Here is an 894266-nt window from a genome sequence, read left to right on the forward strand (position 1 = left end):
TCGAGCGCATGCTCCAGGCCGGCGCCCTGCCCGCCACCCCCAAGGATCCCTCGCCATGAACGCCTCCGTCACCCCGATCCCCGCCCCCCGCGGCGCGCGGGCGCCCGCCCCCATCTCGCCAGTCGAGGAGATCGTGGCCGAGCTGCGCGCCGGCCGCATGGTGATCCTGGTCGACGAGGAAGACCGCGAGAACGAAGGCGACATCGTGATCGCCGCCGACCACATCACCCCCGACGCCATCAACTTCATGGCCCGGCATGCCCGCGGCCTGATCTGCCTCACCCTCTCGCGCGAGATGTGCGAGCGGCTGCAGCTGCCGCCGATGGTGGCGCGCAACGGCGCGAAGCATTCGACCGCCTTCACCGTCTCGATCGAGGCGGCCGAGGGCGTGACCACCGGCATCTCCGCGGCTGACCGCGCACGCACGGTGCAGGCGGCCGTCGCGCCCAACGCAGTCGCTGCCGACCTGGTTCAGCCGGGCCACATCTTCCCGCTGCAGGCCGTGGACGGCGGCGTGCTGATGCGCGCCGGCCATACTGAAGCCGGCTGCGACCTCGCCGCCATGGCAGGCTGCTCGCCGGCCTCCGTGATCTGCGAGGTGATGAATGACGACGGCACCATGGCGCGCCTGCCCGACCTGCAGCTCTTCGCAGCGGAGCACGGGCTCAAGATCGGCACCATCGCCGCGCTCATCGAGCATCGCAGCCGCACCGAATCGCTGGTCGAGAAGATCGGCTGCCGCGAGATCCACACCACCTGGGGCTGGTTCACCGCCCACGCCTTCCGCGACAAGCCCAGCAAGGGCGTGCACCTGGCGCTGGTGCGCGGCAAGTGGAATTCGGCCGACACGGTGGACGTGCGCGTGCACGAGCCGCTGTCGGTGCTGGATGCGCTGGAAGTCAACCGCTCGCTGCACTCCTGGAGCCTCGATGCCAGCCTGGCCCACATCGCGTCCGAAGGCAAGGGCGTGGCCGTGCTGCTCAACTGCGGCGAGACCGGTGCCGAGCTGCTGTCGCAGTTCGACGGCACGGCGCGTCCCGCCCAGGCGCCGGAACGCGGCCGCATGGACCTGCGCAGCTACGGCATCGGCGCGCAGATCCTGCGCGAGTGCGGCGTGCACCGGATGAACCTGCTGGGCACGCCGCGCCGCATGCCCAGCATGGCGGCGGGCTACGGCCTGGAAATCGCCGGCTACCTCAGCAAGGACGAACAATGACCCACAACCCGCAAAGACAGGACCACTGATGCAGGACGCAAACAAGGGCAGCGCCGCCGCGCTCGACGGCAGGGGCCTGCGCATCGGCATCGTGCAGGCGCGCTTCAACGAGGACATCACCGACGCGCTGGCGAAGGCCTGCCTCGGCGAACTCGAGCAACTGGGCGTTGCAGCCGAGGACATCGATCGGCTGAGCGTGCCGGGCGCGCTCGAAGTGCCTCTCGCGCTGCAGGCCCTGGCCGAACGCAATCGCTACCACGCGCTGGTCGCGCTGGGCTGCATCATCCGCGGCGAGACGTACCACTTCGAGCTGGTTGCCAACGAATCCGGCGCCGGCGTGAGCCGCATCGCACTCGACTATCGCATTCCGGTCGCCAACGCCATCCTCACCACCGAGAACCTCGAACAGGCACTCGCCCGCCAGAACGACAAAGGCCGCGACGCGGCGCGCGTGGCGGTCGAGATGGCGCGGCTGATCGGGTCAGCCAACAGGCCTTGATCCCTCTTCTTCATGACCGACGACACCAAGACCAGCGGCCAGCGCCCGCGCCAGTCGCGCCCGGGGCTCACCAGCACCGGCGCCCGGAAGGCCTCCGCCAAATCCACCCGCAGCCGCGCGCGCGAGTTCGCGCTGCAGGCGCTCTACCAGCACCTCGTGGGGCGCAACGACGCGGCTTCGATCGACCAGTTCACGCGCGACCTGGCCGGCTTCCACAAGGCGGATGCGGCGCACTACGATGCCCTGCTGCACGGCGCCATCGCCTCCGCGCAGGAACTCGATGCGCTGATCGTGCCCCTGCTCGACCGCAAGCTGGAAGAGATCTCCCCGATCGAGCATGCCGTGATGTGGATCGGCGTCTACGAATTCCAGAACTGCCTCGACGTGCCCTGGCGCGTGGTGCTCAACGAGTGCATCGAGCTCGCCAAGGAATTCGGCGGCACCGACGGCCACAAGTACGTGAACGCGGTGCTCAACGGCCTCGCACCCCAACTGCGCCCCGCCGAGGTGGAGGCAGATCGCGCCAGCGGCAAGGTAAGGCCATGAAGATTTCGAAGCGCGCCGAGCGCATCGAGCCCTTCTACGTGATGGAAGTCGCCAAGGCCGCTTCCGCACTGGCACGCGAGGTTGCGCACACCGACCGGCCGATGATCTTCCTCAACATCGGCGAGCCCGACTTCACCGCGCCGCTGCCGGTGCAGGAGGCCGCCCTGCGCGCCGTGCGCGCCGGCGCCACCCAGTACACCCACGCGACCGGCCTCGAGGTGCTGCGCGAACGCATCAGCAGCTGGTACCGCGAGCGCTTCAACGTCGACGTGCCGGCGCGGCGCATCGTGATCACCGCCGGTGCCTCCGCTGCGCTGCAGCTGGCCTGCCTGGCGCTGATCGAGGCCGGCGACGAGATCCTGCTGCCCGACCCCAGCTACCCCTGCAACCGCCAGTTCGTGAGCGCCGCCGAGGGCCGCGCGGTGCTGATCCCGACCACCGCCGAAGAGCGCTTCCAGCTCAGCGCCGCCAAGGTCGAGGCCGCGTGGACCGAGCGCACGCGCGGCGTGCTGCTGGCCTCGCCTTCGAACCCCACCGGCACCTCCATCGAGCCCGGCGAGCTGCGCCGCATCCACGAGGTGGTGACGCGGCGCGGCGGCATCACGTTGGTCGACGAGATCTACCTTGGCTTGTCGTATGAAGACGAGTTCGGGCAGAGCGCGCTCGGCATCGACGACCAGATCATCAGCATCAACAGCTTCAGCAAGTACTTCAGCATGACCGGCTGGCGCCTGGGCTGGCTCGTGGTGCCCGAGGCGCTGGTGCCCGCGATCGAGCGGTTGGCGCAGAACCTCTTCATCTGCGCGAGCACGGTCTCGCAGCATGCGGCGCTGGCTTGCTTCGAACCTGCGAGCATCGCCGAGTACGAGCGCCGCCGCGCCGAGTTCAAGGCGCGGCGCGACTGGTTCATCCCGCAACTCGAATCGCTGGGCTTCAAGGTGCCCGTCGTTCCCGACGGTGCCTTCTACGCCTGGGCCGACTGCGCCGCCTTCGGCGCGCGGCTGGGCATCGCCAACAGCTGGGACTTCTCCTTCGAGGCGATGAAGAAAGCCCATCTCGCCATCACGCCCGGCCGCGACTTCGGCTCGGACCAGACCGCGCGCTTCGTCCGCTTCTCGACCGCCAGTTCGATGGCGCACCTGCAAGAGTCGGTGGAGCGCCTGCGGGCCTGGGCGGGCACCGCCGTTCCCGCATGAGCTTTTCGTTTCCCGTCCGCGTCTACTGGGAGGACACCGATGCCGGCGGGATCGTGTTCTACGCCAACTACCTCAAGTACATGGAGCGCGCCCGCACCGAGTGGCTGCGCTCGCTGGGCATCGCGCAGCGCGCCCTGCGCGAGCAGACCGGCGGCATCTTCGTGGTCAGCGAGACCCAGCTCAAGTACCACCAGCCGGCCCGGCTCGACGATGAGTTGCTGGTGACCGCCGAGCTGCGCCAGATCGGCTCGGCGTCCCTGATAATCGGCCAGCGCGTGCTGGCCCGGCCGGCACATGCCCCTGCCGCCGATCCGACGTCCGATGCACCGGTGCTCTGCGAAGGCACGATCCGCATCGGTTGGGTTCACGCCGACACGCTGCGGCCCGCGCGCATCCCGGCGCAGGTTTCGGGAACCCTTGCGCGCTATGCGGGCTCCATGTCTCAACCTCAGAAGCCATGAATCAAGAACTCTCGATCCTTTCCCTCCTGCTGCATGCCAGCCTTCCGGTGCAGCTCGTCGTGCTCCTCCTGATCGTGGTGTCGATCGCCAGCTGGGCGGCCATCTTCCGCAAGTACTTCTCGCTCAAGCGCACGCGCTCGCTCAATGACGACTTCGAACGCGAGTTCTGGTCCGGCACCAGCCTGAACGAACTGTTCTCCTCGGCCGCCCAGCACGCCAAGTTCGCGGGCCCGATGGAGCGGATCTTCGCCTCCGGCATGCGCGAGTACCAGAAGCTCCGCGAGCGCCATGTGTCCGACGCCGGCACGCTGCTCGATGGCGCGCGCCGCGCGATGCGCGCGAGCTTCCAGCGCGAGCTCGATGCGGTGGAGCAGAACCTCTCCTTCCTCGCGACCGTCGGCTCGGTCTCGCCCTACGTGGGCCTGTTCGGCACGGTGTGGGGGATCATGCATGCCTTCACTGGCCTGGCGGCGCTGGCGCAAGTTACGCTCTCTACCGTGGCCCCGGGCATCGCCGAGGCGCTGGTCGCCACCGCGATCGGCCTGTTCGCCGCCATCCCGGCCGTGGTCGCCTACAACCGCTTCGCCCGCGAAATCGACAAGATCGCGATCGGCCTGGAGACCTTCATCGAGGAGTTCTCGAACATCCTGCAGCGCAACCTCACCGCCCACGTCGTCAACCCGTCCCAGATGGGCCCGGCCACGGTTCGCTGACAGACAGCCGGAGAAATCACCATGCCAGCCATGTCCTCACGCGGCCGCGGCCGCCGCACGATCAACGAGATCAACATGGTCCCGTTCATCGACGTCATGCTGGTGCTGCTGATCATCTTCATGGTCACGGCACCGCTGATCACGCCGAGCGTGATCAACCTGCCCACGGTGGACCGGGCCAACAAGCAGCCCGACCGGCCGGTCGAGATCGTGATCAAGAGCGATGACGAAATCCAGATCAAGAAAGACCCCTCCACCGGCACCGGCGCACTCTCGATCCCGATGACGCAGATCGGCAGCGCCGCGCGCACTGCGCAAAGCGGCGATGCGCAGCGCCCGGTGGTCATCAGCGCCGACAAATCGGTCAAGTACGAGACAGTGGTCAAGGCCATGAACCAGCTCAAGGCCAGCGGCATCGAGCGCGTCGGCCTCTCGGTGCAGACCACGGGCTCCCGCTAAGCCATGTCGCTGGCCGCAGACCGCCCCGAATTCGCGCCGCCGCCGCAGCGCGGCACCTTCCGTGCAGTGCTGCTGGCGCTGATCGCGCATGCGCTGCTGATCATTGCGCTGACCTGGGGTGTGAGCTGGCGGCGTGAGGCCGAGAACGACGCCGTCGAGGCCGAGTTGTGGTCCTCGACCATCCAGCAGGCCGCACCGCGCGCGGTCGCCCCGACCCCGCCGGCACCTGCGCCGGCCCCCACCCCGGCACCGCCACCGCCCCCTCCTCCTCCCCCGCCGCCTCAGGCGGCGAGACCGCCGGAACCGGCGCCTCCGCCACCCAAGCAGCCCGACATCGCCCTTGAGCGTGAGAAGAAACTCAAGGAGCAGAAGGAACAGAAGGAGCGCGAGCGCGAAGAAGAACTGGCCCGGCAACAGCAACAGAAGAAGGTCGAAGCCGCTCGCAAGGCGGCGCAGGAAAAGAAGGAACAGGAAGCCAAGGAGCGCGAACGCGAACGCGCCGAGCAAGAGGCCGAGCGCAAGAAGGAACAGCAGCAGAAGCTGGCCGAGGCCAAGAAGAAGCAGGAGGCCGAGGCAAAGAAAGAGGCTGCCGAGGCCGCCAAGAAGAAGGAAGCCGAAGCCAAGGCTTCAGCGCAGGCTGCCGCCGACCGCGCCGCCACGCTCAAGCGCATGCAGGCCATGGCCGGCACCGGCGGCGAAGGCAATGCCGCGCGCTCATCGGGACCATCAGGCAGCTACGGCGGCAAGGTCGCAGCCGCGGTGCGCCCGAATGTGGTGTTTCCGGAAGCAGACCTGGTCAGCGGCAATCCGGGCGCCGAGTTCGACGTTCGCCTCGCGCCCGACGGCACCATCGTCGGCACACCGTCGCTGGTCAAGAGCAGCGGCCTGCCCAACTGGGACGAGGCCGCTTTGCGCGCTCTGCAAAAAACCGAGAAGCTGCCGCGCGACGTCGACGGTACCGTCCCGCCGCGCCTGAGCGTCACGCTGCGCCCGAAGCGCTGAATCTGCTCACGAACGCGAGCACTCGCGATTAGCGCGGCGCCGTGACCCCGGCACCTACTCGTAGACGATCGCCGCCTTGCCCGCCTCGGCTTGTGCCATCCAGCTGGCCAGCGCCGCGTCCGTCGGGAAGAACTTCGCCCGTTCCCCCAGCTGCAGCTCCACCTGCGCACCGCCGCGCGCCATCGACAGGCGCACGCCCAGGCCCTGCAGCAGCTCGCCATGCTCGCTCTGCTCGGTGCGCGGCGGAAACTCGCGAACCAGCCGCGCGATGTCGGGCGCCTTGCCATTGACCGCCACCCGCAGGAACTTGCCGAAGCGGCAGCGCGCGGTGGCGAGGTCCCACACCTGCTGCACCTGGAAGCGCGCCTCGAAACCGCCGCGGGCGGGCTGCAGTCGCCCGCTCACGATGACCAGTTCGTCGTCCTTCAGCGTGTTGCGGTTGTTGTTGATCAGCGCCTCGTCGGCCGTGGCCTCGATGGAGGCGGACTTGTCGTCCAGCTTGAAGATCGCCAGGCGGCCGCGCTGACCGTTGATCACGCGCATGTCGCTCACGATGCCGGCGATCACCTGCTGCTCGCGGCTGTCGATCAGGTCGTCGATCTCGCGCTTGCAGAAGCGCCGCACCTCGTGCGCCACCTCGTCGAACAAGTGGCCCGACAAGTAGAAGCCGATGGCCGTCTTCTCCAGGGTCAGCCGCTCCTTCACGCCCCAGGGCGTCGCATCGACCAGCTCGGGCTCCTGCGTGGCGGAGCCATGCTCGCACTCGCCGAAGATGTCGGCCTGCGCTGCGTTGGCTTCGGTGGCGTTCGCGAACTCGAAGGCGCGGTCGATCGACGCCACCAGCGCCGCGCGGTTCTGCTGCAGCGCATCGAAGGCGCCCGCCTTGATCAGCGCCTCGACCGTGCGTTTGTTGATGCGCTGGCGGTCCACCCGCACGCAGAAATCGAACAGGCTCTTGAAGGGCCCGCCGTCCTCCCGCGCCCGCACCACGGCCTCCACGGCGAGCTGCCCCGTCCCTTTGACCGCGCCAAGGCCGTAGCGGATGACCTTGTCGGTGACAGGCTCGAAGCGGTAATTGCCGCGGTTCACGTCCGGCGGCTCGAAGGTCATGCCGAAGTTCTTCTGCGCGTCCTCGAACAACACCTTCAGCTTGTCGGTGTCGTCCATTTCCACGGTCATGTTGGCGCAGAAGAACTCGGCCGTGTAGTGCACCTTGAGCCAGCCCGTGTGATAGGCCAGCAGCGAATAGGCCGCCGCGTGCGACTTGTTGAAGCCGTAGCCCGCGAACTTCTCCATCAAGTCGAAGATCTCGTCGGCCTTGTCCTCGCTGATGCCGTTCTTGGCGGCCCCGGCACGGAAGGTCAGCCGGTGCTCGGCCATCTCCTCGGCCTTCTTCTTGCCCATGGCGCGACGCAGCAGGTCGGCGCCGCCGAGCGAGTAGCCGCCCAGGATCTGCGCGGTCTGCATCACCTGCTCCTGGTAGACCATGATCCCGTAGGTCTCCGAAAGCATCTCTTCCACGAGCGGATGCGGGTACTCCACCGGCTCCCGGCCGTGCTTGCGCGCGACGAAACTGGGGATCAGGTCCATCGGGCCTGGGCGGTAGAGCGCGTTCAATGCGATCAGGTCTTCCAGCCGCGTCGGCCGCGCGTCCTTCAGCATGCCCTGCATGCCGCGTGATTCGAACTGGAACACGGCCTCCGTCTTGCCCTCGGAGAAGAGCCTGTACGTGGCCGTGTCGTCGAGCCGGATGTTCTCGTAGGCGAAGTCCTCCTGGCCCTTGTGGCGCTTGACGATGAATTCCTTGGCGATCTCCAGGATGGTCAGCGTCGCCAAGCCCAGAAAGTCGAACTTCACCAGGCCGATGGCCTCCACGTCGTCCTTGTCGTACTGGCTCACGGCCGAGTCGCTGCCCGGCTGCTGGTACAGCGGGCAGAAGTCGGTGAGCTTGCCCGGCGCGATCAACACGCCGCCGGCGTGCATGCCGATGTTGCGCGTCATGCCTTCGAGCTTCTGCGCGAGCTCGACCAGCATGCGGACTTCTTCCTCTTTCTCGATGCGCGCCGCGAGCTGCGGCTCCATCTCGATGGCGTAGTTGTTCTTGTCGCCCTCGACCTTGGGAACCGGCGGGTACTGCAGCGTGACCGACATGCCCGGCTTGTTCGGAATCAGCTTGCTGATGCCGTCGCAGAAGGTGTAGCTCATGTCCAGCACGCGGCCCACGTCGCGGATGGCGGCGCGCGCGGCCATGGTGCCGAAGGTCGCGATCTGGCTCACGGCGTCGCGGCCGTACTTGTCCTTCACATAGTCGATCACCCGGTCGCGGTTGCTTTGGCAGAAGTCGATGTCGAAGTCGGGCATCGAGACGCGTTCGGGGTTCAGGAAGCGCTCGAACAGCAGCTTGTATTCGAGCGGGTCCAGGTCGGTGATCTTCAGCGCGTAGGCGACCAGCGACCCCGCGCCGGAGCCCCGGCCCGGGCCCACCGGGCAACCATTTTTCTTGGCCCAGTTGATGAAGTCCCCCACGATCAGGAAGTAGCCCGGGAAGCCCATCTTGAGGATGGTGTTGATCTCGAACTCCAGCCGCTCGACGTAGCGCGGGCGCTCGACGTCGCGCTTGGCCGCATCGGGGTACAGGTGCTCGAGGCGTTCCTCCAGGCCATCGTACGAGGCCACGCGGAAATACTCCTCGATCGGCATGCCGTTCGGCGTCGGAAAGTTCGGCAGCCTGGGCTTGCCCAGCGTCAGCGTGAGGTTGCAGCGCTTGGCGATCTCCACCGTGTTGGCGACTGCGCTCGGCACGTCGGCAAAAAGCGCCTTCATCTCGGCCGCCGACTTGAAGTACTGCTGCGGCGTGAAGCGACGCACGCGGCGCGCGTTGCCGAGGATCTCGCCCTCCGAAATGCACACGCGCGCTTCGTGCGCCTCGAAGTCTTCGGCAGTGGCGAACTGCACCGGGTGGGTCGCGACCACCGGCAGGTTCAGGCGCGCGGCCAGTTGCACCGCGGCCACCACGTGCGGCTCGTCTTCGGGACGGCCCGCGCGTTGCAGCTCGATATAGAAGCGATGCGGGAACAGGCCCGCGAGTTGCAGCGCCACCTCGGCCGCACGCTCGGCCTGGCCCTGCAGCAGCGGTGCGCCGAGGGGCCCGGCCTGCGCGCCCGAGAGCGCGATCAGGCCGCCTTGCAGCTCTTCGAGCCAGGCCAGCTTGCACGCCGCCTGCGCCTGGCCACGGCCCACGTTCTGGGTCCAGGCGCGCGCCAGCAGCTCGGACAGGTGCAGGTAGCCTTCCATGTTCTGCACCAGCAGCACGATCCGCGTCAGTGCGCCCGGCTCGGTCCCCAGTCCATCGACGAAGATCTCTGCACCCAGCACCGGCTTCACGCCCTTGCCGCGCGCTTCCTTGTAGAACTTGACGCCGCCGAAGATGTTGTTGAGGTCGGTGACTGCCAGCGCGGGCTGCTGGTCGGCGGCCGCGGCCTTGACGACTTCATCGATGCGGTTGGTGCCGTCGACGACGGAGAACTCGGTGTGCAGGCGCAGGTGAACGAACATGGGCTCGATTGTAGAAACCCGCCCTTCCACCCTGTGAGTTGGCGATCCCTACAATCCGCCCCCGTGCAAGAGATTTTGAATATCGCGGCCTACAAGTTCGTCGCCATCGAGGACGGCGAGGCCCTGCGCGAGGCGCTTCGCACGCGCACCCATGCGCTCGCGCTCAAGGGCACCATCCTCCTGGCGCCCGAGGGCATCAACCTGTTCGTCGCCGGTGTGCCCGCGGCGGTGGATTCGTTCCTCGACAGCCTGCGTGCCGATCCGCGCTTCGCCGATCTCGAAGCCAAGAAGAGCTGGTCCGAGGCGCAGCCCTTCAGGCGCATGCTGGTGAAGCACAAGCGAGAGATCATCCGCATGGATCATCCCGCCATCCAGCCAGCCGCCGGCCGCGCGCCCAGCGTCGACGCACCCACGCTCAAGCGCTGGCTGGACCAGGGCCATGACGACGCGGGCAAGCCGATCGCGCTGCTCGACACGCGCAATGCCTTCGAGGTGGACCATGGCACTTTCGACGGCGCGATCGACTGGCGCATCCACAAGTTCACCGAATTTCCTGCAGCCTTGCGCACGCACCGGGAGCAACTGGCCGGCAAGACAGTGGTGAGCTTCTGCACCGGCGGCATCCGCTGCGAGAAGGCCGCGATCCTGATGCGCGAGGAAGGCCTCCACAACGTGCTTCAGCTCGAAGGGGGCATCCTCAAGTACTTCGAGCAGGTGGGTGGAGCGCACTACCGCGGCGAGTGCTTCGTGTTCGACGGGCGCGAGGCGCTCGCGCCCGACCTGAGCGCGCGCTCGAACCGGGCGAGCGCTCGCGCGGCAGAAGATCCCGACCTCGCGATCAAGGGCTGAAGCATCCAGCCCGGCTTCACGACCTTCAGACGGGCGTGGTCTTCTCGTCCGGCTCCTGGCCCTGCACGCGGAACGGATGCCCCGGTAGCGGGATGAACTCGGTTTCACCCGGCACCTGGCCCATGCGTTGCGCAGCCCAGGCTTCGCCGGCCTCGAGAATGCGCTCGCGGCGGCTGGAGACGAAGTTCCAGGTGATGTAGCGCGGGCCGTCGAGCGGCTCGCCGCCGATGATCACGATGCGCACTGCATCGTCCGCCTCGAGCACGCCGCCCAGTCCGTCAGGCAACGTCGCCATCTCGTGCTGTGCCACCGGCGCGCCATCGATCCGGAGCGTGCCGTCGATCGCATAGATCGCCATCTCGTCGGCCAGGGCGGGCAGCTCGAAGCGTGCGCCAGCCGGCAAGGCCAGGTCGAGGTAGAGCGTCTTCGAGTAGGTCTTGACGGGCGAGTGCACACCGAAGGCCTCGCCGACCAGCACGCGCACCTGCGCGCCCTGCACGTCGACCGCCGGGATCTGGTCGGCCGCAGTGTGCGAGAAGCTGGGCTCGACCTCCTCGAAGGCCTGCGGCAGCGCAGCCCAGAGCTGCAGACCGTGGTTGACGTAGGTGGCATCGAGCAGGGGCTCGGGCTTGCGTTCGGAATGCACGATGCCGCGGCCGGCGGTCATCCAGTTGATCGCGCCGGGACGGATCTCCTGCACCACCCCCAGGCTGTCGCGGTGCATCATCGCGCCCTCGAAGAGGTAGGTGACGGTGGCCAGGCCGATATGCGGATGAGGCCGCACATCGTGCTCCTTGCCCGGAGTCTCGGTGGCCGGGCCGAAATGGTCGAAAAACACGAAGGGCCCGACCGAGCGCCGCTGGGCGGCGGGCAGGAGGCGGCGGACCTTGAAGCCTCCGCCGAGGTCCTTGTCGTGCGGTTGCAGGAGCAGTGCTGCTGTCATCGTCAGTTCTCCGTGAGTCATGCCGGCGAGCGGCCTCGTGATGCTGCCACTTCGGCCACGTGCTCGCCGAACGCGATGGCGGTCTCGAGGTCACCCTTGGCTATTTCGGCCGGGCTGGCATCGGTCGGCGATGTGGTCAGCAGGCCGCCGTAGCCGCCGACGTAGTTGATCGAATCGCGCCGTGCCGCCTTGTCGTTGCTCGGCAGCAAGCCGAGCGGCACCCACAGGCCGCCGTGCTGGCTGGCCAGTTGCCACAGGTAGGTCAGCGTGGCCCCCTTGTCGCCGTTCATCGCGGCGCTGTTGGTGAAGCCGGCGAAGAGCTTGTTCTTCCAGCCCTGAACGAACCAGACCTTCGAAGACGCGTCCGCGAACTTCTTGAACTGCCAGCTCACGCCGCCCATGTAGGTGGGCGAGCCCATGATGATCGCGTCGGCCGCGGCGAGCAGGTCCCACCCATCGGCCGGCAGGTTGCCATCGGCGTCGATCTGCAGCAGCCGGGCCTCCGCGCCATCGGCCACCGCCTGCGCAATGCGCTGCGTGTGGCCGTACCCCGAATGAAAAACAACAACGATGTCGGTCATGCGGGATTATGGCGATCGATCGCTTCGGCTTCTTCAGCGCTTGTCGATGCTGAAGCGGCCGGCGCCGAAGGCCGCGAAAGCGAGCAGGCCGCCTGCCACCGCGATGTTCTTGAAGAACATCAGCTGGTTGACCATGGCCTTGTCGGCGGGCAAGGCCCAATAGTTGTGGAAGAAGATGCTGGCCGCGACGGTGAACAGGGCGAGGACGATGGCGGCGATGCGCGTCTTGTAGCCCACGAGAAACATCAGGCCGACGCCGAGTTCCACGACGATGGCGATCACGGCCCCCAATTGCGGCAAGGGCAGCCCGACCGAGCCGATGTAGCCGACGACGCCGGCAAAGCCAGTGAGCTTGCCGAAGCCGGCCGGCACGAAAAGCAGGGCGATCAGCACGCGGCCGATCAGAGCGAGCGTGTCCTGGGCGGTGCTGGCCGTGGCTGGCACGGCAAAAGTCGTTGCGGTAGTGGTGCTAGTGGACATTGGAAGAACTCCTCTGGTTGGTTAAAGCTGAAAACAAGAAATCGGCGGCGCTCAGGCCACCAGGTCGAACACCAGCACTTCGGCATCCTTGCCGGCGCTAAGCGTAAGTTGCGATTCGCCCTCGATCAGCGCGGCATCGCCGGTCGCAAGCTTCGTGCCGTTGACCTCGAGCTCGCCCTTCACGAGATGCACGTAGCCCTTGCGCTTCGGGTCGAGCGCCAGTTCGGCCTTCTCGCCGCTGTCGAACAGTCCAGCGTACAACCGCGCATCGGCATGCACCAGCACCGAGCCGTCGGCACCATCGGGCGAAGCCACTAGGCGCAAACGGCCCCGCTTGTCGGCGTCCGGAAACGCCTTCTGCTCGTAGCCCGGCGCGATGCCGCGCACGTTCGGCTCGATCCAGATCTGCAGGAAATGCGTGGTCTCGTCGGGCTTGTGGTTGAACTCGCTGTGCATCACGCCGCGGCCGGCGCTCATGCGCTGCACGTCGCCCGGGGGGATCGACTCGACGTTGCCCATGCTGTCCTTGTGCGCCAGCTCGCCCGACAGGACGTAGCTGATGATCTCCATGTCCCGGTGGCCGTGCGTGCCGAAGCCGGCGCCGGCGGCCACGCGATCCTCGTTGATCACGCGCAGGTTGCCCCACCCCATATGGGCAGGGTCGTAGTACCCCGCAAACGAGAAACTGTGGAACGAGCGCAGCCAGCCATGATCGGCATAACCGCGTTCCTGTGATTTACGAACCTTCAACATCTCTGAACCTCCTGCCCCGGGTGATGGAACCTCGGGGCCTTCATATGCCGCGCCGCATGCGCAGCGGATGAAGTGAACTTTAGGGCCTTGGCCTGGTCCCGAAAGCGCCACGATTTGATGGCATCATTCAAATCGTTTGAACGATGGAATGCGACCATGCACACTGCCCGCGAGGTGCTCACCCCCGATGCGCTTGCCATGCTGCAGACCGTCGTGGACACCGGCAGCTTCGCCGCCGCCGCGCGCCATCTGGACCTGGTCCCGAGCGCGCTGAGCTACCGCGTGCGCCAGATCGAGGACGCACTCGACGTGCTGCTCTTCGACCGCAGTGCGCGGCAGGCGCGGCTCACCGAAGCCGGCGCTGAGCTGCTGCGCGAGGCCTCGTGGCTGCTGAACGAGATCGACGCGGTGGCCAATCGGGTCAAGCGCGTCGCCACCGGCTGGGAGCCGATGCTCACCATCGCGATCGACAGCGTGATCGCGCGCGACCCGATGCTCGACCTCGCCACCGCCTTCTTCGCCCTCGAACCGCCCACCCGCCTCAAGCTGCGCGACGAGACCCTGCTCGGCACCATCGAGGCGCTCAGCAGCGGCGTGGCCGACCTCGCCGTGGGCGCGGTGCTCGACGCTTCCAGCCTTGCCTTCGGCAGCACCGGCATCCGCAGCCGGCCGCTGGGCCACCTGCGCTTCGTCTACGCGGTGGCGCCGCACCACCCGCTCGCGCGCCTCGAAGGCCCGCTGTCCGACGCGGTGCTGCGCCTGCATCGCGCCGTTGCGGCGGCTGACTCCGCGCGCGCCGGCCCGAGCATGACGGTCAATCTCGTGGGCGGCCAGGACGTCCTCACGGTGCCGACCATGCAAGCCAAGCTGGCGGCGCAGCTGCACGGCCTGGGCGGCGGTTTCCTGCCCGAGCCGATGGCGCGGCCCTACATCGAGGCCGGCCACCTGGTCGAGCGCAAGACGGAGCGTGCGCCGCCGCTGGCCACCATGCATTGCGCATGGCGCGAACGCACCGCGGGCAAACCAGGGCGCGCGCTCAAATGGTGGCTCGAACAGTTCGAACACGAAGGCACGCGCCGCGCACTGCTGGAGCGCCACCGTGGACGCTGAGCGCCTTCCGGCGTGCCGGGCCGGTTAGAGTCGGCCCCTGCCCTGCCACAACCCTCGATCGAGACAACGCCATGATCATCCGCCCGCCCGCCGACCGCCACCGATACCCTGCCGCGCGCCATTACGCCATCGTGGGCGCGGGCATTGCCGGTGTGGCCTGCGCCCGCACCCTGGTCCAGGCCGGGCACCGTGTGAGCGTCTTCGAACGCGAGGCATCGCCCGGGGGGCGCATGGCCAGCGAGTCGACGCTCTTCGGCCGCTTCGACAGCGGCGCCCAATACTTCACGGTGCGCGATCCCCGCTTTGCACGCGCGCTCGAGACTGCCGACGGCTGCTGCCGCCCGTGGAGCGCCAACCTCGTGCGCGTGCTCGACCCGCATGGCCGCGTGGCGGAGGCCGCCTTGCCGGGCCGCGAGCAGCACTGGGTGGCGCAGCCCGGCATGGACGCCCTGGTCGCACATTGGGCGGCGCCACTGGGCGATGCGCTCATTACCCGGACCCGGGTGTCGTCCATCGAGCCCGATGCGCTCGACGCGCAGCGCTGGCAGCTGCGCACCGAGGGTGCCGACGATGCGCGGCATGTCTACTCGGGCTTCGACGCCGTCCTGCTGGCAGTCCCGCCAGGAAGCGCACGCGCACTGCTGGGCGGGGGCGCCGCCATGGCTGCGTTGCGCGAGAAGACGGAGGCGGTGCGCATCGCCCCCTGCTGGACCTTGATGATCGCCTTTCCTCAGGCCAACCAGCCCACGCTGTCGCATCTCGGCCCGCAGTGGAACGCGGCCCGCAGCAACCATCACCGCGTCGCCTGGCTCGCGCGCGAATCCTCCAAGCCGGGCCGCGAGCGCATAGAGCGTTGGACGCTGCAGGCGAGCCCGGCCTGGTCGAAGGAGCACCTGCGTGACGATCCCGCGCGCGTCGAGGCCAAGCTGTTGCGCGCCTTTTCCGAGATCACCGGCATCCGCGCCACGCCTTCTCATGCGCAGACACGCTGCTGGCCCGAGGCGCAGACCCAGGTGCCGATCGGCGCGCCGCACTTGTGGGATGCCAAGATCCGCCTGGGCCTCGCAGGCGACTGGTGCACCGGACATCGCGTCGAAGACGCGTTCCTGTCGGGCCTGACGCTGGCGCTGAAGGTGGCCTGATTCCGAGCGTGCGTGCCATGACTGCGGTTGGCCGCTTCGCGCCCTCGCCCACCGGTCCCCTGCATGCCGGCTCGCTGGTCGCCGCGCTCGCGAGCTGGCTCGACGTGCGTGCCCGCGGGCCGCAAGCGCGCTGGCTGGTGCGCATCGAGGATGCCGACACCGAACGCTGCCTGCCCGGCATGGGCGAGCACATCCTGTCGCAGCTGGCCGCGTGCGCCCTGCTGCCCGATGCGCCGCCCGTCTGGCAGACGCAGCGCAACGCGCTCTACGCCCGAGCCCTGGAGCACCTGAAGGCCCTGCAGCTGGCCTACCCCTGCGGCTGCTCGCGCAAGGACATCGACGAAGCGCTCGCGCTGCACGGCGAACCGCACCGCCGCCACGGCGAGCGCGTCTATCCCGGCACCTGCCGCGACGGCCTGCACGGCAAGCCGCCGAGGGCCTGGCGCTTTGCGGCCGAGCAGTACGAAGCCGCTCGAACCTCGAAGCGACTCTGCTGGACCGACCGCCGCCTCGGCTGCCAGTACCAGGACGTCGCGCGCGAGGTCGGCGACTTCATCCTCAAGCGGGCGGATGGGCCGTGGGCCTACCAGCTCGCGGTGGTGGTGGACGATGCCGACCAGGGCGTGACCGACGTCGTGCGCGGCGCCGATCTCGCCGACAACACCGCGCGCCAGATCCTGCTTCAGCGCGCACTGGGCCTGCCGCAGCCGAGCTACCTCCACACGCCCGTGGTGCTCGGTGCCGATGGCGAGAAGCTCTCGAAGCAGAACGGCGCCACCCCGATCGACAGCAGCACACCCGCCGCCGCCGTGGCCGCACTGAATGCCGCGGCCGGTGTGCTCGGCCTCTCTGCCGCGCATGCCTCCAAGCCCGCGGAAGCCCTGGGCGGCTGGGTCGAGGGCTGGCGCGCTCTCTACAATCCGCGCCCGTGATGATGACCCTGCCCGCCAACGATCCCGCGCACGACGGCGATCCTCCCTCCGGCGATCCCCCGCCGCATCCCCTGCACCGCCGCCTCAAGAGCTTCGTCCGGCGCGCAGGCCGCACCACCGATGGCCAGGCGCGCGCCTTTGCCGAGCTGGGGCCGCTCTTCCTGCTGCCCTACCGCGCCGAGCCGCTCGACCTCGAAGCCGCGTTCGGCCGCGCCGCACCCACCGTGCTCGAGATCGGTTTCGGCATGGGCGAAGCCACCGCGCACATCGCCGCACTGAAGCCCGAGACCAACTTCCTCTGCTGCGAAGTCCACGAGCCCGGCGTTGGCGCACTGCTCAAGCGCATCGGCGAGCAACAGCTCTCGAACATCCGCATCTGCGCGCACGACGCAGTCGACGTGCTCGACCACATGCTGCTGCCGGGCACGCTGGCCGGCGTGCATGTGTTCTTCCCCGATCCCTGGCACAAGAAGCGGCACAACAAGCGACGCCTGATCCAGCCGGCCTTCGCGCGCAAGCTGGCCGAGCGCCTGACGCCCGGCGGCTACCTGCATTGCGCCACCGACTGGCAGCCCTATGCCGAGCAGATGCTGGAGGTGCTGTCGCAGGAGCCGCTGCTGCGCAACACGGCCGCGGCCTATGCGCCAAAGCCCGACTACCGGCCGCTCACCAAGTTCGAGAACCGCGGCCTCAAGCTGGGCCACGGGGTGTGGGACCTTGTGTTCGCGCGCGTCTAGAACAGCAGGGGCGGTGGGACTGCCTGGCTGGAGGCATTCAGCCTCCGTGTAAGACGATTCCTATGGACTCGGCTCCGTGGGGTAGGCATGCTTGCCGGCAGCCCCACCCCCTGCGAGGCCCCCGCCGGCGGCAACAAGTGACACGTCCACACCGAATCACGCAGGTCTGCCTGGCGCTTGCAGCCGCCCTACCGACCTTCGCGCTGGCGCAGGACGATGGGGTGCCGAGATTCAAGGAGCTGGACTCGATGGAAGCGAGAGTCCAAGGCTGCGTGACGTGCCATGGTCAAAGCGGCCAAGGCACCCGCAACGGCTCCTTCCCCCGCATCGCGGGCAAGCCGGCTGGCTACCTCTACAACCAGCTCGTCGCGTTCCGTGACGGCACACGTCGCTACCCACCGATGAACTACCTGGTCGCCTATCTGCCCGACGCGTATCTGAAAGAGATCGCGGAGCACTTCGCGAAGCAGCGTCCCCCATTTGCCGCGCGGGAGGATTCCAGTGCCGATGCCGCCACGCTGGCGCGCGGACGGGCGCTCGTGACCGGCGGCGACGTCCAGAAGGGCATTCCTGCCTGCATTGCCTGTCATGGGGCCGGACTGACGGGCATGAGTCCGGGAATTCCGGGGCTGGTCGGGCTCCGGCCGAGCTACATCGCCGCGCAGCTCACCCGGTGGCGAGTGGGCGAGCGACATGCCACGGAGCCGGACTGCATGAAACGGATTTCAACGCGGCTGTCGGAAGGCGAAGTCCACGCCGTGGCTGCCTGGCTCGGCCAGCAGGAACCGCCCAAGGACGCTTCGCCCGAATCTTCCAACCTTGTCCGCATGCCCCTGGCCTGCGGCAGCCAACGGTAGTCGCGATGCGCCGGCGCCTCCCGATCCTCCTCGGTGCCGTGGTGGTGATCGGAGCCATCGGCGCGGTCGCGCTGAAGTTCCTGCTTCCGGGCGAACTCCGTCCCAGTGACAACAGCGCAGCCGGCAATCCGACGACGCAAGTCATCAACAAGGGCGAATACCTCGCGCGCGCCGGCGACTGCGTGGCCTGCCACACGGAACCGGGCGGCAAGGATTTCGCCGGCGGCCGCGCCATGCCGACGCCCTTCGGCAGCCTCTATGTGCCGAACATCACCCCCGACGAGGAGACCGGCATCGGCACGTGGTCTCGCGAGGAGTTCTATCGGATGATGCACACCGGCGTCTCGCGCGACGGCACGCTCCTGTACCCCGCGATGCCGTTCGCCTCCTATACCAAGGTGACGCGCGAGGACTCCGACGCCATCTTTGCCTACCTGATGTCGATGCCCCCGGTCCGCCAGCGGAACCGCCCGCACGAGCTGCGCTTTCCGTACAACAAGCGAGAGCTTCTGGTCGGTTGGCGCGCGCTGTATTTCCGGGAGGGCGAATACAAGCCCGACACGAAGCAATCTGCCCAGTGGAATCGAGGCGCGTACCTGGTGCTGGGACTGGGCCACTGCGCGATGTGCCACACGGCGGTCAACCCGCTGGGCGGCTCGAGCGAATCCAAGGCTTTCGAAGGCGGGATGATCCCGAACCAGAACTGGTATGCGCCGTCGCTCACGTCGAACCGGGAAGCCGGCCTCGGCAACTGGAGCATCCAGGACATCAAGGATCTGCTGCAGACCGGCGTCTCGCACCGCGGCACCGTCTACGGTCCGATGGCCGAGGTCACCTACAACAGCCTCCAGTATTTGAGCGACGAAGACGTGGAGGCGATGGCCGTCTACCTGAAGGCGCTGCCGCAGCGGGACGCCGAACCGCCGCCCACGAGCCAGGCGCGGCTGGTGGCTCCCGGCGTCATGGAGACGGGCCGCAAGGTTTATGCGCAGCAATGCTCCATGTGCCACGGCCAGGAAGGCAAGGGCTTCCCGCCCGGGCTGCCGCCGCTGGCCGGCAACCAATCCATCACCATGGCTTCACCCGTCAACTCGATTCGCATGGTGCTCAATGGCGGGTACGCGCCGGGGACGAGAAAGAACCCACGGCCCTACGGCATGCCGCCCTTCAATCACATCCTCGATGACGAAGAGGCAGCCGCTGTCGTCACCTACATCCGCGTGGCATGGGACAACAGTGGCACGCCGGTGACGCCCCGCGAAGTCAATGAACTGCGCACATTGATACCTGAATAGGAGGGCAGCGATGGCCATGCCGAGCGAACAAGACGATGCCTCCGACGCCGAGGACCGTCGCGTCGACGAGATCGTGAGACGCGGCCCTTCCGGTGCATTCGCCGTCGCCGGTTTCGCGACCGCCATCGTCGTCGCCATTTACTTCGCCTTCTACTTCTTTGCCTACCTGCCGAGAGGAGCCGTCCAGTGACGGCTGCGAGTCACTCCGACAGCGCCTCGCACGCGACGGCCGTCGCGGCCGAGAGACGCTGGGCATTCATCGTTGCCGCCATCATCGCGATGCTCCTGGCCATGATGGTGTTCACGGGCCTGCACTGGGCGGCGATGCCGCCCTCCCGCGTCGAGACGATCGACGTGAACACGATGCATCTGAAGGGCGAGTTCGTCGAAAGCAACCTCGGGACGGCGCTCGGTCCCGACGGCAAGGTCACCGTCCGGCTCATCGCCCAGCAGTACTCGTTCTCGCCGCAATGCATCGTCGTGCCGGCCGAGATGCCGGTCACGTTCCGGGGCACGGCCACCGACGCCATCCACGGCTTCGTGATCGGCCGGACCAATGCCAACACGATGCTGGTCCCGGGTTTCGTCGCCACCTTCACGACCACGTTCTCCAGGACCGGCGAGCAGTTGATGCCCTGCCACGAATACTGCGGCACAGGCCACGAGGCCATGTGGGCACGGGTGCAGGTGCTGCCGCCCCAGGAGTTCCTCGCCAAGGCGAGAACCGAAGAAAGGCTGAACTGTGTTTCACGCTAGGAAACTTGTTCTCGCCCATTTCGGGGTCGCATTCGTCGCCTTCCTGGGCGCTCTCGTGCTGGGAGCCTGGCAGATGTACATCCGCAGCCCCTTGGCGACCTGGGTCAACAACCCGGAGCACTACTACCGCTCGGTGACCGCCCATGGCACGGTCATGGCGTATGTGCTGCCAACGCTCGTCGCGATGGGCTTCGGCTACGCGATCACCGAGCTCGCCCTGCGGCGTCCGCTCGCCGGTGTTCGCTGGGCGTGGGGCGGGTTCTGGCTGGTCATCATCGGCACGGCCATGGCAGCGGTCACGATGGCGTTGGGCAAGGCATCGGTGCTGTACACCTTCTATCCGCCGATGATTGCCAGCCCGTTCTATTACATCGGCGTGGTGCTCGTGGTCGTCGGCTCGTGGATCTGGGTGGCCCTCATGTCCCTCAATCTTCATGCCTGGCGCAAGGAAAACCCCGGCCAGACCGTGCCGCTCGCGATGTTCGGCAACGTCGCCGGCGCCTACCTGTGGACTTGGACGTCGGTGGGCGCGGCCGTCGAGGTGCTGGTGCTCATTCTTCCGGCATCGCTCGGCCTGACGGACACCATCAACGCTGGCCTGGCACGGGTCTTCTTCTCGTGGACCTTGCACGCCATCGTGTACTTCTGGCTGATGCCAGCGTACATCGCCTTCTACACGATCGTTCCGCGGGCCATCGGCGGGCGCCTGTACAGCGACACGATGGGGCGCGTCGCGTTCGTGCTCTTCCTGGTGTTCTCCATGCCCATCGGAATCCACCACCTGTTTGCCGACCCGCAGGTGGGAGCCGGATTCAAGTTCGTCCATGCAGCGATGACAGCCATGGTCTCGGTCCCCACATTGCTGACCGTCTTCACCATCGTTGCCTCGGTGGAGATCGCGGGCCGCCTGCGCGGAGGGCGCGGCCTGTTTGGCTGGGTCAAGGCGCTTCCATGGGACAACCCATGGATGCTGGCCGTCACCTTCTCCTTCGTGATGCTGGGCTTCGGCGGTGCCGGCGGCATCATCAACATGAGCTACCAGCTCAACGAGACGGTGCACAACACCCAATGGGTCACCGGTCACTTCCACCTCATTTTTGCCGGCGCGATCGTGCTGATGTATTTCATGGTGGCCTACGACCTCTGGCCCCAGCTCACCGGGTGCGCGCCGCTGTCGGCGAAGCTCATCAAGTGGCAGATCTGGAGCTGGTTCGTCGGGATGATGGTGCTGTCGATGCCATGGCATTTGGTCGGCCTGCTTGGCATGCCTCGCAGGATGGCCTACTACGACTACACGCATCCGGAACTGCAGCCGCAGGCCTGGACCGTCACCGCCTCGGCCATCGGCGGTTTCGTGCTGCTGGCATCCGGCATCCTGCTGGTGTACATCCTCGCCACCGCTCACAGACGCAAGGCGGACGTTGTCGAACCCTATACCTTCAGCCGCACGACGCATCCGACGACACACACGCCGGCGCTGCTGAACCGATTCGCGCTCTGGGTTGCGATGATGATCGGGCTGACGCTCGTCAACTACGGATACCCGATCTTCCAGCTGGCCGTGCTGAAAGACGCGTCGGTCCCTGTCATTCCCATCGGGAGCCGCTGATGGAAAACCAAGGCGTGCATTCATGGCGCAATCCATGGTTCCGCTGGTCGCTCGTGTCGCTGGCGGTGCTCGTCATCCTGAGCGTGCTGGTCGGCTTCGTCTGGTTGCCATCGGTGCACAAGGATTTCAGCGCGACGAACCTTTGGGATGCCATCTGCAGGGCCGCCGGCGTGCCGACAAGCTGGTCCGGCGCGACAGAGGTCAAGACGGGCGCTGCTTCCACGGACGTGGTGCTCGAACGCCGGATGGTGCGCGTGCCTGAAGGCGCCGCGGTCGGCCGAGGCGCAACGCTCGCCCTGAACTGCACGATGTGCCACGGAGCCCAGGGCATGAGCACGTCCGATGCGCCCAACCTCTCCGGACAGTACCCCGAAGTCATCATCAAACAGCTGCTCGACTACAAGGCAGGCCGGCGCTCGCACGCATTGATGGAGACGCTGGCGCAAACCATGTCCCAGCGCGACATCGAAGATCTCGCGGCGTATTACGCCTACCTCCCGAAGGCCAGGACAGCCCCCACTACCTACGACGAATCCCTGCCGGCGCTCGTACGCGTGGGGGACCCGCTGCGCAACATTGCACCGTGCATTTCATGCCATGGCGGTGTCGACCAGAAACTGGGCGCACCCTGGATCGAAGGGATGCCGAAGGAGTACCTGGTCGGGCAGCTGAAGGCATTCAAGTCAGGGGCGCGCCGCAACGACTCGCAAGCGCAGATGCGAAACATGGCGCGTCCGATGTCGGAGCAGGAAATCGCCGACGTGGCCGAGTTCTATTCGCGGAAGGCCAGTCCAGGGCAGCGGCACTGAAGGAGACGGGCCGGGCGAATGCATACCAATCACTTAAGTGAATTGGCGGCGTTACAACAGGTTGGAGAAATCTGGCATGCGGGCCATGGAATTCATGCAAATCTCGCGCACCACCACCAAGAACAATTGCAGTCAGCTGGATGAACGCCAAGGCCCTTCCCCCGCGCACCGCGCACCGTCATGCTTGCGCCGCCCTCGGGTGCCGTGTGCTGGTCCAACGCACCGCGGCCGCGCTGTCGCATTGCGCTTCGTGAGCGAAGCCAGGCCTTCCGCCGCCTCCGCCGCCATGCGCTCCGCCGTGCATGCGGCGGCATGGCTGCTCACGCTGTTCGCGCTGCCGGCGCTGGTCATCACGCCCTTGACGCTGAACCAGCAGCTCACGCTGTCCGTGTCGATCTTCATCGCGTCGCTGGTCCTCAACCGCTTCGGCGGCCGGTTCGCGACGCTGGCGTTGATGTTCCTGTCCGTCGTCGTCTCCTCGCGGTACCTGTACTGGCGCATCACAGACACGATGTACATGGACCATGCGCTCGACCTGGTCCTTGGATGGGGGCTGCTGCTGGCCGAGATCTATGCCTTCCTGGTGCTGCTGCTGGGCTACGTGCAGACCGCCTGGCCGCTCGGGCGCACACCCGAACCCCTGCCCGCCGACCTGGGCACGTGGCCCAGCGTCGACGTGCTGATCCCGACCTACAACGAGCCGCTGTCCGTGGTGCGCCCGACCGTGCTGGCTGCCCTGTCGATGGACTGGCCGCGCGACCGGCTTCGCATCTTCGTGCTCGACGACGGTCGACGCGAGGACTTCCGCGCCTTCTGCGACGAGGTCGGTGTGGCGCATGTCACGCGCAGCGACAACCGGCACGCCAAGGCCGGCAACATCAACGCAGCGCTCAAGCACACGAGCGGCGAGTTCGTCGCCATCTTCGATTGCGACCACGCCCCGGTGCGTTCCTTCCTGCGGTTGACGATGGGCGCGTTCGGGCGCGAGCCGAAGCTGGCGATGGTGCAGACGCCGCACTATTTCTATTCCGCCGATCCGTTCGAAAAAAACCTTGGCACCTTCGGCACGGTGCCCAACGAGGGCGAGTTGTTCTACGGCCTGATCCAGGACGGCAACGACCTTTGGAACGCCGCCTTCTTCTGCGGCTCGTGCGCCGTGCTGCGGCGCAGCGCGTGCGAGCAGGTCGGCGGCATTGCCGTAGAGACCGTGACGGAGGATGCGCACACCGCACTCAAGATGCATCGCGCGGGCTTCGACACCGCCTACCTGGCGATCCCGCAGGCGGGCGGCCTCGCCACCGAGAGCCTGTCCGGCCATGTCGGGCAGCGCATCCGCTGGGCCCGCGGCATGACTCAGATCTTCCGCACCGACAACCCGCTGCTGGGCCGCGGGCTGAGCTGGGCGCAGCGGCTGTGCTACCTCAACGCGATGCTGCACTTCCTCTACGGGCTGCCGCGGCTGATCTACCTCACCGCGCCGCTGGCCTACCTGGTGTTCGGCGCCAGCGTGATCCACGCCTCGGCCGCGATGATCTTCGCCTACGCGCTGCCGCACATCTTTCATGCCAACCTGACCAACAGCCGCGTGCAGGGGCGTTTCCGCTACCTGTTCTGGAACGAGGTGTACGAGGCGGTCCTGGCCTGGCACATCTTCCGCCCCACGCTGATGGCGCTGATCAATCCGAAGCTGGGGGCCTTCAACGTGACGGCCAAGGGCGGGTTGATCGAGCGCCGCTACTTCGACACGAAGATCGCCAGGGCAAGCATCTTCCTGCTGCTGCTCAACTTCATCGGCATCGGCTTCGGCCTGTGGCGCCTGGGCTGGGTAGACGACGAGCGCATCGCCACCGTCTGGCTCAACCTGGCCTGGTCTTGCTACAACCTGGTGATCCTCGGCGCCTGTGTCGCCGCCGCGAACGAATCGCGCCAGATGCGCACGGCGCACCGGGTGGCGCTGGAGATGCCGGCCGTGCTGCACCTGCCGGGCCAGGAGCCCATCGCCTGCCGCACCTTCGATTTCTCGGCCACCGGCCTGGGCATCGACTTGCCGGCCGACTTGCGCTGCGCGCACGACACCCCCGTACAGGTGTCGCTCTTCGATGGCGGTACCGAGCACCGCTTTCCCGCCTGCGTGCGCTTCAGCCGCGGCAGCCGGGTGGGCTTGCGCTTCGAGGGACTGACGATCGCGCAGGAACAGGCGCTGGTGCAATGCACCATCTCGCGCCCCGACCTCTGGTCCGAGCGCTGGGGACGGCATCCGCGCGCGGGTGCGCATCGTGTGCTGGCGCACATCGCGCGCATCAGCGCGGTCGGATTCAAGGACATGTTCGCGCACTACCGCCAGGCCCTCGGCCGCCGCCTGCGCTCGCCCGCGGCGGCGCATTCGTCGCGGGAGTCGAACTGACGATGCTGGTTCGAAAGACGTTGCTCGCCTTCCTGCTGGCCTCGATCGCCTGGAGCGCCGCGCATGGGCAGCCCGCGCCCGCGCCGGCCGCTCCCGAGGCCACGCGCGAGATGAACCTGCGGCAGTTGGGCGTGGACTACGCGATCACGCTGCGCGGCACCCATGCCACCGTGGGCATCCCCTTCAGCGTGCGCGGCGACGAGCTGGTCACGGCGGCGTCGCTGCGGCTCGACTACGCTTATTCCCCGGCGCTGCTGCCCGAGCTCTCGCATCTGGCGGTCAGCGTCAACGACGTGCTGGTCGCGACGCTGCCGGCAACGCGCGAGGGCGCGGGCCAGCCGCGCAGCACGACGGTCCCGATCGACCGCCGGCTCATCGGCGACCACAACCGCATCAACCTCGAGTTCATCGGCCACTACACGCGCGAATGCGAGGACCCGGCTCATTCCAGCCTGTGGGCCAAGGTGGATGCATCGAGCACCCTGCACCTGACCGTCGAGCCCTTTCCGGCCCAGGCCGACCTGGGCACGCTGCCTGCGCCCTTCTTCGACCCGCGGGACGTGCGCCGCCTGCGACTGCCCTTCGTGCTCGGCGACGCGGGTTTCCCGACGCTGGAGGCCGCCGGCATCGTGTCGTCCTGGTTCGGCGCGCTGGCGGGCTACCGGGGCGCGGTGTTCCCGGTGACCACGGGCACGCTGCCTCAGGGCTCGCATGCGGTGGTGTTCGCCATGCCCGGTGCAGCCCTCGAGGGACTGCAGCTGCCCGCCATCGAAGGGCCGGCGCTCGCGGTGGTCGACCGGCCGGGCGATCCGCTGCACAAGCTGCTGCTGGTCATGGGCCGCACCCCGACCGAGCTGCGTACGGCCGCGGCGGCGCTGGCGCTCAACAGCCGCGCGCTGACGGGCGGCACGACCATGGTCGACAGCTTCGAGCCGCCGCCGGCGCGGCGGCCCTACGATGCGCCGAGGTGGATCGCGGGCGACCGGCCGGTGCAGCTCGGTGAGCTGGCCGCGGCCAAGGACCTGAGCGTGGCCGGCTACACGCCGGACGTGGTCAAGGTCAACCTGCAGCTGCCGCCGGACCTCTTCACCTGGCGCACGCGCGGTATTCCGCTGGTGCTCGGCTACCGCTACACGCCACGCGCCAGGCCTGACCAGTCGACACTCAACATCAGCCTTGGCGACAGCTTCGTCGGCTCGCTGCCGCTGCGTGCGGCCAACCCAGCCACCCAGCCCTGGTGGAATCCGTTCGCGCGCACGCTGCTGCCGGACGGAACGTCGGGCGAGCGCAAGACCATCCTGCTGCCCCCCCTGGCGCTGGGCGCGCGCAGCCAGCTGCGCCTGCATTACAACTTCCAGCCCGATGCGGCCCCTTGCAAGCCGCTGCTCGACAACGTGCGCGGCAGCATCGATGCGGACTCGACACTCGACATTTCCGGGCTGCCGCACTACATCGCGATGCCGGAGCTCGCCGCCTTCGCGAACGGCGGCTTTCCATTCACGCGCCTGGCCGACCTGGCCGACACCGCGGTGCTGATGCCCGATGCACCCGTACAGGCGGACCAGGAGATCTTCCTGGCGCTGATGGGGCAGCTCGGCAACGCGACCGGTTATCCGGCGCTTCGGGCCACCGTGGGCGGTGCCTCGAAGGCGGCGCAATGGGCCGACAAGGACCTGCTGGTCCTCGGCAGCCTGCAGCGCCAGCCGCTGTTCGCGCAATGGGCCGACCGCATGCCGCTGGCGCGTGCCGGCGCGGTGCAGGACTTTCGGCTGGGCACCTGGTTCGACGAGGCGTTGCGCTTCGTCACCGGCACCCGCCGGCGCGAAGACCTTCCGCCGGCCACCCAAATGGCCGTCTCGGCCGACGGACGCGACGCCGCACTTGCGGGTTTCGAGTCGCCGCTCAAGCCGGGCCGCAGCGTCGTTGCCGTGATCGCCGGCGCCGAGGCCCAGCCGGCGCTGCTGGAGGCACTGATGGCGCCCGAGATGCTGCGGCGCATCCAGGGCAGTACGTCGATCGTGCACGGCACGGAGATCCACAGCCTGCTGGCTGGGGAGAGCTACTACGTCGGCCGCCTGCCGCCGGTCGAATGGGTGCAATGGAAGCTCTCGCGCAACCCGCTGCTGCTGGCCGGCATGATCCTGGCCGTGGCTTTGATGGGCGCCGGCGCCGCCTACTTCAGCCTCCAGCGGCGTGCGCGCCGCCGGCTGCGCAGGGGGCCGCGCCCGTGAGGCGCCGCTGCCTCGCGGCGCTTGCGCTGTCGCCCCTGGCTGTGGCGCTGCCTGGCGCCGTGCACCCGACCACGGGCCCATGCCTGCCCATCGGTGACTGGACCGGCTTCGCCGAGCGACACATCCAGCGCGACGGCCGCATCATCGACTTCGACACCCCCGAGCATCACTCGACCTCGGAGGGCCAGTCCTATGGGCTCTTCTTCGCACTGGTCCACAACGACCGCCCGGCCTTCGACCGCATCCTGCAATGGACCGATGCCAACCTCGCCGGCGGCCGATTGGCGCAGCGCCTGCCCGCGTGGCGCTGGGGCCGCAAGCCGGATGGGCAGTGGGGCGTGCTGGACGACAACCCGGCCTCCGATTCCGACCTCTGGATCGCCTATGCGCTGCTGGAGGCCGGCCGGCTCTGGAACCATCCCGCCTTCCGCAGCCTCGGGCGCGACGTGCTCGCACGCGCAGCGCGCGAGGAAGTGGCCCACCTACCCGGCCTCGGCCGCATGCTGCTGCCCTGGCCGCGGTCGGTCGCAAGCGGGCCCCTGTGGCGCCTCAATCCCAGCTACCTGCCATTGCAGTTGCTGCGCCGCTTCCATCAGGAAGACCCCGAGGGCCCCTGGCGCGAAGTGGCTCAGCACACCCTGCATATGGTGGAAGCCACTACGCCGCATGGCTTCGCGCCCGACTGGTGCGCATGGTCGGAGAGCTGGCGCGCCTTCGTGGCCGATGCAGAGAAGCGCGCCGTGGGCAGCTACGACGCGATCCGCATCTACCTGTGGGCCGGCATGCTGCATGCCCAGGACCCGACCCGCGCCGCACTGCTGAAGGCCCTCGGCGGACCGCGCAACCTGTTGCAGCACAAGGCGGCGCTGCCGGAATTCGTCGACACCGACACCGGCGCCGGGCGCGGCACCGCGCCGGTCGGCTTTTCGGGCGCGCTGCTGCCCTACCTGCAGGCGCAGGGGCTGCAGGACGCGCTCGCCCAGCAGCTCGCGTGGATTCGCGAGCGCCTGCAGGCAGCCTCCTCGCCACTGCCTTACTACGAACGCGTGCTGCTGCTGTTCGGCCAGGCCTGGCTCGACGGCCGCTACGCGTTTGGACGCAACGGCGAACTGCAACCCGAATGGAGACGCCTGTGCCCCGCGCCGCACTCCGCCTGAGACGACTGGCCTGCATCGCCGCCTGGGCCGCCCTCGGCACCGGGCCGGTCGCCGCGCAAGCCGATGCGCGCGCCGCGCTGGCCGATCAGGCCATCCACTGGCAGAGCATCGGGCGGTTGGAGCTGGCCGAGGCGAGCTGGCGCAAGCTGCTGAGTGCCGATCCGCAATCGGCGGACGCCCTGTACGGCCTGGCCCAGGTTGCGCTGGCGCGGGGCGAGGTCGAGCCGGCGCGGGCCTGGCTTGCGCGGCTGCGCGCCGCGCATCCGTCCGACGCCCGCGCAATCCAGCTCGAGGCGCGTCTCGGCCGCCCCGGCGGGCAGGCAGCCGACCTGCAGGTCGCGCGTGAGGCGGCGCGCGCCGGGCGCACCTCCGAGGCGCTGCAGGCCTACCGTGCCCTGTTCGGCGAACGTGCGCCCCCCGAAGCGCTCGCGCTGGAGTACTACCAACTGCTCGCCGGTACGCCCGAAGGTTGGGAGCCGAGCCGCCGCGACCTCGAACAGCTCGTGCGCAACAGGCCGGAACGCCAGGACTTCCGGCTCGCACTGGCACAGCTGCAGACCTATCGCGAGACGACCCGGCGCGAGGGCATTCGCACCCTGGCCGAACTCGCCAGGCAGCAGCCTGCCGGTACGCCGGCGCGCGAGGCCTGGCGCCAGGCCCTGCTCTGGCTGGATGCGCGCGCCGCCGACGCGCCGCTCTACCGCGACTACCTGGCGCTGCAGGCCGATCCCGCGGTGGCGCAACGCCTGGCGCAACTGGGCGAGGCCCCGCCGCAGGCGCCGCGGCCCGCGCCACCCAACCCCGTCCAGCAGGGCTATGCCGCCCTCGATCGCGGCGACCTTGCGACGGCCGAACGACGCTTCGATGAGGCCTTGCGGATGCGTCCTGCCGACACCGATGCGCTCGGCGGGCTCGGCTTGGTACGGCTGCGGCAGCAGCGCTTCGCGCAGGCCGAGGACCTGCTGGGCCGCGCCTCGCGGAACGGCGCCCGGCGCTGGGCTTCCGCGCTTCGCAGCGCCAGCTACTGGAACCTGCTCGGACAGGCCACGGCCGCGCGCGAGCGCAGCGATTTCGCGGGCGCCCGGGAACTGCTCGAACGCGCCGTCCGGATTGACCCGGCGGAGCCGGCGGCACGCGAGGCGATGGCCGACCTGCAGCGCACACGCGACGCACAGGCACGCGCGCAGGCGCGGCAGCAGCGCGATGCCGGCGATCTTGCCGGTGCACGCCTCACGCTCGAGGCGGCACTCGTCGAGGCGCCTGGCGATGCCTGGCTGCGCCATGACCTTGCCCTTCTCTACCGGCGCCTGGGGCTTGCCGCCCAGGCGCGCGAGCTCACACAAGCCTGGCCCCCGGCGCAGCGCGACACGCCGGAGGCGCTCTACGTGCAAGCGCTGCTGGCCGCCGACGAGGGAGATGCGCAGGCGAGCGCGCTGTACCTGGAGCGCATCCCCCCGGCCTCGCGCACGGCAGACATGGACGCCCTGCAGGACCGGCTGCGGGCCATGGCGCTGGTGCCGCGCTCCGACGTCGTGCCCTCGCGGGCAGAGGCACCGCAGGCCGAGGCAGCGAGCGCGCCGCGGATCGCGGCAGGCCCGGTGTACCGCCACCGCCGCGGCGAAGCCGGGCTCGGCCGGCTGACCGACGTGCAGACCCCGGTCGAGGCTCGCATCCCCTACGGCGAGGGGCGGATCACGCTCGGCGTGACGCCGACGGTGCTGCAAGCCGGCACCCTCTCGCCCGACCCCGGCAGCGCCGCCCGCTTCGGCAACGGCGCGCCCGCCGCCGCCCTGCAGGCGGCCGGCGCCGTCGCGCCGCCCGGTGCCCAGACCGAGCGCGGCGTGGGCATGCGAGTCGGCTACGAAGGCCCGAATTTCAGCGCCAGCCTCGGCACCACGCCCATCGGCTTCACGCGCACCAACGTGATCGGCGAACTTGGCTACCGCGCACAGTTCACGGACACGCTCGCGCTCAAGGCGGAGCTGTCGCGCAGGCCCGTGACCGATAGCCTGCTCTCCTTCGCCGGCACGCGCGATCCGCGCACGGGGGCCGAATGGGGTGGCGTGGTCGCGACCGGCGGTCGCCTCGACCTCGCGCGCGACGCGGGCACCCATGGCTTTTACGGCTACGGCGCGGCGCACGCCCTCACGGGCAGGAACGTGGCGAGCAACACGCGGCACGAGCTGGGAGGCGGCGTGTACGTGCCCGTCCTGCGCGGCGAGGACGCTTCGCTGACCGTGGGCATGAACCTGGGCTTCATCTCCTACGACAAGAACCTGAGCCACTTCACGTTCGGCGAGGGCGGCTACTTCAGCCCCCAGCGCTATGCGAGCCTGACGTTTCCGCTGGACTGGCGGGGGCGAGACGGGCGTCTGAGCTGGCGGCTGAGCGCATCCATCGGCAGGCAGTCTTTCAGGGAGGACCCGTCGCCCGGGGCTGCCGCCAACGGATTCGCGGGCCTGCCGGCCATTCCGAGCCGCCGCAGCGGTTTCGCCTACGACGTCGCGGCCGTGCTCGAGTACCAGCTCGGACCGCAGCTCTACCTTGGCGGCGCGCTTGGATTCAACAACGCGCGCGACTACCGCCAGGTCACGGGCAACGCCTACCTGCGCTACGTCTTCGGAGGCGGAGAGGCCAGCGGGTTGCGAGAAATGACAGAGAGGCCGTTCGGGTCGCCGTACACGCCGCTCTTTCTGCCTTGAGGCAGGGCCCGGTCAATCCCTCACGCCACAACGCATGCGCTCAGTGCGCAAGTCTGCTGTAGTAGCCCTCTTCCGACTGCACCTCGCCCTGCGCCGCCAGCACATGCTTCTGCGCCGCCATGATGAGCGCCGCCCGGTAGGCTGAACGGCTCGCGATCTTGGTGTGGGTGATGATGGTCTGCCACTCGCGCTCCAAAGTCTGCGGCGAACGGTCGACGCTGCGATTCATCAACGCCTGGCTCACATCGATCAGCGCAGCGGCCGAGCCGAGGCAAATGTTGATCGCCGACTGGGCAGCGCTGACCCGATAGCGGCCATCGACCCCGGCCAGGCCGGAGCCCTGCAGCGCGTCCAGCGGGACATTGGAGGTGGGGCCGAAATACGGCGCGCCTTGCATATCGCTGTCGGCGCGTGCCAGCACCTGTTCGATGGTGGAGAGCGCGCTTTCCAGCAGGGAAAGATCAGAGGGCTTTTTCTTCATGTCGTCGCCGGAAAGACGTCCGGATCAATCCGCATGTTGCCATCGGCGCCCTTTTGTACCGCGTGCAATAAGCCACGAACCACAAACAATAGTTAACAGTCATCTTCGTTTGCGGGAGTCGCTCACCTTCGGGCCCACCGAAGTTGCCCTAACGTGACTTACTACCTTCGTTCAAAGGCACGGGCGTTGCTACATTTTTCGGTCGCTGTAACGAAAGGGCCTCCATGGATCGGTCACGCAGACTCTGGCTGGGCCAGGCAGGTGCAGCGCTGCTGATGGGCGGAGGCCTTGCCAGGGTGGGCCAGGCGCAAACCGCCCGCCCCGCGGCGCGCACGGTGATCCTGGGGCAATCCGTCCCGCTGACCGGCGCTGCCAGCGAGATCGGGCTCGCCTTCGCAGCAGGTTGCCGTCTCTATGCGACCCAGTTCAACGATGCCAACGCGGCCAGCGGCCTTCAGCTGAAGCTGCTGCAGCTCGATGACGGCTACGACGCCCAGCGCGCCGCGGCCAATGCGCGCAACTTGCTCGTCAACGACAAAGCCGACATGTTGTTCGGGTTCGTCGGCACGGCCAGCAGCCAGGCCGGTGCTGCGGCCGCGGCCCAGCAGGGCACTGTCCTCTTTGCGCCTTTCGCCGCAGCGGACAGCCTGCGCAGCGCGTCCCACCCCAACGTGTTCCACGTGCGGCCCAGCATGGCCGACGAAGCCGTCAAGATGGTGCGCCAATGCGCCACGGTGGGCCAGACCCGTATCGCGCTGGTCGGTGACGACGACGCCATGGGCCGTGCCGGCCTGGCCGCCGTGCAGCAGGCCATGAGCGAGCAGAAGCTCGGTCCATTGGCGGCCCAGGCGCTGGTGCCAGCTGCTGGCGGCAAGCTCGATGAAGCGCTGGCCGACGTGATGAAGGCCGCGCCGCAGGCCGTCGTGCTGGTGTCGCTCTCGGGCACCACGGCCGAGGCCATCCGCAAGCTGCGCAAGAGCGGCTACAGCGGCAACTTCATGGCTTTCTCGATCGTGGGCATCGACCCGCTCTACGCTACGCTGGGCAAGGACATCCGCGGCATCGTGATCGCGCAGGTCGTGCCCTCGCCGCGCTCCGCGGCCACCCCGATCGTCAAGGAATACCTGGCAGCGCTCGACAGCTCGGACCAGGCGGCCTCCTATGAGGGCCTCGAAGGCTTCATCGCCGCCAAGGCTGCTGGCGAAGCGGTGCGCCGCGCGGGGCGTGCCTTCACGCCCGCCAGCCTGCAGCGGGTGATGGCGGCCATGACCGACTGCGACGTCGGCGGCTTTCGCCTCAACTTGCGGCCCGGCCTGCGCGATCCGCAGCGCACCATCGACCTCATCAGCATCACGGCGGACGGACGGGTACTGCGGTAGCAGGAAAGGTCCTACGTGACAGGCTGCCGGCCAGCGCATAGGATTTGCCTATGCCGCCGCAACCTGCGCGCGGCACACGCCCACGGGGCGCGAAGGACAACACCATGGCCGTACGTTCCATTGCTTCGTTGACGCTGAGTTTCGGGCTGGTCTCCATCCCGGTGCGTCTGTATTCGGCGACCGAAAGCGCGTCCACCGTCAGGTTCAACCTGCTGGCCAGGGACGGCTCCCGCGTCAAGCAACAGTACGTCTCCGAAAAGGACCAGAGCGTGGTGCCGCGCTCCGAGATGGTGAAGGGCTACGAATTCGAGAAGGACCGCTTCGTCCTGTTCACGCCCGACGAACTGAAGGCGCTCGAGGAAGGCAGCAGCCACGTCGTCGAGATCACGGCCTTTATCCCCGAAAGCGCGGTGGACCCCATCTACTACGACAAGGCCTACTTCCTGGCGCCGGACAAGCGCGGCGGCAAACCCTACGCCCTCCTCAGCGAAGCCATGCGCAAGAGCGGGCGCTGCGCGCTGGCCAAATGGTCGTGGAAGGCCAAGCAGTACGTGGTCCAGATCCGGCCTGCGGAAGACGGCCTGATCCTTCAGCAGCTCCTCTACGCCGACGAGGTGCGCTCGATGAAGGACCTCGATATCGAGAAGGTCAGCGTGTCGCCGGCCGAACTGCAGCTCGCGCTTCAGCTGATCGACCAGATCTCGGAAGACGCCTACGACCCGAGCCAGTACGAGGATGAAGAAAAGAAGCGCGTGCTCGCCGCGATCGACGAAAAGATCGCCGGCAAACACATCGTTGCCTCCGCCCGGGCCGAGGAGGCCGGCAGCGGCCAAGTCATCGACCTGATGGACGCGCTCAAGGCCAGCCTCGGCAAGAAGCCGCGCGCTGCGCCCGCCACGCCCGCCGTTGCGGCCACGCCAGGCAAGACCCCCGCCAAGACTGCGCGAGGCAACGTATCGCCGATGTTCGAATCCGGGGAGAGAAAGTCGCCCAAGCGCGCGGCCAAGAGCGACGAACCCGCCGCGACGCCAGCGCGGGCGCGTGCCAGGAAGGGGTGAGCGCCGCCCGGCCGCCCGAAGGCGCGAAGGCCCTCTCGGGGGGCAGCGCAGTACACGAAGTGACGAGCGTGGGGGCACTATCGAACGCTGCCGGCGGTGCGTCGCCGTACACGATGCGGCGCGTGCAGCAGATGCTCGGCATCTCGCGCGTGGCGATCCAGCGCCTGGTGAACGCCGGGTTCGTCACGCCGACACGCGGCACGCGCAACGAGTTCCGCTTCAGCTTCCAGGATTTGATGCTGCTGCGCACGGCCCAGGGGCTGCAGGAGGCGCAGATCCCGCCGCGCAAGATCCTGCGCTCGCTGCGCAAGCTGCGTGCCACGCTTCCTGAAGAGCTGCCCTTGACCGGCATGCGAATCACCGCCGTAGGCGCCGATGTCGCCGTCCGTGATCGCCGAGGCACCTGGGAAGCGGGCTCGGGGCAACTGCTGCTGGATTTCGAGGTTGCGCCGGTCGACGGACACGTGGCCTTCCTCGAACCGAACTCCGTTCCTCCGGCCAATGCCGTGGATGTGCAACAGCTGTTCGCCCGCGCTGAAACGCTGGAGGAGTCCGACCCCGCCGAAGCCGAGACGGCCTACCGCGCGGTCATCGCCGCGGCACCCGACCACCTCGACGCGTACGTCAACCTCGGTGCCCTGCTCTGCGATCTGGGGCGCTTTGACGACGCGGTGAAGTTGCACGAACTCGCCTTGCCCCGTTGCCCGGCGTCGGCCCTGCTGTTCTTCAATCACGCGATTGCCCTGGAAGAGCTCGGCCGCCTGCGCGCCGCCGCCTTGCACTACGAGCGCAGCTTGCAGCTCGACCCGGACTTTGCCGACGCGCACTACAACCTGGGGCGGCTGCAGGAGCTGTTCGGCGACGCACGCGGCGCGCTGCGCCACCTCAACGCGTACCGGCGATTGACCCGCTGAACGCCCGGCCGCCCCTCTCGAGCGGAAGCGATGAACATGCTTAAGTTTCCCCTAAGACTGAGGGCAGACACTGCATCTCGGCAGCCCATTCTTCTTCTCCCTCCTCCCTCAATCAGGGCTGTCCTTGACCCGCTTCGGCGGGTTTTTTCTTGGCCCTCACTTTCTAGAAGCTCTCCCGATCGGCGCCAGCAGGCAGCGCCGCGGGCTTGTGCTGCGTCGCGGCGGCAATGCGCCGGATGGGCGGCTTCGCGCCGGCGCCTGCCTGAGGGGCAGGCCTGATCTGAATCGGAGTTGCCTGCACGGGCGTACGCGGCGCGTCGTCGTCGTCGTCGTCGTCGTCGTCGTCGAGCTTGAAGGTGCCGACCACCTGCGAAAGCTTGCCGGCCTGGTCCTGCAGCGAGCTCGCCGCGGCAGCGGCCTCTTCCACCAGCGCCGCGTTCTGCTGCGTGACCTGGTCCATCTGCGTGATCGCCTGGTTGATCTGCTCGATGCCCTGCGTCTGCTCGTGGCTCGCCGCGCTGATCTCGCCCACGATGTCCGTCACGCGGCGGATGCTGCCCACGATCTCTTCCATCGTCTTGCCGGCTTCGCCCACCAGCGCGGTGCCCGCGTCCACCTTGCCTACCGAGTCGTCGATCAACCCCTTGATCTCCTTGGCCGCTGCAGCGGAGCGCTGGGCGAGGTTACGCACTTCGGAGGCCACGACTGCAAAGCCCCGGCCCTGCTCGCCGGCACGGGCCGCTTCCACTGCCGCGTTCAAGGCCAGGATGTTGGTCTGGAAGGCGATGCCGTCGATCACGCCGATGATGTCGACGATCTTCTTCGACGAGGCATGGATCGAGGCCATGGTGTCGACCACCTGCCCGACCACCCCACCGCCTTTTACGGCCACATCGGATGCCGATAGCGCCAGCTGATTCGCCTGCCGCGCGTTGTCGGCGTTCTGCTTGACGGTGGAAGTCAGCTCCTCCATCGACGCCGCGGTCTGTTCCAGCGCGCTGGCCTGCTCTTCCGTGCGCGACGAGAGATCCTGGTTGCCCACGGCAATCTGCTGCGACGCGGTCACGATCGAATCGGTCGATTCCTTGATCCGGGTCACCACGTCGGTCAGCGTGTCCTCCATCTCGCCCATACCCCGCAACAGGCGGCCGAACTCTCCCCCGCGCAGCGTCTCGAACTCCTTGCTGAGGTCGCCGGCCGCCACCGTTTCGGCAATGAAGATGGCCTCGCCCAGCGGCTGGACGATGCTGCGCACCAGCCCGATCGTCCAGCCGATGCCCGTTGCCAGCGCGAGCAGGCCCAGGCCCAGCAGAAGCCAGCGGGCGTCATCGATCGCCTGTTCGAGCTCGGCGGCCGTCGCGCGGGACTGTCGCCCCTGCTGTTCGACCACGGTTGCAAGCTGTTTCTGGAGGCCCTCCGGCAACGCGGCGCCCTGCCCCAGCTGCCGCATGCCGCCCTGCAGCATTTCCTGTTGCGCGGCGACGGCGCGCTCGTGGATCTCGGCCATGCCGTGCAAGCGCGCCAAGCTCATCGCGATCGCCGCTGTCATCAACACGAGCACGATCCCGAAGCCCCACCCGACACGGGTCGCGATCTTCATATTCCGCATGATTGCTCCTCGAGGGCCGCCGATGCGGGGCCTGGTCCTGAGGCTTATCGGCAGGCCCGCGCAGGAACTTGAGAGCATCGACCTCGGGGTAAACCCCTGGGGGACCGCAACAGCGGTTCGCCGACCGGCGGCGGCTATCCGTCGATCGGCACGCCGCCGCCGAAGCGCACGACCCACTGGTCCCACAGCTCCTGGTTCACTGCGGCGAAGGGGCGCTGCCAGACCGTCAGCATCTGCAGCTGGATCTGCTGTGCGCGCACCAGGCTTTCGACGACGGCGGCCTGCCAGTCGAGGACCGGCTGGAAGCTGCCATAGGGGGTGTTCGAAAGGTCGGCAGCGGAGGCGAAGGTCATGGAGGTCTCCAGAGAGTTCGGATTGAAAGCGGTCGCTTGCAAGGCCGTCGCGCTTGCGCCGGGTCGAACCATCAAGCCTAGTGGATGCCCCCCGCGCCTTCAAGTCGGCGCAACGAGCACACGCTGCACCTTGCCACTGGCGCCGCGGCCTTCGCGCACGCCGCTCCGGCAGCGGATCTGCACACCGTCAGCGCCCATTCGCAGCAGGAAGGCCGACAGCGCGGTGCGGGCGCGGCGCAGGCTCGCATCCGCCGCCTGGCCTTGCATGCCGGTGCGCAGGAGCAGCTCGCAGGGCCCTTGCTGGACCAGTTGGAAGTCGAACAGGCCGGCATCGTCCTCCAGCACCGTGCACACCGCCAGCGGGGAGACGCGCACGGCGCGGCCGCCCGGGCGGCCGAGGCGCAGCGCATCGTCGTTGCGGCCTTCCACCTCGATGACTGGGAGGGCGGAGCCGCAGGGGCAGGGCTCGGCGCTCTGGCGCACCCGGTCACCGAGCTCGTAGCGAATCAGCGGCTGTACATGGTTGGCGAGATTGGTCAACAGCGTGTTGGCGCCGCGCTCCCCCGGCGGGACCGCGCGACCTTGCGCATCGACCGACTCGAGGATCGCCCAGTCGCTGTTGAGATGCAGCCGACCCTGCCGGCATTCGCTCGCCAGGGTCAGGAACTCCGAGGCACCGTAGCTGTTGACCACCGCGCAGCCCAACGCTTGTGCCACGAACCCGCGCCGAGTCGCCGACAGGTTCTCGCCGCCGGTCCATATCTCGCGCGGCACCGCGTGCAACCGGCCGGCCATGCGCTCTTCGGCCAGCAGCAGCGCAACGCTGGGGTAGGTGGCCACGACGGTCGGCCGCAGGTCATCGAGCTCGGCCGCCAGTGCCTCGGGAGGCTGCAGGAAGGAAATGCTGCGCAGGCTCAGCGAAAGGGCCGGGTTGAGCCGGCGCAGGCGCTCGATCGAGACCGTGCTGGCGAAATGCCCGCCGGTGGCACCGATGAAGGCCATGCGCTCGCCGAGCCCCCAAGGGTTCATCAGCCGCTCGATCGACCGTCCCGCCGGCCGCCGCAGGAATTCCAGGGCGTCGTAGACCGCCATCGCGTAGGTGTCCTGCACGAAGATGCCGGGCTCGCCGCTGCTGCCCGAGCTTTCCCAGACCACATAGCGTTCGGCAAAGGGGTCGGCGATGCGGGAGCGGTCGGCGGTGAAGCGCCGCAGTGCATCGAGGCGCAGCACCGGGTCGGCGACCCAGTCGTCGAAGGCGCCCATCAGCTCGGCCTTGCGCACGACCGGCAGCTCCTCCAGCCGCACGCGGGAGGTTTCGACACCCCGGAAACGTCGCCGGTAGAAGGCCGAGCCGCGAACCGCCGCGCGCAGAAGATCGGCCAAGCGCCGCGCCCGGAGATCGGCAAGCGCCTGCGCGCCGGCATGCGGTGTTGCAGCCGCATCGAGAGCGATGCGGGCGGTGAGCCAGGGGTCGAAGGGCGGCAGCATCACGGGCGGGACCAGAACCCGGCATGGTGGACTCAGCCGCTCAGCTTGCCAAGGCGTGGCGAAATACCATTCGGTGCGACGGACGAAACGCTCACCCGCGCCGCGTCAGCGCGATTCGCGGCGCGCCAGCAGCACGTTGCCGCCAGTGGTATTGAAAGAAATCGTCGGTGCGCTGAAGTCGCTCAACGGGGCGCCAAGGCCGATTTCTCCGCTGCCATGCAGCACGCATTCGTCGCGCCGCAACGCGATCTCGCCGCTGGCGCCCGCCGTGCCATGGAACCGGACCCAGGTCCCGTACGTGCTGATGTCGACCAGCACGCAGCTGCCCTGCCGCGCCTCGATGCGCGCATGCAGCCGCGACACGCGCGGGTCGTTGACCACGAACTGCGCCTCGTCCACCCTGCCCAGATGGATGGGCAAATCGGTGGCGCGGAACATCGAGCGCACGTCGAGCCAGGCGAGCTCGATCTGCCCGAACGAGGAATCCGCCGTGCGCGATGAAACGGCGAGCGTCGCCGGCATGGTGAGGAACTCGGTCACCTCGTCCTGCCAATCGATGCGGTGCACCACCGGCATCTCGTTCTTGCCGCGGATGTTGATCGGCCCGAGGCTTCGATGCCGAGCCTCGCCGCCTTGCAGCTGGTCGATGACCGACTCGGTGGCCCAGATCTGCCCAGGACCGGCCAAGTCACTGAGACGGGACGCGAGGTTGACGGCATCGCCATAGCAATCGCCATCCACCTCGACCACTTCGCCACTCGCCACACCGATCTGCAATTCCATGCGCAACGGTGCCGGCCAGGTCTGGAGCCGCTTCTGGTGATTGCGCTGCAGCTCGAGCACCGCCTTGGTGGCGCGCTGATGCCGTTCGTGAATATCGCAAACACGCCATCGCCCAGCGATTTGACGACACGGCCGCCATGCGCCTCGCAGACGCCGCCGATCCACTGGATGAGCCTGGTGACGGTTTCAGTCGCCCTGGCATTGCCCATGGCCTCGAAAACCCGCGTGCTTCCCGTCAGGTCAGCGAAAACGACAGTGGGATGGCCGGTCATCTGTGCAATTTTTGGTGGCTCACGCCGGACGATTATGGCAAAGCAAGCCGAGAACGCCCTCGCGGGGCGTTAAATCTGACGGCTGGCACGCAAAGCTGTTGCTTTTTCAATAAGAAACAAAGCTGAACAAAAGCACTTCAGGGAGAGTACAACTTAAGCATCAGTTCTTCTTCTAATGCTTGAAGATATTCGTGAAGTATGTTGTTTTTGAATATGAAATTATGCGCTCAGCCTTGTAAGACAGCACCCACAGGCTTAACGTTGTAATCCTCTAGGCTCTTGGCACTGCCTTTCTAATACCATGGCACTACAAAGTTTCTTCCGCTTGCTGTCGTTTCCGGCCCTCGGCCTGCGCCGATCGGCGGACCGCCAGTTGGGCCAGATCCGAAGTGCGATGCTGTCGCTGCTGCAGACCCATGGCGGCCATGCCGCCCAGCGGGTTGCCCAGCGCGTGCGCTTTGCCGGCGACCTCGAAGCACTCTGGTACCTCCGCCAGGATGTGCTGACGGCCCTGAGCGCGGTCGACGGCGAGGCCGAAGCCCGCCGCCGCATGCGCGAGATCAATCGCCTGTTCAAGGGGGGGCTGCCCGGCGCCATGGTGCCCCGGCCGCATCACCGCATTACGACCTGAAGCATTTCTTGCCCCAGGCGAAGCCGCTGCCTTGCAGCGGCTTTTTGCATTTTGGCGTCGCTCAGTGCGAGTGCGAGTGCCGGTGGCCCCACACCATGAAGACATCCCGGCCATCCGCCGCTACTTCCACCTTGGCGCCAACGGGCAGCAACACCTTGGTCGGAACATGGCCGAAAGGCAGTCCCGTGAGCACTGGCGCCTTGATCAGCGTGCGCAGGCGTGCAATCACCGTCTCCAGTCGGAAGCCCTTGTCGTGCGGCACGGTGCGTCCGCCGGTGAACTGGCCGAAGAGCACCGCCTTTTGCCGCGCCAGCACGCCGGCATGGCGCAATTGGTCGAGCATGCGTTCGACGCGGAAGGGATGCTCGTTCACGTCTTCGAAGAAGAGCACGCCTTTGTCCACGGCCGGAAAGTACGGGGTGCCTAGCAGGCTGACGAGCACGCAGAGGTTGCCACCCCACAGCGTCGCGCCGTGCAGCCCGTGGAAACCCGCCACAGCCTCGGTGTCGCGCTTGGGCACGCGCCAGCCAGTGCCTTCACCCTGCCCGTGCAGCAGGTCGTCGAAGCAGGCTTCCATGATCTCGTCGGCGCCGGCTTCGGCACCGAAGTCCTCGCCCACCGCGGGGCCTTGCCAGGTCACCGCGCCGGTCTTCGCCAGCAGCGCGTTCTGCAGCGCGGTGAAATCGCTCAGGCCGACGAACTCGGTGCCGCGCTCGATGGCCTTGGTGATCGCCTTGTACGGAATGGCATCGAGGATGCGCGTCAGTCCATAGCCGCCGCGCGAGATCAAGGCCACGTCGGCCCGGCTGGCAGCAGCGCGGGCGATGGCCGCCAACCGGGTCTCGTCGTCACCGGCAAAACGTTGGTGAGTGGCAAGCGCAGCCTCGTCGATTTCTACCTCGTGGCCCAGCGCCTGCAATCGCTTGATGCCGCGCCGGAAGGCGGCCTTGTCGCGCACGGCGCTGCACGGGGAATAGATATAGATGTGTTTGTTTTTCACGGGCCGAAGTATCCCATCGCCTCCTGCGCAAGCAGGGCTGCCTGCGCAGGGCCAGGACCGGAAACGCCCGCTGGAATGGGGCCGAGGGCGCGCAGGGCCGCCTCGTAGCCGCGATCGGGAAAGGGCGCGCGCCAGGCATCGGCTGCGGGCTCGCCCGCATCGGGCGCGATCAGCACCAGCGGAAAGCGCTCGGGCGCGGCGGCCGCGAGCAGGGATGCGAGCGGCGCAGCACCGGCGCTGTGCACCAGCGCGAGGGGGCCGGGCTGCAGCCGGTCGAGCCATTCGAGCAGCAGGTCGCGATGCCAGGGCCACGTGTGCACCGTCTCGCGCTTGGGCTTGTCGCTCCGGCCGAAGCCGACCAGGTCCGGTGCCAGCACGCGCCATTGCGGCACATGCGCGAGGTGCCTGAAGAAGTAGCTCCACTCGCCCGGACCATGCAGGCCCAGGCAGGCCCATGACGCGGCGACCGGTCCCTCGTCGAGGTAGTGCATGCGCCAGCCTCGCAGGCTCGGCAGGTCGCTGACATAGCGCGGCTCGAAGCCGTATCCGGCCAGGCGGTCGAAGCACGCCTCAGGGGTGCGCAACGCATCGTGCCGCAGCGGCTCGGCCGCTTCGCGCGCCGCGCTGCGACGGCGCTTGAAGAAGTCCTGCAAGAGTTGCTGGCAGTCTTCCGCGAGCACTCCGCCCTGCACCTGCGTGTGGTGGTTGAGCTCTCCCCGGGCGAACAGGTCGAGCACCGAACCAGCCGCGCCGGTCTTCGGATCGAGTGCGCCGAACACCACGCGCGCGAGACGGGCGTGCAGCATGGCGCCGGCGCACATGGCGCACGGTTCCAGCGTCACATAGAGCTCGCAGCCATCGAGGCGATAGTTGCCCAGGGCCGCGCCCCCTGCGCGCAGCGCATTCATCTCGGCGTGTGCGCTGGGGTCGTGCAGCGCGATGGGCGCATTGCGCCCGGCCGAGATCAGGCGGCCGTCCTTGACAAGCACGGCGCCGACCGGCACCTCGCCGGCCTCGGCCGCCTTGCTCGCCTCGGCCAGCGCGAGTCGCATCCAGTGCTCGTCATCCGGGGTCGGCTGGCTCATCGGGCTCATCGGGCGTCGTCGGGCACGGGCCGCGGCTGCTGCATTGCCTGGTCGAGAGATTGCTTGAACTGCTGCTCGAACTGCCGGGCCTGCTCGGGCTGCGTCAGCGGCGTCCGCGCATCGGCTGCTGGCTGCGTGACCGCCATGCTGCCCATCTGCCGCTTGACGAGCACGCCGATGATCGCGAGCGCAAGCACCAGTCCGATCAATCCAAGGGCGCGCATCACTCAGTTCCTCTGCGCCGGCGCGGCGTCGGTCTGCATGCCCAGGCGCTGCATCCAGGCCGCCAACGCCTGCTCGTCCGGCGTGCCCGCGCTGTAGCGCGCATACATCGCTCCATGCGACTCGCGCCGGTGCTGGTTGAGCTTGAGCTTGCATTGCAGCGTCGTCACTCGCAGCTCGAAGCCGACGATGCCATTGAGCATCTTGAGCTGGAAGTCCTCCCCCAGGTCGCGCCATTGCTGCGCATAGGCCGGCTCGTGCTCGCCGATCAGCTGCTTGAGCAGCGCGTCCTTTTCTGCCGGCGTCTCGATGAGGCGGGCTTCGACCGTGCAGTGCACCGCGAGGTAGTTCCAGGTGGGCACGCGCGCGAGATCCGGGTAGACCGAGGGCGACAGATAGGCGTGCGGCCCGAGAAAGGTGGCCACTGCGCGCGGCCGCGACTGCAGGTAGCGCCACTGCGGGTTGGGCTTGGCGCAATGGCCCAGCAGCGCGAAGCCGCCCTCCTCCCCGCGATCTTCGAGCACCAGGGGCAGGTGCGTGACGAAAGGCAGCCCCTCGTCGTCGGTCGAGACCAGGCTGGCGAAGGGATGCTGCCGCATCAGCTCCGCGGCGATGGCGCGATCGTGGCTGTCGAACTGGGGCGGCAGGTACATGGACGGTCCTCCTCGTGGAGTCGCCATTGTCCCCGAGGCTCTCTCAGGCGCTCTCTACTTTGCGCCGCCCGCCTCGAGCTTAGCAATCATCGCTGCGTAGCCGCGCGCCCGCGCCAGCTGCAGGGGCGTGTTGCCCTGCCGGTCGGCCAGTTGAAGATTGGCGCCCGCATCGACCAGCGCCGCCAGCGTGCGCTGGTGCCGCGGCCCACCGTCGCCAAGCACGATCGATTCGATCAGCGCGGTCCAGTGCAGGTTGTTGACATGGTCCAGCGGCGCACCCGCCGCAATCAGCCGCCGCACCACTTCGTCGTGCCCAAGATGCGCCGCGGCGATCAGCGCGGTGCCGTCGTAGCGGCTGGTGGTCTGGCGCGGGCTGGCGCCCAGCGAAAGCAGCAGCGCGAGCGTGGCCGGATCGTCGGCCACGGCGGCAATGGTGATCGCGTCGTAGCGGTCGTCATCGAGCGCATCGAGCTTCGCGCCGGCCCGGGCCAGCAGCCGGATGGCCTCGCGCTGGCGTGCATGCGTTGCCACCTGCAGCGCCGTGCGGCCGCGCCCGTCGCGCGCCGCCAGATCGGCACCTGCGGCGACCAGAACCTCGAGTCGAGCGAGGTCGCCACGCCAAGCCGCCTGGTGCACGCCTTCGTAGGCGAGTGCCTCCGGCGCCGTCGGCGGCACCTGCGCCGCTGCCGGCGCCGCAGCGCCGAACGCCAACGCGGCCAGCAACAGGCAAAGATTCGCGCGATGCATGACCTTCAACCTCTTGCTCAGCCCAGCTGGCCCTTGACCTTCTCGATGCCCGCATTGGCGCATTGCTCATCGAGGTGCCCGCCCGGTGCGCCACCGACGCCGACCGCGCCGATCACCTCGTTGCCGGCCTTGACCGGTACCCCCCCGCCCAGCAGCAAGAAGCCGGGGATGTTCACCAGGTTGGCAGCGCCGGGATTCTTCTGGGCGTTCTCCATCATCGCGAGCGTGGGCACCTTTGCCGAGGCCGAGGTCCAGGCCTTGCGCTCGCTGGCGGCCAGGGTGTGCGCGCCGGCGGTGTCGGCACGCTGCACCGCGCGCACCACGCCGGCGCGGTCGACCACGGTTGCGGCGACTGCATAGCCGTTGGCCGTGCATGCGGCGACGGTGGCGGCAGCGATCTGGTTCGCGAGTTCCAGCGAAATGTTGCGCTCCGTGCGCACGGCAGCCGCGGCGGCTGCGGGGGCCTGCTGGGCCTGCACGCTCGATGCGCACAGGACGAGAGAGGCGGCGAGCGCGCCGAAGCGAAGGGACGAATGCATGCGGAGTTCTCCGAGGTGGTTTGAAGCGGTTTGAATCGAGCGCCGGCGCCTTGCCGGCCGCAGCGCCACTGTAGGAATCCCGGCGCGCGACCGCCATTCGTACGGCTACGCCCGCGCTCCGTACAACTACGGAGCGTCGCCGCCGGCCAGCGCCGCGTAGCGCCGGATCAATTGCGCCAGCGACTCGCATTCCAGCTTCGCGAACAGGTTGGCGCGGTGGGTCTCGACCGTGCGCGGCGACAGCGTCAGCGTGCGCGCGATCTCCTTGTTGGTCCGCCCCTCGACGATGAAGCCGAGGACCTCGCGCTCGCGCTCGGACAGCTGCGCGTACCGCTCGCGCGCCGCCTGGTCGGCCTGGGTCCGCTCGCGCGAGCGCACATGCTGGCGCACCGCCTGCTGCAGGGCCTCCAGCAATTGCTCGTCATCGACAGGCTTCTCGAGGAACTCCGCGGCGCCGGCCTTGAATGCGCGCCGGCACATTTCCACTGTGCCGTGCCCGGTCAGCATGATCACCGGCTGGTCCACGCCTTGCGCGACCAGCGTGTCGAGTACGGAGAGGCCGCTGATGCCGGGCATGCGCACATCGAGGACGATGGCGCCGATGCCGCCGCGGTCGAAGCTCGCCACGAAGGCTTGCGGATCAGACCACGCCTGGGTGCGCAATCCGACGGTGCCGATCAGCAGCGCCAGGCTCTCGCGCACCGCGCGATCGTCGTCGATCAGGTGGACAAGCGGTGACTGCGGCTCGTTCGTCATCTCGAGAGCTCCGTGCTTCGCCCTGCGTTGCCATTCGACGTGGAAGCGTCCCGCCGTCTCACGCGTGGCCTTCCGGAACTGCCAGGGGAAGGCGCAGCGTGAAGCGCGCACCCCGCGGCTGCTCGGGCTCGACGGCCAACGAGCCGCCCATCGCGCCGGCCAGCGTTTCGCACAGGCTCAGGCCCAAGCCCAGCCCACCCTCGCGCGTGCTGAAGAAGGGCTCGAAAATGCGACCGAGCAACTCGGGCGCGATGCCGCGGCCGTTGTCGCTCACGCGCAGCACGCCCTGCCCGTCGCGGCGTTCGACAGCAAGCCGCAATCGCCGCTCGCCGGCCGGCAGCTCGTCGAGCGCCTGCAGCGCGTTCATCAGCAAGTTGTGGACGATCTGCTCCAGCGCCACCGGCTCGGCCTGCACGCTGACGGGCACCTGCGCCCCGCCTTCGAGCACCGGAGCAATCGCGCGCTTGTCGAATTCCGGTGCCAACAGGTGCAGCGCGCTGCGCACCGCGTCCTCCAGCGGTACCGGCCGGGCGGCACCGGCCTGCCCCGGCCGCTCGATCACTCGGCGCAGGCGCCCGACGACGTCCGCTGCCCGCCTCGCCTGCTCGGCCGCCTGCTGCATGGCGCCGCGCGCGGTGGCGAGCTCGGGCGGATCCTCGTCGAGCAGCCGGCGCGCTGCCTGCGTGTTGGCGAGCACCGCGGTCAAGGGTTGATTGAGCTCGTGCGCCATGCCGGCCGCGAGTTCGCCCAGCGCATTGAGGCGCGCGACCTGGCCGAGCCGCAGCAGTTCCTCGGCACGGCGCCGCTCGATGCGCTGGCGCCGCAGCGCGCGGGCGCCCCACAGCACCACGCCGATGGCGCCAGCCCACGCCATCATCCTGGCCCAGGGCAGCTCGCCCCAGCTCACATGGCGCTCGGCCAACAGGTCGAAGGGCTGGCTGTCGGACGCCAGCACCTTGCGGAACGAGAAGGACCAGCCCTGCGCCGACGCGGCCTGACCGGGCTGCACCACGAACCGCTGTCCCGCGCGCTCCAGCACCACGCGCACCGGGCTGGTCCTCGGATCCATCGGCCAGTCGCGCGCCGGCACCGTGCCCGCCAGGTCGATGTCGAGCGCGTAGCTGATCGGCGTGGCGCCGATCACGAGCCGGTAGCGGCCCGTGGCCAGGTCCTGCCCGGCGAGCTCGGGGCGCCGAAGCTCGCGTGACTTCGATTCGGCATCTGCCAGCACGCGATCCGACCAGCTTGCACCGGCTTCTCGCCGTTCGACGTGGAGGATCGACGGGTAGACCGCTGACAGCCGCTCTTCGGATCGCTCAGCATCCGCTGCGGGCGCCAGCAGCGCCAGCGTGGCCAGCACTGCGTCGTACTGCACCACCTGCTGGCTCATGAGCCGATGCGCGATGCGGCCGTTGACCTCGAAGTCGTCGTGCATCTGCGCCAACTCGGCGCGCGCAATCCACGTCGCGCCGGCGCCGGCGAGCAGCAGCCATGCCAGCCACCAGCCACCCTGCGTGCGCAACCATTGCCTCATGGCGCGGATTGTGCCCGCGCCGGCCTGGAAGCCCGACGCAAGCAGTGGCGGAGGCGGTGGCGGCGCTTGACGCCTCTACTGGCTCGCGCAGGTAAAGGAGGCAGCGGCGTTCACGTCGCCCGAGCCGCTGTAGCGTGGCCACGTCGGGTAGTCGCACAGGGGGCGCGTGCGTCCGGGCACGCCGACCGTGTCCCGGGTCACCTGCGCCTTGGGCGCGACACCGGCCTCCGCCCATTGCTCCAGCGCGGTGAGCGAGTCCCAGGTGCCGTTGAACTGGCTGCTGACCGCATGCCCGAGCCCCGGAACTTCGTAGTAGCGCGCGAAGCTGTCCACCCTCGCCTGCCCGAACTGCCGCACGAGTCGCGTGTAGTAGTCGGCTGTGGCGCGCGAGCTGACCAGCACATCCTGCAACCCGTGGGCGAGCAGCAGCTTGCCGCCACGTTCGACGAAGCCCGAGATGTCCGTGGACTGGTCGATCATCCGGCTCAGCACGCCCCAGCGCTCCGCCAGTGGGCTTGCGCTTTCGGGATTGAAGCTCAGCGGATTGAAGGCCAGGTCGCGGGTGATGATGTTCTTGAGCACCTGGTCGAGCTGCTGGCTGATGTACGGCGCGGTGGTCGGCATCGGGTTCGCCGGCTGGCTGCTGCCCAGGTTGAGGAAGGTCACGGTCGGCTGGACCGCAGTGGTGATGGACGCGATGCCCAGGTCCGCGCCCCAGACGTTGTAGCCGGGGTAGCCCGTCTCGCCGCTCGCCAGCGCGAAGCCGAACCGGGCCGGCCCGTTCATCGCCTTGAGCGCTTCGATCTGCGCATCCGAGAGGCAGGTGTCGGCGGTGTCCGCGCCGTCCGGGCAGCGCAGCGGCGCGCCGTTCAAGGTGGCGGTGGCGGGATCGAAGCTCGCGTCACAGGCGTTCTGGTTGCTGACGAGCCCGTCGGTGGCGCCGTCCAGCGCATCGCAGGCCTGCATGGCGGCCTGGAAGAGCGCCAGCCGCTTGGGAGCGCTGGGATAGGCGCCCGGCCTCGACAGCGCGAGCGTGGCCTTCTGGCCGCCGAGCATCGCCGAGGCCTGGTTCCACGCCGGGTACCAGGCGATGGCGCCGTCCCAGTCGCCGGGCCAGCGCTGGATGCTCTGCAGCGCTTCGCGCCCGCCGGTGGAGCCGCCGGCGAAGTAGGACTTGGTGGGCGCGGCCGCGTAGCGGGCCTTGATCAGGAACGCGGCCGCGTCGTGCGTCTTCTTGAGGGCGTCGCCGCCCCAGTTGCGCAGGGCCTCGTCGTTCAAGCCGAACGAGCCGTCCAAAGAACCCTTGGCGCCTGCCTGGTGCCCGGAATCGCTCGCGAACACGGCATAGCCGCGCGCGAGCGGCAGCGGCCGGTCCGTCGGGCCGTTGGGGACGTTGCCCACGACGTTGGGGATAGAGCCGTCGAAGCCGCCGCCACCAACCATCAGCGCCTTGGTGTTCCAGCTGGTGGGTAGCGCCACGCGGAACAGGATCTTGGGCGCAGCCGCATCGACGGGCGAGATACTGCCGGACACCAAGCAATGCTCGGGAACCGCCGCAGCACCCGTGCCGCTCGGGGCGACGACGTTGGCTGCGGTCACCGTTCCTCCGCTGGAGGGCAGGCCGATGGCCGACGCGGGGATCTCTATGCCGGCGAGCTGCGCGCAGCTGCGCGGGAGATACACCAGGAAGGGCAAGCCTGCGCCACCGCCGCCCCCGCACGCGGTCAACAGCGCGGCGGCCATGCAGCTCAATGAAAGGCGCTTGCGCACCAGCACGTTCATTGCGTTCATCTTTGTCTCCGACTTTGTAGGTTTGAAGCGCGCGTGCAGGGACGACGGCGCCTAAAGAAGTCTGGCTACTGGCGGACCCCCGGCCAATGTCGTCTCGCCACACATGCCGACCCTCATCGATGTGCGCGCGCGTCATCGTGCCGGTGCCGATGCGGGACCACCCTGGGCCGCGCGTCAATCCGCGCGGGCGACCTCCATCGCGAGCCCGGCCTTGGAGAGTTCCAGCCGGTACTGTTCCCAGCCCGACGCCGGGACCATTTCGCCGCCGCGGGCGCGGATCTCGTCCAGCCGCGCGCGAACCTGCCCGGCGGCGTCTTCCTCGTCGTCGACGAAGATCCCGCGCGTCATCGTCACGCTGGCGCACTCGAAACTACCGGCGCCGGCCAGCAGGATCATCCGCGTCGGCGCGTCGTCGCCCACCAGCGCGACCAGGCCGGGGCTGACCTTTTCGGGGGCGAGGCCTGCCAGCGCCTCTTCGGGCAGGATGCCCGCGGTCATGCCGGTGGCCGCGCTGGGCGCCAGGCAGTTGACGCGGATGTCGTGTCTGGCGCCTTCCAGCGCCAGCGTCTGCATCAGGCCCACCAGGGCCATCTTGGCGGCGCCGTAGTTGGCCTGGCCGAAGTTGCCGTAGAGCCCCGACGACGACGTCGTCATCACGATGCGGCCGTGGTTCTGCGCGCGCATGGGGTCCCACACGGCCTTGGTGCAGTTCACGGCGCCCATCACATGCACATCCAGCACCAGCCGGAAATCGTCCAGCGGCATCTTGGCGAAAGACCTGTCCCGCAGGATGCCGGCGTTGTTCACGAGGATGTCCACGCGCCCCCACAGTGCGATGGCCTTGGCGACCATCGCCTCCATCTGGACGAAATCCCTGACGTCGCCGCCATCCACGATGGCTTCGCCGCCACGGCGCCGGATGTCTTCGGCCACCTGCGCGACGGACGACCCTTCGCGGTCGCCGCCGAGGTCGTTGACCACCATACGGGCCCCGTGCCTGGCCAGCTCGAATGCATGCGCGCGCCCGAGGCCGCCGCCTGCGCCGGTCACCACCGCCACCTTGTCCTGCAGATACTTGCTCATGGTCCTCTTTCAAAAAAAATGGGTTCGATCAGAAGGCAACCGCGTCCTGGCCCTTGAGGCCGAGCATCGCCCTCGCCTCCTGCGGCGTGGCGATCTGCAGCGATAGTTCTTCCAGGATGCGGCGGATCTTGCGCACCTGCTCGGCGCAGGACTGGGCGAGTTGTGCCTTGGCGAGGTACAAGCTGTCCTCCAGCCCCACGCGCACATTGCCGCCCAGCACCGCGCCCATCGTGAGCAGCGGCATCTGGTGCCGGCCGGCGCCGAGCACCGAGAAGCGATAGCGGTCGCCGAACAGCCGATCGGCCGTCGACTTCATGACGACGAGGTTCTCGGGGTCGGGGCCGATGCCGCCCAGGATGCCGAGGATGCACTGGATGAACAGCGGTCCCTCGATCAGCCGCTCGTCCATGAAGTGCGCGAGGTTGTAGAGATGGCCGACGTCGTAGCACTCGAACTCGAAGCGCGTGCCGCAGTCCTCGCCCAGCATCTTCAGGATGCGCTTGATGTCCCGGAACGTGTTGCGGAAGATCAGGTCTTCCATACCCTCGACGTACGGCTTCTCCCAGTCGTGGCGCCATTCCTTTATCCTGCGCGCAGCCGGATGGATGGAAAAGTTCATCGAGCCCATGTTGAGCGAACACATCTCGGGCTTGGCTTGCAGCGGGTACGCCAGGCGCTCCTCCAGCGTCATGCGCGTGCTGCCGCCGGTGGTGATGTTGATCACCGCTCCGGTTGCCGCCTTGATGTGCGGCACGAACTGGTCGAATACCGCCGGATCGGCCGTCGGCCTCCCATCGGCAGGATCGCGTGCATGCAGGTGCAGGATCGCCGCGCCCGCCTCGGCCGCCTCGATGGCCTGCCTGGCGATCTCCTGCGGCGTGAGCGGCAGGTACGGCGACATCGAGGGGGTGTGCACCGACCCGGTGACGGCACATGAAATGATGACCTTGTCTTGTGTGCTTGCCATTGAATGCTCCTTGGGCCTTGCTCAAACGGCCAGCCAGTCTGTCAGCAGCTTCTCGTCGGCGGCGAGCTGCTGCGGTGTTCCTTCGAAGACGATCTGCCCGTGCCCCATCACGCACACGCGCGTAGACACCTTCAAGGCAATCGCCAGCTTCTGTTCCACCAGCACCACGGCAACGCCCCGGCGGTGCATGTCCTCGATGCACTCGCCCACGGCCACGACGATCTTGGGCGCGAGCCCTTCCGTCGGCTCGTCGATCAGGATGAGCTGCGGGTTGCCCAGCAGCGAGCGGCAGATCGTCAGCATCTGCTGCTCGCCGCCGGACAGGCTGCCGGCCTTGGTGTTGCGGCGCTCCTTCAGGCGGGGGAAGTACGCGAACATGTCCTCCACGGTCCAGTGCGTGGCGCCTCCTGTGGGCGGCTGCTCGCCCATGCGCAGGTTTTCGTCGACCGTGAGGTTGGCGAAGACCTCCCGCTCCTCGGGCACGTAGGCGATGCCCGAGCGGCAAATGGCATAGGGTCGCTCGCCGGTGATGTCGCGCTCGCCCAGTCGGATCTGCCCGCCACTGGGCGTCACCAATCCCATGATCGCCTTCATCGTGGTCGAGCGGCCCGAGCCGTTGCGCCCGAGCAGGCTGACCACCTCGTTGCGCCCCACCTCGAAGCTCACGCCATGCAGGATGTGGCTCTTGCCATAGTGGGCGTGCACCGCGTCGAGCGCCAGCAGCGTCGATGCCGCATTCATCGTCGTGCGACTCATGCCGACACCTCCTCACCCAAATACGCTTCCTTCACGGCGGCGTTGCGGCGGATCTCGTCGGGCGTGCCGGTAGCGATCACCTCGCCGTAGACCAGCACGCTGATGCGGTCGCTGATAGCAAACACCACCTGCATGTCGTGCTCGACGATCAGGAGCGCGCGCCCGCGCGTCACGGAGCGGATCAGCTCCGCGGTGTACGCCGTCTCCTCGTTGGACATGCCGGCCATCGGCTCGTCCAGCAGGATCGCCTTGGGATCGGGGGCGAGCGTCATCGCGATCTCCAGCGAGCGCTGCTCCGAGTAGGGCATCTCCCCCGCGATGGTGGTGGCGCGGCGCTGGAGCCGCACCTGCTCCAGCAGCCTTTCGGTCTCTTCACGGATGCGCGCATTGCGGGCGACCAGCTTCCACAGGTTGTTCTCCAGCCCGTGCGGGCGCATCACCGCGAGCCGCAGGTTCTCGAAGACCGTGAGCTTCGGAAAGATGTTGGTGATCTGGAACGAGCGGGACAGGCCGAGCCGGTTGACCTCCTGCGGCGGCTTGCCGTCGATCCGGCGGCCGTCGAACACGATCTCGCCCTCGGTGGGTGCGAAGTGGCCCGAGATAAGGTGGAACACGGTGGACTTGCCCGCGCCGTTGGGTCCGATCAGCGCATGGCGCTCGTCCGCGCGCAGCTCCAGGTCCACGCCGCGGATGATCTCCGTCGGGCCGAACGACTTGCGCACGCCGCGCAGGCTCAGGATGGTGTCGGTCACAGGGCCACCTCCGCGCCACGCGCCGCAGTGCTCATGCCGCGTTCGCCCGCTGCCTGAAGCGCTTCGACACCCCGGCGCACGGCATGGACCAGCGCCCCGCCACAGGCCAGAAGCGCCGCCGGGAGCACCCACGTCAGTACATCGGACGGCAGCCACGAACGGCCGAACAGCGCGATGGCCGGCCACGGCGCACCGGGGTTGGCGCCGGCCAGGGCGCGGTAGTCCTGCGAGAACATGCGCTGCAGCAGCTCCACGGTGAACGCGGTCCCGGCCGTCAGCAGCGCCGCGGCCGCGACCCACGCGAGCAGCACGGGCACCAGCCGCGCCACGCCGATTTGCCGGCGCAGTTGCGACGACGCGCGGAACAAGCCGGCCAGTCCGTCCGGCATGAACAGCATCACCAGCACGAAGAGCGTGCCCTGGTAGAGCAGCCACGACTGCGTCAGGTCCGACACGGCGTAGCCGAAGAAGGTCATCAGCGAAGCGCCCAGCGCTGGGCCGAGGAACACCTTGACGCCGCCGATGTAGGTGTTCAGCACGACCGCGGCCGACAGCTGCGCATCGAGGACGACGTAGTTGGCCGCCTCGTTGCTGATCACCTGCAGGCCGCCGGCGATGCCCGAGAACATCGCGGAGATGGAGAACACCAGCACGCTCAGCCGGTGCACGTCGTAGCCGAGAAAGCGCAGCCGGTGCCCGTTCTCGCGCAAGCCCAGCGCGAGCCGGCCGACCGGCGTCAAGGTGTACACGTAAAGGAGCGCGAGGGACACCAGCACCCATGCCAGCGTCAGGTAGTACACCTGCGTGGTCGAGCCGAAGTTGAGCCCCATCGAGGGCATGCGCATCGACGAAATGCCCGCCTCGCCGCCGAACAGGCCCTTGAGGTGCGGCGCCAGCGCATGCAGCAGTTCCGCGATGGCCAGCGTGATCATCGCGAAGTAGGTGCCGGTGCGCTGGGTGGCGAACCAGCCGGCAATGGCGCCGATCGCCAGGCCGCCCAGCCCACCCGCCAGCGGCAGCAGCGGGGTCGGCAGCAGCCCGGTCCCGCCGAGTGCGTTCATGGCATGGACGGTCGCGAACGCGCCCACGCCGAAGTACGCCGCATGGCCGAAGGACAGCATGCCCGCCTGGCCGCACAGCACGTTGTAGGCGCTGGCGAACAGCGCCGCGATCAGCATCTGGATGGCGGCATTCACCAGCCCCTGAGACAGCAGCAGCGGCACGCAGGCCAGCAGCAGCACGGCCACACCGACGCCGATGACACGCGAGAGCGAGGTCATGGTGTCAGCCCTTCTCGCCGAGCAGGCCGCCGGGCCGCACCAGCAGGATCAGCAGCATCAGCGCGAACGGGATCGTTGCGGCCAGGCTCGACACCTTCAGCGTCAGCAACCCGCCCACGCCTTCAGCCCAGGTGCGCTCGCCCACCAGCGCGAAGGCGTCCGCCAGCGTCGCATCGACCGCCACGGCCAGCGAGGTGATGATGCCGATGAGCAGCGAGGCCAGCATGGCGCCTTCCAGCGAGCCGAGGCCGCCGACTACGACCACCACGAAGACCATCACGCCCAGCTCCAGCGCCATGTTGGGATTGGTGGTGTAGAACGCGCCCGCCACCGCACCCGCCAGCCCGGCCAGCGCCGCGCCGACGCCGAACACGCCCATGAACACCAGCGGCACGTTGTGCCCCAGCGCCTCGGCCATGCGGGGCCGGTAGATGGCCGAGCGCACGACGATGCCGATGCGCGTGCGCGTGAGCAGCAGGTAGATGGCGACGAACATCGCGACCGCCACGGCGCCCATCAGCAGCCGGTACACCGGATAGTCCGAATGGCCCAGCGTGAAGGCGGCAAAGTCCAGCGACTTCGGGATGCGGTAGTTGACCGGGTAGTTGCCGAAGAACAGCTTGACCAGCTCGGCGATGATGAACGACAGCCCGAAGGTCAGCAGCAGCTCGTGTGCGTGGCCGTGGCGATGCACCCGCCGCAGGAAGAACCGCTCCCCCACCGTTCCGACCAGGCCCACCAGCAGCGGCGCCAATGCCAGCGCGCCGAAGAAGCCCAGCACGTCCTGCAGCGCGTAGGCGAGGTAGGCGCCCAGCATGTAGAACGAGGCATGCGCGAAGTTGAGGATGCCCATCATCCCGAAGATGAGCGTGAGGCCGGCCGAGACCATGAACAGCAGCAAGCCGTAGATGATCCCGTTCAGCAGCGAAACGATGAAGGTGTCCATGTGCCTTGATTGCAAGTGGGCCGGCCGCGCGGGCCGGCCGACGGTGGATCAGGCGGGCCGCTGCATCTTGCAGCTGGCCTGCGCGGGCGTGGACGCTTCGGCGGCCGAGAACAGCTTGACCGGCTTGAAGCCCATGTCCGTGTCGTCGGCCTTGTACCTGGCGTCCTTCGCCACGGTGGAAACCACCATCGGCAGCTGCACCTGGTGATCGGCCGCGCGCATGCTCATCTCGCCGATCGGCGTCTTGATCTTCGCGGTCTCGATGGCCGCGGCCAGCGCATTGACGTTCAGCTTGCCGCCTTCCGCCTTCACGCGCTTGAGGGCATCGGACACCATGGCCAGGCCGAAGACGGTCTGCGGCTCGGTGGCGGCGGGCAGGTGCCCGGTCTTGGCCTTGTAGTCGGCGACGAAGCGTTCGCCCTCCGTGCCGCCGGCTTCGGCATTGAAGGTGTGTGCGACGAAGTGGCCGATCGCCAGCTCGCCCGCGTTGGCGATGTTGCCCGGCTGGTCCAGGAAGATGGTGCCGAAGCGCGCCTTCAGGCCCGCGGCCTTGGTGGCCTTCATCAGCAGCAGCAGGTCGTTGGACCAGTTGCCCGTCATCACCGTGTCGGCCTTAGCCGCGCCGATCTTTGCCACGTAGGGCGCGAAGTCCTGGATCTTGTTGACGTCGTGCAGCGTCTTTTCCACCACCTGGTAGCCGCCAAGCGCGGCGTTGTCGGAGATGGCCTGTTCCATGTCCTGGCCCCAGGAGTAGTTCTGGTTGATCGCATAAACGCGCGATCCCAACGCGTTGGCCTGCTTCATTGCCAGCACCAGGGCCTTGGTGCGGACCTGCGCGTTGCCGCTGAAGCGGAAATGGTGGAAGTGGCACTTGTCGCCGGTCAGCTCCAGCGCCTCGGCGCCGACGTTCACGTAGATCATCTCCTTGCCGGGATTGCGAAGGTTGTGCTTGCGCACATCCTCGGTGATCTGGCCGCCGACCGCCGACGAAGCGCCCTGCACCACGACGTGGACGCCATCCGCGACGGCAGCCTTCAGCTTGTCGGCCGCACCCGCCGGACCGCCCTGGTTGTCATACTCGAGCAGCTGCACCGGCTGGCCGTTCCAGCCTCCTTCGGCGTTGATCCGCTCGATCGCGTACCGGGCCGCCGCGCGGTAGGTCTGGCCGGACGCGGCCTGCGGCCCGGACAGCGTTTCGATAACGCCGATCTTCACGGGGTCGGCGAAGGCCGCACCCGAGGCCATGCAGGCGGCGATGGCGGCGAGGGATAAATGGCGAAGCGATTGCATCTGGGTCTCCTTTTGAATTGAATGGGGCCGAAGGGGCGCCCGCGGGCACCCTTCACTTACAGGTACTCGACGTTGGCGTCGACGCTCACCGCTTGCCCGGTGACGTTGCGCGCCGCCGGCGCGCAGAGGAACAGCGCCATGGCGGCCACGTCCTCGGCCCTCACCATGCGGCGCAGCGACATCTTCTGGATGTACTGCTCGCGCACGACGTCCGCGCTGAGGCCGGAGGCCGCCGCCCGCGCCGCCATGACAGCGTTCATGCGATCACCCTCCACCGTTCCGGGCAGGATGGCGTTGACGCGCACGCCGTGCGGCCCGAGTTCGATCGCCAGCGACTTCATGAGGCCGACCACCGCCCACTTGGTGGATGCGTAGGGCGTGCGGTACGCGTAGCCGAGCCGGCCCGCCACCGAGCTCATCGCTATGACGCAGGGATGGGCCTTCGACGCCTTCAGCAGCGGGATCGCCCGCCGCGCGAAGAGAAACTGGCTGTTCAGGTTGACCGCCACCGTGCGCTCCCACATCACGGCATCGATGCTTTCGATGGCAGCCGTGGGCCCGGCAATGCCGGCGTTGTTGACGAGGACGTCCAGTCCGCCGAGCGTACCGCGGACATCGTCGAAGACGAGGTCGACTTCGCTCTCCACGGCCGCGTCGGCCATGCTGCTGGTGATACCGGGAATCTCGGTGGACAGGCGGTCCAGGGCCGCCCGGTCGATGTCGCACACATGCACGTGCGCGCCGGCTTCGCTGAAAGCACGTGCCACCACCGCACCGATGCCGCTGGCGCCGGCCGTCACGAGCACTCTCAGGCCAGGTTCGGGCCTGAGCGAATCAAGAATGTTCATGGCGTGACTTTCGCCAACCGGCGGCCTGTATCCAATGTCTCGCCGCCACACTGCCTCGCGGCTTCCGGTGTGCCCGGAAGACTTCGCGAAAACCCTAGCTGCCGGCGTTCGCCCGCGCGCGGCAGTGCATGCCAATGCGCCGCGCCGGAAGCGCGAGGCTCTGCTAGCCTCTGCCCCCGCTGCTGGAAGTTCAGGCAGCGCAAGGAGCAAACGAATGGCAAGCGAGGTGGGTTCGGAGAGCATCGAAGAGATCGGCTGCGACCTCATCAGGATGCTGCACCAGGGCGCGTCGGCCGACGAATTCGCGGCGCGGCTCGCGCAGGTCGAGGCACTGGCCGCCCAGGGCCCAGGCCGCTCGGGCTGGGGCGAGCTGGTGCGCATGGCGATGGGCGTGCGCAACCGGCTGGACCTGTGGCAGCAACGCGAAAGCGGCATGCTGACCGTGATCGAATCGGCGCGCGAGCTCTCCAGCCGACTCGACCTGAAGGAACTGCTGCGCGCCATCGTCTCGCGCGCGCGCAACATGCTGGGCTCGCAGGTGGCCTGGCTGTCGACCTACGACCCCGAGCTTGCCGCCTTCCACGTGCTGGCCACCGACGGCGCGCTGGCGCAGAGCACCGGGGACATGGTGGCCGGGCGCGGCCTCGGCATCGTCAGCGTTGTGCTGGCCACGCGGCTGCCCTTCACGACGCCGGACTACCTGCACGACACGCGCTTCCCGCACGACGATCAGCTGGACGCCACCTTCCGCGACGAAGGCATCGCCGCCGTGGTGGGCGTGCCGATGCTTTGGGAGGACGAGGTCATCGGCCTGCTCTTCGTCGCGGACCGCTACCACCGCACGCACACGGCGCAGAGCATTTCCATCCTGTCCACCCTGGCGACGCATGCTGCCGTGGCCATCAAGAACGCGCGGGCCTTCGAGCAGTCCAGCGCGGCCGTGAAGAGCGCCGAGGCCGCGCGGGCGGAACTCGAGCACCATGCCCGCAAGGTGCAGGCCGCCGCCGAGGCGCACGAGCAAATGACGACGCTGCTCGCCAAGGGCGCATCGCTCGCGACGCTGTGCGAGTCGGTCGCCGGCCTGATGGAAAGCAGCGTGCTGGTCCTGGACGAGGCGGCGCAGGTCATCGCGCGCGGCACCGCACCCGGCTACACGGGATCGGGCGCGGAGCACTACGCGCCGCACGGCGACAACAGCAGCGCACTCGCGAGCGCGCTGCGCCACAGCCGCCAGTTGGGACGCTCCGTGGTCGCCTACGCGGCGGACGGCGAGTCCTGCAGGGTCAACGCGGTGATCGGCGGCGACGACGTGCTCGGTTCCGTCCTGCTCTTTCGCCGCGGCGAGCTCGACGAGATGTCGGTCCGCACCTTCGAGCGCAGCACCAGCATCGTGGGCATCGTCCTGCTCTCACGCGACCGGATGGAGGCGACGAAGACGCGCGACCTCTCGACGCTGCTGCGCTCGCTGCTATCTCCACGGCAGGACGACCTGGCGATCCTCTGCGAACGCGCGGCACGGTTCGGCGTCGATCTTTCCCAGCCAAGCTCACTGATGCTGGTGGATGTCGGCGAGCCTCATGCGGGCCATGCCGCACGCCGCCTGCGTGCCGCGAACCTCCTGCCGCATGCCCTGTTCGACGACATCGAAGGCGTGCTCACCGTTCTCTGCGCGACAACGCGGGCCGAGGACGTGCGCCGGATCGTGACGGAGCATGCCAAGGCCGGGTTTCCGGCCGACCACCGCGGCATCCTCTCCAGGCCGCTTTCCGGGCCCGCGGACATCCCGGCGGTGTACGTGACGCTGCGGCGCGCGCTGCCCGTGCTGCGCCGCATCGGCGTTCAAGGCCACGTGGTCGGCCAGAACGAGATGGCGCTGTACGCCACGCTCTTCGAGACGCACGACCAGGCGAGCCTTGCCGCGTTCCTGGAGGCGACCATCGGCGCACTGACGGCGCACGACCAGAAGCGCGGCTCGGAGTTGGCGGCGACCCTGCTCAACTACTTCGACAGCAACCAGAACGCGAAGCTGACCGCCCAGCGCCTGGGCATCCACGTCAACACGGTGCGCCAGCGCCTGGCCACCATCGAGGACCTGATCGGCCACTGGGGCAATGCCACCCGCGCGCTGGAGATCCACATGGCCCTGCGGCTGTGGAGCCTCAGCGGCTAGTGCGCTGTGCGCGTGCTGCTCACCGGGCGGAGATGCGCGCGGCCTCCGGCGTGGCGTCGAACACGATGCGCGCGGGCCACGGGCGCCAAGCCGTCCCGAGCGCGGGGTGGTTCGGGTCGCCGCTGTGCGCGAACGCACCCAGGCTTTTCATCATGGCTTGCGACAAGGCCATGCGGCCGGGGCGGTTGGCCTTGGTGAAGGAGATGTTCGCGAACAGCGAGGGGCCGAAGTTGCCGAAGACGAAAGGCAAGTCGAACGCGTGCGCCGCGCCGAAGATGTCGTCGAAGGGCCTGGGCAGCTCGTCCCAGTCGAACTGGTAGAGCCAGACCGACGACTGCTGGCTCTGCAGCGCATTCAGCATGTCGTCGCGGATGGCCGTGAACCAGATGCGGTTCAGCTCCTGCGCGCGGGCATTGAAGCCGGTGACCGGCGTGTTCACCGGCAGGTACTGCGCCGGAATCCAGTCTTCGAGGCGCGTCGCGGGCGGGCCTTCAGGGTCGTACGCGTGGGCAATGGAAAAGACCCGCGCATCGTCGATGAGGCGCCCGCTCACGCCGCCCAGGCTGGGCCGCAGCGCGAACAGGCCCGGGAACAGCTTGGTCTCGTCGCGCGTGCTGCCGGCGAGCACCGGCACCTTCACATAGTGGCCGGCGCGGACGCCCGCGACCGGGTCGGTCGCCACCACCGCCCCATCCGGGATCGGGTTGGACGCCGACATGCCGAGCGGCGCGAGCCGCGTGCGGACGGTGGTCAGCAAGGCATCGGGCGACTTGCCGCGGAGGTACTCGGCGATCTGCTGCGGCGTGCGGCCGGCCAGGTAAACCTTGGCCGCCGCCTCGTCCGGCACCGAGCCGTCGGCGATCAGCGAGTGCGCCAGCAGGGCCTGGCCGCGCGTGGCCCACACGGAGGATGGGAGCACGCCCGGAATGGAGCCGGGCGGAAGCGTCGCGGCCGTGGACAGGCCGCCGCTGAGCGCCACCACGCGGTGGAAGAGCTGGGGCGATCGGCCGCTCAGCATCGGCGAGCTCATCAGCGCGTACACGTTGACCGCGCCGGCCGATTCGCCCATCAAGGTGACGCGTCCCGGGTCGCCGCCGAACTCGGCGATGTTCTTTTGCACGAACTCCAGCGCTTTCATCAGGTCCAGCAGTGCGAAGTTGCCGGAATTGTCCGCAGCAAGGCCGGGCTTGAGCGCGGCGAGATTCAGGAAGCCGAAGATGCCGAGGCGGTAGTTGACCGACACCACCACCGCGTCGGCAGTGCGCGCGAGCATGGCGCCGTCATACACCGGGTCGGCGGTGTACCCGGTGATGTTGCTGCCGCCGTACACCCACACGATGACCGGACGCGGTGCAGCCGGACGCGCAGCCGGCTCCCAGATGTTGAGGGTCAGGCAGTCTTCGGAGCCCAGCGTCTGCCCGAGCGTCGCGCCGATGGTGGCGTCGTACCGGTTGTTCAGGCCGGGGCCATAGAGGCGCCCGGTCTGCACGCAGGCCGGGCCGAAATCCGTCGCGCGGCGCGTCGTGGCCCAGGCCTCGGGATCGACGGGTGCCCTCCACCGCAGCGGGCCCACGGGCGGCTTGGCGAAGGGCAGGCCCTTCCAGCTGTAGGTCCCCGTGGCCGCGCGATCGTCGGTGCCGGCCACGGGGCCGAAGCTCGTGTTGCGCTGGGTCGCGGACATCGTGCCCGCCATCAAGGAGCAGGCCTGCAGCACCAGGAGCGCCGCCCCTGTGCACAGGCTTCGAAAGAGGAACGAGGCGAAGCGCGTCCGCACGGCTATTCGCCCTTGATGCCGGCCTTGGCGATCAGCTCGCCCCACTTGCGGGACTCGTCGTCGATGAACTTGCGGAACTCCGCTGCGCTGCTGCCGCTGGGCTCCAGGCCTTGCGCCAGCAGCTTCTGCTTGATGTCCGGGGCCGCCAGCGCCTTGGCCGTTGCGGCCTGCAGACGATCGACCACGGGCTGGGGCGTGGTGCCCGGCACCATGAAGCCGTACCAGCCGGAGGCCACCACGCTAGGGAGGCCTTGCTCGCGCAGCGGCGGCGCGTCCGGGTACAACGCGCTGCGCGTCGTCGAGGCCACGCCGAGCACGCGCAGCTTGCCGGCCTGAATGTGCGGCAGGGCTGTGGTGATTGCCGTGAGGGTCGCATCCACGCGGCCCGCAAGCAGCTCGGCATAGGCCGGCGCATCGCCGCGGAAATGGACGATGACGCCCCTGATGCCGGCGTCCCGGAGCATCAGTTCGGCTGCCAGGTTGGGCTGAGAGCCGGCGCCGGGCGAGCCGATGTCCAGGCCGCTGGGCTTGGTCTTCCCGTGGGCGATCAGGTCCTGCGCGGTCTTGAAGCCCGAGTGCGCATTCACCACCAGGAACAGCGGCGCCATCGCGACCAGCGCCACCGGTTGCAGATCCTTGCGCGTATCGAACTTCTGCTTGCCGTACAGCGCTTCCGCGGTCGCATACGGTGCTGCGGCATAGAGCACGGTGTAGCCGTCGCCCGGGGCATGCGCCACGAGTTCGTTGGCCAGGCGCGTGCCCGCGCCCGGCTTGTTCTCGACGACGACCTGCTGCCCCAGGTTCTTGCCCAGGTACTCCGCCAGGATGCGGGCCGAGATGTCGTTCGCGCCGCCCGCGCCGTAGGGAGAAATGAGCCGTATCGGGCGCGACGGCCACGCATCCTGCGAGAAGGCGAACGATGCGGGGCCGGCCGACAGGCAGGCTGCGGCGGTGCCCAGCAGGGACCGGCGTGTGAACTTCATGATGTCTCCTCGAATCGGGCTGTCACGGCAGCCTGGGAAGCAACGCTAAGGCGTATCGGGGCTATCGGGCAAGACGCTTTTTCCGAGCAACCTATCGGATTGCCTTATAAGTGCCCACGCTGCCGAGCACCGCCGCTGCTGCGGGCGCATGCAAGGGCAAGTTGTCATTGCGGCTGACCTATCATCTGCGCCGATAACTGTCGCGGGTGCGATGGAGGCTTCGGGATGACGATGCATGTGACGCTGCGCCAGTTGCAGGCCTTCGTGGCCGTGATGGAGGCGGGCAGTTTCTCGGAAGCCGCCGAGGCGATGCACCTCTCGCAGGCGGCACTCAGCGGCCTTATCCGCGAGCTCGAAAGCCGCGTCGGCGTGCGCCTGCTGGACCGCACGACGCGCAGCGTGTCGCCTTCCGCGGTGGGCGAGGCGTTCGAGCCCATGGTGCGGCGCGTGCTTGCCAGCCTGGACGAAGCACTCGACAGCCTGAGCAACCTCAAGGACCTGCGGCGCGGCGTGGTCCGGCTGGCTGCGCCGGAGCCGCTGTCCTGCACCTTGCTGCCGGAGCTGATCGCCAGCTACACGGCCCGTCATCCGGGCATCGACGTGCGCTTCGAGGACGTGCCGATCGAGCTCGTCCTGGCCGGGCTGCAGAACGGCAGCACGGATGTCGGCTTCGGACCGGCAGGCGTGGCGGCGGACGACGCCATCGAGGCACACGTGCTATGGGCCGACCCGCTGTGGGTGGCCCTGGCGCCGGGTGATCCGCTGGCGGAAGCCGCCTCGGTGAGCTGGAAGGATCTGCGCGCCACGCCGGTGGTCAACTACATGCCGAACTTCTCGCCGAACGTGCTGAGCCAGGTGCCGGTGCGCAACCATCCGCGCAAGATCGTACCCGTGCACCGGGTGAACACCGCGCTGTCGATGCTGCAGGTCATGCGCGGCGCGGTCGTCTGCCCTTTCATCACAGAACCCTTCGTGCGTGGCTTCGGGCTGGCTTTCCTGCCGCTGCTGCAGCCGCAGGTGAGCTGGCGCGTGGCCATGTTCGTGCGCCGTGGGCTGTCCGTCTCGCCGGCGGTGGAGAGCTTCCTGCGCTTCGCGCGCGAGTTCACGCGCGAGAAAGCGACCGGCAGCGCCGTCGGCCGCGGCCGCTAGAACTTGGGGCGCCCAACCCGCCTCCGCAACGCGTTCTGATAAATCGGCGGCGGTTATCAATCTGTCGGAAATCTCAGTTTGTCCGATAGCTCATCGGCCGCTATCTTGCGCAGCTTCATCCCTCCACCACCGAAGCAAACCGTGGCCACGCCAGACCTGGACTCCTTCTTCACGCCCCGCGCCATCGCCATCGTGGGCGCCTCCGCCACGCCCCGCAAGATCGGCGCGGCGCCCCTTCGCTACCTCCTCGACCACGGCTACGCGGGAGAGATCTACCCGATCAACCCGACGGCGCCGGAAGTGCAGGGCTTGCGCGCGTACCGCAACCTGCGCGAGGTGGGCCGGCCGATCGACCTCGCGATCTTCGCCATCCCTGCCCAGCTGACGGAAGCGGCCCTGGAAGATGCGATCGCCGCCGGCGTCGGGAACGTCGTGATCTTCACCGGCGGCTTCGCGGAAACGGGGCCGGAAGGCGGCGAGGCGCAGCGCCGCATCATGGCGCGCGCGCGTGCGCACGGCATCCGGGTGCTCGGGCCCAACTGCCTCGGTTTCATGAATGCGAGCCGTTGCGTCTACGCGACTTTTTCGCCGGTGCTGGCGACTGGACTGGCACCCTCGGGGTCGGTCGGCATCGTCACGCAGAGCGGCGCCTTCGGCGCCTACGCCTACGGAATGGCGCGCGAGCGCAACGTCGGGCTCTCGACCTGGATTGCCACGGGCAACGAAGGCGACATCGACGTGGCCGAATGCATCGCGTGGATGGCGCAAGACCCGGCGACGCGAGTCATCATGGCCTACATGGAAGGCTGCAACGACGGAGCGAGGCTCAAGCGCGCGCTCGGCCTGGCGCGCTCGGCCGGCAAGCCGGTCGTCATCGTCAAGGTCGGGCGCACGCCGCTCGGCGCCATGGCAGCAGCCTCGCACACGGCCGCACTGGCCGGCGACGATGCTGCCTTCGACGCCCTCTTCCGCCAGTTCGGGGCGTGGCGGGCCCGGACCATCGACGAGTTCTTCGATGTCGCGCATTGCCTGGCGGTGTCGGGCTTGCCGGCGAACGGCAAGGTCGGCCTGCTCACCGTCTCGGGCGGGGTCGGCGTGCTGCTCGCGGACGCGGCCGCGGAGGCAGGGCTCGATGTCGCAGCCATGCCCGAGGCGGCGCAGCAACGCATCCTCGCCCGCGTGCCTTTTGCAGCCACCCGCAACCCGGTGGACGTGACGGGCCAGGTCACTTCCGAGATCGACCTGCTCGAAGTGGCTGCCAACGCCATGCTCGGCGATGGCGGCTATGGCAGCCTGCTCGTGTTCCTCGCGGCCGCGGGCCTGACGCCCGCAATGCAGGAGATCCAGCTGAAGCTCGCGCGCGACCTGCGCCGCGATCTTCCGGGCCGGCTGGTGATGTTCAGCACCCTGGCCGACCCGGCGCAGCAGCGCGCGCTGGAACAGCTCGGCTGCCTCACCTTCACGGATCCGAGCCGTGCCATCCGCGTGCTCGCGGCGATGAACTTCTACCGCGAGCAAGGGGTGCACGCGGACATCGGCGCCGCCGGCACCGCAGGCACCGCAGGCACCGCCGTTAGCGCGGCCGGGTCCATCACGCTGCGGCCGGGCACCTACAACGAGGCCGATGCGCTGGACCTGCTGCAACGCCACGGCGTGCCCGTGGTGCCGATGCGCCGGGCGCAGACGCAGGGCGAAGCGGTTGCCGCCGCGCAGGAACTCGGCTATCCCGTGGCGATGAAAATCCTCTCCTCGGACATCACGCACAAGAGCGACGTCGGCGGAGTCGCACTCGGCGTCGCCGATGCGGGGAGTGCCCGCGCCGCCTACGACCGGATCGTGAATGCCGTCCGCAGCGCAGCGCCGGAGGCGCGGATCGACGGCGTGCTAACGGCAAGGATGGTGCGCGGCGTCGAATGCATCCTCGGCGTGCACCGCGATCCGGTCCTCGGCCACGTCGTGATGCTGGGCGCCGGCGGGGTGAACGTGGAGCTGCTGCGGGATGTCAGCTTCCGCGTGGCGCCGGTCGACCTCCAGCAGGCGCGCCGCATGGTCGGCGAGCTCAAGACCGCGGCCTTGCTGCAGGGCTTCAGGGGGGCGCCCAAGGCCGACATCGAAGCCCTCGCGCACGCGATCGTGCAGCTGTCGTCGTTCGCCGTTGCGGCGGGGGACAGCCTCGAATCCGTGGATGTGAACCCCTTCGCCGTGCTGCCGCAAGGCGAAGGGGCCGTTGCGCTCGACGCGGTTGTCGTCGGGCGATCCGCCGAGGCAGGCCCCACAACCGTGCGCGACCTGGTGATCGAGACGCTGCCGCTCTTCGAGATGGCGCGGATGCGGTCCGCGAACACCGCCCGACGGCATCCGATGGAAGGCTTCGCCGGCGACGGGCCGGGCTCCACGATGCGGTGGGTCAACCAGTTCACGCACACGCGCAAGCTGATCTCGCCCGACGACAAGGAAGTCGTGACGCCGAACAACGACACCTTGTTCACCAACGCATGGCTCGATCTCTCCGCGGGGCCCCTGGTCATCCAGGTGCCGGAAATGGGCGAGCGCTATTGGGTGCTCGGCTTCCTGGACGCATGGACCAACCCCTGGGCCTACGCCGGCCGGCGCACGACGGGGGGCGCACGGCAGCGCCTCTTCGTGCACGGCCCGAACTGGCAGGGGCCGGTGCCGGAGGGGATGCACCGCATCAGCGCGCCGGGCGACGACGTGTGGGTCATCGGCCGCATCCTGCTCGACCACGACGACGAGGACCTGGCGCAGGTTCATGCGCTTCAAGATGGCTTCGGCATCGTCCGGCCGGACGCGTCATCCGCGCTGACGCGGCTGGATGTGCTGATCGACGGCCGCCGTCCGGGCGTGCCGGGCGCCGGCGACTACCTGCGCGTGATCGAGCGCATGCTGGAGCGCAACCCTCCCCCGCGGCCGGTCCGCGGCTGGCCGCCAGCAGCGGCGGCGCTCGAGGAGTCGCTTCAACGCGCCTACGCCGAATTGCGCGAGGCGGACGCACGCTCCGAACTCGGCGGCGGCTGGACCACTGCCGTCCACGTGCGCACGCATTTCGGCGAGGACTTCGCCACCCGCGCCCGCGTCGCCCGCAACTGGATCGGCACGCTGGGCATCGAGGAGGCCATGTATGTGATGGCCGAGGTCGATGCGCAAGGCCGCGTGCTGGACGGAACACACCGTTACACGCTGAGGTTTCCGGTGACGGGCATGCCGGAGGTCGACACCTTCTGGTCGGTCACGCTCTACCGCCGTGAAGACTGCCTGCTGGCAAGGAACCCCATCGACCGGTACTCCATCGGCGACCGCACCCGCGGGCTGCTTCGCGATGCCGATGGCGGCTTGACGCTGGCGATCCAGGCGGACGACCCCGGCCCGGGAAAGAACTGGCTGCCCGCACCGGCGGGCGAGGGCTTCTACCTGACATTGCGGCTCTACCAGCCGCGCCGGGCCCACCTGGAGGGGACGTTCCGCTATCCACCGGTGCAGCGCGTGGACTGAAACAGGCCGGCCATCTGGTTTATTGACCTGCGGGGGCAAAGGTTCTTCACTAGCGGTTGTGCAGAAAGCGGCCCCGCCTCCCCTCGCCCCTCCACCCGCCAGGCAGCAGATCCGCTTCGCCCGCGGCCACGATGGCGTGCAGCTGGCCTACGCCGTCTGCGGCCAGGGCCCGCTGCTGATCAAGGCGGCCACCTGGCTATCGCACCTCGAGTTCGACTGGGAAAGCCCGGTGTGGCGCCATGTGCTCGAAGGGCTGTCCGCCAACGCCACCCTCGTGCGCTACGACGAGCGCGGCTGCGGCCTGTCCGACTGGGACCCGGAGGATCTGAGCTTCGACAGCTGGCTGCGCGACCTGGAGACGTTGGTCGACGCGCTGGGTGTCCAACGCTTCGGCCTGCTCGGCATCTCGCAGGGCGCGTCCATCGCCATCGCCTATGCCGCGCGGCACCCCGATCGCGTGAGCCACCTGGTGCTGCACGGCGGCTACGCGCGCGGCCGCCTGGTGCGCAACCCCACGCCCGAGCAGCGCGAAGAGGCCGAGACGATGCGCAAGCTCGCCGAGCTGGGCTGGGGCAAGCAGGACACGGCCTTCCGCCAGTTCTTCACCAGCCAGTTCATTCCCGGCGGCACACCCGAACAGCATCGCTGGTTCAACGAGCTGGAGCGCATCTCCACGTCGCCGGCCAACGCTGCGCGCTTCATGCGCGAGTTCGACCAGATCGACGTCGTCGCCCGTTTGGCCGAGGTGCGCTGCCCCACGCTGGTGCTGCACAGCACGCGCGACGTCCGCGTGCCCTTTGCCGAGGGGCGGCTGATCGCGAGCGCGATTCCAGACGCGCGCTTCGTGCCGATCGACAGCGGCAACCACCTGGTCATGGCGCACGAGCCGGCCTGGGCCCACTGGCTGGCCGAGGTGCGCCGCTTCCTGGGCGAAACGGCGCCCGTGCGCGACCCGATGTTCGAGACCCTTACCGCTCGCGAGCGCGCGCTGCTCGAACTGCTGGCCCAGGGCCGCGACAACGCCCAGATCGCGGCAACGCTCGGCTTGGCGGAGAAGACCGTTCGCAACCGCCTGACCAGCGTGTTCTCCAAGCTGGAAGTCGATGGCCGCGGCCGCGCGATCGTGCTGGCGCGCGAGTCGGGCTTCGGCAAGCTGAGCGCCTGAGCAAGCAGCGCAGGACTGTGGCGCGCAAACGTGGCGCAATTCTTCAAGACCACTTCGGGCATCGCTGCCTATCCTCGGCCTCAATCCTTCTTCTTCCTCGATGGGATCACGCCATGTTCACCAGGATCATTCACCTTGCCGCTGCCGCAGTTCTGGTCACGCTCGCGCTGCAAGCGCCGCCGGCACAGGCCGTCGACTCGGCCTCCCTGCCCTCTTCGATCCGCCTTGCCAACGCACGGGCCCTGATCGAGGCCAAGGACTGGAAAGGCGCCATCGCCGAACTGCAGGGCGTGGATGCCCCCAATGATGCGGACTGGAACAACCTGATGGGCTTCAGCCACCGCAAGGCGAAAAAGCCCGACTACGTCGCGGCCGAACGCTACTACGACACCGCCTTGCGCATCGAGCCGAGCCACCGTGGCGCACTCTCGTATTCCGGCGAGCTCTACCTGGTGCTCGACAACCTGCCGAAAGCCGAGCAGCGCCTGACGACGCTGAAGCTGGTGTGCAACAACGCCTGCCCCGAGCAGGAGCGCCTGGCCCAGGCGATCGCGCGCTACAAGGCGGCCGGCAAGTACGTGCCGGAGCCCGAAGAGCCGACGCCAGGCAGCGCGCGCCCCACACAGTGAACGCGCGTCACGCAACGCGCCGCTTCAGCCGTGCAGGGACCAGCGCGCCAGCACCTCGTGCCGGCCTTGGCCCAGCAGGCTTCGCACCAGCACGAATTCGTTCGCGGTCCAGGTGATCGGATCGACCGCGCGCCGGGCGACATGCGTGTCGTCGTACAGCAGCGTCAGGTGAGGCGTGTAGTGGGCGGCACCCCCGTCGGCTTCGCCGGCGCGGACCATCGCCTTGCAAAGGGCCTGCTGGAAGGCCTTCGCGGCGATCAGGCCGTCTTCGCCCAGCAGCACCAGGGGCATGTTGCTCGGCCTGCGGGAAAAGCTGCCCACGCAGTCGAAGCCAAGCTGCAACGCGGGGATGACCGCCAGCGCCTGGACGGCCGCGCAGGCCGCATCGACCAGCACCTGGGGCACGCCCGGAAACGCTCCCAGGTGGAGCAGCGTGACGTGGAAGCGCGAGGCGCCGAGCGACCTGCCCTTCAGCCCATGGTCGTGGCGCAGGTCCTCGATCAACCGCTCGATACGCGCGATGGCCGGTGCATCCGGCAGCAGCGCGAAGAACAGCCGGTCGGTGTTCGGCCGCTGGGGCGCCGCCTCCGAACGCTGCTGGGGCACGCCGTGCCCCGGGGTCACGACTCGTCGCCGCGCGCCTCCAGCGCGCGGTTGATGCTGAGCGCCGCCAGCGTGCACGCGGCGCCCGACAGCAGGTAGACGCTGACATAGGCCAGCCCGAAATTGGCCGACAGGCCCAGCGCCACCAGCGGCGCGAAAGCGGCGCCGATGAGCCAGGCCAGGTCGGCCGTCAGCGCAGCGCCGGTGTAGCGGTACTTGCGCGCGAAATTCGCCGTCACGGTGCCGGAGGCCTGGCCGTACGAAAGGCCCAGCAGCACGAAGCCGACGAGCATGAAAACGTCCTGGCCCAGCGTACCGCCGCCCAGCAGCGTCGGTGCGAAGCCGCTGAAGACCGCGATCATCACGGCCAGGGTGCCCAGGGTGCGGCGCCGGCCGACGCGGTCGGCGATCCATCCCGAAGCCACGATGCCGCCCGCCGCCAGGAAGGCGCCGACGATCTGGATCATCAGGAACTCGGTGATGGACTGCTCGGAGTAGAGCCGGATCCACGACAGCGGGAACACCGTGACCAGGTGAAACAGCGCGTAGCTCGCGAGTGCTGCGAATGCGCCGATGAGCAGGTTGCCGCCCTGCGTGCGAACCAGGTCGACCACGCTGGTGGGCTCGAGCTCGCCCTCTTCCATCAGCTGCTCGTACTCGTGCGTGACGACCAGCCGCAGCCGCGCGAACAAGGCCACCACGTTGATCGCGAAAGCCACGAAGAAGGCGTAGCGCCAGCCCCAGGCGAGGAAGTCGTCGAGCGACAGGCTGGCCCAGAGGAATGCGAACAGGCCGCTGGCCACCACGAAGCCCAGCGGCGCGCCGAGCTGGCCCAGCATCGAGTACCAGCCACGCCGGTTCGGCGGCGCGTTCATGGCGAGCAGCGAAGGCAGGCCGTCCCAGGAGCCGCCGAGCGCCAGGCCCTGCCCGACGCGCAGGATCGACAGCAGCACGATGGCCAGCGCTCCCGCACTCTCGTAGCCCGGCAGGAAGGCAATGCCGACGGTCGAGGTGCCCAGCATGAAAAGGGCAATGGTGAGCTTGGTGGCGCGTCCCCAGCGGCGCTGCACGTGCATCGAGATCACCGTGCCGATGGGCCGCGCAATGAATGCGAACGAGAAGATGACGAAGGCGTAAAGTGTGCCCTCCAGCCGCTGTTCGAAAGGGAAGAACAGGGCCGGGAAGACCAGCACCGAAGCGATGCCGTAGACGAAGAAGTCGAAATATTCGGACGCGCGCCCGATGACGACGCCGACGGCGATCTCGCCGGGTGCGACCTTCGAATGGTCGGCGGTGGTGAGCCGGGCATCCCTCTCGAGAGGGGCGGACGAGGGTTCGGGATGGGTGTGACTGATGCTGGACATCGCGGTGCTTTGGGTCAGGGAGCCTTGCAAGAGCCTTCAGGGTCGCATCAGATGCAGTTTTGCGCCATAGGACAAAACGTCCAATCGCCAAGCGCCCCCGATGGGGATACATTTTGCGCGCACTGGCCATTCGCGTTTTCCCGCGTTACGCGCTTTTCATCCCACCCTGGCATGTCACTCCTACCCACTCTCCGCCGGTCGGCCCTCGTCATTCTTGCCCTGCTGCTCGCAGGCTGCAACATGGTGGTGCTGAATCCGTCCGGGGACATCGCTGCCCAGCAGGGCCGGCTGGTGGTGATATCCACCCTGCTGATGCTGCTGATCATCGTGCCGGTGATCGCGCTCATCTTCCTGTTCGCGTGGCGTTACCGCCAGTCCAACACCGGAGCGACCTACAAGCCCGACTGGGACCATTCCACCCAGCTCGAGCTGGTGATCTGGGCCGCGCCGCTGCTGATCATCATCGCCCTCGGGGCCCTGACCTGGATCAGCACCCACACCCTCGACCCCTACCGGCCGCTCGACCGCATCGCCGAGAAGCGCGAAGTGCCCGAGGGCACCAGGCCGCTCGTGGTCGAAGTGGTCGCGCTGGACTGGAAGTGGCTGTTCTTCTACCCTGAACAGGGCATTGCGACCGTCAACGAAATGGCAGCGCCGGTGGACCGCCCCATCCAGTTCAAGATCACGGCTTCCTCGGTCATGAACTCCTTCTACATCCCCGCGCTGGCCGGCCAGATCTACGCCATGCCCGGGATGGAAACCAAGCTGCACGCGGTCATCAACCATCCCGGCGAGTACGACGGCTTCTCCGCCAATTACAGCGGCGCGGGCTTCTCGGGCATGCGCTTCAAGTTCCACGGCGTGCCGCATGCCGAGTTCGACAGCTGGGTGCAAAAGGCCAAGGCCGAGGGCAAGACGCTCGGCCGCGACGAATACCTGCAGCTCGAGCGCCCGAGCGAGCGCGAGCCGGTGCGCCGCTACGCCGGCGTCGCGCCCGGCCTGTACGACGCCATCCTCAACCGCTGCGTGGAGCCCGGCAAGATGTGCATGCGGCAGATGATGGCCGTCGATGCCACCGGTGGCGCCGGCAAGGCCGGGCTTTCGCCCCAGGCGCTGACCGAAGTCCCGCGCGGCGAGCAGGGGCGGCCGATGCGTACCGTCGCGACCGAGCTCTGCACGGCCGACAACCCGACCGGCGCACCGCTGCCCGCACGCACGGTCATCCAGTAACCCCGCCCCCGATCCCCAGAGGCCACCCGACATTCCAGGCGCAGCCCGCGCAGCGCCCCCCACTTGGTATTCGAGAGACACGATGCCCGACCATCCCGACCTGACGAAGTTGATCTTCGGCCGCCTCACCTGGGAGGCCATCCCCTACCACGAGCCCATCCTGGTGGCGACCTTCATCGCCGTGGCGCTGGGCGGCCTCGCGCTCGTGGGCGCGATGACCTACTTCCGCGTCTGGGGCACGTTGTGGCGCGACTGGATCACCAGCATCGACCACAAGAAGATCGGCGTGATGTACATCGTGCTGGGCCTGGTGATGCTGCTGCGCGGCTTCTCCGACGCGATCATGATGCGGCTGCAGCAGGCCGTTGCCTTCGGCCACAACGCGGGCTACCTGCCGCCGCACCACTACGACCAGATCTTCACGGCGCACGGCGTGATCATGATCTTCTTCGTGGCCATGCCGCTGGTGACCGGCCTCATGAACTACGTGGTGCCGCTGCAGATCGGGGCGCGCGACGTGGCCTTCCCCTTCCTCAACAACTTCAGCTTCTGGATGACCACCATGGGCGCGATGCTGGTGATGGCGTCGCTGTTCATCGGCGAGTTCGCCAAGACCGGCTGGCTGGCCTACCCGCCGCTCTCGGGCATCCTCTACAGCCCGGACGTGGGGGTGGACTACTACATATGGTCCCTCCAGATCGCGGGGGTCGGGACCTTGCTCTCGGGGGTGAACCTGATCGCGACCATCGTCAAGATGCGCGCCCCCGGCATGAGCCTGATGAAGATGCCCGTCTTCACCTGGACCGCGCTGTGCACCAACGTGCTGATCGTCGCCGCCTTCCCGGTGCTGACGGCCGTGCTGGCGCTGCTGTCGATGGACCGCTATGTCGGGACGAACTTCTTCACCAACGAGCTCGGCGGCAATCCGATGATGTACGTCAACCTCATCTGGATCTGGGGCCATCCGGAGGTGTACATCCTGATCCTGCCGATCTTCGGCGCCTTCTCCGAGATCGTGTCGACCTTCAGCCGCAAGCGCCTGTTCGGCTATGCGTCGATGGTGTATGCGACCGTGGTGATCACCATCCTGTCGTACCTGGTGTGGCTGCACCACTTCTTCACCATGGGCTCGGGCGCGAGCGTGAATTCCTTCTTCGGCATCACCACGATGATCATCTCGATCCCGACCGGGGCGAAGATCTTCAACTGGCTCTTCACGATGTACCACGGGCGCATCAAGTACGAGGTGCCCATGCTGTGGACCATCGGCTTCATGGTCACCTTCGTGATCGGCGGCATGACCGGCGTGCTGCTGGCCGTGCCCCCGGCAGACTTCGTGCTGCACAACAGCCTGTTCCTGATCGCGCACTTCCACAACGTGATCATCGGCGGCGTGGTGTTCGGCGCCTTCGCCGCGATCACCTACTGGTTCCCGAAGGCCTTCGGCTTCAAGCTCGACCCGTTCTGGGGCAAGTGCGCCTTCTGGTTCTGGCTGACCGGCTTCTACTTCGCCTTCATGCCGCTGTACGCGCTGGGCCTGATGGGCGTGACGCGCCGGCTGAACTACATCGAGGACCCTTCGCTGCAGATCTGGTTCCAGATCGCCGCCTTCGGTGCGTTCCTGATCGCGCTGGGCATCCTCAGCTTCCTCATCCAGCTGGTGGTGAGCTTCATGCGGCGCGAATCGCTGCGCGACACGACCGGCGACCCGTGGCACGGCCGCACGCTGGAGTGGTCCACCTCCTCGCCGCCGCCGGCCTACAACTTCGCGTTTACCCCGCGCATCCATGACAACGATGCCTGGTGGGACATGAAGCAACGCGGCTACGAGCGGCCGGTGGACGGCTTCGCGCCCATCCACATGCCGAAGAACACCGCCGCGGGCTTCGTGCTGTCGGTCATCAGCGCGGTGATGGGCTTTGCGCTCATCTGGCACATGTGGCTGATCGCCGGCGTGGCCTTCGCCGCGCTCATCCTCGCGACCATCATCCATACCTTCAACTACAAGCGCGATTACCACATCCCTGCGGACGAGGTCGTCCGTACGGAAGCGGCGCGCACACGCATGCTGGCCGGCCATGTCTGAGATCACCGCCCACTCCTCCCCTGTCGCGGCCCGCATGGCGGACCGTTCGGTGTTCCTCGTGACGGAAGAGCACCACCCGGAGAACGGCACGCTGCTGGGCTTCTGGCTCTACCTGATGAGCGACTGCCTGGTGTTCGCCTGCCTGTTCGCGATGTACGGCGTGCTGGGCCGCAGCTATGCCGCGGGCCCTTCGGGTGCCGACCTGTTCGACCTGCCCCTGGTGGCGGTCAACACTGCGCTGCTGCTGCTGTCCTCCATCACCTACGGCTTCGCGATGCTGGAGATGCTGAAGAAGCGCAAGGGCGGCACGCTGATGTGGCTGGCCATCACCGGCTTGCTCGGCGCGGGCTTCATCGGCATCGAGCTCTACGAGTTCGCCCACCTGCTGCACGAAGGCGCCGGCCCGCAGCGCAGCGCCTTCCTGTCCTCCTTCTTCACGCTGGTGGGCACGCACGGGCTGCACGTCAGCTTCGGCATCATCTGGCTGATCACGCTGATGATCCAGGTCGGCAAGCATGGGCTGATCGCCGAGAACAAGCGGCGGCTGTTCTGCCTGTCGATGTTCTGGCACTTCCTGGACGTCGTGTGGATCGGCGTCTTCACCTTTGTCTACCTGATGGGGAGCCTGCGATGAGCGCGCCGCAGCATCACGACGAGCACCACGGCCATGGGCACGATGACGACGACCACGGCCTTCACATCAGCGCCAAGGGCTACCTGACGGGCTTCGTCCTCTCGGTCATCCTCACGGCCATCCCCTTCTGGCTGGTGATGGGCAAGGTCTTCGAGAGCCCGGGCACCACCGCCTTCGTGATCCTGGGCTTCGCGGCCGTGCAGATCGTGGTCCACATGATCTACTTCCTGCACCTCAACGCGCGCTCGGAAGGCGGCTGGAACATGCTGGCGCTGATCTTCACCATCGTGCTGGTGGTGATCACGCTCAGCGGCTCGCTCTGGGTGATGTTCCACCTCAACCACAACATGATGCCGGCATCCATGCACGAGATGCGCAACATGCCTTGAGCCGGACGCCGCCCGATCCATCGCGGGGACCGCGTTCCACGCCGGCGCTGGCGGTGCTCGCCCTTGCCGGCGTTCTTCTTTTTGCGCTGTTCGCGGCACTGGGCATCTGGCAGCTCGAGCGGCGGGCGTGGAAGCTGGCGCTGATCGAGCGTGTCGAGTCGCGCGTGCATGCCCCACCGGCGGACGCCCCTGCGCCGGCAGACTGGCCGCGCATCGACGCTGGCGAATATGAATACCGGCACCTGCGGCTCGAAGGCGTTCTTCTCCACGAGCGCGAAGCCCTGGTTCAGGCCTCGACCCGGCTCGGGCCAGGCTACTGGGTGCTGACGCCGCTGCGCACTGCACACGGCGTCATCCTGGTCAACCGCGGCTTCGTGCCGCACGAGCGCCGCGAGCGCGCCACGCGCAGCGGCAACGAGCCCGTGGGCGAGGTGCGCCTGACCGGCCTGCTGCGCATCAGCGAACCCGGCGGCGGCTTCCTGCGCCGCAACGACCCGGCGGCCGACCGCTGGTTCTCGCGCGACGTGCAGGCCATCGCCGCGGCGCGCGGGCTGCCGCACGTCGCCCCTTTCTTCGTGGACGAGGACGCCCCCGCCGCGCAGCCCACGGGCGCCGAGCCGCGATGGCCGGTGGGCGGACTGACCGTGATCGCCTTCCACAACAACCACCTGGTCTACGCCCTCACCTGGTTCGGCCTGGCCCTGGGCGTCGCGCTGGCCGCCTGGCTGGTGGCGCGCGCCGAGCACCGCCTGCGCAGGACGCACGGGCCGGGCGCGACCGACGTCGCCGAAAGTACCCGTGATTCAGCCGCAGACTGAAGCCGACGCCACCGGCCTGAAGAACATGCAGCAGCTGATCCAGCTGCGCTGGATCGCCGTGGTCGGCCAGGTCGCCACCATTGCGTTCGTGCACTTCGGCTTCGGCATCCGCCTGCCGCTGGGACCGATGCTCGGCGCGCTCGGTTTCCTCGCCATCTTCAACCTGGTGAGCCTGTGGCGCTGGGATCATCACGAGGACGTGACGGACCTCGAGCTCTTCGTCGCGCTCCTGGCCGACGTCGGCACGCTGACCGCGCAGCTCTACCTGAGCGGCGGCGTCACCAATCCCTTCATCTTCCTGTTCCTTCTCCAGGTCTGCCTGGGCGCGGTGCTGCTGGGCCCGGTCTACTCGCACACGCTGATCGGCGTGACAGTGGCCTGCTTCGTCGGTCTGATCCTGTTTCACCGGCCCCTGGAGATCCCGCCGGAAAACGGCCGCGGCCTCGCCAGCCCTTACATCCAGGGCCTGCTGGTCTGCTTCGCACTCAATGCCGCGCTGCTGGCCATCTTCATCGCCCGCATCAACCGCAACCTGCGCGCGCGCGACGCCCGGCTGGCCGGCCTGCGCCAGCGCGCCGCCGAGGAGGAGCACATCGTGCGGATGGGCCTGCTGGCGAGTGGCGCGGCCCACGAGCTCGGCACGCCGCTCGCCACGCTGGCGGTGATCCTGGGCGACTGGCAGCGCATGCAGCCTTTCGCCGCCGAGCCCGAGCTCCGGCAGGAAATCGAGGAAATGCAGGCCCAGGTGGCGCGCTGCAAGACCATCGTCAGCGGCATCCTGCTGTCGGCCGGCGAGGCGCGCGGCGAGGCGCCGGCGCACACCACCGTCAACGCCTTCATGGACGAGCTGGTGGCCGAGTGGCGCGCCACCCGCACGCTCGATGCGCTGGCCTATTCCAACGTGTTCGGCGACGATGTCGCCATCGTGTCGGATTCGGCCTTGAAGCAGACGCTCTACAACGTGCTCGACAACGCGCTGGAGGCCTCGCCCCGCTGGGTCGGCCTGGAAGCCGCGCGCGAAGGCGAGTGGCTGCGACTGACAGTGAGCGATGCCGGCCCGGGCTTCGCTCCCGAGATGCTGGCGCACCTGGGCAAGCCTTACCAGTCGAGCAAGGGCCGGCCCGGCGGGGGGCTGGGCCTGTTCCTGGTCGTCAACGTCGCGCGCACGCTCGGCGGCAGCGTGTCGGCCCGGAACCGCCCCGAAGGCGGGGCCGCCGTGACGCTGCGCCTTCCGCTGGGCGCACTGACTCCGGAGGAGACTGCGCGCCATGGACGCTGAGCAACGGCTGCTGCTGATCGTCGAGGACGATGCCGCTTTCGCGCGCACGCTGAGCCGCTCCTTCGAGCGGCGCGGCTACCAGGTGCTCGTGGCCGCCAGTGCCGAGCAGGTGACGGCGCTGCTGCAGGACCATTCCCCCGGCTATGCGGTGGTGGACCTGAAACTGGCCGGCGGCGCCTCGGGCCTGGCCTGCGTGCAGATGCTGCATCAGCACGACGCCACCATGCTGATCGTGGTGCTCACCGGCTACGCCAGCATCGCCACCGCGGTCGAGGCCATCAAGCTCGGCGCCTGCCACTACCTCGCCAAGCCCTCGAACACCGACGACATCGAGGCTGCCTTCGGCCGCGCGCAGGGCGACGCCGAGGTCGCGCTGACCGAGCGCTCCACCTCGATCAAGACGCTGGAATGGGAGCGCATCCACGAGGTGCTGGCCGAGACCGGCTTCAACATCTCCGAGGCGGCGCGGCGGCTGGGCATGCATCGGCGGACGCTGGCTCGGAAGTTGGGGAAGCGGCAGGTGAAGTAGCGGGCGTACGCGCGCATTGTCCCTCCTTGCGGGCTGCGGTGGGCTCTTCTCGGTCCGGAAGCGACGAGGGCATCGATCTCCACGATCGTTACCGCGCCCGCCCTGCGCCGCGCTTCGCCGTCGTGCCCTTCCTCGCCGGCACCGCCGCCGCCCCCGGCGCATCCGCCATGCGCCGCTCGCCATCCCGGGCCCGCTGCATGAAGCTGCTCTCCGTGGATGTCACGCCGACGATCTTCGCGAGTTGGCGGCTGACGCTGACGTAGGCGTGGCCGATGCGGCTGTCGAAGTAGATCGAGTCGCCGCGCGCCAGGTGAACGACGTCGCCATTCTCGAAATGAACGTCCATCTCGCCCACGAGGACGTAGGCGAACTCTTCGCCCGCATGGCGGGCGAAATCCTCCGGGCCGTGGATGCGGCGTGCGTGCACCGTGCCGACCACGGGGCTCATCTTCTTGCCGGCTGCCGTGGTGCCCAGGAATTCGTAGGCGAATGACAAGCCGCGGTAGACCACGCCCTTGCCCGCGCGCGTCACGACTGGTCCGTCGAGCTGCGCCGGCTTGACACCCTCGCCCGCGAACATGGCGTTCATGTCCATCTGCAGTGCCCGCCCGAGCGCCGCGAAGTTCTCGTAGCCGAGTGCGAGCTGCCCGCGCTCGGCGCGCGAGATGGTAGTGATCGACACACCCGAAAGCTCCGCCAGCTGCGCCAGGGTCCAGCCAAAGGCCTTGCGCGCGGTGCGCAGGCGCTTGCCGAAGGCATCGCGGTCGAGCGTATGGGGTTCGGCGTCGGGCCGGGCGGCGGGGTGTGCTTTCAAGTCGGGGTCCTGGTGGCTCAGCCTCGGATTTTGCCGCTTTTCGTGGCACACAAGTTGCGTATACGCAAATTGCGTTGACGCAAATCACACCAGCAAGAGGCGCAGTATTTACCCGTAGAGGCGATCAAGTTTTTTCGTATCCGCAAATTTCTGACTAAACTTCGTCGCATTCCGGGCTCTCCACACGACCTCATTCGATGACTTCCCACCCTCCCCCGGTGCAAGCCGACTACCTCGTCATCGGCGGCGGCATTGCCGGTGCATCGGTCGCGCACTGGCTGGCGCCGCATGGCCGCACCGTCGTGCTGGAGCGCGAGGCGCAGCCGGGCTATCACTCCACGGGTCGTTCGGCCGCACTGTTCATGGAGAGCTACGGCACTGCGCAAGTGCGCGCGCTCACGATGGCGAGCCGCGCCTTCCTGTCGGCGCCGCCGCCGTGCTTCGGCGAGCACCCGCTGCTCACGCCGCGCGGAGCGATGATGGTCGCGAGTGCGGCGCAGATGCCCCAACTCGAAGCGCACTGGCAAGTGCTGCAGGCCATGGACCGCGGTGCCCAGCGCCTGGACGGCGACGCGGCCCGCAGGCTCATTCCGGCGCTTCGCCCCGACCAGGTGCAAGGCGCCGTCTACGAGCCCGATGCCGCAGACATGGACGTGCATGCCATCCACCAGGGCTACCTGCGCGGCATGCGCCAGGCTGGCGGCCAGCTGGTTTGCGATGCCGAGGTCACCTCGATGACCCGCACGGGCGAGCGCTGGCGCGTCGAAGCGGGCGGCAGCGTGTACGAGGCTCCCGTGGTGCTCAATGCCGCCGGCGCCTGGGTCGATGCCATTGCGCGGCTCGCGGGCGCGCAGCCGATCGGCATCGAGCCGCGCCGCCGCTCGGCCTTCACCTTCGCGCCGCCGCCCGATGCGGATATCGCACGCTGGCCCATGGCCTTCGGTGCAGAAGAGGACTGGTACATCAAGCCCGACGCCGGCATGCTGCTCGGCTCACCCGCCAACGCCGACCTGGTCGAGCCGCAGGACGTGCAGCCCGAGGAGATGGACATCGCGCTCGCCATCCACCGCATCGAGGAAGCGACCACGCTCGCGATTCGCCGGCCTGCACGCAGCTGGGCCGGGCTGCGTTCCTTCGTTTCCGACGGCGACCTCGTCGGCGGTTTCGACGACGCGGTGCCGGGCTTTTTCTGGATCGCGGCGCAGGGCGGCTACGGCATCCAGACCTCGGCCGCCATGGGAGAGACCTGTGCAGCGCTGGCACGCGGCCTGCCGGTGCCCGCGCATGCCGCTTCCTTCGGGCTCACGGCCGAGATGCTGGGGCCGCAACGCTTGCGGCGCCGCGCCGCCTGAGCCCCGTTCCATCTTCACAAGGAGCTTTCGTGCGTGTCTTCAGCGGATCCCTCGCCACCGAAACCAACACCTTCGGGCCCATGCCCACCGGACTCGCGTCCTTCAAGGACCGCGGCTACTTCCCGGCAGGGAAACATCCGGAGCAGATGACCTTCTTCTCGGGCCCGCTGTGGGCCGCGCGGCTGCGTGGCAAGGAGCGCGGCTGGGACCTGGTCGAGGGCATGGTGGCCGGCGCGCAGCCCAGCGGTACCACCACCCGGCACGCCTACGAGACCCTGCGCGATGAATTGCTCGCTGACCTGCACGCCGCGCTGCCGGTCGACATGGTGGTGCTCGGCCTGCACGGTGCCATGGTGGCCGATGGCTACGACGACTGCGAAGGCGACCTGCTGCAGCGCGTGCGCGCGATCGTCGGTCCCGATGTCGTGGTCGGCGCCGAGCTCGATCCGCACAGCCATTTGACGCGCGAGATGGTGGACAACGCCGACCTGCTCATCGCCTTCAAGGAATACCCGCACACCGACGTGTTCGAGCGCGCGATCGAATTGGTGGACCTGTGCGCCGCCAAGGTCGAGGGCAAGATCCGGCCGGTGGCCTCGATGGTCGATTGCGAGATGATCGTGACCATCCACACATCGCGTGAGCCGGCCCGCAGCTTCGTCGACCGCCTGCAGTCGATGGAAGGCAAGGACGGTGTGCTCTCGGTCTCTGTCGCGCACGGCTTCGCCTGGGGCGACGTGCCCGAGATGGGCACCAAGGTCCTGGTCTACACCGACGGTGACCGGGCCAAGGCCGATGCGCTCGCGCGCCGCCTGGCCGACGAGCTGATCGGCATGCGCGAAGCGCTCGGCGTGCGTTACCCCGGGATCGACGCCGCGCTCGACGAGGCCCTCGCCTTCGACGGCGGACCGGTCGTGCTGGCAGACGGCGCCGACAACCCAGGCGGCGGCGCGGCGAGCGACGCGACGTTCATCCTGCGCCGCATGGTCGAGCGGGGCATCGGCAATGCGGCGATCGGACCGATGTGGGACCCGGTCGCCGTGCGCATCGCCTTCGATGCCGGCGTCGGCGCCAGGCTGCCGATGCGCATCGGCGGCAAGATCAGCCCGCTCTCGGGCGATCCGCTCGACCTCGACTGCACGGTCAAGGCGCTGCAGCGCGACCTGGTGATGACCGGACTGTCGAACACGCCCACGCTGATGGGTGACAGCGCGCTGGTCGAGGCCAGCGGCATCGAGATTGTGCTGATCACGCTGCGCAACCAGGCCATGGGAACAGACCTCTTCACGCAGCTCGGCTGCGACCTCGCGGCGAAGAAGATCATCGTGGTCAAGTCGTCCCAGCACTTCTACGCCTCCTTCTCGAAGGTCGCCAGGCACGTGATCTATGCCCGCGCGCCCGGCGCCGTGACTCTGGACCTCACGACCCTTCCCTATCGCAAGGTCCGGCGGCCGAAGTGGCCGCTCGACACCGCTGCCTGAATCCACCCAGACCGGAGAACCGACGATGAAACGACGCACCCTTGCCGCCCTCGCTGCCGCTGGAGCCATGAGCCTCGCGGCGGTCAGCCTGCCAGCACAGGCGCAGCAACAGGCCAAGACGCTGAAGGTGGTGGCACACGCCGACTTGAAGATCCTCGACCCGACCTTCACCACCGCCTACATCTCGCGCAATTTCGGCTACATGGTCTACGACACGCTGTTCGCGCAGGACGCGACCGGCGCGCCCAAACCGCAGATGGTCGACAAGTACACCAGCTCCAAGGACGGCAAACAGTGGAGCTTCACGCTGCGCCCGGGCCTGAAGTTCTCCGACGGCAGCGCCGTCACCTCGGCCGACGTGATCGCTTCGCTTCAGCGCTGGGGCGCGCGCGACAGCCTGGGCCGTGCGATGGGCGCGGCCGGCGCCCAATGGAAGGCGGTCGATGCGCAGAGCTTCAGCCTCTCGTTGAACGAGCCGTTCGGCATGGTGCTCGATGCGCTGGCGAAGCCCTCCGGCTTTCCTCCGGTGATCCTGCCCGAGCGCCTGGCCAGGATGCCCGCCACCTCGCCGCTGACCGAAGTGCTGGGCTCAGGCCCCTTCATCTTCAAGCGCGACGAATGGGTGCCGGGCAACAAGGCCGTGTTCGTGCGCAACCCCAACTATGTGGCGCGCAGCGAGCCGCCCAGCGGCCTGGCAGGCAGCAAGAAGACCAGCTTCGAGCGCGTCGAGTGGCTCTACCTGCCCGATGCCAACAGCGCCATCGCGGCCCTCAAGGCGGGCGAGGTCGACCTGGTGGAGCAGTTGCCGCCCGACTACATTGCGCCGCTTCGCACCGACAAGAGCATCAAGGTCGGCGCGGCGGGTGCGTGGCAAGGCTTCCTGGTGCTGAACCAGCTGCATCCGCCCTTCAACAACCCGAAGGCGCGACAGGCCCTGCTGCACGCGGTGAACCAGGAGCGCTTCACGGCCGCCATGGGCTACCCCCTGGACATGCGCGTGACCTACTGTGCGAGCTACTTCATCTGCGGCAGCCCCAACGAGACGGATGCCGGCGCCGAGCCATTCCGCAAGCCCGATCTCGCCAAGGCCAAGCAACTGCTTGCGGAGGCGGGCTACAAGGGCGAGAAGGTCGTCCTGCTGGTGCCCAGCGACGTCACCTACCTCAATGCGGAGGCGCTGATGGCCGCACAGACGATGCGCAGCATCGGCATGAACGTCGACATGCAGAACATGGACTGGGCCTCGATCGGCGCGCGCCGCGCCAAGCGCGATGCGCCCGAGGCCGGCGGCTGGAACATGTACGTGACCGTGGCCGGCGAGTTCGACGTCAACTCCCCGATCACCAACGCCTACCTGAGCCCCGCCTGCGGCAACAGCCTGCCCGGATGGCCGTGCGACAAGCAGCTCGATGAACTGCGCACCGCATGGATCCGGGAGACCGTGCCTGCGAAGCGCAAGGAATTGCTCGACGCCTTCCAGAAGCGGGCCTATGAAGCCGTGCCATACGTGAGCGCGGGCCAGTACTCGGCCGCATTCGCCGCACGCGCCAGCCTCAAGGGCGTCGACAAGCTGTGGGCGGGCATGCCCACGGTCTGGATGCTCGACAAGTAGGCGGCGCCGGGAGGCTCGCAGTCATGGGCTACTTTCTCCGGCGCCTCGCGTCCACTCTGCCCGTGATGGCGGTGGTGGCCCTGGTCGTGTTCCTGCTGATCCACCTGTCTCCGGGCGACCCGGCAGCGCTGATTGCGGGCGACCTCGCCACGGCCGATGACATCGCCAAGCTGCGCACCGCGCTCGGCCTGGACCAGCCGCTCGCGCAGCAGTTCCTCATCTGGCTCGGCAAGCTCGCCACCGGCGACCTCGGCACCTCGATCTTCACGCAGGTGCCGGTGGCGCAACTGCTTGCCCAGCGGCTGGAGCCGACCCTGTCCATCGCGGTGCTGACGATGGCCATCACGCTCGTGGTCGCCGTGCCACTGGGCACGCTGGCCGCGCACCGCGCAGGCAGCTGGATCGACCGGCTGGTGATGCTGTTCGCGGTGCTTGCCTTCTCGGTCCCGGTGTTCCTGGTCGGCTACCTGCTGATCTACACCTTCGCGATTCAGCTGCCGTGGTTGCCGGTGCAAGGCTACGTGCGCCTTGCCGAAGACCCGGTGGGCTGGCTGCGGTCGCTGGTGCTGCCCTGCGTGAACCTCGCGCTGGTCTACATCGCGCTGGTGACGCGCATGACGCGCGCCACCGTGTTGGAGGTGCTGCACGAGGACTACATCCGTACCGCGCGTGCCAAGGGTCTCGGCGTCCTCCCCGTTCTGGGCCATGCGCTGCGCAATGCGGCGATCCCGATCGCGACCACCGTGGGCGTGGGCATCGCGCTGCTGATCGGCGGCGTGGTGGTGACCGAAACCGTGTTCGCCATTCCTGGAGTCGGACGCCTGGTGATCGATTCCGTCCAGCGCCACGACTATCCGGTGATCCAGAGCGTGCTCCTGATCTCGGCCGGCGTGTACGTGCTGATCAACCTGCTCATCGACCTGAGCTACCGCCTCTTCGACCCTCGCATCCAGTACTGAGCATGTCCAGCACCCTTCCCTTGAACGAGGCACTGCCGGCAAGCGACGCGCCTGCCGCACCCAGGCGCTGGCGCTGGTTGCGCAAGCATCCGACGCTCGTCCTCGGCGCGCTGCTGCTGATCGCGATGGCGCTGCTCTCGATCGCGGCACCATGGATCGCCACCCATCACCCGCAGGACATCGACCCCCTCGCGCGCATGCAGCCGGCCTCGGCCGAGCACTGGTTCGGCACCGATGCGCTGGGCCGCGACGTCTTCAGCCGCGCGGTGTGGGGCGGCAGGGTCTCGATGGTGGTCGGCCTCACCGTGGCTTGCCTCGCAACCGTGTTCGGCGTTCTGCTCGGGTTGATGGCGGGCTTCGTGCGCTGGACCGATCCTTTCATCATGCGCGTGATGGACGGGCTGATGGCGATCCCCGGCATCCTGCTCGCGATCGCGCTGATGGCGGTCACGCAGGCCAGCCTCACGACCGTCATCGTGGCCATCACCATCCCCGAGGTCCCGCGGGTGGCGCGGCTGGTCCGTTCGCTCGCCCTCACCTTGCGCGAGCAGCTCTTCGTCGAGGCGGCGCATGCGGTCGGCACACGGCTGCCGCTGATCCTGCTGCGTCACGTGCTGCCCAACATCGTGGCGCCGCTGATCGTGCAGGCCACCTTCGTCGCCGCAGCGGCGGTGCTGACCGAGGCGGTGCTGTCATTTCTCGGCGTCGGCGTGCCGGCACAGACGCCGAGCTGGGGCAACATGATGGCCGAGGGCCGCAACTTCGTGGCGGTGGCGTTCCACATCATCCTGTACCCGGGGCTGCTGCTGGCCGCGACAGTGCTCGCCATCAACCTGCTGGGCGACGGCCTGCGCGATGCGCTCGACCCTCGCCTGGCGCGTCAGCTGTGAGGCGCGCGCAATGAAGATGTCCCGCATTTCCATCGCCGACGGCGAACCCGTGCTCGAGGTCCAGGACCTGCGAACGCATTTCGACACGCTCGCCGGGACGGTGCGCTCGGTGGACGGCGTGTCCTTCACGGTGCGCGCCGGCCGCACGCTGGGCGTGGTCGGCGAATCGGGCTGCGGCAAGAGCGTGACGGCGTTGTCGGTGCTGCGACTGGTGCCGATGCCGCCCGCGCGCATGAGCGGAACGGTGCGCCTGCGCGGCACCGACTTGCTCCGGCTGAGCGAGAGGGAAATGAGGCAGATCCGCGGCAATCGCATCTCGATGATCTTCCAGGAGCCGATGACCTCGCTGAACCCCGTGCTGACCGTGGGCCGCCAGATCGCCGAGACGGTGCAGCTGCACCAGAAGCTCGGCCGCGCCGATGCGCTCGTCCGTGCAATGGAGATGCTGCGCGTGGTCCAGATCCCCGAGCCCGGGCGCCGCGTGAACGAGTACCCGCACCAGCTGTCCGGCGGCATGCGCCAGCGCGTGATGATCGCGCTGGCCTTGGCCTGCAACCCCGAGGTCTTGATCGCGGACGAGCCCACCACGGCGCTCGACGTGACGATCCAGGCCCAGATCCTCGACCTCATCAAGCGGCTGCAGAAGGAATTGGGCATGGGCGTGGTCATGATCACGCACGACCTCGGCGTCGTGGCCGAAAGCTGCGACCGCGTGATCGTGATGTATGCCGGGCGAAAGGTCGAGGAAGCCGATGTGCTCGACCTCTTCGACCGCCCGCAGCATCCGTACACGCGCGCGCTGATGGCCTCGATGCCGTCGATGAACAGCAGTGGCACGCGGCTGGCGGAAATCCCGGGCATGGTCCCGGCGCCGCACGAACTGGGCGGCGGCTGCGCCTTTGCAGCGCGCTGCCCGCATGCCAATGCGCGCTGCACGGCCGAGACGCCATCGCTCGTCGAACAGGGTGCCGGCCACGCCGTCGCCTGCTTCGCGGTCGCGGAAGGCCGCGTCGAATGGGCGCAGGAGGTGGCAGCATGAACGCGCCCGTGCTGCTCGAGGTGCAGAAGCTCACGAAGCACTACGCGGCGCGGCAACGCTGGCTTGCCAAGCCCCGGCCGCCGGTCCAGGCGGTGGACGGCGTCTCCTTCACCGTTGCGCGCGGCGAGACGCTGGCGCTGGTCGGCGAATCGGGATGCGGCAAGACCACCACCGCGAAGTCGGTGATGCGTCTGGTCGAGCCGAGCTCGGGCTCGGTGCGGCTCGAAGGCGAGGAGCTGACCACGCTGTCAGCGCACGAGATGCGCTTGCGCCGGCGCGAGCTGCAGATCATCTTCCAGGACCCGTATGCCTCGCTGAACCCGCGCTTGTCGGCCGGCGACATCGTGGCCGAGCCGCTGAAGAACTTCGGGATGGCGTCGGGCGCGCAACGCAGGGAACGCGTGCAGTGGCTGTTCAGCAAGGTGGGCCTGCGACCCGAAGCGGTGAAGAAGTACCCGCACGAGTTTTCGGGTGGCCAGCGACAACGCTTGGGCATCGCGCGGGCGCTTGCGCTCAATCCCAAGCTGATCGTGTGCGACGAGCCGGTTTCGGCGCTTGACGTGTCGGTGCAGGCGCAGGTGGTCAACCTGCTGATGGACCTGCAGGCCGAGTTCGGCATCGCCTACCTCTTCGTTGCGCACGACCTCGCCGTGGTGCGCCACATCAGCCATCGCGTGGCGGTGATGTACCTCGGCCACATCGTCGAGGTCGCCGACCGGGGCACGCTGTTCTCGGCGCCCCGCCATCCCTATACGGAGATCCTGCTGTCGGCGGTGCCTGTCCCCAACCCACGGACGCCGGCCAGGCGCATTCTTCTGCAGGGCGACCCGCCCAGCCCGGCCAACCCGCCTTCCGGCTGCCGCTTTCATACGCGCTGTCCGCTGGCACAGGCGGTGTGCGAGGACAAGGCGCCCGAGCTCAGCGAACGGCCATCGAGTCCCGCCGGCGGCCACTGGGTCGCCTGCCATTTCCGCTGACATGGATTCATCTGAAACCAAGAGACAAAGGATTGCCGTGAGCAACGATTCTTCCCACTTCGACCTGCTGATCCGCGGCGGCACCGTGATCGACGGCACCAAGGCGCCGCGCTTCGAAGCCGACGTCGGCATTACCGACGGCCGCATCGCTGCGATCGGCGATCTCTCCGGCTCGACCGCAGGGCAGACGCTGGATGCCGCCGGCCGCATCGTCGCGCCCGGCTTCATCGACTCGCACACGCACGACGACCAGGCCGTGCTCTCGCAGTCGCAGATGCCATTCAAGATATCGCAGGGCGTGACCACGGTGGTCGCGGGCAACTGCGGCATCAGCGCCGCGCCGCTGCGCCCCGGCATGGATTTGCCGATGCCGCTGAGCCTGCTCGAATCACCGGCCGAGGGCCGCTTCACCACTTTCGCGGCCTACCTCGATGCACTGCGCGCCACGCCGTCATCGGTCAACGTCGCGGCGATGGTGGGCCATTCGACGCTGCGCGCCGTAACCATGTCCGACCTCGACCGACCGGCCAGCGAGGCCGAGATCGCCGCCATGCAGTCGCTGGTCGAAGAAGCCATGCAGGCAGGCGCGATCGGGCTGTCGACCGGCACCTTCTATCCGCCTGCGGTGAAGGCGACGACCGAGGAAATTATCGAAGTCGCCCGTCCGCTCACGGCCCGCAAGGCGCTCTACGTCACCCACATGCGCGACGAGGGCGACCGCGTGATGGAGGCACTGGAGGAAACCTTCCACATCGGCCGCGCGCTCGATGTCCCGGTGGTGGTCTCGCACCACAAGGTGCAGAACGCGCAGAACCACGGCCGCACACGCGTCACACTGCCCTTCATCAAGGAGTCGATGCAGCACCAGTGCATCTCGCTCGATTGCTACCCCTACACCGCCGGCTCGACCATGATCCGCACCGACCGCGGGATGATCGACGGACGCGTGCTGATTGCCTCCAGCGTGCCGCATCCCGAATGCGCCGGCCGCGACCTGCAGGACATCGCTGCCGAATGGGGCGTCTCCCGCGAAGAGGCCGCCATCCGGCTGCAGCCGGGCAGCGCGATCTACTTCATGATGGACGAGGACGACGTTCAGCGCGTTCTCGCCTTCGACGAAACCATGATCGGCTCCGACGGCATTCCGGTCGGCGACAAGCCGCATCCGAGGCTGTGGGGTACCTTCCCACGCGTGCTGGGCCACTATGCGCGCGACATCGGGCTCTTCCCGCTGGAAACGGCGGTGTGGAAGATGACCGGGCTGACTGCGCGCAACTTCGGGTTGCACGAGCGCGGCACGCTCAAGCCGGGCCACCACGCCGACGTCGTGATCTTCGACGCCGCCACCGTGCGCGATGCCGCGAACTACGAAACGCCGACGCGGCCTGCCGAGGGCATCGACGCGGTGATCGTCAACGGCGCGATCACCTGGCAGCACGGGCGGCACAGCGGTGCTGGCAACGGGCAGGTGATCCTGCGCAAGGACAAGGAGGTTGCATGAGCATCGAGCGGTACCCCACGCCCCTGCCTGTTCCGTTCTCGAAGGCGGTGCGCGCCGGCGGTTTCCTGTTTCTGTCCGGCGTGCTGGCGATGGACGCGCAAGCCAACATCATCGAAGGTGGCATACAGGCCCAGACCCGCGCGGTCCTGGAGCGGGTGGCACTCACGCTCGGCGAATGCGGTGCCAGGATGAGCGATGTGGTGCGCGTCACCGTCTGGCTGGCGGACCTCGGCGAGTTCGCGGCATTCAACGAGGAATACGCAAAGCATTTCGCCGCCGCGCTGCCGGCACGCTCGACCGTGCAGGCCGAACTCTACAAGGGAGCGCGGGTCGAAATGGAGGTGCAGGCCTGGACAGGCTGAGGCACGGACACGCTCAATCGGCCTCCGAGTCCTCCAGCGTCGAGAACAGCACCTGGAAGATCTCACGGGTCGTCACGGAGCCGTTCGCATCCTTCTCGACCAGCAGCAGCTGCTGCGACTCCGCCAGGCCCGCGGGAATCACCATCCGTCCGCCGGGCTTCAGCTGGTAGATGAGCGCCGGCGGGATGAGCTCCGGCGCGGCCGTGACGATCACGCGGTCGAAAGGCGCGTGCTCGGGCCATCCGTGGCAGCCGTTGCCGATCTTCACCTCGACGTTGGCGCGGCCCAGGCGCGCCAGCCGTTGCCGCGCCTGCCCCGCCAGCTCCTCGATGAGCTCGATGCTGTAGACCTGCTGCGCGAGCTCCGACAGGATCGCCGACTGGTAACCCAGGCCCGTGCCGATCTCCAGCACGGTATCGGTCGGGCGCACGCGCAGCAGGTCGGTCATCACGGCGACGATGAAGGGCTGCGAGATGGTCTTGCCATAGCCGATGGGCAGCGGCGTGTCGACGTAGGCATAGGGCCGCAGCTCGATCGGCACGAAGAGGTGGCGCGGCACCTTGCCCAACGCCTCCATCACCCGCGCGTCGAGCGCCGCCTTGCCCAGGTGCATGGTCGAGAAAATCGTCTTGGCGGCGATTTCCGCGAGCATGCGCTGTTGCAGGGTCGTGAAATCCGGTTCGCTCATGATGCCTCCTCGGGAAGGCGGTACTGACGTGGCAATCCTACGCCTGCGCGCGGGCACAGGACACCCGGGAGACGCCTCTCCCCCGTCTGGAGGATGCGCGGGCTGCCACGCCAGCGATATCGTTCCTCCGCTGTCACGCAAGACGGGCCTTTGGCCCTTGCACCTGGCGCCGGCCGCGCAGGACAATCCGATCCACTTCATCGGCCTCGCATTGGCGTGCCACGGCGCGCGCGCGGCCCTCCACCGGGAGGCAGGGAACATGCGAGCAGAACTGGTGATCAAGGGCAAGAGCCTGACGGGCTCGAGCGACCTGACGCTCCTGGCGTCGATCAAGCCGGGGCTGGTGCCCTCGCTGGACGCCGTCACCTACAAGACGCGCGCCAAGCGCCTGCTCAAGACGCTGCAGGGCGGCCGCGCATCGCTGCACGAGCACACGCTGCTGCGCCCTATCTCAGATGCCGTGGAGCGCGTGGCCAAGATCCATTCCTTCCGCGTCGCGGTGCTCGAGCCGGAAGACAAGATCCTGCTGGCCGTCACCTTCGACGGCACCTGGGAGGCGTACATCCGAGTGCTGTGGCAGAAGGTCGGCACCCTGCTGGACGTGATCTTCTGCAACTCCGAGGGCTACGTGGTCTCGCACGATGCAGGTTTCGACGCCTGGGCGGGCTGGGTGCGCCAGGTGCAGGTCGAGACCGCCTTCTACTACAACACGCACGGGCTGACCGTGGAGGACGCACGCTACCTGCGGGATGAGGAGCGGCTGCATCGCCAGCCCCCTGCGCCTTCGTCGGCGGACGCAGAGACGGCCGAGGCGCTCGCGGCGACGCGCCTGCGCGTGCGCACGCCGGAAGAGATCGCGTGGGAAGCCGCGAGCGCGAGTCCCGAGCGGGCCCTCGACGCCAGCCGCCAGGCGCTGCAGTCGCTCGCCGTGCTGTTCCGGCTCACCGACCTCTACCTGCCCGGCACCGGCGACGGCCGGGTCCTGCAACGGGCCGGGCGCGACATCCTGCGCGAATTCGTGTCGCTCATGGAGGACGGCGACCTGCCATCCGAGCTCAAGCAGGCGATGCGCGTGCGCTTCGATCGCCAGCTGCGCTGGCTGCTGCCCCAGAACGACCCGGAGGTGACCCGGCCGCGCGAGGTGCCGCAGCTGCCGCCGAAGGCCGTGGTGGACGAGCCCGCCGACGTGCAGGGCGGCATCCTGCGGCCCTACGAGAGCATCACGCACGGCTGCCTGCTGCTGGTCGCCTTCGACGACCGCGGCGCCGGCGCGGGCCTGCTGGACGAGCTGCGCAAGTCGCTGACGACCGCCACGGGCCAGCCGCCGGCCGGCGAGCCGATCGTCAACGTCGCGCTCACCTACGAGGGCCTGCGCTTCCTGGGCATGCCGGAAGAGCAGTTGGCCTGGTTCCCGCAGGAATTCCGCGAAGGCATGGAGGCGCGGGCCAGCATGCTCGGGGACTTTCGCGCCAACCATCCGCGACGCTGGCGCCTGCCGCAGCGCTTCGTCCAGGGCGGCGCACCGGTGCACGACACCGCCGTCGAGCTGGCGGCCGTCCACCTCGTGATCCAGCTGCGCATCGGCGCGCCGGGCAACGACTCAAGCGATCCCGCGGACCGGAACCACCCCCTGCACGGGACGATCGGCAAGCTCTTCGGCAACCCCGGCCAGGGAGGCGTGCGTCCCGGCGTGCGGCTGCTGGCGGTCGAGCCGCTGCGCCGCTACCTCAATGACAAGGAGCGGATCCAGGAGCATTTCGGCTTTGCCGACGGTGACGGACAGCCGGTGCTCGACGCCGTGCCCGACGGCGCCGTGTACCGCAACCAGGTGCACCTGGGCGAGCTGCTGCTCGGCTATCCCAACGAGGCAGACCCCGCTCCGCAAGGAGACAGCGAGGCCGAGCGCGAGCGCATCCGCTTCTTTCACAACGGCAGCTTCCTGGTCGTGCGCAAGCTGCGGCAGGACGTGGCCGCGCTTTACGAGACGGTGCGGCAGGCCAGCCGCCAGACCGGGCTTGACGAGGACCTGGTCTTCGCAAAGCTGATGGGCCGGCACCGGGACGGCCGGCCGCTGGTCGACGCCACGGCGATCAACGACTTCGACTACCGCGCGGATGGCGAAGGCAAGGTCTGCCCCTTCCACGCGCACATCCGCCGCGCCAATCCGCGGCAGGACGAGACTGCGCAGGGGCTGCAGGACCCGCCGGGGCGCCGCCGCCCGCGGCTGATCCGCCGGAGCATGTCCTACGGGCCGCGCTATGCGTTTCCGGAAGTGGTTCCCGACGACGGGTACATGGACGATGGCCAGGAGCGCGGCCTGATGTTCATGGCCTACAACGCCAGCATCAGCGAGCAGTTCGAGGTGATCCAGCGCTGGCTGACGGGCGGCAACAGCGCCGGCGGCTTCTCGGGCCAGAGCGATTCGCTGCTCGGCGTGCCGGACGTGGGCGAGAACCGCAGCTTCCGTTTCGAGCATCCGGTCGACGGCGTGCCGCGGAGTCATCGCATTGCGCTGGACACGGCGCCCGGCGTGGACGAGGAGTCTCGGCCCTACGTGCGAGTGGAATGGGGCGCCTACCTGTTCACGCCCTCGGTGCACACGCTGCAGCAGCTCATCCACCTGGCCGCGCTCGGCCCGCGTCCCCTGCCCGTCTGGTCGGCCGAGGACGGCGAGAAGCGCATCCAGGCGCTGCTGGAGCTCGAAGGAGCGCGCTGCCCCGCGCCGGCGATCCGGGCCTGGAAGAGCGCGCTCGAAGACCCGGAGGCACAGGAGAAGTTCATCAGCGCCGGCATCTGGGCCGCCATCCGCGAACATCACGGTGGCGTGCTGCGCACCGCCTATGGCGTGCTGGTGGCCGATCGCGAGCGCGTGCTCGAAGTGCTGGGCGACGACCTGCACTACACGGTGGCCGGTTACCAGGAACGGATGGGCCCGTCGATCGGGCAGATCTACCTGGGCGTGGACCGCGACGGCAGCGGCGAGTACGAGCGGCAGTCGAGGGAGGTCAACAAGGCGATCGGCCGCATCGACGAAGAGAGCGCCTTCCGGTCGGCTTTCGCCTTCACCGCCGAAGTGCTGAACGAGTTCATCCAGGATGAGAAAGGCATTGCCCCGCTGCTGGGTCGAAAGCGCTGGGAACTCAACCTCGACGTCAAGGAGGTCAGCGACAAGGTGCTGGCGCAGCTGTGCCAGGAATGGTTTGGCCTGCCCACGGCGCCCGCGCCGGGCGACCCGCCCCCCGCCCTGGTGCCCGGAAGCTGGCGCTGGGACTGGAAGGAAGGCGAACCCGCGATCTATCCGGCCCAGTTCACCGCGCCCTCGCGCTACACCTTCCAGCCCCATCCCGGCGATGACGTGACAGACTACGGCCGGCGCTACGGCAAGGCGCTCACCGCCGCACTGCACGCGTTCATCCGCCCCTTCCAGGAAAGCAGGTCCGTGCCGAAGACGCCGCAGGGCGAAGAGGCGGTGCTCGCGTCGGCCATCCTCCACGCGTTCCCCGACGCCAAAGCAGAAGACGATTTCGTGGCGCGCACCTTTGTAGGCGCGCTCATGGGCTTCCTGCCGACCGTGGACGGCAACCTGCGGCTGTCGCTCAACGAATGGCTGCGCGACGGCACCTTCTGGGCGCTGCGCACTGCCTGGACGCAGAGCCGGGAGGCCGACCCGTACGAGAGGGCGAAGGCGCTGCTCGACGCGCCGCTCAAGGAAGTGATGCAACTGCGGCCCTCGCCCGAACTCGTATGGCGGCGCGTCAAGGGCGGTGGCGTCCAGCTCGGCCACGAGACGCTCGCGGACGGCGAGACCGTGGTCCTGTCGCTGGTGTCTGCTACGCAGCAGAACCTGCGCGAAGACAAGGTCGACGTGACGCCGATCTTCGGCGGCAGGCGCACCCAGGACGCCCCGCACCCGGCGCATGCCTGCCCGGGCTACCAGGCGGGCATGGGCGTGCTGCTGGGCCTGCTGGCCGGCCTGGTGGACGAGAAGGAAAGGATGCGGCCCAGCCCGGCGCCGCTGGCTTTTACCTTCGACGGCCGCGTCGGCAGCTGAACCAAGGCGCAGCCACGGCTGCGAAGGAGCGGAAGATGAGCACGCATGACAAGGACCAGCCCGCCATCGAACGCGGTCGGCGGCTCGGCAACTTCCTGGTGGAAGACCGGCGCAGACGCGTGGCGCGCGGCGCCGGGATCGCGCCGCTGGCCGCGGCGCAGAAGACGCTGCTCGCGATCGGCGATTCGTGGTTCTCCTACTGGCCTCGGGGCGACGTGCTCGACGTGCTCGAGCGCAAGTTCCACTACACGGTGGATTCGCGCGCCCGCGCCGGCAGCACGCTTGCGGAGATGATCTTCGAGGCGCCGCCCGGTGACGAACTGCCCGACCTCGACGACTCGACCCGCGGCGAACAGTTGCAATGGCTGACCACGCGCATCGAAGGCCTGAGCCCAGCCGAAAAGAGCACCCTGAAGGCGATCCTGCTCTCTGGCGGAGGCAACGACGTGGTGGGCGACAAGCAGACGCTCAAGTCCCTGGTGCACCCGGCCGCCGAGGGGCACGCGCAGCCGGTCAGGGAAGACATGCTCCTCAAGATCGTCGACGAGCGGCTGCGAGAGCTGCTGACGGTCATGCTGTCGGCCATCACCACCGTCAGTGTCGCCTCGGTCGGGCGCAAGGTACCGATCGTGATCCATGGCTACGACTACCCGGTGCCCGACGGCCGCGGTGTGTTCCTCAACGTGTGGCTGAAGCCGGGCCTCGTCGAACTCGGCTACGACATGCTGGAGGATCGCAAGAAGATCCTGAAGACGCTGATCGACCGGCTGAACGCCATGCAGATCGCGCTGCTGCAGCATCCGGCGTTCGAGCACGTGGTGCATGCGAACCTTCGCGGCACCCTGTCCACGCTGGATGCGGACTACCAGCAGTTCTGGCAGAACGAGCTGCACCCCACGATCCCGACCGGCTTCGGGCTGGTGGCGGACAAGGTGGCCGCGAAGATCCCGGCCTGAGACGACAGCAGTCAACCCTTGGCCACGGTTACCCGGCTCCTGGCCACTTCGCGCGATGAGGCGAGCGCTCGCGGATGGTACTTGTCCCGATGGGTATGCGCCGTGATGCCAGCTACCCTCCTTTCTCCAAACACCCTTTTCATTGGAGAGCGGCAAGCGGATGAACAAGAAGATGTGGAGACTGACTGCAATGGCAGCGCTGATGGGTGTGTCGGCCGCTGCGTCGGCCCAGACCGTCAACGTGATCTGCTCGGTGCAGGCCGAGTGGTGCAACATGATCTCGACCGTCTATGCGCGGACGACCGGCGTGAAGCTGAACATGTCGCTCAAGGGCTCGGGCGAAGCGCTGGCACAGCTGATTGCCGAGCGCGACAATCCGAAGACCGACGTGTGGTTCGGAGGCACCGGCGATCCGCACCTTCAGGCCGCCGAAGCAGGCTTGACGCTCGAATACAAGTCACCCAGCCTGCCCGACCTCTATCCGTGGGCCCAACAACAGGCACAGCAATCGGGCTACAAGACGGTGGGTATCTATTCCGGTCCGCTCGGCTTCGCCTACAACACCGAGCTGTTGGCGAAGAAGAAGATGGATGTCCCGCGCAGCTGGACCGATCTGCTCAAGCCCGAGTTCAAGGGCGACCTCCAGGTGGCGAACCCGGCCTCGAGCGGCACTGCCTACACCATGATCGCGACGCTGGTGCAACTGATGGGTGAGGACAAGGCCTTCGAGTACCTCAAAGGCTTGCACCGCAACGTGAGCCAATACTCACGATCGGGCGTCGGACCCCTCAAGGCAGTGGCTCGCGGCGAAACAGCGGTCGCGATCTGCTTCGTCCACGATGCGCCGCAGGAGCGCATGGCGGGCTTTCCGGTCGCCGCGCAGACGCCTTCGGAGGGCACGGGCGCTGAAATCGGCTCGATGAGCATCGTCAAGGGTGCGCGAAACCTCGACCAGGCCCGCAAGTTCTACGAATGGGCGCTCACGCCGCAGGCCCAGACCTTCGGCGCGGCGACCAAGCAATACCAGTTGCCGTCGAACAAGGCGACACCGGTGGATCCCAATGTTCCGGACTTCAAGAAGATCAAGCTGATCAACTACGACTATGCGAAGTACGGCCGGAGTTCCGAGCGCAAGCGGCTGATCTCGCGCTGGGAAAAGGAAGTCGGCTCCTTGCCGCACTAGCGTGAGCGCATCGATGCGCGGGCGGCATGGTTCCGCAGGCGCCATCTGGTGGTGCATTGCCATGGGTTTCGCGGCCTACCTCCTGCTGCCCTGGTATGCGGTCCAGGACACCAGTTGGTACGAAGCCCTGCCGGACATCTTCAGCGCGGGCGCAGGCGCGAACGGTGTCATGCAGGCCATGCTGCAGGAACGCGTCTGGCTCTGGATCGGCGTTGCCGGCCTGGTCATCTGCGCCCTCGGGGCCTTGCTGCGTCCAGGGCACGCACAGGGCGCGATGCTCCTGGCCGGTGGTGCGGTGGGTTTTCTCGGCCTCGCATCGACCGGCTTCCTGATCGGGTCCAAAGGCTGGTCGTTCGCAGCCCTCGAGGCGCGTCTCGGGGAACTGCCGGTGCACCAGTTCGGCATCGGCGCTGGCGGCTTCATCGCGGTTGCCGCACTGCTGCTGCTCGCCGCCTTCGGACTGGCACGCATGGGTTGCTTTCGTGGCGACCTGTTCGTCTCCGCGGCGGTGATCGGTTGCGGTGCGTTGATGGCGCTGTTCATCGCCTACCCGGTGAGCAAGGCGCTGGCGAGCGCTTTCCTCGATGAGGATGGACACGTTTCGATCATTGCCCTTCTCGGTCGAATCGGCACGGAGCAGGTCTGGGGACTTGGCTGCCTGGCCGGCGGAGTGCGCTGCGGCGTGGCCTGGAACACGCTCGCCCTGGCGCTTCTCACGGCCTCCGGCACGACCGTGCTCGGCACTCTGCTCGCGCTGATGGCGGAGCGCGGCGGCCGGCGATGGCGCCGGCCCCTGGGCGTGCTCGCCGTGCTGCCGATCATCACGCCGCCGTTCGTCGTCGGCCTCGGCCTGATCCTGCTGTTCGGGCGCGCCGGCGTGGTCAATCAATGGCTCGAAAGTACCTTGGGCATCGAGCCGACGCGCTGGTTCTATGGCCTGCCGGGCATCCTGGTGGCGCAGCTTTTCGCCTTCACACCGATTGCATTCATGATCATGCGCGGCGTGGTCCAGGGGGTCGCACCGAGCCTCGAGGAGGCCGCCTTGATGCTGCGAGCCGACCGTCGCCGCACCTTCTTCACGATCACCTTGCCCCTCATTGCGCCCGGACTGGCCAATGCATTCCTCGTGGGCTTCATCGAGAGCATCGCCGACTTCGGCAATCCCGTCGTCGTGGGCGGCCAGTTCTCGGTGCTGTCGACCGACATCTTCTTCGCCATCGTCGGGGCGCAATTCGACCAGGGGCGTGCGGCTGCCCTGGCGTGGGTGCTGACCTTCTTCGCGCTCGGCGTGTTCGCGATCCAGCGCGCGCTGCTCGGCAAGCGCAGCTTCACCACGGTCACCGGCAAGGGCGACGCGGGCGTTCCGATGGCGCTGCCGACCGGTGTGCGGCGTGCCATCCAGTTCATTGCCCTGCCATGGATTGCCTTCACCGTCGTGGTTTACCTGTTCGCCTTTGCAGGCGGCTTCGTCCAGACCTGGGGCCGGGACTACACCTTGACGCTGCGCCACTTCCATACGGCCTTTGCGCTCGAATGGGGCCAGTTCGGCATGGTCTGGGCCGGCACTGCCTGGCACTCGCTGATCACGACAGTCAAGCTTGCGGCCATCGCGGCTCCCCTCACGGCGGCACTCGGGCTGCTGATCGCATGGCTGCTGGCGCGCAACAGCTTCAGGGGACAGGGCGGCTTCGAGTTCGGCACGCTGCTCGCCTTCGCCATCCCGGGAACGGTGCTGGGCGTGAGCTATATCCTGGCCTTCAATGTGCCGCCGCTCGAGTTGACCGGCACGGGCCTGATCATCGTGCTGTGCTTCATGTTCAGGAATCTCCCGGTCGGGGTGCGTGCCGGGACTGCAGCTTTCAAGCAGATCGACCGGTCGCTCGACGAAGCTTCGCTGATGCTGCGCGCCTCGACGTCGCAAACCCTGTTCAAGGTTGTGCTGCCGCTGCTGAAGCCGGCCCTGGCCACGGCCCTGGTCTACAGCTTCGTGCGCGCGATGACCACGGTGAGCGCGGTCATCTTCCTCGTGACGGCCGAGAACGAACTGGCCACCACCTACATCATCAGCCGCGTCGGCAACGGAGACTACGGCGTGGCACTGGCCTATTGCACGGTCATGATGCTGCTGATGGGCCTGGCGATCGCGCTGGTGCGATTCCTGGTCGGCGAGCGCAGGCTCGGGCGACGCCAGGCCGTGGCGCCCGCCATCGGCCTGGCGACACACTGAAGCAAGACACGAGAAGACATGATGAGCACCGGCATCGAACTTCGCGACATCACCAAGCGCTACGGCGACGATCCGCGCGGAGCGCTGGCGGTCAAGGGCATCAGCTTCGAGGTGCCCAAGGGCACGCTCACCACCATCCTCGGGCCTTCCGGCTGCGGCAAGACCACCACCTTGCGCATGATCGCCGGCCTGGAGACGCCGAGTTCGGGCAGGATCATCATGGGCGGGCGGGACGTGACCACGCTGGGCCCGGCGGAGCGCAACGTGAGCATGATGTTCCAGAGCTACGCCCTCTTTCCGCACATGAACGTGATCGACAACGTCGGCTACGGCCCGAGGATGAGCGGGATGCGAAGGCAAGAGGCCCGCGCACGGGCTCGCGACGCATTGCATGGCGTCGGGCTCGTCGACTACGACGATCGCTTGCCCAGCGAGCTGTCGGGCGGCCAGCAGCAGCGAGTGGCACTCGCCCGGGCACTGGTGCTCGAACCCGAGGTCCTGCTGTTCGATGAACCCTTGTCGAACCTCGATGCACGACTGCGCCGCGAGATGCGCGAGGAGATCCGCAACCTGCAGCAGCGCCTCGGCCTGACAGTCGCCTACGTCACCCACGACCAGACCGAAGCGCTGGCAGTGAGCGACCAGATCATCGTGATGGACCACGGCGTGATCGCGCAGCGCGGCAGCCCGCAACAGCTCTACGGTCATCCGGAAAGCGAATTCGTTGCCGCGTTCATGGGCGAGGCCATGGTCTTCCCGGCCCTTGCCCATGCCGACGGGCGGGTCGACCTCGGGCCGCTGACGCTGCCGTCCAGGCACAACATCGCGCCCGGCATCGTCAAGGTCGCCGTGCGGCCTGAGGCCTGGCTCATCGACGCGGCGGTCGGACTCCCTGCGACCGTGCGCAAAGTGGTCTACCTGGGCAGCTTCCACGAGTATGTTTTCGAGACGGAACTGGGCGCGGTGTTTGTCGTCTCACCCGATCTTTCGCGACCTCTCGTCATCGGCGCGCGAACCAATTTGTCCCTGGCCGCCCACGGCGTTTCCGTTGTGCCGGCGGCCGCATGAGTCGTTTGGAAGCGCTGGTCAGAGCATGTCACGCGTGCGCTCGGCACGCTCCAGATGCCAGCGCATGTCCATGGCCTCGAAGGCAGCGCAGGCGGCATCGAGCAGCCGCTGCGCCTCGGGAACACGGCCCCTGCCCACCTCGATCTGCGCCCGGCACAGCTGCGTCGCCGCCGCCTCGTGCGCCGAACCGCGCACCTGTGCCGAGCGTTCGGCGCGCCCGAGGTAGTGCTCGGTACGCGAGAAGTCATTGAGCTTGGCGGCAGCGCGGGCCAGCGCCCGGCATCCGAGGGCCTCGCCTATCCGATCGTGCTGGCGTACCCGCATGAACAGGCGCGCCGCATGGTGCCTCGCCTCCTCGGTGCGGCCGCTGGCGACCGCGCCGTCGACGAGCCAGCCGTGGTTGAGCGAGGTGGCGAGCGCGCCTCTGCGCGCCTCGATCCACGCGGTGGCGTCGCGTACCGCCTGCAGGGCCTCGGGATCGCGCGTCAGCGTCCATTGCGCATAGCCGGCCAGCGCGCGCCCCATGGCGAGCTGCTGGCGGCTCTTCACATGCTCGGCAATCTCCGACGCGCGCTCGGCCACGCTCAGCGCCTCTTCCCAACGCCCTTGCCACTGGTAGACGACGCTGATCCAGTGGCGCACCGATGCCGAGACCTGGTGCAGCGAATCGCCCACCAGCAGCAAGGCCTCGGCGAAGCACTCGTCGGCCAGGGAGAAACGGCCCTGGTCGCCAAGCAGGTAGCCTTTGCAGGCAAGGGCGTATGCGGAGCCGACGGCGAGGCTGCTGCCGGGCCGGCGCTGGCGCCGCTTGCTGTCGACCGCCGAGTCCAGCAGCACCAGTGCCCGGCCGTAGTCGCCGGCCGCCAGCAATGCCTGGCCCAGCGTGGCACGCACCTGGGCGGCGAGGCGGGCATCGCCGATCTGCGAGGCGAGATCGAGTGCGGCTTCGCAGTGCGCGATCGCCGCCTTCGACATGCCCTTGGCATAGCAGATGTAGCCGAGCCAGTAGGACGCCCGCGCGATCGCGTCCATGCTGGCGCTCTGGCGCGCCAGCGCCAGCCCGCGCTCGAAGATCGCCACGCCGTCGGCCAGCCCGAGAGGATCGAAGACACAGGCCATGCCCAGCTTCTGCGCGATCGCGCACCAGCGCAGCGCCAGCTCGCGCGAGGGTTGACGCGACACCAGCTCGTCGAGGGCCTTCAGCGCCGCGGAGTACTGGGCACGGGCGCGGTCCAGCGCCGACGCGGCCATGGCCTTGTCGCCGGCCAATTCTGCGTAGCGTGCCGCCGGCTCGCCAAGAGCGGCAGCAGCGCAGTGGTAGGCCAGGGCTTCGTAGAGCTCCTCCTGGGCCGGACCTTCGCCGCGGCTTTCGAGCACCTGCGCGATGCGGCGATGCATATCGCGGCGCCGGTGCAGGCCGACTGCTTCGTAGATCACGTCGCGGGTGATGCCGTGCTTGAAGCGCAGCGTCCCCGGCTGCTCGCCTGCAAAGACGAAATCCTGCTCTGCCAATGCAACCACCAGCGGATCGTCAGCGCCATGCCCGGTGAGCCGTTCGAGCAGCCACGCCGGAAAGACGCTGCCGATGACGGCCGCCGCCCGCAGCACTTCGGCCTGCACCGGGGGCAGGCGCTCGACCCGCGATTCGATCAGCGCCGTGAGCCAGGCCGCGCTGCCCAGGCGAAGCTCGCGCAGCCATTGCCCGCCTTGCGCCGACGCCGAATGGCAGAGCTCCTCGATGAACAGCGGGATGCCGCCGGCGTAGCGCTGGATCTCGGCCACGACGAAGGGATCGGCGCCGGGCAGCAGGTGCCGCGTCGCGCGGGCGGCCTCGCCGTCATCCAGCGGCTGCAGCTCGAGCGTGGTAACGGGCGCGAGCAAGAGGCTGTCGCCGACTGCCGCCCGCGTCATGGCAACGACCAGGATCGGGCCTTGCAGCGACAGCACCGCATCGAGCGCCTGCTGGCTGGCCTCGTCCGCCCATTGCCAGTCGTCCACCACCAGCATCAGTGGCTGGCGGGACGCGAGCTGTCCGAACAGGTTTCGCAGCGCCGGCACCGCGGCGCCGGGACTGAGCTGGCGTGCCTCTTCGCGCGGCGCCACGAGCTGCCGCGCCTGGGCCAGCACCATCGCGGCGCCCTCCTCCTGCTCCAGCGCGGCCAGCAGCGGATGCGCCTGCGCCGGCGCGGCCGGCAAGCCCGGCGACAGGCCGAACAGCGCGCGCAGCATCTGCAGGAAGGGCTGCAGGGGCTCGGCGAGGTAGGTGCCGCAGTAGCCTTGGAGCACGAGGCATTCGCCAGCGGCGGCGTGGCGCCGCAGCTCGTCCACCAGGCGCGTCTTGCCGACCCCGGGACCGCCCGACACGGCGACGCACTGCGGCGCGCCGGCAATCGCCAGCCGCAGGCGATCGCGCAGCAGCCGCAGCGCCGGCTCGCGGCCGACGAAGGGACACAGGCTGCGCCGCTCCATCGCCTCCTGGTGCGTGGGCGCGGCAGCGCGCCCCAGCACCCGGCGCACGGCCAGCGGCGGCGTGCGGCCCTTGAGCTGCACCAGGGCGGGTTCGCTGGAGGTGAAGAACTGTGCATGCGGCCCGAGCGTCTCCTCGCTCACGCAGATGTCGTCGCGCTCGGCAAGGTCCGACAGGCGCGCTGCGATATTCGGCACGTTACCCAGCAACTCGAAGCGGCCGCGCTCCACATCGCCGTCCGATATGAGCACAAGCCCGGCGTGGATGCCGGAATGCAGTGTCAGCGCGCCGGCCGGGAATTGGGCGCCTGCGATGGCGAGCCGGCTCACCGCCGCGTGCAGCTCGAGCGCGGCCTCGGTCGCCCGGCGCCCGTCGTCCTCGCGCGTCTCGGGATAGCCGAAGAACGCCAGCACGCCGTCCCCCTGGATCCGGGCGATGTTGCCGCCGTGGCGCGGGATGATCTCGCGGCAGAGCCGGCGCAGCTGCGCGAGCATGTCGGCGTAGAGCTCCGACTCCATCAACTCGCCGAGGCGGGTTGACTCGGAGAGATCTGAAAAGAGGATGGTCAGGTACCGGCGGCGCCCGGAGGCGTCGTCGGTCGATTCCACCTCTACCGTCGGTTCTTCTTCGAAGGATCGGAGCATGTGTCAAGGCCAAGGGAAGCATGCGGTCCGAGCCCGCCTGCGCTGGGCCAGACCTAATACCTTCGTAGTCTAGGCGGTGGCACGGCAATTGGAAGCGTCGGGTATCCCACAAAAGCGTTACGCCGTCCAGCACGCCGGTGACGCGAACGAGAGCGCAGCCAGGGCGGCAACGGTCAGGGCGCCGGTACGCAGCATTGAGCGACGCTGCATCATCGAATGTTCCTCATCGCCGGACGTGTCATGCGTCATCCCGGTCGGCGCGCTGCCGTGAGCAGCAGTTCGTTGGGGCCTTCCCAGCCCGCGGGCGTGTCGAAGGCACGCAGTTGCTCTCGGATGTCATCCCACGCCGCGTTGGCAGCCTCCTCGCCGAGACCGGAGAGGATCTGCAGGATGGGACTCGCCGAGCTGCGGACGAAAGCCAGGTAGTCGTCGACCGACGGCATAGGGAAGCTCGCATCCACTGCTGTCGTCGCGACGTCACGGAATCCCGCCTCGTGAAAGAGCGCGTCGATGTGGCCGGGTCGCGCCAGGCTGAACAGGCTGCCGGCCGCAAAGGGATCGGGCGCGGGACGGCCCGCGTGCCTGAGCGCCGTGCCCATGAGAATCCTCAGGCACGGATTCCTCTCCGGGCCCGAGAACACGATGGTGCATACGCCACCCCCCGGTCGAAGCGCGCGGCGCATCTCGCGCAGACCCTGCAACGCGTCCGGGAAAAGCATCAGCCCCAGCCGGCAGACCACCGCATCGAAGGATGCCTCTTCGACCTGCAGATCCTCGCCGTCTGCCACGCGGCACTGCACATGGTCGAAGCCGGCACGCCGAACGCGGTCCCGGGCACGCGCAATGATCGCGGTCGACAAATCGGTCGCGACAACCGCGCCCGAAGGGCCGACCCGCTCGGCAAGGTCCAGTGTCTGGTCTCCGGCCCCGGCCGCCACGTCGAGCACCCGCGACCCCGCCACCACCCCGGCCATGGCGATCATGGCCTCGGTCGAAGTGCGCAGCCATGCCCGCAGCGCTGGCGAATGCGTGTCCCAGCCCGCTGCAGCGGCGTCCCACTGGGTCCGCATCGACGCCTTGAAGGCCCGTGTGTCTGTTCCGGATGTGTTCATGCCTTCAGCGTAAGTGACAGAACGCTTGGGTGTAAGCCGCAAAACTGCAAAATGGGAGCCGCAATGGCGCATACCCCTCAAGACTTCGACTGGGACGACCTGAAGCACCTGTTGGCGGTCGCGCGCCATGGCAGCACGCTGGCGGCGGGCCGTGCGCTGGGCCTCGACCAGTCGACGGTGCAACGGCGATTGACGGAACTCGAACGGCGCTTCGGACAAGCGTTGGTGCAGCGGCAGCCGAGCGGGTACCGGCTGACCGAGTTCGGACAGGCCTTGTTGCCGCACGCCGAGCGCATCGAGGACGCGGTGGCGGTGTTCAAGCAGCACGTCGCGACAGCCGCCGCCGAGGTCGCAGGGATCATCCGCGTCACATGTCCGGAGCCCATCGTCTACCGGATCACCCAGTCAACCTTGTTGGAGAGGTTTCGCGAACGTCATCCGGCGCTGGACGTGCACTTCGTCATGAGCGACAAGTACATCGACCTGTCAAAGGGCGAAGCCGACGTGGCCCTTCGTTCCGGTGATACGGATGATGGTGAACTCGTCGGGCGAAAGATCGGCGACTCCCTCTGGGCGGTCTATGCCAGCAGCACGTACATCGAGCGCCACGGGCGCCCGCAAGGAATCGAAGACCTGGCGAACCACGCGCTGGTGGGATTCGACGACACCATGGCCAGGCACCGCATCGCGGCGTGGCTGCGAAAGATCGCACCGGAGGCGGCGCTCGTCGCACGAAGCAACAGCGTGCTGGGCCTGGTCTACTCGGTCAAGGCCGGCGTGGGCGTCGCCCCGTTGCCGATCGCGCTCGGCGATGCGGAACCCGATCTGGTGCGGGTGACCGAGCCGGTCGCCGAACTGACACGGGTATGGCGCATGCTGACAACCCCCGAGCTGCGACGCACTCCGCGCGTCGCCGCGTTCTTCGATTTCATCGTGGGCGAAATCGACACGCTTCGGCCGATCATCACTGGATGACACGCGCGCACGTGTTCGCTCGCCGACGTGCCCCGGAACCGCCTTGCTCAACACCAACGGCCGGTTGCGCCCGCTTGGGGTTCAGGCGACCAGCTGACCTCCGCTGACGTCGATGACGCTTCCACTCACGTAGCCGCTCTTCATCGCGAAGATGTACGCGAGCGCGACTTCCTCAGCGCTGGCAATCCGCTGCAGCGGGACCTTGGCGGCGATCTTCTTCACGAAGTCTTCTTTTGCGGCGGGCGTCATTGCGTCGTAGGTCGTGGTGGCTGTGACACCGGGTGCAACGGCGTTCAGGCGACGCGGCGCAAGCTCCTTGGCCAGTTGCCGCACGCAAGCCTCGATCGCCGCGTTCACCGCCGAAATGGCGGAGTGGTTTGCCATCGTTCCGCGGCTGGCCACACCGGAGGTCAGCGTGATCGTCCCGCCGCTCGCCAGGTGCGGTAGCGCGGCCTTGACGACACGGTACTGGCTGAAGAACTTGCCGTTGCAGTACGCCACTTCGGCCAACCCGCCGAAGATGTCCTGCAGCGGATTGGCGAAGCCGTGGTCCACGCGCATGCGATGCGAGACCGCCACATCGATGCCCTGTTCGAGCAAGGACGCAGCGCAGGCCGAAGCCAGCGCGGTCGGCACCGAAAGCTCTCCCGCCACCGTACCGAAGTCGCCAATGGCCGAGGCCGCGGTGCCGATGCAGAACGGCGGCATCAGGTCGTAGAAGAAGCCGTTGAAGTGATCGGGCGCGAAGAGCACCACCAGCTCGGGCGCGAAGGCCCGCACCCTGTCGCGCACCGCTTCGATCTGCGCGTCGATCTCGGCCACGGCCCCCGCGGCCGGGTCCAGGCGCCCGCGCAGCGGCGTGTGTGAGATGCGAGCACCTTCATGGCGCGGCCTTCAGCAAATCGAGCGCGACGTCGACGATCATGTCTTCCTGGCCGCCCTCCATCCGACGCCGACCCAGCTCGACGAGGATATCCACCGTCTTGAGGCCATAGCGAGCGGCGGCCAGCTCTGCATGCCGCAGGAGCTGGAGTACACGCCCGCGTAGCCGAGCGCCAGCGTCTCGCGGTCGACGCGCACGGGCCGGTCCTGCAAGGGCCTTCACGACGTCGTCCGCGGCGTCCATCAGCGTGTACAGGTCGCAGCCATGGTTCCAGCCGAGGCGCTCTGCTGCGGCGACGAACACCTCGAGCGGCGCGTTGCCGGCCCCTGCGCCCATGCCGGCCAGGCTCGCATCGACGCGGTCGCAGCCCTCCTCGACGGCGACGATCGAGTTCGCGACGCCCAAGCTCATGCGCGTGCGGTTGCCGGGTTCGAGTGCGAAGAGCGTGGTCTGCTTCGCGGTGTGCGCCGCCGAGGCACCCACGTCGAGCATGACGATGCTTACGCCCAGGCAGATGAGCGAATCGCCGAAGGCAGCCAACAGCGCCCACGCCGCGATGGTGAGCACGATCGCTGCGCGGACCACGCGGTCGGCACCGAGCCGATCGATCAGGCTGCCCGAGCGCGGCGCGATGGCCGCGGAGATCAGGCCGAGCAGGCCGAGGGCGCCGACCGTGGCGCTGGTCAGGCCGAAGGCCGGGCCCTGGATGTGCAGGCCGAGCGCGATCCATAGCGAACCGAAAGTGCCGAACATCAGGGCCTGCGTGAGTGCCGCCACCCTGAGCACCGGCTCCCGGCGGACCAGCACGGGCAGCGAGCCGAGCAATCGTGCGTACGAGATGTTGGCCGTGCGGCTTGTGCTCGGCACGTGCCGCGCGCACCAGGCCAGCACGATCAACGCCACGGCCGCCGACAGGCCGTAGACCAGGCGCCAGTTCGCATAGGCACCGACGAAGCCACCCACCGTGCGCGCCAAAAGGATGCCGACGATGATGCCCTTGGTCAACGCACCGGTGACGCGGCCGCGCATGCGCACCAAGGTCAGGTGCGATGCGGCCGAGGGAATCAGGTAGGGGGCGATCGTGAGCAGCCCCAGCAGCGCTATACCCAGCAGGAAGGTAGCGAAGTTGGGCGACCACGCCATCAGCAGCATCGCCGCGGCCTGCCCCGTGATCGCGGCGATCACGATGCGGCGGTTGTCGACCACGTCGCCGAGGGGCAGCAGGAAGATCACGCCGATGCCCACGGCGACCTGCGCGAGCATCGGGATCAGGCCCACGCTGGCGCCGGTCACGCCGAAGCTCATGCTGACCAGCACGAGCAGCGGCTGCAAAAAGTACACCCCGGCGACCGAGGCCGAGCAGAGCACCGCGAGCCCCCGCGTGCTCGCGGGGTTCAGGTCGACGCCCGGCTTTTCGCCCGCCACGTCGTCATCGGGCCGGCCCGTCGGTGACGTCGACATGCCCGCTCAGGCTTGGCCCACCGGCGCGCGCTCGTCGATCAGTTGCTGCGCCTTCAGTTCGCGCCAGAAGTCGACCGGAATTGCGATCGACGACAGGCGCACGCTCTGCTCCAGTTCGGAAATCGAACGCGCCCCGGGGATGACGCTGGTCACCTGCGGATGGTTCATCGGGAACTGCAGGGCTGCGGCCTGCAGCGGCACGCCGTACCTTGTGCAGACCGCCTCGATGCGGCGTACCCGCTCGAGCGTCTTCGGCGTCGCCGGGCGATAGTTGTAGGTCGCGCCCTCGACGGCGCCGCTCGCGAGGATGCCCGCCTCGGCTTCGCCGGCCGCCATGGCGGTGTACATGTTGCCGAAGGGTGCGCCGCCCAACCCCAGTGGGGTCACGGAGATGCCCGTGCGCCCGATCGGGCGCTGGCTCAGGAAATCGATCAACGGAGGCCTTTCGATGCGAATCTGTCGAACAGTCCTGGAGACTGCATGACGAAATTCTGGGCGGCCTCGGAGCACACGGCGAGCGGCGCGCGGACTTTGGGCACTGAGTGCACGAGTCCACGCTCGGCCTTGGCCGGATTGCTCAGCCCGGACTTCGCTGCACAAGAACCGCACAAGCCCCGGTCCTGGCTCCGTGGCCCAGCACATTTGGGACGCGGGCTCTGCCGCTCAGGAGCCAAGACTCTTTCAGACGGTTTCGCGTGAGTTCCAGTACCGAGTGGCCTGGAACACGCCGCCCCGCCCCTCCAGGCGCGTTGTTGTCAATCGTTTGCTCCGGACCCGAAGAGTCGAGCGATGCCGCCGCGCAGATGGGCTTCCATCGCCTGCCGTGCGGCCGTCGCGTCTTGCTGCTTCAGTGCCGCTTCGACAGCCGCGTGCTCCTGGCAAACCCCCGCCCTCCGCGCATCCCGAGGGCGGCCAGCGAGGCTGCGCGAGAGGCCGATGCTGAAGCGGGTTTGCGGGGCCAGGGCAGTCATCGTCATGCTGAAAAAACGGTTGCCGCAGGCTTGTGCGACGGCGTCGTGGAAGGCGACATCCTCCTCGACGGCATCGCCGCCGTCTGCAAGAGCCTGATCGAAGCGCTCGCGGCAGAGGCTCACCTGGTGCATCTGGTCGGCGTTGCGCATCAGCGCAGCGCGGGCGGCAGCTTCGCCTTCCATGAAGCACCGGAATTCCAGGAAGGCACGGATGTCCGCGATGTTTTCGAGCGTGCCGAGCGAGAGCGGCTTGACCTGCGGCAGCGCATCGGTGACGAAGGTCCCCGATCCCTTGCGTGCGTCGATGCGGCCTTCTTCGCGAAGGCGCGCGAAGGCCTGACGCAACACCGGGCGCGACACGCCGAGGCGCTGCGCCAGCGCTGTCTCGCCGGGTAGGCGCGCCCGCGGCTCGAAGCCCCGGGTGCCCAGCAACTGCATCAGGTCCTCATACGCCTTGTCGCTCAGCAGCCTAGGTGGCGGGATCGGCGCAGAGGGTGTCTCTGGGCCGTTGACCAGCCGGGAGTTTGATGCAGTTCGCGAGTTCGGAGGCATGACAGGAATTTACAGGGTAAACAGAGGAATGCAGCCATCTTTCTCGTGGATTGTTGAGGAGACAATGGATTTTCCTTGGATCCAGGGTCCGGGGCCGCCGCAAGATATAAAAAGCTGTAAACGTGTCTATTGTCCATTGCGTCCGCACCTATCGGTTGCCCGACCGCCCGAATCTCATCTGGCTCGAACTCGAAACCACTGACGGTCTCGTCGGACTCGGCGAGACCTTCAGGGGGGCTTCGTCGGTCGAAACCTGCCTCCATGACGAACTCGCACCCTGGCTGCTCGGGCGCGATACGCGTCATATCGAAGGCATCTCACGCCATCTGCTCACCCCCTATGTCGGATACAACAGTTCGGGGGTGGAAGTGCGCGCCGCCAGCGCCGTCGACCTCGCCTTGTGGGACCTCGCCGGCCAGCGGCAGGGCGTGCCGATCTACCAGGCACTGGGCGGTGGCGCGCGCGCCAACGTGCCGGTCTACAACACCTGTGCGGGCTACGCGTTCAACACGAATGGCAAGCGCCGCGACATCGGCGTCGCGGATCGGTCCGACGGCCCGTACGACGATCAGGTCGCTTTCATGCGGGACGCCGGCGCGCTGGCCCGGAGCCTGCTGTCGGAAGGCTACAAGGCCATGAAGATCTGGCCCTTCGACATCTATGCGCCTGCCAGCAACGGCCACCTGATCACGCTGCAGGACTTGGAGAAGGGGCTCGAGCCGTTCCGCCTGATCCGCGAAGCCGTCGGCAACAAGATCGAGGTGATGTGTGAACTGCACAGCCTGTTCGGCAGCCACTCGGCACTTCGCATCTGTCAGGCGCTGGAGCAATACGACGTGTTCTGGGTCGAGGACCCGCTGTGCAAGATGGACGATGCCGCCGGCCTGGCGGATCTGCGCCGTCGCACCCGTGTGCAGATCTGCGGCAGCGAAACCTTGGGGGGCCTGCGCCCGTTCCGCGACTTGCTGGCGGCGGATGCGCTGGATGTGGTGATGCTCGACCTGGCGTGGTGCGGCGGCTTCACCGAAGGGCGAAAGATCGCCGCGCTGGCCCAGGCGTACAACCGACCGCTGGCACCGCACGATTGCACGGGCCCTGTCACGCTGATGGCTGGACTGCACATGGCCTTGCATGCGCCGACCGCGATCTACCAGGAGGTGGTGCGTGCGACGCTGGCCACCTGGTATCGCGACATCGTCACCGAGTTGCCGGTGATTACCGACGGTATGGCCCAGCCACCCGTCATGGCCGGGCTGGGCACCCGCCTTCAGGACGGTTTCAAGCAACAGCCTGGGTTGGTCGTGCGCGAAAGCCGCTGACCCGCCTGCACCCAGACGCACAGGATTCTTCTTCATGTTGATCAAGATAGTCGGCCTCCACGCCCCCCATGCGCCGCGCCTGCGTGCGCTGCTCGGGCCCGAACACGAGGTCCAGTCGCTGGACAGCTTTCCCCCCACCGGCGAGATCCACGCAGACGTGGTCATCAGCAACAGCGTGAGCGCGGACGAGGCTGCGCGCCTGCGCTGCCGCCTGGTGCACGTGCCCGGCGCTGGGTCGGAGCAGATCGCCTGCCGGTCGCTGTCGGCCGGAACCACCGTATGCAACGTGCACGGCCACGAAGTTCCGATCGCCGAGTTCACCCTGCACGCCATCCTGGAGCACTACTTGAAGCTGTGGCAGTACCCCGCGCGTCTGGACGCGGCCGCCTGGGCGGCGTCCTATTCGAAGCGTGCGCCGCATGACGAGGCCCATGGAAAGTCCGTTGCCATCGTCGGTTTCGGGCACATCGGCCAGGAGATCACACGGCGTGCGCGTGCCTTCGACATGCACGTCATCGCCGTGACGCGCAGCGGAAGGCAGGGGCCGGCCGAGTTGGCGCATGAGTATGTCCAGGCCGCCGCGCTCGATGAGGTGCTGCCGAGGGCGCAGGTCTTGGTCATCTGCTGCCCGCTGGACGACAGCACACGCGGCCTCATCGCTGAGCGCCGACTGGCCCTGCTTCCGCCGGGCGCGTTGTTGGTCAACGTGGCGCGCGCGGAGGTGGTCGACGAGCAGGCGCTGTACGAAGCCTTGAGCCAGCAGCGACTGGGTCGGGCCGTCCTGGACGTCTGGTACCAGTATCCCAACAAAGGCCAGGCGCCCGTGCCGCCTTCGCGCTGGCCACTGCATGAACTGACCAACGTGCGCTGCACGCCCCACATCTCCGCCATCACACCTGCGCTGCTGGAGCGGCGCTACAGCTTCATGGCCCGCAACATCACGCGACTGCAGCAGGCGCAGGCGCTGGAGAACGTGATCTACCTGGCGCCTTGAACACAGCCATCAGCGCCGGACCACTTCGACCCTCGAACAACTGGAGACAACCATGCCCTCGACAACACTCGACACTTCATTCATCCCGCGCATCGGGCGGCGCAGCATTGTCGGCCTCGCGGCGGCGGCGCTGCTGGCCGGCGCATCGCTGGCAGCCCATGCCCAGGACACAGCGGCCTACCCGCACAAACCGATCCGCATCATCGTGCCCAACCCGCCGGGCGGCACGTCCGACGTGCTGGCGCGTCTGTTGGCCAAGGAGCTGGGCGAGACGTTCAAGCAGACGGTGATCGTCGAGAACAAGGCGGGTGGCAACGGTCAGATCGGCGCCTCTTACGTCGCCAAATCCGCACCGGACGGATACACGTTGCTGGTGCTCGACATGTCGGTGCTGACCATCGGCCCCAGCGTCATTCCGCAACTCAACTACAACCCGGTGAAAGACCTGGCGCCCATTGCCATTCCGGCCTATTCGCCGCATCTGCTGGTGGTCCGGCAGGACCTGCCCGTCAAGAACATCGACGAACTCGCCGCCTACCAGAAAAAAAGCGGCAAGCCACTCAGCTTCGGCACACCGCTGGCTTCCATCAGCCAGCTGGCGGGCATCCTGCTGGCGCAAGACAGGGGTTTCGAGTTCAACGTGATTGGCTACAAGGGCGGTGCGCAGGCGCTGGCCGACCTGGCCGGCGCGCAGATCGACACGGCCATGGCGAGCGTGCTGGCCACCAATCCCCTGGTGCAGGGCGGCAAGATCAAGGCCATCGCTGTGACCAGCGCCAAGCCCTTTGCCGCCGTCCCGGGCGTCCCGACCGTCGCGTCGCAGATCCCCAACTTCGTGACCGGCTCCTGGCAGGGTCTGCTGGCACCCGGTGGCACGCCGCCCGCGGTGCTGGAGAAACTGCAGTCGGAAGTCCAGCGCATCGTGGCTCGGCCCGACGTCGCCAAGCGTCTGCAGGAACTCGGGTCGGAACCTTCGGACATGACCCGTCAGCAGATCGCGACGTGGATGCAGGCGGAGACCACGCGCTGGGGCAAGGTGGTGAAGGACAACAACGTCAAGGCTGAGTAGAGCGTGGAGAGATGGTTTTCCTGCACCTGCTGCGGATCCGGGGCCCCCTTGGCCGGTATCCGACAGGTGATCTCCAATGCCTGAAAGCTACGACTCATTGGAAGCTGACATGCAGCGCCGCCTCCTGGCGCCACGGCTCCAGGAACGCTAGCCGGAGTTCGAGATACGTCGCGGTCACCTGCCCTTCCAGATCACGGCGGCTCAATCGATGAAGGCAGCCAATTCGTTGGGAGAGCCCGTGGGGAACGCTTCCTTCAAGAAGTCCAAGAACGTCGATACACGAGCACTCAGCAGCCGGCGCGATGGGTACAACGCCCACAGCGCGATCTCGGGGCCTTCGACGTCGCCCCAGCACACCAGCTTCCCGGCGGCCAGATCCTTGGTTACGAGAGAGACCGGCACGCGGGCGACACCGACGCCCGCACGGACGGCATCCCGCACCATGAACAGTGAGGCAAGGCACAGCGTTGGTTTCACGCTGATGCGCTTCTTGCCCGACCTGCCCACGTACTCCCATGAGGATGCCGCTACGCCGAAGCCGCCGCGCCGCAGGATCGCTGGAACCGCCGCCTTGCCCGCAGGGGGCGCGAACTTCGGACTTGCAACCACGACGAGACGGTCTCTCATGAAAATCCGTCCGACCAGCCTGACGTCGGGATCGGGGTTGACGCGGATCACGAGGTCGTAGCCCTCCTCCACCATGTCCACGGCCCGATCCTCGGTCGTGACCTCGAGCTGGATCTCGGGATACCGGAGCGCGAACGTGGCCGCCAGCTTTCCCATGGCGGCCTGTGAAAAGAGCAGCGGCGCGCTCACCCGCAAGCTGCCGCGCGGCGCCTCGCCGCCCGACGCAATCGCTGCGGCCGTTTCGTCGATCTCAAGCAGCAACGCCGAGGTTCTCTCGTACAGCGCGCGCCCCTCCTCGGTCAGTTTCAGCGTTCTTGCGCCTCGCTCGAACAGGCGCAGATTGAGGCCACTCTCCAGATCGGACACGCGTCGAGACAGCGTGGCCTTGGGACGACCCGATTCGCGCGCTGCACGACCCACCCCTCCGTGGCGGGCGACGAGGTTGAAGTCGGCCAACGCAAGCAAGTCCATGTGTTCCGCCTGTGAAACGAAGTGTCCAAATATAACGACTATCGGCCCGAGGGAGGAACAACGAAGATTTGGTCTCGATTCAACCAACCCGGAGTTTTTTCATGACCATCCTCATCATCGGCGCCTCTGGCGCCATCGGCCGCCAAGTCGTTCAGCAACTCGTCGATCGCGGCGCCGCCGTGCGGGCACTCGCCCGCGACCCGGCGAAGACCCACTTCCCCGCCGGCGTCGAAGTCGTTCAAGGTGACCTGCTCGACGTCGAGTCGCTGCGCCGAGCTGTCGCGGGTGTATCCGCTCTGTTCCTCCTCAACGGCGTCGTCCCCGACGAGTTCACGCAGGCACTGGTGACCCTGAACGTGGCGCGTGATGCCGGCGTCGACCGGGTCGTCTACCTGTCGGTGATCCACGCCGACAAGTACCTCAACGTTCCCCACTTCGCCGGCAAGTTTGGCGTGGAGCGGATGCTCGAGCAGATGGGCTTCGGCGCCACCATCCTGCGGCCCGCGTACTTCATGCAGAACGACCTCACCATCAAGGACGTCATCACCGGTTACGGCGTGTACCCGATGCCCGTCGGCAGCAAGGGTCTGGCCATGGTCGACACACGCGACATCGCGGAAGTCGCCGCCCTCGAGCTGCTGCGCCGCGAACAGGCACCGGGGTCGCTGCCACTGAGCCGGATCAACCTGGTAGGCCCCGACGCGCTGACCGGAAACAGCGTCGCCGGCATCTGGTCCGACGTGCTGGGCCGCCCGATCAACTACGGCGGCGACGACACCGCGGGCTTCGAGAAGAACCTGCTGAACTTCATGCCGAGCTGGATGGCGTACGACATGCGCCTCATGAGCGAACGCTTCCTGACCGAGGGCATGAACCCGGATGCGGGTGACGTCGAACGCCTGACGGCGCTGCTGGGCCGGTCGCTGCGGTCGTACCGCGCGTTCGCTACCGAGGTCTCGGCATCAGCCTGACCTGTCCGCCTACACGCGAAGAGTCTGTTGATGATCTATTCGACCGCTACCGTGCCCGTCAACCCTGCGGGCGACGTTCCGCTGTGCTTGTAGTCCGGACTCATAGGCACTGCCGTCTCCCGCATGACCGCCACCGGCGTGCGGTAGCGCTCTGCCATCTCGCGCTCTTCATCGGTGCGAATCTGCGCCTGCATGTAAGCGCCCAGGTGCCGCGCGTGCTCGACGATTGCCGAACCATACGCAAGGCGCGGCTGCTCATAGGCCTTTAAGGCTGCGGTAACGTCGTTGCTGCTTTCCAAAGCGCCCAGCAGTGCCATCGCATCGCCCGCCGCCTTGGTCACACCCATGCCGCAGTGGGGGCGCGCGACGAACGCCGCATCGCCAAGCAGCGCGATCCGGCCGAATGCGAGCTGGCTGCTTTCAAGGTCGTAGATCGGCTGGAAGAAAAGTGATTCGGTCTTCTCGACGACTTCGGCGAACTGAGGGGCGAGCGTATCGACGGCAGCTTGCCGCGCGGCAGCAACGATCTCTGGCCGAATCAGCGGTGGAGGAATGCCGTCATGCCAGACCTTGCCGGTGCTGTCGGTCAGCATGTCACGCAGGGTGGTCGGTTCATCGGCTGGCCGGTACCAGACGAAGTTGTAGCGGCGCCGGCCAGGCTCGACCGTGTTGCCCGCGCCAGCCACCGGGTACGCAATCATTTGTTCCCGCGGGGGCAGACCGAACGCAAAGTACGGAAACAGCTCGCGCAGTACCGATTCCGACAGCGCCGATTCTTCAACCAGTCCGCGCCAGGCGACGTAGCCGGCGTACTGCGGTCGTACCTCGGAAAGCAGCGCCTGCCGCACGACTGAGCGAATGCCATCAGCCGCGATCAGTGCGTCCGCTTGAACGATTTCTCCATCGTCGAATATTGCGGTCACCGATTGCGCATCCTGCGCTACGGACGTCACGTGCTTTCCGTTGTGATAGCGACCCGGCGGAAAGGCATTCTTAAGAATGCTGTACATGCGCCCCCATGCCGTGAGAACCTGCGGCAGCTCGCGCGCGCCGACACGCTGGCCGTCTTTTGACAGCGTAATGCGCTCTTGCACCTTGATGCCGAGGGAGTCGTCGACAGTGATGCCGGCCTGCTCCAACGCCGCATCGAGTTCCGGGTGCGTAACGATGCCAGCGCCACGGCCTTCAAGCTCCTGCGCAACGCGCTCGTACACGTGCACGTCCCAGCCGGCTTTGTGCAGGAGGTTGGCCACAAGAAGCCCGCCGAGTGAGCCGCCGACGACGATCACTTTCGTCGATCGCTTCATGATGCTTCCCTCGAGACAGTGGTGGACACACCATCCGCCGTGGCTCGCCCGGCCGCTTCTTCTGCCGGAAAGTTGAGCTCGATCGTGATCCCGGACGGGTCCTCGACGAACACCTGATGCAGGCCGAGGCCTGGCACCGTGCGTTCGCGAAACTTCAGGCCAGCGCGTTCAAGTTGCTCGACCATGTTGTCGAGGTTGGTCGCGAGAAAGGCGAGGTGGTCGACCGCAGCGCTGCCATGAAGGGCCGATGCGTCCTTGTCGCCCAGGTATTCGATCAGGCCGTCGGGATCGTTCTTGTCGATCCCAATGAGGTGCACCACGCCGAATTCGGCCTCGTCACCGCCGCGGTACATCCAGGCTCCGGGAAATTGGAACGGGGGCCTGAAGCCCTCCTTGAAACCGAGCACGTCACTGTAGAAGCGCCGAGACGCATCGAGGTCTGTCGTTCTTACGGAAAAGTGGGCGAGCTTGCTGATCGGCATGAAAGCCTCCGTGGGTTGAGGTGGATGAATTTGCTCGACTGCGGCGTCAGGTTTCGGCTGCCGCGTGCATGAATTGCCGGGTGGCGCGTGCCTCAGTCACTGCGTCCGCGATGTAGGCGGCGATCGGCATAGCCGAAGTCGCAGCAGGCGAAGGCGCGTTGCAGACATGCAGCGTGCGTGTTGTGCTGCGGATCAGGAAGTCGTGGACCAACGTGCCGTCGCGCATCACGGCCTGGGCCCGGATGCCGCTCTTGTGGGGCTGCAGGTCGTCAATGGACAGCTCCGGGCAGTACTTGCGGCACAGGGCGAGGTAGCGCTGTTTGCTCAGCGAACTGCGCATCTCATCAATGCCTGACCGCAGATTTGCCCGGGCGACGCGCCAGAAGCCCGGGAAAGCCAAGGTCTGGGCTGCATCGCGTGCCCTAAATGCGAACTTGCCGTAGCCCTCGCGTGCGAGACTGAACACGGCGTTCGGGCCAACCGTTACGTAGCCGCCGATCATTCGGGTCAGGTGCACGCCGAGAAACGGCAGCGCTGGATCGGGCACCGGGTAGATCAGGTGCTTGACGATGTCGTTCTTCTCTTCGCGCAGCCGGTAGTACTCCCCGCGAAACGGAACGATCTGGAAGTCGTCGGCCAAGCCGCTCATGGCTGCGATCCGATCCGCCATGAGTCCGGCACAGGCGACGAGCCGAGCGGCTTCGACGTCGCCGTCGCTCGTCTCCACCGTCACGCGGTCTGCCGCTTCCCGGATTCCCAGCACGGTGCGACCGAAGCGGATCGACCCGCCCATGCGCTCGACATCCTTTGCCAGGGCCAGCGCCACCTGCGTGTAGTCGACGATCGATGTTTCCGGCACCAGCATCCCCGCGATACCGTCGATACGGGGTTCGGCGACCTTCAGCTGCTGCGCGTCGAGCCGCGACACGTTCAGGCCGTTCGCGCGGCAGCGCTGCTCGAGTTCAGCCAGCCGGCCGCGCTCCAGCTCTGACGTGGCGACGATCAGCTTGCCGCAGTTGTCCACCGCAATCCCATGCTCCTCGCAAAGTTTCAGCGTGGCTGCAGCGCCGGCCTTGCAAAGCCTGGCTTTCAGCGAGCCGGGCGCGTAGTAGACCCCGGCATGAACCACGCCGCTGTTGCGTCCGGTTTGATGCATTGCGGGCTGCTTCTCCTTTTCAAGCAGGAGCAGAGAGCAACCGGATTTGCGTCGTAGCAGCTCGCGCGCGGTTGCGAGGCCTACGATCCCCGCGCCCACGACGATGTAGTCGTACGGCGGAGCAGCTGAATGGTTGCGGGCGGCCTTCATGGCTCAGCTCACCGAGCGGATCTTCGGTTCACCATTCGCGCTTTCCCATTTCTCCCAACGCTCGGCGTCGTTCTCGTCGCGCAAGGTCGCCGTATCGGCGAGCGCAATCTCGGCAATCTGGTCCTTGCGCATGGCGACGACGCCTTCGTGGCCCAATGCGTACTCGAGGAAACGGCCCAGCGACCGCACTCGGAATGGCCGACCTGCAACCCGGTCGTGAGTGCTGACCGACATCATGCGGCGCCGCTTGGCGGCCTCTTCGTACAGCTGGTCGAATTCGTCCTTGAGTTGTCGTTCGAAATCGCCCGACGAGAAGTTGTAGGTTTCGTGCTGGATGATGTCGTTCAGAGTCAGGCTGTACGGCACTACTGCGAAGTCTTTGCCACGAACCGGAATGATGAACGGCTCGTCGCGGCTCACGTCGTCAATGTGGTACTTGAAGCCGAGGTCCTGAAGCACTTTCAGCGTGTTGATCGTGCCGCGCATCGCGGCACCGTTGTAGCCGACTGGACGAACCCCGGCAGCTCGCTCGATGCTCTTGACGTTGTCTTCAATGAACTTCTTCTCGTCCTCGAACTGCAGGTCGTACTGCTGCACCCAGTCCCGCCCGTGAGCGGCGGCTTCGTGGCCGCGCTCGACGATCTCTTTCGCGAGGCTCGGTGTGCGATCGACCGCCGAACCCACCATGTGCGAGGTGAATTTGACCTTGTGCTTGTCGAACAGGTCCATCAGCCGCTGCGCGCCTTCCTGGAAACCGTAGCGATACCAGGAGCGGGTCGGAAAATCCGGATAGCCTGGTTTCATGTCGAACGCATGCAGTGGCCCGAGTGGGCTGTATGGGGCTTCTCCGCCGGCTTCGAACTGCATTGAAAAGGAAAGAACGAGCCGGATGTCGTCCGGCCAAAAGCCTTGATTCATATTTGCTCCGATTGATTGGAAGATGAAGTGGCGGGCGCTGGTTGCTGCAGTCTCACCTCGCGCACGAAAGAGGAGGAAGCGGTGTGCTTGAGCATTGCCGAGACGCTGTGCAGCTCTTTCCAGCGTTCACGTTCTTCGGGCGGCACGGCAGATCCGCTCTTGTGCATGAACTCGCCAAGCTCGCGCCCGCTCGCGAACGCACGCCACGCGGCTGGTACGCGCTCGGCGTTGAAGCGCGCGAGACCATCAGCCACATCGATTTCCGGCGACGCTAAGCACCGGGCCAGGCTTTGCCCGTCTTCAGCCGCTTTGGTCACGCCCATGCCGATGTGCGGCCGACCGACCGACGCGGCATCGCCGACCAGCGCAACGCGGCCGAACACCATCGACGGGGAAAAGTGGTCGTAGATCGGCGTGAAGAAAGGTCGGTCGATTCCGAGCAGCGATTCGTAGAACGGCCACGGCAGAAAGCCTTTGGCATCCGACTTCAGGCCGTCGATCACATCCCGCCTGATCTTCGGCGGCGGGATCGACACGTCGTACTGGAGGCCCTCTTCGTCCACCAGCATCGACTTGAGCAACTCGGCATCGGCACGCCGGTACCAGACCCAGTTGAAGCGGCGCGAACCGGCGCGTAGGTCGTTGTTCGGCCCGGCGATGGGATAGCCGATGATCTCGTTGTGGGCGGGCAGGAAGAACGCAAACTTCTCGAAGATTGCGGCGTGCACTTCGGGGCTCAGATCTCGCTCGTCCGCAAGGCCACGCCAGACGACGTAGCCCGCATACTCGGGCGTGACCTGCGGCAAAAACCTGGCGCGCACCGTGGACCGAAAGCCGTCTGCGCCGATCAGCAAATCAGCCTGTTCGCTTCGGCCGTTGGAAAACACCGCGGTGACGCCGTCCGCGTCCTGCCTGATGTCTTGCAAATTGCAGCCCAGGTGATGGTTTTCGTGCGGGATCGTCGCCCGCATCAGGCTGTGCAAGCGGTCCCACGACGTGACGATCTGCGGGTAGGCGAGCCGTTCGATCGGCTTGCCGGTGGAGTCCAGCGCGACCCGCTCGTTGATGCTGACGCCCAGATCGGCGAGTGACGCGCCTGCATCGGTCAACGCTCGCAGCAGTTCGTCGTGCGTCACGATGCCGGCTCCGCGACCGAACAGTTCGACATCAGACCGTTCGTACAGGTCGACGTCCCATCCCACGCGGCGCAGCAGAGAGGCCGCGAACAGCCCGGCCATCGAGCCGCCGATCACGACCGCGCGGCGTTTGCGGTTGTCGGAGGTTTTCATCTGTTCTGCCCCCATCTGGTATCACTTCTGGATGACATAGGGAACCGGCGTCTCGACGCCCGCCTCTTTGAGGTGCTTCAGATAAGCACTAAGGATCGCCGGCGCCGGCATCCCGCTGCGCTTGGCTTCCTGCGCCATCTGGTTCGGCCAGTCCTTCAGGCCTTTGGCCCATTCAACTCGCGCCGCAGGTGCCACCGCCGTGACTTTCGCGATTTTTCCTAGCTCCGCGAGCGCTTCCTTGTTGTTCTGGTCGAGGCTCTCCGCCTGGCGAATTTCGTATTCCTTCGCGACTTCCAGCACGATGCCCTGCACTTCCTTGGGCAGCTTCTTCCAGGTGCGCGAATTGACGGTCATCGCGTTGACCATCACGGAACCAAAATCGACCAGCTTGTAGTTGGGCGCAGGCTCGTAGAACTTGAATGAGTTGTAGGCCGACGGAAACATGATCCAGCCTGAGTACAGGCCGGACTTGAGGCCGTTGTAGCCGTCTGGCAGGTTCGACGACACGCCGACTGCGCCCGATCCTTGCAGCCAGGGCAGATTCGGGCCAGCGGCACCGATCTTCTTGCCCTGCAAGTCGGACAGGCTTTCCCACGCGAAGGTGGTCCCCAGGTTGTAGTTGTCGTAGCCGGAGATCGCGATCAACTTCTGGTTGAACTTTTTCTCGAACACTTCCGACAATTGCGGAAACTCGTCGTAGACCTGCCGAGTCGCCTTGGCAGCAGCGACTGCGCTCTTCGGACCGAATGGCACCCAGTACGGAAAGTTGTGCATGAACAGGCGCGATTGCTCGAAGCACATGCAATAGCTGCCGATGTCGAGCAAGCCTAGTTCCACGGCGTTCAGGGTCTCGTTGACCTTGGCGACCGAACCACCGTAGGCCTCGGTGAAGGCGACCTCGTGCTTGGTCCGCTCCTTGACCCGTTTGACGACTTCAGGCACGAAGAACTTCGACATCTCTGTCACGTAGACCGTCGCGCCAACCGGGTGGCCCGAACCGATGCGCAAGGTGAATGTGTCGGCTCTTGCAGCCTGGCCAGCCAGAGCGGAGATAACAGCGAGCGCAAGAATGCTTTTCTTCATGGGTTGTCTCCAGTTGAGGCAGTAAAAGAAGAGGAAGGAAAGACGCAGCTAGTTGACCGAGGGCAGCCAGCTCGCAAGCGACGGAAACCAGTAGACGGCCGCGACCATGCCGAGCAACAGGACCCAGTAAGGCGCTGCGCCAAGGAAGATGGTCGACAACGGCGTTTGCGGCTCGTTGATCGCAGCTTTAACAGTGAAAACTGCGATGCCGAATGGCGGCGTGATGATCCCGACCTCGATCGCGAGGATGCCGATAATCGCGAATGCAAGCGGGTCGATGCCCATCTGTTGCGCCAGAGGCGCAAAGATCGGCACTGTGAGCAGGATGATCGAGGTCGAATCGACGAACATTCCGAGCACGAACCAGACCAGAACCATCACGACGATCACCATGCCCGCGCCCAGGCCGAGGCCGGCCATCGCGACCTGGATCGTCTCACCGACGCCGCCCAAGGCGAGCAGACGCGAATACATCTGCGCGAAGATCAGCAGGAACATGATCGGCGCCGATGTGCGGCCGGTCGCCAGAATGGCGGCACGCAGACCGGCCCATCGCATACCCTTGGCCAGCGAAAGGACCAGCGCGACGATCACGCCGATACCGGCGCCTTCGGTCGGGGTGAACAGTCCGGCCCAGATGCCGCCGAGCACGGTGAACACGGCTAGCCCACATCCGAAGCTGCCGAGCAGCTCATCTCGAGTGGCCGGAGTTGCGGCGGGCGACACCGCCTCGGTAGCTCTTGGCGATTTGCCGAATTTCTCGGGGCTCACGATCGCGCGGACAACGCACAGGACCGCGTAACACAGGGCGAGCAGCAAGCCGGGGATGACGCCCGCGACGAACAGCTTGCCGATGGATTGCTGTGTCAGGATGCCCCAGATGATCATCAGCACGCTGGGCGGGATCAGCATGCCAAGCGCCGAACTGCCCGCCACGCATCCGAGTGCGATGCGCTTGTCGTAGCCGGCTTTCACCATCACCGGGTAGGCAATGCGGCTGAAAGCTGCCGCCGATGCCACGCTGACTCCGACGACGGCCGCGAACACCGCATTGCCAGCCACCGTGGAGACCGCGAGCGAGCCGGGCACACGCTTGAGCAAACGGCTGAGCGACGTGAACAGATCCGCCGCTGCGCCGCTGCGAGCGATCAGTTCGCCCATCAGCACGAACAGCGGGATCACTGCAAAGACGTAGCCGCGAATCGCCTCGAATGCTGTGGTGCCGAGCAGCCCGAACGCAATATCAGCGCTCTGTGTCAACACTGCCAGGCCAACGACGCTGGCGACGCCGAGCGAAGTGACTACCGGGATTCCGATCAGAACCAGAAAGATAAGCCCGGCGATGACCAGCGCAGAGAATGCGGCTCCCCCGCTCATGCTGCCTCCGACGCGGTTTCGATGTCGCCGAAACAGATCGTGCGCAGCAGCACGACGACAAAGTTGATCGCAGCCAGAACGCTGGCGGCCACGACAACGGTGCGGATGGGCGCGGTGGGCACTTTGAGCGAACCCGCGACGCCGTCGAACTCACCAATGCGCCAGGCTTCCACCATTCCATCCCAAGAGCTGTAGGCAACAGCTGCAAAGAGCACTGCGCCGAGCGCACAGGCCACTATGAAGAGTGCCTTGCGCACGGTTGTGGGCAGCACGTCGTCAAGCATCTCGACCCGCAGGAAGCCACCGCAGCGAATTGAATGCGCCAGTTGCAAGAAGGCGATCACGACGATCGCGTTGCTGACGATCTCCGCCGTACCGGCAATCGGGCTCGAGAACGCGCCTCGAGCGAGAACGTCGATGAGGATCAGGATGGCCAAGCCGAACAGAGCGAAGGCTGCGACCACGTGCAGCTTCTCGTTGATCGACTTCAGGCTCCGGTCCAGCGCAATAAGGATTCCACGCCCGCCGGAGCTCCCACTATTAACCTTGTGGTCACTACCAACCTTTCCAGCCAATGCCGCTGATCTCGCGAAATTTGGACTTGAGCTGGAATCCGATGCCGAAGGATTTCCGGGTGACTTCATGAGCATTGTCTCCTTAGTTTCGCGAACTTTATTGATCAGATGGTCACTTGTCAACGATGTCATAGGTTTCTATGCGTAACCCAATCAGGGCCTGCAGGCCTTCTTCCCAGGAAAACGATCCCCGGCGCTATGATGGCTATAGACCAACTGCTCACCCTGCAGGAGCATTCTTTGAACGAAACAGCGATTCCCCCCCCCATGCCGCGCAACGCGCGTCTGCGCCCAGAGGAGCGCGAGCGCTTGATCGTGCGAGGTGCGGTGTCTTATTTCTCGGACGTCGGGTTTGACGGCGACCTGAGAGAACTGGCCAAGCGGCTGGGGATTACCCATTCGCTCCTGTTCCGTTACTTCTCAACCAAGGATGCGCTGATCGAACGGGTCTACCAAGAGGTGTTCGTCAGCCGCTGGAACCCCTACTGGGAGATGATCATCGAGGACCGCTCAGTGCCGTTTCGCACTCGTCTCGTCGCCTTCTACAAGGACTACGCCAAGACCATCCTGGACCGTGAGTGGATTCGCATCTTCATGTATGCGGGGCTCAAAGGCTCGAACATCAACCAGCGATTCTTGAAGATGTTGCGTGAGCGGATTCTGGTGCCGCTTTGCCGGGAGATGCGGCACGACATGAAGCTGCCGACACCTCAACAGGTGCCGATTTCCGACTTCGAGGTCGAACTATTCGTCGGCAACAACAGCCGTATCGTCTACATGGCGATCCGCAAGTGGATCTACGGCATGGACCTGTCGATCGAACGCGCCGACGACATTCTCGAGACCACCCTCGACATGTTCCTCACGGGAGTCAGGCCTGTGCTGAAAGCGCACGTTGAAGCGTCCGCAGCAAGCATGCAACGCTCGCGTACGCAGAAGCCGGTGTGAACCCGTTGCGTACCGTGCGCCTTCTCAGTTTGGGGACAGGCGAACCCGCTCAGCAGCTCGCGGCCAGTCGTTGGTTAACGCCCCGCAAAAGCCACAGCAAAGTCTTGGAGCAGGGGCACGGCACCCTGTGTTCGTCGCCAAATAGGCAGACTTGACCGAGTAGAGCTTCAACCTCCGTCGGCCTGCCTGCGGCGACGTCCTGAAGCATTGATGGTCTCTGGCCCTGATCGATGCTGAAGCCATCGGGCAGCCGCCTCAGCTTGCACGTCGTCACTCGAGCCGCCTCCACGTCATATCCCATCGAGCGCGCCACGGCCGCCAGTTCGTCGATCACTTCGAAGACAAGGCGCTTGACTGACTCGTCGGCGCTGAACCATTCGATCGGCAGCCCAGTAAGCGCCGCCACGCTGTTGTACGAAGCATTCAGCAGGAGCTTGGCGAATACATCCTGACGGAGATTGCAGGAAACTTCGGCCTCGAGCCCGGCCGCTTTCAATAGCTTTACTGTCCGACTGACGCGCTCGCTCAAACTGTTGTCCGGTTCGCCGACGATCCAGCGGTTGCCACCGCTATGTCGCACACGGGCCGGAGCGAGCACCTCGTTGCCGGAGTACACCACACAGCCAACGGCACGCTCGGGCCCCAACGCGCTCCAGAGCTCAACGCCATGGTCGATCAGCGGCAATGGGGCCAAGTTGCGGCTCGCGTCATTCCACCACCATGGCACTCCGTTATTGACAAACACAGCGTGTCCGCCGGTGCCTACAAGCCCCCTGATCGCCCGAGCGACAGCGGATTGCATCGTCGACTTCAGCGTGACGAAAACGATGTCCTGCACCGGCAGAACACTTGGGTCATCGGTGGCCACTGCCGGCCGAGCGCACCAAGTCCCCTCGCGGGACTCGAGTGTGATGCCCGAACGCTTGATTGCCTCGAGATGCGGCCCACGTGCGACGATGGTCAACTCGCAGCTGGAGCTTGCCCCTAGCCGCGCGGCGAGATGCCCGCCGACCGCACCAGCGCCGAACACGCAAACCTTCATTTAAGAAAGCTGCTGGCTTGCAACTGCAAGGCTCCCGCCCTCGCGATCTGATCCACGTCTTGCTCGGCCTTGCCCAGCCACGCCGCCAGCACTTCGTAAGCGCCCTCGCCCAACTTGGGAGGATACGTGGGCACCAAAGCAGGTTCGCCGGGCAGTTTGATGGGATTTCCCACCACTTCTACGCTCTGGCCCTTAGCGTCGGCAAGCTGCACAATCATGCCGCGCCCCGACTCGCGAGCATCCCTTAACGCCTCAGGGACGTTTTTGATCAGCGCGACCGGAACTCCCTGCTCCTGCAGTGGCTCGATCCAATCCGCCGCGGCCCTGCCACGGAAACCAGCTTCCAGCAGTGGCCAAAGATCATTGCGGTTCGCTAGGCGGCAGCCGGCGTCTACAAACCTCGGATCGTCAAGCAACTCGGGACGCCCCAGCGCCTTGCACAGCCCCCGCCACATGCGCTCGGTGTTCGCCGTGACCACTAGCTCCCGCCCGTCGCCTGCGACGAAGGATCGGTACGTGGGAATGGAATCGTGCTTCGCGCCCTGCGGCTGCGGCGTAGTACCTGCCAATAGCGCATAAGTGCTTTGGTAGGAGAGCATCGCCAGCTGGCAATCGAGCATCGAGATGTCGATCACCCGGCCCTGGCCGGTGCGCTCGCGATCGGCCAGCGCCGCGGTGACTGCAATAGTGGCGTACATCCCGGCGACCATGTCACCGGCCGGAATGCCCAAACGCACTGCAGGTCGTCCCACCTCGCCTGTCAGGCTCATCACTCCGGACAGCGCCTGCACGATCATGTCGTAGGCGGGATGGTCCTTCCAAGGGCCGGTTTGGCCGAAGCCGCTGATCGAGGCCCAGACCAGCGCCGGGCGCTGTTCCCTGATAGCTTGGACGTCGAGTCCCATGCGCGCGGCCACGCCGGGCCGGTAGTTCTCCACGACAACGTCGCACACGGCCAGCATCTCTTTGAGCAGGGCGATCCCCTCTGGATGCTTCAGGTTGAGCGCGATGCTTCGCTTGCTCCGGTTGACACCCAGAAAGTACGCGCTCTCACCGTCAACGAAGTGCGGCGGAATCGCGCGGCTGGAGTCGCCGCCGTCCGGCGCCTCCACCTTGACCACCTCAGCGCCCATGTCAGCGAGGATCTGCGTGGCGAATGGTCCCGACAAGAACGTCGTCAGGTCCAACACCTTGTACCCAGCCAAAGGCGCCCCGGGAGTGCCATTCGTAATAGGCATGTTTTCTTCGCCTGGTTAAGCTCAGCGTCTGAGGATCGTCACGGCGCAGGCGCCATGCTCGAAGCCGGAGATACCGCCACCCGTGGCATGGCAAAGGCCCACGCGAGCGCCCTGAACCTGGTGTGCGCCATTGCGCCCCTGAAGCTGGCGCGTGATCTCGACGAGCTGCGCGACTCCTGTGGCTGCCACGGGGTGACCACGGGCCATCAGCCCGCCGGACGGATTGATGACGTGCTTTCCGCCCAGCTCGGTCTTCCCGCTGTGCAGCAGGGCCACGGCTTCACCAGGACGCGCGAAGCCGAAAGCCTCGTAGTACATCAATTCGGCGATAGAGAAGGAGTCGTGGATCTCCGCCACGTCAATGTCTTCGGGTCCTAGATTCGCCGCTTCGTAAGCCTCGTTCGCGGATTTCGTCGACACGTGCGACTTCACCATCGAACTCGGGCTGGGATCGAACAGGCCCGAGTGCAGGACGGTGGCCGCGATCGTCACCGGCGCCGTGCACCGTGAGCGCTTAACCCAGTCTTCAGACGCAACGACTATGGCCGCTGCGCCGTCGCCGGTGGGGCAGCAATGAGCCAGCCGCAGAGGATCGGCCACCATGCGCGAAGCCTCAGCTTCTTCCAGCGTCAGCGCCGTACGCAATTGCGCGAGGGGATTACGTGCGCCATTCGCTCGTGCCTTGACGGCCACGCGTGATAGCTCCACGCGGCTGATGCCATGTTCGTGGATGTAGCGCTGCGCACGCATCGCATACACGCCCGGCATGGTCAGACCGTGCGCCACGTCCCAATCGTCCGGCGACAGCGGCAGGGGGCCACGGCCCAGCTTGCTGAGCATTTCCACACCCAGAACAAGCGCCACGTCGGCCAGGCCCGCCTCAATGCGCGCGATGGCTTCGCCCAGTGCGGTGGAGCCGCTGGAACATGCGTTCTCGATGTTGATGATGGGCAGGCCCGTCAAGCCGATCTTGCCCAGCGTCTGCTGGCCGACAAGCATGCCTCCGAGTGCGCAGGCGGAGTAGGCGACGTCGAAGTCGCTCTTCTCGAAACCCGATTCGACGATGGCCTCGCGCACCGCGGGCCATGCAAACTCGCGGTGGCTCAGCTCGGGGAAGCGGCCAAAGGGCACGATGCCCGTCCCGACGATATACGTGCCGCGCTTGCTCATGCGCCCCCCACTGAAACGAACGCGAATTCGACACCCACTGCCGGCCCGTCTGCCGCGGGCGGTCCAGGCATGGTGGCCACCGGCATATCGCACCACGGGGGCGTCTCGGCCGAAAAGCCGTGCAAATGGCCGAAGACACGCACGTTCTCTGGGAAGTCCACGTAGCCCCCGTAGGTCTCAGCCTTGTTGTAGCGGATGGTGGTGAAGCTGTAGAGCTTGCCGACTGGCGAGAGCGGCAGGGGCGCGAGGTCCAGGCACATGCAGGAGGGACACACCGTCGTGGGCGGGAAGGTGTGGAACCCGCAAGCCTTGCACTCGCTGCCGACTAGTTGCACCTGCTCGCCTTCGCGCCTCAGGTAAGGAAGGACGGTGAGTTGCGCACGCGGCACCTCACTTGAACGACTCGACATATAGAGAGCTCCGTATTTCGATGAATGGAATTAACGTCCATTAGTCAAAATTATGGCGCTCTTCTGAACGGGCGGAGCCAGCAAAAACCCAGGGCTCCCGTTCCGCCGTGCGGGATACGCCGGCCTCTAAAGCGAAGCTAACCGCAAAAGGGACTGCGTGAGCAGTTCGGGCACGGTCATCATCGCGTTGTGCACCGATGGGAGTTGCTCGTAAGTCCAGTCTTTGCCCGCTGCGGCCTGCGTCCTGGCCCATTGGCGCATTGGCTCGATGCTAGCCAGAGGGTTGACGGTGCAGCCGATGTAGGTGGCCGGCACACCGTTGCCGACCGGAGCGCGAAGGGTCAGCGGCGAGTCGTAGCTGACAGCGGGGTGGGGAGTGAGGCGGCGCTGCAGCCAGGCAGTGTCCGAGGGCTCGCTAATGCCGAAATACGAAGCCGGGGGAACCGGCAGTGAGATGCCGCCGCCGGCACGTATCGTTTCCCGGCGCTGCGCCGCGATCTCCGGCGGCATCGAATCCAGAATCGACTGCCCGGGCTGCAGGATGGCAGCATCGAGGTACACCAGCCGCCGCAGCCTAGACTTGACGCGGTCGGCCGCGCCTGTGATGGCGAGTCCACCAAAGCTGTGGCCGACCAGCACCACATCCTTCAATTCCTCTGCTTCGATCATCGCGGCCAGGTCGGTAACGAAGACATCCACCGTGATGTCACGCGAGAGCAGGTGCGCGCGCTCGCCCAGGCCCGTGGCGGTGGGAGTGAAGACGCTGTGGCCCTGCGCCCGCAGCCGATCGGCAACGCGCACCCAGCACCAGCCGCCGTGCCAGGCGCCGTGCTGCAGCACGAAGGTGCGCTTGGTTTCGACGGCAGCCGTGGCCGCAGGCCTGGCCACGACAGGGGCCGCGAGTGCCGCGGCCATTAGGGATCTGCGTTGCATGGGGATGTCTCCGTCGTCGATGCGAATTCAGAAGATCTTTGGATGCCGACATCGAAGCCGCTTGACCGGTTGGGAGCGGGCGCCGGAGCGGGGGCCTGCGTCACCGGCGGGAACTTGCGGTAAGTGGAATGGCAATGCGCACGTCGTCGGGGGCCTGTCGGGATCAGGGTGCCGCTGCGAAGCACTAGTAGAAGACGTCCGGCCATAGGCCCGGATGGCAGCTGCAATGCGGGCAGAAGGCCTTTTCTAGCAGCGATCGGGTCGGTGTGAGAAGGCGCCGCGCATCGGCAACCGCAGCGTGGCGCGGCACCTTCGGCGGACACCCGCGGTCGAAGACATCCATGCTGGAATGTGAGGGCCAGCACGTATTCAGTCCCACATCGAGTTCGCGCAGCCCGCCGCCCACCTGCTGCTTCTCAGTTCCCAACGGCAGCCTTTGTGTCAGGAAGGATTTGGCACCGGAGATGAATCTCCGGATTGAACATCGTCGGTTCATAGCATCGTTCCCAATGGAGTCCGGCGGAACGCGGAGCGCGCCTCCAGCAAGTGTGTCTATACTCGGTGAGTGAAATGATATTTCGCTGAATAGGTTTGTACTGCCGAAGCCCCAAGCAGCGCATGCATACATACCCGCCGGTAATTTCCCGTCGAATGGAATCGTGAACTTCCGCCGCGCTCCCACAGAGTCAACGCAAGTGGCCGGCCCACCAAGCGCCTTGCTCCGTGGCGTGCAGGTCTTGCTGTCCCTAGTGGAAGCGGGAACGCCATTGACGGTGACGAAACTCGCGGCTGTCCTGGGCTTGCCCACCAGCACGGCACATCGCATCCTCAAGACGCTGAAGGCCACGAGTTACGTGGTGCAGGATACCGATAGCCGTTACCGCGTCGGACCCGCGTTTTTCCGTTCCGCCAGCACCCTTGCCTGCCTTGGCAGCTTCCACCTTGGCGTCCAGCGCGTGCAGCAGAAGCTGGCGGAAGGCAGCGGCGAGTCGGCCTTTTACGGCGCCTACCTTTCGGAGTCCGGCCGGCTGCGCTTCATCGCTACTCTGCAGCCGCACCAGGCGATCCACTACGTCATGCGCACCTGCGTGGACCACTCGTTGCTTTGGGGCGCGTCGGGCCTGTCGATCGCGGCCGCTCTTCCCGAGCAACTCGTGCATGCGATTTATCTACGCGAGCGTGACAGCGGCGAAGGCGAGTACGTGCTGCCCAAGTGGGAGAAGATGCTGGAACTGCTACTCGATGTGCGTCGGCAGGGCTACGCCGTGAGCATGGGGCAGCGCAATGCGGGCGCCCATGCGATCGCGGCGCCGGTGTTCGCCCGCCCCGACGCAGTAGTCGGATGCATAGGCCTGTCGATGCCCTCGGGCCGCCGCCAAAGCGAATTGACCGCGCGGTACATCGGCCTGGTCCAAGCCGCGGCCGCCGACCTGACGCTCGCCGCCGAAGCGGCTTTCGAAAACTGCCACCTCGGAACACCCGGCGGCGACTTCTCGCAGCTGAACGGCTGAGCGCAAGCTAGCGTGGGGCGCCGAGCGCGGCGGACAGCTGGCCCGCGTACTTCTTGGCCGTCTGCGCCAGGACGTTCATCCGTGCCGGGTCGAAGCGCGGCTCGGGAATAACGAAACCCAGCGCGCCGTAGATCAGATTGTTCTCGTCGAACACAGGGGCGAGGATGCTCATTGCGCCCGGCACGCGCTGTCCCCTTGTAAATGCGTAGCCGAGCCGCCTGATCTCCGCGAGCGCCTCCAGCAGTTCCTTCCGCGTGGGCGGCGTTCTCGTGGGCGACCACGTCAACTCCGCGGCCAGGGCCTGGTCCACCTTCTCTTCGGGCAGATAGGCAAGGATGGTCCGCCCGCTGGCGCCCCAGACCAACGACAGGGGCTTGTGGACTTCCCATCGAAAATCCAGCGGGTGCGATGAATCGACACTCGAATCGAACATCACCGCGAGTTGCGCCGGCAGGTATTGCGCGAAGTGGCAGGTCTCGTCGACTTCAGCGACAGCGCTCGACAGGATGCCGTTGATCAGCCGGGGAATCGGCGTGTTCACCTTGACGAGCGAGCCGATGCGGTACAGCTCAGTGCCAATGCGATAGCCACGGCGCCCGCCTTCCGGCGCAATCAATCCCTCGCGCGCGAGCAGGTCCAGCAGGCGGTGCACCGTCGGCACCGGCAATCCGGCCGCGCTCGCGATGTCCTTCAAAGTGAATGCTTCGCGCTGCTCCGCGGCGAGTCTCAGCAGCAGCGCGACCCGAGAAACCGTACCGGTATCGGGTGAAACCTGAGGTGCGCCCGCGGATGAAGCGGATATGTTTCTTCGCATGCCGGCATTATGCGCATCACGCCTTGGCGCTCCCCGCGCCTTCGGCCGCATCGGGCGCGCAAGATTCCCAGAAACCTAGCAAAGCCGCGTTAAAGTCGATGTCGTCCTCTGCGCTGGCCAAGTGCCCTGCGGACATCAGGCAAACACGGCGCGCATGCGGCACCGCGTCGAGCAATTCTTGAAGCGCTTCCTTCGACACCCGTTTGTCGAGCGCGCCGCTGATCACCAGCGCAGGCATGTCGCCCAGCTCAGACAGCGCGGGGCCAGCGTCGTGGAACAGGATGCACTCCAGCGTCTGCAGGTAATCGCCCGGCTTCATGCCCGCGATATCGCGCTGTAGCCGCTCGCGCATCGGTGCCGGCATGCCATCCGTCGCCGTGTCCTTCATGTACGCGGCGGCAAACTCGGGCATACCCTGCCGCGACAAGGCGTCGCGCGCCGATGCCAGTCGGGCCTCCGACTGCGCGCCGCGCAAGGTGCGATAGGCACACGCGAGAGCGAGTGACGCGCAGCGGACCGACGCATCGCGCTTCAGCCGCGAGGCCACTTCGGTTGCTATCAACCCGCCCATGGACAGGCCGACCAGGTGCACAGTCTTGCAGCCCAGAGTGCCGATGACGCCCACCGCGTCTTCCGCGCAGCCTTCGACGCTGAAGCCGCCGCGATTGCTCGAGCCGCCGTGCCCGCGGCTGTCGATTGCGACCACGTGGTACGACGCGGACAGTGCTGCCAGCTGCGGCGCCCACATCGCCGCGGAAGTCCCAAGGCTGTGTAAAAGGACGATACACGGGCGCCCCGCGCTCCCCGCCTCCCGCACGGCAATCGTCTCCGCGCCGATGGGCAGTTTCCGCGCTGGCGTCATACGACGTTCAATCGCTGTAGCCGGGAGACACGCGGTCGAGCAGCCGTATGCAGGCGGCCCAGTCCTTGCCACCCGCGTTTGCCGGATCGATGGTCTCGTACTGCCTAGCAGCGAAATCGCACACCTCGGGCGCGATGGTCGTCACGGGCCGACCGCCGGCGAGCGCGCCCACCTGCGCGCGGCACGCCATCTCCAGGAAATGGTGGTCAACGAAAGTCTGGGGCACGTTGCGCCCGCACACCAGCGCCCCATGGTTGCGCAGGATGGCGTACTTATAGTCGCCCAAGTCGCGTAACAGCGGCCCGCGCTGCTCGATGTTGAACTCGAAGCCACCGAAGGTGTGGTACGCGAGCCGCTTGTAGAACGCCATCGCGTGCTGGCTCAGCATCATCAGGCCTTCTTCCTGCGCCGACACCGCCGTGTTCGCCGTGGTGTGCGTGTGGAAGACCACGTCGAGGTCGCTACGGGCCGCGTAGATGCCGGCGTGAATCACCAGCACGCCGCCCTTTAGGCGCGGCCCTTCCTGCTGGGGGTTTCCGTCGATGTCGAACTTCAGCAGGTCGGACGCCGATACTTCATCGAACATGAAGGTGCTGGGCTTGACGAGAAAGTGCCCGGGGCTGTCCGGCACGCGGGCGGACAGGTGGTTGTAGGTCAGATCGTTGACGCCGAAGTGCGCCATGAGCCGGTAAGCGGCCGCCAGTTGGACGCGCACGTCCCACTCCACTTGGGAGACACGCTCTTTGACCGAAGAAGTCTTTACTAGCATGGTGTTTGATTCGTTGAGTGAAAGCTGCCGAGGTTATTGAGGGAGCCGAAAGCCATCTGCATGATCTGGATCGCCTTGGCGCGGTGGCGCGGTGGCGCGCTCGCCATGTTTCTTCCACCAGCGCAGCGCCGGCAGCCCACTCCCCGCCTGTGCCCAGTCCCGCCAGGGCCTGATACCGCGCGAGCTGCTCCCATCCTCGCCACTTCCACCGGATCGGTGGTCGTTACGAGTTCGCGGATGCAGCGCACAAGAACCAGCGCGAGCAGGTTCACGTCCATCGATTCGAACATCCAGCCCAGGAAAGCAGAGGTCAGGGCGAGCCTCTGGTACCTCGTTATGGGCGATGCTGCGTTTGCGCCGGTGGGGATGGTTGTCTCCTTCAGTCCGCGCCACGCGACAGCGGCGGATTGGCATACCCCGTCGCCACTCGCGCGTCGATGAGGTAGGGCTGGCCGCCGGCCACGACGTCGAGGCCGCGTGCAATTTCCGCCTCGAGCTCCGCTGCGGTGCCAACGGGTCGCGACGAGGCAACGCCCTGCGCCTTGGCCAGCGCGCACAGATCGACCTTGGGGTTGTCGATGCGCTGGCCGATCCATCGATTGTCGACCTCGCGGCCGCGCATCTTCGCCACGGCTTCCTGGTGCACCTCGTCATTGAAGTTGGAGCGGTTGTTCGAGATGATGAAGAGCGCCGGGATCTCATAGTGCGCAGCCGTCCACAGCGCAGTGGCGCCCTGGATGAAATCGCCGTCGCCCAGAATGCCGAGCACGATCCGTCCCGTGCCGCGCAGCGCCAGCGCCGCGCCCACGGTGAGGCCCGGCCCAGCCCCGATGCCACCGCCGCCGTCGTGACCGAGAAAGTCGAGCGGATGCCGGAAGTGAAAAACGTCGCCCGCCCAGCCGAGCGGCACGTGCGCCAGGGTGAACTCGTGACGACCCCGCAGCTTCGCGAGCGCCACCTCGACGTCGCGCGGCTGCAATTCGATGTCGGCGCTCTCGCTGTATTGCGGCGCATGTTCCACCTTGCCGCCTCCTGCCTTCCAGCGCGGCTGGCCCCCCGTGCGGGCTTCGATGATGGGCAGCAGTTGCCCAATGAAGGTGTCGGCGGTGGACATGATCGCGAGGTCCACCGGCGGCAGTCCGAAGTAGTCCATGCTCCAGCCGTTATGCAGCGTACTGTCCATCGTCACGTTGATGATCGAGTCGCACACCGAGCCGGTGTCCCGAGACACCTGCAGCAAAGTGCCATTCAGCTCGGGCCAATCCAGGCCCACCAGGGTGTCCGCACTTGCAACGATCGCCTTGACCTGCGGCGACATCCACTGGATGGGCGGCGCCGCATGCAGCGGGTGAGCGGTGGGGAATATCGCGCGTTCGCGGATCGAGGTCAGCACGCGGGCGCCCAACAGCTCTGCAAAGCGCACGCGCCGCGCCCACGCATCGGTGCCGCGCTCGCCGCGCCCCATCAGCAGCACGGGGCTGCGGCTTTCCAGCAGGATCGAAGCCGCCCTTTCCAGCTGCGCGGCGGTGGCGCCGGGCGCCTGCATTGGAGCGTAGCGGCTCACGTCGGGGATGGCGACTTCCTTGGTGAGGGCTTCCTCCTGCAGGCCCGAATCGAGGCACACGTAGGTGGGCGCGCAGGGCGGCGTGAGGCTCAACTGGGCCGCACGCAGCATGCCTTCCACGATCGACGGGGCCGAGCGCGGTTCGTCATCCCATTTGGTGAAGTGCCGCAGCAGCGCGCCCTGGTCCTTCGTCGTGTGGATCCAATCGATCCAGGGCCGGCGCTTCTCCACGGCTACCGGCCCCGTCGCACCTAAGATCAGCATGGGCACGCGGTCGCACCAGGCATTGAAGATGCCCATGAGGCCGTGCATCAGCCCCACGTTGCTGTGCAGCGCGCAGGCCATCATCTTGTCGCTGGCCTTGGCGTAGCCGTGGGCGATGGACAGCACATGGTCCTCGTTCAGGCACAGCAGCATCTGGGGGTTGCGGTTGCCCAGGTAGTTCACCAGGCTGTCGTGCAAGCCACGATAGCTTGCTCCCGGGTTCAGTGCGATGTACTCGATGCCCAGCCTCTTGAGCATCTCGGCGGCGACGTCGCTTGTCCAGCTCATCGCGGCGCGTTCGCCCTCGGGCTTTTCGATCGCTTCGAAGGTCATCTGTTTGTCCTTACAGCCCGATCGTGAAAGGGTCGCGCGACTTGCCGCTCGTCTCGATCCACACAGTCTTGGTCTCCTGGTATTCCGCCAGTCCTTCGGGTCCGTTCTCGCGCCCAATGCCGCTCTGGCCGTAGCCGCCAAACGGCGCATAGGGCGCCAGCGTGCGATACGCGTTGATCCACACGGATCCAGCGCGGATCTGAGCCGCGACGCGATGCGCTTTCTGCACGTTCAGCGTCCACACCCCTGCTGCCAGGCCGTAGCGGGTGTCGTTGGCCAGGCGGACCGCCTCTTCCTCGGTCTCGAATTCCAGGACCGACAGCACTGGGCCGAAAACTTCGTCCTGGAAGATCGTCATGTCGGGCCGCACTTGGTCGAGGATGGTCGGCTCGATGAAGTAGCCGCCGATCTCTGCGGGCTTGGCGCCGCAGACCACGCGGGCGCCCTGCTTCTTGGCGGCTTCCAGCATGGACATCACCTTGTCGAACTGCGGCTTGGTCGCGGCCGGGCCCATTTCGGTCTCCGGCTGCATGGGGTCGCCCAGCTTGATCGTCTTCACGCGCTCCAGGATCTTCTCGATCAGCTGCGCCTTGGCACCTTTTTGCACAATCAGCCGCGAGCCGGCCATGCAGGACTGCCCCGTGGCGGCGAAGATGCCCGAGATGATCCCGTGCGCGGTGACCGCCACGTCGCAATCGTCAAACACGACCTGCGGCGACTTGCCGCCCAACTCGAGACCCACGCGAGTCAGGTTCTTGGCAGCCACCTGGGCAATTGCCTTGCCGACGCCGTCGGAGCCGGTGAACGCGATCTTGTCGATGCGCGTGCTTTCCGAAAGAAACTTCCCCACTTCCGGCCCACCCGATAGCACGTTGAACACGCCTTTGGGAAAGCCTGCCTCCTCAACCAGCCGGGCGAACGCCAGGCTCGACACGGGCGTGTGCTCCGAGGGTTTGACGACGAAGGTGCAGCCCGCCGCCAGCGCGGGGGCCAGCTTCCAGTTCATCAGGAAAGCCGGGGAGTTCCACGGCGTGATAGCCGCAACCACCCCAAGTGGCTCCTTGCGGGTGAAGGCCATGAAGTTCGGCTTATCGCTGGCCAGCATGCGCCCCTGCTCCGATACCGCCAGACCCGCGTAATAGTAGAACCACTCGGGCATGTAGCGCCACTGCGCGAGCATCTCGCGGTACAGCTTGCCGTTATCGGTCGATTCGATGCGGGCCAATTCCTCTGCATTCTTGGTGATGAGCTCGGCCAGCCGGCGCATCAAGCGCGCGCGATGCTGAGGCGTGGTGTGACGCCACTCGCCATCGTCGAATGCGCGCCGCGCCGCTTCGACTGCCTTGGCGACGTCGGCCGCGGTCGCGTTTGGCACCTGGGCCCACACCTCACCGGTGTAGGGATTCAGGCTGTCAAGAGTGCCTCCGTCTGAGGCGTCCACCCATTGGCCGTCGATATACATCTTTTCCGTATGCATGCTTGCTCCTTGGCCAGGCGCGCGCCGGGCCGTTTGGTTGATTGAACAAAGGGGTTTGGGCGGGTCAGGTGGGCTCAATGCTCAGGCGCTTGAACATGGCCTTGGCCTGAGCGCGTTCGCGCGACATGCGCTCGGCGGCTTCCTTGCCGTTCAACACCAGTTGAATGTTGTGCCGCGCCTCCAGCGCGGCAATGTAGGTTGGGGAACGGAGCACCGTGCGCAGGTCAGCGCCGATCTTCTCCCGCAGTTCTGTGGGCATGCTGCCCGGCGCCATGAAGCAGTACCAAGCTACGCCTTCCAAGTTCCCATAGCCCAGTTCGCCGACAGTGGGCACATTCGGCAGGAAGGGGAAGCGCGTCTTCGACACCGCAGCAAGCGGATTGACTCGCCCGGCCTGCAGCAGCGCCAGCGCACTGGACGGCGTGGCGGCCATCAGTGCGACGCGGCCAGCGGCCAGATCCTGCAGCGCAGGCAACGTGCCGTTGTAAGGGACCTGGTTGAGCTTGATGCCCAACTGCTCCTGCCAACGCTCCCACATCTGGTGGTGGGGGCCGCCGACGCCGTTGGTCGCGTAGTCCACCGAACCAGGCTGGGCTTTCGCGCGCCCGAACAGCTGCTGCAGCGGTGGCGACTCCGGAGCGCCAAGGATGACGTAGGGTGAAGCGCCAACCGAACCCAGCGGCACGATGTCGTTTTCGGGGTCATAGGACGACTTGGCCTTGAGCAGCGGCGCAGAGATGAGCGCGCCATCGTCGGCTACCAGAAAGGAGAAGCCGTCGCCCGGTGCACGTGCGAGGTTCTCCGCGCCGATGGCGCCAGCGGCACCGGCGCGGTTCTCCACAATCACGGTTTGCTTCCACAGAACACCCAGTTCCCTGGCGATCTGCCGCGCAAGCAGGTCAGGCACGCCGCCGGGCACGTAGGGAACAATGATGCGCACGGTCTTGGTAGGGTGAAATTGCTGCGCCCCGGCCGATGTCGCGAGCCAGGGGGCGACGCTGGCCAGCAAAATGGCGCCTGTTGCTTTCCGGCGAGTGAGCTGCATGGTTTTGTCTCCTTAAAGTAGGGTTTGGTGTTCAGTCCAGCGCGACGGAGATCTCGCCGTCCTCAACCTTGACCGGAAACACCTGGATGGCTTTGATGCACGGCAGCGCCACGGGGGCGCCGGTGCGGATGTCGAAACTCCCGTGATGCAAGGGGCACTCGATCTCGTAGCCGTCGAGTTCGCCCTCCGACAGCGAGGTGCTGCCGTGCGAGCATTGGTCCTGGCTGGCGAAGACTTCGCCTGCCACGTTGTAGAGCGCCAAGTCGCGGCCCTCCACGCTGCACCATCGGACGTTGCCCGGCGGAAGGTCGGCGAGGGGGCATGCGGGTTTGAAGTTGCTCATGGCTGGATTCATGCAAAGCGGTCGAAATGGATCCGATCCGGCGACACACCGGAGCGGGTGACGAGCAGGTCCTCGAGCGCCGCCATCAGCGGGGGCGCGCCGGCGGCATAGAAGCGCAGCCTCGAAAACTCGGGCGCCAAGCGCGTCTCGAGCACGGCGGGCAGCAAGCCGCGGTCGCCGACCCAAGCATCGTCTTCCCGCTCCACGGCCGCGGATATTGCCGAATGGAGGTGGAGGGTCCGGCCGAAGCTCGCCAGCGAATGCAGTTCCGCAACGCAGTTCATGTCGTGCGGCCGGCGCCCACCGTAGAAGAAGTGCACGCGATGGCCCGACGCATGGGCGGCGCGCGCGATGGACAGCATGGGCGCGAAGCCCGATCCGCCGGCGATGCAGGCGATGTCCGACGGGTCTTCGTGCCGGAAGTAGGCGTGGCCGTAGGGACCATCGACGACGAATTCCGTGCCCAGTCCCGCGTCCACGAAGTTGCCGCTTTCTTTGCCCCCAGGAACGCGCTTGACAATGAACTCCCAGAGGCCTTGCTCGTTGGGCAGATTTGCCATCGAATAGCACCTGCCCGCCGCCGCCCCCGAAGTGGAGACCACCGCGTACTGGCCTGGCAGGAAGGAGGCCGCGGCGCCCGCCGTCGCGAGCATGATGGACGTCATGTCGTGCGTAAGCGGCCGCGACGCCACCAGCCGCGCGCCTAGCCGCCGCGGCGCCGTCAACTCCACTTCGACCGGTGCCGTCAACACCTTGATCACGCAGTCGCTCGTGGCACTCGTCTGGCAGCCCAGGTAGCGGCCCTTGCGTCGGTCGCGATCGCTCCAGGCCGGCGCTTCGGGCCAGGCTACCTCAACGGAGCCCTTCAGCAGCTCGAAGCGGCACACGCCGCAGCTGCCCGAGTTGCACTCGTAGGGGAAGCCGATGGCGGCCCGCCGCGCCGCGCGCAGTATGCGGTCGCCCGCGGCCTGAGGAAAGCTCGGGCCATCCGCGACTTCGATCAAGTGCAAAGGGTCGGCGGCGTTCACGGCGTCAGAAGCAGTAGACATCCACCACCGCGGGGAAATAGTCGTTCTTAACCAGGATCATCTTGCGGCTGATCTTCCACTCACCTTCGCGCCGCAACGTGTACTCGCTCGAGCCGAAGAAGGTGAACTGCTCGCGGTGCCGCGGGTCGAACACGTGCGTGACCCATGTGGCCCGCACCGCCAGCGTCGAGTCGGTTGCGCCATCTTCCAGCATCACCGGGCCCAGGACGTGGGCCGTGCGCCGCATAGGCGTCGAAGCCGGCGACTTGCCCGAGCGGATGCGCACGATACGGTCTTCCAGACCCGCGCGCGAGGCGTAGTAAACGTGCGAGATCTGCGAGCGCGGGTCGTTCGTCAGCTCGTCCTCCGTGCGCCAGGTGGGCGCCCAGTATTCGCAGTCGGGCGTGTACAGCGCGAGCCAGTCGTCCCAGCGCTGGTCGTCCAGGAATACCGCCTCCTTGTGCAAGACCTCCTGAGCCACGTCCTTGAGGGCGATCACAGCGTGTCCTCCGTCGTTGCAGAGCTTCCAAGGACCGGGCTCATGAGCCGCGCCCACTGGCGGTAGGTGGGGTGGAAGCAGGTCTCGTTCTGAATGGCCCACGGCCCTTCCACGCTGTACTCGGGATTGGCCCCGAGGGCACGCGCAGCGTCGCTGGGTCCCTTGACCGTCGCACCCATGCCGCGCTGGTAGCCCTGCATCCAACCGCCGCTGCCGGCGGCGAAGCCGATCTGGCAATCCTCGTAGACGGTCGTGTCGTCTGGTGTCGCGAAGCCGCTCACGTTGAAGAAGTCCTCGAACTGCCGCAGACGGAACGCGCGCACCTCTGGATCCTCGCCAATGGGCGCCATGCAGTACACGCGCATCTCGGTCTTGTTCGGAGCGATGGGACGGAAGGTGCGCAGCAGCAGCGAGGTCGCGTCGGCAATCTGCATGTTGGGGAACACCGTGATGTTGCGCAGCTTCAGCATCCATTCGGCAGCCGCGTCACCCAGGCGCTCGCGCACCTCGCCCAGCCGCGAATACACCGGACGGCGCTCGGGCTGCGGCTGGTTCAGCCATACCATCGTGTGACCGTTGGCGAAGCCGAACATGCCGCCTTGCTGCGTGAGCCGTTTGGACCAGTCGAACATCTTGGCCTCAACATTGCCCGCGTTCTCGTTCTCGCGGCGCTGCACCACCTCCATGAAGCTCGGGTGCGTGGACGTCAGGTGGTAGAAGTCCGTGCCGTTGTCCATCTGGAGCTTCCAGTTGGCATTGAACGTGTACGTGATGCGGCCCGGGATGAACTCCATGCCCTGTGGTCCCTGCTCCATCGCGAAATCCAGGAATGTGCGCAGCTCACCCAGGTGCTCGGTAAGCGGGCTCACGTCGGGCGAGAGGCAGCCGAAGATCAGGCCCTTGTAGACCTCCATCTTCGCGACCGGAATGAGGTCGTGGTCATCAGTCTCGAAACTCGGCGGATAGCAGCCACCTTGCACGTCCTTGATGTCCGCGCTCTTTCCCGCCGTGGTGTAAGCCCAGCCGTGGTAATTGCACACCACGAACTTGGTGTTGCCGCTTTCCTTGCGGCACAACACCGCGCCCTTGTGGCGGCAGATGTTGAGAAAGGCCCCCAGCCGGCCTTTGCCATCTCTCATCACCAGTATGGGCGTGGTGCCGATGTAGGTGGCGATGTAGTCATTGGGCTTCGGCAGCTGGCTTTCCAGCGCCAGGAAGCACCAGGTCTTGCCGAAGATCTGCTTCTGCTCCAGTTCGAAGATCCTGGGGTCGGCGAAGATGTCCGAGTGGACCTGGAACACGCCGTCTTTTGGACGGTCATCCACGTAGGCCTCCACGGGCTTGAGTTGGTTCATTGCTAATACTCCGGGTGCAGGTTCAGGTGTTCGTGGATTTTTGGATGTCCGCGCGGATATCCGACATGGCGCTGCTGAGGAGGCTCGCCGCCAGTTCCGCGTTCGTGTGGTAAGTCGGTGTGCCTGCGGCCCGCAGGTAGCGCTTTACGGCCTTGATCGCCACGGGATGCCGGGCGACGGTATGGGTCACGATCTCATCAACGCGCTGCTGCAGTGCCGACGCCTCCACCATCTCGCTGATGAGCCCTACGGCAAGCGCCTCGCGAGCGTCCAGCGTCCGGGCGGCGAGCACGAGACTCGCGGCAGCCTTGGGATGGACGTTGGGCAGGACCGCGGACAGCGCCAGTGTGGGCGGCAGGTCCTTGTGCATCTCGGGCAGCGAGAACATGGCACTGGATGCAGCGACCGCCAGATCGCAGGCCGCCATCAGCGCGCAGCCCAGGCCGTGCGCATCGCCCTGCACCTGCGCCACCGAGATGATGTCGAGCAAGTGGATCGCGCGGTAGAGATCGAGGATGGGTTGTACCAGGCCGCCGCGGATGGACTCGGGCGCAAGCGAGGGCCTGGCGCCAGCTTCAGCGGCCCGCCCCACGCAGAAGCTCGCGCCTTGCGCGTACAGCCGAAGCACCTTGACCCCGGGCATGCGGCCCGCCTCTTCGATCGCGCGGGTTGCCGCCACGATGTCTTCGATGCGCAGCGCGTTGCCGAGCTCCGGCCGGCACAAGGTGAGCCTGGCCTCACCGCCGATGGTTTCCAAACAGATCCCGCTGTTTGCCGCGGTCGCCACTCTGTTGTGTTCCACTGTCATGCCTGCACCTGGCCGGCCTCGGCATTGCGCAGTTGCGACCAGACCTGCTCTGGCACCAGCGGAGAGTGGGTGAAGCTCACGCCGTATTCGGCCAATGCGTTTTCCATCGCGCTGATGATGGCCGCCGCGGCGGGAATGGTTCCGCCCTCGCCTGCACCCTTTACGCCCAGCGGGTTCAGCGGGCTGGGCGTTTCCAGATGCACCGCCTGCACCTGCGGCACGTCCGTCGCCATGGGCAGCAGGTACTCGCCGAAGTTGGTGGTGAGTGGCTGGCCGTTGTCGTCGTACTGCATCCACTCGAGCGTGGCATTGCCGATTCCGTGCGCCACGGCGCCCTGAATCTGGCCGTCCACGATCATGGGATTGATCAGGTTCCCGCAATCGTGGGCCATCACGTAGTTGAGGATGCGGATCTGCCCGATCTCGGCGTCCACCTCGAGTTCTACGACGGCCGTCCCATTACAGAAGGTGCTCTGTGCCGGCGAGAAGTACTGGGTGTCTTCCAGACCCGCCATCATGCCGTCGGGCATGGAGAAGCCTGGCATTCCCTGTGAAACGCGTGCGAGCTCCGCCAGGCTTGTTGCCTTCGACGGGTCGCCAATAAGCGTGACTTGGCCGTTCGCAAGCTCCAGTTGCGCCGCATCGCAGGCCATCAAGAATGCCGCCAAACTTAGGATGCGCGCACGCACAGTCCGCGATGCCAGGTAGACCGAGTTGCCCGCAGTTACGGTGATGCGGCTGGCGAAAGTGCCGATGCCCATGGAGACGGCGCCGGTGTCGGCGGTGACCACGTCGATCTGCTCTAGCGGAAGGTTCAACTGATCCGCGCAGATCTGCGCGAAGGTGGTCTTATGTCCCTGCCCTTGCGGCGATGCGCCCGTCAGCACGGCCACGCGACCATTCTGCTGCACGCGCACGGTCGCGCCCTCGAAAGGCCCGAGGCCCGTTCCTTCGACGTAATTGGCGAGGCCGATGCCGATGAAGCGGCCTTCCTGCCGCGCCTTGCGCTGGCGTTCCGCGAAGCCGGCATAGCCGGCGCGCTCCATTGCCGCCGCCTGAGTGGCCGGATATTCGCCGCTGTCGTAACGCATCGGCTTGCCGTCGCGGTAGATGAAGCCAACCTCGTACGGCATCTGCTCCGGTTGGATGAAATTGCGCCGCCTCAGCTCCGCGCGGTCCAATCCCAGGCGCCGCGCTCCCAAGTCGAGGATGCGCTCCATCGCGAACACGGCCTGCGGCCGGCCAGCGCCGCGCACCGGGCTTGTAGGACCCTTGTTCGTGAACACCACCTTGAGGTCCACTGACATCGCAGGCACCTGGTACGGGCCAGGGGTCGTGGTCACCGAGATCCACGGCATGATGATTCCCCAGGGCAGCCACGCGCCGTTGTCGTGCACCATCTCCAGCCGCACGCCGCGGATGCGCCCGTCGCTCTCGAATCCCATTTCAATGGTCCACCACTGATCGCGCTCCTGTGTGGCTGTCAGGAAGTGTTCGCGCCGGTCTTCTATCCACTTCACCGGGCGCTGCAGCGCGCAGGCGGCGACGCACACCATCGCCTCCTCAGGGTAGAACATGGCCTTGGGCCCGAAGCCACCGCCAACGTCATTCATAACCACGCGGAGCTTTTCAGGATTCCAAGCCAGCAGCTCCACCAGGCTCTTCTTCTCGAGGTGTGGGGCCTGGCCCGACGACCACACTGTCAGTTCGTCCGTGGATGGATGAAGCTCGGCCAGGTATCCTCGAGTCTCCATGGGATGCGCGGACCCGCGGTTCTGCCAAAACGTCTCCTTTACAGAGATGCACGGGCCTTCGAACGCGGCGGCCACGTCGCCGAAGCCCATCGTCACGTGTGCAGCAAGGTTGTCTGGCGCATCCAGATGCGCAGTTGGCGCGCCGGCCTTCAGTGCGTCCAGGGCATTGGCCGCCACGGGCAGCTCTTCGTACGCAACCTCAATGCGCTCGCACGCGTCCTCGGCGATGTAGCGGTTCTCGGCCACGACGAACGCGATGGGGTCGCCCACAGCACAGACCTCGCCTTGTGCGAGCACGCGCTGCGCGCGGAGCTGACGAATCGCGGGGTTGGGCACCAGGATGGGCATGGGCTGCCGTGCCGATTCAGGCAGATCGGCTTCCGTGTGCACAAGGTGCACGCCGGGCAGCGCGCGCGCTCCAGCCGTATCGATACTCACGATCCGAGCGTGCGCGTGTGGGCTGCGCAGCACCGCCATGTGCAGGATGCCCGGGATCTTCAGGTCGTCGACGAAGGCGCCCTTGCCTTGCAGCAGCTGCCTGTCTTCAGTGCGACGCACTGGCCGCCCGATGTAGGCGTGCTTCGCGATCTTTTCTGCGTCTGAGTGGTCCACGTATTTTTCCTTAAGCCGAAGCGGTGGCCTTGGCCTCGCGGTAGCGCTTGGCGGCCAGCAGCGCGGCTTCAACGATGGGCTGGTACCCCGTGCAACGGCACAGGTTGCCGGTGAGCGCATCGCGAATCTCCGCTTCGGTGGGGTCGGGCTTGTCGCGCAGCAGTTCGGTCAGAGTGGCCAGCATGCCCGGCGTGCAGAAGCCGCATTGCAACGCGTGGCACTCGTGGAAGGCCTGCTGCAGGATGGACAGGCTGCCGTCCGGATTGCCCATGCCTTCGACGGTGGTGATGGCGTGCCCATCGGCCTGGACGGCAAGCGTCAGGCAGGACCGCGCGGTACGCCCATCGAAGAGGATGGTGCACGCGCCGCAGACGCCATGCTCGCAGCCGTAATGGGTGCCGGTCAGGCCCGCGTCGTGCCGCAGCAAGTCGCCCAGTGTTCGCCGGCCTTCGGTGCGCAGCTCGCACGGCTTGCCGTTGATCTCGCAACGAATGGTGTGGACGCTCATGCCTTCTCCGCGTGCGACATGCGTTGGAATGCGGTGCGCACCGCTCGCCCGGCGAGCACGCCAGCCAGGTGCTGTCGATAGTCGGAAGACACATGCGCGTCAGCCATAGCCTCAACCGCACGGGCGGCCGCTTCGGACGCGCCAATGATCGCGTCGTCCGCCGGCTGGCCCACGGCCTGCTCTTCGAAGCCGTGCAGCCGCACCGGGCCGGCCGCCAAGCCGCACAGCGCGACGGAGATCGCTGAAATGCGCCGCCGGTCGTCACACGCAGCCAGGGCCGCGACTCCGACGATGGCGTAGTCGCCCTGCCGCCGCGCGAACTCGGTGAAAGCCCAGCCGTGCCCCTTGGGCCACAAGTCGCATTCGATGTGCACAAGAATCTCCTCGGGTTCGATCTGCGGCGTCATGTAGGCAAGCGTCCAGTCGGCGATGGGCACCGATCGCCGCCCCGAGGGTCCTTGCACGTGCAGGCTCGCGCCCTGCGCTGCCAGAAAGCAAGGCTGCTCGGACGCCGGGTCCAGGTGGCACAGGCTGCCACCCAGGGTGCCGCGGTTGCGGATCTGCGGATGGCTTACGAAGGTGTAGGCCTCGGGGATCAGCGGCGCGGCGGCCCTCACTTCGGCTGACTGCTGGATGTCCCGCTGGCGTGTCATTGCACCGATACGCAAAGTGTTGCCGGACACGGCTATGCCCTGCAGCTCGCGGATGTTGTTCAGGTCGATCACGTGGTCGGGCTGCGCGAAGCGGAAGTTGAGCATCGGCATCAGCGTCTGCCCGCCTGCGAGTAGCTTCGAGTTCTCGAGGGTCGAGGCGAGCTGTATGGCCTCATCGACCGTGCGAGGTGCGTGGTATTCGAAATTGCAGGGTTTCACCGGCGCCCCTTCAGTTCGAACGCGGCGAATCGTGGCGGCCGAACAGCCGGCGGAGCCAGGCCTTGAAGGCCGCGAGCATCGCGTTGCCAAGCAGTGCTGTGCCGTCAAGCGATTGCGCGGCCGAGACGCCGGGCGACGCCACATTGGCAGTGGCCGTGCCACGCGCCGGCAGCGCACGCCGCAGGTTTATCGCGAATTGGTCGACGAGCTGGCGCGAAAGCGCTTCGATCATCCCGGCGCCGCGCCCGAACTGCGCGACAGCGCCGGAGAGATCGACCGTCGAGGTCAGGTTGACCTCCGTGCGTGAGTCGCCGCCCGAAAGCTCGACGTCCACCGTCGCATTCGCGCCGCCCCGCCCTTTGGTGTCGGAGCCTTGCGCCTTGATCATCAGATGGCCGCGCTCGGCGTCGGCTTCGGTGATCAGGAAGCGCCCCGCAAAGCTGAACGACATGGGGCCGAGCTTCACGACGAAGTTGGCCTTCCAAGAGCCGTCCTCGTTGCGGTTCAACAGCTGGGCGCCCGGAAAGCAGGGCGCGGCCCGTTCGATGTCTGTCAACAGGCGCCATGCCTCTTCTTTGGGTGCATCGAGAGAGAAGGATGAGCAGATCGTCAATGCCATGCGGCCACCTTGCCCGTTGCGACGCGAGCTTGTCCTTGCAGATCGAACATCTTGGCCGCCAGCCTTGCTGCGCCATTTTGTTCTCGTTGAATGGAATAAGTTATCACTGGACAAACTTTAGATGCGCCGTCGCGCTGTCGCATCAGTGTTTACCCCTGCCCAGCCTTTGCTGTTGGGTTGAGACGCGGACAAAAGGCGGGGTGCTGCGGCCGCGCACGGACCAACAGCGAAGCAGTTGGCCTTGCGGCGGGCGCACTGCACGGCGAAGTACGGTCGACGGTGCATACAGCCTCCGCCTGGTTCGATCGGTGCGCAGACGGCAGGCCGCATCGAACAGGCCGGGCGGCGCTGGCTGGCGCTTGAGCAGATGGCATATGACGCCGCTGGCGCGCGGAGGCTCCGTGCGTCCCAGGCTTCCTGGCTTCATTCGACCTCGCCCGTTGGACTCGGCAGCACGCATGCGCAGTGATCGACAGATCCTCGATCCTGATGTCATCGCGCGGCCGCTGCCGCGTGAGACAAGGGAGGCGCTGCTCCCATCGCAACGCGTCTATCGCGTCGTGGTCCAGGCGAGCCTGCTGCTGCCCAGGGCGCCGTGCCGGCGCCATTCACTCCGCACGTTGAGGGCAGTGTTGCCGATACCAGCGGATGCCAGGAAGCGTATGGACCTATGCGGGGCCGTGCATGCAATAGGCGTACGGACACATTCGTTTCACGCAATGGCGCAGTCACGCCTGTCTTCGGGATTTCTGCACCGGCCTGGCTACGGCGCTGAACTCCATGGCCATGCCGGAGACCCAGCGGCTGAACGCCTGGACCACAGGGGAGTCGCGTTTGTGCTCGGGATAAACGAAGCAGTAGCGCTTTTCGTGTTTCAGGCTCACGTCCATGGGAATCGCCAGCACCCCGCGTTCGATGTCCTCCTGCACATAGAACCGCGGCACCAGTCCCACGCCGAGGCCTGCGCGCGCCGCATCGATGACCATGGCGTAGAGCTCGAAACGCATGGCCGGCGCCGACACGGTGGCGGAACAACCCGCGGCTTGGAACCAGCGTTGCCAGGCTTCAGGCCGGGTGCGCTTGTGCAGCAGCGGGAGGGCCAGCAGCCTGGGGGCGGTTCTGAACTTGGCCAGTTCGAAGTGCTGCGGGCTCAGCACCGGCACCACTTCTTCCTCGAACAGCTGCACCTTCTCCGCACTATCCCACACCGGGTCGTCGAAATGCAGTGCGGCATCGAAGTTGGTACCGTGAAAGCTAAAGGGGTCTGCCTTTTCGGACAGATTGACCGTAATGTCCGGATGCTTCGCCAGGAAGTCGTTGAGCCTCGGCAGCAGCCAGCGGCTGGCGAACGTGGGGATGACGGCCAGCTCCAGCACGCCGCCGGCCCCTTTGGATTCGATCAGCGACTTGGTGTGCATCTCGATCTCGTCCAGGCTGCCGCGGATATTGCGGCTGTACAGGCGGCCCGCATCGGTGAGGATGACCTGCTTCTTCACGCGGCTGAACAGCTTCACGCCAAGATACTGCTCGAGCACCGCGATCTGCCGGCTCACCGCGCTCTCCGTCAGAAATACCTCCGCCGCGGCGCGCGCAAAACTCTCGTGGCGCGCGGCCGCTTCGAAAAGACATAGGGCAACGGTGCTGGGGATCTTGCGTTTCATGGACGACGGGTTGGTGCGGTCGGACCTGCATTCTTGACCAACCCGAGCCGGCGGCAACGATTCACTAACCAGCCTATTCGTCCACCGTGATGTTCGCCGCCTTGACCACCGCGCCCCAGCGCGTGTTCTCCGCATGCACGAAGGCGCCAAACGCGGCGGGCTCGATGTTGGACGGGGTGTAGCCGATCTCTGCCAAGCGGGCACGGAACGCCGGGTCCTTCACCACCTTGTCGACCTGGGCCTGCAGCGCGTCGATGACGGGCTGTGGCGTATTCGGCGGCGCGAGCACACCGAACCAGGTGTCGGCATCAACCTTGTAGCCCAGCTCGGCGAGTGTGGGCACATCGCTCAAACCCGCAAACCGCTCCGGCGAACCCGAGGCCAGCAGCTTGATCTTGGAGCGGCTACCCATGGCCAACGGGGTCGGCACGAAGCCGTATTCAACGTCGCCCGCCATCACCGCGGCCATCACCGGCGCGGCCCCCGCGTACGGTACTGGCAGGGCCTTCGTGCCCTCGACCTTGGTGCGCAGCAGCTCCATGCCCATCTGCGCCATGCTGCCCGGCCCCCAGTGCGCGTAGCTGATCTCGCGCGACTTGGCCTGGGTGATGAACTCCGCCACGTTCTTGACCTCGTTGGACGATCTCGATGCCAGCACAAAACCCATCTTGCCGACCAGCGCCACCGGCTTGAACCCGTTCGGATCGAACTTGATGACCTTCTTGTAGATGTGGGGAGAGACCGAGATGAAGTCCGCCGCGGCGAACAGCAGCGTGGTGCCATTCGGTGGCGCCGCAAACACGTAGTTGGCGCCCAGAATGCCATTCACCCCGGGCCGGTTCTCCACGATCAGGGGTTGGCCCAGCGAACTGCCGATCTGGTTGGCCACCATGCGGGCCAACACGTCGGTGCCGCCACCCGGTGCATAAGGCACGACGAGGTGCACCGTGCCCGGCGGGGTCCAGGTCGGCTGGGCGGCGAAGCTGCCCGAAGCGAGCGCCATGCCGACCGCCACGGCCAGCGTGCGCCGGAGCCAGCGGTGGGCCACTAGCGGCCCGGTCTGACGGGAGGAAATGAATGTGGTGTCAGAAATCATGTTGGTCTCCTTCAAATTCGAACGGAACAGCAGGCGGTAACGCGCCGGTCTGCGCGAAGCCTTAAAAAAATCGGCAGCAGTAAAGCAACGCACCGCGCCGAAGATCAGGGCGGCATGGCCCGAAGCGCGGCGTGTTCACCAGCGATCTTTCCGAAAACGGCCCCCCGCAGTACCGAAGTAGCGCCGGTGTAGACCTGGTAATACAACCCCGCCGCCTCGCCCGCTGCGTACAGGCCACGAATCGGACGGCCGTCGTTGTCGATCACCTGGGCGAGCCGGTTGGTCTTCACCCCGCCGTAGGTGAAGCAGACGCCCGACATCACCGGATAGGCGCAGAACGGCCCTTGTTCAATGGGTCGCGCCCAATTCGATTTGCGGGGCTCGATACCGGTGGTGCCGAGGCCGTCGACCTTCAGAGGAGAAAACTCGCCTTGGCCACAGGCCGCGTTGAAGGCATCGACGGTTCCCTGCAGGCCCGATTCGGAAATGCCGCAGGCCACCGCTAGCTCGCGCAGCGTGCCAGCCTGAAGCGGTGGCTGGTCGGTGCGGATGCCCTTCTTCCAGTTCGGCACATCGTGGATGCGCTGGTCGTAGACCATATAGGCGATGCCATCGGGCTGGTTCTTGATCGCACGCGAGATGTGGTCGTAGTGAACGTCGATCGGGCCCGGCGCCTCGTCGACGAAACGCCGCCCCTCGCGATTAACCAGGATCCCGTACGAAAAACTCATGACCAGGGGCTCGACCTGCGCCGAACGCGGGTCCATCGGCTCGGCGTGGTACGAGCCGAAATCACCGGCCGGAGCCGCACCGGCATCGAGCGCCATGCGAATGCCTTCACCCTTGTTGTAGTAGCCGCCGCGGGCCACAGGGCGCAGGTACCGCGCCTCCGGGCCGATGTAGCGGGTGAGCATTTCCGGGTTGCCTTCGAAGCCGCCGGTGGCCAGCACCACCGACAATGCCTGGATGCGGCGCAAGCGCCCGTCCGAGCCATAGGTGTCCACCACGACCTGGCCCTGGCCATCGTCGCGCAGAAGCGCCTGGGCCGTGGTCTCGTACCGGATCTCGACGCCAGTGCGCACGGCTTCGTCGCGCAGCGCCTCGATCAGCGCCAGGCCCCCGCCGACGGGCATCAGCCGCGGTGCCGCCGCCGTGACGAAATAGGTCGGCAGCGCCGCGAAACGCACGCCGAAGGTCTTGAGCCACTGCACGGTCGGGCCGGCGCCGGCGGCCAGCGTGGAAATCAGCTCCGGGTCCGGCATGCCGTGCGCCTTGACGTAGGGCGGCCAGTCTTCGTAGGCCGAAGCAGCATGCTGGATGATGTTCGGGTCGAGGTGGTGGCCGGCATTGGCCACCAGCAGTTCCTCGAAATCGTCGCTGACGGAATCTTCGTCCTTCATCCGGAAATAGGACTCGGTCCAACGCGTGTTGCCGCCGAATTCGTCGGGTGTCGCTCGCTCCAGCACGATCACCGATGCACCGGCAGCCCCCGCGGCCACCGCCGCGCTCAAGCCAGAGACGCCGCACCCGATGACGAGCACGTCGCAATGTTCCGGGACTTGATTGTTTTCGCTCATGTCTCCGTCTCCGCCGCGTCGGTTCAGTATTTCCGGACGAATGGATCTGGCATGTCGAGGTCGGTGGAAATCCAGACACTTTTGACTTCGAGGAACTCCTTCACAGCCTCCACGCCGCCCTCACGCCCCAACCCGCTGTCCTTGAAGCCGCCGAAAGGCGTGGTGAAACTAGTCGAGCGGTAATTGTTGATCCACACCGTGCCGGCCTTGAGCCGCTCGGACATGAACATCGCGCGGTGCAGACTCTGGGTCCAAACACCGGCGGCCAGGCCGAAGCGGATGTCGTTGCCGATCTGCACCGCCTCTTGCTCGTCCTTGAACTTCAGCACCGACAACACCGGGCCGAAAACCTCTTCCTGCGCGATCCGCATGTGATTGTTCACGCCGGTGAAAATGGTGGGCTCGACGAACTGGCCCGCGCCGAACTCCGGCCCGCTGCGCACGTTCCCGCCCAGCACACACTTCGCGCCTTCGGCCTTGGCGATGTCGATGTAGCTCACCACCTTGTCGAACTGCGGCCGGGTGGCCACCGGCCCCACTTGCACGTCGGCACGCGAGGGATCACCGAGCTTCGCCTTGGAGGCAATCGCCACCAGACGTTCGACGAACTCGTCGTGAATGTTTTCCTGCAGCAGCAGCCGCGAACCGGCCATGCAGGTCTGCCCGCCGGCAGAGAAGATGCCCGTGATGACGCCGTTGGCGGCGCGGGTCAGGTCCGCGTCGTCGAACACGATGTTCGGCGATTTGCCACCGAGCTCCAGGGTCACGCGCTTGAAATGCTTGGCCGCCGCCACACTGACGCGGCGCCCACCTTCGTCACCGCCGGTGAACGCTATGCAGGCCACTCCGGGATGTTCCACCAGCGGTTCGCCCACGTCCTTGCCGAAACCGGTCACTACGTTGAACACACCGGGCGGGAATCCGGCCTCGGCAAACAGGCTGGCGAGTTCCAGCAGCGAAACCGAGGTGTGTTCGGATGGCTTGGCGATGATCACGTTGCCCGCCGCCAGCGCCGGGGCAACCTTCCAGGCTGTGAGCAGCAGCGACGAGTTCCACGGCGTGATGGTGCCAACCACACCAACAGGCTCGTAGCGGGTGTAGTTGAACACCTTGGGCTTGTCCATCGGAATCACCGCGCCCTGGATCTTGTCGGCCAGGCCGCCGTAGTAGTAGAAGTACTTGGCCATGTACGACACCTGGCCACGCACCTCGGTTCGCAGCTTGCCGTTGTCGCGCGCTTCAGCTTCGGTCAAGCGGTCGAGATTGGCTTCGATGAGCTCGCCGAGTTTGTGCAACAACATGCCGCGCTGCGTGGCCGACATACTGCCCCAAGGCCCGACCATGGCCGCAGCGCCGGCCTGTACGGCACGATCGATGTCCTTGGCATTGCCCCGGGGAATCCGCGCCCAGGGCTCCCCCGAAAACGGGTCGAGGGAATCGAACCACTCCTCCGCGTCAGGGTTCTGCCACTGGTTGTCGATAAAGAGTTTGTACTGCTGCATGTGCGCTCCGTTATCTTTGAAAGGCTGAAAGAGGGAGCCGGGCGTCTTGCGAACGGTGCGCGATGCGCGCTCCTCAGCGTCCCGGTTGCAGGCAGTTTCCCAGCTAGGGCAGAGCGCGACAAACGATTAGTCGTGTCCTCATGATGAGGTTTCTTCATCGATGAAGACGGGGCGGGTGGCTACTGGAAGGACCGCTGATGTACGAGGACATGTCCGGCCACTTCGTCTTTTCCCTTGAACTCAGTGACAAACCGACTGGTGCGGGCACCCAGCTCGGGCTTGGCGGTCTGCGTCACTTCCTTGACAACCGTTCTCGGAGCAAACCCTTCAACCAACGGCAGAACTCTCTTGCCGCCTGTGTGTGTGCGCTATGGGAATTCACGTAGGCCACATAACTCGCGCCCGAACTCACGGCTCCTTGATCGGCGAGTTGAAGGTTGCCAGCGCTCAGTTGGTCTAGAACCAACAATTTCGGTGTCACAAGAAACCCTGTTCCGCCGACCGCAGCGGAGACGGCAAGGAAGAGGTGGTCGTAAGTCGCAACGACATGGAGCTGGTCGGAAGGAATGCCCGCCGCAATGGCCCAGACGGCAAGCATCTCCGGCCGTGACCTGGCGGCGACCATCGGCCAGGCACTTTTGGCTCGGCTGTGATGCGCCGCGACCAGCGACGGTGATCCCACGCAGACCAATTCCTCTTGAGCCAGCTCCCAGCTCTCGGTGCCGGCCAGGCTCAGGTCGCGAGTGATCAGCACATCGAAGTCGTCCGAGGGCTGCGGTGGTGCAAGACTGGTGATCAGGTCGATCTGCACGCCGTGCCGCGCAGAGTAGGCGCCCAGCGAAGGAACGACGACGGTCATGGCAAAACTCGGCATCGACGTTCTCACCTTGAGCCGGTCGTGCTGGCTTGCCTTCTGCACCAGCAACTGCATGGTGATCTCAATGGTGGACATCGCGTCTTTGAGCGCTTCGTAGAGCTGCATGCCTGCGGGCGTGAAGTCCGAAGTGGCGCCACGGCGTATGAACAGGCGTGTGCCGGCGAAGGCTTCGAGCGTCGCCACATGGCGGCTCACGGCACCCTGCGTCACGCCGAGTGCCGCGCCCGCTCGGGTAAAGCTTCCCTGGCGCCCCACAGCGACGAATGCACGCACCGCCAGAAGCGGAATGTCGCCAGGTCCAGTATGAGTTTTACTCACCATCACATCACCTATCAGAATACTGTCACGCAACGAAGCTTGCGCCTAAATTGAGCGTGCATAAGATGATTTCCGTCACAAACCCGCTGTTTGGAAGTCAAAAATATGATGCGCAAGTCCTTGAAGCTATCAGCATTCCTCATTTTTGGAGTGCTTTGGTTCTTCGCTGCCGCTGCAGGCAACGTCGTCCTTTACTCCTCGAACAATGTGGAGACCGTCAATGCGGTGGTCGATCAGTTCACGAAGCGCCATCCCGACATCAAGGTGTCGGTGGTCCGTGCCGGCACAGGCGCGCTGATGCAGCGCATCAAGGCAGAGGCGGCCAATCCCTGGGCGACATTTTCTGGTCGGGCGGCTTGTCGACGATCAGCGAGTTCCGGGAGCAGCTCGCGCCCTACGCGTCGCCGCAGGCAAGCGCGGTGCCAGCTGCCTATCGCGGGCCTGACGGGCTGTGGCTTGGGACGAATACGCACGTCACCGTGCTGATGGCCAACCTGCGCCAGGTCCCGAACGGCCAGCCGCCCAGCGGTTGGGCGGATCTCGCCGATCCCAAGTGGAAAGGCAAGATCGTCATTCCCGACCCGGAGCGCAGCAGCGCTTCGTACGTCGCGCTCTACGGTCTCCAGCAAGTGCTGGGCGATGCCGCACTGGAGAAGATCGCGCGCAACGCGGTGATCGTGGGCACCACCTCGGCGGCCTACGAGGGCGTTGCCAAAGGTGAGTTCGCCGTTGCGGTGACCATGGAATATGCGGCCTACGAGTACGTGGCCGGCGGCCTGAAGGAAGTCCGGTTGGTCTATCCCGCCGAAGGCACCTTTCTGTCGCCCGAAGGGATGGCGCTCATCAAGGGCGGCAAGAACCCGGAGGACGCTCGCACGCTCTACGAATTCCTCGCATCGCGCCCGGCGCAGACCGAGATCTTCAAGACCGCCTATCGGCGTCCGCTGCGTGCGGATGTCGACGTGAGCAAGCTCTCGGACCTGCCGGCCCTGCCGACGATCAAGGTCGTCGCGCTGGATGACGCACGCATGAGCGCCGATCGCGCAGCGTTCATTGCACGTTGGCGGCAGCTCGTCGGCGCTCGCTGATCCGCCGGCCACCGCGCAGGAACCACACCATGCAAGTCTCATTCGATGCCATCGCGCAGAGCTATGGCGGACAGACGCTGTTCGAGCGCCTGGACCTGACCATACCCAGCGGCAAGTTCTTCACGCTTCTCGGGCCTTCGGGCTGTGGCAAGACGACGCTTCTGCGCATGCTGGGCGGCTTCGTGCGGCCCGACGAGGGACGCATCTTCTTCGGAGAGGAAGACGTCACGGACATCCCGGTGCACCGACGCGGCGTTGGCATGGTGTTTCAGGACTACGCGCTGTTCCCCGATCGCTCGGTACTCGCCAATGTCGGCTACGGCCTGGCCGCGCGCGGCGTCATGCGGGCGGAAGTCAGGCAGCGGGCCCTGGCCATGCTGGCACGGGTCGGACTGGAGAAGTTCGCAGAGCGCTCACCAGCGGCGCTTTCCGGCGGGCAAAGACAGCGCGTGGCCATGGCCCGGGCGCTGGTGATCGAGCCGCGATTGCTGCTGCTGGACGAGCCACTTTCGGCGCTCGACGTCAAGCTGCGCGTCGAGTTGCGCTCCATGATTCGCGAGCTTCAGACCGAAGCCGGCATCACCACGGTGTTCGTGACGCACGACCAGGAAGAAGCACTGGCGATGTCGGACCTGATCGCGGTCATGGACCGTGGCCGCATCGTTCAGCTCGGCGCGCCGAGGGACGTCTACGCAAGACCGCTCACGGCCTTCGCGGCCGACTTCGTCGGCGGTGCGAATCTCATCGCGATCGACGAAGAGCTTCCTCGTGCGCCAGATGGCACACGACGCCTGGGAACGCCAGCCGGCGTGATGCTGACGCGAAGCCAGGTCCCCGTGCAGCCCGGCTCGCAGCTCGCCGTACGCAGCGAAGATCTGTCCTTCGGGGCGAACGGCGCCATGGCCGAAGGGGAGCTCGCCGGGGTGGTCGCGCATGTGGAATTCCGCGGCGGCTCGGTTGGCTACATCGTGAAGACCAGCGCCGGGAAGCTGCGGGTGGACATGCGCAGCAGCCTTGCAACGGCCTCGCTTGCACGGGGCGACGCCGTCTCCCTGCGCCTGCCCCGTGATGCGCACATCGTGCAGGCCTCATGATGATGGGCGCACTTCGACGCGACCCTGCATGGCTCACGCTGGCGTTGCTGGCACTGGGTCTCCTGGGCATCTTCCTCCTTTGGCCCCTGGTGGGCATGCTGGGCAAGTCGCTGCTCGAGTCCGACGGAAGCTTCGGCTTGGGCGGCTACCTGCGCTTCTTCTCGGAGGCTTCCTACCGGGATGTTTTCTTCAACACCATCATCCTCGGCGTCGCGGTCACCATCGCGTCGATGGCGGTCGGTGGCAGCCTGGCGCTGGTCGTGGCGCGATGCAAGTTCCCGTTCGTCGGCCTGGTCACTGCGCTGCCCTTGATCACGCTGGTCGTTCCCGATGTGGTGGTGGCCGCCGCCTGGGTACTCATCCTGGGCAAGCAAGGCTGGGTGAACGCGCTGCTCGCACCTTTGGGTGTCGAACTGCCCTCGCTGTATTCATGGTGGGGCCTGGTCTATGTGATGACGCTCAACAACTACGTCTTCGCCTTCGTGGCGGTGCTGGTGGGTTTGAAGTCGATGGACCGCAACCTCGAGGAAGCCGCGTTGAGCTTGGGCCGTCCGGCGGGTCGCGTGCTGGTGGGTGTGACGCTGCCGCTGCTCATGCCGTCCATCTTCGCTGGCGCACTGGTGGTCTTCACCCATGTCATCGGAAGCTTCGGCGTGCCGGCCATCCTGGGCGCACGCACGCCGGTGCTTGCGGTCAAGGCGTACAACGAATTCGTCAGCGAGATGGGCGGCAATCCGCAGATGCAAACCACCATGGCCTCTGTGCTGGTGTTCCTGGGCGCTGGCCTGCTGCTGATACAGAAGTTCGTCGTCGAGCGCCGCCAGTTCCAAATGGAGTCCGGGCGCAGCCCCTTTGCGATTAACGTCCATGGATGGCGAGCGATCCTGGCGAGCGCCGCCGTGCTCGGCGTGGTGGCGTTGTCGCTTCTGCCGGCCGCGGTGGTCGTTGTCACTGCGTTCACGCCTTCGGTCGGACCGGTGCTGCGGTACGGAGGCTTCACGCTGGCGCACCTGCAGCACGCCCTCGTCCGGGCCCCGGAGCCCTTGTACAACTCGCTGTTCCTGGCGTCGGTCGCCACGGTCTGCGGCGTACTCTTCTCGGTCGCTTCGGCCTACCTGATCGTCAAGCGGAAATCGGCACTCACGCACGTGCTGGATGTCCTGGTCATGTTGCCGCTGACGATCGCCGGCACGGTCCTGGGCATCGCGTTGATCAACGCGTTCAACAGCGGCTGGCTGGTACTCACCGGCAGCTGGCTGGTGATGGCGCTGGCGTACTTTCTGCGCCGCATGCCCACCAGCGTGCGCGCCGCCATGGGACCGCTCCACAACCTGAGGGACTCGATCGAGGAAGCGTCGATGAGCCTCGGCGTGAGCCCGTTGCGCAGCTTCTTCCGCGTCGTGTTGCCGGTGATCGGCCCGTCGGTCGTTGCCGCCGCCGTGCTGATGTGGGTGACCACCCTGTCGGAGCTCTCGGCCACGGTGGTCCTGTATTTCGGCGGCATGAACACCATGCCCATCGAGATCTTCCAGCAGATCGACAGCGGGCGCATGGCCCCTGGCCTGCGCCTACAGCCTGGTGCTGCTGGCAACGATTTTCATCCCCCTGGCGCTGGCGCGCTGGATCTTCAGGCTCAAGGTTGGAACCATCGAATGACAACGACGACAGACAGCACCGCCCCTCTTTTCCTGGCCGAACGCGTGCTGGGTGCCAAGCCCTCGGCGACCAAGGAAATGACACGCCTGGCCAACCAGCTCAAACGCGAGGGTCGCAGCATCATCACGCTGAGCCAGGGCGAGCCCGACTTCCCGACACCCGCGCACGTGCGCGAGGCCGGCAAAGCGGCCATCGACCGCAACGAGTCGCGCTATACCGACGTCGCGGGCACCTTCGCGCTGCGCGAGGCCGTGGTCAGGAAGTTCGAGCGCGACAACGGCCTTCACTTCACGCCGGAACAGATCCAGGTGGGGTGTGGTGCCAAGCAGTTGCTCTACAACGCACTGCAGGCCACGGTCAACGCCGGTGACGAAGTTGTGGTGCCGACCCCCGCGTGGGTCTCCTACCCCGAGATGGTGCTGCTCGCGGGCGGCAAGCCGATCATCGTGCGCTGCGGTGCGTCCACGGCGTTCAAGCTCACGCCCGCGCAGCTGGAGGCGTCCATCACGCCGCGCACCAAGTGGCTGATGCTCAACTCGCCCTCGAACCCCAGCGGAGCGGTCTACTCGCATGCCGAGCTGGCCGCCTTGGCGGAAGTGTTGCGCCGGCATCCGCAGGTCTGGATCATGGCCGACGACATCTACGAAAAGATCCGGTACGACGACGCCGCCTTCGCCACCCCCGCTGCGGTCGCGCCTGACCTGGCCTCGCGCACGCTGACCATCAACGGCGTGTCCAAGTCGTACGCGATGACCGGCTGGCGGGTCGGCTTCGGGGCGGGGCCGCTCGAGCTCATCAAGGCGATGAACCTGGTGCAGTCGCAATCCACCTCGCATACCAGTTCCATCAGCCAGGCGGCCTCGATCGCCGCGATCGACGGCCCGATGGATTTCCTGCCGCAGTTCGTCGAGGCCTTCCGTCGGCGCCGGGACATGGTGGTCGCAAAGCTCAACACGATCGAAGGCGTCACCTGTGACGTCCCGCCAGGCGCGTTCTACGCGTTCCCCGGTTGCCAGGGCCTCCTCGGGCGTCGCGACGCCGCCAACAACCTGATCACCACGGACGGCGAGCTGGCCCTCTACTTCCTGCGAGAGGCCGGCGTCGCCATCGTGCCGGGCTCCGCATTCGAGTTGCCGGGCCACTTCCGCGTGTCGTATGCCGCCTCGGACGAAGACCTCGCCGAGGCCATGGGCCGGATCGCAGCGGCGTGCGCGCAGCTGCGCTGAAAGTCACGTCGGTTCGCCAAGCCATCAACAAACGAAATCATCATGACCAAGAACAAGACACTTCGAAATGCGCTCGAGAGCGGTAAGCTGTTCACAGCGATGGCCGCCCACAATCCCCTGGCTGCGAAGCTGGCGGAAGAAGCCGGCTTCGGCGGCATCTGGGGCAGCGGCTTCGAGCTTTCGGCCAGCTATGCGGTGCCGGATGCCAACATCCTCTCGATGGGCACGCACCTCGAGATGATGCGTGCAATCGCCAGCGTGGTCTCGATCCCGCTCATCGCGGACATCGACACCGGTTTCGGCAATGCCGTGAACGTCCACTACGTCGTTCCTCAATACGAGGCGGCGGGTGCGTCGGCCATCGTCATGGAGGACAAGACGTTTCCCAAGGACACCAGCCTGCGCACGGATGGCCGCCAGGAACTGGTCCGCACGGAAGAGTTCCAGGGAAAGATCGCCGCAGCCTGCGCTGCCCGCAGGGACAGCGATTTTGTAGTGGTCGCAAGGGTGGAGGCGTTGATCGCGGGACTCGGCCAGGCCGAGGCAATCCGGCGCGGCCTCGCCTACGCAGAGGCCGGAGCCGACGCCATCCTCATCCACTCCAAGCAGAAGACGCCGGACGAGATCCTGGATTTCGTCACCGCCTGGCCTGCAAAGGTGCCACTGGTCCTTGTCCCGACGGCCTACCCCCAATTGTCCGAGGCCGACATCGAGCGCCTTCGAAAAGTCGGCATCGTGATCTACGGCAATCACGCGATCCGCGCTGCAGTCGGCGCGATGCGCAAGGTGTTCCGTCAGATCCGAGCAGAGGGCGGAATTCGGGCCGTTGACCCGCTCCTTCCATCAGTGAAAGACATCATCGAACTGCAGGGCGATGCATCCATGCGGGCAGTCGAGTCGAACTTTCTAAGGTAAGTCGATAAGCCTCGGCTTGCACAACGTGGCCGGCACCGCCGCGGCTGGTATCGCGATAAAAACCTGGAGGAATACACCGCGTAAAGAGCGGCGGGAGCGCTCAGTTCTCGTCCATTTTCCTAGATCAGGTCGATCGGAATCTTCAGATAGGAGGTGCCGTTGTCTTCTGCCGGTGGCATGCGGCCGGCGCGCATGTTGACCTGGATCGACGGCAGCATCAGTGTGGGCAGCGCCAAGGTCGCGTCGCGCGCCGTGCGAAGGGCGACGAAGTCATCTTCCGACATGCCGTCGTGCACATGGATGTTCGCGGCGCGCTGCGCCTCAACGGTGGCAAAGCAGTGGGCCTCGCGGCCGGGCGCAGGGTAGTCATGGCACAGATAGAGCCGCGTGGCTGCAGGCAGCGACATCAGACGGCGGATCGAGCGGTACAGCATGCGCGCATCGCCCCCAGGAAAGTCGCAGCGCGCGGTGCCGATGTCGGGCATGAAGATCGTGTCGCCGACAAACACAGCGTCGGGCTCGCCGTACCGGCCCAACATTTGGTACGCGACGTCGGCTGGCGTGTGGCCTGGCACATGCAGCGCCCTCGCCTGCAACTGGCCGATGGCAAAAGTCTCCGAGTCGCCGAACAGGTGATTGAACTGCGACCCGTCGATCGCCATGTCGTGCGCGTTGAAGATGCCGCGAAAGTCGCGCTGTACCCGTGTGATGCCGGAGCCCACCGCCAGCGTACCGCCGAAGCGCTGCTGCAGCCAAGACGCACCCGAAAGATGGTCTGCATGTGCATGCGTCTCGAGCAGCCACTGCACTTGCAGGCCGTTCGCCTCGAGGTACGAAGCCATGGCTTCGAGCGAAGCGGCAGCGGTACGGCCCGAGGCCTGGTCGAAACCCAGCACCGGGTCGATCACGGCGCAGGTGCCAGCGCAATCGTCGACCACATAGGAGAACGTGGATGACGAGGCATCGAAAAAAGGACGAACGTGCCGGTGCATGGGATCTCCAGTCGGAAGGGTCCGCGCCCTGACTCGCTCGGCGCGCTCGACCACGGTCATTTTATATAATGAAGTATCTTTCGCTCAATGAAATGAAGGTCGAAGTGATGCATGCGACGCCGCTGTTGCCCGAGGCGATCCTGGTCGGTCATCTGTTCGACCAGGCGGCACAGCCCCAGACGGATGCCACACGCGCCCGCCTGGCGCAAGCGCTGCTGGACTGGACCACGGCGGGGCTGGCCGCGTTGAACATGCCGGCGGCGAAGACGATGCGTTGTCTGGCGCGCGAGATCGCGCCCGGCGATGGCCCCTCGCGCGTTTTCGGCGGCGGCACCGCCAGCCCGGTGGCGGCTGGTTTGGCCAATGCAGCCATTGCCCATATGCGCGAGATCGACGATGCTCACCGCGCCGCGATGCTGCACCCTGGCGTGGTCGCGATCACGCCGGTGCTGGCGCTCGCACCCGTGCTCGGGTTGACGCATGCGCAGGCGGCTCGCGCCATCGTGGCCGGCTATGAAGTGGCATTGCGGCTCGGCGAGGCGCTCGGCGCGCGCCACGCCGCGATCTTCCATGCAACGGCGACAGCCGGTGCCGTGGGCGCAGCGGCATCGGCCGGCATGGCGCTCGGCCTCGACGCGCCACGCATGCACCATGCACTCGGCATCGCCGCCACGCAGGCAGCGGGGCTCTGGCAACTGGTGGACGACGACGCCCACGAATCGAAATCATTGCACCCCGCGTTCGCGGTGCGCAACGGCATGTCGGCCGCTTACGCGGCACGCGCGGGCCTGCCGGGCGCAAAGGCCTTCTTCACCGGCCGACGCGGCTTGTACGCGGCACTGGGAGGCGACGGCCCGCTGGAGGCGGTCGGCGGCAGCCTCGATGCGGCCGAGCGATTGCATACCACCACCATCAAGGCCTGGCCCGCGTGCGCGATGTTGTTCACGCCCCTCGACGCGCTGCGCGGGCTGATCGTGCAGCACGGCATCGCCGCAGCCGACGTACAAGCGCTGCACATCGAGATCTTCCCGCATGCGCTAAAGGTGGCCGGCATCGCCTGGCCGACCAAGCCGTCGGAGGCCAGCTTCTGCCTGCGCTATGTGCTGGCGGTGTTGTTGGAGCAGTCCTCGCTGGGCATTGCCGACGTCGACGCGCCGCGCTTCGACTCGCCTGCACTGCGCGCCTTGGCAGAGCGCATGACGGTGGTGCCGTCGGACGAGTTTCAGATGGGCTTCCCGCAACGGCGTCCGGCCCGTGTCACCGCGACCCTGCGCGACGGCCGCACGCTCAGCGCCTACCGTGAGCTGCGCCGCGGCGATCCGGAGGACCCCTACAACGACGCCGAACTGCAACAACGCATGCGTGACTTCGTGCCAGCAATGGACGACGCGTCGGCCGCGGCCGTTGCGGCCTGGTGCGCAGGTTTCACGGATCCTGCACGCGACCCGCTGCCCTGCGACCCGCCCCCTGCCCTGTTCGAGGTGGGCTGAGCACAGTTCACCCGAACTCGGCCCGCGTCTTCGCTTGGGCTGCGCTTGCGCTCATGGTCGCTGTCACCGCCGACGTCTGGTGCCTAGCGCACCCAGCCGAGCGGCGGTTGGCTGCTGAAGCCCTGCGCATGCAAGGCCTTGCGCACCACCAGTGCCGCGCGACGCTGGGCAGCGGCGCTCTGCCGCGAGGCGATGCCGATCACCACCATCGCACCCAAAAAGCAGCCGTCGCTGTCGAACGCCGGGAGCGCCACGGACGCGATCTGAGGCAAGCGCTCCTCGCGAGTGATCGCGAAGCCGTCGCGCGCGATAGCCTCCGACAGGGGCGTGTCGCGGCCGGAAAAATGGCGCAACACATGCGATGACGAGCCGCCCGCCGCGAGCGGAATGCGCGTACCGACCTCGACGTGATGGCGCACCTCGTTGCTGCTGTTCTCGCGGTAGAGACAAACACGCTCTTCGCCGTCGAGCACGTAGAACGCGACCGTCTCCCCGGTCTCCCGCATGACCGCCTGTAGCACGGGCTGCAAACGCGCGCCCATGTCGAACGTCTTGCGATAGAGCATCCCCATGTAGAGCAAGGCCGGTCCCGGCGCGTAGTCCCCGTTGTCGAAACGATGGACCATGCGGGTGCCGACCAGCACGCCGAGCAGGCGCAGCGCGGTGGCCTTGTCGAGGCCGGTGAGGTGGGCGATCTCCCGCAACTGCAGACGCAGCCGGTCTTCGCCGAAGCAGTTGAGGATGGTGATCCCGCGTTCGAGGACGCCGGCAGGCGGCGTCGGCGCGGGATCGGACGCAGAGACACGGGAGGGAGCGGGCGACGTTCTCTTCATGGCCTTGGTGCGCTCGCGCTGCAGGGCTTGCACTGTTGACACTCGCAAGCACGAACGACTATAGTTTTATTCATCAAAATATATTTCATTCATCAAAACGATGCAAGTGCATCGTCTGCGCACACGGATGGCGAGCACCTCACAGGTCGCACCCGCCACGGGGCGCTATAGATCCGCAGAATTCATGAACGCTGAGAGACCCGACCTCGCCTTGACCGAGGCGCTGCGCCACATTGTCGGCGCCGCGCATGTGCTTACCGCACCGGGAGACAAAGCACGCTACGAGGCCGAATGGCGCGGCACCTATCCAGGCACCGCACGCGCGGTCGTGCGCCCGGCAACGACCGAGGAGGTTTCACGCGTGGTCGCGGCCTGCGCCGCCGCAGACGTTTCCGTGGTGCCGCAAGGCGGCAACACCGGCTTGGTCGGCGGATCGACGCCCGACGATTCGGGCACGGAGGTACTGCTGAGCCTGGACCGCATGCGCGCGGTGCGCCACGCTGATCCCCTGGACAACACCCTCACGGTCGAGGCCGGTTGCACGGTACGCGCTGCCCAGGAGGCCGCCGAAGCTGCGGGCCGGCTGTTCCCGCTTTCCCTGGCGTCCGAGGGCAGCGCCACCGTGGGCGGCGTGGTCTCCACCAATGCCGGTGGCGAACAGGTGCTGCGCTACGGCAATACCCGCGACCTGGTGCTCGGCCTCGAAGTGGTGCTGGCCGACGGCCGCGTGCTGAACCTGCTGGGCGCACTGCGCAAGGACAACACCGGCTACGACCTGAAGCAGCTGTTCATCGGCGGCGAGGGCACGCTGGGCATCGTCACCGCCGTCACCTTCAAGCTGTTCGCGAGGCCGCGGACCGTGATCACCGCTTGGGCGACGGTGCCGGACCCGCAGGCCGCGGTCGAACTGCTGTCGCGCCTGACCGACGCCGTGGGCGAGCGTGTCACCGCGTTCGAATTGATCGGCGACGGCCCCTTGGAACTGGTGCTGAAGCACCGCACCGCGGACATGCGTGCACCGCTGGGCGACGTTGCGCCCTGGTCGGTCTTGTTCGACGTCTCGGAGGTGTCGGCGCACCTCGACCCATCGCCGGGCGTGGAGCAGGTATTGAACGCAGCCATGGAAGACGGCCTGGTTCTCGACGCCGCGCTGGCCGCATCGCACGCCCAGGCCCACGCATTCTGGGCGCTGCGCGAGCATGTGCCCGAGGCACAGCGGCTCGAAGGTCCATCGATCAAGCACGACATCTCGGTAGCCGTGTCCAGCATCCCGCAGTTCATCGACGAAGCCGGCGCGGCACTGCGGGCGCTGATGCCGGGCGTGCGCATCGTGTGTTTCGGCCATGTCGGCGACGGCAACCTGCACTACAACCAGAGCATGCCTGAGGGGATGGGCGCAGGCGACTTTCGCGCGCAGGAGGAAGCCATCCACGACATCGTGCACGCGACCGCCGCGCGGCTCGGCGGAGCCATCTCCGCCGAGCATGGCATCGGCCGGCAGAAACAGAGCGCCCTGCTGCAATACAAGAACGCCGTCGCCCTGGATGCGATGGTGCGCATCAAACGGGCGCTGGACCCGTTCAACACCTTCAACCCGGGCCGCATGCTGCCGCGCGCCCTGGTGAATACAGCCGTTTCCTCTTAGCTCTCAGACAGGATCTTCATGCCCGTTTCCGTTTTCGACATGCAGTCGCTTCAGCATCTTTGGGGCACCGACGAATTGCGCACCATCTTTGGCGAGGAGAATCGCATACAGAAGTGGCTCGACTTCGAGGCCGCCTTGGCCGCTGCCCAAGCCGAGCTGGGCATCATCCCCGCCGCCGCCGCGTTGGAGATCGCCGAGCAGGCCAAGGTCGCCAACATCGACATTGCCAAGATGTCTGCCGAGATCCGCCGCATCAAGCATTCGCTGGTGCCTGCGCTCAAGCAGTTGCAAGCGGCGTGCTCCAAGGAGAACGGCGAGTGGGTGCACTACGGCGCGACCACGCAGGACGTGGTGGACACCGGCGTCGCCTTGCAGCTCAAGGAATTTCACGACGTGGTGATGCGCGACATGCGCGCCGTCGGCAAGGAACTCGTCCGCCTGGCCGTCGCGCACCGCGACACCCCGATGGCCGGGCGCACCCATGGCGTGCAGGCCCTGCCCATCACCTTCGGCCACAAGTGCGCACTCTGGCTCGACGAACTGGGCCGCCACCACGAACGCCTGGTACAGGCTGCACCGCGCGTGCTGGTGGGCATGCTGGCCGGCGCCGTCGGAAGCCAGGCTTCGCTGGGCCCCAAGGCGATCGAGCTCGAGCAGCGCATGCTCGAGAAGCTGGGCCTGGGGGTGCCCGCCATCAGCTGGGCGCCTGCGCGCGACCGCTTCGCCGAGTACGCCACGCTGCTCGCGCTGATCGGCAGCACGCTGTCGAAGATCGGGAACGAACTCTTCAACATGCAGCGCAACGAGTTCGGTGAAGTGGAAGAAGGTTTTTCCGAAGGAAAGCTCGGTTCCTCGACCATGCCGCACAAGCGCAATCCCACGTCGGCCGAGAACCTGGCCGGCCTGTCACGCCCGCTGCGCTACAACGCAGCGATGATGATCGAGGGCATGGTGCAAGAAGGCGAACGCGACGGCATCGCCTGGAAGATGGAATGGAAGGCGCTGCCCGAGTGCTGCATGATCGTCGGAGCGATGCTGTTCCAGGCCAAGAACCTGTTGGCGGGCCTGAAGATCAACGCCGACGTGATGGCCACCAATCTGGACAAGATGCGCGGCTACCTGCTGTCCGAGCGCGTGATGCTCGAGCTAAGCGAACGGGTGGGCAAACAGACCGCGCACGAGTGGATCTACGAAGCTTCGATGCGCGGCATCACCAGCAAGGCCAGCTTCGCCGACGCCATGCGCCAGCACGAGGGCCTGGGCAAACTGCTGACCGACGACGAGATTCGTGACATGACCGATCCTGCGGGCTACCTGGGGCAGTGCGGCAGCTCGGTCGACCGCGTGGTCGCCCTGCAAGCACATTGGGCCGGCTGACATCGCAGCGCGGCCCGAGGGCCGCATGACCACGCTCCACAAGAGGGCGCCCCTGCCAATACGCATCCATTAACGGAGACAAACATGCCTCACATCACACGCAGGCGCATCGGCGCCATCGCGCTCGCGTTCTCCTTCGCGGGCCTGGCGGCAGGCGCGGCGGCGCAGAGTGACTTTCCCAGCCAGCCGATCAAGCTGGTCGTCGGCTTTCCGCCTGGCGGAGGCGGCGACCTCTACGGCCGCATGATCGCCAACGCGCTTGGCAAGACACTGGGCCAGACGGTCCTCGTGGACAACCGTGCCGGCGCGGGCGGCAACATTGCCGCAGACCTCGTGGCCAAAGCCAAGCCCGATGGCTACACCTTGCTGCTGGCTATGAGCGGCAATCTCGCGGTGTCGCCGGCCATGCGGCCGCAGAGCATTCCTTACAAGGTACCCGACGACTTCGCCCCCATTGGCCTGATCCTGGAAGCGCCGCATGGGCTGTTCGTGGCGCACAACGCCCGCTATCAGACCGCGCGTGAACTGCTTGACGCCGCGAAGACGCAGAAGCTCAGCTTCGCGTCCACCGGCGCCGGCGCCGCAGCACACATCGGCATGGAGATGGTGAAGCAGGCCGCAGGCGTGGAGATGCTGCATGTGCCCTACCGCGGGTCCGGCCCCGCCATCACCGACATGATCGGCGGTCAGGTGGACAGCTTCTTCGCCACGGCGTCGCCGCTGGTGAGCCAGGTGCGTCAGGGGCAACTTCGGCTGCTGGCCGTCACCGGCTACAAACGCAGCCCTGCGATGCCGGACGTTCCGACGTTCAAGGAACTCGGTTTGAACGTGCTCGTCACCCAATGGTACGGGCTGGTGGCCCCCGCAGGCACGCCGGAGCCGGTGCTTCGCAAGTTATCCGAGCACCTGAGCCGCGCGCTCGCCACGCCCGAGGTACGCGACGCCATACGCAGGGATGCGGCCGTCGAGCGCGACGTGCCGCGCGAGCGCTTCGGAAAGTACATCGCCGAAGACATCGAGCGGTACAAGGCCAGCATGACACCGGCGCTGATGAAGGAGATCGCGCAGTAGCGCGGCAGCGTGCGGCATCTGTCGATCTCAAGGAACAAAGGACATCTCACCCATGACATACAACGCCCTCGTTTCCGTCGAGCAGCTCGTCCGCGAGCAGAAGGATCAGGCCTCCCGGCCGATGGTGATCGACTGCAGTTTCGAACTGAACGACCTGGACGCAGGCCAGCGCTCTTACGACGCGGGCCACATCCCCGGCGCCATCTACGTTCATCTGGAGCACGCACTCTCGGCTGCCAAGACCGGAAGAAACGGGCGCCACCCGCTGCCCAGTCGCGAGTCCTTCGTGCAGACCATGGCCGCCCTGGGTGTGGGCGACCGTACCCAGGTGGTGGCCTATGACAATGCGGGCGGCATGTATGCCGCACGCCTGTGGTGGATGCTGCGCTGGGTGGGCCATGGCGACGTCGCCGTACTGGATGGAGGCATCGCCGCATGGAAGGCGGCCGGAGAACCCCTGAGCACGGAAACGCCTGCTGCCCGGCCTCGAGGCGACCTCACACTGCGCGATGCGTTGGTCACCACGGTGGATTACGACCAGGTGAAAGCCAACATCGACAGCCAGGAGCGGTTGGTACTCGATGCGCGCGCGCCGGATCGTTTTCGCGGAGAGAACGAAACGATGGATCCGGTAGGCGGCCATATCCCCGGCGCCCGCAACCGGCTGTTCAAAGACAACCTGCTGCCCGACGGCCGCTTCAAACCTGCGGCCCGGCTGCGTCTGGAATTCGATGCAGTCACCGGCGGGAAACCTGCAAACGCTCTGATCAATCAATGCGGCTCCGGGGTGACGGCCTGCCACAACCTCCTGGCAATGGAGGTGGCGGGTCTTCAGGGGGCTGCGCTCTATTCGGGTTCGTGGAGCGAATGGAGCGCCCAGCCCGGCGCACCGGTCGCCACCGGGCCTTCCATGCCCTGAGCACCGAAGCGACGGCTTCTTTCGTCCCGCTCCCACCCCAAGGAGATCTCCCCGTGCGCAAACGCAACTTCCTCCGAATCGGCGCCAACGCCATCGCCCTCGCCGGCCTCACAGGTCTTGCCGGAATGGCTGGACTTGCCCACGCCGCTTACCCCGAGCAACCGGTCAAGCTCGTCATCGGGTTCCCACCGGGCGGCGGCGGCGACCTTTACGGTCGCACCATCGCCAATGCCCTGGGCAAGCACCTGGGCCAGCCGATCGTGGTCGACAACAAAAACGGCGCGGGCGGCAACATCGCGGCCGAGGCCGTCGCGCGCGCACGTCCCGACGGCTACACCCTCATCCTTGCCATGAGCGGCAACATGGGCAGCGCGCCCGCCATCCGGGACAACCTGCCTTACAAGGTTCCCGAGGACTTCGTGCCGATCGCTCAACTGGTGGAGACGCCATTCGGCCTGATGGTGCCCGCCAGCTCGCCCATCAAGTCGATCAAGGAATATGTCCAAGCGGCGAAGAGCGGAAAGCTCACCTACGCCTCCACCGGCACGGGCGGCGCGGCGCAGATCGTGATGGAAATGGTCAAGCAGCAGGCCAAGGTCGACATCCTGCACATTCCCTACAAGGGTTCAGGCCCAGCGCTCAACGACCTGTATGGCGGCCTGGTCAGCAGCTTCTTCGCGCCCTACTCCCCGCTGATGCCGCAGATCACCGGCGGCAAGCTGCGCCTGCTCGCGGTCAGCAGCGGCAAGCGCGTTGCGTCGCTGCCCGACGTGCCGACGCTCAAGGAGTCGGGTATCGATGTGTTGATGACGCAGTGGTACGGACTGGCTGCGCCAGCGGGCACGCCGGAGGAGGTAGTCAACAAGATCGCGCGCGCCGTCAAGGAAGCCATGAAGGATCCCGAGGTGCTGCGTGTCTACCGCGCCGACGGCGCGCAGGAGTCTTCGCTGGCCGGCAATGCCTTCCGCGAGTTCATCGTGAAGGACATCGCCAACTACAAGCGCGCCGTGGAGCGCGGAAACCTCAAGGCCGAGTGAGCCTCCGTTGACCCTTCGATCGATCCCATGACGACCAGCACTCCCACCTACCGACCCCACAGCGCCCACTGGGGGGTGTTCTCCGCGGCATGGGACGGCGAGTCGCTGACGGTACGGCCCCATCCAGGCGATCCCGACCCCAATCCACTGATCGACAACTTTCCGGGCGGGCTGCGCCACAAAGCGCGCGTGACGACCCCGATGGTACGCAGAGGCTGGCTGGAGCGGGGCCCCGGCCCCGATGCCACCCGAGGCAGTGACGACTACGTGCCGATGGCCTGGGACGAGGTGCTGGATCTGCTGGCCGCGGAACTGCGTCGCGTGAAGGATCAACATGGCGCGCAGACGATCTTCGGCGGCTCCTACGGCTGGTCGAGCGCCGGACGCTTCCACCATGCGCAGAGCCAGGTGCACCGGTTCCTCAACACCACGATGGGCGGATACGTGCGCTCGGTCAACAGCTACAGCGCCGGTGCGTCCGGTCCCATGCTGCCGCACGTGATCGGCACCATGGAAGAGGTGGCGCGCCGCAACGTGACGTGGGAACAGATCGTCGAGCACACTGACGTGCTGCTGGCGTTCGGCGGCATGGCGCTGAAGAATTCGCGGGTGGCGTCGGGCGGCATCAGCAAGCACGTCGAGCGTGATGCGATGCGGCAGGCGGCTGCTCGCGGCTGCCGGTTCGTCTCGATCAGTCCGCTCAGGAGCGACTTGCCCGACGAGGCCGCCTTCGAGTGGCTGGCCGCGGTACCCAACACCGACACCGCCCTGATGCTGGGCCTGGTGCATCAGATCGTGAGCGATGGCGCCCACGACCGGGACTTCCTGGCCCGTTGCTGCGACGGCTGGGACACTTTCGAGGACTACCTGATGGGCCGGAGCGACGGCGTAGCGAAGAGCTGCACCTGGGCCGGGCCCATCTGCGGCCTGCCTGCGCAGCAGTTGGTAGCGCTGGCGCGCTCGCTGGTGGGCAAGCGGGTACTAGTGGTCGTGTCGCATTCGCTTCAGCGCGCGGAGCATGGCGAGCAGCCGGTATGGATGGGTGCCGTGCTGGGCGCGGCGCTGGGCCAGCTCGGCCTGCCCGGTGGCGGCTACAACTATGCGCTGGGTACGCTCGCCCACTACGGCAAGCGCAACAACGCGGTGCCCGCCGCGGCGCTGCCACAAGGCACCAACGGGGTGAAGGACTTCATTCCGGTCGCGCGCATCAGCGACATGCTCTTGAATCCGGGCCAGCCTTTCGACTACAACGGTCAGCGCCTGGTCTACCCGCACATAAGGCTCGCTTACTGGGCTGGCGGCAACCCGTTTCATCATCATCAGGATCTGAACCGACTGGCCGCAGCGTTCCGCACGCTGGACACCTTCGTCGTGCACGAGGTGGCCTGGACCGCCACCGCACGCCACGCCGACATCGTGCTGCCGTGCACCATGACGCTGGAACGCGAAGACATCGGCGCCACGCCCACCGACCCCTTGGTGGTGGCCATGCACCGCATCGCCGAGCCGCACGGCCTGGCCCGCGACGACTACGACATCTTCTGCGACCTGGCCGGTCGGCTGGATGGTCTCGAAGCCTTCAGCGAGGGCCGCAGCAGCCGCGAATGGCTGGCCCACTTGTATGAAAGAACGCGCCATGCCCTGGAAGCGCTGGGCGCGGAAGCACCAAGCTTCGAAGAATTCTGGCAGCGGGGCGAAATCACACTTCCGCAAAGGGACGACGACGGCGGCGTGCTGCGTGCACTGCGCAGCGACCCCGTCGCCCATGCGCTCAAGACACCCAGCGGCAAAGTGCAGATCAGTTCTCCGACGGTGGCCGCGTTCGGCTATGCCGACTGCCGGCCATCCTGCGTGGCTGCCGCCTGCATATGCGCCCACGGTCGAGCATCCGCTGTGGCTGGTGGCCAACCAACCGAGCACCCGGCTGCACAGTCAGCTCGACTTCGGGGGCCACAGCCAAGCCAGCAAGCGCAAGGGCCGAGAGGTCTGCACCCTCCACCCGGCGGCCGCGTCGGCTCGGGGCATCGCCGAAGGCGACGTCGTCCGGCTCTTCAACGAAATCGGCGCCTGTCTCGCCAGCGCGCATCTCAGCGCCGACATGCGCGAGGACGTAGTGCAGCTGCCCACCGGCGCCTGGTACGACCCGGTGCCCGACACGCAGGACCGCATGATGTGCGCGCACGGAAACCCCAACGTTCTGACCCGCGACATCGGCACCTCTTCGCTGGCGCAGGGCTGCGCCGGCCAGCTGACCACCGTGCAGATCGAGCGCTACGACGGTCCCTTGCCCCCCATCCGGGCCTTCGATCCACCCGCAGCTGCCGAAGGTTGCGAAAAAGGCAGCCCGCGTGGATTACAACCACCGCGGACCGCCGGAAGTTCTACGCGAGGAGACGCATTTTCAGCGACGAGTGCCAGTGTGCCTCGTTGAAGTGCTCGAAGGTTGGGTGCCGCCGAAAGCAAGCGATGGCCTCGATCCGCGCGTCCTGATGCGCAACCTGTCACACGCCCTTCCTGCCGACACGCAAGTCGTTTGCGGTGCAGGCAATTTCATGTCGTGGCCCCTCACGCGGTAGTGAGCCCCTGCACGGACGGGTGAGTCGGCAGTGCTCAAGCGTTAGACGAGCAGATCGCGCTCGTCTGCCTATACCTACGCAGCTCCCAGTCTGCGCACGCCTGAGCAGCACCATCTTCGTGGTCGAAGCCAGGAATCGCACTGTGGGGCAGGATCATCAGGCGGGCCAACATTAGGCTGGACTGAGATACCTTCGGTGCTGGATCAAGGAGACGACGATGGCCAGGATTCCCTACGCCGACATTTCCGCGCCCAGCGTGCAGCCGCTCGTGAAGCGCATCGAAGCGGAGCGCGGCAGCGTGCTGCATCTCTATCAGATGCTGCTGCACAGCATGCCGCTGACCGAAGGCTGGCTCGGCTTGCTGACGGCGGTGCGCCAGAAATTCAAGCTCGACGGCGCGATTCGCGAGCTCGTGATCATGCGTGTCGCGGTCCTGAATGGCGCGCAGTACGAGGCCGACCAGCACGCGCCGATTGCGCTGAAGGAAGGCATCACGCAAGCACAGATCGACGCACTGGGCGACTGGCGCCAAAGCGACCTGTTCGATGACCTGCAGCGCGCCGCATTGCAGCTGACCGACACGATGACGCGCGACGTGCACGTGCCGGGCGACCAGCTTGACGCCGTGCGGCGCCATCTGGACGACGCGACGACGGTCGAGCTCGTGGCCACCATCGCGGCCTACAACATGGTGTCGCGCTTCCTGGAGGCGCTTGGCATTCATTCGCAAGACGTCCTCCCGCGAACGGCGGGGGAACGCGCCTGAAGATCACCGGCACCTGACCACCGCGTGCTTGCCACCCCTGCCGAGATACAGCAGCCGCTCCAACCCATAGTGAGTGAGTGTCAGGTTGAAGTCCTGCTTCGTGGCATCGGCGCGCTGCTTCAGGCGGCCACGGATGGAAGCGGCCAGGTTGCGGCTCACGCAGTGACGCTTTCCCGACTATCCGTCTCACCCCATGCACCCAACTACCTGCTCAAGGGCGCCTGCTGTTTTCGCTGTGGTACGGCCAACCGCACCGGCCGACGCGGGATGCGGACCTGATGGGATTTGGTCCGGACGATATCGACACCGCTGTGGCGGCTTTCCGCGAGATCTGCCAGATTGAGTTGGAGGCACTCAAGCACAGTCCCGCACCTGAGCGCAGATGGACAATCAGCAGCACCTCATACCATCGGCGCATGAGCACAGGATCAAGATTTGAACGAGCGCACTTGGTCGACATCGGCGTCAACTTCCATTCGGCGCAGTTGGTGTCGCTGACTGATCAATTGTTGATGCGTGCGCGGGCAGCCAACGTGAGCCAGATCCTCGCGACAGGCACATCGGTGGCTTTCAATCGTCTGGCCCCTGAGCTTGCAAGGGCCAACCCGGGCACCGTCTTCGCGACTGCGGGAGTGCACCCCACGGCGCAAAGTCGTACGACCCAAGCAACTTCTGCGAGCTGACCGAACTCTGGGCATGCCCGGAGGTCGTCGCGGTTGGAGAGTGTGGCCTTGACTACAACCGCAACTTTTCGACTCCGCAGGCGCAGCGCATGGCGTTCGAGCAGCAGCTATCAGTGGCTGTAGAGACTGGCAAGCCGCTTTTTCTTCATTGCCGCGACGCCTTCACCGATTTCCACTACATGCTTGCCCCTGTGATGGCCGACGGAGCGCGCGGCGTCGTGCACTGTTTCACCGGCAACCGCTTGGAAGCAGAAGCCTTTCTCGCGATGGGGCTCGAGATCGGCATCACGGGCTGGGTCACAGATGTCCAACGCGGCCAGGCGCTTCGAGAGGCCCTGCCGGCCAAACCGCTGGATCGACTGCACCTTGAGACGCATGCCCCCTATCAGTTTCCCGCAAACGCCGAAAAACGTCGTGGACACAACGAGCCGGCCAATCTTCCTTGGGTCGCCGCCAGCGTGGCAGAGCTGGTTGGGCGCGACGTCGACGATGTGATTCGAGCCTGCAGTTCCAATAGCCGACGAATGTTCGACCTTCCAGGCAATTGATCTAACTACAGCCGTTATCCGGGTGCCGCAAGTGTCGGCGGCGGGATCGGCAGCCTGATTTGATGCCGTTAGAAATACCGTCAAAAAATAGCGCTGCCTGCTTCGCCGATTGCTAAGGGAATAGTCTTTGCTGCGACAAAACGTCCATATCTTTCAACATCTTAGAACTCTCCAGAGGCAATATTGATGTCTTGTTCACGGACATCATAAATCGACCTAAGAAATTGATTTATATGAATATTATTTGCACCCCTCACTCCCACTCGATCGTCGCGGGCGGCTTGCTCGACACGTCGTAGGTCACCCGGTTGATCCCGCGTACTTCATTGATGATGCGGCCGGACACCTTCTTGAGCAGCGCATAGGGCAGCTCGGCCCAGTCTGCTGTCATGAAGTCACTGGTCTGCACGGCGCGCAGCGCAACCACGTAGTCGTAGGTGCGGCCATCGCCCATCACGCCCACGCTCTTGACCGGCAGGAAGACGGTGAAGGCCTGGCTGGTCAGGTCATACCAGCTCTTCTCGGAAGACGGGTCCTTGAAGTTGCGCAGCTCCTCGATGAAGATCGCATCGGCCCTGCGCAGCAGATCGGCGTATTCCTTCTTCACCTCGCCGAGGATGCGCACACCCAGCCCGGGGCCAGGGAAGGGATGGCGATACACCATCTCGGGCGGCAGGCCAAGGGCTACACCCAATTCGCGCACCTCGTCCTTGAACAGGTCGCGCAGCGGCTCCAGCAGCTTCAGGCCCAGCTGCTCGGGCAGGCCGCCCACGTTGTGGTGGCTCTTGATGGTGACGGCCTTCTTGCTCTTGGCGCCGCCAGACTCGATGACATCGGGGTAGATGGTGCCCTGCGCCAGCCACTTGGCGCCCTTCGCGCCGGCGTTGGTAAGCTTGAGTGCCTGCTGCTTGAAAACAGTGACGAATTCGCCACCAATGATCTTGCGCTTGGCCTCGGGGTCGCTCACGCCGGCCAGCTTGCCGAGGAAGAGCTCGCTCGCATCGACGCGAATCACCTTGGCATGCAGCTTGCCGACGAACATGTCCATCACCATGTCGCCCTCGTCAAGGCGCAGCAGGCCGTGATCGACAAACACGCAAGTGAGCTGGTCGCCGATGGCTCGGTGGATCAGCGCCGCGGCCACCGAGGAATCGACGCCGCCGGACAGGCCGAGGATCACCTCCTCGTCGCCCACCTGCTTGCGGATGGCCTCCACGGCCTCGCCGATATGGTCGCGCATCACCCAGTCGGGCTTGACGCCGCAGATGCCGAGCACGAAGCGCTCGAGGATTGCCTTGCCCTGCTGCGTGTGCGTGACCTCGGGATGGAACTGCAGGGCATAGAAATGCCGATCCTCGTCGGCCATGCCGGCAATGGGGCAGCTCTCGGTGGAAGCCATCAGCTTGAAGCCCGGCGGCAGCTCGGTGACCTTGTCGCCATGGCTCATCCAGACGTTGAGCATGCCGTGCCCTTCGTCGGTGTTGAAGTCGGCGATGTCGCGCAGGAGCTCGGTGTGGCCGCGCGCGCGCACCGCCGCGAAGCCGAACTCACGCTTGTGCCCGCCCTCGACCTTGCCGCCCAACTGGTGCGCCATGGTCTGCATGCCGTAGCAGATGCCCAGCACCGGCACGCCGAGTTCGAACACGGCCTGCGGTGCCTTGTCGGTCGTTTCCTCGTAGACGCTCGCATGGCTGCCGGAAAGGATCACGCCCTTGAGCGTGCCGTCCTTCGCATACTGGCGCACCCATTCGTCGCTGACGTCGCACGGATGAACTTCGGAGTACACGTGCGCTTCGCGCACGCGCCGGGCAATCAGTTGCGTGACCTGCGAGCCGAAGTCGAGGATGAGGATTTTCTGGTGTTGCATGGGCGAGTCTTATTCCGCCCGGTAGTTCGGCGCTTCCTTGGTGATCTGCACATCGTGCACATGGCTCTCGCGGATGCCGGCGGTGGTGATCTCGACGAACTCGGCCTTGGTCTTCATTTCTTCGATGGTGGCGCAGCCGCAGTAACCCATGCTGGCGCGCAAGCCGCCGGACATCTGGTAGACGATGGACACCATCGAGCCCTTGTAGGGCACGCGGCCTTCTATGCCCTCGGGCACCAGCTTGTCGGCGTTGGGGTTGCCCGTGGTCGACTCCTGGAAGTAGCGGTCGGCGCTGCCCTGCTGCATGGCGCCGATGGAGCCCATGCCGCGATAGCTCTTGTAGCTGCGGCCCTGGAACAGCACGATTTCACCGGGCGCCTCTTCGGTGCCGGCGAACATGCCGCCCATCATCACGGTGCTGGCGCCGGCCGCGATGGCCTTGGCGATGTCGCCCGAATAGCGAATGCCGCCGTCCGCGATCAGCGGTATGCCACTCCCCAGGAGCGCGGTCGCGACGTTGTCCACCGCCATGATCTGCGGCACGCCGACGCCGGCCACGATGCGCGTGGTGCAGATGGAGCCGGGGCCGATGCCGACCTTGACGGCATCGGCGCCCGCGTCGGCCAGCGCGCGGGCGGCGTCGCCGGTCGCGATGTTGCCGCCGATCACATCGACCTGCGGGTAGTTCTTCTTGACCCAGCGGACACGCTCGATCACACCGGCGCTGTGGCCATGGGCGGTGTCAACCACGATCGCATCGACGCCTGCCTTGACCAGCGCCTCGACACGTTCCTCGGTGCCCTCGCCCACGCCAACCGCAGCGCCGACGCGCAGCCGGCCGCTGGCGTCGCGCGCGGCATTGGGGAAGCTGGTCTGCTTGGTGATGTCCTTGACGGTGATCAGGCCCTTGAGCTCCCAGGCGTTGTTGATGACCAGCAGACGCTCGAGCTTGTGCTTGTTGAGCAGCGCCTTCGCCTCGCTCAGCGTGGTGCCGTCGGGCACGGTGATCAGCTTCTCGCGCGGAGTCATGATCTCGCTCACCGGCACGTCGTAGCGGCTCTCGAAGCGCAGGTCGCGGCCCGTCACGATGCCGACCACCTTGCCGCCGTCCACCACCGGAAAGCCGGAAATGCCGAGCTCTTCCGACAGCTGCAAGACCTGCAGCACGGTGTGGGTGGGGGTGATCACCACCGGGTCGCGCAGCACGCCCGATTCGTAGCGCTTGACCTTGGCCACGTGAGCAGCCTGCTCGGCGGGCGTGAGATTCTTGTGCACGATCCCGATGCCGCCCTCCTGCGCGATGGCGATCGCGAGGCGGGCTTCGGTCACGGTGTCCATCGCTGCGGAGACCAGCGGCAGGTTCAGCGTGATGTTGCGGGAGAGCTTGGTGGCGAGGGAGGTGTCCTTGGGGAGGACCTGGGAGAAGGCTGGCACCAGCAACACGTCGTCGAAGGTGAGCGCTTTGCCGAGAAGGCGCATGGGTGAAGCTCCAAAAGACGGATTGTAACGATGGCGCCATGCCCGGCCGGCGTGCGGGCTCATCGCGGCTGTGGGCCAAATGCCTCGCCAAAACCGGAAAAGGGCCATGAAAAACGTTGCAAAACGTAAGTCGCGGCTAAACTGCCACCTCATGAAGCTCGCGCACCTGCTCGTACTCGGATCGGCCTGCCTCCTCGGAGCGACGACCGTTCACGCCCAATGGCAATGGGTCGACCAGAACAACAAAAAAGTCTTCAGCGATCAGGCTCCACCCTCCGACATTCCCGAGAAGAACATCCTTCGGCGTCCCGGGGCCGCCTCCTCGCGCCCCAGCTTCAGCCCCGCTCCCACAACGGCGCCGGGCGCTGACACCACCCAGGCAGCCGCTGCCCCGGCAGCCGCGCAGCGCCCGGCAGGCAGTCCCAAGCCGACGGGCGTGGACAAGGAACTCGAGGAAAAGACGCGCAAGGCCGAGGAAGCCGAGAAGGCCAAGCAGGCCGCGGAAGCGCAGAAGGTGGCGCAGGCCAAGACGGAAAACTGCAAGCGCGCGCGTGAAGGCAAGGCCACGATGGACAGCGGAATGCGCGTGGCTCGCCTGAATGCCCAGGGCGAGCGCGAGATCATGGACGACAAGATGCGCGCTGCCGAATCGCAGCGGCTGCAAGCGACGATCGACAGCGACTGCAAGTAGCCGAACGGCCTCAGTACCCCGCCTTGCCGCCCTTGCGCCGGCGTGCGAAGAGTCCCGCGCCTCGCGCCCCCTGCTGCCGGAAGCGCTCGCGTCGCGCGATCTTGGGATCGACGGTCAGCGGGCGGCACAGCTCGATGCGATCGAGCGCGTGCACCGGCTGCTCCCATTCCACGGCACGGCCCCAGATGCCGGGCGCCATGGCTTGCCAATCGAGTTGCGGAAAGCGCGCGGCCAAGCTGCTCGCCTGCACTGCATCGCGAACGGTGGCGCCTTCAGCCACGCCGAGTTCTTCTTCGAACACCTCGCGCGGCGCGGGCGAATACGCGACCGTCACCCGGAGCATCAACTCTGGCCGTAGACGTGCTCGGCGCGCTTGACGAAGGCTTCGACGAGGTTGGAAGCGATCTTGTCGAACACCGGACCGACCAGCGCCTGCAGCGCGAAATTGCTGAAGCCGTAGCTGAGGTTCAGCTCCACGCGACAGGCGCGTTCGCCCTCCTCCCCAACGGGGGTGAATTTCCACACCCCGTCGAGATTCGAAAAGGGCCCGTCGACCAGTCGCAAATGCACCTCGCGCCCCGGCACATGGGTATTGCGCGTCGTGAAGCTGTGATGGAAGCCGCTGAAGGCCAGGCCGACCTCTGCCGTCATACCGCCTTCATCCTGTTCGATCACGCGGGCCTTGTCGCACCATGGCAGGAACTCGGGATACTTCGCCACGTCGGTGACGAGGCTGTACATTTCGTCGGCGCTGTACCAGATCAGGATGGACTTGTGGACTGCTTTCATGAGATCGGCTGGAGGCGGAGTTCGATTGTATGAAGGCCGCCGGGCAACCTCATCCGCCGCCTCGCGCCACCCGCTGCGACGCCGGCCATCCGCGCTACGCGCTCATTTCATAGAATCGCACGGGTGTGTGCGTTTGACCGTTGTGTGGATGCCATGCGCCCCCACCTGACGAAGCCATGGCCACCAAGAAGCAAGACACCTCCTCCCGAATCGCCGACAACAAGAAGGCCGCATACAACTATTTCTTCGAAGAGCGCTTCGAAGCTGGCATGGTGCTGGAAGGCTGGGAGGTCAAGTCGCTGCGCGAAGGCAAGGTGCAGTTGACCGATGGCTATGTCGTGATCCGGGACGGTGAGCTGTTCGTCATCGGCTGCCAGATCAATCCGCTGAAATCCGCTTCGACGCACATCAACCCGGATTCGGTACGCACCAAGAAGCTGTTGCTGCACAAGGAGCAGATCCGCCGCCTCGTGGGCAAGGTCGAGCAGAAGGGCTACACGCTGGTGCCACTCAACCTGCATTGGAAAGCCGGCAAGGTGAAATGCGAGATCGCGCTGGCCAAGGGCAAGGCCGAGCATGACAAGCGCGACACGATCAAGGACCGCGAAGGCAAGCGCGAAGTCGAGCGCGCAATGAAGAGCCGCAACCGCTGAAGAGGACAACGCCATGGCCGCCAGACCACTCGACGCTCAGAGAACCAATCCCCTCGAGGGCGGCCCCAGCTTCTCGCTGCGCAACCGGCTGCTGCGGGCGGCCTGGAACGTCAGCTGGGCGCTACTTGCCTCCTGGACACCGCCGCAGATGCGCTTCTGGCGGCGTTTCCTGCTCAAGCTCTTCGGCGCAAGGCTCGGCGAAGCCAGCGATGTGCGCGGCAGCGCGCGGGTCTGGTATCCGCCCCACTTGCATCTCGCGGATCGGGCACTGCTGGCCGAGCGGGTCAATTGCTACAACATGGCGCCGATTACGCTGGGCCGTGCCGCGCTGGTTTCGCAAGGTGCGCATCTTTGTGCCGGCACCCACGACATCGCGTCGGCTACTTTCCAGCTGACGGCCAGCCCCATCACCATCGGCGCCGGCGCCTGGATCGCGGCCGAGGCCTTCGTCGGTCCGGGCGTGGAAGTTGGCGAAGGAGCGGTGCTCGGGGCGCGCGGCGTGGCCTTCCGCTCGCTTGATGCCTGGACCGTCTATGGCGGGAACCCCGCCAAGGCGATCAAGCCGAGGGTGCTGCGAGCCGCCGAGCACGGCTGATGTTTTTTTCGCGACTAAGGGAATAAGCTGCGGTCTTCCGGCGTTCATGCAGCAATGGATTCCCGCGCGCTCATCGACCAGATCCCCAGCCTCAGGCGCTATGCACGCGCGCTGACCGGCGATGCGTGGGCAGCCGATGACCTGGTCCAGGACACGTTGGAACGCGCTTGCCGCAAATGGCAGCTGTGGATCGTCGGCAGCGACCTGCGCGCCTGGCTGTTCACCATCATGCACAACGTGTTTGCCAGCCAGGTGCGGCGCGCGCCACCGCGCGCTACGGTCGACATCGAAGAGATCGCGACGCAGTTGCCGGACGCCGACGGTGCGCGCGACCGTGCCATCGACATGCAGCGCTGCCTGTTGCTTCTGCCCGAGGAGCAGCGCGCCGCGCTGCTGCTGGTGGCGCTCGAAGACATGTCCTATGCCCAGCTGTCCAGGGTACTGAACGTTCCGCTCGGCACGGTCATGTCGCGTCTGGCGCGCGCGCGCGTGCGCCTGCAGGACCTGATGGAAGGCGCACCGCCGCCGGCGGCAGGCCGTCCGGGGCTGCGCCGCCTCAAGTGAATCGCATCGCCATCGCCATGAAGCCGCCTGCCGCGTTGCCCCCAGACACCGACCAGCCTGCCTGGCGGGTGCAGCGCGATGCGCTGCGCCGGCTGCACGGCGAGGTGCTGGACGAGCCCATTCCGTCTTCCCTGCTGGCAGCCGCGGAGATGGTTGCAGCGCGCCAGGACCAGCATGCGCGCTGGATCCGCTGGAGCGGCATCGCGGCCGGCCTGCTCGTCGCTTTTGGCGTCGGCTGGCAGGGCAGCGCCGAATGGTCAACGCAGCGCCAAGCCTCGCTGGCCAAGGCACCGTCGCAACGCGAGTTCGTACATGCCGCTGCCGTGGCCTACGCGGTCTATGCGCCGGAGAAGCGGCATCCCGTCGAAGTTGCCGCGGCGGAGCAGGAGCATCTCGTCCAATGGCTTTCGAAGCGCCTGAACAAACCGCTCAGGGTGCCCGACCTGTCGGCCCAGGGCTACGCGCTGGTCGGCGGTCGTCTGGTGCCCGGCAGTCAGGACGCGCGGGCACAGTTCATGTTCGAACGGGGGGACGGCGAGCGCCTGACGCTCTACATCGGCAGCGTGGGCGCCGCCGCGGCGCAGCCACCGCAGCTGGGAGAAACAGCTTTTCGCTACTCGGCGGAGGGTGCGGTGTCGAGCTTCTACTGGGTCGACCAAGGCTTCGGCTATGCGCTGACCGGCAACCTGCCGCGTGAGATGCTGCTCAACCTGGCAGGGGCGGTGTACCGACAGCTTTGATGGAAGGCCGGAACGCCAGCCGCGCCGGCCTGTTTGGTGTGTTTGTTCAACAAGGAGAAAACTTCATCATGAAACTGCTCAGCGCCTCGATTCTCGCGGCTGCCCTGCTTGCCGGCTGCGGCAGCATGTCCAGGACGTCCTCCGCACCCGATACGCCGACCCGCACCGCCGACGGCGTGCTGATCGGGCCGACCGGCATGACGCTCTACACCTTTAACCGGGACACAGCCGGTAGCGGCAAGTCGGCCTGCAACGGACCTTGCGCGACCAACTGGCCGCCGCTGCTGGCATCCGACACGGCGAAGCCGATGGGCGCCTACACCATCGTCATGCGCGACGACGGCAAGCGCCAGTGGGCGTACAAGGGCTCGCCGTTGTATTACTGGACCAAGGACACCAAGGCGGGCGACAAGACCGGCGATGGCGTCAACAACGCCTGGAAGGTCGCGCGGCCCTGATCGGCCCAGGGGGCGCTGCGCTCAGCAGTTCCCCTTCTTGGCTTGCCCCGGCGGGCAGTGATAACCGCCATGGTGGCCGTCGTCACGGCCGCGATGGCCGTGACGCTCGTACCGGTCGCGACGGTCTTCCCTGTAGGCGCGCCTTTCGGCACGCCGCCAGTTGGGTTCCGACCAGCGCCATCCTCCATCCGCACGCACCCAGTTGCCTGGCGCATACACATAATCCGGCCGCGCGCGCTCCCAGTAGCCGGCGCGCCAGCCATAGGCGTTCTGCTGCCATTGCCAGTTGCCCGGCACCCAGACGAAGCCGGCGCGCGGTGCGGGCACGACCTCGTAACGAGGCGCCGGCGGGGCGATCGTGATGAGGCCAGGCACGTTGATGTTGACCGACACCTGGGCCGAGGCCGCCATGGATGCCGCGGCCGCAACAAAGGCCAAGAGAAAAGCAGAACGTCGCATCGAGATCTCCCTCATTGATAAGTCTTGAACGCGCCCGAGCCGGGCGCGAGATCGGTGGAAGCACCGATGCTAATGAGTTCCGCGCGCTGGTAGGGCCGCCGCGCGGCGGCCGCGCAGGCCGAACCATTCATTGAACACCAGGGCCCCGATCACCAGTGCGCCGCCGACCACCACCGTCGACGTCGGCGCCTCGCCGGCGCCGAGCCAGGCCAGAGTGATGCCGAAGATGATCTCCAGCAATGCCAGCAAAGCGACCTCAGGCGCCTTCAGGACCCGTGCGCACAGGACGGAGAGCACGCAGGGAATCGCGAGCTGGAACAAGCCGAGGAAGGCAAGCAACCCCAGATCCCGCACGTTGGCTTGGAACGGCCAGGCCAGCGGCAACGTCAACAGCGAAGAAAGCGCGGCGCCCACGAGCACCGAGGGCACGAGGTCGACATCGTGGCCCTTCGCATGGGCATGCTGCACCACGGTCCAGTTGCAAGCGCCGGCCAGCGGCACGCACAGCGCCACCAGCGTCCCGGCCAGCAGTCCGTCGCCAAGCTGGGTGCCGTACATCCAGCCGATGCCGATGCCGGCCACCACGATGGCGAACCAGGTGCGCGGCGGCAGCCGGTGGCCAATGAAGAGCCGGGCAGCAAGCGCGGTCAAGAGCGGGCCGAGCGCCATGGTCACGAGCACATTGGCCACGCTGGTCAGCGTGAGCGCGACCATGAAGGCCGTGAACATCACGCACCAGCAGACGCCGGAGATCCACAGCGCGCGGCCCCCAGTGCGGATCTTCGCGAATACCGCCCGACCCTGCCAGGCCGGCAGGATCACCACCAGGGCCGCGAGCGTAAAGAAGCTGCGCCAGAACGTGATCTCGAAGCTGCGCGCTTGCTCGAGGTGGCGCGTGATGACGCCCGCCGTAGCCCACATCAGGGTGACGGCGACCATCAGCCAGATGGCGCGACCGTGGGTAAGCACGGCCCTAGACGGCGGTTTCGCGGCTTGCGCGCTTGCGCTCATGCTCCTTCAGGTGGCGCTTGCGCAAGCGCACGCTCTTGGGCGTGATTTCGACCAGCTCGTCGTCCTCGATGAATTCGACGCCGTATTCAAGCGTCAGGTCGATCGGCGGCGTGATCTTGATCGCATCCTCCTTGCCCGAGACACGGAAGTTCGTCAGCTGCTTGGTGCGCGTGGCGTTGACCACCAGGTCGTTGTCGCGGCTGTGGATACCGACGATCATGCCTTCGTACACCGGGTCGTTCGCCCGCACGAACATGCGGCCGCGATCGTCCAGCTTGCCCAGGGCATACGTGAAGATCTCGCCGTCGTCCATGGAGATCAGCACGCCGTTCTTGCGGCTGCCGATCTCCCCCTTGTGCGGCTCGTAGCTGTCGAAGATGTTCGAGATCAGGCCCGAGCCGCGCGTCAGGTTCAGGAACTCGTTGGTGAAGCCGATCAGGCCGCGCGCCGGAATGCGGTACTCAAGCCGCACGCGGCCGCGGCCATCCGGCTCCATGTTGACCAGTTCGCCCTTGCGCTCGCCCAGCGCCTGCATCACGCCGCCCTGGTGTTGATCCTCGATGTCGGCAGTCACCATCTCGATCGGCTCGTACCGCACACCGTCGATGTCGCGGAACACCACGCGCGGCTTCGACACCGCCAGCTCGTAGCCTTCTCGGCGCATGTTCTCCAGCAGGATGGTCAGGTGCAGTTCGCCGCGACCCATGACTTCAAACACGCCCTCTTCGTCGGTCTCCTTGACTCGCAGCGCCACATTGTGCTGCAGCTCTTTCTGCAGGCGATCCCAGATCTGGCGGCTCGTGACGAACTTGCCTTCACGGCCGGCCAACGGGCTGGTGTTGACGCAGAAGTTCATCGTCAGCGTCGGCTCGTCGACCTTGAGCATCGGCAGCGGCGCCGGATTTGCAGGATCGGTCACGGTCACGCCGATGCCGATATCGGCAATGCCGTTGATCAAAACGATCTCGCCGGGGCCGGCTTCGGTGGCCTGAACGCGCTCCAGCCCCTGAAAGGTCAGCACCTGGTTGACCCTGCCCTTGAATGACTTGCCGTCCGGGCCTTCCATGATCACCACGTCCATCATCGGGCGAATGGTGCCGGCGTTGATGCGGCCAACGCCGATGCGGCCCACGAAGGTCGAGAAGTCGATTGCCGAGATCTGCAGCTGCAGCGGCGCATCCGGATCGCCCGCATGGGCCGGCACATGCTTGAGGACGGTGTCGAACAGGGCGGACATGTCCGGACCCCATTGCTCGCCCGGTGCGCCCTCTTCCAGCGACGACCAGCCGTTGATGCCCGAGGCATACACCACGGGGAAGTCCAGCTGCTCGTCCGTCGCGCCCAGCTTGTCGAACAGGTCGAAGGCGGCATTGACCACGTGGTCGGGGCGAGCGCCCGGCTTGTCGACCTTGTTCACCACCAGGATGGGCTTGAGACCCAGCGCCAGCGCCTTCTTCGTGACGAATCGCGTCTGGGGCATCGGACCTTCCTGGGCATCGATCAGCAGCACCACGCCGTCGACCATGCTCAGCGCACGCTCCACCTCACCACCGAAATCGGCGTGGCCGGGGGTGTCCACGATGTTGATGTGCATGCCCTTCCACGTCACGGCGCAGTTCTTGGCCAGGATCGTGATACCGCGCTCTTTCTCGATCGCGTTGTTGTCCATGACGGTGTCGACGACCTTCTCGTGCGCGGCGAAAGTGCCTGACTGGCGCAGCAGTTGGTCGACCATCGTGGTCTTGCCATGGTCCACGTGGGCAATGATGGCGATGTTGCGGATCTGATTGGTGCTCATGGTGTGGCTTCGGTCAAAAGTGTCTGCTGTATTTCGATGGGGTTCAGCAAGCGCCCCGGGATCAGTTCGCCGGCCTTGACATGCGCGGTGCCGAGGAATGCGTGCGGGGTGTGGCCGAAGACGGCGACCTCTGCAGCATCGGGCCAGTCGCCTCGACGGCGCAGGCCCGACAGAAAGCGTGCCGCATCTTCTGCCTCCAGCATGACGCTCGCGTGGCCGGCCACGAGAGACTCGACAGGCAGCAGTTGAGCGAGCCGCTCGTCTTCGGACATGGCTTCCAGCGCATCCAGCGTCACGCACTGGGAGGCGTTGAAACCGCCCGTGGCCGTGCGCCGCAAGGCCCTGAGATGGGCACCGCAGCCGAGTGCTTCGCCGATGTCTTCACCAAGGGTGCGGATGTACGTGCCCTTGCTCACGCTGGCCAGGATCCGGATCTCGTTCGCCGACTGCTGGCTGAGCGCCAGCGTGTGGATCACGACATCGCGCGCCGCGCGCTCGATTTCGATCCCCTCGCGCGCGTACTCGTAGAGCGCCTTGCCGTCCTTCTTGAGCGCGCTGTGCATCGGCGGCACCTGGCGCATCGGGCCGGTGAACTGCAACTGGACGCGCGCCAGGTCCGCCGGCGTGACGGCAACGGGCCGCTGGTCGATGACTTCGCCCTCGGCATCGCCGGTGGAAGTCCGGACGCCCAGCCGGGCGGTCGCCTCGTAGGTCTTGTCCGCGTCCAGATGCAGCTGGCTGAACTTGGTCGCCGCTCCGAAGCACAAGGGCAGCACACCGCTCGCAAGCGGATCGAGCGTGCCCGTGTGGCCTGCCTTCTCGGCGCGCAGCAGCCACTTGGCCTTCTGCAAGGCCTGGTTGCTGGACAGCCCCAGCGGCTTGTCGAGCAGAAGCACCCCATGCACAGGGCGCCGCTGCACCCGTGTGCGTGGCGCGTTCATCCTTAGTCGTCTTTGGAACGGGAGGCGACGGCCTGCGCAATCAGCGCATTCATGTCGGCGGCGCGCTCGGTAGTGCGGTCGAACTGGAAGTGCAGCGTGGGCACCGTGTGGATGTGCAGGCGCTTGAAGAGGCCATTGCGCAGGAAGCCCGCCGCCTGGTTGAGCGCCTCGGTGGTCTCCACCGGGTCGCCCACCAGCAGGCTGAAGAAGACCTTCGCATGCGCGTAGTCGGGCGTGACCTCGACCGCCTGGATCGTCACCATGCCCACCCGCGGATCCTTGAGCTCGCGCGCGATCAGCTCCGTCAGATCGCGCTGGATCTGATCAGCGACCTTGAAGGCGCGATTGGGGGTTGCGGCTTTTCTCTTCGGCATGGCCAGGATCGTGACGTCTTGGTACGCCTTACAACGTACGCGCGATCTCCTTGATCTCGAAGAACTCCAGCTGATCACCTTCCTTGATGTCGTTGTAGTTCTTGAGCTTGATACCGCACTCGAAGCCTTCACGCACCTCGCGCACGTCGTCCTTCATCCGCTTGAGCGACTCGAGTTCGCCCGTGTAGATGACCACGTTGTCGCGCAGCAGGCGGAAATGCGCGCTGCGGGTGACATAGCCCGACGTGACGTAGCAGCCAGCGACCGTGCCGATCTTGGAGGCAACGAACACGGTGCGGATCTCGGCCGACCCGATGATCTCTTCGCGCCGTTCGGGCGCCAGCATGCCGGCCATTGCCGTCTTCAGCTCGTCCACCGCGTCATAGATGATGCTGTAGTAGCTGATGGCGACGTTGTTGCCCTCGGCCAGGCGGCGCGCGCCGGCGTCGGCCCGCACGTTGAAACCGATGACCGTGGCCTTCGAGGCAATCGCGAGGTTGATGTCCGACTCGCTGATGCCGCCCACTGCCGCGTACACCACCTGCACCTTGACCTCGTCGGTCGAGAGCTTGAGCAGCGACTGTGCGAGCGCTTCCTGCGAGCCCTGGACGTCGGCCTTGATGATGATGGGCAGAGTCTTGACCTCGGCGCCCAATTCCGAGAACACGTTCTCGAACTTGGCGGCCTGCTGCTTGGCCAGCTTGGTGTTGCGGAACTTGCCGGCGCGGTAGGTCGCGATCTCGCGCGCACGTCGCTCGTCGCCCATCACCATGAACTCGTCGCCGGCTTGCGGCACCTCCGTCAGGCCTTGGATCTCCACCGGGATCGAAGGACCGGCTTCCTTCGTGGGCTTGCCGTCCTCGTCCAGCATGGCGCGCACGCGGCCGTATGTCGAGCCGGCCAGCACCACGTCGCCGATCTTGAGCGTGCCGGATTGCACCAGCACAGTTGCGACGGGGCCGCGCCCCTTGTCGAGCTGCGCTTCGATCACGAGGCCCTTGGCGGCCGCATCGACCGGTGCCTTGAGCTCCAGCACCTCGGCCTGCAGCAGCACCTGCTCCAGCAGATCGTCCACGCCCTGGCCGGTCTTGGCGGACACCGACACGAAGGGGGTGTCGCCGCCGTACTCCTCAGGCACTACCTGCTCGGCCACCAGTTCCTGCTTGACGCGGTCGAGGTTGGCATCAGGCTTGTCGATCTTGTTGATCGCCACCACGATCGGCACGTTGGCCGCCTTGGCGTGGCTGATCGCTTCCTTGGTCTGGGGCATGACGCCGTCGTCCGCTGCCACCACCAGGATCACGATGTCGGTCGCCTGCGCGCCGCGGGCTCGCATGGCGGTGAAGGCCTCGTGGCCCGGCGTGTCGAGGAAGGACACCATGCCTCGCTCGGTCTGAACGTGGTAGGCACCGATGTGCTGCGTGATGCCGCCAGCCTCGCCCGCAGCGACCTTGGTGCGGCGGATGTAGTCCAGCAGCGAGGTCTTGCCGTGGTCGACGTGACCCATCACGGTCACGACCGGCGCGCGCGGCAGCGCCTCGGCGAGTTGAGCCGAAACGTCCTCATCGGTGAAGGCCTCGGGATCGTCCAGCGCGGCGACGACCGCGCTATGGCCCATTTCCTCCACGATGATCATCGCGGTGTCCTGGTCCAGCGATTGATTGATGGTTGCCATCTGCCCCAGCTTCATCAACTGCTTGATGACCTCAGAGGCCTTGACCGCCATCTTGTGCGCCAGCTCGGAAACCGTGATGGTTTCGGGCACGTGCACTTCAAGCACGCGCGCCTCGACCGGCGCTGCCTGTACTCGTTCTTCCTGGCCGCCACGGTCATTGCCCCGACGTCCGCGCGGACCTCCACGCCAGTTGCCGCGGCCAACGCCGCCGCTGGCATCTCCACGGGTCTTGATTTCCTTCTTCTTGGCGGTGTCGCCCGCCCAGCTCGACGAGAGCTTGGCCGACTTGACTTCCTTGCCAGCGCCCGGAGCCGCTGCACCGGGTGCACCCGGCGCCGCGGTGCGAGCAGCCGGCGCGGTCGGCTTGTGCAGCGTGCCCTTGACGCCTGCCGCCTTGGCTTCCTGCGCGACCTTCTCAGGCGCCTTGTGCGGCACCAGCACGCGGGCAGGCGCATTCATCATGGCGCGTATGGCTTCCGCCTCGGCCAGCGCCTTGCGGCGACGTTCGTCGAGGTCCTTGGCACGGGCGGCTTCCTCATCGGCCCGCGCTTTCGATTCGGCAGCCGCCTTGACCTTGGCGTCTTCCTTGACCTGGGCAGCGGCAGCTTCGGCAGCGGCCTTGCGGTCGGCCACGGCAGGGGCTTCCTCGGGCGCTTCGGGTGCGCCCTCGGTCACGGCGGCTGCGGCCTTTTCCGCGGCGGCCTTCGCACGCGCGGCGCGGGCCTGCTGCTCTACCTGTTCGGCACGCTCGGCCTTCTCGCGCTCGCGTGCCTCGGCTTCCTCGCGCAGACGGCGCTTTTCGACCAGCTCTTCCTCCTGGCGGCGGATCAGCTCGGCCTGGCGGCGCGCCTCTTCCTCGCGGCGTGCGAGTTCGGCTTCGTCGACGCGCGGCGCGGCGGGCTCGGCGGCGGACGGCGCAGGAACGTCGGCAACCCCCCTCACGGGCTCGGGCGTTGCCGGATGTCCCTCGTCGCGCTGGATGAAGGTGCGCTTCTTGCGCACTTCGACCTGGATCGTGCGCGCGCGCCCGGTGGCGTCGGCCTGCTTGATCTCCGTGGTCGATTTCTTCGTCAGCGTGATCTTCTTGCGCTCAGGCTCGACCGTGCCATGGCTGGCCTTCAGGAAGCCAAGCAGGCGCTGCTTGTCCGCTTCGGTAAGTGCGTCGGTGACGGCGGCCTTGGGCACGCCCGCGCTCTTGAGCTGGTCAAGCAGGATTTCGGGCGTCTTCTTGAGCTCGTTCGCGAACTCGGCGACAGTGGTACTGGACATATTGCTTTCGTGCCTCCATGACCATCACTCTTGGCCAGCGAACCAGTGTTCGCGGGCCTTCAAGATCAGATTCTTGGCTTCATCGGCGCTCTGGCCGGTGATTTCGGTGAGTTCGTCGACCGCGAGGTCGGCAAGGTCGTCGCGCGTGTGCACGCCCGCCTCGGCCAGCTTCGGGATCAGGGCGGGGTCGAGGCCCGCAAGATCGCGCAGGTCCTGCGAGACGCTCTCGACGTTCTCTTCCCGGGCGATTTCCATGGTGAGCAGCGCATCCTTGGCGCGCGAACGCAGCTCGTTGATCGTGTCCTCGTCGAAGCTCTCGATCTCGAGCAGCTCGGAGATCGGCACGTAGGCCACCTCCTCCAGGCTGGTAAAGCCCTCGGAGATCAGGATGTCGGCGATCTCTTCATCGACGTCCAGCTTCTCCATGAAGAGCTTGCGACTGGCGTCGGTCTCGGTCGCCTGCTTCTGGGCAGACTCGTTGGCATCCATGATGTTGATCTTCCACCCGGTCAGGTCGGAAGCGAGCCGCACGTTCTGGCCGCCGCGGCCGATGGCGATGGCGAGGTTTTCCTCGTCGACCACCACATCCATGGCGTGCTTTTCCTCGTCGACCACGATCGAGGAAACGTTGGCCGGCGCCAGTGCGCCGATCACGAACTGGGCCGGGTCTTCGCTCCACAGGACGATGTCCACGCGCTCGCCGGCGAGCTCGTTGGTGACTGCGTTGACGCGCGTGCCGCGCACGCCGACGCAGGTGCCGATCGGGTCGACCCGCTTGTCGTGCGAAAGCACGGCAATCTTGGCGCGGGAGCCGGGGTCGCGGGCACAGCTCTTGATCTCAAGCAGGCCCTGCTCGATCTCGGGCACCTCCTGGCGGAACAGCTCGATCATGAACTCAGGTGCCGCGCGCGACAGGATGATGGGCGCGCCACGTAGCGTCAGGTCGACTTCCATGATCATCGCCCGCACACGGTCGCCGTTGCGCAGGTTCTCCTTGGAGATCATCTCGCTGCGGCGCAAGCGCCCTTCGACGCGGCCCGCCTCGACGATGATGTCGCCCTTGTCCAGGCGCTTGACGGTGCCGGTGAAGATCTTCTCGCCGCGCGACATGAAGTCGTTGAGCAGCATTTCGCGCTCGGCGTCGCGGATCTTCTGCAGGATGACCTGCTTGGCCGCCATCGCACCGATGCGCCCGATCGGTACCGAATCCACGGACTCCTCGATGTACTCGTCGACCTCGATGTCGGGCATCTCTTCCTTAGCCTCGAACAGCAGGATCTCCTGGTCGGGCAACTGCAGGCCGGCCTCGTCGGGCACCACGTGCCAGCGACGGAAGGTCTCGTAGTCGCCACTGTCGCGATCCACCGCAACACGGATGTCCACATCGCCCGGGTAGAGCTTCTTGGTGGCTTGCGCCAAGGCGGACTCGACCGCGCCGAAGACGACGTCGCGCTCGACGTTCTTCTCGCGCGAGATCGCATCCACCAACATCAACATTTCGCGATTCATGCCACCACTCTCCTTGTTCATTCCGACGCTGTCATGTCGGGTTTGGGCCTGCGGCCCTTGAAATCCACGATCGGGGCGAGCCGCGCCTCGCGCACCTCGTCCAGGGTAAAGCCCAGCGCCTGCATTGCGGCGGGCGCGCGCTTCCTGCTGATCTTCTGCCCGGGCTTGGGCGCCGTCTTTCCTTCGGGCTCCTGCGCCCAGACGATCTGCCAGGCCTGGGACCCCTCGGCCCCTGCGGCCCGTTCCAGCGTGCCGCGAAACTTCTTGCGGTTGGCTGCTACCTGGCCACCCGCGGCGGCGCCCATGGGCGCCTTGAGCGTGATGTCGATCACCTCGCCGACGAAACGTTCGAAATCCTGCGCATTGCGCAGCGGCCGGTCGATCCCGGGAGAAGAAACCTCGAGCCGCTTGTAATCGATGCTCTCCACTTCCAGCGCGAACTGCAGCTGGCGGGTAACCTTCTCGCAATCCTCGACGGTGACGAGAACCTCCGGCGCGCCGGCCGCCGCTGCGTCCGATGTGGGGCCGCTCCAAGGCAAATCAATCGTGACACGCAGCAGTCCTCCCGCCGAGCGTTCGATCTCGACCAGGTCGTAGCCGAGGCCGGCCACGGTTCGTTCCACTGTCTGCTGCAATGCCACGTGCTTGGGTGCGCCTTCTGCGTGTGCTCGGTGCGCCGCCCGCCCAGCGCCCCGAAAAAATGCTTCGACCAATAAAAAACGGGCGGTAGGTACCCGCCCGTTTGGTCGTGAGCCTCGAATTATATGCCAAAGGTGTCAGTAAGCGCTCCTTTTACGCGGCAAAGGCGCCTGCCGGCCTCCTTGCGCGCCACCAGACACAGGCGAACAGCAGCGCGCCAAGCGCCAGCACCGCAGCAGCCGCCAACAGCGGGACGGTGAAGGACCCCGTACGCTGGGCCAGGGGGGCGGCGAAGAGCGGCCCCAGGATCTGCCCGACCCCATAGGACGCAGTCGCATACCCGATCAGCCCCGACGCAGCGTTGCCTCGAAGGCGGCGCGCCTCCCGCACTGCGAACAGGCTGATTGCCGTGAACGGCAGGCCCAGCAGCAGGCTGCCCAGCATGAAGCCGCCGATGCTCGGCCAGGCGACCGACAGCAGCACTCCGAGTGCCTGCAGCCCATAGGCGAGGGCAAGCAGCAGACGGTTGTCCCACCGGACGGGCGCCCGGGCGCCGATCAGCGCACCGGGAACCACCGCCAGACCAACCAGCGGCCAGAAGAAGTCGGGCCAGGACGAGCCCGGCAGCGCTTGGCGCGCAATGACGGGCAGGAAGGTCGCAGTAATGATGTAGCCGAAGCCGGCGAGGCTGTACAGCGCGACCAGCCACCGCGCGTCCGCGCGGGCGGCGGTGAGGTCGGCGGGTCCGGCAGGGGCCGCGCCTGTCGGCGCAGTGCGCGCCAAGGCATGTGCACCGTCGCCGAAGATGCGCCAGACGCCGACGATCAGCACCACGGACAGCAATCCGAAGCCGATCCAGCCCGCCGCCGAGCCCCAATGTCCGACGGCGCCGCCCAGCAGCCCCGTGAGGGCGATACCGATCCCCGGGCCTGTGTAGATCACCCCCTGCAACGTTGGCGCGTGCGTTTCGGCCAGGCGCCTGAGCCCCCAGCCCGACGCGAAGACGAAGGTCCAGGCGCTCACGACGCCGGCGGCCGTGCGCAGAATGCCCCAGGCGGCAAAATTGTCCCAGAGCCCCATCCCCAGCAGCAGCGCCGCTGTGGCAACCAGGCCGCAGCGCACCATGGTGGCAGCCTCGATCCGGATCACCGCACAGGACAGCGCGCCCACAAAATAGCCCAGGTAGTTGAGCGAGGCCAGCAGTCCGCCCGCCTCCAGCCCCACCTTTCCCTCGTGCAGCATGATCGGCAGCAAGGGCGTGAAGGCAAATCGCCCGAGGCCCATCGCCACGGCCAGGGCCACCATGCAGGCCAGCGCTGCGCGCCATGCGGCACGCCGGTCGCTTCCGATTGTCGACATTGATCTGTTTCCGGGTTCTCTCGATCAGCCAGCGGCCGCGGCCACGAGCTTCTGCGTATAGGGATGCTCCGGCGCATCGAGGACGCGAAGGGCAGCGCCGCACTCGAGGATTGCGCCATCCTTCATCACGATGACCTGGTGCGCCATGGCCCGAATCACCTCGACATCGTGCGTGATCAGCAGGTAGCTCAGGCCCCGCTCGCGCTGCAGGCGCTGGAGCAGCCCCAGCACCTGTTTCTGAATGGTAACGTCGAGGGCGCTGGTGGGCTCGTCGAGCACCAGGAGCCGCGGCCCGACGATCAGGGCCCGCGCGATGGCCAGGCGCTGCCGCTGGCCACCGGAGAATTCGTGGGGATAGCGCGCGAGGAGCGACGGGAACTGCGCCTCTGTCAGACCCACATCAGCCAAGGCTTCGAGCGCGCGCACGCGGCGGCCGGCAATGTCGAGCTCGGGTGCATGCACCGTCAGGCCTTCGCCGACGATCTGCTCCACCGTCATGCGCGGCGAGAGCGAGGAGAACGGGTCTTGGAACACCACTTGCATCTGCCGCCGCAGCGCGCGGTCGCTCGCCCTGCCGCTGTTCCAGCGCTTGCCCTCGACGCCGAGGCTACCGCTGTGCTTGAGCAGTCCCAACGCGGCCAGGGCGAGGGTCGACTTGCCTGAGCCCGACTCCCCCACTACCCCCAGGGTCTCCCCTGCTCCAATGCGAAAGTCGGCGCCTTGTACTGCTACGAACTCGCCCTTGCGAAACCAGCCGGCGAAGCCGGGGATCGAGACCGGATAGCCCACCCGCAGGGCTTGGGCCTCCAGCACCGGCGGCTCCTGCCGAGGGGGCACGGGCGGCACATCGCGGGCTGGCCGGCTGTCGATCAGCTTGCGGGTGTAGGGATGCTGCGGGGCGCCGAACACGTCGGCCACGGCGCCCTGTTCGACGATGTACCCGTTTTCCATCACCGCCACCCGGTCTGCGAAGCGGCGCACCATGTTGAGGTCGTGCGTGATCAGCAGCACGGCCATTCGGTGTTTGTCCTGGAGTTCGGCCAGCAGGTCCAGAATCTGTGCCCGCACGGTCACGTCGAGCGCCGTGGTGGGTTCGTCGGCGAGCAGCAGGCGCGGCTTGCAGGCCAATGCCATGGCGATCATGGCGCGCTGGCGCTGGCCACCCGACAGCTGGTGCGGAAATGCCCGCGCACGTCGCGCCGGCTCAGGGATGCCGGTGTCGGCCAGGAGCTGGACCGCTGCCTCCTGCGCCGCATGCCTGGGCAGCGCCTCGTGCGTTTCCAGGACCTCGGCAATCTGGTCGCCCACGGTGTAGAGCGCGTTCAGCGCCGTCATCGGCTCCTGGAAGATCATCGCGATCTCCTTGCCGCGAATGGCACGCAGCTCACGCTCCCGCAGCGACAACAGATCGCGCGCGCCTGCGCCCTCCTCTGCGCCTGCCAGGCGCGCGCGGCCGGACACCTCGGCGTTCTGGACCAGCCGAAGAAGACTCAGCGCAGTGACGGTCTTCCCCGAGCCCGATTCACCCACCAGGGCCAGCTTTTCTCCAGGCGCGATGCCGAAGTCGATCCCATGAACGACCTCTTTGCCGCCAAAGGCCACGCGCAGGCCCCGGACCTCGAGCAAGGCGGCGCTCATGGCTTGCTTGGGCCAGCCCGGCGCGGTGCTCATCGATCGGCCTTCCGAGGATCGAGCGCATCGCGCAATGCATCGCCCATGAAGGTCAGCAGCATCAGTGTCACGACGAGCACCGCGAAGGTTGAAAGCGAGATCCACCAGGCATCGATGTTGGCCTTGCCCTGGCTCAGCAGCTCGCCCAGCGACGGCGTACCCGGCGGCACTCCCAGCCCAAGGAAGTCGAGCGAGGTCAGCGCCAGGATGGCCGCGCTCATGCGAAAGGGCAGGAAGGTCACCACCGGCGTCATGCTGTTGGGCAGGATGTGGCGCCACATGATCTGCAGATTGCCCACGCCGAGCGCACGCGCAGCGCGCACATAGTCCATCTGGCGGTTGCGCAGGAACTCCGCGCGCACGTAGTCCGAAAGGCCCATCCAGCCGAACAAGCTCAGAAGGATCAGCAGCAGGGCCACGCTGGGCGCGAAGATGGCGCTGAAGATGATCAGCAGGTACAGCTCGGGCATGGAACCCCAGATCTCGATGAAGCGCTGGAAGGCGAGATCGGTCTTGCCGCCGAAGTACCCCTGGACCGCCCCGGTGATGATGCCCAGCACCACGCCGATGACGGTGAGCGCCAGCGCAAAAAGCACACTGACGCGAAAGCCGTAGATCAGTTGCGCCAGCAGGTCGCGGCCGCGGTCGTCGGTACCGAAAAGGTTTTCGCCGGACGGTGCGGCCGGATTCGGCGCCTTGGCAAAGTAGTTGAGCGTGCGCGGGCCATACGGGTTGGGCGCGTAGAGGGCCCAGTTGGCTCCGCTGGTGATGCGCTCACGAATGAAGGGATCGAGGTAGTCGGCAGGTGTCTCGAAGTCCCCGCCGAAGGTCTTTTCGGAGTAGTCGCGCAGCACCGGAAAGTAAGTCTGTCCTTCGTAGTGCACGACCAACGGGCGATCAGTGGAAAGCACCTCCGCGAACAGGCTCAGCACGACCAGGATGCTGAAGAGCATGAGGCTCCAGAGACCCAGCTTGTTGCGCTTGAAGCGCAGCCAGGCACGGCGGGCGGGGCCGGGACTGACTGCCGGTCCAGCCTGGCCAGCCGATGCCGCCACTTGCCCGTCGAAAGGCCCAGAACGACCGGCTGTGATGGGAGATTCAATCGAACTTGACACGCGGATCCACCCACACGTAGCAAAGGTCGCTGAGCAGCTTGGTCACCAGTCCGATCAGCGTGAAGAGATAGAGCGTGCCCAGCACCACCGGGTAGTCGCGCCGAATGACGCTTTCGTAGCTCAACAGGCCCAGTCCGTCGAGCGAGAACAGGGTTTCGATGAGCAGCGAGCCTGTGAAGAAGGCGCCGATGAAGGCCGCCGGAAAGCCCGTGATGATGGGGATCAGGGCGTTTCGGAAGACATGTTTCCAGAGCACGCGACGGTCGCTCAAGCCCTTCGCGCGCGCGGTCAGGACGTACTGCTTGCGGATCTCCTCGAGAAAGGAGTTCTTGGTCAGCATGGCAGTCACGGCGAAGCTGCCGAGCACCATGGCCGTGATCGGCAGCGTGATGTGCCACAGGTAGTCGACGATGCGGGCGCCCCAGCTCATGCTTTCCCAGTTGGACGAGGTCAATCCTCGCAACGGAAACCACTGGAGCTGGCCGCCGAAGATCACGAGCAGCGCCACGCCGAGCACGAAGCCCGGAATGGCATAGCCGATCAGGACGAAGAGCGTCGTGATGAAGTCGAAGCGCGTTCCGGCGCGTACTGCCTTGGCGACGCCCAGCGGCACGGCGATCAGGTAGCTGATGAAGAAAGTCCACAGGCCCAGGCTGATCGACACCGGCAGCTTCTCCTTGACCAGCTGCCACACCGCCTTGCGCTGGTAGAAGCTGTTGCCCAGATCGAAGCGTGCATAGCCCTTGAGCATCTGCCAGAAACGTTCCAGCGGCGGCTTGTCGAAGCCGTAGAGCTGCTTGATCTCCTCGATGCGCTTCGGGTCCAGGCCCTGGCGGCCCCGATAGCCCGCGCCGCTGGCAGCGGCCCGCTCGCCGCCGGAGTCGCGGCCCTGCAGCTGCGACACCATCTGCTCCACCGGCCCGCCGGGCACGAACTGGATGACGCCGAAGGTCACGATCAGCACCCCCAGCAGCGTGGGCACCATCAGCAGCAGCCGTTTGAGGATATAGCTGGCCATCGCGAGGTGCCCTACTTGTTCGAGGGCGAAGCCCACCACGTCGACACGGCCCAGGTGCCGGCGTCGTAATACGGGGGCAGCACCTTGGGAAGCACGAAGCGCCCGGGCCGATACCCGACCAGGAAGCTGTTGCTCGTCCATTGAGGGATCGAGTAGTAGCCATGGGAGAGCACCCGGTCGAGCGAGCGCATGGCGGCCGACAGTTGGGGCCGCGTGGTGGCTTCCACGACCTTCTGCAACAACGCATCGACAGCCGGATCGCGGATGCCCCAGATGTTGGCGGAGCCCGATGTGTCCGCCGCCTTGGAGCCGAAGTAGTCGAACAGTTCGCCGCCGGGCGCCGTGGTGCCCGGCTTGCGCAGGCTGCTGAATTCGAAGTCGAATTCATCCATGCGCTGCTGGTAGAGCGAGCCATCCACGTTGCGGATGCTGAGCTCGATACCGAGCTTGCGCATCGCGGCCTGCATCGGCAGCACGAGCCGGTTGCCCGAGGGCTGCGCGTTCAGGTACTCGATGGTCATGGCTTCGCCCTTCGAGTCGCGCAGCGCGCCGTCGCGGTAGGTCCAGCCGGCATCGGCCAGCAAGGCACGCGCCTTGCGCAGGTTTTCGCGCAGGCTGGAGGGCGGGTCGGTGCTGGGTGGCACCGGCGCGGGGCCGAAGACTTCGGGCCGAAGCTGCTTGCGCAGCGGTTCGAGCAGCGCCAGTTCGTCGGGTCCAGGCAGGCCTTCGGCATGGAAGTCGCTATTGGGGAAGTACCCCACCGCCCGCTTGTACAGCCCATAGAACATCTGCCGGTTGAGCCACTCGAAATCCATGGTCAGGCCCAGTGCCTGCCGCACCCGGATGTCCTGGAACTTCGGCTTTCGCAGATTGAAGATGTACCCTTGAAAATCGCCGGGGTTGCGGTTTTCAAACGCCTGCTTCCGGAGCTCGCCGGTCTCGAAGGCCTTGCCATAGTACTGGCGAGCCCAGTTGCGCGAAATGAACTCGCGCATGAAGTCGAACTCGCCGGCCTTCAGTCCTTCGAAGCGCGCCGTCTCGTCCAGGTAGAGCTTGTAGGTGACACGATCGAAGTTGAGCTGGCCTCTTCTAACCGCGAGATGGGCACCCCAGTACTTGGGATCACGCACGTAGGTGATGTCGCGCCCCAGCCGCGCACTGGCCGGCTGGTAGGGCCCGGATGCAATGGGGAGTTCGGCGTTGATCTGGTCGAAAGGCTTGCCGCCACCCCAGGCGCGGCTGAAGACGGCCATGCCGCCGACCACGAGGGGGAGCTCCCGGTTGCTGCTCGCGAAGTCGAAGCGCACGGTGCGCTCGTCCAGCGCCTTCGCGCCTTTCACTTCGGCATAAATGGTCTTGAACTGGGGCGCCGCCAGTTTGCCGGTCAAGGTGTCGAACGAATAGACCACATCGGCCGCAAGCACGGGCGTGCCGTCGTTGAAGCGCGCTTCCGGACGGATCCTGAAGGTTGCGGAGTGCTTGTCCGATGCCACTTCCACATCTTCGGCGAGCAGGCCGTAGGCCGTGGTGGGCTCCTCGTCGTTGCCGATGAGCAGGCTCTCGAATACCAGTTGCCCCAAGCCAGCGGGCGGAGTGCCTTTGAGGGTGAAGGGATTGAACTTGTCGAAGTTGGTGACGGCAATCGGCGGCACCATGCGGATCTCGCCGCCCTTCGGCGCGTCCGGGTTCACGTAATCGAAATGAGTGAAACCCGGCGAGTACTTGATGTCTCCGAACTGCGCGTACGCATGGGCGGCCCACGAGGGAGCCGCCGAGAGCGCCAACACCAAGAGCAGCCAACCTCGCATGCGAGAATTCTGCCCAAGATTTTCACGAGGTCGCTCCATGGGCTTTCTTTCCGGCAAAAAATTCCTGATCACCGGCGTGCTGAGCAACCGCTCCATCGCCTACGGCATCGCCAAGGCGTGCCACCAACAAGGGGCCGAACTCGCTTTCAGCTACGTGGGCGAGCGCTTCAAGGACCGGATCACCGAATTCGCCGCCGATTTCGACTCCAGCCTGGTGTTCGACTGCGACGTCGGCGACGACGCCCAGATCGCGAAGCTGTTCACCGACCTGGCGCAGACCTGGCCCAAGTTCGATGGTTTCGTGCACAGCATCGGCTTCGCGCCGCGCGAGGCGATCGCCGGCGATTTCCTCGAGGGCCTTTCGCGCGAGGGCTTCAGGGTGGCGCATGACATCAGCGCCTACAGCTTCCCGGCCATGGCCAAGGCGGCCCTGCCCTACCTCAACGACAAATCGGCCCTGCTCACGCTCACCTACCTGGGCTCCGAGCGTGCACTGCCCAACTACAACACCATGGGCCTGGCCAAGGCATCGCTTGAGGCTTCCGTGCGCTACCTCGCGGAATCGCTTGGGCCGAAAGGCATGCGCGTCAACGGCATCAGTGCGGGGCCCATCAAGACGCTGGCAGCCAGCGGCATCAAGGGCTTCGGCAAGATCCTCGCGGTGGTTGCGGACGTCTCGCCGATCCGCCGCAACGTCACGATCGAGGAAGTGGGCAACGTCGCCGCCTTCCTGCTGAGCGACCTGGCCAGCGGCGTGACGGCCGAGATCACGTACGTCGACGGCGGCTTCAGCCAGGTGGTCGGCGGCATCGCCGAATAGCTGCGCCGCGCCGCGCGGCTGCCGGCAGCAGACCGGCCTGCATCAACACAAGAAAATCATTCAGGGAACAACACATGGATCGTCGAAAGCTCCTGCTTCTCGGCCCAGCGCTCGCGCTGGCGCCCTTTGCGCTGGCAAATGCAGCTGCGTCGAAGCTCATGCTCGCCGATGTCTATCACCGCGGCATGCCGCTCGCCGACTACTGGGTCAGCGAGAAGTTCGATGGAATGCGCGGCTACTGGGACGGAAGGCAGCTCTGGACGCGTGGTGGCGAGCGCGTGGCCGCGCCCGCCTGGTTCACCGCAGCGCTGCCCGCGGTGCCGATGGACGGCGAACTGTGGGCCGGCCGCGGGCGCTTCGCGGAGACGGTGTCCACAGTGCGCGACCAGATCCCGAACGACCCGGCCTGGCGAAGCATCCGCTTCATGGTCTTCGACCTGCCGGCGCAGCCTGGCGACTTCACGGCCCGGCTGGCCGCGCTGCGCAAGCTGCTGCCATTGAAGGACGCTCCCTGGGTGATCCCGGTGCCGCAGGCCAGGGCCGGCACGCACGAGGAACTGCAGGCGCTGCTCGACAAGACAGTGGGCATGGGCGGCGAAGGCCTGGTGCTTCATCGGGGTGGCTCCGTCTATCGCGGAGAACGATCGGCCGACTTGCTCAAGTTCAAACCCTACGACGATGCTGACGCCCGGGTACTGGCGCATGTACCAGGCCGCGGGCGTCACGCCGGCCGCATGGGTGCGCTGCTGGTCGAGACACCCGAGGGCCGGCGCTTCAAGCTCGGCGGGGGCTTCACGGACGCGCAGCGCGAACAGCCGCCCGCGGCGGGGAGCTGGGTCAGCTATCGCTACAACGGCACGAACCCCGGCGGCCTGCCGAGGTTCGCGCGCTTCCTGCGAGTGAGGGGCGACCTCGCCTCCTCTTCCTAGGCTACCGAACGCTCACTTGGGCAGCAGCACCTTGTCGACGACGTGGATCACGCCGTTGGACTGGTAGACATCGGCGGTGCTCACGGTGGCCCAGCCGCCGTTCTCGTCGCCCACCATGATCTTGCCGCCGCTTTCCTTGGCCATGAGCGTGCCGCCTGCCGCGGTCTTGAGAGTGGCCATGCCTTTGCCGTCCATGATCTGGCTGCCCAGCGCCGCGGCATCGAGCTTGCCGGGTACCACGTGGTAGGTCAGCACTGCCGTCAGCTTGCCCTTGTTCTCTGGCTTGAGCAGCGTGTCGACGGTGCCGGCCGGCAAGGCGGCGAAGGCTGCGTTGGTCGGCGCGAACACGGTGAAGGGGCCTGGGCCCTTGAGGGTTTCGACCAGTCCGGCGGCCTTCACCGCGGCAACCAGCGTGGTGTGGTCCTTCGAATTGACGGCGTTGTCGATGATGTCCTTGGTCGCCAACATCGGCGCTCCGCCGACCATGACTTGCGCGGACGCGGCGGCCGCGCCGACGGCCATCGCGGCGGCCAGGGTGATGGAGGCGATACGGTGGAAGCTGCTGCTCATGAAAGGCTCCTTTGGGGTGGCACCGGCACCGAAATGGCGGCGGCTGCAATCAATACGGAGGGCGAGCCAAGTTGGATTGCCCCGCCCGACGCGAAATGCTGCGTTTCAGGCCCGCTTACCATCGGCGGATGTCCTGGCACTCTTCGACGCACGAAGCACACACGCACCCCCTCTGCATCGAAGCGCGCAAACCGTGAGCTTGAGCGGACCCATCGTCCTGGCAGTACTCTTCGGCGCCCTGCTCCACGCCGCCTGGAACGCGCTCATCAAGTCGGGCATCGACAAGCCGCTGGACACCGCGCTGGTTCACAGCATGGGCATCTTCATCGCCGTTCCGCTCGTGATGATCACGGGCTTGCCGCCGCGCGCTGCCTGGCCCTACATGGCGACTTCGTTGTTGATCCACATCGCGTACTACACGGCACTGGCCGGCGCCTACAAGCATGGGGACCTGAGCCTCACCTATCCGGTGATGCGCGGGTGCGCGCCGTTGCTCGTCGCCATGGGCAGCGCGACGTTCATCGGCGAGGCGATCTCGGTGACAGCCTGGATCGGCGTCGCCCTGCTGTGCGTCGGCGTGGTCACGCTGGGGCTGTCACGCTCGGTGCTGCGCGAGAACGATGATTCACGGCGCAGCAAGGCGCTCGGTTTCGCGCTGGCCAATGCTGCGGTGATTGCCCTCTACACCGTCGTCGATGGCATCGGGGTGCGCGTCTCGGGCAATGCGCTGGCCTACGTGGCGACCCTGTTCCTGTTCGACGGCATCCCCTACATGCTGCTGGTGCTCTGGCGCCGTCCGGGCAAGCGCCGCGCGGCGCTCGAGTACATGGCAGGCCGATGGAAGCTGGCACTGATCGGCAGCGCCGCCTCCCTGGGCAGCTACGGCATCGCGCTGTGGGCCATGACCAAGGCCCCGGTGGCGATCGTCGCGGCGCTGCGCGAAACCTCGGTGCTGTTCGCTGCGCTGATCGGCACGCTGTTCCTGCGCGAGGGCTTCGGCTGGCAGCGCGCCGCGGGCACGCTGATCATCGTGGCCGGTGTGATGGTGCTGCGCGTCGGCTGAATCCGCTCAGCCTGCGCGCACGCAGTCCGCGTAGTAGCGCTTCTTGCCGGTCTCGTCGATGCGCGCCACCAGCCCATGGATGTCGGTCTCGAAGCCCGGGCACTCGCTGTTGAACTCGCGCGCGAACTTGAGATAGTCGACGATCTTCTTGTTGAAGACCTCGCCCGGGATCAGCAGCGGAATGCCCGGCGGGTATGGGGTAATCAGACTGGTGGTGATCCGGCCCTCCAGTTGGTCGATCTCCACACGCTCGGTCTTGCGGTGCGCGATGTGGGCATAGGCATCGCTCGGCTTCATCGCCGGCTCGAGGTCGCTCAGGTACATCTCGGTCGTGAGGCGTGCCACGTCGTGGCGCGCATAGAGCTCATGGACATGCTGGCAGAGGTCGCGCAGCCCCAGGCGCTCGTAGCCCGGGTGGCTCTGGCAGAACTCAGGCAGGATGCGCCACATCGGCTGGTTGCGCGCGTAGTCGTCCTTGAACTGCTGCAGCGCCGTGAGCAGCGTGTTCCAGCGGCCCTTGGTGATGCCGATGGTGAACATGATGAAAAAGCTGTAGAGCCCTGTCTTCTCGACGATCACGCCGTGCTCGGCGAGGAACTTGGTCACGATGCTGGCCGGTATGCCGGTGGCGGCGAACTTGCCGTTCAGGTCCAGGCCCGGCGTCACGATGGTGGACTTGATCGGGTCCAGCATGTTGAAGCCATCGGCGAGCTTGCCGAAGCCGTGCCAGTTGCGTGCTCCGTTCTTGGCGTTCGGGCCACTGCGCGACTCACCGTGCATGATCCAGTCGCTGGCACGCCCGATGCCTTCCTCCACCAGCTTCTCGGGGCCCCACACCTTGAACCACCATTCGTCCTTGCCGAACTCCTCCTCCACCTTGCGCATGGCGCGGCGGAAGTCCAGCGCCTCGAGGATGCTTTCTTCCACCAGCGCCGTGCCGCCGGGCGGCTCCATCATCGCGGCGGCCACGTCGCAGCTGGCGATGATCGCGTACTGCGGGCTCGTCGAGGAGTGCATCAGGTAGGCCTCGTTGAAGAGGTCGCGATCGAGTGCACGGTTCTGCGAGTCCTGCACCAGCACGTGGCTGGCCTGGCTGATGCCGGCCAGCAGCTTGTGGGTGGACTGGGTCGCGAACACCAGCGACTCCTTGGGCCGCACACGGCGCTTGCCCATCGCGTGGTACGTGCCGTAGAACGGGTGGAAGGCCGCATGCGGCAGCCATGCCTCGTCGAAATGCAGCGTGTCGACGTAGCCGTCGAGCATGCGCTTGATGGTCTCGGTGTTGTAGATCACACCGTCGTAGGTGGACTGCGTGAGCGTCATGACGCGCGGCTTGACCTTGTCGGCATCGACATGCGAAAGCAGCGGGTTGGCGCGGATCTTGTCCCTGATGGCCGCCGGCTCGAACTCACTCCGCGGGATTGGGCCGATGATGCCGAAGTGGTTGCGCGTCGGCTTCATGAAGACGGGAATGGCGCCGGTCATGATGATGGCGTGGAGCACCGACTTGTGGCAGTTGCGGTCCACCACCACCACGTCGTCAGGGGCCACCGTGTGATGCCACACCATCTTGTTGCTGGTGCTGGTGCCGTTGGTCACAAAGAAGCAATGGTCGGCGTTGAAGATGCGCGCCGCGTTGCGCTCGCTGGCCGCCACCGGGCCGGTGTGGTCGAGCAGTTGCCCCAGTTCCTCCACCGCGTTGCAGACGTCGGCGCGCAGCATGTTTTCGCCGAAGAACTGGTGGAACATCTGGCCGACCGGACTCTTGAGGAAGGCCACGCCCCCCGAATGGCCGGGGCAGTGCCAGGAATAGGAGCCGTCTTCCGCATAGTCGATCAGCGCCTTGAAAAATGGCGGCTGCACACCTTCGAGGTAGGACTTGGCCTCCCGGATGATGTGGCGCGCCACGAACTCCGGCGTGTCCTCGAACATGTGGATGAAGCCATGGAGCTCGCGCAGGATGTCGTTCGGCAGGTGGCGCGAGGTCTTCGTCTCACCGTAGATGTAGATCGGCACGTCGGCGTTCTTGCGCCTGACTTCGCCGATGAAGTTGCGCAGGTTCAACACTGCCGGGTCCAGGTCGGGGCCCGGGGTGAACTCCTCGTCGTCGATCGACAGGATGAAGGCGCTCGCTCGGCTCTGCTGCTGGGCAAATTGGCTCAGGTCGCCGTAGCTGGTGACGCCCAGCACCTCGAAGCCTTCGCTCTCGAAGGCCTGAGCCAAGGCGCGGATACTGAGTCCCGAGGTGTTCTCGGAGCGGAAGTCCTCGTCGATGATGACGATCGGAAAGCGGAATTTCATGGGGGGCTCCGGGGGGCGGGACAAGCAAACAGGCGCGAAGTGTACGGAATTCAGATGAAGGGATGGCCGCGCTTTTGACACAGAATGTCGTGCCTTTACTTGGAGAGGAGTCGTGACATGGCAAGTTCCACCGTCTGGTGGCTGATCGCGGGCGGCGCGATCGTGCTGGAGCTGCTCTCCGGCACGGTCTATCTGCTGCTGCTGAGTGCGGGTTTCGCGGCAGCGGCCATCTCGGCGCATGCGGGTGCGGGGCTGGGCACACAGTTGGTCGTGGCAGCGGTCGTCGGCGTCGGGGCGGTGCTCGTCTGGCACACGATCCGGCGCAAGCGCCCCGCCGAGCCGCCGGCCGCCGCCAACCGCGACATCAACCTGGACATCGGCGAACGCGTCTTTGTCGAGGCCTGGAACCCCGACGGCACGGCTACCGTGCGGTACCGCGGCGCGCAATGGACGGTGGTGCCCCGGGCCGGCGCCACGCCCGCCACCGGCGAGCACCAGGTGGCCGAAGTCGTCGGCAGCAGGCTGGTCGTCGACAAGATCTGATACGCAAGCAACAAGCACAACGAGGAAGCATCTTCATGGAATTCACCGTCCCCCTGGTCCTGCTGGTCATCGCGGTCATCGTCATCAGCCAGTCCATCAAGTTCGTGCCGCAGCAGAACGCCTGGGTGCGCGAACGGCTGGGCAAGTACCACAACACGATGACGCCCGGCCCCAACTTCTTGATCCCCTTCATCGACAAGGTGGCCTACAAGCACAGCCTCAAGGAGATCCCGCTGGATGTGCCGAGCCAGATCTGCATCACGCGCGACAACACGCAGTTGCAGGTCGACGGCATCCTCTACTTCCAGGTCACCGACCCGATGCGCGCGAGCTACGGCTCGTCGAACTACATCGTGGCCGTCACGCAACTGGCGCAGACATCGCTGCGCAGCGTGATCGGCAAGCTCGAGCTCGACAAGACCTTCGAGGAGCGCGACATCATCAACGCGCAAGTGGTGGCCGCCATCGACGAGGCGGCGCTGAACTGGGGCGTGAAGGTGCTGCGCTACGAGATCAAGGACCTGACGCCGCCGAAAGAGATCCTTCAGGCGATGCAGCGCCAGATCACGGCCGAGCGCGAGAAGCGCGCGCTGATCGCCGCGTCCGAAGGCCGCCGCCAGGAGCAGATCAACATCGCCACCGGCGAGCGCGAGGCCTTCATCGCGCGGTCGGAGGGTGAGAAACAGGCCCAGATCAACAACGCCCAGGGCGAGGCCGCTGCCATCACGGCGGTGGCGGAGGCCACTGCCGGCGCCATTGAACGCGTGGCTGCCGCCATCCGCCAGCCCGGCGGCGAACAGGCCGTGCAGCTCAAGGTCGCCGAGCGCGCCGTGGATGCCTACGGCAAAGTCGCAGCCGACGCGACCACCACGCTGATCGTCCCCAGCAACATGAACGAAACCGCGGCGCTCATCGCTTCGGCGATGCGCATGGTGCAGGCCGGAAAGACGTCGACAGCCGCCTGAGAGGGCTCGATCCCCGCTGCTACAATCGCGGGCTTCGGAGCGGTGGATGAGTGGTTTAAGTCGCACGCCTGGAAAGCGTGTGAGGGTTAATAGCCCTCCGCGGGTTCGAATCCCGCCTGCTCCGCCACTCGATTTCAGGAAGCCCGCGAAAGCGGGCTTTTTGCTGAGCGGTCGTTAGGTTTCAATCGCCCAAGTGGCATCGTTCTCGTGCGAATTTTCCTACACGACAGCGGGCGGCTTGGGCGGCATCGAGAATGCTGCACCGCGTTAGGCTTTCGGCTTCATAGGCAAGAAAGCGCATGACGCTCCCGACCTTCCTTGTTGAAGACAACAAGACGATCCGCGACAACCTGATTCCTGCACTCGAGGACCTGGTCGGCGCCCGCATTGTCGGTTGTGCCGAGGGCGAGAACGAGGCGGCCCTGTGGCTGGCCTCGCACGCCGGCGACTGGCAGCTGGTGGTGGTGGATGTGTTCCTCAAGCAAGGCTCCGGCTTGGGCGTCCTGAGGACCTGCAAGCAGCGCAGTGCAAAGCAGCGCGCAGTGGTCCTGAGCAACTACGTGAACCCCGACATCCGCGCGCGATGCGAGGCGCTGGGCGCCGACGCCGTTTTCGACAAGTCGCGGGAGCTCGAAGCCTTCTTCGACTACTGCAACGACACCAGCCGGAACGCCACGTAAAAAAGGGCCCCGAGGGGGCCCTTACTCTGGATGCAGGCGGCGTTGCTTCAGCTCGCGCCACGCACCACCGCGATCTGCGTGCGTGCGCCACCCTTGTAGGTGTAGATCGTCAGTGCGCCATTCTTGATGTCGCCCTTCTCGTCGAAAGCGATCGGGCCGGTCACGCCCTTGTACTGGATCTTGCCGAGTTCCGGCAGGTACTTTTCGGGATCGGAAGAACCGGCCTTCACCATGGCCTCGGCCAGCACGTTGACCGCGTCGTAGACGTACGGCGCATAGATTTGCACGTCGACACCGTTCTTGGCCTTGAACTTGGTCTTGAAGTCTTCCAGCGGCTGCTTGAAGTCGCCTTCGACACCGCCGGCTTCGGCGCACACCACCATGTCTTCACCGATCGCATCGCCGGCCAGCTTGGCCAGTTCGCCGGTGCACAGGCCGTCGCCGCCCATGAACTTGACGTTCATGCCGAGTTGCTTGACCTGCTTGAGCATCGGGCCGCCCACGGCATCCATGCCGCCGAAGAACAGCACGTCCGGCTTGGCGCCCTTGAGCTTGGTCAGGATGGCGTTGAAATCAGTCGACTTGTCGGTGGTGAACTCGTGGCCGACGATCGTGCCGCCCGCGGCCTTGACCGCTTTCTCGAATTCCTCGGCGACGCCCTGGCCATAGGCCGTGCGGTCGTCGATCACGGCGATGTTCTTGCCTTTCAGCGTATCGACCGCGTACTTGCCCAGCGTGCCGCCGAGCTGCGTGTCGTCAGCCACCACGCGGAAGGTGGTCTTGAAGCCTTGGCGGGTGTACTTGGGGTTGGTGGCCGAAGGCGAAACTTGCGGGATGCCGGCGTCGCTGTAGAGCTTGGAAGCCGGAATGGTGGTGCCCGAATTCAGGTGGCCGACGATGCCGTTGACCTTGCTGTCGACCAGCTTCTGCGCGACCGCGGTGCCTTGCTTCGGATCGGCCGCGTCGTCTTCGGCGAGCAGCTCGAACTTGGCAACCTTGTCACCGATCTTGAGGCCCTTGGCATTCAGGTCCTCGATGGCCATGCGCGCGCCGAGCTCGTTGTCCTTGCCGAGGTGCGCGATGGCGCCGCTGGTCGGGCCGACGTGACCGATCTTGACCACCAATGCATCGGCCGGAGGAGCCGCAGGTGCAGGCGCTGCCGCGGTCGGTGCCGGCGCAGGGGCCGGCGCCGCTGCTTCTTCCTTCTTGCCGCAAGCTACGAGCGTGAGTGCCGCGAGCGCGACTGCAGACCATTTCAATTGCATGAGGAACCTCCAGGTATTGGTGGATAAGAACACTAGATATACGGCCTTTGATCCGAGCATGAACCCTCAGCAAGTTTCACGCCGCAGACCCTCAGCGCCTTGCGCCTTCGACCTGGCGCGCAGTGTAGCCCAAGGATCAGGGGCGAAAGGGTGGCGTAGACCCTGGGTTGTCGGACAGTTCCTGGGCCAGGGCCTGGCTCACCAGCTCGCGCAGGACCGCCTCGATTTCCTCGCGCAGGCGCGGGATCATGTTGTCGAGTTGTTGCTGAACGGCAGCTGACACCGTGTCGCTCAGGCGCTCCTCGAGCGAGAGGTCGACCCGCTGCAGCACGCGATGCAGCAGATGCTCCTCGACGCGGAAGGCATCGGCTTCCAGAAGCAGGGCCTTCGGATCGTTCGCGACCGCCTGCGAAGCGTCCGCGGCGACAGCCGGCTCGGGGGCCGGCATGCTCGCGGGGACCGCGTCGGCCGGAACCTCCAGCACGGTGGTGAGCGTCGGCACGAAGCGTGGCGGGGTGCGGCCGGACATCAGGCAGCGCTCCCCGCGAAGTCGTGGCGCTGGATGGCGTAGCCGCGGTCGGCGTAGTGCCGCCAGCGAAGGCGGCCGGCCTGGCGGTCGGCATCGTCGGCGCTCACGATGTCGATCAGCCGGTTGAAGCGTTCGAAGCCACCCGGTATCGCGTGACCGAGGTTCACCAGCACTTCGCGATGCGGCAACCGCGCATCGCCGCTTTCTGCCAGCACCACCGGCGAGCGCGCGACCGTGTGCGGCTCGCCATCGCAGCGGCAGTGGGCGATGAACTCCGCGGGCGCAAAGGTCCAGAGCGCGAGGTCGACGGCTTCCAGCATCGGCGCGTCGCCGACCACCACCACGCGCGCCCCGCGCACGCCGACCGCCTTGCGCAGCAAGCGGCAGGCGTAGTTCACCTTGTCCGGCGTGTTGAAGTGGAAGTCGATTTCGGTCATGGCCGTTGCCGGTGCGTTCGGTGCGTTACCGGGCCTTGGCGGGTTTGCGGGCCTTGGGGGGCGGCACCGGCTGGGCGCCGCCTTGGCGAGCCCGCTCCAGCAGATACGACAGCAGCAGGCCGACGGGCCTCCCAGTCGCGCCCTTGGCAGCCCCGCTCTTCCACGCCGTGCCCGCGATGTCCAGGTGCGCCCAGGGAAAGTCGCCCGCGAAGCGCTGCAAGAACTTGGCCGCGGTGACTGCGCCGCCGGCGCGGCCCGCGACGTTCGCCACGTCGGCGAAATTGGTCTTGAGGCCCTCGGCGTAGTCCTCGTCCAGCGGCATCCGCCAGCAGCGGTCCTGTGAAGCCTCGCCGGCCGCGAGCAGCGCGTCGGCCAGCGCGTCGTCGCTGGAAAAGAGGCCGCTGCGCACACCGCCCAGCGCTACCACGCAGGCGCCGGTCAGCGTGGCGATATCGACCACCACCGCGGGATTGAAGCGTCTGGCGTAGGTCAGCGCGTCGCACAGGATCAGGCGCCCCTCTGCATCGGTATTGAGGATCTCGATGGTCTGCCCGCTCATGCTGGTGACCACGTCGCCGGGCTTGATCGCGCGGCCGTCGTTCATGTTCTCGCAGGTCGGGATCAGGCCTACGACGTTGATCGGGGGACGGATGTCGCCGAGCGCGCGGAACACGCCCAGCACGCTGGCGGCGCCGCACATGTCGAACTTCATCTCGTCCATCTCGGCCGCCGGCTTGAGCGAGACGCCACCGGTGTCGAAGGTGATGCCCTTGCCCACCAGCACCACGGGCGCGTCGCCCTTGGAGGCACCCTGATAGCGCAGCACGATGAATCGCAGCGGCTCGGCCGAACCTTGTGCCACCGCACTGAACGCGCCCATGCCAAGCTTCTGGACTTCCTTGGGCCCCAGCACCTCGCACTTCAGGTGCGGCAGTTCTGCGAGTTCCTGCGCCGCATCGGCCAGCATCGAGGGGGTGCAGTAGTTGCCGGGCCGGTTGGCCCATTCCTTGGCCAGCTCGATGCCCGCGACCGTGGCCACCGCCTCGTCGAAGGTCCCGCGCAGTGCTGCCGAATCGGGCACGCCGAAGCTCAGCTGCCGAATCGAGCGCGGCTCGGGCTTGGACTTGGTGGCGGTGTAGACATAGCTCGCATCGGCCGACGCGATCACCGCGCTGCGCAGCCCCGCCGCGTCGGCGCCCTGGGCGAAAACGATCGCCACTCGCTTGGGGTCTGCCGCCTTGACCGCGGCAATGGCGGCCAGAACGCCGGTGCGCACCGAGGCAGGCTTGCCGTCCCCCACCGACGCCAGCAGCACGCGCGGCGCCGCCACGCCCGGCGGGCGGTACAAGGCCAGCAGCTTGCCCGCCTTGTCGCCCAGGTCGCCGGCCTTCTGGGCATCGGCCACGAGCGCGGCGATCACATCCTTGTTGGGAGAGGTTCCAGCTGCGGCGAGCACGATCAGCGCATCGCATTTCTCATTGGCAGCCTGGGTGGTGGAGAGGGTCTTGAGTTGAAAGTCCATAATCCTTTTTTTCCCTCGACGATGTTATTCCATTCCTCCATACGCAAGGAGCTGTCGCGCAGCTTCGGGGCCACGCTGGTCGTGCTGATCACCATCGTGATGACCATGATGCTGATCCGCACGCTCGGCCTGGCAGCCCGGGGCAGTGTGAATCCCTCCGAGGTCTTCCTGGTGATGACCTATACGGTCCTCGGCTACATGCCCACGATCCTGAGCCTCAGCCTGTTCGTCTCCATCGTAGGCACGCTGTCGCGCATGTACCGCGACAGCGAAATGGTGATCTGGTTTTCCAGCGGCCGAGGCCTTGCCGATTTCCTGCCACCGCTGTTCCGCTTCGCCTGGCCGATCCTGCTGCTGATCGCCGTGTTCGCGCTGGTCGGCTGGCCCTGGGCCAACTCCCAGACGCAGGGCATGCGCGACCAGTACCAGCGCCGCAGCGACATCGAACGCGTGGCGCCCGGCGAATTCCGCGAGTCGGCCGGACGCCTGCGGGTCTTCTTCATCGACAAGGACGCGCCGGACAGCTCGACGGCCAGCAACGTGTTCATCTCTTCGATCGAGCGCAATCTGCAGATCATCACCTCTGCGCAGAGCGGCCGCATCGAGAGCATCGGCGATTCGCGCTACCTGATGCTGAGGAACGGTCAGCGGCTGGAACGGCCGCTCCTGCCCGGTGAGCTCAAGATCAGCGAGTTCCGCAGTTACGGCGCCAAGGTCGGAAGCGACATCGACCCCTCCAACGGCGCCGCGCCCGTGCGTGCCAAGACGACCCTGAACCTGATGCGCGAGCCCGGCGCGGCCAACAACGGCGAACTGGCCTGGCGCATCGGCATGGTGCTCGCGGCGATCAACTTCGTGCTGCTCGCGCTGACCGTGTCGAGCGCGAATCCAAGGGTGGGCCGCAGCGGCAACCTGCTGTTCGCCCTGTGCGCCTTCGTGCTCTATTACAACCTGCTCAATCTCGGACAGAACTGGGTCAGCATGGGCCGCTACGGCATGGCTGGCTTCATGCTGGCGCTGCATGGCGGCGCGTTGGCACTCGCCCTGCTCTGGCTCGCCAAGCGCCATTTCAACTGGAGCTGGCGTCCGTTACCCGCCCGCGGCCGGTCGACGGCCAATTCCGACACGTGAAAACCATTCGCCGACTGATCTACATCGAGGTGCTGAAGGCAGTCGCCTTCGTCACCTTGGGGTTCCTGAGCCTGTTTTTCTTCTTCGACTTCGTCGACGAGCTGCAGTCCATCGGCCAGCCCGGCACGCTGGGCTACGGCGCAGCGCAGGCGCTGATGTACGTCGCCCTGCTGATTCCGAGCCATCTGTACGAGCTGCTGCCGATCGCGGTGCTGATCGGCACCATCTTTGTGATGGCTCGGCTGGCGCAGAGTTCGGAGTACACGATCCTGCGCACCAGCGGCCTCGGACCCTGGCGGGCGCTGCGCACACTGCTCGTGCTGGGACTCGGCTTCGTGTTCCTGACTTTCGCGGTCGGCGACTATGTCTCACCGGCTTCGGACCGCACTGCCCAGTTGCTGAAGTCGCGCTACCAGGGCACCTATTCGATGGTGGGCTACACCGGCGCGTGGCTCAGGGAAAAGCAGGGCGACAAGTCCTATGCCGTGAACGTGGCCTCGATTTCGCGCAACGGCACGCTGAAAGACCTGCGCATCTTCGAGTTCGGCGCGAAGGGCCTGCTGGTCTCGCACACCTCCGCTTCGCAGGCGCACATCTCCAACGGCGTGTGGACGCTGATCGGCGTCGAGCAGCAGCAATACGACACGGGCAATGCCGACAAGGTCCGCGTCACCACCACCAAAACGCCGGTCGTGAATTGGCCGACTTCATTGACGAACGAAATGGTATCGGTGGCACTGCTTCGGCCGGACCGCATGCGCACCATCGACCTGTTCGAATACATCCAGCACCTCGATGCCAACGGCCAGACCGCCCAGCGCTATGAGATCGAGTTCTGGCGCAAGGTCTTCTACCCGCTGTCCTGCCTGGTCATGGTGGTGCTCGCCCTGCCCTTCGCGTACCTGCATTTCCGCCAGGCCGGGATCACGGCGTACGTGTTCGGCGGCGTGATGATCGGCATCAGTTTCTTCCTGTTGAACAACGTGTTCGGCTATCTCGGCAACCTGAGCAACTGGTGGCCCTGGATCACCGCTGCGGCCCCCGGTCTGATCTATTCGGTCATGTCACTCGCGGCCTTTACCTGGCTGGTGCTGCGGCGCTAGCAACGCGTATGCAGAAGAACGATCTGGGCATCGTGCTGCTCGCGCACGGCTCGCGCGATGTCCGGTGGCGCGCGCCGGTGGAAGCCGTTGCGCGGCGGGTCGCCGATCTCGACCCGGCGGTGCAGGTGCGTTGTGCTTACCTCGAGCTGTCGCAACCCGACCTGCAGACGGCCACGGCCGAGTTGGTGGCGAGCGGCGCGCGCGCGGTGCGCGTGATGCCGCTCTTCCTCGGCATGGGCAAGCATCTGCGCGAAGATCTGCCGGGCCTGCTCGATCAGTTGCGCGCATCGCACCCCCAGGTGCCGGTCGAACTGGCGGCCGCCGTCGGCGAGGAGCCCGAAGTACTCGATCTGATCGCCCGGCTCGCTCTCAAGTCCTGAAACCTTCAGTGATTTCGATAGACAAGGAAGGCATAATAAATCCGGAAATAAGACGGAATTTGTTATGAATCTTCATCAGTTCAGGTTTGTGCAGGAGGCGGTGCGCCGCAACCTCAACCTGACCGAGGCGGCCAAGGCCTTGCACACCTCACAGCCGGGCGTTTCCAAGGCAATCATCGAACTCGAGGAAGAACTGGGCGTGGAGATCTTCGCGCGCCACGGCAAGCGCCTGAAACGCGTGACCGAGCCCGGCCAGCACGTGCTCGCAAGCATCGAGCTCATCATGCGCGAGGTGGGCAACCTCAAGCGCATCGGTGAGCAGTTCAGCGCGCAGGACAGCGGCACCCTGTCGATCGCCACCACCCACACGCAGGCCCGCTACGTGCTGCCGGTCCCGGTGGCCAGGCTGCGCGAGGCCTACCCCAAGGTCAACGTGAGCCTGCACCAGGGCTCCCCCGACCAGGTGGCGCGGATGGTGATCGACGAGATCGCCGAGGTCGGCATCGCGACCGAGTCGCTGGCAGACTACGCCGAGCTCGTGACCCTGCCCTGCTACGAGTGGCAGCACGTGCTGGTGCTGCCCAAGACCCACCCGCTGGCGGACAAGGAGCGCATCCATCTGGAGGACCTCGCGGCCGAGCCCATCATCACCTACCACCCCTCCTTTACCGGGCGCACGCGCATCGACCATGCCTTCGCCCAGAAGAAGCTCGCGCCGCGCATCGCGCTGGAGGCCATCGACTCCGACGTGATCAAGACCTACGTGCGCCTCGGCCTGGGCGTCGGCATCGTCGCCGAGATGGCGGTGCGCGACGACTCCAATGCCGACCTCGTCGTGCGGCCGATGGGTCATGTGTTCGGCACCAACATCGCCCGCGTGGCCTTCAAGCGCAGCGCCTACCTGCGCAACTTTGTCTTCAAATTTGCCGAGCTGCTCTCGGACCGGCTCGACCGCAACCTGATCGCCAAGGCATTGGCCGGTCATAACCAGGACTATGAGCTATGAGCGAAGCATGGCCGCCCCAAGTGGCGAAAGCTCCCTCGGGGGGCAGCGAGTACACGAAGTTTCGAGCATGGAGGCCAGTGTGAGCGATTCGATTGCCCGCACCCCGAATGTGCAGACCAAGCTGCCAAGCGTCGGGACCACCATCTTCACCGTGATGTCGGCGTTGGCTGCCGAAAAGAACGCCGTCAACCTCGGCCAGGGCTTTCCGGATTTCGACTGCGACCCCAAGCTGCTGGACGCGGTGACCGCCGCCATGGCGGCCGGCCACAACCAGTACCCGCCGATGCCCGGCATCCTGCCGCTGCGCGAGGCCATCGCCGCAAAGATCCACACGCTCTATGGCCACCGCTACGACCCGGTCAGCGAGATCACCATCACCGCCGGCGCCACGCAGGCCATCATCACTGCTGTTCTCTGCGTGGTGCGCGCCGGCGACGAGGTGATCGTGCTCGAGCCCTGCTACGACAGCTACGCGCCGAATATCGAGCTGGCCGGAGGCACGGTGGTGCGGGTGCCGCTCACCCCCGGCAGCTTCCGTCCCGACTTCGACAGGATCGCGGCCGCGCTCACGTCGCGCACGCGCGCGATCGTTGTCAACACACCGCACAACCCGAGCGCAACCGTGTGGACCCAAGCCGAGATGCGCCGGCTCGAGGAGCTCCTCGCGCCTACCGACGTGCTGGTGATCAGCGACGAGGTCTACGAGCACATGGTCTACGCAGGCGCGCGACACGAGAGTGCGGCGCGCTTTCCGGGCCTGGCGGCGCGAAGCTTCATCGTGAGCAGCTTCGGCAAGACCTACCACGTGACAGGCTGGAAGGTGGGCTATGTCGCGGCGCCGGCGCCGCTCACGGCCGAATTCCGCAAGGTGCACCAGTTCAACGTGTTCACCGTCAACACGCCGATGCAGCACGCGCTTGCCAGCTACATGGCCGACCCGGCGCCCTATCTGGATCTGCCGGCCTTCTACCAGCGCAAGCGCGACCTTTTCGCAGAAGGCCTCGCGAAGACCCGATTCAAGTTGCTGCCGAGCGCCGGGACTTATTTCCAGTGCGTCGACATCCGCGAGGTCAGCGATCTGGGCGAAGCCGATTTCTGCCAATGGCTTACCCGCGAAATCGGCGTTGCCGCCATTCCGCTTTCGGCCTTCTACGCCGAGGGCTTCGACCAGCGAGTGGTGCGCTTCTGCTTCGCCAAGAAAGACGAGACGCTCAGGGCCGCCCTCGGCCGGCTGGCCCGGCTCTGACACAAATGGTAGGAGAGTCCTGACCGACGAAGGGCGCGCCTTCCGGCGGGCAAAGTCACCGCTGCCAACGACCATGGACTCCTCGGAACACAACACCAAGGAGTCATCCATGTCGCTCTCGCTGATCCTGCTGATCGTCCTGATCCTGCTGCTGGTAGGCGCTCTGCCGAGCTGGGGCTACAGCCGCAGCTGGGGCTACGGGCCGAGCGGTGGCCTGGGCCTGGTGGTGCTCGTCGTGATCGTGCTGCTCTTGATGGGGCGCATATAGAAACGAAAATGGAGCGGCGCTCGCTGGCGCCACAACAGCAAAGCCCACCCTCGGTGGGCTTTTTTTTCGCCACGACTCCGATCCTCAGCCCTGAAGCTGCGCCCACAGTTTGTCGAGGCGCTTGATGCTCACCGGCTGCGGCGTGCGCAGCTCCTGCGCGAAGAAGCTCACGCGCAACTCTTCGAGCAACCAACGAAACTCGTCCATGCGCTCGTCCACTGCGCCCTTGCGCTCGGCAACGAGGCGCCAGTACCTCTGCTCCTGCGGTCGCAGCTCGGCGAGCCGCTGGGCGTCCCGGGCAGGATCGGCGCGCAGCTTGTCCAGCCGCAGGCTGATGGCCTTGAGGTAGCGCGCGAAATGCGCCAGCCGCGGCCAAGGCGTCTGTGCAATGAAGCGCTTGCCGACCAGCCGCTGGAGTTGCTGCGCCGCGTCCGCCGTCGCTTCGGGCTGGTTCCTCGTTTCCTTGATCTTGCGAGCGGCCAGCGTGTATTCCGCCAGGATGACGCCTGACAGGCGGGCGATCTCGTTGGCGATCAGCGTGAGCCGCCCGCGCCCCTCCTCGACGCGGCGCAAGAAGGTGGACTCGTCGGCCGGCAGCGGCTCCTGCAAGAAGGCCCGTTCCAGCGCCACATCGACGATCTGCGCGCGCAGCTCCTCCGCCGTGCCAAGCGGCATGTAGGCCACCGCCATCTTCTGCAAGTCCGGGATGTTCTTCTCGAGGTACTTGAGCGCATCCTTGAGCTGCAACGCGACCAGGCGACGCAGGCCGGCGCGGTGCTTGGCGGCGGCCGCCGCCGGCTCGTCGAAGACCTCGATCGTCACGGCATCGCCGTCATCCACCAGGGCCGGGAAGCCGATCAACGATTGGGCTCCGCGCCGCACTTCCATCAGCTCGGGAAGCTCGCCAAAGCTCCAGCTCGTGTAGCGCTGGCCCGCAGGCAATGCCGGCGGCGCGTCCGCCTTCGGCTTGCCGCCGCTCGCGGTCTGCGTGGCCCGGCCGGCATCCGCTGCGGCAAGCGCATTCGGCGAGGCCTTCACCTGCAGCCCTGCCAGCGCCTGGAAGGCACCGCGCGCCTGCGCGCCAAGCTCCGCCTTCAGTGCGCCAAGGTTTCGGCCCATTCCCAGCTGCCTCCCGTGCTCGTCGACCACGCGCAGGTTCATGAACAGGTGCGGCGGCAACATGTCCAGCTTGAAGTCAGCGCGTTTGACGTCCAGGCCGGTCTCGTTGCGCACGCGCTTGAGCAGCGCCTCGGTGAGCGATCCCTGGCCGAAGGCCTCGGGTGCTCCCAGCGCCTCGGCCAGCCGTGCGGCTGATTCGGGCAGCGGCACCAGCCGGGCGCGCGGCTTCTGCGGCAGGCTCTTGAGCAGCGCCTGCACCTTGTCCTTGAGCATGCCCGCGACCAGCCATTCGCAGCGTTCCTCGCTCACCTGGTTCAGCACGAAGAGCGGCACGGTCACGGTCAGTCCGTCCCTCGGATCGCCGGGCTCGTGCAGATAGCTGGCCGCGCAGTCCACGCCGCCCAAGCGCAGCGTCGGCGGAAAGGACTGCGTCGTGATCCCCGCTGCCTGGTGGCGCATCAGCTCTTCGCGCGTCAGGTAGAGGAGCTTCGGTGCCGCCTTCGACGCCTGCCGGTACCAGCTCTCGAAAGCAAAGCCGCTGGCCACGTCGGGAGGCAGCTGGGCATCGTAGAAGGCGTAGATCAGCTCGTCGTCGACCAGCACGTCCTGGCGACGCGACTTGTGTTCCAGTCCTTCGACCTCGCGCACCAGCTTGCGATTGGCGGCCAGGAAGGGCAGCTTGCTTTCCCACTGGCCACCGACCAGTGCTTCGCGGATGAAGATCTCGCGCGCAGCGACCGGATCGACGCGGCTGAATTCCACACGTCGACCGCTGTAGACCACCAACCCGTAGAGGGTCGCGCGCTCCAGCGCAACGACCTGCGCGCTCTTCTTCTCCCAGTGCGGATCGAGCAACTGCTTCTTGAGAAGATGACCCGCCACCTGCTCCAGCCACGAAGGCTCGATGTTGGCAATGCCACGGCCGAAGAGGCGCGTGGTCTCCACCAGCTCTGCGCAGACGATCCAGCGGCCGGGCTTCTTCTTGAGGTGCGCACCCGGATGCCGGTGGAACTTGATCCCCCGGGCGCCGAGGTAGGCCTCCTCTTCCTCCATCTTCCAGCCCACGTTGCCGAGCAGCCCCGAGAGCATGGACAGGTGCAGCGCCTCGTAGCTCGCGGGCGTGCTGTTGATGCGCCACTTGTGCTCCGTCACCACCGTGAGCAGCTGCGAATGGATGTCGCGCCACTCGCGGACGCGGCGGACGTTGATGAAGTTCTGCCGCAACAGCTGCTCGTACTGGCGGTTGCTGAGCCTGTGGGTAGGCGTGGCGTGGGAGGGCTGGGGTGGCGGCACCCCCCCACGCGCATCGTGAATCCATTGCCACAGCCGCAGGTACCCGCTGAACTCGCTCTTCTCGTCATCGAACTTGGCGTGCGCCTGGTCCGCCTGCTGCTGCGCTTCGAGCGGGCGGTCTCGCACGTCCTGCACCGACAGCGCGCTGGCGATGACCAGCACCTCCTCGAGCGCGCCGCGCGTGCGCGCCTCCAGGATCATGCGGCCGACGCGCGGGTCCAGCGGCAACTTCGCCAGCTCCATGCCCATGGGCGTGAGCTCGTTCGCGTCGTCGACTGCGCCGAGCTCGTTGAGCAGTTGGTAGCCATCGGCGATGGCGCGCCGTTGCGGGGCCTCGAGGAAAGGAAAACGCTCCACATCGCCCAGATGAAGCGATTTCATCCGCAGGATCACGCCGGCCAGCGAGGAACGCAGGATCTCCGGGTCGGTGAAGCGCGCTCGACCTTCGAAATCCTTCTCGTCGTAGAGCCGGATGCAGATGCCGTCGGCCACCCGCCCGCAGCGGCCGGCCCGCTGGTTGGCGGCGGCCTGGCTGATCGGCTCCACCAGCAGCTGCTCGACCTTGCTGCGGAAGCTGTAGCGCTTGACCCGCGCCGTCCCGGCGTCGATGACATAGCGGATGCCGGGCACCGTCAGCGAGGTCTCGGCGACGTTGGTCGCCAGCACGATGCGCCGGCCGCTGTGGCCGTCGAAGATGCGGTCCTGCTCGGCCTGCGACAGGCGCGCGAACAGCGGCAGCACCTCGGCATTGCGCAGCAGCGGCTGGTGGCTCAGGTGCTTGCGCAGGTGGTCCGCCGCCTCGCGGATCTCGCGCTCGCCCGGAAGGAAGACCAGGATGTCGCCGCCGTCGCGCGGGTCGCGCCAGAGCTCGTCGACGCCGTCGGCGATCGCGTCATTGAGGTCGTAGTCGCGCGACTCCTCGAAGGGACGGTAGCGCTGCTCGACCGGGTACATGCGCCCCGAGACATAGATGGTCGGCGCCGGTCCCTTTGCCGACGCGAAATGCTTCGCAAAGCGCTCGGCATCGATCGTCGCCGAGGTCACGATCACCTTGAGGTCGGGCCGCCGCGGCAGGATCTCGCGCAGGTAGCCCAGCAGGAAATCGATGTTGAGCGAACGCTCGTGCGCTTCGTCGATGATCAGCGTGTCGTAGGCTTTCAGCAGCGGGTCGGTCTGCGTCTCGGCCAGCAGGATGCCGTCGGTCATCAGCTTGACCGACGCATCACGCGACAGGCGGTCCTGGAAGCGCACCTTGTAGCCGACCACCTCGCCCAGCGGCGTCTTGAGCTCTTCGGCGATGCGCTTGGCGACGGAGGAGGCCGCGATCCGCCGGGGCTGGGTGTGCCCGATCAGCCGGCCCCGCCCCGGCGGCGCGTTGAGCTTGCCGCGCCCCAGCGCCAGCGCGATCTTGGGCAGCTGGGTGGTCTTGCCGGAGCCGGTCTCGCCGCAGACGATCACCACCTGATGCGCGGCGATGGCGGCCATGATTTCGTCGCGCCGTGCCGACACCGGCAGGGACTCTGGGAATTCGATTCGGAGCGCAGTCGAGGACAAGGGCGGCAGTTCGGGGAAAATCCTCGATTATCTTGCGACCTGCCTTCCTGCCCGCCCGACCCCGCCCATGTCCACCGTCTTCAACTTCACCTTCGTCCCCTGGTTCCGCTCGGTGGCGCCCTACATCCACATGCACCGCGGCAAGACCTTCGTGGTCGCCATGGCGGGGGAAGCCATTGCTGCCGGCAAGCTGCCCAACATCGCGCAGGACCTGGCGCTGATTCAGAGCATGGGCGTCAAGGTGGTGCTGGTGCACGGCTTCCGGCCACAGGTCAACGAGCAGCTGCGCGCCAAGGGCCACGAGGCAAAGTATTCGCACGGCATGCGCATCACCGACGAAGTGGCGCTCGATTGCGCCCAGGAGGCCGCCGGCCAGTTGCGCTACGAGATCGAGGCCGCCTTCAGCCAGGGCCTGCCGAACACGCCGATGGCCGGCTCGACCGTGCGCATGATTTCCGGCAACTTCATCACCGCGCGGCCTGTCGGCGTGGTCGACGGTGTCGACTTCCAGCACTCGGGCCTGGTGCGCAAGGTGGATGCGGCCGGGATCCGCCGCGGGCTGGACTTCGGCTCCATGGTGCTGATGTCGCCCTTCGGTTTCTCGCCCACGGGCGAAGCCTTCAACCTGACGATGGAGGAGGTCGCCACCAGCGTGGCGATCTCGATCCAGGCCGACAAGCTGATCTTCCTGACGGAGGTGCCGGGCATCCCGCAAGACCCCGCGCAGCCTGTAGGCGAAGACAACCCGATCGACACCGAGCTGCCGCTGGACAGCGCGAAGAAGCTGCTGGCCTCGCTTGCGCCGCCACAGAAGCCGACCGACACGGGCTTCTACCTGCAGCATTGCGTCAAGGCGTGCGAAGCAGGCGTGGAGCGCAACCACATCATTCCGTTCTCTGTGGACGGCTCGCTGCTGCTCGAGGTGTACGTGCACGACGGCATCGGCACGATGGTGATCGACGAGAAGCTCGAATCGCTGCGCGAGGCCACTGCCGACGACATCGGCGGCATCCTGCAGCTGATCGAGCCCTTCGAGCGCGACGGCACCCTGGTCAAGCGCAGCCGGACTGAAATCGAGCGCGACATCGGCCAGTACACGGTGATCGAGCACGACGGCGTGATCTTCGGCTGCGCCGCGCTCTACCCCTATCCCGAAGCGAAGACGGCAGAGATGGCGGCACTCACCGTGTCGCCGCAATCGCAGTCGCAGGGCGACGGCGAGCGCATCCTCAAGCGCATCGAGCAGCGCGCCAAGGCGAGCGGGCTCGAAAGCATCTTCGTGCTGACCACCCGCACCATGCACTGGTTCCTCAGGCGCGGCTTCCAGCAGGTCAACCCCGACTGGCTGCCCGAGGCCCGCAAGCGCAAGTACAACTGGGATCGCAAGAGCCAGGTGCTGGTCAAGAAGCTCTGAACGTCGACAACATGAACCCCCTGCTCTCCAAGCTGCAGCCCTACCCCTTCGAGCGGCTGCGCCGGCTCTTCGCGGACGTCGCGCCGAGTCCGGAATTCGCGCCGATCAGCCTCGGCATCGGCGAACCCAAGCACCCGACGCCGCTGTTCATCAAGCAGGCCCTGTCCGACGGCCTGGGCGCGCTGGCGGTGTATCCCGCCACCGCCGGCGACCTGAAACTGCGCCAGTCCTTCACGGGCTGGCTGCAGCGCCGCTACGCGCTCGAACTCGACCCTGCCACGCAGGTGCTGCCGGTCAATGGATCGCGCGAGGCGCTGTTCGCCCTCGCGCAGACGGTGGTCGATGCATCGACGACGCCTGGTCCGGTGGTGCTCTCGCCCAATCCGTTCTATCAAATCTACGAGGGCGCGGCCCTGCTGGCGGGCGCCGAGCCCTGCTACGTGCCCAGCGTGCCGGCGCGCAACTTCGCCGTCGACTGGGACAGCGTCCCGGCGGCGGTGTGGGAGCGCACCCAGCTCGTCTTCGTGTGCTCGCCAGGCAACCCGACCGGTGCCGTGATGCCGATGGAGGAATGGGAGAAGCTCTTCGCGCTGTCGGACCGCCATGGTTTCGTCATCGCGTCCGACGAGTGCTACAGCGAGATCTACTTCCGCGAAGAACCGCCGCTCGGCGGGCTGGAAGCCGCGGCCAGGCTCGGCCGCAGCGACTTCCGCAATCTCATTGCCCTCACTTCCTTGTCCAAGCGCAGCAACGTGCCGGGCCTGCGCAGCGGGTTCGTCGCTGGCGATGCGGCGATCATCAAGTCCTTCCTGCTCTATCGCACCTACCACGGCAGTGCCATGAGCGGCGCGGTGGCGGCTGCCAGCATTGCGGCCTGGGGCGACGAGGCGCACGTCGTCGAGAACCGCGCCCAGTACCGCGCCAAGTTCGCGGCCGTGACGCCGCTGCTTGAAAAGGTGCTGGACGTCCGGCTGCCCGACGCCAGCTTCTACCTGTGGGCCGGCGTGCCCGCGGCGTGGCAGGGCGACGACGCCGCCTTCGCCCGCGCGCTCTACGCTCAATACAATGTGACCGTGCTGCCCGGCAGCTATCTCGCCCGGGAAGCCGGGGGCGCCAACCCGGGCCGCGGCCGCATCCGCATGGCGCTGGTGGCCGACACAGCCGAATGCACCGAGGCCGCGCAGCGCATCGTGAACTTCATCCAGAACCGAGCCAATCCATGACCCAGCAACTCCAGCAGACCATCGACGCCGCGTGGGAAGACCGCGCCAATCTCTCCGCCACCAGCGCCCCGAAGGAAGTTCGCGAGGCAGTCGAGCATGTGATTGCCGAACTCAACAACGGCCATTTGCGCGTCGCTACCCGCGAGGCCGTGGGCCAGTGGACCGTGCATCAGTGGATCAAGAAGGCGGTGCTGCTGTCCTTTCGCCTCAAGGACAACGAGCAGATGCAGGCCGGCTCACTCGGCTTCTATGACAAGGTGCCGACCAAGTTCTCGCATCTTTCGGCCAACGAGCTCAAGGAAGCCGGTGTTCGCATCGTGCCGCCGGCGGTGGCGCGCCGTGGCAGCTACATCGCCAAGGGCGCGATCCTGATGCCCTCCTACGTGAACATCGGCGCCTACGTCGGCGAAGGCACCATGGTCGACACCTGGGCCACCGTCGGTTCCTGCGCCCAGATCGGCGCCAACGTGCACCTCTCCGGGGGCGTCGGCATCGGCGGCGTGCTGGAGCCGCTGCAGGCCGGGCCGACCATCATCGAGGACAACTGCTTCATCGGCGCGCGCTCCGAAGTGGTCGAGGGCGTGGTCATCGAAGAAAACTCCGTTCTCTCGATGGGCGTGTACATCGGCCAGAGCACCCCCATCTACGACCGCACGACCGGCGAAGTCACGTACGGCCGCGTGCCCGCCGGCTCGGTGGTCATCAGCGGCACGCTGCCCAAGGACAACGGCAAGTACAGCCTCTACGCCGCGATCATCGTCAAGCGCGTCGATGCGCAGACGCGCGCCAAGACCTCGCTGAACGACCTGCTGCGCGATTAAGAAGCCGGCAAGCCGCGACACCCTTTCACAACCACGCTGGAGGAGAGAGCCGATGAAGACGATGGAGCGAATTCTGCGCCTGATGGCCGAGCGCAAGGCATCCGACATCTACCTGTCGGCCCACTCCCCGGCGCTGATCCGGATCAACGGCAACTGCGTGCCCATCAACGGGCAGGTGCTGCCGCCCGAGGCACCCCTGTCCCTGCTGGCTGAAGTGGTACCCGAAGCGCGCATTGCCGAGCTGGAGCGCACCGGCGAGCTCAACATGGCCGTCGCCCTCGAGGGCGCCGGCAACTTCCGCATCAGCGGCATGCGCCAGCGCGGCAGCTACGCCGTGGTCGTACGGCACATCGCCTCGGAAATCCCCACCTTCGACGAGCTGAACCTGCCGGAGATCCTCAAGACCCTGATCATGGAGAAGCGCGGGCTCATCCTGATGGTGGGCTCCACCGGCGCAGGCAAGAGCACCACGCTGGCCTCGATGCTGGACTACCGCAACGCGCACGCCAGCGGCCACATCCTCACCGTCGAGGAGCCGATCGAATTCACCTACACCAACAAGAAGTCGATGGTGAACCAGCGCGACGTCGGCAGCGACACCGAGTCGCTGCAAGTGGCGCTCAAGAATGCTTTGCGCCAGGCGCCCGACGTGATCCAGATCGGCGAGATCCGCGACCGGGAGACCATGACAGCCGCCATTGCGTACGCACAGTCGGGCCACCTGTGCGTGGCCACGCTGCACGCCAACAACAGCTACCGCGCGCTCAACCGGATCTTGAGCTTCTACCCGGTCGAGGTGCGCGCCACCCTGCTGGGCGACCTGAGTGGCGCACTGCGGGCCATCATCGCGCAGCGCCTGCTGCGCACGCCCAATGGCACCCGCTTGCCCGCGCTCGAAGTGATGCTCAACACCGCGCTCGTTGCCGACCTGATCGGCAAGGGCGACTTCTCCGGCGTCAAGGAGGCGATGGAGCAATCCATGGCCGAAGGCTCGCAGACCTTCGAGGAAGACATTGCACGCCTCATCACCGAGAACCGCGTCAACCGCGACGAGGGCCTGTCGCAGGCTGACTCCCCGACCAACCTGATGTGGCGCCTGCAGAACCGCAACTCGGCGCCCGCGCGCAAGGAAGAACACGCCTTGCTCGACCAGGTCGATGAACCCTCCTTCACGGACATCACGCTCGACGTCCGCCACTAGCTTCTTTCCATGTCCCGCACGCTGCAACTGGCTGAACAACTGATCTCGCGCCCCTCCGTCACTCCCGATGACGCGGGCTGCCAGCAGATCCTCGGCGAGCGGCTGGCGCGGCTGGGCTTCAGGCTCGAGACCCTTGAAAGCGGCCCCGCCGATTTCCGGGTGACCAACCTGTGGGCCGTTCGCCAGGGCAGTGCGGCCGGCGAGTCCGCGCGCACGCTGGCCTTCGCCGGCCACACCGACGTGGTGCCCACCGGCCCGCTGGAGCAGTGGACGAGCCATCCTTTCACGCCCACCCATCGGGACGGCAGGCTCTATGGTCGCGGCGCCTGCGACATGAAGGTCTCCCTTGCCGCCTTCGTGGTCTCGATCGAGGACTTCCTGGCCGCCCATCCAGAGCCGCATCTCACGCTGGCGCTGCTGCTCACCAGCGACGAGGAGGGCCCTGCCCTCGACGGCACGGTGGTGGTCTGCAATGCGCTTGCCGCTCGCGGGGAACGCATCGACTACTGCATCGTCGGCGAGCCGACCTCGGTCGAGCGCTGTGGCGACATGATCAAGAACGGCCGGCGCGGCACGATGAGCGGCCGACTCACCGTCCAGGGCGTGCAAGGCCACATCGCCTATCCGCAACTTGCGAAGAACCCGGTGCACGCCTTCGCGCCGGCGCTGGCGGAACTCGTCGCGATCAACGCGGCGGGCGGCTGGGACAGCGCGCCCAATCCGTATTTCCAGCCGACCAGTTGGCAGATCAGCAACATCCACGCAGGCACGGGCGCCAGCAACGTGATTCCCGGCAACGCAGTGGTCGACTTCAACTTCCGATTTTCGACCGAGGCCACGCCGGAATCCCTCCAAGCCCGCGTCAAGGCGGTGCTCGACACGCACGGGCTCGACTACACGCTCTCGTGGACCGTCGGCGGCCTGCCCTTCCTCACTCCGCCCGGCGAGCTCGTGGCGGCGGTGCAGCAGGCGATCCGCGACGAGACCGGCATCGAGACCGAGCTCTCCACCAGCGGCGGCACCAGCGACGCGCGCTTCATCGCGAAGATCTGCAGGCAGGTGGTCGAGCTGGGGCCGGTCAATGCCAGCATCCACAAGATCGACGAGCACATCGCCGTCCCCGAGATCGAGCAGCTCAAGAACATCTACCAACGCACGCTGGATCGGCTCGAAGCGCTGGTTGGAAAATGACCACAGTCATCGAGTTGATCGAGGCCGGCGAAAAGCAGCTGGCCGAGGCCGGCGTTGCCTTCGGCCACGGCACCACCAACGCCTTCGACGAAGCAGCCTGGCTGGTGCTGTGGCGACTGGGCCTGCCGCTCGACAACCTCGACGATGCGGCTGGACGCCCGGTTTCTCCAGCCGAGGCTTCGCGCGTGGCCGAACTGCTGTCTGCACGCATCGCGACACGCAAGCCCGCCGCCTATCTCACCAAGGAAGCCTGGCTGCAGGGCGTGCCCTTCTACGTCGACGAACGGACCATCGTGCCGCGCAGCTTCATTGCCGAGCTGCTGGCCGACGGCACCATCGACCCATGGCTCGGCGAGCACACCCAGCGGGTGCTGGACCTGTGCACCGGCAACGGCAGCCTCGCCGTGCTGGCCGCGCTGACCTACCCTGACATCCGCGTTGATGCGGCCGATCTTTCGAGCGAGGCCCTCGAGGTCGCGGCCATCAACGTCACGCGCCACGCGCTGGACGATCGCATCACGTTGATCGAATCCGACGGGCTCGCCAACGTGCACGGCCCTTACGACCTGATCCTTTGCAACCCGCCTTACGTCAACACAGGGAGCATGGCCGCCCTGCCCGCCGAATACCGCGCCGAGCCCGAGCTGGCACTGGCCGGCGGCGCCGACGGCATGGACTTCGTGCGCCGCCTGTTTGCCGATGCACCCGCCTGCATGAGCGAGCATGCCGTGCTGGTGCTGGAGATCGGCAACGAGCGTGCCCACTTCGAGGCGGCGTTCCCCAGACTCGAGGTCGTGTGGCTCACCACAAGCGCGGGAGACGACCAGGTGTTGCTGGTCACCCGCGAATCCCTGAAATGAAATGCCCCCGCGCTCGCCATTGCGCGTATTGCTGCCCCACGAAGGGGCGCTGACATGATCACCCTCAAGAACGTCATCCTGCGCCGCAGCGCCAAGGTCCTGTTGAACGGCGCGAACGTCACCATCAATCCCGGCGAGAAAGTCGGGCTGGTCGGGCGCAACGGTGCCGGCAAGTCGACCCTGTTCGCACTTTTCAACGGCACACTGCACGAGGACGGAGGAGATTTCTCGGTACCGCCGTCCTGGCGCCTGGCACAAGTCGCGCAGAACATGCCCGAGACCGAGGAGTCGGCAACCGACTTCGTGGTCGGCGGCGACACACGCTTGGTGGAACTGCGCGAGGCGCTCGCCCTGGCCGAGGCCGGCCATGCCGCCGACCCGGACGACCCGGACATCGGCATGGCCCTGGCTCACGCTTACACCGACCTGCACGATGCCGGCGAGCACGACGCCGTGCCACGTGCGCAGGCGCTGATCCTCGGCCTGGGCTTCAAGGTCCAGGAACTGGAGCAGCCGGTCAACAGCTTCTCCGGCGGCTGGCGCATGCGCCTGCAGCTGGCGCGCGCGCTGATGTGCCCGAGCGATCTCCTGCTGCTCGACGAACCGACCAATCACCTGGACCTGGACGCCCTGGTCTGGCTCGAAGCCTGGTTGCAGAAATACGCCGGCACGATGATCGTGATCAGCCACGACCGCGAGTTCCTCGATGCGGTGACCAACGTCACGCTGCACATCGCGCATGAGCAACTCACCCGATACGGCGGCAACTACAGTGCCTTCGAAACCCTGCGCGCCCAGCAGTTGGAGCTGCAGCAATCCGCCTTTGCCAAGCAGCAGGACAAGATCGCCCATCTGCAGAAGTTCATCGACCGCTTCAAGGCCAAGGCCAGCAAGGCCAAGCAGGCCCAGAGCCGCGTGAAAGCGCTGGAGCGCATGGAAAAGGTCGCGCCGCTGCTCGCCGAGGCAGACTTCAGCTTCGAATTCAAGGAGCCCGGAAACATCCCCAATCCGATGCTCACGATCAGCGCGGCAAGCTTCGGCTACCTGCAGGAGGACGGGCCCCCGAGGACCATCCTGACCGGCGTCAACCGCTCGGTGCTGGCCGGCCAGCGCATCGGCATCCTGGGCGCCAACGGCCAGGGCAAATCCACGCTGGTGAAGACCATCGCCCGCGAGATGGGTGCCCTCGCCGGCACCGTGACAGAAGGCAAGGGCCTCAACATCGGCTACTTCGCGCAGCAGGAGCTCGACGTATTGCGTCCGCAAGACACGCCGCTCGAGCACATGGTGCGCATGGCGCGCGACCTCGGCCCCAATACCCGCGAACGCACGGGCGAGCAGGACCTGCGCGGCTACCTCGGCAGTTTCAACTTCAGCGGCGACATGGTGAAGCAGGCCGTCGGCACCATGAGCGGCGGCGAAAAGGCACGCCTGGTGCTGGCCATGATGGTCTGGCAGCGCCCCAACCTCCTCCTGCTCGACGAGCCGACCAATCACCTGGACCTCGCCACCCGCGAGGCCCTGGCGGTCGCGCTCAACGAATTCGAGGGCACGCTGATGCTGGTCAGCCACGACCGTGCGCTGCTTCGTTCGGTGTGCGACGAATTCTGGCTGGTCGGTCGCGGCCGCGTCAGCGACTTCGATGGGGACCTGGACGACTACCAGCGCTACCTGCTCGACGAGGCCAAGCGCGTGCGCGAGGAGGCCAGGCTGGCCACCCGCGAGGCCGAGAGCGCCTCCGCGCCGGCGACGCCCTCGGCCTCGGTGGCTGCGCAGGAACGCCAGCAGCGCAGCGGCCAAGCCAAGCCCTTGAAGCGAGAACTGGCTCAGGTCGATGAGCGTTTGGCTGCCGCAGGTGCAGAGAAGACCACGCTCGAGGCACGGCTATCCGCCGCTCTTCCTGCGACCGAGATCGCCGAAGCCGGCAGACGCCTGAAGGCGCTCAACGAGGAGATCGGCCTGCTCGAGGAGCGCTGGCTGGCCCTGTCGGACCAGATCGAGGCACTGGCCGAGGGCTGACCGGACGTGATAGCCTCCGGCAAACCATGCCCTCGGCTCTCGAACTCGCACGCGGCGATCCGCAGCTGATCGCGGCCATCCAGCGCAGCAGGCGCATGCTCGGGCGCAAGGCGTTGTTGGCCGCCGTGGCCAGCGCCGTGCCTCTGCCGGGGGTCGACTGGGCCGCTGACGCCGCCCTGCTGTCGCGGTTGATCCCGCGCATCAGCGCAGAATTCGGCCTCTCGGTGGCCCAGATCGAAGGCCTTGCACCTCATCATCGCGAGCGCATCCAGCAAGCGGCCGCTGCCGCCGGCGCCCTGTTGGTGGGCAAGCTGATGACGCGGGAGCTCTTGATCAAGTTGGCCCGGCAAGCCGGCGTCCGGCTGACGGCGAAGCAGGCCACCAAGTACGTGCCGGTCGCGGGCCAGTTGGTCTCCGCCGCGATCGGGTACGCCGCCTTGCGGGCGCTCGGCGAGCTTCACATCCGGGACTGCGTCCAGGTCGCGCAATCGGTACGGCATCTGCTTGCGCCGCCGTCCGCGTCCGGTGGCGAAGCACAGATCGAGGCTCGGCCTGCTTCGCGCAATCGCTTCGGATGGGCACGGCTGCGCCCTCGCTGAGGTCATCGGCCCGCTGATGGCCGGCTCAACCTGTTTGTTTGCCCCCACACGACGACGGCATACCATCTGACGAAATCCGGTCTGACCGACTGTCAAGTTCATAATGCCGGGCAAGGCGCCAAGGAAAAGGCAGCCCGGAGTTCATGTCAGGGATCGAGGTGAGGAGTTAACAGATGAATGAGACAGATCTCGCAGCGTCGGTTGAACGGCTCATGGCAAGGGTTGACTACTACCTGCACTGCGAGTTGGATGAAGAGTACGACCACGATCGCCCGGAAACGGCGCGCAGTCAGCTCGAAGCCGCGCTCAGGCAGGAACTGCTGCGTTCAAGCGCCGTCGGCCTCGTCTCCGCTATTTCCGGGGCGCAGCCGATACTCGGCGTCCCCGACTGATCGTTCCCTTTTCTCTTTTTCCAGACCGCCTGCCGGCAGACCGTTGCCGTCGAACTCGCTTGTCACAAGGTGCTGATCAGGCGCACCAGGACGGGAATGGCCAGCGCCAGAACAGCCAGCATCACATTCCGACGCCAGGCAACCGCATGCTCGATACGCTGGGCAGACCGGTATGAATTCAGGAAGGCGCGCTGTTCGACCTCGTCGACATGGTCTTTCCACCACTCGTGAGTCGTTGATTGGGTAGTGCTCTTCATGTAATCCATTGTGATTACTTTGAGCCATTCAATCCAGGCAAAAAAGCACGCTTTGGTTTGCAGATTGCCTACATCAGCGTGACAGAACCTGTGATATCCCGTTGCACTCCCCAGAACCCATGAGGCTAAAGTTTCTCCGTGGACGCTTGGAAACCCAACTTCAGCTGGATCACCGAGCTGCTTGCCGTCGGCGGCAGCTACCCGTCTGATTGCGCCGAGCTGTTGGCGCACGAGCACCGGATCCAAGCCGTCATCGACCTGCGCGGTGAGGCGGTACCCGATATGCAACTGTTTCGCCGCCACGGCATTACGCTGCTGCACCTGCCCACCACCGACATGCGTCCGGTGGAAATGCCCGACCTCGAGCACGGCATCCGCTTTGCCAACGAGTTTTTGGACCAGGGCCAGCGTGTGCTGATCCATTGCGAGTACGGCATAGGCCGGTCGGCCACCCTCGCCCTGTGCCTGCTGGTGCACCGCGGCCTTGCGCCGCTCGACGCACTCGCGCTGATGAAGAAGCAGCGTCCCATCGTCGCGCCTTCGCCGCCGCAGTTCGCCTGCTGGTCAGCGTGGCTGGACAGCCACCGTTTCTCGAGCGATGTCGACTGGGAGCTTCCGACTTTTGAGGACTTCAAGACGCTGGCCTACGTTCGCCCCAAGCACTGAAGGCTACGTCAGGCTTTCCCGGGCGGTTTCCTGCATCTCTGCGCCCGCCTGCTTTTCGGCTGATTGCCTACACACGAGATTGGAGCAATCCTCGATCTTGAATTAGAACTTAAGCACTCTATTCAAGACGGGTTGGCATGGAATCCTCCGACTACGCAGAACTGGAAAGGCTGCGCTCGACGCTGGTCAGCAGCAGGGCCGCCACCGTTGCATGGCGCGAGCTGCTGATTGAGTCGCTCGGGGATCGCATCTGCGGGAGCGGGCGCGGACCAACGCCCGAACAGATCCAGACCCTGGCGTCGCTGGAGGAAGCCGAACAACGAGCCCTGGAGCACTACCTTCGGTTCCTGGCTTCGATCTCGTTGAACGCGGACCGGCCGTCCTGCTAACCCGACGACAAGGCTTTTCCAGGGCAGCCTTCAACCTTGCCGAATGAAACGCGCGGCGAGGGTTCAAGGCTGCCGTCATGCGGATGCTCCGGCAGTTGCGGTGGCAGCCCCTGCGCAGCGAAGCGCCCCGCGCGCCTGCCGGAGGTCACCGCCCAGCAGAGATGGTGGCCATTGCCGGCAAGAAGCGCCCCGCCCTGCCCCACAGCCCCGGCTGCGTAGAGCCGCGGGATCACGGCGCCCTGCTCATCCAGCGCCTGGTGGTACGCATTCACCGCCAATCCTCCGTCGGTAATGACGATGCGGCTCTCCAGCGGCCCCAGCGCATGGAACGGTGCTTGCGCCAGTGCTGGGGGCGTGCCCGCCGAACCGGGACTGCCCGCCGCGAGCTCTGCATTGTGCTGCGCGACCGCGGCTGCAAGTGCATCGGGCGGCATGTTCAGCCTGCGGGCCAGGTCGCGGAGGTTGCTCGCCTGGCGATAGAGGTCCTTGCGATGCCGCCGATAGTCCGGCAGGTAGGCGAAGGCCACGCCCGGCGCCGTCGAGACATAGTGGGGCGGCCTCGAGAACATCTGGGCGACGCGATCGTCGAACACGAGCCACGCCCGTCCGCCGGGCTGTTGCGCGATCGCCAGCCCCGGTTGCGCGAGCTCGTTCGTGAAACGCCTTCCTTGAGCGTTGACGAGCACGGCCCCCGCGCGCAAAAGTGACGCCTCCGGACCCAGCGATGCCGTCATGAAGGCCATCGCGAAGGGCCTGAAGAGCGTGATCGGAAGATGGTTCAACGACAGCTGCATCAGCTTGCCCAGCACCCACGAGGGCGGCAGACGGCGCACCAGGCTCGGCCGCGCGGGCTCCATAAAGCGAAGCCCCGGGCCATAGATGACTTCGCCGTTGACCAGCCGCGCCCCGAACGCCTCGGCCATGCGGTGCCCGTCGCCGGTCGCCGTCGGATTGACGCCCGGGATGCCGGCCAGCTCGGGACGAAAGCGTTGCTTGAAATCGCGGCCGTTGCTGTAGTCGCCGGCGGCGAGCACCACACCCTTGCGCGCCTCGATCTCCATTGGCTCACCGTTCAACAGGGCGCGCACGCCGCGCACGCCGCCGTCATTCGCACGCAGCAGCCCGACCACGCGGGTCCCGAGCCGCAGATCGACGCCCTGGCGCCTTGCCTCGCGGGCCAGGTAGTAGGGATAGGCACGGGAATTCGGCACCACGTTGTGCATGCGCGGATGTCGGTGTGGTGGATCGGCCGTCGGACCATAGAAACTGAGGCCGAGCGAGATCAGCCAGTCGAGGGTGTCCGCCGCATGGTCCACCAGCAGCCGGCGCAGCGCCAGGTTGTCGCGCGAAGCGAATGCACCGAGATAGTGGTCCATGTCTTCGAAATGCTCGTCGGGCGTGTCGACGATGCCGGCCCGCTTCTGCAGGGTCGACCCGGCCGCATTGATCGACCCGACCGACAAGCGGCTGCTACCACCCGGCTGCGCATTCTTCTCGAGCACCAGCGTGTCGGCGCCCGCCGCAGCGGCCTCGATGCCGGCGCTGAGCCCTGACGCGCCGCCGCCGACGACAACGACATCGCAGTCCAGCTTCATCGGGAAGAGCGGGCGGAGCCGTTGCGACGAAGGCAGAAGCCATTCATCTACTTGAGCTCCTTGCCCGCGTGGTCGCCCTCGAGAAACTTGTTCGGCTTCAGAAAGAAGGACAGCACGAGCGCTCCCTTGGGCGACCGCGCGAGATGACGGTTGCCCTTGGGCCGCCAGACGTAGCCGCCCTCGCGCACCTCGCCCTCGTCGTCGACGATGCTGCCCTTGAGCACATAGGTCTGCTCGATCTCGACGTGCTCGTGCAGCGGGAGCTGGGTGCCGGGCGCCCAGCGGAACAGCGCCGTTAGCAAGCCGCTTGCCTCGTCCTGCATCAGCACCTTCATGTCGATACCGGGCGTGGGCGTCGGCTTCCATGGAATGCTCGCGACGTCGACATAGCGCGAGGCATCTTCCGCGAGCTTCTCGTGCTCCGGATGAAAGGGAGTGAACGCAGTCATTTGCACGCAGTAGTAAATGGTCTTACCATTATGGTCATTGAAAGAAATTAGTCAATCCACCCCATGACCTCCAGCCCCGCTCCCCGAATCGTTCGCAGTCCCGAGGGCCGTGTCCTCATCTTCGACTCGGCCACCTATGTCGAAGCCTACGTCGCCCAGGCGCCCGAAACCGCCGGCGACCTGGTGGTGAACGCCTCTTACTCCGGCGTGCTTTGCGCACGCATGGTGATGGCGGCCAAACCCCGCGCTGTCATCGGGCTGGACTGCGCCATCGGCAAGGATGGCGCCGGGATCGCCGGGCTCTGGTATTACGAAGCGCTGGGCGTTCCGTCCGCCGCCGTGGACGTGATGACCGCCGAAATGGGCAATGGCTCGGACCTTCATGACAACGGCATCCTGAGCCGCGTCAACGATGCTGCGCAGGCACTGGGCATCGAGCCGGGCATGCGTGCTCGCGAGGCCGCTCAGCATCTCCTGTCCGGCGCGAAGAAGCCGGCGCGATTCGATCCGACCCGGCGGCGCGTAGTCCATACAGCGTCGAACGGACGCAGCATCGTGTGCACCGATTCCATCGCCTACGCGCTGCCCGAAGACAGGGAGCGCAACGTCCTGTGCACCGCCGGACACACCGGGCGCAGCGTGGTCGGCTACTTCCGTGACTATCGGCCCTGGGCCTTCATCTGCTCGGACGGAGGCGTCGGCAAGAACAACTCCGGCCTGAGCGCGCTGGATGCCGTCGAGCCCGACGGCATCCCCGGCGCCGCGGTCAGTGCCCTCAGCGCGCGAATGGGGGACGGCCAGAGCACATATTTCGACGGCGTCATCAGCGCCGCCAACCAGCTCGCCCGTGACAAGGGCGTGCAGGTCGGCCAGAGCGCGAAGGAAGCCGCCCTGCTTCTGCTGAATTGAACGCCGCTTACTTCACACAGCGCCACTGCAGCAGCGTGAAGGGAGGGCTCGCCTGGGGGTGGTGTTCGAACACACCCTCCACCTCTGCGCCGATGAAGACCTCCGCCATCGGATCGCCCAACAGGTTGCCCAGCATGCGCACGCCCGGGGCGCCGGGAAGTTCGACCACGACGACCAGATAAGGGCCGTGCCCGTTCAGGCACGCGTGCACCGGATGCCAGGCGCGCTCCCAGCTGAAGATCCGCCCGCGGGGTGCCACTTCTTCGAACGGCGGATCGAAGGCATGGCAGTGATGGCAGATCCACTCGGGGCCATGCTGGAATGTGCCGCAGGCCGTGCAGTGCTGAACCATCACGCGGTTCTCGCGCAGGCCGCTCCAGAAGGGCGCGGACAGGCCGTCCGCCTCCGGCACCGGAATCGGCAGCCCGGCCGGCAGGTACGCTTCGTTTGTCGTGCTGGGTCTCACAGGGTCGCCTCCGATCCGAGAAGTAGATTGCTCACCGGCGTGACCATCGGACCGCCGATCACCAGTGCCACGTCGTTGCGCGGCGCCTGCGCGGTCGATGTGCCGCGCACCTGGCGCACTGCTTCGAGCACCAGTTCGAAGCCGTGCATGTAGCACTCGGCAAGGTTGCCGCCGCTGGTGTTGAGCGGCAGCTTGCCGGCCGGTGCCAGCAGGTTCTCGAGCCGCAGGAAATCGTTGGCCTCACCGGGTGCGAAGAAGCCGTGCTCCGCCAGCGCCATCAGCACGCCACCGGTGAAGTTCTCGTAGCTCTGAACCACGCCGACGTCCTTCGGGCCCAGGCCGGCCATCCGGTACATGTGCGGCGCCACCGTGCAAAAACTCGAGCTCGCATAGTTCGGCTGGTTGTGCGCATTCGCACCCACGCGGTGGTCCGAGCCGGACGCCGTCCCGAGAATATAGACCGGAGTGTTTCGAAAATCCTTCGCACGCTCCGCCGGCACCATGATCACGGCGGCAGCGCCGTCGTTCTCCATGCAGCAATCGAACAGGTGAAAGGGTTCGACGATCCAGCGCGAGTCGTCGTACTTCGCTTCGGTAAGCGGCTTCCCGTACATCACTGCGCGCGGGTTCGACTGCGCGTGGTGGTAAGAGGCCATCGCGATGGCGCGCAATGCCTCCTGCCCTACCCCGTGCTCGTGCATGAAACGCCGCGCTTTCATAGCAAACTTCTGCCCCGGCGAGAGCACGCCGTAGGGCGCCTGGTAGGCCATGTCACCCGCGATGGTCGGCGCCGTCGGCGCCTTGCCGAAGCGGCCGTACTCGCCTTGCGCCAGCGCGCGGAAGGCCACCACGCAATCGGCAAGCCCGGCTGCAATGGCCGCGGCTCCGTTGGCGACAGCCGCGCAATTTCCGCCGCCCCCGCCGCCCCACTGCATCGTGGTTGAACGCAGCTGCTTCGCCCCCAGTGCGGCCGAAAGGCGCGAGGGATCGGTGCGGTCGTTCGAGTACGAGGCGAAGCCGTCGATGTCGCGCGGATCGATGCCCGCGTCCTTGGAGGCCGCCAGCACCGCCCTGAGCGCCAGCTTGAATTCGGCGTCAGGCGACTGGCTGTGCTTGTAGTAGGGAGTTTCTCCGATGCCGACGATGGCAACGCGTCCCCGCAATGATCGATCGCTCATGGCCTTACTCCGGCGACAGGTTGGCCTCGCGCATCACGCGCGTCCAGATCTGCTGGTCGTTGCGGATCAGTTCGCCGAAGGCGGCGGCATTGCCGGGCTGCGGCGTCATGCCCAGGCCCTTGAGCTTCTCCTGCATCGCGGGCTCAGCCACCGCCATGTTCACCGCCTGGTTGATCCGGTCCACGATCTCCGCGGGCGTACCTGCAGGTGCTGCCAGGCCGAACCACGCCATGACGCTGAAGCCGGGCAGCGATTCGGCGATGGCGGGCACCTTCGGCAGCAACGGGCTGCGTGTGGGGGACGACACGCCTAGCATGCGCAGCCGGCCGCCGGCCACGAAGGCATTGATCGCATCGGACGGCGTGGTGATCACGACCTTGACGTCGCCCGCCAGCACCGCGTTGGTGGCCTGCGACGAGCCTTGGTAGGGAACGTAGACCATCTTCAGGCCGGCCATCTGGTTGAAGAGCTCGTTCGCGAGGTGGCCGAGCGAGCCACGGCCAGCGGACGCGTACTCGAGCTCGCCTGGCCGCGCCTTGGCGTACGCGACGAGTTCGGCAATGCTTTTGGCCGGGATCACCGGGTTCAGCAGGAACACCATCGGCGTGGTCGCGACATTCGCTACCGGCGCAAGGTCCTTGATGGCGTCGTAGCCGGCCGTCTTCTGCATCAGCGATGTCGTGACGGTGCTGTTGCCGACCTGCAGCAGCGTGTAACCGTCGGGCGCGGCATTCTTGACGAACTGCGTGCCCATCGTGCCGCTGGCGCCCAGCCGGTTGTCGATGACGATGGGTTGCCCGAGCAGGCGCTGCAACGGCTCCTGCAGGTTGCGGCACAGCAAATCGCCCGTGCCGCCGGCGGCAAAGGGCACGACGATGCGGATCGGCTTGCTCGGGAAGCCCTGCGCCCGGGCCATGCCGAAGGGCAGGCTCGCGAGGGCAGCTGCGCCCATGAGGTGGCGGCGTGAAATCATGGTTTTCATCCTTGAATCAGGCGCGGCAACGGCGCCCTGTTATTTAGCCATTGGTAAGACCATTATGCTTAACGCATGCAACCGGTCAACAGGGGAATGCCGAAGCAGCTGAAGAGCAGCCGCATTCAGCGAACGACACCGGCGCTGGCGAGCGTGTCGACCTCTGCCCGCTCCAGCCCCCAGCCTGCCAGGGCTGCATGCACATCGACGCCCGGCTCGACCCCTGCGGCGGGCAGCGCAGCCGGTGTTCGCGAGAAGCGCGGCGCCGGTGCGGGCTGCACCATGCCGTCAACCTCGACGAAGGTGCCGCGCGCGCGGTTGTGCGGATGCGCGGCGGCTTCCTCCATGGTGAGGACGGGGGCGAAGCACGTCTCGCTGGTCTCGAGTTGTGCGCACCACTCGTCGCGCGTGCGCATGCGGAACACGTCGGCCAGCCGCGCACGGATCGCCGGCCAGTTGGCCGGGTCGGTGCGATCAGGCAGGCCCGCCCTGTCGAGTTCCGTCTGGCGCAGCAGCTCGGCGTAGAACTTCGGCTCGGCCGCGCCGATGCTGATGTACTTGCCGTCGCGCGTCTCGTACACGGCGTAGAACGGCGAGCCGCCTCCGGTCACGCTGCGTCCCCGGCCCGGCCACGCCCCGCCGGCGCGATGGCCGAAGAAGTAGGTCATGAGCGAGGCCGCGCCGTCGACCATGGCCGCATCGACGACCTGGCCCTTTCCCGAACGCGCAGCTTCGATCAGCGCGCACGCCATGCCGAAGGCAAGGTACATGCCGCCGCCGCCGAAGTCGCCGACGAGGTTCAGCGGCAGCACCGGCCGGCCATCCGCTTCGCCGATCGCCTCCAGCGCGCCGGACAGCGCGATGTAGTTGATGTCATGCCCGGGCGCCATGGCCATGGGGCCCTCCTGGCCCCACCCCGTCATGCGGCCGTAGACCAGCTTCGGATTGAGCGCCAGGCACGGCTCGGGGCCCAGCCCCAGCCGCTCCATCACGCCCGGTCGAAAGCCCTCGATGAGGGCGTCGGCGCCCGCAACGAGGCGCTTGATGAGCGCAACGCCATCGTGCGACTTGAGGTCCACGGCAATCGAGCGGCGATTGCGGTCGGTGAAGTAGAAGCGCTGCGCCATCGCGCGAGGCGCGGGTTCGGGCCGATCGATGCGCAGCACCGTCGCACCCATGTCCGCCAGCATCATGGCGGCAAAGGGTCCGGGCGCAAGCCCGGCCATCTCGATGATCCTGAGGCCGCTCAGGGGTCCGGTCGCACTGCTCATCTCCTGCTCCGGGCTCAGGCAGTCGCCATCGATGGCAGTACGTCCGCGGCGGCCTCCTGCAAGCCATTCCCCGCCATGAACTCGGCCGCCACGAAGCCGAAGGTCATCGCCGGCCCGAGGGTGATGCCGCCTCCGGGATATCCGCCCCCCATGACGCTGGCGTTGTCGTTGCCGGCTGCGAAAAGGCCCGGCAGCGGCCGGCCCTCGGCGTCGAGCACGCGCGCGAAACGGTCGGTCCTGATGCCCGCGAAAGTGCCCAGGTCTCCCATGACGATCTTGACCGCATAGAACGGCCCTTCCTTCACCGGCGCGACGCAGGGGTTCGGCCGATGGGTCTCGTCGCCGAGGAATCGGTTGTAGACGCGCCAGCCGCGGCGGAACTGCGGGTCCTTGCCTTCGTGCGCGCCAACGTTGTACGCGTCCACTGTAGTCTGCAACGCCGCGGCATCGATACCGGCCATGCCTGCGAGCTCGCCCAGCGTCTTGCCGCGCATCAGGTAGCCCGAACGAAGGTGTGCGCCCATCGGCAGCGGGAACGGCTTCACGAAGCCGAGTCCGTAGCGGCGAATGGTGCGGTGATCGGCGATCAACCAGGCAGCGACCTCGGACCCGTCGGCACAGTGCTTCTGCATCGCCATGCCCATGTCGTGGTACGAGTCGGACTCGTTGGTGAAACGCCGCCCTGCGCGATTGACGGCAATGATGCCGGGCTTGTAGCGGTCGATCAGGTGTGGAAAGACGCCGGTTTCGCCATTGGCGCGCCACACCTTCGACACCGGAATCCATGCCGCAGCGTTCGGCAGCGTCGCGCTCACCTGGCCACCCACCGACTCGGCCAGTCGCAGGCCGTCACCGGTATTGCAAGGCGGTGCCGGCGACAGGTGCTCGCGTCCGGTCGGCGCATGTGGAAACAATTTCTTCCTGCGCTCAACGTCGTGCGGGAATCCGCCTGCTGCCAGTACAACGCCGCGCCGCGCACCGATCCGTACGCTGCTGCCGTCCGCCTTGCCTACGACGACACCGCTGACGCGCCCACCGTCACGCACCAGCGCCTGGGCAGGCGATTCGAGCCACATCGGGATGCCGAGCTCGAAGGCCGACTTGGCCAGCCGCGCGGCAAGCGCATTGCCGTTGGTCAGCCGCATCGCGCGGCCGTGCAGGATCATCTCCGCCGCGTGCGTCATGAGCCGCTTCGCGACGTACGCCGCCGACTTGAACGAACGCGTCGCGTTGAAGAAATGCCCGACCTCGGCGCTCGAATTGAACATCATGCCCACGAAGGTGATCTCCTTCAGCGGGGGCCGCAGCGCCCGGATGTGTTCGCCGAGCTCGCGCCCATCGAGCGGCGCCGCCATGATCGAACGGCCGGCCATGCGGCCCCCTGGACTCTCGCAGTGGTAGTCAGGGTATTGCGGGAGTGCGATCAGCTTCACGTCGGTCCGGCGCACGAAGAAGTCGACCATGCGCGGCCCGTTGGCAAGAAAAGCCTCCACGCGCTCGCTGTCATAGAAGTCACCGCATTCGTACTTCAGGTAGGCCCGTGCGTCGTCCATCGAATCCGGCTCGGGCTTGAAGGTCGAGATCGGATTGTTGGGAATCCACAGGACGCCGCCCGAGCGAGCCGTCGTGCCGCCGTACAGCGCCGCCTTCTCGAGCAGCAGCACCTCAAGCCCCATCGTGCGTGCGGCTACCGCTGCAGCCATGCCGCCGGCGCCGGTGCCGATCACCACCACGTCGACCGTTTGCTCGAAGCCCTCGCCGGTCGTCTTCATCGGACCACCCTGCCCTGAACCAGCACTGTGCTCACCCGCGCGGCGAGCTCGCGTCCATCGTCCTTCAGCGGCAGGCGCGCATCGGATGCGTAGCTCGTATTCATGGCCGCCTCGTCGGCGAAGCACACCTCGGCAATGCCGTCGATCGGCAGGCTTTCATAGGCGACCGGCTGCCCGGCTGCGTCGTAGCGTGCCGTGACGAGGTTCTGCACGTAGCCGTCGAGCAGCGGCAGATTCCTCACCAGGCTGGCGTGGCGGCCGAACCACGCATGGCGGAAGTCCTCGCGCGTGGCGGCCTTGCGCGTCAGCAGCAGCCAGCGGCGGAACCCGCCGTTTACCGCGCCATGGCGCAAGGCCACGGGCACGTTCGGCTCGCTGTCCAGCGCGAAGAGCACTCCGGCGACACCCTGTATGTCCTTCATCAACGTCGCCCATGCGGACGACTCGACGGCCTGCCGGGCCGCAGTGGCGTCGGCGAAATGCAGATCGACGGACACATCGATGCCATCCGCCTGCGCCACCACGCCGCTGTAAGGCCGGTCGTTTTCGATGTAGTCCGTTGGCACATGGCGCAGGACGCGGTTCACCTGCGCCTGCTGCAGCCCGGGCACCTCGCGCAAAGCCTTGACGGCCATCCGTTCGATTAGATCCGCGGCCGCCGGGGCCGGTTGCGAGGCCGCCAGGCAAAGCGTCTTGATGAGCATCAGGGTCCTTTGTCGTCGGTAGCGTTGGAAAAGTGAAGGTCGAAGAACCGTTGTGCCGCCTCGGCTGCATGCCGCGCGCGCGCCGCCGGTGGCAACGCTGCCTGCGCGACCACCGGCGTCTCCAATTCGAGCTCCGCATCGGCCGGCAGCGCATTGACCACGGATGCCAGGTCGAGCCCGCCTTCGCCCAGATGCCTACGCCCCGACATTGCCTCGTCGAAGAGCGTGCTGCCCGTGGCCAGCTTCGACGGCGCATCGCTGAGCTGCGTGAGATAGACGGTGGCGGGGTCGAGCGCCGCAACATCATCTGCCGTGGCGCCGGAGCGTGCGAGGTGCAGCGTGTCGATCAGGAGCCCGACGTTGGCCGCCCCGCTGGCCGCGATGACCGCCTGGGCCTCCGCGATGGTCTTCAACTCGCTCATCGGCATGAACTCCAGCGCGATCCGGATGCCGGCGTCGGCGGCGGCGGACGCGTAGACGCGCAGCAGCGATGCGACGCGCGCGTGATCCGCCTCGAAACAGCCCTGCAGGATCATCGCCGCTCCGACTGCCCTGGCCGCCTCGACGTTCGCGATCAGGTGCGCGGCTTCCACCTGTGGCGAGAGGTAGTAGCCGCTGATGCTCGAGATCCGGACGCCCTTCCCGGCAGCGGCGGCGCGGATCCTTTCGAATGCCGAACGATCGTCCTCGACCGAAGGCCAGGCATCGCCGGGGAAGCGCCCGCTCACGCGCAGCCCGGCGGCGCCGTAGCCCGCCAACGCGGCGGCATCGAGGGTGTCCAGTGGTGCAGCGTGCGCCCCCAAAGTGAGGAAGCCCAGTGTCAGGCTGGCCGTCTTGCGGTGTCTCGGATTCATCTTGGAATGACCTTGTGCTCCTGCAGTTCGCGCAGACGCTGCACGAACACGCGATCGGTCTCGATGCATGCATGAAAGCCGGCGCGGCGGATCTTTCCGGTCTCGAGCACGACATCGTGAGACATGCGCAGCATGTAGTCGACCCAGGCCCAATCGACGATCTTCGCAATGTCGATGCCGCGCAGCCCCTGCCTCTGTGCGACTCGGTTCCATACGGCTTGCTGATCGGGCATCACATCGGCAAGCGGCATGGTCTTGGGCTGCGCCGCTTCCATGCCCAGGCTCGCCGCGATCACCGGCCATGTGTTGCGCCAACGCGCGGCGTCGCCGTTCGCGACGTTGAATGCCTGGTTGGCCGCTGCCTCGGCGGACGCGGCCCAGCTCGCAGCCGCACCGATCTGCTGGGCGTCGGCGATCTGGTGCAACGCGTCGTAAGCACCAGTACTGCCCGGAAAGCGCAGAGGCAATCCCAGTTCCTTGCAGACGGCAGCGTAGATGCCGATTCCGAGTACCAGGTTCATCGGGTTTCCGACGGCGAAGCCGGAGACGAAAGGCGGAATGAGGTTGACCCACGACCACGCCTGCCCGCGCTGCGCCTGGCACAGGAAGTCTTGCTGGTCATAGTAGAAGTTGGGCGGCAGTTGCCTCGCATCGCTCTCGCGGCACGGCGTGGACACGGCGCCCCACTGGATGCCGTAGAACTTGGCACCCGTCACGAGAACGATCTTGCGCAAACCCGGTGCCGCGGCGCTCGCGGCCTCCACCACGTTGCGCAGCATGCCGAGATTCGGCGCCACCTCTGCGGCCCGGCTTTGCGCCTGCTGGTAGGCCGCATAGAAGACATGGCTGATGTCCTCGTACGGCAAGAGGGCCTGGCGGCAGGCCTGTGGATCCATCAGGTCGACCGCAATGCCCTCCGTCCCGGGAACACAGCCGCCGCCGGAACGCGAGGCGCACAGCACGCGCCAACCGTCGGCCACCAGCCGCTGCGCAATGCCCGTGCCGACAATGCCGCTGGCTCCTGCGACCAGGGCGACGGGTTGTTTGGATGATGACAAGCAAGTCTCCGACGATTTAGAATGGTTATACCATTTTATTTGTCAAACGACGACGGTGAAAATAGAACTACTCGCCCCGCATCCGGGTAAATAACAGGACACATTCATTGGTCCATCCATTAGGCTATTGACGTCCAACCGACTGGAAGAAATTCATGACCGACCGCCCTCTCGTCACCCGCAGGACCGCCATCATCTCGGGCGGCCTGGCGGCCGCATCACTCGGCGCCCTGCCCCTCGCCGGGCTGGCGCAGGGCACCTATCCGGACAAGCCGATCACCCTGGTTTCCCCCTTCGGCGGCGCGGTCGACTTCCTGGCGCGCCTCATCGTCGTGCAACTGAACCAGCGGCTCAACGGCAACGTCATCGTCGACTTGAAGCTCGGCGGCTCAGGAACCATCGGCCTGGCGCACGTCGCGCGAGCCGCTCCGGACGGCTACACCATCGGCATGGGCACCAGCACGGCACTGACCTCGGCGCCTCATCTCATCAAGAGTCCCGGCTACGACGTCGCGCGCTCGTTCACGTACCTGGGCCTGATCCAGACATCGCGCCAAGTGCTTGTGGTGTCGCCGCAGCTCGGCGTCAATACCCTGGCCGAATTCGTTGCGCTCGCCAAGTCCAAGCCGGGCGCGTTGAACTTCGGCTCGTCCGGAATCGGCAACAGCATTCACCTGGCTGCCGAGGAGTTCAACTCGGCCGTGGGCATCAAGGCCGTTCACATCCCTTTCAAGACCGGTCCGGAGACGGATGCGGCCATCATCGGCGGCGAGGTGCAATACACCTTCGCCTCCGTGCCCACGTCGCTTGGCCTGATCAACGCAGGCAAGCTCAAGCCGCTGGTGGTGACAGGTGAGAGTCGTGATCCGTCGCTGCCCAATGTCCCTTCGCTCAAGGAGGCGGGATCTCCCGCAGCGCTGCCCGACCAGCTTTTCGGCATGGTCGCTCCGGCCAACCTGCCGCCTGCCGTGCTGGCCAAGCTCGGCAAGGCCATTCAGGACATGCAGGCAGATTCCGTGTTCCAGGAAGCCGTGCGCAAGGGTGGAGGCATTCCGTCGCAGGTCTATGGGGAGGATTTCCGCAAGCTCGTGCTGGCGGACAGCAAGCGGTGGGGAGACCTGATCAAGCGATTGGGCATCCTGCCGAGCTGAGCGCTTGTCATGCCGCCGGCTTCTTGAATTCACATGTGTACGAGGAGCGACAAGACACATTGACATACATGAGAATCATGGCGGCGTGCATACCGGTCTAAAGTAACGCCATCTCGCCGGTACTTCAGAGCCAGCCCCCATGACGCCAAGACCCTCCGATCACATCCTCATCGTCGACGACGACCGGGAAATTCGGGAGTTGCTTACCACCTACCTCGTCAAGAATGGTTTGCGCGTGGTCGCGGTGCCGACGGGGCGTCACATGCGCGCCGCGCTCGAAGAGTCCGGTCCGTTCGATCTGATCATCCTGGACCTGATGTTGCCGGGCGAGGACGGACTCACGCTCTGCCGCGATCTCCGAACCGGCAAATACAAAGCCACTCCCATCCTGATGCTGACAGCGCGCAGCGATGAAGCCGACCGGATCCTCGGGCTTGAAATGGGGGCCGACGACTACCTGGCCAAGCCCTTCTCTGCGCGAGAGTTGCTCGCTCGGCTGCGCGCGGTGATGCGCCGGACGCGGATGCTCCCACCGAACATGTTGTCCACCGAGGCCGCCCGCAAGCTCGCCTTCGGCGACTGGCAGGTCGATACGAACGCACGCCACCTGCTCGACACGGACGGTGTGATGGTGGCATTGAGCGGCGCCGAGTACAGGCTGCTTCGTGTGTTTCTCGACCATCCGCAGAAGGTGTTGAGCCGGGACCAGCTGCTGAGTCTCACCCAGGGCCGCGAGGCAGAGCTCTTCGAGCGTTCAATCGATCTTCTGATCAGCCGGCTGCGTCAGCGCCTCCGCGACGACGCACGCTATCCCCGCTACATCAAGACGGTAAGAAGCGAAGGCTACGTCCTCGCGTCGACCGTCGAGGCCGTGGATTGAAGTCGCTCTCATCGGTGTCAAGGAACGAACGCCACGCTTCGCGGGCGCCGGGTCCGGCGCATTCTGCACTCCTGCGGGTACTGATGTAAGGGCAAGCGCAGCAAGCGAAGAGGCTGCAGCAATCAGGGCTAGCTTCTTAAGGGCGTGTAAACCTTCATGTCCCTTGGACGCGTATACACAGTGCGATACAGGATTGCCGCAGGTCGTCGCGGTCGAACTCTATAAACCTGCAATCCACTCACCCTTCCCTATCAAAAGAGTTCCGATGTCGATGCCCTACAGCCTTCCTCGCCGCGCGTTCCTTGGGACTGCAGCGATCGGTGTCGCTGCCAGCCAACTGGCCAGCATGTCTGCATTTGCGCAATCCCCCGGGTCGCCCGGTGTGCACGCTGCGGCGAGTTCCGGCCGCGCATTGCCTCTCGACCCCATGGCGCCGCTCAAGAGCATCGACGCGGGCGTGCTCAATGTGGGGTACGTCGAACGGGGCTCCATCAACGGTCCTCCGGTCGTCCTTCTTCACGGATGGCCGTACGACATTCATACGTATGTCGATGTCGCACCCATCCTCGCCGCGGCGGGTTACCGGGTCATTGTTCCGTATCTGCGTGGTTACGGCACGACTCGCTTCTTGGCTGACGAGACGCCACGCAACGGGCAGCCGGCGGCGATCGCTGTCGACATCATCGCCTTGATGGATGCGCTCAACATCCAGAAGGCGACCATCGCTGGATGCGATTGGGGAGCCCGCACAGCGTGCATCATTGCCGCGCTGTGGCCGGCGCGCGTGAACGGACTCGTCTCGGTCAGCGGCTATTTGATCGGTAGTCAGGAAGCCGGCAAGATCCCCCTGCCGCCCGAGGCCGAACTGAAGTGGTGGTACCAGTACTATCTTTCGACCGAGCGGGGCCGCGCCGGCTACGACAAGAACCGGCAAGCCTTCGCGAAACTGATCTGGCAGACCGCTTCACCCAAGTGGGCGTTCGACGATGCGACGTTCGAGCGCAGCGGAGCGGCGCTCGAGAACCCGGACCATGTCAGCATCGTGGTGCACAACTACCGTTGGCGCCTCGGGTTGGCGGAAGGAGAAGCAAAGTATCTCGAACTCGAGAAGAGGCTCGCGCAGGGTCCGCTCATTGCGGTGCCCACCATCACCCTGGAGGGAGATGCCAACGGCGCTCCGCATCCGGAACCCAGCGACTATGCAAAGAAGTTCTCGGGCGCGTACGAACACCGCCTGATCAAAGGTGGCATCGGACACAACCTGCCTCAGGAAGCACCAGAAGCCTTCGCGGCCGCAGTCGTTGCGGTAGCCGGTCGATAGGCCAACAACCCTGGGGGGTGCCTCTCAGGTCAGGCTGGCGGAAACCAGTCTCGGCGCTGGACTGGCAAATTGGCGATGAATGGTAGGACGTACAAGATTCGAACTTGTGACCAACGGATTAAAAGTCCGCTGCTCTACCAACTGAGCTAACGTCCCACACTTCTTCAACTTTTTCTTCGCTCGGTCGGTGTCGAATCCGGCAAAGCCCGAAATTATACCGTCCCGCTACGGGCGATCCGATCCAGCACCCAGCCTGCCGCGCATTGACCGAAGGTGGCCGTCACGCTGACCACGGAGCCATAGCCATGGCAGTTGAGCGAGCCGTCGCCCGCGTCGTCGATGGCGCAGGAGGCATCGGGTGGTGCGACGCTTTCGCGGCTGAAGACGCAGGTCACGCCGATCTTTCGGCCCTCTCGCGGCGCGCCATATTCCTTCCGCAGCCGCTGGCGCAGTTGCGCTAGCAGCGGGTCGTGGGTCACGGCGGCGAGATCGTCTATGTCGACCTTGTGTGCGAGCCGCTTGCCGCCGGCCGCTCCCACCGCGATGAAGCCGGCGCCTGTCTCGCGCGCCCATGCGGCCATCGCGAGCTTGGCTCGAACCTGGTCGCATGCATCGACGACCGCGGCCACCGGTCCGTTCACGGCTTGCGCGCGGGCAAGCAGCGACTGCCAGTTGCCGGGCTCGACAAAGTCGTCGATGGCCAGCACCTCGCAGGCAGGATGGATATGCACGATGCGCTCGCGCATGGCCTCGACCTTCGCCTGTCCGATGGTGCTGTCGAGCGCGTGGATCTGGCGGTTGATGTTCGACTCGGCGATGTGGTCGAGGTCGATCAACGTCAGCCGCCCGACCCCGCTGCGCGCGAGCGCTTCGACGGCCCAGGAGCCGACGCCACCGATGCCGGCGACCAGCACATGGGCGTCGCGGATGCGGGCCGCTCCCGGCACGCCATAGAGGCGATCCAGGCCGCCAAATCGGCGCGCCAGATCAGCGTCGTCGAGGTCGACAGCGGCAAGGGCGGGCTGGACGGCACTCACGTGCGCGAGCCCCGCTTCAGCGCAAGCGCGAAAGGCGCTCGCGGCCGGCCTGCGCCGCCTCCGACTGCGGATAGGCCTTGGTCAGGTCTTCCAGCGTGCGTCGCGCAGCGCGCGTGTCCTTCAATTCGATCTGGCAGTTCGCGATCGACAGCACGGCCTCGGGCGCCTTGGCATGGTCGGGCGCCAGCGACAGCATCGAACGGAAATTGGCGATCGCCTCGTTGTAGTTGCGCGTGGCGTACTGCGCGTTGCCGAGCCAGAACAGCGCCGAGGCGTTGTAGCCGCTCTGCGGATAACGCTTGACGAACTCGGCGAAGGCCGTCTGTGCCTGCGCGAACTGGCCACCGCGGAAGATGCCCAGCGCCGCTTCGAAGTCGGCCTTCTCGCGTGGATCGGCCGAAAATTCTCGCCCGTCGACCGTGACCTTCGAAGGCTCGCTTTTCTTGAGCCGGTCGTCGATCTCGCCCTGGCGCTGCTGCATCTCGGTGATGGTGCGCGTGAGCTGCTCGTTCTGGCCCGTCATGCGCTGCAGTTCGCCGCGCATCTGCTCGATCTGCGTTTGCAGTTCGAGCAGACTGCGCCGCAGCTGCGCGTTTTCGTCGTTCTGGCGCTGCTCGGCCTGCTGGCGCATCGCCTCGACGCGCTGGCGCAGATCGAGGATGGCACGCCGCGCCTCGTCGTCCTCGAACAGCGCAGCCTGCGTGCCGAAAGAGGCGCACAGCAGGGCGGCGGCCAGGGCCGCGCCGCGCAGCGGGGCAACGGCTCGTTGCATCATCGGCGGTACGTGATCTCGGCGCGGCGGTTCTGCGCCCACGCGTCCTCACCGGTACCCTGCGCTGCCGGCTTTTCCTTGCCAAAGCTCACGGCTTCGATCTGGTTGTCGGAGACGCCCAGCAGGTTGAGCGCGCGGCGCACAGCTTCTGAGCGCTTCTGGCCCAGCGCCAGGTTGTACTCGCGGCCGCCGCGCTCGTCGGTGTGGCCTTCGATCGCAACGCGGCGCTGCGGGTTGGCCTTCAGGAAGCGCGCGTGGCCGTCGATCAACGACTGGAACTCGGGCTTGATGGTGTAGCTGTCGAAGTCGAAATAGACGATGCGTGCCACGCCGACCGGGCCCTGCGCGGTCTGGGCATTCGGGTCGATGCTGACCGGCGCCACGCCGCTGGCCGCGCCACCGCCTGAGCCGGTGCCGCCCGAGCGATCCACCACCGGTGCATCGTTGAGCTTGGTGCCGGACGAGCACCCGGCGATGAGCGCCACGATGGCCAGCGAATAAATCGTACGTCTTAACATTTCGAACTCCTCAGGTTGATCATATTCATTGCTTTTGAAACGGACCCCAGTCCGGTTCACGGATGTCTCCTGCCTGCCCGGCCAGTCGCGCCTTGATTTTTCCGTCGAGCGTGGTCGTCATCAGCGCCTCACGGCCTCCCAGCCGGGTGGCGTAGACGATCAGCTTGCTGTTGGGGGCGAAACTGGGATTCTCGTCGGCGGTCGTGTCGGTGAGCGCAGTGACATTTCCGGACGCAAGTTCCATCACGTGGAGTTTGAAGGCGCCGCCGACCCGGGAGATGTAGGCCAACCACCGGCCATCGGCGCTGACCGACGGAGAGATGTTGTAGGTGCCGCTGAAGGTCACGCGGGTGGGGTTGCCCCCGCTTGCGCTCATCTTGTAGATCTGTGGCGCACCGCCGCGGTCGCTCACGAAGTAGATGGTGCCGCCATCGGCGGAGTACACGGGCTCCGTGTCGATGCTGTTGCTCTGCGTGAGTCGGCGCGGCTCTCCGCCGCCCGCGGGGATGGTGTAGAGCTGCGAACCGCCATCGCGGCTCAGCGTGACGGCCAAGGTGTTGCCATCGGGCGCCCAGGCGGGTGCGCTGTTGGAGCCCTTGAAGTTGGCCACGAGCCGGCGCTGCCCGCTTGCCACGCTGTGCACATAGACCACGGGCTTGCGCGACTCGAAGGACACGTAGGCCAGCTGCGTCCCGCTGGAGGACCAGACCGGGGAAATGATCGGCTCCGGGCTCGCGAGCGCAGCCTGCGCGTTCTCCCCGTCGGCGTCGGCCACCCACAGGTTGTAGCGGTTGGCACCCTTGGTGACGTAGGCGATGCGGGTCGAGAAGATGCCTCTCTCGCCGGTCAGCTTTTCGTAGACGTAGTCGGCAACGCGGTGCGCGGCGAGGCGCAGGTCGCCTTGCGGCACGGTGTAGCTCTGGCCGCCGAGGTCTTGCCCGCGCACCACGTCCCACAGGCGGAACTTCACGTCGAAACGGCCATCGGCCAGGCGAGTCACGCTGCCCGCGACCAGCGAATCGGCCGTGCGCTGGCGCCACAGGCTCAGGTCGGGCCGGGAGGCTTCGTCGAGCGACTGGCCGCTGGCATCGACACCGCGGAACTGGCCGCTGCGTTCCAGGTCGGCCTGCACGATGGCGGAGATCTTTTGCGGCGATGCGTCTTCGCCCTTGAAGGGGACGAGCGCAATCGGCAGCTGCGTCAAGCCAACGCCCGAGACTTCAACCCGGAACTGGGCGAAGGCGGGAGCGAAGGGGGAGGCAGCCAGGGCCGCAATCAACGTGCGGCGAACGGAGAACGATGAAGAAGGGGTTGGGGAGATGTCTTGCAACTGCTTTTTCATGCGGTTCGGAGAGCTTTCCGGGAATTTAGTTTCAAGCCCGGAGGAAACGAGGCCACATGGTACACATTGCGATGCACCATCCGTCACAAAACGTGTATGTGCCGGCGCGGTCCTACAAAAGGCGAGAACTTAGAATCCGCCGCCATGCAGCCTTCCCCTGCCGCCGAGTCGGCGCGCCCTCCTCTCACGCGCCGGCTCGCGCGACTCATGACCTGGTTCGGAGGCTCGCGCCACTGGTGGGCCCTGGGCCTCGTCTGCGCCCTCATCGCGGCCGTCACCGAACCGCTGATGGCTGCCATGCTGAAGCCGCTGCTCGACCGCGGCTTCACTCGCGGCCAGCTCCCGCTGTGGGCCATTCCGGCCGCTGTCATCCTGTTGTTCGCCGTGCGCGGGCTGGCGCAGTTCGTTTCGCAGTACGCGCTCGCACGAATTGCGAACGAGGGGATGCAGCGGCTGCGGCGCGTGCTCTTCGAGCGCCTGCTGGCCGCCGAGCTCGCCCTCTTCTCGCGCCAGTCGGCCAGTACCTTGTCGAACACGGTGGTGTACGAAGTACAGACCGGCGCCCTGCTGCTCGTGCAGGCGCTGCTGGGCCTGTCGCGCGACGGCTTCACGCTGATCGCGCTGCTGCTCTACCTTGTGTATCTCAATTGGAAGCTGACGCTGATCGTGGGCGTGCTGGCGCCGTGCGTCGCCTGGATCATCAAGGCATTTTCCAAGCGGCTCTACCGGCTCACGCTGCTCGGTCAGCGCGCGACGGACGAACTGGCCTATGTGGTCGAGGAGAACGTGCTGGCCCATCGCATGGTCCGGCTGCACAACGCCGAGGCCGGCCAGATCCAGCGCTTCGACCGCCTGAGCCACGATCTCCACCGACTGGCGGTGAAGTCCACCATCGCCTCCGCTGCGACCACGCCCCTGACGCAGATCGTCGCGGCGGTCGCGCTCTCCGCCGTGGTCATGATCGCGCTCTGGCAAAGCGGCAAGCAGGGCTTCACCGTGGGCGGCTTCGTCGCCTACATCACGGCCATGCTGATGCTGATCGCGCCGATCCGGCGGCTCGCGGACATGACGAGCCCGATCACGCGCGGTCTCGCAGCGCTCGAGCGTGGCCTTGCGTTGATCGACGAGGTGCCGCCTGAATCCCAGGGCAGTTTCCAGGCCCGGCGCGTGACCGGCCGTATCGAGCTGCGCGCGGTGAACGTCAGCTATCGCGGCGCTGAGGAAGCCCGCGCACTCGACGGCATCAGCCTGACGCTTGCGCCGGGCGAGGTGGTGGCCTTCGTCGGTCCCTCCGGCTCGGGCAAGACGACGCTGGTCAACCTGCTGCCGCGCTTCGTGCTCCCGAGCGCAGGCCAGGTGTTGCTCGACGGGCACGATGTCGGCGACTGGCAGCTCAAGAACCTGCGCTCGCAGTTTGCGATGGTCAGCCAGGACGTGGTCATGCTCAACGACACGCTCGCCGCCAACGTGGCACTCGGCGCCGAGCTCGACCGCGATCGCGTGCTCGCCTGCGTCGAGGCCGCGAACCTGTCGGTCCACGTCGAAGGCCTGCCCGAGGGCATCGACACGGTACTGGGCCACAACGCGACCCAGCTCTCCGGCGGCCAGCGGCAACGCCTCGCCATTGCGCGCGCACTCTACAAGGATGCGCCGGTGCTGCTGCTCGACGAGGCGACATCCGCGCTCGACACGGAATCGGAACGCCTGGTCCAGGAAGCGCTGCAGCGGCTGATGCGCAACCGCACCACGCTCATCGTCGCGCACCGCCTCTCGACCATCCAGCACGCCGACCGCATCGTGGTGATGGACCGCGGACGCATCGTCGAGCAGGGCAGCCACGGACAGCTCATGGCGCTGGACGGGCTGTATGCGCGGCTTCAGGCGAATGCGGTGCGGTCGGCGCCAGAGGGCAGCGAGCCGAGCCTCTGAGGCCTGCGGCATGTTCCGCCCACCGCGGCACGGCTCCGTTCAGAGCAGGACGATGTCGTACTGCCCTTGCCCCATCGCCGGCTCCGCCCGCAACGAAATCGGCTTTCCGATGAAGTCGCTCAGCCCGGCCAGGTGCTGGCTCTCCTCGTCGAGGAACAGCTCGATCACCTGCGGCGACGACACGATGCGGAATTCGCGCGGCGTGAACTGGCGCGCCTCGCGAAGGATCTCGCGCAGCACGTCGTAGGCCACGCTGCGCGCCGTCTTCACGATGCCCTGGCCATTGCAGGCCAGGCAAGGCTCGCACAGCATGTGGGCCAGCGACTCGCGGGTGCGCTTGCGCGTCATCTCCACCAGCCCCAGCTGGGAAAAGCCGCCGGCCGTGGTCTTGACGCGGTCGCGCGCCAGCTGCTTGCGGAACTCGGCGAGCACCTGCTCCCGGTGGTCGTCACGCACCATGTCGATGAAGTCGACGATGATGATCCCGCCCAGGTTGCGCAGGCGCAATTGCCGTGCAATGGCTTGCGCGGCCTCCAGGTTGGTCTTGAAGATGGTGTCGTCGAAGTTGCGTGCGCCGACGTACCCACCAGTGTTGACGTCGATGGTGGTGAGCGCCTCGGTCTGGTCGACCACCAGGTAGCCGCCGGACTTCAGTTCAACCCGCCGCCCGAGCGCCTTTGCGATCTCCTCGTCGATCGAATAGAGGTCGAAGATCGGACGCTCGCCCTTGTAGAGCTGCAGCTTGCCCGCCGCCTGCGGCATGAACTCGAGGCCGAACTTCAGCAGCGCGTCGAACTGCTCGCGCGAGTCGATGCGGATGGTCTGCGTGTCCTCGGTGGTCATGTCGCGCAGCACGCGCTGCAGCAGGCTCAGGTCCTGGTGGAGCAGCGACATCGGCGGCATGCGGGTGGACAGCTCGCGGATGCGCGACCAGGTCTTGCGCAGGTAGGCGATGTCCTCCGCCAGCTCGGCGTCGCTCGAATCCTCGCCGTTGGTGCGCAGGATGAAACCGCCGGTGGCCTCCGGTACCACTCCGCCGGCGCCGGCCGCGGCGGCCGCCTCGATCAGTGCCTGCATGCGCCTGCGCAGCGCATCGCGAAGATCGGGCGGAATCTTCTGCGAGACACCCACGTGGTTGTCCTGCGGCAGGAAGACCAGCAGCCGGCCCGCGATGCTGATCTGGGTCGACAGGCGCGCGCCCTTCGTGCCGATCGGGTCCTTGATCACCTGCACGAGCAGCGACTGGCCTTCGAACACCTGCTTTTCGATGGGGACCGCTGCCCCGCCGTTGCGCCCGTCCCGATCGAGTGCCGCGGCGCTCGGCCGCGAGCCGGGCGTAAAAGGCGCGACGATGTCGGCCACATGCAGGAAGGCCGTGCGGTCCAGGCCGATGTCGATGAAGGCGGACTGCATGCCGGGCAGCACGCGCGAGACCTTGCCGAGATACACGTTGCCGACCAGCCCGCGTTCCAGCGTGCGCTCCACGTGGAGCTCCTGCACGGCGCCGTGCTCCACCAGCGCAACACGGGTCTCCTGCGGAGACCAGTTGATCAGGATGTCTTGCATCTTCTTTCCGCGGCCCTGCTACAACGCGAAGCCGGCCTGGCGCAGCAACTGGGCAGTCTCGAACATCGGGAGCCCCATGATGCCCGAATGCGAGCCGCTGATGTGCTCCACGAAAGCAGCTGCCCTGCCCTGGATGGCATAAGCCCCTGCCTTGCCGTCGGGCTCGCCGCTGGCGACATAGGCCGCGATGCGCCGCTTCTCGATGGCGGCGAAGCGCACTCGCGACACGCTGAGCGCGGCGTCCCGACGCCGCCCGTGCTGCAGCGCCACCGCCGTCAGCACCCGGTGCGTGCGGCCGGAGAGCAGCGCCAGCATGCGCTGTGCGTCCTGCGCATTCGCGGGCTTGCCCAGGATGGTGCGGCCGAAGGCGACCGTCGTATCGGCGCACAGCACGGGCGCCGGCGGCAGTCCCAAGCGCTGATGGCGCGCCACTGCTGCATCGAGCTTGAGTGCGGTGACGCGCTGCACGTAGGCGGTCGGCGATTCGCCGGGCTGCACGTGCTCCAGCGCCTCGGCGTCTTCCTCGGGGCCGGCCAGCAGCAGCTCATGCCTTACGCCGAGCTGGCCGAGCAGCTGCGCGCGGCGCGGGCTTTGGGATGCGAGATAGATGAAAGGGTCGGTCATTCGCGGTGGTACGGATGGCCGGCATTGACCGACCACGCCCGGTAGAGCTGCTCGACCAGCAGCACGCGGGCCATTGCATGAGGCAAAGTCAGGTCTGACAGCCGGATGCGCTCATGCGCCGCGGCTTTGAAGGCCGGGTCCAGCCCGTCGGGGCCGCCGATCACCAGCGCGACGTCGTCGCCGCCACCTTGCCATGCCTGCAGCCGGGCCGCGAGGGCCTTGGTGGTGAGCGCCGTGCCGCGCTCGTCCAGCACCACGATGCGCATGCCCTTGGCAATGGCTGCCTCGATGCGCTCGCGCTCGGCGGCATACAGGGTCTCGAGGGTCTTGGAACCCCGCGGCTCGGTCTTGACGGCGCGCAGCTCGAGCTTCAGCTCGGGCGGGAAGCGCTTGGCATAGTCGTCCCAGGCGGTCTGAGCCCAGTCGGGCACACGCTGCCCGACCGCGACCACCAGCAGCTTCATGCGCGCGCCGTGGTCTTGCGAGGCGCCTTCTTCGCCGGAGTCGCCTTCTTGGCGGCAGCCTTCTTGGCCGGTGCCTTGTTCACGACAACGGTCTTGACCGGCGCCTTGCTCGCCGGTGCCTTCCTGGCCGATGTCTTCTTGGCCGCCGGCTTGGGCTTGGCGGCCGCGTCCGCCGCGCGCTGCGCTGTCTTGGCTGCGCTGGAACGCCTCAGCGAAGGCGAGGTCTTGGCGGCAACAGGCGGCTTCTCCTCGGCCGGCCGCGCAGCGGCCGGCTTCGCGGCGCCCAGCTTGGTGCGCACCGGCTTGTCGCCCCAGATCTCCTCGAGGTGGTAGTACTGGCGGATGGCCGGCTGCATGATGTGCGCCACCGCAGCGCCGCAGTCGACGATGATCCACTCCCCGTTGTCCTCGCCCTCGACGCGCGGCTTGTTGAAGCCGGCATCACGCACGGCATCGCGCACGCTGGCAGCCAGCGCCTTGGTCTGGCGGTTGGAGGTGCCCGACGCGACGATCACGCGCTCGAACAGCGGCGAGAGGTGCTCGGTGTCGAAGACCTGGATGTTCTGCGCCTTGACGTCCTCGAGGCCATCGATGATGGCCCTCTGGAGTTTCTGGGTGTCTTTCTTGGCGGCGGCTTCAGTACTCATCAGGTGGAACGGTAGAGGTGGTGTTGGTCAATATAGCGTGCAACTGCCGGCGGAACCAGTTGAAAAAGGTCCTGGCCCTGCGCGGCGCGCGTCCGGACTTCGGTGGCGCTGGTGTCCATCGGCGCGAGCATGAGGTTTTCGAAGCGGGCGCCGGGAGGAAGATCCGGCAGTTCATGAGGATCGAAAGGGGTTCCGTCCGCGGTGCCGGGGCGGCGAGCGACCGCGACGACGGCCATTTCCAGGATCTCGCGCCAACCGTGCCACTGGGGAAGCCACGCCGCCTGGTCGGCACCCATGATCAGCACCAGTTCGGCCGCGGGGTGTTCCTGCTGCAGCTCGCGCAGGGTGTCGAGCGTGTAGGTGGGGCCGGCGCGGCGCAGCTCGCGTGCGTCGACGACGGCGCCCGGCAGCGCCTCGAAGGCCAGCTGCGCCATCGCGAGGCGGGAGGCGCCGCCGCTCAGCGCGCGCTTCTTGTGCCAGGCATCGCCCGTCGGGAAGATGCGCAGCTCAGCCAGCCCCAGCTGCGCCAGCGCAGCCTGCACCAGTGCGACATGCGCGTTGTGCGGCGGGTCGAAGGCACCGCCGAACACGCCGATACGGAGCCGGTTCAGAGCCATTCGCGGCGCACGATGAAGTCGCTGTAGAGTGCCGCTTCCGGCGTGCCCGGCTCGGGCTCGCGGCGATAGGCCCAGCTGGCCTGCGGCGGCATCGACAGCAGGATCGATTCGGTGCGCCCGCCCGACTGCAGCCCGAAATGCGTGCCGCGGTCCCAGACCAGGTTGAACTCCACGTAGCGCCCACGCCGGTAGAGCTGGAAGGCGCGCTCGCGCTCGCCATGGGGCATGGCGCGGCGGCGCTCGACGATCGGCAGGTAGGCCGGCAGGAAGGCATCGCCCACCGCACGCAGCATGGCGAAGCTTTGCTCGAAGCCCAGCTCAGCGAAGTCGTCGAAAAAGATGCCGCCGACGCCGCGCTGCTCGTTGCGGTGCTTGAGGAAGAAATACTCGTCGCACCAGGTCTTGAAGCGCGGGTACTTGTCCGCGCCGAACGGCGCCAGCGCATCGCGGCAGCCGCGATGGAAATGCACCGCGTCTTCCTCGAAGCCGTAGCAGGGCGTCAGGTCCATGCCGCCGCCGAACCAGCACACCGGCTCGCCCCGCGGCGGCAGCGCGGCCAGCATGCGCACGTTCATGTGCACCGTGGGCACGTAGGGGTTGCGCGGATGGAACACCAGCGAGACGCCCATGGCCTCGAAGGGCGCGCCGGCGAGCTCGGGCCGGTGCTGGGTGGCCGAGGGCGGCAGCTTCGGGCCGCGCACCTCCGAAAAGCCGCAACCGGCACGCTCGAACAGCGCGCCTTCCTCCAGGATGCAGGTCAGGCCGCTGCCCTGCAGCGGCTCACCGGGCGCCTTCTGCCAGGGGTCGCGCAGGCAAGGCGTGCCGTCGGCGGCCTCGACCGCGGCCACGATGCGCTGCTGCAGCCCGCGCAGGTAGTCGCCGACCATTCGCCGTGGGTCTGGCATCAGCCGTGGGGCGTGCGCACCTGAACGGCGCGGTGCCCGATGTCCTTGCGGTACTGCGCGCCATCGAAATGGACGCGCGCCGCCAGCGCGTAGGCGCGCTGCTGCGCCTGCTTCACGCTGTCGGCCAGCACGGTGACGCAGAGAACGCGTCCGCCACTGGTCTTGAGCTCGCCGTCTTCGAACGTGGTGCCGGCGTGGAAGACCACCGCGTCGGGCGCCTCGGGCGGAATGCCGTGGATGGCATCGCCCTTGCGCGGCGACAACGGATAGCCGTGCGCCGCCATTACCACGCCCAGCGCGACGCGACGGTCCCATTCGAGTTCGATCTGGTCCAGCGTGCCGTCGGTGGCGTGCCAGAACACCTCGAAGAGGTCGGACTTGAGCCGCATCATGATTGGCTGGGTCTCGGGGTCGCCCATGCGGCAGTTGAACTCGAGCGTCCTGGGATGGCCCGCGGCGTCGATCATCAGGCCGGCGTAGAGGAAGCCGGTGTAGGGGATCCCGTCCTTTTCCATGCCGCGGATGGTCGGCAGGATGATCTCGCGCATGGCGCGCGCATGCACCTCGGCCGTGACCACCGGCGCCGGCGAATAGGCGCCCATGCCGCCCGTGTTGGGACCCTGGTCGCCGTCCTGCAGGCGCTTGTGGTCCTGGCTGGTGGCGAGCGCCGTGACGTTCACGCCGTCGCACAGCACGATGAAGCTGGCCTCCTCGCCCTGCAGGAAATCTTCGATGACGACGCGCGGCGAAGCCTTGCCGTCTTCGCCTTCGTTGTGGGAGATGCCCAGCTTGTTGTCCAAGAGCATGAAGTCGATCGCCTCGTGCGCCTCCGCCAGCGTCGTCGCGACGACCACGCCCTTGCCCGCCGCCAAACCGTCGGCCTTGATGACGATGGGCACGCCCTTGGCATCCACGTAGGCATGGGCTGCGGCAGGGTGGGTGAAGGCCTCGTACTCGGCCGTGGGAATCTTGTGCCGCTTCATGAAGGCCTTGGAGAAGGCCTTGGAGCTTTCCAGCTGGGCCGCTGCCTTGGTCGGCCCGAAGATGCGCAGCCCGTGCGCGCGGAACTCGTCGACCACGCCGGCCGCCAGCGGCGCCTCGGGACCGACGACCGTCAGCGCGATTTTTTCCTGCAGCGCCCAGGCCCGCAGTGCCGCGGGTTCGGCAATGTCGATGCACTCGTAGCGCGAATCGGCGCGCGTACCGCCGTTGCCTGGCGCCACATAGACGCGGCTCACGCGCGCGGCCTGGGCCAGTCGCCATGCCAGTGCGTGCTCCCGGCCCCCTCCCCCGATCACCAGTACCTTCATTCGCGGGCTTTCATGGGCGCTTCCTTACTCGGAAAGCGCCGCGTTGTGATAGACATCCTGCACGTCGTCGAGGTCCTCGAGGACATCGAGCAGCTTCTGCATCTTCGCGGCGTCTTCGCCGGCGAGCTCGATGGTGTTCTCGGCACGCATCGTGACCTCGGCCACTTCGGGCTTGAGGCCGGCGGCCTCCAGGGCGTCGCGCACGGACTCGAAGTCACCAGGTGCCGTCAGCACCTCGATGGCGCCGTCTTCGTCGGTCACGACGTCCTCGGCGCCGGCCTCGAGCGCGACTTCCATCACCTTGTCTTCGCTGGTCCCGGGTGCGAAGACCAATTGCCCGCAATGCTTGAACTGGAAGGCGACCGAGCCTTCGGTGCCCATATTGCCGCCGTGCTTGCCGAAGGCATGGCGCACCTCGGCCACCGTGCGCACGCGGTTGTCGGTCATGGTGTCGACGATGATGGCAGCGCCGCCGATGCCGTAGCCCTCGTAGCGGATCTCCTCGTAGCTCACGCCTTCGAGGTTGCCGGTGGCCTTGTCGATGTTGCGCTTGATGGTGTCGGCCGGCAGGTTGACCGCCTTGGCTTTGTCGACCGCCAGCCGAAGCCGGGGGTTGGCGCTCAGGTCGCCGCCGCCGGCCTTTGCAGCAACCATGATTTCACGGATCGCACGGGTCCAGAGCTTGCCGCGCTTCTCGTCCTGCCGGCCCTTCCTGTGCTGAATGTTCGCCCATTTGCTGTGTCCGGCCATGGCAGTCTTCTCGCAATCTCGTGTTTCTAAGCAGGTAGCGAGTTTACTGTCGGGCGCGCACGACAGCCCCGCGTCCTGCAGCGGGAGCATCGATCCTTTTTGGGATAATCCGCCGCTGATGCGCCAGGTCAGTACGGGCATCTCCCGGTTTCCATCCCCTTCACAGCGCATGAATATTCCTCCAACAACGAATGCCGAAGCCGCCGCGCCCGCGCACCAGGCCTGCGACGTCCTCGTGATCGGCGGTGGTCCCGCCGGCTCCACGGCCGCGGCGCTGTTGGCGCAGCAGGGCCGCAACGTCGTGCTGCTCGAAAAGGCGCACCATCCGCGTTTCCACATCGGCGAATCGCTCCTGCCGGCAAACGTGCAGCTGTTCGACCGGCTCGGCCTGCGCGAGGAGATCGAGCGCATCGGCATGCCCAAGTGGGGCGTCGAATTCGTCTCTCCCGACCACGAGCACGTCGCGATGGTGGAGTTTGCCGACGCCTGGGACAAGACCATGCCCTACGCCTGGCAGGTTCGCCGCTCCGAGATGGACGAGATCCTGTTCCGCAACGCCACCGCCCGGGGCGCGGAGACGATCGAAGGCTGCCACGTGCGTGACGTCCAGTTCGACGCCGATGGCGCCACCGTGACTGCCCGCCTCGCCGACGGCGCCACGCGCAGCTGGCGAGCCCGCTTTGTGCTCGACGCCTCGGGGCGCGACACCTTCCTGTCGAACAAACTCAAGGCCAAGCAGAAGAACCCCAAGCACAACAGCTCGGCCCTCTTCGGCCACTTCACGAACGCCGACCGGCTGCCGGGCAAGCTCGAGGGCAACATCACCATCTTCTGGTTCGCGCACGGCTGGTTCTGGTACATCCCGCTGGCGGACGGCACCACCAGTGTCGGTGCCGTCTGCTGGCCCTATTACCTCAAGTCGCGCACCAAGCCGGTGAAGGACTTCTTCGCCGACACCATTGCGCTGTGCCCGCAGCTCGCCGCGCGCCTGTCCAACGCCACGCTGGTCGACGATGCGGTCTACGCCACCGGCAACTACTCCTACACCAGCACTCATTGCAGCGGCGAGCGCTACCTGATGCTGGGCGACGCCTACAGCTTCATCGACCCGGTGTTCTCCTCGGGGGTGTACCTGGCGATGTACAGCGCCTTCGAGGGCGCCGAGGTGGTCGCTGCCGCGCTCGACCGTCCCGCCGAGGCGGCCGCGGCCCGGCAACGCTTCGAGCGTGACATGCGCAGGGGCCCCCGCGAGTTCTCCTGGTTCATCTTCCGCGTGACCAACCCGACCATCCGCGAGTTCTTCATGTATCCGCAGAACCCGTTCCGCGTGAAGGAAGCGCTGCTGTCGCTGCTGGCCGGCGACATCTACGGCAAGACGCCGATCTGGCGTTCGCTGCGGCTGCTCAAGGCCCTGTACTACCTGGTGTCCGCAGGCCATCCGCTGCGCACCTGGCAGTCCTGGCAGCGGCGGCGCCGGAACATCCGCGACCTCGGGCCGCTCGCCGGCGAAAACGTTGTAGAGGCACGGTGAGCGCCGCCCGGCCGCCCGAAGGCGCGAAGGCCCCCTGGGGGGGCAGCGCGGTACACGAAGTGACAAGCGTGGGGGCGCTATCGTGCGCCGCCCGGCCGCCCGAAGGCGCGAAGGCCCCCTGGGGGGGCAGCGCAGTACACGAAGTGACAAGCGTGGGGGCTGCTCTGTGAGCGCGCGCGACTTCAACGGAGTGCCGCCGCTGCGCGTCGAGCGACTGTCGCTGTCGGAAAGCCTGGCGCTGTCCTCCGGCGGGCCTCCCCCTTTCGGCGCACTGGGCTATGGCACACCGGATCACCTGTCCTGGATGCCCACAGTCAACGCCCGCGTGCTTTCCGAGGCCGGGGCGATGGCCGACGTGTGGCACGCCAGCGAACCCATCGAATCCGGCACCACCGGCGGGGTGCGCTGGCGCTGCGACGGCCACTGGATGCTGGGCGCCATCGAGCTCGACGAGGCGCGCGAAGGAGTCGGCCTGACCGAGCTGGCCCACCGCGCCTATCGCGACCTGTTCCAGTCGCTCGCACAGACCGGCTGCAACCACGTGCTGCGCATCTGGAACTACCTGCCGCGCATCAACGCCGACGGCGGCGGCCTCGAACGCTACCGCCAGTTCAACCTGGGCCGCCAGCAGGCCTTCGTCGAGTCCGGCCAAGCCGCCTTCGAAGGTGCGCCGGCCGCCTGTGCCCTGGGCATCCATCAAGGTGCGCTGTGCATCCGCTTCCTGGCCGGCCGCGTGGCACCCATGCCAGTAGAAAACCCACGGCAGGTCTCGGCGTACCACTATCCGCCCGCCTATGGCCCGCGCTCGCCGACCTTCTCGCGCGCCGCACTGGCCGAAATCGGGGGCGGCAACGTGGCGCTGTTCATCTCGGGTACCGCCAGCATCGTCGGGCACGAGACAGTGCATCTGGGCGATGTGCGTGCGCAGACCGAGGAGACGCTGCGCAACCTCGAAGCCGTGATCGCCGCCGCCAACGAACGCGGCTCCGCACGTTTCGGCGTCGACGCAATCGATGCAGTGGTCTACGTGCGCCACGACGCCGACACGCCGATCGTGCGCGAGGTGCTCGAGCGCAAGCTGGGCGTCCATTCCCACACGCTGCGCCACGCGGTCCACCTGGAAGCGGACATCTGCCGCCAGGAGCTGCTGGTGGAGATCGAAGCCCATGCCGTCGCCGGCGGCTCATTGGGCACGCCCGGCAAGGCGTGAACAAAACCGGGCTCACCATGAAGCGCCTGCTGCGCTGGACCTTCTCCCTCCCGCTCGCGTTGCTGCTGTACGCCCTGCTGGCGCTGCTGGGCATCATCTCGCTGACCTGGAACCTGGCCGCGATGCTGCTCTACCCGGTGCTGCCCGCGCGTACGGGCCGCGCACTCGGCCGGCGCGTCATCGCGCTGGCCTACCGTGCGTTCTGGGGCACCGCCTCGGCGGCAGGAATGATGCGCATCGACGCCAGCTGCCTCGACACGCTGCGGGAAGAGCGCGGGGTGATCTTCGTCGCCAACCACCCGACCATGCTCGATGCCCTGCTGCTGGTGGCGCGCCTGCCGCGCAGCGCCTGCATCATGAAAGCCGACCTGATGCGCAACATCTTCCTCGGCGCCGGGGCGCGGCTCGCACGCTACATCCGCAACGATTCAGCGCGCACGATGGTCCGGCTCGCGGTCGAGGACCTGAAGGCAGGCGGCCAGCTGGTGATCTTCCCCGAAGGCACGCGCACCGGGACGCCGCCGCTCAACCCCTTTCGCCCGGGCGTCACGCTGATCGCCAAGCTGGCGCAGGCACCGATCCAGACCGTGTTCATCGACACCGACTCGCCTTACCTCGCCAAGGGCTGGCCGCTGTGGCGCGTGCCGCCGCTGCCGATCGTCTTCACGCTCCGGCTCGGCCGGCGTTTCGCGCCCCAGCAGGACAGCGACCGGCTGTTGCGCGAGATCGAACAATATTTCAGACACCCCACGGAACAGCGCGCCACCGACGCGCAGCCCGCATGCCAGCAGCCTCGCGCACCCACCTTGTCCTGATCCCCAGCTACAACACTGGCGAACGGCTGTTCTCCACCGTCAGCGCGGCCCGCGCCCAATGGAACCCGGTCTGGGTGGTGGTCGACGGCAGTACCGACGGCACCGCCGAGCGGCTGCAACAGATGGCTGCGGCCGACCCCGGGCTGCGCGTCTGGGTGCTGCCGCACAACCAGGGCAAGGGCGCGGCCGTGCTGCACGGGCTGCGGGCAGCGCAAGCGGCGGGCTACACGCACGCGCTCACCATGGATTCGGACGGACAGCATCCGGCCGACCTGATCCCCGCTTTCATGCAGGCCTCGCAGGCCCGGCCCGAAACGATGGTGCTGGGGCGCCCGGTCTTCGACGCCTCGGCACCGCTGCTGCGCGTGCGCGGGCGCAAGGTCTCCAACGGCTGGACCCAGCTCGAAACGATGTTCGCCGGCGTCGGGGACTCGCTCTACGGCTTCCGGGTCTACCCGGTGTCGCCGCTGATCGCCATCATGGAACGCCAGCCGTGGATGCGCCGCTTCGACTTCGACACCGAGGCCGTCGTGCGCCTGGCCTGGCGAGGGGTCAAGCCGGTCAACATCGATGCGCCTGTCAAGTACCTCAGCGCCGAGGAAGGCGGGGTCTCGCACTTCCGCTATCTGCGCGACAACGCCCTGCTGACGTGGATGCACACGCGGCTGATGGCCGAGTTCGTGCTGCGCCTGCCAAGCCTGCTGTTGCGCCGGGTGCGGCGAGCGCCGCCGTTCCAGCGCTGACGAACGAGGCCCGTTCGAGCGCGCGATCGATCTCAGGCCATCCCGCCGTTGATCGAGATGATCTGTCCCGTGATGTAGGCCGCTTCCTCGCTGGCCAGGAAACCCGCAAGCGCCGCCACTTCTTCCGGCTTGCCGGCCCGCTTCACCGGCACCAGCTGGTCGATCATGGCCTTGTCGAAACTGCCCTCGGCCATCGGCGAGGCGATGATGCCGGGGGCGATGGCATTCACCGTGACGCCGCGCGCCGCGACCTCGAGCGACAGCGCCTTGGTCGCGCTGTTGAGCGCACCCTTCGCCGCCGCATAGTTGACCTGGCCGCGATTGCCGGTCAGGGACGCCACCGACGACATGTTGATGATCCGGCCCCAGCGCGTGCGCAGCATGGGCAGCAGCAAGGGCTGCGTGACGCGGAAGAAGCCGTTGAGCGAAACGTCGATCACCTTGTGCCACTGCGCCGCGCGCATGCCGGGCAGCACCGCGTCGTCGTGCACGCCCGCATTGTTGACGAGGATCTGCACGGGGCCGCCCGCCAGGATGCGCTCGCAGGCGGCGCTGCAGGCCTCGTCGCTGCCGAGGTCGAAGACATGGCATTCGGCCTGTCCCCCGGAGGCCGTGATGGCGGCAGCCAGTTCCTCGATGGCCTGGGGCCTGGAGTTGGCATGCAGCAGCACCGTGGCGCCATCGCGCGCCAGTCGCTGCGCGACGGCCGTGCCGAGCGCGCCGCTGGCGCCGGTGACCAATGCACGTTTTCCGTTGAGGCTCATGAGAGATCCGCTTTCAGGTTTGCATGGGAAGCGGCGTGTTGAGCACGACCACCGCCCGGCCTTCGGCCAGCGCGCGCCCTGCTTCGTCCTTCACCGCGAATTCGTAGAGGACCTGGCTCGCGTCGCCCGAGACGCGCTGCGCATGCACATGCAACGGCCCGTCGACCTCGTCGAGCCGCGCGACGGCCAGCCGCACGTTTCGAGCGCTGGCCAGAAAGCCGGCCGAGGGCTCGCTGCCCTCCGGCGCAATGAGGCCCCCGTGCAAGGCCATGGCCTGTGCCGCGTACTCGATGGCATTGGGGGACAGCAGGCCGCCCGCCGTGCGCAGGGGATTGTCGGTGCGCCGGTGCGTGCCGGTCGTGCAATGGATGTGGTGGGCATCCCACGCCTCGAGGCGCTCCAGCAGACACATGCTGCCGCTGTGAGGGATCAGGCGCGCGATACCGGTCTGGTCCAGCTGTTGCACTGCATTCATGACGACGATGACTCCCGGGCCCGATCGGCCACCAGCAACACATTGGCGAAAGGCGTGCCCGCGCTCATCGGGATGCTCTGCACCGGCGAGAAGCCCAGCCCTTGCAGCAACCCCGTCCATTCGGACAGCGTCCGTCCCCAGGTGGGCGAGACGCGGTGACCGCGGATGCGGGTGACGGTGCGATCCACCCACTGGCTGACGGCAAAGCCGCGGCGGCTGGCCGCATCGCCCACGCGCAGCAGCAGCCGCCCCCCCGGTTGCAGCGCGCCGTGCACGCGGCGCAGCACGCCTTCCTGCGCGGCGTGGTCCACGTAATGCAGCACGTCGAGGATCACGACCAGGTCGCAGGCTGGCAGTGCCGCCTTGCACATGTCCTCGCAGACCAGGCGCGGCGCCGGCTCCAGGTGGCCGATGGAGGCTTGAGCGCGCGCCACGTCCTTGGGCATCAGCTCGATGCCGGTGTATTCGGCCATGGCCGGCGTGGCGGCCCAGGCGGCAGGCCAGCCGCGGGGCTTCGCCTGCATGCCGGCCATGGCCGAAAGCAGGCTGGCAAACAGGCCCTGGCCGCAGCCGATGTCCACCACGCGGCGGCGGCGATCTCCGATCAGGCCGCGTTCGATCAGGCCGCGGAACACCGGGTCCCGGCCGAGCTTGCCGCGCGCGAAGTGCCAGGCAAAGCTGCCGGCTTTCTTGTACGGCGCGGTGGCCGCTTCATGCAATTGACGCCAGGCGGCGTCGGTCGAGAGACTGTCGTTCATGCAGGCGGGTCAGGGGGTCAGGGCTTGCGGCAAGGTCACGGCACGCAAGCCGTCGGCGTGAAGGCGCTCGAGCAGGAGAGGCAGGACCTCGAGCACCACCGGGCGCCCGCTGGACGTGCGCGCGGCGTTGCCGTCGTGCAGCAGCAGGATGTCGCCGGCACGGAGGTCCTTCGTGAGGCGCGCGAGCACGGTGGCCGCATCGCGCTCGCGCGTATCGAAGCCACGGCGCGTCCAGCTCACCAGCACCAGCCCCAGGCGATGCAGCACCGGCGCAAGAAACGGGTTACGCAGCCCCGCCGGGGCGCGGAAGCAGATGGGGCGCTCGCCAGTCACCTCCTGCAACAGCTGCTGCGCGCGCGCTATCTCGGCATGAAAGCCGCGCGGCCCCAGAAAGGAGAAAGTGTGGCGATGCCGCGCCGTGTGGTTCTGGATGCTGTGGCCGCGCTCGACGATCTCGCGTGCCAGCGCCGGCTGCTCTCGCACGCGCTCGGCGATGCAGAAGAACGTGGCGCGCTGGCCATGGGCATCGAGCAGGTCCAGCACCTGCGACGTGACCTCGGGATCGGGCCCGTCATCGATGGTGATCGCGACCTCGCCCCGCGCGGCCGATGCCGCCGGCAGCCGCGTGACGTTCGGCCCCAGCAGGCTGCTTCGCGGCGTCAGGCCCGCGGCGGTGATCAGCACATGGTTCAGCACCACTGCGCCGATGGCCCAGGGCCACGCGCCCGGCACCAGGAGCGCCGCCGCGAGCGCCGCCAAGTGCCAGCCGACGCTGGCGCGCACGACCGGCGGCCAGGGCCACGATCCGGAGACATCAAGGGTTTGCGACATCGATGCCGATTTTCCCATCAGCCGCGCACGGCGGACGGCTGCGCCGGGCCCCGCGCGAAGGCGGCAGACAGCAGCAGCGCCAGCAGCGCACCGGGCGCGACCACGCGGCCGATGGCGGACAGCGCCGGAATGTCGGAGATCGCGATCAGCGTGAAGGACACCACCGTCGTCAGGTTGGCCAGCAGCAGCGAGGCCAGCGTGTCCTCGTCGGCGCGGCCGGTCTCGCGCAGCTGGTCGAAGAAGAGCGCGTAGTTCGAGCCCACCGCCACCACCAGCAGCAGCCCGACCAGGTGCAGGATGCCCAGCGGCACCTGCAGCACGGCCAGGCCGCCCAGCGTGAGCAGCACGGCGACCAGGAGCGGTTCGCACACCGCCAGCAGCCGGCGCCCCGAGCGCAGCCACGCGCCCAGCAGCACCACTACCGCGAGCGCGCCCAGCATGACCTGCACGAAGGCCTCGTGCAGGTAGCGCCGGTAGAGGCCGCGCAGCTCGTCGCCCACGTTGACCACCTGCACCTCGGGCACCGCGGCAAGCGCGGCCTCGAGCCGCTTCGGGTCGAAGCGCTCGCCCGGGTGCAGCGCGATCAGCGTCGACCAGCCGCCGCCGGGGCGTTCGAACATCAGCGCGCTGGCGACCGCATCCAGCGGGCCACCGGCCAGATCGGTGCGGTGGACCAGGGGCTGCCCGCGCGCTTTCTCGACATCGGCCAGGAAGGGTTCGAGCCGACTGGCCGGCAAGGGCAGGCCCTGGGTGGCCTCGGCCAACCGCGCCTTCAGGGTCCCGGCATCGGGCAGGCTGGCGATGCGCGCAGCCTGCGCCGCCTCGCTCGGCAACACGCGCGTGACGCTTTCGAAGCCGGCAAGCTCGCCCTGATCCAGCAGCGCCTCGAGCTTCGCGCCCGCGGCCTCGGTGTTGCGCAGCGCCGCCTGTTCATCGGCGCCGCGCACCACCACCAGCGTGCCGCCGTCGCTGGCGCCAATGTCGGCGCGCAGCGCCTCGTCGAGCTGCTGCGCCGCCTTGGGCACCGGGCTCATCGCGCTCAGGTCCGCGCGCCACAGCTGGCCGCCCTGCCAAAGCACCAGGCCGAGCGCTGCGATGCCGAGGCCGGCGAACACCAGGCGCAGCCGCGGCAGGGCCCGCACGATCAGGCCGGCCATGTGCGCCATCTGCCGCCGCATGCCCATGCCGGCCGCGCCGTCGGGCGCCAGCACCGGCAGCACGAAGCGCGCCACCAGCGCCGCGGCGATCAGTCCGGCCAGCGAGAACACGCCGAGCTGCGCCAGGCCGGGAAAGCCCGAGAACACCAGGGCCGCGAAGCCGCAGACCGAGGTAAGCAGGCCCAGGCGCACCGTCGGCCAATGAATCTCGCGCCAGCGCATCCACCCGGTACCCGGCACCGCGGCGCCGCGTGCCTGGATCAGGTAGTAGATGGCATAGTCCACGGTCTCGCCGATCAGCGTGCTGCCGAAGCCCATGGTCAGGCCGTGCACCTCGCCGAACGCCAGGCTTACCGCTGCCGTGCCGCCGACCACGCCGGTGGCCACCGGCAGCAGCGCCACCACGAGAGCGCGCGGCGACGCGAAGGCGAGCAGCAGCAAGGCGCCCATCACGATCCCGCCGACGGTCGCGAGCTGGATGGCCTCGTGCTTGATCTGGTCGCGGCTCTGCACCGAGAACACGGGCGCGCCGGTCAACTGCAAGCGCGGACCGGCGCCGCTCATTTCGCGCGTGGCGGCATCGAAGGCCTGCTGGATTTGCGCGATGGCCTGCGCCTGCGCGTCCAGGTCGCTGCCGGCGGCATGGGTGGTGGCGAGGATCAGCGCGCGCGGCGCGGTGCGCGAGACCCACACGCCCTCCTCGCTGCGGGGCGAGCTCGCCGGGATGAGGCCCTCTGCGATGCGCTGGGTCTCGCCGGTCGGGTCGCGCTCCAGCAGCGGCTTGACGAGATTGCCGGCCGGGGTGCCCAGCATCGACAGGGTGTCTCCGATGGCATCGCGCAGGCCTTCGGCCGTGAAGCGCCCGGGCGCGATGCCGGGCGACAGTTGATAGCGGTGCTCGAAGAGCCAGGTGCCGGCCTCCTTCCAGTCCCCGGTCTCGCCGTTTTGCACCTGGTCGAACAGCTTGCTCTCTCGCATCGATGCCGCGACGGCGCGCGACACCGCCCCGCGCTGTGCGGCACCCTTGCCACCTTCGATGCCGATGAAGACGGTACGCGAGGCAATCCCGCTTTGCAGTTGCTCGATCAGCACACGCTGCCGCTCGTCGGGGCTTGCGGGCAGGAAGGCGGAGAGGTCGGCGCTGAAATGCGTGCGTGCAATGAGCGCAATGCCCGCCGCCAGCGCCAGCAGCCAGATGACGATGGCCAGCGCGTGGCGCCCCCGGCCGGCAGCTGCTGCCTCGGGCCGGCTCACGATGCGCCGCGCACCGGCGTGATGGCCATGACCGAACGGTCGCCGCCGATGAATTCCATCTCGACGCCGAGAACCTCCCCCGCCTTGCCCGTCAGGCGCAGCGAGCGCACCTGGGCGGCCAGCTTTTCGTCGATGGGGACGAGGTCGAGCGCCCACTTGTCGGTCGTGCCCGTGAGCGTGCTGCGAAAGTAGCGCTGCAGGGTCTGCACGTTGCCATTCAGGGTGCTGCGCATGGCTTCGACCATGCCGAGCAGCTCGGGCATGCTGTCCAGCGTCAGCGTGCGGGTGCGGCCACCGCGCGACAGGGTCAGGGTGTTGCCGTCGACCGTCATGGTCTCGGGCCGTGGCGTGAGCGTGCGCCGTGTGAGCCGATCCGGCGCCTGGAAGCTCAATGTGCCGCTCGCGTCGAGCGGCCCTTCGATGCCGCGCACGAAGCGTTGCTCGGTGAAGCGTGCCTCGCCGTTCTTCTGCCGGGCGAGCAGGACCATCAGCTCGGGCAGTTCGAAAGCCCAGGCGGAGGAGGCAGTGAAAGCCAGCGCGGCTACCAGCCAGCGCGACCAGCGCTCAATCTTCTTGCCAGAAGTCATGAAAGTTGAACCAGTTGTAGGGATAGGCACGGCACAGGGCTTCGAGCCGCGCGACATAGCTTTCGAGCGCAGCGCGGATGCGGCGTTCGCGCTCCACCGGGTCGGACACCCGTTCGCTGAAGTCGGCCAGCGGCTCGAAATGGACATCGTAGCGCGCGCCCCCCACATAGAGGCCTGCCATGAAGAACACCTTGCGCCGCAGCAGCGCGGCCAGCCGGAACGGACCGTCGTTGATCAGTGCCGGATGCCCGAGAAATGGCAGCTCGATGCTGTTGCCGCGCTGCTGGCCCGCTTCCTCCGGGCCCGGCAAGGTGCGGTCGCCCAGCAGGCCCGCGAGGCCACCTCCGTCCAGCCAGTCGCGCAGGTCCAGCATGGAGTGCGGCCGACCCAGCGCGATGATGTGCGGCCGCAGGCCGGGCTGGGCGATGGCGTCGAGCACGGCGCTGATCTGCTGCGCGTTGTCCTGGTACATGAGCATCGCGAGCCGCAGGTCCTTGGGCCGTCCGCTCTGGTGCTTGCACGCGCCCAGGGCCTCGAAGCTGCCGATGTGCGCGCCGAGCATGAAGGCGCCGCGTCCGGCGGCGACCTCGGCCTCCACAGGCGCGTTGCCATGCACGCGCACATCGAACAGGTCCATGCGTCCGCGCAGGAAGTAGATGCGATCGAGCACGGTCGACGCGAAGGCGTGCAGCAGCTTGTAGCCATCGGACCAGCCCGCCCGTGGCCCGATGGCGCGGAACAGATAGCGCTTGATGTGCCGGCGCGGGGCGGGCGAGAACAGCAGGAAGTACAGGCAGATCGGATGCAGCACCAGTCTCGCCAGCGGTCGCCCGCACCGAATCGCGATCCAGCAGATCACACGCAGCGCGAGCATGTTGCTGCGCTCCGGCGTGCGCGACCAGTCGGCTCGGCTCGATTTGGCATCGCCGGCTTCGCGCAGCGATGCCGCGCGGATGGGCACGCTTTCGCCTTCGGCTGCGGTGCTATTCGCCTTCGGAACGGCCGTGCGGCTCACTGGAACACCTTCGCCTTCGGCTGCGGTGCTATTCGCCTTCGGAACGGCCGTGCGGCTCACTGGAACACCTTCGCCTTCGGCTGCGGTGCTATTCGCCTTCGGGACGGCCGTGCGGCTCATGGCTCTCCACCGGGAGTCCAGCGGCCGCTGGCGGCGACGACCTCGGCCACTCGCACTTCGAAGCGCAGCCCACGCGAGGTGCCGCTCTCGGGCGTGAGGTCGATGTGCAACAGGCTGCCCGGCCGCACAGGCGCCAGGAACTTGGCCGCGGCAAGCGTGGGCCGTGGACCCAGGCGCGCCGACAGCGCGGGCACGCGGCGGGCGGCTTCGAGCACTTCGGACAGCAGCAAGGCGCCGGGCAGCAGCGGCTGCCCCGGAAAATGGCCCGCGAAAACGGGATGGTCCGCGGGCACCTCGTGCGTGAGCTGCACCGGCGTTCCGTCCGCGGCCAGTTGCGCCAGTGCGAACTCGCGCAAGGCGCGCACCGTCAACTTGCCGGTACCCTCGCGCGGAAAGGCATTCACATGCACCACGCGGCGCGGCACGAAGACCGCTTCGAGGCGCTCGCGCAGCGCAGCCACGATGGCGTGCGCATCGAGCGTGGGCGCGACCACGAAGGCGACCGGGCGCACCACGCCGTCGGTCACGTCGTCGGGCAGCCAGAAGGCGCCGTCTTCCACGCCCGGAATGCTGTTGAGGTGGTGGTTGAGGTAGCCCAGCGAACTGCGCCGGCCGGCAACGTGGATCAGGTCGTTGGCGCGCCCGAGCAGGCGGAAGCGGCGGTCGTCGAGCAGCTCCAGCACGTCGGCCATGGGCGTCGGCTCGGGCACGAAATCGCCCTCGAAGACGAAGCGCTCGGCCCCGGCGTCGTCATGCTCTGCATGCACGCGGATTTCGCCGAAGGTCTCCCAGACCTCGCTGCGGGTCGGCCGCCGGGTCGCGACCTGGCCCGATTCGGTGCTGCCGTAGATTTCGATCAGCTGGCCGCCCATCGCCTGCTCGGCCTGGGCCGCGAGCTGCGGCGAGAGCGGTGCGGTGGCGGAGAGGATCAGGTCCACCGGCGGCAGCGCCATGCCGGAGAGCAGCAGCGTCTTCAGGTGGAAGGGCGTCGTGACGAGCGCGCGCGGCTGCGGCACGGAGGCCAGCGCCTGGACGACGTCCGCGGGGAAGAAAGGCCGGCCGCTGTCGAAGGCGGCGCCGCCAAGCATCGCGAGCAGCGCAGAGGATTCGAGCCCGTAGCTGTGCTGCACCGGCACGGTGGCCACCAACGTCAGGCCGGCCAGCGAAGGACGCCCGAGCAGCTCGGCCAGACGGGCCACCGCGGCGGCCACATCGCCCACCAGCGTGCTCCAGGACTTGGCATGTGGTTGGGGCGCACCGGTGGAGCCCGAGGTTAGAAGGCTGACGGCATGCAGGCCGGCCTCAATCTGCGGTACCACGTCATGCGCACCCGAGGCGTCGGGCGGGGCGCGGTGCTCGACCAGGACGCGCGGCATACCGGGGGTCGCGACCTGCGGGTCGTCCAGCAGCGCATACGTGCGGCCGTCCGGTTCCACCAGCCGTGCCAGCGTATCGGCCCGCGCATCCGGAGGCAGCAGGCTCGCCTGGCCACGCACCAGCGCTGCTGCAAGCCCGAGCGCGAAGGCATAGCGATCGGTGCAGAGGTTGACCACCGGGCCGCCCTCGGGCAGCTGCGGCGCCAGGCGCGCCACGTCGGCCAGGAACTCGCGCGCGCTCACCGGCACGCCGGCGCGCCAGGCGAGCGGCGCGTCCGGATCGCGGTCGCTCAGGAGTGGAAGAAGATCAAGGCCAGTCACATTCATTGCCGTGCGGCCGGGTCGACCGGCGCGCTGTAGAAAGCGCGCACCGTGTCGATCAGGCGGGTGCGCTCGAATTCAGGATGCAGCCGGTAGCGCAGCAGGTACTCGCCCACGAAGAGGACTCCGACCATCAGGGGCGTCAGCAGGTTGGCCAGTACCGACCAGGCAGCGAAGGACATCGTGGCATAGACCGCCACCGAGGCCAGCACCATCAGCGCGAAGTACACGGTCCAGACGCCGGTCACCCGCCAGGTGTACTCGCGCATTCCGGGCGACAGCGGGTGGATGCGTGCGGCGAACTGGCCGATCAGCGAAAGCCGGTCGCGCCGCAGCGTACTGCCGAACCAGCCGCACAACAGCGCATTGATGCCCACATGCTGCAGCATGTAGAGCCGGTTGGGGTCGCCCGCCTCGCCGCGCAACACCAGCGCGAAACCGAGCACACCGAGCGCCGCCGCGATCGCCAATCCCCAGGCACCGAAACGGCTGCCCGCCAGCCCCAGCGCCGTCAGCCACAGCGGACCGAGCAGCACCCCCACCGCCCAGGGCTCGGCGGCATGAAAGAGCATCATCCACTGGGAAACCCCGGCATAGGCCACCCCCGCGAGCAGCAGGAGCGCCATGCGCCATCGAGACATGACTCAGGATTCGCCGCGATTCTGGGCGACGTGGGCTGCGAGGCTGCGCAGCGACTGGAAGATCTGCTGATTGCGTTCGTCGTCCGAGCGCAGCTGGAAGCCGTACTTGCGCGAGACCTCGAGCGCGACCTCGAGGATGTCGATCGAATCCAACCCCAGTCCTTCGCCGTACAACGGCGCCGTCGGCGCGATGTCGGAGGGTGCGATCTCGAGGTTCAGCGACTCGACCAGAAGCACGGCCAGCTCGTTCTCCAGAGCGGATTGCTCGGGCGCATCGCCAAGGGCGGAAATGGAAGATTGGGTCGAGGACAAAAGGGGACTCCGGGGGCTTTTGAATGAACTATCGCACGGGGTCGGAATTATAGGAGGCACCCCCACGGGCCTTCGATAGACTGCGGCCAGTCCCCAACCCGGAGCATCCCATGGCCGAACCCCTCCTCATCGCCCGCCGCGACACGACCGAATGCACCCTTCTGCCGGGGCTCGCCAACCGCCACGGCCTGATCACCGGCGCCACCGGCACCGGCAAGACCGTCACGCTGCAGACCATCGCCGAGAAGCTCTCGGCCATTGGCGTGCCGGTCTTCATGGCCGACGTCAAGGGCGACCTGACCGGCGCCAGCCAGCCGGGCAACATCGGCGACAAGATGGCAGCCACCCTGAAGGAGCGGGGCCTCGACCTGCCCCAGCCGATGGCCTGCCCGGTCACCCTCTGGGACGTGTTCGGCGAACAGGGCCACCCGGTGCGCGCCACGGTCTCCGACATGGGGCCGCTGCTCCTGGGCCGCATGCTCAACCTCAACGAGACCCAGGCCGGCGTGCTGAACCTGGTGTTCAAGATTGCCGACGACAACGGCCTGCTGCTGCTCGATCTCAAGGACCTGCGCGCGATGCTGCAGCACGTGGGCGAGAACGCCGGGCAGTTCACCACCGAGTACGGCAACATCAGCGCCGCCAGCGTGGGGGCGATCCAGCGCGGCCTGCTGCAGATCGAGAGCCAGGGCGGCGACAAGTTCTTCGGCGAGCCGATGCTCAATATCTCGGACTTCATGCAGACCGAAGGTGGCAAGGGCGTGGTCAACATCCTGGCGGCCGACAAGCTGATGAACTCGCCGCGGCTCTACGCCACCTTCCTGCTTTGGCTGCTGTCGGAGCTGTTCGAGCAATTGCCCGAGATCGGTGACCCCGAGCAGCCCAAGCTGGTCTTTTTCTTCGACGAGGCGCACCTGCTCTTCAACGAGGCGCCGAAGGCCCTGGTCGAGCGCATCGAGCTGGTGGTGCGGCTGGTGCGCTCCAAGGGCGTGGGCGTGTTCTTCGTGACGCAGAACCCGCTGGACATTCCCGACACCGTGCTGGCGCAGCTGGGCAACCGCGTGCAGCACGCGCTTCGCGCCTTCACGCCGCGCGACCAGAAGGCGGTGAAGGCCACGGCCACGACGATGCGGCAGAAGCCGGGCCTGGACATCGAGACCGCGATCACCGAGCTGGCGGTGGGCGAAGCGCTGGTGAGCTTCCTCGATGCCAAGGGGCGGCCCAGCATCACCGAGCGCGTCTACGTGCTGCCGCCGGGCAGCCAGATCGGGCCGATCACGCCCGCACAACGGCAGGCATTGATTGCGAACTCGCTGGTGGCAGGCGTCTACGAGAAGTCGGTGGACCGCGAGTCGGCTTACGAGAAGCTCAAGGGGCGCGCAGAGACGGCACCGGATGCGCCTCCTGCGTCTGCCGGAAAGCCGGGTGCCGCAGCGCCGGCCGAATCGGGCGGCGTGATGGGCAGCCTCAACGAAATCCTGTTCGGCTCGACCGGCCCGCGCGGCGGCAAGCGGGATGGCTTGGCGCAGACCATGGCGAAATCGGCGATGCGGACGATGGGGACGCAGGTGGGGAAGGAAATCTTGCGGGGGGTGCTGGGCGGGATCTTCGGGGCCAAGACGCGGCGGTGAAGCGTCGTACCCATGAACATCACCTCGCCAACCGGGGCAAGGGAGGTCTGGTTTCGGGACGGGACGGACTCAGCAACGAGGCCATGCTGGACGCAGCCGAGCGCAGCACCTGATCTCACACCGCTATCGGGTGTGCCCATGCCCAATACGGGCGTGCGGGAGATGGAATTGGCCTTCGCCCGCGAGTCTTACCAGCGCAGCAACCGAGGCCCGATGAGCGCCCCCGCCAGCACCGGCAGCCCCATTCCGATCACATACCAGATCGCCAGGAACGGCGCCGCCAGCTCTGGGCAGTGCAAGGCATAAACCGCGGCCCCCGCACCTGCCGACATTGCTCCGGCCGCCGCGCCTGCCAGCGCGGGCTGCGTGGGCGCCAGGCCCTTGAGAGCCACCAGCGAAGCCACGAACACCGGCAGCGAGATCAGCGCAATGTTGAAGGCGCAGCTGCGCCAGGTCTGGCCCCATACCATCGCCGCGCGCTCGTCCGTCGGTGCCATCAGCCAGGCAGCCAGTCCCATCGTCCAGAGCAGCAGCACCGGCACGACCAGCCCCAGCCAGCCGGCGCGCACGCGCACCCCGGGCCGCGCCAGCCGCTGAACGACCGCAAAGCCCGCCACCGCAATACACGCCGGGAACAGCAGCTTGACCCAGAACATCGGCCAGAACATGGTCTGCACGAGGTCGCGCCGCACGCCGTATTCGATGGCCATCAACGCGATCGAGATCGGCAGGCCGGCCGCAAGCGCCAGCGCAAGGCGCCGCGCCGCGGCGTGGCGCGGCACCGGCTCCGCACGTGCCGCCAGCAAGGCCACAAGCTCGTCTGTTTTCATGATGAGGACTTTCCGATCTTCAATGCCAGGGCCTTCAGCCCGCGGTGGATGCCGACCTTGACCGCCGACTCCGACATGCCGGTCAGGCGCGCGGTCTCGGCCACCGAGAGGCCTTCGAGCTTGACGTGGACGATCGGCACCCGGTGCCGGTCCGGCAAGGTATCGAGCAGTCCGGCCAGGTCGCGCCGCGCATCGCTGGCTTCGGTGGCCGATTCCGTGAACACGGCGAGCTCGTCATCCAGCGGGTCGTGCAGTGCCTCTCGAACGGATTTGGCGCGCAGGAGGTCGATCATCTTGTAGCGCGCGATCGCATGCACCCACGCCGTCAGCGGCTGGTCGCTCTGGTAGGTATGGCGCTGGTTGTGCATGGCGAGCAGGCATTCCTGGACAAGATCCTCTACTTCATCGGGCCAGCCGAACAAGCGCCTGGCCAGAAACGCACGCAGGTGGGCGCTGAGCTTCTGCAGGAAGGCGTGATAGGCCTGCGCATCTCCATCCAGGCCTCGCACGAACAGCTCGTGCAGCACCGTCTCCGCATCGCTGTTTGCCATCGGACTGCCACTGGTCATTCGTGCTTTCTGCTCCGCCGGTTACAGCCAGCGCAAAAAAAGAAAATCCGGCGGATTGTGCCGCGCGCTGTAACCCGGCTTGCGAAGGCCGCGAAGTAGAAACCGACTGCGCCGGACGGTGCAGTTGAAATCTTCACTCAACCACTGGAGCACATTCCATGATCACTTGTCCCCTCGCCATCACCGCCCTCGCCCTTGGCGCGCTCGCCGCCGGTTCCGCCATCGCCCAGGACACGAAGCCGATGGCAGACAAGATGGCCAAGATGGAGAAATGCTACGGCGTCTCGATGGCCGGCAAGAACGACTGCGCTGCCGGCCCCGGCACCACCTGCGCCGGCACCTCGAAGGTGGACTACCAGGGCAACTCCTGGAAGAACGTGCCCGCCGGCACCTGCACCACGATCAAGACGCCCAAGGGCATGGGCTCGCTCGAGCCGATGAAGTCCTGATCGATCTTGCCGCGCCGTCCACCATGCCTTCCCCTGCGCTCACGGCCGGCCTCGGCCTCAAGGCCGAACACTACGACGACGCGGTGTCGGCGCGGGCCGAGGGCCTGTGGTTCGAGGTGCATCCCGAGAACTACATGGTGGCGGGCGGGCCGCGGCTCGGCTGGCTGGAGGCGGTGCGCGAACGGCATCCCGTCTCGCTGCACGGCGTCTCGCTCTCCCTCGCAGGCGAGAGCGAACCCGATGCCGCGCAGTTGCGCCGGCTGGCAGCGCTCGCCGACCGCATCCGGCCCGCGCTGATCTCCGAACACCTGGCGTGGTCGACCTGGAACGGCCACTACTTTCCCGACCTGCTGCCCTTCGCGCGCACGACCGAAGCCCTGCATCGCATCGCGGCGAACATCCACCGGACACAGGACGCGCTGGCCACGCCGATCGCCGTCGAGAACCCCTCCCACTACCTGCGCTTCGATGGCCACACCTGGGACGAGATCGACTTCCTGGCCGAGCTGGCGCGCCGCACCGGCTGCACGCTGCTGCTCGACATCAACAACGTCCATGTGTCGGCACGCAACCTGGGCTACTCGGCGCAGGCCTGGCTGGACCGCTTTCCGGCCGCGCTGGTCAGCGAGATCCATCTCGCCGGCCATTCGCAGGACCCGGCACTGGGCGAGGCCCTGCTGATCGATTCGCACGACGCGCCGGTCGCGCCCGAGGTCTGGCGCCTCCATCGCCGCTTCGTCGAGCGGGCCGGCGCGCGGCCCACGCTGATCGAGCGCGATGGCAACTTGCCGGCCTTCGACACGCTGATGGCGGAGCGCAGCCTCGCCGAGGCTGCGTTGCACGAGAGCGCCGGCGCCACCGAGGAGCAGGCATGAGCTTTCACGACGCCTTCGCCCAGGCCTTGTTCACGCCTGAGACAGTGGCGGACCCAGCCGTGCGACAGCTTGCCGCGCAGCCCGCCTTCGCGGTCTATCGCAACACGGTGATGAAGGGCTGCATCGATGCGCTCGAAGCCAACTTCCCTGCCGTTGCGCGGCTGGTGGGCAGTGAGTGGTTCCGTGCCGCGGCCGCGCTGCATGCGGCGGCGAACCCGCCCCGCGATGGACGGCTGCTGCACTACGGCGACGGCTTCGCAGACTTCCTCCAGCGTTTCGAGCCTGCCGCCGAGCTGCCCTACCTGCCCGATGTCGCACGCCTCGATGCGCTTTGGCGCGAGGTCCACGCTGCCGGAAACGCGCCACCGCTCGACGCGGCGTGGCTGGCGAGTCAGGGGCCCGAGCGGCTCGGGACTCTGGTGCTGCGCCTCCACCCGGCAACGCGCTGGGCCTGGTTTGAAGAGCAGCCGATCTACAGCATCTGGGCGCGCAACCGCGGCAGCGCCCAGGGCGAAAACGAAGAACTCGCCTGGCCCGGGGAAGGCGCACTCCTCACGCGCCCTGCCGATGCGGTGACCTGGCGCGCCATCGGCCGGCCCGGCTGCGCTTTCCTCGATGCCTGCGCTGCCGGGCTGTCACTCGCCGAAGCCGCCGAGCAGGCCCTGGCCTTCGATGCCGAATGCGATCTGAAAACGCTGCTCGAAGACCTGCTGCGCGCCGGTGCCTTCAGCACCCTCTCCGACCCTTTCCCTGAAAGCACGCCATGAGCTCCAACACTGCCGGATCCGCCCCCCTTGCCACGGACGGCGCGCACCGCCTCCGCGCACGCTGGAACCGTCTCGCCGAGGGGCTCACGCGCCTCGTCTCGCACGACCTGCTGGCGCTCGCCACGCGCGCGGGCATCGCCGCCATCTTCTTTCTATCGGGCCGCACGAAGGTCGAGGGTTTCCTCACGCTGACCCCCAGCGCCTATGAGCTGTTCCGCACCGAGTACAAGCTGCCGCTCGTGCCGCCCGAGCTCGCGGCCCATCTGGCGGCCTACGCCGAGCACCTGTTCCCGATGCTGCTGGTGCTGGGTCTGTTCACTCGCCTCTCGGCACTCGCGCTGCTGGGCATGACGCTGGTGATCCAGGTCTTCGTGTATCCCGACGCGTGGCCCACGCATCTCTCATGGGCGGCGCTGCTGCTCTATCTCGTCGGGCGCGGCGGTGGTGCGCTGTCGCTCGACCGCATGTTGCGCATCGGCTAGCGCCGCAGGCGCGCGGCTTGCCAGCCGCAGAAGCCCTCGCTACATTGTGTTTTTTGAGGGCCTGCAATGTCCGTTGACGCCGTTCCGACTCCATCCTCGCCGACGCTTTCCCCGAATCCTTCCGAGCCCTCGTCTCCCGCGCCTCCATCCATTTCGCCGGGCGCTCCTGCCGCGCAGCGGCCGCACATCCGACTGACCTCGCACGCGGGCGGCATGGGCGCGCTGCCGATCCAGTGGGGCGCTGCCACCCCCGCCGAGCGCGGGCCGGTGGTCGGCACCACCACCAAGCGCGCACACCGCAACGTCATCGGCACGCACAGCGGCTCCTACAGCGTCTACCGCGCGCTGGCCGTGGCGGCGGGCGCGCTCAAGCGCGAGCACAAGGCCGACCTGACCAACACCGCACCCACCGACGTGATCGGGCCCTACCCGCAGTGGAGCGAGCCGGGCCGCATCGTCTCGCTCGACCCCTGGGGCGCGGTGGTGGCCGACGCCTTCGCGGCGGAGCTGGCGGCCGGCTACGACATCCGTCCCACCATCGCGATCACGAAGGCGCACGTGATCCTGCCCGAGGTCATCGAGGGGCTGCAGAAGGGGCGGCTTATGGCCGACGGCAAGTTCCTCACGGCCGGCGGCGCGGCCATCGTCACCAAGGCCGCGATCGAACCCGTCTGGTACCTGCCCGAGGTGGCCCGCCGCTTCGGCTGCTCCGAGACCGACCTGCGGCGCGTGCTGTTCGAGGAAACCGGCGGCATGTACCCCGAGCTCGTGACCCGCTCCGACCTCGAGGTCTTCCTGCCGCCCATCGGCGGCCAGACCCTCTACATCTTCGGCAATCCGCGCGACCTGGCGAACCCCGAGGTCGAGCTCACCGCGCGCATCCACGACGAGTGCAACGGCTCGGATGTCTTCGGCTCCGACATCTGCACGTGCCGGCCGTATCTCACGCATGCCATCGAGGAGTGCATCCGCGGCGCGCAGCGCGGCGGCGTCGGCCTCATCGCCTACTCGCGCAAGGAAGGCCGGGCGCTCGGCGAGGTGACCAAGTTCCTGGTCTACAACGCCCGCAAGCGCCAGGTGGGCGGCGACACGGCCGACCAGTACTTCGCGCGCACCGAATGCGTGGCCGGCGTGCAGGACATGCGCTTCCAGGAGCTGATGCCCGATGTCTTCCACTGGCTGGGCATCCGCAAGATCCACCGCCTGGTTTCGATGAGCAACATGAAGTTCGACGCCATTGCCGGTTCGGGCATCGAGATCGGCGAGCGGGTGAACATCCCCGACGAGCTGATCCCGGCCGACGCGCGGGTCGAGATGGACGCCAAGATGGCGGCCGGCTATTTCACGCCCGGCATCGTGCCGGACGCCGAGGAACTCAAGAAGGCCAAGGGAAGGACCCTCGATACATGAGCAAGAACATCTATGGGCTCGACCCGGATCGCGCCACCTCGAATGCCGCAGTGCACCACGCCGATGCGCAGGGCCATGTCGACCCCGCGCTCGAGTTCGTCGAGGACACGACCCGGCCGGCCGGCGCTGCCGCCTTCCTTCGCAACACGCGTGCGATCCGCATCCGCGCCAACGCACTGCTGGCGCGCGCGCGTCGCGGCGAGTCCGAGTGGTTCACCATCGGTGACGAGGACGTGCTCGCGCAGACGGCAAGAACGGTGGCGGAGGTGACGCGCGAGCGCTACGGCTCAGGTCCCATCCCCTTCCACAGCCGCTGGCGCCATTTCGAGGCCGGCGGGGTCGACCGGCTGCAGGAACTCGACCGGCTGCTCGGCCCGGTCGAGCCTTCGCAGCGCGCCCGCGCCCACATCGACCTGGTGCTGGTGAGCGTGCTGCTCGACGCGGGCGCAGGCCCCCACTGGCACTACACCGAGCCGGCCACGGGGCGGCGTTTCACCCGCTCCGAAGGGCTCGCCGTGGCGAGCTTCCATGCCTTTACCGGCGGCCTGTTCTCGTCCGACCCCAACCGGCCGCTGCAAGCCGACGCTGCCGGTTTGCGGAACCTGGTCACCGACCGGCTGGGCGATGCCCTGCAGATCAGCGATGCCAACCAACTGGTCGGCCTGCCCGGGCGCGCCATGCTGCTGCGGCGGCTCGGCGAAGCCATGAGCGAGCAGCCGGAGACCTTCGGCGATCCGGGCCGCCCGAGCGGCATGCTGGATGCGCTGGTCAGTCCGCTCGGGCCGAACATTCCCCCGACGGCCGAAGTCGGCGCGCACGACATCCTGACGCTGCTGCTGGAATCGCTGTCGCGCATCTGGCCCACCGCCAACGTGATCGGCCTGGGCGCAACGGGTCCGAGCGATGCGGTGGGCGGCGTCGCGCCGAACGAGCCGGTGCTCGCGCTCGGCGACTGCTGGCGGCACAGTGCCGTGCGCGGACCCGGGCTCACCGACGGATGGATGCCGTTCCACAAGCTCTCGCAGTGGCTCGCCTATTCGCTCATCGAGCCCTTCGAACGGGCCGGCGTCAGGGTGCGCCACCTGGAGGCACTGACGGCGCTGCCGGAGTACCGCAACGGCGGCCTGCTGATCGACAGCGGCGTCATCGTGCCCCGGGACAAGGCCATGCTGGAGCGCACGTGGAACGTGAGCGACGAGTTCATTGTCGAATGGCGTGCGTTGACCATCGCGCTGCTCGACGAAATGGCGGCACGTGTGCGCAAGGTGCTCAACCGCAGCGAAGAAGAGCTGCCGCTGGCCCGCGTGCTCGAAGGCGGCACCTGGGCCGCGGGCCGCGTGCTGGCACAACGCTTGCGTGGAGGAACACCGCCTCTGCGCATCGAAAGCGACGGCACCGTCTTCTAGACTCCCACTTTCGAAAAACGCATTCAAGCCCCCATGAGCAACGTCCACCTCGTCGATCACCCCCTCGTCCAGCACAAGCTGACGCTGATGCGCCGCAAGGAGGCCAGCACCAACAGCTTTCGCCGCCTCCTCAACGAGATCAGCATGCTGATGGCCTACGAGGTCACGCGCGACATGCCGATGCAGGACATCGAGATCGAGACCCCGCTCGAAACCATGAACGCCAAGGTGATCGACGGCAAGAAGGTGGTGCTGGTCTCCATCCTGCGCGCCGGCACCGGCATTCTCGACGGCATGCTCAGCGTGGTGCCGGGCGCGCGCGTGGGCCACATCGGGCTGTACCGCGACCCCAAGACGCTGACGGCGGTGGAGTACTACTTCAAGATGCCGGGCGAGATGGGCGAGCGCGACTGCATCGTGGTCGACCCGATGCTGGCGACCGGCAACTCGGCGGTCGCGGCAGTGGAACGGCTCAAGGAACTGAACCCGAAGTCGATCAAGTTCGTGTGCCTGCTGACCTGCCCCGAGGGCATCGAGACGTTCCAGGCCGCGCACCCCGACGTGCCCATCTACACCGCGGCCATCGACCGCGAGCTGAACAGCCACGGCTACATCCTGCCGGGCCTCGGCGACGCGGGCGACCGCATCTTCGGAACGAAATGACGCTCGCCCCCAGGTTGCCCAGCACTTCGTGTCCGGGCGCCCACCCCCTACCGGGGGCAACACCAGCGGCCCGGCAAAGCCGGTTCCGCGGTGGGGGTGTTGCTCGCCCCCAGGTTGGCTCACTTCGTGTAGCCGCCCACCCCCTACCGGGGGCAACACCAGCGGCCCGGCAAAGCCGGTTCCGCGGTGTTTCACGAATGGGTTGCAAACTGAGGAGAAGACTGTGTCACTACGCCGCCAACTGATCATCCGTTCCGTCGCCCTTGCCGCAGCGCTCGCAGCCAGCGCACCCGGCCTTGCGCTTGCGCAGGCCAAGCTCAAGGTCGCGGCGGTCTATACCGTGCCCTTCGAGCAGCAATGGGTCGGTCGCATCCACAAGGCGCTGAAGGCGGCGGAAGCGCGTGGCGAGATCGAGTACAAGGCCACCGAGAACGTCGCCAACGCCGACTACGAGCGCGTGATGCGAGAGTACGCGCAGGCCGGCAACCAGCTGATTCTGGGCGAGGTCTTCGGCGTCGAGGCGGCAGCGCGCAAGGTCGCCAAGGACTTCCCGAAGACGGCCTTCCTGATGGGCTCGTCGCTCAAGCCGCAGGCGCCCAACTTCTCGGTCTTCGACAACTACATCCAGGAGCCGGCGTATCTCTCCGGCATGGTCGCCGGCGGCATGACCAAGACCAACAGGATCGGCATGGTGGGCGGCTTTCCCATTCCCGAGGTCAACCGGCTGATGAACGCCTTCATGGCTGGCGCGAAGGAGACCAATCCGAAGGTCGAGTTCAGCGTGAGCTTCATCAACAGCTGGTTCGATCCGCCCAAGGCCAAGGAGGCCGCTTTCGCAATGATCGACAAGGGCGCCGACGTGATGTACGCCGAGCGCTTCGGCGTCAGCGATGCGGCCAAGGAAAAGGGCAAGCTCGCCATCGGCAACGTGATCGACACGCAAGACAAGTACCCCGACACCGTCGTGGCCTCGGCGCTCTGGAACTTCGAGCCTTCGGCCGACCGGGCCATCAAGCTGGTGAAGGAAGGCAAGTTCGTCGCGGAAGACTACGGCCCGTATTCGATGATGAAGCACAAGGGTTCCGAGCTGGCGCCGCTGGGCACATTCGAGAAGAAGGTGCCTGCCGAGATCGTCGCCAAGGTCAAGGCCAAACAGGCCGACATCCTCGCGGGCAAGTTCATGGTGAAGGTGGACGACAGCCAGCCAAAATCCACCGCGAAGTAAGCGCGATGGTTCGTTCCTGCTCCCTCTCCCGCCTGCGGGAGAGGGTTGGGGTGAGGGCACCGTGCGGTGGATAGCGCTCAGCCTCGACAACCGTCCGGCGCCCTCAACCCCGCCCTCGCCCAGCGGGAGAGGGAGCAAGACATCGTGCTGCGGCTGCGCGGCATCACCAAGCGCTTCGGCACGCTGGTCGCCAACGATGCGATCTCACTCGAGCTCGGTGCCGGCGAGGTGCTTGCGCTGCTGGGCGAGAACGGCGCAGGCAAGTCGACGCTGATGTCGATCCTCTTCGGCCACTACACCGCCGACGAGGGCGCGATCGAAGTCTTCGGCAGGCCGCTCGCGCCCGGCCAGCCCAAGGCGGCGCTGGCCGCGGGGATCGGCATGGTGCACCAACACTTCACGCTGGCCGACAACCTCAGCGTGCTCGACAACGTGACGATGGGGACCGAGCCCTTGTGGCGACCCTTCTCGCGCCGCGGCGCCGCGCGCGCCAGGCTGCTCGAGGTCTCGCAGCGCTTCGGCCTGCCGGTGCAGCCGGAAGCCCGGGTCGGCAGCTTGTCGGTGGGCGAGCGGCAGCGGGTCGAGATCCTCAAGGCGCTGTACCGCGGCGCGCGCATCCTGATCCTCGACGAGCCGACCGCCGTGCTCACGCCGCAGGAAAGCGAAGGGCTGTTCCGCACGCTTTCGCAGATGGTGGCCGACGGGCTCTCCATCATCTTCATCAGCCACAAGCTCGACGAGGTGCTGCGCGTCTCTCACCGCGTGGCCGTCTTGCGCGGCGGCAAGCTGGTCGCCGAGGCGCCGACGCGGGAGACGACGGCCGCGCAGCTGGCGCTCTGGATGGTCGGCCATGCGGTCGAGGGCGTGAGGCGCACGCCGGCGCGGCAGGTGGGCGATGCCGTGTGCGTGCTCGACCGGGTGCGTACCGCCGGCGAAGGGCACGACCGTCTGCTCGATGTCTCGCTGAGCTTGCGGGCGGGCGAGATCACGGCCGTGGCGGGCGTTTCCGGCAACGGCCAGGCCGCGCTGGCGGACCTGCTCGGCGGCGTTCGCCGGGCCACTGGCGGCAGTGTGCAGCTGATGGGCCGGGCCCTGCCCCCCTCGCCTGCCCGGCTGGTTCGGCGGGGGGTGGCCCGCATCCCGGAAGACCGGCACGCCGTCGGCGTGGTGGGCGATCTGCCCATCTGGGAAAACGCGGTGTCGGAGCGGCTGCGCAGTGCGGCCTTCTCGCGCTGGCTCTGGGTGCGGCGCGCCGCGGCGCGTGCCCATGCGCGGCGCGTCGAGCAAGCCTTCGACGTGCGAGGCGCCGGGCTGGACGCGCCCGCGCGCGCGCTCTCGGGCGGCAACATGCAGAAGTTGATCCTCGGGCGGGCGCTGCTGGCGCCGGACGCGGCGCAGAACAAGACCCCGCGCCTGATCGTCGCGCACCAGCCCACCTGGGGCCTGGACATCGGCGCCGTCGCCTATGTCCAGCAGCAGTTGATTGCGGCACGCGATGCCGGCGCCGCGGTGCTGCTGATCTCCGATGACCTGGACGAGGTGCTGGCGCTGGGCGACCGGGTCGCGGTGATGCACGGCGGGCGCCTGGGCGAGCCGCGCGCGGCTTCGGCGTGGACGCGCGAAGCCATCGGAATGGCGATGGCGGGGTCTGCCGGATGAGGCTGGAGCGCCGCCACGAGACGTCGCGCGCCGCGCTGCTGCTGGCGCCCGTCGGCGCGGTCGGCTTCACGCTGCTGGTCAGCGCGCTGCTGGTGCTCTGGGCCGGTGCGCCGGTGGGCCGCACCTATGCGCTGCTGCTGCAGGGGGGCTTCGGCTCCGTCTTCGCATGGAGCGAGACGCTGACGCGTGCCACGCCCCTGATCCTCACCGGCCTCGCCGCGACCGTCGCCTTCAAGGCGCGGCTCTTCAACATCGGTGCGGAGGGGCAGTTCTACGGCGGCGCGCTGGCCGCGGTGGCCGTGGGCGGACTGCACGGCGGCACCGGCTTCGCATTGCCGCCGTGGCTGCTGTTCCCCCTGATGATGGCCGCGGCCGCCAGCGTGGGCGCGCTGCTGCTGCTCGGGCCCGCGTTGATGAAGAACAGATTGGGCGTGGACGAGGTGGTGACCACGCTGCTCATGAACTTCATCGTGCTGCTCGCGGTCTCCGCCCTGCTGGACGGACCGATGAAGGACCCGACTGCGATGGGCTGGCCTCAAAGCGTGTCGCTGCAGCCGGAGCTCGAACTGAGCAGGATGATTGCGCAGACCCGCGTCCACACCGGCCTGCTGTGGGCGGGCGCGCTGGCGGTGCTCGCCTGGATCCTGTTCAAGTACACCGTGGCCGGCTTCGACATCCGCGCGCTAGGCGCCAACGCGCGTGCCGCAGCCTTTGCCGGCGTGCCGGTCACGCGTACCGTGGTGCTGGTGGCCTTGATCTCCGGCGCGCTGGCCGGGCTGGCCGGCGCGATCGAGGTCGCGGGCCGCACCAGCTATGTCACGCTGGACCTGTCGCCGGGTTACGGCTACAGCGGCATCGTGATCGCGATGCTGGCCGCGCTGCATCCGCTGGGCGTGCTGGCCGCAGGCGTGTTCGTGGCCGGCATCCAGGTGGGAGCGGACACGATGAGCCGCGCCATCGGCGTGCCCACCTATATCGCCGATGTGATCGTCGCAGCCTCGCTGATCGCGGTGCTGGTCGCCACGCTCCTCACGCAATACAGGCTGCGATGGAAATAGCCGACATCCTTTCCAACCAGGCCTTTTGGGTGGCGGTGCTGCGCATTGCCACGCCGCTGGTCTTCGGCACGCTGGGCGTGCTGCTGTGCGAACGCGCGGGGGTGTTGAATCTCGGCATCGAGGGCATCATGGTCGCGGGCGCCTTCGCCGGCTGGCTGGCCGTGTATGCAGGTGCGCCGCTGTGGGCGGGGGTGGCGGTGGCGGCGCTCACCGGCGCGGTCTTCGGGTTGCTGCATGCCTTGCTGACCGTGGGCCTGGCGCTTTCGCAGCATGTGTCGGGCCTGGGCATTACGCTGCTGGCGACGGCGCTCAGCTACTACGGATACCGCGTGAGCTTCCCCAAGGTCAGCACGCCGCCCACGGTCACGCCCTTTGCGCCGATGGAATGGCTGCCCGTCCCGGTGCTCGACGCACAGACCCCGCTGACGCTGCTGGCGTTGCTGCTCGTGCCGCTGCTCGCCTATGTGCTCCACCGCACGCCGCTCGGGCTGGCGCTGCGGATGGTGGGCGAGAACCCGCAGGCGGCCGAGGGCCAGGGCGTGTCGGTCGCGGCCGTGCGCACTGGCGCGATCGTGGCGGGCTCGGCGCTGATGGGCGTGGCGGGGTCCTTCCTGACGCTCGCGGCCTTCAACGCCTTTTTCTTCAACATGGTCAACGGCCGCGGCTGGATCTGCGTGGCGCTGGTGGTGTTCGCCTCGTGGCGGCCGGGCAAGGCGTTGCTGGGCGCGCTGCTGTTCGCCTTTTTCGACGCGCTGCAGCTGCGGCTGCAACAATCGGGCGACGCGCTGTTGCCCTACCAGCTATACCTCATGCTGCCCTATGTACTGTCGATCGTGGCGCTGGTGCTGGTGGCGCGCAAGGCGGGATATCCGCAGGCGCTGATGAAGCCTTATCGCAAGGGAGAACGCTAGCGTGCTGTCCGGCGAGTACCTGCACATGATGAAATCGATGCGTTTCGGGTCAGGGCAAGGCGCAAACCGGAGCGATACCCGCAGGCATCGAGAGGATTTCCAACGCCGCCATGGCCCGAAAGGCGCGATTTCATGTGCAGGCACTCGCCGAACAGGACGCTAATATGCTCGATCTGCTGGTCCACGACGCCACGCTCCCCGATGGGCGCGGCGGCATGTCCATTGCTGTGCAGGACGGCCGCATCGCCGAGGTGACGGTTGGGCTGCATGCACCGGCGCACGAGACGCTCGACGCGCAGGGCCTGCTCGTCGCGCCGCATTTCGTCGATCCGCACTTCCACATGGACGCAACGCTGAGCTACGGCTTGCCGCGAGTCAACCAAAGCGGCACGCTGCTCGAAGGCATTGCGCTGTGGGGCGAGCTCAAGCCGCTGCTCACCGCCGAGGCGCTGATCGAACGCGCCATGGCCTATTGCGACTGGGCGGTGGCCAAGGGCCTGCTCGCGATCCGCACCCATGTGGACACCAGCGACCCGAGCCTGCTCGCGGTCGACGCCCTGCTCGAGGTCAAGAAGCGCGTGGCGCCCTACCTCACGCTGCAGCTGGTCGCCTTCCCGCAGGACGGCGTCCTGCGCACACCGGGCGGCGTGGACAGCCTGAAGCGCGCGCTCGACAAGGGCGTGGACGTGGTCGGCGGTATCCCGCACTTCGAGCGCACCATGGCCGAGGGTGCCGCCAGCGTGAAGCTGCTGTGCGAGCTCGCCGCCGAGCGCGACCTCCCGGTGGACATGCACTGCGACGAGTCGGACGACCCGCTCTCGCGCCACATCGAGACCCTGGCCTTCGAGGCGCAGCGGCTCGGGCTGCAAGGGCGCGTGACGGGCTCGCACTGCACCTCCATGCACTCGATGGACAACTACTACGTGAGCAAGCTGCTGCCGCTGATCGCCGAGGCCGGCGTCGGCGTGGTCGCCAATCCGCTGATCAACATCACCCTGCAGGGGCGGCACGACACCTACCCCAGGCGCCGTGGCATGACGCGCGTGCCCGAGCTGATGGCGCAGGGCGTGAACGTGGCCTTCGGTCACGACTGCGTGATGGATCCGTGGTACGGCATGGGATCGGGCGACATGCTGGAGGTGGCGCACATGGGGCTGCACGTGGCACAAATGACCAGTCAACAGGGCATCCGCCAGTGCTTCGACGCAGTGACGGCGAATGCCGCGAAGGTGCTCGGGCTCTCGGGCTACGGCCTGGAGGCGGGCTGCGACGCGAGCTTCGTGCTGCTGCAGGCGCGCGATTCCGTCGAGGCGATCCGGCTGCGCGCGCCGCGGCTCAAGGTCTGGCGCCAGGGCCGGCTGCTGGCGGAGACGCCGGCCGCGACGGCGGCGCTTCATCTGCCGGGCCGGCCCGCCGCGACGGGCTGGATGCAGCCGCGGACCTGAGCGCCTCGCATCTCATCGCGATTGCGCTTTGGCGGGGCGACGGCGGCGCGCAACATCAACGCCAGGCGCGTGTGCCCTTGCTTCAGATCGAAGGCGCGATGGCCTCGGCGTATTCGTAGAGGGCACCCAGAATCTCCTCTCCCCGCTCGTCGGCTGTCTCGGCCAACGCATCGATCTCGGCGAAGAGCTGATCGACGTTGCGCGCCCCACCCTCGCCTTCGAGCAGGCGCGCCACGCGGTGTGCTTCCCAGCGTCCGGCCTCTTCGGCATCCAGCGTTTCCGGAAAGTTGCGGGCACGATAGCGGAACACCAGCTCTTCCAGCCGCGGGTCGTCGAAGCCGGTGCGCGAGCGGGCGAGCTCGGCCGGCGACAGGCCGTGCAATTGCGTGAGCCGGCGCCGGTCGCCGTTGCCGACGAAGCCGCCATAGAGGTCCTCGTCGACATCGGGCGCTTCTTCACGCGGCCGCTCGTAGACCTGCGGCCAGATCGCGCTCATGTCGGGCAAGGCGGCCGCGAGCGCCGCGTGGCGCATCGCCACGTCGAGGTCGATGCCCCAGCGCATTGCCATGGCAGGCGCCAGGGTCTTGAGGTTGCCGACCACCATCGGCGACTTGTTGAGATGCACGCCCTTCAGCGGCAGGCGCAGCACGCCTTCAGGCAGATCGGCGCTGCGCGTGAAGAGACGCAGGCGCAGGGTCGAAACGTCCAGGTCGCGCAGCTCGCTCGGGTCGTGCGCAAGGTCCCAGGCGAGCAGCTCGTTCTTGTTGGTCGGATGGCTTGCCAGCGGCCACATCACGGCCAGGCAGCCACGTTCGGCCGGGAACATGCCGGAGACGTGCAGGAAGGGCCGCGCCGTCTCGCGCATGGCGGGCAGGCCGAGCTCCGCGGCGACGCGGTCCTTCTTGTGCAACCCGAGCGCGAAATCGAAAAGCTTGGGCTGGCGCGCGCGAATGAGCCGCGCGAGCGCGATGGTGGCGCGCACGTCCGACAGCGCATCGTGCGCCGCCTCGTGCAGCAGCCCGTTGGCGCGCGCCAGGTCTTCCAGTTTGAAGCTCTGCGAGCCGTCTTGCTTCTTCGGCCACTCGATGCCTTCGGGCCGAAGCGCATAGCACAGGCGCACCACATCGAGCAGGTCCCAGCGGCCGCAGTCGTCTTGCCATTCGCGCGCGTACGGATCGATGAGGTTGCGCCAGAACAGGAAGCGCGTCACTTCATCGTCGAAGCGGATGGTGTTGTAGCCCACGCCGATGGTGCCGGGCTGTGAGAACGCCGCTTCGATCTGTGCGGCGAACTGGTGCTCGGGCACCCCACGCTCGAGGCACAGCTGCGGCGTGATGCCGGTGATCAGGCAGGACTCCGGGCTCGGCAGGTAGTCGGGCGCAGGCTTGCAATAGACCATCATCGGCTCGCCGACTTCGTTGAGCTCGGCGTCCGTGCGGATGGCGGCGAATTGCGCAGGCCGGTCGCGCCGCGGCACAGCGCCGAAGGTCTCGTAGTCGTGCCAAAGAAAAGTGTGCTTTGTCGTCAAGATGTTTTCTTCCTCCTCATCCTTGCTTTCGCGTCGTTGCGCCCGATGTCCGATCCCCTGCCTCCTCCTAGAGAAGCGGTGAAAACAGCCGGGCAGTTGCATCGCCGAGACGACGCGGGAAACTCTGGCGCCGCTGTCCGCGGACCGCAGCAGCACTGTGCAGGTCGGTCTCGAACTGCGCCGCAAGAGGTTCGGCGAGCGCCGGGCCGTAGATCACGGCACACACCTCGAAATTGAGCCTGAAGCTGCGATTGTCGAAGTTGGCGGTGCCGATCATCGCGCAGTTGTCGTCCACCACCAGCGTCTTGGAATGCAGCATGCGCGCCTTGTACTCCCAGATCTTGACGCCGGCGGCGATCAGCTCGTCGTAGTAGGAGCGCGCCGCAGCGCTCACGATGAGCGAATCGCTGCGGCGCGGCACCAGCAGGCGAACGTCCACGCCGCGAAGTGCAGCGCTGGTCAGCGCCATCAGGCCGGGTTCGCCGGGCACGAAGTACGGCGTTGTGAGCCAGGCCCGGCGCGCGGCCGAATGGATGGCCGCGACGTGCATGCGATGGATGGCTTCGAGACCGCTGTCGGGGCCGCTGGTGACGATCTGCACCGGGATGTCGCCCGCGCCCTCCTGCCCCGGCAGGCGCGGCAGCAGGACATCGAGCGCGTGATCGATGCGGCGCGGGTCCTCGCCGGTGGCATAGGTCCAGTCCTCGAGGAAGGTGGTCTGCAGCCAGCGAACCGCGCTGCCTTCGATGCGAAGGTGGGCATCGTGGTAGGCATCGGCCCTGATGCGGCGATCTTCCTCGTCGGTGATGTTGACGCCGCCCGTGAAGCCCACGCGGCCGTCGCACACCACGATCTTGCGGTGGGTGCGGTAGTTGGTTACCGGCCGCAGTCGCCGGCCGACGCGGGTGTCGTGGAACAGCGCGACTTCGATCCCGGCCTCGAGCATGGGCGCCATGAAGCGGCGCCCGATGCGCTTGGAGCCCAGCGCATCGAGCAGCAGGCGCACGGTCACGCCACTTCGAGCCCGTTCGATCAGCAGGTCGCGCAGCGCGGTGCCCGTGTTGTCGGGCTCGTAGATGTAGTACTCGAGATGGACGTGGTCGCGCGCCTCGCGAATCGCCTCGAAGATGGCATCGAAAGTACGGGCGCCGCCCGACAACAGGTCTGCGGCGGTCGCGCTCGATACCGGAAGCCCGCAGGCTGCGGTGCCGAGCGCGGCCATCTGGCGCAATGCCGGCGGTGCGCGCTCGGCCGCCGCGCGCAGGCTCGCCACGTCGGCAGGCGCCTGGGCGATGGCGCGGCTGCGCAGCCGCTTGAGGCGCTGCTTCTTCAGCCGCTGGGGCCCGAGAAAGTAGTAGATGAGGAAGCCCGCGAAGGGCAACAACGCCAGCGAGAGGATCCAGCTCATCGTCGAGACGGGCGCGCGCTTCTGCATCACGATCCAGACGGAAAGCACGGCGATATACCCGCTCCACGCGAGGGAGAGGCCGGTCTTCCATTCCTGGCTGAGCTCGGGGAGGATCAAAGGGCGAAAAAGGTTCGGGCAACAAAAAAGGCCGGTAGCGCGAATGCTACCGGCCTTGGGACGGTGTCCCTTGGGATCGCAGATCAGCCCGCGGCGGCCTCTTCGGCTTCGGGCTTGGCGCGCCCTTCCTTCTTCGGCAGCGGCTGGATGTCCAGCTGGACCTCTTCCTTGTCGTCGAGGTCGACCGTCAGGCGGCCGCCTTCCTGCAGGCGTCCGAACAGCAGCTCGTCGGCCAGCGCGCGGCGGATCGTGTCCTGGATCAGGCGCTGCATCGGGCGTGCGCCCATCAGGGGATCGAAGCCCTTCTTGGCCAAGTGCTTGCGCAGCACGTCGGTGAAGGTGACATCGACCTTCTTCTCGGCCAGCTGCGTTTCGAGCTGCAGCAGGAACTTGTCGACCACGCGCAGGATGATCTGCTCGTCCAGCGCCTTGAAGCTCACGATTGCATCCAGGCGGTTGCGGAATTCCGGCGTGAACAGGCGCTTGATGTCGCCCATCTCGTCGCCCGACTGGCGCGGATTCGTGAAGCCGATGGTCGCCTTGTTCATGGTCTCGGCGCCCGCATTGGTGGTCATCACGATGATCACGTTGCGGAAGTCGGCCTTGCGCCCGTTGTTGTCGGTCAGCGTGCCGTGGTCCATCACCTGCAGGAGCACGTTGAAGATGTCCGGATGCGCCTTCTCGATTTCATCGAGCAGCAGCACCGCGTGCGGCTTCTTCGTGATGGCTTCGGTGAGAAGACCACCCTGGTCGAAGCCGACGTAGCCCGGGGGCGCACCGATCAGCCGGCTCACCGCATGGCGCTCCATGTACTCCGACATGTCGAAGCGAATCAGCTCGATGCCCATGATGTAGGCCAGTTGCTTCGCCGCCTCGGTCTTGCCGACGCCGGTGGGGCCGCTGAACAGGAAGGAGCCGATCGGCTTGTCGTCGCGGCCGAGGCCGGAACGCGCCATCTTGACGGACGAGGCGAGCACCTCGAGCGCCTTGTCCTGCCCGAACACCACGCTCTTCAGGTCGCGCTCGATGTTCTGCAGTTTGCCGCGGTCGTCGTTCGAGACGTTGGCCGGAGGAATGCGCGCGATCTTGGCGACGATTTCCTCCACCTCGCTCTTGCTGATGGTCTTCTTGCGCTTGTTCGCAGGAAGAATGCGCTGGGCGGCGCCGGCTTCGTCGATCACGTCGATCGCCTTGTCGGGCAGGTGACGGTCGTTGATGTACTTGGCACTCAGCTCCGCGGCGGCCTGCAGCGCAGCCACGCCGTACTTCACGCCGTGGTGCTCCTCGAAACGGGACTTCAGGCCCTTCAGGATGTCGACCGTTTCCTGCACGGTCGGCTCGACCACGTCGACCTTCTGGAAACGACGCGACAGGGCCGCATCCTTCTCGAAGATGCCGCGGTACTCGGTGAAGGTGGTGGCGCCGATGCACTTGAGCGCACCGCTGGACAGAGCGGGCTTCAGCAGGTTCGACGCGTCGAGCGTGCCGCCCGAGGCAGCGCCCGCACCGATCAGCGTGTGGATCTCGTCGATGAACAGGATCGCGTTCGGCTTGTCCTTGAGGGACTTGAGCACGCCCTTCAGGCGCTGCTCGAAATCGCCACGGTACTTGGTGCCGGCAAGCAGCGCGCCCATGTCGAGCGAGTACACGTGGGACTCGGCCAGAATCTCCGGCACGTCGCCCTGCGTGATGCGCCAAGCCAGTCCTTCGGCAATGGCGGTCTTGCCGACGCCGGCTTCACCGACCAGCAGCGGGTTGTTCTTGCGGCGCCGGCACAGGATCTGGATGACGCGCTCGACCTCGTACTCGCGGCCGATCAGCGGGTCGATCTTGCCGTCCTTCGCCATCTGGTTGAGGTTCTGGGTGAACTGTTCGAGCGGGGACGACTTCTCGTTCTTCTCGCCGCCGCCTTCTTCATTCTCGGAGGCGGATTCGCCGCTGCTCTTGGTCGCCTCGGGCGGATCGCTCTTCTTGATGCCGTGGGCGATGAAGTTCACCACGTCCAGGCGCGTCACGCCCTGCTGGTGCAGGTAGTAGACGGCGTGCGAGTCTTTTTCACCGAAGATCGCAACCAGCACGTTGGCGCCGGTGACTTCCTTCTTGCCGTTGCCCGTGGACTGGACATGCATGATGGCGCGCTGGATCACGCGCTGGAAGCCCAGGGTGGGTTGGGTGTCGACGTCGTCGGTACCCGCCACCTGCGGCGTGTTGTCCTTGATGAAATTGGTGAGCGACGAGCGCAGGTCGTCGACATTGGCCGAGCAGGCGCGCAGAACTTCCGCGGCACTCGGGTTGTCCAGCAAAGCGAGCAAAAGATGCTCCACCGTGATGAACTCGTGGCGCTGCTGCCTGGCTTCGACAAAAGCCATATGCAGGCTGACTTCCAGTTCCTGGGCAATCATGAGATTTCCTTTTGCCTTGCTGTAAATAAATTTTCAGATGGGTTGGAGCGCGATTTATTCAACCGGTTCACTGACGCACTGAAGCGGATGTCCGGCCTGGTGAGCCGCCTCCATCACCTGATTGACCTTGGTGGCTGCCATGTCGCGGGAATAAACGCCGCAGACACCGCGTCCGTCGAGATGAATCTTGAGCATGATCTGGGTCGCCGTTTCACGGTCCTTGTTGAAGAACTCCTGGATCACGACGATCACGAACTCCATGGGCGTGTAGTCGTCATTGAGCATCACGACCTGATACATCTGGGGCGGCGCGGTTTTTTGGGGGCGCCGCTCGATCACGACCGCATCGCCATCGTCCCGCCCCGGCGTTACAGCCGGAGGGTTGGGAGGGGTCGAAGGGATTTTGGTAGCCATGAAATCATTTTATCGAGCCGCCCGCAGCTTGCAGCGCCCGTGGTGGAACAACTGGTGCCAGCTTCGTGACATTCAAGACGCGGGCACCTGGAACGCCCCCGAAAATGCATGCAAGCGGCGTGCCGTGGGCAAATTCCCGGTCGAGCCGAAAGAAAAGGCCCCGACGCCTTGCGGAGCCGGGGCCGGAGGTCGGGAGCTTGCCAGCGCTCATCGCGCTGCCGCCACCATTTACATATTGTCGATCATCACCTGACCGAATCCCGAGCAGCTCACCTGGGTCGCGCCGTCCATCAGCCGGGCGAAGTCGTAGGTGACCTTCTTGCTCGCAATGGACTTTTCCATGGAGCGGATGATCAGGTCGGCAGCCTCGGTCCAGCCCATGTGGCGCAGCATCATCTCGGCCGACAGGATCTCGGAGCCTGGATTGACATAGTCCTTGCCCGCGTACTTGGGCGCCGTGCCGTGGGTGGCTTCGAACATGGCGACCGTGTCGCTCAGGTTGGCGCCCGGGGCGATGCCGATACCGCCGACCTGGGCTGCCAGCGCGTCGGAGACGTAATCGCCGTTCAGGTTCAGGGTGGCGATGACGCTGTACTCGGCCGGGCGCAGCAGGATTTGTTGCAGGAAAGCGTCGGCAATCGAGTCCTTGACGGTGATTTCCTTGCCGGTCCTGGGATTCTTGAACTTCATCCAGGGGCCGCCGTCGATCAGCTCGGCGCCGAACTCCTTGGCCGCCAGGCCGTAGGCCCAGTCGCGGAAGCCACCCTCGGTGAACTTCATGATGTTGCCCTTGTGCACGATCGTCACGCTGGGCTTGTCGTTGTCGATCGCGTACTGGATCGCCTTGCGCACCAGGCGCTCGGTACCCTCGCGCGAGACGGGCTTGATGCCGATGCCCGAGGTGTTGGGGAAACGGATCTTCTTGACCCCGAATTCGTCCTGCAGGATCTTGATGAGCTTCTTGGCCTTGTCGCTTTCAGCCTCGAACTCGATGCCGGCGTAGATGTCCTCCGAGTTCTCGCGGAAGATCACCATGTTGGTCTTGTGCGGCTCCTTGACCGGGCTGGGCACGCCCTCGAAATACTGGATGGGACGCAGGCAGACGTACAGGTCGAGTTCCTGGCGCAAGGCAACGTTCAGGGAGCGGATACCGCCGCCGACCGGAGTGGTCAGCGGGCCCTTGATGGAGACCACGTAGTCGCGCACCGCATGGAGGGTTTCCTCTGGCAGCCAGACATCGGGACCATAGACCTTGGTCGACTTCTCGCCGGCATAGACCTCCATCCAATGGATCTTCTTCTTTCCACCGTAGGTCTTGGCCACCGCGGCATCGACCACCTTGATCATCACCGGCGTGATGTCGAGGCCGGTGCCGTCGCCCTCGATGAAGGGGATGATGGGCTGGTCAGGCACATTGAGGGAGTTGTCGGCGTTGACCGTGATCTTCTGGCCTTCGGCCGGGACTTTGATGTGCTGATAGCTGGACATGAGAGCAAGAACTCCGGGGGATGAATCGAAGGCAGGAAGACTCTACGCTTCCGGCCGGCTGAATAGCCTTAGAATTTTAGACGCAACCTGAGGAGCTGGAGGGCTTGTCAACCGTGGCCTCATAGCCCTCGTTGTTGACGGACCTTCTGCTGGACGGGAGGCGTTTTCAAACCATTTCCACACAGAGGAACCTGTAATGAGCAAAGTTCTAGCAGTCATGATGGCCGGCTTGTTCGCCACCGCCGCATTCGCACAGACCCAACCCGCCGAGATCAACCCCCAGGCTCAGGGCAAGGCCGCCGAGCGCGCCGAAACCAGGAAGGCTGCGAAGGCCCCCGGCCAAGTCAAGGCTCCTGCTGGAGATCAATCCAAGGTTGCAGAAGGTAGCGGCGGCGTGACTGCCACCGGTGCCGACAAGGCCGCCCAGGCCCGCCGCGACTCGCGCGACGCACGCCGTCCCGCCAAGGGCGGCGGCAAGAAGCCGGTTCCCGCACAAGGCGGTACCCCCCAGTAAGCCCTCGGGCCGAACCAAGGAAAAAGCGTTCTTCGGAACGCTTTTCTTTTTTCCTTTCCTGGCAAGCCCTCGTCAACGGGGGTTTCAAGGCGTCGTTGAACGAGCGCCCCTTGACAGGGACTGCATCTTTAAACACTGTAGCCGCCCATGTTCCAGCGCCTCTCCGTCTTGCTCGCACTCTCCGCCGCGTTGCTCGCGCCTGTCCACGCTCAGCAGCCACAGACCGGTCTGCAGCGCGTCAGGCTGACTGCGGGCATGTACCAGATCGACGCCCAGGTCGCCGAGACGCCGGCACAGCGGCAGACAGGCCTGATGTTCCGCAAGGAAATGCCTCAGAACGAGGGCATGATCTTCGTGTTCGAACAGCCGGCCACCCAGTGCTTCTGGATGCGCAACACCCTGCTGCCGCTCACCGCCGCCTTCGTGGCCGACGACGGACGCATCGTCAACACGGCGGACATGAAGCCGCAGACCGACGACTCCCATTGTTCCGAAGAGCCCGTGCGCTTCGTCCTCGAGATGAACCAGGGCTGGTTTGCCCACAAGAACATCAAGAAGGGCACGAAGCTGAACGGCGAACTGTTCTCGAACAGGCGCTGAGCGCTGAGCAGCCCGGCAATGAAAAAAGCCGACCCCCGGTCGGCTTTTTTCTTGGGCAGCGAGTCGGCTCAGCCGAAGTTCTTCGCCACGAAATCCCAGTTCACCAGCTTGGCCAGGAAGGTCTCCACGAACTTCGGGCGCAGGTTGCGGTAGTCGATGTAGTAGGCGTGCTCCCAGACGTCCACCGTCAGCAGCGGCTTGTCGCCGGTGGTCAGCGGCGTGCCCGCGGCGCCCATGTTGACGATGTCCACGGTGCCATCGGACTTCTTCACCAGCCAGGTCCAGCCCGAGCCGAAGTTGCCCACCGCCGACTTCACGAACGCCTCCTTGAACGCCGCGTAGCTGCCCCACTTGGCGTCGATCGCCTTGGCAACCGAGCCACTGGGTTCGCCGCCGCCAGCGGGCTTCATGCAGTTCCAGAAGAAGGTGTGGTTCCAGATCTGGGCAGCGTTGTTGTAGATGCCGCCGCTGGACTTCTTGACGATCTCCTCGAGTTCCATGTTTTCGAACTCGGTGCCCTTCTGCAGGTTGTTCAGATTCACCACGTAGGCGTTGTGGTGCTTGCCGTAGTGGTACTCCAGCGTTTCCTTCGAGTACTCGGGCGCCAGTGCGTCCAACGGATATGGCAGGGGTGGGAGGACGTGTTCCATTGTCTTTTCTCGCAGGTTGGTTGTGGGATGAAGCATTCTAGAAAGGATTCAAGAGGCCCGCGTCGGACGCAGTCCTGTCGTTTCCGTTTGCACGACCTTCATGTCGGCCGTGCCATCTGCCAGCCTTGCCCGGACCGCTTCGCCGGGCGTGAGCTGTGGCGTGCGAGTGATCGCCCTGCCGTCCGGGCCGGTGAGCCAGGCATAGCCGCGCTCGAGGACCAGCGTCGGATCGAGCAGTTGCAGCCGCAGCGCCGCCCTTTCGAGCCGCTCCTTTCGCTGCATCAGGGCGCGGGCGAAATCGAGAGGAAGTTCGGCTCGCAAACCCTGCTGGACCTGGGCGAGTCGCTGCACGCGCGACAGCATGACGTGGCGAAAGCGCTGGGCGTGCTGCGCCAGTCGCAGCTGCTGGCGCAGCACCAGCGTCGAAGGGCGCGCAAGACGCGTGGCAGCATCGTCGGTACGCTGGCTCAGTGCATCCAGCCGTGCGGAAAGCGCACCGTGCAAGCGCCGTTCGAGCAATGCCAGCGCACCGAGCCACAGCTCGCGCGGCGCCGCCACGAGTTCGGCCGCGGCTGTAGGTGTCGGGGCGCGAAGGTCGGCGCAGAAGTCGGCGATGGTGAAGTCGGTTTCATGGCCAACGCCGCTGATCACCGGCACGGGGCTCTGCACGATGGTGCGCGCAAGGGTTTCGTCGTTGAAGGCCCAAAGGTCCTCGATCGAGCCGCCGCCGCGGACCAGCAGGATCACGTCGACTTGCGGTCGGAGCGCGTAAAGGGATTGCAGCGAGCGTGCGAGTTCCGCCGGCGCTCCCGAACCCTGCACCGCGGCGGGTGCCAGTACCACGGGAATGTGCGGCACGCGGCGCCGCAGCGCGGTGACCACGTCGTGCAGCGCGGCAGCGCCCGGCGAAGTCACGAGGCCGATCGTACGCGGCATGGCGGGCAATGCTCGCTTGCGCGCAGCATCGAACAGGCCTTCCGCCTGCAGACGTGCCTTGCGCTGCAAGAACTGTTCGAAGAGAGCGCCCTGCCCGGCTCGCCGCAGGCTCTCGACCACCAACTGCAGGTCGCCTCGCGGCTCGTACACCGCGAGGCGACCGCGAACCTCGACCTGGTCACCGTCGCGGGGCTGAAAGTCGAGCAGGCCTGCGGCACGCCTGAACATGGCGCAGCGCAGCTGGCCGGCCTCATCCTTCAGCGCAAAGTAGCAGTGACCGCTGGCGGCGCGCGAGAAGCCGCTGATCTCGCCGCGCACCGCCACCGGGTTGAAGCGCGCATCGATCGCATCGGCGACTGCGCGGCACAGCGCGCCGACATTCCAGACTCTCGGCGCGATAGCCGGCGCTTCAGAATCGTTCATCGCCTGGGCAAAAACGAGTGGCCAGTCGTCCACAATCGGTTGAATGGCTACGGGCGCCTCGAGTATTGGGGTATCGCAGGCACGAGTTCACGTACAAGCCCTTGATTTCATTGAATAAAGTGCTGCTCAAAATTCAGTCGATCCAGCGGACGCCCCGTGGAATGCGGCTGGGAGCCGGTTGCCCCGCGGGTTAGCCACAAAGTTATCCACAGAACTTGTGGGCGATGGCTGACAGGCGAATACAAATTGGAACATCTGCCCTCGACGGGGGATAATCGCCGCGCATTTGCAGTCGACTGGGCCGGAGGATTCCTTTGTTTTCGATCATAGTTGCTGCGGGCTGGCCAATCTGGCCGCTGCTCGCCTGTTCGGTGGTGGGGCTCGCTTTGGTCATCGAGCGATTCACCAGCCTCAAAACCTCGAAGGTTCTTCCTCCCAAACTTCTCGACGAAGCGATCACGGTATCGCGCAACACCATTCCGGGTCCGGACGTTGTGACCAAGCTGGAGAGGAACTCGGGGCTCGGCGAGGTGCTGGCAGCGGGCTTTCGCCACATGAATGCCAACCCTCAGTCCACCGAGGACGATCTGCGAGCATCGATGGAGGCCGCGGGCCGCATCGTTGCCCACCGGCTCGAGCGCTACCTGCCGGCGCTCGCGACCATCGCATCGGCGGCGCCGCTGCTCGGCCTGCTGGGCACGGTGATCGGCATGATCGAGATCTTCGGCTCCCAGTCGCCGAGCAACGGCGCGGTCGGCTCCGGCAACCCGGCGCAAATGGCACACGGCATTTCCATCGCTCTTTACAACACGGCCTTCGGGCTGATCGTCGCGATCCCGGCCTTGATCTTCTGGCGCTATTTCCGCACGCGGGTCGACGAATATCTGCTCAATCTCGAGCTCGCCGGCGAACGCTTCGCCCGCCACCTCAACACGCTGCGTTCATGAACGCCTACATGCTTGCCATTTCGTGTGTTGCACTGCCGGCCGCGCGCCGGCTTGGAGGAGGCTCGGCATGAGACGAATGCACTTCAGCCACGGCTCGAAGGAAGAGCCTGAAATCAACCTGATTCCCTTCATCGACGTGCTGCTGGTCGTGCTCATCTTCCTGATGCTGTCGACCACCTACAGCAAGTTCACGGAGATGCAGCTGCGGCTGCCGGTGGCCGATGTGGAGGCTCAGCGCGATTATCCGAAGGAGGTGATCGTCGGGGTCTCGGCCGACGGCCGTTACTCCGTCAACAAGACCGTGCTGCCCGAGCGCAGCGTGGAAGCGGTGGCCGAGGCCCTGGGCGCCGCGTCCAATGGCGGCAAGGACAGCATCGTGATCATCAGCGCCGATGCCAGCGCCGCACATCAATCGGTGATCACGGTGATGGAAGCCGCGCGCCGCGCCGGTCTCATGCAGATCACCTTCGCAACGCAGTCGGCCGCGCGGGCAGGACGCTAGTTTGGATCTGCAGCGGGCTTGGCTGCAACGCGGCGCGCTCGCGGCGTTGTTGTGGCCCGTCTCCCTCGTGTACGGCGCACTCAGCGCACTCCGGCGTGTGTTCTATCGCCTCGGGATCCTCGGCACCGAGCGCGTCGGCGTACCGGTCATTGTCGTCGGCAACGTGATCGCCGGCGGCTCGGGCAAGACGCCGGTCGTGATGGCCGTGGTACGCCATCTACAGGCTCGCGGACTGAAGGTGGCCGTCGTCTCGCGCGGCTATGGTCGGTCGACCCGCGACTGCCGGGAGGTGCACGAGAACAGCGACCCGCGCGAGGTCGGCGATGAGCCTGCGTTGATCCGCGGCTCGACCGGAGCGCCGGTCTTCGTAGCGCTCCGCCGGATCGACGCCGCGCGTGCATTGCTGGCGCGGCATCCGGGCACCCAGTGCATCGTGAGCGACGACGGCCTGCAGCACCTGGCACTGGCACGCGACGTCGAGATCTGCGTCTTCGACGACCGCGGCATCGGCAACGGCTGGTTGCTGCCGGCCGGCCCGCTGCGCGAGCAATGGCCGCGGGACTGCGACCTCGTGCTCCACACCGGCGTGCGCCCCGCATTTGCCGGCTTTACCGCGCAACGGTCGCTGGCCGATGCCGCCTTGCGGCTGGATGGCACGCCGGTCCCGCTTTCATCGCTCGCAGGCCGGCCGCTGGTGGCCGTTGCGGGCATCGCCAAGCCCGAGGCCTTCTTCCAGATGCTGCGCTCACGGGGGCTCGCGCCGCAGCAGTGCATCGCGCTGCCCGACCACCACGATTTCACCGCGTGGCAAGCGCCGCCCGGCACAGGCTACGTGCTGTTGTGCACCGAGAAAGATGCGCTCAAGTTGTGGCGCCGGGCGCCCGATGCACTCGCGCTCCCCCTGGTGTTCGAACCCGAGCCGGGCTTCTTCCAAGCTCTCGACGCAAAGCTATCATCGCTCGATGGACACCAAGCTGCTTGAACTGCTCGTCTGCCCCGTGACCAAGGGACCGCTCACCTGGCATCCCGAGGTGCAGGAGCTGCGATCGCGCAGCGCCCGCCTGGCGTACCCCGTGCGCGACGGCATCCCCGTGCTGCTCGAGACCGAGGCTCGCACACTGTCCGACGAGGAACTGGGGCTCTGAGCTTGCGTTACACCGTCCTGATCCCGGCGCGGCTCGCCTCCACGCGCCTGCCCGACAAACCCCTGGCCGACATCGCAGGAGTGCCGATGGTGGTGCGCGTCGCCCAGCGTTCGTGCAAGTCAGGCGCCGAGCGCGTGGTGGTCGCCGCGGACGACGCCCGCATCGTCGCCGCATGCGAGGCGCACGGCGTCGAAGCCTTGCTGACGCGCACCCACCACGCCAGCGGCAGCGACCGTCTCGCCGAAGCCTGCGTGCAGCTCGGTCTGGCAGACGACGAGATCGTGGTGAACGTCCAGGGCGACGAGCCGCTGATCGATCCTTCGCTGATCGACGCCGTCGCGCAGACCCTCGCGTCACATTCCGATGCAGCAATGAGCACGGCCGCGCACGCCATTGATTCTCTCGAAGACTTCCTCAATCCCAACGTCGTCAAGACGGTGCTGGACGCCCGAGGCAACGCGCTCTACTTCAGCCGGGCACCGATCCCGTGGTGGCGCGACGGCTTCGCGAAGCACGGGCCCACGGCCTTGCCGGATGCCCCGGCGCCGCTGCGCCATATCGGCATCTATGGCTACCGCGCGGGCTTCGTGCGGCAATTCCCCGCTCTGCCGCCGGCACCGGTGGAAGCGACCGAGGCACTGGAACAGTTGCGCGCCCAGTGGCACGGCTATCGAATAGCCGTGCACGTGAGCACGCATGCGCCCGGCCCAGGCATCGACACGCCCGAAGACCTCGCGCGGGTCCGCGCCCTTTTCGCTCTCTGACGCACCTGCCAACCATCGGGTTTGCTCGAGAGTGCCATGCTATCCTCGACGCAACTCCGCCCTCTGCAATGCCGTCATCGGGATGCCAGGCGCGACAGAAGATCGAAGAACCTCCGAGGACACCATGAGACTGATTTTGTTGGGCGCCCCCGGGGCGGGCAAGGGCACACAGGCTGCCTTCATCTGCCAGAAGTACGGCATTCCTCAAATCTCCACTGGCGACATGTTGCGCGCAGCCGTCAAGGCCGGCACCCCGCTCGGCCTGCAGGCCAAGGCGGTGATGGCCTCCGGCGCACTGGTAAGCGACGACCTGATCATCAACCTGGTCAAGGAGCGCCTTGCGCTGCCGGACTGCGCCAATGGCTTTCTCTTCGACGGCTTCCCCCGCACCATCCCGCAGGCTGACGCCATGCGCGCGGCCAACGTCAAGCTCGACTACGTGCTCGAGATCGACGTGCCCTTCGCCGATATCGTGGAGCGCATGAGCGGACGCCGCTCGCATCCGGCGTCCGGGCGGATCTACCACGTCAAATTCAACCCGCCCAAGGTCGAAGGCAAGGACGACCTCACGGGCGAGGACCTGATCCAGCGTGACGACGACAAGGAAGAGACCGTGCGCCACCGGCTCGAGGTCTACAGTCAGCAGACCCGTCCGCTGGTCGACTACTACGCAGCCTGGGCCAAGGCCGAACCCGGCGCCGCGCCGAAGTACCGCGCGATCAGTGGCGTCGGCACTGTCGATGAGATCACCCAGCGCGCGCTGGCCGCACTGGCGAGCTGATCGTCAGGCGGGGCTGGAGCGCAGCCCGTAGACCTTGCCGTCGACGAACAGGTATTCGACGCGCATCACGGGCGCTCCCTTTTCTTCCTTGAACGTGAAGCCCACTGCGGAGACTGCGCTGCCGGGCTTGATCTCCGCGACTTTCCAGGCCTCCATGCGCGTGAGCGGCGCGAGTTCCAGCTCCCACTGGCGATCAGTGCGGCGAGGCACTGCCGCCCGCGCGAGCAAGCCCGGCCCGTCCACCGGTGCGCTCTGCCCCGGCAACGCCCGCTTCGCCAGGTCGGCCGGCACCTTGAGGCCGGAAGGAACGTCGATCAACAACTCGGCATGCGGGTTCTGCCAACGCACACGCGCTACTGTGCCTTCGAGATAGATCGGACGGTCCTGGTCGAAGCTGCTCCAGCCATGGTGCCCCCAGGCGAGCGGAGCGGCCAGCGGCAGGGAAGCGGTGGCGAAGACGAGATCGCGACGTTTCACAGGAAAGCTCCTCTTCAGTAGGCGATCCAACGGCCGCAGAACACCACGGCCAGCCAGATCGCAGTAGATAACAACATCTGTACCCGCGCCATCGCATCGAGTTTGCGCAGCGAGCCACGCAGATGGAACCATCCCGCATTGAAACCGGCCGCTACCAGCAGGCCCATCTTGACCAGGAAGGCCTGGTTGGAAAGCAGTTCCGCCGGCTGGGTGGCGAACATCAACGAACCGCTGGCCGCCGCGAGCGCGAAGCCGCTGAAGGCGATCGAGAGCGACAACCTGGCCATGGCGGCCACCGGCAGGACGGCAGCACGCCCGAACACCCGCATCTCCAGCGCTGCCAGATTGCCGAGCAGTAGCGCGATGCCGACGATGTGCACCGCCTCCAGCGCGGGATATGCCCAGGCGTGCGAGCGCAGTGCTTCGAGCATGCGCTCAGGCGCCGCCGGCCTGGATGGACATCAGTTCCAGCATCAGTGCGATGCGTGCCTTCACCGGCGTCAGCGCGCCTGCGTCGCGCAACGCCGCACTCGGCGTGGGAAGAATGCGGCCCTGGACGCAACGCGTGGCGCGCAGGACCGCGATGCCCGCCGCTTGCGCCCGAAGCGCAGCCGCTTCCAGGGCTTCGTGCAAAGTGCCGTTGCCAGTGGCTGCGAGCACCAGGCCCTGCACCGGCTCTGCAGTGCCCGCTTGCTGCGCCATCAGTGCATCGATGATGCTGCCACGCGCCTCTGCGTGGCTCATCAAGATCTCCACGCGCGGCCATTGGACGGCGTGCCGCATCAGCTCGAAGCACAGGCGTGCCGGCTCGGGCGGCGAGACTGGCCATCTCCTGAGCTCGCGCAAGGCGCCCTCTTCCACATAGGCCACAGGGCCCGCATCGCCCGAATCGAACGCGTCGAGGCGATAGGTGTGGACCTTCTGCACATCGAAGGCGCTGTGCACCGCGCCCGCGCACACAACTACTACCCCCTGAGCATGCGGGCTCGAGGCAACCGCAAGGGCATCGCGAACGTTCTGCGGACCGTCCGGCGTCAGCGCCGTCGCCGGCCGCATGGCGCTGGTCAGGACGATGGGCTTGACCGGAGCCAGCACGGACTGAAGGAAGAAGGCGGTTTCCTCCAAGGTATCGGTCCCGTGAGTGACAACCAGGCCCGCCACGTCGGCATGTGCAAGCCAATGCGCACAGCGCTCGGCCAGGCGGCGCCAGATGGCGAAGCTCATGTCCTTGCTGTCGACCTGGGCCACCTGCTCGGCCTGCAGCGCGATGCCCGTCGGGGCTGCCACGCCTTCCAGCAGTTCGGTTACGCCCACCTGGCCCGCGATATAGCCGACATTGTCGGCCGCCGTCGCCGCCCGGCCAGCAATGGTGCCGCCCGTCCCCAGAACGACCACACGACGCTTGCCTTCGCTGATGTTGTCGGCCATGACTTGCCAAAGCTCCGGAAACTGGTTAAAAATACAGCTACTGGATATTCAGCCAGTGCCGCAAGGAGTCGCCAATGCAGTTCGCAGTGAAGCTTACCGCTCGTCAGCAACAAATACTGGACCTCATCCAGAGCGCCATCGCACGCACCGGCGCGCCGCCCACCCGTGCCGAGATCGCCGCAGAGCTGGGTTTCAAGTCCGCCAATGCGGCCGAAGAGCATCTGCAGGCGCTGGCGCGCAAGGGCGTCATCGAGCTCGTGAGCGGCACCTCGCGAGGCATTCGGCTCAAGGGCGACGCTCTGCGCTCGCTCAACGAATCGCGCAACAACCAGTTCTCGCTCTCGTTGCCGGGCATGGCCCAACTCGCGCTGCCTTTGATCGGACGTGTCGCTGCGGGCTCGCCCATCCTTGCGCAGGAGCACGTGGACCAGACCTACTACGTGGAGAACACCCTCTTCCAGAGGCAGCCCGACTACCTGCTCAAGGTACGCGGAATGTCCATGCGCGACGCAGGCATCATGGACGGCGACCTTCTCGCGGTGCAGGCCACCAAGGAGGCCCGCAACGGCCAGATCGTCGTGGCCCGGCTGGGTGACGAAGTCACAGTCAAGCGCCTCAAGCGCAACAAGCAGGTCATCGAGCTGCACGCCGAGAACCCCGATTACCCGACCATCATCGTGCAGCCGGGCGAGCCCTTCGAAATCGAAGGCCTCGCCGTTGGCCTGATCCGCAACACGATGCTGATGTAGCCGCACAAGACGGCATGAGCGACCTCTCTCTCATGCCGCCCCAAGCGGCTGCGACAGGTGGCGGGCGTATGGCCGAGGGCCATCACCCTGTCGCGGCCGACGAAAGCAATCCTGCCTATGTTCAATCTCTGACCTTCATGGAGTTCACATGGGAATCGCTCTGCTTAGCTTCGTCGACCTGTTCATGCCCCTTCAATCGCTGGCAAGCCGTTTGATATCAACGCGCCGTCGGAACGCCTCCGCCCTGCGCTATGTCGGCATCCGCCCTGGTTGCGCCGTGCGTCCCGCCGCGCAGCCGTCCCGCCTGTCGGCGCCGGCCCGGCCGTTGCGGGTGGTCCGCACGGTCGATGTACAACACGATAGGCCGAGCACCGGCCGAGTCGTGATATCAGGTCGCATGGCGGATGTCTGCGCCGAGCTCGACCGGCTCGCTGCCCTGGAAGCGGCAGGCGCCGCGCCCTCGCGCGGCCAAATGCATTGAAGACCGCGCCCTGCGTCCGGGCGCGCGGAGCCCCCTGACGCGTGGCATGTCCCAGGAGCGCCCTACGCTTCTGACGCATGGCGCGCAAGCCGCCGGGTGGTGCGAGGCACAATGGCACGCCATGAACATCGTGATCCTCGACGACTATCAGGACGCAGTGCGCAAACTGCGCTGCGCCGCCAAGCTCGACGCGTATGCGGCCAAGGTCTACACCAACACGGTCAAGGGCATCGGACAGCTCTCGGTGAGGCTCAAGGATGCCGACGTGATCGTGCTGATCCGCGAACGCACCCAGATCTCGCGCCAACTGATCGAAAAGCTCCCAAAGCTCAAGCTGATCTCGCAAACGGGGCGGGCCGGTCAGCATATCGACGTCAATGCCTGCACCGAGCATGGCGTAGCCGTCGCCGAGGGCTCGGGCTCCCCGCTGGCACCGGCCGAGCTCACCTGGGCGCTGATCATGGCGGCGATGCGCCGCTTGCCGCAGTACATCAGCAACCTCAAGCATGGCGCATGGCAGCAATCGGGGCTCAAGTCCGCATCCATGCCGCCGAACTTCGGCCTTGGCTCGGTACTCAAGGGCAAGACGCTATGCATCTGGGGCTATGGCCGCATCGGCCAGTTGGTGGCGCGCTACGGCCAGGCTTTCGGCATGCAGGTGGTGATCTGGGGCCGCGATGAGAGCTGTGCCCGCGCCCGCTCGGACGGCTTTCAGGTGGCGCCGAACCGCGAAGCCTTCTTTGACACGGCCGACGTCCTGTCGATCCATCTGCGGCTGACCGAGGAAACCCGGGGCCTGGTCACGCTCGAGGACCTCTCGCGCATGAAACCCACGGCGCTTTTCGTCAACACCTCGCGCGCAGAGTTGATGGAACAGGATGCCTTGCTCGCCGCGCTGAACCGGGGGCGGCCGGGGCTCGCGGCGATCGACGTCTTCGAGAGCGAGCCGCCGCTGCAGGGCCACGCTCTGTTGCGTCTGGAGAACTGCATCTGCACGCCGCACATCGGCTATGTCGAGCAGGACAGCTACGAGATGTATTTCGGCCAGGCTTTCGATAACGTCGTCAGCTTCATCAAGGGCAACCCGACCAACATCGTCAATCCAGGCGCGCTGCAGGTGCGACGTTGAAGCGCGCGGCTCTGCCAGCGTCCCTCTGGGCCTTGCTGGCAGGCAACTTTGTAATCGGCACCGGGGTCATGGTGGTGCCGGGCACACTCAACGAGCTCAGCAATTCCTTGCAGGTCAGCGCGGCCACGGCGGGCCAATTGATCACCGCAGGGGCAGCAGTGGTGTGCTTTGGCGCGCCGTTGCTGGCCGCCGCGGTCGCAGGCTGGGACCGGCGGCTGCTGCTCGCCTGCAGCATGCTGTGGTACGCAGCCGGCCATCTCCTCGCGACGCTGATGCCGAGCTTTGGCGGGTTGCTGGCTGTGCGCATGCTGACCGTCATCTCGCCTGCGATCTTCACGCCTCAGGCAGCGGCCTGCGTCGGCCTGCTGGTGCCGCTGGAGCAGCGGGGCCGCGCCGTGACCTTCGTCTTTCTCGGTTGGTCCATGGCCTCGGTCCTCGGCCTGCCGCTGGGCGCCTTGATCGGCGGGCATTTCGGCTGGCGCACCGCCTTCGCCGCGATCGCGGTGCTGTCGCTGTTGAGCGCGGTCTGGATCTGGCACCAGCTGCCGAGCGGTATCCGCCCGCAAGCATTGACGCGCGCCGCCTGGGCACAGGTGCTCAAGAGCCCGCTGCTGATGGGCGTGGTGGCCGTCACCGCGCTGCAGGGGTCGGGCCAGTTCGTGCTGATGAGCTACTTCGCGCCCGTGCTGCGCGAGACCGTCGGCGCCGACGCCACGACGCTGGGTCTCGTGTGGGGCTGGTTCGGCGTCTGCGGCCTGCTGGGCAACATGCTCGTGAGCCAGGCCATCGATCGCGTGGGTGCTCCGCGAATGGTGCTCGTCACCACCGCGCTGATTGCGCTGAGCCTGCTCCTGTGGCCGCTCGGCGTCACGCTTGGCGGGCTGGCCATCATCCTGGTTCCCTGGGGCCTGGGCTGCTTCGCGGCCAATTCAGCGCAGCAAGCGAGGCTGGTGTCGATGGCGCCCGTGCTCGCGCCCGGGTCGGTGGCCCTCAACAGTTCCGGGATCTACGTGGGTCAGGCCGTGGGCGCAGCAGCAGGCGGCTGGCTGCTGGCACGCGACGCTTTTGCCTGGATGAGCTGGACAGGTTTCGCAATGCTGGTGTGTGCGCTGTTGCTGAGCCTGGGCATCGACCGGGCCCAGAACCGCACCGCGGCCTTCAGCGCTTGAGGGGTTTGGGCGCGATCTCGGCTTCGGTGTCCGGATCGAAGAGTTCGAAATCGATCACATGCGGGTCGGTGGATGGCGCGGGTGGCGGCGGCGGTTCCTGCAACGGAGCCCGCATGGTCTCGAAGGCCGTCTTGTCGAACTCGGCCAGATCCAGGCTGGCATCGGGCTGGGCGGTGTGCCGCGGCTCGCGCTCTGGTGCATCGGGTGCGGGGACGCCGCCAACGGACGCCAACACGGTCTCGTGTTCCAGCGTGTCGTCGATCGCGCCGTAGATCGAGTCCGGCAGGACCGGCCCGTTCTCGACCATCTCGGGCTGGGCCCTCGCTTCGAGCGGCGCGGGCGTGGTGGCGAGTTGCTCATGGCCGAAGGTGTCGACGAAGGCAGGCTGCGTCACGGGCACGGGTGACGCATTGCCCGGTTCGATGACCTCCTTGGCGACCGAATAGAGCAGCAGCAGTTCCTGGTACGCCGCGAGGTCGAAGGCCTCGTCCTCGTTCGCGCCGGGTTTGCGGAAGATCAATTCCTCGATCAGTGCCAAGGTGCCCGGGGCTGGCCACTGGGATTCGATGCGCGCCAGCGCACTGCGATAGTGCTCGAGCCCCTTGCCTGTCTCGTTGAATTGCTCGAAAGCCGGGACATCGGCATTGAAGGCGCGTTCGAACTCTTCCGCCAGGCGCGCATAGTCATCCTTGCGGTCCAGCGAATGGTAGATGCGCAGCAAGTCCAGGTACGCCAGGGCGCTGGTACCGGGATTGGTGGCAATGTGCTCACGCAGGACCGCGATGGCCTGGTCGTGCTGGCCCAGCGAGAGGAAGAAGTCGGACTGCTGCTGGACATCGAAGAGTTCTTCGGTATTGACCGGCCTCGACGGCATGCTGTCCACCGCACGCGGATGCGGCTGCGAATCGCCGAAGCCACTGTCGTCAGGGTCCAGGTCCGCGAACGTGGCCGCCCCGAAACTGGTGGCGTTCGCGCTGCGGCGGCGGCCGGAGCGCTCGCCGTCTTCATCATCGTCGAGCAATGCACCCAACGCGCTGGGTTGTGTGGGTCCCGCGTCGGCCTTGGACGCTGGCTCACGCCACCATGCCGGCTCGGCGCGGCGGGCGATCTGGCGCCACAACAGCAGGATGGCAATCAGCGCAAGCAGCAGCAGGCCGATCAAGGCATAGACGAGCGGATTGCGATAGCGGTCCTCCCGCGCCTGTGCCAGCTCGGTGCGCAGTTCCAGCAGGGCGCGTTGGTTTTGCGCTGTCTGCTCGCGCAGCGCGGTCAGCGTGGCTTCCAGCGTCTGCATGCGCTGGGCCTCGCGCTGCGCCGCCTCGGGCTGGGCATTGAGTGCACGCCATTCCGCAGCGGCGGCGCTGCGGCGCGCAGCGTCCTCGGCCGCGGGCAGCGTCAGTTGTGTGGTGGTCTTGAGACCTGGGGCCGCGGTCGGGACTGGCTCCACCGGCTCGAGTTGCAAGCGCGGTCCGATCGGCGCAGCGGCGCGTGCAGTGGCCGGTGCAGCTGGCGCAGCTGGCGCAGCCGATGCGGCCGGCACAGCTGCGGCACGCGGCGTTGCGGGCGGCCGGGCTTGCGCTGCGGCAGGCCTGCGTGGCGGTGGCGCGACGCTTCGGCGCGGCGGCTGCGTCTGACTGTCCGGGATGCCCACGGCCGCAGCGGCAGCAACGCCGCTGCGCCGCACGGGTGCCGCGCCGTCGGAACCAGACGAGGCGCCCACCCCCGCATCGCGTGGAGACGCACGCTGCGGTCCGCGCAGCGCGGCAGGCGCCTCCGCCTCGGGCCGCGGGCGGGTCACGGCGACACTCGGCAGCGCGGCCTCCGTGGGCACATCGGCAAGCAGCACGTAGCTGCGCGTGGAGCGCGTTTCGCAGCCCGCCCGCACGTTCACGTTGACCACCGGTTCGTCGATTGCGACGGTCGAACGAATGCGCATGCGCGAATTGGCGGCACTGCGCCCAGGCTCGAGCGATATCGTCACGCGTTGGTCGGGGATGCGCAGATCGCCCTGCACCACCTCGGCTTCCATGCATAGCCCGCCGCCGGCTTCGGCATCATCTAGCGACAGCGGGACCACGATATCCAGGGGCTTGCCGATCCAGACGGCCCCTTGCGGCCGCCCGATCGTCAATCCAGACGATTCAAGTGCGAACCCGAGTAGAAACAGGGCCGCAGCCAAACGTGGTGGTTGCAAAATGAGTAAAGCTGAAAAGGTAATCGAAAGTAGACACATTCTGGCATGCGCGCCCGCGCTGCCAGATTTAGCGAGAGACAATTATTAAATGACTGTGCACTTTTCCAACGTAGGGATCATCGGGGCTGGCGCGATGGGGCGAGGCATTGCCCAAATTGCCGCGCAGGCCGGCAGCCAAGTGATGCTTCTGGACAGCTTTGAAGGCGCCGCCGCGCGTGGGCGGGATGCCGTCGTGGCCCAGTGGCACAAGCTTCATGAGAAGGGCAAGCTGGACGAGGCGCAGCGCGATGCGTTGTCGGGACGCGTGCGCGCGGTCGATTCGCTGCAGGCGCTGGCCGGCTGTGACCTGGTGATCGAGGCGGTCGTCGAAGACCTCGAGGTCAAGCGCGGCCTGTTCCGCGAACTCGAAGCGGTGGTGGCACCTTCGGCCGTGCTGGCAACCAACACATCTTCGCTTTCAGTCACCGCCATTGCAGCCGCGCTGGCGCGGCCGCAGCGCATGGCGGGCTTTCACTTCTTCAATCCCGTGCCGCTGATGAAAGTGGTCGAGGTGGTGGCCGGCTTCAAGACCGATCCCGAGCTTTGCCGGCAGCTCGCCACCTATGCCTCGCAGATGGGCCACACCGCCGTGCAGGCCAAGGACACGCCGGGCTTCATCGTCAACCACGCCGGGCGCGGCTACGGCACCGAGGCGCTGCGGATCGCCGGCGAAGGCGTGGCGGACTTCGCGACCATCGATCGCATCCTCAAGGACCAGGCGGGCTTCCGCCTCGGCCCCTTCGAGCTGCTGGACCTCACGGCGCTCGACGTGTCCCACCCCGTCATGGAGTCGATCTACCACCAGTATTACGAGGAGCCTCGCTTCCGGCCGAGCGTCATCACCGCGCAGCGGCTCGCGGCTGGTGCGCTCGGGCGCAAGACGGGGGAAGGCTTCTATCGGTATGTCGACGGCGTTGCGCAGCAAGCGCCCGAGCCGCCTGCTCCCGCGCTGGACGGGTACCCAGCCGTCTGGGTGTCCCCCCGCGCGGCACGGCGGCCGGAGTTGCTGAAGCTGGTGCACACGCTGGGCGCCCAGCTGGAAAGCGGGGCCACGCCCTCCTCCGCCGCGCTGATCCTGGTGGCGCCCCTGGGCTTCGACGTCACCACCGTGGCTGCGGTCGAGCGACTCGATGCGACGCGCACGGTCGGCATCGACCTGATGGTGGACGACGCAGCCACGAAGCGCCGCGTGCTCGCCACCAACCCGGCGACGCGGCACGACATGCGCGACATCGCCCATGCCTTGTTCGCGAGCGACGGCAAACCCGTGAGCGTGATCCGCGACAGCGGCGGCTTCGTCACCCAGCGCGTGATCGGCACCATCGTGAACATCGCGGCCGATATGTGCCAGCAGCAGGTCTGTTCGCCTGCCGATCTCGACGTGGCCGTGAGGCTGGGCCTCGGCTATCCGCAGGGGCCGCTGGCAATGGGCGACCTGTATGGCCCGACCAACGTGCTCGAAGTCCTGTTCAACCTTCAGACCGTGTACGGCGATCCGCGCTACCGCCCCAGCCCCTGGCTGCGCCGGCGTGGCGCGCTGGGCCTGAGCCTTACCCATACCGAAGCCTAGGAGGCGAGCATCGAATGAGCGCAGAACTGAAAAGCACGAGCGAAGGCGGCACCATGGTGCTCACGCTCTCCAATCCCTCGCAGCGCAACGCGCTCGGCCCCGAGATGTACGCCGCGGGCATCGAGGCGCTGAACGGTGCCGAGAACAGCGACGAGGTGCGCAGCGTGGTGCTGGTGGGCGAAGGCGCATGGTTTTGCGCCGGGGGATCGCTGCAGCGCCTGTCGGCCAACCGCGAGCGCGAGCCCGCCGTCCAGGCCGAGAGCATCGAGGCGCTGCACAACTGGATCGATTCGATCCGCACCTTCCCCAAGCCGGTGATCGCGGCTGTCGAGGGCGCGGCGGCCGGCGCCGGCTTTTCGCTGGCCGTGGCCTGCGACTTCATCGTTGCGGCCCGCGACGCCGTGTTCGCGGCCTCCTACAGCAGCGTGGCGCTTTCGCCGGACGGCGGCCTGAGCTGGCACCTGGCGCAATCCCTCCCACGCCAGATCGCGAGCGAATGGCTGATGCTGGGCGGGCGCATCGACGCGGCGCGCCTGCACGCGCTCGGCCTCGTCAACGAGGTGACCGAGAGCGGCCAGGCCCTGTCGGCGGCCCTCGCCCTCGCCAACCGGCTCAATGCGCGCGCGCCCAACTCGCTCGCGAGCATCAAGGAGCTCCTCGCCGAGGCGCGAGGCGCCACGCTCGCAGCGCAGCTGTCGCAGGAGCGCGACCACTTCGTGCGAAACCTGCACCACCCGAACGCCGGCATCGGCATCGCTGCCTTTCTCGCCAAAGAGACGCCGCGCTACGAGTAGAGCCGGGTCGCTCGGGCGACAAGCGCGAGCATTTCCAGTCACGCACAGGACAGTTCATGGACGAGCCCATTCTTACCATCGAAGAACGCGAGGCGATCAATGGTGGTCGCTGGTTCTCTTCTCTCTCCCCTTCCCTGCGTCACGACATTCTTCGATGCACCTTCGTCAAGCGCTACAAGGACGGCGAGCTGATTTGCGCGCGCGGCGATCCGCCCGAGCAGTGGATCGCCTGTGCCAAAGGCGCGGTGCGCGTGAGCTCGACCACGGTGTCCGGCAAGCAGGTGACGCTGACCTACGTGGAGCCGGGCATCTGGTTCGGCGACGTCGCGATATTCGACGGCGACCGGCGTACGCACGATGCCTATGCACACGGCGACACGACGATCGTGTGCGTGGCGCGCGCCGATTTCCAGAAGATCCTTGCCAGCCATATAGAGCTCTACGAGGCACTGATGCGGTTGCAGGCGCGCCGCATCCGCCAACTGTTCGGCCTGGTCGAAGACCTCAACACACTGCCGCTGCGCGCGCGCCTTGCCAAGCAGCTCATCCACCTGGTGCGCAGCTATGGGGTGCCCAACCTCGCGGACGGCAGCCAGATGCGGATCGGGCTGCACCTGGCGCAGGAAGAGCTGGCGCAGCTGCTGGGCGCCTCGCGCCAACGCGTCAACCAGGAGCTCAAGGCGATGGAACGCGAGCAGGCCATCCGCATCGAGCCCGGCGGACTGGTGGTGCTGGACCGCGCGGCACTCATGCGCATCTCGGAAGCCGACGACCAATAACACAGAACCCAGACACATGACCCAGGACTTCGACAACTTCGTCGGCACCCGCGCCGTTTCCCAGCAGCATGTCTTCGACGTCGATGCGCTGACCGCCTGGCTGGAAGCGAAGCTCGACGGTTTCAAGGGCCCGCTCACAGTCGAGATGTTCAAGGGCGGGCAGTCAAATCCGACCTACAAGCTCAACACGCCGACGCAGAGCTACGTCATGCGCGCCAAGCCGGGCCCGGTCGCCAAGCTGCTGCCTTCGGCCCATGCGATCGAGCGCGAGTTCAAGGTCATGAGCGGCCTTGCCGGCACCGACGTACCCGTGCCTCGCATGGTTTGCCTGTGCGAGGACGAGAGCATCATCGGCCGCGCCTTCTACCTGATGGAGTTCATGGAAGGGCGGGTGCTGTGGGACCAGTCCCTTCCCGGCATGAGCAACGCCGAGCGCGCGGCCATCTACGAGGAGATGAACCGCGTCATCGCCGCGCTGCACACCGTGAAGTTCGCCGAGCGCGGCCTGGCCGACTACGGCAAGCCGGGCAACTACTTCGAGCGGCAGATCGGCCGCTGGAGCAGGCAATACGTGGCCTCGATCACACAGCCGATCCCCGAGATGGACCGGCTCATGGAGTGGCTGCCGCTCCACATGCCCGAAAGCGCGCGAGACGAGAAGATGACCTCCATCGTCCATGGCGACTACCGGCTCGACAACCTGATGTTCCACGCCACCGAGCCGCGCGCGATCGCCGTACTCGACTGGGAGCTGTCCACGCTCGGCCATCCTCTGGCTGACTTCAGCTATCACTGCATGTCCTGGCACATCGCGCCGGGCTCGTTTCGTGGCATCGGCGGCCTGGACCTGGAGAGCCTGGGCATCCCGACCGAGAGCGAGTACATCCGCAAATACTGCGAGCGCACGGGTCTCACCACGCCCGAAGCACTGGCGCCCGACTGGAATTTTTACCAGGCCTACAACCTCTTCCGCATGGCTGCGATCCTGCAGGGAATCGCCAAGCGCGTCGAAGCGGGTACCGCGTCGAGCGAACAGGCCGTGGCCTCCGGGCGCGGGGCGCGGCCGATGGCCGAGATGGCCTGGCAGTTTGCGCAGCGGGCCTGACCGGCCCCGACCTCACCTCAGCCCACAGGAGACTCCATGGATTTCGACTACTCGGCCAAGACCAAAGACTTGCAGAAGCGCGTCACTGCCTTCATGGAAGACCACATCTACCCCGCCGAGGCCGAATACACGGCCGAGCTGGCCGCCAACACCGCGGCCGGCAAGCGCTGGAGCGCGCTCGAGACGGTCGAGAAGCTCAAGCAGAAGGCCAAGGCGCAAGGCCTGTGGAACCTGTTCCTGCCGGTCGACAGCGCCGAGGTCTCCGGCTACAAGGGCGCGGGCCTCACGAACCAGGAATACGCGCCGCTTGCCGAGATCATGGGCCGGGTGCCATGGGCCAGCGAAGCCTTCAATTGCTCGGCGCCGGACACGGGCAACATGGAAACCATTGCCCGCTACGGCTCCGATGACATCAGGGCGCGCTGGCTCAAGCCGCTGCTCGAAGGCGAGATCCGTTCCGCTTTCGCGATGACCGAGCCCGAAGTCGCTTCGAGCGATGCGACCAACATCTCGACGCGCATCGAGCGGCAAGGCGACGAATACGTGATCAACGGCCACAAGTGGTGGATCTCCGGTGCGGCCGATCCGCGGTGCAAGGTGTTCATCACCATGGGCAAGACCGATCCCGACGCGCCGCGCCACTCCCAGCAGAGCATGGTGGTGGTGCCGTCCGATGCCAAGGGCATCCGCATCGTTCGCCCGCTGAACGTGATGGGTTACGACGACGCGCCGCACGGCCACGTCGAGATGTACTTCGAGAACGTGCGCGTGCCGGTGGACAACATCCTGCTCGGCGAAGGCCGCGGCTTCGAGATCGCCCAGGGCCGCCTCGGGCCGGGACGCATCCACCACTGCATGCGCCTGATCGGCCTGGCCGAACGTGCACTCGAGCTGATGTGCAAGCGCGCCTCGTCACGCGTGGCCTTCGGCAAGACCGTGGCGTCGCAAACAGTCACGCAGGAGCGTATTGCCGAGGCGCGTTGCAAGATCGACATGGCGCGCCTGCTCACGCTCAAGGCGGCCTGGCTGATGGACGTGGCCGGCAACAAGGTGGCCAAGACGGAGATCGCGATGATCAAGGTCGTGGCCCCCAACATGGCCTGCCAGGTGATCGACTGGGCCATGCAGGTGCACGGCGGCGGCGGCATGAGCGATGACTTCCCGCTCGCGTATGCCTATGCGGGCGCCCGTACGCTGCGCTTCGCCGACGGCCCGGACGAGGTGCACCGCAACGCGATCGCCAAGTGGGAGCTGGGCAAATACGGCACCGCAAAAGGCGACGACGAAATGCCCGTGACCCGCTTCTGACTGTGCCAGGAACACCGCGGAACCGGCTATGCCGGGCCGCCGGTGTTGCCCCCGGTGAGAGGGGGCTGAAGGCCGCGGCTCCAAGCCTGCCTGCGCAGGCTTGGACGGCCTGAAGGGCGAGGCCTCTGGCCGTAGCACGCAGGGCAGCTAGACGAAGCGAGCCAACCTGGGGGAAAGCCAGTTCACAGCTTCTTTTGCAGGAACATGGCTTCGCCGAAGGCTGGGTCGAGCTGGTAGTTGGCGAAGCCTTCGCGTTTGTACGCGCGCAGCGCACTGTGATTGGCCGACAGCACCTCCAGCGTGAGCTTGCAGGCACCGCGTGCAAGCGCCTCCTGCTCCACGCGCGCCAGCATGCGCTGGGTGATGCGCTGGCCGCGATGGGTGGGCAGCACCACCATATCGTGCACGTTCACCAGCGGCTTGCAGGCGAAGGTCGAAAAGCCTTCGATGCAGTTCACGAGGCCGACGGCCTGCTCGCCGTCGTAGGCCAACACACTGAAGGCCTGCGGCCGCGCGGCCAGTGCCTCGGGCAAGCCAGCCAGCACCTGCGGGGGCAGCGGCGCTCCGCCGCCGGCCGGATCGCGCGCATAACTGTCGAGAAGTTCGACCAGAGCACGCGCGTGCGCCGGATTCCGGTAATCTGCGACCAGGACCTCGATCACGCAGCAGATCCCGCTGCCACCGCCGCTGCCAGGCGCTGCGCGCAGGCTTCGGCCTGCGCCGCGTCGCGGGCCTCCACCATCACGCGCAGCAGCGGCTCCGTGCCGCTCGCACGGATCAGCACGCGGCCTGCATTGCCCAATTCGGCCTCGGCACGCCGGATCTCGGCCGCCAGTTTCTTGTCGTCCTTCCAATCCTGATTGCCAGTCAGGCGTACATTGATGAGCGTCTGCGGGAACAGCGTGAGATCGGCCAACAGCTCGCCGATCTTCTTGCCGCTGCGCTGGCAGGCCTGCAGCACCTGCAGTGCGCTCACGATGCCGTCGCCCGTGGTGTGGCGGTCCAGCGCCAGCAGATGGCCGGAACCTTCGCCGCCCAGCAGCCAGTGGCGCTTCTCGAGCTCCTCCAGCACATAGCGGTCGCCCACGCGCGCACGAACCAGCTCGATGCCCCGTCCGCGCAGCGCGATCTCCACGGCCTTGTTGGTCATCAGCGTGCCGACGACGCCGGCCAGTTGCTCGCCGCGGGCGGTGCGCTCCACTGCCATCAGGTAGAGCAGTTCGTCGCCATTGAACAGGCGGCCGCTCGCATCGACCAGCTGCAGCCGGTCGGCGTCGCCGTCCAGCGCGATGCCGTAGTCGGCGTTATGGGCCCGCACCGCCTGGATCAGCGCCTGGGGATGCGTGGCGCCTACGTCCTTGTTGATGTTGAGGCCGTCCGGCGCGCAGCCGATGCTGATCACATCCGCGCCGAGTTCGTGGAAGACGTTCGGCGCCACTTGGTAGGCCGCGCCGTGTGCACCGTCGACGACCAGCTTGAGGCCGCGCAGCGTGAGGTCGTTGGCGAAGGTGCTCTTGCAGAATTCGATGTAGCGGCCTGGTGCGTCGTTGAGGCGGCGCGCCTTGCCGAGCTGGGCGGAGTCGGCCCAGGAGGGCGGCTCTTCCAGCGCGGCCTCGACGGCCAGCTCCCATTCGTCACTGAGCTTGGTGCCTTGGGCGCTGAAGAACTTGATGCCGTTGTCCGGATAGGGGTTGTGGCTGGCGCTGATCACCACCCCGAGGCTCGCCCGCTGGGCGCGCGTCAGGTAGGCCACCCCAGGCGTCGGCAACGGCCCCAGCAGCACCACGTCCACGCCCGCGGAGTTGAAGCCGGACTCGAGCGCCGACTCGAGCATGTAGCCGGAGATGCGCGTGTCCTTGCCGATCAGCACCGAGGGGCGCGCCTCCGCCTTTCTGAGCACGCGGCCGACTGCATGGGCGAGGCGCAGCACGAAGTCCGGCGTGATGGGCGCCTGGCCGACCGTGCCGCGGATGCCATCGGTGCCGAAGTATTGTCTTGTCATGTCTGGAACTCCTGTCCTCGTTGTTCTGATCTCATCGCCCGCCAGACGGCCAGCGCCGCCACCGTTTCGCGCACGTCATGCACGCGCACGATCGATGCCCCGCGCTCGACGGCCAGCACAGCCGCCGCGACGCTCGGCGCCACGCGCCTGGCCGCCGCCTCGATGCCGGTGATCGCCCCCAGCGAAGACTTGCGCGACCAGCCGACGAGCAGCGGCCACCCCGCGGCGAGCAATTCGTGCTGCCGGGCCAGCAGGGTGAAATTTTGCGCCACGGTCTTGCCGAAACCGATGCCCGGGTCGAGCACAATGCGCTCCGACGCGACCTTCAGCGCCAGCAGCTCCCGCACCTGTTCCTCGAGAAAGGTACGCACTGCGGGAACGACGTCGCCTTCCATCGGCGCCGCCTGCATGGTCTGCGGATCGCGATGCATGTGCATCAGGCAAATGCCGCAGCTGGGATGGGCTGCTACCACCGCGCGCGCCCCCGGCCGGCGCAGCGCCCACACGTCGTTGACGATGTCCGCGCCCAGGTCCAGCACTGCCTGCATGACCTCAGGTTTGTAGGTGTCGACCGAGACCGGCACCTGCAGCTTCACCGCTTCGCGCACCACCGGCACCACGCGCGCAAGCTCGTCGGCCAGCGGGACGGCCGGGCTGCCGGGGCGCGTGGACTCCCCACCCACGTCGAGGATGTCGGCTCCCGCTTCCACGAGTTCGACGCAATGACGCAGCGCGGCCTTGGTCGAGGCATGCGCGCCGCCGTCGGAAAAAGAATCAGGCGTGACGTTGACGATACCCATCACGCGCGGCTGCGCGAGATCGATTTCGAAGCGCGTGGTGTGCCATCTTCTCGTCATACAGGTCGTCCGGACATAAAAAACGGGGCCAGAGGCCCCGTCGATCGCCCGAGCCGCGTGCTCAGGCCGCAGTGGGCGCCGGGTCGGGATTCACGGCCGGCGTGCCACCGTTGCCACCACTGCCCGAAGGCGGGGTGCGCGGCGTCCAGTCCTTGGGCGGACGCGGCTCGCGGCCGGCCATGATGTCGTCGATTTGCTCAGTATCGATGGTTTCCCATTCGAGCAATGCCTTCGCCATGGCGTGCATCTTGTCGCTGTTTTCCTCGATCAGGCGGCGCGCCAGGGCGTACTGCTCGTCGATGATGCGGCGGACCTCCGCGTCGACCTTCTGCATGGTCGACTCGCTCATGTTGGTGGTCTTGGTGACAGAGCGGCCAAGGAAGACTTCGCCTTCGTTCTCCGCATACACCATCGGGCCCAGCGACTCGGTCATGCCATAGCGCATCACCATGTCGCGTGCGATTTGCGTAGCGCGCTCGAAGTCGTTGCTGGCGCCGGTGGTCATCTGATGCATGAACACCTCTTCGGCAATGCGGCCGCCGAAGAGCATGCTGATCTGGTTCAGCATGTACTCGCGGTCGTAGCTGTAGCGGTCCTGCGCCGGCAGGCTCATCGTCACGCCCAGCGCACGGCCGCGCGGGATGATGGTGACCTTGTGCACCGGATCGCACTTGGGCAGCAGTTTGCCGATCAGCGCATGGCCGGACTCGTGGTACGCCGTATTGCGGCGCTCTTCCTCGGGCATCACCATGCTCTTGCGCTCGGGGCCCATGAAGATCTTGTCCTTGGCCTTCTCGAAGTCCTGCATCTCGACCACGCGCGCATTGCGGCGCGCGGCCATCAGCGCCGCCTCGTTGCACAGGTTGGCAAGATCGGCGCCCGACATGCCAGGCGTACCGCGCGCGATGATGCTCGGGTTCACGTCCTGGCCGAGCGGGACCTTGCGCATGTGCACATTGAGGATCTGCTCGCGGCCGCGGATGTCGGGCAGCGTCACGTAAACCTGGCGGTCGAAGCGACCGGGACGCAGCAGTGCGGCGTCGAGAATGTCGGGGCGGTTGGTGGCCGCGACCACGATCACGCCGAGGTTGGTTTCGAAGCCGTCCATTTCGACGAGCATCTGGTTTAACGTCTGCTCGCGCTCGTCGTTGCCGCCGCCGAGGCCCGCACCACGCTGGCGGCCCACCGCGTCGATTTCATCGATGAAGATGATGCAGGGCGCGTTCTTCTTGGCGTTCTCGAACATGTCGCGCACACGGGCGGCGCCCACCCCGACGAACATCTCGACAAAGTCGGAGCCGGAGATCGAGAAGAACGGGACCTTGGCTTCGCCGGCGATGCCCTTGGCCAGCAGCGTTTTGCCGGTGCCTGGAGGGCCCACCAGCAGCAGGCCGCGGGGAATGCGACCGCCGAGCTTCTGGAACTTGGCGGGGTCCTTCAGGAAGTCGACGACTTCCTTCACTTCTTCCTTGGCCTCGTCGCAGCCGGCGACATCGGCGAAGGTGACCTGGTTATTGTTCTCATCGAGCATGCGGGCCTTGCTCTTGCCGAAGCTAAACGCGCCGCCCTTGCCACCGCCCTGCATCTGCCGCATGAAGTAGACCCAGACGCCTATCAGGAGAAGCATCGGGCCCCAGCTCACCAGCAACGTCATGAGCAGCGAGCCTTCTTCGCGTGGCTTGACGTCGAACTTGACATTGTTGGCGATCAGGTCGCCGACGAGGCCGCGGTCGAGGTAGGTGGCAGTGGTGCGGATCTTCCGGTCGTCGTTGGTGATTGCGACGATCTCGCTGCCGCCCTGTCCTTCCTGGATGGTGGCGCTCTTGATGCGATTGCCGCGGACCTCTTCGAGGAAATCGGAATAACCGATGTTGCCGGCGCCGGCGACGCCGCGGGTGTCGAACTGCTTGAACACAGTGAACAACACCATCGCGATGACCAGCCAGACGGCGACCTTGGAAAACCACTGATTGTTCAAACGAAGCTCCAGTCGAAAGCGCGTGGTACTGAAAACAAAAACGCGCTAGGGCACGCAATTGGCGTTCATTTTAGGCTTTTCAAGCTGCGAAATGCCGGAATTTCCCTATAGCAGCCATAGGACGGGCGCGGTTTTGAGCTGAATGCCCACACCCGCCCGTTTCAATTCGTATCGGGAGCCTTCAGGCCGATCCCGACCAGGAAGGTCTCGGCAGACTTGTCGCGGGACGCTTTTGGCTTGATCGCCTTGACCACCCTGAAGTTCATCTTGAACAGGCGAGCCAGTTCCGCGTACCCACTGCCATGGAACAGCTTGGCAACCAGCGCGCCCTCGGGCTTCATGTGGTGGCGGGCAAAGTCGATGGCAAGCTCGATCAGATGGCTGATGCGTGCAGCGTCGGCCGAGGCGATGCCCGAGAGGTTGGGCGCCATGTCCGACACGACGACGTCCGCCAGCCGGCCTGCCATGACCTCCTCGAGCTGCGCCAGCACCTCCGTTTCACGAAAATCGCCCTGCAGGAAGGTCACGCCTTCGATCGGTTCCATGGGAAGGATGTCGAGCGCGATGATGGTCCCTTCCAACTGCCCCGCCGCTGCACCGGCGGGCGACAGCTTGCGCCGCACGTACTGGCTCCAGGCGCCGGGCGTCGAACCCAGGTCCACCACCAGTTGGCCCGGGCGAATCAGCCCGAGCGCCTCGTCGATCTCCTTGAGCTTGTAAGCGGCGCGCGCCCGGTAGCCCTCCTTCGTGGCCAGCTTGACATAGGGATCGTTCACATGGTCGTGCAGCCACGCACGATTGACCTTGCTGCTCTTGGGTTTGGGACTCATCGACACTCGATAATACGGGGATGCCCGCCATTCAACTGACCCCTGCACAGCGCAAGGTACATCGCGCAGAAGCGCACCATCTGAACCCGATCGTCATGATCGGCGGCGACGGGCTGACCCCGGCCGTCAAGAACGAGGCCGACGCCGCGCTCAAGGCCCACGGCCTGATCAAGATCCGCGTCTTCTCGGACGACCGCCCGGCGCGCGAGGCCATGCTGCAGGCCCTGGCGGAGGACCTGAACGCAGCGCCGATCCAGCACATCGGCAAGCTGCTGGTCCTCTGGCGTCCCATGCCCCAGAAGGAGCGCGCAGTGGACGAGGACCGCATGCCCGGCCCACGCGACGTCAAGGTCATCAAATACAGCAAGCGCGGCGGCCAGCGGCCCGAGATCAAGACCTTGCGGGTGCTCGGCAATCAGCGGCTTACCCCTGGCGGCAACATCAAGCGCGCCAAGCCGAAGAAGAGCCTCTCGGTCAAGAAGCGCCGGCAGGCAGACTGACGGATGCCGAGCCAAAGTCAGCAGGCGGCCCTCCCGCAGCGCCACATCCTCTGCATGAAGTGGGGCACCAAGTACGGCCCCGACTACGTCAATCGCCTCTATGCCATGGCGCGCCGTCACCTGTCGGGCGACTTCAACTTCGTCTGTCTGACCGACGATCCGCAGGGTATCCGCAGCGAGGTGCAGTGCTTTCCGATCCCTCCTCTCGACCTGGCGCTGGCGCCGGGCCAGGTCGACCGCGCCTGGAAGAAGCTCACCACCTTCGAAGAGAACCTCTACGGCCTGCGCGGACGGGCGCTGTTCATCGATCTCGACGTAGTCATCGTTGGCAGCCTCGATGCCTTCTTCGAATATCCGGGCGAGTTCCTCATCATTCATGACTACGCGCGACCGTGGCGACGCCGGCGCATCACCGGCAATTCTTCGGTCTACCGCTTCGAGATCGGCGCACATCCGGATGTGCTGGCGCACTTCCGCGAGAACATGGACGCGGTGCAGGCCAAGTACCGCAACGAGCAGACTTACCTGTCGGCCTTCATGCACCGAAAGGGCCTCCTCGACTACTGGCCGGCCGAGTGGTGCCCGAGCTTCAAGTACCACGGCATCCCCACATGGCCCACCAACTATTGGCGCGAGCCTTTCGTGCCGCCGGGCGCGCGAATCATGGTTTTCCACGGGGAATGCAATCCGCCCGATGCGCTGGCAGGGCGCCGGAACCGGCGCTTTCGCTTTATTCGGCCGGCGCGCTGGATCACGCAGTTCTGGAACGCCTAGGCTTCGCGGCGTCCCTGGCGCCAGAGCAGCACACCGGTACACAGCCACTGTCCCAGGTACATGGCGCTGCCGAGTGAATGCCAGAGCCGCAGGTTCTCGCGCGCCAGGATGCGTGGCGCTACCGCGTACTCCTGCAGGAGCGCGAGAAGAAGAGCCGCGAGGATCCAGGCCATAGCAATCCTCGAGCTGTCGTCCATCCGCTCCGGGGCTTTCGATCTGAAGTGCGTCAGCAAGACCAGCGCGCAGGCCAGGGCCACCCAGCTCTGGGCCGAAAACAGTCGCCCGGCAAAGTTGCCGGCCACGGCGGGATTGCCGAGCTGAGTGAAAAGCATCGGCACCACCAGGAAGCCGATGGTCGTCAGGCTGCCCCACCAGAGGGCAGCCACGAGCAGCGCGATGCGGTCTTTCACTCCTCGGACATCAGAGGTAGCTGACGCCCACGATCTCGTAGCGCTTCACGCCGCCCGGCGCCTGCACCTCGGCGGTGTCGCCCTCCTCCTTGCCGATCAGCGCGCGGGCGATCGGGCTGGAGACGTTGATCAGGCCGAGCTTCAGGTCGGCCTCGTCCTCGCCGACGATCTGGTACTTGAGCGCCTCGCCGGTGTGCTCGTCCTCCAGCTCGACCGTCGATCCGAAGACGACCTTGCCGCCTGCGTCGAGCTCGGACGGATCGATGATCTGCGCGTTCGAGAGCATGCCTTCGATCTGCTTGATGCGGCCTTCGATCCAGCCCTGGCGCTCCTTGGCCGCGTCGTAGTCCGCGTTTTCGCTGAGATCACCCTGGGCGCGCGCTTCGGCAATCGCGGTGATGATCGAGGGCCGCTCAACGGACTTCAGGCGCTGCAGTTCGTCGCGCAGTTTTTCGGAGCCGCGCTTGGTAATCGGAATCGTATTGGCCATGTTTTGTCTCTCCAGAAAGCGAAACCGCCGAACGCTGCCGTTCGGCGGTTCATGGAAGGAAAAGGATCAGACGAGCGTGCGTCCGGTCAGCCGGCTCAGGATCGCGAGCGGGCTCGATTGGGGATTGTATTGCCTTGCGGCGGGAAGGTGCAGCGTCTGCTCCAGCATGTACTGGCCGGACATGACGGCGTGCGAGGTCTGGTCCGAAAAGCAAACCCACACCGATCCCGGCGGGAAAGGCACGGTTTCCTGCCGGGCGTTCTGTTGGTAGTCTAGGTCCGACTTCATGCCATCGTGCAGTTGCAGCATCAGGTGGTCGTATTCGCTGCGAAAAGACTTGGTCACATGCAGGGCCTCGAGCACCCGGGCCTGCCAGCGCGAGTAGGGCTTGGCACGCGGCAGGAAGCGCTCCGCCACGGTCTCGAAGGGTTCGCCCACTCGCCAGACGCGTGGCCTGCCGTCAGGGTTCACATTGGTGAAGACACGCAGGATGCGCTCGCCGTAGTTCGGACGCGAGGGAAAGGAATCGATGTGCAGCCGGCGGTCGTCGGCGCGCCAGGACTGTACGCGCGTCTCGACCTGCGCAGGCCGGTAGCTGGTCGGCGCCAGCCGCAACGCCGGCGTGTAGTGCGGCAGCAGGCCATCGACCAGCTGCCGCGCTCGGCCTCGGAAGCGCCCCACCATCGCTGCAACGGCCTGCTGCCGGTCCCGGTCGCCGGCAACCCCCTTGATGCGGCCTTCGGCGTCCAGGCTGATGTTGCGCACATCCGGTGACAGGACCGAAGGCGTCAGGAGCTCGCGCTCCTCGGCCCGCAGTTCGAAGCCCAGCCGGGGAAAGTACAGCACCTTGCCAGCCTCGAGCGCGGAGATCCATGCTTCGTTGGGCGCGGCTCCGGCCCAGTCGGCAAGGTCGAGTTCGACCAGCTGCGTTTCCATGGCGGTTCGTTCACGCCTTCTTCAGGTCAGCGCAAGCTGCGCGTGCATCTCCTGGACGGAGATCACGTCCAGGGCCTCCATGTGGCGCATGCCCTCCACGGCCGCCTCGGCGCCGAAGATGGTGGTGAAGGTTGTCACGCGAGCCAGCAGGGCCGAGGTGCGGATCTGGCGCGAATCGGTGATGGCGTTGCGGCGCTCTTCCACCGTGTTGATGACGAGGGCGATCTCGTTGTTCTTGATCATGTCCACGATATGAGGGCGGCCCTCCGTCACCTTGTTGACCGTGGCACAGGCAATGCCGGCGGTGTTGATGGCGGCGGCCGTGCCCTTGGTCGCGATCAGCTCGAAGCCCAGCGCGACCAGGCCCCGGGCGACCTCGACCGCGCGCGGCTTGTCGTTGTTCTTGACAGAGATGAAGACCCGGCCTGATTTCGGCAGGTGCGTGCCCGCGCCCAACTGCGACTTGACGAAGGCCTCGCCAAAGGTCTTGCCCACACCCATCACCTCGCCGGTGGACTTCATCTCGGGACCGAGGATGGTGTCCACGCCAGGGAACTTGACGAAGGGGAAAACCGCTTCTTTCACGCTGAAGTATGGCGGCGTGATCTCCTTCGTCACGCCTTGCGAGGCCAGCGACTGGCCGGCCATGCAGCGCGCCGCCACCTTGGCGAGCTGGATGCCGGTGGCCTTGCTCACGTAAGGCACAGTGCGCGAAGCGCGCGGATTGACCTCCAGCACGTAGATCACGTCCTGGCCATCCTTCTCCTGGATCGCGAACTGCACGTTCATCAGGCCCACCACGTTGAGCGCCTGGGCCATGGCCGCGCTCTGGCGCTTCAGCTCCGCCACGGTCTCGGGCTTGAGGCTGTAGGGGGGCAGCGAGCAGGCGGAGTCGCCCGAGTGCACTCCCGCCTGCTCGATGTGCTCCATCACGCCGCCGATGAGCGTGGCGCCGTCGGCATCGCGCAGGCAGTCGACGTCGCATTCGACCGCGTCGTTGAGGAAGCGGTCCAACAGCACCGGTGAATCGTTGCTGACCTTCACCGCCTCGCGCATGTAGCGTTCGAGGTCGCGCTGCTCGTGCACGATTTCCATCGCGCGGCCGCCGAGCACATAGCTCGGGCGCACCACCAGCGGGTAGCCCAGCTGCTGGGCCTTCTCCAGCGCCTCGGCCTCCGTGCGCGCGGTCGCATTCGGCGGCTGGCGCAGCTTCAGCTCGTGGAGCAGTTTCTGGAAACGTTCGCGATCCTCGGCCGCGTCGATCATGTCGGGGCTGGTGCCGATGATCGGCACGCCGTTGGCCTCGAGATCGAGCGCGAGCTTCAGCGGCGTCTGGCCGCCGTACTGCACGATCACACCGGTGGGCTTCTCCTTGTCGACGATCTCGAGAACGTCCTCCAGGGTGAGCGGCTCGAAGTACAGCCGGTCACTGGTGTCGTAGTCGGTCGAGACGGTTTCCGGATTGCAGTTGACCATGATGGTCTCATAGCCGTCTTCGCGCATTGCGAGCGCGGCATGCACGCAGCAGTAGTCGAACTCGATGCCTTGGCCGATACGATTCGGGCCGCCACCGAGCACCATGATCTTCTTCCGGCTGCTCGGCTCCGCCTCGCATTCGTCCTCATACGTCGAATACATGTAGGCGGTGTTGGTCGCGAACTCGGCTGCGCAGGTGTCCACGCGCTTGTACACCGGGCGCACGCCGAGCGCACGGCGCTTCTCGCGGATCGCGGTGTCGGTGGTCTTCAGCTGACGTGCCAGGCGGCGGTCGGAGAAGCCCTTCTTCTTGAGGGCCAGCAGCGTGTCTCGGTCGATGTCGTCGAGCGACTTGGTTTCCAGCTCAAGCTCGATCTTCACGATCTCCTCGATCTGCACCAGGAACCACGGGTCTATCTTCGTGAGCGCGTGCACCTCGTCGACCGAGAGGCCCATGGCGAATGCGTCGCCCACATACCAGATGCGATCGGGGCCGGGCTCGCCCAGCTCCTTCTCGAGTACCTCGCGGTCCTGCGTTTTCTCGTTGAGGCCGTCCACGCCGACCTCGAGCCCGCGCAGCGCCTTCTGGAACGACTCCTGAAAGGTGCGGCCCATGGCCATCACCTCGCCCACCGACTTCATCTGCGTGGTCAGGCGCGAATCCGCCTGGGGGAATTTTTCGAAAGCGAAACGCGGAATCTTGGTGACTACGTAGTCGATACTGGGCTCGAAGCTCGCCGGCGTGGCACCACCGGTAATCTCGTTGCGCAGCTCATCGAGCGTGTACCCCACAGCCAGCTTGGCCGCCACCTTGGCGATCGGAAAACCGGTGGCCTTGGACGCCAGCGCCGAGGAACGCGAGACGCGCGGGTTCATCTCGATCACGACCATGCGGCCGTCCTTCGGGTTGATCGAGAACTGCACGTTGGAGCCACCGGTGTCGACGCCGATCTCGCGCAGCACGGCCAACGAGGCGTTGCGCAGGATCTGGTACTCCTTGTCCGACAAGGTCTGCGCCGGCGCGACGGTGATCGAGTCGCCCGTGTGCACGCCCATCGGGTCGAGGTTCTCGATCGAGCACACGATGATGCAGTTGTCCGCCTTGTCGCGCACCACCTCCATCTCGTATTCCTTCCAGCCGAGCAGCGATTCCTCGATCAGCAGCTCGTTGGTCGGCGAGGCTTCCAGGCCGCGCTTGCAGATGGTCTCGAACTCCTCCGGGTTGTAGGCAATGCCGCCGCCGGTGCCACCGAGCGTGAAGCTGGGCCGGATCACAACGGGGAAGCCCACGGTCTTCTGCACCGCCCAGGCCTCTTCGAGCGAGTGCGCGATGCCAGAGCGAGCCGAGCCCAGGCCGATCTTGGTCATCGCGTCCTTGAACTTCAGGCGGTCCTCGGCCTTGTCGATGGCTTCGGGCGTGGCGCCGATCAGCTCGACCTTGTACTTGTCGAGCACGCCGTTGCGCCAAAGGTCGAGTGCGCAGTTCAGCGCGGTCTGGCCGCCCATGGTCGGCAGGATGGCATCGGGCCGCTCCTTGGCGATGATTTTCTCGACCGTGGGCCAGGTAATGGGCTCGATGTAGGTCACGTCGGCCGTGGCCGGATCGGTCATGATCGTGGCGGGATTGCTGTTGATCAGGATGACCTTGTAGCCCTCCTCGCGCAGCGCCTTGCAGGCCTGTACGCCGGAATAGTCGAACTCGCAGGCCTGGCCGATGATGATGGGCCCCGCGCCGATGATGAGGATGCTCTTGAGGTCGTTGCGCTTAGGCATTTGCCTGCCCTTCCTTGTGACTTTGCATGAGCGCCGTGAAACGGTCGAACAGGTAGCCGATGTCGTGCGGGCCCGGCGAAGCCTCGGGATGCCCCTGGAAGCAGAAGGCAGGCTTGTCGGTGCGCGCGAGACCCTGCAAGGTGCCATCGAAGAGGCTGACGTGGGTGGGACGCAGGTTGGCCGGGAGCGTCTTCTCGTCGACCGCGAAGCCGTGGTTCTGACTGGTGATGCTCACGCGCGCGTTGTCGAGGTCCTTGACCGGGTGGTTGGCGCCGTGATGGCCGAACTTCATCTTGAAGGTCTTGGCGCCCGAAGCCAGGGCCATGATCTGGTGGCCCAGGCAGATGCCGAAGACCGGGATGCCAGTCTCGATCAGTTTGCGCGTGGCCGCTATGGCGTAGTCACACGGTTCCGGATCGCCGGGGCCATTGGCCAGAAAGATGCCGTCCGGACGCAGCTTGAGGACGTCTGCCGCAGGCGTCTGCGCCGGCACGACGGTGATGCGGGCGCCGCGCTGCGCAATCATGCGCAGGATGTTTTTCTTGACGCCGTAGTCATAGGCCACGACGTGGAACTTCGGCGTGATCTGCACGCCGTAGCCGGGCTTGCCGTCCACATGGACGAGTTTCCATTCGGTCTCGGTCCATTCGTAGGTTTCCTGGACCGACACCACCTTGGCCAAGTCGAGGCCGGACATGCTGGGCGCGGCCTTGGCGGCGGAGACGGCTTTGTCGATCAAGGCCTGCGAAATGCTCTCGCCCGGGGCAAGGCCAAGGATGGAGCCGTTCTGCGCGCCGTGAGTGCGCAGATGGCGGGTGAGCTTGCGGGTATCGATGTTCGCGATGGCGACCGTCTTGCCGCGGGCGAGGTACTCTGCCAGCGTGGCGCTCTTGCGGAAGTTGGAAGCCAGAAGCGGCAGGTCCTTGACGATCAGGCCCGCGGCATGGATCTTGTCGGCCTCGATGTCTTCCTCGTTGACGCCATAGTTGCCGATGTGCGGATACGTGAGCGTCACGATCTGCTGGCAATAGCTGGGGTCGGTCAGGATTTCCTGATATCCGGTCATTGCGGTGTTGAACACCACTTCGCCGGTGGTGGCGCCTTGCGCGCCGATCGAGTTGCCGAGAAAGACCGTGCCGTCTGCAAGCGCCAGGATGGCGGGCGGGAAATTTCCCTTGAGAGACAAAAGCACTGGGATCTCCGAATGGATGACGCCCACGGCGGACCCAAGATGAGGCTCTTGGTCGCGACTTTCGTCGAGGAGTTGGCTTGCGTGCGCTATGGGCGAGGTGTGAGCGGGAAAGCCCTTGATTATAGCCCGCGCAGGCTTACCCTTCTCCAGCTGCGGCGCTCGCGTGCAGGCAAATGGCCGCCGCCGCCGCCACGTTGAGCGACTCCTCGCCCCCAGGCTGCGCAATGCGCACCCGCAGGCTTGCGCGCGCCTCCAGTGCCTCCGACAGCCCCTGCCCTTCGTGGCCCATCAGCCAGGCGCATGGATTCGGCAGGCGGGCCCGGTGCAGCCATTCTCCGTGGTGCGAGCTGGTCGCGATCCAGGGGACCGCCAGTGCACCCAGCGCCTCCAGCTCCACCCCTTCGACCAGTCGCAACCCGAAATGCGCGCCCATGCCGGCGCGCAGCACCTTGGGCGACCACAATGCGGCCGTGCCCTTCAGCGCAATCACCTGGGCGAAACCGAAGGCAGCCGCGCTGCGCAGGATGGAGCCCACATTGCCGGCGTCCTGCAGCCGGTCGAGCACCACGGTCGCTGCTTCCGGGGCGATCGACGTCGGCGGCGGCAGGTCGAGCACGAAGCCCATCGCTGCGGGCGACTCCAGCGCACTCACCCCCGCGAGCAGTGCGTCGGCGACCACCACGGTCTTGTCTGCGGCGCCAGCCCATTCGTAACGAGCAGTTGCCCAAGCAGACTCGGTAAAAACGGCGATGGCGGCCCGCACGCCGCGCTCGCGCGCGGCCCGGCACAGGTGGTCGCCTTCCAGCCAAACGCGGCTCGACTTGCGATAGCCCCCGGGCTCGTGAGCCAGTTTGCGCAAGTCCTTGAGGAGCGGGTTGTCCCGCGAGGTGACGTGGCTCGGTTCGGCCGCTGTCATGGCGCGGGGCGCAGCTCGACCTGGATCGTCTCGACCTGCAAGGTCTCGATGAGAAGCTCGCCTGCCGCGGTTCCGAGCGGGATCTCCTCGCAAGCGGTGCGCGCCAGCACCGCGGCCACGGGACTGAACGAGCGGCGATGATGCACGCAAGCACCATGTCGCAGGAGCGCCTCGAGGTGTTCGGGCGTGCTGTAGCCCTTGTGCGCGGCAAACCCGTAGTGAGGGAACTCGGCATGCAACTGCTCGCACAGCCGGTCGCGATGCACCTTGGCCAGGATCGAGGCAGCCGAGATCGATTTCACGATGGCATCGCCGCCCACGACCGCCTCTGCCAGCACATCCAGCCTGGGCAAACGATTGCCATCGACCAGCACCTTGGCCGGCTTGAGACGCAGCCCCTCGACCGCCCGCTTCATTGCAAGCATGGTGGCGCCAAGAATGTTGTGCTCTTCGATCTCCTCGACGCTCGCCTGGGCCACCGAACAGCACAGGGCCTTGGCGAGGATCTGGTCGTTGAGTCGCTCGCGCTGAAGTGCGGTAAGGGTCTTCGAATCGGCCAAGCCGCGGATGCGCCGCTGGTCGTCCAGGATCACTGCCGCAGCCACGACCGGCCCGGCCAGCGGGCCGCGGCCGGCCTCGTCGACACCGGCTACCAACCCTGGCGCATCCCACGCCAGCCTGGCCTGCTCAGCCTTCAATAACTTTCTGGATCGCATCGGCGCACAGTGTCGGCGTATCCCGCTGCAATTCGGCGTGCAGCGCGGAAAAACGTTGTTGCAAGGCGTGAACCTTGTCAGGCGAGGCCAGCCAGGCCAGCGTCGCGTCCGCCAGGGCCTGCGGCGTGGCCGCCTCCTGGATCAACTCGGGTACGACGAAATCGCTGCACAGGATATTGGGCAGACCGACCCAGGGCTGCAGTTGCTTGCGGCGCATGAGGGCCCACGACATCGGGTTCATGTTGTAGGCAATGACCATGGGTCTTTTGAAGAGCGCGGCCTCGAGCGTGGCGGTCCCGCTGGCAATCAACGTCACGTCGCAGGCGGCAAGCGCGGCGTGGGAGCGGCCGTCGAGCAGCAGGACGCGTCCCTTCATGGCGCTCGCCGCCAGAAGATGCTCGACCTCGCCGTGCAGGCTGGGCAGCGCAGGAAGGATGAAACGCAGCTCGGGCCGGGCCTGCTGCATCAGTGCGGCCGCGGCTAAGAAGCGATCAGCCAGGTAGCGCAGCTCGGAACGCCGACTGCCAGGCAGCAAGGCCACCACCGGCGCGTCCGCGTCCAGGCCGAGCGCCGAGCGAGCCGCCGCCCGGTCGGGAACCATCGGGATGACGTCAGCGATCGGATGGCCGACATAGCTGGCGTCGATGCCATGCTCGGCGAGCAAGGCAGGCTCGAAGGGAAAGATGCACAGCACGTGGTCGGCTGCCGATCGCAGCTTTTCAACGCGCTCCGGTCGCCACGCCCAGATCGAAGGGCAGACGAAATGGGCCGTCTTCATGCCGCGCTCGCGCAGCGAAGCTTCGAGATCGAGGTTGAAATCCGGCGCATCGACGCCGATGAAGACCTCGGCCCCCTCGCGCAGCAGCCGCGCCCTGAGTTGCCGACGAATACCGGAAATTTCGGCGTAGTGGCGCAACACTTCGACGTAGCCGCGCACCGCGAGCTTTTCCTGCGGCCACCAGGTCTCGAAGCCACGCTTCACCATCTGCGGACCGCCGATGCCGACTGAGCCCATGTCGGGCCAGCGGGTCTTCAGGCCGTCCAGCAACAGGCCGGCGAGCAGGTCACCCGAAGCCTCTCCCGCGACGAGGGCAAACCGCCACTGCACGTCCTGCACCGGGGGCTCCTCAGCGCACGATGCCGCGCGTCGCGCCGGCAAGGAAGGTGCTCATCAGGGCAACGTCGGACACCGATTCGGGCAGCTCGGCAGGCAGCGCCGCGATGGCGTTGCGCGCATCGTCGAGCGTCCTGCCCTGCCGGTACAGCAGGCGGTGCATCTGCTTGACAGCCGCAATCCGCGCTTCGGAAAAATTGCGCCGGCGCAGACCTACAACGTTGAAACCTCGCACCTGCAGCGGATTGCCGTCGACCAGCATGAACGGCGGAACGTCTTGCGCGACTGCGCTGGCAAAGCCGATCATTGCATGGGCGCCTACGGAGACGAACTGATGGATGCCCGTCAGCCCTCCTACCGTTACCCAATCGGCCAGGTGCACATGGCCGGCCAGCGTGGTGTTGTTGGCCAGTGTGGTGTGATCGTCGACCCGGCAATCGTGCGCAATGTGCGTGTAGGCCATGATCCAGTTGTCGCTGCCCACGCGGGTAACGCCGCCCGCACCCGGTACCCCGATGTTGAAGGTGCAGAACTCGCGAATGGTGTTGCGGTCGCCGATGATCAGCTCGGTTGGCTCGCCCGCATACTTCTTGTCCTGCGGAACTGCGCCCAGCGAGGCGAACTGGAAGATTCGGTTGTCGCGCCCGATGGTGGTGCGGCCCTCGATCACGCAGTGCGATCCGATGGTGGTGCCGGCGCCGACTCGCACATGCGGCCCGATCACGGCGTACGGGCCGACACTCACACTCGGGTCGAGTTGGGCTTTTGCGTCGACGATGGCCGTCGAATGAACCTGCGTCATGCCTTCTCGAACACGATCAGCTGATCTGGCGCATGGCGCACATCAGGCTGGCTTCGCAGGCCAGTTCGCTGCCGACCAGTGCGCGTCCCTTGAACTTCGAAATGCCCGCCTTCATGCGCTCGATCTCAACCTCGAGCGTCAATTGGTCGCCAGGCTCCACAGGACGCTTGAAGCGTGCGCCGTCAATGGCCGCGAAGTAGTACACGGTGTTGTCGTCAGGAACGATGTCCAGCGAATGGAAGGACAGCAGCGCCGCCGCCTGCGCCATCGCTTCGAGCATCAACACGCCTGGCATCACCGGACGATGCGGAAAGTGGCCATTGAAGAAGGGCTCGTTCATGGTCACGTTCTTGAGCGCAGTAATGCGCTTGCCCTTTTCCATCTCGAGCACGCGGTCCACCAGCAGGAAGGGGTAGCGGTGAGGCAGTAGTTTGAGGATCTGATGGATGTCGAGCTTCATGATGGCTTGTCCTGCATCGCCGATTTTTCCAACGCCTTGAGGCGCTCCCGCAGGGTGTGCAGCTGTTTGAGGGTGGCGGCGTTTCTCTCCCAGGCGGCATTGTCGTCGATGGGAAACACGCCCGTGTACTGGCCCGGTTTGAGAATGGAGCGCGTGACCACCGTCGCTGCCGAGATGTGGACTCCGTCCGCCATCTTCAGATGCCCCAGCACGATCGCGCCGCCGCCGATGGTGCAATTCGCGCCGATGTCGGCGCTGCCCGCCACGCCCACACAACCGGCCATGGCGGTGTTCCGGCCCACGCGCACGTTGTGGCCGATCTGGATCAGGTTGTCGAGCTTGACCCCATCCTCGATGATCGTGTCCTCGAGCGCACCGCGGTCGATGCAGGTGTTCGCACCGATTTCCACGTCGTCGCCGATGCGCACCGCGCCAAGCTGCTCGATCTTGACCCAGGCGCCCTGGTGCGGCGCAAGCCCGAAGCCGTCGGCACCGATCACCACGCCGGGGTGCAGCAGGCAGCGTGCGCCGACGATGCAGTCCTCACTCACCGTCACCCTTGACTCCAGCACGCTCTGCGCACCGATGCGCGCACCCCGCTCGACCACACATAGCGCTCCGATGCGGGCACTGGGGTCGATGTGCGCATCAGGATCGATCACCGCGCTGGGGTGGATGCGCGCACCATCGGGTTTGGCATGGGACTGCTTCCACAATTGCGTCAAACGGGCGAAGTAGAGGTAGGGATCAGGCGCCACGATGAACGCACCACGCCGTGCTGCGGCCTCACGCATCGCGGGCGAGACAATCACGCAGCCGGCCTTCGAGGCCGCAAGCTCTTTCTGGTATTTGGCGTGGCTCAGAAAGCTGAGCGCATCCGCCTGCGCAGTCGCGAGCGGTGCGAGTCGCTCGATCGACAACGCAGGATCACCCTGCAGTTCCCCGCCGAGGGCCTCAACGATTGCGCCTAGCCGCAGTGCCACACGGGTTCACGGCGTCACTTGCCGTTGCCAACGGACGCGTTCAGCGCCTTGATCACCTTTTCGGTGATGTCGTGCTTGGGATTGATGTAGATCGCTTCCTGCAGGATCGCGTCGTACTTCTCGGCCTCGGCCACCTGCTTCACCACGCGGTTGGCGCGCTCGTAGACTTGCTGCAACTCTTCGTTCTTGCGAGCGTTGAGGTCTTCCTGGAATTCGCGGCGGCGCCGCTGGAAGTCGCGGTCCTGGTCGACCAGGGCGCGCTGGCGAGAGGTGCGTTGGCTCTCCGACATGGTCGGCGCTTCGCGCTCGAACCTCTCGGACGCGGCCTTGAGAGCCTCGCCCTGGGTCTGCAGTTCCTTCTCGCGCTTCAGGAATTCCGATTCGAGCTTCGCCTGGGCCGCCTTGGCAGGTTGCGCCTCGCGCAGCACGCGATCGGGGTTAACGAAGCCGATGCGGAAGGTTTCCTGGGCGTGCGCGGGCGTGCCCACGAGTGCAAAAGCGGGGATCAGCAGCGCACCGGCGGCACGAAGCAAGGGAGTCATTAGAAGGAGGTTCCGATCTGGAATTGCAGGCGTTGAATTCTATCCTTCGGGATAGGGTGCGCCGGGTCGCTCAAGTCTTCCTTCTGCTGCCGGACAGGGAACGAATAGGCCAGGCGCAGAGGGCCGAGCGGCGAGATCCAGCTGATGCCGAGGCCGACCGAGGCGCGCAGCTTCTGCTGCGCCTTCCATTGCGCGTCCGTCATGCCTGTGGGGCGGGACTCCGCAAACACATTGCCGACATCGAAGAAGCCGTAGAGCCGCAGCGTGCGGTCGTTGCCCGCGCCCGGGAAAGGCGTGCTGAGCTCCATGTTGAAGATGGCCTTCTTGGTGCCGCCGAGCGCCGCGCCTTCGGTCTGCCCGAAGAGCGGCGCATCGCGCGGGCCGAGCGAGTTCTGCTCGAAGCCGCGCACCGAGCCCAGGCCGCCGGCGTAGAAGTTCTTGAAGATCGGATAAGGCTTGCTGCCGATGGGCTTGGCATAACCCACTTCACCATTGATCGCGAAGGTGTACTGCTTGCTGATAGGAAAGAACTGCTGGTACGAATAGCTCGACTTCCAGTACTTCATGTCGCCGCCGGCGCCGACCTCGAGATTGGCGCGCTGCAGCTTGCCGCGCGTCGGCACCAGCGCGCTGTCGCGGTCGTCGCGCGACCAGCCAACGGTCAGCGGCACGCCCCATACGTTGTCGTTGGCGCACGTGCCGACGACGCCCTGCGCGTTGGCCGTGCAGCCGAAGTAGTTGCGGTACGACTGCGGCGTCAGGTAGGCGACGTTGCCGCCCGGATCGAAGCGGTAGCGTTCCAGGCCAATGCCGAAGAAGATCGTGTCGACCTCGCTGAACGGCACACCAAAGCGGATCGTGCCGCCCTCGTTGACCAGCCGGTAGTCGCCGTCGACACTGTAGTAAGGCCGCGTGGTCGTGTGGTACAGGCTGAAGCTTCGGGAGATGCCGTCCTTGGTGAAGTATGGATCGGTGGTCGTGAGCGAGAGCGTGCGGGCGTACTTGCTGGTGTTGACCTGCAGGCCCAGGTAGTTGCCGGAGCCGAAGACGTTCTCCTGCGCAATGCCGAATGTGAGGGACACCTTCTCGGCGCTCGAGAAGCCCGCGCCCAACTGCAGCGTCCCGGTCGGCTTTTCGGCCACGTTGATCGTCAGGTCCACCTGATCAGGCGAGCCTGGCACCTCCTGCGTCTCGACGTTCACGTCCGTGAAGAAGCCCAGACGGTCCACCCGGTCGCGCGACAGCTTGATCTTGTCGCCGTCGTACCAAGAGGCCTCGTACTGGCGGAACTCCCGCCGGATCACCTCGTCGCGCGTCTTGTTGTTGCCGCCGATGGCGACCCGCCGCACGTAGACCCGCCGCGAAGGCTCCGCTTTCAGGGTCAGGCTCACCCGGTTGTTCGTGCGGTCGATCTCCGGCTCCGCCTGCACCCGCGCGAAGGCGTAGCCGAAGGTGCCGAAGTAGTCGGTGAACGCCTTGGTGGTCTCGCTGACCTGCTCGCCGTTGTAGGGCTCGCCGGGACGGATGGTGACCAGGGACTTGAACTCGTCGTCGCGTCCCAGGTAGTTGCCCTCGAGCTTGACGCCGGCGACCACGAACTTCTCACCCTCGGTGATGTTCACGGTGATGCTCAGGTCCTGCCGGTCGGGGGAGATCGCCACCTGCGTGGAGTCGATGCGGAACTCCAGGTAGCCACGCGTGATGTAGTAGGAGCGCAGTGTCTCCAGGTCGGCGTTGAGCTTGGCCCGCGAGTACTGGTTGCTCTTGGTGTACCAGCTCATCCAGCCGCCGGCGTCCTGGTCGAAAAGATCGAGCAGGGTGCCCTCGCTGAAGGCTTTGTTGCCCACGATATGAACCTCGCGGATGCGCGCGGGTTCGCCTTCGGTCACGGTAAAGGTGAGATTGACGCGGTTGCGCTCGATGGGTGTGACGGTGGTCACGACCTGGGCGTTGTAGAGGCTGCGGCTGATGTATTGGCGCTTGAGCTCCTGCTCGGCGCGGTCGGCCAGCGCCTTGTCATAAGGGCGCCCGTCAGCCAGCCCGACTTCGCGCAGCGCCTTCTGCAGGGCAGCCTTGTCGAACTCCTTGGTGCCGACGAAGTCCACATCGGCGATGGTTGGACGCTCCTCGACGATGACGACGAGGACGTTGCCGCTGACGTCGATGCGCACGTCTTTGAATAGACCCAGATCAAACAGCGCTCGGATGGCAGCCGACCCGCGCTCGTCGCTGTAGGTGTCGCCCACGCGAAGCGGCAGAGAGGCGAAGATGGTGCCGGGCTCGACGCGCTGGAGGCCCTCGACCCGGATATCGCGCACCGTGAACGGCTCGATCGCCCAGGCGGCAGTAGCCGAGAGCGCGCTGACAACCAGCATGGAAACGCTGCGCAGGCGAAAGCGACTGAATTTCTTATTCATCTGTGATTTGAGCCGGCGCGCGAAGGGCCGACAGATAGTTAACCAAAGAGTCGAGTCACATCGTTGAAGATGGCAATCGACATCATGACCAGCAGCAGCGCAACACCGCCGCGCTGGAGCCGTTCCATCCAAGCATCGGAGACGCTCCTGCCAGTCAGGCCCTCCCAAAGATAATACATCAGGTGCCCTCCATCGAGGACCGGGAGCGGCATGAGGTTCAGTACACCGAGGCTCACGCTGATGAGCGCGAGAAACACGAGGTACTGCGTGAGCCCCAGGCTGGCGGACTTGCCCGCATAGTCCGCGATGGTCAACGGCCCGCTCAGGTTCTTGATGGAAGCCTCGCCGATCAACATCTTGCCCATCATGCGCACGGTGAGCGCCGACACCTCCCAGGTGCGGACCAGGCCACGCGAGATGCCGTCGACCACACCCTGTCGCACCGTCACCATTTCCGGTGGCGCCCCCACATATGCACCGACACGTCCGACCTTATTGCCGCCCTCCTCGCGCACTTCCGGCGTGACCTCGACGCGCACCGGCTGACCGCCGCGATCGACCTGCCAGACCTGGGTACGCGGCTGGCCTGCATCGATCGAGCCGCGGATGACATCGCGCAACTGCTGACCGTCGACGATGGCGGTCGGCCCCACCGCTTTCACCAAGTCCCCGCTGCGCAGGCCGGAGCGCTCGGCCGCGCCGCCCGCCATGAGCTCGCCGATTTCGGGACGGGTGAGCGGCGCCACCACGCCGATCTTGCGGAACATCTGCGCATCGGCGTCCTTGGCACCGACCCGGCTGAGTGGCAGAACGACTTCGCGGGCGGGCCGCCCCCTCTCGCCCTCAATCTCGAGCGTGAGATCGCGGCCATCGAGCGCACCGCGCGTGATTCGCCAGCGCAGGTCTTCGAAGGACTGCACCGGCTCGAGGTCGCCGCCGAGGCCAGCCCGGACGACATGCTCGCCCCCGCGCAGACCTGCCTGCTCCGCCAACGAGGCCGCCACCGGACGAGCGAGCCTGGCAACAGGTTCCTCGACGCCGATCCAGTTGACGGCGGTGTAAAGCACCACGGCAAGCACCAAATTGGCGATCGGCCCTGCGGCCACGATGGCCGCACGCGATCGCAGGGGCTGGGTGTTGAAGGCGCGGTGCCGCTCCTCGGGCATCACGGGGCCCTCGCGCTCGTCCAGCATCTTCACGTAACCACCGAGCGGGAAGGCCGCGATCACGAACTCGGTGTCTTGACCAGAGTGCTGACGCCTGGGCTTCCAGCTGAAAAGCGTATGGCCGAAGCCGATGGAGAACCGCAGCACCTTGACGCCGCAGGCCACCGCAACGCGGTAGTGGCCATACTCGTGCACGGCGATCAACAGAGCCAGGGCGACGATGAAGGCGACAGCGGTGAGCATGGTGTCCCCTGGTTGTGGGAATGAGTCAGGCAGCGAAGCGCAGCGCGGCCGCATGAGCCGCCGACCGCGCACCGGCGTCCAGTGCCAACAGATCGGCCAGCGATGCCGGATTGGAGGGCAGCACCGCCTCCAAAGTTTCCATGTTCACGGCATGGATTCGGTCGAAGCGCAGGCGACGCTCCAGAAAGGCGTCGACTGCGACCTCATTGGCAGCATTGAGCACGGCGGTCGTGCCCGGGGCCGCGCGCAGCGCGTGCCATGCCAGGCCGAGGCCCGGGAAAAGCTGCGCATCGGGTGCATCGAAAGTCAGCGCCGCCAATTGCAGGAAGTCGAGCTGCGCCGCGCCGCTCTCGATGCGCTCGGGCCAGGCCAACCCAACGGCAATCGGCACGCGCATGTCAGGGGTGCCGAGCTGCGCGATCACCGAGGCGTCCGTGAACTGCACCATGGAGTGCACCACGCTTTGCGGATGGATCACGACCTCGATGCGCTCCGGCAGCACGCCAAACAGATGGCGCGCTTCGATCACCTCGAGCGCCTTGTTCATCATGGTGGCGGAATCCACCGAGATCTTGCGCCCCATGACCCAATTCGGATGAGCGCACGCCTGCTCCGGCGTCACTGCGGCCAGTGTCTCCGGCGATCGCGTACGGAACGGCCCGCCGGAGGCCGTGAGGATGATCTTGTCGATGCGGCGCGGCCATGTGGTGGGATCCTCGGGCAGCGACTGGAAAATGGCCGAATGCTCGCTGTCGATCGGCAGCAGCGTCGCCCCGCCCTCGCGCACCGTGCGCATGAAGAGCTCACCGCCGACCACCAGGGCCTCCTTGTTCGCCAGCAACAATCGCTTGCCGGCACGCGCCGCCGCCAGGCAGGGCCCGAGGCCGGCGGCACCAACGATGGCAGCCATCACCGCATCGCAATCCTCGTGCGAGGCGATGGACTCGATCGCGCCCGCGCCCTGCAGCACCTCGGTGCGCAGCCCGCTGTGTCGGAGCTTGTCGGCCAGCAACCGGGCATGCGGCGCACTGGCCATGACCGCAAACCGCGGCGTGAAGCGATGGCACTGGGCCAGAATCTCATCGACCTTGGTGGATGCCGACAAGGCGAACACTTCGAAGCGCTCAGGATGCCGTGCGATCACGTCGAGCGTACTCACGCCGACCGAGCCCGTCGAGCCGAGCACGGTGATGCGTTGTCGTTTCACGCCGGTCATAGAAACGCCAGCATCATCGCAATGGGCAGTGTGGGCAATAGCGCATCGACCCGGTCGAGCACGCCGCCATGGCCGGGCAGCAGCGCGCTGCTGTCCTTGGCACCGGCGCTGCGCTTGACCAGCGATTCGACCAGGTCGCCTACCACGCTCATCGCGGCGAGGAAGATCACGCCGATCAGGAGCAACCACCACCCGCGCTCGGCGAGCCGGGTGTAGAGGCTGACCACTGCAGGTCGCAGTGCAGCATCGGCCCAGACCCAGCACAAGGCAAGCACGAACACGCCGAGCATTCCGCCCCACACGCCCTCCCAACTCTTGCCGGGACTGATGCTCGGCGCCAGCTTTCCTCGGGTGAAGCGCAGCCCGAAGGCCCGGCCCGCGAAATAGGCGAACACGTCGGCCACCCACACCAGCACAAGAATCGAGAGAAGAAAGTTGATGCCGACCCTGCGGGCCTGGACCGCAGCCAGCCATGCCACCCAAAGCATCAGCAGCCCGCCCATCAGGCGCAGGGCCCGAGGGACCCTTGGCCAGCCTGGCACGGCGACGCGCAGCAAGGCGGCGCCGCCCAGAACCCAAGCAGCGCTCGCAAGGATCCATACCGGCAGCAACGAACGCTCGAGCAATCCCAACCACCAGGACAGCCCGCACAGTGCCAGAATCTCCGCGCCGAAGAACAGCGACATGCGCTGGCCGTGGCCGTTGAGCCGCCCCCATTCCCAGGCGGCGGCTGCCACCAGCACCAGCATCACGCAGGCGAAAGGCACATGGGAGGGATAGAACAGCGCCGGCAGCAGGATCGCCAGCAGGACGACGGCAGTAATGATGCGTTGTTTGAGCATCGCGATCAGGCGGCCTGCGGGGCGCGCCGGCTGCCACCTGCCACTTGCGCGGAGGTTTGGCCGAAGCGGCGCTCGCGGCGTCGGAAGACCTCGATGGCTTCGTCGAGCGCGGCTTCGTCGAACTCGGGCCAGAGCCGGTCGCTGAAGAACAGCTCGGAGTAGGCGCTCTGCCAGAGCAAGAAGTTAGACAGCCGCTGCTCGCCGCCAGTGCGGATGAAGAGGTCGGGATCCGGCACGTGCGACAGCGCCATGGCTGCATCGAGGTTGGCCTCGGTCAGCGGTTCGCCCCGCGCGGCAAGTTGCGCGGCAGCACGGGCGATATCCCAGCGTCCGCCGTAGTTGAAGCAGACGTTCAGGATCAGCCGCGTGTTGTGGGCGGTCGCGGCCTCTGCCTGCAGCAGGCCGGCCGCGATCTTCTCGGAGAGGCCGCCGCGCTCACCCACGAAATGCAGGCGTACGCCGTCCTGGCTGAGCTTCGGGACCTCCCGGCCGAGCGCGATGACCATCAGGTCCATCAGGCCCGATACTTCCTCGACCGGACGGTTCCAGTTCTCGGAGGAGAAAGCGAACACAGTCAATACCGCGACGCCCCGGTCGGCGCAGGCCTTGACACAGCGGCGCAGCGACTCGACCCCCTGCTTGTGGCCCGCCACCCGCGGCAGGAAGCGGCGCGTGGCCCAGCGCCCATTCCCATCCATGACGATGGCGATGTGATGAGGCACCGCGACGCTTGGATTGCTCATCTCAGACGGCCATGATCTCTGCCTCTTTGGCGGCGACCAGGCGATCGATCTCCACGATGTGCCTGTCGGTCACCTTCTGGATCTCGGCTTCGGCCCGCTTCTGGTCGTCTTCAGACGCCAGCTTTTCCTTGACCAGCTTCTTGATTGCATCGTTGGCGTCGCGGCGCAGGTTGCGTGTGGCGATCTTGGCGTTCTCGCCCTCGGTGCGAACCAGCTTGGTCATCTCCTTGCGGCGCTCCTCGCTCATCGGGGGCATTGGTACGCGGATCAGGTCGCCCATCGAAGCCGGATTCAGTCCGAGGTCGCTCTCGCGGATGGCTTTCTCGATCTTGGCCCCCATGCCCTTTTCCCACGGCTGAACGCTGATGGTGCGCGAGTCGATCAGCGACACGTTCGCCACCTGCGACAGCGGCACCGAGGAGCCGTAGTAATCCACATGGATCGAATCAAGCAATGCCGGGTTGGCGCGCCCCGTGCGGATCTTGGTGAGGTTGTTCTGGAAAGCGGCAATCGACTGGTTCATCTTTGCGTCGGTTGCGCTGCGAATGTCGGCAATGGTCATCTTCTCTTACTCCTCAGGCATGCACCAGCGTGCCTTCGTCCTCGCCCATCACGACGCGCTTGAGCGCGCCGTTCTTGAAAATTGAGAACACCTTGATCGGCAGATTCTGGTCGCGGCACAACGCAAAGGCCGTGGCGTCCATGATGCCGAGATTCTGCGCAATGGCCTCGTCGAAGCTCAGGCGGGAATAGCGCGTCGCGCTCAGATCTTTCTTCGGGTCTGCCGTATAAACGCCGTCCACCTTGGTGGCCTTGAGCACCAGCTCCGCGCCGATTTCGGCACCGCGCAGTGCGGCGGCGGTGTCGGTCGTGAAGAAGGGATTGCCAGTACCAGCCGCGAATATCACGACCTTGCCCTCTTCGAGGTACTGCAGGGCCTTGGGGCGCACGTACGGCTCCACCACTTGCTCGATGGCGATGGCAGACATCACCCGAGCGATCAGCCCCTGCTTGTTCATGGCGTCGGCCAGCGCCAGCGCGTTCATTACGGTGGCCAGCATGCCCATGTAGTCAGCTGTTGCGCGGTCCATGCCCACCGAACCACCTGCCACGCCACGAAAGATGTTGCCCCCGCCGATCACGACGGCGACTTCCACCCCCATGTTCACCACCTCGGCCACCTCTGCCACCATGCGGACGATGGTCGCCCGGTTGATACCGAAGGCATCGTCACCCATCAAGGCCTCGCCCGACAGCTTCAACAAGATTCGCTTGTGGGCCGGGCGGGTTTCGAGCATGAAGAATTTCCTTTTTTAAGGTGGGCGGGACGAGTGTAAAACGTGCGTGTGAAGAAGAGGCAGCGCACGCGCGCCGCCCGATGGCTCCGCTCAGGCAGCCGCCGCCTTCGCGGCCGCGACCTGGGCCGCCACTTCGGCGGCAAAGTCGTCGACTTTCTTTTCGATGCCTTCGCCGACGACGTACAGCGAGAAGCTCTTGATCGAGGTGTTGGCTGCCTTGAGCATCTGCTCCACGGTCTGCTTGTCGTTCTTCACGAAGGGCTGGTTGTGCAGCGACACCTCCTTGAGGTACTTCTGCACGCCGCCTTCGATGCGCTTGGCGACGATATCGGCGGGCTGCGGCTGCTTGCCGGCCGCCTCTGCCGCCTTGCGGTCTTCCTCGGCCTTGCCCGCGGCCACGGCACGCTCCTTCTCGATCAGTTCGGCCGGCACGTCCGAGCTCGCAATCGACACCGGCTTCATGGCGGCGACGTGCATTGCCACGTCCTTGGCTGCAGTGTCGTCGCCCTCGAACTCGACCATCACACCAATGCGCGTGCCATGCAGGTAGGAGGCGAGCTTGCCGTTGCCGGCGAAGCGCTTGAAACGGCGGAAGCTCATGTTCTCGCCAATCTTGCCGATCAGCCCTTTGCGCACGTCTTCCAGCGTGGGGCCGAAGCTGTCCTGCTCGTAGGGCAGCGCGGCGAGTGCGGCCAAGTCAGCCGGGTTGTGCTTGGCAACCAGCATTGCCGCGGCGTTCGCCAGCGCAAGGAAGCTGTCGTTCTTCGAGACGAAGTCGGTCTCGCAGTTGATCTCGACCATGGCACCTACCCCGCCTTCGACATAGGCTGCAACCACGCCCTCGGCCGTGATGCGGCTCGACGCCTTGCCGGCCTTGTTGCCCAGCTTGATGCGCAGCAGCTCTTCGGCTTTTTCCATGTTGCCATCGGCCTCGGTCAAGGCCTTCTTGCATTCCATCATTGGGGCGTCGGTCTTCGCGCGCAGTTCGCCGACCATGCTTGCGGTGATAGTTGCCATCTTGTTTCTCCGTTCGGTTTAGCAGCTGCGGCGGCCCGCACCGGGCGCCGCAAAAATCAAGTTAAAAAAAAGGGGCATCGAAGCCCCTTCTTCAGGCGCTTGCCAGCGCGTATCAGGCCGAAGCGCCCTCTTCGACCTCGACGAATTCATCGGAATTGCCCTCGGCCACGGCCTTGACCACATCGCTGGCGGCACTGGAACGGCCTTCGATGATGGCATCGGCAATGCCACGAGCGTACAAGGTGACAGCCTTCGACGAGTCGTCATTGCCCGGAATGACATAGTCGATACCTTCGGGCGAGTGGTTGGAGTCCACGACGCCGATCAGCGGGATGCCCAGCTTCTTCGCCTCAGCCACCGCGATCTTGTGGAAGCCCACGTCGATCACGAAGATGGCGTCGGGCAGCGCGTTCATGTCCTGGATGCCGCCGATGTCCTTCTCGAGCTTCTCGATCTCGCGATTGAAGGTCAGCTGCTCTTTCTTGCTGAGACTGTCGAGGCCGGCTTCCTGCTGAGCCTTCATGTCCTTCAGGCGCTTGATGGAGGTCTTGACGGTCTTGAAGTTGGTCAGCATGCCGCCGAGCCAGCGGGTGTCGACGAACGGGACGCCGGCGCGGCGCGCCTCCGTCGCCACGATCTCGCGGGCCTGGCGCTTGGTGCCGACCATCAGGATGGTGCCGCGGTTGGCGGTGAGCTGCTTGGCGTACTTCATCGCTTCCTGGAACATCGGAAGCGTTTTTTCCAGGTTGATGATGTGGATCTTGTTGCGATGGCCGAAGATGTACGGAGCCATCTTGGGGTTCCAGAAGCGCGTCTGGTGACCGAAATGGACACCGGCTTCCAGCATTTCGCGCATGGTCGTCGACATAGGAATAACTCCAAAGGTTGGGTCTAAAATCCAGCCCGTTTTGCGATCCTCTGGAGGACCGCAACACCTCGAATGGGCTGGTTTGCGGATATGTTTTGCGCTGGGAAAGGACCCAGGGTGAAACCCGCAGAGTATAGCACCCACCACTCGTCCCTCCTTCTCCACGGCTCCCCTCACATCATGCGCCCTGACCTGCACGCGACCCGCCTTTCCCTGCTGGCCGGCGCCTCCGACGCGCGCGCCGAGATGGAGCACTCCATCACCACCGCCGCTTCCGCAGCCTGCGCCTATGCCTTCACCCGAACCTCGTTCGACGAAGCGCGCCAGGCAGCCGCGGCGGCACAGCCCATGCAACGGCTTGCAGGGCTGGCTTTCTCGGCCAAGGACTTGTTCGACCTCGCCGGCCAGCCAACGCCAGCCGGCTCAGTGGTGCTGGCCCATGCACCATCGGCCCGGGCCGATGCCCCGGCCGTGGCCCGGCTGCGGGCCGCGGGTGGCGCCTTGATCGGCCGCACCAACATGACCGAGTTCGCTTTCTCAGGCGTGGGCGTCAATCCGCACTACGGCACCCCGGTCAACGGGTGCGATCCCGCGACGCAGCGCATTCCTGGCGGCTCCTCTTCCGGCGCCGCGATCTCCGTGGCCAGCGGCGCGGCCTTCATCGGGCTGGGTTCCGACACCGGCGGCTCGATCCGCATCCCGGCGGCCCTCAACGGCATCGTGGGTTTCAAGAACACGGCGCGGCTGGTGCCGACGGATGGCGCCCTGCCGCTCTCGACCACGCTGGACACCGTCTGCGCCATGACGCGCTCGGTACGCGACGCGATCACCGCGCACGAGATCCTGGCCGCCCGCCGCGTTACCGCCGGCACAGCGCCGCTTTCCGCCTATCGGCTGGCAGTTGTCAAGGACCTGTTCTTCGACGAGGTCGATTCTGCGGTGTCCCATGCCTTCGAGCGTACGATGCGCACCCTGCGTACGGCCGGTGCCCGCATCGAGGAGATCGCACTGCCCGAACTGGCCGACCTTCGGTCGATCAATGCGACCGGCGGATTCTCCGCCGCCGAAGCCTATGCGTGGCACCGCCTGCTGCTGGAACGCAGCGGTGCCGGCTATGACGTGCGGGTGGCCCAGCGCATCCTGAAGGGCGCAACCATGAAGGCGCACGAATACATCGAACTCATCCATGCGCGACGCGACTGGATCGCCCGCATGGAGGCCGCTCTCGCCCCTTTCGACGTGCTGCTGTCACCCACCGTGCCACTCGTGGCGCCGCCGCTGGCAGAGGTGGCGCCCGGTGCGGAGCGGGATGAGGCCTTCTTCCGCATCAACACGCTGTTGCTGCGAAACCCGTCGGTGATCAACATGCTGGACGGGTGCGCTCTATCGCTGCCGTGCCATGTCGAAGGCGAGCTGCCCGTCGGCCTCATGCTCTGGCATGCCGCATTGCATGACGATGCGGTGCTGGCGGTGGCGCTGCAAGTCGAGCGCGAGTTGCAAGCGATCCATTAGGAGGCTCGCGCGCGGGCGCCGCCCCTTATCACACCAAAGAACAGAATGAAGATCGCGATCGTGGGCGCCGGCATCATCGGCGTCACCACTGCCTGGGAGCTGGCCTCGGACGGCCATGAAGTCATGGTCTTCGAGCGCCGTGGGGCCGCCGCCGAGGAATCAAGTTTTGCCAATGCCGGCGTGGTTGCGCCCGGCTATGTCACACCTTGGGCCGCGCCGGGGATGCGCGGCAAGGTGCTGCGGTCGCTGCTGTCGACCCATGGCGCGGTCAAGCTGCGCTGGCCGCTCACCGGGCGCGACCTGGCCTGGATGGCGCGCTGGCAACGTGCCTGCCAGCTTGAAAGCTACCTGGCCAACCGCGCGCGCATGCAGCGCCTGGCCTTTTACAGCCGCACCCGCCTTCACGAGATCACCGAGGCGCGCGAGCTCAACTACGAACGCAGCGATGGCTACCTGGTGCTGCTGCGGTCCAAGCGCGAGAAGAAGCTGATACAGCCTGGCCTCGAGGTGCTGCGGCAGGCCGGCAGCAGCTTCCGCGAGGTGGACGCCGACGAAGCTCGGCGGATCGAGCCCGCGCTCAGCACCGAGACCGAGCTGGCCGGGGCGATCCATCTGCCGGACGACGAGGTAGCCAACTGCCGCCAGTTCGCCCTGTTGCTCAAGTGGGAGACCGAGGCGCTGGGCGCCCAGTTCCATTTCAACTGCGACCTCGCGCCGCTCAGCCGCGCGGCGCCGACCGAACTGCGGTTGGCCAGCGGCTCCGAGGGCCATCGCTTCGACGCCGTGGTGATGTGCGCCGGGGTGGCGTCGGCCGAGTTGCTGCGGCCCCTGGGCCTGCGCATTCCGGTCGCACCGATCTACGGTCACTCGATCAGCGCCAATATTCGCGAGCCGCTCAACGCCCCGCGCAGCGCAGTGATGGACGAGCGCTACAAGGTTGCAATCTCGCGTCTCGGGCAGCGAGTGCGCGTTGCGGGCAGCGCCGAGCTCGGCGGCTCGCTGAACAGTCTTCACCCGGAGGCGCTACGAACGATCTACAAGGTGCTTCAGGACTGGTTTCCAGGCGCCGTTACCCTGCAGGCCGGCGTCCAGCAATGGAAAGGTGCGCGGCCCATGCTCCCCGACGGCCCGCCCCTCATCGGACCCAGTGGCGTCCCGGGCGTCTGGCTCAACCTGGGACACGGTTCCAGCGGCTGGGCGCTGTCCTGCGGCAGCGCGCGGGTACTGGCGGACATGATGGGGGGCCGCGACCCGGGCATCGATCTCGAGGGGCTGGGCATCGAGCGTTTGCTGCAACACTAAGAGCCATCCGGATCGGAGCGCCCCGCCATGCAACGCATCACCTCAGGCACCTCGGCCCCGCTGTTTGAAATCGCGGCTTCGCGCCGGATCGAACAGGCCGCCGCCGCTGCCCTGCCGCCGCATACCCTGATGCAGCGCGCCGGGCTGGCGGTGGCGCGGCTCGCGATGGCGACCGTGCCGCACGCGCGCACCATATGGATTGCCTGCGGCCCAGGAAATAACGGGGGCGATGGTTTCGAGGCTGCAACGCAGTTGCAGCACCGCGGCTTCGCACCGGTGGTCACCCGCATCGGCAACGACGAGCGCCTGCCGGCCGACGCTGCCGCTTCGTTGCAGCGTGCGCGTGATGCCGGCGTGCGCTTCGCGGACGCCCCGCCGGCAAGCGCCGACCTGGTCATCGACGCCCTGCTAGGCCTCGGCGCCGCCCGCCCCCCGGAGGGGCCCATGGCGGACTGGCTGCGGCGTATGCACACCGGTTCCGCGCCCGTGCTCAGCGTGGACACGCCTTCGGGCCTGAATGCCGACACAGGTGTGTTGGCGCTGGACTTCCTCGCTCCTGCTGTCGTCCGCGGCCCCGGGGTCCGCCGCCTGTGCCTCAGTCTCCTGACGCTCAAGCCCGGCCTCTTCACGTCGCAAGGGCGAGACGCTGTTGGCGAGCTGTGGTTCGACGACCTGGACGTGATGCCGGGCGCCGAACGGCCCACGGCCCGGCTTCCCGGCGAGCCGTCCGCTGTGCTGCGACCCCATACGTCCCACAAGGGAACCTACGGCGATGTCGCGGTCATCGGCGGCGCTCCCGGGATGGTGGGCGCTGCCCTGCTGGCAGCCACCGCGGCGCTGCATGCGGGCGCGGGCCGCGTATACGTCGCCTCGCTCGATACCGCCTTCTCCCCAATCGACACAGCGCAGCCCGAACTGATGTTCCGGACGCCCGACGCGCTCGACCTGCGGGCCATGACCGTGGTCTGCGGCTGCGGGGCCGGCACAGCGGTGCGTGACCCGCTGCCGCGGGTGCTCCAGGAAGCGCACGCACTGGTGCTCGATGCCGACGCGCTCAATGCGATTGCAGCCGACGGCGCCTTGCAAACTCTGCTTGTCGCACGCGCCCGCTCGGGCCACCGGACAGTCCTCACGCCTCATCCGCTGGAGGCCGCCCGCCTGCTGGGCACCGGCGCGGCCGAGGTGCAAGGCGACCGGCTGCGCGCTGCTCAGCTGCTGTCTGAGCGATTCGGCGCGACCATCGTCCTAAAGGGGTCGGGAACGATCGTGGCTGCAGCGGGCGAGGTGCCGACGATCAACCCGACGGGCAACGCACGCCTCGCAAGCGCGGGCACTGGCGACGTGCTGGCCGGCATGATCGGTGCGGCCCTGGCAGCGGGCCAGCCCTCAGTGGCAGCCAGTCGCGAGGCAGTCTGGCGGCATGGCGACCTGGCCGACCACTGGCCGACTGACGTGCCGCTCACCGCGGGCACCCTCGCGCGGGGCTGGAAAAAGGCCTCCTAGCCTCGCCCGACGAAGGGCATCTTCGTCGCCATCACCGTGTGGAACAACACGTTGGCTTCAAGCGGCAGGTTTGCCATGTACAGCACCGACTGGCCAACGATGGACACGTCCATCACCGGCTCGATCGCGATCTCGCCGTTGGCCTGCGGCACGCCCTTGGTCATCCGGGCGGCGAGCTCGGTCATCGCATTGCCGACGTCGATCTGGCCCACTGCGATGTCGTGCTTGCGGCCGTCGAGCGAAGCCGTCTTGGTCAGTCCTTCAACGGCGTGCTTGGTCGCCGTGTAGGCCATGGAGTTGGGCCGCGGCGCAGTGGCGGAGATCGAGCCGTTGTTGATGATGCGGCCGCCGCGCGGTGTCTGCGCCTGCATGGTCCGAAAAGCCTGCTGGATGCAATAGAACATCCCGTTGAGGTTGATGTCGACCACGCCGCGCCACTGCTCCGGCGTCCACTCCTCGAAAGAGCCCGGCGGGTTGCCGACGCCGGCGTTGTTGAACAGGAGGTCGACCCGGCCGAAGCGTTCCACAGCGGCAGCAAACAAGGCCTGGACCGACTCCGGATGGGCCACGTCGGTCGGCACGGCAAAGGCGCGTGCACCAGCTCCCGAATCTTCAGCAACCTGCTCAAGGGGCTCCAGCCGGCGGCCCGCCAGCACCACGCTCCAGCCATCGCCCAGCAGGGCCAGCGCGGCGGCGCGGCCGATGCCGCTGCCTGCGCCCGTGACGATTGCAATACGGCTCCTCTTGTCTGCACCCATCTTCGCTTCTCCTTCAACGGCGCGGCTTGCGCCCTTTCATCTTGCTGGCGGCCTTCTTGACGGCCGTACGGAAAGCCTGCATGGCCGACTGCGGCGCGGCGCCGACACCATGATCGCTGCTGCGCTCGCTGCGTTCGATGCCGGAAGGCTCGGGCTTCTTGCGCGCGCTGCGCTTGGTCGAGGCCTTGGCGGGCACGCCCCCGGTCGAAAGGCCCTTGTCCTTCAAGGCACGCGAGCTCAGCTCCTCGCCCTCGCGCACCAAGCGGAAGTCGATTTTCCGGCCGTCGAGGTCGACACGGCTCACCTGCACGCGCACGCGCGTGCCGATGGCGTAGCGGATGCCGGTGCGCTCGCCGCGCAGTTCCTGCCGCTGTTCGTCGAACTTGAAGTACTCGCCGCCGAGCTCGGTGATATGCACCAGGCCTTCCACGTACATCGCGTCGAGCGTAACGAAGATGCCGAAGGTGGTGGCGGCAGTGACCACGCCGCCGTACTCCTCGCCCAGATGCTCGCGCATGTATTTGCACTTGAGCCAGGCTTCCACGTCGCGGCTGGCTTCGTCGGCACGGCGCTCGTTTGCACTGCAGTGCAGGCCGGCCGCCTCCCAGGCCAGCACCTCCTTGCTCGGCGCGACCGTGGCCTTCTGCGGCCTGGTGGTCGGCGCCTTGACCCGCGCCGCCCACCGCTTGGCGAGCTTGGCATGCGCCTCGCCCGGCGTCGGCAACATCGGCAATTGGTACCTTGTCTTGCCCAGGATCGCCTTGATCACCCGATGCACCAGCAGGTCGGGGTAGCGACGGATCGGGCTGGTGAAATGCGTGTAGGCCTCGTAGGCCAGGCCGAAGTGGCCGCTGTTGATCGGCGTGTAGATCGCCTGCTGCATCGATCGCAGCAGCATGGTGTGGATCTGCTGCGCATCGGGCCGCTCTTTGGTTGCCTGCGCAATCGCCTGGAACTCGCCGGGCTTGGGATGGTCGGTGATCGACAGGCCCACGCCCATCGCCTTGAGGTAGCCGCGCAGGATTTCTTTTTTCTCGGGCGTCGGGCCCTCGTGCACGCGATACAGGCCTGGATGCTTGCCTTCTGCAATGAAGTCGGCGCTGCAGACGTTGGCCGCAAGCATCGCCTCCTCGATCAGGCGGTGCGCCTCATTGCGCGTGCGGGGCACGATCTTCTCGATGCGGCCGGCCTCGTCGCAGATGATCTGCGTCTCGGTGGTTTCGAAGTCGACTGCGCCGCGCTTGCTGCGCTGCGCGAGCAGCGCGCGGTACGCGTCGTGCAGGTTGAGCAGATCCTTCACGCGCTCCTTGCGCTTGGCTGCCTCCGGGCCGCGCGTATTGCCGAGGATCGCAGCAACCTCCGTGTAGGTGAAGCGCGCATGGCTCCACATCACAGCCGGGTAGAACTGGTACGCGTAGATCTCGCCTTCGGCGGTCACCAGCATGTCGCAGACCATGCACAAGCGCTCGACCTCGGGGTTCAGCGAGCACAGGCCGTTGGACAACTTCTCCGGCAGCATGGGAATCACGCGGCGCGGAAAGTAGACACTGGTCGCGCGGTCGTAGGCGTCGATGTCGATGGCGGAGCCGGTCTGCACATAGGCGCTGACGTCCGCGATGGCGACCAGGAGACGCCAGCCCTTGCCACGTCCCACCTTGGCAGGCTCGCAGTACACGGCATCGTCGAAGTCCCGGGCGTCCTCGCCGTCGATGGTGACAAGCGGAACATCGGTCAGGTCGACACGGCCCTTCTTGTCGATGGCACGCACCTTGTCTGGCAGTGCCTTGGCCTCGGCCAGGCAAGCCTCGGAGAACTCGTGCGGCACGCCGTACTTGCGCACGGCGATCTCGATCTCCATGCCCGGATCGTCGATTTCGCCGAGCACCTCCTTGACGCGGCCTACGGGTTGGCCGAACAGCGCAGGCGGTTCGGTCAGTTGCACGACCACCACCTGGCCCACCTTGGCGGTACCGATCGCGACCTTGGGAATCATCACGTCCTGGCCGTAGCGCTTGTCCTCGGGCGCGACGAGCCAGATGCCGCCTTCGTGCAGAAGCCGGCCGATGATCGGCTGCTGGGGTCGCTCGATGATCTCGACCACGCGGCCCTCGGGCCGCCCGCGGCGATCCTGGCGCACGACGCGCGCCTTGACGCGGTCCTTGTGCAGCACCGCGCGCATTTCGTTGGGAGGCAGGTAGATGTCGGCGTCGCCATCGTCGCGCTGCACGAAGCCGTGCCCATCGCGATGACCCTGCACCGTTCCTTCGACTTCGTCCAGCAAGCCGCCGGAGTGACTCAAATTTTTAATATATACTCTCTTTCTTTCCTGAAATTCAAAACCTGTTGCACGGACTTGATCCATGCAGCAAGTGGGCCCAGATGGCGGAATTGGTAGACGCACTAGTTTCAGGTACTAGCGAGTAACATCGTGGAGGTTCGAGTCCTCTTCTGGGCACCAAGTTTAGATAATCCCTCTGGGTCATCTTCGATTCAAGCCACCGGCCTCCGGTGGCTTTTTTCATGGCCGTCGAAAGCCGCATCAGATTGGCAACGCGACCAGATCGTGTCCCTCGGCGCCGACGATGCGTGCACGCGTGAAATCACCGACCTTCAGGGTCTTGCTGATCTTCTCGGGCGGCAGCAGCCGCACCGTGCCGTCGATCTCGGGTGCATCGGCATAGGTGCGTCCCACGCCACCCTTGCGTCCCATCCCCGGCGCTGAGTCGACAAGTACCTGCATGGTGGCACCGATGCGCCGGCGCAGCTTGGCGGTCGACACCGCCTCCGCCACTTCCATGAAGCGCGCACGGCGCGCCTCTCGCTCTGCCTCGGGCAGCATGCCCGGGAGGTCGTTGGCGGCTGCGCCTTGGACCGAGCTGTACGCAAAGCAGCCCGCGCGATCGATCTCGGCCTCGCGGATGAAGTCGAGCAGATGCTCGAACTCCTCTTCCGTCTCCCCTGGAAAGCCGGCGATGAAAGTGCTGCGGATAACGAGCTCGGGGCACAGCTCGCGCCAGCGTGCGATGCGCTCCAGGTTCTTCTCGCCGCTGGCAGGCCGCTTCATGCGCCGCAGCACTGCCGGATGACTGTGCTGCAGCGGCACGTCGAGGTAAGGCAGCACCTGACCACTGGCCATCAGCGGGATCACGTCGTCGACGGCAGGATAGGGGTACACGTAGTGCAACCGTACCCAGGCGCCGTATTGCTCGGCGATCTCACCCAGCGTGCGCACCAGCTCCAGCATGCGCGTCTTGATCGGCTTGCCGTCCCAGAAGCCAGTTCGATACTTGACGTCGACCCCATAGGCCGAGGTGTCCTGGCTGATGACCAGCAGTTCCTTCACACCCCCTTCGAAAAGGGCCTTGGCTTCGCCCAGCACGTCGCCCACCGGCCGCGACGCCAGATCGCCGCGCATCGAAGGAATGATGCAGAAGGTGCAGCGATGATTGCAGCCTTCGCTGATCTTCAAATAGGCATAGTGCCGCGGCGTCAGCTTCAGGCCTGCAATGCCGAAGGCCTGCGGCACCAAGTCGATGAACGGGTCGTGCGGCTTGGGCAGGTTGGCATGTACCGCGTCCATGACTTCCTGTGTCGCATGCGGGCCGGTGACCGCCAGCACGCTCGGATGCATCTGGCGCACCAGGTTGCCCCCCGCCTCGCCCGTCTTGGCGCCGAGGCAGCCGGTGACGATCACGCGGCCGTTCTCGGCCAGCGCCTCCCCGATGGTGTCGAGGCTTTCCTTGACGGCATCGTCGATGAAGCCGCAGGTGTTGACGATCACCAGGTCGGCACCTTCGAAAGTCTTGGAGGTCTGGTAGCCCTCGGCGCTCAGCCGGGTCAGGATCAGCTCGGAATCGGTGAGTGCCTTGGGACAGCCGAGGCTCACGAATCCGACCTTGGGGCTGGCCGGCGTGGCAATGCGTTCAGGGGAGGCTACTTCGCTCATAACCCCCTATTGTCCCTGCTAATCGTCAGTCTGACCGCCCTGGGGTCGCTTGATGCCGAAGGCACCCAGCACTTGCTCGGTATTTTTCTGCATCTGCTCCTGCATCTGCAGGAACACGTTCTTCGATTGCTCGACGTAGTTGCCCATCAGCCCCTGGAGCATGGGCGACTGCATGGTCATGAAGCGGGCCCACATTTCGGGTGTGAGCGCCTGTGCCTTCTCGGCCAGCTGCGCTTGCACCTCGGTCATGGCCTGGATGTTCTTCTCGAGGTAGGGTCCCATGTAGCCCTGCATGGCCTGGCCGTAGAAGCGGATGATGTTGGCCAGGACCTGTTCGGTGAACATCGGCGCGCCACCAGCCTCCTCCTCGAGAATGATCTGCAGCAAGATGCTGCGCGTGAGGTCGTCGCCACTCTTGGCGTCGCGCACCACGAAGGGTGACTTGTCCATGACCAATTGCTTGACCTCGGCAAGCGTGATGTAGGTGGAGGTTTCCGTGTCGTAGAGCCGGCGGTTGGGATATTTCTTGATCACCCGCTGCGTCGGCTTGTCGCCGGCGGACTTCTTGCTCTGCACTAAGGGCTCCTTGAGGTTTCGCGTCTTCACGCGCAAACCATTCTAGGGAGCGGTTTTGCTGCACCGCGCCAAGGTTTACCCTGACCGGCCGGCGTCATCAATCCGGCGTCGTCGTGTACTCGGCCCCGCACACCTTGCAAACGGCTGACTCGGGCCTCGCCTCGGTGCTCTCACGAAAGTGCAGCGGGCTCTTGGTGCCGTTAAAAACCCAGCAGCGCGGGCAATGCTCGTGCCCCGCCAGCGGCAGGTAGCCGCGCGCGCGCTGCTCGGCGCGCTCCCGCGTGACCGGCGAGCCTTGCCGCACCGTTCGGGCGACATCCTCCGCCGCCATGGTTCCGGCACGGCCGTTGGCTCGGTCGTTGAGCCCGTACACCACGCGCGCGAACTCGAGCGGAGCCTGCCGCAGCAAGGCAGCAAGGCGAAGCTCCTCAAGTGCCGGACCGGTGTCAGCCTCTGGCATGGTCATCGTTTCCCTGCGTCGAATGGTGTGGTGATGGGAACGGTCAAGTTACCACAACTGTCGGCGGATCCGCCAGTCGACAAAGGCAGTAGACCATGAGTAGGAAGAAGCCCGAGGACCACTTGACGTTGCAAGCAGAGCGGGGGAACGCGCGAGGCAGCCGCTTGGTTCGGGCGGCTGCTGCGGTCTTCGAGAAAAAATTGGTAGGCGCGATTGGACTCGAACCAACGACCCCCACCATGTCAAGGTGGTGCTCTAACCAGCTGAGCTACGCGCCTGTGAGTGTGTCCGAGAGGCCGGAGTATAGCAGCCCGACGACAGCGTTTTCAGCGGCGCCGTGCGGAACGCACCCCGGCCACCGCACTCACCACACTCAGCACCTGCGCGAGCCGCGCCGCATCGGCGATTTCGACGGTGAAAGTCATCCAGGCGGTGCCTTTGACGGACTGCGTCTGCACCCCGATCACGTTCATCTTCTCGCGTGCGAACACATCGGAAATGTCGCGCAGGAGGCCTTGACGATCGGTCGCCTCCACTGCCACGTCGACTGCATAGACCGATGCTTCGCCCGCGCGCTGCTCGCCCCACTCGACATCGATGACGCGCTCGGCCTCGCGCCCGGCCATCATGCGGAAGTTGCTGCAGTCGGCACGATGAATGCTGACGCCATGCCCGCGCGTCACGAAGCCGCGGATCGGATCCGGCGGCGCCGGCTTGCAGCACTTGGCGAGCTGCGTCATCAGCGAAGAGACGCCGACCACCAACACGCCACCCTTGCCGCCGCTTCCGCCCGCCCGGGCCTTCTTGATGACCACGCCGTCGTCGGGCCCCGGCGCAGGCTCAGGCGGGCGCAGCAGCAACTCGATGTTGCGCAGCGAGAACTCGTCCTTGCCGACCACTTCGAAAAGGTGATCGGCCGACTTGAAGCCCAATTGCGAGGCCAGGTCGTCGAGCTTCAGCGCGGTCTTTCCCTCGCGCTGCAGCACCTTCTCGACCGCCTCGCGGCCGCGCGCCACCGTCTCGTGCGTGACTTGCGCGTTGAACCAGGCCCGCACCTTGGCACGTGCGCGATGGCTCGCCAGGTAGCCAAGCTCCCCGTTGAGCCAGTCGCGCGAAGGACCGCCCTCTTTCGTCGCGATGATCTCCACCGTCTGGCCGTTCTGCAGCGGCGTATTGAGCGGGACCATCGCGCCGTCGACGCGCGCGCCACGGCAGCGGTGTCCGAGGCTGGTGTGCACCGAGTAGGCGAAGTCGACTGCGGTCGCGCCCTGCGGTAATTCAACGATCGCCGCATCGGGCGTGAGAACGTAGATGCGGTCGTCGAACAGGCCCTGCCCCTGGGAGCCGTCGGACAGGTCGCGCTCCCAGGCCAGCAGTTGCCGCAGCACCGCGATCTTGGCGTCGTACTCGCCGCTCGCCCAGACGCCCGCATAGCCCTTGTGGCCCGCCTCCTTATAGGCCCAGTGCGCCGCCACGCCATGCTCGGCGTGGTCATGCATCTGCTGCGTCCGGATCTGGATCTCGATCGGCTTGCCGGCCTGGCCGTTCACGACCTCGCGCACCACCGTGTGCAGCGATTGATAGCCGTTCGGCTTCGGCCGCGCGATGTAGTCGTCGAACTCCTCGGAGATCGGCTGGAAGTTGGAGTGCACCCAGGCCAGCGCCGCATAGCAGTCCTTGACGTCGGCCACGACGACGCGCAGCGCCATGATGTCGAACACCTGCGCGAAGTCCAATGCCTTGCCGCGCATCTTCTTGACGATGCTGTAGATGTTCTTCGGCCGCCCCTGCACCGTCGCCTTCACGCCCTCGGCGGCCAGCTCGCGCTCGAGCCGGGCGCGCAACTGCTCGACATAACCTTCGCGCTCCACGCGCTTCTCGTCGAGCAGGCGCGCGATCAGCTTGTAGGTCTCGGGTTCGAGGAAACGGAAGGACAGGTCCTCGATCTCCCACTTGACCTGCCAGATGCCGAGCCGGTTCGCCAGCGGCGCGAAGACCTGCAGCGATTCACGCGCGACGCCTTCATGCACCGGCTGCTTGCTCGCCGCGGCGTAGCGCAGGGTCTGCAGCCGCGATGCGAGCCGAAGCATCACGACCCGCAGGTCACGCGAGAACGCGAGCAGCATCTTGCGCACGTTCTCCGTTTGGGTGCCGGCGCCGTCGGCCAGGTGCGCGCTGGCCGTGACCGAGCGCGCCTGCTTCTGCACGTGCACCAGCTTGGTGGTCTCGACCGCGAGCGCCGCGAAGTTGTCGCCGAAGACCTTGGCGATGACCTCCTGCGGCCGGTTCAGGTGCTGGCAGGAATAGACCAGGTAGCTGGCTGCCTGCATCGCTTCCGACCCGCCCATCGCGGCCACGATGCCGGCCACGGCATCGGCGTGGGCAAGCGTGTTTTCGCCGGTGTCCAGCGTCTCGTCGGCGATCAGCGGCTGGGCGAAGGCGCGCGCCCGCGCAAGCATGTTCTCCTGCACCGGCGTGCGCTCCGCAGTCGCGGCCGACAGGGGGTAGTCGACCACGGACGCACCGGACATCGACAAGCCGGGCTGTTCGCGCTTCACTCGACCACTCCCTCCCAGGCGGTGCGATGGACGGCAGACTCGATCATGGAACGCTGGCGGGCACGGTGAAGATAATGGGGTCGTTGCATCCTAATTCATCCGGAGATTGACCATCATGCTCAAAGGCAAAACCGCGCTTGTCACGGGGTCCACCAGTGGCATCGGGCTCGGCATCGCGAAGGCGCTGGCGCAACAGGGCGCCAGCATCGTGCTCAACGGTTTCGGCGACACGGACAAGCCGAAGGCAGACATCGAGTCCCTCGGCGTCAAGGTCGACTATCACGGCGCCGACATGAGCAAGCCGTCCGACATCGAGGACATGATGAAGTTTGCCGCAGCCAGGTTCGGCCGCGTCGACATCCTGGTCAACAACGCCGGGATCCAACACGTCGCCAAGGTCGAGGATTTCCCCGTCGAACGTTGGGACGCGGTGATCGCCATCAATCTCACAAGCGCCTTTCACACCACACGCCTTGCGGTACCGGCGATGCGCGAAGCCAACTGGGGCCGCATCGTCAACATTGCATCGGCACATGGACTCGTGGCCTCGGCGCAGAAGTCGGCTTACGTGGCCGCCAAGCACGGCATCGTCGGGCTCACCAAGGCCGTAGCGCTCGAGACGGCCACCACCGGTGTCACCTGCAACGCGATCTGCCCCGGTTGGGTGCTGACGCCGCTGGTGCAAAAGCAGATCGACGACCGCTCTGCACGCGAAGGCATTTCAGTCACTCAGGCCCAGAACGACCTGCTTGGCGAGAAGCAGCCATCGCTGCAGTTCACCACCGTCGAGCAGTTGGGCGGCCTCGCGGTCTTCCTGTGCTCGCCGGCCGCCGACCAGGTGCGAGGCGTGGCCTGGCAGGTCGACGGCGGCTGGACGGCACAGTAGACGCGGCTGCGGCAAGCGCGCCGCGGCAGCACTACTTGAGCTGTACCGACCCCGAGACGTTGACGACCACGCTGGTCTTGCCGGCTTCGACCGGCACCGCGGCGTCATACGACATCTTCGACGAGGCCTCTGCCGCCATCATGCGCGGCCTGATCGGCGGGCCCTGGTTGGCATTGACCGACACCTCGCGCAGCGTGTAGCCGGCAAAGCCAAAGTTCTTGGCGAGCTCGGACGCCTTCTGCTTGAAGTTCTCGATGGCAATGGTCTGCGCCTCGGTCTCGACCTTGGCGCGCTGCTCGCGGCTCAGGCCGAAGCCGATGCCGCCGACGGTGAGCGTGGAAATGCGCCCGGCCGTCTGCGTGATGCGCGGAAAGTCCTTCCCCTCCAGCACCAGCTCGGTGGTGCCCGACCAGCCGGTGATCTTGCCGTCGCGCGTATAGCGGGGCATCAGGCTGAAGGTGCCGGTGCGCACGTCGAGCAGCCCCGGTTGGGCGTTCTTGCGTGCCTCGGTCAAAGCGGCATCCAGGGCGGTCTTCAACTGGGTTTGCACGCTCGCGGCGTCGGCCGCGTCGCGCGTGGTGCTCAGCGTCATGGAGAGCAGATCCTGCTGCACTTCCACCGTGCCCGTGGCTGTCAGCTGCAGCACGTTCTGCGGCGGAGTCCAGGGCGCAGTCTGCGCGACGGCGGCGCCGGCGCAGGCGCCCAGCAATGCGGCACAGGCCGCGATTTTCTTGATCTTGTTCAAGGCGAAGGATTCCCGTTGAAAACAAAAAAAGCCCAGATGCCCTCGAAGGGCCGGGCTCACGAACGCCGGCGGGGGCAGCGACGTCAGCAGTTTGCCTTCCGGCACGGGGCTGGCGTCAGGCGTTCGGCCGGCTGCGATTCTGCCGAACGGATCAGCTCTGGCTGCAACTCGAGCCTCGACTCCACCCTCGGCACCCATTGCTGACGCACCTGCTGACGCAATTCGGCCAGCTCGGCAGGCGTCAGCCGGCGACCGGCCGCTGCTTCCTGCCGCATCACCTCTTCGCGCTTGGCAGCCCGGTGAGCCGCGACTGCATCGCGCGTTTCGTTGCGGCGTGTGTCGTTGACACGGATGAAGCCCCAAGGCTCGGCCGGCGCCGGCAGCGAAGCACACAGCAGCAGCACCGCAGTCGAAGAACAAAGAATGAATTTCATGGCAAAGCGTCAGGGTTCAGGTCACTGTGCCACCGCCGGTTATGGCAGAAACGTCTGGACGGCTAGCGCCCGCAAGTTTTGTAACTTAGTGTCAAAGCATTGCGAAAAGGTCCTCAATGAGCCTGCAACACCCTCAAAATTGGCGTTGTTACAAATTGGGTGTTGTAGAAATGAATCAAGCTCCGGCTCGCACAGACAAGATCGTGATCGTCGACGACGACGCACGCATTCGCGACTTGCTGCGTCGCTACCTGACCCAGGAAGGCTTCGAGGTCATCGTGGCTGAAGACGGCAAGGCGCTCAACCGCATCCTGTTGCGCGACACGGTCGACCTGATCGTGCTCGACCTGATGATGCCCGGCGAGGATGGGCTGTCGGTCTGCCGGCGCCTGCGCGCTGCCAACGACCGCACGCCCATCATCATGCTGACCGCCAAGGGCGAAGACGTGGACCGCATTGTCGGCCTCGAAGTCGGCGCCGACGACTATCTGGGCAAGCCTTTCAATCCCCGCGAGCTGCTGGCCCGGGTGCACGCCGTGCTGCGCCGCCGTCCGCCGCTCGAAGCCCCGGGAGCGCCCTCCACCGACAACGAGACGGTGAACTTCGGCCCCTTCAGCTTCGACCTGGGCTCGCGCACCCTCAAGAAGGACGGCGAAGAGCTCTCCCTCACCACGGGCGAGTTCGCGATGCTCAAGGCGCTGGTGCGGCATCCGCGCCAGCCGCTGTCGCGCGAGAAGCTGGCCCAGCTGGCACGCGGCCGCGAGTTCGAGCCCTTCGACCGCAGCCTGGACGTGCAGATCTCGCGCCTGCGCAAGCTGGTCGAGTCCGATGCAGCGGCACCGCGCTACATCCAGACGGTCTGGGGCGTTGGCTACGTGTTCGTGCCGGACGGCACCACTTGAGGCACTGAGCACTCGTGGCCGCCACTCTCGGCCCCAAGACGACAACGCCCAGCCCCCTAGGCGAAGACGGCCCCCAGGTCACCTTGCCAAGCCCGCTGGAGGGGCTCGGCCAATCCCGGCGCAAGCCGAGGCTGCAGCTGGGCCTCAGTCTCTTCTGGCGAACGTTCTTCCTGCTGGTGCTGCTGCTGGTCGGCTGCACGGTGGCCTGGCTGCAGACCTTCCGCGCTCTCGAGTACGAGCCCCGGGCCATCCAGACCGCGCACCAGATCGCCTCGCTGGTCAATCTCACGCGCGCGGCGCTGGTCTATTCCGATGCCATCACCCGCGTCTCGCTGATCAAGACCCTGGCCGACCAGGAGGGCGTGCGCATCCTGCCGCGCGAGCCCAACGACCGCTTCACGCCTTACACCACCGGCGCGCTCGATGCGCGCGTCACCGAGGAACTGATCGACCGCCTCGGCGAAGGCACCACCGTGGCCAGCCGGGTGAACGACGAGCCCGGCCTCTGGATCGGCTTCACGATCGAGAGCGACGCCTACTGGCTTCTGCTCGACCCCACGCGCTTCACTCGCTTCGGCGGCCGCACCTGGCTGATCTGGCTGGCCACGACCATGGCGCTTTCGCTGGCGGGCGCGGCACTGATCACGCGCCTGATCAACCTGCCCCTCAAGCAGCTGTCGCGCGCCACCATGCAGGTGCGCGAGGGCGAGTACGAGGCACACCGCCTGGACGAGCGCGCCCGCACCAACGAGATCCGCGCGGTGAACGTCGGCTTCAACCGCATGGCCGACCAGCTCGCGAAGATCGAGCAGGACCGCGCCGTGATGCTGGCCGGCATTTCGCACGACCTGCGCACCCCCCTGGCGCGGCTGCGCCTCGAGACCGAGATGAGCGTGACCGACGAGGACGCGCGCGAGCACATGGCGGCGGACATCGCGCAGCTCGACGCCATCATCGACAAGTTCCTCGACTACGCCCGCCCGGACCATGTGGACTTCAAGCCGGTGCTGCTGCGCGACGTGATCGACGCCTGCACCTACGCCGTGCAGGACCACGAGGACATCAAGATCAAGGTCGACGTGCCTTCCGACCTGCGCGTGATGGCCGACGAGGTCGAGCTGCAGCGCGTGATCTCCAACCTGGTCGAGAACGCGCGGCGCTACGGCAAGACACCCGCCACCGGCGTGGCCGACATCACGATCCAGGCGCAGGCCCACAACGACGCGGTGCTCATCAAGGTACGCGACCACGGCGCCGGCGTGGCGCCGGCGCTGCTTTCGCAGCTGAGCAAGCCCTTCTTCCGGGGCGACGTCGCCCGCACGTCGGCCGCCGGCGCCGGCCTGGGCCTGTCGATCGTGACCAAGAACATCGAGCGCATGGGCGGCACTTTCGCCCTCACCAGCACGCCGGGGCGTGGGCTCGCGGCGCACATCCGCATGCCGCGCGCGGCCTCGGTCAAGCCCGAGGCCTCGCCGGCGGGCAAATGAGCGCCCTGCTCAGCGGTGCAGGAGCACCACGGCGCGCGCTTCCATCGCCCGGCCCTCGCCCACCGGGCCCAGTTTCTCGGCCGTCTTCGCCTTCACATTGACTTGGTCGGGCCCGACCTCGAGGGCGGCCGCGATGCGTGCGCACATCGCAGGAAGATGCGGTGCCAGCTTGGGCGCCTGCGCGATCACGGTGCTGTCGATGTTGCCGATCTGCCAGCCGGCCGCGCGCACGCGCCGCACGGCCTCGGCCAGCAGCACGGCCGAATCGGCACCGCGGAACTGCGCATCGGTGTCCGGGAAATGGCGGCCGATGTCGCCCAGCCCGGCGGCACCCAGCAGCGCATCGGTGATGGCGTGCAGCAGCACGTCGGCGTCGGAGTGGCCGAGCAGGCCGGTGGTGTGCGGAATCTCGATGCCGCCGAGGACCAGCTTGCGGCCGGCGACCAGCTGGTGCACATCCCAGCCCTCGCCGATGCGGATGTCGAATGCGCTCATGTCGATGGCTCCACGCGCTTCATTTGCGGCTCTTCAGGAGCGCCTCGGCCAGCGCGAAGTCCTCTGGGAAAGTGACCTTGAAATTCTGTGCGCTGCCCGGCACCAGCAGCGGCGCGAGGCCGATGCTTTCGATCGCGCTGGCTTCATCGGTGACGGCATCACCGGCGCGCTCCAGCGCATCGAGCAGCATGCCGATGCGAAACATCTGGGGCGTCTGCGCCAGCCACTTGTCGGCGCGTGTCAGCGTGTCCGCCACCCGTCCCTCGGGGGACGCGACCTTCAGCGTGTCCGGCAGGCGGTGGGCCAGCAGCCCCCCCACGGCATCGTGCTCGCAGGCGGCGACCAGGGCCTCGATCTGCGTCGGCGTCACCAGGCAGCGGGCCGCGTCGTGCACCAGAACCCAGTCGTGCGGGCCGGCACCGGCCGTCTGCCTGAGCGCCAGCAGGCCGTTGCGCACACTGGCCGCGCGCGTCGCGCCACCGACCTGCAGCAGGTATTCGCCCTCGGCAGGAAAGCGCGGCAGCGCGGCGCCCACTTCACGGTCTTGCGGCGACACCACCAGCGCAATGCCTGCAAACCGGCCCGCCAGCGCGCGGAAAGCTTCCAGCGTGTGGCGCACCATCGGCCAGCCGGCGATGCGCTGGTACTGCTTGGGGCCGGTGCCGCCGGCACGGCTGCCGGAGCCCGCGCAGGGAATCAGGACGAAAAGACGGGAAGGGGTCATGGGGTCCGGCCGGAGCCAACGCCGAAGGGGCAGCCATTCTAGAATCGACCTGCCCTCACACCCCTCGCCAGCCGGCGCGGGGTGTTCTGCATTTTCTTCTCGCTTCATGGACCTCCCCGCTCTTACCGCAGGCAAACGCTTCACGCTGCCGCGCCCACCCCTCTCCGCCGACGCGCTCCTGCTGGCGCAACTGGCCGAACGCGAGAAGTCGGCCGGACGCGCCACCGCCGTCTTCACCGCCGACGCCAACGACGCACAGCGGCTGATCGACGAGCTCGCCTTCTTCGCGCCCGAGCTGCGCTGTGCCCTGTTCCCCGACTGGGAGACGCTGCCCTACGACAGTTTCTCTCCCCACCAGGACCTGATCAGCGAGCGATTGGCCACGCTGTGGCGCATCAGCCAGAAGGAAGCCGACGTCGTGGTGGTGCCGGCCACCACCGCGCTGTATCGCCTGGCGCCGCCGGCCTTCCTGGCGGGCTACACCTTCCATTTCAAGGCCAGGCAGAAGCTCGAGGAGTCCAAGCTCAAGGCCCAGCTCACGCTGGCCGGCTACAGCCACGTCACGCAGGTCGTGAGCCCGGGCGAGTACGCGGTGCGCGGCGGGCTGATCGACCTGTTCCCGATGGGCTCGCAGGTGCCCTTCCGGGTCGACCTGTTCGACGACGAGATCGACTCGATCCGCACCTTCGACCCCGACACCCAGCGCAGCCTCTACCCCGTGCCCGAGGTGCGCCTGCTGCCGGGCCGCGAGTTCCCCATGGACGACGAGGCCCGCACGCGCTTTCGAAGCCGCTGGCGCGAGCTGCTGGAGGGCGACCCCACCCGCAGCCGGCTCTACAAGGACATGGGCAACGGCGTCGCGACGGCCGGAATCGAGTACTACCTCCCGCTCTTCTTCGAGGAGACGGCCACCGTGTTTGACTACCTCGGCGCCGAGACGACCGTGGTGCTGCATGGCGACCTCGAACCCGCGTTCCAGCATTTCTGGCAGGACACGGGCGAACGCTATCGGTTGGTGCAGGGCGATCCGGAGCGGCCGGCGCTGCCGCCGGAGGCGCTGTTCCTGAACGCGGAGCAGTTCTACCAGCGCGCGAAGCCGCATCCGCAGTTGGCGATTCGAGGTGAAGCCGAGGGCAACCCCTACGCCGAATTCGAGGCGCTCCCGCCATTCGCCGTGGTCCGCGGCGCCGACGACCCGCTCGTCAAGCTCAAGGCGCACGTTGCCGCGACCCCGCACCGCGTGCTCGTCCTCGCCGAAAGCGACGGCCGTCGCGAAAGCCTGCTCGACTTCTTGCGCGCCAGCGGGATCAGCCCGCCCGCGTTCGATTCGCTGGCCGAGTTCGAAGCCTCGCCCGACGAGAAGATCGGCATCGCCACCGCGGCGCTGGTGGCCGGCTTCGCGTGGACCGAGCCAGGCATCGACTTCGTCACCGAGACCGAGCTCTTTGCCACCGCGCCTTCGGCGCGCCGGCGCAACCGCAAGCAGGAACAGGTCAGCGACGTCGAGGCGCTGATCAAGGACCTGAGCGAGCTGGCCGTCGGCGACCCGGTGGTGCACTCCGCGCACGGCATCGGGCGCTACCGCGGCCTGGTCCACATGGACCTGGGCCAGGGCACCGGCGCAGACGGGAAGCCGATGCTGCAGGAGATGCTGCACCTGGAGTACGCCGACAAGGCCACCCTCTACGTGCCGGTCGCGCAGCTGCACCTGATCAGCCGCTACACCGGCGTCAGCGCGGACGAGGCGCCGCTGCACAAGCTCGGCTCCGGCCAGTGGGAAAAGGCCAAGCGCAAGGCCGCCGAGCAGGTGCGCGACTCCGCCGCCGAGCTGCTCAACATCTACGCCCGGCGCGCCGCGCGCGAGGGCCACGCCTTCCGCTTCTCGGCCGCCGACTACGAGGTCTTCGCCAACGACTTCGGCTTCGACGAAACGGCCGACCAGAAAGCCGCGATCCATGCGGTGATCCAGGACATGATCTCGCCGCAGCCGATGGACCGCCTGGTTTGCGGCGACGTCGGCTTCGGCAAGACCGAGGTCGCCCTGCGCGCCGCCTTCGTCGCGGTGACCGGGGGCAAGCAGGTCGCCTTCCTCGCGCCCACGACCCTGCTTGCCGAGCAGCACTACCAGACGCTGATGGACCGCTTCGCGAAGTGGCCGGTCAAGGTCGCAGAAATGAGCCGCTTCCGCTCGGCCAAGGAGATCAATGCCGCCGCCAAGGGCCTGGCCGACGGCAGCGTGGACATCGTGGTCGGCACGCACAAGCTGCTTTCCAGCAGCGTGAAGTTCAAGAACCTCGGCCTGCTCATCATCGACGAGGAGCACCGCTTCGGCGTTCGCCACAAGGAGGCGATGAAAGCCCTGCGCGCCGAGGTCGATGTCCTGACGCTCACCGCCACCCCCATCCCGCGCACGCTGGGCATGGCGCTCGAAGGCCTGCGTGACCTCAGCGTGATCGCCACCGCCCCGCAGCGCCGCCTGGCGATCAAGACCTTCGTGCGCAACGAAGGCACCGGCGTGATCCGCGAAGCCGTGCTGCGCGAGCTCAAGCGCGGCGGCCAGGTCTACTTCCTGCACAACGAGGTCGAGACCATCGAGAACCGGCGTCAGAAGCTGGAGCAGATCCTGCCCGAGGCCCGCGTCGCGGTCGCTCATGGCCAGATGCCCGAGCGCGAGCTGGAGCGCGTGATGCGCGACTTCGTCGCCCAGCGCTACAACCTGCTGCTGTGCTCGACCATCATCGAAACCGGCATCGACGTGCCGAGCGCCAACACCATCGTCATGAGCCGCGCCGACAAGTTCGGCCTGGCCCAGCTGCACCAGCTGCGCGGCCGCGTCGGCCGCAGCCATCACCAGGCCTATGCCTACCTGATGGTGCCCGACATCGATGGCCTGACCAAGCAGGCCGCGCAGCGCCTCGACGCCATCCAGCAGATGGAGGAACTCGGCTCCGGCTTCTACCTCGCGATGCACGACCTCGAGATCCGCGGCGCCGGCGAAGTGCTGGGCGAGAACCAGAGCGGCAACATGATGGAGATCGGTTTCCAGCTCTACAACGAGATGCTGGCCGAGGCCGTGCGCTCGCTCAAGGCCGGCCACGAGCCCGACCTGCTGTCGCCGCTGTCCGTCACCACCGAGATCAACCTGCACGCACCCGCCCTGCTGCCCGAGGACTACTGCGGCGACGTGCACCTGCGCCTGTCCTTCTACAAGAAGCTCGCCACCGCGAAGACCTCCGACCAGATCGATACGCTGCTCGAGGAGATCGTCGACCGTTTCGGCAAGCTCCCGCCGCAGGCCCAGACGCTGATCGACATGCATCGGCTGCGCGTGCTGGCGCGCCCGTATGGCGTGCTCAAGGTCGATGCCGCACCTGGCGCGATCCACATCACCTTCAAGAAGGACCCGCCGGTCGATTCGATGGCCATCATCCAGCTCATTCAGAAGAACAAGCACATCAAGCTGGCCGGCAACGAAAAGCTGCGCATCGAGCGCGAGCTCAAGGAGCCGAAGGAGCGGGCGCAGATGGTGCGCGACGTGCTGCGCAGCCTCGGACAACCCAAGACGGCGGAAGCTACACCGGCATGACCAGCACTCTTCGAGAACTCTCCCCCGGCCTCGCCATCCGGCGAATCACGCCGCCGCTTGCCCTGCCCGACTTCAAGCTGATCGCGTTCGACATGGACTCGACGCTGATCAACATCGAATGCATCGACGAAATCGCCGACGCGGTCGGCAAGAAGGCCGAGGTCGCGGCCATCACCGAGGCGACGATGCGCGGCGAGATCAAGGACTTCAAGGAAAGCCTGCGGCGCCGCGTGGCCCTGCTTCAGGGCGTGCCGGTCTCTGCCCTGCAGGAGGTCTACGACCAGCGCCTGCGCCTCAATCCCGGCGCCGAGACGCTGGTGGCGGCCTGCAAGGCGGCCGGCCTCAAGGTGCTGCTGGTCTCGGGCGGATTCACCTTCTTCGCCAACCGGGTGAAGGAGCGGCTGGGCATCGACTTCGCGCGCTCAAACCTGCTCGACGAGGCCGACGGCAAGCTCACGGGGCGCGTGGTGGTGCAGTCCTGGGGTGATATCTGCGACGGCGCCGAGAAGCGCCGCACGTTGCTGGAAGTCGCCTCGCTGCTGGGCATCTCGCCCGCCGAATGCATCGCGGTGGGCGACGGCGCCAACGACTTGCCGATGATGGGCGAGGCGGGGCTGTCGGTGGCCTACCACGCCAAGCCCAAGGTGCGTGCAGAGGCCATGGTGGCCATCGACGAGGGCGGCCTCGACCGGCTGCTCGAAGTCGTGCGCTGACGCGTCGGACGAAACCGGTTTCTTCCTAAGGCAAAAGGGACCGGCGCTGTCCTAGGGTTATCTTCAGTTTCGCGTGCGGTGCCCCGGATGCTTGAATGCCTGGGCAACAACGAAGGAGACGATATGAAGCGCCGCCAAACCCTGGCCGTCCTCGGTGCAGCCGCCACCGCCCTGGTCCTTCCCGGGCTCGCCCATGCGGCCTACCCCGAGCGCCCGATCACCCTGATCGTGCCGTGGGGCGCCGGCGGCGGCACCGATGCGGTGGCCCGCATCATCGCGGCCGAGCTCGAGAAGGAGCTCAAGCAGCCCATCAACGTGGTCAACCGCACGGGCGGCAGCGGCGTGGTCGGGCACCAGGCCATCGCTTCCGCTGCGCCGGATGGGTACACCCTGGGCATCCTCACCGTCGAGATCGGGATGATGCGCCACGCGGGCCTCACCCAGCTCTCCGGCGCCGACTACACCCCGCTCGCGCTGATGAACTTCGACGCCAACGCCATCTTCGTGCGCGACGATTCGCCCATCAAGAGTGCCAAGGAGCTGCTCGATGCAGCCAAGGCCAATCCCGGCAAGCTCAAGGCCAGCGGCACCGGACAGGGCGGCATCTGGCATCTCGGCCTTGCGCAATGGCTGGTCGACAACAAGCTGCCCGGCAACGCGATCGGCTGGGTTCCCAGCCAGGGCGCCGCGCCGGGCCTTCAGGACCTGATGGCAGGCGGCGTGGACGTGGTGTCGTGCTCGCTGCCCGAGGCACGTTCGCTGATCGACGCCGGCAAGGTGCGGCCGTTGCTGCTGCTGGCCTCCAAGCCCGATGGCATCTTCCCCAAGGTACCGCTGTACACCGACGCCGCGGGCAAGATGTGGAACGCCGGTGCCTGGCGCGGCATTGCGGCGCCCAAGGGGCTGCCCAAGGAACAGACCGACCAGCTCGCCGCCATGCTCAAGAAGATCTTCGACGGCAAGGCCTACCAGGACTTCCTGGCCTCCCGTGGTTTCGGCGCGCTGTATGCCGACCGCGCCGACTTCGGCAAGTTCATGGCCGAGAAGGACGCGGGCTTCGCGGTGGCGATGAAGGCCGTCGGCATCGCCAAGTAAGCGAATGCGCATCCACGACAGCCTGATCGGTGGCGTGCTGTTGCTGCTTTCGCTGGCGGTGCTCTGGCATGTCCAGAGTTTTCCACCGGCGGCGGGCCAGAACTTCGGGCCGGCGCTGTTCCCCGGGCTCGCCGCAGCCGGCCTCGCGCTGTGCTCGCTGGCGCTGACGTGGCAGGGGCTGCGCAGCGGCCAGCCCTTGCTCGTGCTCGGCCACGGCCTGCGCTCGCCACGGCGCCTCGCGGCATTCGCGATCGTCATCGCCAGCATGGCGTTCTACATCCTGCTGTCCGACCGGCTCGGCTTCGTGCTGTGCAGCCTGCTGGTGCTGACGCTGCTGCAGTGGGCCTGCGGCGTGCGCCTGCCGGTCGCGCTCGCAGTGGCACTCCTGGCCACGCTGGTGATCCACACCTGCTTCTACAAGCTGCTCAAGGTTCCGCTGCCGTGGGGCGTGCTGCAGCGCTTCGCGTGGTGAGGGTGCACTGATGGATTCGGTACTCCTCGCCGTGCAGACCGTCGCCACGCCGACGGTGATGGCCGTGATGCTGCTGTCGGGCCTTTTCGGCATGTTCGTCGGCGCGGTGCCCGGGCTCACCGCGACCATGGCCACCGCCCTGCTCGTGCCCATCACCTTCTTCCTGCCGCCGGTGCCCGCCGTCGCCGCCATCGTCACGGCAACGGCCATGGCGATCTTCGCGGGCGACATCCCGGGCGCCCTGCTGCGCATCCCGGGCACGCCCGCTTCCGCGGCCTACACCGACGAGTCCTACGCGATGACGCGCAAGGGCCAGGGCGAGCTGGCTCTGGGCATCGGCCTGGTGTTCTCCTGCATCGGCGGCCTGTTCGGGACTGTCGTGCTGATCGTGGCAGCGCCGGCGTTGGCCGAGGTGGCGATCAAGTTCAGCTCCTTCGAGTATTTCTGGCTGGTGCTGCTGGGCCTGACCTGTGCGGTTTTCATTACCAGCGACACGCCGCTGAAGGGCCTCATCACTCTGTTCCTGGGCTTGCTGATGGGCTGCGTGGGACTCGAGAACCCGGCTGGACATCCGCGCTTCACCTTCGGCAACACCGACCTGCTGGGCGGGCTGACGCTGATCCCCGCGATGATCGGCATGTTCGCCATCTCCGAAATTCTCCGCTTCACCGTCACGGCCGAGGAACTCGCGCGCTTCAAGAAGCAGATCGGATCGGTGTTCGCCGGCATGGGCGGGCTGATGCGCAAGTACCCCGTGCAGACCCTGCGCGGCAGTGCGCTGGGCACGACAGTCGGCATCCTGCCCGGGGCGGGCGCCGACATCGCCGCGTGGATGTCCTATGCGATGAGCAAGAAGCTCTCGAAGGAGCCCCAGAAGTTCGGAACCGGCCATCCCGAAGGACTGGTCGAGGCGGGCGCCGCCAACAACAGCGCGCTGGCCGGCGCCTGGGTACCGGCGCTGGTGTTCGGCATCCCCGGCGACTCGATCACTGCCATCGTGATTGGCGTGCTCTACATGAAGAACATGAATCCGGGCCCGATGATCTTCATGAACAACCCGCAAAACGTCTACGCGGTGTTCATCGTCTTCATCCTCGCCAACCTGCTGATGCTGCCGCTGGGCTGGGCCTGCATCAAGGCCTCCGCAACCATCCTGCGCATGCCGCGCAACGTGCTGATGCCGATCATCCTGGTGTTCTGCCTCGTGGGGGCCTTCGCCATCAACAATGCGCTGTTCGATCTCTGGATCCTGCTCGGCTTCGGCGTCGCGGCCTGGCTGCTGGAGGAAAACGCATTCCCGGTGGCTCCCGCCATTCTCGGCATGCTGCTGGGCAAGATGCTGGAGGAGAACTTCATCACCTCGATGATCAAGTCGGACGGCAGCTGGCTGGCCTTCGTCGAGCGGCCGATCGCCGCCGGACTGGCATTGGCCACGCTGGGAATCTGGTTCGGCTCGCTCGGCCTGGCCTGGCGGCGCCGGCATCGACGGCTGCAGCCGGCAGAGGCACACTGAAGCGCATGAACAGCACCTCTCTTCGCTACGACGCCCCCGCCCTCGCCCGCTACGCGGCGCAACTCCTGCAATGCGCCGGCCTCGCCGAGCCCATGGCCCGCACGGTGGCCGACACGCTGGTGCAAGGCGACCTGCTCGGCCACGACACGCATGGCCTCGCGCTGCTGGCAGGCTACGTGAAAGAACTGGAATCCGGTGCGATGCGGCGCGAAGGCGCGCCGCTCGTGGTCTCCGACCGGCCGGCGGCCGTGCTGTGGGACGGCCAGCGCCTGCCCGGCCCCTGGCTGGTACACCAGGGCCTGGACCTGCTGCTGCCGCGCGCCCGCGAACTGGGCACCGCTTCCCTGGTCATCCGGCGCAGCCATCACATCGCCTGCCTCGCGGCCTACCTGCTGCGTGCGCTCGAAGAAGACATGCTGCTGGTGCTGGCCTGCTCCGACCCCAACACCGCCAGCGTCGCCCCCTTCGGTGGCACGCAGGCAGTGTTCACGCCCAATCCGCTCGCGCTGGGCTTCCCGATCGCCGGGGGCGGCGTGATGGTGGACATCTCCGCTTCCATCACCACGAACGGCATGAGCAACCGCAAGCGCCAGGCCGGCGAAATCTTCGACGACGAGGTGCTCATCGACGCGCGCGGCCGGCCTTCGAAAGACCCGTCGGTGCTGTTCGAACAGCCGCCAGGCACCCTGCTGCCGGTGGGCGGCCAGACCCATGGCCACAAGGGCTACGGCCTGGCGCTGCTGGTCGAATCGCTCACCGGTGGGCTGGCCGGCCATGGCCGGGCCGATCCCCCCGAGGGTTGGGGCGCGACGGTGTATCTCACGCTGCACGACCTGAGCGCCTTCGGCGGGAAGGCGGCCTTCCTGCGCCAGATGGACCACATCGCGGCGCAATGCCGCACCAATCCGCCCGTGGATGCCGCAAGGCCGGTGCGGCTGCCGGGCGAGCGCGGCCTGCAGCGGCGCGCCGAACAGCTTGCCGACGGCGTGCGCCTGGCGCCTTCGATCGCGCCTTCGTTGCAAGCTGCCGAGCAGCGCTATGGCCTGAAGCTGTCCGACGCGCTGCGCTGAAGCCGCAGGCTCAAAGCGCCGCGCCCAGGCGCGCGATGCCTTCCTCGATCTTCTCGACGTTGGCGGTGGCGAAGCTCAGCCGCAAGGTCGCCACGTCGGGCTTCTCGGCGAAGAAAGGCGCGCCGGGAACGAAGGCCACGCCCTTCTCGATCGCGCGCTGGGCGAGCACAGTGGCATCGGCCAGCTTGCCGCCCGCCCCCGTCAGCCGTGCCCAGAAGAACAACCCGCCGCCCGGCTGCGTGAAGGCAACCGCATCACCGAGCTCGCGCTTCAGCGCCGAGCCCATCGCGGCCGCGCGCTCCGCGTAGACCTTGCGCACGTTGGCCAGCGTGCCGGGCATGCGCCCGCTCTTGAGGTACTGCGCGGCCGTGGCCTGTGCGAAGGTGCTGGTGTGGGCGTCGCTGAACTGCTTGCACATCGTTGCCTTGGCCAGCAGCTCGGGCGGCGCGATCATCCAGCCGATCCGCAGGCCCGGGCTCAGCACCTTGCTCAGGCTGCCGCAGTGCACCAGGCGCTCGCGGCTGCCCGGAACCTCGTTCGTGAGGGACATGAGCGAAGGCGGCGGCGCCTTGCCGAAGTAGAGATCGCCGTACGGGTCGTCTTCCACGACCACCGTGTCGTGCTTCACCGCGAGCTCCAGCACCTTCCTGCGGCGCTCGAGGCTGAGCATCGCGCCGCTCGGGTTGCCGAAGGTGGGGATCAGGTAGACGAACTTGGGCTTGTGCTCGACGATCAGCTGCTCCAACCGGTCGACTTGCACGCCGTCGGCGTCGACGGGCGCGCTGATCAGCTGCGCGCCGTAGAGGCGAAAGCACTGGATCGTGGCCAGGAAGGTCGGCCCCTCGACGATCACCTTGTCGCCGGGCGAGATGAGGGTCTTGCCCAGCAGGTCGAGGGCTTGCTGGCTGCCGGTGGTCACGATGAGCCCGTCGGGCGCAACCTCCACGCCCTTGCCCTTCATGAAAGCCGAGAGCTGCGTGCGCAAGGGTTCGTAGCCCTCCGTGGCGCCGTACTGCAGGGCCCCGCCGGGCTCCTCGGCCAGCGCCTTGGCGCTCGCTTCCTTCAGCCCCTCGACATCGAACATCGCGCTGTCCGGGAAGCCGCCCGCAAAACTGATGATGCCGGGCTTGCCCAGCAGCTTGAAGAGTTCTCGAATGGCGGAGGTTTCGACGTTGTCGAGGCGGGTGGCGAATTGCATGGGAACCTGCTGCGATGGACGGAAGGGCTGCCATTGTCGCAAGTTCGGTGCGGGCCGCCACGACACATACACTGCCGCCCACGATGAAAAAAGAAGCGATCGAACCCTTCTTCGCCACCCTCCAGGCTGCCAACCCCGAGCCCGAGACCGAGCTGGAATACAGCACGCCCTTCGAGCTGCTGACCGCCGTGCTGCTGTCGGCACAGGCCACAGACGTGGGCGTGAACAAGGCCACGCGCAAGCTGTTCCCGGTCGCGAACACGCCGCAGGCCATCCTGGACTTGGGGATCGAAGGCCTCGAGGGCTACATCAAGACCATCGGCCTGTACCGCAGCAAGGCGAAGCACCTGATGGAAGCCTGCCGCATGCTGCTCGAGCGGCACGGCGGAGAAGTGCCGCGCACCCGCCCCGAACTCGAGGCGCTGCCCGGCGTGGGCCGCAAGACCGCCAACGTGGTGCTCAACGTGGCTTTCGGCGAGGCCACCATGGCGGTGGACACGCACATCTTCCGCGTCAGCAACCGCACCGGCCTGGCGCCGGGCAAGACGCCGCTGGAGGTCGAGCTCAAGCTGGAGAAACGCGTGCCGCCAGCCTACCGGCTGCATGCGCACCACTGGCTGATCCTGCATGGCCGCTATGTTTGCGTGGCGCGCAAGCCCTTGTGCTGGAAGTGCGCCGTCGCGCCTTACTGCGACTACAAGCCGAAGACGCCTCCGCCCTGAGCCTGCGCCGCATTGCCGGTGCTGCGCTGATGGCGGAGACCTCAGTCAGGGAGCTGGATTCCCCGGCGCTCGCGCATCGCGCGCCCGATTCGCTGCAGCTCTTCGTCGCTCAACAGGCGCGCGGCCATTGGCAGGAGTTCCTGCTCTTCACGCTCCATATGCCGCTCGTACAAGCGAGCCAGCGTTTCCACATCGTCCGGATCGAGCGGCACGGTGCGCCCCGCGGCAATCTGCTCGAGCACGGCGCGCACCTGCAGCCAACGTGCCTCGATCTCGCGGTGCTCGGCCACGAGGCCTTGAGTCATCTCGCGCAGGCACACCGGGTCCGACCCGGCCATCGACTCGACGAGCGCGGGGAACAGATCCTGCTCCTCGTCTTCATGATGATGCTTCGCCGCGGTATCGAAGTACCGCATCACAGCGGCTGCCGCGGAACGCGCGTCCAGGTCCGCGCCGTGGCGGGCCATGTGCGGGACCAGCCGTCGCAACGTCGCACACTGGTGCTCGATGCGCCCATGGCAAGCGGAAAGCATCTCCAGCGGCACCTCGAAGCCGCCGGTCGGCAGGGAACGGTCGGGCGTGGTCATGGCAATGGCCCCTGTACCTTTCAAGAGCCAAACATATCACGCCGTGACATTTCCGTCCCTCGCGCTTCCTCCACGACCACGCACTCGCCGAACGCGATCGGCTGCGATGGCCATTGGTCGGCGCGCTCGGCGCAGCGCAGGCCATCGCGCAGCAGCCACACGGTGCGGATCACGCCGGCATGGGTGATCCACAGCGCGTCGCGTCCTGCAGCGCGCCACGCGTCGAAGGCCTCGCCCACGCGACCCATGAACTGGCGGGTGCTCTCGCCGTGGCCTCCCGCGCGCGCGTCGGCAAAGGCGCCGGTCCAGGCCTCGAACTCGGCGCGCGCGATGCTGCGCCAGTCGAGGCCTTCCCAGGCGCCGAAATCCATCTCGGCGATGCGGGGATCGACGCGCAGCGGCAGCTCCGGCCGCAGCGCGGCGATCGCCTGCGCCAGCAACTCGCAGCGCTGCAGGGGCGAGCTGACCAGCTCGATGCCGGCAGCCAGCGATGGCCCGATGCGTTCGGCAATGGCGCGTGTTGCGTCCGCAGGCACGCTCACGTCCGTGCGGCCGTAGCAGGAGCCGGCCGCCGCCGTGGTTTCGGCGTGGCGAACGAGGCCCAGCTTCATGTCTGCCAGGCGAGCGCCAGGTAGATGGCCAGTTCGCACAGCTGCTGGGTGGCGCCGAGCCCGTCGCCGGTGAAGCCCTGGAACCGGCGCGCGAGCAGCCACGCCATGTAGGCCGCACCGAGCACGCAGGCGGCAAGCGCCGCCACGGCCTGGAGGAGCGGCTGCGTGAACAGCAGCAACAGGACGGCCGGCAGCGCATACAGCACGCCCACCAACAAGGCGCCGCTGCCGATCGCATCGGCCAGCGGTTTGGACTTGCTCGCCGCGCCCTCGTCACCGACATAGGGCAGCCGACGAATGAGGAACAGCGGCGCCAGTCGCGACAGGACATGCGCGCCCATCAACGCAGCGGCGGCGCTCATCGCGCCCTGCCCCGCCAGCACGGCCAGCAGCGCGATCTTCAGCCCAAGTGCCAGCACCAGTGCGAGCGCCCCGAAAGCCCCGATGCGCGAGTCCTTCATGATCTGCAGCGCACGCGCGCGGTCCGCCGAGCCGCCCAGGCCATCGGCCAGGTCGGCCAGTCCATCCTCATGGAAAGCCCCCGTCAGCAGCACGGTCGCGATCGTCGACAGCAGCGCCGCCGCCAGCGCGCCGGCCATGCCGGGAAGGCCCGATTGCGCCAGGAGGAACACCCCTGCCGCTACCGCGCCGACGAGCCAACCCACGCCCGGAAAATGCGCCGCGCTGGCGCGCAGCATGGCGGGACTGAAGCCCACCCAGGCCGCCAGCCGCCCCGTCACCGGCACGCGCGTGAAGAACTGGAGCGCCAGCAGGAAATGGCGCACGCCGTGCATCAACCCTCCCGCTGCGACACGCCGGCCGACTCGAAGCTGGCCATCTCGCGCACGATGCGGCAGGCCGATTCCAGCAGCGGCCAGGCCAGTGCGGCCCCCGAACCTTCGCCCAGGCGCAGGCCGAGCTTCAGCAAGGGCTCGAGGCCGAGCGCTTCGAGCAGCAGGCGATGGCCCGGCTCGGCCGACTCGTGCGCCGCCACGCAGCGCTGCACCACATGCGGCCGCAAGCACGTCGCCACCAGCACTGCCGCGCCGGCGATGAAGCCATCGACCACGATCACCCGCCGCTCCTCGGCCGCCTGCAGCACGGCGCCGACGAGGGTGGCGATCTCGAAGCCGCCAAAGGCCGCGAGCGCGGCGAGCGCGGAACCCGCATCGGAGTGCAACGCCAACACCTCGCGCAGCAACCCACGCTTGCGTGCGAGCCCGGCGGCATCGAGGCCGGTGCCGCTGCCGGTGCAGAGATCGATGTCCAGCCCGGCCAGCCGCGCCAGCAGCAGCGAGGCTGCCGAGCTGTTGCCGATGCCCATCTCGCCCAGCAGCAGCGCGTTGCCCGGCAACTCCCGGACCAGCGCCATGCCATGGCCGACGGCCTCTTCGCATTGGGCGCGACTCATGGCCGGACCGGCCGAAGCATCGGCGGTGCCCGGCGCGATCTTGCGCACCCGCAGACCCTCTCGCGCCTCGAAGTCATGCCGCACGCCGCAGTCCACCACCGTGAGCGCCAGCCCGTGCTGCCGTGCCAGCACGCTGACGGCCGCGCCGCCGGCGAGGAAGTTCTCGACCATCTGCCAGGTCACGTCGCTCGGGTAGGCCGAGACGCCGCGCGCCGCGAGGCCGTGGTCGCCTGCGCACACCAGCATCTGCGGCGCCGACAGTGCGGGCGCCTCGCTGCCGAGGACCAAGCCCAGCCGCAGGCCCAGGGCTTCAAGCCGGCCCAGCGCGCCGAGCGGCTTGGTCTTGTGGTCCAGCAGGTGCTGCAGCCGCGCGGCGAGCGCGGCGTCGTCGATGTCCTCGACGGCGGGAAGTTCAAGCGTCATTCGATCAGGGAGCGCAGCGCGCCCGCTTCAAAGTGGGTATCGATGTGGTCGGCGAGGCCGTCGAACACGGCCTCGAGCGTACGCGCCCTCGCGCCGAACAGTGCCTGCAGCACGGCCGCGTCCTCGAACAGGCCATGCAGGTACAGGCCCAGCACGTTGCCCTTCGCGTTCTGCCATGCCAGGTCCTCGGCCATCACGGCCTCGGCGCGATCACCGGCCGCTGCCATGGCCGGATGCGGCGCGGTGCGGCCGTGGTGGATCTCGTAGCCGTGCATCGTCACGCCCGACAATGCGGCCCAAGGCCCCTTCAGCACGCCGAAGCGCGCCGTGCGCAGGCGTACGGTCTTGTCGGCCTCGAACATGGTGACCAGGGGGAGCAGTCCCAGTCCGGGACCATTGCCATCGACCCCGTGCGGATCGATCAGCGCCTCGCCGAGCATCTGCAGCCCGCCACAGATGCCGAGCACGGCACCGCCACGCGCCGCATGGTCCGCCACGGCGCGGTCCAGCCCCTGCGTGCGCAGCCAGGCCAGGTCGCCGCTGGTGTTCTTGGAACCGGGCAGCACGACCCAGTCGGCGCCGGCCAGCTCGGCCGGGCTGCGCACCCAGCGCAGCCGTACGCCGGCCACGTTCTTGAGCGGCTGGAATTCATCGAGGTTGCTGAGGCGCGGCCAGGCGATGACGGCCACCGTCAACCGCACTTCGCCGGCGGCCGTGCTGCGCTCGTCGAAGACACCGTCTTCCTCGGGCAGCCCGTGCTGCCACCACATCGGCAAGGTCGCGAGGGTCGGCACGCCCGTCAGCGCCTGCAGCCGCTCGGGCGCGGGCGCGAGCAGCGACGCATCGCCGCGAAACTTGTTGAGCACGAAGCCGGCCAGCCGGGCGCGGTCCGCCTCGGGCATCAGGGCCCAGGTGCCGTAGAGGTGCGCGAAGGCACCGCCGCGATCGATATCGGTCACCAGCAGGCAAGACGCCTCGGCATGCCGTGCAACGCGCAGGTTGACGATGTCGCTGTCCATCAGGTTGATCTCGGCCGGCGAGCCGGCGCCTTCGATCACCACGATGTCGTGCTCGGCCCGCAGTTCGTCGAGCGCGCGGGCGAGTTGCGGCCACACATGCTCGCTGCGCCCGCGCCACGGCAGGGCCGACAGCTCGGCGCTCACCTGTCCCATCAGGACCACCTGGCTGTGCGTGTCGCGCTCGGGCTTGAGCAGCAAGGGATTCATGCGCACGTCCGGCTCGGTGCCTGCCGCCAGCGCCTGGAAATACTGTGCGCTTCCGATCTCGCCGCCCGCCACCACGCGCGCGTTGTTGCTCATGTTCTGGGCCTTGTACGGTGCCACCTTGAAGCCCTGGCGCGCATACCAGCGGCACAGCGCGGTGGCCAGCCAGCTCTTGCCGGCACCGCTGGTCGTGCCCAGCACCATGACGCATCGGGCCTGGTTGTTGCGCCCTCGCTCTTGATTCATGCGGGAATTGTCGTCGACGCCTGCGCGCGACGACCTGGATCTGGGCGCGAGCGTCAGACTGTCCAATCACCGCCAAGCGCGCGAATCAGGCCGACCGTTGACTGGTACTGCGCGGACCGCACCTGGAGCGCCTGGCGCCGGTTGCGCAGCTCGCTGCGACGCGCATCGAGCAGGTCGAGCTGGCTGATGTAGCCGTTGCGATAGCGCGTGTCGGACAGTTGCGTCGCGCGGCTCGCCGAGGCGACCGCCTTGGCCTGCACCTCCGACTGCGCCCCGAGGATGCGCAGCGAGGACAGCTGGTCTTCGACGTCCCTGAAGGCCGTGAGCACCTGCTCGCGGTAGCTCGCGAGCGCGCCGTCGAGCTGGGCGCTGGCGCCCTGCACGCCGGCCTCGCGGCGGCCGCCGTCGAACAGCGGCAGCGACAGCAACGCGCCGATGCCCCACGAGCGCGCGGACCACTTGAACAGGTCCCCGATCTCCGACGAGGCATAGCCGCCGCCGCCGGTGAGCGCGATGTTGGGGAACCACGCCGTCTGCGCCACGCCGACGCGCGCCTGCGCCGCCAGCACGCCCTTCTGCGCGGCCGAGACGTCGGGCCGGCGCGTGAGCACGGTGGCCGGCACGCCTGCGGGGATGCTGGGCAAGGCGGTGGCCCAGCTGTCGGGCTTCATCTCGAAGCTGGAAGCCGGCTCGCCGGTCAGCACCGCAAGCGCGTGCTCGAGCTCGGCGCGGCGCCGGTCCAGCGTGAGCGCCTCGGATTCCGTGGAGGCCATCTCGGTCTCGACCCGTGCCACGTCGAGCTCGGCGATATCGCCGGCGCGGTGGCGCTGCTGCGTCAGGCGCAGCGTGTCGCGGTAGGCCTCGACGGTCTCGCGCACCAGCTGGCGCTCGTCGTCGAGGGCGCGCAGCGCCAGGTAGGTCTGCGCGGTCTCGGCCTGCACCAGCAGGCGCGCGCTCTGCAGCAGGCCGGCACGCGACTCGGCGTCGAGCCGCGCTGCATCGCTGGCCTTCGAGAGACGCCCGAACAGGTCGAGCTCGTACGAGAAGTCCAGGCCCGCGTTGATCAGCGTGGAAGGCGTGGTGCTCTGGTTGCGGTCCAGGCCGCGCTGCCGGGTTGCGCCGGCGCCGAGGCCGATCTGGGGCGAGCGATCGGCATCGGTGCTGCGCGCCAGCGCGCGGGCCTCTGCCAGCCGCGCCGCCGCCACCTGGATGCTGTTGTTGGCCGCGTCGGCACGGGCGACCAGGGCGTCGAGCACCGGGTCGTTGAAGGCGCGCCACCACTCGCCGCGCGGCTGTGCCTCGGCGGGCGTGGCGCGGGTCCATTGGCCCTCGGCCGGCGCGGCGGCCTGCTCCTTGAACTGGGCCGGCGCCTGGAAGCTCGGCGCTTCCGGGGTCGCAGTGGCACAGCCGGCCAGCACCAGGGCCGCCATGAGCGGCGCCAGCGCTGTGCGCCAGGGCCGGGTGAAAGTGCTTCGATCGAGTTTCATGATCTGCTTTCTTGCAATGAGGCCTCGGCCATCAGTCGTGCGTTTTGAGGGGCGCCGCGGGCTGGGGATGCAGGCCACCGCCACCGCCCGCGCCGGAACCGCTGTCGTGAGGGGCGCCGCCATGCGGCGCCGCCGGATGCTGGGCCGACACGAAGCTGTTGTCGTCCGCCAGGTGCGGCACCTCGCCATGCAGCTTGAGCGGGCGGTTGCCCGTGAGCCTGCGCAAGGCGACGTAGAACACCGGCGTCAGGAACAGGCCGAAGGCCGTCACGCCGATCATTCCGGCGAACACCGCCACGCCCATCGCCGAGCGCATCTCGGCGCCGGCACCGGTTGCGAGCACCAGCGGCAGCACACCCATCACGAAGGCCAGCGAGGTCATCAGGATCGGGCGCAACCGCAGGCGGCTGGCCTCGATGGCGGCCTGTATCGGCGTTCGGCCGGCAAATTCGAGCTCGCGTGCGAACTCCACGATCAGGATCGCGTTCTTCGCACTCAGGCCCACCAGCACGATCAATCCGATCTGCGTGAAGACGTTGTTGTCGCCGCCGGAGATCCATACGCCCGTCATCGCGGCCAGGAGGCCCATCGGCACGATCAGGATGATCGACAGCGGCAGCGTCAGGCTCTCGTACTGAGCGGCCAGCACCAGGAACACCAGCAGGATCGCGAGCGGAAACACCAGCACCGCAGAGTTGCCGGCCAGGATCTCCTGGTAGGTCAGCTCCGTCCATTCGTAGCTCACGCCCTTGGGCAAGGTCTCCGCGGCAATGCGCTCGATCGCGTCCTGCGCCTGCCCTGAGGAGAAGCCCGGCGCAGGTGCGCCGTTCACATCGGCCGAGAGGTAGCCGTTGTAGCGCATCGCGCGCTCGGGGCCGAAGCTCGAATTCACCTTCATCAGCGCCGACAGCGGCACCATCTCGCCCGTGCTCGAGCGCACCTTGAGCAGGCCGACGTCCTCGGCACGTGCACGGTAAGGCGCATCCGCCTGCACGCGCACGGTGTAGGTGCGGCCGAACTTGTTGAAGTCGTTCGCATACAGGCTGCCGAGGTAGATCTGCATGGTGTCGAAGATGTCCTGGACCGGCACGCCGAGCTGGCGCGCCTTGGTCCGATCGATGTCGGCATAGAGCTGCGGCACATTGACCTGCCAGCTGGTGAACATGCCGGTGAGCTCGGGCGCCTGGCGCGCCTTGGCCATGAAGGCCTGCACCGCGGCGTCCATCTGCTCGTAGCCGACCGAGCCGCGGTCTTCCAGTTGCAGCTTGAAGCCTCCCGTGGTGCCCAGGCCCGCCACCGGAGGCGGCGGGAACATCACGATGAAGGCATCCTGGATGCCGGCGAACTGCTGGTTGAGCTGGCCTGCGACGGCACCGCCGCTCTGGTCGGCGCGCTTGCGCTCGGCAAAGGGCTTGAGCGTCGCGAACACGATGCCCGAGTTCGAGCTGTTGGTGAAGCCGTTGATCGACAGGCCCGGGAAGGCGATCGCGTCCTCGACGTTCGGGTTCTTCTTGGTGATCTCGCCCATGCGCTGGATCACCTCTTCCGTGCGATTCAGCGTAGCGCCGTCGGGCAGCTGCGCAAAGCCGATGAGGTATTGCTTGTCCTGTGCCGGCACGAAGCCGCTGGGCACCGCCTTGAAGAGGCCGAAAGTCACGGCCACCAGCGCCAGGTAGACCACCAGCATCACGGTCTTGCGCGAGATCACGCCCTTGACGCCGCCGCTGTACGCCTCGGCGCCGCGGTGGAAGAACCTGTTGAAGCCGCGGAACAGCCAGCCGAGCGCCCGATCCATGCCGCGCGTGAGCGCGTCCTTCGGCTCGTCGTGGCCCTTGAGCAGCAGCGCGGCAAGCGCGGGCGACAGGGTCAGCGAGTTGATCGCCGAGATCACGGTCGAGATCGCGATCGTGACGGCGAACTGGCGGTAGAACTGCCCGGTCAGGCCGCTGATGAAGGCCAGCGGCACGAACACCGCCACCAGCACCAGCGCGATCGCGATGATCGGCCCCGAGACCTCGCGCATCGCGCGGTAGGTGGCCTCGCGCGGCGTGAGCCCGGCCTCGATGTTGCGCTCCACGTTCTCGACCACCACGATGGCGTCGTCCACCACGATGCCGATCGCCAGCACCAGGCCGAAGAGCGACAACGCGTTGATGGAAAAGCCCAGCACATGGAGCACCGCGAAGGTGCCGATCACCGACACCGGCACGGCCAGCAGCGGGATGATCGAGGCACGCCAGGTCTGCAGGAACAGGATCACCACCAGCACCACCAGCAGGATGGCCTCCAGCAGCGTATGCACCACCGACTCGATGGAGGCGCGAACGAACTGCGTCGGGTCGTAGGCGATGCGGTATTCCACGCCTTCCGGCATGTTCTTGTTGATCTCGTCCATCGTCTTGCGGACGTTGGCCGAAATGTCGAGCGCATTGGAGTTCGGCGCCTGGAACACGCCGATGCCGACCGCGTTGTCGTTGTTGAGCAGCGAGCGCAGCGAATAGTCGGCCGAGCCGAGCTCGATGCGACCGATGTCGCGCAGCCGGGTCACGGCGCCGTCCGCACCGGTCTTGACGATGATGTCGCCGAATTCCTCTTCGCTCTGCAGCCGCCCCTGGGCGTTGACGGACAGCTGCATGTCCACGCCCGGCAGGCCCGGCGAGGCGCCGACCACGCCGGCCGCCGCCTGCACGTTCTGCCCGCGGATCGCCGTGACCACGTCGCTGGGCGAGAGGCCGCGCTGCGCGACCTTCTGCGGGTCGAGCCAGATGCGCATCGAGTAATCGCCGCCGCCGAAGATCTGCACCTGGCCCACGCCCTCGATGCGCGCCAGCCGGTCCTTGACGTTGAGCACCGCGTAGTTGCGCAGGTAGGTCATGTCATAGCGGTCGTTGGGCGACACCAGGTGCACCACCATCGTGAGGTCGGGCGCGCTCTTGACGGTGGTCACGCCCAGTCGCCGCACTTCCTCCGGCAGGCGCGGCTCGGCCTGCGAGACGCGGTTCTGCACCAGCTGCTGCGCCTTGTCGGGATCGGTGCCCAGCTTGAAGGTGACGGTCAGCGTCATCACGCCGTCGGTGGTCGCCTGGCTGCCCATGTAGAGCATGCCTTCGACCCCGTTGATCTGCTCCTCGATGGGCGTGGCGACGGTTTCGGCAATCACCTTCGGATTGGCGCCCGGGTACTGCGCGCGCACCACCACCGACGGCGGTGCGACCTCGGGGTATTCCGAGATGGGCAGGCTGCGCAGGGCGATGAGGCCCGCGATCAGCATCAGCAGCGAGAGCACGCCCGCGAAGATCGGCCGATCGATGAAGAACTTCGATAAATTCATGATGTTGTTTTCCTCGGGGATGCCACCTTCATTCAGGCACTCAGGACTTGGCGGCCGTGGCCACGCGCTGGGACTGCGCGTCGGCCTTGGCTTCCATGGTCACCGTCTGCGGCGCCACGAGCGCGCCCGGACGGATGTGCTGCAGGCCGTTGACGACCACACGCTCGCCCGCCTTCAGGCCCTTGGTCACGACGCGCAGGCCGTTGACCGACGCACCCAGCGTCACTTCACGCCACTCGGCCTTGTTGTCCTCGCCCACGACCATCACGAACTTCTTGTTCTGGTCGGTGCCGACGGCGCGCTCGCTCACCAGCAGCGCCGTGTCGTTGCGGGCCTGGCCCATGCGGATGCGGGCGAACTGGCCCGGGATCAGCGTGCCGTCCTTGTTGTCGAAGGCGGCGCGCACGCGCACCGTGCCGCTGCGCGCGTCGACCTGGTTGTCGATCAGCTGCAGCCGGCCCTCGTAAGGCGTGCCTTCGAGGCCGGCGGTGCCCATCTGCACCGGGATGCCGTCGAGCTTGCCCCGCGCGCCGGCGCCGGGCGGCAGGTCTTTCAGGGCCTTGACGACCACCTGCTCGTCGGCGTCGAAGCTCGCGTAGATCGGGCTGACCGACACCAGCGTCGTGAGCACCGGAGCGCCAGGGCCGGCGGCCACCAGATTGCCCACGGTCACCTCGAGCCTGCCGATACGGCCGGACACCGGCGCCTTCACCTGCGTGTAGCCCAGGTTCAGGCGCGCGCTCTGCAACTGGGCCTGCGCCGCGCGGAGGTTGGCCTCGGCTTCGCGGCCGGCGTTGACGCGCTCATCGAACTCGCGCTGGGCAATGGCCTTGTCGTCCCACAGGCGGCGGGCGCGTTCCTGCTCGCTGCGCGTGAAGGCCGCGCGCGCCTGGGCCGAAGCGACCTGCGCTTCCGCACGCTCGACCTCGGCTGCATAGGGCGCGGGATCGATCGTGACCAGCAGATCGCCCTGCTTCACCAGCGAGCCTTCGCGGAAATGCACCGCCAGCACCGCGCCGGCGACACGGGAACGCACGTCGACGCGCTCGACCGCTTCCAGCCGGCCGGAGAACTCATCCCACGTGTTGACTTCGGTAGGCGCCACGACGGCCACCGACACCGGCGTGGCGCGCGGCGCGGCGACTGCGGGCGCATCGTTGGCCTCGGCCTTGAAGCTCGGCAGCCCGAGCAGGACCGCGGAAGCGATCGCCACCAGGGCGGTGACGCCGGTCACGGCAGGCCAGATACGGCGGCGGACATTCGACTGCTTGTTGTTGGTTTGCATGATGAAGCTCCTCGTTGAGATGACTTTTGGAAAACAACTGGCCAGCCCGCTGCCCGTAGGCAGCAGGAAGGCGAAATCCGGCACCACCGGACAAGCCGGCGGACCCAGGAAGATTCAGAAAAAAAGGTTGACCGGCGAAACCGGCTGGTACCTACGCCGGGGGAGGCACCGGCGGCACCGTGGAAGCGAAAAATGCGCGCAAATGCCCACCCACTGTCTCCGTGCACGCGCAATCCCCGAAAGCGGGGTCATACAACTCGTCGGGACATTTCGCGGCCGAAGGCAGCACCGCCTTGGTCACCGAAATGCCCGCTGACTGCAAACGCTGCGCGAAGCTCAAGGCCTCGTCGCGCATCGCGTCGTCTTCGCCCACCAGCACCAGCGCAGGGGCCAGCTCGGCCAACCTGAGCGACGCGCCGGGCACGGCGTAGGGGTGCGTCGCGTTCATCGGGCAGCTCAGGTATTCCTGCCAACCCGACGCCCAGCGGCAGCGGGCATCGTCGCCCGTCGCCTGGCGCAGCGACAGCGTGCCGGCACACGGGTCGAGCATCGGCGACAGCAGGATCTGGCCGGCCAGCGGCGGGTGCGCGCGGTCGCGGGCCATCAGTGCCACCGCGGCCGCCAGGTTGCCCCCGGCTTCTTCACCGGCCAGGTACACACGGGCGCCCTTGCCGGCCAGCTTGACGCGCTGCTTGTAGAGCCACTCCAGCGCGGCGAAGCCTACTTCGATCGGTTCGGGAAAAGGCTTCAGCGGATAGGCCAGCGACAGCACCACCGCGCCAGCCGCCGCCAGCAGCCGCGCAACGTTGTGGCCGCGGTCCAGGTCGCCGCAGACGAAGGTGCCACCATGGAAATAAAGTACCAAGGGCACCGCCGCGCCCTTGACCTTCTGGCCATAGAGGCGTGCCTGGACCGGCTCGCGCTCCGGCAGCGGAACGCTGACGTCGACCTCCGTGCCCGGCGCAGCAGCGACCGCCGGTGCCGGTGCGGCTTCAGCAGAACGCGGAATGGGGCGGGATGACATTGGCACAACCTCAGTGGGTGGACGATGGGTTGAATATTAAGGGCCTCATTGGCCGGCACAACGGGTGGGTGGCCCTCACTCTGTTTCCAATCGGCTAACAATCCGCTAAGACACTGCATGTGAGAATCCGCCCCCACCCGCCTTCGCGGGTTTTTCCCTAGGAGCATCAATGGACCAGGTCCAGGCCATGCGGATCTTTGTCCGCGTCGTGGAAGCCGGCACCTTCACCCGTGCCGCCGATTCGCTCGGGCTGCCGAAGGGCACCGTCACGAAGCAGATCCAGGCGCTGGAGTCCCGCCTCCACGTCAAGCTGCTGAACCGTACCACGCGGCGCGTGACCGTGACGCCGGACGGCGCCGCCTATTACGACCGCACGGCGCGCCTGCTGAACGACCTCGACGACATCGAGGCCAGCATGACCAACGCGCAAGCCAACCCGACCGGGCGGCTGCGCATCGACGTGGGCTCGTCCACGGCGCGCCTGATCATCTTGCCGGCGCTCGCCACCTTCAGCGACCGCTATCCCGACATCCAGCTCGACCTGGGGGTCAGCGACCGTCCCGTCGACCTGATCACCGACAACGTGGACTGCGTGATCAGGGCCGGCGATTTGACCGACCAATCGCTGGTGGCGCGGCGCATCGGCACCCTGGAATTCGTGACGGTGGCGTCGGCCGGGTATGTCAAGCGCTACGGCAAGCCGGAGCACCCGTCCGACATCGAGAAGCGACACCATGTCGTGAGCTACTTCGCGGCCGGCTCGCGCAGGATCTATCCGCACGAGTTCCACAAGGACGACGAGCACATCGAGATCTCGGGCCCCTACCGCGTCTCGGTCAACGAGAGCAACGCCCACCTGGCCGCCGTGTTGGGCGGCTTCGGGCTTTCGCAGTGCATCACCTTCATGGCCGATCCGCATATCGAGAGCGGCGAGCTGGTGGAACTGCTGCCCGAATGGACCCGGGCGCCGCTGCCTGTGCATGTGGTGTACCCGCCCAACCGGCACCTGAGCGCCAAGGTGCGGGTGTTCGTGGACTGGGCGGCTGATTTGTTCGCGAAGAATCCGAAGCTGCAGCGGCGCTGAGCTTGCGTACTGCCTCAGTCATCGCCATGGAGCCGCGCCTCCCAGGCGCCGCGCGTCCGATGAGGCACTACTGCGAACGTGCACGCGCCCAGGTTTGGCCCAGCGCCGCCTGGCTGGCCGGCGGCAGCACGGCCAGCCGCACATGGCCCGGCAGCCCGAAGGAACTGGCATCACGCAGTTGAATGCCGGCCTCGCGCAAGGCTTCCGAGCGCGGCGCATTGGACGCATCGGGCCGGGCACAGAAGTAGTTTGCGACGCTGGGCAGGACGGACCAGCCCAGCGCGGTGCACAGCGCCTGCTGCTCGCGCTTCCAGCTGCGCAGCTGGCCGCGGCTGGCGTCGAGCCAAGCCTGTGTCTCGGCCAGCGTCCACGCTTCGAGCAGCGCTACGCCGTGCGCGCCCAGCGGCCAGGAAGGCGCGAGCCGGTCCAGTCGCTCCGGCAGACCTGATGCATCGCTGGGGGCGATTGCATAGGCCGCCCGGACACCCGTCAGTCCCAAAGCCTTGTTCGGCGTCCACATCTGCCAGACGCGATCCCGCTGCGCGGCGCCGAGTTCAAGGCAGCCTTCGAGGCGCAGGGGTTCGTACGCCAGGTCGAGCACGCAGGTGCCGGAGTCCTCCACCGCTTCGACAAGTGCCGCAAGATCCCGCTGGACCTCGCCCAACGGGCTGGAAGGATCGCAGCACCACACGAGCGCATGGCCTGTCGGCGATTCGGGTTCGCGACGCACGTCGAGCCCCCAGGCTGCGGCCGCGCGCGCGTAGTCACCGTAGGCGTGCCGCGGCAGCCAGACCGCGCGGCCGCCCTGCTGCGCCGCGGCAGCCGTGATTCGCGCAATGAATTCGCTGGCGCTCGCGGCGATCACGATGCGCTCCGCGGCCACGCCATGGAAGCGGCCCAGCGTTTCGCGCAGCGCGGTGTAGCGCGGGTCGGGATAGCGGGCCGCATCGACTTGCGCGAGCGCCTGGACGGCCATCGGACAAGGACCGCAGGCATTGGCATTCGTCGAGAAGTCGTGCGGCACGGGCCCGCGGGCATCAGGGCCGCCGTGCAGGGCTTGTTCGTCGAGCTTCATGGATGGCCCCATGCTGAAGGAAGCAGGAGTGCGATCGCCGCCAGGGCCGCAGCCATCCAGGCGACTCGCGCCCCGAGCGTCGCCGCGCGGCGGGTGTCGGCGGGAGTGGCCTGTCGGCCCCCTGCATTCAGCACGTAGACACCGGGCTTGGCGAGGCGCACTCCGAGCAGCAAGGCGATGGCGGCCATGGGCCAGCCGCTGTTGGGGGATGGGGTGCGGCGGGCTTCGCCGGGAAGCGATTGGAGCACCTTCGCCCCATCCCTCTGCCGCACGCGGAAGGGGGAGCAAGACAGGGCGAGCAGCAGCGCGGTAAGGCGCGCAGGCAGCCATGAGAGCACGTCGTCCACGCGTGCAGCCCACTTGCCGGCCCATTCCCAGTCGCGGCCGCTACGTTCGCCGCGGTAGCCCCACATCGCATCGGCCGTGTTGGCAAAACGATAGAGCGCCGCGCCGGGCAAGCCCAGCAGCAGGAACCAGAACAGCGGCGCGACCACCGAGTCGTTGAGGTTCTCGGCCAGCGACTCGATGGCGCTTTCGCGCACTGCGACTGTGTCGAGCGCGCGAACATCGCGGCTCACGAGGTGCGCGAGCCGGTTGCGCCCCTCGGCCAGCGAGCAGGCCAGTGCCGCCTCGACCGCGAGTACCTCGTCGCGCAGCATGCGCCAGGCGAGCAGGGGCTTGAGGGCGAGGCCGAGCAGCAGCGCCGCAGCCCAGTCCGGCAGGCGAGCGGCTGCGGCGCTCAGGGCAGTGGCGGCAAGGACGACGGCCGCGCCGCCGGCGCACCAGGCGAGCGCTCCGGCGGCGAAGGGGCCGAACCGGCGGGACGATGCGGCATCGATCGGAGGCGCGACAAGGCGGCCGGCCCAGGCGAGGTAGCGGCCCATCCAGACGACCGGATGCCAGCGCGCTCGCGGTTCGCCCAGCACGCGGTCGATGGCCAGGGCGAGGACCAGGGCTACGGCGTGAGCCAGCGCAGCGCTGCCCCCACCCCAGCCCTCCCCCGGAAGGGGAAAGAGCCAGAGCCAGGGCATGTCAGTCTTCGATGCCGCGCTGCGCCGGAATGCCCGCCTTGAAGGCATGCTTGACCATCTGCATCTCGGTCACCGTGTCGGCCAGCTCGACGATCTCGGGCGGGCAGCGGCGGCCCGTCAACACCACATGCACCTCGCGCGGGCGCGTGCGCAAGGTCTCCAGCACTGCGTCGAGCGGCAGCCAGCCGTAGATCAGCGGATAGGTGATCTCGTCGAGCACGACCAGGAAGTGCTCGCCCGCGAGGATCGCCGCCCTGGCCTTCTCCCAGCCCTCGCGCGCCAGCTGCGCCGAGTGCTCGAGGTCCTGGCTCTTCCAGCTGAAGCCGTCGCCCAGTCCCTCGATGGGAATGCCGAGCTGCTCGAACATGCGGTGCTCGCCGAAGCGCGCGCTCGGCACCTTCATGAACTGGAAGATCTTCACGGCCTTGCCGCGTCCGTGCGCGCGCAACGCCAGGCCGAAGGCGGCCGTGCTCTTGCCTTTGCCGTCGCCGGTGTTGACGATCACCAGGCCGCGGCGTTCGCCCTCGGGCTTGTCGTACGGCTTCTCGCTGGGCGGGGTTTCGATCTGCATGGGTTCTCCTTGTGGATGTTCAGCGCGGCAGGGCGATCCATTGCCCCGCTACCCGGTGCACCACGACGCGCCCGCCGAACACGGCCTGAAGGGCCTGGTGGGTGGCCGGGTCCTCGCAACCGCCCTGGTGCAGCACGCGGCCTGCGGCCATGACCACCATGGCATCGGCCGCGAGCGCGACGTTGAGCTCGTGCAGCACGCTGATGACGGTGCGGCCCTCGGCCACCAGTGCGCGTGCGAGCGCCATCCAGTCGGCCTGGTGCGGCGGGTCGAGGTTGGCCAGCGGCTCGTCCATCAGCAGCAGCTCGGCCTCGACCGCGAGCGCGCGCGCCAGCAGCACGCGCTGCCGCTCGCCGCCCGACAGCTGGCCCAGCGGACGATCGCGCCAGTCCCAGGCCTGGGTGCTGCGCAGCGCGCGCTCGACAGCCGCGCGATCGGCCTCGGTGGGCGCCGCCAGCCAGCGCTGGTGGGGCAGGCGGCCGAGCATGGCGACGTCGTAGACCATCAGGTCGTCGGCGCTGCCCTCCCCCGCCCCGCCCTGTCCCAGCCAGGACAGCCGCCGGGCACGCGCGCGGCCCGACAAGGCAGCGAGCGGCTCGCCGGAGATGCGCACTTCGCCGCGATGCGCCAACAGCCCGGCAAGCGCCTTGAGCAGCGTGGACTTGCCGGCACCGTTCGGGCCGACGATGCTGGTCCAGCGACCGGCAGCGAGTGCAAGGTCGATCGCGTGCAGCACCTCGACCCCGCCCAGCGCAGCGCTCACTTGCTTCGCCTCCAGGGCGGCCGTCATCGGAAGCCGCCTCGTGCGTTGCGCCGGTGCATGAGCCACAGCAGGTAGCTGCCGCCGAGCACCGCCGTCAGCACGCCGACCGGCAGTTCCTGCGGCGCGATCAGCCAGCGTGCCAGCAGGTCCGCTGCCATCAGCAGGAGGCCGCCCATTGCGGTGGACAGCACGAGCAGCCGGGCGTGCGTGGTCTTGACGGCAGAGCGCACCAGGTGCGGCGAGGCCAGGCCGACGAAGGCGATCAGCCCGGTCTGCGCCACCGCGGCGCCGGTGGCCAGCGCCAGCACCGCCACCAGCGCCGCGCGCATCGCGCCCAGCGGCAGGCCCAGGCTGGCCGCGGTCGCCTCGCCCAGCGCGAGGCCATCGAGCAGCGGCGCAAGCATCCACCCCAGCAGCAGGCAGGCCGCGCCCAAGGCGCCCATGACCGCGCAGGCGCTCCAGCCGACCAGCCCGGTGCTGCCGAGGATGAAGCCTTGCAGCGCCTGCAGGATGTCGGCCGATGCGATGGCGATCAGGTCCTTCAAGGCGCCCAGCACCACGCCGACGATCACGCCCGCCAGCAAGAGACGCAGCGTCTGCTGCACGCCGCGGGCGAGCAACAGCGTCAGCATGACCGCCAGCACCGCGCCCAGAAAGGCCGCCCCGGTCAGCCCCAGGCGCACGACCCATTCGGTGCTGGTTGGCGACACGCCGAACATCGCCAGCGCCACGGCCACGCCCAGCGAGGCACCCGAGGCGCTGCCCAGCAGGTAGGGATCGGCCAGGGGATTGCGGAACAGCCCCTGCGCCACGGCCCCCGCCAACCCCAGCAGCGCGCCCGCAAGCCAGGCGCCGAGCGTGCGCGGCACGCGGATGTCCCACACGATCTGCGCCGCCACCGGGTCATGCCGGGCCGCCAGCACGCTCTCGAAGCCTGTGCTGCCGATGCCGGCCCCCAGCACGAGCAGGCCCGCGCCCAACACCAGCAAGGCGATGCCCAGCGCCAGTGCGCGGCGATGTTCGCTCCTCACTCGCCGGCGCCTCCGGGCGCCTTCTCCCGCAGGCAGCGCGCCATCAGGCCCGCGGCCTCGCCCATGCGCGGGCTCGGACGCACCAGCACGTCGGACTCCTCGGCGTTGAAGCGGCAGATGCGACCCTCGCGCACGGCGCGGATGCCGGACCATCCCGGCCGCCGCTCGAGCCCTTGGGCACTGCGTGCCCCCACCATGATCAAGTCCGGATCGGCGCGCACCACATACTCGGGATTGAGTTTGGGGAATGGCCCCAGCGAGGCCGGCACGATGTTCCTGACGCCCAGCCTCGCGAGCGTCTCGCCAATGAAGGAGCTCTCGCTCGCCGCATACGGCGCGTTGTTGACCTCGAAGTACACGCGGGTACGCGCCATACCGGCCGGCAGCGACTGCGCCGCGGCCGAAACGCTGGCATCGATGGACTCCCACACGCGCCGGGCATCGCCTCTGCCCAGCACCTGCTGCAGGGAGTCCAGCACGCGGCGCACATCCGAATGGCTGCGCGGCTCGAGCACCAGCACCTTGAGGCCGAGTGCCTCCAGCCGCTGGGTGACCCGCGAGGAGGCCGCGAGCAGCACCACGTCGGGCTTCAGCGCCACGATGGCCTCGACGTTGGGGTCGATGCCGCCGCCGAGTTGCGGCAGCGCACGCACTGCCTCCGGCCAGTTCGAATAGCGGTCGACGCCGACCAGCCGGTCGCAGGCGCCCAAGGTGCAGACCGACTCTGTCAGCGAGGGCAGCAGCGTCACGATGCGCTGCGGCGGCTGTGGCAAGTCCACGCCCACGCCGCGCTCATCGGTCACGATCACCGCATGGGCCGCGAGTGCGCACAAGGCCAGGAGGCCGGCGAACAGGCGCTTGGCAAGCGCGATCACAAGAGACCCTTCGGCTTCAGCGTCATGCATCGTCCGAGCGGCAGTGTGTCGGTGCGGCTCATGAGGGCTCCTTCAGGCATAGTGGCAGGCCCGCTGCCATCAGCGTCACACGCTCGCAGACAGAGGCGACTTCCTGGTTGAGCCGGCCCAGCGCATCGACAAAGGCGCGCGTCTCGCGGCCCATGGGAACCACGCCGAGGCCGATCTCGTTGCTCACCAGCAGCACCGGTCCTCGGGCGTCGTGCAGCGCGTGCAGCAGCGCCGCTTCGGCATCGACGACGCAAGGCGCTGCGGCGCCGGCGGTGTCCGGAGGCATCAGCAGATGGGTCAGCCACAGTGTCAGACAGTCGACCACCACGAGCGTGCCGGGATCGCTGTGCCGCGCCAAGGCGGGGCCGAGCTGGACGGGCTCCTCCACCGTCACGAGCCCGGGCACGCGCCGTGCCCGGCCCTCGCGGTGGCGCGCGATGCGCTCGCGCATCTCCTCGTCATGCGCGGTCGCGGTTGCAATCAGGACGGCGCGGTGCGCCGGACCGCGCGCGAGCCATTCGGCCGCCCGCAGCTCGGCGCGGCCCGACTTGCCGCTGCGCTGGCCACCGAGGACCAGCTCTCGCGACCTGCGGTTCACGACTTCGGTTGCCACCGCAGCGTCAGGTAGGCCGCGCGTCCGCGCTGGTTGTAGCCATAGACGGTCTCGTAGTTCACATCGCTGAGATTGGTGATGCGGCCTTGCACGGTCCAGTCCTTCGACAGCTTGTATTCGCCGTGAAGATCCACGGTGGTGAAGTTGCCAAGCCGCATGGTATTGCGCGTGTCGTCGAAGCGCCGGCCCACGTGCAGGGCCGAGGCGCCGAACTTCCAGGGACCGACTGCGTAGTCGACGCCGAGCGACGCCTGGTTCTTCGCGCGGCGCGGCAACTGCGCGCCGGTGAGCTCGTTGCGCGGGTCGAGCGAATCGACACTCGCATGCACCGTCCATGGCCCGAACTGGCCGTCGTACCCCAGCGTCCAGCCTTCGATGCGCGCGCGCGGCACGTTCTCCGGTCGCGTGGTGCTGGTGATGAAGCCGGTGATCCTGTTGTCGTAGCGCACCAGCTTCACGCTGTGGCCGTCCTGGCTCCAGGTGATGCCGACGTCGGTGTTCCTGCCCTCCTCCGGCCGCAGCGCAGGATTGCCGAAATCCGGGTAGTAGAGCTGGTTGAATGAAGGTGCGACGAAGCTGGTGCCGTGCGATGCATGGACGCGCCAGTTCGGCGAAATACGATAGCCATAACCGGCGAACCAGGTGTTGCTGTTGCCGAACTGCGAATTCTCGTCGTGCCGCGCATTGACCTGCCAGCTGTGGTTGCCGGCATTTCCATTGAGGCCGACGAAGGCCGAGTCGATGTCGCGATCGGTGACGGTGTATCGCGTGTCGCTGTTCACCTCTTGCGTGCGTCTTTCCAGCCCGGCCAGCACCGTACCGATCGGCGTCGCGATGTCGTTCTGCCAGAGATACTCTTTCTGCGTGGTCTCGAACAGTCCCGGCATGTTGAACGGGTCTGCAACGATGTTGCGGGTGTAGTCGCGGCTCTGCGCATAGCGCAGCTGCGTCTTCCACGCGGATGTCACCGTGCCGCTCGCGCCGATGTAGGCAGTCTGCGTTCGCACGCGGCTGCGCGTGTCCCAGTCCGGGCCATCGTCATAGTGGTTGATGCCCTCGGAATACAGCAGGCCGCTGTCGATCTTCCAGTCGTGATTGATCTGGAACCCCAGCGAGGCGTTGAGCGCGCTCTGCGCGAACGGATCGCGGTCAGGGTTGAAGTTGCCGAAGGGCACCTTGCGGTTGGTCGAGGAGAAGCCCTTGTCGACGGTGCGCTGCGCGTCGAGCGAATAGGTCAAGGGCCCCGAGGCGCCGCTGAAGCCGCCGGTGATCTGCTTGTAGCCTTCGCTGCCGAGGGTGGTCGACGCGCGCGGGCTGAACGGCAGATCGCCGGACTTGCCCTTGCGCGTGAAGATCTGCACCACGCCGCCGACGCCGTCGCTGCCGTACAGCGCGGAGGCCGGGCCCTTGACGACCTCGATGCGATCGATCATGTCAACGGGAATGTTTTCCCATGCCGGGGTGCCGAGCGTGGCCGAGCCATAGCGCACGCCGTCGATCAGGAGCAGCGTGTGCCGCGCTTCGGCACCGCGGATGAATACGCTGCTGGCCTTGCCGGGGCCGCCATTGGCTGCGATCTGTACGCCCGCCACGCGCGCCAGGATCTCCGGCAGCGTGCGGCTGGCCTGCTGCTCGATCTGCGCGCGGTCGATGACGACCGTGTCGGACAAGAGTTCGTCGGCACGCGTCGGCGTGCGGGTGGCGGTCACCACCGTCTCGGCAAGTATGGGACTGCCTTGTGCGAGGGCTGGAGCGCCAGTAAGGCCGGCCAGCGCTGCGGCGATCGGGAAGGCCAGGACACGCGGCCCAGGGACAAGTCGCGCCGAGCCGCAACCATCGGCATGCGCGGAAGAAACGTTGGAAGTCATCATGAAGACACGAGAGAGCAATGCCCGTCACCGGCTTCCCCGCCGGTGCTTGGGCGTCATGGCTGCCGCGTGCTCGCGCATGCGGGCAGCCGCCTCGTTGGCCGGTATCCGGGCTGGCAGCACGCCCCCGCCGCCTTCCCAGGCACCTGTTTCAGGGCGCCCAGTGGCTTGTTGACGAGAGTGGCACCGAGGGGTGCCGGCTGTTTGACCGTTGCGGGGGCAGCGCAGGCTGGCTCGGCCCCGAGGGGCTTCGACTCCTGCTTCCCGTTGAACTGCGCCGCGTGAACCACGGCGCGAGCACCAACGCGGCGGATTTTATGTGTAAATGCGCGCTTGGCCGGAAACTACAATCGCCCCCCATGCCTGCACCGAGCCGTATTGATCAGATCGCCGAGCGCGTCGAACGTTTGCTTGTGCGCCACGAAGAGGTGCAGCGAACCAATGCGCTGCTGCAAGAGCAGGTGAATGCGCTGACGCGCGAGCGCGACGCGCTCAAGTCGCGCCTGGCCGCGGCGCGCAGCCGGCTCGATGCGCTGCTCGAGCAGCTGCCGGCCGATCCTCCACAAGACGCCTCCTCCAACCGATGAAACAAGTCGAAGTCCAGATCATGGGCCAGAGCTACCTGCTCGGCTGTCCCGAAGGCGGCGAGCAACAGCTGCGCGAGGCGGTCGAGCGGGTCGATGCCGCGATGTGCAAGATCCGCGACGCGGGCAAGGTCAAGGCGCGCGACCGCATCGCGGTACTGGCCTCGCTGAACCTGGCCTTCGACCTGGCGCAGCGTGAAGCCTCCCTGGCCGCCGCCACGGCGCCATCGCCGCCGGTCTCCGCGCCGGCGCCAGCCGTGGCCCCGGGCACCAGCGAGCTCGACGACGGCCCCGCCGCGCAGCTGATCCAGCGCCTCGATCAAGCCCTCGCCGGTGACGGCCATTTGCTCTGAGACCTACCCGCAGGGGCCGCGGCAGGCGTAAAATTCACTTCGTCTGCGGTGTGCGTCGGGCTCTATATGTCCTTGTTCCAATGCTCTACGGAGCCGGGCTTGGTATATCGCTTGGCGGGTGTGATCATCTCGCGTCAGATGAACCCGAAGCCTTGCTGCCCTCGCCCACCTGAACCCCGGTTCAGGATGCGAGTCCGGCCCCACTCGCAGACACCTTTTCTCGACGGCCACGGCCCCGCTTTCGGGGCCGTGGTTTTTTTAAGTTCAAGAAAACCAAGAGCTTTCCATGACGATCGCCCCCTTGCTGGTTGCCGAACTTGCCTTGCTCGGCGTTGGCACCGGTTTCCTCGCCGGTCTGCTGGGCATCGGCGGCGGCATGCTGATGGTTCCCTTTATCACCATCATCCTCGGCCATCGGGGCGTCCCGGCCGACCTGGCCGTCAAGATGGCCATCGCGACCTCGATGGCTACCATCATCTTCACATCGATCTCCAGCGTGCGCGCGCACCACAAGCGTGGCGCGGTGCGCTGGGACATTGCCCGGCGGCTCGCCCCGGGCATCGTGATCGGCAGCCTCGTGGGCAGCCTCGGCGTGTTCGCGCTGCTCAAGGGGCAGGCGCTCGCGATTTTCTTTGCGCTCTTCGTCGGCTTTTCAGCCACGCAGATGTTCCTCGACAAGAAGCCCAAGCCCACCCGGCAGTTGCCGGGCACCGGCGGCCAGCTTGCGGCCGGCGGCGCGATCGGCTTCATCTCGGGCCTCGTGGGCGCGGGCGGCGGCTTCATCAGCGTGCCCTTCATGACGTGGTGCAACATCGCGATCCACAATGCGGTGGCGACCAGCGCGGCCCTGGGCTTTCCCATCGCATTGGCCAACGTGGTGGGCTACGTGGCGAGCGGCCAATCGGTGCAAGGCCTGCCCGAGGGCTCGATCGGCTACATCTGGCTGCCGGCGCTGGGAGTGATCGCGATCTCCAGCTTCCTCACTGCGCCACTTGGCGCCAAGGCCGCGCACAACCTGCCGGTGTCGAAGCTCAAACGCGTATTCGCGAGCATCCTGTACGTGCTGGCCGCCTACATGCTCTGGAAAGGCCTTCGCGGCTGAGCGCAAATCCCTGCATGCGGTCGGCTTCTCTATACGCGCGCGGCGCCGCGCCGTATAACCTGGCATGCGGCGCATGGCCGCAGGTTCCAGACAACGAGAGGTTTGCATGAAGATCCTGGTCGCCGTCGACGGCAGTTCCCATACCCAGAAGGCGCTCGACTACCTCGTCGCCCACCGCGCCATGTTCGTCGATGGCAATGAACTCGTCATGGTGCACGTGTGCACCGGTGTGCCAGGGCATGTTGCACGCCACCTGAGCCGCGAGGTGATGGCGGACTACTACACGGAAGAGAACGCGAAGGTGCTCGAACCCGTCAAGGGCTTCTTCGAGAAACATGGCATTGCAAACTTCCGCAACCAGGGACGCCATGGCCATGCGGCCGAGGAAATCCTGAAGGCCGCAACCGAGGCCGGGGCCGAGCTGGTCGTGATGGGCACGCATGGCCACGGCATCTTCGGCCGCGCGCTGATGGGCTCGGTGGCGACCAAGGTGATCGCGGAGACGGACATCACGGTGCTGCTGGTGCAGTAACCGAGCGGGAATTCGGCTGCGGGCCTACCCCACCTCGAACAACCCCTTGTGCTGCTCCCGCAGCAGCGCCTTCTGCACCTTGCCCATCGTGTTGCGCGGCAGCTCCGGCACGATGAAGCAGCGCTTGGGAATCTTGAAGTTCGCCAGCTTTGCCTTGAGCTCGGCGACGATCGCCTCGCCATCGAGCGCCACGCCGGGCCTGGCCGTGACGACCGCCACGCCGACCTCGCCGAAGTCCGGATGCGGCACGCCGATCACGGCGCTCTCGGCAACGCCCGGCATGTCGTTGATATAGCCCTCGATCTCGGCAGGGTAGACGTTGTAGCCGCCGCTGATGATCAGATCCTTGCTGCGGCCCACGATGGTCACGTAGCCCAGGTCGTCGATCCGGCCGACGTCCCCGGTCTTGAAGAAGCCGTCGGAGGTGAACTCCTCCTTCGTCTTGTCGGGCATGCGCCAGTAGCCGGCGAAAACATTGGGCCCCGACACCTCGATGTGGCCGATCTCGCCGGTCGGGCATGGCTGGCCGGCGTCATCGCGAACGCGCAGCTGCACGCCCGGCAGCGGAAAGCCCACCGTGCCGCCCCGCCGCGCGCCCTGCACGGCGCTGTACGGGTTGGACGTGAGCATCACGGTCTCGCTCATGCCGTAGCGCTCGAGGATGGTGTGGCCGGTGCGTTCGCGCCAGGCCTCGAAGGTCTCGAGCAAGAGCGGCGCAGAGCCGGATATGAAGAGCCGCATGCCGTTGCACGCTTCGCGCGTGAGCGTGGGCTCGGCCAGCATGCGCGTATACAACGTGGGCACGCCCATGAACACCGTCGCGTCGGGCAGGCGCGCCACCACGCGCTTCGGGTCGAAGCGGTTGAGCCAGATCATCCGGCTGCCGCTGATCAGCGCGCCGTGGATGGCGACGAAAAGACCATGCACGTGAAAGATCGGCAGCGCGTGGATCAGCACGTCGACGCCGTGCCGCCAGCCCCAGTAGTCCTTCAGCACCTCGGCGTTCGACTGCAGGTTGCGGTGCGTGAGCATTGCGCCCTTGCTGCGACCCGTGGTGCCGCTGGTGTAGAGGATCGCCGCCAGGTCGTCCGGCTTCCTCTGCGCCACGCGGTGCTGGTCGCTGCACTGCGCCGCCACTTCGAGCAGCGTGCCCCTGCGGTCATCATCCAGCGTGAACACGTGCCTTGTCCCGGCCGCAGTCGCCAGTGGCGCCACCCAGCCGGCATTGGCGCTGCTGCACACGACCACCGCGGGCTCGGCGTTGCCGAGGAAGTAGGCGATCTCCGCCTCGCGGTAGGCGGTGTTGAGCGGCAGGAACACGTACCCGGCGCGCAGGGTCGCCAGGTAGAGCATCATGGCCTCGACCGACTTTTCCACCTGCACCGCAATGCGATCGCCGGGCTTCAGCCCCATCGCATCGAGCAAATTGGCGATCATGGCGCTGCCGCGTTCCAGGTCGCGCCAGGCGTAGTACAGGCCGTCATCGGTCTCGACCGCGATCGCATCGAGGTTCGATGGGAAGGCCGCACGCAGCACGGCGAAAAGATTGGCGTTGGTCGGGTCGGTCATGTCATGAGGTGTTCAGAAGACGGGCGGGCGCTTGGCAAGAAAGGCGGCGATGCCCTCGCGATGCTCGGGCGAATCGGCATAGTCGTAGGCGGTGGCGAGCAGGCTTTCGGCGGAAACAGCCGCCAGCGTACGCTTGTTGGCGCGCGCGGCCTGCGGCGCCAGCGCTGCAACGCGCTGCGCATGCGCCAAGACCTTGGGGGCCACCTCTGCATCGGGCAGCACTGCCAGCAGAAAGCCGGCGTCAAAGAGGCGCTGCGCGTCATGCACGCTCGCGGCCAGCAGCATGTCCCGCGCAAGCGTGTGGCCGACGGCGCCACGGACCAGGGCCGCTTCGCGCGGCGCCATCGGGAACCCCAATTTCGCGATCGGCGCACCGAACTTCGCGCTCTGGCCGGCAAGCCGGATGTCGCAGCAGCTCGCGATCTCCAGCCCCGCGCCCATGCACGCGCCCTCGATCTGCGCGACCAGCGGCAGCTCGCAAGCCAGCATGGCTGCCAGCGCGGCCCAGACTTCGTTCTCGTGGAATTCGCGCAGCGAGGCTTCGTCGAAGCGGAACGACGGGTACTCCGAGATGTCCCCGCCGGCGCAGAACTGGCCATCTTCGCCGCGCACAACCACGCAGCGCAGCGAGCCGTCGCGGGGCAGTGCCTCGCCGAACACCGCGCGCAGCTCGCGCCACATCGCACGGGACATCGCATTGAGCCGCCCCGGATTGCCAAGCGTGACGAAGGCGATCGGGCCCACGCGCTCCAGCCTGACGGCGCCCGGCATCATTCGATTTTCGCGCCCGACGCCTTGACCACGCCTGCCCAGCGCTTGATCTCGGAGTTCACGAAACCACCATAGGCCGTGGTGACGAGGTTCGGGATCTCGGCGCCGTTGCTGGCCCAGATCGCCTTGAGTTCCTCCGTGGCGAGCGCCTTGCGCATGTCCTCCACGATCTTGGATTGAACTTCGGCCGGCGTGCCCTTGGGCGCCCAAAGTCCGTACCAGGTCGTCACGGTGTAGTCGGGCAGGCCCACTTCGGACGCGCTCGGCACATCGGGGAAGGCGGAGTTGCGCTTGCCGCCCGCCATCATCAGCGCCTTGATGCGGCCGGCCTTGATGTGCTGCGCGGAAGAGCCCAGGCCATCGAACATGCAGTCGACATTGCCGGCGATCAGGTCCTGCAGCGCCGGGCCCGCACCGCGGTAGGGGATGTGGGTGATGAAGGTATTGGTCTGAAGCTTGAAGAGCTCGCCGGCGAGGTGATGCGAGGTGCCGGCGCCGGCCGAGGCGTAATTGAGCTTGCCTGGATTCCTCTTGGCTTCGGCGACGAAATCCTTCAGCGTCGTGGCCGATACGCGCTTCGGATTGATCACCACCACCTGCGGCACGCTGGCCAGGAGCATCAGCGGCACGAAGTCCTTCTCGATGTCGTAGTCGAGCTTTGGGTAGACCGACGGTGCAATCGCGTGGTGCACGGCGCCCATGAAGAGCGTGTAGCCGTCGGGCTGCGCCTTGGCCGCGATGCTCGCGCCCAAGGTGCCGCCGGCGCCGCCGCGGTTGTCGATCACCAGCGACTGGCCGGTCGCTTTCGAGAACTGGGCTGCGAGCGGCCGCGCGAAGGCATCGGTGCCGCCGCCCGCGGGAAATGGAACCACCAGCGTCACCGGCTTGGCTGGCCAGGCCGATTGCCCGTACGCGGCCCCGCCGAGCGTGACGGCGGCACCGGCCGCGGCCAGGCGCAGGACATCGCGCCGCTGAAAGGTTGAGCTCATTGCTGTGTCTCCTGTCGTTGTGATGACCAATGCGCCGGGGCCTACGGCGCAATACGCATGGCCCCTCTCGGGATCAACCCTTGAGAAAGAGATCGTCCACTTCGCCCGACACCGCCACTTTGCCTTGCGAAAGCAGGGCGCGGTGCTTGTCGAGTCGCCTGAGATCGTAGAGGTAGTTGACCATGAGCCCGTAGGACTGCTTCAGACCCTTGGGCGAGGGATCGCCGGCCCAGTTGAGGCGCTCCACCCGCGCGCCATTGCCCAGGTGAAAGCGCGCCACCGGGTCGGCCGGCTTGCCCTCGGCAGTCGCGCGCCCCAGGTATTCGGCGGCGGCGTTCAGCAGCAGTTGACGCACCGGCGACTTGGCGTCGAGCGTGCTCGCCTCCTCTGCCGCGGCGAGCACGCGCTCAGCCGTGGGCGGCAGCGAACCGACCACCCGGCCCAGCTCGGTCTGGCGCTTCTCGTCCAGTCGGGTCAGCAGCGCGCCTGCATTCTTCGAGAGCCAGCCGCGAAAGCCGGGGATCGGGGACAGCGTGGCAAAGGTCTTGAGACGCGGCAGCTCGGCCTGCAGCGTCTCGACCACCCGCTTGATCAGCGAGTCGCCGAAGCTCACGCCGCGCAGGCCGTCCTGCGTGTTGCTGATCGAATAGAAGATCGCGGTGGTGGCGCGGTCGGCCTTGACCGGCGCCGCCGCCTCGTCGAGCAGCGGCACGATGCCCTCGCTGATGTGGTCGACCAGCGCCACCTCGACAAAGATCAGTGGCGTGTTGGGCAAGCGCGGATGGAAGAAGCCGTAGCAGCGGCGGTCGCTGTCGAGCCGGTTCTTGACGTCGGCCCAGCTCTTGATGTCGTGCACGGCTTCGTATTGGATCAACTTCTCGATCAGCGAGGCCGGCGAGTCCCAGCTGATGCGCCGCAGGTCCAGGAAGGCCACGTCGAACCAGGTCGAGAACAGGTGCTCGAGTTCGGCGTCCAGCGGAAGCAGGCGGCGGTCGCCCTTGAGATGCGGCAGCAATTGCGCGCGCAGGTCGACCAGGAAGCGCATGCCCTCGGGTTCGATGGCAAAGCGCTGCAACAGGCGCAGGCGCGGCGAGACCAGGGCGCGCCGCAGATGCAATTGGGCCTGGGGCTCTTCGGCCGTGCCCATCGCGGCCTGGTGGCGGTCGCGCGCCGTGCTGACCTTGCCCAGGTCGGGGGCAAAGCACTCGCTCATCAGCAGCCAGACGTCGCGCCGCTCGTCGAGCTCGCGCCCGGCGTACCACTGCACCACCGCATGGGCGCGGCGGCCGGCCTCGACCTCGCTGATGCGCGGATCGATCACGGCTTGCAGCTCGCCCAGCGCGCGGCGCAGCGCACGCGGCGCCAGCGCCTCGCCGGGGCGGCGCAGCGTGGCCTCGAGCCGCTCGGCCAGCGGACGGGGGCCGGCATTGGCGGCCTTAGGCGTCTTGGTGCCAGCGGCTTGCTTGCTCTCGGCGTCGGCGTTCGGGCGCAGCCGCGAGACATTTCGCGTGATCCAGTCGGAGGCATTGGTGATCATGAAATCAGCTTCGCTTTCTGTTGCGCAGCGACGGCCCGCAGGGCCTCGCGCTGGCGGCTCAGGTGGGTGCGCATGGCGGCCTCGGCCCCGTCGCTGTCGCGCGCCTTGAGCGCGGCAAACACGGCCAGGTGTTCCGAGAGGCTTTGCTCGAGCCTACCCGGTGCGTGCAACTGCTGCAGGCGTGCGAGTTTGAGGATCTTGCGCAGGTCGCTGATGACTTGGGCCAGCCAGCGGTTGTCGGCCAGCATGATGATGGCCTCGTGGATCGCAAAGTTGGTGGCGTAGTACTCGTTGATTCGCTTCGCGCGAGCATGGCGTGCCAGCCTGTCGTGCAAGGCCTCCAGCGCTGCCAGCTCGGCATCGCTGGCGTTGCGCGCCGCCTCCCATGCGCAGCGGCCTTCGAGCAGCGCGATCACCGGGAAAATCTCGTCCAGGTCCTTCTGCGTGACCTCGGCCACGAAGCAGCCGCGCCGCTGCTCGTGCCGCAGCAGGCCCTCGGCCGTCAGTACCTTGAGGGCCTCGCGCAAGGGTGTGCGCGAGATCGACAACCGCTCGCACAGTGCGGCCTCGTCGACGAAGCTGCCCGGCGCCAGGGTGCCCGCAAAGATTTCCTCGCGCAGGGTGGAGGCGACCTCGTCGTGCAGGGAGTTATGGACGATGCGCATGGGTGCTGTTGTACCAGGCCGGAGTGGCCGTGATTATCGGTAATTACGCGTAATTATCAACACGCAGGGTGTGGCGGAATCCGATCGCGGGCCCCGCAAAGCCTCAGCTCAGGAGCCAACTTCCCGGCAGTCAAGAACTGAGCCGCGGCGCGGAACCTTGCGCGCGCGACCGTCACACACTGTGTCGCCTGCGTTGTCAGGTGACGTCAACAACATCCGCAACAAGCTGTGAAAAGAGCGTCATGCACATCAAAAAGTCTCGCCCCCGCCCCGACCGCTCCGCTTACCAACCTTTGCTTTCCGAGGACTGGCGGGAAAGCCTTGGCAAGCTTTCACCCTCCGATCCGACTGCCAAATTCAATTCGCTGGTCCGCGAACTTGGCCGGCGACCCAGCTACATGCCAACTGACACTGAGTTGAGCATCTTGATCTCTGAATGCATGTTCCGTGGGAAGGTCAAACCCCTGAGCAACCTGCTGGCGCAGGTACCCTTGCAGACGCTCGAGATCAGCAGCCCCGCCAATGAACACGCATGGCGGACATTGCTCGAGGCCATGCCAGCCTCCAACTCGGTCAGCCAGCTCACCGTCTCCAAGCTGATCTTGTCCAAGCAAGAGTTCGATTGGGCTAGCACTTCTCTCCTGTTCGAACTCTTGGGTCAATTACCCGACCTGAAATCCCTGAACTTCAAGTCGTGTACCGTCCGATTGTCGGCGCCGCCCGATCCGCCGTCCTGCCCTCCCTTGCTCGAGCTGCGGAACCTGCACTTCGAGGATACGAACAAGCCCTTCAACCTGGCGTTGGAACTCCTCAACGCCTGCGCAAACTTGAGCGGGTTCCACCTCGACACAAATCATGGCATCGACGAAGGGGAGCATGACTCTCTCGCCGAGGCGCTCTCCGACAGGCATGCCCTCACGCTGCAGGAGCTGACGCTGAGGTACTTGCGAGATGAAAAATGCGTCCTGTCATACAGCGTCCTGATAAAGAACGCGGCAGCGCTCCACCACGTGGATCTTTCCCTTAACGAACTGAGCTCATCCACCCTCCAGAACTTGAAAGAGGTGCTGTCGGGCAAGACCGGGTTGACCAGCCTGTCGCTCGCAGGCTGCTGCCCCGCATCGGACGAGATGTTCTATGAGAAGCAAGTCGCACGGATCGTCAGTCTGGAGAGCCTCGTCAGTCTGGACCTCTCGCTCAACAAATTCCCCTCGTCGATGAAACCAGTGTTGATGGCAATAACGAGCCACCCACGCTTGCAGTCCCTCAACCTCTGCGACGTCACCATGAGCGGGGAGCTCGTTACCGACGTATTGCCCATCATTCTGGAGAAAAACACAACGCTCATTTCTCTGAAACTGCTGACTTTGAAAGACAGCGACTTTGCGCGCCTGGTCGTCGCCATGAACCAGAATCACTCACTGCGATCCCTGTCCATTCCGAACCTGGAGCGGCGGCTCTCCACGGTATCAGCAGAGGAGTCTCATCGGCTCTTTCCGAACTATCTGGCTCTCATGGGGCGAGTCGCGCTCAACGAGAGAGCCTGGGAGATCGCGGTCATGGAAGGCCCCATGCAGGTGGTGCTGGGCAGCATGAGTGGCATCGCTCCGAAGCGTGTTTTCCTCGACGTCGCCCGCTATGCAGCGGGTCATGTGGCCGCCGAGGGAACTGGCAACGAAGCGATGGCCTTGAGCCTCGTCAACAAGGAGGCCCACGAGAAAAGCCTGGCAGGCTTGGCAGCGCTGAAGCGCCTTCACGAAAGGAAGTAAGCCGGGTACCGGACGCACAGATGGAAGGGTCTCATGCCCTGCTCCAACGGCTCCACGTTTGGAAATGAGGTCACGCACCTGGCGTGATCCGGCCCTCCACGCGATCAGCCCGTCCGGTGCGCTCCGTAGGCCGGCTGCGCCGCAGGCGCGCTGGCATAGAGCCACACGCCGAACAGGATCATCGGCACGCACAGCCATTGACCCATGCTCATGTTGAGCGCCAGCAGGCCCAGGAAGTCATCCGGCTCGCGGAAGAACTCCGCAGTAAAGCGCATCACGCCGTAGCCGATGAGGAACATCGCGGAAACGCGGCGCTCACGCCGTTCCTTGCGCGCATACAGCCACAGGATCACGAAGAGCAGCAGCCCTTCGAGCAGAAACTGGTAGACCTGCGAGGGGTGCCTCGGCAGCATCGAGCCGCTCTGCGGGAACACCATGCCCCACGGCAGGTCGGCGCTGCTGAAGCGTCCCCACAACTCGCCGTTGATGAAGTTGCCGACGCGGCCCGCCGCCAATCCGGTGGGTACGCAGGGCGCGACGAAATCCATCACCTGCCAGAACGGCCGCGAACGTGAGCGCGCGAACCAGCCCATGGCGGCGATCACGCCGATGAGTCCGCCGTGAAAGCTCATGCCGCCCTGCCAGACGAAGAAGATCTCCAGCGGATGCGTGAGGTAGTAGCCGGGCTTGTAGAACAGGCAGTAGCCCAGCCGGCCTCCGACGATCACGCCCATCACGCCAAGAAAGAGGATGTCCTCCAGGTCCTTGCGCGTCCAGGCTCCGGGCCCGGTGATGGAGCGAAAGGGCTCATGCCGCAGCCGGCGCATGCCGAGGAAATAGAAAAGCGCGAAGGCGGCCAGGTAGGTCAGGCCGTACCAGTGGATGGCGACCGGCCCGAGTTGCAAGGCCACGGGGTTGATCTGGGGGTACGTCAGCATCGGGCTATTGTGCCGCGCGGCCTCGGCACGGCTGCGGCAGCGGCCGCATCCGTGGGTCATTCATGTCGAGCCATTCGCGGCGATGAACTGCACGAAGCGCGCGAGCGCGGGGTTGGGCCCGGCGGCGGGCCAGACCAGGCTGGTCTCGCAGGCCGGCAGTACGGGCGCCCGGCGCCGCGCAACGGGCGCGAACTCGGCCGCCGCGCGGTAGACCACGCCGGCACGCCGGAACTGCGTCACGCTCTCGGGCACCCACGCCAATCCCAGGCCGCCCCAGACCAGGTTGACGATGGTCTGCATCTGGATCGCCTCCTGCGCCACCTGCGGCGCGAGTCCGGCCGCGTGATAGAGCCCGAAGATCGCATCGTGGAGCGAGGGCACGATGCGCCGCGGGAAGATCACCAGCGGCTCAGCCAGCGCCTGCGCCAATGGCAGCTTCGGGCGGCGCGCGAGCGGATGCCGCGCCGGCAGCGCCAGCACCAGCGGCTCTTCCGACACCGGCAGGCGCTCCAGTCCGGGCGGCGCGAAGCCCGGCGAGTGCAGCATCAGCCCCGCATCGATCTCACCACGCGCGAAGGCCTCGAGCTGCACGTCGCCGGTAGCCTCGACCAGTTCCAGCGCGACCTCCGGGCATTGCAGGCGAAACTCGCGCACCCAGGCCGGAAGGCGCTTGAAGCCGATGGTTGAGACGAAGGCCAGCCGCACCCGCCCGAGCTCGCCAGCCGCCGCCGCGCGGGCACGCCCGGGCAGCGCCTGTGCCCGCGCCAGCAGCTCATGCACCTCGGGCAGCAGCGCCTCGCCGGCCGGCGTGAGGGCAACGCGCCGCCGCGTGCGATCGAAAAGCACCACACCGAGCGACCGCTCCAGCTGGGCAATGGCCTGCGTCACGGGCGGCTGCGTCATGTGCAGGCGCTGTGCCGCACGCCCGAAGTGCAGTTCCTCGGCAACGGCGACAAACTGGCGCCACGCGCGCAACTCGATGGAGCTTTCTCTCATACGTGGAGCATATCAATGCGCCTTGAAATTCGGATTGGAAGCAATCAGTCAATCGTCCGATACTTGCCTTCCCGATTTCCCCCACGAGCAGAGACACGATGGACACCAAGACTATCCAGATCAACCGCCGCAGCGCCAACATCGTCGAAGGCAAGTCGCGCGCGCCCAACCGCTCGATGTTCTATGCGATGGGCTACGAAGAAGGCGACTTCAAGAAGCCGATGGTCGGCGTGGCCAATGGCCACAGCACCATCACGCCCTGCAATTCCGGCCTGCAGAAGCTGGCCGACGCGGCCATCGCAGGCATCGAGGAAGCCGGCGGCAACGCGCAGGTCTTCGGCACGCCCACCATTTCGGACGGCATGGCCATGGGCACCGAGGGCATGAAGTATTCGCTGGTGAGCCGCGAGGTGATCTCCGACTGCATCGAAACCTGCGTCGGCGGCCAGTGGATGGATGGCGTGCTGGTGGTCGGCGGCTGCGACAAGAACATGCCCGGCGGCCTGATGGGCATGCTGCGCGCCAACGTGCCGGCCATCTACGTCTACGGCGGCACCATCCTGCCGGGCCGGTACAAGGGCCAGGACCTGAACATCGTCAGTGTGTTCGAGGCGGTGGGCCAGAACGCCGCCGGCAACATGAGCGACGAGGACCTGAAGGAAATCGAGAAGCGCGCCATTCCCGGCACGGGCTCCTGCGGCGGCATGTACACCGCCAACACGATGAGCTCGGCCTTCGAGGCGCTGGGCATCTCGCTGCCCTACTCCTCGACCATGGCCAACCCGCACGACGAGAAGGCCAACTCGGCCAAGGAGTCGGCCAAGGTGCTGATCGAGGCGATCAAGAAGGACATCAAGCCGCGCGACATCGTGACGAAGGAAGCGATCGAGAACGCGGTAGCAGTGATCATGGCGACCGGCGGCTCGACGAATGCGGTGCTGCATTTCCTGGCCATCGCGCATGCGGCCGGCGTTGAATGGTCCATCGACGATTTCGAGCGCATGCGCAAGAAGGTGCCGGTGATCTGCGACCTGAAGCCCAGCGGCAAGTACCTGGCGGTGGACCTGCACCAGGCCGGCGGCATCCCGCAGGTCATGAAGATCCTGCTGAACGCCGGCCTGCTGCACGGCGACTGCATCACCATCACCGGCCAGACCATCGCCGAAGTGCTGAAGGACGTACCGGACCAGCCGCGCGCCGACCAGGACGTGATCCGCCCGATCACGAACCCGATGTACGCCGAGGGCCACCTGGCCATCCTGAAGGGCAACCTGTCGCCCGAGGGCGCGGTGGCGAAAATCACCGGTCTGAAGAACCCGGTCATCACCGGCCCGGCGCGCGTCTTCGACGACGAACAGTCGGCGCTGCAGGCCATTCTCGACGGCAAGATCGTGGCCGGCGACGTGATGGTGCTTCGCTACCTCGGCCCCAAGGGCGGCCCCGGCATGCCGGAGATGCTGGCCCCCACCGGTGCGCTGATCGGGGCCGGCCTGGGCGAAAGCGTGGGGCTGATCACCGACGGCCGCTTCTCGGGCGGCACCTGGGGCATGGTTGTCGGGCACGTGGCACCCGAAGCAGCGGCCGGCGGCACCATCGCCTTCGTCAAGGAAGGCGACTCCATCACCATCGACGCGCACGAATTGAAGCTGGAGCTCAACGTGCCCGAGTCCGAAATTGCGAAGCGCCGCGAGGGTTGGAAGGCGCCCGCGCCGCGCTACACGCGCGGGGTGCAGGCGAAATTCGCCTTCAACGCCTCGAGCGCGAGTTCGGGGGCGGTGCTGGACAAGTTCTGAGCTTCACGGGGCGGCCTCGGAAAGGCTCGATGCGTTCGGGTTCGAAGTCCGGGGCGGGACCGGGCCGGTGGGGCGTGCTGCTCCGTTCATGTCCCCCGGCGGCCTGCGGCCGCCTCCTCCTTTACTTCACTGCGCAGCACGCCCCACCGGCCCGACGTCAAAACCGCCAATCGCCCCCTACCTCCAACCGCCCCACCCCACGCAGCCTACAATCCGCTTTGCTTCGCCAGACCGACTGAAGCAACGCTAGGGGTGCCCACCCGCGATACATCGTGTTGCAGGCAGGCTGAGAGAGTCCCTTTGAACCTGACTGAGGTAATCCTCGCGCAGGGAAGCTGGTCCGGCGGCCCCCGCGTCTTGGTCTTTTCTCGCGCGGAGGTCTTGCCGCCGTGGCCTCGCCCACCTGCCAAACGCTTTGCATTGGAGCAAATGGATGGCAACCGCAAACCAAGACAATGAAGCGCTGACCCCGCTCGCCGCCGGCAGCCGCGTCTTCCGCTGGCACGACCACCTCTCGCTGTGGTTCAGCCTCGGCGTCGGCCTCCTGGTCATGCAGATCGGCGCCTACCTCGTGCCAGCAGTCGGCACGCGCGATGCCGTCATCGCGATCGTTCTTGGCTCGTGCATCGGCGCCGGCTTGCTGGCCTGGACTGCACGTTTGGGCTGTGAAAGCGGCCTGGCCAGCGCCGGGCTCATGCATGCGACCTACGGCAGCGCCTTTGCGCGGTTGCCGGTCGTCCTCAACATCGTGCAGCTGATCGGCTGGACGACCTTCGAACTCGTGATCATGCGCGAGGGCACGCAAGCCATCGGCAAGCAAGCCTTCGGGTGGTCGCTCGAGGGTGGCCTCGGCGGCGTGCTGACCACGCTGCTGTGGGGCGCAGTGCTGCTCGCGCTGCTGGCCGGCTCCATGGTCAAGCTGGTGCGGCGCTTCGTCAGCCGCTTCGGGTTGCCGCTGGTGCTGCTGTCGCTGCTGTGGCTCAGCTGGCAGTTTGCGGCCCAGCTGCAGGCCAAGGGGCTGGAAGCCTTCTGGTCGCGCCCCGGCGACGGCAGCATGGGCCTGTTCAGCGCCCTCGACCTGGTGATCGCGATGCCGGTCTCCTGGCTGCCGTTGGTGGCCGACTATGCGCGTCACGGCAAGCGCAGCACCGGCGGACTCGGCGCCGCCTTCTCGGGCACATGGCTGGGCTACGCGCTCGCGAACATCTGGTGCTATGGCCTGGGCGTGATGGTGGCGAGCGCGGCCGAGCCGGGAAGCAACCTGGTCACCGCCTTGCTGCTGGCACAGGGCGGGCTGGTGGCACTGGGTTTGATCCTGATCGACGAACTCGACAACGCCTATGGCGACGTCTATTCAGGTTCGGTTTCCGCCCACAGCCTGAAGCCGCGCTGGAGCGTGAAGCGATGGGGCCTGGCCCTGGCCGTTCTGTGCATCGGTTTCGCGCTGGTGCTGCCGATGCACACGCTGGAGCCCTTCCTGCTGCTGCTGAGCTCGGTCTTCGTGCCGCTGTACGGCGTGATCCTCGGCAGGCTGGGCATCGGCGAGGCGCCTTCCACCTCGGGCACGCGCCGCGTCGATCTGGGTGCCGCGCTGATCTGGATCGCAGGCATCGCTGTCTACCATGGTTGCGCCAGGTGGGCGCCCCAGCTCGGTTCGGCCTTGCCCACGCTGGCCTTCACCTTCGTGCTGGCCTGGTTCACGCGCCAGGCAGCGGCAGGCGGACCGTCGGCACTGGCGCAAAGCCGTGGTTGAGAGGGCCATGGCCCGCGCCGACCTTCACATCCGCACCGGCGGCCATCGCGGCCACCACGTAGCCGCGCGCGCGCTCGACCGCCTCCGGCAGCGCATAGCCGAGCGCGAGATGCGCGGCGACCGCCGACGACAGGGTGCACCCCGTGCCGTGCAGGTTGCGGCTCGCGATGCGCTCGGATGCAAGGCGAAGCCGCTCGCCGTCGGCCTCCGCCAGCAGGTCCACCACGTCGTTGCCGGGCAGATGGCCGCCCTTGAGCAGCACGGCGCGCGCACCCAGCGCGAGCAGTTCGCCGGCCGCCTCGTCGAGCGCGTCGACACCATCGATGGCATGGCCGATCAGCAGCGCCGCCTCGTCGAGGTTGGGCGTGACCACGGTCGCGCGCGGAAACAGCTCGCGCACCAGCACCTGCACCGCCTCGGCGGCGATCAGCCGGTCGCCGCTGGTGGCGACCATCACCGGGTCGAGCACCACCTTGTCGAGCCTGTAGTGGTCGATGGCCCAGGCCACCACCTCCACCACCTCGGGTGCATGCAGCATGCCGACCTTGACCGCGTCGACGCCGATGTCCTCCACCACCGCCTGGATCTGCGCCTTGAGGAATTCCGGCGGCACGCCATGGATGCCGGAGACGCCCAGCGTGTTCTGCGCCGTGAGCGCGGTGATCGCCGTCATGCCGTAGCAGCCCAGGGCCGAGAAGGTCTTGAGGTCGGCCTGGATGCCGGCCCCGCCGCCGCTGTCGGAACCGGCGATCGACAGCACGCGGGCATAGCGGGAAGTTGCTTGGGTCATGCTGAAAATTATGGTCCACGGCACCGCGTGGCTCGCCGGAGGACGTGTCGATGAGCTCCGCCCCACCTTTCGAAAGGACTCGCACCACGGCCGAAGGCCAAGGCGAAGCTCGCCCGGCGACCGCCCGCAAGCCCCTCCCCTTCGCCTCGGCCGCGATTCTCGGGGCTGGGCTCATGGGCCGTCTGCTGGCGCTGGCCCTGGCGCGCCAGGGCTGCCGTGTCGAGCTCTTCGATGCGGGCGGCCCGCTGGCCGACGGCGCGGCCGCCCGGGTCGCAGCCGCCATGCTCGCGCCGCTGGCCGAATCGGCAGTCGCGCCGCCTTCAGTGGTTCGCATGGGCCACTACGCCCTGGCGCGCTGGCCGGAACTGCTTGCGGACCTGGCACAGCCGGTGTTCTTTCAACGCGAAGGCACCCTGGTCCTCTGGCACCGCCAGGATGCAGCCGAGGCCGCGCGGCTGGCGCGCGTGCTGGCGCGCACCGGCGAGCAGGTGCCCGACTTGCCGCCGATGCGCACCCTGGATGCAGCGGGCATTGCCGCGCTGGAACCTGCGCTGGGCAACCGCTTCGTGCAGGGCCTGCTGCTGCCGGAAGAAGGCCAGCTCGACAATCGCGAGTTGCTCGCCGCCCTGCTCGCCACGCTGGAGGCCCTGCCCAACGTACAGCTGCACTGGCAAGCGCCGCGCAGCCTCGACGATTTCCGCCCCGGCGAAGGCGAACGCGTCATCGACTGCCGCGGACTTGGCGCCCAGCCGCAATGGAGCGCGCTGCGCGGCGTGCGCGGCGAGGTGATCCGCGTGCATGCGCCCGACGTCGCGCTGACGCGGCCCACGCGCCTGGTGCATCCTCGCTACCCGCTCTACATCGCGCCCAAGCCGAACCGCGTGTTCGTGATCGGCGCGACCGAGATCGAATCCGATGACATGTCGCCGGCCAGCGTGCGCTCGACGCTCGAGCTGTTGAGCGCTGCCTATGCGGTGCACAGCGGCTTTGCAGAGGCGCGCATCCTCGAGATCGCGACCCAGTGCCGCCCGACGCTGCCCGACAACCTGCCGGCTTTTCGCCAGCCCCGAGCCCGCGTGATGCAGATCAACGGTCTCTACCGCCACGGATTCATGATCGCGCCGGCCATGCTCGACGTTGCGCTGGAACTGTTGCGCGAAGATGCCTCGCCGCTGGCCGAACGCTTCGCCCTGGCACCCAGGCCGGAGCCCATCGCACCATGATGAACATCCTGATCAACGACAGCCCGAAGACCTTGCCCGACGGCTCCACGCTGGCCGATGCGATTGCCTTGATCGAAGCCAAGCCCCCCTTCGCCGCCGCGGTGAACCGCCAGTTCGTGCCGCGCTCGAACTACGCATCGCATGCCCTGCACCCCGACGACCGCATCGAAGTGATCCGCCCCGTGACGGGCGGCTGAACCGGAGACTCACCCACATGAACACGAACGCTGACGTTCCCCTGGTGCTCTACGGCCAGGCCTTCCAGAGCCGGCTGCTGCTCGGCACCGCGCGCTACCCATCGCCCGATGTTTTGGAGGCCGCGGTACGGCGTGCCCGGCCGGCGATGCTGACCGCCTCGCTGCGCCGCCAGACGGCGACGCCGGGCAACGGCAGCGACGGCAACGGCTTCTGGGAGCTGCTGCGGCAGCTCGACGTGCCGGTGCTGCCCAACACCGCCGGGTGCCACAGTGTGCAAGAGGCCATCGCCACCGCGCAGATGGCGCGCGAGTTGTTCGACACGCCCTGGATCAAGCTCGAGTTGATCGGCGACGACTACACCCTGCAGCCTGACACGCTCAACCTGGTCGACGCCGCCTCGCAACTGGTCCGCGACGGCTTCCATGTGCTGCCCTACTGCACCGAGGACCTCGTACTGTGCCAACGCCTGGTGGACGTCGGCTGCCAGGCCGTGATGCCCTGGGCCGCGCCCATCGGCACGGGCCGCGGCCCCGTCAATCCCTATGCGCTGCAGGTGCTGCGCGAACGGCTCGCGGTCCCCTTGCTGGTCGATGCCGGGCTGGGCCTGCCCTCGCATGCCTGCCAGGTGATGGAATGGGGCTACGACGGCGTGCTGCTCAACACCGCCGTCGCGCTGGCGCAAGACCCGGTCGCCATGGCCGGCGCCTTTGCCGACGCGGTTCAGGCGGGCCGCAGCGCGTACCGGGCGGGCGCCATGGCCGCGCAGGATTCCGCACAGCCGAGCACGCCGGTACTCGGCACGCCCTTCTGGCATCACGCCAACGCCCAATGACTGCGACGAATGCCATGAACGACCCGACGAACCACCGGAACGACCCCGACGGCATCGCCCGCGCCATCGTCGAGGCGCATGCGGCACGCTTCGGCGAAGCTGGGGGTCGCCCGGCCTCCTTCTCTTCCGACGACGCGGTGTACCGCGGCGCCAAGACGGCCTGCGCGGCACTGGGCTTCATCGAGGTCGATGCCGAATGCCTGGCCTGTGCCTGGCAGGCACAGACCCGCCGCACCGGCGCCTTCGATGCGGGCGCCTGGCCCGAGCATCCGGCCGATTTCGGCATGCGGCCCTTTCCGCTGTCGGGCCGCGACGATGCCTTTCCGCCCTGCCCCGAGCGGCTCGGCCTCTACGCCGTGCTGCCCGATGCCGCCTGGGTCGGCCGCATGGCGCGCGCCGGCGTGCCAACCGTGCAGCTGCGCTTCAAGTCCGCCGATGCGGAAGCGGTGAAGCGCGAAGTGCACGCGGCCGTGGACGCGGTGCGCGGCACGGGAGCCCTGCTGTTCATCAACGATCACTGGCAAGACGCCGTCGAGGCCCGGGCCTATGGCCTGCACCTGGGCCAGGAAGACCTGGATGCGCTGGACCCGCAGGAACTGCAGGCGATCCGCGCCTCCGGCATTCGGCTGGGCGTCAGCACCCACGGCTATGCAGAAATGGTGCGCGCCGACGCCGTAAGCCCGAGCTACATCGCCATGGGCGCGGTGTATCCCACGACGCTGAAGCAGATGGCGACCGCGCCCCAGGGCGTTGCACGGCTGGCCGCCTACGCGCGCCTGATGCGCGGCTATCCGCAGGTGGGCATCGGCGGCGTCGATGCCCAGCGACTGTCCGAGGTGCTGGCCACGGGCGTGGGCTCCGTCGCAGTCGTGCGCGCCGTGGTGGCGGAGGCCGACCCCGAGGCTGCAGCGGCACGGCTGATGAAGGCGATGGCCGCCGGCTGAGAATTTTTTCGCGCATCCGTTCGGCCCAAGTCAGGCCGGTAGGGAGGCCCAAAAAACGACGCTATAATTTGAGGCTTGTTCCTCGATAGCTCAGTCGGTAGAGCGCCGGACTGTTAATCCGTAGGTCCCTGGTTCGAGCCCAGGTCGAGGAGCCACTACAAAGCCGCATAGGCATTAGAGGCCCTGCTATCCAACCGGTAGCAGGGCCTTCTTCTTTTGGATGCCATAGTGGACGGTTATTGGACGCGTCCAATATCCAGTGCTCGGGCGGCGCGGCTGAGCGTGCGACCCTCCCTCCATGCGGCCACCTCAAGCAGGTTCGGCAGAAGTACGAGGCAGTGGGAATCGTCTCCCATGCTCACTTGTAATTCACGTAAGCCATGCATTGGTTCGTGTTGTTGTTGTAGGTGACTCGCTCGCTCCCCGATGACATGGAGCAAGCCTGCAAGATGCGAAGCACGCCCCCGTACCCTTCGACATAGACGTGATAGTCATCGCCGGACGCGGGATCCCAACCGGCTACGGCCCGGGTACAACTGTTGCCGTAGCAATAATGGAACCTCAGATCCGTCGCCCGCGCCGGTCCCACCCTCCGCTCCCTGAAGCGGATGAGGTTTTCACCCATTCACCCCACGCTCACGCACCCTCGTGCGCGTTCAAGGCGCGTTCGACGAGTGCACGGAGAATGGCCGGAACGGCAGATCCAGCGCCCCCGCGTACTCCCCCTCGGGCGTCAGCGTCGGGCAGCCGCCCTTGTCTTGCGGGCAGAACGAGGTCTGGTCCGATTTGCGGGGATACACCACGCTGCTGAAGCGGTAGTTCCTGATCGCCTTGCCCGCGTAGTCGGCCACCGTCACCACTCCGCCGGAGGTCGAATACTGGTCGGCCTCGGTGACCATGACCGGGTCGACACGCGAGTCCGCCATGCGGCGTATCACCGATCCGCCGTTCTGGTCGTCGCTGAAGCCCACCCAGCCCCACGCACGATCGCCACGCGCGGTGAAGAGGACGGAATCGTTGACCGAATCGCGCCGGCCGGGAAAGCCCTTGGACTTTGCAAGGGACGTGATGTTGCTGCCCAGCCCCCTCACCGTGCCCACGGGCGCGATGTCGTCCGGCTTCGGCGTGGTCGGCTTCGCTCCGGCGGCGTAGCGACCCAGCGAGTAGATGTGCAGTTCGCCCTCGCGCGTCGCGATCCAGGCTCGCGCGGCGCGCGGCGTCGTCCGCCAGTACGGCGTGCCGGGGACGCGCTCCCGCTCATCCTTGGACCAGTAGCCCAGCGTGGCGGTGGTCTCGACGGCGATCGGCGTGCCCGGCACCGTGACGACCTTCGCCACCACAGGCAGCGCGCCGGGCGTAAGCAGGTAGGGCCACTGGCTGGCCTCCATGCCGAGCTTCTGGGTCTGCGCATTTTTCTCGGGGGTGTCGAGGTACATCGAATTGAAGTAGCGAAACAGCGGACCGAGATCGATGAAGGCCGCCGTCCTTTCCGATTGGGAGGTGACGACGGCCACCCCGCCTTTCGCATAACGCTCGTAGAACTCGCCGCCGGGCAAGAACTTGGAACGGTTGCTGGCCAGCGGCGATCCCAGGGCCCCGATCGAAGAAATCTCCTTGCCCACCGGGTGCACGGTCATGGCGACCGGATCGATTCCGGTGGTGACCTCGATGGCCGTGGGGGCCGTCACGTTGGCAGGCAGGTCGACGTAGCCCACGACCTTCATGAAGCCGATGCCTCCCTGGTTGGGGAAGCCTGGTTTGGAACCATCCATCCAGTCATGCCACCAGTCGTACCAGTCGTCCTTCTTTTGCCAGCTGCGGTTCATCGGCACGCCACCCAAGGCGATCACCGCGACCTGGCCCTTGAGGGCGACGGTGTCCCAGATCGTCGCCATCGCGAATTCGGACATCGGCGTCACGGCGAGGGCCGTGGGCACCTTGCCGACCGGAAGCCGCACGAAGGCGCGCTGCTGTGCGGTGTAGGTGCCGACCGTATAGATGGTGGCGCCTTCGCGCGGGCTGCCTTGCGTGGCGACCAGCGACATGCGGGTGGAGGGTCCGTCGGCGCCGCCCTCCCCGCGGGTTTCCGCGATGGGCAGGCTGGCGGCGCTGTTCGGTGACAGGGCACCCTGCGAAACGTAGTCGCGCAGCGCGGATGGGGACAGCGACCTGTCCTGCCACAGCAGCTGCGGGCGCTGCATCCAGGTCTCGCGGTCCGTGGCCTGCGCCTGGAACCACGCGACAGAGGCAGCGACGGAGTCGGGCCCGTCCGGCGTCCCGACTGCCACCCCGTGCGTGCTGACATAGGGGTTGTCGCCGGTGCTGCTTTCCTTGCCGAGCTGGTAGTGGGTCTTGCAGTCGGCACCGCCGCCGCAGTGCGAAATCGCGCCGATGTCCTCGCGCAGCGGCAGCGTGGGTACGCCAGCCTTGGATGCCGGCGGTCCGAACCGGTAGGCCACGCCGGCGCCCTGACCGAACTTGTACGCGAGGTCGCGATAGGCGCTCGCGATGACCTTGCCCGAAGCGTCCACGATCTCGCCCGCAACCGCAGGCGCCCGCCCGTCGGGCGGCTCCGAGCCGGGCGTTCGGGCGTGGGAAAGCCCGGCGAGCGCAACAGCAAGCGCGGCGGCAAAAAGCTTCATGGATGAGCACCTTAAAAGAAAAGGCCGACCCGCGAGCGTGCCGGACTGGGTAAGCGCGATTCCAGCTCAGGAAAGACGAATGGGCCATGAAGGCCCCGCCGCCGGACAGGAAGCGCGGCCGGCCTGCTTGCGAGGCTTGCGTTTGATCTTCACCCATTCGCTGGTGCGCACCCCCGGCAGATAGATGCTGGAGCGCCGCTTGGCGATGAACGCCTCGGGGCCAGGCAGATCTGCGGGCTGCTTGACCAGGTGCGCCCCGCCCTTGTCGGAGTACCTCACCAGGAGAATGCCCCAGGGAAGCTCCCGGAACAGCCGTCCGAGCGCGGCCTTGCGCAGCATCAGCGGCTGCGTCGTGATGTCCACCTCTTGATCGACAAGAAGATCGAAGACGCAATACACCACCGGTTTCGCGTTCAGGTACCAACAGCGATGCCGGGACCGTTCCTGCAGAGCCTGGAAATCGCTTCGACCCTGGTCGTCCAGCACGCATACCTCGCCATCCGTGATGTAGGGGCCGCCACGCACGGCCGACAGGCTGTCGCCGAGCTCGGGAAACCACTTGGTGGCGTTGGCGCCATTGCGCGTCCGCAATTGGGCGAGGCCATCGCCGAATGCGGCGGTCATCCGCAGGCCGTGGTATTTGTACTCGTAGATCCAGCCGGGCTCGTGCAAGCCCAATGTGCGCTCCGACAGGAGCATCGGCTTGTAATCGTCGAGACGGACCATGGCCATGAGCGCGAACGCCGCCAAAAGGATCAGCGGCGCTCGCTCTTTCCCCGCTCGCCGAGCTTGCCCTCGGCCTGCAGGTCGGCAACGGCCATGGCGAACGCGAGCAGTTCGTCCGAGAGCGGCGCCCCCGGCGCCAGCACGCCCACGCGCTCGGCCAGGGCCTGCAAGACCGCTCTGGGAGACTCGGCCGCGGACGGAACGGGAATGTCGGGGTCTTCGGGCATCGCAACTCCTCTTCAACTACTGGGGAGGCGCAGCGGGCTTCTGCGGCGACTGTTGCGAGCGCTCCTGCATCACCGGCGAACGCTCCCTGGACTCGGAGAGCAGGTAGGTCGCCAGCACAGCCAGCACCACCAGGACCACCACCATGATCGCGCCCCAGCGGAAGACCCGCTTGTCGTCCCGATCATTGCTCTTGGCCTGCGTTTGTCGAATAGCCATGGTCGATTCCTTGCATCCGATGCGCCGACGCTACCCTTGTCCTGCCGCCGCGCCGTCAGACAGGGACCCAGAGCCCTGTACCCAAATGCCAGCGGCGGCCGGTGAGGCCAAGACAGTGCCGGTGCCCTGCGCCATGCCATGCCCCACCTCATCTGCGTACCGGCCCGCGCGCGAGCCCCCTTCCGGCACGGCCTCGCGTCCCCGTCTGTCGCCAGCACTTTTCCTGACCCCGCAGACTCAAAGCATAGAAAAGGAGACGAAACATGTCAGACGACTTGAGCAACCGCGGCCCGCAGGATCGGTCGCGCATCGACGTCAGCGAGACGCACGAGCTTCGCTACTGGACGAAGGAGCTGGGCGTCAGCGAGGCGCAGTTGAGGGCCGCGGTTGCCGCCGCAGGCACTTCGGCCGAGGCAGTCCGCCAATACCTCGGGAAGTAGCAGCAAGCTTGGCGGACATGGAGGCGCCCATGTCCAGAAACGTGGTGTTCGTGTATCGGGGCTATCACTTCATCTGCAGTGCCGAGAAGGAGCGACCGGGGCAGTTCCGCCCCGTCGTCATCCGCCAGCTCGGATGGCCGAGCGAAAAGCTCGTGCCACTCGTCAACGATGCCGATCTTTGCCGCACCGAGGCAGAGGCCGTGCGGCATGCCGAGCAGCAGGCCATCCAGTGGGCAGACAGCCGGGTCGAAGTGCACGAGTCCTGAAGCAAGCAAGCCCCGTGAGGGCTTTCCCGCTGCATTGCAGCACGCGCAGGCGGGGCGCAACGGGCGTCCGAAGCTTGCACCGAAGGCGATTTCACAGAAGATCGCCGCCGCAAGAAAGGAGACGCTCATGCCGATGGAACTGCTCCGGCACATCGCGCAGCAACCACTGCCCTACACCGTCTACGCACCCGCCGAACTCGACAAGCTGCGCGTGCTTCGCGCGGCCGAACTCGTCTCGGCCTTCATCCCGCCAGCCGAGTCGCTGCCCAGCGGATCCGAGAGCCACAGGCCGGCCCAGGTGCTGGCCATCACCTCAAAAGGACACAAGGCCCTCGAAGGCGAGCTGGAGGACGCCACCGATCTCTAAGGGCGGCAGGCGACGGCCCAATCCGTTGTTGCCGGAATTAGGGAAGTCACTGAGCAATCAGTGCATTCAAGTATAGAAATCGAAATATCGAGTACCGGTCTTGCAAGCCAAGGTCTCCAGAATCCGTTGAAGCGACTGCCTCGTCGCCAACCACAAGGAGACATCGAGATGAAGCGTTTTCTGAAGGCGGGATGGGTACTCGCGCTCGCCGGCGCAGGCGTGGCCGCCCAGGCCGCGACCGAACTGGTCATTGCCACGGTCAACAACGGGCACATGATCGAGATGCAGAAGCTCACGCCGATGTTCGAGAAGGCCTACCCGGACATCAAGCTCAAGTGGGTCACCCTCGAGGAAGGCACGCTGCGCCAGCGCGTCACCACCGACATCGCGACCAAGGGCGGGCAGTTCGACGTGATGACGATCGGCATGTACGAAACGCCGATCTGGGCCAAGAAGGGGTGGCTCAATCCCATCGCCACCGATGCCGCCTACGACGTCGACGACCTCCTGCCAGCCATGCGCAGCGGGCTGTCGGCCGACGGCAAGCTCTACGCCGCGCCTTTCTACGGCGAAAGCTCGATGCTGATGTATCGCAAGGACCTGGCGGACAAGGTCGGCTTCAGCATGCCCGAGCAGCCCACCTGGGCGCAGGTGAAGGAACTTGCGGGCAAGGTCCACGACCCGAAGGGTGGCGTCTACGGCATGTGCCTGCGCGGCAAGCCCGGCTGGGGCGACAACATGGCCCTGATCACGACGATGGTCAACACCAACGGCGGCCAGTGGTTCGACATGAGCTGGAAACCGCAGATCGAGACCAAGCCGTGGAAGGATGCGATTACCTTCTACGTCGACCTCATGAAGGCCTACGGCCCGCCCGGCGCATCGGCCAACAGCTTCAACGAAAACCTGGCGCTCTTCAACGAAGGCAAGTGCGCCATGTGGGTGGACGCGACCATCGCGGCATCTTTCGTGAGCGATCCCAAGCAATCGAAGGTTGCCGACAAAGTGGCCTTCGCGCAGGCGCCGACGGCCGTGACGCCCAAGGGCGCCAACTGGCTGTGGGCCTGGGCGCTGGCGGTCCCCGCCGGCTCGCAGAAGGTGGACGCGGCGCAGACCTTCATCAAGTGGGCGACCTCCAAGGACTACATCAAGCTGGTGGCCAAGGAACAGGGCTGGAGCGCGGTGCCGACCGGCACCCGCAAGTCGACCTACGCCACGCCCGAGTTCATCAAGGCGGCGCGCTTCGCCGAGGCCGAGAAAAAGGCCATCGACACCGCCAACCCGAACGACAGCACCCTGCCCAAGTCGCCCTATGTCGGCGTGCAGTACGCCGCCATCCCCGAATTCCAGGCCATCGGCGTTGCGGTGGGCCAGCAGATGAGTGCGGCGCTCTCGGGCAAGACCACGGTCGACCAGGCACTCAAGGTCTCGCAGACGGCCGCCGAGCGCGAGATGAAGAAAGCCGGGTACTACAAGTGAGCACCCTGAGCCCCTCCCCCCTCGGGGAGGGCCGGGCCACCGGCGTGGAACGCACGGACGGCGTTCCACCCCTGCCCGGCTTCTCCCAACAGAGCGGGAAGAAGAAGAAGAAGAAAAATCAAAAGACCGATGCGGCCCAGCGCCTCCTGCCACGCCTGCTCATGGCGCCGGCCGTGCTCACGCTCTTCCTCTGGATGATCGTGCCGCTGGCAATGACGATCTACTTTTCGTTCGTCAACTACAACCTGATGCAGCCCGGCGACCATCCCTTCGCCCGGCTTGAGAACTTCGAGTACTTCATCACCGACCCGGACTTCTGGCCGGCGGTGGGAAACACCCTCCTCCTGATCGGCAGCGTGATCGGGTCGACGGTGGTGCTCGGCGTGCTGCTGGCGCTGCTGGTCAACGAGCCCTTCCCGGGCCGCGGCATCGTGCGCGTGCTGCTGATCTCGCCCTTCTTCGTCATGCCCACGGTCAATGCGCTGCTGTGGAAGCACATGATGATGAACCCGATCTACGGGGTGCTTGCCGATCTCTGGCGCTTCTTCGGCGCCGAACCGGTGGACTGGCTGACCGACGTGCCGCTGCTCTCCGTGATCATCATGGTGGCGTGGCAGTGGCTGCCCTTCGCCTGCCTGATCTTCATCACCTCGCTGCAGTCGCTCGACCGCGAGCAGATGGAAGCCGCCCGCATGGACGGCGCGAGCGCGGTGCAGCGCTTCGGCTACCTCACGATCCCGCACCTCGCCAGGCCGATGGCGGTGGTGATCATGATCGAGATGATCTTCCTGCTGTCGGTGTTTGCCGAGATCGCGGTCACGACCAACGGCGGGCCGGGCAACGAGAGCACCAACCTCACCTACATGATCTTCAAGCAGTCGCTGATGAACTTCGACGTCGGCGTGGCGTCGGCCGGCGCGCTGTTCGCGGTGGTCCTGGCCAACATCGTGGCGGCCTTCCTGATCCGCATCATCGGCAAGAGCCTGGACTGAAGGAGCAGCGCCATGCAAACCGACAGCGTTCTCCCCCTCGTGCTGCGCACCGCCGGTGCCTGGGCCGTATCCCTGCTGCTCTTCTTTCCGCTGGGCTGGCTGGTACTGACCTCCTTCAAGACCGAGCTGCAGGCCATCCACGTGCCGCCGCTCTTCGTGTTCGAGCCCACGCTGGACAACTTTGCCGAAGTGCAGCGCCGCAGCGACTACCTGCTGTTCGCGAAGAATTCACTGATCACCAGCATCGGCTCGACCCTCCTCGGACTGTTGATCGCTGCGCCGGCAGCCTATTCGTTCGCCTTCTTCCGCACCCGGCGCACGCGCGACATCCTGATGTGGATGCTTTCCACCAAGATGATGCCGGCCGTCGGCGCGCTGGTGCCGATCTACGTGATCGCGCAGACCGCGGGCCTGCTCGACTCGCGCACCGCGCTGACCATCGTCTTCACGCTGTCGAACCTGCCGATCATGGTGTGGATGCTCTACACCGCCTTCAAGGACATTCCGCCGGAGATCCTGGAAGCCGCGCGCATGGACGGCGCCAACCTGTGGACGGAGTTCCGCAACGTCGTGATGCCGCTGTCGGTGGGCGGGCTCGCTTCCACCGGCCTGCTGTGCCTGGTGCTGAGCTGGAACGAGGCCTTCTGGGCGCTCAATCTCAGCTCGGCCAAGGCCGGCACGCTGGCGGTACTGATCGCCTCCTATTCCAGCCCCGAAGGCCTGTTCTGGGCCAAGCTCTCGGCCGCCTCGCTGCTGGCCATCGCGCCCATCGTGGTGTTCGGCTGGTTCAGCCAGAAGCAGCTGGTGCAGGGCCTCACCTTCGGCGCCGTCAAGTAAAGGAGTTCCTCATGGCCTACCTGCAACTCGACAACATCAAGAAGAGCTTCGGCGACACCCACGTCATCAAGGGCGTGGACCTGCAGATCGACAAGGGCGAGTTCATCGTCTTCGTCGGCCCTTCGGGCTGCGGCAAGTCGACGCTGCTGCGCCTCATCGCCGGCCTCGAGCCGATCAGCAGCGGCACCCTGTCGCTCGACGGCCGGGACATCACGCACACGCCTTCGGGCAAGCGCGACCTGGCGATGGTGTTCCAGAGCTACGCGCTCTACCCGCACATGAGCGTGTACGACAACATGTCCTTCGCCCTGAAGCTGGCGAAGGTGTCGAAGGACGTGATCAAGACCAAGGTCGACCACGCCGCCAAGACCCTCAACCTCACTCAGTACCTGCACCGCACCCCGAAGGAGCTCTCGGGCGGGCAGCGGCAGCGCGTGGCCATCGGCCGCGCCATCGTGCGGGCGCCCAAGGTCTTCCTGTTCGACGAGCCGCTGTCCAACCTGGACGCGGCGCTGCGCGGGAACACCCGCGTCGAGATCAGCAAGCTGCACCGCGCGCTCGGCGCCACCAGCATCTACGTGACGCACGACCAGGTGGAGGCCATGACGCTGGCCGACCGCGTGGTGGTGCTGCGCGACGGCATGATCGAGCAGGTCGGCACGCCGATGGAGCTGTATGACCGGCCTGCGAACCAGTTCGTCGCGCAGTTCATCGGCATGCCCTCGATGAACATGGTGCAGGCGCGCGCGATCCCGAGCTTCGCCGCGCAGGTCAACGGCCGCCTGCCGGCCGATGGCTTTCTCGGCGTTCGCCCGGAAGGCTTGCGCGTGCACCCGGACCCGCAGCATGGCGCGGCGGCGCGGGTCGAGCTGGTCGAGGCGCTCGGCGCCGACACGCTGATCCACGTCGACGTCGGCGGCGTGCCGCTGGTGGCGCGGCAGAACGAGCGCACGCCGCTGCATCCGGGCGACGCCGTGAGCGTCGAGCTCGACCCGTCGGTGCTGCATTTCTTCAACCGCGAAGGCCGCACCGTCGCTGCTTGAGCCTGCTCCTCGCGCCCCATGTCTGTTCGCCCCCTCTCGGAGTTCGTGATCCTCCATCTCGGACTCGGCTCCTTCCATCGTGCCCACCAGGCGTTCTACCTGCAGCAGCTGATCGAGGCCGGCGACGCCCGCTGGTCGCTCTCGGGCGCCAACCTGCGACCCGACATGGCCGAGCTCCTGTCGGCCCTGCGGGCGCAGGACGGCTGCTACACGCTCGAGACCGTCTCGCCGGCCGGCGACTACCGCTACCAGCGCATCGGCGCCATTCGCGAGGTCCTGGCCTGGGAGCCGTCGCTGGCGCAGGTGGTCGCACGCGGGGCCGATCCGCGCACGCGCATCGTGTCCTTCACCGTCACCGAGGCGGGCTACTACCTCGGCCCGCAGGACCGGCTCGACGCCGACGACGCCGAGCTGGCCGACGACCTCGCGCGCGCCCGGCGCGGGGAAGCCGGCCAGACCATCTATGGCGCGGTCTGCGCGATCCTGCGCGCGCGCAGCGCCAACGCCGATGCGGGCCCGGTGACGCTGCTCAACTGCGACAACCTGCGCCACAACGGCGAGCGCTTTCGCCGGGGCCTGCTGGAATTCATCGAGCAGGCGGGCTTGCCGGGGCTCGCAGCCTGGGTGCGCGAGAACACCACCTGCCCCAATGCAATGGTCGACCGCATCACGCCGCGCCCGCCGCCGGAGCTGCGCCAGCGGGTGCGCGAGGCGACCGGCCGGGAAGATGCCGCACCGGTGACGGCCGAGCGCTTCACGCAGTGGGTGATCGAGGACGACTTCATCCACGGCCGGCCGGACTGGGCACGCGTCGGCGTGGAACTGGCCGATTCGGTGCAGCCCTACGAGGAAGCGAAGATCCGCATCCTCAATGCCAGCCACAGTTGCATCGCCTGGGCCGGCACGCTGGTCGGGCTGCAGTACATCCACGAGGGCACGCACACGCCGGAGATCCGGCAGATGGCCTTCGACTACGTGACGGACGATGTGATTCCCTGCCTGAACCGCGGCGGCCGCCCGAGCCCGGTCGACCTGCCTGCGTACCGTGATGTCGTGCTCGAGCGCTTCGGCAATCCTGCCATCCGCGACACCAACCAGCGCGTGGCCATGGACGGCTTCTCGAAGATCCCGGGCTTCATCGCGCCGACCGTGCGCGAGCGCCTGGCGCACGGCGAGAGCATCGCCGGTGTCGCGATGCTGCCCGCGCTCTTCCTCGCCTTCCTGCGGCGCTGGCATCAAGGCACCCTCCCCTATGCCTACCAGGACCAGGGCATGGACGAAGCCACCGCACACGCCATCTGCGACGCGGCCGATCCGGTCGCGGCCCTCTGTGCCGACGCCGGCCTCTGGGGCGACGCCGCGGGCGACGCGCGCCTCGAGCAAGCGGTGCGCGAAGCCGGTGCCCGCGTGCGAACCCTCATCGGAGGAAAAAGGGCATGACCGGGCGCCTCGGACAACGCCACGTGCTGGTGACCGGTGCAGGCGGCGGCATCGGGCTCGCGATCGCCCATGCCTGCCTTGCCGAAGGCGCGCGATGCACGCTGGTCGACCGTGCGCCCGCACCTTCCGAAGCCGTGGAAAGCCTGCAGCGCAGCCACACGCAGCGCGCAACCTACCTGCAGGCCGATGTCGCCGACATCTCGTCGCTCGCCCCCCTGCTCACTGCGGCGCAGGTGGCCCACGGACCGGTGCACACGCTGGTCAACAACGCCGCCGTGTTCGACATGGCGCCGCTGCTGGCGAGTGACGAAGCCTCCTTCGACCGACTGTTCGCGGTCAACGTGAAGGGCATGTTCTTCGTGATGCAGCGCGTGCTTCAGCACATGGTGGAGGCCGGCACACCCGGCGCCTCGGTCATCAACATGGCCTCGCAGGCCGGCCGCCGCGGAGAAGCGCTGGTGTCGCATTACTGCGCGACCAAGGCCGCCGTCATCAGCTACACGCAGAGCGCGGCGCTGGCGATGGCACCGCATGGCATTCGCGTGAATGCCATTGCGCCGGGCGTGGTCGACACGCCGATGTGGAGCCATGTGGACGCGCTGTTCGCCAGGTACGAAGGGCGCGCGCCGGGCGAGAAGAAGCGCCAGGTCGGCCTGGAGGTTCCGCTCGGCCGCATGGGAACGCCGGGCGACATCGCGGGCGCCGCCGTGTTCCTGGCCAGCGACGAGGCACGCTACATCACGGCCCAGACGCTCAACGTCGACGGTGGTAACGTCATGAGCTGACGGCGTGAACCTTTTGCGAGACAACCCGGCCATGACATCGGTGCGCCACCGCAACCTCCCCCGCCACCGGGAACCCGAACTGGAGCGCGACATCACGCGCTCGCCTTCGCTCGGCTACGAGGCGCCGGAGGATTCCGGCCTGGTGCGCTGCCTGGCCCACGGCTTTCCGAGCCCGCTGGTGCGCTGGCATTTTCACGAAGAGTACGAGCTGCACCTGATCACCGAGACCTCGGGCAAGGCCTTCATCGGCGACTGGATCGGGCCGTTCCAGCCGGGTCATCTGGTGCTGTGCGGACCGCGGCTGCCGCACAACTGGATCTCGCTCGACGCGCCGGCGGCCGGCGCGGCCGGGCGCGACCGCGTGATCCAGTTTCGCCACCAGCCCATCGAGCACGCGGCCGCCGAGATTCCCGAGCTGCGCGAGGTCATGCAGCTGCTCGAGCGCTCGCGCCACGGCATCGAGTTCTTCGGCCTGGCCGAGCGGGCCCTGGCGCATTGGGACGCGGTCAAAGGCGCGCGCGGACTGCGCCGCTTCGCACTGTTCTGCGACTACCTGGCCGATCTGTCCCAGTGCACCGACTACCGGCTGCTTTCCAACGTACAGATGCAAGGCGTGGAAGGCGACGCCGGCGTGGACCAGATCAATGTCATCGTCGACCGCATCACCTCCAACCTGGCCGAGCCGATCGTGATGGCCGACATTGCCACCGAGCTCGGCATGAGCGAAAGCCGCTTCAGCCGCTTCTTCAAGCGCTCCACCGGCAACAGCTTCACAGACTTCGTCAATCGCGTGCGCATCAACAGCGCCTGCCACCTGCTGATGCAGACCGATCACTACGTGACCGACATCTGCTACCAGGTCGGCTTCAACAACGTGGCCAACTTCAACCGCCGCTTCCTGGAGATCAAGGGCATGACTCCGACCGAGTTCCGGCGCCAGAGCGACCACCGCTTCGGCGGCGGCTGAAGAAGGGCCGGCGCTTGTACCTCGGGCTCGATCTCGGCACCTCGGAGCTGAAGGCGCTGCTGCTGGCGCCGGATCACCGCATCGTCGCGCTGGCCCGAGCGCCGCTCACGGTCGACCGGCCGGCGCCGCTGTGGTCGGAGCAGGCACCTTCGCAGTGGTGGGAAGCGCTGGAAGCCGCCATGGCCGAGTTGCGGCGCACGCAGGCTGCGGCCCTGGCGGCGGTGCGCGCCATCGGCCTCTCGGGCCAGATGCATGGTGCCGTGGCGATGGATGCACAAGACCGGGTGCTGCGCCCCGCCATCCTCTGGAACGACGGCCGCAGCGCCGCCCAGTGCCGCACGCTCGCGACCCGCGTTCCTCGGCTGGGCGCCATTGCCGGCAACCTTGCCATGCCGGGCTTCACCGCGCCCAAGCTGTTGTGGATGCGCGAGCACGAGCCCGAGCTGTTCGCGCGAATCACCCATGTGCTGCTTCCCAAGGATTGGCTGCGCTTCATGCTGAGCGGCGAGTTCGCGAGCGACATGTCGGATGCTTCGGGCACCCTGTGGCTGGACGTGGGCGCCCGCGACTGGTCGGACGAACTGCTGGGCGCCTGCGGGCTGTCGCGACTGCAGATGCCGCGGCTGGTCGAGGGCAGTGCCGCCGCCGGCCAGCTCCGGCCGGAGCTCGCGCAACGCTGGGGCCTCGCGGCCGGCGTGCCCATTGCAGGTGGTGGCGGCGACAACGCGGCCAGCGCGGTCGGCATGGGACTCGTGGAAGCCGGACAGGGTTTCGTCTCGCTGGGCACCTCGGGCGTGATCTTCATTTGCGGCGAACGCTTCGAGCCACGGCCCGACGCCGCGGTGCATGCCTTCTGCCATGCATTGCCCGGCCGCTGGCACCAGATGTCGGTGATGCTCTCGGCCTCGAGCGCCGTGAGCTGGGGCGCGCGCAGCTTCGGTCTGGGCAACGAGGCGGCGCTGCTCGCGGCGGCCGCGACGGTGGGCGATGAGGTGCGGCAGCGCGCTCCGCTGTTCCTGCCCTACCTCTCCGGAGAGCGTTCGCCGCACAACGACGCCGACGCGCAAGGCGTTCTGTTCGGCCTCACGCATGCGCACGGCCCGGCCGAGATCGCCTACGCGGTGGCCGAAGGCGTGAGCTTCGGGTTGCGCGACGGCCTGGACACGCTCGCCCGGCCGGCCGGCGACCTGGTGCTGGTCGGCGGCGGCGCGCGCAGCGTCTGGTGGGCGCAGTTGCTGGCCGATGTACTGGAGACCCCGCTGGCGATTTGCGAAGGCAGCGAGGCGGGCGGCGCGCTCGGCGGCGCGCGGCTGGCCTGGCTGTCCGATGGCGGCACGCTGCGGGAGGTGTGCCGCCGACCCGTGCTGCGCCAGCGCTTCGTGCCGGCCCGATCGCCAGCCGACTACCTTCGCATCCGGCATGCCCGCTTCAAGGCGCTCTACGCCGGGCTGCGCCCGCTATTCGCCTGGAAGGATGAATGACATGTTCGTGGTGTGCGGCGAAGCGTTGATGGATGTCTACGTACTGGGGCCGACGCCCACTGGCCTGCATCTGGACGCGCGCATCGGCGGCTCGCCCTTCAACGTGGCGGTGGGCCTGGCGCGGCTGGGTCGCCCATCGGCGCTGCTCACCGGCCTGTCGCGCGACGCGGCGGGGGAACGGCTGATGCACGCGCTGCAAGCGGAAGGCGTCGACACGCGCCTGGTGCTGCGCAGCGATGCGCCAACCACCCTGAGCGTGGTGAGCGTCGACGCGGGCGGCCTGCCTCACTATGCGTTCTACGGCCATGGCTCGGCAGACCGGGCCATCGACAGCGCTCGCCTGCCCGCACTGCCGCCGCAGGTTCGCGTGCTGCAGTTCGGCTCCTATGCGCTGGTGGTCGAGCCGGTTGGCAGCGCCCTGCGCGCTTTGGCCGCGCGCGAGCGCGACCGCTGCCTGGTGGCCTACGACCCCAATGTGCGGCTCAACGTCGAGCCCGATGTGGCACGCTGGCGCACGATGGTGGAGGCCATGGTGGCGCTCTCGCACATGGTGAAGGTGAGCGATGAGGACCTGGGCTTGCTCTATCCGGATTCAGTACCGGGCGAAGTCGCCCGGCGCTGGCTGTCGCTCGGTGTCCAACTGGTCGTGCTCACTCGCGGTGCCCGGGGCAGCGAAGCGTGGACTGCGGGTTCGCACGTTGCGGAATCCGCCGCTCCGGTCGAGGTGGTGGACACCGTCGGCGCCGGCGACACCTTCCAGGCCGCCCTGCTGACCTGGCTGGACGAACAGCAGGCCCTGAGCGTTGCGGGACTTGCAGCACTGGATGCGCAGCGGCTCGCCGCCCTGTTGCGCTTCGCCACCCGTGTCGCCGCCATCACCTGCTCACGTCGCGGTGCCGACATGCCGCGGCGAGCCGAACTGCCTGCCGACTGATCGCCTCGGTGCGCTGGCAGCCACCTGTTCCTACAGGATCGAGTGGTCGGTGGTGAACAGGCAGGAGTCCTCATCCGACTCCGGCTTGGGCTTTCTCGAATCGCTGCCGGCAGCGGGGCGCACGACGGGTGGCTCAGCGGGCTCGCCCTCGCCGATGCCGACCGGCGCGCGGGGCTTGCCGAAGGGTGCCAGTCCTTGCACGACGCGCAGCGCCGAAGCGCCCTCGATCAGCGCCTCCGAGTAGTCGGGCAGGCCGCGGGTCGAGGAATCCACCGGCCGGTAGACCAGGCACTCGTCGGAGTCCGCCTGAACAGCCTCCATCAGGATCCAATGAAATTCATTGGGTTCGAGTTCGAGAACTGTCAGGGCAAGGTCGCGCAGAGCCATGGGGGAAACCTCTTGTTGAATGTCGCAGATTGTTACAGGCTGTTGATTATTGGCAAAGGTACTTTTGCACGGGTGTCTCCTCCACATGATGGAGTCCCGGCACAGCGTGGAGTGAACGGCGCCGCCGTAGCGGCGCCCCGGCCCGCACCTTCTTCAGCCCAGGCGCACCGGCACGAAGATCCTGTCGCCGTCGCGCTGGATCAGCAGCGCGACCGACTTGTCGGCCTTCGCCGCCACCTCGCGCACCTGCTCCACTGTCTTGGCGGGCGTGCCGTTGATGGCCAGCAGCACGTCGCCGGGCTGCACGCCCGCCATGGCCGCGGGGCCACCCGCATCCTCGATGAGCAGGCCGGCATCCACGCGCGCCTCCCGTTTTTCCTGCGGCTGCAAGGGGCGCAGCGCGAGCCCCAGCTTGCCGTGTCCGGCGGCGGCGTCGTTCTTGGCCACGGCACTCGTCTTCTCGCCCGCATCGCCGAGCCGGGCGCTGATCTCGTGCCGCTCGCCCTGGCGCCACACGTCCAGCGTGATGCGGCTGCCCGGCTTCTTCTGGCCGATCAGCGCCGGCAGGTCGCCCGACGCGACGATGGGCTCGCCGTCGACCTTGCGGATCACGTCGCCCGAGCGCAGGCCGGCCTCGTCGGCCGGGCCGCCCTTCTCGACGTTCGACACCAGCGCGCCTTCAGGCTTGTCGAGCTTGAAAGAGTCGGCGAAGGCCTGGTTGACCTCCTGCACCGCCACGCCGAGCCGGGCATGGCTGACCTTGCCGGTCGCGACGATCTGGTCCTTGACCTGGATCGCGACATCGATGGGGATCGCGAACGAGACACCCTGGTAGCCGCCGCTGCGGCTGTAGATCTGCGAGTTGATGCCCACCACTTCGCCGCGCGTGTTGAGCAGCGGCCCGCCCGAGTTGCCGGGGTTGATGGCCACGTCGGTCTGCAGGAAGGGCACGTAGCTGTCGTCGGGCAGCGACCGGCCCTTGGCGCTCACCACGCCCGCCGTCACGGTGTTCTCGAAGCCGAAGGGCGAGCCGATAGCGAGCACCCATTCGCCCACCTTGAGGTCCTTGGTGCTGCCCAGTTGCAGGGTCGGCAGGTTCCTGGCGTCGATCTTGAGCACGGCGATGTCGGTCCTGGGGTCGGAGCCGAGCACCTTGGCGCGGAACTCGCGGCGGTCGGTGAGCTTGACCGTCACCTCGCTGGCGTCCTTCACCACGTGTGCGTTGGTCAGGATGATGCCGTCCGCATTCACGATGAAGCCCGAGCCCTGGCCGCGCACGGGCACCTCGCGCTGCTGGCCGCGCTGCCCGAACTGGCCACCGCCGAAACGACGGAAGAACTCGAACATCGGGTCTTCCGGATCGATACCGGCCATGCCCTCCATCGAGGTCTTGGTGGTGCCGGTCACGCTGATGTTGACCACGGCCGGACCGTCGCGCGAGGTGATGGTCGAAAAGTCGGGCATGGTGACCAGCGGCGCCGCGGCGGCAGGCGCCGCTGCAGGCGCGCCGACGGCACTGGCACTGGTGTAGGCGCCCGCGCCGACGGCGCCGATCACCCCGGCGGCGGCCAGTGCGGCGGCAAGGGCACGAGGCGAATTCAGACGGACATTCATGGGGGACTCCTTTCGAGGTGTCAGTGGAAACACGATGAAAGGAAATGTCGGTCAGCTCGCTTAGGCCCGCCTTAAACGGTGGAGGGAAAAAGCAGCCTCACCCGCAAGCCGCCCAGGCTGTCCGAGTGCCCGATGTCCAGCGCGGCGCCATGCTGGTCTGCGATCGACTTGACGATCGCCAGCCCCAGGCCGCTGCCCGGCGCCTGCGATTCCCCGACACGGTAGAAGCGGTCGAGCACGCGCTCGCGTTCCTCGCGCGGCAGGCCCGGTCCGCTGTCCTCCACTACCAGCTCGGCGCCGCCGGCCTGCCGGGCGATGCGGAGGTCGACGCGCCCGCCTTCGGGCGTGTACTTGACGGCGTTGTCCAGCAGGTTGCGCAGCAGTGTGCGCAGCGCCTCGGGCTGGCCCTGTACCCGTGCCGCGTGTGCACTGGCGATGCCGATGTCGATGCGTTTTGCCTGGGCAGCGGCAATCGCATCGGACAGCGCCAACCGCGCGACCTCCTGCAGCTCCACCGCCTCCGGTGGTGTTCCGGCCGCTGCGCTGGCCTCCTGCCGCGCCAGGGCCAGCATTTGCTCCACCAACCGCGTCGCCCGGTCGATGCCTGCAGCCAGTCGGTTCACGGCCACCTCGCGCGTGGCCTCGTCAGGCGCACGCTGCAGCCCCTGCACCTGCAGCTTCAGCGCGGCCAGCGGCGAGCGCAATTCATGCGCGGCGTCCGCCACGAAATGCTTCTGCGCCTCGAAGGCGCGGCGCACGCGGTCGAACAGCAGGTTGAGTTCGTGCACCAGAGGACGCACCTCCTCCGGCAATCCGCTCTCACTCACGGGTGAGAGGTCGTCGGCCTGCCGCGCCGCCACCTGGCCGCGCACGCGGGCCACGGGCGCCAGCGAGTGGCTCACCACCCACCACACGACCAGCATGAGCAGCGGCGCCGCCAGCGCGATGGGCCCGACCGTACGCAGCGCCAGCGTGCCCGCCATGTGGCGGCGCGCAGCCATGTCCTGCGCCACCTGGATCACCAGCGAGCGGGCCTGCAGCGAGTAGACCCGGTAGGTGGTGCCGCGCGCCTTCACGTTCGAGAAGCCGAGCACTGCACGCTGCGGCAGTGCAGCCTGGGCGGCCGATTCGAAGACGAGCACGCCATCGGCCGTCCATACCTGCACGACGAACTCGAAGTTCTCCTCGCCGTCGCTCAGCCCCCCCACTGCCGCGCTCGGTGGCAGGCCGGCGCGCAGCGACAGGGCCATCTGCTGCATGTGGTAGTCGAAGATCTGGTCGGCCTCGTCGAGCACCGTGCGATAGGCGACGAAGGCCTGGGTGCCGGCGGCCAGCACGATGGCCGCAAGCAAGAACAGCAACAGCCGCGCGCGCAAGGATTTCATCTGGGCCCCCACGCTCGGCACTGCGCTGCGCGCATCATTCTCTCGGCACCATGTACCCCACGCCCCGCACGTTGCGGATCAGGTCTGCGCCCAGCTTCTTGCGCAAGCCGTGCACATAGACCTCGACCGCATTGCTGCTGATCTCGTCCTTCCAGCCGTAGAGCTTTTCCTCGAGCTGGGCACGCGACAGCACCATGCCGGGCCGGGCGATCAAGGGCTCGAGCACCGCCCACTCGCGCGCCGACAACACCACGGGCTGGCCGTTGACCGAGACCTCGCGCGTGGTCGGATGGATGCTCACGCCCATGTGCTCGTAGACCGGTTCGGCCCTGCCCGAGGCCCGCCGCAGCAAGGCGCGGATGCGCGCCAGCAGCTCGTCGAGGTCGTAGGGCTTCAGGACGTAGTCGTCGGCGCCGGAATCCAGGCCTTCGATGCGCTGCTGCACCGAGTCGCGGGCGGTGGCGATCAGCACCGGCATGCGCTGCTTGCGCGCACGCAGCGCGCGCAGCACTTCGAGTCCGTCGCGGCGCGGCACGCCGAGGTCGAGCAGGACCAGGTCGTATTGCTGCGTGCGAAGTGCGGTGTCAGCGGCCTCGCCGTCCTTGACCCAATCGACCGCGTAGTGCTCGGCCCGCAGCAGGTCGAGCACGGCCTCGCCGATCATCACGTCGTCTTCGAGCAGCAGCAGTCGCATCGTGGAGTCATCCGGCAAAGCTTGTTCGAGATCGTAGCGCGCTGCAAAGTTCAGAGCAGCGAGCGCACCTCGCGTGCCGCCTCGAACAGCAGCGGCAGCAGGTCGCGGCGCAGCGCCTCCTCCGGGTGACGGCCGCCGGAGAGCACGACATTGAGCGCGGCCACGGTGTGACCCTGCATGTTGCGCAACGGCACCGCCAGCGCCTGCACGCCAAGCTCGTGTTCCTCGCTGGCGAAACAGTAGTCTTCCTTGCGGACCTGGACCATGCGCTGGCGCAGCAGGCGCGCAGTGGTAATGGTGTGCGGCGTCAGGCGCGGCAGCAGACGGCCCTTGAGCCACTGCGACAGTTGCGCCGGGCTCATCGCCGCCAGCAGCACGCAGCCGGTCGAGGTCGCGTGCGCAGGCAGGCGCGCGCCCAGGTGCAGACCGTAGGCGAGTACGCGGGTCGGCGTGCCGTAGGCGCCGCTGCGCGCGACGATGACCACCTCCTCGCCGTCGAGCACCACGGCCGAGAAGGACTCGCCGGTCTGGGCCGCCAGCCGGTTGAGGGTGGGCTGGAGCGCACGCGGCAACCTCGAGGAGGCCAGGTAGCTGCCCGAGAAGCGCAGCACCTTCGGCGCCATCCAGAAATAACTGCCGTCGGTCTCGAGGTAGCCCAGGTGCGCGAGCGTGAGCAGATGCCGCCGGGCGGCAGCGCGCGTGAGGCCAGCCCGCTCGGCGGCCAGCGTGGCATTGAGGCGCTGGCGCTCGGTATCGAAGCTCTCGAGCACAGCCATGCCCTTGGCAATGCCCTCGATGAAGTCCGGCTTGGCAATGGTCACGGTGGGTCGGCGTCGTCCAAGTGTTGCGCGATCATCGCGCAGGCAGCCTCATCATCGCACAGAGGATGGTCCCGGGCGATGCGGGGACGACCGCCCGGTCCTACGCTTCACGCTGACATCCAGGAGACCTCCATGCGTACCCAAGTCGCCATCATCGGCGCCGGCCCGGCCGGCCTGCTGCTCGGCCAACTGCTCTTCAAGGCCGGCATCGACAACGTCATCGTCGAACGCCAGACCGGCGCCTACGTGCTGGGCCGCATCCGCGCCGGCGTGCTGGAGCAGGTCACGATGGACTTGTTGGCGCGTGCCGGCGTCGACGCGCGCGCCAAGGCCGAAGGTCTGCCGCACGAGGGCATCGAACTGTTGTTCAAGGGCGCGCGCCACCGCATCGACCTGCACGGCCTGAGCGGCGGCAAGCAGGTCACCGTTTATGGCCAGACGGAGGTCACGCACGACCTGATGAATGCGCGCGCGGCCGAGGGCCTGACGACGGTCTACGGCGCCTCGCAGGTCAGCCTGCATGGCTTCGACGGCGAGCGGCCGACCGTGCGCTTCGAGAAAGACGGCGCAGCCCACGAAATCGAATGCGACTTCATCGCCGGCTGTGACGGCTACCACGGCGTCAGTCGGGCCAGTGTCCCGGCCGGTGCCATCCACACCTACGAAAAAGTCTATCCGTTCGGCTGGCTGGGCGTGCTGGCCGACGTGCCGCCGGTGTCGCACGAGCTGATCTACGCCAACACGCAGCGCGGGTTCGCGCTGTGCAGCATGCGAAGCGCCACGCGCAGCCGCTACTACGTGCAGGTGCCCGTCGAGGAGCGGGTGGAGAACTGGAGCGACGACGCGTTCTGGAACGAGCTGCGGCTGCGGCTGGACCCCGAGGCGCGCGAGCGGCTGGTGACCGGACCCTCGCTGGAGAAGAGCATTGCCCCGCTGCGCAGCTTCGTGGCCGAGCCGATGCGCTTCGGGCGGCTGTTCCTCGCGGGCGACGCAGCCCACATCGTGCCGCCGACCGGCGCCAAAGGCCTGAACCTGGCCACGGCCGATGTCGGCTTCCTGTCGCGCGCGCTGGAGGTCTTCTACCGCGAGCAGAGCGAGTCGGCGCTCGACCGCTATTCCGAGCTGTGCCTGCGCAGGATCTGGAAGGCCGAGCGCTTCTCCTGGTGGTTCACGTCGCTCATGCACCGGTTCCCTGACACGGGCGAGTTCGGGCAGAAGATCCAGGAAGCCGAGCTCGACTACCTGGTGCACTCGCGGGCCGCATCGACCTCGGTGGCGGAGAACTACGTCGGCCTACCGCTGGAGGAGTTCTGAGCCTCAGGGCCCGGGCTGCATCAATTGCCAGATGCGCGCCGGTGTCAGCGGCATGTCCAGCCGCGGCGCCAGCCCGGCCATGCCGTTGCGCGCGAAGGCGTCGGCCACCGCGTTGACCACCGCAGGCGTGGCGCCGATGGTGCCGAGCTCGCCCACGCCCTTCACGCCCAGCGGGTTGTTCAAGCAGGGCGTGCTCTGGTCCATCTCGGTCTTGAACATGGCTGCCGCGATGTCGGCGCGGGGCGCCGCGTAGTCCATCAGGCTTCCAGTGAGCGGTTGGCCGGTCTCGGTGTCATAGACCACCCGTTCGCACAGGGCCTGGCCGATGCCCTGGACGACGCCGCCCTCGAGCTGGCCGCGCACGATCAGCGGGTTGATCACCCGGCCCACATCGTTGACCGACGCATAGGCCACGATGCCGATCTCGCCCGTCGCCGGGTCGATCTCCACCTCGCAGATGTGGCAGCCGTTCGGCCAGGTCGGACCGGCAACGGCGCTGGTCGAGTCGACGAAGATCTGCTGCTCGGGCTGCCGCCCCGCGAGTGCGAACAGGTCCAGCGACAAGTCGGTACCGGCCACCTTGAAGAGGCCGGCCTCGTATGCAACGTCTTCCGGCGCGACCTCGAGCTCCTGCGCCGCCAGGGTGCGGGCCCGATCGATGGTGCGCTCGGCGCCGACGCGCACGGCGGAGCCGCCGGTAAAGATGGAGCGCGAACCGGCGCTGCCGAAGCCATTGCCCCGGTCGGTGTCGCCCAGCACGATACGCACCTTCTCGATGGGCACGCCAAAGGCATCGACCACCAATTGGGCCAGCGTGGTCGCGATGCCCTGCCCCATGGCGTTGACGGCCGAGAATACTTCGATGATGCCGTCGGCCTGCACCGAGACCGTCACCCGCTCCTCGAATACATTGCCGCCGGTCCACTCCAGGAAGGTCGCGATGCCCAGGCCGCGAAGCCGGCCCTGACGCTCCGATTCGGCCGCACGCGCGTCGAAGCCTTGCCAGTCAGCCAGGGCCAGCGCCTGGTCCATCACCAGCCCGAAGCGGCCTGTGTCGTAGGTCTGTTTCATCGGGTTGGTGTAAGGCATCTGCTCCGGCTGGATGAAGTTGCGCCGGCGCAGCTCGATGCGGTCGATGCCGATCTCGCGCGCGGCCTCGTCCATCAGCCGCTCGATGGTGTAGATCGCCTCGGGGCGGCCGGCACCGCGGTAGGCACCGGTCGGCGCGGTGTTGGTGAGCACCGCCAGGAAGTGGAAGTCGATGGTCTGGATGTCGTAGACGCTGGTCTGCACCCAGGGGCCGATCAGCAACTGAATGGCGACGCCCGTGCCGGTGGCGTACGCACCCACGTTGGCCAGGGTGCGAATGCGCAGCGCGAGGATCCTGCCGCTGGCATCGAGCGCGAGTTCGGCCCGGGCCTCGATGTCGCGCCCGTGCGAGGTCGAAAGGAACTCCTCGCTGCGGTCGGCGACCCACTTGACCGGGCGGCGCAGCTGGTGCGCCGCAAACGCCACGACGATGTCCTCCGGATAGGCGCCGGTCTTCATGCCGAAGCCGCCACCCACGTCGCCCACGACCACGCGCACCTGCTCGGCAGGCAAGCCGATGGCCTCGGACACCGAGTTGCGCACGCCCGAGGGCATTTGCGTGCTCATCCGCAGGGTGAGCCGGCCGGACTCCGGGTCGGCATCGGCCAGCACCGAGCGGGGTTCGATCGTGAGCGCGACCACCCGCTGGTTGACGACGTCCAGCGCCACCACGTGGTCGGCGCGGGCGAAGGCGGCGCTGGCCGCCTCGGCGCTGCCGTGGCGCATCTCGGCGGCAATGTTGCCGGTGGCTTCGCCCCACACCAGCGGCGCGCCCTCTGCGGCGGCGGCCTGCGTGTCCACGACCATCGGGAGTTCCTCGTAGTCGACCACGACCGCCTCGCCGGCGTCGCGCGCCTGCGCTGCCGTTTCGGCGATCACGGCAGCCACCGGCTCGCCAACGAAGCGCACCGTGTCGATCGCGAGAACGTGCCGCGGCGGCGATGCGCACGCGGCACCGTCGGCACGCTTGAAGGCGACGGCACCGGGCATCGGCTTGACGCCGGCCTGCTGCAGGTCGGCGCCGGTCAGCACGCGCAGGACGCCGGGCATGGCCGCCGCCGCAGCGACATCGATGGCTGTCAACCGGGCATGCGGGTAAGGGGAACGCACGAAGAACAGATGGGTCTGAAGCGGTAACGTGACGTCGTCGGTGTAGCGTCCGGCCCCGGCCAGGAGGCTCTCGTCTTCGAGCCGCCTGACGGCCTGGCCGCTGCCGAAGCGCATGGGATTCGTTTCTGTTGCCACCTGAGTCCTCTTTCCGTTGCACGCGGGGCGCGAGTCAGGGGACGACTATATGAGCACCGGTGCTTTCGCGCTTCCGACGACATCGCGTACTGCCGAAGCCGTGTATACCTTCGACCATGCAACTGCCCTGGCTCGCCCCTGGTGACCCACTGCCCGACGCCACCTTGGCGTGGGGCGAATCCGATCCCGTTCCCGGCCTGCTGGCGGCCGGCGGCGGCCTCGATGTCGCAAGCCTGCTGCAGGCGTACGCGCACGGCATCTTTCCCTGGTTCAGCGAAGGCCAACCCATTCTCTGGTGGAGCCCGGACCCGCGCATGGTGCTGGATGTGGAGCGCTTCAGGCTGCACCGTTCGCTGCGCAGGACGCTGGAGCGCTTCCGCGCGGCGCCGGATTGCGAGATCCGGATCGACCATGGCTTCGAGACGGTGATCCGAGCCTGCGCAACGGCCCCGCGCTCCGGCCAGACCGGCACCTGGATCCTTCCGGAAATGGTGCGCGCCTACACGGCGCTGCACGAGGCTGGTCATGCGCACAGCGTCGAGACCTGGATCGCGGGCGAGCTGGCAGGCGGCTTGTATTGCGTAGGCATCGGGGGCGCCGTGTTCGGCGAATCGATGTTCGCGAGGCGGCCCGATGCCTCCAAGATCGCGCTCGCCGCACTGGTCTCGTTCTGCCGCCGGCACGAGATCGCAATGATCGACTGCCAGCAGAACACCAGCCATCTGGCCAGCCTGGGCGCGCAGGAAATGCCGCGTGCGCGCTTTCTCTCGCATGTGGCAAAGGCTCGTCATCTGGCGGGGCCCCGGTGGCGTTTCGAGCCCGTATACTGGTCCGAACTCCTGCCTGCGCGAACTTCCCTTCCGACGTGACGCACCTCAAGGATCTTCCGCTCCACACGCTGCAGTTCTACGCGACGGCGCCCTATCCGTGCAGCTACCTGCCGGACCGGCAGGCACGCTCGCAGGTCGCCACGCCCAGTCACCTGATCCACAACGACGCCTACTCGGACCTGGTGCTCAGCGGCTTCCGCCGCAGCGGCATGTTTACCTACCGCCCCCATTGCGACGGCTGCAACGCCTGCGTGCCGCTGCGCGTGCTGGCCGATGCCTTCAAGCCCAGCCGCAGCCAGCGCCGTGCGCTGGCGCGTCACGCCAATCTGCAGGCGCGCGTGCTCAAGCTTTGCTTCGTGCCCGAGCACTACCAGCTGTACCTGCGCTACCAGAACGGCCGCCATGCCGGCGGCGGCATGGATCACGACAGCATCGACCAGTACACCCAGTTCCTGCTGCAGAGCCGGGTCAATTCCAGGCTGGTGGAGTTCCGCGAGACCCACCCGGACGGCAGCGCGGGCGCACTGAAGATGGTGTCCATCCTCGACGTGCTGAACGATGGCCTGTCGGCGGTCTACACCTTCTACGAGCCCGAGCCGGGCGCGGGCTTCGGCAACTACAGCGTACTGTGGCAGATCGAGCAGGCGCGCAAGCTGGGCTTGGCCCATGTCTACCTCGGCTACTGGATCGAGGGCAGCACGAAGATGAACTACAAGGCACGTTTCTCGCCGCATGAGGTTCTGGTCGACGGCCGCTGGCAAGCGCCGAACGATTTCACCAAGTAAAATCGCAGCCGGTTCCCCACCGCGTTGCCCATGAGAAAACCCCAATCAGACATTCCGGCCGCGCCCGTCATCCAGGTGATCGAGCGCATGTTCTCGCTGATCGACGTGCTCGCCTCACGTGAGGAAGCCATTTCGCTGAAAGAAATAAGCGAGAAGACGGGCCTGCATCCATCAACTGCGCACCGCATCCTGAACGATCTGGCGGTCGGCCGCTTCGTCGACAGGCCGGAAGCCGGAAGCTACCGGCTCGGCATGCGCCTGCTGGAGCTCGGGAACCTGGTGAAGGGCCGGCTGAATGTGCGAGACGCGGCGATGGTGCCGATGCGTGAACTGCACAAGCTGACCCAGCAGCCGGTCAACCTCAGCATGCGCCAGGGCGACGAAATCGTCTACATCGAGCGCGCCTACAGCGAACGCTCGGGCATGCAGGTGGTCCGGGCCATTGGCGGGCGGGCGCCGTTGCACCTGACGTCCACCGGAAAGCTTTTTCTCGCAGTGGACGAGCCGCAGCGCGTGCGCAGCTACGCCACCCGCACGGGCCTTGCAGGCCATACGCGCAACAGCATCACCCAACTGCCTGCCCTGGAACGGGAGCTTTCAAAGGCGCGCCAATATGGCATCGCCCGGGACAACGAGGAGCTGGAGCTCGGCGTACGCTGCATGGCAGCAGGTATTTACGACGATCAAGGAAAACTGGTGGCCGGCTTGTCGATCTCGGCCCCGGCGGACCGGCTCGATGACGGTTGGCTGCCCAAGCTGCAGGCGACCGCCAACGAGATCTCCAACGCGCTCGGCTACAGCGCCGCTACGCCACCGGCAGGCTGAAGCGCCCGCCAGAGTCGGCGCCTGGGTCGCGAGGAGACGAGGCGATCAGCCCGCGATATGGGCCGCAAGGGACGGCTGCGGCGTGGCCGCTGCCGGATTGATCATGTGATGGTTGGCTTCGACCCAGCGCCGCACGCGTTCGGCATCGGCGATGCGGCCGAGCTTGCCGGCGGAATCCAGGAACACCATGATCAGCTTGCGGCCGGCGATCCGGGCCTGCATGACCAGGCATTGGCCGGCTTCCGAGATGTAGCCGGTCTTCTGGAGACCGATGTCCCAGTCGGGGCTCTTGACCAGGCGGTTGGTGGTGTTGTACTGAAGCACGCGGTTGCCGACCTCGACCTGATACTCGGGCGAGGTCGAAAGCTGGCGCACCGTCGCGTCGGCGTAGGCGGCATTGACGAGCAGCGCCAGGTCCTGCGCGCTCGACTGGTTGCGGCTCGACAGGCCTGTAGGTTCGACGTAGCGGGTGTCCTTCATGCCGAGCATCTTGGCCTTGGCATTCATCACGCTGACGAACGTCGCGAGGCCGCCCGGATAGGTGCGGCCAAGGGCATGCGCCGCACGGTTCTCGCTGGACATCAGTGCCAGGTGAAGCAGCTCGCCGCGCGGCAGCGTGGTGCCGACGGTCAGCCTGGAGCGGCTCCCCTTTTCCGTGTCGACATCGTCCTGGGTGATGGTGATGAGCTCGTCGGAGGGCAGGTGGGCTTCGCTGACGAGCAGCCCGGTCATGAGCTTGGTGAGCGAGGCGATCGGCAACACGACGTTGTCGTTCTTGCTGAAGAGCACTTCGCGCGTGTCTTGGTCAATCACCAACGCCACACTGGACCTCAGGTCGAGCGCATCCTCGGTGCTGTGCAGGCCGGCGAGCTGGCCGAAGGACTGGCGCGCCGCCACTTCGGGCACACGCACGACGGAGCGCCGCTGCACGGCGACCACCGTCTTGCCGCCGCGCTTGCGAATCGATGCCACGACGTTGCGGCCGCCGCTCACCACGCGGTCGGTCTGCTCGCTCTTGTCGCTGCGCTTGCTGGAAGCGACGCTACGCTTGGAAGAAACGCTCTGCTTGCTGTCGCTGCCGAGCTGCGCCTTCTTCGTGGCGGGCGCCTTCTTGGCGGCTTCGGCCGCAGGCAACAAAAACGCCGTGGCGCAGAGCGCGACGGCGATGAGGCGAAGAGCCGGAAGTACGGTAAGTGCGGGAAGAAACCGCTGGCTGGAAACTCGGTAGGAACGGGCTTCGGGCATTAAAAAACTCCAGCAGCGATTAACAGGTATCGCAGTGTATCGAAATCAAAAAAGACACGCAATATCAGTTACTTGCATTCCTTTCTTCATTCGGAACAAAGGATCCCCCTGACAACTAACCTTGCGCAGCCACTCTCTCAGCTTGGCTCTGCAACTTGTTGAGAGCACTCAAATAAGCCTTGGCCGAAGCCACCACGATGTCCGGATCGGCACCGACGCCATTGACGACACGGCCCGCGTTCTGCAGACGGACCGTGACCTCGCCCTGGCTCTCCGTCGACCCGCTGATGGCATTCACCGAATAAAGCACCATTTCGGCCCCGCTCTTCACGTGGGCCTCGATCGCCTTCAGCGACGCATCAACCGGACCATTGCCCTCCGATTCGCTCGTGACTTCCTTGCCGAGCACCGTGAACACGATGCGCGCCTGGGGGCGCTCGCCGGTTTCGCTGTGCTGCGACAAGGATACAAAATCAAACTGTTCCGCAACGTGCGAATGCTCCTCCGCGCTTACAAGTGCGAGGATGTCTTCGTCAAATATTTCGCTTTTTCTGTCAGCGAGTTCCTTGAAGCGTGCGAAGGCGGCGTTGATGTCGACTTCACTCTCCATGGCGACGCCCAGTTCCTGCAGGCGCTGCTTGAAGGCATTGCGGCCGCTGAGCTTGCCCAGCACGATCTTGTTGGCGGTCCAGCCCACGTCTTCCGCGCGCATGATCTCGTAGGTGTCGCGCGCCTTGAGAACGCCGTCCTGGTGGATGCCGGAGGCATGGGCAAAGGCATTGGCGCCCACCACCGCCTTGTTGGGTTGCACCACGAAGCCCGTGGTCTGGCTCACCATGCGGCTCGCCGCCACGATGTGCCGGGTATCGATGCCGAGCTCCAACCCGAAGTAATCCTTTCGTGTCTTCACCGCCATCACGATCTCCTCGAGCGAGCAGTTGCCGGCGCGCTCGCCCAGGCCGTTGATGGTGCATTCCACCTGCCGCGCCCCGCCGATCTTCACGCCTGCGAGCGAATTGGCAACCGCCATTCCCAGGTCGTTATGGCAGTGGACGGACCAGACCGCCTTGTCGCTGTTCGGGATGCGCTCGCGCAGCGTCCTGATGAAGTTGCCGTAGAGCTCGGGAATGGCGTAGCCGACGGTATCGGGCACGTTGATGGTGGTCGCGCCCTCCTGGATCACGGCTTCGAGCACCCGGCACAGAAAGTCAGGGTCGCTGCGATAGCCGTCCTCGGGGCTGAACTCGACGTCACCGACCAGGTTGCGTGCAAAGCGGACGGAAAGCTTCGCCTGCTCGAACACCTCGTCGGGCGTCATGCGCAGTTTCTTTTCCATGTGCAGCGGCGAGGTCGCGATGAAGGTGTGAATGCGGCCGCTGGCGGCCCCCTTCAAGGCCTCGGCGGCCCGGGAGATGTCCCGGTCATTGGCTCGCGAGAGCCCGCAGATGGTCGATTCCCTGATCGCACCGGCGATGGCCGCGACCGCGTCGAAATCACCGTTCGAACTGGCCGGGAAGCCCGCCTCGATGACGTCCACCCGCAGGCGCTCGAGCTGGCGAGCGATGCGCAGCTTCTCGTCCTTGGTCATCGAGGCACCCGGCGACTGTTCGCCGTCGCGCAGGGTGGTGTCGAAAATGATGAGTTTGTCGGCCATCGCGGATCTCCTTGTGTTCAGGCGGCTTCAACCGTCGATTGTGCGCTGCGGGCGCCCTGCGCTCGCGCCCGCTCGAGGCCCGACACGATGGCCTTGAGCGAGGCCGAGACGATGTCGGCGTCCTTGCCCACGCCAAACAGCGTGCGGGTCTCGTCGACCCTCAGCTCGAGATAGGCGACGGCTTGCGCGTCGGCGCCGGCGCCGATCGCATGCTGGTGGTAGTCGATCACGCGGATCGAATGCCCCGTGGCCTCGGCCAGCGCGTGGATGAAGGCGTCGATCGGCCCATTGCCCTGGCCTTCGATGCGACGGATCTCGCCTGCCCAAGGCAGGTCGGCGCGCAGCACCACCGAAGCGCCGGCGCCCTCGCCCCGCTCCTCGAGCACACGATGCTGGGGACCGGCCCCCTCGACGATGCGGTACTCGCGCTCGAACAGCTGCCAGAGGTCTGCGGCCGTCAGCTCCTTGCCGGCGACATCCATCACGCGTTGAACGACCTGGCTGAATTCCATCTGCAAGCGACGCGGCAGCTCGAGCCCATACTCGCTTTCGAGCAGATAGGCGATTCCGCCCTTGCCCGACTGGCTGTTCACGCGGATCACAGCCTCGTAGCTGCGGCCTACGTCCTTGGGATCGATCGGCAGGTACGGCATTTCCCAGACGTCGCCGTCCTTGCGGGCCGCAAAGGCCTTCTTGATCGCGTCCTGGTGCGAGCCCGAAAAGGAGGTGTAGACCAGGTCGCCTGCATAAGGGTGGCGCGGATGCACCGGCAACTGGTTGCAGTGTTCCACGGTCGCGCGGATCTCATCGATGTTCGAGAAGTCCAGCCCCGGCGAGACCCCTTGCGTATAGAGATTGAGGGCGACGTTCACCAGGTCGAGGTTGCCGGTGCGCTCGCCATTGCCGAACAGGCAGCCCTCGATGCGCTCGGCGCCCGCCATCAATGCAAACTCGCCGGCTGCGGTGCCGGTGCCGCGGTCGTTGTGCGGATGCACGCACAGCACGATCGAATCGCGCCTCGCCAGGTTGCGGTGCATCCACTCGATCATGTCGGCGAAGATGTTCGGCGTGGAGTGCTCGACGGTCGATGGCAGGTTGACGATGCACTTGCGCTGCGGTGTCGGTGCCCACACGTCGGTGACTGCATCGACGACCCGCTTGGAGAAGGCCAGGTCGGTGCTGGAGAACATCTCGGGCGAGTACTGGAAAGTCCACCGCGTGGCCGGCTGCTTCGCTGCCAGCTCGTTGAACATGCGCGCGTGCGAGGCGGCCAGTTCGACGATCTGGTCCTCGTCCATGGCGAGCACCACCCGGCGCATCACGGGCGCCACGGCGTTGTAGAGGTGCACGATTGCGCGCGGCGCGCCCCGGAGCGACTCGAACGTGCGTTCGATCAAGTGATCGCGCGCCTGCGTCAGCACCTGGATCGTCACGTCGTCGGGGATGCGGTCTTCCTCGATCAGCTTGCGCACGAAGTCGAACTCAACCTGCGAGGCCGAGGGAAAGCCGACTTCGATCTCCTTGAAACCGATGGCCACCAGCGTCTCGAACATGCGCATCTTGCGTGCGATGTCCATCGGCTCCACGAGCGCCTGGTTGCCGTCGCGCAGGTCGGTCGACAGCCAGATCGGGGCCTTGGTCAGCACGGCATCGGGCCAGGTGCGGTCCTTCAGGCCGATGGGTGCAAAGGCGCGGTACTTGCGGTCGGGTTGCTTCAACATCTGGAATTTCTCGCTGTGGTCGGATGGACAACCAGCAACCCAAAACAAACGGCCCGTTGCTGGTGCGAACGGGCCGTGTGAGGGAATCGCTTGCGCGCGCTACCTTCTCCGCCCGTAGGGGATCAGTAGTAGGGCCAGCGAAAGCTTGTTCATGGGAATCGCGAATGTAGCACAGGCCCAATCACTTGTGCAGGCCGCGCTCATCGGGCTCCTCGGTCGAGATGCTGATGACGCTCACGGGCTGGCCCTTGGCCTTTCGCCAGCCGTAGACCACATAGCCGCTCAATCCGTAGGCCACGAAGAGGCCGAACAGGACGGTCGGCGGATGGATGTTGATGACCGCGATGGCGAGTGCGATCAGCACGATGACGGCGAAGGGCACGCTCTTCTTCATCTGGATGTCCTTGAAGCTGTAGAACGGTGCATTGGTCACCATCGTGAGGCCCGCATAGAGCGTGAAGCCGAAGGTGATCCAGGTGATCTGCTGCCAGGACAAATACAGCACCTCTCCGCCGCGCCTGCCCCATTCGGTCATCAGCCAGATGAACCCCGCCACCAGCGCCGCGGCTGCCGGGGAAGGCAGGCCCTGGAACCAGCGCTTGTCGACCACGCCGGTGTTGACGTTGAAACGCGCCAGCCGCAGCGCGGCGCAGGCGCAGTAGACGAAGGCCGCGATCCAGCCCCAGCGCCCCAGGCCCTTGAGAGACCATTCATAGGCGATCAAGGCCGGCGCAGCACCGAAGGACACCATGTCCGACAGGGAATCCATCTGCTCCCCGAACGCACTCTGCGTGTTGGTCATGCGCGCCACGCGCCCATCCAGGCTGTCGAGGATCATGGCCGCGAACACGCCGAGTGCTGCGAGGTCGAAGCGCCCATTCATCGCCATCACGATCGAATAGAAGCCCCCGAACAGCGCGGCCAGCGTAAACAGGTTCGGCAGGATATAGATGCCCTTGCGGCGCTTGCGCGGCGCTAGATCTTCGGGGAGCGTGTCGTCATGCATGGATCGGCGCAGTGTAGTTCAGCCGCCCACGCGGCACGAAAGACAAAGGGCCACCCGCGTGGGTGGCCCTTTTGCGAATCGAGAGGTCCGATCAGTTGCGGGTCTGGTCGACCAGCTTGTTCTTCTTGATCCAGGGCATCATCGCGCGCAGTTTCTCGCCGACCACCTCGATCTGGTGCTCGGCGTTGAGGCGGCGGCGGCTCATCAGCGTAGGCGCGCCACCTGCGTTCTCGAGCACGAAGCTCTTGGCGTACTCGCCGGTCTGGATGTCCTTCAGGACCTGCTTCATCACCTTCTTGGTTTCCTCGGTCACGATGCGCGGACCCGTCACGTACTCGCCGTACTCCGCGTTGTTCGAGATCGAGTAGTTCATGTTGGCGATGCCGCCTTCATAGATCAGGTCGACGATCAGCTTGAGCTCGTGCAGGCACTCGAAGTAGGCCATCTCGGGCGCGTAGCCAGCTTCCACCAGCGTCTCGAAGCCAGCCTTGATGAGTTCCACGGTACCGCCGCACAGCACGGCCTGCTCGCCGAAAAGGTCGGTCTCCGTCTCTTCGCGGAAGTTGGTCTCGATGATGCCGGCCTTGCCCCCGCCGTTGGCGGTCGCATAGGACAGGGCCAGGTCGCGCGCCTTGCCGCTCTTGTCGGCGTGCACGGCGATCAGGTGCGGCACGCCGCCGCCCTGGGTGTACGTGCTGCGCACGGTGTGGCCGGGGGCCTTGGGCGCCACCATCCACACATCGAGATCGGCGCGCGGCTGCACAAAGCCGTAGTGCACATTGAAGCCGTGAGCGAACACCAGCGAGGCGCCTTCCTTGATGTTGGGGGCGACATCGTTCTTGTAGACGTTGGCGATCTGCTCGTCCGGCAGAAGAATCATCACCACGTCGGCCGACTTCACGGCATCCGCCACTTCGGCGACCTTGAGGCCCGCCTTCTCGACCTTGGGCCAGGACGCGCCGCCCTTGCGCAGGCCGACGACGACCTTCACGCCGCTGTCGTTGAGGTTCTGTGCGTGCGCATGGCCCTGGCTGCCATAGCCGATGATCGCCACGGTCTTGCCCTTGATCAGGCTCAGATCGGCGTCCTTGTCGTAATAGACCTTCATGGTGCTTGCTCCTTCGTAGATTCGATGAATGTGTGGGGGGTTCTCAAACGCGCAGAATGCGCTCGCCGCGGCCGATGCCGCTGGCGCCGGTGCGGACGGTCTCGAGGATGGCGCTGCGGTCGATGGCCTCGATGAAGGCATCGTTCTTCCCATGATCGCCGGTCAGCTCGATCGTGTAGCTCTTGTCGGTCACGTCGATGATGCGGCCGCGGAAAATCTCGGCCATGCGCATCATCTCCTCGCGCTCCTTGCCGACCGCGCGCACCTTCACCATCATGAGCTCGCGCTCGGTGTAGGCGCCTTCGGTCAGGTCGACGACCTTGACGACCTCGATCAGGCGGTTGAGATGCTTGGTGATCTGCTCGATCACGTCGTCGGACCCGGCCGTCACAATGGTCATTCGAGACAGGCTGGCGTCCTCGGTGGGCGCGACGGTGAGCGATTCGATGTTGTAGCCGCGGGCGGAAAAAAGACCCACGACGCGGGAGAGTGCACCGGGCTCGTTCTCGAGCAGCACGGCAATGATGTGTTTCATGTCAGCAAGGGATTCCTCTTTTCGCCGCCCTCCCCTGCGCACGGTAATGCTCAGGCTCGACGGACAATAGATTCATCCGGAAATGAGTTGATAAGGAGCCGGACCGCATCGCGAACCGGCCGTTCGTGGGGTCTACAAGTCTTCTGAACCGAGCAGCATTTCGGTAATGCCCATGCCTGCCTTCACCATCGGGAACACGTTTTCGGTGGGGTCGGTGCGGAAATCCATGAACACGGTCCGATCCTTCAGCTTGCGGGCCTCGCGCAGTGCCGGCTCTACGTCCTGGGGGCGCTCGATCAGCATGCCCACGTGGCCGTAGGCCTCCGCCAGCTTCACGAAATTGGGCAGCGCATCCATGTAGCTGTGGCTGTAGCGGCCGGAGTATTCGATCTCCTGCCACTGGCGCACCATGCCCAGGTAGCGGTTGTTCAGGGACACGATCTTGATCGGCGTGTTGTACTGCAGGCAGGTGGACAGTTCCTGGATGCACATCTGCACCGAGCCCTCGCCGGTGACGCAGAACACCTCCGACTGCGGCTTCGCCAGCTTGATGCCCATTGCGTAGGGAATGCCCACGCCCATGGTGCCCAGCCCGCCGGAGTTGATCCAGCGGCGCGGCTCGTCGAAGCGGTAATACTGCGCCGCCCACATCTGGTGCTGGCCGACATCCGAAGTAATGTAGGTGTCGGTGCCCTTGGTCATGTCCCACAGCGTCTCGACCACCTTCTGGGGCTTGATCACGTCCTTGTTGCCGCGGTCGTACTTGAGGCAGTCCTTGCTGCGCCACCCTTCGATGGTGTCCCACCAGCTGGCCAGCGCCGCGCCGTCGGGTCTGACGCTGCTCTCCTTGATCATCGAGATCAGTTCGGTCAGCACTTCCTTCACATCGCCGACGATCGGGATGTCAACCTTCACCCGCTTCGAGATGCTCGAAGGATCGATGTCGACGTGGATGATCTTGCGCTCGTTCTGCGCGAAGTGCTTCGGGTTGCCGATCACGCGGTCGTCGAAGCGCGCACCTACGGCCAGCAGCACGTCGCAGTTCTGCATCGCATTGTTGGCCTCGATGGTGCCGTGCATACCCAGCATGCCGAGGAACTTGCGGTCGGAAGCCGGATAGGCGCCCAGGCCCATCAGGGTGTTGGTGACCGGGTAGCCCAGCATGTCGACCAGCGCGCGCAGCTCGTTCGTTGCATTGCCGAGCAGCACGCCTCCGCCGGTATAGATATAGGGGCGCTTGGCCGAGAGCAGCAGTTGCAGCGCCTTGCGGATCTGGCCGCCATGGCCCTTGCGTACCGGGTTGTACGAGCGCATCTCGACCTTGTCGGGATAGCCGGCGTAGCTGACCTTCTTGAAGGATACGTCTTTCGGCACGTCCACCACCACAGGGCCAGGACGTCCACTGCGTGCAATGTGGAAGGCCTTCTTCATCGTCATCGCGAGGTCCCTGGGGTCCTTCACGAGAAAGTTGTGCTTGACGATCGGGCGCGTGATGCCGACCGTGTCGCATTCCTGGAAGGCATCCAGGCCGATGGCCGCCGTCGGCACCTGCCCCGAGATGATCACCATCGGGATGCTGTCCATGTAAGCAGTCGCAATACCGGTGACCGCATTGGTCAGTCCGGGGCCCGAGGTCACGAGTGCCACGCCGACGTCGCCCGTGGCTCGCGCATAGCCGTCGGCCGCGTGGACCGCCGCTTGCTCGTGGCGTACCAGCACGTGCTGGATGGTGTCCTGCTTGTAGAACGCGTCGTAAATGTAGAGAACCGCGCCGCCGGGATAGCCCCAGACGTACTGGACGCCTTCGGCCTGCAGTGCCTTGACCAGCACTTCAGCGCCCATGAGCTCTTGAGTTTGACTGCCGGTAACGGCTGCTGCGGAAGCGAGTTCCGCCTTTGAGATTTCCATGATCAACCTTTGCGTTTTTTCGGGAACGAAAAACCTTGGGTGCTCCTTCGCAAGCTCTTGTGAAGCCGCGTCGAAACTTGAGGCCAAAGCCATGAGCGGACTTGTCGAACCGCCGGACCGTGACCCGTTTGCCTTTTGACTTGCAGCGCGGATTATGACATCGGAAAACTACTCAACACCGTTCGCGCGGCCGCAACGGGCCGGCAGGCATAATCCGCGGCGACAAAAACGCCCTGTCTCCGAGATTATTCCCACACGGCGCTCCATGCGCCGGACTCGCTTGGCCACTGAACAAGAACTCTCCGATTTCCTGAAAGGCGTCGAACGGCGCGCCTTCAAGCGCACGGTCTACCACGTGCGGGATGAGGAAGCCGCGCTCGACATCGTGCAGGACAGCATGATGAAGCTGGCCGAGCACTACGGGGACAAGCCGCCCAACGAAATCCCGCTGCTGTTCCAGCGCATCCTCTCGAACTGCACCCTGGACTGGTTCCGGCGCCAGAAAACCCGGCGGGCACTCTTCTCGAACATGAGCGACTTCGAGACCATCGCCGAGGACGGCGAATTCGACCTGCTCGAGCATTTCACGGTGAACACCGACACCCGGGAAAGCGAGAGTGCCGAGGACACCACCCGCCGCGCGCAGATTTTTCATCAGATCGAGGAACAAATCGCCGCTTTGCCGGGTCGTCAACGCGAGGCCTTTTTGATGCGTTACTGGGAAGAAATGGACGTCGCTGAGACGGCCGCGGCCATGGGCTGCTCTGAAGGCAGCGTCAAGACTCACTGTTCGCGCGCCGTCCACGCCCTGAGCAAGGCACTCAAGGCCAAGGGAATTTCGCTATGAATACAACGCTTTCTACCTCTGCTTCGACGGAAGAGCAGTTCGGCCGCTTGGTGGCCGCGCGGCTTTCGGCCGGCGCCAAAGATCTGCCGCACGAGATCAGCGAGCGCCTGCGCGCCGCTCGCACGCAGGCGGTGGCGCGGCGCAAGGTGGTGCGCGAGCTGCAAGCGGCTCCTGCCGTGATGTCGAGCGGCAACACCGCGACGCTCGGGGGTGGCTGGTGGACGCGGGTCGGCTCGATCGTCCCGCTGATCGCGCTGGTGGCCGGTCTGATCGTCATCACCACGCTCCAGGAGGACAGCCGCACCAACGAGCTCGCCGAAGTCGATGCCGCGCTGCTGACCGACGACCTGCCGCCTGCTGCCTATACCGATCCAGGTTTTGCCCAGTTCCTGAAATCCGAGGCCACCGCCCAGCGCTGAATCCACGCTTCTTCACATGCGACAACGCTCTCGCCCTCACGCGCCTGATATGTGGCGCCGGCTGCTGCCGAGCGCAGCCGGGGGGCGTGCGTGCTGGTGGTGTTCGCCCTCGCAGGCACTACCGTGGTGCCTGCCGACGCCCAGGTCCCGGCCCAGGGAGCGAGCTCGACAACCTCCGCCCCCGCGCCGAAGCCGGTGGCCCCGTCCAAGCCCTTGTGGCGGGATCTGAGCGCACGCCAGCAGCGCGCCCTGGAGCCGCTTGCATTGCAGTGGAACGGCTTGACCGAACCTCACAAGCGCAAGTGGCTGGCCCTTTCTCGCAACTACGCCAGGCTGTCCCCGGCGGAGCAGGAAATCCTCCATAGCAGGATGACCGAATGGGCCACACTGAGCAACCAGCAACGCTCGCAGGCACGCTTCAACTTTGCCGAGGTGAAGCAAGTTCCGGTCGACGAGCGCAAAGCCAAGTGGGAGGCCTACCAGGCACTGAGCGAGGAAGAAAAGCGCGAGTTGGCCGCGCGTGCCAAACCGCGTCCTGGCGCTGCGGCGTCGATACGGCCGGTGCCGGCCCAGAAGCTGGTCCAGCTGCCTGCGCCCACGACTGATGCGCAACACACTCCGCGTATCCAGCTGGCGCCTCCGGCCTCCATGGCGCAGCCCTCGTTGACGCGCGTGCCGGCTCCGAGTCCGGCAGCGACGCATGTGGCGAGCCCGGCAGCAGGCCCGCCCGTTGCCGCGGAGGCGCAGGTGCCGGCGCCTTCCGCTCCGACTGCTGCCCCTGTGGATGCCTCGGTCTCAGCCACATCTCCGGCACGCACCAGCGATCAGCCCGCCGCAGCACCGTGATACAAGCTGTTGATGGCTTCCAGTTCCTCCAACAGCGCCGGTGCCCGCGACACGGCCTTTCCTGATCCCTCCGCTTCCCCCGTTTCTGCCGAACTGAGCGCGCCCGGGCTGTGGCGGCGCATGGCCTGCTGGCTGTACGAGGGCATGCTGCTGTTCGCGGTGGTGTTCGTCGCAGGCTGGCTGTTCAGCACACTGGGCCAGATGCGCGACGCCATGGATTCGCGCCGGCACCTGCTGCAGGCGTTCCTGTTCGTGGTGTTCGGCGTCTACTTCGTCTGGTTCTGGTCCAAGGGGCAGACGCTGGCCATGAAGACCTGGGGCATCCGCGTGGTCGACCGGCTCGGCCGGCCGGTCACCCAAGGCCGCGCGCTGCTGCGCTACCTGCTCTCCTGGGTCTGGTTCCTGCCGCCCCTGGCCGCCATCGCACCCTTCAGGCTGAAGGGTGCGGAATCTGCGGTGCTGATCTTGGGCTGGGTGATGGTCTGGGCGCTACTCTCGCGGTTTCACCCCGAACGCCAGTTCTGGCACGACGCGTGGGCTGGCACCCGCCTGATCCCCTCCAAACCCTTGAGCCGCAGATGAGCAGTGTCAACAACCCGGTCAATCCACAGAAGTCGCGGCGCGGCCTGGAGCGCATCTGGCACGCCACGCTCATCTCGCTCGACGGGTTCCGCGCCGCGTGGAAAGAGGCCGCCTTCCGCCAGGAAGTGCTGTGCGCCATTGTCATGGTACCGGCCGCCTTCTGGGTCGGCCGGACGTGGGCCGAAACGGCGCTGCTCGCGGCGGTGGTGGTTCTGGTGATGATCGTCGAGTTGCTCAACACCGGCATCGAGGCGGCCATCGACCGCGTGGGTCCGGAATGGCACTCCTTCTCCAAGAACGCCAAGGACGTGGGCAGCGCCGCGGTCCTGCTGTCCATCCTCCTGTGTTGCGGCATCTGGTTTGCTGCACTGTGGCATCGCTTCGCCGGCTAGCGCGAACGGCCACGAATGCAAGCCGCGCGTCATCCGGCGGCGGCATGATCGGGGAATGACCCCTTCTTTTTCGATTTGCGTGTATTGCGGCTCGCGCCCCGGCGAGCGACAGGATTTCTCGGCGGCGGCCCGATCCGTCGGGCGTTGGATCGGGGAACACGGCGGCCAACTGGTTTACGGCGGCGGGCGCACCGGCTTGATGGGCACGGTGGCCGAGGCGACGCGCGACAGCGGCGGACGAGTGGTCGGCATCATCCCGAAGGCGCTGGTCGACAAGGAGCTCGCCAATCCCCTGTGCGACGAGTTGCACGTGGTCGACACCATGCATGAGCGCAAGGCCATGATGGGAGAGCGTGCCGATGCCTTCATTGCCCTGCCGGGCGGCATCGGCACTTTCGAGGAACTGTTCGAGATCTGGACCTGGCGCCAGCTCGGCTACCACGACAAGCCGGTCGGCATCCTCGATGTGGCGGGCTACTACGGCGGCTTGCTCGAGTTCCTCGCCCACAGCGTGCGCGAGGGCTTCATGGGCGAGTGGCAGATGGGGTTGATCCGGTCGGGAACCGAGGCGCCTGCCCTGCTCGAGGCGCTGGTCGAGGAGGCTCGCCGCCACCCCAGGGGCGACAAGCTCGCCGAGGTGCTGTGAAAGCCTAGACGGCCTGCTCGTCTTCCTCGCCGGTGCGGATGCGCACCACGCGCTCGACATTGGTCACGAAGATCTTGCCGTCGCCGATCTTGCCGGTGCGAGCGGCCGCGACGATTGCGTCGACGCAGCGGTCCAGGTCGGCCTCGTTGACCACCACTTCGACCTTCATCTTCGGCAGGAAGTCGACCACATATTCGGCGCCGCGATAAAGCTCGGTGTGGCCCTTCTGCCGGCCGAAGCCCTTGACCTCCGTGACGGTGAGCCCGGTGACGCCGACTTCGGCCAGCGCCTCGCGCACGTCGTCGAGCTTGAACGGTTTGACGATGGCGGTGATTTGCTTCATAGAGTCTCTTTCTATCGGCGAATTTCGTTGAACTTGCTTGCCATAGGGTAGCGCCAATCGGCACCCGAGCGGCGACAGCCCACCCGGAGTCCACGATGCCTTCGCCGTCCTGCATGTAGCGTGCCAGGGGCACGCCCATCGAAAAAGATTATGTCATTCGCCTTTCTGCGCTGAAGGCTTGGGGAGGGTATCGGGCGCGCCATCGCAGGGGCTGCTACGCTCGGCGGGCCATGCGCTCTGGTTCCTCTCCCACCGGTCACTTCTCCTCGTTCCTCCCCTGGCTCCACAACCAAGCCTATGTGCTGCTGGTGTTCACGACGCTGATCTGGGGCGCCAACGCGGTGGCCGCCCGGTTGGCGGTGGGCGAGGTCTCGCCAATGATGCTGACCTTCGCGCGCTGGATCGTCTGCTGCCTGGCGCTCGGCCTGTGCGCGCGCCGGCAGATCGCCCTTCACTGGCGCAGCCTGCTGCCCTCCTGGCGCTTCATCACGGTGATGGGCACCTTGGGCTTCACCGGCTTCAACGCCTTGTTCTACGCTGCTGCGCACCACACGACCGCCATCAACATTGCGATCATTCAAGGCACCATTCCAGTGCTCGTGCTGCTGGGCAGCCTGCTTTTCTTTCGCACCCGGGTCGGCGGAGTGCAACTGCTGGGCGTGGCACTGACGCTCGCGGGCATCGTCGTGGTGGCATCGCGCGGTCATTTCGCGCTGCTGGCCGAACTCGGCTTCAACATCGGCGACGTCTGGATGATCGTGGCCAGCATGCTTTATGCCGCCTACGCGGTAGGCCTGCGCCGGCGGCCTGATGTGCCGGCTGTCGTCTTCTTCGCCGCGACCGCGGCGGTGGCTTGCCTGGTGTCGGTGCCGCTGCTCGTGGCCGAGATCGCCATGGGTGATTTCTTCCCGCCCACCCCGATGGGCTGGGCTTTGGTGCTGTTCGTCGGGCTGCTGCCCTCCTTCGTCTCGCAGATCACCTTCATCCATGCCGTAGGGCTGATCGGTCCGGCGCGGGCGGGCGTCTTCCTCAACCTGGTGCCGATCTTCGGGCCGCTGCTCGCCGTGCTCGTGCTCGGCGAGGCGCTGTCGATGTACCACGCGCTAGCGCTGGCCCTGGTGCTGGGCGGCATCTATATTGCCGAGACAACGGGTCCGCGCGGCCGCTGATGGGGAGCCCTTGACTGACTCCGTCATCCGCATCCATGGCGCCGTCTCCGAGATCGACGCCGCCGCTTGGGACAGCCTGCTGGCCACGCAGGACGCACCCTCTCCCTTCATGCGTCACGCCTACCTCGAAGCCTTGGAGCAAAGCGAGAGCGCCTCGCCGCAGAGCGGCTGGGCGCCTCGTTTCCTGACGGTGTGGCGTGGCCGCCAGCTGGCCGCGGCGTGTCCGATGTACCTCAAGGGCCACAGCTATGGCGAATACGTGTTCGACTGGGCCTGGGCCAACGCCTACCAGCAGCATGGGCTGGCCTACTATCCCAAGGCCGTCGTGGCGGTGCCCTTCACCCCCGTTCCAGGAACGCGGCTGCTGGCGCGCGACGCCGCCAGCCGCGCCATGCTGGTGCAGGCGCTGCTCGCCTGGTGCAAGGAGGAAGAACTTTCCTCGCTGCACCTGCTCTTTGGGGCCGACGAAGACATCCAGGCCTGCGCGGATGCTGGATTGATGTTGCGACACACCGTCCAGTTTCACTGGAAGAATGCGGCCCCCACGCCCGGCACTGACGTGTCCTCGCTGCCCCCCGAGGGGGCGCGTTTCGCCTTGGGGCGGCCCTGCGGCGAAACGGCCTGGAAGGACTTCGACGGCTTCCTCGCCAGCCTTTCGCACGACAAGCGCAAGAAGATCCGCCAGGAACGCCGCAAGGTGCACGATGCCGGTGTGCACTTTCGCTGGTCGCGTGGCGCCGACATCTCCGAAGCCGACTGGGCCTTTTTCTACCGCTGCTATGCCCGAACCTACCGCGAGCACGGCAACCCGCCCTATTTGAAACCTGAATTCTTCGCCCGCATGGCCCAGGACATGCCCGAGGCCTGGCTGCTATTCATCGCGGAGCGCGGCGGCAAGCCCATCGCGAGCAGCCTGATCGCCCTGTCTGCCGACGCCTCGGTCGCCTACGGCCGTTACTGGGGAGCGCTCGAGCGCGTGGACTGCCTGCACTTCGAGGCCTGCTATTACCAGCCCCTCGCGTGGTGCATCGAGCACGGCGTGCAGCGTTTCGAGGGTGGCGCCCAGGGCGAGCACAAGATGGCGCGCGCCCTGATGCCGGTGAAGACCACCAGCGCCCACTGGCTGGCCCACCCCGCCTTCGCCGACGCGGTGGAGCGCTTTCTCGAGCGCGAGGACGAAGGCATCGTGAATTACCTCGACCACCTTGGAGAGCGCAGCCCCTTCCGGCACGCCGAGTAGGAGGAAGGCGCGTCAGCCCTTCTTGTAATTCGCGATCCCGTCCAAGATTTCCTTCTTGGCGGCGTCGATGCCCTCCCAGCCCAGCACCTTGACCCACTTGCCCTGCTCCAGGTCCTTGTAGTGCTCGAAGAAGTGTGTGATGGCCTTCAGGCGCATCGGATTCACGTCCTCGACCTTCTTCCAGTGGCTGTAGATCGGCAGCACCTTGTCGGTGGGGACCGCCAGCACCTTGCCGTCGACACCGGCTTCGTCTTCCATCATCAGGATCCCGATCGGCCGACAAGGCACGACCACGCCCGGCACCAGCGCATAAGGCGTGATGACGAGCACGTCCACCGGATCGCCGTCGCCCGAGAGCGTCTGCGGCACATAGCCGTAGTTGGTCGGGTAGTGCATCGCCGTCGTCATGAAGCGGTCGACAAAGATCGCGCCGGACTCCTTGTCGACCTCGTACTTGATCGGATCGGCGTTCATCGGGATCTCGATGACGACGTTGAAGGCTTCGGGGGCGTCTTTGCCGGGGGATACGAGGCGGAGAGACATAGGGGTCTTGTAGTGGATAAGTGTTAGAGGGATTCGGACAAACCCGAAGTTTACTTTCCGTGTCACGGGCCGGTCGCACCAAACAAGACTTTTGCCTGTAAATTGGCCCTGTTGGCCAATCGGCTCCGGCTTTTCAAGGTATCGGGGCTTCGAGGAAGCAACGCGGCGGAAGCACTGACCCGTACGCGTTGCGCACAGGGATCGGTGCTTTCGTCTCCACAAGTCACAACGAACGAATGGAGAAGCAAGGCATGATCGGCAACACCCCTCTCGTCCTCGCCATCGTCTGCGGCCTCGTGGCCGTGGCCTATGGCTTCTGGGCGCGCAGTTGGATACTTTCAAAGGACCCGGGCAACGCCCGAATGCAGGAGATCGCGGCCGCGATCCAGACCGGCGCGGCCGCCTACCTGGCCAAGCAGTACCGCACGATCGCCATCGTGGGCATCGTGCTCGCGATCCTGATCGGCGTCTTCCTCGACGTCACCACCGCCATCGGCTTCATCATCGGTGCGGTACTGTCGGGCGCCTGCGGCTTCATCGGCATGAACGTCTCGGTGCGCGCGAACGTGCGCACCGCGCAGGCCGCCACCCAGGGCATCGGCCCGGCACTCGACGTCGCCTTCCGCGGCGGCGCCATCACCGGCATGCTGGTGGTGGGGCTGGGCCTGCTCGGGGTCACGGCCTTCTTCTGGTTCCTGGCAGGCAACGGGCAGCTGACACCCGACACCAAGCTGGCCACCCTGCTCAATCCGCTGATCGGCTTCGCCTTCGGCTCCTCGCTGATCTCGATCTTCGCGCGGCTGGGTGGCGGCATCTTCACCAAAGGCGCGGACGTCGGAGCCGACCTGGTGGGCAAGGTCGAGGCGGGCATCCCCGAGGACGATCCCCGCAACCCGGCGGTGATCGCCGACAACGTGGGTGACAACGTCGGCGACTGCGCAGGCATGGCCGCCGACCTGTTCGAGACCTACGCAGTGACGCTGATCGCGACCATGGTGCTGGGCGCGCTCATGGTGGCGGCGGCGCCGGTCAATGCGGTGCTCTATCCACTGGCGCTCGGAGCCGTGTCGATCATTGCATCGATCATCGGCTGCTTCTTCGTGCGGGCCTCACCGGGCATGGTCAACGTGATGCCGGCGCTCTACAAGGGGCTGGCGGTGGCAGGCATCCTGTCGCTGATCGCCTTCTGGTTCGTGACGCAGTGGCTCATTCCTGACAACGCCATCGCGGCGTCGGGTAGCCAGCTCAAGCTCTTCGGCGCGTGCTTCGTCGGCCTGGCGCTGACGGCGGCCCTGGTGTGGATCACCGAGTTCTATACCGGCACGCAATACTCGCCGGTGCGGCACATCGCGCAGGCTTCGACCACGGGCCACGGCACCAATATCATCGCGGGCCTCGGCGTGTCGATGCGCTCCACGGCCTGGCCGGTGATCTGCGTGTGCATCGCGATCCTGGCTTCCTACATGCTGGGCGGCCTCTATGGCATTGCGGTGGCGGCGACCGCCATGCTGAGCATGGCGGGCATCGTGGTCGCGCTCGACGCCTACGGCCCGATCACCGACAACGCCGGGGGGATCGCCGAAATGTCGGAGCTGCCGGCCAGCGTGCGCGACATCACCGACCCGCTGGACGCGGTGGGCAACACGACCAAGGCCGTGACCAAGGGCTACGCCATCGGCTCGGCCGGCCTGGCCTCGCTCGTGCTTTTCGCCGACTACACGCACAAGCTCGAGACCTACGGCCAGGCCATCAGCTTCAACCTGAGCGAGCCGATGGTGATCGTGGGCCTCTTCATCGGCGGCCTGATTCCCTACCTGTTCGGCGCCATGGCGATGGAAGCCGTCGGCCGCGCGGCGGGCTCGGTGGTAGAGGAAGTGCGCCGGCAGTTCCGCGACATCCCCGGGATCATGGAAGGCACCGGCAAGCCGGAATACGGCCGCGCGGTGAGCATGCTGACCGGTGCCGCGATCAAGGAGATGATGATCCCCAGCCTGCTTCCGGTGGTGGTGCCGATCCTGGTCGGCCTGCTGCTGGGACCCAAGGCGCTGGGCGGCTTGCTGATGGGCACCATCGTCACTGGCTTGTTTGTCGCGATCTCGATGTGCACCGGCGGCGGCGCCTGGGACAACGCCAAGAAGTACATCGAGGACGGCCACCACGGCGGCAAGGGCTCCGAGGCGCACAAGGCCGCGGTGACCGGCGACACCGTCGGCGACCCCTACAAGGACACGGCCGGCCCGGCAGTCAACCCTCTGATCAAGATCATCAACATCGTGGCGCTGCTCATCGTGCCGCTGGTGGTCAAGTTCCACACCGGTGACGCCAGCGCGATGACTCCGCCTGCCGCCTCGCCTGCCCCGGTGGTTGCCCCGACGGTTGCCCCGGCGGTCGCCCCGGCCGCGGCTCCGGTCGCGGCGCCGGCCCCCGCGCCTGCTCCCGTGGCGGCGGGCGACACCGGCGCCTCGATCAAGAACGATGGCGGCGTGGTCAAGTTCTACTTCGCCAGCGCCAGCGCCGAGGTGCCCGCGGGCTCCAGCGCAGCATTGGCGGACATCGTGAAAGCGGCGCAAGGCGGCGCACGCGTGCTGGTAAGCGGCTACCACGACGCCACTGGGGACCCGGAGAAGAACGCCGAGCTCGCCAAGCAACGCGCCAGCGCGGTGAGCGCCGCACTCAAGATGGCCGGCGTGCCGGACGACAAGGTAGAGCTCGCCAAGCCCGCGCAAGCGATGGCCGGCGGCCCGCCGGCGGAAGCGCGCCGGGTCGACGTGAAGCTTCAGTAAGCGAGAGGGTGCGCCGGCGGGATGGGCCGCCGGCGCTGTCGTCGCTCAGTTCAGGCCGTGAGCCGGCAGTGTGTTCTGCTCCGTGCGCAGCGGCACGCCCTGGAGCGTGTCGAAGTCGGACGGCGACTCCGGAGGACGCGTCTCTTCCATCTCGTGCAGCGAGGCAACCCAGCGGCCCGCGGGAGAGTCGGCAGGCTCATCGTTCGTGAAGATCCCGTCCCGAATGTAGAAAGTCTCGCCAGCGGGTCGTACGGCGTGCAACTCGATGAGTCGCGCAATCGGAAAGGTATAGGTGACCAGCTTCTCCTTGGTCTTGCGATCCTTGCCGCCGCAGTTGAAGAAGCCCTCCGCGGCAATGACGATGCACGAGCCGTCGACCTCCGCCTCGGTTTCGCCGCCGAGCCGCCACACGGCAGAGGGCAGCCGCACGCGCACCTTGTCGATGACCAGGTCGCGCTGGCGGTTCAGTGCGGTGAGCGGCGGGACCAGCGAACGCAGTTGCCGCAAGCGCTCGGCAAAATTGTCGTCAATGGTGAACTCCACATGATGCGTGGCGCCCCCCGAGCGCTTGACGACCTGCATGACGACGTGACGCGCGGGCTGGCTCATCGCAGACCGCCCTTTACGTCGCGGACGCGCCCCAACCAATAGCAGCGAATGGTTTTAAGCGGATTCATTTTCCGACCGTGAATTAGAACTTTGGTATTTGTGCAAATAAATGCATCAATTGTTTCCAACTGTAGATCGAATCTCGCGCTTTTGGTAGCAGGTTTGCAGACACGAGTAAATTGCTCGACTACGTCTCAGGGATGCCACGAACCGAAGCTGCTTCCGGCGTGGCACTGCTCCGCGGGGAATCACTCCGGTGTCGAATCTGCCTCGTCCAGCGCCTTGCACGAAGGTGCGCAGACCGTCTGCGACTTGCCCAGGAACTGGCGCGTGCGCATTTGCGACCGCACACGGTGCTTGCCGCAGAGAAAGCAGGACATGGTCGCGCCGCTGAACGAGGCCGAGGCCCGGAAGGGGGATCCGGAAGCCTTGGCCTTGTAGCGCAGGCCATCGGCGACGATGGCGGTCTTGACCTCAGCCTTGGCCATGGGTGGCGTCCGGCTCCGCACGGCGCATGATGCGGTCGATGGCATCCTTCGCTGCCAGCTCTGCGGCAAGCGAGGCATCCAGGCCGGAGCGGCACAGGCCGGCGTGCTGGTAATTGAGGTTCTCGTAGACCTCGGCGGCGGCAGGATAGGCATCCAGCAACTTGCCCAGTCCGTCGCCAGGAGCGACCTCGCGGAACTCGTCGACAAGGTGCATCACGACCGACCGGTACTGCTCTGCGCCCCCTGGCACGGGGCTGTGCTCGAGCCGCTCGAGGAGCTGGGCCAGCACATGCGTCACCGCCAGGTCGGTCTTGGGCGCCGGGGAATGGGTAGCGTTCATGCAGGGCATTTGGGGCGTGGATGGCGTATTGCAAGTACCCGGGCGCGGTGCAGCCGCCGTAGCCGATGCAGCGCGCGAGCAGGGAACGGACGATAGTGCCACACGCGGCTACAGCAGCATTTCGGGCACGATCGGCGCGATCAGCCGGTTGTAGAAGCGCTGGAGGAAGGTCGCCTCAGGCTCGGCGGTCAGGATGACCTCCTTCTCCCCGTCGGTCGTCAGCCACTCGAGCTGCCCGGTCCCCTTGGCCAGCCGCAGGCGATAGGAGTTCTGGACGCGGCTCACATTGATCACCCGCAGCATCTCGCGTGCCAGTTGTGGGCTGTCGATCAGCATGCCCATCTCGGTGTTCTGCGTGGCTGAGCGCGGGTCGAGGTTGGCCGAGCCGATCATGACGCGCGACCGGTCGATGGCCGCGGTCTTCGCATGCAGCCGTCCCAGAGAGGTGCCGAAGGAGCCGAAGCGCACGCTCGCCGTGGTGCGCTCGGGGCTCAGCTCGTAGAGGTCGGCTCCGGATTTCAGGAGGCGCTCGCGATATCGCATGTAGCCGGTGTGGACGAGCGGCTCGTCGTTGGCCGCCAGCGAATTGGTCAAGAGCACCAGCTTGACCTTGCGCCTGCCCAGTTCCTCGAAGGCGGCCATGCCCTTTTCGCCAGGCACCAGGTAGGGCGAGGTCATCTGCACCTCCTGCTTGGCCTCGAGCAGGTTGCTCCAGATCCGCATCGTGACGCTGGTGGCCAGCGCCTCGTCGGCCGTCATGGTCGCGGGCTTCGTTGGCGGATCGGCGACGGCATGGGCCGTGCCCCAAAGCAAGCCCATGCGTCCCTCGTCGAGCTCCTCGGAGATCGGACCGTATCCCAGGATGTCGTTGGGCGGCAGCACGATCTTGGGCGCCGGCGCGGCCATGCCGACCCATGAATCGAACTCGGCGGTACCGGGCGTCGTCCCGCCCTGGCCGCGCACGATGTCGGCGATGGGCCAGACCTGCTCGCTGTTCCAGTAGGCGTCGAAGATGGCCTCCAACTGTGGCAGCACCTTGCCCACCACCACCGCGTCCATGTCGATGAAGTTCTGCGCCTCGCTCAGCACGAAATACTCGTCGGCGATGTTGCGTCCGCCAACCACCGCCATCACCCCATCGGCAATGAACAGCTTGTTGTGCATGCGATGGTTGAGCCGGACGATGTCGCCCGGCGAAGCGGCAAAGCGCGAGAGGAAGCCGTCGCGCCCGCAGCAGAACGGATTGAACAGCCGCACCTCGACATTCGGCGTCCGCGACAGCGCCAGCAGCACGTACTGGCTCTGGGCGGTGTAGAGATCGTCCACCAGGACGCGCACCTTGACCCCGCGGGCTGCAGCTTCGCGCAGCGAGCGCATCAGCAACCGACCCACGCCATCGTTCTCGAGCTGGTAGTACTGCACCACCAGGGAGTGCTCGGCCCGCTTCGCAAGCTGGATGCGGGCGTCCAGCGAATACACACCCAAAGGCATCAGGCGAAAGCCGGAATGCTCGCCGGGCGGCGTGGAAGCAGCCACCACCTTGGCCAGCGTGGCCGACGGATCGGCCGGCGCTGCAAATGCCGCGGGCCGCTCCCGGGCGGGAGGCAGCGAGCCGCACGCCCCGAGCCCTGCGGCAAGCGCGCACAACAACGCCAGGCGCAGCAGACGGACCCATGCGTTCATGATCTTTCCTCTCTTTGGACTTGTTCCGGATACGACGCCGCGGGCAAACTGGTTCACACTGCCGCACAACGCATCCGGGTTCTAGAATTTCGCGATGCCTCTTTCCGGAGTTACACCATGACCCGACGGATTCTCGCGCGTCTCGCCGCCTTTGGACTCGCAGGGCTCGGGCTTTCCCCAGCCATGGCAGCCCTGGACATCGGCGATCCGGTGCCCAAGTTCACCGCGACCGCCGCGCTGGGGGGCAAGACCTTCAACTATTCGCTCGCCGACGCGCTCGCCAAGGGCCCCGTGGTGGTGTATTTCTTCCCGGCGGCCGGCACCACCGACTGCAACATCGAGGCCCATGCCTTCGCCGAGGCCATGGAGCAGTTCGAAGCTGCGGGCGCCACGGTCATCGGCGTCTCCGCCGACGACATCGACACGCTGAAGGACTTCTCCGTCAAGCAGTGCCAAAGCAAGTTTCCGGTGGCCGCCGACCGATCGAAGGCCGTGATCGAGGGTTTCGACGCGGTGATGCAGACGCGCCCTGACTTCGCCAACCGGCTGTCGTACGTGGTCGCGCCCAACGGCACCGTCGCCTACTACTACCAGAACCTCAACCCGGACAAGCACGTCGAGCGCATGCTCAATGCGCTGAAGGCGCTGCCGAAGCAAACCGCCAGACGCTAGCCGCCAGTCCCCGGCGGGGCAGGCCGCCTTCGCGCACAATTTCAGTCATGCAGCTCCACTACATCGCCAACGAAAACGTCCCCTCCTCCTCCGGCCGCACCCTTCCCGTCCTCGATCCATCCGATGGCCAGCCCTTCGACGAGCTGCAGCGGGGCAACGCTGCCGACATCGATGCCGCGGTGCGCGCGGCGCGCGACTGCTTCGAGGGGAACTGGCAGAAGCTCAGCGCGGCCGAGCGCGGCCGGCTGCTCTACAGGTTGTCGCAGAAGATCGCCGAGCACGCGGACGAGCTGGCGCTGCTCGAGCAGCGCGACTGCGGCAAGCCCGTCAAGCAGGCGCGCGCCGATGCGCTGGCGCTGGTACGTTACTTCGAGTTCTATGCCGGCGCCTGCGACAAGCTGCACGGCGAAACCATTCCCTACCAGGAAGGCTACAGCGTCTTCACCTGGCGTGAGCCGCACGGCGTCACCGGCCACGTCATTCCGTGGAACTACCCGATGCAGATCTTCGGCCGCAGCGTCGGCGGTGCGCTGGCTGCGGGCAACGTCTGCGTGGTCAAGCCTTCCGAGGACGCCTGCCTGTCGCTGATCCGCGTCGCGCAGCTGGCGGCCGAGGTCGGCTTCCCGCCCGGCGCGATCAACATCGTCACCGGCTATGGCCACGAGGTGGGCGACGCGCTGGCGCGGCATCCGGGCATCGACCACATCAGCTTTACCGGCAGCCCCAAGGTGGGCACGCTGATCCAGCAGGTGGCCGCCGAGCGCCACTGCCCCGTCACGCTCGAGCTGGGCGGCAAGAGCCCGCAGATCATCTTTGCGGACGCCGACCTGGGCGCGGCCATCCCGGTACTGATCAACGCCATCGTGCAGAACGCCGGGCAGACCTGCTCGGCCGGCTCGCGCGTGCTGGTCGAGCGCGAGATCTACGAACTGCTGCTGGAGCGCCTCGGCCATGCTTTCGAGGCGTTGCGCGTCGGCCCTGCCGCGATGGACCTGGACGTCGGGCCCCTGATCCGCCAAAGCCAGCAGCAGCGCGTCTGGGATTTCCTGTCCGACGCCCAGCATGCCGGCATCCCCATGGTGGCGCAGGGCGCGGTGGTCGACGAGGCGCCGCAGACCGGCTTCTACCAGGCGCCTACCTTGCTGCGCGACGTGCCGGTGGCGCACCGGCTCGCGCAGGAGGAAGTCTTCGGCCCGGTGCTTGCGGCGATGTCCTTCCGCGACGAAGACGAGGCGGTGGCGCAGGCCAACGCCACCCAGTTCGGCCTGGTCGCGGGCATCTGGACCAAAGACGGCGCACGCCAATTCCGCATGGCCAAGCGCGTGAAGAGCGGTCAGGTCTTCATCAACAACTACGGCGCCGGCGGCGGCGTGGAGCTTCCCTTTGGCGGCGTCAAGTCCTCGGGCTACGGCCGCGAAAAGGGCTTCGAGGCGCTCTACGGCTTCACCACGCTCAAGACGGTGGCCGTGCGCCACGGCTGAACGTCAGCCCGGCGCGCTCGCTCACGGTCGCGTGACAGCATTCAGTTCCTGCGCTTCGCTCTCGCCTGCTTCGCCACCAGCGGGGATTCCACCTTCGGGCTGCGGTGCAAGGCCGACGCCGAGCCGATGTTGCGGACCACATGCTCGAGCTCGTGAAGCCGTCCACCAGCTCGCACAGACGATCGATCTCGCCACCTGAGGGGCCCGGCTTTGCCCGAAGCCTCACTGCAGCGAGAGATCGAGGCCGCGAAGGGACATCATCGTGCCTACGCCACGCACTGCGCGAGGATCGTCTCGGCCAGCCGGATCACCGGCAAATCGACCATGCGGCCGTCCAGGCTGAAAGCCTCGCCCTGCCGCGCAGTGGCGCCTTCGATGACGCGCCGCGCCCACGCCACCTCGCTGTCGGTGGGCGAAAAGGCTTCGTGGATCGGTGCCACCTGCGCGGGATGGATGCACAGCTTGCCACCGAAGCCGAACGCGCGCGCACGCTGCGCATCGATGCACTGCCGCTCGCGGTTGCCCGTGTCGGTCGTGACGCCATCGATCGGCGCGGGCAGCGCCGCGCGCCGGGAGGCGGCCACCAGCGTCAAGCGCACGGGTGCCAGCTCACCCTCCTCCGGGCCGCAGCGCATGCCCAGGTCAAGCTGGAAATCCAGGTGCCCGAAGGCCAGGCGCGCCACCTGCGGCGCGCCGGCCAGCAGGTTCACCGCGTCCAGGCCCCCCAGTGATTCCACCAGCGGCACCAGCTGGGCGGCAGCACCCAACCGCTCTGCCACGGCAGCCAATGCCGCGGCGCTTTCCGCTTTCGGCACCATCGCGCCGGCCAAGCCCTTGGGCACCCAATCGGCCACCAGGCAAACGTCGGCCTCGTGCCAAGGCGTGCCGGCAGCATTGATGCGCACCAGCGTGCTGGCCAACTGCCCGGGTGAGAAGCCGCCAAGCCCCTGGGCCAGCAGGTCGCGCGCGGCGTCCTTCCGGTCAGCAGGGACGGCGTCTTCCAGGTCGAGAATCACGCAGTCGGCACCGGCCTGCCACGCCTTGGCGAAGCGCTCCGGTCTGGAGGCCGGGACGAAAAGGAAACTGCGCGCCCGCGCAACGGCAGACACGGCCATCTCAGATCGCCCCCGCGTTGCGCATCGACGCGATCTGCGCCTCGCTGCGACCCAATTCGCGCAGGATCGCCCCGCTGTGCTCGCCCACGTCCGGCACCGCCCCCATGCAATAGTCGAAGCTGCTGTGAACGCCCGGGGGCAGCATGGCCTTCAGCGCTCCTGCCGGCGATCCGACGGTGCGAAAGCGCCCGCGAGCCTGGAGCTGAGGGTGTTCCCACAGCGCGCCCACCTCGTTGACCCGCGCATTCGCGATCTGCGCCTCCTCCAGCCGCGCGATGACCTGCTGTGCGCTCAGCGCGCCGAAGGCCTGCTCGATCAGTTCCCTGAGTTCGGCGCGGTTCCGGCTGCGGTTGGCGTTGGTATCGAAGCGCGGATCGGCCACCAGCTGCGGCTGCTGCAGCACCTTCTCGCAGAAGGACTTCCACTCGCGCTCGTTCTGCAGGCCCAGCATCACGGTCTGGCCGTCCCCTGCCGTGAAGGGGCCGTAGGGATAGATGGTGGCGTGCGAGGCGCCATTGCGCGAGGGCGCCGCCTGCCCCTCGTAGGCGTAATACATGGGGAAGCTCATCCACTCGCCCATCGCCTCGAGCATCGACACGTCGATGCGCGAGCCCTTGTTCGTCTGCGCGCGCTGCAGCAGCGCCGCCAGGATGCTGGTGTAGGCGTACATGCCCGCGGCGATGTCCGCAATGGAAGTGCCGGCCTTGCAAGGTTCGTCGGGCGTGCCCGTGACCGACAGGAAGCCGGCCTCGCTCTGCACCAGCAGGTCGTAGGCCTTCTTGTCGCGGTACGGGCCGTCGTTGCCGTAGCCCGAGATATCGCACACGATCAGCCGTGGATGGCGTGCGCTCAGCGCTTCGTAGCCCAGCCCCATGCGCACGGCGGCACCGGGCGCGAGGTTCTGCACCAGCACGTCGGCCTTGGCGACCAGGTCCTTCAGGGCAGCAATCGCCTCAGGCTGCTTCAGGTCGAGCGCGAGGCTCTCCTTCGAGCGGTTCACCCACACGAAGTGCGAGGCCAGCCCTTGGGTGCGATCGTCGTAGGCGCGGGCGAAGTCGCCCACGCCGGGGCGCTCCACCTTGATCACTCGCGCGCCCAGGTCGGCGAGCTGGCGGGTGCAAAAAGGCGCGGCGATGGCGTGTTCCAGCGACACGACCGTGATTCCATCGAGGGGTCGTGGCATATCAGAAGCTCCGGCAGCCCGAGCACAGGCTCGCTGACACGTCGATGCGGGGACTGGCGAAGGAGTTCTGCATGGGGGCATCGTCCGCTTTCGTGGCCATGGCCACAATGCGCCAGTTCGAGAGACAGCCTTCCAAATATCGAAAGGCTGCTCTAATCGAGCCATGGATTTCGACCAGCTGGACCTGCGCCTTTTCCATTCGATCGCGCAACTCTCGAACATCACAAGGGCCGCCGAGGCGCAGCATCTCTCCTTGCCGGCGGCCAGCTCACGCATCCGGGCGCTCGAGGGCCATGCGGGGGTCCCGTTGCTGCACCGCGAGGCCCGCGGTGTCCGCCTGACACCGGCCGGCGAGGCCTTCCTGCACCACGCGCGCGCGATCCTGCGCCAGACCGAGCAACTGCGCCTCGACATGCGCGAGTACACGCGCGGCTTGCGCGGCCACGTCCGGGTCCAGGGCAACACCACGGCCGTGACGGACATCCTGCCGGCCGTATTGCCCGCCTTCCTGAAGGCGAATCCCAAGGTGAACGTGGAAATCCAGGAGCGGCAGAACCCGCAGATCGCCCTGGGCGTGCTGGACGCAACAGCCGATGTGGGCATCGTCTCGACCCGCATGGACGTGCCGGGGCTGCGTGCCATCCACTTCAGCACCGACCGGCTGGTGCTGATAGTCCCGCGGGGCCATCGATTTGCCCGGCGCAAGAGCATCCTGTTTGCCGCCACGCTCGATGAGCCCCACATCGGCATGCACGCTCACAGCACCTTGCGCGAGCATCTTTCGAAGGTGACGGCGCTCATGGGCAAGACGCTCCACTTTCGCGTGGAGCTGTCGAGCTTCGACGCGATCTGCCACATGGTGGCCGCCGGCGTGGGCGTCGGTGTCATCCCCGAGACGAGTGCGCGCAGAAACCTCGCCACGCTTCCCATCGTCCAGGTGGAACTCGCCGACGAATGGCGGGTCCGGGAGCGTTTCGTGCTTGTACGCGAGAGCGAAATTCTGCCGGCCCATGCGCAGTCGCTTGTCAATGCGTTGCTCGATTTCCAAGTGGCAAGCGATCTCTAGATCTCCGGCGTGTCTCTCTCGCTGGACGGTGCGGCGACGCCGCTGGTCGTTCAAGGATCCAAGCTCCGGGCGAGCCGCATCTTCTTGCCCTGCGGCAGCGACCGTTCAGCTCCCGATATGGGCAAGTCCCAGCCGCTCTACCATGGCGCGTTCCTGGGCGAAGATCTTGCGGCACGACTGCGCGTAGGCCTCCGGCCCGAGGTAGTCGACCTCCTGGTCGTACTTCGCCAGCTCGTCCTTGAACCGCTGGTCGAACAGGGCCGTCTTGAAGGCATCGTGCAACACGGCGACGACCCCTCGCCGCAGCCCGCGCGGCCCCGCCAGGCCGAAGGGCGACGTGGCCACGATGTCGAAGCCCAGCTCGCGCAGCACCGGCACCGTGGGCCAGCGCCGGGAGCGCTCGGCGCCGAAGGTCACCAGCAGCCGGAGCGTGCCCGAATCCACTGCTGGCCCGAACCCGGTGGAATTGACGCCGGCCATGACCTGCCCGCCGGCGATCGCGTTCAACTGTTCGGCCGTGCCCTTGTACGGCACATGGATGTAGCGCAGCCGACGAGCCGTGAACAGCTCCTCCAGCACCATGTGCGGCGTGGTGCCGACGCCATTGGTGGCAATCGTCAGTTCGCCGGGATGCGCGCGTGCGAACGCGAAAAGATCGTCGAGCGAACGCATGGGACTTGCGGCGGCCACCAGCACGCCGAAGGTGACGCTGGACACTTGGAGGATCGGCGTCACGTCGCGGATCGGGTCCCACAGCACCTTCTGCGTGTGCGGCACCCGAAAGACCGTCTGCGGCATCTGGGCGATGGTGTAGCCGTCGGGCCGCGCCTGCTGCAGGACGGGCATGGCGAGTGTGCCGCCTGCCCCGCCGCGGTTTTCGGTGAGTACCGGCTGGCCGAGCGAGACCGAGGCCAGTTCGGCGAGCAGGCGAAGCGAGATGTCCGTTGCGCCGCCTGCGGGCCACGGGACCCACAGGGTGACAGGGCGCGAAGGAAAGCCATCGGAGGAAGCCGTTGATTGGGACAGCGGCAGCGTTCCGAGCGCCAGTGCGGCGGCCTGGTGCAGCCAGCGGCGTCGGTCGGAGCGAAAGATCGAGCCCATAGGTCTCATGGGCCCACTCTCCGCTTCGTCAATCCCCCGAACCCCCGCTGCGGGTCATAGCCCCAGCAAGCCAGTCCGAAGAATGCCACCAGGCAGCCGAGCACGACATAAGGCGCCACCCCCGGATCCTTGCCATAGGCCGCGAAGCGAACCCACTCCACGGCGTACGTGAACGGATTGAAGCGGGCCGCCTGGTAGACCCATTCCGCGCCTGACTCCTGCAACTTCCACAGCGGATAAAGCGCCGTCGAAAGAAAGAACATCGGAAAGATCACGAAGTTCATCGTGCCGGCGAAGTTCTCCAGCTGCTTGATGTGCACCGACAGCAGCAGCCCCAGCGCTCCCAGCATGAGCGCGCCGGCCGCGAGCGCCGCCAGCGCGTGCAACCCCGCCAGCGACAGCAGTGGCACTTCGGTGCCGATCAGTGCAGCCACCACCACGAACGCGAGCGCCTGCAGCACCGACAGCAGCGCAGTCGCGCACAGCTTGGAGAACAGCAGCCACGGCCGCGGCAGCGGTGCGGTGAGCAGCAGGCGCATGAGCCCCATCTCGCGGTCGTACACCATCGCGAGCGACGACTGCATCCCGTTGAACAGCAGCACCATGCCGACGAGCCCCGGCACGATGTAGACGTCATACGGAATGTAGGTGTCATACGGCTCGACGATCGCCACGCCGAACACGTTGCGAAAGCCCGCAGCGAACACGGCCAGCCACAGCAGCGGGCGTACCAGGGCCGACACCAGGCGCCCGGTCTGCTGCGAGAACTTGTACAGCTCGCGCAGCACGATCGCGCGCATCGCCTGCAGCGCATGGCGCAGGCCGCGGCGCGCGACCGGCTCGGCACCCGCGCCCTGCGAATGGTTCTTCAGCGCGCGTTCGGACATCGCTTCTCCAATGAATCGGCACCCAGCGTGTCGAGCACGTCGCGTGGGTGCAGCACGCCTTCGGCCGGCGCCTGCGAGACCACGCCCTGGCCGTCGGTCAGCAGCATGGGCTGGCGCAGCTGGCCGTCCCACGCGCGGAAGCTCAGGGCCGTGCCCTTGGAGCCGTCGATGGCGCTCTTGGCAATGACTTGCGCCCAAGCTGCGCTCGGGCCGGCAGGCGCGGCGACGGCCGCGGCCGTCAGTGTCTTGCCTGCCATCCACGCCGCCCAATCGTGCGCAGTCATCGGCCGCTTCGCCGCTTTGGCGAAACGCCGTGACACCTGCGGCGCACCGTAGCGCTCGAACTGGACGTGCCAGGCCAGCGCCACCAGGCCGCCGTCGCCCACGACCGGGCGCGACAGCACGGTGCGATAGGGCAGCGCACGGGCGAATTCGCCATCGCTGTCGACAACCCACACCGCGTCGTAGGTGCTGCCGGCCGTCAGCAGCAGGGGGTTGGCGAGGTCGCGCTCGCGCGGGTCGGCCGACAGCTTGAAGGGCTTGCTGCCCACGAGCTGCAGCCCGTAGCGTTTGATCGACGCCTGCGCGGTCGCGGCGCGCACGGCATCCGGCGCGCTTGCGCCCATCAGCAGGAGCACTTTGCTCCATTTGTGGGAAACCAGCGTCTGGGCAAGCGCATCGCTGCGCATGCGTTCGCTCGGAATCAGATGGAAGAGGCGCGCCCGGCAGTCCTGCTCGCGCAAGCGGTCCGATGCGTCGCCCACATTCAGCACCGGCAGCTTCACCGCATCGGCAACCGCCAGCGTCCATTCCGCGGGCAGGTCGGTCACGATCACCGACGCGCCGTTCTTCTCGGCCGCCACTGCTGCAGCGCGCGCCGCATCGCCCGACGCGGCAGGCACGCTGGCCAGTGCCACTTCGGCGCCGGCGGCCTCCAGTTCGAACCGAGCCTCTTCCACAGCCAGCTGGAGCCCCTCCGCGGCCGGGCCGCCCGGATGCCCGAGGTACGCGCGCTCGAGGCGCGTGCGCTCCATGCGCGGGTCATCCGCAGGCGCGATCAGGGTGGCCTTGAGCACTGCAGCGTCCACAGGCCCGCCCACGGCGAGCACGGCCGCCAGCCCCGGGAGCGCAAGCAGGCAAAACGGTGTGCGCTTCCTCATTCGACGATCACGAGTCCATAGGGCACGCGTCCGACCGGAATGCTCTTGACGGCCCGGGCGCCGGCCACGTCGACCACGGTCACATCGTCGCTGAGCCCGTTGACCACGAACAGGCGCGCCTCCGCCTTGTCCAGCGCGACGTTCCAGGCACGCTTGCCGACCAGCACCAGCGAGCCGACCTTTCGGCTCCTGACGTCGACGAAGGCGACGTGGTTCGCGCGCCCCAGTCCGACGAAGGCACGGCGGCCGTCCCGGGTGATCTGGATGCCGACCGGCGTGATGTCCTCGGCGCGAGCACCCTTCAGCTCGAACTTGACGGTGTCGACAACCTCATGCGTCGCAGTCGAGATGACGCTGACGCTGGCGCCCAGTTCGTTGGTGACCCACAGCTCCTTGCCGTCGGGCGTGATCGCCATGCGCCGCGGCCGCTTGCCGACACGGATGTTCTTCGTGATGTTGCGGCTCGCTGTGTCGATCACGTGCACCAGGCTCGCCACCTCCGAGGCCACATACAGCGTCTTGCCGTCGGCGCTTACCTTGACGCCTTCGGGTTCTGCGCCCACCTTCACCGAGCGCAGCTTCCGGCCGCTGGCCGCGTCGATGAAGCTGGCCTCGCCAGCGTCTTCGTTCGAGACATAGATGACCTTGCCGTCCGGCGATATGTCGAAGGCTTCGGGCTCGTCGCCCAGCGGGATGCGCCGCACCGATTTGCCGCTGGCAGGATCGATCACGTCGGCCTCGTTGGAGTCACTGCAGGCGACCATCAGCTGCCGCTCGGGCGTCAGCTGGACATGGCGTGCACGCTTGCAGGTCGGGATCGTGCCTTTGACGGCGAGCGTGGCGAGGTCGATCACCGTCAGCGCGCTGTCCTTTTCGCTGGAGACATAGGCAACGCCTTGTGCCCACGCGGCCTGGCTCGCCGCGGCCAGGACCGCCGTCCCGATGGCCACCCGAAGCAGACCGCCGGAGGCCGAGCACAGATGCTTTTTCAGGTTCATGTAAGTCTCTACGTCTTGCCCTTCGATTTCGGAATCAACGGGTACGCGCGATGAAACCATCCTCCAGGGTGGCGCCGCCAAGGTCGCGGCTGACCTCCGCCGGCGTGCCGTCGGCCAGCAGCGCCCCTTGGTGCAGCACGAGCACGCGATCCGCCTGCTCGGCCTCGTCGACCCGGTGCGTCGCCCACAGCACGCACACCGCGCGCTCGCGCACGTCCGCGCGCAAGGCGGCCAGCAAATCGTGGCGCGATTTGGGGTCCAGCCCGACGGTGGCTTCGTCCATCAGCAGAACGGATGGCCGATGCAGACCCGCGCGCGCGAGCTCGACCTTGCGCCGGTTCCCACCCGACAGCTCGCGCACCTTCCGGTCCAGGTCGGCATCGACGTCCAAGCGCTCGCAGGCAAAGGCGATGCGCTCCTGCGCCAGCCGCCGAGGGAGGCCCTGAAGGTCGGCCTGGAACAGCAGGTTTCGCCGGATGCTCAGGTCGAGGTCGAGCGACATCTGCTGGAACACGACGCCGATGTGCCTGAGCGCCGCGGTCGCCGCATGCCGCAGCGAATGGCCCGCCACTTCGACCTCCCCTTCGTCGGGCGCGAACATGCCGGTAAGCACCTGGAACAACGTCGACTTGCCGGCGCCGTTGGGGCCCAGCAGCGCCACGAACTGCCCTGCGGGCACGCGCAAGGACAAGGACTGCAGGGCCGTACGCGTGCCGTAGCGCTTGGTCAGGCCGACGGTTCGCAGCATGATGGCCGAAGGTGCAAGTGGGGCTGTCGGAGCCCATGGGGTCGAGAGCATGTGGCGTTCACATTAATCCGCAAATTCTCTGGCTCGAAGCGTTGCAATCGCTCACAGGAATTCGTCCTACATCGGATGACGACGACGCCGAGGCAAGCCGCTGCAGGTGCCGGTTTCATCGCTGGCCACGTGACGGACGCTCGCTTCGATGCCCGCTTTCGGCAAGCCGCTATTCCGGCCGGAAGGGCGCCGAGGCCCGCGATAAGGTAAATTGCCTTTTGCCATGAGCAGCAAGCACATCGTCCCCGTCTCGCAGATCGGCCGAACCCAACGCGGCGCGGCGCTGCCGGAGCACGCGGTGGCTGCGAGCGGCATCCTGCTCGATCGGCTCTCGCGCCCGCTCACCGACCTGCGTATCAGCGTGACCGATCGCTGCAATTTCCGCTGCAGCTACTGCATGCCCAAGGAAGTGTTCGACAAGGACTATCAGTACTTGCCGCACAGCGCGCTGCTGAGCTTCGAGGAAATCACCCGGCTGGCGCGCATCTTCGCCACGCACGGCGTGCGCAAGATCCGGCTGACCGGCGGCGAGCCGCTGCTGCGCAAGAACCTGGAACTGCTCGTCGAACAGCTGGCGGCCATCCGCACGCCCGAAGGCAAGCCCCTGGACCTCACGTTGACCACCAACGGCTCCCTTCTCGCCCGCAAGGCCGCTGCGCTCAAGGCCGCCGGACTGCAACGGGTCACCGTGAGCCTCGACGGCCTGGACGACACCGTGTTCCGCCGCATGAACGACGTGGATTTCCCGGTGGCCCAGGTGCTCGCCGGAATCGATGCGGCGCACGCCGCCGGGCTCGGCCCGATCAAGGTCAACATGGTGGTCAAGCGGGGCACCAACGAGCAGGAGATCCTGCCGATGGCGCGGCGCTTTCGCGGCACCGGCGTCGTGCTGCGCTTCATCGAGTACATGGACGTGGGCGCCACCAACGGCTGGCGCATGGACGAGGTGCTGCCCTCGGCCGAGGTGCTGCAGCGCATTGCCGAAGCGTTCCCCCTGGTGCCGCTCGAGGCCACGGCCGCGGGCGAGACCGCCGAGCGCTGGGCCTACCGCGACGGCGGCGGCGAAATCGGCGTGATCAGCAGCGTGACGCAGGCCTTTTGCCATGAGTGCACCCGCGCACGCCTGTCCACGGAGGGCAAGCTCTACCTTTGCCTGTTCGCCACCAGCGGCCACGACCTGCGGCCGCTGCTGCGCGGCGATGCCGACGATGCGCGCATCACCTCTGCCATCGGCCACATCTGGCAGGGCCGTTCCGACCGCTACTCCGAGCTGCGTGCGCTGCGCGGCCCCGACACGGAAGCGGCCAGTGGCGCGCGCCGTGTCGAGATGAGCTACATCGGCGGATGAGCACCGCACGATGAGCCCTCCCGCCACCATCGCTGCAGGCGAGATCACGGGCCTGGTCCTCGCCGGCGGCCGCGGATCGCGCATGGGCGGCATCGACAAGGGCCTGCAGAATTTCAACGGCATTCCGCTTGCACTGCACGCGCTGATGCGGCTGCAGTCGCAGGTCGGCGAGCTGATGATCAATGCCAACCGCAACATTGCGGCCTACGAATCGTTCGGAGCGCCGGTCTGGCCCGACGGCCTCGCGGACTATGCGGGGCCGCTGGCCGGCTTCCTGACCGGGCTGGAGCGCTGCGAGACGCCGTACCTGCTCACCGTGCCCTGCGACACCCCGCTGTTCCCGCTGGACCTGGCGGCCCGCCTCGGCGAGGCGCTGCTGGCGCACGACGCCGAGATCGCCATGGTCAACGCCCCCGAAGCCGCGGCCGAAGCCGACGGCGCCTCGGCCCTGCGGCCCCAGCCGGTGTTCTGCCTGCTGCGCACCACCTTGCTCGAAAGCCTGGTGCGCTTCACGCAGGAGGGCGGCCGAAAGATCGACCGCTGGACCGCCCAGCACCGCACGGCGCTGGTGCCTTTCGACCGGCCTGGCGATGCGCCAGGCGCCTTCTTCAACGCCAACACGCTGGCCGAGTTGCACGCGCTCGAAGGCCAGCGACGCTGAGCTGCCGTCCCTATGAGCCGTATTGCAGAAATCGCCGCCGAACTGGCCGGCTACGACCCGAAGGCGCTTGGCGTCGACGCGGTGCAGGGCTTCCTCGCGCGGCTCGCGCGCTCGGCGGTCGTCACGCATACCGAGCACATCGCGCTGCGCGACGCGCTCGGCCGCGTGCTGGCCGAGGACATCATCTCGCCCGTGAGCGTGCCGCCGCACGACAACTCGGCCATGGACGGCTTTGCCTTCGACGGCGCCCTGCTGCCGGCCGACCCCGCCAGCGACGCCTCGTTGAGCCTGCGCGTGGTGGGCACCGCGCTGGCCGGCGCGGCGTGGCGAGGCACGCTGGCGCCGGGTGACGCCGTCAAGATCATGACCGGCGCCGTGATGCCCGCCGGGCTCGACACCGTGGTCCCGCAGGAGTTCTGCTTCGTCGAAGGCGAACAGGTGCGCTATCCTGCCAAGGCCCTGCGGCGCGGAGACAACCGCCGACTGGCCGGCGAGGACCTGCAGCAGGGCCGGCCCGCGTTGCTGCGCGGCGAACGCCTCTCGCCCGGCGCGCTGGGCATGGTGGCGAGCCTCGGGTTGCCGATGGTGCCGGTGCTGCGCCGCCTGCGCGTGGCCTACTTTTCCACCGGCGACGAGATCCTCAGCCTGGGCGAGCTGCCGCGCGAAGGCGCGGTCTACGACAGCAACCGCTACACCGTGTTCGGCCTGCTCACCCGCCTGGGCTGCGACGTGATCGACCTGGGCTTGGTGCGCGACGACCCCGCGGCGCTGGCCGACACGTTGCGCCGCGCGGCGGCCGAGGCCGACGCGATCATCACCAGCGGTGGCGTCAGCGTCGGCGAGGCCGACCACACCCGCGCCGTAATGCAGCAGCAGGGCGACATGGCCTTCTGGCGCGTGGCGATGCGCCCCGGCCGCCCGATGGCAGTGGGCCTCGTTCCCAGGCCGCGCGAGGCCGGCAGCACGGCCGTGTTGTTCGGCCTGCCTGGCAATCCGGTGGCGGTGATGGTCACCTTCCTCGCCTTCGTGCGGCCAGCCCTGCTGCGCATGATGGGCTGCCACGAACAGGGCTGCGCGCCCCCGCCCCTGCTGCGCGCCAGGAGCGTCGATGCGATCCGCAAGAAGCCCGGCCGGACCGAATACCAGCGCGGCCGCGTCGAGCAGGTGCCGGGATCGCTGCCCGAGGTGCGCATCGCCGGCAACCAGGGCTCCGGCGTGCTCAGTTCGATGGTCGAGGCCAACGGCCTGGTCGTGCTGCACCACGCACAGGGCAGCGTGGCAGCGGGCGACCAGGTCGACGTGATGATGTTCGAAGGCGTGATCTAGGGATCCGGGAATCACCGTCGCACCCGCGCAGGAGACGCGCATGCTCGCAGCCAGAATCGAGTTGATGCAGCAGATGCCGATCTTCGGCGCCATCGACGCCGGGACCATCGAGTTCCTGCTCGAGCCCGCGCCGGTGATCGAGATCGCCGGCGGCGACTACTTCTGCCACGAGGGCGACCTGGCCGACGGCATGTACGTGCTCGAACGCGGACGCGTGACGGTGTCGAAGAGCTGGGAGGACCAGCGCCTGCTGCTTCGCCGGCTGGGGCCCGGTGACTGCTTCGGCGAGATGGCGCTGTTGGACCTGTTCCCGCGCAGTGCTTCGATACGCGCCGACGAAGACTGCAGCGCCATCCGGATCACCTCCGACAATTTGCTGCGCCTGTTCGAGCGCGACGCCGTGCAGTTCGCGCTGATCCAGATGAACATCGGCCGCGAGATCAGCCGCCGCCTGCGCCACACCGACGAACTGCTGTTCCGCGCACGCATGGGCGAGGTGCTGGAGGCGCCGGAGCAGCTCGTCACGCGGCCGGCAGAACTCTAGCGACTGCCGAGGAGAGGTCAGAGCCGCCCCAGCGCCCGCTCCACGCCCTTGTTGGCCAGCATGTCGGCGCGTTCGTTGCCTGCGTCGCCCGAATGGCCCCGCACCCAGCGCCATTCGATCTGGTGGCCGCCTTCGGTCACCAGCTTGTCCAGTTCCCTCCACAGCTCCGCATTCTTGACTGGCTGCTTGGCCGAGGTGATCCACCCCTTGGCCTTCCAGCCCCGGATCCACTCGGTGATGCCCATGCGCACGTACTGGCTGTCCAGGTAGAGGATCACCTTGCAGGGCCGCTTGAGCGCGCGCAAGCCCTCGATCACCGCCTTGAGCTCCATGCGATTGTTGGTGGTGTTGAGCTCGCCGCCGAAAAGCTCCTTCTCGGTCGTCCCCGACTTGAGCCAGGCGCCCCAGCCCCCGGGGCCCGGGTTGCCCTTGCAGGCCCCGTCGGTGTAGATCTGCACTTCGGTCAAGAACCGTTTCCTTGTCGTTGCCGTGATCGGTGATGTGGATGGTGATGGCCCCGGTGCACCTTGCCGGCGATCGGAACCGGCGCGCTCGCACGCTGTGCCGCGCGCCGCCAGTCGGCAGACAGCAGGCGCATGCCGCGCACGCGCTTGACGGCGACCAGGAAGTACACGGCGCCGAAGATCGGCCACCAGCGCTCGCCCAAAGTGTCGAACCAGCGGCAGCGGTCGAGCCATGCCTCGCTGCGCACGGCGGGCCGGTAGATTCCGAAGTCGCCCGACTCGACCTCGAAGCTCAGGAGGCGCAGCCAGTCGCGCATGCGCCTGTAGCCGATGAAGTCACCGGAGTCGGGCAGGAACAGCTCGCCGAACCCCAGCCGGCGATAGAGGTGCGCACGCCATTGGCGCATGCCCCACAGGCTCATCGGATTGAGCCCGCAGATCACGACGCGCCCCTCAGGCACCAGGACGCGCTCGACCTCGCGCAGCGTGCCGTGCGGATCGTGGCTGAGCTCCAGCGCATGCGGCAGGACCACGAGATCGAGGCTGTTGGCAGAGAACGGCAGCGCCGTGAAGTCGGTGAACAGCGCCGCACTTCTTGCGGCGGCCGCAGGGTTGTCCAGGGCCAGCCAGCGATGAGGCATGCGATTGGTGCGCAGCCCATCGACCTCGGCCACGCCAAGCTGCAGCGCGTGGTAGCCGAAGACGTCCGCCACGGCCTGGTCGAAGCGCGACTGCTCCCACGCCAGCAGGTAGCGGCCGGGAGGGGTCTGCAACCACTCGTGCAAACCTATAATTTGATCGCTCATGAAGCTCGTTCCACTGCCCGCCTTCTCCGACAACTACATCTGGATGCTGCAGGATGGGCGCGACGCGATCGTGGTCGACCCGGGAGATGCCGCGCCGGTCTTCGATGCGCTCGCTCGCGGCAATCTGCAGTTGGCCGCGATTCTAGTCACGCACCATCATGCCGATCACACCGGCGGTGTCGCGGCCTTGCGGGACGCCACTGGCGCAAAGGTCTTCGGCCCTGCGCGTGAAACGGTTCCCGAGCCGCTGACGCGCCTCGCCCAGGGCGAGCATGCCGAGGTCCTGGGCCTTCGCTTCGAAGTGATCGAAGTGCCGGGCCACACGGCCGGCCACATCGCGTACTTCCTGCCGGCCAGTGCCGCGAACACAGCGGCGGGCGCACCGGCGCCGCTCGTCTTCTGCGGCGATACGCTGTTCTCGGGCGGCTGCGGGCGGCTCTTCGAGGGTACGCCGGCGCAGATGCTGGCGTCGCTCGACGCGCTGGCCGCGCTGCCCGGCGAGACCCGCGTGTGCTGCGCCCACGAATACACACTTGCTAACCTTCGCTTCGCAAACGCCGTGGAACCCGGCAACGCCGCGCTGACTCAGTACACGGCGCAGTGCGAGGCACTGCGTGCGCGCGGCGAGCCGACGCTGCCATCGCAGTTGGCCACCGAACGCCAGATCAACCCCTTTCTTCGCAGCCGCGAAGCCGCTGTCCTGCAAGCAGTCCGCGCGCATGCCCGCCTCTCCCCGCACAGCGGCGAGGACGAGGTGTTCGCCGCACTGCGCCAATGGAAAAACGACTTTCGATGAAATTCATCCTTGCCGCCTGCCTTGCCGGCTCGCTGCTGCTCGCGGGCTGCGCGAGCACAACGGGCACGGGTTCCTCTTCCTCTACCACCCCCGACAGCGCTTCCTCCGGCCCCGCTGCAGCCCCGGTCTATCCCGGCGGGGCGCTGACCCCCATCACGTCGGGCACCACCCGGTCACGCTCGGTCGTCACGCTCGCCCCGCCGACCGACATGTGGGACCGCATCCGCCGCGGATTCAAGATGCCCGACCTCGACAACGAGCTGGTGCGCGACCGCGAGCAGTGGTATGCGAGCCGGCCCGACTACATGCAGCGCATGACCGAGCGCTCGAGCCGCTACATCTTCCACATCGTCGAGGAGCTCGAGCGCCGCGACATGCCCACCGAGCTGGCGCTGCTGCCCTACATCGAGAGCGCGTTCAATCCGCAGGCCGTCTCCAGCGCCAAGGCCGCCGGCATGTGGCAGTTCATGCCCGCGACCGGCACCGACTTCGACCTCAAGCAGAACATCTTCCGCGATGACCGCCGCGACGTCATCGCGTCGACCCGCGCGGCGCTCGACTACCTGCAAAAGCTCTATGGCATGTTCGGCGACTGGCACCTCGCGCTGGCCGCCTACAACTGGGGCGAGGGCAGCGTGAGCCGCGCCATCGCCAAAAACCAGCGGGCCGGCCTGCCCACGGGCTACACCGACCTCAACATGCCGGCCGAGACCCGGTACTACGTGCCCAAGCTGCAGGCGGTGAAGAACATCGTCGCCAACCCCGAGCGCTTCAACGCCGACCTGCCCGTCATCGCGAACCACCCCTACTTCCAGACCGTGACACTCAAGCGCGATCTCGATGTCGCGCTTGCCGCCAAGCTGGCAGACGTGAAGATCGAGGATTTCCGCGCCCTCAATCCTTCGGCCCACAAGCCGGTGCTGCTGGCCGCCGGCACGCCCGAGATCCTCCTGCCGTGGGACAACGCTGCCCTGTTCCAGCGCAACTTCGAGGCCTACACCCAAGGCCAGTACGCGAGCTGGACCGCGTGGACCGTGCCCTCCACGATGACCGTCTCCGACGCCGCCCAGCGCTCGGGCATGAGCGAAGCCGACCTGCGCGCCATCAACAACGTGCCCCCGCGCATGCTGATCAAGGCCGGCTCGACGCTGATCGTGCCGCGCGGCGCGCGCGTGCAGGAGGACGTGCAGGCCACGGTGGCCGACACCGGCCACCTGAGCTTCCAGCCCGAGATCGTGACCCGCCGCACCACCGTCAAGGCCGGGCGGCGCGACAGCGTGGCGAGCATCGCCCGCCGCTACAAGCTCGCGCCGGCCAGCGTCGCCGAATGGAACGACGTCAACGCCAGCCATGTCTTTCAGCGCGGCGGCTCGGTGGTGGTCTACCTGCCGGTGCGGGCCGCCGCCGGCGAGCGCGTCGGCCGGGGCGTCGCCGCGCACCGGAACAACGGCGAGGTGGTGGTGACCAGCAAGCGCGGCGGAGGCATCGTCAAGACCAGCGCGGCCAGGAACACGCCGGCAGCCCGGTCAGGCGCCTCGAGCAAGATCGTGCGCGAGAAGCGTGGCGGCACGCCCTCCAAGAAGAAGCGCTAGCCTGGGGCGCGGGCACTCCGAGGCGCTCAGAGCTTCTCGGTTTCCCCGCTCTTCGGCTGCCATTTCATGAGCCGCCGCTCGATGAGGCCTACCAGGCCATCGAGCACCAGCGCGAAGGCAGTGAGCACCACGATCCCGGCGAACACCGTGTTCACGTCGAAGGTGCCCTCGGCCTGCAGGATCAGGTAGCCCACGCCGCGCGCAGAGCCCAGATATTCGCCCACCACGGCGCCGACGAACGCCAGTCCCACGGACGTGTGCAGGCTGGAGAAGACCCAGCTGGTCGCGCTCGGCAGGTAGACCGTGCGCAGCAGCTGCCGCCGGCTGGCACCGAGCATGCGCGCGTTGGCCAGCACCACCGGGCTGACCTCGCGCACGCCCTGGTAGACATTGAAGAACACGATGAAGAACACCAGCGTGACCGCCAGGGCCACCTTGCTCCAGATCCCGAGCCCGAACCACAGCGCGAAGATGGGTGCCAGGATCACGCGAGGCATCGAGTTCGCGGCCTTGATGTAGGGGTCGAGAATCATGCTCGCAGTGGGCGCAAGCGCGAGCCACAGCCCGCAGGCCAGGCCCAGCAGGGTGCCGATGCCGAAGGCCAGTACGGTCTCGAGCAGCGTCACGCCGAGATGCAGGTAGATGTCGGCGCGGCCGGAAAGGCCGTCCGGAAAGAGCGCGTTGGGTGCGATCTCGATCGGCAGGAACCAGCTCCAGATGCGTCCCGCCACCTTGACCGGTTCGCCGAGGAAGAAGGCGGCCTGCGTATCGCGCGACACCAGATGCCACAGCACCAGCAACACGACCAGCAGCGCAAGCTGCCAAGCGCGCGCGTTCGCTTCGTTCGGCCGCAGCCTCATCAGGCGGCCTTCTTCAATTGCTGCGCATAGCCCTTGAGCACCTCGTCGCGCAGCACGCCCCAGATCTGCGTGTGCAGCTCGACGAAACGCGGATGCGTGCGCACCTCGGCCACGTCGCGCGGGCGCGCGAGGTCGATGACGAACTCGCCGATCGGATGGGTTGCGGGGCCGGCCGAGAGCACCACCACGCGGTCGCTCATCGCGATCGCCTCGTCGAGGTCATGGGTGATGAAGAGCACCGCTTTTCGTCCGTGTTGGCCCCCGGGCGCTTCGCGCCCACCCCCCGAGGGGGTGAGCACCGGCCTTGGGGCGGCCCGGCGCCCGGTGCTCTGGGCTGCCCACAGCTCCAGCACCTCGTTCTCCATCAGCTGCCGCGTCTGCACGTCGAGTGCGCTGAAGGGTTCGTCCATCAGGATGATGTCCGGATCCAGTGCGAGCACCTGGGCCAACGCGGCGCGCTTGCGCATGCCGCCCGAGAGCTCGTGCGGATAGCGGTCGCCGAAGCCCGTCAGCCCTACGCGCGCCAACCACTGTTCGGCGAGCGCCCTCGCCTCCGCGTCCGGCATGCCCCGGTACTGCAGGCCCAGCATCACGTTGCCCAGCGCACTTCGCCAGGGCATCAATGCCTCGGTCTGGAACATGTAGCCCGCGCGCGTGTTGATGCCCGAAAGGTTCTCTCCGAAGACCTTTACCGCTCCCGAGGACGGCTCGAGAAGGCCGGCGCCGACATTGAGCAGCGTCGACTTGCCGCACCCGGTGGGCCCGACCACCGAGACGAACTCGCCCGCGCGCACGCGCAGCGACGTGCCGGCCACCGCGGTATACCGTTTGCCGCGCTCGTCCTTCGAGCGGAAGGTGCAGCTGATGTCGAGCAGTTCGAGCGCGTGGTCGGAGTCAGCGGACATGGCAGGAAAAAAAGACCCGGCCGCAGCCGGGTCGCGAAAGCGGCAACTCAGGCTTTGAAGCGGTCCTTCGCGCGTCGCGCGAAATCGTTGGTGTAGGTCTTGGCCAGGTCGATCTTGTCCGCCTTCACCGACGGGTCGAAGCTGGCGATCGCGGCCAGCGCGGTCTTGGGGCCCTCGGCAGGGACGATGCCGTCGGTCGCGATGGCCTCGCGCACCTTGTCAAAGGAGGCCAGGTAGAGAGCGCGGTCGCCCAGCAGGTAGGTCTCGGGCACCGTCTTGATGATGTCGCCCGGTCCTGCGGTCTGCAGCCACTTGAGGCCATGCACGATCGCGTTGGCCAGCGCCTGGCAAGTGTTGGGATTCTTCTGGATGAACTCGGAAGGCGCGTAGAGGCACGCCGCCGGCATCGGTCCGCCGAACACCTCCTGCGTGCCCTTCAGGGTGCGCGTGTCGCTGATGATCTTCACGTCGCCCTTCTGCTCGAGCATCGTCATCACCGGGTCGGTGTTGCTGATGGCGTCGATCTGGCCCGAGCGCAGTGCCGTCAGCGCGCCGGCCGCCACCCCGACGCCGATGAAGCTCACGTCGCTCGCCTTGAGTCCGCCGCGGGATAGCACCAGGTTGGCCACCATGTTGGTGGATGAGCCCGGCGCCGAAACGCCGATCTTCCTGCCCTTGAGATCGCCGATGCCCTTGTACCCCGCCATGTTCTTGGTAGACACGCCGATGGCGATCTGCGGCGCGCGGCCCTGCAGCACGAAGGACTGGAAGACCTGGTTCTTCGACTGCAGGTTGATGGTGTGTTCGTAGGCGCCCGAGCAGATGTCGGCCGAGCCGCCCACGACCGCCTGCAACGCGCGCGCGCCGCCGGCGAAATCGGAGATCTCGACATCGAGACCCTCGGCCTTGAAGTAGCCCAACTGCTCGGAGATGGTCAGCGGCAGGTAGTAGAAAGCCGCCTTGCCGCCGACCGCGATGGAAATCTTCGGCTTCTCGATCTTTGCTTGCGCACGTACCCACAGCGGCACGGCAATGGATGCGGCACCCAGGGTCGCGGCGACAGTAAAGCTTCGGCGGTGGAGCATGCGTGATGGCCCTTGGGCTCTCGGGGTTCGTTGTTTGAATCGAGCTTAGAGGCGCGCCCCATCTGCCTGCATCGGGAACATCCCGTGCGGGTTTTCACGTAAGCATGAAGACCACTTTGCCACCGGCTCCATAGCCTCGTGCCAGAAGCCTGCGGACAAGGCGGCCTGCGGCTGCGACGTTCACCGGCTAACGGCCGGCGATGAAGAGGATTGCGACGTTGAGCGCGAATGCGAGCGCCCATGCCGCGCTGCGCGCGGTGCCCAAGCCCAGAATGTAGAACGCGATGTAGACGATGCGCAGCAGCACGTAAGCAGCGGCCAGCATGTCGAGTCGCGCCTGCACCGCGCCGAGCTGATGCGCGATGACCACCGCGCCGACGAAGAAGGCGAGGCCCTCGAAGATGTTGTTCTGTGCGGCCAGCGCTCGCGCGCGCCAGCCGGCCTGGCGTGTCATCCATTCGCGCGGCGCCTGGTTGTCGCGCCCCCTGAAGCTGCCCGCTTTCGCGATGTAGGCCGCGACGTAAGGCAGCAGCGCCGCGGCGAGCACGCACCAGTACGCCAGCGTCAATGCGGGCAGGTGCATGGTCATCGACGGTCGACCAGCGCGTGCGCGATGGTGCCGAGGTCCACGTACTCGAGCTCGCTGCCCGCCGGCACGCCGCGCGCGAGCCGCGTCACCGTGAGGCCGCGCTGACGCAGTGCCTCGCCGATCACGTGCGCGGTGGCCTCGCCTTCGGCGGTGAAGTTGGTCGCGAGGATCACCTCGCTCACCGTGCCGTCGAGCGCGCAATCGAACAGCTTCGAGAGGCCGATGTCCTTGGGGCCGATGCCGTCGAGCGGGCTCAGCTTGCCCATCAACACGAAGTAATAGCCGCGGAACGCACCGGTGCGCTCCAGCGCTGCCTGGTCCGCCGGTGTCTCGACCACGCACAGCTTGGTGCCGTCACGTCGTGCGTCGAGGCAGACGCTGCATACCGGCGCCTCGGTGAACGTGTTGCAGCGCTCGCAATGCCGCACCTGCGCAGCCGCCTCCTGCAGGGAGCGCGCCATCCGCTGCATGGCCTCGCGGTCATGCTGCAGCAGGTGGAAAGCCATGCGCGAGGCCGACTTGACGCCGACGCCGGGCAGGCGTCGCAAGGCCTCGATGAGTGCATCGAGCGCGCTCGAATCCGCCATGCGGGCGCTTAGAAAGGCAGCTTCATGCCGGGCGGCAGGCCCGGCATGCCCGCCGTCAGCTTGCCCATCTTCTGCTCGCTGGTCTCCTCGGCCTTGCGCACCGCGGCGTTGAACGCTGCGGCCACCAGGTCTTCCAGCATGTCCTTGTCGTCGGCCAGCAGACTGGGGTCGATGGTGATGCGCTTCACGTCGTGCTTGCACGTCATCACGACCTTCACCAGGCCGGCGCCCGACTCGCCTTCGACCTCGATGGTGGCCAGTTCTTCCTGCGCCTTCTTGAGGTTGTCCTGCATTGCCTGCGCCTGCTTCATGAGGCCGGCAAGTTGTCCTTTGTTGAACATCGTTGGTCCTGTCGTCGTTGGATGGATAAAAAATAAATGGATCAGGCAGGCCGCAGCGTACCCGGCACGATCCTCGCGTCCCAGTCGCGCATCATGGACTGCACTTCGGGGTCGTTGCGGATCGCTTCCTCGGCCTCGCGCTGGCGCGCGTCCGCCGCCTGCTTGTTGCGGCGCGCCGGGCTGTCGGCCACGACGCCGATTTCGATGGCGAGCTTCACGCCATGCCCCAGCGTTGCCAGCGCCACCTGCAGTTTGTCACGGCTGCCCGCCTGGTTCAGCGACTCGCGCTCCACGCGCAGCAGCCACTGGTCGACGTCCCGCGCCACCAGCTGCGATTGCAGCGCAAGTTCGCGGGCCAGCGCGGTGATCGCCTCGGCCGCCACCAGCTGAGTGACGGTCGCATACCAGAAGTCGCCCTCCTCGCTCGGTTCGATGAGCGCCGGAGCACTCTCGCGGGCAAGGTCGCGCGCGCCAGGCGGCGGCTGCACGCGCACCTGCATCGCCAGCACCTGGGCCGTCGACGGAGCCGCTTCGAGCGGGGGCTGGGTGGCCGCCGGGTGGCCCTCTTCCCGCACCGGCAAGCGATGGCCGGGCGGCGGCGCGGCGCGCGTTGCGACAGATGCGGCGGGCGCTGCCTGGGCCGCGGCGACTGGTGGTGCCGCCAATGAAGCGGGCCGAGGCGCTTGGACGCGCTCCGGCAACGCCGCAGGGGCTTCATTCAGAGTTTTTTTTTCCGCGCCGGCCACGGCCGCAGGCTTGAAGGCCAGCAGGCGCAGAAGCACCATGGTCAGCGCGGCGTACTCGTCGGGCGCCAGGCCCAGCTCGCCTCGGCCATGCAGGCAAAGGCTGTAGAGCAGTTGCGTCTCGTCGGCCGGCATCGCGGCCGCGAGGCGCGCGGTCTCCGCTGCATCGGGGTCGCTCGCATCGCCTGGCTCGGCGCGCGAGGGCACGGCCTGCAGCACGGCCATGGCCTGGAGCACCGTCGTCATTTCCTCGAGCGTGGAGGCGGCCGACAGACCGTCGCGGCGCAGCCCCTCGGCGGTCTCGACCACTGTCTTGCCGTCACCCTGCGCCAGTGCCTCGATCAACCGGAACACGTGGCCGCGGTCGACGCTGCCCAGCATCCGGCGCACGCCGTCCTCCGTCAGCTCGCCGTTGCCGAACGCGATGGCCTGGTCGGTCAGCGACAGCGCATCGCGCATCGAGCCCCGGGCCGCGCGCGCGATCAGCCGCAGCGCATGCGGCTCGGCCGGCACGGTCTCGGTCTGCAGCACACGGGTGAGATGCTCGAGCACCGTCTCGGGTGCCATCGGGCGCAGGTTGAATTGCAGGCAGCGAGACAGAACGGTGACGGGCACCTTCTGCGGATCGGTGGTCGCCAGGACGAACTTGAGGTATTCCGGCGGTTCCTCCAGCGTCTTCAACATCGCGTTGAAGGCGTGGCCGGTGAGCATGTGCACCTCGTCGATCATGAAGACCTTGAAGCGCCCCTGCACCGGTTTGTAGGCCGCCTGCTCGAGCAGGGCCTGGACCTCGTCCACGCCGCGGTTCGAGGCCGCGTCCAGTTCGGTGTAGTCGACGAAGCGCCCTGAATCGATGTCCCTGCAGGCCTGGCAGGCACCGCAAGGCGCGGCAGTGATGCCGCCCTGCCCGTCCGGCCCCTGACAGTTGAGCGACTTGGCCAGGATGCGAGAAACGGTGGTCTTGCCGACGCCGCGGGTTCCGGTGAAGAGGTAGGCATGGTGCAGCCGCTGGGAGGTCAGCGCGTTCTCGAGCGCCTGCACCACATGCTCCTGGCCCACCATCTCGCTGAAGGTCCTGGGGCGGTGTTTGCGAGCGAGAACGAGATAGGCCATCGGCGCATTTTAGGTCGCGCCCACGGCGCCCCCTTCGATCTCCTCCGACGAGATATAGGCCTTTTTACTTATAGATTTTCACCATTTCGCTTCTAGCATGGCATGGCGTCCGAGGAGACCCCCATGCCCACTGCGCACCCCCGAAGCGCCCGCCCATCCGCTGCCGGCAAAACCAAGATCCAGCCGGCCGGCGCGCGCCGCTACTGCGTGCAGCCCGTGCAGGCGCCTCGGCAGTTCGATACCGGCGTCTCCGCCGGTCGCGCCTCCGCGATCCTGGCCGCCAGCAAGAAGTGGGTGAACGGCACGCAGCTCAACTACTACTGCTACAAGCGTGGCGACGGCGTGCCGGCTGCCTGGCAAGGCAACAGCACCGACGCGGCCGTGGTCGAGGAGGCCTTCGAGGCTTGGGCCAAGCTGGGCATCGGCATCGGCTTTCGCCGCGTCGAGGCGCCCGAGGATGCGATCGTTCGCATCGGATTCGATCCGCAGGACGGCTCCTGGTCGCATGTGGGCCGCGATGTGCTCACCGTGCGCGACCCGCTGCAGCGGACGATGAATTTCGGCTGGCCGCTCAACACCGACTACGGCCGCGACACCGCCCTTCACGAAATCGGTCACACGCTGGGCCTCGAGCACGAGCACCAGAACCCCCATGCCGGCATCACCTGGAATCGACAGGCGGTCATCGACTACTTCTCCGGCCCACCCAACCATTGGCAGGAGCCGCAGATCGAGTGGAACATCCTGCGCAAGATCCCGGCCTCGGAAGTCAAGGGCACGACCTGGGACCCGGACTCGGTCATGGAGTACCACTTGGAGCCCGGACTCATCGACGCGCCCGCGCAATACCGCGAAGGGCTGGTGCCCAAGGGCGGACTCTCTTACGCTGACAAGGCCTGGGTGGTGGAGTCGTATCCCGGCGTCCGCGCGCCGGCGCCCGGCACACTCAAGGTCGGGCTGTCGCAGTTGCTCAAGATCAAGGTCGGCGAGACCCGCAATTTCGAGTTCGTGCCCCCGCGCACGCGGACCTACAACATCGGCACATTCGGCACGTCCGACACGGTGCTGGTGCTGTTCGAGGTCACGCCTGCCGGCAACGTGCAGATCGCCGGCAGCGACGACAGTGGCACCGACCTCAACGCGCGGGTGAGCGTGAGGCTGCAGAAGAGCCGCCACTACGTGGTCGGCGTGCGCCTCTACTACGCCGACGCAGTCCTCGAAACCTCGCTGATGGCCTGGTGAGGCGAAGGGCCTCGAGCCCTCGCCTACAATCGCGTCTGACGGGCCTCCCCGCATGGTGAAGTGGCCAACCGGGTCAGGTGGGGAACCAAGCAGCCCTAACTGCGTAGTCAGTGCCGGGGGTAAGGCTCGTCAACCTCATACCGAAAAGCCGTGAGTTTTCAAGAACTTACGCGCTGACAAGGGGTTACGAGCCCCGGACTGTAGAACCTAACTGTAGAACCTCGCACAGCCATGACCTTGGAGAAAGACATGGCAAGCACCCTCACGGGGCTCAATCAGCGAGGCTCGCGGTGGTATCTCAACATCGTTGTCCCGCCCGACCTCCGCGCGGCTTACGGCAAGCGGGCGATGAACATCGCGCTTGGCACCAGCGACCGCCGAGCGGCCACCCTACTGGGCACCGTGAAGCGGGCTGAATGGCTGGCTGCCTTCGAGGCCAAGAGAAGCGAACTCAACCCTTCCCCGGTTGACGCGATAACCCCCGACATGGCCGCGCTGCTGGCCGAGCGCACCCGGGCAGTCGTCCTGGGCCGTGATGACAACATCCGCGCTGATCTTTCATTGCTCGCGGACATCGCCCGCGTGCACCGGGTGAGGTCGCAGTTGAGCATCCCCGACGCGGGCATCATCGATTCCCGTATTGATGACCTGAGCGGTGCCACAGAGGAGGAACGTGAGGCACTTGCCGACCTGAACGCATTTCGCGATGGCAAGGCTGCGGTGTCGCTTGCTGGACAAAACCTCGCCGCGGTGCTTCCCCTCGTGCAGGCCGAGGCGGCAAAGCTCGGGGTCTCGTTCGATGTGAAGACTCCGGGTGCTCGCGGCGCCCTCCTCGCCTGCCTGAAGGCTTACCGCACGGCGCACAAGGAGGTGACCCTCAGAGATACCGGGGAGGTCATCGATACGCCGATGGTCCTCACCGCGCCAAAGGCGCTGAAGCCGGCCAAGCCCCGCACTTTGCGCGACGTGTTCGACAAATGGAAGACCTCCGGGGACTCACCCCGCTCGGCCGACTCCATCGGGGCCTACGAACGTGCCCTCAAGCAGTTCGAGGGACAGCAGAAGGGGCTCGCCCTGGCCGCCATCACAAGGGAGGTCGGCGACACGTACCGGACATGGCTCCGCGAGAACTGCACCACGCCGAAGACGGCGCGAGACCGCCTCACCGCGATCAAGTCGCTTCTGAAGTACGCGCATGAAACCCTTGAGTGGCTCCCGAAGCAACCTTGGCGAGGCTTGGACATCAAGGCGCCGACCACGAACAAGCGCCGGCCCTGGACCACCGAGGAACTGAAAGCACTGTTTGCCGCGCCGCTGCACACCGCGTATGCCCTTCCCGATGCCCGCTATGGTGGCCGGGAGGCGGCCTACTGGATTCCCCTCCTGGGGCTCTTTACGGGGACCCGCCTTGGCGAACTGTGCCAACTGAAGACCGCTGACGTGCAGAAGGTTGAGGGGATTGATGTCCTGGTGCTGACGAACGAGGGCGAAGGTCAGAGCATCAAGAGCGATGCCGGCCACCGGAGCGTCCCGATTCACAGCGAACTCATCAGGCTAGGGTTTCTCACGTACGTCGAAGCGATCAGGAAGACCCGCAGCGACTCCCTCTGGCCTTCCCTGCCGCTGCGTGAAGGGAAACCAAGCGACCTCTTCGGGCGCTGGTTCAAGGACCACCGCAACGCTTTGGGCCTCACTGGCACGCGGCCGGACTTTCATTGCTTCCGCCACACGGTACGCGCACCTATGCGACGTGCGGGATTCAGCGAGGCCACCCAAGACAAGGTGACGGGCCACAAGATCAAGGGAAGCATCGGCACGGTGGTTTACGATCATTGGACGCTGAAGGAGGTTCAGGAGGCCGTGGAGGCGATCCAGTACCCTGCCCTCAGGTTGCCCGTGGTGGCGCCGTGAGGAATCGCAGGAGGCGCTAGAACTGCACGAACTGGTAGTCTGAAGCGCCGATGTTGGTAACAGAAAAACCCGCATCCTTGCGCATGGCCAGAACGGCTTCAGCATATGCGGCTTTGAGCAGTTCCTGCCCGACAGTGCCGGGGCTGGCAGCATGCTCCGCTTGCAGTTTCATGAAGTGGTGCAACGCCGTGAGCGTGCTGTCTGACGCCCAAAGCCATGCCGCCGCATACGCAGCGTGAAAGCGGTCCTTTGCCTCTGGAGAATTGCCGTGGCCCGCGACAAAGACTCGTAGAGCACCGCACATCTCCTCGTAAACCTTCCGTCGCCGCTCGGTGGCGCTTCCCTCCGCTTGCAAGTCAGCTTTCAGTCGCTCAATCTCGGCCGTCTGCTGCGCCTTTATCCGCTCTACCGTGTGGGTCAAATGGGCAAGGTCTTCCTTGGACGCGAGGTTCTTGCCCTTCTCAGTCATGTACGCAGGCAGGAACGTTCGCGACAAGAGCCCGACGACTATCAGCCCGGCCAATGCCAACGTTGAGAGAACAAATGCAGCGACTTCCATACCGCCGATCCTAGCCGGACCCCACACGGCCCTTATGCGCCCTTTCCATCGAGCACGGCGAGATAGCCCTCCAGCAACTGTTTTCCCAAGGTTCGGGCCTCCACCAGTTCCCCCTCTGTGGCATCTCGCAAGGCGCCGAGCGTCTTTCCGCGATGCCGTCCCTGTCTCAGGGGCTCCGCGTTGCATAACTGGCCGAAGCGCCTCCACTCGGCAGCCGACGTCCCGAGCGCTGTTCTTGCTTCTCGGTCCCCACCGAAGAGGGTGGAAAGCGCATCGCGTATTTCGTACAGATACACGAGTTCGTTATCGGGGTCTCGGACGGCCGCACCGTAGCTCTTGAGTATGGTGACCAGTACGGAGTCCGCTAAGTGGGCACCTACGCGATCAACCAAGGCGCGATCTTCCTCGCGACGGAGTTGCTCGGAGTCGTACACCACCTTGCCTTCAGGATCGGTGATGAGGATGCCCACCGTGCCACCCGCAATCTTGCAGGCGACCGGCTGGAGTTCAATAGCGATGTCGCGAGTTCCGTTCGGCCGCACCTTGATGGTAGCCCCCCTTGAAAGGGCGTACGTCTCGTGCCGCAGCAACTGCGCAGCCCGAAACCGACCTTCAAGCTCCGCTTGAATCTGCTCGCCCATACCCCCGCGGGCCGCAAACATCGCTCCGTCGATTCGCGCCTCCACCTTTCCGTCTGCGAGAGAAACTGTATAGCCCTCACGGGTCACCGTTAGAGGCCCCTCAAAGAAGTCGGCGGGGGTGAAGTTCCAATCAATGATGACGTGCGTGTAGGCAATGTCGCTGCTCATAGCGCAGTGTATGTGGAGGCGTGGATCGGGCCTCCGCTGTGGGGCTCGGGTAGCGAGGTGCTGGAGCCCCTGAGGGGGTCCGACAGATACTCTCAGAGACATATCACAATGTGAAATTAAGACAAGGCAGGCATCGGAACTTCTACCCGTGGGTATGAAATTGCTGGCGCGTGCTCAGGGGTGTTAGCGAGGGGCCATGCACCCCGCCCCTTCCCCTGTAGCGCACGCGCCTCCTAGCATCGTCATAGGCCCTGGGCGGGACTACTACGTGGCCTCCCTCACCCGGTACTTCTGCGGCCGCACCTTCCCGCCATAGGTCGGCGTGAGGAACCGCACCAGGGCATCCGGGTTCTTGACAACGCCCGATCCGATGGCAGCGAGTGCCGATTCGTAGCACTTGGCATAGAGGGCAGCATCTGAGGTATCGAGAACATCCCGCACACGGCGCCCGAAGGTCTCCCGCCACCACCTTGTGCGGTACCCCGTAAGGACGAGACACACGGTGTCCTTGAGGCGCTTCTCGCGCTCCGTGGCTGCGGAGAGAACTGCGGCCTTGGGAATGCGCCGCGCCTTGGCATCGTCGCCCGCCCTCCTGCGCATCATATGGGTCACCTCTCTGTCGGTCTCCACGATGGCCGTAACGCGAACCCCGAGGTGCTCCGTGAGGCGCTGCGCGAGGTCCTCCATGTCGAGGAAATAGTCCCGGATGTCGGCGCCCTCGGGCGTGGTCACCATCATTGCAAGATGCGCCGCGACGTTTCGGCTCAGCTTGTAGTCGATGCGGGGCGTCCCACGGGCGGCGACCTTTACTGCCCAAATCTGGGCACTTAAATCCGGCTGGTCCATGAGCGGACGAATGAGGCGATCGGCCCATTTGTCGAACCGTCCGTGCGGCTTGCCGATGCGCTCCCACAACTTGCGAGCGTCGAGACATGGCGCCCTGCGATCATCGACCAAGGGAAGCACGCGGCGAACCCGAATGATCCGCGCAGCCTGCGAGGGGATGAACCCGAGGGTCAGCATTGTGGAGGTGGGCACCGTGTTGACGGTGCTGACGAGAGAGCGGCCGTCGCGGGTGCTCATGCTGCCCCCTTCTGGTCGTCGAGGGTCCGCAGCGCCAGGGCACCCGTGGGCCTCCCTAGGGTCATCATCTCGTGCGCCGCTCGGCGGGTGATGTGATAGACCAAGTGCGCCCGCAGGATGCGGTCCACGGCCGCGGCATTGGTGAGGCGCTCGCCGGTCTTGTGCTCGTGCTCGCGGATGTAGGTCTTGAGGCCCCCGAAGGTGCTGTTGCGGAACGTGATCGAACGGACGATGAGGACTTCCTCGCTGACGTTCGAGGTGGACGGCGGAATGTGTTCTTGCATTTGAATGGGGATGGGTTGGGAAAAAAGAAGAAGCCCCGCAGGACGCCATAGAGACGCCAAGCGGGGCTTCGTGAGGGTTGCAACGTGTCGCGCCGAATGACGACGCCAGGAGGCCGCTACGGGCTTCGCTGAGGCTGCCCCGGGCGGGCGTTGCGATCGGGACTGGTGATCCCGGTAAAGTCGATCTTCGGCAGCGGGCCGGGAGCGCGAGGCGTGAGGGCCTCCTTGACGTTCTCGATGGTGGTCACCGTCTTCGCCGTCTGGGCCCTCTTCGTCGCGTGGCGCTTCTCGTCGTCAGCCTTTTGCTTGACCTCGGGTCGCTTCGACACGGCCTCCAGCACGTCAGCCTGTTCCTTCGTCGCGTACCACTTCTGGATGTTTTCCTTCGTGTAGACAGCCAGGGAGTGGTCGGCGTTCGTCATGGGCATGACGCCCACGTATGCCTGATAGGCACTCGATGCGGGGTTCCATTCGAGGCGCACCTCCTGGGGCTTTCCGTAGAGTTCCTTGGCGCGGGCCTTCGGGACCTCGTTAATGAACCGCTCGAACCATTCGTCCTGCGTCTTGGAGGGAGGGCCGTTGGGCATCTCAGTGCGGAGGTACACAGTGCCGTTCACCTTTGCAGTCACCTCGGGGTGAGCAAGGTACTTGAACGATGCCTCGATGGCGCTCGTCGCATCGGGGTACTGACCACTGTGCGCGAGCAGCTCCGAGTAGCGGCGCAGGGTGCCGGTCATCTGCGCGGTATTCGCCACCGTGTTGTCACCCCACATGCGCTGCGCCCAGCCGAACTTATAGAACGGGTCGGACTGGAGCTTGCCCACTTGCGAGCGCACGCCCTTCACCAGCTTGTCCACGTCCGAGCCTTCGACCACGGGCATGTCCACGGCGGTGGCGAGCCCTGCGGCATCGTCCACGCTGCGGCCCATCTTGGTAAGGAACGCGATGTTGTCGAAGCGGTTGGACTGCTTCTCTGGCATCAGGGTCTTGGCGTAGTCCCCATAGAGGTTCAATTGCTTGAACAGCTCCAGGCCCGCCTTGCCGGCATCGTTCAGGGTCCCCCGCGGCTTCCCGTTGGAGTCCACCCCGATGGTGTTGAGGTTGAAGAAGGCGGCTTGGATCGTGTTTTCCCAGTTCGGATTCTTCAGGCCGTTCTGTGCGAAGAAGCCCACCTGTTGCTCGAAGGGGAGCCCTTGGGTGCGCCTCACGGCGATCTTCTCGGCGAGGTCCTGCACGTCCTTGTCGGTCATGTCCTTGGGCTCGCCATGCTTGTCGAGCACTTGCGGCTTGTTGGTGCCCATCACGGTCGGCAGTTGGCCGCTCACGAGGGCCGCTTCGATCTTCCGCTCGGCTTCCGTTTGGGACGCCTGAACGGCACCCGCTACTTGCGACTTGAACAGCTCGTTCTGCTGACGTGCGATTGCCGCCAAGTTGGCCCGCTCGATGGAGTGAACGGTTGCCGCGGAGATGAAGTCCTTGTTGCGCGGGTCGGTGTGCCACGCGGTGAACTTCTCGGCGCTCAGGGCGCCGTTGTCGGCGTCCCGGTAGAAGGGCAGGACCTCATCATCCACACGCTTGCGCTGCTGCCCGTCGAACACCGTCTTGGCATGGTTCGAGTAGGTGAGCGCCTTCGTCTCGCCGAGGAAGCCACGGACCTTGCCGATGCCCTCCATGTCGGTATCGAGGAATGCGTCGAGGATGTCCTTGCGGCCGGACGCGGCCATGCGGACAACCATCTCACCCATCGCGGCCTTCGCCGTGGCGTCGGGCAGCGTCTTCGTGTGGCGCATCAGTTGGTACTGCTGCATGAGCTGCGCAGCGGCCTCCTGAGGGGTCCCCTTGAAGTCGGCCGAGGAGACCGCGTTCAGGCCGTTCGCCAGGAAGTCCGTGCCCTGCGCCTTGGCGTTCTCGACCCACACGCCATCGTTGATCTTGGACACCTGATCCATCACCTTGTCGCGGGTCTGCGCATACGCCTTATCGAACCCGGCCTTGGCGTAGTCGCTCTGCCCGGCCAACGTGGTGTTGCGCCACTCGGTGAGGTATTGGTCCGCCTCCTCCGGGGAGTTGAACTTCAGCTCGCCCTTCGTCAGCTTCGACGTGATGTCGCGCATGCCGGCTTCATGGGAGTTCACCCCCCATATGTGCTGTGCCGTTCCGACGAAGACGGGGCTCTGCGAGGGGAGCATCTTGCCCTCCTGGATGGCCTTGCCGAGTTCCCCTACGGTCATCGACTGAGCCCACCGCTTTGCCGCGGCTTTCTCGTCCACCTCGGCCTGCTGACGGATCGTGTCGGCGAGGCCAGCACCTTGCGCGAAGGCGTCCGCAAGGCCCTTCCATCGGGTCTCTTGCTCGGGCGCCGCAGCTTGCTCCGTAGCGGCCACCGGGCGGGCTTGCGTCTGGAGTTGCTGCCCTCCGAATTGGTCACTGACCTGGACGCGGCTCATCGCTGCACCTCGTCAGCCTCAACCGCCTTCAGGTTGCCTAGATAGAGGGCGGCGGCAAAGTCGGCCGGCTGCATGCCAGCTTGACCGGCTGCCACGGAGAAAAGGAAGTGGTGCTGCACAAGGTGCGCGAGGGCTCGGCTGTTGTCGATCCAGTGGGCGTCACCTTCTCGGGCAGGCGTGCCGGCTTCGATATCGGCCGCATGCTGGAGGCTCCGCTGGAGGGCCTTGATGTGATCGAACAGGGGGACGGGAAGGGAGTAGGCGCGGATTACACGCGAGGAATGCTGTGCCATATACAAGCTCATGAGTAGTGGGGGGACGAGGAAAAAGCCCCGCACGCCGTGAGGCATGGGGGCTCGGGACAAGGACGCTGAGGGCGACCTATCGGCAGCAACTTGGAGTCACAGAGAGATGGCCGGAACGGGCATCAAGTTGCTCGCGATAGAACGCCGGAGGGGCATCGTTGATTGGGTGAGACCATGAATGCATCCCGTACTCAGGGGCGCCATGAAGGCCCACCTGTTGGAGCCCCATAGAGATGGCTTCAGAGGGCCTCAACAGGTCATCTTCATGGGCATCTCCAAGAGCATCAGGATGAAGATGTTCTTCCTTGGTCTCCTCATGCCGAAGGCATCTCTGAGATGCACCTTCAGGAACCCTTTAGGGAGGCTTCGCCTCTGCCCCTCTTACTCCCCAAAAATCCTTCCACAGCCGGAAGGGCTGAGGTCTTATCCCGCGGGGCGAACGCATGTCCGGGGAACTTGGATGGGGTGCCTGCGCAGCGAATGTGCGGAGGTGTGTAAGGTGGTCGTATGGTTGCCGGAAGTGTCTCCGGCTGGTGGTCGAGCGTAGTCCTTTCCTAATCAAGGGGGTAATCGCGCGGGTCCTGGGGCTCTCCCATTGAGGGGGGAAATCGCTTGAACCACGGGTTCACTTAGTCGGTGGGTGAATCAAAGCGGATCGAGCCCGCAGGACCTTCATAATCAGGGGGTATTCGGTAGCGGACAGCCGCGCCTCGGCCCGGGCTGGGGCGTCTCCTACCTAGTCAACGTATTAATCTAAAGCCGCGTCGCTGAAGCCCCTCGGAGCCCCAACACACTGGACCCTGTGCGGCCCCTTGTCGGGTCCGCTACGCTGCTCCTGAGAGACCTGGACAAGCTCCTGAGGCCGCGTCGCTTCGGGTGGCCCCCAAAATGAAGAGAGCCCCTTGCGGGGCTCGTTTAGGTTTCCGTTGCCGGGAGTCAGGCCGGCGCCATCGCATCCCGAATGCGCATGATGGTTTGCCGACTGGTGTTGTGGGCACGGGCGATGGACGCGACTGGCTCGCCCTTCACAAGCCGCTCACGCACATCATCCATCGCCCGCCCCTGCAAAGCCTGAGGGCGCCCGAGAGTCTTCCCTTCCGACTTCGCCCGAGCGAGTCCCGCCTGGGTCCGCTCGATCAGCAAATCACGCTCGAACTCCGCCACGGCGGCGATCACAGCCATGGTCATCTTGCCGGCCGGGCTGGTGAGGTCCACCCCGCCGAGGGCGAGGCAGTGCACGCGAACGCCGAGGCCCGTGAGCGCCTCTACGGTCGCCCTCACGTCCATCGCGTTGCGCCCGAGGCGGTCCAACTTGGTGACCACTAGGACATCCCCCGCCTCAAGCTTGTCGAGGAGCCTCCCGAAACCGACCCGCTCCGAGGCCGCTACGGACCCCGAGACGGTCTCCGTGATGGTGCGCTGAGGGGTGACCGTGAAGCCGGCCGCAGCGATCTCCTGCACTTGGTTGTCGGTGGTCTGGTCGGCGGTAGAGACGCGGCAGTAGGCAAAGACTCGGGACATGGGGACAAGCTCCTGATGTACGAAAACGTAGTCCGAATCATGGAGCATGTCCGAAAGATCGTCAAGCTAATTTATGGACAGTGTTGTCAGGGCTGTACGGAACCGGTCGATTTCGGACGACCCCGAAGGCTATACGATGCAAACATGGCAACAGACCACCCTCTCTTCATCTACCGGTACATGGAGCGTGCTGCTCCGCGAGGCGACAGCCCGCGCTTTCGCATTCGGATTGGCGCAGCGTTCCCCGAAGGCGACGGGCCAAGGGCCGAGGTGAGGCAGCGACTTCGAGCGGAGGCGGGCGTCGCGGTGCGGGTCGGCCAGTGGGGCGTGCTGTGGGACGAGTTCTACCAGCGAAGCCCCATGGAGGAGGTGCTAACCGCGATCACTATCACGTTCCAGGTTTTGCAACGACAGGCTGGCGCTCGGCGTGCCGAGATTTACCGCACTTTCGTGGAACGTGCTCTTGCAGAGGAGCACATTGGCTTCCGCATTGACGAACAGGGTGTCATTCACTATGCGGTCGATGAGGTGTTCGAGGGGATGCGGGCCGCGACACTGGCCGTCCTTAACGACCCGGTGTTGGCCGTTGCTCGGAGCTGCTATGAGGCTGCGTTTCAGCACCTCGACCGTCATCCCCCAGACACGAAGCCAGCCGTTCGGTCCATGTTTGAGGCGCTCGAAGTCGTCGCCAAGCAGCTGAACCCAACGGCACGTAACCTCCACGAGAATCTGTGTCGGAATCAACTTCGGGACCAGTACCTTGTGGTCGCCGGCGGGGATGCGGTTGAACGGCGAGTCTGGGAAGGAATGTTCGAAGGCATGGCCCAATGGGTCCACGGCATGCACGAGTACAGGCATGGTCAAGTGGACAACCTTGCGCCTCCAACGGAGGAGTTCGCGGTCTACGCGTTGAGTTCTGGTTCCGCGTTTCTTCGCCTCTTGGCCCATCTAGCGCTCCGTGTGGGTGTTCAGCCCGCACAAGCACCTTTGTAATGTTCGCAGCAGACTTCAACCATAAAGCTGCCTTGGCTGCCAGCTCATGCCCGCGCTGCGGCACCTTAGGACTCATCGAGTCGGACGACACTGCGCACCATGCCGCCCCCGAGCGACACCGCCACGAGGCCCGCTTTCAGTTCAACCCCTCGGTGTACTGCCGGTGCCCCGCGTGTGGCCTGGAGGCGCAGTACCCGGCGTGCATGGAAGACTGACCTCTGGCTCCCTCACGTGTCGCGTTGCTGGGGACGGCAAGGTGTCAGTACGGTGCCCTGAGGGGGCCTCAGGGGTACCCCAAGGGGGGAACTTCGCGCCCGGATTTGCTTGAATGGGCGCTCGAACTTGTGATCCAAAAGCAAAATGACTTGGAGGACTATGACCATCGCCCAGTTCCTTGACTTCACCGGCTTGTTCTTCGGCTTGGCCAGCGGAGGGGCATTCAGCTACGGCGTTTTGGCGATGAGCGACGAATCGCTGCGCATCATCGGCAGTTCGTTTTACGACGGAGGCCAACAACAAGTAGCAGAGCTTGGGCAGCAAAAAGCCGACTTCCGATACGGAGCGGGCTTTCTCGTCGTGTCCTTCTTGCTTCAACTCCTGGCGAAGTTGGAGCCGGTGATGCCGACTGGCTCGTGGGCAAACTTCTGGATCGGCCTCGTTGCTAGCGGTGCGCTCGTCGCTGCGACAGTGCTTGCTTGTTTGCCTGCTTGGAGACGAGCTAGATCAAGGGCAATCGTCGAAGCCGCTCAGATGAATCGCGCGTAGGCGACTTCAGGGGCCCACCCGAAGGGCCTCACGATGCTGTTGAAGATCCCCTTGCTACCCTTCCTGAGAGGCCGCCGAGCGTTGCCGGAATGAGTCTTCCGCGTGCCGTGAGCCGAACCACTCGGCGCCTGCCGCTCTCAGGGTCCGCATGCTGGGCGAGGAGTCCCGCCCGTACCAACTTGGCGACATGCCGGGACGTGGCTTGCCTTGTGAAACCGGTGATCTTGCTGATCTCGGTCTGCGAGCACCGGCCACTTCGCACGACCGCAATGAAGGTCTGAATCTGCTCGGCGGTGATGCCCGGCGCAGCCTTGCGCATCTCGGAGGTCACTCGCTCATAGCTCATCAGACCGATGTTCAAGGAAGTGGCTTCGGTGAGCGGCGAACATGTCAAGGCCATGGGCGTGCCTTCCACGCCTCAGCAGAACCGCAGTTCCTCACGCATGCACAGAAGCAGCCAGCACGCCGCTTCGCCGGACTCACAGGCTTCACCGTCGGGGCCGCCGAAGGACTCCACGGCTCGGAAGGTCTCAGCACACGGAACGATGCACGTGCTCCACCAATCGGGGTCATCGTGTTCAAAGGAGCGCGCAGCGCCCGCCAGCAGAACGGCGCCGTGGGGATCGAGGTCGGCTTCGAGGATGAAGGTTTCGGGGAACGGATCGAATGCCATGAGGTGCTTTCTGGGGAGGTTTCGGGGGCACGTCGAGGTGACGCGACGGGCCGAATGATCGCCATGAAAACTCGCGGTTTCTATACGCGGAATCACGCCTAGAAAAGTGCTGTGATAGAGTTGAATTTGAAGCGAGGAACAGTGATGCACCCCGCTCTCAGCCTTACCTCACCCATCTCGTTTCCGCGACCATCTCGCCATCGAAACGACCCCCTCCCCACTCCTTTGCGACCCTGCTACGATGGTCGCGGCTGTGCAACCAAACTGTAGAACCCAGCCGCGTGTCATTCTCTGTAAGTTATTGATTTCATTGACTTTTCGGGAACCGATGGCGGCGGTAAGGCTCGTCAACCTCATTCCAAAAAGCCGCGTGTTCGAACCCGGCTTTTTTTCTCGCCCGCAAGCGCTTCAGGTCGCAGCCTCGAATCGCTCCAGCTTGGCCACAAGCGTGTGCGCCAGCGCCAGCGTCTTGTGCTCCATGTTCGCCACGTGATAGCAGCCTAGCGCCCGCCCCTCGTAGCTGATGGCCGCAACCGGGAAGTGGTGGCCGAGGGCCGTGGCGGCGTCGTGCAGGCATTCTGCAATCGACCGCAAGCCCTGGCGCACGTAACGCTCGTCGGCGTTGCCGGTGCTCACGCTGTAGTTGAAATACCTGTCTCGGATCTTCTTGATGTCGACGTGCGGATGCATGGAGATGGGGGGGGGGCCGCCTCAGGGCAGCCCGCGATTGTCTGCGGCCTCGCAAACAAATGCACTTCAGCCAGAAGTATGCAATTTCATGATTCGGGAGCGCCGAGCGCCAGGAACTGCAGGACGCCCCGGGCAGCGACCACGCCGCTTGCCATGGAGGCTGTCAGCAGATAGCCGCCGGTCGGCGCCTCCCAGTCGAGCATCTCGCCGGCACAGAAAAGGCCGGGCATCGCCCTGCTCATCAGGTCGGCGCCGAGTGCCTCGAAACGCACGCCGCCGGCGCTGCTGATCGCCTCGTCGATCGGCCGCGGCGCGACCAGCCGCAGCGGCAGCGCCTTGATGGTCCGTGCCAGCTTTTCGGGCTCCAGCATCTCATCTCGCGTGAGCACCTCGTGCAGCACCGCCGTCTTGATGCCGTCGAGGCCGAGCCGGCTCTTCAGGTGGCTGGCCACCGAGCGCGCGCCGCGGGGATGCAGCACGGCAGCGCGCACCTGCTCGGCGCTGCGGTCGGGCAGCAGGTCGAGCCAGAGCGTGGCGCTGCCCCCGGCTGCGATTTCGTCGCGCAGCAGCGAGGACGCCGCATAGATCAGGCTGCCTTCGATGCCGGTCGCGGTTGCGACGAACTCTCCCTTGCGCGCAAAGCGCCGGTCCCGGGCGTCGATGAAGGAGATCGCCACGGACTTGAAGGGCACGCCGGCAAAGCGCTCTGCGAAGTACGGCGTCCATCCGATGTCGAACCCGCAGTTGGCCGGCACCAGCGGCGCCACCTCCACGCCGCGCCCGGCCAGCCAGGGGACCCAGGCGCCGTCGGAGCCCAGGCGCGACCAACTGGCGCCGCCGAGCGCCAGCACGGTGGCCTCGGCGCTCAGTTCGAGGTCGCCGGCGGGCGTGGCGAAGCGCAGCCGGTGCGGAACCGTGTCTGCATCGGACCAGCCGAGCCAGCGATGGCGCATGTGGAAGCTCACGCCGCGCTCCCGCAGCCGGTGCATCCAGGCGCGCAACAGCGGCGCCGCCTTCATGTCGGTGGGAAACACGCGGCCCGAACTGCCGACGAAAGTCTGGACGCCGAGGCCGTGAACCCAGTCGCGCAGAGCCTCCGGCCCGAAGACCTGCAGCAGCGGCTCGATCTGCGCGCGACGCTCGCCGAAGCGGCTGGCAAAGCGCTCGAAAGGCTCGGAATGCGTGAGATTCAGGCCGCCGCGTCCCGCCAGCAGGAACTTGCGTCCGGCCGAGGGCATGGCGTCATAGACATGCACGGGCAGGCCCTGGGCGCTCAGCACGTCGGCGGCCATCAGCCCGGCGGGACCACCGCCGACCACGGCGATCTTCACGTGACCGCCGCTCACTGAAGTACCTTCACCTTTGGCTGCGATGCTGTTCTCCTTCGGAGCGGCCGTGCGGCTCATGCGACGGCCACCAGTTCGCCCCGGCCCGTGAGAAAGGCCGCGCGCACGGTCTCCCCGGGGCAGGCCTCCTGCACGGCTTCGCGGTAGCGCCGCATCTGCGCGATCAGCGCCGAATCGTGTTCGGGACGGGCGGCCGACTTGTAGTCGAGCACCCACCAGGTATTGCTCGCACGATGCCGTACCAGGCGGTCGATGCGCAGGACCTCGCCGCCGTGCACCAGCGTGACTTCGTTCCCATGCCAGGCCAGCGCTTCGGCATCCCAGGCCCAGGCGCCCGCGCCTTCGCGGATGCGCTGCGCCATCGTGGCAGCGACCCCTGCGGTGGCGGCGTCCAGCCCGAACTCGCGCCCGGCAGCGCGAATATGTGCCGGTGCAGGGGGCGCGCCGGGCTGCGCCCATTCGAGCAGGCGGTGCATCGCCTGGCCAAGAGCCGAGGCGTGCGAGTCGGCGCTCCTCGGCGCGACGCGGGCGGCCGTGCGGGCCAGGGTCGGCGGCACAGGCAGCTGGAGCACGCCGAAGACTTCGAGTGCCGGGGACGCATTGGCATCCGGCGCCCCGGCAGTGACCAATGCCGTGTCGATGGGTTCGCAAAGCGCCTCCAGGCGCGCCCACCAGCTGCGGCCATCAGGCCGCGTCGCTGCCACCGATGACAGCACCAGTTCGCCGCGTGCGCGCGTCATGGCGACGTAGAGTCCGTTGATTTCCTCGCGGTGCCGCGCGGCCTGTTCCTCGGCCATGTCGCTGGTGGTGCAGGCGGGCGGGCTCTTCTCGCTCGCGACGAACACGAAACGCTCCGGCGCCGCGGCCTGGCCTGGCCACTTGACGAGCACGCCCATCGTCTGGGCGCGCTGCGCAGGGGCATCGGTGTCCAGCATCAGGACCAGGTCGGCCTCCAGGCCCTTGGCGCCGTGCACGGTCAGCAGCTGCACGGCATCTGCCGCAGCGACCGATGGCGCGCGGACGCCGCCGCGGCGCAGCGCCCGCACAAAGGCATAGGGGGTGGCGAAGCGCGCACCGTCGAGCTCGAGCGACGCGGCCATGAGTCCGCGCAGATTGCCGACCACGCCTGCGCGCAGCGCTGCAGGCGCGCTGGCCGCGAAACGGCCGAGCACATCGGCGTCGTGATAGATCGCGCTCAGCGCATCGTGCGGCGGCCAATCGGCGAGCCAGCGTTGCCACCGGCGCAGCCGGGGCCCGATGCCCGCAAGCGGCGGCGCGAGGTCCGGTGCCTGCAGCAGCTCCAGCCAGCTGGCGCCAAGCTCGCGCTTGCGCAGCGCCAGCTGGACCAGTGCATCGTCGCCGAGACCGAACAGCGGTGAGCGCAGCGCGCGCGCCAGCGAGAGGTCGTGGTCCGGCGAGACCAGCGCATCGAGCAGCGCCACCATGTCCTGCACCTCGGGCGCATCGTGCAGCTCGTTCTTCTCGGGCTGCTGGACCGCGATGTGCAGCTTGCGCAACTCATCCTGCAGGACGGCAAGCCGGCTGCGGCGGCGCGCCAGCACCATGATCCGGGCAGGCGCGAGGCCTTGGGCGATGCGCCCCGCGATCCAGCGCGCGGCCTGCTCGCATTCCTTCTGCAGCAGCTTTTCCTCGGGCAGCACGCGCGGCGTGGCCAGGCTGTCGCGCCAGAGCAGCATGCCTTCGTCGTCCATCGCGCGCCCCTGCTCCTTCGGTGCGATCGCGTCGCGCGGGATGGGCGCCAGCTTGCGCACCCGGCCTGCTGCACGCGATTCGGTGGTGTGGTCCCGGAACCCGCCGAACTCGCCCGCGCGCTGTGCATCGCCCATGACGGCGTTGACCAGGCCCACCACCGCTGGCGCGTTGCGATGGGTGTGGTCGCAATTGAGCAGGTCTCCGTCAAGACCTTCCTTGACGAACTGCTTGGCGGCTATGAACACTTGCGGCTCGGCGCGCCGAAAGCGATAGATGCTCTGCTTCGGGTCGCCCACGATGAACACGCCCGGCCGCCGCCCGCCCGCACCCGCATAGCTGCCCAGCCAGCCGTGCAGCGCCTGCCATTGCAGGGGATTGGTGTCCTGGAATTCGTCGATGAGCAGATGCCGCACGCGCGCATCGAGCCGCTCCTGCACCCAGCCCCACAGCTCCGGATCGCCCAGCAGGAGGTGCGCCGCCTGCTCGACGTCGTTCATGTCGACCCAGCCGTGCGCCGCCTTGACCTGCGCAAAGCAACGGATCAAGAGGCGGGTCAGCCGCGCCATGCGCTGCTGGTAAAGCCAGGCCGAGTGCTGGGCATGCGCCTCGCAGTACTGCTGCACGTGGAGCTGGGCGGCACGCACGTCTTCCACGCCGGCAAGCTTGTCGCTGAACTTGCGCGGCTCTCCCTTCTGCGTGAGCAGTGCGTCGAGCACGCCTGCAACCCGCCCCTTGGCGACGGCATGCTCCAGCTTCACGCCCTTCTGCGAGAAGGTCGGCGCGCTGGCGCGGCCCAACGCACGTGCGGCTGCGAGCAGGGCCGCGCGGCAGGCCGGATCGTGCAGCAGCCAGTCTTCGGGCGTTTCGGCTCTGGCGAAGGCCGGGTACAGCTCGCCCATCGGAACGACAGCATCGCCGACTGCACCATGGGCATCGGCGAGCACGAACTCGATGCGCCGTGTCAGCGCCTCGTCGAGCGCCTTGGCGGCCTGCGACCGGCCGTAGTCGGCGACCAGCGCGCGGTAGTCGGCGGAGGCTTCGGGATCGTCGGCCACGGCCGCGAAGAAGGGACGCCAGACCCGCGCGCGCGCCTCGGCATCATCCTCGAGCAACTGGTAGTTGGCCGGCAGCTCGAGGCGCGCGAGCACCGCCACGGGTGCGCTGCGCAGCAGCCCCGCGAACCAGGCGTGGAAGGTGCGGAACTGGACCGGCCGGCCGCCGGCGAGGAGCTCGCGGTAGAGGCCCTGCAGCCGCGGCGCACGGGCTTCCGCAGATGCGCGGTCCATGCCGCGCATCACGAGCTCGGGCACCAGCGCCTCCACGGGCTGGGCTGCGAAGGCCTCCAGCCACTGGTCCAGCCGTTCGCGCATCTCGCCAGCGGCTTTCTTGGTGAAGGTGATGGCGAGGATTTCATGCGGCGCGCAGGCACCCTCGCCTTCTTCCAACAGGGCACGAAGGATGCGCGAGACCAGCATCCAGGTCTTGCCCGCACCCGCGCAGGCCTCCACCGCCACCGAGCGGCGCGGGTCGCAGGCGATGGCGTAGAAGCGCTCGCGCTGGACGGTGGCGCCGTTGTGTTCGTAGGCCGCGGCCTTCAGCGCCATTGGATTCGGGTCGGGAGCGGGCGATGGGGCGGGCGGCGCAGCTGGCATGGCGGCAGCAACGGTCGGCGAAGGCGCGTCGCTCCAGAAGTCCTTGCGGCACAACCCGCGCGCGGCGCAGTGCTCGCAGACCTGCCCTTCGCCCAGCGCAAGCAGCGCCGCACCGCGACCGATGCGCGCGAGATCGTCCATCACGCCGGCCACCAGGGCATCGCGCGCGGCAATCACGTCCAACTGCTCGACTGTGCGCGTGCCCGAGGCCTTTTCGCCGACGTTCACGTAGGCCGCGCGCAAGCCGTCGTCGGGGAAAAGCGCAGCGTAGAAAGCCAGCTGAGTGTCCTCTGTCGGATCCTTGATGCGATCGCGCGTCTTGTCTGCCGACTCGGTCTTGTAGTCGATCACGAAGGCGCGCCCGTCAGGGGTGGCATCGACGCGGTCCAGCCTGCCGACGAGCTTCACGCTGCCCAGCGCCAGCTCCTTCCAAGGCTCCGACTCGACGAACACGGCACCTTCATCCTGCTCGTGCGTGGCGAGCCAGGTGAGATAGCCGTCGCGCACCGCGGGCCAGGCTGCCGCGAAGGGCAGGAACTCGGCCTGCGAGAGGCCGAACTCGCGCGTGGCCTCGTGCTCGGCTGCAGCCATCAGGGCGAGCCGCGCATCCAGCCCCGCATCGGGCTTCTGCTTCAGCGCCTCGTGGAAATGACCCAGCACCGCGTGCAGCCAGTTGCCGAAATCGCGCTTGTCGACCTCCGCATCGAGCTCGTCGCTGCTTCGCAGGCCGAGCTGGCGCATCGCGAAGAAGCGATAGGGACAGCGGCGCAGGTCCTCGTAGGCCGTGGAGGACAGCGTCGCAGGCAGGAGCGCGTCGCCGTGCGGCTGCGGGCGCGCCGTGGGCTGCGCCGCCATCTGCACCGCGACCCGCGGGTCCGCAGCCGCAACGGCGGCGTGCTCCAGCCGCTGCATCTGCAGCAAGGCGCTTGGGCGCACGGGCTCGCCGCTGGCATCGAAGCCGCGCCACAGCAGGTCGCAATGCGGCGTGCACAGTGCAATGCCCCAGGCGGCGCGCTGGGCAGCCTCCAGTGCCTCGCGCGAAGGCAGCGCGAGGGCGAGGCGTTGCGCCGGCGTCCAGTCGCCCGGGGGTTCGGGCGACGCGGGTAGGCGCTGGTCGTCGCAACCCGGCAGCACGACCGCGCCGAAAGGCCGCCCCAGCATCTGGTGCAGCGGCAGCACCACGACCCGCGGCTGTTCCTCGTCCGCAGGCAGGCGCACGCTCGCGGCCTCGAGCACGTCGCGCACCCAGGCGCTGAACTCCAGCAGGGTGCAGCGGGTGCCGCGGATCTCATTCTGGGCGTCCAGGTAGAGCGCGGCGATCATCTCGGCACCGACCACGTCTTCGCGCAGCGGGCGCCACTGGCCGCCGGCTTCCAGCAGTGCGCGCGTCGCTTCGAGCCATTCGCTCAGCGGCCTGGCGCGGACAAAGGCGATGCGCAATGCCTCGATGCCGTTGGTGAAGGCCAGCAGGTCCTGGTCACGCGGGTGCTCGCTGGACGCCACGAAGGAACACCAGCCGCGCCAGTCGCGCATGCCGCGCTCTCGCAGACGCGCCTCCAATGCGCGGACGGCGCGGCCGTCGAGGGCGGCAGCGCTCTTGAGCCAGTCCAGCACCTGGTCGCTCGGGGCGTCGTGGGCACAGGCGCGCAAGGCACTCATCAACGTGGCCGCGGCGCGCGTCGTGGAAAGCTTCCAGCCGGTCTCGTCCTGCGGCTGCACACCGTGGGCGCTCAGCTGGGCGCTGATGCGGCGCGTGAGCGCGCGGTCGGTGGCGACCAGCGCCACGGGTGCGCGGCCTTCGGCAAGGTGGCGCAGCACGCAGGCCGCGGCACGCTGGGCCTCGTCTTCCGGGTCGTCACAGGGGTGCAGGTCGGCAATGCAGGCGGACGTGGACCGCGGCGCCAACGGCAGGCGCAACGCCCGCTCGCCGAACAAGGCCGCAAGCGTGTTGGCCAGCGGATCGCTCTGCAGGCCGTCGAGCACGATCAACTGGTCGACCCGAGCCCGCACGTCATCCGCGAGCAGCACGTCGGTCGCATAGGCAGAACTGGCAGCCCAGGCCAACGCGATGCCGTTGAGCGCGCTCTCGGTGTCGAACCACTCCGAGCCGCGCCCAGCCATCAGCGCATCGCGCACGCGTTGAGCCCAGCCCGCGCGGTCGTCCGGAATCTCGGCCGCGGCCAGCGGCGCGAGCTGCAGCGCGATCTCGACCAGCCGGCCTGCCAGTGCATTGCGCGCGCTGCCGAAGCCCGCCCGGCCGAGCAGCGACTGGGCCGTGAGCAGATCGCGCGCCATGTCGAAGGCGATACCGTCGACGCCTGGCACGAAGCCGCTCACGCTGCGTGCCCAGTTGCGCGTGGTCTCGAAACGCGGCGCGAACCCGGGCGCGCCGCAACCGGCCCACATCGTGCGCGCCACCTGCATCAGCTGCGCGTAGGGCACCAGCACCACGGTGCGCGCGGCGTGCAGCCCACGCTCGGCGAGCAGGCGCGAGATGCGGGCGACCAGGCCCTCGGCCGGGTCGCTCCAAAGGGCATGCGCGGGGTGGCGCTCGGAAGAGTTCATCAGGGTTCTTGTAGGGCTTGACTATCGGTGCCATAGCGTGGCGGCCGACCACGTCACCACTTGGTTTCTGTCACAATGGCCCGCACTTTAGCTGCACCATCATCCAGCCCAGAAGGAGCCATCCCATGGCCAGCGAACTCATCAAACACATCTCCGATTCTTCTTTCGAGGCTGACGTCCTCAAGTCCGGCAAGCCTGTGCTCGTGGACTACTGGGCCGAATGGTGCGGTCCCTGCAAGATGATCGCCCCCATCCTGGACGAAGTCTCCAGCACCTACGAAGGCAAGCTGCAGGTTGCCAAGATGAACGTCGACGAGAACCGCGACATCCCTGCCAAGTTCGGCATTCGGGGTATCCCGACCTTGATGCTCTTCAAGGACGGCCAGTTGGCGGCAACCAAGGTCGGCGCGATGAGCAAGGCCCAGCTCACCGCCTTCATTGATCAGCAACTCGCCTGAGTGTTCCCGCGGGGCTGCCGGCGCGCAAGGCGCTGGCAGCCCTTGTCGTTTTTCCTGTCATAATCTTTGCAGTTCACCGGCCCTTCTTTCTGGCAGCCGGTTCGAGTTCCCCGGTTTGTGAGGCCTCCTCGCCTCTCCTCAAACCTCCCCCCTGGTTCTTTCCGAGAGTTTCCCCGCGAGGGGTCGTTCCATGCACTTAAACGAACTCAAGGCACTTCACGTGTCTGAAGTCTTCAAGCAGGCTGAAGCCCTGGAGATCGAGAACACCGGCCGCATGCGCAAGCAGGAGCTGATGTTTGCGATCATCAAGAAGCGGGCGAAGGCCGGCGAACAGGTCTTCGCCGACGGTGTGCTCGAGATCCTGCCGGATGGCTTCGGCTTCCTGCGCAGCCCGGACACCAGCTTCACTGCCAGCACCGACGACATCTACATCAGTCCCAGCCAGGTGCGGCGCTTCAACCTGCACACCGGCGACCTGATCGAGGGCGAGGTGCGCATTCCCAAGGACGGCGAGCGCTACTTTGCGCTGACCAAGCTGGACAAGGTCAACGGCGGCGCACCCGAGGCGAACAAGCACAAGGTGATGTTCGAGAACCTCACGCCGCTGTTCCCCAAGGAGCTGATGCGCCTGGAGCGCGACAACTTCAAGGGCGAAGAGAACATCACCGGCCGCATCATCGACATCATCGCCCCCATCGGCAAAGGGCAGCGCGCGCTGCTCGTGGCGCCGCCCAAGAGCGGCAAGACCGTGATGATGCAGCACATTGCGCACGCGATCAGTGCCAACTACCCCGAGGTCCACATGATGGTGCTGCTCGTCGACGAGCGGCCCGAGGAAGTGACCGAGATGCAGCGCACGGTGAAGGGCGAGGTCATCGCCTCGACCTTCGACGAACCGGCTGCACGCCACGTCCACGTGGCCGAGATGGTGATCGAGCGCGCCAAGCGCCTGGTCGAACTCAAGAAGGACGTGGTGATCCTGCTGGACTCGATCACCCGGCTGGCCCGCGCCTACAACAACGTCGTGCCCTCCTCGGGCAAGGTGCTGACGGGCGGTGTGGATTCCAACGCATTGCAGCGTCCCAAGCGCTTTCTGGGCGCGGCGCGCAACGTGGAAGAAGGCGGCTCGCTGACGATCATCGGCACCGCGCTGATCGACACCGGCAGCCGCATGGACGAAGTGATCTTCGAGGAGTTCAAGGGCACGGGCAATTCCGAGATCCACCTGGATCGCCGCCTCTACGAGAAGCGCGTGTTCCCCTCGCTCCAGCTCAACCGCAGCGGCACCCGGCGCGAAGAATTGCTGCTGCCGCCCGAGATCCTGCAGAAGACCCGCATCCTGCGCCAGCTCATGTACAACATGGACGAGATCGAGGCAATGGAGCTCATGCTGAAGAACATGAGGGCCACCAAGACCAATGTCGAGTTCTTCGACATGATGCGCAGAGGCGGATAAAGCGCGCTCGGAGACATCAACGCGCCGCGAGGGCGTGGCCGTCGGCGGCGCTTTGGCGGCCGAGGTCCAGGAGTTCCATGAGTTCGACCGCCTGCTCGGGTGGAACGGGGTTCTCGCTCTTGCCGAGGATCGCGTCGCGCACCGCAGCGTAGTAAGCCATGTAGTTGCCGGCCAGCGTTGGCACCGCCCTCCGCTTCAGTTGGCCGTCGTCCGATGGCAAGGTCAGCTCGCCATCCACATCGTCGGCACCCCAGCCTTCCCCACCCGGCTTTCCACCCCCACGCAGGGCGTCCTCCTGTGGATCGACCCCGCGCTTGACGTAGCTGCCGCGCGTGCCGTGCACGATGTAGCGAGGAGCGGCATGGGCCGCCAGCGTGGTCGCGTGCAGCACCACGCGCAATGGCGCATGCGAGCCGCTCTCGTAACGCAGCACGGCATGAAAGTAGTCCTCGACGAGCGCCCCGTCGCGCAGGCAGGCCGTGTCGAGCTGCAGCGTGTCAGGCCGCCCGAAAAGCTGCACAGCCTGGTCTAACAGGTGCGAACCCAGGTCCACCCAGAGACCGGCCCCCGGCACCGGCTGCTCGCGCCAGCGCTCGCGCACCTGGGGACGAAAGCGATCGAAGTGCGATTCAAAATAGACCGGCCGGCCGAGTTCGCCGCCAGCGAGCACGGCCTTCAGCGTCAGAAAATCCGAGTCGAAGCGACGGTTTTGGTAGACGGAGAGCAGCCGGCCCCGCCGCTGCGCCAGCGCCGCGAGTTCCCGCGCCTCGGCTGCATCGACCGTGAAAGGCTTGTCGACCACCACGTGCTTGCCGGCGGCCAGCGCGGCCTTGGCCACCGAATGGTGCTGCGCATTGGGCGTCGCCACCACGACGAGATCGATGTCGGAACGCCCCAGCAGCGCCGCCACGTCGGGCACCACGTCGACCTCGGGCCATTCCTCATGGACCTTGTGCGGCCGCGAACTGGCCACGGCCGCCAGTTGAAGGCCCGGCACCGCCGAGAGCACGGGCGCGTGAAAAGTCTGGCCAGCGAAACCGAAGCCGACCAGGCCGGCGCGCAAGGAGCTTGAGTTCATGGCTGGAAATGGGTGGGGTAGTGCCAAAATCGACCAGTATGCGATAATCGAGGGCTCCGCGAAAAGTGCAGCCCGGCGCCGTGCCGGCGGAACGCATCTTCAGACAGTCTTTCGGAAGCGTTCGAACTTGTGGCTCTCGCAACGACCAAAGGAAAAAATCATGGCTAAAGAAGGCATTCACCCGAACTACCGCGAGGTCCTGTTCGTCGACCTGTCGAACGGCTTCAAGTTCGTCACTCGTTCCTGCGTGAACACCAAGGAAATGGGCAAGACCGAAGACGGCCGCGAGCTGCCGCTCTTCAAGCTCGACACCTCGAGCGAGTCGCATCCGTTCTACACCGGGACCCAGAAGTCGGTGGACAACATGGGCGGCCGTGTCGAGAAGTTCCGCAACCGTTTCGGCAAGACCGGCGCTGCTGCCTCCAAGTAAGGCAGGCGCTTCCGAATCGAGGGCAGCCCGGTTTACCGCGCTGCCCTTTTTTCTTTTGTCTTTCCCCCTCTCCAGACGCTCTTTCCGTTGAACCAACCGACGCCAGCAATCGTTGCCCAGAGTGCCGTGCGCCGGCTGCCGCGCATCGCCCTCATCCTGCTGTGCGCGGCCTACCTGATGCCTGGCCTGGTCGGGCGCGGTCCGTGGAAAAGCGCGGACATCATCTCTTTCGGCTACATGGCCGAGCTGGCGCGCAGCACCGAAGGCCTGGCGCGCTGGCTCGACCCGATGCTGCTCGGCCTCAGGCCCGAGACGCCGGCCCTCATTCCCTACTGGATCGGTGCCTGGGCGATCAAGCTGGCGCCGGCGTGGGTGCATCCCGATCTCGCGGTCCGCATCGCCTTCGCGCTGCTGCTTTGGGGCAGCTTCATGGCCACCTGGTACGCGGTGTACTACCTGGCGCGCACCCCGCAAGCGCAGCCGGTGGCCTTCGCATTCGGCGGCGAGGCCCGGCCCACCGACTACGCCCGCGCCATTGCCGATGGCGCGCTGCTGGCATTGATCGCCTGCCTGGGCCTGGCCCAGCTCGGGCATGAGACCACGCCGGCGCTGGCTCAGCTCTTCTTCACTTCGCAGCTGTTCTACGGCGTGGTCGCGCTTCCCTACCACCGCATCGGCCCGATCGCTGCCCTGGTGGTCGGCGCGGTCGGCATGACGCTGAGCGGAGGCCCAACCGTAGGATTGGCGCTGGGCATCGGCTGCGTGGTCTTCCTCAGCCTGGACCGCCGGCGCGGCGCCAAAGAGCAGACCTCCGGCGACGAGCCCAACTATTCCGCGGGCGCCATCGCCACCATCTTCGGCGCCACGCTGCTCGCGGGGCTCCTGGCCGCCTGGCTCGGCCTGTTGCAGTGGAAGATCGAGCTGCCCGGCACCCAGCCGGGCACCCGCGTCTGGAGCGAGGTGCGCGGCCAAGCCAAGCTGCTGCTGTGGTTTACCTGGCCGGCCTGGCCCCTTGCGGTGTGGACCCTGTGGCGTTGGCGCCGGCAGCTCACGGCGCGTCATGTCGCGCTGCCGCTGTGGTTCGCCCTGATGCCGCTGGCCGCCACTTGGACCACCAGTTTTTCCGAGCGCTCGCTGTTGCTCGCCCTTCCGGCCTTCGCAACCTTGGCGGCCTTCGCCCTGCCGACCTTCCGGCGCAGCGTCGCAGCACTGATCGACTGGTTCACGCTGCTCTTCTTCAGCGTGTGGGCGATCGTCTTCTGGGTGATCTGGGTCGCGATGCAGACCGGTTTTCCTGCGAAGACCGCCGCCAACGTGGCGAAGCTGGCGCCCGGCTTCGTGCCGCACTTCTCCGCCACCGCCCTGGTGTTCGCCATCGCTGCCACGCTGGCCTGGGCCTGGCTGGTGCGCTGGCGAACGGGCCGGCAGCGTGCTGCACTGTGGAAGACGCTGGTCCTGCCGGCCGGGGGCGCGGCCCTCTGCTGGATGCTGGTGATGACACTCTGGTTGCCGGTGCTCGACTATGCCCGCAGCTACGCACCGCAGGTGCGCGCCATCTCCGAACAGGTCGGCCAGCCGAGCTGCATGTCCGAGCTGGCCCTGGGCCGGGCTCACATTGCCGCTCTGCGCCACCACGGGCAGTTCAACCTGCAGCCGCTGCTGGGCGGTCCTGGCTGCCCCTGGCTGATCGTGAGCCCTGAAGCCATCGAGCGGCTGCACACACTGGTCAACCTCGAAGGCTGGCGCCTCATCGGCACGCTGCGCCGGCCTACCAGTCCCAGCGACGATCTGCTGCTCTACCAAAGAACCACGCCTTGAGCAGCGAACGGCGAGTCATTGCGCGCCACGCTGCAACAGTTCTGGCCGGCCAAATGGCCGTGATGGCCTTCGGCGTCACCGACACCATCGTCGCCGGCCGCTATGCCGAAGGCGCGCTGGCAGCGCTTTCGGTGGGCTCGGCCGTCTTCGTCAGCGTCTACGTCTCGCTGCTCGGGGTGCTGCAGGCATTGCTGCCGGTCTGGGCCGAACTGCATGGCGCCCAGCGCACGGCAGAAGTCGGCCGCTCCGTGCGCCAGTCGCTCTACCTGTGCGCCTTTGCGATCGCTGTGGGCATGACGATCCTGCTGTTCCCCGCGCCACTGCTGCGCTGGGCCGAGGTGCCACAAACCATGCGCGCCGACGTGGAAGCCTATCTGCAGGTGCTGGCCTTCGCGCTGGCACCAGCGCTGTTGTTTCGCGTGTTCAGCACGCTCAACCAGAGCCTGGGCCAGCCCCAGCTGGTGACCTGGCTGCAGCTGGCCTCGCTGGTGCCGAAGCTGGCCCTGTCGATCTGGTTCACCTTCGGGGGCGCCGGCCTGCCGGCCATGGGCCTGGTGGGCTGCGGCTGGGCCACGCTGGCAGTCAACTGGACGATGCTCGCCTGCGCGGCATGGCTGCTGCGCAGCCAGCCCATCTACCGCGACTACCGCATCTGGCGCCGGATCGAGCCGCCCGACTGGCGCCACCTCCGACAGTTCGCCCGGCTGGGCATTCCGGCCGGGCTTGCCGTTCTGGTGGAGGTCACCTCCTTCACGCTGATGGCGCTCTTCATCGCCCGCCTGGGCACTGTCGCCTCGGCGGCCCACCAGATTGCATCGAACCTCACGGCGGTCGCCTACATGGTGCCGCTGTCGATCGCCATCGCGACCAGTGCCCGCGTGAGCTTCTGGCTCGGGGCCGGCGATGCGGCGCTGGCACGGCGCGCCTGTGTCCGCGGATTCCAGCTGGCGCTGTTGGGCGCCCTGCTCTTTGCCACGGCAATGGTCCTGCTTCGCTGGCGCCTGGCCGCGATCTACTCCGCCAATCCCGCGGTGGTGGCGCTGGGCGCCACACTGCTGCTGGCGACCGCTGCCTACCACCTGGCCGACGCCGTGCAGACACTGTGTGTCTTCGTGCTGCGCTGCTATCGCGTCACGGTGGTGCCGCTGGTGCTGTACTGCACGCTGCTCTGGGGCGTCGGCCTGGGCGGCAGCTACCTGCTGGCCTACCGCGGCGTCGGCCCCTGGCCAGCGATGCAGTCGCCGATAGCCTTCTGGCTCATGAGTGCACTGGCCCTGGCCCTGGTCGCGGCGCTGCTGCTGGGACTGCTGTGGTCGACGCTCACGCGGCGGCGCTGAGGACAGCAGCCTGCCGCAGGCGCGTGACCGGGAACAGCAGCACGAAGCGCGAGCCTTTGCCGACCACGCTCTCGATGCGCAGCTCGGCGCCGTGGCGCTGCGCCACGTGCTTCACGATCGCCAGCCCCAAGCCGGTACCGCCGGTCTCCCGCGATCGGCTTCGATCGATGCGGTAAAAGCGCTCGGTGAGGCGCGGGACATGTTCCGCCGCGATGCCCGGGCCGCTGTCGCGCACCGCATACTCGCCGCGGCCATCGGGCAGGATCCGCCAAGTCACCGCGACCTCACCGCCTCCAGGCGTGTAGCGGATGGCATTGCTCACCAGATTGGACATCGCGCTTTGCAGCTCGGTGGGCGCGCCGGCGATTTCGGAATCGGCTTCCAGCACGAAGCTCAGCTTGTGCCCCTGCAAGCTCAGCCGGTTCGACAGGCCTCGGCCTTCGTCCTCGCACTGTGCCAACAGCGCCCGCACCCGGGTCCAGCGGTTGGCGGGCGGCGCGGCACTGCCTTCCAGGCGCGACAGAGTGAGCAGATCGTTGACCAGCGTCTCCATGCGGTGCGCCTGCTGGCCCATGAGGCCCAGGTAGCGGGCCCGTTCCTCAGCGTCCAGCGGCAGGTTCTGCAAGGTCTCGACGAAGCCGGCGAGCACCGTGAGCGGAGTGCGAATCTCGTGCGAGACATTGGCGACGAAGTCACGCCGCATCGCCTCGGCTTGCTCCAGGGAGGTGATGTCGCGCGTCAGCAGCATGCGGCGGTTGCCAGCGTACGGGTGCACCTGCACCGACAGCCGCACCGGATGGGCCCGCTGGCCGTGGATCTGGGAGGGCGCGTCGATGACCACGTCGCGGCTGTAGTTCCAAGACGCCAGGTAGGCCACGAAAGCAGGATCGCGCACCAGGTTCGAGAGATGCTGCAAGAGGTCGCGCTCGGGGTCGATGCCGAACTGGCTGGCCGCGGTCTGGTTGCACCACTCGATGCGGCCCTGCTCGTCGAGCAGCACCACGCCATTGGGCGAGGCCTGGATGGCGGCCAGGAATTCCTGCAGCCGGTCCTCGGCCTGCCGGGTCTGCTGCTCGCGCGCGCGCAGCAGCTTGCGGACGCGCTCGGCGATCTCGCCCCAGACGCCTGCACCCCGGGAGGGCAGGCCACTGCCGTCGTTGCGCAGCACCTTCAGCAGCTGCTGGGCGCGCCAGGCATCGAGCCCGAACCACAGCACCGCACCCAGCCATGCGCCCAGCCACGCGTAGTGAAGCCCCGCGGATGCCGCCACGATGGCGGCGCCGATGACGGAGCCAATCAGAAAAGTTGCGATATGAAACGCCATGCCCGCCCATTGTGCCGCCGCGTATGCGCCGGCGCGTCCTTCACACGGTGATCTGGGCCGTGAGCCGGTAGCCCGCGCCGCGTACGGTCTCGACCATCGGCGCCGCGGCACCCAGCGACTCGCGCAGGCGCTTGACATGCACGTCGACCGTGCGCTCCTCGATGTAGACGTGATCGCCCCACACCTTGTCCAGCAGCTGGGAGCGGCTGTGCACACGTTCGGCGTGCTGCATCAGGTAGCCCAGCAGCTTGAACTCGGTCGGCCCGACCTTCAGCGGCAAGCCTTGCCAGGTCACCCGGTGGGTCGCCGTGTCGAGGACCAGCTCGCCGATCTCGACGCGCTCGGTCACCACCTCGGGCGCGCGGCGACGCAGCACGGCACGGATTCGCGCGAGCATCTCCTGCGTGGAGAAGGGTTTGGTGATGTAGTCGTCCGCCCCGGCATCCAGCCCGGCGACCTTGTCGGGCTCGTCGCCGCGCGCTGTGAGCATGAGGATCGGCATGCTCTTGGTGCGCGGGTCCTTGCGCCACTGGCGTGCCAATTGCAGGCCGCTCTGGCCCGGCAGCATCCAGTCGAGCAGAACCATGTCGGGCAGGGCTGCGTCGATCTCGCGCTGAGCCGCCGAACCGTCCTCCGCCCAGATCGGCTCGAACCCGTTGTGGCGCAGGTTGACGGCAATCAGCTCGGCAATCGAGGATTCGTCTTCGACAATCAGGACTCGGGGTTTCTTCATCGATGGAATTGAAAGCCTATTGAAGCGCCGATTCGATCTCCTGCATCGAAGTGTGCCGCACGTCGGCGCCCTTGACGATGTAGATGATGAACTCGGCAATGTTCTTCGCATGATCGCCGATGCGCTCGATGGCCTTCGCGAGGAAAAGCAGGTCGAGGCTGGCCGAGATGGTGCGCGGGTCTTCCATCATGTAGGTGACCAGCTTGCGCACGAAGCCGTCGAACTCCTGGTCGATCAGGTCGTCGTCCTTGAGGATCGACAGCGCGGCGGCGGTGTCCAGGCGCGCGAAGGCATCGAGCGCCTTGCGCAGCAGGCCCGAGGCCAGGTCGGCCGCGACGCGCAGCTCGGTGGAGGGCAGCGCGCGCGCCGAACCGCTCTCGATGATCTTCTTGACCATGCGGGCGATCTTGTTGGCCTCGTCGCCCACGCGCTCCAGGTTGGCGGTGGTCTTCGAGATGGCGATCAGCAGGCGCAGGTCGCGCGCCGTCGGTTGGCGCCGCGCGATGATCGAGGACAGCTCGCGATCGATCTCGATCTCCATCGCGTTGACGCGGATCTCGGTCTCGATCACCCGATTGGCCGCTTCGGTGTCGAACTGCGCCAACGCATACACGGCCTGGTTGATCTGGGACTCGACCATGCCGCCGAGTTCCATGACGCGCGACGAGACCGCGTTCAGTTCGCTGTCGAACTGGCTGGAGAGGTGTTTCTCGGTCATGACGCTCCTTTCAGCCGAAACGGCCGGTGATGTAGTCCTCGGTCTCTTTGCGCTTGGGCTTGAAGAACAGTTCTTCGGTCGCGCCGAACTCGATCAGGTCGCCAAGGTACATGTAGGCGGTGTAGTCGCTGCAGCGGGCCGCCTGCTGCATGTTGTGGGTCACGATGACTACCGTGTATTCGTTCTTCAGTTCCGCGATCAGTTCCTCGATCTTCGCCGTGGAGATCGGGTCCAGCGCCGAGCACGGCTCGTCCAGCAGCAGCACCTCGGGCTTGATCGCGATGCCGCGGGCGATGCAAAGCCGCTGTTGCTGCCCGCCCGAAAGGCCCGAGCCGCTCTGCTGCAGCTTGTCGCGCACCTCGGTCCAGAGCGCGGCCTTCTTGAGCGCCCATTCGACGCGGTCGTCCATCTCGGAAGCGCTCAGGTTCTCGAACAGCTTCACCCCGAAGGCGATGTTGTCGTAGATCGACATCGGGAACGGCGTCGGCTTCTGGAACACCATGCCGACCTTGGCGCGGATCAGCGCCACGTCCTGCTTGGAAGTCAGCAGGTTCTCGCCGTCCAGTGCGATCACGCCCTCGGCGCGCTGCTCCGGATAGAGCTCGAACATGCGGTTGAAGGTGCGCAGCAGGGTCGACTTGCCGCAGCCCGAGGGGCCGATGAAAGCAGTGACCTTGTTCTCGGGAATCTCGAGGTTGATGCCCTTGAGCGCGTGGAACTTGCCGTAGTAGAAGTTGAGGTCCTTGACCGAGATCTTCGCGGGGGACGGCGTTGCAGCGATGGTGGATGGCATGGTGTTCAGTGTTTGTTGCGCGTGAGGACGCGAGCGAGGATGTTGAGCGCCAGCACCGCGACCGTGATCAGGAACACGCCGGCCCAGGCCAGCTGCTGCCAGTTTTCGTAGGGGCTCATCGCGAACTTGAAGATGGTCACCGGCAGGCTGGCCATCGGCTGCGTCATGTCGGCAGTCCAGAACTGGTTGTTGAGCGCGGTGAAGAGCAGCGGCGCGGTCTCGCCCGCAATACGCGCCACCGCCAGCAGGATGCCCGTGACCACCCCGGCGCGCGCGGCGCGCAGTGTGATGCTCATGATCACCCGCCACTTCGGCGTGCCGAGCGCATAGGCGGCTTCGCGCAGGCCGGCCGGGATCAGCTGCAGCATGTTCTCGGTGGTGCGGATCACGACCGGGATCACGATCAGCGCCAGCGCCATCGCACCCGCCAGGCCCGAGAAGGACCTGAAGTAGGCCACTGCGATCGCGTAGACGAACAGGCCGATGACGATCGAGGGCGCCGACAGCAGGATGTCGTTGACGAAGCGCGTGACGCTCGCCAGCCAGCCCTTGCTGTTGTATTCCGCCAGGTAGATCCCCGCCATGATGCCGATCGGCGTGCCGACGAAGGTGGCCAGCAGCACCATCGCCAGCGAGCCGAAGATCGCATTGGCGATGCCGCCCGCCTCGTTGGGCGGCGGCGTCATTTCGGTGAAGGTGGCGATCGCCAGGCCGCCGACGCCGAGGCGCAGCGTTTCCCAGAGAATCCAGATCAGCCAGAACACACCGAAGGCCATCGCGGCCATCGACAGCGACAACGCGACGATGTTGATGCGCTTGCGGGTCGCGAACCTGGCCGCACGCGTCTCGTTGAGCGCCTTGGCGCTCAGGAGCTTTTCCGCTGTGCTCATGAAGAAACCTCCGCGCTGCGCGCTGCGGTATTCGCCTTCGGAACGGCCGTGCGGCTCATGATTTCTTGCCCTCGCTCTTCTGCATCTGTTGCAGCAGCAGTTTCGACAGCGACAGCACCACGAAAGTGATGAAGAAGAGCACGAGGCCAAGATACATCAGCGACGCCTGGTGCAGGCCGGCGCCGGCTTCGGCGAACTCGTTGGCCAGCACCGAGGTGATGCTGTTGGCCGCCTCGAACACCGAGAGCGAGTTCAGCTGGTTGGTGTTGCCGATCACGAAGGTGACCGCCATGGTCTCGCCCAGTGCGCGGCCGAGGCCCAGCATGATGCCGCCGATCACGCCCGCCTTGGTATAGGGCAGCACCACCTTGGAGACGACTTCCCAGGTGGTGGAGCCCAGGCCGTAGGCCGACTCCTTGAGCAGCGGCGGCGTGACCTCGAACACGTCGCGCATCACCGAGGCAATGAAGGGGATGATCATGATCGCCAGGATGATCCCGGCCGACAGGATGCCGATGCCCACCGGCGGGCCCGACACGAGCGCCCCGAGGTAGGGCACCCCCTCGAACAACTTCTGCAGCGGCTGCTGCACGTAGGTCGAGAGGATCGGGCCGAACACCAGCAGGCCCCACATGCCGTAGACGATCGAGGGCACCGCGGCCAGCAGCTCGATCGCGGTGCCGAGCGGCCGCTTGAGCCAGGCCGGCGACATCTCGGTCAGGAACAGCGCGATGCCGAAGCTCACTGGCACCGCGATGATCAGCGCGATCAGCGACGTGGCGAGCGTGCCGTAGATCATCACCAGCCCGCCGTATTCGTTCTGCACCGGGTCCCACACGCTGCTGGTGAGAAAGCCGAGGCCGAACTTGGAAATCGCGGGCCAGGCACCGACGAAGAGCGACAGCAGGATACCGATCAGCATCGCCAGCGTCAGCAGCGCGGCACCCTTGGCAGCCATGCCGAACAGGCGATCGACGGTGGCGCCGGTGCGCGGCTTCCTGACCGGAGGCGGGCTGGCGGTTGCGCGTGCGCCATCGGCCGGCAGGTCGAGGCGGTTTGCGGCAGCGGGGAAACTGGATGACACAGGTCGCTCCGAATTCGGCGCGTGCTCGAGCGGTGTGCTCATGACGCGCCGGCTCAGTTACTTGGCGCTGACCGCGAGGGGCTTGCCCGACGCGTCCTTGATCTCACCCCATGCCGTCGCGATGATGCCCTTCACCTTGTCGGGCATCGGCACGTAGTCGAGGTCGCCGGCGGTCTTGTCGCCATTCTTGTAGGCCCAGTCGAAGAACTTGAGCGTGGTGGTCGCTTGCGCGGGCTTGTCCTGCGTCTTGTGCATCAGGATGAAGGTCGCGCCGGTGATGGGCCACGACTGCTCGCCGGGCTGGTTGGTCAGCACCTGGTAGAAGGTCTTGGACCAGTCGGCACCGGCGGCCGCCGCCTTGAACGCATCATCGTCCGGGTTGACGAACTTGCCGGCAGCGTTCTGCATCTGCGCATAGGTCATCTTGTTCTGCTTGACGTAGGCGTACTCGACGTAGCCGATCGAGTTGGGCAGCTTGCTGACGAACTGCGCAACACCTTCGTTGCCCTTGCCGCCCGCGCCCGTAGGCCAATTCACGGCGGTGCCGTCGCCGACCTTCGCCTTCCAGTCCGGGTTGGCTTTGCTCAGGTAGTTGGTGAACAGGAAGGTGGTGCCGGAACCATCAGCGCGACGCACCGGCGCGATGGCGGCGTCGGGCAGCGCGAGCGAGCCGTTGAGCGACTTGATGGCCGGGTCGTTCCACTTGGTGATCTTGCCCAGGTAAATGTCGCCGAGCACCTGCCCGCTGAGCTTGAGCTCGCCGGCCTTGATGCCCTGGATGTTGACCACAGGAACCACGCCGCCGATGACGGTGGGGAACTGCAGCAGGCCCTTGGCCTTGAGGTCTTCATCGGTCAGCGGCATGTCGGAGGCGCCGAAATCCACCGTCTTGGCATCGATCTGCTTGATGCCCGCGCCGGAACCCACCGACTGGTAGTTGATCTTCGCGCCGGTTGCCTTGTTGAAATCGGAGGCCCACTTGGAGTACAGCGGCGCCGGGAAGCTTGCGCCTGCGCCCGTGGCTTCCTGGGCAAGGACCGGGACCTGGGCCAGTGCCGCGGCAAACAGGCCGGCGGCTGCAAACTTGAACGTCGTTTTCATGATGCTTCCTTCTCGATGTGCAAAAACCCCTTTTCCGGGGACTTGGCAGCGACTCTAGGAAGCTTGTGTGACATGAATATGACACCCTCTCCAGAGGGAGAACGGGCCATTGCGGCGGGCGAATTCCATGACGGTGTCACACAAACGTCATGATGCATCCATAGCCTCGAAAGCCGGTGCTGCGGCACCTGCCTACGCAGCCCCCGACGGTCGTGAGGCTACGATCAGGCCCCTGGGCTTCTCCATCTCCACATGCAAAACGGAACCCGCCTCGCCGCGGTCGATCTCGGCTCGAACAGCTTCAGGCTCGAAATCGGCCGGGTCGACCATGGCCAGATCCACCGCACCGAATACCTGAAGGAAACCGTCCGGCAAGGAAACGGCCTGGATGCGGCCCGCAACCTCACCCCAGAGGCCATGCAGCGCGGTTGGGACACCCTCGCCCGCTTTGGCGAGCGGCTGGCAGGCTTCAAGCGCTCGCAGGTTCGTGCGGTGGCTACCCAGACACTGCGCGAAGCCCGCAACCGCGACGAATTCCTGCTGCGCGCGCGCACCATCCTGGGCTTCGGCATCGACGTCATCACCGGCCGCGAGGAGGCTCGCCTCATCTACCAGGGCGTGGCGCACCTGCTGCCCCACACCGATGCTGCGGATCGCGAGCGCCGGCTGGTGGTGGACATCGGCGGCCGTTCGACCGAGATGATCATCGGCAAGGGCCTTGAAGCGACGGTGATGGAGTCGTACCGGGTCGGCAGCGTCGCCTGGTCGATGAAGCACTTTCCCGAAGGCCAGTTCACCCCCGGCGCCTTCCGTGCCGCGGAGGTCGCGGCCAAGGCAGTGTTGGACGAAGCGCTCGGCACCTACTCCCCCGATCGCTGGGACGTGGCCTACGGCGCCTCCGGCACCATCGGCGCCGTCGGCGACGTGCTGGCGGTCGCCGGCGGCGAGCCCGGCCTGGTCACGCGAGAGGGACTCGACTGGCTGCTCGAGCGCCTGCTGAAGGCCGGCAGCGCCGACCGCTTGCGCATCGAGGGCATGCGAGACGACCGCAAGGCGGTGATCGGTGGCGGCGTGAGCGTGCTGCGGGCCGTCTTCGACCTGCTCGAGATCGATGAAATGAAAGTGGCGCAGGGCGCCCTGCGCCACGGCGTGCTGTATGAGCTGCTCGAGCGCGACGAGAGCGTGGCCGACCTGCGTGCCGCCACGGTTGCGCGCCTGGCGAGCCGCTTCGCGGTCGACACCGCGCAGGTGCGGCGGGTCGGGGAGACGGCCGCGGCGCTGTTCCTCCAGCTGGAGCCGGCCTCGCGCGGCGCCGGTACCACCAGCCGCGCCGGGCGCGCCTTGCGCAAGCTCGGGTGGGCCGTCCAGCTGCACGAGATCGGGACGCACATCTCGCACAGCGACTACCACAAGCACGGGGCCTACGTCCTGGACAACACCGACGCGCCCGGCTTCGCGGTCAACGAAATGCATGGGCTCAGCCAGCTGGTGCTGGGGCACCGGGGCAAGCTGCGCAAGCTCGAGGGCGCGCTGGACGACGAGACCTTCGTGGCCCAGCTGCTGGCGCTGCGGCTGGCGGTGATCCTGTGCCACGCGCGGCGCGATCCCGATCTGCAGGCGCTGCGGCTGGTGCGCGCCGACGGCCGCCTTTTCATGCTGACATGCCGCAGCGGCTGGTCGGAGACCTACCCGCAATCGGCCCACCTGCTGCGCGAGGAAGTGCTGGCCTGGCAGAAGACCCCGTGGCGGGTCCAGCTCGAAGGCGGCTGAGGCGCCATCGCGGCGCGGCTGCGCCGCCTACAGCAGTTCGGGCGACTGCACCGTCACCACCACGGTCTGGGTGTCGCCGTCACGCTCGCGCGTGCGGATCCACCAGACCGCGCCCTTGCGCACCGGGCAGCTGTCCTGCTTCAGCCCGAGCAGCAGCGAGATCGCCTGGCCCAGCGAGGGCTGGTGGCCGACCAGCAGCACCACCGACTTGCCGTTCGGCCAGCCGGCCGCGCCCAGCAGCTCCTCGGCTGTGGTGTCGGGCGCGAGCTCGCTGCGCAGCTTGTACTTGCGACCCAGAGGGAGCACCGTCTGCTCGCAGCGCCGCGCCGGACTGCAGACGACGCGCGTGCCCTCGGGCAATTGCCGGTCCAGCCAGGCGGCCATGCGCTTGGCCTGCTTCTCGCCGCGGGATGTCAGCGAGCGCTGCAGGTCGTCGCAGCCCTCGGTCCAGTCCTCGGCCTCGGCGTGGCGCCAGAAGATCAGGTCCATGCAAGCCTCACGCACGCGAGGCGGCCCGGACACGGCCGCGCGACGAGTAGCGAACCATGAGCGCGGTCTGCGCACCATGGGCCTGGACTGCACGCGGCGCTCCCTCCTCGCCCTGGTGCGTGTCGTGGTTCACCCGCCGGTAGCTGCCGTCGACGCCGAGGTCCCAGGCATCGCGGCCGTCGTGCAGGTAGGCGACCAGGCATTCGTCGATCAGGCGCTGACGCAGCACCGGGTCGGTCACTGGCCAGGCCAGCTCGATGCGACGCAGCATGTTGCGGTTCATCCAGTCGGCACTCGACAGGTACAGCGCCTCATCCTCGCCCTCCCGAAAGTAGAAGACCCGCGAATGCTCCAGGAAGCGGCCGATGATCGAGCGGACGCGGATGTTGTCCGTGACCCCTGGCACGAGAGCCGGCAGCGTGCAGGCGCCGCGCACGATCAGGTCGATCTTCACGCCCTTGCGGCCGGCGCTGACCAGTGAAGCGATCAGGGCCTCGTCAGTCAGCGCATTCATCTTCGCGACGATGCGCGTGGGCACGCCCCGCACGGCGGCGGCCCCCAATGCATCGATGCGCGCGATCAGGTTGCGGTGCAGGTCGAAAGGCGCCACCCACATGCGGTTGAGCTTCGGCAGGCGGCTCTGGCTGGCCATGTGCACGAACACGGCTTCCATGTCGGCCGTCAGCAGCCGATCGGCGGTCAGGTGGCTGATGTCGGTGTAGAGCCTGGCGGTGCGGGGGTTGTAGTTGCCGGTGGAAAGGTGGCCGTAGCGCCGCAGCACCTTGCCTTCGCGCCGCGTCACCAGCAGCATCTTGGCGTGCGTCTTCAGGCCCACGACCCCATAGACCACCTGGGCGCCGATCGACTCGAGCATCTCTGCCCAGTTGATGTTGGCTTCTTCGTCGAAGCGCGCCTTGAGCTCCACGATCACCGTGACTTCCTTGCCGCGGCGAACCGCTTCGCGCAGCAGCTCCATCAGCTCCGAATCCGCGCCGGTGCGATAGATCGTCTGCTTGATCGCGAGCACCTGGGGGTCCTGCACTGCTTCACGCAGGAAGGCGAGCACGCCCTCGAAGCTCTCGAAGGGCTGGTGGATCAGCGCATCGCCGGCCTGCAGCCGCTCGAAAAACGATTGCCCCGGCGACAGCGAGACCGGATAGGAAGCCTGGTAAGGCGCGAAGCGAAGCTGCGGCTCGTCGAGCAGGTCGATCAGCTGCGTCAACCGCGCCAGGTTGACGGGGCCATGCACGCGGTACAGCGCCTCCGGCGGCAGATCGAACTGCGCCAGCAGGAAGCTCGCCAGCGACTCGGCGCAGCTGGCCGAAACCTCCAGCCGCACGGCCTGTCCGAAGTGGCGATGCTGCAGCCCCTGGCGCAGCGCGGTGCGCAGGTTCTTGACGTCTTCCTCGTCGACCGCCAGGTCGGAATGGCGCGTGACGCGGAATTGCGAGAAGTCGCCCACCTCGCGCCCCGGGAACATGCCTTGCAGGTGCGCACGCACGATGCTCGAAAGCGCGACGAACAGCTTCTTGCCGCCGGACACCTTGGCCGGCATCGCGATCATGCGCGGCAGCACCCGGGGCACCTTGACGATGGCGATCGGGTTCTCGCGCCCGAAAGCGTCCTTGCCGCCCAGGCGCACGATGAAGTTGAGCGACTTGTTGGCGACCTGCGGAAACGGATGTGCCGGATCGAGCCCGACCGGAATCAACAGCGGCCGGACCTCGCGTTCGTAATAGTCGCTCACCCATTTGCGCTGCGCCGCGTTGCGCTCGCCGTGCGAGATGACATGGATGCCTTCCTTCGCGAAGGTCGGCATCAGCTCGCCGTTGTAGAGCGCGTACTGCCGGCCCACGAGGGTGTGCGCCGCCTCGGACAGCCGGGCGAAGGTGTCGACGGTGTAGATGCCCTTCCGGTCGCCCGCCGTTTGGGCGGCCAGGTGCGGCGCCATCCGGACTTCGAAGAACTCGTCGAGATTGGACGAGACGATGCAGAGGTAACGCAAGCGCTCGATCAGCGGCACTTCCGGCCGATAGGCCCAGTCGAGCACGCGCTCGTTGAAAGCCAGGATGCTGTGGTCGCGATCGAGCAGGGTCAGCGACGACCCTGCGGCGACAGGCGGACTGTCGGCGAGGGCGGGGGAAGAAGCGAAATTGTCGGGGGCAACGGGCACAGGAATGGTCGCAGGCAAGAACATGACAGTGTCCAACGACTTCGTGACACTTCCATGACAACTGTGTGACGCTCTTACCAAGCTGTCAATTGCCCAGGAAATGCTTGCGGTAGCGCGCCGGCAGGTCATCGATGCGCATCAGCATCGGCAGGTCGGCCGTGTTGAAGTCCGGGTCCCAGGCCGGCGGGCCGAGCACCTTGGCACCCAGCCGCAGGTAACCCTTGATCAGCGCCGGCGGCTCGATGTCCAGGTCGCCGTCGAGGCGGTGCACCGGCAGCGGCAGGCGCGGCTGCACCTGGTACTGGATCGGCGCCATGTGCGTCGCTGAAAGCTGGCGCCAGATGCTGGCGGCGGCGTCGCCGCTCGTCACGCCGTTGAGCCACATCGGGATGCTGGCGCAGCCGATCATGGTGTCGAGCTTGTTGCGGTTCATGAAGGCGGCAAGCGCACCCCACAACGCGAGGATCACGCCGCCCTGGCGGTGGTCCGCGTGCACGCAGCTGCGCCCCAGCTCGACCATGCGCTCGCGCAGGTCGCGCAGGCGCGTGAGGTCGAACTCGGTGTCGCTGTAGGTGCTGCCCACGCGGCGGGCCTGCGCCGGCGTCAGCACGCGGTAGGTGCCGATCACCTGGCGCGTGGCCTCGTCCCGCACCAGCAAGTGCTCGCAGAAGTCGTCGAACAGGTCGACGTCATGGCCTTCCAGCGAGGTGTTCAGGCGCGCGCCCATCTCGCCGGCGAATACGTCGTGTCGCAGGCGCTGCGCGGCACGCACGTCGTCCTGGTGGCGCGCCCAGCTGACGCTGATACCCCCGCGGGCGGCGTCGATCGTTTCGGGCAGTGCGACGGACACGGCAGGCACCGGAACGGTCGGCGGCGTGCGCCCCTGGACGGGCCACAGGGCGGTGCGCAATCCCAGTTGCGAGAACGGAAACGTCGGCGTGGGTAGTTCTTTCATGCGGGAGCCCTTTCTGCCGACGAAGTCTGTGAGCGCGCAATGAAGCGCGCGTGTCACGCCGATGGCAGTTGCGTGACGGTGGCTCGACCCAGGCCTTTGGGCGTCTAATGTCGAAGATGCGCCCCAGGATCTTTTAAATATGACGGCCGAATCCCCCTCCAGCACCCTTGAAACCCGGCGCCACCAGATGTTCCCGGCGCTGAGCGCAGCCGATGTCGAGCGCGTTCGACGCTTCGCCACCCCACGACGCTATGGGCGCGGCGACTGGCTCTTTCGCGCGGGCGAACCAGGGCCTGGCATGTTCGTGGTACTGAAGGGCTTCGTGGCGATCACGCAACGCGACGGCCTGGGCCGCGTGGTGCCTATCCAGCGCCAGGGGCCCGGGCAGTTCCTGGCCGAGATTGCACAGCTCTCCGGCCGCCCTGCCCTCGTCGACGGCCGTGCGGACGAGAACGTCGAGGCCCTGCTGGTCCCGCCCGAGCAACTGCGCGCCCTCATCATCGCGGAGGCCGATCTCGGCGAGCGGCTGGTGCGCGCCATGATCCTGCGCCGCGTTGCGCTGATCGAATCGGGCGGCAGCGGCCCGGTGCTGATCGGGCCACCCCAATCGGCTCCCTTGCTTCGGCTGCAGAACTTTCTGCAGCGCAACGGCCACCCCTACCATGTGGTCGACGCCACGCAGGACGCCGATGCCCGAGCGCTCCTCGATCAGTACGGCGAGGCCGAGCTTCTGGTGGTCTGCCCTGACGGCTCGGTCGTCTCCAATCCGAGCGAGAACGCCCTGGCGCTGTGCCTCGGCATGGTCGACGCCGCCCAGCACGACGATCTGTTCGACCTGCTGGTGGTGGGCGCCGGTCCGGCAGGTCTCGCGACGGCCGTCTACGCAGCCTCCGAAGGCCTGCGCGTCATGACCATCGACTGCCGATCGTTCGGCGGACAGGCCGGCGCCAGCGCCCGCATCGAGAACTACCTGGGCTTCCCGACCGGCATCTCGGGCGGCGCCCTGGCCGGGCGGGCCTTCGTGCAGGCGCAGAAGTTCGGGGTGGAAATGCTGATCCCGGCGCAGGCCGCCTCCATGGACTGCAGCGCCGCCGAAACGCGCGGCGAGATCTCGGTCCGGCTTGCCGACGGCAGAAGGCTGCGCGCGCGAACGGTGGTCATCGCCAGCGGCGCCCGCTACCGTCGCCCCGACGTTCCGCGCCTGGCCGATTTCGAGGGCCGTGGCATCTGGTACTGGGCCTCTGCGCTGGAAGCCAAGCTGTGCGCGCAGCAGGAGGTGGCCCTGGTCGGCGGCGGCAACTCGGCAGGCCAGGCTGCCGTCTTTCTCTCGCAGCATGTCAGCAAGCTCAACCTGCTGGTGCGCGGACCGTCGCTCGCGGCGACCATGTCGCGCTACCTGATCGACCGCATCGCGGCAACGCCCAACATCGAGCTCCATCCCCATACCGAACTGGTCCACCTGCACGGCGATCCGGACACGGGCCTCAACGGTGCCAGCTGGCGCGATCGCCAAAGCGGTGCCGAGTACCAGTGCCCGGCCCGCAACATCTTCCTGTTCATCGGCGCGGTGCCCGAGACCCACTGGCTCGAAGGCTGCGGGGTCGCGGTCGACAAGCATGGCTTCGTGCTCACCGGCGAGGCCGCGCGCGGCGGCTTTCCGGCCCGCCCCGCGGCCGCGCTGGAAACCAGCGTGCCGGGCGTGTTCGCGGTCGGCGACGTGCGCTCGGGTTCCGTCAAGCGCGTGGGTGGCGCCATCGGCGAAGGCGCGGCAGTCGTCGCGCTGATCCACAAGCACCTGGCACCTCGGGCGGTCACCACCGGTTGAATGGCGGCACCGGCGCGACCGGCTTCCCGGCCGGGTCCTGCACGGAAGACCGGCGGCCGCTATGCTGGCCGGACGTCTTTCATTGGTGGAACCCATCGCATGTCCCAAGCCCCCATCGAGCTCTATTCCTGGCCGACGCCGAATGGCCACAAGATCCACATCATGCTGGAGGAGTGCGGCCTGCCCTACCGCGCGCACCCGGTCAACATCGGCAAGGGCGACCAGTTCGAGCCGGCCTTCCTCAAGATCAGTCCCAACAACAAGATTCCGGCCATCACCGACCCGATGGGCCCGGACGGCCAGCCGATCTCGCTCTTCGAGTCCGGTGCCATCCTGGTCTACCTCGCCGGCAAGACCGGCCGCTTCATGCCTCAGACCGACCGCGAGCGCTACGAGGTCCTCCAGTGGCTGATGTTCCAGATGGGCGGCGTCGGCCCGATGCTTGGCCAGACCCATCATTTCCGGCTCTACGCGCCGGAAAAAATCCCTTACGCGATCGACCGCTACACGAACGAGACGCGCCGCCTGTACGGCGTCATTGACAAGCAGCTCGCAACCCACGCCTTCATTGCCGGAGACAGCTACACGATTGCCGATATCGCCATCTTCCCGTGGCTGCGCAATTGGGAGGGCCAGGGCATCGTTCTGACCGATTTTCCGCACCTGAAGAAGTGGTTCGAGGGCATCGCCGAACGACCCGCCGTTCAGCGCGGCGTCAAGGTGCTGGCAGACCTGCGCCGGCCCATCACCGGCGACAAGGAACGCGAGGTCCTGTTCGGAAAGAAGCAGTACGAGCGGCGTTGAGCGCCTGACGGCCCGCGGCACACGCTAGAATCTGAGGCTCGTCGGGGTGTAGCGCAGCCTGGTAGCGCATCTGCTTTGGGAGCAGAGGGTCGAAGGTTCGAATCCTTTCGCCCCGACCATCAAAAAGTGAAGAGGACAACGGCTTAGGCTGTTGTCCTTTTTTCATTTCTGGGGGGCGTTTTGTTTACCAGTCATGCCTGACCCCCTAGTGCGGGTTAGCATTCGCGCGTCCCCAATTCCATGGATGGAGTGGTTCATGTCAAATCAATCGGTCAACGTAGATCTCTTGGACTTGATGCGCGTGGCAAAAGAAGGCTTGCTTGGCCGAGGTCCAAAGCTGGAACTGACGACCACGCTAAAAATCTCCGACGATCCAGTATTGGCAGTGGCAATCAAGCAATCGAAGCTTCTCGGAAGCAAAGAAGCGACGTTTGTCACAAAAGACTTGCGCCATCTGCGTATCCTTCTGGATGCTCAGCCGGACATCGTAGGCGTCTTGCACGATTGGGGTGTCCCGTTCACGCTGAGCGATAACTAGAGTCGCGCACCGCGAAAGTGCTGCGCGTTGGCGCTTCCACGGCCAACTCGGTCAGATGGGCTAAACATCACCTGGGCATCAGGGTGGTGAGAGCGTCGCAGCTGCGCTGCCCTGCGCGCTCAGGCCTTTCTTGCACGCTCGATGCCCGGAACAATGCGCGGCGCCCGCCTCGCCGGCTTCCTGGGGCCGAAAAGACCGGTTGTCTCCGCTGCTGCCGAATCGAGCACCCGCGCCATGCCGTGGGCAAAGGTCTGGCAACCTTGCTCGAACTCGGCGACGGCTCGGAGATACTCGCGACGCGCAGCTTTTGTGCTCATGGCCGGAAGGTACCCCAATCGACGGAATGCCGCCAATGCTTCGTAGCCGCGCCTCAGCTTGCCGGGAACTGCTTCGGCATCGGCTCAGACGGCGGGGCCGGCGGCTCCTGTTCGGCCCGCTTTCCGCGGCCCAGGTCCTCGATCATTTTCTCGCCGACCGGATCCGGGCCGTCGAGGGGAACCGATTCCTCGAAGCCAATTTCAGGCTCCTCGTTCGGCGTGGCTCGGCTAGGGTTGGTACTCATGTGTGGAACTCCATCTGCAAGTGCACCTTGGCGCGCGAAACGGCTTGGATGACTCGGGCAAACTCCTCAGACCCTGTCGGCCGCCGCCGACGCGCTGGCGGCTCACCGTAAAATCGCGCACCTTCTCACTGCCCGTAGCTCAGTTGGATAGAGCATCGGCCTTCTAAGCCGAATGTCGGGGGTTCGATCCCCTCCGGGCAGGCCAATTCCTTTTTCAAACAGCCTAGCGCTGTGTGGATTCCGGAATAGCTTGGCGTGAATGACCAGATATGTCTCCGAGCCGGCATGCGGATGCAGCCGAACGCGCTGCGTTTTCACGCCAGCGCGGCAGCCACTGAGTTGCCCCTCACGAACGCCACATGCCCTGCTGCGCCATCTCGCCGACGATGCGCACCAGGTGGCCCGCCACGGCGGTGACGGCACGCGATGGCCCCTTGGCCTTGGCGAAGGCCATCGCCACCGTGCGTTGGAACGGCGGCTCCACGATGCGCGCCGCCTGCAGCTTGCCCTCCTGCACTTCCTGCCAGACGGCATGCAGCGGCAGCACCGTGTACAGCCGCTCCTGCGCGGTCAGCTGCTTCTGCAGCGGCAGCGAGTCGGCCTCGATCACGGGTGCCAGCGCGATGCGCGCCAGCCGCGCGCCCGCGTCGAGCGCGGTGCGCAGCCCGTTGGGCGCGCCGGGCAGGATGAAAGGCAGCCCGTTCAGGCTGGCGAAGGGCACCGAGCCGGCCGCGGTCAGGCGATCGCCGGCCGGGCCGATGAGATAGCTGTCGACCGTGGCCAGGGCCTGCTCCTGCTCGGGCAGGGTCGGGCCGTAGCGGTACAGGATGGCGATGTCGACGCGGGCATCGGTCAGCCATTCCTCGACCTGGCCGCTGGAGCCTTCCAGCACCTTGAGGCTGACGCCGGCGTGGCGGGCGCGCACCTCGGCGAACAGCCGGCCGATCAGGATGGTGCCGATCGAGGGCAGGCCACCCAGGGTCACGGTGCCCACCGGCTCCCGCAGGTCGGCGCGGATGCCGTGCTCCAGCGCCTGCGCACGCTCCAGCAGCTCCTTCACCTGCGGGAACAAGCGCTGTCCGGTCTCCGACAACTCCACGCCGCGGCCGGTGCGGTTGAACAGCCGCGAGCCGCACTCGCGCTCCAGCGCGTTGACCTGCCGGCTCAGGAAAGACTGGTTGCTGTCGAGGAACAGCGCGGCTCGCGTGAGGCTCCCCAGCTCCCCGATGGCGATGAACGAACGCCACTTCTGGAGGTCGGCCGCGATGTCCAGTGCGAAGTCGGTGGCCTTGGGTTTGTGCATCAGGCCGGATTATCGAGCCGCCGCACCCAGCCGGCGATGGCGGTCGCGACCGCCTGCGGCTGCTCCGGCACCAGCGCATGGCCGGCACCGTCGATCACCTGCACCGTGACCTTGGTGCCCAACGCGTCCGCCAGTTCAGCGCGCGTGCCCGGCGGCCGCCATGCATCTTCTGCCCCTTGCAGGTCCAGCACCGGTGCATGGCTGCGGCCGAACCATTCGTCCTTCGGTGGATGCCGCGCGGCCTCGCGGTAGGCATCTCTCCATTGCGGATACCAACCCTGCAGCCAGGGCCGCGGGTCGTTGCCCGGCGCGAACATGCAAACCCGCAGGGCGTCGAGCCGCTCCTGCTCCTCGCGCGCAGGATCGGACGCGACGGCCAGCGCCTGCGCCATGCCGGCAGGGAAGACGCGAGCGGCGGCCCCCAGCACCACCACGCCGCGCACGCACGCGGGATGGCGCAGGTCGGTGACCCGCGCCACCCAGTGGCCGTAGGCATGGCCCACGACGACCGCCGGGGCGGCGTCGAGCTGTGCGATCACGCCGGCGACGTCAGCTGCCAGCGTCTCGAGCGTCATGCCCGCGGGTGGCGCACTGCTGCGGCCCATGCCCCGCGGCTGCGGCCGCAGCACGCGGAAGCCTTCGGACGCCAGCAGGTCGGCGAGCGGATCGAAATCCTCCGAATCCCTCAACGAGGACGGCAGCAGCACGATGGCCGGGCCCGTGCCCTCGACGATCACCTCGATGCGCGCCGGGCCGAGCTGCAGCAGTTCGCGCCGCCGGCTCATTCCACCGTCGCGCCGGATGTCTTGACGAGCCGGGCCCACTTGGGGATCTCGCTGCGGATCAGGGCAGAGAACTCGTCCGGGGTGGACGTCGCGGGCTCGATCCCGAGAGCGGTGAGCTGCCGCTTCATGCCGGCGTCCGACATGGCGCGGATCACCGCCGCATGCAAGGCGGTCACGACCTCCTTCGGCGTGCCGGCCGGCGCGAGCACCCCCAGCCAGTTGGAGACTTCGTAGCCGGGCAAGCCCGCTTCCGCCAGTGTGGGCACCTGCGGCAGCGCCGCCATCCGCGTGCGTGAAGTCACCGCCAGGGCGCGCACCCGGCCCGACTTGATGTGTTCCTCGTACACCGTGTACGAGTCGAAGGTCGCATCGACACGACCCGCCAGCAGATCGGTGAGCAGCGGCGCGCTGCCCTTGTAAGGCACGTGCACCAGGTCGACGCCGGCAAGGCTTTCGAACAGCGCGCCCGAAAGGTGGCTTGAGCTGCCGTTGCCGGCCGAGCCGTAAGTGAGTTGGCCGGCCTTGGACCGCGCCAGCACGATCAGTTCGCCGACGTTGCGCGCCTTCACCGACGGGCCGACCACCAGCACCCGCGGCGTGATGTGCGTCAACGCGATCGGCGCGAAGTCCTTCAGCGGGTCGTAGCGCAGCTTCGAATACAGCGCCGGATTGATGGCCTGTGTGCCCATGGTGCCGAACAGCAGCGTGTAGCCGTCGGCCGGGGCGCGTGCCACGATCTCGCAGGCCACCGTGCCGCCGGCGCCGCCGCGGTTGTCGATCACGACCTGCTGCCCGAGTTGCTCGCCCAGGTGCTGCGCCAGCCCGCGCGCCATCAAGTCCGCGGCGCCGCCGGCCGGAAACGGCACGACCAGCCGCAACGGGCGCTCGGGGAAGGCGGCCCACGCGGCCAGCGGCGCCGCCGAAAGGGCGGCGGCCAGCAGGATGCGGCGGCGAGTCGGGCTGTGCATGGGCTTGTCTCCTGGATTCACGGCGACTCTAGCCCGCGCCTCGGCGTGCGCCCATGCAGGCACGCACAAGGCTGCTATGCAGGCCGCATCAGGCCGCCCTGCATAGCAGCCTTGCGCGAATGGTGCATGGCTGCCATCGGTCGTCGCTCCTAGACTGCCCCTTCGCCGCATTCGGCCGAACGCCGGACCCACCGCATCGCAGGAGACAACACCATGGCACTGAGCCGACGCCCATTTTTCGCCACCATCGCCCTGACGTGTATGGGTGGCCTTTTCATCGCCGCTACCACTGCGCACGCCGAGGACTGGCCGGCCAGGCCCATCAAGCTCATCGTGCCCTACGCCGCGGGCGGTCCGACCGATGCCATCGCGCGCCTGCTGGCGACGAAGGTCGGCGCCACCCTGGGCAAGCCCGTGGTGGTCGACAACCGCGCCGGTGCCGGCGGCACCATCGGCGTCGATGCGACCGTCAAGGCGCCCGCCGACGGCTACACCTTCGCCCTGGTGGCGCCCGGCCCGCTCGCCGGCATGCCCAACCTGATGAAGGCGCCCTATGCGCTCGACGACCTCCAGTACCTGACGCTGGTGGCGAAGATCCCCAGCGTGCTGGTGGTCAACAGCAAGTCGGGCATCGATTCGCTCGAGACGCTGGTGAAGAAGGCCAAGGCCGAGCCCGACAAGCTGAGCTACAGCTCGGCCGGCCCCGGCACCACCCCGCACATCGGCATGGAGATCTTCAAGGACCAGGCCAAAGTCAATCTCCTGCACGTCCCCTACAAGGGCGCCGCGCCGGCCATCACCGGCTTGCTGGGTGGCGAGGTGCAGGTCGCCATGGTGGACCTGCTGCCGGTGATGGCGCACATCAACAACGGCTCTCTGAAGGCGCTGGCGGTGGCGGCCGCCAGCCGCGCGCCGCAGTTGCCCAACGTGCCGACCACGGCCGAGAAGGGCTTGCCCAAGGTCACGATGGAAACCACTTACGGCATCGTCGCGCCCAAGGGCGTGCCGGCCGCCATCGCGACGCGGGTGCGCGAGGCGTTCGTCTCCGCCGTCACCGCGCCCGAGATGAAGCAGCAGTTCCTGCAGCAGGGCGCATTGCCGGTCACCGCCACCGGCGCCGAGTACCAGCAGCTGATGCAGGCCGAAGCGGCCAAGTGGAAGGAGATCATCAGCAAGGCCAAGATCACGCTGGAGTGATGCGCTTCCCGCTGGACGCCTTGCCATGAAGATCACCACAGCCACGCTGCAGCCCTGCACGCAGGCGCTGGCCGACCCGCAATGGAAGTTCGCGCGCGCCCAGGTGCCGCGGCTGGAAGGCTGGGTGCTGCGCCTGTCCGATCAGGATGGGCATGTGGGCCTGGGCTATTGCCACGCCATCCCGGCCATCTCGACCCACGGCGCCGGCGCCGAGGCCGCCCTCGCCTTCCTGACGCAGGGGCTGGTCGGGCGGCCGGTGGACGACCTCGCCGGCACGATGGAAGAGATCGACACCACCCTGGCCTACCACCCGACCGTAAAGGCCGCGATCGACATGGCGCTGCACGACCTGCTGGCGCATCGCCTGGGCGTGGCGGTGCATGTGCTCCTGGGCGGCAAGCTGCGCGACGCAGTGGCGCTGTCGCGCATCCTGCCGATCAAAACGCCGGACGAGATGGCCGCCATGGCCGGCCGGCTGGCCGAAGAAGGCTACAGGCAACTGAAGCTGAAGCTCTCCGGGGACACCGAGCTCGACGTGCTGCGCGTCGCAGCGGTGCGCGCCGCCGTCGGCGAGGGAGTGGCACTCACGCTGGACCCCAACCAGTCGTACAACGCCAAGCAGATGATCGCCGCCTTCGGCCGCATGGAGCGCCATGGCATCGCGCTGATCGAGCAGCCGGTGCCGGCCGCCGATGTCGCGGGCCTGGCCTTGTTGACGCGCACCTTGCCCGTGGCGATCGAGGCCGACGAAAGTGCCCAAAGCGTGCGCGACGTGTTCCGTCTGGTTTCGGAGCGTGCCGTGGACGTGATCAACCTGAAGCTCACCAACCTCGGCGGCATCCGCCGCTTCCTGCAGGCCGTGCGCATCTGCGAGGCGGGCGAAGTCGGCTGCCGCATGGGCGCGGCCTTCGGGCCCGCGCTGCTGCAGGCCATGAGCCTGCAAGCCGCCAGCGTGATCCGGCACTTGCCCTATGCCTGCGAGCTGTCGGAGCACCTGCACCTTCAGGACGATCCTTTTACGCCGCTGCCTGTGCACGGCGGGCAGCTGCGGCTGCCGGAAGGCCCCGGCTGCGGCGTGCGCTACAAGAACTGAGGAAGACATGAAGACAAGTATTCGCCGGAGCGCTGGCCTCCTCCTGGCCGCATTGGCCATCGGCGCCGCGGCGCAGGACTATCCGAACCGGCCGCTGCGCCTGGTGGTGCCCTTCGCGCCGGGCGGCGGCGCCGACATCGTGGCCCGTGCCGTGGCGGCCCCGCTTGCCAGGCGGCTCGGGCAGCCGGTGGTCGTCGACAACAAGCCGGGCGGCGGCGGCACGCTCGCTGCCGACCTGGTTGCCAAGGCGCCGGCGGACGGCTACACGCTGCTCTACACCACACCCGGCCCGCAGATGGCCAACCCCTACCTGATGGCGAAGCTGCCCTACGACCCGGTGCGTGACCTGGTGCCGGTGTCGGAAGTGGCCATCGTCCCCAATGTGCTGGTGGTGAACAAGGATCTGCCCGTGCGCACGCTCAAGGAGTTCATCGCGTACGCCAAGTCCCATCCCGGCAAGGTCAATTTCGCCAGCGCCGGCCAGGGCGCCAGCAGCCACCTGGCCGGTGAGTCGTTCAAGCAGGCGGCTGGCGTGTCCATCGTCCACATCCCCTACCGCGGCACCGGTGCGGCACTGACCGACTTGCTGTCGGGCCAGGTGCAGATGGCGATCGACAGCATCGCGGTTTTCAAGCCGCACATCGACAGCGGCGCCTTGCGCGCGCTCGGCGTGGCCACTGCCAGGCGCTCGCCACTGCTCCCCGACGTAGCACCCATCGCCGACGAGTTGAAGGGCTTCGATGCGGCGCCGATCAACTACATCTCGGTGCCGGCGAAGACGCCGCAGGCGGTTATCGACCGGTTGAACCGGGACATCAACGAAGTGCTGGCCTCGCGCGAACTCCGGGAGCAACTCGCCGCCAGCGGTGTCGTTCCCCAGGGCAGCACGCCGGCCGCGATGGCCGCGCTGATCCGCAGCGAGGCGGCCAAGTGGAAGAAGGTGATCGAAGTCTCCGGCGCCAAGCTCGATTGAACCTGAACAAGCAAAGGAACCCTCCATGAACGACCTGACACAACTCGACGTGCGCATCGAAGACTTCGTCGCCACCCTCACCCTGAACGCGCCGCCGGTCAACGCATTGACCCGCACGCTCAACGACGAACTCACCCTCGCGCTCGATCGCATCTCCGAGATGGACGAGGTGCGCGCCGTGGTGCTGACCGGTGCCGGCAAGGTGTTCTGCGCCGGCGCGGACCTCAAGGGCCGGGCCTCTGCGATCAAGGGGCCGGGCGACCTGCCGGCCCATTCGCGCCGCACGCGCGAATGCTTCCATGCGATCCGCGAATGCGCGAAGCCGGTGGTGGTCGCCATCAACGGCGCGGCCCTGGGTTCCGGCCTGGCCATGGTGGCTTCGAGCGATGTGCTGATCGCCTCCGAGAAAGCATCGCTGGGCCTGCCCGAAGTGGACGTCGGCCTGCTGGGCGGCTGCCGCCATGCCATGCGCCTGTTCAGCCACTCGCGCCTGCGCCGCATGGCACTCACCGGCATGCGCGTGGACGGCGCCGAGCTGTACCGGCTGGGCGTGGTGGAGGCTTGCGTGCCGCCCGAGGAGCTGATGCCGAGGGCGCTGGAGATCGCGCGCACCATCGCCTCCAAGAGCCCGGTGTCGACCCGGATGGGCAAGCACACCCTGAACGTGATCGAGGACATGAGCCTGCGCGACGGCTACCGCTACGAGCAGGACATGACGGCGCAGATCGGCAAGACCGACGATGCCAGGGAAGCGCAGCGCGCCTTTGCCGAGAAGCGGGCGCCGGTCTTCACCGGCCGCTGAGCGCTGTCGCTCGGGTGATCGACAGGGCCAGTCACGCCGGGTCCAATGGCAACTTCTTCCCAAGGAGCGCCCGTGTTTGCCGAACCGTCCCCAAAGTCCGCCGAGTTGCTGCAGCGCCTGCGCGCATTCTTCGACCAGCACATCTACCCCAACGAGGAGCGCTACCACCGCGAGATGGATGCGTTCCGCCGGCAAGGCAGCCCCTGGCAGGTGGTGCCGCTGATCGAGGAGCTGAAGCCGAAGGCGCGCGCGGCCGGCCTGTGGAACATGTTCCTGCCGCATCCCTACGAAGGCCACGGGGGCATCTCCAATCTCGACTACGCACCGTTGTGCGAGGTGATGGGGCGCGTGTCGTGGTCCGGAGAGGTGTTCAACTGCTCGGCCCCCGATACCGGCAACATGGAGACGCTGGAGCGCTACGCCACCGAAGCGCAGAAGCAGCAGTGGCTGAAGCCGCTGCTGGCCGGCGAGATCCGCTCCGCCTTCCTGATGACGGAGCCCGCCGTGGCCTCGTCGGACGCCACCAACATCCAGTGCTCGATCCGGCGCGACGGCGACCACTACGTGATCAACGGCCGCAAGTGGTTCTCCTCCGGCGCCGGCAGCCCGCGCTGCAAGATCTTCATCGTGATGGGCAAGACCGACCCGGACGCGCCGCGGCACGCGCAGCAGTCCATGGTGCTGGTGCCGCGCGACACCCCCGGCGTCACCGTGCTGCGGCACCTGTCGGTGTTCGGCTATGACGACGCGCCGCACGGCCACATGGAGGTGGCGCTGGAGAACGTGCGCGTGCCCGCGGACAACATCCTGCTGGGCGAGGGCCGCGGTTTCGAGATCGCGCAGGGCCGCCTGGGGCCGGGTCGCATCCACCACTGCATGCGCTCCATCGGCGCCGCCGAGCGCGCGCTGGAACTGATGTGCGACCGCCTGCAGAAGCGCATCGCCTTCGGCAAGCCGCTGGCCGAGCAGTCGATCTGGCACGAACGCATCGCCGAGTCGCGCTGCATGATCGACCAGGCCCGCCTGCTGACGCTCAACGCGGCGTGGAAGATGGACACCGTGGGCAACAAGGTGGCGCGCGCCGAGATCGCGATGATCAAGGTGGTCGCGCCCAACATGTCGTGCAAGGTGGTGGACTGGGCCATCCAGGCCCACGGCGGCGGCGGCGTCAGCCAGGACTTCTGGCTGGCCGAGGCCTACGCCCACCAGCGCACCGTGCGGCTGGTCGATGGACCGGACGAAGTGCACCGCAACGCGATCGCCAAGCTGGAGCTCGCGAAGGCCCGCTGAAGGGCGCGAAGACGAGTTGCGCGCGGGCGCATCACAGGGTTGACGCCGCGGCGCTAGTCGGGCGGCACGGCGACTTCGAGAATGCAAGGCATCAAGGAGATTCGCCCAATGAGCACTGCCACCGGCCCGCTGTCACACGTCAAGGTTCTCGACCTCAGCCGCATCCTCGCCGCCCCCTGGGCCGGCCAGATCCTGGCCGACCTGGGCGCCGAAGTCATCAAGGTCGAACGGCCCGGCGCCGGTGACGACACCCGCACCTGGGGGCCTCCCTTCCTGAAAGACGCCGAGGGCCATGACACCCGGGAAGCCGGCTACTACCTCGCGGTCAATCGCGGCAAGCGTTCGATCACGGTCAGCCTCGAGAAGCCGGAAGGCCAGAAGATCGTGAAGGAGCTGGCCTCCCGCGCCGACATCGTGCTGGAGAACCACAAGGCCGGCACGCTGGCGCGCTACGGCCTCGACGAGGCCTCGTTGCGCGAGATCAACCCGCGCCTGATCTACTGCTCGGTCACCGGCTTCGGCCAGACCGGCCCTCGCCGCGACCAGCCCGCCTACGACTTCCTGATCCAGGCCATGGGCGGCCTCATGAGCGTGACGGGCGAGAAGGACGGCAGGCCGGGCGGCGGACCGCAGAAGGTGGGCGTGCCCATCGTCGACATCATGACCGGCATGTACGCCGCCGTGTCCGTGCTGGCTGCGCTGGCGCGGCGCGACCGGACCGGCGTCGGCGACACCATCGACATCGCCATGCTCGACGTGCAGGTCGCGACGCTTGCCAACCAGGCCATGAACTACCTGGTCTCGGGCAAGGTGCCGCGCCGCAACGGCAATGCCCACCCCAACATCCAGCCCCAGGACGTGTACGCCTGCGCCGATGGCGATGTGATCCTGGTGGTGGGCAACGACGGCCAGTTCGCCAGGCTGTGCCAGGTGCTCGGCCAGCCCGAGTGGATGGCCGACTCGCGCTTCGCCACCAACGCCCAGCGGGTGCGCAACATCGGCGAGCTGTCGGCGCTGCTGCGCGATCAGTTCGCCGAATGGGAGCGCGAGAAGCTGATCGCCGCGCTCGATGGCGCCAGCGTGCCTTGCGGGCCCATCAACACCGTTGCCGACGTGTTCAAGGATCCGCAGGTCAAGGCGCGCGGGCTGCTGCGCCACGCACCGCATCCGAGCGGCGTGGATGTCCCGCAGGTCGCCAGCCCGATGCGTTTCGGCGGGGAGCCCCTGCCGGCCGGCAGCGCGCCGCCTGTGCTCGGCCAGCACAGCGAGGCGATCCTCTGCGAACTGGGCTACGGCAGCGCCGACATCGAAGCGCTGCGGACGGCGGAGGTGATCTGATGGCAGCCTCCCTGACCCTGCACTGGTCGCCCAAGTCACCCTATGTGCGCAAGGTGATGGTGTGCGCGCATGAACTGGGCCTCGTGCCGCAGCTGAAGCTGGTGCGCTCGGTGGCCGCCATGCTCCGGCCGAACCCCGAGATCATGGCGGTCAACCCGCTGTCCAAGATCCCGACGCTGGTACGCGAGGACGGCTCCGTGCTGTTCGATTCAGTCGTGATCTGCGAGTACCTCGACGCGCTGGCTGGCGGAAAGCTGTTCCCCGCGGAAGGCGAGCGGCGCTGGCAGGCGCTGCGCTGGCACGCCTTCGGCGACGGCCTGCTCGATGCCCTGATCCTGTGGCGCAACGAACGCGAGCGCCAGGTGCCGCTGCAGCCGTTGCTGGAGGCCTTCGAGCTGAAGACGCGCGCCTCGCTGCGCATGCTCGATGCGGAAGCGGCGCCGCTCGCGACGGAGCCCTTCTCGATCGGCCAGGTCACGGTGGGCTGTGCGGTCGGCTACCTCGACTATCGCTTCGACGCCTTCGGGTGGCGGGCGCAGGCACCGCGCCTGGCGGACTGGTTCGCCGCGCTGTGCGAGCGGCCCTCCTTCCAGGCGACCCGGCCTGTCGATGGGTGAGAGGATCAGCGGTAGAGGCTTTCCGCATTGGTGCTCAGAACCTGGCGCACCACGGCATCGCTGCCCGCCCATTCCATGAACATGTCGAGCAGTTGGACGGGATCCGGAGCCGGCGTCACGCGCAGGTGGGGCCAGTCGCTGCCCCACACCAGCCGCTCCGGATTGGCGGCGATCATTTTCTGCTGGAACTCGCGCCCGACCTCCCAGTCGCTCTCGTTCAACAGGTTGCGGTAGGCGCACAGCTTCACCCACACTTTTCCCGTCTCCAGGAGGCCGAGCAGGGTCCGGAAGCCGGAGTCGTCGACGCCCGCCTTCGGATCGAAGCCGCCCATGTGGTCGATGACGACGGGGACCGGCACCACCCGTAGCTGCGCTGCGATCTCGACGAGTGCGCGGCAGTCGGTCCAGAGCTCCGCATGCAGCCCCGCATCAGCGAGCCGGGGCGCGAGCGCGTGCAGGTCGGCCAGCGACGCACTGCCCGCGAAGTTGCCGCCGGCGCCGCTGCGGTGACTGAAACGGGCGCCACGCACGCCCTGCGCACGCAGGTCCGCCAGGTCAAGAGGACTGCCGGGCCGCACCACGACCACGCCGCGCAGCGCCGGCCGAACCGCCAGTGCATGCAGCAGCAGCGAGTGGTCGTCGCCATAGGCGCTGGGATGGACCAGCACGCCGTTGCTGAGGCCGAGGCGTCGCAACAGCGCGGCGTACTGCGGCTCGATCGCCTCCGGCGGCGTGTAGCTGCGCTCAGCCGCCAGAGGGAAGCGTTCATAGGGGCCGAAGAGGTGGGCGTGGCAGTCCCAGCTGCCCGGCGCGTCGGCGGTGTTCATCGGAGCGCTTCGTGCTGCGGCAGCGGGAAGGCAGGCTGCACACCTTCGGGAAGCGGAATCTCGTGGCAGTTGAGCGTCATGGCGACCATGGTGTAGTAGCCGATCAGCGCCGTGAGTTCGACCACCGTGCGCTCGCCGAAGCGCTGCAGCACCGCGGCATAGGTCGCGTTCGAAACCGATTTGTCGCGATTCAGCTCCATCGCATAGCGCCACACGAGCGCATCGTCTTCCGACATCCCCGGCGGCTCGGTCTGCGCCAGCAAGGCATCGATGATGGGCGGCTCGATGCCTGCCTTCTCGCCCTCGATGCGATGCGCGTACCACTCGAAGGGCGAGCGGCAGGCACGCCCCGTCACCAGGATGGCGATCTCCGACAGCCGCGGAGGCAGCGAGGTGCCATAGCGCAGCAGCGCGCCGAGCGCCTGCCACCGGTCTGCGAGCTCGGCGTTGTGCAGGACCGCGCGCAACGGGCCCTGGATCTTTCCGCGCGGGCCGGAAACGATCTTGTCGTACACCGCCCGCTGGGCAGCGTCCATGGTGTCTGGGGAAGGGAGTGAGATCCGTGGCATGGCATGTTCCAGAGGACACGACCGGAAGGTCGATACGATGCGGCCATCATAGGAAACGACAGCGCCCGGGCGTCCAGGTTCACGGCAACGCTGCTATGCGGAAACTCGCAAGGCGAACCTTGGAGCAGGCAGAACGACCCGATCCGATCAGGACGCCCAACGCCAGTTCAGAATCTCCGGCATGTCCTCTCCGTGGGAAGTGATCCATGCCCGGTGCGCCAGCAGACGATCGCGCAGGTGCTGCTTGACGTGACCCGCGGCATCGCGGACCCTCGGCACGCGGTCGATCGCATCGGCGGCGAGGTGGAAGCGGTCGAGCCGGTTCAGCACGGTCATGTCGAACGGCGTCGTGGTCGTGCCCTCTTCCTGGTATCCGTGCACGTGGAAGTTGTCGTGGTTGGTGCGCCTGTAGGCCAGGCGATGAATCAGTTGCGGATAACCATGGAAGGCGAAGATCACCGGCTTGTCCTCGGTGAATATGGAATCGAACTCCGCGTCCGCAAGCCCATGCGGGTGTTCCGATGGAGATTGCAAGCTCATCAGGTCGACGACGTTGACCACGCGTATTTTCAGATCGGGCAACTCGCGCCGGAGCAGATCGACCGCAGCGAGCGTCTCCAGCGTTGGCACGTCACCGGCACACGCCATGACCACGTCGGGTGCCTGACCTTCGTCGTTGCTGGCCCAGGTCCAGATTCCCATTCCGACGCTGCAGTGCCGCATGGCAGTCTCGAGGTCCAGCCACTGGAACTCCGGGTTCTTGCCTGCCACGATCACGTTGACATAACCGCGGCTTCGCAGGCAGTGGTCGGTCACCGATAGCAGCGTGTTGGCATCGGGCGGCAGGTAGACGCGGACCAACTCGGCTTTCTTGCTGGCCACGTGATCCATGAAGCCCGGATCCTGATGGCTGAAGCCATTGTGGTCCTGTCGCCAGACGTGGCTGGTCAGCAGGTAGTTCAGTGATGCGATCGGCCTGCGCCAAGGAATGCCGCGGGATACCTTCAGCCATTTGGCGTGCTGGTTGAACATCGAGTCGACGATGTGGATGAAGGCTTCGTAGCACGAGAAGAAGCCGTGCCGCCCGGAGAGCAGATAGCCTTCCAGCCAGCCCTGACACAGCTGCTCGCTGAGCACCTCCATCACGCGCCCATTCGGCGCCACGTGGTCATCGCCGGGGAAGATCTCGGCCGTCGAGGTTCGCTTGCTGACCTCGAAGACCGCACCCAAGCGGTTGGACGTGGTTTCGTCGGGTGCCATCATTCGGAAATTGCGATCTGCGCCATTGAGCCGCATGACGTCCCGCAGGAACTCGCCCGCAACGCGTGTAGCTTCGGCCTTTATCGCTCCCGGCTTGGGCACAGCCACCGCGTAGCCGCGCACGTCCGGCATCCGCAGATCTTTGAGAAGCAGGCCGCCGTTGGCATGCGGATTAGCGCTCATGCGACGTTCCCCGCGGGGAGCGAGTTCGGCAATGTCCGCACGCAATGCACCGTCCTCGTCGAAGAGCTCCTCCGGGCGGTAGCTCCGCATCCAATCCTCGAGCAGCTTCACATGGGAAGGGTTTTCAACGAAGCCGGTCAAGGGCACTTGGTGCGCGCGCTGGGTGCCCTCGATGGGCACTCCGTCCACGACCTTGGGACCTGTCCAGCCTTTTGGGGAGCGCAGGACGATCATCGGCCAGCGCCTGCGTCGGCTGAAGCCATCCGCCCGGGCCTCCACCTGGATCGCGTTGATCACATCGAGCGCGATGTCGAGCGCAGCGGCCATCATGCGATGCATGGCATCCGGCTCGTGCCCCGAAACAAAATGCGGCTCGTAACCGTAGCCGCGCATCAGTTGGGTCAACTCCTCGTCGCCGATGCGCGCGAGGACCGTCGGGCCAGCAATCTTGTAGCCGTTGAGATGCAGGATCGGCAAGACGGCGCCGTCGGACGCCGGATTCAAGAACTTGTTCGAGTGCCAACTTGCGGCCAGGGCGCCGGTCTCCGCTTCGCCGTCGCCCACCACGCAGCAGGCCAGCAGGTCGGGGTTGTCGAAGACGGCACCGTAGGCGTGCAGCAGCGAGTAGCCGAGCTCGCCGCCCTCGTGAATCGAGCCTGGCGTTTCCGCTCCAACGTGACTGGAGATGCCACCCGGAAAGGAGAACTGCTTGAAAAGCCGTTGGATTCCTTCGGCGTTCTGACCCACGTTCGGATAGACCTCGCTGTAGGTACCTTCCAGCCACGTGTTGGCCACGACGCCGGGGCCGCCGTGACCGGGACCCGCGACGAAGATCGCTTGCAGATCGCGCGCCTTGATCGCGCGATTCATGTGAGCGTAGATGAAGTTCAAGCCCGGCGTCGTACCCCAGTGGCCAAGCAGGCGTGGCTTGATGTGTTCCAGAGCGAGCGGCATCCGCAGCAGCGGGTTGTCGATGAGGTAGATCTGGCCTACGGAAAGATAGTTCGCGGCCCGCCACCACGCATCCAGGACGGAAATCTCGTCGGCCGCAATGTGGCTGGTCGTGTGAGTTCTCATGCGCGCCTCGTGAGTTGCACGGCTGATGGTGATGCCGGCACCACGGCGCGGGCTTGCGGCAGATCAAGGCGCGGCGCTAGATGGGCCGATTCCATCTCGACTCCTCCATGACCGTGAACGCTACCTGGGGGCCTGCGGCTTCGCAGTTTCCAGGTCCATCATCATCTGCATCATCATTTCCATCATGTCCATGCGGCGCTCCATCATGTCTGCCTGCATGGTCGGCTCCTCCCGCAGCGAGGACTTGCCGGCACCGTGTCTGCGCATGCCGCTCTTCATCTGGCTCATCATGTTCATGCTGCCCTGCATCGCGCGCATATGATCCTTCATCAGCGCCGCGCGCTCTGCGGGAGTCTTGGCGGCCATCATCTTTTGATGCATGTCCTGCATCAACTTCATCTGCTCGTCGATCCTGGCGCTGTCGGCCTTCCCCTCGGCGCTCGCCATGTGATGTGCTGCGTGCTCGTCCGCCTCCTTGGCTCCTGCTCCCACTCCCGCTCCTGCTCCTGCTCCTGCTCCTGGAAACGATGAACAACCCGCCAGCGACATCAGCGCTGCGGTCATGAGGGCGGGGTATTTCATTTCAGTTCCTTTCGATGCGGTTGCATGCCGTGGGGTCATCGCCAGGAGCATGCTCCCTGCACCAGACTGTCTGCTTGACGAAGATCAAATCGCGGCCGCCGGAGAACACGTCTCCCGGTCAACGAACCCCGATCGGCGCGGACGCCTGGCCGAACCTCCCTTCAGGGCGGCGCCACCGGCACGAAGCTGGTGATCGAGCCGCGCCTGACCAACAGCGCCACGGTCTCGCCCTGGTGGGTCGCTTCGAGCGCCCTGTCCAGTTCATTGATCGCGGAGACTCCCACATCGTTGACGGCGAGGATCACGTCGCCGAGGCGAAGACCCGCCCGCCGGGCCGATCCGGAGGTGGATCTCACGTAGATTCCCGCCTCGACCGGGCCGCCTGCCTGCTTGGCTGTGCGCTCGGCAAGATCGAGTCCCAGTCGCGCCTCGCGAGTGTCTTGCGAGGCGATGCGCTGCGGAAGATCGGGAACGCCTTCCGCAACGGCGAGTTTCACCGTCAGCGGCGCCTTGCGCCGCCAGACGTCAAGCATGATCGAAGCGCCGGGACGGGCAGCCGCCACGCGCTGCTGGATTTCCGCGTAAGGCATTGCCGCGCTGCCGTCGATACTCAGCACAACGTCCCCGCTGCGGAGCCCGGCTTTCGCCGCAGGTCCGTCAGCATCGACGCGCACGATCAGCGCCCCCAACGGAGCGTCGAGCCCGAAGGCCAGCGCAAGATCCGGGGTCAGGGCCTGGGTCCGAGCCCCGATCTGGCCGCGCGTCACGCGCCCCGTCGACCGGAGCTCGGCGGCGATTCGCATCGCGGTGTCGATCGGCAGGCTGAACGAAACCCCTGTGTATCGGCCGCTCGCCGAATAGGTCATCGAGTTCATCCCGACGACTTCCCCGTGCTTGTTTAAAAGAGGCCCGCCAGAATTCCCAGGATTGAGCGCGACATCGGTCTGGATCAGCGGCTCGCCGCTGCCGCCCGGCAGGAAACGCGGATTGGCGCTCACCATGCCTGCCGTCACGCTCTGCTCGAACCCGAAAGGCGCCCCCAGCGCCGCCACCCATTCTCCGGCGCAAAGGCTCGCGCTGCTGCCGATCGCGGCGGCCGGCAGGTTCGTGGCAGCGATCTTCAATAGCGCCAGGTCGGTGCGTCGGTCGAGCCCGACGACAGCAGCCGGCCAACGATGCCGTCCCCCGACGAGGACCGATGTCTCCTGGCCCCCGAGCACCACATGCGCGCTGGTCAGTATGTACCCGTCGGCATCGACGACGAACCCCGATGCCGACGAGCGCTCCGACTCCAGCAGCGATCGTGCCGGCATCCCCACCTCATCGCTGCCGCCCCAGTCCGTGCCCGGGGCGATGCTCAGAACACGCACGACAGCCGGCGCCTGCCGCCGCACGGCTGCCACGAAATCGCCTCCCCGACTCAAAGAATCGGACGGGTCGAGACAGGGCCCGTCGTGAGACCACGCATGCGCCGCGCCGAGGAACGCAAGTGCGCCGAGCGTCGCCGCCAGCAGCCCGCGCGCGAATGGCCTGGTCGGCACCTCAGCGCACCAACAGGACCGGCACCGAGCATCGCGCCAGCACCTTCGTGGCGACCGACCCCAGCACGAGGTTCTTCAATGCGCCGGCACCGTGGGATCCCATGACCAGCAGATCGAAGTTGCCCGCTTCTGCATACGAAGCGATTTCCTCGGCTGGATGGCCCACCTTGTGAACGAAGGCGGCCTCGATGCCATGTTCCGAAAGAAACGTTCGAACCGGCCCCAGCACCACGCGTGCGTCGTCTTCGTAGTAGCCATGAACGAGCTCGGGGCCCGCGAACGCGGCAGCCCGATGCGTGACCGGGAGAACCGCATAGAAGACGGTGTAGGCGTGACCCGCGCCCAGTGCGTCCTTGTGCGCTGCCAGATAGGAGAGCATGCGTTTCGTGTAGTCGCTGCCATCCACTGCGAGAAGAATTTTCATGAGCCTGCTGCTCCTTCCTTCGAAACTTCGGATGGCCTGATGCTCGTCCCGTGCTCATCGATCTCCTTTGCGCCAGATCAACATCCGGCGCGCCGTCGATGCCGAGGCTGAACATCCCCGAACAGGTTCAACCCTTGAAGACAGTCAGCTTGCCGACCAGCCCGCTGGCCTTCGAGTGATTGGCGGCAGGGAAAGCGCAAGCCAGCGCGCGCCAAGCGCATCCACATCCACCGGCGCGTCCGTGGCAACGTCGAGGACCGCGGCGCATTCACCCGGATCCAAGGGCTCCTGCGTCGCAAGCTGTCGCTCCAGCACGTCCAGGGTCGCCTCGGACGGGTCGCGTCCCTGCGCCTCCCGCGCCACGATCCGCCTGCGCAAGTCCGCTTCGCCGGCGCGGCAGCGAAGAATCGAGAAGGGCACGTGCAGTTGCGCCGCCAAGGCGCGGAACAACAGCCGCTCGTCGCGGCGCAGGAAGGCGGCGTCGACGATCACCGGATAGCCGGCCTGCAGGGCCGTGCGCGCGCACTCGGCCAAACGGGCGAACGTACGTTCGGTCGCCTCCCGCGAGTAGATATTCGTAGGGTGGTCGATGGAGCGCTCGTGTGGCTCCAGTCCGAAAAGACGCTTGCGCTCGACATCCGACCGGATGCGGATCGCGCCCGCGACCGCCAGCAGCGCCGCAGCCATGGTCGACTTGCCCGAACCGGACAGCCCGTGCGTGAGCATCAGGCGGGGCGCGCTGTTCGGCATCCGCGCAAGTCGTGTTGCGCAGGCGAGGTAGTCGGGTCCGCCGGGCTGCGCAGCGCCGGCACGCACACGGAAGCGGCCCACCAACGCACGCACGAGTGCCCTGTACACCTCATAGAAGCGCAACACCTGCATGCCCGCGTAGTCGCCGCTGTGCTGCAGGTACGCATCGAGAAAGCGGAACGCGAGATCCCTGCGGCCGTGCGCTTCCAGGTCCATCGTGAGAAAGGCGACGTCGCTCATCACGTCGATCCAGCGCAGAGCAGGATCGAACTCGATGCAGTCGAAGGCGGTCAGCTGGTCGTCGATCAGCACCACGTTGGCCAGATGAAGGTCGCCATGGCACTCCCGAACTGCACCACTGCGCTGCCTCGCGAACCAGGCCGTGCGCAACGCCTTCCTTTGCTCGAAAATCCAAGTCTGCAGATCTCTGGTGGGCCGCGCGCCGGCATCGACGCGCAGACGTGCCAACGCATCGACCACCGGACGACCCACCTGGTCCGGCGTTGCGAACTCCGACTCCGGTGCGGCGATCTGTGCCCGCCCGTGGAAACTGGCCAACCGATGCGCGAACTGTTCAAGGCGGTCAAGCTCCAGCCGTCCGGCCGGCACCAGTCGTTGCAGCAATGCATCTTCGGAAAAGCGCCGCATGCAGACGGCAAATTCGATGGGGTCGCCTTCTCCGAGGTGCGGCGCCTGCGCGCTGCCGCAGACGGCGACCACGCCGATGTAGAGCGAAGGCGCGAGCCGCCGATTGAGGCGCACCTCCTCTTCGCAGAAGTGCTTGCGGGCCGCCAGTGTGCTGAAGTCGACGAAACCCAGATAGACGGGCTTCTTGAGCTTGTAGGCCAACCGCGAGGTCAGCAGCACCCAGGAGATGTGAGTCTCCACCAGCGATACCGCCTCGCCGGTGTCGAGCTGCAGGCGCTCACGCAAGGCCGTCACCAGCGTGCGGTCGGCGGCGGCAGTCGATGTGGACGTGCTCATTCCAGGAGTGTGCACCTGATCTTCCTGTGTGCTCTCGCGCAAAGCGCGTTACCGACCTGGCGTGCCTCGACGGAGCGCTCGCTAGCCAGCCGGCCCCCGGCGCGGGATCGGCGCTTCCTGCGGCCGAAGGTACCGTGCCGACCGACGCAACCATTTCTCCGTTTCGACCGCCACGAATACCACTACCGAGCAGCCCAGACATATCGCCAACTCGCCGGCCGCCAGCGCTTCGGTGCGAAATACCTCCTGCAACGGCGGTACATAGACAACGGCAAGTTGAAGCACGAAGGTCGACAACACCGCACCGGCCATGGGCGAATTGCTGCGCAGTCCCAGCGTCAAGAGCGAATCGCTCTCCGACCGAATGGCCAGCACGTATCCCATCTGCGAGAGCGTGAGCACCGTGAACACCATCGTTTGCCAATGCATGCCTGTCTTCAAGGCCCAGGCCTGGATGCCAAGGCACAGGCCTGCGATCAGCAGCCCCACCCACAGGATGTGCTGCCAGGTTCCACCTGCGAACAGGCTTTCGCCGGGGGCGCGCGGAGGCCGCCGCATCACGCCTCGTTCGGCGGGTTCTGCGGCAAACGCCAGGCCGGGCAGTCCATCGGTCACCAGGTTGATCCAGAGGATATGCAGCGGCAGCAGTGGAATCGGCATGCCCACGAGCGGAGCAAGCAGCAAGGTCCAGATCTCTGCGGAGTTCCCGGTGATCGCGTAGCGGACGAACTTGCGGATGTTGTCGAAGATGCGCCTTCCCTCGCGGACCGCGGCCACGATGGTGGCGAAGTTGTCGTCGAGGAGCACGAGGCTCGCCGCCTCGCGTGCCACGTCGGTGCCGCCGAGCCCCATGGCAACGCCGATGTCGGCCTGCTTCAGTGCCGGTGCGTCGTTGACGCCATCGCCAGTCATCGCGACGAACTGGCCTTGCGCCTGGAGCGCCCGCACGATGCGAATCTTCTGGGCCGGATCGACCCGTGCGTACACCTGGACGTCCCCGGCCAGGCGTCGCAGCGCGGCGTCGTCGAGTGCGGCGAGCTGCACGCCCGTCAATACTGGCGAGTGGTCGTCCGCAATGCCGAGCTCGCGCGCAATGGCCAGCGCAGTCGCCGGGTGGTCGCCGGTGATCATCACCGGCGTGATGCCTGCGCTGCGGCAATCCGAGACAGCTGCCTTTACTTCGGGACGCGGTGGGTCTGCCAGACCCACGAGACCGAGCAGGACCAGGTCGGCCTCAACGGTGTCTGCAGACTGTCCGGCGGGATCCCCGCCGAACGAACGCCGGGCCACGGCGAGAACGCGCAAGCCCTGCTCGGCCATCGCTGCCGCCACGCTCAAAGCCAGGGCGACGTCGAGTGCGGCCTCCTGCTGCCCGCGGGCCACGCGCGTGCAGCGGGGCACGAGCGCTTCGGGAGCACCTTTGGTCAAGACGACCCAGTCGCCGCCCTCGCGATGCAAGGTGCTCATCCGCTTTCGCTCGGAATCGAAAGGCCATTCGTGAAGCCGCACGCGCGACGCGCGGATGGCCCGCGGGTCCATGCCGCTTGCCATCGCGGCCTCGACAAGCGCGGTCTCGGTCGGGTCGCCCACCCAGGCGTCGTTGGCGTTCAGGCTCGCGTCGTTGCAAAGCAGCGCCGCGGTCCACAACGGTTCCGGTGTTCCGCCGCCGGGATATTCGACAGCCTGAACCCGCATGCGGTTCTGGGTCAGCGTGCCGGTCTTGTCGGAGCAGATCACGCTGATCGATCCCAGTGTCTCCACCGATGGCAGCCGGCGGACCAGGGCATTCACCTTCACCATGCGACGGGCACCGAGCGCCAGGAGAACCGTAACGACCGCGGGCAGCGCCTCGGGAATGGCCGCCACTGCGAGGCTCACGGCCGTGAGGGCCATCAGCAGCACCGGCTCGCCTCGCAGCACACCCATGGTGAAAACCAGCCCGCAGATCAACAGGACCACGAGCGAAAGCCGCCTGCCGAAGTCGGCAAGGCGAAGCTGGAGCGGCGTGCTTCGCGCCTCCGCGTCCCGCAGGAGGCCGGCGATGCGGCCGAGTTCCGTCTGCTGGCCGGTGGCGACCACCACGCCTTCGGCGCGACCATGCGTGACCAGCGTTCCCTTGAAGGCCATGTTCAGCCGGTCGCCCAGTGGATGTTCACCTTCGCCGAGGTGCGCGGTGTGCTTATCCACCGTGACGGATTCTCCCGTCAGCGTCGACTCGTCCACCCGCAGTTGCGCCACCTTGTGCAGGCGCAGATCGGCGGGGACGAGATTGCCCGCCTCCAGCAGCACCACGTCGCCGGGCACCACGTGCGCGGTATCGATCGTCAGCGAGAGACCTTCGCGACGCACGGTCGTGTGCGCCGCAGCCAGGCGCTTCAATGCGTCGAGCGCGCGCTCTGCGCGCCACTCCTGCGTCAGCCCGATCGCGGCATTGAGCAGCACGATGGCCGCGATCGCCACCGTATCCGCAACATCCCCGATGAATCCCGACAGCAGCGCAGCCGAAAGCAGGACCAGCACCATGAAGTCACGGAACTGATCGCAGACACGCCGGATCAGGCCGCGCGGAGCCGCTTCGGGGAGCCGGTTTTCGCCGTGAATATCCCGCCGCCGCTTCGCCTGGTCAGCCGTCAAGCCAATCCGCGGATCCACCTCCAGGTGCGCGGCAATGGCCTCTGCCGGATGCAGGTGCGCGTTTCCGATCGCCAGGTCTTGATCACCGCTCATGAGGCGGGCCGGAGATCTCTCATGCGTCGGCTGCGACTTGCGGTGCCACCGCGCTGCTTGCGTCACCCGCCCTCGGGCGGGCATTGACCAGCAGCACCGGGACCGGCGAGATGCGCAGTATCTGCTCCGCATCGCTGCCCAGCAGCGCACGGCCGACACCATGGCGACCATGCGTGCCGATCACGATCAGGTCGGCGTTCCAGGCTCTCGCCTGCTCGGCCACGAGTTCCGATACGCGGCCAGCGGCCGAGGTGAAGAGAACGGTTTCGGCCTCCACGCCGGCACGCGCTGCGATCTCGGTCCCTTGCTGGAGGATCTGCTCGCCCGCTTCAGCCATGAGCGGGACGAGGTCCGAGTTGTAGGCGGCAAAGGTCTCGAAGCCGGTCACATACTTCAGTTCGTCCACGACGTGGACGAGTCGCAGCGCTGCGCCCGTGAGCTTGGCCAGACGAAGCGCCTCGTCCAGGCCCCTGAGGGAGGTCGTGCTGCCATCGACGGGAACAAGAATGCGTTGGTACATGGCCAGGTCCTCGGGTGAAAAAGATGTTCTTGTCAGTTTCAGCGCCTGCAGCTCCCTTGGCCTTGATCCGCATCAACACACGGACCGACATTGCGGCGCCTTGACATCCATCAAATGGCTCGACCGCCCAAGCACCCAGACTTGGACGCCATCGGCAATCAATTCGAGGATGTAGATGGAAGACAAAGTCGAGGCACTGGACCGGACGCTGCATGCCGTCATGGGCCAGCTGACCAGAGGGATTTCGCCCGCGGCGATGATGCTGGCCTGGTCGGACTGGGCCATCCACCTCGCAGCGCAGCCCGTGCGCAGCGCCCAAGTGCTCGTGAGCGGCCCGCTGACGCGGGCGGTCGAGGCCACTGGCCAGGCCTTCCAGGCATTGCCTCCCCGTGAACCGCCGACCCCGGACTCGCACGAAGACGACCGCCGCCTCGCAGACCCTTCGTGGGATGCATGGCCCTTCACCCTGTATCGCCAGGCGTTCCGCACAAGCGGCCAGTGGCTGCGGCAATTGACCGAAGGCGTACCCGGTGTCGAGCGCCACCACGGGCAAGTCGTCGCCTTCGCGGCAAGGCAGTTGCACGAGATCTGCTCTCCGGCGAACTGGCCCGCGACCCACCCGCTCGTCCTGCAAAGAACCGCCGCGACCGGCGGGATGAACCTGCTGCAAGGCGCCCGGAACTTTGCGGAAGACCTGCAGCGCAGCCTCCAGCGCCTGCCGCCGAAAGCTGCCGAGGATTTCGTACCCGGGCGCCAGGTGGCAATCACCCCCGGAAAGGTCGTCTTGCGCAACCACCTCATGGAGCTTATCCAATATGCGCCCACGACGGCCAAGGTCCATCCCGAGCCGCTGTTGATCATGAGCGCGTGGATCATGAAGTACTACATCCTCGATCTCTCCCCGCACAACTCTCTGATCCGCTATCTGGTCGACAAGGGTCACACCGTGTTCGCGATTTCGTGGAGAAACCCCGATTCGGATGATCGGGACCTCGGCATCAACGACTACTTGGCGCAAGGCTTCATGGCCAGCCTCGACGCGATCAACGCCATCGTGCCCCGGAGGCGCGTGCACGCAGTGGGTTACTGCCTGGGAGGAACGCTGCTGGCCATCGGCGCGGCGGCCATGGCGCGCGACGGCGACGATCGCCTCGCGACGGTGTCGCTGCTGGCGGCACAGACGGATTTCACGGAGCCGGGAGAACTCGGCCTTTTCATCGACGAGAGCCAGCTCAGCTTCATGGAAGACCTGATGGCGCGCCAGGGCTATCTGGATTCGAGCCAGATGGCAGGCGCCTTCAACCTGTTGCGCGCCATCGACCTCATCTGGTCGCCCATGGTGCAGAACTACCTCCTCGGCGAGCGCAGTCCGATGACCGATCTGATGGCCTGGAACACTGACGGCACGCGCATGCCCTACCGAATGCACGCCGACTACCTGCGCAGCCTGTTCCTCGACAACGCGCTTGCGCGTGGCCAATACCTGGTAAACGGACGACCGGTCTCGTTGGGCGACATCGAGGCACCGATCTTCGCCGTCGCGACGCAAACCGACCATGTCGCACCCTGGCGCTCCGTCTACAAACTGAATTTGCTATGCGATACCGAGATCAGCTTCGTTCTCACCAACGGCGGCCACAACGCCGGCATCGTGAGCGAGCCCGGTCACGCGCACCGCCACTGTCGGGTCCTCCACCGTGCCAGGAATGCCCCCTACGTATCACCGGATGAGTACGTCGCTCGCGCCGAACACGTGGAGGGCTCATGGTGGCCTGCACTGCAGGCATGGCTGGCGGCTCGCTCGGGGCCTCGGTGCAAGCCGCCGCGCATGGGCCATGCGGAGCTCGGCTACGCCCCCCTTTGCGATGCACCCGGCACCTATGTCATGGCGCATTGAGCACGCCGTGCCAATCGCTTGATCCAGCGCAACGCTCAAGCCGCAGGTCGGTCCTAAAGTGATCTCACAGGCATCGCGAACCTGAAACCAGGGGCGCCATGAATGTCATCCACCCACCCTCGAAAGGAATTCCCATGAGATCCGATGCACAACTCAGAAGCGATGTCGTCGCCGAACTGAACTGGGACCCGGCGATCACCGCCACCGACGTCGGCGTGATCGTCAAGGACGGCGTCGTCACGTTGACCGGGCATCCCTCCAGCCACGCCGAGAAGTACGCCATCGAGCGCGCTGCGCAGCGCGTCAAGGGCGTGAAGGCGCTGGCGATCGAGATGCCGGTCAAGCTCGCCGCCGACTACACGCGGACCGACGCTGACATTGCCGCTGCCGTGGAGCGCGCCATCGAGTGGAACGTGCTCGTGCCCGACGACAAGATCCATCCGATGTTGGAGAACGGCTGGGTCACGCTCAATGGAGAAGTCGAATGGGACTACCAGCGCAGGGCGGCTGAAAATGCCGTGCGCGACCTGCTCGGCGTCACCGGCGTCACGAACCTGGTTGCCGTGAAGCCGAAGTTCACGGCGGCCGACGTCGAAAAGAAGATCCAGGAAGCACTGGAGCGCCAGGCAGGTCGCGAAGCCGAGCGAATCAAGATCGAGGTCAACGGTGCCCATGTCACGCTCAGCGGGAAGGTCCATTCCTGGGCCGAACGCAAGGCCGCCCAGGGGGCCGCATGGTCGGCGCCGGGCGTCGCCAACGTGATCAACAAGCTGCTCGTTGAAGCCTGACGATGCGTGTCGCACTGGTCACCGGCGGAACCGTTGGCATCGGAGCCGCCGTAGCCGAAGCCCTTTCGGCCGCAGGCTACCGGGTCGCCTCCAACTACGGCGGCAACACGCAGGCGGCGGAGGCGTTCACCGCGCGAACCGGCATACCCGCATTCGCGTGGAACGTGGCCGATCCGGCCGCGTGCAAGACGGGCGTGGGCCGCGTGGAGGCTGCCCTGGGGCCGATCGAGGTGCTGATCAACAATGCCGGCATCACGCGCGACGCGATGCTGCACAAGATGACGCTCGAGCAGTGGCGCGAGGTGCTCGACGTCAATCTGGGCGGCTGCTTCAACATGTGCCGAGCTGTGATCGAGGGCATGCGGGAGCGCCGCTTCGGCCGCATCGTCAACATGAGCTCGGTCAACGGGCTCTCGGGGCAGGCCGGGCAGACCAACTACGCCGCGACCAAGGCGGGGCTGGTCGGCTTCACGAAGTCCCTCGCGCTCGAAGGCGCGTCCCGCAACATCACGGCCAACGTCGTGGCGCCGGGCTATACCGACACCGCCATGGTCCGTGCGGTGCCGCCCGACGCGCTGGCGCAGATCCTGAAGACCGTCCCGATGGGGCGGCTGGCGACACCGGCGGAGATCGCGCGCGGCGTCGTCTTTCTCGCCGCGGACGAAGCCGGCTTCATCAGTGGCATCACACTGTCCATGAACGGCGGCAAGTACATGCCCTGAGTGGCCACAACTCTCCTTCCCCTTTTCTGCTCCTGGAGCTTGCCATGCGAACGATGAAAGCCGCGGTTGTCCACGCGTTCGGACAACCCCTCAAGATCGAAGAAGTGCCCGTGCCCGAGGTACCCCCGGGGCAGGTCCTGGTCAAGGTGGCCGCCTCCGGCGTCTGCCACACCGACCTGCATGCCGCAGAAGGCGATTGGCCGGTCAAGCCCGCCCTGCCCTTCATTCCCGGCCACGAGGGCGTGGGCCATGTCGCGGCTGTCGGCGCGGGCGTCAAGCACGTCAAGGAAGGCGACCGCGTGGGGGTGCCGTGGCTGCATACCGCCTGCGGGCATTGCGAGCACTGCATCACCGGCTGGGAGACGCTGTGCGACCACCAGCAGATGACCGGCTACACCGTCAACGGCGGCTACGCAGAGTATGTGCTCGCCGATCCGGGCTATGTGGGGCACCTGCCGGCGAATGTCGGCTTCACCGAGATCGCGCCCGTGCTTTGCGCGGGCGTCACCGTCTACAAGGGACTCAAGGTGCTGGATTGCAAACCGGGCGATTGGGTGGCGATCTCCGGAGTCGGCGGCCTGGGCCACCTGGCGGTGCAGTACGCCAAGGCGATGGGGTTCCATGTCGCTGCCGTCGACATCGACGACGAGAAGCTGCAGTTGGCCAGCCAGGTCGGCGCCGACATGGTGATCAATGCCGCGAAGCAGGATCCCGCCCAGGAGATGCAGAAAGCTTTGCGCGGCGCGCACGGCGTGCTGGTGACCGCGGTCTCCCGCAGCGCCTTCGCGCAGGCGCTGGGCATGCTGCACAAGCGCGGCACCATGTCGATGGTGGGTCTGCCGCCGGGCGATTTCGCGCTGCCGATTTTCGACATGGTGCTCAATGCCAAGACCGTGCGGGGGTCGATCGTGGGCACCCGCAAGGACCTGCAGGAGGCTCTGGAATTCGCCGGCGAGGGCAAGGTGCGCACGGTCTGCAGCGAAGACCGGCTCGACAACATCAACAACGTATTCGATGACATGCGCCGGGGCCGGATCGAAGGCCGGGTCGTCATGCGCTTGACAGACGAGGTCTAGCTGCATGCGGTGGCGCGGTGCTGCTGCCCTCGTGCGGACAGGCTGCAGCGGGCGAGAACAGCGCCGCGCTGGTGGGCGACTGTGTCGTCTTCCTTCCATCTTCCTTCCATCTTCCTGTGAGTTCCCCCGATGAAACACCTGACCGATACCGACCTCCACCTGCTGTCCGATCAACTCCAAGCCATGAGGCGCAGCGTCCTCGATGAAATCCGCGGCGCTTCCCTCGATATCGAAGCCACTCTTCAGCCTCAGGATCACGAGGTCCGAACCCATGCCGATGAAGCCGAGGTCGAACGTCTCGGCGACGTCCGCTTCGCCGAGATCGAAATCGACCAAGCCAGGCTGCTCGACATCGAGCAGGCGCAGCAGCGCATGGCCGTCGGCCGCTATGGCGTCTGCATTGACTGCGGGGATCCCATCCCGCGCGAGCGGCTGATGGCGCAAGCCACCGCCATCCGCTGCGCGGCTTGCCAAGCCGCCGCCGAGGACAGGCTTCGCCGCTGAGACGCTCGACGCAAGGGGCTCGAAGCATGCGCACGGCGCATTCCCAAAGACCGCGTCTATAGCAGGGCCATCCGTGGGGCGGGAGGGGTGGCGTCGCCGGCGGGCAGCAGCCCGATTGATGGCCCGTCGCCAGCCGACTAACATCGCCTGGTGACTACTCCTGCACATCTTGCGGTTCTCGACGACGAAGCCGACATCACGCTACTGCTCGCCAACTACCTTGCAAGCCACGGTTTCCGCGTCAGCCAGCTGCATACCGGCACGGCGCTCATGGACCTGATGGCATGTGATGCGCCCATCCTCGTGCTGCTGGACCTGGGCCTGCCGGGTGAGGATGGCTTCGCCATCGCCCGCCAATTGAGGGAACACTGGCGTTGCGGGCTGGTGATCGTCACCGGCCGCGGCGATTCTGTCGACAAGGTGGTCGGCTTGGAGGTCGGTGCCGACGACTACGTGACCAAGCCATTCGATCTGCGCGAACTGCTGGCGCGCATCAAGGCCGTGCTCCGTCGGCTTGCGCCTGCCGAATCCGCGCCGGCGAGGGCAACTACCGAGGCCGCAACGCTGCTGCGCTTTGCGCAGTGGGAGCTCGACACCGCGGCCCGGCGCCTGCTGGATCCGGGCCGAAGCGAGGTGTCCCTCACCACGGGCGAGTTCGATCTGCTGAACACGCTGGCGACCCACCCAGGCCGCGTGCTGTCGCGGGACTTCCTTCTCGAACACACCCGGGGCCGCGACGGCGGCCCCTTCGACCGCACCATCGACGTCCAGATCGGACGATTGCGCAAGAAGCTGGAAGCCGACCCGAACAACCCACAGATCATCAAGTCGGTGCGCGGCGCGGGCTACATCCTGGTGCCCAAGGTCGAGGCGGCCTGATGAAGCAGGAATCACTCGTTCCCGGATTCGACGATGGGGCCGTATTCCGCTCGCTCTTTGCAGCCTATCCGGACGCGCTTCTGCTGGTCGATCTCCAGGGCGTGATCGGACTCGCCAATCCGGCCGCACTCGACTTGCTGGGCTATTCGGCGGACGAACTCGTCGGGCTTTCCGTCGACGAGCTGGTGCCCGACGCGATCCGGCCGCGCCATGCCGACTACCGCAACGCCTACGCAGCCCATCCACGCACCCGCCCGATGGGTATGCAGATGGACCTGGTCGCCAAGCGGCGCGACGGCAGCACGGTGATGGTCGAGATCGCGCTGAGCCCGCTGCAGGACCACGGCCTGCCCTATGTCGTGGCTGCCATTCGCAGCGTGGGTGCCTATCCCCGCGTCAAGCAGGCCTTGCAGAGGGCCCGGTATGCCGAGCATCTCGCCCAGTTCGGCCGCTTCGCGGTCGACGCGCGAGAGCCGCAGGAACTTCTGGAACTCGTCCCGGCAATCGCGGCAGAAGCCCTCCAGGTCGAAACAGCCGAGATCCTCCTGCTGGAGCAGAGCGGCCTCGAGTTCCGGGTCGCTGCCGTCACCGGCGCCTTGCAGCATCTCGCCGTCGGCGATCGGGTGCCCAATTCGCCAGGCTCGGCTGCCGGCAGCGTCGTGTCCGACGCAAAGGCGGTACTGGTCGACGACCACGCGCGCGAGCAGCGCTTCCAGGCTGCTTCGCGCGCCATCGAGCATGGGTTGCCGAGCGAGCTCGCGGTGCCGCTGCTGGACCGTGGCCGCACCATCGGCGTCCTGGCCGTGCATTCGAGCACACCCAGACGCTTCGGCGATGACGAGTTTCGATTCCTCGACTCGCTCTCGAGCTTGCTGGGGACCGTCCTGCAGCGCGCCCAGAGCGAAGAGGCGCTCAACCACGCGCAACGGCTGGAAACCGTCGGCCAGCTGACCGGAGGCGTCGCGCACGACTTCAACAACCTGCTGACCATCATTTCGGGCAATCTGCAGGTGCTCGAAGATGCTCCCGCGTGCGCTGGCGATCCGTTCATCCAGCAACTCGTCGGCAGCGCCTCGCGCGCCACACGCCGAGGCGCCGAGCTGACGGGCAAGCTGCTCGCGTTCTCGCGCCGCCAGGTGCTTCAACCCACGGTCGTCGACACCTCCGCGCTGCTGCATTCGTTGACCGACATGCTGCGCCGCACGCTCGATCAACGCATCCTGATCACGCTCGATGCCGAAGAGGCGCTGTGCCTGGCGGACCCGGGGCAGCTCGAATCCGCGCTGCTGAACGTTGCCATCAACGCGCGCGACGCCATGCCGCAAGGCGGCACATTGGCCTTCGTCTGCCGGCCCGTCGCCTCCCTGCCCTCTCGCCTCGATGCCGAGCGCGGCCCGGCCCACGATGCCGGCTATGTTGCGATCTCCATCGCGGATACCGGCTTCGGGATGCCCGAGGCCGTCAAGGAGCGTGCCTTCGAACCCTTCTTCACCACCAAGGAAAGCGGCCGCGGCACCGGACTGGGTCTTTCGACCGTCTACGGCTTCGCCAAGCAATCGCGCGGCGCCGTCGATCTCAGCAGCGCGCCCGACGCAGGCACCACGGTGACGCTCTATCTCCCGCGCGTTGACGAAGAAGGCGCCGCTGACGAGGACATCGATGCGGCGGCGTCGCGCAGCGTGCCCGCGAACCTGCGTGTTCTGCTGGTGGAGGACGACCCCGAGGTCCGCAGCGTGGTGGAGAAGTTCCTTGATTCGATGGCCTGTGAGGTCCTCGCTTGCGCCAACGCCGAAGAAGCGCTGGGCGTGCTGGCATCGGAGCCAGGCATCGGGCTGCTGCTCACCGACATCCTGCTCGGCCCCGGCATGCGCGGCACCGAACTCGCGGAGACGGCGCACGCGAAGCTGCCCGGCCTGCCGGTGCTGCTGATGTCGGGCTATTCCAGCAAGCTGCTCGAGGAGCCGCAGGCCTGGGAGCTGCTGCGCAAGCCCTACACGCGCAACGAACTCGAGCGTGCCATCGTGAAGGTCCTCAACGCCGCACAGTGAAGGGCCGAAGCGCTTCGAGCCATTGCGGAGTCTGGGGGGCACCGCCCCATCGGGGACTGTCGTGCCTACGAAGTGCATCCACCGCTCGGGCAGCACATCGTCAGGTTCCTTGGCGAGGCAGGATTTCATCGCCATTCTGCGGCTCGGCGTCGCGCCGGCATGGCGGTCACGATCCTGTGGCGCGGGGTGTGCCCGTGAACTAGAAGCCCTTGCGCGGGCGCCGCCAGCCGTACCAGAAGCCTGCCGCAGGCGGAATGCCGAGTGCGACCCAAGCCACAGCATCGCCCAGCCCGCCATCGCTGAAGAGCGCCGACACCAAGCCGACGGACGTGAGCACGCCCAGCACGATCGGCCAGCCCCACAAGTGCCAGAAGGAATGACGTGGCTTCGTCATGACCCCGCCTTCGCCGTTGCGGAGCGCCGAGCGACCGGCACCGCTGGCGCGCCCTGCACCTGCGCACCCGGCGGCGTTTCGGCGGCGGGCACGGCCCTGCCGCGCTTGAGCCACAGGTAGAGGCCGCTGCCCAGCACGATGATGGTGGCGATGTCCAGCAGCGCCCAGAGGATCTGCATCGGCATGCCGCCGTAGTCCCCGAAGTGCAGTGGCTGCGACACCAGCAGAGCCGTGAGGTACCAGGGCAACTGCGGACTTGCGGTCACTTCGTTGCTCCTGGCATCCACCAGCACCGGCTGCAGCAGCCGCGAGGTGAAGGGCTCGTTACCTCGCAGGAACACCGTGTTGTGATGCGGACTCGAGAAAGCCGTGCCGGGAAACGCGATGAACGAGACCTTCATTCCCGGCGCGCGCTCGAGCGCGACTTCCAGCGAACGCTGCAACGAGCCGCGCTCGGCCTTGGGTACCTCGGGCTGCCCGTTGTAGGGCGCGAGCAGCGCGCTCAGCTGGTCGTACTGCCAATACTTGATCACCAGGTCAGCCCAGGTATTGATCATGCCCGTGGCGCCCACGGTGAAGGCCCACACCAGCGTGACGATGCCCAGCAGGTTGTGCAGGTCCAGCCACTTGAGGCGCGGCCGGCGCTCGCGCCGCACGGTGCCGAAATCGAGCTTGCGCATGAAGGGCGCATACAGCACCACGCCGCTGACGATGGCCACCAGCAGCAGCAGGCCCATGAAGCCCAGGAACAGCTTGCCGGGAAGCCCGGCGAAGAGGTCTACATGGAGCTTGAGCATGACCCACATGAAGCCTTCGTCGAACTTGGGCTGGGCCAGCACCTGGCCGGTGCGCGCGTCGACCGCGACAGATTTGAAGTCGTCGGTGGGCGCCGGCGTGGGCGTGAGGGTGACGAACCAGAGCCCGTCGTCGTCCTCCGGCTGGGAGACGAACTGCACCACGCGATCGGGATGCAGCGCATGTGCCGTCGCGACCACGCCGTCCAGGCTCGCGCGCGGCGTGCCGGGTGCCATCTTCGGTGCCTCGACCTCGGTGCCCAGCAGGTGGCCGATCTCGTGGTGGAAGATCAATGGCAGCCCGGTGACGCACAGGAGCAGCATGAAGACGGTGCAGACCAGGCTGCTCCACTTGTGCACCCAGGCCCAGGTCTTGACGCGTCTGGTGTCCATCGCGGGAGTTCCTCGGGCTAGAAGCGGTACGTGGCGCTCGCCACGATGTTGCGGCGCGTGCCCCACCAGCAATCGCCGCGCGCCAGGCAGGTGCTGAAGTACTCCTTGTCGGTCGCGTTGTTGATGTTCAGCGCATAGCGCCAGTTGGCGGACTCGTAGGCGAACACCAGGTCCAGCAGCGTGACGCCGGGGATGCGCGGGCCGTAGCCGCCGAAGGAGACGTCGCGGAACGCGCCCATATGGCGCACCCCGGCGCCGGCCGAGAAGCCGCGCACGCCCGCGATGGCGAAACGGTACTTGGCCCACACCGCGGCCTGGTGCCGCGGCAGGCCTTCGAGTTGTTCATCGAGGTCGGTGTAGTTGTAGTGCGCCGTGATGTCGAGGTTCGGCGTGATCGAGCCTCGGGCCTCGAGCTCCACGCCGCGGGTCCTCGTCTGGCCCAGCTGCTGGTAGACATTCGGCAGCGGCTGCGAGATCTGGTTCTTTTCTCGCAGGTCGTAGGCGGCAGCGCTGAACGCGACGCTGCGGCCGGTAGGCTCGTACTTGACGCCGAGCTCCCACTGCTCGCCGCGAAGCGGCGTGAACACATGGCCAATCCGCGGCGACTGCGGCGTGAAGGATTCGGCGTAGCTCACGTACGGCGACCAGCCGGAAGCAAAGGCGTAGAGCACCCCCAGGCGCTTCGTCGTCGCGCTGTCCCGCGCGTCCTCGCTGCCTTCGGCGCCCGACACGACACGGTCGTGCCGCAGGCCGGCGATGAAGTTCCAGTTGCCCAGCTTGATCTGGTCCTGCAGGTAGGCGCCGGTGGCGCGCTGCTTCGTGCGCGGCATCGCCACGCGCTCGGGCTCTTGCCTGAAACCATAGAGCGGCGTGTAGGCATCGATGTCGCTGTACGTGCTGGCACCCCAGACGTTCTCGCGCTGGCGCGAGTAGTCGGCGCCGACCAGCAGCGTGTGCCTGAGCGTGCCCGTCTCGAAGTGGCTCTCGAGATGGTTGTCCAGGGTGTCGATGCGGTTGCGCGTGAGGTAGCTGTCGAGAACGCGGCCCGTGCGGCGCTTGAAGATCGGATCCAGGCCCCAGCCGCCAGGAATCGTGAAGAAGTCGCCGTAGTGGTAGCTGCTGTCGTTCTCGTTACGGGCGTGGCGGAAGTTCTGGCGGAAGGTGAAGCGGCCGTTCAACTTGTGCTCGAACAGCCAGCCGAAGGTCTTGCGCTCGCTGTCGTAGTGGTCACCGGGTTCACCGATGAAGCGGCTCACCGGCAGGCGGCCGTTCGGATTAGGCAGGATCGTGCCTTCCCACGGCAGGAACTGCGAGGTCGTTCCGCTCTTGTCTTTCTGGTAGAGCCCCTGCAGGGTAAGCGAGGTGGCGGCGCTGGGGCGCCAGGTCAGCGAAGGCGCGATCATGCGGCGGTCGTCGGGCACGAAGTCGACCTGGGTGCCGGCCTCGCGCGCGACCGCGATCAGCCGATACGACCATTGGCCGTCGGCACTCAGCGGGCCGGTCAGGTCGGCCTGGAGCTGGCGGCGGTTCCAGCTGCCGAGTTGCACGCCGACCTCGCGCTGTGTTTCCTGCAGCGGTCGCTTGCTCACCATGTTGACGATGCCGGCCGCCGTCCCCGACCCGAACAGCATGCCCGAGGGGCCACGCAGCACCTCGAGGCGCTCCAGCATGTAGGGCTCGGTGCGCGTGGTGCTGGTGTAGTAGCCGTACGCCTGGCGCAAGCCGTCCAGGAAGACGTCCGGGTAGGCGCCGCGCACGCGGATCGAATCGGTTCGGGCATCCAGGCCGTAGGCGTCCGAGCGCACGCCGGCGGCGTAGGTGAGCGCGTCCTGCAGGTTGGTAGCGCCCTGGTCGACGATCTGGTCACGCGTGATCACCGTCACTGCCTGCGGCGTCTCGGCCAGCGGCGTGTCGGTCTTGGTGGCGGTGACGGCGTTCTTCGCGCGATAGCCGATCACCGGCGTGGTCGCGGTCTCGACCTCGGCGTTCGCATCGACGCGCACCTCGGGCAGGGTACCGTCGCTGCCGGTTTGCGCAAACGTCGGCGATGAAGCACAAATGGCCATGCACCCTGCCAGAAGCGATGCGGCCCTGGGCCGCCTTGAAAAGCTGGAAATCAAGTCCTGATCCACAAATGTTATTGAGAGTGATTCGCATTCTAGTGACGAACTTCCACCTTGGGAACTGTTTGCCCTCTCGGATCTGGGGTTCGTGAACAAGCTCGCTGTTGCACCACTCTTCGGTCGGGTGACGGTCGAAGCAATGCCTATGGCGCCGGCCGTGGTGAAGACCGCTTGGCGGTGATCCGCGTGCTCCTGCGGCGCGTCGTCCTTCAATTGCTGCCTCCGCGGGCCTGCACCCTGCCGCCCGGCACCCGCGCATGATCGCGGGATCTCCAGAGGCTACATGCATGACCTACCCCAGCACACCTATCTCCGACGGTCACTCACTCGAATACCGCGGCTTCCGCTTTGAATTGCGCGCCGAGGCGGCACGCGGCGGATATGAGCCCATCGTCGTTCTGGTACGCACCCCAGCAGATGAGGAAGAAACGCCACTGCCGACGGACACAGAAGAGATCGTCTATGGAACTGAAGCCGAAGCGATCCGGCACGCAGAGCAGCAGGCGATGCGCTGGGTTCATGACCGCACGGGGACAGGGCAAGCGCAGTTCTAAACGGTGCGGCCATCAACACGCGCTCCGTGGGAATAGCAGCATGTCCTTCGGCCATGTGCTTGACGCCATGGCCCGGAAGGCGGCCCCAAGATTGCTAGTTCGTGCACGCGTCTTTGTCTGACACGATTTCGTTCCGTGTTGACCGTGTCACATTCGTACTCGCTACGAGACTGCAGTCATGCTGCGCTATTTCCGAAAACGAAGAACTGCCCGGCGAGGCCAAAGACGTTCCTCGCTGCCTGATGTCAGCCAGCCCGCACCTTTGTCACAGCCCTTCACCTTGGAGGATGACAGCGACGGCTCGGGTATGACGGTGACCGAACTGTCGGAGTTGGAAGCGCGCGCTCTCTGCGCCCGCGAAGACATTCCGATCTTTTGGCGCGCGCCCGACCAGGACAAGCGCAAGGCGTGAGGGCCTACTTCAGTTCGCCTAGCTCGATGAAGTTGCTTTCGATCCAGACCCGGCCTTCTTCATTCAACGCGAAAGTCAGGGCCTTTTCTCGAGACAACTTCTTTTCCCGAATCGCCAAGGACAGTGGATTCACCGTGCCAACGTCACTACCTCGATGGTTGTAGACGAGCTCTGTTCCATCCTCATCAAGATAGGTGTACGAGACCGTTATGCCCTCTAAATCGGCGAGCGGCTGCAGGAAGGCGATGAACTGCGATGCCGTGATGCCTTGCTCCTTGATCACGTCCCAGTGCTTATAGAGCGCTGAGTTTGCGGCTTCTTGTGCCGTTCGTGCAGCCAGCGCTGCTTGTCCAATGTGCCGGGCCTTGGCGACCATGAGTTCTTGCGTGTCGGCGCCACCGCTGCGACGGAAGAAGTCACTCACGGTGCGTGCAAACGTCCTTGTGCTCCGGAGCCCCGCCTCTGAGGCAAAGGCCAAGGCATGGGGTTCGGTCTCGATCTCATCAATGCGTTTGCTCATGTCTGGTTCTCATTCCTCTAGGGCACCGCCCAATCCTATGTGCGCGAGTGCCTGTGTAACCGGTTTCTGCCCGTGGTCGTGTGGGCGAACTGTGGGATATCTGACGAACTCAGCGATACGAACGCACTCCCGTCGACACAATCCTCAGGTGCATGAAGTCCAAAGTCTTCATGTGAGCGCGACGATGAAGCCGTCCTCGGTGGGACTTCATCCACTCGGCCAAGCTCAATGGGCGCGACCCATACAGACTGACTTTGGCCACCTCCCACTCGCCAACTATGGAATGGGTATCTCGGGCGCTCAGCTAGGTGCCTGCTAGAGCGTCCACGGCTTCAGAAATCCGCTGTCGCGCGAACGCGCGGGTCTCGGCATCTCGCTTGATGAGCTGGAGGGAGACCAAGCCATGCACCATGACGAGCAGCTCGCGTGCCGCCTCCTCAGCGTTCAGGCCTTTGCGCAGTTCACCTCGCTGGATGCCGTCCGCGATAAGCTGTGACCAGAAGCGATGCTGCCGATCGAACCGCTGACGTTGTGTATCGTGCATGTCCTCGTTGCGGGTGCTGAACGCCAGACAGTTGACCCAGAACTGCCACCAGCGATCCTTGTCACCACGCAGGATGTAGAAGCTGGCAATGCGCCGCAGCTGTGCCAGAGGCGACCCCTTCAAGCTGCTCCAGTCCTTGGGCAAGTGGTACGCCTCGACCAGCGCCGTGATGATCAGGTTTTCCTTGTTCTTGAAGTGGTAGTTGATCGTGCCGGTGCTGACGTTGCTTCTCTCGGAGACCTGGCGCATCGTCAGAGAATCGATCCCATGCTCGGCAATGAGGTCGTAGACAACACCCAGAAGAAAGTCGCGCTTGAGCAGTCCGCGACGCGTTCCGAGCACTACCTTTCTATCGCTATCCTCGACGTCGTCGTCACGTTCGACAGCTGCTGCGATATTCACGATTCCAAGCCTCCGATGCACGACTAGCGGCGACCGCATTTTCGGCCCCACTGCCGCTGGCCCGATGGAATCGGACCGGACCGAGGATGGTATCAGAGTCGCACCAGCGAGGTGCATTGAACGGGGGCCTGGCCGCAGCAATCATCGTCATTGATCCCCATCGCCGGATCACTCAACAGCGTCTTCGCTCAAGGCGGCGAAGCGCTGTAGATGGAAGTCTTCGTCGCCGAGTTGGTGATCGATCATCACAAGGCGCTTGGCAAAGTGCGCCAGCGGCAACTCTCGGGTCATGCCCATACCTCCATGCAGTTGGATGCACTCCTCGGCGACGCGCGCACCAACTCGCCCGACAGTGTATTTCGCGGCGGATAGCGCGCGCTCTCGTTTCAGCCTGGGACCATGCAACGTCGCTGCTGCATTGATCACTGCGGACCTTGTCTGCTCAATTTCGATCAACAGGTCTGCCATGCGATGCTGCAGCGCCTGGAAGCTCCCGATTGGCACCCCAAACTGCCGACGAGTCCCCAAGTACTCCAAAGTCTGTCGCTTGGCCGCATCCATCGCGCCAACGGCCTCCGCGCACAGCGCGAGGATGCCTACCCCTTGTGCTTGCTCGAGAACCGATTCAGCCACATCCGGACCCGCGAGCGGCGCGCTTTGGGGTACCACGACCCCGTCCAGCACCAGTTCGGCGCCATGCCCTCCATCGATGAGGGGATACGGCACCATCGACAGGCCACCCGAGGAACAGGGCACCAGGAAAAGCCCAAGACCTTCGGGTGTCAGGGCAGAAACCAACAGGAGATCGGCGGCCCCCGCGTGCTGTACCACTGCCTTGTGGCCGTCTAGACGCCAACTACCATCGGCTTGCAACTCGGCCCGGGTGGCCAGATGCTCTACGGTCGAGGGTTGGTGAGGCTCTTCATGAGCCCATGCTCCGATCAGTTCGCCTTTGACCAGCGACTCAAGCAGCCCGCGATGGGAAGGGCCGCCCGCCTTCGCCAGCGCCCATCCCACCATCAGCGTGCCAAGAAAGGGCTCGACGACCAAGGACCCGCCCAGGCTTTCGAACACCACCGAAATATCGAAGCCTTGGCCGCCGAACCCACCGGCCTCTTCGCCAAATAGAGCGGAGACCGTTCCTATCTCGGCCATCCGAAGCCAGATCTCCGGATCGAAACCTTGTGACCCACCGGAGCTGATCGTCCTCTGCTCGAACGTGTAGTTCTCTCTCAGAAATCGATTGAGCGAATCCGCAAGCATCGTGCGCTCGTCGCTGTGGTTGAAGTTCATTGTCTAGTCCTTACAACCCAAGCATGACCTTCGAGATGATGTTCTTCTGGATCTCGTTGGAGCCCCCATAGATGGAGAGCTTGCGATTGTTGAAGTATTGAGCTGCCGCGCAAGCCGCACCGGCCGGAGCAGGGACCTGCGGCGCCTCTCCTCCATCCAAGTACGTGCTGTGGAATGGAAGGGCATACACCCCCATGGCTCGGCGCGTAAGCGACGTGATCTCCTGGCGGATTTCCGTACCCCGCACCTTGAGCATCGAACTCTCAACCCCCGGTGCCGCCCCGCTCGCAGCGGCGGCGAGAACACGGAGGTTGGTCGTCTTCATGTTCTCCAGATCCACCTCGACACGGGCCACGCGCATGGAAAACACCGGATCCTGCAGCAGCGTCCGGCCGCCGCGATGGATCTGGCCAGCCAGCCAGCGCAGCCGGGCCAGTGCGGCCACGGAGTGACCGACACCCGCGATATCGGTCCGCTCAAACGCAAGAAGGTACTTGGCGCAATCCCAACCCCTGTTCTCCTCGCCAACGAGATTTTCCGCTGGCACACGCACGTCGTTGAGGAAGACTTCGTTAACGTCATGCGCCCCGTCGATCGTGATGATTGGTCGCACTTCCACGCCGGGGCTGTTCATGTCCACCAGAAGGAAGCTGATGCCTTGCTGCTTCTTTGCTTGCGGATCTGTCCGCACGAGACAGAAGATCATGTTGGCGTGCTGCGCCAGCGTCGTCCAGATTTTCTGCCCGTTGACGATGTAGTGGTCGCCCTGTGCATCGGTTCCGCGGACCGCGCTGGTTTTCACGGCAGCCAGGTCGGAGCCAGCACTTGGCTCGGAGTAGCCCTGGCACCACCAGTCGCTGCCGTTGAGCATCCGAGGCAGCCAATGACGCTTTTGAGCTTCGGAGCCGTAGCGAATAAGCACCGGCCCGAGCATGTGAAACCCGAAAGGAACCACACGCGGCGCGTGTGCCAACGCGCATTCATGCTCGAACAGGAACTTTTCCACAGGCGACCAGCCGGGACCGCCCCACTCCTTCGGCCAGCGGCTTGCCAGCCAACTGCGCTGCTGCAGGATGGCGTGCCATTCCTCCATGTCGGCCTTGTCCAGGTGGATACCATCCCGGACCTTGTCGGCCAGTTGACCGGGCAGGCAGGTGTTCAGAAACCTGCGAACTTCATCGCGAAACGCGATCTCTTCTTTGCTGAAACTCAAATCCATTGACTCTCCAGACAGGGGGTGCGCGCCAGGCGTTACCTGGCCATGACCGAAACGGTCTTGGCGACCAGCGAATGTTCGACCATTGACTGACGCAAGCGCACTGCATCCAAACAGAGCGCCTGATACCCAGGCAATCGCACGCAGGGGCTGGGGGAGTCATTCGACTGTGATGTTGGCGTTCTTGATGACCTGAGCCCACTTCACGCTGTCACGCACCTGCGTATCGAGCAGCTGTCTTGACGTAGAGCCCGTGGGTTCGACGCCAAGCTTTTCGAAGCGCGCCTTCACCTCAGGTTCGGAAAGTGCCTTGACGATCTCTCGGTTGAGCTTAGTCACGACCTCCGGAGGCATGCCCGCAGGTCCGTGGATGGCAAACCAGGTAGCGGCGTCGAAACCAGGGACACCGGACTCGGCCAATGTCGGCACGTTAGGCAAGGCCGGGGAACGCTTTGCGGTAGTGACGGCCAGCACCTTCACCTTGCCGGCCGCAATGAACGGCAACGTGGACGGTCCGAAGTCGCATGCTGCCTGCACCTGGCCGCCGATCAGGTCCTGCATTGCCGGCGCACTCCCTTTGTACGGAACATGGATCATGTCGATGCCCGCTTGCTGCTTGAGCAATTCCACCAGGATGTGCTGGGCAGTGCCGGTGCCTGCAGAACCATAGGAGATCTTCCCCGGATTCCTCCTGGCGTAAGCAACGAACTCCTGGAAGCTCGTTACGGGCAAATCCTTCTCGACGACGAAGAAGCTCGGCAGCGATGCCACGAGCGCTATGGGCGTGAAATCCTTCACTGGGTCGTACTGCACGTTCTTGTACAGATGAGGATTCACCGAATACAGAGCGGCCGAGCCGATGATGAGGGTGTAGCCGTCCGCTGGTTGGCCTTTCACGTAGGTCGCGCCGATCATGCCGGCCGCACCTGCCCGGTTATCCACAATCACCGGCTGCCCCCAGGCCTTCGTGAGATGTTCTCCAACTGAGCGGGCGATGAGGTCCGTCGTGCCCCCGGGTGGGTACGGCGCGATGATGCGAATGGGCTTGTTGGGATAGCCGCCATCCTGGGCGTGTGCAAAAGAAATGCATGCGAGCAGCATCATCAGAAAGGCAAACCGTTTCATTTAGGGAAGCTCCGTTTATTTGACAAAGATCTCGGACAGTTTTTGCTTGTGAACCTTGCCCCCTGCGTTCTGTGGCAGCGTTGCAATCAATCTGACGTACTTTGGCTTCTTGTAGCTGGCTATTTGCGTTGCGACCCACTCGACCAGCACATCGGTATCTATGGTTTCCAGCTTCTTGAGAACGACGAAGGCGGCCACCGCTTCGCCGAAAACCGCATCCGGCACGCCAATGACGGCTGCCTGCTGTACCTCGGGATGCGACTCCAGCGCCATCTCCACTTCTTTCGTGTAGATGTTGTATCCACCGGACACGACCATGTCCTTCTTACGATCCACGATGTAGATGTAGTCGTCCTGGTCGAAACGGGCCATATCGCCCGTCTTGAACCAGCCGTTGTCGAAGCTTTCTGCATTGGCTTCGGGACGATTGAGGTAGCCCAGCATGGTCAGAAATCGACCGGGTTCGCCCGAACGCACCCACACCTCGCCAACTTCGCCCTGCTGCACTTCAACAGCGTCGTTGTCCACCAGCTTGACCTCAAGGCCCGGCAAAACGCGACCGGCCGATGCCGCATGAGAAACCTGCTCAGGCGGCAGTAGCAGGCTGACCGCGCCCACCTCTGTCATCGAATAGAAGGAATAGATCTCGGCCTTCGGAAGCCACTCCATCAGTTCCTTCTTGAGGTCGATCGGGAAAGCCTCTCCCGTTGCCAGGATCCGCCGTAGCGACTCGAAGCGGGCCGGATGCTTCATGATGGTGGGGATCAGGAGGCGCCCGACGGTCGGCACCATGCCGAGAATGGTGATCCGGTGTTCCATGACAGCGGTCGCCACCTCCTCCGCATCGAACTTGGGCATGATCACCAGCGTGGCGCCGAAGACGACCAGGTTGCCCAGCCGAGCGAAGGCAGTACGGTGCGCCAATGGCGTTGTCAGCAGGATTCGGTCTTCATGCTGAATCCCCCAGTAGAGGGCGTTCAGGAATCCGTTCATCACGATGAAGTTGGACTGCGTGAGAAGTGCGCCCTTTGGGCGACCTGTCGTGCCCGAGGTGTAGGAGATGATGCAGGCATCGGTCTGCACGGGGGTCTCTCGCAGTGGCGGGTAGGCATTGGCCTGGATCTCGGCATAGGTGAGGAAATCGCCAACGCGTGCTTCGCCTACAACGATGTTCTCTGGCGCCTCGAGGCCCGCGGTAGCGGCTTCCAGTTCTGCAACGCGGGCCTGCGTGACGAAGATGAATTTCGGTGCCGCGTCTTCCACGATGAAGCGCACCTCAGGCGTTGCGAGCTTCAGATTGATCGGCACGCCGGTCCCACCGGCTTTCACTATGCCCAGAAAGCACACGATGAATTCGATGCAGTTGGGCAAGAAGATGCCGATGCGGTCGCCCGGTTCAACGCCGTTGGCCTGGAGAGCCGCGGCGACACGGGTGCTGGCTTCGTCGAGCTGCGAGAAGGTCAGTGTCGTGTTACCGCAGATCAGCGCAGGCTTGCTCCCGTATCGCCTGGCACCGGCTGCCAAGTAGGACGCGAATTTCATGCCTTGGTCGCCTCACCAGCCACCGGCGTGAACGCAGGGTACGGCGCACCTTCGTCGAGTTCGTCCCAGGTCAAGCGCAGTTCCATTCCGATCTTTAGCTGCTCGGGGTCGCAGTGGACGAGGTTGCAGAGAATGCGTACACCCTCGGCCAGCTCGACGTAGGCACAGACGTATGGGACTCGGCCCTCGTGACCGGGCCAAGCCGACCGGGTAACAGTCCAGGAGTAGAGGGTGGCGTCGCCGGAGACCTGCACCCAGCTGAGGTCACGCTTGCCGGTGTAGATGCTCAGGGGTCGCGGAGGCCATTGCAGCCTGTTGGTCTGGTTGCACCGTTGAAGCATCAGCTTGCCCTCCTTCGTGCCGTCCCAGAATGGTTGGGTGTCGGTGTAGCTGTTCGCCTCGGGTACTGTTCGCTTTGCGTTGTTCATGATCGCCCCTCCTCTACTGTTCGAGAACCAGCACACCGGAGCTGGCCCAGTTGCGTCCGATCGGGATCGTTCCGATGCCCGTTACCAGCGCGTTGTGAACGCTCTTGACCTGACGGTCCCCGCCTTCGCAGAACATCTGACGCACGGCCTCGGTCAAGTTGACACCGCCTCCCGCCAAGCCGGGCTGTCCGGCCGAGATCTGCCCCCCGCCGGTGTTCAGCGGAATGTCCCCTTCGAAGGTGAAATCGTGCTCAAGGATGAAGCGTGAGCCTTCGCCTGTGCTGCAGAAGCCGATCTGCTCAAGCTGAAGCAGGATGGCGATGAGGAAGTCGTCATAGGGATGGAACATGGCGACGTCGGTCGGCTTCATGCCGGCTTTGGCCAGGGCTTTGGGGCCAATGACGGAAAAGCCACTTTCCGTGATCTCGGCCTCCGGATCGAACGCCTTGTAATTCGTGAGTTCTGCATAGGCAGTCGGCACGACAAACTTGTCGAGGCCCTTTTGACGGGCCTTCTGCCGGGTCGTCACCAGAACACCATTGGCACCATCGCACACCATCACGCTGTCGAGCATGCGCAGCGGGTCAGAAACCGTCTTTGACTTCAGGTAGTCCTCGATCGTTAGCGGCTTGCGAAGCTTCTCGCACGCGTTGGGATTGAGCAGACCGTGGCTGCGCTGAGTCACCGCGAGCTTGGCAAGTGCTCGATCATCGAGGTCGTGCAGGTGGCGGTAGCGCTGGGTCAACAAGCCAAAGGCGCCGACCGGGCCGCGCAGGCCGGTCGGGTATTGGAATTCCAGTCGCTGACCACCCTGCTCGGACTGGTTCCTGCTCGATTGCGCATCCGTGGAAAGCACAAGAACCGTGGTGCAGAAACCTGCCTCGATGGCCGCAACAGCGCGGGCGACGCCGCCCACGGCTGACACGCCCCCCAGGCCCAGGCATTCGAGCCAGGTCGGCGAAAGTCCCAACATGTCGGCCATGTAAGCCGGCCAAAACGGGTTGGCCGTATCACTCATGGTTTCGGCAACGGCAAGGCCATCGATCTCAGAGAGCTCGAACCCCGTCATTTGCAGGATGACGGAAAGCACTTCTGCACCCATGTCATAGGCACTGCGGCCGCCGCCCATGGTTATCTTGGTTTCGCCATAGGCGGCGATGCCGATGTTCTTGTCCTTGTTCACAGTATGTTTCCTCGGTGTTGGCGATATGCGGCTCAGCGCCCTCTGAAATCCGGCTGGCGCTTCTCCTTGAATGCCAGCAATCCTTCCGCTCGGTCTTCTGAGAACGACAGCGCGAAAGACATGTCACCTTCTTGATGCAGCGCCTGGCGAAGCGTCATGTCGACGCCTTGGTCGATCAGAGCCTTGGCGTACATGATGGGCAGGGGCGCATTCTTGACAATGTCGGCCATGAACGAGCGCGCGCTGGCCAGCGCGGCCCCTTCTTCGGTCGACGTCGCGATGCCGAATGCTTCTGCGTCGACTCCGGAAATGCGCTGTCCGGACCAGATCAACTTTTTGGCGGCCGCGCGGCCAATGGCGCGCGTCAGGGTCTGGGTGCCACCGCCCCCGGGCAACATGCCGAGCTTGACCTCCGGCAGGGCGAACTGTGCAGCTCTGGAGGCAAAGATCAAATCGCACATCAACGCTATTTCGAATCCGCCACCCAAGGCGTATCCCTCCACTGCGGCAAGGCAGGGCTTGGTGAATTCGGGGAGCGTCGCAAACAGGCGACTGATCTGCCGCGATGTCCGGCGCTCGCGCCAGCGCTCGAATGGCCCGCCCTCGGGCGGGGCGAACGCAGACGTGTCGACACCTGCACAGAAGTGATTCCCGCAGCCGCGGATGATCACGCCGCGCACGGACGTGTCCTTTTCGGCCTCCGCCAGCACATGCAAGATCTCGGAGGCCGTTTTCTCTCGTATCGCGTTACGCCGGTCAGGGCGGTTCAGCCCGATCTCCACCCAGTCACCCGCTCCTCGCTCGACTATCACGTCTTCGTACATCGCTGCCTTCACTGAATCAAATCGCACATATGTGCTAGATTATTAGCACACTTCAGCTATTTGACAAGTGATTCAGTCCGACGTGTCCAGTGCTTGAGAGCGTCAGTGCGGGAAGAAGGAGGGACTGCGCGCTTCAGGAGCTGGACGCCAAGATGACCAAGCAGCGTCGGATCTGTTCCCTGCCGGGATGGTGCGGGTTTGGTGACCGTCCCGATGCTGACGAATCCAGCCAGCTCCTCGCTGCCGAGCACCGAGCTAATGCAAGATGCTGTCGACGCATCGGTCGCCACTAAGAGCGATCGCGCCGAAACCTACGAGGTGCGCAGTGTTGAGGAGATTGCCAGGCGCCGCTCCCGCGGCCAGCCACTGTTCGCCCAGCGGAATGCTGCTGCCTCCCACGGAGTGACACAAGGAAGGAACGGGGTGATGACGGATAGAGCGTGGCAGCGCTTGGAGTCCTGCAAGTGCGCGTCCATTGTTATCCCCCTGCCCTCGTGGCCGCGGGTTCGTTACGCTTGCGTATATGCCGTCTTCACGGTCGTGTAGAACTCACTCGCATAGCGCCCCTGCTCGCGCGGTCCGTAGCTCGACCCTTTGCGGCCGCCAAAAGGTACATGGTAGTCCACCCCCGCCGTCGGCAAGTTCACCATCACCATGCCGGCCTGCGAGTTGCGTTTGAAGTGGGTGGCGTGCTTCAGTGAGGTAGTGGCAATGCCAGCCGAGAGGCCGAACTCGGTGTCGTTCGCCATGGCCAAAGCTTCCTCATAGCTTCTGACTTTGACGACACTCGCAACAGGACCGAAGATCTCCTCCCGATTGATACGCATGGACGCAGTGGTGTCCGCGAAGAGCGTAGGCTGCAAGTAGAAGCCAGGCTTTCCATGCGAGCTCGTGGCAATCGTCTCGCCACCCGCCACCAATCGTGCTCCTTCCGCCTTGCCGATGTTGATGTAGGCTTGATCTTGGGATAGCTGCCGCTCGTCTACGACGGGTCCGATGTCAGTTCCCGACGTTCGAGCATCGTCGACTTTGAGGCCGCTCATGCGGTCGGCCATCGCCGAAACGAATCGGTCGTGGATACGCTCCGTAACGATGAAGCGAGAGGACGCTGTACACCGTTGGCCAGTCGAGAAGAAGGCGCTGTTTATCGCGGCGCCCACCGCGACATCAAGATCGGCATCATCCAGGACCACCATGGGATTCTTGCCGCCCATCTCCAGCTGAAACTTTGCCATGCGTTCGACACAGGCGCGCGCGACGCGGCGGCCTGTGTCCACGGAGCCCGTGAAACTGATCGCGTTGACTCGCTCGTCTTCAAGAAGTACCTGGCCCACCTCGGAGCCGCGCCCCATCACGAGGTTCAACACCCCCGGCGGCAGCCCCGCCCTCTGCAGGATGTCGGCGAGTGCCCATGCACTGCCTGGAACGAGTTCTGCGGGCTTCAGGACAACCGCATTACCGAAAGCTAGCGCCGGCGCCAGCTTCCACGCGGGGATCGCGATAGGAAAATTCCAAGGAGTGATCAAGCCAACTACGCCGACGGGCTCGCGCGTCACCTCGACGTTGACTCCGAGCCGGACCGAAGGAACCAAGTCACCGGAGGTACGCAGCGTCTCCCCGGCGAAGAACTTGAAGATGTGCGCGGCCCGTGTAACTTCACCGATGGCTTCCGGCAAAGTCTTGCCCTCCTCCCGAGCGAGCAGATCTCCAAGTTCAAGCTTCCTGGCCAGAATTTCGGTGCCAGCCATGTCCAGGATGTCAAATCGCTGCTGGGGCGTCGATTGCGCCCAGGATTTCTGAGCCACCGATGCGGCTTCGATCGCCTGTCGCGCCTGCGACGCGTCTGCTTGAGCGAACTCGCCAACGAGATCACCCGTATCGGACGGGTTGATATTGCGGGAGGTGCGAGTTCCGTGCACCCACTCACCGCCAATAAGATTCTTGTACATGGGGTCGATGGGGTCGATGGGGTCTGGCCTCAGCGCACAGCCACGATTGCCTCAATCTCGACCGGGATTCCGTTCGGCAAAGAGTTGGCGCCAGCAGCCGTTCGAGCATGAGTGCCCTTGTCGCCAAAGACCTCGAGAAAGAGGTCGGAGCAGCCGTTCACGATCTTGAAATGGTCAACGTAGTCAGCGGTTGCGTTCACAAGGCCAAAGACTTTGATGATGCTCTCGACCCGATCGAGATCTCCATCAAGAGCCTCGCTCATCGCCGACAGCAGCAGCAGACCGACCTGCCGGGCGTGCTTGTATGCCGTGTCCAGATCCCATGTCTGCACCGACCTTTCCCTTCGCGCGCACACCATCGGGGTAGCCGATCTGGCTTGAACGGGCAGACGGGCCAGCGCCGCGGCAAAAGGGCCAGGGCTGGCGGTGACAGCCAGCGTCGGCTGGTAAACCCTACCAAGCTCCTCCGGGTGAGGATGTATGTGAATGAGTACCTGCCTCGGTACCGGAATGTCGATGAGCGTGTATCCACTGGTCGTCATCTCACCGAGTCTGGCGCCGACCACCAACAGCAGATCCGATGCTCGAACTCGTGCCGCCAAGTTCCCGTCAATGCCTATCCCGACGTGCCCGACGTAGTTCGGAAGCCGATTGTCAAAGCGATCCTGTCGGCGAAAGGCCGCCGCCACAGGGAGACAGGCTCGCTGCGCAAAGTTCTGGATGTTCGCTACCGCGTCTACATCCCATGCACCGCCGCCGAGGATCATCAGTGGTCGCTCCGCTCGTTCCAGCGCAACTTTCAACGCGGCCATCGCGTCAGCTCCTGGGGCGGTGGAAACGACCCGGTAGGGCATCGCGTCTTGGGCGCTTACCACGTCCTCCAGCATGTCTTCCGGGAGAGCGAGCACGACAGGCCCGGGTCGGCCGCTCGTCGCCGTGTGGAACGCGCGACTGACCATCTCCGGAATGCGGCTTGCGTCGTCAATCTGCGCAACCCACTTCGCCAGCTGCCCGAAGGCCCGTCGATAGTCAAGCTCTTGAAAGGCTTCTCGCTCGGCCATTGGCCGGGCGATCTGGCCGATGAACATTATCAAGGGCGTCGCATCTTGCATGGCAACGTGCAGTCCTGCGCTTGCGTTGGTGGCGCCTGGACCTCGCGTCACCATGCAGATCCCGGGGCGGTTCTGCAGCTTGCCAAAAGCGTCGGCCATCATTGCCGCACCACCTTCGTGGCGACATGTAATCACCTTGATATCCGAGGCGTCATGCAGGGCATCGAGCACGGAGAGATAGCTCTCCCCGGGGACGCAGAAGACATGATCCACGGAGTGAATCTTCAACTGGTCGACGAGGACTTGGGCACCGGTGCGAGTAGGGTTCATTGCATTGACTGGGCTTGATATCTAGTGCGCTCACCGCAGCGGCTGAGCGTTGGAGGGTATGAGTGGCCATAGATGCCGCCCCGAAGAAATTCTAGGAACGCGCCTGTCAAGTAGATATAGACTTGTCGGAATGGGCCGCATCACTGATCTAAATAATGCGAGGGCGAATGGAACTTAAGGACCTCGATCTGAACCTGCTCGTCGTGTTCAACGAGCTCATGATCGAGCGCCGTGTGTCGATAGTCGCGGAGAAGATGGGTGTCAGCCAACCGGCGATCAGCAACATACTGAACCGCCTGCGGAAGCTGCTGGGTGATGAGCTCTTTGTGCGCACTTCCAAAGGGATGGACCCCACCCCCTATGCGCTGCAGCTCGCAGAGCCGATTGCCTATTCGCTACAGACGATCCGCTCAACGTTGAACGAGTCCGCAAGGTTCGAACCTGCTGCGAGCGATCGACAGTTTGCAATCGGTCTCAGCGATATCGGCGAGGTCAACTTTTTACCCCGCTTGGTTGAAAAGCTTGCTGAAGTCGCCCCGCGGGTATCCGTAAGCACAGTGCGGACCCAGCGTGAGGACATATCCGTCGCCATGGAGAACGGGCATGTGGATATGTCGATCGGAACTCTCTCAGGCTTGCAGCAACAGTTCTTTCAACGAACTCTTTTCAAGCAGACCTATGTGTGTGTGTTCCGAAAGGGCCATCCTCTAGACTCGGGTAGCCTATCGCTCGAAGATTTTTGTGCAGCGGAGCACCTGGTGGTCGTTCCGCCCGGATCTGCCCACGCTCAAGTGAACGAATCGATTGAGCGGAGAGGGATCAAGCGCAATATTCGGCTGACGGTGCCTCACTGGACCGCGGTTGGCCACATCCTCGGAAGCGGCAACAGCAATCTGATTGCGACCGTTCCGACAAGCTACGCGGTCCGATGTGCACAACCTTTTGGCCTGTCATATGCACCTCACCCGATCAAGCTCCCGGAAGTGTCAGTGAGCCTGTTCTGGCACCCTCGGTTCCACCGCGAACCTGGCAACAAGTGGCTGCGAAACGTGATCTTCTCCCTCTTCGCCATGTCAAATGCCACGGCATTGGCCGAGGACAGCGCCTAGTTGCTCGAGCGGCGCGGCGAGAACCAGCGCCAAAAGGCCAGAAGGCTCCAGAACGAACGGTGGCTTGGCTCGGCGGCGGAAACTCTCGGCTGGACGTCCACTACCGCATCCGACGCCCCGTCTGTTTGCGGCGGCGCAGCGACACGCTCTTTGAATCGCGTGAAGAACTCGCCCGCCATACGGCTCGCTACACCATCGATCAGGCGCGAACCCACCTGCGCAATTTTGCCCCCGACTTGCGCATTCGCGACATAGTCAAGCTGCGTCACGTCGCCCACTGGCAGAAGCTTCACTTGAGCCTGACCCTTTCCAAAGCCTGCGACGCCGCCGGAGCCCTCGAAAATGATCGTGTAAGACGAAGGCGCCACGACATCAGCGAGCTTCAGCTTTCCGTTGAATCGGGCTCGGACGGGCCCTACAGCTGCCAACATGACCATGCGGTAGCCTTCGGGTGTTTCCTCTATCGACTCACAGCCCGGGATGGATGCCTTTAACACTTCGGGGTCATTCAGTGCCGCCCACACCAGATCCTGTGCGAGCGGGATGATCTGTTGTCCTCTAAGTTCCATATGGGTCCCGGGGTTGGGCCGCGCCTCCCGTTGAGAGACCTCGGCAGTAGTCAGAAAGGCGGACGCCCACCAAGGGCGCCCGTAGATTTGTGAAGTTCAAACGCCAAACGCGGCCTGGATTCCGCCGGCGCGTCTACGCTCCAGCGCGCGCTCCTAACGCGCTCAGCCAATCATCTCAGGCTCCAGTTCATGCTGAGGCACCGTCTTATCTTGGACCATCTCCCAGACTCGCGCGGGCGTGAGGGGCAGGACATTTGGCTGCACACCCATCGAAGACAACGCCGCGGCCACCGCATTGGCTACCACCCCGCCAACCGGCACCAGCCCGCCTTCCCCGCAACCTTTCGCACCCAGGGGGTTATGCGGCGAGGGAGAGTCTTCAAGCTCGATAGCTCGAATCTGGGGGAAGTCTGTTGCCGTGGGCATCAGGTAGTCCGCGAACGTCCCAGCCAAGAACTGCCCATCATCCGAGTAAGCCATGTTCTCCAAGAACACCCCGCCTAGACCTTGCACCACAGCTCCGATCGACTGACCCTTTGCTGTCAGCGGATTGATGATGCGGCCGATGTCTTCGACGCCGAAGTAGTCGATCAGGTCGACCTTGCCGGTCTCTGGATCAACAGCAACGTGCGCTGCCGAAGCGCCGTAGGCGTACGTGTGCTCAGTTGAGGCGAACTCACCCTCCGCCTGAACCTTCAGCGCTCCCAGGTCCGCCGCAGTTAGCGTCTGTCCGTTCCAAGAAGCGGCAAGCCCTGGCCCGACCTCGATGGATGCGGGATCGCAACCAAAGCGCTTTGCACCCTCCTCACGGATTCGATCGCGGAGCAGCCCAGCGGTAACTACGACGGCAGATCCACCGAGAGCTGTCGAACGAGAGTGGAAGGAGCCGAATCCGAGCTTGAGGTAGATGGTGGAGCCGTGCAGGATCCGAATCTGATCCATGGGGAGCCCAAGTTCATCGGATGCGATCTGTGTGAGGACAGTCACAAGGCCCTGTCCCAGATTGGTCGAACCGATGTAGATGGTGAGCATGCCATCACTTTCGATCTCCATTCTGGCGCACTCCCGAATGCCGCCACCACCACCTTCGATAAAGCAAGCAATGGCGATGCCGTGATACCGGCCCTCGATGAGCTTGCCCTGAAGGGGCAACTTCGCTTCCCACTCGAATTCCTTGAGGCAACGGTCCAGGGTGATCTGGTAGTCGCCGCTGTCCAGGTTCTCCGGCTTGGGAGGCTTGTCGAGCGTCGCCAATGGGTAAGGCATCTGCTCCGACCGAGCCAAGTTCATGCGTCGGAACTCAACTTGATCTATGCCAAGTTCCTCAGCGGCGATCTGCAGCAGTCGCTCACGGAAAAAATCTGCTTCGAACCGTCCGGGCCCACGGTAGGTCCCGATAGGCCCCTTGTTTGTGAGATGAACAGCCGATTCGATGTGAATATGCGCGATGTCGTAGGGCCCCGACATGAACTGCGCGACGTTCCGCGGCGGAATCGCGCCGCTCGATCGCATGTAGGCACCAGCATCGGTATGAACTGCACCACGAAGCGCCAGGATGCGGCCGCTCCTCTCACAGACGATCTCAAGTTCGCATTCCATCTGACGCGAATGATTGGACCCAAGAAGGTTCTCGAGCCGATCTTCCACCCACTTTACCGGGCGACCGAGTTGCTTCGCGGCGAAAGGAACGAGGAAGTCTTCCGGATAAAACTCGCCACGGACTCCAAAACCGCCACCGACGTCGACCTCGATCAAATCAACCTGCTCAATCTCAAGTCCCAACGTTGCGGCAAGGGTCCTGCGCGTGGTGAATGGAACCTTTGCGGCACCGCTGACGGTCATATGGTTACCGTCCCACTGTGCGACCAATCCGCGGGTCTCCATAGTGACCGCGCTGTGGCGCTGGGTCACAAAGCGCTCGCGCCGAACGTAGGGACCTGTAACGCTCTTTGCATCACCCTTCGATGCCGTATACACGATCGGACAGTTGGTGCCGAGATGTTCGAAGAGGAGAATCTCGTCCTTCACAGACGCTTTCCAGTCGGGAACCGGGTCCAGCATCTCTATGTCAGCGAAGACAAGATTCGCCCCGTCTTCTGCAATCGCTGTAGTGTCGGCAACCACGATAGCGATTGGCTCCCCGACGTACCGCACCTTGTCCGCCGCCACCACCGTCTGCTCGAAGGGCGCGTGCTCGGGCACCGGGGACAAGCGAAGAGGCATCTTCGGCACCCGCCCCAGCACCGACTGAACGTCTTGTGCGGTGTAAACGGCATGAACGCCGGGCACTTCAAGCGCGGCTGCCGTATCAATCGAGAGGATTCGCCCGTGCGGGACCGTGCTGCGCACGATCACTGCATGAAGCATTCCTTCCAGATGAATGTCGTCGACAAAACAAGCCTTGCCAGTCAGAAGGCGCCGATCTTCAACTCTCCGGGTGTAGGTACCAACGACCTTGCCGTCACGTCTGTCGACCATCTCAGATCTCCTTCCGAGCGTAAGCAGAGCGCGCGTCGTATACGGCTTCCACGATGTTCACGTAACCGGTACAACGGCAAAGGTTGCCGGACAACACCTCGCGGATGCGATCCTTGCTTGCGTCCGGCTCTTCCGAAAGCAAGGCATGTGCAGTAGTCAAGAAGCCCGGAGTGCAGAATCCGCACTGCAGTGCATGATGAGTGTGAAAACTCTGCTGCAGCGCAGACATGCCTTCCACTGGAGTTATGCCCTCAACCGTGGTGACTTCGCAGTCGCCGGCCTGCACTGCCAGCATCAAGCAAGACCGCACCGCGTCGCCGTTCACGATGACGGTACAGGCGCCGCAAACCCCATGCTCGCATGCAACGTGCGTCCCGGTCTTGTTCAGGTGGTGCCGAAGGCAATCAGCCAAGCTGGTTCTTGGCGGTACATCCGCGGAGACGCTCGCGCCGTTCAGCTGGAAGAAGATCGTGGATTCGTTCATGATGGTTGTCCGGTAATCAGGCGCCTGTACTCACTCGTTCCTGTGCCTCTTTCAATGAGCGCTTCAATAGGGTCGCGACCAAGGAGCGACGGTAAGCTGCTGTGGCATGGATGTCGGTCGTCGGGTCCACTTCATCGCTCGCAGCACACGCGGCTGCTTCGATACTTGCGGCGTCGATCTTTTTTCCGTTCAAAGCCGCCTCCGCTCGACCAAGCCGGCGAGGCGTCGAGCATGCTCCGACCACACCGATGTGCACATTGGTTGCCCGCTGCTGCGCGTCCAAGTCATAAAACAGCGCGATTCCAGCCATCGCAAAGTCGCCAGCGCGCCTGGCGAACTCTTGGAACGCCCAACGCCGCTGTGCAGGCCAGAACGGAAGCTGAAATGCAAGAATCATCTCGTCCTCAGCGAGCTCCGTGCTGAGTGGACCAGTGAAGAATCCATCGGCCTTGATCGTCCGCTCTCCTTTTGGGCCAAGAATTCTCAGTTGAGCGTCGCAGGTGACAGCAATGCACGGAAGCTCAGATGCCGGATCCCCGTGCGCCAAGCTTCCGCCCACAGTACCGCGGTTTCGGATCTGATAGTGCGCCACATGGTGGACTGCCTCTTGAAGTAGAGGATGAGCTCGGGCAAGTACCTCACTATCTTCGATATCTCGCCACCGCGTGCGAGCGCCGATGTGCACACCATCCGCTTTCAAGCTGATGTAATTCAGATCCGGCACGTTCTTCAGGTCCACCAGTGCAGCGGGTTGCGCCATCCGATAGGCCATCGTCGGGAGCAGACTCTGGCCACCAGCGATGATTTTTGCTTCACCGGCGTACTGGCTCAGCAGTTCCACCACCTCGACGGGCGACGCGGGCGCGTGGTACTCAAAGTTTGAGAATTTCATGTTGACTCGATGGATTGGAGTGCTGATTGCATGCTTGCCGGATCGGGCCGAGCGCGCTCAACGTTGGTTGGCCGACGTCTGCAATCAGTCCTGCAAGGGCGTGCCCGACACCTTGATGGCCTGCGCCCACCGTGCGAGCTCTTCCTTCATCCAGTTGTCCAGTTCCGCAGGAGAGCTCCCGACAGGAGTCGCGCCCAGACTGGCGAAGCGGGCCTTCACATCCTCATCGCTCACCGCCTTCACCACTGCACGATTCAGCTTCTCGATGACGGGCTTTGGCGTGTTCTTCGGCGCGAAGATCGCGTACCACGCGGTCACTTCGATACCTTGAACGCCTTGCTCTGCGAACGTTGGAAGGTCGATGATGGGGCTGCGCTTCGTGGCCGCGATCGCGATGGGCTTCAGCTTGTTGGCCTTCACATAGGGCAGCGCGGCAGTCACTTCGACAGACATGAAGTCGATCTCACCTGACATTACCGCCGACATTGCCGGCGCAGAGCCCTTATATGGCACGTGCTGGGTATCCATGCCGAACTTTGCTTTGAGCAACTCCCCAGCGAGATGATGTGGTGACCCAATTCCTGCCGACCCGAAGTTCAGTGATCTTTCCTTGCTGAGCTTGATAAGGTCTTGCATTGACTTGACCGGCAGGTTCGGTCGCACCACGATGATGTGTGGGATCGTGGCGACCAGGGAAACAGACTCGAAGTCCTTCGCCGCGTCGTACTGGAGCTTCTTGTAGAGCGTCGGATTGATTCCGTGCGTGGTCGTAGAGCCCAGGACCAGGTTGTATCCGTCAGGCTGGGCGCGCGCCACGTAGGCGGTGCCGATCATCCCTGCCGCACCCACTCGGTTGTCAACCACGACGGGCTGTCCAAACTGCGCCTGCATCTTCTCGGCCATCGCTCTGGCGATGAGGTCCAGGGCGCCCCCCGCGCTAAATGGAGCGACCAGTGTGATAGACCGTGCTGGATACTCCTGCGCATGCGCGCCGGCGGCCAAGGCGACCACCTGTGCGGCGGAGATTTTCAGGTAGGTGCGTCTTTTCATAATGCGAGTCCTTGAGTTGCCGAGCGAATAGACAGCCGCCGGCGGTAGCGCCGGTGGTAAGAGAAGCCGCTTCGCGGCCAGGATCCGTTGACTTCTGGCACCAGGTGTGTTCTACCCGAAGTCAACGAGGATTGAACCGTCTACAACCTTCACAGGGAAGGTCTGAAGGTCCTTGCAAACGGGCCCGGAACGGTGCGCGCCGGTTGCCACGTCGAACTGAGCCTGGTGCAGCGGGCACTCGATGCAGCCGGCTTCCACGATGCCGTCCGACAACAATGCGAATTCATGAGTGCACACATTGCTCACGCAATGAACGTCCTCACCTAGCTTCACCAGAGCGATGAGCGCTTTTCCCACAGTGATCGGGAATGGCTCCTCTTCCTCAAGCTGCGACAGCGACGCGACACTTTGCCAAGCCATGGTTTTCCTTCTTACAAGGGAATCACCAGAAGCGCATCGATGCTGGTCGAGTCAATGACCACAACGCGCTCCTTGAACATGAGGCGGCCATCGACTTCGGCGATGCTGTCCTCATAGACTCCGGTGCTGAAAAGATCGGTTTGGCCGTCATGCATGATCCGGGCCACGATGTATCCCGTTCGCGCACCGATCGATCCATCCGGCCGCTCAGAGAGGACCGTCCGGCTGAGCGCGTGTCGATACGTATGGGGCTCGTAAACGTTCGCGCTCTTCATGGACGTGATCCGGTCTCGCAGCATGTTGCGGTTGTCGCAGTACATGAGCCCGATCGGCAACTTCCGTCGGTGGTTGTCGCGTGTGATGATCTTGTAGAGGCAGCGATCGTCAAAGAACGCTGGCCATTCGGCATAACGCTCGTCGTCAATGCAGTCAACATACTCCGCGAGCAAGGTCTCGACGCGGAATGCCAGTTCAGGGGTCAATCTCAACTTTTCCATGATTATTCTCCTTAGATCTCAGAGACCCATCCGCGTCCGATACGCTTGCCAGAAGCCGCGTACTGCAGCTTCGCTAACTCGCGACTGCTGGTCTTCAACGACGCGCCCCCCCATCTCCAGAACGGCGTTCTTGTCAGTCTCACGACGAATTCCGCGCTGGATGAAGTTCCCGACGATGCCGTCCTCCAAAGACACCAAGCCGGCCGGGCCGATCAGGTTCGATTGACGCATGCGCATGTCGAACTGCTCCGGCGTATCGTCTGCGTAGCCGAAGGCGATCCAGTACAGCTCGGACTTATCGACACTCTTCGGAATGAGCACGCGTACCGCCAGGGAGTTCTGAATCTGCTGGAGGACGAAGGTCGGAAAGATCGACTGGATCGCATGGGTGATTCCATCTTCGTATTCCAGCCATGAACGGATGAGCGTCGGATCCGCCAGCGTGAAGTCGTCCATCACGGCGCGGAGTTCGCCCTTCTTCTCGTAGTCAGTGCCGACAGCCGAATCGGTACCACGCTTCGACCAGCTCAGATGGTGTGCGCCATCGCCGTCGACTCGAACGCCACCCTCCATGGAGAGTCGATTCAGCTTGAAGGTGGAGAAGAAGGTGTGGAGCAAACTCGCGTGGTACGAGTCTTTTACGTTCTCCATGTACAGCTTCCAGTTGCTATGGAGCGTCTGCGAATACGTGCCAAGAAGCTTGACCGGACGATTGAAGATCCGCGCAATGTGGCTCCCCATGCGCTCACCCAGATAATCGGCCAGGGCCGGCGTCTCCTCCGAGAACGTAGCAAAGACCAGGCCGTGGAAGACCTCGACGCGAGCCTTCGTCAGGTTGTGCTGGCACACCTTGAAGTCCGCCGGCATTCCCCCGACCTTCTTGACTCCGTTCTGGAACGCAACACTCTGCAGGTTGCCCGCGAGGTCATATCGCCAGTTGTGATAGACGCACGTGAAGTCCTCGACGTTGCCGCTTCCGTCAAAGAGCAGTGTCGCGCCGCGATGCGCGCACCGATTCACCACGCAGTGCACCTTTCCTTCCGCGTCGCGCGACACGATGACAGGCGTGTCACCGACCCATGTCGTCTTGTAGTCGCCGCTGTTTGGAATCTCGAGTTCCATCGCGACGAAACACCAGTTCGGGCCTCGGAAGATGAGCTTCTGTTCCAGGTCATAAAGCTCGGGGTCAGTGAATACGCTGAACGGCACGCGCGAGTTATCCACAGTAGGCCACTCGATGTTGATTGGATGAGTCGGAGACGCTTGCATGGTGGATTCCTTACAGTGGGGTTGGAAAATTGGATGCCGATGTGGCCTCAGGAATTGCTCGCGTAGAAAGCATCCGCATAGATGTGCTCACGCGCGATGCCTCGTCGCTCGGCAAGCAGAGAGGCGGCCTCAACCATCGGCGGGGCGCCGCACAAGTAGGCGCGCCATCCATTGAGGTTGGGATGGTCTTCCGCAACGGCCTCGGTCACAATTCCTGACCGCATCGCCTGGTCCTCACCGCTGCCACTCGTCACCACGGTTTGGACGTTCAGGTTGGAGTGGCGACTCGCCAGAGCGTCTAGCCACTGGAGACCGTAGACGTCAGTAGGAGTTCGGACCCCAAAGTACAGATGGATTGGATTGCGCATCCCCGACTCGAGGGCCCCGCGGACGATCGACAAGACTGGAGCCAGGCCGGATCCACCCGCAACGCAGAGCATCGGACCTTCATGTCGTGATCGAAGGTATGCGGTTCCCAGAGGGCCGGTTACCCTCACGGAGTCGCCGACCTTGAGCTTCTCGTCGATGTATCCGGTAACGCGCCCATCGGGCACCAGGCGTACGTGAAATTCAAGCTCGTCGTCGGTGCTCAGCCCGGCCATCGAATACGGTCGCACCATGTCCGGAGCAACTTGGAGAAGTGCGTACTGGCCCGGTGAGTAGACGAACGGCTTGGAGGGACGGAGGCGCAATCTCTTGATGTCGTGTGTCATGGCCTCAATCGAGGTGACTGTGGCCTTGAACACTTTGGCGGGGTGTGTGATGACCTCGTCCGGCTCAGCGATCTCGATCGCACAGCTTTCCGTTAGCACGCTCATGCACGCCAGGACATGACCATCACCGCGCGGGTCACTCTTGATTGCATCACGCCCTGTTTCCAGAACCGTCCCCTTTACGACCTTGCAGCGGCAGGTTCCGCATCTGCCTGCCATGCAGCTGTACGAGACAGGCACGTTGTTTGTGCGGAGGGTTTCCAGGAGGTTTGCACCTGGAGAAGCTCTCAGCACAAGGCCTAACGGTTCAACAACGACTTCCATTCCAGCTCATGTTCGTTTGCAGCCGGAAGTGTAGGAATAGGTCTTCAGCGGGGGAATGCATTGGCCCTAATGGGCATCATCACGCAGCGAAATATCGCCTTTCTGCTGAGTGCGACCCACGGAGGTCCCTGTTCATCTCCTGCGCGGGCTGCCATGCGCAACGGCCGACAGGATGGCAAGCGCCAACTGCTACCCCGCGCTCACGACGACGCTGCAATGTGAACGACTGGCAGTTGCGAACGCAGGAAGCGCAAGGCGTAGCGCAGCGCACCCGGGCTGCTGGCGTGCAACGTGAAAAGCGGCTGACCGAGCTCCACCCGGTCCCGCAGGCGCACGTGCATCCTTGCTCCGGCGGCCGGATCGCGTGGAGCGCCCGCCAGTTTGGCCGCGCGTGAGACGAGGCGCGTGTCGATCGCCAAGACCGTGCCGCCCGCATGCGCGGTCACGTCCTCGGTGTGCGCTGCCTTCGGCGGCACACGCAGACCACCCTGCGCTTCGCAGATCGCCAGGAACTTGGCCAGCGCGCGCCCGTCGTCCAGCACCTCGCACGCCAGTCCCTGCCCACCCCCAGGGGCAGATTTTCCGGCCATTTCCAGCAGCAGGCCGGCGAGCAGCAGGGCACGCTCGCGCAGGTCCTGCGGGGCGTCGGCGCGGCGTTCCAGCACTGCCATGACGTCCATGGCTTCCAGGGCCGGCCCGATGCCGCGGCCTACAGGTTCGGTGCCGCCGGTGAAGACCGTGCGAACCTGCAGGCCCAAAGCGGCACCCACGGCCACCAGGCTGCGCGAAAGCAGCTCGGCCGCCGCCGTGCTGCGAACCTTGGTCAGCGGGCCGACCGGCAGATCGATCAGCACGCGCTGGGAGCCCGCCGCAGCCTTCTTGGAAAGGATGGACGCCACCAGCAGCCCTTCGCTATCGAGATTCAGCGGGCGTTCCACCCGGATCAACATGTCGTCGGCCGGACTGATGCGCGTGGCACCACCCCACGCGATGCAGCCGCCCTCGCTTTCGACGACGCGGCGCAGCGCCGCCATGTCGAGGTCAACCGGCGCGAGGGTTTCCATCGCATCGGCCGTACCGGCCGCCGAGGTGATGGCACGCGAGGATGTCTTCGGCATCAGCGCGCCGCACGCTGTGACGATCGGCACCACCAGCAGCGTCGTCCGATTGCCCGGGAGGCCGCCGATGCAGTGTTTGTCCATCACTGGCGACGCGCCCCAGTCGATGCGTTCGCCCACATCGACCATGGCTTTCGTCAACGCCACCGTCTCGTCGAGATCGAGTCCGCCGCCGGCACAGACCGTCACCAGGGACGCCAGGTGAATGTCGGAAAGCCGACCACGTGCCACGTCTTCCATGAGCTCGCGCAGGGCGGAGTATCCAAGCCTGCTGCCGTGAGCCTTGGCGCGAAGGTGCGCAAGCGACGCGAGCACCGGTGGATGGCGCACCTCCACTTCATCGCCCTCTGCTGCGCCCAACAAGGTCCAGGCGACTTCCGACAACGCGATCTCGTCGCTACGAAGCCAGTCGCTGCTGACGTGATGGAGGATCGCGAGCAGGTGGTGCCCGTTGGCGATCACTTCGACCTGCGCCTGCGCTTCGAAGCCCTCCGCCCGGCAGACAGGGCAGTCGCCGAGCATGTACACCACGGGCTGCTGATAAGTGTCGATGCGGGCCCGGCTGGCCCGCAGGCGGTCGAAGGACACGGCGCGGACTGATCTTCAGAGCTTGCGGGATTCGAGGTACTCCGGCACGGTGACCGGCCAGCCGTGACGCTCCTCGATCGCCAGCCGCAGCGCATCGGCGGCCACCGGCTCGCCATGCGTCACGAAGACCCGCTTCGGCGCACGCAGCCCACCGAGCCATGCCAACAGCTGTTCCCGGTCCGCATGGGCCGAAAAGGTGTCGAGATTGGCCACTTCGGCGCGCACCGGCACATAGGCCCCATGGATCTTGACCGACTCCGAGCCGCCGACCAGCGTCGCGCCGCGCGTGCCGGCGGCCTGGAAGCCGGCGAACAGGATGGTGTTGCGTGCTTCAGGCGCATACGCCTTCAGGTGATGCAGGACGCGCCCGCCGGTCGCCATGCCGCTCGCAGAAACGATGATCGAAGGAAAGGTCAGCGTATTCAGCCGCTTCGATTCCTCCACCGTGTTGACGATCGTCACGTGCTTGCTCATGGCGGCACACTGCTCGGCGCTCAACCGGTGTTCGTCGAGGTGGTGCCGAAAAATGCGCGTGGCATCGGCCGCCATGGGGCTGTTCAGGTACACCGGCATGTCGGGAATGCGGCGCGCCTGCTTGAGCAGGTGGATGCAATGCAGGAGGGTCTGCGCGCGCCCAACGGCGAATGAAGGGATGACGACCACGCCGCCGCGCGCCGCGGTGCGATTGACCACGTCGGCCAGCACCATGAGCGCGTCGACGTCGCGATGCAGGCGATCACCATACGTGGACTCCACGACCACATAGTCCGCCTGCTCGGGAGACTCGGGTGGACGCATCACCAGGTCGTCGCTGCGGCCAAGGTCGCCGGAGAACAGGATGCTGCCCCCTGTCCAGCTGATGTGAACGCTGGCCGCGCCGAGAATATGCCCGGCGCGCTTCAGACGCCACGACCAGCCTGGCCACGGTGACTGCTCCTCGTCGAAGGGAATGGCCTCGAAGCGCTTCAGCGCTGCACTCGCCTCCTCTTGCGTGTAGAGCGGCAGGGCCGGCTTGTGCTTCGAATGGCCGTGCCGATTCGCGAAATCGGCTTCCTCCTCCTGGAGCCGGCCGGAATCCGGCAGCAGCAGCTCGCACAGGTCGCGCGTCGCGCCACTGCAGAACACAGGGCCCTTGAAACCGAGCTTGACGAGCCGCGGCACAAACCCGCTGTGGTCGATGTGCGCGTGCGTGAGCAGCACCGCATCGATGTCGGAGGCCTTGATCGGCAAAGGCTCCCAGTTGCGCAGCCGCAGTTGCTTCAGGCCCTGGAAGAGGCCACAGTCGACCAGCAACCGGCGGCCGTCGTGCTCCAGCAGGTACTTGGATCCGGTGACGGTGCCGACGCCGCCGAGGAATTCGATGCGCATTGCTTCTCCTTGGTTGCCGGGAGCTTGGCATCGTGCCGCCGCTGCGACTTGATGCCGATCAAGGGAGCGCAACATCAAGTTGCGCATGATGCACCCTTTGTCCCGGAGGCCACCCTTGACGATCCGCCATCTCGACCGGCTCCTGTCGCCGACCTCGGTCGCTGTCTTCGGTGCTTCCAGCCGTGCGGGCAGCGTCGGTGCCATGGTCTGGCGCAACCTGCGCGCCGGTCGCTTCGCGGGCCCGATCTACGCCGTCAATCCCAAGCACACCCAGCTCGATGGCGTGCCCGTCTTCGCCAAGGCGGCCCATCTGCCCGGCGCCCCGGACCTGGCGCTCCTTTGTACGCCTCCCGACACCGTGCCGCAGCTGGTGGCCGAGCTCGCCGAACTCGGCACCCGCGCGGTCATCATCGTGACCGCGGGGCTGAGCGCCACGCAGAAGCAGGCGGCACTCGATGCGGCCAGGCCGTACGTGACGCGCCTGCTGGGCCCCAACTGCATCGGCCTGCTGAGCCCGCACATCGGCCTGAATGCCGGCTTCGCGCACACCGATGCGCTGCCGGGCGAGATGGCCTTCGTGTCGCAATCGGGCGCGCTGGTCACCGCCATGCTCGACTGGGCCAAGAGCCGCGGCATCGGCCTGTCGCACCTCGTCTCGCTGGGCGAACACTGCGATGTCGATTTTGGCGACCTGCTGGACCACCTGGCGAACGACGCCCGCACGCGATCCATCCTGCTCTATGCCGAATCGATCGAGTCGCCGCGCAAGTTCATGTCGGCCGCACGGGCGGCAGCACGCAACAAGCCGGTGATCATCGTGAAGGCCGGACGCGCCGGCAACGGCGTGCACGCCGCTGCCTCCCACACCGGTGCGCTGGCCGGCTCGGACATCGTCTACGACGCGGCCATCCGCCGCGCCGGCATGTTGCGCGTCGACACGATGCAGGAGCTGTTCATGGCGGCCGAGACCCTGGCGCGCTTCCGCGGCAACCGCAGCGATTCGCTGACCATCATGACCAACGGCGGCGGCGCCGGCGTGATGGCCGCCGACGCGGCCGCGCGGGCCGGCATCACGCTGGCACAGCCCGGCAGCGCCCTGCTCCAGCGCCTGGACGATGCGCTGCCGTTCAACTGGTCGCATGCCAATCCGATCGACATCATTGGCGACGCCCCGATCGAACGCTACACGGCGACGCTGTCCGCCCTGCTCGCCGACGATTCGGCCGGCGCCGTGCTGTTCGTCCATGCGCCGACGGCGATCGTGCGCAGCGACGACATCGCCCGCGCCTGCCTGCCGCTGGTGCGCGAGGCCGGGCAGCGCGTGATGAGCGCCTGGCTCGGCGACGCGGCTGTGGCCCAGGCGCGCCAGCTGTTCGAGCAGGCTGGCGTGCCCGACTATTCCACACCCGAGGAGGCCGTCCACGCCTTCGGGATGCTGCAGACCTATCGGCGCAACCAGGAGATCCTGAGCGAGGCGCCGAGTGCGAGCGAGAACACGGCGCCCGATCTCGCCGCGGCGCAAGGCCAGCTCGATGTGGCGCTTGCCGAAGGCCGCGAATGGCTGAGCGAAAAGGAGGCCAAGGCCGTCCTGAAGGCCTTCGGGGTTCCGGCCGTGCCCACACTGGCGGTCGCGGCCTCGGCCGATGCGGTCCTGGCGGCCGCGCTCGAAGTGGGCTATCCGGTGGCGCTCAAGATCGCCTCGCGCGACATCACGCACAAGTCCGACGTCGGCGGCGTACGGCTGGATCTGCGCGACCCGGCTTCCCTGGAACAGGCCATCCGCGACATGCTTCAGGCCGTGCGCGCCGCGAAGCCCGATGCGCACATCGATGGCTTCACCGTGCAGCCGATGGTGCATCGGCCGCACGCACAGGAAGTCATCGTCGGCGCCAGCATCGACAGCGTCTTCGGCCCGGTGATCCTCTGCGGCCAAGGCGGCACCGCTGTGGAGGTGACTGCAGACACCGCTGTCGCCCTTCCCCCGCTCAACCGCAGCCTGGCCCGCGAACTGGTCTCGCGCACGCGCGTATCGCGCCTGCTCGCCGGCTACCGCGACCATCTTCCTGCTCGCACGGATGCCCTGTACGACGTGCTGATTGCGGTGTCGCAGATGCTCGCCGACCTACCGCAGCTGGCGGAGCTCGACATCAACCCGCTCTACGTCGACGAGGCGGGGGCCATTGCCCTGGATGCCCGCATCCGCGTCGCGAGGCAGCCGGTCGCTGGGGCCGAGCGCTTCGCGATCCTTCCGTATCCTTCCCAATGGGCTCGCACGCTGACCTGGAACGGGCGTGAAACCACGGTGCGCCCGATCCGTCCCGAAGACGAGGCGCAACACCAGCGCTTCCTGGAACGGCTCGATCCGGAGGACATCCGCATGCGCATCTTCCAGACCCGGCGCGAGCTGCCGCGCAGCGAACTCGCGCGGCTCACCCAGATCGACTATGACCGCGAAATGGCGTTCATTGCCGAGGCCGTCGACACGCAGGGCGTGCGCGAAACACTCGGCGTCGCGCGCACCGTCAGCGACCCCGACCGGGTGGAGGCCGAGTTCGCCATCATCGTGCGCTCCGATCTGAAGGGTGCCGGGCTCGGAAGGCTGCTGTTCCAGCAATTGATCGACCATGCCAGGAACCGTGGAACCGGCCGTCTCGTGGGCATCGTGCTGCGGGAGAACAGGCGGATGCTGAATCTCTGCCGCGATATGGGCTTCGAAGCCGACCCGGCGGAGCCCGCCGGCTCAGGCGTACGGCGCATGGTCAAGACGCTGGATGGCCCGGCGGTCGAGCCGAGGTCCAGGGCAGGCGCGCCGCCGGCGTAAGAAGGCATCCCTGCAGCCGGCCCCAGCGCGGTGATGAGCAGCATCGCCCCGCCCGGCACGCATGCGGATGGGCCCTCCCCCCAACGCAGCGCGGCTCAGTGCGCTTCCGTCAGCTGATCCAGGATTGCGGGGTTCTCCAGCGTCGAAATATCCTGGGTGATGGCCTCGCCCTTTGCAGCCGATCGCAGCAGGCGCCGCATGATCTTCCCGCTGCGCGTCTTCGGCAGGTTGTCGGCAAAGCGGATCTCCTTGGGCTTGGCGATCGGACCGATCTCCTTGCTGATCCAACTGCGCAGCTCGGCGGCGATTCGGGCGGCTTCCTCGCCAGTCGGCCGGGACCGCTTGAGCACGACGAAGGCACAGATCGCTTCGCCGCTGGTCTCGTCCGGACGGCCGACCACGGCCGCCTCGGCGACGAGTTCGGTGCACGCCACCAGTGCGGACTCGATCTCCATCGTTCCCATGCGATGGCCGCTCACGTTCAGCACGTCGTCGATGCGTCCGCCGATCGTGAAGTAGCCCGTGCCGGGATCGCGCGCAGCGCCGTCGCCGGCGAGGTAGTAGCCGCGCAGATCCGACGGAAAGTAGCTGGACCGATAGCGGGCCTCGTCGCCCCAGATGGTCCGGATCATGCCGGGCCAGGGCTTCTTGATCACGAGGATGCCGCTCTGCCCGTTCGGCAGGTCGGCGCCGGTTTCATCGACGATCGCGGCCATGATGCCTGGGAAGGGCAAGGTGCAGGAGCCCGGCACCAGCGTGGTCGCCCCCGGCAGCGGCGTGATCATGTGGCCGCCGGTCTCCGTCTGCCACCAGGTGTCGACGATCGGGCACCGCCCGCCGCCGACGTGTTCGTGGTACCACTCCCACGCAGCCGGGTTGATCGGCTCGCCCACCGAGCCGAGGATGCGCAGGCTCCCCAGGTCGAAGCGCCGCGGATGCACGTCGGGGTGGGCCTCGGCGGCCTTGATCAGGGACCGGATGGCGGTCGGCGCGGTGTAGAACACCGTCACCTTGTGCCGCTCGATCATCTTCCAGAACCGCGCCGCGTCGGGATAGGTCGGCACGCCTTCGAACACCACTTCGGTCGCGCCCAGCGCGAGCGGACCGTAGGCGATGTAGCTGTGGCCGGTGACCCAGCCGATATCGGCCGTGCACCAGAAGACGTCGTCGTCGTGCAGATCGAAGGTCCACTTGGCGGTCACTGCCGCCTGCACCAGATAGCCGCCACTGCTGTGCTGCACGCCCTTGGGCTTGCCGGTGGAGCCCGAGGTGTACAGCAGGAACAGCGGGTGCTCGGCGCCGACCCACTCCGGCTCGCACACATCGGGCTGTGCCTGCGTGAGCTCGTGCATCCATCGGTCGTGCGCCTGCCAGGCGATGGCGCCGCCGGTGCGGCGATGGACCACCACGTGGCGCACCGTCTCGCAGCCGCCCAGCGCCAGCGCCTCGTCGACGAGCGCCTTCAGCGGCAATGCCTTGCCGCCGCGCACCTGCTCGTCTGCCGTGATGACGGCGACCGCGCCGGTGTCGGCGATGCGGTCGCGCAGCGAGTGCGCCGAGAAGCCCCCGAACACCACCGAGTGCACGGCACCCAGGCGCGCGCAGGCCTGCATGGCCGCCACGGCTTCGACCGACATCGACATGTAGATGGCCACCCGATCGCCCTTGCCGATGCCCAGCGCCTTCAGCGCGTTGGCCATGCGGCAGGTCTGCGCGAGCAGTTGCGCGTAGGTGGTGTGCGTCACCTTGCCATCGTCGGACTCGAAGATGATCGCGACCTTGTCGCCGCGGCCCGCGGCGACCTGGCGGTCCAGGCAGTTCCACGAGACGTTCAAGGTACCGTCGGCGAACCACTGGTACATCGGTGCCTGTGCGGCATCGAGCACGGTCTTGAACGGCGTCTTCCATTCCACGAACTCGCGCGCGAGCCGCGCCCAGTAGCCCTCGTAGTCCGCCTCGGCCTCGGCCGCCAGTGCGTCGTAGGCCGCACGTCCTGCGACATGCGCTGAGCGCGCGAGCGCCTGCGGCGGGGGGTATTGCTTGGGGCGGCGCGTGTCATCCGGTGAGGTCATGGTCAGGTCGACTCCTTTGGACGCCGATGCTCCGGCACTTTGCATGGATCGACCTTGCGCTAGCGCAAAGGACATGCCCGTGGGAACGGGCGCGCTGCGCGAGAGAGCTTGTGCCAGATCAAGGACGTGACGAGCCGCTTCGCGTTAGTGTGGAACTTGCAGTGCCAGGGGCACTCTCTCACAGGAGACAAAAAAGGAGATTCTGGGATGCCCGATCCTGACCTCTGTACCGAAGAGGACGTCGTGCGACTGGTCCATGCCTTCTATTCGAAGGTGCGCAAGGACGAGCTGCTCGCGCCGATCTTCGCCACGCGCATCACCGACTGGGACCGGCATCTGTCCAGGATGGTCGACTTCTGGTCCTCGGCCCTGCGAGGCACCGCCCGCTACCGGGGGATGCCCATGCCGGCGCATGCGGCGTTGCCGGGGCTCACGCCGCAGCTGTTCCATCACTGGCTCGCCCTCTTCCGCGAGACTACCCAGGCGCTCGGGAATGAAGCGCTCCAGCGGCGCGCCAACGATCTCGCACATCGGATCGCCGGCAGCCTCTGGTATGGCTACCAGGCGCGGCACGGCGAGCCCGAGGGCGTGGCGGCCGCCTGACCAGCAGGCCCCAGGGCGTTCATCGCGCTGCCGTGCGTCAGCAGGCGGGCGAGCAGCTCGTGCACGCTGCGGATCTGCTCGCCGAAGGGCAGGGCGCCCACACCGCGGAAGAACAGGCCCTTCTTCACGTCGCCGCGCAGCGCGGCGGCCAGCTGCGTGTCGATGCAGAACTGGCCCCACGTCGCCAGCCCGTCGCGCAAGCCGCACTGCGCCAGGCAGTCGAAGGCGAGCGTGCAGCGCGGCTTGACGTGCGCCACGCTCTTCAGTTTTGACTCGGCCTTCAGGTAGAGCGCGAGCCACCGCGTCGGCACGGCGCGCGCCGGCAGGCCGGCCACGCTGGTGAACTCGACCAGGTCCTCGTCGCGCGCCTGCGCCAGCACGCGCTTGAACTCGGGGTGCGCATCGCACTCCTGCGTGACGGCGAAGGGCGTGCCGAGCTGCACGGCCGCGGCGCCCAGCGCCTGCACGCGCGCGATGTCCTCGAAGCAGCGGATGCCGCCGGCCGCGACCAGCGGGATGTCCTTCTCGATCCCCGCTGCGCGCAGGAAGGCGAGCGACTGGGGAATGACGTTCTCGAAGTCGAAGCGCGTATCGGCCAGGTCGGCGACCTTCGCGGCACCGAGGTGGCCGCCGGCGAAGCGCGGGTGCTCGATCACGATCGCGTCGGGCAGGCGCTTGCGGCGCTCCCACTTGCGCACCAGCAGCTGTACCCCGCGCGCATCCGACAGGATGGGAACGAGCAGCGCCCCGGGATGGTCCTGCGCGAGCTCGGGCAGGTCGAGCGGCAGACCCGCGCCGACCACCACCGCATCGATCCCGCACTCCAGCGCGCGCGTCACCGAAGGCGCATATTCGCCCACGGCGCGCATCACGTTGATGGCGAGCAGGCCGCGCCCGCCGGCGCGCTCGCGCGCGGCACGGATCTCGCGCGCCAGCGCCTCGAGGTTGGCGGCATTGATGTCTTGCTTGGCACGCTGCGTCGCGGCCTCGCCCGGGGCGAGGTCGCGCGTGCGCGCCATCAGGTCCGGATGGTGGCGGCGCAGGTCGACGGACGAGATCGTGCCCATGGCCCCGAGCGCCGCGACGCTGCCCGCCAGCCGATGCGCCGAAACGCCCACGCCCATGCCGCCCTGGACGATCGGCAGCAGGGTCCGCCCGCCCAGGCGCAAAGGCTTCAGGCCGCCTTCGTGCAGCAGAGCCATCAGGCGGTCGGCGTCTTTGGAAGTGTGGAGAGCAGGTTCGGGGTCGGCAAGGGTCATGGCGGGCGCGGCAGGGCGCATGCGCGCCGCATCTGTTGGAACCCGCACGGTAGCGGTTCGCCGCGAAAGCGAATTTGACGAAGGTCAAGGTTCGACACCCCCCCGGAAACGACGGATGCGTGACACACACCGTTGACACAGTGTTTCCGACTGAGGTGCGGCATTGACGCTGCCGTCGAGCGCGGCGCCTAGATTTCACCGTACGCCATCGCGGCATTCGATCCCTCCCACCGACACGCCGGGCGCCAAGAAGGAGACAGCCATGAACCCAGCACAAGCTTTCCCGGGCTATGAACTGCGCTTCCACGCCCTCTTCGGAGACCGCCGCGGCTACGCCTTCCCGTGCGACGCGGTGGGCCGCGTCGACATGGACTCGCTCAGCGAGCGAGCGCGCAACAACTACCTCTACGCGCGTGCCGTCATGGGCATCGAACTCGCGTGGCCTGAAGTGCGCGAGGGCCTGCCGCATTGAACACACGGACCCGGGCCGTTGATTTGCATCAACACGGGCGGCAGACCGGAACCCTAAGCTCGACGCAGATCACCAGGAGACTCCTCTTGCAGCAGCGCGCCCACCCCGCCGGAACTTTCCATAGTCCTCCCGCCACGTCGGTTCGGACGCCCGCCAAGGCATGGCGCGTGCTCGCCGTCAGCACCCTGGCCTTCACCGCCTGCTTCATGGTGTGGATGATGTTCGGCGTCATCGGCATCCCGATCCGCAAGGCGTTGAACCTCAATGCGACGGAGTTCGGGCTGCTCACCGCCATGCCCGTGCTGAGCGGCTCGCTCGTGCGCGTGCCGCTGGGCATCTGGACCGATCGCTTCGGGGGACGCATCGTCATGGCGTGGGTGATGGGCCTCGCCATCCCCGCCATCTGGCTGCTGTCGTATGCCACGCAGTACTGGCAGTTCCTCGCGCTGGGTCTCTTCATCGGCCTGGCGGGCGGGTCTTTTTCCGTCGGCACGCCCTACGTCGCGCGCTGGTTCCCGCGCGGCCAGCAGGGCTTCGCGATGGGCATCTACGGCGCCGGCAACTCCGGCGCGGCCGTGAACAAATTCATCGCCCCCGCCATCGTCGTGGCGTTCGGATGGACCATGGTGCCCCAGGTCTACGCCGCCATCATGCTCGGCGCACTGCTGCTCTTCTGGTTCATGAGCGAGACCGATCCCACGCACCAGAGCGCGGGCACCGTGTCCTTCACCGATCAGCTCAAGACGCTGAACGATCCGCGCGTGCTGCGCTACTGCCAGTACTACAGCATCGTCTTCGGCGGCTACGTCGCGCTGTCCCTGTGGATGGTGCAGTTCTATGTCGGCGAGTTCGGTCTCGACATCCGCGTCGCAGCCTTGCTGGCGGCCTGCTTCTCGCTGCCGGGCGGCGTGCTGCGCGCCGTCGGCGGCTGGCTGTCCGACAAGTACGGGGCGCACAGCGTCACCTGGTGGGTGCTGTGGGTCTGCTGGATCTGCCTGTTCCTGCTGAGCTACCCGCAGACCGATTTCACGGTCCTCACCGTCAACGGGCCCCGCACCTTCCACATCGGCCTGAACGTCTATGCCTTCACGGCCCTGATGTTCGTGCTCGGCATCGCCATGGCCTTCGGCAAGGCGAGTGTCTTCAAGTACATCAGCGACGACTACCCGCAGAACATCGGCGCGATCAGCGGCGTCGTCGGCCTGGCCGGCGGCCTCGGCGGCTTCGTGCTGCCGATCCTGTTCGGCGCGCTGATGGATCTCACCGGCGTCCGCTCCAGTGCCTTCATGCTGCTCTACGGCGTCGTCTGGGTCTCGCTGATCTGGATGTACTTCACCGAAGTCCGCCGCACCGCGGTGATGGGCAAGGACGCCCCCGCCGCGCCATCGTTCGCCCGCTAGGGCATACCAGGAACACACCATGAACCCAAGCACCGCCGTCCCCGCCGGGCCTGCCCGGCACGGCCGCGTCCTGTCGATCTGGACGCCGGAAGACAAGGATTTCTGGGAGCGTGAGGGCCAGGCGATCGCGAAGCTGAACCTCTGGATCAGCGTCCCCGCCCTCTTCCTCGCGTTCGCCATCTGGCAGGTCTGGAGCGTCGTTGCCGTCGGCCTGCCGGGCCTCGGCTTCAAGTACTCGACCAACCAGCTGTTCTGGCTCGCCGCCGCGCCGGCCTTGTCGGGTGCCACGCTGCGCATCTTCTATTCCTTCATCGTGCCCATCGTGGGCGGGCGGCGGTGGACCGCCATCGCCACCGCCACCCTGCTGATCCCGGCCATCGGCATCGGCTACGCGGTGCAGGACAACACCACGCCCTACGCGACCATGCTGGTGCTGGCGCTGCTGTGCGGCCTGGGAGGCGGCAACTTCAGCTCCAGCATGTCCAACATCAGCTTCTTCTTCCCGAAGGAGCGCAAGGGCTCGGCGCTCGGCGTCAATGCCGGGCTGGGCAACCTCGGCGTATCGGTGGTGCAGTTCCTCAGCCCGCTCGTCATCACCGCCGGCGTCTTCGGCGTGTTCGGCGGCGACCCTCAGACCATCACCAAGGCCGGCCAGGCCACCCAGGTGTGGACGCAGAATGCCGCTTTCATCTGGGTGCCGTGGATCGCCCTCACCTCGCTGGCGGCCTGGTTCGGCATGAACGACATCGCGGACGCGCGTGCCTCCTTCGCCACGCAGGCCACGATCTTCAGGCGCAAGCACAACTGGCTGATGTGCGTGCTCTACCTCGGCACCTTCGGTTCCTTCATCGGCTACGCGGCCGGCTTCCCGCTGCTCATCAAGAGCCAGTTCCCCGGTGTCAACCCGCTCGCCTATGCATGGCTCGGGCCGCTGGTCGGCGCGGTGGTACGGCCTTTCGGCGGCTGGCTGGCCGACAAGCTCGGCGGCGCGCGCGTCACCTTCTGGAACTTCGTGGTGATGGCGCTGGCCGTGCTCGGCGTGCTGTACTTCCTGCCGCATGGCGGGACCGGCGGCAGCTTCGCGGGCTTCTTCCTGATGTTCCTGGTGCTCTTCCTGACCACCGGCATCGGCAACGGCTCGACCTTCCGGATGATCCCGGTGATCTTCCTCAACCAGGCGATGCGCGGCGTGCGCCCCGACGATGCCGATGCGGTCGCCCGCGCCACCAAGGAAGGCAACACCGAGGGCGCCGCCACGCTCGGCTTCACCGCCGCCATGGCCGCCTACGGCGGCTTCTTCATCCCCAAGAGCTACGGCACCTCGATCAGCCTCACGGGCTCGCCCGATGCCGCGCTCTATGTCTTCGTCGTGTTCTACCTGGTCTGCATCGCCATCACCTGGTGGTACTACAGCCGCAAGAACGCGCCGATGCCCTGCTGACCCGCCTCCCCGCCAACAACGAACAGAACCCACCATGAGCCACTTTCTGGACCGCCTCACCTACTTCGCGCAACCGCGCGAATCCTTCGCCGACGGCCATGGGCAAGTCACGGGCGAGGACCGCAGCTGGGAGCGTGCCTACCGCGATCGGTGGGCGCACGACAAGATCGTGCGCAGCACGCACGGCGTGAACTGCACCGGCTCCTGTTCGTGGAAGATCTACGTCAAGGGCGGCATCGTCACGTGGGAGACCCAGCAGACGGACTACCCCAGGACCCGCTGGGACATGCCCAACCACGAGCCGCGCGGCTGCGCACGCGGCGCCAGCTACAGCTGGTACCTGTACAGCGCCAACCGCGTGAAGTACCCCATGGTGCGCGGACCGCTGCTGAAGGCCTGGCGCGCCGCGCGCCGCAGTCACGCGCCGGTCGAGGCCTGGGCCTCGATCGTCGAGGACGAAGCCGTGCGCCGCAGCTACCAGAGCCAGCGCGGACTGGGCGGCTTCGCGCGCTCGAGCTGGGACGAGGTCAACGAGATCGTCGCCGCGAGCAACATCTACACCATCCGCCAGCACGGCCCGGACCGCATCATCGGCTTCTCGCCCATCCCGGCGATGTCGATGGTGAGCTACGCGGCCGGCAGCCGCTACTTGAGCCTCATCGGCGGCGTGTGCATGAGCTTCTACGACTGGTACTGCGACCTCCCGCCTTCGAGCCCGCAGGTCTGGGGCGAGCAGACCGACGTGCCGGAGTCGGCCGACTGGTACAACAGCAGCTACATCATTGCCTGGGGCTCCAACGTTCCCCAGACGCGCACGCCCGACGCGCACTTCTTCACCGAAGTCCGCTACAAGGGCACCAAGACCGTCGCCATCACCCCCGACTATTCGGAGGTGGCCAAGCTCTCCGACCTGTGGATGCACCCCAAGCAGGGCACGGATGCCGCGCTCGCGATGGCCATGGGGCACGTGATCCTCAAGGAGTTCTACTTCGACCGGCGCAGCGCCTACTTCGACGACTACGCGCGCCGCTACACCGACCTGCCCATGCTGGTGATGCTGAAGGCGCACACCCTGCCCTCCGGCGAGCGCGTGATGGTGCCGGACCGCTACGTGCGCGCCAGCGATTTCGGCGACCGGCTGGGCCAGGCGAACAACCCCGAGTGGAAGACCGTCGCCCTGGCCGAAGACGGGCGCGTCGTGGTGCCGCAGGGCGCCATCGGTTTCCGGTGGGGCGCCGACGGCCGTGCGGACAAGGGGCAGTGGAACCTCGAGTCAAAGGAGGCCCGCGAAGGCGCCGACGTGAAGCTGCGGCTGTCCATGCTCGAGGCCGGTACGTGCGAGACGGCGCAGGTCGGCTTCCCCTACTTCGGCGGCATCCCGACCGCGCACTTTCCAGGCAACGAGCAGAGCGACGTGCTGGTGCGCACGGTGCCCGTGCACCAGCTCGCGCTCGGCGCCTCGGGGGAGCCCGCCCTGGTCGCGACCGTGTTCGACCTGCAGGCCGCCAACTACGGCGTGGCCCGTGGCCTGCCGGGCGAGCGGGCGGCGGCCGGCTACGACGACGACACCCCCTACACGCCCGCCTGGCAGGAGAAGATCACCGGCGTGCCGCGCGACCAGGTCATCACCGTGGCGCGCCAGTTCGCCGACAACGCCGACAAGACCGGCGGCAAGTCGATGGTGATCATCGGCGCCGCGATGAACCACTGGTACCACAGCGACATGAACTACCGGGGCGTCATCAACATGCTGATGATGTGCGGCTGCATCGGGCAGAGCGGCGGCGGCTGGGCCCACTATGTCGGCCAGGAGAAGCTGCGCCCGCAGACGGGCTGGACGGCGCTGGCCTTCGCGCTGGACTGGATCCGCCCGCCCCGTCAGATGAACTCCACCAGCTTCTTCTACGCCCATACCGACCAGTGGCGCTACGAGAAGCTGGGCATGGAGGAAGTGCTTTCGCCCCTGGCCGACAAGGCGGCCTACGCCGGCACCATGATCGACTACAACGTGCGCGCCGAGCGCATGGGCTGGCTCCCCTCGGCGCCGCAGCTGCAGACCAATCCGCTGCAGGTCGCCCGCGACGCCGCGGCGGCCGGCATGGACGGCGCGGCCTACACCGCCCGCTCGCTGAAAGACGGCTCGCTGCGCATGAGCTGCGAGGACCCGGACCATCCGTCCAACTGGCCGCGCAACATGTTCGTGTGGCGCTCCAACATCCTGGGTTCCTCGGGCAAGGGCCACGAGTACTTCCTGAAGCACCTGCTGGGCACCACGCACGGCGTCCAGGGCAAGGACCTGGGCCCGGACGAGGCCAAGCCCGCCGAGGTGGTCTGGCACGACAAGGCGCCCGAGGGCAAGCTCGACCTGCTGGTCACGCTGGACTTCCGCATGAGCACCACCTGCCTGTACTCCGACATCGTGCTGCCGACCGCCACCTGGTACGAGAAGAACGACCTCAACACCAGCGACATGCATCCCTTCATCCACCCGCTGTCGACCGCGGTCGACCCGGCCTGGCAGGCGCGCAGCGACTGGGAGATCTACAAGGGCTTCGCCCGCACCTTCAGCGCCCTGTGCCACGGCCATCTCGGCGTCGAGAAGGAGGTTGTGCTGACCCCCCTGATGCACGACTCCCCCGCCGAACTCGCGCAGCCCTTCGGCGTGGCCGACTGGAAGCGCGGCGAATGCGAACTCATCCCCGGCAAGACGGCGCCGCAGATCGCGGTGGTCGAGCGCGACTACCCGAACGTCTACAAGCGCTTCACCGCCCTGGGCCCGCTGATGGACAAGGTCGGCAACGGCGGCAAGGGCATCGCCTGGAAGACCGGCACCGAGGTGGAGGAACTGGGCCAGCTCAACGGCCGGGTGACCGAGGCCGGCGCGACGCAGGGCATGCCGAGCATCGACACCGACATCGACGCCTGCGAGGTCATCCTGCAGCTCGCGCCCGAGACCAACGGCCACGTCGCCGTGAAGGCCTGGGAGGCGCTGGGCGCCCAGACGGGACGTGACCACACGCACCTCGCCGTGTACCGCGAGGACGAGAAGATCCGCTTCCGCGACGTGCAGGCGCAGCCGCGCAAGATCATCTCGTCGCCCACCTGGAGCGGCATCGAGAGCGAGAAGGTCTCCTACAACGCCTGCTACACCAACGTGCATGAGCTGATCCCATGGCGCACCCTCACCGGCCGCCAGCAGTTCTACCTCGACCATCCATGGATGACGGCGTTCGGCGAAGGCTTCGCGGCCTACCGTCCGCCGGTGGACCTGAAGACGACGCAGGCGATCCACAACATCCGCGGCAACGGCAATCCGGAGATCCAGCTCAACTTCATCACGCCCCACCAGAAGTGGGGCATCCACTCGACCTACAGCGACAACCTTCTGATGTTGACGCTCAATCGGGGCGGCCCGGTGATCTGGCTGTCGGAAGACGACGCGAAGCGCGCCGGCATCGTGGACAACGACTGGGTCGAGCTGTTCAATGTCAACGGCGCCATCGCGGCGCGGGCGGTGGTGAGCCAGCGCGTCAATCCCGGCATGGTGCTGATGTACCACGCGCAGGAAAAGACCATCAACACGCCCGGCTCGGAGATCACCGGGACCCGCGGCGGCATTCACAACTCCGTGACCCGCATCGTCTTGAAGCCCACGCACATGATCGGCGGCTACGCCCAGTTCAGCTACGGCTTCAACTACTACGGGACCATCGGCACCAACCGCGACGAGTTCGTGGTGGTGCGCAAGATGAACCGCGTCGACTGGCTCGACACCCCGGCCGAGGCACCGGCCGCCGCCGCTGCCTGAACCGAGGAGAACCCACATGAAAATACGCGCGCAAATCGGCATGGTCCTGAACCTGGACAAATGCATCGGCTGCCACACCTGCTCCGTCACCTGCAAGAACGTCTGGACCAGCCGCCCGGGCGTCGAGTACGCCTGGTTCAACAACGTCGAGACCAAGCCCGGCATCGGCTACCCGAAAGAATGGGAGAACCAGGGCAAGTGGCAGGGCGGATGGGTCCGCAAGCCCGACGGCTCGATCGAGCCGCGCCAGGGCGGCAAGTGGCGCCTGCTCATGCGCATCTTCGCGAACCCGAACCTGCCGCAGATCGACGACTACTACGAGCCCTTCACCTTCGACTACGAGCACCTGCAGTCGGCGCCGGCCATGAAGGCGCCGCCCACCGCGCGGCCGCGCAGCCTCATCACCGGGCAGCGCATGGAGAAGATCGAGTGGGGTCCGAACTGGGAAGAGATCCTCGGCGGCGAATTCGCCAAGCGCAGCAAGGACGCCAACCTCGACAGCTTCGACCAGGTGCAGAAGGAGATGGTCGGCCAGTTCGAGAACACCTTCATGATGTATCTCCCGCGCCTGTGCGAGCACTGCCTGAACCCGGCCTGTGTCGCCTCCTGTCCGTCGGGCTCCATCTACAAGCGCGAGGAAGACGGCATCGTGCTGATCGACCAGGACAAGTGCCGCGGGTGGCGCATGTGCGTTTCCGGCTGCCCGTACAAGAAGATCTACTACAACTGGCAGAGCGGCAAGGCCGAGAAGTGCATCTTCTGCTACCCGCGCATCGAAGCTGGCCAGCCGACCGTCTGCTCCGAGACCTGCGTCGGGCGCATCCGCTACCTCGGCGTGCTGCTCTACGACGCCGACCGCATCCAGGAAGCGGCCAGCGTACCGGACGAGAAGGACCTCTACGAGGCCCAGCTCGGCCTCTTCCTCGATCCGCACGATCCCATGGTGATCGCGCAGGCACGGCAGGACGGCATCCCCGAAGCGTGGCTCGAAGCCGCGCGCAACAGCCCGGTCTACAAGATGGCGATGGACTGGAAGGTCGCGCTGCCTTTGCATCCGGAGTACCGCACGCTGCCGATGGTCTGGTACGTGCCGCCGCTGTCGCCCATCACGGCCGCCGCGAACGCGGGCCATGTCGGCGCAAACGGCGCGATTCCCGACGTGCACCAGATGCGCATCCCCGTGCAGTACCTCGCCAACCTGCTGACCGCCGGCGCCACCGCGCCCGTGGTGCGCTCGCTGGAGCGCATGCTGGCCATGCGCACCTACCAGCGCGGCAAGCATGTCGATCGCTTCGAGGACCCTTCCGTCCTCGCCCAGGTCGGCCTGAGCGCCGCGCAGGTCGAGGAGATGTACCAGGTGATGGCCATCGCCAACTACGAGGACCGTTTCGTCATCCCGTCGAGCCACCGCGAGTACGCGGAGGACACCTTCGACATGAAGGGCGGCTGCGGCTTCTCCTTCGGCAACGGCTGTTCCGATGGCAGCTCCGAAGCGAGCCTCTTCGGCGGCGGCAAGCGCCGCACGATTCCGATCCACGCCGACGTCTGAACCGGAGCGCCCATGAAAACCCAACGCCATACGCTGCGCGCCCTCGCCCTGCTGCTCGGCTATCCCGATGAGCGGGTCCGGGGGCTCCTGCCCCTCGTGGCCGATGCGCTCGATGCCGAAGGCGCGCTGTCCGCCCCGCGGCGCCGGGAGCTGCGCGCCTTCGCGCGCGCGCTCGGCCGCATGGACCCGATCGATGCCGAGATGCAGTTCGTCGAGCTCTTCGACCGCGGCCGCAGCACGTCGCTGCACCTCTTCGAGCACGTGCACGGCGACTCGCGCGAGCGCGGCCCGGCCATGGTCGACCTGGTCAAGACCTACGAGACGGCCGGCCTGTTCATCGGGCCGCACGAGGTCCCCGACCATCTCTGCGTGGTGCTGGAGTTCGCCTCCACCCAGCCGCCCCCGCTCGCGCGCGACTTCCTGGGCGAGATGGCACACATCCTGACCGTTATCTTCAGCGCGCTGCGAAAGCGCGAGAGCCCCTACGCCAGTGTCGTGGCCGCCATCCTCGAACTCGCAGGCCGCAAGGCCGAGGCGGTCCCGGTACCGGATGACCAGCCGCTGGACGAGGCCTGGGCCGAGCCTGCCGCATTCGACGGCTGCAGCACCCAGGGCCAGGCGCGTCCGGGCCAGCCGCAACCCCTCCACTTCGTCCGCAAGGCGCCCGGAAGCGCCGCGGGAGCCCGCGCATGAACGCACTCGACAACTTCCTCTTCGGCATCTATCCGTACATCTGCCTGAGCGTCTTCCTGCTCGGCAGCCTGATCCGGTTCGACCGCGACCAGTACACCTGGAAGAGCGATTCCTCGCAGCTGCTGCGGGCCGGCCAGCTGCGCTGGGGCAGCAACCTCTTCCACGCCGGCGTGCTCTTTCTCTTCTTCGGCCACTTCGTGGGCATGCTCACGCCGCACTTCGTCTACGAGCCCTTCATCAACGCGGGCAACAAGCAGCTCTTCGCGATGCTGACGGGCGGCGTGGCCGGGGTCCTCGGCTTCGCGGGCGTCACGATCCTGCTGCACCGGCGCCTCTCCGATGCGCGCATCCGCGCGAACTCCAAGTCCAGCGACATCGCGCTGCTGGTCGTGCTCTGGCTGCAGTTCGCGCTCGGCCTGGCGACCATTCCACTCTCGGCACAGCACCTGGACGGCGGGATGATGCTGCGCCTGGCCGAATGGGCGCAGCGCATCGTCACCTTCCGCGGCGGCGCGGCCGAGCTGCTGGACGGCGCGAGCTGGGTGTTCAAGGCCCACATGTTCCTGGGCATGTCGATCTTCCTGATCTTCCCGTTCACCCGGCTGGTGCATGTGTGGAGCGGCTTCGCAACGGTGGCCTACCTGGTGCGGCCCTACCAGGTGGTGCGCACCCGGCGCCAGCTCGACCGGCAGGCGGTGCAGCCGGCGCCCGCCGCCGCGCCGCAGCAGCACGAGGCGCGGCCGCTACCGGTGGTCGCGCAGCCGCGGGGGACCGCATGATGGCCGCCGCGAACGGATGCGGCGGCGGCGCCTGCCAGTGCGGCAACGCACCCGGGACCGTTCCCGAAACCAAAGCCGAAGCCGCGCCGGCCTCGGTCAACGGGATCGCGCTGCACCCGCCGGGCGAGCGCCCGGACGAGCACACGCTGCGCGAGCTGGCATGGACCGAGCTGCTGCGGCAGGAAGCAGTGCGCCTGGCGCTGCTGCCGCCGCTGGAGGTGCCCAGGGCGCCGCCGCTCGGTGACGCCGAACAGGACATCGTCCAGCGCATGCTGGACAGCGCGATCGAGATCCCGGCGCCCAGCGAAGCGGAGTGCCGCCGTTACCACGAGGCACGCCGCGCGCATTTCGCCATCGGCCGGCGGGTGCGGGCGCGGCACATCCTGTTCGCGGTCACCCAGGGCATCGACGTGCCGAAGCTGGCGGCGCGCGCGGAACAGTGCCTGCTCGAGCTTCGGCACAAGGCGGTCGCGCCCGCGCGCTTCGCCGAGCTGGCACGTGAACTCTCGAACTGCCCCAGCGGCGCGGACGGCGGCGAGCTCGGCTGGATCGGCCCTGACGACTGCGCGGACGAACTCACGGCCGAGCTGTTCCACGCCGAGACCGGGCGCGACGCGATCGGGCTGCACCCCCGGCTGTTGCACAGCCGCTATGGCTTCCACGTCCTCGAAGTGCTGGAACGCGACGCCGGCCGGCCGCAGTCCTTCGAGGAAGTGCGGCAGCGCATCGCCGTCCAACTGGCCCAGCAATCCCGGGCCAAGGCGCTGCACCAGTACATGCAGCTGCTCGCCGGCGCCGCGGCGGTGGAGGGCCTGGTCCTCGACGGCGCCGATTCGCTCCTCGTGCAATGAACGACTTGCCGGGCGCAACGTAGGCGCGTTCGTGCCGCCCTGCGACGGGCCGATGCACTCGCGGGCGACTTCGTCCCGCGCCGGTCGCCTCCAACGGCGGGACCGGTCCTTACCCGTCTTATGGGGAAGAGGACGCGAACGCAAAATAGCGGGGTGCCGGGCCGGCTTGGACGGCACCGTGTTCATCTGGAGAGTCCGACATGCATCCTGGAACGAACGCCCGGCCGCTGTCGGCCGCGCCGCTTGAAGCCGCCCCGCCGGAAGCCGTCGCCGCACTGATGGCCGCGCGGCGCACGGTGCTGCCCAAGCGCCTGGTCACGCCAGGGCCGGGCGAGACCGAGCTGGCCGGCATCCTGGCCGCTGCGGCCACGGCGCCGGACCACGGCGGCCTGGTGCCCTGGCGCTTCGTGGTCATCCCGGGCTCGCAACGGCACAGGCTCGCCGACGCCTTCGAGCATGCGCTGGTAGCGCGCGACGGCGAGGCCACCGCGGCCCAGCGCGCGCAGGCGCGCGAAAAAGCCTTCCGCGCGCCGGTGCTGATGCTGGCGATCGCGACGCTCGGCCCGGACAACGAGGACATCCCTCCCACCGAGCGGTTGCTGTCCGCCGGCTGCGCGATCCAGAACATCCTGCTGATGAGCACCGCGCTCGGCTTCGGTTCGGCCCTGACGACCGGCAAGGCGATCACCAGCCCCGGGCTGCGCGCGCTGTTCTCGCTGGCCGAAGGCGAAGAGGCCCTGTGCTTCATCAGCATCGGCACGGTGCTCGAGCAGCGCGAAGGCCGCGCGCGGCCTTCGCTCGATCGTTTCGTGACGCGGCTGGGAGACTGACGGCTCTTCAAGCGCTGAAGAAGCGCACGGCCTCGCCCGCCGGGTCCAGCGCCATGTAGGCGCCGAAGCTGCCGTCGCGCACGTTGCGCACCATCGACTCGAGCGCCGCGTCGACCTGCGCGTCGGAGGGTGCCTGCCCCCGCGATCCCGACAGCGCCCCGATGAAGACGAAGGCCCACGGCGGACATGCTCGGCGCGATTCGGCCACCAGCGCGGCAAAGTCGATCAGTTCGTCCGGCCACTTGTCGGCACAGGCCATGGGCGTGAGCGTGCCGCCCTGCCCCGACCGGAAGCCTGCGCGCTGCACGTCGTTCGCATCGGCCGGCAAGCCGGCCTCGGTGAAGACGAAAAGCAGCCGTTGAGGGTCGGGCTGCGCGGCGGCTGCGCGCAGCAGATCGTCGAATGGGGAAGAGGAAGTCATGCCCCGTAGCGTCCACGCAGCGGCGGGCAGCGGAGTTGCGCTGCATCAAGCGGCGCCTCGCTCGACCGCGCCCGTTGCGTCGAATCCCACTCAAGGTCATGCATGTGCCGGGCCGCTGCACTTGCTTGACCCAGATCAAACACCGAAGTCCCTAGGGGGCTACGCTGACCTCACCCAAGCACTCCAAGGAAACAGATCATGTTCAAGCGCATTCTGGTTGCCACCGACGGCTCGCCGCTGGCGGAGAAAGCCGTCGCCAAGGCGATCGACCTGGCCACGGACAACGCGGCCGAGCTGACCGCCTTCACCGTGGTGCGGCGGCATGCCAAGAGCCACATGGACGGGGCGCTGGGCTTCGAAGCCGAGGAGCTCGACCGCATCGAGAGCCGGCGCGCCGAGCAGGCCATGACGATGCTCAAGGATGTGGAAAAGCGCGCCGAGGCCTGTGGCGTGCGCGCGAGTTCCGCGCTCGTCAGGTCCAGCCGCGTGGCCGAATCCATCGTGGCTGCCGCCGGCAAATACGGCAGCGATCTCATCGTGATGGCCACGCATGGACGGACCGGGCTGGCGAGCGCCTTCCTGGGCAGCGAGACGGCGCAGGTGCTGGCAAATTCCCAGATCCCGGTGCTCGTGCTTCGCTGACGGGCATCAGCGACGGGCGCGGACGGGCCATCGAGTTCTTCATGCCCGTCGGCCAGAGCCTGGGCAGCCACGCCAGGGCCGATGGCACTGCGGTCCCCATGTGGCACGACTTTGAGGTCAGGCGATCGCCTACGCGATCCAGAGCCTGACCGCGCCGCGAAGCGGCTGCCCCCTGCGGCGGAGGTGGCGGGACAGGCGCAGACCGCACCGCAGCCGCTGATCGGCGCCAAGTGCCCCGAATGCGGCGCGCACGCGATGATCCGCAAGGACGGCTGCGACTACTGCACGCAGTGCGCGCACCTGGGCAGTTGCTGATGACGGTGCCTGCCCTGCCCGGCGTCCGGGTGGTGCGCAACATTCCCGGGGTGCGCCCGGCTTCGAACGATCCCTTGATGCAGATCAACCTGCCGCAGCCGGCGCTTTCCTAGCATAGGTGCATCTGAAATACACCTTCTGCGTTCATCGCACCCTCGACAACCTGAGAAATGCCATGAGAAACAACAACAGCCTGTGGCGCTGGCTCGCCTTCATCTTCGTCCTGTCTTTCGGCGCTCTGGGCTACCTGGGCGTGCAGATCTATCTGACGGCGCCTCCGATCCCCGCCTCCGTCACCAGTTCCAGCGGCGATGTGATCTTCACCGGAGAGCAGATCCGGCGCGGCCAGCAAGTCTGGCTGTCGTCCGGCGGCCAGCAACTGGGCTCCGTGTGGGGCCACGGCAGCTACGTCGCGCCCGACTGGTCCGCGGACTGGCTGCACCGCGAGGCCGTCGCGCTCAAGGCCCGGCACGCGCAGGCCTACCGCAAGGCGCCCTCCGCGCTGAGCGCGGCCGAGCGCGGCGCGCTCGACGCCACGGTGGTGGACGAGATGCGGCACAACCGCTACGACAGCACCAGCGGCGCGATCACCGTCTCCGCGGAGCGCGCGCTGGCGATCCGCGAGGTGGCGGCGCACTACGACGCGCTCTTCGGTCGCGACGCATCGGCCGCGACGCTGCGCGAGCAGTACGCAATGACGCCGGACACGGTGCCCGAGCGCGCGGACCGCGAAGCCCTGACGGCCTTCTTCTTCTGGTCGGCATGGGCTGCCGCCACCGACCGCCCCGGCGAGACCGGCTTGAGCTACACCAGCAACTGGCCGCACGAACCGATGGTCGGCAACACCATGACCGGTTCCGCGGCCATCTGGTCGATGGTCAGCATCGTCCTGCTGGTGGCGGCCATCGCGGCAATGCTGTGGCTGCATGGCAGCCGCAAGCATGAAGCCGAGGCGCAGCCGCCCCGGGCCGACCCGCTGATCGGCGCCGTCGCGACGCCCTCGATGAAGGCGACGCGCAAGTACTTCTTCGCCGTGATCGGCCTCATGCTGCTGCAGATCGCGATGGGGGCCATCACAGCGCACTACGCCGTCGAGGGGCAGTCGTTCTTCGGACTGCCGCTGGCGGATCTGCTGCCCTACGTGGTCAGCCGCACGGTGCACACGCAGGTCGGCATCTTCTGGATCGCCACCGCGTGGCTGGCCACCGGCCTCTATATCGCACCCTTGCTGTCGGGCCGCGAGCCGAGGTTGCAGAAGCTCGGCGTCGACGTGCTCTTCTGGGCGCTGATCGCCATCGTGGTGGGCTCCACGCTGACCGGCTGGCTCGGCACCCTGCAGCACCGCGGCGTCGACTTCAGCTTCTGGCTGGGCAACCAGGGCCTCGAATACACCAGCATGGGCCGCGTCTGGCAACTGCTGCTGTTCGTCGGCCTGCTGTTCTGGGTCTTCCTGCTCGGCCGCGCGCTGTGGCCGGCATTGACCACGCCCTCGGCCTCGCGCGGCCTCGTGGCGATGGTGTTTCTTTCGGCCACCTGCATCGGCGGCTTCTACTCCGCGTCGCTCGCCTGGGGCCAGCACAGCCACTACTCGATGATCGAGTACTGGCGCTGGTGGCTGGTGCACCTCTGGGTGGAAGGCTTCTTCGAAGTCTTCGCCACCGCCGTCGTCGCGCTCATCTTCACCCGCCTGGGCCTGGTGCGCACCGAAAGCGCCAACCGCGCCATCATCGCCGAGACGATCGTGTTTCTGTTCGGCGGCATTCTCGGGACGCTGCATCACCTCTACTTCACCGGCACGCCGACCTCGGTGATCGCCGTGGGCGCCGTGTTCTCCGCGCTCGAGGTGGTGCCGCTGACGCTGATCGGCCTGCAGGCGCTGCAGACCTACCGCCGCTCACAGGCCATGCCCTGGCTCGCCGCCTACAAGTGGATCGTCATGTGCTTCGTGGCCGTGGGGTTCTGGAACACCATCGGCGCCGGCGTGCTGGGCTTCGCCATCAACCCGCCCGCTTCTCTCTACTACGTCCAGGGGCTCAACATGACGCCCGCGCACGGACATGCCGCGCTCTTCGGGGTCTACGGCATGCTGGGCATCGGGCTCATGCTGTTCTGCCTGCGCGGCCTGTACGCGCGCCCGCTGCACGCCGACGGCCTGCTGAAGGCCGCGTTCTGGAGCCTCAACATCGGTCTTGCGATGATGGTGTTCCTGTCGCTGCTGCCGGCCGGCATCTACCAGGCTTGGGCCAGCGTCACCGAGGGGCTGTGGTACGCCCGCTCCGCCGAGATCGTGCATTCGCGCGTGATGGAGGCGCTGGTCTGGATGCGCGTGCCGGGCGACATCGTCTTCGCCGCCGGCGCGGTGTTCCTGGCCGGATACGCCTTGCGGCTGCTGCGCCGCCCCGCGCCGCAGTCCACGCGGCAGGCCTCGCCGAAGGGCGGCGCCGCCCTGGCCGCCCAGGCCCACCGTGCACGCGAACTCTGACGCGGTCCGCCCGCCACGGCCATGAAGCTCACCGCCTTCACCGACTACAGCCTTCGCATGCTGATCTACCTCGCCGCGCAGCCCGGGCGGCGCGCCACCATCGCGGAAATCGCGTCGTCCTTCGGGGTGTCGGAGCATCACCTGACCAAGGTGGCCCATGCGCTCGGCAAGCAGGGCTGCCTCGCCAACGTGCGCGGCAAGGGCGGCGGCCTGTCGCTGGCCAGGGCGCCGGCTTCCATCAACATCGGCGAAGTCGTGCGCTTCACGGAAGCCAGCACGATCGCCGAGTGCTTCGGCGAAGGCGGCGGGGAATGCCGCATCACAGGCCTGTGCCGCCTGCGCGGCGTGCTGGACGAAGCGGTGGCTGCCTTCCATGCGGTCCTGCACCGCTACACGCTGGCGGATCTCGTCGGCAACCGGGAGGCGCTGTCGGCCATCTTCTTTGCCGACCGGGCGCCGGCATCCGCGCATGCCAAGGGGCAGGCATGAGTGCCGCGCCCTGCAGCCCCGCGGCCTTCCCCTACGAAGGGCCGGAAGAGCTGCGCCAGCCGATCAACGAGGCGCTGTCGCGCGTGGTCGACCCGGAAGTCGCGATGAACATCGTCGACGTCGGACTGGTCTATGGCGTCGCGGTGCACGACACCGCGGTGCACGTGCGGATGACCATGACCTCGGCCGCCTGCCCGGTGATCGACCTCATCGTCGAAGACGCGGAGCACGAGCTGGACAAGGTGATTCCCTCGCAGCTGAAGATCCGCACGGAGCTGGTGTGGGAGCCGCCCTGGACGCCCGCTCGCATGAGCGCCAACGCCAAGCGGTTCATGGGATGGTGACCGCCGCCTTTTCCGCCGCCGGACGCCGCCGCCGCGCACCGGTCCCCCGCACGCGGAGCGTCGCCCGCGTGCTGCTCGCCGCGCTCGCGGGCCTGTCGCTGGCGGGGGGCGTCGCCGGCGGGCTCTGGCGGCTTGGCATCGCGGTGCCCGACCCGCTCTCATTCGGCCGCGCGGGCCAGGTGCTGCTGGTGCACGCAGCCCTCATGATCTGCGGCTTTCTCGGGACGGTCATCGGCATCGAGCGCGCGGTGGCCGTCAAGCACCCGGCCGCCTTCCTCGCCCCGCTCGCCTCGGGCGCGGGCGCGCTGTGCCTGGCCTTCGGGCAGCATGCCGCCGGCGCATGGCTGGGCGTGGCCGCGGCGCTGCTCTTCCTCGCGGTGAATGCGGCGGTCGTGCGGCGCCAACGCGCTGCCCACACCCTGCTGCTGCTGGCGGCAGCGGGCGCCTGGGTGGCCGGCAGCCTGCTGTTCGCGGTCGGCCACGACGGCGATGCGGTGTTCCCCTGGTGGTTCGCCTTCCTCATCATGACGATCGCCGCCGAGCGCCTGGAGATGACGCGGCTGATGCGCCGTCGCCCCGCGGCCAACCTCACGCTCCATGCCGTGCTGGCGCTGCTGCTGGCCGGCGCGGCCTGGTCGGGCGCGGCGCCACGTGCCGGGGGGTTGGTGTATGGCGCGGCGCTCGTGCTGCTGGCGGCCTGGCTGGTGCGCTTCGATATCGCGCGGCGCACGGTGTTCACGCACGGTCTCAGCCGCTACATGGCGGTCTGCCTGCTGTGGGGCTATGCGTGGCTCGGCGTGGCCGGCGCCGCCTGGATCGCCATGGCGCTCGGCGCGCCGACCCGCGACGCAGCGCTGCATGCACTGGGTCTCGGCTTCGTCTTCAGCATGATGATGGGCCACGCGCCGGTGGTGCTGCCGGCGATCGCACGGGTCAAGCTGCAGTTCGGCGCGTTCTTCTACCTGCCGCTGGCGGCCCTTCACCTGTCCCTCGTCACGCGCCTGGGGCTCGGGTTCTTCAGCGACACGTTGCGCGGGGCCGGCGCCGCCCTCAACGCGGCAACGATCGGCTTCTTTGCCGCCACCGTGGCGGGTGCGGCCGTGGCGTGGCGTCTCCAACATGGCGCCGCCGGCGCCGGAAAGTCCAGGTAATGGCCTCCTTCTTCGCCGTCAGGCATGCGCAACCCCCCGCCCCCCGAGTGCACGGCTTCGCCTTGTGGCAGCTCGGCTTCCGGCCGTTTTACCTGCTGGCCAGCGCCTTCGCCGCCCTGTCCATCGCCGTGTGGGCGGCGCAGTTCTCCGGCTGGTTGCCGCTGGCCTACCTGCAGGGACCGCTGTGGCATGCGCACGAGATGCTGTTCGGCTTTCTCCTGGCGGTGATCGTCGGCTTCCTTTTCACCGCGGGACGCAACTGGTCCGGGCGGCCCACGCCCACCGGGGTGCCGCTGGCAGCGCTGGTGGCGCTCTGGCTGGCCGGACGCGTCCTGGTCCTCACGCCGCTCGGCTGGACCGCTGCCCTCGTCAACGCGGCGTTTCCGCTGGCCAGCGCGATCGCCCTGGCCGTTGCGCTCGTCGGCGCGCGCAATCGCCGCAACTACTTCTTCGTCGGGCTGCTGCTGCTGATGTCCGCTGCGGCGCTGGCCTTCCACCTCTCGGTGCTCGGCGTGGTCACGTTGCCGGCATGGATCGGCATCCAGCTGGCGCTGGACATCCTGCTGTTCATCATGGCCGTCATGGGCGGGCGCGTGATCCCGATGTTCACCAACAACGGCGTTCCGGGCGCCGGCGCGACGAGCCGCCCCGGTATCGAGCGGGCGGCGCTCGGCGGCGCGCTCGCCCTGCTCGCGGCTGATGCGTCGGGCCTGCCGCCCAGCGCCGTGGGTGCGGTCGCGATCGCCGCGGCGCTCGCGCATCTCGGGCGATGGCTGCTGTGGCGGCCGTGGAAGACGCTGGCGAATCCGCTCGTCCTGGTGCTGCACCTGGCCTACGCGTGGATCCCCCTCCATCTGGCCCTGCGCGCGTTGGCATCGCAGGGCTGGGTCGCCCCCTCGCTGGCGACCCACGCACTGACCGTGGGAGCGGCGGGAGGCCTCGTGATCGGCATGATGGTGCGCACCGCGCGAGGCCACACGGCCCGGCTCCTGCGCGCCGACCGGGTCGACACCGCCTGCTTCGTGCTGGTCCTGCTCGCAGCGCTGGTGCGCGTCCTGGTGCCGCTCGTCGCGCCGTCGCAGACCCTCGTCGCCATCCTCGGGTCCGCCGTCTTCTGGACCTGTGGCTTCGGCCTCTACGCGCTGCGCTACGGGCCGGTGCTGACGCGGCCGCGCCTGGACGGCAATCCCGGCTGAGCCTGCCGGACAAGGCTCAATGCGACGAGACGTACTCCACCGCCTCGCACAGCGCCGGCCACACGGGAGGCGTCGCCTTTGCCGGCCTGGCGGCCCTGGGCAACTCGATGCGCGCGCTTCGCAGATGGAGGGCGAGCGCCGCGTCCATGGTCTGGACGTGCTTTTCATACCAGCCCCGCAGCTGGCGCGCCATCTCGCGCACCTGCAGAAGCCGGCCTTCCTCGGCCTGCAATGCGCCTTCGCGCATCACCCCCAGCACCACGCGGTGCTGGATCTCGTGGTCCTTGCGCGCCGCATGGCCGCTCGCCCGCATCCACACGTCCTCGCGCGCGAAGTTCTCTGCGGCGCAAGCCACCAGGTCCCGCCACGCCGAGGGCAGGCGGGCGTTGTCGGCCTCGTCGACCCGCGTCAGGAGGTCGATGAACTCCCCACAGGCGTCGTCCATGAAAGGGAGGTGGAGCGCAAGCGCTTCCGAGGGGGCCGAGGCAGCCATGTGATCTCCTTGGGTACGTAATGAAAGAGAGGCTATCGGCGTCCGGCCCCGGCGTATTGACATGGCTCAACGTTCCGGCGCGCGCAGTGGTGGCCGGCCGGTCGCGCCGGGCGAAATTCACAGACCTTGCGCTAGCGCAAGGGCACGTTGCGTTCAGCAGCTTCCAATGGCGGCGCCATCCCCCACCCACCGAAGGAGACCCCATGGACGAAGATCTGGTTCGGCGCATCGCCAGCCACCCGCAATACCAGGCGCTGAAATCGAGGCGCACGCGCTTCGGCTGGATCCTCACCCTCTTGATGCTGGTCGTGTATTACGGCTTCGTCATGCTGGTGGCCTTCGACAAGCCCTTCCTCGCGCAACGGCTCGGCGAGGGCGTCATGACGCGAGGCATCCCGATCGGCTTCGGCGTCATCCTCTTCACCATCGCGATCACGGCCTACTACGTGAAGCGCGCCAACGCCGAGTTCGACACGCTCTCCGAGGCGGTTGCCAAAGGGGTGCTCAAATGAAGGCGTCATCCCTTGCCGCGCGCCGGGCGCTGGTCCTCGCCAGCCTCGTCGCCGCGTCCGCAGCGGCGTGGGCGGCAGGCGCCGATCTCGGCCAGACCCAGAAGCAGGCGACCAACTGGACCGCCATCGGCATGTTCGGCCTGTTCGTCCTCGGCACGCTGTTCATCACCAAATGGGCGGCGGCGAAGACCAAGTCGGCCGCCGATTTCTATACTGCCGGCGGCGGCATCACGGGTTTCCAGAACGGCCTGGCGATCGCCGGCGACTACATGTCGGCGGCATCGTTCCTCGGCATCTCGGCCGCGGTGATGGCCGCGGGCTACGACGGCCTGATCTACTCCATCGGCTTCCTCGTAGGCTGGCCCGTCATCACCTTCCTGATGGCGGAGCGGCTGCGCAACCTGGGCAAGTTCACCTTCGCCGATGTCGCGGCCTTCCGCTTCAAGCAGTCGCCGGTGCGCATCTTCGCGGCATCGGGCACGCTGGTGGTGGTGGCGTTCTACCTGATCGCCCAGATGGTGGGCGCCGGCCAGCTGATCAAGCTGCTGTTCGGCCTCGAATACTGGATCGCAGTCGTCATCGTCGGCTCGCTGATGATGGTGTACGTGCTCTTCGGCGGCATGACCGCCACGACCTGGGTCCAGATCATCAAGGCCTGCCTGCTGCTCGGCGGCGCCACCTTCATGGCACTGTCCGTGCTGTGGCATTTCGGCTTCAGCCCCGAGGCGATGTTCGCCGGCGCGGTGAAGGTCAAGACCGACCTGGCGCTCAAGGACGGCAAGACCGCCGAGGCGGCCGCCGCCATCGGCCAGTCGATCATGGGGCCAGGCAACTTCGTCAAGGACCCGATCTCGGCCATTTCCTTCGGCATGGCGCTGATGTTCGGCACCGCCGGCCTGCCGCACATCCTGATGCGCTTCTTCACCGTGCCGAGCGCCAAGGAAGCGCGCAAGTCGGTGATGTGGGCCACCGGGTGGATCGGCTATTTCTACCTGCTGACCTTCATCATCGGCTTCGGCGCCATCACCTTCGTGCTCACGAACACCCAGTTCATCGACACCAAGGGCGGCCTGATCGGCGGCGGGAACATGGCGGCCATCCACCTCGCCAATGCAGTGGGCGGCAACGTCTTCCTCGGCTTCATCTCGGCGGTGGCCTTCGCGACGATCCTGGCGGTGGTGGCCGGCCTGACGCTGTCGGGCGCCTCGGCGGTTTCGCACGACCTCTACGCAACCGTCGTCAAGGACGGCAAGGCGGACAGCGCCTCGGAGCTGCGCGTCTCGCGCATCACCACCGTCGCGCTCGGCATCCTGGCGGTGCTCCTCGGCATCGTGTTCGAGAAGCAGAACATCGCGTTCATGGTGTCACTGGCGTTCGCCATCGCGGCGTCGGCGAATTTCCCGGTGCTGTTCATGTCGGTGCTGTGGAAGGGCTGCACCACGCGCGGCGCGGTGATCGGCGGCTTCCTCGGGTTGATTTCCTCGGTGGCGCTGACGGTGGTCTCGCCGTCCGTGTGGGAGGCGACCCTGGGCCATCCCGCGGGCTCGGCCCTCTTCCCCTACGCGTCGCCCTGCCTGTTCTCGATGACCCTCGGCTTCCTGGGCATCTGGGTCTTCTCGCTCCTGGACAGCAGCAAGCGCGCCGATGTCGACAAGCGAGGCTTCCTCGCGCAGCAGGTGCGGTCGGAGACCGGCATCGGCGCCTCCGGCGCCAGCGGACACTGAGGACGACAGCCATGGCAGGCGGCGAGGCCGAGAGGGTGCCAGGGCCGCTCCTCTTTCCCTGCGACCTCGAAGCCATCGCAAGGCAGATCGACACGGCCGCCGGTGTCTCCGACCTGGCGGGATCGGCCGCGCGGGTGGATGCCATGGTGGCGCTTCTGCACGACGGCGGGCTGAAGATCGAGCGCATCGCGAAGCTGGTCGGAGACCTCAACAAGCGCCTGATCGCACGGCTGTGGTCGCTGCTGGCGCCGCCTGCGCTCGTGGCCAACGGCTGCCTCGTCGTCATGGGCAGCGAAGGACGCGGCGAACAGCTGCTGAAGACGGACCAGGACAATGCCCTGCTGCTGCGCGACGGCTTCGAATGTCCCGGGCTCGAACGCATCGCCGCACAGTTCAGCGGCGCGCTGGCCGAGCTGGGCTACCCGCCCTGCCCGGGCGGCATCATGCTCGTCAACCCGCTCTGGCGGCAGCCGCTGGCGGCGTTCCGGGAGGCGCTGCGCGACTGGGTCTACGGCGGCGCTCCGGAGGGCCCGATGCACCTGGCCATCTTCGTCGACAGCCGGGTGGTCGCCGGCGATGCCACCCTGCTCGAGCAGGCGCTCGACCATCTCGACGTGATCCTCGATCGCACCGATGTCTTCTTCGCGCGCTTCGCCAGCGCGATCGAGCGCTTCGACGCCCATGCGAATTGGTGGCACCGCCTGGTCGCGCGCGGGGACGACGAAGCGCTGGACCTGAAGAAGCTCGGCACCTTCCCGATCGTGCATGGCGTGAGGGCGCTGGCGCTGCAGCAGCGCCTGCGCGCCACCGGCACGCAGGAGCGGCTGCGGCTGCTGGTGGAGCGGCAGTTGCTCGACCCCCTCCTCGCGCGCGACGTGCTCGATGCGCTGCACTTCCTGATGGGCTTGAAGCTGAGCTGCCAGCTGCGCCAGAAGCAGGCCGGCCGCGTGCCCGGCAACCTGGTGCGGCCGTCCGAGCTGGCCACGCTGGAGCGCGAGACGCTGCGCGGCGCGCTGAACATCGTGCGCCGCTTTCGCGGGGAGATCCATCTGCGCTTCCGCCTCGATGCCCTGTAGCAAAAGGAGCAAGCATGTCCGAAGGCCCGAAGTCCCAACGCCTGCTCGGCCTCTGCGCGCTGGGCTGGCTGCTGCTCAACGTGCCGCTGCTCACGCTGTGGGACCGCCCCGTCATGGTCTGGGGCCTGCCGCTGATGCCGCTGGCGCTCTTCGCCGGCTGGGCTGTCCTGATCGCATGCGCCGCATGGATCGCCGAAACACCCGGCGACACCTGACATGCCTGCCGCGCCCCTCGTGATCGTCGCCGCCTTCGGCTACCTGGCGGTGCTGTTCGCGATCGCGCACTACGGCGACCGGCGCGCCCGCGAGGGCCGATCCGTGATCGGCAGCCCCTGGGTCTACACGCTGTCGATGGGCGTCTACTGCACCGCCTGGACCTACTTCGGCAGCATCGGCCGGGCCGCCTCGTCGGGCCTGTGGTTCCTGCCGATCTACCTCGGCCCGACGCTGGCGATGCTGGTGGCCTGGACGGTGCTGCGCAAGATGATCCGCATCGCGCGCAGCCAGCGCATCACCTCCATCGCCGACTTCATCGCCAGCCGCCACGGCAAGAGCCCGCTGCTGGCGATGCTGGTCACGCTGATCGCGGTGGTGGGCATCCTGCCCTACGTGGCGCTGCAGCTCAAGGCAATCGCGAGCGGCTATGCGCTGCTGGTCGACCCGGCCCCGCAGCCGCTGCCCTGGTGGCGCGACAGCACCCTGTATATCGCGCTGGTGCTGGCCGGCTTCACGGTGGCCTTCGGGGCGCGGCATCTCGACACCACCGAACGCCACGAGGGCATGGTCGCGGCGATCGCCTTCGAATCGCTGGTGAAGCTCCTCGCGTTCCTGGCCGTCGGCGCCTTCGTCACCTGGGGCCTGTTCGATGGGCCTGCCGACCTGTTCAAACGCGCGGCAAGCCGGCCGGACCTCGCACCGCTGCTCGGCCTCGGCCGCAGCGCCGGCGGCGACTTCGCGGGCGGCCAATGGTTTGCACTCACGCTGCTCGCGATGCTCTCGGTGCTCTTCCTGCCGCGGCAGTTCCAGATGATGGTGGTGGAGAACGTCGACGAACGCCACGTGCGGCGCGCCGCCTGGGCGTTCCCGCTGTACCTGCTGCTGATCAACCTGTTCGTGCTGCCGATCGCGCTGGGCGGGCTGCTGCACTTCCAGGGCGCCGGCGAGAACCCGGAGACCTTCGTGCTCTCGCTGCCGCTGGCCGCCGGTCGCCCGGGGCTGGCGCTCGCGGCGTTCATCGGCGGGCTCTCGGCGGCCACCGGAATGGTGATCGTCGAAGCCATCGCCGTGTCCACCATGGTGTGCAACGACCTCGTGATGCCGCTCCTGCTGCGCGCCGGCCTGCGCACCGCGCGCGACCTGGGCGGCGTATTGCTGGCGGTGCGCCGCGCAGTGATCGTGGCGCTCCTGTTGCTGGGCTACCTGTACTACCGCATCGCGGGCGAGGACTATGCGCTGGTCAGCATCGGGCTGATCAGCTTCGCCGCCGTCGCGCAGTTCGCGCCCGCGATGCTCGCGGGAATGTACTGGCGGGGAGGCACCCGCCTCGGCGCGTTGGCGGGCCTGGGGGCGGGATTCGTGCTGTGGGGCTGGACGCTGATGCTGCCGTCGATTGCCAAGTCGGGCTGGATGCCGTCCCGCTTCATCGACGAGGGGCCCTTCGGCATCGCATGGCTGCGGCCCGAGCAGTTGCTGGGCCTCGCCGGCCTGGACAACCTGACGCACGCGCTGTTCTGGAGCCTGCTGGCCAACTGCGTGCTGTACTTCGGGGTCTCGCTCCTGGGCCGGCCCTCGGCGCACGAAGCGAGCCAGGCGCTGACCTTCGTCGACGTGTTCGAGCGCACCGAGGAAAGCCATGCCCTCGATGGCGGCCCGGTGTTCTGGCGCGGCACCGCAAGGCTGGACGACCTGCGCGGGCTGGCCGCCCGCTTCCTGGGCGCGGACGCCGCCGAAAAGCTGTTGCAGGACTACGCGCGGCGCCGCGGCCTCTCCGGGGCGCAGCAGATCGGCGCCGATGCGCGGCTGGTGCAGTTCGTCGAACGGCAGCTCGCCGGTGCCATCGGCAGCGCCTCCGCGCGCGCCATGGTGGCCTCGGTGGTGCACGAAGAGCCCCTGGACCACGACGACGTGTTGCGCATCCTGGACGAGGCGTCGCGCGAGACGGCCGCGCTGCGCGCCCACTCGCAGGCGCTGGAGGAGAAATCGCTTTCGCTGGAGCAAGCGACCGCCGAGCTCAGCGAGCTCAACGAGCAGCTCAAGGGCCTCGACCGGCTGAAGGACGACTTCATGTCCTCGGTGACGCACGAGCTGCGCACACCCCTGACCTCGATCCGCGCGCTCACCGAGCTGATGCTCGACGACCCGGGCATGGAAGCCGCGCAGCGCCAGCACTTCCTCGGGCTGGTGGTGGCCGAGACCGAGCGGCTGACGCGGCTGGTCAACCAGGTGCTGGACATGGCGAAGATCGAGTCGGGCGCCGCCGAATGGCGCAGCACGGACATCGACCTGTGCGCGCTGGCGCGGCAGGCGGTCCAGACCACGCAGGAGCTGTTCCGCGAGCGCGGCGCGACCGTGGCGCTCCACCTGCCGGAGGCGATGCCGCCGCTGCAGGCCGACCCCGACCGGGTGATGCAGGTGCTGGTCAACCTGCTGTCGAACGCCGCGAAGTTCGTGCCGCCGGGCGCCGGGCGGGTCGAGCTGCGCCTGCGCGCCGAGGACGGCCGCGCCGTTTGCACCGTGCGCGACAACGGCCCGGGGGTGCCGCCCGCGCAGCAGGCGCTGGTGTTCGAGAAATTCCGCCAGGGCGGCGATGCGGCGCACCGGCCGCAGGGAACCGGCCTGGGCCTGCCCATCAGCCGCCGCATCGTCGAGCACTTCGGCGGCCGCATGTGGCTCGAGCCGGCACCGGGCGGCGGCGCCTGCTTCGGCTTCGAGCTGCCCCTGCGACACGAGGCCACGCAAGAGGAGACAAGTCCATGAGTTTCAAAGTGCTGATCGCCGACGACGAACCCAACATCATCATCTCGCTGGAGTTCCTGATGAAGCGCGAGGGCTACGACGTGAGCATCGCGCGCGACGGCCAGCAGGCGCTGGACGCGATCCGCCGGCTGCGGCCCGACCTGGTGCTGCTGGACGTGATGATGCCGGTGCGCTCCGGCGTCGAGGTGCTCCAGGCGGTGCGCGCCGATGAGGGCCTCGCCGGCACCCGCATCCTGATGCTCACCGCCCGAGGGCGCGAGAACGACATTGCCAAGGGCATGGCCCTGGGCGCCGACGCCTACATGACCAAGCCCTTCTCGACCCGCGACCTGGCCGAACGCGTCCGCCGGATGCTGTCCCCATGAGAGCCGATGCGGGCGAGCTCGCCGCCATGCTGGCGCCCGGCTCTTTGCTGGGACTCGCCGGCCTCGGGGTGGGCGCCCTGTTGGCGGCGACCTTGGACCCGGCCGAGCGCGAGGCCCTGGGCGCCATGCTGGCGCCGCGCGCCGCGCTGCTGGGGCTGGCCTGGGCCGTGCTGGCCGTCGCGCTGGGCGCGCTGGGCCGGCGCGCCCATGCCGTGTGGGTTCGGCAGCCGGCCCGGCTTGCGGAGGCGGCCCAGGCGCTGCTGGCCGCCGGCGAGGCCGTGCGTGAAGCGGCCCTGCCCGCTGCATCGCCGTGCGGCGCCGGGGCCCGGGCGCTGGCCGACACCGCGGGCCGCCTCGCGCGCCAGCGCGACGCCCTGCGCGCGGACATCGCAGCCCAGGTGCAGGCGGCGGCGCGCGGCATCGAGCAGGAGCGCAGCCGCCTCGCGGCGCTGATGTCCGAGCTCAGGCAGAGCGTGATCGTCTGCAACCTCGGCGGCCGCATCCTGCTCTACAACCCGCGCGCGCGGCTGCAGTTCGGCACGCCTTCCGCGGCCGGCGGCGCCGAACTCGTCGGGCTGGGCCGCTCCATCTACGCCGTGTTCGATCGCCAGCTCGTCGCCCATGCGCTGGCGCGCATCCGGCAACGCCTCCAGCGCGGCGACACGCAGCCGGCGGCACAGTTCATCACCAGCTCCCGCGCCGGCCGACTGCTGCGCGTGCAAGTGGCCCCGGTGCGCGACCCGTGCGCTGCGGCCGGGCAGGAGGCGCAACTGTCGGGCTTCGTGCTGATGCTGAACGACATGACCGTCGAGTTCGAGCAGGACGCCGAGCGCGACCGCGTGCTGCACGCACTCACCGAAGGCAGCCGCTCGTCGCTGGGCAGCCTGCAGGCGGCCGTGGACATGCTGGAGCTGCCCGACCTGGATTCGGCCGCGCGCGAGCGCTTCCTTCGGGTGGTGCGCGAGGAGGCGCACTCGATGACCGAACGCATCGGGTCGCTGGCGGCGAGCACCAGCGAAAGCCTGAAGACGCGCTGGCCGCTCGAGGAAATGCTGGGCGCCGATCTCGTGCAGGCCGCGCTGCGCCACCTCGAGGCTCACTCCCCCGTGAGCGCAAGCGCGGCAGATGTCGACTCCGCCCTGTGGCTGCGCGTCGACAGTTATGCATTGCTGCAGGCGCTGGCTTCGCTGGCGACGCGCCTGGCAGAGGAGTTCGACGTCGCCCGCGTGCAGCTGCGCCTGCGGCGCGAGGAGGGCCGTGCCCATCTCGACCTGGTCTGGAACGGGACACCGATCAGCACCGAGACGGCCGTGGGCTGGGAGTCCAGCCCGATGACGGTCGGGGGCGAAGCCAGCCCGCTGTCGGTGCGCGATGTAGTCGAGCGCCACGGCGGCACGCTGTGGTTCCAGCGCGAGCGTGCACGGCAGGAGTGCTTCTTCCGGCTGCTGCTGCCGCCAGCCCAGCCCAAGGAGGAGCCGGAGCCCGCTGCGCTGCCGCACGGCGACAGCCGGCCCGAGTTCTACGACTTCGACCTGTTCGGCGCCGGCGGGCAGACGCGCGCCCTCGGCGACCGGCGGCTGGTGGACCTGGCCTATACCGTCTTCGACACCGAGACCACCGGCCTCGATCCCGCGCTGGGCGACGAGATCCTGCAGATCGGCGCGGCGCGGATCGTCAACGGCAAGGTGCTGCGGCAGGAGCTCTTCGAGCAGCTGGTCAACCCCGGCCGGCCCATCCCAGCCGCCGGCATTGCCATCCATGGCATCACGCCCGCGATGGTCGCTGGCCAGCCCGGCATCCGCGAGGTGCTGCCGGCCTTCCACGCATTCGCCGGCGACACCGTGCTGGTGGCCCACAACGCCGCCTTCGACATGCGCTTTCTGCAGATGAAGGAGGCCGGCGCCGCCGTGCGCTTCGAACAGCCTGTGCTCGACACGCTGCTGTTGTCCGCGGTGGCAAGCCCGCAGCAGGCGTCGCACGACTTGGAAGCCATCGCCACGCGCTTCGGCATCCCGGTGCTCGGCCGCCACACCGCGTTGGGCGACGCGTTGCTGACCGCGGAGATCTTCCTGTGCCTGATCCCGCTGCTGGCGGCGCGGGGCATCCACACGCTGGACCAGGCGCGCGATGCGGCCCAACGGACCTGGTATGCGCGCCTGAGCTACTGACCAAAGCGTGCCCGCGTCGAAAGCGCTGGGCAGACTCGGCTCGCCGGGCAGACCGTCATCGCGGCTCCGATCCCGGCACGCCCGGCTTCACGGGCCCTGCCGGTTCCGGGCTTGAGCCAGATCAACGGGCGATGCGGCCGCTTCGCCGATAAACGGGACTCGTGTGAAAGGAACGCGCTTGAAGCGACGAACGCTCATCCTCGTCGGCGCCTGCCTGCTGGCAGTGCCCTTGCTGGCCATCGTCTGGTGGCAGTGGCCGGTGCGCGTCCAGACGGTGCAGCCGGTGCGCGGGCCCGCGATCGAGGCCGTGTATGCCACGGGCACCGTGGAGCCGACCGTGATGGTCCCGGTGGCTCCGCGCATCGGGGGCCGGCTGGTGACGATCGACGCGGAAGAAGGCCGTTCGGTCAAGCGCGGCCAGGTGCTGGCGCGCGTGGAATCGAGCGACCTCGACCAGACGATCCAGGAGGCGCGCGCCCGCGAGTCGCTCGCGCGGGTCCAGTTCGAGCGCACCCGTTCGCTCGTGGAGCAAGGCTTCCTCGCGCCGGCCGAACTCGATCGAACGCGCACCGAGTGGCAGGCCACGCAGGCAGCGTCCCGCCGGGCCGAGGTTCAGCGCGACTACAACCAGCTCGTGGCCCCTGCGGATGGCATCGTCCTGCGCCGGGATGGCGAGGCCGGCCAGTTCGTGCCCGCCGGCCAGGTGGTGTTCTCGATGGCCTGCTGCGCCCCCTTGCGCGTCACGGCCGAGGTCGACGAGGAGGACATCGCCCGCGTGGTGGTCGGCCAGACCGTGACGATGCGAAGCGACGCCTTGCCCCAGCGCCTGTTCGAGGGCCGGGTGGCCGACATCACGCCGAAGGGCGACCCCGTGTCGCGCAGCTACCGCGTGCGCGTGCGCCTGCTCGACGCGCCGGCCCTCGACGCCGGGCCGCTGCGAAGCGGCATGACCATGGACGCGAACCTGATCGTCTCGCGGCGCGACGGTGCGCTGCTGTTGCCCAATCGCGCACTCCAGGGCGATCGCGTGTGGCTGCTGGCCCAGGGCCGGCTGCAGAGGCGCTCGGTCGTCAAGGGAACGGTGGGTACGGAGCGCACCGAGATCGTGTCGGGGCTCGCGGACAGCGACACCGTGGTGCTGTCCCCGCCCGACAAGCTGCGGGACGGGCAGCGCGCGCGCGGCACCCGGGCCGCGGCGGACGCGCCTGCGCCGGCCGCCGCGGCCGCACTCGCCAGCCGGTGACGCCGTGGCCATCGCGCTCGACATCGCACTCGCGCATCTGACCAGCCGCAAGCGGCAGACGCTGGTCTCGCTCACGGGCGTGGTGCTCGGCGTCGCCTTCTTCCTGGCCGTTGCGGGCCTGATGCGCGGATCGGAAGACGACTTCCTCAAGCGGCTGGTCGACAGCAGTCCGCACGTGACGGTCTACGACGACGTTCGCCAGGGACGGGCGCAGCCCGCCTCGCTGCAATGGCCCGATGGCGCGGTCGAGGTGCGCAACGTGCGGCCCCTGCGCGAGACACGCGGCATCCGCGGCTGGTCGCAGCGTCTGGCCTTCATCGAGGCCCTGCCCGGCGTGCGCGCCGCGCCGGTGCTGGCCGACGCCGCGGTCCTCACCTTTGCCGGACGCCAGCAAGGCGTCACCCTGTCCGGCGTGGTGCCGGAAAAGATGAAGCATGTGACGACCATCGCGGAGAAGCTGCAGGTGGGCTCGCTGGATGCGCTCGCCGCCGACCCCAACGGCATCCTGATCGGCCGCGGGCTCGCCGACAAGTTCAGCTTGCACCTGGGAAGCACCCTCCTTGCGCTCGCCGCCGATGGCACCAGCCGGCCCTTGCGCGTGGTCGGCATATTCCGCACCGGAAACGCGATGTACGACGAAGCGCAGGCCTTCGTGCTGCTCAAGCGCGCGCAATCGCTGCTGGGGCGCGAGAACCGCGTCAACCGGGTGATCATCCAGCTGGCCGACCCGTACGCGGCGCAGCGCACGGCACAGGACATCGAGACCGCGACAGGCTACAAGTCCGTGTCGTGGATCGAAGCCTCCGAGGACCTGCTGAGCCTCCTGCTGGTGCGCAACATCATCATGTACAGCGTCGTGGCGGCCATCCTGGTGGTCGCCGCCTTCGGCATCTACAACACGATCTCGACGATCGTGATGGAGAAGACGCGCGACATCGCCATCATGAAGTCGATGGGCTTTCACCCGCGGGACCTGCGCCGCGTCTTCGTTCTCGAAGGACTCATCGTCGGGCTCATCGGCAGCGGCCTGGGCGAACTGCTCGGCCTGGCGCTGATGCAGGTGCTCGCGCAGATCGAGCTGCGTCCGCCCGGCGTCACCGAACTGGTGCGGCTGCCGATGTCCTGGGCGCTGGAGCAGCATGCGCTGGCTGCCGGTTTTGCCATGCTCTCGTGCCTGGTGGCCTCCTATCTTCCCGCCAGACGCGCCGGTCGCCTGCGGCCGGTCGACATCCTGCGGGGCGCGACATGAGCGGCGCATCGCCGCCGGAGCCGGCGATCCGCGTCGAGCACGTGACCCGGACGCTCGAAGGCGAAGTGCCGGTCACCTTGGTCAGGGACGTGAGCCTTCAGATCGAGCGCGGCGAGTTCGTCTGCGTCATGGGGCCCTCGGGCTCGGGCAAGTCCTCGTTGCTGTACCTGCTCGGCCTCCTGGACGTTCCGTCGGAGGGCCGCGTCTGGGTCGACGGGCAGGACACGAGCGGTTTCGACGAGGACCGGCTGGCGGACTTCCGGCTCGCCCGCCTGGGCTACGTGTTCCAGTTTCACTTCCTGCTGCCGGAATTCAGCGCGCTCGACAACGTGTCGCTTCCGATCCGCAAGCTGGGCCGCCTCTCGGACGAGGCAGCCGAGGCTCGCGCGGCAGAGCTCCTCGACAAGCTCGGGCTGCAGGGCCACCACCACAAGAAGCCCAGCCAGTTGTCCGGGGGGCAGCGCCAGCGCGTCGCCATCGCACGCGCTCTGGCCAACGACCCACTGGTGATTCTGGCGGACGAACCGACCGGCAACCTGGACTCGAAAGCCAGTACCAACGTGCGCGACATCTTGCGGAACCTGACCCGCGAGATGAACAAGACCGTGGTGGCGGTGACGCACGATGGCGATTTCGCTTCCGCCGCAGACCGGCGTATCGGCATCGTGGACGGCCGCATCGACATGGCATGGCGGCCTGACCCCGACGCCTGACCTGTCCGGCTCGGCGACTTCCGGCCGGCTGGTCCAGTTGGAATGGACTCAATGTGCGATAAGAACCGGCACTGTCATGTGCGCGAGGACCTCTCGCGTGACACCGCCCAGTACTCGTTCGCGCAGACGCGAGTGCCCGTATCCACCCATCACGACCAGATCGGCGCCGAGGTCGGAGACTCGCGAAAGCAACGCATCCGACGTGTCGATTTCCATGACATGCTGCTCGAATTTCGCCTGGACGCCATGACGCTGCAGCCAGCGGGTCATCTCCGGGATCAGCAGCACATCTTCCTGGATTGGCGTCGTGCGCTGGAACGAAACGAGGGTCACCCGGCTCGCATGGGTCAGCAGCGGCAGGGCCTCGCGCATGGCCACTGCGGCGGCACGCGACCCGTCCCAGGCCAGGAGGGCGTTCTGGCCCACCTGCTCGAACTTTCCGGCGTAGGGCACCACGAGCACGGGCCGGCCGACATCGAGCACCAACTGGGCCACGAGTCCGCGCACCGGCACATCCGAGTCGCTCGCGCGGTCTTCCTGACCCACGACGACGAGGTCGCTCGACCGGCCGTGCGCGACCAGTGAATCGACGGTCGTGCCGTCGGTCTCGCGGATCTCATGCGAGGTCGGCCCCAGCCTGGCCCCGAAGCCCTCGCCGATCGCTTGCGCGCGTTGCCGCAAGTATCGGGCGGACTCTGCGATGTAGTCCGTCATGCCCGTGGGAAGCACCTCTGCCGGAACCGTGCCCTCCAGCAAGCCGCTGGGCAGCAGCCCGATCAGATGGGCGCCCTGCGTGCTGGCGATGCCGTGCGCGAGATCGACACGGGCGCTGCACCTGTCCGTGTGGTCCAGGTGAACGAGGATGGTCTTGATGTTCATGGCTCGAGTTCCTCTTGGATGTGTGCACGGGCGGAATGGCGCGATGCATCGATCTTCGCGGTGTGAGCACTTGACCGCCTTGATGCTCATCAATGCCGAGACCTGCTCGGCCTGCAGGGCCTGACCCTCGTGGTCTTCTTCTCAGCGCAGATAAGTTTCTGCGGCATAGCGGCGCAACATTCGGTGGCTGTTGAAGCATGAAGCGTTGAGCGAGATGGCGCCCTTCATCACTTTTGTCCATCCACCGGCATCGTTGTAGAAGAGTGGAAGCACCACGTTCTCGAGCTGACCAAAGAGAGAGCTCGCGTCGTCGGCAGCGTCGTCATGGCTGCCGTCGCGACCGATTGCCCATCCTGTCACCCCCTCGATCCATCCTTCGAGCCACCAGCCATCCAGTACGCTCAGATTGGGCACGCCGTTCAAGGCTGCCTTCATGCCGCTGGTTCCGGAGGCTTCGAGTGGGCGCTGCGGAGTGTTCAGCCAGATGTCCACGCCAGATACAAGCAGTCGTGCGATGCGAACGTCGTAGTCGGCAAGAAACACCACAGGAACAGCGCCCTTCAGCAGGCGCGCGTACTCGTGCAGGCGCCCTACCAATTGCTTTCCGCCGGCGTCGCGCGGATGCGCCTTGCCCGCCAGCACGATCTGGAATGGATGGCGCCGGGCGATCTCGCGCAGGCGGTCGACGTCCGAGAAGAGCAGGTCCGGTCGCTTGTAGGGGGTCATGCGCCGCCCGAAGCCTATCGTTGCCACCTCGGCATCGGGGCGGACGCCGCCCAGCCTGACGATCTCCTCGGCAAGTGCAGCCCTGGCATCAGCGTGGGCCTTGCGAACCTCCTCGTCTGCGATCCCATTCACACGCATCAGGAGCTCGGGTTCATGGCACCAGTGCGGGATGTATCTGTCGTAGAGCCGCCGGAAGCTGTCGCAGGCCCATGTCCACGGATGCACACCGTTGGTGATGGCACGGATCTCATAGCCTGGGAACAATCGGCGGGAGACCTCCGCGTGCCGCTGGGCGACGCCGTTGACGTGCTCGCTCAGGTTCAAGGCCAATCTCGTCATGTTGAGCCGATCTTCGCCTGCGAGCGCCCTGAGCTGGGCACCGTCGGTGAAGTCGCCGAGCAAAGGCTCGGCGAGCGCGTACGAAAATTGGTCGTGGCCGGCATCCACGGGGGTATGGGTGGTGAACACGCAGCGGCTGCGCACCGCCGCAGTGTCGTAACGCAATGCACCAGTGCCCGCTTCCTGGACCGTGTGCGAATGACGCCGCAGCAGTTCCAGCGTGAGGAAGGCGGCATGCCCTTCATTGAGATGGTATTTGAGCACCTTCACGCCGAGAGCGGCGAGCATCCGCGCCCCCCCGATGCCGAGCACGATCTCCTGCTTCACGCGATACGCATCGTCGCCTCCGTAGAGATGGTGCGTGATCTCGCGATCCTCGGCTCTGTTGTCCGCCAGATCGGTATCGAGGAGGATCACCGGGACCACACCTCCGCAATGGCCCTCCACCAGGTGCAGCCAAGCGCCGATCCAGACGTCATGGTTGCCGATCGATACCGCCACTCGGGCCGGCAAGGATCGGCACCACTTCTCCGGCTGCCAGGCATCGGGGCTTTCGACCTGCGCTCCGTCGACGATGTCCTGGCGGAAGTAGCCGGCCCGGCTGACCAGGGTGACGCCGACCATCGGGAGATCGAGGTCCGCCGCGCTGCGCATCGTATCTCCCGCCAGAACGCCCAGCCCTCCGCTGTAAGTTGGCATCTCTTCGTTCAGCGCAAACTCCATCGAGAAGTATGCGATCCGGTGCTCCTGGAGGAAGCCCTCGAATTCGACTGTCATGGGCGTCTCCGGAACCCGGCGGGCTGTTCGTGCGCAGTTGCGCTCAGGCAGCGCGAAGTGCCAGTTCCTGATCGGTTGAGAAGATGAACTTTCCGGGAGCACGGATCGGGTCGGTGGTGACCACGATCGTGTCCTTCGGCCCGAAGCTGCCGTCGAGCAGCAGTTTCGACAGCGGGTTCTCGATGCGATTCTGGATCGCCCGCTTCAGCGGCCGCGCGCCGAACACCGGATCGAAGCCCACCTTGGCGATCTCCGCCAGCGCCGCCGGCGAGACCTCGAGCGCGAGGTCCATCTTCGCGACGCGCTCCTGCAGCACCTTGAGCTGGATCGCTGCAATCGCCTCGATGTTCCTGGCATCGAGCGCATGGAAGACCACCGTCTCGTCGATGCGGTTCAGGAACTCGGGGCGGAAGTAGTTCTTCAGCTCGCCCCACACCGCGTCCTTGATCTCCTCGGCCGGCCGGCCCACCATCGACTGGATGATGGGCGAGCCGATGTTGCTGGTCATCACGATCACGGTGTTCTTGAAGTTCACCGTACGGCCCTGGCCGTCGGTCAGGCGGCCATCGTCGAGCACCTGCAGCAGCACGTTGAACACGTCCGGATGCGCCTTCTCGACCTCGTCGAGCAGCAGCACGCTGTACGGCTTGCGGCGCACCGCCTCGGTCAGGTGGCCGCCCTCCTCGTAGCCCACGTAGCCGGGCGGCGCCCCGATCAGGCGCGCGACGGAATGCTTCTCCATGAACTCGCTCATGTCGACGCGGATCAGGTGGTCCTCGCTGTCGAACAGGAAGCCCGCCAGCGCCTTGCACAGCTCGGTCTTGCCCACGCCCGTGGGGCCGAGGAAGAGGAAGGAGCCGGTGGGACGGTTCGGGTCTGCCAGGCCCGAGCGCGAGCGGCGGATCGCGTTGGCGACCGCGCTGATGGCCTCGTCCTGGCCGACCACGCGCTCGTGCAACCGGTCTTCCATCTGCAGCAGCTTGTCGCGCTCGCCCTGCATGAGCTTGGAGACCGGGATGCCGGTAGCCCGCGCCACCACCTCGGCGATCTCTTCGGCGCCGACCTGCGTGCGCAGCAGCGTGGGCGCGCTGGACTTGCCCTTGCTCGCCTCGGTGTCCTGCGCTTCCTTCAGCCGCTTCTCCAGGCCCGGCAGCTTGCCGTATTGCAGCTCGGCCACCTTGTTGAAGTCGCCCTTGCTGGTGAACTCGGCAATCTGGAACTTGATCTTGTCGATCTCCTCGCGGATCTGCGCGCTGCCCTGGGCCTGGGCCTTCTCGGCCTGCCAGATCTCGTCGAGGTCGGCAAGCTCCTTCTGCACGCGCCCGATGTCTTCCTCGATCAGGGACAGGCGCTTTTGCGAGGCCTCGTCCTTCTCGCGGCGCACGGCTTCGCGCTCGATCTTGAGCTGGATCAGGCGGCGGTCGAGGCGGTCCATCACCTCGGGCTTGGAGTCCATCTCGATCTTGATGCGCGCTGCGGCCTCGTCGATCAGGTCGATGGCTTTGTCAGGCAGGAACCGATCGGTGACGTAGCGGTCGGAGAGCTCGGCCGCGGCGACGATGGCCGGGTCGGTGATGTCGACGCCATGGTGCACTTCGTACTTTTCCTGCAAGCCGCGCAGGATGGCGATGGTGGCCTCGACACTGGGCTCGCCGACCAGGATCTTCTGGAAGCGCCGCTCCAGGGCTGCGTCCTTCTCGATGTATTTGCGGTATTCGTCCAGCGTGGTGGCGCCCACGCAGTGCAGCTCGCCGCGCGCGAGCGCGGGCTTGAGCATGTTGCCGGCGTCCATTGCGCCCTCGGCCTTGCCGGCGCCGACCATGGTGTGCAGCTCGTCGATGAAGACGATGGTCTGGCCTTCGTCCTTGGCCAGTTCGTTGAGCACGCTCTTCAAGCGCTCCTCGAACTCGCCGCGGTACTTGGCGCCGGCCAGCAGCGCCGCCATGTCGAGCGACAGCACGCGCTTGCCCTTGAGCGACTCGGGCACCTCGCCCGCGACGATGCGCTGCGCCAGGCCTTCGACGATGGCGGTCTTGCCCACGCCGGGCTCGCCGATGAGCACGGGATTGTTCTTGGTGCGGCGCTGCAGCACCTGGATGGCGCGGCGGATTTCCTCGTCGCGCCCGATCACCGGGTCGAGCTTGCCCAGGCGGGCACGCTCGGTGAGGTCGAGGGTGTATTTCTTGAGTGATTCGCGCTGGCCTTCGGCTTCGGGGCTGTTCACGCCCTGGCCGCCGCGCACCGCGTCGATCGCGGCCTCGACGGACTTGCGCGACACCCCGTGGCTGCGCGCCAGGTTGCCGATCTCGGCCTTGCTGTCGGCCACGGCAAGCAGGAAGAGCTCGCCGGCGATGAACTGGTCGTTGCGCTTGATGGCTTCCTTTTCGGTCGCCTGCAGCAGCTTGCCCAACTCGGGACCGACCTGCACCTGGTCGTGGCCCTGCACCTGCGGCAGCCGCTTGATCGCCGCCTCGGCCGCAGTCAGCAGGCCCGGCACGTTGGCGCCGGCACGCTCGAGCAGCGCGCGCGGACCGTCGCTCTGGCGCAGCATGGCCACCAGCAGGTGGACCGGCTCGATGTAGGCGTTGTCGTTGCCCAGCGCGAGCGACTGCGCATCGCCGAGGGCTTCCTGGAATTTGGTGGTGAGTTTGTCTTGGCGCATGAATGACTCCGGTTTCCCGGGTGTGTAGAAGGTGCCCCGGCGACGGCTGGGAGTCTGCGCCGATGAATGCGCGAGCCATCTGATCAAGATCAATTCATCGTTCGAGCGCGCAACCTTTTGCCGATCTGCTTCCGGGGAGCCTCGAGGATCGACTGCGCGCGTCAGCGCCGGGATCTGTTGGTCTCGCGGTCCTTTGTAGCGGACGGCCGAAGGCTTTCGTCCGACGGGGTCCGGCTTTGACCTTTGCCTTCCCAGCGCGAAGCAAACCCGCCCAGGCCCGCCGACCCAGCTGCTTGCGGAAACCGGTAGAACTCGTCGTTGAGATACCTCGCGACTTCTGCCACGTCATCGTCGTTCCAGCCGAGCGCCGCGTCGGTCTGCCAGCGCCAGACTTGAGCTCTCAGGCTGGTCCAGTCGGTGACGAGCTTTCTCTCCCGCCAATGAACCTGCGCCGTATGGCATGCGATGCAGTGGGTGGAATACAGCAGCTCTCCGCGAGACTGTGCCAGGACCGGGAGGGACAGGCAGGCGCCCAGCAACATGGCTGTCGTGACGCCAGCCCGAATCAGTTCGCGTGCCATGTGAGTTTCTCCTGCAGCATGTGAGGACGATGCTAGGCACCGCATCTGCCGTGATGGTTGACCTGCATCAAGCTTCCCTGACCAAGAAGCCAGGCGATTGATCGAGCGCAAGGTCCGACTGCCCGTGCCGCTCTACGATCTTTTCACGTCGCACCGATGGAGGAACTCAATGAGCAAGGTCCTTGTGGTCGTCTATTCGCACACCGGCACCTGCCGCCGACTCTCGGAGCAGCTTTGCAGCCAGTTCGACTGGCAGTTGGCCGAGATCGTCGAGGAGCGGCCGCGCCGCGGCATCCTGGGCATCTGGCGATGCGTGCTGGATTCACTCCTGCAACGGCGTCCTGCCATCCGCTACGACGGACCGTTCCCAAGAAACTTCGACGCGGTCGTCCTGGTGTCGCCGATCTGGCTCGGCCGACTGGCCGGACCGATGCGCAGCTTCGTCACCAGACGGCGGGACCATCTACCTGACGTCGCCGTGATCTCGGTCGCCGGAGGGACCGGCGAGTTCGGGGCGGCCGCCGAAATCGCCGATCTCGTCGGCCAAGCCCCCCTCATCAGTACGACGTTCACAGCGCGAGAGATCGACGACGGGAGATCTGCCGGCCGGCTCCAGTTCTTCGGCGCGGCGCTCAACGGCGCCGAGGCGGCTCATGTGGCCGCGCAAAGAGCCGTGCACTTGCCGAAGGTGGCTTGATGCATGTCATCATGAAATGTGCAAACGACGTGAGATCGCTCCGTTCGATCCTGGTGCATCTCGACGGCAGTGCGCATGCCGAGGCAAGGCTTCGATTCGCCCACCATCTGGCACAACTGCATGACGCGGTTCTCACCGCCCTGTTCGCGGTAGCTCCCCAGTATCTGCCCCTGCTCCCGCTCAAAGGGGGCACGCTGACGAGCCGCATGGCCGGTCGGATCGATCCAGGTCATCGCGCCCGTGCGCACGAGCTTGCCGTGCGAGCGCGTTCATGGGGTGATGTCGAAGTCGAGTGGCTGGAACTGAACGGAGAACCGGTCATTCCGAGCTTCGCCCGCCGCGCACTGTCGGCGGACCTCGTGGTGCTCGGCCAGCGCGACTCCAGGGATGCGGCCGGCTTCGACGTGCCCGGCGACATGACCGAGGCGGTGATCATCGATGGCGGCCGCCCCGCGCTCGTTGTCCCCTTCGCAGGTTCCGCGACGCCGGCACCAAAGACAGTGCTGGTCGCGTGGAAGTCGACACCCGAATGCGCTCGTGCATTGACCGCTTCCCTGCCCTTTCTTCGCGCCGCGGGCAAGGTTCACCTGGTCTGCGCGAACGACAACGTCGATGAGGCATTCCCGGCGCCCGTGGAACTGATCCCGTACCTCCATCTGCATGGCATCGATCGCGTCCACGAGCACCGGCGGCTCGACGACAGTGGCGCCGGCCTGGCGATGCTGTCGCTTGCCGCCGAGACCGAAGCCGACCTGATCGTGATGGGGTGTTATGGGCACACGCGGGCGCGCGAGCTTGTACTGGGGGGTGCATCGCGAGTCGTCCTCGATTCGATGCGCGTACCGGTGCTCATGGCGCACTGAAGCCTTGGGCCTGCCTCGAGCCGGGCCGACATGTTCGTGGCCGGCGACCTCAGGCAGCACCCGCCACGAACGCGCGCTTGCGACGCTCGAAAAGCTCGAAGACGCCCATGCCCATCAGCATCGCGATCACGAAGACGAGGGCCTTGCCTTCACCCATTCCGAGCGCAACGAGGGCTGGGCCGGGGCAGAAGCCGGCGATGCCCCAACCCATGCCGAAAAGCACGCTGCCGAGCACCAAGCGGCGGTCGATGTGGCGCGCTGAGGGCAGTCGCATCTCCGCGCCGAGCAACGACCGGGCGCGACGCCTGGCCATGGCGAAGGCGACCGCGCCCACAGCGACGGCGCCCGCCATGACGAACGCCAGCGAAGGGTCCCAGGGGCCGGCGAGATCCAGGAAGCCGAGCACCTTGGCCGGGTTGGCCATGCCGGACACGATGAGGCCGAGGCCGAACACCAGCCCGGCGAGCAGCGAAGCAAGGACAATCATGGAGGACTCCTCAGATACCCAGAAGATGACGCGTCACGAACACCGTGACGAAGCCTGCGCCCATGAAGGCGGCCGTGGCGGCGAGCGAGCGCAGGGAGAAACGGGAAAGGCCGCAGACGCCGTGGCCGCTGGTGCAGCCGGAGCCATAACGCGTGCCTATGCCGACGAGCAGCCCAGCCAGCAACAGCGTGCCATAGCCGGCGTCGATCTGTGGCCTGGGCGGCACCGCGAACAGCAGGTACAGCAGCGGCGCGCCGACAAGTCCCAGGACGAAGGCAATGCGCCAGGCGCTGTCGCCTTTGAGCGGCCTGAGCAGACCGCCGAGCACCCCGCTGATGCCTGCGACGCGGCCGTTGAGCAGCACGAACATCGCTGCGGCGACGCCGATGAGCACGCCGCCGGCCAGTGCGGTGAGGGGCGTGAAGTGGCTCCAGTCGATAGACATCATGGTTCCTTCGGGCAGTAGAGACGGTAGAGAAGCTCGAGGATCTCGAGCATCGATGGGTCGGCCACGCTGTAGAAGATGTTCTTGCCATCCCGTCGCGTATCGACAACCCCTTCGTTGCGGAGAACACCGAGCTGCTGCGACAGGGTCGGTTGGTGAATGTCGAGCGTCCGCTCGAGGTCGCTCACACACATCTCGCCTTGCGAGAGTTGGCACAAGAGGAGCAAACGGTCTGCATTGGCGAGCACCTTGAGCGCGCCGACCGCCTTGCCGGCCGCACTGCGCAGGGCTTCGGGGTCGATGACGGGCGAAGGACGCTTCATGGGGATGCCTGAACAGTTACTATTGACATAGTATGTCAAAACATATAATATTTGTCAATCCAATGAGCATCGCATCCACGGAGAACTCCATGACGGCACGCACGACGACCCAAGGCTTCTTCGATCCCAATACGTGGACCATTTCCTATGTCGTCTGGGACCATGCGACGAAGCGAGCCGCAATCATCGATCCGGTGCTGGACTACGACTTCAAGTCCGGACATACGAGCACGGCCTCCGCCGAGCGGCTGCTGACCTATGTCCGGGACAAGGGCCTGCAGGTCGAGTGGATTCTCGAAACGCATGCCCACGCCGACCATCTGTCAGGTGCGCGGCATGTTCAGGCGCAAGTGGGTGGAGTCATCGCCATCGGCGAGAACATCCGTGTCGTGCAGGCGACCTTCAAGAAGCTCTACAACCTGGACCGTGGTTTCCTGCCGGACGGGAGCCAGTTCGACCACCTCTTCAGGGACGGCGAAGTCTTCAAGATCGGTGAGAGCGACGCAACTGCGATGCTGGTGCCCGGCCACACTCCCGCGGACATGGCCTATCTGGTGGACGGCTCCGTCTTCGTGGGCGATACGCTCTTCATGCCCGACGTCGGCAGCGCACGTGCGGATTTTCCCGGCGGCGACGCACGCCAGCTCTACGCCTCGATGCGCAGGCTGCTGGCCCTGCCGCCCGCGACCACGATGTATGTCTGTCACGACTATCCGCCCGCGTCTCGCCAACCCCGGTGGCAGACAACCGTCGCCGAGCAGCGCGCTCACAACATCCATGTGCACGACGGCATCGGCGAGGATGCCTTCGTCGCAATGCGCACTGCGCGTGACGCCACCCTCGAGGTTCCGACGCTCATCCTCCCGGCGATCCAGGTGAACGTGCGCGGCGGGCAGCTTCCGCCCCCTGACGACAACGGCATCGCCTACCTCCGCATCCCTGTGAATGCCCTCCCCGTGCATTCTCGGGTTGACGCAACGTAGGCCGATCGAGCGGGTCCCGCCGCTCGGTTGCGAACCGGCAGTGGGCTCCGTTCTCCGGATGACACAAAGCGTTGACAGACTGTTCCTGTCTGGTGCCGTGCGTTGACTGTGCTGTAAAGCGCAGCGCCTAGATTGATATGGCGTCCTGGCAGCGCCCCGATTCCACGAGGCGCAGGCGCATACGAGGAGATGGTCATGAACGCATTGCCTGCTTCCACCGGGTGGGAACTCCGCTTCGATGCCCTGTTCGCCGGGCGCCGCGGATTCGTGTTTCCCTGCACCGCAGAAGGTCACGTGAACATGGACGCCTTGAACGAGCGAACCCTCAACAACTACCTGTTTGCCCGCGCGATGATGGGGCGGGAGGTGACGTGGCCCAGCGTGTACCCGAGCTGCTCGCATTGAACCCGCCTCTTGAGGTTTCGCCCTTTGTTCAAGGAACGCACATGAAACCCACCACCGTGCTGCTCCTGCTCGCGATGGCGTTCAGCCCGGCGACATTTGCCGCGGACTACACCCAACCCGGGCAGCTGAGTCGTCCGCCCGGCTCCATCCAGAAGTCCAGGGAGGCCGCAAGCACAGCTGCGCGTGAGGCAGCAGCTGCTGCGCGCCAGGCAGCCGACGATGCCAAGGCAGCGTTGCAAAGGAGCGAAGCTGCTGCGGGCAAGGTCTCGAGAGCGCTCGCCGAGGGCATCCGGCGAGCGGCGCGCAAGGCTGCGGAGTCCGCGAGGCGCTTCGAGGAAAAGGCTTATGCATCGGCCAGCAAGGCGGCCGACGCGAGCCGAGAAGCCGCTCACGCCGCTGCGCAGGCGAGCCGCAGGTCCGCGGCCGCCGCCCGTGAGGCACTCGCCAAGGCGGAGGAGGCGTCCAAACGGGCCCTTTCTTCGAGCAAGGAAGAAGCCGAGAAGGCGGCCGCGGCGACCCGTGACGCGCTCAGGAAGGCAGAGGAAGTGACACGGTCTGCGGCAAGCGCCGCGAGAAAGGCTGCGTCGCCGCCCAAGGAGGCCGACCGCCCTGCGTCGCCTTCGCCCGAGAGGAAGTGAGAGGGCGACGCTTTCGTCGCGGCATGGAGGAGATTGATCACCATGACAGCCAAGAAGTTGCTTTTTCGGGAAGACGCGCGCGAGAAGATCCGCCGCGGCGTCGATACGCTCGCCGACGCGGTCAAGGTCACTCTCGGACCGCGGGGACGTACCGTGATCATCGACAGCGAGTACGGCGCACCCCAGATCGTCAACTCCGGCGTCGTGGTCGCCAGGTCGATCGAACTGGAGGACCGGTTCGAGAACATGGGGGCGCAACTGCTGCGCGAGGTCGCGGCCCGTACCAGCGAAATGGCGGGCGACGGCACCACGACCGCCACCGTGCTGGCGCACGCCATGATCCAGGAGGGCCTGAAGTACCTCGCCGCCGGCATGAACCCGATGGACCTCAAGCGTGGCATCGACCTCGCCGTCGAGATGGTCGTGGGCGAACTGAAGGCGCTCTCGCAACCCAGCACCACCTCGCAGGAGATCGCGCATGTGGCCGCCATCTCGGCCAACAACGACCGCTCGATCGGCGACCTGATCGCCCATGCGATGGACAAGGTGGGCCGCGAGGGCGCCGTCTCCATCGAGGACGGCTCCGGCCTGGTCAGCGAGTTGGAGATCGTCGAAGGGCTCCAGTTCGATCGCGGTTATCTGTCGCCCTACTTCGTCAACAATGCAGAGAAGCAGGCAGTGGTACTGGAGAACGTGTTGATCGTGCTGTGCGACCAGCGGCTCTCGAGCTTCAACGACCTGGTCCCGCTGCTCGAAGCGACGGCGAAATCGGGGTCGCCGCTGCTGGTGATCGCCGAAGACGTCGACGCCGATGCACTGGCCACGCTGGTCGTCAACAGCATCCGCGGCGTGGTGAAGACCTGTGCCGTGAAGGCACCCGGCTTCGGTGACCGCCGCAAGGCAATGCTGCAGGACATGGGCGTGCTCACCGGGGGCAAGGTCATCTCCAGCGAGCTCGGACTGGCGCTCGCAAAGGCGACGCTCGACGACCTGGGCCGCGCGCGCCGCGTCGTGATCGACAAGGACAGCACGACCATCATCGGCGGCGCCGGTGACTCGACGGCCATCCACGACCGCATCGCCGCCATCCGCAAGGAGCGCGAGGCACAAACCAGCGAGTACGACCGCAAGCAACTCGAAGAGCGCATCGCCAAGCTCTCGGGCGGCGTGGCATTGATCAAGGTCGGTGCAGCCACCGAAACCGAACTGAAGGAACGAAAGCTGCGTGTCGAGGATGCCCTGCACGCTACGCGCGCCGCGGTCGAGGAAGGCATTGTCCCCGGAGGTGGCGTCGCGCTGCTGCGCGCGCGCCGCTGCCTCGCAGAAGTGACGCCCCCCAATCTGGACCAGGCCTCGGGCATCAAGATCGTGCAGCGCGCACTGGAGGAGCCGCTCAGGCGCATCGTCGGCAACGCGGCCGACGAGCCGTCGATCGTGCTGGACAAGGTCGATGCTTCGACCCAGCGAAGCTACGGCTACAACGCCGCGACGCGCCAGTATGGCGACATGCTGGAGATGGGCGTCATCGACCCCGCCAAGGTGACACGCCTGGCGCTGCAGAACGCCGCGTCGATTGCGAGCCTGGTGCTGACCACGGACTGCATGGTCGCCAATGCGCCGAAGAAGGCGCCGGCAGACGCCCGCGCGGGTCTCGAGCCCGATCTGTATTGATCCATCCTCCTATGCCGACGAATGACGCAATCAACACATCGGGACCTGACATCATGAAGAAGCGCTCGCCCTCCAGGCGTTCCTCGGCACGCGCCCAAAAGCGCGGAATCCGATCGCCGAAGCCTTCCGACGAAGCTGTAAGCGATGCGACCGATAGCGCGCGCCGGGGCGCGTGGGATCCGGATCGAACCGACATCGAACGACCGAACGAGGGCCAGTGTCCCTCGATCGAAACCGCACCACGCCATGCGGAGGCCGGCGGCGTGGAAGCGCCGGAACCTCTGTCGGAAGAGAAGAAGGCCTTCCCCTTCGAATAGCCGCCGGCAAGTGCCCCCGGGACTTGATCACCGCGCCAGCGAGAGCTTGGTCGACCGACCCGGCATCGACGCGGCTGGCATGACCCAGGCCGAGGCACGGCGGCGCCTCGCGCAAGACGGTCCCAACGCACTCCCCGTCTCGCAGCCGCGCAGCCTGTTGAGGCTGGTCGGCGAGGTCGTGGCCGAGCCCATGTTTCTTCTCCTGGTGGCCTGCGGTGCGCTGTACATGGTGTTGGGCAACCGGCACGAGGCGCTGATGCTGCTGGGGTTCGTGTTCGTCGTGATGGGCATCACCTTTGTGCAGCAGCGCCGCACAGAGCGCTCGCTGGAGGCCCTGCGCGACTTGTCCAGTCCGCTGGCGCTGGTGCTGCGTGATGGGCAAACCTGCAAGATCGCCGCCCGCGAATTGGTCCGTGGCGACACCGTGCTGCTCGCCGAGGGCGACCGCGTTCCTGCCGACATGGAGCTCGTCCACACCACCAACCTTGCGCTCGACGAATCCCTGCTGACCGGCGAATCCATGCCGGTGCAGAAACAGGCCGGTGGCGAGCTGGCGGTGCAGGCGTTTTCCGGCACGCTGGTCACGCAGGGCAGCGGGCAAGGCCGCGTGGTGGCCACGGGTGAGCGCAGTGCGCTGGGCCGCATTGGCCAGTCGCTGCAAGGCATCGCCAGCGAAACCACGCCCACCCAGCGCGAGACAAACCGCGTCGTCAAGAGCGTGGCCCTGGTGGGCGTGGCGCTGGCCACGGCTCTGGCGCTGGCCCATGGGCTTTTGCGCGGCGACTGGCTGGGTGGGCTGTTGGCGGGGCTGACCTTGGCCATGGCCATCCTGCCGGAAGAGTTGCCGGTGATCCTTGCGCTGTTTCTGAGCCTGGGGGCGTGGCGCCTGTCGCGCCAGAAGGTACTGGCCCACAGCATCCCCGCCGTGGAACTGCTGGGTGCCACAACCGTGCTGTGCGTCGACAAAACCGGCACCCTGACGGCTAATCGAATGGCGGTACGGAGGCTTCGGTCGGGCAGCGCGCTCTATGACAGGCGGCACGATGGCGCTGCACCCCTGGCCGAAGCGCTGCACGGTGTACTTGAATTCGCCGTGCTGGCGAGCCACCGCCGCGCCTACGATCCGATGGAGGCCGCCATCATCGGGGCGGGCGCACAGTTGCTGGCCCACACCGAGCACCTGCATGCCGACTGGACGCTGGTGGAAGACTACCCCCTGTCGCCGTCCATGCTGGCCATGTCGCGCGTCTGGCGTTCGCCCGACCTGCGCGAATACATGATTGCCGCCAAGGGCGCACCCGAAGCCATCGTGGATCTGTGCCATCTGCCCACCGCAGAGCGAGAAGACATTGCCCGGCAGGTGTCCGCCATGGCGGATGAGGGCCTGCGCGTGCTTGGCGTGGCCAGCGCCGTGTTTGCAGCGCCGCCCCTGCCCGGGAACCAGCACGACTTCGACTTTGTGTTCCTGGGCCTGGTCGGACTGGAAGACCCCTTGCGTCCCGATGTACCCCAGGCCATTGCTGCCTGCCATGCCGCAGGCATCCGCGTGGTGATGATGACCGGCGACCACCCCGTCACCGCCTTGGCCATTGCGCGCCAGGCCGGCCTCGCCACGAACGCCCCGGCCATGACCGGACAGGAACTGGCCGACCTCCCCGACGATGCGCCGCGGGACCGCCTGGACACCACCCAGGTCTTTTGCCGCGTACAGCCCGAACAGAAGCTGCGCCTGGTACAGGCCTTTCGCGCGCGCGGCGACGTGGTTGCCATGACCGGCGACGGCGTCAACGACGCCCCATCCCTCAAGGCCGCCCACATCGGCGTGGCCATGGGCGCGCGCGGCACGGAAGTCGCGCGCCAGGCGGCCGATCTGGTGCTCCTGAACGACGACTTTGCCTCCATCGTCACGGCGGTGCGCTACGGCCGCCGCGTGTTTGCCAACCTGCGCAAGGCCATCGTGTTCGTGGTGGGCGCGCACGTGCCCATCGTTGGCCTGTCCTTGATACCGGTGCTGCTGGGCTGGCCCATGCTGCTGATGCCGGTGCACGTCGTGTTCCTGCAACTCATCATCGATCCGGCCTGCTCGGTCGTGTTCGAGGCCGAGCCGCTGGAGGCCGACTCCATGGCCGTCCCGCCGCGCAGCGCCGATGCCCATCTGTTCGACCGCGCCGTCCTGGCCCGTGGGCTGTGGCAGGGCGGCGGCCTGCTCGCATTGCTGCTGGGGGTCTACGCCGGCGTGCGGGCCCTGGCGCACTCCGACGAGGTGGCGCGTGCCATGGTGTTTACCGTGCTGGTGCTGTGCAACCTGGAGTTGATCTACGCCAACCGTTCCTGGACCTTGGCGTCCTGGCGCCGCGGCGCCGAGCGCAACCGCTACTTTGGCTGGATCAGCGTCGCAACCTTGCTGCTGCTGGCCTGCGTCCTCGGCATCGAGCCCGTGAGCCGTCTGTTTGCGTTCGAACTGCCCACGCCGAGGATGCTGGTGGCAGCCGTGGGGCTGGCCCTGCTCGCGCTGCTGTGGTTCGAGGGCGTGAAATGGGCGCTGGGGCGAAACCTGGCGATGTCGGCCGGCCAAGGGGACGGCACTGAAGCCTCCGGCTGATCGCGCTCGTCATGCGAGAGTGTGCGTGGCGCTTTGTCACCGCTGGATCGCGGCCCGTCACAGCATGTCCTCCTGGGCAAACCTGCCCAGCAGGCCGGCGATGAGCCGGCGCCAGCCACTGGCCAGCGGCTCACTGTCATAGCGAACCAGCTTGCCGTCGGCCAGGCCATGCCAGACGACCTGCGCGGTGCCGCTGGCGTCGGGCTCCGCAAGCTCGACGCGATATGCCTGGCCAAGAGAGGTCGACTCCGCAAACAAGCCTCCGAGTTGCCGGCCCAGCGCATCGCTCTCGATCAGCGCCGCGACCTCGGTGTTCGCAGACCGCGAGCGCGGGTCCAGGTTCATGGATCCGATCAGCACCCACCGCTGGTCCACCACGATGGCCTTGGCGTGCAGGCTGGCGCCGGACGACAAGCCGGAGCGTGCACTGCCCGACGCTGGCAGGCTCGGGAGAAATTCGTGCAGTTCGACCCCGCATGCCAATAGCCGGGGCCGGTAGCGCGCGTAGCCGGAATGAACAAGCGGAACATCGGTGGATGCGAGGGAATTGGTGAGCACCCTGACACGCACGGATCGTCGGGCCAGCCCGCAAAGCACCGCCACGCCGCGCTCGCTCGGAATGAAATAGGGTGAGACCAGGAGGACCTCCCGACGCGCTGCCTCGACGATCGGCCGCATCGCTGCAGCGATGTGCCCGCCCTCCGTGTCGCCCGCCTTCGACTTGGACGGGGTGTCGTAGAGCGCGCTTGCGGGCGCGGCAACGAGCGCCAGCTTTCCGCCGCGCACCTCACGCCAGAAGTCCAAGGCCCGCAACCGCTGCACATAATCCGTTTCGCGAAAGCGCTCAGCGTGTGCCTCCATCTCGGCGTACAGCCGCTTCGCCTCTGCGGGCTGCGGCGGTTCACCCAGGAATGCTGCGACCGGAATGGCCGATTCGCTGTTCCAGTACTCATCGAAGCTGCGAGATACCTGCGCCACGATGGGTCCGGCGGCCAGCACGTCGAGGTCTGCGAAATCGCCCGACCTGCGCACGTTGAAGTAGGCGTCGCCGAGATTGCGCCCACCCATCACGACAACCGCGTTGTCGGCGATCCAGAGCTTGTTGTGCATGCGACGGTTCAGGCGCGCCCCGTCACCCAGGAAGTCCAGCCACTGGAGCAGGCCGAGAGAGCCGCGGTGCGTAAAGGGATTGAACACCCTGACCTGCACGTTGGCATGCGCCGCCAGGGTCGCAAGATCGCGATCACGGCCAGCCGCATACAGGTCATCGATGAGCAAGCGGACCCGCACACCACGCTGCGCTGCGCGCAACGCCCGGTAGAGCAGCATCGTGGCCGTCGTGTCCCGCGCGACGACGTAGTACTGCAGATCCAGCGAACGCTGCGCCACATCCGCCAGCGCGGCACGTGCCGCAAAGGCATCTTCACCCGACACCAGCAGGTGGAACCCCGATTCGCCGCCCGCCCCTGGAATCTGGGCCGCAAACGCGCCGCCCAGGAAGGTCTGCTCCGCACCGTCGATGACGTACGACGGGGGCCGCGGCACCTTCCTCGGCGGCAGCGCGCAGCCGACCACGAGCGCGACGGCGGCGAACGTGACCATCCGGCGGAGGTTGATGCACAGGCGCTCCATGGATTGAATGCTTGCATCGCGCGGCGCGCCGTGCCTTGCGCTTCGTCAAGGCACACGGGAGCGATCGTCCGATCGTTGGCTTGCTCGAAGGCATGTTGTTGATCCAGCGCAAACGTGGGCGGCGACCATGTCTCAAGAATGGCCCGTATGCACCCGAGGACATCCCCATGAACACTCGAAGTCCCGCCTTCCTTCTCGCCGCCGCGCTGATTGCCTTGCAAGGCGCATCGGCACCCGCGCTCGGTGCCCCGTTGCCCGTTCTCGCACCGGGCGCGCACGCCAGCGGCGGCGTCAGCTACGAGGGCCAGCAGGAAATGCAGGCGAAGCAGGACTTGTACAACCTGCGCCTGACTTTCGCCGAGGCCCAGACAGGCGCCTACCTCGCAGGCGTGACCGTCACCATCGAGCCCGCGAACAAGAACGCGCCATTGGGGCCGTTCACGGACTGCGGTCCCCTTTTTTACGTCGCGTTGAGTCCCGGCGTGTATCGCGTCGTCGCGAGCTACACGGGGCTCACGCGCTCCAAGACCATTCGCGTGGGCAAGGCAGCCACGCAGGCCACCCTGTACTGGCCCGCCGCCAGCGAACTGTGAGAGAGATCGACCCGCCCTATCCATTTCCAAGGAGAAACGCATGAACATCGGTTCCATCTGCACGCGGCGCATGATCGCCGTGGACAGCAACAGCACGCTCGCCCAGGCCGCCGGCCTGATGCGCGAACATCACGTCGGCGCCTTGATCGTCACGAGCCAGACTGCAGCAGGTCCCTGCGTGACGGGCGTCGTCACCGACCGCGACCTCGTGATCGACGTGCTTGCCCGCGGCCTGGAGACCGCAGGCATCAAGATCGGCGACCTGGCGAGCGACAAGATCGCAAGCGTCCCTGAAGAAATCGACATCGTCGGCGCCACGGCGGCGATGGAGGCCCATGGTGTGCGGCGGATGCTGGTGACCGATGGCGAGAAGCGCGTGACCGGCATCGTTTCGCTCGACGACCTGATGGACGCGTGCGCGAAGGAACTTGCCGGCCTCGCCGCGGTAATTCGCAGCGGCATCGAGCGCGAGGTCGCCGAATCCAGAGGCGACCCGCAGCCGCCGAAGCCGATGCCCTTGCGCGTTCCAGCCGTCGGCACCGCGGGCTGGACCGCGTGACCGGGCGATCGACAGTGCGTTGCGGAAAATACTCATGAAGATCACTATCCGCATTTCTGCCAGGAAAAGCTGCGAGGTGCAGGTCGGGACGACGCACCATCCCTATGCAGGACCTCTTCCAGAAGTCGGACAGACCATCGTGATCCCCGACGACGCAAACGTCGAGGAAGTGGCCAAGGGCAAGGCGAAGATCACGAAGATCATCTGGCACTACAACCCAGCGTCCAGCGCGCTCTGGCCCGAGGTCGTGTGCAGGATCGCGTAGGCCAGATCGCGGGGAGCTACTGGAGCCTCCCGCCAGGGCGGCTGATGGCGCAGTCGCGGTCGACGGACGGCGGCCTCACCGTGGCGCAGGCGGCCTCGCGCCTGGCGCAGTACGGACCCAATTCCATCGACGCGGCAAGGCGCGCCGGCGCCATCGGCCTGTACGCAAGGCAGTTCAAGAGCCCACTGGTGCTGATCCTGATCGTCGCGTCGGCCGTGTCCCTGGTGGCCACCGAATGGGTCGACGCCGGCGTCGTGCTCGCCATCGTCTTCGGCAGCACGATCCTCGGCTTCGTGCAGGAGTACATCGCCAGCAACGCCGTCGAACGGCTTCGCTCGCAGATCACCATCAAGGCCCTTGTGATACGCGACGGGGTCGAGCTCATGCTGCCTTCAGCCGAAGTGGTACCCGGGGACGTCGTGCGACTGAGCGCCGGCAGCCTGGTCCCGGCCGACGCCCTGGTGCTCGAAGCGAAGGACTTCTTCGTCAGCCAGGCGGTGCTCACCGGGGAGACCTTCCCCGTGGAAAAGATGCCCGGCACGGTGGCGCCGGCGGCGGGGCTGACCGAGCGCAGCAACTGCGTGTTCATGGGCACCAGCGTGCGCAGCGGGACCGCGCGGGTGCTGGTCGCGGCGACGGGCAAGCGAACGGTCTTCGGCCAGATCGCGGGCAAGCTGGCGCTGCGCCCGGCGCTGACCGAGTTCGAGCGCGGAATCCAGCGCTTCGGCTATCTGCTCACCCGCGTCATGCTGGTGATGGTGATGATCGTGCTCGCCATCAACATCTTCATGGCCAAGCCGCCGATCGAGTCGCTGCTGTTCGCGCTGGCGCTCGCGGTGGGGCTGGCCCCCGAACTGCTGCCGGCCATCATCAGCGTCACCCTGTCGCACGGCGCCAAACGGATGGCGCGCCTGGGCGTCATCGTGCGGCGCCTGAATTCCATCGAGAACCTGGGCAGCATGGACGTGCTGTGCACCGACAAGACCGGCACGCTCACCGCAGGGGTCGTGCAGCTCGATGCCGCGAACGACGCGGCCGGCCACCCGAGTTCGGAAGTACTGCGTCTTGCCTGCATCAACGCGCGATTCCAGACCGGCATGGCAAATCCGCTGGATGAGGCCGTGAGCTCGGCAGGAGAAAGGGCGGGCGTGGACCTGGCGACGGTCAGCAAGGTGGACGAGATCCCCTATGACTTCGTGCGCAAGTCGCTCTCCGTGGTCGCGGCCGACGCCGCCGGCGTGCGCACCCTCGTGACCAAGGGTGCGCTGTCGAATGTCCTGGCGATGTGCGACAGGGTGCGGGACGGCAAGGCGATGGCGGCGCTGGACGCGGCGGCTCGCGCGCAGATCGAGGCGAGCTACGACGGCTGGAGCACGCAGGGATTCCGCGTGCTTGGAGTGGCCTCGCGCGTGGTGGAGCAGCGCAGCGCTTCGTACTCGCGCGTCGATGAAGCCGGGATGTGCTTCGAGGGCTTTCTGCTTTTCCTCGATCCACCCAAGGACGATGTGCGCCAGACCCTCGCGGACCTGGCGCAGCGCGGCGTGCAACTGAAGATGATCACCGGCGACAACCACAAGGTGGCCCGCCACATTGCGCAGGCGATCGGCCTGCCGGTCGAGACGACCCTGACCGGCGCTGACCTGGACGCGATGAGCGACGAAGCCCTGCTTCACGCGGCCCAGCACGCCACCGTTTTCGCGGAGGTGGACCCGAACCAGAAGGAGCGCATCATCCTTGCGCTGCGCAAGACGGGTCACGTGGTGGGGTACATGGGGGACGGCATCAACGATGCGCCCGCCCTGCACAGCGCGGACGTAGGCATATCGGTCGACACCGCGGTGGATGTCGCGAAGGATGCCGCGGACTTCGTTCTGCTGCGAAAGGACCTCACCATCCTGCGGGCCGGCATCGACGAGGGCCGAATGGTCTTCGCCAACACGCTCAAGTACATCCTGACCACCATCAGCGCCAACTTCGGCAACATGTTCAGCATGGCGGTCGCATCCGTGCTGCTGCCGTTTCTTCCCCTGCTGGCCTCGCAGATCCTTCTGAACAACCTCATGTCCGACATTCCCGCCGCCGCGATCGCCAGCGACACGGTGGATGCCGAATGGGTGGCGAAGCCGCGCCGCTGGGACACGACGTTCATCCGCGATTACATGGTGCTGTTCGGGCTCGTGAGTTCGTTGTTCGACTTCCTCACGTTCGGCGCGCTGCTCTGGCTGTTCCATGCCGCCCCCGAGGAATTCCGCACCGGCTGGTTCATCGAATCGCTGCTGACGGAACTGGTGATCGCGCTGGTGGTGCGCACGCGCGGCCCTTTCTGGCACAGCCGCCCGGGCCGCCTGCTGCTCGCGAGCACTGCGACGATGATCGTTCTGGCGCTCGCACTGCCGTACCTGCCGTTCGTGTCCATCTTCGGTTTCGTGCCGCTGCCCGCACCGGTGGTGCTTGCGATGATCGTACTGACCCTTTTCTATGTCGCGGCGGCCGAGCTGGCCAAGCGATTCTTCTATCGGCGACGCTAGCCGTTGCCCACGGCGAGGTCCATCTTGTGGAACTCGCTCCTGGCGTGCGGGTGGGCAAGGTCGCTTGGGTCCGGTCGGCTCAATGCGACATCAATACCGGCAGGGTCATGGATTGAAGCATCGACCGCGTGGCGCCGCCGAGGACCCATTCGCGCGCGCGGCTGTGGCCATAGCAGCCCATGACAAGCAGGTCCGCGCCCACATCCGCGGCCGTCGAGAGCACCCTCTCCCCGACTTCGCGCTCGTCGGGATCACCGTGTTGCATCGCTGCATTGACCCCTTGCGCGTTCAGATAGCGCTGCAGGCTGCGCAAGGAAGCCTCGGCATCTTCACCATACGAGACCGCATGGACGGACTGTGCTCGCACCAACCAGGGCAGCGCTGCCGACAAAGCGCGCGCCGCCTCGCGCGTTTCCTTCCACGCGATCAGGACGCTGCGGCCGATTGTGGCGACCGGTCCCGCATAAGGCACTACCAGGGCGGGGCGTCCGGACTCGACAAGAACGCTGGGCACGAAATCCGACGGCAACTCTCCTGCGGCAGGGTCGTCCGGATCGCGCTGTCCGAGGATGAGCAGGTCTGCATAGAGGGCGCGGCGGGCGAAGCCCCACGGGGCGTCACTCATCGGCTCCTCCCAGCGAAGACGGGGCGATTCGCCACCGGCCGCCTTGAAGGTCGCATACGCCTTGTCGCGGCAGTCCTTGTCGATCGATTCCATGATCGCCATGGCTTCGGCGGCCCCTTCCAGCGCGTAGGGGTATCGCATCAGGGCCGACATGGTGCAAGGCTGGGCGACGACTTCGCCGTCGAAAGCATCGGCGACCAGCCGCGCGATCCTGACTCTTTCCGCAGCTCGCGCGGAGCTGTCGAGGTGAAGCAGGATGGTCTTGGGATCGTGCATGAGAGGCTCCTTGGATGCCTTGGAAAGAAGATGCCAAGTTAACGCCGGTGAAGCCTCTTGCCTTTGCGCAGCATCAAACCGCCGAGCGCAGTCCGACCTCATCCCGGGCAGACGCCGCCCCCGATTTCAAAGCTCAAGCCGACTTGCCTTGCGCCACATCAAGACACGGCGTGCCGTCGTTCCGATACTGGCAGCCTGTCCATTCGAGATTGAAGGGCTCCTGTCATGTACCAAAGAATTCTCGTGCCCCTCGACGGCAGTGCGACAGCGCAGCGCGGGCTGGAAGAGGCTATCCGTCTGGCGACGTTGACGCAGGGTCGGCTGCGGGTCATCCACGTGATCGACGAACTCTCGTTCGCGCTTGCCATGGACGCCTATGCCGGCCACGCCGGCGACTGGCTGAGTGTGTTGCGCGAGGATGGCCAACGGCTCCTCGCGCAAGCCAAGGCTGCCGCGAACGCGGCCGGCGTCGAAGCCGACACGGTCCTGTACGACAGGCGCTCCGGAAGGGTTCACGAGCTGGTCACCGGCGAAACCGCCAAGTGGCCCGCGGACCTGATCGTTCTCGGGACGCACGGCCGCCGCGGCGCAGGACGCGTTATCATGGGCAGCAGCGCGGAGCACATTCTGCGGACCGCACCCGTGCCGGTACTGCTCGTGCGGGCGCCGGAGACCGAGTTCAGGCCGCAGCCGGGCGAACCGGCGCACGCGAGTCAGCCAACGGGGGCCCCGGCCTTCGAATGATGTCCACCTATATCCGCTGGTTCTCCGAGATTGGCGTCGACGACGTGGCGAGCGTCGGTGGCAAGAACGCGTCGCTCGGCGAAATGTACCGCGCGCTGACCCCCCATGGCGTCCACGTGCCCAACGGGTTCGCGATCACGGCCGAAGCCTATCGCCGCACCCTGGAGCTCTCCGACGCGTTGCCACGCTTGAGAGACGCCTTGGCCGGCCTGGATGTCAAGGACATCGATGATCTCGCGCGGCGCGCGCAGCGCGCGCGAGAGATCGTTCTTGCCGCACCGCTCCCCGAGGAGCTGACGAACGAGATCCGTGCAGCGTACGCCCGGCTGCGAGCAGAGTGCGGCGCCGACATGAGCGTTGCGGTTCGCAGTTCCGCCACCGCGGAAGACCTGCCGACCGCCAGCTTCGCCGGCCAGCACGAGAGCTTCCTGAACATTTCCGGCGAGGCCAGGCTGCTCGACTCCGTGCGCCTGTGCTTTGCCAGCCTGTTCAAGGACCGTGCCATTGCCTACAGGGTCGACAACGGCTTCGATCACTTCAGGATCGCCCAGTCGGTATGCGTGATGCAGATGGTGCGTTCCGACCGCGCGGCCAGCGGTGTCATGTTCACGCTCGATACCGACAGCGGGTTCCGCGACGTCGTCTTCATCACCGGCGCGTACGGCCTGGGCGAGAACGTCGTCCAGGGCACGGTCGACCCCGACGAGTTCTACGTCTTCAAGCCCACCCTGAAGCTGGGCCGCCGCGCCGTTCTCAGGCGCAAGCTAGGCAGCAAGGAAGTGCGGCTGGTCTACTCGAAAGCTGCCGGCAGGGAGCCCACCTGCAACCTGCCCACCCCTCCCGAGGATCGGGACCGCTTCTGCATCGACGATGCCGACGTGCTGGCACTGGCCGATGCGGCCGTGGTCATCGAGGATCACTACAGCCGCCATGCAGGCGGGCCGACGCCGATGGACATCGAATGGGCCAAGGACGGCCTCGATGGCCGGATCTACATCGTGCAGGCGCGGCCCGAGACGGTGGCCTCCCGCAAGCCGCTGCACCGCATCGACGAATATCGCCTCCATGCGACCGCCGCGCCGGTGGTCACCGGCCGGGCCGTCGGCGCGACAGTCGCGGTGGGAAAGGCCCGCGTCGTCACCGACGTGATGGCGCTGGGCCAGTTCCAACCCGGCGAGATCCTGGTTGCCGACACCACGATGCCCGACTGGGGCACCGTCATGAAGATCGCGGCCGGTGTCGTCACGAATCGCGGCGGCCGCACCTGCCACGCCGCGATCGTCGCCCGCGAGCTCGGCATTCCCGCCGTCATCGGCTGCGACGACGCGACGGCCAGGATCCGAACCGGGGACGAAATCACGGTTTCCTGCGCCGAAGGCGCCGAAGGTCGCGTCTACGCCGGCTCGGTGCCATTCGAGAAGACGAGTGTCGAACTGTCGGAACTCGGGCAGCCACAGACTCATTTGATGGTCAACCTCGGCAATCCCGACAGCGCCTTCCAGACGGCGCGGCTGCCCAATGATGGGGTGGGGCTGGCGCGCATGGAGTTCATCGTCGCCGAGCACATCAAGGTTCATCCGATGGCGCTCGTTCACCCGGAAAGGATCGAAGACTCTGCGGTGCGCGCGGAGATCGGGCGCCTGACCCGGTCGTTCGAGCACCCGGCGGACTACTTCGTGCGCGAGTTGTCGGAAGGCGTGGGCGTCATCGCCGCGGCCTTCTATCCGAAGCCGGTGATCGTGCGCATGTCCGACTTCAAGACCAACGAGTACGCCAGCCTGCTCGGAGGCAGCGGGTTCGAGCCGACCGAGGAGAACCCGATGATCGGCTTCCGCGGCGCTTCGCGCTACACGCATCCGGCCTATGCGGAAGGCTTCGCGCTCGAATGCGCCGCCATGAAGCGGGTGCGCGAGGAGATGGGGCTGGTGAACGTGAAGCTGATGATCCCGTTCTGCCGGCGGGTGCAGGAGGCCGAGCGCGTGCTGGAGGCGATGGCAGCGCACGGCCTGCGGCGCGGCGACGACGGCCTCGAGATCTACGTCATGTGCGAGATCCCGAACAACGTCATCCAGGTCGACGCCTTCTCCCGGCTCTTCGACGGCTTCTCGATCGGCTCCAACGACTTGACTCAGCTGGTCCTGGGCGTGGACCGCGACTCGCGCCTCGTGGCCTTCGACTTCGACGAGCGCGATGAAGGTGTCAAGGCGATGATTCACCAGGCCATCGAAGGCGGGCGACGCAACGGGCGCCACGTCGGCATCTGCGGCCAGGCACCCTCGGACTATCCGGAAATGGCGGCGTACCTGGTCGAGCTCGGCATCGATTCGATGAGCGTGACACCCGACACGCTGCTCAAGATCACGCGCGACGTCCTGGCCGTCGAAAAGCGGCTCGGCCGCCCTCCCCGCCGGCAACCCCAAGGAGCAATTCCATGAGCCAGCCCATCTCTTCATTGATGCAACGTCCGGTGTCCAGCGTCACCATGGAAGACAGCGTCGCGCAGGTGGAGGCCCTGCTCGCCGGCAGGCGCTTGTCGTGGGTGCCGGTCCTGGAGCCGGCGCGCGGCGAAGTCGCCGGCGTGATCAGTGCGTCGGATCTTGTCGCATTCCACGGGCAAGGCCGCGACCCGGTCGCCACGCATGCCTGGCAGATGTGCTCCTACAAGCCCATCGTGGTCGACGTCGCCACGTCGCTCGCGCAGGTGGCGGCGCTCATGGTGGAGCGCAGCGTCCACCACGTGGTCGTGACCGACGGCGACGGGATTGCGGGCGTGGTCTCGTCGCTGGACTTCGTCCGGACCTTTGCGCGTTCGGCATAGATCGTTCTCGTCGCGCCGCGCGACGAGCGCCTCACGGGAAGGCTCGCCGAAGACCGGCATCTCCGCGGCCCGCCCAGCAGCGCCACCAATCGCCCCGAGACCTTGGACCCGGCCCTGTTGCGAGATGCACGTGCATGGGAGTTGCGGAAGATCAAACCGCGGTCCGACAGGTTGCCTATATTGACAAGGCGTGGTGCAAATACCCACGTTTTAACAACCACTGTCTACCCAAAGGAACCATCATGAGCAACCTGAGGCTGCTGGACCCGGTGTTCGGCAATGACTTCGAAGCCGCGCTGCGCCGCTTCTTCTCTCCGACTGTCTTCGAGGGCGAGACCGCTCCGCTGAAGATGCGCATCGACGTGAAGGAGAACGACAAGGCCTTCACGGTGCAGGCCGACATTCCGGGCGTCAAGAAGGAAGACATCCATGTGAAGATCGACGGCAACGTCGTCAGCATCGACGCAGAGTCGAAGAGCGAGAAGGAATCCAAAGGCAACGGCGACAAGATCCTGCGCAGCGAGCGCTATTACGGCTCGGTTTCGAGAACGTTCAGCCTTGGCCAGGACGTCGACGACACCAAGGTGCAGGCGAAGTATCTCGACGGCGTGCTCACGCTGGAGCTACCGAAGAAGGCGCCCGCCGCCTCGTCGAAGATCCTCATCCAGTGAGAAGACATCCAGCGCTCAACCCGGGCAACCGGATTCTTGAGGCCGGCAATGCCGGCCTTGCGCCTTCTAGCGCTTCGTTGGAGCGGGCGGCCGGACAGGCGGGACGTACGGCGCGGGACTCCATTCAGGGCGAACGCTGCGGCCAGTGTCAACGATGACCAGGTAGCGCCCTGGGTCGGAGACCGTCTGACGATCTTCCCTCAGCACCCAGAGCTTTTGCCCGCCGGCCGCGAGCCGCTCGTACTCGGCATCCAGTACGCCGTAACGGTCCAGCAGTTTATTCAGCGTGCCGGGAATTCGAACGCAGCCCTTGGACTGTGCGCTGGCAAGGCGGCGCTCCAGCGAATCAGGGTCCGTCGCATGCATCTGCAGCCGCATCTCTATCACGGCGCCATCTCCCCAGCCCTTCGGGGCAGGCTGCCAGCCGAAGTCGTAAACGCGCATGCCCCTTTCGCCGTAGCCCCGGATTCCGTTGCTGTTGAATGTCCCTTCGGCACGAAAGTCGGAGTTGGACGGCGAATGATCGAACACGCCCGCGGGCGTCTCGAAATGGTCGAATTCCCCGGGCCGCCCGGTGGACACCGGCGAGGCCCCGATGAAGCGGTATTCGCCGGCGCTGGAGCGCCAGAGCAGCAGTGCCGCCTGAACCCGCGGAGCGCGATCGACAACGAGCAGGTACTGTGCGCGCGACAGCTCCGCCTGTGCGTTGATGAGAGCCGCTTCGGCGAGGCGCTGGTAGCGGCGTACTTCGTCGGCAGGAACCTCCAGCACGCGGTCGACCTGGCCGCGATACAGCGCCCCCAGTTCGGAGGGAGACGCGGGCGCCGCGGCTGCTACTGCGGCGGCGGAGAAGAAGAGCAGCAGCGCCACGGCACTGGCCCGAACCTGCGGCACGCTCCAGTCGATCACGTCGCGGCCGGTTGCTTCCGGTGATCCCGGTCGCGGCGGACCGCATCCTCGATCTGACGCTTCATCCCATCGAACGCCGCACGCAGCGCAATGTAGACATCCTCGTCGTGCACCCGGCTGATCGCGAGCACCTGCCCCGGCAGCGCGAGTTCGATGTGGACGGCGAACGGCCGTCCCTGATGCCGGTGCTTATGCACCAGCTCGATACGCACGCGGCACGAAATCATGTGCGCGCAGAACTGGTCCAGCTTCCTCACCTTCTCCCGCGCGACCGCCTCCACCGCCGATGAGGCCGGCGTGCCAAGGAACTGGATATCGACGGTTTGCTTCATGTTCGATGCACCTTCGGAATCTTCATGCCCGACCCTCAGGAAGCAGGCACGAAGCATCTTGGGATCGCTCGATCGGGCCTGTCGAAGAAAATCGCCCGAATGGACTCGCCGGTGTTCGGCATGCCGTTGGCGCTGTGGTCGGCAAGCTCCGCGCATTCGAGCGCAACCATCAGTCCGAAGGCCTCGAGCGCTTGCGGGATGGGCTGATGGGGATCGATCAATCCCGCTGCGCGGGCGCAACGTCGAAAGATCTCGGAGGAAAGTTCTTCGATGCTTTGCATGCATCCGATGCTAGGGAGCGCGTCTGTGGGCGTCTTGATCTGCGTCAACCTTTTTCTTGTCCGCGGTATGACTTGCGCTTTGCGCCAGATCAAGCCGGAACGTGAATTCTTTTCGATACTGTGAGCATTCCAACCCTCTTCGAAGGAGAAGCCATGTATCAGCGAATTCTCGTTCCCGTCGACGGCAGTTCGACTTCGAATCGCGGCCTGGACGAGGCCGCACGGCTCGCGAAGCTGACGCAAGGCCGGATGAGGCTGATCCACGTCGTCGATGAGCTCTCGTTCGCACTGGCGATGGACGCCCACTCGGGTTTCGCGGGCGACTGGCTCAAAGTCCTGCGCGAGAACGGTGCTCGTATCCTCGACGAGTCACGGGCGACGGTGGAGGCGGCTGGCATCGAAGTGGAGACGTCCCTGTGCGACACGTTTTCCGGCTCGGTACACGAAAAGGTCATCGCCGAAGCCGTCAAGTGGGGCGCGGATCTGATCGTGCTCGGCACGCATGGTCGACGCGGCGTGGGACGGCTGGTGTTGGGCAGCAGCGCGGAACACATCCTGCGCTACGCCCCCGTTCCCGTCCTGCTGGTGCGTGCGCCCGAAGAGAAGGTCGAGCGGCCCGAGAAGCCGCGGCACATCAGCCAGCCGACGGGCGCCCTGGCCTTCGAATGACTTCCGATCCGGAGAGCCTTGGTGCGCAGGCGCCAGGTGCGCATCTGCCGGCGATGCCCTGCAGGTGGTCTCGACCTTGAGCTGGCGCAAGGTCGGCTCGCTTGGCGCATCGCATGCTGTGCACTCGATGAACTTCATACGAGGAATTACATGAAAGCCGCCAAGATGCTGATGCTGCTCGCCCTTGCCTTCGGCGCAACGGCGTTTGCTGCGGACGACACACAGCCAGGCCAGGTGAGCCCCCCGCCCCGCATGACGCAGCAATCCAGGGACGCCGCCGTCAAGGCTGCTCGCGACGCAGAGGCAGCTTCGCGCAAGGCCGTCGATCACGCGAGGGCTGCATTGGACAAGAGCCAGGCGACGGCCGGAAGGATCTCCAGGACCGGCGCCGAAGCGATTCGTCGAGCCGCACGCAAAACTTGGGAGTCTGCAACTCGCTTTGAGGAAAAGGCAGCGGCGTCGGCCGAAAAGGCACTCACGGAAAGCCGGGACGCCGCCCGCGCCGCTGCCGAGGAAAGCAGCAAGGCCGCTGCCGCGGCGCGCGAGGCGCTCGGGAAGGCGGAGGACGCGTCAAGGCGGGCAATGGAGTCGAGCCGGGAAGAAGCGCAGAAGGCGGCTGAAGCAACCCGCGAAGCCCTCAAGAAGGTGGACGAAAGCATGCGCACCGCCGCACGCGCGGCCAAGGATGCCGTCGCCAAGACCACGGGTGCGAGCCTGCCGGCGAAGCAGTGAGTTGAACGGCGCCTGCCTGCGCCGGCAGTCGCCGGCAGTCGACGGGTCCGTCGAGCAGCGCTGGGAAGCAGTCGCGCGGTCTGCCGCAGCGAAGCTTGATCCAGCGCAAGACGCCCCATCGGCTTGCTTTCTACATTGATCAGACACCTGCATTGTGAGGTGGCTTCCCGGATCTTCAATGCGAGGAACCTCATGAGATCCGATACGCAGCTCCGAACCGATGGGGTGGCCGATGTCATCGTGTGCCGGTCGAACCGACTGTGCCATCTACCCAGGACCAACCCATGACCTCCAATGCCTCTCCCGCCTCGCCCCTTCCCGACAACTACCTGCTGTCAGTCTTTGGCTGGCAGCAAGCATTCTTCGACGCGTGGACACAGGCGCAGCGCAAGCAATACGAATCCCTGGCAGTCTGGGGGAAGTCTCTCGAGGCGTACAACAAGGATCTGTGGGATCAATGGATCTGCCGCTTTGGCGGTGGCGTGCCGCTGGATGGCTAGCGCCATGGGTTCCGGTGTCTCGAAGGAAAGCGCCCTCCCACGCCGCGATGCGCGGCCACATCGGGGCGCTCGAAGGCCTTTTCAGTGGAGCGCACCTGTTTGAACGTTGATGCAGCGCAAGCGCCGCGACGTGCAAGCGCGAACAATGAGGCTGCCCGTCGCCCAGGCCAGCGGCGGGCAAGTCCAAGACGGCCCACGAACGAGGAATAGCCATGTACCAACATATTCTGGTTCCCCTGGATGGCAGTGCCACTGCCGACCGCGGGCTGCGCGAAGCTGTACAGCTCGCCGCCGAGCGGAAGAGCAAGCTGCGTCTGTTGCACGTCATCGACGATTTTCCGATGCTGATGGAGATGTCATCTGTTTCCAGCTTCGATGCTTCGATGCGCAAGGTCCGCGAGTACGGCGAGGACGTGCTGTCGAAGGCGCAGGCGGCAGCCGCGGCCGCCGACGTTCAGGCTGAAACTGTCCTGCGCGAGGTGACGCAGGGCCGCATCGCGGATATCCTGATCGACGAGGCACGCAGCTCGGGCTGCGACCTGATCGTCATGGGCACGCATGGGAGGCGCGGTTTCAGCCGTATGGCACTCGGCAGCGACGCTGATCTGGTCGTGCGCCAGAGCCCCGTGCCCGTCCTTCTGGTACGCAACGATCCTCAACAGTCCTGAAGCGTCCCGAACCGTGCGACTGCCACGCCAAGTTCTGTCGGCCCTCACCTGCGCCGCCCTGCTCTACGGCTGCAGCAGCAGTCCGGCCCAGGTCGCGCCGGCCGGCGGCGTGTCCTCCGCGCCCCAGGCGGCGGCCTTCTCGACGTTGGTCGCCAGCCGCAGCGCAACGGTGGTGGACATCAGCACCTTGCGCATCGGTCGCGACGAGAGCGAAGGCGACATGAGCCTGGAGTTCGCGCCCGAGAACGATTTCGCGGACCGGCTTGCCTGGCCACTTCCGGCCAGCGCGAGGATCAGCCAGATCCGGGATCTGGCTTCGGGAATCATCATCTCCAGCGACGGGTTCATCCTCACCAGCGCGCATGTCGTCGCCCAGGTGGACGAAGCGCAGGTCCGCCTGGACGACGGGCGGCGGTTCATTGCGCGCTTGGTCGGCAGCGATCGGCAGACCGACGTCGCGCTGCTGAAGATCGATGCCGAGGAGCTTCCGGTTGCGGTCATCGGCGATTCTTCGCGGCTTTCCCCGGGCGACTGGGTGGCAGCGATCGGCGCGCCGTTCGGGTTTCATGGAAGCGTCACCAGCGGTGTGGTGAGTGCGAAGGATCGACTCATCGCCGGCGCCGGCGAGATCCCGTTCATCCAGACCGACGTCGCGATCAATCCAGGCAGCTCGGGCAGCCCACTGTTCAATGGCCGAGGCGAGGTGGTGGCGGTCAACTCCATGATCTACAGCGGCAGCGGCGGCTACATGGGACTTTCGTTCGCAGTGCCGATCAATCTCGCCATGCACATCGCGGCGCAGTTGCGTGCCACGGGGTTGGTGCGCCGAGCCCGCCTTGGCGCCGAACTCCAGGAGATGACGCCCCTGCTGGCCGAATCGTTCGGCCTTGCCCAGCCGACCGGCGCTCTGGTGGTCAACGTGGAGCCGGACGGTCCGGCGCGGCGCTCGGGCCTGGCAGCCGGCGACATCGTCACGGCCATCGACGGCGTGCGCTTCTCGCATTTCTCGGAGTTGCTGCAGCAGATCGCCGAGCGTACACCCGGCACGCGAAGTCGCCTCGATCTGTGGCGCCGCGGCGAGACGCACACCCTCTGGGTCACCCTTTCCGAGCAGTCCGGCACACGGATCCCCCCGGCCAGCAACTCCGCGCCCGAATGGAACGATGGTCTCGGCCTGAGTCTCGGCGAGCTTTCTGCCGGAACGCGCCAGCAGCTTCGCATCGACGCAGGGTTGCTGGTGCGCGAATCAAGCGGGCTCGCCCGCAGCGAGGGCATCCGGGCGGGCGATCTGATCGTCGCCGTCAATGACAAGCGCCTGGAGCGTGTGGACGATTTCCGGCGTGCCCTGTCGGGCGTGACTGCCGGCGGGACCGTTGCATTGCTGGTCATGCGCGATCGCCGGCTGGCCTACGTGCCGGTCAGGATCTCCGCGCGGCCCGCGTCGCACTGACCGGCCGAGGCTCGGATGTCCCACGCGTGCATTCACAACAGCCGGAACGTGAGCAGCCGAGCACGGCAGAACGGGAAGTAGCCGGACGTGCCGAAGAAATTGCCGCCGTCGACGCGGAAGGGCACCCGGAAGCCTTGCACGCACCTGAAGTCGGACACCTCGCCGCCGAAGGGCTGTTCGCGGTACACACCCTGCGGGTTGGCGTTGCTCCAGCGCGGCATGCTCACCCAGAGGGGCTGGCCTCCGGCGTTCACGCGGATGTCGATCTGCTGGCGCATGCCACGGTGCGCGACGACGGCACGTGCGGTGTCCGCGTCCAGCGCCGTCCACGCCACCCCCGCCCCCGGCAGCAGCGAAGCCGGCGCCCAGAACGCAGCTTCGCCAACCAGCCGGCCGAAGGACGATCTCAGGTGGTCGGCGTCGCCTCCGGCGCGCACGATGGGTACCAACCCCAGGATTCGGAAGCGCGTCCAGGACCGGTCGCCGACCATCCCGTCCGAGCCCTCGGCGCGCATGAAGCCGCTGCCCGTGCGGACCCGCCACACCAGTCCATGAGGCGGGGCCAGCAACTGCTCCGCCTGCATGGGCTGGTACTGCGGCTTCTCCTTTGTGCCCAGCGACAGCTCGCCTCTCATCGTGATTTCCACGACCGAGTCGAGCCGAGCCCCGGGCTCTATGGCGAACAGAAAAAATCGCCGCGCGGGCTCGGGCAGGTCCGCCACCATGGCGGGGTCGAAGCGGCCTTGAGCCGGCCCGGCCGTGGAGGTCAGCTGCTCCCAGGCTGCACGCGTCTGTTTTTCTTCAGCGCGCCAGCGGATGAGCTGCCATCCCGCAAGCGCTGCGACGCACATTCCGGTGAGCGGGAGTATTCGATTGATCATTGGCATCGAGGAACCTGGACAGGTCGGTTCGTCTTTCTGAGGAGGTTCCGCAGTGGTTGAGTATGAACCGCGGGGACCCCTGCGCCCACGAATTGATCCATATCAAGCCCACTGAAACGGCAGCTGAGAAACTGTCTTCGCTTGAGTAGGCATCCGCAAGGAGTTGAACATGCACATGCGCTCAGTCACCACGGCGTTCACCTTGGCTTTGGCAATCGGCGCAGCGCCGCTCGCATCGGGCGCCCCCTCCGATGTCACAAAACTGAGGAGAACACAGTTGCAAGCCCAAGGCGGTTCGTGCGATGCCGCAGGGAACTGCAGCGAATTTTCCGTCTGGATCTATGAGGATCTCGACGGAGTCACACAGGGCGTGGTTTCGAGCAGCTACCGCACGGCCTCGGCGACGCTGAGCTTCGTCACGTGTCGGGGGCCTGCGTATGTCAATGCGGCGTTTCTCAATCATGGCAACGGGCGAAGTGGCGTCAACGCCACGCTCAATCCATCTTCCGCGGATTGCAACAGCTTCAATGCTTCTACCGTTGTCATCGACCTGATCGGCAATCCGGACGGAACCGTTCACACCACCACGGAGGGCACTTCCAAAACCGAATTGCCAGATCTCAAGGCAAGTTACAGCTTCAAGACCGAGATGTTCGGCGAATCATTTGTCGGGACGAACGGCTACACGACGGGCACATTCGGCGGATGGGCAGAAGCGATGCGGACGAGCGACTTCACGAAAACAAAGTAGCCACCCGAGGCTTCCGGCCAATGTCGGCTTCCCTCCCGAAAGGCTGCTGGCAAAGCCCACCGCCATTCGCCGAGCGTGAGCGCGCCATGGCGAAGCTCCCGAACGCCGCTCAGTGAAGCTGGGCGGCCTTCATGGGCGCAGTCAGGCCCTGGATGAAGCTCGTCAGTGCCTCCACCTTGGGAATGCAGATGTCGCGCCGTCCTTTTTCGATGAAATGGATCAAGTCGCAACGCGCCAGCCTGGACAGCGCGCGACTCACGGACTCCAGGGTCATCCCGAGGTAGTTGCCCATCTCGGCGCGTGTCATGTGCAGGGTGATCTGGTCGGTGCGCAGCCCACGCTGCGCGAGCGCATCGGCCCAGTAGCGCAGGAAGCCGGCCACCCTGGCATCAGCTGGCAAGGTGCACAGCGAGAGCAGGGAATCGTGGTCACGCACGAGTTCGCGGCTCATGGCCTCGTGCAGTGCGGTCAGCAGCGCCGGGGCGCTGAGGGCGGCCTTGAGCAGGGCCTCGTAGCGAATGACCCAGACCTCGCCGACGTCCATCGCGACCGCATCGCAACCGTAATGTCCCGCTGCGATTCCGTCCAGGCCCAGCCAGTCACCCTTGAAATGGACGCTGACCACCTGCTCTCGCCCTTCGTCGGACAGGTTCACCATCTTGAAGAAGCCCGAGTTGACGACATACAGGCAACCGAACGCCATCCCTGCCTGGTAGATCGAGTCGCCTGCGTGCACGACCCGCCGCTGGATCGGCAAGGTCGCTTCCAGCAGCCGCAGCATGTCGCCGATGCGCTGGAAGCTCGAAGGCGCGCACTTGGGAGAGCGGATCGTCTCTGTCATTTCTTGCTCCTCGTGGATCGATGGAGAGAGCTTAAGAAGCACGTGCAACACGAGCGCCAATGGGGTGCCGGGTTCGGTAACACTGCGTGAATGCTCGGTTTCAAGTTGGTATCTGGGCCCGGAAGATGGCGGATTGTTGATGCCGGTCAAAGGCCGGATCGCCGCAGGACCTACCCTCGCGGCTGTGAAGGCTGCTATCACCTCTCTCCCTACTCGCGCATCGCTTGGCGACCCGCTGGCTGCCAACCGAATGCTTGCGACTTTCGCCTCGGCTCGCCAGTTGCGGACGAATGCACACGCGGGGAGCGGTGGCCAGCCGCTGCGCGGCAAGAATATCGCCCTGCTGCTCGGATCGTCCCCGAGTGCGCACGTCGCGCCCTTGAGCAACGCCGCTCAGGCACTCGGAGCACGGGTGGCCGAGCTTCGGTTCACCAGGTCCCAGTATCCGGTTGCAGGACGCGACGACATTGGCGCCCTGGCGCGCGTGCTGGGACGCCTGTACGACGCCGTCGACTGCGAGGCCGTGGAATCGTCCGCAGCGTACCGAATCGAGAAGGAGGCTGGCATCCCGGTCTACCATGGCCTGTGCCAGGACGAGCATCCGGCACGCGTCGCCGCGGACCTGATGACGCTGCACGACCTTCATCCGCCGCCCGGAGCGTCGATCCTGTTCGTCGGCGATACGGACACGGCCCGTGCGAGCGGGTTCATCTCGGCCGCTCGCGCGATGGGGTTCGAAGTGCTGTTCAATGGGCGTGAAGGTCCCGACTTGAAGGACACGACATTCCTGGTGGATGCAAGCGATGGCCCGCACTGGTCACTGCTGGCATCCACCGGTCCGGTCGACGAGGGCCTGCGTGCGCAGAACCACCATTGGGTGATGCAAACCATGCTGCTGCATGGGATCGTCAAGGGCTTGAGCGCAGCCGCAGGATTGTTCGAAAGGACCGAACCGTGACCATTCGCCACCTCGATCACTTGCTCACACCGCGGTCGGTCGCCGTTTTCGGCGCCTCGAGCCGCGTCGGCAGCGTGAAATGGCCCTCATTGCGGAAACGCTCGATGCGCAAGGCAGCGCCGGGTCGATGAGTGCCGGCGGCGCGCAGGACGCGCTCGTCGGCTTGGCCGTGGCGCTCGGCAGCGGCCTCTTGATCGGCATCGAGCGCGAGCGCCGCAAGGGCCAAGGCGATCAACGTGCCGCAGCGGGTTTGCGCACCTTCGCCGTCGCCGCGCTCGCCGGCGCACTCCCGCACCTGCTGCCCGCTGAAGGACTCGTTTCGATCGGTGCGGCACTCATCGCGGCGCTGGCGGCCATTTCGTACTGGCGAAGCAGGTCGCCCGACCCCGGGATGACCACGGAGCTGGCGCTATTTGCGACCTATCTGATCGGCGTGCAATCGGTCGTTGCACCGGCCCTGGCTGCCGCCAGCGCAGCCTCGCTCGCGTTGCTCCTGGCAGCGCGCCATCGCCTGCATCGATTCGCGACCCAGCTCCTGAGTGAGCAGGAGTTGCATGACGGCCTCCTCCTCATCGCGCTCGGGCTGGTCGTCCTGCCGCTGATCCCGTCGCAGCCGATCGAACTGCTCGGCGGCATCGATCCGCGACCGCTCGCCGCGCTGGTTCTGCTGATCATGACCATCCAGGCCGCGGGGCGGCTGGCCATGCGTTGGCTCGGCGTGCGCGGCGGCACCCTGGGCGCAGGCTTCGTATCGGGCTTTGTCTCGAGTACCGCGACAGTGGCGTCGTTCGGCAGCCAGGCACGGGCACAACCGGCCCACGCATCTGTCCTGGCCGGCGGCGCTGCGCTCTCAGGCGTCGCCACCTGGTTGCAGGCGCTCCTGGTGAGCGCAGCGGTATCCCCGGCGGCCGCGGCCGCTCTGCTTCCGATCGCGCTCGCCGGCGCAACTGGTGCTGCGGCCATCGGCCTGGTACCGCTTCTGTCGCGCGAACAGCCCATGGCGATCGAGTCGGTTCCCGACGGACGCAGCGCGCTGCGCCTGCGAGAGGCACTGGCAGTCGCCCTGGCACTGGCGCTGGCTGCGCTGCTGCTGGGCAGTGCTCGACGGCACTTCGGCGACAGTGGCCTCATGGTCGGTGTCGCTCTTGCTGCCCTTGCAGATGCCCATTCCCCGGTGGCCTCCTTGGCCTCGCTTCATGCAGCGGAAAGCCTGTCTGTCAGCCACTTCGTCGGCGGTGCGATGCTTGCCGTCGGCGCCAACACGTTGACCCGCTGCACCGTCGCCGCGATCGCAGGAGGGCATCGTTACGCGCTGCGCGTCGCGGCCGCGCTGGTCACGAGCATGGCGTGTGCCGCCGCGGCGTGGTTGGCAACCCGTTGATGCGGAATACGCCACCAGCTCCATGTGGGCGACTGCCATATGTGCGCAGACGGCACCAAAGCTTGATCTGGCGCAATAGCACCAGACCCACCAGGAAGCACCATTGGAGACATTCACTGCTTCAAGGAGCCCCTGATGAGTCGAAACGTTGGAACAGTCGACAGGGTCATCCGCGTTGCCGCGGGCGCCGCGCTCGTCGTGCTGGCGCTCTCGAGTGTGATTGGCGCATGGGGCTATCTCGGCGTGATCCCGCTGCTGACCGGGGCCCTCGGCAATTGCCCCGCCTACAAGCTCTTCGGCGTCAGCACTTGTCCGTCCAGCTCGTAAGGGCGCCATGCAGAGACTTCGGATCATCGCCGCTTCGTTTGCGCTGCTTGGCGCCGCGGTGCTCTGGCTCGGTTTCAAGGTGTTGATCCTCTGGTTGACCCGAGACTGACAAGCCAGGCTTCCCAGGTCACACCGAGAGAGCTTCCCATGAGCAAGATCCTCGTGATCGTGTATTCGCACACCGGTACCTCGCGCCGGCTGTCGGAGCAGCTTTGCAGCCAGCTCGGGTGGCAGCTTGCCGAGGTCGTCGAGGAGCACCCGCGCCAGGGCATCCCGGGCCTTTGGCGATGCGTGCTGGATTCGCTCTTGCGACGACGACCCGCCATCTACTACGGCGGACCGTTGCCAAAGGGCTTCGATGCAGTTGTCCTGGTGTCGCCCATCTGGCTAGGTCGATTGGCCGGGCCGATGCGCAGCTTCGTTGCAAGACGAAGGGACCATCTACCCGATGTCGCAGTGATCTCGGTCGCCGGAGGTAGCGCAAACTTTGCGGCTGCCGCCGAGATTGCCGATCTCGTCGGCGAAGCACCCATCATCAGTACGACATTCACTGCACGAGAGATCGAAGACGGGACATGCAACGCCCGGCTCCAATTCTTCGGCGCCGCACTCAGCGGTGCCGAGGCCACTCATGCAGCCGAGCGACGACGCATGCACTCGCCCAAGAGGGCCTGAGGCATTGTTCTCGATCATGGCTCGACCGCACGAGGTCGCGTGACATCGAGCCGAGGCGAACCGTAGAAGGCGGGCGGTCCGATCCACTTGATCTTCCAGCGCAAGGCGGCGCCGTCAGGCGGCTTTTAAAGGGCCGTCCCTGCAGCGGCAGCGCCCAGGCCGATGGGCGCCGGCACCGCATTCACGATGCGCGTGAAGAGCGCCCGATACTCCACATCCGGCTCGCAGCCGGCCAGTGCGTCGCGGTTCTCGCCGAAAGCCTTGTCCAGATCGGCCCAGTCCTCTTGCGTCAGCACCCGTTCCGCCAGCGGCAGGATCTCCCGCTCTTCCAGCGCCATGTGCGCAAGGTAGAAATCGACATAGTGTTCGACGGCTTGCTCAAAGGCCTTGCGCCGCGACTCGCCCATCATCTCGAACGCGAGCAGCGCATGCTCCACGTTGCGGATGCGCCGTTCCCCGCGCGCGTGATCGTCGTCCAGGCGGTCGAGCAGCTCGCGCGACAGTGGTGTCCGGGCGCGCAGTTTGGGAAAGAGCAGTTCGGTCTCCTTCCGGTGATGGCGCTTTTCCGGAAATTCGTCGACATAGAACAGCATGGCCCGCAGCGCCCCGAAGTCTGGCATGGTGCCCTGGCGGCGATGCTGCGCAAGCAGCAGGACGATCGAGCGCAGCATGGCCGCGAGCGCCGAGTGTTCCTCTCGAATGATCCTGACGGTGGTGTGGTTCATGGGGTCACCTTCTCAAAGACGCTAGGCTCGCACGGCGGACCGGCCGGGACCTTGTCGCAGATCAAAGCAACGAAGCCTCGCAAGGCGCTTCAGCGCAGCAACAGCACCGGCACGCTGCACCGCGCCAGCACCTTCGTGGCGACCGAGCCGAGGACGAGGTTCTTCAAGGCGCCGACCCCGTGCGAACCCATGACCAGCAGGTCGAACTTGCCGGCTTCCGCGTACGCGGCAATCTCCTGGGCAGGATGGCCCAGCTTGTGGACGAAGGTCGCGTCGATACCGGACTCCCGCAGGGAAGCCCGGATCGGATCCAGCACGACGCGTGCATCGTCCTCGTAGTAGCCGCGCACCATGTCAGGCCCTGCGAACGCGGCGGCCCGGTGCGGCACCGGCAGGACCACGTAGAGCACCGTGCAAGGCTGCACGCCGAGGAATTCCTTGTGCGTCGCCAGATAGGACAACATGCGGTTCGTGTAGTCGCTGCCATCCACGGCCAGAAGAGTCTTCATGATGAGGGCCTCGTTGATGAAAGTATTGGATGGCTTGATGCTCGCTGCCGGCGGATCGTGCTCCCTTGCGCCAGATCAAGCCACGGAACCCGGCAATGCTGACACTGGCCCCATCCAATCCAGGAGCAGACCATGTACCAACGGATCCTTGTTCCCGTCGATGGCAGCGCGACATCGACCCGCGGCCTCGAGGAGGCCATTCAACTTGCCAGGCTCACGCAAGGCAGGCTGAGGCTCTTCCACGTGATCGACGAGCTCTCTTTCGCCCTGGCCATGGATGCCTACTCGGGCTATGCAGGCGATTGGCTCAACGTGCTTCGCGAGCAGGGCAGGCGCATCCTCGACGAGGGCAAGGCCAAGGCACAGGCCGCCGGGGTCGATGCAGAGGCACAGCTGTGCGACAGCTTCTCGGGATCGGTCCACCAGATGGTGAACGACGAGGCCGCCAAGTGGCCCGCGCAACTCATCGTCCTCGGTACCCATGGCCGCCGCGGAGTCGGTCGCGTCGTCATGGGCAGCAGCGCAGAACACATCCTGCGGTACGCCTCGGTCCCCGTCCTCCTGGTGCGCGCACCCGAAAGCGAAAAGAAGGCCGGGGAGGAAGTGAAGGCGGTGCACGTCAGCCTGCCAACGGGCGCCCTGGCCTTCGAATAGCGCGCGAGGCAGCCGGCCTGGCGTGACCTGACCGGCGGGCCTGCAACCCTAGCCGCACCAGATCTCTATCTGCCGGGTCAGATCGTTCCACAGCGCCTGCACCGCCATCGCGGCGAGCAGTCCGCCTGCGATGCGAGTGCCCCACTCCTTGCGCATCACGCCGGCGCCCGAGCCCAGGCGCTCCCACAGCCACGGCGCCGCCGCGAGCCACACGCCGCTGCCCGCGGCGAAGAGCGTCATCACCAGCGCGCCCTGGACGGGCCCATCGGCCAGGCCCGCCAGCATCAGCGCCGAATAGAGCAAGCCGCAGGGCATGGCAACCCACATCGCCCCGATGGCAAGCAGGCCCGGCACCGAGCCCGTCGCTGGGTGCAGCCGCGCAGCCACCGCCCTCCCGATGCGATGGGCCCACATCGGCTGGCGCCCGAGCCCCGCGAGCAACAGCGCCCAGCCCAGGACGAACACATGGAGCAGCACCCACAACGGGCGCAAAGCCGCCACCTGCCCGCTCGCGAAGGCGAGGCTCCCCACCGCGGCCGCGGCCACCGCGCCGGCCGCCGCGTAGCCGCCCACCCGCCCCGCGTGAAAAGCCCAGGCCGCCGCACCTTCCCGCTCCCGCATCGGCAGTGCCGCAACGCCACCGCCTTGCGGCGCGCGCACGATGCGGATCACGCCGGCACAGGCCGCGCCGCACATGGCGACGCAATGGGGCCCGCCGGCCAGTCCCATCAGCAACGCGGTGCCGGCCAGCGCGGTCTGCATGCTCAGACGATGCGCGAGAAGCGCGCGCGATTGCGGTCGGACTGCAGGTAGCGGTCGAACACCATCGCGATGGCCCGCACGAAGAACCAGCCCATCGGCGTGACTTCGATCTCGTGGTCGTGCACGTGCACCAACTCCTGTGCAGCGAGGGGTGCCAGTGCCACCAGCTCGTCCGCGAAGTAGCGCCGGAAGTCGACCAGGTGCGCTTGCTCGATCGCCTCGAAGTCCACGTGGCCCTGGCACATCAGCGCCATGATTACCGAACGCCGGAGCACATCGTCGCGCGTCATGGCCAGGCCACGCACCACCGGCAATCGATCCTGGTCCAGGTGGTCGTAGTACTCCTCGAGTGTCTTGGCGTTCTGGCTGTAGGTGGCGCCGACCGCACCGATGCCCGACACCCCGAGGGCCACCAGGTCACTGTCCGGCTGCGTGGTGTAGCCCTGGAAGTTGCGATGCAGGCGCCCCTGGCGCTTCGCAATGGCGAGCGGGTCATCCGGCAGGGCGAAATGGTCCATGCCGATGTAGACGTAGCCCGCCGCGGAGAGCGTCGCGATCGACCGCGACAGCATCTCGATCCGGGTCCTGGCGTCCGGCAATTCGTCGGCCGCGATACGGCGCTGGGCCTTGAACCGCTCCGGAAGGTGCGCATAGGCATAGAGCGCGATGCGGTCGGGCCGCAGCTCGCAGACCTGCGCGAGCGTGCGGTCGAAGGACTGGATGGTCTGGCGCGGCAGTCCATGGATGAGATCGATGTTGATCGAGCCGAAGCCGAGCCCGCGCGCGCTCGCCACCAGGTCGAACACCTGCCTCGCGGGCTGAACGCGGTGCACGGCCTTCTGCACCTCCGGGTCGAAGTCCTGGACGCCGAAGCTCAGGCGATCGAAGCCCATGTCGGCGAGGTTCGCGAGGCGGTGCCCGTCCACGGTACGCGGATCGATCTCGATCGACTGCTCGCGTTCCGGCGCCAGCGTGAACGCGTCCCCGAGCACCGACAGCAGTTCGCGCAATCCGGCGTCGTGCAGGAAGGTCGGCGTCCCGCCACCAAGGTGCAGCTGGCTGACCGCAGCGCCGCGGCCGAGCTGCGCGGCCTGCAGGGCGATCTCCTTGGCCAGGTAATCGAGGTACTCCCGCCCTCGGCTCTGGTGGCGGGTAACGATCTTGTTGCAGGCACAGTAATAGCACAGCGATGCACAGAACGGGATGTGCACGTAGAGCGACAGCGGCCGCCCGTGCGCGCCGAGTTCGCAGCGCTGACGCAGCGCTCGCACGTAGTCCTCGGGTCCGAAGGCTTCGACGAAGCGGTCGGCCGTCGGGTAGGAGGTATAGCGGGGCCCCTGGAGGTCGAAGCGGCGCAGCAGCTCCTGTGACGGGAGGATCAGCGACGCGGCGTCGGGGGCGAAGGCCAAAGATGATTTCATCGCAGCGGCATGAAAAGCAATGAGCCACTATGCCGCCGCGCGGCGCGGCGGGCCTTGATGTGCATCAAGCCCGCGACGTGCGTTGCGACACAGAATGACCGCACCTCTCCAACACCCCGCCATGACAGCCCAGAACATCAAGGTCGCCTGCTCGAGCTGTACCCTGCGCGAGCTCTGCATGCCCGCCGGGCTGGAGCCGGACGATCTGAAGCGCATCGACGAGCTCGTTTCCACGCGACGCAAGGTGCGCCGGCGCGAGACCCTGTTCCGCAACGGCGAGCGCTTCAGCGCGCTCTACGCCATCCGCAGCGGCTTCTTCAAGACGCGCGTCGCGAGCGAGGATGGTCGCGACCAGGTCACGGGCTTCCAGATGGCGGGCGAGATCATCGGCCTGGACGGCATCGTCAATGACCAGCACACCTGCGATGCCATCGCCATCGAGGACGCCGAGGTCTGCGTGATGCCCTTCCATCGCCTGGAGGCGCTGTCGCGCGAGGTCAAGGTGCTGCAGCGCCACATCCACCAGATCATGAGCCGGGAGATCGTGCGCGATCACGGCGTGATGCTGCTGCTGGGGAGCATGCGCGCCGAGGAGCGGCTCGCTGCCTTCCTGCTGAATCTCGTACAGCGCCTGCACGCGCGCGGCTTCTCGCAGTCCGAGTTCATCCTGCGCATGACCCGCGAGGAGATCGGCAGCTACCTGGGGCTCACGCTCGAAACGGTGAGCCGCACGCTCTCGAAGTTCATGACGGACGGCATCGTCGAGGTCGACCAGCGCAAGGTGCGCATCGTCGATCCGGAGGCGCTCCGGCGTCTGGTCAATCCTCCCGGCTGCTGACCTGCCGGCGTCCTGAAGAGAGGCGGCGCTTCGCACGTGCTACGCGCGCCTGAGCGACTGAAGGCGGTAGGATCCGGCCAGCAGCAGCCCATGCCCATCGACTACGCCAGACGACTTACCGGTCGAAAAAGAACCCCGATCGCAAACCGCCACCTCGGGTTTGCGTTGGCATTCGTGGCCGGCGCGATCAACGCCGGCGGGTTCCTGGCCGTCCATCAGTACACCTCGCACATGACAGGCATCGTCTCGTCCATGGCAGACAATCTTGTGCTGGGCACCTACGACATCGTGCTGGGCGGGGCGGGCGGACTGGTGTCGTTCGTGGCAGGAGCGGCAACTTCCGCAGTACTGGTCAACTATGCGCGCAGGCGCCGCATGCACAGCGAATACGCTTTGCCGCTGCTGGTGGAAGCCACCCTCCTGATCTGCTTTGGAGCGCTGGGGGCCAGGTTGTCCAGCATGCAGGGCTTCTTTGTGCCCGTGACAGTGATGCTGCTCTGCTTCATCATGGGGCTGCAGAACGCCGTGATCACCAAGCTGTCGCACGCCGAGATCAGAACGACGCACTTGACCGGCATCGTGACCGACATCGGGATCGAGCTCGGGAAACTGTTCTATCGGAATGCCTCTGGCCCGCCGTCGCATCTTCGCGTGCTCGCCAACCGCGACCGCCTTCGCGTTCTCACGCTTCTCGTTGTCTTTTTCTTCCTGGGCGGGGTGATGGGCGCGGTCGGATTCAAGCATGTCGGGTACGTCTCGACTGTTCCTCTCGCGCTGTTGTTGCTTGTGCTTGCGATCGTCCCGGCATTCGATGACCTGGCCACCCTGGCACGCCGCTGGAGCCGCAGGTCCAGACGGTCGGGAAGGAAGGCGTGACGGCGGCCCCCGAGAAACTGCAACTGCTCCTTCTGGATGTTCGGCAGCTTTCTCGGGCCTTTTTTGCAGACCATTCCTAGGGGAACGGAGCGCCCAGGACTTTATTCGTCTCCGCCACCGCCAGCCGCGCCCAGTTTTCGTAGCCCATGGCGGGGGCGCGCGATTCGCTCGGCACCTCGATGCTGACGGGCGTGCCCCGCGGCAAGGCATCGAACAGCGCGCGCAGCGGCAGGTCCCCTTCGCCCGGAAGCATCCGCTCGCAGCGCGCCGCGTGGATCAGGCCTTCGGTCGTGTCGGGGCCCGGGACCGGGCCGTCGCAGATCTGGGCGTAGTGGACCCAGCGCGGATCGAGCGCGCGGATTTCCTCGAGCGAGCTGCCGCAACGCGCGAAGTGCAGCGCGTCCACCAGCACCCCGCCGTTCGGCTGGGCGGCGCCACGCACGATGCGCACGGCCGCTGCCACGTCGGGCACGTCCGTCCATGGCATGAACTCCACGTCGCACGTGAGCTTGTGCCGGGCCGCCGCTTCGCACAGCGCCGCGAAAGACGCCGTCATGCGCGACGCGTTCGGGTCGTCCCCCGCAACGAGGATGTGCTTCGCGCCGAGCTGCTCGCCGACTTCGAGAAATCCGGCGTAGGCGGCCACGTCGAAGTGCTCGTTGATGCGCAGCACTTCCAGGTCGAAGATGCCGACCCCGGTATCGGCCAGTGCCGCGAGCGTTTCGCGCAGCATTGCGGCGTCCTCCACCAGCGGGTAGTACAAGCCACCCGCCGTCGTAGGCAGCAACCGGATGCCGACGCCCGCGCAGCCGACAGCCGCCGCGAGCCCGACGATCTGCGGGGGTGCATAAGGCAGCGCCACGAGTTGGCCCAGGTTCCAGGGGTTCGCCGTTGTCATGCGGTCTCCAGTTCGCGTGAGTTGAACGCGCGGTCGAACAAGGGCGACGCGCTGCTCGCCGCCGCGAGGTCCGCCGTGGCCGCCAGCAAGGGCGCCACCAGCGTCAGCATCTTCTCCTGCGTCAGGCGCGCCGATGGTCCCGAGATCGCAAGCACGCCGACGGCGCCTCCGTGGGCGCCGATGATCGGGGCGGAGATCGCCGCCAGGCCGACCGTGTACGTCTCGACCGCGATGGCAAACCCCTGCTTGCGCGCCTGCCGCACGGCTTTCATCACGGCGTTCATCGACGTCGGCGCCCTGGGGCCGAACCGCCCCGGCGCGGGAAGGCCCTGCGCGCTCACCAGGGCAATGGCGTCGGACTCCGGCAGCGTCGACAACCACGCGAAACCGGTGGCCGTGCACGAGAGCTGCGCGTCGACTCCCATGTCCGGGTCGTAGCGCAGGCCGCTGCGCGCCCCCTGCGACTTGGCAACCCACGTCAAGTGATCGACGTCCACGACGCCCAGCCGCACGAGCTCGCCGCTGGCTTCCGCCAGCGTGTCGAGCACCGGCTGGCAAAGATCGATGATCCCCGAGTTCTTGAGATAGGTCAGCCCCAGCGAGACGAGCCGGGTCGTCAGCACGTATTCGCCGCGTTCACGCGACTGCCGCACCCAGCCATGCTCCGCCAGTTCGGCAAGCAGGCGATGCGCTGCCGAAATCGGGATGCCGATGCGATCGGCGAGCGCGCCGATCTGCATCCCGCCGACGTTGTCCGCGAGGCAGTCGAGGATTGCGAGGGTGCGCTGCATGACACCGGACATGGCGGGCCTCCTCTCAGATGGTGACCGGCTGGCCTTCGCGCGCAGCCCGCCCGATGGCCAGCGCGGCCAGGAGCGTGCGCAACCCGTCCTCGCCGGAACAGACGGGCTGTTCACGGCCTTCGGCGACGGCGCGCAGGTGCCGCAGCTGCTCGATGTACGGATCTTGGCGATGGAGCATCTCGCGCTCGACGGCGAGCGGCTCGTGCCAGCCCCGCTTGCCGGAATGCTTCCAGAGGTTCAGTCGGGGCAGCGTGAGCGAACCTTCCGTGCCGCTGATGAAATGCGTGTCGACGTCGACCTGCGCGTAATGGTCCGCTTCGCCGGCGGCCAGGTCCCAGTTCCACGGCGCGACCGCTGCGTCGCTCACGGCCATCGTGCCGAGCGCGCCGTTCGCGAAGCGCAGGATGACGGCGGCGGTGTCTTCCACCTCGAAGCCGCGCACCGCGCTGGACGCAATCGCCTGCACGCTCTCCACCTCGCCGACCAGGTGGCGCAGCAGGTCGATGTCGTGGATCAGGTTGATCAGGACCGGGCCCGCGCCCGCCTGCCTGCGCCACACGGCGTCGAAGTAGCTGTCCGGCTTGAGCCATGTCGCCAGCGCCGTCACGCTCACCGCCCTGCCGACCGCGCCCTGCCTGAGCAACTGCCTGGCCCGCCGGATGATGGGGTTGTGGCGCCGCTGGTGCCCCACCATGAGCGGCACCCTGGCCTGCCAGGCGGCCTCGCACAGGCGGCGGCCCTCTTGCGCCGTGTCGGCCACCGGCTTCTCCATGAGCACCGTCAGCCCGCGCTCGATGCAATCGATCCCGACGTCGGCGTGCGTAGCGTTCGGTGTCGCGACGATTGCCGCCTTCACGCCCGGCTGGTCGAGCAAGGCGCGGTGATCGTCGAAATACGGCAGGCTGCGCGCCTCGCAGAACTCCCGCGCGGCCGGCGTTGGGTCCGCGACGCCGGCGACGCAAACGTCCGGATGGCTCAGCATGCGCTCGACGTGCATGCGGCCGATGGCGCCCGCGCCGACGACGGCAACGGGCATGCGGGAGGGGACAATGGTCATGGACGGCAATTGTAGAAATGATTTCCAGTATGGCGACTATATGCTATGGTCGGACCATTCCAACAGGGATCTTTTTCAGGTTCAGGCCGCTGCCCCGACGCCATCCAGATGCTCGACTCCTACACCGGCGCCACGCGCGTCATCTTCATCGCCGGCGACCCGATCGCCCAGGTCAAGTCGCCCGCAGCCGTCACGCGGCTGTTGCGCGAACGGGGTGCCGACACGGTCGTCGTGCCGGCGCACGTCAAGCCGGCAGATTTCGGCAGCTTTCTTGGCGCCGTCGAACGCATGCCGAACGTCGACGGCGTGATCGCCACTGTGCCGCACAAGTTCGCCCTCGCCGCGCGCTGCGCCGAACTGACGCCGCGCGCACGATCGATAGTGGCCGCCAACGTGGCGCGCCGCAGGCCCGGTGGCGGATGGTTCGGCGACATGTGCGACGGCGATGCCTACGTGGCGGGGCTGGCGCGCCATCGCTTCGACCCGCGTGGCAGGCGCGCGCTGCTGGTCGGCGCCGGCGGCGCGGGCAGCGCGATCGCGCACTCGCTCGTGGATGCAGGCGTGAGCGCGCTGGCGCTGCACGACCTCGACGCAGGCCGGCGCGACGCGCTGTTGGAGAAGATCGCGCGCTACGGCAGCGTCGCGCCTTCGCTTGGCTCGGACGACCCGCGCGGCTTCGACCTCGTGATCAATGCGTCGCCCGCCGGCATGAAGGACGGCGACCCCTCCCCCATCGACGGTTCGCGCATCGAAGCCGGCATGTTCATCGGCGACGTCATCACCTCGCCGGAAATCACGCCGCTTCTCGCCGCCGCCCGGGCCAGGGGTTGCGCCACCATGACGGGCCTGGACATGTTCCGCGCGGTGGGCGAGCGCATCGCGGCCTTCTACCTCGAGAAGACCTCATCATGAATTTCGCCCTCAGCGACGACCAGCGCCTGCTGCTCGATACCGTGCGCCGCTTCATCGACGAGGTCCTGCATCCGCTGGAGGAGCAGATCGAATCGACGGGCGTCCTGCCCGACGAGGTCGCACGACGGGTGCACGCGCAATCGAAGGAACTGGGCCTTTATGCGCTCAACATGCCTGAAGCGCTGGGCGGGGCCGGCCTGTCCGCCGTCGACTGCATGCTGTGCGAAGAAGAGTTCGGCCACACCACCGACATCCTGATCCGCCGCGCCTTCGGCAACGTGTACGAGGCGCTCTTGGCCTGCAAGGGCGAGCAGGTGGAGCGCTGGCTGAAGCCGGCGGTGTCCGGCGAGCGCACCTGCGCGATCGCCATCACCGAACCCGGCGCCGGCTCGGACGCGCAGGGCATCCGCACGACGGCGCGCGAAACTGCCGGCGGCTGGGTCCTCAACGGCGGCAAGCATTTCATCAGCGATGGGCTCTGGTCCGATTTCTTTCTCGTCTCTGCCCGCACGGGCGACAAGGAGATCTCGCTGTTCATCGTCGACAAGGATCTGCCGGGCTTCCGCATCGGCAAGGACCAGGCCATGATGGGCATCCGCGGCACGCCGCATGTCGAACTGTTCTTCGACGATGTGCCGCTCGAACGCCTTGCCCTGCTCGGCGAACGGGGCCAGGGTTTTCGCATGGCGATGCAGAACCTGGGGCGGGTGCGCCTGGCCCAGGTGGGCGCACGTGCCGTGGGCAAGGCAGCGCACGTGCTGGACCTGATGAACCGGTTCGCCGCGGAGCGGCGCCAGTTCGGCCAGCCGATCGGCGACTTCCAGATGATCCAGCAGATGATCGCGGACAGCGTGATCGAGGTGAACGCCGCGCGGCTGATGGTGCACCGCGCCGCCTGGATGATCGACAACGGCATGGATGCGCGCGATTGGATCTCGATGGTCAAGGTGCACGCGGCGGAGACGCTGGGCCGCGTGGTGGATCGCGGCGTGCAGGTGTTCGGCGGCATGGGATTCTGCAAGGAGCTGCCGATCGAGCGCTACTACCGCGATGCGCGCATCTACCGCATCTTCGACGGAACGTCGGAGATCCACCGCACCGTGATCGCGCGCAGCGCGCGCAAGCTCGGCGCGTCCCTGTTCCAGCTGCACCGGTAAGAGAGCGATGAAAGACAAGTTCATCGATGCCGATGCCGCGGCTAGGCTGGTTGCCGACGACGACACGGTCGTTCTCATGGGTGGGGGCGGCGGGCTCATGGAGGCGACGTGCCTGTTCCAGGCTGTCGAGCGCCGGTTTCTCGCGACGCGGCAGCCGTGCCGCCTGACCGTGGTCCACGCGCTGGGCATCGGCGACAAGAAGACGCTGGGCATGAACTGCTTTGCCTACGAAGGCCTCGTGCGCAAGGTGATCGGCGGCCACTGGGTCTGGTCGCCACGCATGCAGCAGCTGGTGGCCGACGAGAAGATCGCCGCCTACATCCTGCCCGGCGGCGTGTCGTCGCAGTTGCTGCGCGAGATCGGCGCGGGACGCCCCGGGCTGTTCACCCACGTCGGCCTGGGAACGGTGGTCGACCCGCGCAGGGGCGGCGGGCGCATGAATGCCAGCGCCGACGAAGACCTCGCGGAGGTGGTCACCATCGCCGGGACCGAGTACCTGCGCTACAAGCCGTACAGCGTGGACGTTGCGTTCATCCGTGCATCGGCGGCCGACGATGACGGCAACATCAGCTTCGAGCACGAGGCGGCCAACCTGGACGCGCAGGCCCTCGCGCTGGCCGCCCGCGCCTGCAAGGGCAAGGTCGTCGTGCAGGTGAAGGAGCGCGTGCCGCGTGGCTCGCTCAAGGCGCGCGAAGTGCGGATCCCGGCAGCCTGGGTCGACGCCATCGTCGTGGACCCGCAGCAGAAGTCGAGCTACGCCATTCCCTTCGATCCCCGGTTGTCCGGCGAGATCACCGGCGCCGAGCGCTTCGCCGCAGAACCGGCCGACAACGAGCCGTTCAACGAACGCCAGGCGATCGCGCGGCGTGCCGCCTGCGAGCTGTTCGAAGGCGCGGTCGTCAATTACGGTGTCGGCGTGCCCGATGCCGTCTCGCGCCTGGTCGTGCAGCGCGGCGAACTCGATCGCATCTACCAGACCATCGAGCACGGCACCTACGGCGGCTCCCTGTTGATGGGCGAGTTGTTCGGCTATGCGCGCAACCCTTCGGCGATCCTCGACGCGCCGACGCAGTTCGACTTCTACGGCGGCGGCGGACTCGACATCGCCTTCCTCGGCTTCGGCGAATTCGACGCCGAAGGCAACGTCAACGTGTCGCGGCTCGGCGGACTGGCGGTCGGCCCTGGCGGCTTCATCGATATTGCGCAGAACGCACGCAAGGTGGTCTTCTGCGGCACCTTCGCCGCCAAGGGCGTCAAGCTCGCCACCGGCGACGGCCGCATGCGCATCGCGCAGCAAGGCGCCGTCCGCAAGCTCGTCCGGCAGGTCGAGCAGGTGACCTTCAGCGGATCGCAGGGTGCTGCGCGCGGGCAGGAGGTGCTGTACCTCACCGAACGCGCCAGCTTCCGGCTGACCTCGGACGGCGTCGAACTGTTCGAGATCGCACCCGGCATCGACCTGCAGCGCGACGTGCTGGACCAGATGGAATTCAAGCCGCGGCTCGCCGCAACGATAGACACGATGGCCGCCTCCCACTTCAACGAACGCGACGAGCGCTTCGGCCGGCTCGCAGCACCATGAACGCTCCCCTGCCGAACGAGGCCGATCTCGTCGTGATCGGCGCCGGCGCCGCGGGCATGACCGCCGCGCTTGCCGGCGCCCTGCAAGGCCTCGACGTGGTGCTGTGCGAAGCGACGCAGCAGGTCGGCGGCACGACGGCAACCTCGGCGGGAACCATCTGGATCCCCGGCAACACGCCGAGCCGCGAGGCTGGCTACCAGGACAACGTCGAAGAGGCCATGCGGTATCTCGACGGCCTTGTGCCTTCAGGCGAGGGCCGGCAACTGCGCGAGGCCTATTTCAGGAACGGGCCGGCGATCATCGACGAAATCATGAAGCGCTCGCAGGTCAAGTTCACTGCCGCGGGCCCGCACCCGGACTACATCGACATCGCCGGGTCGAAGGCCGCAGGCCGCGCGATGGCTTCGGTACCGTACGACGGCAGGCTGCTCGGCAAGGATTTCGAACGCGTGCGCGCCCCGATGAAGGAGTTCATGGTGCTCGGCGGCATGATGGTCGGAAAGCTGGACATCGGGCACCTCGTAGGCCGCTACAAGTCCTGGACCAGCTTCCGGCACACGGTGAGCCTGATGCTGCGCCATGCGTCCGACCGCCTCATCCATTCGCGTGGCACGCGGCTGGTCATGGGCAACGCACTGGTCGCGGGGCTCTACGCGAGCTTGCGCGACAACCGGGTGAAGATTGCCTTCGGCGCGCCGCTGCAGGAATTGCTGCTGCAGGACGGCCGCGTGCGCGGCGTGCGGGTGAAGCGCGAAGACGGCAGCATGGCGGACATCGGCGCACGCCGCGGCGTGATCCTGTCAACCGGCGGCATCGGCCACCATCCCGAATTGCGCCGGCAGTTCATGCGGCCCGGCCAGGACAAGTGGCCGTCGCTGGCCTTCGAGGCGAACACGGGCGGCGGCGTCGCCGCTGCGCGCCAGTCGGGCGCCGCCATGACCGCGTCCCCAGGCAAGGCAGGCGTGTTGTACCAGCCGGTATCGATTACGCGCGACCGCAACGGGCCGACCGGCCTCTTCCCGCACATCTTCCTCGACCGTGCCAAGCCGGGCTTCATCGCGGTCGATTCGATGGGGCTGCGGTTCACCAACGAAGGCAACTCCTACCACTACTTCAGCGAGGACATGGCGCGCCGCCACGCGACGACGCCGGCGGTTCCGTGCTGGGCCATCTGCGACGCCGAGTTCGTGCGCAAGTACGGGCTCGGGCTCGTGTATCCAGGCACCACCAACTTCAAGGCGCACGTGGAATCCGGCTACATGGTCTGCGCGGACACGATCGAGGAACTCGCACGCAAGACGGGAATCGACGCGAAAGGGCTCGCCGCGACCATCGCCCGCAACAACGAATTCGCGCGGGCCGGCACCGACGCCGACTTCGGCAAGGGCAGCACGGAGGTCAGCCGTTTCAACGGCGATCCCGAGCACAAGCCGAACCCGTGCATCGGGCCGATCGCACGGGCGCCATTCTGCGCGATGCAGCTCTGGCCGGCCGATGCGGCAGCCGATGCGGGGTTGGCCACCGACGAGCACGCGCGCGTGCTGCGCGAGGACGGCTCGCCGATCGAGGGCCTCTATGCGTGCGGTGGGGACATGGCATCGATCATGCGCGGCAGCTATCCGGCGCCGGGCGCGACGATCGGCCCGGCCATGGTGTTCGGCTGGCGCGCCGCCATGCATGCGGCCGGCCGTGCGCAGCCCTGATCCACGGCCTCAGGACGGCGTGAGGACCGCGCCGCCGCACACGGAAATGCACTGCCCCGTGACGTAGCCGGAAAGCGGCGTCACCAGGAACTCGAGCACGTTGGCGCAGTCTTCCTCCGTGCCGAAGCGCCGCAGCGGAATGCGGCGCGCTTCCTTTTCAGTATGCATGCCGCGCCCCTCCGACTGCTTGCGGATGCGCGCCGTGAGCATGCCGCCGGGCGACAGGCAGTTCACGCGAATGCCGTCAGGCCCGAGCTCGGTGGCGAGCAGGCGCGTGTACTGGATGACGGCCGCCTTTGCGATCGCATAACCGGCCAGCCGGCCTCCTGCCTTCGACGCATCCAGCGCCACCATGGTGCCGACGTTGACCATCACGCCAAACTTGCGCTCGCGCATCGAAGGCGCGGCCTCCTGGCAGCAATGCAGCGTGGTCATGTAATTCACGTCGTGCATGGCGGCAATGTCCTCGTCGGGCATCAGGGCCGCCGTGCTGCGCTCCACCGGCGAGAACGCGCCCCCGGCGTTGTTCACCAGGATGTCGATGCGGCCGAACTCATCGAGCGTGCGGGCCACGAGCTCCTTCGCGGCGGCGCGCTGCGTGAGATCGCCCTGCACGCCGATACTGCGGCGACCCATGGCGCGGATCTCGTCCATGACGGTGGCCGCGGTGAGCTCCTCGTCGAACTCCTTCGCGGATGCGAGGTTGAGGTCGGCAATCACCACGTCGGCGCCGAGTTGCGCGAGCCGGTGCGCATAGGCGCGCCCGATGCCGCGCGCGGCGCCGGTGACGATCGCGACCTGTCCTCGTAGTTTCATGGCGTGTGACTCAGGCGATGCCCAGGGCGCGTCGTTCGCGGAAAACGAAGTCGTCCTGGTTGCGCTTGCCGGTCTCCCAGCTTGCGGGCGGCTTCGGCATTTCGGTAGGCACTGGAACGAACTGCTTCCAGTCGGCCACCAGCGTGCGGTGGGCGATGCGCCACTCGCCGTTGCGGCGTTCGAAGCGGTCGACATAGCGCGAACACGTCATCAGGTCCATGCCGCCATCGCCCGCGCCGGCCTTGCCGCCGGCCAGCTGGTCGAGCTTTTCCCGCGCCTCGGCGGGATAGCGCTGCGTCGTGCGCACGTAGGTTTCGACCAGGGCCAGGTCGGCCGAGGCGAACTCGATCAGCATGTTGCTCACTGCGTGCATCGAGAACGGGATGTTGCTGTGCCGCTCTCGTATCCAGTCGACCAGGCCGTCGACGTCGCCGTTGTAGGCGCCATGGATGTCCAGCGCGTCCGGGTGGAACACGGCACGCATGCCGTCGAAGTCCAGCCGATCCACGGAACGGCACCACTGGGCCATCACGTGCTGGATCTGCATGCGGTCGGCGATTCGCTGCGGGGAAAAGTCGTCCTGGGTGATCATGGTGCGTCCTCAGCCGATAAAGGCTCCGCCGTTCACGTCGAGGCAGAAGCCGGTGATGTAGGAAGCCGCGTCGCTTGCGAGGTACTGCGCGGCGGCGGCGATTTCTTCGGTCGTCCCCAGCCGGCCGACCGGAATCCCTTTCACCGCATTGGCGATGACCTCCGGGCTCGACTGGCTCGACAGCGGCGTTTCGACGCGGCCGGGGGCAATGCAGTTGACGGTGACGCCGAACGGCGCGAACGTGCCGCCGAGGTGCCGCGTGAGGCCGACGAGGCCCGCTTTCGAAGCGGCATAGTCGACACCGGCAGGCTGCACGTAGGTGCGGCCGGCGCGCGAGGTGATGTTGATCACGCGGCCCCAGCCTTTCTCCTTCATGCCCGGGATGAGCTCGCGGCACAGCAGGAACGGCGTGGTGAGGTTGACGAACAGCACGCGCTGCCAGTCGGCCGTGGTGACCTCCAGGGGTGGAATCGGTTGGCCATCGCGCTTCATGGACACTCCCGCGCAGTTCACCAGCACGTCGCAGCCGCCGAGCAGCCGCTTCGCCGCAGCGGCAGTGCCGAGCACCTCCGCCTCGGCGGACAGGTCTGCACGATGCCCGTGGACTTGCAGTGCCGACGTGGACAGGTCTTCTGCGATCTGCGTGACCGACGCGCTCACGTCCACCAGCAACACGCGCCAGCCCTGCGCGATGAACGATTTCGCGATGGCCAGGCCGATGCCGCTGGCACCCCCGGTCACGACCGCGCTTCTTTGAATAGTCATCATGTCTCCAATGGGCCCGGAGTGCCCGGCAAACGTGTCGCTGAGGATGGGGTCGGGGCCCGCGGTGGCCAAGTGCCGCGGGCGCTCAGTCGAGGCGGATGTTGGTGCCCTTGATGAACTTCCGCCAACGCGCCGTGTCGCTCACCATGACCTTGCGCAGGTATGCGGCGCTCGTGTCATCGGCCGGATCGACGCCGATCGACTGCATGCGCGTGCGCACGGCCGGGTCGGCCAGCGCCTTCGCGACGGCCGCATTCAGCTTCTGGATCACGTCGTCGGGCGTGCCGGCCGGAGCGGCAAGGCTGTACCAGGTGTCGACGAGGAAGCCCGGCACGCCGGCCTCCTGCATCGTCGGCAGTTCCGGCGCTGCGCCCAGGCGGCGCGCGCCCGTGACGGCCAATGCACGCAGGCGCCCCGACTTGACGTGGGGAAGCACGGAGGTGTCCACCATCACGAAATCGAGCTGCCCCGCGAGCAGGTCGGTGATCGCCGGAGCGGCCCCCTTGTACGGAATGTGAACCACCGGGGCGCCCGTCAACTGCCGGAACATCTCGCCCGACAGGTGCGGCGTCGAACCATTGCCGGCCGAGCCGTAGTTGACGCGGCCCGGCTTGGCCTTGGCGAGGGCGACGAGGTCCTGCACCGAACGCACCGGGCTGTTGGAATTGACCACCAGCACATTGGCGTTCGTGAAGATCATCGACACCGGCGCGAAGTCCTTCAGAGGATCAAAGGGCAAGGTGGCATACAGGCTCGGATTGACCGTCATCGTGCTGTTGACGGCCATCAGCAGGGTGTAGCCGTCCGGCGGCGCCTTGGCGACGTACGTCGCGCCGATGGCGCCGTTGGCCCCGGGCTTGTAGTCGACCACGATCCGCTGTCCGAGCGTGGGCGACAGCGCCTCGCTGACGATGTTGCCGAAGTTCGAGCCCATGCCGCCGGGAGCGTAGGGGACGATCAACGTGATCGGCTTGTCGGGATAGGCGGCCAGGGCGGCGCCAGCCGTACAGGCGAGTGCAGCGAGCAGGAGGAGGTTTCGGCGTTTCACGTTGTGTCTCTTATAAAGTTAATGGACTGTCCATTACCCGATTGGAACCTACCGGGACTGGCTTCGTCAATCGCGACTCCGCGCGCCGGCTCGCCTGACTACGAGTTGAAGCCGGGGCGCGGCACCATGTCCATCAACATCGATTTCAGTCCGCCGTCGACCACGATCTCGGCAGCGTTGACGTACGAGGAGCGCGGACTCGCGAGGAACATCGCTGCATTGGCGATGTCCTCGGGCAAGCCGACCCGCCGGCTCGCCGTGACTTCGGCCCGCTTCTGCTCGACGCCGGGCACGGCATAGAAGGCGGCGGACAGCGGCGTCTTGATCAGGCCCGGACAGATCGAATTGCTCCGCACGCCTCTCGAGCCCCATTCGACGGCCAGCTGGCGCGCCATGAGCACGACTCCGGCCTTGCTTGCACTGTAGGCGCCGCTGTTCGTCTGCGGAAACAGGCCGGCGATCGAGGCGACATGCACGATGCTGCCGCGGGCCGCATCGAACATCCCCGTGGAGAAGGCGCGGGCACACAGCAGGTAGCCCGTCAAGTTCACCGCAAGCACTCGGTTCCAATCCTCGAGGCTCACCTCCGACAGCGGTGCCGCCTTCAAGGCTCCGGCGTTGTTCACGAGCGCATAGACCGCGCCAAGCTCCGCCTCGACGCGGCGCGCTGCCGCCCGCACGCTTTCCTCGCTCGCGACGTCGCACTCGACCGCGAGAGCCGTTGCGCCCGACGCCGCAAGTTCGGCCGCGAGTTTCTCGCAGCCCGCGATGTCGCGATCCAGCAGCGCCACGCGGGCACCGGCCTGCGCAAGGCCGCGCGCCGTGGCCGAGCCGATGCCGCCCGCGGCGCCGGTGACGACGCAGGTCTCCCCTTCAATGCCCAGCCAGTGCTTCGTGTCAGTCACTTGCTCTCCGTTTCCAAAACTCGCCGGCAGGCCGGCCGTCAACTGCGCACCATGCGTTAAAGGTTTGCTTATTTCAATGGATGGACCAATGGTACCAGATCGTCTACACTTTCCGCAGTTGCAGGAGATGTGAAGATGCGGTGGAAGCAGCGGCCCGAGGGCTCCAACTGGGGCGATTTCGGCCCCGACGACCAGGTCGGGCGGATGAACCTGGTGACGCCCGCGCGGCGGCTGGCGGCAGTGCGTGAAGTTACCGAAGGCATCGCCTTCTGCCTGAGCCTGCCCCTGGACTACCCCGGTGGCCGCGACCTGGTCCCGATGCGGCGCGCGCCGCGCATCGAGGCGTCGCGGCGCAGCACCGGCGAGTACAGCTACAACTTCTGCTTCTCCTGCCAGAACCACTCGCTGTTCGACATCACGTCGGACGACGCGGTGACGATCTCCACGCAGTACTCGTCGCAATGGGACGCGCTGTCGCACTGGGGCCAGGAGTTCGACGCCGACGGCGACGGCATCGCGGAGCCCGTCTACTACAACGGCTGGCGTGCGGGCGAGCACGTGCTCAACGCCGATCAGGAGGGCGGCCCCTTCGCGCGCAAGCTGGGCATCGAGACCCTCGCCGAGCACGGGACGCAGGGCCGCGGCGTCATGCTCGACTTCGCGGGCACGTACGGCGAACAAGGTGTTCGCGTCGGCTACGACGGCCTGATGCGCCAGCTCGACCACCAGAAGACGAGCGTCGAGACCGGCGACTTCCTCTGCCTGTACACCGGCTGGGCCGACATGGTGCTGGCGATGAACAAGAATCCGGACTTCGACCGCCTCAAGGCATCGTGCGCAGTGCTCGATGGCAATGACAAGCGCCTGCTGCAGTGGATCACCGACAGCGGCCTCGCCGCCATCTGCGCCGACAACCTCGGCGTCGAGGTGGTGCAGGGCGCCAAGGATGCGGGAGATGGCCCGAAGCACTCGATGATGCCGCTGCATGAACACTGCCTCTTCAAGCTGGGCATCTTTCTGGGAGAGATGTGGTACTTCGGCGCCATCGGGCCGTGGCTGCGCGCGCGCAACCGCAGCCGCTTCCTGTTGACCGCGCCGCCGCTGCGGCTGCCCGGCCTGGTCGGCTCACCGCCGTCGCCCGTCGGCACGGTCTGAGGTGCAGCAGATGACGCAACGAGTCGCGCTCGTCACCGGCGCCGCCGGCGGCATCGGCCTGGCCGTGGCCACAGAATTTGCAAGGCTTGGGCACCGCACGGTCCTGCTCGATCGCTCGCCGGAAGTCAGCGTCGTCGCGGCGCGCCTCGGCAGCAATGCCGAGGCTCTCGTGGCCGACGTCGCTCACGAAGCGCAGGTTGCGGACGCGATGCAGTCGCTCGAGCGCAAGCACGGGCGCTGCGACATCCTGGTGAACAACGCCGGAATGCACCCCAAGCGGGCGGGCGGCAAGTTCGCCATCGAGCAGATCGAGACCGTGCAATGGAACGAGGTGCTCGCAGTCAACCTGACGGCCGCCTTCCTGTTCACCCGCTTCGCGCTGCCGCTGATGCGCGCGCAGCGCTGGGGCCGCATCGTCAACATCTCGTCGCGCGGCGGCCGAACCGCTTCCCCCGTCGCGAGCGCGCACTACGCCGCCACCAAGGCGGGGCTGATCGGCTTCACGCGCACGCTCGCCCTGGAGGCGGCGCCCGACGACATCACGGCGAATTGCATTGCTCCCGGACCCGTCAAGAGCGCGATGACGGCGGGCTCCTCACCCGAGGTCATCGCCGCCTTCACCAAAGCCATCCCCCTCGGCCGCTACGGCGAGCCGGAGGAAGTCGCCTCCGCCGTTGCCTACCTCGCTTCGGACGCCGCCTCGTTCATCACGGGCGCGGTGTTCGACGTCAACGGCGGCACCTTCATGCCCTGAGACTTCCATGGACGACGTCTTCGATCTCCGCGACCTCACCATTCCCTATGTGCTGGACCGTCAGGCGAAACAACGCCCTGACAAGCTGTTCCTTACCGAATACTGGACAGGCCGCACCTGGACCTACGCTCAGATGGACCAGTGGTCCACCCGGGTGGCGCACGCGCTCTCCGCAGCAGGCGCGGCCAAGGGCACGCACATCGGGCTGTTCCTTGCCAATTCGGCCGAGCACGTGGCTGTGTTCTTCGCGATCGGCAAGCTCGGCGCGGTCTCGGTGCCGGTCAACACCGCGGCGCGGGGCGAGCTTCTGCACTACTACTTCGGCCATGCCGACGCGGAGATGATCGTCGTCGACGAAGAACTGCTGCCGCGGCTTGCCGAGGTGCTGCCGCAGCTGCCTCGAATCAAGCAGGTGTTCGTGCTCGGCACCGACCGCAAGGCGGTGGCCGCCCAGGTGCTTGCCGGGCTCGGTGTCCCCGCCGCCGACCTGCTGGAGGCGACGCAGCGCGCGGGCAGCGAAGCGCTGAACGTGCCCGTGAAGTGCTCCGACCTGCTGATGTTCGCCTTCACCTCCGGCACCACCGGGCCGTCGAAGGCCTGCATGCTGCCGCACGCGGCGGCACTCACCTACGGCACCAGCGCCGCGGAAGCCCAGGGGTACCGCGAGAGCGACATCTTCTACGTGTGCCTGCCCCTGTTCCACAACAACGCCCTGCTCGCCTCGATGGCGTCCATGCTGGTGGTGGGCGGCTCGATGGTGCTGTCGCAACGCTTTTCGGCCTCCCGCTTCATGGCGGAGATCCGCGACTCGCACGCCACCATCACCAACTTCCTCGGCGCCATGTCGACCTTTCTCTGGTCGCAGCCGCCGCAGCCCGGCGACGCCGACAACGACCTGCGCCTGGCCAGCATGTCGCCGGCGCCCTACTTCACGGCGGAGTTCGAGAAGCGCTTCGGCCTGAAGGCGATGAGCAACTACGGCCTGTCCGACTTCGGCACGGTGTCGGCGTTCGTGCCCGGCGCACCGGCCGAGAAGCTGGGCTCGATGGGCAAGGCGCGGCGTGGTTTCGAACTGCGGATCGTCGACGAGGACGACTTCGAGTGCGCGCCGGACGAGATCGGCGAACTCGTCATCCGCTCGCACGAACCCTGGCGCGCCGCCACCGGCTACTACAAGATGCCGGAAGCCACGGTGGCCGCCCACCGCAACCAGTGGTTCCACACGGGCGACCGCGCGCGCCGCGACAAGGACGGCTACTTCTGGTTCGTCGACCGCAAGAAGGACTGCATCCGCCGCCGCGGGGAGAACATCTCTGCCTTCGAGGTGGAGCGGGTGATCATGGGCCACCCCGCCGTCGCCAACGTCGCGGTGTTCCCGGTAGCCACCGCAGAGAAGGACGAGGAAGTGGGCGCCGCCGTCGTCGTGCGCGACGGCCAGCGCCTCAGCGAGGCCGACCTGGTGGCGCACTGTGCAGCCAACATGTCCTACTTCATGGTGCCGCGCTACATCCAGGTGCTGCCGGAGCTGCCGACCACCACCAACCAGAAGATTGAAAAGTTCAAGCTGAAGCAGGACATGGAAGCGGCGCTCGGCTCGGTCTGGGACCGCGAACAAGCGGGCATCGTGCTGAAACGCTGAGGAGGCGCGACGGCCCGTCTGCGTCGTCTCAGGCCTGCGGCGGATTGCGCCACCGGCCCGTACAACGCGAACCGCGCCGGGTGGTCGTCCGCACCCTGGTGCACGCCCTGCCGCGAATGGTCCCGTCAGCGCCCGATCGAATGCATGTCATACACCGGCGAGCGGCTGAGCGAGCCGCCCTCGGCGAGCAAGGTCTGGCCGTTCACGTGCGCGCTCAGGCCGCAGGAGAGGAACAGGATCACCGAGGCGATGTCCGGCGGCGTGCCGAGTTCGCCAAGCGGATAGTGCGCAGCCGCCCAGGCAAGCGCTTCGGGTTTCATCGTGGTCTTCACGCGCGGCGTCAGCACCAGGCCGGGTGCCACGGCGTTCACGCGCACGCGCATGGGGCCGAACTCCACGGCCGCCGCGCGTACCAACTGCTCCAACGCCGCCTTGCTCGCCGCGTACGCCGCGCGCTGGTGGCTGATGGCCTGGCCGGACGTGGAGCTCACGAACACCATGCTGCCGCCGCCGCTGCGCGCGATGGCGGGCCCGATGATCTGCGCGGCGAGAAACACATGCCGCACGCCGACCTCGAACTGCCAGTCCCAGTCTTCGTCGGTCGTTTCCGTCAGCGCGCGGTGCAGCGGCTGCCCCAGGATGTCGACGAGGCCATCGATGCGGGCGAAACGCTCCAGCGTCTCGTCGCGCAAGCGCAGCACGTCTTCGCGGCGGGTGGCGCTGCCGGTGAAGGCGTGGCCGCCGACCTGCCGCGCGACCGCTTCGGTCGGCTCGGCGCGGCGCCCGACGCAGACGACCTTGGCGCCGGCTTGCGCAAGCGCATGCGCCGATTGCCGGCCGATGCCCTGACCAGCGCCGAGCACGATGAACACCTTGCCCTCCAGGGACAGCATCTTTCGATAGTCCGGCACCGGCGCGGTGTCTGGTTCTTCGCTCATGGCTCTCCTTCCTGTGAGGGCGGCGTCAGCCGGCCCGGCCAAGCGCTTCGGGCAGCCCGTAGGCGCGGATGGCAGTGCCGGCGAACAGGTCCGCCTTCTCCGCTTCGGAGCAGCCTTGCGCCATGCGCTTGAATGCATTCCACAGCACGCGGTAGCTGCAGCAGCCCTTGTCGACGGGGAAGTTGCTCTCGAACATCGCGCGCGCGGGCCCGAAAGCGTCGATGCACGCCTGCACGTAAGGGCCCCAGGCCTCGGCCAGCTCGGCGGACGTCGGCGGCAGATCGCGCTCGTGAAAGTCGAAGCCGCCAAGCCGCATGCCGATACCGCCCAGCTTGATGAAGGTGTTGGGCCGCTTTGCCAGCGCGTCGATCGTCCCCTTCCACTCGCGGAACACGTCGTCCTTGCGCCCGGCATAGGGGCCCAGCGCAGCGCGGCCGCCGAGGTGGTTCACGATCACGCGCGTGTCCGGAAACGCATCCACCAGGTCGATGAGTTGCGGCAGCTGCGGGTGGTAGCACCAGGCGTCGAAGCTCAGGCCCAGCGGCGCGAGCTGCGCAAAGCCCTGGCGGAAGGCGGGGTCCGGCATCAGGCCCGGCGGCGGCGGCTTGAGCAGCGAGCTGACCTCGGGACTCGCGTCCCAGGCCACCATGTGGCGGATCCCCTTGAACCGCTCTGGCGCGCGGTCCTTGCAGGCCTGAAGCACTTCGCGCGCGAACGCGCCCATGGTCAGGTCCACCTTGCCGACGATGCCCGCGCAGGCGCGCACGGCGCCGTAGCGGCCGCTGGCGCTCGCGGCGCCCACGCCGTTGATGTATTCGACTTCGCCGACCGAAGCGAAGCGCGGGTCGCCCTCCGCCCGGTACATCGACGAGCATTCGACGAACACCGTGCCACGCACAGCGTGCCCGGTGTTCAGGTCGGCGAGCAGCTCCGGCAGCTGGTACGTGCTGTGCGGCCGGTCCCAGATGTGGTGATGCGGATCGACGATGGGACGCTGCGCATCCAGCACGTCCTCGGTGCGCAGCGCGAGCCACGCGTCGTCGACCCAGTGGTGCGGCGGGGCGCCGCGTTTTATCGCGGCTTCGCGCGGCGTCATGCGGGATGTCTCCATGCTGTTTGCCCGTCCGCCGCTCACAGGCTGCCCAGCGTGCAGCCGACTTCTTCCTTCGAGCCGTACAGCGGCTCCATCTCCTGCGGCGTCATCGGCTTGCCGATGATTCGCAGGGCGTCGTACTTGTCGGTCACCTTCTCCCTCACTTCGGTGCAAACGAGGCGCGTGATGAACTGGTGATCCCATTCGCGGAAGTAGCCGGGGACGCCCGCGGGACGCACGGTCTCGAGCCCGCGGACGATGGCAGCCGGTTCGGCGGACCCTTCCTTCTCGATCGCCGCCAGGATCATGCGTGCGCAAATCCAGCCTTGTGCGCAGCTTTGCGAGGCGGGCCGGCCCGTGGCTTTCAGCACCGTCTGGTTCAGCGCCCGTTCCTCCGGCGAGTTCTGCGGATTGTTGAAGTGCCAGTACTTGCCCATGATCCCGCTTGGATTCGGCTGCGCCCAGATCTCCTCGTCACCGATCGTCAGGCTGCCCAGCGGGATCTTGCCGCGCATGCCGAACTCGTCGTATTGCTTGAGGAACGCGGTGAGGTCGGTGCCGGCGATGCCCAGTGCGATCACGTCGGGCCGGGCCTGGCGGATCTTCAGGATGATCGAGCTGAAGTCCGTGGTGCCGACGGACGCGGCGTCCATGCCCACGTCCTGGCCGCCGGCCGCGAGCAGCTCCGACTTGAGCATCTGGTAGGCCTCGTGGCCATAGGCGTAGTTGCCCACAAGGAAGTACCACTTCTTGCCGCGCGGCAACAGCTGCTGGGCGAGCAGGCGTGCATAGACGATCGGGGTGCCGTTGTTGCGGAACACGTAGCGATTGCAGTTCTTGCCGGTGATCTCCTTGGCCAGTGCGGCGCTGATGATCGTCGGCATCTTCTGCTGCGCGGCCACCGAGGCGATGGCCAGGCCCGTGGCGCTGTTGCTGCCGCCGATGACAGCCGCCACCTTGTCCTCCTGCGCGAGCTTCTGCATGTTCTGCTGCGCCCCGAGCGGGTTCGGTTCGTCATAGGCCACCCACTCCACCTTGCGCCCGATGACGCTGTGGTTCGCCTGGTCGAGCGCCACCTTGATGCCCATCGTGGTGGCCTCGCCCTGGAGCGCGAAAGGCCCTTGCCGCGGCAGCAGCGAGCCGAGCTTGATGGTGCCGCCCGACTGCGCAAACAGGGGCGGCGCCGCGATGGCGGCAGCTGCGCCGCCGGCGGCCTGGAGGATGTGGCGGCGATTGAACGCCGATGCGGTCTTCGACATGGGAGGTCTCCTCGGGTTGGTCGATGCGGGAATGCTCTGCCGGCCGCCTTCAGGCGGCCAGGATCTCGGTTCGTACGGGCGGTGCGGATTCGTCGTGTTCCACCAGGCCCAGCAACCTGGCCTGCAGGGCGGCGTCGGCAGCCAGCGTGGCGGCATGGCCCTCCCACGCCACCTTGCCGTTGACCAGCACGCAAGCGCGGTCGACGATGGACAGCACCTGCTCGGCATGGTGTTCGACCAGCACCATCGCCACGCGGCCGCGCAGCTTCAGGATGGCCGCCATCACTTCGTTGACGACGGCGGGCGCGAGCCCTTCGAACGGCTCGTCGAGCAGGATCAGCCGGGCCGGGGCGACCAGCGCGCGTGCGATGGCAACCATCTGGCGCTCGCCGCCGGAGATGCTCTCGGCGCGCGACTTCTGGATCGTGCGCAGGCGCGGGAACAGCTCGAACACTTCCTCCAGCGCCATGCCGCCAGGGCGCATGGCGATCAGCAGGTTGTCCACCACCGTGAGGTTCGGGAACAGCCGGCGGCCTTCGGGAACCATGGCGATCCCACGCCGGTTGATCTCGAACGGGCGCAGGCCGCGGATCGAGTGGCCCACCCAGCGCACTTCGCCCTCATCGGCGGGCAGCATGCCGAACAGCGCGCGCAGCAGCGTCGTCTTGCCCACGCCGTTGCGCCCCAGCAGCGCCAACGCCTCGCCTTCGGAGATCTGCAGCGACACGCCATCGAGGATGCGGCCGCCCCCATAGCCTGCGGCCAGCCCGTTCACTTCGAGCAGCGGCGCCCCTGCCCCGGCTGCGGCCCTCGGTGCGGGCGCCGCGTGCACGGACCCGGGCGCGGCGCCGAGGTACGCCTTGACCACCTCCGGATTCGCGGCGACCTCCGCGGGCTTGCCGTCGGCGATCAGGCGGCCCTGGTGCAGCACGGTGATGCGGTCCGACATCGCCAGCACGCGGTCGATGTCGTGTTCGATCAGCAGCACCGCATGCGAACGCGCCAGGGCCGAGATGATTGCGGACACGCGCTGGCGGTCCGCTTCGCCGAGCCCCGCCAGCGGCTCGTCGAGCAGCAGCAGCTTGGCCTCGGTAGCCAGCGTGATGCCGATTTCCAGCAGCCGCCGCTCGCCGTGGGACAGGTCGGTGCACAGCGCCGCGGCTTTCGCGTCCAGCCCGACGGCCGCGAGGATGGACCAGGTGCGGGCATTGGTGCGCTCGTCACCGTGCGCGTCGCGCCAGAACGCGTGCGAGCCGGGCTGCGTGGCCTGCACGGCAATGCGCACGTTCTCGAACGCCGTGAGGTTGGTGAACACGCTGACGATCTGGAACGAGCGCGCCAGCCCGAGCCGGATGCGCTTGTGCATCGGCAGGCGCGTGATGTCGCGGCCCAGGAAGCGCACCACGCCGTGGTCGGGATTCAGCACGCCGCTCAGCATGTGGAAGAACGTCGTCTTGCCGGCGCCGTTGGGCCCGATGAAGCTGTGCAGTTGGTGCGGGAAGACGTCGAAGTCGTAGCCCGAAGCGACCTTCAGCGAGCCAAAGCTCTTGGTCATGCCGCGCACCGACAACAGCGGCTCGCCGGCGCGCGTGGCGAGCTGCGCCAGCGGCGCGTAAGGCCGGATCGTCGCCGGGCGCGGTGGGATGCCGGGGCGCGTCAGGGTCCAGCCGCGCCGTCCGGCGATGCGGCGGAACAGGCCGTGGATCCCTTCCGGCGCCACGAGCACCACTGCCATCAGCACCGGCGCGAACACCAGCCACCAGTTGTTCAACAGGGCGCCGAGCTGGTCCTCCAGCACGATGAAGAGGATGGCGCCCCACACCGCGCCCATGAGGTGGTGCACGCCGCCGAGCACCAGCATCAGCACGGCATCCGCCGCATGCTCCCAGCTGAGCGAGTTGGCATAGACACCGCGCATGAAGAAAGTGAGCAGCCCCCCGGCCAGGCCGGTGACGGCTGCGGAAATCGTGAACGCGGCGAGCTTCACGCGGTACGTGTCGTAGCCGAGGCTGGCCACGCGCTGCTCGTTGTCGCGAATCGCCTGGAGCAGGCGTCCCAGCGGCGAGTGGGCCAGGCGCCAGAGCAGGCCGATGCCGACGAGCACCACCGCCACCACGAAGACGTGATACGCCAGCGCCGACTCCAGCACGGGCCGCGGCACGCGCTGCAGGCCGTTCTCCCCGCCGGTCATCTCCGTCCACTTGTAGGCGATCTCGTAGCAGATCTGTGCGCACGCCAGCGTGAGCAGAGAAAAGTACAGGCCTTTGCGGCGGAGGATCAACGCACCCACGGGCAGCGCAACCACCACCGCGAACAGCACCGCGAACGCCAGGCCGAAAAATTCGCTGCCGGACTTGAACCAGTGCAGCGCCGAGAGCGCCGCGGCATACCCCGCGACGCCGAAGAACACCGAGCCGCCGAAGGGAACGAGCCCGAGATAGCCGATCAACACGGCGATGCCGGCTGCGTACAGCACATAGATCGCGATCTGCGTCACGCGCCCGAGCGGGAGGTGGGTGAACAAGGTTGCCAGGCTCAGAAGCAGCAGCACGGCCGCAACCTGCACGACCGGGTGTCGCACGATGGCTTTCATCAAAAGTGCTCCCAGTGCTCGCCGAACAGGCCGCGCGGGCGCACGAGCAGGATGGCGGCCATCAGGAGGTACATGGCGACGCCAGCAGCGGCAGGATAGAACTGCGTCGTCATCGCAGTGGTAAGGCCGACGAGCAAGCCGGCAATGACCGCCCCGCCATAGGAGCCGAGCCCACCGATGGTGACGATGACGAAGGCCGGCATGATCGCCTGCGACGACATGCCGGGCGTGACGGACCACAGTGGTCCGGCCAGCACGCCCGCCGCACCCGCCAGCATGCAGCCCACGCCGAACGCGCCGGTCAGCACGCGCGGCAGGTTGATCCCCAGCATGCCCACCATCTGCGGGTCGCGGCTGCCGGCACGCAGGATGCGGCCGTAGGGCGTGAACGAGAGAAAGGCCCAGAGCCCGAGGAGCAGCGCTACCGTGATGCCGAGCACGGCGGCGCGGTATGTCGTGGTCAGGACCGGGCCGTACTCGATGAAGCCCTGGAACACCGCCGGCGGCATGAGCGGCTGCGTGCTGGAGCCCCACACCGTGCGGATGATCGATTCGATGAACAGCGACAGCGCGAAGGTGAGGACCAGCGTCATGAGCGGGTCCTTGCCGTAGAGCCGCCGCACCAGCAGCACCTCGACCACCATGCCCACGATGCCGACCCCGACAGGTGCGAGGATGACAGCGGGCCAGCCGAACTGCTGCTGCAGCGTCAGGGCGAAGTAGGCTCCGAGCGCGAAGAATGCGCCATGGGCCACGTTGACGATTCCGAGCAGCCCGAACACGATCGACAGGCCGATCGAGATCAGGATGAACAGGAACCCAAGCACGAGGCCGTTGACGGATTGGGAAAGGATCACGTCGATCATTTGTCCAATATATCATTGGCTGGACCATTGACAATAGCGGCTTTCCATACCGCCACCACACCAGGACGCCCATGACCCCGTCGAAACCCGGTCGCCGCACCGCCCAGCCGCGGGTCGAACTGCAAGTCGCGCCTGTCGCGCCGCAGCGGATCTTCCAGGAGGTAGCGGCCCAGCTGCGCCGGATCATCTCGGAGGGCAAGCTCAAGCCGGGCGACAAGCTGCCGCCGGAGCGGGAACTGGCAGCGCTCTATGGCGTCAGCCGCAACACCATGCGTGAGGCACTGCGCGCCTTGGAGCTGTCGGGGCTGATCGAGCTGCGGCTCGGTGCGACGGGCGGCGCGTTCGTGCTGGAGGGCAGCTCGAACGCAGTGGTCAACGGCATGCGCGACCTGTACTTCCTCGGCGCGATCACGCCGGAGCACCTGACGGACGCGCGCATTTCGATCAGCGCCGCGGTGATCCGGATGGCGGTGGAGCGCATCACCGACGACGAAATCGACGGGCTGGAAGAGAACGTCGCGGCGGCAGCGCGGGCCCACGCCAGCGGCGACTTCGCCGCACGCACGGCTTACCACCAGGCGTTTCACATGCTGCTTGCCAAGGCCACGCGCAACCCGATCCTGATCGCGGCCATGGAAGGCGTGATGGAAATTACCCGCCAGTTCGTCAAGGCCATCGGCCCGCAGGAGTGGCCCACGCACACCTTGCCGTCGCGAAGGCGGCTGCTCAGGCACCTGCGCGCGCGGGATGGCGAAGCCGCAGTAGCCGAAATGACCAGCTCGCTGCGCAAGCTGCACCGCGGCTATCTCGTGATGGCGAGGGGCCTCAAGCCCGGGGAGCCGGTGTCGCGAAGGGAGTGAGTGTGCGGGTGGGGCGGCCCGGTCTTGCGTCCAGACGAGAAACTGGGCCACACTGGGAGTTTGGTCCAACCATTTTAATTCTTTACCGCAATGCCCGAACTCCGATCGCAGCACGCGTCCGCAGGCCCCCTCGCGGGACTGCGCGTCGTCGACTTCACCCATTTCCTGGCAGGGCCCACCGCCACGATGATCCTCGCCGACGGCGGGGCCGACGTCATCAAGATCGAGAACGCGTTGCGCGGCGACGAGTTCAGGCACTTCCAGCCTCCGGAGCCGCGGCTGGGCGGCGAAGGTCCACCGTTCCTATGGGTGAACCGCAACAAGCAGAGCGTCGCGCTCGACCTCAAGTCGCAAGCGGGCCGCGAGATCGCGCTCGCGCTGGTCGACCAGGCCGATGTCGTCGTCGAGAACTTTTCCGGAAAGGTGATGCAGAAGCTGGGCCTGGGCTGGGAAACGCTTGCCGCGCGCAACCCGCGCCTGGTCTATTGCGCCGTCTCGGCGTACGGCCGAGAGGGCCCGCTCGCCGATCGGCTCGGTTTCGATCCGGTGGTGCAGGCCGAAAGCGGCTTCCTGTCGATGAACGGCTACCCCGACCGCGAGGGGGTGCGCAGCGGCTCGTCGGTGATGGACCTCTCGGCCGGCATGATGGCAAGCAACGCAATCCTGCAGGCCGTGGTCGCCCGCTACCGCACGGGCAAGGGGCAGCGCGTCGAGGTGGCGCTGTACGACACCGCGATGATGATGATCGGCTACGTCGCCGCGCAGCACCTGTTCAGCGGCGTGCAGTACCAGCGCGTGGGCAACGGCAGCGCCGACACGGTGCCGACGGGCGTGTTCCAGGCCAGCGACAAGCCGTTCTTCCTGGTCTGCTCGAGCACCCCTACCTTCCAGCGCGTCTTCCGCGACGTCGCGGGCATGCCGGAAATCGCGGACGACCCGGAACTGATGAAGCCGCCCGGCCGGATGGCGCACCAGGCGCGACTCGTGGGGCTCTTGCGCGACCTGTTCGCGACGCAGCCGCGCGAGCACTGGCTGGCGAAGATGCGCGATTGCGGCGTGCCGGCCGGTGCCGTGCGGACCATCGAGGAGGCGCTGGTGTCGCCCGAGACGAAGGCACGCGGGCTGGTCACCGAGATTCCGCATCCGACGGCGGGCAAGGTGCCGAACATCGCCGGCCCGATGCGCTTCAGCGATACCCCCGTGGTGGCGCCGGTTGCCGCGCCCGTCCTGGGCCAGCACACCAGGGAAGTGCTGGAACGGGTGCTCGGGTTCGATGCGGCGCGGCTGGAGGCGGCGGCGAAAGCAGGCGCGTTCGGCGCGTCGAACGCGTAGGCGATCAGCTGGCCGATGCCGGCTTGAACACGGGGAAGCCCTCGCCGGTGCTGTCCCAGTCGATGGCGACGGCCTGGCCGATGGCCAGGCTGCCGTAGGGCGCATCGATGCGCGCCAGCACGCGCGGCCCTTCGGCCAGCTGTACCAGCGCCAGGGCATACGGCACGAGCTTTTCGAGTGCGGGGGGTGCGACGCGGCTGTGGGTCAGCGCGAAGATCGCTCCGCGCCCCGAGGCCGGTCTCCACTGCACGCCGCTCTCGCTGAAAAGGCTTTGTGGCCGCGGATAAAACTGCGCGCGCCCGGTCGCGTTGTCGAACTGCAGCATCAGCTTGCGCTCGCGCAACCCGTTCCAGAACGGCGCGCTGATATCGGTCAGGTGTGTGTTCATTGCCCTCGCTCCAGCAGCATCACGCTGCTCGTGCCCCAGGTGCGGGCGTACTGGATGACGCCGATGCCGGTGAGCATTGCGTTGCCGTGGTCCTTCACCTGGCGTTCGCCGGCTTCGCCGAACAGCTGGCGGATGCACTCCACCAGGTTCACGCCGCCACCGGCGAGGCCGGGCTGGCCCGCCGAGATCTGGCCGCCGCTGGTGTTCAGCGGCAAGTCGCCGCCGATGTTGAAGTCGTGCGCCGCCACGAACGCGCCGCCCTGCCCCGCTTCGCAAAACCCCGTCTGTTCGAGCTGCAGGATCAGCGCGATCAGGAAGTCGTCGTACCAGTGCAGCATCTTCACGTCGCGCGGGCGCATGGCCGCCTGCCGGAAGGCGCGCGGCGCGACTTCGCTGAAGCCGGTGCGCAGCATGTCGCCGCACTCTTCCCGCGGGTCGAAGTTGATGCGCTCGGCGTAGCCGATTGGATGCGCCATCTTCAGGCCAAGCTGCCTGGCCAGCTTGCTCGAGGTGACCAGCACCGCGCTGGCACCGTCGCAACGCATGACGCAATCGAGCATGCGCAGGGGATCGGACACCACTTTCGAATCGAGGTAGTCGCGTTCAGTGAGCGGCTTGCGCAGCACGTCGCAGGCGTTCGGGTTCAGCAGCGCGCCGTTGCGTTGCGTGACGGCGAGCTTCGCCAGGGCATCGTGCGGCAGGCCGTAGCGCTGGTCGTAGACGTTGCTGAGAAGGGCAAAGGCGGTGAGCGGCCCAGCATAGCCGGCGGGATCGCAATACTCCGTCCGGTGACCTGACTGCAACGACCGATCGACCGTGGACACCGCATCCGTGGCCACGCACAGCACCATCTCGCACAGGCCGGCCTCGATCGCCATTGCGGCGCGGATGATGTTGCCGCCCGCCGAGGCTCCGCCGATCTCGGTCGCCTGGCACCACGACACCGACAGGCCCAGTCCCTCGGCAAGCAGGTTGCTGTAGAACGGGTTGCCCCCTTCCGACATCGACAGGGTGGTCGCGAAGCCGTCGATGCGATCGCGTTCGATGCCGGCCTGCTTCAGCACCGCGTCCACCGCTTCTCCAGCGAGCGACAGCGCGGTCCGGCCGCTGCGGCGGACGAGTTTGGTTTCGGCGTAGCCGGCGATGGCCACGCCGCGGTCTGTCAGAAAAGGCATCGGGTCTCCTGGTGTTGAGTCACGCGCATCCACCCGAGTCCGGCAGCGCGTCGAGCACGTCGGCACCGTCGGCCGCCATATCCTGCACGCCTGCGTCCGGATGGCGTCCTGGGCGTCAGGCGACCGCCGGTTGCTCTGCCGGCACGTGCGCCTTCTTGGGCTCGGTGGCGCTCAGCGCGCCGTTGTCACGCAGCTGCGCCAGCTTCGCGGCGTCGTAGCCGAGCACTTCGCCGAGCACTTCGTCCGTGTGCTGGCCGACCGCCGGCGCCGGCTTCGGGTCGACCGTAGGCGTCTCGGAAAAGCGGAAGGGCATGCGCACGTTCGGCATCCAGCCCACCACCGGGTGCTCGATGCGCGTGACCAGTTCGCGCGCCTGCGCTTCCTTCGAGCGCAGGGCAGCGCCGACGGTGCGGACCTCGCCGCACGGGATCTGCGCGGCGCGCATGCGCGGCTGCCAGTACTCCCACGGCTGCTGCTTGAACAGGTCCTCGAGGATGCCGAAGATTTCTGCGCGTTTGGCAATGCGCCCGTTGCGGTCCTTGTAGACCGGATCATCGGCAAGGTCGGGCCGCTCGAGAACCTGCGAGGCGAGCCGATGGAAGATCTTGTCGTTGCCGCAGTTGATGTAGAAAGGCTTGTCCTTCGACTCGAAGACGCCAGAGGGGCACGTGTCGGGGCTCGTGTTGCCGTGCCGCTGGGGATCCGCGCCGGAGAACATGTGCTGCATGGCGGCGTAGCCCGTCATCAGCACGGCGTTGTCGAACAGCCCCACTTCGATGTACTGCCCTTCCCCGGTGCGGCCACGCGCGAGCAGCGCAGCCAGGATCGCATTGCACGCCATCATCGCGGTGCTGATATCGATCACCGGAGACAGCGTGCGGACGCCCTGCCGATCGGGATAGCCATTCATGGAGATAAAGCCGCTTTCCGCCTGGGCGATGGGGTCGAAGCCGAGGCGGTCGGCGAACTCGCCTTCGCGGCCGTAGGCGGAGACGGAGAGGTAGACGATGCGCGGGTTGATCTTCTTCACGCTCTCGTAGTCGAGCCCGAACCGGTCCATCACGCCGGTGGAAAAGTTCTCCGCCACGACGTCGGCATGGCGGATCAGCTCGCGCACGACGGCCAGCCCTTCCTCGTTCTTCAGGTTGACTGCGACGCTGCGCTTGTTGCGGTTGGTCCACATGTGAGGCGCGCCTTGCGCGGGCAACTGGGGATGCAGGGGCGGATAGTGGCGGAACTCGTCGCCGCGGCCGGGGGTCTCGACCTTGATCACGTCGGCGCCCATCTCGGCCATGATGGTGGTGGCGTAGGGGCCGGCAATGAAGTGCGTGAAGTCCACCACGCGGATTCCCTCCAGTGCCGTCGGAGCACCGGCCGGGCGGGGCTTGTGCAGGGGCAGGTCCTTGAAGCTGTCGAAGTTCGTCGCGGTGGTGGGCGTGCTCATGAGGGGTTCTTCCGGCCTGCGGCGTTGTTTTCCATTGGTTAGACCATTATACTTTCGCAGCACCTTCCGTCAACCCTCGCCGAGGACATCCATGGACATCGATGCCCGCTACCACCTCCTGAGCTTCGAGCAGATCGCACAGCTCAAGGCGCGCTATTGCCGCTACATCGACACGAAGCAGTGGGACCGCCTGCCCTCGGTGTTCACCGACGACTGCAGCTTCGAGGGTCTCGGCTCCGCGCCGCCCGGCGCCGACGTGGCCACCTTCGTCCAGGGTGTCTCCACGCGCCTGGGCCCCACCATCTCGGTGCACCACGTGCACCAGCCCGAGCTGGTCCTGACCAGCTCGACCACGGCCACCGGCGTGTGGGCGATGGAGGATTTCGTCGAGTGGCAGGACGGCGGCGCCGTCAAGGAAGCGCCCGGTTCGAAGGGCTTTCGCGGCTACGGCCACTACGAAGAGCAATACCGCAAGGTCGGCAGCGAATGGAAGATCTGCTTTCTGCGCCTGACGCGCCTGCGCATCGACGCGGTGCCCGCCGACAGCCCTCCCGCCCGAATGGGCGCTTGCCAGGCGTCGCCCGACTGGGTCGAGAAAGCGGCCAGCCAGGCAGAAGCCGAGATGCTGAACTGGAGCACCAACTGATGTTCCGCTGCGGTGTCTTCAGCCGCAAGGCGACGGCGCAGCTTTTCTTCCTCCCACGCATTTCCCCTCCGCAAAGATGAGCTTCGCCACCACCGCCGACCTTCCGCCCGCCGAACCGGGGCGAGTACCGCTCCACACCCGCCGAATCGAGATGCAGGGCTGGCGCCGCTCGGACGGCATGTGGGACATCGAGGGCGAATTGCTGGACCGGAAGAACTACGACTACGTCTCGTCAGAGGGCCAAGCGCGCGCGGCCGGCACACCGGTGCACAACATGAAGATCAGGCTCACCGTGGATGCCCAGATGACGGTGCGGGCGATCCAGGTGGCCATGCCGCACACGCCTTTCGCCGAATGCCATGGGGGCGCGGCACCGCTCCAGGGCCTGGTCGGCGCATCGCTGATGCGCGGCTGGCGCAAGGCCATCGACGAGGCTGCCGGCGGCATCGCGGGCTGCACGCACCTGCGCGAGCTGCTGCCGCCCATGGCGACAACCGCGTTCCAGACCGTGATGCACGACATCACGATGGGCAAGCGGGACCGGGGCGAGGATGTCTATGCCGGCGACAAGCCGCCGGCGGCCTTCGGGCAGTGCATTGCATGGGATTTCGACGGCGCCGTGGTCAAGCGGGTGGCGCCGAAGTTCGCAGGCTACCGCCCTCCAGCTTCGAAGTGACCGGCAGCGCCTGTCGTTGCTTCGGCTTCAGGCTATCCCTCGTTGCGCGAAATGAGTTCTTTACTATCATCTGATGAATGTGAACGCAAGTTCGCAACCTCTGTCGCAGGCTCGGACCTTGCTTTCAACTTCTTCAGAACTGTAGGTGGAACCTTTGAGACCTCTTCATCGCCTCCTCGCCTCGCTCGTCTTGACCCTGTCTCTCGGGGCCGCAGCCCAGACGACCGGCGCACCCATCGTCATCGGTTCCTCCATCCCGCTCACCGGCGGGGTTTCCACCTTCGGGCAGCATTCGCGCTGGGGCTCCGAACTCGCCATCGCCGAGGCCAATGCGGCGGGCGGCGTGCTCGGCCGCAAGATCGAGATCGACTTTCAGGACAACCGCTGCAACCCGGCGGAGGCCGTCAAGAGCGTCACCAAGATGATCTCCGACAAAAAATACGTCGCGATCCTCGACGGCCTGTGCAGCTCGGTGGCGCTCGCCATCATGCCGCTCGTCGAGCGGGCCGAGATCCCGTTCGTGGTGGCCAATGCGTCCGCCACCTCGATTGCCGAGAAGTCGGGCGTGGGCGGCAACAAGTGGACCTTCAAGGTGAACCCCACCGACGCCAGCATGCTCGACGCGCTGGTGACCTGGCTCGCGAAGGACGGCAAGGCCGGCAACATCGCCTTCGTGGGCGAGGACACCGACTTCGGCCGCGCCGGCTCCTCGGGTTTCGAGAGTGCGCTGAAGAAGCACAACCTGAAGCTGGCGAGCGTCGACTTCTACCAGAAGGGCACGGCTGACTTCAGCACGCTGCTCGCCAAGATCAAGTCGAAGAAGCCGTCGATGGTTGCGATGTACGCCATCGATGCCGACTTCCAGAACGCGATGCGCCAATGGCACGCCATGGGCGCCGGCATTCCGCTCACGGGCCGCGTGCTGGTCGACCAGGTGCCCAAGGAAATCCTCGCCAGCGGCACGCTCGACGGCACCGTGGCCGTGCAGCCGTACGACCTGAACGTGGACCTGCCGGCCAACAAGGCCTTTGTCGAGGCGTACCGCAAGAAGAACGGCGAGGCGCCCATCCTGGTGGGCTTCGAGTCCTACGAGACCACCCGCATCCTGATCGACGCGATCAAGCGCGCAGGCAGCACCGAGCCGGCGGCCGTGCGCGAGGCGCTGACGAAAACCAAGTACCCGTCGATCCTCGGCGCGACGCTGGAGTTCGACGCCAACAACCTGGTGCACAACAATGCCGTGATCCTCGGCATCCAGGGCGGCAAGGTCGTGGTGCTCGGTTTCAGCAAGACCTGAAGCTGGACTGATCAGGAGCGAGGGGCTCGTCGCGCGCCATCCGGCACTGCGCCCGGCCACTCTTCCCATCGCGCCGCGAGGCGAACAGGCAACGCGTGGAACTCAGCTTTCTCATTCAACTCCTCATCAACGGGTTGGTCATCGGCGTGATCTACGCGCTGATCGCCATGGGCCTGTCGCTCATCTTCGGCGTGCTGGAAATAGTGAACTTCGCGCACGGCGAGTTCTACATGCTGGGCGCGATGCTGGCGTACTTCCTGGCGGGCCAGCTCGGCATCGGCTACTGGCCCACCATCATCGCCGTGGTGCTGGCTGCCGTCTGCCTGGGCTACGTGCTGTACGAGGCGCTGCTGCGCTCCGTCAGCGGCCAGAGCTTCGAGCGGAGCATCCTGCTGACTCTCGGCCTGTCGATGGTGCTGCAGAACGGCGCCGTCTACCTCTTCACCACCACGCCCAAGATGCTGCAGAGCAGCTACACCTACGCCAACGTGGTGCTCGGCGACGTCCGGGTGCCGCTGCTGCGGCTGTTCGCGCTGGGGCTCGGGCTCGCCGCCTTCGTGATGCTTTACCTGATCCTTCACCGCACGCAGGTCGGCAAGGCCATGCGCGGCGTGGCCCAGAACCGCGAGGCCGCGACCATGGTGGGCATCGACGCACGCGCGGTCTCGAGGCTGGCGGTCGCCATCGGCATCGGGCTGTCCGGCCTCGCCGGCGCGGCGCTCGCTCCGATCTACGCGGTGCATCCGCTGATGGGATTCGCGTTCGTGTTCAAGGCCTTCGCGATCATCATCATCGGCGGGCTCGGGAACGTCTCGGGCGCAGCGATCGCCGCCGTTTCGCTCGGCGTCCTCGAAAGCCTGATCGGCGGCTTCCTGCCACAGGTGATGGTCGACGGCTTCGCCTTCGGCGCCATGATCCTCATCCTGCTCATCAAGCCCGAGGGACTCTTCGGCCGCGGGGTTCGCGTATGACGCGGCCGGTCGCATGGCTGGCCGTGGCGGCCGGGCTGCTGGCGCTGTTCGCCCTGCCCTCCTTCACCGCCAATGAATACCTGCTGGCGCTCGGTGTCAGCTTCGCTGCCTTCTCCGTGCTCTCGGGCGGACTCAACCTGGTGTACGGCTACACCGGCCTGCTTTCCTTCGCGCAGGTGGGCTTCTTCGGCCTGGGTGCCTACACGGCGGCCCTGACGGTCACCGAACTGGACTGGTCGCTCTGGTGGGGCGCGCTGGCAGGCGGGGCGCTGGCGGCGGCCGTGGGCCTGGGCATCGGCTACTCGTCGCTGCGGCTGTCGCGCCACGCCTTCGCGATCGTGACGCTGAGCTTCGCGCTGCTTTGCATGATCGTCTCTCGCGACTGGGTGTCGCTCACGCGTGGCGCGATGGGCATCCCGGGCCTCCCGGTGCCCTCGCTCGACCTGCCGGGCGGCATCCACTGGCGGCTGAACAAGCCCTCGGACTTCTACTACCTGCTGATGGGCTTCGCGGTGCTGAGCCATGCGCTGATCTACCTGGTGGTGAGCTCGCGCCTGGGCCGCGCGCTGCGCGCCATCAAGCTGAACGAGCCGCTGGCGCAATCGCAGGGCATCAATCCACTCGGCTACAAGCTGCTCGCCGTCACGCTGTCGGCCTTCCTGGCCGGCGTGCTGGGGGCCTTTTTCGTCTTCTACCTGACCATTGCCGACCCGTCGCTGTTCGACTTCTACTACACCGAAACCATGCTGATCATGGTCATCCTCGGCGGGCCAGGCAGCTTCTGGGGCGTGCTCTTCGCGACCGCCGTCCTGTCGGCACTGCCCGACCTGCTGCGCTTCACCACCGACCTGCGCATGGTGCTCTACGGCCTGATCCTCATCGCGGCCATGCTGGTGTTTCCGGGCGGCATCGGCGGCTGGTTCGAGCGGCGGCGCATCGCGCGCTGGCGCAACCGCCCCTACGGCGATCCGGCCGACCGGACCAGCGCAGGCAAGCGCCTTCCGGAGCCAGGCCAGTGAGCACGAATCCACCCCTGCTGGAAGTGCGCGGCCTCACCAAGCGCTACCTGGGCCTCACGGCCGTGGACCGCCTCGACTACCAGGTCGAAGCCGGCTCCATCGTGGGACTCATCGGCCCCAACGGATCGGGCAAGAGCACCAGCATCGACTGCATCAGCGGCTTTCAGCGTGCCGATGAAGGCGAATGGTTCCTCGAGGGCAAGCCGCTGGCCGGCCTGTTGCCGCACAGGATCGCGCGTGCCGGCCTCACGCGCACCTTCCAGACGGTGCGCGCCTACGACGACATGAGCCTGCTCGACAACCTGCGCGTTGCCGCGCAGGAGAGCGACGGCTGCGGGTGGCTCGCTTCGTTGCGCCGCAGCCGGGCGGTGCGCGACAAGGAGGCTGCCGCCGCGCGTCGGGGCCGCGAGTTGCTGGACACCGTGGGACTGCTGGCCTATGCGGACGCACCCGCCGCGATCCTCTCGTATGGCCAGCGCAAGCTGCTCGCGATCGCGGCGAGCATGATGGCCCGGCCGCGCCTGGTGGTGCTCGATGAACCGGTGGCCGGCGTCAACCCGACCATGGTGCGGCACATCGAGACCGTGATCCGAAAGCTCAACGCCGAGGGCGTGACGCTGGTGATCGTGGAACACAACGTCGACTTCATCATGAATCTCTGCCAGCGCGTCGTCGTCCTCGAATCGGGCCGCAAGATCGCGGACGGGGCGCCTGGCCTCATCCGCAGCGACCCGCGCGTCCTCGCCGCCTACCTCGGCAAGCAAGGCGCGGAAGCCGAGGCCGGCCATGTCTGAGCCGCAGGTACGCCAGCCGCTGCTCGAATTCGATGCCCTCTCCGCCGGCTACGGAGACAATCCGATCGTGCGCGACTTCAGCGCCCGCATCGACAGCGGCAGCATCACGACGATCATCGGCCCCAACGGCGCCGGCAAGTCGACCTTGCTCAAGGCGGTGTACGGGCTCAACCGCCACTTCAGCGGGAGCCTGCGTTTTGCAGGAGAGGCCATCGAGCAGCTGTCCTCGCGCGAGCGGCTGCGGCGCGGCATCGGTTTCGTGCCGCAGGGGCGCTGCAACTTTCCGCTGATGACGGTGCGGGAGAACCTGGAGCTCGGCGCCTACACGCTGAAGGGAGCCGCCGTTGCGCAGGCCATGGAGCGCGTGATCGAACAGTTCCCCATGCTCGGTGCCAAGCTCAAGGTGCTGGCAGGCAATCTCAGCGGCGGCGAGCAGCAGGTGCTCGAGACCGCGATGGTGCTCGAGGCGCAACCCCGCCTGCTGCTGCTGGACGAGCCCTCGCTGGGCCTGTCGCCGGGCAACCAGGACCAGATCTTCGATTCGATCGCCACCCTGCGCAGCAACGGCCTCACCGTGCTGGTGGTGGAGCAGAACGCGCACGGCGCGCTGCAGATCTCCGACACCGGCATCGTCATGGAACTGGGGCGCCTCTTCCTGATGAAGAGCGCGGCCGAGGTGATCTCGGACCCGCGCATCAAGGTGGCCTACCTGGGCGGCTCGGCGGCCTGAGCCGCCGGCCGCCGGCTCACTCGTCGGCCGGCACCGACTCGATGGTCGGCGTGACCCGCCCGGTCTTCTTCGGTGTCGCCGCCAGCATCGCGACCCGCGCCTTCTCGGCGCGCTCGGCGGGCAGGCGCGTGATGCGGATGGCGCGCTCGACGAAGTCGTTCTCGTCGCCCTGGATCATCAGGTCGAGGAAGGTCGTGATGCCCTCGAGCTTGGTGCGCAGCGTCGCCTTGTCTGCGTCCTTGCGGGTCTTGCTGTTGCTCAGCTGGGCCTGGATGGTGCGCACGATGCGCGGCGCGAAATAGCGTGCGGGCTCGTCGTCCACCTGCACCCGGTAGGCGCCCAGCGGGTCCACGCCCTCGACGCACAGCGGCTGCGCACGGCACACGCTGACGGTGATTCGCGTCTCGCCGGCGGCCACGATGCGCCGGGCATCCAGGACCACGATGCCCTTGTTGCTCGGCTGGCGCAGCAATGGCTCGTCGGGGCTGCGGTCGCTGAACTTCAGCGATACCTCGGCACCGGCCGCCAGCGGCGGCAGCGTCACGAATCCGCCAGAGGCCACGTGCACGAGCTCGTCCTCGCCTTGCCACACGCTCGCAAAGGGCCGCTTCTGCTCCAGCACCATGCCGGCGATCCGCCGCGCCGTGGGATTGCGCACCGTCACCGACATGCCATCCTCGCTCGTGAGCACGACGAGATCCTCGTAGTCGGCCATGCGCTGGTAGAGGTCCCGCTGCGTCGCGATCCAGTAGTTGCTGCGCTCGGCCAGGTTGATGCAGTACCGCACGTAGTCGAGCGAGCCCTTGCCGTCGTTGACGGACGGGTCGCGCGCCAGCTCCGGGTGGTATTGGAAGCTGAAGACGCCGTTCTCCAGCACATCGTCGACGCCGCGCTGGCGCGCACTGTGGCCGCCGAAGATGGTTTCGACCAGTTCGTACGCCGCGTCGTATTCGTGCGTGCGATCCCACCCGCGCATCGGCCGCCATTCGGCATCGGTGGTGACCACCGCATGAAAGGGGTACCAGATGCCCGGCGTGGCGATGGTGCGCCGCAAATCGGTGATGTAGGTCAGCTCCTTGCCACCGATCGCGCCTTCGACCATCGCGTTGGGGTCGCGCACCCCGTACTCGATCATGTGGTAGTAGCAGAAGGTGCACATGCCCAGCACGCTCTCGTGGTTCGCGTACAGGTAGTCCATGGCGTCCAGCGTTTCCGGATGCATGTGGCCGCCCGCGTGGCGCCCGCAGGTGCAGACCGTGAAGCCCAGGCTTCTCTCGGCGTTGATCAGGTGCGTGAAAAGACCGGTGCCGTAAATGGCCGTGGGCGGGTCCCCGATCGAGCTGTCGTTGTGCAGTGCCGGCTCGATGAAGTTGTTGCGGGTCGTCCGTGCCACCCAATCCTTCGCCATGGGCTCGGTGATGTTGGTGGAGAAGCCCGGGTCCTCGATGTCGTAGCTGCCGGGGATGAGGTTTTGCAGCTGGTAGTCGAGCATCGTGTAGTCGCGCATGCCGTGCACGTCGTGCCGGAACGAGAGCACCCCGTCGTAGGTGCCGAAGGCACGCAGCCGCGTCGACCAGAGGTCTGCCAGCCCGACATCGCGCAACAGGCGGCGAATGAAGAAGAGCAGCGTGTCGCCCCAATGCGTCGGGTTGGCCCAGTGCCGCACCGGCTCGACATTGAGGTGCGCCTGCATCATCCCGCCGATCAGTTCGAAGACCTGGTTGGCAATGAAGACCGTGCGATCGGTGGTCACGATGCCGGGTCCGATCCGGCGCGATTGGACGGTCTGCGCATTGCTCAGGTCACCCGCGAAAGCCATCAGGTCGGCCAGCACCCGGCTGCCCGCCGCCGGCTCGACCCGCTGCACCCTGTGGCCGGCATAGCCGCTGACGTAGAGCGGCTCCCAGGCCGGGCCCGAGAAAGGCGAGTTCTCGAGCCATTGCCAGCCGGTGTAGCCTTCGGCCTGCACCGATTCGATCGACTGGAGACCGAGCAGTGCGGGCGGCAGGTTGGTCTTGCCCGACACGATCAGGCGACCCTGGGTGCGCCCCAGCCACTGGGTAATGCGTGCGATGGTGGTGTCTGCCAGATGCGCGGCATTGGGAATCAGCAGTGCCCGGCAGTCGGCCAGCACGGCGTCGTCGAGCGAGGCTTCTTCGACGAGGTCGTGCTTGAGATTGCAACGGGCCAGCAGCAGGCCTGCCGCATTCGGGGCGAGGTAGGCGTACTCACCCTTGAGCCAGGTGCGCTGCTCGCCGAAAGCGCTGTCGAAACGGTACGTCTCGCTGCGCTCTGCAGCTTCAGATGCATAAGCGGCGCGGCTGCGCTCGCTGAAAAGAACCACGAGCCGGTGTCCACGCGGACCTCGCCATGCATTCATGTGCTGCCTTCCAAGGAGGTGTGACGGACCATGCTCCTCAGACGATCCGGAAGTACATGCCGTCTCGGCAAATACTAGCGCAGGTCGATTCGGACCCGCTGTCTCAATCCGGCGCCGAAGACGCGACCGCGGCGCCCTCGATGCCGTGGCGCGCCAGCGATGCGGCGACGAAGCCGCTCGCCTTCTGCATCTCCACATAGCGACGCAGCAAGGCCAAGGCCTCGGGCGGGCGCCCCTTTGGCAGGCCCATCGCCTGCTGGATCAACATGAAGTGCCCCGGGAGCAAGCGCAGGCCGGATACGCGGAGTGCGTCGGCTTCCATTTGTTGCTTCACCCCCGCGGCCACGTCGAGGTTCTGCTCGATGAACAGGTTGACGACGTCGCTGGAAAACGGTGTATGTACCAAGGTGGCGTTCTTCATCTCCCGGGTGAGGAACAGGTCGTAGGCGCTGCCCTTGGCCACTGCCACGCGATGGCCCGGCACATCGACCTCCTCATGGGTCTTGAGACGAGACTCGTTGCGCACCAGGTACGCACCTTCGATGACGACATAGGCCGCGGTGAAATCGATGCCCGCGCCGCGCACGGGATCGATGGCGAAGAATCCGATGTCGCACTGCTGGTTCGTGACTGCATCCACCGAGGCGGCCGCCGCCTTGAAAACGGTCATTTTCAAGCCGACGCCCAGCGCCTCGGCCAGGCCGCCTGCCATGTCGATCGAAACGCCCACCGGCTGGCCGGCCGGGTCCAGGTTGGCAAGGATGGGATTGCCCACGTTGATGGCGGCGCGCAGCACGCCCGTGGGCGCAAGGATGCGGACGAGTTCGGGCGTGAGGTCGAGGGTGGTGTGGTTCATGGGCGGTAAACGTTCATGCCTTGATGGCGAACGGATCGCGCACCTCATCGGAGAAGTCCACCATCACGTTCTTGCTCACGGTGAACTCTAGCAGCCCCTGCTCGCCGCGCTCACGGCCGTAGCCGCTTTCCTTGACGCCGCCGAACGGGCCTTGCGGCGACACCATGCGGTAGGTGTTGACCCAGACCACACCGCTGCGAATCTCGCGTGTCATGCGCATCGCCCGTGAGATGTCGCGGGTCCAGACGCCGGACGCCAGGCCGTAAGGCGTGTCGTTGGCGATGCGGAGTGCTTCTTCCTCGGTCTCGAAGGGGATCATCGACAGCACGGGCCCGAAGATCTCTTCCTGTGCAAGCCGCATGCGGTTGTCCACGTCGGCGAAGATGGTCGGCTGCACGAAGAAGCCGCGAGCAAGCTCCTGCTTCGAGGCGCGATCACCACCCGTCACGAGGCGCGCGCCTTCCTTCTTGCCCTCGGCGATGCAATCGAGGATGCGCCGAAACTGCGGTTCGTTGGCGGCAGTGCCCATTTCCGTCGTGCGTTGGCGCGGATCGCCCATCACGATCTTTTCCGCGCGCACGACCAGGCGGCGCATCATCTCGTCATAGATCGGGCGCTGCACCAACAGGCGAGAGCCGGCGATGCAGGTCTGCCCGGCTGCCGCGAAGATGCCTGCGAGCGCGCCCACTTCAGCCTTGTCGATGTCCGCATCGGCAAACACGATATTGGGCGACTTGCCGCCAAGTTCCAGGATCACGGGCGTGAGATGGCGTCCCGCCATTGCCGCGATCTCGCGTCCGCCGCGGCCGCTGCCGGTAAAGCTGATCTTGTCCAGGCCGCCGCCGCTCACCAGCGCCTTGCCGATCTCCACGCCTCCCGTTACCACGTTGATCACGCCGGGAGGGAACCCCGCCTCCTCGGCAAGCTTGGCGAACTCCAGCGTGGTGGCGCTCGCGTGCTCGGAAGGCTTGATCACCAGGCAATTGCCAGCCGCGAGCGCCGCAGGCAACTTGTTGCCCAACAAGGCGATGGGCGAATTCCAGGAGGTGATCACGCCCACGACGCCACAGGGCTCGCGCACCGCGTAGTCGAAGACATCACGCTGGTCCAGCGGGATCACCGCGCCCCAGATCTTGTCGGCATAGCCCGCGAAGAAGTTGAACGTGCGCGCGACATACAGCATCTGCGCATGCGTCTCGCGGATGGTCTTGCCGTTGTCCGTGCTTTCCAGCAGGGCCATGCGCTCGGCGTTCTGTTCCAGCAGTTGCGCCAGCCGGTTGAGCAGTTTGGCGCGCTGCATGCCGGTCGTCATGCGCCAGGTGGTCTCGAAGGCGTGGCGCGCCGCCGCCACCGCGTCGCGCACGTCGCTTTCGGTGGCCTCGGCGACTTCTGCCCAGACCTCCTGGTTGAACGGGTTGATGGCGGAGAACGAGGCGCCGCCCGATCCCTCCTTCCATTCGCCGCCTATGTAGAGCCTGTAGCGAGAGTTCATGGGCCGAAAGGATAGTCCCGCCGCGCAGTCCGGAGCATTCCAGTTTGCGATGAATGGATGCCGAAAGATTATTTTCAATCATGCTGGCTCTGCAGCAGACTGCCCGTCGCAAGAGCAAAAAGGGACAGTGTCGATGTATGTGCAGTCGCTGCCACCGGGCGCCGAGTTCGATTTCATCGTTTGTGGCGCCGGCAGTGCCGGTTGCGCCATTGCCGCCCGGCTTTCGGAGAGCGGCCGCCACCAGGTACTGCTGATCGAAGCCGGCGGCCGCGACAAGAACATCAACATCCGCGTGCCGCTGTTCGTCGTGAACCTGCTGAACGACCCGGATGTCACGTGGCCCTACTTGACCGAGCCGCAGGAATTCCTCAACGGCAAGCCGCAACGCTGGACGCGTGGCCGCGTCATCGGAGGCTCGGGCGCGATCAACGGCAACCTCTTCGCCCGCGGCGATCCGGCCGAATACGACAACTGGAGCAACAACCTGGGCTGCCGGGGGTGGAGCTACGACGACATGCTGCCGGTGTTCAAGCGCATGGAAGACTTTCCGGAGGGCGATCCCGCACTGCGCGGCCGCGGTGGGCCGATCCACTGCACGCGCCTGGACAACTTCGATCCGCTGTCGGGCGCGTTCGTCGAGGCCTGCACCCAGGCGGGCTACCGGCGCCTGCAGGATTACAACGACGGCAGCTACGAGGGTGCCTTCTATCTGCAGTATTCCACCCGTCGTGGCTTGCGCGACAACACGGCAGCCGCGTACCTCAAGCCCGCCCGCTCGCGGCCCAACCTCACGGTCCTCACCGGCGCAACGGTGGCGCGCGTGCTGATCAAGAATCGGCAAGCCGCGGGCGTCGAAGTCGTCCTGGGCCAACAGCGCGTCCCATTACGTGCCCGCCGCGAGGTGGTGCTGTCTGCAGGGCCGCTCGCCTCGCCGCAGATCCTGGAGCTCTCCGGCATCGGCAACGAAGCGCTCCTGCGCGAGCATGGCGTCCCGGTGGTGAACCACCTGCCGGGCGTGGGCGAAAACCTGCGGGACCATCCCAATACCCGCCTTACCTTCGAGTGCTCGCGGAAGATCACGATCAATGACGTGATCCGCAGCCCGATCATGAAGATGCGTGAGGGCATGAAATTCATTCTGGGGCGCAAGGGGCTGCTCACGATCTCGTCGTCCACGGCCCAGATGAACTACCGCAGCGGCCCCGACACCCCGCAAGCGAATCTCGTGCTGCGGCTCCAGCCGCTGTCCGGCGGCGACCGCTATGCACGCACGCCCGGAACGGGCATGGACATGTTCCCGGGTTTCACTTTCGGCGTGACGCCGCTGCAGCCCAAGTCGATCGGCCATGTGCATATCAAGTCCCCTGACCCGCTGCGGCCGGCCCGCATGGACCCTCGCTACCTTTCGCACGACGACGATGCGCGGCTGTTCGTGCGCGGCATGCGGGTCGGCCGCGATGTCGCAAACATGCAGGCACTGAAGCCTTTCGTGGTGCGCGAGACGCGGCCGGGCCCGAACATCTCCGACGATGAAGCGCTTCTTGGCTACGTGCGCGAGACACTGCAGACCTCCTGGCACATGGTCGGCACTTGCAAGATGGGCGTGGATGCCGCCGCGGTGGTCGATCCCGAGCTGCGCGTACGCGGCATCGAGGGCCTGCGTGTGATCGATTCCTCGATCTGCCCCACGCTGCCCTCCTCCGGCACCAACATTCCCACCATTGCCATCGCGGAGAAAGGCGCTGCGATGGTGCTGGCCGCCCATTGAATCATTTCGACGACCCGCGACTTGCCCGCCTGCAAAAGAAGGAGACACACCATGAAGCGATTGCGAATCCTGTTCCTGCTCACGCTTTCGCTGTTGGCGGGCACGCTGGCCGTGGCGCAGGGCAAGTACCCCGACAAACCCATCAAGCTCGTGGTCGGCTTCGCCGCCGGCGGTCCGACCGACATCGTCGGCCGGGTGCTCGCGCAGCACCTGGGCGAGCGCCTCGGCCAATCGGTCGTGGTGGAGAACCGCGCCGGTGCCGCCGGTTCCATTGGCGCAGCCTACGTCGCCAAGCTGCCCGCGGACGGCTACGCGCTGTACCTGGCCGTGCAGACGACGCACGCAGTGGCGCCCTACCTGTACCCCGCGCCCGGCTATGACCCGATCAAGGACTTCACGGGTATCGGCCGCATCGCGCAGAACCCCTTGGTGATGGTGGTGAACCCGGCCCTGCCGGTGAAGAACCTCGCCGAGCTGGTCGCTTACGTGAAGGCCCACCCTGGGAAGCTGACCTACGCCACGGGCGGCAGCGGCTCGTCGCCGCACATGTCGATGGAGATGTTCAAGAAGGCTGCAGGCCTGGCCATCGTGCCTGTGCACTACAAGGGCGACTCGGCCGCGATCGCCGACCTGCTGGGCGGGCGGGTCGACATGATGATGTCCAGCATCTCCGGCCAGATCGCCCAGATCGATGCCGGCAAGATGCGCCCCATCGCGATGAGCGGGCCGACCCGCTCGCCGCAGCTGCCGGACGTGCCGACGATCGCCGAATCGGGCTACCCGGGTTTCGAGGTGCTCACGTGGTTTGGCCTGGTCGCTCCCGCGAAGACGCCGCCGGAGGTGGTCGAGCGCCTGAATCGCGAAATGCAGGTGGTGCTCGATCAGCCGGACGTGCGCAAGCAGTTCACCAAGCTGGGCTTCGACGTCATGCCAAGCTCGCCCAGGGAATTCACGGCCTACATCGCCGAGGAAGCCACCCGCTGGGGCAATCTCGTGCGCGCCCTCGACATCACCGTGAATTGAGGCTTGCCGCCGCCGGGGCCGGCTCCGCCTGCTCGGCCAGCGCGGCCTGCACCACCTCCCGCGTGAGCTGGGGCGAGAACAGGCGAATGAAATCGTGGGCAGGCGTGCGCAGGTAGCTGTTCGCGCGCAGCGCGATGGACACCGTGCTCGACGGGAACAGATGCCTGGCGTCGATGGCCCGCAGGCCGGTGTCCTTGCGCCTCTCGTAGGTCACCGAGGTCATGACGGCAATGCCTACGCCCATTTCCACGTAGGTCTTGCTCACATCGGCATCCACTGCACCGAAGACGATCCGCGGCGTCAGGCCAGCGGCCTTGAAGGCATCCATGACCTTCCAGTGTCCGCTGAAAGTCGGCTCGTGCGTCATGATCGGATAGGCGGCCACGTCCTCCAGCGTCGGCTTGCGCTTCTTCAGCAGCGGGTGGCCGGCCTTTACGATGATCGAGCGATCCAGGGTAAAGCACGGCAGGCGCACCAGCCCCGGGAAGGGCTGCGTCGGCTCGGTGCCGACAGACAGGTCCGCCTCACCCGACTCCACCATCTCGCAGATCTGTGTCGGGTTTCCCTGCCGTAGCTGGAGTTCCACCGACGGATGCCGGTGCATGAATCGCTCGATGACTTTCGGCAGCACGTAGCGCGCCTGGGTGTGCGTCGTCGCGATCGCCAGCGTGCCGCCGGTGCGCTGCGAGATCTCCTGGCCCAGGCGCTTGAGGTTGTCGATGTCGGCCAGCACTCGGGTGGCGATCGCCACGGCTTCACGGCCCGGCTCGGTCAGGTCGACGATGCGATTGCGCTTGCGCGCGAACACCGGGAAGCCGAGTTCCTCTTCGATCAGCTGGATCTGGCGGCTGATGCCGGGCTGCGATGTGTGCAGCGCCTCCGCGGTGTTGGAGATGTGGTTGCCGTGGCGGCAGACCTCGACCAGGTAGCGCAGTTGCAGCAGCTTCATGGAAGTTCACTATATCGAATTCGCAGAATTCCATAACTCAATATTCTTGTATGCGATGGCCGGCAGGGCTACCGTACAGGCAAGGACAAGGACGAACGAGACATGACGATCAAGCTGTTCTCCAGGCTGCGCATCGGCAGCGCGCCGCGGGTCGCCGCGCTCTTCGCCGCCGCGGCCTTTGCCAGCGGCGCTTTGGCGCAGGCGGGCGATTACCCCAACCGGCCGATCCGCCTCATCTCCGGCTTTGCCGCAGGCGGGGCCACAGACCTGGTGGCACGCATCGTGGCGCAAAGCGTCACGGATGCCCTCGGACAGCCGGTCGTCGTGGAAAACAAGCCAGGCGCCTCGGGCAACATCGCTGCCGAGATGGTGGCGCGCGCGCCGGCGGACGGCTACGTCATCTATCTCTGCAACGCCACCATCACGATGCCCGCGATGTTCCCCAAGCTGCGCTTCGACGCGCGCAAGGACTTCGCACCGGTGGCGCTGGTCGCCTACGGTCCATCGGTGCTTGCGGTCAATCCCAAGTTCCAGGTGCGGTCGCTGCGCGAGCTGATCGACTATGCCGCGCGCAATCCGGGCAAGCTCGACTACGCGTCGGGCGGCGTCGGCAACATCACGCACATGGCGATGGAACTGCTCGTTTCGATGACGGGCATGAAGGTGAACCACGTGCCCTACAAGGGCGGCGGCCCGTCCACCCTGGCCGCCGTCGGCGGCGAAGTCCCGGTGGTGATGGCTGCCATCAGCAACGTCGTGGGCCACGTGAAGCAAGGCACGCTGGTCCCGCTTGGGATTTCCGGGCACGAGCGCAGCAAGGCGCTGCCCGACGTTCCCACCATCGCCGAAGCCGGCGTGCCCGGCTACGAAGCCAGCTCCTGGTACGGCATCCTCGCGCCCGCGGGCACGCCGAAGCCCGTGGTGGACAAGCTGCAGCAGGCGATTTCCGCCGGCGTCGCCAAGGCCGAATGGCGGGACAAGCTCACGGTGCAAGGTATCGAGCCCGCGCCCATGGACCCCGAGCGCTTCGCCAAGCTGATCGACAGCGAGACCCGCAAGTGGAACGAGATCGTCGTTCGCAACCACATCACGGCCGAATAACGGCCCTCGCCCGTCGCCTCTCGCTGCTCCAGCAACAAGCCGATCTTCTATGAACCTCGAAACCAATCTCCACGACGTCGTGGTCGTCGGTGGCGGCAACGCCGCGCTGTGCGCGGCCATTTCCGCAGCCGAACAAGGCGCCCGCGTGCTGCTCCTCGAACGCGCGCCCTTCGAGCAGCGCGGCGGCAACAGCCGCTATACCGACGGCAAGGTGCGCTTCGCGTATGACGGTGCCGAGGACATCATCAAGCTCTCGCACGACCTCACGCCCGACGAGATCGCGATGAGTGATTTCGGCGCCTACCCCGAGGCTGATTTCTTCGACGACATGGGCCGGATCACGCTGCACCGCACCGATCCTGAACTGTGCGAGATCCTGGTGCGAAACAGCAATTCCGCGATGCACTGGCTGAAGGCCAACGGCGTGCGCTTCATGCCGAATTATGGTCGCCAGGCCTACAAGACCAACGGCAAGTTCACGTTCTGGGGCGGCGCTCCCCTCGCAACCAACGGCGGCGGCCCCGGCCTGGTGGATGCGCTTTACACCTGTGCCGAGAAGGCGGGTGTGCAGATCGCCTACGACGCCTGGGTCAGGGACCTGATCTGCGAAGGCGGCGGCGTGCACGGCGTGACCGTGCGCCACGATGGCAAGCTCCAGAAGGTGCGCGCCGGCGCGGTGATTCTGGCCTGCGGAGGTTTTGAGGCGAACGCTGAATGGCGCAGCAGGTACCTTGGCAAGGGCTGGGACCTGGCCAAGGTGCGAGGCACCAAATACAACACCGGCGACGGCCTCGACATGGCGCTGCGCATCGGCGCCATGCCCTACGGCCACTGGTCCGGCTGCCACGCGGTGAGCTGGGAGCGCTATGCGACGGACTTCGGTGACCTCGACGTGACGCCGCATTTCCAGCGCCACAGCTACACCTTCAGCATCATGGTGAACGGCGATGGCAAGCGCTTCCTGGACGAAGGCGCCGACATCCGCAACTACACCTACGCCAAGTACGGCCACGCGGTGCTGGAGCAGCCCGGGCAGTTCGCCTGGCAGATCTACGACAACAAGGTGTCGCACCTGCTGCTGGACGAATACCGCACACGTCACGTGACCAAGGTGAAGGCGGACACCTTGGAAGAGCTGGTGCAGAAGCTCGACGACGTGGACCCGGAGCAGTGCCTGGCGACGATCCGCGAGTACAACGCCGCGGTGATGAAGGATGTGGCTTTCGATCCCAACGTCAAGGACGGCAAGGGCACGCTGGGGCTGCCCGTGCCCAAGTCGAACTGGGCGCAAACCATCGAAGAAGGGCCGTTCCAGGCCTTCGCCGTCACCTGCGGCATCACCTTCACTTTCGGCGGCCTGAAGATCACGGCGGATGGCCAGGTGGTCGACACCAATCACGATCCGATTCCCGGCCTCTACGCGGCAGGCGAGATGGTCGGCGGCATCTTCTTCTTCAACTACCCGGGCGCAAGCGGCCTCACCAGTGGAACGGTGTTCGGCCGGCTCGCGGGCGCGAGCGCCGGCGCCGCCGCCAGGCAACGGGCTGCGGCCTGAGCCACCCGCCGACACACAGGAGACAAGTCATGGCAAAGACGATGGCCGAAAAGATGCTCGAGAGCCACCGCATCGACGACAAGGAGCCGGTCGAGCCGGGCCGCGTCGTGCGTTCGCGGGTGGATCGGGTGCTGATCAACGACGCGAACGGGCCCGTGGCCTTTCGCCATTTCGCCAACATGGGCGGTGGCAAGGTCATCAATCCCGACAAGGTCGTCCTGGTCTGCGACCACTTCGCACCTGCGCCCAGCGCGGCGGGCGCGCGCATGCTGGGCGACATGCGACGCTTTGCGCGCGCCAAGGGCATCGAGCACTTCTACGACGTAGGCAAGGGCGGCATCGAGCATTCGCTGCTTCCGGAACTGGGCCTGGTGGGCCCGGGCGACCTGATCATCGGCGGCGACTCCCACACCGGCACGGCCGGTGCCTTCAACACCTTCGCCACGGGCATGAGCTGGTCGGGCATCGCCGCGATCATGATGCTGGACGAGACCTGGTTCCGTGTGCCCGAGTCGATGCGCTTCACGCTGCAGGGCAAGAAAGCGCCGCACGTCACCGGCAAGGACGTGATCCTGCAGATCCTGCACGACATGGGCGTGGACGGTGCGCTGTACCGCAGCATGGAATTCGGTGGCCCTGGCCTTGCGGAACTGAACATGGACGAGCGCATGGCCGTGTGCAACATGGTGGTGGAGGCCGGCGCCAAGGTCGGCATCTTCGACGCCGACGAGCAGACACGCGCCTGGGCCGAGGCGCACACGAAGCATGCCTGGAAGACCGTCGAGGCCGACGCCGATGCCCAGTATGTCTCGCGCCACGACATCGACCTGGGCCGCATGAAGCCGATGGTGGCCAAGCCCTACTCGCCGGAGAACGTCGTGCGCGTGGACGAAATCAAACACGTCAAGGTCGACCAGGTCTACATGGGCAATTGCGCGAACGGCACGATGACCGACCTGCGGCAGATCGCCAGCATCCTCAAGGGCCGCAAGGTCGCGCCGCACACGCGCGCCATGATCGTGCCGGCCACGCAGAAGATCTATCGCGAAGCGATGGCCGAAGGCCTGATCGACATCTTCGTCGAGGCAGGCGCCGCCGTCAGCACGCCCACCTGCGGCGCGTGCTTCGGCGGACACAACGGCGCCCTGGACGACGGCGAGGTCGCCTTCGCCACCATCAATCGCAACTTCAAGGGCCGCGCCGGCCACGCGGGTGCCCAGGTGTACCTGGGCAACTCGTATGTCGCGGCGGCCACTGCCGTGGCCGGCGAAATCATCGACCCGGCGCAACTGTGAGAGGAACACCGACATGATCTTCCAGGGCAACGTGCAGAAACTCGGCGACAGCGTGGACACCGACACCATGGTGGCCGGGCGCTACCTGTCGCTGATCGACCCGGCCGACATCGCCAAGCACATCTTCGAGGAGGTCGACCCGGGATTCGTCGGCCGCGTGAAGCCGGGCGACATCATCGTGGCCGGGCGCAATTTCGGCTGCGGCTCGGGCCGCGAGCAGGCACCCTTCGGCCTGAAGGCGCTGGGAATCGCCTGCATCGTGGCGGAGAGCTTCTCGCGCACCTTCTACCGCATGGCCATCGACCTGGGACTGCCGATCATCATCAGCCCAGAAGTCGCGCGGGCGGCGCAGCAGGACCAGGCCATCGAGGTCGACACCGTGACCGGCAAGGTGCTCGTGGACGGCCGCGAATACCATGCCGAGCCGCTGCCGGCCTTCATCCAGGAGATCATCGACATGGGCGGCGTGACGCCCTGGGTGAAGCAGGAACTGCAACGGCGGCACGCGAGCGCCGCCGTGAGCGCGGCGTGAGCGGCACGGCCGTTCCGAAGGCGAACAGCACCGCAGCCGAAGGCGAAGGCACTCCAGTGAGCCGCGTGCCCCATCGCCGTCTCACCCGCCGCGCGCTGCTCGGTGCCGGCGTGGCGGCGCTGGCCGCACCGGGCGCGCCGGTTTTCGCCGCCGAAAGCGATTTCTCCAGGCCCGTGCGCATCGTCGTGGTGTACCCGCCCGGCGGCGGCATCGACCTGCTCGCACGCAACCTCGGCCAGCGCCTGTCGGCGGAATGGAAAGTGCCGGTGATCGTGGACAACCGGCCCGGTGCCGGCACGACCATCGGCGCCGCCGCCGTCGCCAAGGCGCCACCGGACGGCCACACGCTGCTCATGACGGACGTGAGCTTCGCCATCACGCCGAGCCTTTACGAGAAGCTGCCCTACGACCCCGTGCGCAGCTTCGCGCCGATCAGCCTGATCAACCTGGTGGCCGACGTGCTGGTGGTCCATCCGGACGTTCCGGCGCGCGACACGAAGGAATTGATCGACCTGGCCCGACGCAAGCCGGGCTCTGTGAGCTATGCCTCGGCCGGCATCGGCACGCTCAACCATCTCGCACCCGACATGCTGCGCGCGATGACGGGCATCCAGGTGCTGCACGTGCCGTACAACGGCGCGCTCGCGGCACTCAACGATGTCATCGCGGGACGCGAGCAGTTCTACATCGGCGCACTGAACTCGACCCTGCCGCACATCCGCTCGGGCCGCCTGCGCGCGCTGGCGGTGACCGGCGCGCGCCGATCGCCCTTGCTGCCCGATGTGCCCACGATTGCCGAGTCCGCGGTGCCTGGCTACGACGTGGCGGCCTGGTACGGCATGCTTGCACCGGCACACACGCCTGCCGCCATGGTGGAGCGCATCTCTCGCGACCTGGCCAGGTTGCTGCGGGAGCCGGCGTTCGCGCAGACCGTGGAAAGCGACGGCAACGAGATCGTCGCGAGTTCGCCCTCGGACTTTTCCGCCTTCATCGACAGCGAGATCGCCAAGTGGGGCAAGGCCGCCGCCGAGGCCACGTCGGCGGCAAGGCGGTAATCGAATGGCCGAACACCTCCGTTTGCACCGCTTGCCCGCCGTCTTCGCGCGCGGGGGCACCAGCAAGGGCCTGATGCTGCACAGCCGCGACCTGCCGGACGAGCGCGCCCAGTGGGTGCCGATCTTTCTCGCGGCCATGGGCAGTCCCGATCCCTACGGACGCCAGCTCGACGGCATGGGCGGCGGCCTGTCTTCGCTTTCGAAGATCTGCGTAATGGGTCCCCCGAGCAGGCCCGATGCCGACGTCGACTACACCTTCGCACAGGTCCTGATCAAGAGCTCGCATGTCGACTTCCAGCCCGTGTGCGGCAACATGTCTTCGGCGGTCGGGCCCTTCGCGGTCGAGGAGGGCCTGGTGGAGGCGCAGGGCGAATCCGCTACGGTGCGCATCCACAATACCAACACGGGCAAGATCATCGTGTCCACCTTTGCGCTGCAGGAGGGCCGCGCGGCGGTCGAAGGCGCGCTCGAGATACCCGGGGTCGCCGGCACAGGCGCCCCAGTGCGGCTCGATTTCCTCGATCCTGGTGGCGCGTCCACGGGCAAGCTCCTGCCCACGGGGCAGGCCCGCGACATGCTGGACGTGCCCGGCATGGGACGGATCGAAGCATCGCTGGTGGATGCAGGCAATGCGTGCGTCTTCGTGCGCGCCGCAGGCCTGGGACTCACGGGGCGGGAGTCGCCGATGCAGATCGAAGAGGACCTCGAGCTGATGCGCAAGCTGGGCGCGATCCGCATCGCGGCCTCCATCCGCATGGGGCTGGCGGCGGACGAAGCGGAAGCGGCGTCTCGCACGGCGGTGCCCTTCCTGGGACTGGTCGCGCCGCCGGCCGACAGCACCGCGCTATCTGGCGAAGCGATTCCGGCGGACACGATGGACCTGAACGCGCGCGTCCTGTCCAACGGCCAGCCGCACCGCGCCCTGCCGCTCGGCGTCTCCTTGTGCCTGGCCGTCGCCGCGCGCATCGAAGGCACGCTGGCGCACGAGGTGTGCCGGCCGTCCGACGACCCGGATGCCGACCTGCGGCTGGGCATGCCTTCGGGCGTGCTGCGCGTCGCCGCCGAAGCGCGCCTGCACGGTCAGCAATGGCAGGTGCGCCGCGGCAGCTTCTACCGCACGCAGCGGCGCCTGTTCGAAGGCCACGTGCTGGTGCCGGTTCCGGTGTCCGCCACTTTCGCAAGGGTCCGCGCATGAAAATCGAACGCATCGAGGTCTTCGTCACCGAACTGCCGGTGCGCGTGCAGCGCTTCTTCTCCAGTGGCAGCTGGGACACGGGCCCGCAGGGCCGCATCCTGGGCAAGCCCGTGCTGGTGCGCATCCACGCCGAGGGCGTGGTGGGCTACGGCCAGATCCGCCCTATCAGCCCCGGCCACTTCATCGGCGACACCACCCAGAGCGTGGTCGCCGCCATCACCGAAATCTACGGGCCGCTGATGCTGGGCCGCAAGATCTCGGACCTCGAATCCATCCACGAGTCCTTCGACCTTCGGCTGGCCGGTAATCCGGTGGCAAGGGCCGTGCTCGACATCGCGCTGCACGATGCACTGGGCAAGGCGCACGGCGTTCCCGTGCACGAGCTGATCGGCGGGTGCTGCCAGCCGCGCATCCCGCTCGAATGGTCGGTGAGCCTGGCCGAGGATGCCTCGACGATGGTGGCCGAAGCCATCCGTGCTGTCGACGAGTTCGGCGTCAAGGTGCTGTGCCTGAAGGCGGCCGACCGCCGAGGCTGGCGCCAGGACGTGCTGAACTTCGAGACGGTGCGCAAGGCCGTGGGAGACGACGTGGTGATCGGCGCGGACCCCAACACGGGCTGGTCGGTGTCCGACTCCATCAACGCGCTGAATTCGCTGCGCCATTTCGACCTGGGCTACCTGGAGCAGCCCGTTGCCCGCCACGACCTGCGGGGGCTTGCCGCCGTGCGGCGTGCCGCCAACGGCGTGCCGCTCATGGCCGACGAATCGCTCTTCACGGTGCAGGATGCGTACGCGCTGGCGCAGGCGGAAGCCGTGGACGCGCTGTGCATCAAGCTCTACAAGGTCGGCGGCCTGAGCCCGGCGCGCAAGATCGCCGCCGTTGCCGAGGCCACCCACCTGCTGCTCAACGTCGGCGGGCTGGCCGTGCAGTCTCAACTCGAAGCCGCGGCCGCCGCCCACTTCTACGCCGCGACACCGGCGCGCCGAATGATGGGCGCGGGCGAATTCCTCTTCGGGTTGAACACGACTGCGCCGGACCCGCTCGTCGCCGAGACGGACTTCGTGGTGCGCGACGGCCATGTCGAAGTCCCGCGCGGCCCCGGGCTGGGGATCACCATCGACGAGGCCGCACTCGCACGCTTCACGCTGCGGCAGGAAACCATCCGCTAATCCAAGGAGAACAAATGAAACTCGGCCTCATCGGCGTCGGCAACATCGGCATGCATTTCGCGAACCGCCTGGTGGCCGCAGGCCACGAAGTTCGGGTCTATGACCGCAACGCGGCCGCCCTGGATCGCGTGGTGACGCAGGGCGCCAAGGCGGCCGCCAGCAATCAGGACCTGGCTGCGCAGGTCGAAATCGTGCTGCTGTCGCTGCCCATTCCCGCAGTGGTACTGCAAGTAGCGGACGAGATCTCGCAACCGGGCAGCAAGGTGCGCGTGGTGGTGGACCTGTCCACCACCGGTCCTTCGGTCACTCACCAGGTCGCGAATCTGCTGAAAGGCCGTGGCATCGCCCTGGTCGGCGCCCCGGTGAGCGGCGGCACCGCCAACGCCGAAAAAGGCGCGCTGGCAGTCATGACAGGCGGCCCCGCGGCCGCGTACGAGGAAGTCGAGCCGCTGCTGAGGGTGATCGGCAAGAACATCTTCCACCTGGGCGAAGACCCGAGCCTCGGCCAGACCATGAAGATCATCAACAACACGCTGTACGCCACGAGCATGATCGCGAGTTGCGAGGCGCTGGTATTCGGCGTCAAGGCGGGCCTGAATGCGAAGACCATGCTGGACGTCCTCAACGTTTCGAGCGGCCGATCGTTCGCGACGCTGGAGCGCATTCCACAGTGCGTGATGGACCGCAGCTTTCCCGTGCGCTTCACGACCGAGCTCCTGCACAAGGACGTCAAGATGTGCATGGACGAAGCCGAGAAGCTGGGCGTTCCGATGCAGGTCAACCCGGTCGCTCGGCAGTTCCTCGCCTTTGCCATCAGCCAGGGCGATGGCGACAAGGACAACGTCTATCCGATCCGCCACATCGAAGGCTGGGCAGGCGTGCAGTTCGGCGAGGCGCCGAAGGCCTGAGCCTCCCCTGTTCATCGATCGATCCATCCATCCACCGGAAGCACCCAACCATGTCCCTGCTGAAGATCCGCAAGAAGCTCCTCAACATCGAGACCATCTACCACGAAGGCGGGCCGGTCCGCGACGACCCGTTGCGGGTCGGCGCGGTCGCGATCGTGGTGAACAACCCTTACGCGGGCCGCTATGTCGAAGACCTCTCCCCGCTGGTCGAGGCCGCCATCGAATTGGCCAAGGGCATCGTTCCCGAACTGATCGGCGCCCTTGGCGGTACCGACAAGATCCAGGCCTACGGCAAGGGCGCCATCGTCGGCGTCAACGGCGAACTGGAGCACGGTGCCGTGTGGCACGAGGCGGGGGGATGGTCGATGCGCGCCAACCTGCCCAACGCCAAGTCGATCGTGCCGACGGCCAAGGGCGTGGCATCCGCCGGCACGCGGCTCGCAATCCCCATGCACCACATTGCCGCGGCCTACGTGCGCAGCCATTTCAACAGCATCGACGTGGGGGTGATGGATGGACCGCGCCCCGACGAGTTGCTCTACGCGCTCGTGATGGGGACCGGCGGACGGGTGCACGAGCGCCTGGGCGGCCTGCGCGCCGACCAGATCTCGGTGGGCGACGGCCAGCGATGAGCCGTACAGGGGGCAAGCCTCTGCTGCTGGTCATGGTGTTTCTCTCCGAGGAGCACCAGAAGCTGGTCGCCCAGTACTACGACATGCTCTACGCGCCCGCACCGGGCCAGCGTGACGATCGCTCCGGCGCGGCGCCCCTCATCGCGCAGCACGGAGGTGACATCCGCGTGGTGCTCACCAATGGCGCACACGGCATCCTGCCGCAGGAGATCGACGCCATGCCGCGGCTGGAATTGATCTCGTCGCTGGGGGTGGGCTACGAGAACATCGCGGTGGCGCATGCGCGACAGCGCGGCATCCTCGTCAGCAATGCAGCCGGCACGAACGAGGAATGCGTGGCCGACCACGCCATGATGCTGCTGCTCGGCGCGGCGAGGCGCCTGCCCTACCTCAATGCCGGTGTGCGCCGCGGGCTCTGGCGCGACCAGATCGCCCGGCCGCCGCAGGTGTCCTTCAAGCGCATGGGCGTGCTGGGCCTGGGCGCCATCGGGCGTGCGGTCGCGCATCGGGCGTTGGCCTTCCACATGGAGGTCGGCTATCACACGCGCACGCGTCGCGCCGACTCGCCCCACCGCTATTTCGAATCCGTGCTGGAGCTCGCGCGGTGGAGCGACTTCCTGGTCGTGGCCGCACCGGGCGGCGCGGGGACGCAGCACATCATCAACGACGCGGTCATGGAAGCGCTGGGGCCGCAAGGCGTTCTGGTGAACATCTCGCGCGGCTCGCTGGTCGACACGAAGGCGCTGGCCGAAGCGCTTCGCACCGGCACGCTGCTGGCCGCCGGCCTGGATGTGTACGAGGGCGAACCTGCCCCTCCCTCGCCCTTGCTGGAGCTGGAGAACGCTATCCTGACGCCGCACATCGCCGGGCTGTCGCCGGAGGCGATCCATGCGTCCGTCGTGCGTTTCCTGGAAAACGCCGAGGCGCACTTCGCCGGCCGGCCCCTCGTCACGCCAGTCGGCTGATGCAGGACGACGCTGTTTCATCGCCGATCTGCGCGCAAGCATGGCCGCGCCGGACGCGCTGCTGGCTCAGGGCGCGAACACGGGCCTGGTGGCGGCTTCCACGCCCGATGCGAGTGGCACCCAGGTGGTGCTGTCCACGCGGCGCATGAAGGACTTCCTCTCGGTGGACGCAACGGCGCGCACAGCGCATGTGTCCGCAGGCGTGCTGCTCAGCGAACTCGACGAGGCGGCTTCGCGGCACTGCCGCAAAGTCATCCTGACGTCGATGTCACCGACTTCGGCCACATCGTTGACGGCGGCGTGCACTTCAATCTTGTGTGCCCGAAGACGCGCCCGATCACCGACACCGAAATCGCCGACATCCGCGGCCGGGTCTACGAGATGGCTGTCCGCGACGTCGGCGGCCCTCCCTTCTGCTCACCGTTGACCGCAAGCCGATACACCCGGCACGCCGTCCCGCAAAACAGGGCCGCGCGCTCCACAGGCGACAGCGAACGGGTCGCCCGCTTGAAGGCGTTCCAGAGCTCGGTGTAGCCGCAGGACTGCTTGTCCACCGGAAAATTGCCTTCGAACATGCAGCGCTGCGCGCCGAACGCTTCGATGCAGGCGTCGATGAGCGGCTGCCACGCCTGGGCCAGTTCCAGGGACGTGGGCGGCGTCCCCCGGTGCTCGAACCCGAATCCGAACACCGGCATTCCCATGCCCCCCACCTTGACGGACACGTTGGGACAGGCCGCGAGACGTCCCAGGTCATGGCGCCACCGCGCAACGTTCGCGGCGCGGTGGCGGCGGTAGTCGCCGACGCCGATCAGGCCACCGACATGGTTCAGCACGATCGACAACTCGGGAAGGGCGTCCGCCAGATCGGCGAGCTCGCCAAGCTGCAAGTGATAGATCCAGGCATCGAAGCTCAGTCCGAAGCGATGCACTTGCGACAGGCCCTTGCGAAACACAGGGTCGGCGAGCAAATGCGGCTTTGCGGGATGCAGCACAAAGCGGCCGACGGCACCGTCCTCATGGGCCGCCGCGTGGCGCACGCCGCGCAATCGCCCCCGGCCCGCCTCCAGCTGCGCCTCGAGCACCTCTGCGACTTCGTCTCCGAGGAGCAGGTCGGCATGCGAGACGATGCCGGCTGCAAGCTTGCAGGGTCCTTGCGAAAGGGAAACGCCGGACTGCGCAAGCGCCGCGATCTTCAGCACTTCGCCGACCGGCCGCAACGCCTGCGGCCCGGAGCGATGCCAGCCGGACTGGTAACCCTCCACGTAGACGGTGGCGATGATCCTGTGCCCGCCGGCGAAGTCACGCTCCAGATCTTCCAGGCGGTAATGGTGGGGATCGGTGGGCGTGCCGTACAGGTGGTGATGGGCATCGACGATCGGCAGCTCGGGTTCGAGCGCCGGTTCCGGAAGCGTGCCAGCCTGCCAATCCAACAGCTCGTTCGTCGTCCTGTGCAGGGTTCCGCGGTAGCCGGGCAGATCGCGCTTGGCCTCCGTCATGCATGTCCGCCCAGGTAAACCCGTTGCAGCAGATCGCCCTCACGCAATTCATCAACGAATCCGCCCGCGGCGATGCGGCCCGTCTCCATCAAGTACCCGTAGTCGGCATGGCGCAGCGCCTTCTCGACAAGCTGCTCGACGAGCAGGATGGCGACACCGCTCCTGCGCAGGTGCGAAGCAACATCCAGGATGCGGTCGATGACCATGGGCGCCAACCCGCCCGAGGGTTCGTCCAGGATGAGCAATTTTGGATCGCCCACGACGCCTTGGCCGACGGCCAGAATCTGTTGCTGGCCGCCGGACAGGCGCGACGCCATCTCATGGCGCCGCGCTGCCAGTTCCGGGAACATGTCATACACCCTTGCAAGCTTGCTGCGATCCCCGCGCGGATTGGCCGCGTAGGTACCCAGAAGCAGGTTGTCCTCGATGGACAGGCTGTGAAAGACGCGATGGCCTTCGAGCACCTGGACGATGCCGGCCCTGACGATGTCTCGCGGCGTGGCAGCGGCGAGATCGCGCCCGTTGAAACGGATCGTGCCGGACCGCATGGGCAAGAGCCCCGAGATGGCGTGCAGCAAGGTGCTCTTGCCCGCCCCGTTGCGCCCCAGCAGGACCACGAACTCGCCGGCGCGCACCTCCAGCGTGGCGCCGTGCACCGCCTCGGCCTTTCCGTAGGCCACATGCACATCGCGCACCTCGAGCAGGGGCGCCGCGGGCCGGTCCTTGATCATCTTTCAAGCTCCGAGATAGACACGAATCACCTCCGGGTCGCAGCGCACCTCCTCGGGCGTGCCGTGCCTGATCATCTTTCCCAGGTTCAAGGTCGTCACGCGATCGCAGATGCGAAAGACGAAGTCGGTGTGGTGTTCGACCAGCAACACCCCGATCCCGGCGTCGCGGATCGCTTGGACCACACCGGCAAGATGGTTGATCTCGACGTCCGTGAGCCCACCCGCCGGTTCGTCCAGCAGGATGAACTTCGGGCGCATGGCCAGACCCCGCGCGATCTCCAGGAAGCGCTGCTCGGCGTGGTCGAGCAGATTGGCGCGCCTGTGCAGCACGTGCCCCAGGCCGACGCCGTGCAGCAGTTCGGTGGCGTGATCGAGCAGCACCTTGTCCTCGCGCGCGACCGATGGCAGCGCGAAGCTTGTAGCGAGAAAGCCGGCGCGCGCGTGCGGCCAGGCCCCGAGCACCGCGTTCTCCAGCACGCTCAGCAGGGGCAGCAGCCGCGGCTTCTGGAAGGTCCGCGCGATGCCCACCTGCGCGCGGCGCTGCACCGGCCGGGCCGAGAGATCCTCGTCGTCGAGGCGGATCTCGCCCGCGCTCGGCGGGTAGTAGCCGGACAACAGGTTCAGCATCGTCGTCTTGCCGCTACCGTTCGGGCCGATCAGGCCGTGCACCTCGCCGGGACGCAGATCCAGCGAGACTCCGTCCAGAGCAAGAAGGCCGCCGAACCGCCGCGTGATCTCCATCGCCCGCAGCGGCACCGTTCGGTGGGCCGCAACGCGGGAAGACCGCGTTGCAGCGGCGACGCCCGCAGTCTCGAAAGCGCTGAGTGCGTTCATGCCTGGCCCCCGAGTGCGCGGGCGAGCCGCGCCAGGTCGGGCTTGACGGGCTGCCGATGCACGACGCGCGGGCGGATGCGCTCGCCGATGAGCTCCAGCATGCGGCCGATGCCCTCCGGAACGACGAGCACCACCACCAGCAGCAACACGCCGTAGAACAGGTTCCCGAACTTCGCGAGGGGAGCCGCCACCTCCGGCAGGGCCGTGAGGGCAGCGACGCCCAGAAAGGGTCCAATCAGGCTGCCGCGGCCACCGATGATGATGCAGACGAAGAAGAACAGACTCAGCTCGAAGACGAAGGTGTCGGGCGTGATGTAGCTCTGAAGGCTGGCAAACACCGATCCCGCGATGCCCGCCGTCATGCCGCTGAACACGAAGGCAGAAAGCTTCGCGCGCAGCACCGGCACGCCGACCGCCTGCGCCGCGACCGGGTTGTCGCGGATCGAGATGAACGCCCTCCCCCACATCCGGCGCGCAACGTTCCAGGTGAGCCAGGTGACGCCCGACGCCAGTCCCGCGACCATGTAGTAGAAGCCGGTGGGCGAATCGAAGGGCGCGGGGAACGCAGGCCCCGGCAAGCCGACACCGCCGCCCGTGAGCTGCGGGTTGGCGAGGATCAGCTCGTTGACGATCATCGCAAAGGCCATCGTGGCCATCGCGAAGTAGAAGCCCGGCAGGCGCAGCGAAGGCAGCCCGAGCAGCAGCCCGCACAGACCGCCGAGAGCGCCTGCCGCCGCCGTGGCCAGGTACGGATTCCACCCGAGGCTGCCGCCCAGAATGGCGAAGGTGTAGGCGCTGATCGACAACAGGCCCACATGGCCGACCGAGAGCTGGCCGGTGAAGCCGACCACCAGGTTCAGGCCCGCCACGAGGATCCAGTAGACCGAGATCAGCGCCGCCAGGTGCAACTGGTACTGGTCGCCCGCCCAGAACGGCAGCGTCGCGATCAGCAACGCGCCCAGCACCAGGCTGATCATCTTCGGACGCGTCATGCCTGTCATACCGGCCTCACGTTCTTTGCGCCGAGCAGGCCCTCGGGCTTGATCAGCAGCACCAGCAGCAAGAGGCCGACCGAGATGGTCTGCTGGTACTCGCCCCCGAAGTAGTAGCTGGCGAATGCGTTCAGCAGCCCCAGTGCGGCACCGCCGATCAGCGCGCCCGCATTGCTGCCCAACCCGCCCACCGCCAGCGCGATGAAGCCGCTGAGCGTGAGCACGTGGCCCAGGGCGAAAAAGGCGAAAGTCAACTGGCCCGCGGCGAAGCCGGCCAGGCTTCCGAGCGCCCCGGAGACCACGTACGACAGCAGGCGCACCCGATCGGTCGAGACGCCGCGGGCGCGCGCGGCGAATGCGTCTTCGGACATCGCGACGAACAGCTTTCCATACATCGTGCGGCGGTAGAACAGCTCCAGTCCCAGCGCGATCAGCACTGCCGCGCCGATCGGCAACCAGAACTTCTGGTCTGCCGCGCCCGCGCTGAAACCCTGCGGAACCAGCCTGGGGAATGGCTTGGGCTCGGTGCCCCACCACAGGCCCACCCCTTGCTGGACGATGGTCGCCAATGCGAGCGTGCTGAGCAGCCACAGGTGCTCGTCGCTCCGGTTCAGCACGCGGCGCACGGCCACCAGTTCGGTGAGCGCGCCGAATGCCGCGCCCACGGACACCGCGCCGGCGAGCGCAAGCCCCCATGGCAGCTGCAGCGTCTGCATGAAATAGGCGCCGAACACCCCGCCCAGCATCGAGATGTGGCCGGTCGTCATCGACAGCACCTTGGATGTCGAGAACATCACGTTGTAGACGAAGGCGACGGTGGCATACAGCATGCCGATCGCCAGCCCGGTGATCAGGACGGTCATCATGCGCGGCAGGCTTTCAGTAGGGCGCGAGTTTGAAGCTGCCGTCCTTGAACGTGTTGGCGGCGTTCATGACCATGTCGCTGTCGGGAAAGCCGTTGCGCTGCGTCGGGCCCCAGGAGTAGTTCGCGAAGATGCCGGGGAAGGCCTGGGTGCCTTCCAGCGCCTTCTGGATCGCGGCCGGATCGGCGGAGCCGGCGCTCTTCACTGCGTGTTCGAGGACCTTGACGGTGTCGTATCCCATGGCGACCCACCACAGGTTCACGTCGATCGCGCTGCCGCCGGACTTTGCTCGCATCTTGTCTGCCAGCGCCTGTGTGCGCGCGGGCAGCTTCCCGCTGGCGTCGTAGGTGATGTTCCTGTAGCCGGGCGCGAAGGCGTTTTCCCAGTTCTCGGGCTTGTTCAACAGCTTTTGGACCTGCGGCGCCGTCATCGAGGGATGCCCGATCACCGGCACGTTCCAGCCCATCTCGCCCCGCGTGTTCAACAGCCTCGCGAGCAATCCGGTGGAGGAGGTCCAGGCCATCACGATCTCCGCGCCGGCCTCCTTCGCCTTGCTCATCTCGCCCGCCACGTCGGTCTTGTTCGGGTCGAGCAGCACGGTGTAGACCGGCGTCACCTGCGAGCGCGACATCATGTCGATCGCCGCCTTGGCCGTGGCGGTGCCGAAGCCCGTCGTGTCGGCGATGACGGCGATCTTTTTCTTCTTCAGCGTCTGCAGCGCATAGTCGTTTGCGGTCGAAATCCACTGCTGGTTGGTGCTCACGACACGGAACGCCCGCGGGAACTTGACGGGGTCCGTCAGCTCATCGACGACCGCGATCAGGATGTTGGGAACGCCGGCGCGCGCAAGGATCGGCGTGCTCGCGAGGGCCTCACCCGAATTGACTGGCCCGATGACGGCCTGGACCTTGTCACTGAGCGCGAGCTGCTGCGCAAAGTTGACCGCCTTGGTCGGATCGCCGGCCGTGTCGCGCGTGACGAGCTCGATCTTTTTCCCCAGGACGCCACCGGCGTTGTTGATCTCGTCCACCGCCATCTGCACCCCGATGGACTCCGACTGGGCCGCCACCGAAAGCGGCCCGGTCAGCGACGAAAGCCATCCGATCTTCAGCGTCTGTGCCACGCTGAAGTCGGCCAGTGCCACCAGTGTGGCGGCCACTGCCATCTGCTTGAAAGCTCGTTTCCAGCACGGGGTCATCAGTGTCTCCTTTGTAGTAATCGCTCGTGTCTGCTGCCGGCCGGGTCGAGCGCCCGGCTGGGAGAAGAAGGTCAGGCACAGAGGGGTTTCGCTCGATGGGCTACCCGCATGGCGACCTCGCCATGGATCGCGCGAGGCTCGTCGCGCTCGCGGCTCACGACCCGGTATGTTCATCCGCCTGGGGAAGAAACGACTCCATCGGGGCTGGAGTGTCAGTGGGTCGCACTACAACCAAAAATACTTTTTTTGAATCCTACTATCGCGCAACGTAATGGTCGCGCAGCCGGGTTCGAGCGAAGCTGTCGTTGATGATCAGCCCCGTGCCGCCGGCCCGGAACCCTACCTGCGCTTGCGCGGGGTCTTGGCCTGCTTGGCGGCCGGGGCCACCTGCCGCTGCACCGAGGCGCAGTTCGTCTCCAGTCCCGGCCCCGTTTCAAGCAGCGGCAACAGCGCGGCGAGCGGCGCCGCGGCGGCAAGCGCAATGGCGCCCCCCGCGCGCGCGACAAGCGGCCCCTTCTCGAGTGCGAATTCAGGCTGCTTGAACGTGCCGAAGACACGCACGGGCGTGCGCAGCGACAGGAGGCCCGGCTGCTTGGGCTTGGGCGCGACGGTGATGTCGAAGGTCTCCCGCGCGAGGTCGAAGCCGCCCCCGCCCAGGATCTGGGTCTGCTCGGTGTCGACGACGAGCAGGCTGGAGGCACCGCGGCCCTGCTTCACGTCGAAGGCCACCCCGCCGCAGTTCACGTCGATCTCGCGGTCGCCGCCGATCAGCAGCTGCAGCACCTTGCCGCCCTGGAGGCTGCTGGCCGCATCGAGCAGATTCGAGATGCGCCCGTTGGCGATGGTGAGCACGATGCGGCCGTCGGCCTTGGCCGCCGCGTCCGCGATGGAGTTGCCGGACCCCTTGAGCTGCAGGGTGCCGCCGAGGAAGCCGGCGGCCTGCGCAATGCGCTTCTGCTTCGGCATCAGCGCATCGACGCGCACCCGCTGCAGATTGACCTGCACGTCGGACCGGATCGTGGGCTCTCTTGCGTCGAGCCGGATTTGCGAGACGATCGCGCCGCTGGCAAATCCGAACTCCAGCGGGTTGAGCTCCAGCAGCGCATCGTGCAGCCGCAGCGAGGCCCGCAGGCTTTCCAGTGGCAAGGCCTTGGGAACCATGAGTCTGGTCGCGTCCAGCGTCACTTCGGCATCGATCTTCTGCAGCCGGCTGCCGTCGAAGGAGCCCGCCGGAAGAATATGGTTCGGATCGATGGCCTTGTCCTTGGCCGCTGCGGCCGGACGCGAGCGGGTCTCGGCCTGAGACAGCTGCGGCTTGCCGGCCGAGGCCTGGGTCTGGATGCCGATCATGGGCCCGAGGTCCGCCATGTTCAGCAGCTTGCTGTGCAGCCTGGCCGTCAGGAGCGGGCGCGGCGCCTTCTCGACATAAGCGCCGGCGCCGGTGACGTCGGTCGAGCCGATCTTGCCGCGGAGATCGTCCATGGCGTAGCGGTTGCCCTTCAGCACCAGGTGCCCCTGCAGCTGGTACGGCGGCGAGGCCGGCAGCGGCAGCAACAGGAAGGGGTACAGGTTGGCGAGCGTCTGCCCTTCGATGCGAAGCCGGGTGTCGATGGCCGAGATGTTGGCCGCGTCGGCGACCGTGCCTTCGACCTCGAGTTTCGTCGTCCCCGCGGCGAGGGTTCCCTTGACCGGAAACGGAACGCCGGACTCCTGGAAGCTCAGCACCTCGCCGGTCAGCGCGGTTCCGGAAAAACCTGCCCCGTGATAGCTGCCCTTGAATGCGTACTCGGTGCTGTACCGGACGTTGCTCGGCGGTGCGTCGGCATCCTTGACCCTGGGCTGGCTCGCAGGATCGAAAGTGCTGCCCTGGATCTCGATCTGGAAGGGCTCGCCATGATCGATGTAGCGCAAGCGCCCCCGGTCGACCGACAGGGTGCTGATGCGCAGCTTGCTCGGCGAGGTGTCCGACGGATCGCCGAGCTTCCAATTCTTGCGATCGTCCTTCAGGCGCTCGAAAACCAGGTCCGGGCGCGTGAGCGCGACGCGCGGCACCAGGATCTTCTCGGGCAGGTCGCGCAGCGAGACGGAAAACTCCAGCGTCTCGATGCGCGCCATCGCTTCCTCATCGGACCAGTCGGAGTTGCCGAAGAAGACCTCGCGCATGCGGATGGTGGGCGTGAGGCCCAGCGAGACATGGAGGTCGGAGATGCGAAAGACGCGCTCCGTCTTGGCAGAAATGTAGCGCTCGAGCGGCGCTCGGAACCAGTTCCAGTCGAACAGCACGGCAACGGCGAGCAGCGCGAGCAGCGCGAGCAAGGCCACCATCCAGATCGGATGTCTGCGCGGGAACCCCTGCAGACCTGCCATCGTCATGGTGCACTCCCGGTACCTCGAGGTGGCGGGCCCTCAGGCGAAGGCCGCGCCTGACAGCTTCACGGGCCTACTTGGCGCCGCGTCGGGCTGGCTTGGCCTGTCCAGTCGTGGCGCTCTCTCCGATCCGCGCCGCAAGTTCCATCCACTCCTTGTGGAGGCCATCGATCTCGCCAAGCTTCCGTTCCATCGCCTCGGCATCGAGCGGGCCGCCGGCCATGACGGCGTCCATCATGTCCCGGTGCTGGTCGGATGCCCGCTTCCACGCGTCATAGCACTCGCGGAATTTGTCTGGTGTGGGCATGACGTTTCTCCTTCTCGTCAGGTGGGAGGCACGCGGTTGCCGGCACCGCCGCCATCTCCCGCATCGCCGTTCTGCAGCAGCAGCGTCACCAGGACGGCGGAGTCGACCCGCGCGCTGAGGGAGTGGCGCTGCCGCGCCGGAAGAACCACCAGTTGTCCTGGCCCGAGCCGGCGGACCCCGCCGGGCATCCTCACCTCCACATCGCCCTCGAGGCACTGGATCGTGCACTCGTCGCCGACGTGATGCTCCGGGTGGTCTCGGCGCGCCGGCAGGACGAGGTGCAGCAGTTGCAGGCGCTGCGTCTTCAACAGGCTGGTGCTGACCGCGTCGTGCACGTTCGCTCCGAGCGGGCCGATGCCGATGACATCGAGGGCTTGGGCGTGAGGCAGGGCCATGGTGTTCTCGAAGATACTTTGTCAGGACAATGACTGCAATCTGGCCGGGCGAAGCCGACGGATTCGACAGCAAATGGCGGAGGCTTCTGGAAGGCAAGTCCGACACGGCAAGCGGCAGTTGCGATTCCAACCTACGCAAGGGCGGCCGTCCTGCCGCCCTCGAAGCGGCGCTGCGCAAGCGACGCTGCGCATTTTTCTGCTTTCCGTACTGCACACCATGTCCTCGCAACCCTCGCATGCCTTGTCCGTCCAGGAAGGTTCGCCTCATCCGCTGGGATCCACCTTCACGGGAGACGGGGTCAACTTTGCCGTCTTTTCCGCACACGCGACGCGCGTGGAAGTCTGCATCTTCGACGAGGCAGGGTCCACCCAGATCGGCTGCGTCACCTTGCCCGAGTACACCGACGAGATCTGGCACGGGTTCGTGCCAGGGCTGCTGCCCGGCACGCGCTACGGCCTGCGCGTCCACGGGCCCTACGAACCCGAGAACGGTCATCGGTTCAATCACCACAAGCTGCTGCTCGACCCCTACGCCAAGGCGCACATGGGAGTGCTTGAATGGGCACCGGAGCTGTTCGGCTACACCGTGGGGCACCCGGACGGCGACCTCAGCTTCGACGAACGCGACAGCGCGCCTTTCGTGCCCAAATGCGTGGTGGTCGATTCGCGCTTCGAGTGGACGCAGACCGATCGGCTGCGCGTGCCCTGGCAGGAAACGGTCTTCTACGAAACCCACCTGCGCGGCTTTACCATCAAGCACCCGGGCATTCCCGAGCACTTTCGCGGGACGTTCGCAGGCATGGCGCGCGACGAAGTCCTGCGTCCGATCCGCGAATTGGGGATCACCAGCGTCGAGCTGCTGCCGGTGCAGATGTTCGTGACCCAGTCCTACCTGGAGGACAAGGGCCTCAGCAACTATTGGGGCTACGACACGCTCGGCTTCTTCGCCCTGCAACAGCGCTACATGGATGGGCCCCATATCGACGAGTTCAAGCACATGGTCGACCGCTTCCATGCGCACGGCCTGGAAGTGATCCTGGATGTGGTCTACAACCACACGCCGGAGGGCAACGAGCTGGGGCCCACGCTGTCCTTCAAGGGGATCGACAACAGGAGCTACTACCGGCTCATGCCCGCCGGCGACGGCCCGGGCCCGCGCTATTACGTGAACGACACCGGCACCGGGAACACGGTGAACCTGAGCCATCCCCGCGTGCTGCAGATGGTCATGGACAGCCTGCGCTATTGGGTCACGGAGATGAAGGTCGACGGGTTCCGCTTCGACCTCGCCACCATCCTTGCACGCGAACCCGACGGCTTCGACGAAGGGGGCGGCTTTCTCAAGAGCTGCCGCCAGGACCCTGTACTCTCCAGCGTGAAGCTCGTAGCCGAGCCCTGGGACATCGGCCCGGGGGGCTACCAGGTCGGCGGCTTCCCGCCCGGCTGGGCCGAGTGGAACGACCAGTTCCGAGACACCGTGCGCGCGTACTGGAAGGGCGACGAAGGCACCGCAGCGCAACTGGCCCAGCGGCTGACCGGAAGCGCTGACCGGTTCAACAAGCGCGGGCGCCGCCCCTGGGCAAGCGTCAACTTCATCAGTGCCCATGATGGTTTCACGCTGGCCGACACCACGAGCTACAACGACAAGCACAACGAGGCGAACGGCGAGGACAACCGCGACGGCCACTCGGACAACCGGTCCTGGAACTGCGGCGTCGAGGGGCCCACCGACGACCCCGCAGTGCTGGAGCTGCGGGCGCGGCAGCAGCGCAACATGCTGGCCACGCTGCTGCTCTCGCAGGGCACGCCCATGCTGCTGGCAGGCGACGAGTTCGGCCGCACCCAGCAAGGCAACAACAATGCCTACTGCCAGGACAACGAGATTTCCTGGGTCGACTGGGAGGCGGCGGAGACCGCGTCCGGCCGCTCGCTAAGAGCCTTTGCGGCGCGTCTTCTCGCGCTTCGGCGAGAACTGCCCGTGCTGCGGCGCAACCGGTTCCTGACCGGCCACTATTTCGAGGAGCTCGCCGGGAAGGACTCGACGTGGCTCACGCCCGCCGGCGACGAAATGCAGCCCGCCCATTGGGAAGACGGCCACACCCGCTCGTTTGCGCTGTTGCTCGACGGCCGCGCGCCGGTGTCGGCCCTGCCGGTTGCCGCGCACGATGTGAGCGTGCTGATCCTGCTCAACGGATGGCAAGAGCCGGTTCCGTTCGTCCTGCCGCCCGCCCCGGGCGGGGGAAGCTGGCAACTGAGGATCGACACGACGGACCCGGCACTCGGCAGCGACGGCGAGGGTGGGTTCGATCGCTATGTGGCGACCGGCCGCTCGGTGGTCTTGTTCGCCGCTCGCGCCCGCGCGTGAACGAACGGGTCGGCACCGGCATCTCAAGGGCATCAGGCCGTCAGGCCTGAACCCCTGGGAAATCGTTTCATCATGCTGCGCCCCAGCGAGGTGATGGCGATGGCGGTGGCGGGCGGCTGTTCATAGCCGTCCATGGTCCGCACGGGTCGGGGAATCGTGGCCTTCACGTGACCGGCGAGGCTCAGCACACGCAGAGCGTCGACGTCGGCACCGTTGCTGACGGCGATGGGCAGATCGTGCTCTGCCAGGCGATGGAGCAGGGAGATGGGCACTTCGCGAGTATGCCGGCTCGCCGAGGCCACTCCGGATCATCCAAACGCAGAAGACGCAAAGATGACACGAAGCCCACATAAAAATTGCACTGTGGCCGCCTTCGGGGGCCCGTCGCATCGGCCCTCATGCCTTGCGCATGGAGGCTCCGCTAGGGCTGCGGCTCGAACCGGGGCGAGCGCCGCTCCAAGTTGGCGCGCACGGCCTCTGTCTGGTTGGCGCTGCCGACCAGCGCCTTCTGCTCGACCGACTCGGCCAGAAGCAGGTCGGCCGCGCTGTGTGCCGTCGCCGCGTTCAGCAGCCGCTTGCCGGCCCGGATGGCGTCAGGGCTCTTCTGCGCGATCTCGTGCGCCATCTGCAGGGCATCGGCCAGGGGGTCCACCGAGACGCGCGTTGCAAAGCCCAGGGCGACGGCCTCCTCGCCGGAGAAAACGCGGCCGGTGAAGGTGAGCTCGCGCACCACGTCGGTCCGGGCCAGCTCGCGCATCAGCACCATGCCGCCCATGTCGGGCACCAGGCCCCACTTGATCTCCATCACCGACAGCCGGGTGTCGGGCGCGACCAGCCGGATGTCGGCGCCCAGCGCCACCTGCAGCCCGCCGCCGAAGGCCACGCCGTGCACGGCGGCGATCACCGGCACCGGCACATCGCGCCAGACCATGGCGACCTGCTGCGCCGCGTTGGCGATGCCATGGGTGCGCACCAGCAGGTCGGACACCGCATGCCTTCCGATCACGCCGCTGCCGGCACCCTGCTGCATGCGTTCGAAGGACTGCATGTCCAGCCCGGCGCAGAAGGCCTTGCCGCGGCCGGCCAGCACCACGGCGCGCACGCGAGCGTCCTGCCGCAACTGCTCGCCGGCGTCGATCAGTGCATCGAACATCGAGGGGTCCAGCGCGTTCATCTTGTCGGCGCGCGCCAACTGCAGCTCGACCACGCCGTCGGCGTGGCGGATGATTTCGATGCGTTCGTTCATGCCGGGTCTCCAGGTTTTGCGGCGCGAGTATCGATGCTCGGCGATGATCGCGCCTGTCGCCTCGGCAGCATCACGAGGCAGCTCCAGGAGGATATCCATGGCCGTCAGAATCGTCCGTCTCGGCAGTGAGCGCAGCCCCGGCGAAGGCTTGCGCATCGGCACCGTGCGCCGCCCGCCGCGCGGCGTGTCGAAGTCCGAGTTCGCCTCGCAGGACTGGTACGACGTGTGGTACCCCAACCTCGCGCCCTCGGTCGAGACCATGAAGGCCGCGCAGGCCGCCGAGACGCCAGCGCAATGGGCCGCCTTCGGGCGCAGGTTCAAGGCAGAGATGGCCGAGCCCGACGCCAGCCGCAGCCTGGACCTGCTGGCGGCGCTGTCGCACCAGAGCAATTTCTCGGTCGGCTGCTACTGCGAAGACGAGTCGCATTGCCACCGCTCCTTTCTGCGCGAACTGCTGAAGGCACGCGGCGCGAAGATCGCCGAGTAAGTCGTGGGACCGGAAGCCCGACTGTCCTACCGCTGCGCCTTGTCCTTCTGGTTCTGGGCTTCGATGTGCTCGCGCGCTTCCTGCCATTGGGCGTCGCTCCACTCCCGCAGCTCGTAGAAGTTGCCGCCGGTGGCCAGGGCCTGGCCACCGTCCATCATGATGCTCTGCCCGGTCAGCCAGTCGCACTGGCCGGGGGCCATCAGGAAGGCGGCGAGGTTCTGCAGCTCGCTCATTCGGCCGGTGCGCGCCATCGGGTTGCGCAGCTTGCTGCGCGCTCCGGGCTCCTCGCCGGGATTGAGCCGCTTGCTCATGCCTTCGGTCGGAATCTCGCCCGGGCCCACGGCATTGAGCCGGATGCCGTAGCGCGCCCATTCGATCGCCAGCGACTTGGTCATCACCTCGACGCCGGCCTTGCTCATGGCCGACGGAACGACGTAGGGGCCGCCGTTGTCGACCCAGGTCACGATGATGCTCATGACGCTGCGGTACGGATCGCTCGGCTGCCACTGCCCGCCCCTGGCCTCTGCGATCCAGCGCTTGCCGACCGCCTGCGTCACGTAGAAGCTGCCGTGGAAGACGATGTTGGCGACGGCATCGAAGGCGCGCGAAGAGAGGCTCTCCGTGGGCGCCACGAAGTTGCCGGCCGCGTTGTTGACCAGCCCGGTCAACCCGCCGCTTTGCCAGAGCGCCTCGACCATCTCCTCCACGCTCTGCGCGTTGCGGATGTCGACCCCGAAGGCATCGACCCTGCGGTCGGGAAACTGGGTGCGCCATTGCGCCGCCGTCTCCTCGACCACCGACTGGCGCCGGCCGCAAATCGCAATATCGGCACCCAGCGCCAGGAAGCGCTCGGCCATCGCTTTGCCGAGACCGGTGCCGCCCCCGGTGACAAGAATCCGGCGGCCGGCCATGAGATTGCTTTGGTACATGTGGTCTCCTGGTTGAAAGAGCTGTGCAGGCGCATCGTAGAGCGAGCCGGCCGAGCCGGTAAGCTCCCAAGGTGACAGCACCGCCCAAGGACACGCCCATGCCGCCTTTTCCCGATCTTGTCGCCGCGCCCCTTTCGGGCGTGCGCGTGCTGAGCCTTGCGCTCAACCTGCCCGGCCCCGCGGCCCTGATGCGCTGCCGCGCCATGGGCGCCAGCTGCCTGAAGTTCGAGCCACCCGGCGGCGACCCGATGGCCCACTACAACCAAGCCGCCTATGCCGCGCTGCACGAAGGCGTGACGATCGAGCCGGCCGACCTGAAGACCGAGGCCGGCCTGGCGCAGCTGCACCGGGCCCTCGACCAGACCGAAGTCCTGCTGACCTCCTTCCGCCCCTCCGCCCTCGCCAAGCTCGGCCTGGGGTGGGACGCGTTGCACGCCCGGCATCCCGCGCTTTGCCAGGTGGCAATCGTCGGCGCTCCTGGCGCGCGGGCCGAGGAACCCGGCCACGACCTCACCTACCTGGCCGAAAGCGGCTTGGTCACCGGCACCGAGCTGCCGCCGACCCTTTATGCGGACATGGGCGGCGCGCTGCTGGCGAGCGAGGCGGTGCTCAAGGCCGTGCTCTGCGCCCGCGGACAGCCGGGCACCGGCCTGTACCTCGAAGTTGCACTCAACGCCTCGGCCGACTGGCTCGCGCTGCCGCGCAGCTGGGGCCTGACGCGCCCGACGGGTGCCGTCGGGGGCGCCCACGCGGGCTACCGTGTCTACCCCTGCGCCGATGGCCGGGTGGCAGTGGCCGCACTGGAGCCCCATTTCGCGGCGCGGCTTTGCGAGGCGGCAGGCCTCGGCACCCAGGACATGATGGCGCCGGCAGCGCGCGCAGCCTTGGCCGACTGGCTGCGGACCCGCACGCGCGCCGAGCTTGAGGTCATGGCCCGCGAGCGCGATGTGCCGCTTCTCACGCTGGAACCCTGAGCCCGCCCCGCTGCGTTCGACTTCCGGCGCGATGCTCGCCCGCAGCGGGGCCAGTTTGAATCACAATCCCACTCGCGCTTTTCCCGGCAAGCTCTGCAACCCTCTTTCGTCATGACCGTGCAAGCCCCGCTGCTGAGTCCAGAGCACATCGCGATGATCGACAAGGGCGTCTCGGCCATCGTGGCCTCGCGCAACGCCGCCCACCGTCCCAGCCTGATGCGCGCAGTCGGCGCCGGCATTTCGGCCGACGGCGGCGAAATCACCGTGTACCTTTCGCGCAGCCAGTCGCGCCAACTGCTGCAGGATGTCGCCGCGACCGGGCAGCTGGCGGTGGTCTTCAGCGAGCCGTTGAGCCACCGCACGGTGCAGGTCAAGGCGAGGGCGGCACAACTGCGCGCGGCCGACGACAGCGACCTGCCCTGCCTGCGCCGCTACCTGGCCTCGATGGAACACGAGGTCGCCTGCGTCGGCTTCGACGCCGCATTCGTGCGCGCCATGCTGGCCTGCAGCCTTCAGGACATGGTGGCGATCCGCTTCGCACCCAGCGAGGCCTACGACCAGACGCCCGGCCCGCGCGCCGGCAGCGCGCTGCCGGCCGCATGAACGCCGCACCGTCCCTGCCCTCCATCCGCGCCTGCCTGGAAGGCGCGATCCCGGCCATGATGGCGACCTGCGCAGCGGACGGCACCCCGAATGTCGCCTACATCTCCCAGGTCTACTACGTGGACGAGCGCCACGTCGCGCTGTCGTTCCAGTTCTTCAACAAGACACGCCAGAACATCCTGGCCAATCCGCACGCAACCGTGCTCGTGATGGATCCGGTCACGGCCGTGTTCTACCGGCTCCAACTTCGCTACCTGCGCACCGAGACCGAAGGCCCGCTGTTCGAAGGCATGAAGGCGCAGTTGGCGGGCATCGCGTCCTATTCCGGCATGGCCGGCGTGTTCCGTCTGCTGGGCTCCGACATCTATGAGGTCGAGGCCATCGAACGCCTCGAAGGCGAATGCCTGCCTGCCGCGCCGCGCCCGGCCCTGCTGGCCGGGGTGCGCCGCGCGGCGGAACGCCTGACGGCCTGCGCTGCCACCGATGAGCTGCTGCAGGCCGCGCTCGCCGCGCTCAACGACCACCTGGACATCCGCCACGCGATGATCCTCGTGCTCGATGCGCCGGCACAGCGCCTCTACACCGTGGCCAGCTGCGGCTACGCGACTTCCGGCGTCGGCTCCGAGATCGAGATGGGCCACGGCGTCATCGGCATGGCGGCGCGCGAACGCACGCCAGTGCGCATCAGCCACATGACGAATGCAGCGGCCTACAGCCACGCGGTGCGCATCAGCCTGCGCGAGAGCCAGCCCGGCCTGGCGCTGGAGACCGAGATTCCCTTTCCGGGCCTGCCCGAGCCGCACAGCCAGTTGGCGGTTCCGATCCTTTCCACCGGCCGCTTGCTGGGCGTGCTGTTCGTCGAGAGTCCGCGGGACATGCGCTTCGCCTTCGAGGACGAGGACGCGCTGGTCGCCATCGCCGGGCACCTGGGGGCCGCACTGGACCTGCTCCACACCTCGGCCGAGCCGGCGCCGCCGGAGGAGCCGGCCGAAGCCGATACCCCTTTGGTGAGCGGCGCGCCGCTGCCGGTTCGCCATTACCTCGTCAACAACAGCGTGTTCGTGGGCGACAGCTACCTCATCAAGGGTGTCGCCGGCGCCATCCTGGGCAAGCTGCTGCGCGAGCATGCGCAACTCGGCCGCAGCGAGTTCACCAACCGCGAGCTGCGGCTGGACCCTGCCCTGCGCCTGCCCGACCTGTCGGACAACCTGGAGGCGCGCCTGGTCCTGTTGCAGCGTCGCCTGGCCGAGCAGTGCCCCGATATCCGCATCGAGAAAACCGGGCGTGGCCGCTTCCGCCTTCGCCTCGAGCGGCCGATCTCGCTCGACGAGATTCCAGCCTAGGCGTCAGGTTCCAGGCCAAGGCTGGCTGAGAGCTTGGCCCACTCCCGCGCCCCAAGATGCGGGCGCACCACCTCGAGCGCGGCCGCGAAGGCAGGTGCAGGGGCCTGCGCTCGCATGTCGGCCATCATCCCGGCGCGCTCGGCCGGGTTCATGAAGGGCACCAGCCAGCGCAGCGTGAACATCATCTCTTCCGGCGGGATGGAGGCGACCAGCGCGTCGTGGATCTCGGCCAGTTCGGCATCGGTGTAGCGCCCCCACAGCACCGCGTTGTGCGCCGTCTCCTCGACATGCATGTGCTCGAAGTTGTGGGCAATGAAAAGCGACAGGGCGCGGTAGAGCGCCAGCGTACCGGCGGCGCGGGCATCCGGCTCACACGCCAGGAGCGCGGTGGCCTGTGCAGCGAGCACGCCGATCTCTTCCTCGTGCTCTGCATGTTCGTGTGCGATCTGGCTGCTGGCGCCCGGCGCGCGGGCTTCCATGGCCTTGTGGACGAACTCGTTCTCGTGCCGCAGGTGCGAGCGGCAGAAGTCGAGCAGTTGCAGCACGCGCTGCGTGGCTTGCGCCAGTTCGAGCGTGTCCTCGAAATCCGCGCGCCCGAGGCCGAGCAGGGTGTCGGCCATCAGCGCGCGAAGCGCCTTGTGGATGCCGGCGTAGAGGTCGATGCGCGGTGCGGCGGCCACCTGGGCTACCTGGGCCACCTGGCGCATCTCGCGTTGATCAATGTTCATGGGGACTTTCTTCATAAGGCGGCCGCTGCACCATGCACCGGCCTGCTGGGGAAGAAGTCTAGAAACAGCGGTCCCGGGGCGCTGCTAAGAATTGCTTATGCGATCCCTCACGGAATCTTAAATTTGGTGCCTGCGCATGGGCGCATCGTCCTAGGCGAGCCCACCTAGAAACAGCACGCGCATCTTGTTGAGGCCCTGCCGGCTCGCTACGCTGGAGGCGGGGGCGGGATGCTCCCGCCCGGGAGAGCGCCATGTATGAACGCATACTCGTCGCCACCGATGGTTCCGAGCTTTCGGAACTTGCCGTGACCGCCTCGATCGACCTCGCCCTGTTGATGAACGCGGAGCTGGTCGCCGTCAAGGTGGTCCACCACTACCCTGCCGGCTACTTCGAAGGCTCGCTGCTGCTGAGCCAGATGGAGGTCCAGCGCCTGCAGCACCAGGCTGACGCCGAGGCCCAGCGCGTGGTCGACGCGGTCAAGGCCAAGGCAGACGCCCGAGGCGTGAAGGGCACACGCGCGGTCATCATGAAGTCGGAGCTGATCTCCGAGGCCATCATCGAAGCCGCGCGCGTCCACGAGAGCGACCTGATCGTGATGGCCTCGCACGGCCGCCGTGGCATCAGGCGCCTGTTGATGGGCAGCGAGACCCTGCATGTCCTGACGCATTCGCACACGCCGGTGCTGGTGCTGCGCTAGGGACCGGGCCTACGGCTTCCCGGTGTCACGCCGGCGGTCGGTGCGCTTGTGCTCGAGGTAGGTCGCGAGGTCGACCTCGTGCAGCTGCGCGGGGTATTGCTCGATCTCCTCGAACCAGCGGTGCAGCCGTTTGTCGGCGCGCTGCGGCGGCGGCGTGCCGAGGCCGTCCAGGTAGGCATCCAGGGCAAAGAAGTAGCGCATTGCGTTGCGCTCCGTCAGCCCTCGCAGGCCGCGGATGTAGTCGGGCTCGCCGCCCGGCGTCTTGCCGGTCACGGTGAAGCCCATCTTGTGGCTGCCGAAGGTCGCGAGGTAGGCCATGGTGGCCAGCCGCGCCACCATGTTGTGGTCGTAGGCGTAGCGGAAATGCAGGAACGTCTGGCGCTCGCCGAGCGGCACGGCCTCGAGCGTCACGCGGTAGTTGCTGGTGCCCAGCGGGCCGCTCTCGGCCGACAGCCTGACCTCGAGGTAGTCGCGGGAGGTTTCGACGACGCGATGCACGAAGCTGAGCTCGAAGGCGTCCTCCACCGGCTTGTCGTAGCGCGGCACCACGCTGAGCGTGAGGGTCTCGCCCTCGGGCTGCCGGCTGACCGGAGTGCCTTCGCCTGCGGCTGCGGTGCTATCGGCCTTCGGAGCGGCCGTGCGGCTCAGGCGGCAGCGGCGATTGTTGATGTGCAGCAGCAGCATCTCGCACCACTGCGCGCCGTCTGCGAGCGCGGCGCGCACCTGTTCCAGCGGGTGGTCGACCACCGCGTAGACATCGCCCTGGAGCCCGCTATCCGTCTCGGCCGACTCCAGGTGAACCGGCCGGCGCAGCGGACTGCTGGCGAGCTGGCCAGCGAGCTTGCGGTGCTGCTCGCGAAGTGAAGCCGCCGAGCCGGCGTCGGGCGGGGCTGCCCCGGCGCCGAGCGCGCAGGCGGCGAGCAACAGGCCGAGGCCCGCGCGAGACGCGAGGCATGGAAGGTGCGCTGGGTGCCGGCTCATGCACCACACCATACAGCCAGCGCGCCGACCGCGCCTGCACAATCGCGTCGGACTGCTCAGCGGCCCTTGCGCGCCAGCTTGGCGCGGCTGGCACCGGTCTCGCGTGGCGGCAGGCCGGTGTGCTGCGTCAGGATGCGGCCCTTGGCGGGCTTGACCGGCGGCAAGGCCACGGGCGTCGAATTCTTGCGGCGCGCGCTCTGGTAGCCGCCGTCGGTGAGCGGCTGGTAGGTCGGGATCAGGTGATGCTTGCCGTTGCCGATCAGGTCGGCACGGCCCATCTTCTTCAGCGCTTCTCGCAGCAGCGGCCAGTTGTTGGCATCGTGGTAGCGCAGGAAGGCCTTGTGCAGGCGGCGGCGCTTGTCGCCGCGCACGATGTCTACCGTCTCGCTCTCGCGCGTGATCTTGCGCAGCGGGTTCCGGTCGGTGTGGTACATCGCCGTGGCGGTGGCCATGGGCGAAGGGTAGAAGGTCTGGACCTGGTCGGCGCGAAACCCGTTCCTCTTGAGCCAGAGCGCGAGGTTCATCATGTCCTCGTCGCTGGTGCCCGGATGCGCGGCAATGAAGTACGGGATCAGGTACTGCTTCTTGCCGGCTTCCGCGCTGAACTTCTCGAACATCTGCTTGAAGCGATCGTAGCTGCCGATGCCGGGCTTCATCATCTTGGTGAGCGGACCCTGCTCGGTGTGCTCGGGCGCGATCTTGAGATACCCGCCCACATGGTGCTGCACCAGCTCCTTCACGTACTCGGGCGACTGCACCGCCAGGTCGTAACGCAGGCCCGAGCCGATCAGGATCTTCTTGATGCCCTTGAGCGCACGTGCACGCCGGTAGATCTTGATCAGCGGATCGTGGCTCGTATTGAGGTTGGGGCAGATGCCCGGGTACACGCAGCTGGGCTTGCGGCAGGCGGACTCGATCTCCGGGCTCTTGCAGCCGATGCGGTACATGTTGGCGGTGGGGCCGCCGAGGTCGGAGATGGTGCCGGTAAAGCCCTTGACGCCGTCGCGGATCGCCTCGACCTCCTTGATGATCGAATCCTCCGAGCGGCTCTGGATGATGCGGCCCTCGTGCTCGGTGATGGAGCAGAAGGTGCAGCCACCGAAGCAGCCGCGCATGATGTTCACGCTGAAGCGGATCATCTCCCAGGCCGGAATCTTGGTGGCGCCTTCGTGGCTGCCGTGCTCGTCGGCATAGCGCGGATGCGGGCTGCGCGCATAGGGCAGGTCGAACACGTGGTCCATCTCGGCGGTGGTGAGCGGGATGGGCGGCGGGTTGATCCAGACGTCGCGCGCCGTCGGACCCTCCCCATGGGCCTGCACCAGGGCACGGGCGTTGCCGGGGTTGGTCTCGAGGTGGAGCACGCGGTTGGCGTGGGCATAAAGCACGGGGTCGGCACGCACCTGCTCGTAGGAAGGCAGGCGGATCACGGAGCGCTCGCGCGGCGGAACCTTGACGCGCCCTTCGGGTACTGATCTCTCCCCCTCTGCCTTGCGCAGGGCCGGATTGGGAACGAAAAGGAGTGGCTTCGCCGCATCGCCACCCGCCTGCGCCTCTTCTTCTTTCGCGCAAGTCGCCCCATTCGCCTTCGCCTGCTCCGACACCATCAGGTACGGATTCACATGCGCCTCGACCCGCCCCGGCAGGTCTACGCTGGTCGAGTCGATCTCGAACCAGCCTTCGGGTGTCTCTCGCCGCACGAAGGCCGTGCCGCGCACGTCGGTGATCTGCTGTACCGGCTCCCGGGCCGCCAGGCGATGCGCGATCTCGACGATGGCGCGCTCGGCATTGCCGTACAGCAGCAGATCGCACTTGGCGTCCACCACGATCGAGCGGCGCACCTTGTCTTGCCAGTAGTCGTAGTGGGCGATGCGGCGCAGCGAGCCTTCGATGCCGCCCAGCACGATCGGCACGTCGCTCCAGGCTTCCTTGCAGCGCTGCGAATACACGATGGCCGCCCGGTCGGGCCGCCGGCCCCCGATGTCGCCGGGCGTGTAGGCGTCGTCGCTGCGGATCTTCCGGTCTGCCGTGTAGCGGTTGATCATCGAATCCATGTTGCCGGCCGTGACACCGAAGAACAGGTTCGGCCTGCCGAGCGCCTTGAAGGGATCGGCGCTCTGCCAGTCAGGCTGCGCGATGATGCCGACGCGAAAGCCTTGCGCCTCCAGCATCCGGCCGATGACCGCCATGCCGAAGCTCGGGTGGTCGACGTAGGCGTCGCCGGTGACGATCACGATGTCGCAGCTGTCCCAGCCCAGCGCCTCCATCTCGGCGCGCGACGTGGGCAGGAACCTGGCCGTGCCGAAGCGGGCTGCCCAGTATTTGCGGTAGCTGGTCAGCGGCTTGGCCGCGCGCGCGAAAAAGGAGACGTCGACGGGGGCGTTCATGTGGGAGGTAGCGGCAGGCAGGCCGCGGTGGCCCGGTTCGGGCAACCCGCGATTTTACGGGTCCGGGCTTGGCCGTGCCACGGGAAAGGCCAAGTCGCACCGACGGCTGCCGCCATCTTTACTTGCCTGGGTCAATCAATTAACTGACAATGGCATCCATGCCTGTCGATTCCCCCAGCTTGCCCGACGCCGCGGCCGTCAAGGCCGTGCGCCAGTTCAACCGCTTCTACACCCGCCGCATCGGCGCGCTGGACCCCTACCTGGGCAGCGACATGTCGCTCACCGACGTGCGGGTGCTCTACGAGCTGGCGCACCGCGAGCAGGCGGTGGCCAGCGAGATCGCCAAGGACCTGGGCCTGGACGGCGGCTACCTCAGCCGCATCCTGCGCCGCTTCGAAAGCGCCGGCTGGTTGGCGCGCGAGACGCACCCACGCGACGCGCGCCAGAGCCTGTTGCGCCTGACGGAGGCAGGCCACGCTGCCTTCGCCCCCCTGCAGCAGAAATCGCGCGACGAGGCCCAGGCCTTGCTTGCTTCGCTGACGGCACCGCAGCAACGCCAGCTGATCGATGCCATGCACACGGTGCAGGCGCTGATCGAGCCCGAAGCCAGCCCGCCTGCCAAGCCGCGCACGGCGGTGCTGCGCGATCCACAGCCGGGCGATATCGGCTGGGTGGTGCAGCAGCACGGCGAGGTCTACGCGCGCGAGTACGGCTGGAACAGCGAATTCGAGGCGCTCGTGGCCGAGATCGCGGGCGAGTTCCTGCGCAAGTTCCAGCCCGAATGGGAGCATTGCTGGATCGCCGAGCTCGACGGCGATCGCGTAGGCGCCGTGTTCCTGGTGCGCAAGTCGGCGACCGTCGCGCAGCTGCGCCTCCTGATCCTGACACCGCGGGCGCGCGGCCTGGGCCTGGGGGCACGGCTGACCGACGAGTGCATCACCTTCGCGCGCCGCAAGGGCTACCGGAAGATGGTGCTGTGGACCAACAGCTGCCTGCTGGCGGCGCGCGGCATCTACGCGGCGCGCGGCTTCAAGCTGGTCAAGTCCGAGCCCTACGAGGGCTTCGGCCAGCAGCTGGTGGGCGAGACCTGGGAACTGAAGCTCTAAGCACCCAGGCCGTACGCACTACTGCATGAACCAGCCGTGGCTCACCACCAGCGACTGGCCGGTCAGCGCATTGGTGGGGAAGGCGGCGAACAGCAGCGCGACGCGCGCCACATCTGCCGTGGTGGTGAACTCGCCGTCGACCGTCTCCTTGAGCATCACGTTCTTGATGACCTGCTCCTCGGTGATGCCCAAGGTCCTGGCCTGCTCCGGGATCTGCTTCTCGACCAGCGGCGTACGCACGAAGCCGGGGCAGATCACGTTGGCGCGCACGCCGTGCTTGGCGCCCTCCTTTGCCACGGTCTTCGCGAGCCCGATCAGGCCGTGCTTGGCGGTGACATAAGGTGCCTTCAGCAGCGAGGCCTCCTTGGAATGCACCGAGCCCATGTAGATCACGCTGCCGCCGCGGCCCTGCGCATACATGTGCTTGAGGCAGGCCTTGGTGGTGAGGAAGGCGCCGTCGAGGTGGATGGCCAGCATCTTCTTCCAGTCGGCGAAGCTGAACTCCTCGACCGGGTGCACGATCTGGATGCCGGCATTGCTGATCAGGATGTCGATACCGCCGAACGCGCGGGCGGCCTCCTCGACGGCCGCCTCGACCTGCTCTTCGCTGATGACGTCGACACCGACGCCGATGGCCTGGGCGCCGCTCTGCTGCAGCTCGGCAGCGGTGGCGTCGGCCGCCTGCTTGTTGAGATCGGCGATGACGACCTTGGCGCCTTCCTGCGCGAACAGGAGGGCGATCTCCTTGCCGATGCCGCTGGCTGAACCGGTGATGAAGGCGACCTTGTCCTTGAGTTGCATGGGGATGTCCTTTGATGATGGATAGAGGAGGACGGCGCGTGCAAGCCGCGCGCCGACGACGCAGCGTCGCTCACGAAACTTGGGCCAGGCTGACTGCTGTCCGCCTCATTGCGGCGCCGCCTGGACGGTGGGCACCCGCATCGGGTGCCGCACGCGCGGCTTGTCGGCCTCGGCGAGATCGAAGGTGGTCACACCGTTGACCTGCGCCGCGGCGCGCAGCAGTTCCGGGTGCTCCAGCGTGTTGCGGATGTCACGCAATCCGGCTTCCCAATGCTCGTCGACCGAGACACGGGAGAACTCGTAGTCCTTGGACTCGAGCTCGTAGGGCTTGTCGCGATAGATGAGGTGCACGATCTCGATCGGCTCGTGCGTGAGTTGCGCGCACACGGCGGCCACGCTGGCGTCCTTGCGCAGCGCGGCCGGCAGCTTGGCGATCAGGTCGGCCACGGCCTGCTGCAGGTTCATGTTCGAGGCCAGCGCGTCGGTGTTCATGCGGGTGCGGCTCGAATAGGTGATGTCCTTCTGCCGTTCCAGGGTCTCGGCCAGGGTGCGCGGCATGCTGCCGCGGGCGCTGAACAGGTCCACCTGCAGCACCATCAGCGGCTCGGTGCGCGGATGGGTGTCGAGCACGTACTGGAGCGGCGTGTTGGAGACGATGCCACCGTCCCAGTAGTCCTCGCCGTCGATGTGCACCGGTGCGAAGCCGGGCGGCAGCGCCCCGCTGGCCATGATGTGCTCGGGGCCGATGCGCTGCTGGGTGTTGTCGAAGTAGACCGAGTTGCCGCTGCGCACGTTGACGGCGCCCACGCTCAAGCGCATGTCGCAATCGTTGATGCGATCGAAGTCCACCAGCCGTTCGAGCGTGGATTTCAGCGGCGAGGCATCGTAGTAGCTCAGCACCGGAGCAGCGCCGCCGAGCAGCAGCACAGGGTTGTTGCGCGGCTTGAAGAAGCCAGGCACCCCGAACATCGCCGTCGAGTTGGCGCTCCACTGGTTGAAGAATGCGCGGTCGCCCCAGCCCGGCGGGAGCCGTTGCGCCGGACCCGAGGACAGGAGGTCCCAGAATTCGCGCAGGCGCGCGACGCGCAACTCCGGGGGATTGCCGGCGATCAGGGCAGCATTGATCGCGCCGATGGAGACACCGGCCACCCAGTCGAGCGCCTTGTGCTTCTCGTACACGCCGGCATAGACGCCGGCCTGGTAAGCACCGAGCGCGCCGCCGCCCTGCAGCACCAGCGCCTTCCTGGCAGTCGTGATGTCGACGCGGGAGCTGGAACGACGCGAGGCGGAACCGGGGATATTTTTGGAGGTCGTGGGGGAGCGCATGGGGTGATTGGACATCATGCGCCACCCCGACGCTCCATCCGGCCGAACGGCCGGTGCCTTACATCTTGGGCAGCAGCTGCCCCCTGATTTCGCCGTTCGGATTGGCCGCGGTATGGATGTTGGCGTACCACCGGCCGGCCATCAGGTCGGCGGCCTGGGCCGGGGTCAACGTGGCCTGGCCCTCGATGGGACTTGCAGGATTGGCGAAGGGCAGTACCACGCCCGCGTTCGCGCCGGCGGCGGCCGGGCCGTGGAAATGCGCTGCCGTGGCCGGGCCGCTCAGTCCGGTGTAGCTGATCTTGTACTTGAGGACATTGGTGTCCTTGTTAAGCCAGGCCTCGGCCAGGCCACTCCCGCGCGTCATGTTGGGCGGCACCTCGCTGGCGGCGTTCATGCTGCCGCTGAAGCTCGCCGTGTTGGACCTCGACATCATTCCGCAGCCCGCGAGGGCGGCCGTGGCCACGCCGGTCACGAGGGCGGCGCGCAAGAGGGTGGCAGTTCGGTTCATGAGCGGATCTCCATAGTTGTCGGAGTCGACAGCATAGGCAAGGCCGGAAACCGCGCTTGTCGGCCACGAGCCCGTTTTGCAGGAGCGGGCGATGGCATCATCCGGCGCATGACGACTGCTCCCCTGCCCTCCCTGCACGAGGTCGCCGCCTTCTGGCGCGACGCCGGTCCGGCCCGCTGGTTCGCGAAGGACGAGGCCTTCGATGCCGAGTTCAAGGCGCGCTTCGAAGCTGCGCATCATGCGGCCGCCACCGGTGCCCTCGACGCCTGGGCCAGCGAGGCGGAAGGCGCATTGGCACTGCTGGTGTTGCTGGACCAGCTCCCGCGCAACGCCTGGCGCGGCAGCGCCCACATGTTCGCGACCGACGGAAAGGCCCGGGCGATTGCACGTGCGGCCATCGAAGCCGGGCATGACCGGCAGGTCGACGATGTGCTGCGGCCCTTCTTCTACCTGCCTTTCATGCATTCGGAATCGCTGGAGGATCAGGATCGCTCGGTTGCGCTGAACGCCACGCTCGATGCGAACACGCAGCGCTTCGCGGTGCTGCATCGCGACATCATTGCGCGCTTCGGTCGCTTTCCGCATCGCAACCCGATGCTCGGGCGCGACACCACGGCGCAGGAGCAAGCCTTCCTGGACCAGGGCGGGTTCGCCGGCTAGCGGCCGGGTCCCTCGGGCTCGCGCGTGGGCGAGGACGAAGCGCCGGGCCGCTGCACGTGGCGCAGCGATCCGTACTTGTGCGCATACACCCAGGTGAACTCCGCCCCCAGCAGGAAGATCTGCGCGGAGTAGTAGACCCACACCAGCACCACCACCAGCGAGCCCGCGGCCCCGTAGCCCGAGGCCACGCCCGTCTTGCCGATGTACAGGCCGATGAGGTGCTTGCCGACCGTGAAGAGCAGCGCGGTCACCGCAGCGCCCACCCACACGTCGCGCCACTGCACGCGCACGCGCGGCATGATCTTGTAGATCATCGCGAAGGCCACCGTCACCATTGCGAAGCTGAAGACGAAGTTGACGGCCTGCGCCAGCGCGGCCCAGCCGCCGAACACCGGCGCCCACCATTTACCCAGCGCGGCCAGTGCCGCACTCGCCACCAGCGAGACCATCAGCAGGAAGCCGATGCCCATGATCATGCTGAAGGACAGCAGCCGCACGCGCAGCAGGTTGAACAAGCCCTTGCCGCTGTCGTGTGCGGGCGCGCGCCAGATGCGGTCGAGCGCGTCCTGCAGTTCGCCGAACACGGTGCTGGCGCCGAGCAGCAGCAGCGCCAGGCCGATCACGGTTGCAACAATGCCCTCCTTCGGCTTGTTGACGGCCTCCAGCATGCCCTGCACCGCACGCGCGCCCTGCTCGCCCATCAGGCCGGACAGCTGAATCATGATCTCGCCACGGGCAGCCTCCTGGCCGAAGACCAGGCCTGCGACGGAGATCACGATCAGCAGCAGCGGTGCCACCGAGAACACCGTGTAGTAGGCCAGCGCCGCGCCCATGCTCGGGGCGTAATCGGCCTTCCATGAAAGAACCGCCTGCTTGAAAAGGTCGAGGAGTGCGCGCACCTGCATGCTGCGAGTGTCGCAGCATGGGCGTGCGGGTGCGTCAGCGACATTCCGGCGTCTCGGCCGGACCGCGCTGCGACCATAATCGGGCGCGATGCATCCGGCCCCTCCCCTCGCGTCGCAATCCGACCGTCCGCAGCCCCGTTCCGTAGGCGACTTGTTTCTTTCCTTCACCTGGTTGGCGCTGCAGGGCTTCGGCGGCGTGCTCGCAGTCGTGCAGCGCGAGATGGTCGAAAAGAAGCGCTGGCTGACCGCGGACGAGTTCCTCGAGGACTGGGCAGTAGCCCAGGTACTGCCGGGACCCAACGTGATCAACCTTGCCCTGATGATCGGCGACCGGCACTTCGGACTGCGCGGCGCGATCGCCGCCGTGGCCGGCATGCTGGCCGTGCCGCTCGGAGTCATCCTGGTTCTGGCACTCTTGTACGCGCACTATGGCGGGAACCCGCAGGTTGCCGGCGCCCTGCGAGGCATGGGGGCGGTGGCCGGTGGGCTGATCGCGGCTACCGGTATCAAGCTGATCCCCGCCTTGCGGCGGCATCCGTTGGGCGTTGGCGTCTGCTTCGGCATCGTCGCGCTGGTCTTCGGCGCCATCGCCCTTGCGCGCATTCCGCTGGGCTGGGTGCTGCTGGTCGTCGGCGGTGCTGCCTGCGTGTGGACCTGGAAAAAGATAAAGACATGACCATCGTGATGCACTGGCACGACTGGCTCGGCTTGCTCGGCCAGTACCTGATGCTGTCGATGCTGTCGATCAGCGGCGCCATCACCACGGTGCCCGACATGCACCGCTACCTGGTCGACAGGCACGGCTGGCTGACGGACGCGCAGTTCAGCTCCTCGGTTGCGATCGCCCAGGCGGCACCGGGGCCCAACGTGCTCTTCGTCGCGCTGATGGGATGGAACGTCGGCGTCAACGCAGGCGGGGGCATCGGCGCCGGCCCGAAGGCCTGGGCACTGGGGCTGCTCGGCCTGGCCGTCACCATGACCGGCATCATGCTGCCGAGCACCACACTGACGTATGTCGCGACGCGCTGGGGCCACCGCAACCGCGAGCGGCGCGGGGTGCGCGCCTTCAAGCAGGGTATGGCGCCGGTGGTCGTCGGCCTGCTGATTGCCACCGGCTGGGTACTGACGGTCGGTAACCATGGCGGCAACGCGCCCGCATGGCACCTCTGGCTGCTGAGCGGGGTAGTGGCGTTTATCGTCTGGCGTACCCGCTTGCACCTGCTGTGGCTGCTCGGCGCCGGGGCGCTGCTGGGCGCCTTCGGCTTCGTCTGACTTCCCTGGAGCAAAACCCATGCAACTTCGCCCTCTCGGCCGCTCCGGCCTCCATGTTTCGCCCCTGGCATTCGGCGGCAACGTCTTCGGCTGGACGGTGGACGAGAAGCTTTCGTTCCGCCTGCTCGACGCCTGGCTCGATGCCGGCTTCAACTTCGTCGACACCGCCGACGTCTACTCCTCCTGGGTACCAGGTCACAGCGGCGGCGAGTCGGAAACGATCATCGGCAAATGGCTGCGCCAAAGCGGCAAGCGCAACCGGGTGGTGCTGGCGACCAAGCTCGGCAAGCCGATGGGTCCAGGCAAGGAAGGCCTGTCGCCTGCTTACATCCGCCAGGCCGTGGACGCCTCGCTCAAGCGCCTCCAGACCGATCACATCGACCTCTACCAATCGCACGACGACGACGCCGACACGCCGCTGGCAGACACGCTGGCGGCGTTCGCCGAGCTGATCACGGCCGGCAAGGTGCGCGCCATCGGCGCCTCGAACTACACCGCGCCGCGGCTGGCGGAGGCGCTGGAGGTGGCCGAGCGCGAGGGCCTGCCGCGCTACGAAAGCCTGCAGCCGCTCTACAACCTCTACGACCGCGCCGTCTTCGAAGAAGCGCTGGAGCCGCTGTGCCTCGAACGCGGCATCGGCGTGATCAACTTCTACGCGCTGGCGGCCGGCTTCCTGACCGGCAAGTACCGCAGCGAGGCCGATGCCGCCAAGAGCGCGCGCGGGGCCAGCACGACGAAGAAATACCTGAATCCGCGCGGCCTTCGCATCCTCGCTGCGCTGGACGAAGTCGCCGGCATGCACGGTGCGACACCGGGCCAGGTGGCGCTTGCGTGGCAGATCGCCCGCCCGGCCATCACGGCGCCGATCGCGAGCGCCACGTCGGTCCGGCAGCTTGAAGAATTGGCGGGCGCGGCGCAGTTGTCGCTCGCCGCCGAGGCGATCGCACTGCTCGACAAGGCCAGCGCCGAAACCGCACAGCAGCGGTAGGCGCCCGCCGACACGCGCTGGCGGCAGCAGCCGCGTGCATCGGGGGCAGTCGCATGGCGAGACTGGCCGTAACAACTCGAGCCGGAGAGAAAAACCATGTCTTTCGCCCTCTACATGATTGGCTTCCTTATTTTCCTGGCCGGCCTCGCCTGGGGCGCTTCGGTCGCCGGCGTTCCGACGCTCTACATCGGCATCGGCGCGCTGGTACTGCTCGGCATAGGCATCTTCAGCGCCGTCGGGCGCACGCGCAGCAAGGACCCTTCCTAGCCTTACCCGATCCAGCATTGCCGGGTCACGCTTGCAGGCGCACAACAGGGCGCCGTGGCGTGGCTCGAGACTGGCCACGCCTGCCAGCGCCCTTTCTCGCTTTCGCACCATGCCGGCGCACGCGGCACTTGAAATCCTCTGCAGGCGATCCCAATTCCTCCCCGGAAGTGCTGGAGGCGTCTCCGGCGCTCCGTCTGGTTCAACCGTATGGAGGTTTTCGCCATGTATCGATCCTTGTTTCCGCGCGACCTGTTCGCCGAGATGGATCGCCTGCAACGCGAAATGCAGCAGGCCTTTGATCTGTCTCCGAGCATCCGTGGTCTCGGACGCGGTGGGTTCCCCGCACTCAATGTCGGCGGCACGCCGCAGTCGATCGAGATCTATGCCTTTGCCCCAGGCCTCGATCCGTCCAAGATCGACGTCCAGCTCGACCGTGGCCTGCTGACCTTGGCAGGCGAGCGCTCGTCGACACTGCCGTCATCGGAGGACTCCAAGTCGACCGTGCACATCAATGAGCGCTTCTCAGGCAGCTTCCGGCGCACGCTGACCTTGCCGGACGATGCCGACCCGGAGGCCATCAAGGCCGACTATCGCAATGGCGTCCTGCACGTGACCGTCCAGCGACGTGCGTCCGCACAGCCGCGGCGCATCACGATCCAGTGAAAGGAGCAGCGACATGAACGACGTTGAGACTGTCCGCTCGAACACTCCTCCCTCCACCGTCGCCCGGAAAGACAGGCCGGGCTACAGCGAAGCGGCGCTGACGCCGCCCGTCGACGTGGTGGAGGACGCCACCGGGCTCACGCTGTACGCAGATCTTCCGGGCGTGTCAAAGGAGAAGCTCCATCTGCAGGTGGAGTCCGGAACGCTCACCATCGATGCAGAATCGGACCTGGGCGTGCCGGAGACGCTGCAGTCGAGCCACACGGAAGTTGGCCTTGCGCGCTTTCACCGGGTCTTCACCTTGAGCAAGGAGCTCGACACCGAGAAGGTTTCGGCCGAGCTGGCGCAGGGGGTGCTGACCCTGCGCATTCCCAAGGTGGCCCAGGCGCAACCGCGGCGCATCGAGATCGCGGTGAGCTGAACGGCGCGCTGGCTTGGCACCCATCCGGACCGCAGAGCCGCCCGGAGGGGTCCTGCTGAGAGTTAAGCTGTCGCACGTTCCGTGGTCAGAGAAGAACAGAGCGAGGAATGCAGGCAATGAACGATGACGGCGAGGTCAGGCGCTTCGTTTACGAGGCGTGGGAGGTCCGCGTGTGCCTGAATGCAGTGGCGGTCGAAGGGCAGGCCTCGGGCCATGCGGATCTGTGGCGCGATGGAGAGCACAAGTGCCGCGTTGCCTTGACCGGCCGTTTTGACGACGCCACGAGTGCCTCCGATGCGCTGGAGCGCAAGGCGAAGGCCTGGGTCGACGACTGGAAGGCCCGCGATCACTCCGGTGAGACGGGTTTCACCAGCCTGTGATCAGCCGGTGCTGCGCTGCCGCATCGCCTCGTAGAGGCAGACCCCGCTTGCCACGGACACATTGAGGCTCTCCACCGCGCCCGCCATCGGGATGCGCACCAGTTCATCGCAGGTCTTGCGCGTGAGCTGGCGCATGCCCTCGCCTTCGGCGCCCAGCACCAGCGCGAGGGGCCGCCGCAGATCGCTCTGGTAGAGCGTCCCCGGTGCATCGTCGCTGGTGCCCACGCACCAGATGTTGCGCTCCTTCAGCTCGTTCAGCGTGCGTGCCAGGTTGGTCACCATGAAGTAAGGCACCGTCTCGGCGGCACCGCTTGCGACCTTGGCCACGGTGGCGTTGATGCCGGCCGCATGGTCCTTCGGCGCGATCACCGCATGCACGCCGGCACCGTCGGCCACGCGCAGGCAGGCACCCAGGTTGTGCGGATCGGTGACGCCGTCGAGCACCAGCAGAAGCGGCATCGTGCCGGCCGCCTCGAGGTCTTCGAGGAGTTCGTCGAGAGAACGGGTCTGGGCGATTGGCTGCACCCGCGCGGCGACGCCCTGGTGGCCATGGCTGCCGCTGAGCTTGGCAAGTCGCAATCCGTCGGCCTCGATCAATCGCACGCCGGCCTCCTGCGCGCGAGTGACGAACTGGCGCATGCGCGCATCGCGCCGGCTGGCGTCGAACAGCACCTCGATCACCGATTGCGGCGCGGTCTTGATGCGCACGCCCACGGCATGAAAGCCGAAGATCACTTTGGGAGAAGACATGGCGGGATTATCGAGCCCGCCCCGCCGGCGACTCAGACGCCCTGGTCGCGCTGGTCGTCCGAGCCGACGCGCCCGGCTTCGATGGTGATGCGCCGCTCGCACCGGGAGGCAATACCGCGGTCATGCGTGACCAGCACGAGCGTGGTGCCCAGTTCGCGGTTGAGGTCGAACATCAGACGCATCACCTGCTCGCCGGTGGCGAAGTCGAGGCTGCCGGTGGGCTCGTCGGCCAGCAGCAGCGCCGGCTGGACGACGAAGGCGCGGGCCAGCGCAACACGCTGCTGCTCGCCGCCGGACAGCACCTTGGGATAGTGGTTGAGACGCTGGCCGAGGCCGACGCGCCCCAGCATCTCCGTCGCCGCCTTGCGCGCATCGCGGCGGTCGGCCAGCTCGAGGGGCAGCATCACGTTCTCGAGGGCGCTGAGATTGCCCAGCAGCTGGAAGCTCTGGAACACGAAGCCGACCTTGCGGGCCCGGAGCGCGGCACGCTCGTCTTCGTCGATGGCGAACAGGTCCTCGCCAGCCAGCTTCACGGTGCCTCGCGTGGGCGTGTCCAGCCCGGCGACGATCGACAGCAGCGTGCTCTTGCCCGAGCCGGAGGCGCCGACGATGGCGGCGGTCTCGCGCTCGCCCAACGTGAAGTCGATGTCCTGCAGAATATCCAGCGTGCCGGCTGAGTCGGTGACCGACTTGAAAACGTGTTCGACGGCGACAATGGCTGCGGGTGGGATCGACATTGAAAAGGGTTTGCGCGTGGTGAATCGACGTCACTTTATCTTGACCGGCACCGTGGCCGGTTTCGCGGGGCATTGGCCGATGGCGCAGGCCCAGGCCAACGCCGGCGGCAAGCCGGTGATCCTGGTCGTCGGGACTCGCTTTCCGCCGAGTACGGCCTCAAGCGTGGCGAAGGGTGGGTGCCGTTGCTTGAAAAGCGGCTGGCCGAACAGAAGATCGACGCCAAGGTCGTGAACGCCAGCATCAGCGGCGACACCACCGCTGGCGGCCGGGCGCGATTGGCGGGACTGCTGGCGCAACACAAGCCGACACACGTGGTGCTCGAGCTGGGCGGCAACGATGCGTTGCGCGGACTGCCGCTTGCCGGCACCGAGGACAACCTCACCCAGATGACCAAGGCGGCACAGGCCGCCGGTGCCCACGTGCTGCTCGTCGGCATCCAGGTGCCGCCGAATTACGGCAGCGACTACACGCGGCGCTTCGAAGCGATCTTCACGAAGGTGGCCAGCAGCACCAAGGCGGCGTTGGCGCCCTTCCTGCTCAAGGGCGTGGCCGATGGTCCCGAAGCGGCGACACTGTTCCAGCCCGATCGGATCCATCCCACGGCCGCCGCTCAGCCTCGCATGCTCGACAACGTGTGGCCGGTGCTGCGCCGACTGCTTCCACCCAAGTGAGAGGGAGGCGACAGCCATCAAAAAAGCCGCTGCAGGCATGGCCTGCGGCGGCTTTTTTCCACTGATCGGGGTGCCGAGCGGTGTCGGAGCGGCTCAGCCGTCCTTGGTCGGCAGATCCGGCACGGTAGGCGGATCGCGTTCCAGCGAGGCGACATCGGTCTCGGGGTCGCCCGGCGCCAGGCCTTCGCTGCTGGGGTTCAGCTTGCGAGCGGCTTTTTCGCGCGCTTTCTCTTCCTTCTTCTTCTTCTTGGCCAACTCCTTCTGACGCTTCTCGTAGCCGTAGTTCGGTGTTGCCACGTGTACTCCTTCCTGAAAGGCAGTCCCGGTGACTGCGCGTGCCCCACTGTACGCGATAACCGGGCCGGTTCAGAGGGCTGCGAAGGCCTGCTCCAGGTCGGCGCGCAGGTCGTCGGCGTCCTCGAGTCCGACCGAGAAGCGCACCAGCGTGCCCTTGTACGGCCAATGCGCCACGCCCGGGTCGCGCATCAGGCCGATGTCATAGGGCACGACCAGGCTGATCGGTCCGCCCCAGGAATAACCGAGCCGGAACAGCTTCAGGCTGTCGCAGAAGCGGTCGACCTGGGCGGCGCTGTAGCGCTCATCGAACACGACCGAGAACAGCCCGGCTGCCAGATCGGTGGCGCCGCACAGCCGCAGCCAATGCGCATGACCGGGCGAGCTTTCGAGCGCGGGATGAAGCACCTGCGCGATCTCGGCGCGGTCAGCGAGCCAGCGGGCCAGCATGCGTGCAACGCGGTCGTGCGCCTCGTAGCGCAGCGCGATGGTGGGCAACGAGCGCAGCAGGGTCTCCACGTCACCGACACCGACGCCGAAGCCCATCCGCATGTGGCTGAGCTTGAGGGCGCGGTGCAGCCGATCGTCGCGCGTGACGACACTGCCCATCAGCAGGTCCCCGCCGCCGCTCGGGTACTTGGTGAGCGCCTGAATCGAAATATCCACGCCCTGCCCGCTGCCGTTGAAGTCGAAAGGCGCAAACGCAAGGCCCGCGCCCCAGGTGTTGTCCAGGGCCGTGAGCACACCGCGGACACGGCAGGCCGCGACCAGTGCCGGCAAGTCCGGGAACTCCATCGTGACCGAGCCCGCCGCCTCCAGCCATACGAGCCGGGTTCGCTCCGAGAGCTTGGCCGCGAGATCGGCCGGGTTCATCGGGTCGTAGAGCCGGTGCGTGACGCTGAAGTTGGCAAGCTCGCCGCTGCACAGCGCCTTGCTCGGGCCGTAGGCGTTGTCCGGGAGCAGCACCTCGTCGCCGGTCTTCAGGAAGGCAAACGCCACCAGCGCGATCGCCGCCAGGCCGCTGGAAGTCAACAGGCATTCGGTGCCGCCTTCCAGCGTGGCGAGCCGTTCCTCGAGGGTGAAGGTGGTGGGGGTGCCGTGCAGGCCGTAGGTGTAGCCTGCCTTGGTCTTCCAGTCGCGCGCGCGCATGGCCGCGACATCGGCGAAGAACACGGTCGACGCCTTGTAGACGCCCGGCTGCGGCGCGGCGAAATTCGCGGGGGGCTTGTAGGGGTGGTGGATCAGGTCGGTGATGGACTTGGGCATGTCGCCATGCTAGTCGACGCCCGCCCGCTGGCACCCCACAATGACGCCTGCTGCCCACAGGAGACCCGGATGGCCATCCATGAACTCTTTGCCTACCTCTGCGTGAACGACAGCGCCAAGGCGATCGCCTGGTACGGCGAGGTCTTCGGCGCGACCGAAAAATTCAGGCTCACCGAACCCAGCGGCCGCATCGGCCATGCCGAACTCGACCTCGGCGGTACCACGCTGATGCTGGGCGACGAATTCCCCGAGTACGGGATCCGTGGGCCCGCGAGCGTTGGCGCCACCTCGGTGACGATCCACCTGCACGTGGACGACGCCGATGCAGTGGTCGACCGCGCGCTGAAAGCCGGCGCGACGCTACAGATCGAGGTGCAAGATCAGTTCTACGGCGAGCGCTCGGGATCCTTTCGAGACCCCTTCGGCCACCGCTGGAACATCGGCCACAGCATCGAACAGCTGTCGCCCGAGGAGATGCAGCGGCGCTACACCGAGCTGCTGAAGCAGCAGTGAGGCCCCGCCCTCCTCAGACCGACCATTTCTCGATCAGCTTCTCGGCGCCGAGCGAGTCGTATCCCTCGAACGGCTGGTGGATCCAGGGGTTGGTGGCCAGGTACTCGACCGAGTAGTCGGGCGTGAAGGTCGACAGCGCCTTGGTCCAGATGACGGCGCTGCGCAGCTCGCTGATCGGTGCGTAGTTGCTCTTGAGCATCTCCACCACCGCGTGCAGCGTGTGGCCGGAGTCGGCCAGGTCGTCCACCAGCAGCACGCGGCCTGCAATTTCGCCCTTCGGCGTGGTGATGTAGCGCGCGATGTCGAGGTGGCCCTGGACGGTGCCGGCGTCTGCCCGGTAGGAGCTGGTCGACATGATGGCCAGCGGCTTGTCGAAAATGCGCGACAGCACGTCCCCCGGCCGCATGCCACCGCGTGCCAGGCACAGGATGGTGTCGAATTGCCAGCCCGACTGGTGCACCTTGATCGCGAGTTTCTCGATCAGGTTGTGGTACTCGTCGTAGCTCACGTAAAGGTGTTTGCCGTCTTCAGTCAGCATGGGAAACCGTCTCCTCTCGGTGGGTCGTTCGTCGTTCAATCTGCCAGGTAGGGATGCCGCATCATGATCGTGTGATCGCGGTCCGGGCTGGTCGACACCATGTGGATCGGCACGCCGGTGACCTGCTCGATGCGCTGAAGGTAAAGCCGCGCGTTGACCGGCAGCTTGTCGTACTGCGTGACGCCCACGGTGCTTTCGGTCCAGCCTTCGAGCTTCTCGTAGACGGGGGTGCAGCGCTCGATCTCGTCGGCGCCCAGCGGCAGGATGTCGGTGTACTCGCCATCGAGCTCGTAGCCAGTGCACAGCTGCAGTTCCTTCAGCCCGTCCAGCACGTCGAGCTTGGTGATGCACAGGCCGGAAAGCCCGTTGACCTGCGCGGAACGCTTGAGGAGCGCGGCGTCGAACCAGCCGCAGCGGCGGCTGCGGCCGGTGGTCACGCCCTTTTCGGCGCCAACGGTGCTCAGGTGCCAGCCGACGGTGCCGGGCTTGTCCCATTCGAGCTCGGTCGGGAAGGGCCCGCCGCCGACGCGCGTGCAATAGGCCTTGGTGATGCCGAGGATGTAGTGCAGCATGCCGGGACCGACACCCGCGCCAGCCGCGGCGTTGCCGGCCACGCAATTGCTGGAGGTCACGTAGGGGTAGGTGCCGTGGTCCACATCCAGCAGCGTGCCCTGCGCGCCCTCGAACAGCAGGTTGGCGCCCGCGCGATTGGCGTCATTGAGCTCGCGCGAGACGTCGGCCATCATGGGCTTGAGCAGTTCCGCGTGGCGCATGGCCTCGTCGTAGACGGCATCGAACTCGATCGCCGGCGCACCCAGCACCTGGGTGAGCACGTGGTTGTGCAGTTCGAGCAGCACGCGCAGCTTGGCGGCAAAGCGCTCCGGGTGCTTCAGGTCCTGCACACGCAGGGCCCGGCGCGCGATCTTGTCCTCGTAGGCCGGGCCGATGCCGCGGCCGGTGGTGCCGATCTTTTCGACACCGCCCTTTTCGCGGTAGGCTTCGCGCGCAATGTCCAGCGCTGCATGGACAGGCAGGATCAGCGGGCAGGCCTCGCTGATGCGCAGGCGCGAACGCACCTCGACCCCGGCTTTCTCCAAGCCCTCGATCTCTTCGAAGAGCTTGGCCGCCGACAGCACCACGCCGTTGCCGATGTAGCACTTGACGCCGGGCCGCATGATGCCGCTCGGGATCAAGTGCAGCGCCGTCTTCACGCCGTTGATGACCAGTGTGTGGCCCGCGTTGTGACCGCCCTGGAAGCGCACGACTCCCTGTGCGCTCTCGGTCAGCCAGTCAACCAGTTTGCCCTTGCCCTCGTCGCCCCATTGGGTGCCGACGACGACGACGTTTCGTCCGGTGGTAACGCTCATGATGCTTCGCTCTTCAATTCAGATGGCTTGGACTTTCCACTGCCCGCCCTGCGCGATCAGCTCGCGGTCGCAGTGGAATTCGTCGATTTCGCTCTCGTGGCCGGGCAGGACGCAGACCACGGTCTCGCCCCGGCTGCGCAGCGCCGCGATGGCTTCGCCGAGCCCCGGGGCGTCGCTCCAGGGCGCGCGGATCGCGGCACGCAGGGGGCGCACCGGCAGCACGCCCACGAGTTCGCGCACGTCGAGGCTGAACCCGACCGCCGGGCGATTGCGCCCGAACACCGCACCCACCTCGTTGTAGCGCCCGCCGCGTACCAGCGCATCGCTGGCGCCTTCGGTGTAGATGCCGAAGCGCATGCCGCTGTAGTAGGCATAGCCCCGCAGGTCGGCCAGGTCGAAGCTCACGCGTGCGCCATCGAGCCGCCTCGCCAGTTGCTTGAGGTCGGCGAGCGCCTGGCGCATGCTGGCCGTGTCGGGGAGAACGTTGGCAGCCTCCTCGAGCACCGCTGCATCGCCGTAGAGATGCACCAGTGCAAGCAGGCCCTCCCGCGAAGCGGCGGGGAAGCCCGCGGTGAGCTCGCGCAAGCCACTGGCGTCCTTCGCGGCAAGAGCGGTATGGACGCGCGCAATGGCCTCCGCATGGGTCGGGACGCCGGCGAGCAGGGCACGCACGATGCGCGCATCGGCCAAGTCGACGTTGACGGGATTCGTCACGCCGGCCGCACGGAGGCAGTCGAGTGCGAGGCGCAGCACCTCGGTGTCGGCCTCGAGCCCGTCATGCCCGTAGATCTCGGCGCCGAACTGGAGCGGCTCGCGGGTCGCGTGCGGACGGTCGGGCCGGGTGTGCACCACGGGGCCGCAATAGCAGAGGCGGGCCACACCGCGCCGGTTGAGCAAGTGGGCATCGATGCGTGCGACCTGGGGCGTGGTGTCGGCGCGCAGCCCCATGCTGCGCCCGGACAGCTGATCGACCAGCTTGAAGGTCTGCAGGTCCAGGGCCTCTCCGGTACCGGACAGCAGGGACTCGAGATGCTCCAGGAGCGGCGGCATCACCAGCTCGTAGCCGTAACCACGGGCGGTGTCGAGCAGCTGGCGTCGAAGTTCTTCGATGTGACGCGCCTCGGAGGGCAGCACATCGGCAATGTGATCCGGGAGGACCCAGGCGGACATGGGGAGCGAAGGCGTGGTTAAAACCGGATTCTACCGGGCCACCAGAGCCCCTAACCCCGCAAACCCAGAGACTCAGGCCAGGACCCAGAGCAGAAAGAGGCCCAGCACAATGCTGCACAAGCCGAAGAAGCGCAGCTGCCCGTCCCTCAATTGCATGAGCTGGCCGAAGCCGCGCCGCCAACCGCCGGGCGACACGAAGGGCAGGATGCCCTCGATCACCAGCACGAGCGCCAGCGCGCTCCAGAACGTCTCTGCGCTCACGCCCGAACGCTGCGCCTAGCGCCGTCCCGCAGCCGCAGCCGCAGCCGTGCCACCGGAGCTTTGCATTGCACGGAAGAAGTCCGACGAGGGATCCAGGACCATCACGTCGCTCTTCTTGTTGAAGCTTTGCTTGTAGGCATCGAGGCTGCGGTAGAACTGCGCGAACTGCGGATCGCGCCCGAAGGCCTCGGCATAGGCCGACGCAGCGCGGGCATCGCCCTCGCCCTTGATCTTCTGGGCGTCGCGGTATGCATTGGCGACGATCACCTCGCGCTGACGGTCGGCGTCGGCGCGGATCTTCTCGCCTTCTGCGAAACCGGTGGATCGCAGCTCGTTGGCCACGCGCTTGCGCTCGGCCTCCATGCGGCGGTAGACGGACTCGGTGATCGCCTCGACATAGTCGACGCGCGTCACGCGCACATCGATGATGTCGATGCCCCAGGGCTTCGTGCCCTTCACCACCGCCAGCATTTCGCGCTGCACGTCGTTCATGAGCGCCTCCCGGCGCGTCGAGATCAACTCGCGCACGGTTCGCTTGTTGACGTTCTCCTGGAAGGCATTGCGCACCACGCGGTTGAGCTGCACGGCGCCTGCGTTTTCGTCGAGGCCGACGTTGCGGATGTATTCCGAGGGGTTGGTGATGCGCCAGCGCACGTACCAGTCGATCACCACGCGCTGCTTCTCGGCCGTGAGCATGGGCTCGGGATCGAGGCTGGACAAAGTGAGCAGGCGCTTGTCGATGTACGACACGTTCTGGAAGGGCGGCGGCAGCTTGAAGTTCAAGCCCGGCTCGGTGATCACTTCCTTGATCTGGCCCAGGGCATAGACCACGCCGAACTGGCGCTGGTCGACCACGAAAAGCGTGGAGCTCAGGAGGGCCAACGCCACCAGGACGGACGATACGATGAAGCCAAGTCTGTTCATGTTCTGTTGCTCCTCAGCGTACGTCGCGGTCGCGCGAGCGGCCGTCGCGTGCACGCGCGTCGTTGGGCGGGACGACGGGAATCACCGAGGACTGGGGCGGCGCAGTGCCGGCCACGTTCGGGTTGGCGCCGTCGGCGGGCGCGCCGGCTCCCGGCTGGCCGGACATCTGGATCAGCTTGTCGATCGGCAGGTAGAGCAGGTTCGAGCCCTGCTTGGAATCGACCAGCACCTTCGTCGTGTTACTGTAGATCTGCTGCATGGCGTCGGTGTACATGCGGTCGCGCGTGACCTGCGGCGCCCGCTGGTACTCGGCGAGCACCGAGCCGAAGCGCTGGGCATCGCCCTGCGCCTGCGCGACGATCCGCGCCTTGTAAGCCTCCGACTCTTCCTTGAGGCGCGAAGCGGTACCGGTGGCGCGCGGCACCACATCGTTGGCGTAGGCCTGCGCCTCGTTCTTGGTGCGCTCGCGTTCCTGGCCGGCCTTGAGCACATCGTCGAAGGCCGCTTGCACCTGTTCCGGCGGACGCAGCCCGCCCTGCTGCAGGTTGATGCCCACCACCTCGATGCCCACCTTGTAGCGGTCCAGGATGGTCTGCATCAACGCCCGCACGCGGGGGGCAATCTGGTCGCGTTCCTCGGCGAGCGCCGCATCCATCTTCATCTTGCCAACGACCTCGCGAACCGCGGTCTCGGCCACCTGCACCACGGTGTCGGTCGGCGTCTTGCTTTCATAGAGGTACGCGCGCGCGTCGCTCAGGCGGTACTGCACGGCAAACTTGATCTCGACGATGTTCTCGTCTTCGGTCAGCATGGCCGATTCGCGCAGGCCGGTCGAGCGCACGATCGAGTCGCGGCCGACGTCGATCGAGCGGATCTGCGTCACGATCACGATTTCGTGACGCTGGATCGGGTACGGCAGCCGCCAGTTGAAGCCGGCGCCCACGGTCGTCTTGTAGCGGCCGAACTGCGTGATCACGGCCTGCTGGCCTTCGTTGACGATGAAGAAGCCGGTGCCCAGCCAGATCAGTACGGCCACTGCCGCCACCAGGCCCAGGCCAACGCCGGCATTCTTCATGTCGGGCTTGAGGCCGTTGCCCCCATTGCCCCCGTTCGAACGGCCACCGTTGCCGCGCCCGCCGCCGAACAGGCCACCCAGCTTGCGGTTGAAGTCGCGCCAGAGCTCGTCGAGATCAGGCGGTCCCTGGTTGGGCCCCTGGCCGCGGGGACGGTTGTTGTTGCCGGAGGATCCGGAGTCGTCGTCGGGACGATTGGCATTGGGACGATCCCCATTCGAAGAGGGCTCGTCGCCGCGACCCCAACGGCCATCATTCAGGTTGAACATGTCCTGGAATCGTCTCCACACTGGCTTTGCATTCATTCGATCTCTTCTCTGGTCAGTGGGGCGATTGTGCCAATCCGCCGCCGGGGCCGTGCAATTCGGCGTCCGGCTCTGGGGTCATGGCCCCGTCTACCGAAAGCGCGCGCCGTCCAAGCTCGGCTCGGAGCGCCGCCACACCTTCTCCGGAATGAGCACTCAGGAAGAGGCGCGGCATCTGCACGCCGTCGACTTCGATCTCGTCGGCGAGCGACAGGGGGCGCTGCGTATCGTCGAGGGCGTCGAGCTTGTTGAAGACGAGGAGCTGCGGCACGCTGTCGGCGCCGATCTCCTTCAGCACCGACTGCACCTCGGCCATCTGCTCCGGGTGGTGCGGGTTGGAGGCATCCACCACGTGCAGCAGCAGATCGGCATCGACTGCCTCCTGCAGGGTGGCCTTGAAGGCATCGATCAGACCGTGCGGCAGCTCGCGGATGAAGCCAACCGTGTCCGAGATCGAGACTTTGCGCCGCGCATCGCCGAGATACAGATGCCGTGTGGTGGTGTCGAGCGTGGCGAACAGCTGGTCGGCTGCATAGGCGCGCGCCTTCACCAGCGCATTGAACAGCGAGGATTTGCCGGCATTGGTATAGCCGACCAGCGAGATGTTGAAGGTGTCGCGCCGCTCGCGCTGGCGCCGCTGGGTACTGCGCTGGCGCTGCACCTTGGCAAGCCGTTCACGGGTGCGCCGGATGGCGTCCCCGATCATGCGGCGGTCGAGCTCGATCTGGGTTTCGCCGGGGCCCCCGCGCGCACCGATGCCGCCGCGCTGGCGCTCCAGGTGAGACCAGCGCCGCACGAGGTGCGTGCTGAGGTATTGCAGCCGTGCCAGCTCGACCTGCAGCTTGCCTTCGTGGGAGCGCGCGCGCTGGGCGAAGATCTCGAGAATGAGGAAGGTCCGGTCGTACACCGCCACGCCGAGATGGCGCTCGAGGTTGCGTTGCTGCGCCGGGCTCAGCGCCTGGTCGAAGATCACCTCGCTGGCGCCGTGCAGTTCGGCCAGCTCGCGAATCTCGCTGGCCTTGCCGCTGCCCACGAACAGGGCTGCATCGGGGGCCTTGCGCTTGGCGACCAGGCGCGCGACTGGCGCAAGGCCCGCGGTTTGCGCAAGCAGTCCGAGTTCCTCGAGTTCGCCGTCGAAATGGGGCAGCCCGAAATCGACACCGACGAGGACGACGGCACCGTCTTTCCGGGAATTCAGTTCAGACAAGCGGAATCAAATGGGAAAAAGCGCGGCGGGCGAGCCGCCGTGCTCCGTGCACTCAGGCAGCGGCGTCGTCGTTCTCGGTTGCCGAGAAGTTGACCGCCCGACCCGGCACGATGGTAGAGATGGCATGCTTGTAGACCATCTGGGTCACCGTATTGCGAAGCAACACGACGTACTGATCGAAAGACTCGATCTGCCCTTGCAGCTTGATGCCGTTGACCAAATAAATGGAAACCGGCACGTGCTCTCGACGCAAGGTGTTCAGAAAGGGGTCTTGTAGAAGTTGCCCTTTATTGCTCACGATATTCTCCGTGTTCAAGAGTAGTTGTTGGACCGGCCACCTTAACACAGCACTTCCGCAGTGCAGCACGAAACCCTCGACGCCCCCCTAAAAAATACGGCACTCCGGGGCGGGAGGAACCTTCGGGGGGCGGCACCGTTCGCGATGCAGGGCCCCCGTCCCCAGGATGCGGCACAGGCTGCGCCCGCCGCGGGGCATTCAGCCCTCCTTGTCGGCGTAGGGATTGTGCGAAGTCTTGAACTCGATGCGCAATGGCGTGCCGACGAGGTCGAACTCCTTGCGGAAGCGCCCCTCCAGAAAGCGCCGATAGGCCTCGGTGACGTGCTCCAGCGAGTTGCCATGGATGACGATCACCGGCGGGTTCATGCCCCCCTGGTGTGCATAGCGCAGCTTGGGCCGGAACATGCCGGACTTCTTGGGGGTCTGGAACTGCACGGCCTCGAGCAGCAGGCGCGTGAGCACCGGCGTGGACATCTTGCGGGTGGCGGACTTGTGCGCCTGCGCGATGGCCTGCCATAGGGGGCCCAGCCCCTGGCGCCGTGTGGCCGAGATGAAGTGCAATGAGGCGAACTTCAGGAATGCCAGCCGGGTCTCGATCTGGCGCTGGATCTGCTCGCGCTGATAGCTGTCGACTGCGTCCCACTTGTTGATTGCAATCACCACCGCGCGGCCACTCTCCAGGATGTAGCCGGCGATGTGGGCATCCTGGTCGGTAACGCCTTCGGTGGCGTCGATCAGGAGCAGCACGACGTCTGCGGACTCGATGGCCTGCAGGGTCTTGACCACCGAGAACTTCTCGATCGCCTCGAACACCTTGCCCTTTCGCCTCAGGCCCGCGGTGTCGATGAGCTCGAAGCGCTGACCGTTGCGTTCGAAGGGCACGGAGATGGCGTCGCGCGTGGTGCCCGGCAGGTCGAAGGCGACCAGCCGCTCCTCGCCAAGCCAGGTGTTGATCAGGGTGGATTTGCCGGCGTTGGGCCGGCCCGCGACGGCCAGCTTGATCGGCTTGTTGACGTCTTCTTCCTCGTCCTCGTCGTCCGGTTCGGGCAGCGCCAGCGGGTCGAGCGCGAGCTCGACCAGGCCGCGGATGCCCTGCCCGTGCGCGGCCGAGACGCCGTGCACCTCGCCGAAGCCCAGCTCGTAGAACTCGGCGAGCCGCGCGTTGTCCTTCATGCCTTCGGCCTTGTTGGCGGCCAGCACGCACGGCTTGCCAAGGCGGCGCAGCTCGTTGGCGATGTCGTGGTCCTGCGCCGAGAGCCCCTCGCGCGCATCGACAACGAAGATCACCACGTCGGCCTCGGCCACCGCCTGTCGCGTCTGCTTGGCCATCTCCTTGAAGATGCCGCTGCCCGCGTCGGGCTCGAAGCCGCCGGTGTCGATGACGATGAACTCGTAGCGACCCTGGCGGCCGTTGCCGTAGTGGCGGTCCCGCGTGAGCCCGGCAAAGTCGGCAACGATGGCGTCGCGTGTCTGCGTCAGGCGGTTGAACAGCGTCGATTTGCCGACGTTGGGGCGCCCGACCAGTGCAATGACGGGTTTCATGATCGAGCGCTCGCGTTCTACGTTCTATTCAGGGCGGTAGCCGAAGACGCCGCCGTTGCGGGTGACGACCACGACCGTGTTGCCCGAGAGCACGGGTGCCGCCGCGATCGGCGAGCCATCGGGTGTGAGACGGTTGAGCAGCGCGCCGTCCTCGCGCGAGATCACATGCACGAGGCCCGTTGCGTCGCCGATGATGAGCGAGCGCCCGACCGCGAGCGGCGCAGTCAGCGTGCGGTACTTGAGACGCTCCATCTGCCAGGCGCGCTCGCCGTCGTTGCGACGCCAGGCCACCACGTTGCCGTTGTCCTCGGTGCCGTAGATGAAGCGGTCGTCGCCCGAAATGCCGTCTGCCCCGCTGGCCGGCTTGCTCCACAGCAAGGTGCCACGCGAGGTGTCGACGCAGCCGACGCTGGCGTAGTAGGCGCGCGCGCAGACGGAGTCGCCGAGCCGGCTCACGCTGCCGGTCAGATCGACCAGGCGCTCGACGTCGTTGGTGCCGCGCGGCGCGGCAACAGGCGCCTCCCAGCGTGAGGTGCCGTTGGCCGGGTTGATGCCGACCAGCCGGCCGCCAACACCGGTCACCAGCGTGTCGCCGACGGCGATCAGCACGCCCGGACGCTTCAGCACCAGGTTCTCGGCAGTGCGCTGCTGCGACCACAACCGGCGCCCGCTCTGGCCGTCCCAAGCGGTGGTGGTGCGATCCGCGCTCTGCACGAAGACGCGTCGGCCGGCCACCAGCGGAGCGGTGTACGACTGTGCCGGAAGCCGCTGCCGCCATAGCACCTTGCCGCCCTGGAGCGTGACGAGTTCATTGCCGGTGGTGATCACCGCGACCAGCGAACCGTCGCTGCCCACGCCGGCGCCCAGCGGGACGCCGACGCTGGCGCGCCAGGACTCCTGGCCGGAGCGGGCATCGATCATGGCCACCGTGCCGTCGCTGGAAGCCACAGTCACCATGTCGCCGCTCACGTCCGTCGTGAGCGGGAACTCCACCTTGGGAATTCGGATGCTCCAGGCCTGCCGCACGCCGAGCACAGCCGGATTGGGCGGCAGCTCGGCCGGCTTGGGCTTGGGCGTGCCCGAGCAGGCCGCGAGCGCGAAGACGACGAGCGCGCCGGCCGCGGTGCGCAGGAGTGAAGCGGGAAGCATCGAACGCTGGCTGAAATTCATGGTGTGTTCTTGGCGGAAGATGCGGTGCCGGCCGAAGCCAGGCTCTTGGGGTCGACGCCGACCGCGTTGAGCTTGATCTCGACCAATCGGCGGTACTCGTTGGCCGGATCGAAGGCGGACCAGGCCTTGCGGTATTCCGCCTTGGCCTCCTCGCGCTTGCCCTGGCTCATGTAGACGTCGCCCTTGCGATCGGCAGCGAGGGCTTCGAATTCCTTCGGCATGCCGCCCGAGAGCTGCTTGAGCGCCTCGTCATAGGCCTTGGTCTCGAGCAACTCGCCCGCCAGCCGCAGCCGGGCCACCGCCTGGTAGCCGGCATCGGTGCCGTGTTCTGCCACCCAGGCCAGCGCTGTGCGTGAGGCCTCGGCATTGCCCTTCTCGTACAGCACGCGCGCGGCCAGCAAACCGCCCTGCTGGGCGTAGGCCGTGCCCGCGAACTTGCTCTTCATGTCGGCGAGCGCGCGCTCGACCCGGGCCGTGTCGCCGGCCTGCGCGCCGCGCTCGAGCTCGTCATAGAGCGCCGAGGCGCGCGCCGCCTGCTCACGCTGCCAGTACTGCCAGCCAGTCCAGGCCAGGAAGGCGCCGGCCGCCAGCACCACGACCCAGGTGATCAGCGTGCCGTAGGTGTTCCAGAAATGCTTGAGCTGATCGAGCTGTTCCTGTTCTTCGAGGTCGAGATGGGTGGCCATGTGCTGTCAGTTCTTGGGAGCCGGGGATTGTAGGGTGGCGGCCCAGCCCGCCGGATCGGCCAGCGGGCGCGCCGTCTGGGCTCCCGTGCCGTCGCGCAGCGCCTTGACCGTGATCTCGCCGCGCGCCAGTTCGTCGGCGCCGAAGATCAGGGCGTAGGCCGCACCGCTGCTGTCGGCCTTCTTGAACTGCGACTTGAAGCTGCCCAGCCCGTCGGCAGTGGCGGCGTGCATCTGCACCCTCACGCCGGTTTCGCGCAGCTGCTGCAGCGTGCGCAGCGCGATCGGCATTGCGACGGCGTCAGGCACCACAGCATAGGCGTGCGGCGCTGGCGCGGGGACTGCGGTACCCTGCTCCTTCAGCAGCTCGAGCACGCGCTCCACCCCGATGGCCCAGCCGACCGCAGGCGCGGGCTTGCCGCCGAGCTGCTCGAACAAGCCGTCGTAGCGCCCGCCGGCGCACACCGTGCCCTGGGAACCGAGCCGGTCGGTCACGAACTCGAAGACGCTCAGGTTGTAGTAGTCGAGTCCACGCACCAGGCGTGGATTGACGGTATAGGCGATCTCGTTGGCGTCGAGGATGGCCTTCAGGCCGTCGAAGTGCGCCAGCGACTCGGCCCCCAGGAACTCGATCAGCTTGGGCGCCGCTTCCACCAGCGCCTTCATCGCCGGGTTCTTGGTGTCGAGGATGCGCAGTGGATTGGTGTGCAGGCGGCGCCTGGCGTCCTCGTCGAGCTGGTCGGCGTGCGCTTCGAAGTGCGCGATCAGTTGCGTGCGGTGCTGCGCGCGCTCGGCCGGCTGGCCGAGGCTGTTGATCTCGAGCCGCACGTCGGCCAGGCCGATGGCCTTCCACAAGGCGTTGGCCAGCAGGACCAGCTCGGCGTCGACATCGGGCCCGGCAAAGCCGAGGGCCTCTACATCGATCTGGTGGAACTGGCGAAAACGCCCGCGCTGTGGCTTCTCGCGCCGGAACATCGGGCCGATCGCCCACAAGCGCTTGCCGCCGTCGTAGAGCATGTTGTGCTCGATGGCCGCGCGCACGATACCGGCTGTGTTCTCGGGGCGCAGCGTCAGGTGGTCGTTGTCGCCGTACTTGTCCGAGCGGTCCTGGAAGGAGTACATCTCCTTCTCGACGATGTCCGTCACCTCGCCGATCCCGCGCACGAACAGCGCCGTGTGCTCCAGGATCGGCGTCCGGATATTGCGGTAGGCGAAGCGCGACATGAGCTCGCGCACCACGCCCTCCAGCCATTCCCAGCGCGCCGATTCCGGCGGCAAGGTGTCGTTCATGCCTTTGACGGCATTCAATTTGTCAGCCATGGGTTTGGACGCTCAGGCAGGTTGCGCAGCAGGCGCGCCGCCGAAGCGTTTCTCGACGTAGTTTTCGACCAGTTGATGGAACTCGGCGGCGATGTTCTCGCCGCGAAGCGTGAGCGCCTTCTCGCCATCGATGAAGACCGGCGCGGCTGGCGCCTCGCCGGTGCCGGGCAGGCTGATGCCGATGTCGGCATGCTTGCTTTCGCCGGGGCCGTTGACGATGCAGCCCATCACGGCGACCTTCATCGTCTCGACGCCCGGATACCTGGTGCGCCAGACCGGCATCTGCATGCGCAGGTAGTCGTCGATCTCCTTGGCCAGCACCTGGAAGGTGGTGCTGGTGGTGCGGCCGCAGCCGGGGCAGGCGGTGACGCTGGGCACGAACACGCGCAGCCCCAGGGCCTGGAGGATTTCGTTGGCGATCACTACCTCTTGCGTGCGTGATTCGCCGGGTTGCGGCGTCAGCGACACGCGGATCGTGTCTCCGATACCTTCCTGCAGCAGGATCGACAACGCGGCCGCCGAAGCGACAGTGCCCTTGGTGCCCATTCCCGCCTCGGTCAGGCCCAGGTGCAGTGCGTAGTTGCAGCGCTTCGCCAGCTCCCGATAGACCGAGATCAGGTCCTGCACGCCGCTCACCTTGCAGCTGAGGATGATCTGGCTGCCGTCCATGCCCATCGACTCGGCGAGCTGGGCCGAACCGATGGCCGAGCTCACCAGCGCCTCGTACATCACCTGTTTGGCATCCCAGGGTTCGGGACGGCGGCTGTTGACGTCCATGAGGCTCGCCAGCAGCTCCTGGTCGAGGCTGCCCCAGTTGACGCCGATGCGCACTGGCTTGTTCCAGCGCATCGCGGCATCGATCATCTGGCCGAACTGGCGGTCGCGCTTGTCGCCCTTGCCCACGTTGCCGGGATTGATGCGGTACTTGCTGAGTGCCTCCGCGCAGGCCGGGAAATCGGTCAGCAGGCGGTGGCCGTTGTAGTGGAAGTCGCCGATCAGCGGCACGTCGACCCCCATGCGGTCGAGTTGCTCGCGAATGTAGGGCACCTGTGCTGCGGCCTCGGGCGTGTTGACGGTGATGCGCACCATCTCCGAGCCGGCCTGCGCCAGTTCCTTGACCTGGATCGCGGTGCCGATCGCGTCCACGGTGTCCGTGTTGGTCATCGACTGCACCCTCACCGGCGCGTCCCCGCCCACGGTGACCGTGCGCGGGCCCCAGACGACGCTGGCCTGGCGCGAGCGGCGCGGGCGCGGCGAGGCCGCCTCGATGGGCAGGCAGCTTTGGGGACTCACCGTGTCATCGTTCATCATGGCTTCACCTCGAAACGGGCGACCCCGCCACCGCGCGTCAACGGCTTCAGGTCCAAGGCCTTGCCGCGCACCTGCACGTCCACCACCGCGGCGCGGCCGACGACCACCGAAAGCGGCAAGGTGCCGTTCAGCCCGACGGTCTCGCCGGCCTGCACCGTACGCCGCAGCAGGGACTTGCCGCCAGCGTCAGTGACCGTCACCCACGAGTCCTCGCGCGCGACGAAGACGATCAGATCCGTCGCATTGGCCGCGGACGGCGCGGAGGCCTGCGCTGCCGGGACCGCCCCAGCGGCGGGCATCGTGCCAGGATCCGCCGAACCAGCTGGAGCCATAGGCTGGACCGGGTCGGCGACCGTGCCCCCGGCCTGCGGCGCTGAAGGCGCTTGTGCTGATGACGCAGCCGGCTCGCTGCCGTCGGCCCGCCCGCCGAACTGCGAGAGCGCCTCGCCGACGCGGTCAAAAATGGATTGCGGCAGCCAGAACAGCACCGCCGCACCAACCAGCAGCAGCCCGACCACCGTCAGCAGCGGGCGCGACGGCAGGCCGCTTGAGCTCCTGCTGGCGCGCACCTGGGACGGGAGGGCCTTGCTCATGGTGCGATCGGCCTGCGCCAGACCCGCCGGCTGCGCGCCGGGCAGCTTTGCGAGCACCGGCGCAGGGTCGATGCGCAGGGCGCGGCAGACGCTGGCGGCGAGAGCACGCGCGAACACCGGATCGGGCAAGGCCTCGATATCGTCCGACTCCAGCGCGGCGAGTTTCTGCGGCGTTACCTTCAGCGCAGCGGCCACCATGTCGAGGTGCAGGCCGTGCGCCTCGCGCGCGTGGCGCAGCATGTCGCCGGCCGACATGTGCGTGTGGTCGCCAGTGACCAGGGGTACCGCAGCCGAGGCCCCGAATTCGCTCGCCTTCTCAATCATTGAAGTTTCCGCGCTCATAGGCCACGGCCTCGCGCGATTGGGGGAAACGCCGCTGCAGCTGTCCGGCAAGCTGGGTGGCCGCATCGCGGTTGTTGAGGCGGCGTTCGATCTTGATGCCCAGCCACAGCGTCTCGGCGCTGGCCGCCGGGCCGTTGTTGATGCGGCGGATGTAGAACTGCGCGCGCGACCAGTCCTCGCGCTGCGCGAGCAGCGAAGCGAGGTTGTAGCCGATCACCGGGTTGCCGGCATCGAGCTCGTAGGCCTGCATCAGACTGCGCTCGGCCTCGGGGCGCTGGCCGGCGCGCAGTTGGCACACGCCCTGCGTCATCAGCGTCTTCGCGCGATCTCCATACGTGGAGATGGCAAGCGCCGCCGCGAACTGCTGCTGCGCGTCGGCGAAGCGGTTCTGCTGGCAGAGCAGCCAGCCGTAGTTGTGCAGCGTGTTGGGCTCTCGCGGGTTCAGTGCGATCGCGCGGCGAAAGCTGTCCTCGGCCAGGCCAGCATCGTCCAGGCGCATGTAGACCAGCCCGCGCAGGTTGTAGGCGTCGGCAAAGTTGGGATCCGCCGCCAGCGCCTGCTTGATCTCGTCCAGCGCGACCGTGGGCTGCCCCTGCTCGAAATAGCCGATGGCCAGTTCAAGGCGCAGACGCGCACGCTTGCGGGCATTGCCTTCATCCGAATCGGTGACGATCCCGCCCGCGTTGCCGGCCGTGCTCGGGACGCTGACGTCCTTGGTGGCGCAGCCGGCAAGAAGGAACGCCGCCACAAGGCTGACGAGCGCTTGCGTCATCCGCTGCCGCGCGGTCGAAGAGGCCTTGATCATTGCTTCGTTGCTCCGAAGGTCTGTTGGCATGTGAATCAACGCCGCGCCGGGTGCAACACCACGGTGCGCCGCTGCGCCATGCGCTCGGCGGCGTTGGTCCGGTCCTTCACGTCTCCGGCCAGCTGGCCGCAGGCCGCGTCGATGTCGTCGCCGCGAGTCTTGCGCACCGTGGTTACGAGGCCGGCTTCGCTCAGAAGCCGGGCGAAGGCGAGCACGCGCGGCTGCGGCGAGCGCAGCAGCCCGGAGGCCGGGAAGGGATTGAAAGGGATCAGGTTGAATTTGCAGGAGACGCCCTGCGAGCGCACCAGCTCGACCAGTTGCCGCGCATGCTCGGGCTGATCGTTCACGCCGTCGAGCATGCAGTACTCGAAGGTGATGAAGTCGCGCGGTGCATGCGCCAGGTAGCGCTGGCACGCCTCCAGCAGTTCGGCCAGCGGATATTTGCGGTTGAGCGGCACCAGGTCGTTGCGCAATGCATCGTTGGGCGCATGCAGCGACACCGCCAGCGCCACTGGGCAATCGGTTCCCAGCCGGTCCATCATGGGGACCACGCCGGAGGTCGAGACCGTCACCCGGCGGCGCGACAGCCCGTAGGCGTTGTCGTCCAGCATGGTGCGCAAGGCCGGCACCAGGGCGGCGTAGTTCTGCAGCGGCTCGCCCATGCCCATCATCACGACGTTGGAGATGACGCGCCCTTCCTGGTCATGGCTGCGTTTCAGATGCTTGCGCAGGAAGTGCTCGGCAAACCACAGCTGGGCCACGATTTCGCCGCTGCTCAGGTTGCGGCTGAATCCCTGGTGGCCGGTGGAGCAGAACCGGCAGCCCACCGCGCAGCCGGCCTGGGACGACACGCACAGCGTGCCGCGGTCGTCCTCGGGGATGAACACGGCCTCGACCGCGTTGCCGTCACCGACATCGAACAGCCACTTGATGGTGCCGTCGGCTGATTCCTGCTGGGTGATGACAGGCAACGCCTCGATGTGCGCGCTGCCCGCCAGCTTCTCGCGCAGCGACTTGGCGAGATCGGTCATCTGGGCGAAGTTGCTGGCACCGCGCTGGTGAATCCAGCGGAACAGCTGCGTGGCGCGGAAACGCTTCTCGCCGAGCCTTTCGCAGAACGCGGCCAGCCCCTCGAGATCGAAGTCGAGCAGGTTGGCCGTGGTCATTGCGCGGACGGAGGCTCCGCGTCAGCGGGCCTTGAGCTCGGGAAAGAAGAAGGCGATTTCGACCTTTGCCGTTTCGGCGGCGTCCGAGCCATGGACGGCGTTGGCATCGATGCTGTCCGCGAAGTCGGCGCGGATGGTGCCGGGGGCTGCCTTCTTGGGGTCGGTGGCGCCCATCAGGTCGCGGTTCTTGGCGATTGCATCCTCGCCCTCGAGGGCCTGCACGAACACGGGACCCGAGATCATGAAGCTGACCAGATCCTTGAAGAAGGGGCGCTCCTTGTGCACCGCGTAGAACTGCTCGGCGTCTGCCTGCGACAGCTGCACCAGCTTGGCAGCGATGATCTTGAGGCCGGCGGCCTCGAAGCGGGAGACGATCTTGCCGATGACGTTCTTCGCCACGGCGTCGGGTTTGATGATGGAGAGGGTGCGTTCGATGGCCATTGAAGTGCTTTCTTGAGTGCTTGGATTTTGATGAGTTCCGTCAAGCCGCAGCGACAGGCTGCGCTCCCTTGACAAAGCCTCTGATTTTAACCGGCGCGGCCAGCAGCGCCCGTGACGGGCGCGTGAATGAACCTCGCGCGATCGCGCGATTCAGCGGCCGCGGCGCCGCCCGCCGCCCTGCCCGCCGAAATTGCCGCCCGAGGGCCCTCCCCCGCCGCTGCGGCGGGGACCCGCGCGCTGCTCCTTGCGTTGACGCGAGAAGCTGTCGGCGCCGATATAGCCGAGGGAGGTTTTCATCGGATCGGGCTGGCTGTTGCCGCCGCCGCCGCCTCCCGGAGCCCGGTCGTCGCGCTTGCCGCCCTGGCGGTTGCGGCGGGCCTGTCCCTGCCCCGGTCCTTGCGGAGCGCCGCCGTTGCCGCCGCGGCCGCGGGCGTTGGGACCGCTGGTCAGGGGATTCGGGATCGGCGGCTCGCGGCCCTCGGCCTGGGCACCGCCGCCGCTGCGGTTGCCGCGGCGCTTGCGATTGCGGTTGTTGCGCCCGCCGCCGTCCTGGCCGCTGCCCTTCGGGCCGGGCGCGCCTCGTGCGGGGCGCTCTGCGCCCACCGCCTGGAACAGCGCGCGGATGTCGCGCTCGTCCAGCTCCATCCAGGCGCCGCGCTTCAGGCCGCGCGGCAGCACCATGGCGCCGTAGCGGATGCGGATCAGGCGGCTGACCGCGTGGCCTACCGATTCGAAGAGGCGGCGCACCTCGCGGTTGCGGCCCTCGGAAATGGTGACGCGGTACCAGCAGTTCGAACCTTCGCCACCACCGTCCTCGATGGTGCCGAAATGCGCCATGCCGTCGTCGAGGCGCACGCCTTCGAGCAGGCGCTGCTTCTCATCGTTGCTCAATGCGCCCAGCACACGGACCGCGTACTCGCGCTCCAGGCCGAAGCGCGGATGCATCAACTGGTTGGCGAGCTCGCCGGAGCTCGTGAAGAGCAGCAGGCCCTCGGTGTTGAGATCAAGCCGCCCGACCGACTGCCACTTGCCCTGCGGCAGGCGCGGCAGCTTTCGGAATACGGTGGGGCGGTTCTGCGGATCGTCGTGTGTGACGACCTCGCCGACCGGCTTGTGGTAGGCGATCACGCGCGCCGGTGGCGGCGCGATGCGGTAGCGGATGGGCTTGCCGTTGAGCTTGACCTGGTCGCCGAACTGGATGCGCTGGCCGATGTGGGCCGGCTCGTTGTTGACCGAGATGCGCCCCTGCAGAATGAGCTGTTCCATCTCGAGTCGGGAGCCGAGGCCAGCCTGCGCCAGCACCTTGTGCAGCTTCGGAGAGTCGGCCTCGGGCAGCAGCACGCGCTTGAGCGGCGGCACCTCGGGACTGTCCTCGTCGGCGTCGAACTGGCCCGAGACGACGTCGACGAAGCGGATCGGCTCGGGCGGCGGCGCATTGCGCTGCTCGCGCTCGGCGGCACGGCGAGCGCGATCCAGGTCGTCTTCCTCCTCGTCCGGCTCGTCCTCTTCTTCCTCGTCCTCATCGGTGGCCCGGTCAGCCACCGGCACCTGGGGTTGGGACGCAGGTGGTGCCTCCACGGCAGCGTCTGGCGCCGCCGGCACTGCTGGCGCAACCGACATTGCTGGCACATCCGGCAGATCCACATCCGCTGCGCTCGGTTCACTCGGTGCGCCCGGTGCAACCAGCACGACCGGCGCGGCGGCATCGTCGGTCTCCGCGGGCAAGACCTGCGCAGCCGGCTTGCGACGGGGCGCCCTGCGCTTGCGCGGCGCCGCTGCGGCCGCTTCGCCCTCGGGTTCGGTGCTGGCTTCGGCGGGCTGCGCAGAAGACGCCGCCAGTTCTTCCTCGGACACGGGTCCGGGCGGCAGCATCGCTGCGTCTTGAGGATCGGATGGGCTCATGGTCGGGTTCCGGAACGAACGGCGGGGGAGTCCTCCTCGTCGGCATCGATACCAGCATCGGCATCGGAGCCAGGGCGGGAAGAAGACTGAAGCTCGGACTCGAGCTCGGGGCGAACGCGGGCGGCATGCAGTGCATCGTCCGGCTCGAATTCGGGAGCTGCTTGGGATTCAGGGTCGGGCAGCATCTCGGGCCCTGCTTCTGCGGTCGGCGCCATCGGGGGCAACAGCGCCGGGTCGACAGCGTCTTCGGCCTGCACTGCCACTTCGGTCTGCGCCTCGGCTTGGAGCTGGTCGGAACCGGCCTCGCTCTCCGAGCCGGCGCCGGCTTGGGCCGCGGGTTCGTCGATCGGCAGGCCGGGTTGCCGGTCAGCGGCCTGGGCCAGGGCCTCGGCGAGGCTGGCCTGCTGAGCCGGCGTCTCGATCACCGGGAGCTGATCGAGTGATTCCAGGCCCAGGTCGTCGAGAAACTGGCGCGTGGTCGCGTAAAGCGCAGGCCGGCCCACGGTTTCGCGATGGCCGATGACCTCGACCCAGTTGCGGTCTTCAAGCTGCTTCAGGATCAACGAGTTGATGGTGACACCCCGGATGTCTTCCATGTCGCCGCGTGTGACCGGCTGGCGGTAGGCGATGATGGCCAGCGTCTCCAGCGCGGCGCGCGTATAGCGCGGTGGTTTTTCGGGGTGCAGGCGGTCGAGATGGTCGCGCAGTTCGGGGCGGCTCTGGAAACGCCACCCATTGGCCACGCTCACGAGCTCCAGGCCGCGTTGGGACCAGTCTTCCTGCAGCTCGTGCAACAGCGACTTGATCGTATCGGCACCCAGTTCGTCATCGAACAGCACGCGCAGTTCGCGCACCGGCAAGGGCTGGGTCGAACAGATCAAGGCGGTTTCGAGAATGCGCTTGGCATCCGCCGTATTCATGGTTCGCGGTATCCGGGAAAAGGCGCCTTGCAGACGCTTGTTTTTCAGAAGGATGGAAGAAGCGCTGCCGGCTCTCGGGCCATGGACAGCGAAGCCGGCATCGAGGGCCGGCGCGGCCCTCGGGCCGTCAGGCGCGATTGTAATCCAGCCCCCAGGCCTGCATAGCCTGCACCAGATCAGGAGGCGGCACGGACTGAAACTCCATCGGGGCACCAGTGACCGGATGCGCGAAGGCAAGCCTGAAAGCATGCAAGGCCTGTCGCGCGAGTCCTGCCGCGGCGAGGCCGCCATAGAGCGTGTCCCCCACCAGCGGATGTCCGATGGAAGCCATGTGCACGCGGATCTGGTGCGTACGCCCGGTCTCCAGCGTGCAGCGCACGGTGCAGCCCTGATCGTTGCTGTCCAGGGCTTCGATCAGTGTGCGCGCCGGCTTTCCGGAATGGCGCTCGAGGTCGACCACCGCCATGCGCAACCGGTTGCGCGGATCGCGGCCGATCGCTGCGTCCACATGGCGCGCGGCGGCACCTTGCCAGCTGCGGTGCGCGAGTGCGAGGTACTGGCGCTTGACTTCGCGGGCGGCGATGAGCGCCACCAGCGCATCCATCGCTGCACGGCTGCGCGCCACCACCATGAGGCCGCTGGTGTCACGGTCCAGCCGATGGACGATGCCCGCGCGGGGCAGCAGCGCAGCACGCGAATCGATCGCCAGCAGCCCGTTGAGCAGCGTGCCGCTCCAATGGCCGGGGGCCGGATGGACGACCAGGCCCGCCGGCTTGTCGATGACGCGCAGGTGCTCGTCTTCGTGTACCACCGTGATCGGCATGTGCTCCGGTTTGAAGGCCTGGCTCTGCGGCGTCGGCCGCAGCTCGATGCTGCCGATCTCGCCGGCATGGACCGTGGCGGCGGCCTTGGTGGCGACGCGATGCTGGATCGCGACAGCGCCCGCCTCGATCAGCTGCTGCAGGTAGCTGCGCGAGAACTCGGGCACCAGCGCCGCCAGTGCGCGGTCGAGACGCTGCCCGTGCTGCGCTTCGTGGATCAGGAAGCTGCGGGTCTCGCTGGGCTCGGCCAGCTCGGCGCCCTCTTCTGGCTCGACCCCGTCCGGAGGCTCGCCCAGAGGGGTGGCCGATATAATTGAAGGCACTGTTTTCACGAAAGCCTGATGTGATGAGTCGCGCCAAATTATCGGTTGTCCCCGCCTGGCTGGCCTTGTGCTCGGCCGCATGGCTGGTGGCCGGCTGCTCGTCGACCTCGACCGACAAGACGGCGAACTGGAGTCCCAACCGCATCTACTCCGAAGCGAAGGAGGAAGCGGACTCCGGCGCCTACGACAAGGCCGTCCCCCTGTTCGAAAAGCTCGAGGGCCGCGCCGCCGGCACGCCGCTCGCGCAGCAGGCGCAACTGGACAAGGCCTTTGCACAATACAAGTCTGGCGAGAAGGCGGCCGCCATCGCGACCCTCGACCGGTTCATGAAGCTGCATCCGGCCAGCCCGGCGATGGATTACGCGATCTATCTTAAGGGCGTGATCAACTTCAACGACGATCTCGGCATGTTCGCCTGGCTCACGCGGCAGGACCTGTCCGAGCGCGATCAAAAGGCGGCCAAGGAATCGTTCGAAGCGTTCAAGGAATTGGCCACCCGTTTCCCCGACTCACGCTACACGCCCGATGCGCGCCAGCGCATGAACTACATCGTCAACTCGCTGGCCCAGTACGAGGTGCACGTTGCGCGCTACTACTACACGCGCGGTGCCTACCTGGCGGCCATCAACCGTGCACAGCTCGCGCTGGCCGACTATCGCGAAGTGCCGGCGCTCGAGGAGGCGCTCTACATCATGGTCCAGTCGTACGACGCGCTCGGCATGACCGATCTGCGCGACGACGCGAAACGCGTGCTCACGACCAACTATCCCAAGAGCGAGTACCTGGCGCGCGGTTTCCGCGGCAAGGACGACCCGTGGTGGAAGCTCTGGTAGCGAAGCGAGAAAAAGGCCCGATTCGGGCCTTTTTCTTTTTCAGGGCGTGACGAGCTCACGCAGCGCGGCCTCGAAAGCGGTCTCGTCGTCCAGCCGCCGCATGGGCGGCAAGGCGGACAGCAGCCGGCGCCCATAGCCCATGGCAACCAGCCGCGTGTCGCAGATCGCCAGCACGCCTCGGTCGCTCTCGCGCCGAATCAGGCGGCCAGCACCCTGCTTGAGCGCCACCGCGGCCTCCGGAAGCGAATACTCGCCGAAGGCGCTGCGGCCCTGCGACTCGAGGCGCTGCGAGCGCGCCTCGACCAGCGGATCGTTGGGTGGGGGAAAGGGCAACTTGTCGATGACCACCAACTGCAGTGCGTCGCCGGGCGCGTCGAAGCCCTCCCAAAACGAGGCCGAGGCCACCAGCACGCAGCCCGCGCGCCCGTGCGAGGCGCCCTCTCGGAAGCGCTCCATCAGTACCCGCTTGGGCAGCTCGCCCTGCACCAGCACCTCAGGCCTGCGTGCCGGATCCATGGGCTCGAAGTGCTGGCGCATGGCGTCGCCGATGGTGCGCAGGGCGCGCAGCGTGGTCGTCAGCACCAGCGTGCGCCCACCCAGCACGGCTGCTCCCTGGGCGGCGAGCCGCGCCACCTGCACGCTGTGGGCCGGGTCGCTCGGCTTCGGAAACACGCGCGGGACGTAGAGCGCCGCCTGGCACGCATAGTCGAAGGGACTCTGCACGCGCAGCACTTCGGCGCTCTCAAGGCCGCAGGGTTCGGTGAACCACCGCAGCTTCGGGTCGTCGCCCAGCGTAGCCGAGGTGAACACCCAGGCGCGGCCCTGCTCCTGCGCATCGCCCTGCCCGGTCTTGAGGACCCGCGTGCGCACCGCCTCGGCGATGTCCAGCGGCGACTCGACCAGCCTCAGCTGCGTGCCCACGTCCACCCAGCGCACCGATTCCGGCGCGCAAGGCTTCGCGAAGCGCGCCGCGCGCTCGGCCAGCTGCTCGGCCCGCTCGTGCAGGCGCACGAAGTCGGGGGAGAGTTCGCTCACGGTGTCCAGGCCGCGCGCCGCTTCCGCAAAGGCGTGCTTCAGCGCCTCGAGCGCGGCTTGCCAGGTATCGGCCGGCACCCCGTCCGGTGCGGGGCCGGCCCAGCGCAGCTTGGTCCCCGGCCATTGCTTGCCGGCGGCCAGGCGCAGTTCCCGGGCGGCGTGCTCGGTCGCTCCAACCAGCTGCTGCCAGTCGACCAGGCCGCGCGCGTGCTGCAGGCCAGCGGCAAGCATGTCACGCGCGAAGTCCAGCGCCTGGCCGCTGCCCAACTGGGCGCCAAGAAACTGCACCCCGGTTTCGTTGAGCTGGTGGGCCTCATCGAATACCACCACACGCACGGTCGGCAGCAATTCGGCCATGCCCGACTCGCGCACCGCCAGGTCGGCAAAGAACAGATGATGGTTGATCACCACGACATCGGCGGCCATGGCCTCGCGCCGGGCCAGGTTGACGTGGCAGGGCTTGAACTGCGGGCACTGGGCGCCCAGGCAGTTGTCGCGGGTGGAGGTGACCAGCGGGATCAGCGGCGAGCGCTCGTCGAGGCCAGGCAACTCGGCCAGGTCGCCGGTGCGGGTGGCCTTGGACCATTGCTCGATCTTCGCCAGCGTGCGCAGGCTGCCGCGCTCCGGCAGGCTCGTGTCGTGGCGCGCCTGGTCGAGCCGGTGCAGGCAGAGGTAGCTGGCGCGTCCCTTGAGGAGCGCCGTGCGCAATGGCAGCCCGAGCGCCTCGACCAGGCGCGGCAGGTCGCGGCCGAAGAGCTGGTCCTGCAGCGCCTTGGTGGCGGTCGACAGCAGCACGCGCTCGCCACTCAGCAGCGCCGGTACCAGGTACGAGAAGGTCTTGCCGACGCCGGTGCCGGCCTCCACCACCAGCACGCCGCCCTGGTCGATGGCACGGGCCACCGCCAGCGCCATCTGGGTCTGGCCCGAGCGTTCGCGAAACTGCTCGGCGGCCTGCGAGAGCACGCCGTCCTGGGCGAAGGCGGCCTGGACTTCGGCCGCGAGCTGGCCGTCTTCCCGGGGCGCGCGAACCGGCTCGACGGACGCCGTGTCCGCCTCGAAGTCTTCGGGCCAGTCGACGATCGACATCAGGCAGGCTCTTGCGGGTCGAGCAGGCGCTCCAGCCGCGCAATGCAATCGCGCAGAAACAGCCGCTTCTTCTTCAGCCGGCGCAGCAGCAGATCGTCGCGCGGGGCGATGCTCTCCGCGAGCCGGTCGATGGTGGCATTCAGGTCTGCATGCTCCATGCGCAGGTCGATCAGCTGGCGAGAGAAGGAGTGGAGATTCAGGTCCAAGGGATGATGCGAAACGTGACGGAGTGCTTTCCGGCTTCGCTCTGGTTGACTCGATAATGTACGTCCTCGTTCCCACTCGCCAGACCCATGCAGGACTCCGCCAGCACAGCCGCGCCACCGACCCGAGGCTATCGGCTCGCAGCAGCGACCGGCCTCCACAAGGGAGACCGTCCGTACCAGCAGGACCAGGTCCTCGTGATGAACCACCCGCGGGTGGCGGGCTGCGTGCTCGGCGTGATCGCCGATGGGATGGGGGGCCGCAGCGGCGGGCGCAAGGCCTCGGACCAGGTGCTGATGACGGCGCGCCAGCTGTTTGCCCGCTACAAGCCGGGGCGCGATGAAGCGGTGCATGTGCTGCGGCAACTTCTCGAGGACGCCAACACCGTCATCAAGCTGACCGCCCTGTCCAGCGAGCAGGAGCCGCACAGCACCATGGCCGCCTTCCTGATGAATCCTGAGGGCGACTGCGCCTGGATCCATGCCGGCGACTCGCGCATCTATCACTTCCGGCGCGGGCAGTTGGTCAAGCGCACCAAGGACCACTCCTACGTGCAGGCGCTGGTGGACCGCGGCGAGATCAGCGAGGCAGAAGCCAACATCCACCCGCAAAGCAACATCCTGCTCGGATGCCTGGGCATGAAGTCCATGCCGCCGCCGGTCGACATCCACCTCGTGCCCAAGCTGGAGCCCGACGATCTGTTGTTGGCCTGCAGCGACGGGCTCTGGCACTACTTCACGCCGGAGGAGATGGGCCGCGTACTGGCCGACCAATCGCCGCGCAGCGCCGCAGAGCTGCTGGTGGCCGAGGCACGCAAGCGCGCCCGCGGAACCGGCGACAACATTTCGCTGGCCATCCTCAAGCTCGAAGCGCTTCCCGACCCGCACGAAGCCGAAGAAGACTGAAGAACGCCCGCGTGCCCCCGTTCAGGGCGGCGCCGGCAGCGGCGCAGAGCGCGGCTTGGTGTTCTCGGCGTTGCGCCGCTCCCGGTCGCGGCGATGCTGCTCCGCCCTTTCGAGCCTGCGCTCGTGGGCCTCGCGATTGGCCGGGGCCTCGGCGCGCCGGCTCGCGGCCTTGGCCTGCTCCTCGGCATGGGCCCGCTGCTTGTCTTCGAACTGGCGTTGTTTCTCGGCTGCCTCGGAGGCCAGGCGGGCGCGGTCCTGCGCATGGTCCGCGGCGCGCTGTTCGCGCTCCTGTTGCGACTTCAGCGACCTCTCCTGCTCGGCCGCAGTGTCCTGCGCGCGCGGGTTGGCCTTTTTGTCCTCGAGCCGATCGAGCGCCGCCGCGCCGCGCCGCTTGCGCTCGATGTCATTCATTGCCGCCTCCTGGCGCTTGATGTTCTCGGTGGCCTCCCTGCGGCGGCGGCGGCTGTCGTCAAGGCACCCCTGCACGGCGAACTTCTGGTAGCAGGCCGCCTGCTCGGTGGCGAAGCGCTCCTCGATCGTCTTGCGCTCCTGGTCAAGGCGCGTGCGCTCGGCGTCGAAATTCGCCTGGCCGCTGGAGGCGGTGGTCTGCGCCCACGCTGGCACGGCGCCGAGGACGATCATCAGCGAAAGAAGCAGCTTCTTCATGTGAGGCGGGTGTCCACGATGCGGCGCTCCTGCGCAAGGAACTCGGTCGATTGCATCTCGTTGAGCCTCGAGACGGTACGCGGGAATTCGTGGGCCAGGGGCCCTTCGGTGTAGAGGGCTTCGGGGGGGACTTCGGCGGACATGATGAGTTTCACGCGTCGATCGTAGAACACGTCGATCAGCCATGTGAAACGACGCGCTTCAGAGGCCATTCGCACCGGCATGTGGGGCACATCGGAGAGCAGCACGGTGTGGAACTGGCTGGCGATCTCGAGGTAGTCGTTCTGCGAGCGGGGGCCGCCGCACAGGGTCTTGAAGTCGAACCAGACCACGCCCCCGGCCTTGCGCCGCGCATGGATCTCGCGCGCCTCGATGTGCAGGACCGGGTTCTCGTCGGCGCTCTCGGCGAGCCGCTCGAAGGCGTGGCGCATCTCCTTGTCGGCCGCGGCGCCGTTGGGCGTGAGGTACAGTTTGACCTGCTCCAGCGTGCGGCGGCGGTAGTCGGTGCCGTTGTCCACGTTGACCACTTCGAGGCGCTGGTTGAGCAGCTCGATCGCCGGCAGGATGCGGTCGCGGTGCAGGCCGCCCGGATAAAGGTCGTCGGGCCTGAAGTTGGAGGTGGTCACGAAGCCCACGTCATTTTCGAACAGCGCCACCAGCAACCGGTGCAGGATCATCGCGTCCGTGATGTCCGCGACGTGGAACTCATCGAAGCAGATCAGCTTGTAGCGCTTGGCGATGCGGCGCCCGAGCTCGTCGAGCGGGTTGACCGTGCCCTGCAGTTCGGCCAGTTCGCGATGCACTTCGCGCATGAACTCGTGGAAGTGAAGCCGCGTCTTGCGCCGCAGCGGCACTGCATTGAAGAAGCAGTCCATCAGGAAGCTCTTGCCGCGCCCGACCCCGCCGTACATGTAGACGCCGCGCGGGATCTCGGGCCGGTTGATGAGCTTCTTGAAGGCGTTGGAGCGCTGCGACTTGTACGCCGCCCACTCGCTCGCGCAGCGATCGAGCGCCTCCACGGCACGCAGCTGCGCGGGGTCGCTCTGGTACCCCCGCGCAGCCAGCTCCGCTTCGTAGGCCTGTTTGACGCTCAAGGGGTCAGAAGTTGAGCGTGCGCTTGTCCACCGCGAGCGCCGCTTCCTTCGTCGCTTCGGACAGCGAGGGATGCGCATGGCAGATGCGCGCGATGTCTTCGGCGCTCGCCTTGAACTCCATCGCCACCACGGCCTCGGAGATCAGCTCGCTGGCCATCGGGCCGACGATGTGGACGCCGAGAATCTCGTCGCTCGCCGCATCGGCCAGGAACTTGACCATGCCCGTGGTGTCGCCGAGCGCGCGGGCGCGCCCGTTGGCCAGGAAGGGGAAGGTGCCGGCCTTGTAGGCGCGACCCTCGGCCTTGAGCTGCTGCTCCGTCTGCCCGACCCAGGCGATCTCGGGCGAGGTGTAGATCACCCAGGGGATGGTGTTGAAGTTCACGTGGCCATGCTGGCCTGCGATGCGCTCGGCCACTGCGACGCCTTCTTCTTCTGCCTTGTGGGCAAGCATCGGGCCCCGTACCACGTCGCCGATGGCCCACACGTTGGGCAGGCTGGTGCGGCATTCGTCGTCGACGACGATTGCGCCGCGCTCGTCCAGCTTCAGGCCCACCGCCTCGGGGTTGAGGCCGATGGTGTTGGGCACGCGGCCGATGGAGACGATCAGCTTGTCGACCTCCAGCGTCTGTGCCTCGCCCTTGGCGTTGGTCCACGCGACCGTCACGCCCTTCTTGCCGGACTTGACTTCGCCGACCTTCACGCCGAGCTCGATCTTCAGGCCCTGCTTGACGAAGGCCTTGTGCGCCTCCTTGGCGATCTGCTCGTCCACCGCGCCCAGGAAGGTGGGCAGCGCTTCGAGCACGGTGACTTCCGACCCCAGCCGGCGCCAGACCGAACCCATCTCCAGCCCGATCACACCCGAGCCGATCAGCGCCAGCTTCTTCGGTACGGAGGGGATGCGCAGCGCGCCGTCGTTCGAAAGGATGTTCTCCTCGTCGAAGTCCGCGCCCGGCAACGCACGCGGGTTGGAGCCCGTCGCCACGATGATGTGCTTGCCCTCGATGGACTCCTCGGCAGCGCCGGTCACCTTCAGCTCGTAGCCCGCGCCGGAAGCCTTCGCAAAAGCGGCCCGGCCATGGAAGAAGGTGATCTTGTTCTTCTTGAACAGGTAGGTGATGCCGTCATTGTTCTGCTTCACCACCGCGTCTTTGCGGCCCAGCATCTTGTCGATGTCGAGGCCCAGGCCTTCGACCTTGATGCCGTGGTCGGCAAAGTGCTTGCCGGCATGCTCGAAATGCTCGGAAGACTGCAGCAGGGCCTTCGAGGGAATGCAGCCGATGTTGGTGCAGGTCCCGCCCAGGGCCGGGCCGCCCTTGGCGTTCTTCCACTCGTCGACGCAGGCGACGTTGAAGCCGAGTTGCGCCGCGCGGATGGCCGCGATGTAGCCACCGGGGCCGCCACCGATGACGATGACGTCGAATTGCTTGTTAGCCATGATTTTCTTTCAGAGGTTGCATCGGCCGTACCGTTCGTTGCATTCGCGGCAAGCGCAGCGAAGCCTGTTCGGAGACCCCGCGGAACCGGCTTTGCCGGGCCGCTGGGGTCGCCCCTTGAGGGGGGAGGCGGCTACACGAAGTGAGCAAGCAACGGGGGTGGGTCAAATGTCGAACAAGAGGCGAGCGGGATCTTCCAGCGCTTCCTTCATGGCGACCAGGCCCAGCACGGCCTCGCGGCCGTCGATGATGCGGTGGTCATAGGACATCGCGAGGTAGTTCATCGGCCGCACCACGACCTGCCCGTTCTCGACCACGGCACGGTCCTTGGTGGCGTGCACGCCCAGGATGGCCGACTGCGGCGGGTTGATGATGGGCGTGGACAGCATCGAGCCGAACACGCCGCCATTGGAAATGGAGAAGGTGCCGCCGGTCATCTCCTCGATGCCCAGCTTGCCGTCCTTGGCCTTCTGGCCGTATTCCGCAATCTTCTTCTCGATGTCCGCGAAGCTCATCTGGTCGGCATTGCGCAGGATCGGCACCACCAGGCCGCGCGGCGAACCCACCGCGATGCCGATGTCGAAGTAGCCGTGGTAGACGATGTCGTTGCCGTCCACGGAGGCGTTGATCACCGGGTACTTCTTGAGCGCATGCACCGCGGCCTTCACGAAGAAGCTCATGAAGCCGATCTTCACGCCGTGCTCCTTCTCGAACTTCTCCTGGTAGCGCTTGCGCATTTCCATCACGGGCGCCATGTTGACCTCGTTGAAGGTGGTCAGGATGGCATTGGTGGACTGCGACTGCAGCAGGCGCTCGGCGATGCGTGCGCGCAGGCGGCTCATCGGCACGCGCTCTTCCGGGCGATCGCCGAGATCCGGTGCCGCGGCCGGCGAGGCGACCTGCGGCAGCGCCGCCTTGGGGGCGCCCGTGGGAATGGCAACCGGCGCAGCAACCTTGGCCGTGGCGCCGCCCGCGACCGCGCCCAGCACGTCACCCTTGGTGACGCGGCCGTCCTTGCCGGTGCCGCTCACGTCGCCGGTCGTCAGCTTGTTGTCGGCCAGCAGCTTGGCGGCGGCCGGCATCGCAACGTCGGACTTCGAGCCGCCCGTAGCAGCCGGTGCGGCTGCTGCGGATGCCGGCGCGGGGGCTGTGGCAGGCGCCGCCGGTGCCGCGGCGGGCGCAGCCGCGCCGGCCTTGGCATCGGTGTCGATCTTGGCGATCACCTGCTCGGCAACGACCGTGGCGCCGTCGCCGGCGACGATCTCGGCCAGCACGCCGGCGGAAGGCGCCGGCACCTCCAGCACGACCTTGTCGGTCTCGATCTCGATCAGGATTTCATCGACTGCGACGGCTTCGCCGGGCTTCTTCTTCCATTGCAGCATCGTGGCCTCGGCCACTGATTCGGACAACTGGGGAACTTTGACTTCAACGATAGACATTTTGGGATTCGCTTCGCTTCGTGTTTCTTGAGTGAGGTTGTTCTACTTGGTCAGCACGAAGCCCTTGAGCTTGGCGAAGGCGCCGTCGACCAGCGCCTTCTGCTGCTCCTGGTGCAGGTGGGAGTAGCCGACGGCCGGGGACGCCGAGGCGGCGCGACCCGAATAGCCGAGCTTCTGGCCTTCCTGCAGGTTCTCGTGGATGTTGTGCTGCACGAAGAACCAGGCGCCCTGGTTCTGCGGCTCGTCCTGGCACCACACCACGTCGACGAGATTCGGATACTTCTTGAGTTCGGCGCCGAAGGCCTTGTGCGGGAACGGGTAGAGCTGCTCGACGCGGATGATCGCCACGTCGTCGCTGCCCTTCTCTTCCCGCTTCTTGGCCAGGTCGTAGTAGACCTTGCCCGAGCAGGCGATCACGCGCTTGACCTTGTCGGCCTTCAGGTCCTTGTTGTCGGGAATGACGGTCTGGAAGCTGCCCTTGGTGAACTCCGACAGCGGCGAGGTCGCGTCCTTGTTCCGCAGCAGCGACTTCGGCGTCATGATGATCAGCGGCTTGCGCAGGCTGCGCACCATCTGGCGGCGAAGCACGTGGAAGATCTGACTCGCGGTGGTGGGCTGCACCACCTGGATGTTGGTGTCGGCCGACAGTTGCATGAAGCGCTCCAGGCGCGCCGAGCTGTGCTCGGGGCCCTGCCCTTCGTAGCCGTGCGGCAGCATCAGGGTGATGCCGTTGACACGGCCCCACTTCACTTCGCCCGAGGCGATGAACTGGTCGATCACGACCTGCGCGCCGTTGGCGAAGTCGCCGAACTGCGCCTCCCAGATCACCAGCGTGTTGGGGTCGTTCGAGGCATAGCCGTATTCGAAGGCCAGCACCGCCTCTTCCGACAGGATGGAGTCGATGACGACGAAGGGTGCCTGGTTGTCGGCCACGTTCTGCAGCGGCACGTACGTGCCTTCATCGAACTTCTCGCGGTTCTGGTCGTGCAGCACGGCATGGCGGTGGGTGAAGGTGCCGCGGCCGCTGTCCTCGCCCGAAAGCCGCACCGGATAGCCGCTCGCCACGAGCGAGGCAAAGGCCATGTGCTCGCCCATGCCCCAGTCGACATTGATCTCGCCGCGGCCCATGGCAGCGCGGTCGTCCAGCACCTTCTTCACGAGCGGATGCACCGTGAAATTGTCGGGTGCCTTGGTGAGGCGCTCGGCCAGCCGCTTCCATTCCGCGGTCGGAATGGCGGTGTCGCCGGCATCGGTCCACTTCTTGTTGAGGAAGGGGCTCCAGTCGACCGCGTACTTGCTCTTGAAGTTGGTGAGCACCGGGTCGGAGGTGTTCTTGCCGGCGTCGAAGGCCGCACGCTGCGCCTTCACCATGTCGTCGCCGAGCGTGTCGCCCAGGCCCTGGGCAGCGAGCCGGTCGGCGTAGAGCCTGCGCGTGCCCGGGTGGGCAGCGATCTTCTTGTACATCAGCGGCTGGGTGAGCGAAGGCGTGTCCTGCTCGTTGTGGCCCAGCTTGCGGAAGCAGATGATGTCGACCACCACGTCCTTCTGGAACTCCATGCGGAACTCGAGGGCCAGTTGGGTGGCCAGCACCACGGCCTCGGGGTCGTCGCCGTTCACGTGCAGCACCGGCGCCTCGATCATCTTGACGACGTCGGTGCAGTACAGCGTCGAACGGCTGTCGCGCGGATCGCTGGTGGTAAAGCCGATCTGGTTGTTGATCACGATGTGCACCGTGCCGCCGGTGGAATAGCCGCGGGTCTCGGCCAGCGCCAGCGTTTCCATCACCACGCCCTGGCCTGCAAAGGCGGCGTCGCCATGCACGATGACCGGCAGCACCTGTTTGCCCAGCGGATCGGCGCGGCGGTCCATGCGGGCGCGCACCGAGCCCTCGACCACGGGGTTGACGATCTCGAGGTGCGACGGGTTGAAGGCCAGGCTCAGGTGGACCGGGCCGCCGGACGTCGAGACGTCGGAGCTGAAGCCCTGGTGGTACTTGACGTCACCGCTGGGCAGGTCCTCGGGTGCGGTGTGGTCGAACTCCGCGAACAGGTCGGCAGGCATCTTGCCCAGCGAATTGACCAGCACGTTGAGGCGGCCTCGGTGGGCCATGCCGATCACGATCTCCTGCACGCCCTTGATGCCGGCCTGGTTGATCAGCTCGTCCATCGACACGATGAAGCTCTCGCCGCCTTCCAGCGAGAAGCGCTTCTGGCCGACGTACTTGGTGTGCAGGAAGCGTTCCAGGCCCTCGGCGGCCGTCAGGCGCTCCAGAACGCGCTTCTTTTCGTCGGTGCTCAGCTTGGGGTTGGTCCGCGCGCTTTCGAGCCGCTGCTGCCACCAGCGCTTCTGCCCCTGGTCGGTCATGTACATGTACTCGGCGCCGATGGTGCCGCAGTAGGTCTCGCGCAGCGCGTTGAGCAGGTCGCGCAGCGACATCGTGTCCTTGCCGAAGAAGGTGTTGCTCGTGTTGAACACCGTCTCCAGGTCGCCATCGGTGAAGCCGTAGAACGAGGGCTCCAGCTCGGGGATTGCCGGGCGCTCGGTGCGCTTGAGCGGATCGAGGTCGGCCCAGCGCGCGCCGACGTTGCGGTAGGCGGCGATCAGCTGCTGGACCGCCGTGCGCTGGCGGCCGAGTTCGGAATCGGCTCCGCTCGCCTGCACCACCTTGGTCGTGCCTTGTTTGGCGCGCTCGGCAAAGGCGTTGATGACAGGCTGGTGCGGAACGTCGCGCGTGGCGCTGCCGTCGGCGGCCGGCACGTTCTGCAGCGCATCGAAGTAGGAGCGCCAGTTGTCGGGGACGCTGCCGGGATTGGCGAGATAGTTCTCGTACATCTCTTCGACATAGGGGGCATTGCCGCCGAAGAGGTAGGTGTTGCCCTGGTAGGCGTGATAGATGGACGCGGAGGACGTCGAATCGCTCATGTTGCGCTGACCTTCGCTTCCCTGAGGGAAGCATTAGCTGGTTTGAGAAACCTTCCGCGACACGGCTGAACCGGTTGGCGGATGCGACTGTGGCTGGGGAAGGGCCGGAGTACCTTGGCATTGTGCCATGGCAACCATGTGACGCCGAAAAGCGCCAGTGCAAGCCCCTTCGGCCAAGGGACGGGCTATCCCATCAGAGAGCGAGCCTGCCTCACCTGCTCGAGGGTGCCAGGGTCCTCGATGGTGGTCAAGTCGCCGGCGTCGCGCCCCTCGCAAACGGCCTGGATCGCCCGCCGCAGCAACTTCCCGCTGCGCGTCTTGGGCAGCGCACTGACGAAGTGCACGCGCGCCGGCCGCGCCAACGCACCGAGCTGGTCGGCCACCTGCTTCATGACCTCCCCTTCCAGCGCCAGCGAGGCCTGGGCGTCGCCGAGCACGGCACCGTCCTTCGGCACCACGAAGGCCACGGCCACCTGCCCCTTGAGCGCATCGGCCACGCCCACCACGGCGACCTCGGCGACCTTGGCGTGGCCCGAGATGCTCTCTTCGATTTCGCGCGTGCCGAGGCGATGGCCCGCGACGTTGATCACGTCATCGGTGCGGCCAAGAATGTAGTAGTAGCCCTCCTCGTCGCGGATGCCCCAGTCGAAGGTGGAGTACACCAGCTTGCCCGGCACGGTCTTCCAATAGGTATTGACGAAGCGCTCGTCGTCCCGCCACACCGTCTGCATGAAGCCGGGCGGCGTCGGCCCCTCGATCACGACCACGCCCTTCTCGTTGGCGCCCGTCAGCTCCTCGCCGCTGGATTCGTGAAGGATCTTGATGTTGTAGCCGTACATCGGAACGCCCGGGCTGCCGAACTTGCTGCGCGTGCGCTCCACGCCATTGGCCACCGTGAGGATCGGCCAGCCCGATTCGGTCTGCCAATAGTTGTCGATGATCGGCACGCCCAGGCCTTCGCTGATCCAGCGCGCCGTGGGCTCGTCCAGCGGCTCCCCCGCGAGGAACAGCGCGCGCAGGCTCGACAGGTCGTACTTCTTGAGCAATGCCGGGTCCTGCTTCTTGAGCACGCGCACCGCCGTCGGCGCACTGAACATCGCAGTGACCTTGTACTTCTCGACCAGCTGCCACCAGATGCCGCCGTCGGGCTGCCGGTCCAGCCCCTGCGTGGGCAGGCCTTCGTACACGATCGTCGCCATGCCCGCGATCAGCGGTCCGTAGACGATATAGCTGTGCCCCACCACCCAGCCGATGTCGCTCGTCGAGAAGTAGGTCTCGCCCGCCCGGCCGTCGAAGATGTGCTTCATGCTCGCCGCCAGCGCCACTGCATAGCCGCCGGTGTCGCGCTGGACGCCCTTGGGGCGCCCGGTGGTGCCGCTGGTGTAGATGATGTAGCTGATATCGGTGGCGTCGAGCCAGGTGCAGGGCACCTCGGTCTCGCGGTGCTTCTCCATCAGCCGCGCCGCTGCATGGTCGCGGCCTTCGGCCAGTGTCATGGGCGCCAGTCCACGGTCGAACAGCAGCACTGCATCGGGCTTGTGCGCGGAAAGCCGGATCGCCTCGTCCAGCAGCGGCTTGTATGCGATCACCTTGCCGCCCCGCGAGCCGGCGTCGGCGCTGACCACGACCTTGGGCGTCGCGTCCTCGATGCGCGAAGCCAGCGAGGCGCTCGCGAAGCCGCCGAACACCACGCAGTGGATCGCCCCCAGCCGCGCACAGGCCAGCATCGTGAAGACGGCCTGCGCAATCATGGGCATGTAGATCAGCACGCGGTCGCCCTTGGCCACACCGAGCTCCATCAACGAAGCCGCGACGCGCTGCACCTCGTCATGCAGTTCCTGGAAGCTGTAGCTCCTCTCCGTGCCGGTTTCGGTCGACACGGCGATCAGCGCCGGCTGGTCGCCGCGTGTGGCGACATGGCGATCGACCGCGTTGTGGCAGAGATTGGTGGTGCCGCCCGCGAACCACTGCACGAACGGGGCCCGGCTCGCGTCGAGGACCTGCCGGGGAGGCGTTTTCCAGTCGATCAGTTCGGCCTGCTCGGCCCAGAAGGCCTCCGGCTCGTCGATGGAACGGCGGTAGAACTCTGCATAGCGGCTCATGGTCTTTGTCTCCGGGTGAGGGTTCGACTCCAGGGCGGACCTGGATTGCTCAAGTATGAGCCGCTCGCTTGCTGGAAGCTGACGCGGCAAAAGCAGGCACGGCTGACACAATCTGCGCCTTCACAAGAGGAGCATTCCATGAGCATCACGGTTCGGCGCGACGGCGTTGCAGGCACCCGGCACATCGTCAAGATCCGCGCACACGAGTTTCCGGTCGACCCGGGGCCCGCGGCAGGCGGCACCGACGCCGGCCCGACGCCGCACGACCTGTACGACGCGGCACTCGCCGCCTGCAAGGCGCTGACGATGGTGGTCTATGCACAACGCAAGGGCATGCCGCTGGAAGACGTCGAAGTCACCGTCGACCGCGACGACAGCGAAGAGCGCCAAGGCACCTACCGGCTGAAGACCACGCTTCGCGCGACGGGCGACCTGAGCGAGGCGCAACGGGCCGAGCTGCTCCGCGTCGCCGGCAAGTGTCCCGTTCATCGGCTCATGAGCGAAGTCAAGACCGAGATCACCACCGACTGGACCTGAGCCGGCTGCCAGCGCCGGCTGATCGAAGCCCGCGTCCGCTCAAGCCGGGCCCCGTCCCAGGCGAACGAGCGCGTCGCGCAGCCAGCGCACCGCGTCGTCCGCGTTCGAGCGGGCGTCCCAGCACACATAAAGGCGATAGGTCGGCAGCTCGAAGGGCAGCGGCAGCGCGTCCAGGAGCTGGGCGTAGCGGCTCGCCACCCGTTGCGGGAAGACCGCGACGGCATCGGTGCTCGCCAGCAAGTCCGTCATCTGGCTGAAGGTGGTGACGGCCGCCTGCACGTGGCGGGCCAGGCCGCGGCGCGCCAAGGCCTGGTCGATGGTGTCGTCGAGCACGGAGCGGCTCTGCCCCAACACCACGTGCGGCATGGCGCAAAAGGCTTCGAGGTCCATGCCACCCACGTACCGCGGATGGCCGCGACGCGCGACGGCGACGTAGGCGTCTTCGTAGAGCAGCTCGGATTCGACCCCGGCGGCCGGCGCCATGCGCGGCAACAGGCCCAGGTCGATGTCGCCCCTGCGCAGCCTTTCGGGCAACTGGCTGTAGTCGGCAAGCTCCCACGCCAGCCGGATGTGCGAGCCGCAAGCCGCGAGCTCGCGGCACAGGAGAGGCAGCATGCCGCGGCTGCTGTGGTCGCTGCCCGCGATGCGCAGGATGCGCTCCGACTTCGCGGGGTCGAAGGCGCCGTCCGCGTTCAACAGCCCCTGCAGATCCACCAGCACCGCCTCCACCCGCGGCGCCAGCGCGAGGGCACGGGGGGTGGGCACCACGCCGTGCGCAGTGCGCGTGAAGAGCGGGTCGTCGAAGGTCTCGCGCAGGCGCTTGAGGGACGCGCTGACCGCCGGCTGGCTGAGGAAGAGGCGGGAGGCCGCGCGGGACACGCTGCGCTCGCGCAGGAGGGCGTCGAACGTCCGAAGCATCGCGAGATCGACGCCGCGGATATCAGGGCGGCCCATATCAGTTATCCAAACGTTCGAATTGATCCGGCGGAACGGGGCTCCTATCGTAGGGCACCCCACAAGATCAAGGAGACAACGATGTTCGCCTGCACCCGTCCGAGCGGCTTTCGCGCGCACCGGCGCGCCTGTGTCACCGGTCTCGTTGCGCTCGCGATGGCCGCTGCCGCGCCAATGGCCTCGGCCCAGGCGCAGGCCGCCTTCCCGGCCAAGGTGATCCGCATCGTGCCCTTCGGCACCGCCGGCGGCCCGATCGACGTGATCGCGCGCGCCTACGCCGAGAAGCTGCAGCAGCGCTGGGGCCAGAGCGTGATCGTGGAGCCCCGGCCTGGCGCGAGCGGAATCCTTGCGGCCGACGCCGTGGCCAAGGCGCCGCCCGACGGGCACACGGTGTTGTTCACGCTCTCGCTCACCCACATCAACAACGCGATCCTGCAGTCCAGGCTGCCCTACGACCCCGTCAAGGACTTCGAACCGATATCGCAGCTGGCCACCGGCGGGCCCATGCTGGTGGCGCGCGCCGACGCACCGTACTCGAACCTGAAGGCGTTCGTCGCGCATGCGAAGCAGCATCCCGGCCTGACCTACGGCACCTGGGGCAACGGCTCGCAGGCGCACCTGATGGGCGAGCTGCTCAAGCGCCAGAGCGGCATTTCGCTGACGCACGTCGCCTACAAGGCGGAGGCCGCGGCGCACAACGACATGATCGGCGGCGTGCTCGACTTCGCGTGGGCCAATCCGTCGACGGCGCGCACGCAGTCCCAGGCCGGCCGCATGAAGGTGCTGGGCATCGCCGGCAGCCGGCGCGTGTCGACCTTGCCGGACGTGCCGACCTTTGCCGAGCAGGGCTTCGCCGGCTTCGACCTCGACAGCTGGATCGGTGTGTACGCGCCGGCCAAGACACCCTTGCCCATCATCGAGCAATGGACCCAGGCCCTGCGCGAGATCACGCGCATGCCCGACGTGCAGGCCAGGTTGAGCGGCTTCGGCTTCGAGCCGCTCGGCAACACGCCGGCCGACTTCAAGGCCAGCTACCAGGCGGACTTTCCACGCGTGGCCGAGCTGATCAAGGCCGCGGGCGTGACGGCCGAATGAAAACGCAAGGAGCCTCGATGAATTCCACGACCGCCGGGAAGGTGATCCGCATCGCCGTCGACACGGGCACTGCCTACGGCCGCGAGCCGGGTACCCACAACCCGACGCTGACCGAAGTCGGCCCCGGCACGCCGATGGGCGAACTGCTGCGCCGCTACTGGCACCCGATCGGACTGGCCGCCGACGCCGGCGACACCCCGCGCAAGCTGCGGGTGCTGGGCGAGGACCTGATCCTGTTTCGCGACAAGAGCGGCCGGCCCGGGCTGGTCCATCCCCATTGCGCGCACCGCGGCAGCTCGCTGTACTACGGGCGCGTGGAAGAGCGCGGCATCCGCTGCTGCTACCACGGCTGGCTGTTCGACGTGCAGGGCCATTGCCTGGAGCAGCCCTGCGAGCCCGGGCTGGGGCGCACCCGCGAGCGCATCCGCCAGCCCTGGTACCCGGTGCAGGAGCGCTACGGACTGATCTGGGCCTACACGGGACCGCCGGAGAAGAAACCCGTGCTGCCGCGCTACGAGGCGCTCGAAGACCTGGACGCCGGCGAGCTTCTCGAAGCCAACGACGCCAGCATCGGCGGCGGCGGGCCGCAGGTCATTCCCTGCAACTGGCTGCAGCATTACGAGAACCTGGTCGATCCCTTCCACGTGGTGGTTCTGCACGCGAGCTTCAGCGGCACCCAGTTCGTCGAGCAGATGGCGCAGATGCCGGAGGTCAGCTGGGACACGGTGGCGCTGGGCGTGCGCACGACCTCCGTGCGGCAGTTGCCCGACGGCAAGGTGTTCCGGCGCATCAGCCAGGCCGCCATTCCGACGCTGCGCGTGATTCCGAGCCCGCGCGTCGGCCGTTACGGGCGCGTCGAGTCGCTGGGCTGGATCCTGCCGATCGACAACCACAGCTTCCGCATCTTCGTGGTGGGCCGCGTCCGCGAGCGCGGCGAGCTCTCGCGCATGCGCTCGCGCATGAACGGCAAGCTGTGGGAAGAGCTCACCGAAGAAGAGCACCAGCGCATGCCCGGCGACTACGAGGCGATGGTGAGCCAGGGTGCCATCGCGCGGCATTCGGAGGAGCACCTGGCGACCTCCGACCGCGGTATCGTGATGCTGCGCCGCTACCTGAAGGCACAACTGGAGCGCCTGGAAGCCGGCGAGGACCCGGCCGGCGTGAGCTTCGATGAAGACGAGCCCCCGGTGGTGTTCGACGCGGGCAACTACCTCGACGATCGCTGATGCGCGGAGGACTGCTTGGCGCCCCGCCGGCCGGTGCCTCGGGCGTTGTCGGGCAGCTCCGTGACCCCGAGGCGCTTGGCCAGCCGCGCCAGGTTGGCGCGGTCCAGGCCGAGTGACCGCGCCGCCGCCGCACGGTTGCCCCCATGCCGGGCGAACGCATCCATCACCAGCCGGCGCTCGAGCTGAGCCACGGCCTCGCGCAGGCTCACGTCCTGCGCTGCCGTGACCGGTGCGTGGCCTTCGTCCGGCTGCGCCGAGGGCTCGGCGCGCCCTTTCGGCAGGTCCAGGTCTTCGGCGGTCAGGCTCAGGATGCGCGGACGATTCGGCTGTCGGCCCAATGCCTTCAGCACACTGCGGCCCAGCAGGTGCTCCAGCTCGCGCACGTTGCCGGGCCACCCGTGCGCCAGCAGCGCCGCCTGCGCGCCAGCGTCCAGCCGAAGGCCGCCCAGGCCCAGCCGTGACCGGTTCTCTTCGAGGAAGAAGCCCCCCAGGAGCAGGACATCTCGCCCGCGCTCCCGCAACGGCGGGACGTGGAGCGGATAGACACTCAGCCGATGGTAGAAGTCCGCGCGCAGCCGCCCTTCCCTCACCTCGTCGGCCAGGTTCCGGTTGCTGGCGGCGATCAGCCGAACGTCCACGCGGTGCTCGCGGTCGGAGCCCAGCCGCTGGAGCTGGCCGCTTTGCAGCACGCGAAGCAGCTTGGCCTGTACGTTGGGTGCAAGCTCACCGACCTCGTCGAGGAACAGCGTGCCGCCATCGGCCAACTCGAACTTGCCGGGACGCTCGCCGATGGCGCCGGTGAACGCACCCTTCACATGCCCGAAGAGCTCGCTTTCGACAAGCGTATCGGGCAGCGCCGCGCAGTTCAGGCTGATCATCGGACGGGATGCGCGCGCCGAGCGCGCATGCAGCGCCTGCGCAACCAGTTCCTTGCCCACGCCGGTCTCCCCTTGAATGAGGACCGGCAGTTCGCTGGCCGCCACGAGCTCTATTTCCTTCTGAAGCTGCCGCATGGACGGGCTGCGGCCGATCAAGGCGCGCGAGCGCGGCGTTGCCGCCAATCGATAGCCTTCGGCCCTGAGGCTCTCATGCTCGGCACGCGAGTGGAGCTGCTCGATGCGTGCGACAACGCTGACGGTCGCGGCAGCGAGGCTGCCGAACGACTGCAGCACGGCGAGATCGAGGCTGGAAAAGCGTTCAGGCGCGAGATCGTCGAGGGTCAGGAGCCCCCAAGGCTTGTCGTCGAACCGGACCGCGCAGCCCACGCAATCGTGCACCGGCAGATGTCCCCGGTGGCTCTCGACCAGCCCGTCGTAGGGGTCCGGCAGGGGGCTGTCGGGGGGAAACCGCAGCGGACCTCCGGCCTCCAGCAGCGCGGCGAAGCGTGGATGCTCTTCGACGCGGAAGCGGCGGCCCAGGGTGTCGCTGCTCAACCCGTCCACCGCCAGCGGGACCAGCCAACCGTCCTCCAACCGCAGCAGCGCCGCGGCATCGCAGGGCAACAGCATGCGCAGGGCCCCCAGCAAGCGGCAGTAGCGCTCGGTGGTCGGCAATTCGCGCGCGAGGTCGGCGACGAGCGGGATGATCGCCTGAAGCAAAGGGCGAGTAGTCATCAAGACTCCATTCGAAGTCAACTTGACACCAGTTTATCCGTGTCGCTTTGACCTCTTGCCCGCCAAGTCCTTGATATGCAGGAGGCAAAGGGCTGGAACGCTCCTTGCGGAGTGGACGGCAACGCAACTCCACTCTCAAGGACCCTCATGCTGACAGCGAAACAGAAGTCGATCGTCTCCGCCACCGTCCCCCTGCTCGAAACCGGCGGCGAGGCGCTGACCACGCATTTCTACAGCATCTTGCTGACCGAGCACCCGCAGGTGCGTCCCCTCTTCAACCAGGCCCACCAGGCTTCCGGCGATCAGCCCCGCGCCCTGGCCAACGGCGTACTGATGTACGCCAAGCACATCGACCGGCTCGAGGCGCTGGGCCCGTTGGCACAGCAGATCGTCAACAAGCACGTGGCGCTGCAGGTGCAGCCGGAGCACTACCCCATCGTCGGGGCATGCCTGCTGCGTGCCATTCGCGAGGTGCTCGGACCGGACATCGCCACCGACGAGGTGATCGCAGCCTGGGCTGCCGCCTACGGCGAGCTCGCGGACCTGCTCATCGGCGCAGAGGGGTCGGTCTACGACAGCAATGCGAAGGCGCTCGGCGGCTGGCGCGGTGGCCGCGCTTTCAAGGTCGTGCGCAAGGAAGCCGAGAGTGACGAGATCGTCTCTTTCTACTTCGCCCCCGTGGACCAGCAGCCCGTGATGGACTTCCAGCCGGGCCAGTACATCGGCATCCGCCTGAACGTCGGCGACGATGACATCCGGCGCAACTACTCGCTGTCCGCAGCGCCGAACGGCAGCACCTATCGGATCAGCGTCAAGCGCGAAGAAGGTGGCGTCGCCTCCTGCCATCTGCATGACCACGTGCACGAAGGCAGCGAAGTGGAACTGTTCGCCCCCTCTGGCGCGTTCACGCTCCAGGCTGGCGACCGGCCGCTGGTGTTGATCAGCGGAGGCGTGGGCATCACGCCGACGCTTGCAATGCTCGATGCAGCGCTGAAGACTTCGCGCGTTGTGCACTTCATCCACTGTGCGCGCAACCGTGGCGTCCACGCCTTTCGCCACACCATCGAGGCCTTGGCAGAGAAGCACTCGCAGCTCAAGCGCTTCTATTGCTACGACGAGGCGAACCAAGGTAGCGAACCGCCGCATGCAGTCGGCCGCCTGGATCTTCCGACGCTCTCTCAGTGGCTGCCTGCCGGAACCGCGGATGTCGATGCCTACCTGCTCGGCCCGAAGCCGTTCATGAAGCAGGTCAAGGCAGCGCTGCGCACCCTGGGTGTGCCGGACGCACAGGTGCGGTATGAATTCTTCGGCCCGGCCTCGGCGCTGGAGTAGAGCCACGGCATAGGACTGTCCTGGGTCATTCGTGCGAAGCGACCCAGTCCCAGACGCGCCCGGGCCCCTCGACCATCACGTTGTGCCCATGCGGGCCGAGCTCGGAGGCAGCCGGATCGAGCGCGCGGGTCTGCTCCATCGTCACCAGTGCGTCGTCGCCCCCGCGGCCGAGGTGGACCGGGCAGCGAGCCAGCGCCACCAGGTCAGCCACCGGCGGCTTGCCAATGCCATGGGCGCGCGGATCCATCGCGAGGCACCATCCGTCCGTCTCGCGCCGGATGCCGCGGGCCACGACGGGTGCCGCTGCGCCGGCAATTCCGGCCAGGCCCGAGACTTTCAGGTACCGGTCCCATGCCTCTTCTTCCGTGGCGAAGCGCTTGGCAGGCTGGGAGGCCAGCGTCGCCATGCGCCGGAGCTCATCGTCGCTCCACGCGAGCTTGATGCCCGCGCCGAAGACCCGATGCGGCGCCACGCCGAACCAGCCGGTGGCCAAGGCCAGGGAGATCACGCCGCCTAGCGAATGCCCCAGGACCACGAGCCGGCCCGCGGGCTCGACGTGCGGCAGCACGGCACGCGCCACGGATGCGGCGTACTGCCCGATCGCATAAGAATCCTGGCGATCGGATCGACCATGGCCCGGCAGGTCCATGACAACCCAGCGGCCGGCCCAGCGGGCGCCAGCCATTGCGCACATGGGCGACCACACGGCCCCCGTCGCGCCCATTCCGTGCAGCATGAGGAGCAGGTCCGGGCCTTCGCCACCTTGTTCCATTTCCATGTCCACCGCCTTCGTCGCGTCGTCGATGGCGCGAGATTACCCGAGCTGTCAGCCAGGGCAGTGCCTTCGGAAACTTACCGGGCCTTGGCGCGCGCGCTCTTCTTGCGGCCTTCCGCGCGCGGCGCTTCTGCGACCGGGGCGGCACTGCCGACGTTCGCCCGGTCGAGCCACAGCAGCGCGTCGACGTGCGACATGAAGCGATGGAGGTATTCCGGCGACAGCTCGCGCATCAGCGTGAGCGCGCGATGCACGAGCTGGTGCGAATTGAGCGGGCCGGCGTTCTCCGGCACCGCGGCCAGCGACTGCGTGAGCCGCCGGTCGGCGCTGAGCCGGGACCAGGTGCTCCTGAAGTAGCCGAGCGCCTTCAACTCCCGAGGTGCGCCAGGCACATCCGCCACTGCCACGCCGGCCGACAGGGCGCCTGCCTCCGACGCCGCGTGCTGGGCGATGTGGTCGAGGAGGCCCTGGAGCGGACCCGCCCCGGGCGCATCGCCCCGCTTCGACTCGTCCTCACGGACCTTCGCGTTCCGCGTCTTCTCGAGATCCTCGTCAAAGGCCGCGAGCAAGTGTTGCAGCCTGTCGTCCAGGAGGCGCCGCGCTTCGCCATGGTGGGCGGCCGCGCGCCGTGCCAGAGCCTCGATGAATCGGAAGCGCACAGGATCGAGGCGATCGTCGCCGCGCTCGCGCCGGGCCTCGAGGGTGGCGCCGGGCACCCAGGCCGAACCCTGCGGCGCCGCGCCGCTTGCCGACGTTTCGCTGCTAGTCACGGGACTTCAAGCTTGCACCGGGCTGCCGCGGCGTGGGCGCCATCTCGACGCGCCGGTTCCTGGAGCGCCCTTCGGCATCGGCGTTCGACGCCACGGCCTGCTCCGATCCGAAGGCCGCGGCAAAGACCGAGGGCGAGGGAATGCCCTCCTCGATCAGCGCGCGGGTCACGGTCAGGGCCCGCTGGGCGGAGAGCTCCCAGTTGTCGGCGAAACGGCGATTGCCGTCGCGCAGTTGCCGGTCGTCCGTGAATCCGCTCACCATCAGCACTTCATCGCGCGCCTGCAGATAGGTGGCCAGAGGCGCGCTGAGGCTCCTCAGCAGTTGCCGGCCCTCGGGCTGCAGTTCCGCGGAGCTCGACGCGAACAGCACGCTGCCGCTGATGCCGATGCGCCCGTTGCTGAGCGTCACCCGGCCCGCTGCCAGCGGCACCGCCAGCGCTTTCTCGAGCGCTTGCAGGCGCTGTGCCTGCGCCTCGCGCTTCTTGATCTCGGCCTGCAGCTGGGTCGAGAGTTCGAGCTGCATGCCGATGGCAAACACGAGGATCAGCACGAAGGCGCCCAGCAGCGCCGACATCAGGTCGCCGAAGACCGCCCAGACCGGCACGCTGGGCTCCAGGCCGGCGTCGAGCTCGTCGTGCATCACGCTTCGCTGCCCGCGGGTGCCCGGCTGGCGGCGAGCTGCTGCAGGTCCTCGACGATCTGCTTCTGCGACATGATGCTCAGGTCGATGACCTCCCTCGCCTGCGCCACGTAGTAGGCCAACTGCTCGTCGCTGCGCGCGATGGACTTGCCCAGCGTGCCTTCGATGCGGTGCAAGTGGGCCACCAGCTTGTCGTTCGACTGGCTGAAGAGCTGCACGGCCTGGCCGAAGGCCTCGCCCAGGCTCGCCACTTCAACGGCGCTGCCGGTGAGCTGGGCCGCGACTTCGGCCATCTTCCCGGCCTCTGCATCGACCTGCTCGGTGAAACGGGTGCCGACCCGGTCGAGCAGATCGGCCGACGCGGCGACCAGCGAATCGATGGCCGAACGCTGCTCGGCGGACGCCTGGTTCACCGCATCGAGCAGGGTCCCCAGCGTTTCCAGGATGCGGCTGCGTTCCTCCAGCATTTCGTTGTCGCGCGCCATGCCGTCGGTGAGCTTCTGGCGCAGCTCGCCGATGACCTCGGCCGCGGCGCGCGGGGCTTCAGAGGCGGCTTGCACGAGCTGCGTGATCTCCGCGATCGTGCGGCTCGCCTGTGCTTCGGTCCGATCGGAGAGGTCGCGGGCGGTCTCGGCCAGCGTCGTGCAGATCGCCTGCTGCTGGCCCTCGGCGCGGGCCCCTGCCTGCTGCCATTCCTGCTGGAGCGACACGGCGATGGCCCGCAGCGCATCCGTCCAGGCTGCCAGGCGTTGCTCGTCGCGCGAGGCCACTTCCGCCTGCAGCGCCACATGCGCGTCGTCCACGGTGCGCAGCAGCGAAGCCGCGTGTTGCTCGAAGGTCGCCGCGGCGGCCGTCAAGGCCTCTTGCGTGTCGCCTGACAGCCGCTGGCTGGCGCGCTCTTGCTGCGCGAGCGCATCGCGCCAGCTCTCCGACAGGGTGCCGACGGTGGTCTCGAGGCGGGCAGACACGCCCTCCACCAGGGACGCCGAACGCTGTTCAAACGTCTGCGCGAACTGGTCGAAGGTACCGCGCAGATCCTGCGACAGTGCCTCGCTGCCGCGGCGGTGGCCGGCAAGCGCGTCCTGCCAGAGCTCGGCCATCGTGGTGGTGGTGGTTTCCAGCCGGGTCGACAGGCCGTCCAGCTGCCGCTGCACGCTGTGCTCGATGGTGCCGTGCAGCGCAGCCGCCTCGCGCGCAATTCCGGCCATGGCCGCTTCGACGACCGGCTGGAAAGTGGCTCCGGCCACGCGCGCGCTTTCGGTGAGGCTTTCGTTCAGCGACCGGCCGACGGACGAAGCGAGTTCGGTGTATGCGGCCTCGGCCTTGCCGTGAAAGCTGTCCTGGCTGGAGATCAGGCGTTCGCTCAACGCATGGCTCTGCCGCTCCATCAGGGTCATCATGGCCTGCAGCCGGTCGACCAGTTCCGGCATCCCGTGGACCTGTTGCTGCAGCAGCTTGAAGGACTCCTCGCGTTGATGCGCGCGCGACCAGGGGCGCAACGCGGTGGCGATCCGGGTGTCGAGCAGCTGCCCGGCCTGCAGGCGCTCGCGCCGGCACAAGGCGGAGGCAAGGCCCAGCATCGCCGACGCGGCCACGCCCGCGACCGATGTGCCGAAGGCCAGCCCCAGGCCCTTGACCGGCGCGGACAACGAGGCGCGAATGGCCTGCAGGTCCGTTGCGCCTTCCAGCGCGGCGCCGGTGCCGTTCAGCGTGACGACCATCCCCAGGAAGGTGCCCAGCATGCCCAGCAGCACCAGCAGACCGGCGAGGTAGGGCGTAAGCGCCGGACCGGGAAGGCCGACACGCTCGCCCTCGATGCGCAGGCGCACCGCGTTGCGCAAGGACGGATGCAACTGTTCGAGCCATTGGCCCAGGCTCGGAGGCGCGTCGGGCAAGTCCGCCACGGCGCGTTCCAGAGTCGACGTCGCCTGCTGGAAGCGGTGCAGCTCCAGCGCGCCCATCAGGTAGAAAGCGCCGACCAGCACGGTGATCGCCAGCGCCAGCGGACTCGTGCCGATGTACCCGGCGCCGACCCAGCACACGGCGGCCAGTCCCACGAAGAAAACGAAGTAGTGAAGTGATCTGTTCATGAGCTCTTGCGAAGGGCTTCGAGCAGCCCCTCCACCGGTTCCAATCGAAGTTCGAGTTCGGCAAACAGCACGGCTTGCATGTCCTTGCGGAACTGATCCTGCCAGGCCACTTGCGGCGCCCCGTCCTCGGGCTCGTCCGGCACCGCCTGGTGCGCCTGCCGCAAACGCCTGAAATGTTTTTCCAACAGGCCGGGCACCGTCGCGAGCAGCCTGTACTCCTGCTCGTTCAGGGCATGCTCCATTACCGCGTCCATGGCGGCGAGCTGCGCCAGGGCCGGCGACCGGGCCGCCAAGCTGGCTCGCAGGCGCTCACGCAAGGGGCCGATGGCCATTTCCATCGTCTGCTGCCTGGCGACATAACGCCTGCGGTAAGGCGCGAAGTCGGCCGTGTCCGGTTGCGCCTTCTGGGCGGCCAGGGAGCCGTCGTCGGCGATGGCCTTCGCCAGCACGCCGCGCAGGCGAATGCATTCGTCTTGCTCGCTGCTACCCCGCACGGAACCAGCGCCGGCCGGCGCCATCGGGGGACTGCCGTTCAGCACCCCGGACAGCGATATCGCGTCCGTCCAGCCGAGCCATTGGCTCAGCCGATCCGCGAAGCCATGCCTGGGCTCGGGAACGTGGATGTCGGCCAGACGGGCGAGCAAGCGAGTGAGCGTCGAGCCGGTGAAAGCTGTGCGCCGTGAGACTTGCGCCATACCGCCGGTGAAAAACCGCGCAGTCTACACCGGCGGCCCGGCCACGCCGGAGCGCGAGGCACCGCAGGGCGCCATCGATCGGTTGGCGCAGACCGTTCAGCCGGCGTCGGATTTGGATGACACGAGACACGAGCCAACGGGCGCATCGTCCAGTCTCGTTCACTCGCGTGAGGTGATGCCATGCTTGACCACCCTGGTTCCGCAAGAGCGCTGTGCCGCATGGGCACGCAGACGGCAATGGCAATGGCAATGGCGCTCGGGGCCCTCACCTGGCAGCCGGCAGCGGCGGAGCCGATCTTCAAGTGCGGCAAGACCTATACCAACGTGCCGGCCGACACCGGACCGGCGAAGGCGCGCTCCGGCGACTGCGTGCTGGTCGACACCAGCGTCCAGCCCAAGGGCAAGAGCGAGAACATCATGCTCGACGGATCGAAGTCGATCACCGTTCCGGTCGGCCAGGACGGCCGCTTCTGGATTCGCGGAACCGTCAACGGCTTTCCGGTGCAGTTCGCGATCGACCGCGCCTCGGCGGGCAATGCCGGCGTCGCGGTGAGCGAGGACTTCGCGGCCCGGGCGAACCTGATCGGCGGTGCGCCGGCCTTCATCCAGACCGCCGGGAGCGGCACGGACGCGCGCCGCATCGAGCGCGTGCCCTTGACCTTCGGGCCCTTCCGGGTGCCGCAGGCGACCGTCGTGGTCGGCCCGCTCGGCGGCAAGTCGACGGACGCCGTGCTCGGACCGGAACTGCTCTCGCTCTTCGATGTGACGGCCAACGACCGGGAGCTGACGATCGTCGGCAAGTAGCCCCAAGGGAGGCGGCGCCAGTTCAGCCGCCGGCGATCCGGCTTATCAGCGCCTTGGTGAAGGCCGCGGTCCCGGCGCTGCCGCCCAGGTCGCCGGTGCGCACCTTGTCGATGTTCAATGTCTCGTCGATGGCCTTGCGCAGGCGGGTTGCAAGATCGGGAAGTTTGCAGTGGTCGAGCATCAATGCCGCCGCCAGCAGCAGCGCGGTCGGGTTCGCGATGCCCTTGCCTGCGATGTCCGGCGCCGAGCCGTGCACCGCCTCGAAGATCGCGGCCTCGGCGCCGATGTTGGCGCCGGGCGCCATGCCCAGCCCGCCCACGAGCCCTGCGGCCAGATCGGACAGGATGTCGCCGAAGAGGTTGGTCGTGACCAGCATGTCGAACTGCCACGGGTTCAGCACCAGCTTCATCGCGCAGGCGTCGACGATGACCGTGTCCAGTTCGAACTTGCCCTTGTACTTGCGCTCGTACAGGTCGAGGCCGGTCTCCAGGAAGATGCCGGTCAGCGCCTTCATGATGTTGGCCTTGTGCACGAGCGTGACCTTCTTGCGCCCCGTCGCGATGGCGGTCTCGAAGGCGAACTCCAGGAGGCGGCGGCTGCCCTGGCGCGTGTTGATGCCGGTGGCCATCGCCACCGCGTGCGGATCGCCGTCGATGGGCACGTAGTGTTCGTGGCCGATGTACAGGCCCTCGAGGTTCTCGCGAACGACCACGAGGTCGATGTTGTCGAACCGGCCGCCGGGGACGATGGTGCGCGCCGGACGCAGGTTGGCGTAGAGCTGGAATTCCTCGCGCAAGCGGACGTTCGACGAGCGGTAGCCTCCGCCGGACGGCGTCTCCAGCGGCCCTTTCAAGGCGAGGCGGGTGCGGCGGATGCTGTCGAGCGTGGCTGCCGGCAACGGATCGCCCGCCTGCTGCACGCCAGCCAGCCCGGCAATCTGCCGATCCCACGAAAAAGGTGCCTTCAGCGCGTCGAGGGCGGCGAGCGTGGCATCGACGATTTCGGGGCCGATGCCGTCCCCGGCGATCAGGGTTGCGGGAATGACATCGGACATGGGCTGGCTCCAGGAAGTGGAAATGCGCTCGACGAGAGCGCCGCGACCGGCAGGATTATGAGCGGACAATCCGGGACTCTCCACCTTCGCGCGAGCCCAAGCCACCGCCATGACCCGACTTGACGACCCCCTTCATGACGCCGAGATCGGCTCCCGCGACAGCACGCTCGATACCACCCGCATCGACGACGTGCGCATCGGCGCCGTGCGGCCCTTGATCACGCCCGCGCTGTTGCAGGAGCGCGTGCCGGTGCGCGACAACACGCTCGCCCTGGTCGAGGCCAGCCGCGCCGCGATTGCCGACGTGCTGCACGGCCGCAGCGACCGGCTCGTGGTGGTCGTCGGGCCCTGCTCGATCCACGACCACGAGCAGGCGCTCGAATACGGCCATCGGCTCAAGGCCGTGGCCGACGAGCTGCGCGACGACCTGCTGATCGTGATGCGAACCTACTTCGAGAAGCCGCGCACCACGGTCGGCTGGAAGGGCTACATCAACGACCCGCACCTGGACGGCAGCTTCGCGATCAACGAAGGGCTCGAGCGCGCGCGGCGGCTGCTGCTGGAGTTGACGACGATGGGGCTGCCGACCGGCACGGAATTCCTCGACTTGCTGAGTCCGCAATTCACCGCCGACCTGATCGCCTGGGGCGCCATCGGCGCACGGACCACGGAAAGCCAGAGCCACCGCCAGCTGGCCTCCGGGCTGAGCTGCCCGGTAGGTTTCAAGAACGGCACCGACGGCAGCATCAAGGTGGCGGCGGACGCGATACTCGCCGCGCGGGCGCCGCACGCGTTCATGGGCATGACGAAGATGGGCATGGCCGCCATCTTCGAGACCCGCGGCAACGACGACTGCCACGTCATCCTGCGCGGCGGCAAGACGCCGAACTACACGGCCGCCGATGTGGCCGCAACTTGCGAGGCGCTGCGGGGGCTGGGCTTGCGCGAGCAGGTGATGGTCGATCTCTCCCATGGCAACAGCAGCAAGCAGCACCAGCGCCAGGTCGACGTTGCCGACGACGTGGCCGGCCAGATCGCGGGCGGTGAACATCGCATCGCCGGCGTGATGATCGAAAGCCACCTGGAGGAAGGCCGGCAGGACCTGGTGCCCGGCGTGCCGCTCAAGCACGGGGTGTCGATCACGGATGCGTGCATCGGCTTTGCGCAGACGGTGCCCGTGCTTCAGAGGCTCGCCGCGGCGGTGCAGGCACGGCGCCGGACTTAACGAACCAGCGCCAGCACGTCCTTGAAGCGTGGGTGCTCGGCGGTGCGCACCCATTCGAAGCCGACCATCTCGGTGGTCACCAGCTCGGCACCGGCGCCGGCCAGGCGATCGAAGGCCGCATCGCGGTTGCGTTCGGTGCGCGAGCCGCACGCGTCCGTAACGACCCATACCTCGAACTCGTCCTCGAGCAGGTCGAGGGCCGTCTGGAGCAGGCACACATGGGCCTCGCAGCCGGCGATCACGACCGTGTTGCGCTCCTCGGCGGGCTGCTGCGCCTTCTGCAAATGTTTGGGCAGGCTGCGGGCATTGCCCTGGGGCGCCTTGGCCGGCGCGCGCAGCCAGTCGGCCAGCCCCTCTTCCACGGCGCTGAAATGCATCTTGGCCAAGGTGCGCTGGCACAGGGCACGCAGTTCGGGAACGTTCTCGCCCAGCTTCGACGGGTTCTCCTCGGTGCCGAAGACTGGAACTTCCAGCAGGCGCGCCATGCGGCCCAGCCGCAGCGCATTCGCGAGCACGGCCTGCGCCTCGAAGATGGCGGGCATCAGGCGCTGCTGGTAGTCGACCAAGACGAGTTGGGATTGCGAAGCGTCGAGCAGCATGGGAAGCAGGTCTTTCTGGAAAGCAGCAGAGGAATCAGGAGCCCCAGACCGTACCACCGAAGCTGCCGGTCGGGCTCACGTGCACTGCCGCTCGCCGAACGGGTTCAGTCGGGCAGCAGGCGGATGAGCTTGCCGTCGGATTCGTCGGTCAGCACATAGAGCAGGCCATCCGGCCCCAGCTTGACGTCACGGATGCGGGCCCGGCCTTCGAGCAGCCGGTGCTCCGCCACCACCTTGCCGTCGCGCAGTTCGATGCGATCGAGGTAGCCGAACTTGAGCGAACCCACGAAGAGGTTGCCCTTCCAGGCCGCGCCGTAGCGATCGCTCGTCAGGAAGGCCATGCCCGACGGCGCGATCGAGGGCACCCAGTAGTGCAGCGGCTGCTCCATGCCCTCCTTGCGCGTGATGCCCTCCCCGATCTTGCCGCCGCCGTAGTTCTCGCCGTAGGTGATCACCGGCCAGCCATAGTTGCGACCCGCGACGGGGACGTTGATTTCATCGCCGCCTTGCGGGCCGTGCTCGTGCATCCACAGCTTGCCGTCCGGCGCCAGCGTCGCGCCCTGGCTGTTGCGGTGCCCGTAGCTCCAGATCTCGGGCAAGGCTCCAGGGCGGCCGACGAAGGGGTTGTCCGCGGGCGCCTTGCCGTTCTTGTCGATGCGCACCAGCTTGCCGAGGTGGTTGTCGAGCGTCTGGGCGTCTTCCTTGTGGCTGAAGCGGTCGCCAAGGGTCAGGAACAGGGTGCCGTCCCTGGCCTCGACGATGCGGCAACCAAAATGAGCACGGCTGTCAACCTTGGGGCGCTGGCTGAAGATGACGCGCACGTTGTCGAGCCGGCTGCCGTCGGTGGAAAGCTGCCCACGCGCAAGCGCTGTACTGTTGGCTCCGCCGCCTGCCGCGGGCTCGGAGAAGCAAAAGTAGACGGTGCGGTTCTTGTCGAAGTCCGAGTCCACCAGCACGTCGAGCAAGCCACCCTGGCCACCGGCCGCGACGGGCGGGATTCCCGCAACGGGTTCCCCCACCTTGCCATCGGCAGCGACCATCCGCATGCGGCCCGCCTTCTCGGTCACGAGGAAGCGGCTGGCCGGGAGAAAGGCCACGCCCCAGGGGTTCTGGAGGCCGGACGCGATGACTTCCGGCCGAGGAGCCGCGGCGGCGGTGCCGACAACGGCAGGCAGGAAGCCAGCGACTAGAAGTGTGCTCCGCAGGAACGACGCATTCATGGCAACCCTTTCAGACCGATGCTAGAAAAATTTCGTACAACCGCAATCAATCAATTCAAAACTTTTGGATTACAGGTTTGTAAAACCTTATCAGCCATAACTTCAACTTTACAATTCATGCAAATTCAATTTGTAAAAACTCGTTTATTGACAACAAGTTACATGCATAATCGCGACTTCGCTTGAAATTGACATCGCTTTTTGTCGTCCATATCCTACGCGCCATGCGTTTTTTTCTCCTACCCGCCTTCCTCCTGATTGCTGTCGCGGCCCACGCCGCGCCGCTGCAGGACCCGCCTGAAGAGCTGGAGGCCATGGTGGCCGACAAGGGCGTCATCAGCCAGTTCCATCAAGTCCGCCAGAGCGTGGTGGCCCGTACGTCCGATCTGGTCGTGACGGCGATTGGATTTCTGGGCGTCCCGTACCGCCGCGGCGGCAACACGGCGGAAACCGGCTTCGACTGCAGCGGCTTCGTGCGCGCCATGTACAACCAGACGGTGGGCCATCTGCTGCCGCGCCGCGCCGAAGAGCAGGCCGCTGCCACGCAGAAGATCGAACGCGACGACCTCAAGCCGGGCGACCTGGTGTTCTTCAATACCATGCGCCGCGCGTTCAGCCATGTCGGAATCTATGTCGGTGACGGCAAGTTCATCCACGCGCCCAGGACCGGCGCCGAAGTTCGGGTCGAGAGCATGAACGGCAGCTACTGGCAACGCCGCTTCAACGGGGCCCGCCGCGTGCTGGCCACGCAGGACGAGGGCAAAGCCGGCAGCGGCGACTGATCGTTCCGGAATTCATGCGAGCGTCCCTGCGAAGCACCGCAGACGCGCGATTCGTTCCACAGCGTAGCCGTTCCACCGCCGGGCGGCCGCGTCTTCTTTGTCTCCACGTTCCGCAATGCGCCAGCGGCCATGGCGCGCATGTTCAACGGAACTGGCGCACCCGACCAAGCGCCATCCCCCTCCAAGCTTGATGCTGCGTTGCCGGTTCGACCAACGACCGGATTTCTCGCCATCATCTTGGAGATCCTCATGGACATCACGCGTCGGCGCATCACGAAGGTGCTCGCTGCCTCCCCTTTTCTCCTGCCGGCCGCCAGGAGTGCCTTTGCATTTCAGGCGCTCGAGTCGACGTCGCTGATCTGCGGCTTTGCTGCCGGAGGCACGGCGGACACCATGTGCCGCAGGGTCGCGCCCAGGTTGTCGCCAGGCTACGCCAAAGTCGCCCTCACCGACAACCGCACCGGCGCGGCCGGGCAGATTGCCATCACCTACGTCAAGGGCCGGCCCGCCGACGGCACGTCGGTGTTGATGACGCCCACGTCGATGCTCACGATCTATCCGCACATCTACAAGCGCCTCGCCTACGACCCCGCGGTCGACGTCACGCCGGTCTCCCTCGGCTGCGTCTTCGACTACGGCTTTGCCGTCGGGCCGGCGGTACCCGTTGGCGTGCGCACCGCGCCGGAGTTTCTCGAATGGGCCAAGGCGCATCCGGAAGGCGCAAATTACGGATCGCCCGGCGCCGGCACCACGGCGCATTTCATCGGCAACCTGCTCGGCAGGAGCGCCGGCATCGACATGCGTCATGCGGCATATCGAGGAACGCAGCCGGCCATGCTCGATCTGCTCGGCGGCAACGTCTCCGCGGTGGTGGGCCCCGTGGGCGACATCAGCCAGCACCTGGTCACCGGGAAGGTGCGCATCCTCGCCGTCTCCGCCAACAAGCGCAGCCGCTTCGCGCCCTCGGTGCCGACCTTTGCCGAGCAAGGGCTCAAGGACATGGCGCATACCGAGTGGTTCGGCTTCTACCTTCCGGCCAAGGCACCGAAAGAACTGGTCGACCGGCTCAACGCCGAGCTCAGGACGGCGCTCGCGACGCAGGACGTGACGGACGGCCTCGCCACCTTCGGGCTCGAGGCGATGAGTTCGTCCTCGGATGAACTGCGCACCCTGGTCGCCAAGGACACGATCAAGTGGAGCTCGATCGTAAAGGACGTGGGCTTCACGGTCGAGAGCTGACGACCCGCGAAGAACAGGCCTACTGCTGCACGTAGTTGTAGGTCCCCACTCCCTGGAGGATGAGCACTTCGCAAGGCGTGCCACCGAGGCCTGACACGAAGTGCGGCACGCCCGCGGCGACCTCGTGCACATCGCCCGGCGCGAGTTCGACGACGCGCTCCGGCGAACGCGTGGCGATACGCAGCGTTCCCTTGACGCAGAAGAACGTGTCCGCGATGTTGTCGTGCGAATGCCATGGCACGCATTCGCGGACACCGTGCCCTTGGAAAATGAGGCGCAAGCCTGGCGGTGCAGCGATCACATCCATTCGGCTGAAGCCTGCGGCGAAGCTTGCGTAGTCGGTGGCCTCGTCATGAAGCGCTTCCTGGATCTGCTCGCCGGACGCGCGTGATCGCTCGATCACATAGTCCAGGCTCGGCGGATCGACCGCCAGCGCCGCCAGGGAGTTGCCGTACTCGAAGACGGTGAAGTCGATCTCGCAGCCGTCCGCCGCATACACGCTCATCGCCACGTTGGGTGGCACCGTGTAGTGCTCGCCGCGCTTCAGGGTGTTCTTGAAGGGCGGCTTCCGGATCTGGACGGCCAGCCCGTCCGAGTGGGCGTACACCATGGTGCGCGAGTCGGGCTTGACATGCCACGGCACAGCCGTGCCGCGATCCAGCCGCACGTGGCGCGCGCGCAGGCCCTCGACTTCGGCGATGGCGCTTGTTGTGCCGGGGTTCGCATTTGCGTAGGGGTCTGCATGTAGCTGTGGGGCGTGATCGATGTGAGCCATGGTCACCACCATAGCTCGAACCCTGGCGCACGGCTGGCTCGTGGACGCCATGGTTCTTGCACGTCCGCGCCAGGCAAGAGCCGCCATGCGCGGCTCGCTCGGTCGTGCGCGGGTGGCATTTCAGGGCCATGGATCTGGCGTTAGCGAACAAGCCGCGTCTGCGTGGCCGCTGTACCTTCAATCCACTGAATCACACATCGCAACACCGAGGAGTATCCACCGTGTCCACGCCTGCCGATCCAACGCCCCTCTCACCAACCAACGCCTTTCGCCAAACGCTCTGCGCCATCGTACTGGGCGCATGCACGACGCTTGCCAGTGCGCAGGCCGCGGGCAGCCTGGCCAGGCATGGCGACATCACACCCCTTTGCGGAACCAAGCCGGCTGTCGTCGGACTGACCGACGGCTTCGGTGGGGCAGCATGGTTCAAGACCACGGCGCAGGAGTTCAAGGACGAACTGTCCAAGTGCAAGAACGTCACCAAGGTCATCTACCTCAATGCCAACGGCAGCCAGCAGAAGTACAACAGCGACATCAACAGCCTGGTCTCGCAGGGCGTGAACGTGCTCGTGTCGTTCACGCACTTCGGCGATGCGTCGCTTCCGGTGCTTCGCAATGCGACCAAGGCCGGCGTCACTGTCGTGCCCTTCTTCTCGAAGATCAGCGGAACGCCGGGCAAGGACTATGTGGACGTGGTCTACCAGGACCCGGGCCCGAACGGCGTGATGTGGGCCGACTTCCTGGCGAAGACGGTGAAGTCCGGCAAGGTGATCTTCCTGGGTGGGCCTCCCGGCGCAACGTCGTCACAGGGCTTCATGGATGCCTTCAAGGCAGGCCTCCAGAAGTATCCCAACCTGAAACTGGTGGAGCCGAACTATGTCGTCACCAACTGGAACCCGGCCGATGCCCAGAAGGCGGTCACCGGCCTCATCGCCAAGCACGGCAAGATCGACGGGATCGCCTCCGACTACGGCCTGACGACCAACGCGGCGATCAAGGCCTTCGAGCAGGCCGGCCTGCCCATCCCCGCACAAGCCACGCTCGCGAGCAGCAACGAGCTCAACTGCAAGTACCTCGAGTACAAGAAGGCCGGCAAGGCTTGGCAATACCTCTCGCTGGACGGCACGACCACGCTGGCCCGCGCCGCGGAGCGCAGGGCAATGGCAGCCTACTCCGGCGCCAAGTTCAACGAGCCGCTTGCCTGGAGCCCCTACGCCTACGTGGACAGCAGCGCGGGCGTGGACCCCAAGTGCGACGCGTCGTTCCCACCTGACGCGGACCTTTCGGGCCAGTTGTCCATCGCCGCGCTCAAGGAACTCTTCAACTGATCGCAGGCGCCACCGGTGGATCCAGCCATGGACGAAGCTCCAACTCCTCGCCCCGCGCTTGCCATGCTCGGCGTGAGCAAGACCTACGGCGCCGTGCGTGCGCTCAACGACGTGAGCCTGGTCGTGCATCCGGGAACGGTGCACGGCCTCATCGGGCAGAACGGCGCGGGCAAGTCCACGCTGATGGGCGTGGCCTCGGGCGCGGTGGTGCCGGACAAGGGCCAGGTGTCGATAGACGGCACACCGAGCCTGGGTGAACCGAGCACGGCGCGGGGGCTCGGCCTCGCCATCGTGCGGCAGGAGCCGGCTTTGATGCCCGACCTGACCGTCGCGGAGAACCTGTACCTCGGCGTGCCCGAAGCGCTTCGGCCTGACATCTCCGCGCTCGATGCGTGGACGCTCGATCTACTGCGCAAATGGCGACCCGACATGACGATCGAGCCGGGGGCGCGCGTCAACACCTTGAGTGCCGAGCAGCGCTTCATCGTGGACATCGTGCGGGCGCTGGCGGTGAACCCGCGCGTGCTCGTGTTGGACGAACCCACCGAGCATCTGCAGGCCGACGACGTCGAGCGCCTCTTCGCCTGCATCGAGAGCGTCACGGCGCGAGGCGCCGGCGTCGTCTATATCTCCCACCGCATTCGCGAAGTGCGGCAGATCGCCGACAGCATCACGGTGCTGCGCGACGGCAAGGGCCAGGGAACCTTCGAGGTCGACGGACTGAGCGAGGACAAGATCATCGAGCTGATCGTCGGTGCGTCGGTGAGCGCCGAATTCCCCCCCAAGGCGCACGCACGGGGGCACGACGGGGCGATCCTCGAGGTTGCGGGCTACAGCGGTGCTGGCATTGCCGATGTCTCGATAAAGCTCTTTCCCGGCGAGATCGTCGGCCTTGCCGGCGTCGAGGGCAACGGGCAACGGGAGTTTCTGCGATCGTTGGCCGGGCTCGCCGCGGCCCATGGATCCCTGAACGTGCGCGGCAAGCCGGTCAACCTGCGTCACCCCGACCAGGCGGCACGGGCCGGGGTTCAATACATCTCCAACGACCGGCATGGCGAAAGCGTGTTCGAGGATCTCTCGCTCACCGCCAACTTCAGCCTGCGCAGTCTCCGCCAAGACCTGCGGTGCGGCCTGGTCGATACGCGCAAAGAGTCGCGACGCGCGGACGCGGCGCTTCGGGCGCTGTCGGTCAAGTTCGGCAGCAAGGATGACCCCATCCGCTCGCTCTCGGGCGGCAACCAGCAGAAGGTCGTGATCGGCGGCATGCTGGCCTCGGAGCCGGCCATCCTGCTGGTCGACGAACCCACGCAGGGCGTGGATGTGGGCTCTCGCCTGGAGATCTATCGGATCCTGCGCGATACGGTGCGCGAGGGCAAGGGAGCGGTAGTGCTGTCATCGGATGCCGCAGAACTCGCGGGTCTCTGCGACCGGGTTCTCGTGTTCTCGCGAGGCTCGATCGCCGCCGAGCTGTTGGGCGACGCCGTGACAGAGAGCGGCATCATCGGCGCGATCCTGACTGCCACCAACACGCGACAGCACGCGCACAAGCGCAAGGCCGCAAAGCCCGCGTCGCGGATCTGGGCACAGTCCCTGGCCACCGATTGGGCGCCCATCGCGATGGTTTCCATCGTGGTGCTGCTGCTGGGCGCCTACACTGCAGCCGTCAACGAGAGCTATCTCAGCGCACGCAACCTCAGCGGCATGCTCGCGCTCGTTTCCACGCTCGCACTGGTAGCGTGTGCGCAGCAGGCGCTGATGCTGGTCGGCGGCATCGATCTGTCGGTCGGTCCCCTGATGGGTCTCATCGTCGTCGGCCAGTCTTTCATCCTCGACGGGCCGTTGTCGAGCATGGGCGTGATCGCCAGCATCGCAACGATCCTGACCGTGGCCTTGCTGGTCGGCGCGTTCAACTGGTTCCTGGTCGAACCCATCGGACTGCATCCGATGGTGGCAACGCTGGCCACCTACATGGCGCTGCAGGCGGTGTCGCTCATGTTGCGGCCGACCTCGGCCGGCATGATCAACGAGGCCGTGACGGACGCCATCAATCTGCAGATCGGCTTCGTGCCACTCACGCTGCTGGCTGCAGTCGCCCTGGCGCTGTGCCTGGACTTTGCGCTGTTCCGGCGCTACGTGGGCATGTCGTTGCGAGGCCTGGGCTCCAACGTCAACTCGGCGCGGCTCGCAGGCATCGCGCCGGCCAGGACGCGGCTGATCGCCTATCTCGCGTGCTCGCTGATCGCCGGGCTCGCGTCCATTCCGCTGCTCGGCCAAGTTGGCATCGGGGACCCTCGCGCCGGTATCGACTACACCCTGACGAGCATCGCCGCCGTCGTCATCGGTGGTGGCAGCCTCCATGGCGCGCGGGGCTCGTTCGTCGGGGCGCTGCTGGGCGCGTTGCTCATTGCGCAGGTGAACGTCGTCACCGCGTTCATCGGGCTGAGCGAGACATGGCAGGCCTATCTGCTCGGCGCGATGATCATCGCGGCCGTCGCCGTGCACTCCAAGAGCCGCCACCTCGTGCTTGCAAGCTAGGGTGAAGCAAATGCTCGTGAAGACGAATGTCGCGCCGGAACTGGAAAAGCAGCGTCGCCGATGGACCCTGCCTTCCTTGGGCGAGTTCGGCGCGATATGGTTCGCGCTCGGCATCCTGGTCCTGCTGTCCGCATGGCTGGCGCCGGAGACCCTCCGACCGGGCGCGCTCGCCGCCATGGCGCCCTTCGCGAGCTTTCTCGCACTGGTGTCGGTGGGGCAGATGCTGGTCATCCGGCAGCGCGGACTCGACATGTCGGCCGGCACCATGATGACACTCGCCGGTCTCGTGCTGGCTGGCCTGGCCGGCCGCCTCGACTCGATATGGATACCGCTGGTGCTGACCCTTTGCGTGGCCGCGCTCGTGGGCGTCATCAACGGCCTTCTGGTCTCGAAGGTTCACATCAGCCCGATCGTGGCGACCCTCGCGGTGGACGCGCTGCTGTTGGGCGGCGTGCGTGCGATCTCCGGCGGAACAGCCGTCACCATGCCCAAGGGTTTCCAGCAGCTGACGCATACCGATGTGCTGGGGCTGCCGTCCAGTCTCGTCGTCTCGCTGGCCAGCATCGCGGCGGTGGCAGTGGCGGTGAACTTCACCCTGCACGGCAGGAACTTCATCGCCGTCGGCGCCAGTCCGCGCGCTGCGGCGGGGTCGGGACTGCGGGTCGTGTTCTACCAGGTAGGCGGCTACGTGCTAGCCAGCATCTGCTTCGGCCTGGCCGGCATGATGCTCGCGGGCTTCGTCGGCTCTGCGTCGCAGACTGCAGGCGCCGACTACCTCCTGCCGGGCATCGTCGCGGTCATCGTGGGCGGCACCCAGTTCTCTGGAGGGAAGGGCAGCATCGTGGCGACCGCGCTCGCAGCGATCTTCATGGCGCAGCTCCAGCAGCTCGTGCTCTCGCTCGGCGCCAGCCCCGCATTGCAGCTACTCATCCAGGCGGCAGCCATCGTGATCGCGGTCGGGTTGCGTTCGATCCCCCGCCTGTACCGCCGGCTCGGCGCCTCGGTGCGCCTGCCGTGCGCATGAAATCCCATCAACGCAAGGAACATGGATGACTCGACAAAAGCTTAGGCAGGCCATGCCCGACATGACGACTGAACGCGTGGCGCGCCTTGCCGAATTCGCCGCCCTGCCCTTATCCGCCGATCGGGCCGCGGTCGTGGCCGTCACGCTCGGCGCCTGGCTCCACGACGCGAACGAACTCAGTGCCAAGATGAGCGCGCCAGCTCACCTGGCGCTGCTGCCAGCCACGGTATTCACGCACGGCAGTTGCCTGGGCGAGGAGACGCCAGCATGAGCTTCGCCGAACCCAGGATCGACCCTTTGCTGAACCTCAGTCTGGCCGAGGCATCCCGGCTGCTGCGCTCGCGAGAGGTTTCGCCGGTCGACCTCACCGCTGCCGCGCTCAAGCGGATCAGCGAGGTGGACCCGACCTTGCATGCCTTCATCTCGGTCTACGAAGAGGCGCAGGATGTCGCCAAGGCGTCGGAGCTCATGCTGAGCGCGGGGCACGACCTCGGCCCTCTGCACGGGATCCCGATCGCCCTCAAGGACAACGTCTCGCTCAAGGGTCTGCGTACCACTGCCGGCAGCCGCATCTTGTCGGACTGGAAGCCCGAGGCGGACGCGACTGTTGCACGTCGCCTGCGCGGCGCGGGCTGCATCATGCTGGGCAAACTCAACATGCACGAGTTTGCCTGGGGTGGCACCTCGGACAACCCGCACTACGGCGCGGTGCGCAACCCATGGAACGTGGAGCGCTTTCCCGGCGGTTCCAGCGGCGGCTCGGGCGCGGCGGTCGCGGCGCGCATGTGTTGGGGCGCGATCGGCACGGACACCGGCGGCTCGATCAGGTTGCCGTCGGCCATCAATGGCATCGTCGGCATTCGGCCGACCTATGGCCGGGTCAGCAATCACGGGATCATTCCGCTGGCTTGGAGCATGGACACGGCAGGCCCGATGGCCAGGACCGTCGAAGACTGCGCCTTGATGTTCTCGGCCATCGCCGGGCACGACCCGCAGGACGCCACCACGGCCAACGTGCCGGTGCAGGACTGTCTGGCGACGCTGCAGCAAGGCGCGAAGGGCTTGCGCATCGGAGTGGTGCCGGACTACTTCTTCCATCACCTGCAGGCCCCGGTTCATGACGCGGTCTCTGCGGCCCTGGAAACCTTCAAGGACCTGGGCGCCCAGATCGTCAACCTGTCGATCGACAACATCCACGGCAACATTTCGGCCCAGCTGACCGTGGAGTCGTGCGAGCCCAGCACCTACCACCAGCGCTGGCTGCGCGAGCGGCCGGGCGACTACGGCGAGGACGTGCGCACCCTGCTCGAGGTGGGGGAGCTGCTGCTGGCCACGCACTACCTGCAGGCTCAGCGCTATCGCACGCTGCTGCGGCAGGAGTTCATGGACGCGTTTCGCCAGGTCGACCTCTTCGTGTGTCCCACCCTTCCGTTCACGGCCACGCGCTTGGGAGAGATGAAGGTCGTGATAGAAGACGGCATCGAGGAAGACATGCTCTCGGCCATCATGCAGTTCACGGGCGTGCCCAGCTTGACAGGTTTGCCTTCGTTGGCCGTGCCCTGCGGCTTCGACGCAGACAAGCTGCCAATCGGCATGCAGCTCATCGGCCGGCCCTTCGACGAGGCGACACTGTTCCAGGCCGGCGCGGCCTTCCAGATGGTGACCGACTTCCACACCCGTTGTCCGACCCTCTGATCGGCCGACCAATTCAAATCTCCCGGCACATGCCACCCGTTGTCGACAGCTACCGGAAAGCCCGGCAAGATTTTGCGTGGAGGCTACCCCACCGCTACAACATGGGCGTCGACGTCTGCGACAGGTGGGCTCGCACCGAACCGGACAGGTTGGCTCTCGTTCATGCCAAGGCAAACGGGGAGGTGGCACGCTTCAGCTTTCTCGACCTGCTGCATGCGTCGAATCGCCTTGCCAATTGCATGCGCGCGCACGGCGTAAAAACGGGCGACCGGGTGGCGATCCTTCTTGGGCAGTCGCCCGAGACCGCATTCGCGCACGTTGCAACCTACCGGCTTGGCGCCATCGCGGTGCCGCTCTTCTCGCTCTTCGGCGAGGAGGCGCTCGAGTATCGACTCAGGGACAGCGGCGCGCGACTGCTGCTGACCGATCGGCAGGGTGCGGCCAAGATCGCTGCGATCCGCGAGCGCCTGCCCGAACTCTCGACAGTGCTCGTCGCGGGCGAGAGCGGCGAGTGGCCGCCCGCAACACTCGGCCTCGAGTCCGAGCTGTCGGTGCAGTGCACCGATTTCGAGCCGGTGGACACCGCTGCAGATGACCCGGCCTTGATCATCTACACCTCCGGCACCACCGGAAAACCAAAAGGCGCGCTGCATGCGCACCGGGTCCTGCCCGGTCACCTGCCGGGCGTCGAGATGTCGCATGGCGGGCGTATCGAGGCCTCGGACCTTTTCTGGACGCCGGCCGATTGGGCCTGGATCGGCGGCCTGCTAGATGTGCTGCTGCCCGCGCTGCACCACGGCGTGCCGGTCGTCGCGCACCGCTTCGACAAGTTCGAGGCTGCCGGTGCGTTCGGGCTCATGAGCCGCCTCGGCGTGCGCAACGTGTTTCTGCCACCCACGGCACTGAAGATGCTGAGGACCCAGCCGGACCCTCGAAAGCGGTGGGACCTGCGGCTGCGCTCCGTCGCCAGCGGCGGCGAATCACTGGGTGGCGAAATGCTGGCCTGGGGACGCGAAGCACTGGGTGTGCAGATCAACGAGTTCTACGGCCAGACCGAGTGCAACATGGTGGTCTCATCCTGCGCCGAATGGTTCGAAGCCAAGCCGGGCAAGATCGGCAAGGCCGTTCCCGGGCACGATGTGCAGGTGGTCGCCACCGACGGCCAGATGCTGCCGGCCGGGTCCATCGGGCAGATCGCCGTCCGCCGGGGCGATCCCGTGATGTTCCTGGGCTATTGGAACAACCCCGGCGCAACTGCGGAAAAGTTCGTCGGGGAGTTCATGCTCACCGGCGACCAGGGTTGCATGGATGACGATGGATTCATTCGCTTCGTCGGCCGCGACGACGACGTCATCACAAGCGCGGGCTACCGCATCGGGCCTGGTCCGATCGAGGACTGCCTCCTGGGTCATCCCTCCGTGCACATGGCCGCGGTGGTCGGCGTGCCCGATGCGGAGCGGACCGAGGTCGTCAAGGCTTTCGTCGTGCTTGCGGAGGGCGTGTGGCCCAGCGAGCAGCTCACTCGCGAACTGCAACACCATGTGCGCACGCGCCTCGCGGCGCATGAGTATCCGCGGCTCGTGGACTATGTCGACGCCTTGCCGATGACGACGACCGGGAAGGTGATTCGCCGCGCCCTGCGCGACCGATAGCGGCACCTGCAATGACGGCGGCACCGGGCCGCCGTGGCGACGGGGCTCCCCCCCCCGGCACTACTTGCGCTGATGCTTCAGCAGCAGCGTTTGCGGACTCACGCCAAAGCTCTTCTTGAAGGCCCGGCTGAAATGCGACAGGTCGGAGAAACCGTAGTTCATCGCGGCTTCGGACACCTTGCGCACCGACCCCTGCGCCAGCGCGCAGTAACTGGCTTCCAGGCGCTTCTGCCAGATGTATCGCATGGGCGTGGTTCCGTGCGCCGCGAAGATGCGGGCGACCGACCGGAGCGAGATGCGCTCCGCCGTCGCGATGGACTGCGCCGAAAGTTCCGGGTCCTCGATGTGATTCTTCACATGGGCGCAGGCGCGCCGGAACAGCGCCTCGGTGACCGATCTGTTGGCATTGCTGCCCTCGTGGAGGTCGATCACGCAGGCGAGCAGATCGAGGATCGAACTCGACACCCGTGAAGCCGCCGAGGGCACGTCGCTCAGCACCGTGCCCCCGCTCAACTCCTTGATCAGGCTTCCGAGCACCGGCCGGAATCCGCTGCCGACCCCGAGCGAGGTGGCCACGAGCCGCTCGGCGGCGGCGGTCCGATGCATGAGCAGATCCCGCGGGATCCGCATGATGTAGAAGGTCTGCGGCGAAAGGCTGTACTTGAAAGGCCGTGCGGCGTCGTAGAGCACGATGTCGCCGGAGTTCTGCACCACCGATCGGCCGTTCTGCTCGAGAAAGCCAACGCCGTCTTCCATGTAGGAGAGCCACAGCCCCGACTCGGGACCGCGCCGGACGTCATCCGAATTGCGGGTCCAGCTGTGCTCGGGGGCGATCATGGTCGCCAGCTCGAGCGGACCGACGGTACGGCCGGTAATGGTGGCATCGAAGGCGCCCACGTGAGGCGATTCGCTGCCGGCCGGTATGCAATGCTGGCACACCACATCGCGCCAATATTCGAACCTCTCGGAGGCCTGCACGCCGGTGGTTGAGAAGTTGAACTCCATGGTAGATCTCCAAACGCTCTCGAAACGGATCAACAAGGTCTCACACCCGAAGCGACAGACCGAGTGACATCCAGCCTCCGCGAATTGCGCGCCGAGGCCGTGCCCTTGTGCCACAACAGCCATGATCGCGCAGCATTCGTCGAGCTCCCATACTGTCAAACCATAGGCCTCGCATCCAAGCATTTCCCATGCCATCGGGCACGCCGGGCTTTGGCCGAATCAAGCAACAGGGATGGCACTGCCATCCATGCCGCACGCACGCTCCATGCATACGATGCAGTTGCAGTCACTCGCGACACATCAACCCACTGGAGCATCCCATGAGTCATGAAACACCCTCCAAGACCGACACCACGCCCGCGGAGCGTGCACGAGCGCTGTTCAAGGCGCTGGCCGCCAAGAATCTGATCCCCGATGGCTTCATCGCCGATTTCACCCGGAAGATGGAGGTGGATTGGGATCCCGCAAACGGGGCGCGCGTGGTGGCCAGGGCATGGGTAAACCCTGAGTTCAGGGAACTGCTGCTCAAGGACGGCACCGCTGCGTGCGAGGAGTTCGGCTACACCGGGCCGCAGGGCGAATACATCGTGGCCCTCGAGAACACTCCGAAACTGCAGAACGTCATCGTCTGCAGCCTTTGCTCATGCACCAACTGGCCCGTGCTGGGATTGCCACCCGAGTGGTACAAGAGCTTCGAATACCGTGCACGGCTCGTGCGCGAAGGCCGCACCGTTCTGCGCGAACTCGGCGAGGACCTGCCGGACGACGTGACCGTCCAGGTGTGGGACACCACGGCCGAGACGCGCTATATGGTCTTGCCGGTACGCCCCGAGGGCACCGAAGGCATGTCCGAGGAAGACCTCGCCAAGCTCGTCACCAAGGATGTCCTGATCGGCACAGCGCGGCCCAAGGCACCCTCCAGGTCGATCGCCTAATTCGTTGAAAAGGAGCTTCCAAATGGATGGTATTCATGACCTCGGCGGCATGCAGGGCTTCGGCAAGGTGCCCCACACGAACAACAGCCTGAGCTACAAGCCTGTCTTCCATGAAGACTGGGAACACCTGGCGTACAGCCTGCTGTTCCTTGCTGCGGACAAGCTCAAGAACTTCAGCGTCGACGAACTGCGGCACGCCATCGAACGCATGGATTCGAGGCACTATTTCTCGTCCCCCTACTACGACCGGATCGTGATCGGGACAGCCACCCTCCTGGTCGAGAACGGCGTGATCTCGCAGGAAGAACTCAATGAGTTTCTGGGCGCGGAGTTCAAGCTGGCCAGGCCGTACTGGTCGGAGGGACGAGTCGGAAAGTCGGGGCGCAGCGCGTTCGAGGTGGGTGACCTGGTCGAGGTGCGCAACGAGTTCGTTTCAGGCCACATCCGGATGCCCGGCTATGTCCGCGGCAAGCAGGGCGTGATCCTTCATCGGACCAGCGTGAAATGGCCATTTCCCGACACCATCGGCCACGGCAAGGCAGCGGTTGCGGAGCCCACCTATCACGTGCGCTTCAAGATGAGCGATCTCTGGGGCACGGCTGGCGACGACGGCTTCGTGGTGGTCGACCTGTTCGAGAGCTACCTGGACAAGGTCACCCTGCCGAGTGCGGAAGGGCAGAAGTCCTCGCAGTCGCAGAAAGCGCTGGCTGCGCTGGTCTGAAGCGGAAAGCCGGTAAAGCGCCGAGCGCCTTCTGGCAGATTCGGCCTTCTTCATTGTTCGGGTGAAACATGGACAACAGATTGCCTGTGACAGTGCTGTCCGGATTTCTCGGTTCGGGAAAGACGACGCTGCTCAATCAGATCCTGCAAAACCGCCAGAACCTGAAGATGGCCGTGATCGTGAACGACATGAGCGAGGTCAACATCGATGCAGAGGACGTCGAACGGAATGTCTCACTCGATCGAAGCACCGAACGGCTGGTCGAGATGAGCAATGGCTGCATCTGCTGCACGCTCCGCGAAGACCTGCTGAAGCAGGTCGAGGAGCTTGCTGCGCAGAACCGCTTCGACTATTTGCTCATCGAGTCGACGGGAATCTCCGAGCCTTTCCCGGTCGCCGAGACCTTCGCCTTTCTCGACGAAAAAGGGTTCAGCCTGTCGGAAGTCGCGCGACTCGACACCATGGTCACGGTGGTCGACGGCCTCAGTTTCAGGTCGCTGTTCGAGTCCAATGAAAGAATCAAGAAGGACGGCATGGTGGGCGAGGAGTTCAAGAGCCTGTCCGATCTGTTGCTGGAGCAGATCGAGTTCGCCGACGTGATACTGATCAGCAAGGTCGACCTGATCGACGGCGAGCAGCTGGGTGAGCTGGGTTCGCTTCTGCACTCTCTCAACCCACGCGCGAAGATCCATGCAATGGAGCGGGGCAGCGTCGAGCTCGACAAGGTGCTCAACACCCAAAGCTTCGACTTGGCACAACTCGCCAACGCGCCCGGGTGGCTTCGTCGCATGGACAACGTCGAGCCGGAATCGGAGGCCGATGTGTATGGGATCGCCTCCTTCGTCTATCGCGAGCGCGCACCTTTCCATCCCCAACGTCTCCACGGCTTTCTACGCCGCTCGTGGAGGAACGGAGTCCTGCTCCGATGCAAGGGCTACTTCTGGCTGGCCAGCCAGCACGAGGACATCGGCATGCTCGTCCAGACCGGTGGCGCCTTCAGCTGGGGCTTCGTGGGTCGATGGTGGAAATTCATCGACCAGGAGGCATGGCCACGGGACAGCTATCGCCGCGACGCGATCCTGGCGAAGTGGGACGAATGGCTGGGCGACTGCCGACAGGAGATCGTCTTCATCGGCCAGGGCATCGACTTCAAATGGCTGCGCGCGGATCTGGATGCGTGCCTGTTGACGAACGACGAGATCGACGAAGGGCCGGACGCATGGGGCGCGCTTTCCGGCGCGACACAGATGCTCAGCACGCCCTCGCCACTTCCACCAGCGCGGCGGCATTGAATGAAAAAACCCGCCGCCGGCGGGTTTTTGTTGCTGCGCTCCGGGCGCTGCCTAGCTGCTGCGCTTGACCGGCGGCAGGTCGGTGCAACTGCCGTGCGCCGCTTCGGCGGCCAGGCCGATGCTTTCACCCAACGTCGGGTGCGGATGGATGGTCTTGCCGATGTCGATGGCATCGGCGCCCATCTCGATCGCCAGTGCGATCTCCCCGATCATGTCGCCGGCATGGGTGCCGACGATGCCCCCGCCGACGATCCGGTGCGATTCCTTGTCGAACAGCAGCTTGGTAAAGCCCTCATCGCGACCGTTGGCGATGGCACGGCCCGAGGCGGTCCAGGGGAACAGGCCCTTCTCGACCTTGACGCCCTCGGCCTTGGCCTGGTCCTCGGTGAGGCCGACCCAGGCCACCTCGGGGTCGGTGTAGGCCACGCTCGGGATCACGCGGGCATTGAAGGCCGCGCTCGCGAGTTCCTTGTCGCCCTTCTGCTCGCCCGCAATCACCTCCGCCGCCACGTGCGCCTCGTGCACCGCCTTGTGCTCCAGCATGGGCTGTCCCACGATGTCACCCACGGCAAAGATGTGGGGCACGTTGGTACGCATCTGGATGTCGACGGGAATGAAGCCGCGGTCGCTGACGGCCACGCCGGCCTTTTCGGCACCGATCTTCTTGCCGTTCGGGCTGCGGCCCACGGCCTGGAGCACCAGGTCGTAGAGCTGCGGCTCCTTGGGCGCCTGCTCGCCTTCGAACGACACGCGGATGCCGTCCTTGGTCGCCTCGGCCCCGACCGTCTTGGTCTTGAGCATGATGTTGTCGAAGCGCGGCGCATTGAGCTTCTGCCAGACCTTGACCAGGTCGCGATCGGCGCCGGTCATCAGTCCGTCGAGCATCTCGACGACATCGAGCCGAGCCCCCAGCGTGGAATACACCGAGCCCATCTCGAGGCCGATGATGCCGCCACCCAGGATCAGCATGCGCTTGGGCTCGACGCCCAGCTCCAGCGCGCCGGTGGAGTCGACCACCCTCGGGTCCTTGGGCATGAAGGGCAGGTGCACGGCCTGAGAGCCGGCCGCGATGATGCAGTGGCGGAACTTGACGGTCTTCGCGCTGCCGCTCGTGTCCTTGCCGTCGCCCGAGGTTTCCTGCACCTTGACGTGGTACGGGTCCACGAACTCGCCGATGCCGCGCACGGTGGTCACCTTGCGCATCTTGGCCATCGCGCTGAGGCCGCCGGTCAGCTTGCTCACCACCTTGTTCTTGCGCACCAGCAGCCTGCTGCGGTCGATCACCGGGTCGTTATAGGCAACGCCGAAGTCTGCGAAATGCTTGACCTCGTCCATCACCGCCGCCACATGCAGCAACGCCTTGGAAGGAATGCAGCCGACGTTGAGGCAGACGCCGCCCAGGGTGGCATAGCGTTCGACCAGCACGACCTTCAAACCCAGGTCGGCCGCGCGGAAGGCAGCGGAATAGCCGCCGGGACCGGCGCCGAGCACCAGGAGATCGCATTCGAGGTCGACGGCACCGGTGTAGCTGCCGGCAGGGGTTGGCGCCGGCGCCGGCGCTGCGGCCTTGGGGGCCGATGCAGCCGCCGCAGGAGCCGGGGCGGCGAGCGCGGCCGCAGGTGCCGGCGCTGACGCGGGCGAGGCAGCGCCGGCTTCGGCCGCATCCACCGTCAGCACGACCGAGCCTTCGCTCACCTTGTCGCCCACCTTCACTGCCACCGACTTGACGACGCCGGCATGCGAAGACGGGATCTCCATCGACGCCTTGTCCGACTCGACGGTGACCAGCGACTGCTCGACCTTGATGGTGTCGCCCGGCTTGACGAGCACCTCGATGACCGCGACTTCAGCGAAATCGCCGATGTCCGGAACCTTGACTTGCACTTCGCTCATGGTCGGCACCTCAGAGAAGGACACGGCGGAAGTCCGCGAGGACCTGACCGAGGTAGGCGTTGAAGCGTGCCGCCAGGGCGCCGTCGATCACGCGGTGGTCGTAGGACAGCGACAGCGGCAGGGTCAGCCGCGGCACGAACTGCTTGCCGTCCCATACCGGCTTCATCGCGCTCTTGGACAGGCCCAGGATCGCGACCTCCGGCGCGTTGATGATCGGCGTGAAATGCGTTCCGCCGATCCCGCCCAGCGAGCTGATGGAGAAGCAGCCGCCCTGCATGTCGGCCGAGCCGAGCTTGCCGTCGCGCGCCTTCTTGGCGAGCTCGCCCATCTCCTGGCTGATCTGCAGCACGCCCTTCTTGTCGGCATCCTTGAGCACCGGAACGACCAGCCCGTTGGGCGTGTCGGCAGCAAAGCCGATGTGGAAGTACTGCTTGTAGACGAGCTGATCGCCGTCGAGGCTGGTGTTGAATTCAGGGAACTTCTTCAGTGCCGAGACCACGGCCTTGATCACGAAGGCCAGCATGGTCACCTTGATGCCGGACTTCTCGTTCTCCTTGTTGGTCGAGACGCGGAAGGCCTCGAGCTCGGTGATGTCCGCCTCGTCGTTGTTGGTGACGTGCGGGATCATGACCCAGTTGCGGTGCAGGTTTGCGCCGCTGAGCTTCTTGATGCGCGACAGGTCCTTGCGCTCGACGGAGCCGAACTTGGTGAAGTCGACCTTGGGCCAGGGCAGCAGGCCCAGCGCTTCGCCCCCGCCCGCCGGTGCCTTGGCGCCTGCGGCCTTGGTGCTGGCCGCGCCGCTCATCACCGCGCGGGTGAAGTTCTGCACGTCTTCCTGCGTGATGCGGCCCTTGAGGCCGCTGCCCTTGACTTCGTCGAGCGGCACACCGAGTTCGCGGGCGAACTTGCGCACCGACGGCGAGGCGTGCGGAAGCTTGCCGCTGGGCGCGACGGTCGGGTCGTGCGCAGGTGCAGCAGCCGGGGCAGGCGAGGACGCCTGTGCCGCGGAAGGTGCAGCAGCTGACGCGCTCGCCTGTGCAGGCGCCGAAACCGGCGCGGAGGCTGCCGGCGCGGTGCCGCCCGCGGATCCTTCGAGGATCGCGACCAGGTCACCCACGTTGACCTTGTCGCCCACCTTGACCTTGAGTTCCTTCAGCACGCCGGCCGCCGACGACGGGATCTCCATCGACGCCTTGTCCGACTCGACTGTGATCAGCGACTGCTCTTCCTTGATCGTGTCGCCGGGTTTCACCAGCACCTCGATGACCGCGACATCCTTGAAGTCGCCGATGTCGGGCACCTTGACTTCCACCGGCCCCGTTGCCGCGGGAGCGGCCGCAGCGGGCGCTGGCGCAGCGGCGGCAGGCGCCGGTGCGGCCGAAGCCGGCGCCGGCGCCGGAGCCGTTGCCGGCGCGGGGGCCGCAGCTGCGCCCTCGCCTTCCAGCACCAGCACGACCGAGCCTTCGCTGACCTTGCTGCCCACGCCGACCTTGAGCTCCTTCACCACGCCGGCCGCGCTCGACGGGATCTCCATCGAGGCCTTGTCCGACTCCACCGTGATGAGCGACTGCTCGGGCTTCACGGTGTCGCCGACCTTCACCAGCACTTCGATCACCGCGACTTCGTCGAAATCGCCAATGTCCGGCACCTTCACTTCCACTGTTGCCATGTCGTGTCTCCCGCCCTAGAGGCGCAGATGGTTGTTGCTGTTGTTTACGCGTAGAGCGGGTTGATCTTTTCGGCGTTGATGCCGTACTTCTTGATGGCTTCCTCGGCCTTGGCGGCGGGCACGGCGCCGTCGTCGGCCAGTGCCTTGAGCGCTGCCAGCACGATGTAGTGGCGGTTGATCTCGAAGTGCTCGCGCAGCTTGTTGCGGAAGTCGCTGCGGCCGAAGCCGTCGGTGCCCAGCACGCGGTAGCTGCGGCTCTTCGGGATGAAGGGCCGGATCTGCTCCGCATAGGCCTTCATGTAGTCGGTCGACGCGACGACCGGCCCGGTCGTCCTGGACAGCTGTTCGGTCACGAAGGGCACACGCGGCGTCTCGGCCGGATGCAGCAGGTTCCAGCGGTCGGCATCCTGGCCGTTGCGTGTCAGCTCGTTGAAGCTCGGGCAGCTCCACACCGAAGCGGCGACACCCCAGTCCTCTGCGAGCAGTTGCTGCGCCGCGATGCTCTCGCGCAGGATGGTGCCGCTGCCGAGCAGTTGCACGGCCGGTGCTTCCTTGCCCTTGGCAGCCTTGACCTCCGGCGCCTGCTTGCACAGGTACATCCCCTTGATGATCTGCTCCTCGGTGCCGGGCTGCAGGCCGGGCATCGCGTAGTTCTCGTTGAGCAGCGTCAGGTAGTAGTAGACGTTGTCCTGCTTCTCGACCATGCGCTGAAGGCCGTGGTGCAGGATCACGCCGACCTCGTGCGCAAAGGTCGGGTCGTAGCTCACGCAGTTCGGGATCGTGTTGGCCAGGATGTGGCTGTGGCCGTCCTCGTGCTGCAGGCCCTCGCCGTTGAGCGTGGTGCGCCCCGAGGTACCGCCCAGCAGGAAGCCGCGCGCCTGCATGTCGCCGGCGGCCCACGCCAGGTCGCCGATGCGCTGGAAGCCGAACATCGAGTAGTACACGTAGAAAGGCACCATGATGCGGTTGTTGGTGCTGTACGAGGTGGCCGCAGCGATCCAGCTCGACATGCCGCCCGCCTCGTTGATGCCTTCCTGCAGGATCTGGCCCGCCTTGTCCTCCTTGTAGTACATGACCTGGTCCTTGTCGACCGGGGTGTACTGCTGGCCATCGGGGTTGTAGATGCCGACCTGGCGGAACAGGCCTTCCATGCCGAAGGTGCGCGCCTCGTCGACCAGGATGGGAACCACGCGGGGGCCCAGCGCCTTGTCGCGCAGCAGCTGCGTGAGGAAGCGCACGTACGCTTGCGTCGTGGAGATCTCGCGGCCCTCGGCAGTGGGCTCCAGCACCGCCTTGAAGACGTCGAGCGCGGGCACGGTGAAGCTCTCGTCGGCCTTGGTGCGCCGATGCGGGAGGTAGCCGCCCAGCGCCTTGCGGCGCTCGTGCAGGTACTTCATTTCCGGCGTGTCGTCGGCCGGCTTGTAAAAGGGCAGGTCGCCGATCTGGCTGTCGGGGATCGGAATGTTGAAGCGGTCGCGGAAGGTCTTGATGTCCTCTTCGCCGAGCTTCTTGGTCTGGTGAACCGTGTTCTTGCCCTCGCCGATCTTGCCCATGCCGAAGCCCTTGACGGTCTTGATCAGCAGCACGGTCGGCTGGCCGGTGTGCTTGACGGCCGACGCAAAGGCCGCATAGACCTTCTGCGAGTCATGGCCGCCGCGGCGCAGCTGCCAGATGTCGTCATCGCTCATCTTGGCGACCATCTCCAGCGTGCGCGGATCGCGGCCGAAGAAGTGCTTGCGCACGTAGGCGCCGTCGTTGGCCTTGAACGACTGGTAGTCACCGTCGTTCGTCTCCATCATGATCTTGCGAAGTGCGCCGTCCTTGTCGCGGGCCAGCAGCGGGTCCCAGTTGCTGCCCCACAGCAGCTTGATCACGTTCCAGCCGGAACCGCGGAACTCGCCTTCCAGTTCCTGGACGATCTTGCCGTTGCCGCGCACCGGGCCATCCAGGCGCTGCAGGTTGCAGTTGATGACGAAGATCAGGTTGTCGAGACGCTCGCGCGCCGCCAGGCTGATGGCGCCCAGCGACTCGACCTCGTCCATCTCGCCGTCGCCGCAGAACACCCAGACCTTGCGGTTCTCGGTGTTGGCGATGCCGCGCGCATGCAGGTACTTGAGGAAGCGCGCCTGGTAGATCGCCATCAGCGGACCGAGCCCCATGGAGACGGTGGGGAACTGCCAGAACTCGGGCATCAGCTTCGGATGGGGGTAGCTCGACAGGCCCTTGCCATCGACCTCCTGGCGGAAGTTGAGCAACTGCTCCTCGGTGAGGCGGCCTTCGAGGTAGGCGCGCGCATAGATGCCGGGCGAGACGTGGCCCTGGATGTACAGGCAGTCGCCGCCGTGGTTCTCGCTCTCGGCATGCCAGAAGTGATTGAAGCCCGCCCCGAACATGTTGGCCAGCGAGGCGAAGGAGCCGATGTGGCCGCCCAGGTCGCCCCCCTCGGGCGGATGGTGGCGGTTCGCCTTCACGACCATGGCCATCGCGTTCCAGCGCATGTAGGCGCGCAGGCGTTCCTCGATCTCGAGGTTGCCGGGGCAGCGCTCCTCCTGGTCCGGCTCGATGGTGTTGACGTAGGCGGTGTTGGCGGAAAACGGCTTGTCGATGCTGCTCTGGCGCGCGTGCTCCAGAAGTTGTTCGAGCAGGAAGTGCGCGCGATCGGGCCCCTCGCTCTCGATCACGGCGGACAGGGCGTCCATCCACTCGCGGGTTTCCTGGGCGTCAGTGTCGTTCGCAGCGGAACCGTAGCGGTTCTCGGGAATTGCCGACATGCTTGTCTCCTTTTTGAGGGGTGTGGCTGGGTAATTTAGTGCCGGATCCGGCAGCGCGCGGGAGTTTCTCACAGAAATATCGCAATTTCAAATAGTGCGTGGCGTTTTCTTAATGTGAAATTACGAGTCATGGCAGCCCCTTTCGGAGCCATGGCACTGCGCCCCTGCCATTCCGGTGGAGGGGCGTTCCCCTACACTCGCGCGATGCCCTTCTCCTCCCCGATCGCGGTGGCGCGCAGCGCCGTCAAGGCATCGCCGCTGTCCTGGTGGCGGCGCTGGTGGCGCCGGCAGACGCCGGTGCTGCAGGACGCGGTGGCAATGCTGGCCCCGCTGGCGGCGGTGCTGCTGTTCCTGGCTGCGATCGTCGCGGCCTTCTGGTACCTGCGGGCAGAGGAGTTGGAGCGCGAGCAGGAGTCGGTGAAGCGCGACGTCGAGTACGCCCAGCAGCGCGTGCGCCTGCGTTTGCTGGAGCGGCAGGAGCAGTTGATGCGCCTTGCGCGCGATGCCTCCAACCGCGAGATCGACGCGACCGAGTTCGCCAGCCGGGCGGAGTCGCTGGTCAGCCAGTTTCCCGAGCTGCAGGCCATCAGCTGGATCGACGACCGGCGCCGCTTCAAGTCCGGCTATGCGGCGCCCAGCGTCCATCCAGCGCAGCAGCATGCGGTGGGCGACGTGCTGCGCCCTGGCGATATCGAGAGCAACTACGCACTCGCGCGCGAGCTGCGCCAGCCGGTGTTCTCGCAACCGGTGGCGGGCGGCGATCCCATAGCCATGCTCCAGCTGCACGTCCCCTTCTTCGACCAGGGCCTGTTCGCGGGCGAAGTGCTCGGCGAGTTCTCGATCGACGGCATCCTGCGCTACGGCATGCCCTCGGAGGTATCGGCGCGCTATGCGGTGTCGCTGCTCGACGCCAAGGGTGGGCTGATCGCCGGCAACACCGTCGCCAGCCCGCGAGAAGCCGAGGCCCGCCTGCTGCCCTGGACCGAACAGACCAACGAGTACGAGGTGCCGGTATCGCCGGTGGGCAATGCGTTGGTGCTGCGGGCGCAGGCTTACCGAACCTCCCAGGGCGTGGTCGGCAACGGGCTCTTCTGGCTGGTCGGCGCGCTCAGCGTGCTCACGAGCTGGATGCTGATCGGCACCTGGCGCCATACCCGGCGGCGGCTGCAGGCCCAGCAGGCCCTGGTGGCCGAGACCAACTTCCGGCGCGCGATGGAAAACTCCATGCTCACCGGCATGCGGGTGCTCGACCTCGAGGGCCGTATCACCTACGTCAACGCGGCCTTCTGCGCGATGACGGGCTGGGACGAAGAGGAGCTGGTCGGCCAGACGCCTCCCTTCCCCTACTGGCTGGAATCCGACCGGGAAATCATGAACGAGCGGCTGGAGGAAGAGCTGCACGGGCGCGCACTGCCCGGCGGCTTCCAGGTGCGCGTCAAGCGCAAGAACGGCACGGTGTTCAACGCGCGGCTCTACGTCTCGCCCCTGATCGACGCGCGCGGCCATCAGACCGGCTGGATGACCTCGATGACCGACATCACCGAACCGACCCGCATCCGCGAGCAGTTGTCGGCCTCTTACGAGCGCTTCACGACGGTGCTCGAAGCGCTGGACGCGTCGGTCTCGGTGGCGCCGCTCGGCAGCGAAGAGCTGCTGTTCGCCAACAAGCTGTACCGCCTCTGGTTCGGGTCCGACACCGTGGGGCACCTGGGCATGGTGGCGCAGGCCGGCGTGCCGGCCTCGCATGCACACGACGATGCGCTGGACGACGTCGACCCGTTCGCCGGCCTGCCGATCGACCAGCTGACCGCCGCCCAGCCAGCCAACAACGAGATCTTCGTGCCGGAGCTGGGCAAGTGGCTGGAAGTGCGCTCGCGCTACCTGACCTGGGTCGACGGCCGCCTGGCGCAGCTGGTGATCGCGACCGACATCACGCCGCGCCGAATGGCCGAAGACCTGTCGGCCGCGCAAGCCGACCGGGCGCAGGCCGCGAGCCGCCTTATCACGATGGGCGAGATGGCCTCCAGCGTGGCCCACGAACTCAACCAGCCGTTGACCGCGATCACCAACTACTGCAACGGAATGATGTCGCGCATCCGCGGCCAGCAGATCGACTCCGACGCGCTGCTCGCGGCGCTCGACAAGACCTCCAAGCAGGCGCAGCGGGCCGGCCAGATCATCCAGCGCATCCGCTCCTTCGTGAAGCGCAGCGAGCCCAACCGCACGCCGGCCGAAGTCTCGACCATGGTGAGCGAGGCGGTCGAGCTCGCCGGCATCGAGCTCAGGCGCCGCAACGTGCGTCTCAACCACTACGTGGCGGCGCGCTTGCCGGTGGTGCGCGTCGATCCGATCCTGATCGAACAGGTGATGGTGAACCTGCTGAAGAACGCGGCCGAGTCCATCGACCTGGCAGAACGGCCGCTGGCACGCCGCAGCGTCGAGCTGCGCGTCCTGCCGAAGGTCATCGAGGGCCAGAACGCCATCGAGTTCTCGGTGCAGGACACCGGCATGGGCCTGGCCCCCGAAGTGATGGACCGGCTCTACGAGGCCTTCTTCTCCACCAAGCCCGAAGGCATGGGCATCGGGCTCAACCTTTGCCGCACCATCGTGGAGTCGCACCGCGGCCGGATGCGCGCGGAGAACATCTACAATGGCCCGGACGTGGTCGGATGCCGTTTTTCCTTCTGGATTCCGGTGTTGGACGCTATTGATTCCGTAGCAAGCAACGAGGCGAAAGTACCCGCATGAGTTTGATTCCGAAGAAGGGCACGGTCTATGTCGTCGACGACGACGAAGCAGTCCGCGATTCGTTGCAATGGTTGCTCGAAGGCAAGGACTACCGCGTTCGCTGCTTCGATTCGGCCGAGTCCTTCCTCTCGCGCTACGACCCCCGCGAGGTCGCTTGCCTGATCGTCGACATCCGCATGGCCGGCATGTCGGGCATCGAACTGCAGGACCGCCTGATCGAGCGTCGCTCGCCGCTCCCCATCGTCGTCATCACCGGGCACGGCGACGTCCCGATGGCGGTCGACAGCATGAAGAAGGGCGCGATGGACTTCATCCAGAAACCCTTCAACGACGAGGCGCTGGTGGCGCTGGTCGAACGCATGCTCGAACACGCGCGCGGCGCGTTCGCCCAACACCAGCAGTCGGCCAGCCGCGACGCACTGCTGTCCAAGCTGACCGGCCGCGAAGCCCAGGTGCTGGAGCGGATCGTCGCCGGCCGGCTCAACAAGCAGATCGCGGACGACCTGGGCATCAGCATCAAGACGGTCGAGGCGCATCGCGCCAACATCATGGAAAAGCTGAACGCCAACACGGTGGCCGACCTACTCAAGATTGCCCTCGGCCAGGCAGCGCCGGCCAAGGCTTGACGGCATCGCAACCATAGTCACATCGAATCGAACGCCTGCGCAAGCGGGCGTTTTTACTTGGAGAATCGAAAACGATGACAGCTCAACTGATCGACGGCAATGCCCTCGCGGCCCGCACGCGGGCCGATGTATCGCGCCGCGTGCAGGCGCTCAAGGCGCGCGGCGTCACGCCCGGGCTCGCCGTGATCCTGGTCGGCGAGGATCCGGCCAGCCAGGTCTACGTGCGCCACAAGGTCAAGGACAGCGAGGAAGCCGGCTTGCATTCCGTGCTGGAGCGCCATCCGGCCACGCTGTCCGAGGCCGAGCTGCTGGCCCGCATCGATGCGCTCAACAAGGACGCTGCGATCCACGGCATCCTGGTGCAGTTGCCGCTGCCCAAGCACATCGACGCAGCCCGCGTCATCGAATCGATCTCGCCCGCCAAGGACGTGGACGGCTTCCACGTCGCCAGCGCCGGTGCGCTGGTCACGGGCCAGCCCGGCTTCTGGCCCTGCACCCCTTACGGCTGCATGAAGATGCTGGAGTCCATCGGCTACGAGCTGCGAGGCAAGCACGCCGTGGTGATCGGCCGCAGCAACATCGTGGGCAAGCCGATGGCCCTGATGCTGCTGGCCAAGAGCGCCACGGTGACCATCTGCCACAGCGCCACGCCGGATCTCGGCGTCTTCACGCGGCAGGCCGACGTGGTGGTCGCCGCCGTCGGCAAGCGCAATGTGCTCACGGCCGACATGGTCAAGCCCGGCGCCGTGATCATCGACGTGGGCATGAACCGCAACGAAGAGGGCAAGCTCTGCGGCGACGTCGACTTCGCCGCCGTGCGCGAAGTGGCGGGCTGGATCACGCCGGTGCCGGGCGGCGTCGGCCCCATGACCCGTGCGATGCTGCTCGTCAACACCCTTGAAGCGGCCGAGCGCACTTGAACTCCCTCGAACCGACCGCCAACTGCTTCAGACCATGACCAATCCGCTCCTCGACTTTCACGACCTTCCGCTGTTCGATCAAATCAAGCCCGAGCATGTCGCCCCGGCTGTGGACGTGCTGCTGGCCGACGCCGAGGCCGCCTTGCAAACGGTCACTGCGACCGAGTTCCCGTCCGACTGGAACGCGATCGCCAAGGTGCTGGACGTCGCTTCCGAGCGCTTCAGCCGCGCCTGGGGCGCCGTCGGCCACCTGAACGCCGTGGCCGACACGCCCGAGCTGCGCGCGGCCTACAACGAGGCCATGCCCCGGGTCACCGCCTTCTGGACGCGCCTGGGCTCGGACGAGCGGCTCTACGCCAAGTACAAGGCCATCGATCCCGCGACGCTGAACGCGGAGCAGCGCCAGGCGCATCGCAATGCGATACGCAACTTCGTGCTCGGTGGCGCCGAGCTCCAAGGCGAGGCCAAGAAACGCTTTGCCGACATCCAGGAGCGGCAGGCCGAGCTGAGCCAGAAGTTCAGCGAGAACGCGCTGGACGCCACCGACGCCTTCGCCTACTACGCACCGCTCGGCGAGCTCGACGGACTGCCGGAGGATGTGATCAGCGCCGCGCGCGCGGCGGCCGAAGCCGAAGGCAAACAGGGCTACAAGCTGACGCTGAAGATGCCCTCGTATCTGCCCGTCATGCAATTCGCCAGGAGCAGCGCACTGCGCGAGAAGCTCTACCGCGCCTATGTCACCCGGGCCAGCGAATTTGGCGACCCCGCGCTCGACAATACCGAGCTGATTCGAGAAATCCTCGCGCTGCGCCAGGAAGAGGCAAAGCTCCTCGGCTACCCGAATTTCGGCGAGCTCTCGATCGTCCCCAAGATGGCCGAGTCGGCGGATCAGGTGATCAAGTTCCTGCGCGACCTCGCAACCAAGGCACGCCCTTTCGGCGAACGCGACCTGGCCGACCTGCGGGTCTTCGCCTCGCAGCAGCTTTCCATCGACGATCCCCAGCCATGGGACTGGAGCTACATCGGCGAGAAGCTCAAGGAAGCGCGCTACGCCTTCAGCGAACAAGAGGTCAAGCAGTACTTTCCGGCACCGAAGGTGATGGCAGGGCTTTTCAAGATCGTCGAGACCTTGTTCGAGGTCTCGATCCGCCGCGACAGCGCGCCCGTCTGGCATCCGAGCGTCGAGTTCTACCGCATCGAGCGTGGCGGCCAGAAGGTCGGCCAGTTCTACCTCGATCCGTCTGCCCGAGCCGCCAAGCGCGGCGGTGCCTGGATGGACGACGTGCGCGCCCGTTGGCTGCGCCCCGACACCGCTACGCTGCAGACGCCGGTGGCGCAGTTGGTCTGCAATTTTGCCGGCGGCGTCGATGGCAAACCGCCGCTGCTCACGCACGACGACGTGACGACGCTGTTCCACGAGTTCGGCCACGGACTGCACCACATGCTCACGCAGGTGAACGAGCGCGACGTCTCCGGCATCAGCGGCGTGGAATGGGATGCCGTCGAACTCCCCAGCCAGTTCATGGAAAACTTCTGCTGGGAGTGGGAGGTGCTCGCGCACATGACCGCGCACGTCGACACCGGCGAGCCGCTGCCGCGCGCGCTGTTCGACAAGATGATCGCGGCCAAGAACTTCCAGAGCGGACTCCAGACGCTGCGCCAGATCGAGTTCTCGCTTTTCGACATGCTGCTGCACACCGAGTACGACGCCGCCACCGCTGGGCCAGGCGACGTGATGGCGCTGCTCGGCAAAGTGCGCGCCGAAGTCGCGGTGATGCCCTCGCCGCCCTTCAGCCGCACGCCCAACACCTTCAGCCACATCTTCTCGGGCGGCTACGCGGCCGGCTATTACAGCTACAAGTGGGCCGAGGTGCTGAGCGCCGATGCCTACGCCGCCTTCGAGGAAAGCGCTGGCGCCAATGGCGAGCCGAGCATCGAGACCGGCCGGCGTTACCGTGAGGCCATCCTCGAGGCCGGCGGCAGCCGCACCGCGATGGAGTCCTTCAAGGCCTTCCGAGGCCGCGAGCCGCAGCTCGACGCGCTGCTGCGCCACCAGGGCATGACGGTGGCGCAGCCGGCCTGATCAGTAGGCCGGTCCCGGGGCGATACCGCAGCCGAAGGCGAAGGTGCTCCAGTGGTCCGGCCTTCTGCCCACCCGGCCTGAGATACTCCGCCCCGTTGGATCACGAAAGCCAAGGCCACCCATGAAGCTTCACCCACGTCTTGCAGGCGCCGCTCTCCTGCTGCTGCTTGCCGCTGGCGCCGCGCTGGCGCAGCCGGTCTATCGCCACGTCGACAAGAACGGCAGGGTCACCTTCTCCGATCAGCCGCCTGCGGCCAATGCCCCGGCTGTCGCGCCGCGCGGCAGCGGCGAGGGCGGTGCCGGGCCGGCCCTCCCCTATGAGCTGCGACAGGTGGCTCAGCGCTACCCCGTCACGATCTACACCAGCGATGAATGCGGCCCCTGCGGCGCGGGCCGCTCGCTTCTGGTGACGCGCGGCGTTCCTTTCGAGGAACGGACCGTCAAGAGCAGCGAGGACATTGAAGCGCTGCAGCGCCTGAGCGGCCAGAACTCGCTGCCGCTGCTGACCATCGGCTCGCAGCAGCTCAAGGGCTTCTCGGATGCCCAGTGGTCCCAGTACCTCGACGCGGCTGGGTACCCCAAGAGCTCCCAGGTGCCGGCGGGCTATCGCAATCCGCCGGCTCAGCCGCTGGTGGCTTCGCAAGCGGCGCCCGCTGCACCCGCCCCAGCCGCCGCCGCGCCCGCCCCGGCGCCAGTGCCCCCCCCGGCAGCTGCGAGCGGGCCGACGCCGAGCAACCCGGCAGGCATCAAGTTCTGATCTCTGGCCGCAGCGCTCAGTCGAAGCGCAGCGTCTGCACGCCGGATGCCGTGCCCAGGAGGCAGATATTGGCGCGCTGATGCGCGAAGACGCCGACGGTCACCACGCCGGGCCATTGATTCACCTCGGATTCGAAGCCCAGCGGATCAGTGATTCGCAGGCCCGTCACGTCGATGATGTGCTGGCCGTTGTCGGTCACGAGCGGGGCAGCGTCCTTTTGACGCACCTGGGCCACGCCGCCGAGCCGGGCAAACTGGCGAATCACGCGCCGTGCCGCCATCGGGATCACCTCCACCGGCAGTGGGAAGGCGCCCAGGGTGTTCACGCGCTTGGAGGCGTCGGCGATGCAGATGAACCGCCGGGATTGCGCCGCGACGATCTTTTCGCGCGTCAGCGCTGCGCCCCCGCCCTTGATCATGTAGCCGCGCCCGTCGATCTCGTCGGCGCCGTCGATGTAGACGGCGAGCTCCTCGACATCGTTGCTGTCGAAGACCGTGATGCCCAGGGCCCGCAGGCGCTCGGTCGATGCCACCGAGCTGGACACCGCGCCACGGATGTCGTCCTTGATGGTGGCTAGCGCCTCGATGAACTTGTTGACGGTGGAGCCGGTGCCGACGCCGACGATGTCTCCCCTGCCCACGTGGGCGAGGGCTGCGCGGCCAACCTGCGCCTTCTGCTCATCCTGGGACGGCGCCGGAGCGGAAGCGTTGGAAATCATCGGGGACAATCCTTGGGCTGACGAAGCCCGCAATTATCCGATGTCCCTGCTGCTGCCCTCCTCGCTTTACACGCTCGCCCGACCTTTCCTCTTCGGTTTCGACCCCGAGCACGCGCACGAGCTGACACTCGATGCGCTGGCGCGCACGCAGAACACGCCGCTCGCCTGCGCGTACGCCGCCCCCCGGGTCGATGACCGATTGACGCTGGCCGGGCTGCGCTTTCCGAACCGGATCGGTCTCGCTGCCGGGCTCGACAAGAATGCCCGCTGCATCGACGCCTTCGCTGCCATGGGCTTCGGCTTCGTCGAAGTCGGCACTGTCACGCCGAAGGGCCAACCCGGCAATCCCAAGCCGCGCATGTTCAGGTTGCCGCAGCGCAACGCCCTCATCAACAGGCTGGGTTTCAACAACGAAGGCCTTCACGCCTTCATAGCGAATGTGCAGCGCGCGCGCTTCCGGCGCCGGGCCGACAAGGCGCCGATGCTGCTGGGCCTCAACATCGGCAAGAACGCCGCCACGCCGATCGAACGCGCAGTGGACGACTACCTGGTCTGCCTGGACGGCGTGTATCCGCATGCGGACTATGTGACGATCAACATTTCCAGCCCCAACACCGCCAACCTGCGATCGCTGCAGAGCGACGAGGCGCTCGATGCACTGCTCGGCGCCGTGGCCGACAAGCGCGAGGCACTGGCGCAGCGCCACGGCAGGCGGGTGCCGCTGTTCGTGAAAATTGCGCCGGATCTCGAGGAAGCGCAGGTACAGGTGATTGCCGCCACGCTGCGCCGCCACGGCATGGATGGCGTGATCGCCACCAATACCACGCTGGCACGCGAAGCCGTCGCCGGGCTGCCGCATGCGGACGAGGCCGGCGGACTCTCGGGAGCGCCGGTCCGAGAAGCCAGCAACCGGGTGATCGGCCAGCTGCGATCTGCCCTTGGCGCCGATTTCCCGATCATCGGGGTCGGCGGGGTGCTCAGCGGGGCCGACGCCGAGGCCAAGATCGCGGCCGGCGCCGACCTCGTGCAGATCTACACCGGCCTGATCTACAAGGGGCCTGCGCTGGTGCGAGAGGCGGCCCAGGCACTGCACCGCCGCAGCCGCTGAGCGTCGGCGTTCAGCGCATTCGCCACAGCACGGGACCGATCACCACAGCCCAGCGCAGCAGGCGACGCGGCCCGATCACCACGGCAGCCGCAGCCGCCAATGCGCCGGTCGCGACGGGGTGCTCGCGTGCCATCCGCACCGCGACGGCGCTGGCAGGCTCGTCCGGCGCGGGCTCTGCGGCCTCTGACGCTGCGCTCTCGAGCGTCGCGATCCGCGCCCGCTGGCGAGCGATGCGCGCCAGGAGTTCCTCGCGGCTGAGAGGCCGTGGCTCGCGCGAGGAGTCCGCATCCTCATGGCTCGCATGGAAATGCGCCTGCACCCATTCCCAATCGCGCTCGAATTCACGCAACGCCGGTTCGAAGGCAGTAGAGGCTCGCCGCAGCGTGTTCATCAGCGCGACGGCAGCCACCAGCCATAACGCGAGCCAGACCCCAGCCACCGCCCAGGCAGCGGGGACGCGGCTCGGCGTGTCCCAGAAATGCACGACGACGGCGACCGACAGCAGCGCCACTGTCACGGTCGTCAGCCCGATCACGGCAAGGCTCAAGCCCAATACCAGGCGCAATCGTTGTCGCTCCTCGTCCCATGCCAGCTTCAGCAGCTTTGCACGGTCCTCGGCAGCCAGGGCGCCCTCTCCGGCAGCGATGCGCAGCCGGCGCAAACGCCGATCAAGTCCAAACAAGGACAGCAGTCTCATTCGGGCCGTCTCCCGCACCCGGATGGCCCGCGCTCAGCGGCGGCCAATCAGCAGCCCCACCAGCACGCCGACCGCCAGGGCGGCGCCGGCGATCTGCCAAGGTTCGTCGTGGGCGTAGGCGTTGGCCGTGCTGGCTGCCTCGCGCGCCTTCTTGGCCGCAAGCTTGCTCTTCTCGGCGGCGAGTTCACGCGCAATCGCGAGCTTGCTGTCGATGCGCTGGCGCAGGGCCTTGATGTGCGGCAAGGTGTCGAGTTCCTTGCTGGAGAGCACGCCACGGACGTCGCTGGCAATGTCTTCTGCCACGGCATTCGCCGCCGCTTCGAGGTTGGAGGATGCAGTCATTGAAATCTTCCCTCTGTGAATTCGGCCGGCACCGCGCCGGCGACTTCACGCCGGGTGGCGGCGTGGCGTCCCATGGTACATGCCCTCATGGGCCTAGGGCAGCAAAGACGCCACATGGCGTGCGATGGCGAGACTGCTGGTGAGCCCCGGGGACTCGATCCCAAAGAGATTGACCAGCCCCGCGACGCCGTGCACCGCAGGCCCTTCGATCAGGAAATCCCGCGCCGGCTCCCCCGGGCCGGAGATCTTGGGCCGGATGCCGGCATAGCCTGCTACGAGCGCTCCGTCGGCCAAGGCCGGCCAGTACTTTCGAACCTCGGCATAGAAACCTTCGCCGCGCCGCGGGTCGACGACCAGATCGCCCGGCGAGTCGACCCACTCGACATCGGGGCCGAACTTGGCCTGTCCACCAAGGTCGAGTGTCAGATGCACGCCCAGCCCGGCAGCTTCTGGCACGGGGTAGATCAGGCGGCTGAACGGCGCACGACCCGCCAGCGTGAAGTAGTTGCCCTTGGCGAAAAAGGACGGGGGAATGGTGCTCGCAGGCAGCCCTTCGAAGCGCCGCGCAAGGGCCGGCGCGAGCAGGCCGGCCGCATTGACGACGCTGCGGCAGCGCAGTGCGGTGCCGTCTTCCGCGACGAGCACGATGGCACCCTCGCCGCATTGGGCGCGAGCCACTGGCGATTTGAGCGCCAACATGCCGCCAGCGCCCTCTAGATCACCTTGCAAGCTCAGCATCAACGCATGGCTGTCGACGATACCTGTACTCGGCGAGTGCAGCGCGGCGACGCACTCGAGCTGCGGCTCCATCGCCCGTGCCTGCTCGCGTGTCAGCATGGTCAGGTCATCAACACCATTGGCGGCAGCCTTGCCGGCGATGATTTTCAATTCTGGAACCTGCTCCGGCGCCGTGGCCACGATCAATTTGCCGCAACGGCGATGCGGCAAATCCCGCTGCGCCAGGTACTCGTACAGCATCTGCTTGCCCTCGACGCACAAGCGCGCCTTGAGCGAGCCCTTCGGATAGTAGATGCCAGCGTGGATCACCTCGCTGTTGCGTGAACTCGTGCCGGTGCCGATGCCGCCCTCGGCTTCCAGCACGATCACCTCGCGGCCAGCGAGCGCAAGTGCCCGCGCGACCGCCAACCCCACCACCCCCGCACCAATGACGGCGCAATCGATTTCGTCCATGCCGCGAGCTTAGCCGGCCCGCAATCCTTACTTCGGTTGGTTCGAGAACGGCTTCTCCGGATCGACCGGCTCGGGCGGAGCGGCGGGGCCCTCGTCGGGCTCCACCGGCAGGTCCGGCACATCGGGCGGGTCTGAGGTGATGGGCTGCGGAAGATCGGGGCTGGTGGCCATGGCCTTCTCCTTTCATTGCCGTTCTACAAGGGCTTGCGCGCGAGACAAGCGGTGCGCAGCCGCAGTGTGCGTCGGTACCGGCCGACACGCCAGCAGAAAGGATGAGGAGAAAGGAAGTTGGTGGGCGGTGGAGGCTTCGAACCTCCGACCCCAGCAGTGTGAATGCTGTGCTCTACCCCTGAGCTAACCGCCCCTCCCGACACGACGACGGCGACTGCGCATCGTACCGGGTGGATTTTTTCAGCGCCGCTTGGCGCGAAGCCTGCGATTATGCCACAGCGTTTTCGGCCGCTTGCCGAAAGATCGTCCGGCCATTGCTGGCCTTGTCGAGCTGCAGCAGCAGCTCTTCGTGGGCTGCCAGTTCGTGATCGGCAGCCGTCAGCACCGGCAAGATGAAGCTGCGCAGGTCGACCATCACGACGGCGCCCTGCACCGGCTCGTTGGCCACGATGTCGATGAGCAGCGCGTCCTGGCCGCGCGTCAGATTGATGTAGACGTCCGCCAGCAGCTGCGCATCCAGCTTGGCGCCGTGGAAGGTTCGATTCGAACGGTCGACCCCGAAGCGGTCGCACAGCGCATCGAGCGAATTGCGCTTGCCGGGGTAGACCGCCTTCGCCAATGCCAGCGTGTCGGTCACGTCGCCGACAAAGCTGCGCAGCGGGGGCAGGCCAGCCCGCTCGAACTCCTTGTCGAGGAAGCCGACGTCGAAAGCCGCGTTGTGGATGATCAGCTCGGCATCGCGCAGGTACTCGACGATGTCGTTCGCCAGCACCGCGAACTTGGGCTTGTCGCGCAAAAAGTCGGTCGTCAGTCCGTGTACCTTGAGCGCATCCTCATGGCTCTCGCGCTCCGGATTGAAGTAGATGTGCAGGTCGTTGCCGGTGAGCTTGCGATTGAACAGCTCCACGCACCCCAGTTCGATGATGCGGTCGCCGTTCTCGGCCGAAAGGCCCGTGGTTTCGGTGTCGAGAACGATTTGGCGCGTCATCAGTGGTTTTCTTTGGCGTGATTGATCGAGTACTTGGGGATCTCGACGGTGAGATCGCTCTGCGCGAGTATCGCCTGGCAGCTGAGCCGCGATTGCGGCTCCAGCCCCCAAGCACGATCGAGCAGGTCTTCCTCGCCCTCCTCCGCTTCGTTGAGCGATTCAAAACCCTTGCGCACGATCACGTGGCAGGTGGTGCAGGCGCAGCTCATTTCGCAGGCATGCTCGATGTTGATGTGATTCTCGAGCAGCGCCTCGCAGATCGAGGTGCCGGCAGGCGCGCTGATTTCAGCGCCCTCTGGACAGTATTCGGCGTGGGGGAGGATCTTGATGGTCGGCATTGAGGCTTCTAGAGGGATTCGATCTGCCGGCCCGAAAGAGCGCGGGCAATGCCCGCATTCATCCGCTGCGCGGCAAAGGCTTCGGTGCCGTCGGCCAGGGCCTGGGTCGCAGCTTCGACGACGGCCGCATCATCGGCCGAGCGTGCCGCGCGCAGCCCGTCCATCAGTGCTTCGATGGCCTCGCGGCTCCCGGCATCGAGCAGGTCGCCGTCGGCATCGAGTGCGCTCTGCGTGGCCAGCAGCATGCGATCGGCGTCCACGCGAGCCTCGACTAGCGCACGTGCCTGCATGTCCTGCTGCGCAGTGGAGAAGCTGTCCTGCAGCATGGTTGCGATCTGGTCGTCGGACAGGCCATAGGAAGGTTTGACCGTGACGCTCGCCTCCACGCCGCTGCCCTGTTCCCTGGCGCTGACGCTGAGCAGGCCATCGGCATCGACAGTGAAGGTGACGCGGATGCGCGCTGCACCTGCGGTCATCGGCGGAATGCCGCGCAGCTCGAAGCGCGCAAGACTGCGGCAATCCGAGACGAGATCGCGCTCGCCCTGCACGACGTGCAGCGCCAGCGCAGTCTGGCCATCCTGGTAGGTCGTGAAGTCCTGCGCCATTGCGGTCGGAATGGTCTGGTTGCGCGGAACGATGCGCTCGACAAGTCCGCCCATCGTCTCGATGCCGAGCGACAGCGGAATCACGTCGAGCAGGAGCAGATCGTCGGCACCGCCATTACCCGCCAGTTGGTTCGCCTGGATCGCAGCGCCCAGCGCAACGACCTCGTCGGGGTTCAGGTTGGTCAACGGCTCGCGGCCGAAGAGCTCGGCCACCGCGCGCCGAATCTGCGGCATGCGCGTCGCCCCGCCGACCAGCACGGCGCCCTGCAGGTCGGCTGGTTGCAGCCGAGCGTCACGCAGCGCCTTGCGCACGGCAACGATGGTGCGTGCGGTCAGGCTTGCGGTCGCGGCTTCGAACTGCGCGCGCGAGACCTCCAACTGCAGCTTGTGGTCTGCCAGGTCGGCCGAGAAGGTTGCCGTGTCTGCGGCAGTCAGAGCTTCCTTCGTGGCACGCGCCGCAACGAGCAGCGCGGCCTTGTCCGCATCGCCTCGGGCCTCGAACCCGCTCTGCGCCAACGCGAAACCCGCCAGCACGTGGTCGTAGTCGTCCCCGCCAAGTGCGGAGTCGCCACCAGTGGCGATGACCTCGAACACGCCTTGCGTCAGGCGCAAGATCGAGATGTCGAACGTGCCGCCACCGAGATCGTAGACCGCATAGACGCCCTCGCTGGCGTTGTCCAGGCCATAGGCAATCGCCGCCGCAGTGGGCTCGCTGATCAGCCGCAGAAGGTTGATGCCGGCAAGTTGCGCCGCATCCTTGGTGGCCTGGCGCTGCCCTTCGTCGAAATAGGCCGGCACGGTGATCACGGCGCCGTAGAGCTCCTCGTCGAAGGTGTCCTCGGCGCGATAGCGCAGGGTCGCCAGGATATCGGCACTCACCTCGACAGGCGACTTGGAGCCGGCTGCGGTTTGCACCTGGACCATGCCTGCATCGCCTCCCAGCCTGTATGCCATCGCATCGCGATTGCCAACATCCTGCACCCCGCGTCCCATCAGGCGCTTCACCGAGGTGATGACATTGGACGGATCGGCCGTGCGCGCAGCCAACGCCTCGAAGCCGATCCGCCGGCGGTCCTTGTCGAGGTAGCGCACTGCCGACGGGAGCAGCACGCGTCCCTCGGCGTCGGGCAGGCACTCGGCCACCCCGTTGCGTACGGCAGCCACCAGCGAGTGCGTGGTCCCGAGGTCGATACCAACGGCGATGCGGCGCCGGTGCGGATCGGGCGCCTGACCAGGTTCTGAAATCTGCAGCAATGCCATGGCTCTATTGTCCCCACGCTTCCGACTTGGCTTCGATGTCCTCTGCAAAGCGCTCGATGAACATGAGGGCTCTCACCTGCTTCGCGGCCTCGGCATGGTCGCCCTTTACGTCGATCAGGCACTCCAGCGAAGAGAGCGCGCGGGCGCGCCCGGCATCGACCTCCGCGCGCAGCTTGCTGAAGGCGGCAGCGTCGCGCGCCTCGTCGAGCTCCTCGCGCCATTCCATTTGCTGGATCAGGAACTCGGGCGGCATCGCCGTGTTCTTCTCCGCATCGATGGGATGACCGTTCAGCGTGCACAGATAGCCCGCGCGCCTGACGGGGTCCTTCAGCCGCTGGTAGGCCTCGTTGATGCGCACCGACCACTGCATGGCCACCCGCTGCGCCGCGGTGCCCTGGGCTGCGAACCGGTCGGGATGCGCCTCGCGCTGCAATTCCTTCCACCGCGCATCGAGCACGGCGCGGTCCTGGGCAAAGCTCGCCGGCACGGCGAAGAGTTCGAAATCGGTGTCGTTCAGGTTCATGGCGTCAAAAAGCCGCCAGCCCATGACCGGGTGGTGGCGGCTTGGACGGGAAGCCGGTGAAATGTCAGATACGGAAGCTTTCGCCGCAGCCGCAGCGGTCGCGCTCGTTCGGGTTGTTGAACTTGAAACCCTCGTTCAGCCCCTCGCGCACGAAATCCAGCTGCGTGCCGTCGATGTAGGCGAGGCTCTTGGGGTCGACCAGCACTTTCACGCCATGGTCCTCGAAGACCACGTCTTCAGGCGCCAGTTCGTCCACGTACTCGAGCTTGTAGGCCAGGCCCGAACAGCCCGTGGTCTTCACTCCCAGCCGAACGCCCACCCCCTTGCCTCGCTTGCCGAGGTAGCGGGTCACGTGGCGCGCGGCAGCTTCGGTCAGGGTCACAGCCATGTCAGGCCCCGCCCGGCCGCCCGAAGGGCATTGAGCGCCCCCTCGGGGGCAGCGATACACGAAGTGATGAGCGTGGGGGGCATATCAGTGAGCGGCTTCCGTGGTCGTCGCCGCGGCAACGCCGCGCTTGGCCTTGTAGTCGTTGACAGCCGCCTTGATGGCGTCTTCCGCAAGGATCGAGCAATGGATCTTGACTGGCGGCAGCGCCAGCTCTTCGGCGATCTGCGCGTTCTTGAGCGCAGCCGCCTCGTCGAGCGTCTTGCCCTTGACCCACTCGGTCACCAGCGAGGAAGAAGCGATCGCCGAGCCGCAGCCGTAGGTCTTGAAGCGCGCGTCTTCGATGACGCCCGTTTCGGGATTGACCTTGATCTGCAACTTCATGACGTCGCCGCACGCCGGCGCGCCGACCATGCCCGTGCCCACCGAGTCGTCGCCCTTTTCGAAGGAACCGACGTTGCGGGGGTTTTCATAGTGGTCAATGACCTTGGATGAATATGCCATGGGGTACCTCTCAGTCTTTGTTCAATGCGCCGACCACTGGATCGTGCTGATATCGATGCCGTCCTTGAACATCTCCCAGAGCGGGCTCAGTTCACGGAGCTTGGCGACGTTGTGCTTGATGGTCGAGACCGCGTAGTCGATCTCTTCCTCCGTGGTGAAGCGGCCAATGGTCATGCGCAGGCTGCTGTGCGCGAGCTCATCGCTGCGGCCGAGCGCGCGCAGCACATAGCTGGGCTCCAGACTGGCCGAGGTGCAGGCCGAGCCGCTGGACACCGCCAGACCCTTGATGCCCATGATCAGCGACTCGCCCTCGACATAGTTGAAGCTCATGTTGAGGTTGTGCGGGACGCGGTGCTCCAGGTCGCCGTTGATGAAGACCTGCTCGACATCCTTGAGGCCGTCGAGCAGGCGCTGCTGCAGGGCCCGAGCCTTGGCAATGTCCTCTTTCATCTCGAGCCTGGCGATGCGGAAGGCCTCGCCCATCCCGACGATCTGGTGCGTGGGCAGGGTGCCGGAGCGCATGCCGCGCTCATGGCCGCCGCCGTGCATCTGGGCCTCCAGCCGAACGCGCGGCTTGCGGCGCACGTACAGCGCGCCGATGCCTTTGGGCCCGTACGTCTTGTGCGAAGCCAGGCTCATGAGGTCGATCGGGAGCGTCTTGACGTCAATGTCGACCTTGCCGGTGGCCTGCGCCGCGTCGACGTGGAAGATCACGCCCTTCTCGCGGCAGATCGTGCCCAAAGCCACGACGTCCTGGATCACGCCGATCTCGTTGTTCACGAACATCACGCTCGCGAGGATGGTGTCCGGGCGTATGGCTGCCTTGAAGGCGTCAAGGTCGAGCAGGCCGTCTTCCTGGACATCCAGGTAGGTCACCTCGAAGCCCTGGCGTTCGAGCTCGCGCATGGTGTCGAGCACCGCCTTGTGCTCGGTCTTCACCGTGATCAGGTGCTTGCCCTTGCCCTTGTAGAAATGGGCTGCGCCCTTGAGCGCCAGGTTGTTCGACTCGGTGGCGCCGGAGGTCCAGACGATTTCGCGCGGATCGGCGCCGATCAGCTCGGCCACTTCAGTGCGCGCCTTCTCCACCGCCTCCTCCGCCTCCCAGCCCCATGCGTGGCTGCGTGATGCCGGATTGCCGAAGTGCTCGCGCAACCAGGGAATCATCGCGTCGACGACGCGCGGGTCGACCGGCGTCGTCGCGCCGTAGTCGAGGTAGATCGGAAAATGGGGAGTGACATCCATGGCTGGCTCGGGCTGGCGTGGGGTTGACGTTCTCTGAGGAAATCTTCGACGCGGCGCCATGCGGCGCCGGCGGGTCAGGATTTGGCGAAGGCGTTGCCGAGGGCGAAGACCGAATTCGGCGCGTTGACCCGGATGGGCTTTACCACCGGCTGGCTCGAGATCGCCCGCTTGACGGCCGGCTTGTTCTCGATCTGCACACCCTTGGCGATCTGGTCGTCCACCAGTTTTTGCAGGGTGACCGAATCGAGGAACTCGACCATGCGCTGGTTCAGCGAAGCCCAGAGCTCGTGCGTCATGCAACGGCCGGCCTCGCCCAGGCAATTTTCCTTGCCGCCGCATTGCGTGGCGTCGATCGGTTCGTCGACGGAAACAATGATGTCGGCTACGGTAATTTCGGAAGCCTTGCGACCCAGCGAATAACCGCCGCCGGGGCCTCGGGTCGACTCGACCAGTTCGTGCCGGCGTAGCTTGCCGAAGAGCTGCTCGAGATACGACAGCGAAATCTGCTGCCGCTGGCTGATTGCGGCCAGCGTGACCGGACCGGTGTTCTGGCGCAATGCCAGATCGATCATGGCTGTGACCGCAAAACGGCCTTTGGTTGTGAGACGCATCGCAAGCTCCTTTGAGTGCTTACCGTTGAAAAGACACCTTGGCGTTGTGGGCTTTGGTGACGCCGTCTCCGCCCTTCCCGACCCACTTCCGCCGTTGTTCCAACGGTGGGAGCCGGTTCTTCATCGCGAAGTTCTTTTTGCCTGACTATTTCTGTCAACTATAACAGATAGCCCTCAAGTCTGCTCGGGTAAACCCGATTGCAGGCCGTGAGGGCTGGCGGCGGGGTGCTCCCGCGGCGCGGTCAGAGGGCGATGTTGTCCTTGCCCGGCGCGCCGAAGGCCTGCTCCCGCAGCTGCGCCAATTGGTCGCGCACCCGCGCCGCCTTTTCGAATTCGAGGTTGCGCGCGTGCTCGAGCATCAGCTTTTCCAACCGCTTGATCTCCCGCGCAACGTCCTTTTCCGACATGTCCTCGACCTTGGCGCGCTCGAGCTCGAGCTTGGCGGCCTCCTTGCCCGACTTCTCGCTGTACACGCCGTCGATCAGATCGCGGACCTGCTTGACGATGCTGCGCGGCGTGATGCCGTGGGCCTGGTTGTAGGCGATCTGCCGCGCCCGGCGCCGTTCGGTCTCGCCGATGGCCTTCTTCATCGACTCGGTCATGCGGTCGGCGTAAAGGATCGCCTTGCCGTTCATGTTGCGGGCGGCGCGGCCGATGGTCTGGATCAGCGAGCGTTCGGCGCGCAGGAAGCCTTCCTTGTCGGCATCGAGGATCGCGACCAAAGAAACCTCGGGAATGTCCAGGCCTTCGCGCAGAAGATTGATGCCGACAAGCACATCGAAGGTACCGAGCCGCAGGTCGCGCAAGATCTCGACGCGCTCGACCGTGTCGATATCGCTGTGCAGGTAACGCACCTTGACACCGTTGTCTCCAAGGTAGTCGGTCAGCTGCTCGGCCATGCGCTTGGTCAAGGTGGTGATCAGGACGCGCTCGTTCTTCTCGACGCGCAGGCGGATTTCCTGCAGCACGTCGTCCACCTGGTGGGTGGCGGGGCGGACCTCGACTTCCGGGTCGATCAGACCCGTGGGCCGGACCAGTTGCTCGACCACGTTGCCGGCATGCTCCATCTCGTATTGCGCCGGCGTGGCCGACACGAAGATGCATTGACGCATGCGCGTCTCGAACTCGTCGAACTTGAGTGGACGGTTGTCCAAGGCCGAGGGCAGGCGAAAGCCATATTCGACCAGCGTGATCTTGCGCGCCCGGTCGCCGTTGTACATGCCGCCCAGCTGGCCGATCATCTGGTGGCTCTCGTCGAGGAACATGATCGCGTCCTTCGGCAGGTAGTCGGTCAGCGTGGCCGGCGGCTGGCCCGGTGCCGCTCCGGAAAGATGGCGCGTGTAGTTCTCGATGCCCTTGCAGTGTCCGATCTCGGCCAGCATCTCCAGGTCGAACCGGGTGCGCTGCTCGAGCCGCTGAGCCTCCACCAGCTTGCCCGCGGCCACCAGTTCCTTGAGCCGCTGGTCGAGCTCGAGCTTGATGGTCTCGACAGCGGTCAGAACCTTGTCGCGCGGCGTCACGTAGTGGCTCGAAGGATAGACAGTGAAGCGCGGGATCTTCTGCCGGATGCGCCCGGTCAGCGGATCGAAAAGCTGCAAGGTCTCGATCTCGTCATCGAAGAGCTCGATGCGGATGGCGAGTTCGCTGTGCTCGGCCGGAAACACGTCGATGGTGTCGCCCCGCACCCGGAAGGTACCCCGCGCGAAGTCCTGCTCGTTGCGCGTGTACTGCATGCGGATCAGTCGCGAGATCACGTCGCGCTGGCCGATCTTGTCGCCCGTGCGCATGATGAAGCGCATCTGGGTGTAGTCCTCGGGCGTGCCGATGCCATAGATCGCGCTGACGGTGGCGACGATCACGGTGTCGCGGCGCTCCAGCACGCTCTTGGTGGCCGACAGGCGCATCTGCTCGATGTGCTCGTTGATCGAACTGTCCTTTTCGATGAACAGGTCGCGTTGCGGCACGTAGGCCTCGGGCTGGTAGTAGTCGTAGTAGCTCACGAAGTATTCGACCGCGTTCTTCGGGAAGAACTCGCGAAACTCGCTGTAGAGCTGGGCCGCCAGCGTCTTGTTGGGCGCAAACACGATCGCCGGACGCCCAAGCCGGGCGATCACGTTGGCCATGGTGAAGGTCTTGCCAGAGCCGGTGACCCCCAGCAGCGTCTGGTAGACCTCGCCGTCACGCACGCCCTCCACCAGGCCATCGATCGCCACCGGCTGGTCGCCCGCCGGAGGATAGGGCTGGTAGAGCTCGAAGGGCGAGCCGGCGAAGTGGATGAATTCGCCCGGCTTGACGGGCCCGACGACGGGCTCGGCCCCGGGCCGATCTGGAATGACTTCGGTGATTTCAGGCATGGCGTCCAGGAGAGGTGCGGCTCGGCCGGTAAAATTCAAGCGAACTCGTGAGGCTACCCGACCCGCGAGCCATGGCGCAAACCCGGAGGCAGCCGGGCGCCGATCGCATCAATAAAAGGACTTCTTTCATGTCAATGTTCACCGCCGTCGAGATGGCGCCGCGCGACCCGATCCTGGGCCTCAACGAGCAGTTCGCCGCCGACACCAATCCCAACAAGGTCAACCTCGGCGTCGGCGTCTACTACGACGACAACGGCAAGCTCCCACTGCTGCGCTGCGTGCAGGCGGTCGAGGAAGACATGATCAAGGCACCCAAGGCGCGCGGCTACCTGCCCATCGACGGCATCGCCGCATACGACGAAGCGGTCAAAGGCTTGGTCTTCGGCGTCGGCAGCGAGCCTGTCAAGGCCGGCCGCGTCGCCACCATCCAGGGTATCGGCGGCACGGGCGGGCTGAAGGTTGGCGCCGATTTCCTCAAGAGACTCAATCCCAAGGCCAAGGTGCTGATCAGCAACCCGAGCTGGGAGAACCACCGCGCCCTTTTCACCAGCGCCGGCTTCGTCGTCGAGGAGTACCCGTACTACGACGCGTCCAGGCGCGGCATCGATTTCGACGGCATGCTGAGCGCGCTGAACGCCGCGCCGGCGGGAACCATCGTCGTGCTGCATGCCTGCTGCCACAACCCGACGGGCTACGACATCCGCGCCGACCAGTGGGACCAAGTGGTGACGGCGGTCAAGGAAAAGCAGCTGGTCGCCTTCCTAGACATGGCTTACCAGGGCTTCGGCTATGGCATCCAGGAAGACGGCGCGGCGATCGGCAAGTTTGTCGCCGCCGGCCTGAACTTCTTCGTCTCGACGTCGTTCTCCAAGAGTTTCAGCCTTTACGGCGAGCGCGTGGGCGCCCTTTCCGTTCTCTGCGAGAGCAAGGAAGAAGCGGGCCGTGTGCTGAGCCAGCTCAAAATAGCCATCCGCACCAACTACAGCAACCCGCCAACGCATGGCGGCGCCGTGGTTGCAACCGTGCTGGGCACGCCGGAACTGCGCACCCTTTGGGAGAAGGAACTCGGCGAAATGCGCGATCGCATCAAGCTGATGCGCCACAAGCTGGTCGATGGCCTGGCCGCTGCCGGCGTGAAGCAGGACATGCACTTCATCACGGACCAGATCGGCATGTTCAGCTATTCCGGCCTGACCAAGGACCAGATGGTGCGCCTGCGCCAGGAGTTTGGCGTGTACGGCACCGACACCGGCCGCATGTGCGTCGCTGCGCTCAACAGCAAGAACATCGACTACGTCTGCCAGAGCATTTCCAAGGTGCTGTGACATTTCGCCCGGGCGCCACCCGCGCCCGGTTCTGGGCAATTCTGCCCGGAACAATTAGCACATTCGGGCACTCAACTGATATATTGCATTGCAACATCAGTTGACATTCCCATGCTCTACCACCTTTACGAAGCACAGCGCTCCCTCATGGAGCCGTTCGCCGATTTCGCGCAAGCTGCTTCCAAGCTTTATGGCCAAGGCGGTGTCTTCGGCCAAACCCCGTTGGCGCAGCGCATGGCGGCCGGCTACGACCTGCTCTATCGACTGGGCAAGGACTACGAGAAACCGGAATTCGACATCAAGACGGTGCAAGTCGACGGTGACGACGTGGTCATCCAGGAGGTCGTCGAGATCGACAAGCCCTTCTGCCAGCTGCGCCGCTTCAAGCGCTTCACCGACGACCCCAAGACCCTGCAGACGCTCAAGGCCCAGCCCGTGGTCCTGATCGTGGCGCCGCTGTCCGGCCACTACGCCACGCTGCTGCGCGACACGGTTCGCACCATGCTGCAGGACCACAAGGTCTACATCACGGATTGGGTCAATGCCCGCCTCGTGCCGCTGTCGGACGGCGAGTTCCGCCTCGACGACTACGTCAACTACATCGAGGACTTCATTCGCCACCTGCAGAACGAGTACGGCAATTGCCATGTGATCAGCGTCTGCCAGCCGACCGTGCCGGTGCTGGCGGCGGTATCCCTGATGGCGAGCCGTGGCGAGAAGGTGCCTTTGTCGTTGACCATGATGGGCGGCCCCATCGACGCCCGCAAGTCGCCTACCGCAGTCAACAACCTGGCGATGAACAAGAGCTACGAGTGGTTCGAGAACAACGTGATCTACCGCGTTCCGGATGGCTTTCCGGGCGCCGGCCGGCGGGTATACCCCGGCTTCCTGCAGCACACGGGCTTCGTCGCAATGAATCCGGACCGTCATGCAAGCAGCCACTACGACTACTTCAAGGACCTGATCAAGGGCGACGACGCCAGCGCCGAGGCCCATCGCAAGTTCTATGACGAGTACAACGCCGTGCTCGACATGGATGCCGACTACTACCTGGACACCATCCGCACCGTGTTCCAGGAGTTCGACCTCGTCAACGGCACCTGGGAAGTCACAAGTCCCGATGGCACGCGAGAGCTCGTTCGTCCGCAGGATATTCATTCGACCGGTGTGCTCACCGTCGAGGGCGAACTGGACGACATCTCAGGCGCGGGCCAGACGCGCGCCGCGCATGACCTGTGCAGGGGCATCCCGCCTGAACACCAGCGCCATTACGAGGTGAAGGGCGCGGGCCACTACGGCATCTTCAGCGGGCGCCGCTGGCGCGACCAGGTATACCCCGAAGTGAAAGCCTTCATCGCCGCCCACGACAAGCCCCAGAAGCGCGCCGGGCGACCGACCGTGTCTGCAGAAGACACGATCAAGGCCCCCTCAGCCAGGAAGACCAAGGTCGCCGCCGCGGCCAAGAAGCCCGCCGTCGCCCGCAAGTCCGCGCCCGCGCGTCGCGCACGCGGCGCTGCGCGATAGCACGAGGATCGGCCAGTGAACGCGCTGACCCGGCGCATCCTGGACGCGCTGCCGCAGACTCAGTGCACGCGCTGCGGCTATCCCGATTGCGCCGGCTACGCCGCGGCGATCGCGGCAGATGAGGCCGGCATCGATCAATGCCCCCCGGGCGGCGCTGAAGGAGTGGCACGCCTGTCGCGCCTGACCGGCCAGCCCTTGCGACCTATCGACCCGCAGTTCGGCACCGAAGGCGCCCGCATGATGGCTGTCATCGACGAGGCATGGTGCATCGGCTGCACGCTGTGCCTCGATGCCTGCCCGACCGACGCGATCCTGGGCATCCACAAGCGCATGCACACCGTCATCGAGTCCCATTGCACCGGCTGCGAGCTTTGCATCCCCGTCTGCCCGGTGGACTGCATCACGCTCGAAGTGGCGACCCCGGGGAAGCGTGGCTGGCAAGCCTGGTCGCAGGCACAGGCGGACCAGGCGCGCAGCCGCTACGAGGCGCATTGCCGCCGCCGCCAAGGCAAGGAGGACGAGCCGTCTGCGGCCGCGCCCCCCGAGGCCGCTGCGCCCGATCGCAAGCGCGCGATCGTCGAGGCCGCGCTGGCGCGCGCACGTGCTGCCGCGGACTCCCGCACCGACCCCAAAGCACGCCCATGACACCGGATACCCTGGTGGTCTACCTGGTCGCCTCCTTAGCGTTGGCGATCACGCCCGGCCCCACCATGCTGCTGGCGATGTCCAACGGCATCGCCGGCGGCATGCGCCCTGCCGCCTGCGGCGTCGTGGGCGCATCGCTCGGGGCCACCGTCCTGATTGCAGTGGTGGCGTTGGGGCTCGGTTCGCTGCTCGCCGCGTCGGAGTGGCTGTTCAACGCCATGCGCGTTGCCGGCGTCGTGTACCTGGTCTGGCTGGGCGTCAAGATGTGGCGCAGTCAGCCGATCGACATCCATGCGGCGCTCGCCGCAGCGCCGGCCAACGCCCTGAACAGGCGCACCGCTTTCCTGCGCAGCCTCACGGTGGCGCTTTCCAACCCGAAGACCCTGCTCTTCTTCGCCGCATTCCTGCCCCAGTTCATCGACACCGCCGCTCCGCAGGGGCCGCAGTATGCGGTGCTCGGCGCCATCTTCATCGGCATCGACAGCTGCGTCATGCTCGGGTATGCCGCCGCCGGGACGCACGCCGTGCGCTGGCTCTCGCGACGCAGCCTGCGCCTGCTCAACCGCGGCTGCGCCGCAGGCATGTGGCTGCTCGCTGCAACGCTGGCGGTGTGGCGGCGCCCTGCCGCCTGAAGCATCAGGCCGCAGCCAGCGCGCTGAAAGCCGCCACGACTTCGGGTGGCGCCTGGACCAGCTCGATTAGCACCCCCTCGCCCGAGATCGGGAACTCCTCGTTGCCCTTGGGATGCATGAAGCAGATGTCGAAGCCGGCGGCGCCCTTGCGAATCCCGCCCGCCGCGAAGCGCACGCCCTGGCTCGTGAGCCAGCCGACCGCGGCGGGCAGGTCGTCGATCCACAGGCCCACGTGGTTGAGCGGCGTGGTGTGCACGGCGGGCTTCTTGTCGGGGTCCAGCGGCTGCATCAAATCCACCTCGACCTTGAAGTGGCCGCTGCCGATCGCGCAGATGTCCTCGTCGACGTTCTCACGCTCGCTGCTGAAATTGCCGGTGACTTCCAGGCCCAGCATCTCCACCCACAGCGTTCGCAGCCGAGCCTTGTCAGGCCCGCCGATCGCAATCTGCTGAATGCCCATCACCTTGAAGGGGCGCTCTTGTGACGTTGTCATGCAACGGCCTCCATCATGCGAATTCCAGGATCACCTGGTCCACCGCCAGCGACTCGCCCTTTGCCGCCGAGATGCGGCCCACCACGCCGTCCTGCGACGCGAAGAGCACGTTTTCCATCTTCATCGCTTCGATCACCGCAAGCTTTTCGCCGGCCTGCACCTGCTGGCCCGGCTGAACAGCGACTTCCACCAGCAGACCGGGCATCGGTGACATCAGGTACTTGCTGAGGTCCGGCGGCGCCTTGTAAGGCATGAGCTCGAGCAGCTTCGCGCCCAGTGGCGAAAGGACCATCGCCTCGACCTGGCGGCCGTTGTGCGCGATGCGCAAGGCCAGGGGATTCTTGCCAACGCCGCGCTCGACCTGCGCCGTAAAGCCGCGGCCGTTCACATTGCCTTCGACCCGCACGCTGCCCAGCGCCGCCCGGCTTTCGATCTTGTAGGTATTCTCGCCCACCGTCACCGCGCTCGACCCCGTGGGGCCCTGGTAGTCGGTGACCGTTACCGGCCGATGGCCGTGCTCTCCCTTCGCATCCAGCACGACCACCACGAACTGCTCGCCGACCTTGACGCCATGCCCTTCGAGTTGGCCACTGATGCGCGAGGCGCGCGCGCGGTAGCGCCGATGCATGTAGGCCGCCAGCGCAACCAGGAAGTCCGGTTCGTCGTGCGGCACGTCCTCGGCACGGAAGCCCTTGCCATAGTGCTCCGCAATGAAGCCGGTATTGAAAGCCCCGCTCACGAAGCTGGGATGCGCCAGCAGCGCGGCCTGGAACGGAATGTTGCTGCTGATGCCGCGGATCACGAAGCCGTTGAGCGCCTCGCGCATCAGCGCGATCGCGTGCGTGCGGTCGCGCCCGTGCACGATCAGCTTGGCGATCATGGAGTCGTAGAACATCGGGATCTCGCCGCCGTCGTAGACGCCGGTGTCGACACGCACGCCATACAAGTGGTTCGTGTCGGCGGAGAACATCGTCTCCTTCGGCGGCTGGAAGCGCACCAGCCGGCCGGTCGACGGCAAAAAGTTGCGGAACGGGTCCTCAGCGTTGATGCGACACTCGATGGCCCAGCCTTCGCGCTTCACGTCCTTCTGCGCAAGCGGCAACTTCTCGCCGGCGGCAACGCGGATCATGAGTTCGACCAGGTCAAGCCCCGTGATGGCTTCCGTCACGGGATGCTCCACCTGCAGCCGCGTGTTCATTTCAAGGAAGTAGAAGCTCTGGTCCTTGCCGACCACGAACTCCACAGTTCCTGCGCTCTGGTAGTTCACCGCCTTGGCGAGCGCAACCGCCTGCTCGCCCATGGCCTTGCGCGTCGCTTCGCTGATGAAGGGCGACGGCGCCTCCTCGATCACCTTCTGGTGCCGGCGCTGGATCGAGCATTCGCGCTCGTTCAGGTAGATCACGTTGCCGTGCGCGTCGCCCAGCACCTGGATCTCGATGTGACGCGGCTCCTCGACGAACTTCTCGATGAACACGCGGTCGTCGCCGAAGCTGTTGCGGGCCTCGTTGCGGCAGGAGGTGAAGCCTTCGAAGGCGTCCTTGTCGTTGTAGGCCACGCGCAGGCCCTTGCCGCCGCCGCCGGCCGAGGCCTTGATCATCACCGGATAGCCCACGTCCCGCGCAATCTCGACCGCCCGTTCCGCGGTCTCGATCGCGTCGTTCCAGCCGGGGATGGTGTTGACCTTGGCCTCGTTCGCGAGCTTCTTCGAGGCGATCTTGTCGCCCATGGCTGCAATCGAGTAGTGCTTGGGGCCGATGAAGACGATTCCCTCCTCTTCGACCTTCTTGGCGAAGCCTTCGTTTTCGGACAGGAAGCCATAGCCGGGGTGGACCGCCTCGGCGCCGGTCTTCTTGCACGCCGCGATGATGCGATCGGCCTGCAGGTAGCTCTCGCGACTGGGCGAGGCGCCGATGTGCACGGCCTCGTCGGCCAGCTCGACATGGCGTGCATCCTTGTCGGCGTCGGAATAGACGGCCACCGTCAGGATGCCCATCTTTCTCGCCGTCTTGATGACGCGGCAGGCGATTTCTCCGCGGTTGGCGATCAGGATCTTCTTGAACATGTTGTGATCTCCCGTCCTCAGAGCGGAATGTTCCCGTGCTTGCGCCACGGATTGTCTAGCTTCTTTTCGCGCAGCATGACCAGGCTGCGGCAGATGCGCTTGCGCGTCTCGCTGGGCAGGATCACGTCGTCGATGTAGCCGCGTGTGCCGGCCACGTAGGGATTGGCGAATCGGGCCTTGTACTCGGCCTCGCGCGCGGCAAGCTTCTCGGGATCGTTCTTGTCCTCGCGGAAGATGATCTCCACCGCGCCCTTGGCACCCATCACCGCGATCTCGGCGCGCGGCCAGGCCAGGTTGACGTCGCCGCGCAAGTGCTTGGAGGCCATCACGTCGTAGGCGCCGCCATAGGCCTTGCGCGTGATGACAGTGATCTTCGGCACGGTGCACTCGGCATACGCGTAGAGCAGCTTGGCGCCGTGCTTGATGATGCCGCCGTACTCCTGGCTGGTGCCGGGCATGAAGCCGGGCACATCGACGAACGTGACGACCGGGATGTTGAAGGCATCGCAAAAGCGCACGAAGCGCGCCGCCTTGATCGAGGACTTGATGTCCAGGCAGCCGGCCAACACCAGTGGCTGGTTGGCGACGATGCCTACGCTCTGCCCCTCCATGCGCGCAAAGCCGATGACGATGTTCTTCGCATAGTCGGGCTGCAGCTCGAAGAACTCGCCGTCGTCGACCACCTTCGTGATCGCCTCCTTGATGTCGTAGGGCTTGTTCGCGTTTTCGGGCACCAGGGTGTCGAGCGACAGGTCGGCGCGATCGGCCGGATCGCCGCTGGACCGCACGGGCGGCTTCTCGCGGTTGTTGAGCGGCAGGTAGTTGTAGAGGCGGCGCAGCATCATCAGCGCCTCCACGTCGTTCTCGAAGGCCATGTCGGCCACGCCGCTCTTGGTGGTGTGCGTGGCGGCACCGCCCAGTTCCTCGGCCGTGACGTCCTCGTGCGTCACTGTCTTCACCACTTCCGGCCCGGTGACGAACATGTAGGAGCTGTCGCGCACCATGAAGATGAAATCGGTCATGGCTGGCGAGTAGACGGCGCCGCCGGCGCAGGGGCCCATGATCATGCTGATTTGCGGTACCACACCCGAAGCCATCACGTTGCGCTGGAACACCTCTGCGTAGCCGCCGAGCGAGGCCACGCCCTCCTGGATGCGCGCGCCGCCCGAGTCGTTGAGGCCGATGACGGGCGCGCCCACCTTCATCGCCTGATCCATCACCTTGCAGATCTTCTCTGCATGGGCTTCGCTGAGCGCGCCGCCGAAGACGGTGAAGTCCTGGCTGAAGACGAACACCAGCCGGCCGTTGATCATGCCGTAGCCGGTGACCACGCCGTCGCCCGGAATCTTCGTCTCGGCCATGCCGAAGTCGCTGGACCGGTGCTCGACGAACATGTCCCATTCCTCGAAGGTGTTGTCGTCGAGCAGCAGCTCGATGCGCTCGCGCGCCGTCAGCTTGCCCTTGGCATGCTGCGCGTCGATGCGCTTCTGGCCGCCGCCGAGCCGCGCCTGGGCGCGCCGCTTTTCGAGTTGTTCGAGGATCTCTTTCATGGTCCTGTTCCGGAAGTGGTGTTGATGTGTTCTTCGAGGGGCTGGGCCGCGCCTGCCTGCGCAACTTGCGCCGCGAGCAGGTTGCGTGCCGCGGTCGAGGCCGGCAGCGCGCCGGCTGCCACCTGGGCCACGGTCTTCGGAAGCAGCTCCCGCACTTTCGGGTGCTGGCGGAAGGCCTGCTTGAGGCCCGCGTCGATGCGTTCCCACATCCACGCGAGTGCCTGTTTCTCGCGCCGCGCGGCAAGCTTGCCGGTCGCGGCCTGCAGGGTCTTGAACTGCAGCACGGTGTCCCAGAAGGCGTCGACGCCGGTACCCAGCAAGGCGCTCGATTGAATGACCCTGGGCTGCCACTGGCGCAACGCCGCATCGGCGCCGTGCACGACGTGCGCATGCACCGGGTTCCCGTGATGACCGAAGAGCCGCAGCGCGGAGGTGATCTGGGCCTGCGCGCGCGTCGCCGCGTCGGGATCGATATCGGCCTTGTTGATGACCACCAGGTCGGCCAGCTCCATCACGCCCTTCTTGATGGCCTGCAGGTCATCGCCGGCATTGGGGAGCTGCAGCAGCACGAACATGTCGGTCATGCCCGAGACCGCGGTCTCACTCTGGCCGACGCCGACGGTCTCGACGATCACGATGTCGTAGCCGGCGGCCTCGCAGACCAGCATGGCCTCGCGCGTCTTTTCGGCCACCCCGCCCAGCGTACCGCTCGACGGGCTGGGGCGGATGTAGGCACGCTCGTGCACCGAAAGCTTTTCCATGCGCGTCTTGTCGCCGAGGATCGAGCCGCCGGAGACGGTGGACGACGGGTCGATGGTAAGGACCGCCACGCGATGGCCGCGTTCGATCAGGTACAACCCGAGCGTCTCGATGAAGGTGGACTTCCCGACGCCCGGCACGCCCGAGATGCCGAGTCGAAAGGATTTGCCGGTGCGCGGCAGCAGCGCCGTCAACAATTGATCGGCTTGCGCGCGATGGTCAGCCCTCGTGGATTCGAGCAGCGTAATGGCTTTCGCGATCGCACGGCGCTGCCGGGGGCCGTCGGCCTCCGCCAGCGCTTCGGCTGTCAACACGCTTGGAGCCGCGGCAGGCATGCTCAAGCCGCGACCGCCACGCGAATCTGCTCCAGCACGTCCTTGGCACTGGCCGGTATCGGCGTGCCTGGCCCGTAGATGCCCTTGACCCCAGCTTCGTACAGGAACTCGTAGTCCTGCCGCGGAATCACGCCGCCGACGAACACGATGATGTCGTCAGCGCCCTGCTTCTTCAGCTCCTCGATGATCGCGGGCACCAGCGTCTTGTGCCCCGCGGCCAGAGTACTCACGCCCACCGCATGCACGTCGTTCTCGATGGCCTGGCGCGCGCATTCCTCGGGGGTCTGGAACAGCGGCCCCATGTCGACGTCGAAGCCCAGGTCGGCGAAAGCCGTGGCGACGACCTTGGCGCCGCGATCGTGGCCATCCTGGCCGAGCTTGGAGATCATCACCCGCGGACGCCGCCCCTGTTCCTCGGCGAACCCCGCAATCTCCTTCTGCAGCGCCTCCCAGCCTTCGGCCGAGTCGTAGGCGGCGGCGTACACGCCGGTCACCTTCTGCGTGTCGGCACGATGGCGTCCGTAAACCTTCTCCAGCGCATCGCTGATCTCGCCCACCGTCGCGCGCAGGCGCACGGCCTCGACGCTCAGCGCGAGCAGATTGCCCGTGCCGCTTTCGGCGGCCGCGGTCATCGCGTCGAGCGCGGCCTGGACCTTGGCGCCGTCACGCTTCTCACGCACCGCCTTGAGCCGCGCGATCTGGCTGTCGCGCACCTTGACGTTGTCGATCTGCAGGATGTCGTGCGTGTCCTCGCTCTGCAGCTTGTACTTGTTGACGCCCACGATCACGTCCTGCCCCGAGTCGATGCGCGCCTGCTTGTCGGCTGCCGCGGCCTCGATCTTGAGCTTGGCCCAGCCGCTGTCCACGGCCTTGGTCATGCCGCCCATCGCCTCGACCTCCTCGATGATGGCCCAGGCCGCATCCGCCATGTCCTGCGTGAGCTTCTCCATCATGTAGCTGCCGGCCCAGGGATCGATCACGTTCGTGATGTGGGTCTCTTCCTGGATGATGAGCTGCGTGTTGCGCGCGATGCGTGCGCTGAATTCGGTGGGCAACGCGATCGCTTCGTCCAGCGCATTGGTGTGCAGGCTCTGGGTGCCGCCGAAGACCGCGGCCATGGCCTCGATGGTGGTGCGCACCACGTTGTTGTACGGGTCCTGCTCCGTCAGGCTCCAGCCCGACGTCTGGCAATGGGTGCGCAGCATCAGGCTCTTCGGGTTCTTGGGATTGAACTCCTTCATGATGCGGCACCAGAGGAGGCGCGCGGCGCGCATCTTGGCGACCTCCAGGTAGAAGTTCATGCCGATGGCCCAGAAGAAGCTCAGGCGCCCGGCAAAGCCGTCGACGTCGAGCCCCTTGGCCAGCGCCGTCTTCACGTACTCCTTGCCGTCCGCCAGCGTAAAGGCCAGTTCCAGCGCCTGGTTGGCGCCGGCCTCCTGCATGTGGTAGCCGCTGATGGAGATGGAGTTGAACTTCGGCATCTTCTCCGCGGTGTACGCAATGATGTCGCCGATGATCCGCATCGAGGGCTCGGGCGGGAAGATGTAGGTGTTGCGGACCATGAACTCCTTGAGGATGTCGTTCTGGATGGTCCCCGAAAGCTGGTCCTGCGCCACGCCCTGCTCCTCGGCCGCGACGATGTAGCCGGCGAGCACGGGCAGCACCGCGCCGTTCATCGTCATCGAGACGCTGACCTTGTCCAGCGGAATCTGGTCGAAAAGGATCTTCATGTCCTCCACGCTGTCGATCGCCACGCCCGCCTTGCCGACGTCGCCGGTCACGCGCGGATGGTCGCTGTCGTAGCCGCGATGCGTCGCCAGGTCGAAGGCCACGCTGACGCCCTGCCCGCCCGCGGCCAGCGCCTTGCGATAGAACGCGTTCGACTCCTCGGCAGTGGAGAAGCCCGCGTACTGGCGGATGGTCCAGGGGCGCACCGCGTACATCGTGGCCTGCGGGCCTCGCAGGTAGGGCTCGAAGCCGGGCAGCGTGTCGGTGTACTTCAGGCCCTTGAGATCAGCCGCGGTGTAGAGCGGCTTCACTGCGATGCCATCGGGCGTGATCCAGTTGAGCGCCTGGACGTCGCCGCCCGGGGCGGACTTGGCTGCAGCCTTGGCCCAGGCTTCTAGGGTCGCGGTCTGGAAGGTCGGTTCGGGTTTGCTGCTCATTGCGCCGGCTCTGCAAGTGTGGAAGGGCATGCCGCGCGGGGCGCGACGATTCGGTGCAAGTCTAACCCATCTGTAATTATTAATTCAAACTTCCGGCGTTGCGGTACATTTCGCGCATGTCCGCCCTTACCCTCACCCCGCGCGCCCTCTACGAAGAGGTGGCGGAACTGCTGCGCCAACGCATCTTCAACCGCGAACTGGAGCCCGGCAGCTGGATCGACGAACTCAAGCTGGCCGAGGAGTACGGCATCAGCCGCACGCCGCTGCGGGAAGCGCTCAAGGTGTTGGCGGCTGAAGGCCTGGTGACGATGAAGGTGCGGCGGGGCGCCTACGTGACCGAGGTGTCGGAGAAGGACCTGTCGGACGTCTACCACCTGCTCAGCCTGCTCGAGAGCGACGCCGTGCGCGTGGTCGCGGAGCGGGCTTCCAAAGCGCAGCTGGCCGAATTGGAGACCCTGCATGCCGAACTCGAAGCCGCGGCTGCGCCGGGCAAGGTGGACCGAGCCCACTTCTTTGCCATCAACGAACGATTCCACATGCGGATCCTGGCAATGGCCGACAACCGCTGGCGCGACCAGATGGTTGCCGACCTGCGAAAGGTGATGAAGCTCAATCGCCACAACTCGCTGCTCAAGGCCGGGCGCATCGAGGAATCGCTGGCGGAGCACCGGGGGATCATGGCCGCGATCAAGGCCCGCGACGGCGCCAGCGCCATGGCGCGCATGCAGGAGCATTTCCGCAGCGGCCTGGAAGCAGCGAACTGATTCCGCTCAGTCGGCAGGCACGGTGCCGATGTCGGCACTGATCCGCTGCGCGGTTTCCAGCAACTTCGGCGCGATGCGCGCCACCAATGTTTCGCGCGGCAGCAGGTAGGCCGGCCCGCCGCAGCTGCAGGCGTAACGCTCGCCACGCGGCCCGCGCAGCGAGAATCCCAGCGCATGAATGTGCGGGTGCCATTCGCCGAACGAGCTGCAATAGCCCAGCCGCGCATGCTCCTCGAGGCCTGCCATGACGCGCGGCTCCAATGCGGGCCAGTTCTCGCCGCTCGCGATGCGGACCTGATCCAGCAAGTCCGCCTGTTCGGCCGGCGGCAGCGCCGCGAGGTAGGCCCGCCCGGCAGCCGAGGTGGCGATGGACATTCGCGAGCCCACGTCGATGCGCGAGCTGATCATCGCCGAGCGCGGCCGGAGCGAATCGATGATCAGCATGTCGAGCTCGTCGCGCACCCCCAGGTGCACGCTGGCGCCGGCGAACTCCGCCAGTTCCGACAGGTACGGTCGTGCAACCCCGCGCAGATCGAAGTGCCGCAGGTAGCGGTTGCTCATGTCCAGCAGTGCGGGGCCGAGACTGAAGCGCTCGGTGTCCGACGCCTGCCTCAGGTAGCCGCTCGCGACCAGAGTCGCGGCCAGGCGCGACACCGTCGGCTTGGGGATACCGGTCGCATCGGCTAGCTCCCGGTTGCTCAATGGTCCGGCTGCATCGCCGACCACCTTCAGCACTGCCAAGCCGCGCGCCAGGGCACTGACCTCCGCTCCTGCCCCTTGCTCAGCCATTTGATTGCCCATTTTTAAAACGTTGTTTCATTCGTTGACTAATCCAGTCGAGTCGATATTATTTCAAAACAATGTTCCAAAATCTAATTTTGATGAGAGACAAACCACCTCGCAGCACCCGGCGCCAAGTTTTGCTGGTCGGCGCCACGATTGCCATTGCCGGGCTGGGCAGCAGCTTCGGCGCCGCGGCCCAGGACTTTCCCAAAGGGCCGGTCAAGATCATCATCCCCTTCGCGCCTGGCGGTCCGACCGACACGGTAGGCAGGCTCATCGCGCAGAAGCTGCAGGAGATCTGGGGACAGCCGGTGATCGTCGACTACAAGCCCGGCGCCGGGACTGCGATCGGCGTGGACTTCGTCGCCAAGGCGCCGCCTGACGGCCTGACCTTCGGCATGGTGAATTCCTCGTTTGCCGTGAACCCGTCGCTGCGCAAGAACCTGCCCTACGACACGGTGAAGGATCTCGCAGCCATCACGCAGATCGCGAACCTGCAGCTGGCAATCGTTGCCAAGCCCGACGCGCCCTTCAACACCGTGCCCGAGCTGATCGCCTACGCCAAGAAGAACCCCGGCAAGCTCACCTACGGCACGCCTGGCGCGGGCAGCACCACCCACCTGGGTGCCGAGCTCCTGAAACGCGAAGCGGGCTTCGACATGCTCCACTCGCCTTTCAAGGGCAGCGCGCCGGCGCACACCGAACTCATGGGCGGGCGCATCGACATCGTGGTCGATCCGTTTCTTTCGATCCTGCCCTACGTGAAGGCAGGCCGGATGAAGATGATCGCCACGCTTGGAGACAAGCGCGTGGCGGGCTTCGACTACCCCACGGTGGCCGAGACGCTCCCGGGCTTCAATGTCAACGCATTGCTGGGCTTCGTTGCGCCGCACGGCACGCCCAGGGCCGTCATCCAGAAGATCCAGGCCGACACCGAGAAGGTGCTGCGCACTCCCGACATCCGAAAGCGCATCGAGGAACAAGGCATGGAGGTGGTCGCCTCCAGGCCCCAGCAGTTCGAGGCCTTCGTGCAATCCGAGATGAAGCGCTGGGCACGCGTGATCAACGAGGCCGGCATCCAGGCCGAATAACTGTTTCGAGACCTTCCATGTCCCTCCAGCTCAAGCCCCTGCATCCCCTGTTCGTCGCCGAAGCCAGCGGTATCGACATCGCGCGCCCGCTGTCCGACACCGAGGTTCGCGAGATCAACGCAGCGATGAATGAATACGCCGTGCTCGTGTGGCGCGGCCAGCCCTTGACAGGCCAGCAGCAGATCGACTTTGCAAAATCCTTCGGCCCGCTCGACCTGGGACTCAAGAAAGTCTTCAACCGGAAGGAACGCCTGGAGGACGAACGCCTGATCGACATTTCCAACGTCGACGCCGAAGGCAACGTCGCACGGCGCGACTCGCCCAAGAACCTCTCGAACTTCGCCAATCAGCTCTGGCACAGCGACAGCTCCTTCCAGGACCCGCGCGCCGCGTATTCGATGCTGCACGCACTGGTGTTGCCGAGCTGGGGCGGCAACACCGAATTCGCCGACCTGCGCGCCGCCTACGACGCGCTGCCCGATCGCACGAAGGCCGAGGTGCATGACCTGCGCGCAGAGCACTACGCGTTGCACACGCGCATCCTGCTGGGCGACGAGGCGTACACCGACGAGCAAAAGAAGGCCATCCCCCCTGCGGTCTGGCCACTGGTGCAGACGCACCCGGGCTCGGGCCGCAAGCTGCTCTTCGTCGGCGTGCATGCACGGCAGATCATCGGATGGCCCACAGCCGAGTCGCGCATGTACCTGCAAGACCTGCTGGAGCATGCGACTCAGCGAGAGTTCGTCTACCGCCACGAATGGCAGGTCAGCGACCTGGTGATGTGGGACAACCGCAGCACCTTGCATCGCGGCCGCCGCTATGACGTTGCGCAGCGGCGTGAACTGCGCCGCACCACCATCGAAGACGTGCCCGAGGCACGGCTGATGGCAGCTTGAGTCAGGCGACGGCTGCCGCCGGCTCGTGCGCGATCGCCATGACCTCGTGCGGCGGCAGCGCCTTCAGCCGGTGGTCGCTCCAGACCTGTCGCCAGCGGCGCGCGCCGGGCAGACCGTTGCGAAGGCCGAGCATGTGGCGCGCGATGTTCGACCAAGGCGTGCCGTGCTCGGCCGCTTCGCGAACCATGTAGTCGCACATCCTGCGCTCCGCTTCCTCGCGGGTGAGGACGGAGGGCGGCTGGCGATAAAAGACCTCGTCCCATTGCGCGAGCCACCACGGGTTGTGATATGCCTCGCGCCCGATCATCACGCCGTCGAGCAGGCGCAGATGCGCCAGCATCTGCGCGTTGTCGTTGAAGCCGCCGTTGATCGAGATGGCGAGCTCGGGAAAGTCATGCTTGAGCCGGTGCACGAGTTCGTAGCGCAGCGGCGGCACCTCGCGGTTCTGCTTGGGCGACAGGCCGTTCAGCCAGGCATTGCGCGCATGGACGATGAAGGTGCGGCAACCTGCTTCGCTCACCATGCCGACGAAATCGCGCACGAATTCATAGGACTCGGTCTTGTCGATGCCGATGCGGTGCTTGACGGTGACCGGCACGCTCACGACATCGACCATGGCCTTCACGCAGTCGTAAACGAGCTGCGGTTCGTTCATCAGGCAGGCACCGAAGGCGCCGCGCTGCACGCGCTCGCTGGGGCACCCGCAGTTGAGGTTGATTTCGTCGTAGCCCCACGCCTCGCCGAGCTTCGCGCAATGCGCCAGCTCCGCTGCCTCGCTGCCACCGAGCTGCAGCGCAACCGGATGTTCCTCGGCGTTGAAGCGCAGATGCCGCGGCACGTCGCCATGGATCAGCGCACCGGTGGTCACCATTTCGGTGTAGAGCAAGGCGCGGCGCGTCAGCAGGCGGTGGAAGTACCTGCAATGGCGATCGGTCCAGTCCATCATCGGCGCGCACGAAACGCGGCCGGCCCAGGTGTGTTCAGTGTCCATCGATATCCATGGCCTGCCATGGAGGTCCTTCAAGCAGGAGCGCATTTTCAAGCGCAAGGCGCGCGCGGCAGGGTCTTCGCATTTTGCCCTTTGCGGCGCACCTCGCGAGCTGCGGCGCCTCAACGCTCGCACGCACCCCGGCGCAGCACCTGGTGATCGGCTCGATCAGGCGGATGTCGGCCCGCTGGCCGCGATGGTTGTCCTGTCGAAATGGCGGACCTGGACCATGGCAATGGGGCGGCGCGCCCCCCTTGCCCCAACGGAGCAAAAAAAAGAGCTCGCCGAAGCGAGCTCAAATGATTGCCTTTGCAGCAATCCCCCAGAGAAACCATGGACGTAGTTTGCGCCGATTCCCCCAAGAAGCGCGTGAAGAAATAGACGGATCGCCGGCCAGAAACTGATGCTTTGTGACGGCAATGGCAGATCGCGTGTCTATTGCGCAGCCCGGCTCCCGCAGCCACGGCTGCGACCCTGCCCGCCGCACGGCGCGGCGGGCAGTTCGCAGGCCCGATGTCCCGGAAATCACAGGCTTCGCCGCAGCCGCGTAACATGCCTTGGCAGCGGCCGGCGTGCCGCCGCCTCCACCCTTTTTCGCCCGTGCCCTTCGCCGAATTTCATCCTGCCGTCAGCGGTTGGTTCCGCCGCAGCTTTGCCGCTCCCACCGAGGCGCAGAAGGCCGCCTGGCCCGCCATTCGCGCCGGACGCCACACGCTGGTCGCGGCTCCCACGGGTTCGGGCAAGACGCTGACCGCCTTTCTTGCCGCGCTGGACGCGCTCGTGCGCCAGGGCCTCGCGCCTGGAGGCCTGCCGGACGAGACCACGGTCGTGTATGTCTCGCCCCTCAAGGCGCTGTCCAACGACATCCACTTGAACCTCGAAGCGCCCCTGGCGGGCATCCGCGCGGAGCTGGCCGCACTGGGCATGCCGGATGTGGAAATCCGCACCGCCGTTCGCACCGGCGACACGCCCTCCAAGGACCGCCGACACAGCCTGCGCAAGCCGCCGCACATCCTCGTGACCACGCCCGAGTCGCTCTATGTGCTGCTTGGCTCGGCATCCGGACGAGGCATGCTGTCCCCCGTGCGCACGGTGATCGTGGATGAGATCCACGCCATTGCCGGAGGCAAGCGTGGAAGTCATCTGGCGCTCTCGCTCGAGCGGCTGCAAATGCTTTGCGGGCGCCCGCTCACCCGCATCGGCCTGTCGGCCACGCAGAAGCCGGTCGAAGAAGTCGCTCGCTTCCTCGTGGGTGCGGGCCATGTGCATGGAGGCGTAGCCGACTGCAAGATCGTCGACATCGGCTACGCCAAGGAACGCGACCTCGGCCTCGAGCTGCCCCCGCAGCCGCTGGGGGCGGTGATGACGCACGAGCAATGGGAGCAGGTGTATGCGCGCGTGGCCGAACTGGTGCTGCTGCACCGAACCACGCTGGTCTTCGTCAATACGCGCCGCATGGCCGAGCGTGCAGCGCGACATCTGGGCGAGCGCCTGGGCAAGGAGGCAGTGGCAGCGCACCACGGAAGCCTGGCCAAGGAGGCGCGGCTCGATGCCGAGCGGCGCCTCAAGCGGGGCGAGCTCCAGGTGCTGGTGGCGACGGCGTCGCTGGAACTCGGGCTGGACATCGGTGACGTGGACCTGGTGTGCCAACTGGGCTCGCCGCGTTCCATCGCCGCCTTCCTGCAGCGCGCAGGGCGCTCGGGCCACGCGGTGGGTGGCACGCCCAAGGCGCGCCTCTTCCCGCAATCGCGCGACGAATTGGTCGAGTGCGCGGCGCTCCTGGATTGCATACGCCGCGGCGAACTCGACGCCCTGCGCCTGCCGCGTGCGCCGTTCGACGTGCTGGCGCAGCAGATCGTCGCCGAAACCGCCTGCCGCGAGTGGGACGAGGACGCCCTGTTCGCCCTGGTGCGCCGCGCCTGGCCCTATGCGCAGCTCGCACGCGAGCAGTACGACGCGGTGGTACGCATGCTGGTCGAGGGCTTCGCCACCCGCAACGGGCCGCGCGCCGGCTATGTGCACAAGGATGCGGTGCACCACCGCCTGCGCGAGCGCCGCGGCGCCCGCCTCACGGCCTTGACCTCGGGCGGCACCATCCCGGAGACCGGCGACTACAGCGTGCTGCTCGAGCCGCAGGCGCACCAGATCGGCACGGTCAACGAGGACTTCGCGGTCGAGAGCCTGGCGGGCGACGTGTTCCAGCTTGGCAACACCAGCTATCGCATCCTGCGCATCGAGGCGGGCCGCGTGCGCGTGGAGGACGCGCAGGGCGCAGCGCCCAACATCCCGTTCTGGCTCGGCGAAGCCCCGGGGCGCAGCGATGAGCTGTCCTTCGGCGTCTCGAGGCTGCGCGAGGAGCTCGGCGAACACATCGCCGCGCACGGCGCGGCCAGTGCCGTGCGGTGGCTGCAGGCGGCGATGGCGCTGTCCGAGGATGCTGCTCGCCAGCTTGTCGACCACTTGGCGCGCACGCTCGCCGTCCTGGGCGTGCTGCCGAGCCAGCGGCAGATCGTCTTCGAGCGCTTCTTCGACGAATCGGGGGGCATGCAACTGGTCATCCATTCGCCCTTCGGCAGCCGGCTGAACCGCGCCTGGGGCCTGGCGCTGCGCAAGCGCTTCTGCCGCAAATTCAACTTCGAGCTCCAGGCTGCGGCGACCGAGGACGCCATCGTGCTGTCGCTGTCGACCAGCCACAGCTTCGCGCTCGACGAAGTGGCGCGCTATTTGCATTCGGCTACCGCGCTGGACGTGCTGATGCAGGCGCTGCTGGACGCGCCGCTCTTCGGCGTGCGCTGGCGCTGGAACGCGACTACCGCCCTCGCGCTGCCGCGCTTCCTCGGCGGCCGCAAGGTGCCGCCGCAACTGCAACGCATGAAGTCCGAGGACCTGCTGGCCAGCGTGTTCCCCGACCTGGTGGCCTGCGCCGAGAACGTGGCGGGCGAGCGTGAAATCCCTGGCCATCCACTGATCGCACAGACGCTGGACGACTGCCTGCACGACGCAATGGACGCCGAAGGCTGGCTGCGCCTGCTGCGCCGCATCGAAGCGGGCGAGGTCCAGGTGACCGCGCGCGACTTGCCCGCCCCCTCGCCACTCGCCGCCGAAGTGCTGAACGCGCGCCCCTACGCCTTCCTGGATGACGCGCCATTGGAAGAGCGGCGTACACAGGCCGTGCAGAGTCGACGCTACGCCGATCCGGAGAGCGCCGACGACCTGGGCCGGCTCGACGCAGACGCGATCGAGAGCGTGCGGGAAGAAGCCTGGCCACGTCCGCGCCATGCGGACGAGATGCACGAAGCGCTCAACGCCCTGGCCGTGCTCACGGATGAAGAGGTCGCGCGCGATGCCGCGTGGGAACCCTGGCTCGCGGCCCTGGCGGATGCGGGCCGCGCGGCGCGCATCGTGCCGCCGGGCACGGGCGGGGGCCTGTGGGTGGCGGCCGAACGCCTGTCGCTGGCGCGCGTGGTCTACCCTTGCGCCCCGCTGCAACCCGCGATCGAGCCGCCGGCTGGGTACGCGCGCGGCCCTTCGACGCGCGACGAAGCATTGCGCGAGCTGCTGCAGTCGCGCTTGGGCGGACTCGGGCCGATGCCCACCCGCTTGTTGGCGCGACAGCTTCAGCTGCCGGAAACCGAAGTGGAGGCGGCGGCGCTCGGCCTGCAGGGTGAAGGCCTCCTGTTGCAGGGGCGTTTCACACCGGGCGCCTCGGAGCCCGAATGGTGCGAACGCCATCTGTTGGCCCGCATCCACCGCTACACCCTCAAGCGATTGAGGCGCGAGATCGAGCCGGTCGAGCCGCGCGACTTCGCGCGATTCCTGTTCGAGTGGCAGCATGTGAGCGCCGCGTCCAGAGTCAGCGGCCCGGAGGCGCTGTCCGGCGTGCTGACCCTGCTGGAAGGCTACGAGGCACCGGCCGCGCTGTGGGAAGCCGAACTGCTGCCGGCCCGCGTCAATGACTATGCGAGCGCGTGGCTCGACGATCTTTGTACTGCCGGGCGTGTGATGTGGACGCGCCTGCGCCCCAGCACGCCCGAGAACCGGACCGGCCGCGCCGGCAGCTCCTTGCGCAGCACGCCAATCGTGCTGCTGCCGCGCCGCAGCGCTGCAATGTGGACTCAGCTCGCATCTGTGCCTCTCGACGACGCTGCGCTAGGGTCGCGCGCGCAACGCGTGGCGGCTTGGCTCGGCGAGCGCGGCGCCTCCTTCTTCGACGAGATCGCGGACGGCGTCCGCCTGCTTGGGACCGAGCTCGAGGACGCACTGTCCGAGTTGGTCTCGCGCGGCTTCGTGCGCTGCGACAGCTATGCAGGCCTGCGGGCGCTGCTGGTGCCTGCCTCGAAGCGCTCGGCTTCCCATTCGTCCTCTCGGCGCCGTCGCGGCGCCTTGTTCGGGATCGAGGACGCGGGACGCTGGTCGCTGGCGCGGCCTGCAGGAATCGATCACGCGGCTCCCGATGCCATCGAGCAGGTCTCGCGCGTGCTGCTGCGCCGCTATGGCGTGATGTGCTGGCACCTGATCGAGCGCGAGGCGGCATGGCTTCCGCCCTGGCGCGAGCTGGTGCGTACCTACCGGCAGTTGGAGGCCCGCGGCGAGATCCGCGGAGGTCGCTTCATCGCCGGGCTGTCGGGCGAACAGTTTGCGCTCCCGGAGGCGATCGGGTTGATGCGCAACGTGCGCCGGCAACCACCGGATGCGGAGCTGATCTGCCTTTCGGCAGCCGATCCCGCAAATTTGTTGGGAAGCGTCCTGCCGGGTAACCGGGCGCCGCGCGTGCCGGGCTCGCGCGTGCTCTACCGCGGCGGCATTCCGATAGCGACCAGCATTGCGGGCGAGATCCAGGTTCTGGTGCCGCTCGACGCGGCATCAGAGAAGGAGGCGCGCCAGGTGCTGACCCTTCATCCCGCATTCCGCTCCACATCGGTGACCCGGTCGACGACGGTGGAGGGATGAATCGGGCCTCCTCCGTGGGTCACGCGCATTCTCCGGCTCGAGGGGTCACGGCCCTAGGGCAGAGACAAAAACACGCGGCGTGTTCCTACAACCAGTGCATCAGTGCGCGCCGATGCTCCACCTTCTCGGGCAGTTATGGAGGAATCTTGATGGCAAGCGAACCGGCATGTTCGACCGATGCATGCTGCAGTTTGCGCGTGCTTGTGGTCGAAGACGACCCCGAGGTTCTGGAAGCGTCTCTTGAAGCACTCGAACTTCTCGGCCACTGGGCGACGGGCGTACGCAGTGCAGAGGGCGCGATCGATCGCTTCCTCGAAGGCGCCTTCGACGTGCTGATGGCCGATGTCGGACTGCCCGGACTTTCCGGCCTGGAGTTGGCAGACAAGCTGCAGAGCCGCTGCGGATTGCCAATCATTTTTGCGACGGCCAGCAAACCTCCCGAGAGGACGCTCCCTGGCACTCTCTGGCTGTGCAAGCCGTTCAGCATCGAGCAACTCGGCGAGGCCCTGCGACAAGCCGCCCGCCTTCGGCCCGCCCCCGTGCCGCCCTCAATGCTCCCATCGACTGCCGCCCCCTCCTCTGGCGCACTGCTGGCCCGCTGAGCAGACGTGCTCTCATGGGCGCCCACGCGCCGATCTCACCCCCGATGGCAGCTTGCATAGACCAGTGCCAGATAGTCGGCGTGCTTGCGAAGACTTTCGAGCTGCTGCAGCGTGCTGCCTTGAATCGTATCCTTCGGGTCGAGACGAAGATCGCCATCGGGCATGAGGATGAAGTGGGTCTTTGCGGCGGCGCTTCCGCCCGGATCATGCGCGCTGACATAGCCGCAGGCTGTCCCCGTCTTCTTGTTGTAGAACACACCTGAGAGGCTTGCCACTTCAGGCAGCCTGCTCTTGACGCGGGACTCCACCTGAAGCACCGGCCAGTAGAACCACCACGCGCCGACACAGCCCGCAAAGATCGCAATGGTGGCAAGCAGACAAACGAAGACTCTCATGACGTGTCCTTGTCAGGTTGCACGAACTGCATTGCAAACCGGCCCAGGGGAGTCAGTTCTGTCACGGTGGCCGTCCCCTCGCGGCCAGCTGCCGCCGAAAACGAAGCCTTGACCCAGCCGCCGTCCTTGAGGATCCGCAACGCCTCGATGTCCTGCATTGAAGTGAAGACCATCGGGAGCGGTCCTTTCGCCACGAGCTGGAGCACCCTATAGGAGGACAAGAGTGCCCCCCAAGGTTCGCCAAGAGGGCGGATGAGGATTCGTCTCTGCACGCGAAGGCATGTAGCGAATTGTAATTACGTGTAGTACTTACAGGCTACTTATCGTGTGCGACTTTTCACGAAAGTCGCGGATGGTCACCTCAAAGAGCAGGGCAGATGGAGTGCGGCCGGCGACGATCCGATTGTTTCCGTCAGCAAAACACCGTGGTTCCCGATTGCTAGGGTTATTACCTAGTTTTCGGTGCAAACTTCATCGCACGGAGCAGCCATCGCTGTTCTGAGTGAACAGGGCACCGAGCGAGGTGGCCGTCCTGCTTTGGACGCCGACCCCACCCAAGACCGGTTCGAAATCAAATCCCATATCAAGGACCTGAAATGAAGACCTCGAAGATCATTACCGCAGCCGCTCTCTCCCTCCTCGCCGCAGCTGGCGCCCAAGCGGAAACCTACGAAGGCGTGCACGCGCCGGTGTCAGCCAACAGCCGCGCCGAAGTCCGGTCCCAGGCCATCGTTGCCGCGCGCAGCGAGAATCCCTACGCCGAAGGGGTCTCGTCGCGCGTCGCCCCCGCGCTGACTGCCTCTGTCGACCGTGCCACCGTGCGCAACGACGCGGTAGCCGCAGCACGCAGCGCGAACCCTTACGCCGAGGGCTATGGACAAGGCGTTACGCAGGTGCTCGCCAGCACGGTTGACCGCGCTGCGGTGCGCGCCGAAGCCCGCGCCGCCGCTCGCGGTCAGCAACTCGCGCTGTAAGCGCAACGCTCCCTCTCGGAAGCCCAGGGGCCTGCGAAATGCATGGCCCCGTTTCTTTTTGGGGGCTGCAGCGAAGCGCGCCTGCGTGGACAATGGCCATGCTTTAAGGCCTGGAGCGCGGCACAATCTCGTTCAGCATGACGCAGCAACTGCCCCACCCTGACGACCTGAGCGATGCGGAACTCGCTGAACAGGCCCACGCTTGGCGGCGCCTGGCACTTCGCGGCGACCGCACCGCACGAGCGCCCGCGCACGCTTACGAGACCGCACTGCGAGAGCGCGTGCGCGCCTCCATGGCCGCAGAACTGATTGCCAACGCCTCCGCCGCCGCACCGGAACCGAAGCGCCCATGGTGGCGTCGCTTGTGGCCCCTGTCGGCGGACGAGCGCGTCACCTCCTGATCGAGCCCGAGGCGCATCGCCTGCCGGCGTGCCCCGCGGCCTGTCGCGTGCATCGGCGCAGACCGTTGTTGCCGAACAACTTTTGCACGGCTGCAAGGTCTGTTTCCCAAAGAGCTTTTCCTACATCATGCGGATGCGGCGAAGACTAAGCTGATCTTCGTTAAAACCAACGTGATTGAGGAGGCACCATGAAGCACTTCGTCCTCGACTCTCACATGTGCGCAGCCTTCGGGGGCGCGTTCTACCCGACGGGACATTCGATCGTGATGTTCCCAAAGGCCGAAGACGCCAGCCGCGTCGGGCACCAGTTGATCGACCGCGGCTTCAGCGGCGACGAGGTCTACCTGATTCCACCCCAGACGATGCTCTCCCAGATCTCGCCCACGGTCGGGGACGACGCTGATTCGCCTCTGCCCTCGGCCGGCACCGACGGCGCGACTGTAAGGATGTACACCAAGCTCGCCCGCGACGGCCACACGGGCCTGCTGGTCAAGACCGAGAACCGGGCCGCGGCCGAACGCCTGATGGAAGTGGTCCGCAGCGTGCCCTACTCGGTGGCCGAGCGCTACTGCCGGCTGGTGATCGAAGACCTCTGAGCCAGCCTGCCGACCAGGCGGGCGTCACCGGTTGAGGACGGCACGTGCCATGGATTGCGCGAGTTCATGCTCGCCCAGGAAGACGCTCGTTTCGGCCTCCTCGGTCAGCAGACGCGCCTCATCCTCGTTGTGGCTGCGGATCACCGTCTGGATCGCAGGATTGAGCGCGCGCGAGGTCCCGATCATCTGCCTGACGTTGATGGCATCGGCCGTCGCCACGACCAGCACACGCGCTCGTGCAATATGCGCCTGGATCAGCACTGCGGCGTCGGCGGCGTCGCCCCACACTGCCGCCCTGCCTTCGGCACGCAGCTTCTCGACCAGCTCGCGGTTCTGCTCCACCACGACAAAAGGAAGATCGTGGGCCGCGAGTTCCGCCGCGATGCGCCGCCCGACGCGGCCGTAGCCCACCAGTACCGCCTGGCGCGACAGGTACTTCGCGTCGGTGCTCATCGGCAGCTCGGCCAACGGATCGTCGCGCTCGGCGAGCCCCCGCGCGAGGCGCGAACGCGCGTGCAGCCACTTCTGCAGCGGCCCGATCAGGCCGAACCACAACGGATTGGTGGCGATCGAAATCAGCGCCCCGGCCAGCAGCAGGCTTTGGCCCTCCTGCGGAAGCAAGCCCAGCGAGACCCCCAGCGCTGCCAGGATGAAGGAGAATTCGCCGATCTGCGCCAGGCTCGCGCTCACCGTCAGCGCCGTGCCCAGCGGGTAGCGAAGCAGCAGCACTAGGGCGCAGGCGGCGACCGACTTGCCCACCACGATCACCAGCACCACGGCCAGCACCTGCAGCGGACGCTCGATGAGCACCGAGGGGTCGAACAGCATCCCGACAGAGACAAAGAACAGCACCGCGAAGGCATCGCGCAGCGGCAGCGATTCCTGCGCCGCGCGATGGCTGAACTCCGACTCCCGCATCACCATGCCGGCGAAGAAAGCGCCCAGCGCAAACGACACGCCGAAGAGTGCCGCAGAGGCGAAGGCGATGCTCACCGCCGCAGCCACCACGCACAGCGTGAACAGTTCGCGCGAGCCGGTGCGCGTGATCTGCCACAGCAACCAGGGGAAGACCCGCCTGCCGACCACCAGCATCAGGAATATGAAGCCGCCGACCTGCAGCAACGTGAGTCCCAGCGTCTGCCAAAGAGGCGCCGCGCCCGCACCCGTGGCGCCGCTGCCCAGCGCCGCACCCAGTGGTGGAAGCAGCACGAGCACCAACACCATCGCGAGGTCTTCCACGACCAGCCAGCCCACGGCGATGCGGCCGGTGAAGGAATCGAGCAGCCCCAGGCTTTCCAGGGCCCGCAGCAGGACCACCGTGCTCGCCACTGACAGCGCCAGCCCGAAGACCAGCGCTCCGCCCAGGCTCCAGCCCCACCAGCTCGCGAGCGCACCGCCCAGCAGCGTCGCCACAGCCATCTGCACCAGCGCGCCCGGCAGTGCGATCTTGCGCACCGCAAGCAGGTCATCGAGCGAAAAATGCAGGCCGACGCCGAACATCAGCAGCATCACCCCGATCTCGGCGAGCTGCGCGGCGATGCCCGCATCGGCCACGAAGCCCGGTGTGAAGGGCCCAAGGATCACGCCCGCGATCAGATAACCCACGAGCGCCGGCAGGCGCAGCCGCGCCGCCAGGAAGCCGAGGATCAGGGCCAATCCAAGACCGGCCGCGAGGGTGTTGATGAGGGAAACGCTGTGGGGCATCGACTTGCATTGTGCAAGAGCGATGCCCTCACCCCCTCAATGCCCTGCCATGTTCGCGGTGCGCGCGTTGACCAGCTCCTCGGGTTCCTGGGCCTCTACCCAGGTCTCGTTGTTCAGGCCGGCCTGCAGCCGCGCCTCGTCCAGCTCGCCGGTCCATTTGGCGACCACGATCGTCGCAACGCCGTTGCCGATCAGGTTGGTGAGCGCGCGGGCCTCCGACATGAAGCGATCGATTCCCAGGATCAGTGCGAGACCGGCCACCGGCACATGCCCGACGGCCGACAGCGTGGCCGCGAGCACGATGAAACCGCTGCCCGTAATTCCGGCAGCGCCCTTGGAAGTCAACAGCAGGACCGCCAGCAATGTGATCTCCTGCATCAGGGTCATCGGCGTGTTGGTCGCCTGCGCGATGAACACCGCCGCCATCGTCAGGTAGATCGAGGTGCCGTCGAGGTTGAACGAATAGCCGGTGGGGATGACCAGGCCGACGCAGGTCTTCCGGGCGCCCAGGTTCTCCATCTTCTCCATCATGCGCGGCAGCACCGATTCGGACGAGGAAGTGCCCAGCACGATCAGCAGCTCTTCCTTGATGTACTTGACGAACTTCCAGATGCTGAAGCCATGAAAGCGTGCGATCAGCCCCAGCACCACGAAGATGAAAAGCAGACAGGTCAGATAGAAGGTGCCCATCAGCTTGCCCAGCGAGAACAGTGTGCCGACGCCATACTTTCCGATCGTGAAAGCCATGGCACCGAAGGCACCGATCGGCGCCAGCTTCATGATGTAGCCCACGATCGTGAAGAGCACATGCGAGCCCTTCTCTATTACATCGAACACCAGAGTGCCGCGGCCGCCGAACCTGTGCAGCGCAAAACCGAAAAGGATCGCGATCAGCAGCACCTGCAGGATCTCGCCCTTGGCGAAGGCATCGACCACCGTGCTCGGGATGACGTTGAGCAGGAAATCGACCGTGCCCTGCATCTTCCCTGGCCCCGTATAGGCAGCGATGGCCTTGGTGTCGAGCGTCGCGGGGTCCACGTTCATGCCGGCGCCGGGTTTGAGCACATTGACCAGCACCAGCCCGACCAGCAGCGCAATGCTGCTCACGACCTCGAAGTACAGCAGGGCGAGCCCGCCTGTCTTGCCGACCTTCTTCATGTCCTCCATGCCGGCGATACCGATCACCACCGTGCAGAAGATGATGGGCGCGATGATCATCTTGATCAGCTTGATGAAGCCGTCGCCCAGCGGCTTCATCGACTCACCGACCGATGGGTAGAAGTGCCCGAGGAGCACGCCGATGACGACTGCGGTGATCACCTGGGCATAGAGCGACCGGTAGATCGGAAGCTTGGTCCTCGGTGCGGGCACGGCGGCGGGAGCGGGATCTGTCGCGATGGCCATGGAAATCTCCTGTTTACGTGTTGTGCGGGAGAAAAAAGGCTCTGGCCTCCACTGTAGTCCGCCCCAACAAAAAAAGACCCGCCGAGGCGAGTCTTTTCGGGGAGGGCGTCAGGGCGCGTCTCAGTGCATGTGCAGGCCACCGTTGACCGAAAAGTCAGCCCCGGTGGAATAGCCGCCCTCGTCGGTCGCAAGCCACGCGATGATGGAGGCGATCTCGCTCGGCTCGCCGAGCCGCTTGACCGGAATGGTGGCCACGATCTTGTCGAGCACCTCCTGGCGGATGGCGCGGACCATGTCGGTACCGATGTAGCCCGGGCTCACGGTGTTCACCGTCACGCCCTTGGCGGCCAGTTCCTGCGCCAGCGCCATCGTGAAGCCGTGCATGCCCGCCTTGGCAGCCGAGTAGTTGGTCTGGCCCGCCTGGCCTTTGGCGCCGTTGACTGAACTGATGTTGATGATGCGGCCCCAGCCCTTCTCGACCATGTCGCCCACCACCTGCTTGGTGACGTTGAACATGCTGTTGAGGTTGGTCTCGATCACCGCGCTCCAGTCCTCGGGCGTCATCTTCAGGAACATGCGGTCACGCGTGATGCCGGCGTTGTTGACCAGCACGTCGATGCTGCCATGCTCGGCCTTGGCCTTGGTGAAGGCCTCTACCGTCGACTGCCAATCGCCGACATTGCCGACCGAGGCGTGAAAGTCGAAGCCCAGCGCTTTCTGTTCAGCCAGCCATTTGGCGTGGTCGCGCGTGGGGCCGCAACCGGCGATGACATTGAACCCATCCTTGTACAAGCGCTGGCAAATGGCCGTACCAATGCCCCCCATGCCGCCGGTGACGTATGCAACTTTCTTGCTCATAATTTTCCCTCGATGTTGACGCGCCTGAACAGGCGCGGTTCACTGTAGCCAAGTTTTCCACGAGGCCCGGCTCAGGAAAACACTGACCCCTCAATGCAACGGGGTGTCACAGCCCCGCCCACATGCTGCGGTCCCGATCTGGAAAAGGCAAGCTGCCATGAAACTCGTGACCTGGAACACCCAGTGGTGCCGCGGCCTCGACGGCGCGGTAAATACAAAACGCATCGTCGAAGGCGCACACGCGATGGCCGACTTCGATGTCCTGTGCCTACAGGAAATCGCCTCGGGCTACGAGCGCATGCCCGGTGCCCCCGGCGACCAGCCGGCCGAGTTGGCGGCGCTGCTGCCCGGTTTTCGGATTTTCTTCGGCGCGGCCGTCGAGGAGTTCGACGGCGAGGGTCGCCGGCAGCGCTTCGGCAACCTGATTGCGACCCGGCTGCCCGTGTCGCTGGTCCGGCACCATCCGCTGCCCTGGCCGCCCGACCCCACTGTGAGCAGCATGCCCCGCATGTGCACGGCGGTGACCCTGGCCAGCCCCGAACTGGGCACGGTGCGGGTCATGACCACGCACCTCGAGTACTACTCGTCAGCCCAGCGCAAAGCCCAGGCGAATGCTTTGCGCGCCCTGCATATCGAGGCCTGCCAACAGGCTGCAGCCCCGCCTGCCGCAGCCTTCGACGACTCGCCTTTCCAGCCCAAGCCGCACACGCAGCACGCCATCCTTTGCGGCGACTTCAACATGGAGGCCGGCGACCCGGCCCATGCGGAGATCCAGGCGCCGTTTACCGCCCCCGCCCTGCCGGCCGGCGGAGCGCCCGACAAGCGCCTGCAGGACGCGTGGCCGCTCGCCCATCCGGAGCGGCCGCACGATCCCACCTTCCGGCTGTTCGACGAGACCTACGGGAAGGTACCGGCCACTTTCGACTTCGTGTTCGTCAGCGACACCCTGGCGCCTCGGGTGCGGCGCGTGGAGGTCGACCTGCAGACTCGCGCTTCCGACCACCAGCCCGTGCTGATCGAACTCGGCGACTGAGCGCCGGCCGGTGGCAGGAGCTTCGTTCGGGGCCGAGGGCGTCCTAGCGTTCGATGGTGAGCGCAACCCCCATGCCGCCGCCGATGCACAGCGAGGCGATGCCCTTCTTCGCATTCTGGCGCTGCATCTCGTGCAGCAGCGTCACCAGGATGCGGCAGCCAGAGGCGCCGATCGGATGGCCGATGGCAATGGCACCACCGTTCACGTTGACCTTGTTGATGTCCCAGCCCATCTCGCGGTTGACCGCGCAGGCCTGCGCGGCAAAGGCCTCGTTGATCTCGAGCACGTCGAGGTCCTGCGGCTTCCAGCCGGCCCGCTGCAGCGCCTTCTGCGAGGCCGGCACCGGGCCCATGCCCATGAACGCCGGGTCGAGGCCGGTGCTGGCGTAGCTGGCGATACGGCCCAGCGGCTTCAGGCCCAGCGCGGCCGCCTTCTTGGCAGTCATCACCAGCACGGCCGCAGCCCCGTCGTTGAGGCCGGAGGCATTGCCCGCCGTCACCCCGCCGGCCTTGTCGAAGGCGGGACGCAGGCCAGCCAAGCCTTCGGCGCTGGTCTTGCGGTTGATGAATTCGTCCTGGTTGAAGACGACCGGGTCGCCTTTTCGCTGCGGGATGTTGACGGCGACGATCTCGTCCTTGAACTTGCCGGCGTCCTGCGCGGCTGCGGCCTTGGTCTGGCTGGCGAGTGCGAGCTCGTCCTGCGCGGCGCGGCTGATGTCGTACTTCTTGGCCACGTTTTCAGCCGTGATGCCCATGTGGTACTGGTTGTACACGTCCCACAGGCCGTCGACGATCATCGAGTCGACCAGCTTCCAGTCGCCCATGCGCTGGCCGTTGCGCGAGTTGGGCAGCACGTGCGGTGCGAGGCTCATGCTCTCCTGCCCGCCGGCCACCACGATCTCGCTGTCGCCGGTGGCCACGGCCTGCGCAGCCAGCATCACCGCCTTCAGCCCCGAGCCGCACACCGCGTTGATGGTGAGCGCCGGCGTTTCCTTGGTGATGCCGCTCTTCAGCAGCGCCTGGCGGGCCGGGTTCTGGCCGCTGCCTGCGGTGAGCACCTGGCCCATGATGACCTCGCCGATCTGGTCGGGGCCGATCTTGGCGCGTTCGAGCACTTCCTTGATCACGATCGAGCCGAGCTCCGTGGCCGGGATGTTGGCCAGCGATCCGCCGAACTTGCCCACGGCCGTGCGTGCGGCCGAAACGATGACGATGTCTTCCATGGTGTGTGCTCTCCGAGGCTGCGATTGAAAAAAGGAAAGTGGGAACGAACGAACAACGAAAGTCAGGCTCGCGCCTTGACGTAGCGGCCCGGCGCGGGCTCGATCGCCTTGTAGGCGCTGCCCTTGCCGTAGGCCCTGGGAGCAGGGATCTGCTTGCCCGAGTGGGTCTTGAGCCAGTTGGACCAGTCGGTCCACCAGCTGCCGGGATGCTCGCTCGCTCCGGCCAGCCATTCGGCCTGGGTCTTCGGCAGCTTGCCGTCGGCACGAATCCAGTGGCTGCGCTTCTTCTTGGCCGGCGGATTGATCACGCCGGCGATGTGGCCCGAGGCCCCCATGACGAAGCGCTTCTTGCCCTTGAGCAGCTGCGTCGACGCATACGCGCCGCCGATGGGAACGATGTGGTCTTCGCGCGAGCCGTAGATGTACACCGGGGCGTCGATGCGGCCGAGGTCGATCTGCTCGCCGGCCACCGTCAGCGCGCCCGGCTGGGCCAGCTTGTTCTCATGGTAGGTGTTGCGCAGGTACCAGCAGTACCAGGGCCCGGGCAGGTTGGTCGCGTCGCTGTTCCAGTAGAGCAGGTCGAAGGGCGGCGGGGTCTCGCCCTTCAGGTAGTTGCCCACCACGTAGTTCCAGACCAGGTCGTTGGGCCGCAGGAAGCTGAAGGTGGAGGCCAGCTCGCTGCCCGGCAGCAGCCCGCCCGACGCCATCTGCATTTCCCGGAAGCGCACGAAGGCCTCGTCGATGAAGATGTCGAGGATGCCGGTGTCGCTGAAGTCGAGCAGCGTGGTGAGCAGCGTCACGGACGACGCGGGCTGCTCGCCGCGCGCCGCCAGCACTGCCAGCGCGGTCGACAGGATGGTGCCGCCGACGCAGAAGCCCAGCGTGTCGATCTGCCCGCCCTTCTTGTCCTGGCCGCTGATCTCGCGCGTGACCTGGATCGCCTTGATGGCGGCGTTTTCGATGTAGTCGTCCCAGGTGACCTTGTCCATCGAGGCGTCGGGATTACGCCAGCTCACCACGAACACGCGATGGCCCTGCTCCACGGCGAAGCGGATCAACGAATTCTCGGGCTGCAGGTCGAGGATGTAGAACTTGTTGATGCAGGGCGGAACCAGCAGCAAGGGCCGCTCGTAGACCTTGGCCGTCAGCGGCTTGTACTCGAGCAGTTGGAACAGCTCGTTCTCGAACACCACGGCGCCCTCGGTGGTGCCCACGTTGCGGCCGACCTCGAAGGCGGTCTCGTCGGTCATGCTCAGGTGGCCCTGGCGCACGTCCTTCAGCAGGTTCTGGATGCCCTTGGCGATGCTCTCGCCCTGGGTTTCGAGCGCCTTCTTCTGGGCCTCCGCGTTGAAGGCGAGGTAGTTGCTGGGCGCCGAGGCCGCGACCCACTGCTCGATCGCGAAGCGCAGGCGGGCGCGGGTCTTCGCGTCGGCCTCGACGGCTTCGGCCATGCCGAGCAGCGTGCGCGTGTTCAGCAGGTAGACCGCCGCCGTGAAAGCTGCCACCGGATTGCTGCCCCACGCCTCGGAGGCAAAGCGCCGGTCGCCGCGGGCGCGTGCCGCCATGTCCTGGCGCCACAGCTCGGTGGCTTCCTCGACGTACTGCTTCTGAAGCTCCTGGAGCCGGGTAGCGGAGAAGGTGAAGCGGGGCATGTCCCACGGCTCCATGGGTATCTGGGCCGGGGCCCCTTTGCCGAGTGACTGGAATGACTCGAGAGCTTTTTCCCAACCCTGCGCCAGCGCTTGCTGAAACGGAGCGAAAGTGGATTCGGCCGCGGCCTGTTGTTCTTGTCTCATGTCGTGTCCTGGTTCCTCACCTTGTCGCATCGGCTTTTGAGTATGCTGCATCCGGCAGGGCCCGGAAAGCAAAAGCCCGTCATACCTTCCTGAAAACCTCTCCCATGCACCTTGTCGTCATTGCCTGGCTCTATGTCGCCCTGATGATGGCGGTCGCGGAGGCCACCAACACCAACGGCACGGTACTCGGTGCGGTCTTCACCTTTCTACTCTATGGCTTGGCACCGGTGGCACTGGTGGTTTACCTGATGGGCGCCCCGGCGCGGCGCAGCGCGCTTCGCGCAAGCGAGGCGGCCGAGCGCGAGGCCGCCATGCGAGCGGCCGCCACCCCCTCAGTCGCGCCAGATGCAGGCAGCGAACCGGCCGCTGACGCGGTCCCGCCGGTGCGAGAAGAAAAGTAACGGGTTGTTCACCGTGCACCACGGCGAGCTGCCGTCGTTGCCGTAGAGCTGCGTGACGCCTGCCGCTCGCAGGCGCTGGCGCGCCAGGCCGGCAAGGTCCGCGAGCCATTTGCCCGCCGTGGCGGCCGGCTCGAAGCACTGCACGGCCTGCGGCGCACCCGCCGTGAAGGCGGTGCGGACTTCGTCGCCGACCTCGAAGGCCTCTGGCCCGATGCACGGGCCGAGCCACGCCATGAGTTCGTCCGGCCCGGCTTCGGCTGCGAAGGCGCCTACGGCCTCCTCCAGCACGCCTGCAGCCAGCCCGCGCCAGCCGGCATGCGCGGCCGCAACGCGGCGGCCCCGGCCATCCGTGAAGAGCACGGGCAGGCAGTCGGCCACCATGATGGTGCAGGCGACGCCGGCGGCAGTGGCAGTGCTGGCATCGGCCGTGGCGCCGTCGGGCGTCTGGCCCTCGAGCACCAGCAGCCGGATCCCATGCACCTGCTGCAGGAACACCGGGCGCGCACCGATGGCATCGCGCAGCCGCACGCGGTTGACCGCCACATCGGCCGGCGCATCGCCGACGTGGTCGCCGAGGTTGAGGCTCCGATAGGCGCCCGCGGACACCCCACCCTCGCGCGTCGTGCACAGCGCATGCACGCCGGGTGGCGCTGGCCAGTCGGGCACCAGCGCCTCGCCGGGACCCATGCTCAGGGCTCCGCGTCGGGACAGCGCGAGGGCTGGGCGCGCTGGAAGGCGTCGAGCTGCATGCAGGCCTCGAACGCCGCCATGGTGCGCGGCAGCCCGCTGAAATCGCAGTCGAAGCGCTGGCCGTTGAAGACCTGCGGCACCAGGCAGCAGTCGGCCAGTGTGGGCGTGTCGCCCCAGCAATAGAGGCTCGCCGGGCGCAGCGCAAGCTGGCGCTCGAAGGCCAGCATGCCCTCGCGCACCCAGTGGCGGTACCAGGCGTTCTTGGCGTCGTCGCCGATCTTGAGCTCACGCACCAGGTACTTGAGCACGCGCAGGTTGTTCAGCGGATGGATCTCGCAGGCGATCGATTGCGCCAGCGCCCGCACATGCGCCCGGCCGACCGGGTCGCGGGGCAACAGCGCGGGCTCGGGATGGATCTCGTCCAGGTATTCGATGATCGCCATGGACTGCGTGAGGCGCTCGCCATCGTCTTCGAGCAGCGGCACCAGCATGTCGGGCGAGATGGCCGAGAACGGCCCCGTCTTGTGCTCGCCGCGCGCGATGTGCACCGGAAGGTAGTCGTAGTCCAGGCCCTTGAGGTTGAGCGCGATGCGGACCCGGAACGAAGCAGAGGAACGGAAGTAGTTGTAGAGCTTCATCATGGCCCCGAGCATAGCGCCGGCGCCTGGGCGTGGCCTACGGCCGCGCGACGGTTTTCGCCCTCTGGCAAACTGCCGCTTTCGCTTGAAAAAAGGACTTTTGCGCCATGGCTTCCGAATACGTCTTCACTCCGCCGGCGACGGTGTCCCTGTCCGTGGTCGGCCAGGCTGCCCGATTCCCCGTGCACCGCGTCTACTGCGTAGGCCGCAACTACGAAGAGCACGCCAAGGAAATGGGGTTTACCGGCCGCGAGCCGCCCTTCTTCTTCATGAAGCCGGCCGATGCCGTGGTCCCCGTCGATGCGGACAAGGCGGGCACCATGGCCTATCCCACGCTGACCAAGAACCTGCACCACGAGATCGAGCTGGTGGCGGCCATCGGCACCGGCGGCAAGAACATCAAGGCGGCCGATGCCATGAAGCACATCTACGGCTACGCCGTGGGCCTGGACATGACGCGCCGCGACCTGCAGGGCGAGATGAAGAAGCAGGGCCGCCCCTGGGACATCGGCAAGAGCTTCGAGCAGAGTGCGCCCACCGGACCGATCGTGCCGGCGGCCCAGGCCGGCGACATCGAGCACGCCGAGATCTCCCTGCAGGTCAATGGCCAGGACCGCCAGCGCAGCAACGTGAGCAAGCTGATCTGGAACATGGCCGAGACCATCGAACACCTCTCGGCCGCCTGGGAGCTGCAGCCCGGTGACCTGATCTTTACCGGCACCCCCGAAGGCGTGGCAGCGGTGGTGGCCGGCGACACCCTGGTCGGCCAGGTCGCCGGGCTGCCCACGCTCACCGTCAAGGTGGTCTGAAAAACGCCACCGGTCCCTACCCGATGCTCCTGCGCGTCCCTATCAAGCACTGCAAGAACTGCGGCACGGCGGTGGTCTACCGCATCCCCGACGACGGTGATACGCGCGAGCGCGCCATCTGTCCGGCCTGCCACACGGTGCACTACGAGAACCCGCTCAACGTGGTGGGCACCATCCCTGTCCTGGGCGATCGCGTGCTGCTCTGCAAGCGCAACATCGAGCCGCGCTGGGGCAAGTGGACGCTGCCGGCCGGCTTCATGGAGCTCAACGAGACCACCGCCCAGGGCGCCGCGCGCGAGACCGACGAAGAGGCCGGCGCCGAGTACGAGATGGAAGACCTGTTCGCGGTGATCAGCGTGGTGCGGGTGGGCCAGGTGCATCTCTTCTACCGCGCGCGCCTTCTCAGCGACAAGTTCGACCCCGGGCACGAGACCATCGAGGCCCGCCTCTTCACAGAGGAAGAAATCCCGTGGGACGAGATCGCCTTTCGCACCGTGCGCGAAGCGCTGACCCATTTCTTCGAGGACCGCCGGCGCGGCAGCTTCGACCGCGTCCATCAACTGGACATCGTATGACGCTTCTTCGCGCACCGCTGTGCTGCGTCCTGCTGCTGGCCGCACAGGCGCACGCCGAGCAGGTCGGCGAGGTCGACACCGCCTTCAAGCTGATCGGCCCCGATCACAAGATCGTGGTCGAGGCCTACGACGACCCCAAGGTCAACGGCGTGACCTGCTATGTCTCGCGCGCCAAGACCGGCGGCATCTCCGGCGCCATCGGCCTGGCCGAGGACAAGGCCGAAGCCTCGATCGCCTGCCGTCAGGTCGGGCCGGTGCGTGTCACCCAGCCGCTGCCGAAGCGCGAGGAGGTGTACAGCGAGCGGCTCTCGATCCTCTTCAAGCGCCTGCGCGTCGTGCGCATGGTCGATGGCCCGCGCAACACGCTGGTCTACCTGACGTACTCGGATCGACTGGTGGAAGGCTCGCCGAAGAACAGCATCACCGCGGTGCCGATCGATCGCGCGACGCCGATCCCCCTGAAGTAGCCGGCCGCCGTCGGGTGCATCGCCGCAGCCGGCCCGCGCCGCCGTGCTGGCGCGCCATCCTTCGCTGCGGGCCCCTAAAAAACGCCTCGGTCCTACGCCCCGACGGGAACCAGCGCGTCAGAATGCGTTCGAAAAAAAGCCATGTCCTTCAACACCCATGTTCTCCGCGCCGGCCTCATGGCCGCGGCGGTCGCCGGCCTGGTCGCCTGCAGTACCACGCCCCTGCCGCCCCAGCGCCCGCTTCCCTCACCTCCCGTCGCCACCGTCAAGCCGCCGCCACCGCCGGTACAGCCCGCGTTCCTCCGGCCTGCCGCCGGTGGCACGCTGTCGCGCTTCGACGGCAAGGCCAACAAGGGCATGGACATCGCGGGCAGCGCCGGCGACCCGATCCTCGCCACGGCTGACGGCCGCGTCGTCTATGTCGGCGGCGAGCTGCGCGGCTACGGCAACATGGTGATCGTGAAGCACAACGACACCTTTCTGAGCGCCTATGCGCACGCGCAGCAGATCCTGGTGAAGGAGAAAGACGTCGTGCGCCAGGGCCAGAAGATCGCCGAGATGGGCAGCAGCGGCGCCGACCGCGTCAAGCTGCACTTCGAGCTGCGCAGGCAGGGCGTCGCGGTCGACCCCGAGCCGTACCTCAACGGCCAGCTGCGCTGAGCACGGCCCCCTCAACGGCCACACGCTGCAGCAGCAACGACCGCAGCTACAGCAAGCTCTCCGGTACCAGCGGCGCAAGCAGTTCCAGCTTCAGACGCGAGCCGACATCGGTCTCGGGTTCCTCGTGCTGCACGACATCGGGCCCCCCGCCATTTTCCGACGGGCTCACCCATTCGATGTCGCCCCTCGGTCCCAGCCGCACGCGGTAGGCCGCGTCCATGGTGATGAAGCCGATCAGGCTGGTGAGCTGCGCAGCAAGCTGCGGGCTGTGGATGAAAAGGCCCAGTTCCGTGTTGTGCAGGTCCGAGCGCGGATCGAAGTTGAGCGAACCGATGAACACCACCTTGCCATCGACCACCGCCGACTTGCCGTGCAGGCGCCCGCTGGCCGAGCCGAAGATGCCGAATCGCTGCGACTGCTCGACGCGCTTCGGGCTCAGCTCGTACAGCTCCACGCCGAGGCGCACCAGCTCGGGCCGGTAGCGCCGGTACCCCAGGTGCACCAGCGACTCGTCGGTGGCAGCCAGCGAGTTGGTCACCAGCGTGAAGCGCACGCCGCGCTCGCGCAACTGGCGCACGGACTCCATGCCGCCTCGACCCGGAATCAGGTAGGGCGTGGTCACCAGCGCCTCGCGCTCTGCCGCGCGCACGTAGCGCCTGACGTTGAAGAGCACGCCCTCGGGCGCATCGGCCGCCACGCGCGGGCGCTCCTCGCGCGGGCCCAGCGCCTTGTGCGGCGTATCGGCATAGGCTTCGGCCCGCGCCCAGACCAGTGACAGCGTGCCCGCGTCCAGGTCCTCGGCGAGCGCCTGGTAGCCCAGCAAGTCGCGCTCGATCGGTGTCTGCGGCGCCCACATGGCGGCGTCCCAGGTCATCTCCTCGAAACGCTGCCGCCGTTGAGGCGGCGTGCCCTCCACCTGCACGATCGACTCGATCGGATACACGAAGGGGCTGTTCCAGTACATGTCGAACAGCGACGACAGCCGCGGCACCACGGCGCCCGTCACCAAGGTGTCGATGTCGATGAAGTTGGCTCCCGCATCGCGCATGAAGTATTCGTTCGCGATGTTGCGACCGCCCACCACCGCCATCGCGTTGTCGGCGACGAAGAGCTTGTTGTGCATGCGGCGATGAACGCGGTCGATGTCGAGCAGCGACGCGGCCAGCCTCGTGAGCAGCCGCCCGCGCCCCGCCGGAAAGGGATTGAAGAGGCGCACCTCGACATTCGGGTGGGCCGCCAGGCTTTCCAGCAGCGTGTCGGCGCCGGCGGTGTAGAGGTCGTCCACCAGCACGCGCACGCGCACCCCGCGCTCCGCCGCGTCCCGAAGCGTGCGCAGCAGGTAGCGGCCGGTCTCGTCGTTCTGCAGCAGGTAGTACTGGACGTCGATGCTGCGTTGCGCACGCCGCGCCAGCTCGAGCCGTGCGTGCATCGAATAAGGCGGCAGCGGCAGCAGCCGGAACCCGCTTTGCTGCGCATCCGGTGCACCGGCCACGGCGAGACGGCCGAGCGCCGTGTTCGAGGTGTCGGTGATCGCTTGCGAGGGCGGGCGGGCCACCTCCCTGGGCAGCCCAGCGCAGCCGGTCAGCACTGCGAGTAGCGCCAGCGCCATGAGCCAGCCGACTGTCTTGCCCCGGGCGCTGAAAGAAAGCCTCGCGAATTCAGCCGCCATTGCCACCTTCGATCCGCACCAGGGTCTCGCGATCGCGCGAGCCGCCGAAGTACTTGTGCAGGCAGTCGCGAAACACCGGCTCCGACGGATCGGCCGCCTCGAACAAGGTCATGGACGAGCAGAACTTGAGGTCGTCCGGTGCGCCGAATATCTGGTGGACATCGCGGCCCTCGACCGCCAGCACCAGCGTGCTGCACTCGCGCAGCCGCGGCCCGAGCAACGGGTGCGCCAGGTAGGCGCGGGCTTCGGCCAGCGAGGCAATGGCGTAGTGCTGCGCCATTGCGCTGCGGCCCAGGCCCACCAACTGCGGAAACACGAACCACATCCAGTGGCTGCGCTTTCGGCCGGCACGCAATTCGGCGCGCACCGCGTCGATCACGGGCGCTTGCGCATCGACGAAGCGGTGCAATTCGAAGGCATCGTTCATGGGCAGCAGGCGTCTCTGTAGGTGTCGTCTTTCTCCAGGTGGCGAAGTATGCCGCGCCGGGCTGAGTGCATGCCACCGTCTAATACGAACGCATTAAAAAGAGAGGCTCTCCCGAGAACGAAAATGAACTGCGAAGCGATCCACTGCGCCGACACCAAGACCGTGCGGTTTGCCATCTACCCCGATGGACTCGACGGCCCCCGCATCATGGCCCATGTTTCCGAAGCCGCCCTCCGCGACCTTTGCGAAGATGCCGACGCGGACCCCGACCCCGACTTGACCCTCACCTGCGAGGCCTACTTCGCGTGCATCGAGGCGAAGGCGCTGGAACGCTACCGGGCTGCTCCCTCCGTGCCCATCGTGCTGGAGCCTGCAGACCTCCGGGCCTGCGCCGTGCTCCACTGATCGCCAGTCGCCCGGCGTCAGCTGCGGGACGGCGATACCGGCAACGTCGGCATCGCCTCGCGCAAGAAGTCCCTGAAGCTGGCTGCCGCCGGCGACAAAGCCCGGTCACGCTTGCAGAACAGCGACAGGTGCCTGTGCACCACCGGGCCGACGAGAGGCCGGCCCACCAGGCCGAAAGGCTCGATCAGAGGCAATGAACGGCCGGGCTGCGCCGTGATGCCATGCCCCCACTGCACCATGCCCAGCGCGGTCGTGATGAAGGACACCTCGTGCGCAGGGTTCAGCGCCAGCGTGGCCGAGTGCTTGAAGAGATCGGCCTGCAGCCGTTTGGTGAAGTCGGGCGTGAGGCTGACGAACGGCTCACGCAGCATCTGCGACCAGGTCACGCGGCTGCGCGCCGCCAGTGGGTGGTCTGCACGGCAGATCAGCCACATGCGGTCGCGCAACAGGCTTTGCTGCACCAGCTCGGGCGGCGCCTGGCGCTGCGGCGCAATGCCCAGGTCCGCCTCGCCGCTCATGACGCGCGCCAGCGCCTGCTGGTTGAGGGAATCCAGCACATACACGGCAATGGCCGGGAATTTCTGCCGGTAGCGAAGGACCAGCTCGGGCAAGGTGGTGGCCGCATAGAGCGGCGTGCAGGCGATGCGCACCGTGCCACGCTTCTTCTGCTCCAGGTCCTGCGTGCTTTCGAGCGCACTCGCGAGGTCGTCCAGCACCTTGCGCGCCAATGGATAGAACTCGCTGCCTGCCAGTGACAGCGCCGTCGCACGTGTGTTGCGGTCGAACAGGCGCACCGCGATGCCGCGCTCCAGGTCCTTGATGAGCAGGCTCAGCGCCGACGGCGTGAGATGCAACCGCCGCGCGGCGGCCGCGAAGCCACCCGCATCGGCAATGGCGACGAAGGCGCGCAGCTGGCGCAGCGTGACACTGGTGGGATTCATCAGAAAAACTCAACGCCCGCTAAATATTGCTGGTTTGTCTCAACGATCACGCGAATCTACCATCGGCCTCCCAAGGAGGCTTTCCCACGATGCTGCGATTCGATCCCAATCTTCGATGGCTGTTCACCGAGGTCCCCATGCTGGAGCGCTACGAGGCCGCGGCAGCGGCCGGTTTTCGGGGCGTCGAGGTGGCCTTTCCCTATGAGTACCCGGCCAAGGAGATTGCCGCGCGACTCGCGTCGAACGGGCTCGAACTCGTGCAGATCCTCTCCCCCTTCGACTGGGACGCGGGCGAGCGCGGCCTGGCCGCGCTGCCGGGGCGCGAGCAGGATTTCAAGGCGAGCATCCGCACGGCCATCGACTATGCCGTGCAGGTCGGCGGGCCGCTGATCCACGTGATGCCCGGGAAGATAGAACCGCAGTTCGAACGTGCGCGCTGCATGGACCTGTTCCTGGAGAACATCGGCTGGGCCGCGGACGCGGCCCGCGCGGCCGGACTGACGCTGATCCTCGAGCCTTGCTGCCGCGCGCGCTTTCCGGACTTCCTGTACCACCGCATCGACGAAGGCGTGGCGGTCGCCAAGGCACTGGGCCGTGACAACGTCAAGCTCTGCTTCGACACCTTCCACATCCAGATGGAGGAAGGCGCCATTGCCGACCGGCTGCGCGCCGTCTGGCCGCACATCGGCCATATCCAGGTCGGCAATGTGCCGGGGCGCCACGAGCCCGGCACGGGAGAGATTCACTTCCCCTATCTGTTCGGCTTGATCGAAGCACTGGGCTGGCAAGGCTGGATCGGCTGCGAATACACCCCTTCCGGCCCCACGCTCGACACCCTGGGCTGGGGTGCCCCCTATGGCCTCGGCGCACGCTCGGAGGCAACGACATGCTGAGCGCTGCCGACAACGAACTGCTCACCCGCACGGGCGCAGCCACGCCGATGGGGCAGTACTTCCGCCGCTTCTGGCAACCCGTGGCGCTTTCCCGCGAGCTGCCCGAGCGCGACGGCGTGCCGCTGCGGGTGAACATCATGGGCGAGAAGCTCGTCGCATTCCGCGACACCGAAGGCGCAGTGGGCCTGGTGGATTCACGCTGCCCACACCGCGGCGCCGACCTCTACTTCGGCCGCAACGAGGACTGCGCCATCCGCTGCGTGTTCCACGGCTGGAAGTTCGACCTCCAGGGCCGCCCCGTCGAGCTGCCGAATGTGCCACCGGGCGTCGCCTACCACGACACGCTGCTGCTCAAGGCCTACCCCACGCGCGAGTACGGGGACGTGGTGTGGGCCTACCTGGGGCCCGACCCCTGGAGCCGCACGCTGCCGGAAGTACCCCAGCTGGAGTTCGGCGCCCTGCCGGCCGCGCACCGCTTCGTCACGAAGAAACTGCAGGAGTGCAACTGGGCCCAGTCGATCGAAGGCGCGCTGGACACCTCGCACTTCTCCTTCCTGCACATGCCGGCCCCTGGCGTGCCGTCGAACGCGAACCCTGACGCACCGGCGGACGAGAAGCGCCTGCGCTGGATCCGCGAGGACCCGCTCCCGCGCTTCTCCATCCTCGAGCACGAGGTCGGCTTCGTGGTCGGAGGCGCCCGCCGCGCCGACGATGGCGTGCGCTACTGGCGCACCGCGCAATTCGCCCTGCCCGCGCACAGCACCACGCCCTCGACGCTGCCGGGCGAGACCCACTTCGGCTACACGTGGGTGCCGATCGACGACGAGAACTGCTGGATCTACACCTATGCCTGGAATCCCGAGCGTCCACTGTCCGAAGAAGAGCTGCGCAAGTTCAAGGCGGGCCATGGCGTGATCGCCGAGGTCGACGAAGACTTCATGCCGGTCCGCAATCGCGCCAATGAGTACCTGATCGACCGGCACCACCAGAAGCACGTCAGCTTCACCGGCGTGCGCGGCGTGGCCGAGCAGGACGCGATGATCCAGGACAGCCAGGGCCGCATCGCCGACCGCACGCAGGAGCATTTGTCGGCTTCCGATGCGGCCGTGGTGCGCTTCCGGCGCGCAGTGCTGGGCGGTGCCAAGGCGCTGGCCGCCGGCACGGAGCCGCAGGCGCCGCTGAAGCACGCGGCCTACCGGCTGCGCTCGGGCAGCTGGTTCGCATCGGAAGGCGTGTCCTTCGAGCAGGTCATGCTGGAGCGCTTCGGCGATCCCGTCGGCCGCGTCGCGTCCGGCAACGAGACCCCGGCAACCCCTGCCCTCGCCGAGCGAAGCGAGGCGACGACAGCAAAGGAGACAAGCCCATGATCACCAAGCTCCTCCGGCAGGCGCGCAGCCACGCGCTCGGCTGGCACCGCACCCTGGCGCTGGCTGCGTGCGCGCTCTTCTGCGCCGCCGGCGCTCACGCGCAGGCCTACCCGAGCAAGCCCGTCAAGCTCATCATTCCCTACGCGGTCGGCGGCTCTACCGACCAGACAGGGCGCTTGCTGGCGCGCTCGCTGTCGGAACGGCTCGGCCAACCCGTCGTGGTGGAGAACCGTGCCGGCGCCGGCGGCGCGCTGGGCCACGAGTTCGTGGCCAAGGCGCCGGCCGACGGCTACACGCTGCTCTTCAGCGCTGCGGGACCGCTCACGGTGACGCCGCACACCTACGCCAAGCTCAACTACGAACCCATCAAGGGCTTCGAGCCGATCACCCTCGTCGCCACGCAACCGCTGCTGCTGGTGCTCAATCCAGCCATGAAGGCCGGCAGCGTCGCCGACCTGGTGCAGGAGGCCAAGGCCAGGCCGGGCAAGCTCACCTACGGGTCCTTCGGCAACGGCAGCGCCGCACACCTGGCCGGCGAATACTTCAAGACGCTGGCGGGCGTGGACATGGTGCATGTGCCGTACAAGGGCAGCGGACCCGCGCTGGTCGACCTGGTCGCGGGCCAGATCGACCTGATGTTCGACGTGTTCAGCACCGCAGCGCCGCTGGTCAAGGGCGGCAAGCTGAAGGCGATCGCCATCACCTCCAACGAACGTTCGCCCCAGTTCCCGCAGGTGCCCACCATGCAGCAGGCGGGCATCGCAGGCTTCGAGGCCGGCACCTGGTTCGGCGTGCTCGCGCCGGCCGGCACGCCCGCATCCGTGATCGAGCGCCTGTCCAGGGACATCAACGCATCGCTCCAGGAACGGGAGTTGCGGGACACGCTGGCGTCGCAAGGCGCCACAGTGCGCGGCGGCACGCCCGAGCAGTTCAACCGCTTCTTCCTGGCCGAGTACGACAAGTGGGGGAAGATCGTGAAGTCGGCCGGCGTGACGGCGGAGTGACGCCCCCCGACCGCCATGCAAAGCGAGGTAGGCCGAAGCCCGCTGAACGCGCCGCAGCCGGCGGGGCTATGAGGCTTCTTCCCGCCTTCGTCCTTGCCCCATTTTCCTGAGGCGCCCGACCACCTCCTCGAGCTTCAGCGGCGGCAGCTCGATCGTGGGAACGTCGGCAGCCCGCAGCGGCCTCACGACCTGGAAGCCCCAGACGAGCGGCTCTGTCCCGCCGCCTCGCGCCGGCGTGTAGGCCCGGCCTTCACCATCGACCATGATCTCCACGTCCTGGATGTAATGGGTCGAGCCATCCGCAAGATCGACATAGGGCTCGAGCAGCACTCCGGGCCCGCTGTCCAGCATCTTGCTGACGACCCGTTGACCATTGCAGACAACGATGTCCGCCGCCTGCAGTGCTTGAAACAAGTTTGTCCTGAAAGTCATGGCGGCATTGTCCCTCCCCTGCCCGGGGAGCGCACCACGTCCTGGTACCGTTGGCCCGCCGTCACCCGCCTACCGTGCGTCGTCGCGGGCCGGCTTCACGAAGCCTGCAGCGTTTTCGCCTTTCCCGGGCTCCGCCTCGTCGTCGAGGGCTTCGTCCTCGTCCGGAACATCCCGGCGCGCGTCCGGATCCGGCACCAGCACCGGCTTGTTCTGGGGTGGCTTCACGTATTCGTTCATGATGGCTCTCCTTGCCGAAGGTGCGGCCCATGCCGCTGCTACGAACCGGACGCTAGCCGTCAAGCACCTTCAGGTCTGTAGGAGCCGGCCGCCTGCAAGTGAAGCCGTGAATTGCAGCGCACCCCGATCGTCGGGAGGCGCCACGCTCACATCCCCGTCATGCCCCCCGAGCACATCAGCGTCTGGCCGCTGACGTAGTCGGACTCCGGAATGCAAAGCATGTAGACCGCACCAGCGGCTTCGTCGGGCGTGCCGCCGCGCCCCAGCGGGAGCGTGCGCTCCATCATCGCCAGCAGGTCGGGATTGATGCCGACCTTGATGTCGCGCCCGGCGATGTTCGCCGTGCCCTGGTCGGCCGCGCTCGTCGTGAGGCGCGTCTTGATGAGCCCGTAGGCTACGGCGTTGACCGTGACGTTCATGCGGCCCCACTCCTTGGCCAGCGTCTGCGTCATGCCGACGATGCCGGCCTTGGCGGCCGAGTAGTTGATCTGCCCCGCGTTGCCGAACAGGCCCGCCACAGACGAGATGTTCACCACCTTGCGCACGACCCGGCGGCCGGCCTCGGCATCGGCCTTCGACTGCTGGCGGATCACCGGGTAGGCCGCGCGCAGGATGCGAAAGGGCGCGGTCAGATGGCAGTCGATCATCGCGTACCACTGCTCGTCGGTCATCTTCTGGATGACGTTGTCCCAGGTGTAGCCGGCGTTGTTGACGATGATGTCGAGGCCCTGGAATTCGCTGACGGCGGTGCCGACGAAGCGCTCGGCGAAGTCGGGCGCGGTCACATTGCCCGCGCAGGCCACGGCCTGCCTGCCGGCCGCACGGATCTCCGCCACCACCTCATCGGCCGGTCCGGCGTCGAGGTCGTTTACTACCACGCGGGCGCCCTGCGAAGCGAACTTGAGTGCGATTGCCCGGCCGATGCCGCGGCCCGAGCCGCTGATGAGCGCGACCTTGCCTTCGAGTTGGGAATTCATTGTTGAAACTGCTCCTGCGAGTACGGGTGTTCTGGAAAAAAGGGACGGCTCAGAAGAGCGCCACCAGCGCCTCGCCGGCGATCTTGGCCTGGCCGAACTGGTTGGTGCTGCGGATCTCGATGCGCACGCAGCGCTCGGCGCCCTGCTGCAGCTTCTCGACCACGCGGCCGCTGCAGGTCATGGCATTGCCCAGGTGCGTGATGCCCTGGAAGCGCACGTCGAAGCGGCGCAGCTGCGACTGCGGCGCCCAGCGCGTGAGCATCCGGCCGGCCCAGGCCATGCCCAGCATGCCCTGCGCAAACACGTCGGACATCCCCGCAGCGCGCGCGAAGTCGGTGTCGATGTGGATCGGGTTGTGGTCGCCCGAGGCGCCGCCGAACAGCGCCAGCGTGGCGCGATCGACCGGCAGCAGTTGCAAGGCCGGCAACTCGTCGCCGACCTGCACGCTGTCGTAGGTGGGTGCAGTCATGAAGGTCCTCAGTGGCGGCACACGAGCACGGTGCGCATTTCGGCCACCAGCTCGTCGTGCTGGTTGACCGCGCGCGAGGTCTTGACCACGAACTCCAGCGCGCCGTTCTTCTTGTCGTAGATGTCCTCGATGCGCGAGCGCACGGTCACCGTGTCGCCCACGCAGGCAGGCCGGTGGTAGGTAAAGCCCTGTTCGCCGTGCAGCAGCTTGGCGATCGGAATCCCCAGCGTGGCCAGCAGCGCGTCGCTGGTGCCCGAATCGAGCTCGGCCGCGAACAGGAAAGTCGGCGGCGCCGGCAGGTGCGGGTAGCCCGCATCCTTCGCGGCAGCAGGGTCGGTGTAGACGGGATCGGTCTCGCCGATCGCCTTGGCGAAGAAGCGCAGGCGGGTCAGCTCGATGGGAAGCACCGAAGCCGGCAGCTCGTGACCGATCCATTTCTTGTCGATCATGTTAGAGCTTCCCTACACCCGTTCGTACAGCGTCACCACGCAGGCGCCGCCGAGGCCCAGGTTGTGCTGCAGGGCCAGCCGCGCGCCCGCCACCTGTCGTTTGTCGGCCGTGCCGCGCAGCTGCTGGACCAGCTCCGTGCATTGCGCGAGCCCTGTCGCGCCCAGTGGGTGCCCCTTCGACAGCAGGCCGCCGGAAGGGTTCGTGACCACCTTGCCGCCGTAGGTGTTGTCGCCGTCCACCACGAACTTCTCGGCGCCGCCGACGGGGCACAGGCCCAGCGCCTCGTAGCTGATCAGCTCGTTGTGCGCGAAGCAGTCGTGCAGCTCCACCACGTCGATGTCGCCGGGGCCCACGCCTGCGTCGGCATAGACCTTCTCGGCCGCCGCGCGCGCCATGCTGAAGCCCACTACCTCGCGCATGTCCTTGGCGCCGAAGGTTGCCGTGCCGTCGGTGGTCATGGCCTGCGCCTTGATGCGCACGCTGCGGTCCAGCCCGTGGCGCTGCGCGAAGGCCTCCGAACAGACGATGGCCGCGGCCGCGCCGCAGGTCGGCGGGCAGGCCATCAGCCGCGTCATCACCCCGGGCCACATCACCGGCGTGGCCATCACCTCGTCTTCGGTGACGACCGTCCGGAACAGCGCCACGGGGTTGTTCGAGGCGTGGCGGCTCGCCTTGGCGCGAATCTTCGCGAAAGTCGACATCTGCGTGCCGTACTGCTCCATGTGGGCCAGGCCCGCACCGCCGAAGTAGCGCAGCGCCAGGGGAATCTCGCCATGGCCGACGAGCTGCTCGGTGGCTTCATCGAAACGGTCGAAGGGGCTCGGGCGGTCCTTGAACACCGCGCCGAGCGCACCCGGGGTCATGTGCTCGAAGCCGAGCGCGAGCACGCAGTCGGCCGCGCCGCTGGCCACGGCCTGGCGCGCAAGGAACAGCGCTGTCGAACCGGTCGAGCAGTTGTTGTTGACGTTCACGATGGGAATGCCCGTCATGCCCACCTCGTACAGCGCGCGCTGGCCGGCGGTGGAGTCGCCGTACACGTAGCCCACGTAGGCCTGCTGGATCTGTTCGTAGCCGATGCCGGCATCGCCCAGCGCGGCCTTCGTAGCCGAAGCGGCCATCTCGTAGTAGGGCGCGTGCTGGCCCGGCTTGGCGAACGGGACCATGCCGACGCCTGTGACGAAGACGTTGTTGCTCATGGTTTGCTTCCTTTTTTCAATGGTTCAGTTCGATCGGGGTGAAACGAAATCCGGCGCGCGCCTTTCGACGAAGGCACTCACGCCCTCGCGCCCTTGCGCGGACTCGGCGCATCGCAGCAAGGCTTCGCGCTCCAGCGCGAGGTGCGTGCGCAGGTCATGGTCGAAGGCGCTGTCGCACAGGGCCTTGATGCCGCCCAGCGACGCCGTTGCGCCATGGGCGAGCTCCCGCGCCAGCGCCGTCGCGGCCGGCAGCAGCGCGTCGGCCGCGTGCAGCTCGTCGACCAGGCCCCAACGAAGGCAGTCGTCGGCCGACACGGCGCGGTTGGTCATCAGGATGTGCTTGGCACGCGCCGCGCCCGCACGGCGCGCCAGGTAGTAGGAAGCGCCCAGGTCCGGGCTCAGCCCGATTGCCGAGTACCCCCCGCGCAGCTTCATGGCCGGCGCCGCCAGCACCAGGTCGGCGCACAGCGCCAGCGAGATGCCCGCGCCGCCGAGGGGCCCCTGCACCGCACTGACGACCGGCACCGGCAGCGTCGCCAAAGCATGGATCGCGGGGTGCAGCCCCTCGAGCATGGCGCGCACCAGCTCGCCGAGGTCGTGGCGGCGCTCGACGAATTCGCGGATGTCGCCGCCCGCGCAGAACTGCTTGCCGCGCGACGAGATCAGCACGGCGCGCACCTCGGTGCCGGCTCCGCGACTCGCCTGCGCGATCGCTTCGACCAGCGCATGGCCGCAGGCGGTATCGAGGGCATTGGCCGCCTCCGGCCGGTTCAGGACGATATGGCCCACGCCGTCCTCGACCCGCCACTGGACGAGGCCCTGCTCGCGCTTCGGTTCATTCATGTCAGGCCACCTTTCGTTCGCGGCCTGCCCAGAAGGGTGCCCGCAGCTGGGTCTTGAGGATCTTTCCGGCGCCGGACAGCGGCATCGCGTCGACGAAGGACACCTCGCGCGGGCACTTGTAGCTCGCGATGCGCTCCCTGCAATGGTCGATGAGCGCCTGCCCCTCGAGCGCGGCGCCTGGCTTGCGCACGACCACCACGTGCACCAGCTCGCCCCACTGGTCGTTGGGCACGCCGATGACCGCGCAGGCGGCCACGCCGGGATGGGTGGCGACGACGCTCTCGACCTCTGCGCTGTAGACGTTCTCGCCGCCGGTGACGATCATGTCCTTGATGCGGTCGACCACGTAGACGTACCCGTCCGCGTCCATGCGGCCGCCGTCCCCCGTGAACATCCAGCCGTCGCGCACGGCAGAGGCGGTTTCCGCGGGCTTGTTCCAGTAGCCCATCATCACGCCGGGGCCCCGCACCGCGATCTCGCCGACCTCGCCTTGCGCGACCTCCTGGCCGAGCGCATCGACAATGCGCACCTCGCAGCCCATCGCGGCACGTCCGCCCGAGCGGTGGCGCCCGAGCTGGCGGCCGGCCTCGCGGTGCATCTCCTGGGTAAGGATGGTGGCCATGGGCGACAGCTCGGTCATGCCGTACAGCTGCGTGAAGCCGGCGGCGGGCAAGGCCTTCATGGCGCGATCGAGCAGCCCCTCGCTGATCGGCGAGGCACCGTAGAGCATGTTGCGCAGGCTGCCCAGGCGGAAGCGGCCGATGTCCGGGTGGTCCACCACCATCTGGATCATGGTGGGCACCAGCAGCACCTCTTCGACCCGCTCGTTCTGGATCGCCTCCATCACGGCGGTGGGCTCGAAGCGCGGCACGATCACGTGGCAGCCGCCGCTCGCAAGCATGGCATTCATGAAGCAGCCATCCGCCAGGTGGAACATCGGCGCAGCATGCAGCCCGACGCAGCCGCGCGCGACTGCACCTTCCGCCACGACCGCCATCGAGTTGGTGAAGAGGTTGCGATGCGAAAGCATCACCCCCTTGGGCGAGCCGGTGGTGCCGCCGGTGTAGAAGACGCCGGCGAGGTCTTCGCCGCTGCGCAGCGCGTCGTCCACCGGCCGTGCTTCCGCCAGCAGCGCCTCGTAGCCCAGCATGCCGTCGGGCGCCGCGCCGTCGCCGACGTGGACCACGGCGCGCAACCCGGGGCAACGGCGGCGCAGCTCGTCCACCATGCCGGTGAAGTTGTCGTCCACCAGCATCAGGGCGGTCTGGCAGTCGTCGATCGAGTAGGCGATCTCGGCGACGCTCCAGCGCGTGTTGATCGGGTTGACCGCGCCGCCTGCCCAGTAGGTGCCGAGGTAGTACTCGAGATAGCGGTCCGAATTCAGCGCCAGCATGCCCACGCGGTCGCCGGGCTGCACGCCGAGTCCGCGCAGGGCGCCGGCCAGCCGCGCCACGCGATCGCCGAGCTCGGCAAAGGTGCGGCGTCGGCCCTGGAAGACGGAGGCGGTCGCCTCCGGTGTCTGCTGGATGGATCGGCGCAGGCCCTGGGTCAGGTACATCGTGTGTCTCCTTGGATCAGCCGTTGCGCGCCAGTGAGCGTGCAATGATTTCCTTCATGATCTCGCTCGTGCCGCCATAGATGCGCTGCACGCGCGCGTCGGCATAGAGCCGCGCGATCGGGTACTCCATCATGTAGCCGTAGCCGCCGAAAAGCTGCAGGCATTCGTCCACCGCCTTGCCCAGCGTCTCGGTGGTCCAGAGCTTCGCCATCGCGGCGGTGTCGGCATCCATCGTGCCTTCGATGAGGCGCATCACGCACGCGTCCACGAAGCTGCGGCCGACCGTCGCCTGGGTCTTCACCTCGGCCAGCTTGAAGCGCGTGTTCTGCAGCTCGAACAGCGGCTTGCCGAAGGCGTGGCGCTCCCGGGTGTAGTCCAGCGTCATCCGCAACGCGGCCTCGGTCGATGCGATGGCCGACACCGCGCACAGCGTGCGCTCGTAGGGCAACTCGTTCATGAGCTGGTAGAAGCCCCGACCCTCGACGCCGCCCAGCAGGTTGTCGGCCGGCACGCGCACGTTGTCGAAGAACAGCTCGCTGGTGTCGGCGCCCTTCTGCCCCAGCTTGTCGAGGATGCGTCCGACCTTGAAACCCTCGGCTCCTTGGGTTTCCAGCAGCAGCAGCGACACGCCCTTGCTGCCCGCCTCGGGGTCGGTCTTGGCCACCACGACGACCAGGTCCGCCATGGCGCCATTCGAGATGAAGATCTTGCTGCCGTCGACCGCGTAGTGGTCACCCTTGAGCCGTGCCCGCGTGCGCACGCCTTGCAG

The 894266-nt window shown here is 66.7% G+C and carries 840 protein-coding genes, 8 tRNA genes, 1 other RNA gene, 9 pseudogenes and 1 riboswitch (2 of these 859 only partly in view); of the genes and pseudogenes, 395 read left to right on the plus strand and 463 right to left on the minus strand.

Annotation, left to right across the window (positions count from 1 at the left end; translation table 11 throughout):
• The 9 genes in view from E5CHR_RS16470 to tolA are tightly spaced (at most 28 nt apart) and all read left to right on the plus strand, a layout consistent with a single transcriptional unit that may run on beyond the window.
• On the plus strand, nt 1-59 hold the final stretch of the coding sequence (locus E5CHR_RS16470; RefSeq protein WP_162580851.1) for a riboflavin synthase. It extends 595 nt beyond the left edge of the window; 59 of the gene's 654 nt are visible here — the last part of the coding sequence; the start codon falls outside the window, past its left edge; it ends in the stop codon at nt 57-59.
• Nucleotides 56-1216, plus strand: coding sequence for a bifunctional 3,4-dihydroxy-2-butanone-4-phosphate synthase/GTP cyclohydrolase II (ribBA, locus tag E5CHR_RS16475; protein WP_162580852.1), 1161 nt, complete (start codon nt 56-58; stop codon nt 1214-1216). Before E5CHR_RS16470 ends, ribBA begins: the two co-directional genes overlap by 4 nt.
• Nucleotides 1217-1244: 28 nt before the next feature.
• The gene (gene ribH / locus E5CHR_RS16480) at nt 1245-1715 is read left to right on the plus strand and encodes a 6,7-dimethyl-8-ribityllumazine synthase (RefSeq protein WP_162580853.1); all 471 of its coding nucleotides are present in this window, start codon (nt 1245-1247) and stop codon (nt 1713-1715) included.
• Between the two features lie 12 nt (nt 1716-1727).
• On the plus strand, nt 1728-2261 hold the full coding sequence (gene nusB, locus E5CHR_RS16485) for a transcription antitermination factor NusB (RefSeq protein ID WP_162580854.1): 534 nt from the start codon (nt 1728-1730) through the stop codon (nt 2259-2261).
• A complete protein-coding gene (locus E5CHR_RS16490; protein ID WP_162580855.1) occupies nt 2258-3457 on the plus strand; it encodes a pyridoxal phosphate-dependent aminotransferase in 1200 nt (399 codons plus the stop codon). The genes nusB and E5CHR_RS16490 overlap by 4 nt, the downstream gene beginning before the upstream one ends.
• Nucleotides 3454-3918, plus strand: coding sequence for a tol-pal system-associated acyl-CoA thioesterase (ybgC, locus tag E5CHR_RS16495; RefSeq protein WP_162580856.1), 465 nt, complete (start codon nt 3454-3456; stop codon nt 3916-3918). The genes E5CHR_RS16490 and ybgC overlap by 4 nt, the downstream gene beginning before the upstream one ends.
• A complete protein-coding gene (tolQ, locus tag E5CHR_RS16500; protein WP_162575038.1) occupies nt 3915-4631 on the plus strand; it encodes a protein TolQ in 717 nt (238 codons plus the stop codon). The genes ybgC and tolQ overlap by 4 nt, the downstream gene beginning before the upstream one ends.
• A gap of 21 nt (nt 4632-4652) precedes the next feature.
• On the plus strand, nt 4653-5090 hold the full coding sequence (locus tag E5CHR_RS16505; protein WP_162580857.1) for a biopolymer transporter ExbD: 438 nt from the start codon (nt 4653-4655) through the stop codon (nt 5088-5090).
• A gap of 3 nt (nt 5091-5093) precedes the next feature.
• Complete coding sequence (gene tolA, locus E5CHR_RS16510; RefSeq protein ID WP_162580858.1) at nt 5094-6092, plus strand: cell envelope integrity protein TolA; 999 nt, start codon at nt 5094-5096, stop codon at nt 6090-6092.
• Nucleotides 6093-6146: 54 nt separating this feature from the next.
• On the opposite strand, the gene dnaE is transcribed toward tolA, so the two are convergent.
• Nucleotides 6147-9647: a DNA polymerase III subunit alpha gene (gene dnaE, locus E5CHR_RS16515; RefSeq protein ID WP_162580859.1), complete on the minus strand. Its 3501-nt coding sequence runs from the start codon at nt 9645-9647 to the stop codon at nt 6147-6149.
• 63 nt (nt 9648-9710) lie between these two features.
• On the opposite strand from dnaE, the gene E5CHR_RS16520 reads away from it, so the two are divergent.
• Entirely contained in the window at nt 9711-10496 is a 786-nt protein-coding gene (locus tag E5CHR_RS16520; protein ID WP_162580860.1) for a sulfurtransferase, read from the plus strand.
• Between the two features lie 25 nt (nt 10497-10521).
• Here E5CHR_RS16520 and E5CHR_RS16525 read toward each other — a convergent pair whose 3' ends face one another.
• The 4 genes from E5CHR_RS16525 to E5CHR_RS16540 are packed head-to-tail and all read right to left on the minus strand — an operon-like array spanning nt 10522 to nt 13253.
• On the minus strand, nt 10522-11439 hold the full coding sequence (locus tag E5CHR_RS16525) for a pirin family protein (protein WP_162580861.1): 918 nt from the start codon (nt 11437-11439) through the stop codon (nt 10522-10524).
• Nucleotides 11440-11456: 17 nt separating this feature from the next.
• Nucleotides 11457-12020 (minus strand): flavodoxin family protein, encoded by a 564-nt coding sequence (locus tag E5CHR_RS16530; RefSeq protein WP_162580862.1) that lies wholly within the window; start codon nt 12018-12020, stop codon nt 11457-11459.
• A 33-nt stretch (nt 12021-12053) separates the two neighbouring features.
• Complete coding sequence (locus E5CHR_RS16535; RefSeq protein ID WP_162580863.1) at nt 12054-12500, minus strand: DoxX family protein; 447 nt, start codon at nt 12498-12500, stop codon at nt 12054-12056.
• 51 nt (nt 12501-12551) lie between these two features.
• A complete protein-coding gene (locus tag E5CHR_RS16540; protein ID WP_162580864.1) occupies nt 12552-13253 on the minus strand; it encodes a pirin family protein in 702 nt (233 codons plus the stop codon).
• Between the two features lie 156 nt (nt 13254-13409).
• Between E5CHR_RS16540 and E5CHR_RS16545 the strand changes: the two genes are divergently transcribed.
• The 14 genes from E5CHR_RS16545 (at nt 13410) to E5CHR_RS16610 (ending at nt 30994) form a co-directional block, all read left to right on the plus strand.
• The gene (locus tag E5CHR_RS16545) at nt 13410-14363 is read left to right on the plus strand and encodes a LysR family transcriptional regulator (RefSeq protein WP_162580865.1); all 954 of its coding nucleotides are present in this window, start codon (nt 13410-13412) and stop codon (nt 14361-14363) included.
• 71 nt (nt 14364-14434) lie between these two features.
• Complete coding sequence (locus E5CHR_RS16550) at nt 14435-15505, plus strand: NAD(P)/FAD-dependent oxidoreductase (RefSeq protein WP_162580866.1); 1071 nt, start codon at nt 14435-14437, stop codon at nt 15503-15505.
• A gap of 17 nt (nt 15506-15522) precedes the next feature.
• Complete coding sequence (gene gluQRS, locus E5CHR_RS16555; RefSeq protein WP_162580867.1) at nt 15523-16437, plus strand: tRNA glutamyl-Q(34) synthetase GluQRS; 915 nt, start codon at nt 15523-15525, stop codon at nt 16435-16437.
• 2 nt (nt 16438-16439) lie between these two features.
• Nucleotides 16440-17174 carry a tRNA (guanosine(46)-N7)-methyltransferase TrmB gene (gene trmB / locus E5CHR_RS16560; RefSeq protein WP_162583746.1) on the plus strand — a complete coding sequence of 245 codons (735 nt, stop codon included), beginning with the start codon at nt 16440-16442 and terminating at the stop codon, nt 17172-17174.
• Nucleotides 17175-17422: 248 nt separating this feature from the next.
• Nucleotides 17423-18031: a c-type cytochrome gene (locus E5CHR_RS16565; protein WP_232062078.1), complete on the plus strand. Its 609-nt coding sequence runs from the start codon at nt 17423-17425 to the stop codon at nt 18029-18031.
• A 5-nt stretch (nt 18032-18036) separates the two neighbouring features.
• The gene (locus E5CHR_RS16570; protein ID WP_162580869.1) at nt 18037-19326 is read left to right on the plus strand and encodes a c-type cytochrome; all 1290 of its coding nucleotides are present in this window, start codon (nt 18037-18039) and stop codon (nt 19324-19326) included.
• A gap of 10 nt (nt 19327-19336) precedes the next feature.
• On the plus strand, nt 19337-19516 hold the full coding sequence (locus E5CHR_RS16575) for a hypothetical protein (RefSeq protein ID WP_162580870.1): 180 nt from the start codon (nt 19337-19339) through the stop codon (nt 19514-19516).
• On the plus strand, nt 19513-20082 hold the full coding sequence (locus E5CHR_RS16580; protein WP_232062079.1) for a cytochrome C oxidase subunit II: 570 nt from the start codon (nt 19513-19515) through the stop codon (nt 20080-20082). Before E5CHR_RS16575 ends, E5CHR_RS16580 begins: the two co-directional genes overlap by 4 nt.
• Nucleotides 20069-21691 carry a b(o/a)3-type cytochrome-c oxidase subunit 1 gene (locus tag E5CHR_RS16585; RefSeq protein ID WP_162580871.1) on the plus strand — a complete coding sequence of 541 codons (1623 nt, stop codon included), beginning with the start codon at nt 20069-20071 and terminating at the stop codon, nt 21689-21691. The genes E5CHR_RS16580 and E5CHR_RS16585 overlap by 14 nt, the downstream gene beginning before the upstream one ends.
• Nucleotides 21691-22500, plus strand: coding sequence for a c-type cytochrome (locus E5CHR_RS16590; protein ID WP_162580872.1), 810 nt, complete (start codon nt 21691-21693; stop codon nt 22498-22500). The genes E5CHR_RS16585 and E5CHR_RS16590 overlap by 1 nt, the downstream gene beginning before the upstream one ends.
• Nucleotides 22501-22750: 250 nt before the next feature.
• The gene (gene bcsA, locus E5CHR_RS16595; RefSeq protein WP_269474055.1) at nt 22751-24904 is read left to right on the plus strand and encodes a UDP-forming cellulose synthase catalytic subunit; all 2154 of its coding nucleotides are present in this window, start codon (nt 22751-22753) and stop codon (nt 24902-24904) included.
• Between the two features lie 2 nt (nt 24905-24906).
• Nucleotides 24907-27135 carry a cellulose biosynthesis cyclic di-GMP-binding regulatory protein BcsB gene (gene bcsB / locus E5CHR_RS16600; protein WP_162580873.1) on the plus strand — a complete coding sequence of 743 codons (2229 nt, stop codon included), beginning with the start codon at nt 24907-24909 and terminating at the stop codon, nt 27133-27135.
• The gene (gene bcsZ / locus E5CHR_RS16605; RefSeq protein WP_174255674.1) at nt 27132-28292 is read left to right on the plus strand and encodes a cellulose synthase complex periplasmic endoglucanase BcsZ; all 1161 of its coding nucleotides are present in this window, start codon (nt 27132-27134) and stop codon (nt 28290-28292) included. The genes bcsB and bcsZ overlap by 4 nt, the downstream gene beginning before the upstream one ends.
• Entirely contained in the window at nt 28268-30994 is a 2727-nt protein-coding gene (locus E5CHR_RS16610) for a cellulose biosynthesis protein BcsC (RefSeq protein WP_162580875.1), read from the plus strand. Before bcsZ ends, E5CHR_RS16610 begins: the two co-directional genes overlap by 25 nt.
• A 40-nt stretch (nt 30995-31034) precedes the next feature.
• Here the strand turns inward: E5CHR_RS16610 and E5CHR_RS16615 are convergent, their stop codons facing one another.
• Nucleotides 31035-31475: a hypothetical protein gene (locus tag E5CHR_RS16615; protein ID WP_162580876.1), complete on the minus strand. Its 441-nt coding sequence runs from the start codon at nt 31473-31475 to the stop codon at nt 31035-31037.
• Between the two features lie 224 nt (nt 31476-31699).
• Here E5CHR_RS16615 and E5CHR_RS16620 point away from each other — a divergent pair, with 224 nt between their 5' ends.
• The 3 genes from E5CHR_RS16620 (at nt 31700) to E5CHR_RS16630 (ending at nt 34826) form a co-directional block, all read left to right on the plus strand.
• Nucleotides 31700-32854 carry an ABC transporter substrate-binding protein gene (locus E5CHR_RS16620; protein ID WP_162580877.1) on the plus strand — a complete coding sequence of 385 codons (1155 nt, stop codon included), beginning with the start codon at nt 31700-31702 and terminating at the stop codon, nt 32852-32854.
• 104 nt (nt 32855-32958) lie between these two features.
• Complete coding sequence (ku, locus tag E5CHR_RS16625) at nt 32959-33912, plus strand: non-homologous end joining protein Ku (protein ID WP_162580878.1); 954 nt, start codon at nt 32959-32961, stop codon at nt 33910-33912.
• Between the two features lie 68 nt (nt 33913-33980).
• Complete coding sequence (locus tag E5CHR_RS16630) at nt 33981-34826, plus strand: tetratricopeptide repeat protein (RefSeq protein WP_232062080.1); 846 nt, start codon at nt 33981-33983, stop codon at nt 34824-34826.
• Nucleotides 34827-34989: 163 nt separating this feature from the next.
• On the opposite strand, the gene E5CHR_RS16635 is transcribed toward E5CHR_RS16630, so the two are convergent.
• The 4 genes and pseudogenes from E5CHR_RS16635 to E5CHR_RS16650 form a co-directional block, all read right to left on the minus strand.
• Nucleotides 34990-36435 (minus strand): methyl-accepting chemotaxis protein, encoded by a 1446-nt coding sequence (locus E5CHR_RS16635; protein WP_232062081.1) that lies wholly within the window; start codon nt 36433-36435, stop codon nt 34990-34992.
• A 134-nt stretch (nt 36436-36569) separates the two neighbouring features.
• The gene (locus E5CHR_RS16640; protein WP_162580879.1) at nt 36570-36788 is read right to left on the minus strand and encodes a hypothetical protein; all 219 of its coding nucleotides are present in this window, start codon (nt 36786-36788) and stop codon (nt 36570-36572) included.
• Between the two features lie 99 nt (nt 36789-36887).
• Nucleotides 36888-38276 (minus strand): phenylacetate--CoA ligase family protein, encoded by a 1389-nt coding sequence (locus tag E5CHR_RS16645; RefSeq protein WP_332061349.1) that lies wholly within the window; start codon nt 38274-38276, stop codon nt 36888-36890.
• 105 nt (nt 38277-38381) lie between these two features.
• Nucleotides 38382-39331, minus strand: a pseudogene (locus tag E5CHR_RS16650) (adenylate/guanylate cyclase domain-containing protein).
• A 301-nt stretch (nt 39332-39632) separates the two neighbouring features.
• Between E5CHR_RS16650 and E5CHR_RS16655 the strand changes: the two are divergent.
• Nucleotides 39633-39962, plus strand: a complete 330-nt coding sequence (locus E5CHR_RS16655; protein WP_162580881.1) for a hypothetical protein — start codon at nt 39633-39635, stop codon at nt 39960-39962.
• A gap of 61 nt (nt 39963-40023) precedes the next feature.
• Here E5CHR_RS16655 and E5CHR_RS16660 read toward each other — a convergent pair whose 3' ends face one another.
• From E5CHR_RS16660 to E5CHR_RS16740, 17 genes are all read right to left on the minus strand, one after another.
• A complete protein-coding gene (locus tag E5CHR_RS16660) occupies nt 40024-40962 on the minus strand; it encodes an LD-carboxypeptidase (RefSeq protein WP_162580882.1) in 939 nt (312 codons plus the stop codon).
• Nucleotides 40959-42056 (minus strand): tRNA adenosine(34) deaminase TadA, encoded by a 1098-nt coding sequence (gene tadA / locus E5CHR_RS16665; protein WP_162580883.1) that lies wholly within the window; start codon nt 42054-42056, stop codon nt 40959-40961. The genes E5CHR_RS16660 and tadA overlap by 4 nt, the downstream gene beginning before the upstream one ends.
• Nucleotides 42053-42271, minus strand: coding sequence for a hypothetical protein (locus tag E5CHR_RS16670; RefSeq protein WP_162580884.1), 219 nt, complete (start codon nt 42269-42271; stop codon nt 42053-42055). The genes tadA and E5CHR_RS16670 overlap by 4 nt, the downstream gene beginning before the upstream one ends.
• 3 nt (nt 42272-42274) lie before the next feature.
• The gene (locus E5CHR_RS16675) at nt 42275-42922 is read right to left on the minus strand and encodes an FMN-binding negative transcriptional regulator (RefSeq protein ID WP_162580885.1); all 648 of its coding nucleotides are present in this window, start codon (nt 42920-42922) and stop codon (nt 42275-42277) included.
• A 54-nt stretch (nt 42923-42976) separates the two neighbouring features.
• Nucleotides 42977-43669: an ankyrin repeat domain-containing protein gene (locus E5CHR_RS16680; RefSeq protein ID WP_162580886.1), complete on the minus strand. Its 693-nt coding sequence runs from the start codon at nt 43667-43669 to the stop codon at nt 42977-42979.
• A gap of 17 nt (nt 43670-43686) precedes the next feature.
• Entirely contained in the window at nt 43687-44208 is a 522-nt protein-coding gene (locus E5CHR_RS16685; protein ID WP_162580887.1) for a GlcG/HbpS family heme-binding protein, read from the minus strand.
• 126 nt (nt 44209-44334) lie between these two features.
• Complete coding sequence (locus E5CHR_RS16690; protein ID WP_162580888.1) at nt 44335-44964, minus strand: response regulator transcription factor; 630 nt, start codon at nt 44962-44964, stop codon at nt 44335-44337.
• A gap of 58 nt (nt 44965-45022) precedes the next feature.
• Nucleotides 45023-46498, minus strand: a complete 1476-nt coding sequence (locus E5CHR_RS16695; protein WP_162580889.1) for a sensor histidine kinase — start codon at nt 46496-46498, stop codon at nt 45023-45025.
• A gap of 75 nt (nt 46499-46573) precedes the next feature.
• Entirely contained in the window at nt 46574-48289 is a 1716-nt protein-coding gene (locus tag E5CHR_RS16700; protein ID WP_232062083.1) for a tannase/feruloyl esterase family alpha/beta hydrolase, read from the minus strand.
• Nucleotides 48290-48463: 174 nt separating this feature from the next.
• A complete protein-coding gene (locus E5CHR_RS16705; RefSeq protein ID WP_162580890.1) occupies nt 48464-49372 on the minus strand; it encodes an SDR family NAD(P)-dependent oxidoreductase in 909 nt (302 codons plus the stop codon).
• A 28-nt stretch (nt 49373-49400) separates the two neighbouring features.
• The gene (locus tag E5CHR_RS16710; protein WP_162580891.1) at nt 49401-50339 is read right to left on the minus strand and encodes a 3-keto-5-aminohexanoate cleavage protein; all 939 of its coding nucleotides are present in this window, start codon (nt 50337-50339) and stop codon (nt 49401-49403) included.
• Between the two features lie 21 nt (nt 50340-50360).
• Nucleotides 50361-51080, minus strand: coding sequence for an ABC transporter ATP-binding protein (locus E5CHR_RS16715; RefSeq protein WP_162583752.1), 720 nt, complete (start codon nt 51078-51080; stop codon nt 50361-50363).
• 11 nt (nt 51081-51091) lie between these two features.
• Nucleotides 51092-51847 carry an ABC transporter ATP-binding protein gene (locus E5CHR_RS16720; RefSeq protein WP_162580892.1) on the minus strand — a complete coding sequence of 252 codons (756 nt, stop codon included), beginning with the start codon at nt 51845-51847 and terminating at the stop codon, nt 51092-51094.
• Nucleotides 51844-53127: a branched-chain amino acid ABC transporter permease gene (locus tag E5CHR_RS16725; protein WP_162580893.1), complete on the minus strand. Its 1284-nt coding sequence runs from the start codon at nt 53125-53127 to the stop codon at nt 51844-51846. The genes E5CHR_RS16720 and E5CHR_RS16725 overlap by 4 nt, the downstream gene beginning before the upstream one ends.
• Nucleotides 53128-53131: 4 nt before the next feature.
• Nucleotides 53132-54073 carry a branched-chain amino acid ABC transporter permease gene (locus E5CHR_RS16730; RefSeq protein WP_162580894.1) on the minus strand — a complete coding sequence of 314 codons (942 nt, stop codon included), beginning with the start codon at nt 54071-54073 and terminating at the stop codon, nt 53132-53134.
• 48 nt (nt 54074-54121) lie between these two features.
• Nucleotides 54122-55363, minus strand: coding sequence for a branched-chain amino acid ABC transporter substrate-binding protein (locus E5CHR_RS16735; protein WP_162580895.1), 1242 nt, complete (start codon nt 55361-55363; stop codon nt 54122-54124).
• 56 nt (nt 55364-55419) lie between these two features.
• A complete protein-coding gene (locus E5CHR_RS16740; RefSeq protein ID WP_162580896.1) occupies nt 55420-56211 on the minus strand; it encodes an SDR family oxidoreductase in 792 nt (263 codons plus the stop codon).
• Between the two features lie 214 nt (nt 56212-56425).
• Here E5CHR_RS16740 and E5CHR_RS16745 point away from each other — a divergent pair, with 214 nt between their 5' ends.
• Entirely contained in the window at nt 56426-58381 is a 1956-nt protein-coding gene (locus E5CHR_RS16745; protein WP_162580897.1) for a helix-turn-helix domain-containing protein, read from the plus strand.
• Between the two features lie 19 nt (nt 58382-58400).
• Here the strand turns inward: E5CHR_RS16745 and E5CHR_RS16750 are convergent, their stop codons facing one another.
• Together E5CHR_RS16750 and E5CHR_RS16755 are read right to left on the minus strand one after the other, a co-directional pair.
• Entirely contained in the window at nt 58401-60062 is a 1662-nt protein-coding gene (locus tag E5CHR_RS16750; RefSeq protein WP_162580898.1) for a carboxylesterase/lipase family protein, read from the minus strand.
• A gap of 95 nt (nt 60063-60157) precedes the next feature.
• Nucleotides 60158-61138, minus strand: coding sequence for a Bug family tripartite tricarboxylate transporter substrate binding protein (locus tag E5CHR_RS16755; RefSeq protein WP_162580899.1), 981 nt, complete (start codon nt 61136-61138; stop codon nt 60158-60160).
• Between the two features lie 225 nt (nt 61139-61363).
• Between E5CHR_RS16755 and E5CHR_RS16760 the strand changes: the two genes are divergently transcribed.
• The 4 genes from E5CHR_RS16760 to E5CHR_RS16775 all read left to right on the plus strand — a co-directional run bounded on the left by E5CHR_RS16760 (nt 61364) and on the right by E5CHR_RS16775 (nt 67591).
• Nucleotides 61364-62287 carry a LysR family transcriptional regulator gene (locus E5CHR_RS16760; protein WP_162580900.1) on the plus strand — a complete coding sequence of 308 codons (924 nt, stop codon included), beginning with the start codon at nt 61364-61366 and terminating at the stop codon, nt 62285-62287.
• Nucleotides 62288-62428: 141 nt separating this feature from the next.
• A complete protein-coding gene (locus tag E5CHR_RS16765) occupies nt 62429-65797 on the plus strand; it encodes an acetate--CoA ligase family protein (protein WP_162580901.1) in 3369 nt (1122 codons plus the stop codon).
• Between the two features lie 58 nt (nt 65798-65855).
• On the plus strand, nt 65856-66962 hold the full coding sequence (locus tag E5CHR_RS16770) for an alpha/beta fold hydrolase (protein WP_162580902.1): 1107 nt from the start codon (nt 65856-65858) through the stop codon (nt 66960-66962).
• A gap of 113 nt (nt 66963-67075) precedes the next feature.
• On the plus strand, nt 67076-67591 hold the full coding sequence (locus E5CHR_RS16775) for a tetratricopeptide repeat protein (RefSeq protein WP_162580903.1): 516 nt from the start codon (nt 67076-67078) through the stop codon (nt 67589-67591).
• Nucleotides 67592-67615: 24 nt separating this feature from the next.
• On the opposite strand, the gene E5CHR_RS16780 is transcribed toward E5CHR_RS16775, so the two are convergent.
• Together E5CHR_RS16780 and E5CHR_RS16785 are read right to left on the minus strand one after the other, a co-directional pair.
• Nucleotides 67616-68215: a 2'-5' RNA ligase family protein gene (locus tag E5CHR_RS16780; protein ID WP_232062084.1), complete on the minus strand. Its 600-nt coding sequence runs from the start codon at nt 68213-68215 to the stop codon at nt 67616-67618.
• Nucleotides 68212-69558: an MFS transporter gene (locus tag E5CHR_RS16785; RefSeq protein WP_162580904.1), complete on the minus strand. Its 1347-nt coding sequence runs from the start codon at nt 69556-69558 to the stop codon at nt 68212-68214. Before E5CHR_RS16785 ends, E5CHR_RS16780 begins: the two co-directional genes overlap by 4 nt.
• Nucleotides 69559-69729: 171 nt before the next feature.
• On the opposite strand from E5CHR_RS16785, the gene cyoA reads away from it, so the two are divergent.
• The 7 genes from cyoA (at nt 69730) to E5CHR_RS16820 (ending at nt 76523) form a co-directional block, all read left to right on the plus strand.
• On the plus strand, nt 69730-70788 hold the full coding sequence (cyoA, locus tag E5CHR_RS16790) for a ubiquinol oxidase subunit II (RefSeq protein ID WP_162580905.1): 1059 nt from the start codon (nt 69730-69732) through the stop codon (nt 70786-70788).
• A gap of 82 nt (nt 70789-70870) precedes the next feature.
• Nucleotides 70871-72874, plus strand: a complete 2004-nt coding sequence (gene cyoB, locus E5CHR_RS16795; protein WP_162580906.1) for a cytochrome o ubiquinol oxidase subunit I — start codon at nt 70871-70873, stop codon at nt 72872-72874.
• Nucleotides 72867-73508, plus strand: a complete 642-nt coding sequence (cyoC, locus tag E5CHR_RS16800) for a cytochrome o ubiquinol oxidase subunit III (protein ID WP_162580907.1) — start codon at nt 72867-72869, stop codon at nt 73506-73508. Before cyoB ends, cyoC begins: the two co-directional genes overlap by 8 nt.
• Nucleotides 73505-73897, plus strand: a complete 393-nt coding sequence (gene cyoD / locus E5CHR_RS16805; RefSeq protein WP_162580908.1) for a cytochrome o ubiquinol oxidase subunit IV — start codon at nt 73505-73507, stop codon at nt 73895-73897. Before cyoC ends, cyoD begins: the two co-directional genes overlap by 4 nt.
• Entirely contained in the window at nt 73894-74715 is an 822-nt protein-coding gene (locus E5CHR_RS16810; protein WP_232062085.1) for an SURF1 family protein, read from the plus strand. Before cyoD ends, E5CHR_RS16810 begins: the two co-directional genes overlap by 4 nt.
• Nucleotides 74716-74740: 25 nt before the next feature.
• The gene (locus tag E5CHR_RS16815) at nt 74741-75994 is read left to right on the plus strand and encodes an ATP-binding protein (protein WP_162583755.1); all 1254 of its coding nucleotides are present in this window, start codon (nt 74741-74743) and stop codon (nt 75992-75994) included.
• Nucleotides 75984-76523, plus strand: coding sequence for a response regulator transcription factor (locus E5CHR_RS16820; RefSeq protein ID WP_162580909.1), 540 nt, complete (start codon nt 75984-75986; stop codon nt 76521-76523). Before E5CHR_RS16815 ends, E5CHR_RS16820 begins: the two co-directional genes overlap by 11 nt.
• An 88-nt stretch (nt 76524-76611) precedes the next feature.
• Here E5CHR_RS16820 and E5CHR_RS16825 read toward each other — a convergent pair whose 3' ends face one another.
• Nucleotides 76612-77337 carry a helix-turn-helix domain-containing protein gene (locus tag E5CHR_RS16825; RefSeq protein ID WP_162580910.1) on the minus strand — a complete coding sequence of 242 codons (726 nt, stop codon included), beginning with the start codon at nt 77335-77337 and terminating at the stop codon, nt 76612-76614.
• Nucleotides 77338-77534: 197 nt separating this feature from the next.
• Here E5CHR_RS16825 and E5CHR_RS16830 point away from each other — a divergent pair, with 197 nt between their 5' ends.
• The 9 genes from E5CHR_RS16830 to E5CHR_RS16870 are packed head-to-tail and all read left to right on the plus strand — an operon-like array spanning nt 77535 to nt 87510.
• The gene (locus E5CHR_RS16830) at nt 77535-78689 is read left to right on the plus strand and encodes an NAD(P)/FAD-dependent oxidoreductase (protein WP_162580911.1); all 1155 of its coding nucleotides are present in this window, start codon (nt 77535-77537) and stop codon (nt 78687-78689) included.
• Between the two features lie 29 nt (nt 78690-78718).
• A complete protein-coding gene (locus E5CHR_RS16835; RefSeq protein WP_162580912.1) occupies nt 78719-80170 on the plus strand; it encodes a M81 family metallopeptidase in 1452 nt (483 codons plus the stop codon).
• Between the two features lie 25 nt (nt 80171-80195).
• Nucleotides 80196-81782 carry an ABC transporter substrate-binding protein gene (locus E5CHR_RS16840; RefSeq protein ID WP_162580913.1) on the plus strand — a complete coding sequence of 529 codons (1587 nt, stop codon included), beginning with the start codon at nt 80196-80198 and terminating at the stop codon, nt 81780-81782.
• A gap of 23 nt (nt 81783-81805) precedes the next feature.
• Complete coding sequence (locus E5CHR_RS16845; protein ID WP_162580914.1) at nt 81806-82741, plus strand: ABC transporter permease; 936 nt, start codon at nt 81806-81808, stop codon at nt 82739-82741.
• Nucleotides 82742-82743: 2 nt separating this feature from the next.
• Nucleotides 82744-83631 (plus strand): ABC transporter permease, encoded by an 888-nt coding sequence (locus E5CHR_RS16850; protein ID WP_162580915.1) that lies wholly within the window; start codon nt 82744-82746, stop codon nt 83629-83631.
• A gap of 10 nt (nt 83632-83641) precedes the next feature.
• Nucleotides 83642-84670 (plus strand): ABC transporter ATP-binding protein, encoded by a 1029-nt coding sequence (locus E5CHR_RS16855; protein WP_162580916.1) that lies wholly within the window; start codon nt 83642-83644, stop codon nt 84668-84670.
• On the plus strand, nt 84667-85647 hold the full coding sequence (locus tag E5CHR_RS16860; RefSeq protein ID WP_162580917.1) for an ABC transporter ATP-binding protein: 981 nt from the start codon (nt 84667-84669) through the stop codon (nt 85645-85647). The genes E5CHR_RS16855 and E5CHR_RS16860 overlap by 4 nt, the downstream gene beginning before the upstream one ends.
• Before the next feature lie 37 nt (nt 85648-85684).
• Nucleotides 85685-87148: an N-acyl-D-amino-acid deacylase family protein gene (locus E5CHR_RS16865; protein ID WP_162580918.1), complete on the plus strand. Its 1464-nt coding sequence runs from the start codon at nt 85685-85687 to the stop codon at nt 87146-87148.
• A complete protein-coding gene (locus E5CHR_RS16870; protein ID WP_162580919.1) occupies nt 87145-87510 on the plus strand; it encodes a RidA family protein in 366 nt (121 codons plus the stop codon). Before E5CHR_RS16865 ends, E5CHR_RS16870 begins: the two co-directional genes overlap by 4 nt.
• A 13-nt stretch (nt 87511-87523) precedes the next feature.
• Here the strand turns inward: E5CHR_RS16870 and E5CHR_RS16875 are convergent, their stop codons facing one another.
• Nucleotides 87524-88198: a protein-L-isoaspartate(D-aspartate) O-methyltransferase gene (locus tag E5CHR_RS16875; protein WP_174255721.1), complete on the minus strand. Its 675-nt coding sequence runs from the start codon at nt 88196-88198 to the stop codon at nt 87524-87526.
• 259 nt (nt 88199-88457) lie between these two features.
• On the opposite strand from E5CHR_RS16875, the gene E5CHR_RS16880 reads away from it, so the two are divergent.
• The 5 genes from E5CHR_RS16880 (at nt 88458) to E5CHR_RS16900 (ending at nt 97683) form a co-directional block, all read left to right on the plus strand.
• Nucleotides 88458-92249 (plus strand): Dyp-type peroxidase, encoded by a 3792-nt coding sequence (locus E5CHR_RS16880; RefSeq protein WP_162580920.1) that lies wholly within the window; start codon nt 88458-88460, stop codon nt 92247-92249.
• A 35-nt stretch (nt 92250-92284) separates the two neighbouring features.
• Nucleotides 92285-93205 (plus strand): hypothetical protein, encoded by a 921-nt coding sequence (locus E5CHR_RS16885; RefSeq protein WP_162580921.1) that lies wholly within the window; start codon nt 92285-92287, stop codon nt 93203-93205.
• A gap of 160 nt (nt 93206-93365) precedes the next feature.
• Complete coding sequence (locus E5CHR_RS16890) at nt 93366-94388, plus strand: ABC transporter substrate-binding protein (protein ID WP_162580922.1); 1023 nt, start codon at nt 93366-93368, stop codon at nt 94386-94388.
• 13 nt (nt 94389-94401) lie between these two features.
• Nucleotides 94402-96615: an ABC transporter permease gene (locus E5CHR_RS16895; protein ID WP_162583757.1), complete on the plus strand. Its 2214-nt coding sequence runs from the start codon at nt 94402-94404 to the stop codon at nt 96613-96615.
• Nucleotides 96616-96636: 21 nt separating this feature from the next.
• On the plus strand, nt 96637-97683 hold the full coding sequence (locus E5CHR_RS16900; protein ID WP_162583758.1) for an ABC transporter ATP-binding protein: 1047 nt from the start codon (nt 96637-96639) through the stop codon (nt 97681-97683).
• Between the two features lie 18 nt (nt 97684-97701).
• On the opposite strand, the gene E5CHR_RS16905 is transcribed toward E5CHR_RS16900, so the two are convergent.
• On the minus strand, nt 97702-100794 hold the full coding sequence (locus E5CHR_RS16905) for an ATP-binding protein (RefSeq protein WP_162580923.1): 3093 nt from the start codon (nt 100792-100794) through the stop codon (nt 97702-97704).
• 245 nt (nt 100795-101039) lie between these two features.
• A complete protein-coding gene (locus E5CHR_RS16910) occupies nt 101040-101906 on the minus strand; it encodes a class I SAM-dependent methyltransferase (protein ID WP_162580924.1) in 867 nt (288 codons plus the stop codon).
• A 63-nt stretch (nt 101907-101969) separates the two neighbouring features.
• On the opposite strand from E5CHR_RS16910, the gene E5CHR_RS16915 reads away from it, so the two are divergent.
• Nucleotides 101970-102881: a LysR family transcriptional regulator gene (locus E5CHR_RS16915; protein ID WP_269474056.1), complete on the plus strand. Its 912-nt coding sequence runs from the start codon at nt 101970-101972 to the stop codon at nt 102879-102881.
• An 81-nt stretch (nt 102882-102962) separates the two neighbouring features.
• On the opposite strand, the gene E5CHR_RS31805 is transcribed toward E5CHR_RS16915, so the two are convergent.
• The 4 genes and pseudogenes from E5CHR_RS31805 to E5CHR_RS16940 all read right to left on the minus strand — a co-directional run bounded on the left by E5CHR_RS31805 (nt 102963) and on the right by E5CHR_RS16940 (nt 106748).
• Entirely contained in the window at nt 102963-103751 is a 789-nt protein-coding gene (locus E5CHR_RS31805; RefSeq protein ID WP_269474086.1) for an SDR family oxidoreductase, read from the minus strand.
• 10 nt (nt 103752-103761) lie between these two features.
• Nucleotides 103762-105225 (minus strand): annotated as a pseudogene (locus E5CHR_RS31985) (MFS transporter).
• 6 nt (nt 105226-105231) lie between these two features.
• Complete coding sequence (locus tag E5CHR_RS16935; RefSeq protein ID WP_162580926.1) at nt 105232-105660, minus strand: aldo/keto reductase; 429 nt, start codon at nt 105658-105660, stop codon at nt 105232-105234.
• A gap of 320 nt (nt 105661-105980) precedes the next feature.
• Entirely contained in the window at nt 105981-106748 is a 768-nt protein-coding gene (locus E5CHR_RS16940; RefSeq protein WP_269474057.1) for a FadR/GntR family transcriptional regulator, read from the minus strand.
• 122 nt (nt 106749-106870) lie between these two features.
• Here E5CHR_RS16940 and E5CHR_RS16945 point away from each other — a divergent pair, with 122 nt between their 5' ends.
• Genes E5CHR_RS16945 through E5CHR_RS16955 form a run of 3 tightly spaced genes read left to right on the plus strand, consistent with a single transcriptional unit; the run spans nt 106871 to nt 110130 of the window.
• A complete protein-coding gene (locus E5CHR_RS16945; RefSeq protein ID WP_162580928.1) occupies nt 106871-108067 on the plus strand; it encodes a mandelate racemase/muconate lactonizing enzyme family protein in 1197 nt (398 codons plus the stop codon).
• Nucleotides 108068-108101: 34 nt separating this feature from the next.
• Entirely contained in the window at nt 108102-109061 is a 960-nt protein-coding gene (locus E5CHR_RS16950) for an NAD(P)-dependent oxidoreductase (protein ID WP_162580929.1), read from the plus strand.
• A 52-nt stretch (nt 109062-109113) separates the two neighbouring features.
• Nucleotides 109114-110130 (plus strand): Bug family tripartite tricarboxylate transporter substrate binding protein, encoded by a 1017-nt coding sequence (locus tag E5CHR_RS16955; protein ID WP_162580930.1) that lies wholly within the window; start codon nt 109114-109116, stop codon nt 110128-110130.
• Between the two features lie 201 nt (nt 110131-110331).
• Here the strand turns inward: E5CHR_RS16955 and E5CHR_RS16960 are convergent, their stop codons facing one another.
• Nucleotides 110332-111228, minus strand: coding sequence for a LysR family transcriptional regulator (locus E5CHR_RS16960; protein WP_162580931.1), 897 nt, complete (start codon nt 111226-111228; stop codon nt 110332-110334).
• A gap of 101 nt (nt 111229-111329) precedes the next feature.
• On the opposite strand from E5CHR_RS16960, the gene E5CHR_RS16965 reads away from it, so the two are divergent.
• Complete coding sequence (locus E5CHR_RS16965; RefSeq protein ID WP_162580932.1) at nt 111330-112199, plus strand: SDR family oxidoreductase; 870 nt, start codon at nt 111330-111332, stop codon at nt 112197-112199.
• A 35-nt stretch (nt 112200-112234) separates the two neighbouring features.
• On the opposite strand, the gene E5CHR_RS16970 is transcribed toward E5CHR_RS16965, so the two are convergent.
• Genes E5CHR_RS16970 through E5CHR_RS17005 form a run of 8 tightly spaced genes read right to left on the minus strand, consistent with a single transcriptional unit; the run spans nt 112235 to nt 120605 of the window.
• Nucleotides 112235-113506, minus strand: a complete 1272-nt coding sequence (locus E5CHR_RS16970) for an FAD binding domain-containing protein (protein WP_162580933.1) — start codon at nt 113504-113506, stop codon at nt 112235-112237.
• Entirely contained in the window at nt 113503-113988 is a 486-nt protein-coding gene (locus E5CHR_RS16975) for a VOC family protein (RefSeq protein ID WP_162580934.1), read from the minus strand. The genes E5CHR_RS16970 and E5CHR_RS16975 overlap by 4 nt, the downstream gene beginning before the upstream one ends.
• 46 nt (nt 113989-114034) lie before the next feature.
• Entirely contained in the window at nt 114035-115294 is a 1260-nt protein-coding gene (lhgO, locus tag E5CHR_RS16980) for an L-2-hydroxyglutarate oxidase (RefSeq protein ID WP_162580935.1), read from the minus strand.
• Between the two features lie 3 nt (nt 115295-115297).
• Entirely contained in the window at nt 115298-116212 is a 915-nt protein-coding gene (locus E5CHR_RS16985; protein ID WP_162580936.1) for a polysaccharide deacetylase family protein, read from the minus strand.
• Nucleotides 116209-117501, minus strand: a complete 1293-nt coding sequence (locus E5CHR_RS16990) for an FAD binding domain-containing protein (RefSeq protein ID WP_162580937.1) — start codon at nt 117499-117501, stop codon at nt 116209-116211. Before E5CHR_RS16990 ends, E5CHR_RS16985 begins: the two co-directional genes overlap by 4 nt.
• 21 nt (nt 117502-117522) lie before the next feature.
• A complete protein-coding gene (locus E5CHR_RS16995; protein WP_162580938.1) occupies nt 117523-118584 on the minus strand; it encodes a C4-dicarboxylate TRAP transporter substrate-binding protein in 1062 nt (353 codons plus the stop codon).
• Between the two features lie 48 nt (nt 118585-118632).
• Nucleotides 118633-119961 (minus strand): TRAP transporter large permease, encoded by a 1329-nt coding sequence (locus E5CHR_RS17000; RefSeq protein WP_162580939.1) that lies wholly within the window; start codon nt 119959-119961, stop codon nt 118633-118635.
• Nucleotides 119958-120605 carry a TRAP transporter small permease gene (locus E5CHR_RS17005; RefSeq protein ID WP_162580940.1) on the minus strand — a complete coding sequence of 216 codons (648 nt, stop codon included), beginning with the start codon at nt 120603-120605 and terminating at the stop codon, nt 119958-119960. The genes E5CHR_RS17000 and E5CHR_RS17005 overlap by 4 nt, the downstream gene beginning before the upstream one ends.
• Nucleotides 120606-120734: 129 nt before the next feature.
• Between E5CHR_RS17005 and E5CHR_RS17010 the strand changes: the two genes are divergently transcribed.
• Nucleotides 120735-121484 carry a TetR/AcrR family transcriptional regulator gene (locus tag E5CHR_RS17010; RefSeq protein WP_197893859.1) on the plus strand — a complete coding sequence of 250 codons (750 nt, stop codon included), beginning with the start codon at nt 120735-120737 and terminating at the stop codon, nt 121482-121484.
• 49 nt (nt 121485-121533) lie between these two features.
• Here E5CHR_RS17010 and E5CHR_RS17015 read toward each other — a convergent pair whose 3' ends face one another.
• The 5 genes from E5CHR_RS17015 to E5CHR_RS17035 all read right to left on the minus strand — a co-directional run bounded on the left by E5CHR_RS17015 (nt 121534) and on the right by E5CHR_RS17035 (nt 126277).
• Nucleotides 121534-122526, minus strand: coding sequence for a ketopantoate reductase family protein (locus E5CHR_RS17015; protein WP_162580941.1), 993 nt, complete (start codon nt 122524-122526; stop codon nt 121534-121536).
• Complete coding sequence (locus tag E5CHR_RS17020; protein WP_232062302.1) at nt 122523-123716, minus strand: CoA transferase; 1194 nt, start codon at nt 123714-123716, stop codon at nt 122523-122525. Before E5CHR_RS17020 ends, E5CHR_RS17015 begins: the two co-directional genes overlap by 4 nt.
• 69 nt (nt 123717-123785) lie before the next feature.
• The gene (locus E5CHR_RS17025) at nt 123786-124934 is read right to left on the minus strand and encodes a thiolase family protein (RefSeq protein ID WP_162580943.1); all 1149 of its coding nucleotides are present in this window, start codon (nt 124932-124934) and stop codon (nt 123786-123788) included.
• Entirely contained in the window at nt 124931-125344 is a 414-nt protein-coding gene (locus E5CHR_RS17030; protein ID WP_162580944.1) for a Zn-ribbon domain-containing OB-fold protein, read from the minus strand. The genes E5CHR_RS17025 and E5CHR_RS17030 overlap by 4 nt, the downstream gene beginning before the upstream one ends.
• A 126-nt stretch (nt 125345-125470) precedes the next feature.
• Nucleotides 125471-126277, minus strand: a complete 807-nt coding sequence (locus E5CHR_RS17035) for an alpha/beta fold hydrolase (protein WP_197893860.1) — start codon at nt 126275-126277, stop codon at nt 125471-125473.
• A 659-nt stretch (nt 126278-126936) separates the two neighbouring features.
• On the opposite strand from E5CHR_RS17035, the gene E5CHR_RS17040 reads away from it, so the two are divergent.
• Nucleotides 126937-127788: an IclR family transcriptional regulator gene (locus E5CHR_RS17040; RefSeq protein WP_162580945.1), complete on the plus strand. Its 852-nt coding sequence runs from the start codon at nt 126937-126939 to the stop codon at nt 127786-127788.
• A 7-nt stretch (nt 127789-127795) separates the two neighbouring features.
• Here the strand turns inward: E5CHR_RS17040 and E5CHR_RS17045 are convergent, their stop codons facing one another.
• The 20 genes from E5CHR_RS17045 to E5CHR_RS17140 form a co-directional block, all read right to left on the minus strand.
• Entirely contained in the window at nt 127796-128653 is an 858-nt protein-coding gene (locus E5CHR_RS17045; protein WP_162580946.1) for an IclR family transcriptional regulator, read from the minus strand.
• Nucleotides 128619-129464, minus strand: a complete 846-nt coding sequence (locus E5CHR_RS17050; RefSeq protein WP_162580947.1) for an alpha/beta fold hydrolase — start codon at nt 129462-129464, stop codon at nt 128619-128621. Before E5CHR_RS17050 ends, E5CHR_RS17045 begins: the two co-directional genes overlap by 35 nt.
• Before the next feature lie 7 nt (nt 129465-129471).
• The gene (locus E5CHR_RS17055) at nt 129472-130233 is read right to left on the minus strand and encodes a class II aldolase/adducin family protein (RefSeq protein WP_162580948.1); all 762 of its coding nucleotides are present in this window, start codon (nt 130231-130233) and stop codon (nt 129472-129474) included.
• 379 nt (nt 130234-130612) lie between these two features.
• Nucleotides 130613-132394 carry a thiamine pyrophosphate-binding protein gene (locus tag E5CHR_RS17060; RefSeq protein WP_162580949.1) on the minus strand — a complete coding sequence of 594 codons (1782 nt, stop codon included), beginning with the start codon at nt 132392-132394 and terminating at the stop codon, nt 130613-130615.
• 10 nt (nt 132395-132404) lie between these two features.
• Nucleotides 132405-133856, minus strand: a complete 1452-nt coding sequence (locus tag E5CHR_RS17065; protein WP_232062088.1) for an aldehyde dehydrogenase — start codon at nt 133854-133856, stop codon at nt 132405-132407.
• Between the two features lie 79 nt (nt 133857-133935).
• The gene (locus tag E5CHR_RS17070; protein ID WP_162580950.1) at nt 133936-134916 is read right to left on the minus strand and encodes a Bug family tripartite tricarboxylate transporter substrate binding protein; all 981 of its coding nucleotides are present in this window, start codon (nt 134914-134916) and stop codon (nt 133936-133938) included.
• 31 nt (nt 134917-134947) lie between these two features.
• Entirely contained in the window at nt 134948-135259 is a 312-nt protein-coding gene (locus E5CHR_RS17075; protein WP_162580951.1) for a non-heme iron oxygenase ferredoxin subunit, read from the minus strand.
• An 8-nt stretch (nt 135260-135267) separates the two neighbouring features.
• Nucleotides 135268-136308, minus strand: coding sequence for a 2Fe-2S iron-sulfur cluster binding domain-containing protein (locus tag E5CHR_RS17080; RefSeq protein ID WP_162580952.1), 1041 nt, complete (start codon nt 136306-136308; stop codon nt 135268-135270).
• Nucleotides 136292-136786, minus strand: a complete 495-nt coding sequence (locus E5CHR_RS17085; protein WP_162580953.1) for an aromatic-ring-hydroxylating dioxygenase subunit beta — start codon at nt 136784-136786, stop codon at nt 136292-136294. The genes E5CHR_RS17080 and E5CHR_RS17085 overlap by 17 nt, the downstream gene beginning before the upstream one ends.
• Entirely contained in the window at nt 136783-138141 is a 1359-nt protein-coding gene (locus E5CHR_RS17090) for an aromatic ring-hydroxylating oxygenase subunit alpha (RefSeq protein ID WP_162580954.1), read from the minus strand. The genes E5CHR_RS17085 and E5CHR_RS17090 overlap by 4 nt, the downstream gene beginning before the upstream one ends.
• Before the next feature lie 22 nt (nt 138142-138163).
• Entirely contained in the window at nt 138164-138949 is a 786-nt protein-coding gene (locus tag E5CHR_RS17095; protein ID WP_162580955.1) for an enoyl-CoA hydratase/isomerase family protein, read from the minus strand.
• The gene (locus E5CHR_RS17100) at nt 138946-141180 is read right to left on the minus strand and encodes a xanthine dehydrogenase family protein molybdopterin-binding subunit (RefSeq protein ID WP_232062089.1); all 2235 of its coding nucleotides are present in this window, start codon (nt 141178-141180) and stop codon (nt 138946-138948) included. Before E5CHR_RS17100 ends, E5CHR_RS17095 begins: the two co-directional genes overlap by 4 nt.
• 145 nt (nt 141181-141325) lie before the next feature.
• Nucleotides 141326-141823 carry a (2Fe-2S)-binding protein gene (locus E5CHR_RS17105; protein ID WP_162580957.1) on the minus strand — a complete coding sequence of 166 codons (498 nt, stop codon included), beginning with the start codon at nt 141821-141823 and terminating at the stop codon, nt 141326-141328.
• The gene (locus tag E5CHR_RS17110; protein WP_162580958.1) at nt 141820-142695 is read right to left on the minus strand and encodes an FAD binding domain-containing protein; all 876 of its coding nucleotides are present in this window, start codon (nt 142693-142695) and stop codon (nt 141820-141822) included. Before E5CHR_RS17110 ends, E5CHR_RS17105 begins: the two co-directional genes overlap by 4 nt.
• 10 nt (nt 142696-142705) lie before the next feature.
• A complete protein-coding gene (locus tag E5CHR_RS17115; RefSeq protein ID WP_162583762.1) occupies nt 142706-143314 on the minus strand; it encodes an SRPBCC family protein in 609 nt (202 codons plus the stop codon).
• A gap of 728 nt (nt 143315-144042) precedes the next feature.
• Nucleotides 144043-144975, minus strand: a complete 933-nt coding sequence (locus tag E5CHR_RS17120; protein ID WP_162580959.1) for a LysR family transcriptional regulator — start codon at nt 144973-144975, stop codon at nt 144043-144045.
• A gap of 73 nt (nt 144976-145048) precedes the next feature.
• Nucleotides 145049-146071: a Bug family tripartite tricarboxylate transporter substrate binding protein gene (locus E5CHR_RS17125; protein ID WP_162580960.1), complete on the minus strand. Its 1023-nt coding sequence runs from the start codon at nt 146069-146071 to the stop codon at nt 145049-145051.
• Nucleotides 146072-146175: 104 nt separating this feature from the next.
• Complete coding sequence (gene tcuA / locus E5CHR_RS17130) at nt 146176-147648, minus strand: FAD-dependent tricarballylate dehydrogenase TcuA (protein ID WP_162580961.1); 1473 nt, start codon at nt 147646-147648, stop codon at nt 146176-146178.
• Nucleotides 147649-147671: 23 nt separating this feature from the next.
• The gene (locus E5CHR_RS17135; RefSeq protein ID WP_162580962.1) at nt 147672-149150 is read right to left on the minus strand and encodes an aldehyde dehydrogenase; all 1479 of its coding nucleotides are present in this window, start codon (nt 149148-149150) and stop codon (nt 147672-147674) included.
• Between the two features lie 292 nt (nt 149151-149442).
• Nucleotides 149443-150378 (minus strand): LysR family transcriptional regulator, encoded by a 936-nt coding sequence (locus E5CHR_RS17140; protein ID WP_232062090.1) that lies wholly within the window; start codon nt 150376-150378, stop codon nt 149443-149445.
• A gap of 75 nt (nt 150379-150453) precedes the next feature.
• Between E5CHR_RS17140 and E5CHR_RS31810 the strand changes: the two are divergent.
• From E5CHR_RS31810 to E5CHR_RS17165, 6 genes and pseudogenes are all read left to right on the plus strand, one after another.
• Nucleotides 150454-150609: pseudogene (locus tag E5CHR_RS31810) on the plus strand (ABC transporter substrate-binding protein); the annotation flags it as partial.
• 92 nt (nt 150610-150701) lie between these two features.
• Entirely contained in the window at nt 150702-151433 is a 732-nt protein-coding gene (locus tag E5CHR_RS17145) for an extracellular solute-binding protein (protein WP_232062091.1), read from the plus strand.
• Between the two features lie 29 nt (nt 151434-151462).
• Nucleotides 151463-152527, plus strand: coding sequence for an ABC transporter ATP-binding protein (locus E5CHR_RS17150; RefSeq protein WP_162580963.1), 1065 nt, complete (start codon nt 151463-151465; stop codon nt 152525-152527).
• Nucleotides 152528-152757: 230 nt separating this feature from the next.
• Nucleotides 152758-154008 (plus strand): annotated as a pseudogene (locus tag E5CHR_RS32135) (ABC transporter permease); the annotation flags it as partial.
• Between the two features lie 171 nt (nt 154009-154179).
• On the plus strand, nt 154180-155409 hold the full coding sequence (locus E5CHR_RS32140) for a pyridoxal phosphate-dependent aminotransferase (RefSeq protein WP_162580964.1): 1230 nt from the start codon (nt 154180-154182) through the stop codon (nt 155407-155409).
• A gap of 42 nt (nt 155410-155451) precedes the next feature.
• Nucleotides 155452-156324: a phosphonopyruvate hydrolase gene (locus tag E5CHR_RS17165; RefSeq protein WP_162580965.1), complete on the plus strand. Its 873-nt coding sequence runs from the start codon at nt 155452-155454 to the stop codon at nt 156322-156324.
• A 119-nt stretch (nt 156325-156443) separates the two neighbouring features.
• Here the strand turns inward: E5CHR_RS17165 and E5CHR_RS17170 are convergent, their stop codons facing one another.
• Complete coding sequence (locus E5CHR_RS17170; RefSeq protein WP_162580966.1) at nt 156444-157316, minus strand: MBL fold metallo-hydrolase; 873 nt, start codon at nt 157314-157316, stop codon at nt 156444-156446.
• 68 nt (nt 157317-157384) lie between these two features.
• Here E5CHR_RS17170 and E5CHR_RS17175 point away from each other — a divergent pair, with 68 nt between their 5' ends.
• On the plus strand, nt 157385-158806 hold the full coding sequence (locus E5CHR_RS17175; protein ID WP_232062093.1) for an MmgE/PrpD family protein: 1422 nt from the start codon (nt 157385-157387) through the stop codon (nt 158804-158806).
• An 83-nt stretch (nt 158807-158889) separates the two neighbouring features.
• On the opposite strand, the gene E5CHR_RS17180 is transcribed toward E5CHR_RS17175, so the two are convergent.
• On the minus strand, nt 158890-159672 hold the full coding sequence (locus tag E5CHR_RS17180; RefSeq protein ID WP_232062094.1) for an IclR family transcriptional regulator: 783 nt from the start codon (nt 159670-159672) through the stop codon (nt 158890-158892).
• A gap of 151 nt (nt 159673-159823) precedes the next feature.
• Between E5CHR_RS17180 and E5CHR_RS17185 the strand changes: the two genes are divergently transcribed.
• The 7 genes and pseudogenes from E5CHR_RS17185 (at nt 159824) to E5CHR_RS17215 (ending at nt 169030) form a co-directional block, all read left to right on the plus strand.
• Nucleotides 159824-161284: an FAD-binding oxidoreductase gene (locus tag E5CHR_RS17185; RefSeq protein WP_162580967.1), complete on the plus strand. Its 1461-nt coding sequence runs from the start codon at nt 159824-159826 to the stop codon at nt 161282-161284.
• 18 nt (nt 161285-161302) lie between these two features.
• Nucleotides 161303-162661, plus strand: coding sequence for an adenylosuccinate lyase (purB, locus tag E5CHR_RS17190; RefSeq protein ID WP_162580968.1), 1359 nt, complete (start codon nt 161303-161305; stop codon nt 162659-162661).
• An 84-nt stretch (nt 162662-162745) separates the two neighbouring features.
• Nucleotides 162746-163732 (plus strand): Bug family tripartite tricarboxylate transporter substrate binding protein, encoded by a 987-nt coding sequence (locus E5CHR_RS17195; RefSeq protein WP_162580969.1) that lies wholly within the window; start codon nt 162746-162748, stop codon nt 163730-163732.
• Between the two features lie 52 nt (nt 163733-163784).
• Nucleotides 163785-164651, plus strand: a complete 867-nt coding sequence (locus E5CHR_RS17200; protein WP_162580970.1) for a sulfurtransferase — start codon at nt 163785-163787, stop codon at nt 164649-164651.
• A gap of 53 nt (nt 164652-164704) precedes the next feature.
• A complete protein-coding gene (locus tag E5CHR_RS17205; RefSeq protein ID WP_232062095.1) occupies nt 164705-165688 on the plus strand; it encodes a Bug family tripartite tricarboxylate transporter substrate binding protein in 984 nt (327 codons plus the stop codon).
• 27 nt (nt 165689-165715) lie between these two features.
• Nucleotides 165716-168119, plus strand: a pseudogene (locus E5CHR_RS17210) (molybdopterin-dependent oxidoreductase).
• Nucleotides 168120-168481: 362 nt separating this feature from the next.
• On the plus strand, nt 168482-169030 hold the full coding sequence (locus tag E5CHR_RS17215) for a carboxymuconolactone decarboxylase family protein (RefSeq protein WP_162580972.1): 549 nt from the start codon (nt 168482-168484) through the stop codon (nt 169028-169030).
• A gap of 3 nt (nt 169031-169033) precedes the next feature.
• Here E5CHR_RS17215 and E5CHR_RS17220 read toward each other — a convergent pair whose 3' ends face one another.
• Nucleotides 169034-169189 (minus strand): hypothetical protein, encoded by a 156-nt coding sequence (locus E5CHR_RS17220; protein ID WP_443083081.1) that lies wholly within the window; start codon nt 169187-169189, stop codon nt 169034-169036.
• Between the two features lie 9 nt (nt 169190-169198).
• Here E5CHR_RS17220 and E5CHR_RS31820 point away from each other — a divergent pair.
• From E5CHR_RS31820 to E5CHR_RS17230, 3 genes and pseudogenes are all read left to right on the plus strand, one after another.
• Nucleotides 169199-169380: pseudogene (locus E5CHR_RS31820) on the plus strand (nucleotidyl transferase AbiEii/AbiGii toxin family protein); the annotation flags it as partial.
• 99 nt (nt 169381-169479) lie between these two features.
• Nucleotides 169480-169713 carry a TatD family hydrolase gene (locus tag E5CHR_RS32145; protein WP_162577776.1) on the plus strand — a complete coding sequence of 78 codons (234 nt, stop codon included), beginning with the start codon at nt 169480-169482 and terminating at the stop codon, nt 169711-169713.
• Nucleotides 169710-170261, plus strand: coding sequence for a TatD family hydrolase (locus tag E5CHR_RS17230; protein ID WP_443083119.1), 552 nt, complete (start codon nt 169710-169712; stop codon nt 170259-170261). Before E5CHR_RS32145 ends, E5CHR_RS17230 begins: the two co-directional genes overlap by 4 nt.
• A gap of 253 nt (nt 170262-170514) precedes the next feature.
• Here E5CHR_RS17230 and guaA read toward each other — a convergent pair whose 3' ends face one another.
• Together guaA and guaB are read right to left on the minus strand one after the other, a co-directional pair.
• Nucleotides 170515-172128: a glutamine-hydrolyzing GMP synthase gene (gene guaA, locus E5CHR_RS17235; RefSeq protein WP_162580973.1), complete on the minus strand. Its 1614-nt coding sequence runs from the start codon at nt 172126-172128 to the stop codon at nt 170515-170517.
• Nucleotides 172129-172137: 9 nt separating this feature from the next.
• Nucleotides 172138-173607 (minus strand): IMP dehydrogenase, encoded by a 1470-nt coding sequence (guaB, locus tag E5CHR_RS17240; protein ID WP_162580974.1) that lies wholly within the window; start codon nt 173605-173607, stop codon nt 172138-172140.
• 151 nt (nt 173608-173758) lie between these two features.
• Here guaB and E5CHR_RS17245 point away from each other — a divergent pair, with 151 nt between their 5' ends.
• The gene (locus E5CHR_RS17245) at nt 173759-174298 is read left to right on the plus strand and encodes a DUF4124 domain-containing protein (RefSeq protein ID WP_162580975.1); all 540 of its coding nucleotides are present in this window, start codon (nt 173759-173761) and stop codon (nt 174296-174298) included.
• Between the two features lie 10 nt (nt 174299-174308).
• On the opposite strand, the gene E5CHR_RS17250 is transcribed toward E5CHR_RS17245, so the two are convergent.
• The gene (locus tag E5CHR_RS17250) at nt 174309-174641 is read right to left on the minus strand and encodes an RnfH family protein (protein WP_162580976.1); all 333 of its coding nucleotides are present in this window, start codon (nt 174639-174641) and stop codon (nt 174309-174311) included.
• The gene (locus tag E5CHR_RS17255; RefSeq protein WP_162580977.1) at nt 174641-175087 is read right to left on the minus strand and encodes a type II toxin-antitoxin system RatA family toxin; all 447 of its coding nucleotides are present in this window, start codon (nt 175085-175087) and stop codon (nt 174641-174643) included. Before E5CHR_RS17255 ends, E5CHR_RS17250 begins: the two co-directional genes overlap by 1 nt.
• 176 nt (nt 175088-175263) lie before the next feature.
• On the opposite strand from E5CHR_RS17255, the gene smpB reads away from it, so the two are divergent.
• From smpB to E5CHR_RS17280, 5 genes are all read left to right on the plus strand, one after another.
• Entirely contained in the window at nt 175264-175740 is a 477-nt protein-coding gene (smpB, locus tag E5CHR_RS17260) for an SsrA-binding protein SmpB (RefSeq protein WP_162580978.1), read from the plus strand.
• A gap of 13 nt (nt 175741-175753) precedes the next feature.
• The gene (locus E5CHR_RS17265; protein WP_162580979.1) at nt 175754-176335 is read left to right on the plus strand and encodes a putative colanic acid biosynthesis acetyltransferase; all 582 of its coding nucleotides are present in this window, start codon (nt 175754-175756) and stop codon (nt 176333-176335) included.
• A 54-nt stretch (nt 176336-176389) separates the two neighbouring features.
• Nucleotides 176390-176899 carry a sigma-70 family RNA polymerase sigma factor gene (locus E5CHR_RS17270; RefSeq protein ID WP_162580980.1) on the plus strand — a complete coding sequence of 170 codons (510 nt, stop codon included), beginning with the start codon at nt 176390-176392 and terminating at the stop codon, nt 176897-176899.
• Nucleotides 176896-177639 (plus strand): anti-sigma factor family protein, encoded by a 744-nt coding sequence (locus E5CHR_RS17275; protein ID WP_162580981.1) that lies wholly within the window; start codon nt 176896-176898, stop codon nt 177637-177639. The genes E5CHR_RS17270 and E5CHR_RS17275 overlap by 4 nt, the downstream gene beginning before the upstream one ends.
• A 68-nt stretch (nt 177640-177707) precedes the next feature.
• Entirely contained in the window at nt 177708-178097 is a 390-nt protein-coding gene (locus E5CHR_RS17280) for a COG4315 family predicted lipoprotein (protein WP_162580982.1), read from the plus strand.
• Nucleotides 178098-178118: 21 nt separating this feature from the next.
• Here E5CHR_RS17280 and E5CHR_RS17285 read toward each other — a convergent pair whose 3' ends face one another.
• The 13 genes from E5CHR_RS17285 to E5CHR_RS17345 form a co-directional block, all read right to left on the minus strand.
• A complete protein-coding gene (locus E5CHR_RS17285; protein ID WP_162580983.1) occupies nt 178119-178556 on the minus strand; it encodes a YXWGXW repeat-containing protein in 438 nt (145 codons plus the stop codon).
• Between the two features lie 69 nt (nt 178557-178625).
• A complete protein-coding gene (locus E5CHR_RS17290) occupies nt 178626-179567 on the minus strand; it encodes a DMT family transporter (protein WP_162580984.1) in 942 nt (313 codons plus the stop codon).
• On the minus strand, nt 179530-181365 hold the full coding sequence (gene typA / locus E5CHR_RS17295) for a translational GTPase TypA (RefSeq protein WP_162580985.1): 1836 nt from the start codon (nt 181363-181365) through the stop codon (nt 179530-179532). Before typA ends, E5CHR_RS17290 begins: the two co-directional genes overlap by 38 nt.
• Complete coding sequence (truB, locus tag E5CHR_RS17300; RefSeq protein ID WP_162580986.1) at nt 181362-182306, minus strand: tRNA pseudouridine(55) synthase TruB; 945 nt, start codon at nt 182304-182306, stop codon at nt 181362-181364. The genes typA and truB overlap by 4 nt, the downstream gene beginning before the upstream one ends.
• 2 nt (nt 182307-182308) lie before the next feature.
• A complete protein-coding gene (gene rbfA / locus E5CHR_RS17305) occupies nt 182309-182680 on the minus strand; it encodes a 30S ribosome-binding factor RbfA (protein ID WP_068685509.1) in 372 nt (123 codons plus the stop codon).
• A gap of 28 nt (nt 182681-182708) precedes the next feature.
• Nucleotides 182709-185624 carry a translation initiation factor IF-2 gene (gene infB / locus E5CHR_RS17310; RefSeq protein ID WP_162580987.1) on the minus strand — a complete coding sequence of 972 codons (2916 nt, stop codon included), beginning with the start codon at nt 185622-185624 and terminating at the stop codon, nt 182709-182711.
• 24 nt (nt 185625-185648) lie between these two features.
• Nucleotides 185649-187133, minus strand: coding sequence for a transcription termination factor NusA (gene nusA, locus E5CHR_RS17315; RefSeq protein WP_162580988.1), 1485 nt, complete (start codon nt 187131-187133; stop codon nt 185649-185651).
• A 17-nt stretch (nt 187134-187150) separates the two neighbouring features.
• Complete coding sequence (gene rimP / locus E5CHR_RS17320) at nt 187151-187774, minus strand: ribosome maturation factor RimP (protein WP_162580989.1); 624 nt, start codon at nt 187772-187774, stop codon at nt 187151-187153.
• A gap of 151 nt (nt 187775-187925) precedes the next feature.
• Nucleotides 187926-189131 (minus strand): YbfB/YjiJ family MFS transporter, encoded by a 1206-nt coding sequence (locus E5CHR_RS17325; protein ID WP_162580990.1) that lies wholly within the window; start codon nt 189129-189131, stop codon nt 187926-187928.
• A gap of 24 nt (nt 189132-189155) precedes the next feature.
• Nucleotides 189156-190769, minus strand: a complete 1614-nt coding sequence (locus E5CHR_RS17330; protein WP_162583766.1) for an ABC transporter ATP-binding protein — start codon at nt 190767-190769, stop codon at nt 189156-189158.
• 29 nt (nt 190770-190798) lie between these two features.
• Nucleotides 190799-191857, minus strand: a complete 1059-nt coding sequence (locus E5CHR_RS17335) for an ABC transporter permease (RefSeq protein ID WP_162580991.1) — start codon at nt 191855-191857, stop codon at nt 190799-190801.
• A gap of 43 nt (nt 191858-191900) precedes the next feature.
• Nucleotides 191901-192935 (minus strand): microcin C ABC transporter permease YejB, encoded by a 1035-nt coding sequence (locus E5CHR_RS17340; RefSeq protein WP_162580992.1) that lies wholly within the window; start codon nt 192933-192935, stop codon nt 191901-191903.
• Between the two features lie 11 nt (nt 192936-192946).
• On the minus strand, nt 192947-194743 hold the full coding sequence (locus tag E5CHR_RS17345) for an extracellular solute-binding protein (protein WP_162580993.1): 1797 nt from the start codon (nt 194741-194743) through the stop codon (nt 192947-192949).
• A gap of 37 nt (nt 194744-194780) precedes the next feature.
• Between E5CHR_RS17345 and fabI the strand changes: the two genes are divergently transcribed.
• Complete coding sequence (gene fabI / locus E5CHR_RS17350; RefSeq protein ID WP_162580994.1) at nt 194781-195563, plus strand: enoyl-ACP reductase FabI; 783 nt, start codon at nt 194781-194783, stop codon at nt 195561-195563.
• 74 nt (nt 195564-195637) lie between these two features.
• A complete protein-coding gene (locus E5CHR_RS17355; RefSeq protein ID WP_162580995.1) occupies nt 195638-196492 on the plus strand; it encodes a DNA ligase in 855 nt (284 codons plus the stop codon).
• A 12-nt stretch (nt 196493-196504) separates the two neighbouring features.
• Here the strand turns inward: E5CHR_RS17355 and E5CHR_RS17360 are convergent, their stop codons facing one another.
• Nucleotides 196505-197062 (minus strand): fasciclin domain-containing protein, encoded by a 558-nt coding sequence (locus E5CHR_RS17360; RefSeq protein ID WP_162580996.1) that lies wholly within the window; start codon nt 197060-197062, stop codon nt 196505-196507.
• A gap of 193 nt (nt 197063-197255) precedes the next feature.
• Between E5CHR_RS17360 and E5CHR_RS17365 the strand changes: the two genes are divergently transcribed.
• Entirely contained in the window at nt 197256-198125 is an 870-nt protein-coding gene (locus E5CHR_RS17365; protein WP_232062096.1) for an EamA family transporter, read from the plus strand.
• Nucleotides 198126-198131: 6 nt separating this feature from the next.
• Here E5CHR_RS17365 and E5CHR_RS17370 read toward each other — a convergent pair whose 3' ends face one another.
• The gene (locus tag E5CHR_RS17370) at nt 198132-200426 is read right to left on the minus strand and encodes an arginine/lysine/ornithine decarboxylase (RefSeq protein WP_162580998.1); all 2295 of its coding nucleotides are present in this window, start codon (nt 200424-200426) and stop codon (nt 198132-198134) included.
• A 117-nt stretch (nt 200427-200543) separates the two neighbouring features.
• Here E5CHR_RS17370 and E5CHR_RS17375 point away from each other — a divergent pair, with 117 nt between their 5' ends.
• From E5CHR_RS17375 to E5CHR_RS17390, 4 genes are all read left to right on the plus strand, one after another.
• Nucleotides 200544-200969, plus strand: a complete 426-nt coding sequence (locus E5CHR_RS17375) for an NfeD family protein (protein ID WP_162580999.1) — start codon at nt 200544-200546, stop codon at nt 200967-200969.
• Between the two features lie 35 nt (nt 200970-201004).
• The gene (locus tag E5CHR_RS17380) at nt 201005-201934 is read left to right on the plus strand and encodes an SPFH domain-containing protein (protein ID WP_162581000.1); all 930 of its coding nucleotides are present in this window, start codon (nt 201005-201007) and stop codon (nt 201932-201934) included.
• Between the two features lie 36 nt (nt 201935-201970).
• Nucleotides 201971-202061: transfer RNA gene (locus E5CHR_RS17385), tRNA-Ser, on the plus strand.
• 172 nt (nt 202062-202233) lie between these two features.
• Nucleotides 202234-202614: a response regulator gene (locus E5CHR_RS17390; protein WP_162581001.1), complete on the plus strand. Its 381-nt coding sequence runs from the start codon at nt 202234-202236 to the stop codon at nt 202612-202614.
• Between the two features lie 47 nt (nt 202615-202661).
• Here E5CHR_RS17390 and E5CHR_RS17395 read toward each other — a convergent pair whose 3' ends face one another.
• The 4 genes from E5CHR_RS17395 to E5CHR_RS17410 all read right to left on the minus strand — a co-directional run bounded on the left by E5CHR_RS17395 (nt 202662) and on the right by E5CHR_RS17410 (nt 206367).
• Nucleotides 202662-203879, minus strand: coding sequence for a branched-chain amino acid ABC transporter substrate-binding protein (locus E5CHR_RS17395; RefSeq protein WP_162581002.1), 1218 nt, complete (start codon nt 203877-203879; stop codon nt 202662-202664).
• A gap of 136 nt (nt 203880-204015) precedes the next feature.
• The gene (locus E5CHR_RS17400) at nt 204016-204408 is read right to left on the minus strand and encodes a hypothetical protein (protein ID WP_162581003.1); all 393 of its coding nucleotides are present in this window, start codon (nt 204406-204408) and stop codon (nt 204016-204018) included.
• Nucleotides 204408-204845, minus strand: a complete 438-nt coding sequence (locus E5CHR_RS17405; protein ID WP_162581004.1) for a DNA polymerase III subunit chi — start codon at nt 204843-204845, stop codon at nt 204408-204410. The genes E5CHR_RS17400 and E5CHR_RS17405 overlap by 1 nt, the downstream gene beginning before the upstream one ends.
• A 25-nt stretch (nt 204846-204870) precedes the next feature.
• A complete protein-coding gene (locus E5CHR_RS17410; RefSeq protein ID WP_162581005.1) occupies nt 204871-206367 on the minus strand; it encodes a leucyl aminopeptidase in 1497 nt (498 codons plus the stop codon).
• Between the two features lie 21 nt (nt 206368-206388).
• Between E5CHR_RS17410 and lptF the strand changes: the two genes are divergently transcribed.
• From lptF to E5CHR_RS17440, 6 genes are all read left to right on the plus strand, one after another.
• Complete coding sequence (gene lptF, locus E5CHR_RS17415; RefSeq protein WP_162581006.1) at nt 206389-207498, plus strand: LPS export ABC transporter permease LptF; 1110 nt, start codon at nt 206389-206391, stop codon at nt 207496-207498.
• The gene (lptG, locus tag E5CHR_RS17420; protein ID WP_162581007.1) at nt 207495-208601 is read left to right on the plus strand and encodes an LPS export ABC transporter permease LptG; all 1107 of its coding nucleotides are present in this window, start codon (nt 207495-207497) and stop codon (nt 208599-208601) included. The genes lptF and lptG overlap by 4 nt, the downstream gene beginning before the upstream one ends.
• An 8-nt stretch (nt 208602-208609) precedes the next feature.
• Entirely contained in the window at nt 208610-208981 is a 372-nt protein-coding gene (locus tag E5CHR_RS17425) for a sirohydrochlorin chelatase (RefSeq protein ID WP_162581008.1), read from the plus strand.
• 64 nt (nt 208982-209045) lie between these two features.
• Complete coding sequence (locus E5CHR_RS17430) at nt 209046-209987, plus strand: CysB family HTH-type transcriptional regulator (protein WP_162581009.1); 942 nt, start codon at nt 209046-209048, stop codon at nt 209985-209987.
• 79 nt (nt 209988-210066) lie between these two features.
• Nucleotides 210067-211233: a pyridoxal phosphate-dependent aminotransferase gene (locus tag E5CHR_RS17435; RefSeq protein ID WP_443083082.1), complete on the plus strand. Its 1167-nt coding sequence runs from the start codon at nt 210067-210069 to the stop codon at nt 211231-211233.
• Nucleotides 211234-211342: 109 nt separating this feature from the next.
• Nucleotides 211343-211501 (plus strand): DUF3309 family protein, encoded by a 159-nt coding sequence (locus E5CHR_RS17440; protein WP_106556648.1) that lies wholly within the window; start codon nt 211343-211345, stop codon nt 211499-211501.
• Nucleotides 211502-211585: 84 nt separating this feature from the next.
• Here the strand turns inward: E5CHR_RS17440 and hrpA are convergent, their stop codons facing one another.
• Nucleotides 211586-215398 (minus strand): ATP-dependent RNA helicase HrpA, encoded by a 3813-nt coding sequence (gene hrpA / locus E5CHR_RS17445; protein WP_232062097.1) that lies wholly within the window; start codon nt 215396-215398, stop codon nt 211586-211588.
• A gap of 136 nt (nt 215399-215534) precedes the next feature.
• Between hrpA and argA the strand changes: the two genes are divergently transcribed.
• From argA to E5CHR_RS17490, 9 genes are all read left to right on the plus strand, one after another.
• Nucleotides 215535-216881: an amino-acid N-acetyltransferase gene (gene argA, locus E5CHR_RS17450; protein WP_162581012.1), complete on the plus strand. Its 1347-nt coding sequence runs from the start codon at nt 215535-215537 to the stop codon at nt 216879-216881.
• An 11-nt stretch (nt 216882-216892) separates the two neighbouring features.
• Nucleotides 216893-218104: a succinyldiaminopimelate transaminase gene (dapC, locus tag E5CHR_RS17455; RefSeq protein ID WP_162581013.1), complete on the plus strand. Its 1212-nt coding sequence runs from the start codon at nt 216893-216895 to the stop codon at nt 218102-218104.
• Nucleotides 218101-218925, plus strand: coding sequence for a 2,3,4,5-tetrahydropyridine-2,6-dicarboxylate N-succinyltransferase (gene dapD, locus E5CHR_RS17460; protein WP_162581014.1), 825 nt, complete (start codon nt 218101-218103; stop codon nt 218923-218925). The genes dapC and dapD overlap by 4 nt, the downstream gene beginning before the upstream one ends.
• A gap of 52 nt (nt 218926-218977) precedes the next feature.
• Nucleotides 218978-220126: a PilT/PilU family type 4a pilus ATPase gene (locus tag E5CHR_RS17465; RefSeq protein WP_162581015.1), complete on the plus strand. Its 1149-nt coding sequence runs from the start codon at nt 218978-218980 to the stop codon at nt 220124-220126.
• A gap of 9 nt (nt 220127-220135) precedes the next feature.
• On the plus strand, nt 220136-221317 hold the full coding sequence (dapE, locus tag E5CHR_RS17470; protein ID WP_162581016.1) for a succinyl-diaminopimelate desuccinylase: 1182 nt from the start codon (nt 220136-220138) through the stop codon (nt 221315-221317).
• Entirely contained in the window at nt 221314-222177 is an 864-nt protein-coding gene (gene prmB / locus E5CHR_RS17475) for a 50S ribosomal protein L3 N(5)-glutamine methyltransferase (RefSeq protein WP_162581017.1), read from the plus strand. The genes dapE and prmB overlap by 4 nt, the downstream gene beginning before the upstream one ends.
• 54 nt (nt 222178-222231) lie before the next feature.
• Nucleotides 222232-224196 (plus strand): ATP-binding cassette domain-containing protein, encoded by a 1965-nt coding sequence (locus E5CHR_RS17480; protein WP_162581018.1) that lies wholly within the window; start codon nt 222232-222234, stop codon nt 224194-224196.
• Nucleotides 224197-224222: 26 nt separating this feature from the next.
• Nucleotides 224223-224795: a hypothetical protein gene (locus E5CHR_RS17485; RefSeq protein ID WP_232062098.1), complete on the plus strand. Its 573-nt coding sequence runs from the start codon at nt 224223-224225 to the stop codon at nt 224793-224795.
• A gap of 173 nt (nt 224796-224968) precedes the next feature.
• The gene (locus E5CHR_RS17490) at nt 224969-225187 is read left to right on the plus strand and encodes a hypothetical protein (protein WP_162581019.1); all 219 of its coding nucleotides are present in this window, start codon (nt 224969-224971) and stop codon (nt 225185-225187) included.
• A 62-nt stretch (nt 225188-225249) separates the two neighbouring features.
• Here the strand turns inward: E5CHR_RS17490 and E5CHR_RS17495 are convergent, their stop codons facing one another.
• Nucleotides 225250-225444 (minus strand): hypothetical protein, encoded by a 195-nt coding sequence (locus E5CHR_RS17495; RefSeq protein ID WP_162581020.1) that lies wholly within the window; start codon nt 225442-225444, stop codon nt 225250-225252.
• Nucleotides 225445-225582: 138 nt separating this feature from the next.
• Here E5CHR_RS17495 and E5CHR_RS17500 point away from each other — a divergent pair, with 138 nt between their 5' ends.
• Both E5CHR_RS17500 and E5CHR_RS17505 read left to right on the plus strand, forming a co-directional pair.
• Nucleotides 225583-226110 (plus strand): protein-tyrosine phosphatase family protein, encoded by a 528-nt coding sequence (locus E5CHR_RS17500; protein WP_162581021.1) that lies wholly within the window; start codon nt 225583-225585, stop codon nt 226108-226110.
• 137 nt (nt 226111-226247) lie between these two features.
• Nucleotides 226248-226499 (plus strand): hypothetical protein, encoded by a 252-nt coding sequence (locus E5CHR_RS17505; protein WP_162581022.1) that lies wholly within the window; start codon nt 226248-226250, stop codon nt 226497-226499.
• Here the strand turns inward: E5CHR_RS17505 and E5CHR_RS17510 are convergent.
• A complete protein-coding gene (locus tag E5CHR_RS17510) occupies nt 226496-228094 on the minus strand; it encodes an FAD-dependent oxidoreductase (RefSeq protein ID WP_162581023.1) in 1599 nt (532 codons plus the stop codon). The genes E5CHR_RS17505 and E5CHR_RS17510 overlap by 4 nt on opposite strands.
• 47 nt (nt 228095-228141) lie before the next feature.
• Nucleotides 228142-228543: a cupin domain-containing protein gene (locus tag E5CHR_RS17515; RefSeq protein ID WP_162581024.1), complete on the minus strand. Its 402-nt coding sequence runs from the start codon at nt 228541-228543 to the stop codon at nt 228142-228144.
• A 63-nt stretch (nt 228544-228606) separates the two neighbouring features.
• On the opposite strand from E5CHR_RS17515, the gene E5CHR_RS17520 reads away from it, so the two are divergent.
• Nucleotides 228607-229452, plus strand: coding sequence for a hypothetical protein (locus tag E5CHR_RS17520; RefSeq protein WP_162581025.1), 846 nt, complete (start codon nt 228607-228609; stop codon nt 229450-229452).
• A 7-nt stretch (nt 229453-229459) separates the two neighbouring features.
• Here the strand turns inward: E5CHR_RS17520 and E5CHR_RS17525 are convergent, their stop codons facing one another.
• From E5CHR_RS17525 to E5CHR_RS17560, 8 genes are all read right to left on the minus strand, one after another.
• Nucleotides 229460-229918 carry a Zn-ribbon domain-containing OB-fold protein gene (locus E5CHR_RS17525; protein ID WP_162581026.1) on the minus strand — a complete coding sequence of 153 codons (459 nt, stop codon included), beginning with the start codon at nt 229916-229918 and terminating at the stop codon, nt 229460-229462.
• A complete protein-coding gene (locus tag E5CHR_RS17530; RefSeq protein WP_162581027.1) occupies nt 229915-231096 on the minus strand; it encodes a thiolase C-terminal domain-containing protein in 1182 nt (393 codons plus the stop codon). Before E5CHR_RS17530 ends, E5CHR_RS17525 begins: the two co-directional genes overlap by 4 nt.
• Before the next feature lie 4 nt (nt 231097-231100).
• On the minus strand, nt 231101-232069 hold the full coding sequence (locus E5CHR_RS17535; protein WP_162581028.1) for a Bug family tripartite tricarboxylate transporter substrate binding protein: 969 nt from the start codon (nt 232067-232069) through the stop codon (nt 231101-231103).
• Nucleotides 232070-232194: 125 nt separating this feature from the next.
• On the minus strand, nt 232195-233340 hold the full coding sequence (locus E5CHR_RS17540; RefSeq protein WP_162581029.1) for a CaiB/BaiF CoA transferase family protein: 1146 nt from the start codon (nt 233338-233340) through the stop codon (nt 232195-232197).
• A 14-nt stretch (nt 233341-233354) separates the two neighbouring features.
• Nucleotides 233355-235112 carry an FAD-dependent oxidoreductase gene (locus E5CHR_RS17545; RefSeq protein WP_162581030.1) on the minus strand — a complete coding sequence of 586 codons (1758 nt, stop codon included), beginning with the start codon at nt 235110-235112 and terminating at the stop codon, nt 233355-233357.
• Nucleotides 235109-235816: an EthD domain-containing protein gene (locus E5CHR_RS17550; protein ID WP_162581031.1), complete on the minus strand. Its 708-nt coding sequence runs from the start codon at nt 235814-235816 to the stop codon at nt 235109-235111. Before E5CHR_RS17550 ends, E5CHR_RS17545 begins: the two co-directional genes overlap by 4 nt.
• Nucleotides 235816-236670: a sugar phosphate isomerase/epimerase family protein gene (locus E5CHR_RS17555; RefSeq protein WP_162581032.1), complete on the minus strand. Its 855-nt coding sequence runs from the start codon at nt 236668-236670 to the stop codon at nt 235816-235818. The genes E5CHR_RS17550 and E5CHR_RS17555 overlap by 1 nt, the downstream gene beginning before the upstream one ends.
• Nucleotides 236667-237728 (minus strand): SDR family oxidoreductase, encoded by a 1062-nt coding sequence (locus E5CHR_RS17560; RefSeq protein ID WP_162581033.1) that lies wholly within the window; start codon nt 237726-237728, stop codon nt 236667-236669. The genes E5CHR_RS17555 and E5CHR_RS17560 overlap by 4 nt, the downstream gene beginning before the upstream one ends.
• Nucleotides 237729-237883: 155 nt before the next feature.
• On the opposite strand from E5CHR_RS17560, the gene E5CHR_RS17565 reads away from it, so the two are divergent.
• The 3 genes from E5CHR_RS17565 to E5CHR_RS17575 all read left to right on the plus strand — a co-directional run bounded on the left by E5CHR_RS17565 (nt 237884) and on the right by E5CHR_RS17575 (nt 241080).
• The gene (locus tag E5CHR_RS17565) at nt 237884-238879 is read left to right on the plus strand and encodes a Bug family tripartite tricarboxylate transporter substrate binding protein (protein ID WP_162581034.1); all 996 of its coding nucleotides are present in this window, start codon (nt 237884-237886) and stop codon (nt 238877-238879) included.
• A 139-nt stretch (nt 238880-239018) separates the two neighbouring features.
• Entirely contained in the window at nt 239019-239759 is a 741-nt protein-coding gene (locus E5CHR_RS17570; RefSeq protein WP_162581035.1) for a response regulator, read from the plus strand.
• A 265-nt stretch (nt 239760-240024) separates the two neighbouring features.
• Entirely contained in the window at nt 240025-241080 is a 1056-nt protein-coding gene (locus E5CHR_RS17575; protein ID WP_162581036.1) for an alpha/beta fold hydrolase, read from the plus strand.
• 80 nt (nt 241081-241160) lie between these two features.
• Here E5CHR_RS17575 and E5CHR_RS17580 read toward each other — a convergent pair.
• The 5 genes from E5CHR_RS17580 to tolB all read right to left on the minus strand — a co-directional run bounded on the left by E5CHR_RS17580 (nt 241161) and on the right by tolB (nt 244749).
• Nucleotides 241161-241236, minus strand: a tRNA-Lys gene (locus E5CHR_RS17580).
• A gap of 56 nt (nt 241237-241292) precedes the next feature.
• Nucleotides 241293-242117 (minus strand): tRNA threonylcarbamoyladenosine dehydratase, encoded by an 825-nt coding sequence (locus E5CHR_RS17585; protein ID WP_162581037.1) that lies wholly within the window; start codon nt 242115-242117, stop codon nt 241293-241295.
• A gap of 16 nt (nt 242118-242133) precedes the next feature.
• Entirely contained in the window at nt 242134-242889 is a 756-nt protein-coding gene (gene ybgF / locus E5CHR_RS17590; protein WP_162583767.1) for a tol-pal system protein YbgF, read from the minus strand.
• Complete coding sequence (pal, locus tag E5CHR_RS17595; RefSeq protein WP_162581038.1) at nt 242889-243407, minus strand: peptidoglycan-associated lipoprotein Pal; 519 nt, start codon at nt 243405-243407, stop codon at nt 242889-242891. The genes ybgF and pal overlap by 1 nt, the downstream gene beginning before the upstream one ends.
• Before the next feature lie 25 nt (nt 243408-243432).
• On the minus strand, nt 243433-244749 hold the full coding sequence (gene tolB, locus E5CHR_RS17600) for a Tol-Pal system beta propeller repeat protein TolB (RefSeq protein ID WP_174255722.1): 1317 nt from the start codon (nt 244747-244749) through the stop codon (nt 243433-243435).
• 144 nt (nt 244750-244893) lie between these two features.
• Here tolB and msbA point away from each other — a divergent pair, with 144 nt between their 5' ends.
• A complete protein-coding gene (gene msbA / locus E5CHR_RS17605) occupies nt 244894-246678 on the plus strand; it encodes a lipid A export permease/ATP-binding protein MsbA (RefSeq protein ID WP_162581039.1) in 1785 nt (594 codons plus the stop codon).
• Between the two features lie 39 nt (nt 246679-246717).
• Here the strand turns inward: msbA and rng are convergent, their stop codons facing one another.
• The 8 genes from rng to E5CHR_RS17645 are packed head-to-tail and all read right to left on the minus strand — an operon-like array spanning nt 246718 to nt 253561.
• Nucleotides 246718-248244, minus strand: coding sequence for a ribonuclease G (rng, locus tag E5CHR_RS17610; protein ID WP_162581040.1), 1527 nt, complete (start codon nt 248242-248244; stop codon nt 246718-246720).
• Nucleotides 248245-248262: 18 nt separating this feature from the next.
• Nucleotides 248263-248868, minus strand: coding sequence for a Maf family protein (locus E5CHR_RS17615; RefSeq protein ID WP_162581041.1), 606 nt, complete (start codon nt 248866-248868; stop codon nt 248263-248265).
• A complete protein-coding gene (gene rlmH / locus E5CHR_RS17620) occupies nt 248865-249332 on the minus strand; it encodes a 23S rRNA (pseudouridine(1915)-N(3))-methyltransferase RlmH (protein WP_162575182.1) in 468 nt (155 codons plus the stop codon). The genes E5CHR_RS17615 and rlmH overlap by 4 nt, the downstream gene beginning before the upstream one ends.
• Nucleotides 249329-249979 carry a ribosome silencing factor gene (gene rsfS / locus E5CHR_RS17625; RefSeq protein ID WP_162581042.1) on the minus strand — a complete coding sequence of 217 codons (651 nt, stop codon included), beginning with the start codon at nt 249977-249979 and terminating at the stop codon, nt 249329-249331. Before rsfS ends, rlmH begins: the two co-directional genes overlap by 4 nt.
• The gene (gene nadD / locus E5CHR_RS17630; RefSeq protein WP_162581043.1) at nt 249979-250596 is read right to left on the minus strand and encodes a nicotinate (nicotinamide) nucleotide adenylyltransferase; all 618 of its coding nucleotides are present in this window, start codon (nt 250594-250596) and stop codon (nt 249979-249981) included. Before nadD ends, rsfS begins: the two co-directional genes overlap by 1 nt.
• Nucleotides 250587-251483, minus strand: coding sequence for an oxygen-dependent coproporphyrinogen oxidase (hemF, locus tag E5CHR_RS17635; protein WP_232062099.1), 897 nt, complete (start codon nt 251481-251483; stop codon nt 250587-250589). The genes nadD and hemF overlap by 10 nt, the downstream gene beginning before the upstream one ends.
• Before the next feature lie 17 nt (nt 251484-251500).
• A complete protein-coding gene (gene purD, locus E5CHR_RS17640; RefSeq protein WP_162581045.1) occupies nt 251501-252811 on the minus strand; it encodes a phosphoribosylamine--glycine ligase in 1311 nt (436 codons plus the stop codon).
• Nucleotides 252812-252835: 24 nt separating this feature from the next.
• Nucleotides 252836-253561: a YebC/PmpR family DNA-binding transcriptional regulator gene (locus tag E5CHR_RS17645; RefSeq protein ID WP_162581046.1), complete on the minus strand. Its 726-nt coding sequence runs from the start codon at nt 253559-253561 to the stop codon at nt 252836-252838.
• A gap of 169 nt (nt 253562-253730) precedes the next feature.
• Between E5CHR_RS17645 and E5CHR_RS17650 the strand changes: the two genes are divergently transcribed.
• The 4 genes from E5CHR_RS17650 to E5CHR_RS17665 all read left to right on the plus strand — a co-directional run bounded on the left by E5CHR_RS17650 (nt 253731) and on the right by E5CHR_RS17665 (nt 257860).
• Nucleotides 253731-255092 (plus strand): NAD(P)/FAD-dependent oxidoreductase, encoded by a 1362-nt coding sequence (locus E5CHR_RS17650; protein ID WP_162581047.1) that lies wholly within the window; start codon nt 253731-253733, stop codon nt 255090-255092.
• 166 nt (nt 255093-255258) lie between these two features.
• A complete protein-coding gene (locus E5CHR_RS17655) occupies nt 255259-256302 on the plus strand; it encodes a chorismate transformation enzyme, FkbO/Hyg5 family (RefSeq protein ID WP_174255723.1) in 1044 nt (347 codons plus the stop codon).
• Nucleotides 256299-257117, plus strand: a complete 819-nt coding sequence (locus tag E5CHR_RS17660; RefSeq protein WP_232062100.1) for a lysophospholipid acyltransferase family protein — start codon at nt 256299-256301, stop codon at nt 257115-257117. Before E5CHR_RS17655 ends, E5CHR_RS17660 begins: the two co-directional genes overlap by 4 nt.
• Nucleotides 257084-257860 (plus strand): glycosyltransferase family 2 protein, encoded by a 777-nt coding sequence (locus tag E5CHR_RS17665; RefSeq protein ID WP_162581048.1) that lies wholly within the window; start codon nt 257084-257086, stop codon nt 257858-257860. Before E5CHR_RS17660 ends, E5CHR_RS17665 begins: the two co-directional genes overlap by 34 nt.
• A 32-nt stretch (nt 257861-257892) precedes the next feature.
• On the opposite strand, the gene fabG is transcribed toward E5CHR_RS17665, so the two are convergent.
• From fabG to E5CHR_RS17715, 10 genes are read right to left on the minus strand one after another with little or no spacing between them, the layout of a single operon-like run.
• A complete protein-coding gene (gene fabG / locus E5CHR_RS17670) occupies nt 257893-258624 on the minus strand; it encodes a 3-oxoacyl-ACP reductase FabG (protein WP_162581049.1) in 732 nt (243 codons plus the stop codon).
• Between the two features lie 13 nt (nt 258625-258637).
• A complete protein-coding gene (locus E5CHR_RS17675; RefSeq protein ID WP_162581050.1) occupies nt 258638-259099 on the minus strand; it encodes a hydroxymyristoyl-ACP dehydratase in 462 nt (153 codons plus the stop codon).
• Complete coding sequence (locus tag E5CHR_RS17680) at nt 259096-259857, minus strand: class I SAM-dependent methyltransferase (RefSeq protein WP_162581051.1); 762 nt, start codon at nt 259855-259857, stop codon at nt 259096-259098. Before E5CHR_RS17680 ends, E5CHR_RS17675 begins: the two co-directional genes overlap by 4 nt.
• Nucleotides 259858-259866: 9 nt before the next feature.
• Nucleotides 259867-260706 (minus strand): polysaccharide deacetylase family protein, encoded by an 840-nt coding sequence (locus E5CHR_RS17685; RefSeq protein WP_162581052.1) that lies wholly within the window; start codon nt 260704-260706, stop codon nt 259867-259869.
• Complete coding sequence (locus E5CHR_RS17690; protein ID WP_232062101.1) at nt 260706-263099, minus strand: MMPL family transporter; 2394 nt, start codon at nt 263097-263099, stop codon at nt 260706-260708. Before E5CHR_RS17690 ends, E5CHR_RS17685 begins: the two co-directional genes overlap by 1 nt.
• The gene (locus tag E5CHR_RS17695; protein WP_162581053.1) at nt 263096-263686 is read right to left on the minus strand and encodes a LolA-related protein; all 591 of its coding nucleotides are present in this window, start codon (nt 263684-263686) and stop codon (nt 263096-263098) included. The genes E5CHR_RS17690 and E5CHR_RS17695 overlap by 4 nt, the downstream gene beginning before the upstream one ends.
• Nucleotides 263664-264821, minus strand: a complete 1158-nt coding sequence (locus E5CHR_RS17700) for an acyl-CoA synthetase (protein WP_232062102.1) — start codon at nt 264819-264821, stop codon at nt 263664-263666. Before E5CHR_RS17700 ends, E5CHR_RS17695 begins: the two co-directional genes overlap by 23 nt.
• Entirely contained in the window at nt 264818-266524 is a 1707-nt protein-coding gene (locus tag E5CHR_RS17705) for an AMP-binding protein (protein ID WP_162581054.1), read from the minus strand. Before E5CHR_RS17705 ends, E5CHR_RS17700 begins: the two co-directional genes overlap by 4 nt.
• Nucleotides 266521-267159 (minus strand): hypothetical protein, encoded by a 639-nt coding sequence (locus E5CHR_RS17710; RefSeq protein WP_162581055.1) that lies wholly within the window; start codon nt 267157-267159, stop codon nt 266521-266523. Before E5CHR_RS17710 ends, E5CHR_RS17705 begins: the two co-directional genes overlap by 4 nt.
• A 3-nt stretch (nt 267160-267162) precedes the next feature.
• On the minus strand, nt 267163-267471 hold the full coding sequence (locus tag E5CHR_RS17715) for a phosphopantetheine-binding protein (RefSeq protein ID WP_174255724.1): 309 nt from the start codon (nt 267469-267471) through the stop codon (nt 267163-267165).
• Nucleotides 267472-267581: 110 nt separating this feature from the next.
• On the opposite strand from E5CHR_RS17715, the gene E5CHR_RS17720 reads away from it, so the two are divergent.
• Entirely contained in the window at nt 267582-269102 is a 1521-nt protein-coding gene (locus E5CHR_RS17720) for a helicase HerA-like domain-containing protein (RefSeq protein ID WP_162581056.1), read from the plus strand.
• A gap of 188 nt (nt 269103-269290) precedes the next feature.
• Here E5CHR_RS17720 and E5CHR_RS17725 read toward each other — a convergent pair whose 3' ends face one another.
• Entirely contained in the window at nt 269291-269932 is a 642-nt protein-coding gene (locus E5CHR_RS17725; protein ID WP_162581057.1) for a DUF1109 domain-containing protein, read from the minus strand.
• Nucleotides 269929-270501: a sigma-70 family RNA polymerase sigma factor gene (locus tag E5CHR_RS17730; protein WP_174255725.1), complete on the minus strand. Its 573-nt coding sequence runs from the start codon at nt 270499-270501 to the stop codon at nt 269929-269931. Before E5CHR_RS17730 ends, E5CHR_RS17725 begins: the two co-directional genes overlap by 4 nt.
• Before the next feature lie 158 nt (nt 270502-270659).
• Between E5CHR_RS17730 and E5CHR_RS17735 the strand changes: the two genes are divergently transcribed.
• The 12 genes from E5CHR_RS17735 (at nt 270660) to E5CHR_RS17790 (ending at nt 282851) form a co-directional block, all read left to right on the plus strand.
• The gene (locus E5CHR_RS17735; RefSeq protein WP_162581058.1) at nt 270660-270950 is read left to right on the plus strand and encodes a BufA1 family periplasmic bufferin-type metallophore; all 291 of its coding nucleotides are present in this window, start codon (nt 270660-270662) and stop codon (nt 270948-270950) included.
• Nucleotides 270951-270973: 23 nt separating this feature from the next.
• A complete protein-coding gene (bufB, locus tag E5CHR_RS17740) occupies nt 270974-271825 on the plus strand; it encodes an MNIO family bufferin maturase (RefSeq protein WP_162581059.1) in 852 nt (283 codons plus the stop codon).
• The gene (locus tag E5CHR_RS17745) at nt 271822-272592 is read left to right on the plus strand and encodes an HvfC/BufC N-terminal domain-containing protein (protein ID WP_162581060.1); all 771 of its coding nucleotides are present in this window, start codon (nt 271822-271824) and stop codon (nt 272590-272592) included. The genes bufB and E5CHR_RS17745 overlap by 4 nt, the downstream gene beginning before the upstream one ends.
• Nucleotides 272589-273074 carry a DoxX family protein gene (locus E5CHR_RS17750; RefSeq protein WP_162581061.1) on the plus strand — a complete coding sequence of 162 codons (486 nt, stop codon included), beginning with the start codon at nt 272589-272591 and terminating at the stop codon, nt 273072-273074. Before E5CHR_RS17745 ends, E5CHR_RS17750 begins: the two co-directional genes overlap by 4 nt.
• A gap of 66 nt (nt 273075-273140) precedes the next feature.
• Nucleotides 273141-274484, plus strand: a complete 1344-nt coding sequence (locus E5CHR_RS17755) for a GTP cyclohydrolase II (RefSeq protein WP_162581062.1) — start codon at nt 273141-273143, stop codon at nt 274482-274484.
• The gene (locus E5CHR_RS17760; protein ID WP_162581063.1) at nt 274481-275890 is read left to right on the plus strand and encodes a URC4/urg3 family protein; all 1410 of its coding nucleotides are present in this window, start codon (nt 274481-274483) and stop codon (nt 275888-275890) included. The genes E5CHR_RS17755 and E5CHR_RS17760 overlap by 4 nt, the downstream gene beginning before the upstream one ends.
• A 33-nt stretch (nt 275891-275923) precedes the next feature.
• Nucleotides 275924-276553, plus strand: coding sequence for a uracil phosphoribosyltransferase (gene upp, locus E5CHR_RS17765; RefSeq protein WP_162581064.1), 630 nt, complete (start codon nt 275924-275926; stop codon nt 276551-276553).
• Nucleotides 276554-276776: 223 nt separating this feature from the next.
• Complete coding sequence (locus E5CHR_RS17770; RefSeq protein ID WP_162581065.1) at nt 276777-277778, plus strand: BMP family protein; 1002 nt, start codon at nt 276777-276779, stop codon at nt 277776-277778.
• Nucleotides 277779-277922: 144 nt separating this feature from the next.
• Nucleotides 277923-279437 carry an ABC transporter ATP-binding protein gene (locus tag E5CHR_RS17775; protein ID WP_232062103.1) on the plus strand — a complete coding sequence of 505 codons (1515 nt, stop codon included), beginning with the start codon at nt 277923-277925 and terminating at the stop codon, nt 279435-279437.
• The gene (locus tag E5CHR_RS17780) at nt 279434-280495 is read left to right on the plus strand and encodes an ABC transporter permease (RefSeq protein WP_162581066.1); all 1062 of its coding nucleotides are present in this window, start codon (nt 279434-279436) and stop codon (nt 280493-280495) included. Before E5CHR_RS17775 ends, E5CHR_RS17780 begins: the two co-directional genes overlap by 4 nt.
• Entirely contained in the window at nt 280486-281406 is a 921-nt protein-coding gene (locus tag E5CHR_RS17785) for an ABC transporter permease (RefSeq protein ID WP_162581067.1), read from the plus strand. The genes E5CHR_RS17780 and E5CHR_RS17785 overlap by 10 nt, the downstream gene beginning before the upstream one ends.
• Nucleotides 281407-281570: 164 nt before the next feature.
• Nucleotides 281571-282851 (plus strand): amidohydrolase family protein, encoded by a 1281-nt coding sequence (locus E5CHR_RS17790; RefSeq protein WP_162581068.1) that lies wholly within the window; start codon nt 281571-281573, stop codon nt 282849-282851.
• Nucleotides 282852-282933: 82 nt separating this feature from the next.
• Here E5CHR_RS17790 and sbcB read toward each other — a convergent pair whose 3' ends face one another.
• The 4 genes from sbcB to clpS form a co-directional block, all read right to left on the minus strand.
• The gene (gene sbcB, locus E5CHR_RS17795) at nt 282934-284379 is read right to left on the minus strand and encodes an exodeoxyribonuclease I (RefSeq protein WP_232062104.1); all 1446 of its coding nucleotides are present in this window, start codon (nt 284377-284379) and stop codon (nt 282934-282936) included.
• A 67-nt stretch (nt 284380-284446) separates the two neighbouring features.
• Complete coding sequence (gene cls, locus E5CHR_RS17800) at nt 284447-285904, minus strand: cardiolipin synthase (protein ID WP_162581070.1); 1458 nt, start codon at nt 285902-285904, stop codon at nt 284447-284449.
• 83 nt (nt 285905-285987) lie between these two features.
• Complete coding sequence (clpA, locus tag E5CHR_RS17805) at nt 285988-288306, minus strand: ATP-dependent Clp protease ATP-binding subunit ClpA (protein ID WP_162581071.1); 2319 nt, start codon at nt 288304-288306, stop codon at nt 285988-285990.
• Between the two features lie 54 nt (nt 288307-288360).
• The gene (clpS, locus tag E5CHR_RS17810) at nt 288361-288720 is read right to left on the minus strand and encodes an ATP-dependent Clp protease adapter ClpS (RefSeq protein ID WP_162581072.1); all 360 of its coding nucleotides are present in this window, start codon (nt 288718-288720) and stop codon (nt 288361-288363) included.
• Here clpS and E5CHR_RS17815 point away from each other — a divergent pair.
• Nucleotides 288719-288973, plus strand: a complete 255-nt coding sequence (locus E5CHR_RS17815; RefSeq protein ID WP_162581073.1) for a hypothetical protein — start codon at nt 288719-288721, stop codon at nt 288971-288973. The genes clpS and E5CHR_RS17815 overlap by 2 nt on opposite strands.
• Here the strand turns inward: E5CHR_RS17815 and icd are convergent.
• Nucleotides 288949-290208, minus strand: a complete 1260-nt coding sequence (gene icd / locus E5CHR_RS17820; protein ID WP_162581074.1) for an NADP-dependent isocitrate dehydrogenase — start codon at nt 290206-290208, stop codon at nt 288949-288951. The two genes, E5CHR_RS17815 and icd, sit on opposite strands and share 25 nt — an antisense overlap.
• A 196-nt stretch (nt 290209-290404) precedes the next feature.
• On the opposite strand from icd, the gene E5CHR_RS17825 reads away from it, so the two are divergent.
• Both E5CHR_RS17825 and E5CHR_RS17830 read left to right on the plus strand, forming a co-directional pair.
• A complete protein-coding gene (locus E5CHR_RS17825) occupies nt 290405-290722 on the plus strand; it encodes a cell envelope biogenesis protein TolA (protein WP_162581075.1) in 318 nt (105 codons plus the stop codon).
• Nucleotides 290723-290869: 147 nt separating this feature from the next.
• Nucleotides 290870-291322, plus strand: a complete 453-nt coding sequence (locus tag E5CHR_RS17830) for a DUF192 domain-containing protein (protein ID WP_162581076.1) — start codon at nt 290870-290872, stop codon at nt 291320-291322.
• A 68-nt stretch (nt 291323-291390) separates the two neighbouring features.
• Here the strand turns inward: E5CHR_RS17830 and E5CHR_RS31825 are convergent, their stop codons facing one another.
• On the minus strand, nt 291391-291972 hold the full coding sequence (locus E5CHR_RS31825) for a superoxide dismutase (protein ID WP_232062105.1): 582 nt from the start codon (nt 291970-291972) through the stop codon (nt 291391-291393).
• 48 nt (nt 291973-292020) lie between these two features.
• On the minus strand, nt 292021-293331 hold the full coding sequence (gene xseA, locus E5CHR_RS17835) for an exodeoxyribonuclease VII large subunit (protein WP_232062106.1): 1311 nt from the start codon (nt 293329-293331) through the stop codon (nt 292021-292023).
• 314 nt (nt 293332-293645) lie between these two features.
• On the opposite strand from xseA, the gene E5CHR_RS17840 reads away from it, so the two are divergent.
• From E5CHR_RS17840 to adk, 6 genes are all read left to right on the plus strand, one after another.
• The gene (locus tag E5CHR_RS17840; protein ID WP_162581077.1) at nt 293646-294278 is read left to right on the plus strand and encodes a MotA/TolQ/ExbB proton channel family protein; all 633 of its coding nucleotides are present in this window, start codon (nt 293646-293648) and stop codon (nt 294276-294278) included.
• Between the two features lie 76 nt (nt 294279-294354).
• Nucleotides 294355-294780 carry an ExbD/TolR family protein gene (locus E5CHR_RS17845; RefSeq protein WP_162583776.1) on the plus strand — a complete coding sequence of 142 codons (426 nt, stop codon included), beginning with the start codon at nt 294355-294357 and terminating at the stop codon, nt 294778-294780.
• Between the two features lies 1 nt (nt 294781).
• On the plus strand, nt 294782-295762 hold the full coding sequence (lpxK, locus tag E5CHR_RS17850) for a tetraacyldisaccharide 4'-kinase (RefSeq protein ID WP_162581078.1): 981 nt from the start codon (nt 294782-294784) through the stop codon (nt 295760-295762).
• Nucleotides 295743-295925, plus strand: coding sequence for a Trm112 family protein (locus E5CHR_RS17855; RefSeq protein ID WP_162581079.1), 183 nt, complete (start codon nt 295743-295745; stop codon nt 295923-295925). The genes lpxK and E5CHR_RS17855 overlap by 20 nt, the downstream gene beginning before the upstream one ends.
• A 2-nt stretch (nt 295926-295927) precedes the next feature.
• Complete coding sequence (gene kdsB / locus E5CHR_RS17860) at nt 295928-296689, plus strand: 3-deoxy-manno-octulosonate cytidylyltransferase (RefSeq protein WP_162581080.1); 762 nt, start codon at nt 295928-295930, stop codon at nt 296687-296689.
• A 124-nt stretch (nt 296690-296813) separates the two neighbouring features.
• Nucleotides 296814-297470, plus strand: coding sequence for an adenylate kinase (gene adk, locus E5CHR_RS17865; RefSeq protein WP_162581081.1), 657 nt, complete (start codon nt 296814-296816; stop codon nt 297468-297470).
• Between the two features lie 3 nt (nt 297471-297473).
• Here adk and E5CHR_RS17870 read toward each other — a convergent pair whose 3' ends face one another.
• Genes E5CHR_RS17870 through E5CHR_RS17880 form a run of 3 tightly spaced genes read right to left on the minus strand, consistent with a single transcriptional unit; the run spans nt 297474 to nt 299375 of the window.
• Nucleotides 297474-297947, minus strand: a complete 474-nt coding sequence (locus E5CHR_RS17870; RefSeq protein ID WP_162581082.1) for a DUF6152 family protein — start codon at nt 297945-297947, stop codon at nt 297474-297476.
• Nucleotides 297948-297961: 14 nt separating this feature from the next.
• Complete coding sequence (locus E5CHR_RS17875; RefSeq protein WP_162581083.1) at nt 297962-298378, minus strand: hypothetical protein; 417 nt, start codon at nt 298376-298378, stop codon at nt 297962-297964.
• Nucleotides 298379-298382: 4 nt separating this feature from the next.
• Entirely contained in the window at nt 298383-299375 is a 993-nt protein-coding gene (locus tag E5CHR_RS17880; RefSeq protein WP_162581084.1) for an asparaginase, read from the minus strand.
• Between the two features lie 74 nt (nt 299376-299449).
• Between E5CHR_RS17880 and lexA the strand changes: the two genes are divergently transcribed.
• The 4 genes from lexA to E5CHR_RS17900 all read left to right on the plus strand — a co-directional run bounded on the left by lexA (nt 299450) and on the right by E5CHR_RS17900 (nt 302903).
• Nucleotides 299450-300124, plus strand: coding sequence for a transcriptional repressor LexA (gene lexA / locus E5CHR_RS17885; protein ID WP_028260076.1), 675 nt, complete (start codon nt 299450-299452; stop codon nt 300122-300124).
• Nucleotides 300125-300272: 148 nt separating this feature from the next.
• The gene (locus E5CHR_RS17890; protein ID WP_162581085.1) at nt 300273-300605 is read left to right on the plus strand and encodes a hypothetical protein; all 333 of its coding nucleotides are present in this window, start codon (nt 300273-300275) and stop codon (nt 300603-300605) included.
• Nucleotides 300606-300726: 121 nt separating this feature from the next.
• Nucleotides 300727-301734: a D-2-hydroxyacid dehydrogenase family protein gene (locus E5CHR_RS17895; protein ID WP_162581086.1), complete on the plus strand. Its 1008-nt coding sequence runs from the start codon at nt 300727-300729 to the stop codon at nt 301732-301734.
• Nucleotides 301731-302903, plus strand: a complete 1173-nt coding sequence (locus E5CHR_RS17900) for an MFS transporter (RefSeq protein WP_232062107.1) — start codon at nt 301731-301733, stop codon at nt 302901-302903. Before E5CHR_RS17895 ends, E5CHR_RS17900 begins: the two co-directional genes overlap by 4 nt.
• On the opposite strand, the gene E5CHR_RS17905 is transcribed toward E5CHR_RS17900, so the two are convergent.
• On the minus strand, nt 302893-305034 hold the full coding sequence (locus E5CHR_RS17905; protein WP_162581087.1) for a type IV pilus assembly protein FimV: 2142 nt from the start codon (nt 305032-305034) through the stop codon (nt 302893-302895). The two genes, E5CHR_RS17900 and E5CHR_RS17905, sit on opposite strands and share 11 nt — an antisense overlap.
• Nucleotides 305035-305185: 151 nt before the next feature.
• Here E5CHR_RS17905 and E5CHR_RS17910 point away from each other — a divergent pair, with 151 nt between their 5' ends.
• The 5 genes from E5CHR_RS17910 to E5CHR_RS17930 are packed head-to-tail and all read left to right on the plus strand — an operon-like array spanning nt 305186 to nt 310692.
• Complete coding sequence (locus E5CHR_RS17910) at nt 305186-306706, plus strand: 3-hydroxyacyl-CoA dehydrogenase (RefSeq protein WP_162581088.1); 1521 nt, start codon at nt 305186-305188, stop codon at nt 306704-306706.
• Nucleotides 306707-306720: 14 nt separating this feature from the next.
• The gene (locus E5CHR_RS17915; RefSeq protein WP_162581089.1) at nt 306721-307500 is read left to right on the plus strand and encodes an oxepin-CoA hydrolase, alternative type; all 780 of its coding nucleotides are present in this window, start codon (nt 306721-306723) and stop codon (nt 307498-307500) included.
• Between the two features lie 56 nt (nt 307501-307556).
• Nucleotides 307557-308279 (plus strand): Crp/Fnr family transcriptional regulator, encoded by a 723-nt coding sequence (locus tag E5CHR_RS17920; protein ID WP_162581090.1) that lies wholly within the window; start codon nt 307557-307559, stop codon nt 308277-308279.
• A 16-nt stretch (nt 308280-308295) separates the two neighbouring features.
• Nucleotides 308296-309384 carry a phosphotransferase gene (locus tag E5CHR_RS17925; protein ID WP_162581091.1) on the plus strand — a complete coding sequence of 363 codons (1089 nt, stop codon included), beginning with the start codon at nt 308296-308298 and terminating at the stop codon, nt 309382-309384.
• A 36-nt stretch (nt 309385-309420) separates the two neighbouring features.
• Nucleotides 309421-310692: an acyl-CoA dehydrogenase family protein gene (locus E5CHR_RS17930; RefSeq protein ID WP_162581092.1), complete on the plus strand. Its 1272-nt coding sequence runs from the start codon at nt 309421-309423 to the stop codon at nt 310690-310692.
• Nucleotides 310693-310874: 182 nt separating this feature from the next.
• Here E5CHR_RS17930 and E5CHR_RS17935 read toward each other — a convergent pair whose 3' ends face one another.
• The 5 genes from E5CHR_RS17935 to E5CHR_RS17955 form a co-directional block, all read right to left on the minus strand.
• Nucleotides 310875-311354 (minus strand): GNAT family N-acetyltransferase, encoded by a 480-nt coding sequence (locus E5CHR_RS17935; protein WP_162581093.1) that lies wholly within the window; start codon nt 311352-311354, stop codon nt 310875-310877.
• Nucleotides 311351-312694, minus strand: a complete 1344-nt coding sequence (glmM, locus tag E5CHR_RS17940; protein WP_162581094.1) for a phosphoglucosamine mutase — start codon at nt 312692-312694, stop codon at nt 311351-311353. Before glmM ends, E5CHR_RS17935 begins: the two co-directional genes overlap by 4 nt.
• A complete protein-coding gene (gene folP / locus E5CHR_RS17945; protein ID WP_162581095.1) occupies nt 312691-313551 on the minus strand; it encodes a dihydropteroate synthase in 861 nt (286 codons plus the stop codon). The genes glmM and folP overlap by 4 nt, the downstream gene beginning before the upstream one ends.
• Before the next feature lie 61 nt (nt 313552-313612).
• Nucleotides 313613-315529: an ATP-dependent zinc metalloprotease FtsH gene (ftsH, locus tag E5CHR_RS17950; RefSeq protein ID WP_162581096.1), complete on the minus strand. Its 1917-nt coding sequence runs from the start codon at nt 315527-315529 to the stop codon at nt 313613-313615.
• Between the two features lie 161 nt (nt 315530-315690).
• The gene (locus tag E5CHR_RS17955; protein WP_162581097.1) at nt 315691-316359 is read right to left on the minus strand and encodes an RlmE family RNA methyltransferase; all 669 of its coding nucleotides are present in this window, start codon (nt 316357-316359) and stop codon (nt 315691-315693) included.
• 20 nt (nt 316360-316379) lie between these two features.
• On the opposite strand from E5CHR_RS17955, the gene E5CHR_RS17960 reads away from it, so the two are divergent.
• Both E5CHR_RS17960 and E5CHR_RS17965 read left to right on the plus strand, forming a co-directional pair.
• Entirely contained in the window at nt 316380-316859 is a 480-nt protein-coding gene (locus tag E5CHR_RS17960; protein ID WP_162581098.1) for a YhbY family RNA-binding protein, read from the plus strand.
• A 3-nt stretch (nt 316860-316862) separates the two neighbouring features.
• On the plus strand, nt 316863-317633 hold the full coding sequence (locus tag E5CHR_RS17965) for a glycosyltransferase (protein WP_162581099.1): 771 nt from the start codon (nt 316863-316865) through the stop codon (nt 317631-317633).
• Here the strand turns inward: E5CHR_RS17965 and E5CHR_RS17970 are convergent.
• The 21 genes from E5CHR_RS17970 to rpsB all read right to left on the minus strand — a co-directional run bounded on the left by E5CHR_RS17970 (nt 317630) and on the right by rpsB (nt 339253).
• Nucleotides 317630-318043: a DUF4149 domain-containing protein gene (locus tag E5CHR_RS17970; RefSeq protein WP_162581100.1), complete on the minus strand. Its 414-nt coding sequence runs from the start codon at nt 318041-318043 to the stop codon at nt 317630-317632. The two genes, E5CHR_RS17965 and E5CHR_RS17970, sit on opposite strands and share 4 nt — an antisense overlap.
• Before the next feature lie 10 nt (nt 318044-318053).
• Nucleotides 318054-318533, minus strand: a complete 480-nt coding sequence (gene greA / locus E5CHR_RS17975; RefSeq protein ID WP_162581101.1) for a transcription elongation factor GreA — start codon at nt 318531-318533, stop codon at nt 318054-318056.
• A gap of 66 nt (nt 318534-318599) precedes the next feature.
• Nucleotides 318600-319469 (minus strand): Kdo hydroxylase family protein, encoded by an 870-nt coding sequence (locus E5CHR_RS17980; RefSeq protein ID WP_162581102.1) that lies wholly within the window; start codon nt 319467-319469, stop codon nt 318600-318602.
• Nucleotides 319470-319490: 21 nt separating this feature from the next.
• Nucleotides 319491-322718, minus strand: coding sequence for a carbamoyl-phosphate synthase large subunit (gene carB / locus E5CHR_RS17985; RefSeq protein WP_162581103.1), 3228 nt, complete (start codon nt 322716-322718; stop codon nt 319491-319493).
• Nucleotides 322711-323910, minus strand: coding sequence for a glutamine-hydrolyzing carbamoyl-phosphate synthase small subunit (gene carA / locus E5CHR_RS17990; RefSeq protein ID WP_162581104.1), 1200 nt, complete (start codon nt 323908-323910; stop codon nt 322711-322713). The genes carB and carA overlap by 8 nt, the downstream gene beginning before the upstream one ends.
• A gap of 136 nt (nt 323911-324046) precedes the next feature.
• Entirely contained in the window at nt 324047-324826 is a 780-nt protein-coding gene (locus E5CHR_RS17995; protein WP_162581105.1) for a TrmH family RNA methyltransferase, read from the minus strand.
• On the minus strand, nt 324823-325542 hold the full coding sequence (rnhB, locus tag E5CHR_RS18000; protein WP_162581106.1) for a ribonuclease HII: 720 nt from the start codon (nt 325540-325542) through the stop codon (nt 324823-324825). Before rnhB ends, E5CHR_RS17995 begins: the two co-directional genes overlap by 4 nt.
• Nucleotides 325514-326659 carry a lipid-A-disaccharide synthase gene (gene lpxB / locus E5CHR_RS18005; RefSeq protein WP_162581107.1) on the minus strand — a complete coding sequence of 382 codons (1146 nt, stop codon included), beginning with the start codon at nt 326657-326659 and terminating at the stop codon, nt 325514-325516. Before lpxB ends, rnhB begins: the two co-directional genes overlap by 29 nt.
• A gap of 10 nt (nt 326660-326669) precedes the next feature.
• On the minus strand, nt 326670-327458 hold the full coding sequence (gene lpxA / locus E5CHR_RS18010; RefSeq protein ID WP_162581108.1) for an acyl-ACP--UDP-N-acetylglucosamine O-acyltransferase: 789 nt from the start codon (nt 327456-327458) through the stop codon (nt 326670-326672).
• Between the two features lie 16 nt (nt 327459-327474).
• Entirely contained in the window at nt 327475-327918 is a 444-nt protein-coding gene (gene fabZ, locus E5CHR_RS18015) for a 3-hydroxyacyl-ACP dehydratase FabZ (protein ID WP_162581109.1), read from the minus strand.
• Nucleotides 327915-328901, minus strand: a complete 987-nt coding sequence (gene lpxD, locus E5CHR_RS18020) for a UDP-3-O-(3-hydroxymyristoyl)glucosamine N-acyltransferase (protein ID WP_162581110.1) — start codon at nt 328899-328901, stop codon at nt 327915-327917. Before lpxD ends, fabZ begins: the two co-directional genes overlap by 4 nt.
• Nucleotides 328902-328915: 14 nt before the next feature.
• Nucleotides 328916-329443 carry an OmpH family outer membrane protein gene (locus E5CHR_RS18025; RefSeq protein WP_162581111.1) on the minus strand — a complete coding sequence of 176 codons (528 nt, stop codon included), beginning with the start codon at nt 329441-329443 and terminating at the stop codon, nt 328916-328918.
• Nucleotides 329443-331860: an outer membrane protein assembly factor BamA gene (bamA, locus tag E5CHR_RS18030; protein ID WP_162581112.1), complete on the minus strand. Its 2418-nt coding sequence runs from the start codon at nt 331858-331860 to the stop codon at nt 329443-329445. Before bamA ends, E5CHR_RS18025 begins: the two co-directional genes overlap by 1 nt.
• A gap of 38 nt (nt 331861-331898) precedes the next feature.
• Nucleotides 331899-333269 carry an RIP metalloprotease RseP gene (gene rseP / locus E5CHR_RS18035; RefSeq protein WP_162581113.1) on the minus strand — a complete coding sequence of 457 codons (1371 nt, stop codon included), beginning with the start codon at nt 333267-333269 and terminating at the stop codon, nt 331899-331901.
• Between the two features lie 25 nt (nt 333270-333294).
• Nucleotides 333295-334485 (minus strand): 1-deoxy-D-xylulose-5-phosphate reductoisomerase, encoded by a 1191-nt coding sequence (ispC, locus tag E5CHR_RS18040; protein WP_162581114.1) that lies wholly within the window; start codon nt 334483-334485, stop codon nt 333295-333297.
• Nucleotides 334482-335327, minus strand: coding sequence for a phosphatidate cytidylyltransferase (locus tag E5CHR_RS18045; protein WP_162581115.1), 846 nt, complete (start codon nt 335325-335327; stop codon nt 334482-334484). The genes ispC and E5CHR_RS18045 overlap by 4 nt, the downstream gene beginning before the upstream one ends.
• A 5-nt stretch (nt 335328-335332) precedes the next feature.
• Nucleotides 335333-336070, minus strand: a complete 738-nt coding sequence (gene uppS, locus E5CHR_RS18050; protein ID WP_162581116.1) for a polyprenyl diphosphate synthase — start codon at nt 336068-336070, stop codon at nt 335333-335335.
• 1 nt (nt 336071) lies between these two features.
• Nucleotides 336072-336632: a ribosome recycling factor gene (gene frr / locus E5CHR_RS18055; RefSeq protein WP_162581117.1), complete on the minus strand. Its 561-nt coding sequence runs from the start codon at nt 336630-336632 to the stop codon at nt 336072-336074.
• 13 nt (nt 336633-336645) lie between these two features.
• Nucleotides 336646-337368 carry a UMP kinase gene (pyrH, locus tag E5CHR_RS18060; RefSeq protein WP_162581118.1) on the minus strand — a complete coding sequence of 241 codons (723 nt, stop codon included), beginning with the start codon at nt 337366-337368 and terminating at the stop codon, nt 336646-336648.
• A gap of 90 nt (nt 337369-337458) precedes the next feature.
• Nucleotides 337459-338385: a translation elongation factor Ts gene (gene tsf, locus E5CHR_RS18065; RefSeq protein ID WP_162581119.1), complete on the minus strand. Its 927-nt coding sequence runs from the start codon at nt 338383-338385 to the stop codon at nt 337459-337461.
• Between the two features lie 112 nt (nt 338386-338497).
• On the minus strand, nt 338498-339253 hold the full coding sequence (gene rpsB / locus E5CHR_RS18070) for a 30S ribosomal protein S2 (RefSeq protein WP_162581120.1): 756 nt from the start codon (nt 339251-339253) through the stop codon (nt 338498-338500).
• 180 nt (nt 339254-339433) lie between these two features.
• On the opposite strand from rpsB, the gene E5CHR_RS18075 reads away from it, so the two are divergent.
• The 3 genes from E5CHR_RS18075 to E5CHR_RS18085 are packed head-to-tail and all read left to right on the plus strand — an operon-like array spanning nt 339434 to nt 343570.
• Nucleotides 339434-340765 carry an amidase gene (locus tag E5CHR_RS18075; protein WP_162581121.1) on the plus strand — a complete coding sequence of 444 codons (1332 nt, stop codon included), beginning with the start codon at nt 339434-339436 and terminating at the stop codon, nt 340763-340765.
• Between the two features lie 45 nt (nt 340766-340810).
• Nucleotides 340811-342067 (plus strand): D-amino acid dehydrogenase, encoded by a 1257-nt coding sequence (locus E5CHR_RS18080; RefSeq protein ID WP_162581122.1) that lies wholly within the window; start codon nt 340811-340813, stop codon nt 342065-342067.
• 27 nt (nt 342068-342094) lie between these two features.
• Entirely contained in the window at nt 342095-343570 is a 1476-nt protein-coding gene (locus tag E5CHR_RS18085; protein ID WP_162581123.1) for an NAD(P)H-hydrate dehydratase, read from the plus strand.
• Here the strand turns inward: E5CHR_RS18085 and E5CHR_RS18090 are convergent.
• Together E5CHR_RS18090 and rnr are read right to left on the minus strand one after the other, a co-directional pair.
• Entirely contained in the window at nt 343567-344328 is a 762-nt protein-coding gene (locus E5CHR_RS18090; protein ID WP_162581124.1) for an SDR family oxidoreductase, read from the minus strand. The two genes, E5CHR_RS18085 and E5CHR_RS18090, sit on opposite strands and share 4 nt — an antisense overlap.
• A gap of 13 nt (nt 344329-344341) precedes the next feature.
• Complete coding sequence (gene rnr, locus E5CHR_RS18095; RefSeq protein WP_162581125.1) at nt 344342-346690, minus strand: ribonuclease R; 2349 nt, start codon at nt 346688-346690, stop codon at nt 344342-344344.
• Nucleotides 346691-346701: 11 nt separating this feature from the next.
• Here rnr and E5CHR_RS18100 point away from each other — a divergent pair.
• Nucleotides 346702-346786, plus strand: a tRNA-Leu gene (locus E5CHR_RS18100).
• Nucleotides 346787-346867: 81 nt separating this feature from the next.
• On the opposite strand, the gene rimO is transcribed toward E5CHR_RS18100, so the two are convergent.
• The 5 genes from rimO to E5CHR_RS18125 form a co-directional block, all read right to left on the minus strand.
• Nucleotides 346868-348274 carry a 30S ribosomal protein S12 methylthiotransferase RimO gene (rimO, locus tag E5CHR_RS18105; protein WP_162581126.1) on the minus strand — a complete coding sequence of 469 codons (1407 nt, stop codon included), beginning with the start codon at nt 348272-348274 and terminating at the stop codon, nt 346868-346870.
• Between the two features lie 18 nt (nt 348275-348292).
• Entirely contained in the window at nt 348293-348850 is a 558-nt protein-coding gene (gene phaR, locus E5CHR_RS18110) for a polyhydroxyalkanoate synthesis repressor PhaR (RefSeq protein WP_174255726.1), read from the minus strand.
• A 97-nt stretch (nt 348851-348947) separates the two neighbouring features.
• On the minus strand, nt 348948-349316 hold the full coding sequence (locus E5CHR_RS18115) for a hypothetical protein (protein WP_232062108.1): 369 nt from the start codon (nt 349314-349316) through the stop codon (nt 348948-348950).
• A 195-nt stretch (nt 349317-349511) separates the two neighbouring features.
• Nucleotides 349512-349588 (minus strand) — tRNA-Val (locus E5CHR_RS18120).
• Between the two features lie 48 nt (nt 349589-349636).
• Nucleotides 349637-351841, minus strand: a complete 2205-nt coding sequence (locus E5CHR_RS18125) for a RelA/SpoT family protein (RefSeq protein WP_162583779.1) — start codon at nt 351839-351841, stop codon at nt 349637-349639.
• 142 nt (nt 351842-351983) lie between these two features.
• On the opposite strand from E5CHR_RS18125, the gene E5CHR_RS18130 reads away from it, so the two are divergent.
• On the plus strand, nt 351984-352754 hold the full coding sequence (locus tag E5CHR_RS18130) for a 3-hydroxybutyrate dehydrogenase (protein WP_162581128.1): 771 nt from the start codon (nt 351984-351986) through the stop codon (nt 352752-352754).
• A 31-nt stretch (nt 352755-352785) separates the two neighbouring features.
• Here E5CHR_RS18130 and E5CHR_RS18135 read toward each other — a convergent pair whose 3' ends face one another.
• Both E5CHR_RS18135 and E5CHR_RS18140 read right to left on the minus strand, forming a co-directional pair.
• Nucleotides 352786-353499, minus strand: coding sequence for an SIMPL domain-containing protein (locus E5CHR_RS18135; RefSeq protein ID WP_162581129.1), 714 nt, complete (start codon nt 353497-353499; stop codon nt 352786-352788).
• Between the two features lie 83 nt (nt 353500-353582).
• The gene (locus tag E5CHR_RS18140; RefSeq protein ID WP_162581130.1) at nt 353583-353933 is read right to left on the minus strand and encodes a hypothetical protein; all 351 of its coding nucleotides are present in this window, start codon (nt 353931-353933) and stop codon (nt 353583-353585) included.
• Between the two features lie 170 nt (nt 353934-354103).
• Here E5CHR_RS18140 and ompR point away from each other — a divergent pair, with 170 nt between their 5' ends.
• The gene (ompR, locus tag E5CHR_RS18145) at nt 354104-354835 is read left to right on the plus strand and encodes an osmolarity response regulator transcription factor OmpR (protein ID WP_028250078.1); all 732 of its coding nucleotides are present in this window, start codon (nt 354104-354106) and stop codon (nt 354833-354835) included.
• A gap of 83 nt (nt 354836-354918) precedes the next feature.
• Entirely contained in the window at nt 354919-356322 is a 1404-nt protein-coding gene (locus E5CHR_RS18150; RefSeq protein WP_162583780.1) for a sensor histidine kinase, read from the plus strand.
• A gap of 9 nt (nt 356323-356331) precedes the next feature.
• Here the strand turns inward: E5CHR_RS18150 and ispF are convergent, their stop codons facing one another.
• Together ispF and ispD are read right to left on the minus strand one after the other, a co-directional pair.
• Nucleotides 356332-356817, minus strand: a complete 486-nt coding sequence (gene ispF, locus E5CHR_RS18155) for a 2-C-methyl-D-erythritol 2,4-cyclodiphosphate synthase (protein WP_162581131.1) — start codon at nt 356815-356817, stop codon at nt 356332-356334.
• 19 nt (nt 356818-356836) lie between these two features.
• The gene (gene ispD / locus E5CHR_RS18160; RefSeq protein WP_162581132.1) at nt 356837-357541 is read right to left on the minus strand and encodes a 2-C-methyl-D-erythritol 4-phosphate cytidylyltransferase; all 705 of its coding nucleotides are present in this window, start codon (nt 357539-357541) and stop codon (nt 356837-356839) included.
• 106 nt (nt 357542-357647) lie between these two features.
• Between ispD and mfd the strand changes: the two genes are divergently transcribed.
• The 6 genes from mfd (at nt 357648) to E5CHR_RS18190 (ending at nt 365990) form a co-directional block, all read left to right on the plus strand.
• Nucleotides 357648-361127, plus strand: a complete 3480-nt coding sequence (gene mfd, locus E5CHR_RS18165) for a transcription-repair coupling factor (protein ID WP_162581133.1) — start codon at nt 357648-357650, stop codon at nt 361125-361127.
• Nucleotides 361124-361840 (plus strand): phosphoserine phosphatase SerB, encoded by a 717-nt coding sequence (serB, locus tag E5CHR_RS18170; RefSeq protein WP_162581134.1) that lies wholly within the window; start codon nt 361124-361126, stop codon nt 361838-361840. Before mfd ends, serB begins: the two co-directional genes overlap by 4 nt.
• A 123-nt stretch (nt 361841-361963) precedes the next feature.
• On the plus strand, nt 361964-362935 hold the full coding sequence (locus E5CHR_RS18175; protein ID WP_174255728.1) for a Bug family tripartite tricarboxylate transporter substrate binding protein: 972 nt from the start codon (nt 361964-361966) through the stop codon (nt 362933-362935).
• A 4-nt stretch (nt 362936-362939) separates the two neighbouring features.
• The gene (locus E5CHR_RS18180; RefSeq protein WP_162581136.1) at nt 362940-363407 is read left to right on the plus strand and encodes a tripartite tricarboxylate transporter TctB family protein; all 468 of its coding nucleotides are present in this window, start codon (nt 362940-362942) and stop codon (nt 363405-363407) included.
• Between the two features lie 10 nt (nt 363408-363417).
• The gene (locus tag E5CHR_RS18185; protein ID WP_162581137.1) at nt 363418-364920 is read left to right on the plus strand and encodes a tripartite tricarboxylate transporter permease; all 1503 of its coding nucleotides are present in this window, start codon (nt 363418-363420) and stop codon (nt 364918-364920) included.
• Between the two features lie 5 nt (nt 364921-364925).
• Nucleotides 364926-365990 (plus strand): Ldh family oxidoreductase, encoded by a 1065-nt coding sequence (locus E5CHR_RS18190; protein WP_162581138.1) that lies wholly within the window; start codon nt 364926-364928, stop codon nt 365988-365990.
• A 10-nt stretch (nt 365991-366000) separates the two neighbouring features.
• Here E5CHR_RS18190 and E5CHR_RS18195 read toward each other — a convergent pair whose 3' ends face one another.
• Nucleotides 366001-367188 carry an aminotransferase-like domain-containing protein gene (locus E5CHR_RS18195; protein ID WP_162581139.1) on the minus strand — a complete coding sequence of 396 codons (1188 nt, stop codon included), beginning with the start codon at nt 367186-367188 and terminating at the stop codon, nt 366001-366003.
• An 83-nt stretch (nt 367189-367271) separates the two neighbouring features.
• Here E5CHR_RS18195 and nth point away from each other — a divergent pair, with 83 nt between their 5' ends.
• A complete protein-coding gene (gene nth, locus E5CHR_RS18200) occupies nt 367272-367910 on the plus strand; it encodes an endonuclease III (RefSeq protein WP_162581140.1) in 639 nt (212 codons plus the stop codon).
• A gap of 41 nt (nt 367911-367951) precedes the next feature.
• Here nth and E5CHR_RS18205 read toward each other — a convergent pair whose 3' ends face one another.
• From E5CHR_RS18205 to E5CHR_RS18245, 9 genes are all read right to left on the minus strand, one after another.
• Nucleotides 367952-368497 (minus strand): hemerythrin domain-containing protein, encoded by a 546-nt coding sequence (locus E5CHR_RS18205; protein WP_162581141.1) that lies wholly within the window; start codon nt 368495-368497, stop codon nt 367952-367954.
• 20 nt (nt 368498-368517) lie between these two features.
• Nucleotides 368518-369108, minus strand: a complete 591-nt coding sequence (locus tag E5CHR_RS18210; RefSeq protein ID WP_162581142.1) for a histidine phosphatase family protein — start codon at nt 369106-369108, stop codon at nt 368518-368520.
• On the minus strand, nt 369105-369902 hold the full coding sequence (locus E5CHR_RS18215) for an adenosylcobinamide-GDP ribazoletransferase (RefSeq protein ID WP_162581143.1): 798 nt from the start codon (nt 369900-369902) through the stop codon (nt 369105-369107). Before E5CHR_RS18215 ends, E5CHR_RS18210 begins: the two co-directional genes overlap by 4 nt.
• Complete coding sequence (gene cobT, locus E5CHR_RS18220) at nt 369902-370942, minus strand: nicotinate-nucleotide--dimethylbenzimidazole phosphoribosyltransferase (RefSeq protein WP_162581144.1); 1041 nt, start codon at nt 370940-370942, stop codon at nt 369902-369904. The genes E5CHR_RS18215 and cobT overlap by 1 nt, the downstream gene beginning before the upstream one ends.
• Nucleotides 370939-372411 (minus strand): cobyric acid synthase, encoded by a 1473-nt coding sequence (locus E5CHR_RS18225; protein ID WP_232062109.1) that lies wholly within the window; start codon nt 372409-372411, stop codon nt 370939-370941. Before E5CHR_RS18225 ends, cobT begins: the two co-directional genes overlap by 4 nt.
• Before the next feature lie 53 nt (nt 372412-372464).
• On the minus strand, nt 372465-373898 hold the full coding sequence (locus E5CHR_RS18230; protein WP_162581145.1) for an efflux transporter outer membrane subunit: 1434 nt from the start codon (nt 373896-373898) through the stop codon (nt 372465-372467).
• 31 nt (nt 373899-373929) lie between these two features.
• Nucleotides 373930-377229, minus strand: coding sequence for an efflux RND transporter permease subunit (locus tag E5CHR_RS18235; protein WP_162581146.1), 3300 nt, complete (start codon nt 377227-377229; stop codon nt 373930-373932).
• Nucleotides 377230-377269: 40 nt separating this feature from the next.
• Nucleotides 377270-378514 carry an efflux RND transporter periplasmic adaptor subunit gene (locus E5CHR_RS18240; RefSeq protein WP_162581147.1) on the minus strand — a complete coding sequence of 415 codons (1245 nt, stop codon included), beginning with the start codon at nt 378512-378514 and terminating at the stop codon, nt 377270-377272.
• Nucleotides 378515-378665: 151 nt separating this feature from the next.
• Nucleotides 378666-379538, minus strand: coding sequence for an alpha/beta hydrolase (locus tag E5CHR_RS18245; protein ID WP_162581148.1), 873 nt, complete (start codon nt 379536-379538; stop codon nt 378666-378668).
• A 169-nt stretch (nt 379539-379707) separates the two neighbouring features.
• On the opposite strand from E5CHR_RS18245, the gene E5CHR_RS18250 reads away from it, so the two are divergent.
• Nucleotides 379708-380622, plus strand: a complete 915-nt coding sequence (locus E5CHR_RS18250) for a LysR family transcriptional regulator (RefSeq protein ID WP_162581149.1) — start codon at nt 379708-379710, stop codon at nt 380620-380622.
• Nucleotides 380623-380689: 67 nt separating this feature from the next.
• On the opposite strand, the gene E5CHR_RS18255 is transcribed toward E5CHR_RS18250, so the two are convergent.
• Genes E5CHR_RS18255 through E5CHR_RS18290 form a run of 8 tightly spaced genes read right to left on the minus strand, consistent with a single transcriptional unit; the run spans nt 380690 to nt 388320 of the window.
• Complete coding sequence (locus tag E5CHR_RS18255; protein WP_162581150.1) at nt 380690-381697, minus strand: aminotransferase class I/II-fold pyridoxal phosphate-dependent enzyme; 1008 nt, start codon at nt 381695-381697, stop codon at nt 380690-380692.
• On the minus strand, nt 381694-382728 hold the full coding sequence (gene cbiB, locus E5CHR_RS18260; RefSeq protein ID WP_162581151.1) for an adenosylcobinamide-phosphate synthase CbiB: 1035 nt from the start codon (nt 382726-382728) through the stop codon (nt 381694-381696). The genes E5CHR_RS18255 and cbiB overlap by 4 nt, the downstream gene beginning before the upstream one ends.
• A 1-nt stretch (nt 382729) precedes the next feature.
• On the minus strand, nt 382730-383299 hold the full coding sequence (cobO, locus tag E5CHR_RS18265) for a cob(I)yrinic acid a,c-diamide adenosyltransferase (RefSeq protein WP_162581152.1): 570 nt from the start codon (nt 383297-383299) through the stop codon (nt 382730-382732).
• A 19-nt stretch (nt 383300-383318) separates the two neighbouring features.
• Nucleotides 383319-384089, minus strand: coding sequence for an ABC transporter ATP-binding protein (locus E5CHR_RS18270; RefSeq protein WP_162581153.1), 771 nt, complete (start codon nt 384087-384089; stop codon nt 383319-383321).
• Entirely contained in the window at nt 384086-385093 is a 1008-nt protein-coding gene (locus tag E5CHR_RS18275) for a FecCD family ABC transporter permease (protein ID WP_162581154.1), read from the minus strand. The genes E5CHR_RS18270 and E5CHR_RS18275 overlap by 4 nt, the downstream gene beginning before the upstream one ends.
• Nucleotides 385090-385998 carry an ABC transporter substrate-binding protein gene (locus tag E5CHR_RS18280; RefSeq protein ID WP_162581155.1) on the minus strand — a complete coding sequence of 303 codons (909 nt, stop codon included), beginning with the start codon at nt 385996-385998 and terminating at the stop codon, nt 385090-385092. Before E5CHR_RS18280 ends, E5CHR_RS18275 begins: the two co-directional genes overlap by 4 nt.
• Nucleotides 385999-386026: 28 nt before the next feature.
• Nucleotides 386027-386611 (minus strand): bifunctional adenosylcobinamide kinase/adenosylcobinamide-phosphate guanylyltransferase, encoded by a 585-nt coding sequence (locus E5CHR_RS18285; protein WP_232062110.1) that lies wholly within the window; start codon nt 386609-386611, stop codon nt 386027-386029.
• Complete coding sequence (locus E5CHR_RS18290; protein WP_232062111.1) at nt 386593-388320, minus strand: TonB-dependent receptor domain-containing protein; 1728 nt, start codon at nt 388318-388320, stop codon at nt 386593-386595. The genes E5CHR_RS18285 and E5CHR_RS18290 overlap by 19 nt, the downstream gene beginning before the upstream one ends.
• Nucleotides 388321-388561: 241 nt before the next feature.
• Nucleotides 388562-388799, minus strand: a riboswitch (cobalamin riboswitch).
• A 39-nt stretch (nt 388800-388838) separates the two neighbouring features.
• On the opposite strand from E5CHR_RS18290, the gene E5CHR_RS18295 reads away from it, so the two are divergent.
• From E5CHR_RS18295 to E5CHR_RS18310, 4 genes are all read left to right on the plus strand, one after another.
• A complete protein-coding gene (locus E5CHR_RS18295; RefSeq protein ID WP_162581156.1) occupies nt 388839-389066 on the plus strand; it encodes a cell division protein ZapB in 228 nt (75 codons plus the stop codon).
• Nucleotides 389063-389416 carry a cell division protein ZapA gene (locus tag E5CHR_RS18300; RefSeq protein WP_162581157.1) on the plus strand — a complete coding sequence of 118 codons (354 nt, stop codon included), beginning with the start codon at nt 389063-389065 and terminating at the stop codon, nt 389414-389416. Before E5CHR_RS18295 ends, E5CHR_RS18300 begins: the two co-directional genes overlap by 4 nt.
• A gap of 286 nt (nt 389417-389702) precedes the next feature.
• On the plus strand, nt 389703-390518 hold the full coding sequence (locus E5CHR_RS18305) for a sulfite exporter TauE/SafE family protein (RefSeq protein WP_162581158.1): 816 nt from the start codon (nt 389703-389705) through the stop codon (nt 390516-390518).
• Between the two features lie 106 nt (nt 390519-390624).
• Nucleotides 390625-391050 (plus strand): universal stress protein, encoded by a 426-nt coding sequence (locus tag E5CHR_RS18310; protein WP_162581159.1) that lies wholly within the window; start codon nt 390625-390627, stop codon nt 391048-391050.
• A 24-nt stretch (nt 391051-391074) separates the two neighbouring features.
• On the opposite strand, the gene E5CHR_RS18315 is transcribed toward E5CHR_RS18310, so the two are convergent.
• The 5 genes from E5CHR_RS18315 to E5CHR_RS18335 form a co-directional block, all read right to left on the minus strand.
• The gene (locus E5CHR_RS18315) at nt 391075-392619 is read right to left on the minus strand and encodes a malonate--CoA ligase (RefSeq protein ID WP_162581160.1); all 1545 of its coding nucleotides are present in this window, start codon (nt 392617-392619) and stop codon (nt 391075-391077) included.
• 12 nt (nt 392620-392631) lie between these two features.
• Nucleotides 392632-393390: an enoyl-CoA hydratase/isomerase family protein gene (locus E5CHR_RS18320; RefSeq protein WP_162583784.1), complete on the minus strand. Its 759-nt coding sequence runs from the start codon at nt 393388-393390 to the stop codon at nt 392632-392634.
• Nucleotides 393390-394379, minus strand: a complete 990-nt coding sequence (locus tag E5CHR_RS18325) for a Bug family tripartite tricarboxylate transporter substrate binding protein (protein WP_162581161.1) — start codon at nt 394377-394379, stop codon at nt 393390-393392. Before E5CHR_RS18325 ends, E5CHR_RS18320 begins: the two co-directional genes overlap by 1 nt.
• 73 nt (nt 394380-394452) lie before the next feature.
• A complete protein-coding gene (locus tag E5CHR_RS18330) occupies nt 394453-395916 on the minus strand; it encodes a malonyl-CoA decarboxylase (protein ID WP_162581162.1) in 1464 nt (487 codons plus the stop codon).
• On the minus strand, nt 395913-396581 hold the full coding sequence (locus tag E5CHR_RS18335; RefSeq protein WP_162581163.1) for a GntR family transcriptional regulator: 669 nt from the start codon (nt 396579-396581) through the stop codon (nt 395913-395915). Before E5CHR_RS18335 ends, E5CHR_RS18330 begins: the two co-directional genes overlap by 4 nt.
• A 242-nt stretch (nt 396582-396823) precedes the next feature.
• On the opposite strand from E5CHR_RS18335, the gene E5CHR_RS18340 reads away from it, so the two are divergent.
• A complete protein-coding gene (locus E5CHR_RS18340; RefSeq protein WP_162581164.1) occupies nt 396824-398350 on the plus strand; it encodes a hypothetical protein in 1527 nt (508 codons plus the stop codon).
• A 104-nt stretch (nt 398351-398454) separates the two neighbouring features.
• Here the strand turns inward: E5CHR_RS18340 and lgt are convergent, their stop codons facing one another.
• Nucleotides 398455-399288, minus strand: a complete 834-nt coding sequence (gene lgt / locus E5CHR_RS18345) for a prolipoprotein diacylglyceryl transferase (protein ID WP_162581165.1) — start codon at nt 399286-399288, stop codon at nt 398455-398457.
• A gap of 60 nt (nt 399289-399348) precedes the next feature.
• On the minus strand, nt 399349-400284 hold the full coding sequence (locus E5CHR_RS18350; protein WP_162581166.1) for a LysR family transcriptional regulator: 936 nt from the start codon (nt 400282-400284) through the stop codon (nt 399349-399351).
• 98 nt (nt 400285-400382) lie between these two features.
• Here E5CHR_RS18350 and ilvD point away from each other — a divergent pair, with 98 nt between their 5' ends.
• The gene (gene ilvD / locus E5CHR_RS18355) at nt 400383-402077 is read left to right on the plus strand and encodes a dihydroxy-acid dehydratase (RefSeq protein ID WP_162581167.1); all 1695 of its coding nucleotides are present in this window, start codon (nt 400383-400385) and stop codon (nt 402075-402077) included.
• Nucleotides 402078-402510: 433 nt separating this feature from the next.
• On the plus strand, nt 402511-403830 hold the full coding sequence (locus E5CHR_RS18360) for a purine-cytosine permease family protein (RefSeq protein ID WP_162581168.1): 1320 nt from the start codon (nt 402511-402513) through the stop codon (nt 403828-403830).
• Here E5CHR_RS18360 and thiD read toward each other — a convergent pair.
• The gene (gene thiD / locus E5CHR_RS18365) at nt 403775-404620 is read right to left on the minus strand and encodes a bifunctional hydroxymethylpyrimidine kinase/phosphomethylpyrimidine kinase (RefSeq protein ID WP_162581169.1); all 846 of its coding nucleotides are present in this window, start codon (nt 404618-404620) and stop codon (nt 403775-403777) included. The two genes, E5CHR_RS18360 and thiD, sit on opposite strands and share 56 nt — an antisense overlap.
• A gap of 50 nt (nt 404621-404670) precedes the next feature.
• Here thiD and E5CHR_RS18370 point away from each other — a divergent pair, with 50 nt between their 5' ends.
• From E5CHR_RS18370 to E5CHR_RS18390, 5 genes are all read left to right on the plus strand, one after another.
• The gene (locus E5CHR_RS18370) at nt 404671-405843 is read left to right on the plus strand and encodes an FAD-dependent oxidoreductase (RefSeq protein ID WP_162581170.1); all 1173 of its coding nucleotides are present in this window, start codon (nt 404671-404673) and stop codon (nt 405841-405843) included.
• On the plus strand, nt 405843-406040 hold the full coding sequence (gene thiS / locus E5CHR_RS18375; RefSeq protein WP_162583785.1) for a sulfur carrier protein ThiS: 198 nt from the start codon (nt 405843-405845) through the stop codon (nt 406038-406040). Before E5CHR_RS18370 ends, thiS begins: the two co-directional genes overlap by 1 nt.
• A gap of 17 nt (nt 406041-406057) precedes the next feature.
• Nucleotides 406058-406873: a thiazole synthase gene (locus E5CHR_RS18380; protein WP_162581171.1), complete on the plus strand. Its 816-nt coding sequence runs from the start codon at nt 406058-406060 to the stop codon at nt 406871-406873.
• A gap of 14 nt (nt 406874-406887) precedes the next feature.
• Complete coding sequence (locus tag E5CHR_RS18385; protein WP_162581172.1) at nt 406888-407817, plus strand: thiamine phosphate synthase; 930 nt, start codon at nt 406888-406890, stop codon at nt 407815-407817.
• A 79-nt stretch (nt 407818-407896) separates the two neighbouring features.
• Nucleotides 407897-407972, plus strand: a tRNA-Asn gene (locus tag E5CHR_RS18390).
• Nucleotides 407973-408473: 501 nt separating this feature from the next.
• Here the strand turns inward: E5CHR_RS18390 and E5CHR_RS18395 are convergent.
• From E5CHR_RS18395 to E5CHR_RS18410, 4 genes are all read right to left on the minus strand, one after another.
• Complete coding sequence (locus E5CHR_RS18395) at nt 408474-410459, minus strand: hypothetical protein (RefSeq protein WP_162581173.1); 1986 nt, start codon at nt 410457-410459, stop codon at nt 408474-408476.
• Nucleotides 410460-410525: 66 nt separating this feature from the next.
• Nucleotides 410526-411209, minus strand: coding sequence for an ATP-dependent DNA ligase (locus E5CHR_RS18400; RefSeq protein WP_162581174.1), 684 nt, complete (start codon nt 411207-411209; stop codon nt 410526-410528).
• Between the two features lie 5 nt (nt 411210-411214).
• A complete protein-coding gene (locus E5CHR_RS18405) occupies nt 411215-411412 on the minus strand; it encodes an aminoglycoside phosphotransferase (protein ID WP_162581175.1) in 198 nt (65 codons plus the stop codon).
• Between the two features lie 16 nt (nt 411413-411428).
• Complete coding sequence (locus tag E5CHR_RS18410; RefSeq protein WP_162581176.1) at nt 411429-411629, minus strand: hypothetical protein; 201 nt, start codon at nt 411627-411629, stop codon at nt 411429-411431.
• A 263-nt stretch (nt 411630-411892) separates the two neighbouring features.
• On the opposite strand from E5CHR_RS18410, the gene E5CHR_RS18415 reads away from it, so the two are divergent.
• The 12 genes from E5CHR_RS18415 to E5CHR_RS18470 all read left to right on the plus strand — a co-directional run bounded on the left by E5CHR_RS18415 (nt 411893) and on the right by E5CHR_RS18470 (nt 422660).
• Complete coding sequence (locus tag E5CHR_RS18415; protein ID WP_162581177.1) at nt 411893-412069, plus strand: DUF3606 domain-containing protein; 177 nt, start codon at nt 411893-411895, stop codon at nt 412067-412069.
• 29 nt (nt 412070-412098) lie between these two features.
• Nucleotides 412099-412335 carry a hypothetical protein gene (locus E5CHR_RS18420; RefSeq protein WP_232062112.1) on the plus strand — a complete coding sequence of 79 codons (237 nt, stop codon included), beginning with the start codon at nt 412099-412101 and terminating at the stop codon, nt 412333-412335.
• A 127-nt stretch (nt 412336-412462) separates the two neighbouring features.
• Complete coding sequence (locus tag E5CHR_RS18425; protein ID WP_162581179.1) at nt 412463-412702, plus strand: hypothetical protein; 240 nt, start codon at nt 412463-412465, stop codon at nt 412700-412702.
• A gap of 168 nt (nt 412703-412870) precedes the next feature.
• Nucleotides 412871-414181 (plus strand): ABC transporter substrate-binding protein, encoded by a 1311-nt coding sequence (locus E5CHR_RS18430; protein WP_162581180.1) that lies wholly within the window; start codon nt 412871-412873, stop codon nt 414179-414181.
• A 161-nt stretch (nt 414182-414342) separates the two neighbouring features.
• Nucleotides 414343-415173, plus strand: a complete 831-nt coding sequence (locus tag E5CHR_RS18435) for a carbohydrate ABC transporter permease (protein ID WP_162583786.1) — start codon at nt 414343-414345, stop codon at nt 415171-415173.
• Between the two features lie 12 nt (nt 415174-415185).
• Entirely contained in the window at nt 415186-416010 is an 825-nt protein-coding gene (locus E5CHR_RS18440) for a carbohydrate ABC transporter permease (RefSeq protein WP_162581181.1), read from the plus strand.
• 11 nt (nt 416011-416021) lie between these two features.
• The gene (locus E5CHR_RS18445; protein ID WP_162581182.1) at nt 416022-417053 is read left to right on the plus strand and encodes an ABC transporter ATP-binding protein; all 1032 of its coding nucleotides are present in this window, start codon (nt 416022-416024) and stop codon (nt 417051-417053) included.
• A gap of 18 nt (nt 417054-417071) precedes the next feature.
• Nucleotides 417072-418493, plus strand: coding sequence for a D-arabinitol 4-dehydrogenase (dalD, locus tag E5CHR_RS18450; RefSeq protein WP_174255730.1), 1422 nt, complete (start codon nt 417072-417074; stop codon nt 418491-418493).
• A complete protein-coding gene (locus E5CHR_RS18455) occupies nt 418490-419278 on the plus strand; it encodes an L-iditol 2-dehydrogenase (RefSeq protein WP_162581183.1) in 789 nt (262 codons plus the stop codon). The genes dalD and E5CHR_RS18455 overlap by 4 nt, the downstream gene beginning before the upstream one ends.
• Before the next feature lie 31 nt (nt 419279-419309).
• Entirely contained in the window at nt 419310-420245 is a 936-nt protein-coding gene (locus tag E5CHR_RS18460; protein WP_162583788.1) for an AraC family transcriptional regulator, read from the plus strand.
• A gap of 14 nt (nt 420246-420259) precedes the next feature.
• The gene (xylB, locus tag E5CHR_RS18465) at nt 420260-421726 is read left to right on the plus strand and encodes a xylulokinase (RefSeq protein ID WP_162581184.1); all 1467 of its coding nucleotides are present in this window, start codon (nt 420260-420262) and stop codon (nt 421724-421726) included.
• The gene (locus E5CHR_RS18470; protein WP_332061285.1) at nt 421719-422660 is read left to right on the plus strand and encodes a carbohydrate kinase family protein; all 942 of its coding nucleotides are present in this window, start codon (nt 421719-421721) and stop codon (nt 422658-422660) included. Before xylB ends, E5CHR_RS18470 begins: the two co-directional genes overlap by 8 nt.
• Nucleotides 422661-422690: 30 nt before the next feature.
• Here the strand turns inward: E5CHR_RS18470 and E5CHR_RS18475 are convergent, their stop codons facing one another.
• From E5CHR_RS18475 to E5CHR_RS18495, 5 genes are all read right to left on the minus strand, one after another.
• Entirely contained in the window at nt 422691-423047 is a 357-nt protein-coding gene (locus tag E5CHR_RS18475; protein ID WP_162581185.1) for a hypothetical protein, read from the minus strand.
• Nucleotides 423048-423200: 153 nt separating this feature from the next.
• Nucleotides 423201-424661, minus strand: coding sequence for a DegQ family serine endoprotease (locus tag E5CHR_RS18480; RefSeq protein ID WP_162581186.1), 1461 nt, complete (start codon nt 424659-424661; stop codon nt 423201-423203).
• Between the two features lie 71 nt (nt 424662-424732).
• Nucleotides 424733-426046, minus strand: coding sequence for an ATP-binding protein (locus tag E5CHR_RS18485; protein WP_162581187.1), 1314 nt, complete (start codon nt 426044-426046; stop codon nt 424733-424735).
• 34 nt (nt 426047-426080) lie between these two features.
• Nucleotides 426081-426740 carry a response regulator gene (locus tag E5CHR_RS18490; protein WP_162581188.1) on the minus strand — a complete coding sequence of 220 codons (660 nt, stop codon included), beginning with the start codon at nt 426738-426740 and terminating at the stop codon, nt 426081-426083.
• Nucleotides 426741-426790: 50 nt separating this feature from the next.
• Nucleotides 426791-427561: an IclR family transcriptional regulator domain-containing protein gene (locus tag E5CHR_RS18495; RefSeq protein WP_162581189.1), complete on the minus strand. Its 771-nt coding sequence runs from the start codon at nt 427559-427561 to the stop codon at nt 426791-426793.
• A 132-nt stretch (nt 427562-427693) separates the two neighbouring features.
• Here E5CHR_RS18495 and pobA point away from each other — a divergent pair, with 132 nt between their 5' ends.
• Complete coding sequence (gene pobA / locus E5CHR_RS18500) at nt 427694-428875, plus strand: 4-hydroxybenzoate 3-monooxygenase (RefSeq protein WP_162581190.1); 1182 nt, start codon at nt 427694-427696, stop codon at nt 428873-428875.
• Nucleotides 428876-428878: 3 nt separating this feature from the next.
• Here the strand turns inward: pobA and E5CHR_RS18505 are convergent, their stop codons facing one another.
• A complete protein-coding gene (locus E5CHR_RS18505) occupies nt 428879-431209 on the minus strand; it encodes a xanthine dehydrogenase family protein molybdopterin-binding subunit (RefSeq protein ID WP_162581191.1) in 2331 nt (776 codons plus the stop codon).
• A gap of 116 nt (nt 431210-431325) precedes the next feature.
• Here E5CHR_RS18505 and aat point away from each other — a divergent pair, with 116 nt between their 5' ends.
• From aat to E5CHR_RS18520, 3 genes are read left to right on the plus strand one after another with little or no spacing between them, the layout of a single operon-like run.
• Entirely contained in the window at nt 431326-432078 is a 753-nt protein-coding gene (gene aat, locus E5CHR_RS18510) for a leucyl/phenylalanyl-tRNA--protein transferase (protein ID WP_162581192.1), read from the plus strand.
• Nucleotides 432075-432824, plus strand: coding sequence for an arginyltransferase (locus E5CHR_RS18515; RefSeq protein WP_162581193.1), 750 nt, complete (start codon nt 432075-432077; stop codon nt 432822-432824). Before aat ends, E5CHR_RS18515 begins: the two co-directional genes overlap by 4 nt.
• 30 nt (nt 432825-432854) lie before the next feature.
• Entirely contained in the window at nt 432855-433649 is a 795-nt protein-coding gene (locus tag E5CHR_RS18520) for an IclR family transcriptional regulator (RefSeq protein ID WP_162581194.1), read from the plus strand.
• 45 nt (nt 433650-433694) lie between these two features.
• On the opposite strand, the gene E5CHR_RS18525 is transcribed toward E5CHR_RS18520, so the two are convergent.
• The 7 genes from E5CHR_RS18525 to E5CHR_RS18555 form a co-directional block, all read right to left on the minus strand.
• On the minus strand, nt 433695-434894 hold the full coding sequence (locus E5CHR_RS18525) for a serine hydrolase (protein ID WP_162581195.1): 1200 nt from the start codon (nt 434892-434894) through the stop codon (nt 433695-433697).
• Nucleotides 434895-435009: 115 nt separating this feature from the next.
• Entirely contained in the window at nt 435010-436548 is a 1539-nt protein-coding gene (locus E5CHR_RS18530) for a 2-isopropylmalate synthase (RefSeq protein WP_162581196.1), read from the minus strand.
• Nucleotides 436549-436565: 17 nt separating this feature from the next.
• Nucleotides 436566-438269, minus strand: coding sequence for a 2-isopropylmalate synthase (leuA, locus tag E5CHR_RS18535; protein ID WP_162581197.1), 1704 nt, complete (start codon nt 438267-438269; stop codon nt 436566-436568).
• Between the two features lie 181 nt (nt 438270-438450).
• Nucleotides 438451-439275, minus strand: coding sequence for a CDP-diacylglycerol--serine O-phosphatidyltransferase (gene pssA / locus E5CHR_RS18540; protein ID WP_162581198.1), 825 nt, complete (start codon nt 439273-439275; stop codon nt 438451-438453).
• 91 nt (nt 439276-439366) lie between these two features.
• Entirely contained in the window at nt 439367-440383 is a 1017-nt protein-coding gene (gene ilvC / locus E5CHR_RS18545) for a ketol-acid reductoisomerase (protein ID WP_162581199.1), read from the minus strand.
• A 43-nt stretch (nt 440384-440426) separates the two neighbouring features.
• A complete protein-coding gene (ilvN, locus tag E5CHR_RS18550; RefSeq protein WP_162581200.1) occupies nt 440427-440918 on the minus strand; it encodes an acetolactate synthase small subunit in 492 nt (163 codons plus the stop codon).
• 132 nt (nt 440919-441050) lie between these two features.
• Nucleotides 441051-442826, minus strand: a complete 1776-nt coding sequence (locus E5CHR_RS18555) for an acetolactate synthase 3 catalytic subunit (protein ID WP_162581201.1) — start codon at nt 442824-442826, stop codon at nt 441051-441053.
• A 280-nt stretch (nt 442827-443106) separates the two neighbouring features.
• Between E5CHR_RS18555 and E5CHR_RS18560 the strand changes: the two genes are divergently transcribed.
• Genes E5CHR_RS18560 through E5CHR_RS18585 form a run of 6 tightly spaced genes read left to right on the plus strand, consistent with a single transcriptional unit; the run spans nt 443107 to nt 446558 of the window.
• Nucleotides 443107-443673, plus strand: a complete 567-nt coding sequence (locus tag E5CHR_RS18560; protein ID WP_162583790.1) for an RNA polymerase sigma factor — start codon at nt 443107-443109, stop codon at nt 443671-443673.
• On the plus strand, nt 443670-444092 hold the full coding sequence (locus tag E5CHR_RS18565; RefSeq protein ID WP_162581202.1) for a DUF3619 family protein: 423 nt from the start codon (nt 443670-443672) through the stop codon (nt 444090-444092). The genes E5CHR_RS18560 and E5CHR_RS18565 overlap by 4 nt, the downstream gene beginning before the upstream one ends.
• 51 nt (nt 444093-444143) lie before the next feature.
• Nucleotides 444144-444938, plus strand: coding sequence for a DUF3106 domain-containing protein (locus E5CHR_RS18570; RefSeq protein ID WP_162581203.1), 795 nt, complete (start codon nt 444144-444146; stop codon nt 444936-444938).
• 12 nt (nt 444939-444950) lie between these two features.
• The gene (locus E5CHR_RS18575; protein WP_162581204.1) at nt 444951-445520 is read left to right on the plus strand and encodes an RDD family protein; all 570 of its coding nucleotides are present in this window, start codon (nt 444951-444953) and stop codon (nt 445518-445520) included.
• Complete coding sequence (locus E5CHR_RS18580; RefSeq protein ID WP_162581205.1) at nt 445517-445912, plus strand: diacylglycerol kinase; 396 nt, start codon at nt 445517-445519, stop codon at nt 445910-445912. The genes E5CHR_RS18575 and E5CHR_RS18580 overlap by 4 nt, the downstream gene beginning before the upstream one ends.
• Before the next feature lie 55 nt (nt 445913-445967).
• The gene (locus tag E5CHR_RS18585) at nt 445968-446558 is read left to right on the plus strand and encodes a TIGR00730 family Rossman fold protein (RefSeq protein WP_162581206.1); all 591 of its coding nucleotides are present in this window, start codon (nt 445968-445970) and stop codon (nt 446556-446558) included.
• Nucleotides 446559-446562: 4 nt separating this feature from the next.
• Here the strand turns inward: E5CHR_RS18585 and E5CHR_RS18590 are convergent, their stop codons facing one another.
• Nucleotides 446563-446901 (minus strand): P-II family nitrogen regulator, encoded by a 339-nt coding sequence (locus E5CHR_RS18590; RefSeq protein WP_162575359.1) that lies wholly within the window; start codon nt 446899-446901, stop codon nt 446563-446565.
• 230 nt (nt 446902-447131) lie between these two features.
• Between E5CHR_RS18590 and E5CHR_RS18595 the strand changes: the two genes are divergently transcribed.
• Nucleotides 447132-448070 (plus strand): DMT family transporter, encoded by a 939-nt coding sequence (locus E5CHR_RS18595; RefSeq protein WP_162581207.1) that lies wholly within the window; start codon nt 447132-447134, stop codon nt 448068-448070.
• A 10-nt stretch (nt 448071-448080) separates the two neighbouring features.
• Complete coding sequence (locus tag E5CHR_RS18600) at nt 448081-449310, plus strand: GNAT family N-acetyltransferase (protein ID WP_162581208.1); 1230 nt, start codon at nt 448081-448083, stop codon at nt 449308-449310.
• 12 nt (nt 449311-449322) lie between these two features.
• Here E5CHR_RS18600 and ppa read toward each other — a convergent pair whose 3' ends face one another.
• The gene (ppa, locus tag E5CHR_RS18605; protein WP_162581209.1) at nt 449323-449853 is read right to left on the minus strand and encodes an inorganic diphosphatase; all 531 of its coding nucleotides are present in this window, start codon (nt 449851-449853) and stop codon (nt 449323-449325) included.
• A 251-nt stretch (nt 449854-450104) separates the two neighbouring features.
• On the opposite strand from ppa, the gene E5CHR_RS18610 reads away from it, so the two are divergent.
• Complete coding sequence (locus E5CHR_RS18610; protein ID WP_162581210.1) at nt 450105-452636, plus strand: sodium-translocating pyrophosphatase; 2532 nt, start codon at nt 450105-450107, stop codon at nt 452634-452636.
• Between the two features lie 45 nt (nt 452637-452681).
• Here the strand turns inward: E5CHR_RS18610 and E5CHR_RS18615 are convergent, their stop codons facing one another.
• From E5CHR_RS18615 to E5CHR_RS18630, 4 genes are all read right to left on the minus strand, one after another.
• Nucleotides 452682-453245: a hypothetical protein gene (locus E5CHR_RS18615; protein WP_162581211.1), complete on the minus strand. Its 564-nt coding sequence runs from the start codon at nt 453243-453245 to the stop codon at nt 452682-452684.
• A 248-nt stretch (nt 453246-453493) separates the two neighbouring features.
• The gene (locus E5CHR_RS18620) at nt 453494-453733 is read right to left on the minus strand and encodes a hypothetical protein (protein ID WP_162581212.1); all 240 of its coding nucleotides are present in this window, start codon (nt 453731-453733) and stop codon (nt 453494-453496) included.
• Nucleotides 453720-454073, minus strand: coding sequence for a hypothetical protein (locus tag E5CHR_RS18625; protein ID WP_174255731.1), 354 nt, complete (start codon nt 454071-454073; stop codon nt 453720-453722). Before E5CHR_RS18625 ends, E5CHR_RS18620 begins: the two co-directional genes overlap by 14 nt.
• A gap of 108 nt (nt 454074-454181) precedes the next feature.
• Nucleotides 454182-455756 (minus strand): phospholipase D family protein, encoded by a 1575-nt coding sequence (locus E5CHR_RS18630; RefSeq protein WP_162581214.1) that lies wholly within the window; start codon nt 455754-455756, stop codon nt 454182-454184.
• 117 nt (nt 455757-455873) lie between these two features.
• On the opposite strand from E5CHR_RS18630, the gene E5CHR_RS18635 reads away from it, so the two are divergent.
• Both E5CHR_RS18635 and E5CHR_RS18640 read left to right on the plus strand, forming a co-directional pair.
• A complete protein-coding gene (locus tag E5CHR_RS18635) occupies nt 455874-456428 on the plus strand; it encodes a peroxiredoxin (RefSeq protein ID WP_162581215.1) in 555 nt (184 codons plus the stop codon).
• Between the two features lie 47 nt (nt 456429-456475).
• On the plus strand, nt 456476-457909 hold the full coding sequence (locus E5CHR_RS18640; RefSeq protein ID WP_162581216.1) for an aldehyde dehydrogenase family protein: 1434 nt from the start codon (nt 456476-456478) through the stop codon (nt 457907-457909).
• Nucleotides 457910-458175: 266 nt separating this feature from the next.
• On the opposite strand, the gene E5CHR_RS18645 is transcribed toward E5CHR_RS18640, so the two are convergent.
• Both E5CHR_RS18645 and E5CHR_RS18650 read right to left on the minus strand, forming a co-directional pair.
• Nucleotides 458176-459024 (minus strand): HpcH/HpaI aldolase/citrate lyase family protein, encoded by an 849-nt coding sequence (locus E5CHR_RS18645; RefSeq protein ID WP_162581217.1) that lies wholly within the window; start codon nt 459022-459024, stop codon nt 458176-458178.
• 1 nt (nt 459025) lies between these two features.
• Complete coding sequence (locus tag E5CHR_RS18650) at nt 459026-460207, minus strand: CaiB/BaiF CoA transferase family protein (protein ID WP_162581218.1); 1182 nt, start codon at nt 460205-460207, stop codon at nt 459026-459028.
• A gap of 163 nt (nt 460208-460370) precedes the next feature.
• Between E5CHR_RS18650 and E5CHR_RS18655 the strand changes: the two genes are divergently transcribed.
• Nucleotides 460371-461273: a LysR family transcriptional regulator gene (locus tag E5CHR_RS18655; protein WP_162581219.1), complete on the plus strand. Its 903-nt coding sequence runs from the start codon at nt 460371-460373 to the stop codon at nt 461271-461273.
• Between the two features lie 105 nt (nt 461274-461378).
• Here E5CHR_RS18655 and E5CHR_RS18660 read toward each other — a convergent pair whose 3' ends face one another.
• The 5 genes from E5CHR_RS18660 to E5CHR_RS18680 are packed head-to-tail and all read right to left on the minus strand — an operon-like array spanning nt 461379 to nt 466167.
• Nucleotides 461379-462383, minus strand: coding sequence for a tripartite tricarboxylate transporter substrate binding protein (locus E5CHR_RS18660; RefSeq protein ID WP_162581220.1), 1005 nt, complete (start codon nt 462381-462383; stop codon nt 461379-461381).
• On the minus strand, nt 462380-463261 hold the full coding sequence (locus E5CHR_RS18665) for an ABC transporter permease (RefSeq protein ID WP_162581221.1): 882 nt from the start codon (nt 463259-463261) through the stop codon (nt 462380-462382). The genes E5CHR_RS18660 and E5CHR_RS18665 overlap by 4 nt, the downstream gene beginning before the upstream one ends.
• A complete protein-coding gene (locus E5CHR_RS18670) occupies nt 463243-464421 on the minus strand; it encodes a branched-chain amino acid ABC transporter substrate-binding protein (protein ID WP_232062113.1) in 1179 nt (392 codons plus the stop codon). Before E5CHR_RS18670 ends, E5CHR_RS18665 begins: the two co-directional genes overlap by 19 nt.
• Nucleotides 464418-465419 carry a PQQ-dependent catabolism-associated beta-propeller protein gene (locus E5CHR_RS18675; protein WP_162581222.1) on the minus strand — a complete coding sequence of 334 codons (1002 nt, stop codon included), beginning with the start codon at nt 465417-465419 and terminating at the stop codon, nt 464418-464420. Before E5CHR_RS18675 ends, E5CHR_RS18670 begins: the two co-directional genes overlap by 4 nt.
• 34 nt (nt 465420-465453) lie before the next feature.
• Nucleotides 465454-466167 carry an ABC transporter ATP-binding protein gene (locus tag E5CHR_RS18680; protein WP_162581223.1) on the minus strand — a complete coding sequence of 238 codons (714 nt, stop codon included), beginning with the start codon at nt 466165-466167 and terminating at the stop codon, nt 465454-465456.
• Between the two features lie 274 nt (nt 466168-466441).
• Between E5CHR_RS18680 and moaA the strand changes: the two genes are divergently transcribed.
• Genes moaA through E5CHR_RS18700 form a run of 4 tightly spaced genes read left to right on the plus strand, consistent with a single transcriptional unit; the run spans nt 466442 to nt 470097 of the window.
• Nucleotides 466442-467566 carry a GTP 3',8-cyclase MoaA gene (gene moaA / locus E5CHR_RS18685; RefSeq protein ID WP_162581224.1) on the plus strand — a complete coding sequence of 375 codons (1125 nt, stop codon included), beginning with the start codon at nt 466442-466444 and terminating at the stop codon, nt 467564-467566.
• Between the two features lie 10 nt (nt 467567-467576).
• On the plus strand, nt 467577-468227 hold the full coding sequence (gene mobA, locus E5CHR_RS18690) for a molybdenum cofactor guanylyltransferase MobA (protein ID WP_162581225.1): 651 nt from the start codon (nt 467577-467579) through the stop codon (nt 468225-468227).
• A gap of 12 nt (nt 468228-468239) precedes the next feature.
• Nucleotides 468240-469553, plus strand: a complete 1314-nt coding sequence (gene moeA / locus E5CHR_RS18695) for a molybdopterin molybdotransferase MoeA (protein WP_162581226.1) — start codon at nt 468240-468242, stop codon at nt 469551-469553.
• Between the two features lie 40 nt (nt 469554-469593).
• Nucleotides 469594-470097 (plus strand): Crp/Fnr family transcriptional regulator, encoded by a 504-nt coding sequence (locus E5CHR_RS18700; protein WP_162581227.1) that lies wholly within the window; start codon nt 469594-469596, stop codon nt 470095-470097.
• A 17-nt stretch (nt 470098-470114) separates the two neighbouring features.
• On the opposite strand, the gene rnhA is transcribed toward E5CHR_RS18700, so the two are convergent.
• Nucleotides 470115-470564, minus strand: a complete 450-nt coding sequence (gene rnhA, locus E5CHR_RS18705; RefSeq protein WP_162581228.1) for a ribonuclease HI — start codon at nt 470562-470564, stop codon at nt 470115-470117.
• Nucleotides 470561-471367, minus strand: a complete 807-nt coding sequence (locus tag E5CHR_RS18710; protein WP_443083083.1) for a class I SAM-dependent methyltransferase — start codon at nt 471365-471367, stop codon at nt 470561-470563. The genes rnhA and E5CHR_RS18710 overlap by 4 nt, the downstream gene beginning before the upstream one ends.
• Between E5CHR_RS18710 and gloB the strand changes: the two genes are divergently transcribed.
• Entirely contained in the window at nt 471366-472163 is a 798-nt protein-coding gene (gloB, locus tag E5CHR_RS18715) for a hydroxyacylglutathione hydrolase (protein WP_162581229.1), read from the plus strand. The genes E5CHR_RS18710 and gloB overlap by 2 nt on opposite strands.
• Nucleotides 472160-473755, plus strand: coding sequence for a transglycosylase SLT domain-containing protein (locus E5CHR_RS18720; protein ID WP_162581230.1), 1596 nt, complete (start codon nt 472160-472162; stop codon nt 473753-473755). Before gloB ends, E5CHR_RS18720 begins: the two co-directional genes overlap by 4 nt.
• 26 nt (nt 473756-473781) lie before the next feature.
• On the opposite strand, the gene E5CHR_RS18725 is transcribed toward E5CHR_RS18720, so the two are convergent.
• From E5CHR_RS18725 to dnaX, 7 genes are all read right to left on the minus strand, one after another.
• Entirely contained in the window at nt 473782-474615 is an 834-nt protein-coding gene (locus tag E5CHR_RS18725) for an ABC transporter permease (protein ID WP_162581231.1), read from the minus strand.
• Nucleotides 474615-475520: an ABC transporter ATP-binding protein gene (locus E5CHR_RS18730; protein ID WP_162581232.1), complete on the minus strand. Its 906-nt coding sequence runs from the start codon at nt 475518-475520 to the stop codon at nt 474615-474617. Before E5CHR_RS18730 ends, E5CHR_RS18725 begins: the two co-directional genes overlap by 1 nt.
• A gap of 47 nt (nt 475521-475567) precedes the next feature.
• Nucleotides 475568-476605 carry an ABC transporter substrate-binding protein gene (locus tag E5CHR_RS18735; RefSeq protein WP_162581233.1) on the minus strand — a complete coding sequence of 346 codons (1038 nt, stop codon included), beginning with the start codon at nt 476603-476605 and terminating at the stop codon, nt 475568-475570.
• Nucleotides 476606-476792: 187 nt separating this feature from the next.
• The gene (locus E5CHR_RS18740) at nt 476793-477188 is read right to left on the minus strand and encodes an MAPEG family protein (RefSeq protein ID WP_162583793.1); all 396 of its coding nucleotides are present in this window, start codon (nt 477186-477188) and stop codon (nt 476793-476795) included.
• Nucleotides 477189-477190: 2 nt separating this feature from the next.
• Entirely contained in the window at nt 477191-477781 is a 591-nt protein-coding gene (gene recR, locus E5CHR_RS18745) for a recombination mediator RecR (protein WP_162581234.1), read from the minus strand.
• Between the two features lie 8 nt (nt 477782-477789).
• Nucleotides 477790-478122, minus strand: coding sequence for a YbaB/EbfC family nucleoid-associated protein (locus tag E5CHR_RS18750; RefSeq protein ID WP_012747441.1), 333 nt, complete (start codon nt 478120-478122; stop codon nt 477790-477792).
• Nucleotides 478123-478163: 41 nt separating this feature from the next.
• Entirely contained in the window at nt 478164-479978 is a 1815-nt protein-coding gene (gene dnaX, locus E5CHR_RS18755) for a DNA polymerase III subunit gamma/tau (protein WP_162581235.1), read from the minus strand.
• A 123-nt stretch (nt 479979-480101) separates the two neighbouring features.
• On the opposite strand from dnaX, the gene E5CHR_RS18760 reads away from it, so the two are divergent.
• The 3 genes from E5CHR_RS18760 (at nt 480102) to E5CHR_RS18770 (ending at nt 483131) form a co-directional block, all read left to right on the plus strand.
• A complete protein-coding gene (locus tag E5CHR_RS18760; protein ID WP_162581236.1) occupies nt 480102-481220 on the plus strand; it encodes a M12 family metallopeptidase in 1119 nt (372 codons plus the stop codon).
• Between the two features lie 37 nt (nt 481221-481257).
• Nucleotides 481258-481354, plus strand: an RNA gene (gene ffs / locus E5CHR_RS18765) — signal recognition particle sRNA small type.
• 115 nt (nt 481355-481469) lie between these two features.
• Entirely contained in the window at nt 481470-483131 is a 1662-nt protein-coding gene (locus tag E5CHR_RS18770; RefSeq protein ID WP_162581237.1) for a site-specific integrase, read from the plus strand.
• 16 nt (nt 483132-483147) lie between these two features.
• Here the strand turns inward: E5CHR_RS18770 and E5CHR_RS18775 are convergent, their stop codons facing one another.
• From E5CHR_RS18775 to E5CHR_RS18810, 8 genes are all read right to left on the minus strand, one after another.
• Entirely contained in the window at nt 483148-483690 is a 543-nt protein-coding gene (locus E5CHR_RS18775; RefSeq protein ID WP_162581238.1) for a hypothetical protein, read from the minus strand.
• Between the two features lie 32 nt (nt 483691-483722).
• The gene (locus E5CHR_RS18780) at nt 483723-484499 is read right to left on the minus strand and encodes a hypothetical protein (RefSeq protein ID WP_162581239.1); all 777 of its coding nucleotides are present in this window, start codon (nt 484497-484499) and stop codon (nt 483723-483725) included.
• A gap of 264 nt (nt 484500-484763) precedes the next feature.
• Nucleotides 484764-485582, minus strand: coding sequence for an antA/AntB antirepressor family protein (locus E5CHR_RS18785; protein WP_162581240.1), 819 nt, complete (start codon nt 485580-485582; stop codon nt 484764-484766).
• On the minus strand, nt 485579-485866 hold the full coding sequence (locus E5CHR_RS18790; RefSeq protein WP_162581241.1) for a hypothetical protein: 288 nt from the start codon (nt 485864-485866) through the stop codon (nt 485579-485581). Before E5CHR_RS18790 ends, E5CHR_RS18785 begins: the two co-directional genes overlap by 4 nt.
• A gap of 116 nt (nt 485867-485982) precedes the next feature.
• Nucleotides 485983-488313, minus strand: a complete 2331-nt coding sequence (locus E5CHR_RS18795) for a hypothetical protein (protein ID WP_162581242.1) — start codon at nt 488311-488313, stop codon at nt 485983-485985.
• On the minus strand, nt 488310-488606 hold the full coding sequence (locus E5CHR_RS18800; protein ID WP_162581243.1) for a hypothetical protein: 297 nt from the start codon (nt 488604-488606) through the stop codon (nt 488310-488312). The genes E5CHR_RS18795 and E5CHR_RS18800 overlap by 4 nt, the downstream gene beginning before the upstream one ends.
• A 948-nt stretch (nt 488607-489554) precedes the next feature.
• Nucleotides 489555-490139, minus strand: coding sequence for a recombinase family protein (locus E5CHR_RS18805; protein WP_162581244.1), 585 nt, complete (start codon nt 490137-490139; stop codon nt 489555-489557).
• Between the two features lie 372 nt (nt 490140-490511).
• Complete coding sequence (locus tag E5CHR_RS18810; RefSeq protein WP_162581245.1) at nt 490512-491003, minus strand: hypothetical protein; 492 nt, start codon at nt 491001-491003, stop codon at nt 490512-490514.
• A 504-nt stretch (nt 491004-491507) separates the two neighbouring features.
• Here E5CHR_RS18810 and E5CHR_RS18815 point away from each other — a divergent pair.
• A complete protein-coding gene (locus E5CHR_RS18815; RefSeq protein WP_162581246.1) occupies nt 491508-491897 on the plus strand; it encodes a hypothetical protein in 390 nt (129 codons plus the stop codon).
• A gap of 28 nt (nt 491898-491925) precedes the next feature.
• On the opposite strand, the gene E5CHR_RS18820 is transcribed toward E5CHR_RS18815, so the two are convergent.
• From E5CHR_RS18820 to E5CHR_RS32085, 6 genes and pseudogenes are all read right to left on the minus strand, one after another.
• On the minus strand, nt 491926-492258 hold the full coding sequence (locus tag E5CHR_RS18820; protein WP_162581247.1) for a MarR family winged helix-turn-helix transcriptional regulator: 333 nt from the start codon (nt 492256-492258) through the stop codon (nt 491926-491928).
• A 57-nt stretch (nt 492259-492315) separates the two neighbouring features.
• On the minus strand, nt 492316-492570 hold the full coding sequence (locus tag E5CHR_RS18825) for a hypothetical protein (RefSeq protein WP_162581248.1): 255 nt from the start codon (nt 492568-492570) through the stop codon (nt 492316-492318).
• Nucleotides 492571-492978: 408 nt separating this feature from the next.
• Nucleotides 492979-493260, minus strand: coding sequence for a hypothetical protein (locus E5CHR_RS18830; protein ID WP_162581249.1), 282 nt, complete (start codon nt 493258-493260; stop codon nt 492979-492981).
• Nucleotides 493261-493346: 86 nt separating this feature from the next.
• Entirely contained in the window at nt 493347-494666 is a 1320-nt protein-coding gene (locus tag E5CHR_RS18835; RefSeq protein WP_162581250.1) for a TIGR03862 family flavoprotein, read from the minus strand.
• Nucleotides 494663-497917, minus strand: a complete 3255-nt coding sequence (locus E5CHR_RS18840) for a UvrD-helicase domain-containing protein (protein ID WP_162583794.1) — start codon at nt 497915-497917, stop codon at nt 494663-494665. Before E5CHR_RS18840 ends, E5CHR_RS18835 begins: the two co-directional genes overlap by 4 nt.
• Before the next feature lie 111 nt (nt 497918-498028).
• A pseudogene (locus E5CHR_RS32085) lies at nt 498029-500536 on the minus strand (PD-(D/E)XK nuclease family protein); the annotation flags it as partial.
• 125 nt (nt 500537-500661) lie between these two features.
• On the opposite strand from E5CHR_RS32085, the gene trxA reads away from it, so the two are divergent.
• Together trxA and rho are read left to right on the plus strand one after the other, a co-directional pair.
• Nucleotides 500662-500994 (plus strand): thioredoxin TrxA, encoded by a 333-nt coding sequence (gene trxA, locus E5CHR_RS18850; protein ID WP_068686060.1) that lies wholly within the window; start codon nt 500662-500664, stop codon nt 500992-500994.
• A 190-nt stretch (nt 500995-501184) separates the two neighbouring features.
• Nucleotides 501185-502450 carry a transcription termination factor Rho gene (gene rho / locus E5CHR_RS18855; RefSeq protein WP_162581251.1) on the plus strand — a complete coding sequence of 422 codons (1266 nt, stop codon included), beginning with the start codon at nt 501185-501187 and terminating at the stop codon, nt 502448-502450.
• A gap of 16 nt (nt 502451-502466) precedes the next feature.
• On the opposite strand, the gene E5CHR_RS18860 is transcribed toward rho, so the two are convergent.
• Nucleotides 502467-503528 carry an oxidoreductase gene (locus E5CHR_RS18860; RefSeq protein WP_162581252.1) on the minus strand — a complete coding sequence of 354 codons (1062 nt, stop codon included), beginning with the start codon at nt 503526-503528 and terminating at the stop codon, nt 502467-502469.
• 160 nt (nt 503529-503688) lie between these two features.
• Here E5CHR_RS18860 and E5CHR_RS18865 point away from each other — a divergent pair, with 160 nt between their 5' ends.
• The 3 genes from E5CHR_RS18865 (at nt 503689) to E5CHR_RS18875 (ending at nt 507113) form a co-directional block, all read left to right on the plus strand.
• Nucleotides 503689-503958 carry a type B 50S ribosomal protein L31 gene (locus tag E5CHR_RS18865; protein ID WP_162581253.1) on the plus strand — a complete coding sequence of 90 codons (270 nt, stop codon included), beginning with the start codon at nt 503689-503691 and terminating at the stop codon, nt 503956-503958.
• A gap of 87 nt (nt 503959-504045) precedes the next feature.
• Entirely contained in the window at nt 504046-505776 is a 1731-nt protein-coding gene (locus E5CHR_RS18870) for a hypothetical protein (protein WP_162581254.1), read from the plus strand.
• Nucleotides 505773-507113 (plus strand): MATE family efflux transporter, encoded by a 1341-nt coding sequence (locus E5CHR_RS18875; RefSeq protein ID WP_232062114.1) that lies wholly within the window; start codon nt 505773-505775, stop codon nt 507111-507113. The genes E5CHR_RS18870 and E5CHR_RS18875 overlap by 4 nt, the downstream gene beginning before the upstream one ends.
• Here E5CHR_RS18875 and phoR read toward each other — a convergent pair.
• The 7 genes from phoR to pstS are packed head-to-tail and all read right to left on the minus strand — an operon-like array spanning nt 507097 to nt 513756.
• A complete protein-coding gene (phoR, locus tag E5CHR_RS18880; protein WP_162581255.1) occupies nt 507097-508437 on the minus strand; it encodes a phosphate regulon sensor histidine kinase PhoR in 1341 nt (446 codons plus the stop codon). The two genes, E5CHR_RS18875 and phoR, sit on opposite strands and share 17 nt — an antisense overlap.
• A gap of 40 nt (nt 508438-508477) precedes the next feature.
• Nucleotides 508478-509170 carry a phosphate regulon transcriptional regulator PhoB gene (gene phoB, locus E5CHR_RS18885; protein ID WP_162581256.1) on the minus strand — a complete coding sequence of 231 codons (693 nt, stop codon included), beginning with the start codon at nt 509168-509170 and terminating at the stop codon, nt 508478-508480.
• A gap of 16 nt (nt 509171-509186) precedes the next feature.
• Nucleotides 509187-509888 carry a phosphate signaling complex protein PhoU gene (gene phoU, locus E5CHR_RS18890; RefSeq protein ID WP_162581257.1) on the minus strand — a complete coding sequence of 234 codons (702 nt, stop codon included), beginning with the start codon at nt 509886-509888 and terminating at the stop codon, nt 509187-509189.
• Between the two features lie 10 nt (nt 509889-509898).
• On the minus strand, nt 509899-510681 hold the full coding sequence (pstB, locus tag E5CHR_RS18895; RefSeq protein WP_162581258.1) for a phosphate ABC transporter ATP-binding protein PstB: 783 nt from the start codon (nt 510679-510681) through the stop codon (nt 509899-509901).
• A 5-nt stretch (nt 510682-510686) separates the two neighbouring features.
• Nucleotides 510687-511571 (minus strand): phosphate ABC transporter permease PstA, encoded by an 885-nt coding sequence (pstA, locus tag E5CHR_RS18900; RefSeq protein ID WP_162581259.1) that lies wholly within the window; start codon nt 511569-511571, stop codon nt 510687-510689.
• A gap of 55 nt (nt 511572-511626) precedes the next feature.
• Nucleotides 511627-512697, minus strand: a complete 1071-nt coding sequence (pstC, locus tag E5CHR_RS18905) for a phosphate ABC transporter permease subunit PstC (protein ID WP_162581260.1) — start codon at nt 512695-512697, stop codon at nt 511627-511629.
• Between the two features lie 15 nt (nt 512698-512712).
• Nucleotides 512713-513756: a phosphate ABC transporter substrate-binding protein PstS gene (gene pstS, locus E5CHR_RS18910; RefSeq protein ID WP_162581261.1), complete on the minus strand. Its 1044-nt coding sequence runs from the start codon at nt 513754-513756 to the stop codon at nt 512713-512715.
• A gap of 252 nt (nt 513757-514008) precedes the next feature.
• Here pstS and E5CHR_RS18915 point away from each other — a divergent pair, with 252 nt between their 5' ends.
• A complete protein-coding gene (locus tag E5CHR_RS18915; protein ID WP_162581262.1) occupies nt 514009-515526 on the plus strand; it encodes a Ppx/GppA phosphatase family protein in 1518 nt (505 codons plus the stop codon).
• A 27-nt stretch (nt 515527-515553) separates the two neighbouring features.
• Here E5CHR_RS18915 and E5CHR_RS18920 read toward each other — a convergent pair whose 3' ends face one another.
• From E5CHR_RS18920 to E5CHR_RS18930, 3 genes are all read right to left on the minus strand, one after another.
• The gene (locus tag E5CHR_RS18920; RefSeq protein ID WP_162581263.1) at nt 515554-516015 is read right to left on the minus strand and encodes a SixA phosphatase family protein; all 462 of its coding nucleotides are present in this window, start codon (nt 516013-516015) and stop codon (nt 515554-515556) included.
• A 7-nt stretch (nt 516016-516022) separates the two neighbouring features.
• Entirely contained in the window at nt 516023-518212 is a 2190-nt protein-coding gene (ppk1, locus tag E5CHR_RS18925) for a polyphosphate kinase 1 (RefSeq protein ID WP_162581264.1), read from the minus strand.
• A 61-nt stretch (nt 518213-518273) separates the two neighbouring features.
• Nucleotides 518274-519143, minus strand: coding sequence for a GNAT family N-acetyltransferase (locus E5CHR_RS18930; protein ID WP_162581265.1), 870 nt, complete (start codon nt 519141-519143; stop codon nt 518274-518276).
• 139 nt (nt 519144-519282) lie between these two features.
• Here E5CHR_RS18930 and E5CHR_RS18935 point away from each other — a divergent pair, with 139 nt between their 5' ends.
• The 4 genes from E5CHR_RS18935 (at nt 519283) to E5CHR_RS18950 (ending at nt 522310) form a co-directional block, all read left to right on the plus strand.
• Nucleotides 519283-520968, plus strand: coding sequence for an FAD-dependent oxidoreductase (locus E5CHR_RS18935; protein WP_162581266.1), 1686 nt, complete (start codon nt 519283-519285; stop codon nt 520966-520968).
• Nucleotides 520969-521067: 99 nt separating this feature from the next.
• Nucleotides 521068-521772 (plus strand): glutathione binding-like protein, encoded by a 705-nt coding sequence (locus tag E5CHR_RS18940; RefSeq protein ID WP_162581267.1) that lies wholly within the window; start codon nt 521068-521070, stop codon nt 521770-521772.
• Nucleotides 521773-521814: 42 nt separating this feature from the next.
• Nucleotides 521815-521891 (plus strand) — tRNA-Pro (locus tag E5CHR_RS18945).
• Nucleotides 521892-522028: 137 nt separating this feature from the next.
• Entirely contained in the window at nt 522029-522310 is a 282-nt protein-coding gene (locus tag E5CHR_RS18950; protein ID WP_162581268.1) for a hypothetical protein, read from the plus strand.
• A 370-nt stretch (nt 522311-522680) separates the two neighbouring features.
• Here E5CHR_RS18950 and E5CHR_RS18955 read toward each other — a convergent pair whose 3' ends face one another.
• A complete protein-coding gene (locus E5CHR_RS18955; RefSeq protein ID WP_162581269.1) occupies nt 522681-522872 on the minus strand; it encodes a hypothetical protein in 192 nt (63 codons plus the stop codon).
• 128 nt (nt 522873-523000) lie between these two features.
• Here E5CHR_RS18955 and E5CHR_RS18960 point away from each other — a divergent pair.
• Nucleotides 523001-523077, plus strand: a tRNA-Arg gene (locus E5CHR_RS18960).
• Between the two features lie 141 nt (nt 523078-523218).
• Here the strand turns inward: E5CHR_RS18960 and E5CHR_RS18965 are convergent.
• From E5CHR_RS18965 to E5CHR_RS18975, 3 genes are read right to left on the minus strand one after another with little or no spacing between them, the layout of a single operon-like run.
• Entirely contained in the window at nt 523219-524175 is a 957-nt protein-coding gene (locus tag E5CHR_RS18965) for a LysR substrate-binding domain-containing protein (protein ID WP_162581270.1), read from the minus strand.
• Nucleotides 524175-524960 (minus strand): alpha/beta fold hydrolase, encoded by a 786-nt coding sequence (locus E5CHR_RS18970; protein WP_162581271.1) that lies wholly within the window; start codon nt 524958-524960, stop codon nt 524175-524177. Before E5CHR_RS18970 ends, E5CHR_RS18965 begins: the two co-directional genes overlap by 1 nt.
• A complete protein-coding gene (locus tag E5CHR_RS18975; protein WP_162581272.1) occupies nt 524957-525928 on the minus strand; it encodes a Bug family tripartite tricarboxylate transporter substrate binding protein in 972 nt (323 codons plus the stop codon). Before E5CHR_RS18975 ends, E5CHR_RS18970 begins: the two co-directional genes overlap by 4 nt.
• A 213-nt stretch (nt 525929-526141) precedes the next feature.
• Between E5CHR_RS18975 and E5CHR_RS18980 the strand changes: the two genes are divergently transcribed.
• From E5CHR_RS18980 to E5CHR_RS19010, 7 genes are all read left to right on the plus strand, one after another.
• On the plus strand, nt 526142-527125 hold the full coding sequence (locus E5CHR_RS18980; protein ID WP_162581273.1) for a Bug family tripartite tricarboxylate transporter substrate binding protein: 984 nt from the start codon (nt 526142-526144) through the stop codon (nt 527123-527125).
• 25 nt (nt 527126-527150) lie between these two features.
• Entirely contained in the window at nt 527151-528218 is a 1068-nt protein-coding gene (locus E5CHR_RS18985) for a mandelate racemase/muconate lactonizing enzyme family protein (RefSeq protein ID WP_162581274.1), read from the plus strand.
• A gap of 7 nt (nt 528219-528225) precedes the next feature.
• The gene (locus tag E5CHR_RS18990) at nt 528226-529191 is read left to right on the plus strand and encodes a Bug family tripartite tricarboxylate transporter substrate binding protein (protein ID WP_162581275.1); all 966 of its coding nucleotides are present in this window, start codon (nt 528226-528228) and stop codon (nt 529189-529191) included.
• A 25-nt stretch (nt 529192-529216) separates the two neighbouring features.
• Nucleotides 529217-529993 carry an enoyl-CoA hydratase/isomerase family protein gene (locus E5CHR_RS18995; RefSeq protein ID WP_162581276.1) on the plus strand — a complete coding sequence of 259 codons (777 nt, stop codon included), beginning with the start codon at nt 529217-529219 and terminating at the stop codon, nt 529991-529993.
• A 72-nt stretch (nt 529994-530065) separates the two neighbouring features.
• Nucleotides 530066-531283: an acyl-CoA dehydrogenase family protein gene (locus E5CHR_RS19000; protein ID WP_232062116.1), complete on the plus strand. Its 1218-nt coding sequence runs from the start codon at nt 530066-530068 to the stop codon at nt 531281-531283.
• Nucleotides 531284-531391: 108 nt separating this feature from the next.
• Nucleotides 531392-532621 (plus strand): CaiB/BaiF CoA transferase family protein, encoded by a 1230-nt coding sequence (locus tag E5CHR_RS19005; RefSeq protein WP_162581278.1) that lies wholly within the window; start codon nt 531392-531394, stop codon nt 532619-532621.
• Entirely contained in the window at nt 532621-533238 is a 618-nt protein-coding gene (locus tag E5CHR_RS19010; RefSeq protein ID WP_162581279.1) for a glutathione S-transferase family protein, read from the plus strand. Before E5CHR_RS19005 ends, E5CHR_RS19010 begins: the two co-directional genes overlap by 1 nt.
• A gap of 5 nt (nt 533239-533243) precedes the next feature.
• Here the strand turns inward: E5CHR_RS19010 and E5CHR_RS19015 are convergent, their stop codons facing one another.
• The 9 genes from E5CHR_RS19015 to E5CHR_RS19055 all read right to left on the minus strand — a co-directional run bounded on the left by E5CHR_RS19015 (nt 533244) and on the right by E5CHR_RS19055 (nt 544682).
• The gene (locus E5CHR_RS19015) at nt 533244-534065 is read right to left on the minus strand and encodes an amidohydrolase family protein (RefSeq protein WP_162581280.1); all 822 of its coding nucleotides are present in this window, start codon (nt 534063-534065) and stop codon (nt 533244-533246) included.
• Nucleotides 534062-534634, minus strand: a complete 573-nt coding sequence (locus E5CHR_RS19020) for a carboxymuconolactone decarboxylase family protein (protein ID WP_162581281.1) — start codon at nt 534632-534634, stop codon at nt 534062-534064. Before E5CHR_RS19020 ends, E5CHR_RS19015 begins: the two co-directional genes overlap by 4 nt.
• Nucleotides 534635-534781: 147 nt before the next feature.
• Nucleotides 534782-537154, minus strand: coding sequence for a phosphoketolase family protein (locus E5CHR_RS19025; RefSeq protein WP_162581282.1), 2373 nt, complete (start codon nt 537152-537154; stop codon nt 534782-534784).
• Between the two features lie 120 nt (nt 537155-537274).
• The gene (locus E5CHR_RS19030) at nt 537275-537736 is read right to left on the minus strand and encodes a hypothetical protein (protein WP_232062117.1); all 462 of its coding nucleotides are present in this window, start codon (nt 537734-537736) and stop codon (nt 537275-537277) included.
• A 161-nt stretch (nt 537737-537897) separates the two neighbouring features.
• A complete protein-coding gene (locus E5CHR_RS19035) occupies nt 537898-539277 on the minus strand; it encodes a trypsin-like peptidase domain-containing protein (protein ID WP_162581283.1) in 1380 nt (459 codons plus the stop codon).
• A gap of 1 nt (nt 539278) precedes the next feature.
• Complete coding sequence (locus tag E5CHR_RS19040) at nt 539279-539701, minus strand: universal stress protein (protein WP_162581284.1); 423 nt, start codon at nt 539699-539701, stop codon at nt 539279-539281.
• Between the two features lie 144 nt (nt 539702-539845).
• The gene (locus E5CHR_RS19045) at nt 539846-541435 is read right to left on the minus strand and encodes a bifunctional aminoglycoside phosphotransferase/ATP-binding protein (protein WP_162581285.1); all 1590 of its coding nucleotides are present in this window, start codon (nt 541433-541435) and stop codon (nt 539846-539848) included.
• A gap of 81 nt (nt 541436-541516) precedes the next feature.
• Nucleotides 541517-544162: a cation-translocating P-type ATPase gene (locus E5CHR_RS19050; RefSeq protein WP_162581286.1), complete on the minus strand. Its 2646-nt coding sequence runs from the start codon at nt 544160-544162 to the stop codon at nt 541517-541519.
• 19 nt (nt 544163-544181) lie between these two features.
• Nucleotides 544182-544682 carry a universal stress protein gene (locus tag E5CHR_RS19055; RefSeq protein ID WP_162581287.1) on the minus strand — a complete coding sequence of 167 codons (501 nt, stop codon included), beginning with the start codon at nt 544680-544682 and terminating at the stop codon, nt 544182-544184.
• Between the two features lie 175 nt (nt 544683-544857).
• Between E5CHR_RS19055 and E5CHR_RS19060 the strand changes: the two genes are divergently transcribed.
• The 7 genes from E5CHR_RS19060 to E5CHR_RS19090 all read left to right on the plus strand — a co-directional run bounded on the left by E5CHR_RS19060 (nt 544858) and on the right by E5CHR_RS19090 (nt 552596).
• Nucleotides 544858-546579, plus strand: coding sequence for a PHA/PHB synthase family protein (locus tag E5CHR_RS19060; protein ID WP_162581288.1), 1722 nt, complete (start codon nt 544858-544860; stop codon nt 546577-546579).
• A 134-nt stretch (nt 546580-546713) separates the two neighbouring features.
• Complete coding sequence (locus E5CHR_RS19065; RefSeq protein WP_162581289.1) at nt 546714-547367, plus strand: BON domain-containing protein; 654 nt, start codon at nt 546714-546716, stop codon at nt 547365-547367.
• A 2-nt stretch (nt 547368-547369) separates the two neighbouring features.
• Nucleotides 547370-548089, plus strand: coding sequence for an acetoacetyl-CoA reductase (phbB, locus tag E5CHR_RS19070; RefSeq protein ID WP_162581290.1), 720 nt, complete (start codon nt 547370-547372; stop codon nt 548087-548089).
• 44 nt (nt 548090-548133) lie between these two features.
• A complete protein-coding gene (gene adhP / locus E5CHR_RS19075; protein WP_162581291.1) occupies nt 548134-549165 on the plus strand; it encodes an alcohol dehydrogenase AdhP in 1032 nt (343 codons plus the stop codon).
• Between the two features lie 129 nt (nt 549166-549294).
• Nucleotides 549295-549669 carry a TraR/DksA family transcriptional regulator gene (locus E5CHR_RS19080; RefSeq protein ID WP_162581292.1) on the plus strand — a complete coding sequence of 125 codons (375 nt, stop codon included), beginning with the start codon at nt 549295-549297 and terminating at the stop codon, nt 549667-549669.
• 150 nt (nt 549670-549819) lie between these two features.
• On the plus strand, nt 549820-550548 hold the full coding sequence (locus tag E5CHR_RS19085) for a winged helix-turn-helix domain-containing protein (RefSeq protein ID WP_162581293.1): 729 nt from the start codon (nt 549820-549822) through the stop codon (nt 550546-550548).
• Nucleotides 550548-552596, plus strand: a complete 2049-nt coding sequence (locus E5CHR_RS19090) for a PAS domain S-box protein (protein WP_162581294.1) — start codon at nt 550548-550550, stop codon at nt 552594-552596. The genes E5CHR_RS19085 and E5CHR_RS19090 overlap by 1 nt, the downstream gene beginning before the upstream one ends.
• Nucleotides 552597-552795: 199 nt before the next feature.
• Here E5CHR_RS19090 and E5CHR_RS19095 read toward each other — a convergent pair whose 3' ends face one another.
• Genes E5CHR_RS19095 through E5CHR_RS19105 form a run of 3 tightly spaced genes read right to left on the minus strand, consistent with a single transcriptional unit; the run spans nt 552796 to nt 556243 of the window.
• A complete protein-coding gene (locus tag E5CHR_RS19095; RefSeq protein WP_162581295.1) occupies nt 552796-552990 on the minus strand; it encodes a hypothetical protein in 195 nt (64 codons plus the stop codon).
• Nucleotides 552987-554177, minus strand: coding sequence for a PepSY-associated TM helix domain-containing protein (locus tag E5CHR_RS19100; RefSeq protein ID WP_162581296.1), 1191 nt, complete (start codon nt 554175-554177; stop codon nt 552987-552989). The genes E5CHR_RS19095 and E5CHR_RS19100 overlap by 4 nt, the downstream gene beginning before the upstream one ends.
• Nucleotides 554178-554194: 17 nt before the next feature.
• Complete coding sequence (locus E5CHR_RS19105) at nt 554195-556243, minus strand: TonB-dependent siderophore receptor (RefSeq protein WP_162581297.1); 2049 nt, start codon at nt 556241-556243, stop codon at nt 554195-554197.
• 344 nt (nt 556244-556587) lie between these two features.
• Between E5CHR_RS19105 and E5CHR_RS19110 the strand changes: the two genes are divergently transcribed.
• Together E5CHR_RS19110 and E5CHR_RS19115 are read left to right on the plus strand one after the other, a co-directional pair.
• Nucleotides 556588-556854, plus strand: coding sequence for a hypothetical protein (locus E5CHR_RS19110; RefSeq protein ID WP_162577777.1), 267 nt, complete (start codon nt 556588-556590; stop codon nt 556852-556854).
• Between the two features lie 178 nt (nt 556855-557032).
• Nucleotides 557033-557266, plus strand: coding sequence for a hypothetical protein (locus tag E5CHR_RS19115; protein ID WP_162581298.1), 234 nt, complete (start codon nt 557033-557035; stop codon nt 557264-557266).
• 4 nt (nt 557267-557270) lie between these two features.
• Here E5CHR_RS19115 and E5CHR_RS19120 read toward each other — a convergent pair whose 3' ends face one another.
• From E5CHR_RS19120 to E5CHR_RS19170, 11 genes are all read right to left on the minus strand, one after another.
• Nucleotides 557271-557786, minus strand: coding sequence for a hypothetical protein (locus E5CHR_RS19120; protein ID WP_162581299.1), 516 nt, complete (start codon nt 557784-557786; stop codon nt 557271-557273).
• Nucleotides 557787-558090: 304 nt separating this feature from the next.
• Nucleotides 558091-558732: a TetR/AcrR family transcriptional regulator gene (locus tag E5CHR_RS19125; protein ID WP_162581300.1), complete on the minus strand. Its 642-nt coding sequence runs from the start codon at nt 558730-558732 to the stop codon at nt 558091-558093.
• Nucleotides 558733-558900: 168 nt separating this feature from the next.
• The gene (locus tag E5CHR_RS19130; protein ID WP_162581301.1) at nt 558901-560025 is read right to left on the minus strand and encodes an acyl-CoA dehydrogenase; all 1125 of its coding nucleotides are present in this window, start codon (nt 560023-560025) and stop codon (nt 558901-558903) included.
• 10 nt (nt 560026-560035) lie between these two features.
• A complete protein-coding gene (locus E5CHR_RS19135) occupies nt 560036-561244 on the minus strand; it encodes an acyl-CoA dehydrogenase family protein (protein WP_162581302.1) in 1209 nt (402 codons plus the stop codon).
• 156 nt (nt 561245-561400) lie between these two features.
• Entirely contained in the window at nt 561401-562366 is a 966-nt protein-coding gene (locus E5CHR_RS19140) for a Bug family tripartite tricarboxylate transporter substrate binding protein (protein ID WP_162581303.1), read from the minus strand.
• A gap of 15 nt (nt 562367-562381) precedes the next feature.
• Nucleotides 562382-563908 carry a class I adenylate-forming enzyme family protein gene (locus tag E5CHR_RS19145; protein WP_162581304.1) on the minus strand — a complete coding sequence of 509 codons (1527 nt, stop codon included), beginning with the start codon at nt 563906-563908 and terminating at the stop codon, nt 562382-562384.
• The gene (locus tag E5CHR_RS19150; protein WP_162581305.1) at nt 563905-564336 is read right to left on the minus strand and encodes a Zn-ribbon domain-containing OB-fold protein; all 432 of its coding nucleotides are present in this window, start codon (nt 564334-564336) and stop codon (nt 563905-563907) included. The genes E5CHR_RS19145 and E5CHR_RS19150 overlap by 4 nt, the downstream gene beginning before the upstream one ends.
• Before the next feature lie 13 nt (nt 564337-564349).
• The gene (locus tag E5CHR_RS19155) at nt 564350-565519 is read right to left on the minus strand and encodes a thiolase family protein (RefSeq protein WP_197893861.1); all 1170 of its coding nucleotides are present in this window, start codon (nt 565517-565519) and stop codon (nt 564350-564352) included.
• A gap of 32 nt (nt 565520-565551) precedes the next feature.
• Nucleotides 565552-566343: an enoyl-CoA hydratase/isomerase family protein gene (locus E5CHR_RS19160; RefSeq protein ID WP_162581306.1), complete on the minus strand. Its 792-nt coding sequence runs from the start codon at nt 566341-566343 to the stop codon at nt 565552-565554.
• A 509-nt stretch (nt 566344-566852) separates the two neighbouring features.
• A complete protein-coding gene (locus E5CHR_RS19165; RefSeq protein ID WP_162581307.1) occupies nt 566853-568292 on the minus strand; it encodes an aldehyde dehydrogenase family protein in 1440 nt (479 codons plus the stop codon).
• A gap of 29 nt (nt 568293-568321) precedes the next feature.
• Nucleotides 568322-569617, minus strand: coding sequence for a thiamine pyrophosphate-binding protein (locus tag E5CHR_RS19170; protein WP_443083085.1), 1296 nt, complete (start codon nt 569615-569617; stop codon nt 568322-568324).
• Nucleotides 569618-569841: 224 nt separating this feature from the next.
• Here E5CHR_RS19170 and E5CHR_RS19175 point away from each other — a divergent pair, with 224 nt between their 5' ends.
• Nucleotides 569842-570783: a LysR substrate-binding domain-containing protein gene (locus tag E5CHR_RS19175; RefSeq protein ID WP_162581309.1), complete on the plus strand. Its 942-nt coding sequence runs from the start codon at nt 569842-569844 to the stop codon at nt 570781-570783.
• Here E5CHR_RS19175 and E5CHR_RS19180 read toward each other — a convergent pair.
• The 11 genes from E5CHR_RS19180 to E5CHR_RS19230 all read right to left on the minus strand — a co-directional run bounded on the left by E5CHR_RS19180 (nt 570780) and on the right by E5CHR_RS19230 (nt 582553).
• Entirely contained in the window at nt 570780-571352 is a 573-nt protein-coding gene (locus tag E5CHR_RS19180; protein ID WP_162581310.1) for a CoxG family protein, read from the minus strand. The genes E5CHR_RS19175 and E5CHR_RS19180 overlap by 4 nt on opposite strands.
• 162 nt (nt 571353-571514) lie before the next feature.
• A complete protein-coding gene (locus tag E5CHR_RS19185; RefSeq protein WP_162581311.1) occupies nt 571515-573830 on the minus strand; it encodes a xanthine dehydrogenase family protein molybdopterin-binding subunit in 2316 nt (771 codons plus the stop codon).
• 1 nt (nt 573831) lies between these two features.
• Entirely contained in the window at nt 573832-574314 is a 483-nt protein-coding gene (locus tag E5CHR_RS19190; protein WP_162581312.1) for a (2Fe-2S)-binding protein, read from the minus strand.
• A 16-nt stretch (nt 574315-574330) separates the two neighbouring features.
• On the minus strand, nt 574331-575206 hold the full coding sequence (locus E5CHR_RS19195) for an FAD binding domain-containing protein (RefSeq protein ID WP_162581313.1): 876 nt from the start codon (nt 575204-575206) through the stop codon (nt 574331-574333).
• 84 nt (nt 575207-575290) lie between these two features.
• Nucleotides 575291-576256: a Bug family tripartite tricarboxylate transporter substrate binding protein gene (locus E5CHR_RS19200; RefSeq protein ID WP_162581314.1), complete on the minus strand. Its 966-nt coding sequence runs from the start codon at nt 576254-576256 to the stop codon at nt 575291-575293.
• A 111-nt stretch (nt 576257-576367) separates the two neighbouring features.
• A complete protein-coding gene (locus E5CHR_RS19205) occupies nt 576368-576676 on the minus strand; it encodes a non-heme iron oxygenase ferredoxin subunit (RefSeq protein WP_162581315.1) in 309 nt (102 codons plus the stop codon).
• An 11-nt stretch (nt 576677-576687) separates the two neighbouring features.
• The gene (locus tag E5CHR_RS19210) at nt 576688-577173 is read right to left on the minus strand and encodes an aromatic-ring-hydroxylating dioxygenase subunit beta (RefSeq protein ID WP_162581316.1); all 486 of its coding nucleotides are present in this window, start codon (nt 577171-577173) and stop codon (nt 576688-576690) included.
• Between the two features lie 18 nt (nt 577174-577191).
• Nucleotides 577192-578442 carry an aromatic ring-hydroxylating oxygenase subunit alpha gene (locus E5CHR_RS19215; RefSeq protein WP_162581317.1) on the minus strand — a complete coding sequence of 417 codons (1251 nt, stop codon included), beginning with the start codon at nt 578440-578442 and terminating at the stop codon, nt 577192-577194.
• A gap of 47 nt (nt 578443-578489) precedes the next feature.
• Entirely contained in the window at nt 578490-579479 is a 990-nt protein-coding gene (locus tag E5CHR_RS19220) for a 2Fe-2S iron-sulfur cluster-binding protein (RefSeq protein WP_162581318.1), read from the minus strand.
• 200 nt (nt 579480-579679) lie between these two features.
• Nucleotides 579680-581185: a thymidine phosphorylase family protein gene (locus E5CHR_RS19225; protein ID WP_162581319.1), complete on the minus strand. Its 1506-nt coding sequence runs from the start codon at nt 581183-581185 to the stop codon at nt 579680-579682.
• Nucleotides 581186-581200: 15 nt separating this feature from the next.
• Complete coding sequence (locus tag E5CHR_RS19230; protein ID WP_162581320.1) at nt 581201-582553, minus strand: MBL fold metallo-hydrolase RNA specificity domain-containing protein; 1353 nt, start codon at nt 582551-582553, stop codon at nt 581201-581203.
• Between the two features lie 115 nt (nt 582554-582668).
• On the opposite strand from E5CHR_RS19230, the gene E5CHR_RS19235 reads away from it, so the two are divergent.
• Nucleotides 582669-585374 (plus strand): bifunctional acetate--CoA ligase family protein/GNAT family N-acetyltransferase, encoded by a 2706-nt coding sequence (locus tag E5CHR_RS19235; RefSeq protein WP_162581321.1) that lies wholly within the window; start codon nt 582669-582671, stop codon nt 585372-585374.
• Nucleotides 585375-585469: 95 nt separating this feature from the next.
• On the opposite strand, the gene acs is transcribed toward E5CHR_RS19235, so the two are convergent.
• On the minus strand, nt 585470-587446 hold the full coding sequence (gene acs, locus E5CHR_RS19240) for an acetate--CoA ligase (protein ID WP_162581322.1): 1977 nt from the start codon (nt 587444-587446) through the stop codon (nt 585470-585472).
• A gap of 207 nt (nt 587447-587653) precedes the next feature.
• Between acs and E5CHR_RS19245 the strand changes: the two genes are divergently transcribed.
• On the plus strand, nt 587654-588049 hold the full coding sequence (locus E5CHR_RS19245) for a group III truncated hemoglobin (protein WP_162581323.1): 396 nt from the start codon (nt 587654-587656) through the stop codon (nt 588047-588049).
• Here E5CHR_RS19245 and E5CHR_RS19250 read toward each other — a convergent pair.
• Entirely contained in the window at nt 588004-589251 is a 1248-nt protein-coding gene (locus tag E5CHR_RS19250) for an NAD(P)H-dependent flavin oxidoreductase (protein WP_162583798.1), read from the minus strand. The two genes, E5CHR_RS19245 and E5CHR_RS19250, sit on opposite strands and share 46 nt — an antisense overlap.
• Before the next feature lie 319 nt (nt 589252-589570).
• Between E5CHR_RS19250 and E5CHR_RS19255 the strand changes: the two genes are divergently transcribed.
• The 9 genes from E5CHR_RS19255 to E5CHR_RS19295 all read left to right on the plus strand — a co-directional run bounded on the left by E5CHR_RS19255 (nt 589571) and on the right by E5CHR_RS19295 (nt 601131).
• The gene (locus E5CHR_RS19255; protein ID WP_162581324.1) at nt 589571-589780 is read left to right on the plus strand and encodes a hypothetical protein; all 210 of its coding nucleotides are present in this window, start codon (nt 589571-589573) and stop codon (nt 589778-589780) included.
• A gap of 167 nt (nt 589781-589947) precedes the next feature.
• Nucleotides 589948-591180, plus strand: coding sequence for an MFS transporter (locus tag E5CHR_RS19260; protein WP_232062118.1), 1233 nt, complete (start codon nt 589948-589950; stop codon nt 591178-591180).
• Nucleotides 591181-591199: 19 nt separating this feature from the next.
• Nucleotides 591200-592621, plus strand: coding sequence for a NarK family nitrate/nitrite MFS transporter (locus E5CHR_RS19265; protein WP_162581325.1), 1422 nt, complete (start codon nt 591200-591202; stop codon nt 592619-592621).
• A gap of 34 nt (nt 592622-592655) precedes the next feature.
• Entirely contained in the window at nt 592656-596429 is a 3774-nt protein-coding gene (locus E5CHR_RS19270; RefSeq protein WP_162581326.1) for a nitrate reductase subunit alpha, read from the plus strand.
• 16 nt (nt 596430-596445) lie between these two features.
• The gene (gene narH, locus E5CHR_RS19275) at nt 596446-597978 is read left to right on the plus strand and encodes a nitrate reductase subunit beta (protein WP_162581327.1); all 1533 of its coding nucleotides are present in this window, start codon (nt 596446-596448) and stop codon (nt 597976-597978) included.
• A gap of 12 nt (nt 597979-597990) precedes the next feature.
• A complete protein-coding gene (gene narJ / locus E5CHR_RS19280; protein WP_162581328.1) occupies nt 597991-598671 on the plus strand; it encodes a nitrate reductase molybdenum cofactor assembly chaperone in 681 nt (226 codons plus the stop codon).
• Nucleotides 598668-599450 carry a respiratory nitrate reductase subunit gamma gene (narI, locus tag E5CHR_RS19285; RefSeq protein WP_162581329.1) on the plus strand — a complete coding sequence of 261 codons (783 nt, stop codon included), beginning with the start codon at nt 598668-598670 and terminating at the stop codon, nt 599448-599450. Before narJ ends, narI begins: the two co-directional genes overlap by 4 nt.
• Nucleotides 599447-600301: a peptidylprolyl isomerase gene (locus E5CHR_RS19290; protein ID WP_232062119.1), complete on the plus strand. Its 855-nt coding sequence runs from the start codon at nt 599447-599449 to the stop codon at nt 600299-600301. The genes narI and E5CHR_RS19290 overlap by 4 nt, the downstream gene beginning before the upstream one ends.
• Before the next feature lie 200 nt (nt 600302-600501).
• Nucleotides 600502-601131: a nitroreductase family protein gene (locus E5CHR_RS19295; protein ID WP_162581330.1), complete on the plus strand. Its 630-nt coding sequence runs from the start codon at nt 600502-600504 to the stop codon at nt 601129-601131.
• 7 nt (nt 601132-601138) lie between these two features.
• On the opposite strand, the gene E5CHR_RS19300 is transcribed toward E5CHR_RS19295, so the two are convergent.
• The gene (locus E5CHR_RS19300; RefSeq protein WP_162581331.1) at nt 601139-601552 is read right to left on the minus strand and encodes a ribonucleotide reductase subunit alpha; all 414 of its coding nucleotides are present in this window, start codon (nt 601550-601552) and stop codon (nt 601139-601141) included.
• Nucleotides 601553-601750: 198 nt separating this feature from the next.
• On the opposite strand from E5CHR_RS19300, the gene E5CHR_RS19305 reads away from it, so the two are divergent.
• The 8 genes and pseudogenes from E5CHR_RS19305 (at nt 601751) to E5CHR_RS19335 (ending at nt 608171) form a co-directional block, all read left to right on the plus strand.
• Nucleotides 601751-602194 (plus strand): universal stress protein, encoded by a 444-nt coding sequence (locus E5CHR_RS19305; protein ID WP_162581332.1) that lies wholly within the window; start codon nt 601751-601753, stop codon nt 602192-602194.
• Nucleotides 602194-602509, plus strand: a pseudogene (locus E5CHR_RS32150) (adenosylcobalamin-dependent ribonucleoside-diphosphate reductase); the annotation flags it as partial. The gene E5CHR_RS19305 and the pseudogene E5CHR_RS32150, both read left to right, overlap by 1 nt.
• Nucleotides 602434-602622, plus strand: coding sequence for a hypothetical protein (locus E5CHR_RS19310; RefSeq protein ID WP_162581333.1), 189 nt, complete (start codon nt 602434-602436; stop codon nt 602620-602622). The pseudogene E5CHR_RS32150 and the gene E5CHR_RS19310, both read left to right, overlap by 76 nt.
• A gap of 62 nt (nt 602623-602684) precedes the next feature.
• The gene (locus tag E5CHR_RS19315) at nt 602685-604991 is read left to right on the plus strand and encodes a nitric-oxide reductase large subunit (protein ID WP_162581334.1); all 2307 of its coding nucleotides are present in this window, start codon (nt 602685-602687) and stop codon (nt 604989-604991) included.
• A 21-nt stretch (nt 604992-605012) separates the two neighbouring features.
• Nucleotides 605013-605480 carry an Rrf2 family transcriptional regulator gene (locus E5CHR_RS19320; protein ID WP_162581335.1) on the plus strand — a complete coding sequence of 156 codons (468 nt, stop codon included), beginning with the start codon at nt 605013-605015 and terminating at the stop codon, nt 605478-605480.
• Complete coding sequence (locus E5CHR_RS19325; protein WP_162581336.1) at nt 605477-605824, plus strand: metal-sulfur cluster assembly factor; 348 nt, start codon at nt 605477-605479, stop codon at nt 605822-605824. Before E5CHR_RS19320 ends, E5CHR_RS19325 begins: the two co-directional genes overlap by 4 nt.
• A complete protein-coding gene (locus E5CHR_RS19330; protein WP_162581337.1) occupies nt 605818-606975 on the plus strand; it encodes a hypothetical protein in 1158 nt (385 codons plus the stop codon). The genes E5CHR_RS19325 and E5CHR_RS19330 overlap by 7 nt, the downstream gene beginning before the upstream one ends.
• Entirely contained in the window at nt 606975-608171 is a 1197-nt protein-coding gene (locus E5CHR_RS19335) for an NnrS family protein (RefSeq protein ID WP_162581338.1), read from the plus strand. The genes E5CHR_RS19330 and E5CHR_RS19335 overlap by 1 nt, the downstream gene beginning before the upstream one ends.
• Before the next feature lie 16 nt (nt 608172-608187).
• On the opposite strand, the gene E5CHR_RS19340 is transcribed toward E5CHR_RS19335, so the two are convergent.
• On the minus strand, nt 608188-608664 hold the full coding sequence (locus E5CHR_RS19340; protein ID WP_162581339.1) for a bacteriohemerythrin: 477 nt from the start codon (nt 608662-608664) through the stop codon (nt 608188-608190).
• A gap of 203 nt (nt 608665-608867) precedes the next feature.
• Here E5CHR_RS19340 and E5CHR_RS19345 point away from each other — a divergent pair, with 203 nt between their 5' ends.
• The 10 genes from E5CHR_RS19345 to E5CHR_RS19390 all read left to right on the plus strand — a co-directional run bounded on the left by E5CHR_RS19345 (nt 608868) and on the right by E5CHR_RS19390 (nt 620690).
• Nucleotides 608868-609176, plus strand: coding sequence for a DUF485 domain-containing protein (locus E5CHR_RS19345; RefSeq protein ID WP_162581340.1), 309 nt, complete (start codon nt 608868-608870; stop codon nt 609174-609176).
• Entirely contained in the window at nt 609173-610900 is a 1728-nt protein-coding gene (locus E5CHR_RS19350) for a cation acetate symporter (RefSeq protein WP_162581341.1), read from the plus strand. The genes E5CHR_RS19345 and E5CHR_RS19350 overlap by 4 nt, the downstream gene beginning before the upstream one ends.
• An 11-nt stretch (nt 610901-610911) precedes the next feature.
• On the plus strand, nt 610912-611976 hold the full coding sequence (locus E5CHR_RS19355; RefSeq protein WP_162581342.1) for a putative nucleotidyltransferase substrate binding domain-containing protein: 1065 nt from the start codon (nt 610912-610914) through the stop codon (nt 611974-611976).
• Nucleotides 611977-611990: 14 nt separating this feature from the next.
• Entirely contained in the window at nt 611991-612191 is a 201-nt protein-coding gene (locus E5CHR_RS19360; protein ID WP_162581343.1) for a hypothetical protein, read from the plus strand.
• 1 nt (nt 612192) lies between these two features.
• On the plus strand, nt 612193-614952 hold the full coding sequence (locus tag E5CHR_RS19365; protein WP_162581344.1) for a sensor histidine kinase: 2760 nt from the start codon (nt 612193-612195) through the stop codon (nt 614950-614952).
• The gene (locus tag E5CHR_RS19370) at nt 614949-615317 is read left to right on the plus strand and encodes a response regulator transcription factor (RefSeq protein WP_162581345.1); all 369 of its coding nucleotides are present in this window, start codon (nt 614949-614951) and stop codon (nt 615315-615317) included. Before E5CHR_RS19365 ends, E5CHR_RS19370 begins: the two co-directional genes overlap by 4 nt.
• Nucleotides 615314-617485 carry a 3'-5' exonuclease gene (locus E5CHR_RS19375; protein ID WP_162581346.1) on the plus strand — a complete coding sequence of 724 codons (2172 nt, stop codon included), beginning with the start codon at nt 615314-615316 and terminating at the stop codon, nt 617483-617485. The genes E5CHR_RS19370 and E5CHR_RS19375 overlap by 4 nt, the downstream gene beginning before the upstream one ends.
• Before the next feature lie 178 nt (nt 617486-617663).
• On the plus strand, nt 617664-618728 hold the full coding sequence (locus E5CHR_RS19380) for an efflux RND transporter periplasmic adaptor subunit (RefSeq protein WP_162581347.1): 1065 nt from the start codon (nt 617664-617666) through the stop codon (nt 618726-618728).
• Between the two features lie 4 nt (nt 618729-618732).
• Nucleotides 618733-619977, plus strand: coding sequence for an ABC transporter permease (locus E5CHR_RS19385; RefSeq protein WP_162581348.1), 1245 nt, complete (start codon nt 618733-618735; stop codon nt 619975-619977).
• Nucleotides 619974-620690 (plus strand): ABC transporter ATP-binding protein, encoded by a 717-nt coding sequence (locus E5CHR_RS19390; protein WP_162581349.1) that lies wholly within the window; start codon nt 619974-619976, stop codon nt 620688-620690. The genes E5CHR_RS19385 and E5CHR_RS19390 overlap by 4 nt, the downstream gene beginning before the upstream one ends.
• A 48-nt stretch (nt 620691-620738) precedes the next feature.
• Here E5CHR_RS19390 and E5CHR_RS19395 read toward each other — a convergent pair whose 3' ends face one another.
• The 4 genes from E5CHR_RS19395 to E5CHR_RS19410 form a co-directional block, all read right to left on the minus strand.
• Nucleotides 620739-621569, minus strand: coding sequence for a universal stress protein (locus tag E5CHR_RS19395; protein ID WP_162581350.1), 831 nt, complete (start codon nt 621567-621569; stop codon nt 620739-620741).
• Nucleotides 621570-621710: 141 nt separating this feature from the next.
• Complete coding sequence (gene glgP, locus E5CHR_RS19400; protein ID WP_162581351.1) at nt 621711-623411, minus strand: alpha-glucan family phosphorylase; 1701 nt, start codon at nt 623409-623411, stop codon at nt 621711-621713.
• A 43-nt stretch (nt 623412-623454) separates the two neighbouring features.
• Nucleotides 623455-626073 (minus strand): ATP-dependent chaperone ClpB, encoded by a 2619-nt coding sequence (gene clpB / locus E5CHR_RS19405; protein WP_162581352.1) that lies wholly within the window; start codon nt 626071-626073, stop codon nt 623455-623457.
• Nucleotides 626074-626234: 161 nt separating this feature from the next.
• Nucleotides 626235-626654, minus strand: a complete 420-nt coding sequence (locus tag E5CHR_RS19410) for a cytochrome C (protein WP_162581353.1) — start codon at nt 626652-626654, stop codon at nt 626235-626237.
• A gap of 97 nt (nt 626655-626751) precedes the next feature.
• On the opposite strand from E5CHR_RS19410, the gene E5CHR_RS19415 reads away from it, so the two are divergent.
• Entirely contained in the window at nt 626752-627351 is a 600-nt protein-coding gene (locus tag E5CHR_RS19415; RefSeq protein ID WP_232062120.1) for a flavodoxin family protein, read from the plus strand.
• Nucleotides 627351-628214 (plus strand): universal stress protein, encoded by an 864-nt coding sequence (locus E5CHR_RS19420; protein WP_232062121.1) that lies wholly within the window; start codon nt 627351-627353, stop codon nt 628212-628214. The genes E5CHR_RS19415 and E5CHR_RS19420 overlap by 1 nt, the downstream gene beginning before the upstream one ends.
• A gap of 49 nt (nt 628215-628263) precedes the next feature.
• On the opposite strand, the gene E5CHR_RS19425 is transcribed toward E5CHR_RS19420, so the two are convergent.
• From E5CHR_RS19425 to E5CHR_RS19435, 3 genes are read right to left on the minus strand one after another with little or no spacing between them, the layout of a single operon-like run.
• Nucleotides 628264-628701 (minus strand): DUF6691 family protein, encoded by a 438-nt coding sequence (locus E5CHR_RS19425; RefSeq protein WP_162581354.1) that lies wholly within the window; start codon nt 628699-628701, stop codon nt 628264-628266.
• Nucleotides 628702-628711: 10 nt separating this feature from the next.
• Nucleotides 628712-629146 (minus strand): YeeE/YedE family protein, encoded by a 435-nt coding sequence (locus tag E5CHR_RS19430; RefSeq protein ID WP_162581355.1) that lies wholly within the window; start codon nt 629144-629146, stop codon nt 628712-628714.
• On the minus strand, nt 629146-629469 hold the full coding sequence (locus E5CHR_RS19435) for an ArsR/SmtB family transcription factor (protein WP_162581356.1): 324 nt from the start codon (nt 629467-629469) through the stop codon (nt 629146-629148). The genes E5CHR_RS19430 and E5CHR_RS19435 overlap by 1 nt, the downstream gene beginning before the upstream one ends.
• 89 nt (nt 629470-629558) lie before the next feature.
• Here E5CHR_RS19435 and E5CHR_RS19440 point away from each other — a divergent pair, with 89 nt between their 5' ends.
• From E5CHR_RS19440 to E5CHR_RS19465, 6 genes are all read left to right on the plus strand, one after another.
• Complete coding sequence (locus E5CHR_RS19440; protein ID WP_162581357.1) at nt 629559-630452, plus strand: MBL fold metallo-hydrolase; 894 nt, start codon at nt 629559-629561, stop codon at nt 630450-630452.
• 195 nt (nt 630453-630647) lie between these two features.
• Nucleotides 630648-630857 carry a hypothetical protein gene (locus E5CHR_RS19445; RefSeq protein ID WP_332061302.1) on the plus strand — a complete coding sequence of 70 codons (210 nt, stop codon included), beginning with the start codon at nt 630648-630650 and terminating at the stop codon, nt 630855-630857.
• Nucleotides 630858-630898: 41 nt separating this feature from the next.
• Nucleotides 630899-631495 carry a hypothetical protein gene (locus E5CHR_RS19450; RefSeq protein WP_162581359.1) on the plus strand — a complete coding sequence of 199 codons (597 nt, stop codon included), beginning with the start codon at nt 630899-630901 and terminating at the stop codon, nt 631493-631495.
• Nucleotides 631496-631537: 42 nt separating this feature from the next.
• The gene (gene groL, locus E5CHR_RS19455) at nt 631538-633166 is read left to right on the plus strand and encodes a chaperonin GroEL (RefSeq protein WP_162581360.1); all 1629 of its coding nucleotides are present in this window, start codon (nt 631538-631540) and stop codon (nt 633164-633166) included.
• A 53-nt stretch (nt 633167-633219) separates the two neighbouring features.
• Nucleotides 633220-633483: a hypothetical protein gene (locus tag E5CHR_RS19460; protein ID WP_162581361.1), complete on the plus strand. Its 264-nt coding sequence runs from the start codon at nt 633220-633222 to the stop codon at nt 633481-633483.
• A 46-nt stretch (nt 633484-633529) separates the two neighbouring features.
• Complete coding sequence (locus tag E5CHR_RS19465; protein ID WP_332061303.1) at nt 633530-636085, plus strand: cation-translocating P-type ATPase; 2556 nt, start codon at nt 633530-633532, stop codon at nt 636083-636085.
• A gap of 57 nt (nt 636086-636142) precedes the next feature.
• Here E5CHR_RS19465 and E5CHR_RS19470 read toward each other — a convergent pair whose 3' ends face one another.
• Nucleotides 636143-637717 (minus strand): phospholipase D family protein, encoded by a 1575-nt coding sequence (locus tag E5CHR_RS19470; RefSeq protein WP_162581362.1) that lies wholly within the window; start codon nt 637715-637717, stop codon nt 636143-636145.
• Between the two features lie 167 nt (nt 637718-637884).
• On the opposite strand from E5CHR_RS19470, the gene E5CHR_RS19475 reads away from it, so the two are divergent.
• Genes E5CHR_RS19475 through mgtA form a run of 4 tightly spaced genes read left to right on the plus strand, consistent with a single transcriptional unit; the run spans nt 637885 to nt 641662 of the window.
• Nucleotides 637885-638310 (plus strand): hypothetical protein, encoded by a 426-nt coding sequence (locus E5CHR_RS19475; protein WP_162581363.1) that lies wholly within the window; start codon nt 637885-637887, stop codon nt 638308-638310.
• Between the two features lie 40 nt (nt 638311-638350).
• Nucleotides 638351-638869: a CBS domain-containing protein gene (locus E5CHR_RS19480; RefSeq protein ID WP_162581364.1), complete on the plus strand. Its 519-nt coding sequence runs from the start codon at nt 638351-638353 to the stop codon at nt 638867-638869.
• Between the two features lie 34 nt (nt 638870-638903).
• Nucleotides 638904-639134: a hypothetical protein gene (locus tag E5CHR_RS19485; protein ID WP_162581365.1), complete on the plus strand. Its 231-nt coding sequence runs from the start codon at nt 638904-638906 to the stop codon at nt 639132-639134.
• Nucleotides 639119-641662 carry a magnesium-translocating P-type ATPase gene (gene mgtA, locus E5CHR_RS19490; RefSeq protein WP_232062122.1) on the plus strand — a complete coding sequence of 848 codons (2544 nt, stop codon included), beginning with the start codon at nt 639119-639121 and terminating at the stop codon, nt 641660-641662. Before E5CHR_RS19485 ends, mgtA begins: the two co-directional genes overlap by 16 nt.
• 79 nt (nt 641663-641741) lie before the next feature.
• On the opposite strand, the gene E5CHR_RS19495 is transcribed toward mgtA, so the two are convergent.
• Nucleotides 641742-642563 (minus strand): universal stress protein, encoded by an 822-nt coding sequence (locus tag E5CHR_RS19495; RefSeq protein ID WP_162581366.1) that lies wholly within the window; start codon nt 642561-642563, stop codon nt 641742-641744.
• A gap of 225 nt (nt 642564-642788) precedes the next feature.
• Between E5CHR_RS19495 and E5CHR_RS19500 the strand changes: the two genes are divergently transcribed.
• The 4 genes from E5CHR_RS19500 to E5CHR_RS19515 all read left to right on the plus strand — a co-directional run bounded on the left by E5CHR_RS19500 (nt 642789) and on the right by E5CHR_RS19515 (nt 646796).
• Entirely contained in the window at nt 642789-643307 is a 519-nt protein-coding gene (locus E5CHR_RS19500; RefSeq protein WP_162581367.1) for a universal stress protein, read from the plus strand.
• Nucleotides 643304-645742, plus strand: coding sequence for a phosphoenolpyruvate synthase (gene ppsA, locus E5CHR_RS19505; RefSeq protein ID WP_162581368.1), 2439 nt, complete (start codon nt 643304-643306; stop codon nt 645740-645742). The genes E5CHR_RS19500 and ppsA overlap by 4 nt, the downstream gene beginning before the upstream one ends.
• On the plus strand, nt 645739-646125 hold the full coding sequence (locus E5CHR_RS19510) for a CBS domain-containing protein (RefSeq protein WP_162581369.1): 387 nt from the start codon (nt 645739-645741) through the stop codon (nt 646123-646125). Before ppsA ends, E5CHR_RS19510 begins: the two co-directional genes overlap by 4 nt.
• Nucleotides 646126-646367: 242 nt before the next feature.
• A complete protein-coding gene (locus tag E5CHR_RS19515) occupies nt 646368-646796 on the plus strand; it encodes an Hsp20/alpha crystallin family protein (protein WP_162581370.1) in 429 nt (142 codons plus the stop codon).
• Nucleotides 646797-646862: 66 nt separating this feature from the next.
• On the opposite strand, the gene E5CHR_RS19520 is transcribed toward E5CHR_RS19515, so the two are convergent.
• The 3 genes from E5CHR_RS19520 to E5CHR_RS19530 are packed head-to-tail and all read right to left on the minus strand — an operon-like array spanning nt 646863 to nt 648318.
• Entirely contained in the window at nt 646863-647705 is an 843-nt protein-coding gene (locus E5CHR_RS19520) for a L,D-transpeptidase (protein ID WP_162581371.1), read from the minus strand.
• A complete protein-coding gene (locus E5CHR_RS19525; protein ID WP_162581372.1) occupies nt 647702-648037 on the minus strand; it encodes an HPF/RaiA family ribosome-associated protein in 336 nt (111 codons plus the stop codon). The genes E5CHR_RS19520 and E5CHR_RS19525 overlap by 4 nt, the downstream gene beginning before the upstream one ends.
• 35 nt (nt 648038-648072) lie before the next feature.
• Nucleotides 648073-648318, minus strand: coding sequence for a hypothetical protein (locus E5CHR_RS19530; protein ID WP_162581373.1), 246 nt, complete (start codon nt 648316-648318; stop codon nt 648073-648075).
• A gap of 153 nt (nt 648319-648471) precedes the next feature.
• On the opposite strand from E5CHR_RS19530, the gene E5CHR_RS19535 reads away from it, so the two are divergent.
• The 5 genes from E5CHR_RS19535 to E5CHR_RS19555 all read left to right on the plus strand — a co-directional run bounded on the left by E5CHR_RS19535 (nt 648472) and on the right by E5CHR_RS19555 (nt 652337).
• On the plus strand, nt 648472-648987 hold the full coding sequence (locus E5CHR_RS19535; protein WP_162581374.1) for a universal stress protein: 516 nt from the start codon (nt 648472-648474) through the stop codon (nt 648985-648987).
• A 150-nt stretch (nt 648988-649137) separates the two neighbouring features.
• Nucleotides 649138-649719: a hypothetical protein gene (locus E5CHR_RS19540; RefSeq protein WP_162581375.1), complete on the plus strand. Its 582-nt coding sequence runs from the start codon at nt 649138-649140 to the stop codon at nt 649717-649719.
• A 284-nt stretch (nt 649720-650003) separates the two neighbouring features.
• Nucleotides 650004-650219, plus strand: a complete 216-nt coding sequence (locus E5CHR_RS19545) for a hypothetical protein (protein ID WP_162581376.1) — start codon at nt 650004-650006, stop codon at nt 650217-650219.
• A 212-nt stretch (nt 650220-650431) separates the two neighbouring features.
• Entirely contained in the window at nt 650432-650887 is a 456-nt protein-coding gene (locus E5CHR_RS19550) for a universal stress protein (RefSeq protein WP_162581377.1), read from the plus strand.
• Nucleotides 650888-650900: 13 nt separating this feature from the next.
• Nucleotides 650901-652337: a trypsin-like peptidase domain-containing protein gene (locus tag E5CHR_RS19555; protein WP_232062123.1), complete on the plus strand. Its 1437-nt coding sequence runs from the start codon at nt 650901-650903 to the stop codon at nt 652335-652337.
• A 32-nt stretch (nt 652338-652369) separates the two neighbouring features.
• Here the strand turns inward: E5CHR_RS19555 and E5CHR_RS19560 are convergent, their stop codons facing one another.
• The gene (locus tag E5CHR_RS19560) at nt 652370-653224 is read right to left on the minus strand and encodes a DUF6544 family protein (RefSeq protein WP_162581379.1); all 855 of its coding nucleotides are present in this window, start codon (nt 653222-653224) and stop codon (nt 652370-652372) included.
• A gap of 163 nt (nt 653225-653387) precedes the next feature.
• Here E5CHR_RS19560 and E5CHR_RS19565 point away from each other — a divergent pair, with 163 nt between their 5' ends.
• On the plus strand, nt 653388-653969 hold the full coding sequence (locus E5CHR_RS19565) for a hypothetical protein (protein WP_162581380.1): 582 nt from the start codon (nt 653388-653390) through the stop codon (nt 653967-653969).
• Between the two features lie 109 nt (nt 653970-654078).
• Here the strand turns inward: E5CHR_RS19565 and E5CHR_RS19570 are convergent, their stop codons facing one another.
• A complete protein-coding gene (locus tag E5CHR_RS19570; RefSeq protein ID WP_162581381.1) occupies nt 654079-654810 on the minus strand; it encodes a Crp/Fnr family transcriptional regulator in 732 nt (243 codons plus the stop codon).
• Between the two features lie 139 nt (nt 654811-654949).
• On the opposite strand from E5CHR_RS19570, the gene E5CHR_RS19575 reads away from it, so the two are divergent.
• The 4 genes from E5CHR_RS19575 (at nt 654950) to E5CHR_RS19590 (ending at nt 658151) form a co-directional block, all read left to right on the plus strand.
• Nucleotides 654950-655768 (plus strand): hypothetical protein, encoded by an 819-nt coding sequence (locus E5CHR_RS19575; RefSeq protein ID WP_162581382.1) that lies wholly within the window; start codon nt 654950-654952, stop codon nt 655766-655768.
• Nucleotides 655769-655847: 79 nt separating this feature from the next.
• Nucleotides 655848-657149, plus strand: coding sequence for an MgtC/SapB family protein (locus E5CHR_RS19580; RefSeq protein ID WP_232062124.1), 1302 nt, complete (start codon nt 655848-655850; stop codon nt 657147-657149).
• A 135-nt stretch (nt 657150-657284) separates the two neighbouring features.
• The gene (locus E5CHR_RS19585; protein ID WP_162581383.1) at nt 657285-657476 is read left to right on the plus strand and encodes a YgaP family membrane protein; all 192 of its coding nucleotides are present in this window, start codon (nt 657285-657287) and stop codon (nt 657474-657476) included.
• A 147-nt stretch (nt 657477-657623) separates the two neighbouring features.
• Complete coding sequence (locus E5CHR_RS19590; protein ID WP_162581384.1) at nt 657624-658151, plus strand: flavodoxin family protein; 528 nt, start codon at nt 657624-657626, stop codon at nt 658149-658151.
• A gap of 125 nt (nt 658152-658276) precedes the next feature.
• Here the strand turns inward: E5CHR_RS19590 and E5CHR_RS19595 are convergent, their stop codons facing one another.
• Together E5CHR_RS19595 and E5CHR_RS19600 are read right to left on the minus strand one after the other, a co-directional pair.
• Nucleotides 658277-658876 (minus strand): hemerythrin domain-containing protein, encoded by a 600-nt coding sequence (locus E5CHR_RS19595; protein WP_162581385.1) that lies wholly within the window; start codon nt 658874-658876, stop codon nt 658277-658279.
• Between the two features lie 89 nt (nt 658877-658965).
• Nucleotides 658966-659385, minus strand: a complete 420-nt coding sequence (locus E5CHR_RS19600) for a universal stress protein (protein ID WP_162581386.1) — start codon at nt 659383-659385, stop codon at nt 658966-658968.
• Nucleotides 659386-659517: 132 nt separating this feature from the next.
• Between E5CHR_RS19600 and E5CHR_RS19605 the strand changes: the two genes are divergently transcribed.
• On the plus strand, nt 659518-660039 hold the full coding sequence (locus E5CHR_RS19605; protein ID WP_162581387.1) for a universal stress protein: 522 nt from the start codon (nt 659518-659520) through the stop codon (nt 660037-660039).
• A gap of 48 nt (nt 660040-660087) precedes the next feature.
• On the opposite strand, the gene E5CHR_RS19610 is transcribed toward E5CHR_RS19605, so the two are convergent.
• Both E5CHR_RS19610 and hemN read right to left on the minus strand, forming a co-directional pair.
• Nucleotides 660088-660801, minus strand: a complete 714-nt coding sequence (locus tag E5CHR_RS19610; RefSeq protein WP_162581388.1) for a sulfite exporter TauE/SafE family protein — start codon at nt 660799-660801, stop codon at nt 660088-660090.
• A 2-nt stretch (nt 660802-660803) separates the two neighbouring features.
• Nucleotides 660804-662222 (minus strand): oxygen-independent coproporphyrinogen III oxidase, encoded by a 1419-nt coding sequence (gene hemN, locus E5CHR_RS19615; protein WP_443083086.1) that lies wholly within the window; start codon nt 662220-662222, stop codon nt 660804-660806.
• Nucleotides 662223-662343: 121 nt separating this feature from the next.
• On the opposite strand from hemN, the gene fnr reads away from it, so the two are divergent.
• Together fnr and E5CHR_RS19625 are read left to right on the plus strand one after the other, a co-directional pair.
• On the plus strand, nt 662344-663060 hold the full coding sequence (gene fnr / locus E5CHR_RS19620) for a fumarate/nitrate reduction transcriptional regulator Fnr (protein WP_162581389.1): 717 nt from the start codon (nt 662344-662346) through the stop codon (nt 663058-663060).
• Between the two features lie 90 nt (nt 663061-663150).
• Entirely contained in the window at nt 663151-663936 is a 786-nt protein-coding gene (locus tag E5CHR_RS19625; RefSeq protein WP_162581390.1) for a YoaK family protein, read from the plus strand.
• A 76-nt stretch (nt 663937-664012) separates the two neighbouring features.
• On the opposite strand, the gene E5CHR_RS19630 is transcribed toward E5CHR_RS19625, so the two are convergent.
• The 3 genes from E5CHR_RS19630 to E5CHR_RS19640 are packed head-to-tail and all read right to left on the minus strand — an operon-like array spanning nt 664013 to nt 666694.
• Nucleotides 664013-664834, minus strand: coding sequence for a sugar phosphate isomerase/epimerase family protein (locus tag E5CHR_RS19630; RefSeq protein WP_162581391.1), 822 nt, complete (start codon nt 664832-664834; stop codon nt 664013-664015).
• Nucleotides 664831-665637 (minus strand): IclR family transcriptional regulator, encoded by an 807-nt coding sequence (locus tag E5CHR_RS19635; RefSeq protein WP_162581392.1) that lies wholly within the window; start codon nt 665635-665637, stop codon nt 664831-664833. Before E5CHR_RS19635 ends, E5CHR_RS19630 begins: the two co-directional genes overlap by 4 nt.
• Nucleotides 665638-665650: 13 nt before the next feature.
• Nucleotides 665651-666694: a Gfo/Idh/MocA family protein gene (locus tag E5CHR_RS19640; protein ID WP_162581393.1), complete on the minus strand. Its 1044-nt coding sequence runs from the start codon at nt 666692-666694 to the stop codon at nt 665651-665653.
• A gap of 108 nt (nt 666695-666802) precedes the next feature.
• Between E5CHR_RS19640 and E5CHR_RS19645 the strand changes: the two genes are divergently transcribed.
• The 4 genes from E5CHR_RS19645 to E5CHR_RS19660 are packed head-to-tail and all read left to right on the plus strand — an operon-like array spanning nt 666803 to nt 672045.
• Nucleotides 666803-667606 carry a shikimate dehydrogenase family protein gene (locus E5CHR_RS19645; RefSeq protein ID WP_162581394.1) on the plus strand — a complete coding sequence of 268 codons (804 nt, stop codon included), beginning with the start codon at nt 666803-666805 and terminating at the stop codon, nt 667604-667606.
• Complete coding sequence (locus E5CHR_RS19650; protein ID WP_162581395.1) at nt 667603-668763, plus strand: acyl-CoA dehydrogenase family protein; 1161 nt, start codon at nt 667603-667605, stop codon at nt 668761-668763. Before E5CHR_RS19645 ends, E5CHR_RS19650 begins: the two co-directional genes overlap by 4 nt.
• Nucleotides 668764-668770: 7 nt before the next feature.
• A complete protein-coding gene (locus E5CHR_RS19655) occupies nt 668771-670342 on the plus strand; it encodes an acyl CoA:acetate/3-ketoacid CoA transferase (RefSeq protein ID WP_162581396.1) in 1572 nt (523 codons plus the stop codon).
• Nucleotides 670339-672045, plus strand: a complete 1707-nt coding sequence (locus E5CHR_RS19660) for an FAD-dependent oxidoreductase (RefSeq protein ID WP_162581397.1) — start codon at nt 670339-670341, stop codon at nt 672043-672045. Before E5CHR_RS19655 ends, E5CHR_RS19660 begins: the two co-directional genes overlap by 4 nt.
• A gap of 9 nt (nt 672046-672054) precedes the next feature.
• On the opposite strand, the gene E5CHR_RS19665 is transcribed toward E5CHR_RS19660, so the two are convergent.
• The 5 genes from E5CHR_RS19665 to E5CHR_RS19685 all read right to left on the minus strand — a co-directional run bounded on the left by E5CHR_RS19665 (nt 672055) and on the right by E5CHR_RS19685 (nt 676171).
• Nucleotides 672055-672861, minus strand: coding sequence for an SDR family NAD(P)-dependent oxidoreductase (locus E5CHR_RS19665; RefSeq protein WP_162581398.1), 807 nt, complete (start codon nt 672859-672861; stop codon nt 672055-672057).
• A gap of 10 nt (nt 672862-672871) precedes the next feature.
• Nucleotides 672872-673453, minus strand: coding sequence for a nuclear transport factor 2 family protein (locus tag E5CHR_RS19670; RefSeq protein WP_162581399.1), 582 nt, complete (start codon nt 673451-673453; stop codon nt 672872-672874).
• A gap of 9 nt (nt 673454-673462) precedes the next feature.
• Entirely contained in the window at nt 673463-674218 is a 756-nt protein-coding gene (locus E5CHR_RS19675) for an SDR family NAD(P)-dependent oxidoreductase (RefSeq protein ID WP_162581400.1), read from the minus strand.
• Between the two features lie 85 nt (nt 674219-674303).
• A complete protein-coding gene (locus E5CHR_RS19680) occupies nt 674304-675266 on the minus strand; it encodes a tripartite tricarboxylate transporter substrate binding protein (protein ID WP_162581401.1) in 963 nt (320 codons plus the stop codon).
• A 98-nt stretch (nt 675267-675364) separates the two neighbouring features.
• Nucleotides 675365-676171: an SDR family NAD(P)-dependent oxidoreductase gene (locus E5CHR_RS19685; RefSeq protein ID WP_162581402.1), complete on the minus strand. Its 807-nt coding sequence runs from the start codon at nt 676169-676171 to the stop codon at nt 675365-675367.
• A gap of 135 nt (nt 676172-676306) precedes the next feature.
• On the opposite strand from E5CHR_RS19685, the gene E5CHR_RS19690 reads away from it, so the two are divergent.
• The 3 genes from E5CHR_RS19690 to E5CHR_RS19700 are packed head-to-tail and all read left to right on the plus strand — an operon-like array spanning nt 676307 to nt 679719.
• Nucleotides 676307-677326, plus strand: coding sequence for a cyclase family protein (locus E5CHR_RS19690; RefSeq protein WP_162581403.1), 1020 nt, complete (start codon nt 676307-676309; stop codon nt 677324-677326).
• Nucleotides 677327-677336: 10 nt separating this feature from the next.
• On the plus strand, nt 677337-678080 hold the full coding sequence (locus tag E5CHR_RS19695; protein ID WP_162581404.1) for an SDR family oxidoreductase: 744 nt from the start codon (nt 677337-677339) through the stop codon (nt 678078-678080).
• A gap of 7 nt (nt 678081-678087) precedes the next feature.
• Nucleotides 678088-679719, plus strand: coding sequence for an AMP-binding protein (locus tag E5CHR_RS19700; RefSeq protein WP_162581405.1), 1632 nt, complete (start codon nt 678088-678090; stop codon nt 679717-679719).
• 125 nt (nt 679720-679844) lie between these two features.
• On the opposite strand, the gene E5CHR_RS19705 is transcribed toward E5CHR_RS19700, so the two are convergent.
• From E5CHR_RS19705 to E5CHR_RS19725, 5 genes are read right to left on the minus strand one after another with little or no spacing between them, the layout of a single operon-like run.
• Nucleotides 679845-680657, minus strand: a complete 813-nt coding sequence (locus tag E5CHR_RS19705; RefSeq protein WP_162581406.1) for an SDR family NAD(P)-dependent oxidoreductase — start codon at nt 680655-680657, stop codon at nt 679845-679847.
• Between the two features lie 25 nt (nt 680658-680682).
• Entirely contained in the window at nt 680683-681753 is a 1071-nt protein-coding gene (locus E5CHR_RS19710) for an amidohydrolase family protein (RefSeq protein ID WP_162581407.1), read from the minus strand.
• A 35-nt stretch (nt 681754-681788) separates the two neighbouring features.
• Complete coding sequence (locus E5CHR_RS19715; protein WP_162581408.1) at nt 681789-683009, minus strand: ABC transporter substrate-binding protein; 1221 nt, start codon at nt 683007-683009, stop codon at nt 681789-681791.
• Nucleotides 683010-683058: 49 nt separating this feature from the next.
• Entirely contained in the window at nt 683059-685602 is a 2544-nt protein-coding gene (locus tag E5CHR_RS19720) for a branched-chain amino acid ABC transporter ATP-binding protein/permease (protein ID WP_162581409.1), read from the minus strand.
• Entirely contained in the window at nt 685602-686468 is an 867-nt protein-coding gene (locus tag E5CHR_RS19725; protein WP_162581410.1) for a branched-chain amino acid ABC transporter permease, read from the minus strand. The genes E5CHR_RS19720 and E5CHR_RS19725 overlap by 1 nt, the downstream gene beginning before the upstream one ends.
• Nucleotides 686469-686539: 71 nt before the next feature.
• On the opposite strand from E5CHR_RS19725, the gene E5CHR_RS19730 reads away from it, so the two are divergent.
• Both E5CHR_RS19730 and E5CHR_RS19735 read left to right on the plus strand, forming a co-directional pair.
• A complete protein-coding gene (locus E5CHR_RS19730) occupies nt 686540-687328 on the plus strand; it encodes a FadR/GntR family transcriptional regulator (RefSeq protein WP_162581411.1) in 789 nt (262 codons plus the stop codon).
• A gap of 90 nt (nt 687329-687418) precedes the next feature.
• The gene (locus tag E5CHR_RS19735) at nt 687419-688660 is read left to right on the plus strand and encodes a CaiB/BaiF CoA transferase family protein (RefSeq protein WP_162581412.1); all 1242 of its coding nucleotides are present in this window, start codon (nt 687419-687421) and stop codon (nt 688658-688660) included.
• A 4-nt stretch (nt 688661-688664) separates the two neighbouring features.
• Here the strand turns inward: E5CHR_RS19735 and E5CHR_RS19740 are convergent, their stop codons facing one another.
• From E5CHR_RS19740 to E5CHR_RS19750, 3 genes are all read right to left on the minus strand, one after another.
• The gene (locus E5CHR_RS19740) at nt 688665-689048 is read right to left on the minus strand and encodes a Zn-ribbon domain-containing OB-fold protein (protein WP_162581413.1); all 384 of its coding nucleotides are present in this window, start codon (nt 689046-689048) and stop codon (nt 688665-688667) included.
• Complete coding sequence (locus tag E5CHR_RS19745) at nt 689045-690223, minus strand: thiolase family protein (protein ID WP_162581414.1); 1179 nt, start codon at nt 690221-690223, stop codon at nt 689045-689047. The genes E5CHR_RS19740 and E5CHR_RS19745 overlap by 4 nt, the downstream gene beginning before the upstream one ends.
• Before the next feature lie 115 nt (nt 690224-690338).
• Nucleotides 690339-691667, minus strand: a complete 1329-nt coding sequence (locus tag E5CHR_RS19750) for a CaiB/BaiF CoA transferase family protein (protein WP_162581415.1) — start codon at nt 691665-691667, stop codon at nt 690339-690341.
• 91 nt (nt 691668-691758) lie between these two features.
• Between E5CHR_RS19750 and E5CHR_RS19755 the strand changes: the two genes are divergently transcribed.
• The 7 genes from E5CHR_RS19755 (at nt 691759) to E5CHR_RS19785 (ending at nt 697800) form a co-directional block, all read left to right on the plus strand.
• On the plus strand, nt 691759-692313 hold the full coding sequence (locus E5CHR_RS19755) for a nuclear transport factor 2 family protein (RefSeq protein WP_197893863.1): 555 nt from the start codon (nt 691759-691761) through the stop codon (nt 692311-692313).
• Nucleotides 692314-692389: 76 nt separating this feature from the next.
• Nucleotides 692390-692989, plus strand: a complete 600-nt coding sequence (locus E5CHR_RS19760; RefSeq protein ID WP_162581416.1) for a DUF2889 domain-containing protein — start codon at nt 692390-692392, stop codon at nt 692987-692989.
• A gap of 190 nt (nt 692990-693179) precedes the next feature.
• On the plus strand, nt 693180-694286 hold the full coding sequence (locus E5CHR_RS19765) for an ABC transporter substrate-binding protein (RefSeq protein WP_162581417.1): 1107 nt from the start codon (nt 693180-693182) through the stop codon (nt 694284-694286).
• Nucleotides 694287-694381: 95 nt separating this feature from the next.
• Nucleotides 694382-695257, plus strand: coding sequence for a branched-chain amino acid ABC transporter permease (locus E5CHR_RS19770; RefSeq protein ID WP_232062125.1), 876 nt, complete (start codon nt 694382-694384; stop codon nt 695255-695257).
• The gene (locus tag E5CHR_RS19775) at nt 695254-696276 is read left to right on the plus strand and encodes a branched-chain amino acid ABC transporter permease (RefSeq protein WP_162581418.1); all 1023 of its coding nucleotides are present in this window, start codon (nt 695254-695256) and stop codon (nt 696274-696276) included. The genes E5CHR_RS19770 and E5CHR_RS19775 overlap by 4 nt, the downstream gene beginning before the upstream one ends.
• Nucleotides 696273-697070, plus strand: coding sequence for an ABC transporter ATP-binding protein (locus E5CHR_RS19780; protein ID WP_162581419.1), 798 nt, complete (start codon nt 696273-696275; stop codon nt 697068-697070). Before E5CHR_RS19775 ends, E5CHR_RS19780 begins: the two co-directional genes overlap by 4 nt.
• The gene (locus tag E5CHR_RS19785; RefSeq protein ID WP_162581420.1) at nt 697063-697800 is read left to right on the plus strand and encodes an ABC transporter ATP-binding protein; all 738 of its coding nucleotides are present in this window, start codon (nt 697063-697065) and stop codon (nt 697798-697800) included. Before E5CHR_RS19780 ends, E5CHR_RS19785 begins: the two co-directional genes overlap by 8 nt.
• Nucleotides 697801-697816: 16 nt before the next feature.
• Here the strand turns inward: E5CHR_RS19785 and E5CHR_RS19790 are convergent, their stop codons facing one another.
• The 3 genes from E5CHR_RS19790 to E5CHR_RS19800 all read right to left on the minus strand — a co-directional run bounded on the left by E5CHR_RS19790 (nt 697817) and on the right by E5CHR_RS19800 (nt 702528).
• Nucleotides 697817-700180 carry a hypothetical protein gene (locus tag E5CHR_RS19790; protein ID WP_162581421.1) on the minus strand — a complete coding sequence of 788 codons (2364 nt, stop codon included), beginning with the start codon at nt 700178-700180 and terminating at the stop codon, nt 697817-697819.
• A gap of 103 nt (nt 700181-700283) precedes the next feature.
• On the minus strand, nt 700284-701036 hold the full coding sequence (locus tag E5CHR_RS19795; protein ID WP_162581422.1) for an ABC transporter substrate-binding protein: 753 nt from the start codon (nt 701034-701036) through the stop codon (nt 700284-700286).
• A gap of 13 nt (nt 701037-701049) precedes the next feature.
• Nucleotides 701050-702528 (minus strand): aldehyde dehydrogenase, encoded by a 1479-nt coding sequence (locus E5CHR_RS19800; RefSeq protein ID WP_162581423.1) that lies wholly within the window; start codon nt 702526-702528, stop codon nt 701050-701052.
• 133 nt (nt 702529-702661) lie between these two features.
• On the opposite strand from E5CHR_RS19800, the gene E5CHR_RS19805 reads away from it, so the two are divergent.
• Both E5CHR_RS19805 and E5CHR_RS19810 read left to right on the plus strand, forming a co-directional pair.
• Nucleotides 702662-704296, plus strand: coding sequence for a GMC family oxidoreductase (locus E5CHR_RS19805; RefSeq protein ID WP_162581424.1), 1635 nt, complete (start codon nt 702662-702664; stop codon nt 704294-704296).
• A 51-nt stretch (nt 704297-704347) separates the two neighbouring features.
• Nucleotides 704348-705319, plus strand: coding sequence for a Bug family tripartite tricarboxylate transporter substrate binding protein (locus E5CHR_RS19810; RefSeq protein WP_162581425.1), 972 nt, complete (start codon nt 704348-704350; stop codon nt 705317-705319).
• Here the strand turns inward: E5CHR_RS19810 and E5CHR_RS19815 are convergent.
• Nucleotides 705306-706268, minus strand: a complete 963-nt coding sequence (locus E5CHR_RS19815) for a LysR substrate-binding domain-containing protein (protein WP_162581426.1) — start codon at nt 706266-706268, stop codon at nt 705306-705308. The two genes, E5CHR_RS19810 and E5CHR_RS19815, sit on opposite strands and share 14 nt — an antisense overlap.
• Nucleotides 706269-706370: 102 nt before the next feature.
• Between E5CHR_RS19815 and E5CHR_RS19820 the strand changes: the two genes are divergently transcribed.
• Genes E5CHR_RS19820 through E5CHR_RS19870 form a run of 11 tightly spaced genes read left to right on the plus strand, consistent with a single transcriptional unit; the run spans nt 706371 to nt 717102 of the window.
• The gene (locus E5CHR_RS19820) at nt 706371-707369 is read left to right on the plus strand and encodes a Bug family tripartite tricarboxylate transporter substrate binding protein (RefSeq protein ID WP_162581427.1); all 999 of its coding nucleotides are present in this window, start codon (nt 706371-706373) and stop codon (nt 707367-707369) included.
• Nucleotides 707370-707418: 49 nt separating this feature from the next.
• Complete coding sequence (gene tcuA, locus E5CHR_RS19825) at nt 707419-708924, plus strand: FAD-dependent tricarballylate dehydrogenase TcuA (protein WP_162581428.1); 1506 nt, start codon at nt 707419-707421, stop codon at nt 708922-708924.
• A gap of 29 nt (nt 708925-708953) precedes the next feature.
• Entirely contained in the window at nt 708954-710219 is a 1266-nt protein-coding gene (locus E5CHR_RS19830; RefSeq protein WP_162581429.1) for a 3-isopropylmalate dehydratase large subunit, read from the plus strand.
• 13 nt (nt 710220-710232) lie between these two features.
• Complete coding sequence (locus tag E5CHR_RS19835) at nt 710233-710751, plus strand: LeuD/DmdB family oxidoreductase small subunit (RefSeq protein ID WP_162581430.1); 519 nt, start codon at nt 710233-710235, stop codon at nt 710749-710751.
• Complete coding sequence (locus E5CHR_RS19840; RefSeq protein ID WP_162581431.1) at nt 710748-711806, plus strand: tripartite tricarboxylate transporter substrate binding protein; 1059 nt, start codon at nt 710748-710750, stop codon at nt 711804-711806. Before E5CHR_RS19835 ends, E5CHR_RS19840 begins: the two co-directional genes overlap by 4 nt.
• Nucleotides 711807-711810: 4 nt before the next feature.
• The gene (locus E5CHR_RS19845; RefSeq protein WP_162581432.1) at nt 711811-713001 is read left to right on the plus strand and encodes a 2-methylaconitate cis-trans isomerase PrpF family protein; all 1191 of its coding nucleotides are present in this window, start codon (nt 711811-711813) and stop codon (nt 712999-713001) included.
• Nucleotides 712998-714170 (plus strand): mandelate racemase/muconate lactonizing enzyme family protein, encoded by a 1173-nt coding sequence (locus tag E5CHR_RS19850; protein ID WP_162581433.1) that lies wholly within the window; start codon nt 712998-713000, stop codon nt 714168-714170. Before E5CHR_RS19845 ends, E5CHR_RS19850 begins: the two co-directional genes overlap by 4 nt.
• 14 nt (nt 714171-714184) lie before the next feature.
• Nucleotides 714185-715078, plus strand: coding sequence for an NAD(P)-dependent oxidoreductase (locus E5CHR_RS19855; RefSeq protein ID WP_162581434.1), 894 nt, complete (start codon nt 714185-714187; stop codon nt 715076-715078).
• Between the two features lie 50 nt (nt 715079-715128).
• A complete protein-coding gene (locus E5CHR_RS19860; protein ID WP_162581435.1) occupies nt 715129-715710 on the plus strand; it encodes an amino acid synthesis family protein in 582 nt (193 codons plus the stop codon).
• Nucleotides 715707-716675, plus strand: coding sequence for a 2-hydroxyacid dehydrogenase (locus E5CHR_RS19865; protein ID WP_162581436.1), 969 nt, complete (start codon nt 715707-715709; stop codon nt 716673-716675). The genes E5CHR_RS19860 and E5CHR_RS19865 overlap by 4 nt, the downstream gene beginning before the upstream one ends.
• A gap of 40 nt (nt 716676-716715) precedes the next feature.
• Nucleotides 716716-717102 (plus strand): FAD-binding protein, encoded by a 387-nt coding sequence (locus tag E5CHR_RS19870; RefSeq protein WP_232062126.1) that lies wholly within the window; start codon nt 716716-716718, stop codon nt 717100-717102.
• Here the strand turns inward: E5CHR_RS19870 and E5CHR_RS19875 are convergent.
• The 9 genes from E5CHR_RS19875 to E5CHR_RS19915 all read right to left on the minus strand — a co-directional run bounded on the left by E5CHR_RS19875 (nt 717050) and on the right by E5CHR_RS19915 (nt 725858).
• Nucleotides 717050-718171 carry an amidohydrolase family protein gene (locus E5CHR_RS19875; RefSeq protein ID WP_162581438.1) on the minus strand — a complete coding sequence of 374 codons (1122 nt, stop codon included), beginning with the start codon at nt 718169-718171 and terminating at the stop codon, nt 717050-717052. The two genes, E5CHR_RS19870 and E5CHR_RS19875, sit on opposite strands and share 53 nt — an antisense overlap.
• Nucleotides 718168-718902: an ABC transporter ATP-binding protein gene (locus E5CHR_RS19880; RefSeq protein WP_162581439.1), complete on the minus strand. Its 735-nt coding sequence runs from the start codon at nt 718900-718902 to the stop codon at nt 718168-718170. Before E5CHR_RS19880 ends, E5CHR_RS19875 begins: the two co-directional genes overlap by 4 nt.
• 3 nt (nt 718903-718905) lie before the next feature.
• Complete coding sequence (locus E5CHR_RS19885) at nt 718906-719736, minus strand: ABC transporter ATP-binding protein (RefSeq protein ID WP_232062127.1); 831 nt, start codon at nt 719734-719736, stop codon at nt 718906-718908.
• On the minus strand, nt 719733-720728 hold the full coding sequence (locus tag E5CHR_RS19890) for a branched-chain amino acid ABC transporter permease (protein WP_162581440.1): 996 nt from the start codon (nt 720726-720728) through the stop codon (nt 719733-719735). The genes E5CHR_RS19885 and E5CHR_RS19890 overlap by 4 nt, the downstream gene beginning before the upstream one ends.
• A gap of 5 nt (nt 720729-720733) precedes the next feature.
• Nucleotides 720734-721594, minus strand: a complete 861-nt coding sequence (locus E5CHR_RS19895; RefSeq protein WP_162581441.1) for a branched-chain amino acid ABC transporter permease — start codon at nt 721592-721594, stop codon at nt 720734-720736.
• Between the two features lie 13 nt (nt 721595-721607).
• Nucleotides 721608-722789 (minus strand): ABC transporter substrate-binding protein, encoded by a 1182-nt coding sequence (locus tag E5CHR_RS19900; RefSeq protein ID WP_232062128.1) that lies wholly within the window; start codon nt 722787-722789, stop codon nt 721608-721610.
• Nucleotides 722790-723128: 339 nt separating this feature from the next.
• Nucleotides 723129-725162, minus strand: a complete 2034-nt coding sequence (locus E5CHR_RS19905; protein WP_162581442.1) for an AsmA family protein — start codon at nt 725160-725162, stop codon at nt 723129-723131.
• A gap of 67 nt (nt 725163-725229) precedes the next feature.
• Entirely contained in the window at nt 725230-725463 is a 234-nt protein-coding gene (locus tag E5CHR_RS19910; protein ID WP_162581443.1) for a hypothetical protein, read from the minus strand.
• Between the two features lie 17 nt (nt 725464-725480).
• Nucleotides 725481-725858 (minus strand): cupin domain-containing protein, encoded by a 378-nt coding sequence (locus E5CHR_RS19915; protein ID WP_162581444.1) that lies wholly within the window; start codon nt 725856-725858, stop codon nt 725481-725483.
• A gap of 217 nt (nt 725859-726075) precedes the next feature.
• Between E5CHR_RS19915 and glgX the strand changes: the two genes are divergently transcribed.
• Nucleotides 726076-728223 (plus strand): glycogen debranching protein GlgX, encoded by a 2148-nt coding sequence (gene glgX / locus E5CHR_RS19920; protein ID WP_162581445.1) that lies wholly within the window; start codon nt 726076-726078, stop codon nt 728221-728223.
• 32 nt (nt 728224-728255) lie between these two features.
• Here the strand turns inward: glgX and E5CHR_RS19925 are convergent, their stop codons facing one another.
• Together E5CHR_RS19925 and E5CHR_RS19930 are read right to left on the minus strand one after the other, a co-directional pair.
• Nucleotides 728256-728495: a hypothetical protein gene (locus E5CHR_RS19925; RefSeq protein ID WP_162581446.1), complete on the minus strand. Its 240-nt coding sequence runs from the start codon at nt 728493-728495 to the stop codon at nt 728256-728258.
• 149 nt (nt 728496-728644) lie between these two features.
• A complete protein-coding gene (locus E5CHR_RS19930; RefSeq protein ID WP_162581447.1) occupies nt 728645-729469 on the minus strand; it encodes a crotonase/enoyl-CoA hydratase family protein in 825 nt (274 codons plus the stop codon).
• A gap of 97 nt (nt 729470-729566) precedes the next feature.
• Here E5CHR_RS19930 and E5CHR_RS19935 point away from each other — a divergent pair, with 97 nt between their 5' ends.
• On the plus strand, nt 729567-729956 hold the full coding sequence (locus E5CHR_RS19935; protein ID WP_162581448.1) for a DUF488 domain-containing protein: 390 nt from the start codon (nt 729567-729569) through the stop codon (nt 729954-729956).
• Between the two features lie 26 nt (nt 729957-729982).
• On the opposite strand, the gene E5CHR_RS19940 is transcribed toward E5CHR_RS19935, so the two are convergent.
• Nucleotides 729983-730885, minus strand: coding sequence for an SDR family oxidoreductase (locus tag E5CHR_RS19940; RefSeq protein ID WP_162581449.1), 903 nt, complete (start codon nt 730883-730885; stop codon nt 729983-729985).
• Between the two features lie 98 nt (nt 730886-730983).
• Here E5CHR_RS19940 and E5CHR_RS19945 point away from each other — a divergent pair, with 98 nt between their 5' ends.
• The 3 genes from E5CHR_RS19945 (at nt 730984) to E5CHR_RS19955 (ending at nt 733805) form a co-directional block, all read left to right on the plus strand.
• The gene (locus E5CHR_RS19945) at nt 730984-731859 is read left to right on the plus strand and encodes a CoA transferase (RefSeq protein ID WP_162581450.1); all 876 of its coding nucleotides are present in this window, start codon (nt 730984-730986) and stop codon (nt 731857-731859) included.
• Nucleotides 731860-731970: 111 nt separating this feature from the next.
• Complete coding sequence (locus tag E5CHR_RS19950; protein ID WP_162581451.1) at nt 731971-732462, plus strand: hypothetical protein; 492 nt, start codon at nt 731971-731973, stop codon at nt 732460-732462.
• Nucleotides 732459-733805, plus strand: a complete 1347-nt coding sequence (locus E5CHR_RS19955) for a GAF domain-containing protein (protein ID WP_162581452.1) — start codon at nt 732459-732461, stop codon at nt 733803-733805. The genes E5CHR_RS19950 and E5CHR_RS19955 overlap by 4 nt, the downstream gene beginning before the upstream one ends.
• Here E5CHR_RS19955 and E5CHR_RS19960 read toward each other — a convergent pair.
• Nucleotides 733802-734533 carry a hemerythrin domain-containing protein gene (locus tag E5CHR_RS19960; RefSeq protein ID WP_162581453.1) on the minus strand — a complete coding sequence of 244 codons (732 nt, stop codon included), beginning with the start codon at nt 734531-734533 and terminating at the stop codon, nt 733802-733804. The genes E5CHR_RS19955 and E5CHR_RS19960 overlap by 4 nt on opposite strands.
• A gap of 251 nt (nt 734534-734784) precedes the next feature.
• Between E5CHR_RS19960 and E5CHR_RS19965 the strand changes: the two genes are divergently transcribed.
• Complete coding sequence (locus E5CHR_RS19965; protein ID WP_162581454.1) at nt 734785-735231, plus strand: universal stress protein; 447 nt, start codon at nt 734785-734787, stop codon at nt 735229-735231.
• A 9-nt stretch (nt 735232-735240) separates the two neighbouring features.
• Here the strand turns inward: E5CHR_RS19965 and E5CHR_RS19970 are convergent, their stop codons facing one another.
• Entirely contained in the window at nt 735241-736212 is a 972-nt protein-coding gene (locus E5CHR_RS19970) for a hypothetical protein (RefSeq protein WP_162581455.1), read from the minus strand.
• A gap of 56 nt (nt 736213-736268) precedes the next feature.
• Nucleotides 736269-738596: a YgiQ family radical SAM protein gene (locus tag E5CHR_RS19975; RefSeq protein ID WP_162581456.1), complete on the minus strand. Its 2328-nt coding sequence runs from the start codon at nt 738594-738596 to the stop codon at nt 736269-736271.
• A 149-nt stretch (nt 738597-738745) separates the two neighbouring features.
• On the opposite strand from E5CHR_RS19975, the gene E5CHR_RS19980 reads away from it, so the two are divergent.
• Nucleotides 738746-739702 carry a bifunctional helix-turn-helix transcriptional regulator/GNAT family N-acetyltransferase gene (locus tag E5CHR_RS19980; protein WP_162581457.1) on the plus strand — a complete coding sequence of 319 codons (957 nt, stop codon included), beginning with the start codon at nt 738746-738748 and terminating at the stop codon, nt 739700-739702.
• A gap of 18 nt (nt 739703-739720) precedes the next feature.
• Here E5CHR_RS19980 and E5CHR_RS19985 read toward each other — a convergent pair whose 3' ends face one another.
• The 3 genes from E5CHR_RS19985 to E5CHR_RS19995 all read right to left on the minus strand — a co-directional run bounded on the left by E5CHR_RS19985 (nt 739721) and on the right by E5CHR_RS19995 (nt 742337).
• The gene (locus tag E5CHR_RS19985) at nt 739721-740503 is read right to left on the minus strand and encodes a 3-hydroxybutyrate dehydrogenase (protein WP_162581458.1); all 783 of its coding nucleotides are present in this window, start codon (nt 740501-740503) and stop codon (nt 739721-739723) included.
• Nucleotides 740504-740608: 105 nt separating this feature from the next.
• A complete protein-coding gene (locus E5CHR_RS19990) occupies nt 740609-741844 on the minus strand; it encodes a DUF3734 domain-containing protein (protein WP_232062309.1) in 1236 nt (411 codons plus the stop codon).
• 43 nt (nt 741845-741887) lie between these two features.
• Nucleotides 741888-742337, minus strand: coding sequence for a CHRD domain-containing protein (locus E5CHR_RS19995; protein ID WP_162581459.1), 450 nt, complete (start codon nt 742335-742337; stop codon nt 741888-741890).
• A 108-nt stretch (nt 742338-742445) separates the two neighbouring features.
• Between E5CHR_RS19995 and E5CHR_RS20000 the strand changes: the two genes are divergently transcribed.
• On the plus strand, nt 742446-742997 hold the full coding sequence (locus E5CHR_RS20000) for a DUF924 family protein (RefSeq protein ID WP_162581460.1): 552 nt from the start codon (nt 742446-742448) through the stop codon (nt 742995-742997).
• Here the strand turns inward: E5CHR_RS20000 and E5CHR_RS20005 are convergent.
• The gene (locus E5CHR_RS20005) at nt 742994-743902 is read right to left on the minus strand and encodes a YihY/virulence factor BrkB family protein (protein ID WP_162581461.1); all 909 of its coding nucleotides are present in this window, start codon (nt 743900-743902) and stop codon (nt 742994-742996) included. The genes E5CHR_RS20000 and E5CHR_RS20005 overlap by 4 nt on opposite strands.
• An 88-nt stretch (nt 743903-743990) precedes the next feature.
• On the opposite strand from E5CHR_RS20005, the gene E5CHR_RS20010 reads away from it, so the two are divergent.
• The 7 genes from E5CHR_RS20010 to E5CHR_RS20040 all read left to right on the plus strand — a co-directional run bounded on the left by E5CHR_RS20010 (nt 743991) and on the right by E5CHR_RS20040 (nt 747893).
• Complete coding sequence (locus tag E5CHR_RS20010; protein WP_162581462.1) at nt 743991-744578, plus strand: chromate transporter; 588 nt, start codon at nt 743991-743993, stop codon at nt 744576-744578.
• A complete protein-coding gene (locus tag E5CHR_RS20015; protein ID WP_162581463.1) occupies nt 744575-745174 on the plus strand; it encodes a chromate transporter in 600 nt (199 codons plus the stop codon). Before E5CHR_RS20010 ends, E5CHR_RS20015 begins: the two co-directional genes overlap by 4 nt.
• A gap of 19 nt (nt 745175-745193) precedes the next feature.
• Nucleotides 745194-746162, plus strand: a complete 969-nt coding sequence (locus E5CHR_RS20020; RefSeq protein ID WP_162581464.1) for an aldo/keto reductase — start codon at nt 745194-745196, stop codon at nt 746160-746162.
• A gap of 96 nt (nt 746163-746258) precedes the next feature.
• Entirely contained in the window at nt 746259-746429 is a 171-nt protein-coding gene (locus E5CHR_RS20025; RefSeq protein ID WP_162581465.1) for a SoxR reducing system RseC family protein, read from the plus strand.
• A gap of 222 nt (nt 746430-746651) precedes the next feature.
• Nucleotides 746652-747092: an Hsp20/alpha crystallin family protein gene (locus E5CHR_RS20030; protein WP_162581466.1), complete on the plus strand. Its 441-nt coding sequence runs from the start codon at nt 746652-746654 to the stop codon at nt 747090-747092.
• A gap of 13 nt (nt 747093-747105) precedes the next feature.
• On the plus strand, nt 747106-747513 hold the full coding sequence (locus E5CHR_RS20035) for an Hsp20/alpha crystallin family protein (protein WP_162581467.1): 408 nt from the start codon (nt 747106-747108) through the stop codon (nt 747511-747513).
• Nucleotides 747514-747629: 116 nt separating this feature from the next.
• Entirely contained in the window at nt 747630-747893 is a 264-nt protein-coding gene (locus E5CHR_RS20040; RefSeq protein ID WP_162581468.1) for a hypothetical protein, read from the plus strand.
• Here the strand turns inward: E5CHR_RS20040 and rlmB are convergent, their stop codons facing one another.
• Both rlmB and E5CHR_RS20050 read right to left on the minus strand, forming a co-directional pair.
• On the minus strand, nt 747894-748643 hold the full coding sequence (rlmB, locus tag E5CHR_RS20045; protein ID WP_162581469.1) for a 23S rRNA (guanosine(2251)-2'-O)-methyltransferase RlmB: 750 nt from the start codon (nt 748641-748643) through the stop codon (nt 747894-747896).
• 32 nt (nt 748644-748675) lie between these two features.
• On the minus strand, nt 748676-749380 hold the full coding sequence (locus E5CHR_RS20050; protein ID WP_162581470.1) for an ABC transporter ATP-binding protein: 705 nt from the start codon (nt 749378-749380) through the stop codon (nt 748676-748678).
• Nucleotides 749381-749459: 79 nt separating this feature from the next.
• Between E5CHR_RS20050 and E5CHR_RS20055 the strand changes: the two are divergent.
• A pseudogene (locus E5CHR_RS20055) lies at nt 749460-750052 on the plus strand (arylesterase).
• Between the two features lie 93 nt (nt 750053-750145).
• Here the strand turns inward: E5CHR_RS20055 and E5CHR_RS20060 are convergent.
• Together E5CHR_RS20060 and E5CHR_RS20065 are read right to left on the minus strand one after the other, a co-directional pair.
• A complete protein-coding gene (locus tag E5CHR_RS20060) occupies nt 750146-750349 on the minus strand; it encodes a hypothetical protein (RefSeq protein ID WP_068685948.1) in 204 nt (67 codons plus the stop codon).
• A 69-nt stretch (nt 750350-750418) separates the two neighbouring features.
• A complete protein-coding gene (locus E5CHR_RS20065; RefSeq protein WP_162581472.1) occupies nt 750419-751612 on the minus strand; it encodes a PLP-dependent transferase in 1194 nt (397 codons plus the stop codon).
• A 69-nt stretch (nt 751613-751681) separates the two neighbouring features.
• Here E5CHR_RS20065 and E5CHR_RS20070 point away from each other — a divergent pair, with 69 nt between their 5' ends.
• On the plus strand, nt 751682-752125 hold the full coding sequence (locus E5CHR_RS20070) for a VOC family protein (RefSeq protein WP_162581473.1): 444 nt from the start codon (nt 751682-751684) through the stop codon (nt 752123-752125).
• A gap of 13 nt (nt 752126-752138) precedes the next feature.
• Here the strand turns inward: E5CHR_RS20070 and E5CHR_RS20075 are convergent, their stop codons facing one another.
• The 20 genes from E5CHR_RS20075 to E5CHR_RS20170 form a co-directional block, all read right to left on the minus strand.
• Nucleotides 752139-752663, minus strand: a complete 525-nt coding sequence (locus E5CHR_RS20075) for a phosphoribosyltransferase (RefSeq protein WP_162581474.1) — start codon at nt 752661-752663, stop codon at nt 752139-752141.
• 35 nt (nt 752664-752698) lie between these two features.
• Nucleotides 752699-754030 carry an adenylosuccinate synthase gene (locus E5CHR_RS20080; protein WP_162581475.1) on the minus strand — a complete coding sequence of 444 codons (1332 nt, stop codon included), beginning with the start codon at nt 754028-754030 and terminating at the stop codon, nt 752699-752701.
• Between the two features lie 18 nt (nt 754031-754048).
• Entirely contained in the window at nt 754049-755200 is a 1152-nt protein-coding gene (locus tag E5CHR_RS20085) for an ATP phosphoribosyltransferase regulatory subunit (protein ID WP_162581476.1), read from the minus strand.
• A 72-nt stretch (nt 755201-755272) separates the two neighbouring features.
• Nucleotides 755273-755461, minus strand: coding sequence for a DUF2065 domain-containing protein (locus E5CHR_RS20090; RefSeq protein ID WP_162581477.1), 189 nt, complete (start codon nt 755459-755461; stop codon nt 755273-755275).
• 15 nt (nt 755462-755476) lie between these two features.
• The gene (gene hflC, locus E5CHR_RS20095; protein WP_162581478.1) at nt 755477-756385 is read right to left on the minus strand and encodes a protease modulator HflC; all 909 of its coding nucleotides are present in this window, start codon (nt 756383-756385) and stop codon (nt 755477-755479) included.
• 13 nt (nt 756386-756398) lie between these two features.
• A complete protein-coding gene (hflK, locus tag E5CHR_RS20100; protein WP_162583812.1) occupies nt 756399-757727 on the minus strand; it encodes an FtsH protease activity modulator HflK in 1329 nt (442 codons plus the stop codon).
• 52 nt (nt 757728-757779) lie between these two features.
• The gene (hflX, locus tag E5CHR_RS20105; protein WP_162581479.1) at nt 757780-758970 is read right to left on the minus strand and encodes a GTPase HflX; all 1191 of its coding nucleotides are present in this window, start codon (nt 758968-758970) and stop codon (nt 757780-757782) included.
• 52 nt (nt 758971-759022) lie between these two features.
• Nucleotides 759023-759268 (minus strand): RNA chaperone Hfq, encoded by a 246-nt coding sequence (gene hfq / locus E5CHR_RS20110; RefSeq protein ID WP_093201554.1) that lies wholly within the window; start codon nt 759266-759268, stop codon nt 759023-759025.
• Nucleotides 759269-759466: 198 nt separating this feature from the next.
• Nucleotides 759467-760810 (minus strand): ribosome biogenesis GTPase Der, encoded by a 1344-nt coding sequence (gene der / locus E5CHR_RS20115; RefSeq protein WP_162581480.1) that lies wholly within the window; start codon nt 760808-760810, stop codon nt 759467-759469.
• 24 nt (nt 760811-760834) lie between these two features.
• Nucleotides 760835-761980, minus strand: a complete 1146-nt coding sequence (gene bamB / locus E5CHR_RS20120; RefSeq protein ID WP_162581481.1) for an outer membrane protein assembly factor BamB — start codon at nt 761978-761980, stop codon at nt 760835-760837.
• A complete protein-coding gene (locus E5CHR_RS20125) occupies nt 761977-762666 on the minus strand; it encodes a YfgM family protein (RefSeq protein WP_162581482.1) in 690 nt (229 codons plus the stop codon). Before E5CHR_RS20125 ends, bamB begins: the two co-directional genes overlap by 4 nt.
• Nucleotides 762667-762672: 6 nt before the next feature.
• Entirely contained in the window at nt 762673-763983 is a 1311-nt protein-coding gene (hisS, locus tag E5CHR_RS20130) for a histidine--tRNA ligase (protein ID WP_162581483.1), read from the minus strand.
• Between the two features lie 12 nt (nt 763984-763995).
• Complete coding sequence (gene ispG, locus E5CHR_RS20135) at nt 763996-765291, minus strand: flavodoxin-dependent (E)-4-hydroxy-3-methylbut-2-enyl-diphosphate synthase (RefSeq protein ID WP_162583813.1); 1296 nt, start codon at nt 765289-765291, stop codon at nt 763996-763998.
• Nucleotides 765291-766211: a helix-turn-helix domain-containing protein gene (locus E5CHR_RS20140; RefSeq protein ID WP_162581484.1), complete on the minus strand. Its 921-nt coding sequence runs from the start codon at nt 766209-766211 to the stop codon at nt 765291-765293. Before E5CHR_RS20140 ends, ispG begins: the two co-directional genes overlap by 1 nt.
• Nucleotides 766204-767034 (minus strand): type IV pilus biogenesis/stability protein PilW, encoded by an 831-nt coding sequence (gene pilW / locus E5CHR_RS20145; RefSeq protein ID WP_162581485.1) that lies wholly within the window; start codon nt 767032-767034, stop codon nt 766204-766206. The genes E5CHR_RS20140 and pilW overlap by 8 nt, the downstream gene beginning before the upstream one ends.
• Before the next feature lie 35 nt (nt 767035-767069).
• Nucleotides 767070-768200, minus strand: a complete 1131-nt coding sequence (rlmN, locus tag E5CHR_RS20150) for a 23S rRNA (adenine(2503)-C(2))-methyltransferase RlmN (protein ID WP_162581486.1) — start codon at nt 768198-768200, stop codon at nt 767070-767072.
• Nucleotides 768201-768221: 21 nt separating this feature from the next.
• Nucleotides 768222-768641, minus strand: coding sequence for a nucleoside-diphosphate kinase (ndk, locus tag E5CHR_RS20155; protein WP_162581487.1), 420 nt, complete (start codon nt 768639-768641; stop codon nt 768222-768224).
• A gap of 150 nt (nt 768642-768791) precedes the next feature.
• On the minus strand, nt 768792-770543 hold the full coding sequence (locus E5CHR_RS20160; protein WP_162581488.1) for a pseudouridine synthase: 1752 nt from the start codon (nt 770541-770543) through the stop codon (nt 768792-768794).
• Nucleotides 770540-771463, minus strand: coding sequence for an SMC-Scp complex subunit ScpB (scpB, locus tag E5CHR_RS20165; protein ID WP_162581489.1), 924 nt, complete (start codon nt 771461-771463; stop codon nt 770540-770542). The genes E5CHR_RS20160 and scpB overlap by 4 nt, the downstream gene beginning before the upstream one ends.
• Nucleotides 771464-771590: 127 nt before the next feature.
• Nucleotides 771591-772607: an RluA family pseudouridine synthase gene (locus tag E5CHR_RS20170; protein WP_232062311.1), complete on the minus strand. Its 1017-nt coding sequence runs from the start codon at nt 772605-772607 to the stop codon at nt 771591-771593.
• A 23-nt stretch (nt 772608-772630) separates the two neighbouring features.
• Here E5CHR_RS20170 and E5CHR_RS20175 point away from each other — a divergent pair, with 23 nt between their 5' ends.
• Nucleotides 772631-773440, plus strand: coding sequence for an outer membrane protein assembly factor BamD (locus tag E5CHR_RS20175; protein WP_162581491.1), 810 nt, complete (start codon nt 772631-772633; stop codon nt 773438-773440).
• Nucleotides 773441-773479: 39 nt separating this feature from the next.
• On the opposite strand, the gene E5CHR_RS20180 is transcribed toward E5CHR_RS20175, so the two are convergent.
• Together E5CHR_RS20180 and E5CHR_RS20185 are read right to left on the minus strand one after the other, a co-directional pair.
• Complete coding sequence (locus E5CHR_RS20180; RefSeq protein ID WP_162581492.1) at nt 773480-775561, minus strand: ATP-dependent DNA helicase; 2082 nt, start codon at nt 775559-775561, stop codon at nt 773480-773482.
• Nucleotides 775561-775767 carry a DUF465 domain-containing protein gene (locus tag E5CHR_RS20185; RefSeq protein ID WP_162581493.1) on the minus strand — a complete coding sequence of 69 codons (207 nt, stop codon included), beginning with the start codon at nt 775765-775767 and terminating at the stop codon, nt 775561-775563. The genes E5CHR_RS20180 and E5CHR_RS20185 overlap by 1 nt, the downstream gene beginning before the upstream one ends.
• Before the next feature lie 87 nt (nt 775768-775854).
• Between E5CHR_RS20185 and E5CHR_RS20190 the strand changes: the two genes are divergently transcribed.
• Nucleotides 775855-776670: a PP2C family protein-serine/threonine phosphatase gene (locus E5CHR_RS20190; protein WP_162581494.1), complete on the plus strand. Its 816-nt coding sequence runs from the start codon at nt 775855-775857 to the stop codon at nt 776668-776670.
• A gap of 21 nt (nt 776671-776691) precedes the next feature.
• Here E5CHR_RS20190 and E5CHR_RS20195 read toward each other — a convergent pair whose 3' ends face one another.
• From E5CHR_RS20195 to E5CHR_RS20220, 6 genes are all read right to left on the minus strand, one after another.
• Complete coding sequence (locus E5CHR_RS20195; RefSeq protein WP_162581495.1) at nt 776692-777336, minus strand: hypothetical protein; 645 nt, start codon at nt 777334-777336, stop codon at nt 776692-776694.
• Nucleotides 777333-778430: a cell division protein ZapE gene (gene zapE, locus E5CHR_RS20200; RefSeq protein ID WP_162581496.1), complete on the minus strand. Its 1098-nt coding sequence runs from the start codon at nt 778428-778430 to the stop codon at nt 777333-777335. The genes E5CHR_RS20195 and zapE overlap by 4 nt, the downstream gene beginning before the upstream one ends.
• Nucleotides 778431-778434: 4 nt before the next feature.
• A complete protein-coding gene (gene lpdA / locus E5CHR_RS20205) occupies nt 778435-779865 on the minus strand; it encodes a dihydrolipoyl dehydrogenase (RefSeq protein WP_162581497.1) in 1431 nt (476 codons plus the stop codon).
• Between the two features lie 162 nt (nt 779866-780027).
• Complete coding sequence (gene odhB, locus E5CHR_RS20210; protein WP_162581498.1) at nt 780028-781302, minus strand: 2-oxoglutarate dehydrogenase complex dihydrolipoyllysine-residue succinyltransferase; 1275 nt, start codon at nt 781300-781302, stop codon at nt 780028-780030.
• 42 nt (nt 781303-781344) lie between these two features.
• Nucleotides 781345-784224: a 2-oxoglutarate dehydrogenase E1 component gene (locus E5CHR_RS20215; RefSeq protein ID WP_162581499.1), complete on the minus strand. Its 2880-nt coding sequence runs from the start codon at nt 784222-784224 to the stop codon at nt 781345-781347.
• Nucleotides 784225-784409: 185 nt separating this feature from the next.
• Nucleotides 784410-786326, minus strand: a complete 1917-nt coding sequence (locus tag E5CHR_RS20220; protein ID WP_162581500.1) for a propionate--CoA ligase — start codon at nt 786324-786326, stop codon at nt 784410-784412.
• A gap of 138 nt (nt 786327-786464) precedes the next feature.
• Here E5CHR_RS20220 and E5CHR_RS20225 point away from each other — a divergent pair, with 138 nt between their 5' ends.
• Nucleotides 786465-786863 (plus strand): OsmC family protein, encoded by a 399-nt coding sequence (locus E5CHR_RS20225; RefSeq protein ID WP_162581501.1) that lies wholly within the window; start codon nt 786465-786467, stop codon nt 786861-786863.
• A 39-nt stretch (nt 786864-786902) separates the two neighbouring features.
• Here E5CHR_RS20225 and E5CHR_RS20230 read toward each other — a convergent pair whose 3' ends face one another.
• Nucleotides 786903-787817 (minus strand): LysR family transcriptional regulator, encoded by a 915-nt coding sequence (locus E5CHR_RS20230; RefSeq protein WP_162581502.1) that lies wholly within the window; start codon nt 787815-787817, stop codon nt 786903-786905.
• Between the two features lie 81 nt (nt 787818-787898).
• On the opposite strand from E5CHR_RS20230, the gene E5CHR_RS20235 reads away from it, so the two are divergent.
• Both E5CHR_RS20235 and E5CHR_RS20240 read left to right on the plus strand, forming a co-directional pair.
• Complete coding sequence (locus E5CHR_RS20235) at nt 787899-788912, plus strand: Bug family tripartite tricarboxylate transporter substrate binding protein (protein WP_162581503.1); 1014 nt, start codon at nt 787899-787901, stop codon at nt 788910-788912.
• Nucleotides 788913-788929: 17 nt separating this feature from the next.
• Nucleotides 788930-790138, plus strand: a complete 1209-nt coding sequence (locus E5CHR_RS20240) for an aromatic ring-hydroxylating dioxygenase subunit alpha (RefSeq protein WP_162581504.1) — start codon at nt 788930-788932, stop codon at nt 790136-790138.
• Here the strand turns inward: E5CHR_RS20240 and norR are convergent.
• Nucleotides 790120-791751 (minus strand): nitric oxide reductase transcriptional regulator NorR, encoded by a 1632-nt coding sequence (gene norR, locus E5CHR_RS20245; protein WP_162581505.1) that lies wholly within the window; start codon nt 791749-791751, stop codon nt 790120-790122. The genes E5CHR_RS20240 and norR overlap by 19 nt on opposite strands.
• 147 nt (nt 791752-791898) lie before the next feature.
• Here norR and hmpA point away from each other — a divergent pair, with 147 nt between their 5' ends.
• Nucleotides 791899-793083: an NO-inducible flavohemoprotein gene (gene hmpA / locus E5CHR_RS20250; RefSeq protein ID WP_162581506.1), complete on the plus strand. Its 1185-nt coding sequence runs from the start codon at nt 791899-791901 to the stop codon at nt 793081-793083.
• 25 nt (nt 793084-793108) lie between these two features.
• Here the strand turns inward: hmpA and E5CHR_RS20255 are convergent, their stop codons facing one another.
• The 5 genes from E5CHR_RS20255 to E5CHR_RS20275 all read right to left on the minus strand — a co-directional run bounded on the left by E5CHR_RS20255 (nt 793109) and on the right by E5CHR_RS20275 (nt 798053).
• Nucleotides 793109-793861 carry an alpha/beta fold hydrolase gene (locus tag E5CHR_RS20255; RefSeq protein ID WP_162581507.1) on the minus strand — a complete coding sequence of 251 codons (753 nt, stop codon included), beginning with the start codon at nt 793859-793861 and terminating at the stop codon, nt 793109-793111.
• 74 nt (nt 793862-793935) lie between these two features.
• Entirely contained in the window at nt 793936-794628 is a 693-nt protein-coding gene (locus tag E5CHR_RS20260) for a DUF2894 domain-containing protein (protein ID WP_232062130.1), read from the minus strand.
• Nucleotides 794621-795268 carry an OmpA family protein gene (locus E5CHR_RS20265; protein WP_162581508.1) on the minus strand — a complete coding sequence of 216 codons (648 nt, stop codon included), beginning with the start codon at nt 795266-795268 and terminating at the stop codon, nt 794621-794623. The genes E5CHR_RS20260 and E5CHR_RS20265 overlap by 8 nt, the downstream gene beginning before the upstream one ends.
• Complete coding sequence (locus tag E5CHR_RS20270) at nt 795268-797358, minus strand: DUF802 domain-containing protein (RefSeq protein ID WP_162581509.1); 2091 nt, start codon at nt 797356-797358, stop codon at nt 795268-795270. The genes E5CHR_RS20265 and E5CHR_RS20270 overlap by 1 nt, the downstream gene beginning before the upstream one ends.
• Entirely contained in the window at nt 797355-798053 is a 699-nt protein-coding gene (locus E5CHR_RS20275) for a DUF3348 domain-containing protein (RefSeq protein WP_162581510.1), read from the minus strand. The genes E5CHR_RS20270 and E5CHR_RS20275 overlap by 4 nt, the downstream gene beginning before the upstream one ends.
• A gap of 180 nt (nt 798054-798233) precedes the next feature.
• On the opposite strand from E5CHR_RS20275, the gene E5CHR_RS20280 reads away from it, so the two are divergent.
• A complete protein-coding gene (locus E5CHR_RS20280; RefSeq protein WP_162581511.1) occupies nt 798234-798857 on the plus strand; it encodes a retropepsin-like aspartic protease in 624 nt (207 codons plus the stop codon).
• 22 nt (nt 798858-798879) lie between these two features.
• On the opposite strand, the gene E5CHR_RS20285 is transcribed toward E5CHR_RS20280, so the two are convergent.
• A complete protein-coding gene (locus E5CHR_RS20285; RefSeq protein WP_162581512.1) occupies nt 798880-799911 on the minus strand; it encodes an isocitrate/isopropylmalate dehydrogenase family protein in 1032 nt (343 codons plus the stop codon).
• A gap of 109 nt (nt 799912-800020) precedes the next feature.
• On the opposite strand from E5CHR_RS20285, the gene E5CHR_RS20290 reads away from it, so the two are divergent.
• A complete protein-coding gene (locus E5CHR_RS20290) occupies nt 800021-801136 on the plus strand; it encodes a 3-deoxy-7-phosphoheptulonate synthase (RefSeq protein WP_162581513.1) in 1116 nt (371 codons plus the stop codon).
• Here the strand turns inward: E5CHR_RS20290 and E5CHR_RS20295 are convergent.
• Both E5CHR_RS20295 and E5CHR_RS20300 read right to left on the minus strand, forming a co-directional pair.
• Nucleotides 801133-801735 (minus strand): isochorismatase family protein, encoded by a 603-nt coding sequence (locus tag E5CHR_RS20295; RefSeq protein WP_162581514.1) that lies wholly within the window; start codon nt 801733-801735, stop codon nt 801133-801135. The two genes, E5CHR_RS20290 and E5CHR_RS20295, sit on opposite strands and share 4 nt — an antisense overlap.
• A 104-nt stretch (nt 801736-801839) precedes the next feature.
• Nucleotides 801840-802955, minus strand: a complete 1116-nt coding sequence (locus tag E5CHR_RS20300; protein WP_162581515.1) for a PQQ-dependent sugar dehydrogenase — start codon at nt 802953-802955, stop codon at nt 801840-801842.
• Nucleotides 802956-803179: 224 nt separating this feature from the next.
• Here E5CHR_RS20300 and E5CHR_RS20305 point away from each other — a divergent pair, with 224 nt between their 5' ends.
• Nucleotides 803180-803737 carry a C40 family peptidase gene (locus E5CHR_RS20305; RefSeq protein ID WP_162581516.1) on the plus strand — a complete coding sequence of 186 codons (558 nt, stop codon included), beginning with the start codon at nt 803180-803182 and terminating at the stop codon, nt 803735-803737.
• 249 nt (nt 803738-803986) lie between these two features.
• A complete protein-coding gene (locus E5CHR_RS20310; RefSeq protein WP_162581517.1) occupies nt 803987-804976 on the plus strand; it encodes a Bug family tripartite tricarboxylate transporter substrate binding protein in 990 nt (329 codons plus the stop codon).
• Nucleotides 804977-804995: 19 nt separating this feature from the next.
• Here E5CHR_RS20310 and E5CHR_RS20315 read toward each other — a convergent pair whose 3' ends face one another.
• On the minus strand, nt 804996-805751 hold the full coding sequence (locus tag E5CHR_RS20315; RefSeq protein ID WP_162581518.1) for a cupin domain-containing protein: 756 nt from the start codon (nt 805749-805751) through the stop codon (nt 804996-804998).
• Nucleotides 805752-805972: 221 nt separating this feature from the next.
• Between E5CHR_RS20315 and E5CHR_RS20320 the strand changes: the two genes are divergently transcribed.
• The 6 genes from E5CHR_RS20320 to E5CHR_RS20345 all read left to right on the plus strand — a co-directional run bounded on the left by E5CHR_RS20320 (nt 805973) and on the right by E5CHR_RS20345 (nt 813985).
• The gene (locus E5CHR_RS20320) at nt 805973-807079 is read left to right on the plus strand and encodes a substrate-binding domain-containing protein (RefSeq protein ID WP_232062131.1); all 1107 of its coding nucleotides are present in this window, start codon (nt 805973-805975) and stop codon (nt 807077-807079) included.
• Nucleotides 807080-807106: 27 nt separating this feature from the next.
• Nucleotides 807107-809614, plus strand: a complete 2508-nt coding sequence (locus E5CHR_RS20325) for an ATP-binding cassette domain-containing protein (RefSeq protein WP_162581520.1) — start codon at nt 807107-807109, stop codon at nt 809612-809614.
• A 16-nt stretch (nt 809615-809630) separates the two neighbouring features.
• The gene (locus E5CHR_RS20330) at nt 809631-810638 is read left to right on the plus strand and encodes an ABC transporter permease (protein ID WP_197893864.1); all 1008 of its coding nucleotides are present in this window, start codon (nt 809631-809633) and stop codon (nt 810636-810638) included.
• A 61-nt stretch (nt 810639-810699) separates the two neighbouring features.
• On the plus strand, nt 810700-810909 hold the full coding sequence (locus E5CHR_RS20335) for a hypothetical protein (protein ID WP_162581522.1): 210 nt from the start codon (nt 810700-810702) through the stop codon (nt 810907-810909).
• Nucleotides 810906-812333, plus strand: coding sequence for an amidase (locus E5CHR_RS20340; protein ID WP_162581523.1), 1428 nt, complete (start codon nt 810906-810908; stop codon nt 812331-812333). Before E5CHR_RS20335 ends, E5CHR_RS20340 begins: the two co-directional genes overlap by 4 nt.
• A gap of 29 nt (nt 812334-812362) precedes the next feature.
• Nucleotides 812363-813985: an acyl-CoA synthetase gene (locus E5CHR_RS20345; protein ID WP_162581524.1), complete on the plus strand. Its 1623-nt coding sequence runs from the start codon at nt 812363-812365 to the stop codon at nt 813983-813985.
• Nucleotides 813986-814045: 60 nt separating this feature from the next.
• Here E5CHR_RS20345 and E5CHR_RS20350 read toward each other — a convergent pair whose 3' ends face one another.
• Nucleotides 814046-814990: a helix-turn-helix domain-containing protein gene (locus E5CHR_RS20350; RefSeq protein ID WP_162581525.1), complete on the minus strand. Its 945-nt coding sequence runs from the start codon at nt 814988-814990 to the stop codon at nt 814046-814048.
• 320 nt (nt 814991-815310) lie between these two features.
• Here E5CHR_RS20350 and nthA point away from each other — a divergent pair, with 320 nt between their 5' ends.
• The 3 genes from nthA (at nt 815311) to E5CHR_RS20365 (ending at nt 817938) form a co-directional block, all read left to right on the plus strand.
• A complete protein-coding gene (gene nthA, locus E5CHR_RS20355; protein ID WP_162581526.1) occupies nt 815311-815925 on the plus strand; it encodes a nitrile hydratase subunit alpha in 615 nt (204 codons plus the stop codon).
• A 22-nt stretch (nt 815926-815947) separates the two neighbouring features.
• Nucleotides 815948-816646 carry a nitrile hydratase subunit beta gene (gene nthB, locus E5CHR_RS20360; RefSeq protein WP_162581527.1) on the plus strand — a complete coding sequence of 233 codons (699 nt, stop codon included), beginning with the start codon at nt 815948-815950 and terminating at the stop codon, nt 816644-816646.
• Nucleotides 816647-816714: 68 nt separating this feature from the next.
• Nucleotides 816715-817938: a GTP-binding protein gene (locus tag E5CHR_RS20365; RefSeq protein ID WP_162581528.1), complete on the plus strand. Its 1224-nt coding sequence runs from the start codon at nt 816715-816717 to the stop codon at nt 817936-817938.
• A 51-nt stretch (nt 817939-817989) separates the two neighbouring features.
• On the opposite strand, the gene lpdA (E5CHR_RS20370) is transcribed toward E5CHR_RS20365, so the two are convergent.
• The 3 genes from lpdA (E5CHR_RS20370) to aceE are packed head-to-tail and all read right to left on the minus strand — an operon-like array spanning nt 817990 to nt 824271.
• Nucleotides 817990-819831, minus strand: coding sequence for a dihydrolipoyl dehydrogenase (lpdA, locus tag E5CHR_RS20370; protein ID WP_162581529.1), 1842 nt, complete (start codon nt 819829-819831; stop codon nt 817990-817992).
• A gap of 10 nt (nt 819832-819841) precedes the next feature.
• Complete coding sequence (gene aceF, locus E5CHR_RS20375; protein WP_162581530.1) at nt 819842-821500, minus strand: dihydrolipoyllysine-residue acetyltransferase; 1659 nt, start codon at nt 821498-821500, stop codon at nt 819842-819844.
• 44 nt (nt 821501-821544) lie between these two features.
• Nucleotides 821545-824271 (minus strand): pyruvate dehydrogenase (acetyl-transferring), homodimeric type, encoded by a 2727-nt coding sequence (aceE, locus tag E5CHR_RS20380; RefSeq protein ID WP_162581531.1) that lies wholly within the window; start codon nt 824269-824271, stop codon nt 821545-821547.
• A gap of 204 nt (nt 824272-824475) precedes the next feature.
• Here aceE and E5CHR_RS20385 point away from each other — a divergent pair, with 204 nt between their 5' ends.
• The 5 genes from E5CHR_RS20385 to E5CHR_RS20405 all read left to right on the plus strand — a co-directional run bounded on the left by E5CHR_RS20385 (nt 824476) and on the right by E5CHR_RS20405 (nt 831405).
• Nucleotides 824476-827019 (plus strand): PAS domain-containing sensor histidine kinase, encoded by a 2544-nt coding sequence (locus E5CHR_RS20385; RefSeq protein ID WP_162581532.1) that lies wholly within the window; start codon nt 824476-824478, stop codon nt 827017-827019.
• Nucleotides 827016-827645, plus strand: coding sequence for a response regulator transcription factor (locus tag E5CHR_RS20390; protein ID WP_068672826.1), 630 nt, complete (start codon nt 827016-827018; stop codon nt 827643-827645). Before E5CHR_RS20385 ends, E5CHR_RS20390 begins: the two co-directional genes overlap by 4 nt.
• Nucleotides 827646-827719: 74 nt before the next feature.
• Nucleotides 827720-828565, plus strand: coding sequence for a bifunctional methylenetetrahydrofolate dehydrogenase/methenyltetrahydrofolate cyclohydrolase FolD (folD, locus tag E5CHR_RS20395; protein ID WP_162581533.1), 846 nt, complete (start codon nt 827720-827722; stop codon nt 828563-828565).
• 34 nt (nt 828566-828599) lie between these two features.
• Nucleotides 828600-830648 (plus strand): M3 family metallopeptidase, encoded by a 2049-nt coding sequence (locus E5CHR_RS20400; protein WP_162581534.1) that lies wholly within the window; start codon nt 828600-828602, stop codon nt 830646-830648.
• 121 nt (nt 830649-830769) lie between these two features.
• Entirely contained in the window at nt 830770-831405 is a 636-nt protein-coding gene (locus E5CHR_RS20405; RefSeq protein WP_162581535.1) for a glutaredoxin family protein, read from the plus strand.
• A 16-nt stretch (nt 831406-831421) separates the two neighbouring features.
• Here E5CHR_RS20405 and rpiA read toward each other — a convergent pair whose 3' ends face one another.
• The gene (gene rpiA / locus E5CHR_RS20410) at nt 831422-832123 is read right to left on the minus strand and encodes a ribose-5-phosphate isomerase RpiA (protein WP_162581536.1); all 702 of its coding nucleotides are present in this window, start codon (nt 832121-832123) and stop codon (nt 831422-831424) included.
• Between the two features lie 40 nt (nt 832124-832163).
• Between rpiA and E5CHR_RS20415 the strand changes: the two genes are divergently transcribed.
• On the plus strand, nt 832164-833231 hold the full coding sequence (locus tag E5CHR_RS20415) for a quinone-dependent dihydroorotate dehydrogenase (RefSeq protein WP_162581537.1): 1068 nt from the start codon (nt 832164-832166) through the stop codon (nt 833229-833231).
• Nucleotides 833232-833241: 10 nt separating this feature from the next.
• On the opposite strand, the gene E5CHR_RS20420 is transcribed toward E5CHR_RS20415, so the two are convergent.
• The 14 genes from E5CHR_RS20420 to uvrB form a co-directional block, all read right to left on the minus strand.
• Complete coding sequence (locus E5CHR_RS20420; protein ID WP_162581538.1) at nt 833242-833928, minus strand: phage holin family protein; 687 nt, start codon at nt 833926-833928, stop codon at nt 833242-833244.
• 33 nt (nt 833929-833961) lie between these two features.
• Complete coding sequence (locus E5CHR_RS20425; RefSeq protein ID WP_162581539.1) at nt 833962-834270, minus strand: DUF883 family protein; 309 nt, start codon at nt 834268-834270, stop codon at nt 833962-833964.
• Between the two features lie 93 nt (nt 834271-834363).
• On the minus strand, nt 834364-835461 hold the full coding sequence (locus E5CHR_RS20430; RefSeq protein WP_162581540.1) for an NAD(P)/FAD-dependent oxidoreductase: 1098 nt from the start codon (nt 835459-835461) through the stop codon (nt 834364-834366).
• Nucleotides 835462-835488: 27 nt separating this feature from the next.
• Nucleotides 835489-835632, minus strand: coding sequence for a stereocilin (locus tag E5CHR_RS20435; RefSeq protein WP_162581541.1), 144 nt, complete (start codon nt 835630-835632; stop codon nt 835489-835491).
• A 118-nt stretch (nt 835633-835750) separates the two neighbouring features.
• Nucleotides 835751-835825: transfer RNA gene (locus tag E5CHR_RS20440), tRNA-Val, on the minus strand.
• A 75-nt stretch (nt 835826-835900) separates the two neighbouring features.
• Entirely contained in the window at nt 835901-836620 is a 720-nt protein-coding gene (gene dnaQ, locus E5CHR_RS20445) for a DNA polymerase III subunit epsilon (protein WP_162581542.1), read from the minus strand.
• Complete coding sequence (gene fdx, locus E5CHR_RS20450; RefSeq protein WP_162581543.1) at nt 836620-836958, minus strand: ISC system 2Fe-2S type ferredoxin; 339 nt, start codon at nt 836956-836958, stop codon at nt 836620-836622. Before fdx ends, dnaQ begins: the two co-directional genes overlap by 1 nt.
• 8 nt (nt 836959-836966) lie before the next feature.
• Complete coding sequence (gene hscA / locus E5CHR_RS20455) at nt 836967-838823, minus strand: Fe-S protein assembly chaperone HscA (RefSeq protein WP_162581544.1); 1857 nt, start codon at nt 838821-838823, stop codon at nt 836967-836969.
• Between the two features lie 4 nt (nt 838824-838827).
• Nucleotides 838828-839346: a Fe-S protein assembly co-chaperone HscB gene (hscB, locus tag E5CHR_RS20460; RefSeq protein WP_162581545.1), complete on the minus strand. Its 519-nt coding sequence runs from the start codon at nt 839344-839346 to the stop codon at nt 838828-838830.
• 64 nt (nt 839347-839410) lie between these two features.
• Nucleotides 839411-839734: an iron-sulfur cluster assembly protein IscA gene (gene iscA, locus E5CHR_RS20465; protein ID WP_026346233.1), complete on the minus strand. Its 324-nt coding sequence runs from the start codon at nt 839732-839734 to the stop codon at nt 839411-839413.
• 84 nt (nt 839735-839818) lie between these two features.
• On the minus strand, nt 839819-840235 hold the full coding sequence (gene iscU, locus E5CHR_RS20470; protein WP_162581546.1) for a Fe-S cluster assembly scaffold IscU: 417 nt from the start codon (nt 840233-840235) through the stop codon (nt 839819-839821).
• A 21-nt stretch (nt 840236-840256) separates the two neighbouring features.
• A complete protein-coding gene (locus tag E5CHR_RS20475) occupies nt 840257-841477 on the minus strand; it encodes an IscS subfamily cysteine desulfurase (RefSeq protein WP_162581547.1) in 1221 nt (406 codons plus the stop codon).
• A 74-nt stretch (nt 841478-841551) separates the two neighbouring features.
• Nucleotides 841552-842088, minus strand: coding sequence for a Fe-S cluster assembly transcriptional regulator IscR (gene iscR, locus E5CHR_RS20480; protein ID WP_068672852.1), 537 nt, complete (start codon nt 842086-842088; stop codon nt 841552-841554).
• A 242-nt stretch (nt 842089-842330) separates the two neighbouring features.
• Nucleotides 842331-844442, minus strand: coding sequence for an excinuclease ABC subunit UvrB (gene uvrB / locus E5CHR_RS20485; RefSeq protein ID WP_162581548.1), 2112 nt, complete (start codon nt 844440-844442; stop codon nt 842331-842333).
• A 128-nt stretch (nt 844443-844570) separates the two neighbouring features.
• Between uvrB and E5CHR_RS20490 the strand changes: the two genes are divergently transcribed.
• The 4 genes from E5CHR_RS20490 (at nt 844571) to E5CHR_RS20505 (ending at nt 848568) form a co-directional block, all read left to right on the plus strand.
• Nucleotides 844571-845767, plus strand: a complete 1197-nt coding sequence (locus tag E5CHR_RS20490; protein WP_162581549.1) for an amino acid aminotransferase — start codon at nt 844571-844573, stop codon at nt 845765-845767.
• Between the two features lie 111 nt (nt 845768-845878).
• Entirely contained in the window at nt 845879-847291 is a 1413-nt protein-coding gene (locus E5CHR_RS20495; protein ID WP_162581550.1) for a polyhydroxyalkanoate depolymerase, read from the plus strand.
• A gap of 15 nt (nt 847292-847306) precedes the next feature.
• Entirely contained in the window at nt 847307-847936 is a 630-nt protein-coding gene (locus tag E5CHR_RS20500; protein WP_162581551.1) for an RnfABCDGE type electron transport complex subunit B, read from the plus strand.
• Nucleotides 847933-848568 (plus strand): LysE family translocator, encoded by a 636-nt coding sequence (locus E5CHR_RS20505; RefSeq protein ID WP_162581552.1) that lies wholly within the window; start codon nt 847933-847935, stop codon nt 848566-848568. The genes E5CHR_RS20500 and E5CHR_RS20505 overlap by 4 nt, the downstream gene beginning before the upstream one ends.
• Nucleotides 848569-848572: 4 nt before the next feature.
• Here the strand turns inward: E5CHR_RS20505 and E5CHR_RS20510 are convergent, their stop codons facing one another.
• From E5CHR_RS20510 to scpA, 5 genes are read right to left on the minus strand one after another with little or no spacing between them, the layout of a single operon-like run.
• Nucleotides 848573-849061 (minus strand): VOC family protein, encoded by a 489-nt coding sequence (locus E5CHR_RS20510; RefSeq protein WP_162581553.1) that lies wholly within the window; start codon nt 849059-849061, stop codon nt 848573-848575.
• Between the two features lie 13 nt (nt 849062-849074).
• Entirely contained in the window at nt 849075-851123 is a 2049-nt protein-coding gene (locus E5CHR_RS20515) for an acetyl-CoA carboxylase biotin carboxylase subunit (RefSeq protein WP_162581554.1), read from the minus strand.
• A gap of 17 nt (nt 851124-851140) precedes the next feature.
• Complete coding sequence (locus tag E5CHR_RS20520) at nt 851141-852673, minus strand: acyl-CoA carboxylase subunit beta (protein ID WP_162581555.1); 1533 nt, start codon at nt 852671-852673, stop codon at nt 851141-851143.
• Complete coding sequence (gene meaB / locus E5CHR_RS20525) at nt 852670-853767, minus strand: methylmalonyl Co-A mutase-associated GTPase MeaB (RefSeq protein ID WP_162583815.1); 1098 nt, start codon at nt 853765-853767, stop codon at nt 852670-852672. Before meaB ends, E5CHR_RS20520 begins: the two co-directional genes overlap by 4 nt.
• Before the next feature lie 2 nt (nt 853768-853769).
• Nucleotides 853770-855932, minus strand: a complete 2163-nt coding sequence (scpA, locus tag E5CHR_RS20530) for a methylmalonyl-CoA mutase (protein ID WP_162581556.1) — start codon at nt 855930-855932, stop codon at nt 853770-853772.
• A gap of 116 nt (nt 855933-856048) precedes the next feature.
• On the opposite strand from scpA, the gene E5CHR_RS20535 reads away from it, so the two are divergent.
• Nucleotides 856049-856696 carry a GntR family transcriptional regulator gene (locus E5CHR_RS20535; protein WP_162581557.1) on the plus strand — a complete coding sequence of 216 codons (648 nt, stop codon included), beginning with the start codon at nt 856049-856051 and terminating at the stop codon, nt 856694-856696.
• Between the two features lie 6 nt (nt 856697-856702).
• On the opposite strand, the gene E5CHR_RS20540 is transcribed toward E5CHR_RS20535, so the two are convergent.
• A complete protein-coding gene (locus tag E5CHR_RS20540) occupies nt 856703-857485 on the minus strand; it encodes an IclR family transcriptional regulator (protein ID WP_162581558.1) in 783 nt (260 codons plus the stop codon).
• Nucleotides 857486-857577: 92 nt separating this feature from the next.
• On the opposite strand from E5CHR_RS20540, the gene E5CHR_RS20545 reads away from it, so the two are divergent.
• Together E5CHR_RS20545 and E5CHR_RS20550 are read left to right on the plus strand one after the other, a co-directional pair.
• Nucleotides 857578-858570, plus strand: coding sequence for a Bug family tripartite tricarboxylate transporter substrate binding protein (locus E5CHR_RS20545; RefSeq protein WP_162581559.1), 993 nt, complete (start codon nt 857578-857580; stop codon nt 858568-858570).
• 17 nt (nt 858571-858587) lie between these two features.
• A complete protein-coding gene (locus tag E5CHR_RS20550; RefSeq protein WP_162581560.1) occupies nt 858588-859466 on the plus strand; it encodes a TauD/TfdA dioxygenase family protein in 879 nt (292 codons plus the stop codon).
• 1 nt (nt 859467) lies between these two features.
• Here the strand turns inward: E5CHR_RS20550 and dusA are convergent, their stop codons facing one another.
• Entirely contained in the window at nt 859468-860457 is a 990-nt protein-coding gene (gene dusA / locus E5CHR_RS20555; RefSeq protein ID WP_162581561.1) for a tRNA dihydrouridine(20/20a) synthase DusA, read from the minus strand.
• Here dusA and E5CHR_RS20560 point away from each other — a divergent pair.
• The 3 genes from E5CHR_RS20560 (at nt 860450) to E5CHR_RS20570 (ending at nt 866006) form a co-directional block, all read left to right on the plus strand.
• The gene (locus E5CHR_RS20560) at nt 860450-860797 is read left to right on the plus strand and encodes a hypothetical protein (protein WP_162581562.1); all 348 of its coding nucleotides are present in this window, start codon (nt 860450-860452) and stop codon (nt 860795-860797) included. The genes dusA and E5CHR_RS20560 overlap by 8 nt on opposite strands.
• Before the next feature lie 209 nt (nt 860798-861006).
• Nucleotides 861007-865404 carry a DEAD/DEAH box helicase gene (locus tag E5CHR_RS20565; protein ID WP_162581563.1) on the plus strand — a complete coding sequence of 1466 codons (4398 nt, stop codon included), beginning with the start codon at nt 861007-861009 and terminating at the stop codon, nt 865402-865404.
• A 149-nt stretch (nt 865405-865553) separates the two neighbouring features.
• Nucleotides 865554-866006: a response regulator gene (locus E5CHR_RS20570; protein WP_162581564.1), complete on the plus strand. Its 453-nt coding sequence runs from the start codon at nt 865554-865556 to the stop codon at nt 866004-866006.
• Nucleotides 866007-866041: 35 nt separating this feature from the next.
• Here the strand turns inward: E5CHR_RS20570 and E5CHR_RS20575 are convergent, their stop codons facing one another.
• Together E5CHR_RS20575 and E5CHR_RS20580 are read right to left on the minus strand one after the other, a co-directional pair.
• Entirely contained in the window at nt 866042-866401 is a 360-nt protein-coding gene (locus tag E5CHR_RS20575) for a hypothetical protein (protein WP_162581565.1), read from the minus strand.
• Nucleotides 866398-866574: a hypothetical protein gene (locus E5CHR_RS20580; RefSeq protein WP_162581566.1), complete on the minus strand. Its 177-nt coding sequence runs from the start codon at nt 866572-866574 to the stop codon at nt 866398-866400. Before E5CHR_RS20580 ends, E5CHR_RS20575 begins: the two co-directional genes overlap by 4 nt.
• Nucleotides 866575-866997: 423 nt before the next feature.
• Here E5CHR_RS20580 and E5CHR_RS20585 point away from each other — a divergent pair, with 423 nt between their 5' ends.
• The 3 genes from E5CHR_RS20585 (at nt 866998) to E5CHR_RS20595 (ending at nt 868372) form a co-directional block, all read left to right on the plus strand.
• A complete protein-coding gene (locus tag E5CHR_RS20585; protein ID WP_162581567.1) occupies nt 866998-867375 on the plus strand; it encodes a helicase SNF2 in 378 nt (125 codons plus the stop codon).
• Between the two features lie 137 nt (nt 867376-867512).
• Nucleotides 867513-867776, plus strand: a complete 264-nt coding sequence (locus tag E5CHR_RS20590; protein WP_162581568.1) for a hypothetical protein — start codon at nt 867513-867515, stop codon at nt 867774-867776.
• 188 nt (nt 867777-867964) lie between these two features.
• On the plus strand, nt 867965-868372 hold the full coding sequence (locus E5CHR_RS20595) for a hypothetical protein (RefSeq protein WP_162581569.1): 408 nt from the start codon (nt 867965-867967) through the stop codon (nt 868370-868372).
• A gap of 24 nt (nt 868373-868396) precedes the next feature.
• Here the strand turns inward: E5CHR_RS20595 and ybaL are convergent, their stop codons facing one another.
• The 3 genes from ybaL to phbB (E5CHR_RS20610) form a co-directional block, all read right to left on the minus strand.
• Nucleotides 868397-870076 (minus strand): YbaL family putative K(+) efflux transporter, encoded by a 1680-nt coding sequence (ybaL, locus tag E5CHR_RS20600; RefSeq protein WP_162581570.1) that lies wholly within the window; start codon nt 870074-870076, stop codon nt 868397-868399.
• Nucleotides 870077-870112: 36 nt separating this feature from the next.
• On the minus strand, nt 870113-871480 hold the full coding sequence (locus E5CHR_RS20605; protein WP_162581571.1) for a dicarboxylate/amino acid:cation symporter: 1368 nt from the start codon (nt 871478-871480) through the stop codon (nt 870113-870115).
• A gap of 120 nt (nt 871481-871600) precedes the next feature.
• Nucleotides 871601-872338 carry an acetoacetyl-CoA reductase gene (gene phbB, locus E5CHR_RS20610; RefSeq protein ID WP_162581572.1) on the minus strand — a complete coding sequence of 246 codons (738 nt, stop codon included), beginning with the start codon at nt 872336-872338 and terminating at the stop codon, nt 871601-871603.
• A gap of 157 nt (nt 872339-872495) precedes the next feature.
• On the opposite strand from phbB (E5CHR_RS20610), the gene E5CHR_RS20615 reads away from it, so the two are divergent.
• A complete protein-coding gene (locus tag E5CHR_RS20615) occupies nt 872496-873371 on the plus strand; it encodes an endonuclease/exonuclease/phosphatase family protein (RefSeq protein ID WP_162581573.1) in 876 nt (291 codons plus the stop codon).
• A gap of 43 nt (nt 873372-873414) precedes the next feature.
• Here the strand turns inward: E5CHR_RS20615 and E5CHR_RS20620 are convergent, their stop codons facing one another.
• Together E5CHR_RS20620 and phaC are read right to left on the minus strand one after the other, a co-directional pair.
• Complete coding sequence (locus E5CHR_RS20620) at nt 873415-874593, minus strand: acetyl-CoA C-acetyltransferase (RefSeq protein ID WP_162581574.1); 1179 nt, start codon at nt 874591-874593, stop codon at nt 873415-873417.
• A 62-nt stretch (nt 874594-874655) separates the two neighbouring features.
• Entirely contained in the window at nt 874656-876389 is a 1734-nt protein-coding gene (gene phaC / locus E5CHR_RS20625) for a class I poly(R)-hydroxyalkanoic acid synthase (protein WP_162581575.1), read from the minus strand.
• Between the two features lie 104 nt (nt 876390-876493).
• On the opposite strand from phaC, the gene E5CHR_RS20630 reads away from it, so the two are divergent.
• Nucleotides 876494-876790: a hypothetical protein gene (locus E5CHR_RS20630; protein ID WP_162581576.1), complete on the plus strand. Its 297-nt coding sequence runs from the start codon at nt 876494-876496 to the stop codon at nt 876788-876790.
• Here E5CHR_RS20630 and pgeF read toward each other — a convergent pair.
• Both pgeF and maiA read right to left on the minus strand, forming a co-directional pair.
• Nucleotides 876722-877477, minus strand: a complete 756-nt coding sequence (gene pgeF / locus E5CHR_RS20635) for a peptidoglycan editing factor PgeF (RefSeq protein WP_162581577.1) — start codon at nt 877475-877477, stop codon at nt 876722-876724. The two genes, E5CHR_RS20630 and pgeF, sit on opposite strands and share 69 nt — an antisense overlap.
• A 2-nt stretch (nt 877478-877479) precedes the next feature.
• A complete protein-coding gene (maiA, locus tag E5CHR_RS20640) occupies nt 877480-878118 on the minus strand; it encodes a maleylacetoacetate isomerase (RefSeq protein WP_162583816.1) in 639 nt (212 codons plus the stop codon).
• A gap of 107 nt (nt 878119-878225) precedes the next feature.
• Between maiA and E5CHR_RS20645 the strand changes: the two genes are divergently transcribed.
• The 4 genes from E5CHR_RS20645 (at nt 878226) to E5CHR_RS20660 (ending at nt 880629) form a co-directional block, all read left to right on the plus strand.
• A complete protein-coding gene (locus E5CHR_RS20645) occupies nt 878226-878927 on the plus strand; it encodes a fumarylacetoacetate hydrolase family protein (RefSeq protein WP_162581578.1) in 702 nt (233 codons plus the stop codon).
• Nucleotides 878928-878950: 23 nt separating this feature from the next.
• Complete coding sequence (locus tag E5CHR_RS20650) at nt 878951-879502, plus strand: NUDIX hydrolase (protein WP_162581579.1); 552 nt, start codon at nt 878951-878953, stop codon at nt 879500-879502.
• Entirely contained in the window at nt 879499-879969 is a 471-nt protein-coding gene (locus E5CHR_RS20655) for a CreA family protein (protein ID WP_162581580.1), read from the plus strand. The genes E5CHR_RS20650 and E5CHR_RS20655 overlap by 4 nt, the downstream gene beginning before the upstream one ends.
• A gap of 141 nt (nt 879970-880110) precedes the next feature.
• Nucleotides 880111-880629, plus strand: coding sequence for a peptidoglycan DD-metalloendopeptidase family protein (locus E5CHR_RS20660; RefSeq protein ID WP_162581581.1), 519 nt, complete (start codon nt 880111-880113; stop codon nt 880627-880629).
• 46 nt (nt 880630-880675) lie between these two features.
• Here the strand turns inward: E5CHR_RS20660 and E5CHR_RS20665 are convergent, their stop codons facing one another.
• Nucleotides 880676-882298 carry a phospholipase D family protein gene (locus tag E5CHR_RS20665; RefSeq protein WP_232062133.1) on the minus strand — a complete coding sequence of 541 codons (1623 nt, stop codon included), beginning with the start codon at nt 882296-882298 and terminating at the stop codon, nt 880676-880678.
• Nucleotides 882288-882725 carry a DUF1810 domain-containing protein gene (locus tag E5CHR_RS20670; protein ID WP_162581582.1) on the minus strand — a complete coding sequence of 146 codons (438 nt, stop codon included), beginning with the start codon at nt 882723-882725 and terminating at the stop codon, nt 882288-882290. Before E5CHR_RS20670 ends, E5CHR_RS20665 begins: the two co-directional genes overlap by 11 nt.
• Before the next feature lie 123 nt (nt 882726-882848).
• Here E5CHR_RS20670 and E5CHR_RS20675 point away from each other — a divergent pair, with 123 nt between their 5' ends.
• Nucleotides 882849-883130, plus strand: coding sequence for a hypothetical protein (locus E5CHR_RS20675; RefSeq protein ID WP_162581583.1), 282 nt, complete (start codon nt 882849-882851; stop codon nt 883128-883130).
• A gap of 17 nt (nt 883131-883147) precedes the next feature.
• Here the strand turns inward: E5CHR_RS20675 and E5CHR_RS20680 are convergent, their stop codons facing one another.
• Nucleotides 883148-884071, minus strand: coding sequence for a LysR family transcriptional regulator (locus E5CHR_RS20680; RefSeq protein WP_162581584.1), 924 nt, complete (start codon nt 884069-884071; stop codon nt 883148-883150).
• Nucleotides 884072-884160: 89 nt separating this feature from the next.
• Here E5CHR_RS20680 and E5CHR_RS20685 point away from each other — a divergent pair, with 89 nt between their 5' ends.
• From E5CHR_RS20685 to E5CHR_RS20695, 3 genes are read left to right on the plus strand one after another with little or no spacing between them, the layout of a single operon-like run.
• A complete protein-coding gene (locus E5CHR_RS20685) occupies nt 884161-884964 on the plus strand; it encodes a hydroxypyruvate isomerase family protein (protein ID WP_162581585.1) in 804 nt (267 codons plus the stop codon).
• Nucleotides 884958-886331, plus strand: a complete 1374-nt coding sequence (locus E5CHR_RS20690; RefSeq protein WP_162581586.1) for a Rieske 2Fe-2S domain-containing protein — start codon at nt 884958-884960, stop codon at nt 886329-886331. Before E5CHR_RS20685 ends, E5CHR_RS20690 begins: the two co-directional genes overlap by 7 nt.
• Complete coding sequence (locus E5CHR_RS20695; protein ID WP_162581587.1) at nt 886328-887335, plus strand: Bug family tripartite tricarboxylate transporter substrate binding protein; 1008 nt, start codon at nt 886328-886330, stop codon at nt 887333-887335. Before E5CHR_RS20690 ends, E5CHR_RS20695 begins: the two co-directional genes overlap by 4 nt.
• A gap of 66 nt (nt 887336-887401) precedes the next feature.
• On the opposite strand, the gene E5CHR_RS20700 is transcribed toward E5CHR_RS20695, so the two are convergent.
• The 9 genes from E5CHR_RS20700 to E5CHR_RS20740 all read right to left on the minus strand — a co-directional run.
• The gene (locus E5CHR_RS20700) at nt 887402-887767 is read right to left on the minus strand and encodes a hypothetical protein (RefSeq protein WP_162581588.1); all 366 of its coding nucleotides are present in this window, start codon (nt 887765-887767) and stop codon (nt 887402-887404) included.
• Nucleotides 887768-887836: 69 nt separating this feature from the next.
• Nucleotides 887837-888004: a hypothetical protein gene (locus E5CHR_RS20705; protein WP_162581589.1), complete on the minus strand. Its 168-nt coding sequence runs from the start codon at nt 888002-888004 to the stop codon at nt 887837-887839.
• A gap of 146 nt (nt 888005-888150) precedes the next feature.
• Nucleotides 888151-888981 carry an SDR family NAD(P)-dependent oxidoreductase gene (locus tag E5CHR_RS20710; protein ID WP_162581590.1) on the minus strand — a complete coding sequence of 277 codons (831 nt, stop codon included), beginning with the start codon at nt 888979-888981 and terminating at the stop codon, nt 888151-888153.
• 49 nt (nt 888982-889030) lie between these two features.
• The gene (locus E5CHR_RS20715; RefSeq protein ID WP_162581591.1) at nt 889031-889450 is read right to left on the minus strand and encodes a MaoC/PaaZ C-terminal domain-containing protein; all 420 of its coding nucleotides are present in this window, start codon (nt 889448-889450) and stop codon (nt 889031-889033) included.
• A gap of 8 nt (nt 889451-889458) precedes the next feature.
• On the minus strand, nt 889459-889899 hold the full coding sequence (locus E5CHR_RS20720) for a MaoC family dehydratase N-terminal domain-containing protein (RefSeq protein WP_162581592.1): 441 nt from the start codon (nt 889897-889899) through the stop codon (nt 889459-889461).
• A gap of 12 nt (nt 889900-889911) precedes the next feature.
• The gene (locus E5CHR_RS20725) at nt 889912-891096 is read right to left on the minus strand and encodes a lipid-transfer protein (RefSeq protein WP_162581593.1); all 1185 of its coding nucleotides are present in this window, start codon (nt 891094-891096) and stop codon (nt 889912-889914) included.
• Nucleotides 891097-891120: 24 nt separating this feature from the next.
• Nucleotides 891121-891939, minus strand: a complete 819-nt coding sequence (locus tag E5CHR_RS20730) for an enoyl-CoA hydratase/isomerase family protein (protein ID WP_162581594.1) — start codon at nt 891937-891939, stop codon at nt 891121-891123.
• A gap of 1 nt (nt 891940) precedes the next feature.
• The gene (locus E5CHR_RS20735; RefSeq protein ID WP_162581595.1) at nt 891941-893497 is read right to left on the minus strand and encodes an acyl-CoA synthetase; all 1557 of its coding nucleotides are present in this window, start codon (nt 893495-893497) and stop codon (nt 891941-891943) included.
• Nucleotides 893498-893513: 16 nt separating this feature from the next.
• Nucleotides 893514-894266: the 3' portion of an acyl-CoA dehydrogenase family protein gene (locus E5CHR_RS20740; RefSeq protein WP_232062134.1), read on the minus strand. Its footprint extends 414 nt past the window's final position; the window shows 753 of its 1167 coding nt (coding positions 415-1167); its start codon lies off the right edge, out of view; the stop codon is at nt 893514-893516.

The sequence above is a fragment of the Variovorax sp. PBS-H4 genome (assembly GCF_901827205.1).
Classification (GTDB): domain Bacteria; phylum Pseudomonadota; class Gammaproteobacteria; order Burkholderiales; family Burkholderiaceae_C; genus Variovorax.

What these genes read in the sequence shown, in the direction of transcription:
- E5CHR_RS20325 (WP_162581520.1), top strand. Translation starts at nt 807,107, where the DNA reads ATGGACGAAGCTCCAACTCCTCGCCCCGCGCTTGCCATGCTCGGCGTG.
- E5CHR_RS16895 (WP_162583757.1), top strand. Translation starts at nt 94,402, where the DNA reads ATGCGCGGGCGGCATGGTTCCGCAGGCGCCATCTGGTGGTGCATTGCC.
- E5CHR_RS20195 (WP_162581495.1), bottom strand. Translation starts at nt 777,336, where the DNA reads ATGAAGAAGCTGCTTCTTTCGCTGATGATCGTCCTCGGCGCCGTGCCA.
- E5CHR_RS18410 (WP_162581176.1), bottom strand. Translation starts at nt 411,629, where the DNA reads ATGGCTATTCGACAAACGCAGGCCAAGAGCAATGATCGGGACGACAAG.
- E5CHR_RS19755 (WP_197893863.1), top strand. Translation starts at nt 691,759, where the DNA reads ATGGACATCGATGCCCGCTACCACCTCCTGAGCTTCGAGCAGATCGCA.
- E5CHR_RS20660 (WP_162581581.1), top strand. Translation starts at nt 880,111, where the DNA reads ATGTCCTTCAACACCCATGTTCTCCGCGCCGGCCTCATGGCCGCGGCG.
- E5CHR_RS19020 (WP_162581281.1), bottom strand. Translation starts at nt 534,634, where the DNA reads ATGCCACGGATCTCACTCCCTTCCCCAGACACCATGGACGCTGCCCAG.
- E5CHR_RS19670 (WP_162581399.1), bottom strand. Translation starts at nt 673,453, where the DNA reads ATGATCACCCAGGACGACTTTTCCCCGCAGCGAATCGCCGACCGCATG.
- E5CHR_RS19135 (WP_162581302.1), bottom strand. Translation starts at nt 561,244, where the DNA reads ATGGATTTGAGTTTCAGCAAAGAAGAGATCGCGTTTCGCGATGAAGTT.
- E5CHR_RS17030 (WP_162580944.1), bottom strand. Translation starts at nt 125,344, where the DNA reads ATGTCGAGTCGTTCAAGTGAGGTGCCGCGTGCGCAACTCACCGTCCTT.
- cbiB (WP_162581151.1), bottom strand. Translation starts at nt 382,728, where the DNA reads ATGCCCTGGCTCTGGCTCTTTCCCCTTCCGGGGGAGGGCTGGGGTGGG.
- E5CHR_RS20010 (WP_162581462.1), top strand. Translation starts at nt 743,991, where the DNA reads ATGCATCCGGCCCCTCCCCTCGCGTCGCAATCCGACCGTCCGCAGCCC.
- ispD (WP_162581132.1), bottom strand. Translation starts at nt 357,541, where the DNA reads ATGACCCCTTCCCGTCTTTTCGTCCTGATTCCCTGCGCGGGCTCCGGC.
- fdx (WP_162581543.1), bottom strand. Translation starts at nt 836,958, where the DNA reads ATGCCGACCATCAAGATCCTCCCCCACGCCGAATACTGTCCAGAGGGC.
- tcuA (WP_162581428.1), top strand. Translation starts at nt 707,419, where the DNA reads ATGAACCTCGAAACCAATCTCCACGACGTCGTGGTCGTCGGTGGCGGC.
- E5CHR_RS16575 (WP_162580870.1), top strand. Translation starts at nt 19,337, where the DNA reads ATGGCCATGCCGAGCGAACAAGACGATGCCTCCGACGCCGAGGACCGT.
- E5CHR_RS16715 (WP_162583752.1), bottom strand. Translation starts at nt 51,080, where the DNA reads ATGAATGCGGCATCGACGCTGCTGGCGCTCGACGCGGTGCACGCCCAC.
- E5CHR_RS20650 (WP_162581579.1), top strand. Translation starts at nt 878,951, where the DNA reads ATGCTCCTGCGCGTCCCTATCAAGCACTGCAAGAACTGCGGCACGGCG.
- E5CHR_RS17710 (WP_162581055.1), bottom strand. Translation starts at nt 267,159, where the DNA reads ATGTCTCGATGGCGCATGGCGCTCCTGCTGCTCGCGGGGGTGGCCTAT.
- E5CHR_RS18395 (WP_162581173.1), bottom strand. Translation starts at nt 410,459, where the DNA reads ATGAAGCTTTTTGCCGCCGCGCTTGCTGTTGCGCTCGCCGGGCTTTCC.
- E5CHR_RS18620 (WP_162581212.1), bottom strand. Translation starts at nt 453,733, where the DNA reads ATGGCCAAGGCTGAGGTCAAGACCGCCATCGTCGCCGATGGCCTGCGC.
- carB (WP_162581103.1), bottom strand. Translation starts at nt 322,718, where the DNA reads ATGCCTAAGCGCAACGACCTCAAGAGCATCCTCATCATCGGCGCGGGG.
- E5CHR_RS19665 (WP_162581398.1), bottom strand. Translation starts at nt 672,861, where the DNA reads ATGAAACTACGAGGACAGGTCGCGATCGTCACCGGCGCCGCGCGCGGC.
- E5CHR_RS16760 (WP_162580900.1), top strand. Translation starts at nt 61,364, where the DNA reads ATGACGATGCATGTGACGCTGCGCCAGTTGCAGGCCTTCGTGGCCGTG.
- iscR (WP_068672852.1), bottom strand. Translation starts at nt 842,088, where the DNA reads ATGCGTCTCACAACCAAAGGCCGTTTTGCGGTCACAGCCATGATCGAT.
- E5CHR_RS17255 (WP_162580977.1), bottom strand. Translation starts at nt 175,087, where the DNA reads ATGAAAGCAGTCCACAAGTCCATCCTGATCTGGTACAGCGCCGACGAA.
- E5CHR_RS19955 (WP_162581452.1), top strand. Translation starts at nt 732,459, where the DNA reads ATGAACGCCGCACCGTCCCTGCCCTCCATCCGCGCCTGCCTGGAAGGC.
- E5CHR_RS17015 (WP_162580941.1), bottom strand. Translation starts at nt 122,526, where the DNA reads ATGAAGGTTTGCGTGTTCGGCGCTGGTGCGGTCGGCGGGCATCTCGCC.
- truB (WP_162580986.1), bottom strand. Translation starts at nt 182,306, where the DNA reads ATGAACGCGCCACGCACACGGGTGCAGCGGCGCCCTGTGCATGGGGTG.
- E5CHR_RS16690 (WP_162580888.1), bottom strand. Translation starts at nt 44,964, where the DNA reads ATGACGAACGAGCCGCAGTCACCGCTTGTCCACCTGATCGACGACGAT.
- hscB (WP_162581545.1), bottom strand. Translation starts at nt 839,346, where the DNA reads ATGAACCTGAACGACACCGATTTCGAACTCTTCGCCGTGCCGGCGAGC.
- E5CHR_RS17830 (WP_162581076.1), top strand. Translation starts at nt 290,870, where the DNA reads ATGTTCCAGCGCCTCTCCGTCTTGCTCGCACTCTCCGCCGCGTTGCTC.
- argA (WP_162581012.1), top strand. Translation starts at nt 215,535, where the DNA reads ATGTCCACCGTCTTCAACTTCACCTTCGTCCCCTGGTTCCGCTCGGTG.
- E5CHR_RS19745 (WP_162581414.1), bottom strand. Translation starts at nt 690,223, where the DNA reads ATGCCTTTTCTGACAGACCGCGGCGTGGCCATCGCCGGCTACGCCGAA.
- E5CHR_RS17960 (WP_162581098.1), top strand. Translation starts at nt 316,380, where the DNA reads ATGCCCGCCATTCAACTGACCCCTGCACAGCGCAAGGTACATCGCGCA.
- bcsB (WP_162580873.1), top strand. Translation starts at nt 24,907, where the DNA reads ATGCTGGTTCGAAAGACGTTGCTCGCCTTCCTGCTGGCCTCGATCGCC.
- E5CHR_RS19940 (WP_162581449.1), bottom strand. Translation starts at nt 730,885, where the DNA reads ATGTACCAAAGCAATCTCATGGCCGGCCGCCGGATTCTTGTCACCGGG.
- E5CHR_RS17080 (WP_162580952.1), bottom strand. Translation starts at nt 136,308, where the DNA reads ATGTCTACTGCTTCTGACGCCGTGAACGCCGCCGACCCTTTGCACTTG.
- moeA (WP_162581226.1), top strand. Translation starts at nt 468,240, where the DNA reads ATGAGCCGTATTGCAGAAATCGCCGCCGAACTGGCCGGCTACGACCCG.
- E5CHR_RS18455 (WP_162581183.1), top strand. Translation starts at nt 418,490, where the DNA reads ATGACCGGGCGCCTCGGACAACGCCACGTGCTGGTGACCGGTGCAGGC.
- recR (WP_162581234.1), bottom strand. Translation starts at nt 477,781, where the DNA reads ATGGCGGATTCGAGCGCGCTCGATGCACTCATCGAGGCCTTGCGACGC.
- E5CHR_RS18080 (WP_162581122.1), top strand. Translation starts at nt 340,811, where the DNA reads ATGAAGATCGCGATCGTGGGCGCCGGCATCATCGGCGTCACCACTGCC.
- E5CHR_RS16815 (WP_162583755.1), top strand. Translation starts at nt 74,741, where the DNA reads ATGCAGCAGCTGATCCAGCTGCGCTGGATCGCCGTGGTCGGCCAGGTC.
- der (WP_162581480.1), bottom strand. Translation starts at nt 760,810, where the DNA reads ATGAAACCCGTCATTGCACTGGTCGGGCGCCCCAACGTCGGCAAATCG.
- E5CHR_RS18300 (WP_162581157.1), top strand. Translation starts at nt 389,063, where the DNA reads ATGAAACAAGTCGAAGTCCAGATCATGGGCCAGAGCTACCTGCTCGGC.
- E5CHR_RS17055 (WP_162580948.1), bottom strand. Translation starts at nt 130,233, where the DNA reads ATGCTAGTAAAGACTTCTTCGGTCAAAGAGCGTGTCTCCCAAGTGGAG.
- E5CHR_RS16850 (WP_162580915.1), top strand. Translation starts at nt 82,744, where the DNA reads ATGTCCAGCACCCTTCCCTTGAACGAGGCACTGCCGGCAAGCGACGCG.
- E5CHR_RS18295 (WP_162581156.1), top strand. Translation starts at nt 388,839, where the DNA reads ATGCCTGCACCGAGCCGTATTGATCAGATCGCCGAGCGCGTCGAACGT.
- pstA (WP_162581259.1), bottom strand. Translation starts at nt 511,571, where the DNA reads ATGAGCACAGCGGAAAAGCTCCTGAGCGCCAAGGCGCTCAACGAGACG.
- E5CHR_RS32140 (WP_162580964.1), top strand. Translation starts at nt 154,180, where the DNA reads ATGACAACGACGACAGACAGCACCGCCCCTCTTTTCCTGGCCGAACGC.
- typA (WP_162580985.1), bottom strand. Translation starts at nt 181,365, where the DNA reads ATGAGCACCAATCAGATCCGCAACATCGCCATCATTGCCCACGTGGAC.
- E5CHR_RS19960 (WP_162581453.1), bottom strand. Translation starts at nt 734,533, where the DNA reads ATGAACATTGATCAACGCGAGATGCGCCAGGTGGCCCAGGTAGCCCAG.
- E5CHR_RS17125 (WP_162580960.1), bottom strand. Translation starts at nt 146,071, where the DNA reads ATGATTTCTGACACCACATTCATTTCCTCCCGTCAGACCGGGCCGCTA.
- E5CHR_RS19700 (WP_162581405.1), top strand. Translation starts at nt 678,088, where the DNA reads ATGGACGACGTCTTCGATCTCCGCGACCTCACCATTCCCTATGTGCTG.
- E5CHR_RS19580 (WP_232062124.1), top strand. Translation starts at nt 655,848, where the DNA reads ATGGCCCTCATTGCGGAAACGCTCGATGCGCAAGGCAGCGCCGGGTCG.
- hscA (WP_162581544.1), bottom strand. Translation starts at nt 838,823, where the DNA reads ATGGCATTGCTGCAGATTTCAGAACCTGGTCAGGCGCCCGATCCGCAC.
- E5CHR_RS17915 (WP_162581089.1), top strand. Translation starts at nt 306,721, where the DNA reads ATGAGCGCAGAACTGAAAAGCACGAGCGAAGGCGGCACCATGGTGCTC.
- leuA (WP_162581197.1), bottom strand. Translation starts at nt 438,269, where the DNA reads ATGTTGAAGCAACCCGACCGCAAGTACCGCGCCTTTGCACCCATCGGC.
- E5CHR_RS18915 (WP_162581262.1), top strand. Translation starts at nt 514,009, where the DNA reads ATGCAAAACGGAACCCGCCTCGCCGCGGTCGATCTCGGCTCGAACAGC.
- E5CHR_RS16570 (WP_162580869.1), top strand. Translation starts at nt 18,037, where the DNA reads ATGCGCCGGCGCCTCCCGATCCTCCTCGGTGCCGTGGTGGTGATCGGA.
- E5CHR_RS19800 (WP_162581423.1), bottom strand. Translation starts at nt 702,528, where the DNA reads ATGAACTCTCGCTACAGGCTCTACATAGGCGGCGAATGGAAGGAGGGA.
- E5CHR_RS19610 (WP_162581388.1), bottom strand. Translation starts at nt 660,801, where the DNA reads ATGCAGACCGCGCTGGCCGGCACCGCGTTGCTGATGGGACTGGCCGGC.
- E5CHR_RS18140 (WP_162581130.1), bottom strand. Translation starts at nt 353,933, where the DNA reads ATGAAATTCATTCTTTGTTCTTCGACTGCGGTGCTGCTGCTGTGTGCT.
- pstC (WP_162581260.1), bottom strand. Translation starts at nt 512,697, where the DNA reads ATGAGCACACCGCTCGAGCACGCGCCGAATTCGGAGCGACCTGTGTCA.
- E5CHR_RS17730 (WP_174255725.1), bottom strand. Translation starts at nt 270,501, where the DNA reads ATGACCAGTGGCAGTCCGATGGCAAACAGCGATGCGGAGACGGTGCTG.
- E5CHR_RS17105 (WP_162580957.1), bottom strand. Translation starts at nt 141,823, where the DNA reads ATGAGCGTCCACACCATTCGTTGCGAGATCAACGGCAAGCCGTGCGAG.
- E5CHR_RS18490 (WP_162581188.1), bottom strand. Translation starts at nt 426,740, where the DNA reads ATGCGACTGCTGCTGCTCGAAGACGACGTGATGATCGGCGAGGCCGTG.
- E5CHR_RS17035 (WP_197893860.1), bottom strand. Translation starts at nt 126,277, where the DNA reads ATGCAACGCAGATCCCTAATGGCCGCGGCACTCGCGGCCCCTGTCGTG.
- E5CHR_RS19850 (WP_162581433.1), top strand. Translation starts at nt 712,998, where the DNA reads ATGAAAATCGAACGCATCGAGGTCTTCGTCACCGAACTGCCGGTGCGC.
- E5CHR_RS18645 (WP_162581217.1), bottom strand. Translation starts at nt 459,024, where the DNA reads ATGGCCGTGTCTGCCGTTGCGCGGGCGCGCAGTTTCCTTTTCGTCCCG.
- E5CHR_RS19445 (WP_332061302.1), top strand. Translation starts at nt 630,648, where the DNA reads ATGAACGCATTGCCTGCTTCCACCGGGTGGGAACTCCGCTTCGATGCC.
- E5CHR_RS20235 (WP_162581503.1), top strand. Translation starts at nt 787,899, where the DNA reads ATGTTCGCCTGCACCCGTCCGAGCGGCTTTCGCGCGCACCGGCGCGCC.
- E5CHR_RS19265 (WP_162581325.1), top strand. Translation starts at nt 591,200, where the DNA reads ATGAACCCAAGCACCGCCGTCCCCGCCGGGCCTGCCCGGCACGGCCGC.
- E5CHR_RS17215 (WP_162580972.1), top strand. Translation starts at nt 168,482, where the DNA reads ATGGCCAGGATTCCCTACGCCGACATTTCCGCGCCCAGCGTGCAGCCG.
- E5CHR_RS18805 (WP_162581244.1), bottom strand. Translation starts at nt 490,139, where the DNA reads ATGTCCCGAGTCTTTGCCTACTGCCGCGTCTCTACCGCCGACCAGACC.
- E5CHR_RS19535 (WP_162581374.1), top strand. Translation starts at nt 648,472, where the DNA reads ATGTATCAGCGAATTCTCGTTCCCGTCGACGGCAGTTCGACTTCGAAT.
- ybgF (WP_162583767.1), bottom strand. Translation starts at nt 242,889, where the DNA reads ATGCAACGAGCCGTTGCCCCGCTGCGCGGCGCGGCCCTGGCCGCCGCC.
- E5CHR_RS20575 (WP_162581565.1), bottom strand. Translation starts at nt 866,401, where the DNA reads ATGAGAGTCTTCGTTTGTCTGCTTGCCACCATTGCGATCTTTGCGGGC.
- E5CHR_RS18520 (WP_162581194.1), top strand. Translation starts at nt 432,855, where the DNA reads ATGAGAAAACCCCAATCAGACATTCCGGCCGCGCCCGTCATCCAGGTG.
- E5CHR_RS19045 (WP_162581285.1), bottom strand. Translation starts at nt 541,435, where the DNA reads ATGAGCACGTCCACATCGACTGCCGCCGCCGACCGCACGCTGGTGACG.
- tolB (WP_174255722.1), bottom strand. Translation starts at nt 244,749, where the DNA reads ATGAAAAAGCAGTTGCAAGACATCTCCCCAACCCCTTCTTCATCGTTC.
- aceF (WP_162581530.1), bottom strand. Translation starts at nt 821,500, where the DNA reads ATGGCAACAGTGGAAGTGAAGGTGCCGGACATTGGCGATTTCGACGAA.
- E5CHR_RS16990 (WP_162580937.1), bottom strand. Translation starts at nt 117,501, where the DNA reads ATGAAAACCTCCGACAACCGCAAACGCCGCGCGGTCGTGATCGGCGGC.
- E5CHR_RS16620 (WP_162580877.1), top strand. Translation starts at nt 31,700, where the DNA reads ATGGATCGGTCACGCAGACTCTGGCTGGGCCAGGCAGGTGCAGCGCTG.
- E5CHR_RS20005 (WP_162581461.1), bottom strand. Translation starts at nt 743,902, where the DNA reads ATGCAGGTGCGCGCACTCCTCGACCTTTTCAAGCAGGCGGTTCTTTCA.
- E5CHR_RS20140 (WP_162581484.1), bottom strand. Translation starts at nt 766,211, where the DNA reads ATGATTGAGAAGGCGAGCGAATTCGGGGCCTCGGCTGCGGTACCCCTG.
- serB (WP_162581134.1), top strand. Translation starts at nt 361,124, where the DNA reads ATGACCAGCACTCTTCGAGAACTCTCCCCCGGCCTCGCCATCCGGCGA.
- E5CHR_RS17555 (WP_162581032.1), bottom strand. Translation starts at nt 236,670, where the DNA reads ATGAATCCGAGACACCGCAAGACGGCCAGCCTGACACTGGGCTTCCTC.
- E5CHR_RS20715 (WP_162581591.1), bottom strand. Translation starts at nt 889,450, where the DNA reads ATGACTGCACCCACCTACGACAGCGTGCAGGTCGGCGACGAGTTGCCG.
- E5CHR_RS18180 (WP_162581136.1), top strand. Translation starts at nt 362,940, where the DNA reads ATGCGCATCCACGACAGCCTGATCGGTGGCGTGCTGTTGCTGCTTTCG.
- E5CHR_RS16845 (WP_162580914.1), top strand. Translation starts at nt 81,806, where the DNA reads ATGGGCTACTTTCTCCGGCGCCTCGCGTCCACTCTGCCCGTGATGGCG.
- clpB (WP_162581352.1), bottom strand. Translation starts at nt 626,073, where the DNA reads ATGCGCCAAGACAAACTCACCACCAAATTCCAGGAAGCCCTCGGCGAT.
- E5CHR_RS20605 (WP_162581571.1), bottom strand. Translation starts at nt 871,480, where the DNA reads ATGGCCATCGCGACAGATCCCGCTCCCGCCGCCGTGCCCGCACCGAGG.
- E5CHR_RS19270 (WP_162581326.1), top strand. Translation starts at nt 592,656, where the DNA reads ATGAGCCACTTTCTGGACCGCCTCACCTACTTCGCGCAACCGCGCGAA.
- E5CHR_RS17090 (WP_162580954.1), bottom strand. Translation starts at nt 138,141, where the DNA reads ATGAACCAACTCAAGCCCGTGGAGGCCTACGTGGATGACCGTCCAAAA.
- E5CHR_RS18255 (WP_162581150.1), bottom strand. Translation starts at nt 381,697, where the DNA reads ATGAAGCTCGACGAACAAGCCCTGCACGGCGGCCCTGATGCCCGCGGG.
- E5CHR_RS19160 (WP_162581306.1), bottom strand. Translation starts at nt 566,343, where the DNA reads ATGTACGAAGACGTGATAGTCGAGCGAGGAGCGGGTGACTGGGTGGAG.
- E5CHR_RS17150 (WP_162580963.1), top strand. Translation starts at nt 151,463, where the DNA reads ATGCAAGTCTCATTCGATGCCATCGCGCAGAGCTATGGCGGACAGACG.
- E5CHR_RS19930 (WP_162581447.1), bottom strand. Translation starts at nt 729,469, where the DNA reads ATGAACGAACGCATCGAAATCATCCGCCACGCCGACGGCGTGGTCGAG.
- E5CHR_RS16900 (WP_162583758.1), top strand. Translation starts at nt 96,637, where the DNA reads ATGAGCACCGGCATCGAACTTCGCGACATCACCAAGCGCTACGGCGAC.
- hemN (WP_443083086.1), bottom strand. Translation starts at nt 662,222, where the DNA reads ATGAAATCATCTTTGGCCTTCGCCCCCGACGCCGCGTCGCTGATCCTC.
- ispC (WP_162581114.1), bottom strand. Translation starts at nt 334,485, where the DNA reads ATGACCGGCGTGAAACGACAACGCATCACCGTGCTCGGCTCGACGGGC.
- E5CHR_RS19830 (WP_162581429.1), top strand. Translation starts at nt 708,954, where the DNA reads ATGGCAAAGACGATGGCCGAAAAGATGCTCGAGAGCCACCGCATCGAC.
- ppa (WP_162581209.1), bottom strand. Translation starts at nt 449,853, where the DNA reads ATGTCTCTCCGCCTCGTATCCCCCGGCAAAGACGCCCCCGAAGCCTTC.
- dapC (WP_162581013.1), top strand. Translation starts at nt 216,893, where the DNA reads ATGAACCCCCTGCTCTCCAAGCTGCAGCCCTACCCCTTCGAGCGGCTG.
- E5CHR_RS19120 (WP_162581299.1), bottom strand. Translation starts at nt 557,786, where the DNA reads ATGAGCAAACGCATTGATGAGATCGAGACCGAACCCCATGCCTTGGCC.
- E5CHR_RS19200 (WP_162581314.1), bottom strand. Translation starts at nt 576,256, where the DNA reads ATGAAAAGACGCACCTACCTGAAAATCTCCGCCGCACAGGTGGTCGCC.
- cobT (WP_162581144.1), bottom strand. Translation starts at nt 370,942, where the DNA reads ATGACGCTTGAACTTCCCGCCGTCGAGGACATCGACGACGCCGCGCTC.
- E5CHR_RS16695 (WP_162580889.1), bottom strand. Translation starts at nt 46,498, where the DNA reads ATGAGGCAATGGTTGCGCACGCAGGGTGGCTGGTGGCTGGCATGGCTG.
- E5CHR_RS19905 (WP_162581442.1), bottom strand. Translation starts at nt 725,162, where the DNA reads ATGACGATGGCAGGTCTGCAGGGGTTCCCGCGCAGACATCCGATCTGG.
- E5CHR_RS19435 (WP_162581356.1), bottom strand. Translation starts at nt 629,469, where the DNA reads ATGAAGCGTCCTTCGCCCGTCATCGACCCCGAAGCCCTGCGCAGTGCG.
- prmB (WP_162581017.1), top strand. Translation starts at nt 221,314, where the DNA reads ATGACCACAGTCATCGAGTTGATCGAGGCCGGCGAAAAGCAGCTGGCC.
- E5CHR_RS19365 (WP_162581344.1), top strand. Translation starts at nt 612,193, where the DNA reads ATGCCTGCCGCGCCCCTCGTGATCGTCGCCGCCTTCGGCTACCTGGCG.
- E5CHR_RS19595 (WP_162581385.1), bottom strand. Translation starts at nt 658,876, where the DNA reads ATGAACCACACCACCGTCAGGATCATTCGAGAGGAACACTCGGCGCTC.
- rimO (WP_162581126.1), bottom strand. Translation starts at nt 348,274, where the DNA reads ATGAGCGAAGTAGCCTCCCCTGAACGCATTGCCACGCCGGCCAGCCCC.
- E5CHR_RS18215 (WP_162581143.1), bottom strand. Translation starts at nt 369,902, where the DNA reads ATGCACGGCGTGCGCCATTTCCTGCTGGCGCTCCAGTTCTTCACGCGC.
- E5CHR_RS18920 (WP_162581263.1), bottom strand. Translation starts at nt 516,015, where the DNA reads ATGGACCTGATCTTCTGGCGCCACGCCGAGGCCGAGGACTGGACCGAG.
- E5CHR_RS19480 (WP_162581364.1), top strand. Translation starts at nt 638,351, where the DNA reads ATGAACATCGGTTCCATCTGCACGCGGCGCATGATCGCCGTGGACAGC.
- E5CHR_RS19025 (WP_162581282.1), bottom strand. Translation starts at nt 537,154, where the DNA reads ATGAGAACTCACACGACCAGCCACATTGCGGCCGACGAGATTTCCGTC.
- E5CHR_RS18435 (WP_162583786.1), top strand. Translation starts at nt 414,343, where the DNA reads ATGGCGCCGGCCGTGCTCACGCTCTTCCTCTGGATGATCGTGCCGCTG.
- E5CHR_RS20275 (WP_162581510.1), bottom strand. Translation starts at nt 798,053, where the DNA reads ATGGCGCAAGTCTCACGGCGCACAGCTTTCACCGGCTCGACGCTCACT.
- E5CHR_RS20670 (WP_162581582.1), bottom strand. Translation starts at nt 882,725, where the DNA reads ATGAACGATGCCTTCGAATTGCACCGCTTCGTCGATGCGCAAGCGCCC.
- uppS (WP_162581116.1), bottom strand. Translation starts at nt 336,070, where the DNA reads ATGAGCAATCCAAGCGTCGCGGTGCCTCATCACATCGCCATCGTCATG.
- E5CHR_RS18090 (WP_162581124.1), bottom strand. Translation starts at nt 344,328, where the DNA reads ATGGGTGCAGACAAGAGGAGCCGTATTGCAATCGTCACGGGCGCAGGC.
- E5CHR_RS19730 (WP_162581411.1), top strand. Translation starts at nt 686,540, where the DNA reads ATGACCCCGTCGAAACCCGGTCGCCGCACCGCCCAGCCGCGGGTCGAA.
- E5CHR_RS20065 (WP_162581472.1), bottom strand. Translation starts at nt 751,612, where the DNA reads ATGCCCAAGTCCATCACCGACCTGATCCACCACCCCTACAAGCCCCCC.
- E5CHR_RS18990 (WP_162581275.1), top strand. Translation starts at nt 528,226, where the DNA reads ATGAAGACAAGTATTCGCCGGAGCGCTGGCCTCCTCCTGGCCGCATTG.
- E5CHR_RS20070 (WP_162581473.1), top strand. Translation starts at nt 751,682, where the DNA reads ATGGCCATCCATGAACTCTTTGCCTACCTCTGCGTGAACGACAGCGCC.
- hflC (WP_162581478.1), bottom strand. Translation starts at nt 756,385, where the DNA reads ATGAACAGACTTGGCTTCATCGTATCGTCCGTCCTGGTGGCGTTGGCC.
- E5CHR_RS19145 (WP_162581304.1), bottom strand. Translation starts at nt 563,908, where the DNA reads ATGAAATTCGCGTCCTACTTGGCAGCCGGTGCCAGGCGATACGGGAGC.
- E5CHR_RS19450 (WP_162581359.1), top strand. Translation starts at nt 630,899, where the DNA reads ATGAAACCCACCACCGTGCTGCTCCTGCTCGCGATGGCGTTCAGCCCG.
- trxA (WP_068686060.1), top strand. Translation starts at nt 500,662, where the DNA reads ATGGCCAGCGAACTCATCAAACACATCTCCGATTCTTCTTTCGAGGCT.
- E5CHR_RS18125 (WP_162583779.1), bottom strand. Translation starts at nt 351,841, where the DNA reads ATGTCCGGTGCGTCCGTGGTCGACTACCCCCTGTCGGCCGCGACTGCG.
- aat (WP_162581192.1), top strand. Translation starts at nt 431,326, where the DNA reads ATGCAACTGCCCTGGCTCGCCCCTGGTGACCCACTGCCCGACGCCACC.
- odhB (WP_162581498.1), bottom strand. Translation starts at nt 781,302, where the DNA reads ATGTCTATCGTTGAAGTCAAAGTTCCCCAGTTGTCCGAATCAGTGGCC.
- E5CHR_RS20255 (WP_162581507.1), bottom strand. Translation starts at nt 793,861, where the DNA reads ATGGAAATGGAACAAGGTGGCGAAGGCCCGGACCTGCTCCTCATGCTG.
- E5CHR_RS20405 (WP_162581535.1), top strand. Translation starts at nt 830,770, where the DNA reads ATGAAGCTTCACCCACGTCTTGCAGGCGCCGCTCTCCTGCTGCTGCTT.
- cyoA (WP_162580905.1), top strand. Translation starts at nt 69,730, where the DNA reads ATGTCACTCCTACCCACTCTCCGCCGGTCGGCCCTCGTCATTCTTGCC.
- E5CHR_RS18640 (WP_162581216.1), top strand. Translation starts at nt 456,476, where the DNA reads ATGCAGCTCCACTACATCGCCAACGAAAACGTCCCCTCCTCCTCCGGC.
- phoU (WP_162581257.1), bottom strand. Translation starts at nt 509,888, where the DNA reads ATGACCGAGAAACACCTCTCCAGCCAGTTCGACAGCGAACTGAACGCG.
- E5CHR_RS18420 (WP_232062112.1), top strand. Translation starts at nt 412,099, where the DNA reads ATGTCCAGAAACGTGGTGTTCGTGTATCGGGGCTATCACTTCATCTGC.
- E5CHR_RS16565 (WP_232062078.1), top strand. Translation starts at nt 17,423, where the DNA reads ATGGAAGCGAGAGTCCAAGGCTGCGTGACGTGCCATGGTCAAAGCGGC.
- E5CHR_RS17980 (WP_162581102.1), bottom strand. Translation starts at nt 319,469, where the DNA reads ATGGAAACGCAGCTGGTCGAACTCGACCTTGCCGACTGGGCCGGAGCC.
- E5CHR_RS19605 (WP_162581387.1), top strand. Translation starts at nt 659,518, where the DNA reads ATGTACCAACGGATCCTTGTTCCCGTCGATGGCAGCGCGACATCGACC.
- hemF (WP_232062099.1), bottom strand. Translation starts at nt 251,483, where the DNA reads ATGGTCGGCGACTACCTGCGCGGGCTGCAGCAGCGCATCGTGGCCGCG.
- E5CHR_RS18720 (WP_162581230.1), top strand. Translation starts at nt 472,160, where the DNA reads ATGAAATTCATCCTTGCCGCCTGCCTTGCCGGCTCGCTGCTGCTCGCG.
- E5CHR_RS19815 (WP_162581426.1), bottom strand. Translation starts at nt 706,268, where the DNA reads ATGAAGCTGCTGCAACTGCGCTACCTGGTCGAGGTCTGCCGCCACGGC.
- E5CHR_RS19675 (WP_162581400.1), bottom strand. Translation starts at nt 674,218, where the DNA reads ATGACTATTCAAAGAAGCGCGGTCGTGACCGGGGGTGCCAGCGGCATC.
- E5CHR_RS18985 (WP_162581274.1), top strand. Translation starts at nt 527,151, where the DNA reads ATGAAGATCACCACAGCCACGCTGCAGCCCTGCACGCAGGCGCTGGCC.
- E5CHR_RS19165 (WP_162581307.1), bottom strand. Translation starts at nt 568,292, where the DNA reads ATGTACAAGAATCTTATTGGCGGTGAGTGGGTGCACGGAACTCGCACC.
- E5CHR_RS19080 (WP_162581292.1), top strand. Translation starts at nt 549,295, where the DNA reads ATGAAACACCTGACCGATACCGACCTCCACCTGCTGTCCGATCAACTC.
- E5CHR_RS20075 (WP_162581474.1), bottom strand. Translation starts at nt 752,663, where the DNA reads ATGCTGACTGAAGACGGCAAACACCTTTACGTGAGCTACGACGAGTAC.
- E5CHR_RS17545 (WP_162581030.1), bottom strand. Translation starts at nt 235,112, where the DNA reads ATGAAGACGACCGGCGAGGGCTTCGAGCAAACGGTCGACGTGGTGGTG.
- E5CHR_RS19255 (WP_162581324.1), top strand. Translation starts at nt 589,571, where the DNA reads ATGAACCCAGCACAAGCTTTCCCGGGCTATGAACTGCGCTTCCACGCC.
- E5CHR_RS17120 (WP_162580959.1), bottom strand. Translation starts at nt 144,975, where the DNA reads ATGAAACGCAAGATCCCCAGCACCGTTGCCCTATGTCTTTTCGAAGCG.
- E5CHR_RS17705 (WP_162581054.1), bottom strand. Translation starts at nt 266,524, where the DNA reads ATGAATGTGACTGGCCTTGATCTTCTTCCACTCCTGAGCGACCGCGAT.
- E5CHR_RS20225 (WP_162581501.1), top strand. Translation starts at nt 786,465, where the DNA reads ATGAGCATCACGGTTCGGCGCGACGGCGTTGCAGGCACCCGGCACATC.
- E5CHR_RS20620 (WP_162581574.1), bottom strand. Translation starts at nt 874,593, where the DNA reads ATGGAAGACATCGTCATCGTTTCGGCCGCACGCACGGCCGTGGGCAAG.
- E5CHR_RS17650 (WP_162581047.1), top strand. Translation starts at nt 253,731, where the DNA reads ATGAATATTCCTCCAACAACGAATGCCGAAGCCGCCGCGCCCGCGCAC.
- clpS (WP_162581072.1), bottom strand. Translation starts at nt 288,720, where the DNA reads ATGGCTACCAAAATCCCTTCGACCCCTCCCAACCCTCCGGCTGTAACG.
- E5CHR_RS18525 (WP_162581195.1), bottom strand. Translation starts at nt 434,894, where the DNA reads ATGCCCGAAGCCCGTTCCTACCGAGTTTCCAGCCAGCGGTTTCTTCCC.
- E5CHR_RS16540 (WP_162580864.1), bottom strand. Translation starts at nt 13,253, where the DNA reads ATGTTGAAGGTTCGTAAATCACAGGAACGCGGTTATGCCGATCATGGC.
- E5CHR_RS20265 (WP_162581508.1), bottom strand. Translation starts at nt 795,268, where the DNA reads ATGCACGACGAGCTCGACGCCGGCCTGGAGCCCAGCGTGCCGGTCTGG.
- lhgO (WP_162580935.1), bottom strand. Translation starts at nt 115,294, where the DNA reads ATGAAGGCCGCCCGCAACCATTCAGCTGCTCCGCCGTACGACTACATC.
- rpsB (WP_162581120.1), bottom strand. Translation starts at nt 339,253, where the DNA reads ATGTCGACGACCATGCGCGAAATGCTGGAAGCCGGTGTCCATTTCGGT.
- E5CHR_RS18370 (WP_162581170.1), top strand. Translation starts at nt 404,671, where the DNA reads ATGAGCTCCGCCCCACCTTTCGAAAGGACTCGCACCACGGCCGAAGGC.
- E5CHR_RS19500 (WP_162581367.1), top strand. Translation starts at nt 642,789, where the DNA reads ATGTACCAAAGAATTCTCGTGCCCCTCGACGGCAGTGCGACAGCGCAG.
- E5CHR_RS19975 (WP_162581456.1), bottom strand. Translation starts at nt 738,596, where the DNA reads ATGAACGCCCCCGTCGACGTCTCCTTTTTCGCGCGCGCGGCCAAGCCG.
- narJ (WP_162581328.1), top strand. Translation starts at nt 597,991, where the DNA reads ATGAAAACCCAACGCCATACGCTGCGCGCCCTCGCCCTGCTGCTCGGC.
- E5CHR_RS17440 (WP_106556648.1), top strand. Translation starts at nt 211,343, where the DNA reads ATGTCGCTCTCGCTGATCCTGCTGATCGTCCTGATCCTGCTGCTGGTA.
- E5CHR_RS20685 (WP_162581585.1), top strand. Translation starts at nt 884,161, where the DNA reads ATGCTGCGATTCGATCCCAATCTTCGATGGCTGTTCACCGAGGTCCCC.
- E5CHR_RS18800 (WP_162581243.1), bottom strand. Translation starts at nt 488,606, where the DNA reads ATGGCACAGCATTCCTCGCGTGTAATCCGCGCCTACTCCCTTCCCGTC.
- glmM (WP_162581094.1), bottom strand. Translation starts at nt 312,694, where the DNA reads ATGACAAGACAATACTTCGGCACCGATGGCATCCGCGGCACGGTCGGC.
- E5CHR_RS17745 (WP_162581060.1), top strand. Translation starts at nt 271,822, where the DNA reads ATGAGCTTTCACGACGCCTTCGCCCAGGCCTTGTTCACGCCTGAGACA.
- E5CHR_RS18775 (WP_162581238.1), bottom strand. Translation starts at nt 483,690, where the DNA reads ATGGAAGTCGCTGCATTTGTTCTCTCAACGTTGGCATTGGCCGGGCTG.
- E5CHR_RS17370 (WP_162580998.1), bottom strand. Translation starts at nt 200,426, where the DNA reads ATGAAATTCCGCTTTCCGATCGTCATCATCGACGAGGACTTCCGCTCC.
- E5CHR_RS20585 (WP_162581567.1), top strand. Translation starts at nt 866,998, where the DNA reads ATGAAGACCTCGAAGATCATTACCGCAGCCGCTCTCTCCCTCCTCGCC.
- fabZ (WP_162581109.1), bottom strand. Translation starts at nt 327,918, where the DNA reads ATGAAGCTCGACATCCATCAGATCCTCAAACTACTGCCTCACCGCTAC.
- fabG (WP_162581049.1), bottom strand. Translation starts at nt 258,624, where the DNA reads ATGAGCCTCAACGGAAAACGTGCATTGGTCACCGGCGCCAGCGGCGCG.
- clpA (WP_162581071.1), bottom strand. Translation starts at nt 288,306, where the DNA reads ATGATTGCCCAGGAACTGGAAGTCAGCCTGCATATGGCTTTTGTCGAA.
- E5CHR_RS20305 (WP_162581516.1), top strand. Translation starts at nt 803,180, where the DNA reads ATGCGTTTTTTTCTCCTACCCGCCTTCCTCCTGATTGCTGTCGCGGCC.
- ku (WP_162580878.1), top strand. Translation starts at nt 32,959, where the DNA reads ATGGCCGTACGTTCCATTGCTTCGTTGACGCTGAGTTTCGGGCTGGTC.
- E5CHR_RS17780 (WP_162581066.1), top strand. Translation starts at nt 279,434, where the DNA reads ATGAGGCTGGAGCGCCGCCACGAGACGTCGCGCGCCGCGCTGCTGCTG.
- E5CHR_RS17535 (WP_162581028.1), bottom strand. Translation starts at nt 232,069, where the DNA reads ATGATTTCACGCCGCCACCTCATGGGCGCAGCTGCCCTCGCGAGCCTG.
- icd (WP_162581074.1), bottom strand. Translation starts at nt 290,208, where the DNA reads ATGTCCAGCTATCAGCACATCAAAGTCCCGGCCGAAGGCCAGAAGATC.
- aceE (WP_162581531.1), bottom strand. Translation starts at nt 824,271, where the DNA reads ATGTCGGCAATTCCCGAGAACCGCTACGGTTCCGCTGCGAACGACACT.
- E5CHR_RS19410 (WP_162581353.1), bottom strand. Translation starts at nt 626,654, where the DNA reads ATGGCACGCGAACTGATTCGGGCTGGCGTCACGACAGCCATGTTGCTG.
- E5CHR_RS19375 (WP_162581346.1), top strand. Translation starts at nt 615,314, where the DNA reads ATGAGAGCCGATGCGGGCGAGCTCGCCGCCATGCTGGCGCCCGGCTCT.
- E5CHR_RS18595 (WP_162581207.1), top strand. Translation starts at nt 447,132, where the DNA reads ATGCGCTCTGGTTCCTCTCCCACCGGTCACTTCTCCTCGTTCCTCCCC.
- E5CHR_RS16820 (WP_162580909.1), top strand. Translation starts at nt 75,984, where the DNA reads ATGGACGCTGAGCAACGGCTGCTGCTGATCGTCGAGGACGATGCCGCT.
- E5CHR_RS19910 (WP_162581443.1), bottom strand. Translation starts at nt 725,463, where the DNA reads ATGCCCACACCAGACAAATTCCGCGAGTGCTATGACGCGTGGAAGCGG.
- E5CHR_RS19525 (WP_162581372.1), bottom strand. Translation starts at nt 648,037, where the DNA reads ATGAAGCAAACCGTCGATATCCAGTTCCTTGGCACGCCGGCCTCATCG.
- E5CHR_RS17010 (WP_197893859.1), top strand. Translation starts at nt 120,735, where the DNA reads ATGATGGCTATAGACCAACTGCTCACCCTGCAGGAGCATTCTTTGAAC.
- rbfA (WP_068685509.1), bottom strand. Translation starts at nt 182,680, where the DNA reads ATGCCGAAGAGAAAAGCCGCAACCCCCAATCGCGCCTTCAAGGTCGCT.
- E5CHR_RS20515 (WP_162581554.1), bottom strand. Translation starts at nt 851,123, where the DNA reads ATGTTCAAGAAGATCCTGATCGCCAACCGCGGAGAAATCGCCTGCCGC.
- E5CHR_RS17890 (WP_162581085.1), top strand. Translation starts at nt 300,273, where the DNA reads ATGGGAATCGCTCTGCTTAGCTTCGTCGACCTGTTCATGCCCCTTCAA.
- E5CHR_RS20215 (WP_162581499.1), bottom strand. Translation starts at nt 784,224, where the DNA reads ATGAGCGATTCGACGTCCTCCGCGTCCATCTATCACGCCTACCAGGGC.
- E5CHR_RS19015 (WP_162581280.1), bottom strand. Translation starts at nt 534,065, where the DNA reads ATGAACACCGCCGACGCGCCGGGCAGCTGGGACTGCCACGCCCACCTC.
- E5CHR_RS17735 (WP_162581058.1), top strand. Translation starts at nt 270,660, where the DNA reads ATGATCACTTGTCCCCTCGCCATCACCGCCCTCGCCCTTGGCGCGCTC.
- E5CHR_RS18670 (WP_232062113.1), bottom strand. Translation starts at nt 464,421, where the DNA reads ATGAGGAAGCGCACACCGTTTTGCCTGCTTGCGCTCCCGGGGCTGGCG.
- E5CHR_RS19140 (WP_162581303.1), bottom strand. Translation starts at nt 562,366, where the DNA reads ATGAAACGGTTTGCCTTTCTGATGATGCTGCTCGCATGCATTTCTTTT.
- E5CHR_RS18975 (WP_162581272.1), bottom strand. Translation starts at nt 525,928, where the DNA reads ATGCACAGCCCGACTCGCCGCCGCATCCTGCTGGCCGCCGCCCTTTCG.
- iscA (WP_026346233.1), bottom strand. Translation starts at nt 839,734, where the DNA reads ATGGCTGTGACCCTGACCGAAGCTGCCGCGCGCCACGTGACCCGCTAC.
- E5CHR_RS18280 (WP_162581155.1), bottom strand. Translation starts at nt 385,998, where the DNA reads ATGCATGACGCTGAAGCCGAAGGGTCTCTTGTGATCGCGCTTGCCAAG.
- E5CHR_RS17680 (WP_162581051.1), bottom strand. Translation starts at nt 259,857, where the DNA reads ATGAACGACAGTCTCTCGACCGACGCCGCCTGGCGTCAATTGCATGAA.
- E5CHR_RS18930 (WP_162581265.1), bottom strand. Translation starts at nt 519,143, where the DNA reads ATGAAAGAACTACCCACGCCGACGTTTCCGTTCTCGCAACTGGGATTG.
- E5CHR_RS19785 (WP_162581420.1), top strand. Translation starts at nt 697,063, where the DNA reads ATGTCTGAGCCGCAGGTACGCCAGCCGCTGCTCGAATTCGATGCCCTC.
- E5CHR_RS18195 (WP_162581139.1), bottom strand. Translation starts at nt 367,188, where the DNA reads ATGCAATTCGCCACCCGCCTCGACAACGTCGAAACCTCCGCCATTCGA.
- E5CHR_RS17755 (WP_162581062.1), top strand. Translation starts at nt 273,141, where the DNA reads ATGTCCGTTGACGCCGTTCCGACTCCATCCTCGCCGACGCTTTCCCCG.
- E5CHR_RS19440 (WP_162581357.1), top strand. Translation starts at nt 629,559, where the DNA reads ATGACGGCACGCACGACGACCCAAGGCTTCTTCGATCCCAATACGTGG.
- nthA (WP_162581526.1), top strand. Translation starts at nt 815,311, where the DNA reads ATGAGTCATGAAACACCCTCCAAGACCGACACCACGCCCGCGGAGCGT.
- pstB (WP_162581258.1), bottom strand. Translation starts at nt 510,681, where the DNA reads ATGCCATCCACCATCGCTGCAACGCCGTCCCCCGCGAAGATCTCGGTC.
- nusA (WP_162580988.1), bottom strand. Translation starts at nt 187,133, where the DNA reads ATGAATCGCGAAATGTTGATGTTGGTGGATGCGATCTCGCGCGAGAAG.
- E5CHR_RS17675 (WP_162581050.1), bottom strand. Translation starts at nt 259,099, where the DNA reads ATGAATGCAGTGCAACAGCTGGACCAGACCGGTATCGCGCGCCTGATC.
- E5CHR_RS19180 (WP_162581310.1), bottom strand. Translation starts at nt 571,352, where the DNA reads ATGGAACTTAGAGGACAACAGATCATCCCGCTCGCACAGGATCTGGTG.
- rlmB (WP_162581469.1), bottom strand. Translation starts at nt 748,643, where the DNA reads ATGTCTTCTCCCAAAGTGATCTTCGGCTTTCATGCCGTGGGCGTGCGC.
- E5CHR_RS19845 (WP_162581432.1), top strand. Translation starts at nt 711,811, where the DNA reads ATGGCCGAACACCTCCGTTTGCACCGCTTGCCCGCCGTCTTCGCGCGC.
- E5CHR_RS17845 (WP_162583776.1), top strand. Translation starts at nt 294,355, where the DNA reads ATGCACTTCAGCCACGGCTCGAAGGAAGAGCCTGAAATCAACCTGATT.
- E5CHR_RS20040 (WP_162581468.1), top strand. Translation starts at nt 747,630, where the DNA reads ATGAACGATGACGGCGAGGTCAGGCGCTTCGTTTACGAGGCGTGGGAG.
- E5CHR_RS17515 (WP_162581024.1), bottom strand. Translation starts at nt 228,543, where the DNA reads ATGACTGCGTTCACTCCCTTTCATCCGGAGCACGAGAAGCTCGCGGAA.
- E5CHR_RS17175 (WP_232062093.1), top strand. Translation starts at nt 157,385, where the DNA reads ATGAAGTATCTTTCGCTCAATGAAATGAAGGTCGAAGTGATGCATGCG.
- E5CHR_RS19130 (WP_162581301.1), bottom strand. Translation starts at nt 560,025, where the DNA reads ATGAACTTCAACCACAGCGACGAGCGCACGATGCTTGCGGATTCGCTC.
- E5CHR_RS16890 (WP_162580922.1), top strand. Translation starts at nt 93,366, where the DNA reads ATGAACAAGAAGATGTGGAGACTGACTGCAATGGCAGCGCTGATGGGT.
- E5CHR_RS20350 (WP_162581525.1), bottom strand. Translation starts at nt 814,990, where the DNA reads ATGGAGTTCAACTTCTCAACCACCGGCGTGCAGGCCTCCGAGAGGTTC.
- E5CHR_RS18630 (WP_162581214.1), bottom strand. Translation starts at nt 455,756, where the DNA reads ATGAACGCATGGGTCCGTCTGCTGCGCCTGGCGTTGTTGTGCGCGCTT.
- E5CHR_RS17760 (WP_162581063.1), top strand. Translation starts at nt 274,481, where the DNA reads ATGAGCAAGAACATCTATGGGCTCGACCCGGATCGCGCCACCTCGAAT.
- E5CHR_RS18315 (WP_162581160.1), bottom strand. Translation starts at nt 392,619, where the DNA reads ATGACCGACCCGACCAACGCCAATCTTTTCGCCGTGCTGCGTGCGGCC.
- E5CHR_RS20280 (WP_162581511.1), top strand. Translation starts at nt 798,234, where the DNA reads ATGCTTGACCACCCTGGTTCCGCAAGAGCGCTGTGCCGCATGGGCACG.
- E5CHR_RS16960 (WP_162580931.1), bottom strand. Translation starts at nt 111,228, where the DNA reads ATGGACTTGCTTGCGTTGGCCGACTTCAACCTCGTCGCCCGCCACGGA.
- E5CHR_RS19560 (WP_162581379.1), bottom strand. Translation starts at nt 653,224, where the DNA reads ATGCCAATGATCAATCGAATACTCCCGCTCACCGGAATGTGCGTCGCA.
- ilvD (WP_162581167.1), top strand. Translation starts at nt 400,383, where the DNA reads ATGGACACCAAGACTATCCAGATCAACCGCCGCAGCGCCAACATCGTC.
- E5CHR_RS19420 (WP_232062121.1), top strand. Translation starts at nt 627,351, where the DNA reads ATGCATGTCATCATGAAATGTGCAAACGACGTGAGATCGCTCCGTTCG.
- E5CHR_RS19230 (WP_162581320.1), bottom strand. Translation starts at nt 582,553, where the DNA reads ATGCGCATCGAATTCCTCGGCGGCGTCGGCACCGTCACCGGATCCAAG.
- E5CHR_RS19320 (WP_162581335.1), top strand. Translation starts at nt 605,013, where the DNA reads ATGAAGCTCACCGCCTTCACCGACTACAGCCTTCGCATGCTGATCTAC.
- E5CHR_RS19495 (WP_162581366.1), bottom strand. Translation starts at nt 642,563, where the DNA reads ATGCACGATCCCAAGACCATCCTGCTTCACCTCGACAGCTCCGCGCGA.
- E5CHR_RS20580 (WP_162581566.1), bottom strand. Translation starts at nt 866,574, where the DNA reads ATGGTCTTCACTTCAATGCAGGACATCGAGGCGTTGCGGATCCTCAAG.
- E5CHR_RS17615 (WP_162581041.1), bottom strand. Translation starts at nt 248,868, where the DNA reads ATGACCGACCCTTTCATCTATCTCGCATCCCAAAGCCCGCGCCGCGCG.
- E5CHR_RS18710 (WP_443083083.1), bottom strand. Translation starts at nt 471,367, where the DNA reads ATGAGCGATCAAATTATAGGTTTGCACGAGTGGTTGCAGACCCCTCCC.
- E5CHR_RS20030 (WP_162581466.1), top strand. Translation starts at nt 746,652, where the DNA reads ATGTATCGATCCTTGTTTCCGCGCGACCTGTTCGCCGAGATGGATCGC.
- E5CHR_RS17065 (WP_232062088.1), bottom strand. Translation starts at nt 133,856, where the DNA reads ATGTATATCGACGGCCAATGGGTGGACGCCTCAGACGGAGGCACTCTT.
- rng (WP_162581040.1), bottom strand. Translation starts at nt 248,244, where the DNA reads ATGCAAGACATCCTGATCAACTGGTCTCCGCAGGAGACCCGTGTTGCG.
- E5CHR_RS16535 (WP_162580863.1), bottom strand. Translation starts at nt 12,500, where the DNA reads ATGTCCACTAGCACCACTACCGCAACGACTTTTGCCGTGCCAGCCACG.
- E5CHR_RS18175 (WP_174255728.1), top strand. Translation starts at nt 361,964, where the DNA reads ATGAAGCGCCGCCAAACCCTGGCCGTCCTCGGTGCAGCCGCCACCGCC.
- E5CHR_RS19215 (WP_162581317.1), bottom strand. Translation starts at nt 578,442, where the DNA reads ATGCAAGCGTCTCCGACTCATCCAATCAACATCGAGTGGCCTACTGTG.
- E5CHR_RS19060 (WP_162581288.1), top strand. Translation starts at nt 544,858, where the DNA reads ATGGAAGACAAAGTCGAGGCACTGGACCGGACGCTGCATGCCGTCATG.
- E5CHR_RS20665 (WP_232062133.1), bottom strand. Translation starts at nt 882,298, where the DNA reads ATGGCGGCTGAATTCGCGAGGCTTTCTTTCAGCGCCCGGGGCAAGACA.
- E5CHR_RS16670 (WP_162580884.1), bottom strand. Translation starts at nt 42,271, where the DNA reads ATGCGCGCCCTTGGATTGATCGGACTGGTGCTTGCGCTCGCGATCATC.
- upp (WP_162581064.1), top strand. Translation starts at nt 275,924, where the DNA reads ATGAGCAACGTCCACCTCGTCGATCACCCCCTCGTCCAGCACAAGCTG.
- tcuA (WP_162580961.1), bottom strand. Translation starts at nt 147,648, where the DNA reads ATGAGCGAAAACAATCAAGTCCCGGAACATTGCGACGTGCTCGTCATC.
- E5CHR_RS17965 (WP_162581099.1), top strand. Translation starts at nt 316,863, where the DNA reads ATGCCGAGCCAAAGTCAGCAGGCGGCCCTCCCGCAGCGCCACATCCTC.
- E5CHR_RS18460 (WP_162583788.1), top strand. Translation starts at nt 419,310, where the DNA reads ATGACATCGGTGCGCCACCGCAACCTCCCCCGCCACCGGGAACCCGAA.
- E5CHR_RS19565 (WP_162581380.1), top strand. Translation starts at nt 653,388, where the DNA reads ATGCACATGCGCTCAGTCACCACGGCGTTCACCTTGGCTTTGGCAATC.
- E5CHR_RS19090 (WP_162581294.1), top strand. Translation starts at nt 550,548, where the DNA reads ATGAAGCAGGAATCACTCGTTCCCGGATTCGACGATGGGGCCGTATTC.
- E5CHR_RS17005 (WP_162580940.1), bottom strand. Translation starts at nt 120,605, where the DNA reads ATGAAGTCACCCGGAAATCCTTCGGCATCGGATTCCAGCTCAAGTCCA.
- E5CHR_RS19795 (WP_162581422.1), bottom strand. Translation starts at nt 701,036, where the DNA reads ATGAACCACACCACCCTCGACCTCACGCCCGAACTCGTCCGCATCCTT.
- E5CHR_RS16875 (WP_174255721.1), bottom strand. Translation starts at nt 88,198, where the DNA reads ATGAGCGAACCGGATTTCACGACCCTGCAACAGCGCATGCTCGCGGAA.
- E5CHR_RS20080 (WP_162581475.1), bottom strand. Translation starts at nt 754,030, where the DNA reads ATGAGCGTTACCACCGGACGAAACGTCGTCGTCGTCGGCACCCAATGG.
- folP (WP_162581095.1), bottom strand. Translation starts at nt 313,551, where the DNA reads ATGACGAGAAGATGGCACACCACGCGCTTCGAAATCGATCTCGCGCAG.
- E5CHR_RS17000 (WP_162580939.1), bottom strand. Translation starts at nt 119,961, where the DNA reads ATGAGCGGGGGAGCCGCATTCTCTGCGCTGGTCATCGCCGGGCTTATC.
- E5CHR_RS17165 (WP_162580965.1), top strand. Translation starts at nt 155,452, where the DNA reads ATGACCAAGAACAAGACACTTCGAAATGCGCTCGAGAGCGGTAAGCTG.
- E5CHR_RS19575 (WP_162581382.1), top strand. Translation starts at nt 654,950, where the DNA reads ATGCCGGTCAAAGGCCGGATCGCCGCAGGACCTACCCTCGCGGCTGTG.
- tsf (WP_162581119.1), bottom strand. Translation starts at nt 338,385, where the DNA reads ATGGCAACTATCACCGCAAGCATGGTCGGCGAACTGCGCGCGAAGACC.
- E5CHR_RS19315 (WP_162581334.1), top strand. Translation starts at nt 602,685, where the DNA reads ATGAGAAACAACAACAGCCTGTGGCGCTGGCTCGCCTTCATCTTCGTC.
- E5CHR_RS20545 (WP_162581559.1), top strand. Translation starts at nt 857,578, where the DNA reads ATGAGAGACAAACCACCTCGCAGCACCCGGCGCCAAGTTTTGCTGGTC.
- E5CHR_RS16755 (WP_162580899.1), bottom strand. Translation starts at nt 61,138, where the DNA reads ATGAAGTTCACACGCCGGTCCCTGCTGGGCACCGCCGCAGCCTGCCTG.
- E5CHR_RS20595 (WP_162581569.1), top strand. Translation starts at nt 867,965, where the DNA reads ATGAAGCACTTCGTCCTCGACTCTCACATGTGCGCAGCCTTCGGGGGC.
- E5CHR_RS20705 (WP_162581589.1), bottom strand. Translation starts at nt 888,004, where the DNA reads ATGAACGAATACGTGAAGCCACCCCAGAACAAGCCGGTGCTGGTGCCG.
- E5CHR_RS18865 (WP_162581253.1), top strand. Translation starts at nt 503,689, where the DNA reads ATGGCTAAAGAAGGCATTCACCCGAACTACCGCGAGGTCCTGTTCGTC.
- E5CHR_RS17880 (WP_162581084.1), bottom strand. Translation starts at nt 299,375, where the DNA reads ATGGCCGACAACATCAGCGAAGGCAAGCGTCGTGTGGTCGTTCTGGGG.
- E5CHR_RS17395 (WP_162581002.1), bottom strand. Translation starts at nt 203,879, where the DNA reads ATGCAATTGAAATGGTCTGCAGTCGCGCTCGCGGCACTCACGCTCGTA.
- norR (WP_162581505.1), bottom strand. Translation starts at nt 791,751, where the DNA reads ATGACTACTCGCCCTTTGCTTCAGGCGATCATCCCGCTCGTCGCCGAC.
- E5CHR_RS16855 (WP_162580916.1), top strand. Translation starts at nt 83,642, where the DNA reads ATGAAGATGTCCCGCATTTCCATCGCCGACGGCGAACCCGTGCTCGAG.
- E5CHR_RS20085 (WP_162581476.1), bottom strand. Translation starts at nt 755,200, where the DNA reads ATGTCCGCCTGGGTCCTCCCGGATCACATTGCCGATGTGCTGCCCTCC.
- E5CHR_RS20495 (WP_162581550.1), top strand. Translation starts at nt 845,879, where the DNA reads ATGCTCTACCACCTTTACGAAGCACAGCGCTCCCTCATGGAGCCGTTC.
- E5CHR_RS18860 (WP_162581252.1), bottom strand. Translation starts at nt 503,528, where the DNA reads ATGAACTCAAGCTCCTTGCGCGCCGGCCTGGTCGGCTTCGGTTTCGCT.
- E5CHR_RS17400 (WP_162581003.1), bottom strand. Translation starts at nt 204,408, where the DNA reads ATGTCCGGCCGCACCCCGCCACGCTTCGTGCCGACGCTCACCACCGTG.
- E5CHR_RS19110 (WP_162577777.1), top strand. Translation starts at nt 556,588, where the DNA reads ATGACCTACCCCAGCACACCTATCTCCGACGGTCACTCACTCGAATAC.
- E5CHR_RS17195 (WP_162580969.1), top strand. Translation starts at nt 162,746, where the DNA reads ATGCCTCACATCACACGCAGGCGCATCGGCGCCATCGCGCTCGCGTTC.
- lpdA (WP_162581529.1), bottom strand. Translation starts at nt 819,831, where the DNA reads ATGAGCGAAGTGCAAGTCAAGGTTCCGGACATCGGCGATTTCGCTGAA.
- E5CHR_RS17725 (WP_162581057.1), bottom strand. Translation starts at nt 269,932, where the DNA reads ATGAAAACAGACGAGCTTGTGGCCTTGCTGGCGGCACGTGCGGAGCCG.
- scpA (WP_162581556.1), bottom strand. Translation starts at nt 855,932, where the DNA reads ATGAGCAGCAAACCCGAACCGACCTTCCAGACCGCGACCCTAGAAGCC.
- E5CHR_RS19880 (WP_162581439.1), bottom strand. Translation starts at nt 718,902, where the DNA reads ATGATCAAGGACCGGCCCGCGGCGCCCCTGCTCGAGGTGCGCGATGTG.
- E5CHR_RS19100 (WP_162581296.1), bottom strand. Translation starts at nt 554,177, where the DNA reads ATGGACACCAGACGCGTCAAGACCTGGGCCTGGGTGCACAAGTGGAGC.
- dnaE (WP_162580859.1), bottom strand. Translation starts at nt 9,647, where the DNA reads ATGTTCGTTCACCTGCGCCTGCACACCGAGTTCTCCGTCGTCGACGGC.
- phbB (WP_162581290.1), top strand. Translation starts at nt 547,370, where the DNA reads ATGCGTGTCGCACTGGTCACCGGCGGAACCGTTGGCATCGGAGCCGCC.
- E5CHR_RS20295 (WP_162581514.1), bottom strand. Translation starts at nt 801,735, where the DNA reads ATGCTGCTCGACGCTTCGCAATCCCAACTCGTCTTGGTCGACTACCAG.
- E5CHR_RS18635 (WP_162581215.1), top strand. Translation starts at nt 455,874, where the DNA reads ATGACCCGACGGATTCTCGCGCGTCTCGCCGCCTTTGGACTCGCAGGG.
- E5CHR_RS17050 (WP_162580947.1), bottom strand. Translation starts at nt 129,464, where the DNA reads ATGACGCCAGCGCGGAAACTGCCCATCGGCGCGGAGACGATTGCCGTG.
- E5CHR_RS18980 (WP_162581273.1), top strand. Translation starts at nt 526,142, where the DNA reads ATGGCACTGAGCCGACGCCCATTTTTCGCCACCATCGCCCTGACGTGT.
- E5CHR_RS18585 (WP_162581206.1), top strand. Translation starts at nt 445,968, where the DNA reads ATGACCCCTTCTTTTTCGATTTGCGTGTATTGCGGCTCGCGCCCCGGC.
- E5CHR_RS16860 (WP_162580917.1), top strand. Translation starts at nt 84,667, where the DNA reads ATGAACGCGCCCGTGCTGCTCGAGGTGCAGAAGCTCACGAAGCACTAC.
- E5CHR_RS19475 (WP_162581363.1), top strand. Translation starts at nt 637,885, where the DNA reads ATGAACACTCGAAGTCCCGCCTTCCTTCTCGCCGCCGCGCTGATTGCC.
- E5CHR_RS20285 (WP_162581512.1), bottom strand. Translation starts at nt 799,911, where the DNA reads ATGTCCGATGTCATTCCCGCAACCCTGATCGCCGGGGACGGCATCGGC.
- pal (WP_162581038.1), bottom strand. Translation starts at nt 243,407, where the DNA reads ATGTTAAGACGTACGATTTATTCGCTGGCCATCGTGGCGCTCATCGCC.
- E5CHR_RS19640 (WP_162581393.1), bottom strand. Translation starts at nt 666,694, where the DNA reads ATGACCATTGTCCCCTCCCGCATGCCCGTTGCCGTCGTCGGCGCGGGC.
- E5CHR_RS17530 (WP_162581027.1), bottom strand. Translation starts at nt 231,096, where the DNA reads ATGAGCGATCGATCATTGCGGGGACGCGTTGCCATCGTCGGCATCGGA.
- E5CHR_RS19010 (WP_162581279.1), top strand. Translation starts at nt 532,621, where the DNA reads ATGGCAGCCTCCCTGACCCTGCACTGGTCGCCCAAGTCACCCTATGTG.
- E5CHR_RS20700 (WP_162581588.1), bottom strand. Translation starts at nt 887,767, where the DNA reads ATGACTTTCAGGACAAACTTGTTTCAAGCACTGCAGGCGGCGGACATC.
- rnhB (WP_162581106.1), bottom strand. Translation starts at nt 325,542, where the DNA reads ATGCGATCCAGAAAGTTATTGAAGGCTGAGCAGGCCAGGCTGGCGTGG.
- E5CHR_RS19650 (WP_162581395.1), top strand. Translation starts at nt 667,603, where the DNA reads ATGAATTTCGCCCTCAGCGACGACCAGCGCCTGCTGCTCGATACCGTG.
- E5CHR_RS20725 (WP_162581593.1), bottom strand. Translation starts at nt 891,096, where the DNA reads ATGAGCAACAACGTCTTCGTCACAGGCGTCGGCATGGTCCCGTTCGCC.
- phoR (WP_162581255.1), bottom strand. Translation starts at nt 508,437, where the DNA reads ATGGCGTTTCATATCGCAACTTTTCTGATTGGCTCCGTCATCGGCGCC.
- E5CHR_RS18250 (WP_162581149.1), top strand. Translation starts at nt 379,708, where the DNA reads ATGGACCAGGTCCAGGCCATGCGGATCTTTGTCCGCGTCGTGGAAGCC.
- E5CHR_RS18575 (WP_162581204.1), top strand. Translation starts at nt 444,951, where the DNA reads ATGGCTTCCAGTTCCTCCAACAGCGCCGGTGCCCGCGACACGGCCTTT.
- glgX (WP_162581445.1), top strand. Translation starts at nt 726,076, where the DNA reads ATGTCCTCGCAACCCTCGCATGCCTTGTCCGTCCAGGAAGGTTCGCCT.
- moaA (WP_162581224.1), top strand. Translation starts at nt 466,442, where the DNA reads ATGAGCAGCAAGCACATCGTCCCCGTCTCGCAGATCGGCCGAACCCAA.
- E5CHR_RS19290 (WP_232062119.1), top strand. Translation starts at nt 599,447, where the DNA reads ATGATGGCCGCCGCGAACGGATGCGGCGGCGGCGCCTGCCAGTGCGGC.
- E5CHR_RS18815 (WP_162581246.1), top strand. Translation starts at nt 491,508, where the DNA reads ATGACCATCGCCCAGTTCCTTGACTTCACCGGCTTGTTCTTCGGCTTG.
- hflK (WP_162583812.1), bottom strand. Translation starts at nt 757,727, where the DNA reads ATGTTCAACCTGAATGATGGCCGTTGGGGTCGCGGCGACGAGCCCTCT.
- groL (WP_162581360.1), top strand. Translation starts at nt 631,538, where the DNA reads ATGACAGCCAAGAAGTTGCTTTTTCGGGAAGACGCGCGCGAGAAGATC.
- E5CHR_RS20020 (WP_162581464.1), top strand. Translation starts at nt 745,194, where the DNA reads ATGCAACTTCGCCCTCTCGGCCGCTCCGGCCTCCATGTTTCGCCCCTG.
- E5CHR_RS16740 (WP_162580896.1), bottom strand. Translation starts at nt 56,211, where the DNA reads ATGAACATTCTTGATTCGCTCAGGCCCGAACCTGGCCTGAGAGTGCTC.
- E5CHR_RS20675 (WP_162581583.1), top strand. Translation starts at nt 882,849, where the DNA reads ATGAACTGCGAAGCGATCCACTGCGCCGACACCAAGACCGTGCGGTTT.
- E5CHR_RS18320 (WP_162583784.1), bottom strand. Translation starts at nt 393,390, where the DNA reads ATGCCGGGCGCCGTCAGGCTGGAGCGCGTGGGCCCGATCGCCTTCGTC.
- E5CHR_RS19890 (WP_162581440.1), bottom strand. Translation starts at nt 720,728, where the DNA reads ATGACGCGTCCGAAGATGATCAGCCTGGTGCTGGGCGCGTTGCTGATC.
- E5CHR_RS19205 (WP_162581315.1), bottom strand. Translation starts at nt 576,676, where the DNA reads ATGGCTTGGCAAAGTGTCGCGTCGCTGTCGCAGCTTGAGGAAGAGGAG.
- E5CHR_RS19980 (WP_162581457.1), top strand. Translation starts at nt 738,746, where the DNA reads ATGGCATCCATGCCTGTCGATTCCCCCAGCTTGCCCGACGCCGCGGCC.
- E5CHR_RS19855 (WP_162581434.1), top strand. Translation starts at nt 714,185, where the DNA reads ATGAAACTCGGCCTCATCGGCGTCGGCAACATCGGCATGCATTTCGCG.
- E5CHR_RS19970 (WP_162581455.1), bottom strand. Translation starts at nt 736,212, where the DNA reads ATGAGCCGGCACCCAGCGCACCTTCCATGCCTCGCGTCTCGCGCGGGC.
- E5CHR_RS16700 (WP_232062083.1), bottom strand. Translation starts at nt 48,289, where the DNA reads ATGAACGCAATGAACGTGCTGGTGCGCAAGCGCCTTTCATTGAGCTGC.
- E5CHR_RS19540 (WP_162581375.1), top strand. Translation starts at nt 649,138, where the DNA reads ATGAAAGCCGCCAAGATGCTGATGCTGCTCGCCCTTGCCTTCGGCGCA.
- dapE (WP_162581016.1), top strand. Translation starts at nt 220,136, where the DNA reads ATGTCCCGCACGCTGCAACTGGCTGAACAACTGATCTCGCGCCCCTCC.
- nadD (WP_162581043.1), bottom strand. Translation starts at nt 250,596, where the DNA reads ATGGCTCTGAACCGGCTCCGTATCGGCGTGTTCGGCGGTGCCTTCGAC.
- E5CHR_RS19590 (WP_162581384.1), top strand. Translation starts at nt 657,624, where the DNA reads ATGAGCAAGATCCTCGTGATCGTGTATTCGCACACCGGTACCTCGCGC.
- E5CHR_RS17170 (WP_162580966.1), bottom strand. Translation starts at nt 157,316, where the DNA reads ATGCACCGGCACGTTCGTCCTTTTTTCGATGCCTCGTCATCCACGTTC.
- E5CHR_RS19965 (WP_162581454.1), top strand. Translation starts at nt 734,785, where the DNA reads ATGTATGAACGCATACTCGTCGCCACCGATGGTTCCGAGCTTTCGGAA.
- E5CHR_RS17100 (WP_232062089.1), bottom strand. Translation starts at nt 141,180, where the DNA reads ATGGCGGTGCTGCGCAGCCCACACGCGCACGCTCGGATCGTGAGTATC.
- E5CHR_RS19345 (WP_162581340.1), top strand. Translation starts at nt 608,868, where the DNA reads ATGGACGAAGATCTGGTTCGGCGCATCGCCAGCCACCCGCAATACCAG.
- E5CHR_RS19985 (WP_162581458.1), bottom strand. Translation starts at nt 740,503, where the DNA reads ATGCAACTCAAGGACAAGGTCGCCTTCATCACCGGTTCAGCCAGCGGC.
- E5CHR_RS17995 (WP_162581105.1), bottom strand. Translation starts at nt 324,826, where the DNA reads ATGACAGCGGCCGAACCGAGCCACGTCACCTCGCGGGACAACCCGCTC.
- E5CHR_RS19585 (WP_162581383.1), top strand. Translation starts at nt 657,285, where the DNA reads ATGAGTCGAAACGTTGGAACAGTCGACAGGGTCATCCGCGTTGCCGCG.
- pobA (WP_162581190.1), top strand. Translation starts at nt 427,694, where the DNA reads ATGCGTACCCAAGTCGCCATCATCGGCGCCGGCCCGGCCGGCCTGCTG.
- dapD (WP_162581014.1), top strand. Translation starts at nt 218,101, where the DNA reads ATGACCCAGCAACTCCAGCAGACCATCGACGCCGCGTGGGAAGACCGC.
- E5CHR_RS19470 (WP_162581362.1), bottom strand. Translation starts at nt 637,717, where the DNA reads ATGGAGCGCCTGTGCATCAACCTCCGCCGGATGGTCACGTTCGCCGCC.
- E5CHR_RS18425 (WP_162581179.1), top strand. Translation starts at nt 412,463, where the DNA reads ATGCCGATGGAACTGCTCCGGCACATCGCGCAGCAACCACTGCCCTAC.
- E5CHR_RS20645 (WP_162581578.1), top strand. Translation starts at nt 878,226, where the DNA reads ATGGCTTCCGAATACGTCTTCACTCCGCCGGCGACGGTGTCCCTGTCC.
- E5CHR_RS19250 (WP_162583798.1), bottom strand. Translation starts at nt 589,251, where the DNA reads ATGGCTCTGCTGCACGAAGGCGGCCTGAAGCCTTTGCGCCTGGGCGGG.
- bamB (WP_162581481.1), bottom strand. Translation starts at nt 761,980, where the DNA reads ATGAATTTCAGCCAGCGTTCGATGCTTCCCGCTTCACTCCTGCGCACC.
- E5CHR_RS18325 (WP_162581161.1), bottom strand. Translation starts at nt 394,379, where the DNA reads ATGAGCTCAACCTTTCAGCGGCGCGATGTCCTGCGCCTGGCCGCGGCC.
- E5CHR_RS18760 (WP_162581236.1), top strand. Translation starts at nt 480,102, where the DNA reads ATGCCCACTGCGCACCCCCGAAGCGCCCGCCCATCCGCTGCCGGCAAA.
- E5CHR_RS20240 (WP_162581504.1), top strand. Translation starts at nt 788,930, where the DNA reads ATGAATTCCACGACCGCCGGGAAGGTGATCCGCATCGCCGTCGACACG.
- E5CHR_RS16915 (WP_269474056.1), top strand. Translation starts at nt 101,970, where the DNA reads ATGGCGCATACCCCTCAAGACTTCGACTGGGACGACCTGAAGCACCTG.
- E5CHR_RS19550 (WP_162581377.1), top strand. Translation starts at nt 650,432, where the DNA reads ATGTACCAACATATTCTGGTTCCCCTGGATGGCAGTGCCACTGCCGAC.
- E5CHR_RS19350 (WP_162581341.1), top strand. Translation starts at nt 609,173, where the DNA reads ATGAAGGCGTCATCCCTTGCCGCGCGCCGGGCGCTGGTCCTCGCCAGC.
- E5CHR_RS20315 (WP_162581518.1), bottom strand. Translation starts at nt 805,751, where the DNA reads ATGGCTCACATCGATCACGCCCCACAGCTACATGCAGACCCCTACGCA.
- smpB (WP_162580978.1), top strand. Translation starts at nt 175,264, where the DNA reads ATGGCCACCAAGAAGCAAGACACCTCCTCCCGAATCGCCGACAACAAG.
- rlmH (WP_162575182.1), bottom strand. Translation starts at nt 249,332, where the DNA reads ATGAAGCTGCTGGTGGTCGCGGTCGGGCAGCGTGTGCCCGACTGGGCT.
- E5CHR_RS16955 (WP_162580930.1), top strand. Translation starts at nt 109,114, where the DNA reads ATGCCCTCGACAACACTCGACACTTCATTCATCCCGCGCATCGGGCGG.
- E5CHR_RS20270 (WP_162581509.1), bottom strand. Translation starts at nt 797,358, where the DNA reads ATGAACAGATCACTTCACTACTTCGTTTTCTTCGTGGGACTGGCCGCC.
- bamA (WP_162581112.1), bottom strand. Translation starts at nt 331,860, where the DNA reads ATGAATAAGAAATTCAGTCGCTTTCGCCTGCGCAGCGTTTCCATGCTG.
- E5CHR_RS18340 (WP_162581164.1), top strand. Translation starts at nt 396,824, where the DNA reads ATGCACATCAAAAAGTCTCGCCCCCGCCCCGACCGCTCCGCTTACCAA.
- E5CHR_RS20490 (WP_162581549.1), top strand. Translation starts at nt 844,571, where the DNA reads ATGTCAATGTTCACCGCCGTCGAGATGGCGCCGCGCGACCCGATCCTG.
- E5CHR_RS17920 (WP_162581090.1), top strand. Translation starts at nt 307,557, where the DNA reads ATGGACGAGCCCATTCTTACCATCGAAGAACGCGAGGCGATCAATGGT.
- uvrB (WP_162581548.1), bottom strand. Translation starts at nt 844,442, where the DNA reads ATGCCTGAAATCACCGAAGTCATTCCAGATCGGCCCGGGGCCGAGCCC.
- gloB (WP_162581229.1), top strand. Translation starts at nt 471,366, where the DNA reads ATGAAGCTCGTTCCACTGCCCGCCTTCTCCGACAACTACATCTGGATG.
- E5CHR_RS19885 (WP_232062127.1), bottom strand. Translation starts at nt 719,736, where the DNA reads ATGAACGCACTCAGCGCTTTCGAGACTGCGGGCGTCGCCGCTGCAACG.
- E5CHR_RS17955 (WP_162581097.1), bottom strand. Translation starts at nt 316,359, where the DNA reads ATGAGTCCCAAACCCAAGAGCAGCAAGGTCAATCGTGCGTGGCTGCAC.
- dalD (WP_174255730.1), top strand. Translation starts at nt 417,072, where the DNA reads ATGTCTGTTCGCCCCCTCTCGGAGTTCGTGATCCTCCATCTCGGACTC.
- E5CHR_RS17720 (WP_162581056.1), top strand. Translation starts at nt 267,582, where the DNA reads ATGGCCGAACCCCTCCTCATCGCCCGCCGCGACACGACCGAATGCACC.
- E5CHR_RS18085 (WP_162581123.1), top strand. Translation starts at nt 342,095, where the DNA reads ATGCAACGCATCACCTCAGGCACCTCGGCCCCGCTGTTTGAAATCGCG.
- E5CHR_RS20385 (WP_162581532.1), top strand. Translation starts at nt 824,476, where the DNA reads ATGCCCTTCTCCTCCCCGATCGCGGTGGCGCGCAGCGCCGTCAAGGCA.
- E5CHR_RS16880 (WP_162580920.1), top strand. Translation starts at nt 88,458, where the DNA reads ATGCGAGCAGAACTGGTGATCAAGGGCAAGAGCCTGACGGGCTCGAGC.
- E5CHR_RS19690 (WP_162581403.1), top strand. Translation starts at nt 676,307, where the DNA reads ATGCGGTGGAAGCAGCGGCCCGAGGGCTCCAACTGGGGCGATTTCGGC.
- E5CHR_RS19655 (WP_162581396.1), top strand. Translation starts at nt 668,771, where the DNA reads ATGAAAGACAAGTTCATCGATGCCGATGCCGCGGCTAGGCTGGTTGCC.
- dnaX (WP_162581235.1), bottom strand. Translation starts at nt 479,978, where the DNA reads ATGGCCTATCTCGTTCTCGCTCGCAAACACCGCCCCAGGACCTTCAGC.
- E5CHR_RS17025 (WP_162580943.1), bottom strand. Translation starts at nt 124,934, where the DNA reads ATGAGCAAGCGCGGCACGTATATCGTCGGGACGGGCATCGTGCCCTTT.
- thiS (WP_162583785.1), top strand. Translation starts at nt 405,843, where the DNA reads ATGAACATCCTGATCAACGACAGCCCGAAGACCTTGCCCGACGGCTCC.
- E5CHR_RS20430 (WP_162581540.1), bottom strand. Translation starts at nt 835,461, where the DNA reads ATGGACGAAATCGATTGCGCCGTCATTGGTGCGGGGGTGGTGGGGTTG.
- E5CHR_RS20365 (WP_162581528.1), top strand. Translation starts at nt 816,715, where the DNA reads ATGGACAACAGATTGCCTGTGACAGTGCTGTCCGGATTTCTCGGTTCG.
- E5CHR_RS16530 (WP_162580862.1), bottom strand. Translation starts at nt 12,020, where the DNA reads ATGACCGACATCGTTGTTGTTTTTCATTCGGGGTACGGCCACACGCAG.
- E5CHR_RS16590 (WP_162580872.1), top strand. Translation starts at nt 21,691, where the DNA reads ATGGAAAACCAAGGCGTGCATTCATGGCGCAATCCATGGTTCCGCTGG.
- E5CHR_RS18790 (WP_162581241.1), bottom strand. Translation starts at nt 485,866, where the DNA reads ATGCAAGAACACATTCCGCCGTCCACCTCGAACGTCAGCGAGGAAGTC.
- E5CHR_RS20035 (WP_162581467.1), top strand. Translation starts at nt 747,106, where the DNA reads ATGAACGACGTTGAGACTGTCCGCTCGAACACTCCTCCCTCCACCGTC.
- ribH (WP_162580853.1), top strand. Translation starts at nt 1,245, where the DNA reads ATGCAGGACGCAAACAAGGGCAGCGCCGCCGCGCTCGACGGCAGGGGC.
- E5CHR_RS17875 (WP_162581083.1), bottom strand. Translation starts at nt 298,378, where the DNA reads ATGCTCGAAGCACTGCGCTCGCACGCCTGGGCATATCCCGCGCTGGAG.
- rsfS (WP_162581042.1), bottom strand. Translation starts at nt 249,979, where the DNA reads ATGAGTACTGAAGCCGCCGCCAAGAAAGACACCCAGAAACTCCAGAGG.
- E5CHR_RS16905 (WP_162580923.1), bottom strand. Translation starts at nt 100,794, where the DNA reads ATGCTCCGATCCTTCGAAGAAGAACCGACGGTAGAGGTGGAATCGACC.
- E5CHR_RS16615 (WP_162580876.1), bottom strand. Translation starts at nt 31,475, where the DNA reads ATGAAGAAAAAGCCCTCTGATCTTTCCCTGCTGGAAAGCGCGCTCTCC.
- dnaQ (WP_162581542.1), bottom strand. Translation starts at nt 836,620, where the DNA reads ATGACGCGCCAAATCGTTCTCGACACCGAAACCACGGGCCTTTCGGCC.
- E5CHR_RS17360 (WP_162580996.1), bottom strand. Translation starts at nt 197,062, where the DNA reads ATGAGCAGCAGCTTCCACCGTATCGCCTCCATCACCCTGGCCGCCGCG.
- E5CHR_RS19870 (WP_232062126.1), top strand. Translation starts at nt 716,716, where the DNA reads ATGGCCGCGCCGGACGCGCTGCTGGCTCAGGGCGCGAACACGGGCCTG.
- E5CHR_RS20710 (WP_162581590.1), bottom strand. Translation starts at nt 888,981, where the DNA reads ATGAATTCCCAACTCGAAGGCAAGGTCGCGCTCATCAGCGGCTCGGGC.
- E5CHR_RS18305 (WP_162581158.1), top strand. Translation starts at nt 389,703, where the DNA reads ATGACGATCGCCCCCTTGCTGGTTGCCGAACTTGCCTTGCTCGGCGTT.
- E5CHR_RS18590 (WP_162575359.1), bottom strand. Translation starts at nt 446,901, where the DNA reads ATGAAGCAAATCACCGCCATCGTCAAACCGTTCAAGCTCGACGACGTG.
- E5CHR_RS16785 (WP_162580904.1), bottom strand. Translation starts at nt 69,558, where the DNA reads ATGTCCAGCATCAGTCACACCCATCCCGAACCCTCGTCCGCCCCTCTC.
- E5CHR_RS16975 (WP_162580934.1), bottom strand. Translation starts at nt 113,988, where the DNA reads ATGCCGATCAGCAAGCTCGCCCACTTTTCCGTAAGAACGACAGACCTC.
- E5CHR_RS19915 (WP_162581444.1), bottom strand. Translation starts at nt 725,858, where the DNA reads ATGGCCCTGCCTCACGCCCAAGCCCTCGATGTCATCGGCATCGGCCCG.
- E5CHR_RS20230 (WP_162581502.1), bottom strand. Translation starts at nt 787,817, where the DNA reads ATGGGCCGCCCTGATATCCGCGGCGTCGATCTCGCGATGCTTCGGACG.
- E5CHR_RS17565 (WP_162581034.1), top strand. Translation starts at nt 237,884, where the DNA reads ATGACCGACCGCCCTCTCGTCACCCGCAGGACCGCCATCATCTCGGGC.
- E5CHR_RS19190 (WP_162581312.1), bottom strand. Translation starts at nt 574,314, where the DNA reads ATGAACGAATCCACGATCTTCTTCCAGCTGAACGGCGCGAGCGTCTCC.
- E5CHR_RS18270 (WP_162581153.1), bottom strand. Translation starts at nt 384,089, where the DNA reads ATGACGGCCGCCCTGGAGGCGAAGCAAGTGAGCGCTGCGCTGGGCGGG.
- pyrH (WP_162581118.1), bottom strand. Translation starts at nt 337,368, where the DNA reads ATGCTCGAAACCCGCCCGGCCCACAAGCGAATCTTGTTGAAGCTGTCG.
- E5CHR_RS20425 (WP_162581539.1), bottom strand. Translation starts at nt 834,270, where the DNA reads ATGACTGCATCCTCCAACCTCGAAGCGGCGGCGAATGCCGTGGCAGAA.
- E5CHR_RS18350 (WP_162581166.1), bottom strand. Translation starts at nt 400,284, where the DNA reads ATGAGAGAAAGCTCCATCGAGTTGCGCGCGTGGCGCCAGTTTGTCGCC.
- E5CHR_RS18675 (WP_162581222.1), bottom strand. Translation starts at nt 465,419, where the DNA reads ATGAACCTGAAAAAGCATCTGTGCTCGGCCTCCGGCGGTCTGCTTCGG.
- E5CHR_RS19625 (WP_162581390.1), top strand. Translation starts at nt 663,151, where the DNA reads ATGCCCATCGACTACGCCAGACGACTTACCGGTCGAAAAAGAACCCCG.
- E5CHR_RS17815 (WP_162581073.1), top strand. Translation starts at nt 288,719, where the DNA reads ATGAAATCATTTTATCGAGCCGCCCGCAGCTTGCAGCGCCCGTGGTGG.
- E5CHR_RS17520 (WP_162581025.1), top strand. Translation starts at nt 228,607, where the DNA reads ATGACCTCCAGCCCCGCTCCCCGAATCGTTCGCAGTCCCGAGGGCCGT.
- E5CHR_RS18725 (WP_162581231.1), bottom strand. Translation starts at nt 474,615, where the DNA reads ATGAGGCTGCGGCCGAACGAAGCGAACGCGCGCGCTTGGCAGCTTGCG.
- guaB (WP_162580974.1), bottom strand. Translation starts at nt 173,607, where the DNA reads ATGCGCCTTCTCGGCAAAGCGCTCACCTTCGACGACGTGTTGCTGGTG.
- E5CHR_RS16725 (WP_162580893.1), bottom strand. Translation starts at nt 53,127, where the DNA reads ATGACCTCGCTCTCGCGTGTCATCGGCGTCGGTGTGGCCGTGCTGCTG.
- infB (WP_162580987.1), bottom strand. Translation starts at nt 185,624, where the DNA reads ATGTCCAGTACCACTGTCGCCGAGTTCGCGAACGAGCTCAAGAAGACG.
- E5CHR_RS18580 (WP_162581205.1), top strand. Translation starts at nt 445,517, where the DNA reads ATGAGCAGTGTCAACAACCCGGTCAATCCACAGAAGTCGCGGCGCGGC.
- E5CHR_RS17665 (WP_162581048.1), top strand. Translation starts at nt 257,084, where the DNA reads ATGCCAGCAGCCTCGCGCACCCACCTTGTCCTGATCCCCAGCTACAAC.
- E5CHR_RS19325 (WP_162581336.1), top strand. Translation starts at nt 605,477, where the DNA reads ATGAGTGCCGCGCCCTGCAGCCCCGCGGCCTTCCCCTACGAAGGGCCG.
- E5CHR_RS19220 (WP_162581318.1), bottom strand. Translation starts at nt 579,479, where the DNA reads ATGGAAGTCGTTGTTGAACCGTTAGGCCTTGTGCTGAGAGCTTCTCCA.
- phoB (WP_162581256.1), bottom strand. Translation starts at nt 509,170, where the DNA reads ATGAAGAAACCCCGAGTCCTGATTGTCGAAGACGAATCCTCGATTGCC.
- nthB (WP_162581527.1), top strand. Translation starts at nt 815,948, where the DNA reads ATGGATGGTATTCATGACCTCGGCGGCATGCAGGGCTTCGGCAAGGTG.
- E5CHR_RS20630 (WP_162581576.1), top strand. Translation starts at nt 876,494, where the DNA reads ATGCACCTTGTCGTCATTGCCTGGCTCTATGTCGCCCTGATGATGGCG.
- E5CHR_RS17245 (WP_162580975.1), top strand. Translation starts at nt 173,759, where the DNA reads ATGAAGCTCGCGCACCTGCTCGTACTCGGATCGGCCTGCCTCCTCGGA.
- E5CHR_RS19510 (WP_162581369.1), top strand. Translation starts at nt 645,739, where the DNA reads ATGAGCCAGCCCATCTCTTCATTGATGCAACGTCCGGTGTCCAGCGTC.
- E5CHR_RS16640 (WP_162580879.1), bottom strand. Translation starts at nt 36,788, where the DNA reads ATGACCTTCGCCTCCGCTGCCGACCTTTCGAACACCCCCTATGGCAGC.
- E5CHR_RS18385 (WP_162581172.1), top strand. Translation starts at nt 406,888, where the DNA reads ATGAACGACCCGACGAACCACCGGAACGACCCCGACGGCATCGCCCGC.
- E5CHR_RS19995 (WP_162581459.1), bottom strand. Translation starts at nt 742,337, where the DNA reads ATGAACCGAACTGCCACCCTCTTGCGCGCCGCCCTCGTGACCGGCGTG.
- E5CHR_RS17060 (WP_162580949.1), bottom strand. Translation starts at nt 132,394, where the DNA reads ATGACCTTCGAAGCGATCGAAAAGCCCGAGGGCGAACGCGCCGCGATG.
- E5CHR_RS18795 (WP_162581242.1), bottom strand. Translation starts at nt 488,313, where the DNA reads ATGAGCCGCGTCCAGGTCAGTGACCAATTCGGAGGGCAGCAACTCCAG.
- mfd (WP_162581133.1), top strand. Translation starts at nt 357,648, where the DNA reads ATGGACCTCCCCGCTCTTACCGCAGGCAAACGCTTCACGCTGCCGCGC.
- ppsA (WP_162581368.1), top strand. Translation starts at nt 643,304, where the DNA reads ATGATGTCCACCTATATCCGCTGGTTCTCCGAGATTGGCGTCGACGAC.
- E5CHR_RS17355 (WP_162580995.1), top strand. Translation starts at nt 195,638, where the DNA reads ATGGATCGTCGAAAGCTCCTGCTTCTCGGCCCAGCGCTCGCGCTGGCG.
- ispF (WP_162581131.1), bottom strand. Translation starts at nt 356,817, where the DNA reads ATGAGCGCATTCGACATCCGCATCGGCGAGGGCTGGGATGTGCACCAG.
- E5CHR_RS19935 (WP_162581448.1), top strand. Translation starts at nt 729,567, where the DNA reads ATGGCCGTCAGAATCGTCCGTCTCGGCAGTGAGCGCAGCCCCGGCGAA.
- E5CHR_RS18935 (WP_162581266.1), top strand. Translation starts at nt 519,283, where the DNA reads ATGACGGCCGAATCCCCCTCCAGCACCCTTGAAACCCGGCGCCACCAG.
- gluQRS (WP_162580867.1), top strand. Translation starts at nt 15,523, where the DNA reads ATGACTGCGGTTGGCCGCTTCGCGCCCTCGCCCACCGGTCCCCTGCAT.
- E5CHR_RS20220 (WP_162581500.1), bottom strand. Translation starts at nt 786,326, where the DNA reads ATGAGCCGCTATGCAGAGTTCTACCGCCGTTCCATCGACGAGCCGGAG.
- adhP (WP_162581291.1), top strand. Translation starts at nt 548,134, where the DNA reads ATGCGAACGATGAAAGCCGCGGTTGTCCACGCGTTCGGACAACCCCTC.
- E5CHR_RS17380 (WP_162581000.1), top strand. Translation starts at nt 201,005, where the DNA reads ATGGAATTCACCGTCCCCCTGGTCCTGCTGGTCATCGCGGTCATCGTC.
- E5CHR_RS17200 (WP_162580970.1), top strand. Translation starts at nt 163,785, where the DNA reads ATGACATACAACGCCCTCGTTTCCGTCGAGCAGCTCGTCCGCGAGCAG.
- rpiA (WP_162581536.1), bottom strand. Translation starts at nt 832,123, where the DNA reads ATGATTTCCAACGCTTCCGCTCCGGCGCCGTCCCAGGATGAGCAGAAG.
- E5CHR_RS31825 (WP_232062105.1), bottom strand. Translation starts at nt 291,972, where the DNA reads ATGGAACACGTCCTCCCACCCCTGCCATATCCGTTGGACGCACTGGCG.
- E5CHR_RS16685 (WP_162580887.1), bottom strand. Translation starts at nt 44,208, where the DNA reads ATGCATTCGTCCCTTCGCTTCGGCGCGCTCGCCGCCTCTCTCGTCCTG.
- folD (WP_162581533.1), top strand. Translation starts at nt 827,720, where the DNA reads ATGACAGCTCAACTGATCGACGGCAATGCCCTCGCGGCCCGCACGCGG.
- tolQ (WP_162575038.1), top strand. Translation starts at nt 3,915, where the DNA reads ATGAATCAAGAACTCTCGATCCTTTCCCTCCTGCTGCATGCCAGCCTT.
- rho (WP_162581251.1), top strand. Translation starts at nt 501,185, where the DNA reads ATGCACTTAAACGAACTCAAGGCACTTCACGTGTCTGAAGTCTTCAAG.
- frr (WP_162581117.1), bottom strand. Translation starts at nt 336,632, where the DNA reads ATGACCATTGCCGACATTCGCAGCGCAACCGACGCAAAGATGAACCAG.
- E5CHR_RS16985 (WP_162580936.1), bottom strand. Translation starts at nt 116,212, where the DNA reads ATGAATCAAGGCTTTTGGCCGGACGACATCCGGCTCGTTCTTTCCTTT.
- ispG (WP_162583813.1), bottom strand. Translation starts at nt 765,291, where the DNA reads ATGAACGATGACACGGTGAGTCCCCAAAGCTGCCTGCCCATCGAGGCG.
- E5CHR_RS16970 (WP_162580933.1), bottom strand. Translation starts at nt 113,506, where the DNA reads ATGAAGCGATCGACGAAAGTGATCGTCGTCGGCGGCTCACTCGGCGGG.
- E5CHR_RS19195 (WP_162581313.1), bottom strand. Translation starts at nt 575,206, where the DNA reads ATGAAATTCTCAAACTTTGAGTACCACGCGCCCGCGTCGCCCGTCGAG.
- E5CHR_RS18965 (WP_162581270.1), bottom strand. Translation starts at nt 524,175, where the DNA reads ATGCACAAACCCAAGGCCACCGACTTCGCACTGGACATCGCGGCCGAC.
- E5CHR_RS17485 (WP_232062098.1), top strand. Translation starts at nt 224,223, where the DNA reads ATGCCCTCGGCTCTCGAACTCGCACGCGGCGATCCGCAGCTGATCGCG.
- E5CHR_RS17425 (WP_162581008.1), top strand. Translation starts at nt 208,610, where the DNA reads ATGCAGAAGAACGATCTGGGCATCGTGCTGCTCGCGCACGGCTCGCGC.
- pssA (WP_162581198.1), bottom strand. Translation starts at nt 439,275, where the DNA reads ATGCATGACGACACGCTCCCCGAAGATCTAGCGCCGCGCAAGCGCCGC.
- E5CHR_RS20050 (WP_162581470.1), bottom strand. Translation starts at nt 749,380, where the DNA reads ATGTCGATCCCACCCGCAGCCATTGTCGCCGTCGAACACGTTTTCAAG.
- E5CHR_RS20340 (WP_162581523.1), top strand. Translation starts at nt 810,906, where the DNA reads ATGAGCTTCGCCGAACCCAGGATCGACCCTTTGCTGAACCTCAGTCTG.
- E5CHR_RS19735 (WP_162581412.1), top strand. Translation starts at nt 687,419, where the DNA reads ATGCCCGAACTCCGATCGCAGCACGCGTCCGCAGGCCCCCTCGCGGGA.
- E5CHR_RS20540 (WP_162581558.1), bottom strand. Translation starts at nt 857,485, where the DNA reads ATGGCTGAGCAAGGGGCAGGAGCGGAGGTCAGTGCCCTGGCGCGCGGC.
- E5CHR_RS19335 (WP_162581338.1), top strand. Translation starts at nt 606,975, where the DNA reads ATGGCCTCCTTCTTCGCCGTCAGGCATGCGCAACCCCCCGCCCCCCGA.
- E5CHR_RS20415 (WP_162581537.1), top strand. Translation starts at nt 832,164, where the DNA reads ATGTCCCTGCTGCTGCCCTCCTCGCTTTACACGCTCGCCCGACCTTTC.
- narI (WP_162581329.1), top strand. Translation starts at nt 598,668, where the DNA reads ATGAACGCACTCGACAACTTCCTCTTCGGCATCTATCCGTACATCTGC.
- E5CHR_RS19900 (WP_232062128.1), bottom strand. Translation starts at nt 722,789, where the DNA reads ATGACCCCGTGCTGGAAACGAGCTTTCAAGCAGATGGCAGTGGCCGCC.
- pilW (WP_162581485.1), bottom strand. Translation starts at nt 767,034, where the DNA reads ATGATCAAGGCCTCTTCGACCGCGCGGCAGCGGATGACGCAAGCGCTC.
- E5CHR_RS19860 (WP_162581435.1), top strand. Translation starts at nt 715,129, where the DNA reads ATGTCCCTGCTGAAGATCCGCAAGAAGCTCCTCAACATCGAGACCATC.
- hrpA (WP_232062097.1), bottom strand. Translation starts at nt 215,398, where the DNA reads ATGGCCGCCATCGCCGCGCATCAGGTGGTGATCGTCTGCGGCGAGACC.
- E5CHR_RS17135 (WP_162580962.1), bottom strand. Translation starts at nt 149,150, where the DNA reads ATGCAGCAGTACAAACTCTTTATCGACAACCAGTGGCAGAACCCTGAC.
- narH (WP_162581327.1), top strand. Translation starts at nt 596,446, where the DNA reads ATGAAAATACGCGCGCAAATCGGCATGGTCCTGAACCTGGACAAATGC.
- E5CHR_RS16750 (WP_162580898.1), bottom strand. Translation starts at nt 60,062, where the DNA reads ATGTCCGCGACCCAGCGCAACACGAGCTTCGGCCCCGTGGCCGGCACC.
- E5CHR_RS18995 (WP_162581276.1), top strand. Translation starts at nt 529,217, where the DNA reads ATGAACGACCTGACACAACTCGACGTGCGCATCGAAGACTTCGTCGCC.
- E5CHR_RS18470 (WP_332061285.1), top strand. Translation starts at nt 421,719, where the DNA reads ATGAATGACATGTTCGTGGTGTGCGGCGAAGCGTTGATGGATGTCTAC.
- E5CHR_RS19430 (WP_162581355.1), bottom strand. Translation starts at nt 629,146, where the DNA reads ATGTCTATCGACTGGAGCCACTTCACGCCCCTCACCGCACTGGCCGGC.
- E5CHR_RS19050 (WP_162581286.1), bottom strand. Translation starts at nt 544,162, where the DNA reads ATGAGCGGTGATCAAGACCTGGCGATCGGAAACGCGCACCTGCATCCG.
- E5CHR_RS16910 (WP_162580924.1), bottom strand. Translation starts at nt 101,906, where the DNA reads ATGAACACATCCGGAACAGACACACGGGCCTTCAAGGCGTCGATGCGG.
- E5CHR_RS19395 (WP_162581350.1), bottom strand. Translation starts at nt 621,569, where the DNA reads ATGAACATCAAGACCATCCTCGTTCACCTGGACCACACGGACAGGTGC.
- E5CHR_RS20290 (WP_162581513.1), top strand. Translation starts at nt 800,021, where the DNA reads ATGACCCGACTTGACGACCCCCTTCATGACGCCGAGATCGGCTCCCGC.
- E5CHR_RS19340 (WP_162581339.1), bottom strand. Translation starts at nt 608,664, where the DNA reads ATGGCTGCCTCGGCCCCCTCGGAAGCGCTTGCGCTCCACCTCCCTTTC.
- ilvC (WP_162581199.1), bottom strand. Translation starts at nt 440,383, where the DNA reads ATGAAGGTCTATTACGACAAGGACGCCGATCTGAGCCTGATCAAGGGC.
- E5CHR_RS18615 (WP_162581211.1), bottom strand. Translation starts at nt 453,245, where the DNA reads ATGAGCCAGCCCGCGCGTCACGTCGTCATGCAGGTCGTCAAGCGCTCG.
- rseP (WP_162581113.1), bottom strand. Translation starts at nt 333,269, where the DNA reads ATGCTCACCGCTGTCGCCTTCATCGTCGCCCTGGCTCTGTTGATCGCC.
- E5CHR_RS20735 (WP_162581595.1), bottom strand. Translation starts at nt 893,497, where the DNA reads ATGTACCTGACCCAGGGCCTGCGCCGATCCATCCAGCAGACACCGGAG.
- glgP (WP_162581351.1), bottom strand. Translation starts at nt 623,411, where the DNA reads ATGACAGTCGAATTCGAGGGCTTCCTCCAGGAGCACCGGATCGCATAC.
- E5CHR_RS17685 (WP_162581052.1), bottom strand. Translation starts at nt 260,706, where the DNA reads ATGGGAAAATCGGCATCGATGTCGCAAACCCTTGATGTCTCCGGATCG.
- E5CHR_RS18665 (WP_162581221.1), bottom strand. Translation starts at nt 463,261, where the DNA reads ATGTCCGAACGCGCGCTGAAGAACCATTCGCAGGGCGCGGGTGCCGAG.
- E5CHR_RS20520 (WP_162581555.1), bottom strand. Translation starts at nt 852,673, where the DNA reads ATGAAAGAGATCCTCGAACAACTCGAAAAGCGGCGCGCCCAGGCGCGG.
- E5CHR_RS16490 (WP_162580855.1), top strand. Translation starts at nt 2,258, where the DNA reads ATGAAGATTTCGAAGCGCGCCGAGCGCATCGAGCCCTTCTACGTGATG.
- E5CHR_RS19185 (WP_162581311.1), bottom strand. Translation starts at nt 573,830, where the DNA reads ATGGTCGACAGACGTGACGGCAAGGTCGTTGGTACCTACACCCGGAGA.
- E5CHR_RS20335 (WP_162581522.1), top strand. Translation starts at nt 810,700, where the DNA reads ATGACGACTGAACGCGTGGCGCGCCTTGCCGAATTCGCCGCCCTGCCC.
- E5CHR_RS17410 (WP_162581005.1), bottom strand. Translation starts at nt 206,367, where the DNA reads ATGGACTTTCAACTCAAGACCCTCTCCACCACCCAGGCTGCCAATGAG.
- pstS (WP_162581261.1), bottom strand. Translation starts at nt 513,756, where the DNA reads ATGAAAACGACGTTCAAGTTTGCAGCCGCCGGCCTGTTTGCCGCGGCA.
- E5CHR_RS17270 (WP_162580980.1), top strand. Translation starts at nt 176,390, where the DNA reads ATGGATTCCCGCGCGCTCATCGACCAGATCCCCAGCCTCAGGCGCTAT.
- E5CHR_RS19790 (WP_162581421.1), bottom strand. Translation starts at nt 700,180, where the DNA reads ATGAATGCATGGCGAGGTCCGCGTGGACACCGGCTCGTGGTTCTTTTC.
- E5CHR_RS18565 (WP_162581202.1), top strand. Translation starts at nt 443,670, where the DNA reads ATGAATACAACGCTTTCTACCTCTGCTTCGACGGAAGAGCAGTTCGGC.
- E5CHR_RS19835 (WP_162581430.1), top strand. Translation starts at nt 710,233, where the DNA reads ATGATCTTCCAGGGCAACGTGCAGAAACTCGGCGACAGCGTGGACACC.
- msbA (WP_162581039.1), top strand. Translation starts at nt 244,894, where the DNA reads ATGCAGCCTTCCCCTGCCGCCGAGTCGGCGCGCCCTCCTCTCACGCGC.
- E5CHR_RS16645 (WP_332061349.1), bottom strand. Translation starts at nt 38,276, where the DNA reads ATGCTGCCGCCCTTCGACCCCTGGCTCACCGCCCGCATCGCTCTCGAT.
- E5CHR_RS20475 (WP_162581547.1), bottom strand. Translation starts at nt 841,477, where the DNA reads ATGGATGTCACTCCCCATTTTCCGATCTACCTCGACTACGGCGCGACG.
- scpB (WP_162581489.1), bottom strand. Translation starts at nt 771,463, where the DNA reads ATGAATACGGCGGATGCCAAGCGCATTCTCGAAACCGCCTTGATCTGT.
- E5CHR_RS20615 (WP_162581573.1), top strand. Translation starts at nt 872,496, where the DNA reads ATGAAACTCGTGACCTGGAACACCCAGTGGTGCCGCGGCCTCGACGGC.
- E5CHR_RS17495 (WP_162581020.1), bottom strand. Translation starts at nt 225,444, where the DNA reads ATGAAGAGCACTACCCAATCAACGACTCACGAGTGGTGGAAAGACCAT.
- E5CHR_RS17505 (WP_162581022.1), top strand. Translation starts at nt 226,248, where the DNA reads ATGGAATCCTCCGACTACGCAGAACTGGAAAGGCTGCGCTCGACGCTG.
- E5CHR_RS16840 (WP_162580913.1), top strand. Translation starts at nt 80,196, where the DNA reads ATGAAACGACGCACCCTTGCCGCCCTCGCTGCCGCTGGAGCCATGAGC.
- E5CHR_RS19715 (WP_162581408.1), bottom strand. Translation starts at nt 683,009, where the DNA reads ATGTCGAAGACCGCATCGGCGTTCAATCGCCGCCACATCCTCCAGGCC.
- E5CHR_RS17855 (WP_162581079.1), top strand. Translation starts at nt 295,743, where the DNA reads ATGGACACCAAGCTGCTTGAACTGCTCGTCTGCCCCGTGACCAAGGGA.
- E5CHR_RS16995 (WP_162580938.1), bottom strand. Translation starts at nt 118,584, where the DNA reads ATGAAGAAAAGCATTCTTGCGCTCGCTGTTATCTCCGCTCTGGCTGGC.
- E5CHR_RS17185 (WP_162580967.1), top strand. Translation starts at nt 159,824, where the DNA reads ATGAACGCTGAGAGACCCGACCTCGCCTTGACCGAGGCGCTGCGCCAC.
- E5CHR_RS17285 (WP_162580983.1), bottom strand. Translation starts at nt 178,556, where the DNA reads ATGCGACGTTCTGCTTTTCTCTTGGCCTTTGTTGCGGCCGCGGCATCC.
- E5CHR_RS19545 (WP_162581376.1), top strand. Translation starts at nt 650,004, where the DNA reads ATGACCTCCAATGCCTCTCCCGCCTCGCCCCTTCCCGACAACTACCTG.
- E5CHR_RS18360 (WP_162581168.1), top strand. Translation starts at nt 402,511, where the DNA reads ATGGCAACCGCAAACCAAGACAATGAAGCGCTGACCCCGCTCGCCGCC.
- E5CHR_RS18405 (WP_162581175.1), bottom strand. Translation starts at nt 411,412, where the DNA reads ATGCCCGAAGACCCCGACATTCCCGTTCCGTCCGCGGCCGAGTCTCCC.
- E5CHR_RS16655 (WP_162580881.1), top strand. Translation starts at nt 39,633, where the DNA reads ATGGCACTACAAAGTTTCTTCCGCTTGCTGTCGTTTCCGGCCCTCGGC.
- E5CHR_RS19485 (WP_162581365.1), top strand. Translation starts at nt 638,904, where the DNA reads ATGAAGATCACTATCCGCATTTCTGCCAGGAAAAGCTGCGAGGTGCAG.
- E5CHR_RS20180 (WP_162581492.1), bottom strand. Translation starts at nt 775,561, where the DNA reads ATGTCGATCGTCGACTGGCCCGAAGACTTCGAGGCGGACACGGCGTCC.
- E5CHR_RS17265 (WP_162580979.1), top strand. Translation starts at nt 175,754, where the DNA reads ATGGCCGCCAGACCACTCGACGCTCAGAGAACCAATCCCCTCGAGGGC.
- E5CHR_RS20695 (WP_162581587.1), top strand. Translation starts at nt 886,328, where the DNA reads ATGATCACCAAGCTCCTCCGGCAGGCGCGCAGCCACGCGCTCGGCTGG.
- E5CHR_RS16550 (WP_162580866.1), top strand. Translation starts at nt 14,435, where the DNA reads ATGATCATCCGCCCGCCCGCCGACCGCCACCGATACCCTGCCGCGCGC.
- E5CHR_RS19600 (WP_162581386.1), bottom strand. Translation starts at nt 659,385, where the DNA reads ATGAAGACTCTTCTGGCCGTGGATGGCAGCGACTACACGAACCGCATG.
- E5CHR_RS17480 (WP_162581018.1), top strand. Translation starts at nt 222,232, where the DNA reads ATGATCACCCTCAAGAACGTCATCCTGCGCCGCAGCGCCAAGGTCCTG.
- E5CHR_RS20400 (WP_162581534.1), top strand. Translation starts at nt 828,600, where the DNA reads ATGACCAATCCGCTCCTCGACTTTCACGACCTTCCGCTGTTCGATCAA.
- E5CHR_RS18205 (WP_162581141.1), bottom strand. Translation starts at nt 368,497, where the DNA reads ATGACCACGCCCGACCGTTCCCTGCCGACCGGCGGCTTCGAGGTGCCG.
- E5CHR_RS19820 (WP_162581427.1), top strand. Translation starts at nt 706,371, where the DNA reads ATGACGATCAAGCTGTTCTCCAGGCTGCGCATCGGCAGCGCGCCGCGG.
- E5CHR_RS17575 (WP_162581036.1), top strand. Translation starts at nt 240,025, where the DNA reads ATGTCGATGCCCTACAGCCTTCCTCGCCGCGCGTTCCTTGGGACTGCA.
- E5CHR_RS18225 (WP_232062109.1), bottom strand. Translation starts at nt 372,411, where the DNA reads ATGAATCAAGAGCGAGGGCGCAACAACCAGGCCCGATGCGTCATGGTG.
- E5CHR_RS16635 (WP_232062081.1), bottom strand. Translation starts at nt 36,435, where the DNA reads ATGCGGAATATGAAGATCGCGACCCGTGTCGGGTGGGGCTTCGGGATC.
- E5CHR_RS17345 (WP_162580993.1), bottom strand. Translation starts at nt 194,743, where the DNA reads ATGCGAGGTTGGCTGCTCTTGGTGTTGGCGCTCTCGGCGGCTCCCTCG.
- E5CHR_RS20565 (WP_162581563.1), top strand. Translation starts at nt 861,007, where the DNA reads ATGCCTTGGCAGCGGCCGGCGTGCCGCCGCCTCCACCCTTTTTCGCCC.
- E5CHR_RS19630 (WP_162581391.1), bottom strand. Translation starts at nt 664,834, where the DNA reads ATGACAACGGCGAACCCCTGGAACCTGGGCCAACTCGTGGCGCTGCCT.
- E5CHR_RS18210 (WP_162581142.1), bottom strand. Translation starts at nt 369,108, where the DNA reads ATGAAGCTGGGCCTCGTTCGCCACGCCGAAACCACGGCGGCGGCCGGC.
- E5CHR_RS20690 (WP_162581586.1), top strand. Translation starts at nt 884,958, where the DNA reads ATGCTGAGCGCTGCCGACAACGAACTGCTCACCCGCACGGGCGCAGCC.
- E5CHR_RS18380 (WP_162581171.1), top strand. Translation starts at nt 406,058, where the DNA reads ATGAACACGAACGCTGACGTTCCCCTGGTGCTCTACGGCCAGGCCTTC.
- fnr (WP_162581389.1), top strand. Translation starts at nt 662,344, where the DNA reads ATGACAGCCCAGAACATCAAGGTCGCCTGCTCGAGCTGTACCCTGCGC.
- E5CHR_RS20435 (WP_162581541.1), bottom strand. Translation starts at nt 835,632, where the DNA reads ATGGCCACCAGCCCCGATCTTCCGCAGCCCATCACCTCAGACCCGCCC.
- E5CHR_RS19210 (WP_162581316.1), bottom strand. Translation starts at nt 577,173, where the DNA reads ATGGAAAAGTTGAGATTGACCCCTGAACTGGCATTCCGCGTCGAGACC.
- E5CHR_RS16710 (WP_162580891.1), bottom strand. Translation starts at nt 50,339, where the DNA reads ATGGCAAGCACACAAGACAAGGTCATCATTTCATGTGCCGTCACCGGG.
- E5CHR_RS20510 (WP_162581553.1), bottom strand. Translation starts at nt 849,061, where the DNA reads ATGACAACGTCACAAGAGCGCCCCTTCAAGGTGATGGGCATTCAGCAG.
- E5CHR_RS16680 (WP_162580886.1), bottom strand. Translation starts at nt 43,669, where the DNA reads ATGCATCGCGCGAATCTTTGCCTGTTGCTGGCCGCGTTGGCGTTCGGC.
- E5CHR_RS19635 (WP_162581392.1), bottom strand. Translation starts at nt 665,637, where the DNA reads ATGTCCGGTGTCATGCAGCGCACCCTCGCAATCCTCGACTGCCTCGCG.
- E5CHR_RS19775 (WP_162581418.1), top strand. Translation starts at nt 695,254, where the DNA reads ATGACGCGGCCGGTCGCATGGCTGGCCGTGGCGGCCGGGCTGCTGGCG.
- ybaL (WP_162581570.1), bottom strand. Translation starts at nt 870,076, where the DNA reads ATGCCCCACAGCGTTTCCCTCATCAACACCCTCGCGGCCGGTCTTGGA.
- E5CHR_RS19095 (WP_162581295.1), bottom strand. Translation starts at nt 552,990, where the DNA reads ATGACGAAGCCACGTCATTCCTTCTGGCACTTGTGGGGCTGGCCGATC.
- E5CHR_RS17645 (WP_162581046.1), bottom strand. Translation starts at nt 253,561, where the DNA reads ATGGCCGGACACAGCAAATGGGCGAACATTCAGCACAGGAAGGGCCGG.
- E5CHR_RS18485 (WP_162581187.1), bottom strand. Translation starts at nt 426,046, where the DNA reads ATGAAATCCTTGCGCGCGCGGCTGTTGCTGTTCTTGCTTGCGGCCATC.
- E5CHR_RS19150 (WP_162581305.1), bottom strand. Translation starts at nt 564,336, where the DNA reads ATGAACAACGCAAAGCGAACAGTACCCGAGGCGAACAGCTACACCGAC.
- E5CHR_RS19895 (WP_162581441.1), bottom strand. Translation starts at nt 721,594, where the DNA reads ATGATGACCGTCCTGATCACCGGGCTGGCGATCGGCATGCTGTATGCC.
- E5CHR_RS17115 (WP_162583762.1), bottom strand. Translation starts at nt 143,314, where the DNA reads ATGGCATTGACGATCTGCTCATCCTTCTCTCTCGATGCACCCAAAGAA.
- E5CHR_RS20590 (WP_162581568.1), top strand. Translation starts at nt 867,513, where the DNA reads ATGACGCAGCAACTGCCCCACCCTGACGACCTGAGCGATGCGGAACTC.
- E5CHR_RS18075 (WP_162581121.1), top strand. Translation starts at nt 339,434, where the DNA reads ATGCGCCCTGACCTGCACGCGACCCGCCTTTCCCTGCTGGCCGGCGCC.
- E5CHR_RS16830 (WP_162580911.1), top strand. Translation starts at nt 77,535, where the DNA reads ATGACTTCCCACCCTCCCCCGGTGCAAGCCGACTACCTCGTCATCGGC.
- E5CHR_RS16885 (WP_162580921.1), top strand. Translation starts at nt 92,285, where the DNA reads ATGAGCACGCATGACAAGGACCAGCCCGCCATCGAACGCGGTCGGCGG.
- E5CHR_RS17465 (WP_162581015.1), top strand. Translation starts at nt 218,978, where the DNA reads ATGAAGACGATGGAGCGAATTCTGCGCCTGATGGCCGAGCGCAAGGCA.
- trmB (WP_162583746.1), top strand. Translation starts at nt 16,440, where the DNA reads ATGACCCTGCCCGCCAACGATCCCGCGCACGACGGCGATCCTCCCTCC.
- E5CHR_RS19710 (WP_162581407.1), bottom strand. Translation starts at nt 681,753, where the DNA reads ATGACGCCGCGCGAAGCCGCGATAAAACGCGGCGCCCCGCCGCACCAC.
- guaA (WP_162580973.1), bottom strand. Translation starts at nt 172,128, where the DNA reads ATGCAACACCAGAAAATCCTCATCCTCGACTTCGGCTCGCAGGTCACG.
- E5CHR_RS16745 (WP_162580897.1), top strand. Translation starts at nt 56,426, where the DNA reads ATGGCAAGCGAGGTGGGTTCGGAGAGCATCGAAGAGATCGGCTGCGAC.
- E5CHR_RS18475 (WP_162581185.1), bottom strand. Translation starts at nt 423,047, where the DNA reads ATGGCTCTGCGCGACCTTGCCCTGACAGTTCTCGAACTCGAACCCAAT.
- E5CHR_RS18740 (WP_162583793.1), bottom strand. Translation starts at nt 477,188, where the DNA reads ATGCACCTGCCCGCATTGACGCTGGCGTACTGGTGCGTGCTCGCCGCG.
- meaB (WP_162583815.1), bottom strand. Translation starts at nt 853,767, where the DNA reads ATGCCTGCCGCGGCTCCAAGCGTGTTGACAGCCGAAGCGCTGGCGGAG.
- E5CHR_RS19330 (WP_162581337.1), top strand. Translation starts at nt 605,818, where the DNA reads ATGGTGACCGCCGCCTTTTCCGCCGCCGGACGCCGCCGCCGCGCACCG.
- E5CHR_RS18825 (WP_162581248.1), bottom strand. Translation starts at nt 492,570, where the DNA reads ATGGCATTCGATCCGTTCCCCGAAACCTTCATCCTCGAAGCCGACCTC.
- phbB (WP_162581572.1), bottom strand. Translation starts at nt 872,338, where the DNA reads ATGAGCAAGAAAGTTGCATACGTCACCGGCGGCATGGGGGGCATTGGT.
- E5CHR_RS17570 (WP_162581035.1), top strand. Translation starts at nt 239,019, where the DNA reads ATGACGCCAAGACCCTCCGATCACATCCTCATCGTCGACGACGACCGG.
- nth (WP_162581140.1), top strand. Translation starts at nt 367,272, where the DNA reads ATGAAAAAAGAAGCGATCGAACCCTTCTTCGCCACCCTCCAGGCTGCC.
- E5CHR_RS17695 (WP_162581053.1), bottom strand. Translation starts at nt 263,686, where the DNA reads ATGACTTCTGGCAAGAAGATTGAGCGCTGGTCGCGCTGGCTGGTAGCC.
- E5CHR_RS17895 (WP_162581086.1), top strand. Translation starts at nt 300,727, where the DNA reads ATGAACATCGTGATCCTCGACGACTATCAGGACGCAGTGCGCAAACTG.
- purD (WP_162581045.1), bottom strand. Translation starts at nt 252,811, where the DNA reads ATGAAGGTACTGGTGATCGGGGGAGGGGGCCGGGAGCACGCACTGGCA.
- E5CHR_RS18680 (WP_162581223.1), bottom strand. Translation starts at nt 466,167, where the DNA reads ATGCTGCGAACCGTCGGCCTGACCAAGCGCTACGGCACGCGTACGGCC.
- E5CHR_RS18655 (WP_162581219.1), top strand. Translation starts at nt 460,371, where the DNA reads ATGGATTTCGACCAGCTGGACCTGCGCCTTTTCCATTCGATCGCGCAA.
- E5CHR_RS17405 (WP_162581004.1), bottom strand. Translation starts at nt 204,845, where the DNA reads ATGACCGAAATCGACTTCCACTTCAACACGCCGGACAAGGTGAACTAC.
- greA (WP_162581101.1), bottom strand. Translation starts at nt 318,533, where the DNA reads ATGGCCAATACGATTCCGATTACCAAGCGCGGCTCCGAAAAACTGCGC.
- E5CHR_RS20025 (WP_162581465.1), top strand. Translation starts at nt 746,259, where the DNA reads ATGTCTTTCGCCCTCTACATGATTGGCTTCCTTATTTTCCTGGCCGGC.
- E5CHR_RS19990 (WP_232062309.1), bottom strand. Translation starts at nt 741,844, where the DNA reads ATGTCCAATCACCCCATGCGCTCCCCCACGACCTCCAAAAATATCCCC.
- E5CHR_RS18245 (WP_162581148.1), bottom strand. Translation starts at nt 379,538, where the DNA reads ATGTCATCCCGCCCCATTCCGCGTTCTGCTGAAGCCGCACCGGCACCG.
- E5CHR_RS20300 (WP_162581515.1), bottom strand. Translation starts at nt 802,955, where the DNA reads ATGAATGCGTCGTTCCTGCGGAGCACACTTCTAGTCGCTGGCTTCCTG.
- E5CHR_RS20535 (WP_162581557.1), top strand. Translation starts at nt 856,049, where the DNA reads ATGTCCGCCCTTACCCTCACCCCGCGCGCCCTCTACGAAGAGGTGGCG.
- E5CHR_RS20505 (WP_162581552.1), top strand. Translation starts at nt 847,933, where the DNA reads ATGACACCGGATACCCTGGTGGTCTACCTGGTCGCCTCCTTAGCGTTG.
- E5CHR_RS18115 (WP_232062108.1), bottom strand. Translation starts at nt 349,316, where the DNA reads ATGACCATGCCAGAGGCTGACACCGGTCCGGCACTTGAGGAGCTTCGC.
- E5CHR_RS18430 (WP_162581180.1), top strand. Translation starts at nt 412,871, where the DNA reads ATGAAGCGTTTTCTGAAGGCGGGATGGGTACTCGCGCTCGCCGGCGCA.
- E5CHR_RS19645 (WP_162581394.1), top strand. Translation starts at nt 666,803, where the DNA reads ATGCTCGACTCCTACACCGGCGCCACGCGCGTCATCTTCATCGCCGGC.
- E5CHR_RS19865 (WP_162581436.1), top strand. Translation starts at nt 715,707, where the DNA reads ATGAGCCGTACAGGGGGCAAGCCTCTGCTGCTGGTCATGGTGTTTCTC.
- E5CHR_RS17390 (WP_162581001.1), top strand. Translation starts at nt 202,234, where the DNA reads ATGACGCTCCCGACCTTCCTTGTTGAAGACAACAAGACGATCCGCGAC.
- E5CHR_RS16525 (WP_162580861.1), bottom strand. Translation starts at nt 11,439, where the DNA reads ATGACAGCAGCACTGCTCCTGCAACCGCACGACAAGGACCTCGGCGGA.
- E5CHR_RS16735 (WP_162580895.1), bottom strand. Translation starts at nt 55,363, where the DNA reads ATGCAATCGCTTCGCCATTTATCCCTCGCCGCCATCGCCGCCTGCATG.
- E5CHR_RS18330 (WP_162581162.1), bottom strand. Translation starts at nt 395,916, where the DNA reads ATGATCACCAATGCCTCCGACTGGATCACGCGAAATGTCTCGCGGCTG.
- E5CHR_RS19360 (WP_162581343.1), top strand. Translation starts at nt 611,991, where the DNA reads ATGTCCGAAGGCCCGAAGTCCCAACGCCTGCTCGGCCTCTGCGCGCTG.
- E5CHR_RS17510 (WP_162581023.1), bottom strand. Translation starts at nt 228,094, where the DNA reads ATGAAGCTGGACTGCGATGTCGTTGTCGTCGGCGGCGGCGCGTCAGGG.
- E5CHR_RS19660 (WP_162581397.1), top strand. Translation starts at nt 670,339, where the DNA reads ATGAACGCTCCCCTGCCGAACGAGGCCGATCTCGTCGTGATCGGCGCC.
- E5CHR_RS19695 (WP_162581404.1), top strand. Translation starts at nt 677,337, where the DNA reads ATGACGCAACGAGTCGCGCTCGTCACCGGCGCCGCCGGCGGCATCGGC.
- E5CHR_RS17540 (WP_162581029.1), bottom strand. Translation starts at nt 233,340, where the DNA reads ATGAGCAGTGCGACCGGACCCCTGAGCGGCCTCAGGATCATCGAGATG.
- E5CHR_RS17490 (WP_162581019.1), top strand. Translation starts at nt 224,969, where the DNA reads ATGAATGAGACAGATCTCGCAGCGTCGGTTGAACGGCTCATGGCAAGG.
- E5CHR_RS19300 (WP_162581331.1), bottom strand. Translation starts at nt 601,552, where the DNA reads ATGACTTCCTCTTCCCCATTCGACGATCTGCTGCGCGCAGCCGCCGCG.
- E5CHR_RS19295 (WP_162581330.1), top strand. Translation starts at nt 600,502, where the DNA reads ATGCATCCTGGAACGAACGCCCGGCCGCTGTCGGCCGCGCCGCTTGAA.
- cyoB (WP_162580906.1), top strand. Translation starts at nt 70,871, where the DNA reads ATGCCCGACCATCCCGACCTGACGAAGTTGATCTTCGGCCGCCTCACC.
- E5CHR_RS20000 (WP_162581460.1), top strand. Translation starts at nt 742,446, where the DNA reads ATGACGACTGCTCCCCTGCCCTCCCTGCACGAGGTCGCCGCCTTCTGG.
- E5CHR_RS17325 (WP_162580990.1), bottom strand. Translation starts at nt 189,131, where the DNA reads ATGTCGACAATCGGAAGCGACCGGCGTGCCGCATGGCGCGCAGCGCTG.
- cyoC (WP_162580907.1), top strand. Translation starts at nt 72,867, where the DNA reads ATGTCTGAGATCACCGCCCACTCCTCCCCTGTCGCGGCCCGCATGGCG.
- purB (WP_162580968.1), top strand. Translation starts at nt 161,303, where the DNA reads ATGCCCGTTTCCGTTTTCGACATGCAGTCGCTTCAGCATCTTTGGGGC.
- E5CHR_RS19390 (WP_162581349.1), top strand. Translation starts at nt 619,974, where the DNA reads ATGAGCGGCGCATCGCCGCCGGAGCCGGCGATCCGCGTCGAGCACGTG.
- E5CHR_RS17785 (WP_162581067.1), top strand. Translation starts at nt 280,486, where the DNA reads ATGGAAATAGCCGACATCCTTTCCAACCAGGCCTTTTGGGTGGCGGTG.
- E5CHR_RS18950 (WP_162581268.1), top strand. Translation starts at nt 522,029, where the DNA reads ATGTCAAATCAATCGGTCAACGTAGATCTCTTGGACTTGATGCGCGTG.
- acs (WP_162581322.1), bottom strand. Translation starts at nt 587,446, where the DNA reads ATGACCTCACCGGATGACACGCGCCGCCCCAAGCAATACCCCCCGCCG.
- E5CHR_RS19570 (WP_162581381.1), bottom strand. Translation starts at nt 654,810, where the DNA reads ATGACAGAGACGATCCGCTCTCCCAAGTGCGCGCCTTCGAGCTTCCAG.
- E5CHR_RS19040 (WP_162581284.1), bottom strand. Translation starts at nt 539,701, where the DNA reads ATGAAAATTCTTCTCGCAGTGGATGGCAGCGACTACACGAAACGCATG.
- E5CHR_RS20550 (WP_162581560.1), top strand. Translation starts at nt 858,588, where the DNA reads ATGTCCCTCCAGCTCAAGCCCCTGCATCCCCTGTTCGTCGCCGAAGCC.
- E5CHR_RS18660 (WP_162581220.1), bottom strand. Translation starts at nt 462,383, where the DNA reads ATGAGACCTATGGGCTCGATCTTTCGCTCCGACCGACGCCGCTGGCTG.
- E5CHR_RS18970 (WP_162581271.1), bottom strand. Translation starts at nt 524,960, where the DNA reads ATGAGCCGGCGGCGCGAACTGCTGCAGCTCGGCCCGGCGCGCATCGAG.
- E5CHR_RS17070 (WP_162580950.1), bottom strand. Translation starts at nt 134,916, where the DNA reads ATGCAGCTCACTCGCCGGAAAGCAACAGGCGCCATTTTGCTGGCCAGC.
- E5CHR_RS18625 (WP_174255731.1), bottom strand. Translation starts at nt 454,073, where the DNA reads ATGAACGCTACCCATTCCCCGGCGCCCAAGACCGACCTGGCGGTGACG.
- E5CHR_RS20680 (WP_162581584.1), bottom strand. Translation starts at nt 884,071, where the DNA reads ATGAATCCCACCAGTGTCACGCTGCGCCAGCTGCGCGCCTTCGTCGCC.
- E5CHR_RS16505 (WP_162580857.1), top strand. Translation starts at nt 4,653, where the DNA reads ATGCCAGCCATGTCCTCACGCGGCCGCGGCCGCCGCACGATCAACGAG.
- E5CHR_RS19370 (WP_162581345.1), top strand. Translation starts at nt 614,949, where the DNA reads ATGAGTTTCAAAGTGCTGATCGCCGACGACGAACCCAACATCATCATC.
- E5CHR_RS17280 (WP_162580982.1), top strand. Translation starts at nt 177,708, where the DNA reads ATGAAACTGCTCAGCGCCTCGATTCTCGCGGCTGCCCTGCTTGCCGGC.
- E5CHR_RS19760 (WP_162581416.1), top strand. Translation starts at nt 692,390, where the DNA reads ATGAGCTTCGCCACCACCGCCGACCTTCCGCCCGCCGAACCGGGGCGA.
- E5CHR_RS17430 (WP_162581009.1), top strand. Translation starts at nt 209,046, where the DNA reads ATGAATCTTCATCAGTTCAGGTTTGTGCAGGAGGCGGTGCGCCGCAAC.
- lptF (WP_162581006.1), top strand. Translation starts at nt 206,389, where the DNA reads ATGTTATTCCATTCCTCCATACGCAAGGAGCTGTCGCGCAGCTTCGGG.
- E5CHR_RS18610 (WP_162581210.1), top strand. Translation starts at nt 450,105, where the DNA reads ATGATCGGCAACACCCCTCTCGTCCTCGCCATCGTCTGCGGCCTCGTG.
- tadA (WP_162580883.1), bottom strand. Translation starts at nt 42,056, where the DNA reads ATGAGCCCGATGAGCCAGCCGACCCCGGATGACGAGCACTGGATGCGA.
- E5CHR_RS19725 (WP_162581410.1), bottom strand. Translation starts at nt 686,468, where the DNA reads ATGATCGACGTGATCCTTTCCCAATCCGTCAACGGCCTCGTGCTTGGG.
- E5CHR_RS18530 (WP_162581196.1), bottom strand. Translation starts at nt 436,548, where the DNA reads ATGGCCGACAAACTCATCATTTTCGACACCACCCTGCGCGACGGCGAA.
- lpdA (WP_162581497.1), bottom strand. Translation starts at nt 779,865, where the DNA reads ATGGCTAACAAGCAATTCGACGTCATCGTCATCGGTGGCGGCCCCGGT.
- E5CHR_RS16730 (WP_162580894.1), bottom strand. Translation starts at nt 54,073, where the DNA reads ATGGACACCTTCATCGTTTCGCTGCTGAACGGGATCATCTACGGCTTG.
- E5CHR_RS19705 (WP_162581406.1), bottom strand. Translation starts at nt 680,657, where the DNA reads ATGAGCGAAGAACCAGACACCGCGCCGGTGCCGGACTATCGAAAGATG.
- lexA (WP_028260076.1), top strand. Translation starts at nt 299,450, where the DNA reads ATGCAGTTCGCAGTGAAGCTTACCGCTCGTCAGCAACAAATACTGGAC.
- E5CHR_RS16675 (WP_162580885.1), bottom strand. Translation starts at nt 42,922, where the DNA reads ATGTACCTGCCGCCCCAGTTCGACAGCCACGATCGCGCCATCGCCGCG.
- ybgC (WP_162580856.1), top strand. Translation starts at nt 3,454, where the DNA reads ATGAGCTTTTCGTTTCCCGTCCGCGTCTACTGGGAGGACACCGATGCC.
- maiA (WP_162583816.1), bottom strand. Translation starts at nt 878,118, where the DNA reads ATGAAGCTCTACAACTACTTCCGTTCCTCTGCTTCGTTCCGGGTCCGC.
- E5CHR_RS19115 (WP_162581298.1), top strand. Translation starts at nt 557,033, where the DNA reads ATGCTGCGCTATTTCCGAAAACGAAGAACTGCCCGGCGAGGCCAAAGA.
- ilvN (WP_162581200.1), bottom strand. Translation starts at nt 440,918, where the DNA reads ATGAAACACATCATTGCCGTGCTGCTCGAGAACGAGCCCGGTGCACTC.
- phaC (WP_162581575.1), bottom strand. Translation starts at nt 876,389, where the DNA reads ATGAGACAAGAACAACAGGCCGCGGCCGAATCCACTTTCGCTCCGTTT.
- dusA (WP_162581561.1), bottom strand. Translation starts at nt 860,457, where the DNA reads ATGGACACTGAACACACCTGGGCCGGCCGCGTTTCGTGCGCGCCGATG.
- cobO (WP_162581152.1), bottom strand. Translation starts at nt 383,299, where the DNA reads ATGCAGATCGAAACCCCGCCCAGCGAGAAGCCGTACGACAAGCCCGAG.
- E5CHR_RS18955 (WP_162581269.1), bottom strand. Translation starts at nt 522,872, where the DNA reads ATGAGTACCAACCCTAGCCGAGCCACGCCGAACGAGGAGCCTGAAATT.
- E5CHR_RS18770 (WP_162581237.1), top strand. Translation starts at nt 481,470, where the DNA reads ATGGCAAGCACCCTCACGGGGCTCAATCAGCGAGGCTCGCGGTGGTAT.
- E5CHR_RS18830 (WP_162581249.1), bottom strand. Translation starts at nt 493,260, where the DNA reads ATGCATCCGCACGTCGACATCAAGAAGATCCGAGACAGGTATTTCAAC.
- E5CHR_RS19355 (WP_162581342.1), top strand. Translation starts at nt 610,912, where the DNA reads ATGGCAGGCGGCGAGGCCGAGAGGGTGCCAGGGCCGCTCCTCTTTCCC.
- E5CHR_RS18440 (WP_162581181.1), top strand. Translation starts at nt 415,186, where the DNA reads ATGCAAACCGACAGCGTTCTCCCCCTCGTGCTGCGCACCGCCGGTGCC.
- E5CHR_RS19810 (WP_162581425.1), top strand. Translation starts at nt 704,348, where the DNA reads ATGAAGCGATTGCGAATCCTGTTCCTGCTCACGCTTTCGCTGTTGGCG.
- E5CHR_RS18335 (WP_162581163.1), bottom strand. Translation starts at nt 396,581, where the DNA reads ATGCGCATCGTCCATAACTCCCTGCACGACGAGGTCGCCTCCACCCTG.
- E5CHR_RS16950 (WP_162580929.1), top strand. Translation starts at nt 108,102, where the DNA reads ATGTTGATCAAGATAGTCGGCCTCCACGCCCCCCATGCGCCGCGCCTG.
- E5CHR_RS20125 (WP_162581482.1), bottom strand. Translation starts at nt 762,666, where the DNA reads ATGGCCACCCATCTCGACCTCGAAGAACAGGAACAGCTCGATCAGCTC.
- E5CHR_RS18835 (WP_162581250.1), bottom strand. Translation starts at nt 494,666, where the DNA reads ATGAGCCGCACGGCCGCTCCGAAGGAGAACAGCATCGCAGCCAAAGGT.
- E5CHR_RS19460 (WP_162581361.1), top strand. Translation starts at nt 633,220, where the DNA reads ATGAAGAAGCGCTCGCCCTCCAGGCGTTCCTCGGCACGCGCCCAAAAG.
- E5CHR_RS19720 (WP_162581409.1), bottom strand. Translation starts at nt 685,602, where the DNA reads ATGAAAGCCATCGTGCGACACCCGGTCGTGCAGGTTGCGGCCGTGCTG.
- E5CHR_RS16705 (WP_162580890.1), bottom strand. Translation starts at nt 49,372, where the DNA reads ATGAGCAAGTATCTGCAGGACAAGGTGGCGGTGGTGACCGGCGCAGGC.
- E5CHR_RS18700 (WP_162581227.1), top strand. Translation starts at nt 469,594, where the DNA reads ATGCTCGCAGCCAGAATCGAGTTGATGCAGCAGATGCCGATCTTCGGC.
- E5CHR_RS17925 (WP_162581091.1), top strand. Translation starts at nt 308,296, where the DNA reads ATGACCCAGGACTTCGACAACTTCGTCGGCACCCGCGCCGTTTCCCAG.
- E5CHR_RS16940 (WP_269474057.1), bottom strand. Translation starts at nt 106,748, where the DNA reads ATGCCTCCGAACTCGCGAACTGCATCAAACTCCCGGCTGGTCAACGGC.
- E5CHR_RS19750 (WP_162581415.1), bottom strand. Translation starts at nt 691,667, where the DNA reads ATGAGCACGCCCACCACCGCGACGAACTTCGACAGCTTCAAGGACCTG.
- E5CHR_RS19950 (WP_162581451.1), top strand. Translation starts at nt 731,971, where the DNA reads ATGACCGTGCAAGCCCCGCTGCTGAGTCCAGAGCACATCGCGATGATC.
- E5CHR_RS16775 (WP_162580903.1), top strand. Translation starts at nt 67,076, where the DNA reads ATGTTCACCAGGATCATTCACCTTGCCGCTGCCGCAGTTCTGGTCACG.
- ppk1 (WP_162581264.1), bottom strand. Translation starts at nt 518,212, where the DNA reads ATGTTCTTGCCTGCGACCATTCCTGTGCCCGTTGCCCCCGACAATTTC.
- rlmN (WP_162581486.1), bottom strand. Translation starts at nt 768,200, where the DNA reads ATGACCACGGCCAACCTGCTCGACTTCGATCTCGAGGGGCTGGCCGCG.
- E5CHR_RS17910 (WP_162581088.1), top strand. Translation starts at nt 305,186, where the DNA reads ATGACTGTGCACTTTTCCAACGTAGGGATCATCGGGGCTGGCGCGATG.
- E5CHR_RS20390 (WP_068672826.1), top strand. Translation starts at nt 827,016, where the DNA reads ATGAGTTTGATTCCGAAGAAGGGCACGGTCTATGTCGTCGACGACGAC.
- E5CHR_RS18190 (WP_162581138.1), top strand. Translation starts at nt 364,926, where the DNA reads ATGAACAGCACCTCTCTTCGCTACGACGCCCCCGCCCTCGCCCGCTAC.
- hmpA (WP_162581506.1), top strand. Translation starts at nt 791,899, where the DNA reads ATGCTGACAGCGAAACAGAAGTCGATCGTCTCCGCCACCGTCCCCCTG.
- E5CHR_RS19515 (WP_162581370.1), top strand. Translation starts at nt 646,368, where the DNA reads ATGAGCAACCTGAGGCTGCTGGACCCGGTGTTCGGCAATGACTTCGAA.
- E5CHR_RS20420 (WP_162581538.1), bottom strand. Translation starts at nt 833,928, where the DNA reads ATGAGACTGCTGTCCTTGTTTGGACTTGATCGGCGTTTGCGCCGGCTG.
- rnr (WP_162581125.1), bottom strand. Translation starts at nt 346,690, where the DNA reads ATGGATCAAGTCCGTGCAACAGGTTTTGAATTTCAGGAAAGAAAGAGA.
- E5CHR_RS18650 (WP_162581218.1), bottom strand. Translation starts at nt 460,207, where the DNA reads ATGCCACGACCCCTCGATGGAATCACGGTCGTGTCGCTGGAACACGCC.
- E5CHR_RS20720 (WP_162581592.1), bottom strand. Translation starts at nt 889,899, where the DNA reads ATGATCGACAAGAAATGGATCGGTCACGAGCTGCCGGCTTCGGTGCTT.
- E5CHR_RS18785 (WP_162581240.1), bottom strand. Translation starts at nt 485,582, where the DNA reads ATGAGCACCCGCGACGGCCGCTCTCTCGTCAGCACCGTCAACACGGTG.
- E5CHR_RS18130 (WP_162581128.1), top strand. Translation starts at nt 351,984, where the DNA reads ATGCTCAAAGGCAAAACCGCGCTTGTCACGGGGTCCACCAGTGGCATC.
- E5CHR_RS17790 (WP_162581068.1), top strand. Translation starts at nt 281,571, where the DNA reads ATGCTCGATCTGCTGGTCCACGACGCCACGCTCCCCGATGGGCGCGGC.
- E5CHR_RS18240 (WP_162581147.1), bottom strand. Translation starts at nt 378,514, where the DNA reads ATGCAAACCAACAACAAGCAGTCGAATGTCCGCCGCCGTATCTGGCCT.
- E5CHR_RS16870 (WP_162580919.1), top strand. Translation starts at nt 87,145, where the DNA reads ATGAGCATCGAGCGGTACCCCACGCCCCTGCCTGTTCCGTTCTCGAAG.
- E5CHR_RS20160 (WP_162581488.1), bottom strand. Translation starts at nt 770,543, where the DNA reads ATGAGCCCATCCGATCCTCAAGACGCAGCGATGCTGCCGCCCGGACCC.
- iscU (WP_162581546.1), bottom strand. Translation starts at nt 840,235, where the DNA reads ATGGCATATTCATCCAAGGTCATTGACCACTATGAAAACCCCCGCAAC.
- E5CHR_RS20015 (WP_162581463.1), top strand. Translation starts at nt 744,575, where the DNA reads ATGACCATCGTGATGCACTGGCACGACTGGCTCGGCTTGCTCGGCCAG.
- E5CHR_RS20570 (WP_162581564.1), top strand. Translation starts at nt 865,554, where the DNA reads ATGGCAAGCGAACCGGCATGTTCGACCGATGCATGCTGCAGTTTGCGC.
- mobA (WP_162581225.1), top strand. Translation starts at nt 467,577, where the DNA reads ATGAGCCCTCCCGCCACCATCGCTGCAGGCGAGATCACGGGCCTGGTC.
- E5CHR_RS19740 (WP_162581413.1), bottom strand. Translation starts at nt 689,048, where the DNA reads ATGAACACACACCTGACCGATATCAGCGCGCCGTTCTGGAACGGGTTG.
- E5CHR_RS19065 (WP_162581289.1), top strand. Translation starts at nt 546,714, where the DNA reads ATGAGATCCGATGCACAACTCAGAAGCGATGTCGTCGCCGAACTGAAC.
- E5CHR_RS17930 (WP_162581092.1), top strand. Translation starts at nt 309,421, where the DNA reads ATGGATTTCGACTACTCGGCCAAGACCAAAGACTTGCAGAAGCGCGTC.
- pgeF (WP_162581577.1), bottom strand. Translation starts at nt 877,477, where the DNA reads ATGGGTCCCGGCGAGGCGCTGGTGCCCGACTGGCCAGCGCCACCCGGC.
- cyoD (WP_162580908.1), top strand. Translation starts at nt 73,505, where the DNA reads ATGAGCGCGCCGCAGCATCACGACGAGCACCACGGCCATGGGCACGAT.
- E5CHR_RS19175 (WP_162581309.1), top strand. Translation starts at nt 569,842, where the DNA reads ATGGAACTTAAGGACCTCGATCTGAACCTGCTCGTCGTGTTCAACGAG.
- E5CHR_RS20190 (WP_162581494.1), top strand. Translation starts at nt 775,855, where the DNA reads ATGCAGGACTCCGCCAGCACAGCCGCGCCACCGACCCGAGGCTATCGG.
- thiD (WP_162581169.1), bottom strand. Translation starts at nt 404,620, where the DNA reads ATGACCCAAGCAACTTCCCGCTATGCCCGCGTGCTGTCGATCGCCGGT.
- E5CHR_RS19875 (WP_162581438.1), bottom strand. Translation starts at nt 718,171, where the DNA reads ATGACGGAGGCCAAGCGCGATCTGCCCGGCTACCGCGGAACCCTGCAC.
- E5CHR_RS19105 (WP_162581297.1), bottom strand. Translation starts at nt 556,243, where the DNA reads ATGGCCATTTGTGCTTCATCGCCGACGTTTGCGCAAACCGGCAGCGAC.
- E5CHR_RS17250 (WP_162580976.1), bottom strand. Translation starts at nt 174,641, where the DNA reads ATGCTCCGGGTGACGGTCGCGTATTCGCCCGCGCCGCGCGAGGTGTTC.
- E5CHR_RS17290 (WP_162580984.1), bottom strand. Translation starts at nt 179,567, where the DNA reads ATGAGCGCAAGCGCGCAAGCCGCGAAACCGCCGTCTAGGGCCGTGCTT.
- E5CHR_RS18230 (WP_162581145.1), bottom strand. Translation starts at nt 373,898, where the DNA reads ATGAAACTCGATCGAAGCACTTTCACCCGGCCCTGGCGCACAGCGCTG.
- E5CHR_RS18310 (WP_162581159.1), top strand. Translation starts at nt 390,625, where the DNA reads ATGAAGATCCTGGTCGCCGTCGACGGCAGTTCCCATACCCAGAAGGCG.
- E5CHR_RS19030 (WP_232062117.1), bottom strand. Translation starts at nt 537,736, where the DNA reads ATGAAATACCCCGCCCTCATGACCGCAGCGCTGATGTCGCTGGCGGGT.
- E5CHR_RS18735 (WP_162581233.1), bottom strand. Translation starts at nt 476,605, where the DNA reads ATGCTCCACCGCCGAAGCTTTACTGTCGCCGCGACCCTGGGTGCCGCA.
- E5CHR_RS18235 (WP_162581146.1), bottom strand. Translation starts at nt 377,229, where the DNA reads ATGAATTTATCGAAGTTCTTCATCGATCGGCCGATCTTCGCGGGCGTG.
- E5CHR_RS16965 (WP_162580932.1), top strand. Translation starts at nt 111,330, where the DNA reads ATGACCATCCTCATCATCGGCGCCTCTGGCGCCATCGGCCGCCAAGTC.
- fabI (WP_162580994.1), top strand. Translation starts at nt 194,781, where the DNA reads ATGGGCTTTCTTTCCGGCAAAAAATTCCTGATCACCGGCGTGCTGAGC.
- ndk (WP_162581487.1), bottom strand. Translation starts at nt 768,641, where the DNA reads ATGGCCATCGAACGCACCCTCTCCATCATCAAACCCGACGCCGTGGCG.
- E5CHR_RS18025 (WP_162581111.1), bottom strand. Translation starts at nt 329,443, where the DNA reads ATGACTCCCTTGCTTCGTGCCGCCGGTGCGCTGCTGATCCCCGCTTTT.
- bufB (WP_162581059.1), top strand. Translation starts at nt 270,974, where the DNA reads ATGCCTTCCCCTGCGCTCACGGCCGGCCTCGGCCTCAAGGCCGAACAC.
- E5CHR_RS20730 (WP_162581594.1), bottom strand. Translation starts at nt 891,939, where the DNA reads ATGAATGAACCGAAGCGCGAGCAGGGCCTCGTCCAGTGGCGGGTCGAG.
- E5CHR_RS17550 (WP_162581031.1), bottom strand. Translation starts at nt 235,816, where the DNA reads ATGCTCATCAAGACGCTTTGCCTGGCGGCCTCGCAACCGGCCCCGGCG.
- E5CHR_RS19245 (WP_162581323.1), top strand. Translation starts at nt 587,654, where the DNA reads ATGCCCGATCCTGACCTCTGTACCGAAGAGGACGTCGTGCGACTGGTC.
- lgt (WP_162581165.1), bottom strand. Translation starts at nt 399,288, where the DNA reads ATGCTGACGTACCCCCAGATCAACCCCGTGGCCTTGCAACTCGGGCCG.
- E5CHR_RS18940 (WP_162581267.1), top strand. Translation starts at nt 521,068, where the DNA reads ATGTCCCAAGCCCCCATCGAGCTCTATTCCTGGCCGACGCCGAATGGC.
- E5CHR_RS20310 (WP_162581517.1), top strand. Translation starts at nt 803,987, where the DNA reads ATGGACATCACGCGTCGGCGCATCACGAAGGTGCTCGCTGCCTCCCCT.
- tolA (WP_162580858.1), top strand. Translation starts at nt 5,094, where the DNA reads ATGTCGCTGGCCGCAGACCGCCCCGAATTCGCGCCGCCGCCGCAGCGC.
- nusB (WP_162580854.1), top strand. Translation starts at nt 1,728, where the DNA reads ATGACCGACGACACCAAGACCAGCGGCCAGCGCCCGCGCCAGTCGCGC.
- E5CHR_RS18780 (WP_162581239.1), bottom strand. Translation starts at nt 484,499, where the DNA reads ATGAGCAGCGACATTGCCTACACGCACGTCATCATTGATTGGAACTTC.
- lpxA (WP_162581108.1), bottom strand. Translation starts at nt 327,458, where the DNA reads ATGACGCAGGTTCATTCGACGGCCATCGTCGACGCAAAAGCCCAACTC.
- E5CHR_RS17700 (WP_232062102.1), bottom strand. Translation starts at nt 264,821, where the DNA reads ATGAGCCGCACGGCCGTCCCGAAGGCGAATAGCACCGCAGCCGAAGGC.
- E5CHR_RS18185 (WP_162581137.1), top strand. Translation starts at nt 363,418, where the DNA reads ATGGATTCGGTACTCCTCGCCGTGCAGACCGTCGCCACGCCGACGGTG.
- E5CHR_RS19055 (WP_162581287.1), bottom strand. Translation starts at nt 544,682, where the DNA reads ATGTACCAACGCATTCTTGTTCCCGTCGATGGCAGCACGACCTCCCTC.
- E5CHR_RS20655 (WP_162581580.1), top strand. Translation starts at nt 879,499, where the DNA reads ATGACGCTTCTTCGCGCACCGCTGTGCTGCGTCCTGCTGCTGGCCGCA.
- E5CHR_RS19805 (WP_162581424.1), top strand. Translation starts at nt 702,662, where the DNA reads ATGTATGTGCAGTCGCTGCCACCGGGCGCCGAGTTCGATTTCATCGTT.
- E5CHR_RS20175 (WP_162581491.1), top strand. Translation starts at nt 772,631, where the DNA reads ATGAGTCGCGCCAAATTATCGGTTGTCCCCGCCTGGCTGGCCTTGTGC.
- E5CHR_RS19310 (WP_162581333.1), top strand. Translation starts at nt 602,434, where the DNA reads ATGCGGCGCGCACGCGATGATCCGCAAGGACGGCTGCGACTACTGCAC.
- E5CHR_RS17045 (WP_162580946.1), bottom strand. Translation starts at nt 128,653, where the DNA reads ATGCGGCCGAAGGCGCGGGGAGCGCCAAGGCGTGATGCGCATAATGCC.
- adk (WP_162581081.1), top strand. Translation starts at nt 296,814, where the DNA reads ATGAGACTGATTTTGTTGGGCGCCCCCGGGGCGGGCAAGGGCACACAG.
- E5CHR_RS17750 (WP_162581061.1), top strand. Translation starts at nt 272,589, where the DNA reads ATGAGCTCCAACACTGCCGGATCCGCCCCCCTTGCCACGGACGGCGCG.
- E5CHR_RS18445 (WP_162581182.1), top strand. Translation starts at nt 416,022, where the DNA reads ATGGCCTACCTGCAACTCGACAACATCAAGAAGAGCTTCGGCGACACC.
- E5CHR_RS17825 (WP_162581075.1), top strand. Translation starts at nt 290,405, where the DNA reads ATGAGCAAAGTTCTAGCAGTCATGATGGCCGGCTTGTTCGCCACCGCC.
- E5CHR_RS18730 (WP_162581232.1), bottom strand. Translation starts at nt 475,520, where the DNA reads ATGTCCGCTGACTCCGACCACGCGCTCGAACTGCTCGACATCAGCTGC.
- E5CHR_RS17075 (WP_162580951.1), bottom strand. Translation starts at nt 135,259, where the DNA reads ATGAGCAACTTCAAACCCGCATGCCCCCTCGCCGACCTTCCGCCGGGC.
- ompR (WP_028250078.1), top strand. Translation starts at nt 354,104, where the DNA reads ATGAATCAAGCTCCGGCTCGCACAGACAAGATCGTGATCGTCGACGAC.
- E5CHR_RS19530 (WP_162581373.1), bottom strand. Translation starts at nt 648,318, where the DNA reads ATGCAAAGCATCGAAGAACTTTCCTCCGAGATCTTTCGACGTTGCGCC.
- E5CHR_RS19305 (WP_162581332.1), top strand. Translation starts at nt 601,751, where the DNA reads ATGTTCAAGCGCATTCTGGTTGCCACCGACGGCTCGCCGCTGGCGGAG.
- E5CHR_RS17330 (WP_162583766.1), bottom strand. Translation starts at nt 190,769, where the DNA reads ATGAGCGCCGCCTTGCTCGAGGTCCGGGGCCTGCGCGTGGCCTTTGGC.
- hisS (WP_162581483.1), bottom strand. Translation starts at nt 763,983, where the DNA reads ATGGCTGACAAATTGAATGCCGTCAAAGGCATGAACGACACCTTGCCG.
- E5CHR_RS18415 (WP_162581177.1), top strand. Translation starts at nt 411,893, where the DNA reads ATGTCAGACGACTTGAGCAACCGCGGCCCGCAGGATCGGTCGCGCATC.
- E5CHR_RS18750 (WP_012747441.1), bottom strand. Translation starts at nt 478,122, where the DNA reads ATGTTCAACAAAGGACAACTTGCCGGCCTCATGAAGCAGGCGCAGGCA.
- E5CHR_RS18045 (WP_162581115.1), bottom strand. Translation starts at nt 335,327, where the DNA reads ATGCTCAAACAACGCATCATTACTGCCGTCGTCCTGCTGGCGATCCTG.
- ribBA (WP_162580852.1), top strand. Translation starts at nt 56, where the DNA reads ATGAACGCCTCCGTCACCCCGATCCCCGCCCCCCGCGGCGCGCGGGCG.
- E5CHR_RS19945 (WP_162581450.1), top strand. Translation starts at nt 730,984, where the DNA reads ATGCCGCCTTTTCCCGATCTTGTCGCCGCGCCCCTTTCGGGCGTGCGC.
- xseA (WP_232062106.1), bottom strand. Translation starts at nt 293,331, where the DNA reads ATGAACGATTCTGAAGCGCCGGCTATCGCGCCGAGAGTCTGGAATGTC.
- E5CHR_RS18480 (WP_162581186.1), bottom strand. Translation starts at nt 424,661, where the DNA reads ATGAATGTCCGTCTGAATTCGCCTCGTGCCCTTGCCGCCGCACTGGCC.
- E5CHR_RS17340 (WP_162580992.1), bottom strand. Translation starts at nt 192,935, where the DNA reads ATGGCCAGCTATATCCTCAAACGGCTGCTGCTGATGGTGCCCACGCTG.
- E5CHR_RS17095 (WP_162580955.1), bottom strand. Translation starts at nt 138,949, where the DNA reads ATGACAGTGGAACACAACAGAGTGGCGACCGCGGCAAACAGCGGGATC.
- E5CHR_RS19005 (WP_162581278.1), top strand. Translation starts at nt 531,392, where the DNA reads ATGAGCACTGCCACCGGCCCGCTGTCACACGTCAAGGTTCTCGACCTC.
- E5CHR_RS16545 (WP_162580865.1), top strand. Translation starts at nt 13,410, where the DNA reads ATGCACACTGCCCGCGAGGTGCTCACCCCCGATGCGCTTGCCATGCTG.
- E5CHR_RS18555 (WP_162581201.1), bottom strand. Translation starts at nt 442,826, where the DNA reads ATGGAAATCTCAAAGGCGGAACTCGCTTCCGCAGCAGCCGTTACCGGC.
- E5CHR_RS17375 (WP_162580999.1), top strand. Translation starts at nt 200,544, where the DNA reads ATGGCAAGTTCCACCGTCTGGTGGCTGATCGCGGGCGGCGCGATCGTG.
- E5CHR_RS19425 (WP_162581354.1), bottom strand. Translation starts at nt 628,701, where the DNA reads ATGATTGTCCTTGCTTCGCTGCTCGCCGGGCTGGTGTTCGGCCTCGGC.
- E5CHR_RS20345 (WP_162581524.1), top strand. Translation starts at nt 812,363, where the DNA reads ATGCCACCCGTTGTCGACAGCTACCGGAAAGCCCGGCAAGATTTTGCG.